At 53.9% G+C, this 922,746-nt stretch carries 791 protein-coding genes, 20 tRNA genes, 12 rRNA genes, 3 other RNA genes, 2 pseudogenes and 4 riboswitches (1 of these 832 cut by a window edge); of the genes and pseudogenes, 363 read left to right on the forward strand and 465 right to left on the reverse strand.

Going from position 1 to position 922,746, the window contains the following annotated elements:
- Positions 1-24 precede the first annotated feature (24 nt).
- The 7 genes from NXS97_RS10690 to NXS97_RS10720 all read left to right on the forward strand — a co-directional run bounded on the left by NXS97_RS10690 (position 25) and on the right by NXS97_RS10720 (position 6,684).
- Entirely contained in the window at positions 25-1,047 is a 1,023-nt protein-coding gene (locus NXS97_RS10690) for a LacI family DNA-binding transcriptional regulator (RefSeq protein ID WP_019106724.1), read from the forward strand.
- A 376-nt stretch (positions 1,048-1,423) separates the two neighbouring features.
- Positions 1,424-2,170 carry an ATP-binding cassette domain-containing protein gene (locus NXS97_RS10695; RefSeq protein WP_020693768.1) on the forward strand — a complete coding sequence of 249 codons (747 nt, stop codon included), beginning with the start codon at positions 1,424-1,426 and terminating at the stop codon, positions 2,168-2,170.
- 22 nt (positions 2,171-2,192) lie between these two features.
- Positions 2,193-3,194, forward strand: coding sequence for an ABC transporter permease (locus NXS97_RS10700; RefSeq protein WP_026021094.1), 1,002 nt, complete (start codon positions 2,193-2,195; stop codon positions 3,192-3,194).
- A 3-nt stretch (positions 3,195-3,197) separates the two neighbouring features.
- Positions 3,198-4,277, forward strand: a complete 1,080-nt coding sequence (locus NXS97_RS10705; protein ID WP_013024400.1) for a phosphotriesterase — start codon at positions 3,198-3,200, stop codon at positions 4,275-4,277.
- A gap of 12 nt (positions 4,278-4,289) precedes the next feature.
- Entirely contained in the window at positions 4,290-5,045 is a 756-nt protein-coding gene (locus tag NXS97_RS10710; protein ID WP_014595188.1) for a glutamine amidotransferase, read from the forward strand.
- Positions 5,045-6,160, forward strand: a complete 1,116-nt coding sequence (locus tag NXS97_RS10715) for a M20 family metallopeptidase (protein ID WP_116219998.1) — start codon at positions 5,045-5,047, stop codon at positions 6,158-6,160. The genes NXS97_RS10710 and NXS97_RS10715 overlap by 1 nt, the downstream gene beginning before the upstream one ends.
- Positions 6,161-6,333: 173 nt before the next feature.
- Entirely contained in the window at positions 6,334-6,684 is a 351-nt protein-coding gene (locus NXS97_RS10720; protein WP_022622343.1) for an SH3 domain-containing protein, read from the forward strand.
- 153 nt (positions 6,685-6,837) lie between these two features.
- On the opposite strand, the gene lptG is transcribed toward NXS97_RS10720, so the two are convergent.
- Both lptG and lptF read right to left on the reverse strand, forming a co-directional pair.
- Positions 6,838-7,914, reverse strand: a complete 1,077-nt coding sequence (gene lptG, locus NXS97_RS10725) for an LPS export ABC transporter permease LptG (protein WP_014595186.1) — start codon at positions 7,912-7,914, stop codon at positions 6,838-6,840.
- Complete coding sequence (gene lptF / locus NXS97_RS10730; protein ID WP_013024393.1) at positions 7,914-9,014, reverse strand: LPS export ABC transporter permease LptF; 1,101 nt, start codon at positions 9,012-9,014, stop codon at positions 7,914-7,916. The genes lptG and lptF overlap by 1 nt, the downstream gene beginning before the upstream one ends.
- Positions 9,015-9,281: 267 nt before the next feature.
- Here lptF and pepA point away from each other — a divergent pair, with 267 nt between their 5' ends.
- From pepA to NXS97_RS10750, 4 genes are all read left to right on the forward strand, one after another.
- Positions 9,282-10,793: a leucyl aminopeptidase gene (gene pepA / locus NXS97_RS10735; protein ID WP_013024392.1), complete on the forward strand. Its 1,512-nt coding sequence runs from the start codon at positions 9,282-9,284 to the stop codon at positions 10,791-10,793.
- Positions 10,794-10,862: 69 nt separating this feature from the next.
- A complete protein-coding gene (locus NXS97_RS10740) occupies positions 10,863-11,321 on the forward strand; it encodes a DNA polymerase III subunit chi (protein ID WP_013024391.1) in 459 nt (152 codons plus the stop codon).
- A gap of 5 nt (positions 11,322-11,326) precedes the next feature.
- Positions 11,327-14,182 (forward strand): valine--tRNA ligase, encoded by a 2,856-nt coding sequence (locus NXS97_RS10745; RefSeq protein ID WP_089517655.1) that lies wholly within the window; start codon positions 11,327-11,329, stop codon positions 14,180-14,182.
- A gap of 80 nt (positions 14,183-14,262) precedes the next feature.
- Positions 14,263-14,760 (forward strand): GNAT family N-acetyltransferase, encoded by a 498-nt coding sequence (locus NXS97_RS10750; protein ID WP_072136356.1) that lies wholly within the window; start codon positions 14,263-14,265, stop codon positions 14,758-14,760.
- A 5-nt stretch (positions 14,761-14,765) separates the two neighbouring features.
- Here the strand turns inward: NXS97_RS10750 and NXS97_RS10755 are convergent, their stop codons facing one another.
- Together NXS97_RS10755 and rraB are read right to left on the reverse strand one after the other, a co-directional pair.
- Complete coding sequence (locus NXS97_RS10755; protein ID WP_104933109.1) at positions 14,766-15,527, reverse strand: tRNA isopentenyl-2-thiomethyl-A-37 hydroxylase MiaE; 762 nt, start codon at positions 15,525-15,527, stop codon at positions 14,766-14,768.
- A gap of 56 nt (positions 15,528-15,583) precedes the next feature.
- The gene (gene rraB / locus NXS97_RS10760) at positions 15,584-16,006 is read right to left on the reverse strand and encodes a ribonuclease E inhibitor RraB (RefSeq protein WP_013024385.1); all 423 of its coding nucleotides are present in this window, start codon (positions 16,004-16,006) and stop codon (positions 15,584-15,586) included.
- A 163-nt stretch (positions 16,007-16,169) separates the two neighbouring features.
- Between rraB and argF the strand changes: the two genes are divergently transcribed.
- The 4 genes from argF (at position 16,170) to ridA (ending at position 19,303) form a co-directional block, all read left to right on the forward strand.
- On the forward strand, positions 16,170-17,177 hold the full coding sequence (gene argF / locus NXS97_RS10765; protein WP_013024384.1) for an ornithine carbamoyltransferase: 1,008 nt from the start codon (positions 16,170-16,172) through the stop codon (positions 17,175-17,177).
- A 245-nt stretch (positions 17,178-17,422) separates the two neighbouring features.
- Positions 17,423-18,358, forward strand: a complete 936-nt coding sequence (pyrB, locus tag NXS97_RS10770) for an aspartate carbamoyltransferase (protein ID WP_013024383.1) — start codon at positions 17,423-17,425, stop codon at positions 18,356-18,358.
- 11 nt (positions 18,359-18,369) lie between these two features.
- A complete protein-coding gene (gene pyrI, locus NXS97_RS10775) occupies positions 18,370-18,834 on the forward strand; it encodes an aspartate carbamoyltransferase regulatory subunit (RefSeq protein ID WP_013024382.1) in 465 nt (154 codons plus the stop codon).
- A gap of 82 nt (positions 18,835-18,916) precedes the next feature.
- Positions 18,917-19,303, forward strand: a complete 387-nt coding sequence (gene ridA / locus NXS97_RS10780) for a 2-iminobutanoate/2-iminopropanoate deaminase (protein WP_014606727.1) — start codon at positions 18,917-18,919, stop codon at positions 19,301-19,303.
- 47 nt (positions 19,304-19,350) lie between these two features.
- On the opposite strand, the gene NXS97_RS10785 is transcribed toward ridA, so the two are convergent.
- Positions 19,351-19,995: a cysteine hydrolase family protein gene (locus NXS97_RS10785; protein ID WP_116219997.1), complete on the reverse strand. Its 645-nt coding sequence runs from the start codon at positions 19,993-19,995 to the stop codon at positions 19,351-19,353.
- Between the two features lie 133 nt (positions 19,996-20,128).
- Between NXS97_RS10785 and NXS97_RS10790 the strand changes: the two genes are divergently transcribed.
- Positions 20,129-21,097 (forward strand): GlxA family transcriptional regulator, encoded by a 969-nt coding sequence (locus NXS97_RS10790; protein WP_088900618.1) that lies wholly within the window; start codon positions 20,129-20,131, stop codon positions 21,095-21,097.
- Positions 21,098-21,108: 11 nt separating this feature from the next.
- Here the strand turns inward: NXS97_RS10790 and lplT are convergent, their stop codons facing one another.
- The 8 genes from lplT to NXS97_RS10830 all read right to left on the reverse strand — a co-directional run bounded on the left by lplT (position 21,109) and on the right by NXS97_RS10830 (position 38,145).
- Entirely contained in the window at positions 21,109-22,296 is a 1,188-nt protein-coding gene (lplT, locus tag NXS97_RS10795) for a lysophospholipid transporter LplT (RefSeq protein ID WP_064353060.1), read from the reverse strand.
- Positions 22,293-24,443 (reverse strand): bifunctional acyl-ACP--phospholipid O-acyltransferase/long-chain-fatty-acid--ACP ligase, encoded by a 2,151-nt coding sequence (aas, locus tag NXS97_RS10800; RefSeq protein ID WP_064353059.1) that lies wholly within the window; start codon positions 24,441-24,443, stop codon positions 22,293-22,295. The genes lplT and aas overlap by 4 nt, the downstream gene beginning before the upstream one ends.
- A gap of 96 nt (positions 24,444-24,539) precedes the next feature.
- Positions 24,540-25,925 (reverse strand): efflux transporter outer membrane subunit, encoded by a 1,386-nt coding sequence (locus NXS97_RS10805; RefSeq protein WP_116219996.1) that lies wholly within the window; start codon positions 25,923-25,925, stop codon positions 24,540-24,542.
- A 3-nt stretch (positions 25,926-25,928) separates the two neighbouring features.
- A complete protein-coding gene (locus NXS97_RS10810) occupies positions 25,929-29,030 on the reverse strand; it encodes an efflux RND transporter permease subunit (protein WP_116219995.1) in 3,102 nt (1,033 codons plus the stop codon).
- Positions 29,027-32,230, reverse strand: coding sequence for an efflux RND transporter permease subunit (locus tag NXS97_RS10815; protein WP_116219994.1), 3,204 nt, complete (start codon positions 32,228-32,230; stop codon positions 29,027-29,029). Before NXS97_RS10815 ends, NXS97_RS10810 begins: the two co-directional genes overlap by 4 nt.
- On the reverse strand, positions 32,227-33,450 hold the full coding sequence (locus NXS97_RS10820) for an MdtA/MuxA family multidrug efflux RND transporter periplasmic adaptor subunit (protein ID WP_014606735.1): 1,224 nt from the start codon (positions 33,448-33,450) through the stop codon (positions 32,227-32,229). The genes NXS97_RS10815 and NXS97_RS10820 overlap by 4 nt, the downstream gene beginning before the upstream one ends.
- A 405-nt stretch (positions 33,451-33,855) precedes the next feature.
- On the reverse strand, positions 33,856-35,595 hold the full coding sequence (locus NXS97_RS10825) for a penicillin-binding transpeptidase domain-containing protein (protein WP_014595174.1): 1,740 nt from the start codon (positions 35,593-35,595) through the stop codon (positions 33,856-33,858).
- Positions 35,596-35,871: 276 nt separating this feature from the next.
- Complete coding sequence (locus NXS97_RS10830; protein WP_024472194.1) at positions 35,872-38,145, reverse strand: molybdopterin guanine dinucleotide-containing S/N-oxide reductase; 2,274 nt, start codon at positions 38,143-38,145, stop codon at positions 35,872-35,874.
- Between the two features lie 187 nt (positions 38,146-38,332).
- Between NXS97_RS10830 and galR the strand changes: the two genes are divergently transcribed.
- Positions 38,333-39,343 carry an HTH-type transcriptional regulator GalR gene (gene galR / locus NXS97_RS10835; RefSeq protein ID WP_013024371.1) on the forward strand — a complete coding sequence of 337 codons (1,011 nt, stop codon included), beginning with the start codon at positions 38,333-38,335 and terminating at the stop codon, positions 39,341-39,343.
- Positions 39,344-40,127: 784 nt separating this feature from the next.
- Here galR and NXS97_RS10840 read toward each other — a convergent pair.
- Positions 40,128-42,503 (reverse strand): beta-N-acetylhexosaminidase, encoded by a 2,376-nt coding sequence (locus NXS97_RS10840; protein WP_015701088.1) that lies wholly within the window; start codon positions 42,501-42,503, stop codon positions 40,128-40,130.
- Between the two features lie 247 nt (positions 42,504-42,750).
- On the opposite strand from NXS97_RS10840, the gene nrdD reads away from it, so the two are divergent.
- Both nrdD and nrdG read left to right on the forward strand, forming a co-directional pair.
- On the forward strand, positions 42,751-44,889 hold the full coding sequence (gene nrdD, locus NXS97_RS10845; RefSeq protein ID WP_014606738.1) for an anaerobic ribonucleoside-triphosphate reductase: 2,139 nt from the start codon (positions 42,751-42,753) through the stop codon (positions 44,887-44,889).
- Positions 44,886-45,353, forward strand: a complete 468-nt coding sequence (gene nrdG / locus NXS97_RS10850) for an anaerobic ribonucleoside-triphosphate reductase-activating protein (protein WP_014606739.1) — start codon at positions 44,886-44,888, stop codon at positions 45,351-45,353. The genes nrdD and nrdG overlap by 4 nt, the downstream gene beginning before the upstream one ends.
- Here the strand turns inward: nrdG and NXS97_RS10855 are convergent.
- A complete protein-coding gene (locus NXS97_RS10855; protein ID WP_015701089.1) occupies positions 45,345-45,980 on the reverse strand; it encodes an NAD(P)H-binding protein in 636 nt (211 codons plus the stop codon). The two genes, nrdG and NXS97_RS10855, sit on opposite strands and share 9 nt — an antisense overlap.
- A 146-nt stretch (positions 45,981-46,126) precedes the next feature.
- Between NXS97_RS10855 and NXS97_RS10860 the strand changes: the two genes are divergently transcribed.
- Entirely contained in the window at positions 46,127-46,648 is a 522-nt protein-coding gene (locus NXS97_RS10860; protein ID WP_013024366.1) for a type 1 glutamine amidotransferase domain-containing protein, read from the forward strand.
- A gap of 39 nt (positions 46,649-46,687) precedes the next feature.
- On the opposite strand, the gene NXS97_RS10865 is transcribed toward NXS97_RS10860, so the two are convergent.
- Entirely contained in the window at positions 46,688-47,116 is a 429-nt protein-coding gene (locus NXS97_RS10865; RefSeq protein WP_014606741.1) for a YhbP family protein, read from the reverse strand.
- Between the two features lie 82 nt (positions 47,117-47,198).
- Between NXS97_RS10865 and NXS97_RS10870 the strand changes: the two genes are divergently transcribed.
- A complete protein-coding gene (locus NXS97_RS10870; RefSeq protein ID WP_064373039.1) occupies positions 47,199-47,486 on the forward strand; it encodes a GIY-YIG nuclease family protein in 288 nt (95 codons plus the stop codon).
- On the opposite strand, the gene NXS97_RS10875 is transcribed toward NXS97_RS10870, so the two are convergent.
- Together NXS97_RS10875 and NXS97_RS10880 are read right to left on the reverse strand one after the other, a co-directional pair.
- A complete protein-coding gene (locus tag NXS97_RS10875) occupies positions 47,470-47,976 on the reverse strand; it encodes a GNAT family N-acetyltransferase (RefSeq protein ID WP_105079038.1) in 507 nt (168 codons plus the stop codon). The two genes, NXS97_RS10870 and NXS97_RS10875, sit on opposite strands and share 17 nt — an antisense overlap.
- The gene (locus NXS97_RS10880; protein WP_033770460.1) at positions 47,970-48,494 is read right to left on the reverse strand and encodes an SCP2 domain-containing protein; all 525 of its coding nucleotides are present in this window, start codon (positions 48,492-48,494) and stop codon (positions 47,970-47,972) included. Before NXS97_RS10880 ends, NXS97_RS10875 begins: the two co-directional genes overlap by 7 nt.
- A 206-nt stretch (positions 48,495-48,700) precedes the next feature.
- On the opposite strand from NXS97_RS10880, the gene NXS97_RS10885 reads away from it, so the two are divergent.
- From NXS97_RS10885 to NXS97_RS10895, 3 genes are all read left to right on the forward strand, one after another.
- Positions 48,701-49,696: a peptidase U32 family protein gene (locus NXS97_RS10885; protein WP_072138512.1), complete on the forward strand. Its 996-nt coding sequence runs from the start codon at positions 48,701-48,703 to the stop codon at positions 49,694-49,696.
- Between the two features lie 9 nt (positions 49,697-49,705).
- A complete protein-coding gene (locus tag NXS97_RS10890) occupies positions 49,706-50,590 on the forward strand; it encodes a U32 family peptidase (RefSeq protein WP_116219993.1) in 885 nt (294 codons plus the stop codon).
- A 112-nt stretch (positions 50,591-50,702) separates the two neighbouring features.
- Positions 50,703-51,713, forward strand: coding sequence for a luciferase-like monooxygenase (locus NXS97_RS10895; protein ID WP_116219992.1), 1,011 nt, complete (start codon positions 50,703-50,705; stop codon positions 51,711-51,713).
- Between the two features lie 91 nt (positions 51,714-51,804).
- Here the strand turns inward: NXS97_RS10895 and NXS97_RS10900 are convergent, their stop codons facing one another.
- From NXS97_RS10900 to rlmE, 17 genes are all read right to left on the reverse strand, one after another.
- A complete protein-coding gene (locus NXS97_RS10900) occupies positions 51,805-53,697 on the reverse strand; it encodes a DEAD/DEAH family ATP-dependent RNA helicase (protein ID WP_014595165.1) in 1,893 nt (630 codons plus the stop codon).
- Positions 53,690-53,770 (reverse strand): protein YrbN, encoded by an 81-nt coding sequence (gene yrbN / locus NXS97_RS23315; protein ID WP_100208641.1) that lies wholly within the window; start codon positions 53,768-53,770, stop codon positions 53,690-53,692. Before yrbN ends, NXS97_RS10900 begins: the two co-directional genes overlap by 8 nt.
- Before the next feature lie 104 nt (positions 53,771-53,874).
- A complete protein-coding gene (gene nlpI / locus NXS97_RS10905) occupies positions 53,875-54,759 on the reverse strand; it encodes a lipoprotein NlpI (protein WP_013024357.1) in 885 nt (294 codons plus the stop codon).
- A 129-nt stretch (positions 54,760-54,888) separates the two neighbouring features.
- Positions 54,889-57,018, reverse strand: coding sequence for a polyribonucleotide nucleotidyltransferase (gene pnp / locus NXS97_RS10910; RefSeq protein ID WP_014606747.1), 2,130 nt, complete (start codon positions 57,016-57,018; stop codon positions 54,889-54,891).
- Positions 57,019-57,324: 306 nt separating this feature from the next.
- Positions 57,325-57,594, reverse strand: coding sequence for a 30S ribosomal protein S15 (gene rpsO, locus NXS97_RS10915; RefSeq protein WP_006121766.1), 270 nt, complete (start codon positions 57,592-57,594; stop codon positions 57,325-57,327).
- Positions 57,595-57,717: 123 nt separating this feature from the next.
- Positions 57,718-58,662, reverse strand: coding sequence for a tRNA pseudouridine(55) synthase TruB (gene truB / locus NXS97_RS10920; protein ID WP_013024355.1), 945 nt, complete (start codon positions 58,660-58,662; stop codon positions 57,718-57,720).
- Positions 58,662-59,069: a 30S ribosome-binding factor RbfA gene (gene rbfA / locus NXS97_RS10925; protein ID WP_014606748.1), complete on the reverse strand. Its 408-nt coding sequence runs from the start codon at positions 59,067-59,069 to the stop codon at positions 58,662-58,664. The genes truB and rbfA overlap by 1 nt, the downstream gene beginning before the upstream one ends.
- 65 nt (positions 59,070-59,134) lie before the next feature.
- Positions 59,135-61,819 carry a translation initiation factor IF-2 gene (gene infB / locus NXS97_RS10930; RefSeq protein WP_013024353.1) on the reverse strand — a complete coding sequence of 895 codons (2,685 nt, stop codon included), beginning with the start codon at positions 61,817-61,819 and terminating at the stop codon, positions 59,135-59,137.
- Between the two features lie 17 nt (positions 61,820-61,836).
- The gene (gene nusA / locus NXS97_RS10935; RefSeq protein WP_014595162.1) at positions 61,837-63,324 is read right to left on the reverse strand and encodes a transcription termination factor NusA; all 1,488 of its coding nucleotides are present in this window, start codon (positions 63,322-63,324) and stop codon (positions 61,837-61,839) included.
- 24 nt (positions 63,325-63,348) lie between these two features.
- Positions 63,349-63,801: a ribosome maturation factor RimP gene (gene rimP, locus NXS97_RS10940; RefSeq protein ID WP_006121761.1), complete on the reverse strand. Its 453-nt coding sequence runs from the start codon at positions 63,799-63,801 to the stop codon at positions 63,349-63,351.
- Between the two features lie 211 nt (positions 63,802-64,012).
- Positions 64,013-64,089, reverse strand: a tRNA-Met gene (locus NXS97_RS10945).
- A gap of 59 nt (positions 64,090-64,148) precedes the next feature.
- Positions 64,149-64,235, reverse strand: a tRNA-Leu gene (locus NXS97_RS10950).
- A 56-nt stretch (positions 64,236-64,291) separates the two neighbouring features.
- Complete coding sequence (gene secG, locus NXS97_RS10955) at positions 64,292-64,627, reverse strand: preprotein translocase subunit SecG (RefSeq protein WP_014606749.1); 336 nt, start codon at positions 64,625-64,627, stop codon at positions 64,292-64,294.
- A 218-nt stretch (positions 64,628-64,845) separates the two neighbouring features.
- Entirely contained in the window at positions 64,846-66,180 is a 1,335-nt protein-coding gene (gene glmM, locus NXS97_RS10960) for a phosphoglucosamine mutase (RefSeq protein WP_013024349.1), read from the reverse strand.
- Between the two features lie 6 nt (positions 66,181-66,186).
- Positions 66,187-67,020 carry a dihydropteroate synthase gene (gene folP, locus NXS97_RS10965; RefSeq protein ID WP_014595161.1) on the reverse strand — a complete coding sequence of 278 codons (834 nt, stop codon included), beginning with the start codon at positions 67,018-67,020 and terminating at the stop codon, positions 66,187-66,189.
- Between the two features lie 80 nt (positions 67,021-67,100).
- The gene (gene ftsH, locus NXS97_RS10970) at positions 67,101-69,032 is read right to left on the reverse strand and encodes an ATP-dependent zinc metalloprotease FtsH (protein WP_015701098.1); all 1,932 of its coding nucleotides are present in this window, start codon (positions 69,030-69,032) and stop codon (positions 67,101-67,103) included.
- Between the two features lie 113 nt (positions 69,033-69,145).
- Entirely contained in the window at positions 69,146-69,775 is a 630-nt protein-coding gene (gene rlmE, locus NXS97_RS10975) for a 23S rRNA (uridine(2552)-2'-O)-methyltransferase RlmE (RefSeq protein ID WP_014595159.1), read from the reverse strand.
- 126 nt (positions 69,776-69,901) lie between these two features.
- Between rlmE and yhbY the strand changes: the two genes are divergently transcribed.
- The gene (yhbY, locus tag NXS97_RS10980) at positions 69,902-70,195 is read left to right on the forward strand and encodes a ribosome assembly RNA-binding protein YhbY (RefSeq protein ID WP_013024345.1); all 294 of its coding nucleotides are present in this window, start codon (positions 69,902-69,904) and stop codon (positions 70,193-70,195) included.
- Between the two features lie 106 nt (positions 70,196-70,301).
- On the opposite strand, the gene greA is transcribed toward yhbY, so the two are convergent.
- A complete protein-coding gene (gene greA / locus NXS97_RS10985) occupies positions 70,302-70,778 on the reverse strand; it encodes a transcription elongation factor GreA (protein ID WP_116219991.1) in 477 nt (158 codons plus the stop codon).
- A 246-nt stretch (positions 70,779-71,024) separates the two neighbouring features.
- Between greA and dacB the strand changes: the two genes are divergently transcribed.
- Together dacB and NXS97_RS10995 are read left to right on the forward strand one after the other, a co-directional pair.
- Complete coding sequence (gene dacB / locus NXS97_RS10990) at positions 71,025-72,458, forward strand: serine-type D-Ala-D-Ala carboxypeptidase (protein ID WP_014595158.1); 1,434 nt, start codon at positions 71,025-71,027, stop codon at positions 72,456-72,458.
- Positions 72,459-72,934: 476 nt separating this feature from the next.
- Positions 72,935-73,360 carry a hotdog fold thioesterase gene (locus NXS97_RS10995; protein WP_015701100.1) on the forward strand — a complete coding sequence of 142 codons (426 nt, stop codon included), beginning with the start codon at positions 72,935-72,937 and terminating at the stop codon, positions 73,358-73,360.
- Positions 73,361-73,407: 47 nt separating this feature from the next.
- On the opposite strand, the gene cgtA is transcribed toward NXS97_RS10995, so the two are convergent.
- From cgtA to rplU, 3 genes are all read right to left on the reverse strand, one after another.
- Positions 73,408-74,580 (reverse strand): Obg family GTPase CgtA, encoded by a 1,173-nt coding sequence (cgtA, locus tag NXS97_RS11000; RefSeq protein WP_013024341.1) that lies wholly within the window; start codon positions 74,578-74,580, stop codon positions 73,408-73,410.
- Positions 74,581-74,821: 241 nt separating this feature from the next.
- Positions 74,822-75,079, reverse strand: a complete 258-nt coding sequence (gene rpmA, locus NXS97_RS11005; protein ID WP_009092448.1) for a 50S ribosomal protein L27 — start codon at positions 75,077-75,079, stop codon at positions 74,822-74,824.
- A gap of 15 nt (positions 75,080-75,094) precedes the next feature.
- Positions 75,095-75,406, reverse strand: a complete 312-nt coding sequence (rplU, locus tag NXS97_RS11010) for a 50S ribosomal protein L21 (RefSeq protein ID WP_013024339.1) — start codon at positions 75,404-75,406, stop codon at positions 75,095-75,097.
- Between the two features lie 255 nt (positions 75,407-75,661).
- Here rplU and ispB point away from each other — a divergent pair, with 255 nt between their 5' ends.
- Together ispB and NXS97_RS11020 are read left to right on the forward strand one after the other, a co-directional pair.
- A complete protein-coding gene (gene ispB, locus NXS97_RS11015; protein ID WP_013024338.1) occupies positions 75,662-76,633 on the forward strand; it encodes an octaprenyl diphosphate synthase in 972 nt (323 codons plus the stop codon).
- A gap of 233 nt (positions 76,634-76,866) precedes the next feature.
- Complete coding sequence (locus NXS97_RS11020; RefSeq protein WP_013024337.1) at positions 76,867-77,148, forward strand: helix-turn-helix transcriptional regulator; 282 nt, start codon at positions 76,867-76,869, stop codon at positions 77,146-77,148.
- Positions 77,149-77,221: 73 nt separating this feature from the next.
- Here NXS97_RS11020 and murA read toward each other — a convergent pair whose 3' ends face one another.
- From murA to mlaF, 7 genes are all read right to left on the reverse strand, one after another.
- A complete protein-coding gene (murA, locus tag NXS97_RS11025; RefSeq protein WP_014595155.1) occupies positions 77,222-78,481 on the reverse strand; it encodes a UDP-N-acetylglucosamine 1-carboxyvinyltransferase in 1,260 nt (419 codons plus the stop codon).
- Between the two features lie 64 nt (positions 78,482-78,545).
- Positions 78,546-78,803: a BolA family iron metabolism protein IbaG gene (ibaG, locus tag NXS97_RS11030; protein WP_010251880.1), complete on the reverse strand. Its 258-nt coding sequence runs from the start codon at positions 78,801-78,803 to the stop codon at positions 78,546-78,548.
- A gap of 122 nt (positions 78,804-78,925) precedes the next feature.
- Positions 78,926-79,222 (reverse strand): lipid asymmetry maintenance protein MlaB, encoded by a 297-nt coding sequence (gene mlaB / locus NXS97_RS11035; protein WP_013024334.1) that lies wholly within the window; start codon positions 79,220-79,222, stop codon positions 78,926-78,928.
- Complete coding sequence (gene mlaC / locus NXS97_RS11040; protein ID WP_024472197.1) at positions 79,222-79,854, reverse strand: phospholipid-binding protein MlaC; 633 nt, start codon at positions 79,852-79,854, stop codon at positions 79,222-79,224. Before mlaC ends, mlaB begins: the two co-directional genes overlap by 1 nt.
- 16 nt (positions 79,855-79,870) lie before the next feature.
- Entirely contained in the window at positions 79,871-80,425 is a 555-nt protein-coding gene (gene mlaD, locus NXS97_RS11045) for an outer membrane lipid asymmetry maintenance protein MlaD (RefSeq protein WP_014595154.1), read from the reverse strand.
- A gap of 4 nt (positions 80,426-80,429) precedes the next feature.
- A complete protein-coding gene (gene mlaE / locus NXS97_RS11050; protein ID WP_013024331.1) occupies positions 80,430-81,212 on the reverse strand; it encodes a lipid asymmetry maintenance ABC transporter permease subunit MlaE in 783 nt (260 codons plus the stop codon).
- 4 nt (positions 81,213-81,216) lie between these two features.
- Entirely contained in the window at positions 81,217-82,032 is an 816-nt protein-coding gene (gene mlaF / locus NXS97_RS11055) for a phospholipid ABC transporter ATP-binding protein MlaF (RefSeq protein WP_014595153.1), read from the reverse strand.
- A gap of 212 nt (positions 82,033-82,244) precedes the next feature.
- Here mlaF and NXS97_RS11060 point away from each other — a divergent pair, with 212 nt between their 5' ends.
- From NXS97_RS11060 to npr, 11 genes are all read left to right on the forward strand, one after another.
- A complete protein-coding gene (locus NXS97_RS11060) occupies positions 82,245-83,225 on the forward strand; it encodes a calcium/sodium antiporter (RefSeq protein WP_013024329.1) in 981 nt (326 codons plus the stop codon).
- Between the two features lie 16 nt (positions 83,226-83,241).
- The gene (gene kdsD, locus NXS97_RS11065) at positions 83,242-84,228 is read left to right on the forward strand and encodes an arabinose-5-phosphate isomerase KdsD (protein ID WP_116219990.1); all 987 of its coding nucleotides are present in this window, start codon (positions 83,242-83,244) and stop codon (positions 84,226-84,228) included.
- Between the two features lie 13 nt (positions 84,229-84,241).
- Complete coding sequence (kdsC, locus tag NXS97_RS11070) at positions 84,242-84,808, forward strand: 3-deoxy-manno-octulosonate-8-phosphatase KdsC (RefSeq protein ID WP_013024327.1); 567 nt, start codon at positions 84,242-84,244, stop codon at positions 84,806-84,808.
- Positions 84,805-85,386, forward strand: coding sequence for an LPS export ABC transporter periplasmic protein LptC (gene lptC, locus NXS97_RS11075; protein ID WP_013024326.1), 582 nt, complete (start codon positions 84,805-84,807; stop codon positions 85,384-85,386). The genes kdsC and lptC overlap by 4 nt, the downstream gene beginning before the upstream one ends.
- On the forward strand, positions 85,355-85,909 hold the full coding sequence (gene lptA / locus NXS97_RS11080; RefSeq protein WP_013024325.1) for a lipopolysaccharide ABC transporter substrate-binding protein LptA: 555 nt from the start codon (positions 85,355-85,357) through the stop codon (positions 85,907-85,909). The genes lptC and lptA overlap by 32 nt, the downstream gene beginning before the upstream one ends.
- A gap of 5 nt (positions 85,910-85,914) precedes the next feature.
- Positions 85,915-86,640 (forward strand): LPS export ABC transporter ATP-binding protein, encoded by a 726-nt coding sequence (gene lptB, locus NXS97_RS11085; protein ID WP_013024324.1) that lies wholly within the window; start codon positions 85,915-85,917, stop codon positions 86,638-86,640.
- Between the two features lie 48 nt (positions 86,641-86,688).
- A complete protein-coding gene (rpoN, locus tag NXS97_RS11090; protein ID WP_013024323.1) occupies positions 86,689-88,125 on the forward strand; it encodes an RNA polymerase factor sigma-54 in 1,437 nt (478 codons plus the stop codon).
- Between the two features lie 21 nt (positions 88,126-88,146).
- On the forward strand, positions 88,147-88,434 hold the full coding sequence (gene hpf / locus NXS97_RS11095; RefSeq protein ID WP_013024322.1) for a ribosome hibernation promoting factor: 288 nt from the start codon (positions 88,147-88,149) through the stop codon (positions 88,432-88,434).
- Positions 88,435-88,586: 152 nt separating this feature from the next.
- Positions 88,587-89,066, forward strand: coding sequence for a PTS IIA-like nitrogen regulatory protein PtsN (gene ptsN / locus NXS97_RS11100; protein ID WP_013024321.1), 480 nt, complete (start codon positions 88,587-88,589; stop codon positions 89,064-89,066).
- A gap of 49 nt (positions 89,067-89,115) precedes the next feature.
- Entirely contained in the window at positions 89,116-89,970 is an 855-nt protein-coding gene (gene rapZ / locus NXS97_RS11105; protein WP_013024320.1) for an RNase adapter RapZ, read from the forward strand.
- On the forward strand, positions 89,967-90,239 hold the full coding sequence (npr, locus tag NXS97_RS11110) for a PTS phosphocarrier protein NPr (protein WP_013024319.1): 273 nt from the start codon (positions 89,967-89,969) through the stop codon (positions 90,237-90,239). Before rapZ ends, npr begins: the two co-directional genes overlap by 4 nt.
- A 2-nt stretch (positions 90,240-90,241) precedes the next feature.
- Here the strand turns inward: npr and mtgA are convergent, their stop codons facing one another.
- Positions 90,242-90,961 (reverse strand): monofunctional biosynthetic peptidoglycan transglycosylase, encoded by a 720-nt coding sequence (gene mtgA, locus NXS97_RS11115; RefSeq protein WP_013024318.1) that lies wholly within the window; start codon positions 90,959-90,961, stop codon positions 90,242-90,244.
- Between the two features lie 796 nt (positions 90,962-91,757).
- Positions 91,758-94,177 (reverse strand): annotated as a pseudogene (arcB, locus tag NXS97_RS11120) (aerobic respiration two-component sensor histidine kinase ArcB).
- Between the two features lie 890 nt (positions 94,178-95,067).
- Here arcB and NXS97_RS11125 point away from each other — a divergent pair.
- Positions 95,068-100,599, forward strand: coding sequence for a glutamate synthase-related protein (locus NXS97_RS11125; RefSeq protein WP_259232109.1), 5,532 nt, complete (start codon positions 95,068-95,070; stop codon positions 100,597-100,599).
- Between the two features lie 177 nt (positions 100,600-100,776).
- Positions 100,777-102,534: a sulfite reductase subunit alpha gene (locus NXS97_RS11130; protein ID WP_013024315.1), complete on the forward strand. Its 1,758-nt coding sequence runs from the start codon at positions 100,777-100,779 to the stop codon at positions 102,532-102,534.
- A gap of 113 nt (positions 102,535-102,647) precedes the next feature.
- Here NXS97_RS11130 and sspB read toward each other — a convergent pair whose 3' ends face one another.
- The 5 genes from sspB to zapE all read right to left on the reverse strand — a co-directional run bounded on the left by sspB (position 102,648) and on the right by zapE (position 106,284).
- Positions 102,648-103,133, reverse strand: a complete 486-nt coding sequence (gene sspB, locus NXS97_RS11135; protein ID WP_013024314.1) for a ClpXP protease specificity-enhancing factor — start codon at positions 103,131-103,133, stop codon at positions 102,648-102,650.
- Positions 103,134-103,136: 3 nt separating this feature from the next.
- Positions 103,137-103,778 carry a stringent starvation protein SspA gene (gene sspA / locus NXS97_RS11140; protein WP_013024313.1) on the reverse strand — a complete coding sequence of 214 codons (642 nt, stop codon included), beginning with the start codon at positions 103,776-103,778 and terminating at the stop codon, positions 103,137-103,139.
- Between the two features lie 316 nt (positions 103,779-104,094).
- Positions 104,095-104,487 (reverse strand): 30S ribosomal protein S9, encoded by a 393-nt coding sequence (rpsI, locus tag NXS97_RS11145; protein WP_006121723.1) that lies wholly within the window; start codon positions 104,485-104,487, stop codon positions 104,095-104,097.
- Positions 104,488-104,502: 15 nt separating this feature from the next.
- Positions 104,503-104,931 carry a 50S ribosomal protein L13 gene (gene rplM, locus NXS97_RS11150; RefSeq protein ID WP_006121722.1) on the reverse strand — a complete coding sequence of 143 codons (429 nt, stop codon included), beginning with the start codon at positions 104,929-104,931 and terminating at the stop codon, positions 104,503-104,505.
- Positions 104,932-105,156: 225 nt separating this feature from the next.
- Positions 105,157-106,284: a cell division protein ZapE gene (gene zapE / locus NXS97_RS11155; RefSeq protein ID WP_014595150.1), complete on the reverse strand. Its 1,128-nt coding sequence runs from the start codon at positions 106,282-106,284 to the stop codon at positions 105,157-105,159.
- 177 nt (positions 106,285-106,461) lie between these two features.
- Here zapE and zapG point away from each other — a divergent pair, with 177 nt between their 5' ends.
- The 3 genes from zapG to degS all read left to right on the forward strand — a co-directional run bounded on the left by zapG (position 106,462) and on the right by degS (position 109,506).
- Positions 106,462-106,863, forward strand: coding sequence for a Z-ring associated protein ZapG (gene zapG, locus NXS97_RS11160; RefSeq protein ID WP_006121720.1), 402 nt, complete (start codon positions 106,462-106,464; stop codon positions 106,861-106,863).
- Positions 106,864-106,972: 109 nt separating this feature from the next.
- Positions 106,973-108,355, forward strand: coding sequence for a serine endoprotease DegQ (gene degQ / locus NXS97_RS11165; RefSeq protein WP_105080433.1), 1,383 nt, complete (start codon positions 106,973-106,975; stop codon positions 108,353-108,355).
- A gap of 89 nt (positions 108,356-108,444) precedes the next feature.
- Entirely contained in the window at positions 108,445-109,506 is a 1,062-nt protein-coding gene (gene degS, locus NXS97_RS11170; RefSeq protein WP_013024309.1) for an outer membrane-stress sensor serine endopeptidase DegS, read from the forward strand.
- An 84-nt stretch (positions 109,507-109,590) separates the two neighbouring features.
- On the opposite strand, the gene epmA is transcribed toward degS, so the two are convergent.
- Entirely contained in the window at positions 109,591-110,568 is a 978-nt protein-coding gene (epmA, locus tag NXS97_RS11175) for an elongation factor P--(R)-beta-lysine ligase (protein ID WP_014595148.1), read from the reverse strand.
- A gap of 134 nt (positions 110,569-110,702) precedes the next feature.
- On the opposite strand from epmA, the gene NXS97_RS11180 reads away from it, so the two are divergent.
- Positions 110,703-111,227, forward strand: a complete 525-nt coding sequence (locus tag NXS97_RS11180) for a lipocalin family protein (RefSeq protein WP_014595147.1) — start codon at positions 110,703-110,705, stop codon at positions 111,225-111,227.
- Between the two features lie 40 nt (positions 111,228-111,267).
- Here the strand turns inward: NXS97_RS11180 and NXS97_RS11185 are convergent, their stop codons facing one another.
- The 3 genes from NXS97_RS11185 to efp all read right to left on the reverse strand — a co-directional run bounded on the left by NXS97_RS11185 (position 111,268) and on the right by efp (position 112,253).
- Complete coding sequence (locus tag NXS97_RS11185) at positions 111,268-111,402, reverse strand: entericidin A/B family lipoprotein (protein WP_014606758.1); 135 nt, start codon at positions 111,400-111,402, stop codon at positions 111,268-111,270.
- A 104-nt stretch (positions 111,403-111,506) separates the two neighbouring features.
- Complete coding sequence (locus NXS97_RS11190) at positions 111,507-111,638, reverse strand: entericidin A/B family lipoprotein (protein WP_024472200.1); 132 nt, start codon at positions 111,636-111,638, stop codon at positions 111,507-111,509.
- A gap of 48 nt (positions 111,639-111,686) precedes the next feature.
- Complete coding sequence (gene efp, locus NXS97_RS11195; RefSeq protein ID WP_013024304.1) at positions 111,687-112,253, reverse strand: elongation factor P; 567 nt, start codon at positions 112,251-112,253, stop codon at positions 111,687-111,689.
- Between the two features lie 40 nt (positions 112,254-112,293).
- Between efp and epmB the strand changes: the two genes are divergently transcribed.
- The gene (epmB, locus tag NXS97_RS11200; protein WP_013024303.1) at positions 112,294-113,322 is read left to right on the forward strand and encodes an EF-P beta-lysylation protein EpmB; all 1,029 of its coding nucleotides are present in this window, start codon (positions 112,294-112,296) and stop codon (positions 113,320-113,322) included.
- Positions 113,323-113,483: 161 nt separating this feature from the next.
- On the opposite strand, the gene NXS97_RS11205 is transcribed toward epmB, so the two are convergent.
- From NXS97_RS11205 to NXS97_RS11220, 4 genes are all read right to left on the reverse strand, one after another.
- On the reverse strand, positions 113,484-113,834 hold the full coding sequence (locus NXS97_RS11205; protein ID WP_014606760.1) for a DUF4156 domain-containing protein: 351 nt from the start codon (positions 113,832-113,834) through the stop codon (positions 113,484-113,486).
- A gap of 192 nt (positions 113,835-114,026) precedes the next feature.
- Positions 114,027-115,676 (reverse strand): chaperonin GroEL, encoded by a 1,650-nt coding sequence (gene groL, locus NXS97_RS11210; protein ID WP_013024301.1) that lies wholly within the window; start codon positions 115,674-115,676, stop codon positions 114,027-114,029.
- Positions 115,677-115,724: 48 nt separating this feature from the next.
- Entirely contained in the window at positions 115,725-116,018 is a 294-nt protein-coding gene (locus NXS97_RS11215) for a co-chaperone GroES (protein WP_014606761.1), read from the reverse strand.
- Between the two features lie 232 nt (positions 116,019-116,250).
- On the reverse strand, positions 116,251-116,712 hold the full coding sequence (locus NXS97_RS11220) for an FxsA family protein (RefSeq protein WP_181901433.1): 462 nt from the start codon (positions 116,710-116,712) through the stop codon (positions 116,251-116,253).
- 321 nt (positions 116,713-117,033) lie between these two features.
- Here NXS97_RS11220 and aspA point away from each other — a divergent pair, with 321 nt between their 5' ends.
- From aspA to NXS97_RS11250, 6 genes are all read left to right on the forward strand, one after another.
- Entirely contained in the window at positions 117,034-118,470 is a 1,437-nt protein-coding gene (gene aspA, locus NXS97_RS11225; RefSeq protein WP_015701111.1) for an aspartate ammonia-lyase, read from the forward strand.
- Positions 118,471-118,584: 114 nt separating this feature from the next.
- Positions 118,585-119,886, forward strand: a complete 1,302-nt coding sequence (locus NXS97_RS11230) for an anaerobic C4-dicarboxylate transporter (protein ID WP_105079042.1) — start codon at positions 118,585-118,587, stop codon at positions 119,884-119,886.
- A gap of 48 nt (positions 119,887-119,934) precedes the next feature.
- Positions 119,935-120,258 (forward strand): divalent cation tolerance protein CutA, encoded by a 324-nt coding sequence (cutA, locus tag NXS97_RS11235; protein ID WP_029570902.1) that lies wholly within the window; start codon positions 119,935-119,937, stop codon positions 120,256-120,258.
- Complete coding sequence (locus tag NXS97_RS11240) at positions 120,234-121,928, forward strand: protein-disulfide reductase DsbD (RefSeq protein ID WP_072136325.1); 1,695 nt, start codon at positions 120,234-120,236, stop codon at positions 121,926-121,928. Before cutA ends, NXS97_RS11240 begins: the two co-directional genes overlap by 25 nt.
- 64 nt (positions 121,929-121,992) lie before the next feature.
- Complete coding sequence (locus NXS97_RS11245; RefSeq protein ID WP_015701114.1) at positions 121,993-122,571, forward strand: transcriptional regulator; 579 nt, start codon at positions 121,993-121,995, stop codon at positions 122,569-122,571.
- Positions 122,572-122,677: 106 nt separating this feature from the next.
- A tRNA-Phe gene (locus NXS97_RS11250) sits at positions 122,678-122,753 on the forward strand.
- Positions 122,754-123,680: 927 nt separating this feature from the next.
- Here the strand turns inward: NXS97_RS11250 and NXS97_RS11255 are convergent.
- From NXS97_RS11255 to feoA, 8 genes and pseudogenes are all read right to left on the reverse strand, one after another.
- Positions 123,681-124,100, reverse strand: coding sequence for a hypothetical protein (locus tag NXS97_RS11255; protein WP_116219988.1), 420 nt, complete (start codon positions 124,098-124,100; stop codon positions 123,681-123,683).
- Between the two features lie 59 nt (positions 124,101-124,159).
- Complete coding sequence (locus NXS97_RS11260) at positions 124,160-125,014, reverse strand: hypothetical protein (protein ID WP_259232115.1); 855 nt, start codon at positions 125,012-125,014, stop codon at positions 124,160-124,162.
- Positions 125,015-125,781: 767 nt separating this feature from the next.
- Positions 125,782-125,993, reverse strand: a pseudogene (locus tag NXS97_RS11265) (transposase); the annotation flags it as partial.
- Positions 125,994-126,582: 589 nt separating this feature from the next.
- Positions 126,583-127,578 (reverse strand): glycosyltransferase family A protein, encoded by a 996-nt coding sequence (locus tag NXS97_RS11270; RefSeq protein ID WP_014595139.1) that lies wholly within the window; start codon positions 127,576-127,578, stop codon positions 126,583-126,585.
- Between the two features lie 402 nt (positions 127,579-127,980).
- Entirely contained in the window at positions 127,981-129,285 is a 1,305-nt protein-coding gene (locus tag NXS97_RS11275) for an oligosaccharide flippase family protein (RefSeq protein ID WP_028715961.1), read from the reverse strand.
- Complete coding sequence (locus NXS97_RS11280; protein ID WP_015701205.1) at positions 129,282-130,280, reverse strand: glycosyltransferase; 999 nt, start codon at positions 130,278-130,280, stop codon at positions 129,282-129,284. Before NXS97_RS11280 ends, NXS97_RS11275 begins: the two co-directional genes overlap by 4 nt.
- Positions 130,281-131,142: 862 nt before the next feature.
- Positions 131,143-133,464, reverse strand: coding sequence for a Fe(2+) transporter permease subunit FeoB (feoB, locus tag NXS97_RS11285; protein ID WP_116219987.1), 2,322 nt, complete (start codon positions 133,462-133,464; stop codon positions 131,143-131,145).
- On the reverse strand, positions 133,464-133,688 hold the full coding sequence (gene feoA, locus NXS97_RS11290; protein ID WP_013024283.1) for a ferrous iron transporter A: 225 nt from the start codon (positions 133,686-133,688) through the stop codon (positions 133,464-133,466). The genes feoB and feoA overlap by 1 nt, the downstream gene beginning before the upstream one ends.
- Before the next feature lie 433 nt (positions 133,689-134,121).
- Here feoA and cspA point away from each other — a divergent pair, with 433 nt between their 5' ends.
- Both cspA and NXS97_RS11300 read left to right on the forward strand, forming a co-directional pair.
- Positions 134,122-134,334, forward strand: coding sequence for an RNA chaperone/antiterminator CspA (gene cspA, locus NXS97_RS11295; protein ID WP_014606872.1), 213 nt, complete (start codon positions 134,122-134,124; stop codon positions 134,332-134,334).
- A 562-nt stretch (positions 134,335-134,896) separates the two neighbouring features.
- Complete coding sequence (locus NXS97_RS11300; RefSeq protein ID WP_013024281.1) at positions 134,897-136,558, forward strand: methyl-accepting chemotaxis protein; 1,662 nt, start codon at positions 134,897-134,899, stop codon at positions 136,556-136,558.
- Positions 136,559-136,601: 43 nt separating this feature from the next.
- On the opposite strand, the gene NXS97_RS11305 is transcribed toward NXS97_RS11300, so the two are convergent.
- The 3 genes from NXS97_RS11305 to NXS97_RS11315 are packed head-to-tail and all read right to left on the reverse strand — an operon-like array spanning position 136,602 to position 138,374.
- A complete protein-coding gene (locus NXS97_RS11305) occupies positions 136,602-136,925 on the reverse strand; it encodes a YciI family protein (RefSeq protein WP_013024280.1) in 324 nt (107 codons plus the stop codon).
- Between the two features lie 18 nt (positions 136,926-136,943).
- Positions 136,944-137,570, reverse strand: coding sequence for an FMN-dependent NADH-azoreductase (locus NXS97_RS11310; RefSeq protein WP_013024279.1), 627 nt, complete (start codon positions 137,568-137,570; stop codon positions 136,944-136,946).
- A 24-nt stretch (positions 137,571-137,594) separates the two neighbouring features.
- Positions 137,595-138,374, reverse strand: a complete 780-nt coding sequence (locus tag NXS97_RS11315; RefSeq protein ID WP_014595134.1) for an alpha/beta fold hydrolase — start codon at positions 138,372-138,374, stop codon at positions 137,595-137,597.
- A gap of 119 nt (positions 138,375-138,493) precedes the next feature.
- Between NXS97_RS11315 and NXS97_RS11320 the strand changes: the two genes are divergently transcribed.
- Complete coding sequence (locus NXS97_RS11320; protein ID WP_013024277.1) at positions 138,494-139,498, forward strand: GlxA family transcriptional regulator; 1,005 nt, start codon at positions 138,494-138,496, stop codon at positions 139,496-139,498.
- On the opposite strand, the gene NXS97_RS11325 is transcribed toward NXS97_RS11320, so the two are convergent.
- Complete coding sequence (locus NXS97_RS11325) at positions 139,481-140,614, reverse strand: endo-1,4-beta-xylanase (protein ID WP_228225441.1); 1,134 nt, start codon at positions 140,612-140,614, stop codon at positions 139,481-139,483. The genes NXS97_RS11320 and NXS97_RS11325 overlap by 18 nt on opposite strands.
- A gap of 388 nt (positions 140,615-141,002) precedes the next feature.
- On the opposite strand from NXS97_RS11325, the gene NXS97_RS11330 reads away from it, so the two are divergent.
- The 5 genes from NXS97_RS11330 (at position 141,003) to NXS97_RS11350 (ending at position 145,353) form a co-directional block, all read left to right on the forward strand.
- Positions 141,003-141,965, forward strand: coding sequence for an aldo/keto reductase (locus NXS97_RS11330; protein WP_013024275.1), 963 nt, complete (start codon positions 141,003-141,005; stop codon positions 141,963-141,965).
- Positions 141,966-142,172: 207 nt separating this feature from the next.
- Entirely contained in the window at positions 142,173-143,513 is a 1,341-nt protein-coding gene (locus NXS97_RS11335) for a carbohydrate porin (protein WP_013024274.1), read from the forward strand.
- Positions 143,514-143,725: 212 nt separating this feature from the next.
- Positions 143,726-144,037 (forward strand): cupin, encoded by a 312-nt coding sequence (locus tag NXS97_RS11340; protein ID WP_014606875.1) that lies wholly within the window; start codon positions 143,726-143,728, stop codon positions 144,035-144,037.
- A gap of 77 nt (positions 144,038-144,114) precedes the next feature.
- On the forward strand, positions 144,115-144,654 hold the full coding sequence (locus tag NXS97_RS11345) for an ATPase AAA (RefSeq protein WP_013024272.1): 540 nt from the start codon (positions 144,115-144,117) through the stop codon (positions 144,652-144,654).
- A 177-nt stretch (positions 144,655-144,831) separates the two neighbouring features.
- Positions 144,832-145,353: a GNAT family N-acetyltransferase gene (locus NXS97_RS11350; protein ID WP_024471391.1), complete on the forward strand. Its 522-nt coding sequence runs from the start codon at positions 144,832-144,834 to the stop codon at positions 145,351-145,353.
- A gap of 39 nt (positions 145,354-145,392) precedes the next feature.
- On the opposite strand, the gene NXS97_RS11355 is transcribed toward NXS97_RS11350, so the two are convergent.
- Positions 145,393-146,205 carry an IclR family transcriptional regulator gene (locus tag NXS97_RS11355; protein WP_014595130.1) on the reverse strand — a complete coding sequence of 271 codons (813 nt, stop codon included), beginning with the start codon at positions 146,203-146,205 and terminating at the stop codon, positions 145,393-145,395.
- Positions 146,206-146,523: 318 nt separating this feature from the next.
- On the opposite strand from NXS97_RS11355, the gene NXS97_RS11360 reads away from it, so the two are divergent.
- From NXS97_RS11360 to NXS97_RS11420, 13 genes are all read left to right on the forward strand, one after another.
- Positions 146,524-148,050, forward strand: a complete 1,527-nt coding sequence (locus NXS97_RS11360; RefSeq protein ID WP_029569395.1) for a sugar ABC transporter ATP-binding protein — start codon at positions 146,524-146,526, stop codon at positions 148,048-148,050.
- A gap of 22 nt (positions 148,051-148,072) precedes the next feature.
- Positions 148,073-149,173, forward strand: a complete 1,101-nt coding sequence (locus NXS97_RS11365; RefSeq protein WP_116219986.1) for an ABC transporter permease — start codon at positions 148,073-148,075, stop codon at positions 149,171-149,173.
- A complete protein-coding gene (locus NXS97_RS11370; protein WP_013024267.1) occupies positions 149,170-150,270 on the forward strand; it encodes a substrate-binding domain-containing protein in 1,101 nt (366 codons plus the stop codon). The genes NXS97_RS11365 and NXS97_RS11370 overlap by 4 nt, the downstream gene beginning before the upstream one ends.
- 14 nt (positions 150,271-150,284) lie before the next feature.
- Entirely contained in the window at positions 150,285-151,115 is an 831-nt protein-coding gene (locus NXS97_RS11375; RefSeq protein ID WP_014595129.1) for an SMP-30/gluconolactonase/LRE family protein, read from the forward strand.
- A 252-nt stretch (positions 151,116-151,367) separates the two neighbouring features.
- On the forward strand, positions 151,368-152,366 hold the full coding sequence (yiaK, locus tag NXS97_RS11380) for a 3-dehydro-L-gulonate 2-dehydrogenase (protein WP_014595128.1): 999 nt from the start codon (positions 151,368-151,370) through the stop codon (positions 152,364-152,366).
- 10 nt (positions 152,367-152,376) lie between these two features.
- The gene (locus NXS97_RS11385; RefSeq protein ID WP_019105625.1) at positions 152,377-152,844 is read left to right on the forward strand and encodes a YhcH/YjgK/YiaL family protein; all 468 of its coding nucleotides are present in this window, start codon (positions 152,377-152,379) and stop codon (positions 152,842-152,844) included.
- 15 nt (positions 152,845-152,859) lie between these two features.
- Positions 152,860-154,155: an MFS transporter gene (locus tag NXS97_RS11390; protein WP_029569394.1), complete on the forward strand. Its 1,296-nt coding sequence runs from the start codon at positions 152,860-152,862 to the stop codon at positions 154,153-154,155.
- The gene (locus NXS97_RS11395) at positions 154,152-155,633 is read left to right on the forward strand and encodes an FGGY-family carbohydrate kinase (protein WP_013024261.1); all 1,482 of its coding nucleotides are present in this window, start codon (positions 154,152-154,154) and stop codon (positions 155,631-155,633) included. The genes NXS97_RS11390 and NXS97_RS11395 overlap by 4 nt, the downstream gene beginning before the upstream one ends.
- Positions 155,630-156,286: a 3-keto-L-gulonate-6-phosphate decarboxylase UlaD gene (ulaD, locus tag NXS97_RS11400; RefSeq protein ID WP_116219985.1), complete on the forward strand. Its 657-nt coding sequence runs from the start codon at positions 155,630-155,632 to the stop codon at positions 156,284-156,286. Before NXS97_RS11395 ends, ulaD begins: the two co-directional genes overlap by 4 nt.
- The gene (locus NXS97_RS11405; RefSeq protein WP_014595123.1) at positions 156,283-157,143 is read left to right on the forward strand and encodes an L-ribulose-5-phosphate 3-epimerase; all 861 of its coding nucleotides are present in this window, start codon (positions 156,283-156,285) and stop codon (positions 157,141-157,143) included. The genes ulaD and NXS97_RS11405 overlap by 4 nt, the downstream gene beginning before the upstream one ends.
- Complete coding sequence (araD, locus tag NXS97_RS11410) at positions 157,140-157,838, forward strand: L-ribulose-5-phosphate 4-epimerase (protein WP_072136317.1); 699 nt, start codon at positions 157,140-157,142, stop codon at positions 157,836-157,838. The genes NXS97_RS11405 and araD overlap by 4 nt, the downstream gene beginning before the upstream one ends.
- A 38-nt stretch (positions 157,839-157,876) precedes the next feature.
- Positions 157,877-158,395, forward strand: coding sequence for a DUF1440 domain-containing protein (locus NXS97_RS11415; RefSeq protein ID WP_013024257.1), 519 nt, complete (start codon positions 157,877-157,879; stop codon positions 158,393-158,395).
- Positions 158,396-158,658: 263 nt separating this feature from the next.
- A complete protein-coding gene (locus tag NXS97_RS11420; RefSeq protein WP_014606882.1) occupies positions 158,659-159,732 on the forward strand; it encodes an acyltransferase in 1,074 nt (357 codons plus the stop codon).
- Between the two features lie 43 nt (positions 159,733-159,775).
- Here the strand turns inward: NXS97_RS11420 and NXS97_RS11425 are convergent, their stop codons facing one another.
- From NXS97_RS11425 to iucA, 6 genes are all read right to left on the reverse strand, one after another.
- Positions 159,776-161,437, reverse strand: coding sequence for a methyl-accepting chemotaxis protein (locus NXS97_RS11425; protein WP_013024255.1), 1,662 nt, complete (start codon positions 161,435-161,437; stop codon positions 159,776-159,778).
- A gap of 209 nt (positions 161,438-161,646) precedes the next feature.
- Positions 161,647-163,842, reverse strand: coding sequence for a TonB-dependent siderophore receptor (locus tag NXS97_RS11430; RefSeq protein ID WP_014595119.1), 2,196 nt, complete (start codon positions 163,840-163,842; stop codon positions 161,647-161,649).
- Between the two features lie 27 nt (positions 163,843-163,869).
- A complete protein-coding gene (gene iucD / locus NXS97_RS11435) occupies positions 163,870-165,204 on the reverse strand; it encodes an NADPH-dependent L-lysine N(6)-monooxygenase (protein WP_013024253.1) in 1,335 nt (444 codons plus the stop codon).
- Between the two features lie 3 nt (positions 165,205-165,207).
- Positions 165,208-166,941 carry an aerobactin synthase IucC gene (gene iucC, locus NXS97_RS11440; RefSeq protein WP_116219983.1) on the reverse strand — a complete coding sequence of 578 codons (1,734 nt, stop codon included), beginning with the start codon at positions 166,939-166,941 and terminating at the stop codon, positions 165,208-165,210.
- Positions 166,941-167,888, reverse strand: a complete 948-nt coding sequence (gene iucB, locus NXS97_RS11445) for a GNAT family N-acetyltransferase (protein ID WP_116219982.1) — start codon at positions 167,886-167,888, stop codon at positions 166,941-166,943. The genes iucC and iucB overlap by 1 nt, the downstream gene beginning before the upstream one ends.
- Positions 167,889-169,613, reverse strand: coding sequence for an aerobactin synthase IucA (iucA, locus tag NXS97_RS11450; RefSeq protein ID WP_019105633.1), 1,725 nt, complete (start codon positions 169,611-169,613; stop codon positions 167,889-167,891).
- Between the two features lie 132 nt (positions 169,614-169,745).
- Here iucA and NXS97_RS11455 point away from each other — a divergent pair, with 132 nt between their 5' ends.
- The 3 genes from NXS97_RS11455 to NXS97_RS11465 are packed head-to-tail and all read left to right on the forward strand — an operon-like array spanning position 169,746 to position 172,332.
- Positions 169,746-170,957, forward strand: coding sequence for an MFS transporter (locus NXS97_RS11455; RefSeq protein WP_041930955.1), 1,212 nt, complete (start codon positions 169,746-169,748; stop codon positions 170,955-170,957).
- 15 nt (positions 170,958-170,972) lie between these two features.
- Complete coding sequence (locus NXS97_RS11460) at positions 170,973-171,863, forward strand: siderophore-interacting protein (RefSeq protein ID WP_014595113.1); 891 nt, start codon at positions 170,973-170,975, stop codon at positions 171,861-171,863.
- A 37-nt stretch (positions 171,864-171,900) separates the two neighbouring features.
- Positions 171,901-172,332 carry a GFA family protein gene (locus NXS97_RS11465; protein WP_116219981.1) on the forward strand — a complete coding sequence of 144 codons (432 nt, stop codon included), beginning with the start codon at positions 171,901-171,903 and terminating at the stop codon, positions 172,330-172,332.
- A 35-nt stretch (positions 172,333-172,367) separates the two neighbouring features.
- Here the strand turns inward: NXS97_RS11465 and NXS97_RS11470 are convergent, their stop codons facing one another.
- Positions 172,368-173,237, reverse strand: a complete 870-nt coding sequence (locus NXS97_RS11470; RefSeq protein WP_013024245.1) for a LysR family transcriptional regulator — start codon at positions 173,235-173,237, stop codon at positions 172,368-172,370.
- A gap of 98 nt (positions 173,238-173,335) precedes the next feature.
- Here NXS97_RS11470 and NXS97_RS11475 point away from each other — a divergent pair, with 98 nt between their 5' ends.
- The gene (locus tag NXS97_RS11475) at positions 173,336-173,845 is read left to right on the forward strand and encodes a phenolic acid decarboxylase (RefSeq protein ID WP_015701223.1); all 510 of its coding nucleotides are present in this window, start codon (positions 173,336-173,338) and stop codon (positions 173,843-173,845) included.
- Between the two features lie 206 nt (positions 173,846-174,051).
- Positions 174,052-174,372, forward strand: coding sequence for a hypothetical protein (locus tag NXS97_RS11480; protein ID WP_042676986.1), 321 nt, complete (start codon positions 174,052-174,054; stop codon positions 174,370-174,372).
- 10 nt (positions 174,373-174,382) lie between these two features.
- On the opposite strand, the gene NXS97_RS11485 is transcribed toward NXS97_RS11480, so the two are convergent.
- Positions 174,383-175,618: an FAD/NAD(P)-binding oxidoreductase gene (locus tag NXS97_RS11485; RefSeq protein WP_116219980.1), complete on the reverse strand. Its 1,236-nt coding sequence runs from the start codon at positions 175,616-175,618 to the stop codon at positions 174,383-174,385.
- A gap of 185 nt (positions 175,619-175,803) precedes the next feature.
- Between NXS97_RS11485 and NXS97_RS11490 the strand changes: the two genes are divergently transcribed.
- The 5 genes from NXS97_RS11490 to dsbG are packed head-to-tail and all read left to right on the forward strand — an operon-like array spanning position 175,804 to position 179,574.
- Positions 175,804-176,595, forward strand: a complete 792-nt coding sequence (locus tag NXS97_RS11490) for a sulfite exporter TauE/SafE family protein (RefSeq protein WP_105079047.1) — start codon at positions 175,804-175,806, stop codon at positions 176,593-176,595.
- 17 nt (positions 176,596-176,612) lie between these two features.
- Positions 176,613-177,908: a bifunctional sulfur transferase/dioxygenase Blh gene (gene blh / locus NXS97_RS11495; protein WP_116219979.1), complete on the forward strand. Its 1,296-nt coding sequence runs from the start codon at positions 176,613-176,615 to the stop codon at positions 177,906-177,908.
- A gap of 24 nt (positions 177,909-177,932) precedes the next feature.
- Positions 177,933-178,358 carry a YeeE/YedE family protein gene (locus NXS97_RS11500; RefSeq protein ID WP_029569386.1) on the forward strand — a complete coding sequence of 142 codons (426 nt, stop codon included), beginning with the start codon at positions 177,933-177,935 and terminating at the stop codon, positions 178,356-178,358.
- 15 nt (positions 178,359-178,373) lie between these two features.
- The gene (locus NXS97_RS11505; RefSeq protein WP_013024238.1) at positions 178,374-178,808 is read left to right on the forward strand and encodes a DUF6691 family protein; all 435 of its coding nucleotides are present in this window, start codon (positions 178,374-178,376) and stop codon (positions 178,806-178,808) included.
- Positions 178,809-178,821: 13 nt separating this feature from the next.
- Positions 178,822-179,574, forward strand: coding sequence for a thiol:disulfide interchange protein DsbG (gene dsbG, locus NXS97_RS11510; protein WP_116219978.1), 753 nt, complete (start codon positions 178,822-178,824; stop codon positions 179,572-179,574).
- A 6-nt stretch (positions 179,575-179,580) separates the two neighbouring features.
- Here dsbG and NXS97_RS11515 read toward each other — a convergent pair whose 3' ends face one another.
- From NXS97_RS11515 to NXS97_RS11545, 7 genes are all read right to left on the reverse strand, one after another.
- Complete coding sequence (locus NXS97_RS11515) at positions 179,581-180,597, reverse strand: substrate-binding domain-containing protein (protein WP_013024236.1); 1,017 nt, start codon at positions 180,595-180,597, stop codon at positions 179,581-179,583.
- Positions 180,598-180,626: 29 nt separating this feature from the next.
- Positions 180,627-182,036, reverse strand: coding sequence for a sucrose-6-phosphate hydrolase (locus NXS97_RS11520; RefSeq protein ID WP_014595106.1), 1,410 nt, complete (start codon positions 182,034-182,036; stop codon positions 180,627-180,629).
- A complete protein-coding gene (locus NXS97_RS11525; RefSeq protein WP_259232129.1) occupies positions 182,036-183,406 on the reverse strand; it encodes a sucrose-specific PTS transporter subunit IIBC in 1,371 nt (456 codons plus the stop codon). The genes NXS97_RS11520 and NXS97_RS11525 overlap by 1 nt, the downstream gene beginning before the upstream one ends.
- Before the next feature lie 66 nt (positions 183,407-183,472).
- Entirely contained in the window at positions 183,473-184,990 is a 1,518-nt protein-coding gene (locus NXS97_RS11530; protein ID WP_014606901.1) for a carbohydrate porin, read from the reverse strand.
- A gap of 250 nt (positions 184,991-185,240) precedes the next feature.
- On the reverse strand, positions 185,241-186,485 hold the full coding sequence (locus NXS97_RS11535; protein WP_014606902.1) for an MFS transporter: 1,245 nt from the start codon (positions 186,483-186,485) through the stop codon (positions 185,241-185,243).
- A 49-nt stretch (positions 186,486-186,534) separates the two neighbouring features.
- The gene (locus NXS97_RS11540) at positions 186,535-189,621 is read right to left on the reverse strand and encodes a beta-galactosidase (protein WP_259232130.1); all 3,087 of its coding nucleotides are present in this window, start codon (positions 189,619-189,621) and stop codon (positions 186,535-186,537) included.
- A gap of 504 nt (positions 189,622-190,125) precedes the next feature.
- A complete protein-coding gene (locus tag NXS97_RS11545; protein ID WP_116219975.1) occupies positions 190,126-191,043 on the reverse strand; it encodes an aminoimidazole riboside kinase in 918 nt (305 codons plus the stop codon).
- 228 nt (positions 191,044-191,271) lie between these two features.
- Between NXS97_RS11545 and yghU the strand changes: the two genes are divergently transcribed.
- On the forward strand, positions 191,272-192,135 hold the full coding sequence (yghU, locus tag NXS97_RS11550) for a glutathione-dependent disulfide-bond oxidoreductase (protein ID WP_042676616.1): 864 nt from the start codon (positions 191,272-191,274) through the stop codon (positions 192,133-192,135).
- An 11-nt stretch (positions 192,136-192,146) separates the two neighbouring features.
- Positions 192,147-192,437, forward strand: coding sequence for a DUF1330 domain-containing protein (locus NXS97_RS11555; RefSeq protein ID WP_013024228.1), 291 nt, complete (start codon positions 192,147-192,149; stop codon positions 192,435-192,437).
- 158 nt (positions 192,438-192,595) lie between these two features.
- Here the strand turns inward: NXS97_RS11555 and NXS97_RS11560 are convergent, their stop codons facing one another.
- Positions 192,596-194,032 carry a methyl-accepting chemotaxis protein gene (locus NXS97_RS11560; RefSeq protein ID WP_013024227.1) on the reverse strand — a complete coding sequence of 479 codons (1,437 nt, stop codon included), beginning with the start codon at positions 194,030-194,032 and terminating at the stop codon, positions 192,596-192,598.
- A gap of 154 nt (positions 194,033-194,186) precedes the next feature.
- Positions 194,187-195,119 (reverse strand): LysR family transcriptional regulator, encoded by a 933-nt coding sequence (locus tag NXS97_RS11565; protein ID WP_019105641.1) that lies wholly within the window; start codon positions 195,117-195,119, stop codon positions 194,187-194,189.
- 135 nt (positions 195,120-195,254) lie between these two features.
- On the opposite strand from NXS97_RS11565, the gene NXS97_RS11570 reads away from it, so the two are divergent.
- On the forward strand, positions 195,255-196,325 hold the full coding sequence (locus NXS97_RS11570) for a tartrate dehydrogenase (protein WP_014606905.1): 1,071 nt from the start codon (positions 195,255-195,257) through the stop codon (positions 196,323-196,325).
- Between the two features lies 1 nt (position 196,326).
- Here the strand turns inward: NXS97_RS11570 and NXS97_RS11575 are convergent, their stop codons facing one another.
- The 4 genes from NXS97_RS11575 to NXS97_RS11590 form a co-directional block, all read right to left on the reverse strand.
- Positions 196,327-197,658: a glycoside hydrolase family 28 protein gene (locus NXS97_RS11575; RefSeq protein ID WP_013024224.1), complete on the reverse strand. Its 1,332-nt coding sequence runs from the start codon at positions 197,656-197,658 to the stop codon at positions 196,327-196,329.
- Between the two features lie 37 nt (positions 197,659-197,695).
- The gene (locus NXS97_RS11580; protein ID WP_014595099.1) at positions 197,696-198,511 is read right to left on the reverse strand and encodes a carbohydrate ABC transporter permease; all 816 of its coding nucleotides are present in this window, start codon (positions 198,509-198,511) and stop codon (positions 197,696-197,698) included.
- Complete coding sequence (locus NXS97_RS11585) at positions 198,511-199,383, reverse strand: carbohydrate ABC transporter permease (protein WP_013024220.1); 873 nt, start codon at positions 199,381-199,383, stop codon at positions 198,511-198,513. Before NXS97_RS11585 ends, NXS97_RS11580 begins: the two co-directional genes overlap by 1 nt.
- A 63-nt stretch (positions 199,384-199,446) precedes the next feature.
- Positions 199,447-200,778, reverse strand: coding sequence for an extracellular solute-binding protein (locus NXS97_RS11590; RefSeq protein WP_033770543.1), 1,332 nt, complete (start codon positions 200,776-200,778; stop codon positions 199,447-199,449).
- A 526-nt stretch (positions 200,779-201,304) separates the two neighbouring features.
- Between NXS97_RS11590 and NXS97_RS11595 the strand changes: the two genes are divergently transcribed.
- On the forward strand, positions 201,305-201,904 hold the full coding sequence (locus NXS97_RS11595; protein WP_041930951.1) for a GNAT family N-acetyltransferase: 600 nt from the start codon (positions 201,305-201,307) through the stop codon (positions 201,902-201,904).
- A 12-nt stretch (positions 201,905-201,916) separates the two neighbouring features.
- The gene (locus tag NXS97_RS11600; protein ID WP_014606908.1) at positions 201,917-203,008 is read left to right on the forward strand and encodes an ABC transporter ATP-binding protein; all 1,092 of its coding nucleotides are present in this window, start codon (positions 201,917-201,919) and stop codon (positions 203,006-203,008) included.
- A gap of 22 nt (positions 203,009-203,030) precedes the next feature.
- Here the strand turns inward: NXS97_RS11600 and NXS97_RS11605 are convergent, their stop codons facing one another.
- Positions 203,031-204,149 (reverse strand): ROK family transcriptional regulator, encoded by a 1,119-nt coding sequence (locus NXS97_RS11605; RefSeq protein ID WP_015701237.1) that lies wholly within the window; start codon positions 204,147-204,149, stop codon positions 203,031-203,033.
- Positions 204,146-205,021, reverse strand: a complete 876-nt coding sequence (locus NXS97_RS11610; protein ID WP_014606910.1) for a BadF/BadG/BcrA/BcrD ATPase family protein — start codon at positions 205,019-205,021, stop codon at positions 204,146-204,148. The genes NXS97_RS11605 and NXS97_RS11610 overlap by 4 nt, the downstream gene beginning before the upstream one ends.
- Before the next feature lie 274 nt (positions 205,022-205,295).
- On the opposite strand from NXS97_RS11610, the gene NXS97_RS11615 reads away from it, so the two are divergent.
- The 3 genes from NXS97_RS11615 (at position 205,296) to NXS97_RS11625 (ending at position 210,278) form a co-directional block, all read left to right on the forward strand.
- On the forward strand, positions 205,296-206,456 hold the full coding sequence (locus tag NXS97_RS11615; RefSeq protein ID WP_014595093.1) for a Gfo/Idh/MocA family protein: 1,161 nt from the start codon (positions 205,296-205,298) through the stop codon (positions 206,454-206,456).
- A gap of 559 nt (positions 206,457-207,015) precedes the next feature.
- Positions 207,016-207,621 carry a hypothetical protein gene (locus NXS97_RS11620; RefSeq protein WP_013024213.1) on the forward strand — a complete coding sequence of 202 codons (606 nt, stop codon included), beginning with the start codon at positions 207,016-207,018 and terminating at the stop codon, positions 207,619-207,621.
- A 266-nt stretch (positions 207,622-207,887) separates the two neighbouring features.
- Positions 207,888-210,278: a glucose/quinate/shikimate family membrane-bound PQQ-dependent dehydrogenase gene (locus tag NXS97_RS11625; protein WP_014606912.1), complete on the forward strand. Its 2,391-nt coding sequence runs from the start codon at positions 207,888-207,890 to the stop codon at positions 210,276-210,278.
- A 48-nt stretch (positions 210,279-210,326) separates the two neighbouring features.
- Here NXS97_RS11625 and NXS97_RS11630 read toward each other — a convergent pair whose 3' ends face one another.
- The 3 genes from NXS97_RS11630 to NXS97_RS11640 all read right to left on the reverse strand — a co-directional run bounded on the left by NXS97_RS11630 (position 210,327) and on the right by NXS97_RS11640 (position 213,110).
- On the reverse strand, positions 210,327-211,550 hold the full coding sequence (locus NXS97_RS11630; RefSeq protein ID WP_105077045.1) for an MFS transporter: 1,224 nt from the start codon (positions 211,548-211,550) through the stop codon (positions 210,327-210,329).
- A 109-nt stretch (positions 211,551-211,659) separates the two neighbouring features.
- Complete coding sequence (locus tag NXS97_RS11635) at positions 211,660-212,556, reverse strand: LysR family transcriptional regulator (RefSeq protein ID WP_014595089.1); 897 nt, start codon at positions 212,554-212,556, stop codon at positions 211,660-211,662.
- Between the two features lie 185 nt (positions 212,557-212,741).
- The gene (locus NXS97_RS11640) at positions 212,742-213,110 is read right to left on the reverse strand and encodes a helix-turn-helix domain-containing protein (RefSeq protein WP_014606915.1); all 369 of its coding nucleotides are present in this window, start codon (positions 213,108-213,110) and stop codon (positions 212,742-212,744) included.
- A gap of 224 nt (positions 213,111-213,334) precedes the next feature.
- Here NXS97_RS11640 and NXS97_RS11645 point away from each other — a divergent pair, with 224 nt between their 5' ends.
- The 3 genes from NXS97_RS11645 to NXS97_RS11655 all read left to right on the forward strand — a co-directional run bounded on the left by NXS97_RS11645 (position 213,335) and on the right by NXS97_RS11655 (position 216,481).
- Positions 213,335-213,994 carry a response regulator gene (locus NXS97_RS11645; protein WP_014595088.1) on the forward strand — a complete coding sequence of 220 codons (660 nt, stop codon included), beginning with the start codon at positions 213,335-213,337 and terminating at the stop codon, positions 213,992-213,994.
- Positions 213,991-215,340, forward strand: a complete 1,350-nt coding sequence (locus NXS97_RS11650) for a HAMP domain-containing sensor histidine kinase (RefSeq protein WP_026020989.1) — start codon at positions 213,991-213,993, stop codon at positions 215,338-215,340. The genes NXS97_RS11645 and NXS97_RS11650 overlap by 4 nt, the downstream gene beginning before the upstream one ends.
- Before the next feature lie 274 nt (positions 215,341-215,614).
- The gene (locus tag NXS97_RS11655) at positions 215,615-216,481 is read left to right on the forward strand and encodes a nucleoside-specific channel-forming protein Tsx (protein WP_014595086.1); all 867 of its coding nucleotides are present in this window, start codon (positions 215,615-215,617) and stop codon (positions 216,479-216,481) included.
- An 86-nt stretch (positions 216,482-216,567) separates the two neighbouring features.
- Here the strand turns inward: NXS97_RS11655 and yjdN are convergent, their stop codons facing one another.
- Positions 216,568-217,005, reverse strand: coding sequence for a VOC family metalloprotein YjdN (gene yjdN / locus NXS97_RS11660; RefSeq protein WP_022622130.1), 438 nt, complete (start codon positions 217,003-217,005; stop codon positions 216,568-216,570).
- Between the two features lie 571 nt (positions 217,006-217,576).
- On the opposite strand from yjdN, the gene NXS97_RS11665 reads away from it, so the two are divergent.
- Complete coding sequence (locus tag NXS97_RS11665; protein ID WP_014595085.1) at positions 217,577-219,121, forward strand: methyl-accepting chemotaxis protein; 1,545 nt, start codon at positions 217,577-217,579, stop codon at positions 219,119-219,121.
- A gap of 355 nt (positions 219,122-219,476) precedes the next feature.
- The gene (locus NXS97_RS11670) at positions 219,477-220,886 is read left to right on the forward strand and encodes an MFS transporter (RefSeq protein ID WP_013024203.1); all 1,410 of its coding nucleotides are present in this window, start codon (positions 219,477-219,479) and stop codon (positions 220,884-220,886) included.
- 43 nt (positions 220,887-220,929) lie between these two features.
- Here the strand turns inward: NXS97_RS11670 and NXS97_RS11675 are convergent, their stop codons facing one another.
- The 3 genes from NXS97_RS11675 to NXS97_RS11685 are packed head-to-tail and all read right to left on the reverse strand — an operon-like array spanning position 220,930 to position 224,764.
- Positions 220,930-222,240 carry a cytochrome c gene (locus NXS97_RS11675; RefSeq protein ID WP_105077042.1) on the reverse strand — a complete coding sequence of 437 codons (1,311 nt, stop codon included), beginning with the start codon at positions 222,238-222,240 and terminating at the stop codon, positions 220,930-220,932.
- Between the two features lie 11 nt (positions 222,241-222,251).
- Positions 222,252-224,036: a GMC family oxidoreductase gene (locus NXS97_RS11680; protein ID WP_013024201.1), complete on the reverse strand. Its 1,785-nt coding sequence runs from the start codon at positions 224,034-224,036 to the stop codon at positions 222,252-222,254.
- A gap of 2 nt (positions 224,037-224,038) precedes the next feature.
- A complete protein-coding gene (locus NXS97_RS11685) occupies positions 224,039-224,764 on the reverse strand; it encodes a gluconate 2-dehydrogenase subunit 3 family protein (RefSeq protein WP_019105649.1) in 726 nt (241 codons plus the stop codon).
- Between the two features lie 273 nt (positions 224,765-225,037).
- On the opposite strand from NXS97_RS11685, the gene sbmA reads away from it, so the two are divergent.
- The gene (gene sbmA / locus NXS97_RS11690) at positions 225,038-226,285 is read left to right on the forward strand and encodes a peptide antibiotic transporter SbmA (protein ID WP_014595081.1); all 1,248 of its coding nucleotides are present in this window, start codon (positions 225,038-225,040) and stop codon (positions 226,283-226,285) included.
- 541 nt (positions 226,286-226,826) lie between these two features.
- Here the strand turns inward: sbmA and NXS97_RS11695 are convergent.
- The gene (locus NXS97_RS11695; RefSeq protein ID WP_014606922.1) at positions 226,827-227,036 is read right to left on the reverse strand and encodes a DUF1471 domain-containing protein; all 210 of its coding nucleotides are present in this window, start codon (positions 227,034-227,036) and stop codon (positions 226,827-226,829) included.
- A gap of 214 nt (positions 227,037-227,250) precedes the next feature.
- The gene (locus tag NXS97_RS11700; protein ID WP_013024197.1) at positions 227,251-228,438 is read right to left on the reverse strand and encodes an MFS transporter; all 1,188 of its coding nucleotides are present in this window, start codon (positions 228,436-228,438) and stop codon (positions 227,251-227,253) included.
- 104 nt (positions 228,439-228,542) lie between these two features.
- Between NXS97_RS11700 and NXS97_RS11705 the strand changes: the two genes are divergently transcribed.
- Positions 228,543-229,508 carry an AraC family transcriptional regulator gene (locus NXS97_RS11705; protein ID WP_014595080.1) on the forward strand — a complete coding sequence of 322 codons (966 nt, stop codon included), beginning with the start codon at positions 228,543-228,545 and terminating at the stop codon, positions 229,506-229,508.
- Here NXS97_RS11705 and NXS97_RS11710 read toward each other — a convergent pair.
- The 4 genes from NXS97_RS11710 to gltP form a co-directional block, all read right to left on the reverse strand.
- On the reverse strand, positions 229,505-231,049 hold the full coding sequence (locus tag NXS97_RS11710; RefSeq protein WP_013024196.1) for a PAS domain-containing methyl-accepting chemotaxis protein: 1,545 nt from the start codon (positions 231,047-231,049) through the stop codon (positions 229,505-229,507). The genes NXS97_RS11705 and NXS97_RS11710 overlap by 4 nt on opposite strands.
- A gap of 322 nt (positions 231,050-231,371) precedes the next feature.
- Positions 231,372-232,805 (reverse strand): PTS N-acetylmuramic acid transporter subunit IIBC, encoded by a 1,434-nt coding sequence (murP, locus tag NXS97_RS11715; RefSeq protein WP_089517694.1) that lies wholly within the window; start codon positions 232,803-232,805, stop codon positions 231,372-231,374.
- Positions 232,805-233,716 (reverse strand): N-acetylmuramic acid 6-phosphate etherase, encoded by a 912-nt coding sequence (gene murQ, locus NXS97_RS11720; RefSeq protein WP_041457929.1) that lies wholly within the window; start codon positions 233,714-233,716, stop codon positions 232,805-232,807. The genes murP and murQ overlap by 1 nt, the downstream gene beginning before the upstream one ends.
- Positions 233,717-233,866: 150 nt before the next feature.
- The gene (gene gltP, locus NXS97_RS11725; protein ID WP_014595076.1) at positions 233,867-235,168 is read right to left on the reverse strand and encodes a glutamate/aspartate:proton symporter GltP; all 1,302 of its coding nucleotides are present in this window, start codon (positions 235,166-235,168) and stop codon (positions 233,867-233,869) included.
- A 585-nt stretch (positions 235,169-235,753) separates the two neighbouring features.
- Between gltP and acs the strand changes: the two genes are divergently transcribed.
- The 3 genes from acs (at position 235,754) to actP (ending at position 239,820) form a co-directional block, all read left to right on the forward strand.
- The gene (gene acs / locus NXS97_RS11730) at positions 235,754-237,709 is read left to right on the forward strand and encodes an acetate--CoA ligase (RefSeq protein ID WP_014606927.1); all 1,956 of its coding nucleotides are present in this window, start codon (positions 235,754-235,756) and stop codon (positions 237,707-237,709) included.
- 129 nt (positions 237,710-237,838) lie between these two features.
- Positions 237,839-238,168 (forward strand): DUF485 domain-containing protein, encoded by a 330-nt coding sequence (locus tag NXS97_RS11735; RefSeq protein WP_014606928.1) that lies wholly within the window; start codon positions 237,839-237,841, stop codon positions 238,166-238,168.
- Positions 238,165-239,820 (forward strand): cation/acetate symporter ActP, encoded by a 1,656-nt coding sequence (gene actP, locus NXS97_RS11740; RefSeq protein WP_013024190.1) that lies wholly within the window; start codon positions 238,165-238,167, stop codon positions 239,818-239,820. The genes NXS97_RS11735 and actP overlap by 4 nt, the downstream gene beginning before the upstream one ends.
- Before the next feature lie 67 nt (positions 239,821-239,887).
- Here actP and NXS97_RS11745 read toward each other — a convergent pair whose 3' ends face one another.
- The 3 genes from NXS97_RS11745 to NXS97_RS11755 all read right to left on the reverse strand — a co-directional run bounded on the left by NXS97_RS11745 (position 239,888) and on the right by NXS97_RS11755 (position 241,736).
- Positions 239,888-240,433, reverse strand: a complete 546-nt coding sequence (locus NXS97_RS11745; protein ID WP_014606929.1) for a YfaZ family outer membrane protein — start codon at positions 240,431-240,433, stop codon at positions 239,888-239,890.
- A 183-nt stretch (positions 240,434-240,616) separates the two neighbouring features.
- On the reverse strand, positions 240,617-241,312 hold the full coding sequence (locus tag NXS97_RS11750; protein WP_105077040.1) for an LrgB family protein: 696 nt from the start codon (positions 241,310-241,312) through the stop codon (positions 240,617-240,619).
- Complete coding sequence (locus NXS97_RS11755) at positions 241,305-241,736, reverse strand: CidA/LrgA family protein (protein WP_116219973.1); 432 nt, start codon at positions 241,734-241,736, stop codon at positions 241,305-241,307. Before NXS97_RS11755 ends, NXS97_RS11750 begins: the two co-directional genes overlap by 8 nt.
- 97 nt (positions 241,737-241,833) lie before the next feature.
- Here NXS97_RS11755 and NXS97_RS11760 point away from each other — a divergent pair, with 97 nt between their 5' ends.
- The gene (locus NXS97_RS11760) at positions 241,834-242,736 is read left to right on the forward strand and encodes a LysR family transcriptional regulator (protein WP_013024186.1); all 903 of its coding nucleotides are present in this window, start codon (positions 241,834-241,836) and stop codon (positions 242,734-242,736) included.
- 64 nt (positions 242,737-242,800) lie between these two features.
- Here the strand turns inward: NXS97_RS11760 and NXS97_RS11765 are convergent, their stop codons facing one another.
- From NXS97_RS11765 to soxR, 4 genes are all read right to left on the reverse strand, one after another.
- Positions 242,801-244,453 (reverse strand): Na+/H+ antiporter, encoded by a 1,653-nt coding sequence (locus NXS97_RS11765; RefSeq protein ID WP_013024185.1) that lies wholly within the window; start codon positions 244,451-244,453, stop codon positions 242,801-242,803.
- Between the two features lie 144 nt (positions 244,454-244,597).
- On the reverse strand, positions 244,598-245,947 hold the full coding sequence (locus tag NXS97_RS11770) for an NCS2 family permease (RefSeq protein WP_013024184.1): 1,350 nt from the start codon (positions 245,945-245,947) through the stop codon (positions 244,598-244,600).
- A gap of 337 nt (positions 245,948-246,284) precedes the next feature.
- A complete protein-coding gene (locus tag NXS97_RS11775; protein ID WP_026020990.1) occupies positions 246,285-246,950 on the reverse strand; it encodes a glutathione S-transferase family protein in 666 nt (221 codons plus the stop codon).
- Positions 246,951-246,989: 39 nt separating this feature from the next.
- Positions 246,990-247,475, reverse strand: a complete 486-nt coding sequence (gene soxR, locus NXS97_RS11780) for a redox-sensitive transcriptional activator SoxR (protein ID WP_013024182.1) — start codon at positions 247,473-247,475, stop codon at positions 246,990-246,992.
- A gap of 164 nt (positions 247,476-247,639) precedes the next feature.
- On the opposite strand from soxR, the gene soxS reads away from it, so the two are divergent.
- Both soxS and NXS97_RS11790 read left to right on the forward strand, forming a co-directional pair.
- Positions 247,640-248,065: a superoxide response transcriptional regulator SoxS gene (gene soxS, locus NXS97_RS11785; protein WP_013024181.1), complete on the forward strand. Its 426-nt coding sequence runs from the start codon at positions 247,640-247,642 to the stop codon at positions 248,063-248,065.
- Positions 248,066-248,310: 245 nt separating this feature from the next.
- A complete protein-coding gene (locus NXS97_RS11790) occupies positions 248,311-248,592 on the forward strand; it encodes a YjcB family protein (RefSeq protein WP_014606931.1) in 282 nt (93 codons plus the stop codon).
- A 52-nt stretch (positions 248,593-248,644) separates the two neighbouring features.
- On the opposite strand, the gene NXS97_RS11795 is transcribed toward NXS97_RS11790, so the two are convergent.
- Together NXS97_RS11795 and NXS97_RS11800 are read right to left on the reverse strand one after the other, a co-directional pair.
- Positions 248,645-249,595: an ATP-grasp fold amidoligase family protein gene (locus tag NXS97_RS11795; protein ID WP_022622123.1), complete on the reverse strand. Its 951-nt coding sequence runs from the start codon at positions 249,593-249,595 to the stop codon at positions 248,645-248,647.
- A gap of 8 nt (positions 249,596-249,603) precedes the next feature.
- Complete coding sequence (locus NXS97_RS11800; RefSeq protein ID WP_013024178.1) at positions 249,604-250,860, reverse strand: polysaccharide biosynthesis C-terminal domain-containing protein; 1,257 nt, start codon at positions 250,858-250,860, stop codon at positions 249,604-249,606.
- A 521-nt stretch (positions 250,861-251,381) separates the two neighbouring features.
- On the opposite strand from NXS97_RS11800, the gene NXS97_RS11805 reads away from it, so the two are divergent.
- Positions 251,382-251,777 (forward strand): transposase, encoded by a 396-nt coding sequence (locus NXS97_RS11805; RefSeq protein WP_014606933.1) that lies wholly within the window; start codon positions 251,382-251,384, stop codon positions 251,775-251,777.
- 1,238 nt (positions 251,778-253,015) lie between these two features.
- Here the strand turns inward: NXS97_RS11805 and NXS97_RS11810 are convergent.
- Positions 253,016-253,840, reverse strand: coding sequence for an AraC family transcriptional regulator (locus NXS97_RS11810; RefSeq protein ID WP_116219972.1), 825 nt, complete (start codon positions 253,838-253,840; stop codon positions 253,016-253,018).
- Positions 253,841-253,954: 114 nt separating this feature from the next.
- Between NXS97_RS11810 and NXS97_RS11815 the strand changes: the two genes are divergently transcribed.
- Together NXS97_RS11815 and NXS97_RS11820 are read left to right on the forward strand one after the other, a co-directional pair.
- Complete coding sequence (locus NXS97_RS11815; protein WP_015701260.1) at positions 253,955-254,473, forward strand: isochorismatase family protein; 519 nt, start codon at positions 253,955-253,957, stop codon at positions 254,471-254,473.
- Between the two features lie 96 nt (positions 254,474-254,569).
- Positions 254,570-255,142 carry a DUF1349 domain-containing protein gene (locus tag NXS97_RS11820; protein ID WP_015701261.1) on the forward strand — a complete coding sequence of 191 codons (573 nt, stop codon included), beginning with the start codon at positions 254,570-254,572 and terminating at the stop codon, positions 255,140-255,142.
- Between the two features lie 94 nt (positions 255,143-255,236).
- Here the strand turns inward: NXS97_RS11820 and ssb1 are convergent, their stop codons facing one another.
- On the reverse strand, positions 255,237-255,782 hold the full coding sequence (ssb1, locus tag NXS97_RS11825; RefSeq protein WP_013024173.1) for a single-stranded DNA-binding protein SSB1: 546 nt from the start codon (positions 255,780-255,782) through the stop codon (positions 255,237-255,239).
- Positions 255,783-256,004: 222 nt separating this feature from the next.
- Here ssb1 and uvrA point away from each other — a divergent pair, with 222 nt between their 5' ends.
- A complete protein-coding gene (uvrA, locus tag NXS97_RS11830; protein WP_116219971.1) occupies positions 256,005-258,833 on the forward strand; it encodes an excinuclease ABC subunit UvrA in 2,829 nt (942 codons plus the stop codon).
- A 222-nt stretch (positions 258,834-259,055) separates the two neighbouring features.
- Here uvrA and NXS97_RS11835 read toward each other — a convergent pair whose 3' ends face one another.
- Positions 259,056-259,376: a TIGR04076 family protein gene (locus NXS97_RS11835; RefSeq protein ID WP_042676480.1), complete on the reverse strand. Its 321-nt coding sequence runs from the start codon at positions 259,374-259,376 to the stop codon at positions 259,056-259,058.
- Between the two features lie 738 nt (positions 259,377-260,114).
- On the opposite strand from NXS97_RS11835, the gene NXS97_RS11840 reads away from it, so the two are divergent.
- Positions 260,115-261,179, forward strand: a complete 1,065-nt coding sequence (locus NXS97_RS11840) for an NAD(P)-dependent alcohol dehydrogenase (protein WP_014595065.1) — start codon at positions 260,115-260,117, stop codon at positions 261,177-261,179.
- A gap of 38 nt (positions 261,180-261,217) precedes the next feature.
- Here NXS97_RS11840 and NXS97_RS11845 read toward each other — a convergent pair whose 3' ends face one another.
- The 6 genes from NXS97_RS11845 to dnaB form a co-directional block, all read right to left on the reverse strand.
- Positions 261,218-261,541: an MmcQ/YjbR family DNA-binding protein gene (locus NXS97_RS11845; RefSeq protein WP_014606938.1), complete on the reverse strand. Its 324-nt coding sequence runs from the start codon at positions 261,539-261,541 to the stop codon at positions 261,218-261,220.
- Positions 261,542-261,543: 2 nt separating this feature from the next.
- Positions 261,544-261,960: a secondary thiamine-phosphate synthase enzyme YjbQ gene (locus NXS97_RS11850; RefSeq protein ID WP_014606939.1), complete on the reverse strand. Its 417-nt coding sequence runs from the start codon at positions 261,958-261,960 to the stop codon at positions 261,544-261,546.
- A 125-nt stretch (positions 261,961-262,085) separates the two neighbouring features.
- A complete protein-coding gene (locus NXS97_RS11855) occupies positions 262,086-263,279 on the reverse strand; it encodes an amino acid aminotransferase (RefSeq protein ID WP_116220030.1) in 1,194 nt (397 codons plus the stop codon).
- Between the two features lie 41 nt (positions 263,280-263,320).
- Positions 263,321-263,935 (reverse strand): YitT family protein, encoded by a 615-nt coding sequence (locus NXS97_RS11860; protein WP_013024166.1) that lies wholly within the window; start codon positions 263,933-263,935, stop codon positions 263,321-263,323.
- Between the two features lie 195 nt (positions 263,936-264,130).
- Positions 264,131-264,622 carry an Lrp/AsnC family transcriptional regulator gene (locus tag NXS97_RS11865; protein ID WP_013024165.1) on the reverse strand — a complete coding sequence of 164 codons (492 nt, stop codon included), beginning with the start codon at positions 264,620-264,622 and terminating at the stop codon, positions 264,131-264,133.
- Positions 264,623-264,747: 125 nt separating this feature from the next.
- Positions 264,748-266,154, reverse strand: a complete 1,407-nt coding sequence (gene dnaB, locus NXS97_RS11870; RefSeq protein WP_013024164.1) for a replicative DNA helicase — start codon at positions 266,152-266,154, stop codon at positions 264,748-264,750.
- Between the two features lie 96 nt (positions 266,155-266,250).
- On the opposite strand from dnaB, the gene NXS97_RS11875 reads away from it, so the two are divergent.
- Entirely contained in the window at positions 266,251-267,234 is a 984-nt protein-coding gene (locus tag NXS97_RS11875; protein ID WP_015701265.1) for a quinone oxidoreductase, read from the forward strand.
- Between the two features lie 181 nt (positions 267,235-267,415).
- Here the strand turns inward: NXS97_RS11875 and pspG are convergent, their stop codons facing one another.
- The 3 genes from pspG to NXS97_RS11890 form a co-directional block, all read right to left on the reverse strand.
- The gene (gene pspG / locus NXS97_RS11880) at positions 267,416-267,682 is read right to left on the reverse strand and encodes an envelope stress response protein PspG (RefSeq protein ID WP_014606942.1); all 267 of its coding nucleotides are present in this window, start codon (positions 267,680-267,682) and stop codon (positions 267,416-267,418) included.
- A 162-nt stretch (positions 267,683-267,844) separates the two neighbouring features.
- A complete protein-coding gene (gene dusA, locus NXS97_RS11885) occupies positions 267,845-268,840 on the reverse strand; it encodes a tRNA dihydrouridine(20/20a) synthase DusA (RefSeq protein ID WP_042676481.1) in 996 nt (331 codons plus the stop codon).
- Between the two features lie 98 nt (positions 268,841-268,938).
- Entirely contained in the window at positions 268,939-270,210 is a 1,272-nt protein-coding gene (locus tag NXS97_RS11890; RefSeq protein ID WP_013024160.1) for a conjugal transfer protein TraF, read from the reverse strand.
- Between the two features lie 428 nt (positions 270,211-270,638).
- Between NXS97_RS11890 and zur the strand changes: the two genes are divergently transcribed.
- On the forward strand, positions 270,639-271,160 hold the full coding sequence (zur, locus tag NXS97_RS11895) for a zinc uptake transcriptional repressor Zur (protein WP_013024159.1): 522 nt from the start codon (positions 270,639-270,641) through the stop codon (positions 271,158-271,160).
- A 70-nt stretch (positions 271,161-271,230) separates the two neighbouring features.
- Here the strand turns inward: zur and NXS97_RS11900 are convergent, their stop codons facing one another.
- From NXS97_RS11900 to NXS97_RS11915, 4 genes are all read right to left on the reverse strand, one after another.
- Positions 271,231-271,443 carry a CsbD family protein gene (locus NXS97_RS11900; RefSeq protein ID WP_014606944.1) on the reverse strand — a complete coding sequence of 71 codons (213 nt, stop codon included), beginning with the start codon at positions 271,441-271,443 and terminating at the stop codon, positions 271,231-271,233.
- Positions 271,444-271,614: 171 nt separating this feature from the next.
- Positions 271,615-272,937, reverse strand: a complete 1,323-nt coding sequence (gene dinF, locus NXS97_RS11905) for an MATE family efflux transporter DinF (protein ID WP_013024157.1) — start codon at positions 272,935-272,937, stop codon at positions 271,615-271,617.
- Between the two features lie 110 nt (positions 272,938-273,047).
- Positions 273,048-273,662, reverse strand: a complete 615-nt coding sequence (gene lexA, locus NXS97_RS11910) for a transcriptional repressor LexA (protein ID WP_014595061.1) — start codon at positions 273,660-273,662, stop codon at positions 273,048-273,050.
- A gap of 106 nt (positions 273,663-273,768) precedes the next feature.
- Complete coding sequence (locus NXS97_RS11915) at positions 273,769-274,137, reverse strand: diacylglycerol kinase (protein WP_013024155.1); 369 nt, start codon at positions 274,135-274,137, stop codon at positions 273,769-273,771.
- 128 nt (positions 274,138-274,265) lie between these two features.
- Between NXS97_RS11915 and plsB the strand changes: the two genes are divergently transcribed.
- Complete coding sequence (plsB, locus tag NXS97_RS11920; protein WP_014595060.1) at positions 274,266-276,692, forward strand: glycerol-3-phosphate 1-O-acyltransferase PlsB; 2,427 nt, start codon at positions 274,266-274,268, stop codon at positions 276,690-276,692.
- A 129-nt stretch (positions 276,693-276,821) separates the two neighbouring features.
- Here plsB and ubiA read toward each other — a convergent pair whose 3' ends face one another.
- The 3 genes from ubiA to psiE form a co-directional block, all read right to left on the reverse strand.
- On the reverse strand, positions 276,822-277,706 hold the full coding sequence (gene ubiA / locus NXS97_RS11925) for a 4-hydroxybenzoate octaprenyltransferase (RefSeq protein ID WP_029569358.1): 885 nt from the start codon (positions 277,704-277,706) through the stop codon (positions 276,822-276,824).
- A gap of 11 nt (positions 277,707-277,717) precedes the next feature.
- Complete coding sequence (ubiC, locus tag NXS97_RS11930) at positions 277,718-278,230, reverse strand: chorismate lyase (RefSeq protein ID WP_013024152.1); 513 nt, start codon at positions 278,228-278,230, stop codon at positions 277,718-277,720.
- Positions 278,231-278,314: 84 nt separating this feature from the next.
- On the reverse strand, positions 278,315-278,725 hold the full coding sequence (gene psiE / locus NXS97_RS11935; RefSeq protein ID WP_013024151.1) for a phosphate-starvation-inducible protein PsiE: 411 nt from the start codon (positions 278,723-278,725) through the stop codon (positions 278,315-278,317).
- Positions 278,726-279,352: 627 nt separating this feature from the next.
- Between psiE and NXS97_RS11940 the strand changes: the two genes are divergently transcribed.
- Both NXS97_RS11940 and NXS97_RS11945 read left to right on the forward strand, forming a co-directional pair.
- The gene (locus NXS97_RS11940; protein ID WP_014595057.1) at positions 279,353-280,165 is read left to right on the forward strand and encodes an alkaline phosphatase family protein; all 813 of its coding nucleotides are present in this window, start codon (positions 279,353-279,355) and stop codon (positions 280,163-280,165) included.
- Between the two features lie 397 nt (positions 280,166-280,562).
- The gene (locus tag NXS97_RS11945; protein WP_014606950.1) at positions 280,563-282,188 is read left to right on the forward strand and encodes a Na/Pi cotransporter family protein; all 1,626 of its coding nucleotides are present in this window, start codon (positions 280,563-280,565) and stop codon (positions 282,186-282,188) included.
- Positions 282,189-282,237: 49 nt separating this feature from the next.
- Here NXS97_RS11945 and panS read toward each other — a convergent pair whose 3' ends face one another.
- Both panS and lysC read right to left on the reverse strand, forming a co-directional pair.
- Complete coding sequence (gene panS / locus NXS97_RS11950; protein WP_013024148.1) at positions 282,238-283,158, reverse strand: ketopantoate/pantoate/pantothenate transporter PanS; 921 nt, start codon at positions 283,156-283,158, stop codon at positions 282,238-282,240.
- Between the two features lie 117 nt (positions 283,159-283,275).
- On the reverse strand, positions 283,276-284,628 hold the full coding sequence (lysC, locus tag NXS97_RS11955) for a lysine-sensitive aspartokinase 3 (protein ID WP_116219970.1): 1,353 nt from the start codon (positions 284,626-284,628) through the stop codon (positions 283,276-283,278).
- Between the two features lie 110 nt (positions 284,629-284,738).
- Positions 284,739-284,931: riboswitch (Lysine riboswitch) on the reverse strand.
- Positions 284,932-285,330: 399 nt separating this feature from the next.
- Here lysC and pgi point away from each other — a divergent pair.
- From pgi to NXS97_RS11980, 5 genes are all read left to right on the forward strand, one after another.
- A complete protein-coding gene (gene pgi / locus NXS97_RS11960; RefSeq protein WP_014606951.1) occupies positions 285,331-286,977 on the forward strand; it encodes a glucose-6-phosphate isomerase in 1,647 nt (548 codons plus the stop codon).
- Between the two features lie 564 nt (positions 286,978-287,541).
- Positions 287,542-287,790: an exopolysaccharide production protein YjbE gene (gene yjbE, locus NXS97_RS11965; protein WP_026020991.1), complete on the forward strand. Its 249-nt coding sequence runs from the start codon at positions 287,542-287,544 to the stop codon at positions 287,788-287,790.
- 193 nt (positions 287,791-287,983) lie between these two features.
- The gene (locus NXS97_RS11970) at positions 287,984-288,631 is read left to right on the forward strand and encodes a YjbF family lipoprotein (RefSeq protein ID WP_033766286.1); all 648 of its coding nucleotides are present in this window, start codon (positions 287,984-287,986) and stop codon (positions 288,629-288,631) included.
- Positions 288,628-289,371 (forward strand): capsule biosynthesis GfcC family protein, encoded by a 744-nt coding sequence (locus NXS97_RS11975; RefSeq protein ID WP_116219969.1) that lies wholly within the window; start codon positions 288,628-288,630, stop codon positions 289,369-289,371. Before NXS97_RS11970 ends, NXS97_RS11975 begins: the two co-directional genes overlap by 4 nt.
- On the forward strand, positions 289,371-291,461 hold the full coding sequence (locus NXS97_RS11980; RefSeq protein ID WP_013024142.1) for a YjbH domain-containing protein: 2,091 nt from the start codon (positions 289,371-289,373) through the stop codon (positions 291,459-291,461). Before NXS97_RS11975 ends, NXS97_RS11980 begins: the two co-directional genes overlap by 1 nt.
- A 32-nt stretch (positions 291,462-291,493) precedes the next feature.
- Here NXS97_RS11980 and metH read toward each other — a convergent pair whose 3' ends face one another.
- Positions 291,494-295,177, reverse strand: coding sequence for a methionine synthase (gene metH / locus NXS97_RS11985; protein ID WP_116220029.1), 3,684 nt, complete (start codon positions 295,175-295,177; stop codon positions 291,494-291,496).
- Positions 295,178-295,368: 191 nt separating this feature from the next.
- Here metH and iclR point away from each other — a divergent pair, with 191 nt between their 5' ends.
- Entirely contained in the window at positions 295,369-296,199 is an 831-nt protein-coding gene (iclR, locus tag NXS97_RS11990; RefSeq protein WP_014595049.1) for a glyoxylate bypass operon transcriptional repressor IclR, read from the forward strand.
- 136 nt (positions 296,200-296,335) lie between these two features.
- On the opposite strand, the gene NXS97_RS11995 is transcribed toward iclR, so the two are convergent.
- On the reverse strand, positions 296,336-297,508 hold the full coding sequence (locus NXS97_RS11995) for a serine hydrolase (protein ID WP_105077037.1): 1,173 nt from the start codon (positions 297,506-297,508) through the stop codon (positions 296,336-296,338).
- A gap of 598 nt (positions 297,509-298,106) precedes the next feature.
- Here NXS97_RS11995 and NXS97_RS12000 point away from each other — a divergent pair.
- The 3 genes from NXS97_RS12000 to uxuR all read left to right on the forward strand — a co-directional run bounded on the left by NXS97_RS12000 (position 298,107) and on the right by uxuR (position 301,996).
- Complete coding sequence (locus tag NXS97_RS12000) at positions 298,107-299,636, forward strand: MFS transporter (protein ID WP_014595047.1); 1,530 nt, start codon at positions 298,107-298,109, stop codon at positions 299,634-299,636.
- Positions 299,637-299,756: 120 nt separating this feature from the next.
- On the forward strand, positions 299,757-301,019 hold the full coding sequence (gene uidC / locus NXS97_RS12005; protein ID WP_022622115.1) for a glucuronide uptake porin UidC: 1,263 nt from the start codon (positions 299,757-299,759) through the stop codon (positions 301,017-301,019).
- Positions 301,020-301,225: 206 nt separating this feature from the next.
- Positions 301,226-301,996, forward strand: coding sequence for a Uxu operon transcriptional regulator (gene uxuR, locus NXS97_RS12010; RefSeq protein WP_019105665.1), 771 nt, complete (start codon positions 301,226-301,228; stop codon positions 301,994-301,996).
- On the opposite strand, the gene aceK is transcribed toward uxuR, so the two are convergent.
- The 6 genes from aceK to NXS97_RS12040 form a co-directional block, all read right to left on the reverse strand.
- A complete protein-coding gene (aceK, locus tag NXS97_RS12015) occupies positions 301,954-303,759 on the reverse strand; it encodes a bifunctional isocitrate dehydrogenase kinase/phosphatase (RefSeq protein ID WP_022622114.1) in 1,806 nt (601 codons plus the stop codon). The genes uxuR and aceK overlap by 43 nt on opposite strands.
- A gap of 58 nt (positions 303,760-303,817) precedes the next feature.
- Positions 303,818-305,119 carry an isocitrate lyase gene (gene aceA, locus NXS97_RS12020; protein ID WP_014595044.1) on the reverse strand — a complete coding sequence of 434 codons (1,302 nt, stop codon included), beginning with the start codon at positions 305,117-305,119 and terminating at the stop codon, positions 303,818-303,820.
- Positions 305,120-305,136: 17 nt separating this feature from the next.
- Positions 305,137-306,735: a malate synthase A gene (gene aceB, locus NXS97_RS12025; protein WP_014595043.1), complete on the reverse strand. Its 1,599-nt coding sequence runs from the start codon at positions 306,733-306,735 to the stop codon at positions 305,137-305,139.
- Between the two features lie 262 nt (positions 306,736-306,997).
- The gene (gene metA, locus NXS97_RS12030) at positions 306,998-307,927 is read right to left on the reverse strand and encodes a homoserine O-succinyltransferase (RefSeq protein WP_013024132.1); all 930 of its coding nucleotides are present in this window, start codon (positions 307,925-307,927) and stop codon (positions 306,998-307,000) included.
- A 180-nt stretch (positions 307,928-308,107) separates the two neighbouring features.
- Positions 308,108-308,833: a substrate-binding domain-containing protein gene (locus tag NXS97_RS12035; protein WP_105082572.1), complete on the reverse strand. Its 726-nt coding sequence runs from the start codon at positions 308,831-308,833 to the stop codon at positions 308,108-308,110.
- Complete coding sequence (locus NXS97_RS12040; protein WP_015701279.1) at positions 308,802-309,848, reverse strand: ABC transporter substrate-binding protein; 1,047 nt, start codon at positions 309,846-309,848, stop codon at positions 308,802-308,804. Before NXS97_RS12040 ends, NXS97_RS12035 begins: the two co-directional genes overlap by 32 nt.
- A 622-nt stretch (positions 309,849-310,470) precedes the next feature.
- Here NXS97_RS12040 and NXS97_RS12045 point away from each other — a divergent pair.
- A complete protein-coding gene (locus tag NXS97_RS12045) occupies positions 310,471-310,686 on the forward strand; it encodes a DUF1471 domain-containing protein (RefSeq protein WP_014606960.1) in 216 nt (71 codons plus the stop codon).
- A gap of 373 nt (positions 310,687-311,059) precedes the next feature.
- Here the strand turns inward: NXS97_RS12045 and rrf (NXS97_RS12050) are convergent.
- The 5 genes from rrf (NXS97_RS12050) to NXS97_RS12070 form a co-directional block, all read right to left on the reverse strand.
- Positions 311,060-311,175: ribosomal RNA gene (gene rrf / locus NXS97_RS12050) — 5S ribosomal RNA — on the reverse strand.
- 229 nt (positions 311,176-311,404) lie between these two features.
- Positions 311,405-314,310: ribosomal RNA gene (locus NXS97_RS12055) — 23S ribosomal RNA — on the reverse strand.
- Between the two features lie 207 nt (positions 314,311-314,517).
- Positions 314,518-314,593 (reverse strand) — tRNA-Ala (locus NXS97_RS12060).
- 142 nt (positions 314,594-314,735) lie between these two features.
- A tRNA-Ile gene (locus NXS97_RS12065) sits at positions 314,736-314,812 on the reverse strand.
- 73 nt (positions 314,813-314,885) lie between these two features.
- Positions 314,886-316,427: ribosomal RNA gene (locus NXS97_RS12070) — 16S ribosomal RNA — on the reverse strand.
- 635 nt (positions 316,428-317,062) lie between these two features.
- On the opposite strand from NXS97_RS12070, the gene purH reads away from it, so the two are divergent.
- Together purH and purD are read left to right on the forward strand one after the other, a co-directional pair.
- Entirely contained in the window at positions 317,063-318,652 is a 1,590-nt protein-coding gene (purH, locus tag NXS97_RS12075) for a bifunctional phosphoribosylaminoimidazolecarboxamide formyltransferase/IMP cyclohydrolase (RefSeq protein WP_116198044.1), read from the forward strand.
- A 16-nt stretch (positions 318,653-318,668) separates the two neighbouring features.
- Positions 318,669-319,949: a phosphoribosylamine--glycine ligase gene (purD, locus tag NXS97_RS12080; RefSeq protein ID WP_015701282.1), complete on the forward strand. Its 1,281-nt coding sequence runs from the start codon at positions 318,669-318,671 to the stop codon at positions 319,947-319,949.
- 36 nt (positions 319,950-319,985) lie between these two features.
- On the opposite strand, the gene NXS97_RS12085 is transcribed toward purD, so the two are convergent.
- The 6 genes from NXS97_RS12085 to nudC form a co-directional block, all read right to left on the reverse strand.
- Positions 319,986-320,648: a DUF1481 domain-containing protein gene (locus NXS97_RS12085; RefSeq protein WP_014595039.1), complete on the reverse strand. Its 663-nt coding sequence runs from the start codon at positions 320,646-320,648 to the stop codon at positions 319,986-319,988.
- A 68-nt stretch (positions 320,649-320,716) separates the two neighbouring features.
- Complete coding sequence (gene hupA / locus NXS97_RS12090) at positions 320,717-320,989, reverse strand: nucleoid-associated protein HU-alpha (RefSeq protein WP_006121511.1); 273 nt, start codon at positions 320,987-320,989, stop codon at positions 320,717-320,719.
- A 188-nt stretch (positions 320,990-321,177) separates the two neighbouring features.
- The gene (locus NXS97_RS12095; RefSeq protein WP_013024125.1) at positions 321,178-321,768 is read right to left on the reverse strand and encodes a YjaG family protein; all 591 of its coding nucleotides are present in this window, start codon (positions 321,766-321,768) and stop codon (positions 321,178-321,180) included.
- A 62-nt stretch (positions 321,769-321,830) separates the two neighbouring features.
- The gene (gene nfi / locus NXS97_RS12100; protein WP_014595037.1) at positions 321,831-322,499 is read right to left on the reverse strand and encodes a deoxyribonuclease V; all 669 of its coding nucleotides are present in this window, start codon (positions 322,497-322,499) and stop codon (positions 321,831-321,833) included.
- Positions 322,499-323,569 (reverse strand): uroporphyrinogen decarboxylase, encoded by a 1,071-nt coding sequence (gene hemE, locus NXS97_RS12105; protein ID WP_013024123.1) that lies wholly within the window; start codon positions 323,567-323,569, stop codon positions 322,499-322,501. Before hemE ends, nfi begins: the two co-directional genes overlap by 1 nt.
- Positions 323,570-323,609: 40 nt before the next feature.
- Entirely contained in the window at positions 323,610-324,380 is a 771-nt protein-coding gene (gene nudC / locus NXS97_RS12110) for an NAD(+) diphosphatase (protein ID WP_022622900.1), read from the reverse strand.
- A 197-nt stretch (positions 324,381-324,577) separates the two neighbouring features.
- Here nudC and NXS97_RS12115 point away from each other — a divergent pair, with 197 nt between their 5' ends.
- From NXS97_RS12115 to thiE, 3 genes are all read left to right on the forward strand, one after another.
- Positions 324,578-325,081, forward strand: coding sequence for an Rsd/AlgQ family anti-sigma factor (locus NXS97_RS12115; protein WP_013024121.1), 504 nt, complete (start codon positions 324,578-324,580; stop codon positions 325,079-325,081).
- 180 nt (positions 325,082-325,261) lie between these two features.
- Positions 325,262-325,360, forward strand: a riboswitch (TPP riboswitch).
- 85 nt (positions 325,361-325,445) lie between these two features.
- Complete coding sequence (gene thiC / locus NXS97_RS12120) at positions 325,446-327,368, forward strand: phosphomethylpyrimidine synthase ThiC (protein ID WP_013024120.1); 1,923 nt, start codon at positions 325,446-325,448, stop codon at positions 327,366-327,368.
- Positions 327,369-328,001: a thiamine phosphate synthase gene (gene thiE / locus NXS97_RS12125; RefSeq protein WP_013024119.1), complete on the forward strand. Its 633-nt coding sequence runs from the start codon at positions 327,369-327,371 to the stop codon at positions 327,999-328,001.
- A 114-nt stretch (positions 328,002-328,115) separates the two neighbouring features.
- On the opposite strand, the gene NXS97_RS12130 is transcribed toward thiE, so the two are convergent.
- Positions 328,116-329,639 carry a PLP-dependent aminotransferase family protein gene (locus tag NXS97_RS12130; protein ID WP_014595034.1) on the reverse strand — a complete coding sequence of 508 codons (1,524 nt, stop codon included), beginning with the start codon at positions 329,637-329,639 and terminating at the stop codon, positions 328,116-328,118.
- Positions 329,640-329,813: 174 nt separating this feature from the next.
- On the opposite strand from NXS97_RS12130, the gene NXS97_RS12135 reads away from it, so the two are divergent.
- A complete protein-coding gene (locus NXS97_RS12135) occupies positions 329,814-329,993 on the forward strand; it encodes a DUF1127 domain-containing protein (protein ID WP_071822338.1) in 180 nt (59 codons plus the stop codon).
- 60 nt (positions 329,994-330,053) lie between these two features.
- On the opposite strand, the gene rpoC is transcribed toward NXS97_RS12135, so the two are convergent.
- The 13 genes from rpoC to NXS97_RS12200 all read right to left on the reverse strand — a co-directional run bounded on the left by rpoC (position 330,054) and on the right by NXS97_RS12200 (position 344,355).
- Complete coding sequence (gene rpoC, locus NXS97_RS12140) at positions 330,054-334,277, reverse strand: DNA-directed RNA polymerase subunit beta' (protein WP_014606966.1); 4,224 nt, start codon at positions 334,275-334,277, stop codon at positions 330,054-330,056.
- Positions 334,278-334,395: 118 nt separating this feature from the next.
- Complete coding sequence (rpoB, locus tag NXS97_RS12145) at positions 334,396-338,424, reverse strand: DNA-directed RNA polymerase subunit beta (RefSeq protein ID WP_013024116.1); 4,029 nt, start codon at positions 338,422-338,424, stop codon at positions 334,396-334,398.
- A 330-nt stretch (positions 338,425-338,754) separates the two neighbouring features.
- A complete protein-coding gene (rplL, locus tag NXS97_RS12150) occupies positions 338,755-339,117 on the reverse strand; it encodes a 50S ribosomal protein L7/L12 (protein WP_009092660.1) in 363 nt (120 codons plus the stop codon).
- Between the two features lie 63 nt (positions 339,118-339,180).
- A complete protein-coding gene (gene rplJ, locus NXS97_RS12155) occupies positions 339,181-339,678 on the reverse strand; it encodes a 50S ribosomal protein L10 (protein WP_003848098.1) in 498 nt (165 codons plus the stop codon).
- Positions 339,679-340,101: 423 nt separating this feature from the next.
- Positions 340,102-340,806: a 50S ribosomal protein L1 gene (gene rplA / locus NXS97_RS12160; protein WP_013024115.1), complete on the reverse strand. Its 705-nt coding sequence runs from the start codon at positions 340,804-340,806 to the stop codon at positions 340,102-340,104.
- Between the two features lie 3 nt (positions 340,807-340,809).
- A complete protein-coding gene (gene rplK, locus NXS97_RS12165) occupies positions 340,810-341,238 on the reverse strand; it encodes a 50S ribosomal protein L11 (RefSeq protein ID WP_006121495.1) in 429 nt (142 codons plus the stop codon).
- 148 nt (positions 341,239-341,386) lie between these two features.
- The gene (gene nusG / locus NXS97_RS12170; protein ID WP_003848088.1) at positions 341,387-341,932 is read right to left on the reverse strand and encodes a transcription termination/antitermination protein NusG; all 546 of its coding nucleotides are present in this window, start codon (positions 341,930-341,932) and stop codon (positions 341,387-341,389) included.
- Position 341,933: 1 nt separating this feature from the next.
- The gene (secE, locus tag NXS97_RS12175; RefSeq protein WP_014606967.1) at positions 341,934-342,317 is read right to left on the reverse strand and encodes a preprotein translocase subunit SecE; all 384 of its coding nucleotides are present in this window, start codon (positions 342,315-342,317) and stop codon (positions 341,934-341,936) included.
- A 229-nt stretch (positions 342,318-342,546) separates the two neighbouring features.
- Complete coding sequence (tuf, locus tag NXS97_RS12180; RefSeq protein ID WP_013027471.1) at positions 342,547-343,731, reverse strand: elongation factor Tu; 1,185 nt, start codon at positions 343,729-343,731, stop codon at positions 342,547-342,549.
- A gap of 107 nt (positions 343,732-343,838) precedes the next feature.
- Positions 343,839-343,914 (reverse strand) — tRNA-Thr (locus NXS97_RS12185).
- Positions 343,915-343,919: 5 nt separating this feature from the next.
- Positions 343,920-343,994: transfer RNA gene (locus tag NXS97_RS12190), tRNA-Gly, on the reverse strand.
- Positions 343,995-344,187: 193 nt separating this feature from the next.
- Positions 344,188-344,272, reverse strand: a tRNA-Tyr gene (locus NXS97_RS12195).
- 7 nt (positions 344,273-344,279) lie between these two features.
- Positions 344,280-344,355, reverse strand: a tRNA-Thr gene (locus NXS97_RS12200).
- 1,155 nt (positions 344,356-345,510) lie between these two features.
- On the opposite strand from NXS97_RS12200, the gene coaA reads away from it, so the two are divergent.
- Positions 345,511-346,458, forward strand: coding sequence for a type I pantothenate kinase (gene coaA, locus NXS97_RS12205; RefSeq protein ID WP_013024113.1), 948 nt, complete (start codon positions 345,511-345,513; stop codon positions 346,456-346,458).
- Positions 346,459-346,503: 45 nt separating this feature from the next.
- Here coaA and birA read toward each other — a convergent pair whose 3' ends face one another.
- The 10 genes from birA to pepQ form a co-directional block, all read right to left on the reverse strand.
- Positions 346,504-347,463, reverse strand: coding sequence for a bifunctional biotin--[acetyl-CoA-carboxylase] ligase/biotin operon repressor BirA (gene birA / locus NXS97_RS12210; RefSeq protein WP_029570852.1), 960 nt, complete (start codon positions 347,461-347,463; stop codon positions 346,504-346,506).
- Positions 347,460-348,497: a UDP-N-acetylmuramate dehydrogenase gene (gene murB / locus NXS97_RS12215; protein ID WP_116220176.1), complete on the reverse strand. Its 1,038-nt coding sequence runs from the start codon at positions 348,495-348,497 to the stop codon at positions 347,460-347,462. Before murB ends, birA begins: the two co-directional genes overlap by 4 nt.
- A gap of 360 nt (positions 348,498-348,857) precedes the next feature.
- Positions 348,858-348,973 (reverse strand): 5S ribosomal RNA (gene rrf / locus NXS97_RS12220).
- Between the two features lie 229 nt (positions 348,974-349,202).
- Positions 349,203-352,108 (reverse strand): 23S ribosomal RNA (locus tag NXS97_RS12225).
- Positions 352,109-352,349: 241 nt separating this feature from the next.
- Positions 352,350-352,424 (reverse strand) — tRNA-Glu (locus tag NXS97_RS12230).
- Positions 352,425-352,514: 90 nt separating this feature from the next.
- Positions 352,515-354,056: ribosomal RNA gene (locus tag NXS97_RS12235) — 16S ribosomal RNA — on the reverse strand.
- Positions 354,057-354,465: 409 nt separating this feature from the next.
- Entirely contained in the window at positions 354,466-355,002 is a 537-nt protein-coding gene (gene hemG / locus NXS97_RS12240) for a menaquinone-dependent protoporphyrinogen IX dehydrogenase (protein ID WP_014606970.1), read from the reverse strand.
- 18 nt (positions 355,003-355,020) lie between these two features.
- Complete coding sequence (gene trkH, locus NXS97_RS12245) at positions 355,021-356,472, reverse strand: Trk system potassium transporter TrkH (RefSeq protein WP_013024109.1); 1,452 nt, start codon at positions 356,470-356,472, stop codon at positions 355,021-355,023.
- A 31-nt stretch (positions 356,473-356,503) separates the two neighbouring features.
- The gene (locus NXS97_RS12250; protein WP_013024108.1) at positions 356,504-357,121 is read right to left on the reverse strand and encodes an IMPACT family protein; all 618 of its coding nucleotides are present in this window, start codon (positions 357,119-357,121) and stop codon (positions 356,504-356,506) included.
- Complete coding sequence (gene pepQ, locus NXS97_RS12255) at positions 357,121-358,452, reverse strand: Xaa-Pro dipeptidase (protein WP_013024107.1); 1,332 nt, start codon at positions 358,450-358,452, stop codon at positions 357,121-357,123. Before pepQ ends, NXS97_RS12250 begins: the two co-directional genes overlap by 1 nt.
- A gap of 185 nt (positions 358,453-358,637) precedes the next feature.
- Between pepQ and fadB the strand changes: the two genes are divergently transcribed.
- Together fadB and fadA are read left to right on the forward strand one after the other, a co-directional pair.
- Positions 358,638-360,821 (forward strand): fatty acid oxidation complex subunit alpha FadB, encoded by a 2,184-nt coding sequence (fadB, locus tag NXS97_RS12260; RefSeq protein ID WP_072137740.1) that lies wholly within the window; start codon positions 358,638-358,640, stop codon positions 360,819-360,821.
- Positions 360,822-360,832: 11 nt separating this feature from the next.
- A complete protein-coding gene (fadA, locus tag NXS97_RS12265; protein WP_105077688.1) occupies positions 360,833-361,996 on the forward strand; it encodes an acetyl-CoA C-acyltransferase FadA in 1,164 nt (387 codons plus the stop codon).
- A 66-nt stretch (positions 361,997-362,062) separates the two neighbouring features.
- Here fadA and fre read toward each other — a convergent pair whose 3' ends face one another.
- Both fre and ubiD read right to left on the reverse strand, forming a co-directional pair.
- Complete coding sequence (fre, locus tag NXS97_RS12270) at positions 362,063-362,764, reverse strand: NAD(P)H-flavin reductase (protein WP_014595029.1); 702 nt, start codon at positions 362,762-362,764, stop codon at positions 362,063-362,065.
- 42 nt (positions 362,765-362,806) lie between these two features.
- The gene (gene ubiD, locus NXS97_RS12275) at positions 362,807-364,291 is read right to left on the reverse strand and encodes a 4-hydroxy-3-polyprenylbenzoate decarboxylase (protein ID WP_013024103.1); all 1,485 of its coding nucleotides are present in this window, start codon (positions 364,289-364,291) and stop codon (positions 362,807-362,809) included.
- A gap of 301 nt (positions 364,292-364,592) precedes the next feature.
- Here ubiD and rfaH point away from each other — a divergent pair, with 301 nt between their 5' ends.
- On the forward strand, positions 364,593-365,081 hold the full coding sequence (rfaH, locus tag NXS97_RS12280) for a transcription/translation regulatory transformer protein RfaH (protein ID WP_014606974.1): 489 nt from the start codon (positions 364,593-364,595) through the stop codon (positions 365,079-365,081).
- Here rfaH and tatD read toward each other — a convergent pair.
- The 9 genes from tatD to udp all read right to left on the reverse strand — a co-directional run bounded on the left by tatD (position 365,078) and on the right by udp (position 373,220).
- Positions 365,078-365,860, reverse strand: coding sequence for a 3'-5' ssDNA/RNA exonuclease TatD (gene tatD / locus NXS97_RS12285; protein ID WP_014606975.1), 783 nt, complete (start codon positions 365,858-365,860; stop codon positions 365,078-365,080). The genes rfaH and tatD overlap by 4 nt on opposite strands.
- 99 nt (positions 365,861-365,959) lie before the next feature.
- Positions 365,960-366,718, reverse strand: coding sequence for a Sec-independent protein translocase subunit TatC (gene tatC / locus NXS97_RS12290; RefSeq protein WP_013024100.1), 759 nt, complete (start codon positions 366,716-366,718; stop codon positions 365,960-365,962).
- Positions 366,718-367,350, reverse strand: a complete 633-nt coding sequence (gene tatB, locus NXS97_RS12295) for a Sec-independent protein translocase protein TatB (RefSeq protein ID WP_029569343.1) — start codon at positions 367,348-367,350, stop codon at positions 366,718-366,720. Before tatB ends, tatC begins: the two co-directional genes overlap by 1 nt.
- A 3-nt stretch (positions 367,351-367,353) precedes the next feature.
- On the reverse strand, positions 367,354-367,608 hold the full coding sequence (tatA, locus tag NXS97_RS12300; protein WP_013024098.1) for a Sec-independent protein translocase subunit TatA: 255 nt from the start codon (positions 367,606-367,608) through the stop codon (positions 367,354-367,356).
- A gap of 109 nt (positions 367,609-367,717) precedes the next feature.
- A complete protein-coding gene (gene ubiB / locus NXS97_RS12305) occupies positions 367,718-369,355 on the reverse strand; it encodes a ubiquinone biosynthesis regulatory protein kinase UbiB (RefSeq protein ID WP_014606977.1) in 1,638 nt (545 codons plus the stop codon).
- Positions 369,352-369,957 carry an SCP2 domain-containing protein gene (locus NXS97_RS12310; protein ID WP_026021046.1) on the reverse strand — a complete coding sequence of 202 codons (606 nt, stop codon included), beginning with the start codon at positions 369,955-369,957 and terminating at the stop codon, positions 369,352-369,354. The genes ubiB and NXS97_RS12310 overlap by 4 nt, the downstream gene beginning before the upstream one ends.
- 11 nt (positions 369,958-369,968) lie before the next feature.
- Complete coding sequence (ubiE, locus tag NXS97_RS12315; RefSeq protein WP_014595026.1) at positions 369,969-370,727, reverse strand: bifunctional demethylmenaquinone methyltransferase/2-methoxy-6-polyprenyl-1,4-benzoquinol methylase UbiE; 759 nt, start codon at positions 370,725-370,727, stop codon at positions 369,969-369,971.
- A 76-nt stretch (positions 370,728-370,803) separates the two neighbouring features.
- Positions 370,804-372,303 (reverse strand): DNA recombination protein RmuC, encoded by a 1,500-nt coding sequence (gene rmuC, locus NXS97_RS12320; RefSeq protein ID WP_116220142.1) that lies wholly within the window; start codon positions 372,301-372,303, stop codon positions 370,804-370,806.
- A gap of 155 nt (positions 372,304-372,458) precedes the next feature.
- Entirely contained in the window at positions 372,459-373,220 is a 762-nt protein-coding gene (gene udp / locus NXS97_RS12325; protein WP_014606979.1) for a uridine phosphorylase, read from the reverse strand.
- Between the two features lie 303 nt (positions 373,221-373,523).
- On the opposite strand from udp, the gene NXS97_RS12330 reads away from it, so the two are divergent.
- Positions 373,524-374,360: a dienelactone hydrolase family protein gene (locus NXS97_RS12330; RefSeq protein WP_013024092.1), complete on the forward strand. Its 837-nt coding sequence runs from the start codon at positions 373,524-373,526 to the stop codon at positions 374,358-374,360.
- A 63-nt stretch (positions 374,361-374,423) separates the two neighbouring features.
- On the opposite strand, the gene metE is transcribed toward NXS97_RS12330, so the two are convergent.
- Positions 374,424-376,694: a 5-methyltetrahydropteroyltriglutamate--homocysteine S-methyltransferase gene (gene metE, locus NXS97_RS12335; RefSeq protein WP_116220143.1), complete on the reverse strand. Its 2,271-nt coding sequence runs from the start codon at positions 376,692-376,694 to the stop codon at positions 374,424-374,426.
- 138 nt (positions 376,695-376,832) lie between these two features.
- On the opposite strand from metE, the gene metR reads away from it, so the two are divergent.
- The gene (gene metR / locus NXS97_RS12340) at positions 376,833-377,762 is read left to right on the forward strand and encodes an HTH-type transcriptional regulator MetR (RefSeq protein WP_022623771.1); all 930 of its coding nucleotides are present in this window, start codon (positions 376,833-376,835) and stop codon (positions 377,760-377,762) included.
- Between the two features lie 72 nt (positions 377,763-377,834).
- Positions 377,835-378,314: a DUF1456 family protein gene (locus NXS97_RS12345; RefSeq protein WP_013024089.1), complete on the forward strand. Its 480-nt coding sequence runs from the start codon at positions 377,835-377,837 to the stop codon at positions 378,312-378,314.
- 145 nt (positions 378,315-378,459) lie between these two features.
- Here the strand turns inward: NXS97_RS12345 and NXS97_RS12350 are convergent, their stop codons facing one another.
- A complete protein-coding gene (locus NXS97_RS12350; protein WP_013024088.1) occupies positions 378,460-379,320 on the reverse strand; it encodes a carboxylate/amino acid/amine transporter in 861 nt (286 codons plus the stop codon).
- A 351-nt stretch (positions 379,321-379,671) separates the two neighbouring features.
- Here NXS97_RS12350 and glpT point away from each other — a divergent pair, with 351 nt between their 5' ends.
- Positions 379,672-381,012 carry a glycerol-3-phosphate transporter gene (gene glpT / locus NXS97_RS12355; protein WP_013024087.1) on the forward strand — a complete coding sequence of 447 codons (1,341 nt, stop codon included), beginning with the start codon at positions 379,672-379,674 and terminating at the stop codon, positions 381,010-381,012.
- Positions 381,013-381,052: 40 nt separating this feature from the next.
- On the opposite strand, the gene yigL is transcribed toward glpT, so the two are convergent.
- Complete coding sequence (yigL, locus tag NXS97_RS12360) at positions 381,053-381,853, reverse strand: sugar/pyridoxal phosphate phosphatase YigL (protein WP_013024086.1); 801 nt, start codon at positions 381,851-381,853, stop codon at positions 381,053-381,055.
- A 54-nt stretch (positions 381,854-381,907) separates the two neighbouring features.
- Positions 381,908-382,900, reverse strand: a complete 993-nt coding sequence (gene pldB, locus NXS97_RS12365) for a lysophospholipase L2 (protein ID WP_014595021.1) — start codon at positions 382,898-382,900, stop codon at positions 381,908-381,910.
- 114 nt (positions 382,901-383,014) lie between these two features.
- Between pldB and rhtB the strand changes: the two genes are divergently transcribed.
- Positions 383,015-383,638 (forward strand): homoserine/homoserine lactone efflux protein, encoded by a 624-nt coding sequence (rhtB, locus tag NXS97_RS12370; protein ID WP_013024084.1) that lies wholly within the window; start codon positions 383,015-383,017, stop codon positions 383,636-383,638.
- Between the two features lie 76 nt (positions 383,639-383,714).
- Here the strand turns inward: rhtB and rhtC are convergent, their stop codons facing one another.
- The 3 genes from rhtC to pldA are packed head-to-tail and all read right to left on the reverse strand — an operon-like array spanning position 383,715 to position 387,076.
- A complete protein-coding gene (rhtC, locus tag NXS97_RS12375; RefSeq protein ID WP_013024083.1) occupies positions 383,715-384,338 on the reverse strand; it encodes a threonine export protein RhtC in 624 nt (207 codons plus the stop codon).
- A 12-nt stretch (positions 384,339-384,350) separates the two neighbouring features.
- Positions 384,351-386,177 carry an ATP-dependent DNA helicase RecQ gene (gene recQ, locus NXS97_RS12380; RefSeq protein WP_013024082.1) on the reverse strand — a complete coding sequence of 609 codons (1,827 nt, stop codon included), beginning with the start codon at positions 386,175-386,177 and terminating at the stop codon, positions 384,351-384,353.
- A 23-nt stretch (positions 386,178-386,200) separates the two neighbouring features.
- Positions 386,201-387,076 carry a phospholipase A gene (pldA, locus tag NXS97_RS12385; RefSeq protein ID WP_014606982.1) on the reverse strand — a complete coding sequence of 292 codons (876 nt, stop codon included), beginning with the start codon at positions 387,074-387,076 and terminating at the stop codon, positions 386,201-386,203.
- Positions 387,077-387,266: 190 nt separating this feature from the next.
- Between pldA and NXS97_RS12390 the strand changes: the two genes are divergently transcribed.
- Positions 387,267-387,737 (forward strand): thioesterase family protein, encoded by a 471-nt coding sequence (locus NXS97_RS12390; protein ID WP_014595018.1) that lies wholly within the window; start codon positions 387,267-387,269, stop codon positions 387,735-387,737.
- A gap of 57 nt (positions 387,738-387,794) precedes the next feature.
- On the opposite strand, the gene NXS97_RS12395 is transcribed toward NXS97_RS12390, so the two are convergent.
- Positions 387,795-388,268, reverse strand: a complete 474-nt coding sequence (locus tag NXS97_RS12395) for an ester cyclase (protein WP_116220144.1) — start codon at positions 388,266-388,268, stop codon at positions 387,795-387,797.
- A gap of 234 nt (positions 388,269-388,502) precedes the next feature.
- Here NXS97_RS12395 and NXS97_RS12400 point away from each other — a divergent pair, with 234 nt between their 5' ends.
- Together NXS97_RS12400 and rarD are read left to right on the forward strand one after the other, a co-directional pair.
- On the forward strand, positions 388,503-388,880 hold the full coding sequence (locus tag NXS97_RS12400) for a helix-turn-helix domain-containing protein (protein ID WP_013024078.1): 378 nt from the start codon (positions 388,503-388,505) through the stop codon (positions 388,878-388,880).
- Positions 388,881-389,000: 120 nt separating this feature from the next.
- Positions 389,001-389,900: an EamA family transporter RarD gene (rarD, locus tag NXS97_RS12405; RefSeq protein WP_014595016.1), complete on the forward strand. Its 900-nt coding sequence runs from the start codon at positions 389,001-389,003 to the stop codon at positions 389,898-389,900.
- On the opposite strand, the gene NXS97_RS12410 is transcribed toward rarD, so the two are convergent.
- From NXS97_RS12410 to NXS97_RS12450, 10 genes are all read right to left on the reverse strand, one after another.
- A complete protein-coding gene (locus tag NXS97_RS12410) occupies positions 389,871-390,923 on the reverse strand; it encodes an AbrB family transcriptional regulator (protein ID WP_014595015.1) in 1,053 nt (350 codons plus the stop codon). The genes rarD and NXS97_RS12410 overlap by 30 nt on opposite strands.
- A 97-nt stretch (positions 390,924-391,020) precedes the next feature.
- Entirely contained in the window at positions 391,021-391,974 is a 954-nt protein-coding gene (gene corA, locus NXS97_RS12415; protein ID WP_014606985.1) for a magnesium/cobalt transporter CorA, read from the reverse strand.
- Positions 391,975-392,141: 167 nt separating this feature from the next.
- Positions 392,142-392,198 carry a YsgD/CorL family protein gene (ysgD, locus tag NXS97_RS23320; protein ID WP_349887138.1) on the reverse strand — a complete coding sequence of 19 codons (57 nt, stop codon included), beginning with the start codon at positions 392,196-392,198 and terminating at the stop codon, positions 392,142-392,144.
- Between the two features lie 67 nt (positions 392,199-392,265).
- Complete coding sequence (gene uvrD, locus NXS97_RS12420) at positions 392,266-394,428, reverse strand: DNA helicase II (protein ID WP_019106246.1); 2,163 nt, start codon at positions 394,426-394,428, stop codon at positions 392,266-392,268.
- Positions 394,429-394,482: 54 nt separating this feature from the next.
- Complete coding sequence (gene yigB, locus NXS97_RS12425; RefSeq protein ID WP_014595013.1) at positions 394,483-395,199, reverse strand: 5-amino-6-(5-phospho-D-ribitylamino)uracil phosphatase YigB; 717 nt, start codon at positions 395,197-395,199, stop codon at positions 394,483-394,485.
- Positions 395,196-396,101 (reverse strand): tyrosine recombinase XerC, encoded by a 906-nt coding sequence (gene xerC, locus NXS97_RS12430; RefSeq protein WP_014595012.1) that lies wholly within the window; start codon positions 396,099-396,101, stop codon positions 395,196-395,198. Before xerC ends, yigB begins: the two co-directional genes overlap by 4 nt.
- Positions 396,098-396,802: a DUF484 domain-containing protein gene (locus NXS97_RS12435; RefSeq protein WP_013024071.1), complete on the reverse strand. Its 705-nt coding sequence runs from the start codon at positions 396,800-396,802 to the stop codon at positions 396,098-396,100. Before NXS97_RS12435 ends, xerC begins: the two co-directional genes overlap by 4 nt.
- The gene (dapF, locus tag NXS97_RS12440) at positions 396,799-397,623 is read right to left on the reverse strand and encodes a diaminopimelate epimerase (RefSeq protein ID WP_015701292.1); all 825 of its coding nucleotides are present in this window, start codon (positions 397,621-397,623) and stop codon (positions 396,799-396,801) included. Before dapF ends, NXS97_RS12435 begins: the two co-directional genes overlap by 4 nt.
- Before the next feature lie 29 nt (positions 397,624-397,652).
- The gene (locus NXS97_RS12445; protein WP_013024069.1) at positions 397,653-397,868 is read right to left on the reverse strand and encodes an LPS translocon maturation chaperone LptM; all 216 of its coding nucleotides are present in this window, start codon (positions 397,866-397,868) and stop codon (positions 397,653-397,655) included.
- Positions 397,869-398,004: 136 nt separating this feature from the next.
- Positions 398,005-400,563, reverse strand: coding sequence for a class I adenylate cyclase (locus NXS97_RS12450; RefSeq protein WP_019106245.1), 2,559 nt, complete (start codon positions 400,561-400,563; stop codon positions 398,005-398,007).
- Between the two features lie 313 nt (positions 400,564-400,876).
- On the opposite strand from NXS97_RS12450, the gene hemC reads away from it, so the two are divergent.
- The 4 genes from hemC to hemY are packed head-to-tail and all read left to right on the forward strand — an operon-like array spanning position 400,877 to position 404,900.
- Positions 400,877-401,818 (forward strand): hydroxymethylbilane synthase, encoded by a 942-nt coding sequence (hemC, locus tag NXS97_RS12455; RefSeq protein ID WP_024471032.1) that lies wholly within the window; start codon positions 400,877-400,879, stop codon positions 401,816-401,818.
- Positions 401,815-402,543, forward strand: coding sequence for a uroporphyrinogen-III synthase (hemD, locus tag NXS97_RS12460; protein ID WP_014595009.1), 729 nt, complete (start codon positions 401,815-401,817; stop codon positions 402,541-402,543). Before hemC ends, hemD begins: the two co-directional genes overlap by 4 nt.
- Before the next feature lie 24 nt (positions 402,544-402,567).
- The gene (gene hemX, locus NXS97_RS12465; RefSeq protein ID WP_014595008.1) at positions 402,568-403,701 is read left to right on the forward strand and encodes a uroporphyrinogen-III C-methyltransferase; all 1,134 of its coding nucleotides are present in this window, start codon (positions 402,568-402,570) and stop codon (positions 403,699-403,701) included.
- Positions 403,702-403,703: 2 nt separating this feature from the next.
- Positions 403,704-404,900 carry a protoheme IX biogenesis protein HemY gene (gene hemY, locus NXS97_RS12470; RefSeq protein ID WP_014606992.1) on the forward strand — a complete coding sequence of 399 codons (1,197 nt, stop codon included), beginning with the start codon at positions 403,704-403,706 and terminating at the stop codon, positions 404,898-404,900.
- Between the two features lie 685 nt (positions 404,901-405,585).
- Here the strand turns inward: hemY and NXS97_RS12475 are convergent.
- The 20 genes from NXS97_RS12475 to trxA form a co-directional block, all read right to left on the reverse strand.
- A non-coding RNA gene (locus tag NXS97_RS12475) (RtT sRNA) lies at positions 405,586-405,715 on the reverse strand.
- A gap of 30 nt (positions 405,716-405,745) precedes the next feature.
- A non-coding RNA gene (locus NXS97_RS12480) (RtT sRNA) lies at positions 405,746-405,875 on the reverse strand.
- A 32-nt stretch (positions 405,876-405,907) separates the two neighbouring features.
- A tRNA-Pro gene (locus NXS97_RS12485) sits at positions 405,908-405,984 on the reverse strand.
- Between the two features lie 21 nt (positions 405,985-406,005).
- Positions 406,006-406,092 (reverse strand) — tRNA-Leu (locus NXS97_RS12490).
- 16 nt (positions 406,093-406,108) lie between these two features.
- Positions 406,109-406,184, reverse strand: a tRNA-His gene (locus NXS97_RS12495).
- A gap of 95 nt (positions 406,185-406,279) precedes the next feature.
- A tRNA-Arg gene (locus tag NXS97_RS12500) sits at positions 406,280-406,356 on the reverse strand.
- Between the two features lie 158 nt (positions 406,357-406,514).
- Entirely contained in the window at positions 406,515-407,255 is a 741-nt protein-coding gene (gene wecG / locus NXS97_RS12505; RefSeq protein ID WP_013024063.1) for a lipopolysaccharide N-acetylmannosaminouronosyltransferase, read from the reverse strand.
- Positions 407,256-407,291: 36 nt separating this feature from the next.
- On the reverse strand, positions 407,292-408,635 hold the full coding sequence (gene wzyE / locus NXS97_RS12510; RefSeq protein ID WP_014595006.1) for an ECA oligosaccharide polymerase: 1,344 nt from the start codon (positions 408,633-408,635) through the stop codon (positions 407,292-407,294).
- Positions 408,632-409,699 carry a TDP-N-acetylfucosamine:lipid II N-acetylfucosaminyltransferase gene (locus NXS97_RS12515; protein WP_105092025.1) on the reverse strand — a complete coding sequence of 356 codons (1,068 nt, stop codon included), beginning with the start codon at positions 409,697-409,699 and terminating at the stop codon, positions 408,632-408,634. Before NXS97_RS12515 ends, wzyE begins: the two co-directional genes overlap by 4 nt.
- Positions 409,696-410,946, reverse strand: coding sequence for a lipid III flippase WzxE (wzxE, locus tag NXS97_RS12520; protein ID WP_013024060.1), 1,251 nt, complete (start codon positions 410,944-410,946; stop codon positions 409,696-409,698). Before wzxE ends, NXS97_RS12515 begins: the two co-directional genes overlap by 4 nt.
- A complete protein-coding gene (rffA, locus tag NXS97_RS12525) occupies positions 410,946-412,076 on the reverse strand; it encodes a dTDP-4-amino-4,6-dideoxygalactose transaminase (RefSeq protein ID WP_116197980.1) in 1,131 nt (376 codons plus the stop codon). The genes wzxE and rffA overlap by 1 nt, the downstream gene beginning before the upstream one ends.
- The gene (gene rffC, locus NXS97_RS12530) at positions 412,063-412,770 is read right to left on the reverse strand and encodes a dTDP-4-amino-4,6-dideoxy-D-galactose acyltransferase (RefSeq protein WP_116220145.1); all 708 of its coding nucleotides are present in this window, start codon (positions 412,768-412,770) and stop codon (positions 412,063-412,065) included. The genes rffA and rffC overlap by 14 nt, the downstream gene beginning before the upstream one ends.
- The gene (rfbA, locus tag NXS97_RS12535; RefSeq protein WP_013024057.1) at positions 412,748-413,629 is read right to left on the reverse strand and encodes a glucose-1-phosphate thymidylyltransferase RfbA; all 882 of its coding nucleotides are present in this window, start codon (positions 413,627-413,629) and stop codon (positions 412,748-412,750) included. Before rfbA ends, rffC begins: the two co-directional genes overlap by 23 nt.
- A gap of 18 nt (positions 413,630-413,647) precedes the next feature.
- Complete coding sequence (gene rfbB, locus NXS97_RS12540) at positions 413,648-414,718, reverse strand: dTDP-glucose 4,6-dehydratase (RefSeq protein WP_116220146.1); 1,071 nt, start codon at positions 414,716-414,718, stop codon at positions 413,648-413,650.
- Positions 414,715-415,974 (reverse strand): UDP-N-acetyl-D-mannosamine dehydrogenase, encoded by a 1,260-nt coding sequence (gene wecC / locus NXS97_RS12545; protein WP_013024055.1) that lies wholly within the window; start codon positions 415,972-415,974, stop codon positions 414,715-414,717. The genes rfbB and wecC overlap by 4 nt, the downstream gene beginning before the upstream one ends.
- Positions 415,971-417,101 carry a non-hydrolyzing UDP-N-acetylglucosamine 2-epimerase gene (wecB, locus tag NXS97_RS12550; protein ID WP_013024054.1) on the reverse strand — a complete coding sequence of 377 codons (1,131 nt, stop codon included), beginning with the start codon at positions 417,099-417,101 and terminating at the stop codon, positions 415,971-415,973. The genes wecC and wecB overlap by 4 nt, the downstream gene beginning before the upstream one ends.
- A 10-nt stretch (positions 417,102-417,111) precedes the next feature.
- On the reverse strand, positions 417,112-418,161 hold the full coding sequence (gene wzzE / locus NXS97_RS12555; protein WP_013024053.1) for an ECA polysaccharide chain length modulation protein: 1,050 nt from the start codon (positions 418,159-418,161) through the stop codon (positions 417,112-417,114).
- A gap of 23 nt (positions 418,162-418,184) precedes the next feature.
- A complete protein-coding gene (gene wecA / locus NXS97_RS12560) occupies positions 418,185-419,273 on the reverse strand; it encodes a UDP-N-acetylglucosamine--undecaprenyl-phosphate N-acetylglucosaminephosphotransferase (protein ID WP_014595000.1) in 1,089 nt (362 codons plus the stop codon).
- 278 nt (positions 419,274-419,551) lie between these two features.
- Positions 419,552-420,811, reverse strand: coding sequence for a transcription termination factor Rho (gene rho / locus NXS97_RS12565; RefSeq protein WP_006121431.1), 1,260 nt, complete (start codon positions 420,809-420,811; stop codon positions 419,552-419,554).
- A gap of 341 nt (positions 420,812-421,152) precedes the next feature.
- Complete coding sequence (trxA, locus tag NXS97_RS12570) at positions 421,153-421,485, reverse strand: thioredoxin TrxA (protein WP_006121430.1); 333 nt, start codon at positions 421,483-421,485, stop codon at positions 421,153-421,155.
- 117 nt (positions 421,486-421,602) lie between these two features.
- On the opposite strand from trxA, the gene rhlB reads away from it, so the two are divergent.
- Together rhlB and gppA are read left to right on the forward strand one after the other, a co-directional pair.
- Positions 421,603-422,895 carry an ATP-dependent RNA helicase RhlB gene (gene rhlB / locus NXS97_RS12575; RefSeq protein WP_013024051.1) on the forward strand — a complete coding sequence of 431 codons (1,293 nt, stop codon included), beginning with the start codon at positions 421,603-421,605 and terminating at the stop codon, positions 422,893-422,895.
- Between the two features lie 7 nt (positions 422,896-422,902).
- The gene (gene gppA, locus NXS97_RS12580) at positions 422,903-424,387 is read left to right on the forward strand and encodes a guanosine-5'-triphosphate,3'-diphosphate diphosphatase (protein WP_014594999.1); all 1,485 of its coding nucleotides are present in this window, start codon (positions 422,903-422,905) and stop codon (positions 424,385-424,387) included.
- Positions 424,388-424,403: 16 nt separating this feature from the next.
- On the opposite strand, the gene rep is transcribed toward gppA, so the two are convergent.
- Complete coding sequence (rep, locus tag NXS97_RS12585) at positions 424,404-426,425, reverse strand: DNA helicase Rep (RefSeq protein ID WP_029569329.1); 2,022 nt, start codon at positions 426,423-426,425, stop codon at positions 424,404-424,406.
- A gap of 141 nt (positions 426,426-426,566) precedes the next feature.
- Here rep and ppiC point away from each other — a divergent pair, with 141 nt between their 5' ends.
- The gene (gene ppiC, locus NXS97_RS12590) at positions 426,567-426,848 is read left to right on the forward strand and encodes a peptidylprolyl isomerase PpiC (RefSeq protein WP_013024048.1); all 282 of its coding nucleotides are present in this window, start codon (positions 426,567-426,569) and stop codon (positions 426,846-426,848) included.
- On the opposite strand, the gene NXS97_RS12595 is transcribed toward ppiC, so the two are convergent.
- The gene (locus tag NXS97_RS12595) at positions 426,849-428,906 is read right to left on the reverse strand and encodes an AsmA family protein (RefSeq protein WP_014594998.1); all 2,058 of its coding nucleotides are present in this window, start codon (positions 428,904-428,906) and stop codon (positions 426,849-426,851) included.
- A gap of 63 nt (positions 428,907-428,969) precedes the next feature.
- Entirely contained in the window at positions 428,970-429,743 is a 774-nt protein-coding gene (pdeH, locus tag NXS97_RS12600) for a cyclic-guanylate-specific phosphodiesterase (RefSeq protein ID WP_024472018.1), read from the reverse strand.
- Positions 429,744-430,011: 268 nt separating this feature from the next.
- Here pdeH and NXS97_RS12605 point away from each other — a divergent pair, with 268 nt between their 5' ends.
- The 3 genes from NXS97_RS12605 to NXS97_RS12615 all read left to right on the forward strand — a co-directional run bounded on the left by NXS97_RS12605 (position 430,012) and on the right by NXS97_RS12615 (position 432,740).
- Positions 430,012-430,944 carry a sugar kinase gene (locus NXS97_RS12605; RefSeq protein WP_014594997.1) on the forward strand — a complete coding sequence of 311 codons (933 nt, stop codon included), beginning with the start codon at positions 430,012-430,014 and terminating at the stop codon, positions 430,942-430,944.
- Positions 430,945-431,120: 176 nt separating this feature from the next.
- Positions 431,121-431,432 carry a hypothetical protein gene (locus NXS97_RS12610; protein WP_234033823.1) on the forward strand — a complete coding sequence of 104 codons (312 nt, stop codon included), beginning with the start codon at positions 431,121-431,123 and terminating at the stop codon, positions 431,430-431,432.
- A 435-nt stretch (positions 431,433-431,867) separates the two neighbouring features.
- On the forward strand, positions 431,868-432,740 hold the full coding sequence (locus NXS97_RS12615) for an alpha/beta hydrolase (RefSeq protein ID WP_014607005.1): 873 nt from the start codon (positions 431,868-431,870) through the stop codon (positions 432,738-432,740).
- Positions 432,741-432,744: 4 nt separating this feature from the next.
- Here the strand turns inward: NXS97_RS12615 and NXS97_RS12620 are convergent, their stop codons facing one another.
- The 20 genes from NXS97_RS12620 to NXS97_RS12715 form a co-directional block, all read right to left on the reverse strand.
- A complete protein-coding gene (locus NXS97_RS12620) occupies positions 432,745-434,253 on the reverse strand; it encodes a pitrilysin family protein (protein WP_013024042.1) in 1,509 nt (502 codons plus the stop codon).
- A gap of 245 nt (positions 434,254-434,498) precedes the next feature.
- Positions 434,499-435,788, reverse strand: a complete 1,290-nt coding sequence (locus NXS97_RS12625; RefSeq protein ID WP_170934936.1) for a dicarboxylate/amino acid:cation symporter — start codon at positions 435,786-435,788, stop codon at positions 434,499-434,501.
- 218 nt (positions 435,789-436,006) lie between these two features.
- Entirely contained in the window at positions 436,007-438,016 is a 2,010-nt protein-coding gene (hmsP, locus tag NXS97_RS12630; RefSeq protein WP_072138485.1) for a biofilm formation regulator HmsP, read from the reverse strand.
- Between the two features lie 205 nt (positions 438,017-438,221).
- The gene (locus NXS97_RS12635) at positions 438,222-439,226 is read right to left on the reverse strand and encodes a glycosyl hydrolase family 8 (protein ID WP_014607007.1); all 1,005 of its coding nucleotides are present in this window, start codon (positions 439,224-439,226) and stop codon (positions 438,222-438,224) included.
- Between the two features lie 9 nt (positions 439,227-439,235).
- Positions 439,236-439,682, reverse strand: a complete 447-nt coding sequence (gene bcsD / locus NXS97_RS12640; protein ID WP_013024038.1) for a cellulose biosynthesis protein BcsD — start codon at positions 439,680-439,682, stop codon at positions 439,236-439,238.
- Positions 439,682-443,488 (reverse strand): cellulose biosynthesis protein BcsC, encoded by a 3,807-nt coding sequence (locus NXS97_RS12645; RefSeq protein ID WP_112900563.1) that lies wholly within the window; start codon positions 443,486-443,488, stop codon positions 439,682-439,684. Before NXS97_RS12645 ends, bcsD begins: the two co-directional genes overlap by 1 nt.
- Positions 443,489-443,499: 11 nt before the next feature.
- Positions 443,500-446,307, reverse strand: a complete 2,808-nt coding sequence (gene bcsB / locus NXS97_RS12650; protein ID WP_112900564.1) for a cellulose biosynthesis cyclic di-GMP-binding regulatory protein BcsB — start codon at positions 446,305-446,307, stop codon at positions 443,500-443,502.
- Positions 446,304-448,409 (reverse strand): UDP-forming cellulose synthase catalytic subunit, encoded by a 2,106-nt coding sequence (bcsA, locus tag NXS97_RS12655; RefSeq protein ID WP_116220147.1) that lies wholly within the window; start codon positions 448,407-448,409, stop codon positions 446,304-446,306. Before bcsA ends, bcsB begins: the two co-directional genes overlap by 4 nt.
- Before the next feature lie 54 nt (positions 448,410-448,463).
- Positions 448,464-449,267, reverse strand: coding sequence for a cellulose biosynthesis protein BcsQ (bcsQ, locus tag NXS97_RS12660; protein WP_013024034.1), 804 nt, complete (start codon positions 449,265-449,267; stop codon positions 448,464-448,466).
- Positions 449,258-449,845, reverse strand: coding sequence for a cellulose biosynthesis protein BcsO (gene bcsO, locus NXS97_RS12665; protein ID WP_014594989.1), 588 nt, complete (start codon positions 449,843-449,845; stop codon positions 449,258-449,260). The genes bcsQ and bcsO overlap by 10 nt, the downstream gene beginning before the upstream one ends.
- 838 nt (positions 449,846-450,683) lie before the next feature.
- Positions 450,684-451,712: a dipeptide ABC transporter ATP-binding subunit DppF gene (gene dppF, locus NXS97_RS12670; RefSeq protein ID WP_028716126.1), complete on the reverse strand. Its 1,029-nt coding sequence runs from the start codon at positions 451,710-451,712 to the stop codon at positions 450,684-450,686.
- Positions 451,702-452,688, reverse strand: a complete 987-nt coding sequence (gene dppD, locus NXS97_RS12675) for a dipeptide ABC transporter ATP-binding protein (RefSeq protein WP_013024031.1) — start codon at positions 452,686-452,688, stop codon at positions 451,702-451,704. The genes dppF and dppD overlap by 11 nt, the downstream gene beginning before the upstream one ends.
- Positions 452,689-452,700: 12 nt before the next feature.
- A complete protein-coding gene (gene dppC / locus NXS97_RS12680; protein ID WP_013024030.1) occupies positions 452,701-453,603 on the reverse strand; it encodes a dipeptide ABC transporter permease DppC in 903 nt (300 codons plus the stop codon).
- A 9-nt stretch (positions 453,604-453,612) separates the two neighbouring features.
- Entirely contained in the window at positions 453,613-454,632 is a 1,020-nt protein-coding gene (gene dppB / locus NXS97_RS12685; RefSeq protein ID WP_014607013.1) for a dipeptide ABC transporter permease DppB, read from the reverse strand.
- A gap of 203 nt (positions 454,633-454,835) precedes the next feature.
- The gene (dppA, locus tag NXS97_RS12690) at positions 454,836-456,446 is read right to left on the reverse strand and encodes a dipeptide ABC transporter periplasmic-binding protein DppA (protein WP_014594987.1); all 1,611 of its coding nucleotides are present in this window, start codon (positions 456,444-456,446) and stop codon (positions 454,836-454,838) included.
- Positions 456,447-457,327: 881 nt separating this feature from the next.
- Positions 457,328-457,455: non-coding RNA, RtT sRNA (locus NXS97_RS12695), on the reverse strand.
- Positions 457,456-457,488: 33 nt separating this feature from the next.
- A tRNA-Pro gene (locus NXS97_RS12700) sits at positions 457,489-457,565 on the reverse strand.
- Between the two features lie 124 nt (positions 457,566-457,689).
- Entirely contained in the window at positions 457,690-459,381 is a 1,692-nt protein-coding gene (gene eptB, locus NXS97_RS12705; RefSeq protein ID WP_014594986.1) for a kdo(2)-lipid A phosphoethanolamine 7''-transferase, read from the reverse strand.
- Positions 459,382-459,641: 260 nt separating this feature from the next.
- Positions 459,642-460,070, reverse strand: coding sequence for an organic hydroperoxide resistance protein (locus NXS97_RS12710; protein ID WP_013024026.1), 429 nt, complete (start codon positions 460,068-460,070; stop codon positions 459,642-459,644).
- A gap of 93 nt (positions 460,071-460,163) precedes the next feature.
- A complete protein-coding gene (locus tag NXS97_RS12715; protein WP_013024025.1) occupies positions 460,164-460,628 on the reverse strand; it encodes a MarR family winged helix-turn-helix transcriptional regulator in 465 nt (154 codons plus the stop codon).
- A gap of 59 nt (positions 460,629-460,687) precedes the next feature.
- On the opposite strand from NXS97_RS12715, the gene NXS97_RS12720 reads away from it, so the two are divergent.
- From NXS97_RS12720 to tnaB, 4 genes are all read left to right on the forward strand, one after another.
- On the forward strand, positions 460,688-461,281 hold the full coding sequence (locus NXS97_RS12720) for an HD domain-containing protein (protein WP_013024024.1): 594 nt from the start codon (positions 460,688-460,690) through the stop codon (positions 461,279-461,281).
- Positions 461,282-461,708: 427 nt separating this feature from the next.
- Complete coding sequence (gene tnaC, locus NXS97_RS23325; RefSeq protein WP_104933743.1) at positions 461,709-461,786, forward strand: tryptophanase leader peptide; 78 nt, start codon at positions 461,709-461,711, stop codon at positions 461,784-461,786.
- A gap of 267 nt (positions 461,787-462,053) precedes the next feature.
- The gene (tnaA, locus tag NXS97_RS12725) at positions 462,054-463,472 is read left to right on the forward strand and encodes a tryptophanase (protein WP_014607015.1); all 1,419 of its coding nucleotides are present in this window, start codon (positions 462,054-462,056) and stop codon (positions 463,470-463,472) included.
- Positions 463,473-463,584: 112 nt separating this feature from the next.
- Positions 463,585-464,832, forward strand: coding sequence for a low affinity tryptophan permease TnaB (gene tnaB, locus NXS97_RS12730; protein ID WP_116220148.1), 1,248 nt, complete (start codon positions 463,585-463,587; stop codon positions 464,830-464,832).
- A 114-nt stretch (positions 464,833-464,946) separates the two neighbouring features.
- On the opposite strand, the gene NXS97_RS12735 is transcribed toward tnaB, so the two are convergent.
- The gene (locus NXS97_RS12735) at positions 464,947-465,240 is read right to left on the reverse strand and encodes an HTH-type transcriptional regulator (RefSeq protein ID WP_014607017.1); all 294 of its coding nucleotides are present in this window, start codon (positions 465,238-465,240) and stop codon (positions 464,947-464,949) included.
- Between the two features lie 1,017 nt (positions 465,241-466,257).
- Between NXS97_RS12735 and NXS97_RS12740 the strand changes: the two genes are divergently transcribed.
- From NXS97_RS12740 to NXS97_RS12760, 5 genes are all read left to right on the forward strand, one after another.
- Entirely contained in the window at positions 466,258-466,974 is a 717-nt protein-coding gene (locus NXS97_RS12740) for a DUF3053 domain-containing protein (RefSeq protein WP_019106243.1), read from the forward strand.
- Between the two features lie 436 nt (positions 466,975-467,410).
- On the forward strand, positions 467,411-469,345 hold the full coding sequence (locus tag NXS97_RS12745) for a PTS mannitol transporter subunit IICBA (protein WP_014607019.1): 1,935 nt from the start codon (positions 467,411-467,413) through the stop codon (positions 469,343-469,345).
- A gap of 93 nt (positions 469,346-469,438) precedes the next feature.
- Positions 469,439-470,587 (forward strand): mannitol-1-phosphate 5-dehydrogenase, encoded by a 1,149-nt coding sequence (mtlD, locus tag NXS97_RS12750; RefSeq protein ID WP_014594982.1) that lies wholly within the window; start codon positions 469,439-469,441, stop codon positions 470,585-470,587.
- A 7-nt stretch (positions 470,588-470,594) separates the two neighbouring features.
- Positions 470,595-471,197 carry a mannitol operon repressor MtlR gene (gene mtlR / locus NXS97_RS12755; protein ID WP_014594981.1) on the forward strand — a complete coding sequence of 201 codons (603 nt, stop codon included), beginning with the start codon at positions 470,595-470,597 and terminating at the stop codon, positions 471,195-471,197.
- Between the two features lie 102 nt (positions 471,198-471,299).
- Complete coding sequence (locus tag NXS97_RS12760; RefSeq protein WP_013024016.1) at positions 471,300-471,662, forward strand: YibL family ribosome-associated protein; 363 nt, start codon at positions 471,300-471,302, stop codon at positions 471,660-471,662.
- A 7-nt stretch (positions 471,663-471,669) separates the two neighbouring features.
- On the opposite strand, the gene NXS97_RS12765 is transcribed toward NXS97_RS12760, so the two are convergent.
- The 3 genes from NXS97_RS12765 to fdhD form a co-directional block, all read right to left on the reverse strand.
- Complete coding sequence (locus tag NXS97_RS12765; protein WP_014594979.1) at positions 471,670-472,632, reverse strand: VirK/YbjX family protein; 963 nt, start codon at positions 472,630-472,632, stop codon at positions 471,670-471,672.
- Positions 472,633-472,958: 326 nt separating this feature from the next.
- Positions 472,959-473,576 (reverse strand): superoxide dismutase [Mn], encoded by a 618-nt coding sequence (gene sodA / locus NXS97_RS12770; RefSeq protein WP_019104682.1) that lies wholly within the window; start codon positions 473,574-473,576, stop codon positions 472,959-472,961.
- 262 nt (positions 473,577-473,838) lie between these two features.
- On the reverse strand, positions 473,839-474,663 hold the full coding sequence (fdhD, locus tag NXS97_RS12775) for a formate dehydrogenase accessory sulfurtransferase FdhD (protein ID WP_031284268.1): 825 nt from the start codon (positions 474,661-474,663) through the stop codon (positions 473,839-473,841).
- 445 nt (positions 474,664-475,108) lie between these two features.
- Here fdhD and fdhE point away from each other — a divergent pair, with 445 nt between their 5' ends.
- Together fdhE and NXS97_RS12785 are read left to right on the forward strand one after the other, a co-directional pair.
- Positions 475,109-476,032 (forward strand): formate dehydrogenase accessory protein FdhE, encoded by a 924-nt coding sequence (fdhE, locus tag NXS97_RS12780; protein WP_014607025.1) that lies wholly within the window; start codon positions 475,109-475,111, stop codon positions 476,030-476,032.
- Positions 476,033-476,068: 36 nt separating this feature from the next.
- Positions 476,069-476,680 (forward strand): glutathione S-transferase, encoded by a 612-nt coding sequence (locus NXS97_RS12785; protein ID WP_014594975.1) that lies wholly within the window; start codon positions 476,069-476,071, stop codon positions 476,678-476,680.
- Between the two features lie 121 nt (positions 476,681-476,801).
- Here NXS97_RS12785 and NXS97_RS12790 read toward each other — a convergent pair whose 3' ends face one another.
- Positions 476,802-477,362 carry an Ail/Lom family outer membrane beta-barrel protein gene (locus tag NXS97_RS12790; RefSeq protein ID WP_014594974.1) on the reverse strand — a complete coding sequence of 187 codons (561 nt, stop codon included), beginning with the start codon at positions 477,360-477,362 and terminating at the stop codon, positions 476,802-476,804.
- 592 nt (positions 477,363-477,954) lie between these two features.
- Here NXS97_RS12790 and NXS97_RS12795 point away from each other — a divergent pair.
- Positions 477,955-478,695, forward strand: coding sequence for a MipA/OmpV family protein (locus NXS97_RS12795; RefSeq protein WP_014594973.1), 741 nt, complete (start codon positions 477,955-477,957; stop codon positions 478,693-478,695).
- Positions 478,696-478,924: 229 nt separating this feature from the next.
- Here NXS97_RS12795 and glyS read toward each other — a convergent pair whose 3' ends face one another.
- A complete protein-coding gene (gene glyS, locus NXS97_RS12800; protein WP_014594972.1) occupies positions 478,925-480,994 on the reverse strand; it encodes a glycine--tRNA ligase subunit beta in 2,070 nt (689 codons plus the stop codon).
- 9 nt (positions 480,995-481,003) lie between these two features.
- Complete coding sequence (gene glyQ, locus NXS97_RS12805; RefSeq protein ID WP_013024007.1) at positions 481,004-481,915, reverse strand: glycine--tRNA ligase subunit alpha; 912 nt, start codon at positions 481,913-481,915, stop codon at positions 481,004-481,006.
- A 281-nt stretch (positions 481,916-482,196) separates the two neighbouring features.
- Between glyQ and NXS97_RS12810 the strand changes: the two genes are divergently transcribed.
- Complete coding sequence (locus NXS97_RS12810; protein ID WP_014594971.1) at positions 482,197-483,192, forward strand: acyltransferase; 996 nt, start codon at positions 482,197-482,199, stop codon at positions 483,190-483,192.
- 2 nt (positions 483,193-483,194) lie between these two features.
- Here NXS97_RS12810 and yieH read toward each other — a convergent pair whose 3' ends face one another.
- A complete protein-coding gene (yieH, locus tag NXS97_RS12815) occupies positions 483,195-483,857 on the reverse strand; it encodes a 6-phosphogluconate phosphatase (protein ID WP_014607031.1) in 663 nt (220 codons plus the stop codon).
- A gap of 149 nt (positions 483,858-484,006) precedes the next feature.
- Here yieH and NXS97_RS12820 point away from each other — a divergent pair, with 149 nt between their 5' ends.
- On the forward strand, positions 484,007-485,320 hold the full coding sequence (locus NXS97_RS12820; protein WP_014607032.1) for an NCS2 family permease: 1,314 nt from the start codon (positions 484,007-484,009) through the stop codon (positions 485,318-485,320).
- Positions 485,321-485,359: 39 nt separating this feature from the next.
- Here the strand turns inward: NXS97_RS12820 and NXS97_RS12825 are convergent, their stop codons facing one another.
- The 7 genes from NXS97_RS12825 to rpmH all read right to left on the reverse strand — a co-directional run bounded on the left by NXS97_RS12825 (position 485,360) and on the right by rpmH (position 490,945).
- Positions 485,360-486,103 carry a 4'-phosphopantetheinyl transferase superfamily protein gene (locus tag NXS97_RS12825; protein ID WP_015701322.1) on the reverse strand — a complete coding sequence of 248 codons (744 nt, stop codon included), beginning with the start codon at positions 486,101-486,103 and terminating at the stop codon, positions 485,360-485,362.
- Positions 486,104-486,276: 173 nt separating this feature from the next.
- Positions 486,277-486,867, reverse strand: a complete 591-nt coding sequence (locus tag NXS97_RS12830; RefSeq protein WP_022623752.1) for a malonic semialdehyde reductase — start codon at positions 486,865-486,867, stop codon at positions 486,277-486,279.
- A 239-nt stretch (positions 486,868-487,106) separates the two neighbouring features.
- On the reverse strand, positions 487,107-488,471 hold the full coding sequence (gene mnmE, locus NXS97_RS12835; RefSeq protein WP_116220149.1) for a tRNA uridine-5-carboxymethylaminomethyl(34) synthesis GTPase MnmE: 1,365 nt from the start codon (positions 488,469-488,471) through the stop codon (positions 487,107-487,109).
- 89 nt (positions 488,472-488,560) lie between these two features.
- Positions 488,561-490,207 (reverse strand): membrane protein insertase YidC, encoded by a 1,647-nt coding sequence (gene yidC, locus NXS97_RS12840; protein WP_013024000.1) that lies wholly within the window; start codon positions 490,205-490,207, stop codon positions 488,561-488,563.
- A gap of 2 nt (positions 490,208-490,209) precedes the next feature.
- Positions 490,210-490,467: a membrane protein insertion efficiency factor YidD gene (yidD, locus tag NXS97_RS12845; RefSeq protein WP_014607035.1), complete on the reverse strand. Its 258-nt coding sequence runs from the start codon at positions 490,465-490,467 to the stop codon at positions 490,210-490,212.
- Positions 490,431-490,790, reverse strand: a complete 360-nt coding sequence (rnpA, locus tag NXS97_RS12850; RefSeq protein WP_013023999.1) for a ribonuclease P protein component — start codon at positions 490,788-490,790, stop codon at positions 490,431-490,433. Before rnpA ends, yidD begins: the two co-directional genes overlap by 37 nt.
- A gap of 14 nt (positions 490,791-490,804) precedes the next feature.
- The gene (gene rpmH, locus NXS97_RS12855) at positions 490,805-490,945 is read right to left on the reverse strand and encodes a 50S ribosomal protein L34 (protein ID WP_000831330.1); all 141 of its coding nucleotides are present in this window, start codon (positions 490,943-490,945) and stop codon (positions 490,805-490,807) included.
- 596 nt (positions 490,946-491,541) lie between these two features.
- Between rpmH and dnaA the strand changes: the two genes are divergently transcribed.
- The 6 genes from dnaA to NXS97_RS12885 all read left to right on the forward strand — a co-directional run bounded on the left by dnaA (position 491,542) and on the right by NXS97_RS12885 (position 500,075).
- Positions 491,542-492,948 carry a chromosomal replication initiator protein DnaA gene (dnaA, locus tag NXS97_RS12860; protein ID WP_014332919.1) on the forward strand — a complete coding sequence of 469 codons (1,407 nt, stop codon included), beginning with the start codon at positions 491,542-491,544 and terminating at the stop codon, positions 492,946-492,948.
- Between the two features lie 4 nt (positions 492,949-492,952).
- Positions 492,953-494,053 carry a DNA polymerase III subunit beta gene (gene dnaN, locus NXS97_RS12865; RefSeq protein WP_014332920.1) on the forward strand — a complete coding sequence of 367 codons (1,101 nt, stop codon included), beginning with the start codon at positions 492,953-492,955 and terminating at the stop codon, positions 494,051-494,053.
- A gap of 145 nt (positions 494,054-494,198) precedes the next feature.
- The gene (gene recF, locus NXS97_RS12870; protein ID WP_013023996.1) at positions 494,199-495,284 is read left to right on the forward strand and encodes a DNA replication/repair protein RecF; all 1,086 of its coding nucleotides are present in this window, start codon (positions 494,199-494,201) and stop codon (positions 495,282-495,284) included.
- A 17-nt stretch (positions 495,285-495,301) separates the two neighbouring features.
- On the forward strand, positions 495,302-497,710 hold the full coding sequence (gyrB, locus tag NXS97_RS12875; RefSeq protein ID WP_014332922.1) for a DNA topoisomerase (ATP-hydrolyzing) subunit B: 2,409 nt from the start codon (positions 495,302-495,304) through the stop codon (positions 497,708-497,710).
- A 190-nt stretch (positions 497,711-497,900) separates the two neighbouring features.
- A complete protein-coding gene (yidA, locus tag NXS97_RS12880; RefSeq protein WP_013023994.1) occupies positions 497,901-498,710 on the forward strand; it encodes a sugar-phosphatase in 810 nt (269 codons plus the stop codon).
- A gap of 111 nt (positions 498,711-498,821) precedes the next feature.
- Positions 498,822-500,075: a DUF3748 domain-containing protein gene (locus NXS97_RS12885; RefSeq protein WP_116220150.1), complete on the forward strand. Its 1,254-nt coding sequence runs from the start codon at positions 498,822-498,824 to the stop codon at positions 500,073-500,075.
- On the opposite strand, the gene NXS97_RS12890 is transcribed toward NXS97_RS12885, so the two are convergent.
- Positions 500,056-500,418 carry a YceK/YidQ family lipoprotein gene (locus NXS97_RS12890; protein ID WP_013023991.1) on the reverse strand — a complete coding sequence of 121 codons (363 nt, stop codon included), beginning with the start codon at positions 500,416-500,418 and terminating at the stop codon, positions 500,056-500,058. The two genes, NXS97_RS12885 and NXS97_RS12890, sit on opposite strands and share 20 nt — an antisense overlap.
- A 282-nt stretch (positions 500,419-500,700) precedes the next feature.
- On the opposite strand from NXS97_RS12890, the gene ibpA reads away from it, so the two are divergent.
- Positions 500,701-501,117, forward strand: a complete 417-nt coding sequence (ibpA, locus tag NXS97_RS12895) for a small heat shock chaperone IbpA (RefSeq protein WP_014332924.1) — start codon at positions 500,701-500,703, stop codon at positions 501,115-501,117.
- 186 nt (positions 501,118-501,303) lie between these two features.
- Here ibpA and NXS97_RS12900 read toward each other — a convergent pair whose 3' ends face one another.
- Entirely contained in the window at positions 501,304-502,218 is a 915-nt protein-coding gene (locus tag NXS97_RS12900) for an Rpn family recombination-promoting nuclease/putative transposase (protein WP_014604702.1), read from the reverse strand.
- Between the two features lie 531 nt (positions 502,219-502,749).
- Here NXS97_RS12900 and NXS97_RS12905 point away from each other — a divergent pair.
- Positions 502,750-503,688 carry an amidohydrolase gene (locus tag NXS97_RS12905; RefSeq protein ID WP_116220151.1) on the forward strand — a complete coding sequence of 313 codons (939 nt, stop codon included), beginning with the start codon at positions 502,750-502,752 and terminating at the stop codon, positions 503,686-503,688.
- 57 nt (positions 503,689-503,745) lie between these two features.
- On the opposite strand, the gene NXS97_RS12910 is transcribed toward NXS97_RS12905, so the two are convergent.
- From NXS97_RS12910 to NXS97_RS12955, 10 genes are all read right to left on the reverse strand, one after another.
- Positions 503,746-504,657 (reverse strand): O-acetylserine/cysteine exporter, encoded by a 912-nt coding sequence (locus NXS97_RS12910; protein ID WP_013023987.1) that lies wholly within the window; start codon positions 504,655-504,657, stop codon positions 503,746-503,748.
- A 167-nt stretch (positions 504,658-504,824) separates the two neighbouring features.
- The gene (locus NXS97_RS12915; protein ID WP_105083353.1) at positions 504,825-506,075 is read right to left on the reverse strand and encodes a valine--pyruvate transaminase; all 1,251 of its coding nucleotides are present in this window, start codon (positions 506,073-506,075) and stop codon (positions 504,825-504,827) included.
- A gap of 81 nt (positions 506,076-506,156) precedes the next feature.
- Positions 506,157-507,131, reverse strand: a complete 975-nt coding sequence (gene ghrB / locus NXS97_RS12920) for a glyoxylate/hydroxypyruvate reductase GhrB (protein ID WP_014594957.1) — start codon at positions 507,129-507,131, stop codon at positions 506,157-506,159.
- 71 nt (positions 507,132-507,202) lie between these two features.
- Positions 507,203-508,483, reverse strand: coding sequence for an MFS transporter (locus NXS97_RS12925; protein ID WP_013023984.1), 1,281 nt, complete (start codon positions 508,481-508,483; stop codon positions 507,203-507,205).
- A gap of 33 nt (positions 508,484-508,516) precedes the next feature.
- Positions 508,517-509,470 carry a sugar kinase gene (locus NXS97_RS12930; RefSeq protein ID WP_013023983.1) on the reverse strand — a complete coding sequence of 318 codons (954 nt, stop codon included), beginning with the start codon at positions 509,468-509,470 and terminating at the stop codon, positions 508,517-508,519.
- Positions 509,471-509,479: 9 nt separating this feature from the next.
- The gene (locus NXS97_RS12935) at positions 509,480-510,229 is read right to left on the reverse strand and encodes a sugar phosphate isomerase/epimerase (RefSeq protein ID WP_014332930.1); all 750 of its coding nucleotides are present in this window, start codon (positions 510,227-510,229) and stop codon (positions 509,480-509,482) included.
- A gap of 137 nt (positions 510,230-510,366) precedes the next feature.
- Positions 510,367-511,392 carry a LacI family DNA-binding transcriptional regulator gene (locus tag NXS97_RS12940; RefSeq protein WP_013023981.1) on the reverse strand — a complete coding sequence of 342 codons (1,026 nt, stop codon included), beginning with the start codon at positions 511,390-511,392 and terminating at the stop codon, positions 510,367-510,369.
- 68 nt (positions 511,393-511,460) lie between these two features.
- Entirely contained in the window at positions 511,461-512,444 is a 984-nt protein-coding gene (locus NXS97_RS12945) for a LacI family DNA-binding transcriptional regulator (RefSeq protein ID WP_014594955.1), read from the reverse strand.
- Between the two features lie 160 nt (positions 512,445-512,604).
- A complete protein-coding gene (locus NXS97_RS12950; protein ID WP_041930942.1) occupies positions 512,605-513,267 on the reverse strand; it encodes an OmpA family lipoprotein in 663 nt (220 codons plus the stop codon).
- 115 nt (positions 513,268-513,382) lie between these two features.
- Positions 513,383-513,943 (reverse strand): DNA-3-methyladenine glycosylase I, encoded by a 561-nt coding sequence (locus NXS97_RS12955; RefSeq protein WP_024472034.1) that lies wholly within the window; start codon positions 513,941-513,943, stop codon positions 513,383-513,385.
- 210 nt (positions 513,944-514,153) lie between these two features.
- Here NXS97_RS12955 and NXS97_RS12960 point away from each other — a divergent pair, with 210 nt between their 5' ends.
- The 4 genes from NXS97_RS12960 (at position 514,154) to NXS97_RS12975 (ending at position 517,557) form a co-directional block, all read left to right on the forward strand.
- The gene (locus NXS97_RS12960) at positions 514,154-514,759 is read left to right on the forward strand and encodes a hypothetical protein (protein ID WP_014594952.1); all 606 of its coding nucleotides are present in this window, start codon (positions 514,154-514,156) and stop codon (positions 514,757-514,759) included.
- A 172-nt stretch (positions 514,760-514,931) separates the two neighbouring features.
- Positions 514,932-515,468 carry a primosomal protein DnaT gene (gene dnaT, locus NXS97_RS12965; RefSeq protein WP_019104663.1) on the forward strand — a complete coding sequence of 179 codons (537 nt, stop codon included), beginning with the start codon at positions 514,932-514,934 and terminating at the stop codon, positions 515,466-515,468.
- Complete coding sequence (dnaC, locus tag NXS97_RS12970; RefSeq protein WP_013023975.1) at positions 515,468-516,208, forward strand: DNA replication protein DnaC; 741 nt, start codon at positions 515,468-515,470, stop codon at positions 516,206-516,208. The genes dnaT and dnaC overlap by 1 nt, the downstream gene beginning before the upstream one ends.
- Before the next feature lie 215 nt (positions 516,209-516,423).
- Positions 516,424-517,557, forward strand: a complete 1,134-nt coding sequence (locus NXS97_RS12975) for an ROK family transcriptional regulator (protein WP_013023974.1) — start codon at positions 516,424-516,426, stop codon at positions 517,555-517,557.
- Positions 517,558-517,563: 6 nt separating this feature from the next.
- Here the strand turns inward: NXS97_RS12975 and NXS97_RS12980 are convergent, their stop codons facing one another.
- Complete coding sequence (locus NXS97_RS12980) at positions 517,564-518,520, reverse strand: LacI family DNA-binding transcriptional regulator (RefSeq protein WP_014594951.1); 957 nt, start codon at positions 518,518-518,520, stop codon at positions 517,564-517,566.
- Between the two features lie 290 nt (positions 518,521-518,810).
- Here NXS97_RS12980 and NXS97_RS12985 point away from each other — a divergent pair, with 290 nt between their 5' ends.
- The 7 genes from NXS97_RS12985 to NXS97_RS13015 all read left to right on the forward strand — a co-directional run bounded on the left by NXS97_RS12985 (position 518,811) and on the right by NXS97_RS13015 (position 526,379).
- Entirely contained in the window at positions 518,811-519,125 is a 315-nt protein-coding gene (locus NXS97_RS12985) for a PTS sugar transporter subunit IIB (RefSeq protein ID WP_013023972.1), read from the forward strand.
- Positions 519,126-519,137: 12 nt separating this feature from the next.
- Complete coding sequence (locus tag NXS97_RS12990) at positions 519,138-520,475, forward strand: PTS cellobiose transporter subunit IIC (protein WP_013023971.1); 1,338 nt, start codon at positions 519,138-519,140, stop codon at positions 520,473-520,475.
- A gap of 12 nt (positions 520,476-520,487) precedes the next feature.
- Entirely contained in the window at positions 520,488-521,870 is a 1,383-nt protein-coding gene (locus NXS97_RS12995) for a glycoside hydrolase family 1 protein (protein WP_116220152.1), read from the forward strand.
- A 10-nt stretch (positions 521,871-521,880) separates the two neighbouring features.
- Positions 521,881-522,183, forward strand: a complete 303-nt coding sequence (locus NXS97_RS13000; protein WP_014332939.1) for a PTS lactose/cellobiose transporter subunit IIA — start codon at positions 521,881-521,883, stop codon at positions 522,181-522,183.
- A gap of 184 nt (positions 522,184-522,367) precedes the next feature.
- Positions 522,368-523,747, forward strand: a complete 1,380-nt coding sequence (locus NXS97_RS13005; protein WP_089517719.1) for a carbohydrate porin — start codon at positions 522,368-522,370, stop codon at positions 523,745-523,747.
- Between the two features lie 508 nt (positions 523,748-524,255).
- Positions 524,256-525,557 carry an MFS transporter gene (locus NXS97_RS13010; RefSeq protein WP_014594947.1) on the forward strand — a complete coding sequence of 434 codons (1,302 nt, stop codon included), beginning with the start codon at positions 524,256-524,258 and terminating at the stop codon, positions 525,555-525,557.
- A gap of 15 nt (positions 525,558-525,572) precedes the next feature.
- On the forward strand, positions 525,573-526,379 hold the full coding sequence (locus tag NXS97_RS13015; protein ID WP_116220153.1) for a substrate-binding domain-containing protein: 807 nt from the start codon (positions 525,573-525,575) through the stop codon (positions 526,377-526,379).
- On the opposite strand, the gene NXS97_RS13020 is transcribed toward NXS97_RS13015, so the two are convergent.
- The 4 genes from NXS97_RS13020 to NXS97_RS13035 form a co-directional block, all read right to left on the reverse strand.
- Positions 526,354-527,253 (reverse strand): LysR family transcriptional regulator, encoded by a 900-nt coding sequence (locus NXS97_RS13020; protein ID WP_014332944.1) that lies wholly within the window; start codon positions 527,251-527,253, stop codon positions 526,354-526,356. The two genes, NXS97_RS13015 and NXS97_RS13020, sit on opposite strands and share 26 nt — an antisense overlap.
- A gap of 166 nt (positions 527,254-527,419) precedes the next feature.
- Positions 527,420-528,742 (reverse strand): PAS domain-containing methyl-accepting chemotaxis protein, encoded by a 1,323-nt coding sequence (locus NXS97_RS13025; RefSeq protein WP_014332945.1) that lies wholly within the window; start codon positions 528,740-528,742, stop codon positions 527,420-527,422.
- A gap of 307 nt (positions 528,743-529,049) precedes the next feature.
- Positions 529,050-529,265: a YdgH/BhsA/McbA-like domain containing protein gene (locus tag NXS97_RS13030; protein WP_013023962.1), complete on the reverse strand. Its 216-nt coding sequence runs from the start codon at positions 529,263-529,265 to the stop codon at positions 529,050-529,052.
- 333 nt (positions 529,266-529,598) lie between these two features.
- Positions 529,599-529,787, reverse strand: coding sequence for a YjfB family protein (locus NXS97_RS13035; RefSeq protein WP_014332946.1), 189 nt, complete (start codon positions 529,785-529,787; stop codon positions 529,599-529,601).
- Between the two features lie 642 nt (positions 529,788-530,429).
- On the opposite strand from NXS97_RS13035, the gene NXS97_RS13040 reads away from it, so the two are divergent.
- On the forward strand, positions 530,430-531,416 hold the full coding sequence (locus NXS97_RS13040) for an iron-containing redox enzyme family protein (RefSeq protein ID WP_014594945.1): 987 nt from the start codon (positions 530,430-530,432) through the stop codon (positions 531,414-531,416).
- A gap of 44 nt (positions 531,417-531,460) precedes the next feature.
- Complete coding sequence (locus NXS97_RS13045; RefSeq protein WP_019104657.1) at positions 531,461-532,630, forward strand: hypothetical protein; 1,170 nt, start codon at positions 531,461-531,463, stop codon at positions 532,628-532,630.
- 139 nt (positions 532,631-532,769) lie between these two features.
- On the opposite strand, the gene NXS97_RS13050 is transcribed toward NXS97_RS13045, so the two are convergent.
- The 12 genes from NXS97_RS13050 to xylF form a co-directional block, all read right to left on the reverse strand.
- The gene (locus tag NXS97_RS13050; protein WP_014332948.1) at positions 532,770-533,231 is read right to left on the reverse strand and encodes an OsmC family protein; all 462 of its coding nucleotides are present in this window, start codon (positions 533,229-533,231) and stop codon (positions 532,770-532,772) included.
- Between the two features lie 28 nt (positions 533,232-533,259).
- Positions 533,260-534,159, reverse strand: a complete 900-nt coding sequence (locus NXS97_RS13055; protein WP_014594942.1) for a MurR/RpiR family transcriptional regulator — start codon at positions 534,157-534,159, stop codon at positions 533,260-533,262.
- A gap of 68 nt (positions 534,160-534,227) precedes the next feature.
- Positions 534,228-535,271, reverse strand: a complete 1,044-nt coding sequence (locus NXS97_RS13060; protein WP_014594941.1) for an ABC transporter permease — start codon at positions 535,269-535,271, stop codon at positions 534,228-534,230.
- On the reverse strand, positions 535,268-536,269 hold the full coding sequence (locus tag NXS97_RS13065) for an ABC transporter permease (protein WP_014332951.1): 1,002 nt from the start codon (positions 536,267-536,269) through the stop codon (positions 535,268-535,270). The genes NXS97_RS13060 and NXS97_RS13065 overlap by 4 nt, the downstream gene beginning before the upstream one ends.
- A complete protein-coding gene (locus NXS97_RS13070) occupies positions 536,262-537,746 on the reverse strand; it encodes a sugar ABC transporter ATP-binding protein (RefSeq protein ID WP_105083420.1) in 1,485 nt (494 codons plus the stop codon). Before NXS97_RS13070 ends, NXS97_RS13065 begins: the two co-directional genes overlap by 8 nt.
- 83 nt (positions 537,747-537,829) lie before the next feature.
- Positions 537,830-538,840, reverse strand: a complete 1,011-nt coding sequence (locus NXS97_RS13075) for a substrate-binding domain-containing protein (protein ID WP_105083421.1) — start codon at positions 538,838-538,840, stop codon at positions 537,830-537,832.
- 313 nt (positions 538,841-539,153) lie between these two features.
- Entirely contained in the window at positions 539,154-540,251 is a 1,098-nt protein-coding gene (locus tag NXS97_RS13080; protein ID WP_105083422.1) for an aldose 1-epimerase family protein, read from the reverse strand.
- Positions 540,252-540,572: 321 nt separating this feature from the next.
- A complete protein-coding gene (locus tag NXS97_RS13085; protein WP_072137714.1) occupies positions 540,573-541,010 on the reverse strand; it encodes a GNAT family N-acetyltransferase in 438 nt (145 codons plus the stop codon).
- A 385-nt stretch (positions 541,011-541,395) separates the two neighbouring features.
- Positions 541,396-542,571 (reverse strand): D-xylose utilization transcriptional activator XylR, encoded by a 1,176-nt coding sequence (gene xylR, locus NXS97_RS13090; RefSeq protein ID WP_014332956.1) that lies wholly within the window; start codon positions 542,569-542,571, stop codon positions 541,396-541,398.
- A gap of 92 nt (positions 542,572-542,663) precedes the next feature.
- Positions 542,664-543,845, reverse strand: coding sequence for a xylose ABC transporter permease XylH (gene xylH / locus NXS97_RS13095; protein ID WP_014332957.1), 1,182 nt, complete (start codon positions 543,843-543,845; stop codon positions 542,664-542,666).
- Entirely contained in the window at positions 543,838-545,358 is a 1,521-nt protein-coding gene (locus NXS97_RS13100) for a xylose ABC transporter ATP-binding protein (RefSeq protein ID WP_019104654.1), read from the reverse strand. Before NXS97_RS13100 ends, xylH begins: the two co-directional genes overlap by 8 nt.
- A 26-nt stretch (positions 545,359-545,384) precedes the next feature.
- Positions 545,385-546,377: a D-xylose ABC transporter substrate-binding protein gene (gene xylF / locus NXS97_RS13105; RefSeq protein WP_019104653.1), complete on the reverse strand. Its 993-nt coding sequence runs from the start codon at positions 546,375-546,377 to the stop codon at positions 545,385-545,387.
- A 354-nt stretch (positions 546,378-546,731) separates the two neighbouring features.
- On the opposite strand from xylF, the gene xylA reads away from it, so the two are divergent.
- A complete protein-coding gene (gene xylA / locus NXS97_RS13110; RefSeq protein ID WP_014332960.1) occupies positions 546,732-548,054 on the forward strand; it encodes a xylose isomerase in 1,323 nt (440 codons plus the stop codon).
- Positions 548,055-548,071: 17 nt separating this feature from the next.
- Positions 548,072-549,517: a xylulokinase gene (gene xylB, locus NXS97_RS13115; protein WP_116220154.1), complete on the forward strand. Its 1,446-nt coding sequence runs from the start codon at positions 548,072-548,074 to the stop codon at positions 549,515-549,517.
- A gap of 37 nt (positions 549,518-549,554) precedes the next feature.
- On the opposite strand, the gene NXS97_RS13120 is transcribed toward xylB, so the two are convergent.
- The 6 genes from NXS97_RS13120 to pstS all read right to left on the reverse strand — a co-directional run bounded on the left by NXS97_RS13120 (position 549,555) and on the right by pstS (position 555,454).
- On the reverse strand, positions 549,555-550,793 hold the full coding sequence (locus NXS97_RS13120; protein ID WP_013023945.1) for an MFS transporter: 1,239 nt from the start codon (positions 550,791-550,793) through the stop codon (positions 549,555-549,557).
- 111 nt (positions 550,794-550,904) lie between these two features.
- On the reverse strand, positions 550,905-551,639 hold the full coding sequence (gene phoU / locus NXS97_RS13125) for a phosphate signaling complex protein PhoU (RefSeq protein ID WP_013023944.1): 735 nt from the start codon (positions 551,637-551,639) through the stop codon (positions 550,905-550,907).
- Positions 551,640-551,656: 17 nt separating this feature from the next.
- Entirely contained in the window at positions 551,657-552,430 is a 774-nt protein-coding gene (pstB, locus tag NXS97_RS13130) for a phosphate ABC transporter ATP-binding protein PstB (protein WP_013023943.1), read from the reverse strand.
- A 44-nt stretch (positions 552,431-552,474) separates the two neighbouring features.
- Positions 552,475-553,365, reverse strand: coding sequence for a phosphate ABC transporter permease PstA (gene pstA / locus NXS97_RS13135; protein ID WP_013023942.1), 891 nt, complete (start codon positions 553,363-553,365; stop codon positions 552,475-552,477).
- Positions 553,362-554,324, reverse strand: a complete 963-nt coding sequence (gene pstC, locus NXS97_RS13140) for a phosphate ABC transporter permease PstC (RefSeq protein WP_013023941.1) — start codon at positions 554,322-554,324, stop codon at positions 553,362-553,364. The genes pstA and pstC overlap by 4 nt, the downstream gene beginning before the upstream one ends.
- Before the next feature lie 86 nt (positions 554,325-554,410).
- Positions 554,411-555,454 carry a phosphate ABC transporter substrate-binding protein PstS gene (gene pstS / locus NXS97_RS13145; RefSeq protein WP_014332963.1) on the reverse strand — a complete coding sequence of 348 codons (1,044 nt, stop codon included), beginning with the start codon at positions 555,452-555,454 and terminating at the stop codon, positions 554,411-554,413.
- 176 nt (positions 555,455-555,630) lie between these two features.
- Between pstS and NXS97_RS13150 the strand changes: the two genes are divergently transcribed.
- Positions 555,631-556,014 carry a hypothetical protein gene (locus tag NXS97_RS13150; RefSeq protein ID WP_014332964.1) on the forward strand — a complete coding sequence of 128 codons (384 nt, stop codon included), beginning with the start codon at positions 555,631-555,633 and terminating at the stop codon, positions 556,012-556,014.
- Positions 556,015-556,057: 43 nt separating this feature from the next.
- Here the strand turns inward: NXS97_RS13150 and glmS are convergent, their stop codons facing one another.
- From glmS to mnmG, 13 genes are all read right to left on the reverse strand, one after another.
- Positions 556,058-557,887, reverse strand: coding sequence for a glutamine--fructose-6-phosphate transaminase (isomerizing) (gene glmS / locus NXS97_RS13155; protein ID WP_013023938.1), 1,830 nt, complete (start codon positions 557,885-557,887; stop codon positions 556,058-556,060).
- 143 nt (positions 557,888-558,030) lie between these two features.
- On the reverse strand, positions 558,031-559,401 hold the full coding sequence (gene glmU / locus NXS97_RS13160) for a bifunctional UDP-N-acetylglucosamine diphosphorylase/glucosamine-1-phosphate N-acetyltransferase GlmU (protein WP_013023937.1): 1,371 nt from the start codon (positions 559,399-559,401) through the stop codon (positions 558,031-558,033).
- 161 nt (positions 559,402-559,562) lie between these two features.
- Positions 559,563-559,982, reverse strand: a complete 420-nt coding sequence (locus NXS97_RS13165) for a F0F1 ATP synthase subunit epsilon (protein WP_013023936.1) — start codon at positions 559,980-559,982, stop codon at positions 559,563-559,565.
- Positions 559,983-560,006: 24 nt separating this feature from the next.
- Complete coding sequence (gene atpD / locus NXS97_RS13170; RefSeq protein WP_014332967.1) at positions 560,007-561,404, reverse strand: F0F1 ATP synthase subunit beta; 1,398 nt, start codon at positions 561,402-561,404, stop codon at positions 560,007-560,009.
- Between the two features lie 30 nt (positions 561,405-561,434).
- Positions 561,435-562,301, reverse strand: a complete 867-nt coding sequence (gene atpG, locus NXS97_RS13175; RefSeq protein ID WP_006121201.1) for a F0F1 ATP synthase subunit gamma — start codon at positions 562,299-562,301, stop codon at positions 561,435-561,437.
- 52 nt (positions 562,302-562,353) lie between these two features.
- Positions 562,354-563,895, reverse strand: a complete 1,542-nt coding sequence (gene atpA, locus NXS97_RS13180; protein WP_013023934.1) for a F0F1 ATP synthase subunit alpha — start codon at positions 563,893-563,895, stop codon at positions 562,354-562,356.
- Positions 563,896-563,909: 14 nt separating this feature from the next.
- Positions 563,910-564,443, reverse strand: a complete 534-nt coding sequence (gene atpH / locus NXS97_RS13185; RefSeq protein ID WP_006121199.1) for a F0F1 ATP synthase subunit delta — start codon at positions 564,441-564,443, stop codon at positions 563,910-563,912.
- A gap of 14 nt (positions 564,444-564,457) precedes the next feature.
- A complete protein-coding gene (gene atpF, locus NXS97_RS13190) occupies positions 564,458-564,928 on the reverse strand; it encodes a F0F1 ATP synthase subunit B (protein WP_013023933.1) in 471 nt (156 codons plus the stop codon).
- A 103-nt stretch (positions 564,929-565,031) separates the two neighbouring features.
- Positions 565,032-565,271 carry a F0F1 ATP synthase subunit C gene (gene atpE / locus NXS97_RS13195; RefSeq protein ID WP_003849523.1) on the reverse strand — a complete coding sequence of 80 codons (240 nt, stop codon included), beginning with the start codon at positions 565,269-565,271 and terminating at the stop codon, positions 565,032-565,034.
- 48 nt (positions 565,272-565,319) lie between these two features.
- Complete coding sequence (gene atpB, locus NXS97_RS13200) at positions 565,320-566,138, reverse strand: F0F1 ATP synthase subunit A (protein ID WP_013023932.1); 819 nt, start codon at positions 566,136-566,138, stop codon at positions 565,320-565,322.
- A gap of 8 nt (positions 566,139-566,146) precedes the next feature.
- Positions 566,147-566,527, reverse strand: coding sequence for a F0F1 ATP synthase subunit I (gene atpI, locus NXS97_RS13205; RefSeq protein ID WP_014332968.1), 381 nt, complete (start codon positions 566,525-566,527; stop codon positions 566,147-566,149).
- Positions 566,528-567,215: 688 nt separating this feature from the next.
- A complete protein-coding gene (rsmG, locus tag NXS97_RS13210; protein ID WP_014604724.1) occupies positions 567,216-567,842 on the reverse strand; it encodes a 16S rRNA (guanine(527)-N(7))-methyltransferase RsmG in 627 nt (208 codons plus the stop codon).
- Between the two features lie 47 nt (positions 567,843-567,889).
- Entirely contained in the window at positions 567,890-569,779 is a 1,890-nt protein-coding gene (gene mnmG, locus NXS97_RS13215; protein WP_014332971.1) for a tRNA uridine-5-carboxymethylaminomethyl(34) synthesis enzyme MnmG, read from the reverse strand.
- 66 nt (positions 569,780-569,845) lie between these two features.
- Between mnmG and NXS97_RS13220 the strand changes: the two genes are divergently transcribed.
- Positions 569,846-570,070 (forward strand): hypothetical protein, encoded by a 225-nt coding sequence (locus tag NXS97_RS13220; protein WP_133242604.1) that lies wholly within the window; start codon positions 569,846-569,848, stop codon positions 570,068-570,070.
- A gap of 141 nt (positions 570,071-570,211) precedes the next feature.
- On the opposite strand, the gene mioC is transcribed toward NXS97_RS13220, so the two are convergent.
- The 5 genes from mioC to ravA all read right to left on the reverse strand — a co-directional run bounded on the left by mioC (position 570,212) and on the right by ravA (position 576,540).
- On the reverse strand, positions 570,212-570,652 hold the full coding sequence (mioC, locus tag NXS97_RS13225) for an FMN-binding protein MioC (RefSeq protein WP_014594931.1): 441 nt from the start codon (positions 570,650-570,652) through the stop codon (positions 570,212-570,214).
- A 155-nt stretch (positions 570,653-570,807) separates the two neighbouring features.
- Positions 570,808-571,269: a transcriptional regulator AsnC gene (asnC, locus tag NXS97_RS13230; RefSeq protein WP_013023927.1), complete on the reverse strand. Its 462-nt coding sequence runs from the start codon at positions 571,267-571,269 to the stop codon at positions 570,808-570,810.
- Positions 571,270-571,373: 104 nt separating this feature from the next.
- Positions 571,374-573,512, reverse strand: a complete 2,139-nt coding sequence (gene ovoA, locus NXS97_RS13235; protein WP_181901441.1) for a 5-histidylcysteine sulfoxide synthase — start codon at positions 573,510-573,512, stop codon at positions 571,374-571,376.
- A 74-nt stretch (positions 573,513-573,586) separates the two neighbouring features.
- On the reverse strand, positions 573,587-575,047 hold the full coding sequence (viaA, locus tag NXS97_RS13240) for an ATPase RavA stimulator ViaA (protein ID WP_042678285.1): 1,461 nt from the start codon (positions 575,045-575,047) through the stop codon (positions 573,587-573,589).
- Positions 575,044-576,540 (reverse strand): ATPase RavA, encoded by a 1,497-nt coding sequence (ravA, locus tag NXS97_RS13245; RefSeq protein WP_042678286.1) that lies wholly within the window; start codon positions 576,538-576,540, stop codon positions 575,044-575,046. The genes viaA and ravA overlap by 4 nt, the downstream gene beginning before the upstream one ends.
- Before the next feature lie 270 nt (positions 576,541-576,810).
- Between ravA and kup the strand changes: the two genes are divergently transcribed.
- Complete coding sequence (kup, locus tag NXS97_RS13250) at positions 576,811-578,679, forward strand: low affinity potassium transporter Kup (RefSeq protein WP_014332974.1); 1,869 nt, start codon at positions 576,811-576,813, stop codon at positions 578,677-578,679.
- Between the two features lie 30 nt (positions 578,680-578,709).
- Here kup and qseC read toward each other — a convergent pair whose 3' ends face one another.
- Positions 578,710-580,050 (reverse strand): quorum sensing histidine kinase QseC, encoded by a 1,341-nt coding sequence (gene qseC / locus NXS97_RS13255; RefSeq protein WP_024472043.1) that lies wholly within the window; start codon positions 580,048-580,050, stop codon positions 578,710-578,712.
- Complete coding sequence (gene qseB, locus NXS97_RS13260; protein WP_013023921.1) at positions 580,038-580,709, reverse strand: quorum sensing response regulator transcription factor QseB; 672 nt, start codon at positions 580,707-580,709, stop codon at positions 580,038-580,040. Before qseB ends, qseC begins: the two co-directional genes overlap by 13 nt.
- A 160-nt stretch (positions 580,710-580,869) precedes the next feature.
- Here qseB and NXS97_RS13265 point away from each other — a divergent pair, with 160 nt between their 5' ends.
- The 7 genes from NXS97_RS13265 to rbsR all read left to right on the forward strand — a co-directional run bounded on the left by NXS97_RS13265 (position 580,870) and on the right by rbsR (position 587,247).
- On the forward strand, positions 580,870-581,271 hold the full coding sequence (locus tag NXS97_RS13265; protein ID WP_019104646.1) for a YgiW/YdeI family stress tolerance OB fold protein: 402 nt from the start codon (positions 580,870-580,872) through the stop codon (positions 581,269-581,271).
- Between the two features lie 182 nt (positions 581,272-581,453).
- Positions 581,454-581,873 (forward strand): D-ribose pyranase, encoded by a 420-nt coding sequence (gene rbsD / locus NXS97_RS13270; protein ID WP_013023919.1) that lies wholly within the window; start codon positions 581,454-581,456, stop codon positions 581,871-581,873.
- Positions 581,874-581,880: 7 nt separating this feature from the next.
- Positions 581,881-583,389: a ribose ABC transporter ATP-binding protein RbsA gene (gene rbsA, locus NXS97_RS13275; RefSeq protein WP_013023917.1), complete on the forward strand. Its 1,509-nt coding sequence runs from the start codon at positions 581,881-581,883 to the stop codon at positions 583,387-583,389.
- Positions 583,386-584,357 carry a ribose ABC transporter permease gene (rbsC, locus tag NXS97_RS13280; RefSeq protein ID WP_013023916.1) on the forward strand — a complete coding sequence of 324 codons (972 nt, stop codon included), beginning with the start codon at positions 583,386-583,388 and terminating at the stop codon, positions 584,355-584,357. The genes rbsA and rbsC overlap by 4 nt, the downstream gene beginning before the upstream one ends.
- A 26-nt stretch (positions 584,358-584,383) precedes the next feature.
- On the forward strand, positions 584,384-585,259 hold the full coding sequence (gene rbsB / locus NXS97_RS13285) for a ribose ABC transporter substrate-binding protein RbsB (RefSeq protein WP_026020887.1): 876 nt from the start codon (positions 584,384-584,386) through the stop codon (positions 585,257-585,259).
- A 61-nt stretch (positions 585,260-585,320) separates the two neighbouring features.
- Positions 585,321-586,250 (forward strand): ribokinase, encoded by a 930-nt coding sequence (gene rbsK / locus NXS97_RS13290; RefSeq protein WP_014594922.1) that lies wholly within the window; start codon positions 585,321-585,323, stop codon positions 586,248-586,250.
- A gap of 13 nt (positions 586,251-586,263) precedes the next feature.
- Positions 586,264-587,247 carry a ribose operon transcriptional repressor RbsR gene (gene rbsR / locus NXS97_RS13295; RefSeq protein ID WP_014604728.1) on the forward strand — a complete coding sequence of 328 codons (984 nt, stop codon included), beginning with the start codon at positions 586,264-586,266 and terminating at the stop codon, positions 587,245-587,247.
- On the opposite strand, the gene mdtD is transcribed toward rbsR, so the two are convergent.
- Positions 587,244-588,644, reverse strand: a complete 1,401-nt coding sequence (gene mdtD / locus NXS97_RS13300; RefSeq protein WP_013023912.1) for a multidrug transporter subunit MdtD — start codon at positions 588,642-588,644, stop codon at positions 587,244-587,246. The two genes, rbsR and mdtD, sit on opposite strands and share 4 nt — an antisense overlap.
- 539 nt (positions 588,645-589,183) lie before the next feature.
- Here mdtD and NXS97_RS13305 point away from each other — a divergent pair.
- The 4 genes from NXS97_RS13305 (at position 589,184) to rrf (NXS97_RS13320) (ending at position 594,228) form a co-directional block, all read left to right on the forward strand.
- Positions 589,184-590,725, forward strand: a 16S ribosomal RNA gene (locus NXS97_RS13305).
- 90 nt (positions 590,726-590,815) lie between these two features.
- A tRNA-Glu gene (locus NXS97_RS13310) sits at positions 590,816-590,890 on the forward strand.
- Positions 590,891-591,103: 213 nt separating this feature from the next.
- A 23S ribosomal RNA gene (locus NXS97_RS13315) occupies positions 591,104-594,009 on the forward strand.
- Between the two features lie 103 nt (positions 594,010-594,112).
- Positions 594,113-594,228, forward strand: a 5S ribosomal RNA gene (rrf, locus tag NXS97_RS13320).
- A 312-nt stretch (positions 594,229-594,540) separates the two neighbouring features.
- Here rrf (NXS97_RS13320) and mobB read toward each other — a convergent pair.
- Together mobB and mobA are read right to left on the reverse strand one after the other, a co-directional pair.
- Entirely contained in the window at positions 594,541-595,056 is a 516-nt protein-coding gene (mobB, locus tag NXS97_RS13325; protein WP_013027793.1) for a molybdopterin-guanine dinucleotide biosynthesis protein MobB, read from the reverse strand.
- The gene (gene mobA, locus NXS97_RS13330; RefSeq protein WP_014604729.1) at positions 595,056-595,628 is read right to left on the reverse strand and encodes a molybdenum cofactor guanylyltransferase MobA; all 573 of its coding nucleotides are present in this window, start codon (positions 595,626-595,628) and stop codon (positions 595,056-595,058) included. The genes mobB and mobA overlap by 1 nt, the downstream gene beginning before the upstream one ends.
- A 52-nt stretch (positions 595,629-595,680) precedes the next feature.
- On the opposite strand from mobA, the gene NXS97_RS13335 reads away from it, so the two are divergent.
- From NXS97_RS13335 to polA, 4 genes are all read left to right on the forward strand, one after another.
- Entirely contained in the window at positions 595,681-595,956 is a 276-nt protein-coding gene (locus tag NXS97_RS13335; protein WP_013027791.1) for a YihD family protein, read from the forward strand.
- A gap of 45 nt (positions 595,957-596,001) precedes the next feature.
- Positions 596,002-596,988 carry a serine/threonine protein kinase gene (locus tag NXS97_RS13340; protein ID WP_013027790.1) on the forward strand — a complete coding sequence of 329 codons (987 nt, stop codon included), beginning with the start codon at positions 596,002-596,004 and terminating at the stop codon, positions 596,986-596,988.
- A 25-nt stretch (positions 596,989-597,013) separates the two neighbouring features.
- Positions 597,014-597,643 carry a thiol:disulfide interchange protein DsbA gene (gene dsbA, locus NXS97_RS13345; RefSeq protein ID WP_013027789.1) on the forward strand — a complete coding sequence of 210 codons (630 nt, stop codon included), beginning with the start codon at positions 597,014-597,016 and terminating at the stop codon, positions 597,641-597,643.
- Positions 597,644-598,023: 380 nt separating this feature from the next.
- Positions 598,024-600,810 (forward strand): DNA polymerase I, encoded by a 2,787-nt coding sequence (gene polA / locus NXS97_RS13350; RefSeq protein ID WP_014332985.1) that lies wholly within the window; start codon positions 598,024-598,026, stop codon positions 600,808-600,810.
- 395 nt (positions 600,811-601,205) lie between these two features.
- On the opposite strand, the gene yihA is transcribed toward polA, so the two are convergent.
- The gene (yihA, locus tag NXS97_RS13355) at positions 601,206-601,841 is read right to left on the reverse strand and encodes a ribosome biogenesis GTP-binding protein YihA/YsxC (RefSeq protein WP_033766259.1); all 636 of its coding nucleotides are present in this window, start codon (positions 601,839-601,841) and stop codon (positions 601,206-601,208) included.
- Between the two features lie 549 nt (positions 601,842-602,390).
- On the opposite strand from yihA, the gene yihI reads away from it, so the two are divergent.
- Together yihI and hemN are read left to right on the forward strand one after the other, a co-directional pair.
- A complete protein-coding gene (gene yihI / locus NXS97_RS13360; protein WP_014332987.1) occupies positions 602,391-602,912 on the forward strand; it encodes a Der GTPase-activating protein YihI in 522 nt (173 codons plus the stop codon).
- A 234-nt stretch (positions 602,913-603,146) separates the two neighbouring features.
- Complete coding sequence (gene hemN, locus NXS97_RS13365) at positions 603,147-604,520, forward strand: oxygen-independent coproporphyrinogen III oxidase (RefSeq protein WP_014594918.1); 1,374 nt, start codon at positions 603,147-603,149, stop codon at positions 604,518-604,520.
- Between the two features lie 40 nt (positions 604,521-604,560).
- On the opposite strand, the gene glnG is transcribed toward hemN, so the two are convergent.
- The 3 genes from glnG to glnA form a co-directional block, all read right to left on the reverse strand.
- The gene (gene glnG, locus NXS97_RS13370) at positions 604,561-605,970 is read right to left on the reverse strand and encodes a nitrogen regulation protein NR(I) (protein WP_014332989.1); all 1,410 of its coding nucleotides are present in this window, start codon (positions 605,968-605,970) and stop codon (positions 604,561-604,563) included.
- 7 nt (positions 605,971-605,977) lie between these two features.
- The gene (gene glnL, locus NXS97_RS13375; protein WP_014332990.1) at positions 605,978-607,027 is read right to left on the reverse strand and encodes a nitrogen regulation protein NR(II); all 1,050 of its coding nucleotides are present in this window, start codon (positions 607,025-607,027) and stop codon (positions 605,978-605,980) included.
- Between the two features lie 193 nt (positions 607,028-607,220).
- Positions 607,221-608,630, reverse strand: coding sequence for a glutamate--ammonia ligase (gene glnA, locus NXS97_RS13380; protein ID WP_014332991.1), 1,410 nt, complete (start codon positions 608,628-608,630; stop codon positions 607,221-607,223).
- 432 nt (positions 608,631-609,062) lie between these two features.
- On the opposite strand from glnA, the gene typA reads away from it, so the two are divergent.
- From typA to fabY, 5 genes are all read left to right on the forward strand, one after another.
- A complete protein-coding gene (gene typA / locus NXS97_RS13385; RefSeq protein ID WP_014332992.1) occupies positions 609,063-610,886 on the forward strand; it encodes a ribosome-dependent GTPase TypA in 1,824 nt (607 codons plus the stop codon).
- A gap of 224 nt (positions 610,887-611,110) precedes the next feature.
- Complete coding sequence (yihX, locus tag NXS97_RS13390) at positions 611,111-611,707, forward strand: glucose-1-phosphatase (protein ID WP_014332993.1); 597 nt, start codon at positions 611,111-611,113, stop codon at positions 611,705-611,707.
- 3 nt (positions 611,708-611,710) lie between these two features.
- Positions 611,711-612,580: a virulence factor BrkB family protein gene (locus NXS97_RS13395; RefSeq protein ID WP_013027778.1), complete on the forward strand. Its 870-nt coding sequence runs from the start codon at positions 611,711-611,713 to the stop codon at positions 612,578-612,580.
- Positions 612,577-613,014, forward strand: a complete 438-nt coding sequence (gene dtd / locus NXS97_RS13400; RefSeq protein ID WP_013027777.1) for a D-aminoacyl-tRNA deacylase — start codon at positions 612,577-612,579, stop codon at positions 613,012-613,014. Before NXS97_RS13395 ends, dtd begins: the two co-directional genes overlap by 4 nt.
- A 59-nt stretch (positions 613,015-613,073) precedes the next feature.
- Complete coding sequence (gene fabY / locus NXS97_RS13405) at positions 613,074-614,021, forward strand: fatty acid biosynthesis protein FabY (protein ID WP_026020958.1); 948 nt, start codon at positions 613,074-613,076, stop codon at positions 614,019-614,021.
- Positions 614,022-614,053: 32 nt separating this feature from the next.
- Here fabY and NXS97_RS13410 read toward each other — a convergent pair whose 3' ends face one another.
- From NXS97_RS13410 to gmk, 7 genes are all read right to left on the reverse strand, one after another.
- Positions 614,054-615,733, reverse strand: a complete 1,680-nt coding sequence (locus NXS97_RS13410) for an AsmA family protein (protein WP_041457872.1) — start codon at positions 615,731-615,733, stop codon at positions 614,054-614,056.
- A 111-nt stretch (positions 615,734-615,844) separates the two neighbouring features.
- On the reverse strand, positions 615,845-617,224 hold the full coding sequence (locus tag NXS97_RS13415; protein ID WP_072404746.1) for an NCS2 family protein: 1,380 nt from the start codon (positions 617,222-617,224) through the stop codon (positions 615,845-615,847).
- Positions 617,225-617,308: 84 nt separating this feature from the next.
- Entirely contained in the window at positions 617,309-619,387 is a 2,079-nt protein-coding gene (recG, locus tag NXS97_RS13420; protein ID WP_116220167.1) for an ATP-dependent DNA helicase RecG, read from the reverse strand.
- Positions 619,384-620,085 carry a tRNA (guanosine(18)-2'-O)-methyltransferase TrmH gene (gene trmH / locus NXS97_RS13425; RefSeq protein ID WP_013027772.1) on the reverse strand — a complete coding sequence of 234 codons (702 nt, stop codon included), beginning with the start codon at positions 620,083-620,085 and terminating at the stop codon, positions 619,384-619,386. The genes recG and trmH overlap by 4 nt, the downstream gene beginning before the upstream one ends.
- A gap of 3 nt (positions 620,086-620,088) precedes the next feature.
- Positions 620,089-622,197, reverse strand: a complete 2,109-nt coding sequence (gene spoT / locus NXS97_RS13430) for a bifunctional GTP diphosphokinase/guanosine-3',5'-bis pyrophosphate 3'-pyrophosphohydrolase (RefSeq protein WP_013027771.1) — start codon at positions 622,195-622,197, stop codon at positions 620,089-620,091.
- A gap of 20 nt (positions 622,198-622,217) precedes the next feature.
- Positions 622,218-622,493, reverse strand: a complete 276-nt coding sequence (rpoZ, locus tag NXS97_RS13435) for a DNA-directed RNA polymerase subunit omega (protein ID WP_003851346.1) — start codon at positions 622,491-622,493, stop codon at positions 622,218-622,220.
- Positions 622,494-622,547: 54 nt separating this feature from the next.
- On the reverse strand, positions 622,548-623,171 hold the full coding sequence (gene gmk / locus NXS97_RS13440; protein WP_014332998.1) for a guanylate kinase: 624 nt from the start codon (positions 623,169-623,171) through the stop codon (positions 622,548-622,550).
- A 240-nt stretch (positions 623,172-623,411) separates the two neighbouring features.
- Here gmk and ligB point away from each other — a divergent pair, with 240 nt between their 5' ends.
- A complete protein-coding gene (ligB, locus tag NXS97_RS13445; protein WP_072139134.1) occupies positions 623,412-625,181 on the forward strand; it encodes an NAD-dependent DNA ligase LigB in 1,770 nt (589 codons plus the stop codon).
- Here the strand turns inward: ligB and NXS97_RS13450 are convergent.
- The 7 genes from NXS97_RS13450 to NXS97_RS13480 all read right to left on the reverse strand — a co-directional run bounded on the left by NXS97_RS13450 (position 625,095) and on the right by NXS97_RS13480 (position 632,714).
- The gene (locus NXS97_RS13450) at positions 625,095-625,712 is read right to left on the reverse strand and encodes a trimeric intracellular cation channel family protein (RefSeq protein WP_013027768.1); all 618 of its coding nucleotides are present in this window, start codon (positions 625,710-625,712) and stop codon (positions 625,095-625,097) included. The two genes, ligB and NXS97_RS13450, sit on opposite strands and share 87 nt — an antisense overlap.
- A gap of 456 nt (positions 625,713-626,168) precedes the next feature.
- Positions 626,169-626,831, reverse strand: a complete 663-nt coding sequence (locus NXS97_RS13455; protein ID WP_116220168.1) for an oligosaccharide flippase family protein — start codon at positions 626,829-626,831, stop codon at positions 626,169-626,171.
- A gap of 736 nt (positions 626,832-627,567) precedes the next feature.
- Positions 627,568-628,491: a kdo(2)-lipid IV(A) palmitoleoyltransferase gene (gene lpxP, locus NXS97_RS13460; RefSeq protein ID WP_014333004.1), complete on the reverse strand. Its 924-nt coding sequence runs from the start codon at positions 628,489-628,491 to the stop codon at positions 627,568-627,570.
- A gap of 517 nt (positions 628,492-629,008) precedes the next feature.
- Positions 629,009-629,284 carry a hypothetical protein gene (locus NXS97_RS13465; RefSeq protein WP_019105388.1) on the reverse strand — a complete coding sequence of 92 codons (276 nt, stop codon included), beginning with the start codon at positions 629,282-629,284 and terminating at the stop codon, positions 629,009-629,011.
- 922 nt (positions 629,285-630,206) lie between these two features.
- Positions 630,207-630,686: a DUF943 family protein gene (locus NXS97_RS13470; RefSeq protein ID WP_013027764.1), complete on the reverse strand. Its 480-nt coding sequence runs from the start codon at positions 630,684-630,686 to the stop codon at positions 630,207-630,209.
- Positions 630,683-631,498 (reverse strand): DUF3289 family protein, encoded by an 816-nt coding sequence (locus tag NXS97_RS13475; protein ID WP_013027763.1) that lies wholly within the window; start codon positions 631,496-631,498, stop codon positions 630,683-630,685. The genes NXS97_RS13470 and NXS97_RS13475 overlap by 4 nt, the downstream gene beginning before the upstream one ends.
- A gap of 352 nt (positions 631,499-631,850) precedes the next feature.
- The gene (locus NXS97_RS13480) at positions 631,851-632,714 is read right to left on the reverse strand and encodes a YicC/YloC family endoribonuclease (protein ID WP_013027746.1); all 864 of its coding nucleotides are present in this window, start codon (positions 632,712-632,714) and stop codon (positions 631,851-631,853) included.
- A gap of 157 nt (positions 632,715-632,871) precedes the next feature.
- On the opposite strand from NXS97_RS13480, the gene NXS97_RS13485 reads away from it, so the two are divergent.
- Complete coding sequence (locus tag NXS97_RS13485) at positions 632,872-633,306, forward strand: DUF3574 domain-containing protein (RefSeq protein WP_014333006.1); 435 nt, start codon at positions 632,872-632,874, stop codon at positions 633,304-633,306.
- Between the two features lie 35 nt (positions 633,307-633,341).
- On the opposite strand, the gene NXS97_RS13490 is transcribed toward NXS97_RS13485, so the two are convergent.
- Positions 633,342-634,526 (reverse strand): NupC/NupG family nucleoside CNT transporter, encoded by a 1,185-nt coding sequence (locus NXS97_RS13490; RefSeq protein ID WP_014333007.1) that lies wholly within the window; start codon positions 634,524-634,526, stop codon positions 633,342-633,344.
- 153 nt (positions 634,527-634,679) lie between these two features.
- On the opposite strand from NXS97_RS13490, the gene rph reads away from it, so the two are divergent.
- A complete protein-coding gene (rph, locus tag NXS97_RS13495; RefSeq protein ID WP_116220169.1) occupies positions 634,680-635,396 on the forward strand; it encodes a ribonuclease PH in 717 nt (238 codons plus the stop codon).
- A gap of 48 nt (positions 635,397-635,444) precedes the next feature.
- Entirely contained in the window at positions 635,445-636,086 is a 642-nt protein-coding gene (pyrE, locus tag NXS97_RS13500) for an orotate phosphoribosyltransferase (protein ID WP_116220170.1), read from the forward strand.
- Positions 636,087-636,114: 28 nt separating this feature from the next.
- On the opposite strand, the gene slmA is transcribed toward pyrE, so the two are convergent.
- The 3 genes from slmA to coaBC form a co-directional block, all read right to left on the reverse strand.
- Positions 636,115-636,711 carry a nucleoid occlusion factor SlmA gene (slmA, locus tag NXS97_RS13505; protein ID WP_013027741.1) on the reverse strand — a complete coding sequence of 199 codons (597 nt, stop codon included), beginning with the start codon at positions 636,709-636,711 and terminating at the stop codon, positions 636,115-636,117.
- A 120-nt stretch (positions 636,712-636,831) separates the two neighbouring features.
- A complete protein-coding gene (gene dut, locus NXS97_RS13510; protein WP_014333008.1) occupies positions 636,832-637,290 on the reverse strand; it encodes a dUTP diphosphatase in 459 nt (152 codons plus the stop codon).
- Complete coding sequence (gene coaBC, locus NXS97_RS13515; RefSeq protein ID WP_014604740.1) at positions 637,268-638,488, reverse strand: bifunctional phosphopantothenoylcysteine decarboxylase/phosphopantothenate--cysteine ligase CoaBC; 1,221 nt, start codon at positions 638,486-638,488, stop codon at positions 637,268-637,270. Before coaBC ends, dut begins: the two co-directional genes overlap by 23 nt.
- Positions 638,489-638,638: 150 nt before the next feature.
- On the opposite strand from coaBC, the gene radC reads away from it, so the two are divergent.
- The 4 genes from radC (at position 638,639) to mutM (ending at position 640,867) form a co-directional block, all read left to right on the forward strand.
- Positions 638,639-639,325 carry a DNA repair protein RadC gene (gene radC, locus NXS97_RS13520; RefSeq protein ID WP_013027738.1) on the forward strand — a complete coding sequence of 229 codons (687 nt, stop codon included), beginning with the start codon at positions 638,639-638,641 and terminating at the stop codon, positions 639,323-639,325.
- A gap of 238 nt (positions 639,326-639,563) precedes the next feature.
- The gene (rpmB, locus tag NXS97_RS13525; RefSeq protein ID WP_006121249.1) at positions 639,564-639,800 is read left to right on the forward strand and encodes a 50S ribosomal protein L28; all 237 of its coding nucleotides are present in this window, start codon (positions 639,564-639,566) and stop codon (positions 639,798-639,800) included.
- Between the two features lie 20 nt (positions 639,801-639,820).
- The gene (gene rpmG, locus NXS97_RS13530) at positions 639,821-639,988 is read left to right on the forward strand and encodes a 50S ribosomal protein L33 (RefSeq protein WP_001051798.1); all 168 of its coding nucleotides are present in this window, start codon (positions 639,821-639,823) and stop codon (positions 639,986-639,988) included.
- Positions 639,989-640,057: 69 nt separating this feature from the next.
- The gene (mutM, locus tag NXS97_RS13535) at positions 640,058-640,867 is read left to right on the forward strand and encodes a bifunctional DNA-formamidopyrimidine glycosylase/DNA-(apurinic or apyrimidinic site) lyase (RefSeq protein ID WP_019105393.1); all 810 of its coding nucleotides are present in this window, start codon (positions 640,058-640,060) and stop codon (positions 640,865-640,867) included.
- On the opposite strand, the gene coaD is transcribed toward mutM, so the two are convergent.
- The 6 genes from coaD to NXS97_RS13565 all read right to left on the reverse strand — a co-directional run bounded on the left by coaD (position 640,864) and on the right by NXS97_RS13565 (position 646,752).
- A complete protein-coding gene (gene coaD / locus NXS97_RS13540; RefSeq protein ID WP_014604743.1) occupies positions 640,864-641,343 on the reverse strand; it encodes a pantetheine-phosphate adenylyltransferase in 480 nt (159 codons plus the stop codon). The two genes, mutM and coaD, sit on opposite strands and share 4 nt — an antisense overlap.
- Positions 641,340-642,119, reverse strand: a complete 780-nt coding sequence (locus tag NXS97_RS13545; protein WP_015699302.1) for a glycosyltransferase family 2 protein — start codon at positions 642,117-642,119, stop codon at positions 641,340-641,342. Before NXS97_RS13545 ends, coaD begins: the two co-directional genes overlap by 4 nt.
- Positions 642,119-643,393: a lipid IV(A) 3-deoxy-D-manno-octulosonic acid transferase gene (gene waaA / locus NXS97_RS13550; RefSeq protein ID WP_013027734.1), complete on the reverse strand. Its 1,275-nt coding sequence runs from the start codon at positions 643,391-643,393 to the stop codon at positions 642,119-642,121. The genes NXS97_RS13545 and waaA overlap by 1 nt, the downstream gene beginning before the upstream one ends.
- A gap of 90 nt (positions 643,394-643,483) precedes the next feature.
- A complete protein-coding gene (locus NXS97_RS13555; RefSeq protein ID WP_013027733.1) occupies positions 643,484-644,620 on the reverse strand; it encodes a glycosyltransferase family 4 protein in 1,137 nt (378 codons plus the stop codon).
- Positions 644,613-645,689: a putative lipopolysaccharide heptosyltransferase III gene (gene rfaQ / locus NXS97_RS13560; protein ID WP_019105394.1), complete on the reverse strand. Its 1,077-nt coding sequence runs from the start codon at positions 645,687-645,689 to the stop codon at positions 644,613-644,615. The genes NXS97_RS13555 and rfaQ overlap by 8 nt, the downstream gene beginning before the upstream one ends.
- A gap of 73 nt (positions 645,690-645,762) precedes the next feature.
- Positions 645,763-646,752, reverse strand: a complete 990-nt coding sequence (locus NXS97_RS13565) for a glycosyltransferase (protein WP_013027731.1) — start codon at positions 646,750-646,752, stop codon at positions 645,763-645,765.
- A 175-nt stretch (positions 646,753-646,927) separates the two neighbouring features.
- Between NXS97_RS13565 and NXS97_RS13570 the strand changes: the two genes are divergently transcribed.
- On the forward strand, positions 646,928-647,950 hold the full coding sequence (locus NXS97_RS13570; RefSeq protein WP_041457864.1) for a glycosyltransferase family 9 protein: 1,023 nt from the start codon (positions 646,928-646,930) through the stop codon (positions 647,948-647,950).
- A gap of 155 nt (positions 647,951-648,105) precedes the next feature.
- Here the strand turns inward: NXS97_RS13570 and NXS97_RS13575 are convergent, their stop codons facing one another.
- A complete protein-coding gene (locus tag NXS97_RS13575) occupies positions 648,106-649,203 on the reverse strand; it encodes a glycosyltransferase (RefSeq protein WP_014594900.1) in 1,098 nt (365 codons plus the stop codon).
- Positions 649,204-649,529: 326 nt separating this feature from the next.
- Between NXS97_RS13575 and NXS97_RS13580 the strand changes: the two genes are divergently transcribed.
- Positions 649,530-650,537, forward strand: coding sequence for a deacetylase (locus tag NXS97_RS13580; protein WP_013027728.1), 1,008 nt, complete (start codon positions 649,530-649,532; stop codon positions 650,535-650,537).
- Here NXS97_RS13580 and NXS97_RS13585 read toward each other — a convergent pair.
- Genes NXS97_RS13585 through rfaD form a run of 6 tightly spaced genes read right to left on the reverse strand, consistent with a single transcriptional unit; the run spans position 650,500 to position 656,872 of the window.
- Positions 650,500-651,489 carry a glycosyltransferase gene (locus tag NXS97_RS13585; RefSeq protein WP_013027727.1) on the reverse strand — a complete coding sequence of 330 codons (990 nt, stop codon included), beginning with the start codon at positions 651,487-651,489 and terminating at the stop codon, positions 650,500-650,502. The genes NXS97_RS13580 and NXS97_RS13585 overlap by 38 nt on opposite strands.
- Complete coding sequence (locus NXS97_RS13590) at positions 651,489-652,745, reverse strand: O-antigen ligase (protein WP_022622380.1); 1,257 nt, start codon at positions 652,743-652,745, stop codon at positions 651,489-651,491. The genes NXS97_RS13585 and NXS97_RS13590 overlap by 1 nt, the downstream gene beginning before the upstream one ends.
- On the reverse strand, positions 652,742-653,911 hold the full coding sequence (locus NXS97_RS13595) for a glycosyltransferase family 4 protein (RefSeq protein WP_105079238.1): 1,170 nt from the start codon (positions 653,909-653,911) through the stop codon (positions 652,742-652,744). The genes NXS97_RS13590 and NXS97_RS13595 overlap by 4 nt, the downstream gene beginning before the upstream one ends.
- Positions 653,908-654,876 carry a lipopolysaccharide heptosyltransferase RfaC gene (rfaC, locus tag NXS97_RS13600; protein WP_116220171.1) on the reverse strand — a complete coding sequence of 323 codons (969 nt, stop codon included), beginning with the start codon at positions 654,874-654,876 and terminating at the stop codon, positions 653,908-653,910. Before rfaC ends, NXS97_RS13595 begins: the two co-directional genes overlap by 4 nt.
- Positions 654,864-655,922 (reverse strand): ADP-heptose--LPS heptosyltransferase RfaF, encoded by a 1,059-nt coding sequence (gene rfaF / locus NXS97_RS13605; protein WP_014604755.1) that lies wholly within the window; start codon positions 655,920-655,922, stop codon positions 654,864-654,866. The genes rfaC and rfaF overlap by 13 nt, the downstream gene beginning before the upstream one ends.
- A gap of 17 nt (positions 655,923-655,939) precedes the next feature.
- Complete coding sequence (gene rfaD, locus NXS97_RS13610; RefSeq protein WP_014604756.1) at positions 655,940-656,872, reverse strand: ADP-glyceromanno-heptose 6-epimerase; 933 nt, start codon at positions 656,870-656,872, stop codon at positions 655,940-655,942.
- A gap of 228 nt (positions 656,873-657,100) precedes the next feature.
- On the opposite strand from rfaD, the gene kbl reads away from it, so the two are divergent.
- Together kbl and tdh are read left to right on the forward strand one after the other, a co-directional pair.
- Positions 657,101-658,297, forward strand: coding sequence for a glycine C-acetyltransferase (gene kbl / locus NXS97_RS13615; protein ID WP_105077796.1), 1,197 nt, complete (start codon positions 657,101-657,103; stop codon positions 658,295-658,297).
- A 9-nt stretch (positions 658,298-658,306) separates the two neighbouring features.
- Positions 658,307-659,341, forward strand: a complete 1,035-nt coding sequence (gene tdh, locus NXS97_RS13620; RefSeq protein WP_013027720.1) for an L-threonine 3-dehydrogenase — start codon at positions 658,307-658,309, stop codon at positions 659,339-659,341.
- An 86-nt stretch (positions 659,342-659,427) separates the two neighbouring features.
- Here tdh and NXS97_RS13625 read toward each other — a convergent pair whose 3' ends face one another.
- A complete protein-coding gene (locus tag NXS97_RS13625; RefSeq protein ID WP_116220172.1) occupies positions 659,428-660,339 on the reverse strand; it encodes a divergent polysaccharide deacetylase family protein in 912 nt (303 codons plus the stop codon).
- Positions 660,340-661,641 carry a murein hydrolase activator EnvC gene (gene envC / locus NXS97_RS13630; protein ID WP_019105399.1) on the reverse strand — a complete coding sequence of 434 codons (1,302 nt, stop codon included), beginning with the start codon at positions 661,639-661,641 and terminating at the stop codon, positions 660,340-660,342.
- A 252-nt stretch (positions 661,642-661,893) separates the two neighbouring features.
- Here envC and NXS97_RS13635 point away from each other — a divergent pair, with 252 nt between their 5' ends.
- The 5 genes from NXS97_RS13635 to cysE all read left to right on the forward strand — a co-directional run bounded on the left by NXS97_RS13635 (position 661,894) and on the right by cysE (position 665,007).
- Positions 661,894-662,325, forward strand: coding sequence for a rhodanese-like domain-containing protein (locus tag NXS97_RS13635; RefSeq protein WP_013027717.1), 432 nt, complete (start codon positions 661,894-661,896; stop codon positions 662,323-662,325).
- A 16-nt stretch (positions 662,326-662,341) separates the two neighbouring features.
- The gene (gene grxC / locus NXS97_RS13640; RefSeq protein ID WP_013027716.1) at positions 662,342-662,596 is read left to right on the forward strand and encodes a glutaredoxin 3; all 255 of its coding nucleotides are present in this window, start codon (positions 662,342-662,344) and stop codon (positions 662,594-662,596) included.
- A 36-nt stretch (positions 662,597-662,632) separates the two neighbouring features.
- On the forward strand, positions 662,633-663,103 hold the full coding sequence (secB, locus tag NXS97_RS13645; protein WP_013027715.1) for a protein-export chaperone SecB: 471 nt from the start codon (positions 662,633-662,635) through the stop codon (positions 663,101-663,103).
- On the forward strand, positions 663,103-664,119 hold the full coding sequence (gene gpsA / locus NXS97_RS13650; RefSeq protein WP_013027714.1) for an NAD(P)H-dependent glycerol-3-phosphate dehydrogenase: 1,017 nt from the start codon (positions 663,103-663,105) through the stop codon (positions 664,117-664,119). Before secB ends, gpsA begins: the two co-directional genes overlap by 1 nt.
- Positions 664,120-664,185: 66 nt before the next feature.
- On the forward strand, positions 664,186-665,007 hold the full coding sequence (gene cysE / locus NXS97_RS13655; RefSeq protein WP_013027713.1) for a serine O-acetyltransferase: 822 nt from the start codon (positions 664,186-664,188) through the stop codon (positions 665,005-665,007).
- On the opposite strand, the gene trmL is transcribed toward cysE, so the two are convergent.
- From trmL to cpxR, 3 genes are read right to left on the reverse strand one after another with little or no spacing between them, the layout of a single operon-like run.
- Complete coding sequence (gene trmL, locus NXS97_RS13660) at positions 665,004-665,477, reverse strand: tRNA (uridine(34)/cytosine(34)/5-carboxymethylaminomethyluridine(34)-2'-O)-methyltransferase TrmL (RefSeq protein ID WP_013027712.1); 474 nt, start codon at positions 665,475-665,477, stop codon at positions 665,004-665,006. The genes cysE and trmL overlap by 4 nt on opposite strands.
- 35 nt (positions 665,478-665,512) lie before the next feature.
- Positions 665,513-666,892 carry an envelope stress sensor histidine kinase CpxA gene (cpxA, locus tag NXS97_RS13665; protein WP_013027711.1) on the reverse strand — a complete coding sequence of 460 codons (1,380 nt, stop codon included), beginning with the start codon at positions 666,890-666,892 and terminating at the stop codon, positions 665,513-665,515.
- Positions 666,889-667,587, reverse strand: coding sequence for an envelope stress response regulator transcription factor CpxR (gene cpxR / locus NXS97_RS13670; RefSeq protein WP_014604760.1), 699 nt, complete (start codon positions 667,585-667,587; stop codon positions 666,889-666,891). The genes cpxA and cpxR overlap by 4 nt, the downstream gene beginning before the upstream one ends.
- Positions 667,588-667,735: 148 nt before the next feature.
- Between cpxR and cpxP the strand changes: the two genes are divergently transcribed.
- The 6 genes from cpxP (at position 667,736) to NXS97_RS13700 (ending at position 673,560) form a co-directional block, all read left to right on the forward strand.
- Complete coding sequence (gene cpxP, locus NXS97_RS13675; RefSeq protein ID WP_013027709.1) at positions 667,736-668,245, forward strand: cell-envelope stress modulator CpxP; 510 nt, start codon at positions 667,736-667,738, stop codon at positions 668,243-668,245.
- A gap of 826 nt (positions 668,246-669,071) precedes the next feature.
- Positions 669,072-669,236, forward strand: a complete 165-nt coding sequence (locus NXS97_RS13680) for a KGG domain-containing protein (RefSeq protein WP_013027707.1) — start codon at positions 669,072-669,074, stop codon at positions 669,234-669,236.
- A gap of 234 nt (positions 669,237-669,470) precedes the next feature.
- On the forward strand, positions 669,471-670,373 hold the full coding sequence (gene fieF / locus NXS97_RS13685; RefSeq protein WP_014604761.1) for a CDF family cation-efflux transporter FieF: 903 nt from the start codon (positions 669,471-669,473) through the stop codon (positions 670,371-670,373).
- 206 nt (positions 670,374-670,579) lie between these two features.
- Positions 670,580-671,542 (forward strand): 6-phosphofructokinase, encoded by a 963-nt coding sequence (gene pfkA / locus NXS97_RS13690; protein WP_006121288.1) that lies wholly within the window; start codon positions 670,580-670,582, stop codon positions 671,540-671,542.
- Between the two features lie 146 nt (positions 671,543-671,688).
- Positions 671,689-672,678 carry a sulfate ABC transporter substrate-binding protein gene (locus NXS97_RS13695; RefSeq protein WP_015699313.1) on the forward strand — a complete coding sequence of 330 codons (990 nt, stop codon included), beginning with the start codon at positions 671,689-671,691 and terminating at the stop codon, positions 672,676-672,678.
- 108 nt (positions 672,679-672,786) lie between these two features.
- Complete coding sequence (locus NXS97_RS13700; protein WP_028715914.1) at positions 672,787-673,560, forward strand: CDP-diacylglycerol diphosphatase; 774 nt, start codon at positions 672,787-672,789, stop codon at positions 673,558-673,560.
- 31 nt (positions 673,561-673,591) lie between these two features.
- Here NXS97_RS13700 and tpiA read toward each other — a convergent pair whose 3' ends face one another.
- Complete coding sequence (tpiA, locus tag NXS97_RS13705; protein WP_014594889.1) at positions 673,592-674,359, reverse strand: triose-phosphate isomerase; 768 nt, start codon at positions 674,357-674,359, stop codon at positions 673,592-673,594.
- Between the two features lie 120 nt (positions 674,360-674,479).
- The gene (locus NXS97_RS13710; protein ID WP_014604764.1) at positions 674,480-675,070 is read right to left on the reverse strand and encodes a DUF1454 family protein; all 591 of its coding nucleotides are present in this window, start codon (positions 675,068-675,070) and stop codon (positions 674,480-674,482) included.
- A 97-nt stretch (positions 675,071-675,167) separates the two neighbouring features.
- Between NXS97_RS13710 and NXS97_RS13715 the strand changes: the two genes are divergently transcribed.
- Complete coding sequence (locus NXS97_RS13715) at positions 675,168-675,602, forward strand: DUF805 domain-containing protein (protein WP_013027700.1); 435 nt, start codon at positions 675,168-675,170, stop codon at positions 675,600-675,602.
- Here the strand turns inward: NXS97_RS13715 and fpr are convergent.
- Positions 675,593-676,339 (reverse strand): ferredoxin--NADP(+) reductase, encoded by a 747-nt coding sequence (gene fpr / locus NXS97_RS13720; protein WP_013027699.1) that lies wholly within the window; start codon positions 676,337-676,339, stop codon positions 675,593-675,595. The genes NXS97_RS13715 and fpr overlap by 10 nt on opposite strands.
- 271 nt (positions 676,340-676,610) lie before the next feature.
- Between fpr and emrD the strand changes: the two genes are divergently transcribed.
- Positions 676,611-677,804: a multidrug efflux MFS transporter EmrD gene (gene emrD / locus NXS97_RS13725; protein ID WP_019105403.1), complete on the forward strand. Its 1,194-nt coding sequence runs from the start codon at positions 676,611-676,613 to the stop codon at positions 677,802-677,804.
- On the opposite strand, the gene glpX is transcribed toward emrD, so the two are convergent.
- The 3 genes from glpX to NXS97_RS13740 form a co-directional block, all read right to left on the reverse strand.
- Positions 677,794-678,804 (reverse strand): class II fructose-bisphosphatase, encoded by a 1,011-nt coding sequence (glpX, locus tag NXS97_RS13730; RefSeq protein ID WP_014604766.1) that lies wholly within the window; start codon positions 678,802-678,804, stop codon positions 677,794-677,796. The genes emrD and glpX overlap by 11 nt on opposite strands.
- Positions 678,805-678,898: 94 nt before the next feature.
- Positions 678,899-680,410, reverse strand: a complete 1,512-nt coding sequence (glpK, locus tag NXS97_RS13735; RefSeq protein WP_014594886.1) for a glycerol kinase GlpK — start codon at positions 680,408-680,410, stop codon at positions 678,899-678,901.
- Positions 680,411-680,440: 30 nt separating this feature from the next.
- Entirely contained in the window at positions 680,441-681,289 is an 849-nt protein-coding gene (locus tag NXS97_RS13740) for an MIP/aquaporin family protein (protein WP_013027695.1), read from the reverse strand.
- A 417-nt stretch (positions 681,290-681,706) separates the two neighbouring features.
- Here NXS97_RS13740 and zapB point away from each other — a divergent pair, with 417 nt between their 5' ends.
- Positions 681,707-681,946 (forward strand): cell division protein ZapB, encoded by a 240-nt coding sequence (gene zapB / locus NXS97_RS13745; RefSeq protein ID WP_014594885.1) that lies wholly within the window; start codon positions 681,707-681,709, stop codon positions 681,944-681,946.
- Between the two features lie 53 nt (positions 681,947-681,999).
- On the opposite strand, the gene rraA is transcribed toward zapB, so the two are convergent.
- From rraA to priA, 6 genes are all read right to left on the reverse strand, one after another.
- Positions 682,000-682,485 carry a ribonuclease E activity regulator RraA gene (gene rraA, locus NXS97_RS13750; RefSeq protein ID WP_013027693.1) on the reverse strand — a complete coding sequence of 162 codons (486 nt, stop codon included), beginning with the start codon at positions 682,483-682,485 and terminating at the stop codon, positions 682,000-682,002.
- 161 nt (positions 682,486-682,646) lie between these two features.
- Positions 682,647-683,984 (reverse strand): HslU--HslV peptidase ATPase subunit, encoded by a 1,338-nt coding sequence (gene hslU / locus NXS97_RS13755; RefSeq protein ID WP_013027692.1) that lies wholly within the window; start codon positions 683,982-683,984, stop codon positions 682,647-682,649.
- 10 nt (positions 683,985-683,994) lie between these two features.
- Complete coding sequence (gene hslV, locus NXS97_RS13760) at positions 683,995-684,525, reverse strand: ATP-dependent protease subunit HslV (RefSeq protein ID WP_024471414.1); 531 nt, start codon at positions 684,523-684,525, stop codon at positions 683,995-683,997.
- 88 nt (positions 684,526-684,613) lie between these two features.
- The gene (gene ftsN, locus NXS97_RS13765; RefSeq protein WP_116220173.1) at positions 684,614-685,576 is read right to left on the reverse strand and encodes a cell division protein FtsN; all 963 of its coding nucleotides are present in this window, start codon (positions 685,574-685,576) and stop codon (positions 684,614-684,616) included.
- A gap of 153 nt (positions 685,577-685,729) precedes the next feature.
- Positions 685,730-686,767, reverse strand: a complete 1,038-nt coding sequence (gene cytR / locus NXS97_RS13770; protein WP_014604768.1) for a DNA-binding transcriptional regulator CytR — start codon at positions 686,765-686,767, stop codon at positions 685,730-685,732.
- Between the two features lie 164 nt (positions 686,768-686,931).
- The gene (priA, locus tag NXS97_RS13775; RefSeq protein WP_019105407.1) at positions 686,932-689,127 is read right to left on the reverse strand and encodes a primosomal protein N'; all 2,196 of its coding nucleotides are present in this window, start codon (positions 689,125-689,127) and stop codon (positions 686,932-686,934) included.
- A 225-nt stretch (positions 689,128-689,352) separates the two neighbouring features.
- On the opposite strand from priA, the gene rpmE reads away from it, so the two are divergent.
- Complete coding sequence (gene rpmE, locus NXS97_RS13780) at positions 689,353-689,568, forward strand: 50S ribosomal protein L31 (protein WP_006121308.1); 216 nt, start codon at positions 689,353-689,355, stop codon at positions 689,566-689,568.
- 72 nt (positions 689,569-689,640) lie between these two features.
- On the opposite strand, the gene metJ is transcribed toward rpmE, so the two are convergent.
- The gene (gene metJ / locus NXS97_RS13785; RefSeq protein WP_013027687.1) at positions 689,641-689,958 is read right to left on the reverse strand and encodes a met regulon transcriptional regulator MetJ; all 318 of its coding nucleotides are present in this window, start codon (positions 689,956-689,958) and stop codon (positions 689,641-689,643) included.
- A gap of 271 nt (positions 689,959-690,229) precedes the next feature.
- Here metJ and metB point away from each other — a divergent pair, with 271 nt between their 5' ends.
- The 3 genes from metB (at position 690,230) to metF (ending at position 694,933) form a co-directional block, all read left to right on the forward strand.
- Positions 690,230-691,390 carry a cystathionine gamma-synthase gene (metB, locus tag NXS97_RS13790; protein WP_014594879.1) on the forward strand — a complete coding sequence of 387 codons (1,161 nt, stop codon included), beginning with the start codon at positions 690,230-690,232 and terminating at the stop codon, positions 691,388-691,390.
- A gap of 2 nt (positions 691,391-691,392) precedes the next feature.
- Positions 691,393-693,828, forward strand: coding sequence for a bifunctional aspartate kinase/homoserine dehydrogenase II (locus NXS97_RS13795; RefSeq protein WP_041930935.1), 2,436 nt, complete (start codon positions 691,393-691,395; stop codon positions 693,826-693,828).
- Between the two features lie 208 nt (positions 693,829-694,036).
- Positions 694,037-694,933 (forward strand): methylenetetrahydrofolate reductase, encoded by an 897-nt coding sequence (gene metF / locus NXS97_RS13800; RefSeq protein ID WP_014604771.1) that lies wholly within the window; start codon positions 694,037-694,039, stop codon positions 694,931-694,933.
- Positions 694,934-695,026: 93 nt separating this feature from the next.
- On the opposite strand, the gene NXS97_RS13805 is transcribed toward metF, so the two are convergent.
- The 3 genes from NXS97_RS13805 to argE all read right to left on the reverse strand — a co-directional run bounded on the left by NXS97_RS13805 (position 695,027) and on the right by argE (position 701,171).
- Positions 695,027-696,661, reverse strand: a complete 1,635-nt coding sequence (locus NXS97_RS13805; protein ID WP_014594876.1) for a methyl-accepting chemotaxis protein — start codon at positions 696,659-696,661, stop codon at positions 695,027-695,029.
- Between the two features lie 362 nt (positions 696,662-697,023).
- Positions 697,024-699,672, reverse strand: a complete 2,649-nt coding sequence (ppc, locus tag NXS97_RS13810; RefSeq protein ID WP_013027682.1) for a phosphoenolpyruvate carboxylase — start codon at positions 699,670-699,672, stop codon at positions 697,024-697,026.
- Positions 699,673-700,022: 350 nt separating this feature from the next.
- Positions 700,023-701,171 (reverse strand): acetylornithine deacetylase, encoded by a 1,149-nt coding sequence (gene argE / locus NXS97_RS13815; protein WP_013027681.1) that lies wholly within the window; start codon positions 701,169-701,171, stop codon positions 700,023-700,025.
- A 168-nt stretch (positions 701,172-701,339) separates the two neighbouring features.
- On the opposite strand from argE, the gene argC reads away from it, so the two are divergent.
- The 5 genes from argC to oxyR all read left to right on the forward strand — a co-directional run bounded on the left by argC (position 701,340) and on the right by oxyR (position 707,114).
- A complete protein-coding gene (argC, locus tag NXS97_RS13820; protein ID WP_014594874.1) occupies positions 701,340-702,344 on the forward strand; it encodes an N-acetyl-gamma-glutamyl-phosphate reductase in 1,005 nt (334 codons plus the stop codon).
- A 14-nt stretch (positions 702,345-702,358) separates the two neighbouring features.
- Positions 702,359-703,135 carry an acetylglutamate kinase gene (gene argB, locus NXS97_RS13825; protein WP_013027679.1) on the forward strand — a complete coding sequence of 259 codons (777 nt, stop codon included), beginning with the start codon at positions 702,359-702,361 and terminating at the stop codon, positions 703,133-703,135.
- A gap of 24 nt (positions 703,136-703,159) precedes the next feature.
- Positions 703,160-704,377, forward strand: a complete 1,218-nt coding sequence (locus NXS97_RS13830) for an argininosuccinate synthase (protein ID WP_013027678.1) — start codon at positions 703,160-703,162, stop codon at positions 704,375-704,377.
- Between the two features lie 88 nt (positions 704,378-704,465).
- A complete protein-coding gene (gene argH / locus NXS97_RS13835; RefSeq protein WP_116220174.1) occupies positions 704,466-705,839 on the forward strand; it encodes an argininosuccinate lyase in 1,374 nt (457 codons plus the stop codon).
- Positions 705,840-706,196: 357 nt separating this feature from the next.
- Positions 706,197-707,114 (forward strand): DNA-binding transcriptional regulator OxyR, encoded by a 918-nt coding sequence (gene oxyR, locus NXS97_RS13840; RefSeq protein ID WP_064352934.1) that lies wholly within the window; start codon positions 706,197-706,199, stop codon positions 707,112-707,114.
- Here the strand turns inward: oxyR and sthA are convergent.
- Complete coding sequence (gene sthA, locus NXS97_RS13845; RefSeq protein WP_013027675.1) at positions 707,097-708,497, reverse strand: Si-specific NAD(P)(+) transhydrogenase; 1,401 nt, start codon at positions 708,495-708,497, stop codon at positions 707,097-707,099. The two genes, oxyR and sthA, sit on opposite strands and share 18 nt — an antisense overlap.
- 193 nt (positions 708,498-708,690) lie before the next feature.
- Between sthA and fabR the strand changes: the two genes are divergently transcribed.
- Positions 708,691-709,338 (forward strand): HTH-type transcriptional repressor FabR, encoded by a 648-nt coding sequence (gene fabR, locus NXS97_RS13850; protein WP_013027674.1) that lies wholly within the window; start codon positions 708,691-708,693, stop codon positions 709,336-709,338.
- A 14-nt stretch (positions 709,339-709,352) separates the two neighbouring features.
- Positions 709,353-709,706 (forward strand): YijD family membrane protein, encoded by a 354-nt coding sequence (locus tag NXS97_RS13855; RefSeq protein WP_014604773.1) that lies wholly within the window; start codon positions 709,353-709,355, stop codon positions 709,704-709,706.
- A gap of 32 nt (positions 709,707-709,738) precedes the next feature.
- Here the strand turns inward: NXS97_RS13855 and trmA are convergent, their stop codons facing one another.
- Complete coding sequence (gene trmA, locus NXS97_RS13860; protein WP_064352932.1) at positions 709,739-710,842, reverse strand: tRNA (uridine(54)-C5)-methyltransferase TrmA; 1,104 nt, start codon at positions 710,840-710,842, stop codon at positions 709,739-709,741.
- 121 nt (positions 710,843-710,963) lie between these two features.
- A riboswitch (cobalamin riboswitch) is annotated at positions 710,964-711,147 on the forward strand.
- Between the two features lie 66 nt (positions 711,148-711,213).
- On the opposite strand from trmA, the gene btuB reads away from it, so the two are divergent.
- The 9 genes from btuB (at position 711,214) to NXS97_RS13905 (ending at position 720,056) form a co-directional block, all read left to right on the forward strand.
- Positions 711,214-713,070, forward strand: coding sequence for a TonB-dependent vitamin B12 receptor BtuB (btuB, locus tag NXS97_RS13865; RefSeq protein WP_116220175.1), 1,857 nt, complete (start codon positions 711,214-711,216; stop codon positions 713,068-713,070).
- Positions 713,015-713,866, forward strand: coding sequence for a glutamate racemase (gene murI / locus NXS97_RS13870; RefSeq protein WP_028715911.1), 852 nt, complete (start codon positions 713,015-713,017; stop codon positions 713,864-713,866). Before btuB ends, murI begins: the two co-directional genes overlap by 56 nt.
- 398 nt (positions 713,867-714,264) lie before the next feature.
- Positions 714,265-715,806 (forward strand): 16S ribosomal RNA (locus NXS97_RS13875).
- Between the two features lie 73 nt (positions 715,807-715,879).
- Positions 715,880-715,956, forward strand: a tRNA-Ile gene (locus NXS97_RS13880).
- Between the two features lie 142 nt (positions 715,957-716,098).
- Positions 716,099-716,174: transfer RNA gene (locus NXS97_RS13885), tRNA-Ala, on the forward strand.
- Positions 716,175-716,409: 235 nt separating this feature from the next.
- A 23S ribosomal RNA gene (locus NXS97_RS13890) occupies positions 716,410-719,315 on the forward strand.
- Between the two features lie 229 nt (positions 719,316-719,544).
- Positions 719,545-719,660: ribosomal RNA gene (gene rrf / locus NXS97_RS13895) — 5S ribosomal RNA — on the forward strand.
- 235 nt (positions 719,661-719,895) lie between these two features.
- Positions 719,896-719,972: transfer RNA gene (locus tag NXS97_RS13900), tRNA-Asp, on the forward strand.
- An 8-nt stretch (positions 719,973-719,980) separates the two neighbouring features.
- Positions 719,981-720,056 (forward strand) — tRNA-Trp (locus NXS97_RS13905).
- A gap of 112 nt (positions 720,057-720,168) precedes the next feature.
- Here the strand turns inward: NXS97_RS13905 and hdfR are convergent.
- Positions 720,169-720,993 carry an HTH-type transcriptional regulator HdfR gene (hdfR, locus tag NXS97_RS13910; RefSeq protein ID WP_013027669.1) on the reverse strand — a complete coding sequence of 275 codons (825 nt, stop codon included), beginning with the start codon at positions 720,991-720,993 and terminating at the stop codon, positions 720,169-720,171.
- Positions 720,994-721,114: 121 nt separating this feature from the next.
- Here hdfR and NXS97_RS13915 point away from each other — a divergent pair, with 121 nt between their 5' ends.
- Entirely contained in the window at positions 721,115-721,453 is a 339-nt protein-coding gene (locus NXS97_RS13915) for a DUF413 domain-containing protein (RefSeq protein ID WP_006121163.1), read from the forward strand.
- A gap of 23 nt (positions 721,454-721,476) precedes the next feature.
- Here the strand turns inward: NXS97_RS13915 and NXS97_RS13920 are convergent, their stop codons facing one another.
- Complete coding sequence (locus NXS97_RS13920; RefSeq protein ID WP_116220166.1) at positions 721,477-722,997, reverse strand: YifB family Mg chelatase-like AAA ATPase; 1,521 nt, start codon at positions 722,995-722,997, stop codon at positions 721,477-721,479.
- A 330-nt stretch (positions 722,998-723,327) separates the two neighbouring features.
- On the opposite strand from NXS97_RS13920, the gene ilvL reads away from it, so the two are divergent.
- The 6 genes from ilvL (at position 723,328) to ilvA (ending at position 729,884) form a co-directional block, all read left to right on the forward strand.
- Complete coding sequence (gene ilvL, locus NXS97_RS13925; RefSeq protein ID WP_071785161.1) at positions 723,328-723,426, forward strand: ilv operon leader peptide; 99 nt, start codon at positions 723,328-723,330, stop codon at positions 723,424-723,426.
- Positions 723,427-723,576: 150 nt separating this feature from the next.
- A complete protein-coding gene (gene ilvG / locus NXS97_RS13930) occupies positions 723,577-725,223 on the forward strand; it encodes an acetolactate synthase 2 catalytic subunit (RefSeq protein WP_014594867.1) in 1,647 nt (548 codons plus the stop codon).
- Positions 725,220-725,477: an acetolactate synthase 2 small subunit gene (gene ilvM / locus NXS97_RS13935; RefSeq protein ID WP_013027665.1), complete on the forward strand. Its 258-nt coding sequence runs from the start codon at positions 725,220-725,222 to the stop codon at positions 725,475-725,477. The genes ilvG and ilvM overlap by 4 nt, the downstream gene beginning before the upstream one ends.
- A gap of 18 nt (positions 725,478-725,495) precedes the next feature.
- Positions 725,496-726,425, forward strand: coding sequence for a branched-chain amino acid transaminase (locus NXS97_RS13940; protein WP_014604777.1), 930 nt, complete (start codon positions 725,496-725,498; stop codon positions 726,423-726,425).
- 59 nt (positions 726,426-726,484) lie between these two features.
- Positions 726,485-728,335 (forward strand): dihydroxy-acid dehydratase, encoded by a 1,851-nt coding sequence (gene ilvD, locus NXS97_RS13945; protein WP_116220165.1) that lies wholly within the window; start codon positions 726,485-726,487, stop codon positions 728,333-728,335.
- 1 nt (position 728,336) lies between these two features.
- Positions 728,337-729,884 (forward strand): threonine ammonia-lyase, biosynthetic, encoded by a 1,548-nt coding sequence (ilvA, locus tag NXS97_RS13950; protein WP_014604779.1) that lies wholly within the window; start codon positions 728,337-728,339, stop codon positions 729,882-729,884.
- Here ilvA and ilvY read toward each other — a convergent pair whose 3' ends face one another.
- On the reverse strand, positions 729,885-730,766 hold the full coding sequence (gene ilvY / locus NXS97_RS13955) for an HTH-type transcriptional activator IlvY (RefSeq protein WP_013027661.1): 882 nt from the start codon (positions 730,764-730,766) through the stop codon (positions 729,885-729,887).
- A gap of 161 nt (positions 730,767-730,927) precedes the next feature.
- Here ilvY and ilvC point away from each other — a divergent pair, with 161 nt between their 5' ends.
- Positions 730,928-732,403, forward strand: coding sequence for a ketol-acid reductoisomerase (gene ilvC, locus NXS97_RS13960; RefSeq protein WP_013027660.1), 1,476 nt, complete (start codon positions 730,928-730,930; stop codon positions 732,401-732,403).
- 118 nt (positions 732,404-732,521) lie between these two features.
- On the opposite strand, the gene NXS97_RS13965 is transcribed toward ilvC, so the two are convergent.
- Genes NXS97_RS13965 through NXS97_RS13990 form a run of 6 tightly spaced genes read right to left on the reverse strand, consistent with a single transcriptional unit; the run spans position 732,522 to position 738,520 of the window.
- Positions 732,522-733,763 carry an MFS transporter gene (locus tag NXS97_RS13965; RefSeq protein WP_013027659.1) on the reverse strand — a complete coding sequence of 414 codons (1,242 nt, stop codon included), beginning with the start codon at positions 733,761-733,763 and terminating at the stop codon, positions 732,522-732,524.
- Positions 733,764-733,809: 46 nt separating this feature from the next.
- On the reverse strand, positions 733,810-735,066 hold the full coding sequence (locus tag NXS97_RS13970; RefSeq protein WP_013027658.1) for an acetyl-CoA carboxylase biotin carboxylase subunit family protein: 1,257 nt from the start codon (positions 735,064-735,066) through the stop codon (positions 733,810-733,812).
- A 48-nt stretch (positions 735,067-735,114) separates the two neighbouring features.
- Complete coding sequence (locus NXS97_RS13975; protein WP_013027657.1) at positions 735,115-735,849, reverse strand: SDR family NAD(P)-dependent oxidoreductase; 735 nt, start codon at positions 735,847-735,849, stop codon at positions 735,115-735,117.
- Positions 735,837-736,580 carry a 3(1)-hydroxy-L-isoleucine 4-dioxygenase HilB gene (gene hilB / locus NXS97_RS13980; protein WP_029569259.1) on the reverse strand — a complete coding sequence of 248 codons (744 nt, stop codon included), beginning with the start codon at positions 736,578-736,580 and terminating at the stop codon, positions 735,837-735,839. Before hilB ends, NXS97_RS13975 begins: the two co-directional genes overlap by 13 nt.
- 47 nt (positions 736,581-736,627) lie before the next feature.
- Entirely contained in the window at positions 736,628-737,518 is an 891-nt protein-coding gene (gene hilA / locus NXS97_RS13985) for an L-isoleucine 3(1)-dioxygenase (RefSeq protein WP_014594863.1), read from the reverse strand.
- 30 nt (positions 737,519-737,548) lie between these two features.
- Complete coding sequence (locus tag NXS97_RS13990; protein ID WP_072138377.1) at positions 737,549-738,520, reverse strand: amino acid ABC transporter substrate-binding protein; 972 nt, start codon at positions 738,518-738,520, stop codon at positions 737,549-737,551.
- A 118-nt stretch (positions 738,521-738,638) separates the two neighbouring features.
- Between NXS97_RS13990 and NXS97_RS13995 the strand changes: the two genes are divergently transcribed.
- On the forward strand, positions 738,639-739,550 hold the full coding sequence (locus NXS97_RS13995) for a LysR family transcriptional regulator (protein ID WP_013027653.1): 912 nt from the start codon (positions 738,639-738,641) through the stop codon (positions 739,548-739,550).
- A gap of 64 nt (positions 739,551-739,614) precedes the next feature.
- Here the strand turns inward: NXS97_RS13995 and NXS97_RS14000 are convergent, their stop codons facing one another.
- The 3 genes from NXS97_RS14000 to NXS97_RS14010 form a co-directional block, all read right to left on the reverse strand.
- Positions 739,615-740,946: an MFS transporter gene (locus NXS97_RS14000; RefSeq protein ID WP_013027652.1), complete on the reverse strand. Its 1,332-nt coding sequence runs from the start codon at positions 740,944-740,946 to the stop codon at positions 739,615-739,617.
- Positions 740,947-741,223: 277 nt separating this feature from the next.
- Entirely contained in the window at positions 741,224-742,243 is a 1,020-nt protein-coding gene (yhjD, locus tag NXS97_RS14005; RefSeq protein ID WP_014594860.1) for an inner membrane protein YhjD, read from the reverse strand.
- 38 nt (positions 742,244-742,281) lie between these two features.
- Positions 742,282-743,181, reverse strand: a complete 900-nt coding sequence (locus tag NXS97_RS14010; protein WP_013027650.1) for a LysR family transcriptional regulator — start codon at positions 743,179-743,181, stop codon at positions 742,282-742,284.
- A gap of 115 nt (positions 743,182-743,296) precedes the next feature.
- Between NXS97_RS14010 and NXS97_RS14015 the strand changes: the two genes are divergently transcribed.
- A complete protein-coding gene (locus NXS97_RS14015; RefSeq protein ID WP_019106339.1) occupies positions 743,297-744,055 on the forward strand; it encodes an SDR family NAD(P)-dependent oxidoreductase in 759 nt (252 codons plus the stop codon).
- A 39-nt stretch (positions 744,056-744,094) separates the two neighbouring features.
- Here the strand turns inward: NXS97_RS14015 and NXS97_RS14020 are convergent, their stop codons facing one another.
- Entirely contained in the window at positions 744,095-744,943 is an 849-nt protein-coding gene (locus tag NXS97_RS14020; protein ID WP_014594858.1) for a PhzF family phenazine biosynthesis protein, read from the reverse strand.
- A gap of 105 nt (positions 744,944-745,048) precedes the next feature.
- On the opposite strand from NXS97_RS14020, the gene NXS97_RS14025 reads away from it, so the two are divergent.
- Positions 745,049-745,672, forward strand: coding sequence for a glutathione S-transferase family protein (locus NXS97_RS14025; RefSeq protein ID WP_014604785.1), 624 nt, complete (start codon positions 745,049-745,051; stop codon positions 745,670-745,672).
- Here NXS97_RS14025 and NXS97_RS14030 read toward each other — a convergent pair.
- Positions 745,639-747,129 carry a PLP-dependent aminotransferase family protein gene (locus tag NXS97_RS14030; RefSeq protein ID WP_019106340.1) on the reverse strand — a complete coding sequence of 497 codons (1,491 nt, stop codon included), beginning with the start codon at positions 747,127-747,129 and terminating at the stop codon, positions 745,639-745,641. The two genes, NXS97_RS14025 and NXS97_RS14030, sit on opposite strands and share 34 nt — an antisense overlap.
- Positions 747,130-747,263: 134 nt before the next feature.
- On the opposite strand from NXS97_RS14030, the gene NXS97_RS14035 reads away from it, so the two are divergent.
- On the forward strand, positions 747,264-747,851 hold the full coding sequence (locus tag NXS97_RS14035; protein WP_019106341.1) for a LysE family translocator: 588 nt from the start codon (positions 747,264-747,266) through the stop codon (positions 747,849-747,851).
- 108 nt (positions 747,852-747,959) lie between these two features.
- Here NXS97_RS14035 and mqo read toward each other — a convergent pair whose 3' ends face one another.
- Both mqo and NXS97_RS14045 read right to left on the reverse strand, forming a co-directional pair.
- The gene (gene mqo / locus NXS97_RS14040) at positions 747,960-749,573 is read right to left on the reverse strand and encodes a malate dehydrogenase (quinone) (protein ID WP_014594855.1); all 1,614 of its coding nucleotides are present in this window, start codon (positions 749,571-749,573) and stop codon (positions 747,960-747,962) included.
- A 622-nt stretch (positions 749,574-750,195) separates the two neighbouring features.
- On the reverse strand, positions 750,196-750,438 hold the full coding sequence (locus NXS97_RS14045) for a DUF1158 family protein (RefSeq protein ID WP_013027643.1): 243 nt from the start codon (positions 750,436-750,438) through the stop codon (positions 750,196-750,198).
- A gap of 305 nt (positions 750,439-750,743) precedes the next feature.
- On the opposite strand from NXS97_RS14045, the gene mntP reads away from it, so the two are divergent.
- From mntP to NXS97_RS14065, 5 genes are all read left to right on the forward strand, one after another.
- Complete coding sequence (mntP, locus tag NXS97_RS14050; protein ID WP_024472222.1) at positions 750,744-751,316, forward strand: manganese efflux pump MntP; 573 nt, start codon at positions 750,744-750,746, stop codon at positions 751,314-751,316.
- 109 nt (positions 751,317-751,425) lie between these two features.
- Positions 751,426-751,503 carry a stress response protein AzuC gene (gene azuC / locus NXS97_RS23330; RefSeq protein WP_112900613.1) on the forward strand — a complete coding sequence of 26 codons (78 nt, stop codon included), beginning with the start codon at positions 751,426-751,428 and terminating at the stop codon, positions 751,501-751,503.
- Positions 751,504-751,769: 266 nt separating this feature from the next.
- Positions 751,770-752,606 (forward strand): fumarylacetoacetate hydrolase family protein, encoded by an 837-nt coding sequence (locus tag NXS97_RS14055; protein WP_014604789.1) that lies wholly within the window; start codon positions 751,770-751,772, stop codon positions 752,604-752,606.
- 73 nt (positions 752,607-752,679) lie between these two features.
- A complete protein-coding gene (locus NXS97_RS14060; RefSeq protein WP_234033827.1) occupies positions 752,680-753,600 on the forward strand; it encodes an alpha/beta fold hydrolase in 921 nt (306 codons plus the stop codon).
- The gene (locus NXS97_RS14065; protein ID WP_015699335.1) at positions 753,593-754,984 is read left to right on the forward strand and encodes a hypothetical protein; all 1,392 of its coding nucleotides are present in this window, start codon (positions 753,593-753,595) and stop codon (positions 754,982-754,984) included. The genes NXS97_RS14060 and NXS97_RS14065 overlap by 8 nt, the downstream gene beginning before the upstream one ends.
- 10 nt (positions 754,985-754,994) lie before the next feature.
- Here the strand turns inward: NXS97_RS14065 and NXS97_RS14070 are convergent, their stop codons facing one another.
- Complete coding sequence (locus NXS97_RS14070; protein WP_015699336.1) at positions 754,995-756,344, reverse strand: MFS transporter; 1,350 nt, start codon at positions 756,342-756,344, stop codon at positions 754,995-754,997.
- Positions 756,345-756,512: 168 nt separating this feature from the next.
- Positions 756,513-757,415: a GntR family transcriptional regulator gene (locus tag NXS97_RS14075; RefSeq protein WP_015699337.1), complete on the reverse strand. Its 903-nt coding sequence runs from the start codon at positions 757,413-757,415 to the stop codon at positions 756,513-756,515.
- Between the two features lie 137 nt (positions 757,416-757,552).
- On the opposite strand from NXS97_RS14075, the gene NXS97_RS14080 reads away from it, so the two are divergent.
- Complete coding sequence (locus NXS97_RS14080; RefSeq protein ID WP_019106345.1) at positions 757,553-758,581, forward strand: zinc-binding alcohol dehydrogenase family protein; 1,029 nt, start codon at positions 757,553-757,555, stop codon at positions 758,579-758,581.
- Positions 758,582-758,614: 33 nt separating this feature from the next.
- Here NXS97_RS14080 and NXS97_RS14085 read toward each other — a convergent pair whose 3' ends face one another.
- Positions 758,615-759,532, reverse strand: a complete 918-nt coding sequence (locus NXS97_RS14085; protein ID WP_019106346.1) for a nucleoside hydrolase — start codon at positions 759,530-759,532, stop codon at positions 758,615-758,617.
- A 244-nt stretch (positions 759,533-759,776) separates the two neighbouring features.
- Positions 759,777-759,853, forward strand: a riboswitch (Fluoride riboswitch).
- Between the two features lie 93 nt (positions 759,854-759,946).
- Between NXS97_RS14085 and crcB the strand changes: the two genes are divergently transcribed.
- Positions 759,947-760,324, forward strand: coding sequence for a fluoride efflux transporter CrcB (crcB, locus tag NXS97_RS14090; protein WP_015699341.1), 378 nt, complete (start codon positions 759,947-759,949; stop codon positions 760,322-760,324).
- Positions 760,325-760,353: 29 nt separating this feature from the next.
- On the opposite strand, the gene NXS97_RS14095 is transcribed toward crcB, so the two are convergent.
- Complete coding sequence (locus NXS97_RS14095; protein ID WP_014604794.1) at positions 760,354-760,959, reverse strand: alpha/beta hydrolase; 606 nt, start codon at positions 760,957-760,959, stop codon at positions 760,354-760,356.
- A gap of 181 nt (positions 760,960-761,140) precedes the next feature.
- Here NXS97_RS14095 and NXS97_RS14100 point away from each other — a divergent pair, with 181 nt between their 5' ends.
- Entirely contained in the window at positions 761,141-762,265 is a 1,125-nt protein-coding gene (locus tag NXS97_RS14100) for a GNAT family N-acetyltransferase (RefSeq protein WP_028715903.1), read from the forward strand.
- Here NXS97_RS14100 and NXS97_RS14105 read toward each other — a convergent pair.
- The gene (locus NXS97_RS14105; RefSeq protein ID WP_013027631.1) at positions 762,262-764,094 is read right to left on the reverse strand and encodes an ABC transporter ATP-binding protein; all 1,833 of its coding nucleotides are present in this window, start codon (positions 764,092-764,094) and stop codon (positions 762,262-762,264) included. The genes NXS97_RS14100 and NXS97_RS14105 overlap by 4 nt on opposite strands.
- A 71-nt stretch (positions 764,095-764,165) precedes the next feature.
- Here NXS97_RS14105 and NXS97_RS14110 point away from each other — a divergent pair, with 71 nt between their 5' ends.
- The 8 genes from NXS97_RS14110 (at position 764,166) to NXS97_RS14145 (ending at position 773,740) form a co-directional block, all read left to right on the forward strand.
- Positions 764,166-764,669 (forward strand): GNAT family N-acetyltransferase, encoded by a 504-nt coding sequence (locus tag NXS97_RS14110; protein ID WP_024472226.1) that lies wholly within the window; start codon positions 764,166-764,168, stop codon positions 764,667-764,669.
- 147 nt (positions 764,670-764,816) lie between these two features.
- The gene (locus tag NXS97_RS14115) at positions 764,817-765,983 is read left to right on the forward strand and encodes an HD-GYP domain-containing protein (RefSeq protein ID WP_024472227.1); all 1,167 of its coding nucleotides are present in this window, start codon (positions 764,817-764,819) and stop codon (positions 765,981-765,983) included.
- Between the two features lie 110 nt (positions 765,984-766,093).
- On the forward strand, positions 766,094-766,183 hold the full coding sequence (gene kdpF / locus NXS97_RS14120) for a K(+)-transporting ATPase subunit F (RefSeq protein ID WP_015699348.1): 90 nt from the start codon (positions 766,094-766,096) through the stop codon (positions 766,181-766,183).
- Positions 766,183-767,865 (forward strand): potassium-transporting ATPase subunit KdpA, encoded by a 1,683-nt coding sequence (kdpA, locus tag NXS97_RS14125; RefSeq protein ID WP_013027627.1) that lies wholly within the window; start codon positions 766,183-766,185, stop codon positions 767,863-767,865. The genes kdpF and kdpA overlap by 1 nt, the downstream gene beginning before the upstream one ends.
- A 2-nt stretch (positions 767,866-767,867) precedes the next feature.
- Positions 767,868-769,913 carry a potassium-transporting ATPase subunit KdpB gene (kdpB, locus tag NXS97_RS14130; protein WP_013027626.1) on the forward strand — a complete coding sequence of 682 codons (2,046 nt, stop codon included), beginning with the start codon at positions 767,868-767,870 and terminating at the stop codon, positions 769,911-769,913.
- Between the two features lie 10 nt (positions 769,914-769,923).
- Positions 769,924-770,493 carry a potassium-transporting ATPase subunit KdpC gene (gene kdpC / locus NXS97_RS14135; protein WP_014594840.1) on the forward strand — a complete coding sequence of 190 codons (570 nt, stop codon included), beginning with the start codon at positions 769,924-769,926 and terminating at the stop codon, positions 770,491-770,493.
- 13 nt (positions 770,494-770,506) lie between these two features.
- The gene (gene kdpD, locus NXS97_RS14140) at positions 770,507-773,182 is read left to right on the forward strand and encodes a two-component system sensor histidine kinase KdpD (RefSeq protein ID WP_013027624.1); all 2,676 of its coding nucleotides are present in this window, start codon (positions 770,507-770,509) and stop codon (positions 773,180-773,182) included.
- A 54-nt stretch (positions 773,183-773,236) separates the two neighbouring features.
- On the forward strand, positions 773,237-773,740 hold the full coding sequence (locus NXS97_RS14145) for a TIGR00645 family protein (protein ID WP_014604798.1): 504 nt from the start codon (positions 773,237-773,239) through the stop codon (positions 773,738-773,740).
- A 61-nt stretch (positions 773,741-773,801) separates the two neighbouring features.
- Here the strand turns inward: NXS97_RS14145 and NXS97_RS14150 are convergent, their stop codons facing one another.
- Complete coding sequence (locus NXS97_RS14150; RefSeq protein WP_014594838.1) at positions 773,802-774,734, reverse strand: LysR family transcriptional regulator; 933 nt, start codon at positions 774,732-774,734, stop codon at positions 773,802-773,804.
- 93 nt (positions 774,735-774,827) lie between these two features.
- Here NXS97_RS14150 and NXS97_RS14155 point away from each other — a divergent pair, with 93 nt between their 5' ends.
- From NXS97_RS14155 to NXS97_RS14170, 4 genes are all read left to right on the forward strand, one after another.
- A complete protein-coding gene (locus NXS97_RS14155) occupies positions 774,828-776,036 on the forward strand; it encodes an MFS transporter (RefSeq protein ID WP_014594837.1) in 1,209 nt (402 codons plus the stop codon).
- Between the two features lie 61 nt (positions 776,037-776,097).
- Complete coding sequence (locus NXS97_RS14160) at positions 776,098-777,441, forward strand: sodium:proton antiporter (protein WP_116220164.1); 1,344 nt, start codon at positions 776,098-776,100, stop codon at positions 777,439-777,441.
- Between the two features lie 30 nt (positions 777,442-777,471).
- Complete coding sequence (locus NXS97_RS14165) at positions 777,472-777,810, forward strand: hypothetical protein (RefSeq protein ID WP_015699351.1); 339 nt, start codon at positions 777,472-777,474, stop codon at positions 777,808-777,810.
- 170 nt (positions 777,811-777,980) lie between these two features.
- Positions 777,981-778,916: an alpha/beta hydrolase gene (locus tag NXS97_RS14170; protein WP_013027618.1), complete on the forward strand. Its 936-nt coding sequence runs from the start codon at positions 777,981-777,983 to the stop codon at positions 778,914-778,916.
- A gap of 106 nt (positions 778,917-779,022) precedes the next feature.
- On the opposite strand, the gene NXS97_RS14175 is transcribed toward NXS97_RS14170, so the two are convergent.
- The 7 genes from NXS97_RS14175 to NXS97_RS14205 all read right to left on the reverse strand — a co-directional run bounded on the left by NXS97_RS14175 (position 779,023) and on the right by NXS97_RS14205 (position 786,086).
- Complete coding sequence (locus NXS97_RS14175; protein WP_013027617.1) at positions 779,023-780,102, reverse strand: porin; 1,080 nt, start codon at positions 780,100-780,102, stop codon at positions 779,023-779,025.
- Positions 780,103-780,301: 199 nt separating this feature from the next.
- The gene (locus NXS97_RS14180) at positions 780,302-781,048 is read right to left on the reverse strand and encodes a glycerophosphodiester phosphodiesterase family protein (RefSeq protein WP_013027616.1); all 747 of its coding nucleotides are present in this window, start codon (positions 781,046-781,048) and stop codon (positions 780,302-780,304) included.
- Between the two features lie 37 nt (positions 781,049-781,085).
- Entirely contained in the window at positions 781,086-782,189 is a 1,104-nt protein-coding gene (locus NXS97_RS14185) for an extracellular solute-binding protein (protein WP_259232279.1), read from the reverse strand.
- A 31-nt stretch (positions 782,190-782,220) separates the two neighbouring features.
- Positions 782,221-783,057, reverse strand: a complete 837-nt coding sequence (locus NXS97_RS14190; protein WP_014594835.1) for an ABC transporter permease — start codon at positions 783,055-783,057, stop codon at positions 782,221-782,223.
- Entirely contained in the window at positions 783,057-783,923 is an 867-nt protein-coding gene (locus NXS97_RS14195; RefSeq protein WP_014594834.1) for an ABC transporter permease, read from the reverse strand. Before NXS97_RS14195 ends, NXS97_RS14190 begins: the two co-directional genes overlap by 1 nt.
- Entirely contained in the window at positions 783,920-785,020 is a 1,101-nt protein-coding gene (locus NXS97_RS14200; RefSeq protein WP_014604801.1) for an ABC transporter ATP-binding protein, read from the reverse strand. The genes NXS97_RS14195 and NXS97_RS14200 overlap by 4 nt, the downstream gene beginning before the upstream one ends.
- A gap of 292 nt (positions 785,021-785,312) precedes the next feature.
- Positions 785,313-786,086, reverse strand: coding sequence for an inositol monophosphatase family protein (locus NXS97_RS14205; protein WP_116220163.1), 774 nt, complete (start codon positions 786,084-786,086; stop codon positions 785,313-785,315).
- Positions 786,087-786,385: 299 nt separating this feature from the next.
- On the opposite strand from NXS97_RS14205, the gene NXS97_RS14210 reads away from it, so the two are divergent.
- A complete protein-coding gene (locus NXS97_RS14210; protein WP_014604803.1) occupies positions 786,386-787,516 on the forward strand; it encodes an ROK family transcriptional regulator in 1,131 nt (376 codons plus the stop codon).
- A 59-nt stretch (positions 787,517-787,575) separates the two neighbouring features.
- Here NXS97_RS14210 and gorA read toward each other — a convergent pair whose 3' ends face one another.
- Positions 787,576-788,928 carry a glutathione-disulfide reductase gene (gorA, locus tag NXS97_RS14215; protein ID WP_116220162.1) on the reverse strand — a complete coding sequence of 451 codons (1,353 nt, stop codon included), beginning with the start codon at positions 788,926-788,928 and terminating at the stop codon, positions 787,576-787,578.
- Positions 788,929-789,052: 124 nt separating this feature from the next.
- Between gorA and rnz the strand changes: the two genes are divergently transcribed.
- Positions 789,053-789,964 carry a ribonuclease Z gene (rnz, locus tag NXS97_RS14220; RefSeq protein ID WP_116220161.1) on the forward strand — a complete coding sequence of 304 codons (912 nt, stop codon included), beginning with the start codon at positions 789,053-789,055 and terminating at the stop codon, positions 789,962-789,964.
- Positions 789,965-789,967: 3 nt separating this feature from the next.
- On the opposite strand, the gene NXS97_RS14225 is transcribed toward rnz, so the two are convergent.
- Complete coding sequence (locus NXS97_RS14225; RefSeq protein WP_019106357.1) at positions 789,968-790,783, reverse strand: CPBP family intramembrane glutamic endopeptidase; 816 nt, start codon at positions 790,781-790,783, stop codon at positions 789,968-789,970.
- 61 nt (positions 790,784-790,844) lie between these two features.
- On the reverse strand, positions 790,845-791,687 hold the full coding sequence (locus tag NXS97_RS14230) for a 23S rRNA (adenine(2030)-N(6))-methyltransferase RlmJ (protein WP_013027606.1): 843 nt from the start codon (positions 791,685-791,687) through the stop codon (positions 790,845-790,847).
- A 371-nt stretch (positions 791,688-792,058) separates the two neighbouring features.
- On the opposite strand from NXS97_RS14230, the gene prlC reads away from it, so the two are divergent.
- Both prlC and rsmJ read left to right on the forward strand, forming a co-directional pair.
- Positions 792,059-794,101: an oligopeptidase A gene (gene prlC, locus NXS97_RS14235; protein WP_029569250.1), complete on the forward strand. Its 2,043-nt coding sequence runs from the start codon at positions 792,059-792,061 to the stop codon at positions 794,099-794,101.
- A gap of 7 nt (positions 794,102-794,108) precedes the next feature.
- On the forward strand, positions 794,109-794,858 hold the full coding sequence (rsmJ, locus tag NXS97_RS14240) for a 16S rRNA (guanine(1516)-N(2))-methyltransferase RsmJ (protein WP_014604807.1): 750 nt from the start codon (positions 794,109-794,111) through the stop codon (positions 794,856-794,858).
- Between the two features lie 53 nt (positions 794,859-794,911).
- On the opposite strand, the gene uspA is transcribed toward rsmJ, so the two are convergent.
- On the reverse strand, positions 794,912-795,349 hold the full coding sequence (gene uspA / locus NXS97_RS14245; RefSeq protein WP_014604808.1) for a universal stress protein UspA: 438 nt from the start codon (positions 795,347-795,349) through the stop codon (positions 794,912-794,914).
- 423 nt (positions 795,350-795,772) lie between these two features.
- Between uspA and uspB the strand changes: the two genes are divergently transcribed.
- The gene (gene uspB / locus NXS97_RS14250; protein WP_014604809.1) at positions 795,773-796,108 is read left to right on the forward strand and encodes a universal stress protein UspB; all 336 of its coding nucleotides are present in this window, start codon (positions 795,773-795,775) and stop codon (positions 796,106-796,108) included.
- A 36-nt stretch (positions 796,109-796,144) separates the two neighbouring features.
- Here the strand turns inward: uspB and pitA are convergent, their stop codons facing one another.
- Positions 796,145-797,647, reverse strand: a complete 1,503-nt coding sequence (pitA, locus tag NXS97_RS14255) for an inorganic phosphate transporter PitA (protein WP_128574381.1) — start codon at positions 797,645-797,647, stop codon at positions 796,145-796,147.
- Between the two features lie 242 nt (positions 797,648-797,889).
- Between pitA and NXS97_RS14260 the strand changes: the two genes are divergently transcribed.
- Positions 797,890-799,074 carry an NAD(P)/FAD-dependent oxidoreductase gene (locus NXS97_RS14260; protein WP_112900600.1) on the forward strand — a complete coding sequence of 395 codons (1,185 nt, stop codon included), beginning with the start codon at positions 797,890-797,892 and terminating at the stop codon, positions 799,072-799,074.
- Between the two features lie 21 nt (positions 799,075-799,095).
- Here the strand turns inward: NXS97_RS14260 and NXS97_RS14265 are convergent, their stop codons facing one another.
- From NXS97_RS14265 to NXS97_RS14300, 8 genes are all read right to left on the reverse strand, one after another.
- Complete coding sequence (locus tag NXS97_RS14265; RefSeq protein ID WP_022622536.1) at positions 799,096-800,346, reverse strand: D-amino acid dehydrogenase; 1,251 nt, start codon at positions 800,344-800,346, stop codon at positions 799,096-799,098.
- A gap of 73 nt (positions 800,347-800,419) precedes the next feature.
- Positions 800,420-801,370: an ABC transporter ATP-binding protein gene (locus NXS97_RS14270; protein ID WP_042678017.1), complete on the reverse strand. Its 951-nt coding sequence runs from the start codon at positions 801,368-801,370 to the stop codon at positions 800,420-800,422.
- Positions 801,363-802,349, reverse strand: a complete 987-nt coding sequence (locus tag NXS97_RS14275) for an ABC transporter ATP-binding protein (RefSeq protein WP_013027597.1) — start codon at positions 802,347-802,349, stop codon at positions 801,363-801,365. Before NXS97_RS14275 ends, NXS97_RS14270 begins: the two co-directional genes overlap by 8 nt.
- A complete protein-coding gene (ddpC, locus tag NXS97_RS14280) occupies positions 802,349-803,242 on the reverse strand; it encodes a D,D-dipeptide ABC transporter permease (RefSeq protein ID WP_015699362.1) in 894 nt (297 codons plus the stop codon). Before ddpC ends, NXS97_RS14275 begins: the two co-directional genes overlap by 1 nt.
- A gap of 3 nt (positions 803,243-803,245) precedes the next feature.
- Entirely contained in the window at positions 803,246-804,262 is a 1,017-nt protein-coding gene (locus NXS97_RS14285; protein ID WP_041457851.1) for an ABC transporter permease, read from the reverse strand.
- Between the two features lie 54 nt (positions 804,263-804,316).
- Complete coding sequence (locus NXS97_RS14290) at positions 804,317-805,882, reverse strand: ABC transporter substrate-binding protein (protein ID WP_112900599.1); 1,566 nt, start codon at positions 805,880-805,882, stop codon at positions 804,317-804,319.
- Positions 805,879-806,463 carry a D-alanyl-D-alanine dipeptidase gene (gene ddpX, locus NXS97_RS14295; protein ID WP_019106364.1) on the reverse strand — a complete coding sequence of 195 codons (585 nt, stop codon included), beginning with the start codon at positions 806,461-806,463 and terminating at the stop codon, positions 805,879-805,881. The genes NXS97_RS14290 and ddpX overlap by 4 nt, the downstream gene beginning before the upstream one ends.
- A gap of 18 nt (positions 806,464-806,481) precedes the next feature.
- Positions 806,482-807,348 (reverse strand): MurR/RpiR family transcriptional regulator, encoded by an 867-nt coding sequence (locus NXS97_RS14300; protein WP_014594820.1) that lies wholly within the window; start codon positions 807,346-807,348, stop codon positions 806,482-806,484.
- Between the two features lie 632 nt (positions 807,349-807,980).
- On the opposite strand from NXS97_RS14300, the gene NXS97_RS14305 reads away from it, so the two are divergent.
- From NXS97_RS14305 to NXS97_RS14320, 4 genes are all read left to right on the forward strand, one after another.
- Positions 807,981-808,178: a hypothetical protein gene (locus tag NXS97_RS14305; protein WP_013027591.1), complete on the forward strand. Its 198-nt coding sequence runs from the start codon at positions 807,981-807,983 to the stop codon at positions 808,176-808,178.
- A 1-nt stretch (position 808,179) separates the two neighbouring features.
- Positions 808,180-809,001, forward strand: coding sequence for a hypothetical protein (locus NXS97_RS14310; protein WP_013027590.1), 822 nt, complete (start codon positions 808,180-808,182; stop codon positions 808,999-809,001).
- A 133-nt stretch (positions 809,002-809,134) separates the two neighbouring features.
- Positions 809,135-809,815 (forward strand): SDR family oxidoreductase, encoded by a 681-nt coding sequence (locus NXS97_RS14315; protein ID WP_015699365.1) that lies wholly within the window; start codon positions 809,135-809,137, stop codon positions 809,813-809,815.
- 123 nt (positions 809,816-809,938) lie between these two features.
- Positions 809,939-810,598: an epoxyqueuosine reductase QueH gene (locus tag NXS97_RS14320; RefSeq protein ID WP_116220159.1), complete on the forward strand. Its 660-nt coding sequence runs from the start codon at positions 809,939-809,941 to the stop codon at positions 810,596-810,598.
- A gap of 16 nt (positions 810,599-810,614) precedes the next feature.
- On the opposite strand, the gene NXS97_RS14325 is transcribed toward NXS97_RS14320, so the two are convergent.
- The 3 genes from NXS97_RS14325 to proP all read right to left on the reverse strand — a co-directional run bounded on the left by NXS97_RS14325 (position 810,615) and on the right by proP (position 813,979).
- Complete coding sequence (locus NXS97_RS14325) at positions 810,615-811,079, reverse strand: helix-turn-helix domain-containing protein (protein ID WP_013027587.1); 465 nt, start codon at positions 811,077-811,079, stop codon at positions 810,615-810,617.
- Positions 811,080-811,366: 287 nt separating this feature from the next.
- The gene (hemB, locus tag NXS97_RS14330; protein ID WP_014594817.1) at positions 811,367-812,344 is read right to left on the reverse strand and encodes a porphobilinogen synthase; all 978 of its coding nucleotides are present in this window, start codon (positions 812,342-812,344) and stop codon (positions 811,367-811,369) included.
- Between the two features lie 129 nt (positions 812,345-812,473).
- Entirely contained in the window at positions 812,474-813,979 is a 1,506-nt protein-coding gene (proP, locus tag NXS97_RS14335; protein ID WP_013027585.1) for a glycine betaine/L-proline transporter ProP, read from the reverse strand.
- A gap of 492 nt (positions 813,980-814,471) precedes the next feature.
- Here proP and NXS97_RS14340 point away from each other — a divergent pair, with 492 nt between their 5' ends.
- Entirely contained in the window at positions 814,472-814,792 is a 321-nt protein-coding gene (locus NXS97_RS14340; protein ID WP_013027584.1) for a hypothetical protein, read from the forward strand.
- Positions 814,793-814,842: 50 nt separating this feature from the next.
- On the opposite strand, the gene NXS97_RS14345 is transcribed toward NXS97_RS14340, so the two are convergent.
- Both NXS97_RS14345 and uxuA read right to left on the reverse strand, forming a co-directional pair.
- Positions 814,843-816,423, reverse strand: a complete 1,581-nt coding sequence (locus NXS97_RS14345; RefSeq protein WP_072139111.1) for an EAL domain-containing protein — start codon at positions 816,421-816,423, stop codon at positions 814,843-814,845.
- A gap of 428 nt (positions 816,424-816,851) precedes the next feature.
- Positions 816,852-818,036 carry a mannonate dehydratase gene (gene uxuA, locus NXS97_RS14350; protein WP_014604819.1) on the reverse strand — a complete coding sequence of 395 codons (1,185 nt, stop codon included), beginning with the start codon at positions 818,034-818,036 and terminating at the stop codon, positions 816,852-816,854.
- A gap of 148 nt (positions 818,037-818,184) precedes the next feature.
- On the opposite strand from uxuA, the gene NXS97_RS14355 reads away from it, so the two are divergent.
- Positions 818,185-818,868 carry a FadR/GntR family transcriptional regulator gene (locus NXS97_RS14355; RefSeq protein WP_013027581.1) on the forward strand — a complete coding sequence of 228 codons (684 nt, stop codon included), beginning with the start codon at positions 818,185-818,187 and terminating at the stop codon, positions 818,866-818,868.
- On the opposite strand, the gene NXS97_RS14360 is transcribed toward NXS97_RS14355, so the two are convergent.
- Entirely contained in the window at positions 818,857-819,912 is a 1,056-nt protein-coding gene (locus NXS97_RS14360) for an AI-2E family transporter (RefSeq protein WP_013027580.1), read from the reverse strand. The genes NXS97_RS14355 and NXS97_RS14360 overlap by 12 nt on opposite strands.
- Positions 819,913-820,177: 265 nt before the next feature.
- A complete protein-coding gene (locus tag NXS97_RS14365) occupies positions 820,178-821,557 on the reverse strand; it encodes a nucleobase:cation symporter-2 family protein (RefSeq protein WP_026021056.1) in 1,380 nt (459 codons plus the stop codon).
- A 685-nt stretch (positions 821,558-822,242) separates the two neighbouring features.
- Between NXS97_RS14365 and NXS97_RS14370 the strand changes: the two genes are divergently transcribed.
- Positions 822,243-823,748: a CoA-acylating methylmalonate-semialdehyde dehydrogenase gene (locus NXS97_RS14370; RefSeq protein WP_014604821.1), complete on the forward strand. Its 1,506-nt coding sequence runs from the start codon at positions 822,243-822,245 to the stop codon at positions 823,746-823,748.
- A 57-nt stretch (positions 823,749-823,805) separates the two neighbouring features.
- Complete coding sequence (gene iolB / locus NXS97_RS14375) at positions 823,806-824,624, forward strand: 5-deoxy-glucuronate isomerase (RefSeq protein ID WP_014594813.1); 819 nt, start codon at positions 823,806-823,808, stop codon at positions 824,622-824,624.
- A gap of 547 nt (positions 824,625-825,171) precedes the next feature.
- Here iolB and NXS97_RS14380 read toward each other — a convergent pair.
- The 4 genes from NXS97_RS14380 to iolD all read right to left on the reverse strand — a co-directional run bounded on the left by NXS97_RS14380 (position 825,172) and on the right by iolD (position 830,196).
- A complete protein-coding gene (locus NXS97_RS14380) occupies positions 825,172-826,023 on the reverse strand; it encodes a MurR/RpiR family transcriptional regulator (RefSeq protein ID WP_013027575.1) in 852 nt (283 codons plus the stop codon).
- A 239-nt stretch (positions 826,024-826,262) separates the two neighbouring features.
- Positions 826,263-827,159, reverse strand: a complete 897-nt coding sequence (gene iolE, locus NXS97_RS14385) for a myo-inosose-2 dehydratase (protein WP_013027574.1) — start codon at positions 827,157-827,159, stop codon at positions 826,263-826,265.
- A 25-nt stretch (positions 827,160-827,184) separates the two neighbouring features.
- Positions 827,185-828,195 carry a Gfo/Idh/MocA family protein gene (locus NXS97_RS14390; RefSeq protein WP_013027573.1) on the reverse strand — a complete coding sequence of 337 codons (1,011 nt, stop codon included), beginning with the start codon at positions 828,193-828,195 and terminating at the stop codon, positions 827,185-827,187.
- Positions 828,196-828,255: 60 nt separating this feature from the next.
- Positions 828,256-830,196: a 3D-(3,5/4)-trihydroxycyclohexane-1,2-dione acylhydrolase (decyclizing) gene (gene iolD, locus NXS97_RS14395; protein WP_019106369.1), complete on the reverse strand. Its 1,941-nt coding sequence runs from the start codon at positions 830,194-830,196 to the stop codon at positions 828,256-828,258.
- A gap of 513 nt (positions 830,197-830,709) precedes the next feature.
- On the opposite strand from iolD, the gene iolC reads away from it, so the two are divergent.
- Positions 830,710-832,629 (forward strand): 5-dehydro-2-deoxygluconokinase, encoded by a 1,920-nt coding sequence (gene iolC / locus NXS97_RS14400; protein ID WP_019106370.1) that lies wholly within the window; start codon positions 830,710-830,712, stop codon positions 832,627-832,629.
- A gap of 106 nt (positions 832,630-832,735) precedes the next feature.
- Here the strand turns inward: iolC and NXS97_RS14405 are convergent, their stop codons facing one another.
- Together NXS97_RS14405 and NXS97_RS14410 are read right to left on the reverse strand one after the other, a co-directional pair.
- A complete protein-coding gene (locus NXS97_RS14405) occupies positions 832,736-833,290 on the reverse strand; it encodes a DcrB family lipoprotein (protein WP_013027570.1) in 555 nt (184 codons plus the stop codon).
- Between the two features lie 117 nt (positions 833,291-833,407).
- Positions 833,408-834,073, reverse strand: coding sequence for a 7-cyano-7-deazaguanine/7-aminomethyl-7-deazaguanine transporter (locus NXS97_RS14410; RefSeq protein WP_019106371.1), 666 nt, complete (start codon positions 834,071-834,073; stop codon positions 833,408-833,410).
- Positions 834,074-834,278: 205 nt separating this feature from the next.
- Here NXS97_RS14410 and tusA point away from each other — a divergent pair, with 205 nt between their 5' ends.
- A complete protein-coding gene (tusA, locus tag NXS97_RS14415; protein ID WP_014604827.1) occupies positions 834,279-834,530 on the forward strand; it encodes a sulfurtransferase TusA in 252 nt (83 codons plus the stop codon).
- 26 nt (positions 834,531-834,556) lie between these two features.
- Here the strand turns inward: tusA and NXS97_RS14420 are convergent, their stop codons facing one another.
- Entirely contained in the window at positions 834,557-836,842 is a 2,286-nt protein-coding gene (locus NXS97_RS14420) for a zinc/cadmium/mercury/lead-transporting ATPase (protein ID WP_019106372.1), read from the reverse strand.
- A gap of 88 nt (positions 836,843-836,930) precedes the next feature.
- On the reverse strand, positions 836,931-837,560 hold the full coding sequence (locus NXS97_RS14425) for a lysoplasmalogenase (protein WP_013027566.1): 630 nt from the start codon (positions 837,558-837,560) through the stop codon (positions 836,931-836,933).
- Positions 837,561-837,712: 152 nt separating this feature from the next.
- Here NXS97_RS14425 and NXS97_RS14430 point away from each other — a divergent pair, with 152 nt between their 5' ends.
- Positions 837,713-838,069 carry a DUF2500 domain-containing protein gene (locus NXS97_RS14430; RefSeq protein WP_019106373.1) on the forward strand — a complete coding sequence of 119 codons (357 nt, stop codon included), beginning with the start codon at positions 837,713-837,715 and terminating at the stop codon, positions 838,067-838,069.
- A 28-nt stretch (positions 838,070-838,097) separates the two neighbouring features.
- Here NXS97_RS14430 and NXS97_RS14435 read toward each other — a convergent pair whose 3' ends face one another.
- On the reverse strand, positions 838,098-838,367 hold the full coding sequence (locus tag NXS97_RS14435) for a DUF1145 family protein (RefSeq protein ID WP_013027564.1): 270 nt from the start codon (positions 838,365-838,367) through the stop codon (positions 838,098-838,100).
- A complete protein-coding gene (rsmD, locus tag NXS97_RS14440) occupies positions 838,357-838,956 on the reverse strand; it encodes a 16S rRNA (guanine(966)-N(2))-methyltransferase (protein ID WP_014594808.1) in 600 nt (199 codons plus the stop codon). Before rsmD ends, NXS97_RS14435 begins: the two co-directional genes overlap by 11 nt.
- A gap of 233 nt (positions 838,957-839,189) precedes the next feature.
- Between rsmD and ftsY the strand changes: the two genes are divergently transcribed.
- The 4 genes from ftsY to rpoH all read left to right on the forward strand — a co-directional run bounded on the left by ftsY (position 839,190) and on the right by rpoH (position 843,688).
- Positions 839,190-840,953 carry a signal recognition particle-docking protein FtsY gene (ftsY, locus tag NXS97_RS14445; protein ID WP_019106873.1) on the forward strand — a complete coding sequence of 588 codons (1,764 nt, stop codon included), beginning with the start codon at positions 839,190-839,192 and terminating at the stop codon, positions 840,951-840,953.
- Positions 840,954-840,958: 5 nt separating this feature from the next.
- On the forward strand, positions 840,959-841,627 hold the full coding sequence (ftsE, locus tag NXS97_RS14450; protein WP_013027561.1) for a cell division ATP-binding protein FtsE: 669 nt from the start codon (positions 840,959-840,961) through the stop codon (positions 841,625-841,627).
- The gene (gene ftsX, locus NXS97_RS14455) at positions 841,617-842,600 is read left to right on the forward strand and encodes a permease-like cell division protein FtsX (protein WP_014594806.1); all 984 of its coding nucleotides are present in this window, start codon (positions 841,617-841,619) and stop codon (positions 842,598-842,600) included. The genes ftsE and ftsX overlap by 11 nt, the downstream gene beginning before the upstream one ends.
- A gap of 230 nt (positions 842,601-842,830) precedes the next feature.
- Positions 842,831-843,688, forward strand: a complete 858-nt coding sequence (gene rpoH, locus NXS97_RS14460; protein WP_013027559.1) for an RNA polymerase sigma factor RpoH — start codon at positions 842,831-842,833, stop codon at positions 843,686-843,688.
- Between the two features lie 45 nt (positions 843,689-843,733).
- On the opposite strand, the gene panM is transcribed toward rpoH, so the two are convergent.
- Positions 843,734-844,120, reverse strand: coding sequence for an aspartate 1-decarboxylase autocleavage activator PanM (gene panM, locus NXS97_RS14465; protein WP_014604831.1), 387 nt, complete (start codon positions 844,118-844,120; stop codon positions 843,734-843,736).
- A 403-nt stretch (positions 844,121-844,523) separates the two neighbouring features.
- On the opposite strand from panM, the gene NXS97_RS14470 reads away from it, so the two are divergent.
- The 10 genes from NXS97_RS14470 to ugpQ all read left to right on the forward strand — a co-directional run bounded on the left by NXS97_RS14470 (position 844,524) and on the right by ugpQ (position 854,644).
- Complete coding sequence (locus NXS97_RS14470; RefSeq protein WP_013027557.1) at positions 844,524-845,648, forward strand: branched-chain amino acid ABC transporter substrate-binding protein; 1,125 nt, start codon at positions 844,524-844,526, stop codon at positions 845,646-845,648.
- Between the two features lie 137 nt (positions 845,649-845,785).
- Positions 845,786-846,712, forward strand: coding sequence for a high-affinity branched-chain amino acid ABC transporter permease LivH (livH, locus tag NXS97_RS14475; RefSeq protein ID WP_014594805.1), 927 nt, complete (start codon positions 845,786-845,788; stop codon positions 846,710-846,712).
- A complete protein-coding gene (locus NXS97_RS14480; RefSeq protein WP_013027555.1) occupies positions 846,709-847,980 on the forward strand; it encodes a high-affinity branched-chain amino acid ABC transporter permease LivM in 1,272 nt (423 codons plus the stop codon). The genes livH and NXS97_RS14480 overlap by 4 nt, the downstream gene beginning before the upstream one ends.
- Positions 847,977-848,744, forward strand: a complete 768-nt coding sequence (livG, locus tag NXS97_RS14485; protein WP_116220157.1) for a high-affinity branched-chain amino acid ABC transporter ATP-binding protein LivG — start codon at positions 847,977-847,979, stop codon at positions 848,742-848,744. The genes NXS97_RS14480 and livG overlap by 4 nt, the downstream gene beginning before the upstream one ends.
- A 1-nt stretch (position 848,745) precedes the next feature.
- The gene (gene livF / locus NXS97_RS14490; RefSeq protein ID WP_013027553.1) at positions 848,746-849,453 is read left to right on the forward strand and encodes a high-affinity branched-chain amino acid ABC transporter ATP-binding protein LivF; all 708 of its coding nucleotides are present in this window, start codon (positions 848,746-848,748) and stop codon (positions 849,451-849,453) included.
- 273 nt (positions 849,454-849,726) lie between these two features.
- Positions 849,727-851,043, forward strand: a complete 1,317-nt coding sequence (ugpB, locus tag NXS97_RS14495; protein WP_013027552.1) for a sn-glycerol-3-phosphate ABC transporter substrate-binding protein UgpB — start codon at positions 849,727-849,729, stop codon at positions 851,041-851,043.
- 55 nt (positions 851,044-851,098) lie between these two features.
- On the forward strand, positions 851,099-851,986 hold the full coding sequence (gene ugpA, locus NXS97_RS14500) for a sn-glycerol-3-phosphate ABC transporter permease UgpA (RefSeq protein WP_014594803.1): 888 nt from the start codon (positions 851,099-851,101) through the stop codon (positions 851,984-851,986).
- Positions 851,983-852,828, forward strand: a complete 846-nt coding sequence (ugpE, locus tag NXS97_RS14505) for a sn-glycerol-3-phosphate ABC transporter permease UgpE (RefSeq protein ID WP_013027550.1) — start codon at positions 851,983-851,985, stop codon at positions 852,826-852,828. Before ugpA ends, ugpE begins: the two co-directional genes overlap by 4 nt.
- Before the next feature lie 2 nt (positions 852,829-852,830).
- The gene (locus tag NXS97_RS14510; protein ID WP_105087918.1) at positions 852,831-853,904 is read left to right on the forward strand and encodes a sn-glycerol-3-phosphate import ATP-binding protein UgpC; all 1,074 of its coding nucleotides are present in this window, start codon (positions 852,831-852,833) and stop codon (positions 853,902-853,904) included.
- The gene (gene ugpQ / locus NXS97_RS14515) at positions 853,901-854,644 is read left to right on the forward strand and encodes a glycerophosphodiester phosphodiesterase (RefSeq protein WP_022622524.1); all 744 of its coding nucleotides are present in this window, start codon (positions 853,901-853,903) and stop codon (positions 854,642-854,644) included. The genes NXS97_RS14510 and ugpQ overlap by 4 nt, the downstream gene beginning before the upstream one ends.
- Here the strand turns inward: ugpQ and NXS97_RS14520 are convergent.
- Positions 854,641-854,928: a DUF2756 domain-containing protein gene (locus tag NXS97_RS14520; RefSeq protein WP_014604833.1), complete on the reverse strand. Its 288-nt coding sequence runs from the start codon at positions 854,926-854,928 to the stop codon at positions 854,641-854,643. The two genes, ugpQ and NXS97_RS14520, sit on opposite strands and share 4 nt — an antisense overlap.
- A 203-nt stretch (positions 854,929-855,131) precedes the next feature.
- On the opposite strand from NXS97_RS14520, the gene ggt reads away from it, so the two are divergent.
- On the forward strand, positions 855,132-856,883 hold the full coding sequence (gene ggt / locus NXS97_RS14525) for a gamma-glutamyltransferase (RefSeq protein ID WP_028715887.1): 1,752 nt from the start codon (positions 855,132-855,134) through the stop codon (positions 856,881-856,883).
- 33 nt (positions 856,884-856,916) lie between these two features.
- Here the strand turns inward: ggt and NXS97_RS14530 are convergent, their stop codons facing one another.
- Positions 856,917-857,411: a GNAT family N-acetyltransferase gene (locus NXS97_RS14530; protein WP_014604835.1), complete on the reverse strand. Its 495-nt coding sequence runs from the start codon at positions 857,409-857,411 to the stop codon at positions 856,917-856,919.
- A 362-nt stretch (positions 857,412-857,773) separates the two neighbouring features.
- Here NXS97_RS14530 and NXS97_RS14535 point away from each other — a divergent pair, with 362 nt between their 5' ends.
- The 4 genes from NXS97_RS14535 to gntU all read left to right on the forward strand — a co-directional run bounded on the left by NXS97_RS14535 (position 857,774) and on the right by gntU (position 861,586).
- The gene (locus tag NXS97_RS14535; protein ID WP_014594800.1) at positions 857,774-858,469 is read left to right on the forward strand and encodes a pirin family protein; all 696 of its coding nucleotides are present in this window, start codon (positions 857,774-857,776) and stop codon (positions 858,467-858,469) included.
- A 99-nt stretch (positions 858,470-858,568) separates the two neighbouring features.
- Positions 858,569-859,564: a gluconate operon transcriptional repressor GntR gene (gene gntR, locus NXS97_RS14540; RefSeq protein WP_013027543.1), complete on the forward strand. Its 996-nt coding sequence runs from the start codon at positions 858,569-858,571 to the stop codon at positions 859,562-859,564.
- Between the two features lie 141 nt (positions 859,565-859,705).
- Positions 859,706-860,242 (forward strand): gluconokinase, encoded by a 537-nt coding sequence (gene gntK / locus NXS97_RS14545; protein WP_014604836.1) that lies wholly within the window; start codon positions 859,706-859,708, stop codon positions 860,240-860,242.
- Between the two features lie 3 nt (positions 860,243-860,245).
- On the forward strand, positions 860,246-861,586 hold the full coding sequence (gntU, locus tag NXS97_RS14550; protein WP_028715885.1) for a gluconate transporter: 1,341 nt from the start codon (positions 860,246-860,248) through the stop codon (positions 861,584-861,586).
- A 44-nt stretch (positions 861,587-861,630) separates the two neighbouring features.
- Here gntU and NXS97_RS14555 read toward each other — a convergent pair whose 3' ends face one another.
- Positions 861,631-862,224, reverse strand: a complete 594-nt coding sequence (locus tag NXS97_RS14555; RefSeq protein WP_006121032.1) for a YhgN family NAAT transporter — start codon at positions 862,222-862,224, stop codon at positions 861,631-861,633.
- A 219-nt stretch (positions 862,225-862,443) separates the two neighbouring features.
- Between NXS97_RS14555 and asd the strand changes: the two genes are divergently transcribed.
- From asd to glgP, 6 genes are all read left to right on the forward strand, one after another.
- Positions 862,444-863,553 (forward strand): aspartate-semialdehyde dehydrogenase, encoded by a 1,110-nt coding sequence (asd, locus tag NXS97_RS14560; protein WP_013027540.1) that lies wholly within the window; start codon positions 862,444-862,446, stop codon positions 863,551-863,553.
- A gap of 890 nt (positions 863,554-864,443) precedes the next feature.
- Positions 864,444-866,627 carry a 1,4-alpha-glucan branching enzyme gene (gene glgB, locus NXS97_RS14565; protein WP_105083355.1) on the forward strand — a complete coding sequence of 728 codons (2,184 nt, stop codon included), beginning with the start codon at positions 864,444-864,446 and terminating at the stop codon, positions 866,625-866,627.
- A complete protein-coding gene (gene glgX, locus NXS97_RS14570; protein ID WP_235193337.1) occupies positions 866,624-868,603 on the forward strand; it encodes a glycogen debranching protein GlgX in 1,980 nt (659 codons plus the stop codon). The genes glgB and glgX overlap by 4 nt, the downstream gene beginning before the upstream one ends.
- 13 nt (positions 868,604-868,616) lie before the next feature.
- Positions 868,617-869,909 carry a glucose-1-phosphate adenylyltransferase gene (gene glgC, locus NXS97_RS14575; RefSeq protein ID WP_014604839.1) on the forward strand — a complete coding sequence of 431 codons (1,293 nt, stop codon included), beginning with the start codon at positions 868,617-868,619 and terminating at the stop codon, positions 869,907-869,909.
- A 63-nt stretch (positions 869,910-869,972) separates the two neighbouring features.
- Complete coding sequence (glgA, locus tag NXS97_RS14580) at positions 869,973-871,406, forward strand: glycogen synthase GlgA (protein ID WP_014604840.1); 1,434 nt, start codon at positions 869,973-869,975, stop codon at positions 871,404-871,406.
- An 18-nt stretch (positions 871,407-871,424) separates the two neighbouring features.
- On the forward strand, positions 871,425-873,872 hold the full coding sequence (gene glgP, locus NXS97_RS14585; protein WP_013027535.1) for a glycogen phosphorylase: 2,448 nt from the start codon (positions 871,425-871,427) through the stop codon (positions 873,870-873,872).
- 1,550 nt (positions 873,873-875,422) lie between these two features.
- Here the strand turns inward: glgP and glpD are convergent.
- Positions 875,423-876,928: a glycerol-3-phosphate dehydrogenase gene (glpD, locus tag NXS97_RS14590; RefSeq protein WP_015699383.1), complete on the reverse strand. Its 1,506-nt coding sequence runs from the start codon at positions 876,926-876,928 to the stop codon at positions 875,423-875,425.
- A gap of 226 nt (positions 876,929-877,154) precedes the next feature.
- On the opposite strand from glpD, the gene glpE reads away from it, so the two are divergent.
- The 5 genes from glpE to malQ all read left to right on the forward strand — a co-directional run bounded on the left by glpE (position 877,155) and on the right by malQ (position 883,768).
- Positions 877,155-877,481, forward strand: coding sequence for a thiosulfate sulfurtransferase GlpE (glpE, locus tag NXS97_RS14595; RefSeq protein ID WP_014604842.1), 327 nt, complete (start codon positions 877,155-877,157; stop codon positions 877,479-877,481).
- Positions 877,482-877,510: 29 nt separating this feature from the next.
- Positions 877,511-878,329, forward strand: a complete 819-nt coding sequence (gene glpG / locus NXS97_RS14600; protein WP_013027532.1) for a rhomboid family intramembrane serine protease GlpG — start codon at positions 877,511-877,513, stop codon at positions 878,327-878,329.
- A 39-nt stretch (positions 878,330-878,368) separates the two neighbouring features.
- The gene (locus tag NXS97_RS14605; protein WP_013027531.1) at positions 878,369-879,127 is read left to right on the forward strand and encodes a DeoR/GlpR family transcriptional regulator; all 759 of its coding nucleotides are present in this window, start codon (positions 878,369-878,371) and stop codon (positions 879,125-879,127) included.
- A gap of 153 nt (positions 879,128-879,280) precedes the next feature.
- Positions 879,281-881,686 carry a maltodextrin phosphorylase gene (gene malP, locus NXS97_RS14610; protein ID WP_105083419.1) on the forward strand — a complete coding sequence of 802 codons (2,406 nt, stop codon included), beginning with the start codon at positions 879,281-879,283 and terminating at the stop codon, positions 881,684-881,686.
- Positions 881,687-881,695: 9 nt separating this feature from the next.
- Complete coding sequence (gene malQ, locus NXS97_RS14615) at positions 881,696-883,768, forward strand: 4-alpha-glucanotransferase (RefSeq protein WP_112900588.1); 2,073 nt, start codon at positions 881,696-881,698, stop codon at positions 883,766-883,768.
- A gap of 37 nt (positions 883,769-883,805) precedes the next feature.
- On the opposite strand, the gene nfuA is transcribed toward malQ, so the two are convergent.
- Positions 883,806-884,381, reverse strand: a complete 576-nt coding sequence (gene nfuA / locus NXS97_RS14620; protein ID WP_013027528.1) for a Fe-S biogenesis protein NfuA — start codon at positions 884,379-884,381, stop codon at positions 883,806-883,808.
- Positions 884,382-884,439: 58 nt separating this feature from the next.
- Positions 884,440-885,120 carry a DNA utilization protein GntX gene (gene gntX / locus NXS97_RS14625; protein WP_105080837.1) on the reverse strand — a complete coding sequence of 227 codons (681 nt, stop codon included), beginning with the start codon at positions 885,118-885,120 and terminating at the stop codon, positions 884,440-884,442.
- A gap of 34 nt (positions 885,121-885,154) precedes the next feature.
- Between gntX and bioH the strand changes: the two genes are divergently transcribed.
- Both bioH and NXS97_RS14635 read left to right on the forward strand, forming a co-directional pair.
- Positions 885,155-885,931 (forward strand): pimeloyl-ACP methyl ester esterase BioH, encoded by a 777-nt coding sequence (gene bioH, locus NXS97_RS14630; protein WP_013027526.1) that lies wholly within the window; start codon positions 885,155-885,157, stop codon positions 885,929-885,931.
- Between the two features lie 169 nt (positions 885,932-886,100).
- On the forward strand, positions 886,101-886,370 hold the full coding sequence (locus NXS97_RS14635; protein WP_026021071.1) for a YdgH/BhsA/McbA-like domain containing protein: 270 nt from the start codon (positions 886,101-886,103) through the stop codon (positions 886,368-886,370).
- On the opposite strand, the gene NXS97_RS14640 is transcribed toward NXS97_RS14635, so the two are convergent.
- The 4 genes from NXS97_RS14640 to yjbE (NXS97_RS14655) form a co-directional block, all read right to left on the reverse strand.
- Complete coding sequence (locus tag NXS97_RS14640) at positions 886,371-888,056, reverse strand: alpha-amylase family glycosyl hydrolase (protein WP_259232295.1); 1,686 nt, start codon at positions 888,054-888,056, stop codon at positions 886,371-886,373.
- 282 nt (positions 888,057-888,338) lie between these two features.
- Positions 888,339-890,663, reverse strand: a complete 2,325-nt coding sequence (locus tag NXS97_RS14645; protein ID WP_014604848.1) for a Tex family protein — start codon at positions 890,661-890,663, stop codon at positions 888,339-888,341.
- Positions 890,664-890,762: 99 nt separating this feature from the next.
- Entirely contained in the window at positions 890,763-891,239 is a 477-nt protein-coding gene (gene greB, locus NXS97_RS14650) for a transcription elongation factor GreB (protein WP_112900585.1), read from the reverse strand.
- A gap of 163 nt (positions 891,240-891,402) precedes the next feature.
- Entirely contained in the window at positions 891,403-891,651 is a 249-nt protein-coding gene (gene yjbE / locus NXS97_RS14655) for an exopolysaccharide production protein YjbE (protein WP_014604850.1), read from the reverse strand.
- A 535-nt stretch (positions 891,652-892,186) separates the two neighbouring features.
- On the opposite strand from yjbE (NXS97_RS14655), the gene ompR reads away from it, so the two are divergent.
- A complete protein-coding gene (ompR, locus tag NXS97_RS14660; RefSeq protein WP_001157751.1) occupies positions 892,187-892,906 on the forward strand; it encodes a two-component system response regulator OmpR in 720 nt (239 codons plus the stop codon).
- The gene (envZ, locus tag NXS97_RS14665; RefSeq protein WP_013027520.1) at positions 892,903-894,267 is read left to right on the forward strand and encodes a two-component system sensor histidine kinase EnvZ; all 1,365 of its coding nucleotides are present in this window, start codon (positions 892,903-892,905) and stop codon (positions 894,265-894,267) included. Before ompR ends, envZ begins: the two co-directional genes overlap by 4 nt.
- A 38-nt stretch (positions 894,268-894,305) precedes the next feature.
- Here the strand turns inward: envZ and pckA are convergent, their stop codons facing one another.
- The 5 genes from pckA to NXS97_RS14690 form a co-directional block, all read right to left on the reverse strand.
- Positions 894,306-895,925 carry a phosphoenolpyruvate carboxykinase (ATP) gene (gene pckA / locus NXS97_RS14670; protein ID WP_019106462.1) on the reverse strand — a complete coding sequence of 540 codons (1,620 nt, stop codon included), beginning with the start codon at positions 895,923-895,925 and terminating at the stop codon, positions 894,306-894,308.
- 280 nt (positions 895,926-896,205) lie between these two features.
- Positions 896,206-897,072 carry an Hsp33 family molecular chaperone HslO gene (hslO, locus tag NXS97_RS14675; RefSeq protein ID WP_112900584.1) on the reverse strand — a complete coding sequence of 289 codons (867 nt, stop codon included), beginning with the start codon at positions 897,070-897,072 and terminating at the stop codon, positions 896,206-896,208.
- A 45-nt stretch (positions 897,073-897,117) separates the two neighbouring features.
- Positions 897,118-897,519, reverse strand: a complete 402-nt coding sequence (gene hslR, locus NXS97_RS14680; protein WP_013027517.1) for a ribosome-associated heat shock protein Hsp15 — start codon at positions 897,517-897,519, stop codon at positions 897,118-897,120.
- Positions 897,516-898,181, reverse strand: a complete 666-nt coding sequence (gene yrfG / locus NXS97_RS14685) for a GMP/IMP nucleotidase (RefSeq protein ID WP_370620537.1) — start codon at positions 898,179-898,181, stop codon at positions 897,516-897,518. The genes hslR and yrfG overlap by 4 nt, the downstream gene beginning before the upstream one ends.
- Positions 898,182-898,237: 56 nt before the next feature.
- Positions 898,238-900,373, reverse strand: coding sequence for an intracellular growth attenuator family protein (locus NXS97_RS14690; RefSeq protein ID WP_013027515.1), 2,136 nt, complete (start codon positions 900,371-900,373; stop codon positions 898,238-898,240).
- Positions 900,374-900,755: 382 nt separating this feature from the next.
- Here NXS97_RS14690 and nudE point away from each other — a divergent pair, with 382 nt between their 5' ends.
- On the forward strand, positions 900,756-901,322 hold the full coding sequence (gene nudE / locus NXS97_RS14695) for an ADP compounds hydrolase NudE (RefSeq protein WP_013027514.1): 567 nt from the start codon (positions 900,756-900,758) through the stop codon (positions 901,320-901,322).
- 55 nt (positions 901,323-901,377) lie between these two features.
- Here the strand turns inward: nudE and mrcA are convergent, their stop codons facing one another.
- Positions 901,378-903,930, reverse strand: coding sequence for a peptidoglycan glycosyltransferase/peptidoglycan DD-transpeptidase MrcA (gene mrcA, locus NXS97_RS14700; RefSeq protein WP_014604852.1), 2,553 nt, complete (start codon positions 903,928-903,930; stop codon positions 901,378-901,380).
- A 116-nt stretch (positions 903,931-904,046) separates the two neighbouring features.
- On the opposite strand from mrcA, the gene pilM reads away from it, so the two are divergent.
- The 13 genes from pilM to NXS97_RS14765 all read left to right on the forward strand — a co-directional run bounded on the left by pilM (position 904,047) and on the right by NXS97_RS14765 (position 915,493).
- Positions 904,047-904,850 carry a type IV pilus biogenesis protein PilM gene (gene pilM / locus NXS97_RS14705; protein ID WP_026021070.1) on the forward strand — a complete coding sequence of 268 codons (804 nt, stop codon included), beginning with the start codon at positions 904,047-904,049 and terminating at the stop codon, positions 904,848-904,850.
- Complete coding sequence (locus NXS97_RS14710) at positions 904,850-905,392, forward strand: PilN domain-containing protein (RefSeq protein WP_110286922.1); 543 nt, start codon at positions 904,850-904,852, stop codon at positions 905,390-905,392. Before pilM ends, NXS97_RS14710 begins: the two co-directional genes overlap by 1 nt.
- On the forward strand, positions 905,385-905,873 hold the full coding sequence (locus NXS97_RS14715) for a hypothetical protein (RefSeq protein ID WP_029569224.1): 489 nt from the start codon (positions 905,385-905,387) through the stop codon (positions 905,871-905,873). Before NXS97_RS14710 ends, NXS97_RS14715 begins: the two co-directional genes overlap by 8 nt.
- The gene (locus tag NXS97_RS14720; RefSeq protein ID WP_028715874.1) at positions 905,860-906,252 is read left to right on the forward strand and encodes a HofP DNA utilization family protein; all 393 of its coding nucleotides are present in this window, start codon (positions 905,860-905,862) and stop codon (positions 906,250-906,252) included. The genes NXS97_RS14715 and NXS97_RS14720 overlap by 14 nt, the downstream gene beginning before the upstream one ends.
- Positions 906,185-907,456 (forward strand): DNA uptake porin HofQ, encoded by a 1,272-nt coding sequence (gene hofQ / locus NXS97_RS14725; RefSeq protein WP_110286921.1) that lies wholly within the window; start codon positions 906,185-906,187, stop codon positions 907,454-907,456. The genes NXS97_RS14720 and hofQ overlap by 68 nt, the downstream gene beginning before the upstream one ends.
- A 363-nt stretch (positions 907,457-907,819) precedes the next feature.
- Complete coding sequence (gene aroK / locus NXS97_RS14730) at positions 907,820-908,341, forward strand: shikimate kinase AroK (RefSeq protein WP_013027507.1); 522 nt, start codon at positions 907,820-907,822, stop codon at positions 908,339-908,341.
- A gap of 38 nt (positions 908,342-908,379) precedes the next feature.
- Positions 908,380-909,468, forward strand: coding sequence for a 3-dehydroquinate synthase (gene aroB / locus NXS97_RS14735; protein WP_014594780.1), 1,089 nt, complete (start codon positions 908,380-908,382; stop codon positions 909,466-909,468).
- Between the two features lie 71 nt (positions 909,469-909,539).
- Positions 909,540-910,592 carry an SPOR domain-containing protein gene (locus NXS97_RS14740; RefSeq protein ID WP_112900582.1) on the forward strand — a complete coding sequence of 351 codons (1,053 nt, stop codon included), beginning with the start codon at positions 909,540-909,542 and terminating at the stop codon, positions 910,590-910,592.
- A gap of 96 nt (positions 910,593-910,688) precedes the next feature.
- Complete coding sequence (gene dam, locus NXS97_RS14745; protein ID WP_013027504.1) at positions 910,689-911,501, forward strand: adenine-specific DNA-methyltransferase; 813 nt, start codon at positions 910,689-910,691, stop codon at positions 911,499-911,501.
- Between the two features lie 66 nt (positions 911,502-911,567).
- Complete coding sequence (gene rpe / locus NXS97_RS14750; RefSeq protein WP_014594778.1) at positions 911,568-912,251, forward strand: ribulose-phosphate 3-epimerase; 684 nt, start codon at positions 911,568-911,570, stop codon at positions 912,249-912,251.
- Positions 912,235-912,912, forward strand: coding sequence for a phosphoglycolate phosphatase (locus NXS97_RS14755; protein WP_019106456.1), 678 nt, complete (start codon positions 912,235-912,237; stop codon positions 912,910-912,912). The genes rpe and NXS97_RS14755 overlap by 17 nt, the downstream gene beginning before the upstream one ends.
- Positions 912,913-912,929: 17 nt before the next feature.
- Positions 912,930-913,934 (forward strand): tryptophan--tRNA ligase, encoded by a 1,005-nt coding sequence (gene trpS, locus NXS97_RS14760; RefSeq protein WP_013027501.1) that lies wholly within the window; start codon positions 912,930-912,932, stop codon positions 913,932-913,934.
- Between the two features lie 275 nt (positions 913,935-914,209).
- Positions 914,210-915,493 (forward strand): cytosine deaminase, encoded by a 1,284-nt coding sequence (locus NXS97_RS14765; protein ID WP_014594776.1) that lies wholly within the window; start codon positions 914,210-914,212, stop codon positions 915,491-915,493.
- A gap of 36 nt (positions 915,494-915,529) precedes the next feature.
- Here the strand turns inward: NXS97_RS14765 and tsgA are convergent, their stop codons facing one another.
- Complete coding sequence (tsgA, locus tag NXS97_RS14770; RefSeq protein WP_013027499.1) at positions 915,530-916,708, reverse strand: MFS transporter TsgA; 1,179 nt, start codon at positions 916,706-916,708, stop codon at positions 915,530-915,532.
- Between the two features lie 260 nt (positions 916,709-916,968).
- Here tsgA and ppiA point away from each other — a divergent pair, with 260 nt between their 5' ends.
- From ppiA to NXS97_RS14795, 5 genes are all read left to right on the forward strand, one after another.
- On the forward strand, positions 916,969-917,541 hold the full coding sequence (gene ppiA, locus NXS97_RS14775) for a peptidylprolyl isomerase A (RefSeq protein WP_014604860.1): 573 nt from the start codon (positions 916,969-916,971) through the stop codon (positions 917,539-917,541).
- Between the two features lie 78 nt (positions 917,542-917,619).
- Complete coding sequence (locus tag NXS97_RS14780; protein WP_013027497.1) at positions 917,620-917,790, forward strand: YhfG family protein; 171 nt, start codon at positions 917,620-917,622, stop codon at positions 917,788-917,790.
- Positions 917,780-918,379 (forward strand): putative adenosine monophosphate-protein transferase Fic, encoded by a 600-nt coding sequence (locus tag NXS97_RS14785; protein WP_029570738.1) that lies wholly within the window; start codon positions 917,780-917,782, stop codon positions 918,377-918,379. Before NXS97_RS14780 ends, NXS97_RS14785 begins: the two co-directional genes overlap by 11 nt.
- A gap of 170 nt (positions 918,380-918,549) precedes the next feature.
- Positions 918,550-919,125, forward strand: a complete 576-nt coding sequence (locus NXS97_RS14790) for an aminodeoxychorismate synthase component II (RefSeq protein ID WP_014594773.1) — start codon at positions 918,550-918,552, stop codon at positions 919,123-919,125.
- An 88-nt stretch (positions 919,126-919,213) separates the two neighbouring features.
- Complete coding sequence (locus NXS97_RS14795; protein ID WP_013027494.1) at positions 919,214-920,434, forward strand: aspartate aminotransferase family protein; 1,221 nt, start codon at positions 919,214-919,216, stop codon at positions 920,432-920,434.
- Between the two features lies 1 nt (position 920,435).
- On the opposite strand, the gene NXS97_RS14800 is transcribed toward NXS97_RS14795, so the two are convergent.
- Entirely contained in the window at positions 920,436-922,511 is a 2,076-nt protein-coding gene (locus NXS97_RS14800; RefSeq protein WP_014604862.1) for a YccS/YhfK family putative transporter, read from the reverse strand.
- 58 nt (positions 922,512-922,569) lie between these two features.
- Positions 922,570-922,746 carry the 3' end of a cAMP-activated global transcriptional regulator CRP gene (gene crp / locus NXS97_RS14805; protein ID WP_000242758.1) on the reverse strand. It continues 456 nt past the right edge of the window, so 177 of the gene's 633 nt are visible here — the last part of the coding sequence; its start codon lies off the right edge, out of view; the stop codon is at positions 922,570-922,572.

The raw sequence follows: 922,746 nt of genomic DNA on the forward strand, positions 1-922,746 counted from the left end.
TACAGATAGCCGATTCTGGGCAAGATGGCTGTGGATATGATTAAAAAACGGGTGCTGTTATCCGACGTAGCGACGCTGGCCGGGCTGTCAAAAGCGACCGTATCCCGCTATATGAATCAAAGCATTATGCTGCCGCAGGACACCATCGATCGCATTGAAGCCGCCATTCGCCAGCTGGATTATCGCGGCAACAGCCTGGCGCGCCGCCTGAGCAAAGGCGGCAGTGAAACCTTAGGGCTGGTCCTGCCCGATATTACTAACCCTTTCTTCGCCGAACTGGCGGACGCGGCGGAAGAAGCCGCTTCGGCCTGTGGCTACAGCCTTGTGCTCTGCATCACCCGCAACCATCCCGGCAAAGAAAGCCAGTTTATCCGCTGGCTGGATACCTGCCAGGTGGATGGCCTGCTGTTTACCACCAACCACCCAGATAACGGGCTGCTGCGTAAGGAAATTAACCGTCACCAGCGTATTGTGCTGCTGGATGAAGATATTCCCGGCAGCAGAGTGCCAAAGGTGTTCGCCGATAATGTGCAGGGCGGCCGCATTGCTACCGAAAAGCTGATCGCCGCCGGTCATCGTCATATCGCGTTTGTTGGCGGGCCGGATGAGCTGATGAGCGTGCGCGAACGCTATCAGGGCTTCTGCACCGCCATGGCGCAGGCGGGCCTGACCGTGCCGCCTGAATGGGTGATGTACGGCGAATACCAGCGTGAGTTTGGCGAACAGGCGCTTCAACACCTGTTCAGCCGGCCGCACCGCCCAACCGCCGTGTTTGCCGCCAGTGACTATCTGGTGCTGGGCTTGCTGGATGGCCTGCGCGCACGCGGGTTACAGGCTCCCGAGGCGCTGTCGCTGGTGGGATTTGACGACGCCACCTATGCCGATTTTACCCAACCCCGCATTTCCACCATCCGCCAGCCCGCCCGGGAACTGGGCCGCACGGCGGTTCACATTATGCTGCGCATCCTGAATGACGAGCCCGATATTCCCCCTGAAACCCGCCTTGCGGTGGAATGGGTGGCGCGCGATTCGATACGAATGTGTTAACAGCGTCCCAAAATGGCGCAAAAGTGCACAACTTTAGCGCAAATAACGCGCTTTTTAATTTCTTCGCGTTATAGTTAGTAAACCGGTTTACCAAAAACTAACATTTAAACGTGTTTAAAAACAACGTGTTAAACCGGATGTGTACTGCCTGTGTTGCAGGCTGGCACGGATGCTGCAATGACGTATCTGGCAAGCAAATATCGTTACAGCGGTTGTTCAGAGATTATGTATGAAGGCTTTATCTAGCAGGTAAACCGGTTTACAAGGGCGTAAACCGTGCACGATAAAGTTTTTTCATCTCTGTTCAGCTTTTCCCGTTAGTGGTGATGGGAGTTATCGAATGCAGCAATCACAAACTGCCCCGGCACGGGTAGAGATGGTGAATATAACCAAAACCTATGGCGCGATACGTTCCCTGCGCGGCGTGAACTTACAGCTGGCGCCCGGCGAAGTGCTGGGCCTGGTGGGCGATAACGGCGCGGGCAAGTCCACGCTGACCAAAGTGCTGTCTGGCGCGGTGGTGCCCACCAGCGGCACGATCCGCATTGACGGTGAAGAGCAGCAGTTCAGCAATCCGGCGGATTCTCGCCGCTGCCATATCGAAATGGTTTATCAGGACCTGTCGCTGTGCGACACCGTGGATGTGGCGGGCAACCTGTTTATGGGACGCGAGCCGATGAAATCGATCCTCGGCATTCCGTTTCTTGATGAAGAGAAAATGCACGCTGATGCGCGCGAGATGCTGAAAGGCCTGGGCATTTCCATTCCTGATACGCGTTTGCTGGTGCGCAATCTGTCCGGCGGACAGCGTCAGGCGATTGCCATTGCGCGCGCGGCCGCCTTCGATCCCAAAGTGCTGATCATGGATGAGCCCACCGCCGCGCTGGCCGTGGCTGAGGTGGAAGCGGTGCTGGAGCTGATTCGTCGGGTATCAGCGCGCGGCGTCAGCGTGATCCTGATTACCCATCGCCTGCAGGATCTGTTCCTGGTCTGCGATCGCATCATGGTGATGTACGAAGGCACCAACGTGGCAGACCGCCGGGTGGCGGACACCGATCTGGGCGAAATTGTGAATTTGATCGTGGGCGAAAAATTTGTCGCCCGCTCTGCGGCGACGCACTGAGCGAGGTAACAGGATGACTATTATGAATCTGAGCGGTTCCCGTATGGCCCAACACTCGTTGCCGCGTCGCCTGCTGCACAATCACTCTGGCGTGGTCAGCATCGCGCTGTTCTTTGTGTTCTGTTGCGTGGTGTTTTCGTTGATCACCGGCAACTTTCTCAGCAGTGCTAACTGGCTCAATATCATTCGCCAGAGCGCGCCTCTGCTGATCGTCGCCACGGCGATGACCCTGGTGATCACCACGGGCGGGATCGATCTTTCGGTGGGATCGACGCTGGCGCTGGTCGGTGCGCTGTCGGCTATTGCGCTGAACAACTGGGGGCTGCCCTGGCCGGTGGTGTTGCTGGGCGGCCTGCTGCTGGGCGCGCTGGTGGGCGCTATCAACGGCTTCTTTATCGCCTATGAGGGCATTCCGGCCTTTATCGTCACGCTTGCCACCTTAGCCGTGGTGCGCGGGGTCGCGCTGCTGATTACCCAGGGCTATTCCATTCCCATTCCTGCCGACAGCCTGTTTGCCTTTATGGGGCGCGCGAAAGTGCTGGGCGTGCCGATGCCGGCGCTGATCGGCATTGTGGTGCTGATTGTCGGCCATATCGTGCTTAATCATATGCGTTTTGGTCGCTATGTCACCGCGATTGGCGCGAATGCCGAAGGCGCGCGCCGCAGCGGGATTAACACCAAAGCCGTGACCATGAAGGTCTATATCATCAGCGGCATGGCTGCCGCGCTGGCGGGCATGATTATCACCGCCCGTCTGGGCAGCGGCTCCTCTAACCAGGGCGAAGGCTTTGAGTTACAGGTGATTGCGGCGGTGGTGCTGGGCAGTACCAGCCTGTTTGGCGGCTTCGGCACCATCATCGGTACATTGCTGGGCGCGCTGTCGATTGCCATTATTCAGAACGGCCTGATTTTGTCGCACATCTCTCCTTTTTACACGCAGATCGCGACCGGTACGATCATTTTGCTGGCGATCTGGCTGAATACCCGCATTCTCAACCCGACCCGCGCGGCGGCAAAAGGATAGCCAATGAAACACTCTATTTTTCGGCATCCGGATCCCCTACCGCTCGGCATCAACAGCGGCTATGTCATGACGGTGCTGGGGCCGCTGCCGGTCAGTGAGATGGGCGTGACGCTGATGCATGAACACATTCTGCTGGATGCGTCCGGCAAGTGGGTGCCGCCCTGCTGCTGTGGCGATCGCCATTTAGCGGAAATGCCGGTGAGTATGGAAAACCTGGGCGAACTGTCGCTTAACCCGTTAATCAGCCGCGATAATTGTCAGCTGTTCGATGTGGATCTGGCGATTGAGGAGCTGATGAAGTTCCGTGCTCTCGGCGGTGACACGGTTGTCGATCCTACCAATATCGGCATCGGTCGGGATCCCAAGGCATTGCAGCGCATCGCCCGCCTGACCGGGCTGAACATCATCATGAGCACCGGCCTGTACCTGGAGCCTTCGCATCCGGAATGGGTGAAAACGATTAGCGTCGAGGCGTTAGCTGACAAGCTGATTTACGACCTTGGCGGCCGGGAAGAAAAACCCGAAGTACTCGCCGGGTTGATCGGTGAGATCGGCGTGTCCAGCCGCTTTACCGCCAGCGAGGAGAAATCCCTGCGGGCGGCAGGCCGGGCCAGTGCTGCAACCCGGGTGCCGATTGAGGTGCATCTGCCCGGCTGGGAGCGGCTGGGGCACAAGGTGCTGGATATTCTTGAACACGAAGGGGCCGATCTGCGCCACGTGGTGCTGTGCCACATGAATCCCAGCTTTGCCGACAAGCGCTATCAGCGTGAGCTGGCCCAGCGCGGTGCGTTTCTGGAATACGACATGATCGGCATGAGCTATTACTACGCCGACGAGTCCGCGCAGTCACCGTCCGACGAAGAGAACGCCCGCGCCATCCGCGAACTGATCGATGACGGCTTTATTGAGCAGATTTTGCTGTCCCAGGACGTGTTCCTGAAAACCATGCTGACCCGCTACGGCGGCCACGGCTATGGCTACATCCTTAAACATTTTGTTCCGCGCCTGAAACGCCACGGCGTCAGCGGCGAACAACTTGAAACCTTACTGATTGCTAACCCACAGCGCGTTTTTGGTGGGTAAGGGAGAACCGTAATGCAGAAGAAAATTTTACTGGTCGGGGAATCCTGGACCAGCACGTCCGTTCACGTTAAAGGCTTCGATCAGTTTGCCACCGCCACCTGGCATAATGGCGCGACCGACTTTATGGCGGCGCTGGCCGACAGCGACTATGCCATCACCTATATGCCCGCGCACGCGGCGGCGACCGAATTTCCGCTGACGCTGGCCGGGCTGCAAGCGTGGGACGCGATCATTCTGTCGGATATCGGCGCCAATACCTTGCTGCTGCATCCGGATACCTGGCTGAAGAGCCAGCGCACAGCGAACCGTCTGACGCTGATCCACGACTATGTGGCGGCGGGCGGTGCCTTAATGATGATCGGCGGCTACTTCAGTTTTCAGGGCATCAACGGCGGCGCGCGCTATCGCAACACGGCGGTCGAGAAAGTGCTGCCGGTACGCTGCCTGGCCTGGGACGACCGCATCGAAACGCCCGAAGGCTCTTATCCGAGCGTCACCGAATCCCACGCGCTGTTTACCGACATGCCCGACGAATGGCCGTGGTTACTGGGCTATAACGAAGTGGAAATGCACCCTGAAGGCAAACTGCTGGCAACCATTGCCGGCACCGCGCATCCGTTGCTGGCGGTGCGCGAATATCAGCAGGGCCGCTCGCTGGTGTGGACCAGCGATATGTCTGCCCACTGGCTGCCGCAGGAATTTGCCCAGTGGCAGGGTTATCGCCAGCTGTGGATCAACTGTCTTGACTGGTTAACGGTTCGTCACTGATGGCCCTTACCCGCACGGCGGATCTGGCGTTACAGCTGATCCGCTTTGATACCCTCAATCCACCGGGTAACGAAGCCGCCTGCATGATGTTTTTTGCCGGCTGGCTGGAGGAAAACGGCTTCGAGGTCACGCTGTCATCCTTCGGAGAAGGACGCCATAACCTGATAGCCCGCCTGCGCGGCGAGCAGGCCGGACCTGCGCTGGCCTTTACCGGCCATCTGGATACGGTGCCGCTCGGTAACGCCGACTGGCAACACGATCCCTTTGGCGAGATCGTGGACGATCGGCTCTATGGCCGGGGATCGAGCGATATGAAAGCGGCCGTTGCCGCCTTTGCCGTGGCCTGCGTTACGCACCAGCAGGCCATTCGCCAGGGGTCGGGCGTGGTGCTGCTGATTACCGGCGGTGAGGAAACCGGCTGCGACGGCGCGCGGGCGCTGATCGATACCGCTGACATGCCCGAGGTGGGCGCGCTGATCGTTGGCGAACCCACCGCGAACTATCCGGTTATCGGCCACAAAGGCGCACTGTGGCTGCGCTGTGAAACACGTGGTAAAACCGCGCACGGCGCGATGCCGGAGCTGGGCATCAATGCGATCTACCTGGCCGCCGATGCGCTGGGTAAAATTCAGCATTTCTCCCCCGGCGCGCCGCATCCGCTGATGAAACAGCCCACGATCAACGTCGGGCGCATCACAGGCGGCCTGAACATTAACTCCGTGCCTGACCGCACGCAGTTTGACGTGGATATTCGTAGCGCGCCCAATCTTCAGCACGCCACCATCCGTCAGCAGCTCAGCACCTTACTGGGCGAAAGTGTGACGATATCTACGCTGGTGGACCTGCCCGCGGTGCTCAGTGAAGGCGATCACGCATGGATTCAGACGGTTTATCAACGATGCCAGCCATTGCATGATGCGCCGCTGGTGCCGCGCATTGTGCCCTACTTCACCGATGCGTCGCTGCTGTTGCCTGCGCTGGGCAATCCGCCCTGCATTATTCTGGGCCCCGGCGAGCCATCAATGGCGCACCAGACCGACGAATATTGCCTGCTGAGCAGGTTAGCCGAGGCGGAGACGCTTTATGGTGCGTTGATTTGTGACGGAGTGCGATGACCTGTGAAGCGGTATTCTCCTGAAGCACGGCCGGGTGAAGGCGATCTGCCCTACAAGGTCGGCAACAATGCGGGGATGGTGTCGGTGATGTAGACGCGCTGCTGGCACGCCGCCCGGTAAACCCGATTTAGCTGTCTGTTAAAGCTGTTCGTAAGATGGCAGGAGAAAAAATCATGAGAGCACAGGCCGTGGTCACCGATGAATACAGGTCGGCATTCCCCGATCCGATTACGATTAAGGCCGACGAGATAGCCGTGGTGAGCCACTGCGATCTTGAATGGCGAGGATGGATATGGATTACGCTGCCCGATGGCAAAGCGGGCTGGGCGCCAGAGCAATACTTTTTGCCACTGAGCCCAAATGAGGTTGTCTGTCTGGAAGACTATAGGGCACAGGAGTTAACCGTCCATCCCGGTGAGGCCCTGATAGTGACGCAGGCGCTTAACGGCTGGTACTGGGCTGAGAAGCCTTCTGGGGAAAATGGATGGGTTCCTCAGGAATGCCTTACCTTACTAGATCGATAATCCAGTCTGTAAAACATCAGGGCAACCGGATGCACCTTTACTGGCACGTGACGATCGCCACCGCATCAGGCGGTGAAATTCAGGCGTTCGATTCGTCACCGACACCAGCCATAAAAAAAGGCCGCATCGCGCGGCCTTTCTGACTGTCAGCGTTTATCGCCGTTTTATCAGCATAAACAGACTGATGGCAAAGAAGGCAAAGCTGGGCAGTATCGCGCCGAAAATCGGCGGCAGACCATAAACCAGGCTGAGCGGGCCAAAAATCTGATCCAGTACGTAGAACAGGAAGCCGAAGCTGATCCCGGTGACCACGCGCACGCCCATGGATACGCTACGCAGCGGACCAAAGATAAACGACAGCGCCATCAGCATCATGACCGCTACGGACAGCGGCTGGAAGATTTTGCTCCACATGTTCAGCCGGTAACGGCCAGACTCCTGACCACTCTGCTTCAGGTATTTGCTGTAATCGTAGAGGCCGGTAATCGACAACGCATCCGGATCCAGCGCCACCACGCCCAGTTTGTCTGGGGTCAGGCTGGTTTTCCACTCGCCAGTCAGGCTTTGTGAGCCGGTGATTTGTTTCGGATCGGTCAGATTCGATTCGTCCACCTGAGACAGCACCCACAACTTCTTGTCTTTATTCCATTTCGCCGTTGCAGCATAGCGGACGCTCTGTAAACGGCGATCGTCAGTGAAGTTGTAAATGCTGACGCCGTCAATTTCATCGTCGCCTTTAACACGTTCAATGTAGATGAAATTGTTGCCGTCTTTGGCCCACAAACCGCTCTGCGTCGACACCAGCGCGCCACCATAAAGCTGCTGCGCACGGAAGTTACGCGCCATCTGCTCGCCCTGAGGGGCGACAAACTCGCCGATAGCCATGGTCAGCAGCACCAGCGGAATCGCCGTTTTCATCACCGACAGGGCCACCTGCATGCGGGTAAAGCCCGCCGCCTGCATGACCACCAGTTCACTACGCTGCGCCAGCGTTCCCAGCCCCAGCAATGCACCTAACAGGGCCGCCATTGGGAAGAAGATTTCGATGTCTTTTGGCACACTCAGCAAGGTGTAATAACCTGCATCCAGCGCGCTGTAGGCACCCTGTCCGGTTTTACGCAGCTGATCGACGAACTTGATAATGCCGGACAGCGAGACCAGCATAAACAGCGTCATCAGGATGGTATTAAATATCGTTTTACCGATATAACGATCGAGAACGCGAAACATCAGACCGATCCTCCGCGTGTAAAGCGCGCACGAATTCGACGCATCGGCACGGTATCCCACAGGTTAAGCACGATCGCTAACGCCAGATAACTGATATTCACCACCCACATCCAGATAGCCGGATCGAGGCGGCCTTTCGCCCCGCTTGAGCGCAGCGAACTCTGCAGCAGGAAGAAAATCAGGTACAGCAGCATCGCGGGCAGCATCGAGAGCACGCGTCCCTGACGCGGGTTGACCACGCTGAGGGGCACCACCATCAAGGCCATGACCAGCACGGCAAAGACCAGCGTAATACGCCAGTGAAGCTCAGCCCTGAATTCAGGCGTTTTGTTCGATAACAGCGTAGCAAACGTGGCCTGGTCTACATCGTTAGGATCCAGCGTAGCCTGCTTATAACCTACGTAAGCCTGGTAGTTAGTGAAGTCGGTGATGCGGAAATCACGCAGCAACGCCGTTCCCTCAAATCGGGTCCCTTTATCCAGGGTCACAATCTGTGAGCCGTCTTTCTTCTGTTCCATGTGCCCGCTGTCGGCCAGCACCACGGAAGGCCTCGCATTCCCTTTTGGCCGCAGTTGGGCCAGGAAGACGTGACCAAACTGATTGCCTTTGACGTTCTCAAGGAACAGCACGGCGCTACCGTCGCTGGAGGTCTGGAACTGTCCCGCAGCCAGAGCAGCCGCACCAGGGTTCGCTTTAGCGTTTTGAGTGACCTGTTCCTGATAGCGCGACGACCAGGGGCCAAGCCAGATGACGTTAACCGCAGCCACCACCGAGGTGAACAGCATCAGCACCATCGCCGCTTTGACCAGCACCGCCTTACTCAGGCCGCAGGCATGCATAACGGTAATTTCACTTTCCGTATACAGCCGCCCGAGCGTCATTAAAATCGCCAGAAACAGGCTTAGGGGCAAAATAAGTTGTGCCATTTCAGGCACGCCGAGTCCTAACAGCGTCAGAACAAGGTTTGTCGGCACTTCGCCATCCACCGCAGCCCCTAAAATCCTCACCAACTTCTGACAGAAGAAGATCAACAGCAGGATAAACAGGATAGCCAGCTGGCTTTTGAGCGTTTCCCGAACCAGATATCTAATAATGATCACGCTTAATACGCCTGTGAAAACTTGTCTTTTTGCAGGAAAATCGCTAATTTCAACGCTTATTAGCCATTTTTCTTCATAAATGGCCGTCGTCGACGCTAGAAATGTATGGTAATCGCGTTTGGGTGATGAAAAAACAACATCTTGTCACCCTGATCCATTATGACCTCCAGCAGCATGTGTCTTAATGCTTCGCTTAATAAATGGGTCACGAATGCGCTACATTCTAGCGGCAGCAGCGGCCGTTGTCTTTAAGATTCAGGAGAGTGCATGGAGTTCAGTGTAAAAAGCGGTAGTCCGGAAAAACAGCGCAGTGCATGCATTGTAGTTGGTGTTTTCGAACCGCGTCGTCTGTCACCGATTGCCGAGCAACTGGATAAGATCAGCGACGGCTATATCAGCGCCCTGCTGCGCCGCGGTGAACTGGAAGGCAAAGTGGGCCAGACGCTGCTGCTGCATCATGTGCCGAATATCCTGTCAGAGCGAATTCTGCTGATTGGCTGCGGTAAAGAGCGTGAGCTGGACGAGCGCCAGTACAAGCAGGTGATCCAAAAAACCATCAACACGCTGAATGACACCGGCTCGATGGAGGCCGTGTGCTTCCTGACCGAGCTGCACGTCAAAGGGCGTAATACCTACTGGAAAGTGCGTCAGGCCGTCGAAACCTCGAAAGAGGCGCTGTATAACTTCGACCAGTTGAAGAGCAACAAAGCGGAGCCACGTCGTCCCCTGCGTAAGCTGGTGTTTAACGTGCCGACGCGCCGTGAGCTTACCAGCGGTGAGCGCGCCATTCAGCACGGGCTGGCGGTGGCCGCCGGTGTGAAAGCGGCAAAAGATCTGGGCAACATGCCGCCTAACATTTGTAATCCTGCGTACCTGGCATCTCAGGCGCGCCAGCTGGCGGATGCCTACAGCAAAAACATCACGACCCGCGTGATTGGCGAGCAGCAGATGAAAGAGCTGGGCATGAACGCCTACCTCGCGGTGGGCGCGGGATCGCATAATGAATCCCTGATGTCGGTCATTGAGTACAAAGGCAACCCGGATACCGACGCGCGCCCGATTGTGCTGGTTGGCAAAGGGCTGACGTTTGACTCCGGCGGTATCTCCATCAAGCCTGCGGACAGCATGGATGAGATGAAGTACGACATGTGCGGCGCGGCCTCGGTTTATGGCGTGATGCGCATGGTCGCCGAACTGAATCTGCCGCTGAACGTGGTGGGCGTGCTGGTCGGCTGCGAGAACATGCCGGACGGCAAATCCATGCGTCCGGGCGACGTGCTGACCACCATGTCCGGTCAGACGGTTGAAGTGTTAAATACCGATGCTGAAGGCCGCCTGGTGCTGTGTGATGCGCTGACCTACGTGGAGCGGTTCGATCCGGAAGTGGTGATTGACGTTGCCACACTGACCGGCGCCTGCGTCATTGCCCTGGGTCATCACGTCAGCGGACTCTTGTCGAACCACAATCCGCTGGCGCATGAACTGATTGGTGCCTCGGAGCAGTCTGGCGACCGCGCCTGGCGTTTACCGATGGCCGATGAGTATCAGGAACAGCTGGAATCCAATTTTGCCGATATGGCGAACATTGGCGGCCGTCCGGGTGGGGCGATTACCGCCGCTTGCTTCCTGGCCCGTTTTGCGCGCAAATATAACTGGGCGCATCTGGACATCGCCGGTACAGCCTGGCGTTCAGGCAAGGCCAAAGGCGCCACCGGTCGTCCGGTGCCGATGCTGTCGCAGTTCCTGTTGAATCGTGCTGGCCTGAACGGCGACGATTGATCGTACGGACCACCGAACCCATCGGGGCGGAGCTTACTCCGCCCTTCTTTTCTTTAAACAGGCAATTCGATGAAAAACGCAACCTTCTACGTGTTGGAAACCGATGCATCCAGCGATGGCTTAAGCGCCGTTGAAGCGCTGGTGTGCGATCTGGCGGAAACACGCTGGCGGGCCGGTAAGCGGGTGCTCATCGCCTGTGAAGATGAGCAGCAAGCCATTCGGCTTGATGAGGCGCTGTGGCAGCGCCCCGCCAACGCCTTTGTGCCGCACAATCTCGCCGGGGAAGGTCCGCGCTACGGCGCACCGGTTGAGCTGGCATGGCCGCAGCGTCGGGGCAATTCGCCACGCGACCTGCTGATCAGCCTGCTGCCGCAGTTCGCAGATTTTGCTACTGCTTTCCATGAAGTGATAGACTTCGTTCCTTACGAAGACGCTCTCAAACAGCTGGCGCGCGATCGCTACAAAGCGTATCGCAGCGTTGGCTTCCAATTGAATACGGCAACGCCGCCACAGCCGCAAACGACATAGCAGAAATGGATAAGACATATAACCCGCAAGATATCGAGCAGCCGCTTTACGAGCATTGGGAAAAGCAGGGCTACTTCAAACCGAATGGCGACACCAGCCAGGAAAGCTTTTGCATCATGATCCCGCCGCCGAACGTCACCGGTAGCTTGCACATGGGTCACGCCTTCCAGCAAACCATCATGGACACCATGATCCGCTACCAGCGCATGCAGGGCAAAAATACCCTGTGGCAGGCCGGTACCGATCACGCAGGCATCGCCACCCAGATGGTGGTTGAGCGCAAGATCGCCGCAGAAGAAGGCAAAACCCGTCAGGATTACGGTCGCGATGCGTTCATCGACAAAATCTGGCAGTGGAAAGCTGAATCGGGCGGCACCATTACCCGCCAGATGCGCCGCCTGGGCAACTCGGTTGACTGGGAGCGCGAGCGTTTCACCATGGACGATGGCCTGTCTAATGCGGTGAAAGAAGTGTTTGTGCGCCTGTACAAAGAAAACCTGATTTACCGTGGCAAGCGCCTGGTAAACTGGGATCCGAAGCTGCGTACGGCAATCTCTGACCTGGAAGTGGAAAACCGCGAGAGCAAAGGCTCGATGTGGCACATCCGGTATCCGCTGGCCGATGGCGCGAAAACCGCCGACGGTAAAGATTATCTGGTCGTCGCGACCACCCGTCCGGAAACCCTGTTGGGTGATACCGGCGTGGCGGTAAACCCGGAAGATCCGCGTTACAAAGATCTGATCGGTAAATTTATCATGCTGCCGCTGGTTAACCGCCTGATTCCTGTGGTGGGCGATGAGCACGCCGACATGGAAAAAGGCACCGGCTGCGTGAAAATCACCCCGGCGCATGACTTTAACGACTACGAAGTGGGCCGTCGTCATAAGCTGCCGATGATCAACATCCTGACCTTCGACGGCGATATCCGTGAAAGCGCGCAGGTTTATGACACCAACGGCGAAGCCAGCACCGCTTACAGCGACGCGATTCCTGCTGCTTTCCAGAAGATGGAGCGTTTTGCCGCCCGTAAGGCCATCGTGGCTGCGGTAGACGAGCTGGGCCTGCTGGAAGAGATCAAACCGCATGATCTCACCGTGCCTTACGGCGACCGTGGCGGCGTGGTCATCGAGCCGATGCTGACCGATCAGTGGTACGTGCGTACGGCACCGCTGGCAAAAGTCGCGGTTGAAGCGGTTGAGAATGGCGATATTCAGTTTGTACCGAAGCAGTATGAGAACATGTACTTCTCCTGGATGCGTGATATTCAGGACTGGTGTATTTCCCGTCAGCTGTGGTGGGGCCACCGTATTCCGGCCTGGTATGACAACGACGGCAACGTTTATGTGGGTCGTACCGAAGACGAGGTTCGCGCCGAGAACAACCTGGCCGCCGATGTGGCGCTGCGCCAGGACGATGACGTGCTGGACACCTGGTTCTCATCAGGCCTGTGGACCTTCTCGACGCTGGGCTGGCCGGAGAATACCGAAGCCCTGCGCACCTTCCACCCCACCAGCGTGCTGGTGAGTGGCTTCGACATCATCTTCTTCTGGATTGCCCGCATGATCATGCTGACCATGCACTTCATCAAAGATGAAAACGGCAAGCCGCAGGTGCCGTTTAAAACCGTCTACATGACCGGTTTGATCCGCGACGAAGAAGGCCAGAAGATGTCGAAATCCAAGGGTAACGTGATTGACCCACTGGATATGGTTGACGGCATTTCGCTGGAAGATCTGCTGGAAAAACGCACCGGCAACATGATGCAGCCGCAGCTGGCGGAAAAAATCCGCAAGCGTACCGAGAAGCAGTTCCCGAACGGCATTGAGCCATCAGGTACCGATGCCCTGCGCTTTACGCTGGCGGCGCTGGCCTCAACCGGCCGTGATATCAACTGGGACATGAAGCGCCTGGAAGGTTATCGCAACTTCTGTAACAAGCTGTGGAACGCCAGCCGCTTTGTGCTGATGAACACCGAAGACCAGGACTGCGGTCAGAACGGCGGCGAGATGACGCTGTCGCTGGCGGATCGCTGGATTCTGACCGAGTTCAACCACACGGTAAAAGCCTACCGTGAGGCGCTGGACAGCTATCGTTTCGATATCGCTGCCAACATCCTGTATGACTTCACCTGGAACCAGTTCTGCGACTGGTACCTGGAGCTGACTAAGCCGGTGATGAACAGCGGCAGTGAATCCGAGCTGCGCGGCACGCGCCATACGCTGGTTCACGTACTGGAAGCGCTGCTGCGCCTGGCGCACCCTATCATTCCGTTTATCACGGAAACCATCTGGCAGCGCGTGAAGGGCCTGAAAAACATAAGCGACGACACCATCATGCTGCAGCCGTTCCCGCAGTTTGATGCGGCGAAAGAAGATGCCGAAGCCAAAGCCGACATCGAGTGGATGAAGCAGGCGATCATCGCGGTCCGTAATATCCGTGCGGAGATGAACATCGCACCCAGCAAGCTGCTGGATGTGCTGCTGCGCGACTGCTCTCCGGCGGCCCAGCGCCGCGTTGAGGCGAACCGTAACTTCCTGTCACGCCTGGCGCGACTGGAAAGCCTGACCATTCTGCCTGCGGGCGAGAAAGGCCCGGTGTCGGTGACCAAAATCGTGGAAGGCGCTGAGCTGCTGATCCCGATGGCGGATCTGGTGGATAAAACCGCCGAGCTGGAGCGCCTGGCCAAAGAGCTGCTGAAGCTGGATGTGGAAATCGAGAAGATCCAGACCAAGCTGGCTAACGAAGGCTTTGTGTCCCGTGCCCCGGAAGCGGTCGTCGCCAAAGAGCGCGAGCGCGTCGCCGAGATGGAACAGTCAAAAGCAAAACTGATTGAACAGCAGGCGGTGATTGCGGCATTGTAATGCGTCGTAGTCCGCTAGCTTGAACATGAAGCCGGGCTTGCCCGGCTTTTTTATTGCGCTCACTTTGTACCGGAATTTTGATGAAAACCATTGCCGATATTCAGTTGCGGCCCATTACTGCCGACGACAATCCTCATATCGCCCGGGTGATCCGTGACGTTTCTGCGGAATTTGGCCTGACGGCGGATAAAGGCTATACCGTGGCCGATCCCAACCTGGACCAGCTTTATGAACTTTACAGCGCCGGGCACAGCGCCTACTGGATTGTGGAACATCAGGGAAAAGTGATGGGCGGCGGCGGCATTGCCCCCCTCGCCTGCAGCGCGCCGGATATCTGTGAGCTGCAAAAGATGTATTTCCTGCCGGGCATCCGTGGCCTCGGCGTGGCGCGTGAACTGGCGCTTTTAGCCATGGCGCACGCGCGTCAGCGGGGCTTTCGCCGCTGCTATCTGGAAACCACCGGCAGCTTAACCCGCGCCATTAAGCTCTATGAATCGCTGGGTTTTGCCCGCATCGACCATGCGCTGGGCTGTACCGGACATGGTGACTGCGAGTTCAGGATGCTGAAAACGCTGTAATGCGCTTAAAACGCCGGAACACCGCTGTGAAAGCGCAGCTCCGTGTCCGGTTCACTGATTAGCCTGGCCTCCGCTTCCCCAATCGCCCGCACGCGCGCCGAAATGTCTTTCGGTGAAATCTGCGCGGCCAGCGCCAGGTAATCCTGGTAATGCCGGGCTTCTGAACGCAGCAGCGAGATATAAAACTTCTCTAATTCGCTATCCAGATAAGGCGCCAGGCTGGCAAAGCGTTCGCAGGAACGCGCCTCAATATAGGCACCGCAAATCAGCTTATCCACCAGCGTATCGGGTTCGTGGGTGGTCACTTCACGCAGCAGGCCTTTGGCGTAACGGCTTGAGGTGATTTTCTGATAGAACAGCCCGCGCGCCTGCATAATTTCCCACACCTGATAAAAGTGATGCAGCTCTTCTTTGATCAGCAGCACCATTTTCTCAACCAGATCGTCCGCCCAGGGAAGCTCGTTACGCACAATAATGGCTTTGGTCAGATTTTTATGGGCGTTGATAAAATCGCTGTCGCCGTCCTCGCGGAAGATAAAATTCTCGTAAGGCTTCAGCCACGCCAGAATCCGGTCACCGCTGGGTTTGTCGGCAACGTATTTGCGGATCAGCCACACGGCGGTCTGGGCCGCTTTCAGTTCGCATACCAGATGGTCGGTGAGCAGCAGGGTCAGGTTTTCTGGTTTACGCGCCTCAAGGATCCAGTCCTGAGGCGTGCGGCAGAGCAAAAACTGATGTATCGGTTCAAGTAAAGGTGCGTAATTCATGGATGTCAGACAGGGCCGGAGAACAGGAAAGGCGGAGCAGGCTCCGCCGGTGTTGATTAGTGGCGAATGCCGTTGTCGTCTTCGTCGATAGCCTCGCCGTCGTCTTCGTCGTCATCCTGGGCGTTCGGGTCTTCGAAGTAGGTGCCCCAGCCGTCATAGTCGACGTTGTATTTGGCTACCAGGTTCACCAACTGCTCCACCTGGGCATCAATCAGCTCCGCTTTCAGCGCGCCTTCGCTGAGGATGTCCACACACATCACGGTAGTGCCGTCTTCCAGCTCCAGCTCTTCTGGCTCGGTGACTTCATAGCCCAGTTTAAAGGCGTCCACCGCCGCTTTTTCCAGCGAGTCGAAGTTGTTACAGGAGAGATGGTGCTCAATGGTATAGAGCGCATCGGGATCGCTGCCATCCTCTAACAGTTCTTCGATGATCAGCCGCGTCTCTTCACGCTGCTCTTCCAACAATGCTTCAAATGCCATGGCGATATCCTCTCTGAGTTCGGCAATAAGTGATTATTTTCCCATACTGCCTGTCGCGCCACTACACAAAACAGAAAAGATTATTCTCGTCAGGGTTGAAAATGCATATTCATACGGTTAAATTGAATTTTAATTCATTATAAACCCCATACCGGAGTGCTGTATGAGTCAGTTGTATCAACGTCATTTCCTCAGGCTGCTGGATTTTACCCCGGCTGAGATTGACTACTTGCTTACCCTGTCCGCCGAATTAAAACGCGCAAAAAAAACCGCCAGTGAAACCCAGTACCTGAAAGGCAAAAACATCGCGCTCATCTTCGAAAAAGACTCGACCCGTACCCGATGCTCTTTCGAAGTTGCCGCTTACGATCAGGGGGCAAACGTCACTTACCTCGGCCCAAGCGGCAGCCAGATCGGCCATAAAGAGTCGATGAAAGACACCGCGCGCGTGTTAGGCCGCATGTATGACGGTATTCAGTATCGGGGTTACGGTCAGGCACTGGTCGAAACCCTGGCGGAACATGCTGGCGTGCCGGTGTGGAACGGCCTGACCACCGAATTCCACCCAACGCAGCTGCTGGCAGATCTGCTGACCATGCAGGAGCATCTGCCAGGCAAGCCGCTCAGTGAGATGACCCTGGTGTACGTGGGCGATGCTCGCAACAATATGGGTAACAGCATGCTGGAAGCGGCGGCACAGGTTGGCTTAGATCTGCGTATGGTCGCGCCGCAAAGCTGCTGGCCGGAAGCCGACCTGGTGGCCCAGTGCCGTCAGGTTGCCGAACAGACCGGCGGCAAAATCACCCTGACGGCAGATATTGCCGAGGGTGTGAAAGGCGCCGATTTCATCTATACCGACGTCTGGGTTTCCATGGGTGAAGCCAAAGCAGTGTGGGAAGAACGTATTGCCCTGCTGCGCGACTATCAGGTCAATCACGCGATGCTCGCGCTGACCGGCAATCCGCAGGTGAAATTCCTGCACTGCTTACCGGCCTTCCATGACGATCAGACCACGCTGGGCCGTCAGATGGCGGAACAGTACGGCCTGCAGGATGGCATGGAGGTCAGCAATGACGTCTTTGAGTCGGCGCACAGCATCGTATTCGATCAGGCTGAAAACCGGATGCACACCATTAAAGCGGTGATGGTGGCCACGCTGGGACAGCGCTAATCGGGCTGCCGCAAACGTTTACCTGTGGCGCGATTTTTCCTTGATGCGCATGCCTGATGGCGTATAATGCGCCACAATTTGCCGGAGGAAACATGCAACAGCATCGTGCACAATGTGACGCGCTACCTCGCCTCAACGCAGGCGGCACCGCTGTTTCTTTCCGTCATCGAACCGATCTTAAAAAAGCCCCTTTCTAAGGGGCTTTTTTTTGTCCGCAATCCGGCCGCGCCGCAGAGGAGAGAGCTATGGCTAACCCGCTATATCGCAAGCATATCATTTCAATTAACGATCTCAGCCGCGACGAGCTGGAGCTGGTCCTGCACACCGCTGCGCAGCTTAAAGCACATCCCCAGCCGGAACTGCTGAAACATAATGTGATCGCCAGCTGCTTCTTTGAGGCCTCGACCCGCACCCGGCTGTCGTTTGAAACCGCCATCCATCGCCTGGGCGCCTCTGCGGTGGGCTTCGCCGATGGCAGCAATACGTCACTGGGTAAAAAAGGGGAAACCCTGGCCGATACCATTTCGGTTATCAGCACCTATGTGGATGCCATCGTGATGCGTCATCCGCAGGAGGGCGCCGCGCGGCTGGCCACCGAGTTTTCAAACGGCATCCCGATTCTGAATGCCGGAGACGGCGCAAATCAGCACCCAACGCAAACGCTGCTGGACCTGTTCACAATTCGTGAAACCCAGGGGCGCCTCAGCAACCTGAACGTGGCGATGGTGGGTGACCTGAAATATGGGCGCACCGTGCACTCTCTGACCCAGGCGCTGGCGAAGTTTGACGGCAACCGCTTCTTCTTTATCGCCCCGGATGCGCTGGCGATGCCGGCATATATTACCGATATGCTGGACGAGCAGAATATCACCTGGTCACGTCACGACAGCTTTGAAGAGGTGATGCCGGATCTGGATATTCTCTACATGACCCGGGTGCAAAAAGAGCGACTTGACCCTTCAGAATATGCCAACGTCAAAGCGCAGTTTATTTTACGCGCCGCAGACCTGAACGGTGCGCGCGACAACATGAAGGTGCTGCACCCGCTGCCGCGCATCGATGAAATCACCACCGACGTGGACAGCACGCCGTACGCCTGGTACTTCCAGCAGGCCGGTAACGGCATCTACGCACGCCAGGCTTTACTGGCACTGGTTTTAAACAGCGACACCGCCCTGTAAGGAGTGACAGTATGAGCCAGGATAACAAACTGCAGGTCGAAGCCATCAAAAACGGCACGGTTATCGATCACATCCCTGCGCAGGTAGGCTTTAAGCTCCTGTCGCTGTTTCGCCTGACCGAAACCGACCAGCGCATCACCATCGGCCTGAATCTGCCGTCGGGGGAGATGGGCCGCAAAGATTTGATTAAGATCGAGAACACCTATCTCACGGAAGATCAGATCAATCAGCTGGCGTTTTATGCGCCGCACGCCACCGTCAACCGCATTGATGACTATGAAGTGGTGGCCAAGATCGCCCCTGCGCTACCGGATCGCATCGATCGGGTGCTGACCTGTCCGAACAGCAACTGCATCAGCCGCAGCGAACCGGTGTTCTCCAGCTTCGCCGTGAAGCATCGCGCCGATGAGGTACACCTCAAGTGTAAATACTGTGAGAAAGAGTTCGCCCGTCATGTGGTATTGGGTCACTTTTAATCGGCCCTGCCGCGCTTATAATGAACCGCGTTTTATAGCGGGCAGCGCCTTTGCTGCCCCGGCCTTACTCTAAGGAGAAATGATGTCTCGTGAAATCAGTACGGAAAAAGCCCCAGCGGCTATCGGCCCCTACGTGCAGGGCGTTGATCTCGGCAGCATGATCATCACCTCGGGTCAGATTCCGGTGAACCCGGCCACGGGCGACGTTGCTGAAGACGTATCGGCACAGGCGCGCCAGTCGCTGGAAAACGTGAAGGCGATCGTCGAAGCGGCGGGCCTGAAGGTTGCCGATATCGTGAAAACCACGGTATTCGTGAAAGATTTGAATGACTTTGCGACCGTAAACGCCACCTACGAAGCCTTCTTTACCGAGCACAATGCGCCCTTCCCGGCGCGCTCCTGCGTGGAAGTGGCCCGTCTGCCCAAAGATGTGAAGATTGAGATTGAAGCGATCGCGCTGCGTCGCTAAATCTGACCGCGCACGGCACTGACCGTGCGCGTTTTTGCACACTGTCCTTACCTTTCCTGGTACAGCACTCCCCTCGCCCGTTGATTTGAGCGGTAAAGCGTATCACGCACCGGCAACATACCACTGTCCACGCACGTCAGCCACTGCTGGGTTGAAAGCACCGCCGCAAAATTTGACTGCATTACCACACAAAATACCCGATGGATCTCTTCTGCGCTCGCCTGTCCTGCCTGATTCATATACGGCAGCGATCCGCTGGCATCATGAAGGTATTCTACGGCGGTTCCCCTGTGCCAGGCGTGGTTAATGGTTGAGGCATTACAGTTGTGGGTCATGTAACCCGTAACGGTAAGCGTATTAATATCGCGCTCTGCCAGCCACTCCGCCAGTTGCGTGCCGGCGTAGGCGCTGGCACGGGATTTTTTTAGCAGAAGATCGTGCGGACGTGAAGCCACGGTGGGATGCAGTTGCCAGCCGTCGCTGTCTACCGCAAACAAGGGGGCATCAGCAGGCGAGGTCTGCTGCACCACAATCACCGGGATCCCCGCCTCACGCGCCTTATCCATAACAAGACCAATATTGGTCAGCGTTTCATCAGGGCTGGGATATTCCAGTGGAAGATTGCCGCTAAAATACTCATTCTGAACATCAATTACGATCAAGGCGCGCTTTGCGGTAAAGGTTGTGACCATTAGCAGAACTCCTCCGAAAATGCCGGGCTGACAGTGCGCCAGTCCTCTCACCCCATCTTCCCCTGTAGCCGGAATGCGGTATAGTGGCCCGAAAGACAATAAACGAAATAATCGGGCCAATATGGAAACCAGGATGCCACCCAGCACTATCGCCGTTTTGGCGTTTAACGGTATAAGTCCTTTTCACCTTTCAGTGCCTTGCCTGGTGTTTGAAAACCGTGCCGGTGAAGGTTTACCTGCCTTCGACCTGCGCGTCTGTGCCGTGGATGCTGACGAAAATGCTAAGCTGCGCACCGTCGCGGGTTTTACGTTACATAGCGATCTGACGCTTGAGGATGCCATGCAGGCCGAGGTGTTAATCGTCCCTTCCTGGCGCAGCGCAACGGAACGTCCACCCGAGTCCATGCTGAATGCGGTGCGAACGGCCTGGCAGCGCGGGGCAACGGTAGTCGGCCTGTGCCTGGGCGCCTATGTGCTGGCGGAAGCCGGGCTGCTTGATGGACAGCAAGCCACCACGCACTGGAGCGCAGTGGCAGATTTTTCGCAGCGCTATCCGCAGATCACATTACTGCCTGACGTGTTGTATCTGGATGCGCATGACGGGCGACTGGTGACGTCGGCCGGCACCGCAGCAGGGCTCGATTGCTGTCTGCATTTAGTACGCCGCTGGTATGGCGCAGAGGTGGCGAACCAGATTGCACGGCGGCTGGTCGTTGCGCCCCACCGTCAGGGCGGCCAGGGGCAGTATATTGAACAGCCCCTGCACCATCAGCCGGGCGGAGACCGTTTATCGGATTTATTGAACTGGATGGTGGCGAACCTCGCTGAGCAGCATACGCTTGATGCACTGGCGCAGCGAGTGTCCATGAGCCGGCGAAACTTCACCCGACGCTTTCGTGAACTGACGGGAATGACGGTCAACCAGTGGCTGCTGGGCCAGCGTCTTGCGTATGCTCAACGTTTGCTGGAAAGCACGCGCCAGCCGATCGAAAACGTGGCGCAACAGTCAGGCTTTGGCAGTGCGGTATCCTTGCGCCAGCACTTTAACAGGACTTTCAAGACCTCGCCGGGAGCCTGGCGTAACTTGTTTAGCCGCGACTGACTGCGAGAATGTTACATTTTAGGACGCCACAGCCACAGCACGGCAATCGCCAGTGCAAACAGTGCGCCGAAGCCCATGCCGGTCGCCACCGCGGGCGCGCCAGCCCGAATGGCTAAGGTATACAGCCCAAGCATCACCAGCATGGCGGTGTTTTCAACGAGGTTCTGTACCGCGATGGCATTACCGGATCCCACGCTCTGTTTGCCCCGCTCCTGCAGCAGCGCGTTAAGCGGAACCACGAAGAAACCGCCGAGTACGCCAATCACTAACAGCAGCAGGTAAGCATTCAGCAGCGTATGTTGCAGCGAGAAAATCACTACCACGATCCCAATCAGCACACCGGCAGGCATACAGCGGCGCACGGTCTCCAGCGTAACCAGCCTTGCCGCCAGCGCCGCGCCCACGACGATACCGACCGCCACCATGGCATTCAGCGTGGTCGGGGTTTTGTTATCCTGGATCCCCAACGCCACCGGCACCCATAACACCAGCAGAAAACGCAGCGTGACGCCTGCGCCCCAGAACATGCTGGTCCCGAGCAGGGAGAAACGCGTTTCAGCGTTGTTCCACAGTACGCGCGTTGCGGCAATAAAGCTGCGCAGCATGGCCGCGAAGTTCCAGCTCTGGCCGGGACGCGCGGCGTGCAGTTTAGGGATAAACAGGTTCGCCGTTACCGCCACGGCATAGGTCAAGGCACAGACCGCCAGCGCGGCAATCAGGTTCCAGTCCGCCAGGATGCCGCCCGCCACCGAGCCCAGTAAGATCGCCGCAATGGTGGAAGCTTCCATCAGCCCGTTGGCTTTGACCAGCTTCTCGTCATGGGCGATTTCCACAAGAATGCCGTATTTGGCGGGCGAATACGCCGCCGCGCCGATCCCCACCAGGGTGTAACCCAGAAAGGGATTAAAGCCAAAGCAGATGATCATCGCACCCAGTAGCTTCAGGCTGTTGGCAAACATCATGACCCGCCCTTTGGCAAAGCTGTCCGCCATCTGCCCCACAAACGGGGCCAGCAGGATATAGGTTGCCACGAACAGCATCTGCAGGATCGGCTGGCTCCAGTCGGGATAGAACTGGTTTTTTAATAATGCCAGTGTGGCAAACAGCAGGGCATTATCGCCGAACGCGGAGAAAAACTGCGCCACCATTACCGCTATCATGCCGCGCGACAATAACGGCGCATCACGTTCTACGATCATGCCTGTTCCTCTTCCGCCATGTTTTTCAGCGTGACATAGTCAGGTTTACCACTGCCCAGGAGAGGCAACGTTTTTACCACGCGAATGTCGCGAGGTACGGCCAGCTCGGCAGCCCCCAGCTCACGCGCGGCTTTTTGCAGGCTCTCGCGTGCCAGTTCGCTGTCGGTAGTAAACAGCACTAATGCTTCACCCCGATTACCGTCAGGCCGCAGCGAGGCCGCATGCTGTTTATCCGAAGAGGCCTTCAGGGCAATCTGCTCGACCACCTCCAGTGACACCATCTCACCGGCTATTTTGGCAAAGCGTTTGGCGCGCCCCTGAATCTGGCAGAAGCCGCCCTCATCAAAGCTGACGATATCGCCGGTATCGTACCAGCCCGCTTCACTCTGGCCTTCGCCGTTATCAGCGGCCGGGGTTTCCAGCACGCCGGGGTTCTCGACCCGCAGATAGCCCTTCATGATGTTGGGGCCACGCAGTTGCAGCTGCCCGCCGTTTTCGATGCCCGGCACCGACATCAGGCGAGAATCCATTCCCGGCAGGATACGGCCCACGGTATGCGCTTTCGCGGCCATCGGCACGTTGATCGCCACCACCGGCGCGCATTCGGTAACGCCATAGCCTTCCAGAATACGAATGCCGTACTTGTCCATATACAGCTGGCGCGTGGTTTCCTGCAACTTCTCTGCCCCGGCCACCACGTAGCGCAGTCGCGCAAAGTCATAGGGCTGGGCAAAGCGGGCATAGTTACCCAGGAAGGTGGAGGTCCCAAACAGAACGGTGCAGTTACGGTCGTAAACCAGCTCCGGCACGATTCGATAGTGCAGCGGGCTGGGATAGAGAAAGACCTGCGCCCCGGTCATCAGCGGTGTAAACAGCCCCACGGTCAGGCCAAAAGCATGAAACAGCGGCAGGGCCGACATAAAACGGTCGCGCGGCGTAAAGTCTGCCACGGTACGGATCTGTTCAACGTTGGCCAGCAGGCTTTTGTGCGAGTGCACCACGCCTTTGGGATGGCCTTCCGATCCCGACGTAAACAGCACCATCGCCGCCTCTTCAGGCTGTTGCGCCACCTGGGCCTGGCGCGGCGCGATCAGATGCGCCAGTATCCAGAGCTTGTCTTTGAGCGTGACGGTATCCTTCAGATCTTCCAGGTAGATCCACTGTACCTCTGTCAGGCCCTGCGGCAGGTGCCACAGGTTGCCCTTGTCCAGAAACTGGCGGGACGTAAACACGGTTTTCACTTTTGATGCGGTCAGCGCCGCGCGCATGCCGCTTACGCCAGCGGTATAGTTCAGCATCGCAGGCACGCGCCCACGCAGGGAAGCGCCCAGGATAGCCGCCGCGGTGACCGTGGCGTTAGGCAGCAGCAGCCCTACGTACTCTTTGGGTTGGCTGTAACGCTCCAGAATCCGTCCGACGCCCAACGCTTTTTTCAGTAAACCGGTATAGCTGTCCGGTTTGAAATTCACATCTTCAATGCAGCGTTTAAACGCGCCGTAGCGCTGGCGGGCATTGAGAAATGCCTCAAACAGGGTTTCCCGTGGGCGCACGGCCATGCGTGCTTCCATCATAATGTGATGCAGGTGTTCACCGGCCAGCACGCGACGATCACGGGCGCGTTTCGCTTCAGGCATTGGAATATAGGTGCCGGGTAAAATGCTGAGTGTGATGCGCGGAAACAAACGACGCTTAAAGACGCCCGCCAGGCGACCAAACGGCGTAAACTCCGCGCCTTCAATGCGCATCGGCACCACGGTGGCACCAGATTTTGCCGCGACAAATCCGGCCCCGCTGTAAATTTTCATCAGCGATCCGGTGACGGTAATCCGGCCTTCCGGGAAAATGACCACCGGACGCCCGCTGTCGATCAGCCGCACCAGCTGCTTCAGCCCCAAAGGTTTAGTGGGATCGAGCGGAACAAAATCCACGTACGGCTTGATGAGACGTAAAAACCAGTGCTCGCTGATCGACGAGTAAATCGCAAAAACCGGTTTGATGGGCAGAAACAGCGCCAGCAGCGCCCCATCCAGAAACGAGGTGTGATTCGGGGTAATCAGCACCTTCTGCTTATGCAGTTCAGCGAGATCGCCCCGGAGTTCAACCCGCCACAGCAGGCGGAATACCAGGCGGAAAAAGGTGAATAACATGCCGGCTCCTTAGCATCTTAAAAATAGCCACTCACGATGCAGGATTTAGCCGTAATCGACAACTGATTATTGGCAGATTTCAGCGCTATGCCGCCTTCATGGTGCGGTATGCCAGCCGCCGCCCAGCGCCGCGATCAGCGCCACGCTACTGACCCACTGGGTGCTTTTCAGCGTCAGTAAACTTTGTTGCGCGCTCAGGCTGCTGTTTTCGGTTGTCGCCACATCCAGATAGTCAATCATCCCGGCCTCATACTGATTGCGTGTGACCTGGGCCGAAGTCTGCGCGGCGGCGGTGGCGCGCTGCTGTGCGGCGATTTCGCCCTGCAGCGTGTTCAGTTCCACCAGGCGGTCTTCGACATCCTGCATCGCCGTCAGCACCGTCTGTCGATAGTTCGCCACGCTGGCATCGTAGGCAGCGCGGGCCTGATCCACACTGGCCGAGGTGGCGCCAAAGTCCAGCAGCGAGCCGCTCAGCTCGGGTCCCATCGACCAGACGCGGTTAGGTAACGCGAACAGGTTATGCAGCGCAGAGGCGCTCACGCCGCCGCTGGCGCTGAGGGTGAGATCGGGATAGTACCCGGCGGTGGCAACCCCGATCGCCGCGTTGGCTGCCGCCATTTTACGCTCGGCCATGGCGATATCGGGACGGCGCTGCAGCAGTTCGGCCGGTAAGCCGCCGGGGATCGCCGGTAAGGTTGCCGTCAGGGTTGCGGCAGGCAGGCTGAAATCCGCGGGCGCTTTGCCCACCAGCAGGGCGATCGCATGTTCCATCTGGGCGCGCTGCCACTGATAATCCTGGGCCGAGGCGCTGGCGCTCTCCAGCTGTTGCTGCGCCTGAGCCACCGTGGCGCGGGATTCCGTTCCCGCCTGATACTGGTTCTGTATCACGCTCAGATAACGCTGATAGGCGGCGATGCTCTGCTGATACAAACCAATTTTTTCGTCCATGATGCGCAACTGGAAGTAGTCTTCCGCCAGCTCGGTCTGGGCGCTCAGGGTGATATTGGCGAGTTCCGCTGCGCTGGCCTGCGCGCTGGCCTGATCCTCTTCCCGTGTCCGACGCAGTTTGCCCCATAAATCCAGCTCCCAACTGGCATTCAGCGCCGCCTGATGGCTGCTGCTGGTGGTGCGCGAGCTGTCAGTGTGGCTGCCGCTCCGCGTCGTACTGGCGTCATAATCCAGGGTGGGAAACAGCGCCGCCCGGGACTGCGCCACCAGCGCCTGCGCCTGGCGATACTGCGCCGCGTATTCAGCCACATTCTGGTTAGAGAGGCTGACCTGACTGAGCAGGCTGTTTAGCGTGGCATCCTGGTACACCGACCACCATTCGCCCTTGTGCCGATCGTCCTGGGGCGTCGCCTGCTGCCAGCCTCTGGCCTCTTTGTAGTGAACCGGCATCGCCATCAAAGGGCGTTGGTAATCGGGGCCAACAGTACAGCCGCTCAACAGCAGCACCAGCACGGCCGGAAGACGTGATTTCATGATTCAGGTTCCCGCATGGCGCAGACGACGCCATTGACGTTGGGTGGCACGGCTCAGGCGATCGAGCCACAGATAAATAACCGGTGTGGTAAACAGCGTCAGCAGCTGGCTCAGCGCTAACCCTCCGGCGATGGCAATGCCCAGCGGGCTGCGTAAGTCGGCATCACCGCCGCTGCCCAACGCCAGCGGCAGCGCCCCGAAGAACGCGGCCAGCGTGGTCATCATAATGGGGCGAAAACGCATCAGGCAGGCCTGGGTAATCGCCTGCTGGGGTGACAGGCCAAGCCGCCGCTCGGCATCGATGGCAAAGTCGATCATCATAATCGCGTTCTTTTTTACGATACCGATCAAAAGGATAATGCCGATCAGCGCGATCACCGTGAGTTGCGTATTAGTCAGTAACAGCAGCAGCAGCGCGCCCACGCCCGCCGAGGGCAATGTCGACAGAATCGTCAGCGGATGAATATAGCTCTCATACAGCACGCCAAGAACGATATAGACCGCCACCAGCGCCGCTACAATCAGCCACGGCATCGTGGCGGTCAGTTGATTAAATTCGGCCGCTGTGCCGGCATAGCCCGCCTGAATGGTTGAGGGCAAGCCAATCTGGGCCATCGCCTGTTTGATCAGCGCCTCCGCCTGCTCCAGCGAGACGCCGTCATTCAGGTTAAAGGCCACGGTGCTGGTAGCTGACTGCCCCTGATGCGTCACCGTCAGCGGAGCATTGCCGCCCGTGAAGCTGACAAAGGCCGACAGCGGAATGCGGTCGCCGCTGTCGTTAATGACGTACAGCTGCTGCAATATCGCCGGATCGCGGGTATCGCTGTCCTGCAGCGACATCACCACGTGATACTGATTGAGTGTATGGTACAGCGTGGCAATCTGGCGCTGGCTGAACGCGTTATTCAGCATCGTGTCCAGCATCTTCACATTCACCCCCAGCCGGGTGGCCTGGTCGCGGTCGATCGTCAGCATCACTTCCTGACCGCCGGTTTGCGCATCGGAATCAACGCTGTTGAGCTGCGGAATCGCCGCCAGTGCCGCCTGGACTTTAGGCGTCCACTCGCGCAGCAGGGCCAGATCGTCCGCCTGCAGGCTGTACTGATAGGTGGCATTGGCACTGCGCCCGCCGATGTGCAGATCCTGCGCCGCCATCAGAAACAGCTGCGCGCCGGGGATCTTACTGGTTTTCTGGCTTAAGCGGTTAGCCACCTGGCTGGCCGTGGCATCACGCTTGTCAAAAGCTTTAAGCCGGACAAAAAAGTCGGCGTTATTGCGCGAGCCAAACATCCCGCTGCCCATGGATGACATCACGCTTTCAACGGCAGGATCGGACCGAATGATGTTGGTGAACTGCAGCATCTTCGGCTTCATCGCCTGAAACGAAATATTCTGATCCGCCCGTAAGGCACCCATCAGCAGGCCCGTATCCTGTTCGGGGAAAAAGCCTTTCTGCACCACCGTATAGAGAAACAGGTTAAGCAGCACGGTGAGCAACAGGCTGAACAGGGTCAGTTTCTGATGGCGCATGACCCAGTTGAGACCGCGCGAGTAGGCCGCAAGCGCGTGGTTTAACTGATTTTCAATCCACTGATAAAGCGGATGCGGGCGCTTGCTCACGTTGGGTTTCGGTTTCAGCAGCCGCGCGCAGAGCATCGGCGTCAGGCTCAGCGAGACAAACATCGAAATCACCAGGGAAACGGTTAGCGTGATCGCAAACTCGCGAAACAGCCGCCCCAGCAGGCTGCCCATCAGCAGGATGGGAATAAACACGGCAATCAGCGAGACCGTCATCGACAGCACGGTAAAGCTGACCTCCCGCGCACCGCGGATGGCCGCACGCAGCGGGCGCTGGCCGGCTTCAATATGGCGGGTGATATTTTCCAGCACCACGATGGCGTCATCAACCACGAATCCCGTGGCGATGATCAGCGCCATCAGCGACAGGTTATCCAGGCTGTAACCCAGCAGGTACATCACCGCACAGGTTCCGATCAGCGAGACCGGTAGCGCCAGGGCCGGAATGATCACCGCCTGCAGGTTGCGTAAAAAGACAAACACCACCGCAATCACCAGCAGCACCGCAATCAGCAGCGTTTCTTCGGTATCGTATAGCGAGGCGCGCACGCCGGGCGAACGGTCCACCACCACCTTAAGCTGAGTATCGGCAGGCAGATCTTTTTCCAGGGCAGGCAGGCGGGCTTTGATGGCATCGATGGTGTCCAGCATGTTGGCGCCCGCCTGGCGCTTGATGCCCACCATGACCGCCGGTTGGGCATTGAGGAAGCCGGCCTGATAGCGATCCTCCACTGAATCGTACACGCTGGCGACGTCGCTCAGCCGCACGACATTGCCGTCTTTGTTGCTGATAATCAGGTTGCGATAGCTGGCGGCTTTGTCCAGTTGGCCATTGCCGTCCACCATCCACGACTGGCTGCTGCCCTGCAGCGAGCCTTTAGGCAGCGTGGTGGTGCTGTTGGCCACCGCGCTGCGCACCGTATCCAGCGAAATGCCTGCGTGGATGAGTTTAAGCGGCTGCAGATCGATGCGGACCGCAGGCAGCGCGCTTCCCATTAATGACACGTCGCCCACGCCCTTGATCTGCCCCATCGCCTGTTCGATTTTACTTTCGGCCAGATCGTAGAGCTCACCCGGCGAGCGGGTGGCGGAGGTCAGCGCCAGCATGACAATCGGCGCATCCGAGGGGTTGGCTTTGTGGTAGGTCGGCAGCGATGCCATCGCGCTTGGCAGCAGGCTGCGTGCCGCGTTGATCGCCGCCTGCACGTCGCGTGCCGCGCCGTTGATATCCCGGTTAAGTTCGAATTGTAAAATGATGGTGCTGGAGCCCTGCGAGCTGTTTGAGGTCATCTCGGTGATACCGGCAATCTGCCCCAGCGAGCGTTCCAGCGGCGTGGCAACCGTTGCCGCCATGGTTTCCGGGCTGGCACCGGCCAGGCTGGCGTTAACCATAATAGTCGGGAAATCCACCTGCGGCAGCGGGGCCACCGGCAACAGGCGGTAGCCCAGCACGCCAAGCAGCAGAATCGCCAACGTCAGCAGCAGCGTGGCGACCGGGCGGAAGATAAACAGCCGGGTCAGGTTCATTGCCCGCTCCGCGCCTGTTGCTGACGGCGTTTCACCCAGGCATTGCCGCGCTGGGCAATCCAATCAAACCACAGATAGATCACCGGCGTTGAGAACAGCGTCAGTACCTGGCTGACGATCAATCCGCCGACAATCACCAGCCCCAGCGGCTGCCGCAACTCGGCGCCCGATCCGGACGCGAGCATCAGCGGCAGTGCGCCCAGCAGCGCCGCCATGGTGGTCATCAGTATCGGGCGGAAACGCAGCAGACAGGCCTGATGAATGGCTTCCCGGGGGGAGAGATGCTGCTTGTTTTCGGCCTCCAGCGCAAAATCGATCATCATGATGGCGTTCTTCTTCACGATGCCGATGAGCAGAATCACCCCGATCAGCGCAATCAGGCTGAACGCCGTATTCGCCAGCAACAGGGTTAACAGCGCCCCGACCGCCGCAGAGGGCAGCGTCGAGAGGATCGTCACCGGATGGATAAAGCTTTCATACAGAATGCCCAATACCACATACATCGTCAGCAGGGCCGCCAGTATCAGCCACAGCGTGTTACTTGTAGCGCTTTGAAACGCCGAGGTTTCTCCCTGATAGCGCAGCGTAATCGCCGAGGGCAGCTGCAGCTGTGCAGTCACTTTGGTAATGGCGTTCTGCGCATCTTCCAGCGAATAGCCGTCGTTGAGATTGAAGGAGATCATCACCGCCGGAAACTGATTCAGCCGCATGTGCATCAGCGACCCGGTCCGCTGGTGGATCGTGGCGATGGCGGTCAGCCTGACCATGCCGCTGCTGGTGGTTGTGGCCGTGCTGGTGGCGGTTGAGGCTGATGAGGTATCCGGGCTGCTGCTGGCAGACGTGCTGTCTGATGCGGTGCTGGACGTGCTGGCAGAGGGTTTCAGATACACATCGTCGAAAGCGGCCGGGCTTTGCTGGTATTGCGGAGCGACTTCCAGCACCACGCGATACTGATTCGACTGGGTAAAGATCGTCGAGACCAGCCGCTGTCCAAACGCGCTGTAGAGCGCGGTATCAACGTCCGCTGCGGTCACGCCCAACCGCGCGGCTTTGTCCCGGTTCAGCTCGACATAAGCCACCTGGCCCTGATCCTGTAGGTTACTTACCACGCCGTTGAACTCTGGCCGTTTCTGCAAGGCCGCCACCAGTTTCGGCGACCAGGTCACCAGGTCTTCGCTGTTGGCATCGTCAAGGGTGAACTGATACTGGCTCGGCGTGACCTGATCGTTAACCGTCAGATCCTGTGCTGGTTGCAGATAAAGCTGAATGCCTACCACGCGCGTTGCCGCCTGCTGCAGCTGTTTGATGATTGCACCGGCTTTGTCGTCGCGTTGACCAAAGGGCTTCAGGTTGATCTGCAACCGACCGCTGTTCAGGCTGGTGTTGTTGCCGTCAATACCGATGGTCGAAGAGACGCTCTCAACCGCCGGATTTTGCATGATCACCGCAGACAGCGCCTGCTGGCGCTTCGCCATCTCGGTAAAAGAGACGTCCTGCGTGGCCACGGTCACGCCCTGAATCAACCCGGTATCCTGAGTTGGGAAGAAGCCTTTGGGGACAAGGATATACAGCAGCGCGGTGAGAGCAAAGGTTGCCAGCGCCGCCAGCAGCGTCAGTTTCTGATGATCCAGCACCCGGGTCAGCAGGCGGTCGTACCCGCGAATCAGCCAATCAAAAACCTCGCCGCCTTTGCGCGCGAAACGGGACTGCTTCTCGGGCGGAACAAAGTGCAGCAGGTAAGCACACAGCATCGGTGTTAAGGTCAGCGAGACCAGCATTGAAACCAGAATGGATACCGCCAGCGTGATGGCAAACTCGCGAAACAGGCGCCCCACCACATCGCCCATAAACAACAGCGGAATCAGCACCGCAATCAGGGAAAAGGTCAGAGAGATGATGGTAAAGCCAATCTGCTGCGATCCCTTTAACGCCGCCTCCAGCGGTGGCTCCCCTGCTTCCAGCCGCCGGGAAATATTCTCGACCACCACGATCGCGTCGTCGATCACAAAACCGGTGGCAATCGTCAGCGCCATCAGCGACAGGTTATTGAGGCTGAAGCCAGCGAGATACATCACGCCAAAGGTTCCCACCAGCGAAAGCGGTACCGCCACGCTGGGGATCAGCGTGGCCGCCACGTTACGCAGGAACAGAAAGGTCACCATCACCACCAGCGCAATGGAAAGCATCAGCTCAAACTGGACATCGCGGATGGAGGCGCGAATGGTTTGGGTACGATCGGACAGGATGGTCATTTTCACGCCGTCGGGCAGCGCGGCCTGCAGCGTGGGCAACTGCGCCTTGATGCTGTCCACCACCTGGATGACATTCGCCCCCGGCTGGCGCTGCACGCCGATCACGATGGCCGGGTGGTTGTTGGCCCAGGCAGACTGGAAGCTGTTCTCCGGTCCCTGCTCAATATGGGCGATGTCCTTCAGCCTCAGGGCGGCGCCGTTCTGGTAGGTCAGAATCAGGTTGCCGTATTCGGCGGCGGTGCGCAGCTGGTCGTTGGCGTCGATGGTGACGGAGTGATAGCGGCCGTCAAATCCGCCCTTGGAGCCTTTGACGTTGCTGTTGCCGATAAGCGTATTCACGTCCTCCAGCGTCAGGCCATGAGCCGCCAGCGCCTGAGGGTTCATCTGCACGCGAATTGCCGGTTGGTAACCGCCCGCGAGCGTTACCATGCCCACGCCGGAAATTTGCGAGAGCTTGAGCGCAACGCGGGTATTCACCAGGTCCTGAACCTGCGTCAGCGGCAGAGTATCCGAGCTGGCAGCTAAGGTGATGACCGCACTGTCGGCCGGATTGACCTTTTTATAGGTGGGCGGCGTGGGCAGATCGGTCGGCAGCAAATTATTGGCGGCGTTGATGGCGGCCTGCACCTCCTGCTCGGCCACATCCAGCGACAGATCCAGGCTGAACGTCAGGGTGATGATCGACGATCCGCCTGAGCTGGTCGAGCTCATCTGGCTCAGGCCTGACATCTGCCCCAGCTGGCGCTCCAGCGGTGAAGTGATCGTCGATGCCATTACGTCCGGGCTGGCACCGGGATAGAGCGTTGTCACCTGAATGGTTGGGTAATCGACCTGCGGCAGCGCCGACGTTGAGAGAAACCGGTAAGCAAACAGGCCAGCGATCAGCACGCCCGCCATCAGCAGGATGGTGGCGACCGGACGCAGAATAAAGAGGCGTGACGGGTTCATTGTGCCTCAGCCGGTGGAGTCGGTTGGGTGCTGTCCGCGACCGAAACTTTACTGCCGTTGGTCAGGCGATCGATCCCTTCCGTGACCAGACGGTCGCCAGGCTTCACGCCCTGCAGAATAGCCTGCCACGTCTCACCGTAAGCCGGACCTGCCGTAACCGGCTGGCGCGTCACGGTGTTGTCTTTATTGATGATAAAAACAAAGCTGCCGTCGCTGCTCAACTGTAACGCCTGCGCCGGAATAATGGTGGCGCCTTTCAGCACGCTGGTTTGCAGGCGTAGGTTCACAAACTGGTTGGCGTACAGCGCCTCGTCGTCGTTAGCGAACATGGCTTTCAGCGTAATGGTGCCGGTCGCCGTGTCGATCTCGTTGCTGATAAATTTCACCTGCCCCTGACTCAGGGCATGCTGGTTATCCTGATCGAAGGCGGTGGCGGGCAATGTCCGATCGTGATGAAGAGCTTTTACCAGCGTCGGGATATGACTTTGGGGCACGCTAAAGGTAACGGCGGCAGGCTGCATCTGGGTAATGGTCACCAGCCCGGTCGTGGAGGCACTCTGAATCATATTGCCCGGATCGACCTGACGCAGCCCTACCCGACCACTGACGGGTGCGGTGATGCGCGCATAGCCAATATTCAGCCTGGCGCTGGCAATCTGGGCCTGATCGGCAGCCACTGCGCCGCGATACTGTCCCACGGTCGCGATTTGCGTATCTAAATCCTGGCGGGACAGCGAGTCCTGGGCCGCCAGTTTACGGTAGCGTGCCAGCGTCAGTTCGGCACTTTTCAGCAACGCCATATTTTCGCTGAGCTCCCCCTGATACTGATTCAGCGTGGCCTCGTAGCTGCGGGGATCGATCTGCGCCAGCAGCTGGCCCGCTTCAACCTTCTGCCCTTCGGTGAAGTAAACCTTCTCCAGTTGACCGTCTACCCGGCTGGTGACCGTTACGCTGGCATTGGGGATCACCGTACCCAGCGCGTAGAGATAGACCGGCACATCGGCGGTGCTGGCGGTGCCGCTGTGAACCAGCGTCGTGCCGCCTTTCAGCATACCAGGGCCGCCATGGCGTCCGGCATGACCGCGCGCGGGCAGGGTGCCGCCTGCGCCTTTATGGCCCATCAGTCGCCATGCCACGGCGGCAACGATTAACAGCGCAATGAGCAGAAGCAGCCATTTCAGCCAGCGGGAACCACGGGTACGGGGAGCGTGAGTAGTCATCGAACTCTTCAGGTAAACAGGGATAAAAGAAATCCTCCGGATGGGAGGCATCGTCGAAACGGCATCTGCAAAGATTATCGGCTACTTGTGTTACGACTTTCCATCGCCAAACCGTAAGGGTTGCGTTAAGAAACCTTACCAGTCCCCTGCCCACGGGGTGGACCCGCACGAATAACAGGGGCTGGCGGCCGGAATAGTGGGCAAAAAAAACCCACGCATCTGCGTGGGTTGGTGTAATAACGATTGGCCTTGCCGGAGCAGTGCCCGTTTTCACACCCATCAATACCTCTGGGATGTCCATACTCTCACCCTGCAGGAGTCAGTGACAGGTGAAAAAGGAAAATGAATTCGGCGAAATGAAACGAGGTGTAAAAACATCCACACCTCACTTACAGTTTGATTTGGTTAGGATTTATCTGAACCGCTATCCACAGGCTTGCTGTAGATGGCATCCGGGGCAATATTCATGTGCTTGAGCACCGGCCCCATGATGTTACCGAACACCGGCGCGGCTACGGAGCCACCGAAGTGATCGCCCGCGGTAGGATGGTTAATCATTACAACCAGCGCCACCTCAGGATGGCTGGCCGGGGCAATACCTGCGGTGTAGTTCACATAACCGCCATCATACTTCCCGCTGCTGCCCATCTTTTCAGCCGTACCGGTTTTGGTGGCCAGTCGATAGCCCGGTACCGCCGCTTTCAGTCCGGTACCGCCCGGCAGGACGTCACTTTCCAGCATGTGCACCACTTCCTTGACCGTTTCCGGATTAGCGACCTGCTTGCCCAGCACCGGCGGCGTCACTTTGGTGATCGACAGCGGACGATAAACGCCATAGGAACCCAGCGTGGCGTATTCACGGGCAATTTGCAGCGGCGTGACGCGCAAACCGTAGCCGAAGGAAAAGGTCGCGCGTTCGATATCGGCCCAGCGCGTGCGGTGCAGCGGGAAATACCCTACGCTTTCGCCGGTCAGCCCCAGCCCGGTGGGTTTACCCAGGCCAAATGCATAGTAGGTGTTCACCAGGGCTTCCGCCGGCATCGCCAGGGCGATATGAGAAACGCCGATGTCGCTCGATTTTTGCAAAATGCCGGTCATGGTCAGGCGCGGCCAGTGACCGACGTCGCGGATCAGGTGGCCGTTAACCCGGTAAGGCGTGGTATCCAGCACGGAATCCGGCCGGACGAGGTGACGTTCCAGCCCTTCCATCACCACAAGGGGTTTTACCGTTGAACCCGGCTCGTAGCTGTCATTAATGGCGGTATTGCGCATCTGCGCTGGGGTTGCCCCCTGATAGTTGTTGGGGTTGAACGAGGGATAAGAGGCCATCGCCAGAATCTCGCCCGTATCAATTTTAACCAGCACCGCCGCGCCCGAATCCGCCTTGTTTAGCAGCACGCCATCGCGCAGCTTACTGTAGAGCGTGTACTGGCTGAATTTATCAATGCTGAGCTGCACCGTCGGCGGCTGAGTGGGCGGCTGGTAGCTAATCATCGCGATAATATTCCCCGCCGCATCCTGCCGGTAGACTTCTTTACCCGGCTGGCCCTGCAGGACTTTATCAAAGCCCTTTTCCAGTCCGTTGAGGCCGGTGTTATCGGCCCCCACAATACCAATCAGCGGCGCGGAGGCTTCGCTCATCGGATAAAAGCGACTGTCGTCGTAGACTTCACTGATGCCTTTAAGCTTCAGATCTTTAATATCTTTGGCGATCCCCAGTTCGACTTTGCGCCCGAGATAGAGAAAACGACGTTTGGGGTTAGCGGTGATCTGCGCCGCGACCTCTTCTGGTCGCATACTTAATGCCGCCGCCAGATAGGCCCACTTGGCGCTGGTAAAATCAGGGTTGCTCTCCAGCACGCGCTGCGGATCGGCGATGACATCCCGCGACGGTACGCTGAGCGCCAGAGCTTCGCCGTTGCGATCCAGTAAGGTGCCACGGCTGGTCGGAAGCGTAACGGTACGCAGCGAGCGCTGATCGGCCTCGTGTTCCAGCATGGGCTGATTAAGAAACTGCAAATCGGCGACGCGCACCAGCAGAACAGCCATGCAGGTAAATACGCCCAGGCAGATCAGGCGAAAACGGAAAGGGTTAAACGGGGCTTTTATCTGGTCTTTACCCAGTAATTTTTTAATCCGGGGCATGGCAATCCGCTGCGCTTAAAAAAAAGAGGTCAATCCCGCAGTTATAATCAAAGCACGGGTAAAAACACAGGAAAACTGTGTATCAGTTCGTTATCGTTCAGTTTATTTCGGGCAAAAAAAACCTGCGTATCTACGCAGGTCGGTGTAATCAAGAAAAAATCAGTTGATGTTCACCCATCAATACCTCTGGGATCCTGAATGTAGCAAGCGAAACGGCTTTTTCGCCACGACTGAAACGCAACAGATGCCTGCAAAATGTAACCAGCCGTGTGAACCTTAGGCTTTTGTGCAAACGGCATGTTTTTTAATGTCAACCAGGCAACTCATGGCGTTGGGTCCCTGCGTCAGGGATGACGTGCCGATATCCAGGGTTAACACATTGGGGTTGCCCGCCCGGTCAAACGGCTGCCACGCTTTGCCAAAACCGGGATCAAACCAGGCGCCGGTGGAAATGATCACCACGCCCTGCTTCAGCCCCTCAGTCAGACGCACGCCGGCCAGTATTCTGCCGCGCGCATTGCTGACCTCTATTTCGTCACCGTCTCCGATATCCCGCACCGCCGCATCCTGCGGATGCATATACAGGGTTTCATGCCCGGCGGTTTTGTTACTCTGAACGGTAGCCGTCGCATCTAACTGGCTGTGTAACCGGTCCGATGGCTGAATGGAGATCATGTGTAGCGGATAATCACGGCTGGCTGCCGCGCCCAGCCATTCCTGAGGCTCACGCCATTCCGGATGCCCGGCCATATCCTCCAGGTGGTAGTCAGCGATGGTCTGGCAGAACAGCTCAATCTTACCGCTGGCAGTCTGTATCGGGTTGGCCTCGGGATCGGCGCGGAAGTCTTCCATAAAGATATAAGGCTTACCGCCTTCGGGGATCTCCACAAAGCCACGCTGCCAGAACTCACCGAACTCAGGGAAAGGAATGCCACGACGGCCGTGCGCCACCGCACATTGCTGGTAGAGATGTTCTATCCACTGCATCTCGTTGCGCCCTTCGGTGAAGGTATCGCGATAGCCTAAGCGCTCGGCGAGATCGGCAAAAATATCAAAATCGTTCCGTGCCTGATGTTGCGGCTTAATCGCCTGGTGCATTGCCAGTACAAACCGGTCACGTGATGAACCGCCGATGTCATTACGCTCCAGCGTGGTGGTGGCGGGCAGCACGATATCGGCCATCTGCGCCGCAGGTGTCCAGACGATATCCTGGACCACTACGGTATCCGGCTTCTGCCAGCCTTCCACCAGCCGGTTAAGCTGCTGATGATGGTGAAACGGATTGCCGCCCGCCCAGTGCACCATATGAATGTCCGGATAGTGCAGAGTTTCGCCCTGGAAACCATAAGGCTGGCCGGGATTGAGCAGCATGTCACTGATGCGGGCAACCGGAATGGACAGGCCTGAAGGGTTCGGTCCGGTGCTCATCATCGGCGCGGGGCCTTCCTGACGCGGATTGCCCACGCTGTTCATCGAGCCGTGTCCAAACGAGAAGCCCGCGCCCGGCAAGCCCGGCTGCCCGAGCATGGAAGAGAGCGCGATCATCATCCAGTAAGGCTGTTCGCCACGGTGGGCGCGCTGAACCGAATAGGAGCAGGTGATAAAACTGCGTTTGCCGATCAGCTGTCGGGCCAGATGTACAATGCGATCCGCCGGGATATCGGTGATCTTGCTGGCCCAGCCGGGCGTTTTGGCGATGCCGTCGCTTTCACCCAGCAGATAGGCACGTAGCTGTGGCCAACCGGTGCAGTGACGGGCCAGAAACGCCTCGTCTGTCGCACCACGCTGACAAATTTCGTAACCGAGTGCCAGCATCAGCGCCACGTCGGTATTCGGCCGGATCGGGATCCACTCCGCGTTAACAAACTCTGGGCAGTCATCGCGCATCGGGCTGATGTTAATCACCGGCGTGCCTTTTGCCGCCAGCTGCTCCAGCGCCGGTTTCAGGCTGTGCTGGCCTGCGCCGCCGGATGCCACCTGGGCATTTTTTAACGCCAGCCCACCGAAGGCGACAAACACCTCCGCATGTTCCACCACCTGCGGCCAGTCGGTGACGCGCCCGGTCAGCGGCATGTAGGTGCCCATCACGTAAGGCAGGAAAAACTGCGCGGCGCCCCAGCTGTAGTTGCCTTGCTGATCGACGCCACCGCCGCCCTGGAAATAGAAGCGGCGCACCAGGGTACGCGCATGATTGACGCGCCCTGCCGATGACCAGCCGTAAGAGCCATTAAAAATGCCGGATGCACCGTAGCGTTCGCGAATACGGCGATTTTCCTCTGCCACCAGATCCAGCGCCGTCTCCCAGTCAACGGCAACAAAATCTTCGCGTCCGCGCAGCGTGCGGTCACTGTTTTCGCGCGATTTCAGCCATGAGCGGCGCACCATGGGCTGGCGAATACGTTTGTCTGAGTAAACCAGTTCCGGGATGGTGTTGAGCATCGGCGAGGGATCGGCGTCGGCAAAAAAAGGTTCGCAGCCGATAAGACGATCGTTTTCGCTTACCGCGGTAAAGGCGCCCCAGTGCGCCAGATGTGGCACTTTAGTTTTCATGGTCATCGCTATGGCAGGTGTTGGGATCAGCAGCATAGCATGGGCCGCAACCTGAACAGAAGGCATCACCAACCGTCTGATTTTACCCTGTTTGCGACAGCGCTGGCATTCTGTTGTCTTGATGTGCGCCCGCTTTTCCGTAACACTGGTGCGATGTGTAAACGTTTCCCCAAAATCAGGTAATCGCATGGCCACCATTAAGGATGTTGCCCGGTTGGCGGGAGTTTCCGTCGCCACGGTTTCCCGCGTCATCAACAATTCGCCTAAAGCCAGTGACAGTTCACGTCAGGCGGTCAGCCAGGCGATGGAGTCGCTGCAGTATCATCCAAACGCCAATGCACGGGCGCTGGCGCAGCAGTCCACTGAAACGCTGGGGCTGGTGGTCGGGGATGTTTCCGACCCGTTTTTTGGCGCGATGGTGAAAGCCGTTGATGAAGTAGCGGGCCAGACAGGCAACTTTCTGCTGATTGGTAACGGTTACCATAATGAGCAAAAAGAGCGGCAGGCTATTGAGCAGCTGATGCGCCATCGCTGCGCGGCGCTGGTGGTGCACGCCAAGAAAATCCCCGACAGCGAGCTGGAAGTGTTGATGAAGCAGATGCCGGGCATGGTCTTACTGAACCGTCTGCTGAAGGGTTTTGAAAAGCGCTGCATCGCGCTGGACGACCGCTACGGCGCCTGGCTGGCGACGCGCCATCTGATTCAACTGGGCCATCAGAATATTGCGTTTATCTGCTCCACTCACACGATTTCCGATGCGGAGGATCGCCTGCAGGGTTATTACGACGCGCTGCAGGAGCACGGCCTGCCCTGCAACGATCGGCTGGTCGCCTGGGGCGAGCCGGACGAAGTCGGCGGCGAGCAGGCGATGACGGAGTTGCTGGGGCGCGGTAAAAACTTCAGCGCCGTGGCCTGCTACAACGACTCCATGGCCGCCGGTGCCCTGGCGGTGCTGAGCGACAACGGCGTGCAGGTGCCGGAAGAGATGTCACTCATCGGCTTCGATGACGTGCTGGTTTCCCGCTACGTTCGCCCTCGCTTAACCACGGTGCGTTACCCGATTGTCACCATGGCGCAGCAGGCCGCTGAACTGGCTCTGGCGCTGGCACATCAACAGCCGCTGCCGGAAGTGACCAATATGTTCAGTCCCACGCTGGTCCGCCGTCATTCTGTCGGCGGCCCGGCGACCTCATCCTGAGTTGATCCTTGCCTTGCCGCGACGCTCAGCGCGGCATAATCTCCCCTGGAAACCCATCCGCCGAATCAGCTTCAGGCCATTGTTCCGTATATCTTCTCCATCCCTCATCTTCTGCGGAATAAGCCGGTGGCATTCGTGTTGCAGGAAGGCGGCAAGGTGAGTCATCCCCGGGAGCTTACTGCAGTAAGTGACCAATATGTTCAGTCCCAAGCTGGTCCGCCGTCATTCAGTCGGCGGCCAGGCGATCTCATCCTGAGTTGATCGTTGCCTTACCGCGACGCTCAGCGCGGCATAACCTCCCCCTGGAAACCCATCCGCCAAATCAGCTTCAGGCCATTGTTCCGTATGTGTTTTCCATCCCTCATCTTCTGCGGAATAAGCCGGTGGCATTCGTGTTGCAGGAAGGCGGCAAGGTGAGTCATCCTCGGGAGCTTACGGCAGTAGGTGACCAATATGTTCAGTCCCACGCTGGAAACCCATCCGCCAAATCATCCCCAAACCATTGTTCAAAATGTCTTTTCCATCCCTCATCTTCTGCGGAATAAGCCGGTGGCATTCGTGTTGCAGGAAGGCGGCAAGGTGAGTCATCCCCGGGAGCTTACTGCAGTAAGTGACCGGGGTGATGAGCCGCGGCCAACGCACCTGCGGCGCGAAGGACACCCGCTTATTGGCTGGGGTGATGAGCTGCGGCCAAGGACACCTGCGGCGCGAAGGACGCCAGCTTATTGGCTGGGGTGATGAGCCGCGGCCAAGGACACCTGCGGCGCGAAGGACACCCGCTTATTCATTTGAAGGCGCGGAGGAGGGCCTCAAGAGGCCTGACAAGGGCGATGACGGTTTCGTCCTGCACCTGCGCCGCCGCATCCAGCTTCGCATGCATCTGCGCCATTTCGCTGGCCCCAAACGCCTGGTTACGGACATAGGCATTCACCATGTTGATGCCCATGACGCTCAGCTCATCCACCTGTTTCGCGCTGCTTTCCAGCGCCTTAAGTGGCGCGCTGCCGTTGAGTAATGGCGCAACCTGAGCAGCGTTATCGTGCCAGCGTTGGAGTTGAGAGCGAATAGCTGCGGCAGCCGCCACGTTGCTTCTGTCTTCAACCAGCGCGACCACCTGCTTATCCAGTGTTCTGACGGCGTCGCTTTCTGCCGGTAAAACATCGGCCAGCCGGTTCAGCGGCTCAAAGTAGTTGTAATGCCCGGCCTGAAACTTGAGATGCTGTCGAGTGTAATACTGGGCCGGTTCCAGCGCCTGAGCCAGCACGCGCAGCGGCTGAATATCCGTGCTGTTTGCAAGCCGCGTCATCTGTCGGTCTGCCTGATAATGCTGCTGCAGCCCCACCGATACGGTCGTCCAGCGGTCCATTGCCGCCAGCCGCTGGTACATGCTGTCGGGATCGGTGACATCCTGGGCTGACCATAACCGCTCCGCAACCACAAACGCACGCGGCCAGAGTTTGGTATCAATAATCGCGCTGTTGACGTTTTCGGCCCACAGCGCGGCCTCACCGCCCAGCAGGTTTTGCTGCATCTGGCGCGCATCCGGCAGCACAGGCTGAATCCCCCTAGGCACCGCGTCGAGCCGCTGCCCTTCGGCCGCGTAACGGACGTTACCCACCAGCATGTATCCGCTCAGTTGATTGTTCGCCAGGGTGACGACCGGTTTGAACGGTCCCATCCAGGTATCCACCGTGAACGTCAGCCGGTTCGCCGAAAGCCAGTCGATGGCGTTCACCAGACGACGCGATTTTCCGGCAAAGTCGATAAAACCGCGCCAGCCGTCGCGGCCTTTAATCAGGGTGAAACTCCCCGTTACCGGGCTGCCTTTTAACCGTGGCATGGTAAAGGACCAGCTCTGAGCCTGTTCGCCCGACTGCACCACATCCTGGCCGTTAAGGCCCTGAGGATAGATTTCGTTGCGATAGTGATAGCTGGCCGGCTGAGGCTGATCGAGATAAAAACCCGTGGACAGAATGCCGCGATAGCCGTTTTTCGCTACCGTGCCCAGTGCATCCTGTCCCTGCCAGGACTGAATCAGAATGCTGTGCGGCAGATCGGGATGGGCAATTTCATCCCAGCCCACCATGCGCCGCTGGTGTTTTTCGAGGATTTTCTCAACGCGCTGATTGAACCAGGCCTGCAGCGCATGGGGATCGGCTAATCCACGATCGCGCATAAACTGCTGAACAGCGGCGGATGCCTGCCACTGGCTGGGATCCACCTCATCGCCACCGATATGCAGGTAGGGATCGGGGAAGATCGCTGCCATCTCCCCCACCAGCGCGTCAATAACCTGATAAACCTGTTCGTTGCTGGGATCCAGCAAGGGTTTGAAAACGCCCCACCCGCGCTCCATCTGATACGGCCCCGGCGCGCTGATCAGTTCCGGCATCGCCACCGCCAGCGCGGAGGCATGGCCGGGTATATCCAGCTCCGGCACCACGCGCACGCCACGCTCAGCCGCATACTGCACCACCTCACGCATCTCCGCCTGAGTATAGAAAAGCCCGTCGCTGGCTTTCTGCTGCAGTTGCGGATAGCGGAGGGAGGCAAAGCGCCAGCCCTGATCGTCGGTGAGATGCCAGTGCAGCACGTTCATTCGCGCCGCCGCGATCCCATCGATCTGGCGTTTCAGCGTTCTGACCGGCATAAAATGGCGGGCGCTGTCGATAAGGATGCCGCGCCAGGCAAAGCGCGGTTTATCGTGAATCGTTATCCAGGGAATACGGGTGCCTTCGGCACTGTTTTCTATCAGCTGCAGTAACGTTTCCATGCCGCGCATCGCGCCAAAGCGGCTGTTGGCTTTCAGCAGCACGCCGTCGCGGTTGACGTCCAGTTGGTAACTTTCATCGCTGTCAGGCTGAGGGACAGGGTTGACCGCCTGCGCGATGGCAATACGAATTGTGGGATGCTCAACCGGCTGATCGGCGGGTAACAGCGGCCAGCCGGTTTGGCGAGCGATGCGCGACAGCCAGCGTGTTTCGGCGCCGGGCAGCGTGTCCCCGACAATCTGTAGCGTCAGCTGTGGGGTGAGCGTCAGCCAGCCTGCGTGGGCAGGTTGCTCAACCTGCTGTGGCCACGGCATGAGCGGCAGCGTATCGGCGGCGGCGGAAAAGGTCAGCGCACAACAACAGATCAGCACATTTCGACGTAACGGCATTGGCACGGCTCCCTGCGGGTCAATGGCTAAAAAGAACGATAAACAGAGTTAAGTCATTTTGCTCCGCTAAGCAAATTCGCCCGCCGGAAAAGGCGATCTCGGGTCTGTTTTTTTTCAGTGTCGATTTTATCTTCTTGTTCAAGGCTTCTTTGCTTCAGGTCAAAAACAAGCCGATTAATTCACTGCAATTACTACATGTTGAGTCTAAAATCCAAAAACACACCCATATGTAGTTAACGGAGAAAAAATGGCAACGGTGGTGGTGAAGCGCGACGGATGCCGCGTAGGCTTTGATTCACAGCGTATCGCCGCAGCAGTGAAGGCTGCGGCACGGGCGGCAAACGTGGAAGATGCACGGTGGTGCGACACGGTGGCCGATCGGGTCAGCACTCAACTGGCCCATCGTCAGGAAGTGGATATCGGTGACATCCAGTATGCGGTGGAAGAAACGCTCATGGCCGGGCCTTACCCGCAGCTGGCACGCACCTATATTGAGTATCGTCACGATCGCGACGTGGAGCGCGAGCGCCGCAGCCATCTGCATCACGCCATTCGTGGTCTGGTGGATCAGACCAACGCCGCCCTGCTGCATGAAAATGCCAATAAAGACAGCAAAGTGATCCCCACCCAGCGCGATCTGCTGGCCGGGATCGTCGCGAAGCACTATGCGCAGCAGCAGATCCTCCCCCGGGACGTCGTTCAGGCGCATGAACGCGGCGAGATCCACTATCACGATCTCGATTATTCCCCCTTCTTCCCCATGTTCAACTGCATGCTGATCGACCTGAAAGGGATGCTGACCAACGGCTTCAAGATGGGTAATGCCGAGATCGAGCCGCCAAAATCCATCGCCACCGCAACGGCCGTCACGGCGCAGATCATTGCGCAGGTCGCCAGCCATATTTACGGTGGAACCACGCTGAACCGCATTGATGAAGTGCTGGCACCCTATGTGGAAAAGAGCTTCGCAAAACACCTTGCCGTGGCGCAGGACTGGCACATTCCTCAGGCGGACGCCTATGCTCGCGAACGTACCGAAAAAGAGTGCTATGACGCCTTCCAGTCGCTGGAATACGAGGTAAATACGTTACACACGGCAAACGGGCAAACCCCGTTCGTGACCTTTGGTTTTGGCCTGGGCACGAGTTGGGCGGCACGGCTGGTTCAGACCTCCATTTTGCGTAACCGCCTGGCGGGGCTGGGTAAAAATCACAAAACCGCCGTGTTCCCAAAGCTGGTCTTTACGATTCGGGAAGGCGTGAACCGCCGTGCGGGAGAGGTTAACTACGACATTAAGCAACTGGCGCTGACCTGTGCCAGTAAGCGGATGTATCCCGACATTCTGAATTATGATCAGGTGGTCCAGGTCACTGGCTCCTTTAAAACTCCCATGGGCTGCCGCAGTTTTCTGGGCGTTTACGAGGAAAACGGTGAGCAGATTCATGAAGGCCGGAATAATATCGGCGTCATCAGCCTTAATTTACCGCGCATTGCGCTGGAAGCAGACGGAGACGAAACCCGTTTCTGGACCTTGCTGGATGCGCGGCTGGCGCTGGCGAAGCGGGCGCTCATGACGCGCGTTGCCCGACTCGAAAAAACCAAAGCCCGCGTTGCGCCTATCCTGTACATGGAAGGCGCCTGCGGCGTGCGGCTTAATGCCGATGATGAGATTGGCCCCATTTTCCGCAATGGCCGCGCCTCGCTGTCACTGGGCTATATCGGTCTGCATGAAACCCTGAATGCCCTGAGTGGCGCGCAACACCATCCTTTCGATGATGCGGCGCTGCGCGCTAAAGGCGTTGCCATCGTGGCCCATATGCGTGCGGCTACCGATGCCTGGAAAGACGAAACCGGCTACGGCTTTAGTCTCTACAGCACGCCCAGTGAGAACCTGTGCGACCGCTTCTGTCGTCTGGATGCCGCGCAGTTTGGCGTGGTAAAGGGGGTAACCGATAAAGGCTACTACACCAACAGCTTCCATCTGGACGTTGAGAAGAAGGTGAATCCCTACGATAAGATCGATTTTGAAGCGCCCTATCCGTCGTTGGCTAACGGCGGGTTTATCTGTTACGGCGAATATCCCAACGTGCAGCACAACCTCAAGGCGCTGGAAGACGTGTGGGATTACAGCTATGACCGCGTGCCCTACTACGGCACCAACACGCCGATTGACGAGTGCTACGAATGCGGGTTCAACGGGGAATTCACCTGCACCAGTCGCGGCTTTACCTGCCCCAACTGCGGCAATCACGATCCTGCCCGGGTTTCGGTTACGCGCCGCGTATGTGGCTATCTCGGCAGCCCGGATGCGCGTCCGTTTAACGCCGGTAAACAGCAGGAAGTGCAGCGTCGGGTGAAGCACCTGGATAGCGGACAGCTGGGATGATGCGCATCCATCGTTACTACGATGTGGATATCGTGAACGGGCCCGGCACGCGCTGTACGCTGTTTGTCTCAGGCTGCGAGCACCAGTGTCGCGGCTGTTACAACCAGAGCACCTGGAGGCTGGACTCGGGCGTGCCGTTTACGCTGGAAATGGAGGAGCAGCTGTTAGCGGATTTACAGGATACGCGTATCCCGCGTCAGGGTTTATCGCTGAGCGGCGGCGATCCGCTGCATCCTCATAACGTGCCGCATGTTCGTCGGTTAGTGAAACGGGTAAAACAGACGTGCGCAGGCAAAGATATCTGGTTGTGGACCGGCTATGACATGCAGGCACTCAGCCCGGCACAGCGCGCGATCCTGCCCTGGATAGACGTGGTGATTGACGGGCGGTTTGAAGAGGCAGAACGCGATGCCACGCTCCTGTGGCGCGGCAGCCGAAATCAGAAAATCTGGTATCTACGCTGAAACACGGGGGATCGCGCCGGACTCGATCAGCGTGAACCCCGTATTTTCTTCGGCAAACGCCTGGTGATGCAGGCAGCGAGCCACGTCCTGAGCCGACACGGCACGCCAGTTGCCTGGCAACCAGGCGAACAGCGGAGCCATCAGGCTTTCTCCCCGACGTTTATCTTTTCGTTCACCCAGCAACAGCGAAGGCCGGACCACCGTCAGGCTCGGCCACGCCTGATGGCGCAGCGCATTTTCCATCTCACCTTTCACGCGATTGTATAAAAAGGGGGAGTGACGGTTAGCACCGTGCGCACTGACCACCAGCATCTTTCTGGCCCCCAGACGTAACGCGTTCAGGGCGGTGTCCACCACCAGCGTGTAATCCACGTGAATAAAGGCCTCTTTACTGCCCGCCTGCTTACGCGTGGTGCCAAGACAGCAAAATACCGTCGTCAGCGGTGCCTCCAGCGGGCGCAGGACATCCGTGAGATCGGCTTCAACAGGGTTGACGACCTTGTTCATTGCGGGAAGCGCACGACGGCTGGGCGCAATAATTTCATCCACGCGCGGATCGTCGATCAGTAAACGCAGCAGACAGGATCCCACTAAGCCGGTTGCGCCCGTCAGTAATACACGATTCATCTCAGAATATTCCCTGTTTCGCTGCCAGCCGTGCAAAATCTGGCCAATGTGAGCCGCCTGGCTTGCGTTCTCAGAATCGACAACCAAGCTTAACAGGTCATCAGGATAGCGCAGTATGCGCCTGACATGCCTAAAGGAGAGTATAGATGAGCACCAGAATTGCGGTTCTGATCACCGATGAATTTGAAGACTCTGAGTTTACCTCGCCAGCCGAAGTCTACAAACGTGCAGGCTATGAGGTGGTTACCATTGAGGAACAGGCGGGTAAAACCGTGAAGGGCAAACAGGGCGATGCTGAAGTCACCATCGATCGCAGCATCGACGACGTTAGCCCGGCGGAATTCGACGCACTGCTGCTACCGGGTGGACACTCGCCGGATGCGCTGCGCGGTGACGACCGCTTTGTTGCCTTTACCAAAGACTTTGTGGCCAGCGGCAAACCCATCTTTGCTATCTGCCACGGGCCACAACTGCTGATCAGCGCCAACGGCGTTCGCGGTCGTAAAATGACCAGCGTGAAGGCCATTGCGATCGACCTGATCAATGCGGGTGCCGACTTCCGTGATGAGGAAGTGGTGGTTGACGGTGACAAGCTGGTCACCAGCCGTACGCCGGCGGATCTGCCTGCCTTTAACCGTGAGTCCCTGCGTATTCTGCAGGCACTGTAACGGCCCACGCCCTTTTCCGCCAGGAAGGGGGCGCTTTATTTACGCCTCGCGTTGCCAGACAATTTTTTTGCCGAAACCCAGCGCATTGTCGGTCATTTTCAGCTCATCAAGCGTAATTTCCCACAGGGGCGCAGAAACCTTGCGCGAAACCGGGAAGCGACGTTGGTATGCGGTGCGCGCCTCAGACGCGTCTTCTTCGCTGAGCGGCCGGATATGACCCCGATACTGCACGCCTTTTATCAGCAGTACCGTCTTCGGCTGTCCATTGATTGTCCCCGCCACGCGGTTATTTTTCATTGCTAACAGGCCATGGCGCGTATCCGACTCCGTCATGAGCCAGAAAGCCATGCGTAATTCATCAAACACGTAGTAGCAGTTTGCACACCACAGATCATCGTCAGCACAGCAGCACAGGGACAGCACATGCTGCTTTTTCAGGTAGCGAACAAGATGGGCAAGGTCAGACACAATCAACTCCGGGTAAGGGCGACGGATAGCACGGCGCAAAGAAGCGCGCTACACTGCCGGGCGGGCATTTCTGGAACACATTATGAGTCAGCACTGGCAACTTTACCTGATACAAACGGCCGCAGGCATGCTGTATACCGGCATCACAACCGACGTTGCGCGCCGCCTTGGACAACATGCCTGTGGGCGCGGGGCGCGGGCCCTGCGCGGTAAGGGCCCGTTGGCGCTGGTCTATGCCTGCGCGGCGGGCGACCGGTCGCAGGCTTCCGCGCTGGAGTACCAGGTTAAGCAACTGACCCGCCAACGAAAACTACAGTTGGTTGCCGAGCAACCCGTAAGCCTTGCCGCCTGGCTCAGCGCAGTGGATTAAAAGGCACGGAATACTCAATGCGCCCTTCGGCCCCGTCAAACGCGTTGTCTGCCAGAGGGTACACCAGGAAAGAGGCTTCGCTATCCGGCCAGCGGCAGTGCAACCCATGCCGTGCTGCGGGCTCGAAACCCAGGTGGCTATACAATGCGGGATCGCCCCTTACCACAACGGCGCTGTAGCCAAACTCATTCAGCGTATCCAGACCTTCGTAGACCAACTGTTTCGCCATGCCCTGACCACGCAGGCTTTCATCCACGGCCAGCGGAGCCAGTCCGACCCAGTTGCGATCTTCCCCCTGCAGGGTAACCGGGCTGAAGGCGGCATAGCCCAGCACCTGCCCTTCATCGTCTGTGGCGACGACGCCCAGCGTTAGCAGCCCGTCTTCACGCAGGGCCTGAGTCAGCTCGGCTTCGGCTGAGGTGGGAAAACAGCGTCGCAGTAATGCATCGATACCGGCGGCATCCACGCCAATTTCTGTGCGTATTAACATGAGACACCCGCGCGTGCCTGTGCGGCTTTCGCGTCCTGTTGCATTGTTGTCTCCACGATTGCGGCCATCTGTTGAATGGCGGTACGTAACCCCTTGGGCATGGTGTTGAGTTCAATTGCATCCATTACGTTCTTAACCTCCAGTCCCAGTTCCGTATCCCCTTCGATCAGCAGTCGGCGCTGAAAGAAAAGCATATCAGGATCCGCTTTGCGTGCTGCTACCAGCAACAAATCATTGGCGTTGCCCCGGAACCAGACATCTGCTTCGGCATGCTGCAACACCCTCAGTTGGCCGCCTTCCAGCGTGGTGATCCACGTGAGATTAATATCGCTAATCTCAATCCCCAAAAAGCGTCCCTGAAGAAAGTCTAACTCACCTTCGGCTAAAACATGACGAAATTGCCAGTTTAAGAGTTGTTGCAAGAGCTGCTTCTTCAATATGAAGGGAGCAAGTGTTGCAGGTAAGCTAAGGATTTTAGGGCCGTTTTTGACTAAACTGGCAGATAACCGCTGGAACACGTTTTGCACTCCTGTCACAAAAAATTTTAGCTATATTGCCATAGAGTGCCATTCCCGCCTCCTTTGAGATCAATAAAACCTATCGTAAGCGGGTTAAAAAAAAGCCAGGCTATCTCATCAATGACCGTTTCACTGCCCTAAATCAACATTTGCCCAAAGCGCCATGACTAGACTCGTGCTCCATCTGCATCACGAGAGGATTGAGTATGGAGCTGCTGTGTCCGGCCGGAAACCTGCCTGCGATACGAAGTGCGGTCGAAAATGGCGCCGATGCGGTTTATGTCGGACTGAAAGATGACACCAACGCGCGTCACTTTGCAGGATTGAATTTTACAGATAAGAAACTGCACGAAGCGGCGTACTACCTTCATCAGCATCGCCGTAAGCTGCACGTGGCGATCAATACCTTTGCACATCCTGACGGCATGCAGCGCTGGCAGCGGGCTATCGATGTGGCGGCAGACAGCGGTGCTGATGCGCTGATCCTGGCGGATATTGCAACGCTGGAATATGCCACCGCGCGCTATCCTCACATCGAACGTCATCTGTCAGTGCAGGCTTCCGCCACCAACCTTGAGGCCATTCGTTTTTATCATCGCCATTTCAATTTGCACCGAGTGGTACTGCCGCGCGTACTGTCGATTCATCAGGTAAAACAGCTGGCGCGCAGTACACCTGTTCCGCTGGAGGTCTTTGCCTTTGGCAGCCTGTGCATCATGGCCGAGGGCCGCTGCTACCTCTCTTCCTGGCTAACCGGTGAATCGCCAAACAGTAAAGGCGCCTGCTCCCCCGCGAAGTTTGTTCGCTGGCAACAAACGCCGGCCGGCATGGAGGTGCGCCTTAATGACGTGCTGATCGATCGCTATCGCGCAGAGGAAAGCGCCGGCTATCCCACGCTGTGCAAAGGCCGTTATCAGGTTGACGACCAGCGCTATCACGTGCTGGAAGAGCCCACCAGCCTGAATACGCTTGAACTGTTGCCAGAGCTGATGCGGGCAGGCATTGCCTCCGTAAAAATCGAAGGCCGTCAGCGCAGCCCTGCCTACGTATCCGATGTCGCCCGCGTCTGGCGTCAGGCTATCGATCGCTGTCAAGCTCAGCCGGATAACTTTGAAGTGGCACAGCAGTGGATGAAAACGCTGGGGGCCCTGTCAGAAGGCACGCAGACCACCTTAGGCGCCTATCATCGTGACTGGCAGTGAGGAAAAACCATGAAATACTCTCTCGGCCCCGTGCTCTGGTACTGGCCCACCGCCACGCTGGAACATTTTTATCACCTCACTGCTGACAGCAGCGCTGACATTGTTTGTCTTGGGGAAGCCGTCTGCAGCAAGCGACGCGCCACGCTTTTTGCCGCCTGGATGGATTTAGCACGAATGCTGTCAGCCCGTGGGAAGCAGGTGGTCATTAGCACGCTGGCTTTGCTGCAATCCCCTTCTGAGCTCAAAGAGCTAAAGCGCTATGTAGAGAACGGCGAGTTTATTATTGAAGCCAACGACCTGGGCACCGTGAATATGGCGGCAGAGCGCAAGCTGCCCTTCGTTGCGGGGCCCACGCTCAATGTTTATAACGCCGATACGCTGCAGCTTTTAGTCAAAGAGGGCATGACGCGCTGGTGCTTGCCCGTTGAAATGCCGCGCGACTGGCTAGTGGAGCTGCTTCAGCAGTGTGAGACAAGGGGCATCCGCCAGCAGTTCGAGGTGGAGGTGCTGGGTTATGGTCATTTGCCGCTGGCCCTGTCAGCCCGCTGCTTTACAGCACGTTCGGAGAATCGCGCCAAAGATGCCTGCGAAACCTGCTGTATTCATTATCCCCATGGACGCCGGGTCCTCTCACAGGAATCGCAACAGGTTTTCGTCCTGAACGGTATCCAGACCCTGAGCGGTTACTGCTATAACCTGGGGAACGATCTGGTTGGTATGCACAACTATGTAGATATCGTGCGGTTGTCACCTCAGGATGAGGAAACCTTAAGCCTTATTGACCGTTTCCGCGCAAATGAAGAGGGGCAGGCCCCCCTGGATCTGGCGAAAAATCGGGACTGTAATGGCTACTGGCGCAAGCTGCCGGGCATGGTTTTGCAGGCTGGCGACTGAAAGGCACATACAGGCAACATACGGCGAGTGTAAAAAGTTTTAATATGGCGGATGTTACGCAATACTTGATGGCGCAGGGTATGACACCTGCGCTATACACTCTGGAGTACTCATGTCTGAGAAAAAAAGCGTTCGCCTCTCCGTACTCGATCTTGCCCCTGTTCCTCAGGGTGCCACGCCTCGTGATGCGTTTCACCATTCACTCGCGCTGGCGCGTCAGGCTGAAGCCCTGGGATTCGAACGTTACTGGCTGGCTGAACACCATAATATGACCGGCATTGCCAGTGCCGCCACGTCTGTGCTGATTGGCTATCTGGCCGCGAACACCACAAAGCTGCGTCTGGGTTCGGGCGGCATTATGTTGCCGAATCACGCGCCGCTGGTGATTGCAGAACAGTTCGGCACTCTGGCCTCGCTTTATCCCGACCGTATCGATCTGGGATTAGGCCGCGCCCCCGGCTCGGATCAGCGCACCATGCTGGCCCTGCGCCGCAACCTGTCGGGCATTCAGGCCGATACCTTCCCGGACGATGTCGCTGAGTTGATCGACTGGTTTGATGCGGAAGCCGGCGCGCAGCCACCTGTTCAGCCGGTGCCCGGTTTAGGCCTGAAAATTCCGGTGTGGTTGCTGGGTTCCAGCCTTTACAGCGCACAGCTGTCGGCCAAAATGGGACTGCCGTTTGCCTTCGCCTCGCACTTTGCGCCGGACCAGCTGTTCCAGGCTCTGCATGTCTATCGCGAGAACTTTACGCCTTCAGCCCGTCTCGCCGAGCCGTACGCTACGGTGTGCATTAACGTGGTTGCCGCTGACAGCGAAAGCGACGCGCGTTTCCTGTTCACTTCAATGCAGCAGCAGTTTATTAATCTGCGCCGTGGCAAGCCGGGCCCGCTGCCTGCCCCGGTCGAGAACATGGACAGCCTGTGGTCGCCGTCAGAACAGTATGGCGTTCAGCAGGCGCTGAGCATGTCGCTGGTAGGGGATGTCGAGAAAGTGCGTCACGGACTGGCTTCACTGCTGCGTGAAACCCAGGCGGATGAGATTATGGTTAACGGTCAGATTTACGATACGCAAGCCCGTCTGCACTCGTTTAAGCTGGCGATGGACGCTGCACGCAGCCTGTAAAGCAGCAGCCGCCCTTCTGGGATAAGCCAGAAGCAGGACAAAAAAAGGGAAGCCCGCAGGCTTCCCTTTTTATTACGACGATTTAGCTCGCTTACGCGTCACGACGACGTGGTGCAGCCGCACCGTCTTCACGACGTGGACCACGACCGCCTTCGCGGTTGAAGCTGCGTCCGCCTTCACGACCACCTTCACGGCGCTCAGAAGAGAAACGACGCGGGCCCTGACCTTCAGGACGTGCACCGCCGCCACGACGTTCGCCAGCACCGGCGCCAGGACGACGCTCGCCACGGCCACCTTCATGCGGCTGAGCATCACCCAGCAGCTGCATATTCATTGGCTTGTTCAGAATACGCGTACGGGTAAAGTGCTGCAGCACATCACCTGGCATGCCTTTCGGCAGCTCGATGGTGGAGTGCGTACCAAACAGTTTGATGTTACCGATGTAACGGCTGCTGATATCGCCTTCGTTGGCAATTGCGCCCACGATGTGACGCACTTCAACACCGTCGTCACGGCCCACTTCAATGCGGTACAGTTGCATATCGCCAACGTCACGACGTTCGCGACGTGGGCGGTCGCCATCACGGCTTTCGCGTGGACCACGTGCATCACGGCTCTCACGACGATCGTCACGCTCACGGAATTCACGACGCGCTGGACGTGGTGCATCAGCAGGAACGATCAGCGGACGCTCACCCTGTGCCATTTTCAGCAGCGCAGCAGCCAGCGTTTCGATATCCAGCTCTTCTTCAGGCTGCATCTTCGCCAGCAGCGCACGGTACTGTTCCAGATCGCTGCTTTCCAGCTGCTGCTGAACTTTTGCCGCGAACTTAGCCAGACGACGCTGACCCAGCAGTTCTGCATTTGGCAGCTCAACTTCTGGAATGGTCAGCTTCATGGTGCGTTCGATGTTACGCAGCAGACGACGCTCGCGGTTCTCTACGAACAGCAGTGCGCGACCCGCACGACCAGCACGACCGGTACGGCCGATACGGTGAACGTAAGATTCTGCGTCCATCGGAATATCGTAGTTAACAACCAGGCTGATACGCTCAACGTCCAGGCCACGGGCCGCAACGTCGGTAGCAATCAGGATATCCAGACGACCATCTTTCAGGCGCTCCAGCGTCTGCTCACGCAGTGCCTGGTTCATATCGCCGTTCAGTGCCGCACTGTTGTAACCGCTGCGCTCCAGCGCTTCAGCCACTTCCAGCGTTGCGTTTTTAGTCCGCACGAAAATGATCGCAGCATCGAAGTCTTCTGCTTCAAGGAAGCGAACCAGCGCGTCAGTTTTACGGCCGTAAGCCGTCCAGTAACTCTGGCTGATGTCTGGGCGCGTAGTCATGCTTGACTGAATGCGCACTTCCTGCGGATCTTTCATAAAACGCTTGGTAATACGACGAATCGCTTCTGGCATGGTGGCAGAGAACAGTGCGGTCTGATGACCTTCTGGGATCTGCGCCATGATGGTTTCAACGTCTTCGATGAAGCCCATGCGTAACATTTCATCGGCTTCGTCCAGCACCAGACCACGCAGGTTAGACAGATCTAACGTGCCACGTTTCAGGTGATCCAGCAGACGGCCTGGAGTACCTACGACAACCTGTGGTCCCTGGCGCAGGGCGCGCAGCTGCACGTCATAACGCTGGCCGCCGTAAAGGGCAACCACGTTCAGACCGCGCATATGTTTAGAGAATTCGGTAACAGCTTCAGCTACCTGCACCGCCAGTTCGCGGGTCGGTGCCAGCACCAAAATTTGCGGTGCTTTAACAGTTGGATCGATGTTGTGTAACAGCGGCAGCGAGAACGCTGCAGTTTTACCACTCCCGGTCTGCGCCATACCTAATACGTCACGGCCCGCCAGCAGGTGAGGAATACACTCAGCCTGGATTGGGGATGGCTTGACATAGCCCATGCCGTTCAGTGATTCAAGGAGTTCGGCGTTCAGGCCAAGTTCTGCAAAAGTGGTTTGAATATCAGTCATGTAGTACACGTGCCTCGTTGATTGCGGCGGCCAGTCTACATAACTCGTCGTGAAAACTTTCAGTCATTTTCATCAAAAAGTGTGAACCGGCTCAAATTAGAAGTTTTGACGAACAGAAAAGCCCTCATCCCTGAAGATGATGACTTGACAGGTTTTACAGGCAAAAAAGTTCGTCAGCTATTGCTGGTCAGATTCTGATAAATCGTCTTGTGCCTGGCCGAGTTGCGCCAGTTCCAACAATGCGTATCGGTGTTCAACAAAGTTATTCACGTTGTTGGCAACCGCCAGTTTGAACAACGCTTCTGCGTTGTCCTTCTCCCCCAGACTTAGGTAATACTTACCTAAATAGAAGTTGGTTTCACTGAGATGTTCAGCGAGCGAGGTGTTATCCGTTGCGTCCGCCTTGAGACGTTCCATCAGTGTTGCTTCGCTGATGTCGCCCAGGTAGAACTCGACAATATTCCATCCCCATTGGTCCTTGACCGCTTTGTCGTAACGCTGCTTAAGCGCCACTTTTGCTTTGTCGGCATCCATCCTGCTTTCAACCAGGTAGAGCCACAAGCTGCGGAAAGGATCGTTAGGATCGTCTTGATAAAACGCCAGCAGATCATCTTGCGCTAACTTGTATCGACCGCCGTAATAGAGGGCGATACCACGATTTAAATGCGCATAGTTGTAAGTTGGATCAAGCTCAAGTACAGAATCAAACGCTTCATAGGCGGCATCAAAGTTGCCCGCCTGCGTTAAGTATATACCAAGATAGTTAAACACTTCTGGCATATCTGGTCTTATAGACAGCGCTTGCGAAAAATCGTTCCGCGCTAATGCCCTCAGACCCAAACTATCATACAACACTCCGCGCTCATATAACAGCTGTGCGCGTTCATCATCGGTAAGGGCTCGACTGGCAAGAATTTGTTCCATGCGAGCCAGAATCACTTCCTGTTGCAGTGTGGGCTGTAAAGGTACTGCAAGAACTTCGTTCTTACGCCAATTGGAGTTGCTGCATCCTGCCAGCGTCAAAGCTGTCGCAACAAAACACCAGCGCAAAAAAGGCTTCATTTCCCACTCCCGAATACAAACATTGGGACAACCATCCTGTTATCCGCCTGCTGTGCACAAGGATTCCCGCCCTCGCGATGACACAAAAGCCTCTCCCTGCCAGGCAAGGAGAGGCAAATCAGGAAAGACTTATTCAGCGTCAGGTGCGCTCTCAGCTGCAACAGCTTCAGGCTTGGTTTCTGTCGCTTCTTTGATGCTCAGACGTACGCGGCCCTGGCGATCGACTTCCATCACCTTCACCGGGACTTCCTGACCCATCTGCAGATAGTCAGTCACTTTCTCAACGCGCTTATCGGCGATTTGAGAAATATGCACCAGACCTTCTTTACCACCGCCGATAGCGACGAAGGCACCAAAGTCTACGATACGTGTGACTTTACCGCTGTAGATACGGCCCACTTCGATTTCTGCGGTGATCTCTTCGATACGACGAATCGCTTCTTTCGCTTTCAGACCATCGGTTGCTGCGATTTTCACGGTACCGTCATCTTCGATTTCAATGGTTGTACCGGTTTCTTCGGTCAGCGCACGGATCACAGAACCGCCTTTACCAATCACATCTTTGATCTTGTCTGAATTGATCTTGATGGTGTAAATGCGCGGTGCGAACTCAGAGATTTCCTGACGCGGCGTGCTGATAGCCTGTTCCATTACGCCCAGAATGTGCAGACGCGCACCTTTGGCCTGGTTCAGCGCAACCTGCATGATCTCGCGGGTGATGCCTTCGATTTTAATGTCCATCTGCAGCGCAGTGATACCTTCACGGCTACCGGCGACTTTAAAGTCCATATCGCCCAGATGATCTTCATCACCCAGGATGTCGGACAGGACAACAAACTTGTCGTCTTCTTTCACCAGGCCCATTGCGATACCCGCAACAGAGGCCTTGATTGGCACACCGGCATCCATCAGTGCCAGAGAGGCACCACAGACCGAGGCCATAGAAGAGGAACCATTAGATTCGGTGATTTCAGAAACCACACGCACGGTATACGGGAAATCTTCAGCTTTAGGCATCACGGCCAGCACGCCGCGCTTCGCCAGACGACCGTGACCGATTTCACGACGCTTAGGCGAGCCCACCATACCGGTCTCACCAACGGAGTACGGAGGGAAGTTATAGTGGAACAGGAAGCTGTCGGTGCGTTCGCCCATCAGCTCATCCAGGTTCTGCGCATCGCGGGTGGTGCCCAGCGTCGCGGTCACCAGCGCCTGTGTTTCACCACGGGTGAACAGTGCGGAACCGTGTGTACGTGGCAGAACGCCCGTGCGCACGTCCAGACCACGGATCATGTCTTTTTCACGGCCATCAATACGTGGCTCGCCGTTCAGGATGCGGGTACGAACCACATTCTTTTCCAGGCTGTGAACGATATCGCCGATTTCGGCCGCATCGAGTGATTCATCTTCTGCCAGAAGCGCAGCAATGGTTTCGTCTTTAATGACGCCAACCTGGGTGTAACGCTCTTGCTTATCAGTAATGCGGTATGCATCGCTGATACGGGTTTCGGCCAGCGCCGCAACGCGTGAAATCAGTGCAGTATTTGCCTGCTCTGGCTGCCAGTCCCAACGCGGTTTGCCCGCTTCGGCAACCAGGGAGTTGATGTTTTCAATCACGATCTGCTGCTGATCGTGGCCAAACACCACCGCACCCAGCATCTGCTCTTCAGACAGGATTTCCGCTTCAGATTCCACCATCAGAACGGCGTTCTGTGTACCGGCAACAACCAGGTCCAGACGGGATGTTTTCAGCTCATCAGCCGTTGGGTTCAGTACATACTGGTCATTGATATAACCTACGCGTGCCGCACCGATAGGGCCGTTGAAAGGCAGACCTGACAGCGCCAGGGCTGCAGAAGCACCGATCATGGCAACGATGTCCGGGTGAACCTGTGGGTTAACTGAAACAACGGTCGCAATAACCTGCACTTCGTTGACGAAACCTTCCGGGAACAGCGGACGCACCGGACGGTCAATCAGACGTGAAATCAGGGTTTCGCCTTCGCTTGGGCGACCTTCACGACGGAAGAAGCTACCTGGGATACGACCAGCAGCGTAAGTACGCTCCTGATAGTTAACGGTCAGTGGGAAAAAGTCCTGACCTGGCTTGGTTTTTTTCTGACCAACAACGGTGACAAATACTGCGGTATCGTCCATGCTCACCATCACGGCGGCAGTCGCCTGGCGAGCCATCATGCCGGTTTCCAGCGTGACGGTATGTTGACCATATTGGAATTTGCGTACGATCGGATTAAGCAAAATCAAAGTCCTTAACATCGGGGCAGTGCTATATTGAGCCTGCCATTGATTACCGATCCTCGTTGCATCCTCGCGACTAATGACAACCCTTAACCGCCCCTGCGGTAAAAGCCTCTCATTAGCCGCGCGAACCTCTGCAAACAAAGATCACACCCAACAACAATACATGAGTTTGCTCAGGATTGCTGCGCATTGCTCGAAAAAAGGGGCCATAAAGGCCCCCTTTTCATGAAACTCGCACAAATCAGATCGCCAGTCGGGTTTTAGCGCACTTAAGTGGCATCCCTGACGACCCGATTTTAAGACTTAGCGACGCAGACCGAGACTTTCGATCAGGCTGCTGTAGCGTGCAACGTCTTTACGCTTCAGGTAGTCCAGCAGCTTACGACGCTGAGATACCATGCGCAGCAGACCGCGGCGGCTGTGGTGGTCTTTCTTGTGCTCAGAGAAGTGGCCCTGCAGATGGCTGATCTGCGCGGTCAACAGTGCAACCTGAACTTCGGTTGAACCGCTGTCGTTAGCACCACGACCATATTTAGCAACGATCTCTGCTTTAGCTTCTACGCTTAGAGACATAATAAACTCCAGTTAAATGAATGTATGGGCGCCGATCTCTAATTCAGCATCCCGCTTTAAAGCCGCGCCATTCTACTCTTCGCCAGAGGGCAACGCAAATGCCCAACGCGGAAAGCGCACAACTTAATTCTGATACTCCACCACTAAACGGCGGGGAGCAATTCGGCCATCCTCGGCAATTTCAGCCATGCCGATAAATTTGCCCTCTTCACCTTCGGTGACGCGTACTAAGCCCTGGGCTGGCGCCTGACTGGCGTGAACCGGTTGGCCCTGCTTAAAGTAGGCGGCGACATCGGATGAAACGTTAACCGCCGGATAATCGGACGCCGGGCTGTCCATTGGCAGAAGCAGCGGATCAAGGTGCTGCGCCAGATCTTCACCTGCCTCACTGGCGCGATGCTGCAGTGCCTGGAGCTGCTCCAGTGTGACCATCTTCTCAAACGGATAACGGGCAACCTGTACCCGGCGCAGCATGATGACGTGCGCACCGCAGCCAAGCTTCTCGCCCAGATCGTCAATAATGGTGCGAATGTAGGTGCCTTTGGAACAGTGGACGTCCAGCTCCAGCTCATTGCCCTGCCAGCGAATAAACTGCAGCGCATAAACGGTAATCGGGCGGGGTTCACGTTCGATGGTGATGCCTTCACGTGCGTACTCATACAGTTTTCTGCCCTGATGTTTCAATGCAGAAAACATGGAAGGCACCTGCATGATATCGCCACGAAAACTGTCCAGCGCCGTGTCGAGTTCTGACTGAGTGAAGGTCACAGGACGGGTCTGCACCAGATTGCCGTCCGCATCGGAGGTATCGGTGCGTTCACCCAGGCGGGCAATCACACGATAGCGCTTATCGGAGTCCAGCAGATACTGAGAAAACTTGGTGGCTTCACCCAGGCAAATCGGCAACATGCCGGTGGCCAGAGGATCGAGCGCGCCGGTATGTCCTGCACGGTTAGCGTTGAAAATACGCTTGACCTTTTGCAGGACATCGTTGGATGACATCCCTTGTGGTTTATCCAGCAATAAGACGCCATGGACGTCGCGACCGCGACGACGAGGACGACTCATTACGCCTCCTCGTCATCGTCCGTGGCTTCAGGACCACGACGCTCAACGTCTTTTTTCACCACGTTGGTGACGAGGTTAGACATGCGCATCCCTTCGATCAACGAGTTGTCGTAGAAGAAGGTCAGTTCCGGCACGATACGCAGGCGCATGGCTTTACCCAGCAGCGTGCGGATATAACCCGAGGCTTCTTTTAACGCTTTCAGGCCATTTTGTACGGCTTCTTCATCTTTATCATTGAGGAAGGTAACAAACACTTTGGCGTAAGCGAGGTCACGGGATACCTCAACGCCAGAAACGGTCACCATCATGCCCAGGCGTGGATCTTTAATTTCACGCTGCAGGATCATGGCTATCTCTTTTTGCAGCTCCTGCGAAACACGCTGCGGACGGCCAAATTCTTTCGCCATTTTTATTTCTCCCAAATAATTCGGGAGGCCAGCGGCCTCCCAAATTGCATCATTAACGCTAAGACTTAAGCGATAGTGCGTTTAACTTCAATCACTTCGAAGACTTCGATCATATCGCCGACACGAACGTCATTATAGTTCTTCACGCCGATACCGCACTCCATGCCGTTACGCACTTCGTTCACGTCATCTTTAAAGCGACGCAGTGATTCCAGTTCGCCTTCGTAGATCACCACGTTATCGCGCAGTACGCGGATTGGGTTGTGACGTTTGATATTGCCTTCCGTCACCATACAACCTGCCACTGCACCAAATTTCGGTGATTTGAACACGTCACGCACTTCAGCCAGACCGATAATCTGCTGTTTGTACTCTGGAGCCAGCATACCGCTCATCGCGGCTTTCACTTCGTCAATCAGGTTATAGATGACGGAGTAGTAACGCAGATCCAGGCTTTCAGCATCGATCACGCGGCGCGCGGACGCGTCAGCACGAACGTTGAAGCCCAGCAGGATAGCGTTGGATGCCGCTGCCAGCGTGGCGTCGGTTTCGGTGATCCCACCTACGCCTGAACCGACAATCTTCACCTTCACTTCGTCGGTGGAGAGTTTCAGCAAGGAGTCGGAGATCGCTTCCACAGAACCCTGTACGTCGGCTTTGAGCACGATGTTCAGTTCGGACACTTCGCCTTCGGTCATGTTCGCAAACATGTTTTCCAGCTTAGATTTCTGCTGACGCGCCAGTTTCACTTCGCGGAATTTGCCCTGACGATACAGTGCCACTTCACGCGCTTTCTTCTCGTCACGTACCACGGTCGCTTCATCACCCGCTGCCGGTACACCGGACAGGCCGAGGATCTCAACCGGGATTGAAGGACCCGCTTCCATCACTTCGCGGCCCAGTTCGTCACGCATCGCACGGACACGGCCGTATTCGAAGCCGCACAGAACGATGTCGCCCTTGTTCAGCGTACCTTCGCGTACCAGCACGGTGGCAACCGGACCACGACCTTTGTCGAGGAACGATTCAATCACCACGCCGCTCGCCATACCTTCACGGATAGCGGTCAGCTCAAGGACTTCAGCCTGCAGCAGGATAGCATTTAACAGGTCATCAATACCGGTACCCGCTTTCGCAGAGACGTTAACGAACATGTTTTCGCCGCCCCACTCTTCCGGGATGATCCCGTACTGCGTCAGCTCGTTTTTAACACGATCCGGATCGGCTTCTGGCTTATCGCACTTGTTCACCGCAACCACTACCGGCACTTTCGCCGCTTTGGCGTGCTGGATAGCTTCAACGGTCTGTGGCATCACGCCATCATCCGCCGCGACGACCAGGATAACGATATCCGTTGCCTGCGCACCACGTGCACGCATCGCGGTAAACGCGGCGTGGCCCGGGGTATCCAGGAAGGTTACCATGCCGTTTTCAGTTTCGACGTGATACGCACCGATGTGCTGCGTAATACCGCCCGCTTCGCCAGAGGCGATTTTGGTCGAGCGGATATAGTCCAGCAGGGAGGTTTTACCGTGGTCAACGTGGCCCATGATGGTCACGACCGGCGCACGGGATTCCTGTGCGGCATCGGTATCACGATCGTCCATTACCGCTTCTTCCAGCTCGTTCTCACGACGAAGGGTCACTTTGTGGCCCATTTCTTCGGCAACCAGCTGTGCAGTTTCCTGGTCGATGACCTGATTGATGGTCGCCATGGCGCCCATTTTCATCATCGCTTTAATGACCAGTGAACCTTTGACGGCCATTTTGTTAGCCAGTTCGGCAACGGTAATGGTTTCGCCAATGATGACATCACGGTTAACCGCCTGCGCTGGCTTGTTAAAGCCCTGCTGCAGTGCGCTTGGTTTGCGATGCTTACCGCCTTTACCGCCACGAACCTGCGCACGCGCTTCTTCGCGGTCAGTTTTGGCTTCTGAATGCTTGTTGCCTTTTTTCACCGGACGGGCAGCTTTCGCACTGCGGGTACGGGCACGGCCTGCTTCAACCTGACGATCGTTCTCGTCTTCGGCCTGGCGGGCATGCGTAGAGGTGGTGACGTGATAGTCGCCCTTATCCTCTTCTTCAGGCTTTTCCCATTCAGCCGCTTTTTCTACGGCTAAACGGCGGGCTTCTTCCGCAGCGAGGCGGGCAGCCTCTTCCAGCTTACGGCGCGCTTCTTCTTCCGCTTTACGCTTCAGTTCGGCGGCTTCCGCTTCACGACGTGCTTTATCGGACTGCGCGGCCTTGGTCACTTCGTCGGTAGGTTGATTAGTCACTTTCTCATTTTCCGCTGCTGCACGCTTGGCCTTTTCAGCGGCTTCGCGCCTGGCTTTCTCTTCGGCTTCACGTTGCGCTTTCTGTTCCGCTTCACGACGCGCTTGTTCAGCGGCCTCGCGTTGCGCCTGCTCTTCCGCTTCACGCTGTGCCTCAGCTTCCGCTTCTGCCTGAGCTTGCTCAGACTCTGCATCACCTTTCACGTACGTACGCTTTTTGCGGACTTCGATTTGCACCGACTTACTTTTACCCCCGGTGCCAGGAATATTCAAGGTGCTACGCGTTTTGCGCTGCAATGTCAGTTTGCCTGAACCGGCCTGACCATGCTTCAGGTGAGACAGTAAGGTTTCTTTCTCGTGCTGGGTCACCGCATCATTTTCAGACTTTGGGATCCCCGCATCAGCAAACTGCTGTACCAGGCGATCGACCGAAGTCTGAATTTCTGCTGCCAGCGATTTTACGGTTACATCTGTCATGCTGTTCCTTCCTGTTATTACGCGTCATCGCCGAACCAGCAGATATTGCGTGCGGCCATAATTAGCGCGCCAGCTTGCTCATCAGTCAGCCCTTCAATATCCGTCAGGTCGTCAACACCTTGCTCGGCGAGATCTTCCAGCGTGCAAACGCCTTTCGATGCCAGACGGAAAGCCAGTGCACGATCCAGACCTTCGAGATTCAGGAGGTCTTCTGCAGGTTCCTGATTACCCAGGCTCTCTTCTTTTGCCAGTGCCAGGGTGGTTAACGCATTTTTTGCTCGTTCACGCAGGGCTTCAATGGTCTCTTCGTCGAGGCCGTCAATTTCCAACAGCTCGTTGATTGGCACATAGGCCATTTCTTCCAACGTTGAGAAGCCCTCTTCCACCAGAATGGTGGCGAACTCTTCGTCGATGTCGAGATGTTTAGTGAACATATCGATCGCCGCATGTGCTTCAGCCTGATGCTTGGCCTGCAGATCATCGACGGTCATCACGTTCAGCTCCCAGCCACTCAGCTGTGAAGCCAGACGCACGTTTTGGCCATTACGGCCGATCGCCTGGGCCAGATTGCCAGCCTCAACAGCGATATCCATCGTGTGGTTATCTTCATCAACCACGATTGACGCCACATCGGCCGGAGCCATGGCGTTAATCACAAACTGTGCCGGGTTGTCGTCCCACAGCACGATATCGATTCGCTCGCCGCCCAGCTCACTAGACACTGCCTGAACACGCGCACCGCGCATACCCACACAGGCACCAACGGGATCGATACGTTTGTCATTGGTTTTTACTGCAATTTTGGCACGCGAACCCGGATCGCGGGCAGCGGCTTTAATTTCAAGGACTTCTTCGCCAATTTCTGGCACCTCAATGCGGAACAGTTCGATCAGCATTTCAGGTTTAGAACGCGTCACAAACAGCTGCGCGCCGCGTGCTTCAGGACGCACGGCATACAAAACGCCGCGGATACGGTCGCCCGGGCGGAAGTTTTCACGTGGCAGCATGTCTTCACGCAGGATCACGGCTTCAGCATTGTTGCCCAAGTCCAGCGAGATGTTGTCGCGGTTAACTTTTTTCACCACACCGGTGATGATTTCGCCTTCCTGCTCGCGGAACTGATCCACCACCATCGCACGTTCGGCTTCGCGCACTTTTTGTACGATAACCTGCTTTGCCGTCTGCGTCGTGATACGGTCAAACGTAACAGATTCAATCTGGTCTTCTACGTATTCGCCCAGATTGAGAGACTCGTCTTCGTAGCGCGCCGCATCCAGCGTAATTTCGCGCGTAGGCTGCGTAACCTGCTCTACGATTTCCCAACGACGGAACGTGTCGAAATCGCCGCTCTTACGGTCGATGCTGACGCGTACGTCAATTTCCTGCTCGTACTTTTTCTTGGTCGCAGTCGCCAGCGCGCTCTCCAGCGCTTCGAAGATTTTCTCACGCGGCAGGGCTTTTTCGTTAGAAACGGCTTCTACAACAGCTAAGATCTCTTTGTTCATCCTGGTTAGCCTCAATCCGGACTTTTAAAAGTGGGGGACCAGGTTCGCTTTCTGAATATTACTCAGCGCGAACACCTCGTCGTTACCCTCAACGTTTACCGTTATCATCTCGCCCTCAACAGACTTGATGATTCCCTGCCATTTACGGCGGTTTTGAACGGCCATACGCAGCACCAGGCTCACCTCATCGCCGGTAAAGCGTGCATAATGTTCTGCAGTGAACAGAGGACGATCGAGCCCCGGTGAGGACACTTCAAGGTGGTAAGGCACCGTGATGGGATCTTCCACATCCATCACCGCACTCACCTGGTGGCTGACGTCCGCGCAATCGTCAACATTGATGCCATCTTCACTATCAATATAGATGCGCAGGGTTGATGTGCGACCACGAACGAATTCAATTCCGACCAGTTCGTAGCCGAGCGCTTCTACCGGAGCAGATACCAACTCTGTCAATTTTTGCTCTAATGTGGACAAGCCCACCCCCAAGACATAAAAAAAGGGCCTATAGCCCAGTATTACGATTCGCTAATAACAAAAAACCCCGAATATTCGGGGCTTTTTATCACTGGACCCTGTATGCCGCACTGCGGCCCGGACGCCCATCCAAAAGAATTTTTTTCAAAATTCGCTGCTTATGCGCCCGTCGATGCACACAGTATATTTGAAAAAGAACTCTAAGGGAAAGTGGTTGCGGGGGCCGGATTTGAACCGACGACCTTCGGGTTATGAGCCCGACGAGCTACCAGGCTGCTCCACCCCGCGTCCGAAAACGTGGCGAATATTACGCCGAACATGCATAAAATGCAAGTAATACTAAGATTTGGTACCGAGGACGGGACTTGAACCCGTAAGCCCTTTCGAGCACTACCACCTCAAGGTAGCGTGTCTACCAATTTCACCACCTCGGTACTGCACTGACTGCGACGCTGCTCTGCCGCTTTTTCCTGACGCTATATTGCTGCTATTAGTGCGGGATATCATTGCCCGGCGTAGCCGGTTTAGCTGGCTGAGTCTGCTGTTGAGACTGAGCTGGCGCAGTGAGGTTTTCCCACTCGCTTCCTTTGGACGTCTTGTTACTGTTCAGGTTACCCAGAATAAGGCTGATCACGAAAAACAGCGTAGCCAATACCGCGGTCATGCGAGTCATAAAGTTACCCGACCCGTTAGAACCAAACAGCGTGCCAGACGCGCCTGCACCAAATGATGCTCCCATATCAGCGCCTTTGCCTTGCTGCAGCATAATAAGACCCACGAGGCCAATCGCTACAATAAGGAAAACAACTAACAGAGCTTCGTACATAATCAACCTGTTTCCTTGCGCGTAATCCGCACAGTTAAAGCTTCAACCAATATGACGGGGAGTATGTTCATCACCCATCAGAAGCGGGTGTGAATACTAACCAATGGCGCATACCTCTGCAAGTGCAATTTAGCTGTCGCAGGCTGATTGCAGAAAAAAGCGCCAGTGCGATGATTTTACAGGCAGGAACAGCACGCTGTCCCGGCCTGTCACCTGCGTCAGACCGCTTTCACCGCATCCGCAATCTGGTTAGCCAGCGCCGTCACCTGGGCTGCATCCTCGCCTTCTACCATCACGCGGATTAACGGCTCCGTACCGGATTTACGCAGCAACACGCGCCCACGGCCGGCCAGGGTTTTCTCCACGTCCTGCGCCACGGTTTTCACCGTTTCGCTTTCCAGAGGATCGTGTTCACCCGTAAAGCGCACGTTGACCAGCACCTGAGGCAGCATCTTCATCCCAGTGCACAGGTCATGCAGGCTCATGTGATTGCGCACCATCGCAGTAAGCACTTGCAAACTTGCTACGATCCCATCACCGGTAGCGATTTTATCCAGCAGAATCACGTGGCCTGAGTTTTCAGCGCCGAGCCGCCAGCCTTTTTCCTGTAATTTTTCGAGCACATAGCGGTCACCCACTTTGGCCCGCACAAAAGGAATGCCTAACTGCTTCAGCGCCAGCTCCAGCCCCATATTACTCATCAGCGTGCCGACAACGCCGCCGCGCAGTTGCCCCTGGCGCAGGCCTTCACGGGCGATGATATACAGAATCTGATCGCCATCGACCTTCTCACCCAAGTGGTCCACCATCATGATGCGATCGCCATCGCCATCATAGGCCAGGCCGATGTCCGCCTTCTCGGCCAGAACGCGCTGCTGCAGCATTTTCAGATCGGTCGCACCGCACTCTTTGTTGATGTTCATGCCATCAGGCTGTACACCAACGGCAATCACCGTTGCGCCCAACTCACGCAGGACATTCGGCGCGATGTGGTAGGTGGCACCGTTAGCACAGTCCACCACAATTTTCAGGCCACTCAGGCTCAGCTCACTGGGGAAGGTGCCCTTACAGAACTCAATGTAACGTCCGGCGGCATCCACAATTCGGCTGGCGCGACCCAACAGGGATGATTCCACACAGGTCAGCGGCTTTTCCATTTCCAGTTCAATCGCTTCTTCTACTTCGTCAGGTAGCTTGGTGCCTTCGGCTGAGAAGAACTTAATGCCGTTGTCGTCAAACGGGTTATGGGAGGCGGAGATAACAATACCGGCCTCAGCGCGAAACGTGCGGGTCAGATAGGCAATAGCAGGCGTCGGCATTGGGCCGGTAAATGCCGCTGACAGCCCTGCGGCGGCCAGTCCTGCCTCCAGTGCAGATTCCAGCATATAGCCCGAAATGCGAGTGTCTTTGCCGATAATGATTTTTTTTGAACCGTGGCGCGCCAGCACTTTGCCCGCAGCCCAGCCGAGTTTTAAAACAAAATCCGGGGTAATCGGAGACTCTCCCACTTTGCCGCGAATGCCATCTGTACCAAAATATTTACGATTACTCATGCTCTGTCATCCTTTAGCTCTTTGTGTCGCCTCGACCACCCGCATCGCCTCGACCGTTTCTTTTACATCATGAACGCGAATAATGTGTGCTCCCTGCATGGCGGCGATCACCGCGCAGGCCAGGCTGCCGGTCAGACGCTGGCCAGGCCCGACATTCAGCAGCTGACCAATCATTGATTTTCGTGACATGCCAACCAGCAGGGGCAGACCAAAATGGTGAAATTCGCCGAGTCGAGCCAACAGTTCATAATTGTGGCTGAGATTCTTACCGAAACCGAAGCCCGGGTCGAGCAGCAGATTCTCTTTTTTTATTCCGGCCGCCTCGCAGCGGGCCAGTTGCTCAACGAAGTAAGCATCCACTTCGCTGAAGATATCTTGATAGGCCGGTGCCTGCTGCATGGTGCGCGGCTCGCCCTTCATATGCATCAGGCATACCGGCAGGCCAGTCGCGGCGGCGGCGGCCAGCGCTCCTGGTTCAGACAGAGAGCGCACGTCATTGATGATGTGCGCCCCCACGCTCGCCGCTTCCCTGATGACCTCAGCCTTAGAGGTATCCACGGAGATCCAGACTTCAAAGCGCTGAGCGATTGCTGCCACCACGGGGATGACCCGCTCAAGTTCTTCCTCAACGCTGACCTCATCCGCGCCGGGACGCGTAGACTCGCCGCCCACGTCGATGATGGTTGCGCCGGCATTCACCATTTCATTGGTATGCGTGAGTGCATCCACCAACGCATTGTGTTTACCACCATCCGAAAAAGAGTCCGGCGTGACGTTAAGAATGCCCATCACATGTGGAAACGACAAATCAAGATGGGAATCACGGGCGAACAATTTCATGGTGATGTACTCCTTGTAGCGCAATGTATAGATGTAAAAAACCCCGGACCAGCCGGGGTTTTATTAAAAGACGTGAAGTCTTATTTGTCGAACTGTTCTGACATGGTGTTGCCTGGATTTGGCGTACGCGGCTCATCGACCGGACGCGGTGCCTTTGGCGTGCCATTATTATCAGAATTGCTGCTGGTGCCGGGATCTTCCCAGCCCGCAGGCGGACGCACTTCACGGCGGGCCATCAGGTCGTCAATCTGCGGTGCATCAATGGTTTCATACTTCATCAGCGCATCTTTCATCGCATGAAGGATGTCCATGTTTTCACCCAGAATCTGACGCGCACGCTGGTAGTTCGTATCAATCAGGTGTTTAACTTCCTGATCGATAATACGCGCGGTTTCATCTGACATATGCTTGGCTTTCGCCACAGAACGGCCGAGGAACACTTCACCGTCTTCTTCTGCATACAGTAACGGACCGAGTTTTTCAGAGAAGCCCCACTGGGTCACCATGTTACGTGCCAGGTTGGTCGCCACTTTGATGTCGTTTGATGCGCCGGTTGAGACATGCTCAACACCGTAGATGATTTCTTCTGCCAGACGACCACCGTACAGGGTCGAAATCTGGCTTTCCAGTTTCTGACGGCTGGCGCTAATCGCATCGCCTTCAGGCAGGAAGAAGGTCACACCTAATGCACGACCACGCGGGATAATGGTGACTTTATGCACCGGATCGTGTTCCGGCACCAGGCGACCAATAATGGCGTGACCGGCTTCGTGATAAGCCGTGGACTCTTTCTGCGCCTCCGTCATCACCATGGAGCGGCGCTCTGCACCCATCATGATCTTGTCTTTGGCTTTTTCGAATTCCACCATCGATACAACACGCTTGTTGCTGCGGGCAGCAAACAGCGCGGCTTCGTTTACCAGGTTAGCCAGATCGGCACCAGAGAAGCCCGGCGTACCGCGCGCGATGATCGCCGCGTCAATATCCGTTGCTAATGGCACGCGGCGCATGTGCACTTTCAGGATCTGCTCACGGCCACGCACGTCTGGCAAGCCAACAACAACCTGACGGTCAAAGCGGCCCGGACGCAGCAACGCGGGGTCAAGCACGTCTGGACGGTTGGTTGCGGCAATCACGATGATGCCTTCGTTGCCTTCAAAACCGTCCATCTCAACCAGCATCTGGTTCAGGGTTTGTTCACGTTCATCGTGACCGCCACCTAAACCGGCACCACGCTGACGACCGACCGCATCGATTTCATCGATAAAGATAATGCACGGTGCCGCCTTCTTGGCCTGTTCAAACATATCGCGCACACGAGATGCACCGACACCGACGAACATTTCAACAAAGTCAGAGCCCGAAATGGTAAAGAAAGGCACTTTCGCTTCGCCGGCAATCGCTTTTGCCAGCAAGGTTTTACCGGTACCCGGCGGGCCAACCATCAGCACGCCTTTCGGAATTTTACCTCCGAGTTTCTGGAAGCGGCTCGGTTCACGCAGGTATTCAACCAGCTCACCGACTTCCTCTTTCGCTTCGTCGCAGCCTGCGACGTCAGCAAAAGTGGTTTTAATCTGATCTTCCGTCAACATACGGGCTTTGCTTTTACCAAAGGACATCGCGCCTTTGCCACCGCCGCCCTGCATTTGACGCATGAAGAAAATCCACACACCAATCAGCAGTAACATTGGGAACCATGAAATGAAGATAGATGCCAGCAGGCTCGGCTCTTCAGGTGGTTCACCAACCACTTTGACGTTCTTGGTCAACAGGTTATCGAGTAACTTGGGGTCATTGACAGGAATGTAAGTGGTGTATTTATTGCTGTCTTTTTTGATAACGTTAATTTCACGCCCGTTAATACGTGCCTCGCGGACCTGATCCTGGTTCACTTCCGACAGGAAGGTTGAATAATCAACCCTACGGCCATTCGACTCGCTGGGCCCAAAGCTCTGGAAGACCGACATCAGCACGACCGCGATGACTAGCCAGAGAATCAGGTTTTTCGCCATGTCACTCAAGGGATTAACCTCATATTACAACGGTGTTAACAGATAGCGTAGGGTACTATAGATCCTTCGTACATGGAATCGCAGCAGGAATGCCGGGTTATCCATCACGTCGGTTACAGTTTGCGCCCAGTCGCCACAATATAAACTTCACGTGAACGTGAACGTGAAGCGTCAGGCTTACGTATTTTCACTTTCGTAAACAGGGAGCGAATTTCCCGCAGGTATTCATCAAAGCCATCTCCCTGGAACACTTTCACAACAAAACTGCCGCCGGGAGCCAAAATATCACGGCACATATCCAACGCCAGCTCAACCAAATACATCGACCGGGGAATATCTACGGCAGGTGTACCACTCATATTCGGTGCCATATCCGACATGACGACCTGGACCTTCTGCTCGCCCACACGTTCAAGTAACGCTTTGATCACCGATTCTTCACGAAAATCACCTTGAAGGAAATCGACACCAACAATAGGATCCATCGGCAGAATATCACAAGCGATAACGCGACCTTTGGACCCAATTTGCTGTACCACATATTGCGACCAGCCACCGGGTGCAGCACCCAGATCTACCACGGTCATCCCGGGTTTGAAAAGCTTGTCACCCTGTTGGATTTCATCAAGTTTAAACCAGGCGCGCGAACGCAACCCTTTTTTCTGTGCCTGGAGCACGTATTTATCGCTAAAGTGTTCCTGTAGCCAGCGGCTGGAGCTGGCTGAACGCTTTTTACCGGTCATAAAATTTCCAACTAAATCGTCATCGTAGCGATAAATCTGCACGCGATAGGCTGCGTCGATTTGGCGATATACCCGAGATGGCGGTAGAATGAACCGTTTTCAATCCCCGAGTAAGTAAATAATACGATGAATCTAAGTACCAAACAAAAACAGCACCTCAAAGGCCTCGCCCATCCGCTCAAGCCAGTCGTCATGCTCGGAGGCAATGGCCTGACCGAAGGTGTACTGGCTGAGATTGAACACGCGCTGGAACATCACGAATTGATCAAGGTGAAAATTGCCTCTGAAGAACGTGAAACCAGGCAGCTGATCGTTGAAGCTATCGTACGTGAAACCCGTGCCAGCAACGTTCAGGTCATTGGCAAAACGCTGGTGCTGTATCGCCCCGCTAAAGAGAGCAAAATTTCTCTGCCACGCTAGGTGGGCAAAGAAAGTGCCATGCTCTTACATGGGATAAAAGGCCGCAGCGCGGCCTTTTTCCTTTCTTTACACTGTACGGCAATGCTTTTCAGACAATTGCACCCTGTCAGATGTACTCCACCTTCAGGATTTCGTACTCGACATCGCCGCCTGGCGTTTTGATAATCGCCACGTCATCGGCTTCTTTCCCTACCAGGCCACGGGCCATCGGCGAGTTAACAGAAATCAAATTCTGCTTAAAGTCTGCCTCATCATCACCCACGATGCGATAGGTAAACTCTTCATCCGTGTCCACGTTCAACACGGTTACCGTTGCGCCAAAAATCACGCGGCCGGTTTTCGGAATCTGTGTGACGTCAATGACCTGCGCATTAGAGAGTTTGGCTTCAATCTCCTGAATGCGTCCCTCACAGAACCCCTGTTCTTCACGCGCGGCGTGGTATTCGGCGTTCTCTTTCAAATCGCCGTGCTCGCGGGCCTCCGCGATGGAGGCAATAATGCGCGGGCGCTTCACCGTTTTCAGCTCATGCAGCTCTTCGCGCAGCCTTTCAGCGCCTCTTAACGTCATCGGAATCTGGTTCATTTTAGCTCCTCGTCATCATTCCTGTTTCACGGTGCATCCTGACCGGTGACTGCAGAAAAAAGCGTTCTGCGGCGCAAGACCTCGTTTTGCAAATAAAAGAAGACTGACCCGGAAAGTGTTCCAGGCCAGAAAAGGTTTTGCAATTTGATACGTATTTTAACCCAGAGTTCCCTGCGGGTCATCGTTTACTTTCCACCGTCCAGGGACGTAGTATTGTCGCCTTCACCTGTCAGTTGCCGCGAGATTATGCGATTTTCACGACTTGTTACCGGATTAACCTGTGCTTTTATGCTGCAGGCACAAGCAGCGCCAGTTGATGAATACATGCAATATCTGCCAGATGGTGCCAATCTGGCTTTGCTGGTGCAAAAAGTGGGCGCATCCACGCCAATTATCGATTACCACGGGAAACAGATGGCACTTCCCGCCAGTACCATGAAAGTGATCACCGCCCTGGCGGCATTGCTGGAACTGGGCGGTGATTACCGTTTTCAAACCACCTTTGAAACCAAAGGCGCGCTGGTCGATGGCACGCTTAATGGTGATTTAGTAGCCCGGTTTGCTGGCGATCCTACCTTGGGTCGTCAGGATCTGCGGAATATGGTCGCGGCGTTAAAAAAACAAGGCATCACACACATCAAAGGTAATCTGGTCATCGATACCTCGGTGTTTGCCAGCCATGATGCGGCGCCTGGCTGGCCGTGGAATGACATGACCCAGTGCTTTAGCGCACCGCCGGCGGCGGCTATTGTGGATAAAAACTGCTTCTCGGTTTCACTCTACAGTGCCGACAAACCGGGCGAAAATGCCTTTATCCGCATTGCGTCCTACTACCCGGCTCACATGTTAAGCCAGGTGCGGACGATTGGGCGCAACAGCGGTGACGGACAATACTGCGAGCTGGACGTGGTGCCAGGCGAGCTGAACCGCTACACCTTAACCGGCTGTATGCGTCAGCGTAGCGATCCGCTTCCTTTAGCCTTTGCGGTTCAGGATGGCGCGGCCTGGGCAGGCGAAATCCTGAAAGCAGAACTGCGTTCCGCCGGTATTGATTACAGCGGCCATCTGCTCCGTCAGACGCAGGTGACCGAGCCGGGCACTGTGCTGGCATCAACGCAGTCAGCGCCGCTGCATACGCTGCTGCATATGATGCTGAAGAAGTCCGACAATATGATTGCCGACACGGTGTTCCGCACCATTGGTCATCATTACTTCAACGTACCGGGCACCTTCCGCGCAGGGTCAGATGCGGTTCGTCGCATCCTGCGCGAAAAAGCCAATATTGATTTGGGTAACAGCATCCAGGTGGATGGTTCGGGCCTGTCACGTCACGATCTGATCTCCCCCGCCACCATGATGCAGGTGCTGCAATATATTGCGCAGAACGACAGCAAACTGGATTATATTTCGATGCTACCGCTGGCCGGACACGATGGCACGCTGCAGTACCGTGGCGGCCTGCACGAAGCCGGTCTGGATGGCAAAGTCTCGGCTAAAACCGGCTCACTGCAAGGCGTATATAACCTTGCAGGCTTTATCACCACCTCTAGCGGGGCACGCGTGGCGTTTGTGCAGTTCCTTTCTGGCTATGCGGTTCCGCCGCAGGATCAGCGCACACGCCGTATTCCGCTGGTGCGCTTTGAAAGCCGGCTCTATCGCGATATCAATAAGAATTACTGATTTATGTTAGGAAACGCAGCGGGCGACCACCTGCTGCGTTTTTTTTATCATCGCCAAAAAGTCAGGGATAACGCCTCGGCTTCAGGCGCGCAACAACCTGTTCAGGATACCTTCGCCTGCGCGCCAGGCCGCATCACTCCCAGCCGCATGGCTTTTCTTATGCCCGGGTCTTACAGAATCGGTACCTGTTTAGCGGGTTATCTGCGCCCCGCCTCACGCTGGCACCCTGGGTAATCGCATAAATTTTCTTAACCGAATCCACCCGGGTTCAGGGACGATAACGGGGATCGCAGGCAGAGGCTGCAACGCCCTGTCGCCCGGCCCAGTAAACGCCCTTCTTTTACCCTTGAGATGCAATGCTGATGTAAAACTGGACAGCCGCAGGCGGTTATCACTACGCTAATTCTTTCGCCTCTGCGTTACGTCATGTGACATCGCAGCGTGGAAGACGATGGCGCAACCCTGGGAGCCTGACAATGGCAACGATCTGGAAACGCGTAGTTTGTCTGGATGCGCTCAATGCGCAGAGCACTCATACGCTGGTGGCGCATGTGGGCATCATTTTCACCGCAGTGGGTGATGACTATCTTGAAGCCACCATGCCAGTAGACAGCCGCACGCAGCAGCCCTTTGGCCTGCTGCACGGCGGCGCCTCAGTGGTGTTAGCCGAAACGCTGGGTTCTGTGGCGGGCTATCTGGCATCAGAGGATGGCAGCCGCGTGGTCGGCATCGAAGTGAATGCCAGCCATCATCGGGCCGTTTCAGGTGGTCTGGTGCGCGGTATCTGTCGTCCGCTGCATGTGGGGAAGCGGAATCAGACGTGGCAGATTGAGATTCGTCACGAGCAGGATAAATTATGCTGTAGCGCACGGCTTACCGTTGCGGTGCTGGCGCAGCCCTGAAAGAAATCTGCCCCCGTTCCGGTGGAAAGGGGGCAGTCGTAAGCGGTCTAGCGCTGGTAGATGATTTCGACGCCTTCGTCGTCATCCTCATCCCAGTCATCATCCCACTCTTCATCTTCTTCAACCGCCGCGGTTTCAATGGCTTCTTTGTGGTAATCGTCCCACATGAACTCCACTTTCTCCGGCTGTTTTTCTTCAACGTCAGCTTCTTTCGGATTGGCGTTGATAAAGCTCATCACGTCCCAGCACAGGTCCGTAACGCCCTGACGGCTGGCGGCAGAGATAAGATAGTATTTATCTTCCCAACCCAGCGCCTCGGCAATGGCTTTTGCACGCGCCTGAGCTTCTTCTTCATCAATCAGATCGACTTTGTTGAATACCAGCCAGCGCGGCTTGTTAAACAGCTTATCGCTGTATTTCTCCAGCTCGCCCAAAATAATACGGGCGTTCTCAACCGGATCGCTCTCGTCAATGGGCGCAATGTCGATCAGGTGCAGCAGCACGCGGCAGCGTTCCAGGTGCTTCAGGAAGCGAATACCTAAACCTGCGCCCTCGGCTGCGCCTTCAATCAGGCCGGGGATATCGGCCACCACAAAGCTCTGCTCGCTATCCATACGCACCACGCCCAGGCTTGGCACCAGCGTAGTAAAGGGATAGTCCGCCACTTTTGGTTTAGCAGCAGAAACCGCACGGATAAAGGTCGATTTCCCGGCGTTAGGTAAACCCAGCATGCCTACGTCAGCCAACAGCATCAGCTCCAGCTGCAGGTCGCGTTTCTCGCCGGGCGTACCCATGGTTTTTTGACGCGGACTGCGGTTTACCGATGATTTAAAGCGGGTATTTCCCAGACCGTGCCAGCCGCCTTTTGCCACCATCAGGGTCTGCTGGTGACGCGTCATATCGCCCAGCGTTTCGCCCGTTCCCTGGTCGATAACACGGGTTCCTACCGGCACTTTAACGGTGATATCTTTACCACGCTTACCGGTACAGTCGCGACTCTGACCATTCTGTCCCCGCTCGGCGCGGAACGACTTTTCGAAACGATAATCGATCAGGGTGTTAAGGTTTTCGTCAGCCACTAAGAATACGTCGCCGCCGTCACCGCCATCACCGCCGTCCGGGCCGCCTTTCGGGATATATTTTTCACGGCGGAAACTGACACAACCATTACCGCCATCACCTGCGACGACCAAAATTGTCGCTTCATCTACAAACTTCATTTTCTTTCTCCGTCACACAATCGTCTGCAATACGCTGCAGACGGGTCCGCCAGGGTCTTCTGCGCGACCAGCGGCGGATAAATCAAAACTGGCTGACGCCAGCGTGTACATAAAGTGTACAGCAAACATTCAGGCGATGTCGCCTGTCGGGCAAGGGGTCGCAGAATGTAAAAAGCCCCGCAACAGTTGCGGGGCCTTCAATTCGTGCGTTCAGACGTTAACCGTCTGCGTCACGACAACCTTACTCAGCAACGATGCTGATGTATTTACGGTTGTTCGGACCTTTAACTTCGAATTTTACTTTGCCGTCTGCAGTAGCAAACAGGGTGTGGTCACGACCACAACCAACGTTGCTACCTGCGTGGAATTTGGTGCCACGCTGACGAACGATGATGCTACCTGCCAGAACAGATTCGCCACCGAAACGTTTTACGCCCAGACGTTTTGCATTGGAGTCACGACCATTTCGAGTCGAACCACCAGCCTTTTTATGTGCCATTTGTCAGATCTCCTCTTACGCCGTGATACCAGTGATTTTCACATCAGTGAACCACTGGCGATGGCCAGCTTGCTTACGGTAGTGCTTACGACGACGAAACTTAACGATCTTAATTTTCTCGCCACGACCATGAGCAACAACTTCTGCCTTGATCACACCGCCTGAAACCAGTGGCGCGCCGATTTTCACGTCTTCGCCATTTGCAATCATCAGAACCTGGTCAAACTCAATGGTTTCACCGGTTGCGATGTCCAGCTTTTCCAGGCGAACGGTCTGACCTTCGCTTACTCGGTGTTGTTTACCACCACTTTGGAAAACCGCGTACATATAAAACTCCGCTTCTGCGCTTGCCTTTCAGTTCATCAGGCGGCGCGCTAAATATTCACAATAGGGCGCGAATTCTACGCAAAACTCAAACAGAAGACAAGAGCACTTTGCACACTCTTGCAGAAAAAAAACACAGGCTCAATGCAAACGTTTCTCAACCTGAAAATTCAAGTACAATCAGTAACAGATTACTGAACGCTGGCTGGGTAAAACCGCTTACCATGGCAAAGAAACGAGTCATAGCTGAAAAGACGAATGAACTTAGAACAGATTAACGAATTAACCGCACAGGACATGGCTGCCGTTAACCAGACCATACTCGACCAGCTGAATTCAGATGTCTCGCTCATCAACCAGCTGGGTTATTACATCATCAGTGGCGGCGGTAAACGCATTCGCCCCATGATTGCCGTGCTGTCGGCGCGCGCCATGGGTTATCAGGGCGATCTCCACGTCACCAACGCGGCGCTGATCGAATTTATCCACACCGCCACGCTATTGCATGACGATGTCGTGGATGAATCCGATATGCGCCGTGGCAAGGCCACCGCGAACGCTGCATTTGGTAATGCAGCCAGCGTGCTGGTCGGTGATTTTATTTATACTCGCGCCTTCCAGATGATGACCAGCATGGGATCGCTACGTATCCTGGCGCTGATGTCTGAAGCGGTGAACGTTATCGCGGAAGGGGAAGTGCTTCAGCTGATGAACGTCAACGATCCTGACATCACAGAAGAGAGCTATATGCGGGTGATCTACAGCAAAACAGCTCGCTTATTCGAAGCCGCCTCTCAGGCCTCGGCGATTTTAGCGGAGGCAACGCCAGCGCAGGAAAAAGCCCTACAGGATTATGGGCGCTATCTGGGAACTGCCTTCCAGTTAATTGACGATTTACTTGACTACAGTGCCGATGGGGAAACCCTGGGTAAAAATACCGGTGACGACCTCAGCGAAGGTAAACCCACCCTGCCACTGCTTCACGCCATGAACCATGGTTCGCCTGAGCAGGCGAAAATGATCCGCGATGCTATCGAACAGGGCAACGGTCGCCATTTACTGGCGCCCGTTCTGGAAGCGATGAACCAGTGTGGCTCACTGGAATGGACGCGTCAGCGTGCGGAGCAAGAGGCCGATAAAGCCATTGCAGCCTTGCAGATTCTGCCAGAAACCCCGTGGCGCTCCGCCCTGGAAGCGCTGGCGCACATGTCAGTCCAACGCGATTTCTGATTTCTGTTCCTGACGGAGCCACCACGGCTCCGTGACCTTATCCCACTCCTCCTTCTTCTTTCACACGTTACACTCCTTTTGAGTCAGGCCGCTCAGTTCTGTCTGCTTGCCTAAATATTACTGGAATCTTATGGAAATTTTCTGATATAAAATTCAGCAACTTTCCAGATAGGATGTAGACAAGTCAGCATCACTCGCGCGTTACGCACTGACAAGGACAAGGAGAAAAGGTTATGCAGAGCAGGACAGAGGACTGGCATCCCGCCGATATCATTGCCGCACTACGTAAACGTGGCACCACGCTGGCGGCGCTTTCACGTCAGTCGGGATTAAGTTCATCAACCCTGGCCAACGCGCTCTCGCGCCCCTGGCCCAAAGGCGAATGGCTGATTGCCGATGCGATCAATGTTCATCCGTCAGAGATATGGCCAAGTCGTTATTACGATCCCGAAACCCATTGTCTCCTGGATCGCAAAAAGCGTGTGCGACCGACTCACAACGAGACCAAAAGCTAGCGTAACGCGATCGGTAGCCGAAAAAAAACCAGCCTTGTGATAAGGCTGGTTTCATTAGCATGACGCCGCGAGATTATTCGCCGCTGATGCGCTCAATATTCGCCCCCATCGCTTTGAGCTTATCTTCGATATGCTCGTAGCCACGGTCAATATGGTAAATACGATCGACCAGCGTTGTTCCTTCCGCAATACAGCCTGCCAAGACCAGACTGGCCGAGGCACGAAGATCCGTTGCCATCACCTGCGCACCTGACAAGGTTTCTACACCGTGACAGATTGCAGTATTGCTCTCAATTTCTGCATGCGCGCCCATACGAATCAGCTCAGGGATATGCATAAAGCGGTTTTCGAAGATGGTTTCGGTAATCAAACCCGTTCCTTCTGCCACCAGATTCAGCAAGGTAAACTGTGCCTGCATATCGGTCGGGAATCCCGGATGCGGAGCCGTACGCACGTTAACCGCTTTAGGTCGCTTGCCGTGCATATCCAGGCTGATCCAGTCTTCACCGGTTTCGATGTCTGCCCCAGCATCGCGCAGCTTCGCCAGCACCGCATCCAGCGTATCGGGCTGTGCATTGCGGCAGATGACTTTACCGCCGGAGATGGCTGCCGCAACCAGGAAGGTGCCGGTTTCAATGCGATCGGGCAGTACACGGTAAACGCCGCCGCCCAGACGCTCGACACCTTCGATAGTAATTTTATCGGTACCGGCACCGCTGATTTTGGCGCCCAGCGTGTTCAGGAAGTTGGCGGTATCAACGATTTCAGGTTCACGCGCCGCATTCTCAATCACGGTAGTGCCGGTTGCCAGCGTCGCTGCGCTCATGATGGTGACGGTCGCGCCCACGCTGACTTTGTCCATCACGATCAGCGCGCCCTTCAGGCGTCCGTTAACGGATGCTTTGACATAACCTTCTTCCAGCTTGATCTCTGCACCTAACTGCTCAAGGCCCGTAATATGCAGGTCAACCGGACGCGCACCGATGGCGCAGCCGCCCGGCAGTGACACTTCGCCCTGGCCAAAACGCGCCACCAGCGGACCCAGCGCCCAAATTGAGGCACGCATGGTTTTCACCAGTTCGTAAGGCGCACAAAAAACGTCTACACCGCTGGCATCAACGTGTACAGAACCGTTGCGCTCAACCTTTGCACCCAGTTGCGTCAACAGCTTCATGGTGGTGTCGATGTCACGCAGCTTTGGCACATTCGTGATCTCTACCGGCTCTTCAGCCAGCAAAGCAGCAAACAGAATGGGTAGCGCGGCGTTTTTCGCGCCGGAAATGGTGACTTCACCACTTAAGCGGGTGGGGCCTTGCACACGAAATTTATCCATTAACACGGTTCTCAATTAACTGGCTATAAAACGGTCACGCTCAGGCGAGCAGCCCCGGAGGGAATCAAAAACCGTTGAGTTTACGGTCACGCGCCCACTCTGCAGGCGTGTAAGTTTTGATGGAGACGGCATGAATACGGTTGTCCGCAATAAATTCCATCAGCGGCGCATAGACAGCCTGCTGCTTCTTCACGCGGCTTAACTCACCAAACAGCTCACCCACGGCGATAACCTGGAAATGGCTGCCATCATTGCTCATGACATGAACTTCATCTAAGGGCAGCGCTGCCATCAGCACGGCCTGAATCTCACTGTTTTCCATTGCTCTTAACTTCACTTAATAATAATAAGGCTGACATAGTAGAGGAAAGTGCCTGATTCTTAAATACGCAAAAGCCCCTGTACGGGACCGGGGCTTTGACGAGAAAGGCCAGTTCAGGCGCTTTAATCCGCAGAAACAATAATTTGTTGCAGGTTGTAAAGGGTGATCAACGACTGCAATTTGTCGCCGATTCCCACAAAGCGCAGCGAGCCTCCCTGCTGCGAGGTAATCTCCCGCAGGTGAACCAGCAGCGCAAGTCCCGATGAATCCACCCTTTGCAGGGCGGAAACATCGATCAGTTCGACCGCGTTAACCAGCGCTTCACGCTGCTCCCACAGACTCAGCAGCGTGTCACGATCCAGCTCGCCTTCCAGCCGCAGCGTGTTTGCCTCGCGTGACCAGTGCAGTGATGCCTGCATTATTTGTTTTGATCCAGGGTGATAGGCTGTTTCGCTGAGGCTTCCAGCTGAGCGGTCAGCGCATCGATCCCCTTGGTACGCAGCAGATCGCCCCACTCATTCTGTTTGGTGGTGATCATGCTCACGCCTTCCGCGATCATATCGAAAGCCTGCCAGTTGCCGGTCTGGCTGTTCTTACGCCACTGGAAGTCGAGGCGTACAGGCGGACGGCCCTGAGGATCGATAATGGTCACGCGGATAGCCACAATATTGGTGTTGCCAATCGGCTTCTCAGGTTCAATCTGATAAGTCTGACCGTGATACAGGGCCAGCGCCTGGCCATAAGCCTGAGCCAGATAGTCGCCAAACGCTTTGAAATAAGCTTCACGCTGTGCCGGTGTGGCATCGCGGTAGAAACGGCCCAGCACTAATGCACCGGCATATTTGATTTGCACGTAAGGCAGGAGCTCCTGACGAACGATCTCACGCAGATAGTTTGGATCCTGCTTAATTTTCGGCTGTTCGTTCTTGAGACGGGTGAACGTTTTGTTAGCCGCTTCGTTCATCAGTTTATAAGGATTGCTTTGATCGGCCGCGGTGGCTGCCAGTGGCGTGACCACCAGCATGGCGATCATCAGAAAACGTTTAAACATCATGTTATCCCTCTATTTAAGGTTGAGCCGCTGCTGCCGGTGCGGCCATCTCGCCGCCCTGCGCGTCCTTACTGTCACTGGTTTGCTTGTTGCCTTTATTGTCGCCGCTTTTATACAGGAACTGGCCAATCAAATCTTCCAGCACCATCGCCGACTTGGTATCGCGAATCGTCCCGCCGTCATTCAGCATTGACGATCCTAGCTCAGGATCGTCAAAGCCGATATTTAACGACAGAAACTGCTCGCCCAGTAACCCCTGAGTGCGGATCGCCAGCGAACTGGTATCCGGAATCTGGTTGGCATATTTATCACTGATATCCATTGTGACGCGCGGCAGTAACGTTTTAGGTTCAAGAGAAATGTCCGTTACGCGACCAATCACCACGCCGCCAATTTTCACTGGCGAACTGGCTTTCAGGCCGCCGATGTTATCGAAGGTGGCATACAGTTTCCAGGTGGGCTCCGTACCTAAAGATTTGAGATCTGCCACGCGCAGGCAGAGAAACAACACGGCAATCATTGCCATGATCATAAACACGCCAACCCAAATTTCGCTTTTTTTGCTTTGCATCGCATCAATTCCCAAACATCAGTGCTGTCAGCACAAAATCTAAACCGAGCACCGCCAGTGATGCATGCACCACGGTGCGCGTCGTGGCGCGGCTAATCCCTTCAGAGGTCGGGATGGCATCGTAACCGTTGAACAATGCAATCCAGGTGACAGTGACGGCAAACACAGCGCTTTTAATAATGCAGTTGACCACATCGCTACGAAAATCGACGGCGTTTTGCATCGCCGACCAGAAGAAGCCAGGGTCAATCCCTTTCCAGCTCACGCCTACCAGCGCTCCGCCCGTAATCCCTACAGCAGTAAAGATTAACGCCAGCAGCGGCATGCTGATAAAACCCGCCCAAAAGCGCGGCGAAACGACACGGCGCAGGGGATCGACCGCCATCATCTCCATACTGGAGAGTTGCTCCGTGGCTTTCATCAGCCCGATTTCTGCCGTTAAGGCCGATCCTGCGCGCCCTGCAAACAGCAGCGCCGTCACAACCGGACCCAGTTCACGCAGCAGCGACAGCGCCACCAGCATGCCCAGACTGGTTTCAGCGCCATAGGTGGTTAACACCAGATAGCCCTGGAGGCCCAGCACCATGCCAATAAACAGACCGGAGACGACAATGATGACCAGAGACAGTACGCCGATGCTGTAAAGCTGTTTGATCAGCAGCGGAAAGTGTTTACGGAACGCGGGCTTACCGACCAGCGCATGAAAAAGCATTAAACCGGCACGCCCAAAGCTGGCGCAGGTTCCTATTCCCCGGCGTCCTAACGACGCCAGTGCTTTCAACAACATCAGCTTAGATTCTCCCTGAGCCGGTTAAGTCGGCCAAATAGTCGCCCGCCGGAAAACGAAACGGCACTGGCCCATCCGCAATGCCGTCAATAAACTGGCGCACACGGGGATCGTTGTTAGCACGCAGGTCTGGCGTCGTGCCGTGCGCAATAATTTTTTGTCCTGCCACAATGTAGGCGTAATCAGCAATACTCAACACTTCGGGCACGTCGTGGGAAACCACGATGCAGGTCAGGCCCAGCGCATGATTCAGTTCATCAATAAGCTTAACCAGCACGCCCATGGTAATGGGATCCTGCCCTACAAAGGGTTCATCGAACATAATGAGTTCAGGCTCAAGCGCAATCGCGCGCGCCAGCGCAACCCTGCGGGCCATCCCACCTGACAGCTCCGCAGGCTTCAGCTGCGCAGCACCGCGTAAACCCACGGCTTCCAGCTTCATCAATACGGTACTGTGTAAAATCGGCGCGGGCAGCCGGGTATGTTCACGCAGCGGCCAGGCCACATTTTCGTATACCGTTAAGTCGGTAAACAGCGCGCCTGACTGAAACAACATGCTCATCTTTTTACGCGCTTCATACAACTTTGTGCGCGACAATGTCGGAATGTTCTCATCCCGAAACCAGATCTCACCGCTGTCAGGTTGCAGTTGCCCGCCAATTAAGCGTAGCAGCGTTGTTTTCCCGATCCCCGACGGCCCCATAATCGCCGTCACTTTACCTTTTGGCACCGTCAGCGAAATATCGTCGAAAATTTTGCGATCGCCACGTGAAAAACTCACGCCACGAACCTCAACCAGGTTCGTTTTTTGTTGGATCATTATCACCTCTATTACGGATCGGGCGTCAACATAGGGTACGATGGTAGCCTGTTAAGGCTAAACGCACGATAGCTTTACAGAAACTTAATACAAAGATTTGGCGAAAACGGTCATAAAATTTACTTTTGCCGCTCAGAAGGTCAAAATCAGCGCCTGTTTTGTCACAAAGAACCTGAAGGCGAGCCGACAGGGGTTTTAAGCAAGGATTTTCCATGTTCGTCGCTACCGCACTGCTGATTATCGGACTGCTTTTACTGGCTTATGGTGCCGATCGTCTGGTGTTTAGTGCTGCAATACTTTGTCGATCCTTTGGCATCCCGCCCCTGATAATCGGCATGACCGTCGTCAGTATCGGCACCTCGCTCCCGGAGATCATTCTCTCTTTCTCGGCAGCGCAGTACGGACAGATGGATCTGGCGGTGGGCACCGCGCTTGGCTCAAACATCACCAACATTCTTTTGATTCTCGGTGGCGCGGCCTTGCTGCATCCCCTGAGCATCCATTCCAATTTAATACGCCGTGAACTGCCGCTGATGGTGCTGGTCTCACTTCTTAGCGGCATCATGTTATTTGATAACTATCTTAGTCGCCTGGATGGCCTTGCACTGATTGCTATCGCCGCGATTTATCTGATAGTGACCATCCGCATCGCGCGCAAAGCAGAGAAGGACAATAACGATACGTTAACGCGCGAACAATTAGCCGAACTGCCGCGTGAAGAGAGCGGAAATACCGTCGCCTTTCTCTGGCTGGCCGTCGCACTGATTATCCTGCCCATGTCGACGCACATGGTGATCGATAACGCGACCGTATTTGCGGATTACTTTGGCGTCAGCGAGTTGGTCATGGGGCTGACGCTCATCGCGGTCGGCACCAGTCTGCCAGAGCTGGCAACGGTCATCGCGGGCGCGCTGAAAGGTGAAGATGATATCGCTATCGGCAATCTGATTGGTGCCAATATTTATAATCTGGCTATCGTTCTGGGTCTGCCGGCCCTGATTCATCCCGGCAGCGTAGACTATCACGCATTTGCGCGCGATTACTGGATAATGCTGGGTGTCAGCGTGCTGTTCGCCATGCTTTGTCTGCTGCGTCGCCGCCGGGTTGGCCGTACGGCGGGCTCGCTTTTACTCTGTGGTTTCTTCGTCTGGGTAACGCTGCTGTGGCTACAGCCGGCGTTTATGGACGGCTAAAAAGGACAGATTCGCCATGTCATATCAGCAACCAACGGTAAATTTTGATTTTCAGAAAGCCGGTAAAACGGTATTACGCATCGAGCGCGAAGGCCTGGAGCAGCTTGATCAATATATTAATGAGGCTTTCGCCGACGCCTGCGAACTGATTTATGCCTGTCAGGGAAAAGTTGTGGTCATGGGGATGGGCAAGTCGGGCCATATCGGGAAAAAAATGGCGGCCACCTTTGCCAGCACCGGCACGCCGGCGTTCTTTGTGCATCCCGCTGAAGCCAGCCATGGCGATCTTGGCATGGTAGGTAAAGACGATGTCGTCATCGCGATATCTAACAGTGGCGAATCCAGTGAGATTTTGGCGCTGATACCGGTAATGAAACGCCAAAAGATTCCGTTGATCTGCATGACAAGCCGTCCTGAAAGCGCCATGGCCCGCGCCGCAGATATCCACCTGTGCGTGAAAGTCCCACAGGAGGCCTGTCCGCTCGGCCTGGCCCCCACCACCAGCACAACCGCAACGCTGGTCATGGGCGATGCGCTGGCCGTTTCCCTGCTGGAAGCCCGCGGCTTTACGCCAGAAGACTTTGCATTGTCCCATCCGGGCGGTGCGCTGGGCCGGAAGCTGCTGCTACACGTCAGCGACATTATGCACAGCGGGGATGAACTCCCGCACGTCACTCGCGATGCTTCCCTGCGTGATGCCCTGCTGGAAATCACCCGTAAAAATCTCGGCCTGACGGTTATCGTGGACGATCTGATGAAGATCGAGGGCATCTTTACCGATGGTGACCTGCGCCGCATCTTTGATATGGGCATTGATTTTCAACACGCCACTATCGCTGAAGTCATGACCCGGGGTGGCATTCGCGTGCGGCCTAACGTGCTGGCGGTGGATGCGCTGAATTTGATGCAAACCAAAAACATTACTTCCCTGCTGGTGGCCGATGACGACCGTCTGTTGGGTGTGGTACATATGCATGACATGCTGCGCGCTGGCGTAGTGTAAACAGGAAGACATAATGCAGTCGGAAAATGCCACTTTAGAAACGTGCTACGGCCCGGTCAGTTCAGATGTCATGACGCGCGCCAGTAAAATTCGCCTGCTGATCTGCGACGTTGACGGTGTGATGTCGGATGGTCTGATTTATATGGGGAACAGCGGCGAAGAGCTGAAAACCTTTAACGTGCGCGATGGCTATGGCGTTCGCTGCCTGCTGACCTCTGACGTCGAAGTGGCTATTATTACCGGCCGCACGGCCAAATTACTGGAAGACCGCTGTAAAACGCTCGGGATTCGCCACCTTTATCAGGGGCAATCAGATAAGCTTTTGGCCTATGGTGAACTTCTGGATACACTGTCGCTCTCTGACGATCAGGTCGCCTATATTGGCGACGACCTGATTGACTGGCCAGTGATGGCGAAAGTCGGGCTAAGCGTGGCTGTCGCCGATGCCCATCCATTGCTATTGACGCGCGCGAACTACGTTACCCGTATTGCCGGTGGGCGCGGTGCGGTGCGGGAGCTGTGCGATCTCATCTTAATGGCGCAAAATAAATTCGAGGATGCCAAAGGGCAATCAGTATGAGTAAAAGCAGGCGTTGGATAACGTTGGGTCTGGCCTTGATTGCGCTGGTGCTTATTGGCTGGAATTTCACTAACCGGGATGGCGACAACAGCGCGCCGGTAGCGAATAATAATCAAACGCCAACCTACACCAGTGCTAACTCCCATACCGTAGTCTACAACCCGCAAGGTGGACTGGCTTACAAGCTGGTATCGGATAAAGTCACCTATTTCGAAGACAGCGGAATAAGCTGGTTTGATAATCCGGTGATGACCACCTATGACGAAAATAAAATGCCGACCTGGACGATACGCGCAGATAAAGCAAAGCTTACCAAAGACAGGATGCTGTATCTTTATGGCCATGTTGAGCTGAATGCTCTGGCTCAGGACTCCCAGCTTGAGCGTATTAAAACGGATAACGCTCAGGTCAATCTTGTCACTCAGGACGTCGCCTCTGACGACCAGGTGACGTTATATGGCCGCAGTTTTAACTCCACCGGTATGAAAATGCGCGGTAATTTACGGACAAAGAACGCCGAGTTAATCGAAAAGGTCAAAACTTCTTATGAAATTCAAAATGAACAAAAACCGCATTAAGTTTTTACTGGCCAGTATGCTGCTTGCAGCCAGCCTGCCTGCTCTGGCGCTGACCGGTGACTCGGACAAACCCGTCAATATCGACTCTGAGAATCAGTCTCTGGATCTGCAAGGCAATGTCGCGACCTTCACCGGTAACGTTATTGTCACCCAGGGATCGATCAAAATTACTGCGGATAAAGTGGTGGTCACGCGTCCGGGCGGCGACAGCAAAAAGACCATCGTTGATGCTTACGGTAACCCTGCCACCTTTTACCAGATGCAGGACAACGGCAAACCGGTTCAGGGTCATGCGTCCAAACTGCATTATGAGCTTGCCAATGACTTTGTTGAGCTGACCGGCAACGCCTACATTGAGCAACTGGACAGCAACATCAAAGGCGACCGCATCACCTATCTGGTAAAAGAGCAAAAAATGCAGGCTTACAGCCAGGGCCAGAGCAAGCGCGTAACGACCGTGCTGGTGCCGTCGCAGTTGCAGGATAAGCCCGCGTCAACCAACAGCGAAAAAAAGAGTAACTGATCACTATGGCCACATTAATCGCAGAAAACCTGGCAAAGGCTTATAAAGGCCGCCGCGTGGTTGAAGACGTCAGCCTGCAGGTAAAGTCCGGTGAAATTGTTGGGCTGCTGGGTCCAAACGGTGCGGGTAAAACGACCACCTTTTACATGGTGGTGGGCATTGTTCCGCGCGATGCGGGACGCATCATTATTGATGACGAAGATATCAGCATCCTGCCGCTTCATGCGCGTGCGCGCCGCGGCATTGGCTATCTGCCGCAGGAAGCCTCAATCTTTCGTCGCCTGAGCGTTTACGACAACCTGATGGCGGTCCTGCAAATTCGTGATGACTTAACCGAAGAGCAGCGACAGGATCGGGCTAACGAACTGATGGAAGAGTTTCATATTGCTCATCTGCGCGACAATATGGGGCAATCGCTGTCGGGCGGTGAGCGCCGTCGCGTAGAAATTGCGCGTGCGCTGGCAGCGAATCCGAAATTTATCCTGCTGGATGAACCCTTTGCCGGGGTCGACCCGATTTCCGTTATCGACATCAAAAAAATCATTGAACACCTGCGTGACAGTGGCCTTGGTGTTCTCATCACCGACCACAACGTGCGTGAAACGCTGGCAGTCTGTGAACGCGCCTATATCGTCAGTCAGGGAAACCTGATTGCGCACGGTACGCCGAATGAAGTCCTTGCAGATGAGCAAGTTAAACGGGTTTATTTGGGTGAAGAGTTCAGACTCTGATAAGGTGTCGTTAATACTGATGTTTACCCGGGAATATCCATCCTGTCTATGAAGCAAGGTTTGCAACTCAGGCTCAGCCAACAACTGGCGATGACCCCACAACTGCAGCAGGCGATACGTCTGCTGCAGCTCTCTACGCTCGAACTCCAGCAAGAGTTACAGCTGGCGCTGGAAAGCAATCCCCTGCTTGAGCAAACCGATCTGCACGATGAAATAGACGCGAAAGAGTATCAGGAAGGCGAAGCGGGACTGGATACCCGAGAAGCGCTGGAACAAAAGGACATGCCTGAAGAGCTGCCGCTTGACGCCACGTGGGACGAGATTTACACCGCAGGCACGCCTTCAGGAACCGGTACCGATTATCAGGATGACGAGCTGCCGATTTATCAGGGCGAAACCACACAGTCACTGCAGGACTATCTTATGTGGCAGGTCGAGTTAACGCCCTTCAGCGATAACGACCGTGCCATTGCGACCTCTATCGTCGATGCCATTGATGACACCGGTTATCTTACCGTTTCACTTGAAGAGATTCTCGACAGTATCGGTAACGACGAGCTGGAAATCGACGAAGTCGAAGCCGTGTTAAAGCGCGTTCAGCGTTTCGATCCTGTCGGCGTCGGCGCGCGTGATTTGCGCGACTGCCTGCTGGTGCAGCTGTCGCAGTATGCACCTGAAACGCCGATGCTGGCGGAAGCAAAATTGATCGTCAGCAGCCATCTCGATTTGCTGGCGAACCACGATTTCCGCAGCCTGATGCGCGTAACGCGTCTGAAAGAAGACGTACTGAAAGAGGCGATGCTGCTGATTCAGTCGCTCGATCCGCGCCCGGGTCAGTCGATTAACACCGGTGAACCCGAATACGTGATTCCCGATGTGCTGGTACGTAAAGTGACGACGCGCTGGACGGTCGAGCTGAATACCGACAGCCTGCCCAGGTTGAAGATCAACCAGCAATATGCCGCCATGGGCGGAGCCGGACGCAACGACAGCGACAGTCAGTTTATCCGCAGTAATTTGCAGGAAGCCCGCTGGCTGATTAAAAGTCTTGAAAGCCGTAACGAGACATTGTTAAAAGTCTCCCGCTGTATTGTGGAACAGCAGCAGGCCTTTTTTGACCAGGGTGAAGAGTTTATGCGTCCTATGGTGCTGGCCGATATTGCCCAGGCGGTGGACATGCATGAATCGACGATTTCCCGCGTGACCACGCAAAAATACCTTCACAGCCCACGAGGCATTTTTGAACTGAAGTATTTTTTCTCCAGTCATGTTAATACTGAAGGTGGCGGAGAAGCGTCATCTACCGCTATTCGTGCGCTGGTGAAAAAATTAATCTCGGCGGAAAACCCCGCCAAGCCCTTGAGTGACAGTAAACTGACCTCCATGTTATCTGATCAAGGGATAATAGTGGCACGTCGAACCGTCGCTAAGTACCGCGAGTCTTTGTCCATACCGCCTTCAAATCAGCGTAAACAGCTGGTTTGACAGAAATGAGAAGGAAGACCTATGCAGCTGAACCTTACCGGGCAAAATGTTGAAATCACCGAACCCCTGCGTGAGTTCGTGACAACGAAATTTGCCAAACTGGAACATTACTTTGATCATATCAATCAGGTGTATGTTGTCCTGAAAGTTGAGAAGGTGACGCAGATTGCTGATGCAACCCTGCACGTCAACGGTGGCGAGCTGCACGCCACATCTGAAGCGGAAGATATGTATGCGGCAATTGACGGATTGATTGACAAGTTGACCCGTCAACTGACCAAATATAAAGACAAGCTAAAAAAACACTAACCTTCACGCTGGCAGGCGCGCCCGGCGCGCAAAGCTGAAAGGATGGGGCGGATTAACCGCCCCGTTTTGTCATCTGTGCCAGCGCCATTATTCCGCGACGTGATGTTTACGTACCGGGTTGATGGCTATGTGAACTCGCAAGTGAAACGACAATGAACAATGATTTAACACTGGAACTGAGCACGGTGCTTTCGCCAGACTGCACCCGCAGTAGCGTACACTGCCAAAGCAAAAAACGGGCGCTGGAGATTATCAGCGAACTGGCCGCTAAGCAGCTCAACCTGCCGCATCAAACGCTGTTTGAGGCGATCCTAACCCGTGAGCGCATGGGGAGCACCGGTATCGGTAACGGTATCGCGATCCCTCACGGCAAGCTGGAGGAAGATACTTTACGGGCCGTGGGCGTCTTTATCAGCCTTGAGCAACCCATCGCTTTTGATGCCGTGGATAACCAGCCTGTCGATCTGCTTTTTGCGCTACTGGTGCCGGCTGACCAGTGTAAAACCCATTTACATACGCTGTCGTTAGTGGCAAAACGACTGGCGGATAAAACGGTTTGCCGCCGCCTGCGTGCCGCGCAGAGCGATGAAGAGCTGTATGCGATTATTACCGAAGCACAAACAGAGCAATAAAGCGCGTGATTTACCGGCGTAAGCCGGCTTTAAAACGGGAGAGAAGGTCATGGTGCTGATGATCGTCAGCGGTCGGTCAGGCTCGGGAAAGTCAGTGGCGCTTCGCGCGCTGGAAGACATGGGTTTTTACTGCGTTGATAACCTGCCAGTGGTGCTGTTGCCTCAACTGGCTGAATCACTGGTCGAGCGCAATATCTCTGCGGCCGTGAGTATTGACGTACGCAATATGCCCGAATCTCCTGAGATTTTTGAGACGGCGCTCAGCAGTTTGCCTTCAGCATTCTCACCGCAGTTGCTGTTTCTTGATGCCGATCGCAACACGTTGATCCGCCGTTACAGTGATACGCGCCGTCTGCATCCGTTATCCAGCAAGAATCTGTCGCTGGAAAGCGCGATTGACGAAGAGAGCGACCTGCTTGAGCCGCTGCGTTCCCGTGCCGATCTGATTATTGATACTTCAGAGATGTCGGTACACGAACTGGCGGAGATGTTGCGTACCCGCTTGCTGGGTAAACGTGAGCGTGAGCTGACAATGGTGTTCGAATCGTTTGGCTTCAAGCACGGCATTCCCATTGATGCAGATTACGTTTTCGACGTGCGCTTTTTGCCTAACCCGCACTGGGATCCCAAATTACGTCCCATGACCGGTCTGGACAGGCCCGTGGCCGCGTTCCTCGATCGCCATACTGAAGTCCATAACTTCATATATCAGACGCGTAGCTATCTGGAACTCTGGTTGCCGATGCTGGAAACCAACAACCGTAGCTATCTTACCGTGGCGATTGGCTGTACTGGCGGCAAACATCGCTCCGTGTATATTGCCGAACAGCTGGCTGACTATTTCCGCTCGCGGGGTAAAAATGTACAGTCTCGTCATCGCACGCTGGAAAAACGTAAATCATGACCGTTAAGCAAACCGTGGAAATCAGAAATAAGCTCGGCATGCATGCACGTCCTGCTATGAAGCTGTTTGAACTGGTGCAGAGTTTCGATGCCGAAGTGCTGTTGCGTAACGAGAGCGGAACAGAGGCCGAAGCCAGCAGCGTTATCGCGTTGCTGATGCTGGATTCGGCCAAAGGCGGTCATATTGAGATCGAAGCCAGCGGTCCACAGGAAACGGAAGCCCTGGCTGCCGTCATTGAACTGTTTGAAGCCGGATTCGACGAAGACTAACGTCAGTTCAGGTGATTGCGCTGCAGGAAGCCTTCGCCACCCAGCTGACGCATCTGGCGCAGGATCCACTGCTGGCGTTGACGGACATAGCCTGAAGGTGCATCTGCGCGGAAGCGCAGCGGATTAGGCAAGACAGCAGCCAGCAGCGCCGCTTCGGACAGGGTTAATCGGCTGGCAGGTTTATGAAAGAAGCGGCGTGAAGCCGCCTCTACCCCGAACGTGCCTTTGCCAAACTCCGCGATATTCAGATAAACCGTCAGGATCCTCCGTTTGGTCCATACGGTTTCCAGCCCGACGGTTAATCCCGCCTCCAGTCCTTTACGCACCCAACTCCGGCCATCCCATAAAAACAGATTTTTTGCCGTTTGCTGTGACAGCGTGGATGCTCCGCGCATCCGGCTGTCACTGTCGTCCAGTACGGACCGGATTGCTGCCACGTCAAACCCCCAATGGTCGGGGAAGTGTTGATCTTCAGAAGCGATGACGGCCAGTTTCATCCAGGGTGAAATTTCATCTGCTCCTACCCAGTCCGAATGAGAGACGTAGCCAAAATCGCCCCTGAACCAGGCACCTACCTGACGTTCTGCCATCACGGCTGAAAAGGGGACAGGAATGAACGAAAAGAGCAGAATGCCCGCCAGCCACAGCCCCAGCCAAATAAACACAATGCGCATCACTACAGGCTTCACGCGCCGCCACAGGTTCCCTTTATGCTTACTCATGCGCTCGTCTCAAGATTTTTATGCGTTAATTAATTTCAGGCGTGACCACTGCCCGGCGTACACTTTTTTACTGACAAATGCGCTGCTACGTTGTGCAACGTTTATAACAAAACAATGAAAATGCATTCTGAATGCAACAATAGTTTGAATGAGTTCAATTACTTCCACGCGTAAGGAATCGGTTCCATCTTTTTTGTAATGCGCTCACCTTTCTAAAAAGATGATACCATTTTGTGACAATCCCATACCTCAATGTTTCACAAAACTTATATATAATTCTGCGGACTGTAAAAAGCCCTCACGGCACCTGCTGATAAAATGTTCACTCAGTGACCTTGCTAAGGGATTTATTTGTCACACAGCGTTATTTTAACTCTATGTTTTTGCCGAATTATAAAAGGCTTTCTATCGGCAAAACCTTTTGATGATGAGATAAGATCCGGTGACCCGAAACGTTTTGGGTCCGATCGACCTGTTTTCTTCATTATTCTTTATTATCATAAGTTTATATCTATTTTACTCGCAAGCTACGGCAAAAAATTTTGGTTACCGCGCGCAACACAGGTTTTGTTAACAAATTTGGCTTAAGCCCGTACAAAAAACAGTAGGTTTGATTAAAAAACAACCAACACGACGGTAAAATTGATTCATTGCTTGACTATGTTGTCGAATTAATGTTTCCTGTATTTAAACGCGGTTCAACATCACAAATTTTAATGAATCTTGTCACAAAGTAATTTGAATTTGCTAAGGTGTTGCAAGTGTTAACCAATACCCCGCTGTTGCATGAATAACATTAAGCATAGCAGCAGCGTCTTTTTCCCTGGTGTTGGCGCAGTATTAGCGCACCCCGGCTTCGGCTGGGGTCATTTTTTTGTATCAACGCTGTTTTTCAGCAACCCACTCGCGCAGTACCTGCACATCGTGTTGCCATTCACGCTTCAGTTCTTCGACCCATTCGCCCACGTTGTCCCACCATGCCGGTAGTTCAGGGCTTTGAATCTGCTTTGCCACCTGCTGAAGATGCTGTAACCCAACCGAGCCTGCTGCACCCTTGATTTTATGCCCTTCCTCAGCAATGCCTTTTTGGTCACGCGCCATCATGTTGGAATCCAGCACCTCAAGATAACCCGGCATCATCTGTTCAAACATAGTCAGGCTTTGCGTAATCAGCTTCGGCCCCACCAGATCCAGATATTGTTCGAGCATAGGAACATCCAGTATTGCATCGGTTTTACTGTTATTCACGAACCTGGCCGGCTGCGCATCGCTCTCAGACTGATAGTCCCAAAACTTTTTAATGATGGCCGTTAACGCGGGCACGGCAAGGGGCTTACTGAGCACGTCGTCCATGCCAGCGTCGAAGTACTCTTTTTTGTCTTTCAGCACGTTGGCCGTTAACGCCACCAACGGCGGCAGGTTTGCGTCTGGATGTTGCTGACGGATGGCGCGTGACACATCCATCCCGGTCATGTCCGGCAGCTGGATATCTAACAGCACCAGATCAAACTCAAGCGGATCAAACATCTCCAGTGCCGCCTTGCCAGTCATCGCCACTTCTACGCTGCATCCGAGTTTTTCCAGTACCGAGCGTGCAACAACGACATTCAGCTCAATATCTTCCACCAGCAGGACGTGCAAAGCCGGGAGCGGAAGCGGGTCGTCCACGCCTTCATCTTCCACTTCTTCTGCAATGCGTGGCGCTTTTATCACAACGGTAAAGCAGGAGCCCTGCCCCGGTGCGCTGTTTACGCTGATATCCCCGCCCATGGCCTGTGCCAGGCGGCGTGACACTGCCAGACCAATACCGGTTCCGGTCGCCGGCTTCCCACCGTGTTGATCGGTAACCTGATAATACATCGCAAAAATTTTATCCTGCTCTTCCTGCCGAATCCCCTGCCCTGAGTCCTGAACCTCAAAGCGCAGCGTTTCATCCTGCTCGTACGCGACGCGTACGACGATCTCTCCCTGCTGGGTGAATTTCACCGCGTTACCAATCAGATTCCACAGAATCTGCCGCAGGCGCGTGCCATCAGTCGAGATCTTATGCGGCAGCGGGAGTTGTGGCGCCATGACAAACTTCAACCCTTTAGGCTGTGCCAGCAGGCCTGAGAGGTTTTCCAGATCGGCCAGGAAACTGGTGAAGTCGACCGGCTGGTTATCCAGCTGAACCTTGCGGCGTTCGATCTTATCGACTTCAATGACGTCATTGAAAATGTTGCCCAACGTAATCGCGGAAACGTGGATCGTTTTCAGGTACTTAAGCTGCTCCTGGTTCAGATCGGTATCCAGCAAGATGCGACTGAGCCCGACAATGCCGTTAAGCGGCGTACGAAGCTCGTGGCTGATCGTTGAGATAAAGGTGGTCTTCTCGCGGCTGGCACTCTCCAGCGCGTCCTGATAGCGTTTACGCTCGGTAATATCGCGTCCGAAGCCCATCAGCCCACTGCGCTTACCCACGCGGTCATAATAGGGCACTTTGCGGATCTCAAAACAGGCTTTACGGCCATCGGGATACTGCAGCCACTGCTCATAGGTCAGCGAGACGTTATGCCGGAAGACTTTTTCGTCGGTCTCCAGCACCTTGGTGGCCGTATCGTTGTCATAGATGTCGCGAGGCGTCAGACCAATAAGCTGTTTTTCGCTTTTGCCGGTTAACAGCTCCATGGCCCGGTTACAGCCCGAAAACTGTTTATCGATATTGCGGTAAAAGACCAGATCCGGTGAGGCATCCAGGAACGAACGCAGAAAGGAAGACTGTTGCTCCAGCTCAATTTGCGCCTGCTCGCGGCGCGCCACCTCTTCACGCAGCTTCGCCATCACCTGCTCACGTGCTTCCTCAGCTTTTTTACGATCGGCGATTTCATTATTAAGCTGTGAGATGGTCTCTTTCATCTGTTGATTTAGTTCGAGATCGCGCGTGCGCATCTCTTCCAGCTTATCCACCAGCCTTGCCAGACGCTGACGAGACTCTTCCAGTTGGTCAACCACCACAGAAAGGAAGTAGACCGCCCAGGGCGTGATTAAGAGGCCAAAAAAGACCGAACGCACCATATCGATACTTTCGACGTGGCCACGCAGTACCATGGTGACCGCCATCTGCACAATCATCGCCAGCACGACCAGCGCGGAGGCCAGCAGCAGCGAGAAACGTACCAGGCCAAGCTTGACCATTAAATCAACATAATATTGCGCCAGCAGGCGAATCTGTTTCATAAACACTCCCTGGATGAGAACAGCCACATGATAGCGTATTTATTTCGCTGTCGTCGCAGTGCATAAGGTAAGATCGCCGCGCGGATGCACTTATATGGTGCAAAACACGGTCTCTTCGCCGACGTTCAGCTCCTTAATGCTAAAACCCTTGACTAATTGTGCTAACTCAATGAATCTGTAAGGCCGCCTTTTTGCAAGGCGGGCTATTACTGCCTCTGCTTTTTCGCCAAATAACCTCCTGTTATCGCGACGCCATGCTTTTCATGCATACTCATTCATATAAATTGCAGTTTTAAGCAACCTGACGTGATTAATTTTGCTAATCATGATGCCCTTATTCATTCAAATTTGGTGCTATAAGAAAAACAGATACATCCTGTGCTTACACTGCCTGCAGCAGCATTTGATGCTGTTTAGTCCCTTATCGCCAGCATACTTCAGTGATTTCACGCCTTCTGCACAGTGATACAGTTCACATTTCATACCCTATACCTGAATGGCAAACTGACACATTTTAGACATAAAAAAATAATAAATTCATTCAGTTAAGGATACAAAGACGGGATTAAACTGTGTCAGTATCACTATTTGACCTCGATTCGCTTTCCCGATAAGTTGGAATTCCGCTGAAAGCTTTCATGATGGATACGTGTCACGGCATATCTATGCAACATGACGCCCACATGGTTTGAGTCATCTCCTTTCGAGAACGGAAAAATCAAGCGCAACGCCTCAAGGGACCTTTCTCCTGGCGATGAAAAGTGCGTAAAACCCAATCGCGCAGGCTGTCAGGCGCGGAAATGAAAGAATTTGCGCTGGGAAGTGTGCAGTTGAACTCAGTGCCTGAAACAATGCAGGTAATGTCTAAAGCAGTTTTAAGGAGACCCTCAATGTCCAGTAAAAAACCTGATTCCTATGGCTTATATGACCCAGCAGCAGGAAGTGACAGCTGTGGTGTAGGTTTCATTACCCGTAAGGACGGCGAGCAGACTCATGAAATTCTGCGCATGGCGCACAGCGCACTCTGTACGGTTCCGCACCGTGGAGGTATGTCCGCCGAAGGCGTGGGCGATGGCGCCGGGGTTAACGTCGATCTTTCCCTGCATTTTTTCCGTAAAATTACCGGTCAGGCGCTTGAGGCCGGACGCTTTGGTGTAGGTAACTTCTTCGTGCCGAAAGACACGGAACTGCGCGCCAATGCCGAACGTTTAGTCGAAGAGACGCTAAATCGCTTTAATCTGCCGGTTATCCTGAAGCGTGAAATGCCGCTGGATAACAGCGTCACGCGCCCGGCTGCCATGCAGTTTCAGCTTCCCATTGTGCAGTGGATTTTTGCCGCACCTCAGGACATCAGCAATCAGATCGATTTCGAAAAACTGATTTATCGCGCCCTGCTGACGATCGAGGCACAAGCCTTTACCCAAACCGAATTTGGCGGGTTATATCCACTGTCATTGTCGTCGCGCACCCAGGTCTTTAAAGCGCGCCTGAATTCGAATGAAGTGATCCCTTACTTCAAAGATCTGACCGATCCCGATCATCACGTACGCGGACTGTTTTTCCATACTCGCTTCTCAACGAATACCGATCCGCACACCACCATGGCACAGCCTTTCCGGTTGATGGCCCACAACGGTGAGCTGAATACCGATCGTAAAAACCGCATCGCCGAATCTGCGTTGGCTTCCGCCCGTGGCAAAACTATTGTGCGTCCGAAAGGCCAGTCAGACAGTTCGCGACTGGATCAGAGCATTCACAGCCGCCTGATGGAAGACGATCTGGACCTGATCACCGCGGTGGTGTCGATGATGCCGCCTGCCTGGGAAAACGATACCGCGCTCTCCCCTGCCGTGCGTGACATGCTGGAATACTTTTCGCTTTATGAAGAGAAAAACGATGGCCCGGCCGCCTTAATTTTTGGTAACGGCGAGGTAATCGGTGCGCGTCTTGATCGCCTGGGGCTGCGCCCGCTGCGTTCAATCGAAACGGCGGAATACATCGGTGCCATGTCCGAAGCGGGACAAATTGCCTTTCCCCCTGAAAGCGTGCTGCGCCGTGGCCGTATTGAAGCCGGCGGCATGCTGTATTTTGACCATCGCGAAAAGCGCAGTTACACCACGCACCAGGCGCTGGAGAAGCTGGCTGCTGAAAAAGACTATGCGGCATTGCTCGGCAAGTCGCGTGTCGATTTACGAGAGCTGCCGGTTATTCCTGCTGAACAACAGGGTTCTCCCCTGCGCTATCGCGGCGATCTGAAAACCTATCAGCGCTTCGTGGCGTACTACTACAACCAGGAAAGCTTTAAGTTCATGATGGATCCGATGCTGAACACCGGCGCCGAGAAAATCTCTGCGATGGGTTACGGCAATGCGATTAACGGCCTCTCCGATCATGAAGGCGGCATGGCGCACTACTTCTCGCAGCGCTTTGCCCAGGTGACCAATCCACCACTGGACTCCATTCGCGAAGCGGATGGCATGACGCTGCGCGTGGCGCTGGGCGCTAAACCGCATCTGGGCCGCAGTAAAGGTCGGCAGATCATTGTGCCAACCCCGATTCTGACCCATCTGGACATGCTGCAGCTGCGCGAGCAGAACGTGGCCCCTTACGCTCGCTTCGAAATGCTTTACGAGCCGGTCACCGGCAAAGATCTGCTGAGCCGCACAGCGAACGCCAGCGCGCTGGAAAAAGCGATTGACGATCTGGCACAGCAGGTGGTGGATTTTGCCCGCTCAGAGGGCGGCATTGCCGTACTGACCGATCGCCATATCTCTTCTACCCAGGCCGCATTGCCCATGCTGCTGGTCATTTCTGCCGTTAACCAGCGTCTGGTACAGGAAGGTTTACGCCTGGATGTGTCGCTGGTGGTGGAGAGCGGACAGATCATCTCTTCTCACCATATTGCGGCTACGCTGGGCTTTGGCGCGTCAGCCGTTTATCCGCTCGGCGTGCAAATGCGTGCTGAGGAAAAATTTGGTGAAGGCGAAGAAGGCGACAAAGCCTTTAAACGCTACGCTAAAGCGGCCGAAAAAGCCCTGATGAAAACCATGGGTAAAGTGGGGCTGTGTACCGTTGAGAGCTACAGCAGCGGCGAGTTCTTCGAGCCTAACTTCCTGAATACCGATGACCCGGTACTGAGAAAGTATTTTCCAAACATCAAAACGCCAGTGGGCGGCGCGGGCTTCGCAACCATCGCTCAGATGGCGGTGGACTGGCATCAGAGCGCACTTAAAATTCAGGGCGAGTCCGAAGTGCCGCTGTTAGGCCTGTTTAAAGAACGTGCAGAGGGCGCAGGCCACTCTTACGGCACCATTGCCGTACGCACCTTTATTGATATGACGGAAGAGCCGATTCGCTTCGCGGACAAAGCGCGTGAAGAGGATAACTTTATTCGTCTGATGACGCTGGCCCGTCTGGACAATGCCTTTGGCATCAAGCCGGAGACGTTTAAAGACAGCAGCTTTGAGCGCATCCCGGATGAGGTGATGAATGATTTTGCCATTACGGCCGATTATCGTCAGTTCTCCAGCCTGATGTACGAAGAGCGCAAACGCCGCCCAGCCGCGCTGCGCGATATTCTGGCCTTCCCGGCAGATCTTACCCACATCGACAGTGAGGCCGAATTCCGGCGTAAGCTGGGTCGCTACTCGCTGACTAACAATGGTTTTGCCACCCGCGGCCTGGTCTGTGACGCCATTGAGGGCAGCCAGAATGCCTTTATGCTGCGTCTGACCGATGCCATTGCCGGACTGAAACCAGAAAGTGAACGCCTGCTCAACCTGTCACGTGCGCTGAAAGCCCGTTTTAACGACGAGATTGAAACCGCAGAAGTGGTTGCTGGCGGCCTGAAAGTCACCGCCAGCGGCAAAGCGGCGGACTACCTGTCACGCATTTTCACGGCGCTGCCGTCGCTGCCGTTGAGCGATATTCAGCCCGCGAGCGAAATTACCCGCACTTTCGCGTCTGGCGCGATGAGTCACGGTGCGCTGGTCGCACCGGCGCATGAAGCCGTTGCGCATGGCACCAACATGGTCGGAGGCATGAGTAACTGTGGAGAAGGCGGTGAGCACTACTCCCGTCACGGCACCATTCGCGCTTCACGTATCAAACAGCTGGCGTCAGGCCGCTTTGGCGTCTGGGCGGCCTACCTGGCCGATCCGATGCTGGAAGAGCTTGAGATCAAAATCGGCCAGGGCGCCAAGCCCGGTGAAGGCGGTCAGCTTCCGGCGGCAAAAGTTACCGTAGAGATCGCCGCCGCACGCGGCGGCACGCCAGGCGTTGAGCTGGTTTCTCCGCCGCCGCACCACGATACCTACTCTATCGAAGATCTGGCGCAGCTGATTCACGACTGTAAAGCGGCCCGCGTGCGCGTCATTGTGAAGCTGGTGTCATCTGAAGGTATTGGCACCATCGCCGTGGGCGTGGCGAAAGCCGGTGCTGACGTGATTAACGTTGCCGGTAACACGGGTGGTACGGGCGCCGCCTCGGTGACCAGCCTGAAATATACCGGTCGCGTTGCCGAAATCGGTATCGCCGAAGTTCACCAGGCCCTGTGTGCAAACGGCCTGCGCGACAAAGTTCTGCTGCGTTGCTCAGGCGCACAGCAAACCGGCAGCGACGTGGTGAAATCCGCTCTGCTGGGCGGCGACAGCTTTGAGTTTGGTACCACCGCGCTGATGATGCTGAAGTGCGTGATGGCGAAGAACTGTAACGTTAAATGCCCGGCGGGATTAACCACTAACGCCGAAGCCTTTGATGGCGACCCACGCCAGCTGGCACAGTACTTCCTGAACGTGGCGCATGAAGTGCGTGAGATTCTGGCGCGTATGGGCCTGCGCTCCCTGCGTGAAGCCCGTGGCCGCGCCGATCTGCTCCATCTGATGGATCACCCGTTGGAAGTCGGTAAGCTGGACCTGCGTGCCATGCTGACCGTGGTGCCCGAGCTGAAGATTGCTAAGCCAGTTTATCTGGAGAAAGATTTTGAACTGGATGACCGCTGGGTTGAAGAACTGAGCCAGCAACTGGTCGATCAGGGTAAAACCTCTCTGCAACTGGGTAAGGATGTTGTACTCAACAACCGCAATAAAAGCGTGGGCGGCCAGTTAGCTATCGATATTGAGCGCATGCTGAATCACACCCTGACGGCTGCACAGATTCAGGCAATGCCGGCCGTGCTTCGTGACGATCGCGGTCGTCGCTATCTGGCACCTGCCAGCGTAGAAATCACCACGACCGGCTCTGCCGGTCAGTCCTTCGGGGCCTTCTGCAATGACGGCATGCTGATGAAACATCGTGGAACCTGTAACGATGGCGTCGGCAAAGGTCAGTGCGGCGGCGAACTGGTCGTGCTCTCACCGGGCGGCGGCGCGCAGGACAGCGATGGCAACGTTCTGATCGGTAACTTCGCTCTGTTTGGCGCCACCGGCGGCCGTCTGTTCGTTCAGGGCCAGGCCGGCGATCGCTTCGCGGTGCGTAACTCCGGTGCCACTGCGGTGGTGGAAGGCGTCGGTGACTTTTGCTGCGAATACATGACCAACGGCGCAGTGTTAAACCTGGGCACCTTTGGTAAAGGCTTCGGTAACGGCATGAGCGGCGGCTTTGCTTATCAGTACGATCCCTATGGTTCACTGGCGAGCCATGCGGCGGGCGACTCCGTTCTGTTTGGCTCAATCGCTGACCCGGATGAGCTGGCACAGATTCATAAGCAGGCGGTTCTCACCATGCTGAACTGGCACCTGGAGGCCACGCAGTCTCCGCGTGCCGCCTGGCTGCTGGAGCACTGGGAAACCGAATGTCAGCACTTTGTCTACGTTATGCCGCGTTCCCTGCTGCTTTACCAGGATGGCGGTGAAATTCTGAAGGCCAAGTCCCGCAAGGATCTGCTGGAAGAGCTGTCAACGGCGCTGGCAGGCCATCAGGTTGCCAAGTTTAAAGCCGCCTGGCGCGAAGGCAAGACCATTGCCGACGGCGCGGTTCCGGCTTATGGCGCGACAGATACGCAGGAAATGTTTGTTTTACTGAATAACTACACCGTACTGAGCTTTGCCCAGCAGTTGGCACTCAGCAAGCTGCCGAAAGGCACGCCGGTTGAAGACGCCGCCGTGGAGAAAGCTGTGCGGAATCTGCTGATGACCGAAGACTTTTCACTGGTGAGTAAGCTGCAACGCCATGCGCGAGCAGCGATTGAAAGCTATAGCGACAGCGAGTTGGCCAGCCTGATCGGTTCAAAACGCATGTCCGATTACAAAGCGGCACTGACGCAACGTAATATCCGCTCAATGGACAGCCTGGCCACTTACGGCTGGATCATGTATCAGGATGCCTGCAACCGTGACATTCTCGGTCGCCTGCCTGATTTTGAAGAGTTGTTTGCGCGTGCGGCGTTACCTGAAATTGCAGCGGCCGTGGGTAAACTGGCCTGACAGCAGGCTCAGTGAACAGAACTGTGTTTAATGATGATGACCCTGATTTGTTCGACGTGCCGGGCGCAGCGGCATCCTTATCCTCTCAGCAGCAGGCTGTTGCTGAGAGCACAGGAACCGCCCGCCTTCGGCACAGCGAAGCATGACGGTTAAGAGCGGGATTGAGTAAAGGTATCCATGAAAATTCCATATATTCCTGAAGATGCACCTTTCAATGGTGATCAGAAATACTGGCTGGCGGGCTTCCTGGCCGGCCTGCACTCCCGTTTGTTGGTGCTGGAAGACAAACAGCAGCCGGCTGCGGGCAGCAGCGCTGCCGCGACCACCCAACTGCACATCCTTTATGGTTCTCAGACCGGTAATGCTGAGGCGCTGGCCCAGTCAGCGGCGAAGTCAGCCCGTGCCAAAGGTCTGGTGCCGGTCGTTCAGGCATTAGGCGATGTGGATCTCGACGTGTTCGCCACCATGCGACACGTGCTGATTGTCACTTCGACCTATGGTGAAGGTGAAATGCCCGACAACGCCCAGCTGTTTTGGGACGCGATTTCCGCCAGCACCGCGCCACGTCTGGAGCAGATGCACTTCGCCGTGCTGGCCATTGGCGATACCGGCTATGACGGATTCTGTCAGGCAGGTAAGTTCCTGGATATGCGCCTGGAACAGCTTGGGGCAAAGCGCGTTGTTGACCGCATTGACTGCGATATCGATTACGAAGAGCCGTCAAATGAGTGGATTAACAGCACGATGCCCCAGTTTGCCAGCAGCGCAGGCAGCAGCGGCACGGTGCTGGAGAGCGCCCCGGAAGCGCCGGTTATTCCTGGCAGCAACAAATCGAATCCGTATGCGGCAGCCCTGATCACCAATAAACGCCTGTCGAGTGAGCAATCGGCAAAAGATATTCGCCACGTCGAGTTTGATCTCACCGACAGCGGCCTGAAGTATGAAGCCGGTGACGCACTTGGCGTGATTCCGGTCAACGAGCCGTCGCTGGTCAGCCTGCTGCTTACCCAGTTGAACGCCGATTACCAGACGCCGGTGCCGGGATTCGACAGGAGCCTGGGCGACCTGCTGACCTACCAGTTTGAAATTTCAGAGCCTTCACGCAAGCTGATCGAGTGGGTGGGCCAAAACACCACCAACCAGGAGCTGCGTCACGTGCTTCAGCACGACGACAAAGACGCGCTCGGTGTCTGGCTATGGGGCAAAGATACGCTGGATCTGCTCCAGCTCGAACTGACGCGTAGCCTGAGCGTACCCGAGTTCGTCGCCCTGCTGCGCCCGTTGCAGCATCGCGCCTACTCCATCTCGTCCAGCTCAAAAGCGCATCCGAATCAGGTTCACCTGACCATCGCCTCAGTGCGCTATCACAGCGGTGGCCGCAACCGCAGCGGCGTGTGCTCTACCTATCTGGCTGAGCGTGTACGCCGTGGTGAAAAGCCCGCGATCTTCATCTCACCCAACAAAGCCTTTCGCGTTCCGGCTAACGGCAACGCCCCGCTGATTATGGTCGGCCCCGGCACCGGTATCGCCCCGTTCCGCGCCTTTTTGCAGGAGCGTCAGGTAACAGGTGCTCAGGGTAAAAACTGGTTGTTCTTTGGCGATCAGCATCAGGAACACGACTTCATTTATCGCGAAGAACTGACGGCCTGGCAGGAAAGCGGGCTGCTCACGCGTCTCGATCTGGCGTTCTCACGCGATCAGGACAAGAAAATCTACGTGCAAAACCGGATGCTGGAACAGGGTGCAGAGCTCTATGCCTGGCTGCAGGAAGGCGGTCACTTTTACGTGTGTGGCGATGCATCACGCATGGCGAAAGACGTGGATAGCGCGCTGTATGAAATCGTACGTCAGTTTGGCGGGCTCTCCAGTGAACGGGCCGCTGACTACATCGATCAGCTGAAGAAAGAGAAACGCTACCTGCGCGACGTTTACTGATCGCTGCGGCAGAAAGCAAAAATCCGGGCAACCTGTGTTCCCGGATTTTTTTATGCCTGTTACCGGCTGGCAGACAGGCAAAAAAATACCCGTCAGGTGACGGGTATTCTGTGTTATTTCACCACGCGCAGTGCGGGACGGCCACCACGTGGCGGGGGATCGTCATCCGGTGAATTATCGTCATCGCTGGCATCATCAGGGCGGTCGCCGTCAATCACTGACATGACCGTCTCTTCCTGATTCTCAGCAAATTCCTGTGTGCCGCCTTCATAGGCCGGTTCAGGTTCAAACATCGTGCCTGCGCCGTTTTCACGCGCATAGATGGCGAGTATGGCCGCCATTGGGACATTCACCTGACGTGGAACGCCACCAAAACGTGCGTTAAACGAGACTTCGTCATTGCCCAGATCAAGGTTACCCACGGCACGCGGCGCAATGTTCAGTACGATCTGACCATCGCGGGCATATTCGAGTGGAACCTGAACGCCAGGCAGGTTGATGTCGACGACCAGATGCGGTGTGAGCTGGTTATCCAGTAACCAGTCATAAAAAGCACGCAGCAAATAAGGTCGGCGGGCTGTGAGTTGTGACATTTCCATACGTTAGCCCCGGGCTTGCAGGCGCATTTCACGTTCAGCTTCAGTCAGTGAAGCAAGGAAGGAGTCACGCTCAAATACGCGGTTCATGTAGCCTTTCAGCTCTTTAGAGCCCGACCCGAGCAGATCGATACCCATTGACGGTAAACGCCACAACAGCGGAGCCAGATAGCAGTCTACCAGGCTGAACTCGTCGCTCATAAAGAATGGCGTACGCCCAAACAGAGGAGCAATAGCCAGCAGCTCTTCACGCAGCTGCTTACGCGCCGCTTCAGCTTCCTGACCGCTACTGTTCTCAACCTTTCTCATCAGGCTGTACCAGTCTTGCTCAATACGGTGCATCATTAAACGGCTTTCGCCACGTGCAACCGGATAGACAGGCATCAATGGTGGGTGGGGAAAACGCTCATCCAGATATTCCATGATGATGCGTGATTCGTACAGCGTCAGTTCGCGATCTACCAGCGTCGGCACAGTGCGGTACGGATTGAGGTCAATCAGATCCTGCGGCAGGTTATCCATTTCGACCTGCTCGATCTCTACGCTGACACCTTTCTCGGCAAGCACGATACGTACCTGATGGCTAAAAATGTCAGTAGGACCAGAAAACAGCGTCATTACCGAACGTTTGTTGGCAGCGACAGCCATGAAAACCTCCCAGTTTGTTCACAAAAAGTTACTGCGAATGGCCAACCACACGGCGACTCACCTGCTCATAGAACTCGCTCGCAATCCGCGCTAACCACCCCCGACTAATGCGAGGCGCATAACGCGCCAGCTTGCGGGCGCAAAGTGACACAGAGTTTACCAGATTTTAGGCAGCTTGTGGGTGGGGGAATGCATTTTTGCGGGTAAAATGCGAACAGTATTGTGGTTTTATACGACAGGATGACCTGAGAATAAAAATAAAAAACCCGCCGGAGCGGGTTTTTTGTGCCAACTGTGTCTGCCGAAGCAGCAACAATTAACGCTTGGAGAACTGAGGACGACGACGTGCTTTACGCAGGCCGACTTTCTTACGTTCAACCTGACGAGCATCACGGGTAACGAAGCCTGCTTTACGCAGTTCGCCACGCAGTGACTCATCATACTCCATCAGAGCGCGGGTGATACCATGACGGATCGCGCCTGCCTGACCAGAGATACCACCACCTTTAACGGTGATGTACAGGTCCAGTTTACCAACCATATCAACCAGTTCCAGAGGCTGACGCACGACCATGCGTGCAGTCTCGCGACCGAAATACTGCTCCAGAGAGCGTTGGTTGATTACGATGTTACCGCTACCCGGCTTGATGAAGACGCGTGCGGATGAGCTTTTGCGGCGACCAGTGCCGTAGTTTTGAGTTTCAGCCATTGCCTTTAATCCCGATTAAATGTCAAGAACTTGCGGTTGCTGTGCCGCATGGTTGTGCTCGTTACCTGCGTAAACTTTCAGTTTACGGTACATAGCACGACCCAGCGGGCCCTTCGGCAGCATGCCTTTAACCGCGATCTCAATCACGCGCTCAGGACGGCGAGCAATCATCTCTTCAAAGGTCGCCTGTTTGATACCACCGATGTGACCAGTGTGGTGATAGTAAATCTTGTCAGAACGCTTGTTGCCGGTTACAGCAACTTTCTCAGCGTTCAGAACGATGATGTAATCACCAGTATCAACGTGCGGAGTGTATTCCGCTTTATGCTTACCACGCAGACGGCGCGCCAGTTCAGTCGCCAGGCGACCCAAGGTTTTGCCAGTTGCGTCAACAACATACCAGTCACGTTGGACGGTTTCTGGTTTAGCTGTAAAAGTTTTCATCGAAAAGCTTACCCAAATTAAGTTACACGTTGGTGAAATCCCAAACGCTTAAGTAAACGAATGAGGCTCACACGACCATTTTGACCAGCAAGCCACCCCTTCGGATAGCGTTACCGGAACGCAGAGGATTTGGGAAAAAAATCCTGTGCTGTAACGTGGGGTCGCAAGATTATAGAGAAGTCGATTACAAAAATCGAACCCTATTTTCATTTATTACCTGGAATCTCAGGGTAAATGCGCCAGCCGCAGGTACTCTTCGCTCTGCATTTCCTGCAAACGGGACAGACAGCGCTGATATTCAAATTTCAGGCGCGTGCCCTGATAAATTTCGAACAAGGAGGTTTCTGCAGCGACAACCAGTTTGACATGGCGCTCGTAAAACTCATCCACCAACGCCAGAAAACGCCGCGCCTGATCTTCCGTCTTGTAGATCATGACCGGTACATCAAACAGCAGGACGCTGTGAAAGCGGCGTGACAGCTCAATATAATCATGCTGGCTGCGCCCTTCTCCACACAGGGTTTTAAAATCAATCGCAATCACCCCTTCTGCCACGCCCAGGGTCGGCATTTTACGGTGATTGATCTCCAGCACCGGTGCGCTGTCGCGTTTTTCGCCTGACAATGCCTGGAACATGCGGTCCATCTCGGCGTAGGTTTCCGGCCCCAGAGGAAACGTCCACAAATGCGCGGACGTCAGCGTACGCAGACGGTAATCAATGCCCGCATCGACATTCATTACCTCACAATGCTGCTTAATCTGCTCGATGGCGGGCAGAAAACGGGCACGCTGCAGGCCGTTTTTGTACAAGTTATCAGGCGGAATATTCGAGGTCGCAACCAGGCTGATGCCGCGCGCAAACAGGGCTTCCATCAGCGTTCCCAGCAGCATGGCATCCGTGATGTCAGACACAAAAAACTCATCAAAACAGAGAATATCGGTTTCTGCTTTAAAGCGGTCGGCGATGATCAGTAACGGATCGCTGTGCCCCTGCAGTTCGGTCAGCTCTTCATGCACGCGCAGCATGAAACGGTGAAAGTGTAAGCGCAGTTTGCGGTCGCCAGGAATAGACTGAAAAAACAGATCCATTACCCAGGTTTTCCCCCGGCCAACACCGCCCCACATATACAAGCCACGGACGGGCGCTTTGGGCTGCGACTTTTCTTTTCCCATCAGCTTCGACAGACGACCTAACAGCCCCTGCGAGGGAAGTTCGGTGGTGTGCTGACGCGCGATCAGCCCTTGCTGGATAGCATCTAAGCGGGTAATCGCTTCACGCTGTACGTCGTCGGGCTTGAAATCGCCCTGTGATAGCGCTTGCTCATAGCGGGCAAGCGGAGATGAGGTTTGCATGGTTCGCTCAGTGTCCCTGAATTTTGTCTTATTCAAACGTCGTTTGTCGAAAAAAAGGCCGCTCTACACTAAGGCATGGCGCTCCAGAGTTCCACATCCATAAGATTAACGGGTATAGTGACTATTATTAAGTGGTGCAACGCCCTACGGAACAACGGAAATAACACGGGAGTCATTATGACCTGGGAATACGGGCTAATTGGTTTAGTGGTAGGTATTATTGTCGGCGCAGTCGCAATGCGTTTTGGCAACCGGAAGCTGCGTGAGCAGCGCAGCATGCAGTACGAACTGGATAAGACGAAAGCCGAGCTGGCAGATTATCGCGAAGAGCTGACCAACCACTTTGCGCAGAGCGCAGAGCTGCTGGATAACATGGCGCGTGATTACCGTCAGCTCTATCAGCACATGGCGAAAGGGTCCAACGACCTACTGCCGAACATGCCCGGGGACAAAAACCCCTTTGCATGGCAACTGACCGAAGCCGAAGCGGATAACGATCAGGCACCGGTGCAAATGCCGCGTGACTACTCTGAAGGCGCCTCTGGCTTACTGCGTGGTGAACGCGCCGTCCGCGACTAAGCATGATCGGGCACAGTGACGCTGTGCCCGCTGTTTTTGCGAACCCCGGCCGCAAACGGCTGTCTCATTGATTTACTCCCCCCATTTTTGCAGCGAGAGCGTTGTAGCAATGAAAAAACAAGCACGACTGTTAAGCGCATTAGCCTTGAGTATTGGAATGAGTCTTGCCGCTTCGCCCGGCGCGATGGCGACGCTACCTGCACAGATTCAGAGCCAGCCGCTTCCCAGCCTGGCACCGATGCTGGAAAAAGTGTTACCTGCTGTGGTCAGCGTGCACGTTGAAGGCACCCAGTCTGATGCCCAGGCCCAGACACAGGATATTCCCGAGCCGCTTAAGCGTTTCTTTGGCCAGTTGCCCGGTGGCGCCCCAAGCCAGCCTCAACCCTTTGAGGGGCTGGGGTCCGGTGTCATCATTGATGCCGCCAAAGGCTATGTTCTGACCAATAACCACGTGGTCAACGGCGCGGATAAGATCAACGTCCAGCTCGGCGATGGCAGCGAATATGATGCCAAACTGATTGGTCACGATGAGCAGACCGACATCGCCCTGATCCAGATTCAGGGCGCGAAAAACCTGACGCAGATAAAAGTCGCCGATTCGGATCAGCTGAAAGTCGGTGATTTTGCCGTGGCCATCGGCAATCCTTTTGGCCTTGGTCAGACAGCGACCTCTGGAATTATTTCGGCACTGGGCCGCAGCGGCCTGAATCTCGAAGGGCTGGAAAACTTTATCCAGACCGATGCCGCCATTAACCGCGGTAACTCGGGCGGCGCGCTGGTTAATCTGAACGGCGAGCTGATCGGCATTAATACCGCCATTCTGGCCTCCAGTGGCGGCAATATCGGCATTGGCTTTGCGATTCCGAGCGATATGGCCATGAACCTGGCCGAGCAGTTAATTAAGTACGGCGAAGTCAAACGGGGTCAGTTGGGTATCAAAGGTACCGAGATGACCGCGGACATCGCAAAAGCGTTTAACGTTGACGCACAGCGCGGTGCGTTCGTTTCTGAAGTGCTGCCGCAGTCTGCGGCGCAAAAAGCCGGTATCAAGTCAGGCGATATCATTGTTTCGGTCAACGATAAACCGATTACCAGCTTCGCAGAACTGCGGGTGAAGATCGGCACGACGGCGCCGGGTGAGAAAGTGAAGCTTGGCCTGCTACGTGAAGGTAAACCGGTGAGTGTTGATGTCACCCTTGAGCAAAGCGCCCAGACGACGGCCAGCGCACAGCTGCTTTCTCCAGCCCTGCAGGGCGCGACTCTGAGCGATGGTCAGACCAAAACCGGTGATAAAGGCGTGAAGATTGATGCCATCGAAAAAGGCACTCCGGCTGAACAGGTCGGCCTGCAAAAAGATGACGTGATCATTGGCGTCAACCGCACGCGAATTCAGAATATTGCCGAAATGCGCAAGGTGCTGGAAGCCAAACCGCCGGTGATGGCGCTGAATGTGGTTCGTGGTGAGGAAAGTATCTATCTGTTATTGAGATAAACCCCGCACGATGGCGGACACAAGCACGTGTGTGTCCGCCGCTCTCATGTTATTCTCCCCAACGTTCTCCCCTGACGTGATTTAACACCATGTTTCTTAAACTCTTGCGTTCAGTGGTGTTGGGACTGATTGTTGCGGGCATCTTGCTCGCAGCGCTGCCCGCACTGCGTTTGGGCGGTGCTGCCCTGTATAGTCAAAATGACAGTAACGATGAAACGCCCTTTGGCTTTAATCAAGGGGTGAGGCGTGCCGTGCCTGCCGTTGTGAATGTTTACAACCGCAGCGCGCATGGGAACAACAACCGCGGTATTACCACGCTGGGCTCTGGCGTGATTATGAATAACCGGGGTTATATCCTGACCAACAAGCACGTTATCAATAATGCCGATCAGATCATCGTCGCTCTACAGGATGGCCGTTTTTTTGAAGCCACGCTGGTGGGTTCAGATGCCATGACCGATTTGGCCGTGCTAAAAATTACCGCGTCAAACCTGCCGGTTATCCCGATTAATCCCAAACGCGTCGCACACATTGGCGATGTGGTGATGGCCATCGGCAACCCCTATAACCTGGGACAAACGGTCACACAGGGCATTATCAGCGCCACGGGCCGCGTCGGACTCAGCTCGTCAGGCCGCCAGAACTTCCTGCAAACGGATGCATCAATCAATCAGGGGAACTCCGGTGGCGCACTGATTAACTCGCTGGGCGAACTCATGGGCATCAATACCCTGACGTTCGATAAGAGCAGCGATGGCGAAACGCCCGAAGGCATTGGTTTTGCTATCCCCACCGCGCTGGCAACCAAAATTATGGATAAGCTCATCCGTGATGGTCGGGTCATTCGCGGCTATATCGGCATTACCGCCCGCGAAGTGCCGCCGCTTCACGGCCAGGGCAACAGTCTCGATCGGGTTCAGGGCATTATCGTCAGCGTGGTGACGCCGGGCGGCCCGGCTGAGAAAGCCGGTATCCAGGCCAATGATGTGCTGCTGAGCGTAGACGGTAAACCGGCGCTCTCCGCACAGGAAACCATGGACCAGGTTGCGGAAATTCGGCCCGGCTCGGTGGTGAATGTGCAGGTGCTGCGTAATGACAAGAAGCTGACCTTCCCGGTGACGATTCAGGAGTTTCCGGACAGCAGTCAGTAGCGGTGAACGCAAACAAGGCCCACTTGAGGCCTTGTTTATCAGCTTAAATGGCGCTGCGCCATTCTGTCAGCACGGCGTCAAGGGTCAGCAGCGGTCTACCGGAAACGCAATAACCTCCGACAGCGACTCTGCCTTCAGCGCCAGCATAATCAACCTGTCCACGCCCAGTGCAACGCCCGAACAGGCTGGCATGCCGTGCTCCAGCGCGGCCAGCAGGTAGTGATCAATCGGATGTTGCGGCAACCCTCGCGCCGCACGCCGACGATTATCCTGCTCAAAGCGTTGGCGCTGTTCACGGCTGTCGGTGAGTTCGCGGAAGCCATTCGCCAGCTCAATGCCCTTGTAATACACCTCAAACCGCTCTGCCACCCGATGATCTTCCGTGCTGATCTCCGCTAATGCCGCCTGGCTGGCCGGAAAGTGGTAGATAAAACACGGCTTGTCCTGACCAATCTTCGGTTCCACGCCCAGCATAAACAGCAGCATCAGCAAGGTATCGCGATCCTCTTCCCGACTGGCCAGCTCGCCCTCACCCAGCTTTTCCGCCGCCTCACGCAGCTGCGCTTTGTCGGCAGAAAGCGGGTCCAGCTCAAGGTGACGAATAAAGGCCTGCTGATAAGAGAGAGACTCCGCGCTGTCGCACTCCAGCACCTGCTGCAGCAGATCGTCGACCTCATTCATCAGGCGGTACATATCGTAATGGGGGCGATACCATTCCAGCATGGTGAATTCAGGGTTGTGGTAGCGCCCGGCCTCTTCGTTGCGAAAGCTGCGGCCCATTTGATAGATAGGGCCACTTCCGGCCGCCAGCAGGCGTTTCATGTGGTATTCCGGGCTGGTCATCAGCCAGAGATCGCGGCCTTCAGACAGGCCAGGGCCGACAAAGCGCGTCTGGAATGGCACCAGATGAATGTCGGTAATCGTGGCCTGACTCATCGCGGGCGTGTCGACTTCCAGTACGCCACGATCGGCGAAGAAACGACGCACTTCAGCAATAATGGCTGCGCGTTTAATTAAACTGGCAATCGAAGCGCCAGGTTGCCAGCTTGTCGTTTCACTCATGGTGACGGCTCCTGATACAAATAAGGGAGGGAAGTCTACTCGTAATGTCAGTGGCAAACAATCGTGGCGCAAGCCTGTCCAATAAACTGACCGGCTTCTATAATTAACAGGTTAAATAACAAAGGAATCTTTTTATGTCTCCATGGAAAACATTGGTCGCCAGCCTGAGTGCCTTCCTGTCCGTCGCCTGCACGACCACACCGCCAAAAAACGTTACCGTCGTTGAAAACTTCGACAGTCAGCGTTACCTCGGTCAGTGGTACGAGATAGCCCGGCTGGATCATGGCTTTGAACGCGGCCTCGAACAGGTTACGGCAAATTACAGCCCACGTGAGGATGGCGGCCTGAAAGTCGTTAATCGCGGCTATAACGTTAAAAAGCAGCGCTGGCAGGAGAGCGTGGGTAAAGCCTACTTCACCGGCGATAAACAGCGTGCGGCACTCAAGGTCTCGTTCTTTGGGCCCTTCTACGGTGGCTATAACGTGATAGCGCTGGATCCTGACTACCGTTACGCACTGGTATGCGGGCCTAACCGCCACTATCTGTGGATACTGTCACGGACGCCGCAGTTGGATGAAGGTGTGAAACAAAAGCTGGTGCAGCAGGCACGCCAGGCCGGTTTCCCGGTAGATGAGCTGATTTGGGTGAAACAGGGCTAGAGAAAGGCCGGTACGAAAAACGTTCGTACCGGTTTTACCGTTACTGCGCGCTACGCTGGATTGCATGGCCGCCCGCTTCAACGTCTTCGCCGACGCCGCGCGTGGTGTTGCAGCCAGAAAGCAGTGCAGAGAACATCATCACAGAGAAAATCGCAACAATACTTTTCTTCAACATATCCATATCCTTTTTGGTTGCATTATAGGTACAGCTTTTAAAGCATAGACTGATTATGCAACGTCGCGAGCCTGAGCCGCCGAAAAAAGGAAGGCAGGAATAACTTATTTAGCCGCGCGCGAGATTGCGCCGCCCAGGTGAGATACGTCTTCGCCAAAACCGTGGAAGGTGTTACAGCCGCTTAGTCCAGAAGCCACCAGCAACGCCAAGGCGATAAGTTTTGCTCGTTTTTTCATGGTGAACTCACTCAAAAAAAGGCGCATCACAGGATGCGCCTTTCAAGGTTATTTTACGCGTGACACGTATTCGCCAGAGCGGGTATCAACCTTCACCACCTCGCCAATCTGCACGAACAATGGCACTTTAATGACTGCACCCGTAGACAGCGTTGCTGGCTTACCGCCCGTACCGGCAGTATCACCTTTCAGGCCTGGGTCAGTTTCAATGACTTCCGCTTCAACAAAGTTTGGTGGCTGAACCGCAATCGGTTTATCGTTCCACAAGGTTACGATACACTCCGCGTTGTCCTGCAACCACTTCTGCACTTCATCCAGCACTTTTGCTTCAACCTGGTATTGCTCAAAAGATTCCGGGTGCATGAAGTAGTAGAAATCGCCGTCGTTGTAAGAGTACTGCAGCGTCATATCCTTCACGTCTGCGCCTTCGGCAGAATCAGTTGATTTGAAGGTTTTCTCAACGCGTGAACCGGTCAGCAGACGACGCATTTTTACACGTGCAAACGCCTGACCTTTACCCGGCTTAACGAACTCGCTTGATTCGATGGCATAAGGTTCGCCTTCGAACATGATTTTAAGACCGGGACGGAAATCGTTGCTAAGATAAGTCGCCATAAAGGCCCTCTGTAGATATTAACTGGTAATAGCCAAAAAAATGGCACACATTGTAACCCTAAATTCCCCTTCCAGAGAAGATTGGTTGCAGCAACTTGCTGATGTTGTCACTGATCCTCATGAATTACTGCAACTTTTAGCGCTCGACCATCATCCGGATCTGGCTGCTGGCGGCGACGCACGCCGACTTTTTGCCCTGCGCGTGCCGCGCGCCTTTATCCGGCGAATGAAAAAAGGCGATGCGCAGGATCCCCTTCTACTCCAGGTCCTGACCAGCCGTCAGGAGTTTGTCGACGCGCCAGGTTATAGCACCGATCCGCTGGACGAACAAAATAGCGTCGTGCCGGGATTACTGCATAAATATAAAAACCGTGCATTGCTGCTGGTCAAAGGCGGCTGCGCGGTGAACTGCCGCTACTGCTTCCGCCGTCATTTTCCCTATCAGGATAATCAGGGCAACAAGCGTAACTGGCAGGCCGCGCTGGATTATATTACCGCCCATCCTGAACTGGATGAGATCATCTTTTCGGGTGGCGATCCGTTAATGGCAAAAGATCATGAGCTGGCCTGGCTCATTGACGCGCTGGGCGCTATCCCGCATCTGAAACGGCTACGTATTCACAGTCGACTGCCGGTCGTGATTCCGGATCGCATTACCGAGGCGCTGTGTCAGACGCTGGCGGAAACGCGGCTTCAGGTCTTGATGGTCACCCACATCAACCACGCCCGTGAGATTGATGAGGCGCTTTGTGATGCCATGCTGCGCCTGAAACGTGCTGACGTGACGCTGCTTAATCAGAGCGTACTGCTGCGCGGCGTGAATGATGATGCACAAACCCTGGCGGCGCTGAGCAATGCGCTGTTTGATGCCGGCATTCTGCCCTACTACCTGCATGTGCTGGACAAAGTGCAGGGCGCAGCGCATTTCTTCGTTTCTGATGAAGAAGCCCGGGCGTTGATGCGTAGCCTGCTGCCGCGGGTGTCCGGTTATCTGGTGCCGAAGCTGGCACGTGAGATCGGCGGGGAACCCAGTAAAACCCCGCTGGATCTGCAACTTCGGCAGGAATAAATCACGGGCGGCACACAGCCCGGTAGCCGCAAGCCTCATTTCCGCCGAGCAGCGGGCTGCCAACCCGTTGCACTGGCGGCTAAAAGCCATTGATAAACGCTAAAAAAACGACCGGCACATTGGCCGGTCGTCTCAAAAAATGTTGCCTGTTCAGCGCAGGATCAGTTAGGGCATTTATAGACCTGGCCGGTCATCTTGCTGTCGAGTGGTGCAAAGGCTGAAAGCAGGTTTTGTGTAGGACTGGTTGCGCCATAAATGACGTTTCCGCCCATTTCGGCAGCACGGTTCCGCAGGTCGTTAGCTGCACCGCGCAGCGCGCTGGTTTCGCCACCGGCTCCGCTTAACCAGTTACTTTGCGAGCCGGTCAGGCTGCCCAGAAGCTGACATTGTTTGCCAGGCTGCTGATCGGTAAAGGTGACGCGCTGTCCAGCAGAAGTCAGGTCGGTTGAGCTGCTGCAGCCTGCAAGCAATAACGCACCAGCCGTAAGACCGAGCAAGAGGTTAATACGCATTATAATCCCCATTTATTATCATCAGTGTCGGATGGCAGCGTAGCAGAAAAACACGCATTTTTTCTGAACATTCATTGCCCTAATCCGTGCCAACGTAACCGTTGCGCCCCTACTTATACCCTTTCCTCTGCAAAAGAAAAACCCCCGACCGTTTCCGATCGGGGGTTCTTATGACGCAAGCGTCAGGGGCGATTACATCATGCCGCCCATACCGCCCATGCCACCCATACCGCCAGCGCCTGCACCTAAGTCTGGCGCATCGCCTTTCGGCAGGTCAGTGACCATACATTCGGTGGTGATCATCAGGCCAGCAACCGATGCCGCGTACTGCAGAGCAGAACGGGTCACTTTGGTTGGGTCCAGAATACCGAAGTCGATCATGTTGCCGTATTCTTCAGTCTGCGCGTTGTAACCGTAGTTACCGTCGCCTGCTTTCACGTTGTTCGCCACAACAGAAGGCTCTTCGCCGGCGTTAGAAACGATCTGACGCAGTGGAGATTCCATTGCGCGCAGCGCAACTTTGATACCCACGTTCTGGTCTTCGTTCTGACCACGCAGTTCGGTCAGCTGTGCTGCAACGCGAACCAGCGCCACACCACCACCTGCAACCACGCCTTCTTCAACCGCAGCACGGGTTGCGTGCAGGGCATCTTCAACGCGTGCTTTTTTCTCTTTCATTTCAACTTCAGTTGCTGCGCCCACTTTCAGAACGGCAACGCCGCCTGCCAGTTTCGCTACGCGCTCCTGCAGTTTTTCTTTGTCGTAGTCAGAGGTGGCTTCTTCAATCTGCTGACGAATCTGAGTGACACGACCCTGAATAGTGGTTTCTTCACCCACGCCATCGATGATGGTGGTGGTGTCTTTGTTGATCACGACACGCTTCGCCTGGCCCAGATCTTCCAGTGCTGCTTTTTCCAGCTCCATACCGATCTCTTCAGAGATCACGGTACCGCCGGTCAGGATAGCGATATCCTGCAGCATGGCTTTACGGCGGTCGCCGAAGCCCGGTGCTTTAACCGCAGCCACTTTCACGATGCCGCGCATGGTGTTCACCACCAGCGTCGCCAGCGCTTCGCCTTCTACGTCTTCCGCGATGATCAGCAGTGGTTTGCCTGCTTTCGCAACGGCTTCCAGCACTGGCAGCATTTCACGGATGTTAGAAATCTTCTTGTCAGCCAGCAGGATGAACGGGGTTTCCAGCTCAACGGCACCTGTTTCTGGCTTGTTGATGAAGTACGGAGACAGGTAGCCACGGTCGAACTGCATACCTTCAACCACGTCCAGCTCGTCCTGCAGGCCGGTGCCTTCTTCAACGGTGATGACGCCTTCTTTGCCCACTTTTTCCATCGCCTGAGCGATCAGGGTACCGACGGTTTCATCAGAGTTAGCAGAGATAGTCCCTACCTGAGCGATAGCTTTAGAATCTGAGCAAGGAACAGACAGTTTTTTCAGCTCTTCAACCGCAGCGATGACCGCCTGGTCGATACCGCGCTTCAGATCCATCGGGTTCATGCCCGCTGCAACGGCTTTCAGGCCTTCGGTGATGATGGACTGCGCCAGCACGGTTGCCGTGGTGGTACCGTCGCCTGCCGCGTCGTTCGCTTTAGAGGCAACTTCTTTCACCATCTGTGCGCCCATGTTTTCGAACTTGTCTTCCAGCTCGATTTCACGCGCAACAGAAACACCATCTTTAGTGATGGTCGGTGCACCAAAAGATTTATCCAGAACCACGTTACGGCCTTTCGGGCCCAGGGTAACTTTTACTGCATCTGCCAGTACGTTCACGCCACGCAACATTTTTACGCGTGCGTCATTACCGAATTTTACGTCTTTAGCTGCCATTTCAAATTTCCCTTAAATTCGTTTCGTTCAGTGAATTACGCGTAAAACTTACGCTTCAACAATCGCCAGAATGTCGCTTTCAGAGATGATCAGGACTTCTTCGTTGTCGATTTTTTCAGTTTTGGCACCGTAGCCTTCGCTGAAGATCACGACGTCACCAACTTGTACGTCCAGCGGCTTCACTTCGCCACTCTCAAGGATACGGCCTTTGCCCACAGCCAGGACTTCACCACGCGTGGATTTGCCTGCTGCAGAACCGGTCAGCACAATGCCACCCGCTGACTTAGCTTCAACTTCTTTACGCTTCACGATGACACGATCGTGTAATGGACGAATTTTCATTTGATAGCTCTCCTTTGAGAAGTCCAATCATTCATTTTTGGGTTGAATACCGGGCTGTGTGGCTTCCGGCCTCGTGACCAGAGAGATAGGGCCGCGACCTGACACTTTCAAGGGGGCAACCCACAAATTTTTTTAGTCTGATGATGCAACTGATGACTTTTTAGACAAACCGCGCGGACGGGTCAGAAGACAAACAAAAAGCGCGACCTGATGTCGCGCTAAGAGGATGAGATTAACGATCTTTTGGATCGTCATGATGTTCAAGGCGTTCGCTGTCTTTGCGTTCGAACTCGCCATCCATTGTATAACCGCTGTCCGGGCCTGCACCCGGCCCCCGCCAGACGCGCAGATGCGGCATCAGTTTTAAGGTCAGGTGTTTTTGCACCGGCGGCAGTAAGAGCAGCAGGCCCAGCATGTCGGTAAAGAAACCCGGCAGCAGCAGCAGGAAACCGGCAATGATCAGCGAAACGCTTTTCACCATTTCCTGCGCCGGACTTTCGTTACGAGCCAGCTTCTCCTGCATCAGCATAAAGTTTTTCATGCCCTGATTTTTTACCAAAGACACGCCGATGCAGGAGGTGAAAACCACCAGCAGCATGGTGAGCAGCACGCCAAGGACGTGTGCAACCTGAATGAAAAGCGAGATCTCAATCCAGGCCAGTACGAAAAAGATCACTAACGGTAACCAGCGCACCGGATTCTCCTGTGAGTCAGGCTGCCCGGCTGATGACCCGGCAGCGTAAAAATGATGATAACAAGATACAGAGATGGTCATTCAGGCCGCCCATTTCAACCGTGCCAGGCAAATTTTTGCTGCAGGGTTAAATTTGTGAGCAATTTCACATATTGTTAACGTCATAAGGCCAGTAAGGTGATCTCTGTTCGCGCTTTAGGGCTGGGTCAGAATAGGATCGTGCTCACCCGCCTGAATACGGATAAAATAGCGGTTCTGGCGCTTCCCCACAAAACAAACACATCATCTGCGATGGTTAGCAGTGACAACAAGAAGGTTATCATGGCGAACAACATTCGTATCGAAGAAGACCTGTTAGGCATGCGCGAAGTTCCGGCGGATGCTTATTATGGCGTTCATACTTTGCGTGCGATTGAAAACTTTTACATCAGCAACAGCAAAATCAGTGATATTCCTGAGTTTGTGCGCGGCATGGTGATGGTAAAAAAAGCGGCGGCGATGGCCAATAAAGAGCTGCAGACGTTGCCGCGTGACATCGCCAATACCATTATTCAGGCCTGCGATGAAGTGCTGAACAAAGGTCGCTGCATGGATCAGTTCCCGGTCGATGTGTATCAAGGCGGCGCGGGCACCTCGGTCAACATGAATACCAATGAAGTGCTGGCCAATATTGGTCTGGAGCTGATGGGGCATCAGAAAGGCGAATACCAGTATCTGAATCCCAACGACCACGTGAATAAATGCCAGTCCACCAATGATGCTTACCCGACCGGCTTTCGCATCGCCGTTTACAGCTCGCTGTTGAAACTGCTCGACGGCATCAGCCAGTTAGCCGAAGGTTTCCAGCGTAAAGCTGACGAATTCCAGACGATTTTAAAAATGGGCCGTACTCAGCTACAGGATGCGGTGCCGATGACGCTGGGTCAGGAATTCCATGCGTTTAGCGTGCTGCTCAATGAAGAGACGAAAAGCATTTTGCGCACTGGCGAACTGCTGCTGGAGGTTAACCTGGGCGCGACCGCTATTGGTACTCGCCTGAATACGCCGGATGGCTACCAACACTTAGCCGTTCAGAAACTGGCAGAAGTCAGTAACCTGGCGGTGGTGCCAGCCGAAGATCTGATCGAGGCCACCTCCGACTGCGGCGCCTACGTTATGGTGCACTCTTCGCTGAAGCGTCTGGCCGTGAAGCTTTCTAAAATTTGTAACGACCTTCGCCTGCTCTCGTCGGGTCCGCGTGCCGGCCTGAACGAAATTAACCTGCCAGAATTGCAGGCCGGCTCCTCAATCATGCCTGCCAAAGTGAATCCGGTGGTGCCTGAGGTGGTAAACCAGGTGTGCTTCAAAGTGATTGGCAACGATACCACGGTCACCATGGCGTCCGAGGCCGGGCAGCTGCAGCTTAACGTTATGGAACCGGTGATTGGCCAGGCGCTGTTTGAGTCGGTCAGCATCCTGACTAACGCTTGCTACAACCTGCTGGAAAAATGCGTTAACGGCATCACAGCCAACAAAGCGGTCTGTGAAGCTTATGTGTTTAACTCCATTGGCATCGTCACTTACCTGAACCCCTACATTGGGCACCATAATGGCGATATCGTCGGTAAAATTTGTGCCGAAACCGGTAAAAGCGTTCGCGAAGTGGTGCTTGAGCGCGGCCTGCTCACCGAAAGCGAGCTGGACGATATTTTCTCTGTGCAAAACCTGATGTATCCGGTTTATAAAGCCAAACGTTACACCGACGAAAACGAACAGTAAGGCTTAATTGTACTTACTGATGTAAAAGGCACATCGTAATCAAAACGATGTGCCTTTTTGTTTGTTAAAAGGATGAGTTTGCTTACCGGCTAATCCTGTTTGAGGAAGTGACAGATGTTCCTGATTGAGCTGTTTATCGTGTTGATGGCGATCTGGCTGGGCGCACGCCTGGGCGGCATCGGCATAGGTTTCGCAGGCGGCATGGGCGTCCTGATCCTGACGCTGGGCTTTGGCATGAAGCCCGGTGCGATCCCTTTTGATGTGATCGAAATCATCATGGCCGTGATCGCCGCGATTGCCGCCATGCAGGTGGCGGGCGGCATGGATTATCTGGTCAGCCTTGCCGAACGTTTGCTGCGTCGCCATCCACGTTATGTCACTTTCCTTGCGCCGCTGGTGACCTACATGATGACCCTGCTGGCGGGTACCGGCCACACCGCCTTCTCCACCTTGCCGGTCATTGCTGAAGTGGCGAAAGAGCAAGGCGTCCGGCCTTCCCGCCCGTTATCGGTTGCGGTTGTCGCCTCTCAGGTCGCCATTACCGCCTCTCCCATTTCGGCAGCGGTGGTGTTCTTTGCCACGCTGCTGGAACCGCGCGGGGTGAGCTATATCATGCTGCTGGCGATTGCCATTCCGGCCACCATGGTGGGGCTGTTTCTTGCCGCCCTGGTGACTAATTTTCTGGGTAAAGAGCTAAAAGATGATGAGGTTTATCAGGCAAGGCTGGCGAAAGGTGAAGTGACGCTACGCGGCGAGACGGTTTATCAGACTCAACCCGGCGCTAAAAAATCGGTACTGCTGTTCCTGGCCGGTATTGCCGCCGTGGTGATTTACGCCACCGCCACCAGCGAAAGCGTCAACCTGATCGCTAACCCACCGCTGCCGCGCAATGAGGCGATCGTCGTGTTTATGCTCACTATTGCCACGCTGATCAGTCTGACCTGCAAAATTGATACCGGTGCTATCCTCAGCGCCAGCACATTCAAGTCTGGCATGAGCGCCTGCATCTGTGTGATAGGCGTGGCCTGGCTGGGCGACACCTTTGTAAAAGCCCATCTGGCTGATATCCAGATGCTGGCGGGCGATACCTTAAAAACCTATCCGTGGATGCTGGCGCTGGTGCTGTTCTTCTCTTCCATGCTGCTTTATTCCCAGGCCGCCACCGCCAAAGCCCTGCTGCCTGCCGCGTTAGCGCTTGGCGTAACGCCACTGACAGCCATCGCTTCATTTGCCGCCGTGTCTGCGCTGTTTGTTTTACCGACCTATCCCACTCTGTTAGCCGCCGTGGAGATGGACGATACGGGTTCGACCCGAATCGGTAAGTTTGTCTTCAACCATGCCTTTATTATTCCTGGCGTCCTTGCTATCACCTTGTCTGTCATGTTCGGCTTTATTTTTGGTGGGCTGCTACTGTAACTCCAGCCGGGCAGGGAACGTGCTACTATCGGCGTTATTTTCAACAGGATCGTTACGATGAACGCCGTTATCATCCTCTGTACTGCGCCAGACCAGGCCTGTGCGCAACAGCTTGCCGCACAGGCGCTGCAGGCCAGGCTGGCTGCCTGTGTCACCCTCTTGCCGGGTGCAACGTCATATTATGTCTGGCAAGGCCAACTGGCGCAGTCCAGCGAAGTTCAGATGTTACTCAAATGCGACACAGCCCATCAGCAGGCCTTGATCGAACTGCTTAAGCTCGCGCATCCTTACGATGTACCAGAACTGCTGGTACTTCCGGTTCAACATGGAGACAGTGAATACTTGTCATGGCTGCACGCATCTCTCGCTTAATCACACTGGTACTGGCGCTGTTTATCTGCCTGCAGGCGCAGGCTGCCTTATTTTCCCCCAAAACCACCAGCCGCTTTTTGCCCGTTGATCAGGCTTTTGCCTTTGATTTCGATCAGCAAGGCTCGCAGCTTAACCTGCACTGGAAAGTCAAAGAGGGCTATTACCTTTACCGCCAACAGATTAAGGTCGTGCCCCATGATGCACGTATTGCGCCGTTAGCCCTGCCTGCGGGCCAGCCGCATGAAGATGAATTTTTTGGTAAAAGCGAGATTTACCCGCAGGATCTCAGCGTGCCCATCATACTGCAGCAGGCCGCGAAAGGAGCGACCCTTAGCGTAAGTTATCAAGGCTGTGCCGCCGCCGGCTTCTGTTATCCACCGGAAACCCGCAGCATCCCCCTTTCCCCGGTAGCCGCCATAATGTCCCCGCCAGCCGTTGCGCCTGCCAGCGCCAACCCTTTGCCCTTTTCGCCGTTGTGGGCGCTGCTGATTGGTATCGGCGTGGCCTTCACGCCATGTGTATTGCCGATGTATCCGCTGATCTCTGGCATTATCCTTGGCGGTAAGCGTAACTATTCACTGGGCAGGCTGTTTGCGCTGGCCATGGTCTATGTACAGGGAATGGCGCTCACTTATACCTTACTGGGCGTGATTGTGGCGGCGGCGGGCCTGCGCTTTCAGGCGGCGTTGCAGCATCCTTATGTGCTTATTGGCTTATCGGTGCTGTTTATCCTGTTAGCCCTGTCGATGTTTGGCCTGTTTTCGCTACAGCTTCCCGCCAGCGTGCAAACGCGTCTGGCACTGTGGAGCAATCGTCAGCAAGGCGGCTCACTGCCGGGCGTTTTCCTGATGGGCGCGCTGGCAGGCCTAATCTGCTCGCCCTGCACCACTGCGCCACTCAGCGCAATTCTGCTTTATATCGCGCAGAGCGGAAACCTGCTGGCCGGTGCCGGTACGCTGTGGCTCTATGCCGTCGGGATGGGATTGCCACTGATTGCCGTTACCCTGTTTGGCAACCGCTTTCTCCCTAAAAGCGGTCCCTGGATGCAGACCGTCAAAGAAGGGTTTGGTTTTGTTATTCTCGCGCTGCCGGTCTTCCTGCTGGAGCGGATACTGGGCGATCTGTGGGGCATGCGTTTGTGGAGCCTTTTGGCCGTGGCATTCTTTGCCTGGGCATTCAGCGCGAGCTTACGCGCCAGCGGCGGCAAATGGCGCGTGATGCAAATTATGATGCTGGTCGCCGCCCTGATCAGCGCCCGCCCGTTGCAGGACTGGGCCTTTGGCAGCGGCGCGCCGCAGCAAAACATCGCGCACCTTCCCTTTCAGCCTGTTCAAACCCTTGAACAGGTAGACCAGGCCCTGCAGCAGGCTCAGGGCCGTATCACCATGGTGGATCTCTATGCGGACTGGTGCGTGGCCTGTAAAGAGTTTGAAAAATATACTTTTAGCGACAGCGCGGTACGTGACAGCCTGAACAATGTGCAGCTGTTGCAGGCTAACGTCACGGCGAACACGGCCACCGATAATGCGCTGTTGCAGCATTTGCACGTGCTCGGGTTACCCACGATTTTGTTCTTTGATGCGACAGGAAAAGAGATCCCGGAATCGCGTATTACCGGCTTCCTGAAGGCGAATGATTTTCGCGCGCATTTGCAGAAATTGCATGAGTAAACAACACTGGAACCAGGACACAGTCTGCTGAACAAAACAGGCTTGCACACCAGAGGAGAACGATTTGCAACGTGAACAGATACTTGACCATGCGTTAAACGTACTGGAACAAAACGGTCTGGCGGCGACCTCATCGCTGGCAATCCTGGCCGATGATATGCAGCTCAGCCTGACACAGCTTGAACAGTTTTGGCCCGATCGTGACGCGCTGCTCTACGATGCGCTGCAATTTCACGCACAGCAGATTGAACAATGGCGCCATGACATTCTGCAGAACGACGCTCTGCGTCCTGATCAGAAGCTGATGGCACGCTATGAAGGATTAAACGAACAGGTCAATAAGGGCCGCTTTCCCGGTTGCCTGTTTATCGCCGCCTGCAGTTTTTATCCCCAGCCCGATCATCCCATCCATCAGTTGGCAGAAAAGCAGAAGCGCGCCTCATGGCAATTTACGCATACCATCTTAACCTCGCTTGGTCTGGATAACCCCAGTATGGTTGCCGATCAAATGGAACTGATACTGGAAGGCTGCCTGAGCAAACTGCTGGTTAAACGCAACGTGCAGGACGTTGATGTGGCGAAACGCCTGGCGGAAGACGTATTGAGTATCGCCCTCTGCCGTAAAAACGGCGCACTGGCCTGAGTTTCATCGTCTTTGACTGAAATTCAGGCAATCAGTCACGTTTTGCGTGGTTTTTTTATCAAAGCCGTTGACGGCCTGCGGCCTTTACGGTTTAATGCGCCCCGTTGCCCGAATAGCTCAGTCGGTAGAGCAGGGGATTGAAAATCCCCGTGTCCCTGGTTCGATTCCGGGTTCGGGCACCATATTATTGTCTTGGGATAGCTTAGTCAGTCCGGAGACATAAAAATCAGTACGTTAAATAAACCCGATGATATCACTGAATATCAACGGGTTTTTTTATATCTGGATTTTGGGGCATAACTGCAAGCTCGTGGGTTCGATAAACGCTGGAACCCCCATCAATACGCCATCCGCACTGCCACGCTGCACAATGAACCTGACAAGCTGCAGCAACATCATTCAACGAACAGCGCCATGCTCTGGCAACCCATGCAAGCACGACACGCGTCGCCAGTAGGATTATATTTCGGCGTGACAATCCCGGCAGCTGATTTTGCAGATGTGGGGGCAAAATGGCGATCGGTAAAGGCCCGCAAACAGTTTTATGCGGTTTAGCGAGGCGCGACGCTGATATCGGATCCGCCCTGCAAAACCCCATGAGGGAATAATGTGATCGCGGCCTGTCCGTTGATTAGCAGACAGGAATCCGTCACGGCGTGCAGCGAGTCGCTGATTTCAGGCTCTGATTTTTTCTGGCTGAAAAGGAATTCATCGCTGTTTAGATAAATTTGTGCACAACCGACACGTCTTAAAGCGTAGTGTCAATCACCTGAGAACAGAGCCTGATATTTCTTTCAATGTGTGCCCGACGCATTACTGAAGATGGACGGGCGTACAGGGTATTTAATTCCCTGCCGGATACATTTAATACAGCCTGACCGAAACTGGCTAGCCCTGATTATAACTGGATTAAACTCGGGGTCAGGATTAGACGTTAGGATATAATGATAAGGTTAAATCTGATTGAGGCGGCGCGGTGCCAGAGCGCTAACGGCGAAATCCGTTCTACATCAATTATTCATAAAAAACGAAAGTCAGTCATAAAGCATTGGCAATAAAAATTTAAAAAAGAGGGTGACATATAATCTCACCCTCTTTAACTTCCAGTTTTACATAAACCAATTACTTACAACGTTGTTTTTATCAAACCATACGGATAAATAATCACTATGTTGCTCAGTATTGCCAGTCAGTTTGCCGGATGCTTTTGTCATTGAATCAGAGGCATTTTGCGCACCCGAAGCCATGCCAACGGCGCTGGAGAGAGCACTGGCACCCGGAATATATCCCAGAACACTTGATGCAGTGCTTAAGTTTCCACCCTTGTAGTAACGCCAGGTGACCGAACCATCTGAGGATGAACTCTGATCGTCAGGCACGCCATAAAGCGCTTTGACTTCAGCCTGTGTGGTTTTGTTGGCTATGATATGGGATGAAACATAAGTGCGGCTAAATTTATCCTCCCCACCCGATGTGCTACATCCTGTTAATACGAACATTATTGTGAAAAGAACCATGATGCTTTTCATTTTTTTCTCCATGAGTTGTGAACGACTGACCGCTTTATGGAATCGATAAAAAAGGTGAGTTAGCTTTTATTAATATTGAATGTCTTGAGTTCGAATAAACACCCGCTTGCCCCTTTTAAAGGCTTCGCGTCAACAGGTATAGACGTGAGAAAATCACCGGCAGTACTTACAGAACATCCCGCGGTATCCATTGCTGAATCATCAAAACCCCATTTTAATCCACCTGACCACATACAGACCTCTTGTTTACCATTACTCCAGGCAGTACAGGAAATACCTTTATATTGCTTTTCTCCCGTTATTTTCCAACCGACAGACTGGGCATTCTGATGATTTTGAATGCGACTGTCGCTGTCGATAGCCTGATACATTCCTTCCTCTGCAGCATCTTTAACTTCGTTTTGGTCTGTGTGTTCTTCGAGTGTAATCATACAGGCATGTTGAGCATCCTCACCCTCAGCGCTCATCGTCCAGCTGACTTCCTTAGCAACCTGATGATGTCCATCAATAGATATCTCTACCTCTCCCTTACCCAGCCTGGCCTCATCTTGTGCTGAAAGCGCTTTGAAAGGCATACCGGAACCCTTGCAGGCATCAAGTTTCACTTGATAATTCTTGCGCGCAAGGTTTTCACCATTTGGCAACCACTCCCATTCAAGTACCACATACATTGTCGGGAGCGCCAGGGCACTACCCTCTGAATGAGAGGCTTTGTCACTGTTTTCTTTATAGTCGTCTTGATTATCTGTGGCAGATAATATTCCAGCAGACTGGGCATAAGCACCACCGCCAGAAAAAAAACAAAAAATAAAAGCGATAAGCGCTGAAAAGAGCGCCGCTATGCTTCTGTTAAAAACAGCGTTGCGTGTCTTTTTTACGAAGCATAATGGAATGTTTTTTTTGTTTTTTTTCATTTTTACCTTCAAGTAATTTTTACTATAAAGCTTCAATGAAAGTTAATATCAAGTAAATCTGGCATGACAGATTTATTTGATATCAATATTATGACCAGGTAGCTTTAACGCGTTGATTTTGATACCGGTGTGTTGGCAATCAACTTCGCACCTTCAGGTCTTTTCGGACAAACGCCAGAAGAATACCCTCTGGTTATTAGGCCATTTTCAACACGAAAACGCTGAAAGCAGGTGGCATATTGAGGAATAGAGTGCCATGTGGTTGAGTCGCTGCCATTTATTTGCCACCTGTACTGGTAAGCCAGTATGGTGCAACCCTTACTCAGGATTCCGCTTTTTTTTGGCGGCCTCCATGACATAACAAGGTCATCTGCCGATTCCCCAACCTGTGATGCAGCGATATTCGAACTTGTCTGGTATCGTTGATTCATCATTAAATTACTCAGGGGCAATCCTGCACATCTATTTAGAGATTTTAGGGTTAACAACGCAGAAAGTCTTTTCATTTCCCTCTCCAGACAGAAGTGAAAGCTATCAGGTGTGTCAGTGTAAAACTTTATTAAATGTTGCTAAATTGTAACCTTTCTATGCTTTTTTTACGGTTAATGCAAGCGCAAAACTTACAAAAAATTACATAGGCTGCTATTAATTCAAATCGGAATGATTGCCGATATCGTTACCCATTGTTTTTTTATATTTTATATTTCGTAATATTTTAATGAATCGTTTGATACTTTTGCATCTCTTTCCAATTCGGCAAAATGCGTTTCATGCATTCGATTCAGAATTATTAATTTATATTCTGACTGTTCATTATTACAGAAAGAATCCGGACCTGACGTCTTTATCCCTGCGTGAAGCGGTGGGTGGGGATATCGAGGCGTAGTGCGAGACTGGAAACAGAATGGCCGCGATCAACGACCTGTTTCACTGTTTCGATTTTAAACGCTTCGGGATAACGCTTACCGCTCATGGACACCTCTCATTAAGTCATTTCTACTGACGCTGAGAGGGCGGTTAAACCCGTGGCGATTGACTGAAAATGGGTGTCGATCCTTTAAAAGACATCAGGCCACACACTATCGCGGCTATTTTGGAATTCGTCTACAGTTCAGCTTACGACATCTGGAAAGAACGCGAGTCTGAAGCCACTTATTATGATGTTCTTGATGACGTTTTTTCTCTTATTGAAGAGGGGATAAATCACTCTTGTGTATCATAATCCATCAATCTCATGGGGTCGTTGCCCGATGCTGGCATTGATCAAAGCGATAAAACCCACCCAGCGTGCTCTTATTCCGCGTTTCAACTGGACGTGACGACCTGCCAGACGGGTTGTTATATCGCTCAAGGACACTGACTGAATTTGGGAAAATCACAGAGCGTTGGCTGACGGCATTCAACAGCCCGCGCTCTTATGCATGCCTCAACAAACTGACGCTTGAAAAACAGCGCCTGATGCTGGCGATCCGGAAATCGCAAAACCAGGTAAAGTTAAAACAACAACATGCCCCGCCCTGCACCAGAAGGCTAGTAGTGAATAATGAAAACAGGCGACAGTTTGAATCTTAAAAAAAACGCAATCTGTAGAGCATATACAGCACCAGATAGGCCGCTCTGGCATTGACGTTCATGACATGATACTTCACTTTCTCGCTTCTGTTTAACAGCCCCAGGACATTCTCAGGATAACGCTTCTCTTTAATACGCTTGATGCTGTTACGCACCTCATTAATATTCAGCGTGGTGTAGTACATCGCGGTCACGATCTGCATATCCAGCGTCAGCTTACGTTTGGTTATTCCAGTAGAAAAGCGGGCCATATCGCCGTTTTTATACTTAACCAGCAGCCTTTGATATAAGTCGTTGAGGTAATGTTTACGATCCAGCAGCTCTTCATACAGTACGCGTTTCTTTGAAAGCGAGTTCTCTACATCATCATAGTGATAGGAGGCACTGTCGAAAACAAACAGGTTATCGATGTAGTAGAAATAGTTAAGATTAAACAGGAGATCTTCACTCATCGAAATGCCTTTAGTGAAGCGAATACTAAAATCATCGATAATTTTTTTTCTGTAACACTTGTTATGAAGATAACCAATATTATCGCTGAGCTCTATCTCGCCCAGGACGGCCGGAATCTCGGGTTGCGTAAAATAACCGTAAGTCGAAAGGTCGCCTACGCGATCACACTTGAGGTTCCCTACCATCAGATCAACAGGTTGTGGAATGCCTGAGTAAAGGTGCTGATGAAATACAGCAAGAAAATCACTGTCAACCCAGTCGTCGGAATCGATAAAGATAACATAGTCACCCGATGCCGCTTCCAGTCCAGTATTGCGGGCGACGCTAACCCCGGCATTATCCTGAGTAATGACTTTAAAATTATTGTACTGTTTGAACTCCTCAAGGATCGCAGCGCAGTTATCTTTACTGCCATCATTGACCAGAATGATTTCATAATTTTTAAATGTCTGGAGAAGAAGGCTTTGCAGCGTACGCATCACCGTTTTCTCGGCATTATAAACCGGTATTATTATACTGAATAAATATTTATCATTCATTTTAAAACCTCGTAACCAGCATACGTCATGGCACTATCGGGCAGAGGAAAACTGGCGCTGTTTAGCCGCCTTCATTCCTTATCTCCCTGGAGAAAATGAGCTTTTTAATTATTTATAAATCCACGATCACAGTATAAAAGCGCTAAATTAAACTGACTGTAAACAGGTATAATTCCGGCATCGAAGATCAGTAATTAACCTTAATCAAATACTGTAGATAAAATAATGAATGAAATAATAAAGGCATACGTACGCCTCCCGCAGGTTTGCAGGATTATAAAAATAATATTTATCTGAAGCCTACAGATAATCGACGAGGAAATTAAATCTCAAAGAATGTATTTCAATATGATGAAAGGTATTATTTCTCAAAAATAATAATACCTTTCATAAAAGCTTAACTTACCGGCCAGAAAACAGGGTACGGTTAATCAGGAACCATAATTTACCCGGCTGGATGAATATTTTATGAATATTCATCATCGGCTGACCACGGAAAAAATAATTAAGAACGGTGAAAGCCATAAACTCGGTAATGACAACGCTTATCGCCGCTCCGGTGATGCCAAACAGCGGCACCAACGTTACCGTCGTTGCCAGACACACGGCCAACACACAAAACGTTTTTTTGATCAGATAACGATAACCGTTGTACTTGATGATGAATCTGTCCATTACGCTGCTCAGCACACCGAACATGGCACCAACGCTTAACAGCACCATGGGCGCAATTGCTTCGGTGTAGGCCGCGCCATAGAAATGCGCAATAAACCACGGGCCGACAAGGATGATGCCAAGGATCACACCAAGTGAAACGGCAATGACCAGCAACTGCAGTTTTTGGGCCCGCACCACGGCCACGTCAGGATCGCGTTCGGCAAACAGAGCCGGATAGAAAGAAGCCAGCAGCGCATTAGGCAAAAACACCCACGCCACTGACAACGTCATCGCGACCGAAAAAATACCCGCCTCTTTCAGGCCTAAAAACCAAGAGACGCTGAGCTGATTCAGTCGGGTGTAAATGGTAATCGCGATAACCGACATCACCAGCGAACGCCCGGCCTGAAGGATATAGCGGCTGTAACGGCGAATATGGCTCAGCCTGGGAAGCGGCGCTCGTACCTGAGAATGCCTGTGGTACCAGCCAAACACGCAAATTTTAATGACGAAAGGAATAAAAGTCGCCAGTACAATCGGAATCGCCAGCAACTCAGGTTCGAGCTGGTAGTACGAAATTCCATAGCGAATGCCCAGACTGATGAGCAGACCGGTCAGATTCGCCATGACATTCAGCCTGGCATTCAACACCGCTTCGTTATAGATGTTAATCAGGTCGATAGCAGAAAACAGGCAGGCCAGCGCGGCGGCGCAGATAAAGACAAAAGCCTGAGCACTCATCTCCTCACGCATCACGATGATGCCAATCACAGACAACACGCAGTAGATGGCAAAGACCAGCATGACGGCGGGCACCATAAGCCGGATGCCAGAGCGGTGGTTCTGCGCAATGCGTTTGAGCAGAATGACGTCGCAGCCCATCATGGCAACCGACTGGATAAACTGGAATATCAGCATCGAAATCGCGATGACGCCGAACGTCACAGGCCCCACGTATTTCGCCACAAAAGAGGTGACGAACATCAGCCCAAAGACGGCAACCAGCTTCTCAATAATCATCCACAGGGAGTTTTGTAGCTTCTGTTTCACGACCGTGCCCTCAGCACATTCTGTGCGAAGTGACGCAGCCCCGATACCAGCCGCGGAGACAGAAAGAAAAAGGTGAAGTACAGGCTCCATGCATCCGGAATGACACCGGCGGCGCAATAAGCACGGTAATTTTGACGGTAGAGATCGATATATTGCTTAACAAACGCAGCGTTGAACTCCCTACTGTGCAGTGCTTTGTAAATGTGCGAAGCGGTCACCTTCAGGAACAAAAAGTAGTAAAAGCGTTCATGGGGGCGCAGCAGCAGCATTTTAATTCCTGCAAACGCCCGGACATAGGTGAAGTGTTTTTCTTTAAGATCCGAACGCGTGGCAGAGTTTCTTGATTCGACATAGTGATAAACCACACGACGGCTAAACACGACCTGCCCGTGGCGCGCAGCAGACAAATAACTGATGACAAACAACAGATCTTCAAAGTTAAAGATATCTTCACGGAAGCGCAACTGCTGCTGCTGCACGATGTCTCGGCGGAAAAACTTATCGCAAAGACCGTGCCTGGGCGTGTGATACAGCAGTTCACTTATCGCCTTATCCGCACTCATACAGCGCTGTGTGTCGTTTTCTGTTACCTCTGACAGAGGTTCCCCATCATGAGAAAACGTACGCGATTCGCCTACGGCTAAAATTGCATCGTCCTTCATGAGCATCAGCCAGGTATCAAGTACACGTGGGGGCAGGAAATCGTCAACATCAACGAAAGAAATAAAGGTACCCTTTGCGGCGTCCAGCCCACAGTTACGCGCTGAAGAAACCCCGCCATTAGGCTTATCGATGATCAATACACCAGGATAATTCTGGTATTCATTCAACAGTTCAAGTGAATTATCGCTGGATCCATCATTCACCAGAATCAGTTCACAGCGCTCAGCCTGTGGCTGCTTAAGAATACTCTTAACGCAGCGCGCAATAAATTCGGCGCCATTGTAAACGGGCACAATAAATGACACTAAAGGGCCCTGCTGATTATTAATCATATAACCTCTGGTGTGACAAATTTATTAAAATGAAATGCAGAGAGATGGCCAGTTAGTCCCAACTATTTTTTATTTGAACAATTTTTGGCTACTCTAAATCAGTCGTATGTAGGCACATCGTCAATTTTTGTATCAAAATGTTTTAAAGAACTCCAGTGATAAAAAAAACCAAAAAAAACAAAACAATAACAGATAAATTAGGAGTATTCTGTAATTTATAAAGGACCTGGAATACCGTCTGAAATGCACAAAGGATGGTATATTCCACTTTACACAAATGCGGATCGTTTTCGCAATAAGCCGGCTCTACAAACCGCCCCACAATGCGAAATCAGGACTCTCTTAATCGTAGTCTTACGGGGAGGAAGTGAGGATTCTGTCTCAGGAATAAGAATATCCTTATAATAGCCATCAAAATGCTAAAGGCGGCATAACTAAAAAAACAGCAAAGTCCACAACTAAATAAATATATAAAGCAGAAGACGCCATCGTGTTTAATTAACGTTTAACTTCATGCATCGGTGTATTGAAGATATATCGCCACGCTAAATATTCACGCGGCTGATATATCGAATACTCTTTTTTGCTTAAACGGCCTGTTTTTTTAAACATCACATTTTGGCCGGTAGCCGTCATGCTCACACGGGCCTATGAGCACGCACTATGTATTGTACCTAAATCGAAACAGGCTGAGGGCCAATCAACTGCCGCGTGATTAAGGCTGTTGTCAGCGGGCACAGTGGTTTTCAGGATCGGGGCAACTGACAACGCCCTGGCGTCGGACCATCAGTACCATTGCGCCCATCACGCCAACAGCAACAGAGGCGAGTTCCGGGCGCTGATTCGTCGCACGGCAAACGCCCTAACCTGTATGCTGATGTTTGGCGCATCCCTGGCAGCCCCCACAACCCACTGAGGTTGCCACGCTGGAAAAAGGCGTCACCTTCACGCGCGTGCTGAATCGCCGCAGCAGAACAAACACCACAGCGTTGACCATTACGACACCGATCAGGCAAAGCGCACTCACGCCAGGGTGGCTGCGGAAGCTGACGCTCTGATAAAACAGCGTGGCGACGGAATAGGCGACGTTTAAACCCCAAAAGAATGAAAACAGCATCCAGTTTCTTCCAGCCTCGCGGGCAATCGCCCCCATAACCGAGACGCAGGGCACGTAAAGCAGCACAAAAATTAAGTAGCTGTAAGCGGCAAAGCCGTTGCCAAACTTCGCACTCATCACGCCCATCTGCCTGGCATTTATTTCACTGTCTCCTTTGCTGGCCTCGATAGGATTTGCCAGCGCGCTCAGGCGAAACGCCGCTTGCAGACTGTTGCCGGTTTCTGTGAGTGCGTCGCCCAGCTCACCTAACAGATCAAAGTGCTGCGGATCAAAGGCACCGCTTTGCACATCTTCTCCGACATAGAGGCTGTTCAGCGTTCCAACCACCACTTCCTTTGCCATAATGCCGGTGACCAGGCCCACAGTGGCCTGCCAGTTATCCGGAGTGATCCCGATTGGCCGCAGTGCTGGCGTGACGACTTTGCTGGCTGAGGCCAGGGCGGACTGGTTGATATTGTCCACCGTCGATCCGTTAAACGAAAAGCTGCTGAGCAGACCGATAACCATGCTCACTAAAATGATGACCCGTCCGGCACGGATGATAAACATTTTCAGGCGCTGCCAGGTCTGGATCAGCAGGCTCTTGAGATGGGGACGATGATAGACGGGCAGCTCCATCACAAACGGAGACGCTTCTCCACGCAGCAGCGTATGTTTCAGGATCAACCCGGTGATAATCGCCACAGCAATGCCCAGCACGTAAAGGGAAAAGACCAGGCTGGCGCTGTAAGCCCCAAAAAACGTGGCGGCAAATACAGCAAAAATGGCCAGACGAGCGCCGCAGGACATGAAGGGCGCAATCAGCACCGTAAGTAAGCGCTCACGGGGTGAGTCGAGCGTGCGGGCGCCCATAACGGATGGCACATTGCAGCCAAAGCCGACGATTAAGGGAACAAAGGATTTACCGGGCAGGCCCAGCGACTGCATCAGGCGATCGATAACAAATGCTGCACGCGCCATGTAACCGGAATCTTCCAGAAAAGAGAGAAACAGATACATTAGGCCAATCTGCGGCAGAATCGGTAGCACGGTATTGATTCCGGCACCGATTCCCTGTGCCAGAAACACCGTCACCCAGTCGGGAAAGTCAAAGTGAAAACCCAGCCATTGCGTGCCATGAATAAACAGCGCCACCGAACCGCTATCGAATAGTGGCTGGAGGGCGGCACCAATATTGATCGACAGAACAAACATCAGGTACATCACACCCAGAAAAACTGGAATACCTGCCCACCGGTTGAGCACGATGCTGTCCAGTCCTTCAGTCAGCGTGCCCGGCGCCGACTGCTGAATATTACTGACGGCGGCACAGAGCGTCGCAATGGCCTGATAACGGCTGTCGGCGATCACCATCGCTGGATCGCCGCCAGCCGCCTCAACAATCTCGGGCAAATGCGCTACGGCCGCAGGACAAACCTCACGGCTGTGAACATCGCCTTCCAGTAGCTGTAACGCCAGCCAGCGCTGTTTTTGCGTGCTGATCTCGCCGGGCATCATAGCGCGGAGCCGGGAAATCGCTGCTTCGATCCCGGACGGGTACACCACCGGCGGCGGCGCGATCTCTTTTTGCCAGCTATCAATGGCGTCTTTCAGCTTAGCGATGCCGTCAGCACGGGTAGAAGTCAGGGTGACAACCGGACAGCCCAGACGGGCTGAGAGTGCAGCGATATCAATGCGAATGTTATGGCTGGCCGCAATGTCCTGCATAGTCAGCGCCACAATGCAGGGAACCCCCAGTTCCAGTAACTGAAACGTCAGGAAAAGATGGCTCTCCAGGTTTGAACTGTCAATCACGTTCACAATCAGGTCGGCGTGATCGTCAAACAGGTATCGGCAGGCGATGCTTTCATCAACAGAGCCGTCCGCCGAACAGGTGGTGAGCGAGCGGGTGCCTGGCAAATCCACCAGTCGCACATCCGTTGTGGCGGTAAAAAACTGCCCTTCTTTACGTTCGACAGTGACGCCGGCCCAGTTGCCGACGCGCTGACGTGCGCCAGTAAGCTGGTTAAACAGCGTGGTTTTGCCGGTATTTGGGTTGCCAATCAGGCCTAGAGTCAATGTTTTCATCAGCGTATTTCTTCCAGCATGACGGACGCCAGGTCCTGCTGCCTGACCGCAAGGCTCACGCGACGCGTGCGGACCTGAACGGGATCGCCCAGCGGTGCGATCCGAACGACCTCAATCAGCGTGCCGGGTAACATGCCCATAGTTAATAATTTTTGCCGCCAGGCGGGATGAATAGAATGTTGGTATCCCCTGATGCGATAGGTTGTACCTGGTGTAATTTGCATGGCCTTATCCGTTCCGGTAACAGCAGAAAGGGATTATACAAATGATAACTATTCTTGTTTATTGATCTGGATGGGCAGAACCCCAGGAAAGCAGAAATGAATGGGGTGGTGGCGATCGGGATAAGCGGGCCTGTTCAACAACGGGCCGTGGCCAGCGCAAGGCCGTGCGCTGGCCGGGTTTGTTACATGGCCGCCTGCCTGTCTGACTTAAATAAAATTAAACCTTGCTTAATACGTTCAACCTCTATAGTGTAGCGACATCGGTTTGGAACACAGACCTTATGAAAGCAGTTTTAGTAAAGCAGTCCTCAGTTCAAGCGTCATTCCCAGATGCCCTTCTTCATGAGCCTCCTCCTAAGTGCCCAATAAGTAAAATCTGCAAAACAGGCCATCTTCGTCACCTTGCGTGGCTCAAAATGAAAAGGACACATCTATGTCAACTAAAATGACTGGTTTAGTAAAATGGTTTAACGCTGATAAAGGCTTCGGCTTTATTTCTCCTCAGGACGGCAGCAAAGATGTATTCGTACATTTCTCTGCTATTCAGAGCAGCGATTTCAAAACATTAGATGAAGGCCAGAAAGTGGAGTTCTCAATCGAGAACGGCCCTAAAGGTCCTTCAGCTGGCAATGTTGTTGCTCTGTAACAGCTGATGCCCTCACGACCGCTTACGATAGCGATGATGGCAACAGCCTGAGCAGTTAAGTCGTTGTGAAAAGAACCCGCCTTGTGCGGGTTTTTTTATGCCTGTCATAAACTGCATTCGCCCTTGCTGCAGCCTTCCAGAATATTGTTCGCCCTCCATTGCGCCAGCACGCCTGACATCCGCTAACCTCTGCATCGCTTGCACGAATAACGCCAGTGGGAGAAAAGCGCCGGGCATCAGGTTTTCATTATTATTTCAAAGCGTTATTATATTCACGTGAAAATACAGGCATCGGGTGTGCAAAATAACGACGCATGGGCGCAAACCGTGGACCTTTTTATTATTCTCAGATCACAATAATGTATCTGATGGTACATTTTAGCCGCGCTGCCTTTTATCATTGAGACGATGTTCCCCAAGGGCTCGCTAACATTTTCTCTCTTCAGAAAAGCCGCTTTTATTTCTTAGTTATTGTCATAGATCACATTATTTATCGCGTCACTATTAAGCTAATCATTTTAATACCGATAAACCTGTATCACCTTTTACCGGGATTACTGCAATGCTTAAAAACCTTAAAATCACGACGGGTATTGTTGCCGTGTTATTTCTTTTTAGTGCGCTATTGACCATTACGGGCTTTCTTTTTTATTCCTCTGTCAGTCAGGCCGGGCGCAATTTCTCGCATACTGAACAACTTACGCTGCAGCAACAACAGTTGAGCGACAGTGTACAAACGCTGATTAAAACCCGCGTGACGATCAGCCGCGTGGCGATTCGCTTCCTTAAAAACCAGAAAGATCCGGCGTCACTGGCGTCTATTGCCAAACTGCTGGAGGTGGCAAAACAATCCGCCGATAAAGCTGATGAGTATTTCCAGGCTTATAAGACCGCACCCGCATTACCGGGTCAGCATGCTGAGGTGACAAAAAATGTCGAGGCGGCTTACAACAAGATGCACGAAACAATGCTCGCCTCAGTAGACTTCCTGAAAAATAATAACTATCAGGGTTACGGGAATCTTGATGCGCAGGAAGCTCAGGATAATCTGGATAAGGCTTATCAGACATGGCGCAGTGCGAACTACCAGTTAATGAAGCAGATAGCCGCTGAAAACGATAGCAACTACAGTAATATGCTGTGGACGTTGCTGATTATCGCGATCATTGCCCTTGTCACCGTTGCCACTGTTTGGGCCGGTCTGAGAACCCTGCTGCTGAAACCGCTGAGCATGGCGACGGATTACATGCGTGCTATCTCTGCCGGTGATCTGACTCAGGAGATCGCCAGTGAGAGTCAAAATGAAACCGGCAGACTGCTTCGCCAGCTCGAAGAGATGCGCAGTGCGCTGGTTGTCACCATCCGCTCTGTGGATGATGCCACGCAGTCAATTTTTACCGGCGCGGCAGAAGTTTCTGCCGGCAGTACCGATCTCTCCTCGCGCACCGAACAACAGGCCGCAGCCCTTGAGGAAACCGCAGCCAGCATGGAGCAGCTCACCTCAACGGTAAAACTGAACGCGGAAAATGCTCAGCAGGCAACCACCATGGCGAAAGATGCCTCCGTGATGGCCTCGCAGGGTGGGCAAATCGTCGCGAAGGTGATCGCCAACATTGAACAGATAAGTGAAAGCTCAAAACAGATCGCCAGCATTATTGGCATTATTGACAGCATCGCCTTCCAGACCAATATCCTGGCGCTTAACGCCGCAGTGGAAGCCGCGCGTGCGGGCGAGCAGGGACGTGGTTTTGCTGTGGTGGCCGGTGAAGTGCGGTCTCTGGCCGGTCGCAGCGCCAGCGCGGCCCAGGAAATACGCACGCTGATTGACCAGTCCACCCAACGCGTAAACAGTGGTTCGACGCACGCCTCAGAAGCAGGCGATGTGATGGGCAGCATTGTGAATTCCGTTAACAGCGTGACGCAGTTGATGGCAGAGATTGCCTCCGCCTCGGCCGAGCAGACGCGCGGCATTGAGCAGGTGAGTAAAGCGGTATCTGAAATGGATGGCGTCACGCAGCAAAACGCCGCGCTGGTTGAAGAGTCGGCCAGTGCCGCTGCCTCGCTGGAGGATCAGGCAACGCAGTTACGCCAGTCGGTAGCGGTGTTTAACACAGGCAGAACCCCGGCCGCAGGTCAGAATGTGCTGCGTAAACCATCGCTGAAGAAGCCTTTAGCGGAGAGCACTAGCGCTGGCCTGTCAGCGGAAAACTGGCAGTCCTTCTGATTGCATTGCTGCGGGGCAAGTGCCTGCCCCGCAGCATCGCGTTTTAGTGACCAGAAACGTCAATGACCTTCGTATCCTTGCCCCAACCAGATAAAAATGCTGACGAGACCAGCGCCGGATGCACGCCTGTCACCACCACATCGACTAACGCTGATGCAACAAAAGGATCGTCATCCAGCATAGTCCTGACGGCATGCTCATCGGGTGCCGCCGCTAATACCAGTCCGCCGCGCTGATGCTCCAGGGGGCCGGCAAATATCACCTTGCCTGCTTTGATATTGTCAGCCAGCCATGCTTTATGACCTGGATTGTATTTTTCTCGTTCCGCTTCAGAACGACGATAAATGAGCGTGATAACGTAAAGCATGAGCTATCCTCCGATTTATTACAGATTTAGGGACTGAATAAGCGTCGCGGCAGCATGGCGAGCGTTATCCATTTCGCGCAGCAGAATTGCTTCGCCTTTTGACGCCCCTTCTGCACGAACAAAATGAATGTTCTTGATGCCTAGAAATCCAAAAAAGGCAGAGAGATAGCGCTCCTGAAAATCCATATCTTCAAACTGACCACCGTGGTAAAAGCCGCCTCGTGCTGAAGCAATAATCACGGTTCGCCCACCGGATAATCCTACCGGACCGTTCTCGGTGTATTTGAAGGTCTTGCCTGCCTGAGCGAGCCGATCCAGCCAGGCTTTAAGCTGAGTTGGCACCGAGAAGTTATACATAGGTGCACCTACCAGGATGACGTCACTGGCAAGGAATTCCGCCACCAGGCTTTCAGATAATCGATGCTGCTGGATAACGCGCTCATCGAACACGTCTCCGTCCAGCGATCTGAATCCTGCTGCAATGGGTCCTGTAAGGTGGCTGATCTCATCCGCTACCACGTCGCGGTAAACCACGTGAGTATCCGGGTATTTTTCAGTCAGTCTGCTAGCGATATCTGCCGTCAATTGACGAGTAACGGATTGCGCTTGAAGAATACTGGCGTCGATATGAAGTAATCGGATCATGTCATTCCCCTGGTAAAGTTAACGCTACGGAGTGGTAAGGGTCCTGGCGGCGCGATCTATCAAAGCCGCAACCTGTTCAGGATGTGAAACAAGAGACATATGACTGGAGGCGATGCGCTCAATGCTGGCTCCGATGGAGGCAGCAATGCGCGTCTGGACGGCAGGCGGTAGCGCCTTGTCATCTGTGGTCAGCAAATACCATGAGGGTTTGCTTTTCCATGCGGCCCGTTTCACCTTGTCATCAAACGCCCGCGCCGCTATGGGCTGCTGGACCGCAGTCAGTTCACGCACCAGTGCTTCAGGCACGTCACCGGCCATGATCTCAGCGAAATGGTCTGCACTATCGAGCCAGATCAGTCCATGACTGTCAGCCAACATCCCTGTCATCGGGGCATGAAGTCGCTGCAACAGATCGGCGGCAGATTCACCGCTGTCAGGCACCAGCGCAGAGAGAAACACCATCCCTTTGACCTTTGGATCATTTGCCGCGTCGGCAACCACCACCCCGCCCCAGGAATGCCCCACCAGCAGCACCGGCCCCTGTTGACGCGCAATGACATGCTCAGTGGCATTGACATCATCCTGCAGCGAGGTCAGCGGATTCTGTACGGCAGTAACGTGATAGCCTTTATGCTGAAGCTGGGTAATCACGGCTTTCCAGCTTGAGCCATCGGTAAAAGCGCCGTGAACTAACACAATGTTTTTGATGGCTGCTGCCTCCGCCATGATTTGCGTGCTGAGTAACGTCAGGCCCAGCAGAACGGCGAGTTTTAAACGTATCGCTTTTCCTGTTTTTCCCCACATCCGTCTTTCCACCCATTAGCCGTTATCATGCAGACCATCGTAACCCTGTAAAAAACACCTTGTAAGATGGCGAACTGGACAATTAACATGCAAAACTCGCCATTAAGAGGAAAACGCATATGCGCATTGCGATTGTGGCGCTGGAAGGCAGCCTGTCTTCAGCGATTAACGGGTTTTGTGACACCTTATGGATTGCTCGCCAGGTTATCGCTTCCCGCCCCGACTATGCTGAACGCGTTGCCAGCACGCTGTTAGAAACGCAAATTGTCAGCGCAGATGGTCAACCGGTTCGGGATGCGCAAGGCCGATGGCTTCATGTCGATGGGGATTTTGCCCAGGCCGCTCAGGCCGACATCGTACTGGTAGGTGGAATGGCGCTCGGCAGCGACAGGTTTCCGCTTCATGCCGGTGCGGTCACGCATGCGGCGCAGTGGATAAAAAAAATGCATCAGCAGGGCGCAACGGTAGGTGCCGCCTGCGCTGGGGGTTTAGTGCTGGGCGAGGCGGGATTGCTCGATCGCCGACGTTGTACCACCACCTGGTGGCTTTTTCCTACACTGCGGGAGCGTTACCCTCACGCCCGTCCTGTCTGGGGAAAAACGCTGGAACAGCAGGACAACATTATTACCACAGGCGGCCCGCTTTCCTGGACCGCCCTCACGTTGCACCTGCTCCAGACGATGCTGGGGGCTGACATTACCAGACAGATTGCCGATATGACGGTGGCTGATGCCCAACCCTTGTCGCAACGTCTCTACGCACCGCCCGGCTTTATCAATACCCAGCACCCCTTGCTCATGCGGGCTGAAGAGATTATTCGTTATCAAAACCCCGGCATTACGGCAGAACAGTTGGCATCCGCCCTGCATACCAGCGAACGCACGCTTCACCGCAAAATGAAATCGCTGACCGGGGAAAGCCCCAAGACCTTCATCACCCGGGTAAGAATTGAAGGTGCCTGTATTCAGTTGGAAAACCCCGCCGTGAGCATTCGCAAAGTAGCGGCCGACTGCGGTTATTCGGATGAGACGAGTTTTCGTAAAGCATTTAGCCAGATGATGGAGATGACGCCGCTGCGTTATCGCCAGTGGATAGCTGCACGCGCGTCATCTGAGATCCGGTGATGAGCGGAGCGCGTGCAGCGCCGCCCAACTGGCCTCTTTAATGCTGCCGTCTTTACCAAACAGCAGCGGCCCGGTCGCCAGCGCGTCCCCCGCCTTCGGTGTCGCAGCCGTGCGGTGCGGCGTATCCCAAACGCCCCACGTTAAAATGGCGGCAACGCCCGCCTCCAGAACCAGTGAAAGATAGCGTTTATACAGCGCGGCAACCGCCATCGGCCGGCTCTCCATCGGCACGCTGCTGTCATCCACGTCCAGTTCGGTGATGTACACCTTCAGGCCAAGCGATTTCACGTCGTGAATAAATGCCGCCAGCCCCGGCCCAAAAGCGGGATGGGGACCGGCTTTGAGATGAGACTGGATGCCGAGCGCGCCAATCGGAATATGTCTGGACTGCAAGTCGCGCAGCATAGCCAGTACCGCCGCCCGTTTCCTTTGCCCACTCACATCGTCACTTTCCAGCCCGTAATCGTTGTAACAGATGACCGCATGGGGATCGGCCTGGTGCAGCGCCTCGCAGGCAATATCCATATAACGCGTACCAAGCCGCTGATACCAGAAACTGTTGCGCCATCCACCAGGTTGTCCGTCGGCGAGATTGATGATTTCGTTAGCCACGTCCCAACTGTGAATCTGCCCGCGGTAGCGGCCCGCAACGGTCGCTATATGCTGCCTCAAAACCTTCTCCAGCTCAGCCTCATCAGCAATAGCCTGTACCCAGTCCGGCAGGGCGCGGTGCCAGCAAAACGTATGCCCGCGAAGCCTTATCCCCTGCTCGCGGGCAAAGGCGGCGATCGCATCGGGCCCGGCGAAATCGTAGCGATCGCGCGCGGGATGGACGGCCATCCATTTCAGCGCATTTTCCGGCACGATAATGCTCGCCTGACTCGCCACAAACTGCCGATAGTGCGCATCGGATTGCAGACTGTCGGGCCTGACGGCAAAGCCAAACAGCCGATGACTTTGCGCCGCAACAGTTTTAAGGGCGGGAAAAGGTGGGATGGATGCCAGAACTGGCAACGGCAGCGCGCCCGCCAGCATCAGCGCCGCGCTGCTTTTCAGAAACCGGCGTCGGCATGGCGAGGTTGAGGTAAAGACGGTATCGGTAAGACGTAGCGCCACGATGCCTCCGGATTCCAGTGGGCAATATTCCGGCCACGTTGGCCCGGCCCCTGCTTTTTTATAGCGCCAAACGACCTCGCCGTCTGCCGCGATTCTTTGCATTCTGGTTAAGATGGGTTTCAGACTGTAAAAAATGCAAGGTCAGGTTCCGTGCCGGGAAAAGATGGCCTTATCAGCTGGCATCGCCGGCGCCTGATGGCGGGCAAAACAGATGAAAATACGTTCCCTTTCATCTGCCCTATACGGGCTAAATTCATCTCACCCTTCTCATCCGTCTCGGCACATTGCATTCGCCTGGCGCACGGGTTGATAAGCCGAATTAAATAACGAGGATTTTCCTTTGCTAAGCTGAAAGATATACCTTATTCGTTTAACCAAGGAGAATGCTATGACGCAGCTTAAAACCCGCCAGCTCGGCAACAGTGGTATCAACGTGCCGCTTCTGACTTTTGGCGGCAATGTGTTTGGCTGGACGGTAGACGAGAAAACCTCGTTTTCCCTACTTGATGCGCTGGTTGAAAAAGGTCTGTTCTTTATTGATACCGCAGACGTCTATTCCCGCTGGGCACCAGGCAATCAGGGTGGCGAGTCAGAAACCATCATCGGCAAATGGCTGAAGAAAAGCGGCAAACGCGACAAGATCGTGCTGGCGACAAAAGTCGGTATAGAGATGTCGCCAGAGAAAAAAGGGCTGAAACCCGCCTATATTCGCCAGGCCGTGGAGGATTCCCTGCGCCGCCTGCAAACGGATGTTATCGACCTCTATCAGGCACATCGTGACGACGAATCCACGCCGCTGGCCGATACGCTGGGCACTTTCGACGCACTGGTGAAAGAAGGAAAAGTGCGGGCGCTGGGTGCATCCAATTACAGCGCGCAGCGGTTGCAGGCGGCGCTGGATATCAGCAAGCAGCAGGGGCTGGCGCGCTATGAAACCCTGCAGCCGGAATACAACCTTTACGACCGTGAAGGTTATGAAAGTGAACTGGAGCAGGTCGCACGCGACAACCACCTTGGCGTGATCAATTACTATGCGCTGGCCAGCGGCTTTCTGAGCGGTAAATACAAGAAACCTCAGGATGCCGCGAAAAGTCAGCGCGGCCAGGGCATTGTGGATAAATACCTGAACGAACGCGGCTTGCGGATTGTTGAGGCGCTCGAAGATGTCGCCGCCTCGCATGATGCTTCGGCTACTCAGGTTGCACTGGCCTGGCTGATTGCCCGTCCGGGTATTACGGCACCGATCGTCAGCGCCACCTCCCTGCAACAGCTTGATGAACTGGTAAAGGCAACGGAACTGGCCTTAAGTAAGCAGGAGATTGAAGAACTCTCCCGCGCCAGCAAAGCCTGAGGCGAAAGGGATGCTCCGGCATCCCTTTTTTTACGCTGCCTCGCAATAAATGCCTTTTCTGTTAAAAACATATTCGTTCAGAGAGAGCTGTCACACTTGCGTTAATTACTTATTATCTTGACGTTATATACGCACGGATTTGCAAAAATTGACATTTAGTCAGCATTATTCTCTGCCCTGTCAATTACTGTCATTCACACAAGAATAATGATTATGAATATGCAAAAAGCAGTGCAGTTTATGCCTCGCCTGGCCGCGGGCACCCTGATGTTTACGATGCTAAGCGCCTCCGCGCTGGCCGCCGATGCCTTCAGCTACGATTCACCTTATCTGTTTGGTGACTGGAACGGTTCGCGAACACAGCTGGAACAAGACGGCATTAAATTAGACGTTAATTACACCATGGAAAGCGCCGCTAATCTGGGCGGCGGCGCCGATACCCATACCTCAATGCGTTACAGCGATCAGTGGGCTTTCGGGGCCAATTTTGACCTGCAAAAACTCCTCGACTGGCAGGATACTCAGTTCCAGGTGACCATCACCGATCGTAATGGTCGCAACATCTCCGATCAGGTTGCCGACCGTCGCACCGGGATGCTCTCTTCGACACAGGAAGTCTACGGCCGCGGCCAGACCTGGCGACTGACGCAGTTCTGGTTAAGCAAAGGCCTTTTCGATAACACAGTGAATGTTAAAGCCGGCCGCGTTACCGTCGGAGAAGACTTCGATAATTTCGACAGCAAGTTTCAGAACCTGGCATTCGGCAGCGGTCAGGCCGGTAACTGGCGCGGCGATCGCTGGTTTAACTGGCCGGTATCCCAGTGGGGCGGACGGGTGAAGGTTAACTTTACCCCTGAGGTCTTTTTCCAGGTTGGTTTCTATAATCAGAACCGCGCGAACTACGACCGGGGCGACGGCTTCCGTCTTGATACCAGCAATTCTGAAGGCAATCTGGTGCCGGTCGAACTGGGCTGGAAACCGACTTTCGGACCGGAGAAGCTGCCGGGTAATTATCGCATCGGCTACTACTACTCGTCGGCAAATGGCGATAACTACGGCAGCTGGCGTGATGGCGCCTATCAGAGCAAAGACCATGCCTACGGCGGCTATGTGCTGTTACAGCAGCAGCTTACGGCACAAGGCGGTGATGCCAGCCGTGGCCTGGGCGTCAGCCTTCAGGCGGTCATGAACGATCATAAAACCTCTAAAACAGATAACTACCAGTCCATCAGCTTCACCTGGAAAGGGCCGTTTGATGCCCGTCCGCAGGATGAGATTGGTGTGGGGGCCGCGCGTATTCACGTTAACAGCGCCTATACCCGCTCGCTGCGTGCGCAGAACGATGCCAGCGGCCAGACTGACTTTACGAGTCCAACCTACCTGCCCATCCAGGAGGGGTCGGAATACAATTATGAGATTTACTACAACGCCCAGTTGACCAGGTGGCTGCAGTTGCGTCCTAACCTGCAATACGTTGTTGCGCCGGGCGCCGTCAGTGAGGTGAAAGATGCCTTTGTGGGTGGAATCAGCGCTAACGTGAACTTCTGATTCCGCCTTCATGCCAGCCGGGCAGGTGACCGCATCCGGCTGGCTGGTTTTATCGTGCACGTGGCAGCGCCCCGGCGTGCCGCGCTGGCTCACCTGGCCCCGTGCGAGTGACCTCCCCTTCCTCTGCCAGCAATATGCGCAATATTTTGCAAATCATGCCTCATGTGATGCGATATAACCGTATCACACGCGTTCAGACTGTCAGGAAAAAAATGAAAACCTACGTCAGCAAAGCTTTCTCAGCCGAAAAGGCCTGGGGCGCCCTCGACATTGCTAATTTTGAAGGCACAACCGTGCGCCTTCACTGGACAGACAGGCCTTACAAATGGCATATCAATGATGGCCAGGAAGTGTTTGCCGTTATGGATGGTTGCGTTGACATGCATTACAAGGAAGCGGGAGAAACGAAGACAATTCGTCTCGAAACGGGCGATATTTTCTATGCCAGTATCGGTACCGAGCATGTCGCCCATCCCCAGGGTGAAGCGCGAGTGCTGGTGATCGAAAAAGAAGGTTCAGTCTAATTCTGCTGGATTGCCCTTCTGCCCTTCTGCCCGTCGGGCTGAGGGCAATCCACCACACCGTCTACAGGACCGTCGCCATGAATGCGTTAATCAGTCTTGAGGATCTGGGGCCACGCATCTGCATTATGGGGCCGTCTAACAGCGGAAAATCAACGCTTGCGACCGCGATCTCACATCACACCGCCCTGCCTGCCATTCATCTTGACCAACTTTATCACCTGCCCAATACCCACTGGCAGCCAAGAGAGAAGGCTGAGTTTTTGCATTTACATCATCAGGCTATTCACCGGGATTGTTGGGTAATGGACGGCAACTACACAGCCTGTCTTAACGAACGACTGGCGCGAGCAACCGGCTATATTCTGCTTGATGTCCCAATGCCCGCCAGCTTGCTGCGTTACGTCAGACGCTGTTACGCCAGTGCCAACCGGCCGGGCGCACTTGAGGGCAGTGTGGATAAGGTGAACTGGGCGATGATAAAGCACATCGCGTTGATAACGCCGGGAAACCGCAGGCGCTATAAAACGCGCTACCCGCACATCGATCTGCCCAAATGCTTTTTGCAGGGCACAAAGGCGATTGATGAGGCTTACAGGCGCTGGAATTTGGCTGTGTAATCCGCGTATTCTTGTCCGGGATCGGTCGTGTCTGGCCCGGTTGTATGGTGGGAGGCGTTGCGCCTTACCGCGTCCGGTGCAGCCAACCTGGCCTCTGCCGGTGAAGCGCGATGTCCGGTCGTTTTTATTCTGATGACAATGCCCTTTCGCGACGCTAACAGGCAGGGAGACAGTGAAATGGAAATAATACTGGCAGAAGACAGCCACGTTCCGGCAATACAACAGATTTACGCCCATCACGTATTACAGGGCACGGGCAGTTTTGAAATCGTCCCGCCCGACGAGGCAGAGATAGCCAGCCGGCTGGAAAAACTTCGCGCCGCCGGGCTGCCCTGGTTCGTCGCCCTCAGTGAAGGACAGGTTTGTGGCTACTGTTATCTGAGCTTTTACCGGCCCCGTTATGCCTATCGTTTCACCCTGGAGGATTCCCTGTATATTGCGCCCGCGTTCCAGGGAAAAGGCATTGGCAAACGCCTGCTGGCCCATGCTATTCACTGGGCTGAGTCCCGCGGCTTTCGCCAGATGGTGGGAAACGTAGGTGACAGTGCCAATGTGGCCTCTATCGCCCTGCACCGTGCCGCCGGTTTTACCGTGACCGGCACATTAACGTCGGTGGGGTTCAAGCATGGCCGCTGGCTGGATACGGTGCTGATGCAGCGCACGCTCGGTGACGGAGACAGCACGCTACCTGAAAACTAAGCCTGGCTCGGCAGGCCTGCTGTACCGAAAAGGGCGTTTTCAGGCGGTGAAGCCCAGCTCTTCTGAAATGGCCTGCGCCGTGGCAACCACCTTCGCCATCAGATGCTTCGCGCCAATCTGCTGCAGCTTGGCCGTCGGCAGGGATACCGAAACCGCATAAGGGACACGCTGCTGAATATCGAACACCGGTGCCGCAATGCAGGTGACGCCCAGTTCATTTTCTTCGCGATCCATCGCGGTGCGCTGCTGAAGAATATCGTTGAGTTCCTGCTGCATCTCGGGCAGCGTGGTAATGGTATTTTTCGTCAGTTGCTCAATGCTGTCCTGATGGTTTTGCCAGTATTGCAGCAGGTACTCTTCGCTGCCCCAGGCCAGAAAAATTTTGCCCATGGCTGAACAGTAGAGCGGCATATGCTGACCGATGTAGGCGCGGGTGCGCATCATGCCCGTAGTAGGTTCTAACTTGTTGATCAAGACAACGTGATCGTCTTCGCGGCTGGAGAAGTTCACGGTTTCACCCACGTCCAGGTTGAGTTTTTCCAGATGTGGCCCTGCAACGTGAATAATATTGAGCGACGACAGCGCCTTCTGACCGACTGAAATAAACTTGGTGGTTAAGCGGTAACTCCCGGGCGAAGGTGCCTGGGTCACGTAACCGCTGCTGTGCAGCCCCTGCAACAGGCGATGTACGGTGCTTTTGTTCATTCCAGACAGTTCAGCAAGATGGGCTAGCGGGCAACCGTTAGGATAATTACTTAACAATTCTATTAACTGCAGGCCACGAAACAGGCTTTGTGTCCCTAAGGGTTTATCGCTCTTCGTTTCCTTTGCTTTATCCACTTTCACCGCCATCCACCGACCCTCTCCATTTCTCACTTCCTGAACGCGCTAACGCATGATGTTAACTCAAGGCTTACCGACAGGGAATCTTTAGCTTTTTAGTGTGGTCGGGCGCACGCTTCTCGTCGTGACAGAAGTGCGCTGTTCATCACAAATTCAAAACAATATTTTAACTTACTGTTTCTTATAGATAAATATCCACCCTCCTTCTTTGCTTTTCCCCGGCGTCAGGAATACTATTTTTTGGAATAGTATTTCACATATTGAAATTAGCAACGAGCGGTCGCCGCTCTTGCTGCCGATACTCACCAGGCGTCACGGGAGGCAGAAATGCAACCTCATCCGGATAAACCGGTTCTTACACTCAGCCATATCACCAAACGCTTTGGCGGCAACCCCGCGGTTAATGATGTGAGTCTGGACGTCTTCCCCGGCGAGGTGGTGGCGCTACTGGGGGAAAACGGCGCAGGTAAATCCACCCTGATCAAAGTGCTGGCTGGCGTGTATACCAGCGATGAGGGCCAGATTACCTTTCAGGGAAACGTCACGGCATCCGCCGCCGCGTTGAAAACGGCAACCAGCCAGCCCATCGCGTTTATTCACCAGGACCTGGGGCTGATTGAGTGGATGACCGTGGCGGAAAATATGGCACTGGTGATGGGATTCAACCGCCGCTTTGGCCTGGTCAACTGGCGGGCGGTGCGTGAGCGGGCGCGTTCGGCGCTGGAGGAAGTCGGTATTCAGCTGGACCCCGATGCCCGCGTGTTTGAACTGTCGCGGACAGAGAAATCGCTGCTGGCCATCGCCCGTGCCGTCGCGGTCAACGCCGAAGTGCTGGTGCTGGATGAGCCCACCGCCTCGCTGCCCGCCAACGACGTGCGCCACCTGTTTGGCGTGATTGAACGCCTGAAAAGCCGCAACGTCGGCATGATTTACGTGACACATCGCCTGGATGAGGTGATCGAAATTGCCGACCGTATTTGCGTGATGCGAGACGGTAAACGCGTTGCGGAAGGCGTCACGGCAGATTACAAGCTTCACGATCTGGTGGAAATGATTGTGGGCGAGGCGCTGGAGAGTAACCAGCGCCTCGCGCTGCCCGAGGCGCGGCCGCCGGTGCTGTCGCTGAATCAGCTGTGCATTGACGAAGTCGGGCCGGTTTCTTTTAGCCTGCAGCCAGGCGAGATGCTGGCGCTGGCAGGACTGCGCGGCGCCGGTCAGGAAGAAATAGGCCGAATGCTGTTTGGCCTGAAGCAGGCCACCAGCGGACAGGTTATTTTTCGCGACAACCCCTGCCACCCACGCTCTCCCCTTGAGGCGATGGCAGCGGGCATCTCACTGGTGGCAGGCGACCGCACGGGCGAAAGTCTGGTGATGTCGATGAGCGTGCGTGAAAACCTGTTTATTAATCCCTGCGCCAGCGGTCATCGGCTGATATCGCACTATGGTCGCCGCGCCGAGGTAGGCGCCAGCTGGTGGAAAGTCCAGCTGTTCGACGTGCGTCCCAAAGACGTCAACCTGGATATCAGCGCCCTGTCCGGCGGCAACCAGCAGAAAGTGGTCATGGCCCGCTGGATGCACCTCAACGCGCCGCTACTGATTCTTGAAGATCCTACCGCTGGCGTGGATGTCGGCGCACGCGAAGAGATTTATCACCTGCTCAATAAAGCCCTCGCCGAAGGCGTGGCGGTGCTGGTGATTTCCAATGACCTTGAAGAAATTGCTCATATCTGCAACCGCGCGCTGGTGTTTAACCGGGGCCAGGTGGTGGGTGAGCTGAGAAATGAACAGGTTACGTTTGCAGGTTTACTGGAGCTGGCCTCGGCCAGTTCTGCTGCTCCATTAGCTACCGTCTGAACAGGCAGTCAGGAGAAACGAAATGTCTAAAACCTCGGTGAAGTCCACCGCGCTCGAACAACGGGTCAGCCTTGCTCAGCATGGCTTTGCGCCGTGGTCGATGCAGATCCTCACCCGCTACGGGCTACTGCTGTTATGTGTGCTGTTAGCGTTACTGTTTTCAGTTCTGTCCCCCACCTTCGCTTCGATGTTGACCGTACAGGCGATTCTGTCCAGTAAGGCAAAAATTGCGCTGCTGGCGCTGGCGGCCACCTTGCCAATGATCGTTGGCAAAATCGACCTCAACGTCGGTTTTGGCATCGTGCTGTGGCACATCCTGGCCATTACGCTGCAGGTGGAATATGGCTTTTCCTGGCAGATGGCGGTGCTGACGGTGCTGGTGTTGTCGGCCCTGTATGGCCTGCTTAACGGCATCCTGGTCGCGCTGGCAGACATTGACAGCTTCGTCGCCACGCTGGGCTCCGGGACGGTGCTGTATGCGATTGCGCTGTGGCACTCCGGCGGCCGACAAATTGTGGGTGATTTACCGGATGCGTTCAGCGCGCTGCACAGCACGGAAATCCTGGGCATTCCGATTGGCGCATTCTATGTGCTGGGCCTGGCGCTTGCGTTATGGCTGGTCACCGAGCATACGCCGCTGGGAAGATGCATGTATGCCGTGGGCGGTAATCCCGTCGCGGCACGCCTCAACGGCATCGCCGTTAATAAGTACGTCATTGGATCCTTTATCGCCTCCAGCGTCATTACCGGCTTCAGCGGCGTGCTGATTGCCGCAGAACAGGGCGTCGGCCAGGCCAGCGTCGGGATGGATTACCTGCTGCCTGCCTTAGTGGGCGCCTTTCTGGGCAGCACCACCATTCGTCCGGGACGGGTTAACGTTTGGGGCACCGTAGTGGGCATCGCCATTCTGGCTATTGGTATCGCCGGTATTCAGCAGTTTGGCGGCGCCTTCTGGGTTGAACCCTTATTTAACGGTGGCACGCTGTTGCTGTCGATTACGCTTGCCGGCTACGCCCAGCGTCGCCGTATGTTGAACCAAAAAGCTGTCGTGCGCAGTCAGAGCACGCCAGCAACAACACCTGACCCACAGCAAAAAACCATCACACCAGGGAACTCATTATGAAAAATCCGGTATTTGGTCTTTCTCTCGTTGCCATGCTGGTCGCCTCACTGCCCGCTCATGCAGACAGCTACCTGGAACAGGCCACCGCGGCCGTCGCCAAAGCCACGTCCAGCGCCACCACCTGGGACGGCCCTACCACGGGGCCGAAACTCCAGGCGAACAAGAAACTGATTTTTATCGCCTCAGATATGAAAAATGGCGGTGTACAGGGGGTTCAGCAGGGGCTGAGCGAGGCGGCGAAAGTGGCGGGCTGGAAGCTGGATACGCTGGACGGTGCGGGATCGGTGAAAGATCAGCTTGCCGCGCTGAATCAGGCTATTGCCCAGCGCCCTGACGGCATCATTATTGGCGGCTGGAACCCCAACGTCGCCAAAATGCCGCTCAAAAAAGCGGTCCAGCAAAAGATAGTGCTGATGGCCTGGCATGCGGAGCCACAGCCAGGCCCGATTAAGCAGTACGGCATTACGGATAACATTACTTCTGACTCAAATGAGGTTGCCCGCCTGGCGGCACAGTACGCGGTGGTGAAATCAGGCGGTAAAGCTCAGGTCATCATCTTTACCGACTCGCTGTACAAAATCGCGCTGGATAAAGCCAATGCGATGAAGCAGGAAATTGAAAAGTGCAGCGAGTGTAAGGTCATCGACTTTATTGACACGCCGCTGGCCGATACCTCTAACCGTATGCCGTCGCTCACCTTCAGCTTGTTACAGAAGTACGGCGACCGCTGGCAGTACTCGCTGGCGATTAACGATCTCTATTTTGACTTCATGGCACCGGCGCTGAAAACCGCAGGCAAGGGGGGCAAAAACGCGCCATACAATATCTCTGCGGGCGACGGGTCTGTCTCGGCCTTCCAGCGTATTCGCAATGGTGAAAGCCAGTCGGCAACCGTGGCAGAACCGTTAAAACTGCACGGCTGGCAGTTGCTGGATGAGTTCAACCGCGCCTTCGCTGGCCAGCCGCCTTCCGGCTATGTCACGCCTGCGCACTTAATTACTCAGGAAAATATTAGCCGGGATGGCGGACCGCAAAATAACTACGACCCCGAAAACGGTTATCAGCAGCACTATAAAACCATTTGGGGCGTGAAGTAACGGAGGCCAGCAGCATGCAGGTAGAAAAACTGTGTTCCCCTGCCATCTGGGCCGAAGGCCCGGTATGGCTGCCGCAGCACGATGCGGTGGTATTCAGCGATGTCAAAGGCAACCGCATGTACTGCTGGCAGCGCAACGGTGAGCTCAGCATCTGGCGTCATCACGCTAACTATGCCAACGGCAATGCCCGGGATGGGCAGGGACGCGTAGTCAGCTGCGAACACGGCCGCCGGGCTATCAGCCGGACCGAACTGGATGGCACGGTCAACGTGTTGATCGACAAAGTAGAGGGCAAGCGCTTTAACTCGCCCAACGATCTGGCGATCCGCGCCGATGGCACCATCTGGTTTACCGATCCGCCTTACGGGATCGTTAACGATCACGAAGGCTATCTGGCCCCGAGTCAGGTGATTGGCTGCTATCTCTACTGCTTCGATCCCGCCTCCGGGCAGCTCAGTATTGCGGCCAGCGATCTGCAACGGCCTAACGGGCTGGCGTTTTCGCCCGACGAGAGCCTGCTGTATGTTGCCGATATGTCGGTGGTGGACTTTCCAACTCTGGGGCGCCACCAGCTCCGGGTCTATCAGGTTAAAGGACGCGAGCTGTCGCCCGGCCAGTTTTTTGCCGATGTCACGCCGGGCTTCCCGGACGGATTCTGTGTCGATTCTCACGGCGACATTTACTGTAGCTGCGCAGACGGCGTGATTATTTTTAACCCTGACGGAGAGCGCAAAGGCAAAATTCCGATCCCTGAAACGGTATCCAACTGCACATTGGGTGGGCCGGATAATAATGAACTCTATATCACCGCAAACACGTCGCTCTACCGGGTAAGGCTGCCCTAAGCCGTCTGCTCAGGCAGGGATGCCGCACGCGTCAATCAGGTCAGCCTCTCTTGGGCTGACCGGCCCGCCTGTGGGCAAAATCTGGCGAATAAGCCAGAGATCACAAAAGCCGACAATAAATATAAGATACTGATTTTTATTGATTAATTTTTCAGTCATTTCTTTGACTGGCCCGGCTTTTCCCCATAGCATTTAGTTGAAATGACATTCCACATTATGAAATAAAGCGGTAACGCTGGGAGTATCAGTCGTATGAGAATCAGCTATCAGCAGTTGTATGAGGAGTTTCTCCGCGTACTTACAGGTCGTAACGTGCCTCAGGATAAAGCCGAAGCCTGCGCGCGCATGTTTACCGAAACCAGTCTCAACGGCGTGTATTCCCACGGCGTAAACCGCTTCCCGCGGTTTATTCAGCAGCTGGATGCTGGCCATATCGTGCCCGAGGCGGAACCACAAAAAGTCCTGTCGCTGGGCGCGATCGAGCAGTGGGATGCGCAGCGCGCCATCGGCAACATCACCGCGCACGGGATGATGGATCGTGCTATGGCCCTGGCATCGGATCACGGTATTGGGCTGGTGGCACTGCGTAATGCCAATCACTGGATGCGTGGCGGCAGTTATGGCTGGCAGGCAGCCGAAAAGGGCTTTGTGGGCATTTGCTGGACGAACTCCATTGCCGTGATGCCGCCCTGGGGCGCGAAAAGCGGCGCTATCGGCACCAACCCGCTGATCATCGCCGTGCCAGGCGAGCCAATCACCATGGTGGATATGTCGATGTCGATGTTCTCCTACGGCATGCTGGAAGTGAACCGTCTGGCCGGTAAGAGCCTGCCGGTCGATGGCGGATTTGATGATGAAGGCAATTACACGCGCGATCCGGCCACTCTTGAGCAGAACCGTCGCATCTTACCCATGGGTTACTGGAAAGGCTCCGCGCTGTCGGTGGTGCTGGACATGCTGGCCACCCTGCTCTCCAACGGTGCCTCCGTCACCGAAGTGACACACGACAACGGCGATGAATTCGGCATCTCGCAGGTCTTTATCGCGATTGATGTTGACCGCCTTATCGACGGTGAAACCCGCCAGCACAAGCTCGACCGCATCCGGGCATCGATTATCAACGCTGAACGGGCCGACAGCGCGCAGGCCATTCGCCTGCCCGGCGATAAGTTTCCGCCGCTGCGGGCTGAAAATCAGCGACTTGGCATTCCGGTAGATGAGCGCGTCTGGGCGCGTATCCAGGCGCTGTAAGGAGGGAATCATGATCACCGGACACATCGCGAATACCGACCCGCGTCACTATCCTCCGGCGATCGCCAAAGCGATCGCCTGCCTGACCCGCTACGACCTGCTCACCCTGGCGGCGGGACGTTATCAGGACAGTGAAACCGGCTGGGTTATGCAGGTACTGGATCTGCACACCGTTCCGGCCGAGGAGAACTACCCGGAAGCACACCGCCTGCACATTGATGTGCAGTACCTGGTTACGGGCGAAGAAGTCATCGGCGTCGCAACGCAGCCTGTGGATTTCGCGGTGCATCAGCCTTACGACCCGGAGCGCGACATTATTTTTTACCAGCACGTGCCGCATGAGACCCAGGTGCGCATGCTGCCGGGCACCTTTGCCGTGTTTTTTCCGCAGGATATCCACCGCCCAAATTGCGCGGTGGGCACGCCAGGACCGATTCGCAAAGTGGTGGTCAAGATCCCCACCTGCGATCTGGCGTAAGCAAGGAGAAAGGCCATGAGTCTGACATCAACTGCCGTTAACCGTGAAAAGATCCCTGCCCTGCGCTGGTTACGGATCATTCCGCCTGTCCTGATCACCTGCATCATTTCCTATATGGATCGGGTTAATATTGCCTTTGCCATGCCGGGCGGAATGGACGCCGAACTGGGCATCAGCGCCTCAATGGCCGGTCTGGCGGGCGGTATTTTCTTCATTGGTTACCTGTTTTTGCAGGTGCCGGGCGGCAAGCTGGCCGTCTACGGTAACGGCAAACGCTTTATTGGCTGGTCGCTGCTGGCCTGGGCAGTCATTTCGATACTGACCGGCATGGCAACCAGTCAGTACCAGCTGCTGGCACTGCGCTTTGCGTTAGGGATCGCCGAAGGCGGCATGCTGCCGGTGGTGCTGACGATGATCGGCAACTGGTTCCCGGATGCCGAGCGCGGCCGCGCCAATGCCATTGTGATCATGTTTGTCCCGATCGCCGGGATCATTACCGCGCCGCTCTCCGGCTGGATCATTACCGGCTGGGACTGGCGCATGCTGTTTTATGTGGAAGGCGTGTTATCGCTGGTCGTCATGGCCCTGTGGCATTTCACCATCAGCAACCGGCCGCAGGAGGCGAAGTGGATTTCTCCGGCTGAAAAGCAGTATCTGATTACGACCCTGCACAACGAGCAACTGATGATCAAAGGGCAGAATGTGCGCAACGCTTCTCTGCTTAAGGTCATGCACGAGCCCGTGATGTGGCGGCTGATTCTGGTCAATTTCTTTTATCAGACCGGCATTTACGGCTACACCCTGTGGTTGCCCACCATTCTTAAAGAGCTGACCCACGGCAATGTCGAGCAGGTTGGTATGCTGGCCATACTTCCCTACGTCGGGGCGATCTTCGGCATGTTTCTGTTTTCTGTTCTTTCGGATGCAACCGGGCGGCGCAAGCTGTTTGTGGCGCTGCCACTGGCAGGTTTTGCGCTATGCATGGCGCTGTCGGTGTTGCTAAAAGCGCATATCTGGTGGTCCTACGCGGCGCTGGTGGGCTGTGGCGTGTTTATTCAGTCTGCAGCGGGCGTGTTCTGGAGTATTCCGCCGCGCCTGTTCAATGCCGAGGTCGCGGGCGGGGCACGCGGCCTGATCAACGCACTGGGCAACCTTGGCGGCTTCTGTGGGCCTTACATGGTCGGCGTGCTGATTGCGTTCTACAGCAAAGATGCCGGGGTTTACAGCCTTGCCATTTCGCTGGCGCTGGCTGCGCTGCTGGCAATGACCCTGCCTGCCCGCTGTGATTCTGCGAAACGGGAGGCGTTATGAAACGCTGGCTGGGACTGGACTGCGGCGGCACCTTTATTAAAGCCGGACTCTACGACAGGCAGGGCCGCGAGCTGGCCGTTGCGCGGCAAAACCTGCCGGTACAGGTACCAGAGCCGGGTTATGCCGAACGCGATATGACGCTGCTCTGGCAGCAGGCGGCAGCGGTCATTCGCGAAGTACTGACCCGCAGCGGTCAGGATGCCGCCGACGTCGCTGGATTAGGCATCTCTGCTCAGGGTAAAGGGCTGTTTCTGCTGGATAAAGATCGCAATCCTCTGGGAAATGGCATCTTATCCTCCGATCGTCGCGCCCTGAGCCTGGTGCAACAGTGGCAGCGGGAAGGCATGCCGCAAAAACTCTATCCTCTCACCCGACAGACGCTCTGGACCGGTCATCCGGTGTCGCTCCTGCGCTGGCTAAAGCAGCATCAGCCGCAGCGCTACGCCGCAATCGGCAGCGTACTGATGGCCCACGACTACCTGCGTTTCTGTCTGACCGGCGAGCTGGCCTGTGAAGAAACTAACATCTCTGAATCCAATCTGTACGACATGCAGGCGGCAGACTGGTCGCCCGCGCTGGCTGAGATGCTGGATATCAGCGAGATCGTGCCGGCGTTGCCCCCGATTGTGGCATCAACGCAGATTGCCGGCTATGTGACCGCGCAGGCTGCCGCCGCATGCGGTTTGCTGCCCGGCACGCCTGTGGTCGGGGGCCTGTTTGACGTGATGTCCACCGCGCTGTGTGCGGGACTGAATGACGCAACGCGCCTGAACGCGGTGATGGGCACCTGGTCGGTGACCAGCGGCATTACCGACTGCATTAGCGATGAAGCAGACTATCCCTACGTTTACGGTCGCTATGCCATTGAAGGCCAGTATCTTATCCACGAAGCCAGCCCGACATCGGCGGCAAACCTGGAGTGGTTCTGTGAGCAGTGGGGCATCCGCGACTACCAACAATTAAATCAGTGGGTCGAGGAGCTGGAGCCTGCCAGCAGCGCGCTGCTGTTTCTGCCTTTTCTGTACGGCACCAACGCCGGGGCCGACCTGCACGGCAGTTTCTTTGGTCTGCAGGCGGGCCATACGCGTGCCCACCTGGTGCAGGCCATCTACGAAGGCGTGGTGTTCTCCCACCTGACGCATCTCAACCGCATTCTGCAACGCTTTCCTCAGGTCACTGCCCTGCGTCTGAGCGGCGGCCCTACGCGCTCCGCGCCCTGGATGCAGATGTTTGCCGATGCCAGCGGCCTGCGCGTTGAAGTGCCGCAGATCAGCGAAAGCGGCTGTCTGGGCGCGGCGCTGGTGGCGTTGACCGGCACCGGTGCTTACACCTCGCTGCAGCAGGCCCAGCAGGCCCTGGCGCCGGATATCGTCACCTGGCTACCGGACAGCACACGGCATGCCCGTTATCAGCAGAAGTATCAGCGTTATCAGCATCTGATCCGCGTCCTGAGTGACGCACAAGGAGCCCCCTTATGAGCCTGCCTTTACTCCAGCTGGCGCTGGATCATACCGCGCTGGATGCGGCGCTGGAGACCGCACAGCAGCTGCATCAGCATGTCGATATCATCGAAGCCGGTACGTTGCTGTGCCTGAGCTGCGGAGTCGAAGCCGTGCGCCGTCTGCGCCAGCAGCATCCGCAAGAGACCCTGGTGGCCGACTATAAAGTGGCGGATGCCGGCGGCACGCTGGCAGACATGGCCTTCACGGCGGGCGCAAGCTGGATGACGGTCATCTGTGCCGCACCCTTGGCGACGTTTGCCAGCGCGCTGGACGTGGCACAGCAGCACCAGGGCGATATTCAAATCGAACTGTTTGGTCACTGGACGCTGGACGATGCCCGCCGCTGGCGGCAACTGGGGCTGAAACAGGCCATTTACCATCGGGGGCGGGATGCCCAGGCCAGCGGGCAGCAATGGAATCAGCATGACCTGGATACCATGAAAGCCCTGTCGGATTTGGGTTTTGCGCTCTCCATCACGGGCGGCATTACGCCTCAGGATCTTGCGCAATTTAAAGACGTTGACGTGAAAGCGTTTATCGCCGGGCGCGCCCTCAGCGATCCCGCCAGCGGCATTCAACGCGCAGCGGAATTCCATCAGGCCATTGCCAGCATTTGGGGAACAGTATGAAACGCCAGCATCCGTTAGGTATTTACGAGAAAGCCCTGCCCGCTAACCTCACCTGGCCTGAACGACTGGCGCTGGCAAAAGCCTGTGGCTTTGATTTTGTGGAAATGTCGGTAGACGAAACCGACGTGCGGCTGGAGCGCCTGACCTGGAGCAAAGAGCAGCGCCTGTCGCTGGTCAACGCCATGATTGAAACCGGCGTGACCATTCCCTCCATGTGCCTGTCGGCGCATCGCCGCTTTCCGTTTGGCAGTCACGATCCGGCGATCCGCCAGCGGGCAGACGATCTGATCGATCGCGCCATCCAACTGGCAAAGGACGTGGGGATCCGCACGATTCAGCTTGCCGGTTACGACGTCTATTACGAACCTCACGATGATGGCACCGTAGCGCGCTTTGCCGAAGGCTTGTCACGTGCGGTGCAACGCGCCGCCGCGGCGCAGGTGATGCTGGCGGTTGAGATCATGGATACCGAGTTTATGAACGCTATCAGCAAGTGGAAAGTCTGGGAGCAGCAGCAGGCTTCTCCATGGTTTTCCGTTTATCCGGACGTGGGCAATCTCAGCGCCTGGGGCAATGATGTCACCGCCGAACTGACCCTGGGTATTGATCGCATCGCCGCGATTCATTTAAAGGATACCCAACCCGTGACCGCAAGCTCGCCGGGCCAGTTTCGGGACGTCCCCTTTGGTCAGGGCTGCGTGGACTTTGTCGGCGTATTCCGCACGCTTAAGGCGCTGAACTATCGCGGATCGTTCCTGATTGAAATGTGGACGGAAAAAGCCGAGGAGCCGGTTGCCGAGATCGTGCAGGCCCGGCGCTGGATTGAACAGAAAATGCAGGAAGGAGGTTTAGTATGAGCATAGCCGCCATGAAAGAGCAGGTGCTGGCCGCCAACCTGGCGCTGCCGCGCCATCAGCTGGTGACCTTTACCTGGGGCAACGTCAGCGCTGTCGATCGCGCGCAGGGGCTGATGGCCATCAAACCCTCCGGCGTGGCGTACGACGGCATGACGGTGGACGACATCGTGGTCGTGGAACTGGAAAGCGGACGGGTGGTGGAAGGCAGTAAAAAACCCTCGTCGGATACCGCGACGCACCTGGCGCTCTACCGCGCCTTTGCGAATATTGGCGGCATTGTGCATACCCATTCGCGCCACGCCACCATCTGGGCGCAGGCCGGTCAGGATCTGCCCGCCTGGGGCACAACCCATGCCGACTACTTTTACGGGGCCATACCCTGCACCCGGCTGATGACGGAGGCCGAAATAGCCCACGACTATGAACACAATACCGGCGAAGTGATTATTGAAACCTTCCGCACGCGCGGCATCAGCCCGACCGCTATTCCTGCCGTGCTGGTTAACGCGCACGGGCCCTTTGCCTGGGGAAAAGACGCCGATAATGCGGTCCACAATGCGGTGGTGCTGGAAGAGATCGCCTATATGGGCATTTTCTCCCGCCAGCTGACGCCCGGTATTACCCACATGCAACAGCCCTTACTGGACAAGCACTTTCTCAGAAAGCATGGAGCAAATGCCTATTACGGGCAGTAATCCACAGTGGTTATCTTACTCAGCAGGAGCGGTTAACTATGAACAGGTCGTTTCGTCTGACGTCCCCTGCCGACCGGCATTATGGTCCGGCGCTTTGGGCGGGGTTTTGGGGCGGCAACGTTGCCAGCTTCGTAAAATGGGGAACGGAGAATCCGTTTCCGCCCAGAACGCCTGACAGGGCGATTCCCCCTGCGGAGATGCTGCAGGATATGGGGATCAACGTCAGCAACCTGGTCTATCATTATTCCGGTCACGTGGTGAACTGGGGCATTGCCGGGGTTCACCACCTGTTCTCAATCGTCTTCGCCCTGCTCTACTGCGCCATGGCCGAGATCCTCCCGGTCGTTACGCTGGGCCAGGGCGTAGCGTTTGCCCTGCTCATTACCCTGGGCTTTCACGGCGTGATCTTGCCGATGAACGGCTGGGCACCGCCCTTGTGGCACCTGCCGTTAGCGGAAATCGCCTCGGAGACGTTGGGGCATATTCTGTGGATGTGGACGATTGAGATCTTCCGGCGCGCCATGGGCGGGAGCGTCTTTCCGCGCGCGTCCGCGTAGTGCCTGTATCCCCTCAAGTCATCATATTTGTTTAAGAACCCTCTGAAATCCCAACGGCGCACTTCTGATCCTGTGCGCCTAACTCCGTCGATCGTCGCCATTTTTCGGCAAAATTAGGCTATCAGGCAAAACCCTTTTTTCCTGGCTGCTAAATGGCGGTTGATAATCGTTAAGGCATTTTTACAATACGGCCTACGCTTAACCCTAACCGGTTCGTTCAGGCGAACGCCGTGATTGAGTAAACTGACAGGCCTGTAACGCTCATGAAAATCGTCTCAATCCAGTATCTGCGCGGCCTGGCTGCGCTACTTGTGGTGCTGGCGCACAACTCATCGCTGTTAGAAAGTCACTGGACCCGGCACATCCCCGGCGCGCTGGGCGTGGACGTATTCTTTATTATCAGCGGCTTCATCATGACTTTTATTACGCATCAGTTTAACGAAGCGCCGACGTCGTTCATGGTGAAACGCTTTTTCCGCATCTGGCCGGTCTTCTTTGTGGTTTGGCTGCTCTCGTTCGTGGTGGTTTATCACGACCGTTCGCTTCAGGATATGTCCTGTGCGCTCTACTTCTGCCTGCAGGATTACAGCAGCCCCGGGCCGACCTTTGGATTCAGCGCATTAGGTCCGCCGTGGACGCTTTCCTATGAGATCCTGTTCTACGCCGTGTTCACCGTGGCGATGTGCATAAACTATCGCTACCGTAGCTTCCTGTGTGCACTGATTTTCCTCGCCTCCAGCGTGGGCTTTCAGCTGTATTACAACGGCAGTTTTACCTTTTCCTCTCAGGTTTCGCCTGATATGGCGGTGACGCACTGGTGGCAGGCGTGGATCAAACTTATCAGCAATACCATCTGCATGGAGTTTATCTTAGGGATGATGCTGGCTGAATTAATCGTCAGACAAAAGCTCCCTGAGCTGAATCCTCAGATGCGCAGAATACTGCAGGTGGGGCTGGTACTGGCGTTTGCGACAGCGCTGATGATTGGGCCGCAGCCGTTTGGCCTGCATGGCGGTTTCTGGCTGGCGGCGGCCATTATGAGCATCACGGTGATGCTGGGTTACCGCACGGAAAGTGGTCATAACCGCACGCTGATCTTCTTTGGCGATATCTCGTATTCGCTCTATCTCATCCACTATCCGATGATGATATTGCTGATGAACAGCCTGGCGGATAAAGCCTGGACGGACAATCTGATGATTTTCATCCTCTCCATTAGCATCAGTGTGGCGCTGGCCTCCGTGATGTTTTTCTGGATTGAAAAACCCGCCATTAAGGCAGGCAAACGCGTTGCCCGCTGGTTATCAACGCCGTTGACGCTGCACAGAAGTTCGTAACCCTTTAAAAGCAGCGGCCGCCCGGGCCACTGCTTCGCCACGATCAGAAACTCTGCCAGTTATCTTCCTGCGCACCTGCACCTGCCGCCGCAAGCTGTGGACGCTTCAGCACGGGCGCGGCCGTCACGGCGGCTAAAGGCGGCTTAGCGGCGACAACCTGAGCTGAACGGATGGTAAAGGCGGCCACCAGCTGTTGCAGCGTGGTGGACTGCTCCGTTAACGAACGCGCAGCGGCAGAAGCCTGCTCCACCAGTGCGGCGTTTTGTTGGGTTACGCTGTCCATCTGATTAACCGCTTCATGTACCTGACCAATGCCCTGCGACTGTTCGCTTGCCGCCACCGCAATCTCATCGACCAGATCGTTTACCTGACGCACGGCATCGTTCATCCGGCCCATATTTTGTCCGACTTCTTCAGCCTGAGCGGCACCGGTTTCAACGTAGCGCATGGAGGACTCGATCAGTGCTTTGATCTCACGGGCAGAAGAAGAAGAGCGCTGTGCCAGATTACGCACCTCTCCGGCGACCACGGCAAAACCGCGTCCCTGCTCACCGGCACGGGCGGCTTCAACGGCCGCATTCAGCGCCAGGATGTTGGTCTGGAAGGCAACGCCTTCAATCAATGCAATAATGTCGTTGATTTTCGCTGAACTGCTTTTGATATCGGACATGGTGCTCAGCATGGTTTTGACTTTGCCCGAGCTGTCTTCCGAGATTTCACGCGCATTTTTGGACAGCTGGCTGGCAAGGCGGGTATTTTCAGCCGTCTGACGCACGGTTTCGCTCAGTTCAGACATACTGGCCGCCGTTTCCTCCAGCGACGCTGCCTGCTCTTCGGTACGCGCCGAGAGATCGTCGTTGCCGGCTGAAATCTGGGATGAGGCAGAGCCGACAGAGTGGGATGCCTGTTCAACGGACGACAACGACTGCGCCACATTGCTGACCAGATGATTATAAGCGCTGGCCGTTAAGCCAATTTCGTCGCGACGCGACTCATCTGCGCGCAGCGTCAGATCAAGACGTTCGCTGGCGCTTTCCATGGTGGCACGAATCGCGTTGAGCTGACGACGGATGCTGAAGATGGTTTTCACCGAAAACGCGCCAAGCAGCAGGATAATCAGCAGCGAACCGCCGGACATGCCCCACAAGGTTTGTTGATAAACCTGATTGTTTTGCTGGCTGTAGGTTTTGCCAATGTCCACATTCAGTTGCAGCTGTCGCTTTAACCCCGCTATCAGATCGCGAACAGACTGACCCACACCACTGTCTCCCTGGATCGCGCCCAACGCGATAGCATCATTTTGTGCCCGTGACCCGGCAAAAAAGGTCGGCAGCCTGGCTTCCGCTTCTTTTATCTCCGCAAAGGCTTTTTCGCTCAGGGCCTTGTCTTCAGCACTGGAAAGGTCGTGATCAAAGTAATACTGGTTTTGCTTTTTCAGATCCGCAATCACGCCAGCGATATCTTTCTCAAACTGGGCCTGCTTGCGTTGATCGGTCGCACTTTGATGGCGATAAAGCAGCAGTGTCAGGGCATTGCTGCTATCGACAAGCTTATTAAGATCGGTAATAGAAGGAATTGTATTTCTCTGCACGTAATCGAAGCGTGATTGAAATCCTGTTACCACCGTGATCGCCACCATAGCCAGAACAGCCAGTGAGGCGGCAAGGAGGGAGAAGGTCAGGAAAAGTCGCTGTGTAATGGTCATTTTTTGTTCCGCCTGGTCGTTAAAACGAAAATGCTTTGTGCATTAAATGTACGCACATAAAGACTATCGGCATGTACCTGACAAAACTGAGCGTATTCGTTTAGGTATTGTTTACATTGTGTAACGGCACAGCGTGTTTAGCGGCGACAGGAGGAAAAAGTGAGATTGAGTGAGGCTTGCCCGGCGTCACACCGGGCAAGAATGAAGACTTAAAACAGTACCGAATAGTTCAGCCCAAAGGTGCGACCCCGGCCTTTGTACTGATACAGCGACGGCGAGCCATAGGTCGGGCTGTAGAACAGCGGCGCACGCTGTCCCCACACCGTGGTGTAGTCGCGATCCAGCAGGTTCTCGACGCTAAAGCTCAGCTTGCCCACCGGCAACTGGTAGCTGCCGATAAAATCAACGGTGGTATAACCGTCAATTTTGTTGCCGCCGTTATCGGTCAGGTCAAACGACTGCGTGCTTTGCAGGCGCAGGCTCCAGGGATCCGGCGACCAGCCAACATAGGCGGTGGCTTTCGATGGACTGGCATAAATGACATCCCACTTCTTCCAGCCGCCATCTTTTTTGGTTTCAGACTTGACCAGGTTGAAGTTGACGCCGGTGCTCCAGTTGGTATCGGGGATAAAGTAATCCACCGCACCTTCCACGCCATAAATACGGCGCTTGTCATCGTCCACGTTAATGGTCATATCGCTGCGGTTGACCGAAATCGATTTGTCTGACAGCGAATAGTAGGCTGCTAACTGCGTGCGCAGGTCATTACCGGTGTAACGCCAGCCCAGCTCGTAAGAATCGACTTTGATGCCCTGAAGCTTCGACTGATCGACATTAACGCTGTTCAACAACTGGTAGTTGCCGTTTTGCAGACGATAGGTGCCGTTGCCGTAATACTTGCCCGGATCCGGCAGTTCAACGCCTTGCGAGAAGTTGAACCATGCCTGCTGCCGCTCGGTGATATGCATCAGGATACCGGCGTTGTACAGGACGTTGTCATAATCCGTTGAGCCGCCTGGAATCGCATCGGCCGAACGCGCCGTGCCATTAGCAATCGCCTGCTGCTGGGCATAGCCGACAAAGTCGTCCACCTTGTTTTCGGTGTACTGATAACGAACGCCGCCACTCAAGGTGAAGGTATCGTTGATGTCGTAGCTGGACTGCAGGAAAGCCGCCAGGTTAGTAATGTCATAACCCGGATAGCGTCCGGTGGTGTAAATGCTCTGGTTGTTCAGGCCACCCGAGGCGGCCGACTGTGCCAGATCAAAGAACATCTGATTGGAACTAAAACGTTCATGATCGGCATCAACACCGTAGGTCAGCTGCAGGTTGTCGAGCGGTTTACTGGTGATTGCCAGCTTGCCGCCGTACTGATCAGTATCCTGTTTAGAGGAAGAGAGGCTGGTCACCCGCCCGCCGGACACCGTTGGGAAGGGATAAAACGCCAGAGATTCATCACGGTAGTAGACCTGACCCACCAGCTCCTGACCCAGGAAATCGGTATTAGAGTACTGCAGACTGACCAGGTGGCGCTCGGTGCCGGGAATACGGTCTGAGTTCAGTCCTTTACTGGTGTAGGCGTTACCGTTACCGGTTACCGCCGAAAAGTTTCGGCCAAGATAGAGGCCATAATCGTCATCGCCCTGGCTCTTGTAGTATTGCGTCACCAGCTGCAACTGCTGGTGATCGTCAATCTCAAGCGTGCCGGTGCCCATCACATCCAGACGATCGGAGTATTGCAGGCCCGTCTGGGTGTTATCGAGCAAAACAGAATCGCCGTTGCCGTCATACCAGCCGCCAAACTTCTGGTAGGCCACCGACAACCGTCCCGAGGCGCGGTCATTGCCGCCCGAGATTGCGCCCGCCACGCGCTCATCGTGATCTTTACTGTTGTTAAACCCGGTTTTGGTGCCGGTTTCAAACTCAAACTGGGTGCCCGGCTGGCCTTTTTTGGTGACGATATTGATCAGACCACCGGTGCTGCCCCCGCCGTACAGCGAGGTTGAACCGGAGATCACCTCGATGTGATCGATGTTAAAGGGATCGATCGAATCCAGCTGGCGGCTGTCTGTGCGCGAAGAATTCAGGCGAACGCCGTCCACCAGCACCACAATCGCGCGGCCGCGCATATTCATGCCGTAGTTGGTTCGGCCCTGGCTACTGACGTCCAGGCCCGGCACCAGCTGCGCCAGCGCATCTTTAAACTCTTTGCCGCCCTGGACTTGTTGCTCCAGTTCGGCCCCCTCAATCACCCAGGTGGTTTGAGCCATTTCTGCCACCGTACGGTGCGTACGGCTGGCCGAAACCACCATGTCATTTTCACTGGTTTGCTGTGCGACCGCGGGCGCCATCATGGCTAACAGCAGCGGATTAAGCAGCCAGATATTCTTGTTTTTAGTCTTCATTATCGTTCCTGCGTGCGAGGTTAAGGCTTACCCCAAGGACTCGGTATAGTTTTTAGTGGACGCAGCGCCATGCTGCGGTTTTTCCCGGCTGACGCTGCGCCACTGGATCAGGGCGGGCGGCGTGCTGAGATCGAACAAATCGCGCCCCAGTGCGCGATTCAGAATACGGGCGGATCGCCATGCCATCAGGCTGAGCTGAGGCTCCGCGATACCGTGGGTTTGCATACTGGCGTTCACCGCAAAGATGTTATTTTCTTTTGGCCCGTTCCACTCAAGCGTGAAGTCCTCACGCACGCTGAACGTGCACTCATCTTTCATGGTCAGGCGGCTCATCAGGGGGGAGAGCAGTTCTGGCAGCGCAGGCCGGTAGCCGGTGGCGAAAATCACCACATCGCATTCGATAAGGTCGTAGCCCTGGTCAAGCTGATGCTGCAACTGAAGCTGCCAGCCCTGGTGATGACTGTTGAGTTCAATGACCGAGCGGCTCGGCAGCAGGTGCGCATTGCGCGGCTGACGCTGCACTTCAAAGCGATGATACAGCTCGCGATAAATCGTCAGCAGGGAATCTGCCGTGATGCCGTCCGAGGTCATCTTCTGTTCAGCCAGCATTTTCTGTCGGGCAGCCTCGTTCAGACCGACAAAGCTGGAAACGTATTCTGGCGTGAAGTACTCGTTGGCAAAAGCGGCCTCATCCAGGGCGTTAAAATTGTTGCGGCGCGACACCCAACTGACCTCAGCCGGTTCGCCCCATTCACCCCGGAAGGCGTTGAGGAACAGATCGGCACCACTCTGACCGCCGCCAATCACCGCCACACGCTTGCCGCGCAGGTCGGGTTTACGCAGGCTCATTTCGCTGGCGTGGAAACAGGTGGCGCTGATGCGGTTTACGCAGGGCGGCAGGTAGGGCTGCTTGCCAATACCCAGACAGATGTTGCGGGCATAGCTTTCCCCGCCGTTACTGTGAATCACAAAGCGTTTATTGGCCTCATCAAAATCGATGCGTTCCACCGTGTGATTAAAGCGCAGGTTGTTCATGCCCTCGGCAGCCCAGCGCAGATAGTCGGAAAACTCATCCCTTGAAACGGTGCGCAATTCGGTGGTCATAAAGCGGTAAAACTTTTTACGCTTCACCAGATAGTTCACAAAGCTGAACGGGCTGGTAGGCGCGACCGCGGAGACCAGATCTTTTAAAAACGAGGTCTGCATATGGCAGTCAGGCACCAGCATACCGGGATGCCAGGCAAAATCTGGGCGACTGTCTAAAAACTGGCTGGTAAAGCCTTCAGCTTCGTGTGCCAGCGCCGCGATACTCAGGTTAAACGGGCCAATGCCAACGCCAATAAAATCAACAGTGTTTGTCATGATTCAGTCCTTGGTAACCAGCCACAGCGGGTTTTGCAGATTTTCCAGGTAATTGGGCAACATACGGCTTCCGCCGTCCTGATCGGGCCAGGTGAGTTTTACCGGGTTCAGCACGACACGAATGATTTGTGGCTTGAAGAGTGAGAAAAGCGCAAAACGCGCCGACAGTTGCGGATGGTCCTGCATATAGTCGCTCAACACTGCGGCAAGCAGTTGGTAAAAACGTCGTTCCGGAACGCCAAGGCGCGCCATTAACGGCGAAATAAAACGCAGGACCGTGACAAAATGGCCAGTCTGCAAATCATGAATCAAATAGTCAGCACTCAGGCGTGCCGTCACATCGCGGACGTCCTGAGGCAGAGAGTCCATCTCCGGAAAATCGTCCTTTACCAGACGCATATCGCCCTGAAAATCTTTCAGCAATACGCGCTGGGGTACGCCGTCTTTCATCGCCAGCGTAATATTTTGCCCGTGTGCGATCAGCGCCACGCCATAACGGCACAGCAGGTGATACAGCGGCACCACGGCCACGCGGAACATCTGACTTAACCAGGCCTCGGCGCTCAGGCCCGAGCGGGCAATGTAGGCGCCGATAAGCGGCTGGTTGTTTTCATCGCACTCCATCAGCGTGGCCATCAGAATTGGCGTTTCGTCCGCGTGCAGCCAGCGCGACGGATTTTCACGCCAGATCACGCCCAGCATTTCCTGGTAGCGATAGGGGGCTTCGGGCAACGCGCCGTAGCCGCGATGGGAAACATAACCGGCGGCCGGCTCGCCCAGGATCACCGCCCCGCTCTGCTGCAGCGTCGTGTCGGTGGCAAAGACGTTTTGTAACCAGCGGGAGGCCAGCGGGCCCGCCGCGATATATTTGCCCGGAATACCGCGATAGCAGGAGGTGTTGTAAATGGTAAGCGGCAGTTTGATATCCAGCCCGCCCTGACGGCTGGCGTTGGTCAAGGTGCGCAGTGACTGTTGCGCCAGCCAGCGATCGCCGAATTCACCCAGCGACAGCATATTGCCCGTGGCCAGATCCGCGACAAAATCGAGCGCGATTTTTTGCTGCCACTGCCAGGGATGCACCGGCAAAGGCAGCCAGCTGTCGTCCAGCCCCTGCGCCTGCCAGGCCTCGGTGAAACGCGTATATTCGGCGCTGTCCATCGCGGCCTGCAACAACTGCTGGATGTCCAGCTCGCTGTCGCAGCGCCAGACCATATGATCACGCTTTACCGCCAGCCAGTGCAGGCGGAAGGTATTCATATATTCGGGTGCGTAGCGCGCCAGCGCCTCTTGTCCCCATCCGCGACGGCCTTTATTAAAGGCAAACTTAGGGTGCCCGCTGAGCAGGCACTGCAGGCGGTCGGCATCCATATCAATCAGCGCATCGGCACTCATGCCCTGACGTGCCTGCATAAGCTGAAGATCGCCGCGCAGCGTGGCATAGAGATCCTGCATATGTTCCGCCACCGTGGCATCACTCATCGACAGCACCGGCTGTAGCTGGCACAGCAGCGTCTGGGCCAGTATCGGCTCATCCGCACAGCGCAGGCTTTGTGCATCTATCCATAACCAGCCCCAGATGCCCCGCTCGGCGGTGAACTGCCATTCGGCACCCGGCAGACTGATGCAGTAACGGTTGTCGCCCTGCGGCTGAGCCTGAAAGACCTGCTCGTACTCCAGCTCGGCCAGCATTTTTGCCACCAGCTGACGGTTAACGGTTTCCCATGCGTGCGAATTCATCACAGGCCCACCTCGCTGAAGAAACGGGCGCGCTGGGTCATCACCAGGCGAGAGCGCTTGTGCGGAAAGTCGAACTCTTTCATGGTGGTATAGCCCGCGGGTTCAAGGTGACGAAACAGGCGCTGATTATCCGCCCGTGGTTCCAGCACCAGGCGCTGAGTTTGCGGATTATCCAGCAGCAGATAGTGGCTGATGCCGCGCAGCCAGCTCTGCACAAAGTGCGGCCCGCGCCACTGCGGCTCCCCCACCAGCAGATGCAAACCGCGATCGTACGGCTGCCAGCTGTAGTGCCGCCCGATACGATCTTCCGCCGCCCAGTAAATTTCAAAGTAGCTGAAGGGCTCGTCATCAAAACAGCCAATCAGCGGAAAGGCATAGCTGCTGCCGAGCTGGCGTTCAAGATAGGCGGTCTGAGTGGCCAGCGATCCGCTCTGCTCCCAGAAGTAATCCACGCGCGGATCGTTCATCCAGCGGGTAAACGCTTCGGCATCCCGGGCAGGATCGGCCACGCGGAAGCTCAGCGTGCGCCGTACGCGCGGATCGTAACGGCGATACACTTCGCCATCAGGTCGCGCTGGGCGCTGGGGAAAATAGATCTCACGTTCGGCATCAAATACCATCTCGCCGGAGGCCTGCTGACGAGGCGCAGACAACCACAGCGGCAGTTGCCAGAACGTCTCGCGGTGGACGATATCGCTTTTCAGGGCCGCAAACAGCGCCAGCGCCTGAGGCTCTTCACGCCACTCTGCGAAGGGCAGCACCACGGCAGAAAGCTGCGGGGCAGCGATAAACATCTGATCCAGCGCGTCACGCAGCCAGCCTTCGGGCAGTGGACCGGCAAAATGCAGCACCGCACTGTTGTCCTGTCCCCAACCCAGATTCAGGGTTTTTCCTGACTTTTCGCAACGCAGGCCGTGGCCGCTTTGAACAATCGTTGCCTGAGACATTTAGCGCTCCTGAGACAGCAGTGGGTTGATGAAGTCGAAGTAGATCACCGACGGATCGACGATGGTGTTTTCATTGTGATCGTGCAGGTAACAGAAGAAGTTGCCCTTGACGTTCCAGTGCGGGCTTTCCAGCACGTAATCCAGGCAGCCCTTGTGCGTGACCTCGTTACGTAGCGCACTTAACGCATCGCGTACCCGCGCCATCAAATGGGTTTCACTGTCCATGCCCGCCGCGCCCAGTGCCGCCGTGACGGCAAAGGTAGAATTCACTAACAGGTAATAGGGGAAGTAGCGCAGCAGCTGCTCGCGACTAAAGACGTTTTCCGCCTGCGCTTCGCCAATCATGTCCAGCCAGCCTGCGGCGTGAGGCATAAAGGCGCTGCCCTGGCAGTCGCGATAAATCAGGCCAACCGGCAGGTCCTGCTCCATTTCCACCAGGATATTTTGCTGATGGGCTAACAGCACCAGGCCGTAATCGGCTTCGGCGGTGAACAGGGGCTTCAGCACCTGCTGACAGTAAGCGTCGACCCAGGCATGCGCAGCCTGTTTTTCGCTGATGTGCAGGCGCTGGCTCAGGCGCTTTACTGCGGCAGACAGCAGTGAGTCGCCGCCGTCCGGCGCGGACTGCGTCAGGGAAACCAGCACGTTGGTCTGGCTCTGCGGCCTGTCGACAATCAGGTTTTCACGCAGTGCGAACAGGCTCTCTTCCATAATCGTGCCCTGCGCATCGCGCAGTCCGGCCCAGCCATCTTCCTGCATCACGCGAAACGCCGGGAAGCGTGCCTGCATGTCCTGCCAGCGGTCGGTCTGCGCCAGACGCGCCAACCGCATGCCGCGTTTGACCTCTTTGACCGACAGGGTGCGGACGGAGTTTGTCAGCCGCACGCTCAGGGAAAACTTGATCATGTCGCGGCTGGTCGCGCAGTACAGCGAACGCGATGAGGTGGTGGGCAGCCAGGGCGCACCGGCTTCACCCAGGTCAGTAACCAGGCCTTTTTCCACCAGTTGCTGACACCAGGTCTGCTGGAGCAGATAGTCCGCCTGCCAGGGATGGAGCGGGAACAGCCATTGCCGATCGGTTAGCGCATGCAGTAACTGCGGCGCGTTTTCTGCCGCAAAGCGCGTCAGGCGCTGCTGCAACGTCAGCTGCAGGCTGTCACCCGCCAGATGGTCTTTATCCACCGCAAACCAGCGTAACGGAAAATGTGGCGCAAAATCAGGCAGGTAACGTTCGGCCTGCTGCTGCGTAAAAGGTTCATGTGATTTGGGTGCCGGATGGAAGGCGTGCCCGACCAGCAGGGCCTGCTCTGCTTCGGCAAAGTTCAGGGCTTTCTCACGCAGGCTTCGCCAGTCGTGGCGGGCAGCCGTTGCCTCAGCGGTATGCGCATGGCTTTCCATCACGCGCTGGTAAAACGCCTCACAGCCGGGAGCGGGCAGCTGTTGCTGATGTTGCAGTTTATCGACAATCAGTCTGGCAACGGTGGCGAACGTCACCGTCTCGCTGCCACGGTGAGTGACCAGCCGGGCCGGGAAGGCAAAACGGTGATGCTGGGTAGGAGAAAAGTAAGCCACCTTAAAGTGTAGGGCCTTTTCTTCCGCCAACGGAATCACTAACTCGGCGGGTTCACCCTGGCTGAGTCGCCAGTCCTTGGTTTCACGGATCAGGGAATTCAGGAAGCACTGTGCGGCCACATCCCAGGATCCATTGTGCGTCGATTGAATCATTATCAAACAATTTCCAGGCGTTATGATAATGCGAATTCTGCCGATAACAGTTCTCATTATCAACGACAATTGTTAGAATTGGCGGAATAAATTTTACAAATACATACAACAAAGATACGGGTTAGCAACATTGTGACATCTCTTGAACTGACCGCTACGCCACAAAAAGCCTTACCTAACTGGCCTTTAGCATTAAGCGCCGGACTGCTGGGCGTCGGACAGAATGGTTTGCTGGTGGCTATCCCGATGCTGGTTGCGCAGACCAGTTTAAGTCTTTCGGTCTGGGCGGGATTGTTAACGCTCGGCTCTATGCTGTTTTTGCCCTCATCGCCGTGGTGGGGAAAACAGATTGCGCGTCTCGGCAGCAAACCGGTCGTGCTGTGGTCACTGGCCGGTTATGGCGCAAGTTTTTTGCTACTCGCTATGGGCTGCGCACTTCTTTCCACGCGGGCGGTCAGTGCTCCGATTGGATTAGGTATATTAATTATTGCCCGGGTGATTTATGGCCTGATGGTATCGGCGATGGTTCCGGCGTGCCAGGTCTGGGCGCTAAACCGTGCCGGTGAAGGCAAGCGCATGACGGCGCTGGCGACCATCAGCTCCGGTCTGAGCTGCGGCAGGCTGTTTGGCCCGCTGTGCGCTGCCGGAATGTTAGTTATTCATCCGATGGCACCGCTGGTGTTACTGGTCGTTGCGCCGTTGCTGGCGCTGGCTATGTTGTTGCCGTTGCGCGGTACCGAGCCACAGCCTGCGGTGGCGCGCAGGAATGCCCGCCTGCGCATCGATTGTCTGCCCTATCTGCTGTGCGCTCTGCTGCTGGCGGCCACGGTGAGCCTGATGCAGTTGGGCTTATCCCCGGCACTGGCCAGACAGTTTAGCGGTGATACCGCCGCAATCAGCCATCAGGTTGCCTGGCTGCTGAGCGTGGCGGCCATCGCCTCACTGGGCGCCCAGTTTATGGTACTGCGACCACAGTTACTGACGCCGCTTGCGCTGTTGCTGAGCGCAGGGCTGTTGATGTCTCTGGGTCTGGCGATGATGCTGAGCACACCGCTCTGGCTGTTTTACACCGGCTGTGCCCTGCTTTCGTTTGGTGCTGCACTGGGTACGCCGGCTTATCAGCTGCTGCTAAATGACAGGCTGGCAGACGGTGCCGGTGCCGGGTGGATAGCCACCAGCCATACCTTAGGCTACGGATTGTGCGCGCTGCTGGTTCCCCTGGTGTCGCAATCACAGGGCGAAACGGCGCTGATCGCTGCCGCATTCAGCGCTGCCCTGCTGTTCGTGGCGATGTCAGGTGTGATCTGGCGTGCACGTCGCCGCTCAACCTTATCGGCTCATTAACCAAAAGGAACGACGATGGCTGAAGCCCATAGCTACCGCCTGTTTGACGTAAAACTGGCACGCAAGCGTCATCTTTCTCCCTCAATGCTGAGCCTGGTGTTCAACGGGCCTGACGTGGCGCAGATGAAGTCTGACGCGCCCGATCAGCGGATCAAAATTTTGCTGCCGGCGGAAGATGGCAGCATGCCTGCGCTTCCCGATGATGGCGAGTGGTACCAGACCATTCTGTCGCTGCCAAAAGAGAAGCGTCCGCTGTTGCGCACCTATACGCTGCGTCATCTCGATCCTGAGCGCCAGGAGTTGACGATTGAGTTTGTCAGCCACGGTACGGAAGGCCCGGCATCGGCCTGGGCGATCAATGCTGAACCGGGTGACAGCCTGGTGATCGTTGCGCCCAATGCGGCCTGTGAATCTGACAGCGGCGGATATGAATGGACGCCGCCGGATGCGCTGCGTAATGCGTTACTGATTGCCGATGAAACCGCATTACCCGCGGCGAAAGGCATTCTGGAAAGACTGTCCCGACAGGAAAACCCGCCTCGGGTTCAGGCCTTTTTTGAAGTCCCGGATGCGGAAGATTGCGTCGATCTGCACGCCTATACCTTTGCCGACATCGTCTGGTTGCCGCGAAAACCTGCATTTGCTTCACACGGGGAATGCCTGGTTGAGGCAATAAAATCCCGGGTTAACGTTCCCGATGGCGGCCGCCAGCAGGACGTGCAGGAAGAGGCAGAAGGCGAATTGCTGTGGGACCGTGCTCAGGGCCGCAACACGGAATTTTACGGTTGGGTAGCGGCCGAATCGACCGTGGTGAAGCTATTACGCCGCCACCTGATAGGGGAGCGCGGCGTCGATCGCGACGCGATTAACTTTATGGCTTACTGGGCCAAAAAGCGGGCACACTAAACACCGCCTTTGGGTTGGCGCATTCAGGGAAACAAGGATGATTTCTGGACGTTGTTTATGCGGAACGGTCGTTTTTAAGCTGGCTCAACAACCCAGCCATTTTTACCGCTGTCACTGTTCGCTGTGCCGCCGTCAGACCGGTACCGGCCATAACCTGGCCACGCTGGTTCATGCCGATCAGTTTAGCTGGCTGGCCGGTGAAGCCGATATTAGCAGTTGGCGTCGCCCGCAGGGATACCGTAATGACTTCTGCAGGCACTGTGGCTCGACGGTGCCGAACCTGTTGCGCGGCCGCCCCCTGATCTGGCTACCGATTGGGCTGTTAGATGAAGACCTCGCGTTGCAGTGTGCAGGCGATTTCTGCCTTGAGGGTGCAATGTCCTGGGACGTTCACGAGGTAAAAAACGGATATCCGCACGCGCCAGATTCGCTGGATGCCCTGCGCCTTGCGTTGAACGGTGACAAATAGCCCCTGAAGACGCGTTCCTCATCGCGATCCCTCTGTCACGAACGGGTGGCGTTTTTCAGCAGATCGAGCAGGGTAACAATTTGTGGATCCAGCGTCAGGATGTCTTTCTTAATCAGTAAGTGCAGCGGGGTGGCACGACGAACGCCGTGCTGTAAGGGCAATATTTTTAGTGTTCCCTGCGCCAGTTCATGTTCGATGCGCTCGAAGGGGATCCAGCCATAACCCACCTGGTGCACCACCGCCTCTACCGCCGCCTCAATAGTCGAAAACGACCAGTAATCGCCATTGCTGCTCTCATCCTGCACGGTAAAATGTTCCCGGTCGGCAATGCGAATCAGCGGATACTGTGCCAACCGTTCTTCATCCAGGATGCCGCCATGCTGATGCAAGGGATGGTCGCAGTGCGCCACGGCGACGAAATCCACATTCATCAACCACTCTCCCCGCCCGGCCATATCCTGGCGCTGGGTCACCACCATCACGTCGGCCTCGGCGTAATCGGTGTTGGTTTCCAGCACCTCGGTCAGGTTGATCTGAGTATGAGGATGGCATTGCTGAAACGCCTTAAGGACGGAAAACAGTTGTCGACGCGGAAAGATGCTGTCAACCACCAGATCCAGCTTTGTTCTGACGCCGCTGCGTATTGATCCCGCAAACGCCTCCAGTGAATGAAAAGCTTTCAGTAGCGGGCGCACCTGCGCCAGCAGCAACTCGCCTGCGGGCGTCAGCACCGCCTTGCGCCCCTCTGCATGTAACAGCGTAATCCCTATGCGCTGCTGCAACATAGCAAGGTTATAGCTGACGGATGACTGACTGCGGTTGGTCAGACTCGCCGCTCTGGCAAAACTGCCCTCTCGCACCACCTTGTCCAACAGGCTCCACTGCTCCAGTGTGGTTTTATGCATAACCAATCCAATTTTTGAATCAATTTCATCATAAATTAGCGTTTTTAATTCACAAAGTGAATGGGTAAGCTGGTTTCAACCACAGAGGAGAACAAATAATGAGCAAATTCGACAAACACAATCTTGACGGTTTCATCGGTAAACATCTGGTTTATACCTATGACAATGGCTGGAATTACGAGCTGTATATTAAAAACGAAGACACCGTCGATTACCGTATTCATAGCGGCATGGTGGGCAACCGCTGGGTGAAAGACCAGCATGTCTATATTGTCTGCGTCGGTGAAGACATCTATAAAGTGTCCTGGACTGAACCGACCGGCACCAGTGTCAGCCTGATTGCCAACCTGGGCGACAAGCTGTTTCATGGCACCATCTTCTTCCCGCGCTGGGTCATGAATAATCCTGAACGCACCGTCTGCTTCCAGAACGATCATCTGGACGAAATGGCGCAGTACCGCGATGCCGGCCCGACTTATCCAATAGAAGTCATTGATGAGTTCGCGACTATCACCTTTGTCCACGATGCGGGAAAAAATAACGATGACGTGATAGCCTGCGCGGCGAGTGAATTACCTGCCAATTTCCCTGAAAATTTGAAAAAATAATTAGCTATTAAAAGGGGAATCCCCCTTTTTTTTAAAAAAAGACGCACACAGCAATTTCGAATTTATCAGAGCCGCTATTTTTCTTTTTTTAGAAACCATCGTCGACGACATATTTTCTTTCACTCATCACATTTATCCGATCCTCACGCTGTTTTATTCTGAGCCATTCGTTTTTCGCCCGTCGCGATAACAACCTGAGGCCCAGAATGAAAATCATTTTGCATGTACCTGATAAAAATCGCATTGCTCACGCCCTGGCTAATGCTGGCAATCTGCTTAAAGAAGAGGATTTTGACGGGGATATCGCCATCGTTTTTAATGGCGACGCGGCAGGTGATGTGACTGGCAGGACGATTTCAGATGCCCTTAAGAATGCGCCGAGCGTGACGCTGTTACTCTGCAATAACGCCCTCCGGGCACAAAATATTGACGTCAGCATGCTGCCATCCCACTTTTGCGTCGTGCCCGCCGCCATAACCTACATTATTGAACAGCAGTCGCGGGGCGCTTTATACGTTCGCCCCTGAACGGCCTTCTCTACAGGGGTTTACTTTTGGCCAACCACTCAATACCGCGCAGCATACCAGCCCAATAAAAGCGCGGTAAAAACCAGGCCTTTAGCCACCATCCTGCGCGGCTGGGACGGGCTGAATGGAGCGGAAAGGTCGGCAGCAGGCGGTTGCCATAACCAAACTCGGCCAGCACGACTTTGCCTTTCTCCACGGTGAGCGGACACGAACCGTAGCCATCGTAACGCGTTTGCGGGATCGCCCCGTTAACGACCTGCCTCAGGTTTTCGGCCACGACCACGATCTGTTTACGCGCCGCTGCGGCCGTCTTGGCGTTCGGCGTTGAGCAGCAATCGCCCAAAGCAAAAATATCGGGCCAGCGGCTGTGCTGCAGCGTTTCTTTATCGACATCACACCAGCCAGCAGCATCCGCCAGACCGCTTTCGGCAATAAAGTCTGGCGCAGCCTGAGGCGGGACAACATGGAGCATATCGAACGGCAGGGTGACGTCACGCGTGCTGCCGTCGGGATCGGTGAGAGTAAACGTCGCCTGCTTATTGATTCCATCAACGGCAGTAAGCGTATGTCCAAAATTGACCTGCGCCTGATATTTCTCCAGATAGGCCTTCAGCGGCGGAACAAATTCGGGCACGCCAAAAACGACCTGACCTGCCAGGCAGAACTGAATGTTGATCTGTGCCAGACGGTCCCGTCGCAGCCAGTAATCGGCGGAGAGATAGAGCGCCTTCTGCGGCGCACCCGCGCACTTTATCGGCATCCCTGGCTGGGTAAAAATGGCTTTTCCCTGCTTCAGGTTTTGCACCAGTTCCCATGTATAGCGCGCCAAATCGTATCGGTAGTTTGACGTTACGCCGTTGCGGCCCAGGGTTTCACTCAGGCCCTTGATTTTATCCCAACGCAGCATCAGACCGCTGGCGATAATAAGATAGTCGTAACCTATTTTTTGGGCTGTCGCTGTTTCAATATATTTCAGATCAGGTGAAACATGCGTCACGGCATCTTGAATCCAGTTCACGCCCGACGGAATAACGTCACTCATGCGTTTTCGGGTTTTTTCAGCGGAAAATAATCCGGCACCCACCAGTGTCCAGGCAGGTTGATAATCATGTTCTTCCTTTGGCTCAATTAGCGTTATTTTGATGTTTTTAATGCGTTTCTTAATACTTGCGATGACGCCAATTCCAGCTGAGCCACCACCAATAACAACAAGATGCGGGTGATGGGGATTATTTTTATCATTCATGCAGGCCTCCCTTTCATTTAACCGTAGTGGATAGCAGCACAGATATAAAGCAAATCAATAGACTTTAAAGTTATAAAAAAAACCTCTTATAACATTTAGCTATATGATATAGCAAAAAGAAATAATGAGTTGACAGTCATTTTTACGACCTCTTTAATAGCGTAAAAATAACGCCAGGAATGAAAATGATCATTCAGGAATTCACCCATTTTTCAGCCCTCACGGTGAGCCTGTTAGTTGTAACAGGCATCGCCGTAGGCTTTTTTCTGGCGCTGACCGGCGGCGGCGGATCGGTCATGTGCGTGCCGCTGCTGCTGTATCTGGTGAAGGTACCCGACACGCATCGGGTCATCGGCACCAGCGCCATTGCGGTGGCGGTCAGCGCCCTGATCAATCTGTTTGCCCATAGTCATAAAGGCAATGTCAGATGGGCAACGGGTGCGAGGATTTCTCTTGTGGCGGTCTGCGGCGCACTGCTCGGAGCCGAACTGGGAAAAATCGTCAGTGGACAATACCTGCTACTGCCGTTTTCCCTTTTGATGTTCACCGTGGCGCTGATGATGCTGAGAAAACAGTCTCCTTTGCCCGGAGCCTCCGCGCCAGACAGGCACTTTGCCCCCGCTATCGTCTGGGGAAGCGTACTGCTGCTGGGCATACTGGCCGGATTTATGGGCATCGGAGGGGGATTTTTAGTGGTGCCCGCGCTTGTCTGGTTGTTCCGCTTTCCCATGGTGGAGGCGATAGCAACCTCGCTGATGGTGGTGTTCGCCATGGGGATCTCGACCAGCGCAAGCTATGCCCTGGCGGGCAAAGTCTCTGTAGTGATGACAATCTACCTCATTGCTGGCGGCCTGCTGGGCGGCTTAGTCGGTGTCGCGGTGGCCAGCCGGCTGAAACACAATGCGCGCGCGATCAATGCCGTCTTTTCAGCCATGTTGATCGTGATGGCCAGCTACATGTTGCTTAAAAATCTCTGAATAAACGGGAACAGGTTATGAATATCCGCCATTTTAATGCGCAAGTCGCGTTTTCCGATGCACCACTTGCAGAGGATTTCAGCCAGTTGCACCAGTTGGGCTTTGAGGTTGTGGTTAATAATCGGCCTGATGAGGAAGAAGGCCCCTTTCTGCCTCATCAGCAGGAAAAGGCGCTGGCTGAGCAACTGGGCATGGACTACGTCTATATGCCCTTCACCTTTGACACACTGAGCTGGGAAGACGTTGAGGCTTTTCATCGTCGGGTTAAACGCGGTGCAAAAATCTTTGCACACTGTCGGAGTGGTGCGCGATCGCTTAGCCTGTTTTTACTGCATGAGTTACGCGAAGGCCGGATAGACGAGGCCGAATTTCGGGCTACCTGCCAACAGTTTGGTGCCGATGCCGATAAGCCCCTGGCCTGGTATGCAAACAGGCTGCGCCATCCGCCTCAGGCAGAGGTGTACCATTTCTATGAACCGGAGAGCGGAAGCCTGCAATATGTGATTGCTGACGGACAAACCCGGCGCTGCGCCATCATCGATCCGGTGCTGGACTTTGATCGCCGCTCGGGAGCGGTATTCTGTCAGCAGGCCCAACGCATACTGGATTTTATTCAGCAAAAAAACTGGCAGGTTGCGTGGGTTCTGGATACCCATCCTCATGCCGACCACTTCTCTGCCGCCGCCTGGCTGGCCGGGAAAACCGGTGCGCCTACCGGCATCGGTGAAAAGGTCACTGAGGTACAAAGGCTGTGGCAAACTCTCTATAACCTGCCCGGCCTGACGCCAGCTGAGAAAATCTGGGACACCTTATTCAGGGACGGCGAGGTGTTTTACATCGGCAATCTGCGGGGTGAAGTCATTTTATCTCCCGGCCACACGCTGGCGTCGGTGACCTATCACATCGCCGACTGTGCTTTTATCCACGACACGTTTTTTATGCCCGACAGCGGCACAGCGCGGGCTGATTTCCCCGGCGGCAGCGCTGCCGTATTATGGGACAGCCTGCAACGCATTCTGCAGTTACCTGACGACACACGTTTATTTACCGGTCATGATTATCGCCCTGACGGGCGCGACGTGCAGTTTGAAAGCACGGTACGTGAGCAGCGGGAAAACAATCCGTGGGTGGTTGATCAACATCAACAGGATTTTATTGCCCGGCGGCAGCAGCGTGATGCCACGCTCCCGCTTCCTGAACTGATGCTGATGGCACTGCAGGTCAATATCAACGGCGGACGGTTACCTGAACCCGAGAGCGATGGCGAGCGCTATCTGAAAATCCCGCTAAACCGCTTTTCACTTAAGACGTAAGCAGGGCATAAGGAGTCGAGCGTCATGCATATTGACCTGATCCATTTTACTCCGTGGCAAAGCCTGGCGGGCGGGCTGCTGATTGGCGCGGCGGCGGGCATGCTGGTGCTGTTTTGTGGCCGCATAGCCGGTATCAGCGGCATTCTGGGCGGTCTGCTTAAACGCCGCTCATCAGACAAGCCCTGGCGGCTGGCCTTTATTGCGGGCCTGGTCCTGTCGCCGCTGGTGTTCCAGCTGTTCAGCGCCCTGCCCGCCATTGAAACTGAAGCTTCATGGGGACGTCTGGTACTCGCCGGCGTGCTGGTGGGATTGGGTGTTCGCCTGGGCTCGGGCTGCACCAGCGGTCACGGCGTATGTGGATTATCGCGGCTGTCACTGCGCTCACTGGTGGCGACGCTGGTCTTTATGTTAACCGCCATGCTGACCGTTGGCGTGATGGGCCACGGGTGAATATCAGGAGGAACAATGGCCGTTTTATTTTCTCTGCTTAGTGGGCTGTTATTTGGCACGGGCTTAATCGTCAGCGGCATGGCGAACCCGGCCAAGGTTCTGGGTTTTCTGAACATTACCCGCGCCTGGGATCCCTCTCTGGCGCTGGTGATGGGCGGCGCGATTACCGTCGGGCTGGTGGCCTTCTGGCTGGCCTCCCGACGTGAGCGTCCGGTCTTTGGCGAAACCTTTCATCTGCCCGGCCAGCGCGCGCTGGATAAAAAACTGATCGCAGGGGCTATGCTGTTCGGGATTGGCTGGGGGCTGGCAGGCATCTGCCCCGGTCCGGCGCTGGTGCTGCTCGGCGGCGGAGTGCTTAAGGGCGCAGTGTTCCTGATCGCCATGCTGGCAGGCATGCTGCTCTTTGAGTGGCTCGACAGCCGCACCGCCTCACTTTCATCACGACGTTAAGAGACAGGGATTAATGAAAACGTTCAGGATACTGGTTTCCGCACTGCTGTTGAGCAGCACGACCCAGGCGGCTACGCTGCCCGCCCCCGTCCAGCAAATTGAAAAGCAGGGCGTGGAAATCATCAAATCTTTTAAGGCACCCGGCGGGGTTCAGGGCTGGCTGGGTCAATATCAGGGAACCGGCGTTACCATTTACCTGACGCCGGATGGTCAGCATGCGATTTCGGGCTATATGTATGACGCGCAGGGCAATAACCTCAGCGAAAAAATCATCAATGATGAAATTTATTTGCCCGCCGGACGTGCCATGTGGAAGCAACTGCAGGCCATGCCGGGCATCAAGGAGGGAAGCGCTGAAGCCGGCTGTCAGGTCGTGGTCTTTGCCGATCCGTTCTGCCCCTACTGCCGGACCTTCTGGCAGCAGGTGCAGCCGCTGGTACAAAATAACTCGCTCAGCATCAAAACCCAGCTTGTCGGCATTCTTAAGCCCGAGAGCGGACGCTACGCGTCTGCCATTCTCGCGGCGGCCGATCCTGCTAAAGCCTGGCAGGATTTCGAACGCTCGCAGGGTAAAAATAAGCCGGCCTTCCCGGACAGCACGCCGCGCGCGCTGTTTGATCAGATTCAGCATAACCAGGCGCAGATGCAGGCGTTAGGGGCCAACGGCACGCCCGCTATCTACTACCTGAATCATGAACAAAAGCTGCAACAGATTGTTGGCCTGCCTGATAAACAGCAGATGGCCGATCTGGCCGCCTGTCGGTAAGCGGCGTTAACGCGCCAGAGATGAACGGTAGCGCAGCCTGGCGGGCAAGATAATCTGTCTGTCCGCCGGTTCATGCCCCTGGATCATTTGGCTAATCACGGAAAAGCACTCCTGCGCCAGGCGCGGTACGTTCTGTTCTACGGTATCGATATGCAGTGACAGCGAATCATACAGGTAGTGATCGTCGAAACTGGCTATGTGAATATCACTCTCCAGCAGATGGTGCTGGCTCATATAGCGCAGCACCCCTTCCAGCAAACCGCAGGCGGCGGTAAACAGCGCCTTAGGTGGCCTGCCAAGACGGGCACACAGGGCCGCAAACATTTCATAGCCGCTGCTGGGATGGTAGTTGCCCTGAATAATCCATTCCGGCCGGGGACTTACTCCCGCCCGCTCCAGCCCCTGCATAAAGCCGGCCAGACGATCTTTGGTCGGCGACAGTCGTGGCTGCCCGCCCAGGAAATAGACCTCATCGGGATGAGCACGCGCCAGGCGCTCTACCAGCTCGGCGGTCGGCGTAATCGAATCGGTGATCACCAGCGGCAAACTGCTGTTATTCACGTGGCGGTCAAACAGCACGACCGGCAGCTGTTCACTCAGCTTGAGATAGTCGCTGTCGCTCTGCTGACTTGAGGCGACGATCAGGCCATCAACCTGACGCGAGACCAGGTTGTTAACCACCAGCGTTTCCTGGCTGGCATTTTCATCGGTACAGGAGATCAGCAGCTGTAGCCCGGCTTCACGGCAAAGGTTCTCTAGCGCGTGAGAGAAAACGGCGAAACCGTAGTTGGTGATCTCCGGCACCACCAGCCCTAACGTATGGCTGCGGTTTTCGCGCAGCAGACGGGCATGGATACTGGGTAGATAATGGTGCTGTTGCGCAAGAGACATCACGCGTTCGCGCGTCTCTTCTGCCACGCGCAGCTCTTTACCGCGCCCGTTGAGCACCAGGCTGGCCGTGGCTTTTGACACCCCGGCCAGCGCAGCGATATCACTGATGGTCACGCGCTTTGTTTTTTTCACGTCGGTGCTTCGTTCAAGGAAACAAGGGCTTATTCTACCATGCAGGATCGTAACGACCAGTAGCAGGCAGTGACTTCTGCGCTGCCGCTCAGGCGTAAACGGGCAGGATGCTGCGGGAAGTAGCGGCTACTCATCACGCCTTCGCCGTCATTGATAAAAATCTCGACGCTGGAGTGATCGCACAGAATATGCAGTTTGCGCGCGCTGCCGCACCAGTGACGATAAAGCCATTCGCCGTTTTCCAGACTGCGGCGTGCCAGACAAAGCGTCTCCTGATGCCAGCTCAGCCGGAGCGTATCGGCAAAGTCCAGCGTGATATCGCCGCCGGACGTCAGCACCAGCTCAAGACGTCGGGCCGCCATCTCCGGTGCGCCATCCGCAGGCCCGCGATAGCGTTGCTCGTCCAGCCGCAGCGCCTGCAGCTCGGCCACCGGCTGCTGATAAAGCCGCCCGTTCCGCTCGGTCAGCTCACGTATACAGGTCATCTGATGAATCCAGCCAAACGCCACGGTGGGCTGGCGCATTTCTTCGCCGTCCGGCACGCCCATCCAGCCCACCAGCAGCCTGCGCCCGTCCTGGGTTAACGTGGTTTGCGGGGCATAAAACTCAAAGCCGGCATCCAGTTCATTAAAGGCACCGTGCGAGTAATGCGCGTTCTCATAGTCGAGCGTACCGCTGAGCCATGCGCAGGGATGGGTATTCAGATAGCGCTTCTCTTCCCGGGGAATGCCCTGCGGGCAGCAGATCAGAAACGTCGAGGCTCCCAGGGTGAACATGTCAGGGCATTCCCACATATAGCCCGCCGCGCCTAATCCGCCCAGGCCACTTCCCGCTATTTCGCCCAGGTTCTCCCAGTGGCGCAGATCGCTGGCGCGCAGTAACAGGACTTTGCCCTGTAACTGCGCGTCCTGCGCGCCCAGCACCATGTACCAGTACCCGCCATGCCGCCAGACTTTGGGGTCACGGACATGACCGGTGTAGCCTTCAGGCAGCGGGATAACCGGCCCCAGCTTGTCGAATCCGCCCTCACCGTTCTGCACGGCCAGGCACTGCCAGGCGGTACGTGAGCCGTCCTCAAATTTAACATTCCCCGTGTAACACAGGGTTAGCTCGCCATTGTTGTCCACCGCACTGCCGGAATAGCATCCGCTGCGGTCATACTCTTCATCGGGCAACAGCGCGACCGGTTCGTGTTCCCAGTGCAGTAAATCCGCTGAACGCCAGTGGCCCCAGCATTTGTGCTTGTGCTCGCAGGCCAGGGCATTCCACTGATAGAACAGGTGGTACTGTCCGTTGAAGTGGATAAAGCCATTGGGATCGTTAAGCAGCCCGGTAACCGGCGCCAGGTGCCAGCCCGGATAGTGGCTGTCCTCCCGCGCCCTGGGCTGGCCTTTCATTACCGCCTTAAGCATGGCGGGCAGCAGGTTTTTCAGGGCCATTATTCAGAATCCGTTTTGTACTTGAGCAGGAAAGCGATGACAAAGGCGACACTAAAGGCGATCACCATACCAATAATATAATTCAGCAGCGAACTGGCCTGAACAATGGCCATGCCGGGTAAGCCAGTCAGCCCCACTGCGGTCATATAGACCTTAACGGAAATTACCCAGGCACCGCCGATGGCACCACCGATCAGTCCGGCAATAAACGGCTTCATAAAGCGCAGGTTGATACCAAAGATGGCGGCTTCGGTAATGCCCAGCAGGGCCGAAAAGGCTGAAGGTAAGGTAATGGCTTTGATTTTAGGATCCTTGGTTTTAAACCACACCGCCAGACAGGCACCGCCCTGCGCCACGTTGGCCATCGCCCAAATCGGCAACAGGAAATTGACGCCGATTGAAGGATTACCCAGCAAGCCCGCTTCAATGGCGTGGAAACTGTGATGCACGCCAGTAATCACGATAACGGAGTACAACCCGCCAAACAGTAATCCGGCCAGCCAGCCTGCATGAGCAATCAACGTGCTGAGCACGAAGGAGATGCCGTCCCCCAAGGCACGCCCCGCCGGACCAATAATCAGCAGCGCCACAAAGCCAGAAATAATCACGGTCAGGAACGGCGTCAGAATCAGGTCGAGCGCGTCAGGGATGATGCGCCGTAACTGTTTTTCCAGCAGGCTCATAAACCACACGGCCAGCAACACCGGAAACACCGTGCCCTGGTAGCCGATCATCGCGACTTCTATCCCAAAGAAGTTCATGGTGTGGAACCCGGACGCCACGCCCCAGGCATTGGTCAGCGCCGGATGGGTCAGGATGCCGCCCAGCGTCGCCCCCAAAAACGGGTTACCGCCAAACTCACGTGCTGCCGTAAAGCCGATCAGGATCGGCAGAATAATAAACGCCGCCGAACTGCACATATCCAGCATGATATACAGGGCATATTCCGGGTTCACCCAGCCATAGGTTTTGACCATGCCCAGCAGGCCCATGAGCAGGCCGGACGCGACAATGGCCGGAATAATCGGCACGAAAATATTCGAGAGCAAACGGGCGATGCGCTGGAAAGGATTGAGCTTGCGGGCCGCGATATCGGCGGCTTCAGATTTACTCGATTCACTGATCCCGGCTTCGGCGACAAAGGCGGCGTAGACTTTGTTGACCACCCCGGTGCCAAAAATCACCTGCAGCTGTCCGGCATTACGGAAACAGCCTTTTACCCCGTCGATTTTACCGATCGCGCTGCTATCCGCTTTGGCGTCATCGACCAGCACCAGCCTGAGCCGGGTCGCGCAGTGCGCCGCGCTGGCAATATTCTCTTTGCCCCCCAGCAACGGCAGTAATGCACGGGAGATTTGTACGAAATCCATAAAAAACCTCTGTTTTATCATGTAATAGTGTCGGCCCGGCTGAAACGGCCCCGCAGGGCCGACTGATCAGAACCAGGTTTCCATTTGTACGCCGAAGTTCCACTCACCGCCCGCTTCAAAGCCGCTGCTGCCAAAGGCATCGCCGCGCGCGTAGTTATCCAGTCGGTGGTCCCAGTCCATCCAGGTGGCAAAAAGGCGAATTTCCGGACGTTTGAGGAATTCACCCACGTTGCTGGCCTTCAGCGTAGGCGCAACGGTCAGTTTGTAGAAATTACCGTTGACCGCACTGCGCTGATTAAAGCCCTCTGGCCGCAGATCCATATACTGATAGGTAGCTTCGTACTGCATTTCAAAGTTCTCGGTCAGCCCCTGAATCAGGCGCATGTTGGCGGTGGCCCACTGATAGCTGTCGCCCTTGACGTAACGATCCTTACTGCTTTGCGCCAGCACCGCCGGGGCGATATGCCAGCCGCCGCCCAGCGGGGTAATCCCGTAGCTGGCCAGCCGCCAGGTATCGGCATCCGGTAACAGTGCCCCGTCTGAACCGATAGCTTTTACCTCTGCACCTAAGCCGTGACCGTACAGCACGGCCGTTTTCGCTGAACCTTCGCGCAGGCCATAGAAGCTGTCGTTATGCAGCCCCACCAGCGCATGTAACCCGGTGTTCGCGGCATCGCCCTTCACCTTCAGGCCGTTCACATCCAGCCGGTCGTCGTTATCTTTCGCCCGCATGCCGCTCAGCATCAGCTGGAATGGGCCGTAAAAGTTGTTAGCCGTCAGAATATAGTTCTGTGCGGTGTTGTCGTTGTTCTCGATATCGCCAAAGGTTCGTCCGTAAAGCGACAGGTTGCTGTGGGCCTGATCGCTCCACTTCATGTCGTAAATACCTGCTCCGGTACCGGCGAGAAACACCACATCGGAGTCGATCCAGTGGATATCGAAATTATCCCGGTCAAAGCGTTTACCCGCCCAGACGGTCGTGTCTTTGAACGCGCCGGTAAAGGTTGGGAGCTGGCCCAGCTCGACAAAAGCCTGACGCAGATTGAGGTCGCTGCTGGATGCCGTCCAGTCGTTATAGGTGCGCTGACCGTCGGCCAGCATCGCCTTGAAGCGGGTCGTTGCACCGTTTTCTAGCGTTTGTTTATGTTCCAGATTCAGCTCTACATAGGTATCAGGTTCGTTACCTAAGCGGCCGACGTGCCCGCCGGTTTCCCCGGCAGGCGTCACGGTCGGGCCGCCCTGAGTTTTGGTCGCCGAGCTGTTCATCAGTAGCCCGGAACGGGCATATCCGTGAAATTCGAAGCCGTCTTCACTGCTCGCTTTCTGCTCCAGCTTCGCCGTGCGCTGTTCAACCTGCGTCGCGGTGGCCTGGCTTTTCTGCTGTGCGCGGGCAAGCTGCTGCGCCTGTTTTTCTGCGGCTTCTGCGCGATTCTCTGCCGCATTCGCCCGCTGCTCCGCGGCCTGTAACCGCTGCTCCAGTGCCGCCAGCCGTGCTTCAATACTGCTCATGCTTGGTTCTGCTGCCAGAACCGGCCCCGCGCTCAGTAGCAGCCCAACGGTTACGGCAAGTGCCTTTTTATTCATCGTTTTACATCCCAGAAAAGGTAAGGGTAGTGATGCTGTCTTTTGCTAAACCGTTTTAGTTTTCGGATGATATTCATCGATGTATTTTCAGGCAAAGTAATTTGCTAAACCGATTTTATGAATGTGAGACAGTTCGCAAAACGAAGCGGCGACGAGGCGAAAAGGGGGAATGACGTGATGAAAAAAACGCGGTCGGCAAGCAGACAACCGGATGCGTCATGACGCCTGTCCGGTTGTCTTGAGGAAGGGATCAGGCAGCCTGACGACGTAACAGCGTCAGCGGTCCCGGCCCGCTCAGAGTGAAAACGGAGATCAACGTAAAGGCCATCGCAATAGAGCCTAGCACCAGATAGGCGCCATGGAAGCCAATACTTTCATACATGTTACCCGCCAGAACCGACATGAATATCATCGCTAACTGTTTGAAGAAGCAGAAGCACACCAGATAAATGGTGGCGGAGAAGCGCACTTCAAACTGGCTGGTGATGTATTTAAAGCAGCCGACAATCAGGAAAGGGATTTCAAACATGTGCAGCGTTTTAAGAATCACCACTTCCACTGCCGTGGTGGCAAAGGAGGAACCGATAATACGCACGGACATGATCATGCCTGCCAGCAGCAGGGCGTTCTTGCCGCCAATGCGGTTAACGATCAGCGGAGCAAAAAACATGATGGACGCGTTCAGTAATTCACCCAGGGTGGTTACATAGCCAAATACCCGCGTACCCTGTTCGCCTGTAGCAAAGAATGAGGTAAAGAAGTTAGCGAACTGCTGGTCGAACACGTCATAGGTACAGGACACGCCGACGACATACAGGGATAAAAACCACAGTTTTGGCTGCCTGAACAACTCCAGCGCCAGCTTCAGGCTGAACGCCGAGTGATTCGCTCCCACCGCCTGCGCAACCGTCGCGGATGACGATGTGCTGGTACGGGAGAAGAACAGCAGCAGCGCCAGAATCACGGCACAGCCCGACCCCAGCCAGAACACAAACTGGTTATTGATGGTGAACATGATCCCGACGATGGAGGCGCACAAGGCCCATCCTACACAGCCAAACATGCGCGCCCGGCCAAATTCAAAATTGCTGCGGCGGCTGACTTTCTCAATGTACGCTTCAATCGCGGGTGCCCCGGCGTTGTAGATAAAACCCAGGTAAATACCGCCAACAATCGAGCCCGCCAGAATATTCACCTGTAATAGCGGCCCAAAAACGTAAATAAAGAAAGGTGCGAACATCACCAGCATACCGGTGATAACCCACAGCAGGTGTTTTCGCAGGCCGAGCTTATCGGACAACAGGCCAAACAGCGGCTGAAACAGCAGAGAAAACAACGAAATACTGGCAAAAATAATGCCGGTATCCCCTTTGCTGATATGGTTAATATCATGCAACCAGATGGGGAAGAACGGGAAATAGGCACCCATGATGAAAAAGTAAAAGAAGAAGAAAAAACCAAACAGCCAAAAATTCGTGTTTTTTAAATAGTACATATTGGACGTCCTTACGCGAGAGTCAGGCAGGCGCGAGCCTGCCCGCTCATTATTTTTGTTGCCCCCAGATAAACTGGTAGCTGTAACGTCCTGCACTGAGCAGGAATTCCGGTGATACCGACGGGCTCCAGGAATCGTCTCCGCCGACGCCCATGTGGAAGCCATCAATATTGAGCCACGTGCCCGCCTCAGGCCGTAACAGGTGGCGATGGCAGGTTTCCATCAGCTGTGTCTGGCTGTAGCGACTGATGTTGAACTGGAAATCGCCACGCCACTGGTGCGCACCATAGTTGAGTTCACGCGTGCCGCAGCGCAGGCCGTTTTCAGTGGGGAAAACATACGGAGTGTACATTTCACTCAGCGGTAAATCCCAGCGGTCGAAGCAGGCAGAGGTCAGGCGATCCGGGTAATTTTCATGCGGCCCCAGGCCTAACCAGTTCACTCGCTCGACGATCTGGGTGAGCTGACAGCTCATACCGATGCGTGCCGGATAAGGCGTGCCGCTCGCGATCTCCACGTTGACCGTCACCGCCATCTCGCCAAATCCATCAATACGGTACGCTTTACGGCTGATAAACAGCGTTTTGCCCTGGAACTGCCAGGCATGGACGGTGTTGATCACGACGGCGTCGGAGAGCGCTTCGGCGGTGCACTGCAGGGTGGTGACCTCAGACTGATAGTGCCCCGCCGCTTTCCAGCGCTCTACCCAGGCATTAGGGTCGATGCGCGTGACTTCGCTGACGCCGATATCGTTATCCAGCGGCGCACGGGTAAACTGATCGCGCAGCGGCGACAGGAGCTGCGGCTGATCGTCGATCCAGTACTGGGTGAGCACGCCCTGCTGACGGCTGAATGCCCAGCGCTGGTTGTTCACCGCCACGCTGAAGGTGTCTTCGCCGCGGCTGAGCTGTGGCGCACTCGCCGCCTGAGGCGGCAGGACCACATTCAGGATCGCCTCCAGTGGCCACTGCTGCCAGGCGCTGATATGACCGGCTTCTGACCAGGCCGTCGGCTGAGGCTGTTCCACCCGCACCGTCAGCCAGAGCTGGCCTGCAGATTGAGGCAGCGGCACCTCCGGGAGTGCGATCTGTTGGCGGCTCTGTGGCGCGATATCCAGCGTGACTTCACCGGCGGCCAGCAGGTTGCCATCCTGAGCCACCGACCAGTGCAGGATTTCATTATCACTGTGGCGGAACAGGTATTCGCTGGTCACTTCCAGCGTGCGCTCGCTGCCCTGTAGCAGCCTGAACTGGAAGAACTGCTGCGCATGGCGGGCTTCGTAGAGCGAGGGATGGGGCGTCCGGTCGGCAAAGACCAGCCCGTTCATGCAGAACTGGCGATCATTAGGCGTATCACCAAAGTCGCCACCGTAGGCAGCCCAGGGTTCGCCGTTATCGTCATATTTTATGAGCGACTGATCGACCCAGTCCCAGACAAAACCGCCCTGCAGGCGAGGATACTGACGAAATGCCTGCCAGTATTTTGCGTAGCCACCAAGGCTGTTTCCCATGGCATGAGCATATTCACAGAGAATAAGCGGACGCTGCTCGCCTGGCATAGACAGCCATTTTTTAATGGACCATTTCGGCACGGCCGGGAAAGGTTGATCCTCATCGACCCGCGCATACATCGGACAGATAATATCGGTCGCTGCGGTATTGGCCCCGCCACCTTCGTACTGGACCGGGCGGGAAGGATCTTCACTTTTCAGCCAGCGGTAGAGCGCATCATGGTTAGCACCGTGGCCCGATTCGTTACCCAGTGACCAGATAATAATGCAGGGGTGATTACGATCGCGCTGCACCATGCGCGTGACGCGCTGGCTCATGGCGGGAAGCCAGACGGGATCGTCGCTCAGGCGATTCATCGGCACCATGCCATGCGTTTCGATGTTGGCTTCATCGACGACGTACAAGCCGTAGTGGTCACACAGGCTATACCACAGGGGATCGTTAGGGTAATGGGAGCAGCGCACCGCGTTGAAGTTATTCTGCTTCATCAGCAAAATATCCTGCACCATAGTGTCACGATCCATCACCTGACCGCGTTCAGGATGATGCTCGTGGCGGTTGGTGCCGCGGATGAGCAGTGGCTGACCGTTGAGCAGCAGCAGGCCATTTTCGATGCTGACGTGACGGAATCCCACGTCGCAGGCCTCCGCCTCAATCAGCGTACCGTCCGTCCGGTGTAACTGCACAACCGCCCGGTAGAGATGCGGCGTTTCCGCACTCCACAGCGCAGGGTTAGCAACGTTGATGCACAGCGTTGTCCGATCGCTCCACGCGCCGCGCTCGTCAATAATCGCGCTGCCCAAGGGCGACGTCGCTTCTCCGGTTAGCGTGTCACCCGCGAAGAGCTGCACGCTGACCCGTAAATCGTCATCCAGTGCTCCGGCGACCCGCACCTCAGCTTCCAGCCGCGCACGACTGAAATCGTCATTGAAATGCGTACGAATGCGCAGATCGCGAAGATGGCTGGCAGGCTTATGCAGCAGGGAAACATCGCGGAAAATACCACTCATGCGCCACATATCCTGATCTTCCAGATAGCTGCCATCGCTCCAGCGCAACACCATCACCGCCAGGCGATTTTCACCTTCGCGCAGAAATTCGCTCAGATCAAATTCAGACGGCAAGCGGCTGTCCTGCCCGTAGCCCACCCAGCGTCCGTTGCACCAGAGATAGAAGGCTGAATTCACGCCGTCAAAAATAATTCGGGTTTCTCCATGTTGCAGCCAGTCTGCATCCACATTAAATGTGAGCGAATAACATCCCGTAGGATTTTCAGCCGGAACGCGCGGGGGATCAACCGGAATGGGATAGGTAACATTGGTGTAAATCGGAACATCATAGCCCTGCATTTGCCAGACTGACGGCACGGTAATCGTCGCTGCCGCCTGCAAATCCTGGGTGCGCCAGCTATCCGGCACCGCCTCGGGCGCAGGGAAAAAGGCAAACGTCCATTCGCCGCTCAGGCTTTTTCGCTGCGCCGATGGCGCGTTGTTATGGGCCGCCTCAGCGCTGCGCCAGCTGTAAAACGGCGGATGGGCTTCTAGCCGGTTATGTTCGCTGACGCCGGGGTTTTCCCAGTCGCGCCGGGCGAGTACGGCCGCTAATGAATCTCTGTCCAGGGTCATGGCAGTCTCCTGCATAAAATTGTTATCCGCTCACATTGAGATGACATTACGAGGCCTGAATGGGGATGTAAAGCAACGAAGGGCGAATGAGTGAACTGCCTCACAGCAAAGCGGGATCGGCAGTGAGATTTATGAGCGGGGTCGCTGTCTTGCCGGCCCCGGTCAGGATGCGCGAACGGGGAGCGCTGACAACGGGCGGATGGCCGCGGGAACAGATCAATGCGCGAAAAGGCTCGGCATGATGGGGCAACAGTAAAGCCTGCGTTGCGGTGACAGACAAAGCCCGACCACGCTTTATGCCGGCAGGCGGTTCACCCTGAGCGGCCGGGTCATCAGCGTGGACAGGGGCTGATCGCTCTGCCCGACCTGAGGTAACGGGCGCTGTCCCCTTTAGTGATGACAGGCCCGCTGGATGAGCGGCCGACCCCGTTTGGCGCTGCACCCGCTGACTGACCGGACACAGGCGAGGGTTGCCGGTCAGTGCATCGTGGCGTTATCGGGATATCATCCTTCAATTTGGTCACGATAAGGCAACGCGGTCATCGCCCCTTTTGCCGTCGTCGCCAGCGCCCCACACTGCTGTGCGCTGCTGAGTCGTGCCGCCAGCTCGGCCTCATTAGCGGGCATCCCCTTTTCCGCCAGCCCCCATAGCAGCCCGGCGACAAACGCATCCCCTGCGCCGGTGGTGTCCACGCTCACCACAGGCAGCGTGGGATAGTGATAATGTTTACCCTGATGCCAGACTTTTACTCCGGCCTTGCCCTGGGTGACCATCAGCAGGCTAATCGCAAAGCGTTCCGCCAGCGCCTGCATGCTGTCAGCGTGTTGCGCCCCCGGAGTCAGAAAAGCCAGCTCTTCCTCAGACAGCTTGACCACATCGGCCAGCTGTAACGCTCGGTTCACACAGTCCCGCAGTTGGGCATCGTCGTGCCACAGATCGTGACGAATATTGGGATCAAAGCTCACAAAGCCACCGGCATCGCTGATCTGCTGCATGGCAGAAAAGGTGGTGGAGCGCGAAGGTTCTGCCGCCAGGGCAATTGAGCAGCAGTGAAGCCATTCACCTTGCTCAAACCTGGGGAGATCGCCTTGTTCCAGAAACAGATCTGCGCTGGGGCGCACCATAAAGGTAAAAGTCCGCTCACCTTCCTGATCCAGCGCCACCACCACCGTTGAGGTGCGCTGGGCGCTGTCCAGCGTCATATAGCGGGTATCAACCTGTTCAGTCGCCAGCGTGTGCTGCATAAAGTGACCAAAAGGATCGTCCCCAACCCGGCCAATAAACCCGCTGCGGCCCTGTAAGCGGGCAATGCCCACCGCCACATTGGCGGGCGCCCCGCCTGCACACTGTATTAAATGCCCCGGCCCGTCCGGAAGCAGGTCCACCACGGCATCACCCAGACACCAGACTCGTGCTGACATACCTCTCTCCTACGCAGATAAAGCTAAATTTTACTAAACCGTTTTAGCTTAGCATTGCTCAGGCGTCATAAATGTGATTTGTGTGGGGAAAATCTCTTCGCACTGGCGGTAAAGCTGTCTTGAGCGCTGTAGTAAAGCGATACAAAGTCACCGCCACCAGGGTTAAACCAGCGCGCTGGCAACTGCTACACTCGTGAAAACTCCAAACACAAAAAGGCGAACCTCATCATGTCTGAACAACACTATCAGCCCGCTAAAGTCTGGAAGTGGGACCCGGAAGCGAAAGGTAATGGTGCCAAAACTAACCGCCCTACCGCTGGCCCAACCCATGAAAAAGCCCTGCCGGTTGGTAAGCATCCGCTGCAGCTCTACTCTCTGGGCACGCCTAACGGCCAGAAAGTCACTATTCTGCTGGAAGAGCTGCTGGCGCTGAACGTGAACGATGCAGAGTACGATGCCTGGTTAATCAATATTGGTGAAGGCGACCAGTTCACCAGCGGTTTTGTTGAGATCAACCCCAACTCCAAAATCCCGGCACTGTGCGATCATTCAGCCACACCACCGATTCGCGTATTTGAATCCGGTAACATCCTGCTCTATCTGGCGGAAAAATACGGTTATTTCCTGCCGAAAGATCCGGCCAAACGCACCGAAACGCTGAACTGGCTGTTCTGGCTGCAAGGCTCAGCCCCTTACCTTGGCGGCGGCTTTGGTCACTTCTATCATTACGCGCCAGAAAAGATTGAATACGCCATCAACCGCTTCTCACTGGAAGCCAAACGTCAGTTTGACGTGCTGGACCGTCAGCTTGCCGATAACCGTTATCTGGCGGGTGACGATTACACCATCGCCGATATCGCCACCTGGCCGTGGTACGGCAGCATGGTGCTGTATAACCAGTACAATGCGGCAGAATTCCTCGACCTTCAGTCCTACAAAAATGTGGTGCGCTGGGCCGAAGAGATCGCCCTGCGTCCGGCCGTTATGCGCGGCCGCAAGGTGAACCGTGTGATGGGCGAACCCGCCGATCAGCTGCGCGAGCGCCATGACGCATCGGACTTTGATACGCAAACCCAAGACAAGCAAGCCTGAGGAGAAAAACGTTGAGCGCTTACGTCGTATTTATTCGTGACAACACCCTGGATCAGGATGAAATGGTGACTTACGCCGATAAAGCCGGCAAAGCCCATGGCAACCATCCCATCAAGCCTTTAGCCTTTTACGGCGATCTGGAAACCCTGGAAGGCCCCGAGGCGGAAGGTGTGGTGATTATTGAATTTCCGAGCACCGACGCCGCCCATGCCTGGTATGACAGCCCGGAATATCAGGAGGCGAAACAGCACCGCCTGAAGGGCGCGACTTATCGTGTACTGTTGGTAAAAGGCGTCGATTAATCGCTTTGCGGGCATGCCCGCCATTGCCCCGCAGTCCATCTGGCCTGCGGGGCACTCGCGCCCATCGACGCGGCTGATACGGCATGCTCGCGACCCGGGCAATAACGCCCGTGTTTTCTCCGCCAGAACCGCCTCATAACGGATTCTGCCTGCTTCGCCTAGCTAAAACGAAACAGTGAGATGGCCTGTTGTAACGTGCTGGCCTGCTGACGCTGGTGCTGCGCCACCTGTAGCGTTTCGGTCACGTGTTTGACGTTATGATTCACGCTGTCATCAATACTGTTAATGCTGTGCTGAATCTGTTCGATGCTCTGATTTTGCTGCACGCTCATCTCCGACAGCTCGTTCACCAGCTGTGAAAGGCTGTCGATACTGACGTGAATCGCCTGCATGGTCTGGGCGGCCTGATCAACCTGCGCGGTGCCCTGCTCGGCGCTGGAACTGGACACATCCATGAGCTGGCGAATCTCACGGGCGGCATTTTCACACCGCAATGCCAGGCTGCGCACTTCATTGGCCACCACGGCAAAACCCCGGCCTTCCTGACCCGCGCGGGCGGCTTCTACTGAGGCATTCAGGGACAAAATCGTCGTCTGGAAAGCAATGCCGTCAATCAGTTCAAGAATGGTTTTAACCCGGCCAGACTCCACGTTAATCTGCGCCATGGAGGCCATCGCCCGCTGAATATTCTGTTGACCTTTATTCGCTACCTGGCGGGTTTCATGAGCCAGATCGCAGGCCGTTTGCGCCTTATCCTTCGCCTGACTGGCGGCAACGCTGATTTGTGACATCGCGGTGGTCGCCACCTCCAGCGCCTGAGCCTGTTCATCGGTGCGCTGCGACAGGGCGGCGTTACGCGACAGCATGCTGTCGGCCTCCTGCAGCAGTTCAGCGACGCCGTGGCTGACCTGGTTCAACGTACCGCGCATCGTGCTCAGCGTCTGGCTAAAGGTTTTGGCGAATGGCGTTTCACTCTGTTGATTTTCCACCGACAGCGTCAGGCAACCCGGTTCACGGTTGATGCGGGCAGCCAGTTGCGCGACCTCACTTGAAGCGCGGAGATCGGCGGCCATCTGCCGGGCGATAAGCACCAGCATCGCGGTCTGTACCACCACAAACAGCGCGTGGAAAAGCACCATATCCAGACCGGGATGGTGAAAGACCACGATGCCAAACAGATCGTGTTCCTGCAGATAGTTAAACAGGAGATGATGAACGGCGCCTGTCGCGGCGGCCACCAGCAAGGGTCGGCTGTCGCGATAGACCAGCAATACCGACAGCAAGACAAACACCGAAAAGTGGAACTCGGTTTCGCCCTGGCCCAGTTGAATCAGCAAACCCGCGAAGCCGATGAGCGTGAAGGCCAACCATAAGCGCGAAAATAGCGTGCCGTTTGCCAGCCATCCCACCAGCGTGGCGACCAGTGCCAGCCCGGTGCCGACCGTTATCGCCAGCCAGGTTGACTGGTACAGGCTTCCGACGATGGCTGAAATCACCACCATGATCCAACACAGCATGACAATCAGCCTGTCTGCCTGTTTTGCAATACGTTGAGGGGAAACGCCATCCCCGGAGCGGGTTAAATCTGTATTCATCGCCAGGCATCCACCAGAGGTTAAACCGCGCCTCAGACCAGAGGCGTGCTCACAGTCGATCTACGCAACGGGCGCAGACACATAAGATCGGTATCGACGCTGCCGGAAAATACTTTAATAGTGATAATGATTTACAGAAAAGTTGCGTGGGACATTACAGATGAGTTAGCGCGCTATCGCTTTGAAGCCTTTCCTGTAGAAAGGTCACAAACGCCATGAGCCGCGAGGGCTGCTGTCGCTGCGCCTGCCAGACTGCGAAGATATCGCCGTCCGGTGACCGCCATTCGGGCAACACATGCCGCAGCTCCCCGGCTGCAATGCTGTGTTTTGCATCCCACCAGGAGCGCAGCAGGATGCCATGACCATCCAGCGCCATGCGCATCGCCACCTCGCCATCGTTCGTGACCAGGTTTCCGCGGACTTTCTGACTCAGGCTCTCCGCATCGCTGACAAACCGCCACAGGGCGAAATCGCTGTCATGCTGCCTCAGTAAAATGCAGTTATGCTGCGCCAGCGCCCGGATGCTGTCCGGCAACCCGTGTTTGGCGGCGTAGGCGGGCGAGCAGCAAAGTACACGCGGGTTGTGCACCAGTTTCCGGGCGACCAGCCGTGAGTCTGGCGGTTCGCCGACGCGAATGTCGATGTCCACATGGGCATCAAGAAAATTCAGCGACTGACTGCTGAGCTGCAGGGAAAGCGCCAGATGAGGATGCAGGGCAGCAAAGGCAGACACGCAGGGCGCGATATGGCGGCGGCCAAAACCAAACGAGGCATTAATATTCAGCGTGCCGCGCAGCTCGGCCGTTTCGCCGCTCACCGCGTCTTCCAGCGCCACCAACTGCTCCAGCAACGGACGAGCCCCTTCCAGGTATCGACGGCCTTCGGGCGTCAGTTCCAGCCTGCGCGTGGTGCGGCGCAGTAACTGAACCCCCAGCCGCTGCTCCAGCAGGCTCAGGCGTTTGCTGACGGCCGCCAGAGAAAGCCCCAGCGCCCGCGCGGCCGCCGTCAGGCTGCCCAATGACGCCACGCGCAGGAAAAACGCCAGATCGTCACTTGACGTCCGAGATTCTCTACTTTGATTCAACATGGGATTAACTTTAAGGCCAATTGTTTACCTCAGGTGGAGAGTTATACTGCGCTAACGCCCGGTGATAAATCAAGCTGCACCAAGACAGCATACGGAAACCTGACCGACTCACCCTACCAACCTCAGAGGTGCCCAGTGACAGAGAAGATCCATCGTATTGCCGTGATTCCCGGCGACGGCATTGGCAAAGAAGTGATGCCAGAAGGCGTGCGCGTGATGAACGTGGCGGCAGAGAAGTTCAACATTCCACTGCGCTGGGAGTGGTTCGATTATGCCAGCGCAGAATACTGGCAACAGCATGGCAAAATGCTGCCGGACGACTGGTTTGCTGAGCTGAAAACGTTCGATGCGATTTATTTTGGCGCGGTTGGCTGGCCTGATGTGGTGCCGGATCATGTTTCGCTTTGGGGATCGCTGTTGCAGTTTCGCCGTGAGTTTGATCAGTACGTGAACCTGCGTCCGGTACGCCTGATGCCCGGCGTGAAAGCACCGTTAGCCAACCGTAAGCCGGGCGATATCGATTTCTACGTGGTGCGGGAAAACACCGAAGGCGAGTATTCCAGCGTGGGCGGCACCATGTTCCCCGGCACCGAGCGGGAAGTGGTCATTCAGGAAACGGTCATGACCCGCGTGGGCGTCGATCGCATTCTGAAGTTTGCCTTCGAACTGGCCCAGCGTCGGCCCAAAAAACACCTGACCTCTGCCACTAAATCGAACGGTATCGCGATTACCATGCCCTACTGGGATAACCGCGTTCAGGCGATGGGTGAGCACTATCCCGAGATCAAGGTGGATAAATATCATATTGATATTCTTACCGCCAATTTTGTGTTGCATCCCGACTGGTTTGATGTGGTGGTTGCCAGCAATTTGTTTGGCGATATCCTGTCGGATCTCGGCCCTGCCTGCACCGGTACCATTGGCATCGCGCCGTCTGCCAATATCAATCCGGAAGGCAAATTCCCCAGCTTGTTTGAACCGGTGCACGGCTCGGCGCCCGATATCGCCGGTAAAAATATCGCCAACCCGATCGGCCAGATTTGGTGTGGTGCCATGATGCTGGAGCATCTCGGCTACAAGGAAGCCGGTGATGCCGTGCTGAACGCCATTGAGCGTACCCTGGCCGCCGGTGAACATTTAACCCGCGACCTGGGCGGCAGCGCGGATACGCAGCAGTTGGGTGCCGCTATCGCGGCGGCGCTGTAACTTAGTCTGCCAGCAGCACAACGCTGTCCGGATGCCAGCCTGACGGCAGCGGCTCAGGCCGCTGAATCGTCAGGTTGTTCAATTGCAGGTTCTCAACGCCGCGCGCAAACAGTCCCGGCAGCCCACCGGGATAGCGCTCAACGCCGTAAGCCTCGCCCGTGGTTTTATCCAGCCGGTAAGCATTATCCAGCCCCATCCCGGTGGGGGAATCGGGATTACAGGGCGGCCGCACATCGTACTGTCCCTGCACGCCCTGCGCGACAGTTTGCCGCAGATGGAGTTGATTGAGTGAAATATCACGGATCCAGCCTGGCTGGGCAGCATGCAGGTTGATCGCGCCCTCTGCCACACCGCTGAGCTGACTGAACTGGACTTGCTCCACGATCCCCGGCAGCACCGCCGGATCACGGGTCCGTACGGAGATAAAAATGGGATCGGCTTTGCCCCAGTGGCAGGCGGCAACATGATGGCAGCTAAAGGCGATTGTGCTGAAGAGGACGCGCCGTATCGCCCCACCATCCCGTGACACAATGCCGATGCCACGGTTGGAATCGAACAGGGTGCAGCCTGAAACGGTAATATCTTCAATATCGTCCCAGGTTTCAGTGCCGATCTTCAAGGCGCAGCTGTCGCTGCGCAGCAGGCAGTTGCTCACCGCGATTCGTCGCGCCGGACGACGCAGGCCAGCGGGCTTGAAGGTGGTTTTGATGCAAATCGCATCATCTGCCGCGCTGAAATAGCTGTTGCTGATAAAAACCGCCTCGCAGCTGTCAATGTCCAGTGCGTCGGTGTTGGGCAGCGTCATGGCGTTATCAATGGTCAGACGTTCGATATGCACATGGCGGCAGCTGACAAGGTGCACCGTCCACATCGGTGCGCGGATCAGGCTGATGTCCTGCAACCTGACCTGCTCGCAATCCTCAAACACGATCATGCGTGGCCTGTCTGCTTTTGGGACCCGGTAGCCCTGTTCGTCAGGCTCCGCCGCAAACCACGCTTCGGCGTCTCCCTCAATATGGCCCTGACCAGTAATTGTCAGGTTACGCTGCCCCAGCGCATACAGCAGGACGTTATGCGATTTCTCGGCACAGCTCAGCGCTTTCCACTGTTGGTAGTCCGCCAGATGTCGGCTGGCAACCAGCACTGCGCCGGCTTCAAGGTGCAGCTCAAAATCGGAAGGAAGGTTCAGGCAGCCGCTGCGATAACGCCCCGGCGGCAGCGTAAGTCGCCCACCGCCCGCCGCCGCAATCTGGTCAATCGCCTGTTGCAGGATGCGTGTATCAGGGGTTTCGCCGTCTGCGACGGGATGAAAATCGCCAAGGGAAAGATGCATCGTCCGGCCTTAGTGAATGAGAGATGAACCGGTGCGCTTACTTCACCGCACCTTCCGTTACGCCGCTGATAAACTTGCGCTGGAAAAACAGGAAAACCACGATAAGCGGCATGATAACGATCATCGCGCCAGCCATCAGCACCGGGATATCAATGGTGTTCTTATTCTGGAAAAACATCATGCCAATGGGCAAGGTTCGCAGCTCATCTTTGTTGACCAAAATCAACGGAATAAGGAATTCGTTCCACGTCCAGATAAACAACAGCAGGGCCAGCGTGGAGATCGTGGGCCAGATGGCCGGAACTAAAATCCCCCACAGGATTTTAATGCGAGGCGCGCCATCCATCACCGCCGCCTCGACTAACTCTTTAGGCACCTGCTGGAAAGCGCTGGCAATCATCAGGGTAGTAAACGGCAGCGACAGCGCAACCTGCGGCAGAATCAGGGCCAGATAGGTGTTGGTCAGCCCCATCCAGTGCAGTTCATGATAGAGCGGAATAATAAAGGCTTCACTCGGCAGCACCATGCCCAGCGCCAGCATGGCCGCCACCACTTTCTTGCCCGGAATTTTCAGTAAGGCAAAGCCAAATCCGGCCAGAATACCCAGTAAAATACTGCTCAGCACCACCGGAAACACCACCAGCACCGAGTTCATAAAGTAAACGTTAAAGTGTCCCTGCTGCCAGGCGGTGATGTAGTTTTTGACATTCAGTGAGGCGGGTAAATGAAACACGCCCTGAAACAGCTCCATCTGCGTTTTAAACGAGGTCATCAACGCCATTAAAAACGGCATGATGGTCATCAGCGCCACAATCCAGATCAGCGCACGAGAAATGATCGGTGTGCTTTTCATCAGTAACGTTCCTTCAATGCCAGATGGATCAGATAGTTAAGTCCTAACACAATGACCATACTGAATACGGCAACCGATGAGGCATAGCCGAAGTAATGCAGATCAAAGCCCTGCTTGTACATAAAGATATTGGTCACCATGGTGGAGGTGCCAGGGCCGCCCTGCGTCATTACGTACACCAGATCGAACGCCTTCAGACTGGCGATGACCGTCAGCAACAGCGCGATGCGCAGCTCCGGACGCAGTCCCGGCAGCGTAATGCGCATAAACTTCTGGCGGCGCGAGGAGCCATCCAGGTCCGCCGCTTCAAGCAGGGACGGATCCATTCGCTGCAGTCCCGCCATAAACAGCACCAGACAGAAACCAAAAAAGTACCAGGTGGCGACCATGCCGACGGCCGGCAGTGCCCAGGTAAAATCCCCGAGCCAGGACATCGCCAACTGCGGCAATCCGATGGCACGCAGGACCTGATCGATGGGGCCAAAGGCCGGGTTGTACAGCCAGCGCCACACTACGCCGAGAACCGCCATCGGCATGATATAAGGTAGAAAGAACAGGATGCGCAGTACGCTGCGCTCGGTGTTGTTTCGGGTTTCATACAGAAAGCTGCACAGCAGCAGCCCCACGCCAATCGGCAGGAGAGTATAAAACAGCATCAGAATGGCGTTATTGCCAAGGGCAATCCAGAAGACCGGATCGCTGAACATACGCAGGTAGTTACTGATGCCCGCGAAAACTGGCCGCGAGGTGCCATCCCACTCGGTAAAGCTGATTCCCAACGACGCGAGCAGCGGTAACAGCAGAAACAGGCCATAAACCAGGACTGCGGGAAGAAGATAGAGAAAATTACGCCAACTGCTTTGATTCAACATAACCGTACTCGTCGTAGTCAGAGCGACATTCAGGCCCGGCAGGTTCGCTGCCGGGCAACCGGCTTAGTGTTTCAGGGTTTTCATGTAACGCTGATAGTTGTTATCGAAGTTAATCACCATCTGCTCAGCCGTCTGTCGGCCCGCCAGCAGCAGCTGAACGTTTTGATTCAGTTCGGCGTTCATGGTCGGGGTTGCCCAGTCGACATAATGGCCCAGACCGTCGTAGGCATTCAGGTTCAGCCACACCTGCCAGGCTTCGCCTAACAGCGGATTATCCGCCGGGATTTTTGCGTCTTTATTGGTACTGGCCGGCAGGAAGCCAACGTTCAGCCAGCGGTTTGCCATGCTGTCCGACACCATATAGTTAATAAATTTGGCGGCGGCATCCTGCTGGGCTTTGGTTTTCGCCATGCTGGTCATCGAGAAGGCCAGATCGGTTCCGCCGACCATCAACGGCTGCTTAACGCCGTCACCGGCTGGCATCCCGGTGAAGTGAATATCTTTGTTGTCTTTAAACTGGCCCAGATACCAGGTTCCGCTCACCAGGAACGCAGACTGACCGTTCTGGAATAACGTGGCGGCATCATCATGACCAATGCCCTGATAGCCCGGGAACAGATAACCTTTGTCCGCCCAGCCTTTCATCATGGTGGCCGCTTTTTTCAGCTTGTCATCTTTGAACGTGCCGCCCACGTCGTAAATCAAATCATCCAGTTTTTTGCGGTCGCTGCTTTCAATTTGCGCTTCCCACAGCGTACTGAGTAACTGCTGCCCCATGTTGCCGTCTAATAAACCCAGCATCATTGGCGGCGTGCCCTGCTGCTTGAGTTTTGCCATTGCGGCGTCAAGCTCGCTCAGGGTTTTCGGTACCGCAATACCGGCCTTATCCAGCAGCGCCTTGTTATAATAGAGGCCAACCATTTCACCGAGGCTGGCCACGCCGTACAGCTTGCCGCTGCCAAACTGGCCGCTGTCAGACCAGCGGTTACGCTTGAGAATGGAGTCCGGGAATTTTTGGGTCCAGCCGTATTCGGCCGCATAGCTATCCAGCGGCAGCAGCAGTTTGTCTTTGACCAGCGATCCCATATCGCCGCCGCCCTGATTCACCTGGGCAATCTGCGGACCTTCACCTGCGGTCAGGGCCAACTTAAGAGGAATGCGCGTGTCTTCAAAGGAGTGCACGGACCGGTTGATAACGATACCGGGGTTTTGCTGGGAAAAGTCTTTAATACCTTCATCGACGGCCGCCGTTTGCTGAGGATAACTGTAGATATCCCATTCATTCAGGGTAACGGTGCTGTCGGCATGCGCAACGCTGCCCATCAGCAAGCCCGCCGCCAACAGGCTACGAACCGAAGTGCGAAAACGGAACGAACGAACTGAGGAATCAGACATCATGCTCACTTTCTCCAATACAGGATGGGCATCCTTTCTTCACAGGGTCTGCAATCCCGCAGACTGTCGCCGCATAAATCACCTTCTCACTCATAGTTACTTTAATAAAAAAATAAAGTCAAACATCCCACCTTGGGAATTGCCAGGTTGTGAGCCTGCGCAAAAAAACACGCTGACAGGGCAACGCTCAGCATAAGTGGAGAGAAATCCGCACAAATCTGGCGCGTTATCGGTGTCCGTTCGCCGCGGGCCAGCACGATAAACCAGCCTAAAAATGGCGTAATAACTTGCTGATAAAAAATATGAAAATCATATGACGCTCACATTTTTAACTTTTTATTTTCTCTGACGATTGCCGCCAGCCGGTTCACCGCCTGCGACAGAAGCCCACAGGGACTGGCCTGGTCAGCTAATAAGATCCGAGCGGAGGCGACTTCAGGATAGCGGGGCAATTATTCCATCTTGAAAACTAAGTCAGCTTTCATTACCGTGAGGTTGTTCAACTACTGACCTGTGAGAGATGACGATGGCGAATCAAGGTGTCATTCGTCCGGCCACCGAGTCGGACTATTCAGCGCTTTACCGCATCTGTCTGGAAACCGCCAATGCCGGTAAGGATGCCCGTAACCACTATTCCGATCCCGAGTATCCTGGACAGCGCTTTGCGGTGCCCTACGCCCGCTTTGCACCGGATTTTGCCTTTGTGCTGGACGTGGAAGGCGAAGTGATGGGCTATGTTGTCGCTACGCCCGATACCCGCGCCTTTGAAGCGCAGCTTGAGCAGCACTGGTGGCCTCAGCTTCAGGAAAAATACCGTGACCGCACGCCCAGCGCCCCCTATGACAGCAAAATTCTCGACAGCATCCGTCAGCCTGAACGTGCCGATGCGCAGCTGGTGACACAGTGGCCCGCGCATTTACATATCAATCTGCTGCCGCCGGTGCAGCAAGGCGGCTGGGGCCGCAGGATGATTGCACAGGAACTGGCTGCGCTACGCCAGGCCGGCGTGAAAGGCGTTCACCTTGGCGTCAGCCTGCAAAATGAACAGGTGTGCGCGTTCTATCAACGCATGGGATTCAGCCACATCCTGCGCAGCAACGCCATATATATGGGCCAGTTACTTTAAGTGAGAGAGTTTATGACCAGCCTGCGCTTACAGAACGTTAAGAAGTCCTATGACCATATCGATGTGATTCACGGCGTCGATCTCAGGGTAAACAGCGGCGAATTTGTGGTGTTCGTTGGGCCATCCGGCTGCGGTAAATCTACCCTGCTACGGATGATCGCCGGGCTGGAAGAAATTACTGACGGCACATTGCTGATTGACGATAAAGACATGACCCGTCAGCCCGCAACCGAACGCGGCATCGCCATGGTGTTTCAGTCTTATGCGCTTTATCCCAACATGACGGTGCGCGGTAATCTGGCCTATCCGCTTGAGGTGATGAAAAAGCCGAAAGCCGAGATAGCCCAGGCAATTGAACAAACCGCCGCGCGCTTGCACCTGACCGAACTGCTGGATCGCCTGCCACGGGCGCTTTCCGGGGGCCAGCGTCAGCGCGTGGCCATTGGCCGCGCCATTATTCGCCATCCGCGCATCTTCCTGTTTGATGAGCCGCTCTCCAACCTGGATGCCGAGCTGCGTCTGCAAATGCGCATCGAGATTGCCCGCCTGCACGCCTCGCTGGGCAACACCATGATTTATGTGACCCACGATCAGTCGGAGGCGATGACGCTTGCCGATCGTATCGTGGTGCTGCGCAAAGGACGGATTGAACAGGTTGGCGCGCCGTTAGCGTTGTACAGCGACCCAGACAACCTGTTTGTGGCCGGTTTTATCGGCTCGCCGAAGATGAATTTCCTCCAAGCCGAAGTCACCGCCACGGGTCAGGGTGAGGTGCAGTTACGCGTGCCGGATTTGAAGATAACGCAGCTGGTGCTAAAGATTGCGGCGCCCTGCCGCGAGGGCCAGCGCGTCACCCTGGGCATTCGTCCCGAGCACATGCAGCCCGCCGCGGAAACGCCAGCCGAACGTCAGTTCAGCGGCACGCTCTCCTTTGCCGAAATGCTCGGCCACACCAATTATCTTTACCTTGATTTAGGCATTGAACAGATGCTGGTTGTTGAGGCGCGCGAGGCGCAACGGCGTGATTTAGGCGTGGAGGTCAGGCTGGGTTTATCGGCAGACCACTGCCTGCTGTTTGATGAGCAGGGGCAGCGTCTGCGTTAAACAGGATGGCGCTGCGGCGCCGTCAGGTCACGGGTTCTTCATCCGCCTGGGCAGCCAGCAGATCGAGCAGCATATTCACGGCAAAGCCTGCCGCGCCCAGCGCCCACATGCGGTTTGATTCTGTCAGAAACTGCAGCGGTGTCGTCTGTGGCGTCAGCTTCAGACGATAGGCCTGAAAGCTCTGGGTAATGTGGTCCAGCAGAATACGTGAAGCCATGTGCGGTTCCATCGCCAGGAACACGACGTCAGGATCGTACGCCACCGACAGATTGGCCAGGGAAATTCCCAGTTCACGTCCCGCCTCTTCCAGTGCGCTCAGCACCTCGGCCGTGGGCCGCTGATCGAGCGCCTGCAACGTTAGCGGACCGCCCGCTTCATCCTGCTGGACACGTTGCAGGATTGCCCGGGACGAGGCCACATCCTCGAGCAGACGCAGCGAGCCATCGCCGACCAGGCCGTTACCGATCTCGCCCGCTTTGCCATGTCGCCCGCGATACAGTCGGCGGTTAAGAATAATGCCTGCGCCAATGCCTTTACCGTAAGTCGCAATAACCGCTGACTGCGCGTTGCCCAGTTGGCCAAACACCAGGGTGGCCATCGCCATCGCATTGGCATCGTTTTCGATAAATACCGGCAGGGAAAAGCGTGTTTCCAGCATCTGCGCGATAGGGACATTCTCCCAGTCGAGCACTTTCGAACGAATACAGTAGCCGTTTTCGGCATCGACTAAACCGGATAAGGCCAGGCCAATCGCGCCAACCTGTTTTTCTTCCACGCCGCGTAGAAATTTAGCCAGCGCATCGCCCAGCTGTCGTGGCGTGATGGCGCCGGAAGGCATCTGCTGTTCTCCCAGCAGATTGCCGCTGAGGTCGGTCATTACGATCAGGTTACGTTCGGCGTTAAGCTGAATGCCAATGACGCTGGCGCGATCGGGATTCAGCCCCAGCAAGGTTTTAGGCCGCCCCATTGATACGCGGCGCAGCCCCAGTTCCTGCACGATGCCCTGCGCCAGCAGTCGGTTGGTCGCCTGGGAGACGGTAGACATGCTGAGTCCGCTTCGGACCTTGAGGTCAGACTGGCTGACAGGCGCATGTTCCACGATCAGTCTCAGAATGCGCGCGGTAACGTTTGGAGCAATCATAGCGTCCTCAGATTTGCCCGGGCCATCATTAATGCCCCGTCCAGAGCATCGTGTTGCGCAGCGACCAGCCGGGCCTGACTCTCCGCGCTCAGCCAGGGCTGAATCGGTGTGGCCAGCCCGCCCATGAGGGCGACGCATCCCTGACTGATGGTAGAGAGACGGCTGACCATTAAGCCAATATCGCTTGCAGTCTGCTGCAGGAGATCCACGGCATGACGATCGTCCGCGTGCGCGGCGGCGAATACATCAGGCACCACGCGCGCCCAGTCGGCGGGCATCGCTTCTCGCGTCCACATCAACATGGTTTCCGGGCTGTGGTTAAACTGTGCCATCAGGCCGTGGGTAAAGTCTGTGCTGTCAACAATGGCTTCATGGGCCAGTAATGCCAGCCGCAGCGCGCGTCGCCCCAGCTCAGCGCCGGAGCCGTGATCGGACAGCGCGAATCCCCAGCCGCCCAGCAGCGTAAACCGCTCGCCATCCCAGGCTGCGCCCTGGCTACCGGTGCCAATAATAAAAACCGCACCGGGTGCCGCCGCATGGGCGCCGGCGCAGGCAATCTCAACATCGCTGACCACCTGCACGCTCGCGCAGGCAGGCTGCCATTGCGTCAGGCGCGCCTTAACCGAGGCCACATTCGCACCGGCTAATCCTGCCACCAGCGAGGTCTGCGCCAGCGCCTGTGGCGTCAGCCCTGCCTGAGACAGCACGGCTGCCATGAGCTGCTCAACGCAGTTCAGAGCCGCATCAAACTGTGACCAGACGTTGGCAGGGCCGCCCACCGCCTGAGCCAGCACGTTGCCATTCGCGTCGGTCAACCGCGCACGACACTGCGTACCGCCGCCATCAATACCAAGGAGATAGTGTGATTGCACGCGCTTCCTCCCGCCGTAAACGCATCTCGATTCTGTAATCTGCGAACGATAGGTGAAAAAAACTTAAATCGCAATAACAAATAAATATAGGCAAAAAACAATAACTATTTATTATTTAAAATCAATAAAATACCTAAAAATACGTATGCAAATCACACAACGCGTTATTGACATTAGTTTTTCTGTCGTAATAAGTTGGTAGCCAGTCTTTCCATCATTGCGTCCCGTCAGCGGCGTACTCACCGTTGTCAGAATTCAGGATCAGGGGTTTACCATGAAAGTAGGCATTATTGGTCTCGGCTTTCGTCTTTCTCATGTCGTTAAAGAGTTTCACAAGGCTGATACCGAATTTTCGCTGGTAGGTTATTACGATCCAGCACCGGCCGGTTTGCCGAATCTGCACAGTTTCGGCATCGATCCCGGCAAGGCGTTCGATTCCGTTGAGGCGCTGCTGCAACAGGGTGGTTTTGATTTGCTGCTGGTGGGCTCGCCTAACTTTATGCATCTTGAGCATGTCACACAGGCGCTGGCAGCAGGCTATACTGTGTTTACTGAAAAGCCTGTCGTGATTAACGAAGAACAAACGATGGCGATGGCAAAACTGGTTCAGCAGTATGGCGAAGACCGTATTCTGGTAGGGCTGGTGCTGCGTTACTCGCCGCTCTATCACGATCTGCTGGCAGCACGTGACGATCGTCGCCTGGGTGAAATCACCTCTATTGAAGCGACAGAACATATCAAGCCTTATCATGGCGCGTTCTTCCAGCGCGACTGGCGCAGGCTCGAAAAGTATGCCGGTCCTTATATTCTGGAAAAATGCTGTCACGACATCGATCTCTACCAGGGATTAATGCAGGAGCGCCCCCTTCGGGTAGCCAGCTTTGGCGGACGCAAGTCGTTCACGCCTCAGCATGCACCACAAGGTGCGATCACCGAGCAGTCTGAGATTTATCACACTAAGCCCAGCGGCTGGTCGAGTACCGACGCGGTGTTTAGCAGCGATGCCGATATTGTCGATTACCAGACCGCCCTGATTGAGTACGCCAGCGGCGCAACGCTGTCTTTTCACGCTAACCTCAACGTCCCGGACGAATTCCGCCGGTTCTGCGTGATAGGCACTGACGGCATGGCTGAAGGCGATTTTGTCCGTAACTATTTTCGCGTGCACAACGCACGCACCGGCGAAAAAGAAGTGGAAACCGCCTACAGCGGCAACGCCTATGACGGTCATTACGGTGCCGATGCCTTAATGGCGGAAGAGATCGTTAAGCACGTCAAGCAGGGAACGCCGCTAAAAGTTTCTGTTGTTGACGCACTGGAAGCCGGCCTGACGGCCATTAAGATTGATGAAGCGCGCAAAACCCGCAGCGTCATCGATCTGACCGAAAGCTGGACACGTTTTGACGCCAACCTGGGAAAAACGGGAACGCACTAGTTCCCTCCTGATAGCTCACTCCCCCGAGCCCATCAGGTTAAACATAGCTCGACGACTGGTACCCTACTTAAACCGGCCTCAGGCCGGTTTTTTTATTCCTCCACACCTGTACTTCTCCTGCCCTGCGGGCAAGCGTCGCGCGGCATAAGGCGTTTCCGCCTGCGTTTTCCATGAGGATTGACCTGTGCGGATGATTATTAAAAAAAACCGCCTGCTCTGCTGATAACTTAACTCAGGATAAGATAAAGCAGTAAACGAAGCGGCCGTTGTGACATCAGAACGACACTTTCTGCTGATAATCAGATGACGTTTATTACGCGTTTTACAAAACAACGTGCAGGGTGAATTAACGCTTTCGACGAGTAGTCACGCCAGAAAAGACCATTTAACGTTATCATTAGAGTGCATATAAATTTAAATAACGGATAACAAAAAAGTGCTGATTAATATATAAAAAACGTGTGTTGCCAGGAGAATCGCGTATATTAATCGCCGTACTTCCCTCTCGTTATGCAAAAAATAAAATTCACAGCAAACGTTAAATAGTTTCGATGAGATAATGAAAAATAGCGGATATAACCCTTATATTACTGAGCCTATTCATCACGTCACGAGTCAGGTGGCCGGTATTTGTTACCACCTCCCGAATTCGGACTGCACACAACCGACGAAAAGGATACTTAACGATGACAACATTATTTCATTGCACAACCATCTTGCAACTGAAGAAGCATTAATCATTATCCCCCTGTGTGATGCACAGTTAAAAGAATGGATTCAGCATCCCGAACGTTATTTACACCTACAGGATGCGCGGGTGCGTATTGGTATTAATTATCGCAACCTCAGGGCCCATCAGGAAAAATTACTGGAATTAATTAACGCTTATCGTTTCTGGCTTTTTGATTTTGCACCGCCTGGCGCAGACTGGCATTTAGTCGAATCCTTTCCTTTTTCCGCCATTGTCTTAAGTTATTCATTCTTTAATGACAACTATCGGAAATTTACATTTCCTTTTTTTCTTGAGTCATTAAAAGGGAAAGGCGCCGAGATTATCGTGCGCGGTTACGAACCAACGTTATCAGCAGAACAACTCGCGGCACTTAACATTAGCGGCTGGCAATTACAACGCGCGTCTGGCGATCTCATTCCCTTTACGCTTTAACCTTTCTTATCTCCTGGCACTATTGAATCATATCGGCAAGCCCCATTAACACCGTCTAAAGTATTGCCTTAGATGCGTTGTTAAGAGCTTTAAGCCAAAAAAATCAAAACTCATACCAATTTTGCTATAACATTTAACAGATATGGATCATCACGCTTCAGGGAAGAGCGAAATAAGAATGCCTTTCATCTTTTGTACTTTATGACTGACAACAATCTATCTGATTGTTTTCCTGAGTTTTCTGGCAACGAAATGAGGTCAACATTATGGGGAAAAACTCCTCATCCTTTAGCGTGGTCCGTTTTTTAACGGTGCTGTTCGCCGTGCTAACGGGTGCGTTCATGTTAATTGGTGGTATCTGGCTGGCCACGATCGGTGGTTCCTGGTACTACATCATCGGCGGTGCAGCCATGCTGCTTACCGCTTTCCTGCTGTGGCGACGTAACAGCGCTGCCCTGGTTGTCTATGCGCTCTTACTGCTGGCTACGCTGGCCTGGGGCGTTTGGGAAGTCGGCACCGACTTCTGGGCACTGGCACCGCGTACCGACGTACTGGTGATCTTTGGCGTCTGGCTGGTGTTGCCCTTTGTCTATCGCGGCTTATACCAGCCGGGTAAAGGCGCACTGGGTGCCATGGGCGTAGCGCTGGTTGCCAGTGCAGCGGTGTTAACCTATTCCGTCTTTAATGATCCGCAAGTGGTTAACGGTGCATTACCGGCAACAGCGGATAATGCGCCTCAGGCACAGCCGTTGAGCAATATTGCTGATGGCGACTGGCCGGCCTATGCGCGCGATCAGCAAGGGACGCGCTTCTCGCCGCTCAAGCAGATCAACCACGACAATGTGAAAGAACTGCAGGTTGCCTGGCAATTCCAGACCGGTGATATGAAACGCCCAAGCGATCCGGGCGAAATTACCGATGAAGTGACGCCAATCAAGATTCGCGACACGCTGTATCTTTGCACGCCACATCAGATTTTATTTGCTCTGGATGCGGCCACCGGCAAGCAAAAGTGGAAGTTTGATCCCGGCCTGAAAACCAATCCAACCTTCCAGCACGTGACCTGTCGTGGTGTGTCATACCACGAATTCCCTGCAGCGAAGGATGCGTCCAATACCCAGCCTGCGCTGTGCTCGCGTCGTATCTACCTGCCAGTCAATGACGGGCGTTTGTTCGCGCTGGATGCGGAAACCGGTGAACGCTGCCCGGCCTTTGGTAACAACGGTGAGCTGGATCTGCAGCACAAGCAGCCGGTCACAACGCCAGGCATGTATGAGCCAACCTCGCCACCAGTGATTACTGACACCACCATTGTGATGGCTGGCGCGGTAACCGATAACTTTTCAACCCGTGAACCTTCAGGCGCCATCCGTGGCTTTGATGTGAACACCGGTAAGCTGTTGTGGGTGTTCGATCCGGGCGCGAAAGATCCTAACGCGATTCCGGCGGATGAACACACGTTCACCATGAACTCCCCTAACTCGTGGGCACCTGCGGTTTACGATCCGAAGCTGGATATCGTTTACCTGCCAATGGGGGTGACCACGCCGGATATCTGGGGCGGCAACCGCACACCTGAGCAGGAACGTTATGCCAGCAGCGTGCTGGCGCTGAACGCGACGACCGGTAAGCTGGTGTGGTCATATCAGACTGTGCATCACGATCTGTGGGATATGGACCTGCCTTCGCAGCCGACGCTGGCGGATATTACCGATAAAGACGGTAACACCGTGCCGGTTATCTATGCCCCTGCCAAAACCGGGAACATCTTTGTTCTGGATCGCCGCACAGGTAAAACTGTGGTTCCGGCCCCGGAAACCCCTGTTCCGCAGGGCGCGGCTAAGGGCGACCATGTCTCAGCTACACAGCCTTACTCTGAACTGACCTTCCGTCCGAAACAGAACCTGACGGATAAGGACATGTGGGGCGCGACGATGTATGACCAACTGGTGTGCCGCGTGATTTTCAAACGTCTGCGCTACGAAGGTCCGTTCACGCCACCTTCTGAGCAGGGCACCCTGGTCTTCCCGGGTAACCTGGGCATGTTTGAATGGGGCGGCATTTCCGTTGATCCGCATCGTCAGATTGCGATTGCTAACCCAATGGCGCTGCCGTTCGTGTCTAAGCTGATCCCACGCGGTCCGGGTAATCCGGAAGAGCCACCAAAAGGCGCAACGGGCGGTTCAGGTACTGAAACCGGTATTCAGCCGCAGTACGGCGTGCCGTATGGCGTTGAACTGAATCCGTTCCTGTCACCTTTTGGTCTGCCGTGTAAACAACCTGCATGGGGTTATGTTTCTGCTGTTGACCTGAAAACCAACGAAGTGGTGTGGAAACAACGTATTGGTACCGTTCGTGACAGCTCACCTGTACCGCTGCCCTTTAAAATGGGTATGCCAATGCTGGGCGGACCGGTTGCCACCGCAGGCAAAGTGTTCTTTATTGGCGCAACGGCTGATAACTACCTGCGTGCTTACAGCACCGACACCGGTGAACTCTTGTGGCAGGCGCGCCTGCCAGCCGGTGGTCAGGCAACGCCAATGACCTATGAAGTTAACGGCAAGCAATACGTTGTGATTGCTGCCGGTGGCCATGGTTCATTCGGCACCAAGCTGGGCGATTACGTGATTGCCTATGCGCTGCCCGACCAGAAGTAATTAACACCTGAACAGAGGCGGACTCCGGTCCGCCTTTTTTTATGCCTGCTATCTGCCCTGTGCTTTTGCGCGTGGGGAGCGCCAGCTTAACCAGGCGCACAGCCCCATGACCATGCAGGTGGCCAGAAATACTGGCCGCATTCCCCACGCGCCACCAATCACCCCACCAAAAAGGGGACCACTGACCTGGCCGATATACTGCGCCGACGTCGAATAGCCGAGCATGCGCCCCACCTGCACGGCGGGAACGTGGTGACGGATAATGGCGGTAATGCAGGGCATCAGACCGCCCAGCGACATGCCCATCAGGAAACGTAACGGCAGCAGCTGCCAGGCATCGGTAATAAAAGCCTGAGGGATCAGTAACAGCGCGCAGCCAAACAGGCCAGCGCTCAGGACCCGCCAGTGCCCCACGCGGTCGGCCAGCTTGCCGACAAAGGGTGCTGAAAGAATACTGCCCAGCGCGGCCGCGGCCATCACCAGGCCGGACATCAGGGTGATGGCATGCTCCTGATGTAAAAACTGGCCGATATACAGCGTGATGACAGGCTCTATCGACATATTGGCAAACACCAGCAGCATGGCCGTTAACCACATCAGCCTGACTATCGCCCGGTCAAAGGGAGCAGCAGCCTCGCCCGGCTGAGGACAAACGCTCTGCACCTTCTTACGCGCCACGGCTGGCTCCTTCAGCAAAAAGGTGGTCGCCAGGAATGCCACAAAAATGACCGCCCCCGTCAGCCAGAACGTAGCCCGAATGCCGATCAGCGGCGGGAGTACACCGCCCAGTAAGGGGCCTATAACATTACCGGCCATCATGCCGGATGCCAGCACGCCTAACGCCCATCCGGTATGCGCTTTAGGGGTTTGCGCAGCAATCAGAATGGTGGAGCCGGAAGAATAGCCCCCGAGTAATCCCGCCAGTAAACGTAGCGCCACCAGCTGCCACACAGCGGTTGCCATGCCGATCAGTGCCATGGCGAGGGCCATTCCCAGGCTCGCCCGGATCAGCATCAGCTTACGGCCGTAGCGATCGCCCAGCCTGCCCCACAGCGGCGCGGTTAACGCGGCGCTGAGAAAGGTTGCGCCATAGGCCACGCCGGACCAGCGCGCAATGGCCGCCGGGTGCTGTACGCCCAGCTGTTGAACATACAAGGGTAAAAAAGGCAGCAGCAAGGTCATGGCGACCAGGGTCGTAAACGAGCCAAAGACGCAAACCCATAAGTTACGTTTCCAGTGGTGGAATACAGGTGCCTCAGACGTGATTTCCATGCGATATCCCCATCGTGTTTAGGGACTCAGGCTAACAATGGTGACGAGACAACAACAGTCGGCGCGCGATATTTGCTGACTGGCCTGTTTTGTTGCTGTACTGCAACAATCAGCGCGCACCCAGTTGGTCGATCAGCGTATCGCACAGCAGGTTGATGGGAGAGGCCGATGCGATGTCCTGATGCCTCAGCAGGTAGCTCTGTAAGCGATCCATCTGCCACTCCGGCAGCACCTGGACAATTTGCCCCTGCGTCAGCGCCTCCTGCACCATATAGGAAGGCAGATAGGCGATGCCGTTGCCCGCCAGTGCAGCGTTCAGCAGCGCCATACTGTTATTGGCCCGAAAGCGGCTACGCACGTCTACCGCCAGACGCAGCTTATCGCGACGAAAAGGCAGTGCCGCCGTGTGCGCCGGGCCGTGAAACATCAAGAGATCATGGCGGGGTAACAGGCGCGGATGCGAAATGGCAGGATGCTGCGCCAGGTAGTCAGGGGCGGCGTACAGGCCCCAGTGGATGTCGCTCAAAACACGAAAGTTGCCCTGGCGGGGCGCATGAGCACGGATAACTATCGCGATGTCTACCCCGTCGCCAAGGGTCTCATCGTTGTTATCCGTAAGGCTGAGATCGACATTGATGTGCAGATGACCGCGCAGAAACCGATTCAGCAGCGGCACGATGCACTGGCAGCCATAGGTGACGGGCGCCTGTAAGCGGACATTACCGGCAGGATTTTGGTGAGCCTGCTGCACAAAATCTTCGGCCCGGTGCATTTCGTCCAGCATACGCACGCAAAATGGATAGTAAGCCTGGCCGAGTTCCGTCAGCGTCATCCGGCGAGTCGTACGCTGGAGCAGCCGAATGCCCAGCCGCTGTTCCAGCCCGGCAATTTCCCGGCTGATGTGGGACTTTGACACGCCGAGTACGCGTGCGGCTTCCGTAAAGCTTTTGAGTTCCACCACGCGCGCAAACAACATCATGGCGATCAGGTTATCGCTGTTAGTCATCGGGTTCCTGGGACAAATCGGCCTGCTGAAGGTTATTGCACAGCCACGACGCCGTGCCTCAGGCAGTCAGAATAAAGCAACGGAAGGAAAGCGGACAGCGTGGGAGCAGGAAAAAGGACGCGAGGCAGCCCTGACGATGCATGGACATTCCCACAAGTTCGCGGATGGGAATGTCCATACAGAGACTAACTTGCCATGGCATAAGGGAATAATAAACGATCTGGCTCTACCCGGCGCTGACGGCGCAGTTGACCCGGCGTCACCATAAAATAGTTTTTAAACGTTCGTGTGTAGGCCTGTTGGGTATCAAACCCATAGCTCATCGCCACCTGTAAAATCGCTTCGTTGCTGTTAAGCAGCGTCAGGGCCGACTCGGTCAGACGGCGCTGACGGATATACTCGGCCAGTGAGAAGCCGGTATGCTGGCGAAATAACCGTTGCAGGTGCCAACGGGAATAGCCCGCGCGGCGAGCAACTTCGTCCAGATGCAGATCGTGTCCTAAATTGCTTTCTATCCATTCCAGCAAACTACGAATAAACTCGCGCTGATTCATGGTGTTCTCCTGGTTAAAGCAGATGTGCAGGGAACACACTGTAGCGCGTTAAATTTATCCCTTAATTAGCGAAAAATTAGCGCAGAATTAGCAAAGCGGTAAAATCGCCTCTTTAGGTACAGGCATCCGGCGCGCCCCGGCCTTTTAGCAGGCTGAGCGCCCCAATAATTCTGCGCTAATAATCCAGCGCTACACTGTTGCCATTTTTCGGGAGGGCATCATCCATGCGCGTTTTGTTGGTCGAAGATGATGAAATGATCGGCGCGAATTTGCAGCAGGCGCTGGAAGCGGCAGGCTGGTCAGTTGACTGGGTACGCGATGGCGTGTATGCGCAAAACGCCTGGAGCGAAGGCGGCTACAGCTGCGTCCTGCTTGATCTTGGCTTACCCCGGGACGATGGATTGCAGGTGCTGAGACGGGCACGCGGGCGCGGGGATGCCACACCGGTCTTGATCCTTACCGCCCGCGATACGGTCGCTCAGCGCGTACAGGGCCTGGATTATGGTGCGGATGACTACCTGCTTAAGCCTTTTGATCTTCAGGAGGTCATGGCCCGCATGCGTGCGATTACCCGGCGCCATCACGGTTCCGCCGATTCGGTGCTGGGCAGCGGGGATGTTCAACTGGATATGCTGACGCGCGAAGTCCTGTACAAAGGGCAACGTGAGCAGTTAACCGCCCGGGAATATGCCCTGCTCTATGCGCTGCTGGAGCGGCCCGGTGCCATCCTGTCACGCGAGCAGTTAGAGAACCGCATCTATGGCTGGGGCGAAGAAGTCAGCAGCAATGCGGTAGACGTATTAATCCACGGCATGCGGCGCAAGCTGGATAATGATGTGATCCGCAACGTGCGCGGACTGGGTTGGCGAGTACCGGCAATATGAAAATCTTTATGCGATCGTTACGTAATAAATTACTCAGTACGTTACTGGTCATTCATTTGCTGATGATTGGCGGCGTGGCCTGGTATTTCTTTAGCTGCTACGGTGAAATGGTGGGCGTCATCAAGGATGAGCAGCTCGCCAAGCTGGCCGATGCCTGGTCAGTGAATCGCGAAATCCCTCCACTGATGCCGCTTATTGCGCCAGCGCACAAGATCAAAAGCGCCTTCGTCATTCAGCTATGGGATGCCAAAGGTCAGCTACGCTCCAGCTCCTGGCCTGAGTTGCACGCGCCGTTACAGGCCGAAAACGGCTACAAAGATGTGCAGATCGGCGGCTGCCACGACTGCGAATGGCGAATTTATACCCGCTCCGGCCAGCCCGGCAGCGAGATAAAGACCATTCAGGTGATGCTCAATCTCAGCTACATGAAAGAAATGATGGTGAGGCGGGCGCTGTCGGCGATTATTCCGCTGATTTTAATGATGCCGCTGTCATTACTGGTTATCTGGCTGGTCGTGCGCAAAATCACCCGGGATTTGCGCGTTGCCTCCCGGGAGATTGCCGCGCAGGATGCCCATCACCCACACAGCGTTTCACCGGGAAGCCTGCCTGATGAAATTCAGCCGCTGGTCGCCGCCTATAATTCGCTGCTGGATAAACTTCGTGCGGCCTGGTCTTCACAGCGCCAGTTTATGGAAGATGCCGCTCACGAATTGCGGACGCCGGTCACGGCGGTTACGTTGCAGTTGGAGAACCTGCGGCAGCATATTCAGCCTGGCGAGGCCAGCCGTCAGTTTGCACAACTGGAATCGGGCGTGACCCGCACCCGCCATCTGGTGACCCAATTGCTGAATATGTCACGCTGGGAAGATCAGTCGGTTGTCGCCAGCCTCGAAACTATCGCGCTGGAAGATGTGCTGAAAGAGAGCATTGAGCAGCTCATGGTGGTGGCAGATAAACGCGGTATCGACATTGGCTTTAGCGGCACCACGCACTACCAGTTGCAGGCCGGACGATCGGAGCTGCGAAGCCTGTTTGATAACCTGATTGGCAATGCCATGCTTCATACGCCTGAAGGCAGCCTGGTGGATGTCCTGCTGCACCGTGTTGACGGGCAAACCGTGGTAGATATCGTCGATAACGGCCCTGGCATGCCGGAGTCGTTTATTGAACGCGCGTTTGATCGCTTTGCCCGCGCCCCGGATGTTAAAGCCCAGGGGAGCGGGTTAGGCTTGTCTATTGTACGAAGCGTGGCGCACAAACATCATATCCGCGTTGCCCTGTCCAATTGCCTGAATCCGCACGGTGTGCGTTGCGGTTTTCAGGTCCGCGTCACTTTTCCCTGATCCTCGCTGTTTGATTCGGAACCAGACAACGTAAACGGTTGCCTGGTTCCGTTCGCCTGAGACAATATTGTGACAAGCATCACAATATTGATGAATTGTTATGCAACACATTTTGACAAATGTGACCAAAAGCTATTTTCTATCTCTCTGTTACAGGCACGCTACGCTAACTAAAACAGGCGGCCTGAGTACATTACTGCCCAACCTTTGGGATTGATTTCCAAACAGCGCGCAAACGATTGTCTTGCGCATAAAAACCAGTGGTCAAAATATAATGAAATTTAAAACGTTAATGGCAGGCGCCCTGCTGGCAGGTTCCTTAAACGGTGCAGTGCAGGCTGCTGACAATGCTCCTCAGTACGTTTCCGACTGGTGGCATCAGAGCGTAAACGTGGTGGGCAGTTACCACACTCGCTTCGGACCGCAGTTCAATAATGACGTCTATCTGGAATATGAAGCGTTTGCGAAAAAAGACTGGTTTGATTTTTACGGCTACGTTGATCTGCCGAACTTCTTTGGCGTGGGCAACAGCAATGCTAACGGCATTTTCGACCACGGTTCGCCGCTGTTCATGGAAATTGAACCGCGTTTCTCCATTGATAAACTGACCGGTACCAGCCTGGCCTTTGGTCCGTTTAAAGAGTGGTATTTCGCGAACAACTATATCTACGATATGGGCCGCAACAGCGCCAACCGTCAGAATACCTGGTATATGGGCTTGGGCACCGACATTGATACGCACAGCGATATCGGTCTGTCGCTTAACGTCTATGCCAAATACCAGTGGGAAAACTACGGTGCAGCGAATGAAAACAGCTGGGATGGCTATCGCTTCAAAGTGAAATATTTTGTGCCAATCACCACCCTGTGGGGCGGTAACCTTGGCTACGTAGGCTTTACCAACTTCGACTGGGGTTCAGACTTACGCGAAAAGAGTGGCCCGATTCGCACCAGCAATTCAATCGCCTCCAGCCATATCCTGTCGCTGGGTTACGATCACTGGCACTTCTCGGCCGTCGCCCGTTATTTTCATAACGGCGGTCAGTGGGGAGCGGGTCAGGAGTTAGGATTTGGTGAAAGCGCGTCTGAAATCAAGTCCACAGGCTGGGGTTACTACCTGGTCGCTGGCTATAACTTCTGATTGCTGTTGCACCGCGAAAAGAGGTGGCGGCAAACGTTGAGGCCTTCCCATGAGGAAGGCCTCGCGTCTTTACAGACTGCAGCGTATTACGCGTCGGGTTTTACCACGTTGATGCGCCATGGAATATTGAATTTATCGATAAACATGGCGAAGCCGTTAGACCAGAACGTCTCCTGCCATTGCGTAGTGACTTTCCCGCCTGCAGACAGCTTTTCAAACCATGCCTTACCCTGCTCTGCATCATTGGTTGCCAGACTCACGGCATAGCCCGCGTGTTCTGAGGCCGGAGGCTGATGGGGATTGCCATCACTCATCATCAGCTCACCCTGACCAATGCGGAGGTGCGCATGCATAATTTTCTCAGGGGGCAACGGCGGAGCGGACCGATCGCCCACCTGTTCACCCTGCTCCGGCATATCGCCAAACGTCATTTTTTGCAGCAGTTTTCCACCCGTTGCCTGCAAATAGAATTCTATCGCTTCTTCACAGCGACCATAGAGAAACAAATAGGGACATACTTGCATTATTACCTCGATACCGGTGAGTAGAGACTTCCTTATAACGATGTAATAAGTGTAGACGACAGGTCAGGGTTGACGACGATAACCGGATAAAGATTCATCATTCGGATTATTTACCTGACGTAGGTCAGCCTTTTCTCTGTTGATTTTACAAATAAAACAGGACCAGACCTGACAACAATAAAAGCGTGATTTCCTGTCAGATATTATTGTCATGGCAATAATAACAAAGCATGACCGTCGAATGATGAAATAAAAGGCCAGTTTATAACGCGTTACGATACATCACCTCTTGCGCCGTGCTGTTTATCGCCAGCAGTCATCCTGTGCACGCGCCGATCGTTCGGGCTTTGTTAAATCTGTCTGGCCCTAAAACTCAGGTTATCTAACGTAAAGGGCGAAATAACCGAACCGGCAGAAAAGATCATCAGGTAATAATATTGAATCATCTGGTTCATTATTTCGCTCATCTTTTACCCACCTTATTGTTTATTAATTTCAGCACGTTCCCACTAAATATTTACCCTCCTGATGCCGATATATCAGTCCATAATCCCCTATTCAGGACTGCGTAATGTCGTTAAAAAAATCTTCACTACTGGTTTTGTCGTTCCTGTTAATTCTTTTTCTTATCAGCATATCGGTCAGCATCTGGTTACTGGCCCGGAGCAACGCGTCGTTAAATGCGGTTAATAAAGAAATCCGCGTAGTGTTATCAGTTATCGATCCTATCAACCACAGCCGAACGTTACGCGTCCGGCTGATGGAATACATGAAAGAAATTGAGAACGACGGCCCGCAGGGCGGCTATTCTCTGGACAGCGTGAAAAGCGTCGCGGCTAAAGCCGATGCTGCCTTTCAGGCTTATCTGAGTGCGCCACGCATTCCGGGTGAAGAGGCCGATGCAGACCGCTATCGTCAGGCCTATCTGGCTTATCGCGATCAGGGAATTCAACCCTTGATTGAAGCGGCCGAAGCCCGCGATCAGCAGCGCTTTAAAAATCAAATTGCCAACGTAGTCCGCCTCGACCGGCAGTATGAAATCGTCCTGGATCAGGTGCTGGCCCAACACGAGGCTTATGCGAAGAAACTGAATACTGACGCCCAGGGCAACTTTTCATCCGGGATCACGCTGCTCATCGTGTTTGGCTTGTTATTCCTGGCCATCATCATTGCGATACTGATCTTTGTCAGACGCTATATCTTATCGCCGCTCAATAACGCAAAAGCGCACTGCAGCGAGATTGCGGCAGGCGTGCTCGATCACCCGGTGCCGGTCAAAATCGGCTCGAAGAGCGAAATTCAGCAACTGATGAGCTCGATGGAGCAAATGCGGACGTCTCTGACGGACATTATTATCCGGGTGCGCCACTCAACCCACGCGGTGTCCTGTGCTTCACAGGAAATTGCCAGCGGTAATATCGATCTGGCGTCCCGTACCGAGCAGCAAGCTGCGGCGCTAACGGAAACGGCGGCCAGCATGGAGCAGTTAGGGGCAACCGTTAAACAGAACACGGACAACGTGTTTGAAGCCTGCCGTCTGGCTAACGAAGCGGTACAGAACGCAGAAACCGGCGAGAAGGTTTCTCAGCAGGTTATCGTTTCAATGGCCAAAATTAATGAAAGTTCGAAGAAGATCGAGGATATTACCAGCGTTATTAACAGCATTGCTTTTCAAACCAATATTCTGGCGCTGAACGCCGCCGTCGAAGCGGCGCGCGCCGGTGAGCAAGGCCGGGGTTTTGCCGTTGTCGCCGGTGAAGTGCGTAATCTCGCGCAACGCAGCGCCGTGGCGGCGAAAGAAATTGAAGGGCTGATTGCCGAATCGGTCGCGACGATTCGCGTGGGTTCTGATCAGGTCAGCCGCACGGGCGAGGCGATGAATGCGATTATTTCCTCGGTGAGCCGGGTGAACGAGCTGATGGACCACATTTCAACCGCGTCCGATGAGCAGCATCACGGTATCAGCCAGATTGAAAAGGCGGTCACTGAGATGGATGGTGTGACGCAGCAAAACGCCGCGCTGGTCCAGGAGTCGGCCGCCGCGGCTGCTTCGCTGGAAGAGCAGGCTCAGCACCTGACCCACTCCGTTTCTGCTTTCCGCCTGTCTGGCGTCTAAAACGGATTCCCGCTCGGGTGATCAGGCCTGAGCGGGAAACAGACTCTGTGCGGCGCGGCGTCAGCCTGTGAGTGCCTGGCCTTTACCGGCCCGCCAATCGTGGTGACGGCTGACCGCGCCTTTGTGCCCTGACCGGCTCTTGTGCCTTTACCTCGGCCGCCTGCCGTTCTGCCCTAAAAACCGTCCCAGTCAATACTGCAATATGCGTTGCTAAAAATTCATCACTATTCCTGTCGGCAAGAATCAGGTAATTGATTATTCTGCTGCTTCACGGCTCGCGAATGGGCAACGCTTTCAAAACACATCACGGCCTGTAGCGGGAATGGCAATCATCCTGACATGAGGTTCACCTTACATGACACCAGCCTTCATCACAGGGATAGCACCGACGGCGGCATCGTCGGCCAACACCAGCTTAGCTGAGCGCATTGATGCGCTACCTTCTTCTGTCGGTTTATGGCGCTTTATCTCGCTGCTGGCGCTGGGCGGGTTCTTTGAGCTTTACGATCTGTTTGAAACCGGGTATATCAGCACTGGCTTGCTGGCGGCCGGTATCTTTCACGCGGGCAGTGCCGGGATACTGGGCATTACCGATCAGGCTGCGTTTGCTTCCGCTACCTTCCTGGGGCTGTTTGTTGGCGCCAGCCTGCTCACGCCCCTTGCCGACCGCTTTGGTCGTCGACTGACCTTTATCTGTGCCCTGGCCTGGTACGGCGTATTTTCACTGCTCATGGCTTTTCAGCACAGCGCGGAGATGGTGATCCTGTGCCGCTTTCTGGTGGGGATTGGGCTGGGCGTAGAATTGGTCACCATTGATACTTATTTGAGTGAATGGGTGCCCACTCACCTGCGTAACCGGGCTTTTGCCTTTTCATTTTTTATCCAGTTCCTGTCGGTGCCTGCCGTCGCGCTCATGTCGTGGTGGCTGATGCCGCAAAATATCCTTGGGCTGGAAGGCTGGCGCTGGGTGGTGATTGCCGGTGCGGTCTGTTCACTGGTGATCTGGTTTGTGCGCAAAAACCTGCCAGAGTCCGCTCGCTGGCTGGTGCAGCAGGGGCGCGTCGATGAGGCCCATCAGGTGATGGCGAAAATGGAAAAACGGTGCGGCATCGCCCCGGGCCTGCCGTTGACGAAGCCGTCCGTCTCAGACAAGAAACCGGAGAAGAGCCGCTTTCGGGAGATCTGGTCAGCCCGCTATCGCAAGCGCACGCTTATGTTGGTGGTCATGAACTTCTTTCAGGCGATTGGTTTTTATGGTTTTGGTAACTGGCTGCCGGCATTGCTGTCCGGTCAGGGAACGTCGATCACCCACAGCCTGCTGTATGCGTTTTTTATCACGCTTGCCTACCCGATTGGATCGCTGATTTGTGGCAGTTTTACCAGCCAGCTCGAAAACAAATGGCAAATCGTTCTCTCTTCGCTCATGACGGTGGTATTCGGTACGCTGTTTGCCCTGCAAACCAACCCGGTACTGCTGATTATTTGCGGTTTCCTGATCACCTTCTCGAATGCCTGGCTGACCTGCAGCTATCATGCCTATCAGACCGAGATTTTCCCCACGCACATCCGCGCACGGGCGGTGGGTTTCTGCTACTCGTTCAGCCGGTTATCAACCGCATTCAGCAGTCTTTTGATCGGTGTGATTTTGCAGTACGCCGGCACGCATGGCGTTATCGCGTTTATCGTGCTGAGTATGCTGATGGTGATGCTGTCGGTGGGCGTTTTCGGGCCTAAGACGCGCGGTATCAGGCTGGAACATATCTGAACATTCAGCCTTCCCCCTGCGGGGAAGGCTGAAACACTGAGGTCTACTTCCCTTCTAACACCTTGATATCTGCATTGCCCTGACGATCTTTGACCTCTTCACGCAGCGCAGCCACCTGCTTCGCCGTCACGTTATCCGCCGCCTTGTTGCCCCAGCTGCGACGAATAAAGTTCACCACGTCCGCGACCTGCTGATCGTTCAGACGCCAGCCAAATGCCGGCATAGTGATGGTTGAAGGCGCGCCTTTTACTCCACGCAGTTCGCCACCAACCAGCACGATGTGAATCAGCGAGGTCGGATCGTCTGCCATCACCACAGGATTGCCCCGCAGCGCAGGATAGAAGCGTTTATAGCCTCTGCCATCGGTTTTATGGCAGGCTGCGCAGCTGTCCACATAGGTCGCGGCGCCCGTCTGACTGTCGTCGCCCTTCCATAAGGCTTTGGCCGTCGCGTCATCCACGCTAAACGCCACCTGATGCGGATCTTTGGCACCCAGCGACTTCAGATAGCGGGCGATGGCCGTGATGTCTTCATCCGTCAGGTGCTGCAGGCTGTGGTCGACAACGTCCACCATGCCGCCAAATGCCGCCGTGTGGTCGTTACGCCCATAGCGCAGGAACTGGCGCAGGTCATCTTCACTCCAGCGGCCCAGGCCATCGCGGTTATCTCCGCGCAGATTGCTTGCGGTCCAGCCGTCAACCGGCGCACTGCTGCCCGCCAGATAATCCGTTCCCCCGGCATTGGTTAACGCCTTTTCCTGCAGGGTAAAACTACGCGGCGTATGGCAGGCACCGCAGTGGCCCAGACCTTCTACCAGGTAACGGCCGCGCGCCAGCGTCGCATCCTCCTGCTCTGCAGGCTGGAACGCCTTTACATCCGGTGCAAACAGGTTGCGCCAGATCGCCAGCGGCCAGCGCATTGACAGGGGCCAGGGAATATCACTCTCTTTGTTGGCCTGACTGACCGGGGCAACTCCGTGCATGAAGTAGGCATACAGCGCCTGCATGTCTTCATCGCTGACCACGGCATAAGACGGATAAGGCATAGCGGGATAGAGCGTATCGCCGTTTTTCGCGATACCGTGCCGCACGGCTTTCTGAAAGTCGTCGTAGCTGTAGTCACCAATACCGGTCGATTTATCCGGCGTGATATTGGTGGAGTAGATCGTGCCAATCGGCGTGGTCATCGGCAATCCCCCTGCAAAGGGCTTGCCGCCTTCACTGCTGTGGCAGGCTACACAGTCGCCCGCGCGCGCCAGATATTCACCGCGTTTAACCAGATCCGCCGTGCTGTCATCCGCCAGGGCGGCGAAGGCGAGGCTGCCCAACACCAGGGCTAAAATACCGTTTTTCATCACCATCTTCCTTATGCCTGCACCAGGGGACCCGGATTCTTCAGATACTGTTCCCGAATCGCTTTCGCCGACCAGTAGGTCAGTGCGGCGACCATGCCGGTGGGGTTATATCCCAGCCCCTGCGGAAACGCTGAAGCGCCGGGAACGAAGACATTCGGCACATCCCAGCTTTGCAGATAACGGTTCACCGCACTGGTATTGGGATCTTCACCCATAATCGCGCCGCCGCTGATGTGGGTTGTCTGATACACGGTCGTGTCAAAATGCGTACCAGGCTTCTTCGCCCCGCCAATGATCATTTTAGGATTCATGGCTTCGGCGATTTTATGCATTTTCCCCACCATGAACTGCGCCATTTTGATGTCGTTGTCCTGCCAGTCGAACGTCATGCGCAGCAACGGCTGGCCGTAGGCATCTTTGTAGTTCGGGTCCAGGTCCAGATAGTTAGCGCGGTAAGACTGGTGCGCACCGTGAGCATCCATGGAAAGGTGGTGCGTGTAGGTGTCCGCCACGGCGGCTTTCCACTGACTGCCCCAGTTTGGCGTGCCGGTCGGCGTGGGGAGCCCCGAGATCGGTTTGGTGCCCGCCTGGTTCACCCAGAACGGCGACCCGCCAACAAAGCCGTGCGGACCATGATCGAAATTGTCGGCATTGAAATCATCCACGGCGACGCCTGCACCGCCAGCACCGATGAAGGGATTGGTGGTGGTGTTTTTATCGAACAGCGCTTTCAACGTCGACAGGTTTTGATAGGCGAAGTTGCGCCCTACCGTACCTTCGTTGGTGATCGGGTTGTAAGGTTTACCAATGCCGGACAACAGCATCAAATGGACGTTATGGAACTGAAAGGCAGACAGAATGACCAGATCCGCCGGTTGCACCTGCTCACGGCCCTGCGCATCGACATAGGTGACACCGGTCGCACGCTGCTTATCACCCGTGAGGTTGACGCGCAGCACGTAAGAATTGTTACGCAGCTCAAACTTTGGCTCCTGACGCAGCGCAGGCAAAATATTCACATTCGGCGATGCCTTGGAATACATATAACAGGCGTAGCCGCTGCAGTAGCCGCAGAAGTTGCACGGCCCCATCTGGGCGCCGTAAGTATTGGTATAGGGACCAGAGGTGTTCGCCGACGGCAGATCGTAAGGGTGATAACCTACGGACTCGGCGGCCTGGGCAAACAGCTGAGCCGACCAGGTACGCTTTTGCGCGGGCAGTGGAAAGTTGTCAGAGCGATCGGGCGCAAAGGGGTTACCGCCTTTGTCTTTGCCGACGACCTTGCCCTGAATACTCCAGGCACTACCGGAGGTGCCAAACACCTTTTCAGCTTTATCAAAAAAAGGCTCCAGCTCCTGGTAGTCCACGCCAAAGTCCTGAATGGTCATGCCTTCAGGAATAAAGTTTTTGCCGTAGCGCGCCTCATAGTGGCTACGCAGCTTCAGCTCTACGGGATCAACCCGGAAATGGACACCCGACCAGTGCAGCCCGGCGCCGCCGGTACCGGTACCGGGCAGGAAGGCCGCCAGTTGGCGGTAAGGCACGGCCGTTTGTGAGGCGTCGTGCCGAATGGTGACGGTGCTCTTAGACAGGTCCTGAAACAGCTTTTTGCGAACGTTGTAGGTCAGCTCATCAATCGACTGCGGGTAAGAACCATCCGGATAGGTATCACGATGTGGACCGCGCTCCAGCGCCAGCACGTTCAGACCTGCTTCGGTCAGCTCTTTGGCCATAATGGCGCCCGCCCAGCCAAAGCCGACAATCACGGCATCCACTTTCTTTAATTCATTTGCCATGCTCAGCTTCTCTCTCCACGAATCGACACTGACGGGAACGGATAGCGTTCACCGCGCTCTACCCAGTCCATAAAGTCGGCGCGTGCGCCAGGGAAGTTAATGAGCTTCCAGCCCACCATGCCCTGATTGCCGCCGTGGATGGGATCGCTAAAGAAGCCTTCGCGGGTGTTCTGCAGTAAGTATGAGAAAAACACGTTGGCGGGCAGCTGACGGAAACCGGCCTTGCCGCTCTCCATGGCCTGTAATAATGCGTCCTGCTGCCCGGCGTCGAGTTGGGCAAACACCTTACCGTGCTGCTGCTGACTGTAATGATCGGCATCAGCCAGACCGAGACGGTAGATCTGTTGCGGCACCAGCGGCAGCTGATAGCCCATTTCTTTAGGGACGTCGGGATTGAAAGGCCCCTGCATATACCAGTTCGCTCCGGTGGCGTAAGGCGTATTCATCTGACGATCGATAAACTCAGGCACGCCTGCTTCCAGCGCGCCGGGGCCGCGTTCATCAGCAGGAATCAGACGCGCAACGGCCGCCTTGATAAAGGCAAATTCCTCGGCGGTAAACCAGGTGGGCTGATAATCTCGGGCAGACTGGGGTGCGGCGGGCGCTGCCGCCTGAGCGGGCGCAGAAAATGCACCAAGTGCGCTGCTGCCTACCGCCACTGCGGGCGCCAGGGTGATGGTCTTCAGCAAAAAATCCCTGCGTGAATGACCCTTTTTCTGGTCTGACATGACATTGCCTCATCACCGCATCAACTGCGGTACGAAAAAGAGAAGTGAGTACGTTGTAGTGGTTTTTATCTGCGGATTTCGGGTACAACGAACTGTTACCGGTAACAGTGAATATAAGTGTAACACCATTGCCAATAAACATTTAGTTTAAGGAAACAAAAAAGCACAATTTCATTAACATATATTTTGTCGATGTCATGTTCAGAAACAACAGGCTACAGACAGATAGCCGTTTAAACGTTATAAAAGCGATTACACAACAGCGGAGTACCTATGTTTAAGTCTTTCTTCCCGCGACCGGGACTGTTTTTCAGCTCGGCCGCCCTTTGGAGTTTACTGGCGATTTTTGGCTGGTTTGGCTTTGCCAGCGATTTACCGGCCCATTTTTGGCCTGCTTTTCAGGCCGCCATCAAGCAGCCCTTGCCCACGACGGTAATGCGGTTTATTGCGCCGGGTGAGTTGTGGTTTTATGCCTATTACTGGCTGATGGTGGCAATTTTCGCGATAGCCTGGCGACTAACTGACAACCATCCGTGGCAACGCTGGTCGGTATGGGGTTCGGCACTGATTATTTTTGTCACCTGGTTTGGTGTGCAGGTTGGCGTTGCCGTAAACGCCTGGTATGGCCCTTTTTATGATTTGATCCAAAAAGCGCTGACGAAAGCCGGCTCGGTTCAAATCAACGAATTTTATGCTCAGGTGATGGCCTTTTTGGGCATTGCCTTAATTGCGGTCGTTATTGGCGTGATGAATGCTTTTTTCATCAGCCATTGGGTATTCCGCTGGCGTACCGCAATGAACAATTATTATATGCACCACTGGCAGCGCTTACGCCACGTTGAAGGCGCGGCTCAGCGTGTGCAGGAAGATACCATGCGTTTTGCCACAACGCTGGAAAGCTGGGGCGTGAACTTTATCCAGGCCATTATGACCCTGGTGGCCTTTCTGCCGGTGTTGATCGCCCTGTCACATCATGTCGAAAACATTCCGATTCTGGGGAATCTTCCTTACGCGCTGGTGATTGCTGCGGTTCTCTGGTCGCTGTTCGGTACCGGTCTGCTGGCGCTGGTCGGGATTAAGCTCCCCGGTCTCGAATTTCGTAATCAGCGAGTTGAAGCTGCTTATCGTAAAGAGCTGGTTTACGGCGAAGACAACGCCGATCGTGCCACACCACCCACGGTAAAAGTGCTGTTCAACAACGTGCGGGTTAACTATTTCCGTCTGTATTTTCACTATCTCTACTTCAACATCAGCCGCATTCTTTATCTTCAGGTCGATAACGTCTTTGGACTGTTTCTGTTGTTCCCGTCCATTGTCGCCGGAACGATAACGCTGGGTTTGCTTAACCAGATAACCAACGTTTTCGATCAGGTCCGCAGCTCGTTCCAGTACCTGATCACCTCGTGGTCGACGCTGGTTGAGCTGATGTCTATCTATAAACGTCTGCGCAGCTTTGAGCAGATTCTGGATGACGTGCCGCACGGTGAGATGATGCGTGACGCCTCTGAAGACGTGTCATAACCAGGCTCTTCGCCTGCGGCAGCCTCATGCCGCAGGCAAATTATCGCGAATCCAGAGTCATGAGTCGGTGCCTGCCAGGATTGTTGGCCGCGCTTCGCGCAATCCAGACTGACAAGCAGAACCTGGCGACTTGCTGAGCGCAGCAGACCGGTAAACCGGTTACTGATGCGTTTTACGTCTTCCTCTTCTGCCCAGGCTCTGCTTCCCTTAGCCCGTGATGGACTTTGCCATCGGCTGTCGTCCGACCAGGCTTACGTGGTCTTACCGTCTTGCTGCATCAGGGATCGTCCGAGGCCAGCCTGTCTTGCACCTGGCTATTAATGGCAGCAAATCGTCTTTCGCGTGAAATCGCGGCCGCAGCGGAGAAGCCTGCACGTTATCGCGCCCAAAAATCAGGCAAGCGTCTGCACAGCTGACAGGCTTAGTGGCGAATAACAAAGGAGTCTGATGGGGAACCAGGAAGGGAAAAGATGAAACGGCGGGCATCCACAAACGCCGCCAGGACGCCCATAGGCGTCCTGTCAGCACACAACTTCAAGCATTATTTCAGCAGTTCAGCGGTCATGTGCACGCCGTTATTGGTGTTAGCTTCGGTGATTTTATAGGAAGCACCAGCTTCTTGCGCCTGCGCAGCAATTTTCGCTTCGGTGCTGTCCAGAGTAGAACCGGTCGCTGTCACAGTTTGCGCGAAGCCTGCAACAGGAAGAACGGCAAGGGCGATAACAGCAGCAAAAGTTTTGATAGTTTTCATGATAAATTCCTCGGTCATTTTCAGTTTATTTAAGGCGTTTTGCCTTGTGTGAAAACATAATAGGCCGAATATTGATCAGAAAAAAGCAGAGGGTTTTGCTTAAGTTGTTCAATAAAACTGAAATTGAAAAGCACGTTTAGCCCTGTTAAAACACAAAAGGTTAAAAAACCAGACCGCAATAAAAAGGCAGCATATATCGCTGCCATGAGTCACATTAACCGTGATGCCTGACGCGGGAAAAGATCGTTACTGCCGCCACCAGCATCAGCGCGCTACTGGCAAGGAAAACGCCGCCTGCGCCGCGTAAGTCAAACATCCAGCCTCCCGCCGCCGCGCCCACCGTAATCGCCAACTGAATGGTTGCCACCAGTAACCCACCGCCCGATTCAGCATCGTCTGGCACCGCACGTGAAATCCACGTAGACCAGCCCGTCGGCATCGAACCAAACGCCAGGCCCCAGATCGCGACACCGCCTGCAACCAGCCAGCCAGTATGGCCAAAACTCACCAGCATCAGGGCCGTCGCGCCCATCAGCAGGGCCATTCCGCTCAGCGTCAGTGATACGCTACGTGTCACCAGATAACCGGCCAGATACGTACCCACAAAGTTAGCGATGCCAAATGCCAGCAGCACCAGAGACAGCTGGCTGAGGTCAAGCCGCGCCACGCTTTCCAGAAACGGTCGCAGATAGGTGAAAAAAGCAAAGTGGGCAGTAAACATCATGATCACCGCCAGCATTCCCCAGCGCATGACATTTATCCGTAACAACGCCAGCACACCGCCGCTGCGCGCGTTGCCTTCGGCAGGCATGGCGGGAAGGGTGAAAAACTGCCAGAGCAGGGAAGTCGCGCCCAGGCCCGCCGTAAACAGGAAGATCGCTCGCCAGCCTACCAGCCCGCCCAGATAACTGCCCAGCGGGGTCGCAATAATGGTCGCCAGTGAGATACCACTAAACACGATGGAGAGTGCGCGAGGGACCTGATCGGCGGGCACCAGCCGCATGGTAATGGCGGTAGACAACGTCCAGAAGCCACCAATGGCCACCCCCAGCAGGACGCGCGCCAGCAAAATGACGGTCAGATTGGCGGCCAGTGCCACCATCAATGCGGAAACGATGAGCAGTAATGAGAAGGCCAGCATCACCACCCGGCGATCGATGCGTCGGACCAGGCTGCCTACCGTCAGACTGGTGAGAAGCGCAATCAGGGCCGTGACGGTCACTGTCTGTCCCGCCAGACCTTCCGAAACGTTCAGGCTGCGCGCTATCGGCGTCAGCAAACTAATAGGTAAAAACTCGGCGGTAATCAGGCTAAATACGCCAAACGACATCGCAAAGACGGCGCCCCACGCTGGCTGAGTGGGTATGGAAACCTCATCAGCCACTTCAGTGTTGAGACTCATGTTGCTTCTCCGGAAAAAAAAGTAGTGCTGAGCATAGAGGGGATGAGCAAGACGATCTATGATGGTTACACCGTCATTTTTGATAATTCGTCTGGATTTCTGTGATGAGCCGTTACGATGAGTTGACCAGTGAGTTGCTAATGGGCATGCGCCTGTATGGCGTTAACTACCAGCGCATTGCCGTCAGCGCCCCTTTTGGCCTGCGCTTTAATGATTCTCCGGGACGGGCCCAGTTTCATTTTGTCGGGCGCGGTACGCTGCTGGTGCGTGGCGCATCCGGCGCGCTTTTCACGCTGAACAGTGGCGATGCCCTGCTGATCCCTCACGGTAAGCCGCACAGCCTGCTCTCCAGTGAGGATGCCGACTGTCAGTGCATTGACGCGATGGCGAGCAAACCGATCTGTGACAGTATCTGTGCCATTACGGCACCGGCTGATGCCTGTGAAGATGACCACAGCGTCCTGTTATTCAGCGCCAGCATGGCATTTGAACTGGGCGGCATGCAGCCGCTGATCAACACGATGCCGGACGTCATGCTGGTCAGTACGCTGCTGTCACACTACCCGGAGATTCGCCCAATGCTGGAGGCGATGGAGCGTGAATCACGTACCCGACACGCGGGTCACGCCGGGATTCTTTCGCGTCTGGCGGATGTGGTTGCGGCCCTGGTGGTGCGTGGCTGGGTAGAAAATGGCTGTGGGCAAAGTAGCGGGCTGGTGCAAGCGATGCGCGATCCGCGCCTGAGTGAGGCCATTGCCGCCATGCACCGTTCTCCGGGCGAGAACTGGACGGTAGAACGTTTAGCGCGCGAAGCCGGTAGCTCACGCTCGGTATTTGCCGAACGCTTTCTTCATGCCACCGGTATGACGCCGCTGCGCTACCTGACCGAATTGCGCATGCGACTGGCGGTTAAACGCATCGCCGACCATGGTGAGGCGCTGGAAACGGTCGCTTTCGATTTGGGCTATGGTTCACTGGCCGCTTTTAGCCGGGCCTTTAAACGAATAATCGGCCAGTCACCCGGTGCACTGCGTGCCGGCTATACAGGCACGCAGGCGGTCGCGTCTTAGCGAAACACGCTGATCGCTTCAACCAGCCGGTTAGCCTGATGCGTCATGCGCCCTGAGGCTTCTGCGCTTTCCTGAACGCGGGCGGCGTTTTGATGGGTAATATCGTCCAGATCTTCCACCGCCGTGCTCACTTCACTCAACGCGGTGGACTGTTCTGCTGTCGCGGCGCTGATTTGGCCGATCAGTGACGTCACGTTCTGGACCTGCTGCACAATGTCCTGCATGGTGTGGCCTGCGGCACCCGCATGCTCGTTACCTGAATTGACCCGGCTGGCGCTGGTTTCAACCAGCGCTTTAATCTCGCTGGCGGCTTTTGCGCTGCGCTGTGCCAGGCTCCGCACCTCACCGGCCACCACGGCGAACCCTTTCCCCTGTTCACCCGCTCTGGCCGCCTCTACCGCCGCGTTCAGCGCCAGGATGTTGGTCTGGAAAGCAATGCTGTCGATAACGCTGGTGATACTGGCAATGCGCTGTGAGCTGTCAGCGATTTCTGCCATCATTCCCATCATCTCCTTCATGACCTCGCCGCCCTTGCTTGCCGCTTCACTGGTGTTAACAGAGAGCGAACTCACTTCCTGTGCGGTCTGCGTATTACTTTTTACCGTTGCAGTCATTTCGTTCATGGTCGCGGCCGTTTGCTGTACGTTGGCCGCCGCCTGCTCGGTGCGACGACTCAGTTCATTATTGCTACGGGCAATCGCATCACTGGCACTCAGCACATTAATGGCCTGGCCACTGACATCATCGACTAACCAGCGGAACATCAGCCCCAGCTGTCCAATGGCGCGTAGCGTCAGTCCTACCTCGTCGATGCGATCCATCTGCTCAACCTGATGGCTGGCACCGGTTGCCACACGCAGCGCCTGCCTGCACATGCGCTCGATGGGACGCGAGATCTGCTGTTCGAGCCACAGGCTGGCCAGCAACAGCAGGCAGGCCATACCGCCCGTAAAGCCCGCCAGCGCCAGTGGCGCAACGCCCAATGCCCAGACGCCCGCAACCGACAGCGGCAAGACAGCCAGTAACGCAGTGCGAATGCGCCAGCGGAGCGGCAACGTTTTTAATATCGATCCAAGACGACGCCAGCCGCTGCGTATAATCAGCCCTTTGTGAAACTGGCGGCCCCTTGCGCGTCCTTCGCGGAAATCGCGATACAGCGCTTCACACTGTTTAACCTCCTGCGCTGAGGGCTTGGTGCGAACGGACATATAGCCCTGGACCTTGCCGTCACGCACCACCGGAATGGCATTCGCCCGCACCCAGTAATGGTCTCCGTTTTTACGCCGGTTTTTAACCAGCGCGGTCCAGGGTTCACCCTGTTTTAAGGTGGCCCACATATCTGCAAAGGCTTCTGGTGGCATATCCGGATGGCGCACCATATTGTGCGGCTGCCCTTTTACCTCATCAGAGGTAAAACCACTGGCCTCAATAAAGGCGTCGTTGGCATAGGTGATATAGCTATTCAGGTCGGTCGTTGACATCAGTGTGGCATGATCGTCATAGACATATTCACGCTGGGAAACAGGTTGGTTATTGCGCATAGGAGTCCTTGCTCGTACCAGTCAGACTTACACCAGAAGTGTTAATGAGTGAGTGTTAAAAGGTAAAGATTACCTTTTTTTATGTTTTCGGCACTTGCGTAATGACTCTTTAGTGCTACGCGCAAATTTGTTGCATTTAAAAAGCCGCTTTAGGGCGGCTTTTGGTATTTATACCGCGATCATGCATTGCGAACGTAGCGGGTTGAGTACGCAGACTGGTAAGCCCGAGACAGTGTTAGGGACGTTTTGATGCAACAGACTCCCCATCCTTAATTTTTTACAGACCTGCTTAACAGGCTTTCTTCGTGTTTTATTTATCAATTCAGCGCAGGTCGACATTGCGGGTGCCGAACCACCACGTCAGTAAAAAGCCGCTAACCCAGGCGACGATCAATCCCCCCAGATAGACAGCCATGCCGGCAAAAATCCCCTGATGCGACGTCATCAGCGGCAGCGTGACCAGCCCAGACGGGCCAAATACGGTATTCATGCCCACCGGCAGCCCCAGCCATGCCACTAAGCCAATAAAGAACCCGCCGACCGCACCGCCACAGCAGGCGGTAATAAAAGGTTTGAGGCGCGGCAGCGTTACTCCGTAGATAAGCGGTTCCCCCACGCCCAGTAAGCCTGGCACGATAGCGCCTTTTATCTGGGCACGCAGCAGCGCGCCCTTTTCCGCTTTGCACCAGAGCGCCAGCGAGGCACCGACCTGACCGGCACCCGCCATGGCGAGAATCGGAAACAGTGAGTTAAATCCCTGGGTTTCCATCAGGGCAAAATAGACCGGGATAAATCCCTGATGAATGCCAAACATGACGGCGATCAGGAACAGTCCGGCCAGTAGCGCACAGCCAAACGGGTTGTTATTGAGGTGGATAAAGAGCCATGACATGCCCTTAAACAGCTCGCCGCCGACCGGCATAATCAGCAGGTATGTCAGCGCGCCCGTGATCAATAAGGTCAGCAGCGAGGTGAGAATCATATCCAGATTGTCTGGAATGATCGTGCGCAGCCGCCTTTCCAGCCAGCCACCAAACATGGCCGCCAGCAGCACCCCGATGATATTACCGCGCGGATCGATAGCCAGACCAAAAAAGCTGTCCATACCGCTGTAATAGCCGACTTTGGCATCCGGCACGTAGCCCAGAATAAACAGCGAGGCGATGATGGCCCCGTTTACGCCCGTGCCGCCGAAGGCTTTTTGCGCGTTGTAGCCAATCAGAATGCTGAGGAAGGTAAACAGCCCTTTGCCGAACACTTTCATATAGGCCACGCCCTGAATCAGCCAGCCAGGATGATCGCCAGGCGTGCTCAGGTGCAGGCTTTGCTCAATCAGGGTGGCAAACCCCAGCAGTAAACCTGCGGCAATAAAACCCGGAATGAGCGGCGTAAAAATGGTGGCGAAGCGTGCCAGGAACTGCTGCAGCGCGCCGGTCTGCCTGGCTTTTATCTGCTGTTTCTGTTCTGCCGCTACCTGGTGCAATACCGCGGCATCGCCCTGCGCCTGCGCCAGGATGGCCTGCATCCGTTCTGCCGCCGTCTGTGCCTTACCAGGACCGAGCACTATCTGCAACTGATCATCGCTGTCGATGACGCCCAGCACGCCAGGCAGGCGTTTCAGCCGGGCAATATCGGCCTGATTGTGTCTCAGCATCAGTCGTAAACGCGTCATACAGTTGCCGCATACGACGATGTTCGCCGCGCCGCCCACTGCCTGCACGATATCGTGCAGAAGTGCATCGGTCATTTTTGCCATTAGCGCGCTCCCGAATCCTGTAATGCTTTGCGGATAAAGCCCTGGTGCTTAGCGAGCAGCGCGATTGCCTCATCGGCATTTAATCCTGCTAACACCATGAGGATGGCGGTTTTACAGTGTCCGCCACAGGCCGACAGCGCCGAGCGGGCGCTGGCTTCATCACAGTCAGTGGCCTGAATAACAATGTTAACCTGCCGCTGCACCAGCTTTTGGTTAGTGGCTTCAACATCCACCATCAGGTTGCCGTAAACCTTACCGCTACGAATCATCGCTCCGGTGGTGAGCATATTCAGCACCAGCTTCTGTGCGGTTCCGGCTTTCATGCGTGATGATCCCGTCACCACTTCAGGCCCCACTACTGGCGTCAGGGCGATATCGGCGACCTGAGCCATTTTGCTGTGTGGATTACAGGTCAGCGCTATCGTGGAGGCACCGCACTGCCGGGCATAATCCAGCGCGCCCAATACATAGGGCGTCCGTCCACTGGCAGCGATGCCGACCAGCACGTCGTGGCGGCTAAAGTGAATAGCCTTCAGATCCTGAGCACCCTGTTCCACATTGTCTTCTGCGTTCTCTACCGCCTGCAAGATGGCCTGATGGCCCCCGGCAATCAGGCCAATAACCTGGTCGCGTGGTGTTCCGAAAGTTGGTGGGCATTCACTTGCATCAAGAATACCTAAACGGCCGGATGTCCCGGCACCGCAGTAAACCAGACGTCCCCCTGCGCTGAACGCCGCGCAGATTGCCTCCACCGCGCGCGCAATCTCCGGCACGATCGCCTCCACGGCCAGAGCGACTTTTTTGTCTTCCTCGTTGATGACCCGCAGCATCGCCTCTGTGCTCATTTCATCAATATGCTGGCTGGCCGGATTGCGCCCTTCCGTGATCATCTGACTGAGATCGATTTTCACACTCGTCCTCCACAGGAATAATTTATTCTGAATATTTTTAACACAACGAATGAATAATTCATCCTCTGCCCACGTTTTTTTCTGCGGTGATAAAAACGGGGTAAAAAAAAGGCCCAACCACCGTTGAGCCTTTGTCTTGCTAACCCGCTGTTAACTGGCGGTTTGCGTCCGTAACTGTAATTCGTACGCTTTAGCCTGTTCTGTATCGAACTGGTTTTCCCAGCGCGCAATGACCAGCACTGCCAGAGCATTACCCACCACGTTGAGCGCGGTGCGGGCCATATCCATAATGCGGTCCACGCCCGCAATAAACGCCAGCCCTTCCAGCGGAATACCCACGCTGCCGAGCGTTGCCAACAGCACAACAAAGGATACGCCGGGCACGCCCGCAATGCCTTTGGAGGTGACCATCAGCGTCAGCACCAGAATAATTTCGTCCGTCAGCGACAGATCAATGCCATACAGCTGAGCAATAAAGATGGCGGCGATGCTCTGATACAGCGTTGATCCATCCAGGTTAAACGAATAGCCGGTCGGAACGACAAAGCTGGTAATCGCTTTGGGCGCGCCATAGGCTTCCATTTTCTCCATGATGCGCGGCAGCACGGTTTCTGAACTGGACGTTGAGTAAGACAGGATCAGCTCATCTTTTAAAATGCGCATCAGCGTCGTAATGCGTAGCTTGCAGAAACGCGCGACCGCCCCCAGCACCACAAAGGCAAAGAAGAGGATCGCCACATACACCAGCAGCACTAACTTCGCGAGCGGCCACAGCGACGCGAAGCCAAAGTTAGCAATCGTCACGGCGATCAACGCAAACACGCCCACTGGCGCGTAACGCATGATCATATGCGTCACTTTAAACATGGTTTCTGATACGCCACGGAACAGATTGACCAGCGGATCGCGCTGTTCTGACGGCAGAGCGGACAGTCCCAGCCCAAAAAGTACCGAGAAAAAGATAATCGGCAGCATTTCACCCTTTGCCATGGAGGCAAAGATGTTCTGCGGGATCAGCGACAGGATGGTCGCCACCAGACTGTGGGTGCCTTCCTGCACCTGAGCGGTTGTGGCTTCATATTTAGAGATGTCCACCGTTGCCAGCGTAGACATATCAATGCCGGTGCCGGGCTTAAACACGTTGGCCAGGGTAATACCAACAACAATGGCAACGGTGGTAATCACTTCAAAGTACAAAATGGTTTTGAGACCAATGCGTCCCAGCTTTTTCGCATCCCCGACACCCGCAATGCCGACAATCAAGGATGAAATCACGATGGGTACGACGATCATCTTAATCAGATGAATAAAGATATCGCCCGCCGGGCTGAGAATATTATTGACTAACCATTCACGATCCTCTGGCTGATTATGCAACACGGCACCCACGATGATGCCAAGCACAAGTGCGATCAGAATCTGCCAGGCAAGGCTGATTTTAAAACCTTTCATAACGCGTAATTTCCTCAGTCAAAACCCGTTTCTCTCTACTGCGAAGGTGCAGAAGACAATACACACAGGGAAGTGAGCAAAAAGCCCGGTAAATTAGAGGGTGTTTATAGACGGCGTCCCGCATTGAAATGCGATGATTTCCATACCCATTTTCAGACGCGGTCTGAGCTGATACCTGATGATCAGGGGCGAGATAAGTACCATTTTCACTGTGGTAAATGCAACCCTTGGAGGCTTCGATTAAAACTTCACCATCTCTTAAGCATAAAATGCTGGCACAGGCGCAAATCCCTAACCTGCTGTTATGAAAAGTAAACCTTCGATAAGTTTTCGCATAGCTATTCAGGCAATGCTCAATGTCTGCGCGGTTCGTTCGCTGTTTTTTTAACCAGCGCCCTTCACAAAATGTTGCAACTTAAATCCCCATTTTTTGCAGGGAGTTAGGGTGATTTTATCCAATTCACGACGTTTTTATGTCAGCAAGGTTAACGCGTGATCTATGGCGCAAAAAAGAAACAAAACCGGTTGTCGGGCTTCACTTAACCATTGATTGACATATGATTAACATCTTCAAGGAGATTCGCCATGAGCCAACATCATATCTATCCTGTTCCAGAAAATATTGCAGCAAACGCGCTGATTACTGCCGAACAGTATCAGGCGATGTACCAGCAATCGGTTACCGATCCAGAAACATTCTGGGGGGAGCAAGGTAAAATCCTTGACTGGATAAAGCCTTACAGCAAAGTCAAAAACACGTCTTTTGCGCCTGGCAATATTTCCATTCGTTGGTATGAGGACGGTACGCTCAATCTGGCGGCGAACTGCCTGGATCGTCACCTGGCAACCCGGGGCGATCATCCTGCCATCATCTGGGAAGGTGATGATGCCAACGAAAGCAAAACAATAACCTTTCGTCAGCTTCACGCCGATGTCTGTCGCTTTGCCAACGTGCTGGAGCTGCTCGGGGTTAAAAAAGGCGATGTCGTCGCGATTTATATGCCAATGGTGCCGGAAGCCGCGGTCGCCATGCTGGCCTGCGCGCGCATTGGCGCCGTGCATTCGGTTATTTTTGGCGGCTTTTCACCGGAAGCGGTGGCAGGTCGCGTGATCGACTCCAGTGCAGCCTTAATTGTGACAGCCGATGAAGGCGTGCGCGCGGGGCGTACGATCCCACTGAAAAAAAATGTGGATGATGCGTTAAAAAATCCCAACGTAAACAGCGTGAAAAACGTCGTGGTCTTTCAACGTACCGGCAAAGACGTCGGTTGGGTTGAAGGACGTGACAGGCACTGGCACGAGCTGATGCAGAACGCCAGTACCAACCACTCTGCGGCAGAAATGCAGGCAGAAGATCCGCTGTTTATCCTGTATACCTCAGGTTCAACCGGCAAGCCGAAAGGCGTGCTGCATACGACCGGCGGCTATCTGGTTTACGCTGCGACCACCTTTAAGTTTGTTTTTGACTACCATCAGGACGATATCTACTGGTGTACGGCTGACGTAGGCTGGGTTACCGGCCACAGCTATCTGCTGTATGGCCCGCTGGCCTGCGGTGCCACGACGCTGATGTTTGAAGGCGTGCCCAACTGGCCGACGTCCGCCCGCATGGCGCAGGTGGTGGATAAGCATAAAGTCACCCTGCTCTATACCGCGCCCACGGCTATCCGCGCGCTGATGGCCGAAGGGGACAAGGCGATTGAAGGCACCGACCGTAGCAGTCTGCGTATTATGGGTTCGGTCGGTGAGCCGATTAATCCGGAAGCCTGGGAGTGGTATCACAAAAAAATCGGCAACAGCCAGTGTCCAATAGTGGATACCTGGTGGCAGACCGAAACCGGGGGGTTTATGATCACCCCGCTACCCGGCGCAACGCGGCTTAAGGCCGGTTCTGCGACCACGCCTTTCTTTGGCGTACAGCCCGCGCTGGTCGATAATGAGGGGCATCCTCAGGAAGGAGCCTGCGAAGGTAACCTGGTTATCACTGATTCCTGGCCAGGCCAGGCCCGAACGCTGTTCGGCGATCACGACCGTTTCGAACAAACCTATTTCTCTACCTTCAAAAATGCCTACTTTAGCGGTGACGGCGCGCGACGGGATGAGGACGGTTATTACTGGATCACCGGCCGCGTGGATGATGTGCTGAATGTGTCAGGGCATCGTCTGGGCACGGCAGAAATCGAATCGGCCCTGGTTTCCCACCCTAAAATTGCCGAAGCCGCTGTGGTGGGGATCCCGCACAGCATTAAGGGCCAGGCGATTTACGCCTATATCACCCTGAATCACGGCGAGGAGCCCTCACCAGAGCTTTACACCGAAGTGCGTAACTGGGTACGCAAAGAAATTGGCCCGATCGCCACGCCCGATGTGCTGCACTGGACCGACTCTCTGCCAAAAACCCGCTCCGGTAAAATCATGCGCCGTATCCTGCGGAAAATCGCCGCGGGTGATACCAGTAATTTAGGCGATACGTCAACGCTGGCCGATCCTGGCGTCGTTGAGAAACTGCTTGAAGAGAAACAGTCCATCACCATGCCGTAACAACCCGGCGGAAAGCATCAGGCTTTCCGCCACCACTTCCCTACGTAGTGTGTTTCTGTAGTCACAAAAATATAACTCATTCACGCTTTTGCGTGAGGTCCACGCCTGCATGCTTCTGGAGATAATGTGATGAATGATGCCCTGCCCGAACAGGAAAGGATCTACCAACAAATTGAACGTAATCCTCGCTTTCAGGAATTGGTACACAAGCGCCAGTCTTTTGCCCTGCTGCTGTCGTTAATTATGCTGGTGCTGTATGTCGGCTTTATTCTGCTTATTGCTTTTGCCCCTGGCTGGCTGGGCACGCCTCTTCATGCCGGCACCAATGTGACACGCGGCATTCCGCTCGGCGTAGGGCTGATCGTCATCTCCTTTGTCCTGACCGGCGTGTACGTCTGGCGCGCAAACGGCGAGTTTGATCGTCTGACGAAGGCTATCCTCAGCGAGGTAAAACCATGATCCGTCTTATGCTGTGGATGCTGGCAGCGCTGCTGCCGTTTTCTGCTCTGGCCGCCGATGCCATTACGGGCGCGGTACAGAAACAGGCTGTTAACTATCAGGCGATCGTCATGTTTGTGATTTTCGTCGGCGCCACGTTGAGTATCACTTACTGGGCGTCGAAGCGAACGCGTTCGCGTAGCGATTACTACACCGCAGGCGGAAATATCACCGGCTTTCAGAATGGGCTGGCCATGGCAGGCGACTTTATGTCCGCCGCCTCTTTTCTGGGTATTTCGGCGCTGGTGTATACCTCGGGCTATGACGGCTTAATCTATTCGCTGGGCTTTCTGGTCGGCTGGCCGATGATTCTGTTTCTGATTGCAGAACGGCTGCGTAATCTGGGACGCTATACCTTTGCCGATGTTGCCTCGTATCGCCTGAAGCAAAAACCCATACGCACCCTGTCAGCCTGCGGTTCACTGGTGGTGGTTGCGCTCTATCTGATTGCTCAGATGGTTGGGGCAGGTAAACTGATCCAGCTTCTGTTCGGCCTCAATTATCACATCGCCGTCATCCTGGTTGGGATCCTGATGGTGATGTACGTGCTGTTCGGCGGCATGCTGGCGACGACCTGGGTTCAGATCATCAAAGCCGTTCTGTTGCTGTTTGGTGCCTCATTCATGGCCATTATGGTAATGAAAAGCACCGGTTTTAGCTTTAATACGCTGTTCACCGAAGCGATGGCTGTCCACCCGAAAGGCGCGGCCATTATGCAGCCTGGCGGGCTGGTTAAAGATCCCATTTCTGCCCTGTCGCTGGGGCTGGGGCTGATGTTTGGTACGGCGGGATTGCCGCATATTCTGATGCGCTTCTTTACCGTTGCCGACGCCAAAGAGGCACGTAAAAGCGTATTTTGGGCCACCGGTTTTATGGGGTACTTCTACTTTCTGACCTTTATTATCGGTTTCGGCGCCATACTGCTGGTCGGAGCCAACCCGGCCTTTAAAGATGCCTCCGGCGCGTTAATCGGCGGCACCAATATGGCGGCGGTACACCTGGCGAATGCGGTTGGCGGCAGCACCTTCCTGGGCTTTATTTCAGCCGTGGCATTCGCCACGATTCTGGCCGTGGTGGCTGGCTTGACGCTGGCGGGCGCTTCGGCGGTCTCTCACGATTTGTATGCCAGCGTTTACCGTAAGGGCCAGGCCAGCGAGCGCGACGAGCTGCGGGTGTCGAAAATTACGGTGCTGGTGCTCGGTGTTGTGGCGATCGCCTTGGGTATTCTGTTTGAAAAACAGAACATCGCGTTTATGGTCGGCCTGGCGTTCTCTATTGCGGCCAGCTGTAACTTTCCGATTATCCTGCTTTCCATGTACTGGTCTAAACTCACCACCCGCGGCGCGATGGTCGGCGGCTGGTTAGGGCTGATCACCGCCGTGGTGCTGATGATTCTTGGCCCTACCGTCTGGGTTCAGGTGTTGGGCCATGCTTCGCCAATCTATCCGTATGAATATCCGGCCCTGTTCTCTATTACTATCGCCTTTGTGGGCACCTGGCTGTTTTCGGTTACCGATCATTCGCAACAGGGCGCAGAAGAGCGCTCACGTTTCCGGGCACAGTTTATTCGCTCCCAGACCGGTGCCGGTATTGAGCAAGGCAAAGCGCACTAATCCCTTTTCCCGGGCATAAAAAAAGGGCAGGGTCCGCGAGGTCCCTGCCCTTTTTCTCAGGCCACTATCAGAAGCGCAGTGATGCACCCACGTATGGACCATCGACCAGGACGTTGTCTTTACGACCGCCTTTATTATTCAGCTCGATATACTGATAACCCACGCGCAGGTTAAGCAGAGAGACTGGCGTAAAGCTCACACCGCCGCTCGCTTCCTGGTAGCTGTCAAGATGATCGGTAAGGCCTTCCGGCGCATAATAATACTGGCCGTACAGGCCCCACATGCTGTTGAAGTTGTACTGCGCGCTGCCGCCCAGCGCCACCGCAAATCCGTCTTTCCCGTCTTCAGGATGGGTAAAAATCGCCTTTGCGGTTGGCGCCAGTCGCAGATCGCCGAAATCGACGTTGTAGCCCAGGCCAGCGCCGTAAGTGCTGCCGTCATGATCGCTACGCAACCAGTTGCCGTTCAGGAACAGGCCTGGTGAGGTCGTGCCCAAACCGACATTCAGGTTGGTGCTGTGCTCGCCAACATCGACGCTGCCCTCGATGGCCTGCGCGGCGCCGCTCAGCATAATGAAGCTCAGAGCGCTTCCGGTAACAAGTTGCTTAAACATGATTCTCTCCATGATGGGTCAAATAATTCCGCATCAAGGGTAGCAGTCTGAAACGAGGTGACAACTAAATTTGGAAAGCTTTACGTAAAAAGAGATGTCATTTTGTGCCAAAACGGACAACGCGCTGTAAGTTAAGCGGAAAAGAGCGGATGACAGGCGCATTCAGGCCTGTCATCACCCGGCTCAGTGTGCCCACATCAGGTGCCCGATGAACGGCGCCAGTATGACGGTTACTACACCAGACAGCATCATCACCAGGCTAGATACCACGCCTTCCTGCTGCCCCAGTTGATAAGCGCGTGCCGTACCGGCACCGTGCGAAGCGGCACCGAATCCGGCCCCTTTCGCCACGCCCTGTTTGATGGCGATGCGCAGGAACAGCACATCCCCTACCGCCATGCCAAATACGCCTGTCACAACCACAAACAGTGCCACCAGATCGGGCTGCGCACCCATGGGTTTGGCCGCCGCCAGCGCAAAGGGCGTAGTAATGGAGCGCACGGCCAGACTTCGCTGAATAGTTTCCGGTAAATTCAGTAAGCGCGCCAGCCAGACGGAACTGCATACCGAGACTGTTGTGGCGGTTAACACACCGGCACTCAGCGATAACCAGTGGCGTTTAATCACCGCCAGATTTTCATAGACCGGCACCGCAAAGGCCAACGTCGCGGGGCCCAACAGCCACAGTAGCCAGTGGCTTTCCGCAATATAGTTTTGCCAGCTGATATGGGTCAGCAGCAGCAGCGCCACCAGAATGAGCGGGGTCATGATCAGCGGCATCAGTAACAGTGTTGGCCAGCGGCGATACAGCCGTTTATTCAGGTAATAAATCATTAGCGTGACGGCCGCACACAGCAGGCTGATAAACAGATTACGCATCGTCGCCGCCCTGCTTACGCGCGGCCCGCGCGACCTCGAAGCGGTACAGGCGATCCACCACCAGGGCGGTCGTTGCCAGCACCAGTAGCGTACTGACCGCAATCACCACAAAAATCCGCCAGCCATCAATCTGTAACAGATCAGCGTAATTCACCACCGCCACCACTGCCGGGGTAAAAAACAGCAGCATCTCTGCCAGCAGCCAGCTGGCACCGACTTTCACCCAGCGCAGCGGTAAAACGCGTAGCGCAATCAGCATTAACATCAGCAGCATGCCGACAATGTTGGCCGGCAGCGCCAGGTGCAGCCAGTTCACCAGCTGCTCGCTGGCGACGAATACCGAGATAAACAGCGCCAGCTGTAGCGGTAAGCTGAGCCGTTGCAGCCTGTCGAGGTTAAGGTGCCGCAATGCCAGTGCCATCATTTTTCTCCCATGTCGTTAATGCGCTCAGTATAGAATCACGAGGTACTGTGAAAAAAATGAATTAAAATTATTAAAATCATGCCAGAAAGGAATAGTTATGGACGTGCGTGCGTTGCGTTACTTTACCGAAGTGGTACGTCAGCAGAGTTTTACCCGGGCCGCGCAAAAGCTGTTTGTGACGCAGCCGACGATCAGCAAAATGGTGCGTCAGCTGGAAGAGGAGCTGGACTGCGCGCTACTGCTTCGCGATGGACGTCGCCTACATCTCACGGACAGCGGACAAGCCGTTTATCAACGCGGACTGGCTATTTTGCAGGAGTTCCATCAGCTTGAGGCAGAGATAGGCGATATCAATCAGTTGAAAACCGGCAAGCTGCGGCTCGGTATTCCCCCAATGGTCGGCATGCAGATCGCCGGATCGGTTTCGGCGTTTCGTCGCCGGTATCCGGGCGTGGAACTCAGCATTGCTGAGTTTGGCGGCTTAACGGTTCAGGAGGCGGTGCTGGCAGGCACGCTGGATATTGCCCTGACGGCGCTCCCGGTCGATGCCGAATTACCCCTGGAAACGTTATCGCTGATGCAGCATCCGTTATGTGTCTTACTGCCCCGTCAGGAACCCTGGCTGCAACGCACCCAGCTCAGCCTGCGCGATTTGGCTCCGCATCCTTTGCTGATCTTTAATGAAGAGTTTTCGCTGAACCGCCAGTTGATGAAAGCTTTTCAGCGTCAGGAGATAACCCCTACCATTGCCGTGCGTAGCGGGCAGTGGGATTTTCTGGCCGCCATGGTGCAGGCCGGGATGGGGCTGGCAATTTTGCCGGAGCCGATATGCCAGCGGTTAGATAAACAGTCGTTACTGTGGCTGCCGCTGGAATCCGAGCTTCAGTGGCATCTGGGGCTGATCTGGCGGGAAGGCAGCTATCTGTCACGCAGCGCGCAGGCGTGGATTGCGTGTTGCCGCGAACACTGGCCCGATCAGGCACCGCGCCTCTCCGTCTAGTGCGGCAGCCCGCCCGGCCGTCGCAGAACGCAGGTGACCGGGCGGGCGCGGCGCAACAGGGAGTTTACTCTTCTTTCTCGATCAGAAGCGCTTCCAGCAGGTCCAGATCGTGCAACAATTTTTGCATCGTTTCGTTGGATATCTGCTGGGTGGCACGCAGGTGATACACTTCAGCACGTTCGGCACGCAGTGCGTTCAAACGGAAGCGACGTTCCAGGTTCTCGGCAAACAGCGCGTGCTCGAGGTCGTTTTTCCCCTCCGCACGGCGACGCAGGTTGCCGATGACACGCAGGCTGACCTCTTTCAGCAGCTCAGGATCGATATTTTCGTCGGTTTCCTTTTCGAGCCGTGCCTCCATCTTTTGCAGACTCTCGATAGCCACACCGGCCATCACCGCTCTTGCATGCTGAAGTTCGTGCCGATGGGCACTCTTATCCATCGTCTCGACGCCGCGCAGCAGCACCGGCAGAACAATGACGCCAACCAGTAACGAGAACAGAATCACGCCGGTTGCGATAAACACCAGCTCATAGCGCGCCGGGAAAGGATTGCCGTTGCTCAGGAACAGGGGAATCGACAGGACACCCGCCAGGGTGATGGCCCCGCGCACGCCCGCAAAAGAGGCAATTAGCAGTTCGCGCAAAGAATAGCTAGAGAAAACTAACGGCTTGTTTTTTAACAGGCGCTTGCTGAAACGCTGCATGATCCACAGCCAGCCGAAACGCACCACCATTAACGCCGCATAGACCAATGCGATATCTGCAAAGATCATCCAGATATCCACGTTGGGATCCGCGTTCGCCTGTTGAATGGAATTTTCCAGGATAGAGGGCAATTGCAGGCCCAGCATCAGGAACACCATGCCGTTAAACACAAACTCCAGCATGTGCCAGACGCTATTGGCGCGCAGTCGCATGGTCAGCGGGGCCTGACGGATAATACCGGAGCGCGTGATGGTCATCCCGGCCGCGACGGCGGCTAAAATGCCGGAAACGCCCAGGTGTTCTGCAATCAGATAAGAGGCAAACGGCAGCAGCAGCAGCAGGACGATCTGTGTGGCAGCATCGTCCCCACCGCTCCAGCGGTTCAGGACACGCAGTGACTTACCGTAGAGCCAGCAGACCGCAACACCGGCAATTAAGCCGCCGACCGCCACTTTCAGGAATTCGACGCTGGCACCGCCCCAACTAAACACCATGGTGCCCATCGCCACCGCGACGGCAAATTTCAGTGAAACCAGGCCAGAGGCATCGTTCATCAAGGCTTCGCCCTGAAGTATTCCCATAATTTTCTTAGGAATGCGGCCTTCGCCGACAATGCCTGAAAGCGCCACGGCATCGGTAGGTGATAACACTGCCGCCAGGGCGAAAGCAGGGATAAGAGGAATACCGGGAACCGTCCAGTAAATCAGATAGCCAATTCCGACGACGGTAATCAGCACCAGCACCAGCGCCAGGCCAAGAATTTCCCGCCCGTAATGCAGAAACTCGCTAACCGGCGTTTTCCAGCCGTCAGCAAATAACAGCGGCGGAATAAATAAGACGAGGAACAGTTCCGGATCAAAATCCACATGCAGGCCGAAGTTAGGCCAGGCCAGTAGAGCACCGACGGCGATCTGCACCAGCGGTAGCGGGATTTGAAAAGGCAAGATACGTGCGGCGACCCCGGAGAGCGACACCACTAGTGTCATAATTAAAATAGTAAAAAAGATTTCCATGCTTTCCTTAGGCGGTTGTTATCTTCGAATCAACTATAAGTTAAAAGTGTAAAACAAACTGGCCAGGGCAGGAAAAGCAAGCCGTGCTTAAAAGACCAAAAAGCGGATAATTCCGGACGCTCCGCTGAACGTCCGGTTTGACAGTCAGATCGCCCAGCCTCCGGCATAAAAGGCGACTAACGCGGCGGCAATCACGACAGTGCCCACGTTGAGCTTACGCCACTCGCCCGCAAACAGACGGCCAACCACCAGAGTGGCGAACCCCATCATAATGCCGGTAACGATGTTACAGGTCAGAACGATAATCACCGCCGTGAGCAGGCCGGACATGGCATCAACGAAGTCACCGAAATCGATCTTGGCCACGTTGCTCAGCATCAACAGGCCGACATACATCAACGCTGGCGCGGTGGCGTAAGCCGGCACCAGGTATGCGATCGGCGACATGAACAGAATGACCAGGAACAGGAGACCCACCACGATCGCCGTCAGGCCGGTTTTACCGCCCGCCGCCGTACCGGCGGCAGACTCAATGTAGACTGCCGCTGGCGAAGCACCGACAAGGCCAGCAAACAGGCTACTGACGGAATCCGTGGTCAGCGCCCGACCACCGTTGATGATCTGCCCGTCTTTATCCAGCAGATTGGCCTGGCCCGCAACCGCGCGGATCGTGCCGGTGGCATCAAAGACCGCCGTCATCACTAGCGCCAGCACGCTGGGCAGCACCGCAGGCTGCAAGGCGCCCATGATGTCCAGGCTAAAGAGCTGTGACTCACCCTGCGCATCACGCAGGCTGGGCAGGGCAAACAGTCCCTGCCAGCGCACGGCCGGGTCGAACACCAGCCCCAGAGCAGAAATCGCGATAACGGTCAGTAAAATACCGCCAGGCACGCGGCGTTTTTCCAGGCCAAAAATGGCGGCCAGCCCCAGCAATGACATCATGACGGGGAACGACGTAAACTGGCCCAAGGCAACGGGTAACCCTGAGGCCGGATTTCTGACGACCAGTCCCACGTTGTCTGCCGCAATCAGCAGCAAAAACAGACCAATGCCGACGCCCGTTCCGTGCGCAACCCCCATTGGCAGATTGCGTAAGATCCAGGCACGAATCCCGGTGGTGGAAATCAGGGTAAAGAGCAGGCCCATCAGGAACACGGCACCCAGCGCCACGGGTACGCTAATGTGCTGACCCAGCACAAGGCTGAAAGCGGTAAACGCCGTCAGTGAGATAGCACAGCCAATTGCCATGGGTAAATTCGCCCACAGCCCCATGATGATCGATCCCACGCTCGCCACCAGACAGGTCGCAACGAACACCGCCGTGGGTGAAAATCCCGCCTTACTGAGCATGCCGGGCACCACGATCACTGAATAAACCATGGCGAGGAACGTAGTCAGCCCGGCGACAATTTCCTGTCGCACGCTGCTGCCACGGGCCGAGATGGCGAACCAGGCATCCAGCTTTCCACCGGACGGGCGTGATTCAATTGACATAGTTGAGCCTCAAAAATTGTTGTAGTGGGATCGTGCGGTAACGGCCCTGACGTCCCTGGAAACCTGTCATCGCCAGCGGGCAGCCGGCAAAAGGCAAACGTTTACTTCGCCGCACAGAACGGGACGTCACGCTGCCCCGTTTAAAGGGGGCAGATTATCCGGCGTTTAACCGCCGTTTTTCAACCGCTGAGTGAGGATTGGTAACTATAAAGATCAGGTTGATAACATCAGGAATGCTCTTGATACCATCATTTAACATTCTGTCCGTCAGGATAAGGCGTCAATCACGAGAAGGCAGGCAAGAATGACGCCGGGCGGCGTCATCGGGCAACGTGCATCAGCCAGAAAGGTTAATCTCACCGCCTTGTTGAATAGCGCGCTGCCAGGCCGCACGCTGTTGCACGGTCGTTAACCATTTTTGCGTAGCGGGGGCATCTTTCAGTCCGGCGCGCTGGCTCAGCGCCAGAATAGGGAAACTCATCTGCACATCCGCAATGCTGAAGCGCTGACCCGCGAACCACGGCTGTGTTGAAAGGTGAGCTTCAATGACCTGCTTGTGCAATTTGAGTTGTTTATCCAGCCAGGCTTTCTGAACGCCTTTGCCCAGCGCCGCGCCCACGGGGCGAAGCAACCACGGCACCGGCGCGCTGCCAAGGCGGCCAAAAACCAGCTTCATCACCAGCAGCGGCATCAGTGAACCTTCTGCGTAGTGCAGCCAGTAACGCGCCTGTAGCTGCGCCTCTTCATCGGTGAGCTGCAGCCGCTTTTCGCTGTCGTATCTTTCTTCCAGATACTCAAGGATGGCCCCGGACTCGGCCACCACGCGATTGCCATCGGTGATCACGGGCGACTTCCCTAACGGATGCACTTTTTTTAGTGCGTCCGGCGCCAGCATCGTGGGTTCGCGCTGGTAGCGCTTGACCTGGTAAGGCACTTCCAGCTCTTCCAGCATCCACAGCACCCGGTGAGAGCGCGATTGTTCAAGATGGTGAACGGTGATCATCATGGTTCCCTGTGAGTGAATATGCTGCAAGTATAGACGTCACCTTGTCTTATGCAGGGAACCATCCTGCTCAGGATCGAGCAGTACCGCGCCAGAGCCCTGCTGGCCCAGCAGGTCGCCAGGGTTGCGCAGTGGGCAGTCACGCATTGATAAACACCCACAGCCAATGCAGCCATCCAGATCGTTACGCAGGCGCGTCAGCGTTTCGATGCGCTTATCCAGTTCGTCGCGCCAGTGCTGCGTCAGATTGCCCCATTCCTGAGCAGACATCCGCTTATCTGCCGGCATGTTCTCAAGGCTGTCACTGACGCTGGCGAGCGGAATACCAATGCGCTGTGCAATTTTAATAATGGCCACCCGTCGCAGCACATCACGGCTGTAACGCCGCTGGTTTCCGCTATTGCGGGTGCTGAAAATCAGCCCTTTGCTTTCATAAAAGTGCAGTGCAGAAACGGCGACGCCGCTTCGGCGCGCCACTTCGCCCGGTGTCAGCACGGGTTTTGGGTAATTGCGATCTTTTTTCATTTGGCACTTTACCTCAAGTTAACTTGAGGAATTATACTCTTTTCCCATCAGAACGACACCTTCCCTTATGATGTCATGCGCCAGCGAGCGGACCCGGTTTTATCGCCGAAAGCCTGTCAATTCCGCATGAACGCTAAGGGGAAATTCACCAGAAGGATGAGGCCATGATACAAGAAGAGATCATTCATTCACTGACGCACTGGATTGACCAAAACCTGGATAAGAGCCTGTCAATTGACGAAGTCGCCGCCAAATCAGGCTATTCGAAATGGCATCTGCAACGTATGTTCCGTAGCGTGACGAAACAGACGTTGGGTGGCTATATTCGCGAACGCCGCCTGACGCTGGCCGCTGAAGCGCTGCGACAAACGCAGCGGCCAGTGTTTGATATTGCGATGCAATATGGCTATGACTCGCAACAGACATTCTCACGCGTTTTTCGTCGCCAGTTTTCACAAACGCCCACGGCTTATCGCCACGCGATGCGCCGCCAGGCCATCCAGCGTCCGCGTTTGATGCGCTTTGACTGCAGCGACACGATGACCAGCTTTACCCAGCGGACAACGGGAGAATGCTGTCCGGTTAGCTGACGCGCTCCGTGCGCCTGCCCAGGCGCACGCCGCATTTAGTGCCCCAACCTTGTCGTAAGCGCCCTCTTTTTCTGCTGCCAGATCAGACAAATTTTGTACAAAAATCAGAAATCGGATGATATAGTGTGACCCACATCACATTATGACACTTGTTGCCGACGAAAGAGCCCGACCTGACAGACTTTTCCGCCGACGTGATGTTCGCAGACAGTCAGGCGTAATCTCCGATTTTGAGGTCAAAATTGATGGCGACTTTAACCACCAGTTTTCTTGTTATGCGCTGGGAATTGCTTAGCGCGATAATGATGTTTTTTGCCAGCACGCTAAAAACCCGTCTCCGTCAGGACAGTCATCACGTCATGGCGTTTCTCTGTGGCAGCGTAGGCGTTGGGATGTCGTGCTGGTTCGTGACCGGCTTGATGGGCATCACGTTGAGTATGGAAAACGTGCACCATTTCTTTAGCGTCTCTAAAGATGTCTTTATCGACGTGATGAGTCGAGCGCCCGCTAACTGGCAAATGCCCTGATAAACCCATAAAAAACCCCGCAAAGCGGGGTTTTTTATATTGCTGTGTAGCGTCAAATTTTCTTCAACATAACAGGAATGGCAACGTCCTGTATTTCTACGTCCGGCCTCTGCGTTCCGCGACGATCCTGAATCCACATTTCACCCATCATCTTATCCAGCCCGCGATCCAGACCCGTCACCATGCCTGCGCCTGGCGTGAACGTCAGCTCGCCAAAATAAATGTGTTCATCATGGATGTACCAGTCAACACGGACATAGTCGAAGTCGCTGGCCAGCGTTTTGCTTAACGCCAGGGCCTGTTGTAACGATGGCATCACCGTCGAAACGTCCAGCCCGGTATCGCGAATTTTATGGAACGCCTCACTCAGGTTGTTCACATAAAAATTCATTGAGAGCTGAGGCTGACAGCGGTTGTAAATGACCTGAAGCACATACTCAAAGTTGCCATCGCGCTTATTAAACATGTGGAACTTGTAGTCAACCGGGGCACTTTTGCCATCACCGATGTATTGCTCAACCAGAATACGTGGCTTGATGTAGCGATAGTGAATCTCACGCGCTTCGTTGGCGAAGTCAGTCTTTAACCACGTGTAGCAGTTATGAATGATTTGCTGCTTCCGGAGTGCGTTAGGTTCCTCCAGCACGATCTCGACCATGTTTGACGCATGATTCGGTTTGATCACCGTTCCCTTCCAACGCGTCAGATTGTTCAACGTGGTGGGATCGGTCGTGTCATGAAGCAGCGGTATCAGATATTCATTGCCGATCTTCTCAGCAATAAACTCACGCACCGAAAACTTGTCAGACAGGCGGGCATAGAGCTGATAGTCACCATGAATGAACTTGCGATACAGCACTTTTTCATTGAACACCTTGGGCTCACGCAGGTTGGGGAGCCTTCTGAACTTACGGAAATAATAAATCCGGTCCTGATAAGTCCAGGGCATCTTCTTGATGAAGTATTGCAAACTTCTTCTGAGCTCGTGTTTTAACTTGAGCATATTTGACCTCATTTGTAGGTTTTGTAGTTGAGTGAGGAAACCTGGATTTTTTGAATCACGCCGTGTTTAAAGAAATAATTCATGACGGTCAGGGACAGGAGCTCTGATAGAAAAACGCTCCATGCGGCTCCTGTAATGCCATAGCCCTGAATCAGCCACCAGGAAAGCGGCATACTGATGATCACCAGACAAATGATTTTCTTCAGTAAATAATCAAAGCCCCCTTCCTTTACCATGTAGCGATACGCGACGGTGCCCAGCGCCGAAAAGCTGGTCGCTATCGACAGCAGGGTGATGAGATTGCCTGACTGGGTAAACGCTGGGCCATACAGCGCGATGATTATCTGTTCACCGAACAGTGCGACGATCAGCAACATCAGCAAAGACACGGCCATCACGTAGCCATTGAGCCGCGCCGTCAGCCTGATCGCTTCCTCACCGCGCGCGCGAAAAATTTCGCTAAAGCACGAGGTGATGAGTGCGACGGGAATAAAAATCCACGAGGCGGCGATGGTATTGGCTGCGGCAAACAAGCCAAGCTCCTGGGCCGATGCGATGCCAGCCAAAAACATCTGCGCGGCTTTTACCTGGACAGAGATAAAAATGCTGGAAATCGCCAGAGGCAATCCGGCATACATCAGGTAACGCAAATACAGCGTTCGCGTCTCGCGCGGCGGAAGCTGGTCCTGATGTGCCTGATAAAAGGTGTAACGTTTGATGGCGTAAGGCACCAGCGTGACCGTGATAACCGAAAGCGTTAGCCACAATGGATTGAGACGCAGCCAGGCAATGATAAAGCTCAGGGCAAAACTCATCAGCATGCCAATCGCATTGGCCACGGTATTCAGCTTTGAAGCCAATCGTGCATTGTTGTAAACGCTAAAGGTGTCCTGTGTGACAAAAACAGACGCAACAAAAGAGGCCAGTGCAAATGCCAGGAAGTTCTCCTGCATGTTGTACCAAACCCAAATTAATACTGGCCCTGAGGTGAGAAGTAATAAACCCATGCGCAACGTGCGTGCGATGCGCATTAAACGTAAACCTTTGGCCGCATTTTTGCTGACACGTTTAAACAAAATTGTTTCAGTGCCAAAGAGGGCTATGGTTTGCACCATAGCAAATAATGACGTTGAAAATGCCATCTGACCAAATAGGGTCGGACCGAAGGATTTTGCCACATATGACGTCACGAAAATGACGCCAAAGACGGAGATAATCTTTTCAGACATCATCCAGGCGGCATTAGACATTACGCTCAATTTCATCGACTGTTCCTTAGTATTACTCTACATCTACCACTTCGGTGCCCATCCCTGGGACGAATTAATAAGCGCTTAAATTTCATAGCGAAATTATAAACATCGCGCCAGTCCGGCGCAAAAATGAGAATCCAGTCTTATTTTATCGGGAGAATTCAGGAGAATTCTGATTATATCTGGACCGAATACCCTCTACTGGAAACGATTTCAAATTGAAACCAATAATGTTTCCAAAAACCATCCTCCCTGAATAAAACAGGTCAGGCGGCTTTGAATATCAAATTTACAGTCATTTTTATCTTTGGGATGCGATGAATTTATATCAAAAACCCCATACCAGGAAGGCGCGACATCCCGATAAGAATAAAATAAGATTTATCCCATGATGATATTTATTCTAAATATCTTAATTTAACCCTCGCAATTTAACGTCCGTATTTAAATACGGCACTCAATGAAATCATACAGTACCAAAGGTTAATAAAGTAATTCTCATCCATTAATTGATAAGAAAGGTAAGAGCATTTATGAGAAAGTCACGATATAGCGAAGATCAAATCACAAATGCCATTAAAGCTTCTGAATCGGGCGTTAAGGTTAAAGAGATTTGTGAAGAGCTGGGCATCTCTGAGGCAACCTTCTACAGCTGGAAGAAGAAGTTCTCTGGGCTATCCTCGGAAGAAGGCAGAAAAATCAAAGAACTGGAAGAAAAAGTACAGTTTCTGACACGCGAACTGCAAGCGCTGAACGCGGATAAGGAAATGCTACAGAGCGTATTGAAGAATTTCTTCACCACCAACGAAAAACGTCAGGCGGTCAACTTCTTACAGAGCACTTTTGATGTAGGAACCCGGCGCAGCTGCCGTTTACTGGATATTAGCCGTAGCGTTTATCATTACCCTGCCGGTTCAGATAACCGCTAATAGTGAGACAACGGCTTTATAATGGCGACATCGCTGAGATTTGTTCTTACCAGAAGAGATGAAGAGCATTTAACAGGACATTTATGGTGGTGCGCTTCGCCCAGTCCGTAATTAATGAATGGATTTGCGGTTACGCTTCCTTTTTTGCGGTAAAATTGATTCACAACAGCAAAAGTCTCTCTATCTACGCCACTTTTATACGCCAAATCTCATTTCGGTGAGATTGGCGCCCCTCTTTTTTTCATTAGCCTCCCTAAAAGAATCGAATATCCACTGGCCTCTTTGTTCAGCAAGGGTAATGTTAAGTCGGTTTATAAAGTGCTTTTTTTAGCCACCTCTGGCCCTGGGAATTTTTTCCAATCTCGCCGCGATCGTTGTCAGCATAAAAAGATAAAAACAGGCCAGAATAATCTCAGATAAACAGTTTATTGATACTTATCACTTTCAGCAGCCAATAGCACATATCCTGTACTATTGATGCCCATCGTTAAACATTAAATAAAAGCGAAGCGGGATGAACGAGCGATTTAATTAGACACTGCTGAAGTAAAGGGTGGTTTTTTATAGGGATTTATCTTAACCAAACGGCAACGCTGCGTGCTGGTTACACATAAAATTTGGCGGCCAGCCTAAACATCAGGCTCACATTCTCCTCTTTTTAGGGCGAATGACTGTCGTGCCCCGGACAAAACTGTCTGTTTTTTGTTCAAAATGCACCCTGCAGCACGTGGTAACGCCCTACAGGGATCACATTTTTTTGCAGAGCGCGCGGCGCATATAACAGATAAAGGCCAGTTACAGGGTGAGAAAAGCGCGATTACCGCGTTATTTTGCCGTGCCTGAGTCAGGCATAATCCGAAAAAGCGTGAATATCACACTGGGTAATTATCAATTATCAGGGGCAAGGCTTATCGAATGTTGATGGCAGTACCGCGTGGCTGAGGTTTAAATCGCATCGTCCAGAACAGGCCAGAAGACAGGCAAAAAAACAGCGACAAATGTGAATACAGGTTGCCCGTATTGAGTCCAGACCAATGTCCACAACGGCCCGGCGAGGATGGCAAAAACGTAGGGAGGCCTCATCAACAACAGCGATAAGCGCTGGCTGTGTTCCCTCACAGGAAACGCGGCATGATTCACATCAGCGGAGCGAAGTGAGGCCCCAGTAGCAGGCCAGCTGACCACTGTTCAGCACACTCAAATCAGCGCCAGCAGTCGCCTCATAAACGCCTGCGTGGTTATGAGTTTATCTGTTTTTGATAGCGGCCCGGCGTGATGCCATAACGACGGGCAAACGCACGCGTCAGATGAGCCTGATCCGTTAAGCCCACGGCGGCAGCCACGCTGGCAATGGCCTCACCCTGAGCCAGCTTCTGTTTGGCCTCATACAGTCGGTAAGCCATTAACATTTGCTGAGGCGTAACGTGAAAACGATCGCGGAAGGCCCGTAAAAAGTGCCAGGGCGACAACGAGGCTAACGCGGCCAGCGTCTCCAGTCTGAGCGGTTCAGCCAGATTGGCGCGCAGGTAGTCGCGCACGTCATCGAAACGGTGTCGGGCTTCAGCTTTACGCGGTGAGGACATTCGCGCCAGCGGGCGCATATACAGCAGCAGTTCATATAATAAACTGTCGCGTGCCAGTGCCGTATCGGCCTGCCACAGCGCCGAGAGGAGTTGCGATAAAGGTTGTGCCAGACGCACATCCGTTCTGAGCGCCTCATCAAACCACCAGCCGCGATCGCCACTGAGTTCGTCCATCAACTGCGGCTGAATATAAATCATCTGATAGCGCCAGCCGTCTTCGCAGGCCGATTCACCGGTATGCAGCTCATCGGGATTCATCATCACCAGCGAATGCGCGGGCGCGATGTACTGCGTACCGCGATAGCGAAAACGTTGTGCTCCCGCCTCAATGGTGCCTATACCAAACGCTTCGTGCGTATGCGGCTCAAAGGCGTAATGAGAGATGTGCGCCTGATAAAGCTCCACACCTGGCAGGTCTGGCGATTGCTTAAACTGCGCGCGATCTTTTTCACCGGGAAATACGGCTGGAATGCCCTCCACCTCACCTCTCCTTATTCCTGCAACAAGGTCTTCTGCACCGCACCCAAACTGCAGATTGTTATCCTCTGTCGATTAGGTAACACTGCTTCACAGGCACACTCACCGGGAGCAATTATGCAGCGCGTAGTCATGGTCGTTGATATGCAAAATGGCGTGTTTGAATCGCCGCGTTTCGATCGCGCCGGGCGAGTGGCGCAGATCAACCGACTGATCAGACAGGCTGACATTACACTGTTTATTCAGCATCGCGAAGGGAACATGATTGAGGGCAGCCATGCTTTTGCACTGCTACCCGAAATTGAACAGCCCCAGAATGCGTATTACGTTACCAAAACCGCCTGCGACAGTTTCTGGCAGACAACCCTGGCTTCGCTGCTGAGCACCTTAGCTATCACTGACTTCGTAATTTGTGGCTGTGCCACCGACTACTGTGTTGATACCACGCTCAAAGTCGGAGCAGGCTTAGGGTATCGCATCACCGTGGCCGCCGACGCGCACACCACTGCCGACAGGACTTATGCCAACGCTGAGCAGTTAATTGGTCAGCATAATGAAGTCTGGGCAGCCCTTAGCATGCCCGGTAACGTGCCGCGCGTTGTCGATACCGCCACCCTGCTGGCCGAATGGCGCTGAGGCCTGTCCGCTCAACGTCGTTTGATCGGCACACGTCTTCTTAGCCGACTATCCTCAACGCTAAGGCTGTGATTAATGGTTTATTCTGGAGGCACCGTGCTCGACTCTTTTTCCTGGATCAATGAACCCACAAGGTGGCAGCATCAGAACGGTATCCTGCACGTGGTTACCGACGAAAAAACGGATTTCTGGCACCAAACCTGGTATGGATTTGAACGCTTTTCCGGGCATATCTTCGCCAGGGCGGTGCAGGAGGATTTTACTTTCCAGGTCAAGATTCGTGCCGACTTTACGACGCTGTACGATCAGGCCGGACTGATGCTGATGCGCGATGCGCAGCACTGGTTGAAAGCGGGCATTGAATATAATGATGGTGCGCCCGCTATCGGCAGCGTCCTGACGCTTGGTCAGTCTGACTGGGCCACGGGCATCTTTCCCGGCGATGCGCGCGCATTCTGGTTGAGGCTGACGCGCAAAGGCGACAGCCTGAGACTGCAGTATTCAACCGACGGGCAATGCTGGCCGCTGCTGCGTTTGTGCCCCTTCCCGCCGGGCCGCGTTAACGTTGGCGTCATGTGCTGCACGCCAGAACGCGCTGGCCTGGCCGTTGCGTTTGAGGACATCTCACTGAGCCCGCCGCTGGATAAGGCACTGCACGACCTGAGCTAAAAGCCAGGCTGTCACCGCGGCAAAATCAAGGCAGAAAAACAAAAAGCCCCGGTAAGGGGCTTTTATATAGTAGAGAAGCGACGCAACGTTGCAATCAGAACGGAATGTCGTCGTCGAAATCCATCGGTGGTTCATTGTTGTTGCTGGCAGGTGCGCTTGGCTGCTGCTGCGGGCGAGACTGCGCGCCACCGCTAAACTGGTTGTTGTTCGCCTGCTGCGGTTGCTGAGGCTGGCCCCAACCGTTGTTGTTGCCCTGGCCGCCGCCTGCTGCTGGCGCGTTACCGCCCTGCTGACGTCCACCCAGCATTTGCATGGTGCCGCCGACGTTAACCACGACTTCGGTGGTGTAACGTTCCTGGCCGCCCTGATCCTGCCATTTACGGGTACGCAGCTGGCCTTCAATATAGACCTGAGAGCCTTTACGCAGGTATTCACCCGCCACTTCCGCCAGCTTGCCAAACAGCACAACACGGTGCCATTCGGTGATTTCTTTGTTTTCACCGGTCTGCTTATCGCGCCAGCTTTCCGAGGTAGCCAGCGTAATGTTGGCGACAGCGCCACCATTTGGCATGTAACGTACTTCCGGATCCTGACCCAGATTCCCGACAAGAATCACTTTGTTAACGCCACGACTGGCCATGTTGCTGTCTCCCGATGAATTTTTACGTAAGTCTACGCGATCAATTCTAACACGTCCCGCGCCTGGTTTCCCACTTTAGAGCGGTGTTCCATTTTTATCATCCGTCTTAAAAAGGCAAAAAACTACTGGATATTTGTTCAGTCTATTTTTTGTGCCATAATGATGCGTTTCTTCTGGCCGTGTCGTAGGGCGCGGTGAGTGCTGCTAATCCGGGAAAGGTGAATGGATAAGATCGAAGTTCGTGGTGCCCGCACCCATAATTTGAAAAACATCAACCTGACGATTCCTCGCGACAAACTCATTGTGGTGACGGGCCTGTCAGGTTCCGGTAAGTCCTCTCTGGCGTTTGATACGCTGTATGCGGAAGGTCAGCGCCGCTATGTGGAGTCGCTCTCTGCCTATGCGCGCCAGTTTCTTTCTTTAATGGAGAAACCGGACGTCGATCATATCGAGGGGCTGTCACCGGCGATCTCCATTGAGCAAAAGTCCACCTCGCACAACCCGCGATCCACGGTGGGGACGATCACGGAGATTCACGACTATTTGCGTCTGCTGTTTGCCCGCGTGGGTGAACCGCGCTGTCCGGACCACGACGTGCCGCTGGCGGCACAGACGGTCAGCCAGATGGTCGATCAGGTGCTCGAGCAGCCTGAGGGCCGCCGCCTGATGCTGCTGGCGCCGGTCGTGAAAGATCGTAAAGGCGAACACACCAAAACGCTGGAGAATCTGGCGACGCAGGGCTATATCCGCGCCAGGATTGACGGCGAGGTGTGCGATCTTTCCGATCCGCCCAAGCTGGAACTGCAGAAAAAACACACCATCGAAGTCGTTATCGATCGCTTCAAAGTGCGTGAAGATCTGGCGACGCGCCTTGCCGAGTCGTTTGAAACCGCGCTTGAACTGTCTGGCGGTACGGCAATTGTTGCTGATATGGACGATGCTGATGCGGAAGAACTGCTGTTTTCGGCTAACTTTGCCTGTCCGATTTGTGGATACAGCATGAGTGAGCTGGAACCGCGCCTGTTCTCGTTCAACAACCCCGCCGGGGCCTGCCCAACCTGTGACGGTCTGGGCGTGCAGCAATATTTCGATCCCGATCGCGTGGTGCAAAATGCTGAGCTGTCGCTGGCCGGTGGCGCTATTCGCGGCTGGGATCGTCGTAATTTTTACTATTTTCAGATGCTGCGCTCGCTGTCTGAACACCTTAAGTTTGATATTGAAGCGCCATTCAGCAGCCTGCCAGATAACGTTCGCAACGTGATCCTGTATGGATCCGGCAAAGAGAACATTGAGTTTAAATATATTAACGATCGGGGTGATACCTCGATTCGCCGCCATCCGTTCGAAGGCGTGCTGAACAATATGGAGCGCCGTTATAAAGAGACGGAATCCTCCGCAGTACGCGAAGAGCTGGCGAAGTTTATTAGCAACCGGGCCTGCGCCAGCTGCGAAGGCACACGTCTGCGCCGCGAAGCGCGCCACGTGTATGTTGAAAACACGACGTTGCCCACTATTTCAGAGATGAGTATTGGGCACGCCATGTCATTTTTTGAAAACCTGAAACTGAGTGGCCAGCGGGCTAAAATCGCCGAGAAAGTGCTGAAAGAGATTGGCGATCGCCTGAGTTTTCTGGTCAACGTCGGCCTGAATTATCTGTCGATGTCGCGCTCTGCTGAAACGCTCTCCGGCGGTGAAGCTCAGCGTATTCGCCTGGCCAGTCAGATCGGTGCCGGCCTGGTCGGCGTTATGTACGTGCTGGATGAACCCTCCATTGGTCTGCATCAGCGTGATAACGAGCGCCTGCTTGGTACGCTGATTCACCTGCGCGATTTGGGTAACACCGTCATTGTGGTCGAGCATGACGAGGATGCGATTCGTGCCGCCGACCACGTTATTGATATCGGCCCTGGCGCCGGAGTGCACGGTGGTACGATTGTCGCGGAAGGAACCGTCGATCAGATTATGGCTGAAGAGGCCTCCCTGACCGGTCAGTTCCTCAGTGGGAAACGCGAAATCGCCGTGCCCGCCGAGCGGGTGAAAGGCGATCCGTCTAAGGTGTTGAAAATTACCGGCGCGCGGGGTAATAACCTTAAGGATGTCACCTTAACCCTGCCTGTCGGCCTGTTTACCTGTATTACCGGCGTATCCGGTTCAGGTAAATCGACGCTCATCAATGATACGCTGTTCCCGATTGCGCAGCGCGCCCTAAACGGCGCAACGACTGCCGAACCGGCACCGTACCGCGACGTAGCTGGACTGGAGCACTTCGATAAAGTTATCGATATCGACCAAAGCCCTATCGGCCGTACGCCGCGCTCCAACCCGGCCACTTATACCGGTATTTTCACGCCGGTACGTGAGCTGTTTGCCGGTGTCCCTGAGTCCCGCTCTCGCGGTTACAATCCCGGCCGCTTCAGCTTTAACGTCCGTGGCGGACGCTGTGAAGCCTGCCAGGGTGACGGCGTCATTAAAGTTGAGATGCACTTTCTGCCGGATATCTATGTGCCGTGCGATCAGTGCAAAGGCAAACGCTATAACCGTGAAACGCTGGAGATTAAATACAAAGGCAAAAGCATTCACGAAGTGCTGGAAATGACCATTGAAGAAGCCCGCGAGTTCTTTGATGCCGTTCCGGCGCTGGCGCGTAAGCTACAAACGCTGATGGATGTAGGTTTATCCTATATCCGTCTGGGCCAGTCGGCGACGACACTCTCCGGTGGTGAAGCCCAGCGTGTGAAGCTGGCGCGTGAATTGTCGAAACGCGGTACCGGCCAGACGCTGTATATCCTGGATGAACCGACCACCGGGTTACACTTTGCCGATATTCAGCAGTTGCTGGAAGTTCTGCACCAGCTGCGCGATCAGGGCAACACGATTGTGGTGATTGAACACAATCTTGACGTGATTAAAACGGCGGACTGGATTGTCGATCTGGGCCCAGAGGGCGGCAGCGGCGGCGGCGAAATTCTGGTATCAGGTACGCCAGAAACCGTGGCGAACTGCGAGAAATCGCATACCGCGCGCTTCCTGAAGCCCTTGCTGGAAAAATAACAGAACGCCGCAACGGATAACGTTGCGGCGTTCTTTAAATGCACTCATACCTTCATTACGTCAGGCAAGCAAAGCGCGTTGGCGGGCGTTTCTGCCAGGCTCTGGCAAGCACATCAGGCAAAGCGTAAGAAGCAGCACCCATCTGGCGAGCCCTGACACAAGACGAGACGCTGTATGACCATGCCCCTGATATCACAGGGATATGACAGTGACTTTTAATTGCTAAAACGGCCTGGCCTCTTCATCCAGCGTTTCGAGCAAAAATGTCACTGGCCGGTACCCGTCATTGCAACACACCACCGCTTTGCCCTGTCTGGACCAGTCGTTCCAAAATAATGGCTCGCTGGTATGAGCCAGAGTAAACACGAACTTTTCCATACAACCCCAGGCGTCTTCACAGAGGGCATTGGGTTTGCGAAAGTCAGTAATAAATGTCTCGCCCTCTTGATGCTTAGGACATTTCTCCATTTTCGGATAGCCATACCGCTCAATTAGCGTTGGCTTCAACTCTACCGATAAAACCGTTATTTTTACTTTATACATGCCCGCACCTTTAGCTCGTTCAGGTTCTCTGACGCGCCGGAAACCGCAACTGATTCCGCTGACTATCTACATGTCTGTCCGGCGCCACCATAAAACCATACTTTACGTAATGTTTTTTGACGCGATTTGACCTGCCGGCTCTTCTTCAATCGCCTGTCCGACAACATTCCAGCTTACGGCAACAGAACCTTTCCGGGGATGATAAGCAGCCTTAGTCGTCCAGATGAACGAACGCAATAACAGACACCAGTGAAACTATCCTGCTCGTGTGCCCGGCCGTTGAGAACGCCGGGGATGACCAGGGATGACCTCATCCTCTGTTTCCGACACGACCTTACTGAACGCCCCGGCAGCGACGTTCACATCGTTGGCCATTTTTCACGGACTGATGTTGTGATCTTCCGGCCAGGCAGGCGTAAACCAGGAGAAGGCCAATGGCGCATCGCCATCGGCGGTAGCGCTGAGTAATGGTACAGCCGTTTTTCAGGCCACCTTTGAGCGGAGGCGTGACTGACAAGCAGCACGCCTCTGGCAGGCTTTTTTTGATCGCTGTTCTGTTTACCCTGAGAAATGCAGGATCAGGCAAGATTCAGACACGTATAGGCATATACGCTTTTCAATCCCCTGACTATCCTTAATCCGTTCCTCTTTGGTACGCCTCTGGCGTCACCTTCTTGCTGCGCGCTTTACGCTGCGGCGTTGATCAAAAAATCACGACACACCTTAACTGGAGACACCATGAACATTACCCATGCGTATGCTGCTCAGGATGCAAAATCCAAACTGGCACCGTTTGATTTCAAACCGCGTGAGCTTCGTGCTCATGACGTACAGCTTGAAGTGCTGTTCTGTGGCGTTTGTCACTCTGACTTGCATCAGGCACGCAATGAGTGGAAAAACACAATTTTCCCAGTGGTACCGGGACACGAGATTGTCGGTCGCGTTACCGCTGTTGGCCCTGAGACCCAAAAATACAAAGTGGGCGATTTGGTCGGCGTCGGCTGTCTGGTGGATTCCTGCCGTAGCTGTCCGAGCTGTCAGGAAGGGCTGGAGCAGTATTGTGAAAATGGCTTTGTCGGCACCTACAACGGTGAAGATCGCTTAACAGGGGCCATTACCTATGGCGGCTACTCCACCTCAATGGTGGTAGATGAAGACTTTGTACTGCGTATTCCTGCAAATCTTGAACTGGCAGGCGTGGCACCGCTGCTGTGTGCCGGCATTACGACCTATTCGCCGCTGCGCCACTGGAACGTAGGCCCCGGTAAAAAAGTTGGCATCGTCGGTCTGGGCGGCCTGGGTCATATGGGCGTGAAAATTGCGCATGCTATGGGCGCGCATGTTGTGCTGTTCACCACCTCTCCGTCTAAAATCGAAGACGGTAAACGCCTGGGCGCGGACGAAGTGGTGATCTCAAAAGATGCCGACCAGATGGCTCAGCATGCTAATAGCTTTGATTTTATCCTGAATACCGTCGCCGCCCAGCACGACCTCAACCCGTTTATCACCCTGCTGAAGCGCGACGGGAATATGACCCTGGTTGGCGCACCTGAGCACGACCACCCGGCACCACAGGTTTTCAATCTGATCTTTAAACGCCGCAGTATTGCCGGTTCACTGATTGGCGGCATTGCAGAAACCCAGGAAATGCTGGATTTCTGTGGCGAGCATGGCATTACCTCAGATATCGAGCTGATTGCGATGAATCAGATTAACGACGCCTACGAACGTATGCTGAAAAGCGACGTAAAATACCGCTTTGTTATTGATATCAATACGCTGCGTGATGAATCAGCGGCATAACCCTGCCGTTTGCCCTTTCCCACCTCGGGAAAGGGCCGTTATCGTCCGGCATCAGCCTGCTGAAAAGAGGCGTCCACCAGATAATAGATTTGCGAATCTTTTAACGTGCCATCCAGAAACAGCGTATTCCAGTGGGATTTATTCAGATGTTCACTGGGGAACACATCGCTGTGCTCTTCCCGCATCAACTCGGCAAGCGCAGGCGTCGACTTTAACGATACCGCTGGACGCCCTTTTACCTCGTGAACCATGGCAAACAGTACGCCGTTGCTTTTGATCTGCGTGGCCTTCCAGTCGCTGTGTACGCTCTGTTCGGCGCCAGGTTTGTTCATGCAATAGGTCAGTAACTCCGAATTATTCATTATCATTCCCCTTGTAAGGTGGCAACGATACGCCGGGCACCGCCGTGAATGCGATGCTCACCCAACCAAATCCCCTGCCAGGTGCCTAATACCAGCTGACCGCGCTGCACGGGCAATGTCAGCGATACGCCGAGACTGGACGATTTAATGTGCGCGGGCATATCGTCACGACCTTCATAGTCATGCTGATAAGGTGCGTCTTCCGGGACGTGGCGCATGAAATGCTGCTCCATATCACGTCGAACCGTAGGATCGCAGTTTTCATTCAACGTCAGTGAGGCTGAAGTATGTTGCAACAGCAAATGCACCAGTCCCGTTCTGATATCACGTAATCCCGTCAACTGCTGCACGATTTCGTCCGTGATCAGATGAAAACCACGAGATTTCGCGCTTAAGACCAACGTTTGTTGATGCCACATAATTTTTTCCCTGAATCTGTCAGACCATTTAAGTGTGCAGAATGTGGCGCAAAGGTAAACCCGAAGCCTGAAAATAAAAAAGCCGCCAGACAATGCTGGCGGCCAGAACCTGTGACGGCCGTAAATTACATGACCGCGGCGAACGCTTCTGCAACCTGGTGAACGTTTTTACTGTTGAGGCCAGCCACGCACATACGACCGCTGCCGACCAGATACACACCAAACTCTTCGCGCAGACGATCCACCTGCTGCGCGCTCAGGCCGGTGTAGCTGAACATGCCGCGTTGCTTTAACAGGTAGTCGAAGCGCTTGCCCGGTAATGCCGTGCTCAGCACCTGTACCAGCGCCTGACGCATGTCGATAATACGCAGACGCATCGCTTCCACTTCTGCCAGCCAGTTTGCCTTTAAAGCCGCGTCGTTCAGGACACGTGCCACAACCTGCGCACCAAAATTTGGCGGGCTGGAGTAGTTGCGACGCACGGTCGCTTTTAACTGACCCAGAACACGGCTGGACTCTTCAGCGCTGTCGCACACGATGGACAACCCACCGACGCGTTCGCCGTAGAGCGAGAAAATTTTCGAGAAGGAGTTGCTGACCAGCGCAGGCAGGCCCGCGGCGGCAACCGCACGCATCGCGTAAGCATCCTCTTCCATTCCGGCACCGAAGCCCTGATAGGCGATATCGAGAAACGGGATCAGTTCCTGCGCTTTCAACACCGCGACGGTTTCGTCCCACTGAGCATTGGTCAGGTCGGCGCCGGTTGGGTTGTGGCAGCACGGATGCAACAGCACGATGCTCTGCTTTGGTAAGGTTTTCAGCGTGTTGAGGAAGGCATCGAAACGGACACCGTTAGTATCAGGATCGTACCAGGGATAGGTCTTCACCTCAAAACCGGCACCGCTAAAAATGGCAACATGGTTCTCCCAGGTCGGATCGCTAACCCAGACGTTTGACTGCGGAAAATAGCGCTTGAGGAAATCCGCGCCCACTTTCAGCGCGCCCGAACCGCCTAATGTTTGGATGGATGCTACATGGCCCGCTTTTAGCACTGGATGATCGGCACCAAATAACAACGGGGCAATCGCGTTGCGGTAGGTACTCAATCCTTCCATTGGCAGATAAAGCGAAGCCTGCTGCGGCTCGGCACGCAACTGTTCCTCAGCATCGGCCACGGCCTGTAGCTGAGGAATGATGCCTTGCTCGTTGTAATAAAGCCCAATACTCAGGTTCACTTTATGCTCGCGCGGGTCCTGTTTAAAGGCTTCCATCAGCGACAAAATAGGGTCGCCAGCATAGGCATCAACGTTTTGGAACACGGTGCAGATCTCCATGGTTGGTCTAGAAATAAAAGGGGCCACTAAACCCTGTACCGCCCGGGGCGATGGTTCATTGCGATAATCACATTAAGCACCACCGCGCCTGCCACAGACGCGAGCAACATTGGCAGGCTGACGACAAAAAGTGACGCCAGCACGACGCAGGTATCTACCGCCATTTGCAGTTTACCTGCGCGGATATCGAAACGATCCTGTAACCACAGCGCCAGAATATTGATTCCACCCAGGCTGGCTTTGTGACGAAACAACACTATAAACCCAATCCCCATGATGACGTTACCGAACAATGCCGCATAAAAAGGATTCAGCGCGGAAAAATGCATAAACAGCGGGTGCAGGTGGGTAAAAAGCGACACCAGTCCGACGGCACTGAACGTTTTCAGGGTAAATTCCCAGCCCATCCGTTTTACGGCCAGCCAGTAAAACGGGATGTTAATGAGAAAAAAGGCGCTGCCAAAAGACATGGGCGACAGGTAGCTGATTAAAAACGCGAGGCCTGCCGTGCTGCCGGTCAGCGCGCCCGCCTGCTTCAGCATAATCACGCCGAACGACACCATTAACGTGCCGAGCAGAATCGCAAGCGCATCTTCAAGACGAGAGTGGGGAATATGAGCGGGTTGTACAATGTTATCCATGATGCTGTCTCAGTACGGGTAATGACGCACTGATGCAATAACTGCGCCAGCCGGGCTGCGCTGGCAACAGGTTGACAGAAGATCACCGTTCTCGCCCGTCCGGGCGGGGACTTTCGTGCAACACCGACTTATTTTATGCACAGATAGCGCAAAATCAGGCGGTTTACCGCGTTTAATCTGCACCAAAATGGCACATCATGCGCTTTTTTGGCGCGCAGCCGGTTCCGCACTCATCATCAGGCCATTCTCTTTCAGTCTGCCTAGCACGACCGACGTTTTGACATGGGAAACGCTCTGGTGCCCGGCTAAAAGCTGACTGATTAACGCACTGAGAGAGGCTAAGTCAGCTACCGCGACTTTAAGCAGATAGTCGGCATCGCCGGTGGTTTTATAAGCATCAACAATGGCCTCTTCCCGTTCCACCATTTGATGAAAGCTCTCAACATAGTCTGCAGTATGGTTGATCAGGCGCACTTCGATTAGCCCAACCATGCCAAGACCGACGGCGTCGGGCGACAAACGCGCATGATAGCCAAGAATAAGGTTTGCCTGTTCAAGGTTGATACGGCGGCGTGAGCATTGCGATGCAGAAAGACCCACTAAATCACTGAGTTCCTGATTAGTAAGGCGGCCATTGGATTGTAACAGAGTGAGGATTTTAAGATCGTAATCGTCTACATGAGTCATGCTGTTTCCATCGCGTAAAGTGTTGCTTTACTACAGATAACCCGATTATCTGCAGGCTTGTCCAACACTATTTCGCACGGCGGGGGCCGACATGCACAGATCGTGCATGTCGGCACACAGCAGCATTACTCGTCGTCGTATTGCGGCCCAGCGTAGTTATCGAAACGCGACCACTGACCGTTAAAAGTGAGGCGAACGGTACCAATGGGGCCGTTACGCTGCTTACCCAGGATGATCTCGGCAATCCCTTTAAGATCGCTGTTTTCGTGGTAGACTTCATCGCGATAGATAAACATGATCAAGTCGGCATCCTGCTCGATCGATCCGGATTCACGCAGATCGGAGTTCACCGGGCGTTTATCTGCGCGCTGCTCCAGAGAGCGGTTTAACTGGGATAAGGCCACCACCGGCACATTCAGCTCTTTTGCCAGCGCTTTGAGTGAACGCGAAATCTCCGCGATTTCCAGCGTACGGTTATCTGACAGTGCCGGGACGCGCATCAGCTGCAGGTAGTCGATCATAATCAGGCTCAGTCCACCGTTCTCACGGTAGATACGACGCGCGCGCGAACGCACTTCGGTTGGCGTCAGGCCTGAAGAATCATCGATATACATATTCTTCTTTTCCAGCAGGATGCCCATGGTGCCTGAAATCCGCGCCCAGTCTTCATCGTCGAGCTGGCCGGTACGGATGCGCGTTTGATCCACGCGCGACAAGGAAGCCAGCATACGCATCATGATCTGCTCACTGGGCATTTCCAGACTGAAGATCAGAACCGGCTTGTCCTGCAGCATCGCGGCATTTTCGCACAGGTTCATGGCAAAGGTGGTTTTACCCATAGACGGACGGGCAGCCACAATAATCAGGTCTGACCGTTGAAGCCCGGCGGTTTTCTTATTCAGGTCCTGGTAGCCGGTATCCACTCCGGTGACACCATCATGCGGCGTCTGATACAGCGACTCAATGCGAGAAACGGTCGCTTCAAGAATCTGCTCGATGTTCTTTGGGCCGTCATCTTTATTGGCCCGCGCCTCTGCAATCTTAAATACGTTCGACTCAGCAAAATCCAGCAAATCTTCACTGCTGCGCCCTTGTGGATCGTAACCGGCATCGGCGATCTGGTTTGCCACGGCGATCATTTCGCGCACCACGGCGCGTTCGCGCACGATATCGGCATAAGCGCCGATGTTCGCAGCACTGGGCGTATTTTTGGCCAGCTCAGCCAGATAGGCGAAACCGCCTGCCATTTCCAGTTCACCCCGCGTTTCGAGCGATTCTGACAGGGTGATCAGATCGATTGGCTTACTGTTTTCCAGCAGGCGCTGCATCTCGGAAAAAATCAGACGGTGCGAGCGATTAAAGAAATCATTAGCTACGACGCGTTCGGACACATTGTCCCAGCGCTCGTTATCCAGCATTAACCCACCCAGTACCGACTGTTCCGCTTCCAGCGAATGCGGGGGCATTTTCACGCCTTCCAACTGGCGATCCTGCGTTTCGTTCGATTTGTTGGTGGGTTTATTTCCTGCCATAGTGAATGCATTACCGATCTTCTGTGGGGACGCGCAAGTATACCTCAGTTAAGGGGCGCGCCTCACCCTCATGATGAAACAATCACAGGAGTAAGAATGGCAAAGCGTATTCAGTTCAACGCACACGGCGGTCCCGAGGTCTTAAACTGGGTCGATTTTGAGCTTGCCGATCCCACCGAGCATGAAATCCAGGTAGAGAATCGCGCGATTGGCATTAACTATATTGATACCTACGTGCGCAGCGGCCTGTATCCAACGGGCCATTTTCCCTCGGGGCTGGGCACCGAGGCGGCCGGTGTCGTCACCCGCGTCGGTTCGGCCGTTACGCGCTTTACGCCCGGCGATCGCGTCGTATATTGCCAGGCGGCGCTGGGCGCTTACAGTGAACGCCACAATGTAGCTGAAGAGCGTCTGATGCTGTTACCAGACGCAATTAGCTTTGAGCAGGCAGCCGCCAGTTTCCTCAAAGGCCTGACCACACAGTATCTGCTTCGTCAGACCTACAAGGTAAAACCGGATGAAACGTTCCTGTTTCATGCGGCGGCCGGTGGGGTTGGGCTGATTGCCTGCCAATGGGCGAAAGCGCTTGGCGCACACCTGATTGGCACCGTCGGCTCTTCAGAAAAAGCGGCGCGGGCAAAAAACGCCGGCGCCTGGGCCACCATTAACTACCAGCAAGAAGATATTGCCCAGCGCGTCATGGAACTGACCGCAGGCGAAAAGGTTGGCGTGGTATATGACTCCGTGGGTAAAGCGACCTGGGAGGCCTCGCTCGACTGTCTGCGCCGTCAGGGGCTGATGGTGAGCTTTGGTAATGCTTCGGGTCCGGTGACCAATATCGATCTCAGTATCCTGAACAAAAAGGGATCGTTGTTCGTTACCCGGCCCTCCCTGTTTGGTTACATCACCAATCGCCAGGAACTGGAGACAGCCAGCGCTGAGCTGTTTTCTTTGCTGGCCAGCGGTGCGATTAAGGTCGATGTGCCAGAACAGCAACAATTTGCCCTTAAAGACGCCAGTAAGGCACATCAGGTGCTGGAAAGCCGGGCCACGCACGGATCGAGCCTGTTAATTCCGTGAAATAAAAAGGGCTTCCCGCAGGAAGCCCTTCTTTTATTTTTCATTCGCACTGATGTAGGGGCAGAAGCGATGAACAGATTATGAAATCACGCGAGCCATCCTGACAGAAAACATAAGTAAAAAGTATGATCCGCAGCCATTATCTTACCGGCAATCTCTTAACCTGTGATCTCGCCCACATTTAGTACCGGCCATCTCTTTCCAGTCGGCTGAAGCGGCGTTTGAGCCTGTTGCGTCGACGTGTGTCTTCATCAGTAAAAAAGCGGCGATAAAGCCACACCGCTGCCACCGCCAGTATGAGCCAGGGCAGAACGTGTACGATAAGCGCAAACACGCCACCGATAAACATCACCACCGTCGCGACGATCAGGGCAGCAATGACGCCTAACAGGGACACGCCGGTGAATAACAGCATCAGGAAAAAACCCAATACAAAAAGTATGTCCATTTTGGTGCTCCTCGTTATCAATAGATTATTTATTACAAGAAACGTGCCAAAGGTTAACTTTTTGATTTTAAATAAGATAACAGAATAGCCCCAGCCCAAAGATGATGAAATTCACCAAATTATGGTGTTAAAAAAACCAGCCTGATGGCTGGTTTGGCAGAACTAGGCTTCCTGAGGAATTTTGTCGGCGACCAACGCCAGCGCCGCCTCTAGCACGCGGACGTCAGCGCCAGGTTTGTGCGCATTTTCACTAAGATGACGACGCCACTGACGTGCACCAGGAATGCCCTGGAACAGGCCCAACATATGGCGCGTGACATGGCCGAGATAGGTGCCTTTCGACAGTTCTGCCTCGATATAAGGATACATCGCGCGCACCACCGCAACCGGATCGACAGCAGGACGGTCGCGGCCAAATAATTCACGATCCACCTGTGCGAGGATACCGGGGTTTTGATAGGCTTCGCGGCCCATCATGACGCCATCCAGGTGCTGAAGATGCGTTTTCGCTTCTTCAAGCGTTTTAACGCCGCCGTTAATCGCAATCGTTAACTGAGGGAAATCGCGTTTTAACTGGTAAACACGTGGGTAATCCAGCGGTGGGATCTCACGGTTCTCTTTCGGGCTGAGTCCGGAAAGCCAGGCTTTGCGGGCATGGATAATAAAGGTGTCACAGCCACCGCGTTCGGCAACCGTGCCGATAAAGTCGGTAAGGAAAGCATAGCTGTCCTGATCGTCAATGCCGATGCGCGTTTTAACCGTTACCGGGATATCCACCACATCGCGCATCGCTTTGATGCCGTCAGCCACTAAGCCAGCTTCCGCCATCAGGCAGGCGCCAAAACGACCATTCTGTACCCGGTCTGACGGGCAACCGACATTGAGGTTCACCTCATCGTAACCGCGCTGCTCTGCCAGCGCCGCACACTGCGCCAGGGCTACGGGATCGCTGCCGCCCAGTTGCAAGGCCACGGGATGCTCCTGCTCGCTGTATGCCAGATAATCGCCTTTGCCGTGAATAATCGCGCCCGTTGTTACCATCTCGGTATACAGCAGCGTGTCAGCCGTAAGCTGGCGATGGAAATAGCGACAGTGACGGTCAGTCCAGTCGAGCATGGGGGCAATGGAGAAGCGTTGGGATGAAAAAGTATCGGTCATGAAGCGCAGTCGGTCCGGTGGTTAACAGTGATGATATTCTGCGCAAGGATAGCATAAGGGCGGGCGACAAGGTATCGCCCGCCCGTGAATGGCGGAGATTAGAAATTAAATCCGAGCTGAGCCATCGCGCCCCAGGTATTGTTTTGGCCTACCGAACCCGCCAGATCCAGGTGCACAGAATTATTGAATGGTGACAGGCCGAAACCGGCTGTGGCTACGTTTTCATCAGTCGAACGCATGTCCGCGCGGTAACCAGCACGTAACTGCAGCCAGTCCAGTACACGATATTCCGCACCGACGCCAGCGTACTGGCTGTTTTCCTGCGATTTAAAACGGTGGGTTTCAGTGAGGTCAACATCGCCTGTCAGGGTAACGGGACCTTTATCCCAGGCTAAACCCGCGGTCACTAATGGGCGGATTTCGTAAGTATCGCGGTAGCCGTTGACTTCTTTCGTTTCCAGATCGCGGGAAACCAGGTTTTGTCCGGTCACGCCCAGCGTCCAGTTTTCAGCAAACACCGTTGCCATGCCGGCATCAATGTTGAAGCCACTTTCCGTGCTGCGGTAGCGGCCATCGCGTAAATCGTTTTTGTCGTAGTTATAGACGCTGGCGGAATAGTTATACAGCCAGGTTTTTTGCAGCTTGGGTGTAATGCCAATTGAAACCGGCTGACCGGCGATGGTGAATTCATGCGCAACGGCAATACCATAATCCGTATTCAGTGCAGCCAGCCCATTGGCACTGGAACCCAGCAAGTTTTGGATATTAGCCAGCCCAAAGGGACCGCCAGGAATACCTGCAAAGCTGCCATCAGCAACGCCCTGCAGTATGACAATGTCACCCTCTTTCACGTTTGCGCGTACATGTGCTGTACCGTAAGCCTTAGTCACAAAAGCAAAAGGCAGGGTTTCGTTAGGGATGGTTACGGCGATCGCCACGCCCGCTGTGGCATTAGCTTTGTTACCGCGTAAGTCCCGGAGCGTATTCGCTAAGTCGCCTGACGCGGCCTGTATCTCAGGAATGCGCCGCAACAGTTCAAACCCCGATGCATTTTCGAACAGATCCTGATAGCGATTCACTGTGTCAGTGATGTTATCGATCTTATCGACCATCTTGTCTTTATCGGTGATTTGCGCACCGGCACTGGGAATAATGATGCTGACATCGTCATCAGGTTTCGCTTTGGTCATCAAGGCCGGGTTGGCCAGAACGGCTGATCCGTAGGTCGACGACGCCACGCCTGTTCCACCCATGGCATCGTTACGGGCATCATACCAGGTTCCTGCGGCCAGCGCGGAAGATGAAAAAACCAGGGCATTGAACACTGCAGGAAAAACCAGAACGGAACGTGGTACGGTTAATTTTGCCATTTGCTTATCATCACCTGAAATATTGCCGTCAAAACATTAACGACTGAATAGTTTGTTAGCTCCATTGTGGAGGATTGCTAACGCTTTATTGCTGTGAATTCAGAGTAAATAGTGGCGCAATTCCGTGGATTGATTATTTTTCGATCCGATATGTGCAGTTACCGCCAGAAAAGCTTCAGGCAAATCCGGTCTGAGCCAGCACTTTATTAAGAACATTTAAACATTAGTGCTTAACTCAGTGAGATGTAAAGTAAAAGTAAAAAATATCTATAAACATTCTGAAATACACTGGTCTCAGGCGGGTTGTTGCCGGGGGAAAACAGGGGGTAAAAGCGGCCAAAAAGGCAGGCTTAGGGACTCCTGGCGAGGTTCAGCGTCAACATAATTATTGTGATAAGATAACATCACCTGTCCAGCGGAGAACTTTCATGTCAACCATGACGCCAGAGCAAATTATGACCCAGGCTGAGAAGCTGTGTTTACAGCGCGGTGTCCGCCTGACAACACAGCGAGCAGAAGTGCTGAGGTTGATGGCCGGACAGCCTGGCTCAATCAGTGCCTATGATCTGCTTGATCAGCTGCGGGTTAGCGAGCCACAGGCAAAACCGCCCACCGTTTATCGCGCGCTGGATTTCCTGCTAGAGCAGGGATTTATTCATCGGGTGGAATCAAATAACAGCTACGTAATGTGCCATCACTTCGAAGCGCCTGCACACACGTCGGTTATGCTGGTGTGCGATCGCTGTGCTGGCGTGACCGAAAAGCAGGCTCAGGGCGCGGAGCAGATCATCGCCTCTTTGGCTGAGGAAGCCCATTTTATCCTCAGAAATAGCGTGATCGAAGCGCATGGCTTATGTGAGAACTGTGCTGAAGTTGAGGCGTGTGAACAGCATGAACATTGTGATCACGACCATCACACTGAAGGGAAAAAGCGCGGTAAGCGGAGCTAGTTTGCACATCCTTGTGCGGTGGCCGGCATGAGCGTACCGACCCGGGTAGGAGCGTCCCTGAAAAGCGTGATTACCAGCGGTAATCTTTGTTAGAACCTTCCCAGGCCGTTACTTCCTTCTCCGCTTCTTCTTTTGCGTAGCCGTAACGTTCCTGGATTTTACCGACCAGCTGATCGCGTTTACCTTCAATGACTTGCATGTCATCATCGGTCAGCTTGCCCCATTTCTCTTTCATTTTTCCTTTGAACTGTTTCCAGTTACCACTCGCTTCGTCTTTATTCATTGCAGACCTCCACGTTATCCTTCGGTTTCGCATTATCTTGCAGTTAAGCAAAATCACGATATAAAGCGCTGGTCATCAGCGCCATTCAAAGTTAATTGTAGTAGGTAATTTCAGGATTGCCGGAAAAAATGAAAATATTATGTATCCTGCGTCATAATTCCGGCTGAGCGGTCAGGCATTGAACCAGGTGCCATTACGCCAGTGCTTCCGCCAGACCAGCCACAAGGATAAGCCACGCAGGGCCAGGAAAACGGCGATAGCCAGCCACAAACCATGGTTGCCCAGCCAAGGCAGTGTCGTGAGCGTCAGGAAATAACCCAGCGCAGCCACTGCCATGCTGTTACGCATTTCTCTACCCCGCGTTGCGCCAATAAACATGCCATCCAGCAGATAGCACCAGACGCCGATCAGCGGTAACACCATCTGCCAAATCAGAAAACTATCGGCCGCCTCTTGCAGTGCACGAATAGAAGTCAGCAAAGTCACGATCTGATAGCCAAAAAAAGCATAGGCCAGCGAGAAAAACAGCGCCACTAACAGGGCCTGGCGACAGGCAGACAACCATACCTGCTGCAGTCGGCTACCGTCTTTTGCCCCGTGTGCTTCGCCAGCAAAGGCCTCGACGGCATAGGCAAAGCCGTCCAGGGCATAAGCGGTAAAAGTGATAAACATCAGAAGGATAGCATTTACCGCTACCACATCCGGGCCAATACGGGCACCCAGTACGGTCAGCGAGGCAAAGCAGAGCTGCAAGAGCAATGAGCGCAGTAAGATATCGCGGTTAAGGCGAAGAAGGCGGTGAATATCGCCACGCCAGCTGCGGGCGAGCATATCAAACCTGATACCACGGAGCCTTAATACGCGCCACACCATTGCCATACCGACCAGCAACGTCGCGTATTCTGCCAGCGCGGTGGCGGTGGCAGCACCGGCCACGCCCCAGTGCAGGCCCAGAACCAACCAAAGATCTAACAGGATATTGATGACATTCCCCACCACCAGCAGGATGACGGGTGCCCGGGCATACTGAACGCCCAGCAGCCAGCCCAGGATTACCAGGTTAGCCAGCGTTGCGGGCGCGCTGAGCCAGCGAATATGAATAAACAGAGCAGCCTGTTCCAGCACCGACGGATCCCCACCGACAAAGCGGGTCGCCAATGCGGTGACGGGATAGCGGAGGAAGATAAACAGGATGCCGACCACCAGGGCGATGATCAGTGGCTGTGTCAGCGCACGCGCCAGCGCGGTCTTATCGCCCGCACCGAATGCCTGTGCCGTTAAGCCCGTAGTGCTCATGCGTAGAAAAAGCAGCAACATGAAGACAAAGCTGGTGACGGTCGTGCCGACGGCGACGCCGCCCAGATAGATCGGACTGTCGAGATGGCCAATAACGGCCGTATCGACCAGGCCGAGCAAAGGAACCGTAATATTTGACAGGATCATGGGCAGCGCTAACCGCCACAGTTTTTTATCGGTAGCCGTCAGAAAGCGCATTCGTGAATCCGTGCGATGAACCGCCGGGGTTTCAGGTCAACCCACAGCGGAAAAGTAAGGACAAGCAGGGGAATAGTAAGATTGACGAAAGCCGACAATCTTAACCGGTTTTACAGCCACTCACCGTTACGCACAATGCCCACGGCCAGACCTTCAACGGTCAGTGACTGGGCACGGGTGTCAACAACGATAGGCTCGAAATCATTGTTTTCAGGTAAGAGATGCACCACAGAACCCTGCTTTTTCCAGCGTTTTACCGTGACTTCGTCATCGATGCGCGCCACCACAACCTGACCATTGCGCACGTCCTGCGTTTTGTGTACGGCCAGCAGATCGCCATCCATGATGCCGATGTCTTTCATTGACATACCGCTTACGCGCAGCAGGAAATCCGCTGAAGGCTTGAACATGTCGGGATCCACTTTGTAATGCGTTTCAATGTGTTCCTGGGCCAGTAATGGCTCACCGGCGGCAACACGACCGATCAGCGGCAGGCCCTCTGATGGCTCTTCTTCCATTAACAAACGGATACCGCGGGACGCACCAGAGACAATTTCAATCACGCCTTTACGCGCCAGTGCTTTCAGGTGTTCTTCGGCCGCATTGGGCGAACGAAAACCGAGTTGTGCAGCAATTTCTGCACGCGTTGGCGGCATGCCTGTTTGATTAATGTGGTCGCGAATCAAGTCGTAGACCTGTTGCTGCCTGCTGGTTAATGCTTTCATCCCGCCCCCTGGTTGTTTATACAGTCGCTGTGAGTATATACAGGTATTGGTGAAATGGAAACCAAAACTCAGGTCAAAATCAGTTATTTGAGCCGAGATGGAACGCTTATCGCAAATGCGACCAAAGCAGCGTTCCCCAGACAAAAAGGGCCAGTAATATTGCGATAAAAACGGCAGCGGATCCCATGTCTTTTGCCCGCCCGGCAAGCGGATGACGCTCCTGGCCTGTGCGGTCTACCACGGCTTCTATCGCGCTGTTCAGGACTTCGACAATAATCACCAGCACGACAGAACCAATCATCAGGATGCGCGAAACAGTATCGACATCCAGCCAGCAGGCCAGGATAATCGCCACCACTGCGGCAACCGCTTCCTGACGAAAAGCGGCTTCGTGCTGCCAGGCAGCACGCAGACCTTGCCATGAATAGCCGGCCGCTTTCACAATACGGTTAAGGCCGGTGGCATTATTTGTCATAATAAAGGAACTCTTTTCAAAGGATTGACGTCAATATTGGGCAGCGCACAATTGTCGCTGTCACAGATTTTTGCTGCGCTTTCTGATAAGCTTGCGCCGCTTTGCTAACAAGAGGCTTCATATTGTCTATGTCAGGTTGGCGTATACTTTTTTATAAATTACTGAATTTACCCCTTTCGTTTCTGGTAAAGAGTAAGGCCATTCCGGCCGATCCCGTATCCGAACATGGGCTGGATCCTACCCGGCCTATTATGTATGTCCTGCCTTATGATTCAAAGGCCGATCTCCTCACTTTGCGTGCGCAGTGCATCCGGCACGATCTGCCCGATCCGCTCTCACCACTGGAGATTGACGGGGCCCTGTTGCCGCGCCATGTCTTTATTCACGACGGTCCGCGCGTGTTCCCCTATTTCGTGCCCAGCGTCGAGTCGGTAAAAATCTTCCACGAATATCTTGATCTGCACCGCAGTAATCCTGAGCTTGATATTCAGATGTTACCGGTTTCAGTTATGTTTGGTCGTGCACCTGGCCGGGAAGTGCAGGGTGAAGACAATCCACCGCATTTGCGCTTGCTTAACGGCGTACAAAAATTCTTTGCCGTGCTCTGGCATGGACGTGACAGTTTTGTGCGCTTCTCACCGACCGTCTCTCTGCGTCGTATGGCGACTGAGCACGGCACGGATAAATCCATCGCCCAGAAACTGGCCCGGGTTGCCCGTATCCACTTTGCCCGTCAGCGTCTGGCGGCTGTTGGCCCGCGCCTTCCCGCGCGCCAGGATTTGTTCAACCGCCTGCTGCAATCGAAGGCGATTGAAAAAGCGGTAGAAGACGAAGCACGCAGTAAAAAGATTTCCCATGAGAAAGCGCAGCAGAACGCCATCGAGATGATGGAAGAGATTGCCGCCAACTTCTCCTATGAAGCCATTCGCGTGACGGACCGGGTAATGGGCTGGCTCTGGAGCCGCCTCTATCAGGGTATCAATGTGAACGGCGGTGAGCGCGTGCGTCAGTTGGCGCAGGACGGACACGAGATCGTTTATGTGCCCTGCCACCGCAGCCACATGGATTACCTGCTGCTGTCTTACGTGCTGTATCACCAGGGGCTGGTACCGCCGCACATCGCCGCCGGTATTAACCTGAATTTCTGGCCTGCCGGGCCGATTTTCCGCCGTCTGGGTGCCTTCTTTATTCGCCGTACCTTTAAGGGCAACAAGCTCTACTCCACCGTTTTCCGCGAATATCTGGGCGAGCTTTTTACCCGCGGCTATTCCGTCGAGTACTTCGTTGAAGGCGGCCGTTCACGTACTGGCCGACTGCTGGATCCTAAAACCGGGACGTTATCCATGACGCTGCAGGCCATGTTGCGCGGCGGTACGCGCCCTATCACGTTAGTGCCTATTTACATCGGCTATGAACACGTCATGGAAGTGGGAACCTACGCGAAAGAACTGCGCGGTGCCGTTAAAGAGAAAGAAGGCTTTATGCAGATGGTGCGCGGCTTGCGCAAGCTGCGTAACCTCGGCCAGGGATACGTGAATTTTGGTGAGCCGCTGCCGCTGATAAATTATCTGAACAAGCGCGTTCCTGAATGGCGGGATTCTATCGATCCCATTGAAGCCCAACGCCCGGGTTGGTTAACCCCAACGGCGAATGATATCGCGGCCACCATCATGGTGCGAATCAATGAAGCCGGCGCGGCGAATGCCATGAACCTGTGCGTGACCGCCCTGCTTGCTTCACGTCAGCGCTCACTAACTCGCGAGCAGCTGATTGAGCAACTGGAGTGCTACACCCAGTTGCTGCGCAATGTGCCCTACTCACCGGATGCAACATTGCCAGACATGTCCGCCGAAGCCTTGCTGGACCATGCCCTTAGCATGAACAAGTTCGAGAGTGAGAAAGACAGTATTGGTGACATCATTATTCTGCCGCGCGAGCAGGCCGTGCTGATGACCTACTACCGTAATAACATTCATCATATGCTCGTGATGCCAGCGCTGATTGCGGCGATTGTGCAGCAGCACCGTAATCTGAGCGAAGCCGAACTGCTGCGTCAGGTCAGTCTGATTTACCCCATGCTGAAGAGCGAACTGTTCCTGCGCTGGAGCAATGACCAACTGCCGCAGTTGCTCACTGATTTGTGCCAGGAACTGACGCGTCAGGGGCTGATTACCATTGAAGCGGGCCTGCTGTCGTTCAATACCGCGCGTTACCGTACGCTTCAGCTGCTGGCCGCAGGTGTACGTGAGACGCTGCAGCGCTACGCCATTACTTTCTCCATCCTGAGTGCCAAGCCCACCATCAACCGTGGCACGCTGGAAAAAGAGAGCCGTACCCTGGCGCAGCGTCTGAGCGTGTTGCACGGCATTAACGCGCCGGAGTTCTTTGATAAAGCGGTGTTTTCCTCACTGGTGCTCACACTGCGTGATGAAGGCTATATCAGCGACAGTGGCGATGCAGACGTGGCGCAGACGCTGGCGACCTGGCATATCCTGGCTGAGCTGGTTACCAGCGATGTACGCATGACCATTGAGAGCGCTGTCGCGCACGATTAACGAGTCAGCGACAACGAAAAAGGCGACCATTGAGGTCGCCTTTTTTATCCGCGTGCTGGCATGGCGCAACTACCCGCTTTGACCCACTTTCCAATCCACAAGCTGGCTGTGATGTCCTGTCAATGGCGTTTAAAGAAGCTGTGAAAACGGCGGCGTATTCATCAGCACGCCCAGAAACAGAACCAGTCCTACGTAGTTGTTGTTCAGAAAAGCGCGGAAACAGGCCTGGCGATCGCGCTCTGCGATCAGCTTTTGCTGATAAACAAACAGCCCGCCAGCCAGCAATAGTGTCCAGTAAAACGCCCCGTTCAGATCCAGAATCATCCCTACCCACGCCATGAGTACCAGCGTCGCCAACTGCAGCAAACCAATAATGAATTTGTCGTAGCGGCCAAACAGTATCGCCGTTGATTTAACGCCAATCTTCAGGTCATCATCGCGATCGACCATGGCATATTGCGTGTCATAGGCCACCGTCCAGCAAATGTTAGCCAGAAATACCAGCCAGCAGACAAGAGGTAAGGACTCACTAACTGCTGACCATGCCATGGGAATCGCCCAGCCAAATGCCGCGCCCAGCACCACCTGCGGCAAATGCGTATAGCGCTTCATAAACGGATAGACCCAGGCCAGTGCCAGGCCCACGACCGAGAGCATGATGGTCATCAGGTTCATGCTCAGCACCAGGGCAAAGGCAATCAGTCCTAACACCACAAATAAGTATTTGGCCTCTTTCGCAGTGACGGCACCGCTTGCCAGCGGCCGGTGCTTCGTGCGCTCGACATGACCATCGACCTTGCGATCGGCATAATCATTGATGACACAGCCTGCGGCGCGCATAACAAATACCCCGGCGACAAACACCGCCAGTATGTGTAGGGGCGGAACAGCCATCTTTGCCAACCACAGCGCCCACAATGTTGGCCAAAGCAGCAGCAGAGCGCCAATCGGCTTATCAATGCGCATCAGGCGGCTATAAGCCTGCCATTTCGTCATGTTTTGTGTGTTCTGCACAGGTCAAACCCTTAACCTTGATCACGATAGAGCGGCGAAGCCGGTAAAAACAGTTCCGTTAACAGCAGCGGTTTCCCTGACAGTCGCAGGCGCGAGCGGCGTCCCCAGAGCGCATCAACGCGGCCAGGCTCAATGAAATCGCGGGTCAGCGTTGATGACGAGAACAGATAACGCCCCAGCGGGCGCGTACCGAGTTGCTGTAACATCGCTTCCGGGCCGTTGAGGGTACTTTCTGGCACCAGCGTGCGCCCTGCCAGCCAAGGTTCCTCATCCCCGTAGAGAATGACTTCTCGCAGCCAGAAACGCTGATCGGCAGGGAGTAATGCCCCTTCATCGCCGAGTTCATCGGCGGAGATAAAGTCCTCACGTACAGGTTCCACCCTGACCTTCTGGCAATGCTGTTCAAAGCGTCGCGTCATGGAATCCTCTTCCATTAGCCAGTCACGAAGCGGTTGCGTCAATGCGGCATCGTCCAGCGCCAGCCAGTTAAGTGAACGTAACGAACGGAGCGGGTCTTGCGTCATGGCACTTTCCCCTAAAAATTTTCAGAGCGGTAGTTTAGCGCAGAGCGATACGAGGAACACCCGTCCTGAATGCTGAGAACGTGATTACTCGCGTTTAAGCCGGTTACTGTTTGCCAGCCACAGCGTGATCACTAGCAGCAGGATGGCCGCAGAGTAGCACAGCGTATCAAAGGGATTTTTATGGTCGACGATGATCAGCCTGATGATGGCCGTAATCCCGATATAGACAAAATAGCGCAAGGGAAAATGGTAGCCCGACTGAAAGTACTTCACGATGAGTGCAATGAACTCAAAGTAGAGAAAATAAATCACAATGCCCTCAATTAGCAGGTAGGAGGACGCCTGCTCACCGGTGCTAAACAGCACATTGGCCAGATGTACCGTCTCCTTGCCCAAAAATACCATCAAAATGAAGGCCAGGATCAACAGCCCCGCGTTCAGCACCCACTGCATCAGGCGCGCAATCTTCTGTGCTGCAGGATTTTTATCACTCATGTCACGCCTCGAGAATCGAATGGAGTTCGGTTAGCGTTATCATGCTTTAGTGTGACCTAAATCACAATATAGCCGTCAGGCTTACCGCATCCGCTGCCCTCTCCGACACAACGTTGAGACGTGCCGTGTTCCCTGTCAGGCAGGGTGAATTCCGTCTCCCAAAGGCGGAATGACACAGCTGTACAGGCCGGTTTTTTATTGCTGTGTTGCTGCGGCTCACATCGGCCCGTTACGGCGGCTGATTTTCGCCGTGCCGCGGGTTGTTAAGCCTGTCATCCATTTTTCATATCCGCAGACTACATTGGCTCGGCTTTTGCGAACGACGGCGTCAGACAATGCTTTCACCCGCGCCTCTGGATGAAGGCGTTTACTGCCCTGAGCTGGCGCGTGGCTTCTGTCCTCTGGCAGTGAGCAGAGTCAGGTGGCCGCAAAAAACGCGATGCAGTACGCGAGACGTCACCAGAAAGCAGACGGCTCGCAATAAGTTAGTGTGCGCACACTATCAAAATAGATCCTGCGCAGGCGGTAATGAGACGTGAAATCAAAGCCTGTCACCGCGTCAGATAACCTCACAGTGATCCCTGAGGGCTCAGACGCGCAAATTCAGCGGCGCAGCAAGGAGAAAACATGAAAACGATTTTGGTGATTTTGGACGGCCTGAGTCACTACGTTGCTCAACATGCTATGGGTTACCTGCATGCGGAATGCGCCCAGGACAGAGGGCATTATTACAGCCTGACCTGCGAGCTACCCTCGCTGTCACGTCCGCTGTATGAATGTATTCTGACCGGCGTTGCGCCGGTGCAGAGTGGCATCATTCATAACGACGTTAACCGTATGAGCCGCGAACGCAGTGTGTTTCACTATGCGCGCGATGCCGGACTGACCACCGCCGCCGCCGCTTACCACTGGATAAGCGAGCTGTATAACCGCACCCCTTTCGTCCCGGCACGCGATCGCCACACTGAGGCCCCGACCCTGCCTGTTCAGTTTGGTCATTTTTACGTCGATGACAGCTATCCAGACTCGCACCTGTTTGAAGATGCCGAGAGTCTTCGGTTACGTTACAACCCGGATTTCCTGCTGATTCATCCGATGAATATCGATCATGCCGGACATCAGCATGGCCTGTCCTCTGCGCAGTACCGTAACCGCGCGCGCATGGCGGATGGCTATCTGTCGCAGTGGATGCCCGGCTGGCTGGCAGAAGGCTATCAGGTCGTCGTCACGGCCGACCACGGGATGAACGACGACCGGTCGCACGGTGGCATGCTGCCAGAAGAAACGACCGTTCCCCTGTTTGTGTTTGGCGAGGGATTCTCGCTAAGGCCCGGCCTGGCGCCTCAACAAACCGAGCTTTGTGGCACCCTGTGTTCACTGCTTGATGTGCCCCATGATAAGCCAGTCCATCATGCCCTGCTGGCGGGCTCAGCATACTGAAGCTGGCACCCTTCCCCGTGCGGCGGAAGGGTTAAGAACATGAACGTCTTAAACCCGCTCCTGTGCTGACCTGCCAGGGTCAGCAACCGGGTATCACCCGCGGCCCTCTCCGGCCTGCCCCGCGCCCACTGAACGTCTCTGCCTGTGCGATGCGCTACCGCTAACCGTCTAATCGGCCTGAAAAGGCTCGCCCGGTAAACGAAGCGGTGCGCGCAGGCCGGATTTGCCCATGCAGATCGCCAGAGTAGTCTACATTTAGAGATGTCGACGTTGCACAGGTTGTTTAAAACACTGAAAAAAATTGCACAGCGTCCGGCAATCACGTGATCAGATTGCGTTCTCCATCAGGCTGGCAATCTGAACCGCCTGAAGCCTGATGGTTAAGGAGCCACTATACGTGTTAACCCTGCTTAACTTACTCTCTGCCGTTGCGCTTCTGGTATGGGGCACGCACATTACCCGCTCCGGAATTATGCGCGTATACGGTGCCGATTTGCGCCGGGTGCTCAGCCGCAGTGTAGAAAAGAAACCCATGGCGTTCCTGGCCGGCATTGGCGTGACCATGCTGGTACAAAGCAGCAATGCCACCACGCTGCTGGTGACCTCATTTGTGGCCCAAAACCTGGTGAGCCTGACACCGGCATTGGTGGTGATATTGGGTGCTGACGTCGGGACAGCCATTATGGCGCGCGTCCTGACGTTTGATCTCTCCTGGCTTTCACCACTGTTTATCTTTTTTGGTGTAGTGTTTTTCATCAGCCGCAAACAAACCCGCGCAGGACAGCTTGGACGTACCAGCATTGGTCTGGGGCTTATCCTGCTGGCGCTGCAGTTGATTGTCGAAGCCGCCAGGCCAATAACCCAGGCCTCGGGCGTACAGGTGCTGTTTTCCAGCTTAACGGGTGATGTGATGCTGGATGCCTTGATCGGCGCGGTCTTTGCGATTATCAGCTACTCAAGCCTGGCAGCGGTGCTGATTACGGCCACCCTGACGGCAACGGGCGTGATCGCCTTTAAGGTGGCGTTGTGCCTGGTGATTGGCGCTAACCTCGGCAGTGGTTTACTGGCCGTCATCAACGGCAGTGGCTCCAACGCGGCGGGTAAACGCGTCGCGATGGGCAGCCTGCTGTTTAAGCTGATTGGCTGCGTATTGATTCTGCCCTTTGTCGATCCGGTTGCGGTATGGCTGGACAAGCTGCCGGTGAACGACGAAGAGCTGGTGATCTTCTTTCACGTTTTCTACAACCTGATTCGCTGCGTGGTGATGGTGCCGTTCGCCGATGCCATGGCGCGTCTGTGTTGCCGACTGATTGCTGACGATGCCGAAAGCGATACCACGCTGAAACCCAGGCACCTTGACAGCAGCGCGCTGGATACACCGGCACTGGCGTTGGTTAACGCGGCGCGCGAAGCGTTGCGCATGGGCGACGTGCTGGAGCAGATGCTGGACACGTTTCTGCAAGTGGTTCGTGGAGAAGCACGCGCGGAACGTCGCGTGCGGCGGCTGGATGATGACGTCGATGTGCTCTACACCGCCATCAAACTCTATCTGGCGCGCATGCCCAAAGAGGATTTATCAGAGCAGGATTCTCGCCGTTGGGGAGAAGTGATTGAAATGTCGCTAAATCTGGAAATGGCAGGCGATATCATTGAACGCATGAGCGGCGATGTCGCCGATAAGTCTCTTGCCGCGCGGCGGACCTTTTCGCCAGAAGGCATGAAAGAGCTTGAGTCACTCTACGAACAGCTGGTTGAAAACCTGCGGCTGAGCCTGTCGGTTTTCCTCTCGCACGACGTCACCAGCGCGAAGCGGTTGCGCCGAGCCAAACACCGTTTCCGCCTGAAAATACGCCGTTATTCCCATTCACACGTCAATCGCCTGCACCAGCAGAATGTGCAGAGCATTGAAACCAGCTCACTCCATCTGGGCCTGCTGGGTGATATGAAGCGGCTGAACTCCCTGTTCTGCGCAGTGGCCTACACGGTGCTGGAACAGCCGGATGACGAAAGGGACGGGGATTAATTTACAGGGGCCATACGGCCCCCGTGATGTCGGTTGTACAGGCAAAAAACTACTTCTTTTTCTCAACAGGTTTACCCGACCAGTAACCCGCCAGCAGTGAACCGGACAGGTTATGCCAGACAGAGAACAGGGCGCCCGGCAGCGCTGCCAGAGGAGAAAAGTAAAGTTTGCCCAGCGTGGCGGCCAGTCCTGAGTTTTGCATACCGACCTCAAGCGCCAGCGTGCGGCAGGTGGACTCATCAAAGCCAAACAGTTTACCGCCCCAGTAGCCTCCCAGCAGACCAATGGCATTGTGCAGGATGACCGCTGCAATCACCATGACACCGACTGAGGCAATAAAGCCCTGGCTACCTGCCACGACGGCGCTGATGATCAGCAGAATACAGAGCATGGAAAAGGCTGGTAGATAGGGCTCGATCCGGCGCACCACGCTGTTCATGGTGTGATGGATGATCAGGCCTAACCCGATAGGGATCACGACGATCTTCACGATGCTCAGTAGCATCCCAGCGACATCAACCTGAATGTGCGTATCCACGTAAAAGCGCGTCAGCAGCGGCGTGGCAAACACGCCCACCAATGCTGACACCGACGAGATCGTCACCGACAGGGCCACATCGCCTTTAGCCAGATAGATCATGACGTTAGAAGCGGTCCCACTGGCAACGCTGCCCACCAGAATCATCCCCGCAGCGAGATCCGGCGGCATATGAAACAGCTTAGCCAGCGCCCAGGCGGCCAGCGGCATGACCAGATAGTGTAAGAAGGTGCCGGCAATAACCGGCGCCGGGCGCGTCAGCACGCGTTTAAAATCATCAATGTTCAGCGTTACGCCCATGCCAAACATAATCAGCATCAGCAGATAAGCGACCCATGGACCGATGCCAAGAAAGGTTGTGGGTGAATAGTAGGCAGCAACAGACAACAGAATTGCCCACAAAGGAAACAGACGAGTTAAGGTGGCAAGCATAAACAGATATCCTTATGAGCGAGTGAGGGACTACTGTGAAAGCACGCTGTGCCGCCTGGCGGCCTGTCGTGAAAAAGCCGGACAGAGCCCGGCTTTAACCCAGTGGCGGCTGAGCGCTTATTCAAACAAATTGTGATGCAGTGTACGCACTACGCTTTCAGCATCATTGCCCGGCACAAGGAAACAGAGATTGTAGCTGCTGGCACCGTAGCAGATCATCCGCAGGTTAAAAGGTTCGAGCACGCCGAAGACCTCTTTCCCTACGCCGCAGGCTTTCGACAATTCGTTGCCGATAATGGCCACCAGCGCCAGGTTTTCTTCCACTTCCACCCGACAGAGTGACGACAGCTCCGTCAGCAGCGCCTGGCTCAGCAGATTGTCGCCCGTTGAGGTTGATCCCGTGGTATCCAGCGTTAACGCCACGCTGACTTCCGACGTGGTGATCAGATCCACTGACACGTTGTGACGCACCAGAATATTGAACACTTCAGACAGGAAGCCCGGCGTGTGTAGCATATTCAGGCTGTGCAGCGTGACCAGGGTTTGCTTGCGGCGCAGCGCCAGCGCACGGAACAGCGGTGGATTCGCCGTCTCATTGCACACGCGCGTACCGCCCGCGGCAGGATCTTTACTGGAACCAACAAACACCGGAATGTCGCTACGCACCGCAGGCAGCAGCGTTGCAGGGTGCAGCACTTTGGCCCCAAAGGTGGCCATTTCAGCCGCTTCTTCAAAGGTGATCTCATCAATACGTTTTGCCGCAGGCACCACGCGCGGATCGGTGGTGTAGATCCCCGGCACGTCCGTCCAGATATCCACGCGCGAGGCTTTTAACGCTTCACCCAGCAAGGCAGCCGTGTAGTCACTGCCGCCGCGACCTAACGTGGTCGTGCGCCCTTTTTCTTCGCTGCCGATAAAGCCCTGGGTCACCACCAGTGACGCAGCAATACGCGGTTGCAGTTGCGCGCTAACCTGTTCAGCCAGTACGGCCACATCGGGCTCAGCACGGCCAAAACGGTCATTGGTGCGCATGACTTTGCGTACATCGAACCATTCTGCATTAACCTTGCGTTCACGCAGGATCTCAACGAACAGCAAGGTCGACATCAGTTCGCCGTGGCTGACCAGTTCGTCGGTTAAGGCGTTAGACGTGGCCAGCGCGGCCGCATCGGACAGCATGCCGATGTTATCAATGATGCGGTTGATTTCGTCGCGAATGACGTCCGGATTTTGCAGACGATCGATGATGGCGTATTGAATGCGGCGGATGTCATCGAGTTGCGCTGCACGCTGCGATGTCTCCTGGCCTTCGGCAAGAGAGACCAGCAGGTTTGTGATGCCTGCAGAGGCAGAAAGCACCACCAGCCGGGTATTGCTGTCCTGCAATACCACATCGGCGCTACGGTTCATGGCATCGAAATCGGCAACGCTGGTACCGCCAAATTTCGCTACATTCAGATTCAGAGACATTGTATGACCTCGTGTCAGGGTACGTTGCCCTCATCCGTTAACGGGTGAGAAACAGTAATTCAGCCTAAGCACAAGGAAAGAGCAGAAACGGGTAAGATCGAATAGACGAGTCACCCAGAAGCGCTCCACCTTGCAAAACGTCCGACTGTGGACGTTTCTGGTGACAACCCAGAGGATTCAGCCCCTGTAGCCGACAGTCAACACACCGTGTGTTTACCACCTCGGCGTCGCTCCCCCTGATGTGTTATCGCCGGATACGGTTCCTCCAACACACTGCCTGGGCGACGCGCCTCTTCTGGCTTGCGCACGGGTGCGCAAGTAGCGCGCATAGATTTATCGATTTCTGGCCCTGCTGTCAATGACCGCTGTGGGACAATTTTTCATGCAGAGCGCACCGGATAACAAATTTTGCCCTAATGCAGCGACTACAGTGCTTAATGGCTTCAGCAACGCCACCACTTTCTGATGTGGCACAAGGTATGCGGTCTGCTAACAGGCCATACTTTTCAGCCTTTCCCCCATGGAATCAGGCTGAAATCTTGCCGCATTATTGACCGTAAAACAGCGTGTTTTCATCATGGTGCCTTTATGGCGCAGACAAAATTTTCCTTTCAGTTGCAACTGTGGTCATACTGAAATGCTAACCGGGTACGATGCGACCCCGATGGAATGACGGTTCTTAATATCAACAAGAGTGTTGCCATGAAAAATATCAATCCGACCCAAACCGCAGCCTGGAAAGCGCTGCAAGAGCACTATGAACAGATGAAAACGGCGAAAATTGCCGACCTGTTTGCCCAGGATGCCGATCGTTTTGCTAAATTCTCAGCCACCTTTGACGACCAGATGCTGGTGGATTTTTCGAAAAACCGCATTACTCAGGAAACCCTCGATAAGCTTCAGGCACTGGCAAAAGAGACCGATTTAAGCGGTGCGATTAAGTCTATGTTCTCGGGTGAGAAGATTAACCGCACTGAAGATCGCGCCGTGCTGCACGTCGCGCTGCGTAACCGCAGTAATACGCCGATTATCGTTGATGGCAAAGATGTCATGCCTGAAGTCAACGCCGTGCTGGAAAAAATGAAAGGCTTTTCCGAACGCATTATCGGCGGTGACTGGAAAGGCTATACCGGAAAACCCATTACGGACGTTGTTAACATCGGTATCGGTGGCTCTGACCTCGGTCCCTTCATGGTGACGGAAGCGCTGCGCCCGTATAAAAATCACCTGAACATGCATTTCGTGTCTAACGTCGATGGCACCCACATTGCCGAAACGCTAAAAGATCTGAGTCCTGAAACCACGCTGTTCCTGGTCGCCTCTAAAACCTTCACCACCCAGGAAACCATGACCAACGCCCACAGTGCGCGTGACTGGTTCCTGAAAACGGCCGGCGATCAACAGCACGTTGCGAAGCACTTTGCTGCGCTCTCCACCAATGCCAAAGCGGTAGGCGAATTTGGTATTGATACGGACAACATGTTCGAATTCTGGGACTGGGTAGGCGGTCGCTATTCACTCTGGTCAGCAATTGGTCTGTCAATTATCCTTTCTATTGGCTTCGATAATTTTGAGCAGCTGCTGAGCGGCGCGCACGCCATGGATAAGCACTTCTCAACCACGCCAGCGGAGCAGAATCTTCCGGTGCTGCTGGCGCTGATCGGGATCTGGTACAACAACTTCTTCGGTGCCGAAACAGAAGCCATCCTGCCTTACGACCAATATATGCATCGCTTTGCGGCCTATTTCCAACAGGGAAATATGGAATCGAACGGTAAATACGTTGACCGTGCAGGCCAGCCTGTTACCTATCAGACAGGCCCGATTATCTGGGGCGAACCGGGTACTAACGGCCAGCACGCGTTCTACCAGCTGATTCATCAGGGCACCAAACTGGTCCCGTGCGACTTTATCGCCCCTGCTGTGAGCCACAATGCGCTTGCCGATCACCATCCTAAACTGCTGTCTAACTTCTTTGCCCAGACCGAGGCCCTGGCCTTTGGTAAATCGCGTGATGTGGTTCAGAAAGAGTTCACCGACGCCGGAAAGTCTGCCGAGTCGGTCGCGCATATTGTGCCGTTTAAAGTGTTTGAAGGTAACCGGCCTACTAACTCTATTTTGCTACGCGAAATCACGCCGTTTAGCCTGGGTGCCCTGATTGCCCTGTATGAACATAAAATCTTCACCCAGGGTGCCATTCTGAACATCTTTACCTTCGATCAGTGGGGCGTTGAGCTGGGCAAACAACTGGCAAACCGTATTCTGCCAGAGCTCGAAAATGACAGTGATATTACCAGTCATGACAGCTCCACTAATGCCTTAATTAATCGCTACAAGCGTTGGCGTTAAATTTCCACAGGCACAAAAAGGCGGCTATTTAGTCGCCTTTTTTATTCTATGATGGAGAGTGCAACCCGCTTTTTATCTGAAAAGTCGATATACGGATTGGATAATTCTTAAAATAGGCTGAGGCAAATCCGAAGTTAGCCGGGGTTAAATCATGACAATCTTATTAAAAATGGCCCTAAAACGGCACGCAACTCATTCTTACCCGTTGTTTTATAATGTTATTTAATTTAACCACGCTTAAGGAAATTCCGATAATTCTTATTCCGTACCAAAGAATACTAAATAAGTAGAAACCGCTTTGCTTTCTCCGTCTTTGCAGACAAATATCCGGCCTTTCAACATAAACCCATGCCTTTAAAATAAGTTAACGCTGAATTTACTTAATTTAGCCCGTTTACGCCCTCACAGACTGACAGGTTTTTACATTACTGAACTCTGGTATTTTGTTGCCCTATACTGGACGCGCCCGTAATGGGTCTGTCCTTCGGCTTTGCGTCAACGGTTTATGCTGTTGTGCAAAAATGTCGGATAGCAATCCTTCATTCACTCAATGTAGGTGTTGTTATGAAAAAACGCATGATTGCCGGTCTGGCATTACTTTACGTAGCCGTCTCTTCCAGTGCGTTTGCCGCGCCGGAAGAAGCTGGTGCTGCAGCGGGCGCACAGGCGGGCACCATGTCCGCAGGTACGACGACCGCTGTAGGTATCGGCGTGCTCGGCGCGTTAGTAGGACTCGGTGTTGCCGCTTCTGGCGGTGGTGACGGGGCAAATACTGGTACAACAACCACAACCACAACGGGCACCACGCGTTGATGGGTACCCTGCTCATTCGGGCTGTAGCAAGGCTGCGAACGCGCATATCACGATTCGTTTGCGCAGATAAATGAGTCGCTATCAGGATGCCACAGCGTCGGCGGCCTGAACGAGTAAGGGTATGGGAGCTTTAAACATAACCACACTTTCGTGTGGTTATTTTTACTTTGGCATCATTTATCAGGGACACATTGTGCGCCAACTTCCGCTGCTGCTCGTTTGCCTGCTGCTGCAGGCCTGTACACAAACGCAAAAAGGACTCGAACAGACCGTGATGATGGCCATTGAAGGGCCAGAAGATGTCACCGTCACGCCTCAGCAGATTGATAATCTGCCCTATGCCAGCCTGTATGCCCGAATCAATGATGGCCAGCGCATTTTTGTCGTGCTGGGTTATAACGAAAATGGCCAGCAAAAGTGGGTCACTCGCGATCAATCGATGCTGGTCACCGCACATGGCAGGCTGATCAAAACGCTCGGCCTGCCTGACAATCTGACAGACGTCAGCAATTTACAGCAGGATCCGCTGGCTAAAGGCCTGCACCTCAGCAACGGAGACAGCTGGACGCGAATTGTTCAGTGGACCGTTCAGGGCAACGTCCATAGCGGAACCCTGAGCTCAACCTTCACGCGGGGCGATGACGAGGTGCTGGATATTGCGGGGAACCGCATTGCCTGCCGCGTCTGGCATGAGCAGCTTCATATCGACAGCCTAGATCGCGAGTGGCAAAACACGTTCTGGATCGACAACAGTAGTGGTCAGGTCGTGCAATCCCGACAAATGCTGGCTGCCGATGCATTCCCTGTTGATATCACCATTCTGAAGCCGGCAAAATCATGAAAAACATAACACGCTTGTTGGCAGGAATGAGCCTGCTCACCACCCTGGCCGCTCAGGCCGCAGGTCAGGTTACCGTGCATGCCCCCCACGATACCCAGAGCGTACAGGTTAACCGGGTGGAAAACCTGGCACAGCTGGTGACTCAGCCCGCGCTGATGACAAAGACTGACTGGCGACGCGCCGTTATTGCCGAGCGCGGGGCAACGGCAGTCGCGCAGCAGCAGTATCAGCAAACGCTGGCGCAGTTGCGCGCCTGGCGTGCCGACAGTAGCGGAGAGCAGGCTGCGGCCATTGATGCCGTTATTCGTCAGTTAAGCGGTATCCGGGTGACCGGGCGGCAGTTCACCTCCCTGGATCCCGACTGGATCCGCCTGCACACGATGGATAACCGCCGCCTGGAAGGCAGCTACGATCTCTACCTTACCCAGCCCAGCACCAGCGTCCTGTTGTTTGGCCCCATCGCGGGTGCCGGTGCCGTGAACTGGCAGCCAGGGAAATCCGTACGGGATTACCTGAGCGAGCACCCCCGCCTGGCTGGAGCAGAACGTAATATCGCGATTGTGATTGCGCCGGACGGCACGACGCGGGAAGCGCCTGTGGCCTACTGGAATCACCGCCACGTTGAACCCGAACCCGGCAGCATCATTATGACGGGCTTCTCGTCGTGGAGCCTGCCAGGCGCGTTTAAAGACCTGAATGATCGCCTTGTTTCTGTTCTGACTCACCGGATACCAGACTGATGAAAAAACGTTATCTTCTCAGCCTGTTGGCTGTTTCTGTGGCAAGCGCCTGTCAGGCCCATGCGGAAATGTATGCCGCGCCGGTAACGCCTTCGCAGTCTGATTTTGGCGGCGTGGGCCTGATGCAGGTGCCCACCGCGCGTATGGCGAAAGAGGGCGAATTTAGCCTGAACTTCCGCGATAATGATCAGTATCGCTACTATTCTGCTTCACTGCAGCTTTTTCCCTGGCTGGAAACAACCGTGCGTTATACCGATGTGCGCACCCGGCGTTACAGCGCGGTGGAAAGTTTCAGCGGCAACCAAAGCTATAAAGATAAAGCTTTCGACCTGAAGCTGCGCCTGTGGCAGGAAGGTTACTGGCTGCCGGAGGTCTCGTTTGGTACCCGCGATCTGGGCGGCACCGGCCTGTTCGACAGCGAGTACCTGGTCGCCACCAAAGCCTGGGGGCCGTTCGACTTTACGTTGGGTATGGGCTGGGGCTATCTGGGCAACAGCGGAACCGTGAAAAATCCCTTCTGTTCCTACAGCGACAGCTACTGTCAGCGTCCCGGGGTCGGTCAGGCGGGATCGATCAATGGCTCGCAGATGTTCCACGGCCCTTCGGCGGTATTTGGCGGGATAGAATACCAGACGCCCTGGCAGCCGCTGCGCCTGAAGGTGGAATACGAAGGTAACGATTACAAGGATGATTTCGCCGGACGCCTGCCGCAGCGCAGCAAGGTCAACGTCGGTGCAATCTACCGCGTCACTGACTGGGCCGATATCAATGCCAGCTATGAGCGCGGCAATACTTTTATGTTCGGCTTCACCATTCGCACCAACTTCAACGATATGCATCAGGATCATATCGACAGTCCGAAACCTGCGTACAACCCGAACCCGCAACCTAAGCTGCTGGAAACCACGGTGACAGGTAATCAGCTGTCTGAACTGAAGTACAACGCGGGCCTGGCTGGTCCAAAAATCCAGACCAAAGGCAGCACGCTGTACGTATCAGGCGAGCAAACCAAATACCGTGACACGCGTGAAGGTGTGGATCGCGCGAACCGCATCATCATGAATCATCTCCCAGACGGTATTGAGACCATAAACGTGACGGAGTCGCGTTACAACATGCCTCAGGTCACGACAGAAACCTCCGTTGCCAGCCTGCGCAACGAGCTGGGGGGTTATCCATTAGGGCATGAAAAGCCGTTACAACAGGTCCGCACAGATCCGGTTGATCCGGAGCCTACCGAGCAGGGCATGTTTATTCGCAAAGAGCGCCTGAGTTACAGCCTGTCGCCGGTACTTAACCAGTCTGTGGGCGGCCCGGAAAGTTTCTATCTGTACCAGGTTGGCGTGATGGGCAACGTCGATTACTGGCTCACCGATCACTTGCTGGTAGGCGGTAGCCTGTTTGCTAACGTTGCGAACAATTACGACAAATTTAACTACAACGGCGCACCTGCGGATTCCACGCTGCCACGCGTGCGTACGCACATTCGCGACTACGTTGAGAACAACGTTTACGTTAACGATCTGCAAGCCAACTACATGGATTATCTGGGTAACGGATTCTATGGCCAGGTCTACGGCGGCTATCTGGAAACCATGTATGGCGGCGTAGGCGGCGAAGTCCTCTATCGTCCGGTAGACAGCAACTGGGCCGTTGGCGTGGATGCTAACTATGTGCGCCAGCGTGACTGGGATGACATGATGAGATTCACCCGTTACGAAGCGCCTACCGGCAACCTTACCGGCTACTGGCGTCCCTGGTTTATGGAGAACGTCTTAGTGAAAGCCAGCGTCGGGCAGTATCTGGCGAAGGATAAAGGCGTCACGATTGATCTCTCTAAGCGCTTCGACAGTGGCGTGATGGTTGGCGTTTATGCGACAAAAACCAACGTATCATCGCAACAGTATGGCGAAGGTGACTTTACTAAAGGCTTCTATATCTCCATCCCCATGGATCTGTTTACCGTTACGCCAACCCGTGGCCGTGCGCAGATTAACTGGGTACCGCTCACCCGTGATGGTGGCCAGATGCTGGGAAGGAAGTACCAGCTGTATGACATGACCTCGGACCGTGACGCCCGGTTTAACTAAAAAAGAGGCAGCCATCAGGCTGCCTTGTTTTTTTAGTCGGCGTCGTAACCCAGATTGGGGGCCAGCCAGCGCTCCACTTCGCTTACCGACATGCGCTTACGCGCCGCATAGTCCTCAACCTGATCGCGCTGAATCTGCGCCACGGCGAAGTAGCGGCTGTCAGGGTGGCTGAAGTACCAGCCTGATACCGAGGCGCCCGGCCACATGGCAAAAGACTCCGTGAGTTTCATACCCGCGTGCGTTTCCACATCCAGCAGCGCCCAGATAGTGGCTTTCTCGGTGTGTTCCGGACAGGCCGGATAGCCCGGCGCCGGGCGAATGCCCTGATAATTTTCGCGGATGAGCGCCTCATTACTGAGGTGCTCATCGGGAGCAAAACCCCAAATCGTTTTGCGCACCTGTTCGTGCAGATATTCGGCGAAGGCTTCGGCTAAGCGGTCCGCAATAGCTTTGACCATAATCTTGTTGTAGTCGTCCTGCTGCTTATCGTAAGCCTCGGCCAGCGCATCTTCTTCCAGCCCGCCCGTAACGGCAAAAGCCCCGATATAATCAGCTTTACCGCTGCTTTTCGGCGCCACAAAATCGGCCAGACAGTAGTTGGCAAAGTCAGTTTTTTCCGTTTGCTGCCGCAGATGATGGCTGATGTTCAGCAGCGTATCGCGCTGCTCATCCGCAAAGATATGAATATCGTCGCCCACGCGATTAGCCGGGAACAGGCCGACCACGCCGCGTGGCGTCAGCGCTTTTTCGTCACTCAGCTTATCCAGCATCGCGTTAGCGTCGGCAAACAGTCGTTTCGCTTCATCGCCCACGACCTCATCCTCCAGGATGCGCGGGTATTTGCCAGCCAGCGACCAGGTCATAAAAAAGGGCGTCCAGTCGATGTAATTGCGCAGCACGTCAATGCCCGCGTCGACGCGCCTGACACCGACGTGCTTCGCTACGGGCGGGGTATAGCTGTCCCAGTCAATCTTCGTCGCGTTGTCGCGCGCAGCGCTGAGTGACACCGGCGGCGTGCGCGGTTTTTTACGCGCATGCTGAATACGCACGGTTTCATATTCTTTGCGGGTACGCGCAACAAAGTCATCCCTGAGCGTATCCGATAGCAGGGATGACACGACACCCACCGTGCGCGAGGCGTTTTGCACATAAACGGTGGGCCCGCTGTAGTGCTGTTCGATTTTCACGGCGGTATGGGCTTTAGACGTGGTGGCGCCACCAATCAACAGCGGCAGCGTAAATCCCTGACGCTCCATCTCTTTCGCCATGTTGACCATTTCATCCAGCGACGGCGTGATGAGCCCAGAAAGACCAATGATGTCAGCCTTCACTTCGCGCGCGGTCTTGAGGATTTTCTCGCCCGGCACCATCACGCCGAGGTCGATAATCTCATAGTTATTGCACTGCAGGACCACGCCAACAATGTTTTTGCCAATGTCGTGGACGTCGCCTTTTACCGTTGCCAGCACCACCTTGCCGTTACTGCGTCCGGCTTCTTTACTGGCCTGAATGTAGGGTTCAAGCCAGGCGACGGCCTGTTTCATCACGCGGGCCGATTTCACGACCTGCGGCAGGAACATTTTGCCTTCACCAAACAGATCCCCCACCACATTCATGCCGGACATCAGCGGCCCTTCAATCACGTCTATCGGGCGCGCGGCCTGCTGACGGGCTTCTTCCGTGTCCTGTTCAATAAACTCGGTGATGCCTTTTACCAGTGAGTATTCCAGCCGTTTCACCACGTCCCAGCCGCGCCATTCAGCCTGCTGCTTTTCATCCGCACTGTCGCTTTTATTACGGCGGTATTTTTCCGCCAGCACCAGTAATCGCTCAGTGCCGTCGGCGCGCCGGTTAAGGATCACGTCCTCAACGGACTCACGCAGTTCGTCAGACAGGTCGTCATAAATGGCCAACTGCCCGGCGTTCACGATTCCCATGTCCATACCGTTACGGATGGCGTAATAGAGAAACACCGCGTGAATCGCCTCACGAACCGGATCGTTGCCCCGGAACGAGAACGAGACGTTAGATACGCCACCCGAGATCATCGCATGGGGCAGTTCACGTTTAATGTCTTCGCAGGCCCCAATAAAATCCATCGCGTAGTTGTTGTGTTCGTCGATACCGGTCGCAACGGCAAAAATATTGGGATCGAAAATGATGTCCTCAGGCGGAAACCCCACCTGTTGCGTCAGGATCTGGTAGGCGCGGCGACAGATCTCAATCTTCCGCTCACGCGTATCGGCCTGCCCCACCTCATCGAAGGCCATCACCACCATGGCTGCCCCGTAGCGGCGGACAAGGCGGGCATGGTGGATAAATACGGCCTCACCTTCTTTCATTGAGACGGAGTTGACGATGCCTTTTCCCTGAATACACTGCAGCCCTTTCTCAATAACCTCCCATTTCGAGGAGTCGATCATAATGGGCACGCGGGCAATATCGGGCTCACCCGCAATCAGGTTGAGGAAACGCACCATCGCGGCTTCCGCGTCCAGCATTCCCTCATCCATATTGATATCAATAATCTGGGCACCGCTCTCAACCTGTTGTAACGCGACTTCCAGCGCCTCATGATATTTATCTTCTTTAATCAGGCGCTTAAATTTAGCAGAGCCGGTAACGTTGGTGCGTTCTCCCACGTTCACAAATAACGATTCTGCACTGATATTCAGCGGTTCAAGACCCGAAAGACGGCAGGCAACGGGCAGTTTGGGGCGCTGACGTGGCGCAACGCCTTCCACGGCCGCCGCCATGGCAGCGATGTGCTGTGGCGTGGTGCCGCAGCAACCGCCAACAATGTTCAGAAAGCCGGCGTTGGCCCATTCCCCAATCTGCTGCGCCATCACCTCTGCATCGAGATCGTATTCGCCGAAGGCGTTGGGCAAACCGGCATTGGGATGGGCAGTGACATAGCCTTCGGCGATGCGTGACAGTTCAGCGACATACTGGCGTAGTTCATCCGGCCCCAGTGCGCAGTTCAGACCAAAGGATAAGGGTTCTGCATGGCGCAACGAATTATAAAAGGCTTCGGTAGTTTGTCCGGAAAGCGTGCGGCCTGAAGCATCGGTGATGGTGCCGGAGATCATCAACGGCAGCGCCACGCCAAGGGCTTCCATCTCTGCTTTCACCGCAAAGACAGCCGCTTTGGCGTTGAGCGTATCGAATACCGTTTCAATCATGATGATGTGGCAACCGCCTTCCACCAGCGCCCGGGTGGACTCACGATAGGCGTCCACCAACTGATTGAAGGTGATATTACGGAACGCCGGATCGTTAACATCGGGTGAGATCGAGCAGGTGCGGTTGGTGGGGCCCAGTACGCCCGCGACATAGCGCGGTTTATTTGGCGTTTTTGCCGTCCACGCATCTGCGCAGGTACGCGCCAGCTTCGCGGCCGCGAAGTTAATCTCTGCCGACAGGGCTTCCATCTGGTAGTCCGCCATCGCAATGGAGGTGGCATTAAAGGTATTGGTTTCGAGAATATCCGCACCGGCGGCCAGATACGCATCATGGATCTCGCGGATCACCTCTGGTTTACTTAGCACCAGCAGATCGTTATTGCCTTTAAGATCGCAGGGCCAGTCAGCAAAACGGCTGCCACGAAAATCGTGTTCGTCCAGTTTATAGCTCTGGATCATGGTGCCCATTCCACCATCTAATACCATAATGCGGTGGGCAAGTTGCTGATGCAGCGCGTCGGTTAGATTGCTCACGGTTATCTCATCCACGTCAATGCGCTGGTGAAATACCAGCCAGTCATTCTTGCATAAGGTCATGATGCCTCAAAGTAACCTTAGCGGAGATTTTCAGGGAAGTGATTATCAGGTCTGACCAGCACGTCAGCGTTTGCATTCAGGCAGATTAAAACGAAAATGGTTTCCACTATGTGAAAAGGAGAAACAGAATGGCAACGCCCGTCGCCGCGAAACGCGGAAAAAAACCCCGTGGCACCCCTGCCCCCTCAGCGCCCGCAGGCGGTCAGGTTCAGTCACTGACCCGTGGGTTAACGCTGCTGGAGTTGATCGCTAATTCACATGGCAGCGTCGCGCTTACCGAACTCGCGCAGCAGGCCGGGTTGCCTAACTCCACAACACATCGCTTGCTGACCACTATGCAGCAGCAGGGGTTTGTGCGCCAGGAGGGCGATTTAGGCTACTGGACCATGGGGGCACATGCGTTTGTGGTTGGCAGCAGTTTTTTACAGAGCCGGAACCTGCTGGCGCTGGTCCACCCGGTGCTACGTACGCTGATGGAAAACTCGGGTGAAACGGTCAATTTGGCGGTGCTGGACCTCAGCGATTTTCAGGCGGTGATTATCGATCAGGTACAGTGTACGCAACTGATGCGCATGTCTGCACCGATCGGCGGCAAACTGCCAATGCATGCATCGGGCGCAGGTAAAGCTTTTCTGGCGCATCTCAGCGACGAGCAGGTCACCGCTCTGCTGCATCAGAAAGGCCTGCATTACTACACGCCCAATACGCTGATGTCACCTCAGAGTCTGAAAACCAATCTGGCACAGATCCGGACTCGGGGATTTTCTTTCGATGATGAAGAACATGCGCTCGGTTTGCGTTGTGTGGCGGCCCCCATTTACGATGAGCACGGCGAGCCATTTGCGGCGCTTTCCATCTCTGGGCCTATTGCCCGCATGACGGACGACCGCATCACCGAACTGGGCGCGCTGGTCATCCGCGAAGCCCGTCAGGTCACCCTGGCGTACAGTGGCCGTTAAAGAAATGCCGCCCGCCTCACCCGATAACGCCAGCGCGCTCTTCATGCTTTCTCAACCGCAGCCTTTATAAGAAACAGCCTGTGGACTGGCCAGCGCCGCCCTAAAAGGGGGCGCCCGCCGTCAGTCCAACAATCAATTACGCAAGACCGCTATATACGGCATCGCGCAGCATCACGGGGAACTGACCGTTTACCCCCTCCGGCGTCGTGTTTGTCATGGCTAGTACACAGAGTTCTTTTTGGCGATCAACAAACCAGGTATGGCCGTAAGCGCCGCTCCACGACAGCGTGCCCGCTGACTGAGGCGACCCGGCCGCATCGGGATCGGCAAGCAGTGCCCAGCCCACACCAAATCCCCATCCCGGTCCCTGCGTGGCATATTTCGCGGCAACGTGTTCCTGCGTCATATAGTCAAAGCTGTCGCGCGTAATCAGCGGCGCTCCCTGCCGGCGGATCGTTTCCAGCAATTGCATGAAATCGGGGGCCGTCCCTGCCATTCCCCCGCCGGCGCACGGCCAGGCATCGGGTTTGAGAATACGGTCAGGACAGAAAATGGCTGCGCCCTCACCAAAAGGTATTCGTTGATTCTCGCCTATCGCCGTGGGCACCGGGCTGTCATCGGTGTACACCGTGGTTAAACGCGCCTCATCCCTGACGGTAAACAGCGTATCTTTCATCCCGAGCGGTTCCGTGACCGCATGACTTACCAGATCCGGCAGACGCTTACCGGTTGCCCGCACCATGATTTCGCCCAAAACATCAATGCCCAGGGAATAACGCCAGCCGCTTCCCGGTTCAAACTGCAGCGGAGTGCCTGCCAGGCGTTGTAGATTCTCTTCGATGGATAATCCCGGTTGATAGTCGATCCCATCAGACACGTTCAGGGTGTGATAAAGGGAATCAGCCGGCGCGGAATAACGGTAACGTAAACCTGACATGTGACTCAGGAGATGTCGCACCCGGATGGTTGCAGGTTTCCCCTCTTCCAGGCAGGGACGGAAATTGGGAAGCCAGCGCGTAATGTCGTCATCCAGCGTCATGTACCCTTGTTCGATCAGGCGCATTGCCGTCAGGCTCACGATGGGTTTGGTCAGCGAGGCAAGGCGGAAAATCGCATCCAGCGCCATGCCTTTCTTCTGCTCTCTGTCAGCCAGACCCGCCGCTCGCTGATATATTAATTCGCCGGCTTGGGCTACCATCACCGTACAACCGACAATGCGCTGTGCATCAATCGCCTGATCGATAACCGCATCCATAGCGGCTTCAAGTTTTGCAGAGGATGGAACACGTCCTGATGTAAAATAAATCATTATCGATTCCTTGAATAATTTCAAAAAAAATAAAAAACGTTATTTTCATTACTTTTATACATTACAAGAAGAATAGATTTTATATATTACCCACCACCTTATTTAACAAAAACCCCAAACAAGACCCACATCAAATAACATCCTTCTCACATAATAAAACATCCCATTCATTTAACTGGTCAACCAAAAGTTGACTTTGAGTCTAACTTATGGACATCCAGGGGATTTGTGATCGACCTCTTTTTTTTAAAAGAGCAGACTGATTACCATGCATTCGCACTACAAGCAAAAAATACACTGACAGATAATCAACATAGCCTTCACTGTGTTGACTTAACCACCGTCAACACTGGTTAACCAAAATAAATTTCATTTGACATTAAACATCAGAACGGGAATCAACCCACTTATTTTAAACATTAAAACCAACCAACAATAAAAAACAAAAGGAGGAACATTATTTAAACAAAGCGCCGATTCAATTTAACCGTTTTCTCCTATTACAAATTAACTAAAAAAAATTCTCTTCATCTTCACGATCGCATAACAACCTGAAGATGTTTTCTGACCGTTACGCTGAATTAATCAAGGGAACATTATGATGACAACAACAATACCGCCACGCAGGAAGGTGGGCACGGGCACCGCAATAGGCTATGGCATTACCGATATTTTTGGCGGTGGCTCCATGGCGCTAATTGGGACTTGGTTGCTTTTTTTCTATACGACATTTTGTGGTCTTTCGATGCTCGAGGCGAGCTCCATTTTTGCTATCGCCCGCATCATTGACGCTATTCTCAGCCCGATAATGGGCTATATCACCGATAAGTTTGGCAGCACCCGCCTCGGTAAACGTTTTGGCCGACGCCGCTTCTTTCTGCTCATCAGCGCCCCGCTGATGTTTATCTATGCGCTGGTCTGGGTCAGCGACATGAGCTACTGGTACTATCTTGGAACCTATCTCGCGGTAGAGTTACTGGTGGCGATGGTGTTGGTGCCCTGGGAAACCCTGGCGGCAGAGATGACCAACGATTTTGGCGAGAGAACCCGTATGGCGGCAATCCGCCTGACGTTTTCTCAGGTGGGCACCTTCCTCACCGCCTCAGTACCGGGCGTTATGATCCAGTATTTTGGTCAGGACTCTGCCCTGACATTCACCTACACCGGTATCCTGTTTTCATGCCTGTTTTTTATTGTGGTGCTGATTACCTGGTCCTGTACCTGGGAATCGAAAGACATGAATCCCGAAGAGTTTGAGCGACTTAACGCCGGGCCAAGTATTGGACTGATATCCCACCTGAAAAATATGTTTATCGAGCTGGCCACCACCTTCAAAATAAAAATATTCAGACAGCACTTGATTATCTATATTTCATCATTTACGGCGCTGGATATTTTCATAGCGGTGTTTGTTTATTTCGTCGTATATGGCCTGAGCCTGGATGCGGCAAACGCGTCAGCCTATCTTTCGATTGCCACCTCCGTATCCATTCCCGCGACGCTGCTTTTCATGTTTATGCTGGACAAGCTGAATATCAGGCCCGCCCTGGCCATGCGTATTTCTTATCTGTGTATTTTTGCTGTACTCGGTTATCTCATTTTGATGTATATCGGCCATAGCGCTGTGTCTTCCTGGTGGCTCACCACGCTGATATTTGTTCTGTTAGGTTTTGGCCGCGCAGGGCTTTATTTTATTCCCTGGAATATTTACAGCTTTATTCCTGATGTGGATGAAATGGTCACATGTCAACGGCGTGAAGGCGTCTTTGCTGGCGTGATGACGCTGATGCGCAAAAGTACCGTGGCCGTCGCAATTATGATAGTCGGTGCCGTACTGGAGCACAGTCATTTCGTCAAAGGGCAGTTAATTCAGCCAGAAAGTGCGCTGAATGCAATTACTGGTCTGCTGGTCTTTGGCTCCGGTGGTTTATTACTCATCAGCTTATATATGACCTTCAAATTTAAACTGACCCGTGAAACGCATCGGGTTCTGGTGAAAGAAATTGATCGTCTTAAGGCCGGCGGGAATAAAGCCGACTGTACACCCGAAACCAAAGTCGTGGTGAAGGCCCTGACCGGCTACGACTATGAACAGGTGTGGCAGCAGGATAATAACGCACGCCCTTAATTCAACCAGGCCAGTTCTTGAGTGGGTTGCACGTTACGCATGGCTGATCCCATCGGATAGCAGCCCGTTCTGCCTGCGCCTGAACGTAATGAAAATACTTAATACGCCAGGGATTCCTTTATGAACACACGTTTTTTTCGCTGCATGGCCATCGCTTTGCTGCTGTGTCCCTCGCTGCTGTACGCCGCAGCCATTAATGATAATGAAGACAGTTTAAGAATTCGTTTAAAGAATGATTTTCGACGTGCAGACAAGCCGAGTGCAGGTACCGGGCGTGATATCTACGCCTGGGTACAAGGCGGGCTCATTGATGTGAACACCCGCTACTATTCTGACTTTATTGGTATCAGCGCGGGTGCCTATTACGTATACAAACTGGGGGCGAAAGACGGCTGGAGCACCCGCTACTATCTGGATGGGCACGATAGCTTTGGCGTGGCAGTCGGCGCGGTCAAGCTTAAACCCGCCGATAATCTCTACTTAACCATTGGGCGGTTTGGTACCGACTATGGTTACGGCAGTCTCCCCTACCGCATTCCACTGATCGCCGATAATTCGTCCCGCACGATACAGACGATTTCTGAAGGCGTCCTGGCCCGTTTTGAGGCAACAGAAAACCTGGAATTCTGGTCAATGTGGCGTAAACGCGCCTTCTACTATGTCGATTCGGCAACCGGCGTGCGTGATGAAGGGGTGATTGACAGCGCAACAGGTAAGTACCATCCCCGCCGGGGACGCGGCTATTTGGTGGGATCATGGCACGATGCGTCGTCACGCTATTCGTTGGGGGCGTCTTATCAGCAAGATGTCTCAACCCAGGTGCAGAGCATTTTTGAAAAAACGCATACCTTTTCCAACGACCATACACTGAAGTGGGAGCTTATGGGATTTTATGGTCAGGTAGAAGGGATGAGTAAGCCTCTTAGTTACCATCACGAGACCGCCTTAATTTCCGGACGCTTAACTTACTCTTTTGATAAGGCAAGATTGTTTGGCGCCGTGGGCAAACTGACCCATGATATCGATGGGCGCATTGTCTACACCGATATTGGCTATCCCGACTCTCTGAGCATCGACCGCAACAAGGAAAACATGTTATCCGCGCAGTTTGGCGGGCAGTATTTCTTTAATCAAAACGTCGGTGTCATGCTGGGGCCAATTATCACCAGAGGTTACGAAGACAAGCAGCGTAATACTAAAATTAACGGGCTCGGACTCATGGGAGCGGTGATGTATAACGTTACCGATGGGCCATTCAAAGGACTGAATATGTACGTGGCTGCTGACCGTGCCAGAGAGAAGCGGCCCGGCAGCGCGCTGGGCGATAAACTTTATTACTGGGATGTGAAAACCGGCGTGCAATACGATTTTATGTTGAAGTAACGACGCATCCATTACGTCGCACAGGTGTTTCAAAAGTGGCATCGTATGATGTCACTTTTAATAAAAACCGCAATTAATTGTTAAATAAGGGATAAATCCTCTTTTCATCTGGTCAACCAGTTTATCTTAACGTGCGCAAAACCCTGTTACCTTACCCGTTGGGTGATATAGTTTTCGCCGGAACGGTATCTGACGGGAGCATAATTATGAGGTCTGTCTCTCAGCAGCGGCCCTATCAGCAAGTGGGTATAAAAATCCGGCAACTGATTCTGGAGACGCCTTACCGCTCGGGTCAGCGTTTGCCGCCAGAACGTGAAATTGCTGACATGCTCGACGTCAGCCGCACCGTGGTTCGCGAGGCGTTGATTATGCTGGAAATTGAAGGGCTAATCGAAGTCAGACGCGGTGCTGGTATTTATGTGGTGGAGCACAAAAACCCATTACGTATTGAGGAAGTGAACAGGCATTTTTGCAACGATGCCGGCCCGTTTGAACAGCTTCAGGCACGACAGCTACTGGAAAGTAATATCGCCGAATTCGCCGCGCTTCAGGCCACGCGGGAAGATATCGTCAAAATGCGTCAGGCCCTGCTGTTAGAAGAGCGCGAACTGGCAAGCTGCTCGCTGGAAAACTCAGAGAGCGGTGACATGCATTTTCATCTTGCCATTGCCGAAGCAACGCATAACAGCATGCTGGTCGAACTGTTTCGCCAGTCATGGCAATGGCGTGAAAATAACCCTATGTGGATTCAGTTGCACAGTCACCTGGGCGATACGCTTTATCGTAAAGCATGGTTGATCGATCACCGACAGATTCTTGCTGCACTTATCAAGAAGGACGCACGCGCTGCAAAGCTGGCGATGTGGCAACATCTTGAAAACGTGAAACAGCGCCTGCTGGAGTTTTCCAATGTTGATGACCTTGATTTCGATGGTTATCTGTTTGATTCATGGCCGCTGGCAAAAACGGACGGCTGAATGCCTGCAGTAGCAGGCACACGTGACGACGTCGTCAACGTGCTGCCGTAACGGATGCAGAAACGCTGGGCATGCTGCCATGCGATCACGTCCTCAATATGCCCCTGAGCGATGCGCTGCTGTTGTGCACGCCACCAGCTAGCCTCAAAAATTTCCGGATGCCGCTGTTGCAGTAGCGCGCCTGTGGCAGGCTCGCTGCATAATGCATAGCGGAAGGTTTCAGGAAATACGTCATCCGGCCCCACGCTGTACCAGGGCTCCGCACTGAGCTCATCTTCTTCATATCGCGCCTGAGGAACCTCACGAAAATTGAGTTCCTGCATAGGGCGGATTTCATCGTAATCATAAAACACGACGCGCCCGTGTCGGGTGATGCCAAAGTTTTTAAACAGCATGTCGCCGGGAAAGATGTTGGCGGCAGCCAGCTGTTTGATCGCATTGCCATACTCTTCAATGGCGTGCTGGCGCTGGTTTTCACTGGCCTGCGCCAGGTAAAGATTCAGGGGCTGCATCCGACGTTCCAGCCAGAGGTGGCTGATGATCAGGCGATCGCCCTCAATACGTATCTTTCCGGCAATAGTGTGTTGAAATTCCTCCATTAGCGCGGGAGCGATACGCGCGAGCGGCAACGCAAACTGTTCAAAAGCCTGTGTATCGGCCATGCGCCCCACACGGTCGTGCTCTTTGACCTGCTGATAACAGGCCCTGACCTGCATTTCGGTGACCTCTTTTTGCGGTGCAAACCGATCTTTGATGACTTTAAATACCCGATCAAAGCCCGGTAATGTGAACACCAGCATCACCATGCCACGAATACCCGGTGCAATCTCAAACGCGGCGTCGGTTTGCGCCAGCGCCTGGAGATATTCCCGATAGCTTTCCGTTTTGCCATGTTTTTGACAGCCGATAGCCATATAGCGCTCTGCCAGGGTTTTACCCGGCAATACAGGCTTGAGCCAGGCCACCAGCGCCGCCGGCAGCGGCGCATAGACCATGAAATAAGCGCGGGCAAAGCCAAACACGATGCTCGCGTCATTGACGTCCGTGAGGCAGGTATCAATCCACAGTTCGCCCTTATCGCTGCGCTGAATCGGCAACAGACAGGGAAATATGCCGTCGGGCAGGTGCAGCCGGGCAACAATCCAGGCGGTTTTGTTGCGAAAAAACAGCTCACTGCACACGTCCAGCCAGCCCTGCTCCAACTGGGCGGCGGAAAACTGCTCGCGCAAATGGCGGTGAATCCACGCTTCATCGCGCGCCCGATCCTGCCATGGCAGCGTTAAAGGCAGGTCGCGCAGTACCTGATGGAACAGCGCTTGCCAGCCCTGATGTGGCAGATAGGTCCGCGCCAGAGGGCGCGCAGGGGAAGTTTGCGTTGAGGCTGGCTGAGAGCTGAAAATAAACAGGCGTTTCGGCTGCAGTGCATTATGGCCATGCAACCGGCAGTACACCGAATTAAAGAAGCTCTCGGCAATTTCGTAGCGCGGATAGCCGGGCAACAGGGTTTCGTAATGGCTTTTAATCGTCAGCCAAAAGTCATCGTCCCAGTGTGCCGCCCCGTTCAGCACGCGCAGTTGATCGGCGACTAATGCCACGTGATGATCGTAAAGATGAATACGCGCCTTCATCGCCTGCTGTACCGCCTGCCATTCGGCCTGTTCAAAACGCTGTTGTGCGCCTGCGGTAATGTCGAGAAAACGACCATACTGCGCGTCAAAACCCTGCAGAATGGTGTGAGCAATCAGTGATTCGCGTGGCGGCATGATTCACTCCTGAAAAAGCCCGCCCGCAGATGCCGGGCGGGAAAGACACAGACTCAACTCAAAACTGATGCTCCTCGGTGGACCCTGTCAGGGCCGTCACCGATGACTTGCCGCCCTGAATCGTGTTGGTCACCTGATCGAAATAGCCTGTTCCGACCTCCTGCTGATGCGATGAAAAGCTGTAACCCCGTTCGCGCGCAGCAAACTCCGGCTGCTGAACTTTTTCCACATAGTGGCGCATGCCTTCGCCCTGAGCGTAAGCGTGCGCAAGATCGAACATGTTGAACCACATGCTGTGGATGCCCGCCAGCGTAATGAACTGAAAGCGATAGCCCATGTCACTGAGCGCCTGCTGGAAGGCCGCAATGGTTTTGTCATCCAGATTCTTTTTCCAGTTAAACGAAGGCGAACAGTTGTAAGCCAGCAGCTTGCCTGGGTAGCGGGCGTGAATCGCATCGGCAAAACGCTGGGCCATGGCCAAATCCGGGGTGGAGGTTTCACACCAAAGGACATCGGCGTAAGGGGCGTAAGCCAGTCCACGGCTGATTGCCTGCTCAATGCCGGCGTTGGTGCGGAAAAAACCTTCCGCCGTGCGGTCGCCGCGTATAAATGGGCGGTCGTATTCGTCACAGTCAGACGTGATCAGGTCTGCGGCATCCGCATCGGTCCGCGCCAGCAGGATCGTGGGTACGCCCATGACATCGGCAGCCAGACGCGCCGCCACCAGCTTCTGTATCGCCTCCTGGGTTGGCACCAGCACCTTACCGCCCATATGACCGCATTTCTTCACCGCCGCCAGTTGATCTTCAAAGTGCACGGCCGCCGCACCTGCGCTGATCAATGACTTCATCAGTTCAAACGCATTCAGCACGCCACCAAAGCCCGCTTCTGCATCGGCGACTATAGGCAGAAAATAGTCGATATAGCGGCTGTCTCCCGGTTCTGTGCCGTTAGCCCACTGAATCTGATCGGCGCGCTGGAATGTCTGATTAATACGGGTGACCACCTCAGGCACGGAGTTGACCGGATAAAGCGACTGATCCGGATACATTTGTCCTGCTACGTTGGCATCGGCAGCGACCTGCCAGCCAGACAGGTAGATCGCTTCTATACCGGCCTTTGCCTGTTGCAGAGCCTGACCGCCCGTTAATGCTCCCAGACTGTTGATATAGCCTTTTTTGGCGTCGCCATTGAGCAGCGACCAGAGCTTCACCGCCCCCCGCTCTGCCAGAGTACAGGCCGGCACAACAGAGCCCCGCAGGTTAATCACTTCCTCTGCGCTGTACGGGCGGGTAATGCCCTGCCAGCGCGCGTCCTGCCACTGTTTTTCGAGTTGCTGAATATGTTGAGTACGTGTCATGGCAACGGCTCCTTAAGTCAGGGAAGCAGGCGGTAGCCTGGCAGAGTCAGAAAGGAAACCAGTTCGTCCTGGGTTGTGATCTGCGCCATCAGGCGCGCCGCTTCCTCATAACGACCTGAACTGAATGTCTTATCGCCCAGATGCATCTGTAGCGTTTGCAGCTCATCGTTCAGCAGCTGCTGGAAGAGCGCGGCCGTGACCGGCTGTCCATCGAGCAGAGATTTCTGATGGCGGATCCATTGCCAGATTGAAGTCCGGGCAATTTCTGCAGTTGCGGCATCTTCCATCAGGCCATCGATGGGGACACAGCCATTGCCGCTAATCCAGGCTTCCAGATACTGCAACGCCACCCGAATATTGGCGCGCATGCCCGCTTCGGTTCTGTCGCCTTCGCAGGGTGCCAGAAGCTGCTCTGCCGTTATCGGGCTGTCATCCTGCCGCAGAATGTTGAGCTGATTGGGGCGTTCACCCAGTACCTGGTTGAAGACTGACATCGCCGTGTCTGCCAGACCGGGATGCGCTATCCAGGTACCGTCATGTCCGTTGTTGGCTTCACGCTGTTTATCTTCAGTGACGCGCTGCAGCACCCATTCATTGCGCGCGCTATCTTTGCTGGGAATGAGCGCTGACATGCCGCCCATGGCAAAAGCACCACGGCGATGGCAGGTTTGGATCAGCAGTCGTGAGTAAGCATCCAGAAAAGGCTGAGCCATGGTTACAGACTGCCGGTCGGGCAGAATCCGATCGGCATGTTCGCGCAGCGTTTTGATATAGCTGAAAATATAATCCCAGCGGCCGCAGTTCAGCCCCACGATATGATCCCGCAGATTCCACAGGATCTCGTTCATCTGGAATACCGCCGGTAGCGTTTCGATCAATACGGTGGCTTTTATGGTGCCGCGAGCCAGATCAAAACGATCCTCGGCAAAGCTAAAGATATCCCGCCACCACGCAACTTCCTGCCAGCTCTCAGTTTTAGGCAGATAAAAATAGGGGCCACTGCCTTTTGCCAGTAAGGCTTCCGCGTTATGAAAAAAGTAGAGAGCAAAATCGAACAGACCACCGGGAATCGCATTCCCCTGCCAGCTAACATGTTTTTCAGACAGATGCAGTCCACGTACCCGGCACATCAATACCGCAGGATCGGCCCGTAGCTGATAGATTTTTCCGTTCTCGCTGGTATAGCGCAGCGTTCCCGCCACGGCTTCCCGTAAGGTTTGCTGTCCGTCAATGAGTTTTTCCCAGCAAGGTGCCAGCGAGTCCTCAAAGTCGGCCATAAACACCTTTACGTTAGCATTCAAGGCGTTAATCACCATTTTGCGATCGGGCGGACCGGTGATCTCAACGCGACGATCCTGTAAATCGGCCGGAATACCACGGATCGTCCACGCTCGCTCTCTTATGGAAACCGTTTCCATATCAAAGTCAGGTAACCCGCCGGAATCGTACTCTTTTTGCCGGACCTGACGTGCGGCTAACAATCTCTCACGCTGGGGTGCAAAACGCGTCACCAGTTCCTGCAGAAAAGCGATGGCGTCGGGAGTAAGCAACTGCTTTTCCGCATCGCTAAAGGGTTTACTGAAAAGTAATTCACTGTTGATAACCGAGTCTGTCATGTCTGCTCTCTCCTGTTTACAGGCGGATCAACATGGATGATCCACAGATAGGGTAATTATTGAGCTACAGGATCAGAGCATATTCATTTTAATTTTAAAATCAAAAACTATTTCCATTTTTAATAAAAAAACAACTTATCACCATGATTAATAAATGATTTATTTTATTGTTTAACAGGTAATACTTTTCACTCACGTTTTACAGACGAAAAAAAACCGTGCTGCCAGCGGCTAACACGGTTCAGTTGTCGCTAAAAAAGGATTATTCCAGCGTGGGATTCATATGGCGCAGATCAAACGGCGTAATCTGGTAGACGTAATAATTCAGCCAGTTTGAAAACAGCAGGTTTCCATGGCTACGCCAGGTGGCGCGCGGTGTAAGCTGCGGATTATCCTGTGGGAAATAGTTATAGGGTACTTCAGGATTCAGCCCGGCTTCATAGTCGCGTTGAAACTCTCCCGCCAGCGTCAGTGCATCGTACTCCGGATGCCCGGTCACAAACGCCAGCCTTTTGTCTTTGCTCGCCATCAGATACGCGCCGGTTTGTTCCGATTCAGCAAATAATTCCAGATCGGTATAATCCGTGATGAGCTGCGTCGGGAAATCAGCGTAACGTGAATGGGGAGCGAGGAAATTATCGTCGAATCCCCGCGTCAGTAAGGAATGGGGATGCAGTATCTGATGCTCAAAGACGCCCGCCAGTTTAGTCTGCCGGGTCTGTTTAGGAATGCCATATAAAATGTTTAATGCCGCCTGGACGGCCCAACAGACAAACAGCGTTGAGGTAACATGGTCTTTCGCCCACTCCAGCACCTGTTTTATCTGCGGCCAGTAAGCCACATCGTTAAATTCAACCAGGCCCAGCGGCGCACCTGTCACGATTAAGCCATCGTAGTTATCGTGCTGAATATCGTTAAAATTGCAGTAGAAGTTGTTGAGATGATCGCTGGGTGTATTCCGCGACTCCCGACTGTCGATGCGCAGTAGCTGGATATCGATCTGCAGCGGTGAGTTGGAGAGTAAGCGCAGAAACTGGTTTTCCGTCTCAATCTTCTTGGGCATGAGATTAAGAACCAGCACTTTAAGCGGACGGATCTCCTGAACACTGGCACGTGACGACGTCATCACAAAGACGTTTTCGTTACGTAAAAAATTCACTGCCGGTAATTCGTCGGGGACCCTGATTGGCATAGCTTAATCACCTCTAGTAACCATACATACGTTTAGACATCCAGACAGCCAAAGATAACCAGTTAAAGGCTAAATGTCGAGTCTGCATATCAACAGGTGAAAAAGTTTCAAGGCGCGGGGCAGAGATGTGACATCTCGCTAAGCGCGCCCCTGCGGAAAAGAAATTGAAAGCCTGTTCTGTCACTGGCTGAGGGACAGAAAACCGTACTGGCGTAAAATTTGTTGCGCGGTATCGGAACTCAGGAATGCCGCGAGCGGCCTGGCAGCGGCGGACAGCGTGGCCCAGCCATATCGTGCCTGGACATTGTAAGTGGAAGGAATGTTAAAAACCCGAAGCTGGGAAAAACGAGCCAGGCGAGGCGCATAGCTGGCGTAGCCGATAAACAGCTCAGCATGGCCTGCATTGATAATCCACTGCGCCGCCAGGTCACCCGCAGGCACAGGCAAGCTGTCTGGTCCGCCAACCATCGCGATCGCTCTTTGCCTGAGTGCATCGCCACAACCGGGATGGCGCTGTTCGATATGGTCAAACAACTGCAGGGTGTAATCACCTGAGGGATCGCAAAGCGGCGTTGAGGTTCCCAGCCGCAAATCCTCACGGAGTAATAGCGACAGCCAGTCATCCTGTTCAATGACGCAATCACGTTTAGCCGTCAGGCAAAGCCTGTTATTTGTAAAATGGCCGGTATGATCTGCCAGGCCTTGTTGGCGCAGCTTTTCTGGATGCTGTAGGTTAGCCGACACAAACAGGTCGCATATTTCACCCTGTTCAATGCGCTGACGCAGCAGACCGGCTGGCCCATACTGAGTATTTGCGGTTAAGCCGGATTCGGCATGGAAGGCGGTCATGAGCATCTTCCACACGTCATGCAGGCTACCTGCTGCCAGAACCTGTAGATTTCTCATGGTATGACGTCCGGTAGAACCGTTGATACCAGCGATTAGCCTGCTGCTGCATATCGATGTCGCGGAATTTATCTGGGTAGAGTTTTTTCGCCATCCACAGTTCGCCTAACCCTATGGCCTCCGGCATGGGATAGCCCCATGCCTTGGCATACTCAGGCATCAGCCATACCCGGTGATGTTTCACTGCATCAATGGTTCGCCAAAGGGGATTCTGTTGAATCTCCTTTACCACCTGTGGATAGCGGTCCTGAACGAAGATGACCTGTGGGTTCCATACGACAACCTGCTCCATGCTGACCTGCCTGAATCCCTGAATCGACGAGGCCGCCACGTTAAGGGCACCGGCATGCGCCATCATCAGGCCGGTATATTTACCCGCTCCGTAGGTGGTCAGATCGGGATTAGCCATATAGGCGCGAACACGCTGCTGCTCGGGGATATTTTTGAGACGGTCGGTGACGATCTGACGACCGGCGAATGCCGCTGAGATTAACGCTTTGGCCTGCTGCTGCCTGTTGACGACTTCCCCAATCAGCGTAATCCCCTCTTTTATACCCAGGTCGTACGCCTGATCTTCGTTTTGCATATTGGGGTTGATCTCACCCTGCTGTCCGGCGTCGTCATGGCGCAATGAAATTGCCAGGACCGGAATACCCAATGCAGAGATTTGGTCAATCATCTCTTTTGGCGCATAGTTAGTGACAAATACCACCTGTGGATGCAGCGCAACCAGCTTTTCCAAATCTACGTGGGTCAAATCACCCAGCAGCGCTTTATGCGTCAGTTCAGGTACCAGCGTCGCGTAATTGTCCCCTAGCTGCTGCTTCCAGTTAGCGAGAATCCCTACGATTTTATCTGTCGCGTTTAACTGCACCAGGAGATTCAGCGTTTGATGCTGAAGCACGACCACACGATCAACCCGATCTGGAATCGTAACGGTGCGGCCAATTTGATCGGTCACAACACGGCTGGCGTAACTGTTTAAGGCGGTAAGCGTCACTATGCCTGCAAGCATCAGGCGCTTTAATGTTGTATTCAATAAGGTTTCCCCGAAGCGTAATGCAAGAGATTATATAGCGCTTATCTGCCGCAAGGTAGCCTCTTGATGCGCATACCTGACCGCTGCTGTGCTCCTTTATCCTGTTTCCGAATCGGCGTCACCGAAACACCAGAAAGGTAAAAAGAGAACGGATGCGCTAAAACCATCAAGGCTGCGGAACTGGCCTTTAACGGAATCATGTTGACAGCTGACAGCGGGATACAGCTTCGCCCAGGTGGACAGGGCTTTGTGAACGTGTTCAGGCTGTACAGGCGAAGGTCAGATAAATCACTGTGCGGACGACTTGACGGTTTTTTAGATTACGAGCTGGTCAGCGGGCATAACTGGAAAGTGCATCTCACTATGCGCTGTAAACAATCAGGCTGAAAGATATTCCAGTGTATAGTTATATTATTCCAGTATTAAATCCCTACAGTTTTAACCTGCTGATATTCTCTTTTACATACTGAAAATAATGCTAGCAGGTTGATATTAATTAGAGCACAGGGCGTTAATTTTAAACTGCACATACTCTGCTAATTTAATTTTAACGGAGCCAGACAGACTCCTTCATCAACTGAAATAAAGGGGTAATATTATGAAAATCAATAAAGTAACGTCAGCTGCTGCTGCCGTGGCATTTTCATTGATGTCTTTCGGTTGTTTTGCACAAACCGTCTCTGCCACCTCATTAACACTGGATGGCGCGGTCTCTAAAATTGCCAGACAGGCGAAACAACAAGGCGATCATTTTAGAGTTATCAGTGCAGACACCAATAATTATGCCCACGTAACCGCTGAATTATATAAATAATATCGGCGCTAAAAAAGCACGTGACCGGCTGTTTTTAAACGCATTCCGCGTTTTTAAAATAGCTGGTCTTTTTTTGTCTTTAATTAATGCTGCCCATCTTATCCAACTCAACCAGGCGATCTTCAACGATTTTAAGGCGTTTTCAAAGATGCCTACTGATAACAGCCTGTCTGCCGTGTACCAGATGACGTGCCTGTGTTTTACGTCGCTCCGCCACTACACCAGTGCCTTGCTGCTGGTTCACCGTTGCCCGCTAAACGCCGGTAAAGGGATGCGTCCGGTCCGGAACGGCGCAGAGATGAGGGGTTATCTGCCAGATCGCAGACGTAAAAAAGCCCTGAACGTCAGTTCAGGGCTTCTTCACTTGTTTGATGCCTGGCAGTTCCCTACTCTCGCATGGGGAGACCCCACACTACCATCGGCGCTACGGCGTTTCACTTCTGAGTTCGGCATGGGGTCAGGTGGGACCACCGCGCTACAGCCGCCAGGCAAATTCTTTGTGCTCCGTCCTGCGTCTTTCACGCTGCTGCCGCGCTGGCTTCCCTCGCGCCGCTCAGTCACATACCTCAGTATGCTCCTTCACCCCGTCTCGGTTGCCGCCTTGCACTCAGCGCAAAATCCTTCGGACTCACGTCCGCAGAACAGAACTAAATTCTTTATCCGGTAAACAATGCTGAAAATTTAAATCGTCTCTCTACCAAAACGCCTCTGGCGTTGTAAGGTTAAGCCTCACGGGTCATTAGTACCGGTAAGCTCAACGCATCGCTGCGCTTACACACCCGGCCTATCAACGTCGTCGTCTTCAACGTCCCTTCAGGAGCCTTAAAGGCTCAGGGAGAACTCATCTCGGGGCAAGTTTCGTGCTTAGATGCTTTCAGCACTTATCTTTTCCGCACTTAGCTACCGGGCAGTGCCACTGGCGTGACAACCCGGACACCAGCGGTGCGTTCACTCCGGTCCTCTCGTACTAGGAGCAACCCCCCTCAATTCTCCAGCGCCCACGGCAGATAGGGACCGAACTGTCTCACGACGTTCTAAACCCAGCTCGCGTACCACTTTAAACGGCGAACAGCCGTACCCTTGGGACCTACTTCAGCCCCAGGATGTGATGAGCCGACATCGAGGTGCCAAACACCGCCGTCGATATGAACTCTTGGGCGGTATCAGCCTGTTATCCCCGGAGTACCTTTTATCCGTTGAGCGATGGCCCTTCCATTCAGAACCACCGGATCACTATGACCTGCTTTCGCACCTGCTCGAGCCGTCACTCTCGCAGTCAAGCTGGCTTATGCCATTGCACTAACCTCCTGATGTCCGACCAGGATTAGCCAACCTTCGTGCTCCTCCGTTACGCTTTGGGAGGAGACCGCCCCAGTCAAACTACCCACCAGACACTGTCCGCAGCCCGGATCACGGGCCTACGTTAGAACACCAAACATTAAAGGGTGGTATTTCAAGGCCGGCTCCACGCAGACTGGCGTCCACGCTTCAAAGCCTCCCACCTATCCTACACATCAAGGCTCAGTGTTCAGTGTCAAGCTGTAGTAAAGGTTCACGGGGTCTTTCCGTCTTGCCGCGGGTACACTGCATCTTCACAGCGATTTCAATTTCACTGAGTCTCGGGTGGAGACAGCCTGGCCATCATTACGCCATTCGTGCAGGTCGGAACTTACCCGACAAGGAATTTCGCTACCTTAGGACCGTTATAGTTACGGCCGCCGTTTACCGGGGCTTCGATCAAGAGCTTCTCCTTGCGGATAACCCCATCAATTAACCTTCCGGCACCGGGCAGGCGTCACACCGTATACGTCCACTTTCGTGTTTGCACAGTGCTGTGTTTTTAATAAACAGTTGCAGCCAGCTGGTATCTTCGACTGGCTTCAGCTCCGGGAGCAAGTCCCTTCACCTACGCGCCAGCGTGCCTTCTCCCGAAGTTACGGCACCATTTTGCCTAGTTCCTTCACCCGAGTTCTCTCAAGCGCCTTGGTATTCTCTACCTGACCACCTGTGTCGGTTTGGGGTACGATTTTGTGTTACCTGATGCTTAGAGGCTTTTCCTGGAAGCAGGGCATTTATCACTTCAGCACCGTAGTGCCTCGTCGTCACGCCTCAGTGTAAAGTGAACCGGATTTGCCTGGAACACACACCTACACGCTTAAACCGGGACAACCGTCGCCCGGCTGATATAGCCTTCTCCGTCCCCCCTTCGCAGTAACACCAAGTACAGGAATATTAACCTGTTTCCCATCGACTACGCCTTTCGGCCTCGCCTTAGGGGTCGACTCACCCTGCTCCGATTAACGTTGAACAGGAACCCTTGGTCTTCCGGCGACAAGGTTTTTCACCTTGTTTATCGTTACTTATGTCAGCATTCGCACTTCTGATACCTCCAGCAACCCTCACAGGCCACCTTCGACGGCTTACAGAACGCTCCCCTACCCAACAACGCATAAGCGTCGCTGCCGCAGCTTCGGTGCATGGTTTAGCCCCGTTACATCTTCCGCGCAGGCCGACTCGACCAGTGAGCTATTACGCTTTCTTTAAATGATGGCTGCTTCTAAGCCAACATCCTGGCTGTCTGGGCCTTCCCACATCGTTTCCCACTTAACCATGACTTTGGGACCTTAGCTGGCGGTCTGGGTTGTTTCCCTCTTCACGACGGACGTTAGCACCCGCCGTGTGTCTCCCGTGATAACATTCTCCGGTATTCGCAGTTTGCATCGGGTTGGTAAGCCGGGATGGCCCCCTAGCCGAAACAGTGCTCTACCCCCGGAGATGAGTTCACGAGGCGCTACCTAAATAGCTTTCGGGGAGAACCAGCTATCTCCCGGTTTGATTGGCCTTTCACCCCCAGCCACAGGTCATCCGCTAATTTTTCAACATTAGTCGGTTCGGTCCTCCAGTTAGTGTTACCCAACCTTCAACCTGCCCATGGCTAGATCACCGGGTTTCGGGTCTATACCCTGCAACTTAACGCCCAGTTAAGACTCGGTTTCCCTGCGGCTCCCCTATGCGGTTAACCTTGCTACAGAATATAAGTCGCTGACCCATTATACAAAAGGTACGCAGTCACCCCATAAAGAGGCTCCCACTGCTTGTACGTACACGGTTTCAGGTTCTGTTTCACTCCCCTCGCCGGGGTTCTTTTCGCCTTTCCCTCACGGTACTGGTTCACTATCGGTCAGTCAGGAGTATTTAGCCTTGGAGGATGGTCCCCCCATATTCAGACAGGATACCACGTGTCCCGCCTTACTCATCGAACTCACAGCCTGTGCACCTTTGTGTACGGGAGTATCACCCTGTACCCTGCGACTTTCCAGACGCTTCCACTGATGCACAAGCTGATGATGGTTCTGGGCTCCTCCCCGTTCGCTCGCCGCTACTGGGGGAATCTCGGTTGATTTCTTTTCCTCGGGGTACTTAGATGTTTCAGTTCCCCCGGTTCGCCTCATACAGCTATGTATTCACTGCATGATAGTGTGTCGGAACACACTGGGTTTCCCCATTCGGGTATCGCCGGTTGTTGCGGTTCATATCACCTTACCGGCGCTTATCGCAGATTAGCACGCCCTTCATCGCCTCTGACTGCCAGGGCATCCACCGTGTACGCTTAGTCGCTTAACCTCACAACCCACAGGCGTTTTACGCTGCGTGTCGTGAGCTTTTGAGAGACTCGAACGCGTTGTGCTGTGTTCCTTATTACGGAGGAACACGACAATGCGTCGTTTCAAATTTTCAGCTTGTTCCGGATTGTTAAAGAGCAGAATACTTCGCAGCACACCGTTGCCGGTACGCTCTGAAGTATTTTCAGAAAAAATACAGTAGTGAGTATGGTGGAGCTAAGCGGGATCGAACCGCTGACCTCCTGCGTGCAAGGCAGGCGCTCTCCCAGCTGAGCTATAGCCCCATACAGTTACTGCAGAGACCACTACTACCACTCAACCGAGTACACTTCGTGAGAAGTGCACTTCGTGCTCAGGCAAGGCGTGTGTCCGCGAAGCATAGTGAACTATGCGAGCCGGAGACATAACGCAGCATGAGTGCGAAGTTGGTAGGCCTGAGTGGACTTGAACCACCGACCTCACCCTTATCAGGGGTGCGCTCTAACCACCTGAGCTACAAGCCTGTAGAGGTTTTTTCTGCTCGTGACTTTCTATCAGACAATCTGTGTGAGCACTTCGCGGGAAGGTATCTTCAGGTAAGGAGGTGATCCAACCGCAGGTTCCCCTACGGTTACCTTGTTACGACTTCACCCCAGTCATGAATCACAAAGTGGTAAGCGCCCTCCCGAAGGTTAAGCTACCTACTTCTTTTGCAACCCACTCCCATGGTGTGACGGGCGGTGTGTACAAGGCCCGGGAACGTATTCACCGTGGCATTCTGATCCACGATTACTAGCGATTCCGACTTCACGGAGTCGAGTTGCAGACTCCGATCCGGACTACGACGCACTTTATGAGGTCCGCTTGCTCTCGCGAGGTCGCTTCTCTTTGTATGCGCCATTGTAGCACGTGTGTAGCCCTACTCGTAAGGGCCATGATGACTTGACGTCATCCCCACCTTCCTCCGGTTTATCACCGGCAGTCTCCTTTGAGTTCCCGACCGAATCGCTGGCAACAAAGGATAAGGGTTGCGCTCGTTGCGGGACTTAACCCAACATTTCACAACACGAGCTGACGACAGCCATGCAGCACCTGTCTCAGAGTTCCCGAAGGCACCAAAGCATCTCTGCTAAGTTCTCTGGATGTCAAGAGTAGGTAAGGTTCTTCGCGTTGCATCGAATTAAACCACATGCTCCACCGCTTGTGCGGGCCCCCGTCAATTCATTTGAGTTTTAACCTTGCGGCCGTACTCCCCAGGCGGTCGACTTAACGCGTTAGCTCCGGAAGCCACTCCTCAAGGGAACAACCTCCAAGTCGACATCGTTTACGGCGTGGACTACCAGGGTATCTAATCCTGTTTGCTCCCCACGCTTTCGCACCTGAGCGTCAGTCTTCGTCCAGGGGGCCGCCTTCGCCACCGGTATTCCTCCAGATCTCTACGCATTTCACCGCTACACCTGGAATTCTACCCCCCTCTACGAGACTCAAGCCTGCCAGTTTCAAATGCAGTTCCCAGGTTAAGCCCGGGGATTTCACATCTGACTTAACAGACCGCCTGCGTGCGCTTTACGCCCAGTAATTCCGATTAACGCTTGCACCCTCCGTATTACCGCGGCTGCTGGCACGGAGTTAGCCGGTGCTTCTTCTGCGGGTAACGTCAATCAATGCGGTTATTAACCACATCGCCTTCCTCCCCGCTGAAAGTACTTTACAACCCGAAGGCCTTCTTCATACACGCGGCATGGCTGCATCAGGCTTGCGCCCATTGTGCAATATTCCCCACTGCTGCCTCCCGTAGGAGTCTGGACCGTGTCTCAGTTCCAGTGTGGCTGGTCATCCTCTCAGACCAGCTAGGGATCGTCGCCTAGGTGGGCCGTTACCCCGCCTACTAGCTAATCCCATCTGGGTTCATCCGATAGTGAGAGGCCCGAAGGTCCCCCTCTTTGGTCTTGCGACGTTATGCGGTATTAGCCACCGTTTCCAGTGGTTATCCCCCTCTATCGGGCAGATCCCCAGACATTACTCACCCGTCCGCCACTCGTCACCCGAGGAGCAAGCTCCTCTGTGCTACCGTCCGACTTGCATGTGTTAGGCCTGCCGCCAGCGTTCAATCTGAGCCATGATCAAACTCTTCAATTTAAAGTTTGATTTGCTGAAACAAGTCCAGCGGTGCTCATCTGTAAAACGTCATAATGAATTTCATTATGTGTTCACTCGTGAGGCTTTGATATTTTTTACGTCCGGAGACGCTGATATCAATCCTGCGAGTGCCCACACAGATTGTCTGATAAATTGTTAAAGAGCAGTGCGAACAGCGGGTTAACCGTCTGTCGCGAGGTGGCGTATATTACGCTTTCCTCCTTCAGAGTCAACCTCTTTTTCAGAAGTTTTTCTCCGGCGGTTCAGTTGCCTGACCCTCTCAACACCGCATTCCGTAAGCCGTTGTGCCGTGTCGATGGAGGCGCATTATAGGGAGTTCTCTCTGGCTGACAAGGGCTAAATTCAATAAAAATGACTGTTCGCTGCATTCCACAGCAAAACCCCGCCTTATACGCAGTTACACACAAAGTTATCCACATTCCTGGCCGCATCAAATTTAGACGAGCATCACGCAAACGTTTTCGCTACAATGCCCCGCAACGCAATGGATGCCCCTTTTCGGGGCGTTACCTGAAGTTTTTACGCTTTTGCTGCTCTATATAGAGAAAAGTAAGCACGCAAGCTTGATGTAACGCTCTTATTTACGCGAATCAAAGCCAAGGGATAAAACCACCATGCAACAACCTCGTCCTTTACGCCGCGCCCTGCTCAGTGTTTCTGATAAAGCCGGCATCCTCGAATTTGCTCAGGCACTCTCTCAGCGCGGTGTTGAGCTGCTCTCCACAGGTGGTACCGCTCGCCTGCTCGCAGAGGCGGGACTTCCCGTCACAGAAGTGTCTGACTACACCGGCTTCCCGGAAATGATGGATGGACGCGTTAAAACACTGCACCCGAAAGTCCATGGCGGCATTTTAGGACGTCGTGGACAAGATGATGCGGTGATGGCGCAGCACGCTATCAGCCCGATTGATATGGTGGTCGTCAATCTTTATCCCTTTGCCCAAACCGTCGCAAAACCAGATTGCTCACTGGAAGACGCCGTTGAGAACATTGATATTGGCGGCCCGACAATGGTGCGCTCGGCGGCCAAGAATCACAAAGACGTGGCGATTGTCGTTAAGAGCAGCGATTATCCGGCCATTATCGCTGAGCTGGACGCCAATCAGAACTCACTGACGCTCGAAACCCGCTTCAACCTGGCAATCAAAGCGTTTGAACATACCGCCGCGTACGACAGCATGATCGCTAACTACTTCGGTACTCTGGTTCCTGCCTATCATGGTGAAACCAGCCAACCAGCCGGCCGCTTCCCGCGCACCCTCAATCTCAACTTCATTAAGAAGCAGGATATGCGCTATGGCGAGAACAGCCATCAGGACGCCGCCTTCTATATAGAAGAGAATGTGCAGGAAGCCTCGGTCGCTACCGCCAGCCAGGTGCAGGGCAAGGCACTCTCTTATAACAACATTGCGGATACCGATGCCGCGCTTGAGTGCGTGAAAGAGTTTATTGAGCCCGCCTGCGTCATTGTCAAACACGCCAATCCTTGCGGTGTTGCGGTGGGTGAGTCAATTCTGGCAGCTTATGAGCGTGCCTATCAGACTGACCCGACATCTGCCTTCGGCGGCATCATTGCCTTTAACCGCGAGCTGGATGAGGCGACAGCCCAGGCCATCATCAGCCGACAGTTTGTTGAAGTCATCATCGCTCCTGCTGCAACGGAAGCTGCGCTGAAAGTGACCGCGGCAAAACAAAACGTCCGCGTGCTGGTATGCGGTGGCTGGCAGGGTCGCGTGGCTGCCCTTGATTTCAAACGGGTGAATGGCGGTCTGCTGGTTCAGGATCGCGACCTCGGTATGGTCGATGCCAGCCAGTTGCGCGTCGTCAGCAAGCGCCAACCTTCTGAGCAGGAACTGCGTGATGCCCTGTTCTGCTGGAAAGTGGCGAAATTCGTTAAGTCCAACGCCATTGTCTATGCGCGCGACAATATGACCATCGGCATAGGTGCTGGCCAGATGAGCCGCGTCTACTCTGCCAAAATTGCAGGAATTAAAGCGGGTGATGAAGGCCTGGAAGTAAAAGGGTCCGCGATGGCTTCCGATGCGTTCTTCCCGTTCCGGGATGGCATTGATGCCGCTGCTGCCGTGGGCGTAAGCTGTGTGATTCAGCCTGGCGGTTCTATCCGCGACGATGAAGTGATTGCGGCAGCGGATGAGCATGGTATTGCCATGATCTTTACCGACATGCGTCACTTCCGCCATTAATTCTGTGGAGCCTTTTATGAAAATTTTAATCATCGGTAACGGCGGACGTGAACACGCATTGGCCTGGAAAGCGTCGCAGTCGCCGCTGGCAGAAACCATTTTTGTCGCACCTGGTAATGCGGGCACCGCGCTGGAACCCGCGTTGCAGAACGTCGATATTGCCCCCACCGATATTCCCGCTTTGCTGGCCTTCGCTCAACGTGAACAGATTGATCTCACCATTGTCGGCCCTGAAGCGCCGTTAGTGGCAGGCGTGGTTGATGCGTTCCGCGAGGCCGGATTGAAAATCTTTGGTCCAACTCAGGCCGCCGCGCAATTGGAAGGGTCTAAAGCATTCACCAAGGACTTTCTTGCACGTCACAACATCCCCAGTGCCGAGTACCAAAACTTCACCGACGTCGCCCCTGCGCTGGCTTACCTGCGTGAAAAAGGTGCGCCGATTGTCATCAAAGCTGACGGGCTGGCTGCCGGTAAAGGCGTGATTGTGGCCATGACGCTGCAGGAAGCGGAAGATGCCGTGCAGGATATGCTGGCGGGCAATGCGTTTGGTGACGCCGGGCACCGTATCGTGATTGAAGAGTTTCTGGACGGCGAAGAAGCCAGCTTTATCGTGATGGTTGATGGCGAGAATGTGTTGCCAATGGCCACCAGCCAGGACCATAAACGGGTGGGCGACGGCGATACCGGGCCGAACACGGGAGGAATGGGTGCTTATTCCCCTGCCCCGGTGGTGACCGATGAAATCCACCAGCGCGTTATGGATCAGGTTATCTGGCCAACCGTACGTGGCATGGCCGCCGAAGGCAATGTCTATACGGGCTTCTTATATGCCGGGCTGATGATCGATCAGACTGGTCAGCCTAAAGTGATCGAATTCAACTGTCGCTTCGGCGATCCCGAAACACAACCCATTATGCTGCGCCTGCAGTCGGATCTGGTGGATCTGTGTCTGGCCGCCTGTGAAGGCAAGCTTGATCAAAAAGACTCACAATGGGATCCCCGCCCTTCACTGGGCGTGGTGCTGGCAGCCGGGGGCTATCCCGGCTCTTACAATAACGGCGATCAGATTCACGGTCTGCCGCTGGAAGAGGTTGCCGACGGCAAAGTTTTCCACGCCGGGACGCGCCTTGAAGAGGATCGGGTTTTGACGAACGGTGGGCGGGTTCTTTGCGTCACCGCGCTAGGCGATGATGTTGCTGCCGCACAGAAACGGGCTTACGAACTGGCTAAGCCGATTTCCTGGCAAGGCAGTTTCTGCCGACGCGACATCGGCTATCGTGCCATTAACCGTAAATAATGATCAAAGGGGCACCCAGTGCCCCTTTTTATTCCCTCAGAAATTCGCCTCATCCGGCGCATCCGCGCATTCATCTTTTTGAGTCACACGCAGCAACTGCACGCCTTCAGGCGCTTCCAGCCATGAAATCATCAAGGGTTCCGCCTTATCACGGCGGTAGTGCGTAAGCGTCTGCAGTGCATAACTGTCGAAAGCCGGCGTCACCTGCTGGCCCTCACAGGTTGTCACAACGCTTCCACCTGACCAGTGTCCTTGTTTCAGAAACACCCGCCCACTTAACAGCGCATCGCTGACTTCACGCATACGTTGTGCATCAAACTTGTAAAGCTCAACCGCATCCGGACTGACTGCCTCACGGCGCGTCGCGAGCTGGCGCTGCATAAAATTGAGATTGCCGCCTTGATCAAAGCGTAGCGTAACGTCGTCTGGCTTTTCGCCTTTCACCTGGCGTTCCACGCTGATCAGATCATCGCCGAGCCAGCGATAGTCCGTAATTTCACTTTTTTCGCTGTTGAACGGATTATAGAGCGTACGAATATGTACCGAGTGATGATCGGTATTCTTGCGCCAGATACGAACACTGCCGCGATCGGCGAGATAACCGCTGGCCGAGAAAGCCGGAATGTCGGGCGTTGAACTACACCCAATGAGAAAAGAGGAGAGAAGCAGGGCTGATAATCGCTGAAACAGCGTAGTCATGGTGGCTGGCCCCTAAACAAAAGGGGCGAAATCGCCCCTGTTTTAAAACGTTACCGCAGTGCGACGTCTTACTTAACGGCGTCTTTCAGAGCTTTACCAGACACGAATGCAGGTACGTTTGCCGCAGCGATTTTGATTTCTTTGCCAGTCTGTGGGTTACGACCGGTACGCTCAGCGCGGTGGTTCACTTTAAAAGTACCAAAACCAACCAGTTGTACAGCATCACCCTCTTTCAGAGACTCAGTGATTGCAGCCAGAGTAGATTCCAGCGCTGCCTTGGCCTGGGTTTTAGACAGGTCAGCTTTTTCTGCGATCACATCAATCAGTTGAGTCTTGTTCATAAGTTATCCTTAAAGTGTATTTATCGCTTGCTAAGCAACGAGTGCGAGGGAAAAGCCAGCTTCGGGCACTCTTCAGCCTGCACGCACCGATAGCCACAATTTTCAGCCCCCCAAATGTAGACCAGACTGGGGGCTGATGTGAAGCCTCCAGGCGCGCTAATTAAGGCCTGAAGTCACGTTTTCTCGCCTTATTGCTGAATTTTTATACCGATGTTACTAATTCCCGCCTCACGCAGGTCAGATCGCAGACCTTTTATCAATTCGAGGTCTCGCTCTTCACAATCCGCGAGCAGGCGAAAAATCTCCCATTGCAGGTCCCATTCATCGATGACAGCCTGATTTTCTCGTAGCTCTTCATCGGTCATTTCGCGACCTTCGTGAGTCATTTCCAGGATGGCAACGGTGGTGATCGAGGTCTTGCTGACTTCAATCGCATGTTCAAGCGTTTCACCGCTTAACTGCGAATGCAGCACTTCACTCAATGCCACGCAGGCATCAATGGCCGGATAGACACCGTAAACCTCAAACGCATCGCCATCGGGAATCGCCGCTTCAAGCTTTTCCAGTTGGCTGTCAAAATTGATCTTCGCATCTTTAACCGTCAGCGTTTCCCAAATCAGATCCAGAATACGGCGGTAAAGTGCAGGATCGGCAAACTCGGTTTGCTGGCAAAAAGCCACGTAGTTGGGATACATGCGCTCGCACAGGCAAGCCATAAACGTCAGGTGTTGCCAGCTTTCCAGCTTTGCCAGACGCAGATGTACAGGGTTTTGTAACATACACAGAGCTCTTATTCGTTTCGCTGGCGGCAGTGTAACCCAAAAGCGCCATACAAACAGTGTTAAAGCGCGCTTTGCCAGCGCAGAAATGCGGGTCGGCGAGATGCCACAGCATCCGCCCAGCGCGTGGGCTCCGGTAAACGGTAGCCCTGTGTGCACTTTTCTACCCATTCCAGAGCGCTGTCCAGACTGACGCGGTGTCCGGTGGCAACAAACAGCGGGTTACAGCGTGCCTTGCTGCGCCATACCCAGCCAATTTGTTCTCCTTTATCCATCAACGGCTGCCGACTGCCGGGCGTTTCATCCAGCGCCTCAACGTGCCCGCACAGACGCTTTTTCGCAACACCGATAGTGGGAACATCCACCATCAACCCAAAATGCGACGCGACACCAAGCCGGCGCGGATGTGAGATACCATGACCATCGACAAATAGCAGATCGGGCTTCTGCTCCAGCATGTCCCAGGCCGCCAGCAGGGCCGGATACTCACGGAAAGAGAGAAAGCCCGGAATGTAAGGCATGGTGGTATCAATGCGCGCGATGCGATATTCCACCAGCTTCATGGACGGATATTCAAGAATAACCAGTGCCGCACGCGTCACTGCGCCTTCCTGCTCAAAACCGACGTCTGCGCCACCAATAAAGCGTGGCGGCAGCACGTCAAAATCATCCTGCCGTACGACTTCTGCGGCCCGTTGGCGTTGCTCCGCGCGAAGAGCGGCGATATCCATTATGACGCCGAATGATACTGGCGTGACAGACGGTGCACCGCCTCAACAAATACGCCGGCATGCTCGGGTGGAACATCCTGATGGATGCCGTGTCCCAGATTGAAAACGTGGCCTTCACCCTGGCCGAATCCTTCCAGAATCGTTGCCACTTCCTGCTCAATTCGCGCCGGGGGTGCATAGAGCATGGAAGGATCCATATTGCCCTGCAAAGCAACTTTGTGGCCGACACGGCGGCGGGCTTCACTGATATCGATAGTCCAGTCCAGACCTAGTGCATCACAGCCCGTTTCAGCAATGGCTTCCAGCCACTGGCCACCATTCTTGGTAAACAAGGTGATGGGCACACGACGTCCTTCGTTCTCATGAAGCACGCTGTCGACAATTTTATGCATGTAGTAAAGCGAGAACTCACGATAGTCGTTCCCGGTTAACACGCCGCCCCAGGTGTCAAAGACCATCACCGACTGCGCACCGGCGCGGATCTGGGCATTAAGATAGAGGATGACACTGTCGGCCAGCTTATCCAGCATGGCGTGCAGCGTGGCAGGCTCGGCATACATCATTTTTTTGATCTTGGTGAAGGCTTTGCTGCTTCCCCCTTCAACCATATAGGTCGCCAGCGTCCAGGGGCTGCCTGAGAAGCCTATCAATGGTACTTCGCCGTTGAGGTTTTTACGGATGGTGCGTACCGCATTCATCACGTAACCCAGCTCCTGTTCAGGATCGGGCACCGGCAGGCGATCGACATCAGCACGGCAGGTAATCGGGTTGGAGAAGCACGGGCCTTCGCCTGTTTCGAAGTATAAACCCAGCCCCATCGCATCAGGGATGGTGAGAATATCACTGAAGAGGATCGCCGCATCCAGCTTAAAGCGACGCAGGGGTTGCAGGGTGACTTCGCAGGCCAGTTCGGCATTTTTGCACAGCGACATAAAATCGCCTGCCTGGGCGCGCGTCGCTTTATATTCCGGCAAATAACGCCCGGCTTGCCGCATCATCCATACGGGGGTGACATCTACAGGCTGGCGTAACAGGGCGCGCAAATAACGGTCGTTCTTCAGTTCACTCATCTCAGGACTCTCTCGGTATCAAGCGAGTAGTGTAGCACTCTCACGCCTCAGCGCGGCAGAGGGCCACCGTATCTTCAATTAATCGACGGGCGACGGTACCGGGCGGCGGCAGTAAAGGCAGCGCATCAAAGCGGAACCATCCGGCGTCCAGCAGCTCTTTGCCGTCATGTTGTAACTCGCCGCCATCATATTCCGCCATAAACGCCATCATCAGAGACTGCGGGAAAGGCCAGGGCTGCGAGGTGACATAGCGGACATTCCTGACACGCACGTTGCTCTCTTCCATTACCTCGCGCGCGACGGCCTGTTCAATGGTTTCGCCGACTTCGACGAAACCGGCCAGTACAGTGTAAATGTTATTACGCTGGCGCGCATGGTTAGCCAGCAGGATCTCGTCCCCCCGGCGAATGGCGACGATAATACAGGGCGCAATCTGTGGATAGTAGCGTTCACGGCAGTGGCTGCACAGGCAGGCAAATTCATGCTTGCTGGCGTGCATCTCATGGCCGCAGTAGCCACACCAGCGGTGAGAGCGATAAAATTCGGCAAGCTGTACACCGCGCCCTGCCAACTGAAACAGTCCCGGATCTTCGTTAAGTAACTGCCGCAAAGACAGCATATCCTCCGAACGTGTTTCGCAAATCAGCCAGACATTCTCCCCCTGCCATTCGCCAATTACGCGCCCCTGATGACCCGTCAGGCCAAAATGCTGCGCATTACCGTGAGGCAGGTCTCCTTGCGGTAACCAAATTTTTTGTTCACTGCTGACAATCCACCATCCAGCGTCTACGCTTGAAATTTCGCATTGCATTTATTTCGTCATCCTTAGCGTCAACCCGCACGCTGAAGTCCCGATGTTAAGTGTGTAGATGAACAACTATACCCAAATAATTCTGGTTGCAAGACGGCAACACGCTTATTTCTCCCCGGCAGGCTCGTGGAAAACAAGCGCACTTGACGCATCGCTAATCTGAAATATGAAGGTGCATAACTCATACGGAGTTAACTATGCTCAACCAGTTAGACGTTCTGACCAAACGCGTAGGTGGCAGTAATGAACTGGTCGATTCATGGCTGGCCGCTCGCCGCCAGTTACTGGTTTCTTATTACCATTTGGTCGGTATCAAGCCAAAGAAAGAGGCACTGACGCGTCTGGATGAACAGGCACTTGATAACTTTTGCCATAATCTGGTCGATTACCTTTCATCCGGCCACTTCAGCCTCTATCAACGCCTGATCGGAGAAATGGACGGTACCAGTCCGCTGTTGGCAGCAACGCAGATTTATCCCTCGCTGGAAGCCAACACCGAACAACTGATGAAGCTGTATGACGGACACCTGCAGCAGGCGATTGATGACGATAACTACGTCACCTTTCAGAATGCGCTATCGGAGGTCGGAGAAGCCCTGGAAGGACGCTTTACGCTTGAGGACAAACTCATCCAGATGGCATGGGATAATCACCTGACCCCGCCCGTGGCTAACGACAGCGAAATTGCCCGCCCCGCCTAAAACCTAATCGATTGTAAAAGACTTGTGATTAGCCAAAAGCCCCCTTATGCTGAGTGGGCTTTACGTTTAACGCCGAACGTAGTCGGTGTTTACGGTTGATACGTCATCTACGGGCGCTGTTCATGCTATCCCTTTTTCCGGGGTGAAGCCGAGCGGGCGCCGTAGCGAAATCGTTGAAACCTCATCTTGTCGGAGTGCCTAAGGGCTGAGACCGTTAATTCGGGATCCGCGGAACCTGATCAGGTTAGAACCTGCGAAGGGAACAAGAGTAAATTTATACGGTACGCCACCGAATGGTGTCAGCAGTGCCGTTACTCCTTCCGAACTCCGGACAAGCAACCTTCCCTCTTACTGGAATATTGCTATGTCTACTGCTAAAACGACCCGTCGCGAACAACGTGCTCAGGCACAGGAATTCATTGACTCTCTTCAGGGCGGCAGCGCCTTCCCTAATTCAAAACGTATCTGGCTTACCGGCAGCCGCGATGATATCCGTGTCCCAATGCGGGAAATTCAACTCAGCCCTACCCTGACCAGCGGCAGTAAAGAAGCGCCGGTTTATGAGGAGAATGAGCCCGTTCCGGTTTACGATACGGCCGGTGCCTATGGCGATCCCGCCGCACAAATCGACGTGCATCGGGGGCTGGATAAACTGCGGGCGCGCTGGATTGAAGAGCGGAATGACAGCGAAAATCTGGTGCAAATCAGCTCTGCCTACACGCAACAGCGGCTGGCCGATGACGGCCTGGATCACTTACGTTTTGAACACCTGCCCACACCACGCCGTGCGAAGGCAGGCCACTGCGTTACCCAGCTCCATTATGCTCGTCGGGGCATAATTACGCCGGAGATGGAGTTTATCGCGCTGCGGGAAAATATGGGCCGGGAACGCATCCGCGGCGAGGTGCTGCTGCAGCAGCATCCGGGGCACAGCTTTGGCGCCCATCTGCCAGAAAATATTACCCCTGAGTTTGTGCGTCAGGAAGTGGCTGCCGGGCGCGCTATTATTCCGGCAAATATTAACCATCCCGAATCCGAACCCATGATCATCGGGCGTAACTTTCTGGTGAAAGTGAATGCCAATATCGGCAACTCAGCCGTGACCTCCTCGATTGAAGAAGAGGTTGAAAAGCTGGTGTGGTCAACGCGTTGGGGCGCCGATACCGTCATGGATCTTTCCACCGGCCGCTATATCCACGAAACCCGTGAATGGATTTTGCGTAACAGCCCGGTGCCTATCGGTACGGTACCGATCTATCAGGCGCTTGAGAAAGTTAACGGTGTGGCAGAAGATCTGAACTGGGAAATTTTCCGCGACACATTGCTGGAACAGGCCGAGCAGGGTGTGGATTATTTTACGATTCATGCAGGCGTGCTGCTGCGCTACGTGCCCATGACCGCGAAGCGCCTGACTGGGATTGTCTCGCGTGGTGGTTCCATTATGGCGAAGTGGTGCCTGTCGCATCACAGAGAGAGCTTCCTGTATGAGCACTTCCGCGACATCTGTGAAATTTGTGCGGCCTACGACATCTCATTATCACTGGGTGACGGCCTGCGTCCGGGATCGATTCAGGATGCCAATGACGAAGCGCAGTTTGCGGAACTGCACACCTTAGGTGAGCTGACGAAAATTGCCTGGGAATACGACGTGCAGGTGATGATTGAGGGCCCCGGCCATATTCCCATGCAAATGATCCGTCGCAACATGACCGAACAACTGGAACATTGCCATGAAGCGCCGTTTTACACTCTGGGCCCCCTCACCACTGATATTGCTCCGGGTTACGATCACTTTACCTCCGGCATTGGTGCCGCGATGATTGGCTGGTTCGGCTGCGCCATGCTGTGCTACGTCACGCCCAAAGAGCATTTAGGTCTGCCAAACAAGGAAGATGTTAAACAGGGCTTAATCACGTACAAGATCGCCGCGCACGCAGCCGATCTGGCCAAGGGTCATCCGGGCGCGCAAATCCGCGACAATGCGATGTCCAAAGCACGTTTTGAGTTTCGCTGGGAAGACCAGTTTAATCTTGCACTGGATCCGCATACGGCCCGGGCTTACCACGATGAAACCCTGCCGCAGGAGTCCGGTAAGGTGGCCCACTTCTGCTCTATGTGCGGCCCCAAATTTTGCTCAATGAAAATTACCCAGGAAGTGCGTGACTACGCCGCAAGGCAGGAAGCCGAAGCCCAGGCGATTGAGGTGGGGATGGCGAAAATGTCTGATCATTTTCGTGAGCGCGGCGGTGAGCTGTATCACCCTGCGACCGCAATAAAGGAGGAATAAATGGACGCCTTTCCCGCAACCGCATCACGTCTGGGGCTCTATCCGGTCGTTGACAGCGTGGAATGGATAGAGCGCCTGCTGGAAGCCGGTGTGCGAACCCTTCAGCTTCGGATCAAGGATCAGCCGGACGAGGTGGTTGAACCCATGATTATTCGGGCTATCGCCGCAGGTAAGCGCTATCAGGCACGTCTGTTTATCAATGATTACTGGCAACTGGCGATTAAACATCAGGCCTATGGCGTCCATCTGGGTCAGGAAGATTTAGAGGTCGCTAACCTGCAGCAGATCCTGCACGCAGGCTTGCGGCTGGGACTTTCAACTCATGATGATGCAGAGCTGGATCGGGCGCTGGCACTGCGCCCTTCCTATGTGGCGCTGGGGCACATCTTCCCCACCCAGACGAAGGCCATGCCCTCTTCCCCTCAGGGCGTAGCTGAACTTAAGCGCCATTTGGCCCGGCTGCACGGCATCTCAACAGTCGCGATCGGAGGCATCAGTATTGATCGTGCGCCAGAGGTCCTGGCCACCGGGGTGGGCAGTATTGCGGTGGTGAGCGCGATTACTCAGGCAGAAGACTGGCAGGAGGCCACGCGTGTTCTGCTGCGGCTTGCCGAACCCGAAACGGCGTACTAACGCGCGTCAGCGCCCAGAAATACCTGCAGCCTGTGCAAAAGGCTGTTAAAGAGTGGAAAGCCGCGCACGGCAATGAGTATTACGGCTGGCGCGGTTTTTTTATGCTCAGTAAAGTCACAGGTGTCCGGCCGGAATGGCCGGACCAGGGCCAGTTCCCTCCTCTTTCTGGCCCTGCTCCTCAACCACAGGTAAAGAGGTATGTGCCCTTGGCCGATCGTGGACACATGCCGCTATCGCCTGCTCAACGGCGCTGCCCGTTATCGCCAGTGCCCGTTCAACTTTATCGCTGGCAGGCAAGGCATAGTTCAGGCGCAGGCAGTTGCGATATTTGCCCGAGGCGGAAAACAGCGAACCCACAGCAATCTGTATCCCGGACTCCCGCAGCGTATTGTTAAGTTGCACGGCGTCAAAGGCTTCTGGCAGTTCAATCCACATCAGAAATCCCCCCTGAGGCCGCGTGACGCAGATTCCACAGGGGAAATAGTGCCGAACCCAGCAAATAAAGGTTTCGTAGTTGTGTTGGTAAACCTGACGCATCCGCCGCAGATGGGTCTGGTAATGCCCCTGATGAATAAACTCTGCAACTGCGTGCTGAGGCTGAGTCGCAGTAGACCCGGTCCCGATGTATTTCATATGCAGAACCCGATCGCGGTAGCGCCCCGGCGCCACCCAGCCTACGCGCAGACCCGGCGCCAGCGTTTTTGAAAATGAACTGCATAACAATACGCGCCCGTCTTCATCCATCGATTTAATGGATGAAGGCCGTGGATACTCCCAGGCCAACTCGCCATAGACATCGTCTTCAATAATCGCGGCGTCAAAACGTTGCGCCAAGGCCAGCAGGGCGCGCTTGCGCTTCTCTGGCATGATGAAACCAAGTGGGTTATTACAGTTGGGCACCACCACGACGGCCTTAATCGGCCACTGATCAAAGGCCAGCTCCAGCGCCTCAAGACTGATGCCCGTTACCGCATCAGTGGGGATCTCAATGGCGCGAATGCCAAAACCGCGCAGCGTTTGCATGATGCCGTGAAACGATGGTGATTCTACGGCGATGATATCGCCCGGCTGGCAGACAGCGCGAACGGAAACAGACAGGGCTTCATGGCAACCCGTCGTAATGACAATATCTTCATGGCTGAGCTGACAGCCACTGTCAATCATCAGCCGGGCGATCTGCTCTCGCAGGCAGGTCACCCCATACAGATTATCGTAATTCAGCAGAGTGCTTTCCTGCTTCTGTGCCTGCCGACTAAACGCTTTCCAGAGCGGCTTCAGGGTAGACTGTGTGAGGTCCGGCATGCCGCTGCCCAACTGCAATATGTCATCTTCCAGCCGGCTGTTAAGCAGATCAAAGACCGCATCCCACTGCGTGATTTCCACCGGGCGCTGTACCGGTCGGGTCAGTGCCGGAATGGGCGGCATCGCTTTATGCGGCGCAACATAATAGCCCGAACGGGACTGCGGGATGATCAACTGTTTCTGCTCCAGCAAATAATAGGCCTGTTGCACGGTGCTAATACTGACACCGTGTTCAGCACTCAGGCTGCGCACCGAGGGCAACCGTTCGCCGTTCCGATACAAACCCTGCGCAATGCGCTTTTCCAGCAGCATGGCTAAATGTTGATAACGCGTCATTGTATGCCTTATGAAGTTTGATTGCCCCGCAAAGCGGTACAGATTAACGCTATTTCTACCATTCAGATGCGTCAACGCGCAATCTGTATGTTAAATATTTGTTCATGGTGAGTCTGTATTGAACAGACGGTCTACGTGAAAATGTTTCTCAGATAAACAACGAGGGGCAGGATCATGGGATATGAAGAAAACCGCGCGGCTAAGCCATTTGTCATAAGACCGTTTCGGTTCTTGCGCATTGTCTGGGGGAGCATCCGACGCTGGCAATGCCAGCGGGAAACCCGCGCTATTTTGTCCAGGCTTAGCGATTGTCAGTTAAAAGACATTGGGTTAAATCGACGCGATATTCACTGATAGCTTAAAGATAAAAAAAAAACCCTGCCAGAGCAGGGTTTTTTATCAGGCGTTTGACGATTACTCGTCGTTGTTACCGCCCAGACCAGCGTTCAGCAATTCAGCCAGGCTTGCAGAGGCTTCATCCGCAGTCACCTGCGGTGCAACCGGCACTTCGCCTGCCGCTTTGCGGCGCATACGATCCTGATGGTATGCATAACCGGTACCGGCAGGGATCAGACGTCCCACAATAACGTTCTCTTTCAGACCGCGCAGTTCGTCGCGCTTGCCTGCAACTGCCGCTTCGGTCAGGACACGCGTGGTTTCCTGGAACGATGCAGCAGAGATGAACGATTCGGTTGCCAGTGACGCTTTGGTAATACCCAGCAGGTCACGCATGAAGGTAGCGCCCACTTTTCCGTTCGCTTCAAGTTCACGGTTAGAGATCTTGATGCGAGAGAATTCAGCCTGCTCACCTTCCAGGAACTCGGTGCTTCCCGCGCTCATGATGGTTGCTTTACGCAGCATCTGACGAACGATGACTTCGATGTGCTTATCGTTAATCTTAACGCCTTGCAGACGGTAAACTTCCTGCACTTCGTTAGTGATGTAACGGGTAACCGCATGCACGCCACGCAAGCGCAGGATGTCATGTGGTGACTCTGGGCCATCGGAAACCACGTCACCGCGCTCAACACGTTCACCTTCGAACACGTTCAGCTGACGCCATTTCGGAATCATCTCTTCATACGGATCGCTACCATCCAGCGGAGTAATAACCAGACGACGTTTACCTTTGGTCTCTTTACCGAAGGAGATGATGCCGCTGATCTCCGCCAGGATTGCTGGCTCTTTCGGACGACGTGCTTCGAACAGGTCAGCAACGCGTGGCAGACCACCGGTAATATCCTTGGTACCGCCCGATTCCTGCGGAACACGCGCCAGGGTATCACCCGAGCTGATCTTCACGCCATCTTCAAGCTGTACAATCGCTTTACCTGGCAGGAAGTACTGAGCTGGCATATCGGTACCAGGGATCAGGACATCATTGCCGCTAGCATCAACGATTTTCAGGGCTGGACGCAGGTCTTTACCACCCGCAGTACGCTCAGCAGAATCCAGGACCACCAGCGATGACAGACCGGTCAGGTCGTCAGTCTGACGAGTAATGGTCTGACCATCGATCATATCCGTGAAGCGAATGAAACCGCCCACTTCAGTGATAACCGGCATGGTATGCGGATCCCAGTTTGCAACGGTTTCGCCCGCAGCAACCTGCTCACCATCACCTTTCGCCATGGTCGCACCGTAAGGAACTTTATAGCTCTCTTTAGTACGGCCAAATTCGTCGATCATTTTCAGTTCAACGTTACGCGAGGTGATCACCAGCTTGCCTGCCGAGTTAGTTACCGACTTGGCATTGGTCAGCTTGATGGTACCTTTGTTCTTCACCTGAATGCTGGATTCAGCAGCCGCACGTGATGCCGCACCACCGATGTGGAACGTACGCATCGTCAGCTGTGTACCCGGCTCACCGATGGACTGTGCCGCGATAACACCGATCGCTTCACCTTTGTTGATGATGTGACCACGTGCCAGGTCGCGACCATAGCAATGCGCACACACACCAAAGTCGGTTTCACAACCAACAACAGAACGCACTTTCACGCTGTCTACTGAGTTCAGTTCCAGCACGTCACACCAGTGCTCATCGAGCAGAGTGTTACGTGGAACCAGAATGTCAGCCGTACCAGGCTTCAGCACGTCTTCCGCAGTCACACGACCCAGAACACGCTCACGCAGCGGTTCTTTCACGTCGCCACCTTCGATGACCGGCGTCATCATGATGCCTTCGTGCGTGCCGCAGTCGTCTTCAGTCACAACCAGATCCTGTGCAACGTCAACCAGACGACGCGTCAGATAACCGGAGTTTGCTGTTTTCAGTGCGGTATCCGCCAGACCTTTACGTGCACCGTGCGTCGAGATGAAGTACTGGAGTACGTTCAGACCTTCACGGAAGTTTGCCGTAATCGGCGTCTCAATGATTGAGCCATCTGGCTTAGCCATCAGACCACGCATACCGGCCAGCTGACGAATCTGTGCAGCAGAACCACGCGCACCGGAGTCGGCCATCATAAAGATGCTGTTGAAGGAAACCTGGCGCTCTTCTTCACCATCGCGGTTAATCACGACTTCAGTAGAGAGGTTTTCCATCATCGCTTTAGCAACGCGTTCGTTGGCCGCAGCCCAGATATCGATCACTTTGTTATAGCGTTCGCCTGCCGTCACCAGACCAGACTGGAACTGCTCCTGGATTTCAGCCACTTCCGCTTCCGCTTCGGTGATGATTTCCACTTTCTTCTCTGGGATAACCATGTCGTCGATACCAACAGACGCACCTGAACGTGCCGCATAGGCGAAGCCGGTGTACATGGTCTGGTCAGCAAAGATAACCGTTGGTTTCAGGCCCAGGATGCGGTAACAGGTGTTCAGCATCTTGGAGATCGCTTTCTTGCCCAGCGCCTGGTTGACGATGGAGAAAGGCAGACCTTTAGGCACGATCATCCACAGGATGGCGCGACCAATCGTCGTGTCGATGATGCTGGTTTTAGAAACCCACTCATCCTGCTCGTTTTTCTCGTGCTCAGTGATACGCACTTTAACGCGAGCGTGCAGCGAAGCGAGGCCGGCGCGGTAAACGCGTTCAGCTTCTTTCGGACCGGTCAGTACCATGCCTTCGCCTTTGGCGTTAACACAGTCGCGGGTCATGTAATACAGACCCAGTACAACGTCCTGTGAAGGAACGATGATTGGCTCGCCGTTCGCAGGTGACAGGATGTTGTTGGTAGACATCATCAGCGCACGCGCTTCCAGCTGGGCTTCCAGCGTCAGCGGTACGTGAACAGCCATCTGGTCACCATCGAAGTCGGCGTTATAAGCCGCACAAACCAGCGGGTGCAGCTGGATAGCTTTACCTTCGATCAGGACGGGCTCAAATGCCTGGATACCCAAACGGTGCAGGGTTGGTGCACGGTTCAGCAGTACCGGGTGTTCGCGGATCACTTCGTCCAGGATATCCCACACGACAGCTTCTTCACGCTCAACCATTTTCTTAGCGGCTTTGATGGTGGTGGCCAGGCCACGCAGTTCCAGCTTGCCGTAGATGAACGGTTTGAACAGCTCCAGTGCCATTTTCTTCGGCAGACCGCACTGATGCAGACGCAGGTATGGACCTACGGTGATAACAGAACGACCAGAGTAGTCAACACGCTTACCGAGCAGGTTCTGACGGAAACGACCCTGCTTACCTTTGATCATATCGGCCAAAGATTTCAGAGGACGCTTGTTAGAACCGGTGATCGCACGACCGCGACGACCGTTATCCAGCAGGGCATCAACCGCTTCCTGCAGCATACGTTTTTCGTTACGCACGATGATATCTGGCGCAGCCAGATCCAGCAGGCGTTTCAGACGGTTGTTACGGTTGATCACGCGGCGATACAGATCGTTCAGATCCGACGTAGCGAAACGACCACCATCCAGCGGTACCAGCGGACGCAGATCTGGCGGCAGAACCGGCAGAACGGTCAGGATCATCCACTCTGGCTTGTTACCAGACTGAACGAACGCTTCCAGCAGCTTAATACGCTTGGTCAGCTTTTTACGTTTGGTCTCGGAGTTAGTTTCGTTCAGCTCTTCGCGCAGCTGTTCGCACTCTTGCTCCAGATCCATGTTTTTCAGCAGTGCCTGAATCGCTTCTGCACCCATTTTCGCGTCGAATTCGTCACCGAATTCTTCCAGCGCATCCAGGTACTGCTCTTCAGTCAGAATCTGACGTTTCTCGAGGTTGGTCATGCCACCTTCGATAACGACATAAGATTCAAAATACAGCACGCGTTCGATGTCACGCAGCGGCATATCCAGCAGCAGGCCGATACGCGAAGGCAGTGACTTCAGGAACCAGATGTGTGCGGTTGGCGAAGCCAGCTCGATGTGGCCCATGCGCTCACGACGCACTTTAGTCTGGGTCACTTCAACGCCGCACTTCTCGCAGATCACACCACGGTGTTTCAGACGCTTGTACTTACCACACAGGCATTCGTAATCTTTTACCGGCCCAAAAATACGGGCACAGAACAGACCATCGCGCTCTGGCTTGAAGGTACGATAGTTAATGGTTTCCGGCTTTTTCACTTCACCGAAAGACCAGGAACGGATCATGTCTGGCGACGCCAGCGCAATTTTGATCGCATCAAACTCTTCGGTTTTAGTTTGCGCTTTCAGAAACTTAAGTAAGTCTTTCACGGATTTGCTCCCGTCGGAGTGAGACTCAGGGGCGTCCAACCGAAATTGAACGCCCCATAACCAGTACAAATGCGAGCGCGTTAACCCTGCGCTTCCAGGCCAGGCCTGTTACTGAGGGTTACTCGTCTTCCAGCTCGATGTTGATACCCAGCGAGCGAATCTCTTTCAACAGTACGTTGAACGATTCTGGCATGCCAGGTTCCATCTGATGGTTGCCATCCACGATGTTCTTATACATCTTGGTACGGCCGTTGACGTCATCAGACTTAACGGTAAGCATTTCCTGAAGGGTATACGCAGCACCGTAAGCTTCCAGCGCCCATACTTCCATCTCACCGAAGCGCTGACCACCGAACTGTGCCTTACCACCCAGCGGCTGCTGAGTAACGAGGCTATAGGAACCGGTAGAACGTGCGTGCATCTTGTCATCAACCAGGTGGTTGAGTTTCAGCATGTACATATAGCCTACGGTTACCTGACGTTCGAACTGCTCACCAGTACGGCCATCAAACAGGGTAATCTGACCGGAAGAAGGCAGACCGCCGAGCTCTAACAGCTCTTTGATTTCGCTCTCTTTCGCACCATCAAACACCGGCGTGGCAATTGGCATACCTTTTTTCAGGTTCTCAGCCAGGCGCAGAACTTCGTCATCAGTAAAGGTGTTCAGGTCAACTTTCTGACGCACATCGGTGCCCAGATCGTAAGCACGCTGGATGAATTCGCGCAGCTTGGCGACTTCTTCCTGCTTTTTCAGCATCGCGTTGATCTTCTCGCCGATACCTTTCGCTGCCATCCCCAGGTGAGTCTCAAGGATCTGACCGATGTTCATACGCGAAGGTACGCCCAGCGGGTTCAGTACGATATCGACCGGCGTACCGTTCTCATCGTAAGGCATGTCTTCGATTGGGTTGATCTTAGAGATAACACCTTTGTTACCGTGACGACCCGCCATTTTATCACCAGGCTGAATCTGACGTTTAACAGCCAGATAAACCTTAACGATTTTCAGCACGCCAGGTGCCAGATCATCGCCTTGGGTGATTTTACGACGCTTACCTTCGAGTTTTTTCTCAAACTCGTGCTTCAGTTCGTCGTACTGCTCTGCCAGCTGCTCCAGCTGGTTTTGCTTGGCTTCGTCAGTCAGACCCAGCTCCAGCCAACGCTCACGCGGCAGCTTGTCCAGTTTGTCTGCTTCAACGCCACCGGAAATCAGGACAGACTGGATACGGCTAAACAGGCCCGCTTCCAGGATCTGCAGCTCTTCAGACAGGTCTTTCTTGGCCTGCTTCAGCTGCATTTCTTCGATTTCCAGCGCACGTTTGTCTTTTTCCACGCCATCGCGGGTGAAGACCTGAACGTCGATAACGGTACCGGAAACACCGTTCGGTACACGCAGAGAAGAGTCTTTAACGTCAGACGCTTTCTCACCGAAGATCGCACGCAGCAGCTTCTCTTCTGGCGTCAGCTGGGTTTCGCCTTTTGGCGTCACCTTACCAACCAGAATGTCACCGCCGGTCACTTCAGCACCGATATAAACGATACCGGACTCATCCAGTTTAGAGAGTGCAGCTTCGCCCACGTTCGGGATGTCAGCCGTGATCTCTTCTGGCCCCAGCTTGGTGTCACGAGACACACAGGCCAGTTCCTGAATGTGGATGGTGGTGAAGCGATCTTCCTGCACTACGCGCTCGGAGACTAAAATGGAGTCTTCGAAGTTGTAACCGTTCCACGGCATGAACGCGACGCGCATGTTCTGACCCAGCGCCAGCTCACCGAGATCGGTAGACGGGCCGTCAGCCAGCACATCACCACGTTCAACGGGCTCACCCAGAGAGACACACGGCATCTGATTGATACAGGTGTTCTGGTTAGAACGGGTGTATTTGGTCAGGTTGTAGATGTCGATACCCGCTTCGCCCGGGTACATCTCGTCTTCGTTAACTTTAATAACGATACGTGATGCATCAACGTACTGAACGGTACCGCCACGTTTCGCAACAGCGGTAACACCGGAGTCAACGGCTACAGCGCGCTCCATACCGGTACCTACCAGCGGCTTATCAGCACGCAGAGTAGGAACGGCCTGACGTTGCATGTTCGCACCCATCAGGGCGCGGTTAGCATCATCGTGTTCCAGGAACGGAATCAGTGACGCACCGACAGAAACCACCTGCTGGGTGGAAACGTCCATGTAGTCAACCTGATCGCGGCTGAACAGACTTGATTCGCCTTTGCTACGGCAGGTGACCAGGTCATCAACGAACGCACCTTCTTCTGACAGATTGGTGTTCGCCTGCGCGATAACGTAGTTACCTTCTTCGATTGCAGAAAGGTAATGAATTTCATCGGAAACCACACCGTCAATAACGCGACGATAAGGGGTTTCCAGGAAACCGTACTCGTTCGTCTGCGCGTACACAGACAAGGAGTTGATCAGACCGATGTTCGGACCTTCAGGGGTTTCGATTGGGCAGACACGACCGTAGTGCGTTGGGTGTACATCACGCACTTCGAAGCCGGCACGCTCACGGGTTAAACCGCCCGGGCCGAGAGCAGAGATACGACGCTTGTGCGTAATCTCTGACAAGGGGTTGTTCTGATCCATAAACTGAGACAGCTGGCTGGAACCAAAGAACTCTTTCACCGCCGCCGAAATTGGCTTGGCGTTGATCATGTCCTGTGGCATCAGCGTATCGAGATCGCCCAGAGAAAGACGCTCTTTCACTGCACGCTCAACACGGACCAGACCGACGCGGAACTGGTTTTCAGCCATTTCACCGACTGAACGAATACGACGGTTACCGAGGTGGTCGATATCGTCCACTTCGCCTTTACCGTTACGGATGTCGATCAGTTTTTTCATCACTTCGATGATGTCTTCTTTGCTCAGGATACCTGAACCTTCGATCTCATCACGCAGCAATGAACGGTTGAACTTCATGCGGCCGACTGCAGAAAGATCGTAACGATCTTCAGAGAAGAACAGGTTCTCAAACAGGTTCTCTGCAGCTTCACGCGTTGGCGGCTCACCAGGACGCATCATGCGGTAGATCTCAACCAGCGCGCTCAGGCGATCGTTGGTTGGGTCAACGCGCAGCGTCTCGGAGATGTATGGGCCGTGATCCAAATCGTTGGTGAACAGCGTTTCAATGCGCTTGTGACCCGACTGGCTCAGCTTCGCCAGCAGATCCAGCGACAGTTCCATGTTGGCCGCAACGATCAGCTCACCGGTATTCTCATCGATGTAGTCTTTAGAGACCACTTTGCCCGCGATGTATTCCACAGGGACTTCGATGTGTTGGATACCGTCTTTTTCCAGCTGACGAATATGACGCGCAGTGATGCGACGCCCTTTCTCAACGTAGACCGTGCCATTCGATTCGATATCGAAGGTCGCGGTTTCACCGCGCAGGCGCTCTGGCACCAGTTCCATCTGCAGCTTGTTGTCACGAATTTCGTACACCACTTTCTCGAAGAACACGTCGAGAATTTGAGCAGTGGTGTAATGCAGTGCGCGCAGAATGATACTGGCCGGCAGCTTACGACGACGGTCAATACGGACGAAAAGGTTGTCTTTCGGGTCAAACTCGAAGTCGAGCCATGAACCACGGTAAGGGATGATACGTGCGTTATACAGCACTTTACCCGAGGAGTGGGTTTTACCCTTATCGCTGTCAAAGAACACGCCAGGACTACGATGCAGCTGAGAAACGATAACACGTTCAGTACCGTTGATAACAAAGGTACCGTTGTCAGTCATGAGTGGAATTTCACCCATGTAGACTTCTTGTTCTTTAATGTCTTTTACTGTGCCTTCTGGCGCTTCGCGCTCATAGATCACCAGACGCAGTTTCACGCGCAGCGGTGCCGAGTAGGTCACGCCACGGATCTGACACTCTTTCACGTCAAAGACAGGTTCACCTAAGCGATAGCTGACATACTGCAACTCAGAGTTGCCGCTGTAGCTCGCAATAGGGAATACAGAGCGGAATGCAGCTTCCAGTCCGTACTGACCTTCTGGATCTTGCTCGATAAACTTCTGAAACGAATCAAGCTGGATGGAAAGGAGATAAGGTATGTCCAAAACTTGCGGACGTTTACCAAAATCCTTACGAATACGTTTTTTCTCGGTATAGGAGTAAACCATAGGGTTCCTCAGCTAGCTGACAAGTCGACCCACGCTGTCCGTCCTGACAGGACAGTTCATGCAACACGATTTTGTTTGATTCACCTACTGCTCTGCAGTACGTGCAATACCTCTTTCTATCACGCTTAAATCATTTCATTGCTTCAGCGTGGGCAGGGAACCCGCACGGGAAAGCAGTATATTAAGTCGTCGATAGAGAAAGATATTGATGAGCAACAATGGACAAACAGTGCGAAACCCCATTGAGGCCCTGGAGCGCAAAAAGGCTGGTGACCAAAAAGTCACCAGCCATCAGTCTGAAACTACTCAGACTGCAACCCGAGGGTTGTCTTACTTAACTTCAACTTCAGCGCCAGCTTCTTTCAGAGCAGCTTCAAGTGCAGCTGCGTCATCTTTGCTGATGCCTTCTTTGATCACGCCAGTTGCTTCAACCAGATCTTTGGCTTCTTTCAGGCCCAGACCAGTTGCGGTACGTACGGCTTTGATTACTGCAACTTTGTTCGCGCCAACAGCTTTCAGAACGACGTCGAATTCAGTTTTCTCTTCAACAGCTTCAGCTGGGCCAGCAGCAACAGCTACAGCAGCAGCAGCAGAAACGCCGAATTTTTCTTCCATAGCAGAAACCAGCTCAACTACTTCCATTACGGACATAGCGGCAACGGCTTCCAGAATTTGGTCTTTAGTAATAGACATAACAATTGTTCCTAAGAATCAGAAAAAGTTTATACGTTAGCAAGAGCGAAGAAAAGAGAGGCCTTAAGCCGCTTCTTTTGCATCGCGAACAGCAGCCAGAGTGCGAACCAGTTTGCCGGCAGCGGCTTCTTTCATGGTCGACATCAGACGTGCCAGTGCTTCTTCGTAGGTCGGCAGAGTTGCCAGACGGTCAATATTGGCCGCCGTGATCAGCTCACCTTCAAAGGCTGCAGCTTTGACCTCGAATTTTGCATTCGCTTTCGCGAAATCTTTGAACAGACGAGCAGCAGCGCCCGGGTGTTCCATAGAATATGCAATCAGGGTCGGACCAACAAACGTGTCTTTCAGGCACTCGAACTGAGTACCTTCAACGACGCGGCGCAGCAGGGTGTTACGAACAACACGCATGTAAACGCCAGCTTCACGACCTGCTTTACGCAGTTCGGTCATTTTATCAACGGTAACGCCACGAGAATCCGCAACAACCGCTGAAAGCGCACCTTTGGCTACTTCGCTGACTTCAGCAACAATCGCTTGTTTGTCTTGAAGATTTAATGCCATTAGCTTTAGCTCCTGGATTTGACCGGGGAAGGATTTCCCCGGAACTCACTTCACTTACTCGCCCGAAGGAAAATAAGCGCTAATACACGGTGAGCAGAATCCAGTTAAGAAAAAATCTTTTGGTTCTGTCACCGTCTACGCAGGGGATTAAGCATTACATCCGAGGATGTTCCGCTCCTGCGGTCTTGGACGGAGGCCAGGATAAGGCCTGGCTCCAACCTAAAATTTGGGTCGTGTGTTGCCACTCAAACCGCATTGCGCTGGCTGTCTTTGCCCTCACCCGCCGCACAGTTCACTGTGCTTCAGGTCGCTGACTCGGCCACCGTCTTACCACGTTCTGAATAACCCACATCGACGTCTGCATTAATGCAGAACAACGGGCGTAAGATTCTAGGTGAATTTTTCGCCCGTTTCAAGTAGCAATTAGTTTGCTACGGCAGTCAGACCCGCCTGGTCAACGGCAACGCCGGCGCCCATGGTGGTAGAGATGCTAACTTTCTTGATGTACACGCCTTTCGCCTGTGCAGGTTTTGCTTTTTTCAGCGCAACCAGCAGAGATTCCAGGTTTTCTTTCAGTTTGTCAGCATCGAAGTCCACTTTACCGATGGTAGTGTGGATGATGCCGTTTTTGTCGTTACGATAACGAACCTGACCTGCTTTAGCGTTCTTAACCGCTTCAGCAACGTTAGGCGTTACAGTACCGACTTTCGGGTTTGGCATCAGGCCACGTGGACCCAGAACCTGGCCTAACTGGCCAACAACGCGCATTGCATCCGGAGAAGCAATAACAACGTCAAAGTTCATTTCGCCTTTCTTGATCTGATCGGCCAGGTCTTCCATACCTACCAGCTCAGCGCCAGCTGCTTTAGCAGCTTCAGCGTTTGCGCCCTGGGTGAAGACAGCTACACGTACTGAACGACCAGTACCGTGTGGCAGAACGGTCGCGCCGCGGACGTTCTGATCAGATTTACGTGCATCGATGCCGAGGTTAACAGCAACGTCAACGCTTTCGACGAACTTGGCAGTAGCCAGTTCTTTCAGTAAAGCGATTGCTTCAGCAATATCGTACTGCTTGGTCGCGTCAACTTTGTCGCGAATTACGCTCATGCGCTTGGTCAGCTTAGCCATTTCTTAGTCCTCTACAACCAGGCCCATGGAACGAGCAGTACCTTCGATTGAGCGAGTCATCGCTTCAACGTCAGAACCAGTCATGTCCGCAGCTTTAGTTTCTGCGATTTCACGTACCTGAGCACGAGTCACTTTACCGACTTTATCTTTGTTCGGCTTACCAGAACCAGACTTGATGCCTGCTGCTTTTTTCAGCAGAACGGCAGCCGGAGGCGTTTTGGTAATAAAGGTAAAAGAACGGTCGCTGTATACGGTGATAACAACTGGAGTCGGCAGACCTTTTTCCAGTGATTCTGTTTTGGCGTTAAACGCTTTACAGAATTCCATGATGTTAACACCCTGCTGACCCAGAGCTGGACCAACCGGTGGACTTGGGTTCGCCATACCAGCTGCAACCTGCAGCTTGACGTAGGCTTGTACTTTCTTAGCCATGATAATTCCTCAATTGGGTTATAGCGCCTGTAAAAGGCTCCCCGTGGTAACGATTTACACGCTGTTGCCAGCGCATAAAAACAAAAGGCGCGAAATTATAGTTAAATTTCGCGCCTGCTGCAACAGCCAAATTGTATGTCGGAAAAGGTTAGCCCTTCTCAACCTGACCGAAGTCGAGTTCTACTGGCGTTGCGCGTCCAAAGATGGAAACAGAAACCGTCAGGCGGCTCTTTTCGTAGTCCACATCTTCAACCACACCGTTAAAGTCGGCAAATGGACCATCGTTGACACGTACCATTTCGCCCGGTTCGAACAGCGTTTTCGGACGCGGCTTGTCGCCCACCTGCTGCAGGCGATTCATAATCGCATCGACTTCTTTGTCGCTAATCGGCGCAGGACGGTCAGAGGTACCGCCAATGAAGCCCATAACGCGCGGAACGCTGCGCACCAGGTGCCAGCTGGCGTCATTCATTACCATCTGTACCAGAACGTAGCCGGGGAAGAATTTGCGCTCGCTCTTGCGGCGTTGACCACCACGGATCTCAACAACTTCTTCTGTAGGAACCATGACGTCGCCAAACAGCTCTTCCATGTTGTGCAGTTTGATGTGCTCACGCAGCGACTGTGCTACGCGGCCTTCAAAACCGGAAAACGCCTGCACGACGTACCAGCGTTTCTTTGGAGCTTCAGACATCTCAGAACCTCAGGCCAGTGATAAACGATACCAGACGGACCAGAATACCATCCAGCCCCCACAAAATCAGTGACATCACGGCAGTAACCGCGGCAACGATTAACGTGGTATGCAGTGTTTCCTGGCGGGTTGGCCAGATAACTTTACGCATTTCGGTTCTTGCTTCACGTGCAAAGGCCACGGTTGCTTTGCCTTTTGTCGTCAAAAGCGCAATGCCGCCTGCTGCCGCAATCAGTACAACCACAGCTAACGCGCGCAAAGGCAGCGTCACATCGCGATAGAGGTAGTTACCTACGATCGCCGCAAGCAGTAATAAGACTACCACTACCCACTTCAGCGCTTCGAGGCCGCGCCCGCTCCCTTGAGCTTCGGTATTCGCACTCATAAACCAACCTGCCACAATAATTCAGAAACTATTCTGCCCCGCATTGCGAGGCATCCAAACCGAATGAGCTTTTGGGGCGTAACTCGGTATCCAGCGCCGCATAACAGAGCCTGTCTCAGCAATGATTATGGTTCAAAATCACTGATGAGTCAGGTTCTATGAAACAGCGTACAAAAAGGGCATCAAATGATGCCCTTTCCACGTGCATTGCGTCAAATATTATCGGTAATTAAGCGATAACTTTGGCAACAACACCCGCGCCAACGGTACGGCCACCTTCGCGGATTGCGAAGCGCAGACCTTCGTCCATTGCGATTGGGTGAATCAGGGTAACAACCATTTTGATGTTGTCGCCTGGCATAACCATTTCAACGCCTTCTGGCAGCTCTACTGAACCGGTCACGTCTGTGGTACGGAAGTAGAACTGTGGACGGTAGCCCTTGAAGAACGGAGTATGGCGGCCACCTTCGTCTTTAGACAGAACGTAAACTTCTGACTCGAACTTGGTGTGTGGCTTGATTGAGCCTGGCTTCGCCAGAACCTGACCACGCTGGATGTCTTCACGCTTGATACCGCGCAGCAGAACACCACAGTTTTCGCCTGCCTGACCCTGGTCCAGCAGTTTGCGGAACATTTCAACACCGGTACAGGTTGATTTCGCGGTATCTTTGATACCAACGATTTCAACTTCGTCGCCGACTTTAACGATACCGCGCTCTACACGACCGGTTACAACAGTACCACGGCCAGAGATTGAGAATACGTCTTCGATTGGCAGCAGGAATGGCATATCGATTGCACGTACTGGATCCGGGATGTAGTTATCCAGGTGACCAGCCAGCTCAACGATCTTCTCTTCCCACTCTGGGTTGCCTTCCAGCGCTTTCAGGGCTGAACCGCGAACGATTGGTGTATCGTCGCCCGGGAAGTCGTACTGTGACAGCAGGTCACGAACTTCCATCTCAACCAGTTCCAGCAGCTCTTCGTCATCAACCATGTCACACTTGTTCAGGAACACGATGATGTAAGGAACGCCTACCTGACGACCCAGCAGGATGTGCTCACGGGTCTGCGGCATTGGGCCGTCAGTCGCAGCAACAACCAGGATCGCGCCGTCCATCTGCGCAGCACCGGTGATCATGTTTTTCACATAGTCGGCGTGGCCTGGGCAGTCAACGTGCGCATAGTGGCGAGACGGGGTTTCATACTCAACGTGTGCCGTGTTGATGGTGATACCACGTGCTTTTTCTTCCGGGGTGCTGTCGATCTGATCGAACGCACGTGCCTGGCCGCCGTTGGTTTTAGCCAGAACGGTGGTGATCGCTGCAGTCAGGGTGGTTTTACCGTGGTCAACGTGACCGATGGTTCCCACGTTTACGTGCAGTTTGTTACGTTGAAATTGCTCTTTAGCCATCGCTTGTCCCTCTAAGACACGGATATATCAAAGATATCGTCACATTAACCAGGCATTGCCTGACTGCAAGGAGTTACAGAGAAAAATCAGGAGGGAGATAAAGGAAGTGGTGCTGATACCCAGAGTCGAACTGGGGACCTCACCCTTACCAAGGGTGCGCTCTACCAACTGAGCCATATCAGCACATCTGGAGCGGGCAGCGGGAATCGAACCCGCATCATCAGCTTGGAAGGCTGAGGTAATAGCCATTATACGATGCCCGCATCCTGGAACTCGGCTACCTGTTCTTTCTGTAGCTTGTGAATAACAGAAGATGTCCTCTGTTATCCTTCGCCCGTCAGCGAAGCTGACTGACTTTGACTGAGCTTACACCCAATCTGAATTCAGGGTGAGAAGAAGCGACTCACCTGCCAGATAAACAGGTTGTTTATCTGTTTCTCAACCCGGGGGTTGAAATGGTGGTGGGAGAAGGATTCGAACCTTCGAAGTCTGTGACGGCAGATTTACAGTCTGCTCCCTTTGGCCGCTCGGGAATCCCACCTACTTGATGGTGCCGGCTACCGGAATCGAACTGGTGACCTACTGATTACAAGTCAGTTGCTCTACCAACTGAGCTAAGCCGGCATCAAGTGACGCGCATTCTAGGAAGGTCGGCAGAAGGATGCAACAAAAAAATCACTGTTTTTGTTCTATCGCTTACTATTTGTGCAAAGCATCGCAATTTACCCCTGATATGCAGAAATAACATCCAATTATTGGTTAAAATTTCTCTTCGCTCTCTTTCGGATAATGTTGCCCCCTCCCCCTGTCTCGCCCGCTTTGTTGTCTTCATCCCTCAGGTTTTCTTAGGCCTCTGCCTGAAAAATGCATTAACTGCTCAGTTTTCAATCACCTCATGCGTACTTTTATCGCGACAGGACCCTACCTAAGGCCGCAGCCTTGGGTGTTATCTCCTAAAAGTTTTCAGGCGACACTGCCCGGCATGAAGATAAGTATCAGTATCAGGCGAAAGGCAGATAAAAACGTCACGGCTGACAGACCACCTGTGGGGCGGTTCGGTGCCTGAGGAGAATAAGGGCTGATAATCTGCATAAGCGTTCGTAGAGCAGCTGTGTGACTCACAGACAGCCTGTCATGCTGTCCACCGCATAGCAGGTCGGGTGAGCATGAAACTCAGATGCGATAAAGAACGTCGCTGAGAGCCTCTATAAGAATGTCTGATGCACCAGCGTCGCTGACAGATAAGCTATGGCTGTCCTTAATACAGCAGCATGAGACCGAAGACGCCAGGGCAGACAGGGTTCACGCAATAAAGAGCAAGCGCTGACAATCTGCATGTGCCTGTACGACACAGCGCGGCTGTCTTTCGAACAGCAGGCACGGACGTCGTGCTATAGCGCCAGCTGTGCAGCATCAAAAGGGTATATCCGGGCATATCTGATGCCATGCACCCGGCCTGAACCATGCGTCACGATGACAGCGGTGCGAAAGCCACAAACGCCTTTGCACAAAATTGCCTGATGTCTGAATGGCAATAAAAAGCATAACGATTAAAGATTTCAAGTCTCTGTACCGACGATTTATCAAATCTGCGGAGAGGCTTGCGAAAGCATACCGCCGTTTATTTTTTACTTCTTTTAAAAGCTATACTGGTGATACCCTCCAGCCCATTGTTCTCGTTAATAGCCCTGTGACCGGCAATTCATTTCTCTACACGGCCCGACTCGTCATCGGCGAAAATGTACAGATCGGTTTGAATCTGCAGTCAAATGTATACTTATGGATAAAACGACATCACTTACGACGCCTTATTTACAGTTCACTCGTGAACAGTGGGCGGCATTACGCGACTCGGTTCCAATGACGCTGTCAGAGGATGAGATCGCGCAATTGAAAGGGATCAATGAAGATCTTTCAATTGAGGAAGTGGCAGAAATCTACCTGCCTCTATCACGTCTGCTTAATTTCTATATAAGTTCAAATGTCCGCCGTCAGGCCGTGCTGGAGCAGTTTCTGGGAACGAACGGGCAAAAAATTCCTTATATCATCAGCATTGCGGGCAGCGTTGCGGTGGGCAAAAGCACCACTGCTCGTGTTTTGCAGGCGCTTCTGAGCCGCTGGCCCGGACACCGTAAGGTTGAGTTAATTACGACAGATGGTTTTCTTCATCCCAACGCCGTGCTGAAAGAGCGCGGCTTAATGAAGAAAAAAGGCTTTCCTCAGTCCTATGATATGCATCGGCTGGTGAAATTTGTTTCCGACCTTAAGTCGGGCGCCAGCCAGGTTACCGCTCCCGTCTACTCCCATTTAATTTATGATGTTATTCCGGATGGCGATAAGGTTGTCCAGCAACCTGATATTCTGATTCTGGAAGGCTTAAATGTGCTGCAGAGCGGCATGGATTATCCTCACGATCCACACCATGTTTTTGTTTCCGACTTTGTGGATTTTTCAATCTATGTGGATGCTGAAGAAGATCTTTTGCAGCGCTGGTATGTGAATCGTTTCCTTAAATTTCGCCAAGGCGCTTTTACCGATCCCAATTCTTATTTTCATCACTATGCTCAGCTACCTGAAGACGAAGCCGTTAATATTGCTGGCTCGTTGTGGCGGGAGATTAACTGGTTGAATCTTAAAGAAAATATTCTTCCTACACGTGAAAGAGCCAGCTTAATTATGACGAAAAGCGGTAACCACGCGGTGGAAAAACTGCGTCTCAGAAAATAACAGGTGGCGATAAAGCCTGCCAAAAAGCAGGCTTTATTTTATTTTTCAAACCGGTCGAAGAGATATTTCTCCCCCTACCCACGATTGAATTTTTCCGTCTTGTTCCAGCTGCAAACCACCCTGATTATCAATGCCACGAGCAATACCGTGCACTTCACGTTCACCAATCAGTAATTTAACCGGGCGATTGATGAAGTTGTCCAGTTCGGCCCAGCGCGTCACAAAGGGCGTTAATCCCTCCTGCTCAAATACGGGTAGTGCTTCACGCAGGCGATTAATCAGTGTTGCTGCCAGTTCATTGCGATTAATCGTCACGCCGGCTTCCTGTAAGTTAATCCAGCCCTGATTAATCTGCGCCGCTTCGGCAGTTCTCATCGCCAGATTAATTCCGGCGCCTATCACGATTTGTGCTGCATCACCGGTTTTACCGGTTAATTCAACCAGGATCCCCGCTAACTTCCGGTCATGAAGATAAATGTCGTTAGGCCATTTTACCCGTACGTCCTGCGCACCCAACGACCGCAGCGTTTCCGCCATAATGATACCAATCACCAGGCTCAGCCCCATTGCCGCTGCCGGGCCCTGTTCCAGGCGCCAGTACATAGACATGTAGAGGTTGGCACCAAAGGGTGAAAACCAGTGGCGTCCGCGTCGACCACGTCCTGCCTGCTGATATTCAGCGAGGCAGACGGATCCTGAAGGCAGAGAATGCATACGTTCGAGTAAATACTGATTAGTTGAATCAATAACCGGTATTACGGCTATATCAGCCTGAGACAGTTGCCCCAAAATCTCTTGTTCATTCAGTAACTGAAGTGGGGCTGGAAAACTGTAGCCTTTACCTGTGACGGTATATACCTCAAGGCCCCAGCTTTTTAGCGTTTGAATATGTTTATTAATCGCCGCACGGCTCATACCAAGCGTTTCACCGAGTTGCTCACCCGAGTGAAATTCACCATCGGCCAGGATATCGATTAATTTAAGCGGTACGCTATGATCCTTCATGAGATGACCTCTACAGCGTTACATTCACCCTGAGCCTGAATGAAACGAACTTCTGGCTCCAGCCAGACATTAAATTTTTCACCTACCCGGGTACGTACCTTTTTTGCCAGCGCGACAATGTCGTCGGGTGTGGCATTTTCAGCATTGATTAACACTAATGCCTGCTGCTGATGCACTGCCGCACCGCCAATTCGGCTGCCTTTAAGCTGGCATTGATCGATGAGCCAGCCTGCAGCCAGTTTACTATCACCTGTAGGCTGAGGATAATGTGGCATCGCTGGGTACTCACTCAACAGCGCAGCCGCCTGCTGGCCAGTTATCACGGGATTTTTAAAAAAACTGCCCACGTTACCGGTTATTTTCGGATCCGGTAATTTACTCTGTCGCATATGACAGACCGCATGAAAAACATCCCAGGCATTTGCCGTGGCATGGTTTAGCGTTTTTAAATCACCGTAGGTCAGGACGGGCTGCCAGTGTTTTTTCAATGAAAATCCGACAGCGATAATCGTGTAGCCTGACTGGTACTGATGTTTGAAAATACTGTCGCGATAACCAAACTGGCAATCGTCACGGCTCAAACGCTGTGTGAGACCGGTATGCAGATTTAGTACATCGACGTATTCACATACATCTTTTAACTCAACGCCATAGGCACCGATATTCTGTATCGGTGCTGATCCTACCATTCCAGGAATGAGTGCCAGATTTTCCAGACCCGAAATCCCTTTTTCCAGGGTAGTTTTTACCAGTTGGTGCCAGTTCTCGCCCGCGCCAACGTGCAGTTTCCAGCGCTCAGTCTCATCAAGGATTTCAACCCCTGCAATGCGGTTGATCACCACCACGCCTGCAAAGTCCTCAAGGAAGAGCACGTTGCTGCCCTCCCCAAGGATCAGAAAAGGTTGCTGGCTACGCTGGCTCATTTGCCAGGCTGAAAGTATGGCTTCCGGCGATTCGGCGACAATACGTGTTTTTGCGCTGACATCAAGCCCCAGCGTGTTGTCGGCTTTTAATGAGATGTACGAACTGGACATGATACGGCCTTAACGGGTTAATCTGCCGGTAGTTTACCGCATCACAACGGTAATGCGGGGGAATTTGCATGCGATGAAAGGCTTTCAACGATTTTGCGGCTCCTGAAAATCCTGATAGCGACAGAAATAAAGTGGATGGGTGGATACCGGGAGGCTGGCAGGTAACGATTTTCACAGTTTTTTTCAGATGATGCACAGAATGACGCAGTGCGGGAGAGGATTAAAGCAGCAAGAGCGGCGTTGCAGACCCGCGGTTGTATCGGGGTCATGATGAGACGGAATATGATGAGAGGTTATCTGGCAGATCGCAGACGTAAAAAAGCCCTAAACGTCAGTTCAGGGCTTCTTTACTTGTTTGATGCCTGGCAGTTCCCTACTCTCGCATGGGGAGACCCCACACTACCATCGGCGCTACGGCGTTTCACTTCTGAGTTCGGCATGGGGTCAGGTGGGACCACCGCGCTACAGCCGCCAGGCAAATTCTTTGTGCTCCGTCCTGCGTCTTTCACGCTGCTGCCGCGCTGGCTTCCCTCGCGCCGCTCAGTCACATACCTCAGTATGCTCCTTCACCCCGTCTCGGTTGCCGCCTTGCACTCAGCGCAAAATCCTTCGGACTCACGTCCGCAGAACAGAACTAAATTCTTTATCCGGTAAACAATGCTGAAAATTTAAATCGTCTCTCTACCAAAACGCCTCTGGCGTTGTAAGGTTAAGCCTCACGGGTCATTAGTACCGGTAAGCTCAACGCATCGCTGCGCTTACACACCCGGCCTATCAACGTCGTCGTCTTCAACGTCCCTTCAGGAGCCTTAAAGGCTCAGGGAGAACTCATCTCGGGGCAAGTTTCGTGCTTAGATGCTTTCAGCACTTATCTTTTCCGCACTTAGCTACCGGGCAGTGCCACTGGCGTGACAACCCGGACACCAGCGGTGCGTTCACTCCGGTCCTCTCGTACTAGGAGCAACCCCCCTCAATTCTCCAGCGCCCACGGCAGATAGGGACCGAACTGTCTCACGACGTTCTAAACCCAGCTCGCGTACCACTTTAAACGGCGAACAGCCGTACCCTTGGGACCTACTTCAGCCCCAGGATGTGATGAGCCGACATCGAGGTGCCAAACACCGCCGTCGATATGAACTCTTGGGCGGTATCAGCCTGTTATCCCCGGAGTACCTTTTATCCGTTGAGCGATGGCCCTTCCATTCAGAACCACCGGATCACTATGACCTGCTTTCGCACCTGCTCGAGCCGTCACTCTCGCAGTCAAGCTGGCTTATGCCATTGCACTAACCTCCTGATGTCCGACCAGGATTAGCCAACCTTCGTGCTCCTCCGTTACGCTTTGGGAGGAGACCGCCCCAGTCAAACTACCCACCAGACACTGTCCGCAGCCCGGATCACGGGCCTACGTTAGAACACCAAACATTAAAGGGTGGTATTTCAAGGCCGGCTCCACGCAGACTGGCGTCCACGCTTCAAAGCCTCCCACCTATCCTACACATCAAGGCTCAGTGTTCAGTGTCAAGCTGTAGTAAAGGTTCACGGGGTCTTTCCGTCTTGCCGCGGGTACACTGCATCTTCACAGCGATTTCAATTTCACTGAGTCTCGGGTGGAGACAGCCTGGCCATCATTACGCCATTCGTGCAGGTCGGAACTTACCCGACAAGGAATTTCGCTACCTTAGGACCGTTATAGTTACGGCCGCCGTTTACCGGGGCTTCGATCAAGAGCTTCTCCTTGCGGATAACCCCATCAATTAACCTTCCGGCACCGGGCAGGCGTCACACCGTATACGTCCACTTTCGTGTTTGCACAGTGCTGTGTTTTTAATAAACAGTTGCAGCCAGCTGGTATCTTCGACTGGCTTCAGCTCCGGGAGCAAGTCCCTTCACCTACGCGCCAGCGTGCCTTCTCCCGAAGTTACGGCACCATTTTGCCTAGTTCCTTCACCCGAGTTCTCTCAAGCGCCTTGGTATTCTCTACCTGACCACCTGTGTCGGTTTGGGGTACGATTTTGTGTTACCTGATGCTTAGAGGCTTTTCCTGGAAGCAGGGCATTTATCACTTCAGCACCGTAGTGCCTCGTCGTCACGCCTCAGTGTAAAGTGAACCGGATTTGCCTGGAACACACACCTACACGCTTAAACCGGGACAACCGTCGCCCGGCTGATATAGCCTTCTCCGTCCCCCCTTCGCAGTAACACCAAGTACAGGAATATTAACCTGTTTCCCATCGACTACGCCTTTCGGCCTCGCCTTAGGGGTCGACTCACCCTGCTCCGATTAACGTTGAACAGGAACCCTTGGTCTTCCGGCGACAAGGTTTTTCACCTTGTTTATCGTTACTTATGTCAGCATTCGCACTTCTGATACCTCCAGCAACCCTCACAGGCCACCTTCGACGGCTTACAGAACGCTCCCCTACCCAACAACGCATAAGCGTCGCTGCCGCAGCTTCGGTGCATGGTTTAGCCCCGTTACATCTTCCGCGCAGGCCGACTCGACCAGTGAGCTATTACGCTTTCTTTAAATGATGGCTGCTTCTAAGCCAACATCCTGGCTGTCTGGGCCTTCCCACATCGTTTCCCACTTAACCATGACTTTGGGACCTTAGCTGGCGGTCTGGGTTGTTTCCCTCTTCACGACGGACGTTAGCACCCGCCGTGTGTCTCCCGTGATAACATTCTCCGGTATTCGCAGTTTGCATCGGGTTGGTAAGCCGGGATGGCCCCCTAGCCGAAACAGTGCTCTACCCCCGGAGATGAGTTCACGAGGCGCTACCTAAATAGCTTTCGGGGAGAACCAGCTATCTCCCGGTTTGATTGGCCTTTCACCCCCAGCCACAGGTCATCCGCTAATTTTTCAACATTAGTCGGTTCGGTCCTCCAGTTAGTGTTACCCAACCTTCAACCTGCCCATGGCTAGATCACCGGGTTTCGGGTCTATACCCTGCAACTTAACGCCCAGTTAAGACTCGGTTTCCCTGCGGCTCCCCTATGCGGTTAACCTTGCTACAGAATATAAGTCGCTGACCCATTATACAAAAGGTACGCAGTCACCCCATAAAGAGGCTCCCACTGCTTGTACGTACACGGTTTCAGGTTCTGTTTCACTCCCCTCGCCGGGGTTCTTTTCGCCTTTCCCTCACGGTACTGGTTCACTATCGGTCAGTCAGGAGTATTTAGCCTTGGAGGATGGTCCCCCCATATTCAGACAGGATACCACGTGTCCCGCCTTACTCATCGAACTCACAGCCTGTGCACCTTTGTGTACGGGAGTATCACCCTGTACCCTGCGACTTTCCAGACGCTTCCACTGATGCACAAGCTGATGATGGTTCTGGGCTCCTCCCCGTTCGCTCGCCGCTACTGGGGGAATCTCGGTTGATTTCTTTTCCTCGGGGTACTTAGATGTTTCAGTTCCCCCGGTTCGCCTCATACAGCTATGTATTCACTGCATGATAGTGTGTCGGAACACACTGGGTTTCCCCATTCGGGTATCGCCGGTTATTGCGGTTCATATCACCTTACCGGCGCTTATCGCAGATTAGCACGCCCTTCATCGCCTCTGACTGCCAGGGCATCCACCGTGTACGCTTAGTCGCTTAACCTCACAACCCACAGGCGTTTATCTGTTTTACCGTAACGGCTTCACAGTTAGCTTGTAAGCTGTAAGCTTTTGAGAGACTCGAACGCGTTGTGCTGTGTTCCTTATTACGGAGGAACACGACAATGCGTCGTTTCAAATTTTCAGCTTGTTCCGGATTGTTAAAGAGCAAATATCTCAAACGTGACCCTGAGGCCAGTTTTGAGATACTTCGTGGAGACACCTTTCACCTGTCACCAAGCAAGTGGCGTCCCCTAGGGGATTCGAACCCCTGTTGCCGCCGTGAAAGGGCGGAGTCCTAACCGCTAGACGAAGGGGACACTGACGTGTCTCGACTTCGCAGCCGTCTTGCTTCTTTATCTTTCTATCAGACAATCTGTGTGAGCACTTCGCGGGAAGGTATCTTCAGGTAAGGAGGTGATCCAACCGCAGGTTCCCCTACGGTTACCTTGTTACGACTTCACCCCAGTCATGAATCACAAAGTGGTAAGCGCCCTCCCGAAGGTTAAGCTACCTACTTCTTTTGCAACCCACTCCCATGGTGTGACGGGCGGTGTGTACAAGGCCCGGGAACGTATTCACCGTGGCATTCTGATCCACGATTACTAGCGATTCCGACTTCACGGAGTCGAGTTGCAGACTCCGATCCGGACTACGACGCACTTTATGAGGTCCGCTTGCTCTCGCGAGGTCGCTTCTCTTTGTATGCGCCATTGTAGCACGTGTGTAGCCCTACTCGTAAGGGCCATGATGACTTGACGTCATCCCCACCTTCCTCCGGTTTATCACCGGCAGTCTCCTTTGAGTTCCCGACCGAATCGCTGGCAACAAAGGATAAGGGTTGCGCTCGTTGCGGGACTTAACCCAACATTTCACAACACGAGCTGACGACAGCCATGCAGCACCTGTCTCAGAGTTCCCGAAGGCACCAAAGCATCTCTGCTAAGTTCTCTGGATGTCAAGAGTAGGTAAGGTTCTTCGCGTTGCATCGAATTAAACCACATGCTCCACCGCTTGTGCGGGCCCCCGTCAATTCATTTGAGTTTTAACCTTGCGGCCGTACTCCCCAGGCGGTCGACTTAACGCGTTAGCTCCGGAAGCCACTCCTCAAGGGAACAACCTCCAAGTCGACATCGTTTACGGCGTGGACTACCAGGGTATCTAATCCTGTTTGCTCCCCACGCTTTCGCACCTGAGCGTCAGTCTTCGTCCAGGGGGCCGCCTTCGCCACCGGTATTCCTCCAGATCTCTACGCATTTCACCGCTACACCTGGAATTCTACCCCCCTCTACGAGACTCAAGCCTGCCAGTTTCAAATGCAGTTCCCAGGTTAAGCCCGGGGATTTCACATCTGACTTAACAGACCGCCTGCGTGCGCTTTACGCCCAGTAATTCCGATTAACGCTTGCACCCTCCGTATTACCGCGGCTGCTGGCACGGAGTTAGCCGGTGCTTCTTCTGCGGGTAACGTCAATCAATGCGGTTATTAACCACATCGCCTTCCTCCCCGCTGAAAGTACTTTACAACCCGAAGGCCTTCTTCATACACGCGGCATGGCTGCATCAGGCTTGCGCCCATTGTGCAATATTCCCCACTGCTGCCTCCCGTAGGAGTCTGGACCGTGTCTCAGTTCCAGTGTGGCTGGTCATCCTCTCAGACCAGCTAGGGATCGTCGCCTAGGTGGGCCGTTACCCCGCCTACTAGCTAATCCCATCTGGGTTCATCCGATAGTGAGAGGCCCGAAGGTCCCCCTCTTTGGTCTTGCGACGTTATGCGGTATTAGCCACCGTTTCCAGTGGTTATCCCCCTCTATCGGGCAGATCCCCAGACATTACTCACCCGTCCGCCACTCGTCACCCGAGGAGCAAGCTCCTCTGTGCTACCGTCCGACTTGCATGTGTTAGGCCTGCCGCCAGCGTTCAATCTGAGCCATGATCAAACTCTTCAATTTAAAGTTTGATTTGCTGAAACAAGTCCAGCGGTGCTCATCTGTAAAACGTCATAATGAATTTCATTATGTGTTCACTCGTGAGGCTTTGATATTTTTTACGTCCGGAGACGCTGATATCAATCCTGCGAGTGCCCACACAGATTGTCTGATAAATTGTTAAAGAGCAGTGCGAACAGCGGGTTAACCGTCTGTCGCGAGGTGGCGTATATTACGCTTTCCTCCTTCAGAGTCAACCTCTTTTTCAGAAGTTTTTCTCCGGCGGTTCAGTTGCCTGACCCTCTCAACACCGCATTCCGTAAGCCGTTGTGCCGTGTCGATGGAGGCGCATTATAGGGAGTTCGCGCGGCCTGACAAGGGTTAATTGCAAAAAGATTACTGTTCGTCTCAAATTTCGCCAAATCGCGTTATTTCAGTACGATTTGCCTGGTAACTGTGCAAAATCCCTGGCAAAACGCTGCACCTGTTGCCAGTCCGTGTATTCCACTTCTTTAGATGCATCCGTTTCACCGCCAGTCATCCGCATAATGAATTGAATCATGACCCGGTCAAACCAACGATAGCGCGGATAATAGAGTGCGCCAGCAAAGACGGCGCAGCAATCAGGCTGCCAGGGCGACTGTGCTAAAAACTTGACGGTATAAGCATTCGTTTCCGGCGAGCGCTTCTCAGGCTTGCGCGCCGTCAGGTTAACGGAGAAAAAGCCGCTTACGCGCTGCTGCAGTGCAAGCAGGTTGTGCTTAACAAATTCGTTTACGACAGGCTGGAAATGACCATAGCGGATTGAAGCACCAATCAACACCCGATCGTACTGCTGCCAGTCGAGTGTCTTTGCATCCTGGATATTGATGACATCGCAAGATTGCTGGCCCTTAATCTCATCAGCAATAGCCGAGGCTATTTTTTGCGTCTGACCATCGCGGGTGGAAAAGAGAATTAACGCTTTCATTATGTTCATCCTTATTCGTTATTCCCGCCAGAAGGTCGGCGTGAACAACACCAGCAACGTGAAAACCTCAAGGCGACCAAACAGCATAGTAGAAATCAAAATCCACTTAGCTACATCGTTCATTGAGGTGAAGTTATCGGCAACTACGCCCAGGCCCGGGCCAAGATTGTTTAACGTTGCCGCAACCGCAGCAAACGCTGAGAAATCATCAACGCCGGTGGCAATAATGGCCAGCATGCTGATCAGGAACACCAACGCGTATGCCGAAAAGAATCCCCATACGGCTTCGAGGATACGTTCCGGCAGCGCACGATTGCCCAGTTTGATGGTGTAAACCGCATTGGGATGGACAAGCCGCTTAAGCTCACGGTTACCCTGTTTGCACAGCAGCAGAATACGAATCACTTTTAAACCGCCGCCGGTAGAACCCGCACAGCCGCCAATAAATGCAGAACACAACAGCAACACCGGTAGAAACAGCGGCCAGCGCGCAATACTGTCCGTGGTGAATCCCGCAGTGGTTGCCATGGATACCACCTGGAAAAAGGCCTGGTTCAGCGTTTGCCAGCCACTGTCATACACATTGTGGAGCCACAAGACGATGGTGCAAATCAGCACCAGCGTCAGCTGCACCCCGATAAACATCCGGAACTCGGGATCGCGCCAGTAGGCTCGCAGATTGCGGTTGCTGAGTAATGAGAAGTGTAGGCCGTAGTTACAACCGGAGATCAGCAGGAACACCGCCACGATGGTGTTGATCGTTCCACTCTGGAAATAGCCGATACTGGCATCATGCGTTGAAAAACCGCCAATGGCGATAGTGGAAAAACTGTGGCCGATTGCATCAAAGGCAGGCATCCCGGCAAACCACAGGGCCAGCGCGCAGGCAATCGTCAGCAACACATAGATGAGCCAGAGCGTCTTGGCCGTTTCCGCAATGCGCGGGCGCATTTTGTTGTCTTTCAATGGGCCAGGCATTTCAGCACGATACAACTGCATGCCACCGACGCCCAGAATCGGCAGGATAGCCACGGCCAGCACAATGATCCCCATGCCGCCAAGCCACTGCAGCATCTGACGATAGAACAAAATGGCTTTAGGCAAGGAGTCCAGCCCCACCAGCGTGGTCGCGCCCGTGGTAGTTAATCCGGAAAAGGATTCAAAAAACGCGTCCGTAACGGACAGGTGCGGCTGTTCAGCAAAGATAAAGGGCATGGCACCGACGCTGCCCAGCACGGTCCAGAACAATACGACTATCAGAAACCCTTCGCGCGGCTTGAGTTCCGTTTTCTTCTTGCGGTTTGGCCACCACAATAACGAACCAATCACCAAGGCCATCATAAACGTCTGGCTGAAGGCGCGGCCCGCGCCATCCCGATAAATCAGCGCAACGAGGCCGGGTAAAATCATCGTTACCGAGAAGAGGATCACCAGCAGACCGACAATGCGGGTAATGGCGCGAAAGTGCATTAAGCCGTTCCTTTAATTAAAGAGAAGAACATCATGGTGTAAGCGGAAGAAGCGTTAACGCACCCCGGCTGAAGTCTGACAGGTTTTGCTTAAATCCATCAATATGTCCATAAGGCAATGCCAGCGTCATAGTGATACGGTCAAGATACTGACTTTCAGAAATGCTCCCTTCAAAGCGCTGCACCAGGCGCTCAATATCGCTCAACTGGGCGTAATCGCACTGTAACGTGAACAGTTTTACCGGAACTTTTCGCTGGCGCTCAAGCTGTTTCAACCCTTGTTGGACACCGCCGCCATAAGCCTTAACCAGGCCCCCCGTCCCCAACATAATGCCGCCGTAGTAGCGCACGACCACTGCCGTAATTTCTCCGATATCGGCACCCATTAACTGCGCGAGCATGGGTTTACCTGCCGTCCCGGAAGGCTCACCGTCATCGGAAAAGCCCAACTGCTGTGAGTCGTTGGGCGCACCCGCTACCCAGGCCCAGCAATGATGCCGGGCAGTGGGATGATCCTGCTTTACCTGCTGGACAAAAGCCCGCGCCGCGTCCACGCCACAGGTGTGAGCCAGCAGCGTAATAAACCGGCTTTTTTTGATCGTCTCCTCGCTGACGCTGAGCGCCTGCGCAGGAATATCAAACGCCTCCATCAGGCAAGATGCAGGTCGCGCGTCATGTTTTCGACGCGGTTCGCATGGATAATCACGTTGTCCTCAATGCGGATACCGCCATAAGGCTTAAGCGCATCCAGTGCCTGCCAGTTAAAATGCGCGCTGAATTTGCCTTCTCGCAGCGGGGCCAGCAGTGAATCAATAATATAGAAGCCTGGCTCAATGGTTAACACCATCCCAGGCTGGATAACCCGGGTGCAGCGCAGATAAGGATATTGCTCTGGCGCGGCCAGGTGCGTACCGGTTTCATCCTGCATAAAGCCCGCGACATCGTGGACCTGCAAGCCCAGCGGGTGGCCTAAACCGTGTGGCATAAAGGGGCCGGTCAAATCCTCGGCTACCAGCGCCTCTTCGCTTATCCCGTGGACCAAATCAAACTTCGTCAGCAATTTCGCAATACGTTGATGCATTTGCAGATGATAATCGGTGTAGCGCACGCCCGCTTTCAGCGTAGCAATCAACGCCAGCTCTTCCGTATTCATCGCTTCAACCATTTTGGCATACAGCGTGCCGCTTTGTGCGGCATAACTGCGCGTCAGATCGGCGGCATAGCCTTGATATTCCGCTCCGGCATCAATCAAAAAACTGTAACGCTTAGCCGGTGGCTGATGGTCCAGTTTGGTGTAGTGCAACACGGCGGCATGCTCATTCAGGGCGATAATATTGCCATAGGGCACATCGGTATCGCGATGTCCGGTTGCCGTCAGGTAAGCCTGATTGATATCAAATTCACTCAGGCCGGCAGAAAAGGCCTCTTTCGCCGCACGATGCCCGGCCACGGCAATTTTTTGCGCCTGACGCATACAGCTGAGCTCGTAATCGGTTTTTATGCTGCGATGGTAATGCAGGAAATCGATCACGCCTTTTGGATTAATATTTCCCGCCTTAATCCCTAATTGCGCCGCACGTTCGATCACCGGGCCAATGTAGGCGACGTTTTCACGTTGGGCTGGCAGAAGATCGCCGATGGCATTCGCGTTTGCCAGGCCGATAATCTCAACGTCATCGGTCCAGAAACTGTGCGGAAGTGGTTCAACGTTATGCCAGTAGTCCACCGGAGAGTAAAACCACAACTTCGGTTTGTTCACACCGTCAATCCACAACCAACAGTTTGGCACCTGGGTTACGGGCACCCATGCCTTAAATTGCGGGTTAACCTTAAACGGATAAGTATGATCGTCCAGAAACACGGTGAGCAACTCGCCGGAATGGATCAGCATGGCATCCAGTTTATGACGTGCCAATACCTGCTGAGCACGTTGTTGCAAGGTCGTAATATGCGCGTGATACAAGCTTTTTAATGAATCCATTGCCGCCTCTCCAGTGTCCGGAAAAGCCGCAGTTTATCACAGCCGAAATACGGATGCCGGGTTCAGGGCGGCTGTGATCTTGTTAGCAAATAAACAAAGAGCTGTTTGCAAAAAATTAACATCGCTCCCAAACTCACGATCATCTGGTATGACCAGATCACCTTTCGCGGTTTCAGGAGACGTACATGCTCTACCAAGGCGCTAACCTCACTCTTAATCAGTTGGACGACGGCATTGTCGAGCTGGTGTTTGATGCCCCCGGCTCCGTTAATAAGCTGGATACACAAACCGTTGCCAGCCTCGGCGAAGCGATTGCTGTGCTGGAGCAACACGCCGATCTGCGCGGCGTGCTTCTGAGCTCAGCTAAACCCGCCTTTATCGTTGGGGCTGACATCACCGAATTCCTTGCGCTTTTTGACGCGCCAACGGAAAAGCTGAGCCAGTGGCTGACCTTCGCAAACAGTATTTTTAATCGTCTGGAAGATTTACCCGTTCCCACCATCGCCGCGATCGATGGCTACGCGCTGGGGGGTGGCTGTGAATGTGTTCTGGCGACGGACTTACGGGTTGCCACGCCGACCGCCCGCCTGGGCTTACCTGAAACCAAGCTGGGCATCATGCCGGGTTTTGGCGGCAGCGTTCGCCTGCCTCGCCTGTTGGGTGCTGACAGCGCGCTGGAAATCATTGCGGCAGGTAAAGATATTGATGGTATGGCTGCGCTCAGGCTGGGTCTGGTCGATGCAGTTGTCAGCCCTGATAAACTGCGCGATGCAGCGCTGACGATGCTTAAAGCGGCAGCCAGTGATGGCAGTTGGCGGGCACGTCGCGCCCCTAAATTAGCCCCGTTAAAGCTGAGCCCTGTCGAGGCCGCAATGAGCTTTACAATCGCTAAAGGCATGGTCATGCAAACGGCCGGAAAACATTATCCTGCGCCGCTCACCGCCGTGAAGACGATCGAGGCCGCAGCCGCATTAGGACGTGACGATGCGTTAAAACTGGAAACGGCGGCGTTTGTTCCGTTGGCGCAATCGGATGTGGCTCGCGCGCTCGTCGGAATTTTCCTCAACGATCAGTACATTAAAGGGCTGGCAAAAAAACGCAGCAGCGAAAATGGTGCGCCGAAGCAGGCTGCCGTGCTGGGCGCCGGGATTATGGGTGGCGGCATCAGCTATCAGTCGGCGTGGAAAGGTGTGCCGGTCAAGATGAAGGATATTCATCCGCAGGCGCTGACCCTGGGCATGAACGAAGCCAGTAAGCTTCTGAACAAGCAGCTGGAGCGAGGTAAAATAGACGGGAATAAGCTGGCTGCCGTCATTGCCACCATTCAACCCACGCTGGATTATGCCGGATTTGATCAGGCCGATGTCGTGGTCGAAGCCGTGGTCGAAAATCCACAGATCAAAGCCAGTGTGCTGGCTGAAACAGAAAAGCATATGCGCAGTGATGCCATCCTGGCCTCGAATACCTCTACGATCCCCATCAGCCAGCTGGCGCAGGCACTGCAGCGTCCCGAAAACTTTTGCGGTATGCACTTCTTTAATCCGGTTCCCCGTATGCCGCTGGTAGAAGTGGTTCGCGGAGAGAAAACCAGTGAAGCGACGTTGGGTAAAGTCGTGGCATGGGCCAGCAAGATGGGCAAAACCCCTGTCGTGGTGAATGACTGTCCTGGCTTCTTCGTAAACCGTGTTCTGTTCCCTTACTTTGCCGCGTTCGGCATGTTGTTGCGTGATGGTGCGGATTTCCGCCAAATCGATAAAGTGATGGAAAAACAGTTTGGCTGGCCGATGGGCCCTTCCTGGCTGCTGGATGTCGTGGGGATTGATACCGCACATCATGCGCAAAGCGTGATGGCGGATGGTTTCCCACAGCGTATGAAAAAAGACTATCGCGATGCTATCGATATTCTGTTTGAAGCAAAACGCTTTGGTCAGAAAAACGGTAAAGGCTTCTGGCGTTGGGAAGAAGACAAAAAAGGGAAACCTAAAAAAGTCTCTGATCCCGAGGTCGATGCGCTGCTTGAACCTGCCTGCCAGCCTAAGCGGATCTTCAGTGATGAAGAAATCCTGAACCGCATGATGTTGCCAATGCTGAATGAAGTTGTCCGCTGTCTGGAAGAGAAGATTATTGCTTCACCTGCCGAGGCAGACATGGCGCTGGTGTACGGCCTGGGATTCCCGCCATTCCGTGGCGGGGCTTTCCGTTATCTCGACACGCTGGGGAACAGTAATGTCGTGGATCAGGCGAAACGCTATACGGCACTGGGCGGCCTGTATGAGCTGCCTGTCCTGCTGTCAGAAAAAGCGCGCCAACATGAAAGCTGGTACCCCGCCGTCAAACCGATTGATGAAGCCGCGTTCAGAAGCGCCTGAGGTGATAAAAAATGGAAAATGTAGTCATTATTGACGCAGTGCGCACGCCAATGGGCCGCTCGAAAGGCGGTGCCTTTCGTCACGTTCGTGCTGAAGACCTGTCAGCGCACCTTATGCGTGAACTGTTAAGTCGGCATCCGGCAGTCAATGCTGCCACCCTGGATGACATCGTCTGGGGCTGCGTACAGCAAACGCTGGAGCAAGGCTTTAATATTGCCCGCAACGCCGCGCTGCTGGCCGAAATCCCGCATGTCGTACCCGCCACAACGGTCAACCGTCTGTGTGGATCCTCAATGCAGGCCCTACACGATGCCGCACGCGCCATTATGGTGGGAGATGCACATGCCTGTTTGATCGGTGGTGTGGAGCACATGGGACATGTCCCCATGAACCATGGCGTTGATTTTCATCCCGGCTTAGGGCGTACCGTTGCGAAAGCGGCAGGAATGATGGGATTAACCGCAGAGATGCTGGCGCGCATGCACCACATTAGCCGCGAGCAGCAGGATGCATTCGCTTTGCGCTCCCATCAACGTGCCTGGCAGGCGACACAGCGCGGCGATTTCGCAAATGAAATTGTTGCGATACACGGCCACGACGCCGACGGCGTGCTGAAACGCTATGACTTTGATGAAGTGATCCGTGAAGATACCAGCCTGGAAGGCCTTGCGGCACTGCGACCTGCATTTGATCCCGTGACCGGGACGGTGACCGCAGGCACATCCTCAGCCCTGTCAGATGGGGCAGCCGCCATGCTGATTATGAGTGAAAGCCGCGCACGGGAGCTGGGGCTAAAACCACGCGCCCGTATTAAAAGTATGGCGGTGGTGGGCTGCGATCCCTCAATCATGGGCTACGGTCCGGTGCCCGCCAGCAAGCTGGCGCTGAAGCGCGCTGGGCTGCGCGTTGACGACATTGACATCTTCGAGCTTAACGAAGCCTTTGCAGCGCAGGTTCTGCCCTGCATTAAGGATTTGGGCCTGTCAGACAAACTGGATGAGAAGGTGAACTTAAATGGCGGCGCCATCGCATTGGGTCATCCACTGGGATGTTCAGGCGCACGCATCAGTACGACGTTGCTGAATATTATGGAACGCCGCGATGCGCAGTTTGGTCTGGCGTCAATGTGTATTGGCCTGGGTCAGGGCATCGCCACCGTTATCGAACGCGTTTGATACGTTGGGACGTTATTGTGGGATTTACCCGCCTGTCAGGGGCGGGTTTTTTCTTGCTAAATGAAATCAGATAAAGGCAAAGGCATCGCCATACATCTGTGATTCCACTGCGCCACGCTCAGAACAGAAGCGATCGCGCGCAATTTTTGCCATTTCAAAGCGCCCGGCGATATAAATCTCATGCTCACTCAGCGTAGTAAAGTCCTGCATGACGGCCGTTAATACGGTGCCAGAACGACCCTGCCAGCCTGCTTCAGGCTGTTCTACTACCGGAATCACTTTGAGATTAGGATGCTTAATGGCCAGCGCGTCCAGTTCATCCATATCGTACAGGTGTTTCAGCTCACGGCCGCCCCAGTAAATCGCAATGTCGCGATCAGGCTGTTGAGCAAGCGCAGTCAGTAAGATGGAGCGCGCATAGGAAAAGCCCGTGCCGCCCGCAATCAGGATTAACGGTTTATCACTCTCTTCGCGCAACCATGCGTCGCCGTGGGGAATATCAACAACGATTTGCCCGTCTTGCTGGATGCGATCCATCACGGCCATCGCATACAGGTTAAGCTCCGACGCGCCGATATGCAGCTCAATGATTTCGGTTTCCATTGGCGTAGAGGCTACAGAAAACGGACGCTTATCGCGCTCATCCATCACTACCATAAGATACTGTCCTGCACGAAAGCTAAATTCCGCTTCCGGAATCAGGCGAACGCGATACACCGTGTCGGTAATCGCTTCAACTGAAGTTACTTTACAGCTTAACGTTGTCATGCGTTCCCTCTGTCGGGTCGTCTTTATGGTTATTGCGCGCCATCAACGCTGTGATGGCTGTTTAAAAATACCGAGGTCATCCCAGATAGCGTCGATACGCGCAGTGACTGCCGGATCTTTAACAATCGGCGTGCCCCACTCTCGTTGTGTCTCGCCCGGCCATTTATTCGTCGCATCCAGGCCCATTTTAGAACCCAGTCCTGACACCGGTGACGCAAAATCAAGATAATCGATTGGCGTGTTTTCTACCAATACGGTATCGCGCGCCGGGTCCATACGCGTAGTAATTGCCCAGATGACGTCGTTCCAGTCACGGGCATTAACATCGTCGTCACACACAATAACAAATTTGGTGTACATGAACTGTCTAAGAAACGACCAAACGCCAAACATTACGCGCTTGGCATGACCGGCATACTGTTTTTTAATCGTGACGACCGCCAGCCGGTAGGAGCATCCTTCGGGTGGTAAATAAAAGTCGACGATTTCCGGGAACTGCTTAATCAGAATCGGCACCAGCACTTCATTTAACGCCACGCCAAGGACAGCTGGCTCATCTGGCGGACGTCCGGTGTAGGTCGAGTGATAAATAGGCTGATGCCGCTGAGTAATATGCGTTACGGTAAAAACCGGGAAGCTATCGACTTCATTATAGTAGCCCGTATGGTCGCCATAGGGGCCTTCCGGGGCCATATCGCCGGGTTCAATGTAGCCTTCCAGCACGATTTCCGCGCTGGCAGGCACTTCCAGATCGTTGGAAATACATTTGACCACTTCGGTTTTATTCCCCCGCAGCAGGCCCGCAAAGGCATATTCTGACAGCGTGTCCGGTACCGGGGTCACCGCGCCAAGAATTGTCGCCGGATCGGCACCCAGCGCAACAGATACCGGGAAACGCTCGCCAGGATGGGCTTTCGTCCACTCCAGATAATCAAGTGCCCCGCCGCGATGAGAAAGCCAGCGCATGATAAGACGGTTTTTACCAATCACCTGCTGGCGATAAATGCCCAGGTTTTGTCGCTCTTTATGCGGACCGCGGGTTACCGTGAGCCCCCAGGTAATTAAGGGTGCTGCATCGCCTGGCCAGCATTTCATGACCGGAATCCGCGTTAGATCGACCTCGTCGCCGCTGAAGACCTCTTCCTGACAGGGTGCATTGCGCAACCTTTTGGTGGGCATATTCAGCACCTGCTTAAACTGCGGCATTTTGCTGAACAGGTCACGGAAGCCTTTTGGCGGCTCGGGTTCTTTGAGAAAGGCCAGCAGTTCGCCCACTTCTCGCAGTGCGCTGACCTCTTCCTGCCCCATACCCATCGCCACGCGCTTTGGCGTGCCAAACAGGTTGCACAGAACGGGCATGTCGTAACCCTTAGGGTTCTCAAACAATAATGCCGGGCCGCCTGCACGTAAGGTGCGGTCAGCAATTTCCGTCATTTCCAGTTCGGGGTCGATCTCGTGCGATATACGCTTAAGTTCACCACGCTGTTCAAGCAGCGCAATAAAGTCTCTTAAATCCTGATATTTCATGCGGCTTCAACTTTCCGGCCAGAGTGAATGGGCCATTATAGGGCTGATTGTGGGGATGTGTTGAGCTTTATGCGCCCCATCTTTTACCTGGCCTGTAACTTACAACGGTCAGGCTGGGTACGGCGATCGTTATTGCCCCGTGGGTTGCGAATGACTCACGTTTACTCACTTTATGCGGTGGCACTGATCATTCAGAACAATCTTAGTTTATTTTCCAGGCAACGCCGCGTTACAGGCCCCAATGCGCTATAACTCTGGCTGGAGGTTTGCTATTCTTAGCGTCCATTCATTGGGAGCAGTTATGGAATCCTGGTATTTACTCTATTGCAAACGTGGGCAGCTATTGCGTGCGAAAGAGCATCTTGAGCGGCAAGAGGTAAAATGCCTGAGTCCAATGATCGCGATGGAGAAGATCGTGCGCGGTAAGCGGACGACCGTGAGTGAGCCGCTGTTTCCAAACTATCTATTTATCGAATTTGATCCGGAAGCCATTCATACCACGACCATAAGCAGTACGCGTGGCGTCAGCCATTTTGTGCGCTTTGGTACAACACCGGCAACCGTGCCCGCCCTGGTGATTGATGCCTTGCAAACCGACGTCCCCCAGACGTTGCTCGATCCCGAAACGCCGCAAAACGGTGATGAAGTGATCATCACCGAAGGCACGTTCGAGGGCTTGCGTGCGATATTCTCTGAACCGGATGGCGAAGCACGCTCAATTCTGTTGCTGAATCTGCTCAACAAGCAGGTCGTACGCAGCGTGGATAACCGGCAGTTCCGTAAAGCCTAAATCAGCCCGAACAGCTTACGCGCATTGTGATCCACCTGACGTGTTAGCATCTCGACATTCTCCCCGCGCCAGTTTGCGACCTGCTGCAGGATATGCGGCAAGAAGCAGGGTTCATTTCGTCTCGACGTGGGACGGGGACGCATATCACGCGGCAGAAGGTAAGGTGCATCCGTTTCCAGTAATAACCGCTCTGCCGGAATCAGTGGCAGCATCTCACGCAACGCGATACCTCGACGCTCATCGCATACCCAGCCCGTAATACCTACCGACAGCCCCATGTCCAGGCAAGCGGTCAGCTCCTCGCGCGTGCCGGTAAAGCAGTGAATCACTGCAGCAGGCAATTTGGGCAGCCAGGGTTCAAGAACTGCCGCAAAGCGCTCGTGGGCTTCCCGGCAGTGAAGAAACACCGGCATATTAAGCTCTGCCGCCAGTGCCAACTGAGCGTCAAACGCATACTCCTGCTGCTGGTGAGCGGACAGGTTACGATTAAAATCCAGACCGCATTCACCTATTGCCACTACGTCTTTTTTCTCTGCCAGGCGGCGCAGCGTGTTAGCAACGTCCGCTGACCATTCGCTGGCATGATGGGGATGCACGCCAGCGGTTGACCAACAATAATCCTGATGGGCCTCAGCCAGTTTCTGCGCCTGCTGACTTTCAAGTGCGTTGGTGCCGGTAATCAACATGCCGGTGACGCCCGCTTCGCGCGCGCGTGAGATCACCTTTTCCCGATCGGAGGCGAACTGCGTGCTGGTCAGGTTTACACCGATATCAAACATATTTTTTCCACTCTTTATCAATAACACCCTAAACAAAAACCGCCTGGCGGCGGTTTTTGACTTTCCTCTCCCGCCTTGCGGGTTGTGCCCAATCAGACATCAGGAATCGGCGTTATGTTCCTCATCCTCTGCCTGGCGGCCTTTTCCCACATAGTAACGTGAGAAGAATACGCCGACTTCAAACAGGCAGTACATCGGAATAGCGAGCAAAGTTTGGGAAAAAACGTCTGGTGGTGTGAGCAGCATCCCAACAACGAACGCGCCAACCAGAATATAGGGGCGTTTCTTTTTCAAATCATCGGGGTTGGTAATGCCCGTCCAGCAGAGCAGCACAATCGCGACCGGCACTTCAAATGCCACGCCAAAGGCCATGAACAGCGTCATCACGAAATCAAGATAGTTGGTAATGTCCGTTGCAATAGTGACGCCCTGGGGCGCGGTTTTGGCGAAAAAACCAAAGGCCAGCGGAAAGACGATGAAGTAAGCAAAAGCGACGCCCACGTAAAACAGCAACGTACTGGAGAACAGCAACGGCATGACCAACTTGCGTTCGTGGCGATAGAGGGCTGGCGCGACAAAGGCCCAGACCTGGTAGAGGATAACCGGAACGGCAAGGAATACCGATACGATCATGGTCAGCTTGATCGGGGTAAAAAACGGTGACGCGACATCCGTGGCGATCATGCTGGCGCCCGCGGGCATCTGATTAATGAGCGGCGACGCCACCGCATGGTAGATATCATTGGCAAAGTAAATCAGCGCCAGAAAGATGACTAACACGGCAACAATACAGTTCAGCAGACGCTTACGCAGCTCAATCAAATGGCTGATCAGGGGTTGGGTATCTTCAACGGCCATTATCGCTCATCACTTGCAGAAGGAGTAGAAACTGAACCTGCCGACGGCACAGCGCTAACGGGCTTAGCCGCGGTTTGCGCATCGGCATGAGCGGGCGACTGTGCCGGTGCACTGGCATGCCCTGAGGCAGGTCGCGGCTGAACCGGGGAGGGCTCAACGCGGCTGTCGGCCGGTTGAGAAGCCGCAGGTTCAGACGTCGCCAGCGGAGCCTGCACAGGTGCCTGCGCCTGATGTTCGCTGGCGGCAGGGGTAACGGGGTGCAGTGTTTCGGTGGTCGATGCAGGATGAGGAGAATGGATGGTATTGGCTTCGTCTTCGTCTCTTTCAATATCAATGCTCTGCTTGACCGAGCGTTTCATTGAATCAGCCGTTTTCCGCAGCTCTTCCATGGATTCCTTAAGCTCGGGGGACAGCGTGCCCCGGCCGGCTTCTTCCACCTTTTTCAGGCTGTCTTGCAGCTCCTGAAGCTTGAGTTCTTGCGCCAGCTCACTCTGGACATTGGCGGCCAGCGAGCGGATCGCTCTGATCCAGCCCATGACCGTTTTTACCGCAAGGGGCAGACGTTGCGGGCCAAGAACGATCAGCCCGATCACGAACACCAATACCAATTCACCAAAACCAATATCGAACACGGCTTACACCTGCTTGTCGTTCTTGACGTCATCTTTCTGAGCCGACGTTGGCTGTTTATCCGCCAGCGTTTTGGCATGGAAATCAGCATCCTGCTCTTTCGGTTGATCCTTTTTATCGTCTTCGTCGCTCATGGCTTTCTTAAACCCACGGATAGAAGAACCCAAATCCGAACCCAGATTACGTAATTTGTTGGTACCGAACAGAAGAACCACAATCACGGCAATAATTAACAACTGCCAAATACTAATACCGCCCATGAGATAGCCTCGATTTTATTGTTAAAAACTGCGGGGTCATGCACCACGAAACCCGTGTTTATTCGGGTCCGAATCAGCGACATTACCGCGTTTCTGGCGCAGGTGACAATCAGTTTGTCTTACGCCAGCCGATTAACCAACTGACAAAGCCCGCCGCCATTAATGCCGCTGGAAACAGGTCCCACTCAGGCCTGCTGAGGAGCACCGCCGTTCCGCTAATCAACAGCGTCGCGCCTACGCCAAACAGGTAACGCGCCTGCTGCTGACGTGAACGTTGGACACTTAAATCGTTCGCGAGTTTATCCACGCTGAGGCGTAATTGCTTATGCTGCCGCATACTGTCGTAAAACAATTCTGGCAGTTCTGGCAGTTTTTCTGCCCAGTAAGGGGCTTTTTCCTTTACCGCACGGATAATCGCCGGAATCCCAATTTGATCCTTAATCCAGTCCTCAAGGAAGGGTTTTGCCGTTTTCCAAAGGTCCAGTTGTGGATAGAGCTGGCGACCGATGCCTTCAACGTAAAGCAAGGTTTTTTGCAACAGCACCAGCTGCGGCTGGACTTCCATATTGAAGCGACGCGCCGTGTTAAACAGGTTCAGCAGCACATGCCCAAACGAAATTTCTGCCAGCGGTTTCTCAAAAATGGGCTCGCATACGGTACGGATAGCGAACTCAAAGTCTTCAACGTTGGTATCGGCAGGCACCCAGCCCGAATCGACATGCAGTTCCGCCACTTTGCGGTAATCGCGATTGAAGAAGGCAATAAAGTTCTCGGCCAGATAGCGCTTATCTTCTTTATTCAGCGAACCGACGATACCGCAGTCAATGCCGATATACTGAGGATCTTCAGGATGATCGTAACTGACAAAGATATTGCCCGGATGCATGTCGGCATGAAAGAAGCTGTCGCGGAAAACCTGGGTAAAGAATACCTGCACACCGCGTTCTGCTAACAGCTTCATGTTGACGCCGTGCTGCTCCAGCGTCGCCACATCAGAAATGGGAATGCCGTAAATGCGCTCCATTACCATCATGGATTCACTGCAATAGTCCGAATAGACCTCTGGCACATACAGCATGCGGCTGTTTTCAAAGTTGCGGCGAAGCTGAATGGCATTGGCGGCTTCACGCAACAGGTTTAATTCATCAAGCAGGGTCTTCTCATAATCCCGTACCACTTCAACCGGGCGCAGACGGCGGCCATCCGGCAGCAATCGTGGCACCCAGCGGGCAATGCGGTAGATGAGTTTCATGTCCGCTTTGATGACCGGCAGGATATCCGGGCGGATTACCTTGATAACGACGTTCTTGCCATTGGATTTCAGGGTTGCGGTATGTACCTGAGCGATAGAGGCTGAGGCCAGTGGAATGATATTGAAGTCATCAAACCAGGATTCAATCGGTGCGCCCATTGAGGCTTCGATCTGCGCTTTCGCTTTAACGCCATCGAAGGGGGCAACGCGGTCCTGCAGGACAGCCAGCTCATCGGCAATCACCGGGGGAAACAGGTCACGGCGCGTCGACAGCATCTGACCAAACTTGATCCAGACCGGGCCTAACTGCTCCATCGCCATACGCAAACGCACGCCAAGGAGTTCTTGCTTGTGCTGGTTGGGGATCCAGAAAATGCAGCGTCGCCATAGCCTGAGCGGAAGAGTCAGGCGCATCTGCGGAATCAGTTCATCAAGGCCGTAAGTCAAAAACACCTTAATAATAAAATATAACCGGCGGATCTCTCCAAAACTCATTTCGCCTCCAGCTGTGCCAGACGCGCATCAAGCGCCTCAAGCGAACGTTCCATCGCGCTAACCTCCTCAGAGAACCAGGCAAATTCCAGGGCGCCCGGCGCAACCCGCCACTCTTCGGTTAATGCCTGACCAAGATAGTCCTGACGCCGTTGCGTTTCTGCTTTGAAAAAACGCCATGCACGCTGCGCGCCCTGGCTCATCCCCTGAGCGGCGATATCACCGATCCAGGGAGCAAGGTATTCAGCGGGATCCAGCTCGGCCAAATCCATCAGCGCAGAAAACTGCTGAACCACCTGCAAGTCACCTTCAACCTGCAGCTCACCGCTACGAATCAAGGTCGTCAGCTGCTGGCGATCGCGTAACTTTGGCAGGGACTTAAGCTGGGTAATGACCGTGCAGTCACTGCTGTCCTGCCAGTCACTGAGCACGTCAAGCTGCTGTTCACTGAACACCAGCACCAGCGGCCAGGATAGCTCACTTAAACGCAGCATCAGCACCTTGCCGACCAGGCGCTGACGCGCGCTTTTCAGGCTACGATCGCGATACAGTATGCGGTTTAACGCCGTTTCAATACCGGCGGTCATTACAGGTGTTAAGGTCATCGCCATAATGGTTAAAATTTAAACCCACGATGCAGCGCCACAATCCCACCCGTCATGTTGGAATAGGTCGTGTTTTCGAATCCCACGTCATTCATCATCGCTTTCAGGGTTTCCTGATCGGGATGCATGCGAATTGACTCAGCAAGGTAGCGATAGCTTTCTGCGTCCTGGGCGACCAGTTGCCCAATACGGGGCAAAATATGGAACGAGTAAGCATCGTAAGCTTTGCTAAGGGGCTCGATAACAGGTTTAGAAAACTCCAGCACCAGTAAACGTCCACCTGGCTTCAGCACGCGAAACATCGAGGCCAGTGCCTTCTCTTTTTCAGTCACGTTACGCAAACCGAACGAAATAGTGATGCAGTCAAAATAGTTATCAGGAAACGGCAATGCTTCGGCGTTGGCCTGCACATAGCTGACGTTGCCTACCACGCCCAGATTACGCAGTTTTTCCCGGCCCATTTTCAGCATTGAGCTGTTAATGTCAGCCAGCACAACCTGACCGGTTTCACCCACCAGACGCGAAAATTTCGCGGTAAGATCGCCGGTTCCACCCGCCAGATCCAGCACGCGCTGACCACGGCGCACGCCGCTGCTGTCAATGGTAAAACGCTTCCAGACTCGATGAACGCCAAACGACATTAAATCGTTCATCAGGTCATATTTTGCCGCTACGGAGTGAAACACGTCCGCGACTTTATCGGCTTTCTCGCTTTTGGCGACCGTCTGAAAGCCAAAATGGGTAGTTTCCTGCTGTGATTCATCTGCCATCGGTTTTACCTGCTCCACAAACAATACTCACTGAAGTGTATCAGAGTCATAGAGGTCAGGCACGCTGGTGACCTTCTTATTCGCGGAGGTGCCGAACCCGCTCATGACTTTCGTCTGCGTTGTCCTTGTCATTTTGCTCACTGTCGTGCTCATTCTCAGGCATAGCTTGTTCAACCAGGTGCGGGTTAATGGCGCGTTTGACTTCTACACCCAGATCGCGAAAACCTTCAGCCTGGGCGATAAGGTTGCCGCGCCCCTCTGCCAGTTTCTTCATCGCCTCGCGATAGCTGTTCTGCGCCTTATCAAGGCTGTGACCAATCCCGCTCATATCGTCTACAAACAGCCGCATTTTGTCATACAGTCTGGAGGCCCGCTCTGCAATGCGCTGTGCATTACGACTCTGGTGCTCATAGCGCCAGAGATTATTAATCGTCCGCAGCGCCACCAGCAGCGTAGTCGGGCTGACCAGCATGATGTTCTGCTGCAGAGCTTCACTGATGAGTTCGGGCTGACGATCGATAGCCAACAGGAAGGCCGGCTCAACAGGAATAAACATCAACACATAATCCAGCGAGCGTAAACCGGGCAATTGTTGATAATCTTTGCGGCCCAGCAGGCGAATGTGCCCGCGCATGGCGCTGACATGTTCCTGAATAGCCTGCTCGCGTTCCACATCGTCATCGGCATTAAAATAACGCTCGTAGGCCACCAGCGTCATTTTAGCGTCGATAACCACATCTTTTCCCTGTGGCAGGCGAACAATCACATCCGGCTGCATCCGGCTTTGCTGTTCATTCTGCATGCTGACCTGAATGTCGTACTCATAGCCTTCACGCAGCCCAGAAGCTTCCAGCACCCGGCTCAGTACCACTTCGCCCCAGTTGCCCTGAATTTTATTGTCGCCTTTGAGCGCCTTCGTGAGGTTAAGCGCCTCCTGAGCCATCTGGGCATTTAACTGCTGCAGCTGACGAATCTCGTGAGTGAGCGTGTGGCGCTCACGGGCTTCGGCACCGAAGCTTTCATTCACCTGGCGGCGAAACCCGTCAAGCTGCTCCCGGAGCGGCCCTATCAGGCTGTTAAGACTTTGACGATTCTGCTCATCAACCCGACGTCCACTGTTTTCAAAAATACGGTTGGCCAGATTTTCAAACTGCGCGCTGAGTCGCTGCTCGCTGTTTGTCAGCAGTCGCTGTTTTTCTTCTGCTGCAAAGCGGGTTTCTTCCAGACGAATCGTGACCTCGCGCAGCTCTGCTTCCTGCGCGCTGTTCACTTCGAGCTGATTACGAAATTCACGGGTGAGTTGTTCGCTCTCGTTGCGCCAGTAGTCGAGCTGTTGCAGGCGCTCATTAGCCCCGCTTAACGCGCCATGAAGCTGTCTCAGCTCCTGTTCACGCTGCTGCACCTGTTGCTGGAGCTGGTCGATATGCAGCTGCTGACGCTGTTGTCCCTCTTTTAGCAGGCGACGTTCTGTAGAAAAGCTGGCCAGCTGATGGCCGACCCGCATTTGCGCCAGTATCCAGCCCACACCAAGGCCGGCAAGCGCCAGGCAGATGTAGATAATGATGTGCTGATCCATATTTTCCCCGCTGGTCAGGCTAATGAAGGAAAAGGTAAATTCGCACTGTATGAATGTCCAGATATATTTGCTGGCGTTGGAAGAGGCGACGCAAAGGCTTGTGAGTGGCAGGACAGACAGGCCCGATCACGGGCCTGTCTGTTAAAACAGGGGAATTACAGTAAACGGCGCGCGGCTTCCACCACGATTTTCACCGCGTCGCTTTCCGTCTGCTTCATCGTGACGGCATCCGGAATCTCTTTTTGGGTGCGGTTGACGATAACGCCCGCTACCATCCCGGCTCTCAGCCCCTGGCTGGCACACATGGTTAACAGGGTCGCCGACTCCATCTCGTAGTTCAACACGCCCATCTGCTGCCACTCCTGCATAGAGCCCTGGAAGCTTTTTACGACACGGCCTGAAAAGGTATCGTATCGTTCCTGACCCGGGTAAAAGGTGTCAGAAGAGGCCGTAATACCGATATGGGTTTTAGCACCACAGGCTTCCGCCGCCGCGACTAATGCCGTCGTACAGGTAAAGTCCGCCACTGCCGGAAACGCCATGGGAGCGAAATGCAGGCTGGCACCGTCCAGGCGCACTGATGCTGTGGTGACCAAAACATCGCCGACGTTGATATGGGGCTGAATCGCCCCAGTGGTTCCCACGCGCAGGAACGTACGCACGCCAAGCTGTGCCAGTTCCTCAACGGCAATCGATGTAGAAGGTCCGCCAATACCTGTCGAACACACAACAACCGGTTTGCCATCCAGCTTCGCCAGCCAGGTGGTGAACTCGCGATGGGAAGCAAGATGCTGTGCATCTTCCATCAGTCCGGCAATCTTTTTCACGCGCTCTGGATCGCCAGGAACAATGGCCAGCGTTGCCCCCTGCAGGTCAGCTTTAGTCAGGCCAAGATGGAATACGTCAGACTGTGTCATATCAGACTCCGGGTTAAGGAAAATTTTTACGCCACTTTACGTCACCGGGCGAGGTAAATATGTGACTAAATTCACTTAAGAAAATGAAAGTTACATTCTCAAAGAAAAATAAGGTGATTTAGATCACACATCCATCTCTCGCCTTGCGTATTGCTACATATGGTGATGTGGGAGCTATCGCGGGAATGTTAAAGAGAAGTGTAATTTTATTGGTTAACAGCTCTGTTACTCAATGCCCGGTACCTGTCATGGGTGGCCAGGCTATAGTTACGTGATTGCGCCTATGCTTGCACGGAGAGAACGATGAAAACCGAAGATAATATGACACAAAAATCAGCTGCAGGCGCGTTTGCTCCGGCAGTTCAGCCCACAGCAGCGACCACCATTATTACCGACAGCGCCAACATCCATGCGGGGGAAACCTCCATTCCGAGCCAGGGTGAAAACCTGCCGGCGTTTTATGCGAAGCCGCAGTCAGCAGAAGGTCCGTTGCCGGTCGTGCTGGTGGTACAGGAAATTTTTGGCGTTCACGAACATATTCGCGACATTTGCCGTCGGCTGGCGCTGGAGGGCTATCTGGCCGTCGCGCCAGAACTGTACTTCCGTGAAGGCGATCCCAACGATTACAACGACATCCCTACCCTGTTCAAAGAGCTGGTCAGTAAAGTGCCCGACAGCCAGGTGCTGGCAGATCTCGATCACGCGGCGAACTGGGCTGCCCGTAACGGGGGAGATATTCGCCGCATGGGGATTACCGGTTTCTGCTGGGGCGGACGCATCAGCTGGCTTTATGCCGCGCACAACCCGCAACTGCGCGCCGCCGTAGCCTGGTATGGTCGCCTGGTGGGTGAAAAAACCATGAAGCAGCAAAAACATCCTATCGATATCGCCGTTGATCTAAACGCGCCCGTGCTGGGGTTGTATGGAGGTCAGGATGACGGCATTCCGCTGGAGAGCGTCGAGCAGATGCGCCAGGCACTGCACGCGGCCAATGCCAAAGCTGAGATCATTGTTTATCCCGAGGCCGGACATGCTTTTAACGCCGACTATCGTCCAAGCTATCACGCCGAATCGGCCACCGATGGCTGGGCGCGCATGTTAGCCTGGTTTGCGCAATACGGCGTTGCCCCCGCGAAGTGACTGAAAAAAGGGGCGCTCAGGCGCCCCAACATACTGACAACGTATTGACACAACACCAGGAAATCAGGCGGTTTCGCCCCGCAGGTTTCTTGCCGCTTTGACCATGTTAGCCAGCGCCTGTCGGGTTTCGCGCCAGCCGCGGGTTTTCAGGCCGCAGTCCGGATTCACCCACAGACGTTCCTCAGGGATACGCTGTGCGGCCTTGCGTAACAGATTTTCTATCCACTCGACGTCGGGTACATTGGGGGAGTGAATATCGTACACGCCGGGCCCGATTTCATTCGGATACTCAAATGCGTTGAATGCATCCAGCAAATCCATATCGGAACGTGAGGTTTCGATGGTAATCACATCCGCATCCAGTGCCGCAATGGATGCCATAATGTCGTTAAACTCGCAGTAACACATATGCGTGTGAATCTGCGTCTCGTCTTTCGCGACAGCGGCGGTTAACCGAAACGCCCCCACGGCCCAGCGCAGATAATCTGCCCAGTCGGATTGATGCAGCGGCAATCCTTCACGCAGTGCGGGCTCATCAATCTGAATAATGCCAATGCCGGCGTGTTCCAGATCCGCAACTTCATCCCGCAGCGCCAGTGCAATCTGTTTGGCGATTGTTTCACGTGATACATCCTCCCGCGGGAATGACCAACAGAGAATGGTCACCGGGCCGGTCAACATACCTTTTACCGGCTTGTCAGTCAGGGACTGCGCATAGGTTGCCCACGCCACGGTAATGGCTTCAGGACGGCTGACATCACCAATAATGACCGGCGGTTTAACACAACGTGAACCGTAGCTTTGTACCCAACCATTTTGTGTAAAGACGAAGCCGTCCAGGTTCTCGCCAAAGTATTCCACCATATCGTTGCGTTCCGCCTCGCCGTGAACCAGCACGTCCAGTCCCAAACGCTCCTGCTCAGCTATCGCCTGCTTAATGTGTTCCGCGATACCGGTACGGTAATGCGCGCGATCAATCGCGCCTTTTTTGAAGTCGAGTCGTAATCCACGAATTTCAGTGGTCTGCGGGAAGGAACCGATGGTGGTGGTTGGCCAGGCGGGCAGGTTGAAACGCTGACGTTGTGTGCTGGCACGCCCGGCGTAAGGGCTGGCACGTTCGGTGTCTTTGGCCTGAACATTTGTCAGACGCAGTGCGACAGCCGCGTTGTGGACGCGGCGGGAATGCGCACGTGCCTGAACCGGTGCGCTCCATTCCTTCAGCGATGCGGGATCGTTGCGGCGAAGCGCCGTACTCAGTAGCGACAGCTCATCACATTTTTGCAAGGCAAAGGCAAACCAGCTTTTCACCTCCTCGTCCAGACGGGTTTCCACACTCAGATCAATGGGGCTGTGCAGCAACGAGCATGACGTGCCAATCCACAGGTGTTCACGTGAGGCGATCAGCGGCTGCAGGCGCTCAAACCAACGGCTGAGATCGGCACGCCAGACGTTGCGGCCATTGATCACGCCGACAGATAACACCCAGTCTGCGGGCAGTTGTTGGTTCACCTGCCGGATATCATCTTGCCCCTGCACCAGATCCACATGCAGGCCCTGCACTGGCAACGTGCGGATAATATCCAGATTCTGGCCGATACTGTCGAAGTAGGTGGTCAGCAGCAGGTTGACCTGCCCGTTTAACGCAGCGTAAGCCACTTTGAAGGCCTCGCGCCATTCCTGTGGCAGTTCCAGCGCCAGGACGGGTTCATCAATCTGTACCCACTCAACGCCGCGCGCGTTCAGTTCGGTCAGGACCCGCTGGTAAACGGGCAGAATATCGTTCAGTAGTGACAGACGATTAAAGGGTTCTCCTTTTACCTTACCCAGCCAGAGGTAGGTTAACGGTCCTGACAACACAGGCTTAACGTTATGACCCAGCGCCAGCGCCTCGTCCACTTCATCCAGCAGTTGGGTCCAGGTTAAAGAAAACGACTGACCTTGCGTGAATTCTGGCACGATGTAGTGATAGTTCGTGTTGAACCATTTTGTCATTTCTGCCGCCGCGGCTGGCTCACCCGTCGGTGCACGCCCCCGGCCCAGGCGGAACAGCGTATCCAGATCAATCGATCCGTCCTGATTTCGATGGCGAGCAGGCACGTTGCCCAGCATCAGGCTGGTCGTCAGAATATGATCGTACCAGGCAAAATCGCCCACCGGCACTTTATCGACGCCAGCCGCTTTTTGTTGTTGCCAGTGGCGCGCACGCAGTTCGCGACCCACCGCCTGTAATTCTTCCTGCGTGCTGTTGCCAGCCCAGTAGCTTTCAAGTGCTTTTTTCAGCTCGCGACGCAGACCAATACGTGGAAAACCGAGAGTATGATTTAAGATAGTCATTCACTATTCTCCAGAAAGTCTTCGGCTTTGGCGGGTCGCCAAAGATGTTTAGCCGTCCAGATGTTTACACCGCTATATTCTGCGGGTACTGTATGTCGCTCAAGCGCAAATTATTCAGCTTCGATGTGAAGGACTCTCATGATCGAATTCAAACACCTCCGGACGCTTCAGGCTCTGCAGAATACGGGCTCGCTGGCTGCTGCTGCGGCTCAGCTTCATCAGACACAGTCGGCGTTATCACATCAGTTCAGCGATCTGGAACAGCGGCTGGGATTTCGTTTGTTTGTTCGTAAAAGTCAGCCACTGCGTTTTACCCCGCAGGGCGAAATTTTATTGCAGCTGGCAGAGCAGATACTGCCGCAAATTCAGCAGGCGCTTCAGGCCTGCCACGAACCGCATCAGACCACGCTGCGCGTCGCGATCGAATGCCACAGTTGCATTCAGTGGCTGACACCGGCTTTAGATAAGTTTCGTCAGAGCTGGCCCCAGGTGATGATGGATTTTAAATCGGGCGTAACCTTTGATCCGCAGCCCGCGCTGCAGCAGGGCGAACTGGATATTGTATTGACGTCGGATATCCTGCCGCGCTCAGGCTTGTTCTATTCACCTATGTTTGATTTCGAAGTCCGCCTGGTGCTGGCGCCAGATCACCCTCTGGCGCAGGTTGAACACATTTCACCTGAAGACCTGGCGGATGAAGTGCTAATGATTTATCCGGTACAGCGCCAGCGCCTGGATATCTGGCGCCACTTTCTGCAACCTGCGGGGATCAGTCCGGCGCTCAAGAATGTCGATAACACGCTGCTGATGATTCAAATGGTCTCGGCGCGCATGGGGATTGCTGCGCTGCCGCACTGGGTCGTCGAAAGTTTTGAAAAACAGGGCCTGGTGATCACCAAAACGCTGGGCGAAGGGTTATGGAGTCGTCTTTACGCCGCTGTACGCGACGGTGAACAGCGCCAGCCGGTACTGGAAGCGTTTATGCGTTTTGCCCGTCAGCATGCCTGCGAGCATCTGCCCTTTGTCAGGGACGCCGCGCATCCTGCGAAGGTTTTATCGCGTGAGTGACAAAGCTGCGCGATAGCAGGCAAAATCCCCTATAATGCGCAGCCTGTCGATTTACCATGAGAAGATCTCACCATGACTAACAACGATATTCTGCGCAGCGTGCGCTATATGCTCGATCTGAACGATGCCAAAATGGTGGCGATTTTTGCGCTGGCTGAATGTGAAGTGGCTCAGGCGGACATCACCAGTTGGCTGAAGAAAGATGAGGATGCGGCGTTTCGACCCTGCCCCGATGTGGTGATGGGATATTTTCTTAACGGTTTAATTTTTCATCGCCGCGGAAAAAGTGAAGACGCGCCTGCGCCCTCCATCGAGCGCAAGATGAACAACAATATCTTTATGAAAAAGCTGCGCATCGCGTTTGATTTGAAAACTACCGACATTCCTGACGTGCTGAAAAAAGCCAACTTTACGGTCTCTCAGGCTGAGATTGGCGCAATCTTCCGCAAACCGGATCATAAAAACTACCGCGAGTGCGGTGACCAGATTCTGCGTAATTTTCTTAAAGGGCTGACGATGATTCATCGCCCCGCCACAGGTAAACCCGCTTAATCAGAAACGCCCTGACCGGAAGCAGCTCGCCTGTCATGCGGTCTGCTTCCGGTCAGGCTCAGGGGCGTTCACAGCCTGTTTCCAGCCCAGATGCACTGCATTCCTCTCCCGCTACGGTTTACTCGCTGGCAAGGCCCGCCCCGGACTATCTTGCGCTGTTGCCTACCACCCAGCGCTTATGGACCCACAGCGACGCCATAATCACGATGGCTCCTGCGATAAAGCTTGGCCAGTGCGGTTTTTGCTGCCATATCGCCAGGTTCACCAATAAGCCGGCCGGAACGTGCATGTTATTCATAATGCCCAACGTGCCGGCATCGACCTGCGTCGCGCCGTAGTTCCACATAAAGTAGCCCAGCCCCGAAGCCGCGACGCCCAGCCAGACCAGAATGCCCCATTGCAGCGTCGTGGTAGGCAATTTATGGGGATTGCCCCAGGCTGCCCAGGCAACGATCGCAATCAGAACCGCGCCCAGATAAAACCATGAAAACGCCGTATGTTGCGGCATTGGACGGGTTTCCTGCAAACGTTTGTAGCCCACCATCCCCGCCGCGAAGCAGATATTCGCCAACTGGACCAGCAGCAGACCAAACCAGAAGTTATCGCTGACTTTGTCATAACGAATGATTGCCGCGCCAGCAACGGCCAGCAGCGCACTGAAAATGTAGCCCACGCGCAGGGGCCTTCGGCTTATCAGGTCGTAGATTAAGGTGACATACAGCGGCGTCATCACGGTGAACAGCAGGAATTCTGACACGCTCAGATACAGATAGGCTTCAAAACTCAGCAAATACATAATGCCCAGCTGCAACATCCCTACCAGCATATAGAGCAAGAGCGTCGAAGGCCGATAGCCGCGCCAGCGCAGGAACGGCAGAAACACAATGGCGGCCAGCGCCAGGCGCATCAGCACTGAAAACCAGCTGTCCACTTGCCCGGCAAGGTATTCACCGATCAGGCTAAAGGAGAATGCCCACAGAATGGTAGTAACAATCAATAAAAGCACGGTAACAACCCCGAAATAAACAGAGCGTCAGTGTAAACAATGTCCTGAATCAGAGCTGCATTATCTGGTTGACATCTGGTTATTTACCAGGCGATCAGGCAACAATCCCTCACCCCGACTTTTATCCGCTCAGGAGAGCATGCCTGAGGTTAAAAATGGGCGAAAAAGCGCATCTGCCTGGCATTTTCGCGCCTTACTGTAATAAAACTGTAACAAATTTGTCATTCATCACAGTAACCCAGTCCGCCTCTGTCTATTCTCTGCGCGAAATGGTGCATTGCGAGCACCCTTTTTTCTTTCGACCCAACCTGCTGGGAATCAAAACCATAATGCGCCCGGAGGGCCACCCTAATGTTAAGTATTTTTAAACCTGCACCACACCAGCCTCAGGTGGCAGAGGATCGTATCGATCCACTCTACCGCCGCCTGCGTTGGCAAATCTTTATCGGTATTTTCTTTGGCTATGCGGCTTACTACCTCGTCAGAAAGAATTTTGCCCTGGCCATGCCTTATCTGGTTGAACAGGGTTTCTCACGAGGCGATCTGGGGTTTGCGCTTTCCGGTATCTCCATCGCTTACGGCTTTTCCAAGTTTATTATGGGCTCGGTGTCCGACCGCTCTAATCCACGGGTCTTTTTACCCGCAGGATTGATCCTGGCCGCTTTCGTGATGCTGTTCATGGGGTTTGTTCCCTGGGCAACCTCCAGCATCATGGTGATGTTTGTGCTGTTGTTTATTTGTGGCTGGTTTCAGGGAATGGGCTGGCCACCCTGCGGACGCACTATGGTGCACTGGTGGTCGCAAAAGGAACGCGGCGGCATTGTCTCGGTGTGGAACTGTGCCCATAACGTCGGCGGCGGCATTCCTCCCCTGCTGTTTCTGCTGGGAATGGCCTGGTTTAACGACTGGAAGGCGGCCCTTTATATGCCGGCCTTTGGCGCCATTGTCATTGCCATCCTGGCCTTTGCCCTGATGCGGGATACGCCGCAGTCCTGCGGTCTGCCGCCCATCGAGGCCTACAAAAACGATTATCCGGCTGACTACAACGAAAGCCATGAAGAAGAGTTCACGGCGAAACAAATCTTCATGAAGTATGTTCTGCCGAATAAATTACTTTGGTATATCGCCCTGGCAAACGTGTTTGTTTATCTGCTGCGTTACGGCATTCTGGACTGGTCACCGACTTACCTCAAAGAGGTGAAACACTTCACGCTGGATAAGTCGTCCTGGGCTTACTTCTTCTATGAGTATGCGGGGATCCCTGGCACGCTACTGTGCGGCTGGATGTCCGATAAGGTGTTTCGCGGAAACCGTGGCGCGACGGGCGTGTTCTTTATGACGCTGGTGACCATCGCAACGGTGGTTTACTGGTTAAATCCGCCGGGTCATCCCGGTGTGGACATGGCCTGTATGATTATTATTGGCTTCCTGATCTACGGGCCGGTGATGCTGATAGGACTCCACGCGCTGGAGCTGGCGCCGAAAAAAGCCGCCGGGACGGCCGCGGGCTTTACCGGGCTGTTCGGTTATCTGGGAGGATCGGTTGCAGCCAGCGCCATTGTGGGTTACACGGTGGACTATTTTGGCTGGGATGGCGGATTTTTAGTCATGATTGTGGGCTGTGTGCTGGCAGTGATTTTGTTGCTGCTCACTATGGTCAGCGAGCATAAACACAAGCAAAAACTGGCCTAGCCGTCAGAAGGCCGGTTAACCGGCCTTCTGCTCAGGCGCACTACGATAAATACAACTTTCTGAGCGTCGCCGGCACGGCATCCTCAACATTGCTGCCAATCACTTCCAGCTCTGGCAGGGTATCTTTCAGGCGCTGGTGCGCATTAGCCATAATGCAGCCCTTGCCCGCCATACTCAGCATTTCGACGTCGTTCATACCATCACCAAAGGCAATACAGTCTTTCAGCGTAAAGCCTAACTGTTTTGCCACAGATTCGAGCGCGTGGCCTTTTGAGACGCCGCCCGCCATCACTTCCAGACAGGTGGGCAGTGAAAAACTGACGTTGACCCTGTCTCCCCAACGCGCTTCAATCGCCAGCTCCATTGGAATAAGGTGTTCAGGCTCTTCGCAGGTGAAAAAGACTTTGCTGATGCCGTCAGTGGGCAATATGCCCGGTTCATAAACCTGATAATGAAAATCAGATTCGCGAAAATAATCTTTCTCTGCCGGACTGCAGCGGCTGACAAACCACTCATCGTCACGATAAACATGGGTCAGCACTTCCGGATGATGGTACTGCAGGCCGAACAGGTCCTGGGCGATATCCCAATCCAGGTTATGGCTAAAAATCAGTTCGCCGGCTGGATTATGCACGCGGGCACCGTTTGACGTAATCATATACGCCGGAATCCCCAGCTTGTCGCGCATTTGTCCAACATCAATGTGATGGCGGCCCGTGGCGAAAATAAAGTGAATGCCTTTTGCCACCAGCTGCTGCAACGTTTCTCGGGCATCAGGCGTGAGGCGGTGTTCGGGAGAGAGCAGTGTGCCGTCCAGGTCGGACACAACAATGTGGTACATGAAAACCTCGGGTATCTGTGTCGGTTGGCCGTAGCCGGTAATGTAAACGGATAACTAGTGATGCGATAAAAAGAAATCGACGATCCCATTCAATGCTTCGGCACGCATGCTGTCTTTTTCAAACAGAATCTCGTGGCGTGCACCTTTAATAACCTGGGGCTTATCGCCCTCACAGGGATGACCGGCTGCCGCCATGGCGGCGCAAAACAGATCTTGTGAGCGGTTATCCACCACGCTGTCTTCGCTTGCCTGAAGCAGCAATAGCGGCGTCGTTATCTTATCAACCTGACTGAATATGTTGCGTCCGGCATGAATGCCTTCCCGTACCCAGTGATAGGTGGGACCGCCAACACGAATCGCCGGGTCGTCCGCATAAAAACGCAGGCTGCGACGATAACGTTCATGACTGTGCGTCAGACGGTTAATGCCAAAGGGATGAGCCCGCCAGCGCCCCGTGCCTAATGCATAGCCATCGCGAACGGCAGGTCGTTTCTCTGCCCAATCGAGGATCTTATGCGCCAGAAAAGAGGGTAACGGCAGCGCGATGCCAAACATCGGCGCAACCAGAGCCGCAGCGTGAAACGCGCCAGGCTGACGCGCCAGGAACAGGGCCAGAATTGCGCCCCCCATTGAATGCGCCAACGCATAACGTTGTTGATAATGACGGCTCACAATCTCTTTCAGATAGAGCGTTTCAAGGTCATCGACATAGTGGGAAAACTCCACCACATGTCCAAGATGCGAATCATCCAGCAGCCGATCGGATCGCCCCTGACCACGGTGATCGAGCACGATCACATCGAACCCACAGTGAAACAGATCGTAGGCCAGCTCGGGATATTTAACATAGCTCTCAATGCGCCCGGGAACGATTACAATCACGCGCTTGTGTTGCGGTGAAATGAACCGAACGTAACGTAAGGTCAGATTCTCAACACCGGTAAATTCACACTCTTCACGGCTGTGCCAGAAATCAAGCAGTGGGCCGGTCGCGAAGGCAGCGAAGGCCTTTTCGCGTTGCAGCCAGCTTGCTCTGTGTTGCTTCATCCGCCCTCCTGATTGCCGGAAAAAAAGAGTCTGAACGGCCGCATGATGTCCATAGCCCTGCGCAGCATTCTGGCGTATTGTGTCACACTTCAGACGTGACAGGGAGTACAACCCATGACCATCGAATGGTGGCTGACTTATCTTCTTACCACCACAATTCTTAGCCTTTCACCCGGCTCTGGTGCCATTAACACCATGAGCACGGGCATCAGCCACGGTTATCGTGGTGCGGTCGCGTCTATTTCAGGCCTGCAGGTTGGTCTTGCCCTGCATATCGCCCTGGTGGGGATCGGTCTTGGGGCGCTTTTTTCCCAGTCGCTGCTGGCGTTTGAGATTTTAAAGTGGGCCGGTGCAGGCTATCTGGTCTGGTTGGGCATCCAACAGTGGCGCACTGCGGGCGCGATTGACCTCAACGCTATGTCGAAAGCCATGCCGCGTCGTCGCCTGTTCAAGCGGGCAGTAATGGTGAACCTGACGAATCCCAAAAGCATTGTGTTTCTGGCGGCGCTGTTTCCCCAGTTTATCCTGCCTCACCAGCCGCTGATGCTGCAGTATCTGGTGCTGGGCGTCACAACCGTTCTGGTGGATATCATCGTCATGATTGGCTATGCCACATTAGCCACGCGCATTGCAGGATGGATCAAAGGGCCCAGGCAGATGAAGCTAATGAACCGCATTTTCGGCGGCTTATTCATCGCGATTGGGGGACTGCTGGCCAGCGCCAGACGTATCGCCTGAACCGGCGGAGGCTGCCGCACGACAGTGACGCTGTCGGCAGCTTGCCGTAACGACTGACGTGTCCGGTAACCGGCTATCAGCGCGACAGGATCAGATGAATGCCAAAACCGGCAAACAGCACGCCCGCAACACCGTCTACCCACTTCGCAGCACGTTGATACTTATCCCGCATCCACGGCAGGGCAAAAACAGCCGCGACCAGAGAAAACCAGGCGAAGGTTTCAACGCTTATCAGGACGAACAGCCCCCAGCGTTCCAGCCCCCCCACATCGTTACCGATAAACAAGGAAAAGACGCTACCAAAGTAGATAACCGCTTTGGGATTCGACAGGTTGGTCAGCAGGCCTTTAATAAAGCTCATGCCTTTCCTGGGCAGTTCGACGACAGGTTCCTGCTGTACGGGCTGTTTGTGGCGCTGACGGGCTGAGCCAATTAACTGCCAACCCATCCATAGTAGATAGAGTCCGCCACCGACCATGATGATTTGGTGTAGCCAGGCCATCTTTTGCAAAATCAGATGCAGGCCCATCAACGCTACCGCGGCCCAGATCATGACCGCCAGGGTAATGCCCAGAACGCCCAACATCGCTTCTTTGCGCGAACGGCTGGCGGCGGTTTGCGAGACAAAAAAGAAATCCGGGCCGGGACTCATCAGGGCAACAAGATGGACCAGGGCAATCGTGCCGAACAAAATCAACATGGTAACTCCTCTTTACTCTTCATCGAGATGTTCTTTAATCATCAGCAAAAACGGCTTACCGAAACGTTCCAGTTTGCGGTGCCCCACGCCGTTCACGCTGAGCATTTCTGAGGCGCTCACCGGCATCTGCTCTGCCATCTCCAGCAAGGTTGCATCGTTAAACACAACGTAGGGCGGAATATTCTCTTCGTCGGCTATCGCTTTACGCAGTTTACGCAGCTTGGCAAACAGCTTGCGGTCGTAGTTGCCGCCATACACTTTGGCCGACCCGCTGCTTTTCGGTCTGGCGGTAATCAGTCTTGGCACCGCCAGCATCAGCGGAACTTCACCACGCAATACCGGTCGGGCCGCTTCAGTTAGCTGCAGCGCAGAATGCATGGCGATGTTTTGCGTCACCAGCCCCAGATGAATCAGCTGACGCAGGACGCTGACCCAATGCTCGTGGCTGTTTTCTTTACCCAGCCCATAAACGGGCAGCTTGTCGTGTCCCTGTTCGCGGATGCGATGATTATTGGCACCGCGCAATACTTCGACAATGTAGCCCATACCAAAGCGCTGGCCGACGCGATAAATACTGGAGAGTGCCTTTTGGGCCTCCACCAGGCCGTCATAACGCTTTGGCGGATCGAGGCAAATATCGCAGTTCCCGCAGGGCTGCTGACGTCCTTCACCAAAGTAGTTCAGCAGCACCAAACGACGGCAGGTCTGCGCTTCGGCAAAAGCATTCATCGCATTCAGCTTGTGACGTTCAATATCCTGTAACGGGCCAGGCTGCTTCTCTTCCAGGCATTTGCGCAGCCAGGCCATATCAGCAGGATCGTAGAGCATCATGGCTTCTGCCGGCAGGCCGTCACGTCCGGCACGTCCTGTTTCCTGATAATAGGATTCAATGTTGCGTGGAATATCAAAGTGCACCACAAAACGCACGTTAGGCTTGTTGATGCCCATCCCAAATGCCACGGTCGCCACCACGATTTGCAAATCGTCGCGCTGAAACGCTTCCTGTACGCGGGCGCGCTGGGCGCTGTCAATTCCGGCATGATATGCCCCAACGCTTAACCCCCGGCTTTGCAGACGTGCGGCGGTATCCTCAACTTTTGCCCGGCTGTTACAGTAAATAATGCCGCATTTACCGCGCTGATCCTGTACGTAACGCAGCAACTGCTCAGTGGGTTTAAATTTTTCCACCAGCGTGTAACGAATATTGGGGCGGTCAAAACTGCTGATTTGAATCAGCGGATCCTGCATATGCAGCAGGTTAATGATATCAAGACGGGTCGTTTCGTCAGCGGTCGCTGTCAGCGCCATGACGGGCAGATCGGGAAAGCGCTGGCGCATCTGTCCCAGCGCGCCATATTCCGGTCGGAAATCATGTCCCCATTGGGAAATACAGTGCGCCTCATCAACGGCCAGCATACAGGGCTGCCAGTGCGCCAGACTGTCAAGAAAGTTGTCCATCATCAGACGTTCTGGCGCGATATAGAGCAGCTTCACGCGCCCGTTGCGGCAATCGGCCATGACAACCTGCTGCTGCTCGCGCGTCATGGTCGAGTTCAGGCAGGCCGCGGCCACGCCGTTTGCCAGGAGCTGATCCACCTGATCTTTCATCAGAGAGATGAGTGGCGACACCACCAGTGTCAGCCCCTCGCGCACCAGCGCCGGAATCTGATAGCAGAGTGATTTACCGCCGCCGGTCGGCATCACCACCAGGCAATCCCGCCCGCTCAGCGCTTCATTTATGATTGTCTGCTGACCGGGACGAAACTGCTGGTAGCCGAAGGTATCCTGCAATACCTGCTGCGCCAACGCTTCCTGATTAAGAACTGCCGAGGTTGCCACTGTATTCCTGACTTAATGGTTGGTTAGAACAAATCGTTAAGGGTCACACCTACGCCTAAACGAGTCTGACGGTGGTTATAGTCAATGAGAGATTCACCATAGCCGCTAAAAAGCTGGGTGTAAAAACGCACGTGCTGGGTGATGGGATAACTCCAGCCCAGCGTAGCGCCGCCGTAACCGCTATTCCAGTTATAGTTGCCTTCCACGCTGAAAATGCTGTCACCCATCGCATAGCCCACTTTCGCCCGGTAGTAGCCCATGTATTTTGTAATATCCGGGTTATCGTCCGTGCTGGCGCTCTCAGAAATACGGAACCAGGGTTTGATCTCTGCGAGGAAATTACCGTTTTGCGCCATCAGGCGGGTATACACACGGTTCCAGCTTCGTGACGTGGGATCGCTACGGCCATTGGACTGATGATTCACGCCCACTTCAACATCACGTAGCGTCCAGCCGGCAAACGAATAATCGGTCGCCCAGCCCAGGAAAATCTGCGGCTCATAGTTTGTCTCGCGGAAGGGCGACGACTCTTTTTTATTGGATAGCTGCCACCATGAGCGCTGAGTATAGGACGCGGCTAACACGGAGTTGTCACCCAGGATGCCGCGCCACAGTGGAAATGCCAGACTAAGCTGGAATTTCACTTCGTCCTTACGGGCATTCTGCGCCCAGTTATAAGAGGAAATCGCCTCTTTATTAATGTCGCTAGTGTACGTGTAAAGCAGATAGTTATTTTCGTAAGGATAAAGCACAAACGGGTTGTCATGCTGCTCCAGCAGGTTGGCAATAATGCTGCCACGAACCTGGGGTGCATCGTGAACGTGTTTGATCGTGGCTTCGTCCGCCTGCGCCAAAGCAGGAAGTAACATTGCCGCCAGCAAGGCGCGATGCTTACGCATAGGATTCTCCAATGGAAACTGCGTATTCATAAAAGCGAATGGGTGTTGTAAAAAGCAGGACATTCTACACACAAATGTGAGCGAACATCAGCGCTGATTTCCTAAACTGGAAACCCTGTCGAGCGAAGCATAGAATAAACAACTCATTAACATCTACAGTTCATTTGTCAGCTGTTCAGGACTAAACACAATGTCATCCGTGCTATTGACTCAGCAGGACGCTCGCCGCCTGGTCGGTGAAATTTTTATTTATCATATGCCGTTTAACCAGGCACTTGGTCTGGAACTGGATCACCTTGACGCCGACTACGCTGAAATCAGTTTTGTGAACAAAACCATGCTGGTCGGCAATGCCGCTCAACAGATTCTCCACGGTGGGGTCACCGCCGCCGTACTGGACGTGGCGGCAGGCATGGTGTGCGTCAGTCATGCCTTGACGCGTGAGGAAACAATCAGTGAGGAAATGCTCCGCCAGCGACTGTCTCGCATGGGAACGATTGATATGCGGGTAGACTATCTGCGTCCCGGTCGCGGCGAGCGTTTTATCGCCACCAGTCGTTTACTGCGTGCCGGCAATAAAGTCTCTGTGGCGCGGGTGGAGTTACACAATGATCAGGGCGTTTACATCGCGACCGCCACAGCCACCTATCTGACAGGTTGATCACAGAACTGAACGCGTGGCAGCGTTTGAGTACTGCCACGCGTTATCCTGCCTGAATCAAAACATAGTATTGGTGTTCGCCGACGTCGCCGGTACAGCCTGAATCACATCCCAGTGCTCGACAATTTTGCCGTTTTTCACGCGAAAAATATCCGTAACGGCCTGGCCACGATCGTGTTCACCGTTGGTGGAGTGAACATGCAGCCAGACCAAATCGCCATCGGTCGCACTTCGGACGATGCGTGCTTTTGACTGCGGGTTTTTCCTGAAATAGTCGGTAAAAAAGTTAACAAGCGGTGCCTTGCCGTTTGGCACGCCGGGATTGTGCTGACGGTAATTATCCGCGATAACCCGGGCCGCTTCAGCGACCTTGTGGTGATTAAAAAATTGATCATAGAAATGGATCACCAGTGCACGATTGGCCTCTTCCACCTTGATATCCCGGCCTTCGCCAGGTTGTGCCGCGTAAACTGCACCCGCGGTCAGGATACCTGCCGCCAGCAACAGGGCTTTCAGAAAAGCTACCATCATTATTCTCCTTGATCGTTCGTCATAGCGCTGGTCGCGAGGCACCAGATTTTGAGTACACAGGGATTGCCTGACGTCTGTCGAATGCGATACAGGGTTTCGCTCAGACACCTGGTCACAAAAATAGACTGACGTCGTGACGGATGTTACATTCGCGCAAAATGGATAACAAGAAGTCACACCAGAGTGACTTAATCACCTGAAAGTGACGCTTAGCGATGCACAGGAACCGACCCGATGCCCAAATCTTCACCCGCAACCTTTACGTATCAACAACCTTGCCCCATCCGGGATGTGCTTGACCGGATAGGCGACAAATGGAGTTTATTGATTCTCGAAGCGCTGGCCGAACAGACCTTACGTTTCAATGAACTTCACCGTCATATTGGCGATGTTGCCCGTCAGGTGCTGTCACGCAGTCTGAAACGGCTGGAAATGGATGGCTATATCCTGCGCACACTTTATCCGGAAGTGCCGCCGCGCGTTGAGTACAGCCTGACGGATTTAGGCCGTTCATTTCTCGAACCCATGCAGCAATTAATTGCATGGGCAGATAACAATCATCAGGCCATCTGCCTTTCTCGCCAGCGCGCGCTGGAGCAGGAGAAAGACTGACCCAGCATTATCGCCAGATCGGGCTACAGAGATAACGAGGACTGCGTTACCATTGCGGCCCTCTGTCACGCCGCTGTATTTCAGTGACCTCCGGTACAGTACAAATTTTCAGGATGAATTATGGATACCCAGCAAACCCGTCAGGGCATCGGCTTTGCGCTTGGCGCTTACTTTATTTGGGGCATTGCGCCCGCCTACTTCAAATTAGTGAAGGCCGTACCGGCGACTGAAATCATGACCCACAGGGTGATCTGGTCAGCACTGTTCATGTTGTTACTGATTACCCTGAGTCGCAGTTGGGGACAGGTCAGAAGCGTGCTGCGCCAGCCAAAAAAAGTGCTGCTACTGGCCCTTACGGCGGTAACGGTAGGGGGAAACTGGTTGCTGTTTATCTGGGCGGTGAACAATCAGCATATGCTTGAAGCCAGCCTGGGCTATTTTATCAACCCGTTGATTAACGTTGTGTTTGGCATGATTTTCCTGCGTGAACGTTTCCGTCGCCTGCAGTGGCTGGCGGTCGCCCTGGCGGCTGGCGGCGTGCTTCTGCAACTGTGGAAATTTGGCTCAGTGCCGGTGATTGCCTTAGGGCTGGCGTTCAGCTTCGCGTTTTATGGCCTGATGAGGAAGAAAATTCAGGTCGATGCCCAGAGCGGCATGCTGATAGAGACGCTGTGGCTGTTTCCGCTGGCCGCGCTCTATCTGTTTGGCTTTGCTGACAGCAGCACCAGCCACCTTAGCGCGAACCCCATGAGCCTGAACCTGTTACTGATCGCCGCAGGCATTGTTACCACGATTCCGCTGATGTTCTTCGCCGCGGCTTGTACCCGACTGCGCCTGTCAACGGTGGGCTTCTTTCAGTATCTGGGCCCTACGCTGATGTTCTTGCTGGCGGTGCTGTTTTATGGTGAAACCGTTACGCCAGATAAAATGGTAACCTTTGGTTTTATCTGGCTGGCTCTGCTGGTCTTTATTCTGGATGCCGTGGCGTTTTCAGCGCGGAGCCGAATGCGCAAAGCGTGAAAGAAAGCGCGCCATTGCCGGCCCGGTCAGTAAGATGGTGAATAATCGCAGGGTCTGCATCGCCATCACAAAAGCCATATCTACCCGGCTTCCGGCAGCGATAATCGCCACCGTGTCCAGCCCGCCTGGGCTGGTGGCGAGATACGCCGTCATCAGGTCAATATGCAACACGCGGGTTAACATCCATGCCAGCCCACCGCACAGCAGCATCAGGCCAAAAATGGACAGCAGCATCTGCGGCAGCGTGCTTAACGCCAGTCTGAAGATCGGCCGGGTGAAACGTAACCCCACGCTCCAGCCAATCATGGCGTACGCCAGGGCAAGCAGCCATTCTGGCATCTGAAGCACCGCCGTACCGGTTGAATGCAGGGTTGCACCGATCAGCGCAGGTATCAGTAACGCGCCAGATGGGATACGCAGCCATGGGCCAAGCCATGCGCTGCAAACCACCAGGCACATTGTCACCAGGAAACCGCTGTTAAGCGTCGGAAACCACACCAGCGAGCCGGCATGACCGCCGTCGCCCAGCCCGATCCGCGCCACCATGGCCGCCGCGCCCGCCACAAACAGCACCCGCAGATACTGCATGAACGCAACCAGCCGGACGTCCGCGCCAAATTCGCCCGCCATCGCGACCATCGCAGAGGCACCACCAGGGGAAGATCCCCATGCGCCCGTCGGGCCCGGAAGCTGGCTGAAACGCACCAGCAGAAAACCCGACAGCCCGCTGGCGGCCAGCGTCAGCAGCAGGACCGCTAACACGACTGGCCAGTCCTGCAGCAGCGGCGTCAGGATAGAAGGTGACAGGCTTTGCGCAATCATGCAGCCCAGCACCGCCTGCGACAGCAGAAATAACCGCTTGTTAATACGCAGTGTGGCACCGGACAGGCCCATGACCACGCCAACGATCATGGGTCCCAGCAACAGGGCGGCCGGCACGTGAAAATACTGGAAGATTGCGCCAAGTAATACAGATGACACTAACAGCAGCAGCCATTGCCAGCGCAACGAAAGAGCGTCCATAGAATGATTAATCAATTATGAAAATTGAGCGGCTAGAGTAGCAGAATTAAGGCGGCAGGCCAGCAAAATGGGCCGTATTAACAGCCCGTGCTGATGATTAAAGCCAGTTTTTACGCTTGAAATAGAGATAAGGTGCCAGGCCTGCAAGCATCATCAGGCAAATGGCGCCAGGATAGCCAAAGCTCCACTTCAGTTCAGGCATAAACTCAAAGTTCATGCCGTAGCTGGATGCCACCAGCGTCGGTGGCAGGAAAACCACGGATACCACCGAGAAGATCTTGATGATGCGGTTCTGCTCTATGTTGATAAAGCCCATCGCCGCCTGCATCAGGAAGTTGACCTTTTGAAACAGCGACTCATTGTGGGGCAGCAGGGATTCGATATCGCGCAGGATCTCGCGCGCCTGCTCCAGCTGATTACCCGGCAAACGGGCTTTTCGGACCAGAAAATTAAGCGCACGCTGCGTATCCATCAGACACAAGCGCACCTTCCAGCCGATATCTTCCAGCTCGGCTAAACGCGAGAGTGCCTGGTCGTATTCCTCACCCTGCTGGCCTTCCATGATGACGCGGCTGAGCTTTTCCAGTGCGCTGTAAATGTTCTCAATTTCATCTGCCAGTTGTTCGATTTTCGTCTCGAACAGATCAAGCAGCAGCTCATAGGCATTGCCATCGATCAATGTCTGGTTACGGGCACGCATTCGATAAAGACGAAAAGCGGGAAGCTCGCGCTCGCGCAGCGTATATAAACGCCCTTCGCGGATGGTAAACGCAACGGTGGAGTTACCGGCGTGATCTTCGGCATCTTCAAAAAAGAAGAAGGAGTGAATGTGCAGGCCGTCTTCATCTTCGAAGAAACGCGCCGAGGCTTCGATATCTTCCAGTTCAGGGCGCGTTGCCAGGCTCTGGCCCAGTTCAGATTGCACGCGGTCGCGCTCGCCTTCTTCAGGCTCGACCAGGTCAACCCACACTGACGTGGTCAGTTTATCGCTTTCATCTTCCAGTTCCAGACGCGTCAGGCGACTGTTATCAAGTTTAAATGCGCTCAGCATAGCAAGACTCCCCATTGCAGACTTTATGGGACAACGCTGTCGGCCGGTCTGAATGCAGACCCGCGAACCTGAACACGGATAAAGGATAAATCAGTGCTGACTCGTGCGACGGATTAAAAAGGGAGGTCGCTGATAACCGCTAAGGCTACCAGCGTAATGAGATAGCCTTAGATGTTATTCCTGAAAACCAGGTTAATGAGCCAGCATCGACTGGGCGTGTCCAAGGCATTGTCCTCTCATGATAATAGTGCGCGCATGTTACGCTGAGACGAAAAAGTCGTCAACCAGCGCCTAGACGGTTTCCAGTTTAGCGTAGGCGGCCACCAGCCACTTGATCCCCTGGCCCTGAAACGCCACCTGCAAGCGGCTGTGTTCTCCGCTGCCTTCGAGATTCACAATAGTGCCTTCACCAAATTTGGCGTGGCGAACGCGTTGCCCCAGGGCGAATCCCGTGTCGTTTTTGCTGATCGGCGTGCCCATGCGCTGATGACTGACCGGTCGCGTCACACTGGCGCGTAAACGGACTTCTTCAATACAGGCTTCAGGCAGTTCGCCAATAAAACGTGAAGGTCGATGGTAGACTTCTTTACCGTAAAGACGGCGGGTTTCCGCATAGGTCAGGGTCAGCTTCATCATGGCACGCGTGACGCCGACGTAAGCAAGGCGACGCTCTTCTTCCAGTCGCCCGCCTTCATCCAGCGCCATCTGGCTCGGGAACATGCCCTCTTCCATCCCGACAATAAACACCTGGCTAAACTCCAGGCCTTTCGCGGAGTGCAACGTCATCAGCTGCACCGCATCCTGCCATTTGTCCGCCTGGCCTTCCCCGGCTTCGAGAGCCGCATGAGAAAGGAATGCCTGCAGCGGCATCAAATCTTCGTCTTCATCCTGGTAGCTGAACTGGCGCGTTGCCGTCACCAGTTCTTCCAGGTTTTCGATACGGGCCTGGCCCTTTTCACCCTTTTCCTGCTCGTACATGATCCACAGGCCAGAATCCTTGATGACTCTGTCGGTCTGCACGTGCAGCGGCATATCCACGGTTTCGCTTGCCAGCGAATCCACTAACTCACAGAAGCGTTGCAGCGCAGAGGCCGCACGACCGGCCAGGGCGCGCGACTGAAGCAGCTCGCGCGTTGCCTGCCATAAGGTTATCTGCTTTTCCCGAGCCGTCTGACGCACCACATCCAGCGTACGGTCGCCCACACCGCGCGTTGGCGTATTCACCACGCGCTCAAAGGCGGCGTCATCGTTGCGGTTGGCCATCAGTCGCAGATAAGCCAGCGCGTCCTTGATTTCCTGACGTTCGAAAAAGCGCATACCGCCATAGATACGGTACGGCATGCTGGCCTGTAGCAGGGCTTCTTCCAGCACACGCGATTGGGCATTGCTGCGATACAGGATGGCGCAATCCGCCAGCGCATTGCCGTTTTCCATCCAGGCCTTGATACGGTTGACCACAAAGCGGGATTCATCCAGCTCGTTAAAGGCGCAGTAAACCGAAATGGGCTCACCATCGCTGCCGTCAGTCCACAGTTCTTTCCCCAGTCGGCCGTTGTTATTGGCGATCAGGGCATTCGCTGACTTCAAAATGTTGTTGGTCGAGCGGTAGTTTTGCTCCAGGCGAATGGTATCCGCGCCGGGAAAATCCTTTAAAAAGCGCTGAATGTTTTCGACCTGCGCACCGCGCCAGCCGTAAATTGACTGATCGTCGTCACCCACGATAATCACTTTGCCGCTGTCGCCCGCCAGCATGCGAATCCAGGCGTACTGAATATTGTTGGTATCCTGAAACTCATCCACCAGAATGTTACTGAAGCGCTCACGGTAATGATTCAGGATATGGGGTTTGTTTAACCACAGCTCGTGAGCACGCAGCAACAGTTCAGCAAAGTCGACCAGCCCGGCGCGATCGCAGGCTTCCTGGTAGGCCTGGTATATCCGCAGCCAGGTTTGTTCGACCGGATTGCCGTAGCTTTCAATATGCTTGGGCCGCAAACCTTCATCTTTCTTGCCGTTGATGTACCACATGCCCTGGCGCGCTGGCCACTGCTTCTCATCCAGGTTCATCGCCTTAATCAGGCGCTTGAGCAGGCGCAGCTGGTCTTCACTGTCGAGGATCTGGAAATCCTGCGGCAGGCCTGCGTCGAGATGATGCGCGCGCAGCAGGCGGTGTGCCAGACCGTGGAACGTGCCTATCCACATTCCCCCCTGGCTGGTACCAATGAGCTGCTCAATACGGTGGCGCATCTCTGCGGCTGCCTTGTTGGTAAAGGTCACGGCCATAATGGAGTACGGCGAGCAGTTTTCTACCGACAGCAGCCAGGCGATGCGGTGCACCAGAACGCGTGTTTTTCCGCTGCCCGCGCCCGCCAGCACCAGCAGGTTACTGCGCGGCGCCGCAACGGCCTCGCGCTGTTTGTCATTCAAACCGTCGAGCAGTTCAGAAACGTCCATAAGCACCAATGAGTCAGAAAATGCGAAGCATAAGACTGGATAAATTTACAGCCATTATAACAGCGAGGTGAGTGATGCCAACTGGGAAATTTCAACGTGTGGCAGCAGACGGGCATCCTCGATCTGCATGAGATTACCCTCACGAAGGTTAATCCAGCAGGCCTGCATGCCAAAACGAATCGCGCCTGCCACATCGGTGGTGAGATCGTCGCCAACGTGCAGAATGTGTTCCGGGGCGATATTAAGACGTTGCGCGGCCAGCTGGTACATATCCAGCCACGGCTTAGCGCGCCCGTCTGGCCCCGCCCGGAGTGAAAACTGGAAGTAGTGTGCCAGCCCGAGTTTTTCAGGCTGCGCGTTGCCATTGGTGATCGCTACCAGCGGCACTTTTTTCGCCAGGGCGTTCAGCGTGTCATGGGTTTCAGCAGGCATATCGACCTGGCTGCGCCACTGATGGAACACATCCATAACCTGCGTCGCGCCCGCCGCGGCTTCGGATGGCGTTAACCCGGCCTGGCACATGACATGTTCAACTGAACGCCGACGCCACTCAGAGACATCATGGTAGATCTCAGGTTCGCTTGCACGTAACTGACTGCGCGAGGCGGCTACGTCTTCCGGCGTTATGGCTCGCAGCGCCGGGTGGAAAGCCTGCAGCGCAGCATGAGAGGCTTCCGTGGTTTTACGGATCACCGGATAGTTGTCGTAGAGCGTGTCGTCTAGATCGAAAGTGATCGCTTTGATGTCACGCAGAGGGCGATAAAACTTCATTCACTCTTTCCTCGTTTGGCGCGGGGATGCGCAGCATCGTACACCGATGCCAGATGCTGGAAATCAAGATGGGTGTAAATTTGGGTGGTCGACAGATTCGCATGGCCCAGTAATTCCTGCACCGCGCGCAGATCGCCACTCGACTCCAACAAATGGGTGGCAAAAGAGTGGCGCAGCTTATGGGGATGTATATGACTGGAAATACCCTGCTTAATTCCCCACTCGGCAAAGCGTTTCTGGACGTTGCGCGCAGAGATACGAGAGCCACGGCTGGAGAGAAACAGCGCATCATCCCCAGGGTTAAACGCGGTGCGTAGCGGCAACCACTGCTGGATCCAGCTGACGGCGGTGCGACCGATCGGCACGCGCCGCTCCTTGCTGCCTTTACCTAAAACCCAAACCTCTCCCGCCTCAAGATCGACATGGCGGCAGTCCATATTGACCAGCTCGGAAAGACGTAACCCTCCGCCGTACATCACTTCCAGCATCGTACGATCGCGGATCGCCAGCGGATCGGTGAGATCAATCTCCAGCAACTGGTTAACGTCATCAACATCGATATTTTTCGGTAGATGACGACCGTTGCGCGGCGTGGCGATCCCTTTCGCCGGATTAGCCGCCAGCATGTCGCGGCTCACCTGCCAGTCAAGGAAACTGCGTAATGCGGAAAGACGTAATGCCAGACTACTTGCAGCCAGACCTGCACGACGGCTGCGGGCCGCCATGCTCCGCACCATGGCGGGATCGAGCTGTGACCACGCGCTGATTTTCATCTCATCGGCAATTGTCACCAGTGCGGCAAGCTGACGCGCGTAGCTGCTCAGGGTAAGCGGGCTGAGCTGGCGTTCAACCTTCAGGTGGCGCAGAAAGCCGTCAACGGTCTCCTGCAACACGCTGCTCATGCGCGCTCCACCCAGCGTTCCAGCAGCGCAGGTATCATCTGCGAAAGGTGCTGAAGCAGTAAGGTGCCCATGCCCGACTGATAGTGCAGGCTGTCACGGCTACTGAAGATAATGATGCCAAGCTCGCCCTCATCACCCATCAGGGACATGGCGACTGAACCAATGGCCTTTGCCTGAGGCAGCAGCAGCAGCAGCTCCGGGCCATTGATATTCCCCAGATAGTGCTGCTCATTACCGAAGCGCTGAATGCGTAACGGTTCGAAAGCCTGACGGGCCAGGCCAAGCTGCACAAAGTCAGACGGCGCACCCAGTCGCCACTTGTCGTTAAACAAGCGGATATTGGCTCCCGCCAGTCCGAGATCGCGCGCCCAGCGATGCAGGCGATTAAGCATATCCTGGAGTGAGCTGGCGGCGGCCAGGTGACTTTGCAGTGAAAGCAGACGTGAGAATAACTGTTGATTTGCGGTCGCCTGCTCCATCAGCAGCGTAATTTCTTCTTCCAGACGCTGGATGTGATTGCGCTGGCGCGCCATGTGCCATTCCACCAGCGATACGCTGCCGCGAACCGGGTGCGGTACCGCCATCTGTTCCACCTGACGGGCGTTGCGCATAAAGAAATCAGGATTCTGACGCAGATAATCACTGACGGCCTGATCGTCCAGCAGGACAGTATTTTCCACCTGCTCTTCGATATTTTTCATAAGTGAATAAACCCATCGTAGACATGTGTGGCCGGACCGGTCATGTAGAGCGGCTGTCCGACGCCTTTCCAGGCGATATGTAACGTGCCGCCTGGTAAATCAACGCGTACTTTCTGACTTAAAATACCCTGCTGGATACCGCAGGCAACCGCCGCACAGGCACCGCTACCGCACGCCTGGGTTTCCCCTGCACCGCGTTCATAAACACGCAGCCGGATGTGTTCAGGGCTGATAATTTCCATAAAGCCCACATTGACGCGCTCCGGAAAACGCTCATGGCTTTCCAGGACCGGTCCCAGAAGCTCAACCTGGGCCGTTTTCGTGCTTTCCACCTGGATTACGCAGTGAGGGTTGCCCATGGAGACGGCACCAAACATCACCGTTTGTTCCGCCACGCGTAACAGGTAAAGGTTTTCGGCTTTATTGGCGCGGAAAGGCACCTGCTGGGGTTCGAAATTTGGCTCGCCCATATTCACACGTACCAGATCGTCTGGTGTCACGCTCAGAACCATGCGACCAGCCTGGGTGCTCACGCGAATATCGCTTTTATTCGTCAGCCCTTTTAACTGAACAAAACGGGCGAAGCAGCGGGCGCCATTCCCACACTGCGCGACTTCACTCCCGTCTGCATTAAAAATGCGGTAGTGAAAGTCGAGATCGGGATCGTAAGGCGGCTCAACGACCAGCAGCTGATCGAAGCCAATCCCGAGATGGCGATCGGACAGCCGGCGGATCAATTCCGGCGAAAAAAAGACATTTTGCGTTACGGCATCCACAACCATGAAATCATTGCCGAGACCGTGCATTTTGGAGAACTGCATTTTTTGCTCCGCCGGATGCGCCATAAGTGTTATTTCATTTGTGAGCTTGAGCTTGAACCACCCGTCACCAGACCACCTACATCCGCTTTAGACGCGTCGGCTTTCTGTTTTTGCGTGGGTGCTGACGTTGGCGCAGCTTGTTTTGGCGTGTCCTGCGGCGGGAAGTAGAGCGGTCCTTTTAATCCACAGCCTGCAAGGCTTGTTAATGCCATTGTCATTGCTAACAGGCTTATCGCTTTCTTCATTCTTTATGCTCTTCATGTCCTGTGACCTGGATGCTTATCATCGCAGTTGAAGTTGGAAAAGCAACAGGAAATGCCAGCTAATCACGTGAGCGCTGTGGCAAGCCCTGAAGATAGCATCATTGCGGGCTTACCGAACTCAATGTACCTGATAGCGTGGCTGATAATCGTTATTGTCGTTATCAGGCTGCGAGGCACAGAGATCGGTGAGGACCTGATTTCTGAATGGAATGACCTGATAACGTTCACCTGTGTTCACGATTTGATAGAACTGCGGCAGGTTAAAATTGATAAAACTTGAGCCATAGGTAAAACGGTCGTGCGACGAGGAGTAAAAACGGCTGACGTCCCGCACCAGCTCTTCCTTGCTGCCTTCACAATGGTGATAGACCTCGACGCGGTTACTTTCATCCAGAATATAAATGTTGAAACCGCGATCGTCGGTAGTATCTTCAAAAAAGAACTGAATGATCCCTTCGCTGGCATAGCCGTTAACCACAGGCGGCAGTGGCGTCTGATTAGACTCGACTTTAATCGACAGGCCGTGAAGCTTGTTGTTGGAAATGGCGCCATAAAACTCAACGGCGTTTTCCAGCTTCTGAACCGATACGCCCATGCGTTCAAAGAACAACCCCCAGGTCTGGCCCGCCATACGCAGTGCTTTGAACCGCCCTGGCTCCTGACGCGTACTGGAAAGGCGCAGTTCGATGCACTCTGACACCAGCTGCTGTACGCGGGTACGAATCAATCCACGTAAATGCTGGCTGTAGCAGAACACCTCAACGGTATCAGGCGGGGAAGCGTCCTGATGCATTTTACCCAGGATGGTTTTCAGGCCTTCGATCATCGCCTGTTCGCCACTGAAGTGCAGCGTACGCACCTCATTCCACGAGTTACGGTACAGCAGGTCGATACTGCCGATTAAACACTGCTGCTGCTGACCAAAGCTGAACACATCGAGTTTGCGGAAATCGAAATGCACCACCTGGTTACGAAACGCCGAGGTGGGATCGTGCTCAAGGTTAACAATGATGGCCAGATGGCGGATTTCACACGGGCTGTAGAGCGCCTTGGGCGTGGGCGCAGGCAGACGCAGCGGGAAATGGCTGGAGACATCGTCGACCAGTTCCTGCAGGCGCGCCAGATCGCATAGCTCATTGCCCTTAATGTGCAGCCGCGTTTTGCTGGTCAGCAGTCCGTTGAACCAGGCCCAGGCGACCAGCTTGTTAAGATAGCGGTTATATTCCAGCGGCTGATGGCTGATGATTGAGCTCATGTCCGGCGACTGGTTATACAGATACCAGCCTGGCCGGTTGGCACGGCCCGGCGGCACGTGAATGAAGGTCAGATTGGATTCGGACAGATCGGGAGAAATCTGCGGATTAACCAGCGTCACCTTGCCCGGCAAGGCCTCAAAGGCGGCGTACAATTTACGGGTCAGCACGCCGATATCCTGCGGGCTGGCGCTGACGCTTAAATTGTTGCGACGAGCAAAGCGGATAAGGTTGCGATAGCTTTGCATCATCGCATCCAGCAACTCATTGTGCGCTTCGCGCACGCGCTCGATTTTCCATTCGGCACGGTTGTCCAGAATAGCAATCTTTTCGTCGTCCCAGCCCCAGGCTTTAACCAGCTGCGACAGGATCTCACGGCGCCAGCCGCTACGCTGCGGGTGATCGTCACTGCTGAGTTTTTCGCAAACTTTTAAATAGAAGCAGCGGCGAACCAAATCAAGGCGGGGCTGATCGTCAATACTGGTGAGATAGCGTGTAACGCGTTCCAGCATCATACAGTAAGGATCAAGGCCAAAGCAGACGATTTCTCCGTCGTGCAGACGCTGCTTGATATCCATCGCGAGCAGTTTGGTATCCGGGTATTCCCAGCTATAAGCTTCCAGCAGCAGCGTTTTCAACACCGCTTTATAGGGCGAATCGATACTTTTATACAGCTGCCACAGGCTGGCACCGAAATACTCTTCTGCTGATAACGTGCTGAGGCCGCCCAAATCCAGCCACTCGTTTGGCGTGAGCACGCCTTTCGCATACAGCGACATCACGTAGTCATCATAGTGATGCTCTTCTTCGCCTGGCACCATATTCCACAGAATACGTTTACCGGCCATTCTTACCGCCGTGCGGTAGAACTCATCCAGCAGCAAAATATGTTGGGTAGAACCGCAGTCTTCACCACCAAGATTGCCGCTTTCGTTGTGGCGGAAGCGGTTTTCATCAATGAGGAAAAAGCTGACTTCGATGGCCTGCGAGGCACACCATTTTTGCAGCAGCGCACATTTACGCTGCAGATTCAGGCGCTCTTCATTATCCAGCCAGGATTGATGGCAAACCCAGATATCCAAATCGGACACGCTGTTTTGCCCAACGGAAGAGGTGCTGCCCATTGAGTAGATGCCAGTGATAGGCAGTTCACCTTTAGGGGCTTCGACCAGGGAGAGTTCCTGTTTGCCCGTTAACTCTGCAAGCAGCTGCAGTTGGTTTTCATCAGGCGTGAAGACGTTGATGCCGTGGGGAACGCTACCTTCGAGGTAACCCGGCATCAGCGGATGTTGATAATGTAGTAAGATCGGAAGCAGACTGTAGACTCGCTGAAAAGCGGGCCCCATGGCAGCGAGTGCGCGATCAACGCGCAGCTGGTTAATTGCATCCAGTCTCTGTTTTAGTGTCTCAATATAGAGGTACAAGACGTTTCGCCTGGTTGTCCTGGAGTTTAAGCACCCTGTTTCCAGTCTCTGCCGCTTAATAAGAGAGATGTCGTGCAGATAATTGCTGGAAACGTGATCAATCTATCACTCGCTGGATTGACCGTAAAGAAAGTTACGCTACCTGCATTTTAGCACGGTTTCGTCTACTTTTCGCTCACTCTGCGCCTGGCCTGAGATTACTGTCTGATATATCAGGTTTAATCCGCAGGCGGTTCTTTTCAATCCGTTGAAACTGACAGCATTCCCTCAACGATGATAGGATATTCGATGAACGATCTAAATGGTTAACGGCATGTTAAACAAAATTTTCAGAATTGCTACACGACAAAGCCCACTTGCCCTGTGGCAAGCACAATATGTACAGCAACGATTGATCAGTGCCCATCCTGGCCTGCGCGTGGAGCTGGTACCTATGGTGACAAAGGGCGATATCATTCTTGATACACCGCTCGCGAAAGTGGGGGGGAAAGGGCTGTTCGTTAAAGAGCTCGAGCAGGCAATGTTAGAAAACCGTGCCGATCTGGCCGTACATTCGATGAAAGATGTGCCCGTGGCATTTCCGGAAGGCCTGGGCCTGGTCACCATTTGCCAGCGGGACGATCCGCGCGATGCGTTTGTCTCCAATCACTACGCGTCAATTGATGAACTTCCACAGGGCGCTGTCATTGGAACGTCAAGCCTGCGGCGTCAGTGCCAGATTAGCGCGCGACGTCCCGATCTGGTGATTCGCTCGCTGCGCGGGAACGTGGGCACACGATTAAGTAAGCTTGATGCTGGCGAATATGACGCCATTATTCTTGCCGCCGCCGGGTTGAATCGACTTGGCCTGGCCGATCGTATTCGCCAACCGCTACCTGCGGATATTTCCTTACCCGCCGTGGGTCAGGGCGCAGTTGGCATCGAATGTCGGTTAGACGACAGCACGTTAATTGCGCTGTTACAGGCATTGAATCACGATGATACGGCGGTCTGTGTGAGAGCGGAACGCGCCATGAATACCCGACTTGAAGGCGGCTGCCAGGTTCCGATTGGTAGCTTTGCCGTACTTGAAGGCGACGAACTCTGGCTTCGCGGTCTGGTGGGTGCACCCGATGGGAGCGTCATGGTGAGCGGTGAACGCCGTGGGCCTCGCGATCAGGCAGAGCAAATGGGCATTTCGCTGGCAGACGAGTTGCTCAACGGTGGCGCACGTGAAATTCTGCGCGACGTTTATCAGGGGCAACCTCCCGTATGACGATTCTGGTGACGCGCCCGGAACCCGCAGCGGCGGAGCTGGTCTCGCGCCTGCACGCCCAGGGTAAACAGGCGTGGAGCCTGCCGCTGATAGAATTCGCGCCGGGTAACGATCTCCTGCAGTTACCGGCCACCCTTGCCACGTTGAAACGCGGCGATCTCGTTTTCCTCCTTTCGCAGCAGGTTATTCACTTTGCACAGCACGCCATCAAAGCATGGCCCGCTGACGTAGACTATTATGCAATTGGTCGCAGCACCGCTTTGGCTTTTCATACGATCAGCGGCCTGCAGGTGACCTACCCTCACGCGCATGAAACCAGCGAAGAGTTGATAAAACTGGCGACATTGCAGCAAATAGCGGGTAAGCATGCGCTTATCCTTCGAGGGAATCAGGGCCGCGAGCTGCTGTCAGAAACGCTGGTGGCACGTGGCGCGCAGGTCACCTATGCAGAGTGCTATCAACGTTGCCAAAAACACTATGACGGCGCCATCGAAGGCCGTCGCTGGCGCGATCGTAATATTCACACGCTGGTCGTGACCAGCGGTGAGATGCTGCATCAGCTGTATTCGCTGTTCCCCGAGGTCGATCGTGAGGAATGGCTGCTCCGCTGTCGACTAGTCGTCGTCAGCGAACGTTTGGCTTCCCTGGCCGCCGATCTTGGTTGGCAGACTATTCAGGTAGCCGATGGTGCCGATAACGATGCGCTGTTGCGCGCGTTATGTTGAACTTAACAATGGGATGTGCCAGATATGACGGAACAAAAAGACACCTCCGCCGTGGTTGACGAAACCACACCAGCGGTTGATCGCCCCTCTTCTACCCAGGAAAAATCACCGCGCAATCGCAATAATGGTGGCATGGTGCTGGGAGCAGTCGCGATTGTCATCGCACTGGCGATTGGCGCAGGGTTATACCTGAACGATAAACACCAGGCCGAACTGCAGGCACAAACCAACCAGGAACTGAGTGATCAGCTGTCCACGCTGCAGAAACAGGCAAACAGCGACAAACAGCAGCTGGCCCAACAGTTGAGCGCGACAGAAAAAGCATTAGAGACCGCTCAGTCACAGCAGGCGGCATCGGCCAAAGAGCTGGAAACGCTGCGTGAAAAAATGGCTTCAATTTCAGGTAATGACGTGCGCAGTTGGTTAGTGGCCCAGGCTGACTACCTGGTGAAGCTGGCCGGACGTAAATTGTGGAGCGATCAGGACGTGACCACCGCTGCAGCGCTGCTGAAAAGTGCAGATGCCAGCCTGGCAGACATGAACGATCCCAGCGTCATGAACGTGCGTCGTGCGTTAACTCAGGATATCAGTACGCTCTCCGCCATCTCCCAGGTGGATTATGACGGCATCATTTTGAAACTTAATCAGTTATCAAACGGTGTGGATAATCTGCGGCTGGCAGATAACGACAGCGATGATGCGCCTATGGACAGCGACAGCGGTGAACTTTCCAGTTCCATTCGTGAATGGCGTCAGAATCTGGTGAAGAGCTGGCATAACTTTATGGATGACTTTATTACCATCCGCCGTCGCGATAATACCGCACAGCCGCTGCTGGCACCGAATCAGGATGTTTATCTGCGTGAGAACATCCGCTCGCGCCTGCTCATCGCTGCTCAGGCCGTACCACGTCACCAGGAAGAGATTTACAAGCAGTCGCTTGAAACCGTCTCAACATGGGTACGCGCGTGGTATGACACCAATGATGCCTCAACCAAAGCGTTTCTGGCCCAGTTGGATGAATTAAGCCAGCAGAACATCAATATGGATCTGCCCGACAGCCTGGAGAGCCAGCCGCTGCTTGAAAAGCTGATGCAAACCCGCGTTCGTAATCTGATGGCACAGCCTTCTGCCGCCGCTAATCAGCAGGGAGGCTAATCATGCTTAAGGTATTTATCCTCTTTGTTCTGCTGATTGCCGGCATTGTACTGGGGCCGATGATTGCGGGTCATCAGGGCTACGTGCTGATTCAGACCGACAACTGGAACGTTGAAACCAGCGTGACGGGCCTGTCCATCATCCTGATTATTAGCCTGCTTGTGATCCTGGCTGTGGAATGGATACTGCGCCGTTTATTTCGCACCGGCGCGCGCACCCGCGGCTGGTTCACTGGCCGTAAGCGTCGTCGTGCCCAGCGCCATACGCAAAATGCCCTGATGAAACTGGCGGAAGGGGATTTCAGACAGGTAGAAAAACTGCTGTCTAAAGACGCAGAGCATGCTGATGTGCCTGTCGCTAACTACCTGCTAGCTGCAGAAGCCGCACAACAGCGTGGAGATGAAATGCGGGCCAACCAGCACCTAGAACGGGCGGCTGAGCTGGCTGGCAATGATGTGATTCCGGTCGAAATTACCCGTACCCGCATTCAATTGGCGCGTCATGAAGATCATGCAGCGCGCCACAGCATCGATCGCCTGCTCGAAGTCGCGCCTCGTCATCCGGAAGTACTTCGTCTGGCTGAGCAGGCATATGTCCGCACCAGCGCCTGGAGCGCACTGCTGGATATTCTTCCCGCCATGGAAAAATCCGAGGTCGGGACAGAAGAGCAACGCACCCTGCTGCAGCAACAGGCCTGGCTGGGCCTGATGAACCAGGCGATGGCCGATCAGGGCAGCGAGGGACTGAAGCGCTGGTGGGGCAATCTGAGCCGTAAAACTCGCCATGAGACATCATTGCAGGTAGCGATGATTGACCATTTGATTGAGTGTGACGACCACGATACCGCGCAGGACATCTTGCTGGATGGGCTTAAACGTCATTACGATGATCGTCTGGTGCTGCTGATGCCACGTATTAAGAGCGGCAACCCAGAGGCACTGGAAAAAGCCTTACGTCAGCAAATCAAACAGCATGGCGCGACGCCCCTGTTGCACAGTACCCTGGGGCAGTTGTTAATGCGCCACGGTGAATGGCAGCAGGCAGCGGAAGCACTTCAGCAGGCACTGGCTCAGCGCCCTGACGCCTTTGACTACGCGTGGCTGGCGGACGTTTACGATCGCCTTCGCCGTCCGGAAGAGGCGGCAAAAATGCGTCGTGAAGGCCTGTTGCTGACGCTGAAAAATAACCCTGATGCCTGATAGCACAGCATCGCGTTAAGTAAAAAACCGGGCTCGCCCGGTTTTTTTGTGTCTGCGCTTTCAGGCAAAAAAAAACACCTGCTAAAAGCAGGTGTAAGATCAGGTCGGTTAGACAACCGAGAGGTACCCGACTCAACGTGGTGTCTGATAACCCTGTAAGACTTTCGCGATACAGGCAGGCAGACAACAGGTACCCAAAATTGGCTCTGCGTCATTCCCAGGTTTATGTAGCCGAAGCAAACATAAGAGGTGGAATGAGCATCTACGCGTTAATTATTGCATAATCCATGCCAGTTGTTATTATTATTTTAATTATTTTTATAAATCAGTCACTTATATCTTAATGCTTTTTTTGGGGTTCTTTCTCTTTGCGATGAGCGTCGTGTTATTACGACAAACCAGACAATGGATGTCGCATACAGGCGACAAACAAGGTAAAGACTTGTCAATCCGTGTTAAAACAGTAATTTAAGCGTCTCATTTTTGCGACAGCCATTACTATGACTCCGCTCTGACTCACTTCCGGGAGAAATGACGTGCCCGTCTGAGCGGATTTTCGCCCCTGAAAGACGACACTGCCTGCGCAACGTTGTCTCACTGACGCTCGGCGCAAACCGCCTTCGGCGGTGCTCATCCTCTTTTATTCAGGCGAAAAAAAACTGTCTTCGCAGACAGGTTTCTAAAATGGTCGGCGAGAGAGGATTACGCGCCCCTGCGGGACGCGCCCTTCGGGCCGTTGCGTTCGCAACGTTGTCTCGCTGCGCTCGGCGCAACCCTCCTTCGGAGGTTCTCATCCACTTTTATTCAGGCGAAAAAAAACTGTCTTCGCAGACAGGTTTCTAAAATGGTCGGCGAGAGAGGATTACGCGCCCCTGCGGGACGCGCCCTTCGGGCCGTTGCGTTCGCAACGTTGTCTCGCTGCGCTCGGCGCAACCCTCCTTCGGAGGTTCTCATCCACTTTTATTCAGGCGAAAAAAAACCTGTCTTTGCAGACAGGTTTCTAAAAATGGTCGGCGAGAGAGGATTCGAACCTCCGACCCACTGGTCCCAAACCAGTTGCGCTACCAAGCTGCGCTACTCGCCGATTTTTTTATTTTGTTTTGCCTGGTGCGAAGAGAGGGACTTGAACCCTCACGTCCGTTAAGACACTAACACCTGAAGCTAGCGCGTCTACCAATTCCGCCACCTTCGCGTATCCCAGCAAAATCTGGGGTGGCTAATGGGACTCGAACCCACGACAACTGGAATCACAATCCAGGGCTCTACCAACTGAGCTATAGCCACCACTGTACTGAATGTTGCAAGTCAAACCCACAGCATTTAAATCTTTGTTACTAACGCGGTACTCAAACCACCGAAGCTCTTACGCACAAACTAAATGGCGCGCCCGACAGGATTCGAACCTGAGACCTCTGCCTCCGGAGGGCAGCGCTCTATCCAGCTGAGCTACGGGCGCGTAGCGCCGTTGCGGATGTGCATACTAGAGATAAGCGCCCACGCTGTCTAGTGCTTTTTAAAGAAAATAGCGCGTTTGATTACGCTTTGTGCATTTCGTCGACAATTAACGCATTTATGCCGTTACTCGTGCGAAAAACCTGGCGTTAATCAGCGATCTTACAGATCGCCACGCCAGTGATAACGCAAATATTTCACCAGCTTCAACTGCCTGCGTAGGCGACTGGGCTGTTTGATTAAGCGATAAAACCATTCCAGTCCAAGCTTCTGCCAGATTACAGGCGCGCGCTTTACATGACCGGTAAACACGTCATAGGTACCGCCTACGCCCATATACAACGCCTCAGGCCAGTGCTTCTGACACTCGGCCATTAAAAGTTCCTGACGCGGAGAGCCCATCGCTACCGTTACCAGCCTGGCTCCGCTGGCCGCAACCCTGGCAAACAGTGCATCGCGTTCCGCCGGGACAAAATAGCCATCCTGTGCACCCACAATATTCACGTTCCACTGACGACGCAGTTTATCGCAGGTTTCGTCCAACACTGCCTGCCGACCGCCGATCAAAAACACCGGCGTTCCGTTGCGTCCGGCACGTTCCATTAAGGCTTCCCAGAGATCGGCCCCTGCAATCCGCTGTACTGAGGCCTGCGGATATTTCTTGCGAACAGAGCGTACAATGCTGATGCCATCCGGATATTTGAATTCAGCCTGCTGAATTTGAGCACGCAGCGCTGCATCCTGCTCGGCATTCAGCACTTTTTCCGCATTGATGGCCACCAGCGTGCCGCTCCGGACAGCGGAATGCGGCATCAGGAAATCCACAAATGAAGCCATGCTGTCAAAGCCGTACAGCGTGATGCCGCGAATCACATAGCGTGGCGTTTCGGAAACTGTACTCATCTCTTTTTAATTCTTCCCTTAGATCCCAGAGGTTAATCAGGATGGGCTATGAAGCGCCCGCTCACGTCGACTGCGAATCAGGCCGACATGATCCAGTAACCAGAAAAGCAATTTCGCCATCCCCAGACAGGCGGCAAAAATAATACAGAAAAACACAACACGTGAGCCAAACGCATCCAGCCCCTCGCGCGCCAGCACAATCATGTTGAATACGGCACCGAAACAAAAGCTTTGCAGAATCGCCCCGGTATAACGATTCGATTCATTGCGTCCGCGCTTATAGAGCGTGTCGAAAGATTTGATGATCAGCCCAACGGCCACAGCGCCTGGCGGAATGGCCCAGACGCCGCCCATCACCAGTAGCGAACCGATTAAGGTAGGCGAAATCGCCAGTCCGGAATGGTTGTTCAGTACATCCCAGGTAAAGTAATTAGCGCTGTTCAGTACTGACAGAGGACGATCGGGCCACAGCCAGGTTGGGATAAACACATAGAAATCGCGCCACATGGGCGCTAAGCCCTGAAAGTCTATCTTATGGTAATTCTCCAGCAGCAAAGCCAGGTTTTCCCATGGCGAAAACGTATCGCGCGTCAGGTACAGAAAGGTGTAAAAAGCCTCGTCGCCCATGACAGCCAGATTGTAGCGACGCAGCGCCAGCCAGAACATTCCCCCAATCGCCATCACGCCCGCAGCGGCCAGCATCCACAATGTGATCCAGCCACGTGTAATACCGATAAACAGAAATAACGCAAAAGCGATAATGATATTGGCACGCGTGCCACCCACCAGCGCGTAGGTCAGTAAGCCAAAGCTGACCGTGATGATGAGAAACAGCAGCCAGTTACGGCGCGTGGGATGCAAGAAATAGGGAATCAGCATCGCCGGGATGAAGAAATAAAAGAACCGCTTCAGTGCAACGCCAGACACTTCACTGGAAAAGATCTGGTTATAGGCCGTCAGTCGGAATAACAAAAATCCGTTATGGATAAAGAACACCGTTACGGTTGCAACCGCCACCAGCGCCAGTAGCCCACCGGTCAGATGCGTTTCGACCCGGTTCATTTGTAGCCAGGGCCGGGCAGGCGCTGCGGATGCCGGCCTGAGGCGCACCTTGTAACTGACAAAGTAAATAGCATAAAACGCCGTGGCCGACAGCATCGCCTGCAGCAGAAAATCCGCCGAAACCACCTGCGTATCAAACCGAAAGACCAGAATACTGGTTAGCGGAAAACCGAAGTAGAAGGTCAGTAAAAACAATAAGGTAAAAAAAAGGTGGAAGTTAAATCGTTCCTGTTTAAGTTCGCGCATGTTTAGGGTCACAATGGTCACCAGTGACAGCACATACACGATCAGCAGACCACTAAATGCCATAAGACTCATGAGGGCTCTCCTTCGCAAAGGCGCAACGCTGTTCGCCAGCCTTCCAGATAGCCAGGGGCCAGGAAAGCAATGCGCTGTTTATCGCATCCCACAAGTTGCCGACGCGCCTCTGCGACGATATCAGGCGTCAGCGCATCGTCGTTGAACAAGACAGGGAGCTGCTGCGCGGTAACATCCCGCCAGAACGGATTTTTACGCGTCAGGACGAAAGGCACATTAGCCTGAATCAGCAAACATAGCGTTCCCACGCCCTGCTGCCGTTCGAACATAAAATAGCCCAAATGGCAGCGTGCCAACAGCGCCAGATAGTCGTCAAAAGCAAGATTATCCCGCAGTAACCTTACCTGCCCCTGCGGAAAGAGTCTGTCGGCGGCGTTCTGAATCTGTCCGATATACTCATCATTGTCAGGCGGATAACCCAGCGGCACGTCAATGCGCACATCTTCACCAAACTGAGCCTTGATCGCTGCAAGCCCCTCAATATGGCGGTTACTGGCGTCACCAGAATTACCCAGCAGCACGGTAAACGTCTTGTCTGGATGAGGCGTAATGGCGACTGCAGGTAACTTTGTGGGGAAATACAGTAAAGACTGCGGTACAGACTTGTGGCGTTGCTGGTAGTGATACAGATCGCCCTGGGTGGCGAACAGGTGTGCAACGCGCCCCTGCGCAGCACGGCGCAGGAAATAAAACAGCCGAAACTTCAGGCTGCGTGAATCTTCATACAAATCCGCTCCCCAGACGTGCCAGAACAGTTGAGAACGGCGTAACCTGCCGCTCAGCAACGCCAACCAAAGCCAGGGGTTAAACTGCCCGTGGCAAAAGAAGCGTTGGTCGCGATTTTTCGCCCGCTGCAACAGCGCCTCAGCCAGCGCTTTCTTACTGCTAAAGGTTTCAATGTGCAAAGCGCCAAAACCGGTGAGGTTTTCAGGCTGCGATGTCACCACCATAAAGTGACGCGGTGCAGTAACAGGCTGCTCGATGCTCATCACGTCGTTAAAAAAACGCAACACCGTCAGATTGTGATGGGGAATATTGGATCCCAAAACGTGAATTAAAGTCATTTTTTTCGGCAGTAAAGAATAAATGCGCCACAGCAGAGCGCGAAATAGGTAACGTAGGTGAACATATAGGCTTGCGCTGCCCCACTGGCCCCCTGTAACGGGATAAGCCAGCGCGAGAACAGCGTCAGCAAAATAAACTGACTGATTTCGGTCAGCACATAAAAGCGTAATGAGGCTTTCGCGATGACCAGATAGCCGAAAACGTAGGCACCGACTTTGAAAACATCGCCACAGAGTTGCCAGACAAACAAATCCCGCATGTCGTGAAATGCCGCGGAGAACAACAGGCTGATGGCGATATCACGCATCATCCACACGCTCAGGCTGGCCGCCGCGACCGCCGGTAACACAAAGCGTAACGCCCGGCCGATCTCACGCGCAATATCCTTTTTGTTATCTAACCGGGCCAGTGTCGGCAGTAGCCAGACGCTAAAGGTCGCGGTGATAAACTGCAGATAAGCATCAGATATACTGGTTACGCCCTGCCATAATCCTACCTGCGCCCAGCCGTTACTGGCCGCCAGTTGATTTCGCATCATCACCCAGGCAACCGGCAGGGTGACGGCGGTGATCAGCGCCATAATCGTGTATTTTGCCAGATGACGCGCCATTTCCGGCTGCCAGGTGGGCCGCAGCCAGCTCAAGGGGAGCGGGACACGACGTTTCAGTATCACCAGCGCTGGAAAAACGAGTAACGCGGGTACCAAAGCCAGCCCGGTCAATGCGCCCGCATAGCCCCCCAGCCACCAACACAGCACGTAACCGAGCACGCCCGTTATGCTACCGCAAATCAGGGCCAGCGCATTACCGCGCGCATCACGGTAGCCTTTTATGAACGCCAGAAGCAGGTTTGCCCACGCGATACCAAACTGAAGAAAGGCAACGATACGTATCACGTTTTGATAGCGATCGTGACCAAACAGCGCAGTGCTGATGGGAGCCGCAGCCAATAAAAAGACCAGCGCCAGTAGCGCTGAGAAGCCCGTCACCATTGCCGAGGCGGTGCCGATTAGCGCGCGGAGTTGCCGGGGCTGCTGTTGATATTGTGCAACATACGTGGTGACGCCGTTAAAGATACCCGCTCCGGCCAGCACGCCCAGCACGGTGATGAGCTGGCGAAAGTTACCGGCCTGGCCCACGCCTTCCGGACCAAAGCTGATGGCCAGTAACTTGACGACCAGCAGCCCAACCGCAATTTTTACTATCGTCGATGAGGCGGTCCATAACGATGCTTTGGCTAATGACATCAGGAAAAAAAGCTCAGTAGCGAGCCGATCACGGTGCTCTGATTGTTATCCGACAGATTATAAAACAGCGGTAAACGTAATAAGCGCTCACTCTCTGCTGTAGTAAAACGATCCTCACCGGCAAAACGTGAAAAACGCTGGCCCGCAGGCGAACTGTGCAAAGGGATATAATGGAAAACGGCCAGGATTTCGGCCTCTTTAAGCCAGTTGATCAGGGCCTGACGATGCTTCTCATCACGCAGCTTTATATAAAACATATGGGCGTTGTGCTGACAATCAGCCGGGATGGAAGGCAATGTAATCTTGCCGTTTTCCGACAGCGGCTTCAGGGCATCGTAGTAACGTTGCCACAAGCGCAAGCGCTGTTGATTAATTCGAACAGAGGACTCCAGCTGCGCCCAGAGATAAGCCGCCTGCAGGTCAGCCATCAGATAGCTGGACCCCATATCGCGCCAGGTATATTTATCTACCTGTCCCCGGAAAAACTGACTGCGATTGGTGCCCTTTTCACGAATAATTTCTGCACGCTCCACAAGGCTGGCATCGTTAATTAACGTCGCGCCGCCTTCTCCACCTGCGGTGTAATTCTTGGTTTCGTGAAAGCTGAAACAGCCGATATGACCAATGGTGCCTAATGCCCGGCCTTTGTACGCTGACATCACGCCCTGCGCAGCATCCTCAATAACAAACAGCTTATACTGTGCCGCCAGCGCCATAATCGTATCCATTTCACAGGCAACGCCCGCATAGTGGACCGGCACGATAGCGCGGGTTTTATCGGTTATCGCCGCTTCAATCAGCGTTTCATCCATGTTCATGGTGTCGGGGCGCACATCCACGAACACAATTTTCGCGCCACGTAATACAAAGGCGTTGGCGGTTGAAACAAAGGTGTAGCTCGGCATGATCACTTCATCACCTGGCTGGATATCGATCAGCAGCGCGGCCATCTCCAGCGAGGCGGTACAGGAAGGCGTCAGTAACACTTTCGCACTACCGAAGCGCTGCTCCATCCACTGCTGACAGCGGCGAGTATAACCGCCGTCGCCACACAGCTTGCCGCTGCTCATGGCAGACTGCATATACTCGATTTCGCTTCCCACAACCGGGGGCGCATTAAAGGGAATCATGACCTCTCCTGTAAAACCAGTACGCCGTGCTTTCAAGACGCGCGCCACTGCGTAGATAAAGACGCATCGCCGTAAGATTACTGATTTGCGTGGCAACCCGCAGACGTTCGAGCTGACGCGCACGGCCCCAGTCCGCTGCAGCCAGCATCAGGCGCTGACCGATACTTTGTCCCTGCGCCTCAGGCACCACCGCCAGCAGGCCAATACGCGCATCGCCTTCGACCTCACGTAAAGAGACAAAGCCCTGAAGCGTGCCGCGTTCATCACTGGCGACAAGGCACTGATGATCGAAGGTGCCGCGGACCGCATTTTCGATCCACTGCGCATAGAAGCGGGCACTGTCATCAGGCGCAAACCACGGCGTGCGAAAACGACTTTGACGGAAGGCCAGAGATGCGGCTTCGCGTAATGCTGGGATTTGTGTTTCCCGCGCAATACGAATGCCAGTCTGGCGTTCGGTGCGTTTGATCGTCAACGACAAATCCACTTCACCTTCCACCAGGTGAAACTGATGCTGATTTAACGCATCGATGATGTCGGTTTGTTCCGCTGACACTTTGATTTGAAACAGCGCGCAGGCGTGCCGAAGCGCGTTTTCGAGCGACAGATCCCCCCCGGTTTCCAGCCTCACGGCGTCAAAGCCGAAGAACTGGCTCTCCCAGGTGAGTGGATTAATACTGACGAGGACGGACATGCAGAAGATCCAACAAATATTGACCGTAACCTGTCTTAACTAACGCTTCGCCCGCAACACGTAATTGCTCATCACTTAACCAGCCATTTCGCCAGGCGATCTCTTCAAGGCATGCAATTTTAAACCCTTGTCTTTTCTCGACCGTTTGCACAAACATACTGGCCTCAACCAAACTGTCATGTGTTCCCGTATCTAGCCATGCAAATCCCCTACCGAGAAGTTCGACGGCTAGCGCTCCCCGTTCCAGATACATCTGGTTGATGGCGGTGATTTCGAGTTCACCCCGTGAGGAAGGTTTAACCTGTTTGGCAAACTCCACCACCTGACTGTCATAAAAATACAGGCCAGTTACCGCCCATCGTGACTTAGGCTGCGAGGGTTTTTCTTCGATCGAAATCGCATTGAAGTTTTCATCAAACTCCACTACGCCAAAACGCTCAGGATCCATGACCTGGTAACCGAATACAGTGGCACCTTTATTATGCATAACCACTTTTTTCAATTTAGGACTAAAACCCTGACCGAAATAAAGATTATCGCCCAGCACCAGGCAACAGGACTCTCCGGCAATAAACGATTCGGCAATGATAAAGGCCTGAGCAAGTCCATCAGGACTGGGCTGCACGGCATAATTCAGGCGCAAGCCAAATTCGCTGCCATCTCCTAGCAGACGTTCAAAATGAGGCTTGTCTTCAGGTGTCGTGATCAACAAAATGTCGCGGATACCCGCCAGCATCAGTACCGACAAGGGATAATAAATCATCGGTTTATCGTAGACGGGTAAGAGTTGCTTCGATACGGCACGTGTTATCGGGTGTAATCGTGTCCCTGAGCCGCCAGCGAGAATGATGCCTTTCATCTCTGCTCCTTTTGTTGACTATTTTTTCAGACCAAGACGTTCACCGTCATAGCGATCATTGAGGATAGCTTGCCACCACGTGGCGTTATCCAGAAACCAACTGACGGTTTTACGCATCCCGCTTTCAAACGTTTCCAGCGGCGTCCAGCCTAGTTCGCGTTCAATTTTACGGGCATCAATCGCGTAGCGCTGATCGTGGCCGGGACGATCGGTGACATAGCTAATCAAATCTTTGTAGTTATGCAGACCTGTTAGTTTACGTTCTGGTGCAAGTTCTTCTAACAGACAACAAATGGTTTCAACCACTTCAATATTTTGACGCTCATTGTGACCGCCAATATTATAGGTTTCCCCAGTTTTACCACGCGTGACCACCGTATAAAGCGCGCGAGCATGATCCTCAACGTATAACCAGTCGCGCACCTGTTGCCCATTTCCATAAACAGGTAAGGATTTTCCTGCAAGCGCATTGATAATTGTCAGCGGGATCAGCTTTTCTGGAAAATGATAAGGACCATAATTATTTGAACAGTTGGTCACAATGACGGGCAATCCATAAGTGCGTAACCAGGCTCGTACCAAATGATCGCTGCTTGCCTTCGTTGCTGAGTAAGGACTGCTGGGGGCGTAGGGCGTATCCTCAGTAAAAAATGCCGAAGTATCATCTAGATCGCCAAAAACCTCATCCGTTGAGATATGGTGGAACAGGAAGTTTTTTTTCCTGTCACCCGTCAAGGCATTCCAGTAATGACGGGCCGCTTCCAGTAACTGATACGTTCCAACTATATTTGTTTCTATGAACGCTATTGGCCCATCAATTGAGCGATCAACATGGGTTTCTGCCGCCAGATGCATAACGCAGTCCGGTTGATGCTGACTAAAAACGCTGTCGAGCGCCGCGCGATCGCATATATCGACCCGTTCAAATTTAAAACGAGGATTATCTGTAACGCAGGCGAGCGATGAGAGATTACCCGCATAGCTCAACTTATCAACAACAACCACGTTATGTTCTGTTTCGTTTATCAGGAATCGCACGAGCGCCGAGCCGATAAACCCGGCACCACCCGTAATCAAAAAATTTTTCATCGCCAGACACCTTTCGTATCAACAACCCATTGCTGAGTAATGTGCGCAGCATCAACACGGCGGAATGCATGGTGATCGACCAGCATCACCAAAATATCCGCCTCCTGCAGCGCCTGCTCGGTTGAAACCAGGGTGGCCTGTGTCGCCAGGATGTCGGGAATCTGCTGAATATGCGGTTCGGTTACCCACGTGCGGCCCTGATGCCAGTCGGCAATCAGGTGCGCCACTTCCATGGCTGGGCTTTCACGCAGGTCATCAATGTTCGGTTTAAACGCCAGGCCAAAGCAGGCAATGGTCAGATCGCTGGCACGTTTTCCGGTCTGCATCAGGCAGTCTGCCAGCGCTTTTTTTACCTGGTCCAGCACCCAGTGCGGCTTGGCATCATTCACTTCGCGAGCGGTACGAATCAGGCGTGCTAAGTCCGGATTCTGCGCCACGATAAACCAGGGATCGACCGCAATGCAGTGCCCGCCGACGCCTGGCCCAGGCTGCAGGATATTGACGCGCGGATGACGATTCGCCAGTGCAATAAGCTCCCAGACATTAATCTGCTGCGCAGCACAAATTAGTGACAGCTCATTGGCAAAGGCGATGTTTACGTCGCGGAAGCTGTTTTCTGTCAGCTTGCACATTTCAGCGGTGCGTGCATTTGTCTCGACGCACTCGCCCTGTAAAAAAATACGATACAAATCACTCGCACGGGCAGAACAGGCTGGCGTCATGCCACCAATCACGCGATCGTTGCTGATCAGCTCAGTCATGATCTGACCGGGTAAAACGCGTTCGGGACAGTAGGCGACAAAGACGTCAGGATCCCCGTCGTGCTGTGGGAAACGCAAATCAGGTCGCGCCGCGGCCAGCCAGTCGGCCATCTGCTCTGTACTGCCAACCGGAGAAGTCGATTCCAGAATCACCAGATCGCCTTTTTTCAGTACCGGCGCAATCGACAGCGCAGCCGCACGCACAAAGCGTAAGTCCGGTTGGCGCTCCGCCATAAAGGGCGTGGGCACGGCGATCAAAAAAGCATCAGCGGCTTCGGGTTGCGTCGTAGCACGTAAATCTCCACGCTCGACCGCAGCCTGAACCACCCGATCCAAATCGGGTTCGACAATATGAATGGCACCACGATTGATGGTGTCAACTGCGTGGGCATTGATATCGACGCCCACCACTTTCTTTCCCTTTGAGGCAAAAACGGCTGCGGTTGGCAGCCCAATGTAACCCAGTCCAATAACGGAAATGGTTTCAAAACTCATAAGTTGGCTCTGTTATCTTTTAAGGCTTGCAATATTCGCCCGCAGGCTTCGCCATCCCCATAAGGGTTATGGGCACGGCTCATGGTCTGCCAGGCCTCATCATCGTTAAGTAATGTACTGACCTCATTAACAATTCTTGCCGTGTCCGTACCAACCAGCTTCACCGTTCCGGCTTCGACGGCCTCTGGACGCTCGGTGGTTTCACGCATCACCAAAACCGGTTTACCCAGTGAAGGCGCTTCTTCCTGAATACCGCCAGAATCGGTGAGAATCAGCCACGCCCGGTTCATCAACCAGACAAACGGCAGATACTCCTGAGGATCAATCAACACAATGTTATCAATGCCGCGCAGAATGCGGTTAACGGGTTCATGTACGTTAGGATTGAGATGGACCGGATAAACGATTTGCGCATGAGGATGCTGGCGCGCAATCTGGGCCAGAGCGCTACAGATGCGCTCAAAACCTTCGCCGAAGCTTTCACGACGATGACCCGTCACCAGTACCAGCTTTTTACTGTCATCAAGAAAGGGATAGCGTGAAGCCAGCTGCGCGTTTATCTCATTATCGTCCAGCACCCGATCTCGCACCCATAGCAAGGCATCAATTACCGTATTACCGGTGACAACAATACTGTCGTCGGCGAGGTTTTCATCCAGCAGGTTCTGTCGGGAACGCAGTGTGGGCGTAAAGTGTAAACGGGCAAGATGTCCCGTCAGCTTACGATTCCCCTCTTCAGGCCACGGCGAAGCCAGATCGCCCGTGCGTAAACCTGCTTCAACATGCCCGACGGGGATTTGCTGATAGAAAGCCGCCAGGCTGGCCGCCAGCGTGGTCGTCGTATCCCCGTGGACCAGCACAATATCGGGTTTGAAATCGAGCAGTACGGTATGCATGCCTTGTAAAATACGGCAGGTTATCTCCGTTAATCCCTGTTCGGGTCGCATAACGTTGAGGTCGTAGTCAGGTTGCAGCTGAAACAAGCTCAGCACCTGATCAAGCATTTCACGGTGTTGCGCAGTGACGCACAGCCGTGATTCAAAAGCAGGGTCCTGTGCCAGTGCCTGCACGAGTGGTGCCATCTTAATGGCTTCAGGTCGGGTGCCAAAAACTGTCAGAACTTTCACACTGTTTCTCTCAATCTTGTGTATCTGACATCGGACGCTGACGACGCGCTAGCGCCACGCCCGCACCAACCAGCGCACCTACCGCGCCCCACATCACCATCATAAATGCCCGGCGGGGACTGTCGCGTGAAACCGGCTCTTCCGGCGTACGCAAATAACGGTAGGTCTGGAATTTGCTGTTAAGCGTCGGGCCTGCATCCAGTGTGGTCAGCATCGCTTTATTTTGGTCGTAGCTGATATCAAAGCTCGGCCCGGTTGCTCTCAGGGTTTCTAACTGCCCCTGCAATAAAGGCTGGCCCATTAGAAACAGATCGCTGTCAGCCAGGTTTTCGCTCACCTCACGCGTCTGCTTCTCATTAATGCCCTGCTGGCTGGCAATTTTCAGCGCCTGTTCCAGCCGATGTTGCCGTCGCAGGAATACCGCATTCGCTACGTCTTCCTGACGTTTGACCTGCGCCTTAAGCTGGCTGGTCCGTGCCTGCCACGCCCCCGTTAACTCTGCATTGAGATGGCGTGCAGCGCGTTCACTGGCATAGGCAATATACTGGCGCAGCAAATTGTTCGCATCCGCAGCAGTTTCTGCCTTGAGTTTGACGCTGTCGAAAATATTTCGTGCGCTATCCGCTGGCGTAAACTGAATGTTATCAATCATATCGTCCAACAAGGCAGCATCATTGTGGGCATTGCCGCTTTTTCGCGTTTTATAATAATCGGTTTGCTGCCAAAACTCCCGGCGGGTATCCCAGGATGAGAGCTGCATCAGGAACTCCTGATACACCTCGTCCATCACGGTAGGTGACGCCGTATTTAACGTTAAAGCGTTATTGCGCATATCCAGATTGTTCAGGAACTGTTGCTGGGAATAGTAGGATCCCAGCATATTCACCGTAGGCCGCCCTGTTATCGCGGTCGTGCTCCACACCTGTTTCATCAGCAGCGTTGCTATCCAGGCTACCAATGCAAACACGATTGCACAGCCGACTATCCAGCGCTTTCCACGCCATAGGCTGCAGCCCAGGCCGCGAATATCCAGTTCGTTCTCCACAACGTTAGCGCGCATCAGAGCGTTATCCTTTGTTAAGTCTAATCAAACTTTTCTTTATCAATATCACCAGGAGTATTCATCCGACGCTTAAAGCGCCGTATGCGTCTCGCTATACGCCAGGAGTGTTTCAGGCAATAGCCGTAGGCCATAAACGCTAGCAGAAAAAGGACTAGCATGACCCACTCAGGAACAAACGCGAGGTACTCACCCAACACACCCACGCCTGCAAGTAAGGCAGCAGCGACAGTTATCAGTACGAAAGCCTGACGCGAGCTAAACCCGGCACGCATTAATAAATGATGAATATGCTGGCGATCGGCAGAAAAGGGACTCATCCCCTTGCGCAGACGGCGGTACATAATGGCGACCATATCCATCAACGGGATGGCTATCAGCCATAATGCGGTCACTGGCGAAATGGGATGACTCAGCCCCTGGGTCGTTTCCAGCAAAATCCAGATAATGGTGAAGCCAATCATCGTGCTGCCTGCATCGCCCATAAAAACTTTATAGCGGCGACCCAGTAAACCCAGATTGAGAATGATATAGGGGAGGATGGCGGCAATCATTGCAAAGCACCACATCGCCAGGCTGTATTGACCATCCAGTGAGAGAATAAGGCCCATTGCGCCAAAGGTCACTGAAGAGAGCCCTCCCAGTAACCCATCAATACCATCAACCATATTGAAAGCATTGATTGCCGCCCAGACGGCAAAGAGCGTTAACACATAACCAAAGGGCCCCACAATTAACTCAACCGGACCAATAATGAATCCCAGGCTCAACAGATAGAGTTTCGCGCCAGCCATCATCACTATAGCCACCGCAGCCTGTATCACGGCACGGATTTTGACGCTGATATCGAACCGATCATCCAACGCCCCGACGATGACTAAAATTGCTGAGCAGGCCAGGTACAACGTGGCATGGGGCAAATAATAGTTAGTGATGGCAAAGGTGAAAGCAATGCCAGCAAAAACAGAAATACCGCCAACCAGTGGGATATCGCCATGATGGCGTTTACGCGAGTTAGGTGAGTCTACCAGACCAACCTTTTTAGCTGCTTTACGAGCAAGGAAAAGAAACACAAGGGAAAAGATAAAAACTAAACCAAGCTCAGTACTCATAGTGAGTAAATTCACGTTAAACGCTCTCAGCTATCATCCTGGAACTCACCATACGCTAAAAATCACGCCTGTTACCGTTCCAGATTCCGAATTCGGCATGAAGAGGTGCACGAACGGTTAATCGTCCACCACTGCCACCGTCATTATTATTACGTCTGCCAGCACTCAATCCTATAGCCCGAAAATAAAAAACGCCACGTCAGAACGTGGCGTCGGGGCTATTTTATGATCTTTTAAAGTAAAAAAACGCCATCTTGCTCAGATGACGCTCTACAGGATCAAGAACGCTTCATCATATCGAAGAATTCGTCGTTGGTTTTGGTCATGGCCAACTTGTTAATCAGGAATTCCATCGCGTCGATTTCACCCATTGGATGGATAATCTTACGCAGGATCCACATTTTCTGCAGCTCTTCCTGAGAGGTTAACAGCTCTTCTTTACGGGTACCTGAACGGTTGTAGTCAATCGCCGGGAAGACACGTTTTTCGGCGATCTTACGTGAGAGATGCAGCTCCATGTTACCGGTGCCTTTAAACTCTTCGTAAATCACTTCATCCATCTTCGAACCGGTATCCACCAGTGCCGTCGCAATGATGGTCAGGCTCCCGCCCTCTTCCACATTACGTGCCGCACCGAAGAAACGCTTAGGACGATGCAGGGCGTTGGCGTCCACACCACCGGTCAGTACTTTACCGGAGGCCGGAACGACGGTGTTGTAGGCACGGGCCAGACGCGTGATGGAGTCGAGTAAAATGATGACGTCTTTTTTGTGCTCGACCAGGCGCTTGGCCTTTTCGATCACCATCTCGGCCACCTGAACGTGACGCGAAGCCGGTTCATCGAAGGTAGACGCGATCACTTCACCTTTCACCAGGCGTTGCATCTCTGTCACTTCTTCCGGACGCTCATCGATTAGCAGCACCATCAGCACACAGTCTGGATGGTTGTAAGCAATGCTCTGCGCGATATTCTGCAGCAGCATCGTTTTACCGGCTTTCGGCGGTGCCACAATCAGACCACGCTGACCACGACCAATCGGTGACGCCAGGTCCAGTACGCGAGCGGTTAAGTCTTCAGTTGAGCCATTACCCCGCTCCATACGCAGACGGCTGTTAGCGTGCAGCGGCGTGAGGTTTTCGAACAGAATCTTGTTACGCGAGTTTTCTGGTTTGTCGTAGTTAACTTCGTTAACTTTCAGCAGGGCAAAGTAGCGCTCACCTTCTTTTGGTGGACGGATTTTGCCGGCGATGGTGTCACCAGTGCGGAGGTTAAAGCGGCGAATTTGGCTGGGAGAAACGTAGATGTCATCAGGACCGGCGAGGTAGGAGCTGTCTCCAGAGCGGAGGAATCCAAATCCATCCTGCAATATCTCCAGCACACCATCACCGAAGATGTCCTCGCCGCTTTTCGCGTGCTGCTTCAGGATTGAGAAAATAATGTCCTGCTTGCGCATACGAGCCTGATTTTCCAGCCCCATATTCTCGCCGAGGGTAATCAGCTCAGAAACCGGCGTATTCTTTAATTCGGTAAGATTCATATTGATGGGTTCTTAAACTCGGGGTAATACTCGAAATGTTTGTCGTGAATGGTATGGCAGTTAGTCCATGCCTGTTCTGTTAATGACTTTTTCAACTCTTCTCAACGATCATCGTCTTGAATAATGACTGGGAGCGAGGAGACGGTCGACTTAGTCAGAGTAGAGCTAGTCGTTAGATTGCTAAACCGCTGGTAGGTACAGTATGACAGGGTCTAACAAGAGAAAACTTTGAATGCTAACTACAAGGTATGTTCATAGTGCAGTGAAAATAAGTTAGCACGCTTAAAAGCGAACGTCCAGCAGCAGGCAAAAATTTAACCACTGCCGGACGCCCGGCCCGATTACGCCAGGTTGGCGTTCAGGAACTCTTTTAACTGACCTTTGGACAATGCGCCCACTTTTGTCGCAGCGACTTCACCGTTTTTGAACAGCAGCAGCGTCGGGATGCCGCGAATGCCGTATTTAGGCGCAGTGCCTGGGTTATCGTCAATATTCAGCTTAGCGATGGTCAGTTTGCCATCATACTCTTCTGCAACTTCATCAAGGATTGGCGCGATCATTTTACAAGGACCACACCATTCAGCCCAGAAATCTACCAGTATAACGCCGTCGGCTTTTAGCACGTCGGTGTCGAAACTGTCATCGGTCAGATGAACGATTTTATCGCTGCTCATGTTTTACTCCACAAGATTGTGCCTGGCGAATTGGCGTAATATAAACCAATGTTGGTTGACTTTATTTCATCGGATACGCTTTCGTAAAGCGATAGTAAGCTGATATTCTACCACACTATGAGCAAAACACACTTAACTGAACAGAAGTTTTCCGACTTCGCCCTGCACCCTCTGGTGGTGGAAGCCCTTGATAAAAAAGGGTTTCATAACTGCACGCCTATCCAGGCGTTAGCACTGCCGTTTACGCTTTCAGGGCGTGATGTCGCAGGTCAGGCGCAAACCGGTACCGGCAAAACGATGGCGTTTTTAACGTCAACGTTTCATCATCTTCTCTCTCACCCTGCTCCAGAGGGCCGCCAGGTTAACCAACCTCGCGCTTTAATTCTGGCCCCAACCCGTGAACTTGCGGTGCAAATTCACGCCGATGCTGAACCACTGGCGGCATCAACCGGCCTTAAATTAGGTCTGGCTTACGGTGGCGATGGCTACGACAAACAGTTAAAAGTACTGGAAAACGGTGTCGACATTCTGGTGGGTACCACCGGCCGTTTAATCGATTACGCCAAGCAGAATCACGTCAATCTCGGTGCCATTCAGGTCATGGTACTGGACGAAGCCGATCGCATGTTCGATCTCGGCTTTATAAAAGATATCCGCTGGTTGTTCCGTCGCATGCCTGCGGCCACGCAACGCCTGAGCATGCTGTTCTCCGCCACGCTCTCTTACCGCGTGCGTGAGCTGGCATTCGAGCACATGAACAGCGCCGAATACGTTGAAGTTGAACCTGAGCAAAAAACCGGTCATCGCATTAAAGAAGAGCTTTTCTACCCTTCGAATGAAGAGAAAATGCGCCTGTTACAGACGCTGGTAGAAGAAGAGTGGCCTGACCGAGCAATCATTTTTGCGAATACCAAGCATCGCTGTGAAGACATTTGGGGCCATCTGGCTGCAGACGGTCACCGGGTCGGCCTGCTGACGGGTGACGTGGCACAGAAGAAGCGTTTACGTATCCTGGATGACTTTACCAAAGGCGATATTGATATTCTGGTCGCGACCGACGTTGCGGCTCGTGGCCTGCATATTCCTGCGGTGACGCACGTATTTAACTATGACCTGCCGGACGATCGCGAAGACTATGTTCACCGCATTGGCCGTACGGGACGTGCAGGCGCAAGCGGTCACTCCATCAGCCTGGCCTGTGAAGAGTACGCATTAAACCTGCCCGGTATTGAAGAGTACATTGGTCACAGCATTCCGGTGAGTAAATACAACAGCGACGCGCTGTTAACTGAATTACCGCCACCGAAACGTCTGACGCGCAATCGCTCAGGCAACGGTCAGCGTCGCGGAGGCAACAATACCGGCCGTCGCGGTGCACCCCGTCATAGCAACCGTAAACGTTCGGGTTAAGTTGACCATGCTAAGCGCATCGACTCTCTATGCTGCAATTGATTTAGGCTCTAACAGCTTTCATATGCTGGTCGTCAGCGAAGTGTCAGGAAGTATCCAGACCATCGCCAAAATCAAGCGCAAGGTGCGCCTGGCAGCAGGCCTGGATAAATCCAATTGCCTGTCCGCCGAAGCCATGGCCCGGGGCTGGCAATGTCTGCGGCTTTTCTCTGAACAGCTTCAGGATATTCCTCCCGATCAAATTCGGGTAGTGGCAACCGCCACGTTACGCATTGCTGCTAATGCGCAGGCGTTTCTTGATAAGGCGCAACAGATTCTGGGTTGCACCATCAATGTGATTAGCGGCGAAGAAGAAGCGCGTCTGATTTATCAAGGCGTAGCACATACTACCGGGGGTTCCGATCAACGCCTGGTCGTGGATATCGGCGGTGGCAGCACAGAGTTAGCCACCGGCGATGGCTCCCATGCCAACGTGTTGTTTAGCCTGCAGATGGGCTGTGTCACCTGGCTGGAGCGATTCTTTGGCGATCGCCACCTGGCTAAAGAGAATTTTGACCAGGCTGAAGAGGCTGCCAAAGCGATGCTGAAACCTGTTGCCGGAGAACTTCGCAAACAGAGCTGGCAGGTGTGCGTTGGTGCGTCCGGAACCGTTCAGGCCCTGCAGGAAATCATGGTCGCTCAAGGCATGGATGAGCGCATCACCCTGAGTAAGCTACAGCAGTTAAAACAGCGGGCCATTCAGTGCGGCAAACTTGAAGAGCTTGAAATCGAAGGCCTGACGCTGGAGCGGGCGTTAGTGTTTCCAAGCGGTTTGTCCATTCTTATTGCCATCTTTCAGGAACTCAATATTGACAGCATGACGCTGGCCGGCGGCGCGCTGCGCGAAGGGCTGGTGTACGGAATGCTGCACCTGCCAGTCGATCGCGATATTCGCAGCCGCACGCTGCAAAATGTGCAGCGCCGGTTCAATATTGATGTCTGCCAGGCAGACAGGGTCCGGCAGCTAGCGGAAAGTTTTTTTCGCCAGGTCAGTGTTCACTGGAAACTGGATCAGCGCTGTCGGGAGCTTCTGCTAAGCGCCTGTGCGATTCATGAAATCGGGCTGAGCGTCGATTTCCGTCAGGCACCGCAGCACGCGGCCTATCTGGTCCGCCACCTTGATCTTCCGGGTTTCACCCCAGCGCAGAAAAAATTGCTGGCCTGTTTACTGCAAAATCAAAGTGGCAGCATCGACCTTGCGCTACTCACGCAACAAAACGCCCTGCCGCCGAGGCTGGCCGAGCGTTTGTGCCGTCTGCTACGGCTGTCCATTATCTTCTCGACTCGGCGTCGTGATGACACGTTACCCGCCGTTCGTATGCAGGCGGATGATGAAGCACTGCACGTTACGTTACCGGCGGGCTGGCTGGAAGCACATCCTCTGCGGGCCGAGCTGCTCGAACAGGAAAGCCACTATCAGTCATATGTTCACTGGTCGTTAACGCTTTCCTGATCCCGTCTGCGACGGATTAGCTCTTTTTCGCCTTTTCCAGCATTGCACGTAATCCGGCCACCCGACTCTGGCCGGTTTTCATGCGCTCTTCTGCACTGACCACTTTGCGCTCGGTTTCCCACACTACGTCGTCCTGCGGCAGCTCCAGCAGAAAGCGGCTGGGTTCAGGGCGGATGAGCTCACCATACTGACGGCGCTCCCGACACAAGGTAAACGTCAGCTCTTTCTGCGCGCGGGTAATGCCAACGTAGGCCAGACGGCGCTCTTCCTCAATGTTGTTCTCATCGATACTGCTCTGATGCGGCAACAGCCCTTCTTCCATGCCGACCAGAAACACGTAGGGGAACTCCAGCCCTTTTGAGGCATGAAGCGTCATCAGCTGTACCTGATCAAGCTCTTCGTCGCTCTCACCGCGCTCCATCATGTCGCGCAGCGTAAAGCGGGTGACAACCTGCGCCAGCGTCATCGGCTCATCCAGATCGCTGCCCTCCAGCATTTCCGTCATCCACTGAAACAGCGTATTGACGTTTTTCATCCGCATTTCAGCGGCTTTGGGGCTGCCCGATGTCTCAAACAGCCAGCTTTCGTAATCGATGCCGCGAATCAGATCGCGCACGGCATTAACCGGTTCACGCTCACTGAGCTGGATAATGTCGTTGAGCCAGTGGGTGAAGCGCTGCAGATGTTCAAGGCCGCGCCCCGTCAGCGTTTGCCCAAGGCCCACATCAAAGCTGGCGTTAAACAGGCTTTTATTGCGGATATTGGCCCACTCACCGAGTTTTTGCAGCGTTGCCGGACCAATCTCGCGCCGTGGCGTATTCACAATACGCAAGAAAGCGCTGTCATCATCGGGATTGGTCAGCACCCGCAGATAAGCCAGCAGGTCTTTGATCTCAGGACGAGAGAAAAACGAGGTCCCGCCTGAAATGCGATAGGGAATGCGGTTCTGCATCAAGAATTTTTCGAACACGCGGGACTGATGATTACCGCGGTACAGGATCGCGTAATCTTTATACTGCGTTTTATTAATAAAGTGATGGGCAATGAGTTCGCCCGTTACCCGTTCAGCCTCATGTTCTTCGCTATTGGCACTCAGCACCTTGAGTTCACTGCCCAGACCCAGTTCAGAAAAAAGACGCTTCTCAAACACATGGGGATTATTGGCGATCAAAATATTCGCGGCTTTGAGAATACGCTGTGAAGAGCGGTAGTTTTGCTCAAGCTTGACCACCTCCAGCGCCGGAAAATCCTCATTAAGCAGGACCAGATTTTGTGGCCGGGCACCGCGCCAGGAGTAAATCGACTGATCGTCATCTCCTACCACGGTAAAACGCGCACGGGTGCCGACCAACAGCTTCACCAGTTCGTACTGACTGGTGTTTGTGTCCTGATATTCATCCACCAGCAGGTAGCGAATACGTTGTTGCCAGCGCTCGCGGACGTCCTGATTACGCTGTAGCAGAAGCGTAGGCAACAGAATGAGGTCGTCAAAATCCAGCACGTTACAGGATTTGAGATGCCGGTCATACAGGGCATAGCAATGGGCAAACACGTTATCCCGCTCCGAGCGGGCCAGCGCGGCCGCCTGCGGCGGATCGACCAGATCGTTTTTCCAGTTCGAAATGGTAGAAATGAGCTGCTGCAGTAACGTCTTGTCCTCTTCCAGCCACTCGCTGGTGAGGTCTTTGAGTAACGCCAACTGATCCTGATCGTCGAACAGGGAAAAGTTGGACTTCATGCCCAGCGCCACATATTCGCGCTTGATGATTTCCAGACCCAGCGTGTGAAACGTGGAGATCATCAGGCCGCGCGCCTCTTTGCGCCCCAGCGTTTGCGCCACGCGCTCTTTCATTTCGCGTGAGGCTTTATTGGTGAAGGTCACGGCGGCGATATGGCGGGCCTGATAGCCACACTCACGAATCAGATGCGCGATTTTGTTGGTGATTACGCGGGTTTTTCCCGAGCCAGCGCCTGCCAGCACCAGACAGGGACCGGTAACAAATTCGACGGCTCGTTGTTGGCTGGAGTTTAAACGCATCGGGACATCGCTCTGTTGAAATAAGATACCGATTTCAAACCGCAAGCCGGCATGTACAGGCAACAGGTGCGGTAAACGCATCTGCGATTTGAAAAGACAGGTTTATAATGGGGGACGATTATACACAACAGAGACATTATCATGGCGAAAACTGCCGCAGCTTTACATATTCTGGTGAAACACGAGGCGCAGGCAATCGCCCTGCTGGAAAAACTGCAAAAAGGCGAAAACTTCCAGCAGCTTGCCCGCAAGCATTCTGTGTGTCCTTCTGGTCGGAACGGGGGAGATTTAGGCGAGTTTCGTCGGGGAAAAATGGTCGCGGCTTTTGATAAAGCGGTATTCACCTGCCCGTTGCTACAACCTTTCGGGCCGGTGAAAACCGCTTTTGGTTATCACATTATCAAAGTGCTCTATCGCAACTGATCACTTCTTCTTCATTTGCTGCAGGACCCGGCTGCACTGATTCTCGTCAGTATCACTGGGTGAAATCAGCGCCAACAGCGCTGCCGCAGGCCCGACCACAGCACCTAATGCCACCGCCGCCGCCCCGCGTGCCAGTAAGGGACCGGTTTTCACGCCAGCGTCCGGATGCTTGAAGGTGCCCCGAACATACAAGGGCGAGCGCAGGGTCACGATTCGGATGCCTTTACTTTCTGGATTGACTGAAAGATCCAGCCGCTCGTTGGCAAAGTTCGCGTTGCCTGACACGTTAATGACGGCATTTTCCGTATCGAACACGAACAGGTTTGGCGTGGCCAGACCGTTTTGCAGTTTAAGATCGGTGGCCGCACAGTTAATACGAACTTCATCATCACCAAACAGCTTACCGACCAGATAGTTGCCGACGTTGAGTCCGGCAATTTCCATCAGGTTGCGGCTGATCAGTCCGTCGTTCATCAGCAGTTTCAACTGACCGTTGCTGGTTGCCAGCAGGTCAGCAACGGAGTTGCCGGTGCCGGTCAGGCTGGCATCGCCGTTCAGCTGCCCAAGGCTGTTTTGCATTGCCTGTACGTCGGGGAACAGCTGGCGCAGGCGAAGTTTACGGGCATGAATATCGGCCCGGCCCCGCATCGGTGAGCGATTCCCTTCCAGGCGGATGGTGCTGTTCAGATTACCGCCCGCCATACCGAAACGGAGTGGATCAAGCAGCAGGTTTCCGTTATCGAGCTGCAAATGGGTATAAAGATCGCTCAACGGTAGTGAACTGCTGTGTTCGATGCGCTTGCCGCTAAACTTCACATCCGCATCCATAACGTCCCAGCTTTTGGTGTCGAACCTGTCGTGAGGCAGAACGCGATCCGCAGGCTGTACGGTTTTTTCACCGCGTTTTGCCTTGGCCTGTTCGGTTTTCTCGCTGCCCTTGCCCGAGTTAACGCCGATCAACGGGCCCAGATCCGCCATACGTAACTGATCCGATCTGAGTTCACCGACCAGTTTTGGCCGTGGCTTGCCCTGGCTGTAGGTCAGAGAGCCATGAATATCGCTGTCGCCAATATGACCATTAAATCCCTGGTAACGAAAAACGGCGCCGTCTTTGCCGGTAAATTTGGCAATCAGGCGGCCATCGGTTTCATAAGGCGGCGTATCCGGTAACAGAACGCCGGTCAGACCATAGAGGTTTGCCAACGTATCGCCAGAAAAACGTAGACGCACGTCCAGCCCGCCCAGATTCAGGGGATCCTGAACGCCGCCGGTCAGCTGTACGCGCGTGCTACCGTTCCGGACGTCTGCCTGAATCGGGAACGCTGTGGTCTGACTACGCAGGGATAACATGCCGCCAATCTTGCCCTGACCCGTGAGTTTTTCATTGTGGTAGCTGCCGCTTGCCTGCCAGCCAAAGACAAAATCACCCGCGCCTTGTTGTTTATCGTCTCCGCCCGCGATTTGTGAATAGGGCACAGGCTTGCCGAGCGGGTTAACCTTCAGCGTGACATCGGCCTGGTTAACGGCATCGCGGTAGAGAATGGTGCCCTGATCGAACAGAATATTATCGAGACGAAATGACCAGGCTGAAGGTGGCGCATTATCATCTTTGCTGTCGCTGTCAGCGAGGGTAAAGGTCCAGTTGTTTTTCTTATCGGCGGTCTGAATCAGGCGGGCATCAGGCTGCTGCAGTTTTATCCACGGGATAAAGACTTCTTTGTGCAGTAGGGCCAGAGGGGCAAGTGTGGCGTCCACGCGTTGCAGGTGGATCATGGTCACGTCAGGAATATCAGGGGGATTGCCCAACATAATGTCTTCGGCGTGCAGATGAGGCCAGGGTAACCAGCCGCGCCATCCGGGTTCTTCAGGGTTACGCTGCCATGCGACGCCCAAATCCCCCCGAATGGCAAAGGGACGGTTAAGTTCCGCAGACACTTTCTGATTAATAGTGGGTTTCAGGCGATTCCAGTCGAATGTTGCAATGACTATCACTACAACGACGATCAGCAATACAACAATCCCGCCAATCCAGCTTACAATTTTTCCGGCGCGTGACATTAGGCTTCCTCCCTGCTCTTTCACGGTCTCCGTTAAAGATAGTCGAGAGCGCGCGGGAAGGGATCAATCAAGCTGGACAGGAAGGCTTTCCAGTTCGGAAAAGGGAGCAGGACGAGAAAAAAAATACCCTTGAGCCGCCATCGCCGGGGACGATTTAACCTGATCCCACTCCTGTTGCGTCTCAACGCCTTCAACAATCACGCCGTTGCAGTAACGATTTATCAGCGACAACAGCATGGGAAAAAGTATCCGGCCTTCATCTGACGCACGTAAGAGAATAAAAAGTTCACGTGACAGCTTAATGTAGTCGTATTTAAGCTCGGTCAGTGCAGAGAAGTTCGCCATGCCCGAACCGAAATCATCCAGCCACAACGGCCCCAGTTCAGGCATTTGCGCGACCATCTCCTCCTGAGGCAGGACGTGGTGCTCGGTCAGCTCAAAGCGAACCCAGGGTAAACGGGTAATCAGACTGCGAATCGGTACATGGTTTTGTATCAACGACAACGAAGGGCCGTCAATATTCACTGATGCCATGACGTTATTGCGACCAAAGAACGATTCCCACTGGGTGAGTAATTCTAACTGCTCCTGAACAATATCAAGGCGTTGTGCTATTTCCAGCTCAGAAAAATAGGCTTCAGGAGACAGTTTCTTCTCTGGTTCAGACGGATGTGTGATGGCCGTCAGCAGTTCAATCGCCAGCAGTTGCCCCGAAACCTTATAGATGGGCTGAAAGGTATAGCTGCGTTGACACTGTTGCCAGATGAGACGTTTTTTTTGCTGCGGATTGATGTCAATTGAAGAAGGTAGCCATTGACTAAAATTCTCCATAACCATGGTCTTTTCCTGGTTGATAGTAAGCGCCTTCATCTGGCGGCCTGGCAGCGTTTATCGTTTAACATTCGACAACTTAGTGAAAACCCGGCCACGTTGAAGCAACGAGTCTACGCCTCTTTTAGTGCGACAATCGCCGAAACAAGCCGCTTTATCGGGTTAATTATCGCTTTACCTCACCCTAAATTAAATTAAAACGCTGTTTTAAAAAGTTGACGATGACGCTAACAAACGCGAGACTGAAGCAAATGTAAACTACAGGCCTTAAACCATGACGCATAAAAAAATCGCCGTTATCGGTGAATGCATGATTGAACTGTCCGAAAAAGGCGACAACATTAAACGCGGCTTTGGCGGTGATACGCTCAATACGGCCGTTTACCTTGCCCGACAGGTCGATCAACACAAAATCCGGGTGGATTACGTGACGGCGCTGGGAAACGATCCCTTTAGCGCACAGATGATCGCCCGCTGGCAGCAGGAAAACGTGCATACCGACCTTATCCAACGCCTTGAGGATAAAATGCCCGGTCTGTACATGATCCAGACAGACGACCAGGGCGAGCGCACATTCTGGTACTGGCGCAATGACGCGGCGGCACGCTACTGGCTTAATGGCCCTCTGGCAGAAGACATTTGCCAGCAGCTGGAACATTACGACTACCTTTATCTCAGCGGTATCAGTCTTGCTATCCTGACTGACGCCAGCCGTGCAAAGCTCATGCAGCTGCTGGCAAACTGCCGCAAAAACGGGGGCAAGGTGATTTTCGATAATAATTACCGGCCTCGCCTGTGGAAAGACAATGCCAGTACTCGCCAGGCCTATCAAAAGATGCTCGATAACACGGATATTGCCTTCCTGACGCTGGATGACGAGCATCTGTTATGGGGCGTGCAGCCTGTCGAAGACGTCATTGCCCGGGCACGTCAGGCAGGCGTTAGCGAGATCGTCATCAAGCGCGGTGCGGAATCCTGCCTGATTGCCGCGGAAGACCAGCCTGTTAGAGAGGTTCCGTCAATCATGCTGGCTAAAGAAAAGATTATTGACACCACGGCGGCGGGCGATTCGTTCAGTGCGGGCTATCTGGCTAAGCGTCTGGTTGGCGCCTCGGTCGAGGAGGCCGCCCAGCGTGGTCATCTCACTGCCAGCACGGTTATTCAGTTTCGTGGGGCGATTATTCCGCAGGAAGATATGCCTGCATAATTGCTCTGTCGCGTGGCCAGGGTGAGACGAGTATCCTGGCCGTGCCTGACTGTAAACAGAGTCAGTATGAATCGCATCAATCTGGTCTGCCTGGGCGGGCGTTATAGGGAAAATCCCTGGCCTTTTATAAAGGCATCGGTTTTAAAACGCAGGTGACTGAGCAGAATCCGCCCATTGTGTTTTTCAATCATGCCGGCACCAGGCTTGAGCCTTATCCGCTGCAAAATCTGGCAAAAGATATCAATGAAAGCCATCCGCCTGCGCTGGCTTACGGCGGGTTCAACGGGATTACTTTTGCCATAAATGTTAAGTCAGAGCAGGAGGTCGATGATCTCATGGCTTTGGTACAACATCACGGCGGAACCAGACCAAGCCGCCACAAAAAGTCCACTGGGGCGGCTACAGCGTTTATTTTCGCGATCCCGATGGCGATTACTGGGAGATTGCCTGGGCATCCTTCTGGAAGTTTGACGCTCGAAACAGGCTAATTATTGATGAAAGCGCGTAGCGCTCGCGTTCTGGCGCGGCGCAACCCGTGCCAGACTTCCCGCATGCACAACAGTTAACCGCGCAGCAACACATCACTTTCTTTAAATAAAAACACGATAAATATGTCCTCCGTTTCCGTCAGGGCAAAAGGAAAATCCATTCATTTTACTTAAGTCAGCCAACCCGTTTCCTTCCTGCTTTATCCTGCCCTCGTCCGTTAATGCTGGCTAATCTTAATTCATTTTTATTCCTTTAAAATTATCGGCTTAGCACCATACCCAGCATGCCAGGCATAGTCTGAATCTCGGCATTTTAGCGGTTTTGAGTTGGACGATTAGGCCAAAAGAGGCCATCTTTTAAACAGCGACAGCAGGATGCTGTTTTCACGGCCGCGAACAAAACAACGACAACATCTCTCGCATCAGGACACAGCTATGAATACTGAAATCATTAATATCTGGCCTAATGGTGATGCGCCCGGTGCCAGCGATTCTCGCGCTCAGCCACAAATCGTCGATACGGCAAAAGAGTACGAACCCTACGATCGCGTGGCAACCGGCGTTCGCTGCCCGGAAATGGCTATCTGGCATCCTGTGGAATCCAACGGGATTACGCTCCTGGTCGCGCCCGGCGGAGGCTACCATCGCATCATGATTGACCGTGAAGGCAGCGCGCTGGCAACCTTTTTCACCTCTATGGGTTACACCCTGGCCGTCATGACCTATCGCCTGCCCTATGACGGACATCATGAAGGACCAGATGCTCCACTCGCCGATGCGCAGCGAGCCGTGCGCGTCCTGCGTGAGCGGGCGCAGCGTGGGCTGAACGGCAAATACATTGTTATGATGGGTTTTTCGGCTGGCGGCCACGTTGCCGCAAGTCTCGGCACGCGGTTTGCGGAGAAGATTTATCCCGTTCAGGACAACGCAGAGAATTTTTCGCCTCGTCCGGACGCTATGGTGCTGGTTTATCCTGTGATCAGTATGCGTGATGGCCTGGCCCATGAAGGCTCGCGCACCCGTTTATTAGGCGCATGGCCTGACCAGAAAGCGATTGATGCCTATTCACTCGAAACCCGGGTGCACAACCAGGTGCCGCCGACCTTGCTGATTCATGCCGCCGATGATGATGCCGTCCCGGTGAATAACAGCATGGTGTTTTTCAGCGCATTACGGGAACACAATGTTCCCGTCGAAGTGCATTTTTACCAGAAAGGCGGGCACGGTTTTGGCATCCGTGGCGTCGCGGATTTGCCCCTCGCCAGTTGGCCAATGTTAGTGACCGAATGGCTCAGGGCAAAAACCTGATGGATCAGGAGGTCGGTGGCGCTGCATCACCGGCAGCGTTACTGTCCGGCTGGCTGACGTCCCCGCCTGCCGCTGGTGCAGATGCTGTCGCAGGCAACGTCATCAGCTTATCCCAGCCCGTTTTAAGGCTCTTAACGTTGGTTTCTGATTCACCTTCCGGTTGAATCAGTACCATCATTAACTCCTGACTAAGTTGCTGCCGCAACTCTTGATTGAGCTGATCGCGCGTCAGGCCGGAGAGAAAATCCTGCCGCAGCTTTTGATACTGCTCCGGGGCAATATCTACCACTGAATTGCGCTGCGATCGTAAACGCTGGCTAATCAGCACGTCAGTATCTGTGCGCGCGTAGGTTGTGAACAGCTTATTCAGCTCCAGAAGTTTTTGGGCCATCAGGGCATCAAACTCTTCCTGTGGCAAACCGTTATCGCGCACGGCAGCCAGCTCGCGGGCAACCAGGTTCATATTCTGTTCCAGGCTGTCATTGCGCGTATCCATATTAATGGAACACTGCGCACGCTGGTAAAGCACCCGACAGTCAAATCCCACCTGCACACCCTGAACTTTTTTATTGCTCATCGCGCGCTGCACGTGCCAGAACAGCGCTTCGCGCGCCAGATCGCTACGCCAGTAACGCTGCAAGTTCTGTGAGTCCCGGATGGGCTGCCACGGCGTATCCCAGACAAGGGACAGGCGATCCTGCGCTAACGTGCCGCTGACCAGATTAACCGGATCATGCGGTAAAGGAGACAAGGTGGGCATGGATGCAGGGGCGCTGCGCTTGCCTTCCAGCGGTGAAAACGCTTTGTTGATTTGTTCGGAAAGGTTACGGCTGTCGACATTGCCGACGACATAAAGTGTCATGGCATCTGGTGTATACCACTGCTGGTAGAAACTTTTCAGCTGCGCGACGTCAACGGGGGCACGCGGCTTCTCAGCCGGATCGTGCGCTAGCAACGCCGATCCTTTCAGCCGATAGCGCCACCAGACATCCTGAGTATCCGCAGGCCAGGTTCTTACCGGATCGGAAGCGGACAGGGCTGTATCGACAACCTGATTGGTAATCGCCATATCACCCGCCGTGGCCGCCAGCCAGTTCAGGGCTTCTTTCAGTAACTCAGGGCGGTTATTGGGCAGGCTTAAATTGTATTGCGTGTAATCATACGATGAAATAACCGGCGGCAGAGGCCGCTGTGGATCGATACTCTGCTGCCATAATGCGCGCTGCTGATTCGTATCCAGGGCGGTATTGTGTACCAGCGCCAGGCGTGACAAAAGGTGGCTAAAACCGGTTTGCTGGGCGCTTTCCACCAGTGAACCGGTATTAACCACCATGCGTAACTCAATGCGATCGCTTGGCCGTTGCGGTGTTGCCAACAGTTGCCAGTTAAATCCGTTGTCCAGTCTTCCCTGTTGCCAGGCTGGATCAGGTTGCAGCGTTTCTGCCGGCGCACCGTAACTGGTCGCTGCCAGTACTAATCCACCAACCAAAAGCCGAATTCTGGTGCCCTGCATGTGAACCCCTACTCAAACAATTCAAAAATCGTTATCACTGGCGCGTTTAGCCGCGTTTATAAGCAAACCGGACATGGCCGATTCGCGCTGCCGATCATTAACAACAGGTTTGACCACAGGAAGACCGGGATGTCACGCAACGAAGTGAAAAACGTTGAAAAAAACAAGTGGGGTTTATTATCCAAATGCCCGCTGTCAGGGCAAGTGACAGCGGGCATTTGAGAGGATTAAATCACATTCAAAGGTTAAATCGCAGATTCTGAGGGATTTTCTGCCTTATTTTTGCCCGCCAGCGTGTCACCCAGCTGTTTTTTATCCAGCTGATCAACCCATTTTGCCACCACCACCGTGGCGACGCCGTTACCGACCAGATTGGTCAGCGCACGCGCTTCGGACATAAAGCGGTCAATACCTAAAATCAGCGCCAGGCCAGCAACCGGTAAATGTCCTACTGCTGAAAGCGTTGCCGCCAGCACAATAAACCCACTGCCCGTTACCCCGGCTGCGCCCTTGGAAGACAGCAGTAGCACGACCAGCAGCGTAATTTGATGGAAGATATCCATGTGGGCATTGGTGGCCTGGGCGATAAAGACAGCCGCCATCGTCAGGTAGATTGAGGTTCCGTCCAGGTTAAAGGAATATCCTGTTGGAATCACCAACCCCACCACGGACTTCTTACAACCCAGCCGTTCCATCTTATCCAGCATACGTGGCAGTGCAGATTCCGATGAAGAGGTGCCCAGTACAATCAGCAGCTCTTCTTTGATATAGGCAATGAATTTAAAGATGCTGAAGCCACCGAAGACGCGAGCGATGAGTCCCAGCACCACCACCACAAACAGAATACAGGTGATATAGAAGCAGATAATCAGCTGTCCAAGCTGGACCAGTGAACCTACGCCATATTTACCGATGGTAAAGGCCATGGCACCAAATGCCCCGATAGGCGCAAGGCGCATGATCATATTGATGATGCCAAAAATCACTTTGGAGAAGCTTTCGATCACGTTGAAAATTAACGTGCCCGTGTTGCCCAGACGATGCAGCGCAAAACCGAACAGGACGGCAAATAACAGGACCTGCAAAATGTTACCGCTGGCAAAAGCACCAATCACGCTGCCCGGAATCACATCCAGTAGGAAGGCAACGATGCCTTGCTGCTCGGCCTGCTGGGCATAAATAGCCACGGCTTTCGCATCCAGCGTCGCGGGATCAACGTTCATGCCCACACCAGGCTGTACAACGTTAACCACGATCAGACCGATAATCAGCGCAATAGTACTGACGATTTCAAAATAGAGCAGCGCAACCGCACCCGTGCGGCCGACGGCTTTCATGCTTTCCATCCCGGCGATACCGGTCACCACCGTACAGAAAATCACAGGCGCGATGATCATTTTGATCAATTTAACGAAGCCATCCCCTAACGGCTTCATTTGGGTACCTAAATCTGGATAGAAATGGCCCATAAGTACGCCGATAGCAATGGCGACCAGAACCTGGAAATAAAGGCTTTTAAATAGTTTCATAAACAGGTATCCACTAACGAATAGGGTAATGTTGTCGGATTTTTTATTGTGACTGGCTGGCGAGGCAGGCCGGGCCAGACAGTGGACAGAAAATAACACTCTGTTTACGTGATTAATACAGGGCTGCAAAGTCAGGGGAAATGATACAAGCGTAATTCTGAACTGAAACGCTTCAGCAAGGGGTTTTGTAACTAAAATTCTTGCAAAATCAAGGAATCAGAGGGTTAATCCTCCGGTTGAGGTGAGGGAACCCATTGCGCATTGAACTGCGCCAGCGGCAGGGCTTCAGAGTAAAGATAACCCTGACCAATCGTGATGCCACGCGCAAGCAGCCAGTCACGCTGCTCACAGGTTTCCACTCCTTCAGCAATCACATCCAGATCGATAATATCCGCAATGGCCGCAACGATGCGCACCATGGTGTCATCTTCAGGTAAGGCGGCCACGAAGCTGCGGTCCATTTTAAGCTTATTGACTGGCAATGACTTAAACTGGTGCAGATAGTTCAGGTTGGAATAGCCCATCCCAAAGTCATCAAGCGCGACGGCAACACCGGTTTTTTGCAACATTCTCAGCAGAGAAATAGCCTGCTCGGCATCGCCAATCTGCGCGGTTTCGGTAATCTCCAGCACCAGAGAACCGGGCGCAATGCGATGCCGCTCAAGCAGAGCGTGCAAATGGCTGACGATGCTGGCATCGCGTAACTGTACGGCAGAAATATTGATACTCAGCGGCACCGTTACGCCGTGACGCTGCCAGCCCGCCAGAATGCGACAGGCTTCCTCAACGACCCAACGGCCAATGGCGGAAATCACCCCGATCTCTTCAGCACTGGCAATGAATTCTTCGGGTAAGCCATAGCTGCCGTCGGCCTGACGCATGCGTAACAGCGCTTCCGCACCGGCTAACCTGCCGGTCTGCATATCGATTTGAGGCTGCAGATAAAGGGCAAACTGTTCGTCGTGCAGGCCTTGTAAAATATCATGTTCCTGGGTCAAGCGTTTTTGCGCACGCTCGGTTAACGCGGCATCAAAAAACAGGATCTGATTTTTGCCCTGACGGCGTGCTGACATCATGGCCGAGGTCGCTCTGTCCAGCATCTCACCGGCGCCCATCGACTCGCCCTCTTCACCTAATGCCAGGCCGATGCTGGCGTTAGGCCGTAGCTGCAATTGATGCAGATTGACGGGCTGGTTTAGGCGAATCATCAGATTACGGGCCAGACGCAGGGCGCGAAACGGGTTATTGGCCGACTTCATCAACAGAACGAAATCGCTGGTTGTGGTCTGCGCTAAGACAGTGTGGTCATCAATGGTGCTGCGAATTTTCTCGACCAGCGTCAACATCAGCGTATCGCGCTGATCGTCGCTTAATACGCCATTGGCTTCCTGCAGCGTTTCAATGCGAATGACCATCAAACTAAAAGGCTGTCTCCGGGAAGAGATAAACTGGTCCAACAGTGCTAAAAACAATGCCCGGTTAGGCAGATCGGTAACGGCAAAGTGCGTCGTTAACCGGCTCATCTCATCGTGGATGGACTCCAGCACGTGTTGATTGCGGTTATAACTGCGAATCAACATACCAATTTCATCGTCGCGATGATCGGCAGGCAGGGTGAGTTTGTGCGTCAGGATTGACTGGGGCGGCAACTCCTGGATCTCACGCGAAATTCGCCGCAGTGGATGCACCACTAACCGGTTGATGCACCAGCTGATCGAGACCGACAGTATCAGCGCCAGCAGTAGGTAGGTGATGATCATCGTCGAGAGCGTGCTCAGGATAAACTGATAAACACGCGTTGAATTGGCCTGTAACACCAGATAGGCCAGCGGCTTAGGTAAGCCAGTATGTTCCACCGAATAGAGCGGTAGCGTGATTTGCACCGGCAGCTCAAACAGACGGGCCACCAGCCTGGGAATCGGCTTTTCGTTTTCAAAATTCGCGTGGAGCGCCTGAAAAGCATTGGGCAACACCACATCCGCGCGCGATAAGATGCCTGCCGGCTTAAGAGAGTGAAGAATGCGTTCGGCCTGGGGAATATCGGCTTTCAGGACGGCTTCAGACAGCGGCTGACGCACGGTATGCGCGATATTCTCCATTTGCTGGGCGTAGTCGATCCTGCGCTGCTGCACAAAATGGAACAGTTGAATAACGATAAAAATGCTGATGGTGACCGTCGCAATCAGAGAAACGGTTGCCATCTGTTTTATCGTCAGTGATCGGCTTACGCGCAAAAATTTTACTCCCGGCTCGCTAAGAGCGTAGATATCCGTCTGGAAAAGCGCGTCAAGTATATCCTATTGCAGCGTTATTTTGTGGCTTAAGGGGGCGGAAGCAGACGATTCAGAAAGGAGGAAGTAACAAAAAGAGAGTTGCCTCAGCAGCATCCCCTCAATGTGGAACCGTGAAGGAATGCTGCCGTCTGTGTTCAGGCCACGATCAACGCTTTTCCTGATAAGCCATCCAGGTCAGTAACTGCAGGCTGGCAGAAAAGTAGTTCTGCTCAGGAGACAGTTTGTCACTCAGGTAGCCTGTTTCGTTGAGCACCAAATCACGTACCGCCAGCAAGCCGCCTTCCAGATGGTAAGGCGCCGCCGTATTGGCCAGCACATCAAACCAGGCCGGCGTATTCATACGACCATAGCCCTGCCAGAGTCGCTGGAAAGGCCCCAGCGCCAGGCTTTGCGGATCGTACCACCAGATATTCAGCGGCACGCGGATGGCATCGTAACTAAAGCGATTTGAATAACCCACCGCGGGCGCGACGGAGCCGTCGGCGTTCAGCGCGACCCAGTCAAGCGGCAGATCGCTGTTGCCAAAATGCATCTTACCCAGCAGCGCCATCCCGCCGTCAATCAGCTTGTTCCAGACCTGCAAATGGCTGCGCTGGCCGAACTCCTGCCAGGCGACAAACAGGAAATAAGAGGGATTCAAAACCACATAGCTGTTCTTATTGAATCCCTGCGCGCCCGGCATCATTACGGTGTAGCCACCGAAGTTCGTCACATCGAGTTTGACTATCGCACGCTGAATGCGGTCCGATTCCTGCTGATAATCGCTTGCATTCCATTTTTGCGCTGCCCGTTGCAACGCCCATGCAATCAGCACATCGCCATCGGACGCGTTATTTTTATCCGCGACAGGATCCTGTGCATCAGGAATGTAGCGCCAGTAGAACAGATCGTTTTGCGGATTGCGCAGGTTCGTGCGCGTCCACTTCCAGAGTTTATCGAAGGTCGCGCGATCGTTATAAGCAACCGCCAGCAACATGCCGTAACCCTGGCCTTCCGTGTGACTGACATTATTATTTGCCGTATCAATAATGCGTCCGTCTGACTGAAGAAAGCGGCTTTTATAGGTATCCCAACCACTTGCCATCGCCTGGGTGCTAAAAAACATCATAAACAAGACCAGAATACCGGACCACACTGGCTTAACTCTCATCAGAGCACCTTATTGATATCGAAAATGCATGGTATGACCATCGTTCAGCTCCAGCACAACCGGTACGGTTTTACTGCCGCCCTGGCCCTGAAGCCAGCCGGAAAACATCCCCGCCAGGATGGCGCTCAATGCCGCCTGCCAGTGAGCGACCGACTGTGTGCTGTCGCCGACAGGCAGAGCATGATGCTTAATCAACAGGGCGTTTTCCTGCGGCTGTAACTGCACAAATCCCCAACTGAACCGGGCCAGCTGCAGGTTCACTTCTCGTTCGAAATCCTGCACCGTACGCGATTCAGGTAAAGGATAGCGTGTCGCCAGCGATTCGCCCATGCTGTGTAGAAACGCCTCCGCCTGCTCCTGGCCTGCGTTGGCGATCATTCCTTCGACCATAACGCTGACCAGATCAAACCAGCCAGGCTGATACGGGTGGGTCATCCCGCTAAATGCTTCACTCATTACTTCTCTCCGAATAAATAACGGAAATAGAGCTGCGCCGTGCTCTCGTTATAGTCACCAAAGGTGTCATAACCCAGCTGTCCGCCAATCGTGACATCTTTATCAATTTTGTAATCCGCGCCCGCATGCAGGTTATAACCTACACCGTTTTTACTGTTGCCGTCATAGAAGGCGCTTTTCACATTGCCATTGGCAGCCAGCTGCTCCAGCTGCGCCTGACGGCCCGCATCGCCCGGGAAATAAGCACTTTTATCCTGACTGTAGCTCTGGTAACCCACTGCGCCGCCAATGTTAACTTTAAGATCGTCAAACGTGCGTGAGAAGTCGACTGGGAAAGAAATCGACGCATAGTCCTGAGGGCTGAAATAACCGCCCTGACCATAGCTAAAGTAGCTGAGGTTTTTCGAGAAATTCATCCAGGACAGGCTCATGCCGACCTTTAGTTCACGATCGTCAGCATAGAAAGGACGGACATAAACACCCGCATTGGCTTGCAGGTTATTGTTACTGGCCACGTTATTCCCCACGTAGCTGTAAGCGCCTGCCCCGACAAATAATCCGGCATCGCCGTTGTCATAACTCAGAAGCGCATTGCCGCCGTTTTTGGTGACATTACCCCAACGTTTGCCGCTGGATTTGTCTTCCGCGCCAACGTAAGACAGCAGGCTGTCGGTAATAGCCCGGCGCTCACCGGTCAGAATCAGCGTCAGGAAATCCGTGAGTTTCGGCGACCATTGCACCCCTCCCACCAGCGTATTGAGATCCTGGCCCAGTGGCGTGCTGCCCAGATCGACTTTATAGCTGTCGCCCTGAAGGGCAAGATTCAGCTCCACACCGGATGCGCTTTGCGAATCAGTTGTGGCAGTCGGGACATCGTCAACTTTGGCAAGACCGGCCGCGACCACTTTGCCCTGCTCCAGCGCATTCGTGCCAAAGCGACGCCAGGCATCGCCTGCACCGCTACCCGCCGTGAGTGAAACGGGTGTCATGGTAAAGTTGAAACGCGCATCGCCAAACGGCACGGTAGAGAAGGTCAGCGGTGCTTTGGCTTCCGTTAACTGACTCAACCCTGACTCACCGTCACGCCCGCGCACCTGCACGGTGCCCTGCGCCCAGGTGCCGGTCTTTTCCTGCAACCTCTCCATCATGGCGTCAACATCGTGCAGCGTCTGAGCCTGCTGAGAGGAAACCGTGTTGGCACTGGCCAGGGTGCCCTCCTGCGCGCCCTCTGCGGATACCGGCGCAACCTGCCACGGCAGCACGGTGCCATAGCTGGACGGCGTGCGCCCCACGGGCGAGGTACTGCGATTGATAAAGGGATTGTCGGCCAGGGCCAGTCCGCCAATGGTCGGCGTGGCACCCGGCTGTGCGCCTTGCAAACCAATAATCTGACCGCGCGCCGAGCGTAGATAGCGCATGGCCTGCATGTGATCGCCATTGGCCTCGGCGACCTGCGCCAGGAGCAACTGACGCTGTGGCGTCTGGCTCGACGTCAGTCCTTTTGCCAGTTCATTGGCACGCTGCACGTTATTTTGTGCCAGCGCGGCATTGATTGCGCCAACGCGCGCATCCTGGGATGGCGTATCCTGGGTCATCAAATAGTCGTAGACGACGCCCGCGTCTTTATTCATTTTGCCGTCCTGATACAGACGGGCCATGGCGAACATCAAATCACGGTTCTGCGGATCGCGCTGCAGTGCACCAATCAGCTTATCGTAGGCAGCTGCATACTGCTTCTGCTGTCGCAGCCGATCAACGTCGTTAATCAGGTAACCTTCACGTATCTCTGCCAGCTGCTTTGGTGTACTGCGTGTCTGCAGTTCGGGCAGGCTAAGAAAACGTTGTGCCTCATTGTCCAGCCCGGCCTGATTCAGTACGGCTATCTGAGCGGCATAATCTCCGGCATTCCCCTGAACACCGCGCTGCATATTTCCGCGAACCACCGCCACCGCACTGTTGATATCGCCGGCCTTGGCCAGCTTTTGTGCCAGGTTCCCGGCATCAACAGGATTATCAGGCGGATTCACCGCCAGCGCTTTCAGCGTGTTTGCCGCTGCGGCATTCGATCCTTGCGCCAGATACTGATCGGCCGTGGCCATTTGCAAATTGAAATTCACACGCTGCGCCAGTTCCCGCATATCACGGTTTTGCTCGCGGGCAGGGATACCCGCCAACAGCGAACTTGCCTGCTGCCAGGCTCCACTTTCACTGGCGTTGATAGCGCCCGCATAGCGTTCCGTGGTGCTGGCACCACTCCGCATCACCGGCTGCATGACGCCTGCCGCCAGCATGGTATTCCCTTGCTGGCGATAAAGGCGGGCGAGGTCGAGGCGTAACCAGCCATCCTGCGGATAACGCTGGATACCTTGCTGCAGGGTGGCAATCGCGGCATTGATATTGCCTGCCGCGACCTGACGTTTCGCCTGCTGGCGAATCGGATCAACGCTGCTGCCTCGCGGCGCCACACTTTGCCTGACGCTTTCCGGCAATGAGGCCAGTAACGTATTGGCTTCAGCGCTGCGGTTCTGCTGACGCAGCACGTAGAACAATCCTTCGCGTGCGCTCCGGTTATCGGGATCGGTTTTCAGAATCGCGCGGTAAGCCTGCTCTGCCTGATCGGGCTGATTACTGCGGCGCAAAATATCGGCACGGAATAAGCCGGCCGCAACGCCCTTCTCACCTTCTGCATGCGTCAGCGGTTCGCTCAGCGCCAGTGCCTGCGCGCTGTCGCCATTTTTAAAGGCCTGCTGGGCGCTGGCTAACTGCGCATAAAAACGCGCATCAGCAGCCTGCTTCTGGCGATCGGCGCTTTGATCGCCACCCAGTTGCGCCGCGCGCTGCAGATAATCCGCGGCGTCCTGATAACGGCCTTCTCGCTGCGCGACGTATCCCATCCCGGCCAGTGCATCCGCATCCTGCGGGTTAGCCTGTAACACTTTGCCGAAATTGCTTTCTGCCGTGTTCACGTCGCCGCTGTTAAGCGCGCTAAATCCCGCGCCTTTTTCGGCTCCGCCCACGTTCTTGCGGTAATAGTCCATTACCGCATTATCCTGGGGATGTCGCTGCTGCCAGGTCTGGTAAAGCGAGGCATCCGATGCCTGTGGACCCAGCCACAACAGCGCCTGACGAAGAGAACGATCGGCATCCTGATTGCCACTTGCCAGCGTACTCAGCAAGTCAATGCCTTCACGTCGGGTCGAGTCCTGATAAGTCAGCGCCTTGCCCAACGCCAGTTTGGCCCCCGTATCCTGAGGATGCTGGGCTGAAAACTCGCGCAACGCTTCAATCGCCTGTGGCAGCAGCGTGCGATCGCCGGCCATGGTCAGATAATATTCGGCAGCCACGCTGGCGGGCGGTTCGTTGCCGCTAAAGGTATTGCGCCAGGTCTGCAAGGCCGCCGCAATATTTCCGCTTCTGGCCTGCTGACGGGCCAGCGAGAGTTGCGCCTGGGGAATCGTCTGCAACTGACGGGCATTATCCAGTTCAGCAAGGTGCGGATCGTCAGGTGAAACCTGACTGAGACGCGTGCGATACTGCATCGCTCCTGCGTTGTCACCGCTTTGTTGCGAATAGAGCGCCAGCAGATAAAGCGCCTGAGTATTGTTCGGCTCAACCATGAGCACTTTTTGCAGTGACGCTTTCGCCAGGTCGTCATGAGCCTTTTGATGCCAGTAGGCCGCCTGATCAAAGAGCGCCTGCAAGGCCGGGTTGCTGCTCTCCGCCGCCTGCAATGGCAAAGACAGCGAGAGCGCCCCGCCCAGTAACAACGCACGACAGATACCGGCACTGATTTGGTTTTTATTCATTATGATGACCCTTACTTCTTACCGGCATCGCGATTGTGTTTTGACTGTAGACGCCGCGACGCATGTCGTTTCAGCATCACCCACGCGGCACTCCCCACGATGGCGGAGAACAGCAGTGCAGCCAGCGCCATTAATACCGAATGCTGATTCGCGTACCACACCACCATCATGTACCACGGCATCTCGCCGCTGGGGAACTGTGGCCCCACCCGGAAACTCCGGATACCGTTCTCATCGGTGATAATCGCCGTATCACCGCGTACCGCCGCGTTGATGCGGGCCGAGCCTAAATCACCGTGCAGGCGCAGCAGTTGATCGTCGCTGGTCGCCACTGCCATGACCACCAGACGATCCGGATTCCACATTGAGCGGTAGCTCAGAAACCCACGCCAGGACTCATTTGAAGAGAAGTAGCGATCGGCATCCAGCGGCTGGCGATACCAGTCGCCCACCAGCCAGCTACGTAATTTTTCGAGCGCAGACGGCTCTTTAACCCCTAACGCACTGCCGTTGGCCTCGTACGGGGAGTTCGCCAGCATCGCCTGGTTAAACGCACTGTTGCCCGTCGTGCTCACTGCCAGTATGTCACTTTGCTGAACGCGAGCCAGGTTATTGCCGCCGACTGGCAGACCAAACAGAACCTGATTTTGTGCCAGCGCCACGCCGGTGGCATTTCCTGCCCTGGCGGACAGGTTTAACAGTGTTGAGATCTCCGCATCGCTTGGATTTTCAGGCAACAGCAGCGTAGTCTGCGAAAAGTCAGCCAGCCGGGAAAACGGGAAAGAGGCACCCACAAAATAGGAGAGATTGGGCAGCATACTGAAATGCCGCGTGTGGCTGAGATCAATCCAGGAATCGTCTTCGATTCGACTTTTGATATTGTTGTTCAGCAAAACGCCGCAGGGCGCATCGGCTTTAGGCTTGATGTTAAAATAAAGCGCCAACTGGTTGTCGCCATAAATCAAATAGGGATCAAGGTTAATCTGGTAATGTTCCTGACGCGCATCTCCCCCTAAGCGATGCCAGGCGCTTTCAAGTAAGCCCACTTTATTCACCGTCAGATTGCGCAAAAACGTGCCGTTCAACGTGACGTTAAGTAGCGAGTTTTTTTCGTCAATCCAGTTTTCAGACGGGAAACGGTAGTGCAAATAGAGTGGGACCGTATCGCCATCCCAGAGGAACAGGTCGGGTGCAGCGCGGAAATTCACCCGCATCGCATCGTGCCAGATGCCGGTCGCCGTCAGGCTTTGATCTTTGCGCAGCAGTTCACTCAGTCGCACGGGATGCGTCGTATTGATCCAGTGCGGCGCATCGTAAGGACTGCGCAGGACTATGGACTGCGGTTTGACCTGCATGCTGTTGCTATCGGTCGCCAGTGGCTGGGTGGTCAGACGATAAGCGGCCTGACGCAGCTGACTTTCATCTTCGCCACTGACCAGCAGGAGTTTATAAACCGGATTACCCGGATTATCGACCATCTGCAGGGATGGACCACGACTGGCTGGGAAGGTTAGCGTACCGATCCTGTCACCAGGATGACCAAACAGGATGCCGTTTTTTTCCGGCAGATTACCGCGCACGACAGGAAAATGGATGCCACGATAATCACTCTGAATACCCAACCAGGAGGCCACCAGCACCGCCGCGGTCACCGTATCCGGCGTGACATTGTCGGCAAAGCTAAACGTCACGTCAGCCGCAGTCATACGCTGAGGATCGATAAATGGACGCGGGAAATTACGCAGGCTGGTGCCAATATTTAACTGCTGGCCTTCAAGGCTCAGCATCGTTTTAGGCAGAATAGTGACCTGGTACTGCTCTGCGCTGTCTTTTTCACACAGCAGCTTGTCCGCGTCGTTAATTTTGAAACTCAAATTGTTACTGGACACAATCATCGCTGCCGGAATATCCAGCTGATAATCGCTTTCATCGCTGTCACCCGACCCCAGCGGCAGCGTGCCAAGCGGCTGTCCGTTTAACATCAGCTGCAATGAGGTATTGCGCGCGGCGAGCGCCTGGGAAACGCGCAGGGACAGGTTGAGACGCGCGTTGGTGACCACCTCGTCGCCCGGTAGGGTAAAAATGATGCCTGACTGCAGTTGTCCGCCGGTCAGCGTAATGCCCTGACGCTGTCCCATCTGTGCCACATTTAGCGTGCTGCTCACCGGCTGGTTAAGCATGCTGCTTACCATTGAGGTTGTGTCGACGGAGGAAGCGGCCTGGCCTGGTCTGTAGGGCGTTTCTCCTGCGGCGGCCTCCAGGCCCGTTTCCGCATTACCGAGGCCGGCTGGCGGTGGCACGCTGGATAACGCGCTGCTGTCCTGAGTGACGGGCGAAGCGCTGCCGGCAGGCTGTGCATCCGCCGTTGCGGGAACCTTTTCTCCGATCTGTGTGGCCGAATCGGCAACGGCGTCACCCTTAACGGGCGTCGTCGGGCTGGCAGATACCGTACTGTTATCAGGCGCGCCAGTCGCAACACTCGATGTCGAGCGGTTATCCGCCGCACTGCTGTCCGCAGGCGTGATCTGGCTGCTAAGCGCGGGGGCGCTGCCCGGGGCCGCGCTGTTATTCGGTGCCGCATTGTTAACCGACGCAGCGCTGTTATTCGGTGCTGCATTGTTAACCGACGCAGCACTGTTATTTGGTACCGCACTGTCGCTCGGAGCCGCACTGTTATTCGGTACCGTACTGCTGTTTGGAGCCGCGCTGCTGTTTGGCACCATACTGTTATCTGCGAGGGGCGTTTCAGCCGAGGCCGGAATGACCCACAGCACCGCCGAGAGAGAACCGGCCAGCATCGACTGTATCAAGATCCTCATACTGCGCTGTCCTCTTTCGTCGCAACGTCTGGGCCGCTCTTACGCTTCTCACGACGATCTCGCCAGGTCAGCCAGAACAGTTCAAAAACCGTTCGAATGATGGTGCCCAGAGAGGTTAACGGATTGTCCTGCTTATATTCAGGCTGGATCCACGCATCGGCACGCGCCAGTACCACGCGCACCAGTTCGCGGCGACGTGCCAACGGCATGGCACCAAAGCTCAGACGAATGCTTTCTTCATCGCCCGATATTTTGGTCGCCGGGATAGTAATGGTGCCTGATTTCAGTATCAGATCGATCTCTTCAATCGTATCGTGCTCATAACGATTATCTGGCGCATCCAGATTCGCGCCGCCCATCGACAGATCGCTGGTCATCGTGCGGGATGAGATGCCGCTGGCATAGTGGATAATGGCCGGAATCTGTACCTCGATACGAATCGTTTTTCGTACCTGCTTGGTTTCGCGTGCCACGGCAATGGCTGCCATCAAAATGATTAAGCTAAAGACTGCCCACCCGACGTTGAGCGCAATCACGTAGGGATCCACGCCAAAATAGTCATGCATGGTGGCGCGCACGATGCCCGCCACAATGCCGATGCTGAGCAGAAAGGCAACGATGACGTGAGGACGAACGATATGGAAATCAAAGAATCCCTGGTCCAGTACGCCGCCCTTATCCGTCACGTTAAATTTTCCGTGTTTGGGTGAAAGCAACGTGAGGATAGTCGGGATGACCAGATGAAAGCACATGACCGTTTCATAGATTTCACCCCAGAAGGTGTAGCGGAAACGGCCATTCATGCGTGAGTTAACATACAAGGAGAGGACAAGATGCGGCAAAACGTAGGCGAAAATCAGCGACGCCGACGAATGGATGATATTCAGATTAAACAGCAGATAGGCAAGCGGCGCGGTCAGGAAGACCACTCGCGGCAGACCAAACTGGAAATGCAACATGGCATTCAGGTAGCACAACCGCTGTTGCCATTTCAAGCCACGGCCGAACAGCGGGTTATCCACGCGAAAAATCTGCGTCATACCACGGGCCCAGCGCGTACGTTGAATAACGTGCAGCCCGAGGCGCTCTGTCGCCAGGCCAGCAGCCAGCGGAATCGCCAGAAACGCGGATCCCCAACCCAGACGCTGCATTTTCAGCGCGGTGTGCGCATCTTCGGTAACCGTTTCTACTGCGAAGCCGCCGATCTCTTCCAGGGCTGAACGACGAATTACGGCACAGGAACCACAGAAGAAGGTCGCGTTCCAGTTATCGTTACCCTGCTGAACCGGGCCATAGAACAGCGATCCCTCATTAGGAATACTGCGAGCGGCACTCAGGTTACGCTCAAACGGATCCGGCGAGTAAAAGTAGTGTGGCGTCTGCAACAGTGCTAGCTTAGGATCTTTCAAAAACGGCCCCACCGTTGCCTGCAGGAAAGTCCGGGTGGCGACGTGGTCACAGTCAAAGACGCAAATCAGCTCCCCTTTGGTAATCTTCATCGCGTGATTAAGATTACCCGCTTTAGCATGGCTGTTATCATCACGAGTGATATAGCCCACTCCCACATCGGCAGCGAAAACGGCAAATTCTCTGCGTTTACCATCATCAAGCAGGTAAACCTTAATTTTATCGCGTGGATAGTCGATGCACTGGGCAGCCAAAACCGTGTCGCGCACCACGTCGAGGCTTTCATTATATGTCGGGATATAGACATCGACCGTTGGCCATAAGTGGGTGTCTTCTGGCAAGGGTTCAATAGTACGTTTTAATGGCCATGTGGTCTGCAGGAAACCCAGGATTAAAATCAGCCAGACGTACAGCTCAGCAATATATAAGCCGATGCCAAGTATCGCTTCGATTTCAGAATTAAAATACAGGGTTTCCGTTGTTCGCCACCATATATATCGGGACGACATCAGGGCGGAAAGAATAACCATTACGACCGTTATTTTACGGCTTTTACTGACCCCCAATAAAAACACCATACCGATGCTTATCAAGCCAAAAATATACTGCTTTTGGCTATCCATTGGCGTGATAATGATCACCGCAGCAACAGGTGCAAGCACCAGCAGCAGCAGGTAAAACCCGATTTTACCCATGTTCCACCCTGAAAGAGCTGTTTTTTTAAACCTGGCCTGGCCAGGTCATTACATTTAATAGTTGCTGGTGTGAATCTGTGCCTGAACTTCGCCATTCCCTACATTGACATTCAGAATACTGGCGACGCGTTTAGCGATCAGTTCAATATCAAAGGCAGCGGCGGATGACGGGCTGAAATCATAAACAGATTGCTGTGAGGCATTCGCTTCACCCACACTTTCATCGCGATGAATCTGGCCCAAAAGATTATCGCCAAGACGTTGCTGAATAAAAGCCGTCACGTCACGATTAATATTCCGGCGATTGTCGCACTGATTCAGAACAAAATAATGTCCGTGTTTACTGTTCAGCGGCTGACCAATCAGGCGATTTTCTTCAATATGCGGTAATAACGATACTGAGGCGGTATCGGCCAACATCACGACCAGATGCATATCGGCTAAGGTCTTTATCGCTTTAAGCGCAGGGCCGGGGCCCGGCGGAAAATCCGCGACCATGACCAGACCGGGATAGTTCAGTAACGTGTCGAGGCCGCGCTTAATGAAGTGAGGATCTTTGGTCAGGTTTTCTTCAAACCGTTCGCGCTGGGATTCGGTCACGTTGCCGTAGGGCAGGACAAAAATATTTCCGCCGGTAGTCAGAATAGACTGGCTCCAGTCCGCCTGTTCCTCCGAGCGCGCAACAAAGCCGCGTCCATCGTGCAGCGGCACGCCAAAATGAAGGCGAAGGGCGTTCTGAACATCAAAATCGATTGCTAACACTTTGCTACCTGAACGGGCCAGACTCCAGGCCAGATTCGCTGCCAACGTCGTTTTCCCCACCCCACCTTTGGGCGAGCACACACAAACTAACGGCATAAGGCAATCTTCTCCAGTAGCGGTTTTAATAACGTTTCTTTTGGTAAATTTTCTGACCCACTGCTGCGCGCGCGGAAGAGCCCGCTAAAACGGCTATGAACTGTGGCAGGAACGTCAGTATTCGGCTGCGCCGTTACCTGTGGTATCCGCGTTTCTTTCTCAGTTACGGGCGAAACCCTCACCGCATCCTGTGCAACAGACTGCGCGGAGGGAGCCGGGAAGAGAGGTGAGGCAGAAGAAGGGGCAACGGGCGCCACAACGTCAACATCGGGTTCGCTATTGGTCAGGCTATCCATAATAGAATGCGAAGACACAGCAGCAGGCGGCGTGACAGGCTGAGAACGCTCCGTCACCTCAGGCATGCTGAATTCGTCACCCTGAATCGGCTGGGGCTGAGGCAGATCAATACGTTGTCCCCCACTAAAAGGCATGTGCTGGTCTTCGCTCGCCAGTTGACGAATGAGAGACCATTTGCTTTTATCCGCCGCTTCCTGCGATTGGCCTGACATATCCTGAAAGGCGATGTCGAGCGTTTTTGTCTTTTCCTTAAAACGCTGCAAGTCGTCGTAATTTTTCATAGACCCTGGCCTACAACTAAGGGGGGATTTTTCCAGGAATATATCATAATAATTTAAACACAGTGAGATAATTCTGATTACAAAACCGACGAATTCAATAAGAAAGCTTAATACTAATCACTACTCTTTAGCAAAAAATGAGTACTATTTCACATATATCCGTAAAAATTGTTGAGACCATCTTAAGTTAAATATTTTCACAGGTGATTAACATCTTAGCGATCGCTTACATCAGGATAGCCGCTGTTCCAACCCTTTGTATTTTTAGGCAAAAAAAATTTCGTTCGGTTCGGCATTTTACCGGCTGGTGTGCCTTTTCCCTGGACAGATTCCGTGTTTTCAAATTACGGCTGGTAAAGTATTACCCTGCTAATTATCGCTAATTAAAAACCGATCGCTGTTGAAATCATTATCTTTTAGGACATTTATCTCAGGGGTCGGTTTGTTTAATCCATCCACGGGGTAAAAAAATAAAGCGACTTCATCCTGCTACAGTAGAACGCTGGCACTGAAAACGCCCCTGTTCATGTCGCTAATGTATCAATTAGGGTGAAGACCTCTCGTTTTCCCTCATGACCACCCGCTAATGATTGTGCCGGTGCGAAAAGGTTACGCTGATGAACAGGCTTCGGACGCGCAGCAGCAGCGCCCAGGCAGCACGTTTCGCCGGCAGGATGTGGCACGGAATCTGGAACGCACATCGCACGTTGCTGGACTTTCACAGGCGAAGGCGAATGAAAACGTTGTGTCGTTAAACAGACAGAATAACGAAATGAACGTACGGCGGTGATGGCGGAATCCCTGTGGTTAACCCCACGAGGATTCCGCCTGTCACTGATTAAGGCTGGCTGGCAGACTCGACTGATGCCGTTAGCTGGCTTTCATCCTGGTCAACCGCGAAGCAGGCTATCTGTTGGTCGCCATACTGCTTGAGTTGGGGCTGCAGCTGGACACAGGTGCCAAAACGACGCCGGCAGCGGGCATTGAATGCGCAGCCGGGCGGTGGATTCAGCGGGCTGGGGAGTTCCCCGGTCAGCTTAATACGTTCACGACGCTCATCAGGATTGAGCCGCGGCGTGGCAGAAAGTAGGGCCTGGGTGTAAGGATGACGTGGATTGGCAAAAATCGCCTCTTTGCTGCCCTTTTCCACGCAGCGCCCCAGGTACATCACCATCACGTCATCTGCGATATGCTCGACCACGGATAAATCGTGAGAAATGAACACATAGGACAGCCCCATCTCTTGCTGCAGATCCATCATCAGATTAAGCACCTGTGCCCGTACGGACACGTCCAGTGCTGAAACCGGCTCGTCAGCAATCAGCACGTCTGGCTCAAGCATCAGGCCACGGGCAATGGCAATACGCTGACGTTGGCCACCCGAAAACATATGGGGATAACGATCGTAATGCTCGGTTTTCAATCCTACCTTGGCCATCATCTCCAGCGTTTTCTCGCGACGTTCCGCTTTACTGAGTGAAGTATTGATAACCAGCGGCTCTTCCAGGATCTGGCTGACTTTTTTGCGTGGATTCAGAGAACCATACGGATTCTGAAAGACGATCTGAATCTTCTGCCGACGCAGCTTCTGGGCGTGGGGATCGTGTTTTAACAAATCCTGACCGTGCCAGTAAAGCTGACCTTCTGTTGGCGTTTCAATCATGGTGAGTAAACGGCCCAGTGTGGATTTACCGCAGCCAGACTCTCCGACAACCGCCAGCGTTTTACCGCGCTCCAGATTAAAAGAGACGCCATCCAGCGCTTTAACCAGGCGTTCCTGACCAAACAATCCTTTCTTCACCGGATAGTGTTTTTTCAGGTCGATAGCCTGCAGCAGATACTCGTGCTTTGTATTATCAGGACTCATAAGTTGGTCTCCCGGCATCGTCCAGCGGATAGTGACATTTGGACTGACGTCCCGGAATCGTCCGCAGTTCAGGTTCTTCTTTACGGCAGCGGTCATTGGCATAAGGGCAGCGCGGATTAAGCAGGCAGCCTGACGGACGATCGTATTTTCCAGGCACGACACCGGGTAATGAGGCCAGCCGTGCTTTGTCCGCCGCGAATTCCGGTAACGCCCTGAGCAGTGCCTGGGTGTAAGGATGACGCGGCGCTTTAAAGATATCCGTCGCTTTGCCACTTTCCACAACCTGCCCGGCGTACATCACAATAATGTGGTGTGCGGCTTCCGCTACCAGCGCCAGATCGTGAGTAATCAGGATCAGCGCCATGTTTTCCTGCCTTTGCAGATCCAGCAACAACTCAATGATCTGTGCCTGAATTGTGACGTCCAGCGCGGTTGTGGGTTCGTCAGCAATCAGCAGCTTTGGACGACAGGCGATAGCCATGGCGATCATCACGCGCTGGCTCATCCCGCCCGAAAGCTGATGAGGATAAACATCCAGACGCGAAGCGGGGTCGGGAATCCCCACCTGATTCAGGAGGTCAATTGCCCGCTGGCGGCGGGTGCTTTTATTACCGCCCTGATGCACCTTGATGGCTTCCATGATCTGGTAGCCCACGGTATAGCAGGGATTCAGGCTGGTCATCGGGTCCTGAAAAATCATTGCAACTTCGGCGCCCACTAACTGACGACGTTCTTTTTCAGAAATCCGCTTCAGATCGCGTTGATTGAACTCAAGTTTTTCCGCCATGACTTTTCCGGGAAAATCGATCAATCCCATGATGGCCAGAGAACTCACGGATTTACCCGAGCCGGATTCGCCAACAATGCCCACCACCTGGCCTTGCTCAACCTGGTAGCTAATGCGATCAACTGCGCGGAACGGTGCCTTATCGTCGCCGAAATGCACCGATAATTTATCTACATTTAATAATGCCATCTCGGTGCCTCTTTACTGCTTGAGTTTCGGGTCGAGGGCATCACGCAAACCATCGCCCATCAGGTTAAATGCCAGCACGGTAAGCAGAATGACTAATCCAGGGAACGTCACCACCCACCAGGCACTTTGCGCATACTGTAAGACGTCGGAGAGCATGGTGCCCCACTCCGGCGTTGGCGGCTGCGCACCCATTCCGAGAAAGCCCAACGCCGCCATATCGAGAATGGCGTTGGAAAAGCCTAATGAAGCCTGAACGATCAACGGTGCCAGACAGTTAGGTAAAATGTTGACGAACATCTGACGCAACATGCCTGCCCCCGCTACACCGGAAGCCGTCACATAGTCCCGGTTCACTTCAACCAGCACCGCTGCGCGCGTCAGACGGATATAGTGGGGAAGCGCGACAAACGTTAGCGCAATGGACGCATTAACAATCGACGGGCCAAAAATGGCGACCAGCACCAGCGCCAACAGCAGGCTGGGCAACGCCAGCATAATATCAACCAGGCGCATAATGGTGGCATCGACCGCCCCGCCGATATACCCGGCCAGCAAACCAAAAATGACACCAAAAATCAGCGACAGTACGACCACCATACAGCCAACCAGCAATGACAGGCGGGCGCCATACATCAGACGCGACAAAATATCGCGACCCACGTCGTCAGTGCCAAGGATATAGCTCCAGCTTCCGCCTTCCTGCCAGACAGGCGGATGCAGCAGAGCGTCACGGAACTGCTCCGCCGGCCCGTGCGGCGCCAGGACGTCAGCAAAGATGGCGATCAATAGCATTAACACGATATAAACCAGGCCCGTTACTGCGCCTTTATTACGTTTAAAATAGTGCCAGAATTCCTGAATCGGGGTCATCGGCTTGGGTGCAACATTTACGCTTGCGGGATCAACAACAGACATGATGCCCCCTTATTTCTTGTGGCGTATGCGCGGATTCACCACGCCATACAGCAGATCAACCAGCAGGTTGACCAGGATGATCAGAATAGCCGTCAGTAACACACCGCCCTGCACAACGGGATAGTCACGGCGTTGCAGCGCTTCGATTAACCAACGGCCAAGGCCCGGCCAGGAAAAAATGGTTTCAGTCAGGATTGCGCCTGCCAGCAGCGTACCGACCTGCAGGCCGATAACGGTGACAACCGGCAACATCGCATTACGCAGCGCGTGAATGACAATGACGCGCATACGCGTCAGGCCTTTCGCACGCGCCGTACGGATATAGTCTTCCCCCAGCACTTCCAGCATGGAAGAACGCGTCATACGTACGATGACCGCCAGCGGAATCGTACCCAGCACGATAGCGGGCAGAATCATGTGCATGACCGCATCTTTGAAGTCGCCAGGCTCACCCCAGATTAACGTATCGATCAGCATGAAACCGGTGAGCGGATGGCTGTCATCCAGGAACACGGTATCTGCAACACGTCCGGAAACGGGCGTGAGATTAAGCTGAACAGATACCAGCATAATCAGCATGATGCCCCACCAGAAAATCGGCATTGAGTATCCGGTCAGTGAAATGCCCACCGCGGTATGATCAAACACCGAGCCACGTTTCACCGCAGCCATGACGCCGACCGGGATCCCTACGCATACGGCAAACATCATGGCGCAGATGCCCAGCTCAAGTGTGGCTTTAAAGCGCGGAACGAATTCGGTCCACACAGGAATGCGGCTTTTCAGTGAAATGCCTAAATCCCCATGCAGAACGCCATAGATATAGTGCAGATACTGCTTCCACAGGGGTTGATCGAGCCCCATCATCGCCATCAATTCAGCATGGCGCTCAGGGGAAATACCGCGCTCGCCTGCCATGATAAGCACCGGATCGCCCGGAATCATGTGCACAAACGCGAAGGTCAATAATGTAATACCGATGAACGTTGGGATGACAAGCCCCAGACGCCGGAGTATGAACTGCAGCATAGGCGTAATTCTCAGTCGTTTTCCCCTGGCCCTGGCCAGAGATAACATTGCTCATTAACCGCACCCGGCGACAGCCGGACGCGACGCAAGAAGCGCTTCTTTAATAAAAGTAATTAGCCGGAAAAAAAGAGCAGGCAACAGGCGATCGGTGGCGATCGCCTGAGGGCCGGAAAAACCGGCCCTTACTGCAATAATCCGAAAGGTTATTCCTGAATATCGACGGTTTCGAAGTGATGTTTACCTAATGGATCAACCACATAGCCGGTGACTTTCTTACTCACAGGCTCATAAACGGTTGAGTGCGCAATGATCAGTGCAGGCGCCTGATCGTGCATCACTACCTGAGCTTGCTTGTAATATTCAATACGCTTGTTGTGATCGGATTCTGCACGGGCTGGCTGGATCAGATCTTCAAACGGCTTGTAACACCAGCGGGAGTAGTTAGAACCGTCTTTGGCCGCCGCACAGCTGAACAACGTCGCGAAGAAGTTATCTGGATCCCCATTATCACCGGTCCAGCCCATCATCACAGTTTGGTGTTCGCCCGCTTTGGCGCGTTTCAGGTACTCGCCCCACTCATAGGTCACGATTTTGGCTTTAACGCCGATTTTGGCCCAGTCAGACTGAATCATCTCAGCCATGCGGCGTGCGTTCGGGTTATATGGACGCTGAACCGGCATCGCCCACAGGTCGATTGAGAAACCGTCAGCCATACCAGCTTCTTTCAGCAGGGCTTTAGCTTTCTCCGGATCGTAGGCGTAATCTTTAACGTCGTTGTTGTAGCCCCACATTGTCGGTGGGATCAGGTTTTTCGCTGGCTGGCCCGCGCCCTGATATACCGCATCAATGATGGCTTGTTTGTTAACCGCCATGGTCAGTGCCTGACGCACTTTCACGTTATCCAGCGGCTTCTTCTCAGTATTAAACGACAGATAACCGACGTTCAGACCAGGCTGTTCCATCAGATTAATTTTGCTGTCTTTTTTCATGCTGGCGATATCAGCCGGGTTCGGATAAGGCATGATCTGACATTCGCCTTTCTGCAACTTGGCGTAGCGCACTGAGGCATCTGGAGTGATTGAGAAAACCAGCCGATCGATTTTTGGCTTGGTTCCCCAGTAATCCGGGTTAGCTTTATACAGAATACGCGAGTCTTTCTGGTACTGCTGGAGCACAAATGGGCCCGTGCCAACCGGGTTCAGGTCAACTTTCTCTGGCGTACCGGCTTTCAGCATGTTGTCGGCATATTCTTTAGACATGATGGAAGCAAAATCCATCCCCAGGTCAGCCAGGAAAGGCGCTTCAGGACGCGTCAGCACGAAGCGTACGGTATGATCGTCCACTTTTTCGATTTTGCTGATCAGCTTTGGCATATCCATACCTTCAAAGTACTCATAGCTGCCGCCAGAGACGTTGTGGTACTTGTTGTTTTTATCTAACTGCCGCTCAAAAGAGAACACCACGTCATCAGCGTTTAACTCACGCGTAGGTTTGAAATCTTTCGTCGTCTGCCATTTCACGCCGTTGCGTAAATGGAAGGTATAGGTTTTACCATCAGCGCTGACGTCCCACTTTTCGGCCAGGCCCGGCACCAGTTCGGTCGTACCGGTTTTGAACTCAACCAGGCGATTATAGATAGGTACAGAACTGGCATCATAGGTTGTACCCGAGGTAAAGAGCTGCGGGTTAAACCCTTCCGGAGAACCTTCCGAACAATAAACCAGGGTTTTTGCCTGAACACCTGCGGCTACGGTCATGGCGACGAGGCTCAGACCGACCTTCAGCATCCTGGATTTGGCCAGGGAGTTGATCATGCTTTTGCTCCATTGTGATGTGTTGTTGTGTGCATTGCCCGACCTCTGGTTTTTTTATGCGGTTCAGGCGGTCCACCCTGCGGGTGTGATAAGAGTGAGATAGTTTGTTTGGATAATCCTGATTGATAAGCACCCATCAGAAAAATCTGTATCTGCACTGTTATTGACGCATCAATTTGTCAACAGTTGCAAAGAACGTCAATACAACGGTTACTTATTTACACAGAGTGTGAGGAATAGCAAGCAACGATAAAAAAAACCCATACAGACGCAATGCCATATAATGCACAGCGGCATGGGTTTATATGCCATGTATTCTGCTACACAGGTCATAAATGAGCAGTGATTTGCGCTAAAAAAAAACAGACATCATTTAGCGCCAAATGTTGGATATCTGAACGATTTACTGTGCGTTATGACGTTCACACAGCGAAAAATGCTGTTAACTTTGGGTTGAAAATGACCAATTTGCCATTTTGTGGCATAACCAAAACTTATCTTTTATCCCTCTGTAACCCTCTGATGAGAAGGCCTGCATAGCGATGAGACAATAAAACAGGCTGTCTGGAGCAGAAATTGATTTCAAGGAGGAATTATGGCGGTCCCGAAAAAAGTGTGACATGAGATATTCTAATAACCGAGGCGGGGCAATAGCGTCTGGAAGAGGTGTTATTTATGCCTGTGAGAAACGGCCTCCTTTTATACGAATTGCGCCGGTCAAATTGTCTGCCTGAATCGATTGCGACAGGCCCGGCTCTCCTTGGACCGTTGCGTTCGCAACGTTGTCTCGCTGACGCCCGGCGCGAACCGCCTTCGGCGGTGCTCATCCTCTTTTATTCAGGCGAAAAAAAACCTGTCTTTGCAGACAGGTTTCTTAAATATGGTCGGCGAGAGAGGATTAGGCTTACTGCGTAAGCCCCCTTCGGGCCGTTGCATTCGCAACGTTGTCTCGCTGCGCTCGGCGCAACCCTCCTTCGGAGGTTCTCATCCTCTTTTATTCAGGCGAAAAAAAACCTGTCTTTGCAGACAGGTTTCTTAAATATGGTCGGCGAGAGAGGATTCGAACCTCCGACCCACTGGTCCCAAACCAGTTGCGCTACCAAGCTGCGCTACTCGCCGATGGGGGCGCATGTTACTGCTCCCCCCAGGAAGCGTCAACCGCTTTTTGCGCTTTCCCGCCCAATCGCCTGGAAAGCAGGCGGCCAGCGAGTTTTATGCCTTGCCGCGAAAAATTGCCTTACCGCTATAGCGCTTTTAACGCTGTCCCGGCAGGTGCCTGACACCAGTTATTAGCCTGCTTAATCCCGCCATTTGGCGAGGTGTAACCCAGGCAGCCCATAATGGTATCAAACAGCTCGACATGACGATGGGTTTTGCCGACGCGCTGTTGCGCCTGCAGGCGTTCGAAGTTTTCACGGTTTGTCGGGTCAGCCAGATATTTATCTGACGCCCAGACCATCATAGGAACACGGAACTGCTCCGGCGGTGCCATTTCACGCGGCGTACCATGCAGATGCATATTGTCGCTGATCGATTCGCCATGGTCCGATGCATAAAACACGATCGCTTTTTTATCACGCAGCTGATCCAGAACGCTGTCCAGCATGCTGTCCACATAAAGGACGGAATTATCGTAAGCGTTGATCAGTTGCGCTTTGCTACAGGTTTCATCCACGCCCATGCATTCTGGCTGATAGCGTGCAAAACTGCGCGGATAGCGCTGTGAGTAGAGATAATGTGAGCCCTTCGTGTGCAGGACAACCAGATGCTTACCCTTCGGGTAGCGCTGCAGTGAGGCCTGTAACTCAGGCACCAGCAGCATATCATCTACTGATTTACCCTGGTTACGTGGCTCAGAACCAATCTGCTCGCGGAAAGAGAAATTATTGGCGTTGATGTTATCGTAGAACCAAACCTCACTTTGCATCGCAAACAGCTCAGAAGTGAAGCCCAGTTCTTTCATCACTGCGAACACATTTTGCTCTTTCAGTGTTCGCCCGGGATTGTCCATAGTGCCGCCTTCGCGCACAAACATACAACGCAAAGACAACTTGGTCGCGGTATCACAAGATTCGCCACGAAATGCGACCAGATTTTTCTCTTTAGAGAGTTTAGGGGTGGTGTTTCGCTCATAGCCCAGCAAGCCCATATGATCCCAGCGAGTGGTTTCGCCAATAACAAACACCACATAGGTATCATCTAACCCCGGAGGAGCAACATAAGTATATTTCTGGGCAGGATCCAGGAGTTCCTGATTTTCCAGCGTCTCGTCAATCTTGGTCCAGGTAAACAAACCCAGCGCGGCCAGCCAGTTAGAGGGGAGATATGAGTGCGCGACAATTCCGCCATAGCTTGGCAGATCGACGTTGGTCACTTCCTCATTCGCCTTTTGCAACTTGTCGAAGTAACGGATGGGTAACCACACGAGCGCAACGCAGGCCAGCATAATCAAAGTGGGTTTCAGGCGCTGTCCTGGCGTACGTAACTGCTCATTGAGCGTCATACTAAGGTTGTTGCGCCAAATCATGAACAGTGGCAGCGCGCTGACCAGCACCATCCACAGGATAAAGTGATAACCCACCACCTCTTTTGACAAATCGGTATCTGTCGTCATGACTGAGGCGACGATTCCGTAGCCAATGACCACATTGAAAAAGGCCATATAATAGCCAGCAGCAACAGAGATCAGGACAATCAGGGTGGCCAGAATCCGGTAGAACCATTTTCCGCCTAGCGATAACAACCGCATCAGGAAAAACGTCAGCAGCACGATAGCGACGACCTCGGTAAACGCGGTCAGCCAGTTTGTCACGGTTGATCGGGTCAGAAAGCCATCAAATCGGCGATAAAAGATTGGTAAATTCAAAAAGATACCGAGATACAGAGCCAGCAAGAGCGACAGCTTTTGCTGTGTTAATGATTTTATGTAATTCATGAAAAATGGTGTTTCCCCGGAGCGAAGCGCTTAACTAAACGTTAATCTGACTGCCATATTTCGGCAGAGTTCGCGAATTAAGCGGGCCGGATAAATAAGAAGAGTATTCTGAACGTTTTTAGACGTCATAATGCGAAGTGGCACAGTTAACCATGCGGCAACAAATTAGACCAGAAAATATTCCCGGACAGGACGTTTCAAAAACGTCACTCAGAAAGGCGCAGAGAGAAAAAAGGGCCTGTATTCAGGCCCTTAAGCGTTTAGCGAATGATATTCAGCGTGACATCAATGTTGTTGCGTGTGGCATTTGAATAGGGACAAACGATATGAGCCGCATCAACCAGTTTCTGCGCTTCGGCTTCGTCCATTTCAGGCAGGTGAATATTCAGCGTTGCTTCAATACCGAAACCATTGGGGATAGGGCCAATACCCACTTCACCTTCAATCCATGCATCTTTTGGCATCGCAATTTTGTCACGGCCAGCAACGAACTTCATTGCCCCCAGGAAGCAAGCTGAGTATCCCGCGGCAAAAAGCTGCTCCGGGTTAGTGACTTCGCCACCTGCACCGCCCATCTCTTTCGGTACACCCAGTTTCACATCCAGAACGCCGTCAGATGAGGTTGCACGACCATCACGACCACCGGTAGCCTTAGCTTTTGCACGATAAACCACTTGTTCTAAAGACATATCTGCTCTCCATTACACTATTTAATCGCTCGCGACTTATCAATAAGCACCGAGCTGCGAAGTTTGACTCGTTTCTACATCCAGATTAAAAATTTAGCGCGGCACCATGAGTTTGTCACGTAACTGGTTCAACTGCAGTTTGAGCGAATTCATTTCATCTTCGCTGCAGTCAGATGCACACTGAATCTCATCAGGAATGCTTTCAGCCTGCTGGCGCAGCGAACGCCCTGCATCCGTTAAACTCACGACGACCTGACGTTCATCCTGACGGGAACGCTGGCGATTAAGTAAGCCCGCATTTTCCAGCCGTTTCAGCAGCGGCGTCAGCGTTGCAGAATCCAGAAAGAGGCGTTCACCAATTTCTGATACGGTCAGTGAATCCTGTTGCCACAGTACCAGCATCACCAGATATTGCGGATAGGTAATATCCATCTGCGTGAGCAACTTACGGTATACTTTATGCATCGCCAGGTTGGCGGAATAAAGTGCAAAACAAAGTTGCTGATCGAGCAACAGTGGCGCAGCTTTCACTTTTTTGTCATTTTGATTACTGTTCATAGACGCAATATAAATAGCGCGCTAGTTAATTGCAAGCAATTTATGAAATGAGGTAGTGCATGCAGGATTCTCTGGAAGAACGGGCGCGTCGCTATGCCACACAAGCCCATGCCGAAACGGGTCAACGACGCAAATATACCGATGAGCCCTACATCGTGCATCCCGCTGCCGTTGTGGAACTGGTCAGAAGCATTACCGATAATCCTGTGATGCTGGCCGCCGCCTGGCTGCATGATACCGTGGAAGATACGGCGACCACCCTCAATGATATCCAGACGCATTTTGGTGACGAGGTCGCGAAGCTGGTTGAGATGCTGACCAACACGGCACCACAGAGTGCAAAGAACCGTGCGGCACGTAAAGTGGCCGATTTTCGCCATACGGCTCAGGCCAGCCCAGAGGCACAAACGATAAAGCTGGCTGACATTATTGACAATACACGTTCAATTGTTCGTTTCGATCCCCATTTCGCCCGTGTTTATCTGATTGAAAAAAGGGTGCAAATTCAATTACTCAGACAGGGCAACACAGAACTCTGGCGTCAGGCTTCTGCCAATATTGAAAATGGCATTGCGCAACTGGCTGAGGCTCCCTATAACGTGCCCGAAAAGTGGTTTGTGAAGCAAGCCGCGAAATACGGTGGGTTGAGCTAAAACCCGCCGCTGCATGTGGTCGCCTTTGAAGTAAACTGCACAGGGTAAGCCAGTCATCAGGAACCGATTATATGGTTTACAGGTTTACAGGTTTATAGGCTTACAGGCTTACAGGCTTACAGGCTTACAGGCTTACAGGAAACGATAAGCCCGACCTGGGGATCCCCAATCGATTACGATCAGCACGGCTTTCTCTTTTACAGCGATCAGAGAGGGCATATGAATGTGTAGAAAAAATCGGGTTTTTAAAAAGTAATTAGCAAGCAGGGAAACTGTCAAAAAAATGTATTTTTAAAATAAAAAATAAATAACTATTAAGACAGAAAGAAGGTTTCATGTGATATCAGTCACGATAACTAAACGTAATGCTAGACATAAATAATTAATATAATAGGGTGGCACTATGTTTAATGAGAGTTGAAATATTATGATCATCTTAAACAGCAGCAGTGTAATATCCAAATGGTTTAATATTGATAATGTTATTGTCAATCACCTGCCTTAACGTCTTCTTTTTACAATCGCCCATCTCTTTCGACTGACAGGGTCGTAATTTATCGGGCGCATTTTCACTCATTCAGACTTTAAAAACCCTGCATTATGGGTGCGATCCGTTTACTTGCCCAAAACTGGCTATTGAAAACGCGATGCAACATACAATGCAGTCACGTTTCTTATCGGCTGAAACAGGATAAAAACATTTGCCCGGGTTTTTAATTCATTCATTAAAAAAACCTACGGCATCGGCACGTCTGAATAAAAGGACATGATGATGAATAACTTTAGACACTTACCTGAGCCATTCCGTATTCGTGTTATTGAACCCGTCAAACGCACTACACGAGAGCATCGTAATGCAGCGATGATAAAAGCCGGAATGAATCCATTCTTGCTGGATAGCGAAGACGTTTTTATTGATCTTCTCACCGATAGCGGAACCGGCGCCGTTACGCAAAATATGCAGGCTGCTATGATGCGAGGCGATGAATCTTACAGTGGCAGCCGCAGTTATTACACGTTAGCGGAAGCGGTAAAAGCTATTTTTGGTTATGCCTATACTATTCCAACACATCAGGGCCGTGGCGCAGAACAAATTTATATTCCGGTATTAATAAAAAAACGGGAGCAAGAAAAAGGTCTGGACAGAACAAAAATGGTGGCCTTCTCGAACTACTTTTTTGATACTACACAGGGCCACAGCCAGATAAATGGCTGTACCGTGCGAAATGTTTATATCAAAGAGGCTTTCGATACGGCGGTTCGCCACGACTTCAAGGGCGACTTTGATCTTGAGCGCCTGGAGAAAGGCATCCAGGATGTGGGCGCGGAGAATGTGCCCTATATTGTTGCCACTATTACCTGCAATTCCGCCGGCGGGCAGCCCGTGTCGCTGGCAAACTTAAAAGCCATGTACCAGATTGCAAAAAAATATGACATTCCGGTGGTCATGGATTCAGCCCGCTTTGCTGAAAACGCGTACTTTATTCAGCAGCGGGAAAAAGCGTACAAAAACTGGACAATCGAAGCGATTACCCGGGAAAGCTATAAATATGCTGACATGCTGGCCATGTCGGCAAAAAAAGATGCGATGGTCCCCATGGGTGGCTTGTTGTCTTTCAAAGATGACAGCTTCTTTGATGTGTACACCGACTGCAGAACACTTTGCGTTGTTCAGGAAGGATTCCCCACCTATGGTGGGTTAGAAGGCGGCGCAATGGAACGCCTGGCGGTAGGCCTTTATGACGGCATGAATCAAGACTGGCTGGCTTATCGTATCAGTCAAATTCAATACCTGGTTGATGGCCTTGAATCGATTGGTGTGACCTGCCAGCAAGCCGGTGGCCATGCTGCCTTTGTCGATGCCGGAAAATTATTGCCGCACATTCCGGCGCATCAGTTCCCGGCTCAGGCACTCGCCTGCGAGTTATATAAAGTGGCCGGTATCCGGGCAGTCGAGATCGGCTCGTTTTTGCTGGGCCGCGATCCTAAATCAGGAGAACAACTGCCCTGTCCGGCCGAACTGTTGCGGTTAACCGTTCCCAGAGCCACCTACACACAAACGCATATGGACTTCATTATCGAAGCTTTTGAGCATGTGAAAGAGAATGCGAGCAACATAAAAGGATTAGCCTTTACCTATGAGCCTAAGGTTTTGCGCCATTTCACCGCAAAACTTAAAGAGATTTCATAGTCATACCTGTACAGTGAGCAGCTGTTTTGGCCACGGCTGCTCCATTACCCTGCCTGTCAGGCATAAAAATTATAACAACGATAAAAGCGAAGAATATTGTTGAGAGGACACCATGGAAGAAAATACAGATCAGAAACACTCCGCCTTTTGGGGCGTGATGGTTATCGCTGGAACCGTAATCGGTGGTGGGATGTTTGCACTCCCTGTCGATCTTGCGGGCGCGTGGTTCTTCTGGGGCGCTTTCATCTTGATCATCGCCTGGTTTTCCATGCTTCATTCCGGTCTGCTGTTACTGGAAGCTAACCTGAACTATCCAACAGGCTCAAGCTTCAATACATTGACCAAAGATCTGCTGGGTAAAAGATGGAATGTAATAAGCGGTATTACCGTTGCTTTTGTGTTGTATATACTGACTTACGCTTATATCTCCGCTAACGGCGCGATTATTAGCGAAACCCTGTCCATGCATTCCAGCATGACGATACCTTCACGTGTTATCGGCATCGGTACAGCGGTTTTCGTTGCCAGCGTGTTATGGATTAGCTCTCTGGCAGCCAGCAGAATCACCTCGCTCTTTTTGGGTATTAAAATCTTAGCCTTCGTCATTGTTTTTGGCTCTTTATTTTTCAAAGTTGATTTTTCAATCCTTAGCGATGTTAGCGGTATCAGTGAAAGCAATCGTTATTTTCCCTATATATTTATGGCCGTTCCGGTTTGCCTTGCCTCTTTTGGCTTTCACGGTAATATCCCCAACCTGATCATTTGTTATGGAAAACGAAAAGATAAGCTGGTTAAAAGCATTGTTCTTGGTTCACTGCTGGCGCTGTTTATCTATCTTTTTTGGCTGTATTGCACCATGGGGAATATCCCGCGTGAAAAATTCAAAGAAATCATTTCTTCGGGCGGAAATGTTGACGCGCTGGTGAAGTCTTTTATGGGAACGCATCCTGGCGGCGTCATTGAATTTTTCTTACTGGTTTTTTCTAATCTCGCCGTGGCCAGCTCTTTCTTTGGGGTCACGTTGGGGTTGTTCGACTATCTGGCGGATCTGTTTAAAATCGATAATTCCCACTTTGGACGATTTAAAACGGTGCTGTTAACCTTTCTACCTCCCGGCATCTTATATTTGCTCTTCCCGAATGGTTTTATTTACGGTATCGGTGGCGCAGGATTGTGCGCAACAATCTGGGCAGTTATCGTCCCTGCCCTGCTGGCATTAAAATCGAGAAAACGCTTTCCCGATAAAACATTCACTGTCTGGGGCGGAAAGGTTATTCCGGCTGTGGTCATTTTATTTGGTGTTATCGTCATCATCTGCTGGTTTGGCAATGTGCTTAACATCTTGCCAAAGTTTAGCTGACCGACAGGACGGACTGGAAACGGGTTTAACGAAGCCTGTCAACAGGGAGAGGTATTGAACGGCCGGTCACTCACGTGACCGGCGCCAACAAAAGCCGGGATACGACTTAGTGACTTAATCGAGTAACTGACGCCCAAGGTAAGGATTGGCGTGAAGTAATTTCATCAATTTTTGTGCAGTTGCGGAAGGACGCGTACGCTGGGCTTCCCAGCTTTTAACCGAAGAAACGCTAACGCCCATAATCCTGGCAAACTCATCTACCTGCATTCCTGCCATTTCGCGTAAACGCTGTGGCTCTGGCACGGCTGGCTGACGCTGAGTTTGCAGCGCTACAGGGCTGTTATCACGTGTCAAAACAATCTGCTCAAGGCTGCTGAGCAATTCAAACATTGGGTCTTTTAACTCCATAGAGAACTCCTTAAAACTCACTATGAATCACGTGAAAGAAGGTACAAGAACCTGAAATCAGGCTCAGAAACCGGATTAAGCAAGCTGCATCCCTTAAGAGTTTGTTTTTATTGTAAGAAAACCCTTATGGGACACAGCCTGACCTGCATTGCTGTTAAACATGTCAACACAATGCCACAAATGCCGGGAGACTAAGTATGGATAGATACCTGACAATTTGCAGCGCAAATTAGACATTTTTTTTAACTTTACAATTCTGAAAAATGGTTAAGCAACTTAACCTTTTGAAGCGATTGGTTTTGTTACCACAGCGTCTGTCAACAGCGCTGGTCGCGTTTTCTTTATGGCCGGCAATCAGGTGATGAACTGGCCAGGATAACCGCACCGGCTCTGTGAGTTGGTTGCAAAATATGCGCCAGACTTTCATTTTTTGAACACATACTGGCTGGAGAGTGCTGTCAGCCATCACGCCTTTCTTGCTTCCAAAATAAAAAAACACTTGCCAGCCCTGACGTAGGTGGCGCCGGAAGCGCTGAAAAGGGAGTCAGCTTTATCATCGAAGGACAACATGACGTTTTAATTATAGTGAACACGATAATTTGTGCGATTCGTGCCAGTGATTGCGTTCATGGAGGCGTTTGCACCACTTTAATGCAGACGAACAATTTTAGGGCAACTCGTTAATGGACGTTTAACGTTAACGATTCAGATGGAACATCTGTGTCGGTCGAAACATAAGATGGAATTAATTATTTATGACCTATACTTACGGATCCGTTAGCTTCCCTTCTCGCGGGCTCGTTATCGGTGCAAAAAAGCCTGAGTCGCGGATACGCTGGCCTTCTTTTCTGACACCATAAGCCTGTAACATCATCTTAAACACGCTTAAGGCAAACTTTCTTACAGGTTATGGCCTTACATCGCGCTTTCGCATTGTGTGGCCGTTATCCTTTGTTCTATTCTTTAGGCCACTGCTTATCCGGACATCAGCCAGTTTTACCGACAGGAGTTGAACCCATGGCTTCAGGCATTTCCCGTATCCTGGCACGCAGCGGCATTTTGCTGACTGGCGTGCTTCTTGTGCTGCAACTTACCGCATGTGGTGATAAAGAGGGCGAACAGCGCAAAGCGTTTATCGATTTTCTGCAAAATACCGTTATGCGTAGCGGTGAACATCTACCCAGCCTGAGTGAAAATCAGAAACAAAGTTTTGGTCCTTTCACCGGTGATTACGCCATTCTTTATGGCTTCTCGCAGCAGGCGAACAAAGCTGTGGATCAGGGGATGCGTCCGGTGGTGGATGAACTTTCTGCTATTCATGTGCCGCAGGACTATCTGAGCCGCCACGACTCACTGGCCCAGGCCAACAGCGCGTTGACGGTGGCTACCCAGCAACTGGAAACCGCAAAAATGCAGGCAGATAAAAGTAAAAGCGCGCTTAAGCAAAACGACGACCTGAAAAAAGTCTTCGATACCGCGTATGACAAAGTGGTGACGCAGCCTGCTGGCCAGTTGATCCCATTGCTACCCAAACTGCAGGCACTTAGTCAGGATGCTGTAAAGACAGGTGAGTTTTTGCAGGCTCAGGGAACGCGCGTCAGTTTCAATAACGGTGGCGTTCAGTTCCCAACTCAGGAACAGGCGACGCAATATAATGACTTAATGACGAGCTTATCAGCTAATGTGCAAGCGCTGAGCCAAGCTAAAAATGCAGTACAGGGTAATTTGCAATAATCGGCGTGCAGGGGACGGATCATTCACCGCCTAACCTGAGCCACGTGAAATCATGATTCCGCATTCAAACGGGCCTGATCAAAATGTGATCCGGCCCGTTTTTCATTAAATTAAATTGTGATCTTAGTCTCATTTATCAAACAAAGCTCAACGCCATAAATGTGATCGCAATCACTATAAATCGATTTCGATGGCTAAAAATCCGTCGTCTTCTCGCCGTAATGGCTCATTTCTGTGATAAAAGTCACTTAATACCCCCCCATCCCCCCGACATAAATGTGACCTAAATCACACTAAGCCTCGTGCACTACGCAGTCCACTATTCGCGTGATAAAGTCCGCCTGCATACAGTAATACTGACGGCTCATCGCCGTAGTGGCTAAACAAAAACAAACGCGCGCTCCTGTTGCAGCGCGTCTCAACAAGGGGTGGGCTTATGTCCTCATCAGTAAAGGTCAAAGTACAAAGCTTTGGTCGCTTTTTGAGTAATATGGTGATGCCTAACATTGGCGCATTTATCGCCTGGGGTATTATCACCGCGCTGTTTATTCCAACAGGATGGATCCCTAACGAAACGCTGGCGAAACTGGTCGCCCCAATGATCACTTACCTGCTGCCACTCCTGATCGGTTATACCGGTGGACGCCTGGTCGGTGGCGATCGCGGTGGGGTGGTTGGCGCAATCACTACGATGGGGGTAATTGTCGGTGCTGATATGCCGATGTTCCTCGGCTCAATGATTGCGGGCCCACTTGGCGGCTGGGCGATCAAATCCTTTGACCGTATGGTTGACGGTAAAATCAAAAGCGGCTTTGAGATGCTGGTGAACAACTTCTCTGCCGGTATTATCGGTATGCTGTTGGCCATGCTGGCTTTTATGGCGATTGGTCCGCTGGTTGAAGGTCTTTCACACATTCTTGCCACGGGCGTTAACCTGATGGTGCAGAACAACCTGCTGCCATTGACGTCAATCTTCGTTGAACCTGCAAAAATCCTGTTCCTGAACAACGCGATTAACCATGGGATTTTCTCACCTCTGGGTATTCAGCAGGCAAGTGAAGCAGGGAAATCAATTTTCTTCCTGATCGAAGCCAACCCGGGTCCGGGGATGGGCGTGCTGATGGCCTATATGTTTTTTGGTCGCGGCAGTGCTAAACAGTCTGCTGGGGGCGCGGCGATCATCCACTTCCTGGGCGGCATTCACGAGATCTACTTCCCTTACGTGCTGATGGCACCACGCCTGCTGCTGGCCGTCATCCTTGGCGGAATGACCGGTGTCTTTACGCTGACCGTACTGCACGGTGGTCTGGTATCGCCTGCTTCACCAGGTTCTATCCTGGCCGTATTGGCCATGACCCCAAAAGGGGCTTACTTTGCCAATATCGCCGCCATCTTTGCTGCATTTGCGGTGTCGTTTGTGATTTCTGCCATTTTGTTGAAGACCAGCAAAGTGAAAGAAGATGACGATATTGAAGCGGCTACGCAGCGTATGCGTGATATGAAAGCGCAGTCAAAAGGTCAGAGTCTGACAGGTGCGCCGGTTGCGAGCGACGCGATGAGCGTAGATCTGGACCATGTGCGTAAAATCATTGTGGCCTGCGATGCAGGTATGGGCTCAAGCGCCATGGGCGCTGGTGTCCTGCGTAAGAAGGTCCATGATGCAGGTCTGAGTAACGTGTCGGTCACCAACAGCGCGATTAATGCCTTACCGGGTGACGTTGATCTGGTGATTACCCATCGCGATCTTACTGAACGAGCCATCCGTCAGGCGCCTCATGCCCAGCACATTTCCTTAAATAACTTCCTGGACAGTGCACTTTATAGCACGCTGACCGAGCGCCTGGTGGCGGCTAATCGCAGTGAAGCTAACCGCGAAGCCGTACAGAAGACGCTGGGTGACAGCTACGATGACAGCCATGCCAACCTGTTTAAACTCGGCCAGAGCAACGTTTTCCTGGGGCTGAGTGCCAGCAATAAAGAGCAGGCGATTCGCTTTGCCGGTGAGCAGTTAGTCAAAGGCGGCTACGTAGAACCCGAATACATTGATGCCATGCTGGCGCGCGAAAAGCTGACGCCAACCTATCTTGGCGAGTCGATTGCTGTGCCGCACGGTACCGTTGAAGCGAAAGACCGTGTACTGAAAACGGGTGTGGTTTTCTGCCAGTACCCTGCCGGCGTTCAGTTTGGCGAGGAACCTGATGAAGTGGCACGTTTGGTGATTGGTATAGCTGCCCGCAATAACGAGCACATTCAGGTGATTACCAGCCTGACGAACGCGCTCGATGATGAGCAGGTCATTGAACAACTGGCACGTACAGAAAGCGTACAGGATGTTCTGGATCTGTTATCAGGCAAACCCGCTGTAGCATAATCGGGTCCGACATTTCCCTGGGGCGGTTGTGCCCGTCCCATTTTTTGGGGGCGGACATGCCCGCCCCATCGTTATTTGATATGGGTCAATTTTATGAAAGCGTTACATTTTGGAGCAGGCAACATCGGTCGTGGCTTTATCGGCAAACTGCTGGCAGATGCCGGTATTGAGCTGATTTTTGCAGATGTGAATCAGGCAGTGCTGGATGCCCTTAATGCACGTCATGAATATCCCGTGCATGTGGTAGGTGAACAGGCCAAAGTTGAAGTGGTTAAGGGCGTCAGCGCCGTGAACAGCACCAGCGACGACATTACTGGACTGATCGCGGATGTCGATCTCGTTACCACTGCCGTTGGTCCGCAAATCCTTGAGCGCATCGCTGCCAGCGTGGCAAAAGGTCTGGCCAAACGCAGTGATAACGGCAATGTTCGGCCGTTAAATATTATCGCCTGTGAAAATATGGTGCGTGGAACCAGCCAGCTTAAGCAGCACGTGCTACAGGCGCTGCCTTCTGAATATCATGTCTGGCTCGAACAACACGTTGGCTTTGTGGATTCAGCGGTAGACCGTATTGTTCCCCCTTCTGAAGCAGGCAGTCAGGATCCGCTGGAAGTCACGGTGGAAACCTTCAGCGAATGGATTGTGGACAAAACCCAGTTTAAAGGCGAATTACCCACCATTCCGGGCATGGAACTGACCGATAACCTGATGGCCTTTGTGGAACGTAAACTTTTCACCCTGAATACCGGCCACGCAATTACAGCCTATCTGGGGCAACAGGCGGGGCACCAGACTATTCGCGATGCCATTCTCGATGAGAATATTCGCGCGGTCGTCCAGGGTGCGATGGAAGAAAGTGGCGCGGTACTAATTAGACGCTACGGCTTCGAAGCAGACAAGCATGCTGCTTATATTCAAAAAATTCTTAGCCGCTTTGAAAATCCCTATCTGAAAGATGACGTTGAACGCGTAGGTCGTCAGCCAATCCGCAAGCTGAGCGCAGGCGACCGCCTGATTAAACCGACACTCGGCACGCTGGAATATGGCCTGCCGCATGCCAACCTGGTTCAGGGCATTGCTGCTGCAATGCATTATCATAGCGATCAGGATCCCCAGGCGCAGGAGTTAGCCGCGCTGCTGGCGGAAAAAGGTCCGCAGGCAACCTTAGCGCAGGTTTCAGGACTGGATGCTGAGAGTGAAATAATAAAAGAGGCCGTGAGTGCCTGGCACGCCATGGCATAATAGCCCCATGTTAGCGACCCAGATCGGGGGCAATAAACGGGCCCCCGACAGCAGCACTACACTGATGCAGGCAAGAATGGAAGAAAAGCAGGCTTTTGAAAACCGGGTGCTTGAACGCCTGAACGCTGGACGCTCGGTGAGAAGCTTTTTGTTCGCCGCTGTCGAGTTGTTAGCTGAAGCCGTCAATGTGCTGGTGCTGCAGGTATTCCGTAAAGATGACTACGCGGTGAAATACGCCGTAGAGCCCTTGCTGCTGGGCGACGGTCCGTTAGGTGAGCTCTCCGTCAGGCTCAAGCTGATCTATGGCCTTGGCGTGATTAGTCGGCATGAATATGAAGACTGTGAGTTACTGCTGGCGCTGCGTGAAGAACTCAATCATGACGCGGGCGATTACCGTTTTACTGATGATGAAATTCTGGGACCCTTTGGTGAATTGCACTGCGTGGCGGCCTGGCCCCCCGTTCCCACATTTCATGCTGAAGATGCAGCACTACAGGCGATGCAGCAGCAACGTTATCTGCAGATGGTACGCTCCACTATGGTCCTGTCACTCACCGAACTGATTTCCCGCATTAGTATGAAACAGGCGTTTAAAAAGTCAGTCAGCTAAATCCCGCCGGGAGCCTCAAGGCTCCCCTTTTCACGCTAACCACCGAGAATCTACGTTAAATTTGGTGTATCCTTAGCCTGTTTTCCTCAACGAGTTGTTGTCATGAAAGAGCAAGAAAAAAACGAAATTAAACGTCTCAGCGATCAACTTGACGCGCTGAATCGTAAAGAGCCTCAGTTACTCGAATCCGGTGATGCTGAAAAGCTGGGCGCGTTGCTGAAAGAGAAAGAAACGCTGGTAACGGAAATTGAGCGTCTTCGCAGTCAGCGTGACGTTAAGCTGAGCCTGGAAGCGCAAAAACTGCAAAAATTGCCGTTCAGCCGCGAAATTACGAAAAAAGAGCAGGCAAATTTAGGCGCATTGAAGAAAAGCGTGCGCGGCCTGGTGGTGGTGCATCCAATGACCGCGCTGGGACGAGAAATGGGGCTTAGCGTTATGACCGGATTTGCTAAAAACGCCTTTTGATCATGTTTCAGGCGGCGGCCCGATCGCTGTTTTGCTGGCCAGTAGCAGTCCCAACCTGCTCTGCCAGCGTATCCAGCAGCGTATAACGACGGCGGTATTCCGCACGCTTCTTACTGGCAATCTCTTCCAGCGTTTTACGCGGCAGCGCCAGCGGCAGCATAAAGACGCCGTCAGCACGCTCCTTTCCGTTGATCGTCAGCCAGAAATCGCTGTAGCTGGCATGGAATTTATCCTCTTTACTCTGGCGATAACGCAGGCTGCGAAAAACATGCGTTTCATCCCCTACCGCCGCTATTTTCCTGACACCACATTGCTGAGATAAAATAAAGACGACTTCCATCAATAAGCGTTTAGGAAATAAACCATGTGCCGCTTTGGTTGCATCACGAATAACATCATTGCTGATACTTTTACGCGGTCCCTGTAAGCCACCGATTAAGAGTGTGCGCGCGTTTTCCTCGTTCAAGATCGTGAATGAAAGTGAGGCTAAGCCTTCTCCCTGATAACGCAAGACTAAGGTTATTTCACCTTCACGATCGTAATAACCTGAGCTACAGGCAATGACAAAATCTTCATCATTTTTACCCTTCAGCCTGGCCAGCACGCTCTCTTCGCCACTTTGTAAAACCTGGCGAAGTTGAAGATTATCCAGGCTGTTCATTAAATGATAATGGTCGAGAATAGCCTGGGCGCGTGCAGCTACACCCATTCCGGCACGCAGATAAGGGCGATGTAACTTCGCGGGTAAGACTCCCTGCACACGCATTAATTGCGAAAACCGGGGTAACTCTGAGAGCTGCTGTAAATAGCGCAATGTGGTCACGGGCGCAATCAGCGTCCTTAAGGCAAATTTAAAACGGAATTGACGGCTTAGCCAACGTTTATTTGGCACGTACTTTCCGCTGACCAATTGAAAAAAAAGAGAGGCATACGAATCAGCAACCGGCTCGTGTGTAGTATAAATAGACATGGCATAAGTTCTTATTAATTTGATAGTGGCGCTGATGATAAAACGAGCCACATCAACGACAGGTTAATGACTCAAATTGTTAAAAACTTACCGGGATAAACTGACGCTTCGTTTAATTCTGGTTTAACTGACTTCGAACGTTGGGCTTTAAAGGTGGGAAGCGGTGCGGGCAGCGCAGCATCAGCTATCGCAATGGCAATGGCAATGGCAATGGCAATGGCAATGGCAATGGCAACATTCAGACCGGAAAAGGACGAAAACCAGATATTCAGGCGAAAAAAAACCGGCAGAACAGGTTCTGCCGGTCAGGTCTCTTGGGTTATCGCTTACTTAGCCGATGCAAAGCGGGCTGCCGCTTCGTCCCAGTTAACCACGTTCCAGAACGCTTTGATGTAGTCCGGACGCTTGTTCTGATACTTCAGGTAGTAGGCGTGTTCCCACACATCCAAACCAATGATCGGATAGCCAGAAACGCCAGCGACGGCCTCGCCCATCAGTGGATTATCCTGGTTAGCAGTGGAAACCACGGCCAGTTTGTCGCCTTTTTTAACCAGCCAGGCCCAACCTGAACCGAAACGGGTGGTCGCCGCTTTCTCAAACTCTTCCTGGAATTTCTCAACGCTACCAAAATCTTTCTCAATAGCCGCCTTCAGTTCGCCCTGAAGGGCCGTGCCGGTTTTCAGGCCTTTCCAGAACAGACTGTGGTTAGCATGACCACCTGCGTTGTTGCGCAGCGGGCCTTTTTTGTCTGCTGGCAGCTGATCCAGCTTAGTGATCAGTTCATCAACGGGCAGATCAGCAAATTCAGTGCCTTCCAGCGCCGCATTGGCGTTGTTGACATAGGTCTGATGATGTTTGGTGTGATGGATTTCCATCGTCTGCTTGTCAAAGTGCGGTTCCAGTGCGTCGTAGGCGTAAGGCAGGGATGGCAGTGAATAACTCATGTTCTTCCTCTCCATTTAGTGTTTGAGCAGCACGACAATGTCGGCACGTGCCGCGTAAGCAGTCTTATCATTATAGTTAAATTCATGATCGGTAAAAGCGTAATCAATGCCCTATTAAACATAAGGTTTTGAAAAAACATGCAAAGACTGCGCATTTTTCGTTTGATGCTGACCGCAAAACGGGCTTCGCGCAGGCGCAGTCAGCGAGCCCGTGACGGCCTGATAACCGCTTCTGCAGGCACTCATTCGCGCTGCTCAGCATTTACATCAGCCGCTGTGGATGAGTGTAAATGGTCGCCCGGCCCGGCTTACTGAAACCGACAAGGGTAAGGTTGCAGCGTTCTGCAACCTCAACAGCCAGTCGGGTCGCAGCGGAGACGGCAAACAGAATCTCCACGCCGCACATTGCAGATTTCTGCACCATCTCATAGCTGGCGCGACTGGAAACTAACAGGGCGCCCTCGCCCCAGGCGGCCTGACTGCGATAGCCCAACAGCTTATCCAGCGCCACATGACGACCGACGTCCTCGCAGCCGTGAATCAGCACACCATCAGGCTGTATCCAGGCCGCTGCATGGGTACAGCCCGTTTTTTGCCCCACTGGCTGAAACTGGTTAAGTTGCCCCAGTGCGCGATCCAGATGCGCTAACGTAAACCGCTGGGTGAACGGCAACGGCGTAAGCGGCTTACCAATCTGGTCCAGTTGCTCAACCCCGCAAACGCCACAGCCGGTCCGCCCCGCCAGGGCCCGTCGCTGCGCTTTCAGCGCCATAAAACGACGGCTGGATAGCTCAATCTGTACCTCAATGCCATTGCAACCCGCGACCACATCCATACCGAAGATATCTGCCGGCGCATCGATAATGCCTTCAGAGAGAGAAAAACCGATGGCAAAAGCCTCCAGGTCTTTGGGCGTTGTCATCATCACGACGTGGGAAATGCCGTTATAAACCAGCGCCACGGGAACCTCTTCCGCTAGCCAGTCAGCCCGGGAGTGATGTAAATCGTCACGTTGCCACACCAGAGTTTCACGCAGACCGGCATTCCCGATTACATCAGCATCACTTCTCGCCTCGTTTTTATTCACTTTTTTCTGATCCTGGCTGATTCCGCAATGATTGAAAGGTAATAGTATTCCGTTATGCTGAATAGTGCCTATTCTGAACCTGCTGACAGAGAGCAACAAGCGCATGGCACCCTGATAGCATAAAGCGTGAAATGGCGCGCGGCTGGCCCGGCATGCTCGATGTCTATCTGTATGAAATCATCCAGCCTCGGGAAAAATACATTTCATCCACAAGGGCGGGATTTGGACTGCTATGATCAGCCTGTCGGGAACATTGATGAGATCCTGAAATGCTGCAATCTTCTGACTGACGACGAGTCCTGTCATGATGGAGATAACCGCAACAGAAAAAACGTAAAACCGGCGACAAAGCCACCGTCCGAATGGCCTGAGCCACGACTGAAAACCTATTCTTGCTGGTGTCGTGAATCGCGTAATCAGCCAACAAAACAGGAAAATGCCCTCTATGAGCATCCGCATTATCCCGCAAGATCAGTTGGAGAAGAGCGAAAAAAATCCAGCGGAGACAATCCCGCCGTTACTTTTCCCCCAGTTGAAGCGTTTATACAGCCGCCGCGCCGCGCGACTGCGTGATCTGGCCGCTAAAAATCCACTGGGCGATTATTTACGCTTTGCCGCCGTCATAGCCCAGGCGCAGGAAATTGTGCTGTATGACCATCCGCTGCAGATGAATCTTCATGCCCGCCTGGTACAGAGTGCTCAGGAAGGCAAACCGCCGCTGGATATTCATACTTTACCGCGGGATACGCACTGGCACCGCCTGTTGCATTCGCTGATTGCGGAACTTAAACCCGAGATGAGCGGCCAGGCGCTGGCAGTGCTGGAGAACCTGGAAAAAGCATCTGCCAGCGAGCTGGAAACGATGGCCAGCGCACTCTTTGCGGGCGAGTATGCTCAGGTCAGTAGCGACAAAGCGCCTTTTATCTGGGCGTCACTGTCGATTTACTGGGCGCAAATGGCGGCGTTGATACCGGGTAAAGCACAGGCAGAGATGGGCAATCAACGCCAGTACTGCCCGGTGTGCAACAGTATGCCCGTTGCAAGCATGGTTCATATGGGCACCGACGAAGGCGCACGTTACCTGCATTGCAATCTGTGCGAAAGTGAGTGGTACGTGGTGCGTAGCAAGTGCACAAACTGCGAACAATCCCGCGATCTTCACTACTGGTCGCTGGACAGTGAACATGCAGCAGTAAAAGCTGAAAGCTGTGGTGACTGTGGTAGCTATCTGAAAATCTTGTACCAGCAAAAGAATCCGGCAATTGAACCCGTCGCGGACGATCTCGCTTCTTTGGTGCTGGATGCCCGTATGGAGCAGGAAGGCTTTACACGAAGCAGTCTGAATCCCTTTATGTTCCCTGGTGAATAGCTATTGCTAAAAAACCTCGCTAAAAGGAGCTACGCAATGAAACTGATTGGCAGCTATACCAGCCCTTTTGTACGCAAGATATCTATCATCATGCTGGAAAAAGGTATGATGTTTGAATTCGTTAATGCTTCGCCTTATAGCGATGACAGCCACGTTCCGCAATATAATCCGTTGGGAAAAGTGCCTGCACTGGTCGCGGAGGACGATCAGATCTGGTTCGATTCCAGCATCATCGCTGAGTACCTGGAACAGCGCAGCCCGACGCCTGCTTTATTGCCTGACACTTCCCTCGCATCGTTAAACGTTCGTCAGCTCGAGAAGTTAGCTGACGGTATCAGTGACGCGGCGCTGGTGATTGTGCGTGAGCAGTTACGTCCGGGCGATATGCAGTCAGAAGAGGTTTTACTGCGTAATCGTGAAAAGATTCAGCGTGGCCTGGACAGCCTGGAAGCCTCCGTGAACGAAGGAAAATGGATCAACACTGGCGCACTTAATCTGGCGGATATTGCGACGGGCTGCATGCTCGGTTATCTGAATTTCCGTCGCGTCGTGCCGAACTGGTGCGTTGGCCGCCCGGCGTTAGTCAAGCTGGCAGAAAACCTGTTTCAGCGCGAAAGCTTTGCCCGAACCACGCCGCCCGCATCCTGATCACTCGGCGCAGCAAGTTGCCAGTAGCCGGGTTTCTGAAGGGCCAGCGGCGTTATGCGTATTCTGAAGCGGTGAGAGGCACGCCGCGAAGGATGCAGAGCAAATCTGCATAAACGTGCAATCAGAAACGGTAACCCACCCCCAGATTAACGCCGTTAACAGCGCGTTGCTCTCCTTCAACCCGGGTGCGGGAACCTTCGTAACCCAGGGTTACAGACAGATAATCAACCGGGTTAATGATAATACCGGCCCCGTAAGCCAACGCATTGGTCGTCTCCGAAAACTGGATGTCCTGAGGCATTCCCTGAGAATCATAGCCGTGATACTGGCGGCTCATCGCGGCATGGGAAAAGCCGGCCAGCGCATAAACACTGACCCGTTGATTCAGACGATATGCCGGCCCCGCCAGTAAAGAATAATATTTTGCGCTTACGTGATCGGACGTATGGCGCTGAAAAAAAGAACTGTTGCTGTCCTCACTGTTCTCCAGAGTGGTGAAAGAGGCCACTACGCTAACCGGTGAGTCCCACTCATAACGATATTGCAGATTCACACCGGGCATATTTTTAAAATCTTCAACTTTACTCTGCGCATAGCCTACAGACAGCGTTTGACTTGCCACTGCGGGCACCGCACCACTCAGCAGCGCACAGAAAATAGCGGAAATAATCACCTTGTTCATACAACAGTCCTGATAATAAAAAACAGGTGGCGCATCGCACCCTGTTAATTCTCTGATACAGACAGCCTTATCCTTTCAAGACAGGGCTGTGAGTTCAGTATTATTCAGCCCTGTCTCATCCGAAATGAAACAGCCTGTTTGCGCCAGATATTTTCTTTTTAAGCCTTGCCACTCACGGGAAAAACATCATTAGATCGCGGTAAACCTGCGAAATTAACGGTTATCTGGCGGAACGGGACCTTAACAAAAACACCTTATTCCCACAATAAATAAAGGGATAACATTGACGGAATTCAGGACCGATTGACGATTGATTGATGTTACGTCCCAGTAGTCAGAGAAGGTAGCGGTAATCAGGGGATGAACCCGGTAAGAATAAGCATCGCCGCGCCTTGCATTGCTGCAGCGAGTCCGCTATATCTTTCGCTCAGGCCCTGTCCTGAAGCGGCCCGGCGCGCGCGGGCCGTAAGCCAGGGTAAAAGGCAGTTCATTACCACGCTCAGTTTTTTTATTTACGCTCCGGCCTCGTCATGGGCTGTGAGACCTGGCAGCCCACTGCCTCAGACAGACGAAAACCGGACAAATCACTATCATGCGATCACACTTCAGAATGGCCTTGTGCTGCCTCCTGGTCGGTAATATCACACAGGCCTGGGCTGAGGGGCTGACGCTGGGCGCCCAGGGCGAGGCGAACTTTACGCCTTATCGCCAGTACAAAACGCAGTTTTCAGGTCTGCCTTATGTAGGATATGACAACAACCATGTCTATATTGACGGCACCGAAGTCGGCGCCTATTTGATCAAAGATGACACCACACAGCTAAAGGCGCGCTGGTGGTATCTGGATAACGAATTCGATCCCGGCCAGTCATCTGACCCGGCGCTTCGACAGCTAGACATCCGCCACAGCACCATGATGGGCGGCATCAGCTATCAAAAGATAACCCCCGTCGGTGCTTTCAGAACGGAACTCTCTGCGGATACGCTGAATGAAAGCCGGGGATTACTGGGAACGGTCGCATGGGCGGGCCAGGTGTCGTTCATGCAGTTGGACGTTTATCCGCAGGTTGGGGTGGACTGGATGAATAAGCAGCAGGCAAGCTATTACTACGGCGTGAACGCTCAGGAATCCGAGCGCAGCGGTTTACCTTCCTGGCGTCATCAGGGCATTACGCCGTGGCTTGCTTTGGCGTTTGACTGGCACCCGGTTACGCCGTTGCATATTTATCTTCAGCCCAAAGTCACCTTCCTGACTGGCGCACTTCGCGACAGTCCGATGACGGATCAACAGTATTACTGGACGCTTTCTTCAGGCGTTACCTGGACATTTTAAAGCGGGCATTCGGGCTGTGCCGCCACAATGCCTGGCGGCTTGAGATAGACTCGCGGATAGCGCCGCCTGTGCCGGTAACCGGCTGCAGCGCCTGAATATAAACATGCTCTACAGATGAGGTTTCACATATCGCCCTGTCGATGGGCAACGTACCTCGATTATTCAGGACGGGACACACAGAATAAAAAAGGGACGATTTCTCGTCCCTTTTCAACATCGTCAAGGCCGGTTACTGTAGTAGCGAAATATCAGCGACCTGCAGGAACAGTCCGCGCAGTTTCGACAGCAGCGTCAGACGGTTAATCCGCACCGCCTCGTCTTCCGCATTAACCATCACTTTATCGAAGAAGTTGTCTACGGCTTCGCGCAGCTGCGCCAGCTCAATTAACGCATCCTGATAGCGACCTTCTGCAAAGTAAGGCTGCAGTTTACTGCTCAGAGCGGTCACGAAGGTGGCCAGCTGAATCTCTTCATTCTCTTTTAACAACGACGCCTGCACGCTGTCATTCAGCGGTTCGGTCGATTTAGCCAGAATGTTAGAGACGCGCTTATTGGCAGCGGCCAGCGCGGCAGCCTCATCCAGCGTGCGGAAATGTGAGACCGCCTTCATGCGGGCATCAAAGTCGGCCGGACGGGTTGGACGACGTGCCAGTACCGCCTGCAGCGTATCAATGCTGTGGCCTTCTTCCTGATACCAGCTGCGGAAGCGACCCAACATAAAGTCGATGACGTCATTAACCGCATTGGCATTGCTCAGCTTGCTGCCATACAGGCGCACGGCTTCTTCGGTCAGCGTTTGCAGATCGAGTGGCAGATTTTTTTCTACGATAATGCGCAGCACGCCCAGCGCGGCACGACGCAGTGCAAAGGGATCTTTATCGCCCTTTGGATGCTGACCAATACCAAAAATCCCGGCCAGCGTGTCCATTTTATCGGCAATCGCCAGCGCACAGGCAACCGGGCTGGACGGCAAATCGTCCCCTGCGAAACGCGGCTGGTACTGCTCGTTCAGCGCCACCGCAACATCTTCGGCTTCGCCGTCATGACGCGCATAGTGCATGCCCATCACGCCTTGCGTGTCGGTGAACTCAAACACCATATTGGTCATCAGGTCGCATTTGGACAGCAGGCCCGCGCGCGTGGCGTGATTCACATCAGCACCAATCTGCGCTGCGACCCAACCGGCAAGGGCCTGAATACGATCGGTTTTGTCACGCAGCGAACCCAGCTCTTTCTGGAACAGCACGGTTTCGAGGCGCGGCAGGTGATCTTCAAGGCGCTTTTTGCGGTCGGTATCAAAAAAGAATTCGGCATCCGCCAGACGCGGGCGTACAACCTTCTCATTACCGGAAATGATCTGCTGCGGATCGCTGGACTCAATGTTGGTCACAAAAATGAAGTTTGGTAGCAGGTTGCCTTCCGCATCATAAACCGGGAAGTACTTCTGATCGCCTTTCATGGTGTAAACCAGCGCTTCAGACGGCACCTTAAGGAATTTTTCCTCAAAGGTGGCGGTCAATACGACCGGCCATTCCACCAGCGACGTCACCTCTTCCAGCAGGCTGTCGCTGAGGTCAGCGACCCCACCTAAACGACGCGCCGCGGCTTCTGCATCGGCTTTAATCATGGCCTTGCGAACCTGATAGTCAGCAATGACCTGACCGCGCTTTTCAAGCACATCCGGATACTGATCGGCGTTCTCCAGCGTGATCTCACTTTCGCCCATGAAGCGGTGACCACGAATAACGCGATCTGACTTAATGCCAAGGATCGTGGCGGGAATCAGTTCATCGCCCAGCAGCAGGGTGACGGTATGCACCGGACGCACAAACTGTACGTCGCTGTCGCCCCAGCGCATCAGTTTAGGTACTGGCAGTTTACTCAGAGCAGTGGCAACCATTCCTGGCAGCAATGCCTGAGCAGCCTCACCTTTAACCTGGGCACGATAAACCAGCCATTCGCCTTTGTCGGTGCTCAGGCGTTCAGCCTGCTCAACCGTAATACCGTTACCGCGTGCCCAGCCTTCCGCTGCTTTAGTGGCATTGCCTTCTGCATCGAAGGCCGCCGCGACCGCAGGCCCACGCTTTTCTACTTCACGATCGGGCTGGGAGGCACTCAGGCTGGCGATTTTCAACGCCAGACGGCGCGGGGCAGCAAACCAGCTTACCTCGCCATGGTTCAGATTAGCCGCATCCAGCTCGGCAGTCACCTGAGCAGCAAAGGCTTCCGCCAGGCTGCGTAATGCTTTCGGTGGCAGCTCTTCGGTGCCGATTTCCACCAGGAACGTTTTGTCAGTCATGGCTGCCTCTTACTTTTTGTTATTGCACATCGGGAAGCCCAGCGCTTCGCGAGAAGCGTAATAGGCTTCAGCCACGGCTTTAGTCAGGGTGCGGATACGCAGAATGTAGCGCTGACGCTCCGTCACCGAGATCGCTTTACGCGCGTCCAGCAGGTTAAAGCTGTGTGCGGCTTTCAGAATGCGCTCGTAAGCAGGCAGCGGAAGAGGTTTTTCCAACGCCAGCAGCTGCTGCGCTTCTTTCTCATACTGCTCAAAACAGGTGAAGAGAAAATCCACGTCGGCGTATTCAAAGTTGTAGGTAGACTGCTCGACTTCGTTCTGGTGGAACACGTCGCCGTAGGTTGTTTTACCTAACGGACCGTCGCTCCAGACCAGATCGTAAACGCTGTCAACGCCCTGGATGTACATCGCGAGGCGCTCAAGACCGTAGGTGATCTCACCGGTAACCGGTTTGCACTCCAGGCCACCTACCTGCTGAAAATAGGTAAACTGCGTCACTTCCATGCCGTTAAGCCACACTTCCCAGCCGAGTCCCCAGGCACCCAGCGTAGGGTTTTCCCAGTTATCTTCGACAAAGCGAATATCGTGCACCGTGGGATCCATACCCAGCTCTTTCAGCGACCCAAGGTACAGCTCCTGAATGTTGTCCGGCGATGGCTTGATGATCACCTGAAACTGGTAATAGTGCTGTAAGCGGTTCGGGTTTTCGCCGTAGCGGCCGTCGGTAGGACGGCGGGACGGCTGCACATAGGCGGCGGCAATCGGCTCCGGGCCAAGTGCGCGCAGGCAGGTCATTGGGTGTGAAGTACCAGCGCCCACTTCCATGTCCAGTGGTTGAACAATGGTGCAGCCCTGGCGCGCCCAGTAATCCTGCAATGTCAGGATCAGGCCCTGAAAGGTCTTGGTATCAAACTTTTGCATGATGAGTTCGCACGCGGTTCGGCTAGATAAAAAAAGAGTGCGACAGTATACCCTTTGACCGCGCGATGTGCAGCCGGAAATCCTGCCGCGCAGCCTGGAGAGTGGATTTTAGGATGACGTTCAGCGCCACAGCGATGCTGAACGGCAAAATTAACCTGTGCCGTTTGGCTTTTTTCATGCGATCTTGCGCACAGAGGGTTCTGAATCCCTGTCGGCGCGCTTGTTGACTGCAACGCGACTGGCTACGCTTTGCACCGGGACGCACTGCGCCAGAGGAAACCATGTCGCAAAAGATTTACTGGATAGATAATTTGCGGGCAGTTGCCTGCCTGATGGTCATCGTCATCCATACCACCACCTGGTATCTGGCCGGGCCGATGGCGATAAAAGGTCACTGGTGGGACATCGCCAACCTGCTCAACTCAACGTCACGCATCTGTGTGCCGCTGTTTTTTATGATTTCCGGCTACCTGTTCTTTGGCGAACGCAGCGCACAACCCCGTCATCTATGGCGACTCGTCGGATGCCTGCTGTTTTACAGCGCCGTCGCGCTGGTCTATATCAGCCTGCTAACGCCCATCGGTGAAGGCCGTTCAATATTGAAAATGCTACAGAAACCGGTGTTTTATCATCTGTGGTTTTTCTTCGCGCTGATCGGCATTTACCTGCTATCGCCCTTAATTCAGGTCAAAAGCGTGCGCCCCCGCTATGTGGCGGTGCTGGTGCTGGTTGTGGCGGTGCTGGCTAATCCCAATACCATGGATCAGTCATGGGGGCGGTTTCACTGGTTACCGATCAACCTCTATCTGAGCGGAGACAGTATTTATTACCTGCTCTACGCGCTGTTGGGGCGTGCTATCGGCACCATGGAAACAGACAGGCGCGGCGTAACTGCGCTGGCGGTCTTGGCCTTCCTGGCCTGCGTGACCGGTATTATGTTGGGCACTAAACGGGCATTAATCGTCAACGGCGCATTTAACGATACCTGGTATCTCTATTGTGGACCGCTGGTGTTTATTGCGGCCATCAGCGCCCTGCTGGTGTTCAAAAATGCCTTTAATCAACGCACCCTGCCTGGCCTGGCGACGATTTCGCGCTACTCGCTGCCCATCTACGGTTTTCACGCGCTGTTTATCCATTTCATCCGTACAAATCACTATGACGATATGACGCGTCCCTGGTTGGATCTGCCCGCCGTCTTTATGGTCACCCTGGCAGGCAGCCTGCTTCTGGCGATGCTGCTCAGTCGGCTGGACAGGCGCCACTGGGTAACCTGAGGCTAGGTTGTCAGGTTCCAGCCCCGCGCACGCCACAGTTCAGGCAGCGCCGCCATATCCGTAAACACCGTGACCAGCGGGTGATCCAGTTCCGGGTTGTGCGCGTCGGCACAGTAGTAGAACACTGGCATGCCAGCGGCGATTCCGGCCCGCGCGCCCGCTTCAGAATCATCCACTAAAATACAACGCTCAACAGGCACTCGCATTTGCTCTGCGGCGTGAAACATCAGCTCAGGCTCGGGTTTCCAGTGACCAATGTCGTAACCGCTGTAAAGGCGCTCGGCAAAGTAGTCCAGCATGCCGGTTAATCCCAGCGAGTGCTGCATCTTCTTGACCGTACCGTTGGATACCACGCACACCGGGACGTTCATCTGCGCCACCAACGCCTTCGCCCCGGCTATCGGCTTCAACTCCAGATCGAAAAGTCGGGCAACTTCACTCCGGTAGGCGGGTTCAAGTTCGTCCAGCGGTAATCTGACCCCATGCGACTCGCTAACGTCACGGATGATGTCATACAGTTTCACCCCTTTGTACTTTTCGAACATCTCCTGTAAGGAGAGCGTAATACCGTAACGGGCAAAGGTGGTGACGTAAGCGCGTGTACAAAGCACTTCGCTGTCTACCAGGGTACCATCACAATCGAAAAAGACGCATTCTGCTGACATCTGACTCCATCCTTTTAGTTGGGTGCCCCTACACTCTACCCTAAGCCTGACGCGTTGTGATAATGGCAATCGGTTGCGAAAAATCATTGTATTGCCCGGGCAAAATCGCCAGGATACGCGCCGGTGAAATTTTCTTCCGGATAAACGGCATGAACAAACAAAGCCTTTTTCAGCGCGTATTTAAATTGCAGGAACACGGTACAACGGTTCGTACCGAGGTCATTGCTGGCGTTACCACGTTTTTGACCATGGTATACATCGTTTTTGTAAACCCACAAATTTTGGGTGTGGCAGGGATGAACGCCCAGGCGGTGTTCGTAACGACCTGTCTTATTGCCGCATTCGGCAGCATCCTGATGGGCCTGTTCGCCAATCTTCCGGTCGCACTGGCACCGGCAATGGGCCTCAATGCCTTTTTTGCCTTCGTCGTCGTGGGTGCTATGGGTTACTCGTGGCAGGTCGGTATGGGCGCCATCTTTTGGGGCGCGCTGGGGTTGCTTATCCTGACGCTGCTGCGTATTCGCTACTGGATGATCGCCAATATTCCACTTAGCCTGCGCGTGGGCATTACCGCCGGCATTGGCCTGTTTATTGCCATGATGGGCCTGAAAAACGCCGGCATCATTGTGGCCAACCCGGATACGCTGGTCACTGTGGGCAACCTCAGCTCGCATAACGTGCTGCTGGGTGCTCTGGGTTTCTTTATTATCGCCATTCTGGCGTCACGCAATATTCACGCCGCCGTGCTGATTTCGATGATCGTCACCACGGCGATTGGCTGGATGCTGGGCGACGTGAAGTTTGTGGGTCTGTTCTCTGCGCCTCCGTCCATCACCTCTGTGGTCGGTCAGGTCGATATCAAGGGCGCGTTCAATATTGGCATGGCCGGCATCATCTTCTCTTTTATGCTGGTCAATCTGTTTGACTCATCAGGTACGCTGATTGGCGTCACCGATAAAGCCGGCCTGGTCGATGAAAAAGGGACTTTCCCACGGATGAAACAGGCGCTCTATGTCGACAGCATCAGTTCCGTTACTGGCGCGCTGGCAGGGACCTCTTCCGTTACGGCCTATATTGAAAGTACGTCTGGCGTCGCCGTTGGTGGTCGTACCGGACTGATGGCGGTCGTCACCGGCCTTCTGTTCCTGCTGGTCACATTTTTATCACCGCTGGCAGCCATGGTTCCGGCCTATGCCGCAGCGGGCGCGCTGATCTACGTTGGCGTGCTGATGACCGCCAGCCTGTCGCGGGTTAAATGGGACGATCTGACGGAGGCCGTTCCCGCTTTTGTTACGGCCGCGATGATGCCGTTTAGCTTCTCCATTACGGAAGGCATCGCGCTGGGCTTTATTGCTTACTGTGTCATGAAACTTGGCACCGGGCGCTGGCGTGAAATCAGCCCCTGCGTGGTGATTGTCGCGTTACTGTTTGTGCTTAAAATCGCGTTTATCGACGCACACTGAGCGCCCTGGGAAGTCGTGCGCTGGCGGCCTGTTACTGGGTCAGTATGAGGCCAGCGCGCGTCCATGCAGCGTCGTCAGACGCATCATTTTTGTCCCGTCATCCGGCTTATCTAACGCGATATCACGCAGTGCAGACCACTGGCCGCCGCCGGTGATTTCCCATAAGTACAGGCGCCGCACATGGGGTGATAAAGCACAGGACCACACCAGCGTGGGCTCCGCATCGCACAGAATCTGCAGGTCGGTGGGCAGCGTTGTACGCAGGCGCCCGGCGCCGGGCAATAGCTGTAGCGAACGCAGCCCTTCTTCACCTGCGCCCTGCAGTTTCATTACGCTGTGGCGCAGCGTCCAGATCTGCGTCACGGCCTCAGGCACATCTTGTTGAGCATTGATCCAGGCGATTTCTCCTGAACTTAACCCCTGTACCATCAGCGCCTGCGTCTGACGACTGTGTGCCCGCACGATATCCATATCCAGGCCGACCTGACTGCGCTCTTCAGCCAGCAGGACGCCCACGGTATTCCCCGCGTAGGCAATATTGAAATCAGGAAGATCGCGATCCGCAAAGGCCGGGCGGCCGTTATGACGCTTAACGATAGGCGGAAGACGATGAAGGCCGTAAATACGCTGCATGAGCTGTGCCAGCAGGATACGGGCCGCCAGAAATCGCCCTCGACGTTTATCCGCAAGATGCTGCGCGCTGTCGATGATGTCCTGCGGGATTGCGCTATCAGCCACCAACTGCCCGGGATTGCCTGTCCAACGAACAAAATGACCCGCCATCTGTCTCTCCATGAAAATGGTCAAATAATCATCAATCCCATTATAAGCGCTTTCCCAGGCTACCGCATACAGCTTGCCCTTTTTTCAGAAAAGCAGCAGGCTGGAGCCCTCACTACAGGCAGAAGTCACCAGCAGAAACGGGCGTTACGAAAAAGTCGTAACGCGCTGGGATATCAGACGAACTGGCAGGCTTGCTCAAGACTCAAGCGGGGCAGACGGGGAGGAAGTTTATCCGGGATGCCATAGCCCAGATTAATTAACAGATTCGCCTGCCAGGTGGTATCGGCAAAAAAGGCATCGTTAACTTTTAGCGGATCGAAGCCCGACATGGGTCCCGCATCCAGCCCCAGCGCTCGGGCTGCAAGAATTAGATAGCCTGCCTGTAAGCTACTGTTGCGAAACGCCGTCTCTTTGACTAAATCTGGCGTGTTAGTAAACCAGTTACGCGCATCGGCATGTTGAAACAGCATCGTCAGATGCTGATAGAACTCGCTGTCCCAGGCAATAATAACGGTGACCGGTGCGCTCAGGGTTTTCTCAAGATTGCCGGACGCCAGCGCCGGTTTCAGCTTTTCTTTCCCCTCGGCTGAGGTGACAAAAACGAAGCGTCCCGGGGAGCAATTTGCTGAAGTTGGGGCCAGGGCAACGAGCTGGTAGAGCTGTTCCAGCAGGGCCTGTTCGACCGGTTTTTGCTGCCAGTGATTATGGGTGCGGGCGTGGTAAAAAAGGGTGTCTAGCGCGGCATTATCAAGCGATGTAGTCATATAACTCTCCAGGGAAAACATCCAGTATTCGACCTATACGGTGAGTTCACGTTTTTGGATGCGTTTCAGCCCGTCTCATTGCGTGATGTGCTTGTCGACGTCCAGCTGAAAACACGGCGTCATAACATCCAACTCTACAATAATCTACGCCACAACAACCAATAAGCAACACATGACGCGTTGGCCCGTAAACGGCGACGGCTTCGTTTTACCGGGCCGCTTACGGGCCATGTGCAGTGTTATTTGCCGATACAGAAACTGGAGAAAATTCGCCCCAGCAAATCGTCTGACGTAAATTCACCAGTGATTTCGCTAAGCGCCTGCTGCGCAAGACGCAGTTCTTCTGCCAGCAACTCGCCAGCCCAGGCACCCAACAGTTGGGATTTGCCCTGTTCAAGATGCGTAGCGGCAAGCTCCAGTGCCTGCAAATGGCGGCGACGAGCCAGGAAACCGCCTTCCATATTATCGGCAAAGCCCATGGTCTGTTTCAGATGGTCACGCAGTGTATCCAGGCCTTCGCTGGTTCGGGCTGACAGCCTGATGAGCGCGTGGCCATTCGCGTTGGTCAGTCCCCGTGCTTCACCGGTGATGTCCGCCTTATTGCGTACGACGGTAATCGGCAACTGAGGCGGGAGACGCGCGACAAAATCCGGCCAAATCTCCACGGGCTCGGTTGCGTCCGTCGTTGTGCCGTCCACCATAAAAAGCACCCTGTCGGCCTGTTCGATTTCATGCCAGGCGCGTTCAATACCAATACGTTCCACTTCATCGCTGGCCTCACGCAACCCTGCGGTATCAATGATATGCAACGGCATACCGTCAATATGAATATGCTCACGCAGCACATCGCGCGTTGTGCCGGCAATATCCGTCACGATGGCCGCCTCACGACCGGCAAGCGCATTCAGCAGGCTGGATTTTCCTGCGTTGGGGCGGCCGGCAATCACCACCTTCATGCCTTCGCGCAACAGGCTGCCCTGTTTGGCTTCGGCACGCACGGCATCAAGATCGCTGATGACCGTATTCAACTGCCCTTCGATTTTGCCGTCAGACAGAAAATCGATCTCCTCATCGGGGAAATCAATGGCCGCCTCAACATAGATACGCAGGTGCGTCAGGGCTTCTACAAGATGATTAATGCGAACAGAGAAGGCTCCCTGCAGCGAGTTGACCGCCGAGCGTGCCGCCTGTTCTGAGCTGGCATCAATCAGGTCGGCAATGGCTTCTGCCTGGGCTAAATCGAGTTTATCGTTAAGGAAAGCACGCTCAGAGAATTCGCCCGGTTGGGCAATGCGCAGGCCAGGCAGCGCCACAATACGTTTCAGCAGCAGATCCAGAATCACCGGGCCGCCGTGGCCCTGTAACTCCAGCACGTCTTCGCCGGTAAAAGAGTGAGGGCCGGGAAACCATAGCGCGATTCCCTGATCCAGCACGCTACCGTCACTATCGTTAAACGATAAATAGTCGGCATAACGCGGTTTGGGCAGTTTACCCAGTATCTGCTGGGCAACCTCTGCGGCTCGCGGACCGGAAATGCGCAAAATGCCAACGCCGCCCCGTCCGGGCGGGGTTGCCTGCGCAACAATGGTATCGCTATGGCTCATAAATTCTCTCTCACTACAAAAAACAAAGGCGGTCGCTTTGACCGCCTGAGCATAACCGTATTTATCGCGGGAAACCTCCCGCGACGGTCTTACGCTTTCTTCTTGTCGCGACTGTGTAAGCCACGTTTTTCCAGGCCGCGATAAATCAGCTGCTGCTGGAGAATGGTTACCAGGTTACTGACGATGTAGTACAGCACCAGACCTGACGGGAACCACAGGAAGAACACGGTGAAAATCACAGGCATATACGTCATGATCTTCTGCTGCATCGGATCGGTCACGGTGGTCGGTGACATCTTCTGAATGAAGAACATGGTGATACCCATCAGAATCGGCAGGATATAGTACGGATCCTGTGCTGACAGATCGTGGATCCACAATATAAACGGCGCATGACGCAGTTCTACCGAGCCAGACAGCATGTAGTACAGGGCAAGGAAGATAGGCATCTGAATGACCAGCGGCAAGCAGCCACCCAGCGGATTCACTTTTTCTGCCTTATACAGCGCCATCATCTCCTGGCTCTGCTTCTGCTTATCGTCACCTAAACGCTCACGCATCGCCTGAATCTTCGGCTGCAGCATGCGCATTTTCGCCATCGAGGTGTACTGCGCTTTTGTCAGCGGGTACATGATGCCACGCACGATGAACGTGATAATGATGATGGAGAAGCCCCAGTTACCGATAAAGCTGTGAATGAACTTCAACAGTTTAAACAGTGGCTGAGAGATGAACCATAACCAACCGTAGTCAACCGTCAGGTCAAGGTGAGGCGCAATCGCGGCCATCTTGTCCTGGATTTCCGGCCCTACCCACAGCGTGGCATCCAGCGTCTGTTGCGCACCTGGTGCGACGGTTACCGGCGCAGATTTATAGCCGATTGCAGCAACGCCATTACCCAGATTGCTGGTATAAAGCGTGTTTGTCCCCTGTGTGCGCGGTACCCATGCGGTCGCGAAATACTGCTGCAACATTGCCACCCAGCCATTGCTGGTGGTGGTATTGAGGTTTTCGTTATCGGCGATGGTATCGAACTTAATCTTTTCGTATTTCGATTCGCTGGTGGAGTAAGCCGTTCCGCGGAAGGTGTGCAACGCAAAGTTGTTGCTGCCGGTATCACGGTGCTTAGGCAAATCGATCGTCTGTTTTAACTGACCAAACATCGACAATTCCAGCGGCTGCTGGCTGGTATTGTTAATGTTGTAGTCAACGTTAACCGCATAGTCGCCACGCTTGAACACGAACGTCTTGGTGTAAACAACGCCGTTTTCAGCGGTGAACGTCATCGGAACACGCAGTTCGCTCTGACCCTCAGCCAGTTCGAAGTGATCCTGAGCCGTGTTATACAGCGGACGCGCACCATTATTCGGGTTGTCCGGACCATTACGGCCGGTTAAACCACTTTGCGCCTGGTAAACAAACGACGGTGTGGTTTCCAGCAGCTCAAACGGCTTGTCAGAACCCAACTTATCCGGGTAAGTCAGCAGTTGAGCCTGGTCAACATCGCCACCGCGGGTGTTGATCGTTAATGACAGGACATCAGTCTTAACGGTGATCGTTTTACCCTGGCCGCTGGCCGGTACACCCTGGCCTGCAGCATCACCGGCTGCACTGTTTGTGTTCTGCGTGGTCTGGGTCTGCAAAGGCTTCGGAGCATGGTCCGTCTGCCAGGCTTGCCAGATCATGAAAGACACGAACAGAAAAGCGATGAGAAAGAGATTGCGTTGCGAATCCATCGTTAATGTTCTCTGGTATCAAAGGTTTTTGGCGGCACAGGATCGTCACCACCCGGGTTCAAAGGGTGGCATTTTAATACGCGTTTTAAAGTCAACCAACTGCCTTTTATCAACCCAAACCTGCGCAAGGCCTCAATTCCGTATTGAGAGCAGGTCGGATGAAACCGACAGTGTGGCCCCAGTAATGGACTGATGCCGCGTTGATAGACGCGTATCAGGACGATCAGGAACCGCGCGCCAGGCGACAGTGACGACGCCATAATTTCTCCAACGCTTCCGCCAACATACGGTTATCGAGATCGGCAACACCCTTCTTCGCAACCACCACAAAGTCCATCGACGGCAATTCATGTTGACGCAGGCGAAAGCTTTCGCGGGTCAATCGCTTGATCCGGTTGCGTTCGTGAGCGCGTTTCACATGTTTTTTCGCGACGGTCAGACCGATGCGGGGATACCCCAGCGCGTTAAGGCGGCCGAGAATAGTAATTTGCGGCGTGCCAGCCCGTTGTGGCTGCTGAAAGACGAAAGTGAAATGAGTGGGAGTTAACAAACGTAACTCCCTGGGAAATGCGAGCTTACCCATCAGGGTTAGCTTTATTACTTAGAAACGGTCAGACGAGCGCGGCCTTTAGCACGACGACGTGCCAGAACCTGACGACCATTTTTAGTAGCCATACGAGCACGGAAGCCGTGTGAACGGTTGCGCTTCAGTACGGACGGTTGAAAAGTGCGTTTCATGGCGATTTCTACCTAAACTTGAAAATTTTCACTGGGTGACGCGTTTCCGGACCAAAAAACAGACCGACGCCTCAATGTGTCTTTAATAAAGAGGCGGGATTGTAATAATTGTACAGTCCCGAGTCAATTTACTTCGCTTGTCGCGGTACCAGATAACCCGGATACAGTCCGCTGAGTCCGGGCATTGAGCTTTACGCGACAACGCCGGGGGGAGAATTATACGGGGTCTGCGTTAAAGCGCAAGGATCGCGCAGGATCTTATTGCGATCGACCTGCCGCAGGCGCAGACAAAAACGAGAGATCGTCCGAAAAATTGAATCATTCAGCGCGATCCCAGGTGGTTTTTTCTGCCACAGGCGTAGACTTTCCTTCGCGTTCATGTCCTGTGGATAAAAAGGATAAAAACTGTGTAGAAAGGGAAGATCTCTGTCGCGCTTTGCGCTATGATCCGCCCTTCCTCTGACGATCCTCTAATGATTGCAGGATGGAAAACCGCTGATAGCGGTCGCAGGCGCTTTCTTTCGTCTGTGTCAAAATGAACGTTTCTTAGATTAGCACCTACTTTTCTTATCGAATTTGTACGAGTGGAGTCCGCCGTGTCACTTACGCTTTGGCAACAGTGTCTTGCCCGTTTGCAGGATGAGCTTCCTGCCACCGAATTCAGCATGTGGATCCGTCCACTTCAGGCTGAATTAAACGACAATACGCTTGCCTTATATGCTCCTAACCGCTTCGTACTCGACTGGGTTCGGGATAAATACCTCAACAGCATCAATGCACTACTGAATGAGTTCTGCGGTGCGAATGTACCTCTGTTGCGTTTTGAGGTGGGCACGCGCCCGGTTCAACAAGCCGCAGCGGTCAGTCAGCCAGCGATGGCCAGCGTCAGCGCGCCGGCTGCACCGGTTCAAAACCGTCCGGCACCGGCACAAATTGTCCGCCCAAGCTGGGACAACGTCCCTGCGCCTGCGGATGTCACTTATCGCTCTAACGTTAATAATCGTCATAACTTCGATAACTTTGTTGAAGGTAAATCGAACCAGCTGGCACGCGCGGCGGCACGTCAGGTGGCTGATAACCCTGGCGGCGCCTACAACCCACTGTTTCTTTATGGCGGTACGGGCCTGGGGAAAACTCACCTGTTGCATGCAGTCGGCAACGGCATTATTGCGCGTAAACCCAATGCCAAAGTGGTTTATATGCACTCTGAGCGCTTTGTGCAGGACATGGTTAAAGCGCTGCAAAATAATGCTATCGAAGAGTTTAAGCGCTATTACCGGTCGGTTGACGCCCTGCTGATCGATGACATTCAGTTCTTTGCCAACAAAGAGCGTTCTCAGGAAGAGTTTTTCCACACCTTTAATGCGCTGTTAGAAGGCAATCAGCAGATCATCCTGACCTCGGATCGTTATCCAAAAGAGATCAACGGTGTTGAAGATCGTCTGAAGTCGCGATTTGGCTGGGGCTTAACGGTGGCGATCGAGCCGCCGGAACTGGAAACACGCGTTGCGATCCTGATGAAAAAGGCGGATGAAAACGATATCCGCCTGCCGGGCGAAGTGGCTTTCTTTATTGCCAAGCGTTTACGCTCTAACGTCCGTGAGCTGGAAGGGGCACTGAACAGGGTTATCGCCAACGCCAACTTTACCGGCCGGGCGATTACCATCGACTTCGTTCGTGAAGCACTGCGGGATCTGCTTGCCCTGCAGGAGAAGCTGGTCACTATTGATAATATTCAGAAGACCGTTGCTGAGTACTACAAAATTAAAGTCGCTGACCTGCTTTCTAAGCGCCGCTCGCGCTCGGTAGCGCGTCCGCGTCAAATGGCGATGGCGATGGCTAAAGAGCTGACTAACCACAGTTTGCCGGAGATCGGCGACGCTTTTGGTGGTCGCGACCATACCACGGTACTTCACGCTTGCCGTAAGATTGAGCAACTGCGTGAAGAAAGCCACGACATCAAAGAAGATTTCTCAAATCTCATCAGAACATTATCTTCGTGACGCTATGAAATTTATTGTTGAACGTGAACAGTTGCTAAAGCCGCTGCAGCAAGTCAGCGGTCCGCTAGGCGGTCGCCCGACGTTGCCTATCCTCGGCAATCTGCTGATGCAGGTTAATGAAGGATCGTTGTTACTGACCGGCACCGATTTGGAAATGGAAATGGTTGCACGGGTTGCCTTAACCCAGCCGCACGAGACGGGTGCGACGACCGTTCCGGCACGCAAATTCCTGGATATTTGCCGTGGCCTGCCGGAAGGGGCGGAGATAAACGTGACGCTGGAAGGCGAGCGCATGTTAGTGCGTTCCGGCCGTAGCCGTTTTTCGCTCTCTACCCTGCCCGCCAGCGACTTCCCAAATCTGGATGACTGGCAGAACGAGGTGGAATTCACCCTGCCTCAGGCCACGCTAAAACGCCTGATCGAAGCCACGCAGTTCTCTATGGCCCATCAGGACGTACGCTACTACCTGAACGGCATGATGTTTGAGACGGAAGGCGAAGAGCTGCGTACGGTCGCCACCGACGGTCACCGTCTGGCGGTCTGCTCCATGCCCATTGGCCAGGCGCTTCCCAGCCATTCAGTCATTGTACCGCGTAAAGGGGTTATCGAGCTGTTACGCCTGCTGGACGGCGGTGATACACCGCTTCAGGTGCAGATTGGCAGCAGCAACATCCGCGCGCACGTTGGCGACTATATTTTTACCTCTAAGCTGGTGGATGGTCGCTTCCCGGATTATCGTCGGGTGCTGCCAAAAAATCCGGATAAAGCGCTGGAGGCAGGCTGCGATCTGCTCAAGCAGGCTTTTGCCCGTGCGGCGATCCTCTCTAATGAGAAATTCCGCGGCGTTCGTCTCCATATCACCGAAAATCAGCTAAAAATTACCGCTAATAATCCTGAGCAGGAAGAAGCGGAAGAGATGCTGGATGTCAGCTATACCGGCAGCGAGCTGGAAATTGGCTTCAACGTCAGTTACGTACTGGATGTACTGAATGCACTTAAGTGCGAGAATGTCCGCCTGCTGCTGACGGATTCCGTTTCGAGCGTGCAGATTGAAGATGTGGTGAGTCCGGCAGCGGCCTATGTCGTCATGCCGATGCGTCTGTAGCACACGGGCTTTATTCGGGCAGTGCACCTGTCACGTACGCTGTATGCGTCAGGCGCACTGCCCGTGCGAAAAGGTGCGGTGCCGTTGACGTCCTTACTCACTGAGATTCGATAAACCTCATTTGCCCTTCACGCTGGATTGATTCATGGCTTTAACCCGCCTGCTGATAAAAGATTTTCGTAATATTGAACAGGCCGACTTAGCGTTAGCGCCAGGATTTAACTTTCTGGTAGGGGCGAATGGTAGCGGTAAAACCAGCGTGCTGGAGGCGATTTACACACTGGGTCACGGCCGTGCTTTCCGCAGTTTGCAGGCCGGCCGGGTAATTCGTCACGATCAGGCAGCATTTGTGCTGCACGGCAGGCTGGAAGGCCAGGAACGTGAGTTTTCGGTCGGGCTCAGTAAAAATCGCGCTGGCGAAAGCAAAGTGCGTATTGATGGCAGCGATGGCCACAAAGTCGCTGAGCTGGCACAGTTGCTGCCAATGCAGTTGATCACGCCGGAAGGTTTTACCTTACTCAACGGCGGTCCCAAATATCGTAGAGCCTATGTCGACTGGGGCTGCTTTCATAACACACCCGGTTTTTTTAATGCCTGGAGCAATCTGCGACGCCTGCTTAAGCAACGCAATGCGGCGTTGCGCCAGGTAACGCGCTACAGCCAGATTCGTCCCTGGGATCAGGAGCTGGTGCCGCTGGCGGAGCAAATCAGCCAGTGGCGCGCCGACTACAGCGCAGCCATCTCGGCCGAAATTGTCACCACCTGTGCACAGTTCCTGCCCGAATTTGATCTGCGTTTTTCGTTCCAGCGCGGCTGGGACAAAGAAAGCGATTATGCCGAGTTGCTTGAGCGCAACTTCGAACGCGATCGCGCCCTGACTTATACCGCCAGCGGCCCGCACAAAGCGGATTTTCGTATTCGTGCCGAGGGCACGCCGGTGGAAGATTTACTCTCACGCGGTCAGCTTAAACTGCTGATGTGCGCATTGCGTCTGGCACAGGGCGAGTTCCTGACCCGCCAGAGCGGACGCCGCTGTGTTTACCTCATTGATGACTTTGCTTCTGAACTGGATGACAGCCGTCGCCGCCTGCTGGCGGAACGACTTAAAGCAACCCAGGCACAGGTTTTTGTCAGCGCCATCTCTTCGGAGCATGTAATCGACATGACTGACGAAAAGGGCAAGATGTTCCGCGTGGAACAGGGTAAAATAGCGGTTCAACCTAAAGATTAAATGAGCGAGAAACGTTGATGTCGAATTCTTATGACTCTTCAAGTATCAAAGTCCTGAAAGGGCTTGATGCGGTACGCAAACGCCCGGGCATGTACATCGGCGATACCGATGACGGAACCGGTCTGCATCACATGGTATTCGAGGTCGTGGATAACGCAATCGACGAAGCGCTCGCCGGTCACTGTAAAGATATTGTCGTGACAATCCATGCCGATAATTCGGTTTCCGTTCAGGATGACGGACGCGGAATTCCAACCGGTATCCACGAAGAAGAAGGTGTGTCGGCGGCTGAAGTTATCATGACCGTGCTGCACGCTGGCGGTAAGTTTGACGACAACTCCTACAAAGTGTCTGGCGGCCTGCACGGCGTAGGTGTTTCCGTTGTGAACGCCCTGTCCCAGAAACTGGAACTGACCATTCGTCGTGAAGGCAAAGTGCATCAGCAGATTTATCTGCACGGCGTACCTGAAGCGCCGCTGGCGGTTACGGGAGATACCGATGCAACCGGTACCCGCATTCGTTTCTGGCCAAGCCATGACACCTTCACCAACGTTACCGATTTCGAATACGACATTCTGGCGAAACGCCTGCGCGAACTGTCCTTCCTGAACTCTGGCGTATCGATTCGTCTGGAAGACAAGCGTGATGCAAGAAACGACCACTTTCACTACGAAGGTGGTATCCGCGCCTTTGTTGAGTACCTGAATAAAAACAAAACGCCTATTCACCCAACCGTATTCTATTTCTCAACCGAGAAAGACGGCATTGGCGTGGAAGTCGCACTGCAGTGGAATGACGGCTTCCAGGAGAACATCTACTGCTTCACGAACAATATTCCACAGCGCGACGGCGGTACACACCTTGCGGGTTTCCGCGCCGCGATGACGCGTACGCTGAATGCCTACATGGATAAAGAAGGCTACAGCAAAAAAGCCAAAGTCAGCGCGACCGGTGACGATGCCCGTGAAGGTCTGATTGCGGTCGTGTCGGTCAAAGTGCCGGACCCGAAATTCTCTTCACAGACCAAAGACAAACTGGTTTCTTCAGAAGTGAAATCGGCCGTTGAGCAGCAAATGAATGAACTGCTGGCTGAATATCTGCTGGAAAATCCGGGCGATGCAAAAATCGTTGTGGGCAAAATTATTGACGCCGCACGCGCTCGTGAAGCCGCACGCCGTGCCCGTGAGATGACCCGCCGTAAAGGCGCGCTGGATCTTGCTGGCCTGCCAGGCAAACTGGCGGACTGCCAGGAGCGCGACCCGGCGCTGTCAGAAATTTACCTGGTGGAGGGTGACTCTGCGGGCGGTTCTGCCAAGCAAGGCCGCAACCGTAAGAATCAGGCCATTCTGCCGCTGAAAGGTAAGATCCTGAACGTTGAGAAGGCGCGTTTCGATAAGATGCTGGCTTCTCAGGAAGTCGCCACGTTGATTACCGCGCTGGGCTGTGGCATCGGCCGCGATGAATACAATCCGGATAAACTGCGTTACCACAGCATCATCATCATGACCGATGCGGACGTCGACGGCTCCCACATTCGTACACTGCTGTTGACCTTCTTCTATCGTCAGATGCCAGAAATTATCGAGCGTGGTCACGTGTATATCGCGCAGCCGCCGCTGTATAAGGTGAAAAAAGGTAAGCAGGAGCAATACATCAAGGATGACGAGGCCATGCTGCAGTACCAGATTGCTATCGCCCTTGACGGTACCTCGCTGCATACCACCGCCAGCGCACCGGCGCTAGGCGGCGAACCGCTGGAAACACTGGTCGCTGAATTCAACAGCACTCAGAAGATGATCAAACGCATGGAGCGTCGTTATCCGATGGCCATGCTGCGTGCGCTGATTTATCACGACACACTGAGCGATATCAGCAACGAAGCGCAGGTGACCAGTTGGATCAACGGTCTGGTTAGCTACCTGACAGCACGCGAGGCGCACGGCAGTACCTATCTGGCCCAGGTGCGTGAGAACCGTGAGCAGAATGTCTTTGAGCCGGTTTTACGCGTTCGTACACATGGAGTGGACACGGATTATCCTCTGGATGCCGAGTTCCTGCAGGGTGGCGAATACCGCAAGATCTGTGCACTGGGCGGCAAGCTTCGCGGTCTGCTTGAAGAAGATGCCTATATCGAACGTGGCGAACGCCGTCAGCCTGTCAGCAGTTTTGAACAGGCGATTGACTGGCTGGAGAAAGAGTCGCGTCGCGGCCTGTCAGTGCAGCGATATAAAGGTCTGGGCGAAATGAACCCAGAGCAGCTGTGGGAAACCACCATGGATCCGGACAGCCGCCGTATGTTACGCGTGACCATCAAAGATGCAATTGCCGCCGATCAGCTGTTCACCACGTTGATGGGTGACGCGGTTGAACCGCGCCGCGCCTTCATTGAAGAGAATGCGCTGAAAGCCGCAAATATTGATATCTAATCGCCCTGCGACAGACAAAACCCTTCCCACCGGAAGGGTTTTTTTTGCCCGATACGTCTGCCTGCCCTGCGCGGGGCAGAACCCGCTGCAACAAGATAATGGTTTACGCGTGCTGTAAAGCGTCGACAAACTGGTCAATGTGAGCTGAATCGCGCTAGCATTGCAGTAAACCCGACACAACGAGGATGCTATGGCTATAAAACTGATCGCAATTGATATGGACGGCACGCTGCTTAATCCGCAGCATGAGATCACACCTGCGGTAAAAACCGCCCTGAACCGCGCCCGGGAAAAAGGGGTGTCCATTGTGTTAGCGACCGGCAGGCCTTTCGTTGGCATTGAGCGTTATCTGAAGGAGCTTGATCTGCAGGCTCACGGACAGTACTGCATCAGCAATAATGGCGCACTGGTTCATCAGGCCGAAGATGGCGAGGTCGTGGCGGATGTGACGCTGGGCTTTGACGATTATTTGTATGTCGAGAAGCTGGCGCGAGAACTGGGCGTACATTTTCAGGCCTTTGATAAATCCCACCTCTATACGCCAAACAAAGACATCAGCGAATTCACTATTCACGAAGCCAGCCTGACCGGTATTCCGGTACGTTATCGCGCAGTAGAAGAGATGGATCCCGCCACGCGTTTCCCGAAACTGATGATGATTGATAAACCCGGCCTGCTTGATGCGGCGATTGCAAAACTGCCTGAGCAGGCGCATCAGACTTACACCATCCTGAAAAGTGCGCCTTATTACCTGGAGATTCTCGATCGCCGGGTGAACAAAGGCTATGGCGTAAAAATGCTGGCAGAAAAACTGGGCCTGAAAGCGGAAGACGTCATGGCGATAGGCGATCAGGAAAACGATCTGGCCATGATTGACTACGCGGGCACTGGCGTGGCGATGGGCAATGCGATTGAGTCGGTGAAGAAAATTGCCCAGTTTATTACCAAAACCAATAGGGAAGATGGCGTCGCGCACGCGATTGAAAAATGGGTACTTTAATTCTTTCCTGACGCAGGATGAAACGGCGAGTGAAAGCACCTGACGCGGCCGTTTCATCAGTAAATACGCGCGCGTAACTTGTCTGAATATTACCGCTCACTGGATTTTGTCATGTCTGAAAAACAGATCACATTTGCATCACGCCATCATCAGTTGACTAACATCAACGTCTGGACAGCCGACAGCCAGTGGCTGGCATTTGATGTGCGGCCCTCCGGTGCCTCTTTTACCAGCCAGACCATTGAGCGGGTCAATGTGAACACCGGCGACGTGGAGGTGTTATATCAGGCAAGGGATGGCGCGCACGTCGGGGTTGTCACCGTGAGTCCGACATTGCCCCCACGTTACGTTTGTATTCATGGGCCTGAACATCCCGATGACAACTGGCAGTACGATTTTCATCATCGCCGTGGCGTGATCGTTGAAAAGGGTCAGGCAGAAAATCTGGATGCATGTGACATTACGCCGCCCTTTACTGCCGGAGCCTTGCGGGGCGGCTCCCACGTACATGTTTTTAGCCCGGATGGGACACGTCTCAGTTTCACCTATAACGATCATGTGATGCACGAACGGGATCGGCGCCTCGACCTGCGTAACGTTGGCGTCGCCGTTCCCCTGTGGGCGGTTACGCCAGAAAAGCAGCACCCACGAGAATATGACGGTAGCCATTTTTGTGTGTTGGTCAGTGAAACCCACGTCAATCCGCAGCCGGGCAGCGATCAGATCAGTCGGGCATATGAAGAGGGATGGATTGGTAACCAAGGCTATCAAAAACCTGACGGTAGCTGGCAGCGCTGGGCCATCGCCTTTACAGGCGATACCCTTTCCGCTTCAGGCGAAAAGTGTCCTGAGGTGTTCGTGGTCGATCTGCCAGAGAAGCTGGAAGACTTCGCAAAACCCGGCTTTTTCCCGCTGGAAGGTAGCAGCGATCGTTTACCGGCTCCACCCGCTGGCGTCCGGCAACGTCGAATAACGACTACCCGGGGCCTGGCATCACAGCCTCGTCACTGGTTGCGCAGCTCGCCAGACGGCAGCAAAATTGCGTTTTTGATGGCGGATAACCAACAGGTCATCCAGCTCTGGGTCGTGTCGCCCAATGGCGGCGAACCACATCAGGTGACCCGGCTTACCCACAGTATTCAGTCGGCGTTTAGCTGGCAGCCTCGCGGCGAAGCCATTGCCTTTATCAGCGACAACAGCGTTATGCGCTGCCATGTGGTAACGGGCGAGTGTGAGCGTTTAACGGTGCGAAGCAGTGAAGCACCGTCTGGTGATGCGGTCGTCTGGTCACCAGACGGGAAGCAGATTGCCTTCATGCGTGAGATTGAGGGCTGGCGACAGTTGTTTACCGTTGCGGTTGCATAGTGGGCATGGGCTGGGCATGCGCCAGATTTTCTTCAGTGTGCGCCAGCTTTTCGCTCTGCAGCACCCGAGCGCGCGGAGAATCCAGGCTTTGGTCGCTGTCACTGCGATAGTAGTCCCATGGCAATAACAGCGTATCCATGACCGCAGAAAACGGCAGGTCAACCAGGGCCAGCGGCTTAAGCGCCCAACTGGTGTTACTGTCGGTCAGAATATCCGCGCTGGCGCGCGTGCCCGGATAATAGCCCTGGCTTGCTCCGGTATGCGACATCACGCTCGAACAGCCGCTTGAAACGACTGCGCAGCACATAACGCCAGCCAGCGGTAACCTTTTCATCATTTTCATATCGTCATCCCTTCAGTCCTGGTCACACCTGGCTGAGTTTGCTCGCCAGCGTACCTTCCCACCTGATAGTGAAGTCCGTTCTGGTCCGGCAATCTACCCCTGAGTGTATGTCATTTCACCGATTTGGCGAAAAAATTACGCACAGGCCCTTGAAAGGATGTTGTCCGCACCCATTTTTATAGCAGGCCGTTAAGGTTGCCGCCGTAAGGGGCAATGCGGTACGACACAACCTGTCCAATGGTGGAAGGTTGCCAAAACTTGCTGACATTCAGGAGTATTTTTATGCGTAACTTTGATCTGTCTCCACTTTATCGCTCTGCTATCGGTTTTGATCGCCTGTTCAACCTGCTTGAGTCCAATCAAAATCAGAGCAATGGCGGTTATCCTCCTTATAATGTCGAACTGGTTGATGAAAACCATTATCGCATTACCATTGCGGTGGCCGGCTTTGCCCAGAGTGAACTTGATATTACTGCCCACGACAACGTGCTGATCGTGCGCGGTGCCCACCCAGAAGAGCAGACTGAACGTAAGTATCTCTACCAGGGCATCGCCGAGCGTAATTTCGAGCGCAAGTTCCAGCTGGCTGACCATATCGTCGTACGCGATGCGCGTCTGGAAAATGGTCTGTTAAGCATCGATCTCGAGCGCCTGGTGCCTGAAGAAGCGAAACCTCGCCGGATTGAAATTCTGAAATAAAGCGGCCGTAATGGCTACGTCATTTTGAAAACGGCCACAGCCTACGTGCTGTGGCCGTTTTTTATGGATACGATGGCGATAACGCGTCACTGAGAAGCGCCGCGGTCAGGGAAACTGACTGAAAAAAGGAGAACGCGCTAAATAAGGCAGGAATACAACCGCCCTGAACGACCAACTGCACAGAAATCAGTGTTGAATCTGCGCCAGTTCTTCCTCGCTCAGGCCTGTCATTTTCATTATGGTGTAAAGATCGAGACCATTCTGTAGCATGGTTCGCGCGACTTCACGTTTCCCCTCATCGCGGCCTCTCTGAATACCTTGCTCAAGGCCTTTCTGAATACCTTTTTGTTCAAGCTGCTGTGCAATGGTCATGAGCGCGTCTCCATGTTGCGGCACCCGCAGGGCGAGTTCCTGAATGAAAGCCTCGACGGCCGGGGTTTCCCCCGCCTGCATGATATAATGTACCAATGATACGACCTGTGATGATGAAAGATAACCTGACAGCAGCACAGGAACAAGCCTGTCCATCAGATCGGCGAGATCGCGCTGATGGATATGCTTTTGTAACAGCGTCAGCGCAGCCATACTGCGATGGCCCGCTATTTCGTCATCCGATATTACCGTGACATCAACCAGCGGAAAGCGGGTGCTGTACAATTTACCGGCCAGCGCGGGATGGGTAAATTCATCCAGCCAACAGGTGGAATAAGGATATGGCCTGCGTCTCCCCATATAAAACAGTACGGGTATCACCAGCGGCAAGGCTTTATGGCCAGCTTCGAGATGGCGCTGCATTGCCGCTACCGCGTAGCGCAGGAGCCTGAACGCCATATGTTTATCGGGTGAAGACTGATGCTCGATCAACACATGAACATAACCCTCACCGCCTGCGGTTTTCAGGCTGTAAAGCACATCGCTAAAATATTGACGAAGATCCGCTTCGACAAAAGAACCTGACTCCAGCTTTAACGTATTGAGATCACAAACAGCGCGCAGCTCTTCAGGGAGATGAATATCCATAAAATCGCGGGCAATTTCGGGCTGGGTTAAAAATTGCCGGAAAGTCGCATCGTGCGGTGTTGGCGTAGTGTTTTTTTTCATCACATCCGGCCTGTGAATGATAATAAGCACAGCTCCCCGGCCCGGAAGTAACGTTTGAGGCTGAGGAAATCGTGCAATTTTTTTGGTCTTTCATTGCCTTGGTGGATTGATACTTTCATCTCCCCGGAGGGCTGTCCAGGCTAATTATTTTTTCTGAGGAGTGCGTTCCATATTAATGCCTGCTGACCCGTCATTAATAAATATAATGCCGCGCCGACTTCTATATTTAAACGCCCTACCAATGAAAATAATGACCACTCATGTGTGATAACCAATCGTTTTATATGCATCACGTAAAAACATGCATGCAATAACATCCCCTTCAACCCTGGCCATTCTCATCACTTATTTTCCTTAAAAATTTTTCTATAACATTTCATCACCTATACACTCACACAGGATTAAATTTATTTTTATAAATCATGCTGACCAAAAACGCTTAGCGATAAACTTAACCGTAACGACAGATTAGAATATAACGTTACACGACGATACATTAAATACTCTTTCCAACATGTAAGGAGTCTCTTAATGGCTATAACCCGACGCTTTATATTACAGGCCGGCGGTGCGCTGAGTGCGCTAACGGTTTTTAACGCCCTCAGCAGCACACCTTTTAGCTCAGGAGAAAAACAACCTGTATTGGACGTTCCCGAAGGCAGCGTGGACTGCCATATGCACCTTTATAACGATAAATACCCTGCTGCGCCCGGTGCCAGCTTACGGCCCGCCAATGCCTCTCTTGCCGACTACCACCAGTTACAAACCCGGCTGGGACTTCGCCGCATGGTCATTGTCACACCTTCGACCTACGGCACAGATAACCGGCTTTTAATTGACGGTCTCAGGCAGAGTGGTGGACAGGCAAGGGGCGTGGCCGTTGTCGACGATTCGGTGAGTGATGCAGAGCTACAAGAAATGGACCGGCAGGGCGTGCGTGGTATCCGTTTTAATTTGAGCAGAGGGGGAACCTCTCTGGACAGTCTGGAGCCTCTTGCTTCTCGAATCGCACCACTGGGATGGCATATTCAGGTTGTTGCGCCCGGTGAAAAACTGGCTGAGCTGGCATCGCGCCTGAGAGCATTGCCGACAAAGCTGGTTATCGATCACATGGGACATGTTCCGCAACCCGAGGGAACAAAAGCGCCGTGTTTCCAGACATTAACCCGTCTTCTTGACGCGGGTAATACCTGGATAAAACTGTCTGGACCCTATATCAAGTCGCGCATCGGACCACCGGGTTATGAGGATGTCGGCCAGGTCGCTGCGGAACTGGTAAGGCGCCGGCCAGACCGCCTGTTATGGGGAAGTGACTGGCCCCATCCGACAAAAGCAGAAAATGATAAGCCCGATGATGCCGCTATGCTCGATTTACTGGCGCACTGGGCACCTTCGTCTGCGGACAGGTTGTTGATTTTGCTCGATAATCCATCAGAGCTCTATGGCTTTGATCATCACGCCCACGGATAAACAATCAGAAAATGAGGTTGTATGCTCGTCAGAGGCCTGCAACCTCAGCCTGATACTTTAGATCTGCGGGCGCATAAACCACCGCTGCCTGATCATGCCACCAAACATATTCACCAGCAGGCCGACAATAATGACCGCAGCGCCGACAACCTGCTGGAGTGACAGCGTTTCGTTCAACAACAAGGCTGCACTGACGATTCCAACAACCGGAACCAGCAGAGAAAGCGGTGCCACGCGCCAGGTTTCATAACGGCTAAGCAGCGTACTCCAGATGCCATAGCCCAAAATAGTCGCGATAAAGGCCAGATAAACGAGCGCCAGTACCGTCTGCAGGTTAATCTGCGCCAGGCTACTGACTATCGCGGCTTTACCGTCGAACAGCAGCGAACAGCCAATAAAGGGGATAACCGGGACCAGTGCGCTCCAGACCACCAGCGACATCACCGGCACCGGATAGTGACGCGTAATGATCTTATTCGTGATGTTCCCCAGCCCCCAGGAGAATGCCGCTGCCAGCATAAGCATCATCGTGGTGAGCGTAATACCAGCCGCACTCTGGCCCACCATTCCTGAGGTCGCCAACAAAAAAATGCCCAGCGTGGCGATAATAATGCCCGCGATATGGTTCCAGCGGAGTTTCTCTGCCAGGAACAGCGCGCCGAGTAGCAACGTAAAGAACGCCTGGGCCTGTAGCACCAGCGAGGCCAGACCTGCGGGCATGCCCAGCTTGATCGCCAAAAACAGAAACGCAAACTGTCCAAAGCTGATGGTCATCCCGTAGAGTAAAATCCAGCGCAGTGGCACGGCAGGACGACGCACCAGCAAAATGGCAGGAAAGGCGACCAGGGCGAAACGCAGCCCGGCCAGCAGGAAGGGCGGCATATTCTGCAGGCCCAGTTTGATCACCACAAAGTTCACGCCCCAGGCAACCACCACGCACAGGGCCAACAGCATATCTTTTCCCGACACAGCACACTCCTTTTGCCCGTCTCAGGCCACAATAGCGCTGAGCTCAATCGCATCTATCGATAATGCAAAAACAGGTCTCGGCAGCCCCTCAATATCAGGTTGAGGCAGCGTGGCGTATAACCAGGTAACCTCACATAGGGCTGTCCGTGTTCAGACCGGGAGCAGCTCTAACTGTCCCGCCAGGCGTGCTCCACTTCCTCTGCAAGAATCTGTACGGCTCGTTCAATATTTTCCGCATCCGGCACGTAGTTCATACGCATGCACTGATGCGTGTGCGGCCAGTCATGTTCCAGCCCCGGGAAGAAAAAGTGCCCGGGCACCATCAGTACGCCTCGCGCCTTAAGCCGTTGATACAGCAGCTCCGTGCTGATCGGCAAATCGCGGAACCATAACCACAGGAAAATCGCCCCTTCGGGTTTATGTATCAGACAACGTTCTGCGGGCAAATAACGACGAATAATGTTAATCGTCTCCATGACCTTGCGCTGGTAGAAGGGTTTGATCACCCCTTCAGACAGCCGCAACAGATCGCCACGCTGGATCATTTCACAGGCGATAGCGGGCCCAATACTGCCCGGTGCCAGGCTGATAATGCCGTTCATGTTACTAATCGCCGTGATGGTACTTTCATCAGCGATGATAATTCCGCAGCGCGCGCCAGGCAGGCCGAGTTTGGACAGGCTCATGCAGAGAATGATATTGGGGTTCCACAAAGGCCGGACATCGCTGAAAATAATGCCCGGAAAGGGGACGCCATAGGCATTGTCGATCAGCAGCGGAACCTCATGCTGCTGCGCCAGCACATCCAGCTTCAGCAGTTCGTCATCGGTAATCACGTTACCGGTTGGATTCGTCGGGCGTGATACACAAATCAGGCCGACGTCATCATTCATGGGCAAATGTTCAAAATCGACGTGGTACTTAAACTGCCCTTCCGGCAGTAACTCAATATTCGGCTTGGCCGAAATAAACAGAGCGTCATCCAGACCCGCATCGGCATAGCCCAGATATTCGGGCGCCAGAGGGAACAGCACGCGTTTTTTGCTGCCGTCACTGCGGCGCCCTGCAAACAGGTTAAACAGATAGAAAAACGCGCTCTGGCTGCCGTTGGTCAGGGCAATATTCTGTGCAGTGATAGACCAGCCCAGTTGCTCTCGCAACATCGTCGCCAGCGCATCCAACAGCACCGCCTTGCCGCGAGGGCCATCGTAATTACACAAGGCCTCACTCAGTTTGCCTTCATCGTGCATATGCTGCAGCAACTGCTGAAAATAGTCGTTCATCTCCGGAATCTGCGCGGGATTGCCACCGCCAAGCATGATAGTGCCTGGCGTGCGTAAGCCTGCACCCATGTCTTCCATCAGACGTGAGATGCCGGAATGCTGAGTAAATTTGTCGCCGAACTGAGAAAAGGCCATAGCGGTTAAAAATTTGTAATGAATAATGGGAGAACCACCATAACGCCCGCTCCCGGCGGGCGCAATGGAAAGCCGTGGGGATTACGTCAGGACATGCGGATTAACGCAGTTTTTCTCTACATTGCCGTTAAGGGCTGCAATCAGGTTTTCAACCGCATCCTGCATCATTCCGTATCGGGTTTCGTGGGTCGCTGAACCAATGTGCGGCAGCGTCACGACATTCGGTAACGACAGCAGCGGCGAGTCAGTGGGTAAAGGCTCTTTTTCGAAGACATCCAGCCCGGCGGCGTGAATAGTGCCCTCCTGCAGGGCGGCAATCAGGGCGTTTTCATCCACCACTGGCCCACGGCCGGCATTGATCAGTACCGCACTGGATTTCATCAGTTTCAGCTGTTCCGCGCCGATCAAATGGTAAGTCTCTTCAGTCAGCGGCAGGCTGATGCATACAAAGTCGCTCTGTTTCAATAGCGTTTCCAGTTCACACCGTTCTGCGGCGAACTGTGACTCGGCCTGCGCGTGCTGGCGGCGAGCCTGATAAATAATTTTCATGCCAAAACCGAAATGCGCCCGCTGGGCCAGCGCCATGCCTATGCGGCCCATCCCCAGAATGCCCAACGTTTTGTGGTGTACATCAATACCAAAATGCGCCGGTCCGATGCTTTTTTGCCAGTTGCCAGCCTTGACCCAGGCATCCAGCTCCGGAATGCGGCGCGCGCTGCTGAGCACCAGCGCCATGATGGTGTCGGCGACCGTTTCAGTCAGCACCGTCGGCGTGTGCATCAGCACCACGCCTCGTTGATTTAACGCATCCACATCAAAGTTGTCATAGCCCACAGACACGCTTGAGCAGGCCCGCAGTATGGGCATTTTTGCCAACAGATCGCGATTAACTTTGCCGCCCGAGCCCAGTAATCCTTCTGCCTCCTGCAGCGCTTTTTCATGCTGCTGCTGGCTTTCTGGCGACAGATCCTTCATTTCAGTCACCGTGGCATGTTCAGCAAGACGCGCACGCAGATCGTCAGGCAATTTTTTGTATAGAATGACGGCGGGTTTCATCAGATAGCTTCCTGTAAATAGATGACGGGCAACGCTAAGGTCGCCCGGAGAAGAGGCTAACGCTTACGCTTTCAGGCCGGTTTCGCCCCATGAAGCGACGGCGCCTTATTTTGTGCAGGTTTGACGATAAGCGTCAGTACCACTGACAGCAGTAACGCCCCTCCCATAAAGATATAGGAGGCAGAAGGACTCCCGGTCGCGCCATTCAGATAACCCACAATCCATGAGCCGATAAAGGAACCCAGCGCACCCATACTGTTAATCAGGGCCATTGCGCCACCTGAAACATTACGTGGCAACATTTCCGGGATAATGGCAAAGAAGGGGCCATATGGCGCGTACATCGCAGCCCCGGCGATCACTAACAACGTATAGGATAGCCAGAAATTGCCCGATCCTACCAGGTAGGAGCCGAGGAAGGCCAGCGCCCCAATCAGCAATAAAGGCCAGACGAATAACTTACGGTTTTGGGTTTTGTCTGACGCCCAGGACACCAGCACCATTGCAATGGTCGCCGCCAGATAAGGCACTGCCGATAACCAGCCCGCCTCCACCATGCCCATTTGCGTACCGTTACGCAAAATTGAAGGTAGCCACAGCACGAAACCGTAAACGCCAATGCTCCAGGCAAAATATTGCATACAAAGAATGATCACATTGCGGTTACGGAAGGCTTCCCCATAGTTACGCACGGCCTTGATACTTTCCTGCTCTTTTTGCAACTCGGCCTGCAGCGCGGCTTTTTCGACCTCACTCATCCAGCGTGCCTGTGAGGGTTTGTCCTGCACCATAAACCACCAGGCTACGGCCCAGATAACCGCAGGAATGCCTTCAAAAATAAACATTTCCCGCCAGCCAAAGGCCTCAATCAGATAACCGGAGACCACTGACATCCACAATACCGTGACCGGATTGCCCAGGATCAGAAAGGTATTAGCCCGCGAGCGTTCAGATTTAGTAAACCAGTTACTGATATAAATCAGCATCGCAGGCATTACGGCCGCTTCAACCACGCCGAGGATAAAGCGAATGGCCGCCAGCATGGGAATATTACTGACTACGCCGGTCAGTGAGGCGCAGCCGCCCCACAGAATCAGGCACCAGAAGATCAGTTTTTTTACGCTGCGGCGTTCGGCATAAATCGCGCCGGGTATCTGAAAAAAGAAATATCCCAGAAAGAACAAGGCGCCCAGTAATGACGACATGCCTTTCGTGATGCCCAAATCGTCGTTAATGCCCGCTGCTGAGGCAAAACTAAAATTGGCACGGTCAAGGTAGGCAAGGCTGTATGTAATAAACACGATGGGCATGATGAACCACCAGCGTTTTGGCGCGATCGTCTGCGTTTTCATCGGGAACTCCTCTGTCTGTGTTTGAGGGCTGGGCTATGCATCGCCTAACTGCTGACGCGTCGGCAACCCTTCGCTGTCGCCAATAACCTGAATCGCCAGTGAACCTATTTTGTTACCCCGGCGGATCGCCTGCACCAGTGGCTTCCCTTCCAGCAACGCACTAATCACACCCACGGCAAAGCCATCCCCTGCCCCTACAGTATCGACGACGTTATCCACTCTCATCGCCTCCACCTGGCCCTGTTCACCGCTGGCCGTCTTGTACCAGGCACCCTCACAGCCGGTTTTAATGATCACCGCTTTTACGCCCTTATCAAGATAAAAGTCAGCGATATCCTGCGGCTGGCGATAGCCAGTTAAGATATAGCCCTCTTTTTCGCCAGGCAGTACCCAGTCTGCGTATTCTGCTAACAGATTGAGCTGCTTGCGCATTTCGCCTTCGCTGCGCCACAGTACCGGGCGCAGATTGGGGTCAAACGAAAGCGTTTTGCCTCGCGCCCGCATCTCTTTAGCAGCATGCTTTGTCAGCTCAAGTGAGCTGTCTGAAATCGCTGCTGCAACCCCGCTGAGGTGCAGATGACGTGCAGCGCCAAAATAGTCGTGATCAAAATCTGTTGGCGACAGATGACTGGCGGCGGAGCCCTTACGAAAGTACTCCACCAGCGGATCTGAACCGTCGTCGACTTTGGATTTCAGCTGGAAGCCGGTTGGATAGCGCGGGTCAACGGTCACCTGACGATGATCGATATTTTCCTTATCCAGCACCTGACAGATGAAGCGACCAAAGGCGTCCTGCCCCACGCGGCTCACCCAGCCCACTTTCAGCCCCAGTCGCGCCAGACCAATAGCGACGTTCAGCTCTGCGCCAGCGGCGCGCTTCACAAAGGTGTCTACTGCGGCCAAATCGCCCGTTTCACGGGCGACAAACATGGCCATGGCCTCACCGATGGTGATTACATCAAGCGTGCCGTTTGGATGGGTAGTCATATGTACTCCTCAGACGTTACGCAGCAGCGTCACATAATGGCGCGTCACCGCAATCAAATCGTCGCCTTCCAGCGGAAACTCAATGCCGCGAGGCACTGCTGCTGGCAACCGGTGTAACAGGCTTTGCCAGCCAGGGCCGGCATCATCCAGCGCGATGGCGCGGTAGCTTGTCCCCTGCGGCACCGCCGCTTTGACATGCACGTAACCCACATGCTCAGCCAGCAGACCAGCCGCCTGGATCGGGTCTTCACCTGTCCAGCACCAGTTACCCATGTCAAATGTCATGGTAATCGGCAGCGCCGCCTCACCGGCGGCCTTAAAGAACCCTACCATCGGTTGCTGTTTGCCGAAGCGGGTTTGATCGTTTTCCACAGTCAGGGGCACGCCATATTCTGTCATCAAGCCACGTAGCTTTTCGCTGTACAGCGCGCCCGTAAAGTTACCCAGCGCCACTTTCAGCCGCTGTGCATTCAACTGACGTGCTTCGGAAAAGTAACCGTCCAGTAAGGGGTTAAGTTTGCCGTCCTCACAGAACAAGGTGTCGGGTACCGAATAACTGATGCGCAGCTGGTGCACCTGCGCTGCCTGCGCCAGCGCGGGTAAATGGGCTAACGTGGTCTCATCAAACAGTTCACGGCGGATTTCCACACCGTCGGCGCCCGCCTGCTGGATAAGGGGCAATAGCGCGGCCTGCCCGCCCAGCTCAGCAATCTGTTGATGACCATACGCGGCGGCCACGACGATGATTTCGGGCTTCATTACGACTCCTGATGTGAAAATCTGCATTAACGTTATAAAAACGTTAAATGGAACCGGTTCCAAAGCAAAGTAGCAAAATGCGGAAGTATGATCGTGCTCACGAAGCGAGCACGTAATCGAAGGGAAGAGTCTGAAAATCAGCCGAGGCGTTGGCTGGAACCGCGCACGATGAGTTCGCCTGAAAAAACCTGTTCACAAGGTGGATGGTCGTGCCCCTCAATACGGGATATAAGACGTTCGAGCGCGCGATAACCGATTTGCCAGGTGGGCTGCTTTAAGGTGGTAATACCGACGCCAGCCAACGCAGCCCATTCGAGCTCGTCAAACCCTAACAGGCCAATATCTCTACCCCAGCGTAGGGCAAGACGCTGCAGAGAATGAGCCACCTGCAAGGTCAGCGCGCCATTGGCTACCATTACCGCACAGCGTTTTCCCGCGTGCCGCTGATGAAAGTCGCGCAGAATCTTATCCATTATCCCGGGCTGGTGCAGCGCGACTTCCGCATTCTCATGGGCGATTGCGGGATGTGCAGCAAGACGTTGCCGAAACGCCTGCAGTCGCTCCCGGCGCGTATTCACGCTGCCTAAGGGTTCGCTGAGAAACAGCAGCGACTCATAACCGTTGTCAATAAGATGGGCGGTGGCCGTTTCTGCCGCTTCGGCATTATTCAACCCGACCACATCACAGGGGAAATCAGGGATTTTTCGGTCGATCAGCACCATGGGCAGTAAAGACTGTTGTAGTCGGCTCAGTACCGCTTCATGCATGCCAACGGCGTTAACGACAATGCCCTCAACCTGATAGCTGCTCAGCAATTGCAGGTAATGTTGCTCCAGATCGACTTCGTTATTGGTATTACACATCAGTAACGTAAAGCCACATTCACGGCAGGCCGCTTCAATGCCACACATGACGTCTACAGAATAGGGATTGGTGATATCGGCGATGATCAGGCCAATGAGTCGGGTACGCCCCCGTTTCAGGCCACGTGCCATCTGGCTTGGCCGATAGTTAAGATCGCTAATCGCCTGCTCGATGCGCATTTTTAAATCGGCAGAAAGCAGATGTTGCTCGCCGTTTAAATAGCGCGAGACGCTGGTTTTACCGGTTTTTGCCGCATGAGCAACATCGCTGATAGTGGCGCGAGGCGGCCTGATTTTCATAAAGTATTCCGCAAATTAAGCATCCCGCGAGACTACCACAGCCATACAACATGGCAAAAACGTTCGCGTTACTGGGGAAATTGCAGCCAGGGTTGCCACAGTACTTGTAACTCCGCCAGCGGTGCTCCTTCCAGCAGCCGCATCACCATCATCGCAACCTGCTCGCCTCTCTGCTGCTCGCTGGCCTGCCGAATGGCGATAACCGGATGTTCGATAATGGCGTCGACCGGTAGCCCATCCCATGCCACTAAGGCAACAGCAGTATCACCCTCCAGGCGGCCCGCCTGCTGTAAGGCCACGAGCGCGCCTTCCGCCAGGGCGCTGCAATCGGTGATAATGGCCTGAGGTTGCAGCCCCTGTGCCAGCCAGTCTGTGGTTTGTTGATAGCCCGCCCGGCGCGACGGCGCAACCACCGCCGTGGCATAGGGCGGCACGGAATCCATTGCGTTGAGGTAGCCCTGGCGACGATCGCGCACAAAGGTGCAGGTTGTATTGCCTCCGAGCCAGGCGATGCGTTGCATACCCAGCGCCAGGCAGTGTTTTACCGCCAGTGCCGAACCTGCGGCGTTATCAACGTCGAACCAGGCATGATTCTGCTCTGAATCACTGCGTCCCAGCGTAAGAAAACTCACGCCTTTCTGCTGCAGGCTGAGCAGGCGCGCGTCATGAGGTGACGTGTGCGTAACAACAATGGCATCCACTGCCCGGCTGCGCAGCATGCGAATCAGTGAACGCTGCCCGTCATGCGGTTTATCTGTTAACAACACGAGATCGATATCGTGTTTGGAAAGACGCTGATCGAGCGCCAGTAATATCTTGTTAAAGTGCGTATCGTTGAAAGCGGGTGTGGTCATTGGATAAACCAGGCCAACCGCATTGGCACGGCCGGTTTTCAACCGTCGCGCTGCAACGTTGGGACGGTAGCCGCGCCGCTGCGCTTCTTCTTCCACGCGCTGCCGCGTTTGCTTTGCCACATCATCATAGCCGTTGAGTGCCCGGCTCACTGTGGTAACGGAGAGACCCAGTACTGACGCAATGGCTTTGAGTGACATGATGCGTTATCCATTGTTCAATTTGAACCATTCTGGCATAAAGCGTTGACAGGCACCGTGCGCAGGTTCCCAACTGGAAACCTTACCCATTTTATTACCAAAAGCCGTCGAAAAAAGGACAGCGAGTCTGACTTTGCCCCCGACAACGGGGGCGAGATGATCAATTTAACGGACTGAGCGTGATTTCAACGCGGCGGTTCTGCGCCTTACCGGCTTCAGTGCTGTTGGTTGCAACTGGACTGTCTGGACCTGCCCCCCGGGTATGCAAGCGGTCGCTGGCTACACCCTGAACGATCAGCGCACTGGCCACACTCTCTGCACGCTGCTGCGACAGACGCATATTTAAAGCACGCGAGCCGGTGCTGTCCGTGTGTCCCACGACATTCACGGCGGTTTTAGGATACTCTTTTAGCACCATAGCGACGCCGGTCAGCGTATTAGCGCCCGCCGGTTTCAGGCTGCTGCTACTGGAATCAAAGGTCACATTGTTCGGCATATTCAGCACGATGTTATCGCCCTGACGCGTAACGCTAACGCCGGTTCCCTTCATTTTGTCACGCAGCTTCGCTTCCTGAACATCCATGTAATAGCCCACGCCGCCGCCTAACGCCGCGCCGCTTGCTGCACCGATTAACGCACCTTTGCCCCGATCTTTCTTCGAAGAGGAAAGCACGCCAACGCCAGCACCCACTAATGCGCCCAAACCTGCGCCTACACCGGATTTTCCCGCCTGAGACTCACCGGTATAAGGATTAGTTGTACAACCTGATACCACCAAACTACCGCTCAACAGCAGGGTGAGAGCAATTAACTTTTTCTGCATTATTTGTCCCTTAGATTCATCACAACGAGGCACCTTGTCCCCGGTTGGCATTGATTATGCCGCGCAAAAGTGAGGAAAATCCTGAGACAATGTCTTATTTTGTAAAGGATCGACGTTAAATGTTGTCAGGATGACAAAAGCAGTTGGTTTGATGATCGTTTATCAGGCCGCAGGCCTGCATAAATGAATAACAAATTGTCGGGCCGATGAATTTAAAACCACGGGTCTTTAGCGCTTTTGAAAGCGCGATAGCCTGCGCAGAGGTGGTGGGGCTTTGTTTGTAATCGGCAACATGATTGACGACAGGCTGATTATCAACGAACTGCCATACAAAGTGGGCAAAATCCTCCCCTTTTGCTTCCATTGCCAGCATCGCCCGGGCATTAGCAATAATGGCCGCAATTTTTCCGGGATGACGAATAATGCCGCTGTTTTGCATCAGTTGGGCGATATCCTGTTCGTCCATCTGCGCAATGGTTTGCGGTTCAAACTGGTGAAACGCGGCGCGGTAATTTTGGCGTTTTTTCAGTACGGTAATCCAGGATAACCCAGCCTGCTGGCCTTCCAGACAGAGCATTTCAAACAGCGCCTGCTTATCCCTCTGTGGTCTGCCCCACTCGTCGTCGTGATACGCCAGATAGACAGGATCTTGCGTTACCCAGCCACATCGTTGCATCGTGTTTTTCCTTTTATGCCAGGCCATGTTTATTGCCTCGATAGTAGAGGGAATCCTCCAACATTTGAACCCGAGTCACAGTAAATTGCGAGGCCGCTTCGGTTATCCGCTGCAGTCATGCATTTAGCTGAACCGATCACGCATAAAAAGCGAAGGCAGCGATAACGAATGTAAATACAATGATAACGATAGTCATTTTCAGGTAACTCCATGCGTAACAATGTCATCCTTATTGGGCGTGAGCTCACCGTATTTCTTTTTGCTTCTCTGTTTATCACCTTCATGATCGGCCCCATCTATATCGATGTGGTCTGGATGAATAATGCGCTGCACGAAGCGTCTTTTACTGAAACCGCGCAGGAACTGTTGTTATTCAGTCTTGCCGCACTGTTTTTTATTGCCGCCCGTCATCGGCCTGCACAACGCGGTGGATTAACCCTAATTGCCGGTTTTTACAGTTGCATGCTTATTCGTGAACTGGATTTTTTCTTCGATCTCATCCGTCATGGTAGCTGGGTGTGGTTTGCGCTGGCGATCGCGCTGGGCAGTTTAGCGGTGGCCATGCGTACCCCAAAGCAGACCCTGAGCGCGCTGGCCGATCTCCTCAGGCACAACCGCTGGCCCGTTATGGCTGCCGGATTGATGATCGTGCTGGTTTTTTCCCGACTGTTTGGGATGAACACGCTGTGGGCTCACCTGATGCCCGATCACTACAATCGTGGCGTAAAAAACATGGCCGAAGAAGGCGTGGAATTACTGGGCTACAGCCTGTGCTGGCTGGCCGGGCTCCGCTATCTGTGGCAAACCCGTCGCTAAAAGCGTAAGACAGCTTACGCCACGTCCGCCCAGCCATTGTGTAAACGCATCCGGTTGGGTGGAAAACCTCAACGCTTTTTCAGCGATCCCGCGCGTTAAAAAAGGTACAATATCCGCTTCTGCACTGGAAATTTTATCCGGTGTTCGGTGTAAGTTAACCGCAGGTCTTTTCATGTCAGTCAAAATCTTAACGTCAACGCTTATTGGTCTTGAGGCTTTCCGTCAGGATCCGCTCAGCGCCTTGCAGCAGGCTGAAGACGGCACGCTGGCGGTGCTGGAAAATTATACGCCCGTACTGTATGCCATTACGCCAGCGCGCCTCGCGCGGCTACTGGCACTTGAGGCCGCCGCCCAGCAACCCAGTGATGTGGCGCTGGACGACAGCCTGTATGACGATGTTTCTGCTACGCTGCATACGCCGGTGGGTAAATTCGCCATGTATGATGGCTGGCAGCCGGACGCTGACTTTACGCGACAGGCGGCCATCTGGGGCGTTGCGCTAAGCGAACCGGTGACGCCAGCTGAACTGGCTGCCTTTGTGGCCTACTGGCAGGCGGAAGGGCGTTTGTTTCATCACGTGCAGTGGCAGCAGAAGCTGGCACGCAGCCTGCAAATGAATCGGGCGGCCAATGGCGGACAACCCAGACGTGACATTACACAGTTGCCAAATCCTGACAGCACAATTCCTGATGGTTTCCGGGGTGAATAATGAAAACGCCGAACGATCTGTTTAACCGTCTGAAACGAATGATGCCCGCGGGTACCCGACCCAAGTTCACAAACGGTGAAGAATTACTGGCCTGGAATCAGGAACAGGGCCGTCTGCGATCAGAATCTATCGTGCGCGAAAATCGTGCGATGAAAATGCAGCGCATCATGGGCCGTTCCGGCATTCGCGAGCTACACATCAACTGCTCGTTCGATAACTATCGGGTTGAAAACGAAGGCCAACGCAAAGCGCTGGAACTGGCTCGCCAGTATGCGGCCGAATTTGATGGCAGTATTGCCAGCTTTGTTTTTTCTGGCCGTCCAGGCACTGGCAAAAACCACCTGGCAGCCGCCATTGGTAACGATCTGATTTTACGTGGCAAGAGCGTGCTAATCGTTACGGTGGCAGATCTGATGTCGAGCATGAAGGGCACCTTCAGCGGCAGCAGCAATATTACGGAAGAACGGCTGATTCAGGATCTCAGCAGCGTTGATTTGCTGGTGATCGATGAGATCGGTATGCAGAGTGAATCGCGCTACGAGAAAGTGATTATTAACCAGATTGTGGACCGCCGTTCCTCCTCGAAACGCCCGACGGGCATGCTGTCTAACCTCGATCACGCCGGGATGAATGCGCTGCTGGGTGAACGCGTTATGGATCGCATGCGGCTGGGCAATAGCCTGTGGGTTCGCTTTGACTGGGAAAGCTACCGTAGCCGCGTTCGCGGTGATGAATACTGATTTGGCTGCCCGCGAACGCGGGCCAGCTCTTTACCTTACCGTTATACAATCCTGTGGCCTGGCACCCATTTCTGACTTAATTCTCTCGCCCTGAGGCCGTCGCCGTTTGGCAGGCTTATCTGCACGATGCTAAGTTTTGATTAGACATCAAACTAATAAGACTTCATCGTTGGTGGCAAATCTGCTGCCGATTTCCACACCTGGGGTAATCCGCCATGAAAGTGACTGGCAAAGGGCCTGCATTAATGCGGCTGAATAATCAAAAGCGGGTCATGGCGCAACTGCGCCAGCGCCGTATCACGTCGCGGCAGGACCTCGCGCACATCCTGGCAATCAGTAAAAATACCGTGTCGCAGATTATTGATGATCTGCTGGAACAGGATCTCGTGCAGGAGCTGGGAAAAGCCAGTGTCTCTGCGGCAGGTCGCCCTAAAATCCAGATTACCCTGCGTCCGGAAAAGCTGGTCAGCGCCGGCATAATGGTGGAAAAGAACCTGATCCACTGGCAGGTTTGCGATTATTTCTCTCAACCCCTGGCGGAACAAACCCTGCGGACAGATACCAGCCGACCGGGGCCACTGTTAGCGGAGGTGACCGCCTTATGTGAAAAACTCACCGAATCCTGGCCGGGCCTGCTGGGCATCGGGCTGGGCTTTCCTGGCGTCGTCGATCCCAGACGGGGCTGGATGCATTTATCTACCCATCTGGGCTGGCAGGACGTTGATCTGGCGAGCAACCTGCGTAAACAGATCAGATTACCGATTCGCATTATGAATAACGTTAAAGCCGCTGCGCTGCTGTCTGTGCAACAACTCAACTTGCCCGCCGAAAGCGGGCATTTTTATTTACGAATTGCCGAAGGAATTGGCGGCGCACTGGTACAGCACGGTGTCGTTTTTACCGGCAACAGCTGGACGGCGGGCGAAGCCGGCCACCTCACTGTCCAGCCGAACGGGCCTCGCTGTAGCTGCAACCGTCAGGGTTGTCTGGAAGCCATGATCAGTAAACCTGCCATTAATCAACAGCTGGCCCAGCGTCAGCCGGGGCTGACCTGGCACAACCGCGACAGCGCGCCTAACGTGGTAAACGAAGTGATGCAACTGGCGGGAAACTATCTGGGTATCGCGCTCAGCCAGATCATGCTGTTGCTCAATCCGGCCAACATCATCATTGATTGCCCCTGGAGCGTCAGCCCAACATTTTGTCAGGCCGTACTTAATCAAACCCAGGCCAACAAGCTGGCATTCATTGCCGCTCACACTCAGGTACATTTTCTGACGTCGCACCTTGCACCGGCAACGGGACTGGCGCTGGCGATTATTGAACAACAAGAGCAGCGAACGGACTAAGGGCGCTCAGCGCTGGCGAAAGTCAGGGATAATCAGGTCACCCCGCATGACATAGGAGTCCAGTACGCTACGCGTCTGTTCAGTCAGTGCCTTAACGATGCGCGCTGCCATCGCGTCCATCGAGTACTCAATCGCCGGAATAGTCGGAATGCCGGGCAAGTTCAACGAGCCCGCCAGACTGAAGACCATAATGTCGTCGGGAACCTTTTTGTTGAACGCCTGCAACTGGGGAATGACTTTCTGCGCCTGTTGTTCATCCGCCACCAGCAATGCGCTGAAATTCAGCGTGGACGCGTTATTCAGCAACTCCTGGAGTGCTACCGAGGAGGATGTGGCGTCCATAAACACAAGGTTGCGGTTAAACGGCAGAAAGTTTTTTTCCAGCGCGTGTTTATAACCCAACAGAACCCGATCGGAAAATCCCATTCTGTCAGGATGAATCAGAGCAATCTGTCGGCGATTTTGGCTTATCAGGTAGTTGCAGGCGGTTTCGGCGGCAAAGGCGTGATCGAACTGAATGCTGTTAACGTCGTCCCCGGCTTCCAGACAATCCACCAGGATAACGTTTTTTTGATTCAGGTTCAGCGGGAAGCGCGCGCCGATAATCAATACATCGTCACACAACCCACAGGTCAGCTCATCAAGACAGGTCATCACTTCCATCCTGCTGTTCGCGAAACGGAGCAAGAGGTGTTTTTGGTGCTGGCTGAGGTGTTTTTCCAGCGCATAGAGGTAACCGGTGGTCTGGTTAATGTTGTCCTGTGCGCAAATTACGCCAATACAGCCGGTGGTTTGACTGAGTAATGACTGAGCGATCACGTTTGGACGATAACTGAGTTCATCCACCGCTTTTAATACCGCAACGCGGCTGGCTTCTTTTACACCGCGTGACCCACTCAACACGCGCGACACCGTGGCTTTTGACACACCCGCGAGACGCGATACATCGTTGATAGTAGACATTCTTTTCCCCTGAAAACCCCGCTGAATCCCTGAAAAACGCCCTAATCCTGCGGCTCAAATAATCATCACCGGCAGTATAGCTTTTTCGTTTTTTCATGGAAACCGATTTTCCATTTCTTCTCAATTATCGACAATAACTTGAAATTACGTGATCTGAATCGTAAGAAAAATGTTTATTTAACGGGGATCATGATGCCTGTCACACTTCCGTTTGCATCAAATGGAAACCGGTTTCCGTATCATATCAAATCACGTCTGTAACACGTTTTATACGCAAAGGAGGGTTACTCATGATCAGGATTATGTTGTGTTGTTCAGCAGGAATGTCCACGAGTCTTTTAGTCCGCAAGATGGTCGACGTTGCGAACCAGCGCGGGCTGAGTGTGCAGATCGATGCCTGGGGCGTTTCCGAATTTGATGCGCAGTTTCCAAACTATCAGGTCGTTCTGCTCGGTCCGCAAGTGAAGTACATGTTAACCACGCTCTCAGAAAAAGCTGCCACCCACGGCATTCCTGTCCAGGCCATCAATATGACGGACTACGGCATGCAACGCGGTGACAAGGTGCTGGATTACGCTCTGTCGCTTATTGAAGCGGCACACTAGAAAGGTGTCATTATGAGTTCGTTATATCAGTCGATGGTGACGGTAATTGAACAGTCCATTACGCCACTCGCCGGAAAGTTAGGTCAGCAAAAGTATGTGATAGCGATTCGTGACGGCTTTACGGCGGCGCTACCGTTTATGATTATTGGATCGTTTATGTTGGTATTTATCTTCCCGCCGTTTTCAGCGGACACCACCAACAGCGTTGCCCGTGCCTGGCTGGACTTTTCCATCACTTATCGCCAACAGCTGATGCTGCCGTTTAATCTCAGCATGGGCGTTATGACCTTTTTTATCTCGGTCGGGATTGGTGCCAGCCTGGGCCGCCAGTTTAATCTGGACCCCATCATGTCGGGTTTGCTGGCATTTATGGCGTTTTTACTGGTGGCCGCGCCTTATGCGGATGAAAAGATCTCTACCCAGTATCTTTCCGGTCAGGGAATTTTTACTGCCTTGATTACCGCCATTTACGCCACCCGGGTTTATGCCTGGCTAAAACAAAATAATGTCACGATCCGCCTGCCGAAAGAAGTGCCTACCGGCGTGGCACGCTCCTTCGAGATTCTGATCCCGGTACTGGTGATTATCGCAACGTTACATCCGCTCAACCTGTTTATCGAAGCGCAAACCGGCATGATTATGCCACAGGCGATCATGCATTTGCTGGAGCCGCTGGTTTCGGCTTCGGACTCTTTGCCCGCCATTTTGCTTTCCGTCCTGCTGTGTCAGATTTTCTGGTTTGCCGGTATTCATGGTGCACTGATCGTCACCGGCATTATGAATCCCTTCTGGATGGCTAACCTCTCTGCTAACCAGGCCGCCCTGGCGGCGGGAGCCGCGCTGCCGCATGTCTATCTACAGGGGTTCTGGGATCACTACCTGCTGATTGGCGGAGTGGGCTCCACCTTACCGCTGGCCTTCTTACTGCTGCGTAGCCGAGTGCTACATTTACGCACCATTGGCAAAATGGGCGTGGTGCCCAGCTTTTTTAATATCAATGAGCCCATCCTGTTTGGTGCGCCGGTCATCATGAACCCGCTGCTGTTTATCCCCTTCGTCTGCGTTCCAATGATTAATGCCGTGCTGGCTTATACCGCCACGAAACTCGGCTGGATCGCCCAGGTGGTTTCGCTTACGCCATGGACCACGCCCGCCCCGATCGGTGCCTCCTGGGCCGCTAACTGGGCGCTAAGCCCGCTGGTGATGTGCCTGATTTGTATGCTGATGTCGGCGCTGATGTACTTACCCTTCCTGCGTGCCTATGAACGCAGCCTGATTAAAGCAGAAGAGAAAAAAATCAAGGATGCGCCCCCTGCAGGCCAACCCGTGCCCGGTCATCCACAGGCTTAAGGAGCCCATAAAATGAACTACCGTTTTCCTGAAAATTTCTGGTGGGGCAGCGCCAGCTCGGCGTTACAAGCCGAAGGGGACAGCCTGAATGGCGGTAAAAGCCCTACCACCTGGGATCGCTGGTTTGCACAACAGCCTCACCGTTTCCATCAAGGCATTGGCCCACAAGACACCTCGGGCTTTTATCAGCACTGGCAGCACGATATCGCATTACTAAAGCAGTTAGGGCACAACAGCTTTCGCACGTCGCTGAGCTGGGCGCGCCTGATGCCAGACGGCACTGACGCCGTGAATCCTGACGCCGTGACTTTTTATAACAAGGTCATCGATGCATTACTGGCGCAGGGCATTACACCGTTTATCACCCTGTTTCATTTTGATATGCCTCTGGCTATGCAGGACAAAGGCGGCTGGGAGAACCGTGAGGTTGTGGAGGCGTTTGGCCGCTATGCCCAGCGCTGTTTCGCGCTGTTCGGCCATAAGGTGAAACACTGGTTTACCTTCAATGAACCGATTGTGCCGGTTGAAGGTGGCTATCTGTACGATTTTCATTATCCCAACGTTGTGGACTTCAGACGAGCGGCTAACGTGGCCTTGCACACAGTCCTGGCACACGCGCTGGCAGTACGCGCCTGGCGTAACGGCGGCTACGACGGTGACATTGGTGTGGTGCTGAACCTCACGCCGTCCTATTCACGATCGGCGAATCCGGCCGATGTGCAAGCCGCACATCATGCTGACCTGTTGTTTAACCGCAGCTTTCTGGATCCGGTTCTGAAGGGAGAATATCCCGTGGATCTGCTGAGCTTACTGAGTCAGTACCACCAGCTTCCGCGCTGCCAGCCTGGCGACGCTGCGTTGATTACCGACGGCATTATCGACCTTCTGGGCGTGAACTATTATCAGCCGCGCCGGGTGAAGTGTCGGGACAGCGCCGTCAATGCTGAAGCGCCCTTTATGCCGGAGTGGTTATTCGACCACTATGAAATGCCAGGCCGTCAGATGAATCCGTATCGTGGATGGGAAATTTACGCGCCCGGTATTTACGATATTCTGACTAACCTGCGGGTTAATTATGGAAACCCGCGCTGTTTTATTTCTGAAAATGGTATGGGCGTTGAGAATGAACAGCGATTTATTCAGAACGGTGAAATTCTGGATGATTATCGTATCGAATTTGTTTCCGAACATCTTAAATGGCTGCATAAAGGGATTCGCGAAGGCTGTCATTGCCTGGGTTATCATATGTGGACATTTATTGATAACTGGTCATGGCTAAACGGTTATAAAAATCGTTACGGTTTTGTGCAGTTAGATTTAGCCACGCAAAAACGTACGATTAAAAAGAGTGGCAAATGGTTTGCTGAGGTTGCCGAAAACAACGGTTTTAATTGAGAGCACGATCATGATTGAACTTGAAGACGCGGTAATGACGATTATTGTCAATGCCGGGCATGCCCGCAGCCTGTGCTTTGAAGCCCTTCAGGCAGCACGAAAGGGTGACGTTGATGAGGCAAAAGCCCGGCTAAAGGAGGCCGACGACTATTCCCGCACCGCGCATCAAATGCAAACCCGATTAATAGAGCAGGACGCAGGTGAAGCCCGCCAGCCAATGACCTTAATTATGGTCCATGCTCAGGATCATTTAATGACCTCAATGCTGGCACGTGAACTGGCAGAAGAAATTGTTTATCTCTACCAGCGTTAATAAAAAAACATGACAGGAGATCGGCTGAAAAACAAAAAACCTCTGGAAATAACATAATATAAAAATCAACTTGCCCTGGTCATCAATAAACCCGCGCAGGATGGTTATTGTCTGATCATTAACACACGTCGTTATTCGGGTTGAACATCATCAACCCGAAGGACGCTGTGCAAACGAGATAGCCATGAATATTATTCGAAAACTTCCATTACCTCTGGCGGTGATAGCCGCGCTGTGCCCTGCCGTCGCCGTTGCACAGGAGTTTACGCAGGAACAGATCGACGCCATCGTCGCCAAAGCCGTTGATAAAGCCCTGGCCGAACGTCAGGCGAAAATGGATGCGGCCGTAGCGAAAAAAACGGACGTGGTGACCGACCCGCAAAGCCCGGCCCAGTCACCGGATATGGCAATCCCCTTTGGCGTCACGTTCAGCGGCTATGCGCGCTACGGTGCGCACTATCAAAGCGGCGATCAGAAATATGTAGCCGTGGACGGTTCTTATAACGGTGCCTCCGGCATTGGCCGTCTGGGCAACGAAGGCAACGGTGGCGAATTCCAGCTCTCAAAGGCGTTTAAAAGCCAAAGTGGGGCTATCTGGGATGTCAATGTGATGATCGATCACTGGGGCGACGAGGTGAATCTGAAAAAGGCCTATGCCGGCGTGACGAATGTGCTTGCATCAAATCCTGATGCTTATCTCTGGGCCGGACGGGACTTTCATCAGCGCCCGCAGCAGAACATCAATGATTATTTCTGGATGAACCATGATGGCCAGGGCGCGGGCGTGAAGAACTTCGATGTGGGCGGGATAAAATTTGACGTGGCCGCCGTCGCTGCCGTGGAATCCTGTAGCCCTGAAGTGCTCAGCGATGAGTCTAATCCCTCGCGCATCACCTGTACGGGAGGTTCAGGTACCGGGGATAAAGGCAACTACGCTGCCACCTCTAAAATTCACGGCATCAAGCTGGGCGCACTCGATCTGGAGCTGTACGCTAATTACGGTTTCGACTCTAAAGCCGTAGACAGTGAGGACCGCCTGAAAGCCTGGCAGGGTGCGTTTGTACTGAGCCACACTAACGACCATGGCGTGAATAAAGTGATTGCCCGCTATTCTGACAATTCGGATAACAGCGTTTACAGCAAAACCGAGGGCCTCAGCACTGTGTATACCAGCTTTGAGGGTAAGCATCTGTTTAGCCCGCAGGCACAGGTCGAGTATTTGTTGGGTTATCACGACTACGATAACAGTCGGCTGAAAAGCGATAACCGGAAGAACTACGCCGCAATTGTCCGCCCAATGTATTTCTGGAATGACGTCCATTCCACCTGGCTGGAAGCCGGTTATCAGCGCGTTAACTACGATGAAGGCGGCAGTAACCATGGCTGGAAGCTGACTCTGTCGCAAAATATCGCCATTGCCATGGGGCCGGAGTTTCGTCCTATGCTGCGCTTCTATGTCACCGGGGGCAAAGTGGACAATGCGCGCACCGCTCGCGTGAACGGCAGGGAGAACGAAATACTGGACGACTTTAATCTGGGCGCGATGTGGGAAGCCTGGTTTTAGGCACAACCCGAACAGTGATCTCATCCTGCGGATGACAGACGCGCATTCTGTCTCCAACAACGATAACCCATTGCCGATCGGAGGTTCCCGTATAGGGCCGATCGGCATTGGCGCGTTGCAAACGGCATGTTGTCATCCCCTGTGGTCTGGCGGTCTCAGGTAAGGGCGGGAGATCAGGTCCACGGGCTGCGAGTTTAACCCCTGCCAGGCCAGCGCCCGGCACGCCCGATAAAACCTGACAATCGCGTTACGCTGCACGCTCGCCTTCAAAAACCCGTATGAACCTTGTCACAAAACACGCATTCCGTTTTTCCGTGTTTACCGAGGACCGTTTATCCCGCCATGTTGTTAAAGGCTTGTTACACATAGCCTCAGGTAATGGCTTGGGGTTATTGATGCACAGTACGCATTAGTCGATGAGTTTATTGCGCTTATTTACTTTATTTTCCTGATCCAGTCTTCAGCAACAGACGCGGCAAAAAGCGTCAATGATAAACTGGAGATACCGATGCATTCCTCGACTTCACCTATGACCACCCGCGCCCGAACCGGCGCCATATTACGTGTTACCTCAGGCAACTTTCTGGAGCAGTTCGACTTTTTCCTGTTCGGCTTTTATGCCACCTATATTGCTCACACCTTCTTTCCTGCGAGCAGTGAATTTGCCTCACTGATGATGACCTTTGCCGTGTTCGGCGCAGGCTTCCTGATGCGCCCCATTGGTGCTGTGGTGCTGGGCGCATACATTGATAAGGTCGGCCGACGTAAAGGTCTGATTGTTACCCTGTCAATTATGGCGGCGGGCACCTTCCTGATCGTCCTGATTCCGTCTTACCAAAGCATTGGGCTTTGGGCACCGATGCTGGTGTTAACCGGCCGCCTGTTACAGGGTTTCTCTGCCGGAGCCGAACTGGGCGGCGTTTCCGTTTATCTGGCTGAGATCGCCACGCCGGGCCGTAAAGGCTTTTATACCAGCTGGCAGTCCGGTAGCCAGCAGGTTGCCATTATGGTTGCCGCCGCGATGGGCTTTGCCCTGAATGCCGTGCTGGAAGAGAGCGCGATTCGTGAGTGGGGCTGGCGCATTCCGTTCCTGTTTGGCTGCATGATTGTGCCTTTCATTTTCTTTCTGCGCCGCAAGCTCGAAGAAACCCAGGAATTTAACGCCCGTCGTCATCACCTGGCGATGCGCGACGTGTTTAAAACCCTTCTGGCCAACTGGCAGGTTGTGATTGCCGGCATGCTGATGGTGGCGATGACCACCACCGCGTTCTATCTGATCACCGTTTATGCGCCTACTTTCGGCAAGAAAGTGCTGATGCTCAGCGCCTCGGACAGCCTGCTGGTTACGCTGCTGGTCGCCATTTCTAACTTTTTGTGGCTGCCGGTTGGCGGAGCGCTGTCTGACCGTTTTGGACGTAAACCCGTCCTGGTCAGCATGACGCTGATCGCGCTGGCGACCGCGTATCCTGCCCTGACGATGCTGGCTGCTGCCCCCAGCTTCTCCATGATGCTCACTGTCCTGCTGTGGCTGTCATTTATTTATGGCCTGTACAACGGCGCGATGATTCCGGCACTTACCGAGATCATGCCAGCTGAGGTGCGAGTAGCAGGCTTTTCACTGGCTTACAGCCTCGCGACCGCCATCTTTGGCGGATTCACGCCGGTGATTTCAACAGCGTTAATTGAGTACACCGGCGATAAAGCCTCTCCGGGTTACTGGATGAGCTTCGCTGCCGTCTGCGCCTTACTGGCAACGCTGTACCTGTACCGTCGCAGCACGGTCAATCTGCAAACCGCCGTTAAACATTAAGTCAGGGCTTACATAATGAAAATAATTTACCGTTCACTCCTTGCCACGTTGGTTCTTTCGTCGGTCAGCACCGCGGTGCTGGCAAAAGATGTGACCGTGATGATTTCTGGCGGCTTCAAAGCCGCGCTGGAAAAACTGACGCCTCAGTTTGAAGCGAAAAGTGGCGATAAAATTATTCTGGTGTCCGGGCCTTCCATGGGCAAAACCCCGCAGGCGATCCCCAACCGACTGGCGCGCGGGGAAAAAGCCGACGTGGTGATTATGGTGGGCGATGCGCTCAGTCAGCTGGAAAAAGACCGGTGGATCAAACCAGGTTCACGCGTTGAGCTGGCCGATTCGCCGATCGGCATTGTGGTGAAGAAGGGAGATGCCAAACCCGATATCAAAACGGATGACACACTGCGTAAAACCCTGCTGAATGCTAAATCCATTGCCTATTCCGACAGCGCCAGCGGTCAATACGTTAGCAATCAGTTGTTTAAAAAGTTAGGCATTGAAGACAAGGTCAAAGGCAAAGCCCACGAGGTGGAGCGCATTCCGGTGGCGTCTGAAGTGGCAAAAGGCCACTATGCGCTGGGCTTCCAGCAGGTGAGTGAGCTCCTGCCGGTGCCGGGCGTGACCTTTGTAGGCGAACTGCCTGACGACGTGCAGTACATCACCCGATTTGCCGGCGCCGTGCCAGCCAAAGCTGAGCATCCAGATGAAGGCAAAGCGCTACTTGATTTCCTGGCGTCAGCTCCGGCTCAGGAAGTGGTCCATGCCACGGGCCTGCACTCGGTCAAAGCGCAGCAGCCTGCTAAGCAGAGTGATACCGTTCAGTAATTAGCTTTTCCAGTTCAGCGGCAATGTAGGACTGAATGCGTCCGCTGCGCCGGATCAGGCCAACGGTGCGTTTCACTACCGGATCGGTAAGCGGCAGATGAACCAGCACCGAATGGCCTGATGACGGCATCGACATCGCGGGAACGGCAGCAATGCCGATTCCCGCTTCAACCATCCCTAACATGGTTGTGACATGCCGGGTTTCGCAGATACTTGGACGCGCGGGAACGACATGGCCCAGCGCGGAATCAAGTAGGTTACGATTGCCTGAAGTTTTATCCAGCCCCACGTAATCCTGCTGATAAAACTCTTGCCACGTCAGACTTTTACGGCTGGCAAGAGGATGATCGTGCCGACAGGCAACCACGTAAACATCCTCAACCAGCGGTAAAAATTCGGTGTCAGGCGGCGGATTACCGGAGAAGCAAATGCCAAAATCTGCCTGACCGCTGGTGACGGCCTCTATGACGTTGCCTGCGCTACTGTCAATAATTTTGACACGCACTCTGGGATAGCGGGCCTGAAAGCGGCGGATCACATCCGGCATAAAGTAATAGGCAGCAGACGGCACTGTGGCCACCGTCACCAGGCCTGTTCTGTCCTGACTGACTTTACTGATATCCGCCATAACTTCTTCAAAGTTGATCAGAAGCTGCTCTGAACGTGCGGCAAACGTCTGACCATAAAGCGTCAGCGTGACCCGGCGAGTGGTTCTGTCAAACAGCCTGATTCCCAGTGCCGTTTCCAGCTTCTCGATCCTGCGGCTCAGCGCCGACTGAGACAGGCAGATGGATTCCGCTGCAATACGGAAATTGCCATATTCGACCAATGCGCGAAACGCATAGAGATCGTTAAGATCGAAATTAACGGGCATAGCGGCTGACGTTCCTTTCAACGATGGAGAAGCAAAGACAGAGGGAACTCATAGTGCCTTATCGAATGGCGGCAAACAAAGTGAAATGTTGACGGGACGGGTAACAGAAAACGGCAGGTCAAAAGGGGGATCGCCTGTGCAAACAGGCGATCCGGCATAACAAAAACTACGCGACACGCGGTGACGCTGAACGAGACACGTTTCTGACCGCTTCCTCGGCTCGCGCTGAATTACTCTGAATGCTGGCTATCACCTCTCCGGCCTGACGCATCAAATTAACGCCGCGAGCCGTGTTTTTCAGGTTATTTTCGATATCTTCCAGCACCTTTTTGGCCAGCTGATTATTGCTGGACACCACGCGCCCTATCTCTTCGGTCGCTTCATTAATTCGGGCCGCCAGGGTCCGGACTTCAGCTGCCACAATGGCGAAACTGCGTCCGGACGTGCCGGCCCTGGCCGCCTCAATTGCCGCATTCAGGGCGATGAAACGCGTCTGCTCGGCGATGTTTCGAATGGTATGTACCATATCAGCAATACGATCCGACTGTCCGTTTAAGCCAAAGACATCTGCGGATACGCTGTTCATCTCTTTCGCAATTTCGGCCATCGTTCTGACGCTGTCTTCAATCACATCCGCGCCCGTTACCGAGCTTTCGCGGGTTTGCTGCGCCATCTTCCACGCGTGTTGAGCCGCCTCATTTTCCTGCTGGTTCTGCAATACCTGCTCGGTGACGTCACTGGCGAATTTGACAATCTTGTACATCCGCCCCTCTGCATCAAAAACCGGATTATAGGTTGCGCGCAGCCAGATAGTTTCGCCATTACGATTGAGCCGCGGATACTGCCCAGAGAAAAATTCTCCCTGATTCAGACGCTGCCAAAACTGCTGATATTCCTGGCTGTTACGCAGCTCCTCAGAGCAGAACATCCGGTGATGCCTGCCCAGTACCTCGTCTGCCTTGTAGCCCGTTGCTTTGAGGAAGTTTTCATTTACCTCCAGCACTTCACCGGCTTTATTAAACGCGATGACCGCCATTGAACGGCTGATGGCCTGCACCAGCGCATCCTGCTGCTGTGCCTCACTGATACGCTCGGAGATATCTGCTGCCAGCTTAATCACCTTGATGACGCGGCCATGTTTGTCTTTTACTGACACATAGCTGGCTTCCAGCCAGACCGGATGGCTGTCTTTGCCCAGGCGCAGGTATTTACCACTAAAGCTCTTGCCGCTGGCAAGGCGCAGCCAGAACTGGCGGTACTCGGCTGAGTTCACCATTGATGGCGGGCAAAACATACTGTGGTGACGACCCACAATCTCTTTCGCGTCGTAACCCATCTTGCTCAGAAACAGGGCATTTGCGCGAAGAATGATGCCATCTGGGGTAAATTCGATGATCGGAACCGCATCGTCCAGTGCTCTGAGCGAATCGGCGGCGTGTTTATGCTGGTGTTTAGGAAAAACAGAAAATAGTTTTTTTAATATTGTCATTTTTATACTGCCATATTGAGTGGTCTGGATGAGTTATCGGCAGGATAAAGAACGGGCTTGAGACAATGGCGAATAAACAAGCAACAGATTGTGACAAGGTTAATAACTTCGATACAGGGCTGAATACCGGACGCAGCGCTGCCTGATGACCGCGTTAAAAGGGGAAAACTGTCATTGTGCTGAGAAACATGTGCACTTCAGGTCAATCGCGCTATCGGCGAAAGAAGACGTTCTCATCGTCCGCGATAAAAGCCCAAAAAAAAAGCTGCCATCAGGCAGCTCTTTCGCTTTGCTCAACATAACGCTGTTATTTATACAGCTCAGCAGTCATGTGAACACGATCGTTGGTATTGGCTTCGATGATTTTATACTGTGCGCCCTGCTGCTCAGCCTGGGCAGCAATTTTCGCTTCTGTGCCATCGAGCGTTGAACCGGTGGCGGTAACGGTTTGTGCAAAAGCGGAAGCTGACATCAGTGAGAGCGCAGCAACGGCGGCAAGTGAAAGTGTTTTCATGGTTTTCATAATCCTGTTCCTTATCTTGTAAGCGGGAAAGCGGTTCGCTTTCGATGGGGATAATGATAACCACTGTTATTAATACATAGTTAACAATAAGTGCCGTTATTGTGATCATGCTATCTATTGCACTGATAGCGCTTTGCTGCTTTTAGTTCTGCCGGATTGACTGAAGAACATGGGTAATGATTGCCATAGCAGGTTTTAGAAAGCGGATGAGGGATGAGTTGCTTGTCATGGAGGCGTTGAGAAGGCGGTTAGCCGGGCACACTCAACGCAAAACAATTGATTGCGTGGTGCATTTAAAACGGGCGACACAACAAAAGCCGCCCGGGGGATCCGTCAGGCGGTGGTGTTGATATTGCGCCCTACCGCCGGGTTAGCAGGAAGCGCGGTGACGCCTTCAACCAGTGTCGTGATGGTATCTGCCTGTTGGTTCAGGGTTTTCTTTAACAGCGTCGCATTGGCTTCACCACGTGCCTGCCATTGCTCCAACCCTGCAGACAGCGTTGTGAGTTGCTGAATATCCATGCAGTTGCTCCTTATGTTGACTGAGCCCCGAATGGGGGTCACATAATACCGGCGACGGATTTCGCCAGTTGCGCATAAAGTATCGGCAATGATGAGATAAACTTGAGGATGGTCGGTGTTTTTTTAAGCACGACCTCTGGATGCCGACAGAACAATGATTCGCGCTAACCCTCAGACGAAAATGATACATGTCGTCAACTCTCGTCTCGTTTCATCCCACGCCCATGCCTTCCTGACCGCGCCCCGCGTCGAGTTAAGAACCCCTGTCGACCTTGCCTGTCTTCAACCCCGTCCCGGCAGCATCACCTCCACCAAAAGTCATCCTTATCCCAACGCGACCTGATGCGCAGAATTACTGCGATTCAACCAGTCAGAACCCTGCATAAATGAGAAGTATGTCTAATATTTCCAACAAAAAAACGTACAGTAACTTTACCAAAACATCAGTTTATGTAAACAATCTGAACGCCTGTTATCAGGCTTACCGATCCTAAACAGAGGAACTAACCATGAAACTGAAAAAAGTTAGCAAGAAATCCACGAAAAAACTGGGCGGCGCAACCTGCGGCTAACCCATGCATATAAAAATCGGGGCCGGTCGTTTGCACCGGCCCTGCTGTCCGCGCTGAAGGAAAAAATGCCATGCAAAAAAATTATCAAACCTCACCCAAATTTGTTCATAACCTCTGGACCACTAACGAAGATGGTGAGCACTACCTTCGCTTCACGGGTGGGCTATACGAAGTAGAACAAGGGGATGCGCAAGATTTTTATAAAATACGTGGTTACTGCACCGGCCATAATACCATCGCTGACATTGCTAAAAAAACCAACGTTCCCGTTCAGCGCATTGAGGAGATGGTGACTTCTCTTAGCGATATTGGGATGCTCAGAAACGAAAAAAAACCGCACAATGAAGACATCCTTGAAAAAACAATTCAGGCGTGTGAAATGTGGGCCGAGCAGGTTGAAGAAACGCATCTGTTCAATAAATTTCTTTATGGCGATACGCACCGTAACGTTCTGACAGGCTTCTTCATAGAAACCTGGCATTACATTAAGGCCTTTCCGGACATCATTAACGTCGCCATTAAGAGTACAGACAACCCTGAACTTCAGTCTGTACTGATGACTTATAAGCTACAGGAAACTGGCCACGAATCATTCATATTAGAAACTCTAATTAAATTAGGTATGAAGCAGGAAGAAGTTGAAAATGCCATTCCGCTCGTTTCAACACTGAATTTGATTAATATGATGAAGGCGCTGTTCATAACACATCCCTCGACGGTCTTTCTGATTGCAAAAGTGATCGAGTCTCACGATTTTGACGAGGCTGAGGTGAAAAATGCCATTCAGGACATTAATAGCCATTACGATCTTCAGCCTGGAACTCTTGAACCTTTCTTCAAACACTCTCAAATTGATTATGAATTAGGCCATTCACGTCTTCTGGACGATCATCTGCATCTTGTTACCCTTGCTAACATGGAAGAAACGTCCTTCATACTGAATGCCCTACACGATATCAAGCATGCCATCGATCTTCAGTGCCTTGAAATTGAAGAGTATTATTCGAAAGAAGGTAACTATATTCCTCGGCAGCGGGTCGACTACTTCGGGATTTGACTATGTTTCCTGTCCTGCTCTCGGCGCTTACGTCAGGTGTTTCAATGGCAGTGTTTTTTACTGCCATTGCCTGGTTTATTGAGAGTACATTCGGGTCGAGTTTGCTGGTTTCAACGGTCTTGTCATCGGGCTACATCATCACGTTCTTTGCACTGCCCTTCATTGGACATATAACGGATAAAACGACATGTAAGCGGATGCTGACGATTATGTATGTCCTGGGCGCCATCAACGCTCTGGCCTTTTTTTTAATCAATCCAGGCGAGCTCAGTGCCCTCCTTTCGTTTACGGTCATTTTGTTATCTACATCCGTATTTACGTTGATTCGCGCCTCTGATCAGGTCATTCGCGCCACCTATATGAAAAAGGTGTTGCCTGAGCAAAAGCTTTACCACGCGAACCGATTGTTGGAAATGGTCAGGCAGGGAATAACGTTTCTTTCAGGGGGCGTGGCGTTTTTTATCCTTCAGGACAAATCTATTCACAACGTGTGCTTGGTTATGCTTCTCTGCTTCACGCTGTCATTACTGATTAACGTTTTTATTCCGGTGGATAATGTCAGCGGCGCTGAACCTGAAAGCCATAAAACGTTAAAAGGTGGCATGTATGTTAAAGGTTATGATTTCTTTCTGGGGGAACAAAAACGCGTTGTAGAACTGCTTTCTTTGTTTCCATATATCTGTGTGGTGTTTCTAAATGCCTTATATCCTGCGCTGTTTACACAGATCGGTGCCCCAGTGAGCGCATACGCGATTCTGGTGGTTCCTTACGGGCTGGGCGCAATTGCGGGTAGCATGTTAAATTCTCAGCGCTATCTGCCGACCCTGAAATCTGTATATCTGCTTTTTGGCACGGTGTTTACCCTGGGTTTACTGCTTCCTTTACTCTTTAAAACCCTCAGCGCCGTATATGCGTGCCTTTTCCTTATCGCCTTCTGCCATTGCCACATCAGGGTAAGACGAAACACACTGATCATGACCCAGTCAGACAGCCAGGCGCTGGCTCGTATCCTCTCCTTTAACGAGATTGTATTTATCTGTCTCTCAACGGTATTAGGCCTGGGATTAAGCGTTATGGCCGATCGACTGGGATTCTGGCTGGCCTGGGAAAGTGTCATTGGTCTTAATATCGTGGTTCTGATGCTGATTACAGCGGTACGACGGGTTCCGACATCAACGATCGCCGTGAGTAATGCAACAGAAAATGGGCGCTAAAGGAAAACGGAGATCGGTGCCGAAGCCTGATCACATCAAGGCGTTAAGCGCCAATCGACTGCTCTGGCATGGCGCGCAACCATGGCTGACAAAAGCGTTGAATCAGTATCTGTTTTAACTGAGACGTTGCCCTGTATTCTTAAACAAACATCGGTTCAAAACTCACCGGAAAATTCAGTGAATTTGCGATAAAACAGGCTTCGTGGGCGTGATGATGCAGTGCTTCGGCTCGGGCTACATCATCTTTATTACGCAGCGCCACTCTGGGTTTTAGCGTAATGCGGGTAAAATGGCCACGATCCCCTTCGACCATGGTGCCTTCAGCTGAATCCTCATAAGCGTCAATAATAATGCCGGCATCGGCGCAAAGATGCAGATACCACAGCTTATGGCAGGCCGATACTGACGCCAGCAAGAGCTCCTCTGGATTCCAGCGCGCGGCATCACCACGAAATGCCGGATCGGCACTAAGTGCGACCGTGGCTTTACCTTCACCGGACAGTTCGCCGTTTCGGTCATAGGCCGTGTAAGACTGCGTCCCGGCGCCGCGATTACCCGTCCAGCGCACGTTGACCTGATAATGATGCTCCCGTGTTGCCATTCGAGGCTCCTGTGAAAAGTGGTTATCGCTATTTGCGTTTATGGGCAACGGCCAGCATCGTGCGGCCCAGTTGGCGTTCGGCCTGGGCATAGTCACGCTGCGCGACGACAACGAACAGCGCGTCCAGGATATTTAACTGCGCGATGCGCGCAGCCGCGTTTTCACCGGTCAGCGGCGAGCCCTGGGCGGTCGAGCAGATAACGGTATCGGCAAGGTTAGCCAGTGGTGAACCAATGGAATTAGTAATGGCAATGACCGGGACGCCTTGCAGCTGCGCGGCCTTCACCGCTTCGATAATGTCTTTAGTGCGGCCGGAATGTGAAATGGCGACAACCACATCCTGTTCGTTCAGTAACGCAGCCGACATCAACATCATATGCGGATCGTCGTAGGCGGCCGACCGCGTGCCGATGCGCAAAAACTTATGCACCGCATCCCGCGCGATTTGCGCCGAGCCGCCGAAGCCGTAGAAGTCTCGCTGGCGGGCGTTTGCCAGCAGATCTGCGGCTTTTTCAAAGGCCGCCATATCCAGGATAGCCAGTGTTTCTTCAATAGCCTGAACAGAGGTGCGAAAGACCTTACTGACGATCTCACGCGTGGTATCGCTGGGAGAAAGCTCCTGATGCATTTCGGTGATGGGCAGGCGGTTATACAGGGCTGCTTTTATGCGTAACTCTTTGAAACCCTTGAAACCCAGCTTCTTTGCTGTCTTCACCACCATCGCCTCTGACATTTCGCAACGGCTGGCAATGGCTTTGATAGAGACATTCTCATCAAAATCGCTTGATAACACGGCGTGAACCAACCGGGCTTCAAGAGAAGTTAATGAGGCGATCATTAGTCGTAACCGGGGACCTATAGCACTGACATCATCAGCTCGATTACTCATGACATACCTTGTTGGATGATTATTTTTTAAATCTATCATGTCATGAGGTCCGATCGCCACGCCGCCCCATGGTCGGCATGGCGATGCATCAACAGGGTTTACAAAACTTACGCCTTTCGTGTGACAGCAGGCGCTTTATTGCGGAGCTTCCGCCGCTCAGAGAGCCACTCTTTAAGCACAACACCGCCCGATGCCACTATCAAAATCGCGCCCCACAACGCGAGCGTGATGAACTGGCTAAGATCGAGCAGAATCGAGGCGGTAGACACCAACTGCAGAATCAGCAGCGACAGAATCACGCCGCTGACCCGGCCAAATCCACCCAGCGGATCGACCCCGCCCAGCACCGCAGCCAGAATAGCGACCAGCAGGTAGCTTTCACCGTAGGCCGCATTCGCCGAATCGAAACGCGCCATCATGATAATGCCCGCGATACCGGCAAATAAACCCGAGATCAGATAAACCCATACCAGGCTTTTGCGCGTGTTAATGCCGGAATAATGGGCCGCTCTTTCATTGGAGCCGATCATGGCAATCGATTTGCCCAGTGGGGTTTTATTGACGAAAATGCTTAACGGAATAATCGCCAGTGCAAAAATGATGAGTGCAAAAGGGATGCCAAACACCGTACCGTTCCCGATAAACACAATCGGCGCCGGAAAGCCGGAAATCACATCGCCATGGCTGAATCCGATGGCAATGCCCTTCACCGCCGTCATCGTGCCCAGCGTCGCCAGCATCGGCGGCACGCGCAGGTAGGCCACCAGCACGCCATTCAGCAAACCCACCAGCGCTGACAACACCAGGCCCAGCAGCAGTGCGCCAATTTGTAGCAGATCCCCTGATGCTCCCTGCATTTCAGGCATGAAGGTGGTCAAGGTGTAGGCGACCGTTAACGCGCACAAGTTGGCGGTGGCGATGATCGAAAGATCGATACCGCCGGAAAGCATAGGAATCATCATGGCGAGTGCAAGAAATCCCAGTTCCGGCAGCTGGAAGCCCATCGATCGCAAACCTGCCGCCGCAAACAGTTTGTCGCCTTCAAGCAGCCCAAGACCGATCACCATAACTATCAGAATAAACAGCAGCCGGACGTTGGTGGTACCCAGCCGTTTTTCCACCTGCTCCAACACGTTGCCAGTCTGCTTCATGATATTGCTCCTTCATCGACGAGCTTGTTCTGTTTGCGGGTTTCTCTGGCCATCATGATCATAGCGGCGATGATCACCAGGCCGGTGCTGAACAACGACCAGTAAGATGAAACACCCAGCAGGATCAGGCCATTCTGCATCACTGCAATCAGCACCACGCCCAGGACGGTGCCCAGAACGGTTCCCTTACCGCCGGTCAGGCTGGCACCGCCGATGACCACCGCCGCCACCACGTCCAGTTCCCTGCCAACCAGTGCCGTCGGGGAAACCGACTGGGCAAGTTGTGCCTGAACCAGCGACGCCAGACCAGCCAGCGCCCCCATGTAGCCATAAACCAGCATATTCAGTTTGAACACGTTGAAGCCTACGCGTTGCGCGGCATCCGGGTTGCCACCGGTGGCATAGATTTGTCGGCCGGTGTTACTTCGGTTGAGCAGCAGCCACGTCAACACAAACGCCAGAACCAGAGCGATAATCTGGAAGTTCAGCGCATAGGTAGCCCCTTGCGCATCGGTATAGAACACCAGTTCAAACCCGGCGTTAAACCAGTCCGGCAGCATGAAAATGTCCTGGCCGCTGGTCACCGTCAGCAGAATGCCGAAGAAAACGTTTAGCGTTGCAATGGTGATAATCAGCGCGGAGGTCCGCAGCACGTTAACCAGCACGCCATTGATAAAACCCAGTACGATGCCCAGGCCGATAGCAACGGCAAAAATGCCCACCCAGCCCAGCCCCATATTGTTCGCTAAGGTCAGGGCGACATACTGGGTAATGGAGGCGGTGGCCGCAAAAGAGAGATCGATGCCGCCGGTAATAATCACCACCAGCAGGCCCGCAGCCATGATGCCAATGAAGGCTGTTGCGCCTGAAACGTCCAGGAGGTTTTGTAAGGTTGCGAACTCCGTGGTGAATACGGTCAGGAACACAATCATCAGGGTCATTACCGCCAGCAGGCGACATTCGTGGGTGTGAATAAAACGCGGGAGGAAATCACGCATTTACTGCCTCCTTTAATTCTTCTTCGCTGCAGCGGCCAGGGAAGTATTCCCCATTAAGCCTGCCGCCGCGCATCACTAACACCCGATCGCTGTGATAATAAATCTCGGGAATCTCATCGGAAATCATGATGATGGCAATACCGCTGGCGGCGAGTTTCCGCACGATGGCGTAAATACCGTCTTTGGCATGAATATCGACGCCCACGGTGGGGCTGTCCAGGATCAGCAGTTTGGGTTGCGTCGCCAGCCATTTTGCCAGTACCACCCGCTGCTGATTGCCGCCTGACAGGGTTTTGACTTTGTTATCGGGATTACCGGCTTTGATAGACAGGGAGGCAATCGCGTCGTTGACCGTTTGCTCATACAGGTCGTCACGAATGAGTCCGGCTTTGTTCACCAGCTTCTCCACTACAGAAAGCGTAATGTTAGCGCTAATGGACTGCTCCAGTACCAGGCCCAGTCCCAGACGATCTTCTGACAGATAGGCAATGCCGTGTTCAATAGCATCGCGGTTAGATCGCATTTGTACGGCATGACCGTGGAGTTTTATTTCGCCCTGATGTGGGCGCGTCAGACCAAACAGGCTCAGCGCTAATTCGGTGCGTCCCGACCCCAACAGGCCGGTGAGACCGAGAATTTCGCCACGCCGGATATCAAACGAAATATCCCGATACTCACCTTTACGGGACAAGTTGCTGACTTCGAGCACCGTTTCGGTTTGCGGTCTGTCTTTGGCAACGGATTCATAATGGAACTCTTTACCCGTCATCAGCGTGGCCAGTTTACGGTCTGACATTTCACGGGCATCAAAGGTGCTCAGCTTCACGCCATCGCGCATCACGGTCACGCGATCGGCAATTTCCAGCACTTCATCCAGACGATGGCTGACAAAAACAATCGTGATGCCGCGCTGTTTAAGCTGCAGGGTGAGCTTCAGTAAGGCGTCCACTTCATGGCGCGTCAGGGAGGATGTGGGTTCATCCATAATCACCAGCCGGGCATTCGCCGCCATCGCCCGGCAAATTGCCACCAGCTGACGCTGAGCAATAGAGATATCAGCCACTTTGTCATTCAGGTCGAGCGAAACGCCAATGCGCGCAACCGCTTCGGCCGCTATCTCATAAATCTTTTTCCAGTTAACCCGTTTAAAGCGGCCGGTATGCTGACCGATGGCAATGTTCTCCGCCACGGTTAAATTAGGGAACAGAGACAGGTCCTGATAGATCACCTGCACGCCCAGACGGGTGCTTTCTACTGGCGTTAGCGGCGAAACCTCATTTCCGCTAATCGTAATACGGCCACCCGGCTCGGGCTGATGTACGCCAGACATCACTTTGATCAACGTCGACTTACCGCAGCCATTCTGTCCGCACAGACAATGTACCTCGCCCTCTTCAAGCGTGAGGCTGACATCTGAAAGTGCATGCACGCCGCCGAATATTTTCGATATGCCATCGAGTTGTAAAAATGCAGGCATAGCACTATCCCTTACCTAATCAGAATACGGGGAACTGGCCGGGTTCTGTTGAACCTGGCCAGCATCAGCATTGATGGTGAGAATTACAGACCGAGTTTGACGAGATCGTTAACGTTGGCTTTGGTGATCTGAAGGATGCGGTCCACCATGATCACCTTGTTTTCGTTATCCACAATGGCTTCCCCCAAACCCGGAATGGTCATGCCGGTTTTGAATTCCGCATTATCCAGCGCGAGGCGGGCCACATCCGTCATGGCCAGTCCGGCTTCTTTCGGACTCCACAGGAAACCTTCACGAATCACACCAGACATAATGTATGCCCGCGCCTGGGAGGGAATAGTGGTCCCCACCAGGGCGATTTTTTTCTCCAGATGACGTTTTTTCAGCACATTACCTGCACCGATCGGACCGTTCGAGCCCATCGACATAATGCCCGTCACGTTCGGATGTGCTTTCAGAATATCCTGCGTAACCCGTTCGGATTCATCGATAAAGTCCGCGCCAGGAAAGCGGTCGGCGGCCAGTTTCATATTCGGGTAGTGCTCTTTTTGGTAGGCGATAGCGGCATCGGCCCACTGATTGTGACCCGTGGTCGTCAATGTGCCGACCAGCACGACGTATTCCCCTTTTTCACCCATCTCGCGCGCCAGGGCTTTCATCTGTGCTTCGCCGTAAGCTTTCGCGCTCATGAGCTCCACATCCCAGGTTTTGCCTTCCTGGTTTGGACCTTCCTGGGTGATCACCATGATGCCCGCATCACGCGCACGCTTCACGACCTGCGCTGTGACTTTGGTATCCAGCGGAACCAAACCAATCACATCAACTTTTTTGGCAATCAAATCTTCAATCAGCTTCACCTGCTGCGCAGGATCGGCTCGCGTGGGTCCCACCATTGAGGTTTTAAGATTGTTTTTTTCGCCGCCCTCTTTTAATCCCTGATTAAGGATATTGAACCAGGGCACACCGGCTTCTTTCACCACGGTCACCATGGTTTTGGTTTCGGAGGCCAGTGCGCACATGGGAAAGGCTAAACTTACTGAGACGGATAACAGCGTAGAGATGCTTAACAGTTTAATTATATTGCGGCGATTCATTTTGCTACCCCTGGTTATCATTAACATGATGAAATCTTCTCTTGTCAGAAATTGATATAAAGCGTCAGCTGCCAGCAATGACGACAGCAAATAAATAATCAACCCTGAAAAGTGGGTATTCGTAGTAATAAAAAGAGAAAATAAACCGTTCTACAGGTTAAGGGTTTTTCCCATTTTCCAAAACAAACCGCATAATTGTCCTGGCACACTCAAGAATTTACTTAAATGAAAAATAAAGTAAATTACCTACCACCAATAAAGATTCCTTCTTTGATAAAGCTCACACATTTCATTAACAAAATCGCGGCAGCGATCAAACTGAATCGTGGATCAGGGCTTCTTCATGCTGGCTTTCCTGCGCGTTAAGGTAACCGAGCGTGATGCTGAAGCAGGCCCGTTCCCCTCCGGCCAGTGACCGCACATTCCCGGCACGCTTTTCTGCCAGATAACCTTCAACGCCGCAGGTCGCCGGCATCGCGAAGGCGCACACCTTCTGCATGTTATTCGCCAGAATCCAGCGCGTCAGAAACGGAAAGTGTTCCGGGTTATAGTTCACCGTAAAGGCATCACCTTCCGGCCGCCTGAGCATGACATGGACCTGACCATCCTCGGCTTTACGCAGATTTTTGATGTAGAAAACCAGTTCAGGATCGGGCTGCAACTCAGCGTTAAGCACTTCTGTGCTGGCGGGATCGTGCCTGAGCTGCTCAAGCCTTGCCAGATAGGCATCATTCGCTTTCACGATGGCCGGTACTGACGAACGGATCACCGTGTCGGCCGCCGTAAAGGCCGCAGGCTGAATGATGCGAGCGCCTTCGACATAGGCAAAGTTAGCATGGCACATGTACATCAGATCCATGGGATTGCGCGACAGGTTCTCTACCTCCATGCACACTTCAAAGGTCGCGCTGTCCGGACGGATAACCACCCGCGGCTGGGCCAGATAATGGTCACCAAATCCCATCAGGTATTCACGCTCACTCACCAGTGCCAGCCACGGCCCCTGCGCATCCTCGCCCGTTTCAATACGTGCCCGCTGCATAGGTGCAACAGGCATTTCACCGTGCAGAGCGTGCGTGTCTTCCGCTGTGGGGTTACCGTTGCGCAGCAGCCCTGAGTGATACATAAAGCAGCCGTAGGTGCCGACAATATCGCTGGCAGGACGTGGCTCGGTAAAACGGCTTTGCATTGTCAGGTCAACGCCATCAAACATGGCCTGCCAGATCATCTGACCAAAATAAGGAAGCACCACCAGATGACCTCGGGCGTTTTTCAGCCGCACGGCTTCGATTCCTGATTCATAGGTAAATAATGTCGCGCTGCACCCCGCGGCCTTGACGACCTCTACGGGTTGGGTACGGAAAAATGCCTTCTGGAGCAGGAAGGTGGTCGGTAACAGTGTATGTTGCATAACTGGCCTCAAAATTTACTGATTATCGTTTTTTAGTAAACAAATCCATCTTGTGATCGCGCACAGTTTATTTCAATGGGGGATCTTCTATTTTAGGAATGTCAGCCGTTGGAGAAGCCTTCCTGCGCCGTTGAAAACAGAGGGAAAATGAATAAGGGTCGCAATGAATCTTAATACTATAATATTGGGATATTTATCACAGATTATTTTTATTATTGGCAGATGCCAATAATAAGGGGAGAGGGGTTATTAATCTCTGCCCTTATTATTTTAATAAGGGCAGTCTCCTGTGCGATTGGGAAGGTGCTGAGAGGTCGGTTTTCAGAACCTGACGTTGTAGCGAACAACATCATCAACCTGGGCTAGCTTGTCGTAGAGTTTACGCGCGGGGTTATTTTCATTTGTCACCCAGTACACCTTTGCCCAGCCCGCCTCACGGGCTTCATCGCAGACCCGCGTGATGAGCGCTTTTCCCGCTCCCACGCCACGCGCATTTTCTTCAACGAAGAGATCTTCCAGATAGCATACGGGCTGTGTAAACCATGTGCCTTCATGTATCACGCAGACCACGAAGCCCGTCACCTTGCCATCAAATTCGGCCAGCCAACACATTAACGCTGATTCGGGCGACTGTATTCTCTGCCAGGTAGATAACGTGACGGCATCGTCCAGGTTCTGTCCGTAAAAATGCAGATAACCTTTCCAGAGGGTTAGCCAGGCAGAGTAATCCTCTGGTATGGCTTTGCGGACCTTGAGCATTGGAAATTCCTTTTGGTTAAAACAACAACTAAGCGATGACAATGCGGGTGAGCTTTACCCGACTCTTGCAGGCACATTGGTGCACTATCAGTAATGATAACGACAGGTGCTATCAGCAGGGCATCTTCACTAAGAGCATCGTCAAGCCGATGCGCAGAAGTGAGACGGTGTGACCAAAAAACTAAGACGATATTTTCGCGCTGGCGGTTTTCCTGTCCTTTTGAAAGGGAGTCAGCTGGCACCCTTGGTGAGCGTTTTTTGCTGTGCCTTTGTCCGTTTCTTGCCATCCAGCTTCAGCAGAATACGCGAGTGTTGCTCGTGAAAAGATCGAATGATGCGGTTAACCTTATTGCCTCATGCAGCGATCCAGGCAAGCGTTAAGCATCTACATCACCTCACCATTCTCCTGCCGGTACTCCTTCGGCGTGGTGGCATAGCTTTTTTTAAACACGGAGTAGAAATACTGGAGCGACGGGTAGCCGCACATCTGGGAGATCTCATTGATGCTCAGCGACGAGCCCGCCAGCAGCTCCCTAGCCTTCTCCAGCTTCTCACGGTGGATCATGGCATGAATCGTGTCGCCGGTTTCATCCCGGAAACGCTTCTCCAGGTTTGAGCGCGACATGCCAATCGCATCCAGCACCTGCTCTACCTTAATGCCCTTGCAGGCGTTGAAGCGGATAAAGTGCATCGCCTGGATCACGGCGGGATCGTGCAGTGAGCGAAAGTCCGTAGAGCGGCGGGCAATGACTTTTACCGGCGGTACTAAGATACGCTGCAGAGGCAGGGTTTGCTTATCCAGCAGGCGATGCAGCAGTTTGGCGGCCTGGTAACCCATCTGGCGCGAGCCCTGAACCACGGAGGACAGCGCTACCCGCGACAGGTAACGCGTCAGCTCTTCGTTATCAATACCAATCACGCACAGCTTCTCCGGCACCGGAATCTTCAGGTATTCGCAGGCCTGCAGCAGATGACGCGCGCGGGCGTCGGTGACGGCAATAATGCCGGTATGGGGAGGAAGCGTTTGCAGCCAGTCGGCCAGGCGGTTTTGTGCATGCTGCCAGTTCTCAGAGGCAGTCTCCATGCCCTGATAGACGACGCCCATGTAACGTTCGCGCATCACCATTTTACGAAACGCCAGTTCGCGCTCCTGCGCCCAGCGTTTGCCGCTGGAAGCCGGTAAACCGTAAAAGGCGAAACGGTTGATGCCGCGCGCTTTCAGGTGCAGAAAGGCACTTTCCACCAGCGCACTGTTGTCGGTGGCGATGTAGTGTACTGGCGGATAATCCTCTTCACGGTGATAGGAGCCGCCTACGCCGACAATCGGCACTGCCACGTCCGCCAGCGAACGCTCAATGGCACTGTCGTCATAATCTGCGATGACGCCGTCGCCCAGCCATTCATGGATATTCTCAATGCGGCAGCGGAAGTCCTCCTCAATGAAAATATCCCAGTTGGTCTGCGAAGCCTGTAAATACTCGCCAACGCCTTCTACCACCTGACGATCGTAAACCTTGTTGGCGTTAAACAGCAGGGTAATGCGGTATCGTTTTTCATGCATAGTGGCACATCCCTTTAACTCCCAGCGCATTGCATAGCACAGCCGGATGCGCCACAGAAATGGTTTGCGCCACAGTGTGATCGTTCACACGATTACAGGCGGCGGCGCGTTGCAGTGTCCATCCACACGGCCAGCAGCAAAATCGCACCTTTAACGATGTACTGCCAGAAAGTCGGCACATCCATCATACTCATGCCGTTATCCAGCGAGGCCATAATAAACGCGCCCATCACCGCGCCCGCGACGGAACCGACACCGCCGGCCAGGCTGGTACCACCAATAACGCAGGCCGCGATCGCATCCAGCTCGGCGATATTCCCGGCGGAAGGCGAACCGGCCCCCAGGCGCGAACTGAGGATTAGCCCGGCAATCGCCACCATCAGGCCGTTGATGGCAAATACCGCCAGCTTGGTGCGCGCCACGTTGATGCCGGAGAGCCGCGCGGCATCAATGTTGCCGCCAATAGCATAGATACGCCGCCCGAAGGCGGTGCGGGTGGCCATAAACATCCCCACCAGCATGAGCAATGCCAGCAGCAGGACCGGTGTCGGTACGCCGCGATAATCATTCAGCAGCCAGATCGCGCCCAGAACCAGAACGGCGGTAATGGCCTGCCGTGCTACGGTGCCGGTGGCGGCTGGCTGAGCCAGACCCAGTTGCTGACGGCGCAGCCGCAGGCGCCACTGCCACAGAATAAACAGCGCCAGGCCCGCAAAGCCAAAGCCAAAACCGATACCGCCGGGCAGATAGCTTTGACCGATCTGCGACATCGCCGGGCTTGTCGGTGCCACGGTAGTGCCATCGGTGATGCCCACCAGAATGCCGCGAAACGCCAGCATACCGGCCAGGGTAACGATAAATGAAGGGACCTTGCGATAAGCTATCCACCAACCGTTCCAGGTGCCGAGCAACAGCCCCAGCACCAGCGTGACCACGATAGTCAGCGGCAGCGGCCAGCCCAGCCAGACATCGAAGATTGCCGCCGCGCCGCCCAGCAGGCCCATCATGGATCCAACAGACAGATCGATCTCGGCGGAAATAATCACAAACACCATGCCAACGGCCAAAATGCCGGTGATCGCCGTCTGGCGCAGCAGGTTAGAGACGTTGCGCGGACTGAGCCAGGCGCCGTCGGTGGTCCAGGTAAAGAACAGGGCAATCAAGACAATCGCCCCCAGCATCACCAGCACCTGCAGGTTACGCAGGCCGAGCTTGCTGGATACGTGCTTGTTAGCCGGTGCCGCTACGGCAGGTTTACTCTCGCTGTTAAGCATAATGTTCACTCCGCAGGGCGGCTTCCATCACCTGCTCCTGAGTCAGATTGTCGTTAATCAGATCGGCTTTGATTTGCCCTTCATGCATAACCAGAATGCGATCGCTCAGGCCCAGCACTTCAGGCAGCTCAGACGAAATCACAATCACCGAGATGCCCTGCTTTACCAGGGCGTTGATCAGCACATAGATCTCCTGGCGCGCCCCAACATCAATGCCGCGCGTCGGCTCGTCCAGAATCAGGATTTTCGGGTTGAGCAGCAGGCACTTCGCCAGAATCGCTTTTTGCTGATTACCGCCGCTGAGGCGACCAATCGGCAGCTCAGGCGAAGAGGTTTTCACCCGCAGTCGTGCAATGGCGGCGTTGATGGCGCGCAGCTCTTCGGCCTCATCAAGGGTGGAAAGCCGATGACTGAACTGGTCCAGCGCGGCCAGCGTGATGTTTTTGCCTACGCCCATCAGCGGCACGATGCCGTCTTTTTTACGATCTTCCGGCACCATGGCAATGCCGTGTGCGATAGCGTGCTGACAGTCGCGAATCGTGACTTTTTGGCCATTGATCGCGATGTCGCCCTGCCAGCGTCCCGGCCAGACGCCAAACAGGCACTGCACGGTTTCGGTTCTGCCTGCACCGACTAATCCGGCGATGCCGAGAATTTCGCCCTTTCGCAGGGTGAAGGAGACGTTATTCACCCGCTTCACGTGACGGTTAACCGGATGCCAGGCTGTCAGGTTATCGACCTGCAATACCGTGTCGCCAATGTCGTGAGGCGAATGAGGATAAAGCGCCGTGAGTTCGCGTCCGACCATCATGGTGATGATGTCATCTTCGCTCAGGCCTGCCGCTGGCCGGGTGGCGATGTGCTGACCATCGCGGATGACACAGATCGTGTCCGAGATAGCCTTCACTTCATTGAGCTTGTGCGAGATGTACACGCAGGCAATGCCGTGTCCGCGCAGGTTCTGGATGATGCTGAGCAGCACTGTCGTCTCCTGCTCGGTCAGCGATGAGGTGGGTTCATCCAGGATCAGTAAGCGCACCTGTTTGTTAAGGGCACGGGCAATCTCCACCAGCTGTTGTTGCCCCAGGCCAAGCTCACCCACGCGCGTATCCGGCGAGACGTTGAGTTTGACGCGCTCCAGCAGCTGCTGGCAGCGCAGCGTCATGGTTTCATCATCTACCATGCCGAAGCGCCCCAGCTCTGCGCCGAGAAAGATGTTCTCCATCACCGTGAGCTGCCGCACCAGCGCCAGCTCCTGATGGATGATGACAATGCCTTTGCGTTCGGTATCGCGGATGGTTTGCGCCTGAATATCCTCCCCGGCAAAGCGAATCTGCCCGTCGAAATCCCCGTGCGGATAGAGCCCGCACAGGATTTTCATCAGCGTCGATTTGCCAGAGCCGTTTTCACCGCACAGCGACAGCACTTCACCGGCATCCAGCTGCAGGCTGACGTTATCCAGCGCCTTCACCGCGCCAAAGCGCTTAGTGATGTTCTTCATTTCCAGCAACATCGTTTACTCTCCTTCGCGTAGCGCGATTAGAGTTCGCTTTTCTTGTGGAAACCGTCTTTCACCACGGTGCTGTCGATGTTGTCTTTGTTGACCTCAATCGGTGTCAACAGGCGCGCTGGCACGTCTTTCAGGCCGTTATTGAGCGTGGCGTTGCTGGCTGGCGTCTGACCGTTGCCCAGCTCGATGGCAATCTTCGCGGCTTCGGTAGCCAGCTCTTTGATGGGTTTGTACACGGTCATGGTCTGGGTGCCGTTCATAATGCGTTTGATGGCAGCCAAATCCGCATCCTGCCCGGAAATGGCCACTTTACCGGCCAGCCCCTGAGCGCTTAGCGCCTGAATGGCACCGCCCGCAGTGGCATCGTTCGAGGCGACAACTGCGTCAATATTGTTTTTATTGGCGGTCAGGGCATTTTCCATAATTTTCAGCGCGTTTTCCGGCAGCCAGGCATCCACCCACTGGTCGCCAACAATTTTAATACTGCCGTTATCGATGTAAGGTTTTAACACCTTCATTTGTCCTGCGCGGAACAGGCGGGCGTTATTATCTACAGGTGAGCCGCCCATCAGGAAGTAATTTCCTTTTGGTACCTTTTTCACCAGGCTTTCCGCCTGCATTTCACCCACTTTTTCATTATCAAAGGAAATATAAAAATCGATGTCGGCGTTATTTATCATGCGGTCATAGGCAAGCACTTTAATCCCTTCACGTTTGGCTTCTGCCACTACGTTACTCAATACCTGACCGTTGTAGGGAATGATAACCAGCACATCAACGCCACGGTTGATCATATTTTCAATTTGCGACATCTGAGTTTCTTCGTTGCCATTGGCTGACTGCACGAAGACTTTTGCGCCCTGCGCCTCAGCCTGTTTGACAAAGATGTCACGGTCTTTTTGCCAGCGCTCCAGGCGCAAATCGTCGATTGCCATGCCAATTTTGACTTCTTTTGCCAGACTGGCCTGGCTGAACAGGGCCAGCGCTGCAAGGGCAGCGAGTAATGCAGGTTTCATTTTCATCATGGTCATCCTGTAGGGTACGGTTATTGTCGTTGTAAGGCTATGAACCAGGCGGATGAATTGTTCACCTTATTTTCTGCTGCCAGCAATTACTGATTTTTATCCCGCTATTACGTTTTTTGGTTTATTTCTGTATTTATGAGCGCGATCGAAAATTTTACATTTTCAGACTCACCGATTGCGAGATAGGACCTGTCGGGCGTCATAAAGCCTTCATATTTTTTTGCGAGCAAGTGCACAATAAATAATTATCTTACCGGCTGTGTGAAATATCGTAATTGAGCGCGCTGAGAGCGGGTACGCACAATAACGCTTCTGGGTAACCCATTCGGGGCCGATGCTAAGGAGCAAACCATGCACGCTTATTTTGACCAGCTTGATCGCGTTCGCTACGAAGGAACAAAAACCACCAATCCTCTGGCGTTCCGTCACTACAATCCGGATGAAGTGATCATGGGTAAAACCATGGCCGAGCATCTGCGCTTCGCCGCCTGTTACTGGCATACGTTCTGCTGGAACGGTGCCGATATGTTTGGCGCGGGTGCGTTTGATCGTCCGTGGCAGAAAGCGGGCGAGGCGCTGGATCTGGCCAAACTCAAAGCGGACGTGGCGTTTGAGTTTTTTCACAAGCTGAACGTGCCCTATTACTGCTTCCACGATGTGGACGTGTCACCGGAAGGGGATTCGCTGAAAAGCTATCGCGAAAACCTGGCCGTCATGACCGATAAACTGCTGGAAAAGCAGCAGGAAACCGGGCTTAAGCTGCTGTGGGGCACAGCGAACTGTTTCACCCATCCGCGTTATGGTGCAGGCGCTGCAACCAGTCCCGATCCGGAGGTGTTTTCCTGGGCAGCCAGCCAGGTATGCAGTGCCATGAAAGCCACCCAGACGCTGGGCGGCGAAAACTATGTGCTGTGGGGCGGTCGCGAAGGATACGAAACCCTGTTAAATACCGACCTGCGCCAGGAGCGCGAGCAGATCGGCCGCTTTATGCAAATGGTGGTGGAGCACAAGCACAAAATCGGCTTCCAGGGCACGCTGCTGATCGAACCTAAGCCGCAGGAACCCACCAAGCATCAGTATGATTATGATGTCGCCACGGTTTATGGCTTCCTGAAGCAGTTTGGTCTGGAAAAAGAGATTAAGGTGAACGTCGAAGCGAACCATGCGACGCTGGCCGGCCACGCTTTCCATCATGAAATTGCAACGGCCATTGCCCTTGGCGTGTTTGGTTCGGTGGATGCTAACCGTGGTGATCCGCAGTGCGGCTGGGATACGGACCAGTTCCCGGTCAGCGTGGAAGAAAACGCGCTGGTGATGTACGAAATCATCAAAGCAGGCGGTTTCACGACCGGCGGCCTAAACTTTGATGCCAAAGTGCGCCGTCAGAGCACCGATAAGTATGACCTGTTCTATGGTCATATTGGCGCGATGGACACCATGGCACTGGCGTTGAAAGTCGCGGCGCGCATGCTGTCTGACGGTGAGCTGGATAAACGCGTTGCGCAGCGCTACAGCGGCTGGAACGGTGAGTTCGGCCAGCAGATTTTGAAAGGCGAGTTCTCTCTGGACGCGCTGGCGGCCCATGCGCATCAGCAGCAGTTTAACCCGCAGCACAACAGTGGACGTCAGGAGCAGCTGGAAAACCTGGTGAATCACTATCTCTATGATTTTTAATCCGTAAGGAGCGCGACATGGTAATCGGGATCGATATCGGCACATCCGGCGTTAAGGCTGTGCTGCTGGATGAGCAAGGCGTGGTTGTTGCGGTGGAAACCTCACCCTTGACGGTTTCCCGCCCGCAGCCGTTGTGGAGCGAACAAGATCCCGAAAGCTGGTGGCTGGCGACAGACCGCGCGATACAGGCACTGGCCCAGCAGCACGATCTGAGTGGGGTAAAAGCGATTGGCCTGACCGGGCAGATGCACGGCGCTACGCTGCTTGACGTACAGCATCAGGTGCTGCGCCCGGCCATTCTCTGGAATGACGGACGCAGCGGCGATCAGTGCCGTGAGCTGGAACAGCGGGTGCCTGAATCGCGTCAGATCACCGGAAACCTGATGATGCCGGGCTTCACCGCGCCAAAGCTGCTGTGGCTGAAAGAGCATGAGCCTGACGTTTTTGCTCAGGTCGCAAAAGTGCTGTTGCCCAAAGATTACCTGCGCTGGCGACTGAGCGGCGAATTTGCCAGCGATATGTCAGATGCGGCGGGCACAATGTGGCTGGATGTGGAAAAGCGTGACTGGAGTGATGTGATGCTGGCGGCCTGCGGGCTGGCGCGTCACCACATGCCTGCGCTGTTTGAAGGTAATCAGATTACCAGTGCGCTGTCAGCGGATATCGCACAGCGCTGGAAACTGCCTCAGGTGCCGCTGGTGGCAGGAGGGGGCGATAACGCTGCCGGCGCAGTGGGTGTCGGTATGACAGCGCCGGGGCAAGGCATGTTGTCGCTGGGAACGTCCGGCGTCTATTTTGTGGTTAGCGACGGCTATCTCAGTAATCCGCAACGTGCCGTTCATAGCTTTTGTCATGCCCTGCCACAGCGCTGGCATCTGATGTCAGTGATGCTCAGTGCTGCGTCCTGCCTTGACTGGGCGGCTGCGCTGACCGGCTGCGACGATGTTCCTCATTTATTGTCAGAGGCGGAGCGGGCAAAACAGGATGCGCCGCCGCTGTGGTTTTTGCCTTATCTGTCGGGGGAACGCACGCCGCATAATAATCCGCACGCCTGTGGCAGCTTCTTTGGCTTTACCCACCAGCACGGACGACCAGAGCTGGCGCAAGCCGTGCTGGAAGGCGTTGGTTTTGCACTGGCCGAAGGCATGGATGTGGTACACGAATGTGGTGTGACGCCCAGTAGTATCATGCTGATTGGCGGCGGCGCCCGTAGCGGTTACTGGCGCCAGATGCTGGCGGATATCAGCGGACAGACGCTGGATTACTGCGAAGGTGGCGATGTCGGACCCGCGCTGGGCGCAGCCCGTCTGGCGCAAATGGCGCTGGATGAGAATCTGACCGTGCCTGCCTTGAAGCAGGTGCAGCGCCACCAGCCGGACCCGGCGCGTCATGCGCACTATCAGCCGAGACGTGAGACGTTCAGCCGGCTGTATCAGCAGCTGCTGCCGTTGATGCAGCAGTAATCCAGAAAGGGGGCAAACTGTGTTGCCCCCTTTTCACTTAACCAATTGCCCCCAGCGCATCGTCCTGACTCTGCTTCTTCGGCAGCAGGAACAGCGTTGCCACAATATCCAGCAGGTAGATGAGCGCCAGTAAGGTAATGGCCGCCACGAAAGAAAACTTGCCTGCCAGCAGGCCGATCACCAGCGGGCCGAATCCACCGACGCCACGTCCCAGGTTAAACAACACATTTTGCGCGGTCGCGCGCACCTGCGGTGGGAAGGTATCCGAGATTAGTGCACCGTATCCGCCGATCATGCCATTAACAAACAGCCCCATCAGGGCGCCCGTAAACAGCATAACGGTGGGATCGCGCAGTTGCGCATAAACCACAACCATCACGACTGCGCCGAACTGATAAAGCAGGAAAATTTTCCAACGTGCAAAGCGGTCCGCCAGCACGCCAAACAACCAGATGCCAAAAGTCATGCCGACCACGGTTACTGCCGTCCAGAGGCCGGATTTTGTCAGGCTGAAACCGAAGTTTGATGAGAGGTAGCTCGGCATCCAGATCATCAGGCCGTAATAACCAAAGTTCTGGACGGAGCAGAGAATAAAGATCCCCAGACTGGCCTTGCTGGTGGCGCGGTCTTTAACCAGCAATTTCAGTCGGGCGGGAAAAGACAGCGAGGGAACATGTTTGATCTGACGGGTAAAGCTCTCAGGTTCGCCCATGCTGCGGCGAATGATAAACGACACCAGCGCGGGCAGCAGCCCCACAAGGAACATCCCGCGCCAGCCAATAACACTCAGCAACGGCGGCGTGATAAACGCCGCCAGCAGAACCCCCAGTTGCCAGCCGATCCCGACCCACGCCGATGCGCGGTTGCGCTTCTCTGCCGGCCAGGCTTCCGCAATCAGCGCCATGCCGATACCAAACTCGCCGCCGAGCCCCATTCCAGCCAGCGTGCGGTACGCCAGCAGATCCCAGTAACCCTGAGCCACCGCGCACAGGCCGGTAAAAACGGAGAACATCAGTATCGTAATGGTTAAGACACGAATACGCCCGTAACGATCGCTGAGATGGCCAAACACGATGCCGCCAATCACGGCACCAATCAGCGTCCAGGTCACCAGCGAGCCCGCCTGTGAGGGATCAAGCGCCAGCGACAGGCTAATGGCAGGCAGCATAAATCCCAGAATCAGCAGGTCGAATCCATCCATGGCATAACCGCTGACGGCAGCCAGCATCGCTTTGGCAGGCGTAACGCTCTGCTTAGAAGAGGAAGAAGAGGACATGAGTCAGCACCCGTTGGTTAAAAAACTGGCGCAAGTATAAAGAGCGATGCTGATGAGGTCTATGCAGAATAGCCGCAACCGTGCGCCTGAATAGCACACGGTTGTGCAGAATCAAGAAGGTTTATTACTGCCGTCGTCGCCGGATAAGAGCTCATCAAGCTTGTCTCCGCCGACGTGACGGAAATCCTGACCTTTGACGAAGTAGAAAATAATTTCGCAGATGTTCTGGCAGCGGTCACCAATACGCTCGATGGCGCGGGCGCAGAACAGTGCAGTTAACACGCTGGGAATCGTACGGGGATCTTCCATCATGTAAGTCATCAGCTGACGCACAATCCCCTCGTACTCTTTATCCACTTTTTTATCTTCGCGGTAGATCTGAACGGCTTCGTTAAGATCCATACGTGCAAACGCGTCCAGTACGTCATGCAGCATCTGTACGGTGTGGCGGCCCAGGGATTCCAGGCTGACCAGCAGAGGCAGATGTTGCTGACCAAACTTCTCCAGTGCGGTACGGCTGATTTTCTCGGCCACGTCGCCGATACGTTCCAGCTCGGAAATGGTCTTAATAATTGCCATAACCAGACGCAGGTCAATCGCAGTAGGCTGGCGTTTGGCAATGATGCGCACGCAAGCCTCATCAATCTCCACTTCCATCATGTTGACCTTCTGGTCGCCATCGATGACGCGCTGGGCCAGCTCACCGTCCAGGTTATGCATGGCGGTAATCGCATCGGTCAGCTGTTGCTCGACCAGCCCGCCCATAATCATCACCTGAGTGCGGATGTGCTCCAGTTCAGCGTTGAACTGACCGGAGATGTGTTTATTCAGATTTAAACTGTCCATGGCGATCTCCTGTCAAATCAGCCGTAGCGACCTGTGATGTAGTCTTCTGTTTGTTTCTGTGCCGGCTTGGTGAACAGCGTGTCGGTGTCGCTGAACTCAATCAGTTCGCCCAGATACATAAATGCCGTGTGGTCGGAACACCGTGCAGCCTGCTGCATGTTATGGGTCACGATCACAACCGTATAATCCTGCTTCAGTTCGGTAATTAATTCTTCGATACGGCCGGTGGAAATCGGATCCAGGGCTGAGCATGGCTCATCCAGCAGCAGCACTTCCGGACGGATAGCGATGCCGCGGGCAATGCATAAACGCTGCTGCTGTCCACCCGACAGGCTGTAGCCACTCTGGTGCAGCTTGTCTTTGGTTTCGTTCCACAGGGCCGCTTTGGTCAGGGCCCACTGCACGCGCTCATCCATGTCGGCACGAGACAGCTTCTCGAACAGGCGCACGCCGAAAGCGATGTTGTCATAAATTGACATTGGGAAAGGCGTTGGCTTCTGAAACACCATGCCAACGCGCGCCCGCAACAGCGCGATATCCTGATGCGACGCCAGAATATTGTCACCATCCAGCAGAATATCACCTTCGGCACGCTGATCCGGATAGAGCGAATACATTTTGTTGAAAGTGCGCAGCAGGGTGGACTTACCACAGCCTGATGGCCCAATAAACGCCGTAACCTGGTTTTTAGCAATATCCAGATTAATGTTTTTCAGAGCGTGAAACTTGCCGTAATAGAAATTCAGGTTACGAACCTCGATTTTTCCGGCTGACGCAGTCGCAGTACTCATTGTTTTTCTCTCTTAATCGACACCGCACAGGGCAGTGTCGGTAGTTAACCGTGTTTACCCTTGGCGAAAACCACTCTTGCTACGATATTCAGCAGCAGCACGCACAGGGTAATAATCAATACGCCAGCCCAGGCCAGGCTCTGCCACTCGGCAAACGGGCTCATGGCGAATTTAAATATGGTGACCGGAAGGTTAGCCACGGGCTGCATCATGTCGGTGCTCCAGAACTGATTCGACAGCGCAGTAAACAGCAGCGGCGCGGTTTCACCGGCGATACGGGCAATCGCTAACAGCACACCGGTGATGATGCCGGAAACCGACGCCTTGAGCGTAATCGCCGAGATCATCTTCCATTTCGGCGTACCCAACGCATAGGCGGCTTCGCGCATGCTGTCTGGTACCAGTCGCAACATGTTTTCCGTGGTTCGAATCACTATCGGAACCTGCAGCAGCGCCAGCGCAATCACGCCGGCCCAGCCGGAGAAGTGGTGCATCTGCGCCACGACGATGGTGTAGACAAACAGGCCAACCACAATCGATGGCGCTGACAGCAGAATGTCATTAATAAAACGAATCACTTCTGCCAGTGCTGATTTGCGTCCGTACTCTGCCAGATAAACGCCGGCCATGATGCCCAACGGCGTACCGAAGAAGGTAGACCAGAAAATCAGTAAACCGCTTCCCGCCAGGGCATTGGCTAAGCCACCACCCGCGGTGTTTGGCGGCGGAGTGGACTCCGTAAACAGCGACCATGACAAACCATCAATGCCACGGCTTACCGTAGTAAACAGAATCCACACTAACCAGAACAGGCCAAAAGCCATGGTCAGTAACGACATTGTCAGCGCAATTTTGTTTTTGGTACTGCGCCACGACTGCATCTTACGACGTGACGCTTCCAGCTCAGCGCGAGCCTGTACTTCCATTGTTGTCATGATCGCGCTCCTTCACTTTTGGCCAGCCGCATAATCATTAACTTTGAAATCGCCAGCACGATAAAGGTAATCACAAACAGAATCAGGCCCAGCTCCATCAGGGCCGCAACGTGTACGCCTGATTCTGCTTCAGCGAATTCGTTCGCCAGCGCGGAGGTGATACTGTTGCCGGGCATAAACAGCGAGGCGCTGTCTAACTGGTAGGTATTACCGATAATAAAGGTCACGGCCATGGTTTCACCCAGTGCACGTCCCAGACCGAGCATGACACCGCCGATCACCCCATTTTTGGTGAAGGGCAGAACAATACGCCAAATCACTTCCCAGGTCGTACAGCCAATGCCGTAAGCCGACTCTTTCATCATCACCGGCGTCTGTTCGAACACGTCGCGCATTACCGAGGCAATGTAGGGGATGATCATGATGGCCAGGATAACGCCTGCGGCCAGGATACCGATACCAAATGCGGGGCCAGAAAACAGCTCGCCAATGATAGGAATGCCCGACATCACATCGCCAACCGGCGTCTGGAAGTACTGTGCGAACAGTGGCGCAAAAACAAATAAGCCCCACATGCCGTAAACAATGCTGGGGATCGCCGCTAACAGCTCAATGGCGGTCCCCAGTGGACGACGTAACCAGCCTGGTGCGAGTTCAGTAAGGAAAAGCGCAATACCGAAACTGACCGGTACCGCAATAATCAGGGCAATGATTGAGGTGACGAGCGTACCGTAAATCGGTACCAGCGCACCAAATTGTTCGTTAGGGGCGTCCCAGGTTTTGGTCCACAAAAACGCGAAACCAAATTTCTGTATGCTCGGCCAGGAAGAGAAGATCAGGGAGACAATGATGCCGCCCATCAGTAACAAGACGATCAGCGCAGAGAGTTTTACCAGTGCACCGAAAACTCTGTCACCTTGCTTGCCTGGGGCTTTGAATGCCGACTTCGTTGCAGCCATAGAAGTCTCAGTCCTCAGAAGTTATCAGGGCGGCAGACGCCGCCCCTGAAGGCTGACCAGACTGATGTCCGGCCAGGGTCATTCACTTACTTGTAAAGCGCTTTACCTGAACTGTCTTTGATATTGGCTTTCCATGCGGCACGGATCTGCTGAACTACGCTCTCAGGCAGGGTGGCATAATCCAGGGCGTTAGCCGTTTTGCCGCCGTCTTTATAAGCCCAGTCGAAGAATTTCAGTACTTCTGCACCTTTCGCCGCATTAGCCTGGTCTTTGTAAATCAGGATAAAGGTGGTTGAGGTGATCGGCCATGCATCATTGCCTTTCTGGAAGGTCAGATCCTGGGCAAACGATTTGCTCCAGTCTGCGCCTTTTGCGGCATTAGAGAAGCTGATTTCGCTTGGCGCAACGGCCTTACCGTCTGCATCCATCAGCTTGGTGTAGGTCAGGTTATTCTGTTTGGCATACGCGTACTCAACGTAACCAATGGAGCCTGGCAGACGCTGAACGAACGCCGCAACGCCGTCGTTACCTTTACCGCCCAGACCGGTTGGCCAGTTAACGGTGTTTCCTTTACCAATTTTGCTGTTCCACTCTTCATTGACTTTCGCCAGGTAGCTGGTGAAAACGAAAGAGGTACCTGAACCATCCGCGCGGCGCACCACGTTGATGTTGGTGTCTGGCAGTTTCACGCCCGGGTTCAGTTTAACGATCGCTGGATCGTTCCACTTCTTGATATTGCCGAGATAGATATCACCTACGGTTTTTCCGTCCAGCGTCAGTTGGCCAGATTTTACGCCTGGCAGGTTAACCGCCAGCACCACACCACCGATCACGGTAGGGAACTGGAACAGCCCATTCTTCTGCAGATCTTCGTCTTTCATAGGCGCATCGGACGCACCGAAATCAACGGTTTTGGCGATAATTTGTTTTACACCGCCAGATGAACCAATGCCCTGATAGTTAATTTTGCTACCGGTGGCTTGCTGATACTCTGCTGCCCACTTGGCATAAACCGGCGCCGGGAATGTACCGCCAGCACCAGTCAGATCGGTGGCTGCAAAGGCAGAAACCGCACTAACGGCAAGAGAGGCGGCGAGGATTCGGGCTACGGTGCTACGCATCAGTGTCATGTTCCCTCCAGGGGAGAAAAGTCAGGCTAAGTGCCTTTTTAGTAAGAGTCAGTGATTGCTGCAGGAGGGAAAATAGGACAGTTTAGTGACAGAAAAATGTAGTTAATATTACAGTTATATGACAGACACAATTATTGCTAATTTTTACAAGCCCACTATTGAAAAGGACATGTTCGATGAAATTTATGAAGAAGCTTCTGGTAGGCAATATCGTCGTCCTCTGTACGCTGGCCAGCGCCCAGGCGTACGACGTACCGCAGATTCATTCGGATGAATCTTTTGCAATGACAGATAACAGAGGCACTCTGGCTACAATTGATAGTGGTGGCGCGGTCAGACAAGCTTCTGTCAATGCTGAGGATGTGAGTAAAACGAAGGAGAATGTAGAGAAATTATTAAAAACGCAAGAAAACCAGACTGATACCCTCAACCAGCTCACACAAAAGCTCAGTAAAAATGAAGATACGATCAATAACCTGCAACGCTCACTCGATGAGGCTAACCGTAAAATCAGCGATCAGCAGCGCGTAATTGAGCAAGTCAGCAGCAAAATCAAATAAATGGAACGCGTGAATCCCTGGTGGGATTCACGCGTGAGAGGCTTTACTCGACCGTAACCGATTTCGCCAGATTACGCGGCTGATCCACATCGGTGCCTTTAATCAGGGCGACATGATAGGAGAGTAGCTGGAGCGGCACGGTATAGAAGATAGGCGCAATGGCCTCTTCAACGTGCGGCAAGGGAATGATCTTCATTCCCTCGCTGTCACTGAAACCGGCATCCTGATCGGCAAACACGTACAGCAGACCGCCGCGCGCGCGCACCTCTTCGATATTCGATTTCAGCTTCTCTAACAGCTCGTTGTTCGGTGCCACCACGATGACCGGCATGTCAGCATCGATTAGCGCCAGCGGACCGTGCTTGAGTTCACCCGCAGCATAGGCTTCCGCATGAATATACGAAATTTCCTTCAGCTTCAGCGCCCCTTCCATGGCGATCGGATATTGATCGCCACGACCCAGGAACAGCGCATGGTGCTTATCAGAGAAATCTTCAGCCAGGTTTTCAATCAGCTTATCCTGCGCCAGCATTTGCTCAATGCGGCTTGGCAACGCCTGCAGACCATGAACAATCTCATGCTCTTTTTCTGCGGACATGCCGTTGAGGCGGCCGAGTTTTGCCACCAGCATCAGCAGCACGGTGAGTTGGGTGGTAAAGGCCTTTGTGGAGGCCACACCAATCTCAGTGCCCGCTTTGGTCATCAGCGCCAGATCGGATTCGCGCACCAGCGACGAACCCGCGACGTTACAGATAGCCAGCGAACCCAGATAACCCAGCTCTTTGGACAGGCGCAGCGCAGCCAGCGTATCAGCGGTTTCACCCGACTGAGAGAGGGTAATCAGCAGGCTGTTTTTACGCACAGCAGATTTGCGATAGCGGAATTCAGACGCGATTTCGACGTCGCAAGGGACGTTTGCCAGCGCCTCGAACCAGTAACGCGAAACCATACCGGAGTTATATGAGGTGCCGCAGGCAATGATCTGAACATGCTCAACCTTGCTGAGCAGGGCTTCTGCATTTGGCCCCAGTTCACTGAGATCCACTTCACCGTGGTTAAAACGCCCTGTTAAGGTGTTTTTAATCGCATTCGGTTGCTCATAGATCTCTTTCTGCATGTAGTGACGATATTGGCCTTTGTCGCCCGCATCATACTGCACGCTGGACTCGATCTCTTCACGACGGACGTTATTGCCGTTGCCATCAATGATGGTGACATCACGACGGCTAATTTCAGCGATATCGCCCTCTTCCAGATAAATGAAGCGGCGAGTGACCGGTAGCAGCGCCAGTTGGTCAGAAGCGATAAAGTTTTCACCCACACCACGGCCAATGACCAGCGGACTTCCGGAACGAGCCGCCACCAGCAGCGACGGATCGCGGCTGTCCATAATCACCATGCCATAGGCGCCGCGCAGCTGAGGGATCACGCGCTGTACAACTTCACGCAGCGAGCCGCCCTGTTTCTGTTCCAGATGGACCAGATGCGCCACCACTTCGGTATCGGTTTCTGAGGCGAAGTGATAACCCTTCGCCATCAGCGCTTCACGCAGGGGCTCATGGTTTTCAATAATGCCGTTATGGACGATAACGATGTGCTCAGAAACGTGCGGATGCGCGTTGGCTTCTGAGGGCTCGCCATGAGTTGCCCAGCGGGTGTGAGCAATACCTGTTCCGCCGACTAGGGGCTGTTCTTCTGCGGCGGCAGCCAGCATCTGAACCTTTCCCAGACGACGCAGGCGCGTTACGTGCCCCTGCTGATCGACGACGGCAAGACCGGCTGAGTCATAACCGCGGTACTCCAGGCGGCGTAACCCTTCTAACAAAATTTCAGCGATATCACGTTGTGCTACTGCGCCAACAATTCCACACATAGTTATTTCCTGACTTCATGGCTGTTCGCCATTGCGTTGTCATATGACCTGATAGTCCGGCTTTGCCGGTTCCCCGAGCCTTGTAGAGAGTGGGGATTATAGTTTTGGCACTGCAAGCGGCCCGTGTACCACGGGCCGTAAAATTATTTTTTCTTCTGCGGACGTTGCCAACCGGCTTTATGGTTCTGTTCTTTACGGTTATAGACCAGATCGGCTGCAGAGACATCTTTCATTACCGTGGTGCCCGCTGCGATAGTCGCGCCTGCCGCCACATTGACCGGCGCGACCAGCTGCGTGTCCGATCCTACAAAGACGTTATCGCCAATGATCGTTTTGAATTTATTCGCGCCATCGTAATTACAGGTGATCGTTCCCGCCCCAATATTCACATTGGCACCAATCTCGGCATCGCCCAGGTAAGAGAGGTGACCCGCTTTGGACCCTTTACCCAGTCGGGCTTTCTTCATCTCGACAAAATTACCTACGTGCGCGGCCTGAGCCAGCTCACTTCCCGGGCGCAGACGCGCAAATGGCCCTACGGTACAGTCTGCAGCCAGATTTGCATCCTCGATCACCGAATAGGGGCTGATATCACAGTCATCCCCGATAACGCTGTTTTTGATGACGCAGCCAGCACCAATTTTGACCCGGTTGCCCAGCGTCACCTGGCCTTCAATGATAACGTTGGTGTCAATTTCAACATCACGGCCATGCTGCAGGGTGCCACGCAGATCGAAACGCGCAGGATCGCGGAGCATGACGCCTGCCAACAGCAGTTTTTCAGCCTGCTCGCTTTGGTAAGTCCGCTCAAGCGTGGCCAGTTGCAGGCGATTATTGACACCGTCAGTTTCGCTATTGCGGGCCGGATGCACTGCATTAATCACCCGACCTTCTTCATGCGCCAGGGCAATAATATCGGTAATGTAGAATTCGCCCTGAGCATTATTGTTATTCAACTGGGACAGCCAGCGCTTAAGATCGCCGCCATTGGCGATCAGGATACCGGTATTGATTTCGTTAATGGTCAGTTGAGAAGGCGTGGCATCTTTTTGTTCAACAATGCCTACGATGGTGTCATTGTCGCGTACGATGCGACCGTAACCGGTGGGATTATCCAGGACGACCGTTAATAAACCGATACCGCCCGCGGGTTTTGCTTCGCGCAGACGCTGTAAGGTAGCTTCAGAAATCAGCGGGACATCACCATAGAGCATCATGATGTCTTCGTCATCGGAGAAGTGAGGGGCCGCCTGCTGCATAGCGTGGCCCGTACCCAGCTGCTCTGCCTGTAGCACCCAGTTTACTGTGCTGTCGTTTAACGTTGCTTTGAGTTGGTCACCACCGTGCCCGTATACCAAATGCACATGCTTTGCGCCAAGGCCCTTTGCGGCATCAATGACGTGCTGAACCATCGGTTTTCCTGCCAGCGTATGCAACACTTTCGGCAGATCGGAATACATACGGGTGCCCTTGCCAGCCGCAAGAATCACCACACTCATCGCACTGTTAGACATATCTATCCTGACTGATTGTAGACTGAAGAAAGTTAAACGATTTAGCGCTGAGATTACTACATTTTTCTCGGCCCGAAATTAGCCAGCATCCTTTTGCTTTACCGCCACGCAAAAAAAATGCCAACCCAATGGGCTGGCATTTCGTGACGCACAAAGCCGGATTACATCGCTTTTTTGGTCAGCTCGATCACGCGCAGTTTCGCAATGGCTTTTGCCAGTTCCGCAGAGGCCTGAGCGTAGTCCACGTCGCCGTGGCTGCTGTTCATATGCTCTTCTGCTTTACGTTTTGCTTCCAGCGCACGCGCTTCGTCCAGATCGGTACCGCGAATCGCGGTATCGGCCAGAACGGTGGTGCTGCCAGGCTGCACTTCCAGCACGCCGCCAGAGAGGTAAATAAACTCCTCTTCGCCGTGCTGTTTCACGATACGGATCATTCCAGGCTTAATGGCAGTCAGCAACGGGGCATGGCCAGGGAAAATCCCCAGTTCACCTTCGCTACCTGACACCTGAATTTTCTGTACCAGACCAGAGAACAGTTGGCTCTCTGCGCTGACAACATCCAGGTGATAAGTCATAGCCATAATTTTCCTCCTGGGAAACCGTTATTACAGTTTCTTCGCTTTTTCGACCGCTTCTTCGATGGCGCCAACCATGTAGAAGGCCTGCTCTGGCAGGTGGTCAAATTCACCTTCCATGATGCCTTTAAAGCCACGGATGGTGTCTTTCAGCGTTACGTATTTACCTGGAGAACCGGTGAACACTTCTGCTACGAAGAACGGCTGAGACAGGAAGCGCTGAATCTTACGCGCACGTGCCACCAGCAGTTTGTCTTCTTCAGACAGCTCGTCCATACCCAGGATGGCGATGATGTCTTTCAGTTCCTGATAACGCTGCAGCAGTGACTGTACGCCACGTGCAACGTCGTAGTGCTCCTGACCCACAACCAGTGGATCCAGCTGACGGCTGGTGGAGTCCAGCGGGTCAACGGCCGGGTAGATACCCAGCGAGGCGATCTGACGGCTCAGGGTAACTGTTGAGTCTAAGTGAGCAAAGGTGGTTGCTGGTGACGGGTCAGTCAAGTCATCCGCTGGCACGTATACGGCCTGTACGGAGGTGATTGAACCTGTCTTGGTGGAGGTAATACGCTCCTGCAACACACCCATCTCTTCTGCCAGCGTTGGCTGATAACCTACCGCAGATGGCATACGACCCAGCAGCGCGGATACTTCCGTACCGGCCAGGGTATAACGGTAGATGTTGTCGATGAACAGCAGAACGTCGCGGCCTTCATCACGGAATTTCTCCGCCATGGTCAGACCGGTCAGTGCCACGCGCAGACGGTTACCCGGCGGCTCGTTCATCTGGCCATACACCAGCGCAACTTTATCGATAACGTTGGAGTCAGTCATTTCGTGGTAGAAGTCGTTACCCTCACGAGTACGCTCACCCACGCCGGCAAATACCGAGTAACCTGAGTGCTCAGCCGCAATGTTACGGATCAGCTCCATCATGTTTACGGTTTTACCTACACCCGCACCACCGAACAGACCGACTTTACCGCCCTTAGCGAACGGACACATCAGGTCGATAACCTTGATGCCGGTTTCCAGCAGTTCCTGCGAGTTAGACTGATCTTCATAAGAAGGCGCAGGGCGGTGAATAGAGGAAACCTCTACTGCGCTGCCGTCTTCTTCTGTCAGGTCGCCTTTCATGTCGATAGGCTCGCCCAGCACGTTCATGATACGGCCGAGGGTTGCTTTACCAACCGGTACCTGGATCGGTTTTTTCAGGTCGGTGACTTCCAGACCGCGCTTCAGGCCGTCAGAAGTACCCATGGCGATAGTACGAACCACGCCACCACCCAGCTGCTGCTGAACTTCCAGCACCAGACGAGCATCACCATTCTTAACCTCAAGAGCGCTGTACACTTGCGGTACTGCATCCTGAGGGAATTCGACGTCAACTACGGCGCCGATAATCTGGACAATCTTTCCAGCTGCCATCTTGAATCCTCTACCTAATTCCAAACCTGGTTAAACCGCGGAGGCTCCCGAGACGATCTCGGTAAGTTCCTGGGTGATGCTGGCCTGACGAGCTTTGTTGTAAACCAACTGCAGCTCTTTGATCAGATTTCCGCCGTTATCGGTTGCAGCTTTCATTGCTACCATACGTGCGGCCTGCTCACTGGCCAGGTTTTCCACCACACCCTGATAAACCTGCGATTCGACATAGCGACGCAGCAGCGTATCCAGCAGCGCTTTCGGATCGGGCTCGTACAGGTAATCCCAGGTCTTCGCCTTCATCTCTTCTTCACCTTCCGCTGGCGGTAACGGCAGCAGTTGGGTAATGGTCGGAGTCTGAGACATGGTGTTGTTGAACTTGTTGTTAACAATGTACAGCTTGTCGATGCGGCCTTCATCGTAGGCCTGCAACATCACTTTTACCGGGCCGATAAGATCAGACAGCGCAGGCTTATCGCCCATGCCAGTGACCTGTGCCACAACATTGCCACCAACAGCGCCGAAGAATGACACGCCTTTCGATCCCACAATGGCCAGATCGCTCTGTACGCCTTTGTCGGACCAGGCCTTCATCTCTGCCAGCAATTTTTTGAACAGGTTAACGTTCAAACCACCACAAAGCCCGCGGTCAGTCGAAACGACCAGGTAGCCGACGCGCTTAACGTCGCGCTCATCCAGGTAAGGGTGCTTGTATTCCAGATTCCCCAGTGCAAGGTGACCAATCACTTTGCGCATGGTATCTGCATACGGACGGCTGGCCGCCATGCGTTCCTGCGTTTTACGCATTTTGGAGGCGGCGACCATTTCCATCGCTTTGGTGATCTTCTGCGTATTTTTTACGCTTCCGATCTTGGTACGTATTTCTTTTGCGCCGGCCATTAGCTTCTCCTCAAAGCCTTGCGGCTTGCCCTTTCAGACAAGCCGCCAGACATTACCAGGACTGGGTTGCTTTAAACGTTTCGAGGAGGCCTTTCAGCTTCTCTTCGATATCGTTATTGAAGTTACCAGACTGGTTGATTTCAGCCATCAGCTCGGCGTGATCGCGATCTGCGAACGCCAGCAGAGCAGCTTCAAAGCTACCAATTTTTGCCAGCTCAACGTCGTTCAGATAGCCGCGTTCCGCTGCGAAAAGCACCAGACCCTGCTGCGCAACCGACATCGGCGCATACTGTTTCTGCTTCAGCAGCTCGGTCACTTTCTGACCGTGGCTCAGCTGTTTACGGGTTGCATCGTCCAGATCAGATGCAAACTGGGAGAAGGCCGCCAGTTCACGATACTGCGCCAGCGCGGTACGAATACCACCGGACAGTTTCTTGATGATCTTAGTCTGAGCAGCACCACCCACACGGGATACAGAGATACCCGGGTTAACAGCAGGACGGATACCGGAGTTGAACAGGTTAGATTCCAGGAAGATCTGACCATCAGTAATCGAGATTACGTTGGTCGGAACGAACGCAGAAACGTCACCCGCCTGAGTTTCGATGATTGGCAGCGCGGTCAAAGAACCGGTCTGGCCTTTCACTTCACCATTGGTGAAGCGCTCAACGTAGTCAGCGCTCACGCGTGATGCACGCTCCAGCAGACGAGAGTGGAGATAGAACACGTCGCCTGGGAATGCTTCACGGCCTGGTGGACGGCGCAGCAGCAGAGAAATCTGACGGTAAGCAACAGCCTGCTTAGACAGGTCATCGTAAACGATCAGCGCATCTTCACCGCGGTCACGGAAGTATTCGCCCATGGCGCAACCTGCATACGGAGCCAGATACTGCAGTGCAGCAGACTCAGACGCAGAGGCAACAACAACGATGGTGTTAGCCAGCGCGCCGTGCTCTTCCAGTTTACGTACCACGTTAGAAATGGTTGACGCTTTCTGACCAATCGCAACGTAGACACACTTGATGCCTGAATCGCGCTGGTTGATGATGGCGTCGATAGCCATTGCGGTTTTACCGGTCTGACGGTCACCGATGATCAGCTCACGCTGGCCACGGCCGATTGGAATCATCGCATCGACAGATTTGTAACCGGTCTGAACAGGCTGGTCTACGGACTGACGGTCGATAACACCTGGTGCAATCACTTCGACTGGCGAGAAGCCGTCGTTGTCGATCGCGCCTTTACCGTCGATAGGTGCACCCAGGGTGTTCACCACACGGCCCAGCAGGCCACGGCCAACCGGTACTTCAAGAATACGGCCAGTACACTTGACCTTCATGCCTTCGGCCAGGTCAGCATACGGACCCATCACCACCGCACCTACAGAGTCACGCTCGAGGTTCAGGGCGATAGCGTAACGGTTTCCCGGCAGGGAAATCATCTCACCCTGCATAACATCGGCCAGGCCGTGTACGCGGATGATACCGTCACTTACAGAAACAATAGTACCTTCGTTGTGAGCTTCACTCACGACATTGAACTGAGCAATGCGCTGCTTGATCAGTTCGCTGATTTCGGTGGAATTCAGTTGCATATGCTCCAGTCCCCTTAAGACTGCAAGACGTCAGCCAGACGGTCAAGACGGCCGCGTACGCTGCCATCAATAACCAGATCACCCGAACGGATGATCACGCCTGCCATCACAGACTTATCAATTTTGCAATTCAGCTTAACTTTGCGTGACAGACGTTTTTCCATCGCGGCGCTGATTTTAGTCAGCTGGTCGTCACTCAGCGTGCTGGCAGAAATAACATCCACTTCGGCAGTCGCTTCATAAGCGTCTCGCAGTTGAATGAATTGCGCCAGTACAGCCGGAAGCGCTGTCAAACGTCCGTTTTCCGCCATCACCTTAATCAGGTTCTGTGCGGGTTCATCCAGTTGATCACCACAGACTGCATTAAACGAGGCAGCCAGCGCTTCGGGTGCTAATGCACCTGAAAGCAGGTCGGCCATCTGTTCATTGGCAGCCACTTCTGCGGCAAACGCCAGCATCTTTTGCCAGCGTTCAATACTTTGATGCTCAACAGCAAAGTCAAAAGCTGCTTTGGCGTAGGGGCGAGCTACAGTAATCAGATCAGACATCAGCCCCTCCCTCCTTACAGTTCAGCGACCAGTTTATCAACGATGTCGCTGTTAGCAGCTTCATCCACGGAACGTTCGATGATCTTCTCGGCGCCAGCCATTGCCAGCAACGCGACTTGCTTACGCAGTTCTTCACGTGCACGCTTGCGTTCGGCGTCAATTTCAGCCTGCGCTTGTGCAACAATGCGAGTACGTTCGTTATCAGCTTCAGTCTTGGCTTCGTCCAGAATCTGCGTGCGACGCTTGTTCGCCTGCTCGATAATGACCTGAGCTTCCTCTTTCGCTTTTTTCAGCTGGTCGGTCGCATTAGCCTGCGCGAGATCCAAATCTTTCTTCGCGCGTTCAGCAGAAGCAAGGCCTTCAGCAATTTCTTTCTGGCGCTTTTCGATGGCAGCCATAATCGGTGGCCATACGTACTTCATGCAGAACGCGACAAACAGGATGAACGCGATGGCCTGGCCGAGGATTGTTGCATTAATGTTCACAGCACAATGCCTCTAATTAAGTATTTAACTTTTCTGCCGCTATCAACGATAAACGGCAGAATCCGTTCACTCTCGCACCAGGTACGGAGTGAACACAGGGGCTTTAGGCGACAGCAAACATCACGTAGAGGCCCAGACCAACAGCGATCATTGGGATTGCATCCACCAGACCCATTACAACAAAGAACTGCGTACGCAGCAGAGGAATCAGGTCAGGCTGACGAGCAGCGCCTTCCAGGAATTTTCCTCCGAGGATGCCGATACCGATCGCAGCACCGATTGCCGCCAGGCCCATCATCACAGCGGCAGCCATGTACAGCAGATCCATATTCAGGTTTTCCATGACAGTCTCCAGTTTGTTTCAGTTAAACGCGTATTGTTGAGAAAAAAATCAATGTTCTTCAGATGCCATCGACAGATAGACAATCGTGAGGACCATGAAGATGAAAGCCTGTAGCGAAATGATCAGGATGTGGAAAATGGCCCAAGGCACATTCAGAATCCACTGTGACCACCACGGCAACAGACCGGCAATAAGGATAAAGATCAGTTCACCCGCATACATGTTACCGAACAGTCGCAGACCGAGTGAAACCGGTTTGGACAGCAGGCTAACACCTTCCAGAATAAGGTTGATGGGGATAAAGATCGGGTGATTAAAAGGCTGCAGCGTCAGCTCTTTCGTGAAGCCGCCAATGCCTTTCATTTTGATGCTGTAGAACAGAATCAAAATAAATACGCCCAACGCCATGGATAGCGTGATGTTCACGTCTGCAGAAGGTACCACGCGCAGCGCCGGTAACCCCAACCAGTGCTCACCAATATAGGGCAGCAAATCGATTGGCAGCAGATCCATGAAGTTCATCAAGAAGACCCAGACAAAAATCGTCAGAGCCAGCGGGGCGATAAGTTTGCTCTTACCGTGATACATGTCGCGCACGTTGCTATCAACGAAACCGACAACCAGTTCGATAGCCGCCTGCATTTTCCCTGGCACACCGCTGGTGACGCTTTTCGCCACGCTACGGAACAACACCAGGAAGATAACTCCCAGCACCAGAGAGAAAAACATGGAATCGATATTTAATACCCAGAACGTCGCGGGAGCGTCGTGAGCATTCACTAACTCGAAGGTACGCAGGTCCAACTGAAGATGAGTCAGGTGGTGACCAATGTACTCTTGCGGAGTAGAGATTTCTCCTGCAGCCATGATGCCTCTTACCCTTTGTTGTTAATTACCGCCGGTGCCAACATCTGAACGACCAGCACCGATAACCAGGTGATCCCGACCGGCCAGAAGACCGCATCGAATACACCCAACGCCACAATGAGCAAAATAATGGTCGCGAACACTTTGGCTATTTCCCCCAAAGCGAAGCTCCACGCGACGCGCCCCGAAGCCGGAGTTTGCCCTTGCAGGCGCCAGGCTATAAACAAGAACAACACGTTTGGCAGCCAGGCTGCCATTCCGCCAGCAAGAGCAGAGCCGCCCCATGTGACATCTTTCAGGGCAAAGAGTGCACCGACGATGACGATGGTCACTAGCTGAATCACCAGCACCGTTCGGGCGTATTTCACACTGTAAAGAGACACTGACATGACGCTGATACTCTCCTGCCCCTTTAGGGGTATGTCGCGTGTCGTATAAGACTGCCTTTGTGCATTTGAGTCAAGTAGCAAAAGCCGTGCAAATTATACGGGCCGTACCTGTGATTTCAATCGTTAAGTAACGAAAAGGTGAACAATTATCTAAATTTCTTTCCGAATGACTATTTTTCAAAAGATACTGAGCAGCCCGTTTCGGATAAAGCCGTAAAAAGTTCCGCAGCAACTCAGTTTTAAAGCGTGCTTTAGATCACATAATAAGCATTCGCACCGCGTTATGTTTTATTAAGACCCAATTATCCGAACGCAAAATAAGGGATAAAAAACCTTATTATCAATCAGTTAAAAAGCAATATACCGTAACGTTTTTTTGTTCCCGATGAAAATAGTCTATTGACATCGAAGTCTCCTTCAGAATCGTAAAAAGCCTATTACTCTTGCCGAAAGGCGGGTGGCCTTAAATATGATTAATCGCGGTGCGCACCGATAAAACGCCAAAAACTCGTGATTATTTTGATAAAACTTTGTGAAATAAAAGTTAAATGTGAAAAAGTTTTTCAGATAATTTCCGCGTCAGGATTTAACAACGTGAGCCGGAAAAGCAGAGTAGATGACCCAAAGACCATCGCATCTTTGGTTACATGGCACCGCGCGTTGATACGCTTTACGGTGCCTGAATGCGCTATGGCGTACTGTTCCTGGCAACGATAACCAGATGACGTTCGCCTTCCAGTTGGGGAACATGAAGTGAAATCACCTTGTCCAGCGCATAGCCCGCAGGCAGGCTGGCGATTTCCTCATCCGGCCGCACGCCTTTAAGCGCATAAAAACGGCCATTTTCCGCGGGTAAGTGATGACACCAGCTCACCATATCCTCCAGCGACGCAAAGGCGCGGCTGATCACCCCATCAAATGGCGGTTCGGAAGGAAAGGCTTCGACTCTGCTCTGGACCGGCTCGATATTTGTAAGTCTCAGCTCATGCTGCACCTGCCGTAAAAAACGTACGCGTTTACCCAAGCTGTCCAGCAAAGTGAAATGTGCCTCCGGCATCACAATGGCCAGCGGAATGCCAGGTAAACCGGGCCCGGTGCCGACATCAATAAAACGTGAACCCTGAAGATGTGGCGCCACCACGATGCTGTCGAGGATATGGCGAACCAGCATCTGCTGAGGATCGCGCACCGAAGTCAGGTTATAAGCTTTATTCCATTTATCCAGTAGCCCTACATAGGCCACCAGTTGCTGTTTTTGTTGATCGGAAAGGGAAATTTTGGCCGCTTGCAGCAGCGAAGTGAGTTTGTTGATCACAGCATCAGTCCAGTCAGCGGGGGCGGAAAATCCCGCCCCGGTTCAGATCAGGCGCTTTTGCGCAGCAGACCTTGTTTTTTCAGGTAAATCAGTAAAATTGAGATGGCCGCAGGCGTGACGCCTGAGATGCGTGATGCCTGGCCGATTGAAACCGGTTTATGATCGTTAAGCTTGGCGATAACTTCATTAGAAAGGCCACTGACCTGACGATAATCAAGCGTGGCTGGCAGCAGCGTATTCTCATTACGCAACTGACGATCGATCTCTTCCTGCTGACGCGCAATATAGCCTTCGTATTTTACCTGGATCTCAACCTGTTCAGCAGCCTGTTCATCCGCCAAAGCCGGGCCAAAAGCATCAAGTGCCATCAGCTTCAGATAGGTCATTTCAGGGCGGCGTAACAGATCTTCAGCACTGGCTTCCTTCGTCAATGGAGAGCTGGTGATGGTATTCACCGCCTCAACATGTTCGGACTTAGGGTGCACCCAGATATCGCGCAGTCGCTGGCGTTCCTGCTCGATCGCTTCAAGCTTCTGGTTGAAGCGCGCCCAGCGCGCATCATCCACCAGGCCGAGTTCACGCCCGGTTTCCGTTAAACGTAAATCTGCATTGTCTTCACGCAGCATCAGGCGATATTCGGCACGTGAGGTAAACATGCGGTAAGGTTCTTTAGTGCCGAGAGTGCAAAGATCGTCGACCAGTACCCCGAGGTAAGCCTGATCGCGACGCGGTGCCCAGCCCTCTTTGTCAGCAGACTGACGCGCGGCGTTAAGCCCCGCCAGCAATCCCTGTGCTGCCGCTTCTTCGTAGCCTGTGGTGCCGTTAATCTGACCGGCAAAAAACAGGCCGTCGATAAATTTGCTTTCCAGCGTGAGTTTTAAATCACGTGGATCAAAGAAGTCATACTCAATGGCATAACCCGGGCGCACGATCTTCGCATTTTCCATGCCCTGCATTGAACGAACGATCTGCATCTGTACGTCGAATGGCAGGCTGGTTGAGATACCGTTGGGGTAGATCTCATTGCTGGTCAGTCCTTCAGGCTCAAGGAAGATCTGATGCGAGTTGCGATCGGCGAAGCGCATGACTTTGTCTTCGATCGACGGACAATAACGTGGCCCGATCCCTTCGATGATCCCGGCATACATGGGGCTACGATCGAGGTTATTACGGATCACATCATGTGTTTTTTCATTGGTATAGGTCATCCAGCACGGCACCTGCTGTGGGTGCTGTCCGGCATTGCCCATGAAAGAGAACACCGGCATCGGGTTATCGCCATGCTGCGGGGCAAGTACGCTAAAATCGATGCTGCGTGCATCAATGCGTGGCGGTGTACCGGTTTTCAGGCGGTCAACGCGCAGTGGCAAAGCACGCAGGCGTTTTGCCAGAGGGATCGACGGCGGATCGCCTGCACGACCTCCGCTGTAGTTATCCAGCCCGATATGAATTTTTCCGTCGAGGAAGGTACCCACGGTAAGCACGACCGTTTTGGCACGGAATTTCAGGCCCATTTGGGTTACCGCACCGACAACGCGATCGTTCTCGACGATAAGATCGTCAACGGCCTGCTGGAAGATCATCAGGTTTGGCTGGTTCTCCAGCGCAGTACGTACCGCCTGACGATAGAGTACGCGGTCCGCCTGAGCACGGGTCGCCCTTACGGCAGGGCCTTTACTTGCGTTTAGTATCCTAAACTGAATACCCGCCCGATCGATTGCACCGGCCATCAAACCGCCTAAGGCATCCACTTCCTTTACCAAATGTCCCTTACCGATGCCACCGATGGCCGGGTTGCAGGACATTTGTCCCAGCGTATCGATGTTATGGGTCAGTAACAGGGTTTGCTGACCCATTCGGGCTGCTGCCATGGCAGCTTCCGTGCCCGCATGACCACCACCAATAACGATGACGTCAAAAGGATCTTGATAAAACATGAAGTGGTACCTCGTTGATGAATAGTCAGAGATCGTTCTCTCTGGGCCGTGGATTCTACTGAAATTATGGCTGAGGTGAAAGCAGCGGGATCGACAGGTATTAAAAGAAAAGATCTTAATTCTTTGTATGATCTTTCTGTTAGATCTCTTATTAGGATCGCCATCTCTTGTGGATATCTGCGAAAAGCACAGGATAAACAAGTGCGTAGCGAGGATCGTTACCTGTTAATGATCGGTGATCCTGATCCGTATAAGCTGGGATCAAAAGAGGACTTTATCCACAGCTCATAAAGTAAACTCCAGTTGTTCTTTGGATAACTACCGGTTATACGCAACTAAACAGGGTAGTTATCCACAAAATAAAAGACCAGATCCGGGGAAAAACAGTATCTTCTGCTGGGGATCGTCGTGATTTCCCGATCCCTGACCGGCTCAGATCGCGTCTTTCCAGGTCATCACCCACTCTTCAGCCGGATCTTCGGGGATCTCATGTTGCAGAATATCAATTTCCAGCCTTTCGCCGATGCGCTGTGCGCCACAGGTAATTAACAGAGCGTCAAGATTGCGTATCGCACCACAAAACAGATCGTATTCATGGTTGCCGATGCCGACTGCGCCAAAACGCACGGCTGACAGATCGGGACGGCTTTCATCAATGGCGTCATAAAAAGGTTGCAGATTATCAGGCAACTCTCCGGCTCCGTGGGTAGAACTCACGACCAGCCAGATCCCCTGCAGGGGCACATCATGAAGCTCAGGACCATGTAGCATCTGCGTTGAGAAGCCCGCTTCCTGCAGTTTTTCTTCGAGATGTTCAGCAACATATTCGGCGCTGCCTAAGGTGCTGCCACTGATTAACGTAATGTCGGCCATCGTGCTCTCCTGAGATCAAGGTGAGCATTGTACGCTGTGATCAAGCGGTGATCCACCTGTGGAAAACAAGGTTATTAGTTTTGACAAGGGCGATACAGCCGTTGTCAGGCGGCCGATCGTTAAAGGATAAAATTGTGCACAAGCGGGTGGAAAGATCAGGGCTTGATGGTTCGCATGATGGGGTTCTGCAGGGAGATCAGGGTTTCTGTTGACTGGATTTCATCAATTGTCTGGATCTTGTTAATTAATACCTGCTGGAGAGCATCGATAGATCGACACATGACTTTAATAAAAATACTGTAATGCCCGGTGGTATACCAGGCTTCAACGACTTCATCCAGCGCGTCCAGTTTACTCAGCGCCGCCGGGTAATCACGGGCGCTTTTGAGAATAATGCCGATAAAACAACAGACATCAAAGCCCAGCTGGCGGGGATCGATCTCAACCCGCGTTCCCAGAATAATGCCTGCCTGCTTCATTTTTTCGACACGGACATGAATGGTACCCGGGCTGACGTTGAACTGTTTTGCCAGTTCGGCATACGCGGTGCGTGCATTTTCCAGTAGTGCATTCAGGATCCCCCGGTCAAGGTTATCCAGTTGCAGATGTTCGGGCATGATCGTCCTCGTTATCGTTTTTCTTCAATGAACTGAGGAGAATGTGCAGCAAAATAACGTAACTGGCAACACACCGGCAGCGGCATAAGCCGCTGCCGGTTGCCTTAACGTTTACGCCACAGAGTGACCTGCGCGAGCGTATGCTGGAATTTACGCGCCGTTTCACGGATGACGAATGGCATATCCTGTGGTGAACCTATCTGCTCAAAGTCGGCGGCCAGCAACCGTTGCAGTGCCTGCAGGGTGGTCAGGGCTTCTCCATTTTCACGTACGCCGCCCAGCCAGTTTTCCTTCGGGGTAAAGGCTTCAAGCCACGTGTAAGGTGACGACAGCACTAAGATCCCACCAGAACGCAACATGGGCGTGACGTCCTGAAGAAAACGTGCCGGCTGACGCAGGCGATCGATCAGGTTCGAGGCCAGGACCAGATCGTAACGTGCTGGCTGAGGTTTCATGTTACAGGCATCGCCCTGAACAAACTGAATGCGCTTCGCCTGCTCATTGGTGATAGCAAAGTCCTTAAGTCGTACCTGACGGTATTCCACCAGATCGCCTTCTTCAGGCACCACGTAGCGGAAATCTTCGCCAGTGGTGAGCTGGAGCGCCACATCAATAAAACGGGCCGAATAATCCATGCCGGTGACATGCTCAAAGTGGCGGGCCAGTTCGAAGCTTGCCCGGCCCGTGGCGCAACCAATATCCAGCGCCTCTCCCCGATTCTGGCTGTGCGACAGCGCCAGTTTGACCAAGGCTTCTGCATAGTTATCGACGCCGAAATAGCGAGGCCCATACTGGAAATCGAGGTACTGAGAAACCATGCTGTCGGTTTCATAGGGGTTTAAGGCCATGGTTTCCTGGTGGGAAGAAATCACATAGCGAAAACCCGCATGCTGAAAAAAGTGACGGCGGAAGGCATAACGCGATGATTTGATCGCCTCATTGCCGGTGGAAATCCAGCTTCCACCTTTTATAAGTGAGTGCTTACCGTCAAAAGTGGGCGTTGAGAAATCGTCATAGAGCGGATGGACTTTAAAGCCTTCAAAGCCATTGGTTGGGGTGGTTGTCCATTGCCAGACGTTGCCCACGATGTCGTAGAACTCCCCCTGCGGGAACCGATCGACCGGGCAGGAAGAGGCCCAGTAAGCCAGATTAATATTGCCTGGCGCCTGCTGCCAGTCTGGCTGATCGCCTTCGACCTGTTCGCGCAGTTGATACCATTCCGCCTCACAGGGTAGCTGGACTGACTTACCGGTTTCTTCCGCTTTCCAGCGACAGAAGGCCGCGGCCTCCAACTGATTGACCTCAGCTGGCCAGTCCCACGGCATGGGTACCTCTTCACACATCAGTCGGAGTTTCAGCTGATCGGGCATCGCAGCGTTACCCACCCAGAAGGTGGGCATTTCTGCCTGAGCAAACTGGCGCCAGCCCAGGCCTTCTTCATCCCACCAGCGGGATTCCTGATAGCCACCAGCCTGCACAAATTCATAAAACTCTGCGTTACTGACCAGCATTTTGCTGGCCTTGAAAGGCTTTAGCTCAACCTGCTGAGTACCGTACTCGTTGTCCCAGCCATAGGTATCATCGGTTTTACCAAGCGTGATGTGGCCACCGGGCAGGGAGACCAGTGCGTTGGTGGGCACCAACTGACGATCGCGGCGCGCTTCCGCGCAGGCTGGCCACTGCGGTTGAGGTTTCACCCATTCGACCGGCAGCTGACGGATCAGCACGCTGGAGGTTTCCAGGTGAATTCGTTCATGCTCAATCCCCATCAGGATCACCCAAGCCGGGCTGTCCCATGTGATGGGCAGTTCAAGCGGCATCTCCTGAATAAATTGTGTCACTAAGGCTTTTACGCTACCGCGATAGTCGCGAACGGCTTCTACAGAAGGCCAGTCGTAGTGGTTGTCGTTGAGATCATCCCAGCTCATTTCGTCCACGCCAATAGCCAGCATGGCTTCGATGCGATCGTCAATGCGGTCATCGATGTAACGTCCAGCCATTAACTTGTTAATGTAGAACGTGGCGGTGTGGCCAAAGTAGAAGATCAGCGGATGGCGCAGGGGAATCGCTTTCGTAAACCATGCGCGCTGATCGTTGAGGCAGGTAAAGAGATCTTCGTACAGCGCCCATGTCTGAATAAAGTAAGCCAGCAGCTCGGCACGTTTTTGTTCGACATTTTGGCCAGAGAGCATCAGCGTCCGGGTTGGCGCAGGTAAATCGCGATGGGGTTGAACGGTGTTCACAGGACACTCCTGATTGCTGAATAAGTAATTGCAGATATTTACTATAAAGCAAAATGGAATTTCTGCTGTCTCGCTTAGCGCCGCCAGTGACGTAAAATGCGGCTTTTTAAGCCGGTATCGAAACGCCAGATATGATCGAAGATGCGCATTATGCCGGGTTTACCGTGCGTGGACATGGCGACGGCGTGGAAGCGCTGCTGCTGTTGCTGCTGGCGATGTTTAACGCTACGTACCACCTCTTCCGGCAGGCGCTGCGCAATAAAGTCTGACACGATGACGGCATCGGCATCCTGCCACAACGGGCCTTCCATCCGTTTGACCACCGCGGAAAGACAGGCTGCGAGGTCGGTTCCGCCACGAAAACGTTGGCTGAGAAAACGGATGGCCTGCTCCAGCCCGTCATCGCCCGTTAATTCGTAACCAATTACGTCATGAGCGAATAACATGATGTAACAGCGACGGCGATCGGCCAGTGCCACTTTGAGAAGGGCCAGACAAAAGGCTTTTGCACAACGTTCATTGAACCCTCCCATTGACCCTGAGGTATCGACACAAACGATAAACGGGCCACGAGGCTGTTCTTCATGCTGCTGGTGGCTGACGGGACGTTGAGTGATTTTTTCATGCCAGGTATCGCCCTGAAGTTTGTAAGTAAGCAGTCGCTTCTCTACCAGCCTGCGGTAAAACTCAAGTTCAAGCTCGCTGACGCTCAATGCTGCCAGTTCAGGTGGCAGCAAGCGTAATACGTCATCACTTTGATGAATACCGCTGACTTCTTCCGGTACGGCATCCGGTTCGCGCACCAGATGATGAAAGGCTTCCATCGGCGCATCCTGGGAGGGAACCGATTTTGCCTCACGACTCCGCCCCAGTTGCTGGGCCAGCTTCATTAATTCGGGCTGCTGTGCAAGGAACTCGCCGTATTGCAGCATCAACTGGTAATCGCCATGCTGAAGCGGCGTTTTGCCCATATCCCATAACCGTCCGGCTGCCGCTTCGTCATCGTCTGCCAGCACAGGTGCCAGTTGCCCGCTCAGGGCCATACGTTGCTGTAACTCCGCCATCAGACGTTCGCGCTGCTGCTCAAGAAGTTGCTCATTAAGCGTTAACGTTTGCAGCGTAAGGCTGAGCCGCCAGCGTTGCAGGAACAGCGTATGCTGGGCAGTGCTGAGATGGCCGGGATCGTTATGAAGAAGCAGTCGTTTTGCTTCTTCCTGGAAGGGGGATGCCAGGCGTTCAAGGTGAGAAAGGGTTTCATCAAGCTGCTGGCTGAATTCACGATCGCTGAGTAACTGAATACGCTGGAATAACTGAAACTCTTCCGCCAGTGCTTCCGGGACCGGCGTGGCTTTGAGTTCGGCATCAATTTCTGCCTTCCAGCGAGGAACATCCCGTAACAGCGCCTTTTTCATGCCGGGAAATTTTTCAAAGAACAGGGCCAGTTGTGGAGACGCGAGGAGTGCCAGAATTAACTCTTCAATCAGCTCGGTCTCGCCGATTGACAGCAGGGTACTCAGCGTCTCCAGTGAGATCATTTACGCGCCTGTTTAAGTTGTTCCGCAACGTCCTGCAGGCTGGTTTCGACGCGAGCCAGCCAGTCATCACTGATAAACAGGCAACGCTGTTGCTGACTGAACAGGTGGCGTTGTTGACGCAGCTGGTTGTCGAGTTCATCCAGCGCTTCACTGATTTCTTCCGGCAACGCCTCACTGCTGCTGCTGCCGGGCAGTGTCAGTCTTGCCGTTTGTAAGCTGACATCGCGAACCGCCAGGCAATGCTGCGCATCCACCAGCATATACACCGTTTGAGCAAATCCAATACCGTTTAATTTGCCGCGAATATCGCCGCCTTTCTGTAACCAGTGGTTCAGTGCTTCACGCTCAATAACCAGATGCGTGACCTGCATATCATGCAGCGTGAGCGGCTTTTGCAGCATCAGCGTTAACTGCGCGTCGGTAAGGCTTTCGGGCATGTCGTAATGCGGTTTACGACTGAACATGCCGCTGTGCTTCTCAAGCGTAATGGCGGCAGCCACGCTTTGCTGCTGTTGCAGGGCCAGACGTCGGGCTTTCAGTTGCTGCAACCTGAGCAACATCGCCTGCTGTTGCCAGGCATGTTGAGTCATGAGCTGATCGATTTCACGATCCAGAAGCTGCATGGATGCAACGTCATGCCACAAACAGTCTTTTAATAAGATCAGATCCAGTGGCGCAATGGTGTTTCGCCCACTGTAAAAGGCGCTGGCTTGCAACAGATGTATGGCCTTTTTCCAGCGGCGATCGGAGATGTAAGGCGCCTCGGGTAGCTTTTCCAGCTGCTGGCGTAACTGATAGATCAGTTCAAACACGTTATCGGGCAGGGTGACCTGGCTGATGCCTTGCTGCCATCGCACATACTCTTCGTCGCTGATGCGCAGCGATTCGGCGACCGGGTTGTCATTTTCATCCTGATGATGGGTCAGCATGCTGCGGAAGTTCTGCTTTTCATGCACGTTATCCAGCCACAGGCGAATTAACATGCGGTCATACAGGGCTTCGAGCCCGCTATCGGCTTCCGGCAACTCATTGGAGGCCGTGACCAGCAGGCGCATCGGAATTTTTTCTTCGCTATCGCCATTACGGAAACGGCGTTCGTTGATGGCGGTAAGCAGCGTGTTAAGGATTGCCGGGCCGGCTTTCCAGATCTCATCCAGAAAAACGATTTCGGCATCGGGGAGATAGCCTTTGGTCAGCCGCTGATAGCGTCCTTCATCTTTTAAAGCCTGAATAGACAGCGGACCAAAGACTTCTTCCGGGGTAGAAAAGCGGGTCATCAGATATTCGAAAGCGCGGGCATGCTGGAAGGCGCATTTCAGGCGACGGGCAATCAGGCTTTTTGCTATGCCTGGCGGACCCAGCAAAAATACGCTTTCGCCGCTGAGTGCGGCGAGCAGGCAAAGGCGAATGGCATGATGTCGCTCATACAAACCTTTTTCTAACGCATTGCTGAGACGAGAAATTCTTTCTGCCAAAAGATGGGGTTGAGCCATAATCACATCAATGTCCTTACGATCGTCGAGCCGCCGCGTTTTAGCGAACGCAATACTCTATAGGGTATGATGCGCGAAAGCGTTAATCGATGTCAGCTTTTTTGTTTCAGAAGGTTCGACAGCGCGACTTTAAATGTTAATGCAGCACCAAAAAACAGTGAATGACCATCGGTTACCCGGACGGCGATGTAGGAATTTTTGTGAATACGTGCATACTGTGCGCTTTTTGATGGCTTGTGCGCCTCTCAGACTCCAACAAAAGATAATTTTATGAGCTCGGATAATAAGCACTCACTAGGCGGATTAACGCTGGCTGCCATTGGTGTCGTCTACGGGGATATCGGCACCAGCCCGCTTTATACCTTACGCGAATGTCTTTCGGGGCAGTTTGGCTTTGGCGTGGAGCGGGATGCGGTCTTTGGCTTTCTTTCGCTGATTTTCTGGCTGCTGGTGCTGGTGGTATCGCTGAAATATATCAGCTACGTCATGCGCGCAGACAATGCCGGAGAAGGCGGCATCTTGACGCTGATGTCCCTGGCGGGGCGACATACGGGCGGGCGAGCCACCGCAATTCTGGTGATTATGGGGCTGATTGGCGGCAGTTTTTTCTACGGCGAGGTGGTGATCACCCCGGCGGTTTCTGTCCTGTCGGCGATTGAAGGTCTGGAAATTGCGGCGCCAAGTCTCGATAGCTACATCGTGCCCATGGCCATCGCCGTCCTGACACTGTTGTTTGTCATTCAAAAACACGGGACCGGCATCGTGGGTAAACTCTTCGCGCCCGTCATGCTGTTGTGGTTTATTGTCCTGGCCGTGTTGGGTGCGCGCAGCATTCTCAATAATCCCGAAGTATTGCAGGCGCTCAATCCTTACTGGGCGCTGCACTTTTTTGTCGAATACAAGTCTGTCTCCTTCTTTGCGCTCGGCGCGGTGGTGCTCGCAATTACAGGCGTCGAAGCGCTGTATGCGGACATGGGGCACTTTGGTAAATTCCCTATCCGGCTGGCATGGTTTGTGGTGGTGCTGCCTTCGCTGGTGCTCAACTACTTTGGACAGGGCGCGCTGTTACTGAAGCAGCCGGAAGCGATTAAAAACCCGTTCTTCCTGTTGGCCCCCGACTGGGCGCTGATCCCCATGCTGATTCTGGCGACCTTAGCCACCGTTATTGCTTCACAGGCGGTGATTTCCGGGGTCTTCTCATTAACCCGACAGGCGGTACGTCTGGGTTATTTGCCGCCAATGCGCATCGTCCATACATCGGAAAAAGAGTCGGGGCAGATCTACATCCCCGTGATTAACTGGCTGCTTTATTTCTCTGTCGTGATTGTCATCATCGGCTTTGAGCATTCGAGTAACCTGGCTGCGGCTTACGGGATTGCGGTCACGGGCACCATGGTGCTGACATCCATTCTGTGTGCGACCGTGGCGATACTGAACTGGCACTGGAATCGTTATCTGGTGGGGCTGATTTTAGTGGCGATGCTGTGCATTGATGTGTCGCTGTTCTCGGCCAACCTGATTAAAATTTTCTCCGGCGGCTGGCTGCCCCTGACGCTGGCGCTGATGATGTTTATTGTGATGACAACCTGGAAGAGTGAACGCTTTCGGTTGCTGCGCCGCATGCATGAGCACGGCAATTCCCTGGAAGCAATGATTGCTTCTCTGGAAAAGTCACCGCCTGTTCGCGTACCCGGCACTGCGGTTTACATGTCTCGCGCGCTGAACGTGATTCCTTTTGCCATGTTGCATAATCTTAAGCACAACAAGGTGCTGCATGAGCGCGTCGTGCTGTTAACGCTGCGTACCGAAGATGCGCCATACGTACACAACGTCAGGCGCGTCACCATTGAGCAGTTGTCGCCCACCTTCTGGCGCGTGGTAGCCAGTTACGGCTGGCGTGAAACGCCGAACGTTGAAGAGATTTTCCACCGCTGTGGCCTGGAAGGACTTAACTGCCGCATGATGGAGACCTCTTTCTTTATGTCCCATGAGTCGCTGATCATTGGAAAACGCCCCTGGTATTTGCGTCTGCGCGGCAAGCTGTTTATGACGTTACAACGCAATGCGCTGCGTGCGCCCGATCAGTTTGAGATCCCGCCGAATCGGGTTATCGAGCTGGGAACGCAGGTCGAGATTTAAACGCTGTGCCTGCCTGTCAGGCACAGCGTTTCACCAGTGCAGCGTGACGCACAATCCGCCGCCGGGATGTTGACTGAAGTGCAGCGACATACCGTGCAACTGGGCAATATTGCGTACGATCGATAAACCCAGCCCACTGCCGCTTTTCTCCTGCCCCGGCGGACGCCAGAAACGTTCGCCTAAACGCTGCAACTCGGCTGCCGATAGACTGTTTCCGTTATCCTCCACCCGCAACGTATTCGGGCTGAGCACGATGTCAACGCGGCTGCCCGGCGGTGTATAGCGGATAGCGTTATCCAACAGGTTTCTGATCAGCAGCGACAGCAGCAACGCGTGTCCCGAAATAACCGGATCGGCTTCAGCGTTAAGGCGCAACGTAATGTCAGCCTTATCTGCCAGTGGCAGCTGTGAAGCCAGCGTGTCCTGTGCCACCTTTTTTAACATGACGGGCTGGAACGTATTGCGAACATCCTCGGCTTCAATGCGGGAAAGGGTAAGCAGCTGATCAACCAGACGAGTGGCGCGGGTAATACCCGCATCCAGCTGTTGCAGCGCGTGAGTGCGCATCGCCTCGTCATCGGCGGCCAGTTGAATGACCTCGCTTTGCACCCGCAGTGCGGCGAGCGGGCTGCGTAATTCGTGTGCGGCATCCGACGTAAAACGGCGTTCCCGCTGCATCATGGTATGAATGCGGCTGAACAGGCCGTTCAGGGCGTCAATTAACGGTCGTACCTCTTTGGGAACGCGATCGGCCTGCAAGGGCGCATCATCGTCAGGTGCCCGCCCGGCAAGCTGGTGGCTGAGTTTCTTCAGCGGACGAAGTTCATACCACACCAGGCCCGTTAACATCAGCAGCATAAAAGGTAATGAGATCAGCCAGGGCAACATGCTGGCATCGACCAGATCTTTTGCCATATCGTCACGGTATTCCCATTCCTGACCTACCACGACGCGGTAACGTTGATCGGGCGTAGTCAGCCAGACAAAACGCCAGAGATCGTCATCCCCGTTAAGCTGGCCATCCTGGAAACCTTGATGATCCGCATTAAAGGGCAGATCTTTGCCATTATCACCGTCGTTGAGGACCTGTTTTCCCTCCCGGTCAAATACCGCGAAAGCCAGCGCGTCATCGTCCTGTTCGCCACGATTGTGATCCAGCAACTTTTTCGTTTTTGGCAGCGACGTGCCGTTCAGCGTCGTGAAGTCCAGGGTCAGCAGGCGCTTAGCAAGCAGCATCTGTTGCGTATCAAACAGCTCGTTAACGGTGTCACGTGTTTTATACCAGGCGCTGAGCGTGGCCGCTCCCCAACAAATGCCCAGTATCAGCACCAGGCCAATGCCAAGGCGTAAAAACAAACTCATCGATCGCATTCGCTTTCCCCCAGCGTATAGCCCACGCCGTGGATGGTGCGGATAAAGCGGTTACCGAGTTTTTTACGCAGATGATGGATATGCACTTCTACCGCATTGCTCGACACTTCGGTATCCCAGGTATAGAGCTTTTCTTCAAGCTGGCTTCGCGTCAGTACCCGATCCGGATTTCGCATAAACAGCTCAAGCAGGGCCAGCTCACGGCTTTTTAACGCGATATTTTCGCCGTTTCTTTCCACGCAGAGATTACCGGGAATCAACACTACATCGCCATGACGCAGTTCGGGCTGGAGTTGCCCGTGGCGGCGGCGAATCAGTGCCTGTAAGCGTGCGGCAACTTCTGTAAGGGCAAAGGGTTTGCACAGGTAATCGTCAGCCCCCATCTGTAATCCTTCAACGCGTTGATCAAGCGCATCGCGGGCGGTAAGGATAAGAACCGGGACATCGTGCCCCTGCTGACGCCATTGACGCAATATGTCCAGCCCGTCACGCTCAGGCAGTGATAAATCGAGTACGACCGCATCCCACGGCGCCGCCGTTAATGCCTGAAAACCGGCCTCGCCAGAGACAAACCAGTCAACGCTGAATCCCAGCTTACTGAGTCCCGCTTTAATGCCGTCTCCAATCAGGCGGTCGTCTTCAATCAGTAAAATTCGCATCGCTTCTCCCTTTTAGTAAGCGATTTATACGAAGGCGAATGGGGGTTGTACAGTGAGTTTGGCTAAAAACTGCGTTTATTTTTGCCTTAAGATCCTGTTAAGAACTCTATGTTTTACTACAGTCACTACCCTAACTGCTTCATGGACAAGAGGTGACAAAATGAAAAAGTATGCTGCACTATTAGCCGTAACCATGCTGGCTTCCGCGCCGGTCTTTGCTGCACAACAAGGCGGATTTGTTGATCCAAATGCGCCAGCGCCGGCCGCACATCAGCAGCAGGGCGGTTTCAAAACCGATCAAAGCAGTGTTGTAACGGTGAAACAGGCTGAAGAGATGAAAGATGACAGCTGGATTACCGTTCGTGGCCAGCTTGAAAAGCAGATTGGTGACGAAGACTACGTGTTCCGTGATCAGACCGGCACGATGAAAGTAGAAATCGATCATAAGCGCTGGAATGGGCTGACCGTTTCACCCAAAGACCGTGTTGAACTGACCGGGGAACTGGACAAAGATTTCAACAGCATTGAGCTGGACGTCAAACAGGTCAAAAAGTTGCCCTGATTCTGCCCCAATGGACCGCCCAGGCGGTCCATTTTTCCCTTCTGATTGCCCCCTAACTCAAATTCTGGTCTGCAACAGCGAAACGTTTCGATAGCGATCACAAATTTCTTATTCAGTGGTTGAATTGTAACCTTCATTTAATACACTCCTGAAAGCGAAACGTTTCGCTCTGGAGTGGAAAAATGAAAAAAGGTCGCCTGTTAAACGCTGAACTCTCTTACGTCATCGCCCGCCTGGGCCATACGGATACATTGACGATCGCCGATGCGGGGTTGCCGATTCCGGCAGAAACGCAGCGTATCGATCTGGCACTGATACCGGGTACGCCAGGATTTATGCAGGTGGTTGAAGCGGTAACGCATGAGATGCAGGTGGAAAGCGCCTTTATCGCGGAAGAAATTAAGCAGCATAATCCGCAGCTCCACAGCGAACTGATCGCCGTGCTCGACGCATTGCAACAGCACCAGGGAAATACCATTAGTATCCACTACATCAGTCACGAACAGTTCAAACAACAAACACAGCGTAGTCAGGCGGTCGTTCGCAGCGGAGAGTGTTCTCCGTTTGCGAATGTCATCCTGAGTGCAGGTGTGACCTTCTGAGGCCATTATGCAACCGTTACTGCAGCTTAAAGGCATCGAAAAATCATTTCCGGGCGTCAAAGCACTGAATGGCGCATCGTTGTCAGTCTGGCCGGGACGCGTTATGGCGCTGGTGGGGGAAAACGGCGCGGGCAAATCGACCATGATGAAAGTGCTTACCGGCATTTACAGTCGTGATGCCGGTTCACTGTTGTGGCTGGGTGAAGAAACGACGTTTAGCGGCCCCAAGGCTTCTCAGGAAGCGGGCATTGGTATTATCCATCAGGAACTTAACCTGATCCCCCAGTTAACCGTCGCGGAAAACATTTTTCTTGGCCGCGAATTCGTTAATGGCCTGGGCTGCATCAACTGGAAACGGATGTATGCCGAAGCTGACGCGCTGCTAAAGCGCCTGAATTTACGTTTTAACAGCCACAAACTGGTGGGCGATTTATCCATCGGCGATCAGCAAATGGTCGAGATCGCTAAAGTGCTGAGCTTTGAGTCGAAAGTCATCATTATGGATGAGCCGACCGACGCGCTGACCGATACCGAAACCCTGTCGTTATTCCGCGTTATCAACGAGCTGAAAGCACAGGGATGCGGCATCGTCTATATCTCCCATCGCATGAAAGAGATTTTTGAGATTTGCGATGATGTCACGGTGTTCCGTGATGGTCAGTTTATTGCTGAGCGTGCCGTCAGCGATCTGAGCGAAGAAAGCCTCATTGAGATGATGGTGGGCCGTAAGCTGGAAGATCAATATCCCCATCTGGACGAGGCGCCTGGCGACGTGCGCCTTAAAGTCGAAAACCTCAGCGGGCCTGGCGTCGATAACGTCTCGTTTACCCTGCGCAAAGGTGAAATTCTTGGCGTGTCTGGCCTGATGGGCGCTGGGCGCACCGAACTGATGAAAATCCTCTACGGTGCTGCGCCCCGCAGCGCCGGGCAGATCTGGCTGAGTGGACGTGAAGTGGTGACCCGCTCACCGCAGGATGGCCTTGCCAATGGCATCGTGTATATCTCGGAAGACCGTAAGCGCGATGGCCTGGTGCTGGGCATGTCAGTCAAAGAGAACATGTCTTTGACCGCACTGCGCTACTTCAGTCACCTGGGCGGCAGGCTCAGGCACGCTGAAGAGCAGCTCGCCGTCAGCGATTTTATCCGTCTGTTTAACGTTAAAACCCCGTCAATGGAGCAGCCGATTGGCCTGCTATCCGGCGGTAATCAACAGAAAGTCGCGATTGCCCGCGGATTAATGACGCGCCCCAACGTGTTGATTCTCGATGAACCGACGCGCGGTGTTGACGTGGGGGCAAAAAAAGAGATCTATCAGCTCATTAACCAGTTTAAGGCAGAAGGGCTGAGCATTATTTTGGTGTCGTCGGAAATGCCAGAAGTTCTGGGCATGAGTGACCGTATTGTCGTGATGCATGAAGGCCGTTTAAGCGGCGAATTTACCCGTGAAGACGCTACCCAGGAAAGCCTGATGGCCGCAGCCGTTGGTAAGCAACACAGTGAGGATTTAGTTGTATGACCACCCAAACCGTTCCGTCTAACCGTCGCTGGTTCAGCAAAGCCTGGCTGCTTGAGCAAAAGTCGCTGATTGCGCTGATTGTGTTGATTGCCGTGGTCGCCAGCCAGAGCCCTAATTTCTTTACCGTGGCAAACCTGTTCAACATTTTGCAGCAGACATCGGTCAACGCCATTATGGCGGTGGGCATGACGCTGGTTATTCTGACGTCAGGTATCGATCTCTCTGTGGGATCGCTACTGGCGCTCACAGGTGCGGTGGCGGCATCGCTGGTGGGAATGGAGGTGAATGCCTTTGTTGCGGTTGCGGCCTCGCTGGCGCTGGGCGCAGCCATTGGCGCGGTGACCGGTACCATTGTCGCGCGCGGTAAGGTGCAGGCTTTTATCGCCACGCTGGTGATGATGCTGTTACTGCGCGGTGTCACCATGGTTTATACCAACGGCAGCCCTGTGAATACCGGCTTTAATGACAATGCCGATCTGTTCGGCTGGTTTGGTATTGGTCGTCCGTTGGGGATTCCTACACCCGTATGGCTGATGGTGCTGGTGTTCGTGGCGGCCTGGTACATGCTGCACCACACGCGGTTGGGCCGCTACATCTATGCACTGGGGGGGAATGAAGCCGCAACACGTCTCTCCGGTATCAACGTCAATCGGGTCAAAGTCATTGTTTATTCGCTGTCTGGCATGCTGGCGGCGCTGGCGGGTTCTATCGAAGTCGCCCGTCTTTCGTCCGCGCAGCCGACAGCCGGAACAGGCTATGAACTGGATGCGATTGCCGCCGTTGTATTAGGCGGTACCAGCCTGGCCGGAGGTAAGGGCCGGATTGTTGGCACCTTAATTGGCGCATTAATCCTTGGCTTTTTGAACAATGGTTTAAATCTGATGGGTGTATCGTCGTATTACCAGATGATCGTAAAAGCGGTAGTCATTCTGCTGGCGGTGCTGGTGGACAATAAAAGCAGCAAATAACTCAGACCTTAATACAGGATAAAATGATGAAAAAGTTAACTGCATTAGCTGTGATCCTTGGTGCAACGCTCAGCGCCAGCGCAATGGCTAAAGATACCATTGCCTTAGTTATCTCTACGCTGAACAACCCGTTCTTCGTTTCACTGAAAGACGGCGCACAGAAAGAAGCCGATAAACTGGGCTACAACCTGGTCGTGCTGGATTCACAGAACAACCCGGCAAAAGAACTGGCTAACGTTCAGGACTTAACCGTGCGCGGGACGAAAGTGCTGTTGATTAACCCGACCGATTCTGACGCTGTCGGCAACGCCATCAAAATGGCTAACCAGGCGAAGATCCCGGTGATCACCCTGGACCGCGTAGCTGCACAGGGTACGGTAGTCAGTCACGTTGCATCTGATAACCGCTTTGGCGGCAAGATGGCGGGTGACTACATCGCACGTAAACTGGGTGATAACGCGAAAGTGATCGAGTTAGAAGGCATCGCAGGGACCTCTGCTGCGCGTGAACGTGGCGAAGGTTTTAAACAGGCTGCTGACGCACATAAATTCCAGATCCTGGCCAGCCAGCCGGCAGACTTTGATCGTACCAAGGGGTTGAACGTTATGCAGAACCTGCTGCAGGCGCACCCGGATGTTCAGGCGGTGTTTGCACAGAATGACGAAATGGCACTGGGCGCGCTGCGTGCACTGCAAACTGCAGGTAAAACCGATGTGATGGTCGTCGGTTTCGATGGCACACCTGATGGCGTGAAAGCCGTTGAAGGTGGCAAGCTGGCCGCAACCGTGGCTCAGATGCCAGAGAAAATTGGCATGATCGGCGTTCAGACTGCTGATAAAGTGCTGAAAGGTGAAAAAGTGCAGGCGGTCAATCCGGTCGATCTGAAACTGGTTACCAAATAAATCAAAGAAAAGCAGGGCATTGCGCCACCCGTCGGTGGCGCACTTATTTTGGACTCCTCCAATGAGCAAAAACGCAAAACTGGCCGTTCTTGGTAGCATTAATGCTGACCACATTCTTAATCTGGCTCATTTTCCCCGCCCTGGCGAAACGGTGATCGGGCAGAAATACCAGATTGCGTTTGGCGGTAAAGGCGCGAATCAGGCGGTTGCCGCGGGTCGTGCGGGTGCGAATATCGCTTTTATAGCCTGTGTTGGCGCTGATGACATTGGCGAACGTATTTGCCAGCAGCTCGCGCAGGACAATATTGATACGCATCCAGTAGAAGCCGTCGAGGGTGAATCTACGGGTGTGGCGATGATTTTCGTGAATGGCGAAGGCGAAAATAACATTGGCATCTATTCCGGCGCCAACGCGGCATTGACGCCGCAGTATGTTGAACGTCACCAGCAGGTCATTGCCCAGGCGGATGCCTTACTGATGCAATTGGAATCGCCCCTGGACAGCGTTTTGGCTGCGGCGACGTTGGCCAGACAGCATCAGACCCGCGTGATTTTAAATCCTGCTCCGGCAACGAAACTGTCTGATGATTTGTTAGCGCTTATCGACATCATTACGCCGAATGAAACTGAAGCTGAAATTCTGACCGGTATTGCGGTAAATAATGATGATGATGCAGCACGTGCCGCCGCCGCATTGCATGAAAAAGGTATTGCTACCGTTTTGATCACCCTGGGACGCCGTGGCGTCTGGCTCAGTGAAAATGGGAAGGGACAACGTATTGCCGGCTTTGAGGTCAACGCGGTCGACACCATTGCTGCTGGCGATACCTTTAACGGTGCGTTTATCACTGCGCGCCTTGAAGGTAAGGCCATGCATGATGCCGTTCGTTTTGCCCATGCCGCCGCGGCAATTGCGGTAACCCGTTCAGGTGCGCAGCCTTCTGTACCGTGGCGTGCGGAAATCGACGACTTTTTACAGCAGCAGGGTTAAGCGCTTGGCTACGATGAAAGATGTCGCCCGACTGGCGGGTGTCTCAACTTCAACGGTTTCACACGTCATCAACAAGAACCGTTTTGTCAGTGACGGCGTGCGTGAAAAAATTGAACAGGCGATCCGCGAACTCAACTACGCGCCGTCGGCATTAGCGCGTAGCCTCAAGCTTAACCAAACCAATACCATCGGCATGCTGCTGACTGCCAGTAGCAACCCTTTTTATGCAGAAGTCGTGCGTGGGGTGGAAGACAGTTGCTATGAGCGGGGATACAGTCTGATTCTTTGTAATACCGCTGGCGACGAAGCGCGCATGAATCGTAGCCTGGAAACGCTGCTGCAAAAGCGCGTTGATGGCTTGCTTATCATGTGTACCGAGAGTCATCTGCCTTCGGCCGAAATCCTTAATCGTTATCCTTCTATCCCAACGGTGATGATGGACTGGGCACCTTTTGAAGGCCATGGCGATATTATTCAGGATAACGCGTTGTTAGGGGGAGAGCTGGCCACGCAGCACCTAATTGACAGTGGCTACTCGCGTATTGCCTGTATTTCTGGGCCGCTTGATAAAACACCTGCACGCATGCGACTGGAAGGTTATTACCAGGCGATGCAGAAAAGCGGTCTGCATGTTCCGCCAGAATATGTTGTCAGTGGCGACTTTGAGTTTTCAGGCGGCTACAACGCAATGTTTGAATTGCTGGCGCTGGAAACGCCGCCGCATGCTGTTTTTACCAGCAACGACGCGATGGCGGTTGGCGTTTATCACGCATTGCATCAGGCCGGACTGCAGATTCCACAGGATATGGCGGTGATGGGATATGACGATATTGAACTGGCTCGCTATATGTCACCGCCGCTGAGTACTATTCATCAACCTAAAGACGAACTGGGCGAACTGGCGATAGATACGCTGATTCACCGCCTGAGCAATCCCGACGTCAGCCAGCAAACGCTGGTACTGACGCCGGAGCTGGTACCGCGAGGCTCGGTTTAAGCCTTTTTCTTTTTATCGCGATTGCTGATCAGGTTACGTCCATCACCATTGCGCAACATCATAAATGTTAGCGCCGACAGCACGGTTACGATGCCCATCGTCAGGAAGGTGGAATGGAACTGTTCTACCGTCGTGCTATCAAACTCCTGATAAAAACGCAGTACAGCAGCGCTGACCGCTACACCGAAACTGATCGCCAGTTGTTGTGTCACGGCTAGCACGCTATTGCCGCCACTGGCGTTGTCGTCATCTAAATCAGCCAGCGTAATGGTATTCATCGCCGTAAACTGGGTGGACATCGCCATACCCAGCAGAAAGAGCGGTATCAATAACAATGCGATGCTTTCAGAAGGTGACTGCAGTGAAAAGCTGGCAATCATGAACCCGATAATCACCGTAATGCTGACCAGCAAGCGGCGATAACCAAACCAGCGCAGCAGCTGCGTCACGCTTTGTTTTGCCAGAATAGATCCTACGGCCGTGGGCGCCATCATGCATCCCGCCAGAATAGCCGAGTAACCGAAACCCACCTGAAGCATCAGCGGCATCAAAAACGGCACACAGCCTGTACCAAGCCGCGAGGCGATGTTGCCAATGATACCTACCGAGAAGGTGCGGGTCTTAAACATCGGCAGATTAATAAGGGGAGAGGGGTGACGTCGGGCGTGCGCAATATAAAGAAGCAATAACACAACACCGCCACACAATACCCCGGCCGCAATCCAGGGCGAGACGATACGCTCACCAAACAGCTCTATCCCGGTGGAGATCATCACCAACCCGATGCCGAAGAGTAAAAAGCCCAGAAAGTCGAAGCGGCGTTTAGGGGTAGTAAAGTCAGGCATATATTTACGCGCATAGAATATGCCCAGTATGCCAATAGGGATGTTAATCAGGAATATCCAGTGCCAGGTGGCATACGTCACCATTACACCGCCCAACAGCGGCCCCAGGATCGGCCCCACTAACCCCGGCATCGTCACAAAGTTAAGGATGGGTAAGAGTTCACTGCGCGGATAGGCGCGCAAGAGTGCCAGGCGCGCTACCGGCATCATCATGGCACCACCAACGCCCTGAATGACACGGGAGGTAACCAGAACAGATAAAGAAGGCGACAAGGCGCAGGCTAACGAGCCAAGGGTAAAGAGCGAAACGGCAATCATGAAGATTTTGCGTGTGCCGTAACGATCTGCAAGCCAGCCGCTGACGGGGATAAGCATGGCAACGGTTAAGGTGTAGCTGATGACGGCGGACTGCATGGCAAGCGGGGAACGGTCAAGACTGGTGGCGATCGCGGGCAGGGCTGTGTTCAATATCGTGGCATCCAGTGACTGCATAAAGAATGCCATAGCGGCAATCCATGGCAGACCGGCCATACTGCGCGCGGATTTAATCATTGAGCGTCCTTCGTAATGTTTTCAGCAAAGATAATGAAGAAGAATAGCATTGGCAGAAATGCACAATACGCCTCTTTCAGAGACTACGTGGTGATTTCCGTGCGTTGTTTAGGCAGGAAGTGGTGCTTTTTACCTCGTTCGTTTAAAAATAAACCGCTCAGACATTTTTTTATAATTAATGCTTGTCACTCAGAAAGAACTCCCTATAATGCGCCTCCACTGACACGGCACAACGGCTTACGTAACGCGGTGTTCAGCAGGAGGCTCCCAGGAGTTTCCGCCGGAGAAAAACTTCTGAAAAAGAGGTTGACTCTGAAGGAGGAAAGCGTAATATACGCCACCTCGCGACAGACGGTTAACCCGCTGTTCGCACTGCTCTTTAACAATTTATCAGACAATCTGTGTGGGCACTCGCAGGATTGATATCAGCGTCTCCGGACGTAAAAAATATCAAAGCCTCACGAGTGAACACATAATGAAATTCATTATGACGTTTTACAGATGAGCACCGCTGGACTTGTTTCAGCAAATCAAACTTTAAATTGAAGAGTTTGATCATGGCTCAGATTGAACGCTGGCGGCAGGCCTAACACATGCAAGTCGGACGGTAGCACAGAGGAGCTTGCTCCTCGGGTGACGAGTGGCGGACGGGTGAGTAATGTCTGGGGATCTGCCCGATAGAGGGGGATAACCACTGGAAACGGTGGCTAATACCGCATAACGTCGCAAGACCAAAGAGGGGGACCTTCGGGCCTCTCACTATCGGATGAACCCAGATGGGATTAGCTAGTAGGCGGGGTAACGGCCCACCTAGGCGACGATCCCTAGCTGGTCTGAGAGGATGACCAGCCACACTGGAACTGAGACACGGTCCAGACTCCTACGGGAGGCAGCAGTGGGGAATATTGCACAATGGGCGCAAGCCTGATGCAGCCATGCCGCGTGTATGAAGAAGGCCTTCGGGTTGTAAAGTACTTTCAGCGGGGAGGAAGGCGATGTGGTTAATAACCGCATTGATTGACGTTACCCGCAGAAGAAGCACCGGCTAACTCCGTGCCAGCAGCCGCGGTAATACGGAGGGTGCAAGCGTTAATCGGAATTACTGGGCGTAAAGCGCACGCAGGCGGTCTGTTAAGTCAGATGTGAAATCCCCGGGCTTAACCTGGGAACTGCATTTGAAACTGGCAGGCTTGAGTCTCGTAGAGGGGGGTAGAATTCCAGGTGTAGCGGTGAAATGCGTAGAGATCTGGAGGAATACCGGTGGCGAAGGCGGCCCCCTGGACGAAGACTGACGCTCAGGTGCGAAAGCGTGGGGAGCAAACAGGATTAGATACCCTGGTAGTCCACGCCGTAAACGATGTCGACTTGGAGGTTGTTCCCTTGAGGAGTGGCTTCCGGAGCTAACGCGTTAAGTCGACCGCCTGGGGAGTACGGCCGCAAGGTTAAAACTCAAATGAATTGACGGGGGCCCGCACAAGCGGTGGAGCATGTGGTTTAATTCGATGCAACGCGAAGAACCTTACCTACTCTTGACATCCAGAGAACTTAGCAGAGATGCTTTGGTGCCTTCGGGAACTCTGAGACAGGTGCTGCATGGCTGTCGTCAGCTCGTGTTGTGAAATGTTGGGTTAAGTCCCGCAACGAGCGCAACCCTTATCCTTTGTTGCCAGCGATTCGGTCGGGAACTCAAAGGAGACTGCCGGTGATAAACCGGAGGAAGGTGGGGATGACGTCAAGTCATCATGGCCCTTACGAGTAGGGCTACACACGTGCTACAATGGCGCATACAAAGAGAAGCGACCTCGCGAGAGCAAGCGGACCTCATAAAGTGCGTCGTAGTCCGGATCGGAGTCTGCAACTCGACTCCGTGAAGTCGGAATCGCTAGTAATCGTGGATCAGAATGCCACGGTGAATACGTTCCCGGGCCTTGTACACACCGCCCGTCACACCATGGGAGTGGGTTGCAAAAGAAGTAGGTAGCTTAACCTTCGGGAGGGCGCTTACCACTTTGTGATTCATGACTGGGGTGAAGTCGTAACAAGGTAACCGTAGGGGAACCTGCGGTTGGATCACCTCCTTACCTGAAGATACCTTCCCGCGAAGTGCTCACACAGATTGTCTGATAGAAAGATAAAGAAGCAAGACGGCTGCGAAGTCGAGACACGTCAGTGTCCCCTTCGTCTAGCGGTTAGGACTCCGCCCTTTCACGGCGGCAACAGGGGTTCGAATCCCCTAGGGGACGCCACTTGCTTGGTGACAGGTGAAAGGTGTCTCCACGAAGTATCTCAAAACTGGCCTCAGGGTCACGTTTGAGATATTTGCTCTTTAACAATCCGGAACAAGCTGAAAATTTGAAACGACGCATTGTCGTGTTCCTCCGTAATAAGGAACACAGCACAACGCGTTCGAGTCTCTCAAAAGCTCACGACACGCAGCGTAAAACGCCTGTGGGTTGTGAGGTTAAGCGACTAAGCGTACACGGTGGATGCCCTGGCAGTCAGAGGCGATGAAGGGCGTGCTAATCTGCGATAAGCGCCGGTAAGGTGATATGAACCGCAATAACCGGCGATACCCGAATGGGGAAACCCAGTGTGTTCCGACACACTATCATGCAGTGAATACATAGCTGTATGAGGCGAACCGGGGGAACTGAAACATCTAAGTACCCCGAGGAAAAGAAATCAACCGAGATTCCCCCAGTAGCGGCGAGCGAACGGGGAGGAGCCCAGAACCATCATCAGCTTGTGCATCAGTGGAAGCGTCTGGAAAGTCGCAGGGTACAGGGTGATACTCCCGTACACAAAGGTGCACAGGCTGTGAGTTCGATGAGTAAGGCGGGACACGTGGTATCCTGTCTGAATATGGGGGGACCATCCTCCAAGGCTAAATACTCCTGACTGACCGATAGTGAACCAGTACCGTGAGGGAAAGGCGAAAAGAACCCCGGCGAGGGGAGTGAAACAGAACCTGAAACCGTGTACGTACAAGCAGTGGGAGCCTCTTTATGGGGTGACTGCGTACCTTTTGTATAATGGGTCAGCGACTTATATTCTGTAGCAAGGTTAACCGCATAGGGGAGCCGCAGGGAAACCGAGTCTTAACTGGGCGTTAAGTTGCAGGGTATAGACCCGAAACCCGGTGATCTAGCCATGGGCAGGTTGAAGGTTGGGTAACACTAACTGGAGGACCGAACCGACTAATGTTGAAAAATTAGCGGATGACCTGTGGCTGGGGGTGAAAGGCCAATCAAACCGGGAGATAGCTGGTTCTCCCCGAAAGCTATTTAGGTAGCGCCTCGTGAACTCATCTCCGGGGGTAGAGCACTGTTTCGGCTAGGGGGCCATCCCGGCTTACCAACCCGATGCAAACTGCGAATACCGGAGAATGTTATCACGGGAGACACACGGCGGGTGCTAACGTCCGTCGTGAAGAGGGAAACAACCCAGACCGCCAGCTAAGGTCCCAAAGTCATGGTTAAGTGGGAAACGATGTGGGAAGGCCCAGACAGCCAGGATGTTGGCTTAGAAGCAGCCATCATTTAAAGAAAGCGTAATAGCTCACTGGTCGAGTCGGCCTGCGCGGAAGATGTAACGGGGCTAAACCATGCACCGAAGCTGCGGCAGCGACGCTTATGCGTTGTTGGGTAGGGGAGCGTTCTGTAAGCCGTCGAAGGTGGCCTGTGAGGGTTGCTGGAGGTATCAGAAGTGCGAATGCTGACATAAGTAACGATAAACAAGGTGAAAAACCTTGTCGCCGGAAGACCAAGGGTTCCTGTTCAACGTTAATCGGAGCAGGGTGAGTCGACCCCTAAGGCGAGGCCGAAAGGCGTAGTCGATGGGAAACAGGTTAATATTCCTGTACTTGGTGTTACTGCGAAGGGGGGACGGAGAAGGCTATATCAGCCGGGCGACGGTTGTCCCGGTTTAAGCGTGTAGGTGTGTGTTCCAGGCAAATCCGGTTCACTTTACACTGAGGCGTGACGACGAGGCACTACGGTGCTGAAGTGATAAATGCCCTGCTTCCAGGAAAAGCCTCTAAGCATCAGGTAACACAAAATCGTACCCCAAACCGACACAGGTGGTCAGGTAGAGAATACCAAGGCGCTTGAGAGAACTCGGGTGAAGGAACTAGGCAAAATGGTGCCGTAACTTCGGGAGAAGGCACGCTGGCGCGTAGGTGAAGGGACTTGCTCCCGGAGCTGAAGCCAGTCGAAGATACCAGCTGGCTGCAACTGTTTATTAAAAACACAGCACTGTGCAAACACGAAAGTGGACGTATACGGTGTGACGCCTGCCCGGTGCCGGAAGGTTAATTGATGGGGTTATCCGCAAGGAGAAGCTCTTGATCGAAGCCCCGGTAAACGGCGGCCGTAACTATAACGGTCCTAAGGTAGCGAAATTCCTTGTCGGGTAAGTTCCGACCTGCACGAATGGCGTAATGATGGCCAGGCTGTCTCCACCCGAGACTCAGTGAAATTGAAATCGCTGTGAAGATGCAGTGTACCCGCGGCAAGACGGAAAGACCCCGTGAACCTTTACTACAGCTTGACACTGAACACTGAGCCTTGATGTGTAGGATAGGTGGGAGGCTTTGAAGCGTGGACGCCAGTCTGCGTGGAGCCGGCCTTGAAATACCACCCTTTAATGTTTGGTGTTCTAACGTAGGCCCGTGATCCGGGCTGCGGACAGTGTCTGGTGGGTAGTTTGACTGGGGCGGTCTCCTCCCAAAGCGTAACGGAGGAGCACGAAGGTTGGCTAATCCTGGTCGGACATCAGGAGGTTAGTGCAATGGCATAAGCCAGCTTGACTGCGAGAGTGACGGCTCGAGCAGGTGCGAAAGCAGGTCATAGTGATCCGGTGGTTCTGAATGGAAGGGCCATCGCTCAACGGATAAAAGGTACTCCGGGGATAACAGGCTGATACCGCCCAAGAGTTCATATCGACGGCGGTGTTTGGCACCTCGATGTCGGCTCATCACATCCTGGGGCTGAAGTAGGTCCCAAGGGTACGGCTGTTCGCCGTTTAAAGTGGTACGCGAGCTGGGTTTAGAACGTCGTGAGACAGTTCGGTCCCTATCTGCCGTGGGCGCTGGAGAATTGAGGGGGGTTGCTCCTAGTACGAGAGGACCGGAGTGAACGCACCGCTGGTGTCCGGGTTGTCACGCCAGTGGCACTGCCCGGTAGCTAAGTGCGGAAAAGATAAGTGCTGAAAGCATCTAAGCACGAAACTTGCCCCGAGATGAGTTCTCCCTGAGCCTTTAAGGCTCCTGAAGGGACGTTGAAGACGACGACGTTGATAGGCCGGGTGTGTAAGCGCAGCGATGCGTTGAGCTTACCGGTACTAATGACCCGTGAGGCTTAACCTTACAACGCCAGAGGCGTTTTGGTAGAGAGACGATTTAAATTTTCAGCATTGTTTACCGGATAAAACCGTGCGGCCTGCGAGGGCGGTGCGGGAAACAGAATTTGCCTGGCGGCTGTAGCGCGGTGGTCCCACCTGACCCCATGCCGAACTCAGAAGTGAAACGCCGTAGCGCCGATGGTAGTGTGGGGTCTCCCCATGCGAGAGTAGGGAACTGCCAGGCATCAAACAAGTGAAGAAGCCCTGAACTGACGTTCAGGGCTTTTTTACGTCTGCGATCTGGCAGATAACCCCTCATCTCTGCGCCGTTCCGGACCGGACGCATCCCTTTACCGGCGTTTAGCGGGCAAGGGTGAACCTGCAGCAAGGCACGGGTGCAGTGGCGGAGCGACGTAAAACACAGGCACGTCATCTGGTACGCGGCAGACAGGCTCTAACGATGATGGTAATTACACCTTCTTTGCCGTTCGAAGACGGGAAAACCCTCTACTGAACGCTGCTGATCTGCATCATCCACTCGCTACCCATTGTGTTGTCAGCTATGCGCCTTTTTACCCAGCCATGTCAGGATAAATGCGGCCACTTCTTGTGGCTGGTTGATGTTCAAAACGGGCACATTCAGGTTTAAAGTCGTGTCGTCACAGGCGACAGCCACCACCTTCTCATCCAGCAGTGCTGCTAGCTCACCTTTAATACCCGAGCGCCAAAGCACAATTTTGGCGACTGGCTCATCTTTAAATCCTTCGACTAACACTACATCCAGCTGTTCGCTGTCCATTCGTCCCACTAACGCCATTAAGCTGACAGGCTGCTCAGGCGTTTCACACATGAGTGCCCAACGCCTGTCGCTGGCGACAATAACCTGATCGGCTCCGGCCTGGCGCAGTCGATAACTGTCCTTGCCTGGCGTATCTACGTCCATGTCATGGTGGGTATGCTTAATTAATCCTGCACGTATCTCCTGCGCCCTTAACAAGGGTATAACTTGCTCGAGTAGTGTGGTTTTACCGGTCCCACTCCAGGCGACAATGGCCAACAACGGAACACACATTATGATTTCTCCTGCTCCACAAGGTCGTCAGGCGTATTGATGTTGCTGAACGCTGACTCTGGATCGCTAAATAAAACCGGGTGCCCACCATGCTCACGCATAAACTGCATAAGCCTGCGCTCCCCCCGTAACAACCATGTCTCCAGATCGTCGGCAATCGCCTTATTCATCAAGGCCAGGGTTGGATGATCCCGCTGGGAGGATTTCACCCATACAGCAGGTGCGTTGTTACGCTGCTGCCAGAGGCGCGCAACAAAATCACCGGGGATCTGAGGTGTATCACAGGCACAAAATGCCACCCAATCAGTGGGGCTGTGCCGTAAACCGCTCAACATACCTGCAAGCGGTCCTGGGTAGTCCTTGATTGAATCGGTTACGACCTGATAACCACTTAGCTGATAACGATCAATGTTGCGGTTAGCGCTTATTAACACAATGTCTACCTGCGGCCTCAACCGCTGTAGAACGTGTTGGTATAGGGGTTTACTCTGCATCATGAGTAATCCTTTATCCTGCCCGCCCATACGGCTACCTTGTCCACCAGCAAGGATTACACCGGTAAATGCTGCCATCTTGTCTCCTTGTGTCATTCTGGACGTGAATCACCTGCATTGAGGAATCATTATGAAAACCCATCGGCTGACTGAACTGCTTGAACTCCTGCAACCGGCATGGGAGAAAGAGCCCGATCTTAACCTGTTGGCATTTTTACAAAAACTGGCCCACGAGTCTGGTTTCATTGGCCCATTAAGTGAATTAAGCGATGACGTATTGATTTATCATCTAAAAATGCGTGATTCAGCCAGCGACGATCAGATTCCAGGCTTGAAAAAAGATTATGAAGTCGATTTTAAAACCGCCCTGCTACGTGCACGTGGTGTCATCAAAAATGACGAGTAGTGTTATCCTTGGCCATTAACCGTAAAGATAAGCACAGGGATAACCATGAGTGATGCCGCCTTTAACTTCCAGACACTCAATCCTGATGTCCTGTTGGATGCGCTTTGGGAAACGGGCATACGGGTAGATTCCGGTTTAACCGCCCTGAACAGCTATGAAAATCGGGTTTATCAGTTTAGCGACGATGAAAAACGTCGCTATGTGGCCAAGTTTTATCGCCCTCAGCGCTGGAGTGCAGAACAGATCACCGAAGAGCATCGGTTTTCCCAGGATTTACTGGATGATGAGGTGCCGATTGCCGCGCCGTTAGTTTTGCAGGGCGATACGCTGCAACGTCATGCTGGCTTTTACTATGCGGTCTTTCCCAGCCTGGGTGGACGGCAGTATGAAACCGACAACGAAGATCAGATGGAATGGGTAGGCCGTTTCCTGGGACGTATTCATCAAACTGGCCGCAAAAGCCTGTTTCAGCAACGCCCATCCATAGGGCTGGAAGAATATCTGGAGCAGCCGCGAGAAGTCCTGGCAAAGGCTGAGCTCGTGCCTGCGTCACTCCGCCCAGCATTGCTGGAAGCTGTCGATAAACTTGGCATCACGCTGCGGCAGTGCTGGCATAGCGACTGGCAGCCGCTACGCTTACATGGTGATTGCCACCCGGGCAATATTCTGTGGCGCGATGGCCCGCTGTTTGTCGATCTTGATGATGCCCGCAATGGTCCCGCTATTCAGGATCTGTGGATGTTAATAAGTGGCGATAGGCAGGAACAGCGTATTCAGTGGGATATTCTGTTGGACGCATACAGCGAATTCAGCGACTTCGATATTAACGAATTGTCACTGATTGAGCCTTTACGTGCTATGCGCATGATTTATTATCTGGCCTGGGTCGTGCGCCGCTGGCAGGATCCCGCTTTTCCGCGCGCTTTCCCCTGGATGACGGATGAGGATTTCTGGCGCCGGCAAATTTTGCAGTTTATCGAGCAGGAAAAGGTGTTACGGGAACCTCCGTTGCAGCTGGCCCCGCAATTTTAATGAAAAGTCAGGAGAGTTTTCCCCAATGAAGAAAATATTTTTTGCACTGATGGGTTTGGTGCTGGCGTTCAGCGCATCTGCTGCACAATTCACTGAAGGTAAACAATACGTTAGCCTGCCTAAACCTGTTGCAGGTGAACCCCAGGTCATGGAGTTTTTCTCTTTTTTCTGCCCTCACTGCTACCAGTTTGAGCAAATTTACCATGTCGGTGATGCAGTTAAAAAGAATCTGCCAGCCGATACGAAGATGGTGAAGTACCACGTTGACTTCCTTGGCGGCGACTTAGGTCCCGTTGTCACCCATGCGTGGGCCGTCGCGATGGCGCTGGGCGTAGAAGATAAAGTGACTTCACCTATTTTTGATGGCATTCAGAAAAGCCAGACGATTACGGATGCAGCCAGCCTGAAAGACGTATTCATCAAAGCAGCGGGCATTTCTTCTGAGCAGTACGATGCGGCCTGGAACAGCTTTGCAGTAAAAGCCCTTGTTGCCCAGCAGCAAAAAGCGGCGTCTGACGTTGATCTGCGCGGCGTGCCAGCGATGTTTATTAACGGCAAATATATGGTTAATAACGGCGGTCTGGATACCAGCTCAATGGCGAACTTCGTGGCGGATTATGCCAACGTAGTGAAGTTCCTGGTTGAGAAAAAATAAGCGTTTTACGCTGAGTTTTTTGCAAAACGCCAGCATACGCTGGCGTTTTCATTTGTAATTTGTGCGCCCATCGCTGACCTGTTGAAGAAGCACAGTTTTTCTATCCACACAAGCAAACATGCCATTAAAAATCACGATCGCATCACGGATTTATATTAACTATATGATTTTATTATTTTTAATTTTGGCTGAATCTTTTTTATGACATAAATAAACTATTGATATAATTTTTACGCACAAAGTTATCCACAGAAAGATCGTTGCGATCCTCATTACAGAAGCACGAAAAACGTCACTCCCTGTTTGTCTTGATTAACCCTTTTCGCCAAGGTGTGGCATCCTTATAGGCCAATCCATGGCAACGAAGAATACACAGACATATGGCGCAAATAGCAGAAAACCCCCTGATTTTGGTTGATGGCTCATCCTATCTTTATCGCGCGTACCACGCTTTCCCGCCGCTAACCAACAGCGCAGGAGAGCCTACTGGTGCTATGTATGGCGTGCTCAACATGCTGAAAAGCCTGTTGGTACAGTACAGCCCTACACATGTTGCTGTGGTGTTTGATGCTAAAGGCAAAACCTTCAGGGATGAACTGTTTGAACATTACAAATCCCACCGCCCACCGATGCCTGATGATTTGCGGTCACAAATAGAGCCGCTGCACGAAATGGTGCGTGCGATGGGCTTGCCGCTGTTGGCTGTCAGCGGCGTTGAAGCGGACGATGTGATTGGTACGCTGGCGTTAGAGGCAGAGAAAAAAGGCCACGCTGTTCTGATCAGCACCGGCGATAAAGATATGGCGCAGCTTGTCACACCGGGCATTACGCTAATCAATACCATGACGAATACCATTCTTGGCCCAGAAGAGGTTGAGCAGAAGTATGGTGTGCCACCGTCGTTGATCATCGATTTTCTGGCGATGATGGGGGACAGCTCAGATAATATTCCCGGCGTACCCGGCGTGGGTGAAAAAACAGCCCAGGCGCTGCTGCAGGGGCTGGGCGGGATGCAGTCCATTTACGACAATCTTGATAAAGTCGCCGATCTCTCTTTTCGCGGTGCAAAAACCATGGCCGCGAAACTGGAGCAGAATCGCGATGTTGCTTTTCTTTCTTATCAGCTTGCCACCATTAAAACAGACGTCGAGCTCGATCAACCCTGTGAAGCGCTTACGGTCAGCGAACCTGATGTTAACGCGCTGCAAGCGCTATTTAGCCGTTTCGAATTCAAGCGCTGGTTGACCGACCTGCAAGAGGGAAAATGGCTGCAGGGTACTAAAAGCAACCGGCAAGCCCAGCAGGTTCTTACCGATGAGCCGGTGGCGAGCGTTGAGGCCACCAGCCTGTTATCGGCTGACGGCTATATCACCATTCTGGATCAGCAAACCTTAGATGCCTGGGTGGAGAAGCTGAAAAACAGCGAGGTCTTTGCGTTCGATCTCGAAACCGATGGGCTGGATACGTTAACGGCTAATATCGTCGGCCTCAGTTTTGCGGTAGCGCCAGGTGAGGCGGCTTACCTGCCCGTGGCACATGATTACCTTGATGCGCCGGAGCAGCTCGACCGCGATGCCGTTCTTGCCCAACTCAAGCCGCTGCTCGAAGATCCTGACGCCAGTAAAGTGGGGCAAAATCTCAAATACGATCGTGGCGTGCTGAAAAACTACGATATTGAACTCGCCGGTATCAAATATGACACCATGCTGGAGTCATATATTCTGAACAGCGTAGTAGGCAAGCATGATATGGACAGCCTGTCTGCGCGGTGGCTGAATCATAAAACCATTACCTTTGAAGAGATCGCCGGTAAAGGGAAAAATCAGCTCACATTTAATCAAATCGCTTTAGAGCAGGCTGCACATTACGCAGCAGAAGATGCCGATGTCACTCTGCAACTGCATTTGAAAATGTGGCCTGAGCTTGAAAAAGAAGCCGGCCCTAAAAAGGTTTTTGAACAAATTGAAATGCCCCTGCTTAAGGTGATTTCACGTGTTGAGCGTAACGGCGTATTGATCGATCAAGCCATTCTGGCGCAGCACTCTAAAGAGCTGACATCGCGCCTGGCTGAGCTTGAGCTTAAAGCGCATGAGCTGGCGGGCGAGCCCTTTAATCTCTCATCGACCAAGCAGCTGCAGGTCATCCTGTTTGAAAAGCAGGGCATTAAGCCGACGAAGAAAACACCCGGAGGCGCGCCTTCTACCAGTGAAGAAGTCCTGGCTGAGCTGGCACTGGACTATCCGCTGCCAAAGGTCATTCTGGAGCACCGTGGGTTGTCGAAACTGAAGTCAACTTACACTGATAAACTGCCGCTGATGATCAATCCTGTCAGCGGTCGCGTGCACACGTCCTATCATCAGGCGGTAACGGCTACCGGTCGCCTGTCTTCAACCGATCCTAACCTGCAAAACATCCCGGTCCGTAACGATGAAGGACGCCGCATTCGTCAGGCCTTTGTTGCGGGCAAGGGGAACCGTATCGTGGCGGCGGACTATTCACAGATTGAACTGCGTATCATGGCGCATCTGTCACAGGATAAAGGGCTGCTTGATGCCTTTTCTCAGGGAGAAGATATTCACCGTGCCACTGCGTCAGAGGTCTTTGGCGTGCCGCTGTCTAAGGTCACGGGCGAACAACGTCGTAGCGCCAAGGCCATCAACTTTGGTCTTATCTACGGCATGAGCGCGTTTGGATTATCTCGCCAGCTGAACATTGGCGCAGGCGAAGCGAAAAAGTATATGGATTTGTACTTCGAGCGCTATCCTGGCGTGCTGCGCTATATGGAAAACACGCGGCAGCTTGCAGCCAGTAACGGGTATGTTGAAACGCTGGATGGACGCCGTTTGTGGTTGCCCGACATCAAGTCCAGTAATGCCATTCGTCGTAAAGCTGCTGAACGTGCGGCGATTAATGCCCCCATGCAGGGAACGGCCGCGGATATCATCAAACGCGCTATGATTGCGGTCGATGACTGGTTACAAAAGCAAACCGATGATGCGGTCAGGATGATCATGCAAGTGCACGATGAACTGGTGTTTGAAATCAAAGCTGAAGCCGTCGATGAAGCCAGCAAGCAGATTCGCGCGCTGATGGAGGGCAGTATGGCGCTGGATGTCCCCTTACTGGTCGAAGTCGGCGTAGGCGACAACTGGGATCAGGCGCATTAAGACTCTGGCTGGTGGCGTTTATGCGCCACCGCTGGCGCATTATCACGTGATCAGGCATGAAGCCGGCACACCGTGGTACCGGCGCTGCAAAACGATGCAGTAACTTATTATGGCCTAAGCACTTTTTTTGTAATTTAACTACATGCCATCCTCATTTTTGTGACGAGCATGGTAAAAAAAGTGACTAAAAATGAAAGAGAGCAACAAAAAAACCTTTGTTGCTCACAAAAAATCAGGTAAAGTTCGAGGCGTAGGGTACAGAGGTAAGATGTTCTATCTTTCAGACCTTTTACTTCACGTAATCGGATTTGGCTGAATTTAGCCGCCCCAGTCATTCTGTGACTGGGGCGTTTTTTATTGGGCTGACGCTAAAAAACGGCAGCCTGTGAGGTTTGTCAGGCTTCAGTGCCCTGATCTTCAACAGCAGGTTCGAGTTCACTAAACCAGCTATTCAGCTTATGGCGCACTTTGTCGACGCCGATTTTTTTCAGCGATGAGAAAACCTCAACCTGCACATCACCCATAAACGCCATTGAGGCTTCTTTCACCATATTGAGCTGGGCTTTACGTGCGCCGGAAGCGAGCTTATCAGCTTTAGTCAGCAGCAGGAGTACAGGGATCTCGCTCTCAACCGCCCACTGAATCATTTGCTGATCCAGATCTTTAAGCGGGTGGCGGATATCCATCAGTATCACCAGGCCTTTAAGCGCCTGCCTTTTTTGCAGATATTCGCCCAATGCCCGTTGCCATTTGAGTTTCATCTCTTCTGGCACTTCAGCATAGCCGTAACCCGGTAAGTCTACGAGGCGCTTGCCTTCTGCAACTTCAAACAGGTTAATCAGCTGCGTACGACCGGGTGTTTTACTGGTTCGCGCCAGGCCTTTTTGATTGGTGAGCGTATTTAAGGCGCTGGATTTACCCGCGTTTGAACGACCAGCAAACGCAACTTCAATGCCGGTATCAGAGGGCAAATGGCGGATGTCCGGTGCGCTAAGAATGAAGCGGGTGACATGGTAATTCAGTTCAGACAAGGGAATACTCCAGAAACGCATTAGGGCAATGGCGCTGATTATACGCGTTATGGCGCGAAAGTGCTCAATACCATTGGTGAGGCGCCTTTGTAAGATATTTGCCATAAATTTTGCCCGTTATGTCTCTTTTTAGTTAAATAATTAAAAAAATAAACCATTAAAATTCAGTGAATTATACTTAAGTACAGGTTTTTTCGCCTAAAGACTGACATGTGTTACTTGAGCCTTTTACCATATGGTCTACATTATTCAGCAGTGCAGGACGCACTCATCAGGATGATGCGCTCAGGAATGTTGGGATAACGAAGAGCGGCTGGAATGGAAATGGCTATGGACGGGAGCCGGAAAAGGAAAGGGATACGCTCAGGAGTTGAGCAGGCGCAGGATTAACCGGGACGTTGTGAGCCGAAACGGATTTGAAACATGATTCCTTCTGCTGAAGGTATGAAATAAGGCGACAGCTTGAGCTGTCGCCTTTTTTCTTTGTCTGGTTTCTGCTAGATTTCGCCGCAATTCTATACTGAATAAAAAACACCGGGACCGAACATCATGAAGCAACCTGCAAGCGCTGCGAAAGGTAAGCCTGTCGCCAAGGCTAAACGTAAATCGCGTGAAGATATCAATAATGAAGCGCGCGATCGTAAACGCGATAAAAAGCATCGTGGCCATGCGTCAGGCAGCCGTGCTAATCCGCAAACGCAGAGCAACAACGGCAAGCAAAGCGCCGCTGCGAAAGACCCGCGTATTGGCAGCAAGAAGCCAGTGGCATTGATCGCTGACGAAAAGGCCGCACCGGCAAAAGCGAAAAACGTCGCGACCAAACCGGCGAGGGAGAAAAAAGTGTCTCTCACGCCTGAAGAGGAGCTGGCGCAGCTGGAGAACAGTGAGCGCCTGGATGCGCTGCTCGATCGTCTTGAAAAGGGTGAAACGTTGTCATCAGAAGATCAGGGCTGGCTTGACGTGACGCTGGATCGCATTGATGAACTGATGGAACAGCTTGGTATTGAAATGGACGAAGAGGAAGACCAGGAGGCGGAAGAGGATATGTATCGCCTGCTAAAAGGTAACTAAGCTGTATTGATCGGCATGCGCGCATGCGCATGCCATGCTTAACAGGTAAACGACAATGTTTTGGCCTGGATCAATTTTCGTGTTGTTGATGACATGTTATCTGCTGTGGTTATTGTTTAAACTACGGCGACTGTCGCGTCTGAAGCAGCGTTTACGTCGGGTTTCCGCCCGCTCACCTCTCTTTCCTTCTGGATCGCGACCTTTACGACGGCAACGTAAGCGGAAGGAGTGAGCATGTCAGCAATGCAGATCAAGTGGGACCAGGCGTTAATTGAAAAATATAACTCTGCCGGTCCGCGTTACACGTCTTATCCCACCGCCTTAGCGTTCAACGATAAGTTTACCGATAACGACTTCAGACACGCCATTGAACGTTATCCGCAACGTGCCTTATCGCTGTATATCCACATCCCGTTCTGTCATCGCCTGTGCTACTTCTGTGGCTGCAATAAGATTGTCACGCGTCAGCTGCATAAAGCCGACCGTTATCTGAATGCGCTTGAGCAGGAGATCACTGCCCGCGCACCGCTGTTTAAGGGTCGTCAGGTTAGCCAGCTGCACTGGGGCGGCGGAACGCCTACGTTCCTTAATAAACAGCAAATCAGCCGGCTGGTGGCGCTGTTGAAGCAGCACTTTACCTTTATCGACGACGCAGAGATGTCGATCGAGGTCGATCCACGTGAAATTGAACTGGATATGATCGATCACCTGCGCGCGTGTGGTTTCAATCGCCTGAGCATGGGCGTGCAGGATTTCAATAAAGCCGTGCAGGAGCGGGTGAATCGGGTACAGGATGAAGCGGTCATTTTTGCCTTGATGGCGCGGGCGCGCGAGCAGGGATTTCGTTCAACCAGCATCGATTTGATTTACGGGTTGCCGCTGCAAACGCCTGAAAGCTTCGCTTATACCTTGCAGCGCGTTATCGCATTGGATCCTGATCGCCTCAGCGTCTTTAACTATGCCCATCTCCCCGCGCTGTTCTCCGCACAGCGTAAAATTAAAGAAGATGAGCTGCCCTCAGCACAGCAGAAGCTGGATATCCTCCAGCAGACCATTACCACGCTGACCCAACAGGGCTATCAGTTTATTGGTATGGATCACTTTGCTAAACCGCAGGACGAGCTGGCAGTCGCGCAACGTGAAGGAAAACTGCACCGCAACTTTCAGGGTTATACGACACAGGGCGACAGTGACTTGCTGGGGCTTGGCGTATCTGCGATTAGCATGATCGGCGACAGCTATGCGCAAAACCAGAAAGGGCTTAACGACTGGTACAGTCAGGTTGAAAAACAGGGCCATGGCCTGTGGCGCGGATTACTGCTGAGTGAAGACGACTGCTTACGTCGCGACGTGATTAAAAGGCTGATCTGCAATTTCTCACTTGATTTCAGCACGGTCGAAGCGCAGTGGAATATTCAGTTTGAACGCTATTTTGCGGAAGACATGGCGCTGTTAGAACCGCTGATTAGTGATGGGCTGGTGGAGCAGCATGCAACGGACCTGAGAGTGACGGGAGCCGGACGCTTGCTGATTCGAAATATCTGTATGTGCTTTGATGCGTATCTACGTCACAAGGCGCGGCAGCAGCAGTTTTCACGCGTCATATAAAAAAGCCGGAGCAGCCTGCGCTGTTCCGGCAGTGGATTTCTTATTCCATCCCCAGTTCTTTGAGCTTACGCGTCAGGGTATTTCTCCCCCAACCCAGCAAACGTGCCGCTTCCTGTTTGTGGCCCTGAGTATGACGGAGCGCCGTGGTCAGCAACGTACGCTCCATCTCCGGCTGGGCTTCAGACAGTAGATTTTGATGACCGGAACGCAAGGCGCGGTCAGCCCACTGCGCCAGCAGGGTTGCCCAGTTATCCGGCAACGACTGAGTAGGGCTTTCCGGGGTACTGGATTCAAACAGCTCTGGCGGAAGATCCTGGATCAGCACTTCCTGTCCCGCAGCCATAACGGTTAACCACCGACAGGTATTCTCCAACTGGCGCACGTTACCCGACCAGTGCAGACGTGTCAGCGCGGTTTCGGTTTCCGCGTGCAGAATCTTGGCCTCAACCCCCAGTTCCCGTGCCGCAACCTGGAGGAAATAACGGGCCAGACGCGGGATATCCTCACGGCGCTCACGCAACGGCGGCAGATGCACGCGGATGACGTTCAGACGATGGAATAAATCCTCACGGAACTTGCCTTCCTGCACCCGCAGTTCAAGGTTCTGATGCGTTGCGGCAATAATACGGACGTCAACTTTTACCGGCGCATAGCCGCCGACGCGGTAAAATTGCCCGTCAGCCAGAACGCGCAGCAGTCGTGTCTGAACATCCAGCGGCATATCGCCGATTTCGTCTAAAAACAGCGTGCCGCCATCAGCCTGTTCAAAACGGCCCTGACGGATCTGATTGGCACCGGTAAACGCCCCTTTTTCATGACCAAACAGTTCTGACTCGATCAAATCCTTGGGAATCGCGGCCATATTCAGGGCAATAAACGGCGCTTTGCTGCGAGGGCTGTGGCGATGCAGCGCATGCGCAACCAGTTCTTTACCCGTACCGGATTCCCCGTTGATCAGGACGCTGATCGACGAGCGAGAGAGACGGCCAATAATACGAAACACATCCTGCATGGCGGGCGCTTCGCCGATAATATCGGTGGTCGGGCCGCTGACAGGCTGATTACGTGGCTGCTGCTGTTCCTGATAGTGGCTGATGGCGCGCTCGACCAGCGCAACAGCCTCATCAATATCAAACGGCTTGGGCAGATAATCAAAGGCCCCTTGCTGATAGGCACTGACCGCGGCATCCAGATCGGAGTGCGCCGTCATGATGATGACCGGGAGCATGGGATGGCGCTGTTTAATCTGTTTTAGCAGCGTCAGCCCGTCCATTCCGGGCATACGAATGTCTGACAATAAAACGTCCGGCGTTTTTGTCGCTAATGCGTTCAGCACGTCGTTCGCACTGTCAAAGGTCGCACAGCTCAAACCGGCTCCAGTGAGCGCGCGTTCAAGCACCCAGCGGATGGAGCTATCGTCATCGACGATCCAGACTATCCCTCGTTGCATAGAAACCTCACTGGCGAATAGGCAGGTAAACCGAAAATTCGGTATGACCTGGCCAACTGTTAAACTCAATTTTTCCTGAATGCTGATCAATCAGGCTACGGGCAATAGAAAGACCTAAACCGGTTCCGCCTTCACGTCCGCTTACCATCGGATAAAACAGCGTATCCTGAAGCTGAGCCGGAATGCCGGGACCGTCATCTTCGATATCAATACGGGCGACCAGGCGATACCGCGTACCGTGCAGCGTCAGCTGAAAGGCGGTACGGGTGCGAATGACTATCGTGCCACCGTCCTCGCCCAGCGCCTGCAGCGCATTACGCACCACATTCAGCAGTACCTGTTCGATCTGGTCGGGATCGTGGGGCAACTCCGGCAGGCTGGGATCGTAATCGCGGACCAGAGACACATTTTCTGGCAGCTCCATCGAGACCAGGTTGACCACCCGTTCGGCGACCTGATGAATACTCTGGGTGATGTGCATCCCGGGCTGTTGCGGCCCTAATAAGCGATCCACCAGATTCCGCAGGCGATCGGCCTGTTCAATAATGACTTTGGTATATTCATTCAGCGCGGGATCGGGCAGGGCGCGAGACAGCAGCTGGGCCGCACCGCGCAGTCCGCCTAACGGATTTTTAATCTCATGAGCCAGCCCACGCACCAGATCGCGTGCCGCAACCTGCTGAGCATGCTGGAGTTGTTCCTGGCTCAGGCGACGTTGATTATCCATGGGCGCCATTTCCAGCAAAATCAGGCCATCAGGCAAGCGCTGCGCTGTCAGCGACATAATATGTGCCCGACCATCGACCACCAGGGTAACTTCACTGTCCGTAAAGCCCTGGCCCGCCTCAAGACTCTCGCGCATTACCTCGACATTCAGCGAAAAGTAGCCGGTCAGTTCAGGTAACGGCGTGCCGAATAATTTACGCGAGCTTTGCGCCAGTAATTGCTGTGCCGCGGGGTTGGCGTAGTGAATAACCAAATCGTTATCCACCAACAAAATACTGTTGATTAAGGTATTGAGAATCTGCCCGGCATCGGGCAGTGAGGCAGTTGCCATACAGCGTTCCTCTGCACTGATTTAGTGCATTGTAATCTTTAAGCCGGAATTAAAGCGAATGAACGATGAATTCGCGGAGAAAAAAGCCCATCCGAAGATGGGCTAAAGTTTCCACGGCAACAAAAAAACGTTTCAGACTATCGGTGCCGCCTTTGCAAGATCTGTCTGCGGCACCCATTTGCTTATTCTGAAATTAAACGCTGTAGTACAGTTCGAACTCAACCGGGTGCGGCGTCATGCGCACACGATCGTTTTCGGATTTACGCAGTTCGATATAGGCATCGATCGCGTCATCAGTGAACACGCCGCCACGGGTCAGGAACTCGCGGTCTTCGTTCAGGGCAATCAGCGCTTCTTCCAGTGAACCTGCAACTTTTGGAATTTCAGCTTCTTCTTCCGGTGGCAGGTCATACAGGTTTTTGTCCATCGCATCGCCAGGATGGATCTTGTTGATGATGCCATCAAGACCCGCCATCAGCAGTGCGGTAAACGCCAGGTATGGGTTAGCCGCTGGATCCGGGAAGCGCGCTTCAATACGACGTGCTTTCGGGCTGGCAACAACCGGGATACGGATTGAGGCTGAACGGTTACGCGCTGAATAGGCCAGCATCACCGGCGCTTCATAACCCGGCACCAGACGCTTGTAGGAGTTGGTGGTTGGGTTCGCCAGGGCGTTAATAGCTTTAGCATGCTTGATGATGCCGCCAATGTAGAACAGCGCCATTTCAGACAGGCCGCCGTACTTATCGCCAGAGAACAGGTTCTGACCGCCTTTAGACAGCGACATATGGCAGTGCATACCGGAACCATTATCACCAAACATCGGTTTTGGCATAAAGGTCGCCGTTTTGCCGTAGGCATGAGCCACGTTGTGAACGACATATTTGTAGATCTGAATTTCGTCAGCTTTTTTGGTCATGGTATTGAAGCGTGTAGCCACTTCGTTCTGACCTGCTGTTGCAACTTCATGGTGATGGGCTTCAACAACCAGACCCATTTGCTCCATGGTCAGACACATGGCAGAACGGATGTCCTGTGATGAGTCAACCGGTGGAACCGGGAAGTAACCACCTTTCAGGCCTGGACGGTGGCCTTTGTTGCCGCCTTCGTATTCTTTGCCGGTGTTCCAGGCTGCTTCGATATCGTCGATAGCAACATGAGAACCCGAAGTTGAAGAACCAAAACGAATATCGTCAAACAGGAAGAACTCTGGCTCTGGGCCAAACAGAACGGTATCCGCAATGCCTGAAGAACGCAGGTAATCTTCCGCGCGCTTAGCGATAGAACGTGGATCGCGGTCATAGCCCTGCATGGTGCCTGGCTCAAGAATGTCGCAACGAATGATCAGGGTAGAATCTTCAAAGAAAGGATCCATTACCGCCGTGGTTGCATCCGGCATCAGCACCATGTCTGATTCGTTAATGCCTTTCCAGCCGCCGATGGAAGAGCCATCGAACATCTTGCCTTCTTCGAAGAAGTCAGCGTTAACCTGGTGAGCCGGAATAGTAACGTGCTGTTCTTTACCTTTGGTATCGGTAAAACGCAGGTCAACAAACTTAACTTCATGCTCGTTCATCATCGAGAGAACGTGTTCAGCGGACATACTCAACTCTCCTGGAAATGGTCATTGTCTACATGGCGAGAACCGGGTTACGGAATAGACGACTGTTAACTGTCTTTCCTGAATCTGATCCTGACCAGCTCTGTAACCGTTGTCTTACATCGTTTTCATCTGGATAATACAAAGCGAATTCTGTGCCAACTTTATTTCTTTACACAAAATCGCGCTGTCATGCACCTTTTTGTCATAAAGGTCATGCACCATGATAGTTGCATTGCACTGTTTGTGTGCGGTTGGGTTGAAAGTGAGCACTTTTTTGGTGCAAAACATCGACACAGTGCAAATTTTGCACGCCTATTAGTGCGATTTTGCGACAATGCAATAAACTTTCAGTGAAAAGTGTGATCGTGTTCAGTCTCCCGCTTAATCCGTGTACAATACCGCGTTATTTCTAATGCCTGAGGCAAAAAAGCTGTGATCGAAAATTTGCGTAACATCGCCATCATCGCGCACGTTGACCATGGAAAGACCACCCTGGTTGATAAACTGCTGCAACAGTCCGGTACTTTCGATGCCCGTACTGAAGCCACCGAGCGCGTGATGGACTCCAATGATTTGGAGAAAGAGCGTGGGATTACCATCCTCGCAAAAAATACCGCCATTAAATGGAACGACTACCGTATCAACATCGTTGATACCCCAGGACACGCCGACTTCGGTGGTGAAGTTGAACGCGTAATGTCTATGGTGGATTCGGTACTGTTGGTTGTAGATGCGATGGATGGCCCTATGCCGCAAACCCGCTTCGTAACCAAAAAAGCGTTCGCGCATGGTTTGAAGCCGATTGTGGTTATCAACAAAGTTGACCGTCCTGGCGCGCGTCCTGATTGGGTTGTTGATCAGGTATTTGACCTGTTCGTTAACCTGGATGCGACTGACGAGCAGCTCGACTTCCCTATCATTTTCGCCTCGGCGCTGAATGGTATTGCCGGTCTTGAGCACACAGACATGGCTGACGATATGACCCCGCTGTATCAGGCTATTGTCGACCATGTATCGCCTCCACAGGTTGAAGCGGATGCCCCGCTGCAGATGCAAATCTCTCAGCTGGACTACAACAACTACCTGGGCGTTATCGGTATCGGCCGCATCAAGCGCGGTAAAGTGAAGCCTAACCAGCAAGTCACTATCATTGATAGCGAAGGTAAAACCCGTAACGGTAAAGTCGGTAAAGTGCTGACTCACCTGGGCCTGGAGCGTATTGACAGCGACCTGGCAGAAGCAGGCGATATCATTGCGATTACCGGTCTGGGCGAGCTGAACATTTCTGACACCATTTGTGATCCGCAGAACGTGCAGGCGCTGCCAGCACTGAGCGTGGATGAGCCAACGGTTACCATGTTCTTTAACGTCAACACCTCTCCGTTCTGCGGTAAAGAAGGTAAGTACGTGACGTCTCGTCAGATCCTTGAGCGTCTGAACAAAGAACTGGTTCACAACGTAGCACTGCGTGTTGAAGAAACCGAAGATGCTGACGCGTTCCGCGTATCGGGCCGTGGTGAGCTGCACCTGTCTGTTCTGATCGAGAACATGCGTCGTGAAGGTTTCGAACTGGCGGTATCCCGTCCGAAAGTTATCTTCCGCGAATTCGAAGGCCGTAAGCAAGAGCCTTTCGAGAACGTGACGCTGGATATCGAAGAAACGCATCAGGGTTCAGTCATGCAAGCCATGGGCGAGCGTAAAGGCGACCTGAAAAACATGGATCCAGATGGCAAGGGCCGCGTACGTCTTGACTACGTGATCCCAAGCCGTGGCCTGATCGGTTTCCGTAACGAATTTATGACCATGACCTCAGGTACCGGTCTGCTGTACTCCACCTTCAGTCACTACGATGATATTCGTGCGGGCGAAGTGGGCCAGCGTCAGAACGGCGTGCTGATCTCTAACGGTCAGGGTAAAGCGGTTGCGTTCGCCCTGTTCGGTCTGCAGGATCGCGGCAAGCTGTTCCTGGGTCACGGTGCAGAAGTTTATGAAGGCCAGATCATCGGTATTCACAGTCGTTCTAACGACCTGACTGTAAACTGCCTGACCGGTAAGAAGCTGACTAACATGCGTGCTTCCGGTACTGACGAAGCGACGACGCTGGTTCCACCTATCAAAATGACACTTGAGCAGGCTATCGAGTTCATTGATGATGACGAACTGGTCGAAGTGACCCCTCAGTCAGTGCGTATCCGTAAACGTCACCTGACTGAAAACGACCGTAAGCGTGCTTCACGCGGCGGTAAAGACGCATAACTGCGCTGTAGGAAGCCCCGTTTAAACGGGGCTTTTTTTTTCCTGCGCGATTGCTACCCAGAGTTAAATCTACCCTAAACCAGCCCGTAACTTCTTCTCTCCGCCCTTTCAACGTTGTGTCGTCGTGCCTTAATTTACTGTTTCTGTTTTTCTCGTCCAGGCTGCCTGTTCAGGCTGCGCTTTTACCGCTAGAGTGAATGATCCAGGGAACCCGAGGAGGCACCATGCTGTATATCTTTGATTTGGGCAATGTGATTATCGATATCGACTTTAACCGCGTACTGGGCGTCTGGAGTGACCTCAGCCGCGTGCCGCTGGCTTCGCTTCAAAGCCACTTCCATATGGATGACGCATTTGAACAGCATGAGCGCGGCGAAATCAGTGATGAGGCCTTTGCAGAAGCCCTGTGTGAGAAGCTGGATATCGCGCTGAGCTATGAACAGTTCGCGGCAGGCTGGCAGGCGGTTTTTGTGGGTGTCCGGCCGGAGACGCTGGCCGTAATGCACCAGCTAAGACAGGCGGGACATCGGGTGGTGATTCTCTCCAACACCAACGCCCTGCACTGTACCTTCTGGCCAACGCAATATCCTGACGTACAGCAGGCGGCTGACAAGATCTACCTGTCACAGGAGCTGGGCATGCGTAAACCTGAAGCGAGAATCTATCAGCATGTGTTAGATGCTGAAGGGGTGAGCGCCGATCAGGCTGTGTTCTTCGATGACAATGCCGCGAATATTGAGGGCGCGCGGGCGCTGGGAATTAACAGCGTGCTGGTAACCGACAGCACAACCGTGCCGGACTGGTTTGCAGGTCAGCATTAAGCCATGAAGTTACGTCATTTTCGCCCCGGGCTTCATGCGTTCTGGTTGTGGCTTAAGCTGCTGTGGAAGCGCATTGATAATGATGCCATGACGACGCAGGCAGGCAACCTGGCCTTTGTCTCGTTACTGGCGCTGGTGCCGTTGATTGCCGTGGTCTTTGCGCTGTTTGCTGCGTTTCCTGTGTTCTCTGATATTAGCGTACAGCTTAAGAATTTCATTTTTACCAACTTCATGCCCGCTGCGGGTAACACGCTGCAACGTTACCTTGAGCAGTTTGTGGCAAACGTGCACCGGATGACGGCCGTGGGCGCGGTGGGGTTGATCGTAACGGCGCTGTTGCTCATGCATTCCGTGGATTCGGCGCTGAATGCGATCTGGCGCAGCGACAAAAAGCGGCCGCTGGTCTATTCCTTTGCGGTTTACTGGATGATATTAACGCTCGGGCCCTTGCTGGCGGGTGCCAGTTTAGCCATCAGCTCTTATCTGCTGTCGCTGAAATGGATCAACGTGACGGGCGTAACCAGCCTGGTCGATCAGATGCTGCGTTTCTTTCCGCTGCTCTTATCGTGGCTGTCGTTTTGGCTGTTATACAGTATTGTCCCGACACAGCGGGTTCCTTCGCGCGATGCGTTGACGGGGGCGCTGGTCGCCGGACTGTTGTTTGAGCTGGGGAAAAAGGGCTTTGCGCTCTATGTTACGATGTTCCCGTCTTACCAGCTGATTTATGGTGTGCTGGCGGTGATCCCCATTTTATTCCTGTGGGTTTACTGGACCTGGTGTATCGTACTTCTCGGTGCGGAAATTACCGTGACCTTAGATGACTACCGCCAGTTCAAACGGCAGGAAAGAGAAAAAGAACGAGAGGACGGATGATTGCTTTAATTCAACGCGTTCAGCGTGCCAGCGTCAGTATTGATAACGCTGTTGTGGGTGAAATCGGACAGGGATTGTTAATACTGTTGGGCGTTGAAAAAGGTGATGATGACAAGCGCGCCGAGCGGCTGGCGGAGCGCGTGCTGGGCTATCGTATTTTTAGTGACGACCAGGGCAAGATGAACCTGAACGTCAAACAGGCGGGCGGCAGTGTGCTGGTGGTGTCTCAGTTTACGCTGGCTGCCGATACGCAAAAGGGCATGCGCCCCTCATTTTCCGGCGGGGCTGAGCCACAAGAAGCAGAACGGCTGTATGACTATTTCAGCGCGTGTTGCCGTCGCCATGACGTGATGACCGCGAATGGCCGTTTCGCCGCGGATATGCAGGTCGCGCTGGTCAACGACGGGCCAGTGACATTCTGGTTACAGGTATGACGCCGCATACCGCGCGGCTAAACCTCCGCCATCCCGCATCAGACCGAGAGAAACATTTTATGTATCATCTTCGTGTGCCACAAACGGCGGAAGAGCTGGATGTCTATTATCAGTTCCGCTGGGAAATGTTACGAAAGCCGCTGCATCAACCCCAGGGTTCTGAACGTGATGCCTGGGATGCGTTAGCGCATCATCAAATGGTAGTGGATGAGCAGGGTAAACCCGTTGCGGTGGGGCGACTTTACATCAATGCGGATAATGAGGCGGCGATCCGTTTTTTAGCCGTACACCCAACCGTTCAGGGGAAAGGCCTGGGCACGCTGGTGGCGATGACGCTGGAGTCGGTTGCGCGTCAGGAAGGCGTCAAACGTGTGACGTGCAGTGCGCGTGAGGATGCGGTGGCGTTCTTTGCCAAGCTCGGATATGTCAATCAGGGCGAAATTACTGCTCCACAGACCACGCCGGTGCGCCACTTTCTCATGATTAAGCCGGTTGTTACGCTGGATGATATCTTACACCGCGCGGACTGGTGCGGGCAGCTACAGCAGGCCTGGTACGAGCACATCCCCCTGAGTGAAAAAATGGGCGTGCGGATTCTGCAATATACCGGGCAAAAATTTATTACCACCATGCCGGAAACAGGTAATCAAAACCCGCATCATACCTTGTTTGCCGGAAGCCTGTTTTCGCTGGCCACGCTTACCGGCTGGGGGCTGATCTGGCTGCTACTGCGTGAGCGCCATCTCGGTGGCACCATTATTCTGGCCGATGCGCATATTCGCTATAGCCGTCCGATCACCGGCAGGCCGGGTGCTATTGCCGACCTTGGCTCACTGAGTGGCGATCTCGATCGCCTGGCACGGGGTCGCAAAGCCCGTGTTCAGCTGGACGTGCAGCTATTCGGTGATGATGAGTGTGGTGCGGTATTTGAAGCGGTGTACATCGTGTTGCCTGTGGATCCGGACGGGCCGCTCGAAGAGGGCGGCTCAGGGGCGCGCATCAATTAAACGACAGGGCCGCGATTGCGGCCCTGTGTGTTTTACTTCACCTGACCTGCCTGCATGGTCTGCTGCAGTTGCTGGCTGTCTGTATTCACCGACAGCGTGGCGTTAACCGACGGTGCCAGCGGCTGATCGGCCTTCAGGGAGGCATTCAGGCGCAGCTGGAAATTGCTGTCGCCTTCCAGAGGAAGGGCGGGCCAGCCCCAGTTTTGCAAGACATTGACGGGTACGCCGCGACCAGTCAGGTTAAGGCTAACTGGGCGGTCGGTTTGCTGACCTACGGTTGCCGTGCCTTCCAGTAAACCCTTAGCGCTAAACGCGCTGAGTTCCGTCACCCTGATCTGCCGATCGTCAGCCTCCAGCGCAATGGACGGATGGCGTAAATCCGTGCGGTTAAAAGTCGACTCCGCTGCATTCAGGCTCAGTTTCCCTGACCAGATCCCCCATTGATGCTGACGGGCCAACTGCAGATTCTCACCATTGCCATCCAGTGAGGTAAGCTGGAAAGGAAACGCAGGATTGATGTCGATAATCAAATTGCGGTTTGAGGTGAAACGGGTCACGGTAATCCCATCCAGCCAGTCTGGAAGGGGATCCTGCCATAACGCCCGCCAGTTCTGTGGCAGCGTATATTCCAGGCCCGCGACGGCCAGGTTATTCAGTGTTAAGCGTTTGTCGTTACGTGACCAGTTACCGTCAGCCCGGATCACGCCGTTGGCCCAGCGTGAGCTGAACTGGGTCAGGGCAATCCCCTGTCGCGAGAAGTCCATATTGATAATGGGATCGTTGAGCTCGAATTTGCCATTGATAAAGTTGCCTGCGTTCATCGCCAGTGAGCCATCCTGACTCTGCCAGTCCCGGCCTTTCCAACTGATATTTTTCAATGTCAGATCGAGATCGGTTACCGCCCAGTCAGGGCCCTGCAGCCGGGCATCGGTAATATCGACGCGGTTCAGCGTAACCGAGGGCACCTCTTCAAACGGCTTCAGGAAATCGACAAGCGAGCTGGCGGTTTGCAAACGGATATCGTTCAGGCGGAGCTGATTGATCTTCCAGTTTCCCTGCGCATCGCGCTCTCCGTTACCGGTCATCGAGCCCCGGGCTAAATCCGCGCCGATGTTGCTAAACGTCATGCGGCCCTGGGACACGTTGCCCTGAATCAGCACGTTTTCACCTGCCACGCTGTTGAGCGTCATCTTGCCTGCACTCATCTGGAACTGTGCATCTTTACCCAGCACATCGTCGGGCAAGGGCTTCCACGGCAGAATGCCGCCATTCACCTGCAGTGCGGAAAGCGGTAAAACGGAAGCGGGACTGTCGATGCGCATGTTGTTCAGTTGCAGGCGATCGGCCTGCACGGGTAAGGCGCTATTCCTGGCCAGATTGGTCAGGTTAACCTCACCGTCACGGAGCTCTATGCTGGCAAAATGGAAGGGATCGCTGAACTGCATCAGGGCGATGCCAAGATCGACGCGTTTGGCGACCAGCACGGCCGGTTGTCCGTCATGGCCAAAACTGAAGTCATCCAGAATAATGTGTGTAGGTGATGAAAAGTTATGTTCGATTTTGCTCAGCGACAGATGCCATTCCGTTTTGTCGCTCACCCAACGGCTAAACCAGCCCGCGCCCCACTGTGTTTGCAGCAGTACATACAGCACCACTAACGCAAACAGTAGTAGTAACAATAAGGTAAGGAAAAACTTTCCTATAAATTTCATCGTATCCTTCCCGGGTTCAGTCCGCTGAAAGGTTGTTATGCCTGAATTATCGTTATAGCTCAACCGCCTGGATGTAAATCAGCATAAATAGCAGGCAGGCCGCAGCCTGCCTTAAAACGACTTTTCCGGTGGAAAGACGAGATTAAGCACAATCGCTGTGATGCCCCCTGCGGCAATGCCGGAAGACAGTAAGGTTTTCAACCAGTCCGGTGCAAACTGCAAAATCAGCGGTTGCTGTGACACGCCAAGTCCTGCGGCCAGTGAGAGGGCGATAATCATGATTGCACGCCGGTTGAGCGGCTCTCTGGAGACAATACGTACGCCGGATGCGGCGATGGTACCAAACATCACGATAGTTGCGCCGCCCAGAACCGGCTCAGGAATATGCTGCACCAGTCCACTCACCGCCGGAAACATACCCAGCAGGATAAGCATCAGCGCCACAACAAAACCAACATAGCGGCTGGCAACGCCGGTCAGCTGGATAACGCCGTTATTCTGCCCAAAACAGGAGTTAGGAAAGGTATTAAACAGGGCAGAGACAAAGGAGTTCAGGCCGTTAGCGAGCACGCCGCCTTTCAGGCGCTTCATATAGATGGGGCCGCTCACCGGTTGTTCCGATACATCTGAGGTTGCGGTGATATCACCAATCGTTTCCAGCGAGGTCACCATAAACACCAGCATGAGCGGGATGAGCAGATTCCAGTCAAAACCCAGACCGTAATAAAGCGGAGTCGGCAACGCCACGATCGGCTGATCGGCCGGTGTGCTGATGGATGGCAGCATATTCATCGCCCAGGCCAGCAGGTAGCCCACCGCCATTGCAATCACCAGGGAGGCAACGCGGAGATAAGGATTTTTTTGACGGTTCAGAAGGATAATCACGACCAGAACGACGCCGGCCAGCAGCAGGTTTTTCGGTGCGCCGAAACTGTGATCGTTCATGGCGGCAAAGCCGCCGCCGACGGAGGTGAGGCCAACCTGAATAAGCGATAACCCAATGATCATTACGACAATACCGGACACCAGGGGCGTGATGATACGGCGAGCCAGGTGCAGCACCCGTGACAGTACCATTTCCGTGCAGGATGCGACCATCAGCGTTCCAAACAGCGCCGCCATCATCGTGGGCACATCTGCGCCGCCGTTCTTCAGCGCCATCCCACCCATAATCAGCGGTGTGACAAAGTTAAAGCTGGTGCCCTGAATAGACAGCAAACCTGAGCCAACCGGCCCCCACGTTTTAATTTGCAGCACTGAGGCTACGCCAGAGGCAAACAGAGACATGCTGATGATGTGCTGTGTGTCCTGCGCCGGTAAACCCAATGCCTGGCAGATGAGCAGCGCGGGCGTAATCACCGCGACGAACATGGCCAGCAAATGCTGACCGGCTGCAAACAGGGTTTGCGCAAGCGGCGGGCGATCTTCCAGGCGGTAGATCAGTTCACTTTTACTGACGGATGAGGAGGCTGGCTGCTGATTGGTCGACATTGTAACGGTTCCCAAAAAAAGTGAGGCGATTGTAATCTGCAACGGCTCAAAAGCAAACGTTTGCTAACGGTGGCAAAAAAAGTGTCAGGCGTTGCTGTAGCGGCCGGTTTCCGGCAGCCAGCGCTCGATTAGGGCGTGTGCCTGTTCAGGATAGTGCTGGTGGATATGCCGTGCGACGCGTTGAACTTCAGGAATCATGGCCTGATCGCGCAGGAGATCGGCAACCTTAAACTCAGCATTACCGGTCTGGCGCGTTCCCAACAGTTCACCCGGCCCCCGAATCTCCAGATCGTGTTGGGCAATCACAAAGCCGTCGTTGCTGTCGCGTAGCACCTGCAAACGCTTCTGCGCCGTTTTGCTCAGCGGCGCTTTGTACAGCAGCACACAGTGAGAGGCAACCGCACCCCGTCCCACGCGTCCGCGTAGCTGGTGCAGCTGAGCCAGCCCAAGCCGTTCCGGGTTTTCAATAATCATCAGGCTGGCGTTTGGCACGTCCACGCCGACTTCAATTACGGTAGTAGCGATTAACAGCTGGATCTCGTTCGCTTTGAAAGCCTGCATGACTGCCAGCTTTTCCGCCGGTTTCATACGACCATGCACCAGTCCTACCCGCAAATCAGGCAGCGCCACGTTGAGTTCTTCCCATGTGGCTTCTGCCGCCTGGGCTTCCAGCAGGTCCGATTCTTCAATCAACGTACAGACCCAGTAAGCCTGACGGCCCTCGTGACAGGCCTTTTGTACGCGCTCAATAATCTCACTGCGACGGCTGTCCGGAATGGCAACGGTCGTGACCGGCGTCCTGCCTGGCGGCAATTCGTCAATGGTTGATGTATCCAGATCGGCATAGGCGGTCATGGCCAGCGTGCGCGGAATGGGAGTGGCGGTCATGATCAGCTGATGGGGATGAAAACCCTGCTCCTCCCCCTTTTCCCATAGCGCGAGCCGTTGATGAACACCAAACCGGTGTTGCTCATCAATAATCACCAGCGCCAGCCCGTTGAACTTCACCTGCTCCTGAAACAGTGCATGTGTGCCAACGACCATGGCGACACTACCGCTCGCGATGGCATCCTGCTGCGCCTGACGCGCTTTGCCTTTTTGTTTACCTGCCAGCCAGCCGACTTCCAGACCCAGTGGCGCGAGCCATTGACGAAAATTGATTGCATGCTGTTCGGCCAGCAACTCTGTCGGTGCCATCATCGCCACCTGTTTGCCGTGAGCAATAACGTTCAGGGCGGCGAGGGCGGCAACTAACGTTTTTCCTGAGCCGACGTCTCCCTGGACCAATCGCAACATGGGGAAGTCATTGGCCAGGTCTTTCTCAATCTCGGCGACCACGCGTTTTTGGGCAGAAGTGGGTGAAAAAGGCAGAGCGGCCAGTAACTGGTCACTCAATGTATGCCGGGCAGGCATGGGCAGAGCATAATGGCGCTGTGCGCCAGCCCGAACCGCCAACATACTCAGGTTATGCGCCAGCAGTTCTTCCAGAATCAGCCTGCGCTGCGCAGGATGGTGCCCGCTTTCAAGTTCGCTGAGTTTCACATCTGGCGGTGGCCGATGCAGCGTATGTAAGGCCTCGGGCAGGCTGATCAGTCCGCCGCTTAACGCCTGCGGCAACAGCTCCGTAATCGGGCAGTTTTCCAGCAAAGTTAACGCCTGGTCGGTAAGGTTGCGCAGCGTCGCCTGACGAATGCCATCAGTTGTGGGATAAACGGGCGTCAGGGTTTCTTCCAGCGTCACGGTGCTGTGCTCGCCCTGTACACGGTATTCCGGATGAATGATTTCTGCACCGCGCTGGCCACGTTTTATTTCACCATAGGCGGTGACACGTCTGCCCGGCGCGAGGCTGTTTTTCATCCCGGCATTAAAGTTGAAGAAGCGCATGCTCAGCACGCCGCTGCCGTCACTGATTTGGCACACCATCATGCGCCGGCGGCCAAAAGTAATCTCGGTATGCAGGATATCGCCTTCAACAGTTGCCCAAATGCCCGGTAACAGGTCATTAATGGCATAAAGTTGGGTACGATCTTCATAACGCAGGGGAAGGTGAAGCAGTAAATCCTGAATGGTATGCAGGCCAATTTTAGCCAGCTTTGCCGCCTGACTGGCGCCGACGCCGGTCAGGGTACTGAGCGGGATGGCATCCAGCAGACGGCCTTTCATTTCTTACTTCTGCCTGTAGATTGCATCGTTGCCCACCAGGTTTCATCGGCTTCTATCTCGCCCTGAGCATTGATATAAGGATACGGCATGCGCTTGTGCTTTGCCACGCGGGCCAGAACGGGATAGCCGCCCTCAAACAGCAGGCGCTGTTGCTCTTCCGGGGCTAAAAGGCTGGTCTGACGTTGATACATACCGGCATTTTGACGCTGGCGCTGCGCTTCATAAAGAATCAGGGCAGATGCAACGGAAACGTTGAGTGACTGAACCATACCGACCATCGGAATAATGATATGACGATCGGCCAACGCCAGAGCTTCATCAGTAATACCGGTTTTTTCCTGCCCCATCAAAATGCAGGTGGGTTTGGTGTAATCAATCTCACGAAAATCCACGGCGTCAGCAGAGAGGTTGGTCGCCAGTATCTGCATGTTTTGCGTTTTAAGATGGCTAATGGCGTCGTTGATTGAGCGGTGCGTTACCACGTTCACCCAGCTGTTACTGCCGGCCGATGCCGACGCCTGGGTGCGCATGCGCTGGCTGGGCCATACGGCATGGACCTCATGAATCCCTACCGCGTCGGCGGTACGAATGACAGCGGAAACGTTATGAGGCTTATGCACCTGCTCCATGCAGACGGTAAGGTCGTGCTGGCGCAGGGCCAGCATTTCCTGGATACGAGCAAAGCGTTGAGGATTCATGCACTAGTTACGGTTGCGGTGAACTTTGATCACATCCGGCATCACACGAATCTTACGCATGATATTCGCCAGGTGGACGCGATCGCGTGCGGTCAGACGGATAAAGGCACTGTAAACGCGGCCATCGCGCTCTTCAGTATTCAGGCTCTGGATATTGGATCCGGCAGTATTAATGGCTGCCGTGAGATTAGCCAGTGCACCCTGGTGGTTAAACATATCCACCTTGATCTCAGCCACAAACTCCTGTTCGGTGACTTTATCCCACTCTACCGGCATGAATTTTTCTGGCTCTTTTTGGTAGCCGCGAATATTTCGACAGGATTCATGGTGAACAACCAGGCCTTTACCGGGGCTGACGTGAGCGACAATGGGATCGCCAGGAATAGGGCGACAACATTTCGCAAAGGTAATCAGCACGCCGTCTGCACCTTTGATGGGCAGCTTGCCTTGTTTTTTGTTATTGCTGAGCGTGCTGGTGTCGGTCTGGAGCAGGTTCTTGGCCACGACCACGCTCATTGCATTACCCAGACCGATTTCCGCTAACAGATCGTCCAGTGACGTCAGTTTCATGCGATCAAGCTCATGCTTGATGTTTTCAGCCGGTACTTCCGCCAGTTTACGACTGCCGCCCATTGCATGGCTGAGCAGGCGACGTCCCAGGTTTACCGAGTCTTCGCGCTTGAGGTTTTTCAGTAGCTGACGGATCTTAGCGCGAGCTTTGGAGCTGACCACGAAGTTGAGCCAGGCAGCGTTAGGACGCGCGCCGGGCGCGGTGATGATCTCGATAGTTTGGCCGCTGGTGAGCGTCTGAGACAGCGGATAAGGCTGACGATCAACGCGCGCGCCTACACAAGCATGACCAATATCGGTATGTACCGCGTAGGCGAAATCGACCGGCGTGGAGCCTGTCGGCAGTTCGACGATACGGCCTTCTGGCGTAAAGACGTAGATCTCATCCGGGAAGAGATCGGATTTCACGCTTTCGATGAATTCAAATGAACTGCCGGCGCTCTGTTGCAGTTCAAGCAGGCTTTGCAGCCAACGCTGAGCGCGGATTTGCGCCGTGGTACCGCTTTCGCCTGCCTGCTTATAGGCCCAGTGCGCGGCAACCCCCATTTCAGCCATCTGATCCATATCTTCGGTACGGATTTGCACCTCAACCGGTACGCCATGTGGCCCGATCATTGAGGTATGCAAAGATTGATAGCCGTTAGCTTTGGGGATTGCAATATAGTCTTTTACCCGGCCCGGACGCGGCTTGTACAAGCTGTGCATCTGACCCAGCACGCGATAACAGGTATCTAAATCTTTGACGATAACGCGAAAGGCATAGATATCCATGATCGAGTGAAAACGCTGCTCTTTGAGCGTCATTTTGCGGTAGATAGAGTAAAGGTGCTTTTCGCGCCCACTTACCCGGCAGGGGATACCGGCTTCCTGCAGGCGGCCATCGATTTCAGAGAGGATTTTTTGAATCATCTCTTTACGGTTGCCGCGGGCCGCTTTCACGACCTCTTTAATCACCCGAAAACGATTGGGATAGAGCGCTTCAAAACCGAGCTCTTCCAGTTCTGTTTTTAGGTGATGAATACCCAGGCGGTGCGCCAGTGGACTGTATATTTCCAGCGTTTCGAGCGCGATGCGACGACGTTTATCGGGACGTAACGACCCGAGCGTTCGCATGTTGTGGGTACGGTCAGCCAGCTTGATGAGAATGACACGGATATCCTGCACCATTGCCATAATCATCTTGCGGAAGTTCTCTGCCTGCGCCTCTTTCTTGTCTCGGAATTTCAGCTTATCCAGCTTTGAAACGCCTTCAACCAGTTCGGCAACGCTCTTGCCAAACAGCTGTTCCATATCCTGATAGGTAGCTGGCGTGTCTTCAATAACATCGTGCAAAAGCGCGGCCATGAGCGTTTCATGGTCGAGCTTCATTTCTGCCAGAATACAGGCTACTGCAACAGGATGGGTGATGTAAGGCTCGCCGCTGGAGCGTGTCTGTCCCTCGTGGGCATCACGTGACACAAGATAAGCTTGCTTGAGGCGCTTAATCTGGTCCTCAGGCAAGTATTGTTCAATCAGTTGATTGAGACTTTCAAACAGATACAAGGTTGACCTGCAGCTAGCTGTTAACGACGACCTTCAGCGATAGCGGTAACGGCCTGTAACTCAGCGGCTTCCTGCTCTTGCTGCTCCTGACGATCACGCACATCTAAAATCTGATTGGTGACCAAACCTTCTTCGATTTCGCGCAGTGCGATAACGGTAGGTTTATCGTTCTCTTCCGGAACCAGCGGATCTTTTCCGCCTACCTGCATCTGACGTGCACGACGTGCAGCGACCAACACCAGGTCAAAACGATTACCAACTTTTTCTACTGCGTCCTGAACGGTTACGCGTGCCATAGGTGTGCTACTCCACAGATGAAGAAATGACTCGGCATCATACTGAAACTGGGTTCAGACTGCCAACAGTTTGCTGATTAAAGCATCATGGCGCGCTTTCTGACGGGCCATGCGCAGACGTTCTGCGCGAATAATGGTTTTCAGATCCGATAACGCCAGATCAAAATCATCATTCACAATTAAATAGTCGTATTCGGCGTAGTGGCTCATTTCTGCCACGGCCTGTGCCATCCGACGCGCAATGACCTCTTCGCTGTCCTGACCGCGACCACGCAGGCGACGATCCAGTTCTTCTTTCGAAGGCGGCAAGACAAATATGCTGCGCGCTTCTGGCATCTTAGCGCGAATTTGCTGCGCGCCCTGCCAGTCAATATCAAGAAAAACGTCCACGCCGGTCGCCAGGACCTGTTCAATTGCCTTACGCGAGGTGCCGTAATAGTTGTCGAAAACTTTCGCGTGCTCCAGAAAAGCATCTTCCGCGATCATTTTTTCGAACTCATGCTGTTGAACAAAGAAGTAATGTTCACCATGCGCTTCGCCCGGACGCATACCACGGGTGGTATGGGAAACAGACACTTGCGTATCATACAGCGGCTGCGTTTTTAACAGTGCCTGAATCAGACTGGATTTTCCTGCACCACTGGGCGCAGAAACAATATAGAGCGTACCTTGGGCCATGATTTTCTTGAATTGATTAAGTGCGGAGTCGGTTTCCTGCACAGTATACACAGCTTCCCCGCCCCACGCAGCGTTTGCGCCATCCTCAAAGCGAAAAGTTTATGCGACATGCTACGCAGCCCAGCCTGCAGCAGCTGAAAACACAACTCTTTGTTCGCCTAACCCGTTCCAGAACACCGGAACAGGGCTGGCTCAGCCTGATGTTCAGAGATTGAATGGTTCAAAATCAGGAGGTGACGAATGAGAGGGATGTTTATTGTTGGGCTGCTACTGATATTCAGCACGTTTTCTTCCCTTGCGGCTTTGTGCCCCGCCTGGACGTCAGCGCGTGCCGTCAATGAGATCGCGCATTTGCAACAGCAACTTCGGCAGTGGGATAAGGCGTATTTCCAGCAAGGGCGCTCGCTGGTTAGTGACGCAGACTACGATAGCTTGCAGCAGCGGCTTAACCACTGGCAGCGCTGTTTTACTCAGGCTGCGGATGAATATGTGCCTGCCTTGCCTGAGGACGGTACGCAGTGGCATCCCGTTGCGCACACCGGCGTTAAAAAAGTACGGGATAAACGTGCGCTGGGTTACTGGATGCAGGCACGAAACGATCTTTGGGTACAACCAAAAATCGATGGCGTTGCCGTCTCCCTGATCTATCGACAGGGAAAACTGGTCTCGCTAATCAGCCGCGGCGATGGGTTACACGGCGAGCAGTGGCTGGCGAAAGCCCATCATATTCCTGCCATTCCATCGGTTATCGACAGTCAGCAAGGCAGCATCGTCCTGCAGGGCGAGCTTTTTTTGAAGATGACCGGTCATCAGCAGGCTGTGGACGGCGGCAGGAATGCCAGAGCCCGTGTGGCAGGGGCAATGATGAGCCAGGCTGACTCGCCGCTACTGGCACAACTGGGTATTTTTATCTGGAGTTGGCCTGACGGGCCGGCGAGTATGCCTGAACGTCTGGCCCGGTTGAGCTCATGGGGCTTTGACCTCGCCAGCCACTGGACTCAACCCGTTCAGGATGAAGAGGATGCGGCAAGCTGGCGCGAGCGCTGGTTTCACGCGCCCTTGCCTTTTGTTACCGACGGTATTGTTGTGCACCAGGCTGCCCGCCCGGCAGGAAAGTACTGGCAGCCCGGTGAGGGTGAGTGGGCCATCGCCTGGAAATACCAGCCACCGGAGGTGAGCAGTGAGGTACGATCCGTAGATTTCTCAATAGGACGAACGGGAAAGGTGGCGGTCGTACTGAATCTTCAGCCCGTTCAGCTTGATGACAAAACCGTCAGGCGTGTCAACATAGGGTCGTTAAAACGCTGGCGAGAGCAGGATGTCATCGCGGGAGATCAGGTGACGGTTAGCCTGGCAGGACAGGGAATTCCCCGGCTGGAGCGCGTTATCTGGCGCGTGGCGCAGCGTGATTACCCTGAGCCACCGGGTTCTGAGCACTTCACTCATCTGAGTTGTTATACGTTAACGCCGGATTGCCATCGCCAGTTACTGGCTCGCCTGAGCTGGCTGAGTCAAAAGTTCGTGCTGAATATTCCCGGCGTTCAGCGCAGCACCTGGCAGCGACTACTGGATACCGGTTGTATTACGCACCTGTTTTCCTGGCTGACGATTACGCCAGAACAGATTGCCGCTGCAGCAGGCATCTCCTCTGAAAGAGCACAGCAAATCTGGCATAGGTTCGAATTGACCCGCCAGCAACCTTTGCGTCGCTGGGTTAACGCATTGGGCATCGCGTTGCCCCAAAAGGCACTTCGCGCCCTGGCCGATAAAGAGTGGGAACCCTTGCTGGCTCGTGATGTGCAAACCTGGCAAGCGCTGCCCGGCGTGGGCGCAAGGCGTGCTGAACGCATTGCCGCACAATTTCAGGATGCCGGGCTGCGGAAGTTGATTACCTTTTTGCAGCAGCAGGGCATCCCGGCATCATCAGTGTTCAGGGTGGGGATAATTGAAGATGGGCAAGCCGAGTCGAAACCGCAGTGCCAGCAGGCGGGCAAAGAAACCGAAAAGTAAGGTGATGATGATCACCAGCTCATGTGCCAGAGGCGTTTTCAGTAGCAGGATGTACATCCAGCCAGAAGCGAAAGCGATACCGGCGTAAAGCTCTTTTTGAAAAACCAGCGGGATACGATTACAAAACATATCACGCAAAACCCCACCAAATACGCCGGTGATGACGGCACTTATCGCGGCAATGATCATGGCATGACCTGAATCCAGCGCAACCTGAGCGCCAATGATGGAGAACACCACCAGACCCAGCGCATCCAGAACCAGAAATACCTTGCGCAGATGTGTCATCAACGGCGCGGCAAAGGTGGTCACCACGGCAGCCGCGGCGACGATCATGATGTACTCAGGATGCTTTACCCAACCCAGTGGATAATGGCCAAGCAGAATATCGCGTACTGAACCCCCGCCTATCGCGGTCACAGAAGCAATAATGATCACGCCAAACAGGTCCATTTTACGACGGCCGGCGGCAAGTGCACCCGTCATCGCTTCAGCGGTGATACCAATGATATAGAGAACAGTAAGTAACATAGCAGACTCCAGGAAGACGGCGGCAAGGCTACGCCACTGAAGAGCACGGCGCGACTGAGATTTTCTGTTAGTGACGTTAAAAGTATTAGTAAAAATTATCCCGTTCTGGATAAGACATTAATAATCAATAAGGTGCATGGGGGAAGACACCAGTAGAGATGAAATTTTTTATTGGTTTTAATCCAGACACGCCAGGGGGCGCTGACGCATTGCCCTGATCTTGCTCTCTGCCATGACATTATGTTGGTCTAAACAGGGAAAGGAAACAACGCAAGAAAGCCATGCAGGGTGAAACCCTGTTGGGTGAATGGCAGCCCGCATGCAGAAGCCGGTGAAAAGCAGGACAGAATCCGCAGGAATAACCAATAACGGAAAGGGCTGTGTGTTCTCAAAAAAACGTGCTGACTGGCAGCACGTGAAGCCCTTTTTTCAGATGCCTGAAGTCCAAATACCTTCTTATCGCGGTACGTTCCTGATACAAACCTGGAAAAAGGTTTTCAGATTAAATTGATACTCGGGTTGAAACCAGACCCGGCCATAACAGCAGTAAGCCAGCATCCTTACTGAAATCATTGCCAGATAGCCCCATAACGCGCATAACACTGAAGGCGTGCTCCACACAGTCAGCAGCGTAATGATCAGTCCAACGAATACGGATGATATTTCACAAAAAGCGATATCGGAATACTGCTTTTCGCGCTGCAAGATCGCGCGGTAATGTTGACCCTGAGGGATGATAATAAAGATGACCGCTGCCATCTCCAGCATCATGGTAATCTCTGGCTGGTTAAAAAGATGATCGGCAACAATGCCGGAAATAAAAAGCGCAGAAAAAATGAGGAGGCCCATTAACACATTCCCCCAATATATGACAGACAACGTATTGTCGGAGAGGGGAGAATAGCGAATCACTTTGTTTGAAAAACCGCGATCCGCCAGTGTATCTATGACCAAAAGGCCGGCAATCACGACAGCCAGAAAATTGAATGCTTCTGCCTGCAGGAATTTACCCAGCAGGGAAAGTTGCAACACGCCAATGCTTAAGATTTTTATTGATGAAAGAAAGGGCCATTTAGCGTCAATAATATTTATTTTACGTATAGCCATGTTTTTTTCCATCGTGTAAATAATTATAGTGGTAAGCGGAGGTGAAATCCTGGCTTAGCGTTTGGTCTGTTTATACAGGTTATATTAACGGTCAAGCTGATGCTGTCGCGAACGGATCTATAGCGCGCATATTTCCCCTGGTGATGCTGAATCCCTGTTGTTGTTTTAATTATCCAGACGTCATTCATAATTATAACATTCATGATGCCATAATGAACATTACTGAACGCCTTTGTTATTTCGTTATATAAGTATTGCTGTGTGTAGGTGATTTATAGCGCTTTTTATTAGAAATAACATCATAAGGAAAATCTGATATGCGATTTGAGATAGGCGTTAATATTGAGTAACTGCATGATGTTTTTTGACTGACAGATAAAATCTACATATTTATTTGTGCCAGAATTCGGTGTGACTATCCAGCATAAAAGAGTCTGGAATAAAAAAGGCTTTTAAACACTGTACATAGGCACGCTGTGAAAGCGTGAGCCAGGATTTTTCCGCTTTAAAATGCTTAAGCAGCAGCAAAGCATAAACACGTTTGTTACGCGCGTGAGGGGTAAATACTTAAACATTCTGAACATAAAAAACCGGAGCGTAAGAATGACTCAACCGCTGTACTGGCAAATTCGCCTTAGGCAGTGATTAAAGAACGCAGGGAAAGGCGAGGCTGAACCTGCCTTGTTTGCCGTAACGGTAAAACAAATCTCGCCTGAAAAAGTAAAGCAGGCCAGAGCCTGCTTTGTCTTTATACGTAAAGAGACGCTTCACCCGGTGGGCGCGTTTTAAACCGGCGATGTAGCCAGAGGTACTGCTCCGGCGCGCGCATAATCTGGCTTTCGATCACCTTATTCATGTAAGCAGCAGCGGCTGATTCATCTTTGTGAGGATAGTTTTCCAGAATCGGTTCAATAATCAGTTTATAGCCATCGTTGCCGGGATTACGAATCAGCATGATTGGCACCATAGCTGGCTTGGCCAGGCGAGATAAAACATAGGTACCGTTCGTTGTCGCTGCTTTCTCAACGGCAAACAGTGGCGCAAATGTACTGCCTTTAGGGCCGTAATCCTGGTCCGGTGCAAACCAGACGGATTCGCCCTGCTTAAGTGCCTGCACCATGCCGCGCAGATCGCGACGGTCAATCATCGCCTTGTTGGAACGCATCCGGCCTTTGGTTTGTACGTATTCCATCGCGCGGTTGTTATGCGGACGGTACATAGCCATCATCGGCTGACACAACCCGCTGATGCGGCCACCCAGCTCTAAGGACATAAAATGGATGCCGATTAACATCACGCCACGGCCTTCATTTTGAGCTGAATAGAGGTTTGCAAGGCCAGAGACGTTGAATAAACGTTTAACCGCATGATCAGGCCAGAACCAGGCAATACCCGTTTCAACCAGTGCCATACCGAGAGAGGCAAAATTACCCGCGATCATGCTTTCTTTTTCTTCGTCGCTGATAAAAGGAAAGCAGAGTTCAATATTACGACGGGTTATGCGCTCTCGACGCTGAAGGAAATGACGGGAAAGTTTACCGGCACCTGCACCCAATCTCATCAGAACAGGATAAGGGAGTTGAACCAGAAGCCAGAGAATGCCTAGACCGAACCATGTAAACCAATAACGCGGGTGTAAAAGTGTGCTGCTGAACTGCCTGGTGTTTTTCATCATTGACCTTAAAGGATTGATGGATGTAACGCAAAAAGACCCATTCCTTAAGTTCCCAAGCGGTACGGCTGTACTAACTACGACCAGCACTTTATCAAAAAGTGCCCTCTGTCACAGTGAGCTTTCGTCACCCTGTGGAGTAAGACGATCGATGTAATGGCTTACTGAACGAACAAAACAGGGTGGTGTTTTATTTTTTAATGATTTAAAAACAACGTCTTAAGTATACTCTTGTAAAGCCAGAACGTTAAGGGAAGCGTAGGGAAATTAAGACAGTTCTGTACTCACAAGCTAAAATCTTTTCGAAAAACTTACATTCAGAGTGGCAAAATTCTAAAAATTGGCTAAGGACGAGTATGCGCCGGGATGTGATGAAAAGCGACATGATCCGTGCGATAAGTGATTTCGGCAGATCATAAGAGGAGAGAGTAAGGACATGCGTCTTCACAGGCTATACACGTCTGTCCCTGTACGTCACATCATAGCCTGAAAGAACATGCTGTACAAAAAAGGAGCGCTAGTAGTAATTCACAGTCATCATGCGGTAATTACCGACTTTTTTTAACTGCATCGTGCCCAGCTTGAATGGCAAAGATTGCTGGCTGTCATTCAACCCTAGGGTGGCAGCTTCGGTTTTACCTCCTCTTGTGCAGCTTTGCTTAATCTGAGAATGAACAATCAGGGTATCACATCCGGTCTCCACAATAGCACCACGAAAAGTGATTTGGCCGCCAGTTGCAAATGACGAGGATGATAGTGCCATTAAGACAAATACATAAGTTAGTTTTTTCATGGCTTCACACTCTGTGTTGATTTTCATAAACAAAGAACGGCACCAAATAATAAAACTTTAGTCGATCGTGCTTTTTTATTTTTTAAAAATTATTTTATACGATAGTGTGAGTGATTTAGCACTTACAGACTCTTATTAATGCCGATTTCTGGAAGAAGCTTAGTGGATTATAGTTCACCACCTTATGGGCATTTGTTTTCTTAGTAAGATTTTCTCTTTTTTAACAAATTCGCCTGAATACTGGGCGGTAAATCACAAAATAACCGTTTCAATAAGGCGTATGAAAATTGGGGTGCAGGTAGGCTGAAATGCGGCATCCAGGTCATGTATCACCCAGATGAAACATGTTCATTATCCGTACTGGAATTGTTGTGCGTCTGGGCTTCTTCGCGTTTTAGTTTCCGTCCTGCTTATCACATCTCACTATCCGGTTAGCGAAGGTTCTTCGGTGAGAACGGTTTACTTAAGAAATAAGGGGGCCTTGCCGAGAGGGCTGCATAATACTGACGATAAAAATCAATTCCATGTTCCGTTAAAAAAGGGAGCACCGAAAATGATAAGTTAACACTAAAGGGTTACAGATTTAATCTGTCTGCTCAGAAAGCATGAGTAAAACGGGCGTCCAGTGCGCTTACAGCAGGTTGTTAAGCCTTTTTACGCGCCTAAATTTGCTGAGCAGCAATGTGAAAAGTCCGCTATTACAAGGACTTGATAATGATGAAGTGACGTAGTAAACGCTATAAAGCGAAATTATCTATTACTCGATATTTTGGATTTGAATGTTGATTAAAATAAAATAAATGCTATTTATCATCATCTTAATGAGTTGATCTGTGACGGGGTTACCATTTTACTCCCCAATCAACTCCCCATTTATAACAGTGGCAAGCTGTTCAGCTCGCCAGGTTACAGATTGCATCTGTCATTGAATGGTTGTCTTTGATCTTTCACCTTTCATGAGTTCACCAGAAGGTTTCCGATAGTAAGATTCGGTTCCTATCCGGTAATAGGTATAGCCATCCTTTGTCTTAGTTATGTCCATGATCCAATTAGACTTATCAATACAATTTTCTTCTGTATTCATGTCATCGAAGCATAGTAAATAATCTGTATCATGATCTGGAAAAATACCTGAATTTTTAGGGGCAAGCTTTTGATATCTTCCGTCAAACTTCCAGATTGAAACAAAGTAAGTTTCAGCGGATGAGAGGGTTTTAGCTCCATTATTATCCCACCACTCAATTTTACTACTATCACTGAAAGGCATGTTTTTAACTAAAAATTCTTTATTAGAGCCAGTGCCGTGAACGGCAAGGACCTTAGTGGAATTAAAAAAATTCAAATAGAAGAATACAAGAATAATAGCTGCTAATATAAATATTATAATTTTTCTGGCTTTCATCCATTCCTCCGGCTACTAATTTCAAACTCGGCTTTCATATTTGTAAAAAAAGGTTTAAATGCAAATTTTTCCCATCGTTGGAGCACAAACCAGATGCGGAATGCCCTAATATAGTGAAACTTCATATTCATAATGTCAGTTTTGTCGAGACCAAAATGATCTTGTCCCGTAAAAGTTACTTTCGCTACATAACCACTCTCAGTGATATCAATTTTAGTGAGTTGTATCTTTGTGGCATATATGTCATGTATAGACATTCCTAATCCATTAAAGCTATCTGCCCATCTGTTAAACTTAGGAAGTATTGAATTTCCTATTGCTTTAGTTATTGAATCTTTGTCGGCATCAGATAAGCCATTTTTTACATCAATGGCAACCTTATCGAGCATAGACTGGATTATTTTTAGCGAAGATAACGGAGAGGATTGTTCGTTTAATATCAAACTTTTATATGCACTATCAAGAAAAGGGCTGGAATAGCTTTTTCCATTGCCATGATAAAAATGCTTTACAAGATTATTAAATAAATTATGTTGCCCTAAGTAATATGTAGGCAATGACACTCGAAGAAACTCATCGAAAAGGATTTGAGCAATTACCGTTTTTGATTTTGGTTGGGATTTACGGAAGGAACTAAATATTGAGACTTCCTCTCCAGTCCACGGATCAACGACATCAGAAACATCATCAAGACCTAAGTCGCTTCTAAGCTGTTTTTCAGTAAGATCGCCACATTGCATATCATCAGAGCTGTGGTCATTGAACTGATGCTTAGTCTGATAAAGTGTGACTGGGAACACCATAGCTGACATAATAACTTCCTTATGATATTAATTTTCAGACCAAACTCTTACTTGTGAAGGTAGATCCAAATCTTTAAATATCGTCATGTCTGTAAACTCAGTTCCTTGTCATTACAAGATATTCATTTCTGACTCTTAACCTATAGCTGATTAGTGTAATAATAAACTTCATATACGGGAAAGGGAAGTGCTGAGAATCTCATCTTTTTCTCAAATTACTGTCATAGCCTGGTCTCAATACTTTGACGTGCTCACCGCTTGGATGAAACAAATTGAAACGTACAAAACAGGTTGGAAATAAAAAGCCCTGATAAATCAGGGCGTTGATAAATATTGAAAAGCTTTGGAAAACAAGAGAAAATTATTCAATATTCTGGATCTGCTCGCGCATCTGTTCAATCAGCACTTTCAGCTCAATGGCTGAATTGGTGATCTCTGCATTAATCGATTTCGAGGCCAGAGTGTTCGACTCGCGGTTGAACTCCTGCATCATGAAGTCGAGCCGACGTCCGACGGCTTCTTTTTTCTTCAAAATGTTGTACGTCTCTTTAACGTGCGCATCCAGGCGATCCAGCTCTTCTGCTACATCCACACGTTGCGCCATCATCACCAGTTCCTGCTCCAGGCGGTTGTTTTCCAACTGCACTTCGGCGTCCTCCAGTTTGGCGATCAGCCTTTCACGCTGCCACTTAATGACATCAGGCAGTTGAGCTCGCACTTTACTGACTTCATGCGTTACCGCTTCCAGACGCTGCTCGATCAGGGATTTCAATGCGCTACCTTCGCTCTCACGTGCAGCAATGAAATCATCCAGTGCGCCATCTAGTGCCTGAATCAGCTGTGTATTAATCGCGTCCAGATCCTGTTCTGGCGCAGACATCACGCCAGGCCAGCGCAAAATATCCAGTGGATTGATCTGGCCTTCGTCGCTCTGCATCTTCACCCAGTTAGCGGCCTGAACCAGCTGTTTAGCCAGCGACTCGTTCAGCATCAGCTCGCCTTGTGCGCCGGGATCGGCATCAAAGCGCAGATTACATTCGATTTTACCGCGCGTCAGACGCTGGCGAATGCGTTCCCGAATCATCGGCTCCAGTCCGCGGAACTGCTCTGGCAGACGAATATAGGTTTCAAGATAACGTTGGTTAACGGAACGCAGCTCCCAGGCGGCGCTGCCCCATTCGCCTTTAACTTCACGGCGGGCGTAGGCGGTCATACTGCGGATCATAAGCGTTACTCATTTTCAGAAAGATTAAAGTCAGTATAACGAGGCAAAGCTAACCATAACAGGTGTAAGCAGCAGCAGGATGAGAGAACAAATTATTTCCGCTTTCAGCAACAGGCACTTATGCTGTTTACTGGCTTACTCGTTGAGGACCCCGTTTATGTCTCACGTATTACGCTTTCCTGTAATGCTGACCTTACTGCTGGCTGGCTGTCATTCGCCATCACCGCCACCTGTGCCATCAACCCGACCTGTTCCCATATGTGCTGGCGGTGAGGTGATGATGCAAACCACATTGTGGTTTGGTCTCAGTAAGCCACAAGGCGGTAGCGTGAGTTCGCTGGACTGGATGAATTTTATCGATAAACAAGTGACGCCTCGCTTTAAAGCCGGGCTCTCGGTTTATGATGCGCAAGGGCAGTGGTTGGGTGAAAACGGTCAGCTGGCGCGTGAGAAAAGCAAAGCGCTGGTGCTCATCTATAACTTTGACAGCGATAACAACAGCCGTGTCGAAGCACTACGCGAGCAGTATAAAAAACAGTTTGGTCAGGAATCGGTCATGCGTGTCGATTCGCCTTCCTGCGTGAGTTTCTGATGCCATTAACGGCGGCCCAGGCCGCCGTAAGATGATCAGATAAACAGTCCGGCGAACGCAGCCGAAAGCAGGCTTACCAGGGTCGAACCATATACCAGTTTCCAGCCAAATCGGGAGACGACGTTCCCCTGTTGTTCGTTCAGCCCCTTAATCGCGCCTGCCACAATACCAATCGACGCAAAGTTAGCAAACGAGACCAGGAATACCGACAGGATGCCTAATCCACGCGGCGTCATGCCTGCCGCCACTTTCTTCAGTTCGATCATGGCGACGAATTCATTGGCCACCAGTTTAGTGGCCATAATGCTCCCAGCCTGAAGGGCGTCGACGGCGGGGATGCCGATTAACCAGGCAAAAGGGTAAAAAACATAGCCCAGGAGCTGCTGGAAACTGTAGCCAAATAGCGCTGCGAACAGCGCATTGACGGCCGCGATCAGCGCAATAAAACCGATCAGCATTGCCAGAATGATCATCGCCACTTTAAAGCCCGCCAGGATGTACTCTCCCAGCATTTCGAAGAAACTCTGCTCCTCATGCAACTTATCCAGGGCTACAGGCTGTTCCTCGCTTTCCTTACCGGGATTAATAATCGACAGAATGATAAAGGTGCTGAACATATTGAGCAGTAGCGCCGCCACGACATAGCGAGCCTCAATCATCGACATGTATGCACCGACAATGGAAAGCGAGACGGTAGACATAGCGGTTGCCGCCATGGTGTAAAGGCGCTTCGGCGGGATATCCGCCAGAATACCTTTATATGCGATGAAGTTTTCAGACTGACCCAGTACCAGCGTACTGACCGCATTAAAAGATTCCAGCTTTCCCATGCCGTTGATTTTAGACAGGACAGTTCCCACCAGGCGGATTAGCAACGGCAGAATGCGCCAGTGCTGCAAAATACCAATCAGAGCGGAAATAAAAACAATCGGGCAAAGTACGCCAAGAAAGATAAAGGCCAGGCCCTGCTGACTCATGCCGCCAAAAACAAACTCTGTGCCTTGTGCAGCAAAACCCAGTAATGTTTCAAAGAAGCTGCCCACCGCTCCCACGAGCGCCAGTCCACTGGCAGAATGAAGGAAAAACCAGCCCAGCGCGGCTTCAACGATAATGAGCTGAATGATATAGCGCGGACGAATGTGTTTACGGTCATGACTGACCAACAGCGCAAGGGCGAAAATCACCACCAGCGCCAGCAGGAAATGTAAAATAGCGGCCATAGTTTAATCTGTTCGTAAAATGCGGCAAAAGGTAGGGCATTTAGCCATACTCCCACATGAATTTCATCCTGAGCCTTACAGCCCACTGCAAGAGACAGCGGGCCAGGAAGTCCGTATAATACGCAGCCAATCATTTGCAAGCCGGAGATAACCATGCGTCCAGCAGGCCGTAGCGCACATCAGGTGCGTCCAGTCACATTGACCCGCAATTACACTAAACACGCAGAAGGTTCCGTTCTGGTGGAATTCGGTGAAACCAAAGTGCTCTGCACTGCCACGGTGGATGAAGGTGTTCCGCGCTTCCTCAAAGGACAGGGACAGGGCTGGGTCACTGCCGAATATGGCATGTTGCCGCGTTCAACGCATAGCCGCATGGCACGTGAAGCCGCGAAAGGCAAACAGGGCGGCCGCACGCTGGAAATTCAGCGTCTGATCGCCCGTTCACTCCGCGCAGCCGTCGATCTTAAAGTGCTGGGTGAATATACCATTACGCTTGATTGCGACGTCATCCAGGCTGATGGTGGCACCCGTACCGCATCTATCACCGGCGCCTGCGTGGCACTGGCGGATGCACTAAACAAACTGGTTGGCAGCGGTAAGCTCAAAGCGAACCCGATGAAAGGGATGGTCGCGGCGGTATCTGTGGGCATCGTTAACGGTGAAGCCCTGTGTGACCTTGAATATGTTGAAGACTCCGCTGCTGAAACCGATATGAACGTCGTGATGATGGAAGACGGCCGTATGATCGAGGTGCAGGGCACGGCGGAAGGCGAACCTTTCAGCCATGAAGAGTTGCTGGCACTGCTGGCGCTGGCCCGCGGCGGCATCGAAGAGTTAATTCAGGCGCAAAAAGCGGCGTTGGAAAAATAAAGTAACAGGCGACCGCAGAGTCGCCTTTTTTTATCTGAGGAGTAAGACATGAAAGCCTGGCAGCGGCAGTTTATTGAATTCGCACTGAATAAGCAGGTGCTTAAATTTGGTGAGTTTACGTTAAAATCTGGTCGTAAAAGTCCCTATTTCTTTAATGCCGGTCTGTTTAACAGCGGGCAAGACTTAGCGCTGCTGGGGCGTTTCTATGCGCAGGCGTTAGTGGACAGCGGCGTGGATTTCGATTTGCTGTTCGGGCCCGCTTATAAAGGGATTCCTATTGCGACCACGACAGCGGTTGCCTTAGCCGATCATCATGACCGGGATGTGCCTTACTGCTTTAACCGTAAAGAGGCGAAAGATCACGGTGAGGGCGGTCTGCTGGTGGGAAGCCCGCTACAGGGTAAAGTTATGTTGGTCGATGACGTTATCACGGCAGGCACGGCAATCCGCGAGTCGATGGATATCATTAATGCCCATGATGCGAGTCTGGCTGGCGTCATGATTTCACTGGATCGTCAGGAGCGTGGCCGGGGAGAGCTTTCCGCTATTCAGGAAGTGGAACGTGACTATTCCTGCAAGGTTACCGCCATTATCACGCTCAACGACCTGATCGACTATCTGGCTGAAAAAACGCATATGGCCGATCATTTAGCGCAGGTGCGTGCGTATCAAAAAGCGTACGGCGTCTGATTACAGGCGGGCGCTGCCCGCCTGCCTGTTACACCAGCTGTGCCGCAATCAGCGGCCAGCGGGTGTCAAAGTCAGCGGTGGGACTAAAGCGGAACTCCGAGCGAACGTAACGCGACAGTAATCCTTCACACAGAGCCAGTAGCTGACTGGCTAATAATGCTTCATCGGTTTGAAAGCCTTCACCCTCTCGCATTTTCCGCTCACGCATCACCTGACGTAGCTGGACTTCAATGCGCTCAAACAGCTGGTTAATGCGCCCTTGTAAACGATCCTGTTCAAACATCAGCGCGTGACCCGTTAAAATACGTGTCAACCCCGGATTACGCTCACCAAACCCCAGAATCAGCTGCACAATAAGACGCAGGCGCGCCATTGTTTCTTTTTCATCTTTAAGAATGAGATTGATGCGGGTAATCAGACTGTCTTCAATAAATTCGATCAGGCTGTCAAACATCCGTGTTTTGCTGGGAAAATGACGATACAGCGCCGCTTCCGAAACACCGACGTTGGCCGCGAGCTTCGCGGTAGTGATTCGTTGGCTGCCATCGCTGGACTCAAGCATCTGCGCCAGCGCCTGCAAAATCTCTTCGCGACGATTCCGCTTTACGACTTTTTTTTCTGCCATGCCCTTAAAAACCCCTGAATTTCACCATAAACAGGCAACACCTACGCATCAGCCACAAGATAAACACCTATGGCGATGAGAAATAAAATGATGAGCGTAAGTGAAAATAGGTAGTGCTGGTTACTGACGACCTGAGTGACCGAAGCCGCCTTCACCGCGCAAGCTGGCATCAAACTCTTCTACCAGATTGAATTCGGCCTGAACGACAGGAACAAAAACCAGCTGGGCCATGCGGTCGCCCGGCTGTAGCGTAAAGCTTTCCTGACCCCGATTCCATACCGATACCATCAGTTGACCCTGATAATCGGCATCAATAAGCCCCACCAGGTTACCCAGTACGATGCCATGTTTATGGCCCAGTCCTGAGCGTGGGAGGATGACAGCAGCAAGGCTCGGATCGGCAATATGGATAGCCAGGCCAGTAGGGATTAATGTTGTAGTCCCGGGGGCGATTTCCATCACGTCATCAATACAGGCACGAAGATCTAACCCAGCGGAACCCGGTGTCGCATAGGTCGGCAATGGAAAATCTTTGCCGACGCGCGCATCCAGAATTTTAACGTCTATTTTTTTCATCATAACGGCTGACAATCTCGTCTATTAAAAGTTGACCAAGGAGTGACTTATCGCTGAGCGGTAAGGTCTTTTCTCCTTCCTGCCAAAAAAGGTGAAGAGCATTGGTGTCGCTATTGAACCCTTGTCCAGCTTTCGACACGTCGTTAGCACAGATCAGGTCCAGCTTTTTACGCGCGCGTTTTTTTCGGGCGTATTCTTCCACATTCTGGGTTTCAGCCGCAAATCCAACCACAAAAGGCCGGCCCTGCGTTAATGCGGCAACGCCCGCGACGATATCGGGATTTTTAATGAGCTGCAGGGTGACATTATCATCGTCATCCTGTTTCTTGATTTTCTCATCCGCAATGTCGGCTGCCCGGTAGTCTGCCACGGCTGCGCTTGCAATGAAAATATGTTGTTTATTTATCTCATCCATCACCGCAGACTGCATCTCCCGTGCCGACGTTACATCCACCCGCTTAACGCCCACGGGCGTTGCTAAGCTAACCGGGCCACTAATCAGTGTGACGCTGGCACCGCGTCTGGCGGCCGCGGCCGCAATGGCAAAACCCATTTTTCCTGAGCTGTGGTTGCTGATATAGCGCACGGGATCGAGGGCTTCACGAGTCGGGCCGGCGGTAATCATAATGTTGAGATGTTGCAGATCGTTGACGGGGCTGGCCCACTGAACCGCATGGTCAACGATAGCCAGTGGGTCGAGCATGCGGCCCGGCCCGACATCGCCGCATGCCTGGCTGCCGCTGTCAGGCCCCCAGATGAATACGCCGCGCGCCTGGAGCGTCGTCAGGTTCGTTTGCGTGATGGCGGCGCGGTACATCTGTTGATTCATCGCCGGCACAATCGCGACAGGCGACGCGGTAGCCAACACGGCGGTTGTCACTAAATCGTTCGCCATACCGGCTGTGACGCGCGCGATTAAATCCGCGGATGCGGGTGCCAGCAGAATCAGATCGGCCCATTTGGCCAGCTCAATATGGCCCATGGCGGCCTCTGCTGCCGGGTCGAGCAGATCGTCCATTACCGGGTAGCCCGATACGGCCTGGAGGCTGAGGGGCGTAATAAACGCTTTTGCTGCATGGGTCATCATCACGCGCACATCGGCACCGCGATCGCGCAGACGGCGCACCAGCTCGGGGGTTTTATAGGCTGCGATGCCACCGCTTACGCCTAAAAGCACTTTTTTACCGGCTAATCCCATCATGCAGTTGACCTCGTTTTCAGTTGCCGTACAGCCACGGCGGAATGGGCGAATTTTATCACAAAACCTTGCCGTCACCTGTTCAAAGGCTGCGTTTGCGAGAAGTGCCGAAGAATCACATTTGCTCACTGGTCGCGTGTTAACTGCCAGAGGATGATACAGGGGGCGACAGGGAGAGCAGCAATGAATCATTTTCTACCACGGGAAAAACTCAAGCGACTGGGCGCAGATGCATTAAGCGATGCAGAACTGCTGGCCATCTTTTTACGTACGGGTTCAAGAGGCGTACCGGTGATGAAGCTGGCGCAGCAGATGTTGCAAGAGCTGGGGTCGCTTTACAACATCGTGAACGCCAGTGCGGAGGATTTCAAAGGAATCAAAGGGGCGGGGGAAATTAAGCTAATTCAGCTACGTGCCGTTGCTGAGCTGGCTAAACGGTTTTTCGCCAGCCAGTTGGCCCGTGAAAATACCCTCGACAGCCCGCTTGCGACACGCCAGTATCTGCAAACGCTGTTAGCAGAGCAGGAACGTGAGATTTTCATCGTGATGTTTCTGGATAATCAACACAGGGTGATAACCGCCCGGCAAATGTTCTCAGGCTCGATTAACAGTGTGGAAGTGCATCCGCGCGAAATTGTGCGCGAGGCGCTTAAAATTAATGCCGCAGCGTTAATCATCGCACACAATCATCCGTCAGGAAGAGCCGAACCGAGTCAGGCTGACCGCGACATTACCGTTAAAATCTGCGAAGCTTGTCGGCTGGTCAATATTCGCGTGCTCGATCATTTAGTGATTGGACGGGGTGAATCGGTCTCATTTACCGAGCGGGGATGGCTCTGAGCCTGAAAATCTGGTCCAGGTGGCGGATTTTTACACGATCATTCGGGATCTTTATCTGTTCGGGACTTGAGCACTTGGGCCGAGCGGCGTATACTACGCCACCTTTGAGAATCTCGGGTTTGGCGGTTAGGCCAGCTTAGCGGGTTCCATGGAACTCGCCTGGCGGGCTGTAAGCCTGACGAGGCGGCCAAAACCTAATTTTTAAAGCTCGAGCTGATTTGATTTTTGGAGAATAGACATGTCACGAGTCTGCCAGGTAACTGGAAAGCGTCCGGTGACCGGTAACAACCGTTCCCACGCAATGAACGCGACGAAACGCCGTTTCCTTCCGAACCTGCACTCACACCGTTTTTGGGTTGAGAGCGAGAAGCGCTTCGTTACTCTGCGTGTATCTGTAAAAGGTATGCGTATTATTGATAAAAAGGGCATTGATACGGTGTTAGCCGACATGCGTGCCCGTGGTGAGAAGTACTAAGAGTACTAAGGAACTGAATCATGGCTAAAGGTATTCGTGAGAAGATCAAGCTGGTTTCCTCTGCTGGTACAGGTCACTTCTATACCACCACGAAGAACAAACGTACTAAACCAGAGAAACTTGAACTGAAAAAGTTCGATCCGGTTGTACGTCAGCATGTGATCTACAAAGAAGCCAAAATTAAGTAATTTTGGTTTTCTGCAAAAAACCCGGCTCAGGCCGGGTTTTTTGTTTGTGTAATGCGCAGGGGAGAGGTTATGCCTGAGTTGCCAGAGGTAGAAACCAGCCGACGCGGCATTGAGCCACATCTGGTTGGTCAGACAATTCTTCACGCAGTCGTGCGCAATGCGCGTTTGCGTTGGCCAGTGTCACAAGAAATCCTGGCGTTAAGCGATCAGCCTGTGCTGAGCGTTCAACGTCGTGCCAAATACCTTTTACTCGAATTGCCGCACGGCTGGATTATTATCCACCTGGGTATGTCAGGCAGTTTACGTGTCCTTTCAGAAGAGTTGCCCGCAGCCAAACACGATCATGTCGACCTGGTCATGAGCAACGGTAAAGTCCTGCGCTATACCGATCCCCGGCGTTTTGGCGCCTGGCTGTGGAGCAGCGACCTGGCCGGCAGTAGCGTACTGGCACACCTCGGCCCAGAGCCGCTGAGTGAAGCGTTCAGTGGTGACTATCTGTTTGAAAAATCCCGCGGAAAGCGAACGGTGATTAAGCAGTGGCTAATGGACAATAAAATTGTCGTTGGCGTGGGTAACATCTATGCGAGTGAGTCACTGTTTACGGCAGGGATCATTCCTGATCGACCCGCAATGAGCCTTTCCCATGAAGATGCGGCGATATTAGCGAATACCATCAAAGCGGTACTGCTGCGCTCAATCGAGCAGGGCGGAACAACATTACGCGACTTTTTACAAAGTGATGGCAAACCGGGCTATTTTGCACAAGAGCTACAGGTTTATGGTCGCGCGGGAGAGCCCTGCAGAGCATGTGGCACACCGATTGTCAGTGGCAAGCATGGGCAACGCAGTACTTACTGGTGCCCCAACTGTCAACACTAAGGCAGTTTTGCCAGCAGAGCCTGGTGGACAGGCGCGGGCAGGAAGGCCGAGACGTCGCCGCCGTGCCGCGCCACTTCTTTTACCAGGGTAGAAGAGATAAAAGAAAAGTTTTCCGATGGCATCAAAAACACACTTTCCAGCGTCGGCAGCAAATGCCGGTTCATACGCGCCAGCTGTGTCTCATATTCAAAATCCGACACGGCACGCAATCCGCGCACCAGAATGTTTGCCTGCTGAGTGCGGGCAAAGTTCGCCATCAGATCGCTGAAACCTGTCACCTCAACGTTCGCCAGATGCGCGGTCGCCTGACGCGCCAGCGCAACTCTTTCATCAAGCGTGAATAAGGGCTTTTTGCTCGGGCTGGCGGCAATGGCTACGACCAGTCGGTCAAACATCTGCGCAGCACGCGTCACAATATCGATGTGGCCTAATGTGATGGGATCGAAGGTGCCTGGATAAATAGCTTTCGTGGTCATGTGCGCCCTTTCGCCGAAGCATGTGTCAGCGCCCATAGCGCTGCATATTTGTTGAAGGTGTACTGGGCATTGACGACCGCCAGCAGCCAACCCTGTTTACCATCAAGAAAGCCGGCACGCAGCAGCAGCGTTTTCGCGAAGGCGCCGAGCGCATGACTGAAGACCGAAAACAGGCTGCAGGTTTTTCCGCGCTGAAATCGTTCCTGTGCCCAGGCCTCCGCATAGGCCAGCTGCTTACGCTGGAAAGCCATCAGGTTACGACAGGTCAGGTGTTGTAAATCGCCTTTGAGGGCCTGCACGGAGGCGCCTTCGGTGTTGAGTGACTCATGCACGCTGTTATCGTTATAGCTTAACGTACGTGGGTAAAGACGCATCACTCGATCAGGGTACCAGCCGCTGTGGCGCATGAATCGCCCCAAAAAAAGATTACTGCGGCTGAAGCTGTAAACGGTGTCGCCTGGCGGGGCCTCGAGCACCCGTTCAATGGCCTGACGTAACTCTGGCGTGACTCGCTCATCGGCGTCGATCATTAAAATCATGTCGCAACTGGCAAAACTCTGCGCCCGCTGGCGCTGTTTGCCGTAGCCCTGCCATTCCGTCGCCTGAAAAACCTGCGCGCCTGCTGCCCGGGCCAGCGCCATCGTGTCGTCTGTGCTGCCAGAATCCAGCACGATAATCTCATCGGCCCAGCTCACTGATGCAAGACAGTCGGGCAGCAGCTCTGCTTCATTTTTGGCAATCATAACGACTGAAAGGCGTTGGCGAGTGGATGTCATTAATGGGCTCGTGGCGGCAGGTGTGGTTCAAGTAACTGCAGCAAACGCTGAAGGGCGCCCTGGTTTTGATGCAGCACTTCTACGGCATGGCGTCCGTAGTAGCGACGATAATCATCGTCCTGCAGCAGGTTCGTCACCTCTTTTACCAGCGATGCGACATCAGTAACGGTAATCAGCCCCTGTGCCTGTTGCAGCTTGCTACAAATATCTTTGAAGTTCCAGGTATGGGGGCCCATAAGCACAGGAATAGCATGAGCGGCGGGTTCGAGCGGGTTATGACCACCGCGCTCAACCAGGCTGCCGCCAACAAAGGCCAGATCGGCAATGCCATACAGCAACATCAGTTCACCCATCGAGTCGCCAATCACAACCTGCGTTGAGCCGGATGGGATTTCACCGCTGCTGCGCAGGGTAAAACTGAAGTTGCGCTTCTGCGTCAGCTCTCGGGCATCGTTAAAACGCTCCGGGTGACGCGGCACCAGAATCAGCAGCAAATCCGGAAAGGTTTGTAATAAGCGACGGTGCGTATCCAACAGGATAGCTTCCTCACCCTCATGAGTGCTGGTGGCAATCCAGACAGGGCGACGGGGTGCCCATTGCCGGCGTAGCGTTACTGCTCTTGCGGCCAGCTCGGGCGTAACAGAAATATCAAACTTCAGGCTGCCGGTAACCGACAGATGCGAGCGCTTCAGGCCGAGTTGCACAAACCGCTCACCGTCCTCGGCGTTTTGTGCGGCGATCAGCGTGATACTTTGTAAGAGATTACGCATGAACTTGCCAAGCTTGCGATAGCCTTTAGCCGATCGTTCGGAAAGTCGGGCATTAGCAATCACCAGGGGAATATGGCGCTGGTGCAGGATACGAATGATGTTAGGCCACAGCTCGGTTTCCATAATGATCACCAGGCGTGGATTGACCGTATCAAGAAAGCGATTGATGGCGTTGGGGAGATCGTAAGGCAAATAAACATGATGCACATCTTTGCCAAAAGCAGAGAGCGCACGTTCAGAACCGGTTGGCGTCATGGTTGTGACGGTGATAGGTAGCGTTGGATAGCGATGACGTAGCGCGCGCACCAACGGCACTGCCGCCAGGGTTTCGCCCACGGAAACCGAGTGTAAAACGATGCCTTCAGGCTTCACTTTTCCGGCGCAATAGCCATAACGCTCTGCCCAACGTTTACGGTAGGCAGGAGCTTTACGACCGCGCAGCCACAGGCGCAGCCAAATAAGTGGCTGAATGAGATAAAGCAATGCGGTGTAAATGGTCGTCATAGTTACCGTTATGACACGTTGGCGTCAAAAAAGCAGATTAAAGTCAGAATACAGCATCTTATCAGAAACAGCATAATCACTCATCCCACATCATGCGTGGCGACTCAGGACCTGCTGATAGAGCCTGTTCAGTGAATGTGCCAGGTTTTGCGGCGTGTAAGGTTCAATCCTGCGTCTTGCTGCTTCGCCCATTCTGCCGTCAACGGTTAAAGCAGAAAGGGCATTAATGGCCTGATTGAGTCCTTTTACATCCAGCGCATCACGAACAAACCCTTCCTGACCTTCGCGAATAAATTCAGCGCCGCCACACCCGGTGCTGGTGATCACCGGCAACCCGCAGGCCATGGCTTCCAGCACCACGTTGGGAAAAGGATCGTAAAGGGTGGGCAGAAGCAATCCATCAGCAGCATGGTAATAGGGCTGCACATCCTGCTGTACGCCGACAAAACGAAGCCGCTCACTGCAGTGAAGCTGACTGGCTAACTGCTGATAACGTTTTGCCTGTTTGTCCTGGCCGACCACGATCAGATAGCGGTTACTTTTGGCCAGCGCTTCAATGGCGGCTTTGAGGCCCTTACGTTCAAATCCCGAACCCACATAGATCAGAACAGTCGCGTTAGCGGGCAGGTTCAGCTGTGTCCGAACCGCATGGCGGGCGGCCTCTGTCGCAGGTTGAAAGCGCGTTGAATCAATGGCGTTGTGAATGACATGTATTTTGTCAGCCTGCAGTGCGAAGCAGCGCAGGATGTCTTTTTTTACCATCTCAGAATTACATATCACCGCTTTCAGTGCGGGGGAGTTAAACATATCGGCTTCTGCCTGCAGAACATAGCGATGATATGGGCTGAGGCTGGCGCTAAGACGCTGCAGGGGCGAAACAATACGTGCCCGTTGTTCAAGCCAGACACGATGAACGCCATCGCCTGCCCGAAAGATGTCACAACCAGCGATACGCTCATGGCTTTGAACAATATCGAACTTTTCACGTTCCCAGCAGGCCCGCGCCGCGTGGGCAAAACCGCGTTCACGTGAAACCCGTCCCAGTTTCCCTGGATTGCAGATATGCAGGTGCCAGTCCGGGTTGGGCTTTCCTTCCCAGCTTCGGGTGATGATATTGAGATCCAGTTTTTCGCTACCCAGGGCTTCCAGCGCGCGTGAAATAAAGCGTTCGGCCCCGCCATCAGGGCGGTATTTCTGCCGGACAATCGCCAGGCGTAACTTACTCATTTAGATAGCTCCTTGCTGCGGTAACGACATCCTCAACCGGGATAACGGACAAGTAACGTTGTTCGGTACGAGTATCAATGGAATCCGGAGAAGGAAGGGGGCCATAGTCACCAGCCCAGATGACCCGATTGTTGTCACCCCAGGGGCGCCAGTGCTGCAGTTTTGTCGGGCCGAAAAGCGCAATGCAGGGCGTGTCGAGCGCGGCGGCCATGTGCATCGGGGCTGAGTCAACGCCGATAAAGAGCTGAGCGCAAGCAATCAGTGCAGCCAGTTGTGGCAGAGAGAGTTTGCCTGCCAGCGAGATAACATGCGGAGACTGGCACTGCGCCAGAATCCGCTCAACCATCGCCAGCTCACTATCATCCGGTCCTGCTGTCAGGATGACTTTTCGGTCGGCTTGAGCCAGCTGGTCGATAGTGGCTGCAACCTTGTCTTCCTCCCAGCATTTGAACTGCCAGCGGGAGGTAGGCTGCAGCACGATATAAGGGGGCTTCACCTGCTGCTGAAGCAGCATATTCTGCACTTTTAACGCATCGTCCGGGCTGAAGTGCATCGAGGCTCTGGCACCGTCGGCTGAAATCTGCAGCGGTGACAGAGCGGAAAGATTCTGTTCAACCGTATGTAAGCGCTCATGATTTTCTGTGGTAACCAAATGATTGTGGCACCCGCGCCAGAAGGCGTTATCACGCTTTTTAAACGCGAATCCAATGCGTACCGGCGCACCAGATAGTCCGGTGAGAATGGCACTGCGCCACTGATCGGCAAGGTTAATCACCAAATCGTAATGACAGGCTCGCACCGCTGAGACCAGTGCGACTTCATGGCGAAACGTCTGCCAGCCACCTTCCTTTTTCCAGTTTCGATCGATGATGTGCAGATGACGGACAGAAGGATGTGCTTCCAGCATGGGCCGGGTTTCTTTGTAGAGCAGGACATCAATGCTGGCCTGCGGATAATGCTGATGCAAAGCATTGATGACAGGCGTAGTCAGCAGCATGTCGCCGTGATGACGTAGTTTGATTAACAGAATTTTTTTGGGTGCAAACTGGACTGGAATCGGGCTTGTCATACTCAAATGCTCTCAGAATTCAGTGAGCCGATTGTAGGGCAAACCCTTTTGAGGTTAAAGCAAGTGACGCCGCTTATTTCCTGCGCCAGTAATAAATTCGACCCAGCCATAGCAGCAGGTGATACCACTGTTTTACACCGCGCGCATTACGCAGCATACGCGTGTGTGTCTGGGTCGCGAAGATATCGGCAATCATCGCCTGTCGCGCTGATTCGTCCGGTTCGCGTCGGATACTGTGACAGACGCTCAGGGCTTCGTAAGTAATCTGATAGTGAAAGGCCGGATAAATTTTTACCTTATGGCGATAGCGGCTGTTAATTGACTCCAGCATTTGCGCAATTTTCAGATAGTGACGCTGATATTCAACGTTACGCAGGCCGGTCCGCTTGCGGTTGCTGATTGAAGCATCGTGCAGATAGTAGCGATACAGCTGTTTATCGGTATAGCGCGCGCGTTTTACATTCAGCATGAACTCTGTGGTCCACGGAATATCCTGATGGTGCAGGCCGGGTTCAAAATTTAGCTTCAGTTTTTCAATCAGTTCGCGTCGGTAAATACCGAGCCAGACAACATGTTTATAGCGATGAGTCTTCAGCGCCTTGTTAAGCCACTCAGGGCCGCTAAGGACGGATGTGCTTGAGAGTCGTTCAGGCGGTATCAACGGCTGGGTTTCATTGCTAGCCTGGAAAAACCATTCGGCATTGCATTGCGCCACATCGAGATCGTCTGCCTCTGCCATATCGACCAGTGTCTGATACATCTCTGGCTTCATGGTGTCATCAGCGTCTGGAAAGGTTACGTACTTACCGGATGCAACAGCCAGCCCGGCATTGCGTGCACGTGATACACCACCATTAGGTTGGTGAATGACCCGGATATGAGGATGACGTTGTGCGTAGTCATCCGCCCTCTCACCCGAGCCGTCAGTCGATCCATCATCGACAAGGATGATTTCCAGAGATGTCAGCGTCTGAGCCAGTAAAGACTGAATAAATGTCTCAAACATGGCACCAGCGTTAAACATTGGTGTGATTATCGATAGTAAAGGCGAATTTTGTGACACAGCAGCATAACTTCAAGTGAAAAGAGACGGATTTCCGCCGACATTATTACGAATGCCGATAGAACTTTTTGTGCATTTAGGGTCAAACCTTGATATGTAGCAGAAATTTATTTTTTCGCAACTTTATGGCGTGTGTACGCTCCAGTCCGGTCAGGTACGTATAACCAGGTACAATATGAAAAATATCCTCGTCATAAGGCGCGACAACATTGGTGATATGGTTTGTACCACACCGTTACTGGAAGGCATAAAGACAGCCTTTCCCGAAGCTAAACTGACGCTGTTGGTAAATAAAGTGGCGCAGGATGTGATACTGCATAACCCCCATGTCGATGCGCTTCATGTCTATAAGAAAGCCAAGCACCGTGGCAAGAACGAGACCGCAATTGGCGTTTACTGGCACCGTTTAAAGATCTTTTGGGCTTTACGTAAAACGAAGTTTGATGCGGCGTTACTGGCGAACCCGGTTCCCTGTAAATACAGCCTTCGCCTCGCGCGTATGGCGGGCGCAACCCACATCATTGGCGCTGGCGAAGCCGATAACGGGCTGACAAGAGTCTTTGGCAGAGACGATTTTTCTGGCAACCACCAAGTCGAACACACTTACTCGTATCTCTCAGCGCTCACTGCTCATTTGCCCGTCGTTCCCCCCGTCAGAGTCTATTTAACCCCACGAGAGCATGAACAGGCTAAAACGCATGTGCATTCACTGTTTACGGTATCGGGTCAGACATACGGTATACACATCAGTAGTCGCAGCCCAAAGCGCCGCTGGGATATAGAAAAGTATGCTGTTTTTATTCGTCATCTGTTAGAAGATGCGCAAGCCCGTGTGCTGATCTTTTGGTCGCCGCAGGGAGCGCTGGGGCCGGATGATCGGGGTGATGACGCCCGAGCCGAGCAACTCATGCAACTGGTCAATTCTTCACGAGTGGCGGCTTACACTACCACATCAGTGCGTGATCTAATGGCGGGTTTTAGTTGTTGTGACCAAATTCTGTGTAGCGATGGTGGCCAAATGCATATCGCGGCGGGTTTGCATAAAAAGCAGGTGGTGTTTTTTGGCGATACGGATGCGCCTGGGTGGCATCCATGGTCTGGTGAGTACAGGATTTTGCAGACACCTTCTGGTGAATGTAACGACGTTACTCCTCAAGAGGTGATGAGTGCGTGGCTGCAGCTTAAGGACATCTCTTGAGTGGCTACTACGTGACACGCTCAATTATTTTCCGAAAATTTCTGGCTAAACGATGTCAATTACCTGAAGAACAACGCTTAAAACGTGCCGTTCCCTTGATCTGCTTATCGGTTCATGGGAACGACTGATTGATGCTATGAGCGGTCAACATGCATTCATTTGGACGCTCGGAAATCTGCCAACTGCAAGTATCGCTGACAGATAACGGAGAGGCTGTAGATACTCAGGTCAAGTTGATGCAAATCAGGCGGGTTATCGTAAATCTCTCGCATCTTTTCCGCCAGTGAGGTTGCATTCATCTCAGACAGCCCGCGACTCAGGTCACCCGTCAAAATACTCGCGGGCCCGCCGGGGCAACGTGTACTCACTACAGGTGTTCCGCAGCTCATTGCTTCGATCAAAACATTGCCAAAGCCTTCACTGTCAGAACTCAAAATCAACATCCGTGCATGATGTATCCAGGGATAGGGATTACGCTGAAAGCCTTCAAAGCGCACGCGATCTGAAACGCCCAGCTGTTCCGATAAACGATACAGTTTTTCTTTCATAGCAGGACTGCCCTGTCCCAGTAAGATTAAAGGAGCCTGAATGCCACTTTGCGCATAAGCTTCCAACAGGCGGTCATGGCGTTTAGTTTCATGGAAACGGCCAACATGAACAAGGAAATCCTCACCTGCCAGTGGGCAGGGTTCCAGTGAGAGCCTTTTGATTTCATTGAAATCAAAAGGGTTAAAGATAACATCCGTTCGCGATGCTTTTACGCCAATATGGTTGATCAAGTCATCAAGAGCATATTGGGAAACCGCGATCACCTGGCGATGGCGATAGACATGACGTATTTTCTGTCGCTTGAGCCATAATGAAAAACCCGATTTGCGAGCGAGATAAGAGGCAGAAAAAATGCCATGAATGCAATACCAGGTCCTGAGCGGATCGAGAGCACGCGAAGAAGACACTATTCGGTCCGTTTTATGCAGATGAGACAGCACAAGATCAAATTTGCCTTGGCGGGTTTCACTGTAACGGACGGCTTTATCCAGGAGCGCGGCGCGACGAGATGTTTCGGTAAGCTTACGCCATGGACTGCGACAACGGTCTTCAATCACCTGGTAATCAAGCCCTGACGGAAGGGAATAATCACAGACGTTACGCAAAGAAAAAAGTGATACCTGATGTCCACTGTTAATCAGGCCCTGTGCCAGGGTCAGTACTACTTTTTCAGCGCCGCCACCAGGCAGCCCGTCTATTATCATCAAAATACGCTTGGACAAATTATCACCTCAAAGACGCCGCCAGCACTGTGAATGGCCTAAAGCATAAAGCGCACGGCAGTAAACTCGCCATAACAGAGCAAAATAGTGGGGATCTAACGCAGTTTTTCAATAGGGAAAACACCACAACGCTATTTTATTCAAGGCGTTACAAAATAAAGGCCCCGCTGACTACGGGAATTATCTTAGGTTATCAGGCCATTGATGACTACGAATAAAAACCAAACCAATTGCAATTATATTTTTGCGCGGAATGACTACCCTGCGTAACATAGTCAGGATAATCTCTACCGATTATTGGATAAGTCATGGATAAACCGGCATTTTTAATCACTCTCGATACGGAAGGTGACAACCTCTGGCGCAACCGCAGCGGCAATGTCACCACACATAATGTCCGCTTTCTACCGCGTTTTCAGTCGCTTTGCGAGAAATACGCGTTCAAACCGACGTGGCTTACTAATTATGAAATGGCTTGCGATCCGGCTTATGTCGAGTTCGGACGAGATCTTCTTGAGCGTAATCAGGGTGAAATAGGCATGCATTTACATGCCTGGTACAGCCCTCCTGACTATGCACTTACGGAGGATGACTGGCGTTACCAGCCTTATTTGATCGAATATCCAGAGTCGATACTGCACGATAAGGTCGCCTATATGACCGACCTGCTTGAAACGGCATTTGAAACTAAAATGCGTAGTCACCGTGCAGGCCGCTGGGCCTTCAATGAAGTTTATGCACGTGCATTGATCGATCATGGCTATCTGGTCGACTGCTCTGTGACGCCGCGCGTGGACTGGCGTAGTTCTCCCGGTGCTCCCCAGGGGAAAGGCGGTACAGATTACCGCCATTTTCCTGACCAGGCCTACTATGTCGACATCAACGATATTTCCAAGCCTGGCAGCTCAACCTTACTGGAATTGCCGATGAGCATTCAGTACCGGCATGGCATGTTGAAAAACCAGTTTAAAAAAGTCTGGGACAACGTCAGGGGTAAGTCGAGAGGACCTCGGGTAAACTGGCTGCGGCCTGTGGGCGGGAATCTGGCGCAAATGAAGCATGTCGTTGAGCAAACGCTGTCGCAGGGAAACGACTATGTTGAATTTATGCTGCATTCATCGGAGTTTATGCCTGACGGCAGCCCGACGTTTAAAAACGACGCAGACATTGACCGTCTTTACGATGATTTAGAGCAGCTGTTCAGCTGGCTTCAGGAACGTACCCAGGGTATGACCTTGACCGAATATGCCCTGAAGAAAAAAACGGCACTCGGTGCCGTCACTGATTCGCTTCAGGAACAGATTTGCGGGCCTTAAATCGCAACCACGAAAAAAGCGTGTCGACTTCGGGATAGCGCATTTGCCAAAACTTTTTTGTTTTGCAATGGCCCCTACAAAGGCGTGCGGCTGACTTAATGGCCAGCCTGGTTTGTTTATCGTAATGATAATAACCAAAAACCGCTTTCGACATGCTTTTCACTTCATTAAAGCAGTTCACTATCATCCCTGCAGCCAGTCGACGCAGCTCAGTGTCAGACTGTGCCATTGCACACATTTTATTCATGGCGAATAGCATGTCCTCAATGTCACTCATACGGACATTCCGTGTGATGCCCTGCTGATTATCGCGGTAGTAGTAGAGCGTATTTTCAAGATGAGCGATACGCTGTGTTTTGAGATATTGAAATGGCGTAAAGATAACGTCTTCGTAACGTCTGCCGACTTCAAAAGCCTCACCTTCCAGCAGACTGTTTCTGTATATGCGGTTCCATAAATGCCACATCGATCGGATAAAAAGCGGACGCAGACAATTCAGCCCCTGAACGGAAAAATCGTAAGCGACACGTTGAGGCAATTCGTTTTCTGATGCTTCAGGGGGCGTGTTTTCAAAGCGTGCGTAGTTAAAATCAATCAGATCGTCTTGATCGGAGAGTAATAACGGTCGGATAACTGATAGATAATTTTTACTGAGTAGATCATCAGCGTCCAAAAAGGTAATAAATTTTCCTTTAGCTTTTGACAGGCCAACATTGCGGGTTGCGGCAACCCCCTGGTTAGCCTGCTGAATGAATTCAACACAAGCTGAAGGATAAGTCTTGAGAAATTCTTTCACACGCTGGGCTGAAAGGTCTGTCGACCCATCATCGATAATGATGACCTGAATATCAGGGTCAATTTGGGTAAACAAGGATGTCAGACAGGGAACGATATAATCCTGACTATTGTATAAAGGAATAATGATGCTTAGCAGCCAGTCACGCGTTTGCATTACTTCGCTTCCTGTAATACAGACGGTGTTTTAACTAATAAGCCACTGATGATGACGGCCAGACAATAGATGAGGGTTCCCTCAGTGCTGAAAAATATCACGTCGCTCAGGCCATAGGTGATCAAAGATACTGTGACTGCGAAGAGTGCGGGATTGCGGTAAGGCGTGAATGCGCTGCGTAATAAGCAAAGATATAAACCTGCCAACGCTAACAGACCCACAATGCCCTTAATCGAGAACGTTTCCATCAGTTCATTGTGCATATGAACGGTAAGGTAGGTTAATGCCCCATAAAGCGAAGGTTCTTGTGCAACAATCACTTTTGCTTCTGCCGCTCGTTGCTCTGCAGACTCTCCCCACAGGGCTTCAGAGCCCGTGCGAAATGCAACGGTTTGCATGCTTAAGCGTGAGATGATTGAGTTTTCTCCCGTTTGCTCATGCATGTGCGCAATATCCTGATTGAACTGCTGTATACGCATAGTGATGACTTTATGAAAAAGTGCAGCGCTGAGCAGGAGCATGATGGGGACCAGGGTGAACAGAATAATTTTGTGACGACGATTAATCACATGTGTGCTCATGAGTACAATCATTAAAGCCAACACGGGATAAGCCAGCATAGCTGCACGGGTTCCAGTCAACAGAATGGAAGCATAGGTAAAGGCGAAAGCTGCCAAAAAAAGCAACACTCTGTGGCGGGTTCTTAAAAGTAATACGGCTTTAATGAATATCAGATTAACTGCGGTAATGATGTAGGCAGCAACCGTTGCTCGATCAAAATTCAGCTCTACACGCGCTATGTGTAAGAAAACCCCCTGATAAATGGCATAGCTATTTACCGCAAGCCCGCAAGCAAGGGCTGCCAGCACGGTATTTTTTTGTAGCGCTATCTTTGTATTAAGCATCGCCAGTAGAACAAACGCTGCGGCGATTTGTAATCGTCCGGTTGATTGGTACTGCCGGTACAGACTAATGAAATCGCCAGGTTGTTTATACATGGCTGTCCAGATAATGCTGATGATCCCGACAGCAAAAAACGCACAAGGGAGAATCAGGTTTTTTTTGTCAGCAATGTAAAATCTGAGATGAAAAACGATGACCAGAAAAGCCAGATAGCTGGAAAGATAAAAAACGTTCCTGCCAAAGGCCCATCCAAATGGCGAAGTAATAAAAGCGATAGCACATCCGATAAAAATAAGCTGGCTGAAAAAGTTGGCAGGCGCTTCTTTTTTAAAGATTAAATGATTTAGTTTCATTTTTTAATTATAACGTCCTTTAAAGCATCGTTGAATTCTGTCTTAAACAGCGCATAGTCGAAATGTTCTACTGTCCAGGCTTTGGCAGCTTCACTAAATCGCTGATACGTTTCAGGCACCGACAAGACTTCAACCGCGTTGGCGCAATCAATATGTGAAACCAGCCTGGCTTCTTCCATAACATCATGGACAGGTTCGTAGACCTGATAGGGGAAATCAACGCGTATACCAGTTAATTTCTCATGCTCATCAATTGTAACGGAGGGGGGTAATCCAATGCCACACTGCTGATGACCAACGACTTCAGGTTGGCCGTCAATCATGGGGAAAATAACCGGTACACCAAAATAAAGCGCTTCCATACAGGAAAGGCCAAATGGCTCAGTGACAGGTGTACTGAGATAGATATCTGTGCGATTAAAAAAGGCGCTCATATCATGCTGAAAACCGCTGAAGGTAACAAACTGACTAATATTCAAATGCTCAGCAAGCGCCACGAAGGCGTCATGATCGGGCCCTTTTCCCGCAATTTCCAACTCAACGTTGTGTCCACGTTGGCGTAATTCTTTAAGCGTTAAAAGTCCTACGCTAATGCCTTTCAGGCTAACCTGGCGAGATGCCGTTCCTAGCCTGAGCGGATTTTTTAGCGTTCTGATTGCGGAATTTATCCCCTGCGGCAACATGATTCGGTTTATCACGACGTGATGCGGGCAAGGTAGGTTGAAGCGGTGATGCATCACCCGGTTTGACGCGTATGAGGCTGAAATCACGCCGTCCAGCATTGCCATAAAGTTAAGCGTTTTTTTATTTTTTGGATAACGCCATGAGCAGCCATGATCGTAATAGACCAGAGCAGCCCGCCTGGGTTTTGCTGGCAGTCCTGGAATTAAATCCCAAACCACTATTACATCGGCATCACTTGCCTCAATGCGTTTTTTTAGCAAATATTTCCGAAGAAATTGCGGGACTTTATATTTCAGGCCATTTACCCAACGATTGGCAAAGGTGATTTTTTGTTGAGGAATGTGACGACGAATATCATCGTCTATCTCATTACTGATGCATATCACATCATCATTTCCGTCAGAAAAATCATTGATGTACTGCAGGAACAGGCGTTCAACACCACCCATTTTTTCAAGGTTAATGATGTGGAGTTTCTTCATACAAGAATCTCAAAGACCATATCTGCGACGTCCTTAGCGCTAATGTCTGCTAATTTGCTGCCCTCTGCAGGCCGCAAAACATACTGATTTTGCCCATAACCCCCAATCAAACCCGGATCGGTGGGGCCATATAACGTGATATTGGGCCTGTCTAGTGCGGCGGTCAGATGGCTCAGCCCTGTATCTACCGACACTACGGCATCTGCGCCTGCCAACTGCTGTGCTACGGCTTCAAGAGAAAGCTTAGGCAAGACTTCTACGTGCTCAAAACCTTCAGCCAGACGCAGCGCACGCTGATGTTCATGTTCAGCGCCCCACGGCAGCTTTACACGCAAGCCCGCTGGCCGGACACGTTCAATCAACTCTCGCCAGTGAGATTCTGGCCAGTGCTTGTTATCACGGGTAGTGGCATGAAGAAATACCAGATAAGGGCTCTCATGCTGTGATAAGGGCTTCAGAAAATGGCTGGCAATTGCATAATCCCCCTGAGACGGGGGTTTATCGTAACCCAGACTTTTAGCAAACAGCTCACGCGTCCTCTCGACTGCATGTTGTTGCTTGCTGATCTCGTGTTTTTTGTCGTACCACCAGCTGGCGAAAGGTTCTCTCGCACTACGATTGTCCAGGCCGTGCTTAACGCCTTTAGCCAGACGAGTCACAAGCGCGGCGCTCTTAATCAGCCCCTGAGCGTCGATCACGATGTCGTAGTCACGAGACTGAAGCTCACGCTTGAAACGCACGCGCTCTTCACGCTGCAGGCTGCCAAACCAGTGTTTACGCCAGCGTCGAATGGCGACAGGCAGAACCTTATCCACTGCCGGATGCCAGGTCGGGATTTGTGCAAAATTTTCTTCCACCACCCAGTCAAAGCGTATTCCGGGCAGGGCATTCATGGCATCGGTGAGTGCTGGCAGCGTATGCAGGACGTCTCCCATGGAGGAGGTTTTGACGATCAGGACGTGCATGTCCCCTCCTGGACTTCGCGCAACAACGTGCTCAATGTTTCATGAACCTGTGCGGGCTGAATATCGATAAGACTTTGGTGATAGCCCTGCCCGGCATCGCCTTTGCGTACACGATGATAGCCGCTAATTAAACGGAGAATACGTGCCCGGTCAGACAGAGGTGGCGTAAAGTCAGGGCTGCTGGGACCATATAAGGCGACAAGCGGTCGGTTTAACGCTGCGGCAATATGCATCAGGCCCGAATCATTACTGACCACTGCGTGGCACTGAGCCAGCAGAATAACAGCCTGTTCCAGCTGCGTTTCGCCAGCCAGATTGCGGCAATGTGCACGGCTCGCTTCCGGTAGCGAAGACAGGATTTCTTCACCGGTGGAATGATCTTTAGCCGAGCCAAACAGCAGAATCTGATAACCCTCACTGATTAACTGCTGGGCAAGCGTCGCATAGTGAAAATGCGGCCAGCGTTTTGCCGGCCCAAACTCTGCACCGGGACAAAAACCAATCGTCGGCCGCTCGGGAGTCAGCTGAAACTGCGCGGACGTCTCACTTTTTTCCTGTTCACTGACCTGTAGCTGAGGCGTTAGCAGGGGTTGCGGCAGTTCCCGCGCTGAGCGGACTGGTGAGTCATAAGCCAGAGCCACATAGCGCTCAACCATCAGCGGAAACGCGGCTTTATCCAGTACCCGACAATCGTTTAACAGGCCGTAACGCATTTCTCCGCGCCAGCCAATACGGCGCTTGATCCCGGCAAAAAAGGGAACCAGCGCTGATTTAAAAGAGTTGGGTAAAACATAAGCGCGGTCATAATGGCTGGCCTGGAGCGATTTGCCCAGCCGACGGCGCTCGCCAAGCGCTAACGCGCCATGACCCAGCGGCATCGCCAGCGCCTGATTCACTTCAGGCATCCGTGAAAGTAAAGGACGGCACCACGCAGGTGCCATCACATCAATCACTGCGTCAGGATGTTCGGCCTTGAGGGTACGATAGAGACTTTGCGACATCATCATATCGCCGACCCACGACGGGCCGATCACCAGAATTTTCATTACCGGTATCTATTCCTTTAGACGTTGCGATTTAACCAAACCATATATTCAGAAACGCCCTGTGCCACGGTCTTAAACGGTTTGTCGTAACCCGCTGCGCGTAAATTAGACAGGTCGGCCTGCGTGTAAGCCTGGTAGCGGCCTTTCAGCTTGTCAGGGAAAGGAATGTACTCAATCTGGCCTTTCTGGTGAAAATTAAGCACCGCATCTGCCACTTCCTGGAAGGATTCGGCGCGGCCTGTTCCGCAGTTATAGATGCCGGAAATCCCATTCTCCCAGCACCACAGATTCACCGACACCACATCATCGACATGAATAAAATCACGTTTAAAGCCGTCGCTGCCTTCAAACAGCTTTGGATTTTCATCATTGCTAATCTGCGTGTTTAAATGAAACGCCACGCTTGCCATGCTGCCTTTATGACTTTCACGCGGGCCGTAAACGTTAAAGTAGCGAAAGCCGCATACCGGCGAGGAGGCTTCAGGCAGGATCTGACGCACGTAGTGGTCGAACAGCATTTTTGAATAGCCGTAGACATTCAGTGGCTGTTCGTACTGGCGCTCTTCAATGAAATTCTCATTGCGTCCACCATAGGTGGCGGCAGAAGAAGCGTAAAGGAACGGAATTTCACGCTCAAGACAGAAGTGCAGCAGATCTTTAGAGTACTGATAGTTATTATCCATCATGTACTTACCGTCCCACTCGGTGGTGGCTGAGCAGGCACCTTCGTGAAAAACGGCTTCAATCGGACCAAGATCTTCGCCTGACATGATATAGGTCAGGAATTCTTCTTTATCCATGTAATCAGCGATATCCAGATCGGCCAGATTCACGAACTTGGTGCCATCTTTAAGGTTATCCACGACCAGAATGTCGTTGTGACCGCGATCGTTCAGCGTTTTGACAATATTGCTGCCGATCATTCCTGCGCCACCGGTTACGATAATCATACTGTTACCTTTAAAGTTTTGAGTTGAAACGGGACATTTCACACGTAATGCCTACATCATAACATTTCATCCCGCTCCAGACAGCCAGATGACTCTGTAAGGTCCTGCACATCCAACAGAATGGCGTGAACTATGCTGCAAAATTAACATTCTTTTGGTCGATTAAGCGTAGAAAGGCGATATGTTCAGTAATATTTGCCAGATTTCCACCTTATCAGGAGCAGGATAATGCCAGCGCATTTTTACCAACATATCCGGCAGCAACTCGACGCCGCCCAGCGTGAAGGTTTATTCAAAAAAGAACGTATTATTACCTCCGCACAGCAGGCAGAAATTGAGGTCGGGCCTGATCGTCCCGTAATTAACTTTTGCGCGAATAACTACCTGGGGTTGGCCAACCACCCAGCCTTAATTCAGGCAGCCAAAGAGGGCATGGATTCGCACGGTTTTGGCATGGCATCCGTGCGTTTTATCTGCGGTACCCAGGATATACACAAACAGCTGGAAAAAAAGCTCGCCGATTTTCTGGGAATGGAGGACGCCATTCTTTACTCCTCCTGTTTTGACGCCAACGGCGGGCTGTTTGAAACCTTACTGGGCGCGGAAGATGCCATCATCTCTGATGCACTCAATCATGCATCGATTATTGATGGTGTACGCCTGTGTAAAGCACAGCGCTATCGTTACGCTAACAATGATATGGCGCAACTGCGCGACCGCCTGAAGGAAGCCAGGGATAACGGGGCGAAGACCATTATGATTGCCACGGACGGCGTGTTCTCAATGGACGGCGTGATCGCCAATCTGAACGCCATTTGCGATCTTGCAGACGACTATTCCGCACTTGTCATGGTCGATGATTCCCATGCGGTTGGCTTTGTCGGAAGTACCGGTCGCGGAACGCATGAGTATTGCGACGTCATGGGCCGGGTCGACATTATCACCGGCACGCTGGGCAAGGCGCTGGGCGGCGCATCAGGCGGTTACACTGCTGCTAAAGCAGAGGTGGTGGAATGGCTGCGTCAGCGCTCACGGCCTTATCTGTTCTCTAACTCGCTGGCACCGGCAATTGTCGCGGCTTCTCTTCGCGTGCTGGATTTATTAAGCGAAGGCGACGGTTTGCGTCAGCGTTTGTGGGACAACGCACGTTTCTTCCGCGAAAAAATGACATCGGCAGGTTTTACGCTGGCCGGCGCCGATCATGCCATCATTCCGGTCATGCTGGGAGAAGCCAGCGTCGCGCAGGAATTTGCTCAGTTGTTACAACAGGAAGGCATCTATGTCACCGGGTTTTTCTATCCGGTTGTGCCAAAAGGTCAGGCACGCATCCGAACCCAAATTTCAGCAGCGCACAGCCAGCAGCAACTCGAAAAGGCGGTGGCAGCTTTCACGCGCATTGGTAAACAACTTGGCGTCATTGCCTGAGGATTAACCATGAAAGCACTGGCTAAGTTGAAAAAAGAGCAGGGCATCTGGATGGTGACTGATGCGCCAGTTCCCGAGCCGGGTCACAACGATCTGCTGATAAAAATTCGTAAAACCGCCATCTGTGGGACAGACGTACATATTTACAACTGGGACGACTGGTCGCGTAAAACCATCCCGGTCCCCATGATTGTCGGCCACGAATATGTCGGTGAAGTGGTGGCTATTGGTCAGGAGGTTAAAGGGTTTAACATAGGCGATCGGGTTTCGGGTGAGGGGCATATCACCTGTGGGCACTGCCGAAACTGCCGCGCAGGCCGTACCCATCTCTGTCGAAATACCCAAGGCGTTGGCGTTAACCGCCAGGGATGCTTTGCAGAGTATCTGGTTATTCCCGCCTTTAATGCATTCAAAATTCCCGACAATATTTCCGACGAGCTGGCAGCGATTTTTGATCCCTTCGGCAACGCGGTACATACCGCCTTATCCTTCGACCTGGTCGGTGAAGACGTACTCATTTCCGGTGCCGGCCCTATTGGTATTATGGCGGCTGCGGTGTGCCGCCATGTCGGTGCGCGGAATGTCGTGATCACGGACATTAATGACTACCGGCTTGAACTGGCCCGCAAGATGGGCGTGACCTGCGCGGTCAATGTCGCCAGGGAAGATCTGCGTGAAGTCATGCATGCGCTGGACATGAAAGAAGGCTTTGACGTGGGATTAGAAATGTCAGGTGCACCGCCCGCTTTCCGAACCTTGCTTGAGGTGATGAATCACGGTGGGCGGTTGGCCTTACTGGGCATTCCTCCGGGAGAAATGGCTATTGACTGGAATCTGGTGATCTTTAAAGGACTGTTTATTAAGGGCATATATGGGCGTGAGATGTTCGAAACCTGGTATAAGATGGCCGCGCTGATTCAGTCAGGTTTGGATCTCACCCCGATTATCACTCACCGTTACCCGATTGATGACTTCCAGCAGGGTTTTGATGAAATGCGCTCGGGGCAGTCTGGAAAGGTGATTCTGGACTGGACGTCGCCTTGATCGCCCGAGTAGCGAGTAAGAAAGATAACGTTTGTCTGCGTAATGTGATTGCTCAGCACCAGGTTTAATGCCTGGTGCTGAGTGTTTTAGAACAGTTCATCAATACGATGATAAAGCGGACTTTCTGTAATGCTTTCACCAATAACGCTCAGCGCACGGCTAGCCGGAACTGGTGCCAGCGGCTGCTTCACTTTACATTCACCAGGCGGCTGGAAGCCCTGAAGTGGCTTGCTGTGTGGTGTGATTTTGGCTGGCGATGCGTTGCCGTTGCGTAGCGGTTCATTCAACAACTGACCCGGCGTTACCAGGGTGATATCTGCGGGCAGCGAGGGCAACATTTGTTGCAGCACCCGCACGGTATTGGGATGCGGATGACCGATCGCAATCGCGTAGCCATCACGCTGGGCCAGAGTGACTGCCCGGCTGAACTGCTGTCGAATCGCATTGATATCCTGACTGTCATCTAAAAATACGCGACGCTTAAGCACCCTGACGTGCGTTCCCTGTGCGGCCTGCAGTGACTGGCTGTTACCAATCGTCATGCTGTCGAGAAAGTACAGATTGTACTGATTCAGCGCCTGCATGACTTTTTGCATACCCGGCAGGCTCGATGTCATTTTGCTGCCCATATGGTTATTCAGCCCCACTGCATAGGGGACATTGTTGACCGCACTACGGATGATGCGATCGATTTCCGTGCGGCTCATTTCAGGCGTTAAGGTGTTTTTCTCAAGCGGTTGCTTACTTAACGGCGCCATAGGCAGGTGAATCAGAACTTCACGGCCGCCCTGATGCGCTTTGATGGCCATCTGACGTGCATAGGGCGCATCAGGAAGCACCGCGACAGAGATCGCCTGCGGCATTTGCAGCACTTTATTTTCTTCCGTGGGTCGATAGCCGAAATCATCAATGACGATGGCGAGCTTAGCGGCCTGGGACGCGAAACTGAGCAACAGTCCGCACAGCAAGGCGGTAATCTGGTAACGATGAACTAACACTTATTTTCCCAACCACGGAACTGGATTGACCGCTTTACCCTGACGTCGGATTTCAAAATAGAGCGAAGGCGTGCCGCGACCACCGCTGGTGCCCACCAGCGCAATGGGCTGACCGGCCTTCACCTGGGCACCTACGCTGACGAGGGCGCTTTGGTTATAGCCATACAGACTCATATCTCCTTTACCATGCTCGATAACTACGACCAGACCATAGCCCTGCAACCAGTCGGCCATCAATACACGACCATCGGCAATGGCTTTGACCTCTGTGCCTTCCGGAGCCGCAATGACCAGGCCTTTCCAGCGTAATTCGCCTTGCAGTTCCTCACCGAACCGATGTTCGACGCGTCCGCGTACCGGCCAGATATCCTGACCGTTGGGCCGTCCCAGTCCGCCCGTTCGCGCCATCAGCTCGCGCTCGCTTTGTGTTGGCTGATAACTGGAGCCTTTCGCTTTCGCCTGCACCTGACGCTGACGCACTTTTTCTGCCTCACGTGCCTCACGGGCGGCGCGTTCACGGGCTTCTCGCTCGGCACGAGCGATTTTATCTTGCAGGCGGCTTTCGTTCTGGCGCATCTCAACCAGGTCAGCCTGATCCTTCTGCAGTGCGCTTTCCAGAGACGTGAGCGTTTTTTTACGCGCGGCGCTGGCTTGCTGGAGTTTGTCTTGTTGTTCTTGCTGCTGGGTTAACAGCGTTTTCTGCTGTTGTTGCTTTTGTTCCAGCGAGGCGCGCTGTTGGGCTAATTCCTGACGGGTGGTTTGCAGGGCGGTGATATTTTCCTGACGTGCGGTGTTCAGATAGCCAAAGTAAGCGAGGATACGTTCGCTACGCTGACTCTCTTCACCGCCTAACAGAAGTTGCAAACCTTTGTGCTGCCCCTGGCGAAAGGCGGCGTCCAGCTGTTCAGCAAGCAGCTTTTCCTGCTGGGCCTGCTGCTTTTCAAGACGGGAAACCGAGGCGGTGACCTGGGTAATCTCACCCTTCAGGGCCGACAGGCTGTTACGGGTTTCCCGTAGCTGTCGACTTGCCTGAGCAATGATCTTTTCCTGACTTTGTAGCTGATTAAGTAACTGGCTGCGCTGAACCTTTTGGGCTTTTACGCTTTTTTCTTTTTCGGCAATTTCTTGCTGGATAGATTTCAGCTGGGCTTTGTTGTCATCCGCCGATAAGCCGGGTAGAGGAAACAACAATATGCCCGCATAAAGCAGGCTAAAAGACAGGGCGGACAAGCGTGTAAACAACGGCAGGGGACGACCGTTGTAACGAGTCCATGTTGGTAGAACGGTTGTCTTTCCCTTCATAGGCCGATGATTATTCCACGATGAACAGTTGCTTACCAGCATTGCCGACCGGCTTTTGCTTTCTCAGTGCGATCCATTTTCATCAGGACAAGGGACAAGCGCCACGACATTTTTGCCATTCAGCCAATTTTTTTGGAAAATGACGCACAAATCGTCACTCTGTCCGCTTAGCGTCTGTACATGCGAAGTGGCGCAGGTATACTCAGAAGCCTTGTTTTAGCTTATTAGCCCGGTCTGGAGTCGTTACCCCTCATGCAAGAAATTATGCAGTTTGCAAGCAATCACCCCATCCTGAGTCTGGCATGGGTCGTCTTACTCGTACTGGTGATTGTGACTACCGTTAAAGGAATGTTCTCTAAAGTAAAAACTATCAGTCGAGGCGAAGCAACCCGACTCATTAACAAAGAGGACGCGGTAGTGGTAGACGTGCGTTCGCGTGATGATTACCGCAAGGGGCACATTTCGGGCGCGATAAATGTGGCTGCAGCAGATATCAAGAAAGGCAGTTTAGGCGAGTTGGAAAAGCATAAAGCACAGCCCATAATTGTTGTATGCGCAACCGGACAAAGCGCGGCAGATCCTGCTGCCCATCTGAGCGCGGCTGGATTTACCCAGGTTGCCGTTCTGAAAGACGGTATCAGTGGTTGGAGCGGCGAAAATCTGCCGTTGGTTCGCGGTAAATAATCATCCTGAGGTCCCTATGGCAAATGTTGAAATTTACATCAAAGCAACCTGTCCTTATTGCCACCGGGCAAAAGCGCTGCTGAGTCAAAAAGGCGTGGCGTTTCAGGAGATTCCCATTGATGGGGACATGGCAAAACGCGAAGAGATGATTAAGCGCAGTGGCCGGACTACCGTGCCGCAGATCTTTATCGACGGTCAGCATATTGGCGGCTGCGACGATCTGATGGCGCTCAACGATCGTGCAGGTTTAGATCCGTTACTTCAGGCGTAATTACGCCAGACATATTAACTTACAGGACTTAGTCACATGTCAGAACATAACACCAACGAAATGCAATTTCAGATTCAGCGCGTTTACACGAAAGACATTTCTTTTGAAGCGCCGAACGCGCCACAAGTGTTTCAGAAAGAGTGGGAACCAGACGTTAAGCTGGATCTGGACACGGCTTCTTCGCAGCTGGCTGATGAAGTGTATGAAGTGGTGCTGCGTGTGACTGTAACCGCGACCGTTGGCGAAGATACCGCTTTCCTGTGTGAAGTGCAGCAGGCGGGCATTTTCACCATCGGCGGTATCGACGGCACTCAGATGGCGCATTGCCTGGGCGCTTACTGCCCGAATATTCTGTTCCCTTATGCCCGTGAATGCATCACCAGTCTGGTTTCTCGTGGTACGTTCCCGCAGCTTAACCTCGCGCCGGTGAACTTTGATGCGCTGTTTATGAACTATCTGCAGCAGCAGCAAGGCGAAGAAGGTGCCGCGCAACATCAGGATGCCTGATGACTACTCACGCTTCGATTAGCGTCATCGGTGCCGGTTCGTACGGCACCGCTTTGGCGATTACGCTGGCCCGTAATGGCCATCCCGTGTTGTTGTGGGGCCATAATCCCGCCCACATGGCACAGCTGCAGTCAGACCGCTGCAATCTCGCTTTCCTGCCTGATGTTCCCTTTCCCGATAATCTGACGATTGAACCCGATCTCGCCAGGGCCATTGCGGCCAGCCGCGATCTACTGGTGGTCGTACCCAGCCACGTCTTTGGCGAAGTGCTGACGCAGATCAAACCTGGCTTACGTGAGGACTCGCGTATCGTCTGGGCGACGAAAGGGCTGGAAAAAGAAACCGGTCGTTTGCTGCAGGACGTCGCCCGGGAAATCCTGGGTGAGGCCATTCCGCTGGCGGTGATATCTGGCCCAACCTTCGCGAAAGAACTGGCCGCGGGTTTACCTACGGCGATTGCGCTGGCGGCAACCGATACGCAGTTTGCGGATGATTTGCAAACGCGGTTGCACTGCGGCAAAAGTTTCCGCGTGTATAACAATCCCGATTTTATCGGGGTTCAGCTGGGTGGCGCGGTTAAAAATGTGATCGCGATTGGTGCTGGGATATCGGACGGTATCGGATTTGGCGCGAATGCACGAACGGCATTAATCACCCGTGGACTGGCAGAGATGAGCCGTCTTGGCGCAGCGTTGGGTGCCGATCCCACGACGTTTATGGGGATGGCAGGCCTGGGCGATCTGGTGCTTACCTGTACCGATAATCAGTCGCGTAACCGCCGCTTTGGCATGATGTTGGGGCAGGGCGAAGAGGTCGATGGCGCACAACGCATTATCGGACAAGTTGTAGAAGGTTACAGAAATACGAAAGAAGTCAAAGCGCTGGCTGCACGTGTCGGGGTTGAAATGCCCATTACGGAGCAGATTTATCAGGTGCTCTATTGCGGAAAACCGGCACGAGATGCAGCATTAAGCCTGCTGGGGCGTTCGAGGAAGGACGAAAACAGTACAAACTAAAGCAGGAAGCCAGGCATCATAACCTGCAGCGCCGATCAAGGCGCTTTTTTATCGGGAGAAAACAGCATGTCGTCTGATGAGTTAGAACTGGTCTGGGACAATATCAAGGCGGAAGCACGCGCGCTGGCAGACTGCGAGCCGATGCTGGCCAGCTTTTACCATGCGACATTGCTTAAGCATGAGAATCTTGGCAGTGCTCTGAGCTATATGCTGGCCAATAAGCTGGCGAATCCGATCATGCCTGCTATCGCTATTCGTGAAGTGGTAGAAGAAGCATACCGTGAAGATCCCTCAATGATTGCGTCTGCTGCTTGTGATATTCAGGCGGTTCGCCTGCGCGATCCTGCGGTTGATAAATACTCCACGCCGCTGCTTTATCTGAAAGGCTTTCATGCGCTTCAGGCGCATCGTATCGGGCACTGGCTGTGGAATGAAGGCCGACGCGCTCTGGCCGTTTATCTGCAAAACGAAGTCTCAGTCTCCTTTGCGGTTGATATTCACCCGGCTGCCAAAATTGGTCATGGGATCATGCTGGATCATGCCACCGGGATTGTGATCGGTGAAACCGCCGTTGTGGAAAATGATGTATCAATCCTGCAGTCAGTAACGCTTGGCGGCACCGGAAAAACCAGCGGCGACCGCCATCCGAAAATTCGTGAAGGGGTGATGATTGGCGCGGGTGCGAAAATCCTCGGTAATATCGAGGTAGGCCGTGGTGCCAAGATTGGTGCCGGCTCCGTGGTGTTGCAATCTATCCCGCCACATACCACCGCCGCCGGGGTTCCTGCGCGCATCGTCGGCAAGCCCGGCAGTGAAAAGCCGTCAATGGATATGGATCAACACTTTAACGGTAACGGTGCAGGCTTCCAGTTTGGCGATGGTATTTAAGATTTAATCAGTGCGCCAGCATAGTCGAGTTGGCGCCACGCTTCGTAAACCACTACCGATACCGCGTTGGACAGGTTCATGCTACGGCTTTCCGCCATCATCGGAATGCGGATTTTTTGCGCTGCGGGCAGAGCCTGTAATATCTCTGCGGGTAACCCGCGGCTTTCCGGTCCAAACAGCAAATAATCCCCAGACTGATAGTTGACCGCACTGTGTGCGGGCGTGCCTTTGGTGGTCAGCGCAAACAGGCGCTCAGGCTGCTCGGTAGCGATGAAAGCCTGATAGTCAGCATGAAATTTGATCGCGGTAAATTCGTGATAGTCCAGCCCGGCGCGACGCAGGCGCTTATCGTCCCAGGCAAAGCCCAGTGGCTCAATCAGGTGGAGCTGAAAACCGGTATTGGCGCACAGGCGAATAATATTGCCGGTGTTAGGTGGGATTTCTGGTTCAAATAATACGATGTTAAGCATAAGGCCCCCGATAACGAGGGCCGAAGCATAGCAAATTATTGCCTTGCAGAGGAGTAAAGTGGTAGCCAGATAGTGAGGCGCAGTCCACCCAGCGGGCTGTCATCCGCTTTGACCCACCCGCGATGTTGCTGTATTGCCGTTTCCACAATCGCCAGCCCCAGGCCGGTACCGCCGGATTCCCTGTCCCGCGCTTCATCAGTGCGGTAGAAAGGACGAAATATCTGCTCGCGATCCTCCGGGCTGACGCCAGGACCGTCATCATCAACGTGCACGGTAATACCCGAGATATCCACGGAGAAACTGACGCTGATATGCGTGTGCGAGTAGCGCAACGCATTACGGACGATGTTCTCCAGCGCGCTTTCCAGCGCATGTGGATTGCCGTATAGCGGCCAGGGGCCTGGAGGATAAGGAATCTCCAGCGTCTTGCCCATTTGTTCCGCTTCAAACCTGGCGTCTTCCAGCACGTCATTCCAGAGCTGGTTTGCCTTCATGGCTTCGCTGACCAGCGCGTTCTTATGCTGGGTTCTCGACAGCACCAACAGGTCATTAATCATGCCGTCAAGCCGCTGAGCTTCCATCTCAATGCGCTCCAGCTCTTTGCCTTCACCCTGACGGCGACGCAGCAGGGCGGTAGCCAGCTGAAGTCTCGTCAGCGGCGTACGCAATTCGTGGCTGATATCGGAAAGCAGACGTTGCTGACCGTTCATCATGCGCTCCAGCGCACTCACCATTTGATTGAAGCTGGAACCGGCGGCCAGAAACTCCTGCGGGCCCGATTCCAGTTCAGGATGTTGACGCAGGTTGCCGCTGGCCACTTCATCCGCAGCGTATTTGAGTTTACGTGCAGGACGCGCCAGGCTCCACGCCAGCCAGAGCAGAAGCGGTGAGCTAATCAGCATGGTAACGATAAGCAGTAGCAAAGGCCGGTCAAACAGCAGGTTGATAAAGTCCAGTTGAGAACTGCTGGCAGGCCGAATCAGGTAAAGCTGATAGTTATCCTCCCCATCCCGAACGGCGAAAGGGCCCACCATTTCGACGCGACCATACTTTTTCTTCTGTGGATGATCGGCATTGTCTGACTGACCGATGAAGTTACGGATAACCTGCATTTCATTATGCTGCGCGCCAATAACCCGGCCTTCGCTGGTGACTAACAGCAAGCGCTGACCGGGCGGTGCCCATTTCTCAATCGCGCGAAATAAGCGCCGCCACCACATCAAATCGTTAGGGGGATCGCGCATTAACTCCGCTTCAACGTGCTGCTCTATCATCGTCCCCTGACGCTGCTCACTCTCCATCAGCGACGTCATCTGACGTGAATCAAGCTTGGGTACCATGAGCACCAGCATCAATACCAGTGCCAGCGTCAGCCAGAAAATAGCAAAGATGCGGGTAGTCAAACTTCCTATCATGATGCAGAAACCATCAGATAGCCGCGGCCACGTAATGTCTTAAACCACGGATGTCCGTCACGGCGGTCAGGGAGCTTACGGCGCAGGTTAGAGATGTGCATGTCAATGGCGCGGTCAAAAGGCGTAAGGCGTTTGCCCAGCACTTCCTGGCTAAGGTGCTCGCGAGAGACAACCTGCCCAAGATGCTGTGCCAGAAGATAAAGCAGGGTGAATTCCGTTCCGGTGAGATCCAGCGTCTCGCTGTCGAAACTGGCTTCCTGACGGCCCGGATTCAGGCGCAGGCAGTCAACTTCCAGCGTGGGTGAACTGTTATCGTGCTGTTGCTGCTGTTCACTCCAGTTTGAACGGCGCAGGATAGCGCGAATACGCGCGACCAGCTCACGATCGTTAAAGGGTTTAGGCAGATAGTCATCGGCACCCAGTTCAAGGCCCAGCACGCGATCCAGTTCGCTTCCGCGTGCGGTAAGCATAATGACGGGCGTCTGATATTGCTGGCGTAATTCTTTCAGGGTGTCGATACCGTTTTTCTTCGGCATCATGACATCCAGTAAAAGCAGATCAATTGAGTTATCAAGCAGGTTCAACGCTTGTTCACCATCGCTGGCGACCACGACTTCAAACCCTTCCATTTCCAACAGCTCTTTCAAAAGCGAAGTTAATTCGCGGTCATCATCTACCAACAGGATTTTATTCATTTTTGTAGCCCTCCGCAGGCAAAATAGCGTGTTCCCATGATACCAATCCATCGATTTACGTACTTTTACACCCCCTGACGGATGTTTGCAGCTATCGCCGTACACTGGCTATCGTTGAATCGCAAAACAGAACGAACTGGAGTAAACGATGCGCAAATTAACCGCCGTCGTTATTGCCTCAGCGATGGTTCTCTGTAACGCCAGCGCAAGAGCAGCAGAGCCGATGGCGCCTGATGATGTGCATCACGGCGAATTTACGACAGGCAGTATGACGCAAAATTCGCAAAGTCACATGTTCGACGGCATTGAGTTGACGGAACATCAACGGCAGCAGATGCGTGACCTTATGCAGCAAGCCCGACACGATCGTCCGGCAACGAATATTGATGATATCGCAGCCATGCATGATTTAGTGACTGCAGATAATTTTAACGAAGCGGCCATCCGCAGTAAGGCAGAAGCCATTGCCAGAGTTCAGGTAGAGCAGCAGGTTGAGATGGCGCGCGTTCGTAATCAGATGTACCACCTGTTAACGCCGGAGCAGCAGGCCGCGTTACAAAAGAATTATGAGCGGCGTATAAATTCATTACGCAAGCTTTCGAATCTGCAGCCAGCATCATCGCTGCAACCCGTGAGTCGTACCAGTAGTAACCAGTAGTAAATAGTATCCCTGTTTTCCTTGCCATAGACACATCCCTGTCTTCCCCCTCATGATGAGGGGGTTTTTTTTATCAGGTACTTATCCAAAAATCCTTTAAAATCAGTGCGTGACTAAAAACACGCTAAGCATTTGCAGACAGGTATAAGCGCCGCTGGTGTAGACAATATGTAGACAACGTTAGCTACACATTGAGGCCACCTTCAAGCGGATTACGCGTAATCGCATCCCTCAAATCGTTAGGTGCAAGATGGGCATAAGCTGCCGTTTGCTCAATCCTCGCATGGCCTAAAATCGCCTGTACCGATATGAGATTTCTGCCGTCTATCATGACCAACGACTGAACGTATGCCGCAAGATATGCATAGCTTGATGCCTGGGTATATCTGGCTTCGCCAGTTTCATTAATTTGCAGAATTGTTCCTGGCTCACTTTGAACCAAAGATCCCTTTTCATCTCATGATGTTTTTTATCTGCGATTTATCATTTACGATGAATTTACAATTTATCGGATAGTTAAAAAAATAGAAAACACCGTTGGTTTTATTCCTGTTTTTCAGGGTGCTGTTTTTCTTGCGCGTTTTACCATCGAAGATATTTCACTTTTCTTTCATCTTTTAAATACATGATAAGTAAAACTTATTTAACTTCCTGCTTTGTTTTTATTTATATTTCAATCAGCTGCAAATATCCCGCTCCGCTTGCACGCTAATTGCGCAGTTCTACACTTAAGTTGTCTCAGCATGGAAGCCGATGTACTTACGAAATTAACGGAGAGCAGCAACCACATCATGTAGTCCGAATTAACCTATTAACGGAGTAAATTATGGCAGAGCATCGTGGTGGTTCAGGTAATTTCGCAGACAACCCGCAAAAAGCGTCTGAAGCCGGTAAAAAAGGCGGTAAGAGCAGCGGCACTGGCGGCGGCGGTAATTTTAAAAATAACCCCGAAAAAGCCTCCGAAGCGGGCAAGAAAGGCGGCAAAAAGTAACGGCTGCTAAGCACTGAACCAAATCTGCACGTTGATTTGGCGCTTACCCAAGGTAGGCAATTCGCCCCGTCTCTCTATGAGGACGGGGCGAAGTACTTTTTTTCCCTTCAGAAATGCCATTTCATCCTGTTTCTTCGCCGTTCAGACAGTCAGGCGCGACGCCTTCTGTAGTGTTAAACTTAGCCTTTCTCTCATACTGCGTTACGTTTCAGTAATATGTCTATGGAGTTTGGCATGCAGGCTTCGTACGGAAAGTTAATCCAGTCTGCGGCAGTCGCGGCGACGCTGCTGGCTTCCGTCTTATTGGTTGTGAAGATTTTTGCCTGGTGGTACACCGGATCGGTTAGCCTGCTGGCCGCGCTGGTCGATTCCCTGGTGGATATTGCCGCCTCGCTGACCAACCTGCTGGTAGTGCGTTATTCCTTACAGCCCGCCGATGACGATCATACATTTGGGCATGGTAAAGCGGAGTCGCTGGCCGCGCTGGCCCAAAGCATGTTCATTTCGGGTTCAGCCCTTTTCCTCTTTCTTACGGGTATTCAACATCTCGCTTCCCCTAACGAACTGCGCTCGCCGGGCATCGGAATTGTTGTCACCGTCGTAGCGCTGGTTTCGACATTAGTACTGGTCACCTTCCAGCGCTGGGTCGTGCGTAAAACCCGGAGTCAGGCCATTCGTGCAGATATGCTGCACTATCAGTCAGATGTGTTTATGAACGGAGCTATCCTGGTGGCGCTGATATTAAGCAGCTACGGTTTCACGCGCGCTGATGCACTGTTTGCGTTAGGGATTGGCGTCTATATTCTTTTTAGTGCGCTGCGGATGGGCCATGAAGCCGTTCAGTCTTTACTGGACAGAGCATTACCCGATGAAGAGCGGCAACAAATTATTGCGATTTCCCTCAACTGGCCGGGTGTGCAGGGCGTACACGATGTGCGTACGCGTCAGTCCGGCCCGACAAAGTTTATCCAGCTTCACGTTGAGCTCGAAGATCAGTTACCACTCGTCCAGGCTCATCGTATTGCCGATCAGGTAGAGAAAGCGCTGCGAAAAGCGTTTCCCGGTTCTGACGTCATTATTCATCAGGATCCCTGTTCTGTGGTACCGTTTGAAAAGCAGGATTCTTTTAACTTTTAACTTACATGAATTAAGTTAATAAAATGGAAACGGCACGTTTTTAACATTGCTGCAAAAAATTAGTGAAAAGTTGTCTGACCTGAATCAATTCAGCCGCAGGCCTTTGATATACTATCTGCCATTATATGTTGCGCTCATCACAATCGTGTTTATCAGCGTTGAACAGGCCGGATTAACCCTTAGCTTCGAACAATCCAGAGGTTGTCATGATCAAAAAAATTGGTGTACTGACCAGCGGCGGTGACGCCCCAGGCATGAACGCAGCCATTCGCGGCGTGGTTCGCTCCGCGTTAAGTGAAGGGCTGGAAGTTTTTGGTATCTATGACGGCTATCAGGGTTTGTACGAAGACCGCATGATCAATCTCGATCGTTACAGCGTATCTGACATGATCAATCGCGGCGGCACTTTTTTGGGTTCAGCGCGTTTTCCTGAGTTTCGTAACGATGATGTCCGTCAGGTGGCCATTGAAAACCTGAAAAAGCGCGGTATTGATGCGTTAGTCGTGATCGGCGGGGACGGTTCCTATATGGGCGCCAAGCGACTGACCGAGATGGGGTTCCCCTGTATCGGCCTGCCAGGCACGATCGATAACGATGTTGCCGGCACCGATTACACCATTGGCTACTTTACCGCACTGGAGACGGTGGTGGAGGCGATTGACCGCCTGCGTGATACTTCTTCATCACACCAGCGCATCTCCATCGTTGAAGTGATGGGCCGTTACTGTGGCGATTTGACCCTGGCTGCCGCTATCGCTGGTGGATGCGAGTTTATCGTGTTGCCAGAAATTCCCTATACCCGTGAAGAGCTGGTGGCAGAAATTAAGGCCGGCATCGCGAAAGGTAAAAAGCATGCGATTGTTGCTATCACTGAACATATCTGTGATATCGACGATCTGGCGCGGTTTATCGAGACCGAAACGAAGCGCGAAACGCGCGCGACGGTACTTGGCCACATTCAGCGTGGCGGTGCGCCGTGCGCATATGATCGTATTCTTGCCTCCCGCATGGGCGCGTATTCCATTGAACTGCTCATGCAGGGCTACGGTGGCCGCTGTGTGGGTATTCAGAACGACAAAATGGTGCACCATGACATCATTGATGCGATCGAGAACATGAAGCGTCCATTCAAGCGTGATTGGATGGATACCGCGAAGCAGCTTTACTGATTTCACCGCATTAACGGGCATGCTCTTCAGGCATGCCCTTATACCTTCCGTATATTCCCCAAAGTTATAACCGCTTATTTTTAATTCTTTTAGCTCTGAAAAAGTTTATGTCACGCTTGTCCCATAATGAACTGGGAGAGTGCGCAATGAATAAATGGGCCATCGGTATTAGCTTGTTACTGGCATCAGGCAGTGTTCTGGCGAAGGATATTCAGCTGTTAAACGTTTCTTACGATCCCACCCGTGAGCTGTATGAGCAGTACAACAAGGCCTTCAGTGCGCACTATAAACAGGAAACGGGCGATAATGTGGTGATCCGTCAGTCGCATGGCGGCTCAGGCAAGCAGGCCACATCAGTGATAAACGGCATTCGTGCTGACGTCGTGACGCTGGCGCTGCAGTCTGATATTGATGCGATTGCTGAACGTGGCCGCATTGATAAGAACTGGATTAAGCGTCTGCCGGATAACTCGGCACCTTATACTTCCACGATTGTGTTCCTGGTCCGCAAGGGTAATCCAAAAGGGATCCATGACTGGAACGATCTGATCAAACCTGGCGTTTCCGTCATCACGCCTAATCCAAAAACCTCAGGTGGTGCACGCTGGAATTACCTGGCAGCCTGGGGCTGGGCGTTGGATCACAACAACGGCGATCAGGCAAAAGCGCTAAGCTATGTCAAAGCCCTGTTTAAAAATGTTGAAGTGCAGGATTCCGGTGCGCGCGGTGCGACCAACACCTTCGTTGAGCGCGGCATTGGTGATGTTCTGATCGCCTGGGAAAATGAGGCGTACCTGGCCGTGAATAAGCTGGGCAAAGACAAGTTTGAGATCGTTACCCCAAGCGAGTCTATTCTGGCAGAGCCGACGGTTTCCGTGGTGGATAAAGTGGTTGATGAGAAGGGAACGCGCCCAGTGGCTGAGGCCTATCTGAAGTATCTCTATTCGACCGAGGGACAGACGATTGCAGCCGAGAATTACTATCGTCCGCGCAATGCTGAGGTTGCGAAGAAGTTTGCCAGCACCTTTGCCCCTGTAAAATTGTTTACTGTGGACGAGAAATTCGGCGGTTGGGCTAAGGCACAAAAAACCCACTTCGCGGATGGCGGCACCTATGACCAGGTCATGAAGCCGTAACGATCGCCTGACACAATCTAAACCAGCGGAAACGCTGGTTTTTTTATGCGTGACATTCCGGCGCTGTCAGGCGAGGATGCTGATTGATTCAGTATGGAGAGGGTAACTATGCAGGCAAATCGTCGGGCCTTCATCATCATTGCGTTTCTGCTGGTGCTTGTCGTGGCAGGAATGGGGATAGCTTCCCTTCATGTTAAAGGCAATGCCGATGCGCTTTGGCAGATCGTCAGCGAAAAGTGCGTACCCAATCAGCAGAATAACGGGCAACCCGCGCCTTGCCTGCGAGTTGATCTGCAGCAGCGTTATACACTGCTCAAAGACCGTAACGGCCCCTTGCAATACCTGTTAATTCCCGTTGATAAGATAACCGGCATCGAAAGCCCGCGGTTGCTCAGCACAGCCACACCCAATTTTTTCAGCTTTGCCTGGCAGGACAGAGGCGTAGTGGCGCAGAAATTCGGCTCGCCCATTAAAGACACCGTGCTGTCGCTGGCGATCAACTCCGAGTACGGCCGAACTCAGAATCAGCTCCATATTCATATTTCCTGCTTACGGCCCGATGTCCGTCAGCAACTGGATGGACTGGCACCGACTCTCAATGCGCAGTGGAAGGATGTTACCTTTCTGAACCATCACTATATTGTGCGGGTGCTCAGTCAGGCGGAACTGGATCAACAGAGTGTCTTTATCCGGTTAGCGTCTGAAGTCCCGGATGCTAAGAATGCGATGGGGAAATACGGTATGGCACTGGCAAGCTTACCCGATGGTCGTCTGGTGCTGATGGCGGTAGCGCGCAACTGGCTTTTGCTGAATAAGGGATCGGCAGAGGAGGTGCAGGATCACGACTGCGCCCTGCTGCAACCCATAAAAAAAGCGGCCTGATGAGGCCGCTTATGCTGTGCTCAATCGCCGGTTAGCGTTGTTTAGCCGCCGCAGCAGCTTTAACGATCACGGCAAACGCATCGGCTTTCAGCGACGCGCCGCCAACCAGGGCACCGTCGATGTCCGGCTGAGTAAACAGCTCGGCAGCGTTTTTATCGTTAACTGAGCCGCCGTACTGAATAATCACTTGCTCAGCGATAGCCGCATCTTTTTTGGCAATGTGGTCACGAATAAATTTGTGAACGGCCTGCGCCTGAGCAGGTGTGGCTGACTTCCCGGTACCGATCGCCCATACCGGCTCGTAAGCGATGACCGCGTCTTTAAACGCTTCTGCACCCTGCGTGGTCAGCACCGCATCAAGCTGGCGTGCACAGACTTCTTCGGTTTTGCCCGCTTCGTTTTCCGCTTCGGTTTCACCGATGCACAGAACCGGCACCAGGCCAGCGGTTTTCAACACGGCATATTTTTTCGCAATGAATTCGTCACTCTCTTTGTGATAAGTGCGACGTTCTGAGTGACCAATGATGATGTATTTCGCGCCGATATCTTTCAGCATTTCAGCGGACACTTCGCCGGTAAATGCGCCAGAGAGGTTTACATCAACGTTTTGAGCACCCAGAGCGATGTGGCTACCGGAGATGGCGTGTTTAGCCTGATCAAGATAGAGCGCGGGCGGTGCAATAGCGACGCCACAACCCTCAACGCCCGACAGTTCTTTGCGCAGACCGTCGATCAGTTCGGCTGTCATATGCTTGCTGCCATTCAACTTCCAGTTACCCATAACCAGTGGATGTCGCATTCTATCCTCCGCATAACGCGATACATGAAATGGCGCTGCCCCGGGGCAACGTTGTCTGCCAGACAGTATAGAGATCAAATAACGTCGTGGCTTTGCTTTTCGTCATTTTTGCCCCGTCCATCAGGGCGCAGCCAGCGCAAGTTTTACCGGCTCAATGGCAAAGGTTAATCCTTTATCCCCGTTATCAGACACCACAAAACGCAGTGCGCCTTCAACGTGCTCGTAGTATCGTGAGCCTTTGCCCGCTTTAAGTAATGTTTCCAGCTTTTTACGCCCTTCTTCTGGCGTGAGTCCCGGCACAAAAAAACGTAATATTGCGGTCATATAATCCATGGCTCTGGCCTGGGACGCACTTTGATCCGGGCCCGGAACCGGAAGCCAGGTGACCTGCAGCGTTTTAATTTTACCTGTGCCAGGCTCAAGCGCGGTCGAGGAGTAAAGCGTTTCGTTGATCTTGGTGGCTGCCCGCGTCAGATCGGTTTTCTCATCGCGGGAGTCAATGGCGCGATACTCCAGTAGCGGCAGTTGAGGGTTCGCGAGATTATATTTTTCACGAAACTGGCCGATAGTCATATCCAGCGTGGGCGCGCCTGTTAACAGATAGGGCGCGGTAGGCATATGTTCGGCCTTGTCGAGTGGCGGCGGATCGGCAGCAAATACCGGAACCGTCAGCGCAAGACTCAGCAACAGTGCGCCTGGCAAATTCTTCATTTTGTCGGCCCTGACCAATAAACTCGGAATCAAATTAGAACGGTTTTTACCTCTAAGGTCAAAAGCGTGCAGGTAAAATTTTGTCTGGGGAGCATGCATGATATTACAGCAATGGTTTTTTTCGTTTCGTGGTCGCGTCGGGCGCCGTGATTTCTGGCTCTGGCAGGCAATCTGGTTGCTGTTAACCAGCGTCCTGTTCTTTTTAGCCGGTAACGATCTGGTGGATACGCAAATGGCTGCGTTTGGCATCGTGTGTTTATTGTGGCCGGCCAGCGCCATCGTGGTTAAGCGCCTGCACGATCGTGATCGCCGCGGTTACTGGGCGCTGTTACTCATCGCTGCCTGGTTGCTGATGGCAGGTAACTGGAGCATGACCGGCGCTGTCCTGCAGTGGGTTATTGGCCGCGCGCTGCCATTTATCATTCTGGCAGGACTGATCCTGGACTTAGGCCTGTTTCGTGGCACCGCTGGCGATAACCGCTTTGGTGCCGCACCGGTGCCTTTACGTCTGAAGCGGGCGACTTACCAGTAATTCTCGCTGGTGATATGACCGGGCTTGCGCTTCAGGTGCTTGCGCATGCCGCGTGTCTCTTTCAACAGCTGCTGCGTATCTCTTACCATCTGTGGATTGCCGCAGACCATCACATGGCTGGTTTCTGCATCAATAGTCAATCCGGCCGCCCGCTCCAGCTCGCCACTTTCGATTAATGCCGGAACACGTCCGGTTAATGAGCCCATACTTTCTTCACGACTGACGACCGTGATCACCTGCAGCTTGCCGTTATAGATCTGCTGGAGCTGCTGCATTAGCGGTAAAAAGCTGAGGTCGGCTGCGTAACGTGCGGCATGCACCAGTACGATATGTTTAAAGCGATCCAGGCCTTCACCCTGCTGCAAAATGGACAAATAAGGCCCCACTGCCGTACCGGTTGCCAGCATCCATAAGGTCTGACATTCCGGGACTTCATCCAGAATAAAAAAGCCTGCAGCATCTTTGGTAATCATGACCTGCTCACCGGGGCGCAGCGCCTGTAAGTGTGGACTCAATTTGCCGTCGGGTACGGTGACTAAGTAAAACTCAAGCAGGTCGTCATTGGGCGCATTGACGTAAGAGTAAGCACGTTGCACTCGTTCACCTTCGATCTCCAGTGCCAGCTTGGCGTACTGCCCGGCACTAAACGGGGCGATAGGGGCCTTAACCCGCAAGCTAAACAGCGCGTCAGTCCAGTTTTTTACTTCCTTTACTTGAGCATTGATCCACTCGGCCATGGTTACTCCTTCAGCGTTGAATCGTCTGGCGAATAAACATCTTCTCTACTGCACTGGCAGATTACCAGTCCGTCAGGCTGCAAAGGCTCTAATCGACAAACTGTAATATTTAGTTTACATCCTGGTTGCAATTATTGACGTGAATTGCCCCGCCACTTTTTATGAATCACTCGCTTTGTCATGAAATCCTGATATTTTCCTGCCACAACGGGTTTCAGCCGTTATTTGTGCTGTTTAATCGTCCCTGTTCATACAGACCTTTCGTTAAAAGATGATGAAGAAAATAGAAAATCGTCCGTTGCTGATCATGCTCATTGCACTGGTCGCAGTCGGCCAGATGGCTCAGACCATCTATGTGCCCGCCATGGCGGCAATGGCGGATGCACTTCAGGTGCGAAATGGCATGATGCAGCATGTCATGGCGGCCTATTTAATCACCTACGGCGGATCGCAGCTGATCTACGGTCCGCTCTCTGACAGCGTGGGGCGCCGTCCGGTGATCCTGGCGGGGATGGCGATCTTTATGATCGGCGCGATTGCCGCCATGATGGCCTCGTCGCTGGATATGCTGGTCACGGGCAGTGCGATTCAGGGCGCGGGCACCGGCGTGGCCGGTGTCATGGCGCGAACCATGCCGCGCGATCTTTATCACGGTCATGCCCTACGCCAGGCCAACAGCTGGCTTAATATGGGCGTGCTCGCCAGCCCTTTAGTGGCACCGGTGATTGGCGCACTGTTAACGCAGCTGTTTGGCTGGCATGCCTGCTTTGCTTTTCTGCTGTTGCTGTGTCTGATGGTGACGGTCGCCATGGCGCGCTGGCTACCGGAGACGCGCCCAAACGGTGCCGAAGTCACGCCCTTCTTAAAACGCTATATCCGGCTGTTACGTGATGCGAATTTCGTCCGTTATCTGGTGCTGCTGATTGGCGCACTGGCCGGCATTGCCGTCTTTGAGGCCAGCTGTGGCGTGCTGCTCGGTGGCGTTCTGGGCCTGAACAGTTTCACCGTCAGTATTTTGTTTATCTTACCTATTCCTGCGGCCTTCTTTGGTGCCTGGTTCGCCGGACGTGAACAGCGCTCCTGGCATAGCCTGATGTGGTTTGGCGTCAACAGTTGCCTGCTGGCGGCGGTGTTGATGTGGATACCTGCCTGGTTTGGCATCATGACAATCTGGACGTTATTGATACCGGCGTCGCTGTTTTTCTTTGGCGCGGGAATGCTGTTTCCCCTGGCCACATCCGGTGCGATGGAGCCCTATGCCTGGCTCGCAGGAAGTGCGGGCGCACTGATTGGGGGGTTACAGAATTTGGGTTCCGGGCTGGTGGCGTCCCTGTCGGCGTTAATGCCTCAGCGCGATCAGTTCAGCCTTGGCCTGCTGATGGTTATCACGGCTCTGGTGATGTTGCTGTGCTGGCTGCCGCTTTCGCGACAGCCAGCAGGCGAGAATCAGGCTGTTACAGGATAAAGGGATGCAAAACCGGATCTTTGCGGTCCAGGTAATGCACAGACTGGATGCGGCGAATCGTGCGTGATTTGCCGCGAATTAACAGGGTTTCACTGGTGGCCATATTGCCCTGACGGGTGATGCCTTTCAGCAGATCACCACTGGTGATACCGGTGGCGGCAAAGATCACGTTATCGTTTCGCGCCATCGCCTGCAGGGGCAGAACTTTTCCTGCCTCAATCCCCATGCCAGCGCAGCGTTTCAGCTCATATTCCCCAATCCGGCGGTTCTCTTCGCTGTCACCTTTTACGTGATGTCGTGCCAGTAATCTGCCCTGCATATCACCGTCCAACGCACGAATCACAGCGGCCGATACCACGCCTTCAGGCGCGCCGCCAATACCGTACATCACGTCAACTTCGCTGTCGGGCATACAGGTCAGAATGGAGGCCGCCACATCACCATCAGGGAACGCGAATAGTCTTACGCCCAGCTGTTTAAGCTGCTCGATAACGGCGTCATGGCGCGGCTTTGACAGAATGGACACGGTGAGTTGTGACAACGGCTTATTCATGGCGATGGCGATATTACGCAGGTTAATCTCAAGCGGGAGATCCAGATTGATATGGCCCCGCGCCGCCGGACCGACGATAAGCTTCTCCATATACATGTCAGGCGCATGAAGAAAACTGCCTTTGTCACCGACGGCCATCACGGCAAGCGCATTGGCCTGTCCCATTGCCGTCATGCGGGTACCTTCAATAGGATCGACGGCAATATCCACCGCGTCGCCCTGACCCGTGCCCACTTTTTCGCCGATGTAGAGCATAGGGGCTTCGTCAATTTCCCCTTCGCCGATCACTATCTGTCCATCGATCTGAATGGTATTTAAGACATGACGCATGGCATGAACGGCGGCACCGTCCGCCGCGTTTTTATCGCCGCGCCCTAACCACTTATAACCAGCCAGTGCGGCAGCCTCAGTTACGCGGGAAAATTCAATGGCAAGTTCTCGTTTCATTGCATGTACCTGACAAAAAACAGGCTGGCAGTGTAGCGGAGGGAGAAGGCGGGGAAAAGGCCCGTGACGGAGGACGTCACGGGCGCAGTGCGGATTACTCTTGTTCTTCCCACGCTTGTGCGCGCGCGACAGCTTTCTTCCAGCCGGCATAACGGACGTTACGCTCGGTGGTTTCAAGTGTTGGACGGAATTCGCGCTCAATCACGGCTTTGGCACGGACTTCTTCCAGATCCTGCCAGAAACCTACCGCCAGACCTGCCAGGTACGCGGCACCCAGCGCAGTGACTTCACGCACTTCAGGTCGCTCAACGCGTGTGCCAAGAATGTCTGACTGGAACTGCATCAGGAAGTTGTTAGCCACTGCTCCTCCGTCCACACGCAGAGCCTGCAGGCGCGTGTTGGCATCATTCTGCATGGCTTCCAGGACATCACGTGTTTGATAAGCGATGGACTCCAGCGTTGCACGGATGATGTGGTTCGCATTCGCACCACGTGTCAGGCCGAACAGCGCGCCACGTGCATAGGGATCCCAGTAAGGTGCACCCAGGCCAGTAAAGGCAGGAACCATATATACACCGTTTGAATCTTTCACTTTCATCGCGAAGTATTCTGAGTCAGCCGAATCGCTGATCAGCTTCATCTCATCGCGTAACCACTGAATGGCCGCGCCGCCGATAAAGACCGCCCCTTCCAGTGCATAGTTGACTTCACCACGTGGCCCGCAGGCGATAGTGGTCAGCAGGCCGTGCGTTGAGGTGACGGCTTCGGTACCGGTGTTCATCAGCATAAAGCAGCCGGTGCCGTAGGTGTTTTTCGCCATACCCGGCTGAACGCACAGTTGACCATAAAGCGCAGCCTGCTGGTCGCCTGCGATACCCGCGATAGGAATACGCGTACCGCCTTTACCACCAATGTTTGTCTGACCATACACTTCAGACGAAGATTTCACTTCTGGCAGCATCGCACGCGGGATATCCAGGATTTCCAGCATGCGCTCATCCCACTCAAGCTTGTGGATGTTGAACAGCATGGTACGTGAGGCGTTGGTGTAATCGGTGATGTGCACGCGCCCCTGGGTCATTTTCCACACCAGCCAGGTGTCGACTGTACCAAACAGCAGTTCGCCACGTTTTGCACGCTCGCGCGCGCCTTCTACGTTATCCAGGATCCACTTAACTTTGGTGCCAGAAAAGTAAGGGTTAATCACCAGACCGGTGGTGTGCTGGATATACTCTTCCAGTCCCTCTTTCTTCAGCTTATTACAGTAGTCAGCAGTACGGGGATCCTGCCAGACGATGGCATTATAGACTGGCTTACCGGTTTCTTTATCCCAGACGATCGCGGTTTCACGCTGGTTAGTAATCCCAATCGCCGCGATTTCATCTGAGCGAATATCAGCATGTGCCAGCACTTCAACCAGCGTAGAACTCTGTGATGCCCAGATATCCATTGGGTCATGCTCTACCCAGCCCGCTTTCGGATAGATTTGGGTAAATTCGCGTTGCGATACCGCCACAATGTTAGCGTCGTGATCCAGCACCACAGCACGTGAACTGGTTGTGCCCTGATCGAGAGCGACGATGTATTTTTTATCGGTGGTAGTCATAAATTCATTCCTGATGATAAAAAGTGGAACTTACGCTTTACGTTCATGCGCGGACGCAATCGGTTTGTCACTGGTCGGTGGGGAAATCACCGCACCGGGTAAATGGCGGCCAATCAGGGCGCGATAACCAAAGGCTCCCAGGCAAGCACCGACCAGTGGGCCAAAAATTGGCACAAGGAAATACGGAATCTGATGACCGCCAGTGAAGGCAACGGTGCCCCAGCCAGCCAGCCACTCGAAGACTTTCGGTCCGAAGTCACGTGCCGGGTTCAGGGCAAAGCCGGTCAATGGGCCCATAGAGCCACCAATAACGGCAACCAGCAGGCCAATCAGCAGCGGTGCCATCGGGCCACGCGGGACGCCATTGCCATCGTCGGTCAGTGCCATAATCACGGACATCAGGACTGCAGTGATCACCATTTCAACCAGGAAGGCCTGACCTACGCTAATTTGCGGATTCGGATAGGTAGAAAAAATGCCCGCCAGGCTCAGGCTTTCAACTGAACCCCGCACCATGTTATGACTTTGTTCGAAATTGATAAACAAGCTGTAGTAAAGTCCGTAGACCAGCGCCGCGCCACAGAAAGCACCGGCCACCTGAGACAGAATATAAGGAAGGACTTTACGGCCTTCGAAATTGGCGAACAGGCAGAGTGCGACAGTCACTGCCGGGTTGAGATGGGCACCTGACACACCTGCGCTGAGGTAGACCGCCATAGAAACGGCCAGCCCCCAGACGATACAGATTTCCCATTGGCCAAAAGTGGCACCAGCCAGCTTAAGCGCGGCAACGCAACCCGCGCCAAAAAACAGGATCAAACCGGTACCCAGAAATTCGGCAATACACTGACCTTTGAGTGTGGTTGTAGTCTGACTCATGATAGTTGTTCCTGAAGCGAGGTTAAATTTTATCAGTTTTTGTTCTCATTCCGTGAGTCACCCATCTTTGATGTAGGGCTGTTGTTAATTTATCGTTAACGAGCATAAACGAGAAATAGCGAAATCGATTTTTGTGTAGTGTGTCAAAAAAATGCGCGTTTTCGCGTGTTTTGATTTTCCTTAAGCGCCATTCGGGCCGTTTTCCTCCGCGTGATACCGGCTTCGCCAGGCAAACAGGTGGGAAAGGAACATTTTAGGGATAGGCTGAAAAATGTTACTGACGGCGGTCTGCAGGCCCGCGTTGCTGGACTTGCGTGATGAGGCTACATACAATCGGGACAACGTTGCTGGTAAACGCCTTGTGTGCGAAAGCTGGCATCATCAACGCCTTGCAAGATTTTAGGAGAGGTCAGAAAGATGTCATTTGAAGTGTTTGAGAAACTGGAAGCAAAAGTACAGCAGGCGATTGATACTATCACCCTGCTGCAAATGGAAATTGAAGAGCTGAAAGAGCAGAACAACAACCTGCGTCACGACGCGCAGAATGCTGCTGGCAACCATGAAGCACTGATGCGCGAAAATCAGCATCTGAAAGAGGAGCAGCATGTCTGGCAAGAACGCCTGCGTGCGCTGTTGGGAAAAATGGAAGAGGTATAAGCCTCAACTAATGCGAAAAACGGGTGCCTGGCACCCGTTTTCGTTCGCTGACATTATTCAATGTCGAGCGGATCTTCCGATAAAATCATCCCGGTGTTATCCGCATAGAGATGGTCGCCAGAGAAGAAGGTGACGCCGCCGAAATTCACGCGCACATCGCTTTCGCCAATGCCTTCACCGGCCGCGCCTGCCGGAATAGCGGCGATAGCCTGAATGCCGATTTCCAGTTCTTCCAGTTCGTCTACCTGACGTACCGAACCGTAAACCACGATGCCTTCCCACTCATTCTGCGCTGCCAGTCGGGCAAGCTGCGCATCAACTAAAGCGCGGCGTACTGAGCCACCGCCATCAATCAGCAACACGCGGCCACGACCGTTCTCTTCCAGCAGATCGTAAAGCAGCCCGTTGTCTTCAAAACATTTCACTGTGGTTATCTGACCGCCGAATGAGGTCCGCCCACCGAAATTTGAGAAAAGCGGTTCAACAACGTTCACTTCTTCGTGGTAGATGTCGCAGAGTTCAGAAGTATCGTATTTCATAAGGGTTTCGTCTGTTTGCCACAGGAGCGCTAAGTATATCGCTTTATGCCAATTGTTGGCAAAATCATCAGCGGTAAAAAACCGGTACCGCATCAAGCGCATGCAGAAAAAAGCCCAGCCAAACTGGCCGGGCTTTGATACAGCACATAGACAGGTGAACGTTACAGGATGAAGCGGCTCAGGTCTTCGTCTGCAACCAGCTCATCCAGATGTTTACCCACATATTCGGCATCAATGGTGACGGATTCACCGCTCCGATCGCTGGCATCATAGGAAATATCTTCCATCAGACGTTCCAGCACGGTATGCAAGCGACGCGCACCGATGTTTTCTGTGGTTTCGTTGACCTGCCATGCGGCTTCCGCGATGCGACGAATACCATCGTCGGTAAAGTGAATGTTCACGCCTTCGGTATTCATCAGCGCTTTGTACTGCACTGTGACTGAAGCATTAGGTTCGGTCAGGATGCGCTCGAAATCATTCACCGTCAGGGCCTGGAGTTCAACACGGATCGGTAAACGACCCTGTAGCTCAGGAATCAAATCGGACGGGCTGGCAACCTGGAACGCACCTGAGGCGATAAACAGAATATGGTCAGTCTTGACCATGCCGTGCTTGGTCGACACGGTGCAGCCTTCTACCAGTGGCAGCAGGTCGCGCTGAACGCCTTCGCGTGAGACGTCCGGGCCGCCCGCGTTTTGTCCGCCGCGCTTACAGATTTTGTCTATCTCATCGATGAACACGATGCCGTGCTGTTCTACCGCATCAATGGCATCCTGCTTCAGCTCTTCCGGATTCACCAGCTTAGCGGCTTCTTCTTCAATCAACAGCTTAAAGGCTTCTTTGATTTTCAGCTTGCGCGGTTTCTGTTTCTGCCCGCCCAGGTTCTGGAACATGGACTGCAGCTGGCTGGTCATCTCTTCCATGCCCGGCGGTGCCATGATTTCAACGCCAGGGCCTGTTGCGGCTAAATCGATCTCAATTTCTTTATCGTCGAGCTGGCCTTCACGCAGCTTCTTGCGGAAAGACTGACGTGCAGATGAAGGCTCGCTGGTTTGTTCAGCCTGTCCCCAGTTATTTTTCGCCGGTGGGATAAGCACATCAAGAATGCGCTCTTCCGCCATTTCTTCTGCGCGATATTTGTTCTTCTCAATGGCCTGGCTGCGCACCATTTTGATCGCGGAGTCCGTCAGGTCACGAATAATGGAGTCGACTTCTTTGCCGACATAGCCCACTTCGGTAAACTTGGTGGCTTCAACTTTGATGAACGGCGCGTTGGCCAGTTTTGCCAGACGGCGAGCAATTTCTGTTTTACCCACACCGGTTGGGCCGATCATGAGAATATTTTTAGGGGTCACTTCGTGACGCAGCTCTTCGTCAAGCTGCATACGGCGCCAGCGGTTACGCAGGGCAATAGCCACGGCGCGCTTAGCGCTGTCCTGGCCAATAATAAAGCGGTTCAGCTCGCTGACGATTTCGCGTGGAGTCATCTCAGACATGTTTAGATCCTTACGACTTGGACGTTAATTCTTCGAAATTAACGTTGTGGTTGGTGTAGATGCAAATATCGCCAGCGATATTCAGCGATTTCTCAACGATGTCGCGCGCACCCAATTCAGAATTTTCTAACAGGGCACGGGCAGCGGCCTGGGCATAGGGACCGCCAGAACCGATAGCAATAAGGTCGTTTTCAGGCTGGATGACGTCACCATTACCGCTAATGATCAGCGATGCCGATTCGTCCGCCACCGCCAGCAGCGCTTCCAGGCGGCGTAACATTCTGTCGGTGCGCCAGTCTTTCGCCAGCTCAACGGCCGCTTTCACCAAATGGCCCTGATGCATTTCAAGTTTGCGTTCGAAGAGTTCAAACAGGGTAAAGGCATCTGCAGTGCCGCCAGCAAAGCCAGCAATCACTTTATCGTTGTAAAGACGACGCACTTTTTTGACGTTGCCTTTCATTACGGTATTACCGAGCGTAGCCTGGCCATCGCCGCCAATCACTACCTGGCCGTTGCGTCGAACACTTACTATTGTTGTCACGGGCAGACCCCTTTTACTGTCGGAAAAAAGCTCCGCGCCCAGGGCGCGGAGGATCATGCAGACAGATATGGGGCAGATTTGACGGGTTTCAACCCCCAACGGCGAGCGGAATGCAGCCGGAATGTCCTGAAGCGCGCAGACGTTTCAGCGTGCTGTCTGCGCTGGCGCGGTCTTTGAAGGGCCCTACCACGACACGATTCCATCCGCCGCCGGAGGTCAGACGGCTTTCAAACCCTTCAAACGCCAGCGCGGCGCGCACCGATTCAGCCTGCTCTGTTCCCTTAAACGAGCCACACTGAACCATCCAGCGTTGCGAGGCTGCTTTTTCAGCCGGTTTCGCTTTGGCGGTGTCCTGTGTTTTAGGCTGAGCAGTAGGTTCACGCGTAACAGGCGCGGGTTGTGTCTGCTGCACACTCTGCTGTTGCTGAGTATGTTGCTCCTGACGCTGCTGCTGTATTTGTTGCTGACGTTGCTGCTGCTGTTGTGCCTGCTGCTGCTGTTGTGCCTGCTGCTGACGTTGCTGCGACTGCAATTGCTGTTGCTGGAGCTGTTGCTGTCGCTGAAGTTGCTGTACCTGCTGCTGATGCTGCAGCGTTTGCTGGCGTTGAGCTGGCGTCTGCTCGTTCCACGGCACTTCATTTAATTGGGTGGGTTGCTGACGCATATCCGCCTGCATTTGCTCAAGCAGCTGGCGTTGCTCATCGGTCAGTTGCGTATGTGACTGCACTTCGCCACCGGAGGTAGGCTCGCTTGGGGTCGGCACAGTGACCTGACGGTTTTCCAGCTCTTTGATGTATTTCCAGCGTTCTTCAGGCTTTGGCGGTAAGCCATTCCCGTTGGCTTTATGATCCGTAATAACCGGCACGTCTTCTTTCTTGTGGTGCGCCAGGAACCATAAACCACCGGCAAAGGTCACCAATACAGCAACCGCCAGTACAATCATTAATTTAGAGGTGCCTGAACCGCTTTTTGTTTTTTTGCCACGGCTTGGGCTTTTCTTGCGACGCGTCCCTGTTGAACGCCCGCGGCCTACATAATCTTTTTGTGCCACTCTCGTCCTGATACCCTTGAAAATATGATGCCACGTAGGCGAATCCGTTGTTACCACACGCCCGGCAAGGAGCCCGCCATGTTACTTAAGGGCCGGAACTTTGACCAGCAATGATAGCCCTAAGAATCCCCTGAAAATAGCGGAACTTTTCGCTTATCTCTCATCCTTTTTTGCCAAAGTTGTGCTACCACGCACCACCAGTTCGGCATCCAGCAGCGTTGAACCGTTATGAATGCTATTACCCTGTAATTCATTCAGTAACAGCCGCACGGCTTCGCAGCCTATTTCAAAACAGGGCTGTTTCACCGTGGTGAGCGGCGGCTCGCAGTAACGCGAGAGTTCAATATCGTCGAACCCCACAACCGACAGGTCTTCCGGTATGCGCAGGCCCAATCGTTTTGCCTGGCTAATAGCGCCGATGGCCATGATATCGCTATGACAAAACAGGGCTCGTGGCGGCTGTGGTAAAGCCAATAGCTGATTTATGGCATCAACGCCGGATTCAAAGGTGAAGTCACCCCGAACGATATAAGTGGGATCCACGCTGATGCCGCTGCGACGTAAGGCCTGCACATAACCCTGAAGGCGGTACTGGCAGAGCGCAACGTCTTCCGGTCCGGTCAGGCAGGCAATGCGTTTATGACCCAACTGCAGCAGGTGATTGACCGCGACAAACGAGGCCGTCAGGTTATCGATATTGACGGTGGGTAACGACATTTCTGGCGAGAACTCAATCGCCATCACCATCGGCGGAAGATTGCGCTGCTCTTCAGGACTCACATCAAAGGGTAACTGCGCGCCCAGCAGCACGATGCCATCGATCTGCCGGGTCAGCATCAGGTTTAAAAACGTCCACTCCTGCGGTTTTTGGTGTGCGCAGTCGCCGATAAGCACCAGATAACCAGCCTTTGAGGCGGCGACTTCAACGCCACGGATAATTTCACTGAAGAAGGGATCGCAGATATTGGGGACGATCAGCAGCAGCGTCTGCGTGTCATTGCGCCTGGCATGGCGGGACATGCTCTGGGCGGCATAGCCGACGTCAGCCACGGCCTGTTCGACTTTCTGACGCGTGGCCGAAGAGACTTTTTCCGGATTCATGAGTGCACGCGACACGGTAGCGGTCGAGACGCCGGCTTTTTCTGCGACGTCTTTCATCGTGGCGGCAGCCGACGGTTGATTCTGATCCAACACATGCTCCTGATGCGTAATCGCGCATTCAACGTTCGTATTGTCTGAGGTAAAAACAGGCCAGGCACCATTGTTATCGATTGCGATGCCGGGCCGTTACTTAATTTGCATAAAAATTGTGACTTATGCGACGTTTTTCGATCCCTCTCACAACCTGCCCGGGCCTAGCTTTCGGTAGGATCCACGTCCAGCGTCCACTTTACCTTGCGCGAGGCCGGTAAAGTGCCAGTCAGCGGTAACGAACTACTCAGCAGCTGTTGCAGACGTTTGCGTGACGGATGCTGCACCAGCAACTGCCAGCGCCAGCGACCGCTCCGCTTTGGCTGCAGAGCAGGCAGTGGCCCCATGAACCACATTGCCGTGTCGTTAAGCGGGCTGGCTTCCAGCATATTACGCAGCTGTTGCAGAAATTCTGCAGCCTGATGGTTGTCCATGTCCTCCGCACGAAACAGCGCATGATGTGTCCACGGAGGGAGAAAAACCGACTGGCGCTCCAACAGCGTTTGCTGGGCAAAAGCGAAGTAGCCCTGGTGGAGCAGCGTTTGCAGAAGCGGATGCTCAGGATGGTGTGTTTGCAGCAAGACTTCGCCTTGCTTACCGGCCCGACCGGCGCGCCCGGCAACCTGAGTATAAAGCTGAGCGAAGCGTTCTGCGGCACGGAAGTCAGCGGAAAATAAGGCACCGTCGACGTCCAGCAGTGACACCAGCGTCACATCAGGAAAATGATGCCCTTTTGCCAGCATCTGGGTTCCCACAAGAATACGCGCGCCGCCGCGATGGACATCCGCCAGATGCTGCTCCAGCGCGCCTTTGCGGCTGGTGGTATCCCGGTCGATGCGCGAGACCGGCACACCGGGAAATAACGTGCCTAGCTGCTGCTCAAGCTGTTCCGTCCCTACGCCCACCGGTAACAGGTGAGTTGAACCACATTGTGGACACTGGTTGGGCAGCGGCCGCTGGCTGTCACAATGGTGGCAGCGCAACTGACGATGATGTTGATGCAGAGTGTAATAGCGATCGCAGCGCTGGCATTCGGCAATCCAGCCGCAGTCGTGGCAGAGCAGCGCAGGTGAAAAACCACGGCGGTTCAGGAACAGCAACACCTGGTTATCTGCTTTCAGATGCTGGCGCATTTTGAAGATCAGGGCAGGCGCCAGGCCGCCTGTCAGCTGTACGCCTTTCAAATCGATTAGCTGCTGCAGAGCGGGTTTAGCGTTACCGGCGCGTTTCATCAGGTCGAGCTGACGGTATTTGCCGTTACGCACGTTGTGCAGGCTTTCCAGCGCCGGTGTCGCGGAACCCATGATGACAGGAATATTCTCTTCATGGGCGCGAAACACGGCCAGATCGCGAGCCTGATAGCGCCAGCCTTCCTGCTGCTTATAAGAACTGTCGTGCTCTTCGTCGATAATAATGACGCCCGGACGCGCCATAGGGGTAAACAGGGCCGAGCGAGTGCCGATGATGATGGCATTCTCTCCTCTGCGCGCCCGTAGCCAGACAGAAAGGCGTTCGCTGTCATTCAGCGCTGAGTGCAGCACATCAACCGGCGCATCAAAACGTTCGCGGAAACGGGCAATGGTTTGTGGCGTCAGGCCGATTTCCGGCACCAGCACCAGGGCCTGTTTTCCTCTGGCCAGGACGTTTTCCAGCACGCTGAGATAAACTTCAGTCTTGCCTGAGCCGGTAATTCCCGCCAGTAGCCAGGCCGCATAATGCTCATCTTCACTGCGCATCGCCCCGACTGCCGTCGCCTGATCGGTATTGAGGCGCAGGCGTTCACCTTTGACCGCGAAGCTGCTGCGCCAGTCATGCCTGTGTGGCTGATGCTCATGTAATTCGCATAACCCTTTGGCACGCAGCGCCTGCATGGCGGCATCGGTGAGATCGTGCTCAGTGACTTCATGACGATAAAGCGGCCGCTGTCGCAGCGTTGCAAGCCCTTGCTGCTGTTTGGGGGCCCGCTTCAGGCTCTCGGGGGCAGTAGCCCGGCCCTGCTCGGTAATTTCCCAACGCCATAAGGGATTATCCTGGGCAGGTTTACCTTGTCTGAGCAGCACCGGTAGCGCATGGCTCAGTACCTCGCCGAGAGGTGAATGATAGTAGTTCGCCGCCCAGTGGAGAATGCGCCACAGAGACGGGGGAAAGAGCGACTCGCTGTCCAGTACCGATATCACCTGTTTGAGCTGGGTCGCGGGCAGGTCGCTGGTGTCAGGTAATGCCACCACGATACCGGTCATTTTTCGGTTACCAAAAGGCACGATCACCCGACCGCCAATGACCGGCTGCACGCCGACAGGAGGCAGGTAGTCAAACAGGCGAGGAAGGGGAACGGGCAGGGCAACCTGAACAACGGGCATAACAGTCTCTTTCCGGTTCATCTAGCAGGGCGGTTAGTGTACACGCTGACGCACACGGCGTGTATCTCAGGCGACATTTGCAGCATTAAACATTAGCCTGTATAATATGCCGCCTTCGGTAAGAAAGACCTTGCCGGAGTTCACCATTAATGTTCAATCGCGTGTGGTGCTGCGCAGGTTCACGTCCTGGCGCGGAGAGCGACACGGCCTTATATGAGGTTTCCCATGAAACAAGGTATTCACCCAAAATACGAAGCAGTTACCATCAACTGTACTTGCGGTAACGTGATTCACACTCGCTCTACGCTGACTCACGAACTGAACCTGGACGTTTGTGGTAAGTGCCACCCGTTCTACACCGGTAAGCAGCGTGAAGTTGCAACTGGTGGCCGCGTTGACCGCTTCAACAAGCGTTTCAGCGTGCCAGGCACCAAAAAATAAGAAACGGCATTCGAACATCTGTTCGGCGGCAAGAAAAACCCAGCTCAGGCTGGGTTTTTTTATGTCTGAAAATCAGTATTCCCAGGTATCCGGGTCGATGCCCATGTCACGCATAATTTTTTTCGCGGCTTCCGGTATTTCGTCGTTACGTTCTTTACGCAGGTCGACATCATTAGGTAACGGTTGTCCGGTAAAAGCATGCAAGAAGGCTTCGCACAGGAGTTCACTGTTTGTCGCGTGGCGCAGGTTGTTAACCTGACGACGTGTCCGTTCGTCTGTCAGAATTTTCAGCACGCTTAACGGAATTGATACCGTGATTTTTTTAACCTGTTCGCTCTTTTTGCCGTGCTCAGCGTACGGGCTGATATATTCGCCGTTCCATTCAGCCATGGGATACCTTAATCAATAAAAGTTAAAAGTTACGAAATCAGCCGATTATGCCTGATTTTCTTCTACCTGACCCCTTCTCTGGCGGGTTTCTTCGTTCAACGCACAGTGCTAATGGAGTTGAACGCCAGGTATGGGCGCATAATTTTAGCGGTTATTGCGACGATGCTCAATCTATACGCAAAGACATTTGGATGTCCAGATGTATTGACGTCTAAAAGCAAGGTGATATCCTGTTGGCAAATTATTTCATACTTCAGGAACAGTTAGCCCTATGACGCGTAAACAGGCAACCATCGCAGTGCGCAGCGGTTTGAATGACGACGAGCAATACGGCTGCGTTGTCCCGCCCATCCACCTTTCCAGCACCTATAACTTCCATGATTTCAATGAGCCCCGTGCGCATGACTATTCCCGTCGTGGTAACCCCACGCGTGATGTGGTGCAGCGTGCCCTGGCAGAGCTGGAAGGCGGAGCGGGAGCGGTGCTGACCAATACCGGCATGTCCGCGATTCATCTGGTGACAACCGTGTTCCTGAAGCCTGGCGATCTGCTGGTTGCGCCGCACGACTGTTATGGCGGCAGCTATCGGCTGTTCGACAGTCTGAGTAAGCGGGGCGCTTACCGGGTGAAGTTTGTCGATCAGGGTGATAAAGCTGCGCTGCAGGCGGCAATGGATGAGAAGCCTAAACTGGTGCTGGTTGAAAGCCCCAGTAACCCGCTATTGCGCGTGGTGGATATCGCCGCCATTTGCGCAGCGGCGCGTGCGGCGGGCGCCGTGAGCGTCGTGGACAACACCTTTATGAGTCCGGCACTGCAAAATCCTCTGGCACTGGGTGCGGATCTGGTCATTCACTCCTGTACCAAATACCTGAATGGCCACTCTGACGTGGTAGCCGGTGCCGTGATTGCTAAAGATCCGCAGGCGGCGACCGATTTAGCCTGGTGGGCCAATAATATTGGGGTCACCGGCTCCGCTTTTGACAGCTATCTGCTGCTGCGCGGAATGCGCACGCTGGGCCCACGTATGGCCGCTGCGCAACGTAATGCGTTAGCCATTGTTGATTATCTCAAGCAACAGCCGCTGGTGAAAACGTTGTATCATCCTTCACTGCCGGAAAACGCGGGACATGAATTCGCTGCACGCCAGCAGCGTGGATTCGGTGCCATGCTCAGTTTTGAGCTGGACGGCGATGAAGCCCGGTTGCGCCGTTTCCTCAAAGCGCTTGAGTTGTTCACGTTGGCGGAATCGTTGGGCGGCGTTGAAAGCTTGATTTCACACACGGCGACCATGACCCATGCAGGTATGTCTGCAGAGGCCCGGGCCGCAGCAGGCATCTCTGAAACATTGCTACGTATTTCAGTAGGTATTGAAGACCACGAAGATTTAATTGCCGATTTGGATAATGCATTCCGGATCGCAGCCGAGGATTGATGATGACGAGTTCAGCTGGCGCAGGAACGCCAAACAACAGACAGCTCCACAAGTTTGGTGGCAGCAGCCTTGCAGATGCACGCTGCTACCAGCGTGTCGCCAGCATTATGGCGGATTACAGCCAGCCAGGTGACATGATGGTCGTATCGGCCGCGGGCTCGACGACCAATCAGCTGATTAGCTGGCTGAAGCTGAGCCAGAGCGACCGACTGTCCGCACATCAGGTGCAGCAGACATTACGTCGCTATCAGAGTGAGCTCATCAGTGCACTGTTACCTGCCGAAATAGCCGAACCCTTAATTACTGCCTTTATTCGCGACCTCGAAAAACTGGCGGCGTTACTGGATGGTGACGTCACAGAAGCGGTCTATGCGGAAGTGGTGGGCCATGGTGAGATCTGGTCTGCACGTTTAATGTCAGCGGTGCTGAACCAGCAGGATCTTCATGCCTGCTGGCTGGATGCACGCGATTTTCTGCGCGCGGAACGGGCCGCCCAGCCGCAGGTAGATGAAGGCAAATCCTGGCCGTTGTTACAAACGCTGCTGGCCCAGCATCCGCATAAACGCATCGTGGTAACTGGCTTTATCTGCGGCAATGACGCGGGCGAAACGGTACTGCTGGGGCGTAACGGTTCTGACTACTCTGCCACGCAGATTGGTGCGCTGGCAGGTGTGGGACGTGTGACGATCTGGAGCGATGTGGCGGGCGTTTACAGTGCCGATCCCCGCAAAGTCTCTGATGCCTGTCTGCTGCCCTTGCTGCGCCTGGATGAGGCCAGTGAGCTGGCGCGTCTGGCAGCCCCGGTACTGCATACCCGCACCTTACAGCCGGTCTCGGGCAGCGATATTGATTTGCAGTTACGCTGCAGCTATCAGCCGGAACAGGGATCTACCCGTATCGAGCGCGTCCTCGCGTCCGGTACGGGCGCCCGCATCGTCACCAGCCACGACGACGTGTGCCTGGTAGAGATCCAACTTCCTGAGCAGCACGATTTTGCGCTGTTTCAAAAAGAGATCGATCAGCTGCTGACGCGCGCGCAGATGCGTCCGCTGGCGATGGGCATTCATCCCGATCGTCAGCTGCTGCAACTGTGCTACACCTCTGAAGTGGTGAACAGTGCCTTTACTTTATTGCAGGACGCCGGCTTACCTGGACATTTGCAGTTACGTGAAGGTTTAGCGCTGGTTGCGCTGGTTGGCGCTGGCGTCACGCGCAACCCGTTGCACACGCACCGTTTCTGGCAGCAGCTAAAAGATCAGCCGGTCGAATTTATCAGCCAGTCGCCAGAGCACATTAGCGTGGTTGCGGTGCTGCGCGTTGGCCCTACTCAGCATCTCATTCAGGGGTTGCACAGTTCCCTGTTTCGGGCAGAAAAGCGCATTGGCCTGATGTTGTTTGGCAAGGGCAACATCGGTTCTCGCTGGCTGGAGTTGTTTGCCCGCGAGCAGGAAACGTTGTCGGCGCGCACCGGTTTCGAGTTTGTGCTAGCGGGCGTGGTGGACAGCCAACGCAGCCTGCTGAGCTATGAAGGTCTGGACGCCAGTCGCGCACTGGCATTCTTTGACGATGAAGCGGAAGCGCGCGATGAAGAGTCGCTGTTTCTGTGGATGCGCGCGCACCCTTACGATGATCTGGTTGTGCTGGATGTGACGGCCAGTAAGCCGCTGGCACAGCAATATCTTGATTTTGCCAGCCATGGGTTTCATGTCATCAGCGCCAATAAAGTGGCGGGAGCATCGGATACGCAAACCTGGCGCGAGATTCGGGATGCCTTTGAAAAAACCGGCCGCCACTGGTTGTATAACGCCACCGTGGGCGCAGGTCTGCCGATAAACCATACGGTGCGCGATTTACGGGAAAGCGGTGACACGATTTTGTCGATCAGCGGTATTTTCTCCGGAACGCTGTCCTGGCTGTTTCTGCAATTTGATGGCACGGTGCCCTTTACCGACCTGGTGGATCAGGCGTGGCAGCAGGGATTGACGGAACCGGATCCTCGCGTCGATCTGTCGGGTCAGGACGTGATGCGCAAACTGGTGATTCTGGCACGTGAAGCAGGCTATAACATCGAGCCGGATCAGGTGCGCGTCGAGTCGCTGGTGCCGCAGAGCTGCGAAGATGAATCAATAGATCACTTTTTCGAGAATGGCGACGAGCTTAATGAGCAGATGCTGCAACGGCTTGAAGCCGCGCAGGAGATGGGGCTGGTGCTGCGCTATGTTGCGCGCTTCGATGCTAACGGCAAAGCACGTGTTGGCGTCGAAGCGGTACGTCCGGAGCATCCTCTGGCCGCCTTACTGCCTTGTGACAACGTGTTTGCCATCGACAGCCGTTGGTATCGCGATAATCCGCTGGTGATCCGCGGACCTGGTGCAGGCCGGGACGTTACCGCCGGCGCTATCCAGTCTGATATTAATCGCCTTGCCCGACTCCTCTGACGTTGCTTTTCTCCAGGCGCTTCGGCGCCTGTCCTGCCCTAACATCCTCATATAAAAAGCCCTTTCACATCGACTGAATATTTGTCACTTCCTGGGATGATTTATCAGTTGACGCTTGCGGGAAAATGGTTCACTTTGAGTGTCTGGACGTCTAAACGTATAGATGTTTACAGGTTAACAGATAACCGATGTGGGCGGAGGTAGCAGGATGAGTTTCTTTCATGCCAATCAGCGCGAGGCGCTCAATCAGAGCCTGGCAGAGCTAAACGGGCGAATTAGTGTCTCTTTTGAGTTTTTCCCGCCGCGCACCAGTGAAATGGAAGAAACGCTGTGGAACTCCATCCATCGTCTGAGCAGCCTGAAGCCCAGTTTTGTCTCTGTAACCTACGGGGCGAACTCGGGTGAGCGTGACCGCACACACAGCATCATTAAAGGCATTAAAGAACGTACGGGGCTCGAAGCTGCGCCGCATCTGACCTGTATTGACGCTACCCGGGATGAGCTGCAAGCCATTGCACAGGATTACTGGAATAACGGTATTCGCCATATCGTGGCGCTGCGTGGCGATCTGCCACCCAATAGCGGTAAGCCGGAAATGTACGGCAGCGATCTCGTTTCGCTGCTTAAAGAGGTCGGTGACTTCGATATCTCCGTCGCGGCCTATCCGGAAGTCCACCCCGAAGCAAAAAGTGCCCAGGCTGACCTGATTAACCTGAAACGTAAAATTGATGCTGGCGCTAACCGTGCCATTACCCAGTTCTTCTTTGATGTTGAAAGCTATCTGCGTTTTCGTGATCGCTGCGTTTCCACCGGCATTGATGTTGAGATCGTGCCGGGCATTTTGCCGGTATCAAATTTCAAACAGCTGCAGCGTTTTGCCGCCCTGACCAATGTACGCGTTCCGGGCTGGATGAATGCCATGTTTGCAGGGCTGGATGAGGATCCTGAAACGCGCAAAATGGTGGGGGCGAACATCGCCATGGACATGGTGAAAATCCTGTCGCGTGAGGGCGTAAAAGATTTTCATTTCTATACTCTGAACCGGGCAGAAATGAGCTATGCCATTTGTCATACCTTAGGTGTGCGTCCGGGAATTGCCGCCTGAAGATGGCCATAAAAAAACCGACGTGTCCGCGTCGGTTCTGAATGTCTCATCCATTGCATATACAGGGCTGACAGCAGCCTGATGTGCCACGCATTAAAAATGTGTCCAGCCTTCATGGGTCAAGGGTTGAGCCGGTTTCACTCGCGAGGGGTTTTTGAGCGTCGGTACGCTATGCACCTGCTGTGTCGTGTTATTAAAGCGAAAGACTGAGACCGCCTGCAGCAGCTGTCGTGCCTGTTCCCGGAGGCTGTTCGCGGCCGAGGCGGATTCTTCCACTAATGCGGCGTTTTGCTGTGTGGCGCTGTCCATCTCGGTTACCGCGATGCCCACCTGTTCTACGCCTCTGGCCTGCTCGGCGCTGGCTGAGGTAATTTCCTCAACGGTATCACTCAGGTGACCTACAGCCGTGACGATGCTCTGCATCGTCGCGGTGGCATGTGCAACCAGTTCGTCACCTTGCCCCACGCTGCGGGCGTTGGCGTCAATTAACTGGCGAATTTCACCTGCGGCCGTGCTGCTACGTTGCGCCAGGGTTCTGACCTCGCTGGCAACCACCGCAAAACCTTTACCGTGTTCGCCCGCGCGCGCGGCTTCTACTGCTGCGTTCAGCGCGAGAATATTGGTCTGGAAGGCAATACTGTCAATAACGGCGGTGATGTCGGCGATTTTCCCTGAGCTGTCTTTAATGGTGCGCATCGTGCTGGTAATCGCTGCCGTGGCATCATTGCCTTCGTTGGCGACATTACGCACATTGACCGCAAGCTGACTGGCCTGCTGCGCATTGCTGGCGTTATTTTTCACCGTCATGCCAAGCTGCGTCATGGTGGCTGCCGTCTGCTCCAGCGCGCTGGCCTGCTCTTCGGTTCTCTGTGACAGGTCGGCATTTCCCTGCGCTATCTGACTACTGGCAGAGGCGACGCTTTCCGCATTGGATCTCACCAGGCTGACCGTTTGAACCAGTGCCTCCTGCATCTCCCGGATTGCCACCAGCAGTTTGCCGGTTTCATCGGTGTGAGTGACCTGCACAGGCTCGCTGAGGTCACCTTTTGCCACGCGCTGTGCGGCAATCAGGGCCTGATTAAGGGGCCGGGTGATGCTGCGCGTAATAAGCCAGGCAGACAATCCCGCCAGAAATAGCGCAACGGCACCGGCGCCCGCCAGTAAACGCAACGCATTGGTTCGATCGCTATGGGAAGTTTGCTCTGCAACCTGCATCCGCGCTTCCTGGTGATCTTTTAATGCCTGAAGGGAGGCTATATAGCCCGTTTGAATGTTGTCTCCCGAGGCCTGTAACAGCTGGTCGGCCTCCTCTTTTTTACCTTGCTGAGCAAGTGCAACGACCTTATCCATTAGCGGCAGAAAAAGCGCCGCGTGAGACTGGATGTTGGAAAAAAGTTGTCTGCCAGTGACGGAGGCAACCTCTTTATCCAGCACCTGCATCAGGCTGTCGGCCTGGCTTCTGACCTGCTGATAGCTGTTAAGCGCTTTTTCTGTTTTTGCCGGATCCGGCTGGAGTACGGCAATGCGCGCCAGACGACTCATATCTTGCGCATAAAATGACAGCATGGCCGATTCGGATGCCTTGGCGTAAAGGCCCCCGGCGATCTCACTGTTAGCGTCGGCCAGAGAACGTGTTTTGGTAATACCGATCAGGACCATGAAAATGACAAGCATACCCATGAAGCCAAAAGCCGCCACGAGCCGTATTCCTATTCTGATGTTATTCATACTGTTACCCTGATATTAATGATAAGCACGAAGGCCTCACTGCCTTCTGTCAGTGTGGTTTGTGAATCAGTGTGTGGCTTTTTAACGATCAATCCGGGTGATTTTTGACCCGTATAAAGAGTAACGACCACAAAGGCATAAGGTTTATAGGCTAACTGTAATCAAACTGTAATAATTTCTGAGGTAATGCACTTGACCAGATGAAATGGTCTCAAGGACGCTGTGGGTGAAGGGGTAAAACATTAGATAAAACAGCAGGCAATCATCAGAGGGTGCGTATTTGAGACGGGCAAACTCACCCGAGCGCGGGTGGGTTAAGGACGGCCGCACAGGCTGAGCGGACCGTCCTGACGAGAATGGACTTAACCCGTGTTACGCATGCCAGCAGCGACACCGGCAATCGTCACCATCAGCGCCTGTTCGACGCGCGCATCCGGTTCGTCACCGCGGGCTTCTTGAGCACGTGAACGGTGAAGCAGTTCAGCCTGCAGTACGTTCAGGGGATCGGTATACACGTTGCGCAGGGCAATGGATTCGGCAATCCACGGCTGATCCGCCATCAGGTGTGAATCGTTGGCGATGGTCAGCACGGCTTTGATATCGGCATCCAGCTGGTCACGCAGCTGTTGACCTAATGGCCACAAGGATTTATCCACTAGCCGTTGGTCGTAATATTCCGCCAGCCACAGGTCTGCTTTAGAGAACACCATCTCCAGCATACCGAGGCGGGTTGAGAAAAACGGCCAGTCGCGACACATCGCTTCGAGCTGATCCTGATGGCCTGCCAGCATCGCCTGCTGCAGCGCCGCACCTGCACCCAGCCATGCCGGGAGCATCAGACGGTTTTGGGTCCAGGCGAAGATCCAGGGAATGGCGCGCAGGGATTCCACACCGCCGGTAGGACGGCGTTTGGCCGGGCGTGAACCCAGTGGCAGCTTGCCCAGTTCCTGCTCTGGGGTGGCTGAACGGAAGTAGGGCACAAAGTCGGCGTTTTCGCGCACGTAGCCCCGGTACATGGCACAGGAATCCGCAGAAAGCTGATTCATAATACTGCGCCATTCCGGTTTAGGTTCCGGCGGTGGCATCAGGTTAGCTTCCAGTATCGCACCGGTATAGAGCGACAGGCTGGCGATAGTCACTTCCGGTAAACCGTATTTAAAGCGGATCATTTCGCCCTGCTCGGTAACGCGCAGGCCGCCCTTCAGGCTGCCTGGCGGCTGAGACAGCAGCGCAGCATGTGCCGGCGCGCCGCCGCGACCGATAGTACCGCCACGTCCGTGGAACAAGGTCAGTGACACTCCGGCTTTTTCGCAGGTTTTAATCAGCGCATCCTGCGCCTGATACTGCGCCCAACTGGCCGCCATGACGCCGGCATCTTTCGCCGAGTCGGAATAGCCAATCATGACCATCTGTTTGCCCTGAATAAAGCCGCGATACCAGTCAATGTTGAGCAGCTTGCTCATCACATCGTTGGCATTGTTGAGGTCATCAAGCGTTTCAAACAGCGGTGCAACCGGCATCGCAAAAGGTATACCGGCTTCTTTCAGTAACAGGTGGACGGCCAGCACATCCGACGGCGTTTTTGCCATCGAAATCACATAGGCGGCGATAGAGCCCTGAGGCGCTTCCGCTACCACTTTGCAGGTTTCCAGCACTTCGCGGGTTTCATCGCTCGGTTCCCAGCTGCGCGGCAGTAAAGGGCGCTTAGAGTTCAGCTCGCGGATGAGGAACGCTTGCTTGTCGGCTTCTGACCAGCTCTCATAATCGCCCAGCCCAAGGTAGCGGGTAATCTCTGCAATGGCTTCGGTGTGACGGGTGCTTTCCTGACGAACATCAATGCGGACCAGCGGCACGCCGAAGCATTTGACGCGGCGCAGCGTATCCAGCAGTTGGCCGTTGGCAATGATGCTCATGCCACACTGCTGCAGGGATTGATAGATCGCATACAGCGGGTCCCAAAGCTGAGCGTTAGAGACCAGTAGGTCAGCCGGACGTGGTAAACGTTCGCCTTTAAGGCGACGTTCCAGATAAGCCTGCGTGCTCATTAGCTGGCTGCGCAGACGCTTCAAAATCACGCGATAAGGTTCGAGCGCTTCAGGATCGCCACTGAGATCGGCCACTTCCTGGCTGCATTCAGACATCGACAGTTCTGAAATCAGTACGCCAATGTCACGCAGGAACAGGTCGGTGGCTTTCCAGCGGCTGAGCTGCATGACGTGGCGGGTGATGGAGGCCGTGACATTGGGGTTGCCGTCACGGTCACCGCCCATCCAGGAGGTAAACTGCACCGGAACGAAATCGACCGGCAGCTTAATGCCAAACGTCTCTTCTACCTGTTCATTCAGCTCACGCAGAAACGCAGGTACGCCTTCCCACAGGCTGTTTTCAACGACGGCAAAGCCCCATTTGGCTTCATCCACGGGCGTAGGACGGTATTTACGGATCTCATCCGTATGCCAGGCCTGAGCGACCAGTTGGCGCAGGCGGCGCATAATCTGGTTACGCTCGTAGTCAGAAATATCGCTGTGATCGAGCTGTTCAAGACAGCTGTTAACTTCGCCCAGTTTATGAATCAGCGTACGACGCGTAATTTCTGTGGGATGGGCGGTCAACACCAGTTCCAGCGACAGGGATTCAATCGCCGCGTGAATAGCACTTTCACTAAGATTGTTTTGTTTGAGCGTTTCGAAGGTCTTTTTTAACAACTCGGGATGATTCGCGCCATCGCCGCTGCGGGAAATGGTTTGATACTGTTCAGCCACGTTAGTGAGGTTCAGGAACTGACTGAAAGCACGTGCGACGGGCAACAACTCGTCATTTGACAGGTTCTGCAGCGTATTCAGCAACGCCTTACGATGCGTGTCATTGCCAGCACGGGATGATTTAGACAGCTTACGGATGGTTTCCACCTGGTCCAGGATGTTCTCTCCCAGCGCATCCTTAATCGTATCCCCGAGCAGTTTGCCGAGCATACTGACATTACTTCGCATTGCGGAATATTGTTCGTTCATGTGACCCTGACACCCTTATCGTCTTGATAAACCTCTATACCCGGTCTTTTCAGGCAGCACAAAAGCCAGCAACGTTGTCCTCTCGGTACTGCCCGAGGTTCTTCAGTTGCTGCCTGTCGCAAGCTGAATAAAGTGGGATGATTGCCCCGTAGGTATAACATCGTCTTTTATCTAGCCACGTAATCATCCGTTCGTCAATTGACTTAAAGTGAAGGAAACATGCAGCTAACTGCTGGAAATTCATGGAATTTGATAGGGGAGAAGCGGGATAAGTTATTCTTATTATCAAATCCCGCAGAATGGCGGGGCATTTTGCTGTTAATTCAGTGAAATGCCCCGATTAATGATAATTAGTGACAGAAATGCTGCACAACCTGGCTTATCAGCGCACGGGTAGGCTTAATAAATGCGGTATCGATAAACTCGTCTGGCTGGTGCGCCTGATTGATCGATCCTGGGCCCAGTACCAGGGTTGGGCAGAGTTGCTGAATAAAAGGCGCTTCAGTGCAGTAATTCACCACTTCCGTCTGAATCCCCAGCAGCGTTTCTACCACTTTAACCAGTTCATGATCAGCGGGGCACTCGTAGCCGGGAATCGGTGGATGCAGTTCTTCAATGGTGATCCGTCCCGGCCAGCGTTCGCTTACCGGTGCCAGTGCTTCATTTAGCAGCCCGTCGAGATCGCTCAGCGTAAGGCCCGGCAGGGGCCGGATATCCATATGCAATTCGCAGCAGGCACAGATACGGTTTGCCGCATCGCCGCCGTGAATATGACCAAAGTTCATGGTCGGATAGGGGATGGCAAAGCCATCGTGGTGGTAACGTGATTTGAGTGTGTTACGCAACTGCATGAGTTCGGTAATCGACTCATGCATTAGCTCAATGGCATTGACGCCGCGTCCGGGATCGCTGGAGTGGCCCGATTGTCCCTGAATGCGAATCGCATTAGATATATGGCCTTTGTGCGCCCGCACCGGCTTTAGCGAGGTCGGTTCGCCAATAATGGCGCAGTCGGGGCGAAGCTGGGTGGACTCTGCAAAATATTTCGCACCTGCCATCGTGGTTTCTTCATCGGCGGTCGCCAAAATGTACAGCGGCTTACTCAGGGTTGTCACATCCACATCACGTAGCGTGTCCAGAATAAACGCAAAGAAGCCTTTCATATCGGCGGTGCCCAGACCGTACAGCTTGTTGTCATGTTCGGTCAGGGTAAAGGGATCGCGAGTCCAGCGACCATCATCGAACGGAACGGTATCGGTATGCCCGGCAAGCAGCAGGCCGCCCGCGCCGTTTCCGGTGCGCGCCAGCATATTAAATTTATGACGTGTTCCGGGTACGGGCTGTACTTCCACAGCAAAACCCAGGTCGCGGAACCAGCCAGCCAGTAAATTGATTAAAGTTTCATTGCTCTGATCGAGTGCGGCATCGGTTGCGCTGATTGACGGCGTAGCGATCAACTGGCGGTATAGTTCGATAAAAGGCGGTAATTTTGTCTTCACTGTTGACGGTCCTTGAGTTAGGATGTATCAATATTCATGCATTAATAGTGAATAAAAATACATTAACGTCGTGTGCATGTGAACCTTAAATCGCTGCAAACGACATCGTGGGCAACGGGGCAAGGCCGCGACCCGGAACGTGTGACTGTAATAAAGGTATACAGCCTGATGTTGAATACGCTGATCGTTGGTGCCAGTGGTTACGCTGGCGTAGAGCTTGCCACCTTCCTTAATCGCCATCCACATATCAACATAACCGCTTTGGCGGTATCTGCGCAAAGTCCCGATGCGGGCAAGCGCCTGTCCGATCTTCATCCACAGCTTAAAGGCGTGGTGGATTTGCCGCTGCAGCCGTTGAGTGATGCCGCCGAATGGGCAGACAAAGTGGATGTGGTGTTTCTGGCGACCGCCCACGAAGTCAGCCATGACCTGGCCCCTGAATTTCTTAAAGCCGGTTGTGTGGTGTTCGATCTGTCAGGCGCGTTTCGCGTCAACGATGGCGATTTTTACACCCAGTTTTATGGCTTTACGCATCAGCACGGTGACTGGCTGGATAAAGCCGTTTACGGTCTTGCTGAGTTCCAGCAGGAAAAAATTAAAGAAGCACAGCTGGTGGCCGTACCGGGCTGCTATCCCACTGCCTCCCAGCTGGCGTTGAAGCCCGTGTTAGATGCGGGTTTGCTGAATGACGCGCAGTGGCCGGTAATTAACGCCACCAGCGGCGTGAGTGGGGCGGGGCGCAAAGCGAATGTCGGCACCAGCTTCTGCGAAGTCAGCCTGCAACCTTACGGTATTTTTAATCATCGTCATCATCCTGAGATTGTGGCGCACCTGGGAACGCCGGTGATTTTCACCCCGCACCTGGGCAGTTTTCCGCGTGGGATTCTGGCGACCGTTACCTGCCGCCTGAAGGCCGGCGTAAGCCGTGATGATGTTGCTGAAGCTTTTCATAACGCCTACCACGATAAGCCGCTGGTACGCGTGTACGAACAGGGCGTGCCGGCTCTGAAAGCGGTTGTCGGGCTACCCTACTGCGATATCGGGTTCGCCGTTCAGGGCGAACACCTGATTGTGGTGGCTGCAGAAGATAACCTGCTCAAAGGCGCGGCCTCCCAGGCGGTGCAGTGCCTTAATATTCGTTTCGGTTTCCCTGAAACGCAGTCACTGATTTAACGGACGAGTAAACCATGACCAATCCATTGATTATCAAGCTGGGCGGTGTGCTGTTAGACAGCGAAGAAGCGCTGGCCCGTTTATTTGACGCGCTGCTGGCCTATCGCTCCGCGCATCAGCGCCCGTTGATCGTCGTTCACGGCGGCGGCTGTCTGGTCGATGAACTGATGAAAAAACTGGCGCTGCCGGTGCAGAAAAAGAACGGCTTACGCGTTACGCCTGCCGACCAGATCGACATCATTACCGGCGCACTGGCGGGTACCGCGAACAAAACCCTGCTGGCCTGGGCGAAAAAATATGGCATTCACGCGGTAGGCCTTTGCCTGGGCGATGCAGGCCTGGTTAATGTCACGCAGCTGGATGAAGCACTCGGTCATGTGGGCCACGCCACGCCGGGTAATCCCGCGTTGGTCAATACATTGCTTGCGGCGGGTTATATGCCTGTTGTCAGCTCAATTGGCATTACCGATGACGGCCAGTTAATGAACGTCAATGCGGATCAGGCCGCCACGGCGCTGGCATCAACGCTGGGTGCTGATTTAGTCTTGTTGTCGGATGTCAGTGGCATTCTCGATGGCAAAGGCCAGCGCATTGCAGAGATGACGGCTGACAAAGCTGAACAGTTGATTGCGCAGGGCATCATCACCGATGGCATGATTGTGAAAGTGAACGCAGCGCTGGATGCTGCGCGCACGCTGGGCCGCCCGGTTGATATCGCCAGCTGGCGTCATGCCGAGCAACTGCCCGACCTTTTTAACGGTGTGTCCATTGGCACCCGGATTCTCGCTTAACGACTCAGATTCAAGGATTACGAAATGCAAACGCAAAACATCAAAAAAATCGTTCTGGCTTACTCTGGTGGTCTGGATACTTCCGCCATTATTCCCTGGCTGAAAGAAAACTATGGCGGCTGTGAAGTGGTCGCGTTTGTGGCTGATATCGGCCAGGAACGTAGCGATCTGGAAGGCGTTGAGAAGAAAGCGCTGCAGTCGGGTGCATCAGAATGCCACGTGGTTGATCTGCGTGAAGAGTTTATCAGCGACTACGTTTATCCGGTTCTGCAGACCGGTGCGCTGTATGAAGGAACTTACCTACTGGGCACCTCCATGGCGCGTCCTATCATCGCTAAAGCGCAGGTTGAGCTGGCGCTGAAAGTCGGTGCTGATGCCCTGTGCCACGGTGCGACCGGTAAAGGGAATGACCAGGTACGTTTTGAAACCACCTATACCGCGCTGGCACCCCAGCTGAAAGTGGTTGCGCCATGGCGCGAATGGAACCTGCGTTCACGTGAAGCGCTGCTGGATTATCTGAAAGAGCGCAATATCCCGACCACCGCTTCGCTGGAAAAAATCTACAGCCGTGATGAAAACGCCTGGCATATTTCTACCGAAGGCGGCGTGCTGGAAAGCCCGTCTAATGCGCCGAATAAAGATTGCTGGGTCTGGACCGTTGATCCGCTGGAAGCCCCGGATCAGCCTGAAGACGTGACGGTAACCGTTGAAAAAGGGCGCGTTGTCGCGGTGAACGGCGAGAAACTGAGCCCGTTCCAGTGTCTGGAAAAGTTGAACGTGCTGGGTGCTAAACACGGCGTAGGTCGTATCGATATCGTTGAAAACCGTCTGGTGGGCATTAAATCACGCGGCTGTTACGAAACTCCCGGCGGCACCATCATGGTTAACGCACTGCGTGCGGTTGAGCAACTGGTTCTGGATCGCGACAGCTTCAAATGGCGTGAGCAGCTGGGCCATGAAATGTCCTATGTGGTTTACGATGGTCGCTGGTTTGCACCGCTGCGTAAGTCTATCCAGGCGGCGGCAGAGTCGCTGGCAGAAGAAGTCAACGGTGAAGTGGTCCTGCAACTCTACAAAGGCCAGGCCACGGCGACGCAGAAGCGTTCAGCCAACAGCCTGTATTCCGAAGAGTTTGCAACCTTCGGCGAAGACGAAGTTTACGATCATCGTCATGCCGGCGGCTTTATCCGTCTGTTCTCACTCTCTTCACGTATTCGTGCATTGAACGAGCAGAAGAAGTAATCGCAGGCGAGGATCGCCTCGCCTCTCAGTATGACCTCAGGGGCGGCTTTCAGGCCGCCCCTGGTTTAACGACTTGAAGGAGATTCACATGGCACTTTGGGGTGGACGCTTTACCCAGGCAGCAGATCAACGTTTCAAACAGTTCAACGACTCGCTGCGTTTTGATTACCGCCTGGCTGAGCAGGACATCATTGGCTCAGTGGCCTGGTCCAAAGCGCTGGTGACGGTAAATGTTCTGACCGGTGATGAGCAGCAGCAGCTGGAAGCCGCATTGAATGCATTGCTGGAAGAGGTTCGTGCCAATCCTGAGCAAATTCTGCAAAGTGATGCCGAAGATATTCACAGCTGGGTTGAAGGCCAGTTGATCGAGAAAGTCGGCGCGCTGGGCAAAAAACTGCACACCGGCCGTAGCCGTAATGACCAGGTAGCCACCGACCTGAAGCTGTGGTGTAAGGAGCAGGTCGACGCACTGCTGGGGGCCACACGTGAGCTGCAGCAGGCGCTGGTCGCCACCGCCGAAGTGAACCAGGACGCGGTGATGCCGGGCTATACGCATTTGCAGCGGGCGCAGCCGGTGACCTTTGCGCATTGGTGCCTCGCCTATGTTGAAATGCTGGCGCGCGATGAAAGCCGTTTGCAGGATACGTTGAAGCGTCTTGATGTTAGCCCACTGGGTTGTGGCGCGCTGGCAGGAACGGCGTATGACATCGATCGTGAGCAGCTGGCTGGCTGGTTAGGTTTTGCTTCTGCCACACGTAACAGCCTGGACACCGTTTCCGATCGTGACCATGTTCTGGAACTGCTCTCGGATGCGTCAATCGGTATGGTACATCTGTCGCGCTTTGCTGAAGACATGATTTTCTTCAACACAGGCGAAGCCGGCTTTATCGAACTCTCAGATAAAGTCACCTCGGGTTCATCCCTGATGCCACAGAAGAAAAACCCGGATGCGCTAGAGCTGATTCGCGGCAAGTGTGGCCGTGTACAGGGCGCGTTAACCGGAATGATGATGACGCTGAAAGGCCTGCCGCTCGCCTACAACAAAGACATGCAGGAAGACAAAGAAGGGCTGTTCGACGCGCTGGATACCTGGCTGGACTGCCTGCATATGTCGGTTCTTGTCCTGGATGGCCTGCAGGTGAAACGTCCTCGCTGCCAGGAAGCGGCAGAGCAGGGCTACGCTAACTCAACCGAGCTGGCTGACTACCTCGTTGCCAAAGGCGTGCCGTTCCGTGAGGCGCACCACATTGTCGGTGAAACGGTCGTTGAAGCGATAAAACAGGGCGTGGCGCTGGAAGCACTGACGCTGGCGCAGTTAAAGCACTTCAGTAGCGTGATAGAGGACGATGTCTATCCTGTTCTGGCCCTAAAATCCTGTCTGGATAAGCGTAATGCGCAGGGTGGGGTTTCGCCCGGTCAGGTTGCCCGTGCTATCGCGGATGCCAAAACACGCTTAGCGTAAACGGCAGGCAAAAAAAAAAGCGGGCATCAGATGCCCGCCAACCTCTAGCTTCAGAAACTACTTTTATTTTAGGCACATCATCAGAGCCGCGGCGCTCCCGGCCGATGCTAAGATTCGTAGCGTTTACCCTCTACGCGTTTTAGGGAAGCCTGACAGCGCTTCTCGTCTTTTTTTTGGCGAAGGGCTCACGACTGTTGAAAACAGGGAGAACACCGTTTTCAACGTTCAGAAAACATTTCCCTGGGTGGCAATGAATCTGAATTGATGTGGGCATTATTCCCATCCGCTCTTGATAGGGCCAATCGTTGGTTGCTATTCTATCTATCGCCACGAGCTATCGTGGAATGGAGGGTAATAATGAATATCCGTGATCTTGAATATCTGGTTTCGCTTGCTGAACATCGTCATTTCCGACGTGCTGCGGATGCCTGCCATGTCAGTCAGCCCACGTTGAGCGGACAGATCCGTAAATTAGAAGACGAATTAGGTGTCATGCTGCTGGAGCGTACCAGCCGCAAAGTGCTGTTTACTCAGGCCGGCCTGTTGCTGGTCGACCAGGCGCGTACCGTTCTGCGTGAAGTCAAAGTGCTGAAAGAGATGGCCAGTCAGCAAGGCGAAGCGATGTCAGGGCCACTGCATATTGGGCTTATCCCCACGACCGGCCCTTATTTGCTGCCGCAGATCATTCCAATGCTGCATCAGACCTTTCCAAAGCTGGAAATGTATCTGCATGAAGCGCAGACGCAGCAACTGCTGGCGCAGCTCGACAGCGGCAAACTGGACTGTGCGATTCTGGCGTTGGTGAAAGAAAGCGAAGCCTTTATCGAGGTCCCGCTGTTTGATGAGCCGATGAAGCTGGCCGTCTATGAAGATCACCCATGGCGCGATCGTGACCGCGTGCCGATGTCCGATCTGGCGGGCGAAAAGCTGCTAATGCTGGAAGACGGTCATTGCCTGCGCGATCAGGCGATGGGCTTTTGCTTTGAAGCAGGTGCAGACGAAGATACGCATTTCCGCGCGACCAGCCTGGAAACCTTGCGCAATATGGTTGCGGCGGGAAGCGGGATCACGTTACTGCCTGCACTGGCCGTACCGGATCAGCGTATTCGTGACGGCGTTTGTTATCTCCCGTGCTACAAACCGGTCCCCCAACGCACTATCGCACTGGTATACCGTCCCGGTTCACCCCTGCGCAGTCGTTATGAACAACTGGCAGAGGCAATCCGAACGCACATGCAAGGCTATTTCGATACGGCGTTAAAACAGGCGGTTTAAGCCGTTTAACGCCGCAACACGATAGGCTTCGGCCATGGTGGGATAGTTAAAGGTGGTATTCACAAAGTACTCGATTGTGTTGCCACCATTTTTTTGCTCCATAATCGCCTGACCGATATGGATGATCTCCGCCGCGCGCTCGCCAAAACAATGAATGCCTAAAATTTCTTTGGTTTCGCGATGGAACAGGATCTTCAGGCTACCCACATTCATCCCAACGATTTGCGCACGCGCCAGATGTTTGAACTGAGCACGACCCACTTCGTATGGCACTTTCATTGCCGTCAGCTGCTGCTCGGTTTTCCCCACAGAACTGATTTCCGGAATGGTATAGATCCCGGTTGGGATGTCTTCTATCAGATGCGCTGAGGCTTCACCTTTCATAATGGCCTGCGCGGCAATACGGCCCTGATCGTAAGCAGCGGATGCCAGACTTGGATAACCAATCACGTCGCCTACCGCATAAATGTGCGGCTGAGCTGTCTGATACATGCTGTTCACTTTCAGCAGGCCACGTCCGTCTGCTTCCAGACCGACATTTTCCAGCGACAGCGAATCAGTGTTACCGGTACGACCATTCGCATACAGCAGGCAATCCGCTTTTACTTTCTTGCCGGATTTAAGGTGCATGATCACGCCGTCATCTACGCCTTCAATTTTCTCGAACTCTTCATTGTGACGAATCACAACGCCGCTGTTCCAGAAGTGATAGGACAGCGAGTCGGACATCTCCTGGTCAAGAAATGCCAGCAGCCGGTCACGGGTGTTAATCAAATCAACTTTGACGTTAAGTCCACGGAAAATAGAAGCATATTCACAGCCAATGACACCGGCGCCGTAAATGATCACGTGGCCAGGTTCATGGTGCAGGTTGAGAATAGAATCGGAGTCGTAAATGCGTGGATGGGTAAAGTCGACATCGTGGGGATGATAAGGGCGTGAACCGCAGGCGATGATAAACTTCTCGGCGGTCAGTTTTTCGCGCGTACCGTCATGATGTTCTACCTCGACCGTGTTGGCATCAACAAAATGGGCATCGCCCTGAAAGAGTTCGCAGCGGTTACGCTCGTAAAAACCCTGACGCATCGCCGTTTGCTGGTTGATCACGCTTTCCGTGTGATTAAGGATATCGGCAAAGGATGAACGAAGCAGTCGGGTGTGGTCGCTGTAAAGGGGATTTTGATTGAATTCGATGATGCGGCTAACAGCGTGACGGAGGGCTTTTGAAGGGATGGTTCCCCAGTGAGTACAGCCGCCGCCGATGTTGTGATAGCGTTCGATAACCGCGATGCGTGCGCCTTGCTTGACCAGTCCCATCGCCGCACCTTCGCCGCCGGGTCCTGAACCAATCACTATAACATCGTAATCGTAAGACTTTTGCATACCGATACGTCCTATTATTTATACATTTTTACAACGAGATTCTAACATCTCACCGCGCACTTCTGAATTCTAACAGCGATTTTCATCACGTTTTGCCTTTCAGTGGTGTTTAACAAGCCGTCACAAAGTTTGCCCGACTGTACGCTGAATATTTTGTTATAGTGCTGTTTCAGAACCTCACAAGGCAGAGAGAATGGGTGTCAGAGCGCAACAAAAAGAACGTACACGGCGTACACTCATCGAAGCTGCATTCAGTCAGCTCAGCGCCGAACGCAGTTTTGCCAGCCTGAGCCTACGTGAAGTTGCCAGGGAAGCCGGCATTGCGCCTACGTCTTTTTATCGGCATTTCAAAGATGTTGATGAGTTAGGTCTGACGATGGTTGACGAAAGTGGACTGATGTTGCGCCAGTTGATGCGCCAGGCACGCCAGCGTATCGCAAAAGGTGGCAGCATTATTAAAACCTCTATCGCCACATTCATGGAGTTCATCGAGAATAACCCCAATGCGTTTCGCTTGTTATTGCGCGAACGTTCAGGAACTTCTGCGGCCTTTCGCGCTGCTGTTGCACGTGAAATTCAACATTTTATTGCTGAACTGGCTGACTATCTTGAGGTCGAAAATCGCATGCCGCGCAGCTTCACCGAAGCGCAGGCTGAAGCGATGGTGACGATTGTTTTTAGCGCGGGTGCTGAAGCGCTGGACATTGATATCGAGCAGCGACGTAAGCTGGAAGATCGTCTGGTATTACAGTTACGCATGATCGCCAAAGGCGCTTATTACTGGTATCGCCGGGAACAAGAACGCCTGGCGGTAACCCTGGATAAACCTGAAGAGATATGAATAAGGACCCTGCCATGACCCACCCAAGCTCCCGTGATAAAGGCACGATGTTGCTGGCTTTTATTACCGGCCTTGCTATGAACGGCTCGTTCTCCGTGCTGTTTAGTGCTTTTGTTCCTTTTTCTATTTTTCCACTGATTGCGTTGGGGCTGTCGGCCTGGTGCCTGCATCAGCGTTATCTGAACAAAAACATGCCGGATGGCGTTCCCGGCCTTGCTGCCGCCTTTTTCCTGCTGGGCATTTTGGTTTACAGCGCGCTGGTCAGGGCAGAGTACCCGGATATTGGCTCTAATTTCATCCCGACCATTTTGATGGTTGGGCTGGTGTTCTGGATTGCCCTGCGTTACAAGCGCAACCGCAATCGGTAATTAAAAACGGGAACCTTCAGGTTCCCGTTTTTTTACGCTTTACGCGTCAGCAGCACGCCGCATTCCATATGGTGGGTGTACGGGAACTGGTCAAACAGCGCCAGCCGCGTGACGTCGTGCGTTTGCGCCAGTATCCGCAGATTGTCGCACAGGGTTTGCGGATTGCAGGAAATATAGAGAATGGCAGGATAAGCCTGCACCATCTTAACGGTTTCCTCATCCAGCCCGCTGCGCGGCGGATCGACAAAGATCGTCTCGCAGTCATAACTCTTCAGATCGATCCCTTCCAGCCGGTTAAAGCTGCGCACGCCATTCATCGCCTGCGTAAACTCTTCGGCCGCCATGCGAATAATCTGCACGTTATCAACCTGGTTGGCGGCAATATTGTACTGCGCTGACGCTACGGAAGGTTTGGCGATTTCTGTTGCCAGTACCCGGCGGAAATTTCGGGCCAGCGCCAGCGAGAAGTTGCCATTACCACAGTAGAGCTCCAGCAGATCGCCGCGAGAACCCGTGGTGACGTCCAGTGCCCATTCCAGCATTTGAATGTTCATGGCGGCGTTAGGCTGCGTAAAGCTGTTTTCTACCTGACGGTAAATCATCTCTTTTCCGGCCACTGGCAAACGCTCATCGACATAATCCCGATCAAGGCAGATTTTGGTCTTGGTCGCGCGGCCAATCAGCTGGACATCAATACCTTCGGCCCGCAATTGATCGCGTAACATGCTGGCGGCCTGCTGCCATTCCTCATCCAGTTTGCGGTGGTAGAGCAGCGAAATCACGATCTGATGACTCATCGTGGACAGGTAGTCGATCTGAAACAGCTTGTGGCGCAGCAGACGATTGTCCCGAATGGCCGCCATCATTTTTGGCATGACCTGATTGATTAACTCACTGGCCGCAGGAAACTGATCGACGCGTATGCGCTGTTTCGTCTCCTGATCGAAGATAATATGGTAGAGGTCATCACCCTCGTGCCAGATGCGGAATTCTGCTCGCATGCGGTAGTGACTGACGGGTGAACGAAACACCTCCACGGCGGGCGCAGCGAATGGCGTCATCATCGTTTCTAACCGACTGACTTTTTCCGCCAGCTGCGCGTCATACTGTTCAACAGGGAGATGTTCGGGTGTCATGTTTAATCCTGGTTAAGAGCTTACTTGCCGGGCGATTGTAGGCATTCACCTGCCGATGTCCAGTCTTGTACGCTGGCGCAGAAAGACGACGTGCGGAAGTCTGGACTTGCTCATGCGCTCTTCGTAGACTGCTGGCACCGGCCTCAGCCTTGAGTTAATAGGGAATCCAGTGTGAATCTGGAGCTGACGCGCAGCGGTAAGGAATGTCAGGGTGATTGCAATTGCAGACACTGTCCTGCGGGATGGGAAGTCATCACCTGCTATGATTCCCAGCCCGAAGACCTGCCGGTGTGACGTCGCCACTCTTACAGTCATCGCGTGCTATCGATTGTATGCCTGCGGCATCCTTTTTCTTTTGGATGCGATAAAAAATGAGTAAAACAAAAGCCTCGCTGTTTGCCTTCAGCGCAACGGCGATTTCCCTCTGGGCGCAAAATGGCTTTGCGCAGGGTAATGATGATACGCAAATCGTGACCGCCAATCGTTTTCAACAGCCAGTGTCGTCGGTGCTGGCCCCGACGACCGTGGTTACGCGTGAAGAGATTGATCGCTGGCAGTCCAAAAGCCTCATTGATGTCATGCGGCGTTTGCCGGGGGTGGATATTGCTCAAAACGGTGGACTGGGGCAGTTAAGCTCCATGTTTATTCGTGGAACCAATTCCAGCCATGTTCTTGTACTGATCGACGGTATTCGTCTTAACCAGGCTGGGATTTCGGGTTCTTCCGATCTCAGCCAGATCCCGCTGTCGCTGGTGCAACGAATCGAATACATCCGGGGTGCACGTTCGGCGGTTTATGGTTCAGATGCCATCGGCGGCGTCGTGAATATTATTACGGGCCGCGATAAGCCCGGTACCACGCTGACCGCAGGTGTGGGTTCTAACGGCTATCAGGCATACGATGGGTCCACCCAGCAGCGGCTGGGTGAGGCGACCACAGCCACTCTGGCGGGGAATTATACCTATACCAAAGGGTATGATGTGGTGGCTAACCTGCCTGATGCCTTTAGCGCGGCCCAGCCCGATCGTGATGGTTTTATGAGTAAAACCCTCTTTGGCACGGTGGAGCACCAATTTAACGATCAATTTAGTGGTTTTGTCCGTGGCTATGGTTTTGACAACCGCACTGCCTACGATGGACAGCAGGTATCTTTCGATCCCAATGCGTTTGTTGATACTCGCCAACTCTACAGTCAAAGCTGGGATAGCGGCTTGCGCTTCAATCAGGGCATCTATTCAACGCAGTTGGTGGCCAGTTACAGCCATACCAAAGACATTAACTACAGCCCTCAACTGGGGCGATATGACAGTACCGCGACCTTTGATGACATTGAGCAGTATAACGTGCAATGGGGCAACACATTGCAAGCAGAGCACGGCACCTTCAGCGGCGGCGTCGACTGGCAAAAAGAGGCGACTCAGCCTGGTACAAACTTCCTGAGTGAGGGCTACGAACAGCGCAACACCGGCCTTTACGCGACGACCCAACAAAAATTTGGCGATGTGACGCTGGAAGGCGCACTTCGTGGGGATGACAATAGCCAGTTTGGCTGGCATACCACATGGCAGACAGCCGCAGCCTGGGAATTTGTAGAAGGTTATCGTGTCTTTGCCAACTATGGCACGGCATTTAACGCCCCTGATTTTGGACAGTTATACAGTGGCTTTGGCGGTAACCCGGATCTCAACCCAGAGAAAAGCAAACAATGGGAAGGGGGTTTTGAAGGCCTGACAGGCCCGGTTAACTGGCGAGTGTCGGGATACCGCAATGATATTGATGATTTGATCTCCTATACCAATAATCGCTATTACAATGTCAACCAGGCCCGGATAAAAGGCGTTGAAACAACGGCATCTTTTGATACTGGCGTGCTCTCTCATTCATTATCTTTTGACTATCTTGATGCTCGCGATGCGACGACAAATCAATGGCTGGCTCGTCGGGCAAAAGAACAGTTTAAATATCAGCTGGATTTAACGCTGTATGATTTCGACTGGTCAGTGAGTTATCAGTATCTTGGCCAGCGTTACGACACCAATTTCAACACGCTTGAAACGGTAAAGCTGGGCGGTGTCAGCCTGTGGGATCTCGCCGTATCGTATCCGGTCACATCACATCTGACCGTTCGTGGTAGAATCGCCAACCTGTTCGATAAAGATTACGAGACAGCGTATGGCTATCAGACTCCAGGAAGAGAGTATTACCTCAGCGGAAGCTACAGCTTCTGACCTGCGCCCGACTGTGCTGGTGTTTGACTCCGGCGTCGGCGGGCTTTCAGTCTATGATGAGGTTCGGCAACTTCTGCCGGACCTGCACTATCTTTATGCGTTCGACAACGCGGGCTTTCCCTACGGAGAGAAAACCGAGACCTTTATTGTCGAGCGTGTGGTCGCGATTGTTGATGCCATTACCCGCCGTCATCCCATTTCCCTGGTCATCATCGCCTGCAATACCGCCAGCACCGTGACACTGCCCGCATTACGTGAGCGATTTGCCTTTCCTGTCGTCGGCGTAGTGCCTGCGATTAAACCTGCTGCGCGTCTAACGCGTAATGGTGTGGTGGGGCTGCTTGCAACGCGCGCGACGGTTCGTCGCTCGTATACGCATGAGCTGGTGTCGCAGTTTGCCAAAACCTGCAAGATTGAAATGTTGGGTTCAGCCGAACTGGTTGAGCTGGCTGAGGCCAAACTGCATGGCGAAGAGGTGGCGATAGATGAAATCAGGCGCATTGTGCAACCCTGGTTACGTATGGCAGAGCCGCCGGACACAGTGGTGTTAGGATGTACGCACTTTCCTTTGCTGCGCGATGAGCTGCAGCAGATCCTGCCGGAAGGGACGCGTTTAATTGATTCTGGGGCAGCTATAGCCAGACGAACGGCCTGGCTACTGGAAAATGAAGCCCCTGAAGTCCGATCGTCACTGCAAAACGTGGCGTTTTGTACCGAGCTGGATGGCGAAGCGGTGCAATTGTCACCGGTTTTGCAGCGTTATGGCTTCCCATTGCTTGAAAAACTGGCGCTTTAGAAGGTTTTCGTTGAAAAAAACAGCACTCGGAAAATTTATTGAAATTAGCCCTTGTCAGCCGAAAAGAACTCCCTATAATGCGCCTCCACTGACACGGCACAACGGAATACGAAGCGCCGGGTTAAGTAAGGTTCAGAACGATTCGAACCGGTCAGTTAAGCAAAAATAAGTGCTTGACTGATAAAGCGGAAAGCGTAATATATGCAGCCCGCGCCACAGAGAAGTGTGGCACTGCTCTTTAACAATTTATCAGACAATCTGTGTGGGCACTCGCAGGATTGATATCAGCGTCTCCGGACGTAAAAAATATCAAAGCCTCACGAGTGAACACATAATGAAATTCATTATGACGTTTTACAGATGAGCACCGCTGGACTTGTTTCAGCAAATCAAACTTTAAATTGAAGAGTTTGATCATGGCTCAGATTGAACGCTGGCGGCAGGCCTAACACATGCAAGTCGGACGGTAGCACAGAGGAGCTTGCTCCTCGGGTGACGAGTGGCGGACGGGTGAGTAATGTCTGGGGATCTGCCCGATAGAGGGGGATAACCACTGGAAACGGTGGCTAATACCGCATAACGTCGCAAGACCAAAGAGGGGGACCTTCGGGCCTCTCACTATCGGATGAACCCAGATGGGATTAGCTAGTAGGCGGGGTAACGGCCCACCTAGGCGACGATCCCTAGCTGGTCTGAGAGGATGACCAGCCACACTGGAACTGAGACACGGTCCAGACTCCTACGGGAGGCAGCAGTGGGGAATATTGCACAATGGGCGCAAGCCTGATGCAGCCATGCCGCGTGTATGAAGAAGGCCTTCGGGTTGTAAAGTACTTTCAGCGGGGAGGAAGGCGATGTGGTTAATAACCGCATTGATTGACGTTACCCGCAGAAGAAGCACCGGCTAACTCCGTGCCAGCAGCCGCGGTAATACGGAGGGTGCAAGCGTTAATCGGAATTACTGGGCGTAAAGCGCACGCAGGCGGTCTGTTAAGTCAGATGTGAAATCCCCGGGCTTAACCTGGGAACTGCATTTGAAACTGGCAGGCTTGAGTCTCGTAGAGGGGGGTAGAATTCCAGGTGTAGCGGTGAAATGCGTAGAGATCTGGAGGAATACCGGTGGCGAAGGCGGCCCCCTGGACGAAGACTGACGCTCAGGTGCGAAAGCGTGGGGAGCAAACAGGATTAGATACCCTGGTAGTCCACGCCGTAAACGATGTCGACTTGGAGGTTGTTCCCTTGAGGAGTGGCTTCCGGAGCTAACGCGTTAAGTCGACCGCCTGGGGAGTACGGCCGCAAGGTTAAAACTCAAATGAATTGACGGGGGCCCGCACAAGCGGTGGAGCATGTGGTTTAATTCGATGCAACGCGAAGAACCTTACCTACTCTTGACATCCAGAGAACTTAGCAGAGATGCTTTGGTGCCTTCGGGAACTCTGAGACAGGTGCTGCATGGCTGTCGTCAGCTCGTGTTGTGAAATGTTGGGTTAAGTCCCGCAACGAGCGCAACCCTTATCCTTTGTTGCCAGCGATTCGGTCGGGAACTCAAAGGAGACTGCCGGTGATAAACCGGAGGAAGGTGGGGATGACGTCAAGTCATCATGGCCCTTACGAGTAGGGCTACACACGTGCTACAATGGCGCATACAAAGAGAAGCGACCTCGCGAGAGCAAGCGGACCTCATAAAGTGCGTCGTAGTCCGGATCGGAGTCTGCAACTCGACTCCGTGAAGTCGGAATCGCTAGTAATCGTGGATCAGAATGCCACGGTGAATACGTTCCCGGGCCTTGTACACACCGCCCGTCACACCATGGGAGTGGGTTGCAAAAGAAGTAGGTAGCTTAACCTTCGGGAGGGCGCTTACCACTTTGTGATTCATGACTGGGGTGAAGTCGTAACAAGGTAACCGTAGGGGAACCTGCGGTTGGATCACCTCCTTACCTGAAGATACCTTCCCGCGAAGTGCTCACACAGATTGTCTGATAGAAAGTCACGAGCAGAAAAAACCTCTACAGGCTTGTAGCTCAGGTGGTTAGAGCGCACCCCTGATAAGGGTGAGGTCGGTGGTTCAAGTCCACTCAGGCCTACCAACTTCGCACTCATGCTGCGTTATGTCTCCGGCTCGCATAGTTCACTATGCTTCGCGGACACACGCCTTGCCTGAGCACGAAGTGCACTTCTCACGAAGTGTACTCGGTTGAGTGGTAGTAGTGGTCTCTGCAGTAACTGTATGGGGCTATAGCTCAGCTGGGAGAGCGCCTGCCTTGCACGCAGGAGGTCAGCGGTTCGATCCCGCTTAGCTCCACCATACTCACTACTGTATTTTTTCTGAAAATACTTCAGAGCGTACCGGCAACGGTGTGCTGCGAAGTATTCTGCTCTTTAACAATCCGGAACAAGCTGAAAATTTGAAACGACGCATTGTCGTGTTCCTCCGTAATAAGGAACACAGCACAACGCGTTCGAGTCTCTCAAAAGCTTACAGCTTACAAGCTAACTGTGAAGCCGTTACGGTAAAACAGATAAACGCCTGTGGGTTGTGAGGTTAAGCGACTAAGCGTACACGGTGGATGCCCTGGCAGTCAGAGGCGATGAAGGGCGTGCTAATCTGCGATAAGCGCCGGTAAGGTGATATGAACCGCAACAACCGGCGATACCCGAATGGGGAAACCCAGTGTGTTCCGACACACTATCATGCAGTGAATACATAGCTGTATGAGGCGAACCGGGGGAACTGAAACATCTAAGTACCCCGAGGAAAAGAAATCAACCGAGATTCCCCCAGTAGCGGCGAGCGAACGGGGAGGAGCCCAGAACCATCATCAGCTTGTGCATCAGTGGAAGCGTCTGGAAAGTCGCAGGGTACAGGGTGATACTCCCGTACACAAAGGTGCACAGGCTGTGAGTTCGATGAGTAAGGCGGGACACGTGGTATCCTGTCTGAATATGGGGGGACCATCCTCCAAGGCTAAATACTCCTGACTGACCGATAGTGAACCAGTACCGTGAGGGAAAGGCGAAAAGAACCCCGGCGAGGGGAGTGAAACAGAACCTGAAACCGTGTACGTACAAGCAGTGGGAGCCTCTTTATGGGGTGACTGCGTACCTTTTGTATAATGGGTCAGCGACTTATATTCTGTAGCAAGGTTAACCGCATAGGGGAGCCGCAGGGAAACCGAGTCTTAACTGGGCGTTAAGTTGCAGGGTATAGACCCGAAACCCGGTGATCTAGCCATGGGCAGGTTGAAGGTTGGGTAACACTAACTGGAGGACCGAACCGACTAATGTTGAAAAATTAGCGGATGACCTGTGGCTGGGGGTGAAAGGCCAATCAAACCGGGAGATAGCTGGTTCTCCCCGAAAGCTATTTAGGTAGCGCCTCGTGAACTCATCTCCGGGGGTAGAGCACTGTTTCGGCTAGGGGGCCATCCCGGCTTACCAACCCGATGCAAACTGCGAATACCGGAGAATGTTATCACGGGAGACACACGGCGGGTGCTAACGTCCGTCGTGAAGAGGGAAACAACCCAGACCGCCAGCTAAGGTCCCAAAGTCATGGTTAAGTGGGAAACGATGTGGGAAGGCCCAGACAGCCAGGATGTTGGCTTAGAAGCAGCCATCATTTAAAGAAAGCGTAATAGCTCACTGGTCGAGTCGGCCTGCGCGGAAGATGTAACGGGGCTAAACCATGCACCGAAGCTGCGGCAGCGACGCTTATGCGTTGTTGGGTAGGGGAGCGTTCTGTAAGCCGTCGAAGGTGGCCTGTGAGGGTTGCTGGAGGTATCAGAAGTGCGAATGCTGACATAAGTAACGATAAACAAGGTGAAAAACCTTGTCGCCGGAAGACCAAGGGTTCCTGTTCAACGTTAATCGGAGCAGGGTGAGTCGACCCCTAAGGCGAGGCCGAAAGGCGTAGTCGATGGGAAACAGGTTAATATTCCTGTACTTGGTGTTACTGCGAAGGGGGGACGGAGAAGGCTATATCAGCCGGGCGACGGTTGTCCCGGTTTAAGCGTGTAGGTGTGTGTTCCAGGCAAATCCGGTTCACTTTACACTGAGGCGTGACGACGAGGCACTACGGTGCTGAAGTGATAAATGCCCTGCTTCCAGGAAAAGCCTCTAAGCATCAGGTAACACAAAATCGTACCCCAAACCGACACAGGTGGTCAGGTAGAGAATACCAAGGCGCTTGAGAGAACTCGGGTGAAGGAACTAGGCAAAATGGTGCCGTAACTTCGGGAGAAGGCACGCTGGCGCGTAGGTGAAGGGACTTGCTCCCGGAGCTGAAGCCAGTCGAAGATACCAGCTGGCTGCAACTGTTTATTAAAAACACAGCACTGTGCAAACACGAAAGTGGACGTATACGGTGTGACGCCTGCCCGGTGCCGGAAGGTTAATTGATGGGGTTATCCGCAAGGAGAAGCTCTTGATCGAAGCCCCGGTAAACGGCGGCCGTAACTATAACGGTCCTAAGGTAGCGAAATTCCTTGTCGGGTAAGTTCCGACCTGCACGAATGGCGTAATGATGGCCAGGCTGTCTCCACCCGAGACTCAGTGAAATTGAAATCGCTGTGAAGATGCAGTGTACCCGCGGCAAGACGGAAAGACCCCGTGAACCTTTACTACAGCTTGACACTGAACACTGAGCCTTGATGTGTAGGATAGGTGGGAGGCTTTGAAGCGTGGACGCCAGTCTGCGTGGAGCCGGCCTTGAAATACCACCCTTTAATGTTTGGTGTTCTAACGTAGGCCCGTGATCCGGGCTGCGGACAGTGTCTGGTGGGTAGTTTGACTGGGGCGGTCTCCTCCCAAAGCGTAACGGAGGAGCACGAAGGTTGGCTAATCCTGGTCGGACATCAGGAGGTTAGTGCAATGGCATAAGCCAGCTTGACTGCGAGAGTGACGGCTCGAGCAGGTGCGAAAGCAGGTCATAGTGATCCGGTGGTTCTGAATGGAAGGGCCATCGCTCAACGGATAAAAGGTACTCCGGGGATAACAGGCTGATACCGCCCAAGAGTTCATATCGACGGCGGTGTTTGGCACCTCGATGTCGGCTCATCACATCCTGGGGCTGAAGTAGGTCCCAAGGGTACGGCTGTTCGCCGTTTAAAGTGGTACGCGAGCTGGGTTTAGAACGTCGTGAGACAGTTCGGTCCCTATCTGCCGTGGGCGCTGGAGAATTGAGGGGGGTTGCTCCTAGTACGAGAGGACCGGAGTGAACGCACCGCTGGTGTCCGGGTTGTCACGCCAGTGGCACTGCCCGGTAGCTAAGTGCGGAAAAGATAAGTGCTGAAAGCATCTAAGCACGAAACTTGCCCCGAGATGAGTTCTCCCTGAGCCTTTAAGGCTCCTGAAGGGACGTTGAAGACGACGACGTTGATAGGCCGGGTGTGTAAGCGCAGCGATGCGTTGAGCTTACCGGTACTAATGACCCGTGAGGCTTAACCTTACAACGCCAGAGGCGTTTTGGTAGAGAGACGATTTAAATTTTCAGCATTGTTTACCGGATAAAGAATTTAGTTCTGTTCTGCGGACGTGAGTCCGAAGGATTTTGCGCTGAGTGCAAGGCGGCAACCGAGACGGGGTGAAGGAGCATACTGAGGTATGTGACTGAGCGGCGCGAGGGAAGCCAGCGCGGCAGCAGCGTGAAAGACGCAGGACGGAGCACAAAGAATTTGCCTGGCGGCTGTAGCGCGGTGGTCCCACCTGACCCCATGCCGAACTCAGAAGTGAAACGCCGTAGCGCCGATGGTAGTGTGGGGTCTCCCCATGCGAGAGTAGGGAACTGCCAGGCATCAAATTGAAGGACCTGCACGTAACCTCGGGCAGTTCACTACTCAGTAGAGTAGGACAAAAGCGAACGCTTTTGAACGCTGCGAGGCAGCGGCCCGAAGGGTGAATCACAGCGTGATTCATAAACTGCCAGGCATCAAATTAAGACCAGTACGCTGGTCATGACCTTACCGGTGACGCGGAAGGGCGATATACCTGATATCAGAACGTTTTTCTGACGTCAGTACAGAATCGGTGGAGCGGTAGTTCAGTTGGTTAGAATACCTGCCTGTCACGCAGGGGGTCGCGGGTTCGAGCCCCGTCCGTTCCGCCACCCTTTTTAGGGGCGTAGTTCAATTGGTAGAGCACCGGTCTCCAAAACCGGGTGTTGGGGGTTCGAGTCCCTCCGCCCCTGCCAGAAAGAGAAAAATCCTTTGCTTCGGCGAAGGATTTTTTTTTGCCTGCAAAAAAGTGAAAAAGAAAACCAGCCAGCAGATACTGGCCCAATCCTCTTTGACTTCCTCCTGTTTTTAATTAGGTACCACAGGAAACTTTAACAGCTGACGGATGTACGTTTGCTGATCGCTGTTTTGTAACCACACCGCATAAAGAGGGCGAACGGCTACAGAAGTATCAGGCATTACCATCAGATCGCTGTAAAGGCTTTGCCAGAAATCAGGTAGAAACGCACATGCACCTGTCGTGTGAAGCAACTCACGCGTCACCTGGGCGGATGTGGTTGTTAACACGGGCACATCGTCACCGCCAGAGAGATAGCTTTGATGCTGATGAAAGTCGGCTCCCCATTCCAGTTTTATATAATCATATTTTTCACGCTTGTCTGTCTGTCGTGAGCGAAACAGCGCCAGTGAGATATGACCGATCTGCTGACTGGTTAACTCATCCATCTTCGGCGCTTCAGTGGTGATTAATAAATCCAGCTGACGTTCGTGAAGCTGCTTAACCAGTAAATGGCGTTGTGCCACGCGCGCTTCCAGATGGAGGCTTTCACGGTTCTCATAGAGCGTCTGAAGCCAGGGTGTTAAATACGCCTCCCATAACGAGGCACTGGCACCAATGGAGAGCTCATGGTGCTGCTGCGTATGCGACACTTCTTTCTTGGCCATCAGCCACGTATTCATCAGGCTTTCCGCATAGGGCAGCAGCCGCTCACCTGCGGAGGTCAGACGGATATTGTTACGATGTCGGGTAAAAAGATTAACACCAAGCTGATTTTCTAACTGGCGGATGCGAAAACTGACAGCAGACTGCGTTAAGTAAAGTGCTTCTGCAGCGCGCCCGAAATGGCGAGTTCTGCTCACTTCCAGGAAAGTTTTCAGTAATTCCGTATCCACAGCGTTCTCCCAAAATTTGTTTGTCGTATAGATTTAAATGTTTTGTTTTACACTCTGTCAAGCCTATCTAATACTCCGCGCCATAAATAGCACGGCCATAAGAGAAACAGGAGCGTGTAACATGGCGGAAAGCTTCTCAACGGAAAATCGTTTCTTTGACAACAAACATTACCCACGCGGTTTTTCGCGACATGGTGACTTTACGATTAAAGAAGCACAGCTACTTGAACGTCACGGCGTAGCGTTTAATGAGCTGGACCTCGCCAAGCGTGAGCCAGCGACAGAAGAAGAGCGTCTGTTCATTGAGGTTTGTCGTGGCGTGCGTGAGCCACAAACGGAAGCAGAACGTGTATGGTCCAAATACATGACACGTATTAAGCGTCCTAAGCGTTTTCACACGCTGTCAGGCGGTAAACCACAGATGGATACCGTTGAAGACTACACCGAAAGCGACGATTAACGAGAAGGGGTGAAAGCCCCTTTTTACTGCAAGCTTTTGTGCAAATAGATCATCAGTCGGTCAATGCTTCGATAGCTTACGGCCTCCTGAAGATGATGACGTCCAATCACCTCTTCCCCCGCTAAATCGGCCACCGTGCGCGCCACTTTCAGGATACGTTGCCACGCCCTCACCGATAAGCCCAGCTGATTTAAAACAGACTCAAGCCACCGTGCATCCGACGGCGAAATCTGACACCACTGTAGTACATCTGAATTAGCCAACTGCGCATTAATCTTCCCTGAGCGCGCCATCTGTATCTGACGCGCGGCAAAAACGCGCTCACGCACTTCTGCAGAGCTTTCCCCTGCCTGCCGTTGCTGACTCAGCATTCCCGCAGGAAGCAGCGGAACTTCCAGTGACAGATCAAAGCGATCCAGGAAAGGACCAGAAAGTTTACTGAGATAGCGTAAAACCTGCTGTGGCGACGTACGGTTATGTTGTCCCTGATAGTGTCCGGTTGGGCTGGGATTCATTGCTGCGATTAACTGAAAGCGTGCGGGATAAACGACGTTGGCCCTGGCCCGCGAAATGGCCACTTCGCCGGACTCAATGGGTTCACGTAACGCGTCCAGCACGCTGCGCTGAAACTCAGGCAGTTCGTCCAGAAACAGCACGCCGTTATGTGCCAGCGAGATTTCTCCGGGTCGTGGTAACGCACCGCCCCCGATAAGGGCATACAGCGAAGCGCTGTGATGAGGGGCTCTAAAAGGCCGCTTACGCCATCGCAGATGTAATGGAGATGTCTGGCTCAGGCTGGCGATGGCGGCGCACTCCAGGGCTTCCTGATCGCTTAACGGCGGCATGATACCGGGTAAGCGTGTGGCGAGCATGGTCTTACCGGTTCCCGGCGGACCGATCAGCAACAGATTATGTCCACCTGCAGCGGTAATCTCCAGGGCACGCCGTCCCTGCTCCTGACCCACAATATCGCGAAGATCTTCGGTAATGCCGTCATCATCTTTAACATGAGCGGTTGCGGTCACTAACTCACACTTACCGTGCAAAAAGGCACAAATCTCGATCAAATGTGCGGCGACTAAAGTCGCGCCCTGACGTATCAATCCCACATCAGGCTGGTTTTCAGCAGAGAGCACCAGCTGCCGGCCGGCTCCTGTCGCAGCCAGTGCCGCCGGAATGGCGCCTTTAACGCCACACAGGCCACCGTTAAGCGCCAGCTCACCCAGAAACTCGTAGTGGTTGAGCCTGTCCGCAGGAAGCTGCTCAGAGGCCACCAGAATGGCGATAGCCATAGGCAAATCATAGCGGCCGCCTTCTTTGGGTAAATCTGCCGGGCCTAAGTTGATGGTGATACGTCGGGCAGGGAAGTCAAAACCGCTGTTGATAATGGCACTGCGTACGCGTTCACGCGCCTCTTTCACGGTCGTTTCAGGCAACCCTACCAACGTGAGGGCGGGCAATCCGTTACTGATATGCACTTCAATCGTCACCAGCGGCGCTTCAACACCGATGGCTGCCCGTGTCAGCACCTTTGACAATGACATAGCGGCCCCCAAATGCGGCCATTCTGTACGCGGAATTCAGGTGTAGCGAAGCCCAGAACAAGGAAATGTATGTCGCCCCGCAAACTTTTTATCTGCCATACATCGGGTTTCACATTTTGCAGAAGCAGACTGTGAAATCGTCAAAATGCAATGAGCGGCCTTTTTTTGTCCGGAACCCCGGATGATAAAATAATCTTTTAATAACAATTCGATAATGAATACGGTAAACCTGCGTGATTAAAAAACCTGATAAAAAATATTGTAATTAGAGAGGTAACTATGATAACTCTGTAGGCATTACTTCGAACGAGTTAAAGAATCGAATACGTTATGAAAGCCCTTCTACTAGTGATTAGCCTTGTCGTGATTAGCGTGGTGGTGATTATTAACCCACTGTGCGGGGCAACGCTTGGAGCAAGAAAGGCTTAAAAATCAAGCCAGAACTCTAAAAAACCCCCCGCACCGAAAGGTCCGGGGGTTTTTTTTTGACCTGGCAAAAACTTAGTAAATCTGCAAGGAACAAACAATGAACAGTAGCATAAAATTCTGTTGTTCCCCTCGGAATACAGGAGAATAGCGATGACAGGTGCACAATGGGTAGTTCAGGCTTTACGCGCACAGGGCGTTGATATCGTATTTGGCTATCCTGGTGGCGCGATCATGCCAGTATACGATGCGCTATACGACGGCGGCGTAGAACACCTGTTGTGCCGTCATGAGCAGGGCGCGGTAATGGCCGCAATCGGCTATGCCCGTTCAACCGGCAAAACCGGCGTTTGCATCGCAACCTCTGGCCCCGGCGCGACGAATCTGATCACCGGTCTTGCCGACGCCATGATGGACTCTGTTCCGGTCGTCGCCTTAACCGGGCAGGTCGCCTCTGCGTTCATCGGCACGGATGCATTCCAGGAAATCGATGTTCTTGGCCTGTCATTAGCCTGCACGAAACACAGCTTTATGGTTGAGTCTCTGGACGAGTTGCCTTCCGTCATGGCCGAAGCCTTCGCTATTGCCCAGTCAGGCCGCCCCGGTCCTGTATTAGTGGATATCCCGAAAGATATCCAGATGGCAAAAGGCGAGCCTTCGCCGCAGTTGATGCCGGTCGAAGAAGTGATGTCGATGCCGCACCAGGCCATTGTTGAAGCGCGCGCCATGATGGCTCAGGCTAAAAAGCCGATATTCTATGTGGGCGGCGGTGTAGGGATGGCGCAGGCCGTGCCGGCGCTGCGCGCGCTGATGCAGGAGACCGGCATCCCTGCTGTCGCCACGCTGAAAGGCCTGGGAAGTGTTGACGCCCACAGCGAAGGCTATCTGGGCATGCTGGGCATGCACGGTACTAAGGCCGCAAACCTTGCCGTGCAGTCCTGTGACCTGTTGATTGCCGTTGGCGCGCGTTTTGACGACCGCGTCACCGGTAAACTGGATACGTTTGCCCCGCTGGCCAGCGTGATTCATCTGGATGTTGATCCCGCAGAACTGAACAAGTTGCGCCGTGCGCATGTTTCACTGCAGGGCGATCTTAACCATGTCCTGCCAGCCTTGAGCCAGCCTTTACAGATTCAGACATGGCGTGACGAAGTCGCCGCCCTGAAAGCCCAGCATGCATGGCGCTACGATCATCCCGGCGAAGCGATCTATGCGCCGTTATTATTGAAACAACTGTCCGACCGCAAGCCTGCTAACACCGTGATCACGACCGACGTCGGCCAGCACCAGATGTGGGCGGCCCAGCATATCTCCTGTGACGCGCCTGAAGATTTCATCACCTCCAGCGGATTAGGCACCATGGGCTTTGGGCTGCCCGCGGCGATCGGTGCGCAGGTTGCGCGTCCCAACGATACGGTTATCTGCGTCTCGGGCGATGGCTCGATCATGATGAACATTCAGGAGCTGGGCACCATCAAGCGTGGCAAGCTGCCTGTAAAAATTCTGCTGCTGGACAACCAGCGTTTAGGCATGGTGCGCCAGTGGCAGCAACTGTTTTTTGATGGTCGCTACAGTGAAACCATCCTGACTGATAATCCCGACTTCCTTACGCTGGCCAGCGCGTTTGATATCCCAGGCCAGCGAATCACCCGTAAAGATCAGGTCGACGCCGCACTCGATGCTCTGCTGAGCAGTGAAGGACCTTACTTCCTGCATGTTTCAATCGATGAGCATGAAAACGTCTGGCCATTGGTACCGCCTGGTGCCAGCAACGCCAACATGATGGAGAAAACCGTATGAACCAGCATCAATTGTCTATCGAAGCGCGCTTTCGACCTGAAATATTGGAACGTATTTTACGTGTGGTACGCCATCGTGGTTTTCAGGTGTGTTCCATGAACATGGCCACCGTGGCTAACACTGAAAACATTAATATCGAAATGACCGTTGCCAGCCAGCGCTCTGTCGATTTACTGTCTTCCCAGCTAAGAAAACTGATGGATGTCGCCTGCGTCCAGACTCAACAACAGACATCACAACAAATACGCGCGTAGTCGCTATAGGAAATAATAATGAGCACGAAGAAAGCAGACTTTATTTGGTTCAACGGCGAAATGGTTAAGTGGGAAGAGGCAAAAGTCAGCGTGATGTCTCACGCTTTGCACTACGGCACATCGGTATTTGAAGGCGTTCGCTGCTATGACTCCCATAAAGGGCCGGTTGTATTCCGTCACCGTGAGCACATGCAGCGCCTGCACGATTCCGCCAAAATCTACCGTTTCCCAATCAAACACAGCGTTGATGAACTGATGGAAGCCTGCCGTGAAGTCATTCGCGTCAACAACCTGAAAAGCGCCTATATCCGCCCGCTGGCTTTCGTCGGTGATGTGGGACTGGGCGTGAACCCGCCGGATGGCTTTACGACCGACGTGATCATTGCGGCCTTCCCGTGGGGCGCTTATCTGGGTGCTGAAGCGCTGGAAAACGGTATTGATGCGATGGTTTCTTCATGGAACCGTGTTGCGCCCAATACGCTGCCAACCGCGGCGAAAGCAGGCGGCAACTACCTTTCCTCACTGTTAGTGGGCAGCGAAGCGCGCCGCCATGGTTATCAGGAAGGCATTGCACTGGACACCAATGGCCTGATCTCAGAAGGCGCAGGCGAAAACCTGTTTGAAGTGAAAGACGGTGTGCTGTTTACCCCGCCGTTTACCTCATCTGCACTGCCGGGCATCACCCGCGATGCCATTATTACGCTGGCGCGTGATATGGGCATCGAAGTACGTGAACAGACGCTGTCCCGTGAGTCGCTCTATCTGGCTGATGAAGTCTTTATGTCTGGCACCGCAGCTGAAATTACCCCAGTGCGTAGCGTTGACCGCATTCAGGTTGGCGCAGGCAAATGCGGCCCCGTCACCAAACGCGTTCAGCAGGCCTTCTTCGGCCTGTTCACCGGCGAGACTGAAGACAAATGGGGCTGGCTGGACCCGGTTAACGCATAACCAGACCTGCGCGGATGTCGCTGGATGTCCGCGAACTTATTTTCACTGGAGTAAAGAGCATGCCTAAGTACCGTTCCGCTACCACCACCCACGGCCGCAACATGGCCGGTGCCCGTGCCCTCTGGCGCGCAACAGGAATGACCGACGATGATTTCGGCAAACCGATTATCGCCGTCGTGAACTCCTTCACCCAGTTTGTGCCGGGCCACGTTCACCTGCGTGATCTGGGTAAGCTGGTTGCCGAGCAAATCGAAGCGGCTGGTGGCGTGGCCAAAGAGTTCAACACGATAGCGGTGGATGACGGTATTGCCATGGGCCATGGCGGCATGCTGTATTCTCTGCCTTCCCGGGAACTGATTGCTGACTCCGTCGAGTACATGGTGAATGCGCACTGTGCCGATGCCATGGTCTGCATCTCTAACTGCGACAAAATCACCCCCGGCATGTTGATGGCGTCACTGCGCCTTAACATTCCGGTTATCTTTGTGTCCGGCGGCCCGATGGAAGCCGGTAAAACCAAGCTCTCCGATCAGATCATCAAGCTGGATCTGGTGGATGCCATGATCCAGGGCGCTAACCCGAACGTCAGCGATGCCGACAGCGAGCAGATTGAACGCTCCGCCTGTCCGACCTGCGGCTCCTGTTCAGGCATGTTCACTGCAAACTCCATGAACTGCCTGACCGAAGCGCTGGGCCTGTCGCAACCGGGTAACGGTTCCCTGCTGGCCACTCACGCCGACCGTAAAGAACTGTTTATCAACGCCGGTAAGCGCATCGTGAGCCTGACCAAACGCTATTACGAGCAGGACGATGCCAACATGCTGCCGCGTAACATTGCCACTAAGGCAGCGTTTGAAAATGCCATGACGCTGGATATCGCCATGGGCGGCTCCACCAACACCGTGCTGCACTTGCTGGCTGCCGCGCAGGAAGGCGAGATCGACTTCAATATCTCTGATATCGATCGCCTGTCGCGCAAAGTGCCTCAGCTGTGCAAAGTCGCACCCAGTACCCCGAAATATCACATGGAAGATGTGCACCGCGCCGGTGGCGTGATCGGTATTCTCGGCGAGTTGGATCGTGCCGGACTTATTGACACCAGCGCACGCAACATCCTGCAGCAAAGCATGCGTGAAACGATCGATCAGTACGACATCATGCTGACCCAGGACCAGGCCGTGAAGGACATGTTCCGCGCGGGCCCGGCCGGTATTCGCACCACACAGGCGTTCTCACAGAATTGCCGTTGGGACAAGCTGGATGATGACCGTACTGAAGGCTGTATCCGCACGCGCGAAAACGCCTATTCTCAGGATGGCGGTCTGGCCGTGCTGTACGGCAACATCGCCGAAGATGGCTGTATCGTGAAAACGGCGGGCGTCGATAAAGAGATTCTGACCTTCAGCGGCCCGGCCAAAGTGTATGAAAGCCAGGATGACGCAGTAGAAGCCATCCTCGGTGGCAAAGTGGTGGCAGGTGACGTGGTTGTGATTCGCTACGAAGGGCCAAAAGGCGGACCGGGCATGCAGGAAATGCTGTATCCCACCACCTACCTGAAATCGATGGGGCTGGGTAAGAGCTGTGCCCTGATCACCGACGGTCGCTTCTCTGGCGGTACCTCTGGCCTCTCCATTGGTCATGCCTCACCCGAGGCAGCCAATGGCGGCACCATCGCGCTGGTTAAAGATGGCGATACCATTGAAATTGATATTCCTAACCGCGGCATCAAGCTGGCCGTGCCGGATAATGAACTGCACGCGCGCCGTGAAGAGCAGGAAGCACGTGGCGATGCCGCTTACACGCCGATGAACCGTCAGCGCGAAGTGTCGTTTGCCCTGCGCGCCTATGCATCGCTTGCCACCAGTGCCGACAAAGGTGCTGTGCGCGATAAGAGTAAGCTGGGAGGCTAAAATGGCTGAGGCTCAACCGCTACCCGAGGCGCCCTGCGGCGCCGAGTATTTGCGCGCTGTATTGCGTTCACCGGTATACGAAGTGGCACAGGTTACCCCGCTGCAGAAGATGGAAAAAATCTCTGCGCGTCTGGGCAATACCATTCTGGTGAAGCGAGAAGATCGCCAGCCGGTGCACAGTTTTAAACTGCGCGGTGCTTACGCGATGATTGCCGGACTTAACGAAGAGCAGAAAGCACGCGGCGTCGTCACTGCGTCTGCGGGCAACCATGCTCAGGGCGTTGCCTTATCCGCCACGAAGCTGGGCATCAAGTCGCTGATCGTGATGCCGCTAGCCACTGCCGACATTAAGGTGGATGCCGTGCGTGCATTTGGCGGAGAAGCCTTCCTGTTTGGTGCCAACTTTGATGAGGCAAAAGCTAAAGCTATCGAGTTAGCGACGCAGCAGGGTTACACCTTTGTCCCACCGTTTGACCATCCGGCGGTTATTGCCGGACAGGGTACGCTGGCGATGGAACTGCTGCAGCAGGACGCCCATCTCGATCGGGTCTTTGTCCCGGTGGGCGGTGGTGGTCTGGCTGCCGGTGTGGCCGTCCTGATCAAACAGCTGATGCCGCAAATCAAAGTGATTGCCGTAGAGTCAGAGGATTCAGCCTGCCTGAAGGCAGCGCTGGACGCCGGTGAGCCGGTAGATTTACCGCGCGTGGGATTATTTGCCGAAGGTGTGGCGGTGAAACGCATCGGTAATGAAACCTTCCGCCTGTGTCAGGAATTTCTCGACGATATCGTCACCGTGGACAGCGATGCGATCTGCGCGGCCATGAAAGATCTGTTTGAAGATGTGCGCGCCGTGGCGGAGCCTTCAGGGGCGCTGGCGCTGGCAGGCATGAAAAAATATGTTCAGCAGCATGACATCAAAGGCGAGCGCCTGGCGCACGTGTTGTCGGGTGCTAACGTTAACTTCCATGGCTTGCGCTACGTTTCTGAACGCTGCGAGCTGGGTGAACAACGTGAAGCGCTTCTGGCCGTCACCATACCGGAACAGCAGGGCAGTTTCCTGAAGTTCTGCCAGACGCTGGGTGGTCGCTCGATTACCGAATTCAACTATCGCTATGCCGATACCGACAAAGCCTGCATCTTTGTGGGGGTGCGCCTGACGCGCGGGATGGAAGAGCGAGCAGAGATCATTAGTCAGTTAACGGAAAACGGCTATCAGGTGGTGGATCTGTCTGACGATGAGATGGCGAAGCTGCATGTGCGTTACATGGTGGGCGGACGGCCTTCCAAGCCGCTGCGTGAGCGTTTGTTTAGCTTTGAATTCCCGGAAGCGCCCGGTGCGTTGCTCAAGTTTCTGCAAACGCTGGGCACGCACTGGAATATCTCGTTGTTCCATTACCGCAGCCACGGCACGGATTATGGTCGGGTGCTCACGGCGTTTGAGCTCGGCAGCGATGAGCCACGTTTTGAAGAGCACCTTACCGACCTGGGCTATGATTTCCACGACGAAACCCATAACCCGGCGTTCCGCTTTTTTCTGGCCGGTCAGTAACTACAACTGATGCCAGAACGCACTGATAAGCGGCTCCCCGAGCCGCTTTTTTTGTACGCAAACCCCCAGCTCCAGCGGTGCAACGGACTCCACGTTCTCCAGCGGTAACACCCGGTTACGTACCGGCTCAGGGCTGTTTTCCAGCACCACATCCGGCAACAAGGCAATGCCACAGCCAAGCGCCACCATGGAAACGATCGCTTCATGGCCCGCAACCGTGGCGTAAATCAACGGGTTAACAATGCGGTGACGACGAAACCACAGCTCAATGGCCCGACGAACCGGCCCCTGCTCGGGCAAAATAAACGGAATCTGCGTCCAGTCAGGTGCCTCTTCCGTTGCCTGACTGCGTACCGGGCAGGGCAGCGCAGGCGCAATCAGCCCCAGCGGCAGCAGCCCCAGCGTGGTGAAGTCGATGCTGGCCGGTAGCGACTCAGGCCGGCCCGCGATAGCCAGGTCTGCATTGCCCGACTGCACCGTTTCAATCGCATCCGCCGCATCGCCGGTGGTGAGTTTGATTTCGACCTGAGGATGCTCGGCGCGAAAGCGATCCAGAATAGGGGGCAGATGGCTGTACGCGGCGGTCACCGAGCAAAACAGGCGCAGTTCACCACTAAGTGAAGGACCATTGAGATCCATAGCATGGCGCAATTGTTGATACTGCAGTAAGGTTTGTTGGGCAAACAGCTTAAGTCTTTCGCCCGCTTCGGTGAGCGCCACGGTGCGGTTATCGCGCAGAAATAAGGCGTGGCCCACATCCTCTTCCAGGCGTTGGATCTGGCGCGACAGCGTGGAAGGGCTGACGTGCATGGCGCGTGCGGTGCGGCCAAAATGGCAGCTTTCTGCCAGATGCAAAAACAATTTGAGATCGCGTAAATCCATAGGGGGTCCACCTCAGGACGGCATTGCAATTATTGCAATGTAACGTTGTTAATATATCAATTTAAGCAACAGAAATCCTGTCATATGATGGGGTCATTCGCGGCGCTGAACCTTATGCCGTCATCAGACAAAAGCAAACACAACATTTAACCGGAGTACCCATGGCTAATTACTTCAATACACTGAATCTGCGCAACCAGTTAGCGCAACTGGGCAAATGTCGTTTTATGGGGCGTGACGAATTCGCGGATGGCGCCAGCTTCCTGAAAGGCAAAAAGATTGTGATTGTGGGCTGTGGTGCTCAGGGTCTGAATCAGGGCCTGAACATGCGTGATTCGGGTCTGGATGTGTCCTATACGTTGCGTGCAGAAGCGATTGCTGAAAAACGTGCCTCATTCCGTAAAGCGACAGAAAATGGTTTTAAAGTTGGCACTTACGAAGAACTGATTCCACAGGCGGACCTGGTGGTCAACCTGACGCCGGACAAACAGCACTCCGCCGTTGTTCAGGCTGTACAGCCACTGATGAAAGACGGTGCCGCGCTGGGCTATTCACATGGTTTCAACATTGTTGAAGTGGGCGAAACCATTCGTAAAGACATCACCGTCGTGATGGTTGCGCCGAAGTGCCCCGGCACCGAAGTGCGTGAAGAATACAAGCGTGGTTTCGGTGTTCCGACGCTGATCGCGGTTCACCCGGAAAACGATCCAAAAGGTGAAGGCATGGCGATCGCCAAAGCCTGGGCTTCTGCCACCGGTGGCGACCGTGCTGGCGTGCTGGAATCCTCTTTCGTTGCGGAAGTGAAATCTGACCTGATGGGTGAGCAGACCATTCTATGCGGCATGCTGCAGGCCGGTTCTCTGCTGTGCTTCGACAAGCTGGTGGCAGAAGGTCACGATGCGGCATACACCGAAAAACTGATTCAGTTTGGCTGGGAAACCATCACCGAATCCCTGAAGTTTGGTGGCATTACGCTGATGATGGATCGCCTGTCGAATCCGGCCAAACTGCGTGCTTACGCGCTGTCTGAGCAGCTGAAAGGCATCATGGCCCCTCTGTTCCAGAAGCACATGGATGACATCATTTCCGGCGATTTCTCTGCGGGCATGATGGCCGACTGGGCTAACGACGATAAGAAACTGCTGACCTGGCGCGAAGAGACCGGTAAAACCGCGTTCGAAACCGCACCTCAGTTCGATGGCAAAATCGAAGAGCAGGAGTACTACGATAAAGGCGTTGTCATGGTTGCGATGGTCAAAGCGGGCGTTGAGCTGGCATTTGAAACAATGGTTGATGCAGGCATCATCGAAGAGTCGGCTTACTACGAATCGCTGCATGAGCTGCCGCTGATTGCCAACACCATTGCCCGTAAGCGCCTGTACGAAATGAACGTGGTGATTTCTGATACCGCTGAGTACGGTAACTATCTGTTCTCCTTCGCGGCCGTTCCACTGCTGAAAGAGTTCATGACCACGCTGCAGCCGGGCGATCTGGGCAAAGCCATTGAAGGCACTCAGGTGGATAACGCACAGCTGCGCGACGTTAACGAAGCCGTTCGTCAGCATCCTATCGAGCAGGTAGGTCGCAAACTGCGTGGCTACATGACGGATATGAAACGCATCGCGGTTGCGGGCTAAGCCGCACCGCCACTGTTTTCAGCAAAACAGCACATGCAAAAAGGGCGCAGCCATCTGGCTGCGCCCTTTTTATGTATTAAGCCTGCGGCTTGTTATGAAAATTCAGGTATGAAAAAAGTTAACAGGATGGCTCTGACACGATCACTGGGGGTAATAAACTTTTATAGCCAAAGACACGGCGCCCGAAGAAAATCAAAAGCAAGCCAAACACTAATGCGGCAACCAGAATAATGCTAATGATTTGCAGCGGCATAAAATGCCCGGACAGCAGCGATACCACAGCCCCACTCGCCGGTACTGAACACATGTTCATCAAGCCAATAATTCCCATGGTTTTCCCTAAATGTTCTTTAGGAATGACCTGGCTTCTCAACGTGCGCAAATAAACACTGAATGCACCGTCAAAAGCCATCAGCACAGCATAGCCTGCCAGATACATTGCGTAATCAACGGACAGCGACATTATGGCACCCGCAAGAATCATGGCGCAAAACGAAAATGTTCCCAACGTGGACAAACCAAAGCGGCTGGCAAACCTGGGAACAAAGAAGAATGCCACGATAGTGACGAGAGCTGCTGTTGTCTGCAAGGCGCCAAAGTAGCGATCGGACAGGTTGAACTCTTTTAAAATGACCGCTGCGCTCACGACCAGTGCCGCGCCGTAAACCAGATTCACGACCCAGGTCAGGGCGCAAAGATGCAGCAGTATTTTGTTTTTCTTGAGCACGTGCAATGCCGTTCGGTTAGATGCCAGTAAGGTATGAAACCCTAGCTTTTCCGTCACCTCTAGATCGTGTGTTTCCAAAAAAAGATAATTAATAGCCGAAATGGCAAACAGAACAGCTGCGACGATCAAAATGCTGTCGATGCCGCCCCACGAAGAAATCGCAACCGCGATAGCAGGCCCCAATACCATAGTGATTTGATCGACGCCCTGGAGCATGGAGTGGGCTTTCGGCAAGGCTTCACTGGACAAATGACGAGGCAAGAGGGCATCCGTGGCCACAAAGTTGAGTACATAGGCTACAGACAACAAAGCCATCATCGCGGCCAGGGCCGGAAAAGTTGACCCCGGATACCAGTAAAGAAGGGCGAAGACGGCCCCCATCAGTAAGGCACGAAGAGCATCGACATTGAAAAAGATGAAACGGGGCTTGATGCGGTCAGCCATAAATCCTGATAACGGGAAGAAAATAATGCGTGGCAGCCATTCAATGACAAAGGCCAGGGATGAAAGCGTAAGCGACCCTGTCGCCTTGAGAATAGCCAGAGGAACAGCAAACAGTAAGAACTGATCGCACAACGCGCCGACAAAACGGGAAAAAACGAAGCGCTTTAAACCGAAGTTTTCAGCAGACATAAGGGTACTCCTGCTTGAAAGCCGCTTTGCAGCGGCTCAAAAATAATTACGCCTGGCGTAAGGTAAAGAGCGTAGTCGCCAGGTCATCCGCTGTGCGTAGATGCTCATTAAAACCGGTTTCCGGTTTCCGGCTGGGCCAAAAAAACTCTACCGATCCCTCACGTGTTTTCCAGGACTCGAGCTTCTTCGATGTATCCAGCGGTTTTGCGGTGATCTGCATATTCACAATGTGATCAGGAAGGCTGGCAGGAAGTGTCACTTTCTCAATTGTACCGACAGGCGCTTTTATAAAGGCCACCGCACTCAGGCCTTTCGGCACTAAAGGTTCTGCAAGAGGTTTAAGGGCGTTTAAATGGCTTGCTACATGCAGCTCATAAGGATTAATGCCATAGCTCCGTTCAACCAGATCCATAATCGTGTCGCCGCCGGTGCGGGCACCCACTTCAATGATTTTGATCTCTCCGGCGGGGGTAATTCGCGCTTCAAAATGCGCCACGCCATAATGAATGCCCAGGGCATGACAGGCGCGCTCCGCGATATCCCGCAACTGTGGGTTACTGGCATGAACGGAAGGGACACTGTGCCCCACTTCAACAAAATGAGGTTCCTCGCCCAGGTATTTATCCGTTACCGCAATAGCTTTGTGGTAGTCACCTTGATTTATTACCTCGACGCTGACTTCCTGAAGGGAGGGAATGTACTCTTCCACCTGGAACAGGTCTTCGGGAGCATAGGATTCACCGTTAAGTGAGATGACGTCAGCCACACTTCTGGCAAAGCTCGGTTCAATCTCCTCTTCACGGGTAATCTTCAGAACACCAAGACTACCTGCCATTTCACGGGGCTTAATAACGACAGGCAGCCCAATATCACGAATATGGTGTCTGAGTTCTTCCAGCGTACTGAATGCGGCAAAACGTGGCACCGGTAATCCGGCCTTCTCCAGCAGTTGCTTCATGACAAACTTGTCACGGCAATTATGAATAGTCTGACGACTATTACCGTGAAGCTGATAATGTTCAGCCACCAGACTGGCGGCGCGGACAGTGAAATCATTCATGGGGATAGCCGCGGCGGGTTTGCATCCGGTTGAGGCCTCATGGGCTTTTACCGCATCCAATACGGCGTTTTCATCGGCGACATCACCTGACAAATAGCCGTCAAAAAATTTGATTGCGGCACTGGTACGATTTTTTGCCATGGTGAGCACCTGCATTCCGCCTGCTGCGCGCAGTGCACCGGCTAATACACGTTCACGAAGGGAAAACTCGCCGCCTAAGATTAATATATAACGCTTATCCATGTTGCTTCTCCTGCAAAGAGGTTGGGCCGTTTATCTGACCCAAGAAAGTTAAAGATCTTTTCCCAGCGTCCAGCCACCATCGATGACCAGTGTTGAACCTGTGACAAAACGATTCTCCGGGGCGGTCAGATAAAGTGCCGCTTCGGCAACGTCACCTGTCTCACCTAGTACCGGTAAAAACTGGCCACGCTTAATTTTTTCAAGCTGCGAGTCATCGTGGTAATAAGACTCCGTCAGTGGCGTACGAATAACGCCGGGCGCAATCGCATTGACACGAATACCGTGTTTGCCGTATTCGAGTGCCAGTTGTTTCGTCAGGCCGATGACGGCGTGTTTTGATGAGACATAAGCCGTTCGATCAGGCTCGCCCATTAATCCTGAAACGGAGGCCAAATTAACCATATTTCCGGGGCGGTTCTGGTTTACCAACTGTTGGCAAAAAGCACGACCTGCTATAAAACTGGCTGTCACGTTAAGGGCAAAAACGGATTCCCATTGCGCCAGCGTTAAATCCGCGATACTGCAAATTTCACGCGTACCGGCACAGTTAATCAGAACGTTATTAGCCTCGCCGTACTCCAGAGTTTCGAAAAGTGCAGCCAGGCTGACTGAGTCAGTCACGTCCAGCTGATGATGGCGATAGGCTGACGTATCGTTAAATTCCGATGATGAACGATCGATCCCCTCAACCTGATAACCTTTGTCCAGGAAAGCCTTGACCAGCGCGCGGCCAATTCCGCTGGATGCCCCCGTGATAATGGCTTTAAGCTTCAGACCGGACATGCTGTCTTCTCCTCGTTTTTCTGAAACGTGATCAGAATGATGTCGCGTTGAGCAGGGCCACTGTTTTCACGTGCGCCAACGGGAGTGACGGCATGAAGTTTGTCGTGATTAACCACTAAGGTGTCAAAAAGCTGTTCCAGACGCAGCACGCGATCAATGCTGCGAGGATGGCTGGCAATCAGACTGTCTCCGCCCAGCATATTCGGTGAGGCATTAATCATATGCACAAACACCACGTCTTCATCGTCTTTATGCAGCCAGACGGGCGAGCTATAAGCAGGCTCATTTTCCGTGGCCTGATAACGAAAAAAATGAATGCCAATGGTCAGGCTGTCGACAGGGCCAATGCTTTCATAAGCGTCTACTAACGATAAATCATCGTGCAACAGCGTTTGAAACAGACGATTGCGGGTGATCGCTTCAGGCAATAGCGGATAATCGCGAATAATATCACCAGTATCAGGATTAAAGGCTTTTGTTTGTTTATAAGGGTTGAATTTTCCAAAGGTTAATTCGCCCTTTTCATTTTTTTTGCATTGAGCATAACCGCGCCAGCGGTTTCCTGGCGAATAAGGATCAAGAAGTAAATTCTCATAGCCTTTTTTTAATTCTTCCAGCTCATCTAAGAAATCTTCTTTATTCGAAAACTGCATGGCTTCAATTGAACGATAATAATCACCGGGAATAAAGGCATAGCCTTGCCTGGAGAGATGCGTTGCATATTCCATCATTTATTTATCTCTGCATTAAAAGGATAGTTTTAAATACATTCCATAAGCTATGTCCAGTAAACCACCTTACGGTCATTCAGTTTTCCAATAAATCGTCCAGCAGTGAGTCGGCTTCCTTCACTTACACTGCTTACGCCATGTAAGTGACAAGCATTCATAAAGTAAAGATCGCCAGCATTGAGCTGAACAGAAAGGGATTCGGTTTCATTTAACAGATGGGGTGGATAAGGATAACCTGTTCGTGTTACGCCAAGTGTTTCACGGCACACCTGGTCGGGAATGAGATTCCAGATTTTAAGTTGGCCACCACCCTGCGCAGCTTCCAGACAAACATTATAGGCTGTTACAGTTTGAGTATTCGCAATCTCAAAGCCGTCTTCTTTTGCAAAGTCAACCTGTGCCATATCTTCATGTGGCATAAGTGACATCACACCGTTATCAAGCCAGCGACGAAAGGTTGCAAAACAGGCATAGCCGTTTTTGAATCGTGCTGGACCAAAATGAATACCTCGTTCTAAAAATTCTTTTTCCAGCGTCAGGTTGAGGAAAAGTGATTCACTATCTTCTGCGCTGGTTGCTTTCATCAGGTCGGCGACGCTTTGATTCACACGATTGACCTCATGAATATATTGTTCACCATTACGCGAAAACTGCGTTGCACCGATCTGATTGGTTAAAACAAAGCCATCGTCAGCGCGATTCCCTCCACTTTGGGTGACCCTGTAATCAAAGTTTTTTGCAAGTTTTTCGCACACGGCTTTTGATGCGTAATTACGAATAACATATAAAACATTGCCATGATGATGGCCGTTAAGAATAATGTTTTTAACAATGGAGAAGTTAATAACGCCATCTGTTGATTCCAGATAGCCAAAGTTTGTTTTTTTTGAACCCGTTAATATTGTTTGCGTAGGTTCTAAGGTCAGTAAATCAGTCATAATGTTTCCATGCCATTTGAATTTAAGAAATCAAATAAAAAGAGGTGACCAGAGCATTCCGCCTTCCGCCCAAGGTTTATTGTCGCGGCGCTGTTGTTTTAATTCTGAGTTTTTACCCAGATTACGCTCAAAAATCTCACCATAGTTGCCAATTTTACGTATTATCTCTCTAATAAAATCAGGTTGTAGACCGAGTTGCGAACACAAATTCACATCGGGATAGAGAAACGTTTTTAAATAACCCTCAGGATTATCACTTTTTTCTAAAATGTTTTTTTGGGTAATACCCAGATTCTCAGCTTCAATCAGTGCGCGCATAACCCATTTTGTCGCAATATACCACTGTGAATCACTGGCGCTAACGGCGGGTGCCATTGCCTCAAGTGAAATGCGATCGTCCAGGATAAGATGTTGGCTGCTGTCTGTTAACTGGTGATGTTCACCCGCTAGTAGATAACCATCCAGACAGTAGATGTCACATTCTCCTGATTCGTAGGCTTGCCTCGCTTGCTGCGGAGAGTCAAATAGCAGAATCTCACAGGGCAGGTTAAGTTCATCAAAATAGCGAGTGAGGTTCTCTTCAGTTGTTGAGCCACGCATCGCAGCAATACGACGCTGACGAGTGAACCTGGCTTGTGGCGTTTCTTCAGTGAGGTTACTGCGCGGAGTCATCAGCACTTCCCCATCAAACAACATCGGATGTAGGAAATTAATGCCGTACTCCGCTTCGCGCTGAAAGGTCACGCTAGCGTTAAAGGTGCCAAGATCGATGACGCCATCACGTAGGGCCTGGAAGCGATCAGCCGATTGCAAAGGTATAAAATGGATTTTGCCGCCGTCTCCCAGCACGCTGATAGCCACAGCGCGTGCCAAATCAATATCAAATCCATTCCAGCTGTTGTCGAGGGGATCGCGCTGCGAAAGGCCTTTAAAACCTAAACTCACACCAACATTTAATACGTCATGTTGTTCAATGCGTTTGATTACTGCATGTTCAAACATAGCTAGCCTGTAATTAAAGTATTAAGAATAATAAGGTTTCACGGATGTAAACCTCTGTTGAACATCATACTGTTCAGTGCTAGCTTGGCTAGATAGTTGAGATGCAAAAGAGCTGTGCGTGAAGAACATAAATGAATTAACGGAAGTCTTGCCTGGATTGGTTTTGTTTGTTCAGGTGGTTGAAAGTGGTAGCTTTTCCTCAGCTGCCAGAGCGCTATCCATGACGCCGTCTTCAGTGAGTCGTATGATAGACAGGTTGGAAAAAAGGCTAAATGTTTTACTCTTTACCCGCTCGACGCGCGCGCTCGCTGTGACCGAAGCCGGACAGGAAATATATCACCAGGCTTTATCAGTTATCGCCGCAACTAAATCCCTGTTTTCTCAGGCAGACAGTTACAGCGATGTCCCTAAGGGATTACTGCGTATTACTGCGCCGACAACGCTTGGGAAGATTTTACTGACGCCGTTCCTGCCTGGTTTTCTGCGACGCTATGCTGAAATCAATATTGAGCTCAATCTCACTGACCATCTGATTAACCTCACGCATGAGTCGTACGACCTGGCATTGCGCGTCACGGATACGCCACCCATCAATATGGTAGCGCGGGCATTAATGCCTGTTGACTATGTTTTAGTATGTGCAGAGCACTACGATCAAAGGCTGCCTGATATGCCGGGCGACCTCAAACAGCATAATATTTTCTTCCCTGACGACGCACAGTTTCGCGGTGAATGGCGTTTCTGGTTAAACGACACGATGGAGAGCGTTACACTTACGCCCCGGCTGATGATAAATAACAGTGATGCCATGATCGATGCGATATTGCAGGGTGTGGGTATTGCGTTAATCCCCACCTTTATTGCAAATGGTTATTTGCTCAACGGGCAGTTACGCCGCGTGTTACCAGACTGGCGGATTGAAAATACGCTCTCAATGACCACTTACGCCATTACCTTACCCAACCGTCTGTTACCACTAAAAACCCGTGTCTTTATCGACGATTTTATGGCCTGGCTTAAAGCGAAATAGCGTGATCGGAAACGATAAAAAACCCGGCCTGAGCCGGGTTGAGTGTCTTTAACGTTATCGGGTATCACACTTCATACAGCGTTTGATGCCGGGTTTCTTTGCAGGCAATCAGTGCAATCAGCGTCAGAAAAGCCATGGAAGCCAGGTACAATCCGACAGCATATAGGCCATAGTGCGCGTTCAGCCAGGTCGCAATATAGGGCGCAACCGACGCACCTAAAATCGACGACAGATTATAGGAGAAGGATGCGCCGGTATAACGCACTTCCGTCGGGAACAGCTCAGGCAGCAGCGCACCCATCGGGCCAAACGTCAGCCCCATAATGCTCAAGCCCAGCAGCAGGAACGCCATCACCAGCGCCTGAGAGCCGGATCCCAGCATGGCCGGAAACAGGAATGAAAAGCCAATAATCATCAGCGTAATGACGATCATGGTTTTACGGCGACCAAAGCGGTCAGCAAGCAGGCCCGCAATCGGCACCATCACGCCAAATCCAATCACCGCCATCATCAGCATCCACAGCATACTGTTACGGGATATCCCCAGTCCGGCTGGCGCGGCGGCGGTGCCGTAACTCATTGAGTAAACGGTCATGATGTAAAACAGCGTATAGGTGGCAAGCATGATAAAGGTGCCAAGTATCGTTGCCGTCAGATGTTTGCTCAGGAGCGAGGCAATCGGCACACGTACCTGTTTCTTCTCTTTCTGTACTTTGGCGAATACCGGGCTTTCATGCAGCGATACGCGTACGTACAGACCAATCAAGACCAGTACGGCAGACAGAACAAAAGGGACGCGCCAGCCCCATTGCATAAATTGCTCATCGGTCAGCAGCCAGGAGAGCAGTAGAAAGGTGCCGTTGGCAAAGAAAAAGCCAATCGGTGCGCCCAACTGCGGGAAGGAGCCGTACAGCGCCCGCTTTTTGGCAGGTGCATTTTCCGTCGCCAGCAGGGCTGCGCCGCCCCACTCACCGCCCAGGCCCAACCCCTGACCAAAACGCGCCAGCGCCAACAGCAGCGGAGCCAGAACGCCAATGCTCTGGTAGCTGGGTAATAAACCGATAACCACGGTCGAGATCCCCATCGTCAGCAGTGAGGCAACCAAGGTGGCTTTACGGCCTACGCGATCGCCAAAGTGACCAAACAGGGCAGAGCCGATGGGACGGGCGATGAACGCAATCGCAAAGGTGGCCAGCGACTGCAACGTCGCGACGGTCGCATCACCCTGAGGAAAGAAGATATGAGGGAAAACGATGACGGCTGCGGTGGCATAAATATAGAAATCGAAGAATTCGATAGCGGTGCCAACCAGCGAGGCGATAACCACTTTACTTCGTGAGTTTACTGGCGTGGGATCGTTTTGCTGATCGAGCGGTTCTGAGATGGAGGCTTGCATAAATGTTTCTTATTTTTAATGACAGATAGGGAATCTTACGCACCTGTATAACGGCATTCAATGGCGGAAAGCCGCGTGGTTAGCGACGTTGCGCCGGCAAAAGTGGAAAATTTTTGTGATGTGTTAAATGCCGGAGAATGGCAGCGTTAAGTGACGCAAATATGGCGAGATACTCTAAGAAAGCGCTGAAGAAAAGTGACCCCTCAGTTATTCATCCTGTAAGTTGATGAATAAATAACCGGAGGGGGATATTTTACGCTGGTTTAACGCAGTATTGTCATTTGTGAGTGGTTAGCGCGCCTTTTTCCGGCATACGCGGATCGTCTTTGTATTTCGCGGTGGCAATCCATGCGGCGCAAAACAGCGTCAGACGAGCAAAGAAATAAAAGAAGGCCATTAATCCCAATACCGACCCAAATGCGGCACCTGAGGGCGAGGTGGCCAGTTTTGGTAAGGTCAGCGTCATGACAAACTTGATGATTTCGAAACCCACTGCCGCCAGCAGCGTACCGCGCAGCAGCGCCTTCTTACGGGGCTTATGGCGAGGCAAAATCCAGAAAATCCACAGGAACAACAAATAGTTTGCCATTACGGAAATCGAGGTCGCGATAATTGTCAGCGCAGGACGTAACCATTCGATGCCATCCAGACCTAACGCGCTCACGATCATCGCCTGGGCAGAGCCTGCGACAGAGGTTAACGACAGGGTAATGACCAGAGCCAGCATCAATCCTGTCAGCGATAAGAAGTCGCGAATATAGCGTTTCCAGATTTTCTCTTTATCGTCGGGCTGGCGTTCCCAGACGTCACGCGACTGAGCGCGAATCGCTTCCCGCAGGTTGCCCATCCAGTTCAGGCCCGAATATAGCGCCAACAGCAGACCCGTAATCCCCACGGTCGCGCGCTGTTGAATGGCCGTGTTGACGGTATTTTTCAAGGTCGTTGCCAGTGAGGGATCGCTGATGCTGCTGACGATTTTGTTGATGATATCGGTCAGCAGATCCTGATTCGATGCCAGCACAAAACCCACGGCGGCAAAGGACACCATTAAAATCGGGATTAATGATAAAAATGAAAAATAGGTAATGGCTGCGCCAAACTGGCTACCGAGACGATCGTTAAACCGGTCAAGCGCACGAATAAAATGGGCAACGGCGGGTATGGCCTGAAACCAGGTGGCAAAACGTGAAACCCGCACGATCGAACGATCGACAGACTTGTTACCTGTTTTGATATCAATCAGTGGTTTGGGTGACTGTGCGTCTTTTGCGTTGTCCTGTTCGTCTGTCATAGACATTCACTTCCTGTTAAACGTAAAAAACACATTATAGCCTCTCAGGTGACATACTCCTGAAGCACCTGACTTAACCACTCCATAAATACCCGAACGCGACGGGCGACGTTACGGCGATGGGGATAAAGTAAATGAATCGGCATCGGTTTTGCCGGGAAGGCATGCAGCACCTCCACCAACTCACCGCTTTCCAGATATTTGTGAATCCCCACGGTCGGCACCTGTATAATGCCCAGCCCCGCGAGGCAGGCCGCGCGATAGGTTTCGGTGCTGTTGACGGTGACAACCCCGCCGGTGTGCACATAGTGGCACTGCTTGCCATCGAAAAACTCAAAGCCCTGGGCAGGCTGGCCGAGCTGCTGACTGTAATGCACCATGGCATGCTGCGACAGCTCTTCAAGCCGAATCGGCCGGCCAAAACGTGAAAGATAGCCAGGGCTGGCGCAGTTAATTAAGGTGTGGGTGCCGATACGGCGGGCGATGAGGCCCGAATCCTTCAGCTCGCCAACGCGGATCACGCAGTCAAACCCTTCGCGGATAACGTCAACCTGGCGATCGTTGCTGCTGAGCTCGATTTCAACGCCGGGATAATGCTGCAAAAATTCTGGCAGGCGGGGCAGGATCAGATCGGTCGCCATCGCGGCGGACATATCCACCCGTAGCTTACCGCTTAAAGTGGCGGGATCGTGCTGGAACAGGCTATCCATATCACTAATCATCGACAGCAAATCCAGACAGCGGTCGTAATAAACTAAGCCATCCTGGGTAAGTTGCACCCGACGAGTGGTGCGGTGCAAAAGACGCGTTCCCATCTGATTTTCCAGCGCCTGAATTTGTCGCGAGACGCTTCCTTTTGGCAGCCCAAGACTTTCTGCTGCTGCCGTAAAACTGCCCATCTCTGCAACTCTGACGAAAACCTGCATTGCATGAATTTTATCCATATGGCCTGCCGATTGTTGTTGTAAGTGGAACAGTGCTGCTCGTTCTTAAGCGTTTATAGAACAATTATTAAAGAATATCTTCAACCTGTGTTCAATTTTGCAACAGGAAATCAACATGAATAGTAAAATCGTCTTGATCACGGGCGCTAATCGCGGTTTAGGCCGGAATGCAGCGGTAAAACTGGCGGCTAAGGGCCGGGATATCATTCTGACCTACCGCAGTCATCAACATGAAGCGCAGGACGTGGTAAGGGAAATTGAAAGCGCAGGCGGCCGCGCAGTGGCGCTCCAGCTGGATGTCGGCGACCTGAGCCAGTTTGATCGTTTCATGTCTGAAGTGAAAAATGCACTGCAACAGCACTGGCAGCGTGAGACATTTGATTATTTAGTGAACAATGCCGGCCATGGGCACTATAAACCTTTTATTGAGACCACCGAGGCTGAATTTGATGCGCTGATGAATGTGCATTTCAAGGGGCCTTACTTCCTGACTCAGACGCTATTGCCTGCGATAGCAGACGGCGGGCGCATTCTGAATATCTCCAGCGGATTAACCCGCCTGACGTACCCCGGTTCCGGAACCTATGCCTCAATGAAGGGCGCGATGGAAGTGCTGACGCGCTATCAGGCTAAAGAACTGGGCGAGCGGCGCATTCGCGTTAACATCCTGGCGCCGGGTGCCATTGAGACCGACTTTGGCGGCGGGCGCGTGCGTGATGATAAAACGGTCAATGACACTATCGCCGCATTAACCGCCCTGGGCCGGGTGGGCCTGCCAGACGATATCGGCGATGCCGTTTGCGCCATCCTCAGTGAGGAAACCAGCTGGATCACTGCGCAGCGTATCGAAGCATCGGGTGGTCAGGCGCTGTAATTTTAGGGCGGCTTTGCCGCCCTTGTGCCAGCTTCCGGGTTAGCGCCTGATGGTGCCCTCTATCACCGTCACGGTTTTCCCCCCGATCCAGATCGTATCGCCCTGATATTCCACCGTCACGCGTCCCTGTCGGTTTACCTGAGTACCCTGACGGACGCGATAATCCTGCGTTTTGCCCTGAGCGGCGAAGTAACGTGCCAGACAGGCATTGGCGCTGCCGGTGATCGGATCTTCGGTCAGGCTTCCATGCTCAATTATCAGGCCGCGAACCTCGTACTGTTCCGCTTCTCCTGCGGGCAGTGGGCCGAATGGCATAATGCCAGTGACGTTGGCGTGATGGACAAGCCGCTGTAAATCCGCAATATCAGGCTTAATTGCCAGGACCGCATCGGCACTGATCATCGGGATCAGCAGCCAGCGGATGCCCATATCGACCACCACGGCATCCTGCGCGGTATCGAGCGCATGGCTGTTGAGCGCCGCGCTGATAAGCGCATCATGAAACGGTGTTAAGGTGGCTTTTGGCGCGGCAAAGGCCAGCGTGCTGTCGTCGGCAATTTTTATCTTCACGTTGCCCACGCCGCATTCCTGAATTATTACCCCCGGCGTTTTTGTCTGGAAGCCCGCTTCCAGTAAAGCATGAGCGGTACCGAGCGTCGGATGGCCGGCAAAGGGCAGTTCGCCCTCTACGGTGAAGATACGCACGCGGTAGTCGGCCTGATTATCCTGCGGCGGCAGGACAAAGGTCGTTTCAGATAAGTTAGTCCAGCGTGCGATGGCCGCCATCTGGCTGTCGTCCAGACCTTGTGCATCCATGATGACGGCCAGGGGATTGCCGTTAAACGCGGCCGAAGTAAATACATCTACTTGTTTAAACGCAACGTGCATTTTGACTCCTTGTGAATGAGGTAAAGATGTTTTTTCTTGCTCCGGCAATTGCTTATGTCAGTTAACAGGGCTATGAATAAGTTAAGCAACTGGATGGAGCCTGCTATGTTAAAAATTCTTGGACGCGCCTCCTCAATCAACGTGCGCAAAGTACTTTGGCTGTGTGACGAACTGGACCTGCTCTACGAACGTGAAGAGTGGGGAGAAGGGTACAAATCCACGCACTCTCCTGAATTTATCGCGCTTAATCCTAACGCCATGATCCCGGTGTTGATTGATGAAGACCTGACGATGTGGGAGTCCAACGCCATTCTACGCTATCTGGCCACCGCCTACGGTGGCGACTGGCTCTATCCCGACAATCCGCGTGCGCGTGCGCCGGTGGATCAGTGGATGGACTGGCAGTCGACGGAACTTAACACCTCATGGCGCTATGCGTTTATGTCACTGGTGCGTAATTCGCCCGCCCATCAGGACCCAAGACTGTTGGCCGCCGCCTGTAAAGGCTGGTCCCACACCATGGGCATCCTCAATCAGCAGCTGGAACATACCGGTCGCTACGTTGCCGGGCGTAACTTCAGTCTGGCGGACATCCCTATTGGGCTGGCCGTTAACCGCTGGTTTGAAACGCCGCTTGACCATCCTGATTTACCGGCCGTGCGGACCTACTACGAACGCCTCACTGAACGGCATGGCTATACCATTTGGGGACGTAATGGCACGCCCTGATCCTGGCCCGGCGGCAGGCCAGCGAGTTCGCAGGCAACCGCCCCCGCGCGGATGATGGCGCGAACGTAGCGCTGATCAAACGGATAGCAGCATGAGAGGCGCAATGCATGGTTATAGCGCTCGCTCAGCGAATACAGTGCACCTGGCGTGACACAAATCTGCTCTTTCAACAGACGGGTAAACATCTCTGTGGTATTCACATTGCCGGGCAGTTCGACCCAAAAAACGAAGCCGCCGCGCGGTAACGTAGCCCGGGTACCCTGAGGAAAATGCTGCGCAATCAAACCGCGCGCTTCATCCAGATTGCTGGCATAGCTACGGCGCAGGCTGCGCAGATGGTGGTCATAGCCTCCGTTGGCAAGAAATTCTGCCAGCGTTTCAGACAGCAGGGCCGATTCCGCCATGGATGACACGGCTTTAAGGCGTGCAATGGAATCATGAAAGCGGCCGGCTGCAATCCAGCCGATGCGAAAATCGGGTGCAACGGTTTTCGTGAAACTGGTGCAGTAGAGCACCCAGCCATGCTGATCGAATGACTTCACCGTAGGAGACAGCGGCCAGTCAAACTGCAACTCATCGTAAAGCCCGTCCTCAATCAAAGGAACGTTGTAAGTGTTCACTAACTTTGCGAGCCTTTTCTTGTCGGGCAACGACATTCCAAAGCCCAGCGGGTTCTGCGCAGAGGGCATGGCAACCAGCGCCTGAATACGCTTTTCCTGGAGCAGCATCTCAAGTGCATCCAGCGACAGGCCGCGCTGAGGATCGGTAGGAATCTCCAGTGCCTTTAGGCCCAGCGATGCCAGCAGGGGAAACAGGAAGAAATAGGTGGGGGATTCCAGACCGACACAATCACCCGGCCGGGTCACCGCCCTGAGTGCCAGCTGAAGTGCCTCCATGCAGCCATGGGTAAGGGTGATCTCATCGGCGGCGAGCGACTGGCCACTATGCAAGGCACGTCGCGCAATCTCCTCCCGTAAGCGCTCACTACCCGGCGGAAGCGCGTAGCGACCAATAAGTTGTGGATCGCGACGTAGCAGAGAGGCCGTAATGCGCGCCAGTCTGGCTGACGGAAACAGGTCACTGTCCTGCGGACAGGCCAGCGAAATATTGGTGTAATCCGGATGATTTTGTGCGGCGAAAACCTTATCAATCAAGTCCAGCTTCTCGTTGCCTGGATCGCGAACCACCCGGGCAGAGTGCTGGGCATCTCGCGTCACCACCGGCAGCACGCCGCGCACGTAGTAGCCCGATTGCGGGCGCGCCTCAATCAGACCGCGATTCTCCAGCAGCTGCCAGGCATTCAGCACGGTGTTCACGCTGACCTGATGTGACTGAGCAACGCGCCGGATGGCGGGTAAGCGCTTGCCCGGTTTTAGCGTGCCCTTGTGAATGGCCTCGGCAAAGCTGTCGGCCAGTTGCTGATAAAGCCTGTGCTCGGACTGAGTTTCAGGGGACACAATTGCCTCCGCAGGTAACAGGTACAGTTGGAATCAGTTCTGATTGTACCCATCAAAATAGCGATTTCTTGTCTCTGTTACCATAGCTTTTCTGATCGTAGCATGGTGTTCTCTCTTTCATCAGGAACGCCACTATGCTCGATCCTTCCTTCTTTAGTTATGTCACCGTGATGTCGATTACGCCGGGGCCAAATAATCTGTTGCTCGCCACTTCCGGTGTTAACTTTGGTATGCGCCGGACGTTACCGATGGTGTTTGGCATTTTGATTGGCTGTGCGCTACAAACCGTCATTGCGGGGCTGGCGCTGGAAGTCCTGCTGCACTGGATGGCATCTGTGCGTCTGCCGCTGACGCTGGTGGGATGTGGTTATTTGTTATGGCTGTCATGGAAAATATTTCGGGCGAATGCCCCCGAAGCGCGTGCAAAGCCGCAGCCCATGACCCTGGTGGGTGGGGCCTGTTTTCAGGCTATCAATCCAAAAGCCTGGTTAATGGCCAGCAACGTGGCACTGCTCTACAGCGCCAGCAGTGGCGTGCTGACCGTGATGGGGGCTTTTATGTTGCTCAATCTGCCATGCATTTTATTGTGGGCTGCACTGGGTGACCGCCTGCGCGGTCACCTGCAAATCAACTGGAAACGCCAGCTGTTTAACAGCCTTATGGCGCTGTCGTTAGTGGCGACCACGATCTGGATGCTGGTCGATGCCTTCAGGCTTCTCTAGTTCGGTGGGCCTGACGCGGTCGTCAAGGGCGACGTTTCGTTCTGGATTTCCGACATATCATCGCCACGAATGCGCCCGTAGCGATGATGTTTTGCGAGCTGCCGTGGGTTATTTGCCTATGACATAGGCGGTTTCACGGCCTTCATCGTTGGCAGCCACTGGCGTAACCGGCGTGTATTTGAGCTGCAGGATACGGCTGGTTTCTGCCAGTACTTTTTCAGTCAGCGCCACATCGCCATTCAACTTACGACCCCAGGACGGCACCACGGCACGGATTTTATTTTGCCACTCCGGCGACGCCATCTGCTCCGGATAGACCTTATGCAGCAGCTCCAGCATAATCGGCGCGGCGGTCGAGGCACCTGGCGAGGCACCCAGCAGCGCTGAGACAGAGCCGTCTTCGGACGACACCACTTCCGTGCCTAAACGCAGCACTGCGCCTTCTTTCTCATCTTTCTTGATGATTTGCACGCGCTGCCCGGCCGTCACCAGGCGCCAGTCTTCCTGTTTCGCCTGTGGCACATAAGCACGCAGTGCATCCATACGATCGCGGTCACTTTGCAGCACCTGATCCATCAGGTATTTCACCAGATCAAAGCTTTTCAGTCCGACCTTGATCATGGGCATTACGTTGGTGCTGTTGAGTGAGGCAAACATATCCAGCAGCGAGCCCTGCTTCAGGAATTTGGTCGAGAAGGTCGCAAAGGGACCAAACAGCAGCACCTGCTTGCCGTTCAGCACACGCGTATCGACATGGGGCACGGACATCGGTGGCGCGCCCACGCTGGCTTTGCCATAGACTTTCGCCATGTGCTGTTTCACGACGTCTGGATTCTCGGTGACCAGGAAGGAACCGCCAACCGGGAAGCCCGCATAGCCGTTGGCTTCCGGAATGCCGGCTTTCTGCAGCAGCGGCAGCGCCGCACCGCCCGCGCCAATAAAGATCTTTCCAGCCGTCAACGTGCGGCGCGTACCCTCTTTCATGCAGACGAGCGTCACCTGCCAGCGGCCATCATTAAGGCGGGTAATCTCGCGCACTTCCTGATGCATCCGTAAACGGAAGTTGGCTTTTTGCTCCAGTGAAGCAATCAGCTGGCGCGTCACTTCACCGAAATCGACGTCGGTGCCCATGTCTGTCCAGGTTGCTGCCACTTTCTGATTCGACGCACGGCCTTTCATGACCAGCGGAATCCACTGTGCGATTTGTTGCGGATCTTCAGAGTAAGCCATGCCGCGGAACAGCGTGCTTTTCTGTAAGGCAGTAAAGCGCTTGCGCAGGAACGCGACATTATCATCGCCCCAGACAAAGCTCATGTGCGGAGTACTGTGAATAAAGCTTTTCGGCGTATGCAGGTTGCCTTTCTGGACGTGATAAGCCCAGAACTGGCGAGAAATTTGGAATGACTCGTTAATCGCAACGGCTTTGGCGATATCGATACTGCCATCGGCTCGCTGAGGCGTATAGTTCAACTCAGCCAGCGCCGCATGGCCTGTACCCGCGTTGTTCCAGCCATTTGAAGACTCTTCCGCTACGTGCCCCAGCCGCTCCACCATTTCGATGGACCAGTCAGGTTCCAGATCCTGAAGCCAGGTTCCTAACGTAGCACTCATGACGCCTGCGCCAATAAGCAGTACATCAACGTCTTTACGCTCCTGCGCCCTGGTGGTGTCCTTTCCGCTAACACTCATCATGAGCGCAAGATTTACAGCTGATTTGCACATGAGGCGACATCTCCTCTTCTGTTGACCTGAAGCTCAACAGCGTTGCAGGCGAAATAGTCACGCTTCTGATGAGCGCGTTGCGCTATTTCCGGGTTAAGACTCAGGTATGGGTTAAAGCGACGATAACGAGTTAACTCAACGTTATGCTTTGTTGCCCAAATATAACATTCTCGTATCGGATTTAAACATTTGTTTATTTTTTAAATGCAGAAATGATTCAGCATAAGAAATAATCATAATGCCTGGCTGGGTATAAGGGGGATTTTTCTTTTAACTCAGTGAGTTAAGTTAAAATGGATGTTGCGAGATTGCCTCTTTATGGTGCAGGGTGAAAATGTCACCCAAGGGAAGGAATAATTTAAACTTATGAAAAATGGCGTTTATTTAATTTTATTCTTTGAGGTGAATTTTTAATCGTTGGTGTATCTGGCCCATTTGTGTAAAACAAATGTTACATTTTTGTGACCTCAGGAGTGGCCCCATGCAGGATGCCAGCACGGTTGCGACGCCTCAGGAAATACGCGTGACAGCGTAATTTTAAGATTTTCTTCAGAACAGAAAACCGGCCAGGGCCAACCGCCCGGCAGCCCTGTATCCAGGCCGTTTTTGCAGGACAGCGTTGTCACACCTTGAACCAGCGACGCCAGACAAAGCGGATAACAAAAAACTCCAGCGCGCCCAGCACCAGGAACCACAGGCAGAACACCAGGGTGTACAGCTGGCTCAGATCCTGTAAATGAAACAGCTGCTGCAAATGCTGCGCCACCGTCAGGCTAAAAGCCGGTGCGGGTAGCAGCAGGGCAGACAGAAAGCCCAGCAGTAAAATGCCACCGGGAAGGATTAAGGACTCGAAAGGGTTATTCATGAGCAGTGTTCTCTGTTTATCAGCCGGACATTTTCCGGTATTCCGTGCAGAGGTTCAATCATGCTCTGCCGCTACCTGTCATTCCCGGAGGAAAGCTGTCGAGAAAAGGCTTAAATGACATTAACTTAGCGGCATTCATAGCGACTGTTATGAGTTATAGCCTTTGCTATACTTAAATCCCTGATTTTATTGTCTTTTTATATCGATTATCGCGTGATAGACTGCGCGCACTTTTTAAATAACCGAGCAAATTGTGTGATGGATTTAGCATGAAGCCGTGCTTTTTCATCCCAAGTGAACGAATCATGACCTTTATTGCCACGCTTATTCTTGCTTTTGGAATGTCAATGGACGCGTTTGCCGCCGCACTGGGCAAAGGTGCAACCTTGCATCGTCCTGGCCTGAAGGAAGCCGTGCGGACCGGTCTGATTTTCGGTTGTATCGAAGCCCTGACGCCGCTTATCGGTTGGGCGCTGGGCCTGGCAGCCAGCCAGTACGTAGCGGCATGGGATCACTGGATTGCCTTTTTCCTGCTGGCCTTTCTTGGCGCGCGTATGATGATGGAAGGCTTCCGCAAAACAGCCACAGAGCCTTGTGAAGCACCGCAGAGTCACGGCTTCATGGTACTGGCCACCACGGCGGTCGCAACCAGTCTTGATGCCCTGGCCGTCGGGGTTGGACTGGCGTTCCTGCAGGTAAATATCGTGACCACGGCCCTGACTATCGGTGCTGCAACCACCGTAATGGCCACCACCGGCGTGCTGATTGGGCGTTTTATCGGACCGGTGTTGGGCAAATGGGCTGAAGTGCTGGGCGGCCTGGTCCTGATTGCTATTGGGTCAACCATTCTTGCAGAGCACCTGGCCCTGTTTCAGTAACGCAGTTAAAAGTGAATTTTGTGATCTGGTTCAAAATTTATTGATGCTTTAAACAGCAGGCGCTATACTTTTGCTGTAGATATTCAACAAATTTTTAACCGGATGATGTATGAAACGTTTTTTTAAGTACGTGTTCCACGCTTATGTCGAAACCTTTAAACACGTACCGCCAGGCGCGCTGAACTAAGCGCCCACCGAATACCCTCGATAGTCGCGGTCAGGGATTGACCGGTGATTATCACCTCGTTATCTCGCCCCCCTTTTGATTGTCCCCTGTCATAACGACAACCTTATCTGCGTGACCTTCCTGACATCCTCCTGTTGACACAACGTGATACATCTGGACATCCGATGTGCCAAACGAGGTACGATTTTCATCGCTATTTTTGCTACTCTGCGCGCCAATTTCTTGTAAAACATGCGGTTATAACCCGTAATCATCATGAGGCGGTCATGCAGCTATGCAGTTTTTACCTTCCTGAACAGGGGAAGAAAAGCTTTGGTATCGTTAAGGCTCAAGGCGTAGTGGATGTCGGTATGCGCCTGGGAAAAGCCTGCCCGGATTTAAAAACCTTCCTGACGCGCTCGTCACTGGCCGACCTGACTGCTTTTGAGGCGATGCCCGCCGATCATGTTTGGTCAACTGTACAGTTTCTGCCCGTCATCGAGCAGCCTGGTAAAGTGTTTTGCGTGGGCATGAACTATGCCGATAAACGCCAGGAATTCGCCGCCACGCTGGATGCCCCCACGTTATTTGTACGCTTTGCTGACTCCCTGGTCGGCCATGAGCAACCGTTGCAAAAACCCACCACCACCCAGGAGTTTGATTACGAGGGGGAACTGGCGGTGATCATCGGCCAGCCTGCGCATCAGGTTAAGGCGGAAGAGGCGCTGAGCGCGGTGGCAGGATACAGCTGCTTTATGGATGCGACGGTGCGCGACATGCAGTTTACCTGGTTTACCGCAGGGAAAAACTGGCCGCAAACCGGAGGCTTCGGGCCCTGGATGACTACCGCCGACGAGATCCCTGATCCGCAGCAGTTGACCATTAAAACGGTGCTGAACGGTCAGGAAGTACAAAACGATACCACCGGCAGCATGGTGCATCCGGTAGCCAACATTATTGAATACGTTTCCGCCTTTAGCCCGCTGTCGCCAGGCGATGTGATTATCACGGGTTCACCGGGCGGCGTGGGTAAAAAACGCACGCCGCCGCTGTTCATGTTCAGTGGCGATGTGGTTGAGGTTGAGATCGAAAAAATCGGCCGCCTGCGCCATACCATTGCCTGACCCAATGCATTAACCGCCTGCCTCTGCCATTCCCGTCCTACACTCAATGGATACCCAGGAACAGGAGCAGCTGATGAGGCGTACCATCCAGTGTAGAAAGCGGCAGGGCATGGCGCTTGCCGCCGGGATCGGCTTAGGTGTCGCGGCGGTCATGTGGGGCACGAAACGCTGGCAGCAAATGAAGCAAACGCCGCCGGTTTCACCACGCAGTCATCACGCGGGATTGGCGGGTTATTATCAACAGATCGGTGACTGGCGCATGTTTACCCGCGTCACGCCTGAGGAACCTCAGGGGTTGCCCGTGGTGCTGATTCACGGCCTGGTAATGTCGGGGCGGTCGATGGAATCACTGGCATTGGCGCTGGGACGGGATTATCACGTTCTGGTGCCCGACCTGCCAGGCTTTGGCGGTAGTGCGTTGCCCGCATCCCCACCGGTTCTTTCGGTGAAAGCGCTGGCCGATATCCTGTGGCAATGGTTACAGCATAACGGATTTCAGCGGGCGATCTGGGTTGGGAGCGCTTTTGGCTGCCAGGTGCTGGCGGCTCTGGCGGATAAATACCCCGAAGCGGTGGCAGGCCTGGTATTACAGGGGCCCACCGCCGATCGCCACGCGCGCAGCGTGGTTCGTCAGATATGGCGAGGCTGGCGTAACAGCCGAATGGAAGCGCATCGATCGCCCGACTCGCTGGCCCGAATTGACTGGGCGAAAGCCGGTTTGCCGCGAGCCTTTGGCACCCTGCGCGCCATGCTGAACGATCCTATCGAACACCACCTGACCTATCTCACCGCGCCAACCCTCTTGCTGAGAGGCTCGCGCGATCCGGTTTGCCCGGCGCGCTGGCTGGATGAGCTGGCGGGGCTGCTGCCGCACAGTGAAAAAATCACCCTGCGCGGCGGCACGCACCGGCTGCACTATGTCTATCCGTGGAGTTTCTGCCACGCCATCCGACCTTTTTTGGCGCGTATTCAGCAGGAGAGCCAGCATGAGTAAACCTCCCAAGGGCATTGCCCGGTTTGATTCAGCCGCCACGATGCTGCTGGCCTTAGCGAATGCGCTGCACGATCGGCCTTTTGCCAGTCCAGGCCAGTCGCCCATGTTAGACCGCTTACTGCCTTCACTTGATCGGTTACCGACCCGGCTGCGTGAGTGGGGCTATGCGGTCAGTGGCCTGGCCGAGGGCATCAGTCACAAACAGGCCAGTGAACTGGACGTCGAAGGCATCGCCGAATGGATGGTCAGTACCTATCCGCAGCGCGATTATCCGGCTGCGTTTGTCGGTGCCACTAACGGTGCCATGGTGCATCTGGCCGCGGCGATGGGAACGCCGTGGCTACCGCAAACGTTTTTGTGCCCGGTGCGGGTACAGCAGAGCGATCCGGATGACGCCCAGTCCGAATTTGAAAACGGCAAGGCCGTGGCAGCAGCGTTGCTGGCGACCTGGCCTAAGCTTGCCGTGCACCACATGCAGGATCCGAGTCAGGATCGCCTCCTGCTGGAAAAAATGCACTATTTCCGCCTGAAGCTGCGCGACATGCCGCTGGCCTTCAATGAGTTTCTGCTGGGAGGATTACCGGCGGGATCAACACTGTTCATTAATCACTGTACGCGACAGTGGCCGGTAACGCGCACCAGTGACCGCTCTTTCTTTCAGTTTGGCGCCCCCGGCGGCGCAACCGAAAAGGAGTATTTGCAGGGCGGGCCGAGAGTGGCGGAATATCTGGCGCGGGCAGGCGTGGATCGGGCGCGTTGGGAACCGCCTGCTATCACCGACCACGTCCCTGAAGCCGAATGGGGGCTGGATGGCTACCTGATTTCGCCACTGAAAAAGCTGGCAGAAGCCCAGCGCTGGCGGCTGATGGAGATTCGCTACGACCATCCCGAAGCGCTGAGTTTCGTGGTCGCTGAAATTTATCGCGACTGGTATCTGGCGGCGGGCATATTGCCTGCCCGGCTGACGGTAGACAGCTTTTTACTTATGGATCCCTGGTGCAGCATGCAGCAGCACGCAATTCCGTTCTGGCTGATGTTTCCATCCGTGCCGTCGGCTGATGCGCTACAGCGCTTTCTTGAAAAGCAGCCGCCTTTCAACCATATCGATATGATGCTGTATTCGCACGGCACCGACAGCATTGGCCTGGCGGACGTCGATCGCTGGAAACAGCTGTTGGCCTTCGCCAGGGAAGAGGGCGCATTAGTCGGGGTAGATGAAACGCGCTTCCCCCACGATTTTGCCACCTTTTCCCGGTTCGATTCGGCGCTCCGGGAGCGCGCCCCGCTACTGCCTGCGCCGCCGCCGCTCAGTATTGATAAAGCGATTGCGGGCATTCAGCGTTATGGTGCGCGCCATGGCGTGACCCTCCACCCGCTGACCTGAATCGGGGATATCAGGCGCCGTCCGTGATGGGTTTGCGCACCAGCAGCAGGTACGCCAGGGCGCCAACCAGGGTGACGCAGGCGCAAATCATCAGCGCCAGGCTGAATGATTTGGTGGTATCCAGCACCCATCCGGTCACGACCGGCGCAAACGAGGCAAAGATAAAGCTGGCGAAGTTTTGAATGCTGCCCACGGACGCCGTCATACGCGCGGTGACGTTGGCATGAATCAAACCCCAACAGGAAGTACCGGCAAAGTGGATGCAAAACAGCGCCATCCCAATCAGCGTCACGGCGCTGGTGGTGTCGGTCGCGCGCGTCACGATAGCGGTAAACCCGGCAGACAGAATCATACCGCTGACAATGCAGACTTTACGGGTTTTTACCGCATCCCAGCCGCGCCTGACCAGCGCATCAACCACATAGCCATTTAACAGCATGCCTGCGGCACCGAACAGGAAGGGAATGGCCGCCAGTAATCCCGTGCTTTTCAGGTCGAGATGATAGGTGGATTGCAGATAGCCCGGCAGCCAGGCGATATACAGCCAGGCGGTATAGTTGATGCCGCTGAAGCCAATCATCATGCCCCACATGGTGCGTTGTTTAAACAGCCCACGCCATTCTTGAAAGCTGATCGGCTCTTTACGCGATGCCACGCTGCCTGCCTGCAGGTAGTGGATCTCTTCAGCGCTTAGCTGTTTGTTATCGCGATCGCGGTAAACCAGGTACCAGCCGATGGCAAGAAACACACCCAGAATCCCGATGGTGACAAACATGCCGCGCCAGCCCAGAACCAGCATCATGGCCGCCAGGATCGGCGGCGCGATGGATAAGCCAATCATCGAGGCGGCGTTAAACATCCCCATCGGCATACCGCGATCTTTAATGTTAAACCAGTCGTTGATGACCTTGACCCCGCACGGATTCATGGGGGCTTCACCAATGCCGAGCCCAATACGCACCAGGACAAACTGCGTAAAGTTATGCACCAGTCCGGACGCGGCCTGGAACAGGGACCAGATAAACATTCCCAGGCCCAGCATAATGCGCGGTCCTTTACGGTCCAGCAGCGCACCGGCGGGCAACTGCGCCAGCCCATAGGCCAGCGAAAACGCAGACAACAGCACGCCGATCTCGGTGGCGCTCAGCCCCATTTCATCACGAATGGTCATGTTGGCCACAGACAGCGAACTGCGATCCAGGTAGTTAATGACGGCAGCAAACAGCAGCAGCAGCATGGCGGTAATCTGGACTTTACGAATGCGCGGCGAGCGCACGATATCACTGCGCCACGGCACAAACGCCTCATCGGGCGAAGTGTCGGACGGGTTCGCGTGATCAACAACCGATCTGTGTTCCATGGCAATCTCCCCGGGCAGGCGATTCATCATTATTGTGAGTATTACGGTCGCCCGGCGGTACAAGGCCGTCGGGGCGTTGCGCTGAGAGTAGGGGGAATGAACAGGATATGTTGTAAAGTTGTTTCAAAATCGTGCGGGAGCTAATGCTTTGTGGTTTTTAATCGGGTTTTAATTGTACTGATTAATGCTCCGTACCATAGAGCGCTTGGCGGTAGCCAGGTGGTTATGCAATGCGCACAGCGCATCCACATCCCGGCGGCCAATCAGGGCGGACAGAATCGCCATATGCTCTTCCAGCGCGACGATATTGCGCTGCTTAAGATCGCTTTCATCCCACTGATAATGCGAATGAAAAATCACTGAAATAATCTCCAGCGACTGATTAAAAAAGGGGTTGTTGGCGGCAGACAGGATCAGCCAGTGCAGCTCTTTATCGAGGGCAGCAAAATGGCGATAGTTGCTGGCGATCGTTTCGCGCATCGATCGGTGGCGATCCAGTAGATCTCTGGCCTGGATCCAGCGTTCATCCTCTCTGGGCAAATTTAGAAAGCGGGTAAGCGCATGAGTTTCCAGCATCTCGCGCAGCTCAAATAACTTTTCGGCGTACTCCTGTGAAAACTTTTTCATCTGCCAGTGGCCGCGTTTAACCGGTTCCAGCAGGTTATAACGCATAAAATGCAGCAGGAATTCCCGTACCGCTACCGGGCTGACGTTGGCCTGTTTTGCCAGTTGCAGTTCGCTGAACGTGTCACCGGGCTGCAGCAGTCGCTGATTAATCATATCAAAAAAGCGTTTTTCCACCTGGCTGGCCTGCAGCTCAATGGCTGGCGTGACGGCGCTGAGGCTGTCTTGCTCTTCAGGCTCGCGCACGATGACCCAGCTCTCTTTTACGTTCTCCAGCACGCCGCGTTGGTGCAGATAACGCAGAGCATGCCGCACCGTAGTGCGGCTGATATTAAACATTTCAGCCAGGGCGGCCTGTGGCGGCAGGGGCGACTGAATATGACCCTGGGCAATGCTTTCCAGCATATGGTTGATCACGTTATGACGTAAATTCTGACTACGGCTCATGAGCGGCTCCGGTTTTTTATGCATTAAAAACCATTGAAGGCCCAAAAAAACCGTCACGCTTCACAGAACGCGCAAAGGAAATGCCTTGTCACGGCAAGATTAGCCATAACTGCGCTAACGATAACGGGAGTCTTACCATGACAACAATGAAAGCATTAGTCATCGCCGAACCACGCAATATGGTCTGGACCACGCGCGCAACGCCTCAACCCGCGCCAGGGGAGGTGCTGATTAAAATTGTCAGCGCGGGCATCTGCGGCACGGATATCCATGCCTGGGCGGGAAACCAACCTTTTTTTAGCTATCCACGGGTACTCGGGCATGAACTCTGCGCAGACATTGTTGAAATAGGCAGCGCCGTGGAGGGGTTTGCCGTTGGCCAGCGCGTGGCGCTGATCCCCTATCTCTCCTGTTATCAGTGCGATGCCTGCCAAAGCGGTAAAACCAACTGTTGTGAACATATCTCAGTTATTGGCGTACATCAGGATGGCGGCTTTTGTGACTATCTGAGCGTGCCTGCGTCAAACCTGTTGGCCGTGGACGCGCTGGCACCTGAGGCGGCGGCGCTGATTGAACCCTTTGCGATTAGCGCCCATGCGGTAAGGCGTGCGGCAGTGGCACAGGGCGATGCCGTGCTGGTGGTGGGCGCTGGCCCTATTGGGCTGGGGGCGGCGGCCATCGCGGCGGCCAATGGCGCGCAGGTCATCGTGGCGGACACCAGTGAATACCGCCGCCAGCACGTCAGTCAACAGCTGGGTCTTCCCGCGCTTAACCCGGCTGACGCCGATTTCATCGCCAAGCTGCGCGCTGGATTTAACGGTCAGCTGGCGTTAACCCTGATCGATGCCACGGGCAACCCGGCGGCCATGAACGCGGCGGTTAACCTGATTCGGCATGGCGGTACGGTGGTTTATGTAGGCCTGCACAAAGGCGACCTGGTCATCCCCGACAGTGAATTCCACAAAAAAGAGAGTACGTTGATGGGCAGCCGGAACGCTACGCGCGAAGATTTTGACCGGGTGCGTGAACTCATGGCCGCCGGGAAACTGCGAGCAGAAATGATGCTGAACCGCCATTTCGCCTTCTCTACGCTGGCAGAGCACTTTGAGGAAGCGGTTATCAACAATCGTGAGTTGATTAAAGGCGTTATCGATTTTGATCGCTAACGGTGGATGACAGGAGCCGTCTCGCCGCCAGGCTTATCGGCTGAGCAACTGAAAAAAGTGTTTCCGCACGGCCTCCGCATCAACCCCCAGTGCGATGCGCTGTCGAGGCAGATTGCGGAAGGGATCATGCCGGGACGCCAGGGCACTCAACTGACGCACCGTCTGGCCGCAGGCAATGCCTTCCGTAATGACACGAAGCGGGCTTTCCACCAGCGTGAACGCGTCAGGCAAACACAGCCAGGATATCGTCAGCGTGTCATGCAGCGCCATACCAGAAAAGCCTTCCTTCTCAAGGCTGTATGCCAGATAGGGGCGGCAGATCGCATGCAGGACGGGTTGATGAAGTCGATCGACCTCATCGCTGTGGATCAAGACGTTATGCGTGACATCGAGCGGGATCACCACGATCGGCAAGGTGGAAGAGAGAACCTGATCGGCGGCGTGAGGATCTTTCCAGATATTAAATTCGCTGAAGGGCGTGACATTCCCGCTGTGCCCATCCGTGCCAAATGCGCCGCCCATTATGACCAGCTCTTTCACCAGCGGAATAATATCCGGCGCCTGATTGATTGCGCTGGCGATATTGGTCAGCGGACCTATCGCGACAAGCGTGATTTCACCCGGACGGGCCCGCACGCTGTCGATAATAAACTGAACGGCACCGGGTGCCTCATCGCTGAAGGGATTATCAAACGCGTCCCCTAAACCATCTTCGCCATGCAGTCGGGCAGGCGCGCTCGGCGCCTGGGCTAATGGACGTGAACAGCCCCGGTATACCGGCACCTCAATCGCCATTTTGTGGCAAAACAGCCGGGCGTTTTTCACGGCCTGTCCCACGGCAACGTTGCCAAACACCGTAGTAATGCCCAGCAAATGTTGGGTGCGGGCGGCATAAGCCAGAGCAAAGGCATCGTCTACGCCGATATCAGTATCTAAAATGACAGTTCGCACAGGCCGCTCCAGAACAGGCTCATCCCTTCGCTATGCGTGAAGGGCATTAAACGGCCCTTTAAGGCCGCTGGCAGGTCACCATTTAAGCGGAAAACGGCTCAAGAGGAAACCTGAATTGTGTGGCCCAAAACCGTCTGCTTTGCGGCAGCCTGAGCGGGGGCATCTGTCCAGACGGCGTCGGTTGGCATTGCTGATTTCCCCGCTCAACTGTGGTTGCCAGTCAGAAAAAGGCGTCGTATTATGGCGCGCATAAGGTGATGGCGTTCCACCTTTCCCAACCGCCTGCAGGCGTAACCTGCGGCTGATGACGCCTGACATTATCCTTAATCCTTTCGCGGGAGCTGGAGTGTCAGGTGCATGCATTTTTTCTGGCCCTCCACCCTCTTCTGCGCAAATCCTGAAATGGAGTCTGTGATGTTAAAACCGCTATTGGCTGTGATTTTGGGCGGCAGTGTGGGCTGTGTACTGCGTTGGTGGTTCGGTATGCGTTTTAATGCGTTTTTCCCCAATCTGCCACCGGGGACTTTGCTGGTGAATTTGATTGGCGGATTCGTGATTGGCGGTGCAATGGCCTGGTTTATCAAAAATCCCTCACTCGATCCCGCCTGGCGGTTACTCATCATTACGGGCTTATGCGGCGGGCTTACCACGTTTTCCACGTTTACAGCAGAGTTAATGACCTTATTGCAGACCGGCAAATACCTGTGGGCGATGAGCAGTGCGCTGGTGCATGTCATTGGCTCGTTACTGATGAGTTTTGCCGGTTTCGCGCTCATTAACCTGTTGGGCTAGCCTGAGGGCCAAACCGGCATGTCTGCGGTTTAGTCCTGCAAGCACTGAGCAATAAACCCGGCGGCGTGCATCGCGCCCTGACCCGAAATCGTGTGACCGGTCTGCGGCTCAAATACCGCTTCGACCAGGACGCCAGCCGCCTTCAGGCGAGTGGCCGCCGACTCGCTTTCACTGGCCGGTATGACCGTATCAGCACGACCATGAATTATCAGGGCTGGCGTGTGAGGTGCTGGCGTCAGCGGGCCGTCAAAGGCCAGGCGTCCGGAAAACGCCACCACGCCCGCGAGCGGATAACGCCCGGAAGCCAGCAGATCCAGCGCCATAATTGAGCCCTGCGAAAAGCCCACCAGAATGACGTTTTCCCAGCGATCTGCCATTCCGTGCTGCGCCATCAGATGACGAATAACGCGGTCAAAGGCCTCGCGGGCTTCACGCACCCGACCCGGGCGATTTTCCGGCGTAATCCCGGCCAGGCTAAACCACTGATAGCCCGCGCCATGCTCAAAGACGTAAGGCGCATCCGGTGAGGCAAAGGCCACATCCGGGAGCAGGGTTGCCCAGTCGTCGCCAATGGGGGCCAGATCGTCGCCGTTACTGCCCACGCCGTGTAGGAAGATCACCAATGCTTTTGCCATGTCCGTTCCTTCGCTGTTTTGTCAGATTCTGCAGGCATTTGAACAGCTGGCGGGATTAACGTCAAAACCTAACGACGCTTCAGGTCGCGCGTTGGCATGAGGCATTCCGTGCCGTTCTGCTTTCCCTGAACCCTAAAACCTGCTTGACTGACGTGTCATCGGTTGCTGTCTGGAGTTATGCATGTCGTTGTTCCACCTGAGTTCGCTTTCAGATATCTCTGCCGCTGAATGGGATGCGCTGTTACCCGATCAACAGCCTTTTTTACGCCACGCGTTTTTGCTGAGCCTGGAAGAAAGTGGCAGCGTCCGGCCGGAAAGGGGCTGGCAGCCCGATCACCTTCTCTGGCGTGAGGCCGGTGTGCTTCGCGCCGCGCTTCCCGGTTATCAAAAGTTTCATTCTCAGGGTGAATACGTTTTCGATCACGCCTGGGCAGATGCCTGTCAGCGCGCCGGGATTCCGTACTATCCGAAATGGCTGGGCGCGATTCCTTTCAGCCCGGTCACAGGGGCACGCGTACTCGGCGCAGCGGATGCCGCCGCCCGACTGCTTGCTGCTCTCCCGGACGCGCTGGCTGAACAGGGGCTGAGTGGTGCGCATATCAACTTCACCGACCCGCAAGCGAACGCCTTGCTGGCGGCGCAACCTGACTGGCTGTCACGCCTGGGCTGCCAGTATCACTGGCACAATCGAGGCTATCGCGACTTTCAGGATTTCCTGGATACGCTGATGTCGCGTAAACGTAAACAGCTGCGAAAAGAGCGCGAGCAGGTGGTGCAGAGCGGTTTTGAATTTGACTGGTATCGCGGCGATCAACTGCGCGAGGATCAGTGGGACTTTGTCTATACCTGCTACGCCAATACTTATGCAGTGCGCGGCCAGCGGCCCTATCTGACCCGCGCCTTCTTCAGCCTGCTGGCTGAGAGGCTGCCGGACAATATTCGCGTGGTCATTGCCCGTCTGCAGCAACAACCGGCGGCGATGGCCTTTTACCTCAAGGACGGCCAAAGCCTGTATGGCCGCTACTGGGGCTGCCTGGCGGAATTTGACCGGCTTCACTTCGAAACCTGTTTTTATCAGGGGATGGATTTCGCCATTGCGGAAAGGCTGCAACGCTTTGATGCGGGCGCGCAGGGCGAGCACAAACTGGTACGTGGTTTTGAACCCCAGATGACCCACTCCTGGCACTATTTGTGCCATCCCGGCCTGCGCGCGGCCGTGGATGACTTTCTGCAGCAGGAGCGGCAAGGCGTCCATCTCTGGGCCGAAGAAGCCCGTGACGCCCTGCCATATCGACGCGGCGATTAATCTGCGCCAACAAATCCTCCCGTCTGATGCTGCCACAGACGGGCATACAGGCCATTTTGAGCCAGTAGCTCAGAGTGACTACCGATTTCCACAATCTGGCCTTTTTCCAGCACCACCAGACGATCCATTTTGGCAATGGTGGACAGGCGGTGGGCGATGGCAATCACCGTTTTGCCCTGCATCAGGGATTCCAGGCTTTCCTGAATCGCGGCTTCCACTTCGGAATCGAGCGCGGACGTCGCTTCATCCATAATCAGGATCGGCGCATCTTTCAACAGGACACGGGCGATAGCTACGCGCTGGCGCTGCCCGCCTGACAGTTTCACGCCGCGTTCACCCACATGTGCATCCAGGCCAAACCGGCCCTGAGAATCCGACAGCAACGGGATAAACTCATCGGCGCGGGCGCGATGAATGGCTAACTGGAGTTCTTCTTCGCTGGCATCTGGCCGCCCGTACAACAGGTTTTCGCGAATAGAGCGATGCAGCAGCGAGGTATCCTGGGTGATCATCCCGATTTGGCTGCGCAGGCTCTCCTGCGTCACTTCAGCAATATTTTGACCGTCAATCAGGATACGACCGCCGTTGAGGTCGTACAGGCGCAGCAGCAGGTTCACCAGGGTGGATTTACCCGCACCGGAAGGCCCAATCAGGCCAATTTTTTCACCGGGTTTGATGGTCAGGTTCAGGCCATCAATGACCTGACGGCCGCCGCCATAGTCAAAACGGATAGCGTCGAAACGAATCTCGCCCTGCGTCACCTTTAGCTGTGTTGCCTTTGAGGAATCCTGCACGCTAAGCGGTTGTGAAATGGTATTCAGTCCGTCCTGCACCATACCGATGTTTTCAAAAATCCCGTTTACCACCCACATCACCCAGCCGGACATGTTGACCAGGCGGATCACCAGGCCGGTTGCCAGGGCAATGGCGCCAACGCTGATCAGCGACTCGCTCCACAGCCACAGCGCCAGTCCTGACGTTGAGACAATCAGGATTCCGTTCAGCGTTGATAAGGTGAGGTCCATGCTGGTCACCATCCGGTTAGCATGCTGCGTCTTATCCGTCTGCTCCTGAATCGCTTCGCGGGCATACTGACGTTCAAGATCGCTGTGCGCGAAAAGCTTGATGGTGGCGATGTTGGTATAGCCGTCAACAATGGTGCCCATCAGCTTCGAACGGGCCTCCGATGACACCACCGAACGGGCTTTTACCCGGGGGACGAAAAAGCGCAGCGCGGCAACGTAGGCCACAATCCAGATTATCAGCGGAATCATCAAACGCCAGTCGGCTTCTGCAAACAGGACCATCGCCGTTGCGGCATAGATCAGCACATGCCAGATCGCATCCACCAACTGTACTGCCGAGTCGCGCAGCGAATTACCGGTTTGCAAAATACGTTGCGCAATCCGCCCGGCGAAGTCGTTCTGAAAAAAGTTCATGCTCTGCCGCAGGACATAATTATGGTGCTGCCAGCGGATCATACTGGTCATGCCGGGGTTAATGCTCTGATGGACCAGCATATCGTGCAGTGCAATAAATACCGGGCGCAGTATTAGCGCAACACAGCCCATCCATAACAACGTTTGCCAGTTATCCCTGAACAACGTTGCTGGCGTAGCGTGATTCACCAAATCGATAATGCGGCTCAGATAACTGAACAGTGCAACCTCAATCAGTGCGCCAATTAATCCCACCACCAGTAGTGCGGCGAAGCTCGGCCACACCTGACGCAGATAGTAAAAGTAAAATGGCCAGACCCGTGAAGGCGGCATATCGGTTGGCGCATCCTGAAAAATATTGATAAAACGTTCGAAACGACGATACAACATAGAGTCACTCTTTCCGTTCGGGAAGAGTTACAGCTTAGTGCATGTGTACGCCCGATTAAAAAGGATTAAATATGGATATCACTCTGCGCGGCCGCGAGCCTGGCGATGCTGCGGCATACCAACGTCTTTACGGTCATCCGGCGGTTTATCCCTGGACGCTTCAGTTGCCTTTCCCCAGCGTCGCGACCTGGGAAAAGAAGTTTGCAAAGATGGATGCGGAAGGCTTTATCAATTTTATCGCCGAAGTTGAGGGGGAAATGGTGGGCGAACTCACGCTGTTTACCAATCATAATCCGCGTACCCGCCACTGCATCAGTTTCGGTATTGGCGTCGATCCCGCCTTCTCTGGTCGGGGAATCGGAGAGCATTTGATTCGTAACGCCATGGATTATGCGCGCAACTGGCTGGGCATCACCCGTATGGAACTGGAGGTGTTTCACGATAATCACCGGGCGCTGGCGCTGTATGAGCGACTGGGTTTTGAACGCGAAGGCATCCGCCGCCAGGCGTCACTGCGTGAAGGCAAATTTCACGATGTGGTGATGATGGCAAAATTGCTCACTGAGACAGCCTGACCACGCTCTTTTTTACCGGTTAACAGGAAAAATCTCCCTTCGACGGCTAAAATTTGTGCTGTGCCACAGTTCGCACAAAATGACCTGCACAAAACCGAGTGCCTGCCGATATCACGATATCACCCGCTGATACTCTGGAGGGAGATTGTGATTAAACTCATCACCATTGACGAACTAAAACCGGGTATGTTCGTCCACAAGCTTGAAGTCTGGTGGTTTAAAGACAAACGCATTCGTAATCAGATGTTGATCACCGATCAACGTCAGGTTTCGATGTTTCGTCATGAGGGCATACAGCGTTTATGGATCGATATGGAGAAATCGATTTCAGTGACGCCATCTGTGCCGAAAAAGGTCGATTCAGGCCTGCGTGCGCCTTTTTCTCAGGAAATGGAGCAGGCGCAGCATATCTTTGAACAGGGAAAGCCAAAAGTGCTGGCCATGTTCAGCGAGGCACGCCTGGGCCATGGTCTGAATCTCAATGATATGATTGCCATTGTCGATCAGATTGCGGGCTCTATTGAGCGTGAGCCCTCCGCGCTGTTACGCGTTGCGCAGCTAAAGGATCATGACAATTACACCTACCTGCACTCCATGGCGGTCTGTGGGCTCATGATCGCCTTTGGAAAAAAACTGGGGCTGGATGCTCAGCAGCTTCAGCGGGTGGGGATGGGCGGATTACTGCACGACCTGGGTAAGGCAGCCGTACCACTCGCTATCCTCAACAAACCGGACACGCTCAACGACGAAGAGTTTAAGATCATGTGTGAACATCCGATTGCAGGTGCGCAAATGCTGATGGATGCACAGGCAGGCGATGATCTTGTGGATATCGCGCTGCATCACCATGAAAAATATGACGGTAGCGGCTATCCCTATGGCCTGAAAGGCCATGAGATCAGCGTGTATTCCCGCATGGCGACGATTTGTGACGTTTACGATGCGCTGACCTCAACGCGGCCTTACCGTAAAGGCTGGACCCCAGCCAAAACCCTGCAAATGATGTTGAGCTGGCCGGGGCATTTCGACAGTACCTTACTGCACGCTTTCGTCAGTACGATAGGGATGTATCCCGTCGGTTCCCTGGTTCGCCTGGCGTCTGGACGCATTGCGCTGGTGGTGAAGGGCGGCGATAAGTCATTACAGCGACCTACGGTGCATGTCTTCTGGTCACTGCATGCGCAGCGGGAAATCAAACCTGAGGTGCTGGATCTGGGCGACAGTTTTTGTACTGACAGCATTGTGTGTGCCGAAGATAACGGCCGTTGGGACAACGTCGATCTGCGCCGAATCTGGTTGCTGGACGCCGCCTGATATTGCGGGTCGTTTTTATACATTTTTTACATCCCCGACCCGCATTTTAACCCTTTCTTTATGTGCGCCAGCGCAAGCTACTCAGCAAATCCAATCCTCTGGAGGTTGCTGTGAGTGCAGGCGTAATAACCGGCATTGTGCTGGTAGTGTTGTTGCTGGGCTATCTGATCTATGCCCTGTTAAATGCGGAGGCTTTCTGATGGCGGCCAATGCGTTTTTACTGATCGCGGTTTATCTGCTGTTGCTGATGGTGATGGCGCAACCGCTGGGGCGTGGGCTGGCCGCGCTGGTTGCCGATAAACCCCTCTTTGCACGTGCTGAAGCCCTGCTGTGGCGTTTTTCGGGTGTACAAGAAGGCGGTATGCGCTGGCAGCACTACCTGCTGGCAATTTTGGTGTTCAACCTGCTTGGCTTCGTGGTGCTGCTCGCCATCCTGATGTTTCAGGGAGCGTTGCCGCTCAATCCGCAACATCTTCCCGGACTGAGCTGGGATTTGGCGCTGAATACCGCTATCAGTTTTGTCACCAACACCAACTGGCAGTCTTATGCCGGTGAAAGCACCCTGAGTTACTTCAGCCAGATGGTCGGGCTGACGGTGCAGAACTTCGTTTCCGCCGCCACCGGCATCGCCGTGGCGTTTGCGCTGATTCGCGGTTTTGCTAATCGTTCGGTGGCAACCCTGGGGAACGCCTGGCGCGATTTAACGCGCATTACACTCTATGTCCTGTTGCCGATCAGCCTGCTGATGGCGCTGTTTTTTGTCAGCCAGGGCAGCATCCAGAACTTCCTGCCGTATCACAACGTCACCAGCCTCGAAGGTGCGCAGCAAACGCTGGCAATGGGGCCGGTTGCCTCTCAGGAAGCCATCAAAATGCTGGGCACCAACGGCGGCGGCTTTTTCAACGTCAACTCTGCGCATCCGTTTGAGAACCCTACCGCGCTGAGCAATTTCGTACAGATGCTTAGTATCTTCCTGATTCCGGCGGCTCTCTGCTTTGCCTTTGGCGAAAGCGTAAAAGATCGGCGCCAGGGCTCAATGTTGCTGTGGTCCATGACGCTGATGTTTGTCGTGGCTGCTGCGCTGGTGATGTGGGCTGAACTACGTGGCAACCCGCACTTTCTGACGCTAGGGGCTGACAGCGCCATCAATATGGAAGGCAAAGAAACGCGCTTCGGCATTCTCAACTCCAGCCTGTTTGCGGTGATTACGACGGCGGCGTCCTGCGGTGCGGTAAACGCGATGCATGACTCGTTTACGGCGCTGGGCGGTATGGTGCCGATGCTGCTGATGCAACTGGGCGAGGTGGTGTTTGGCGGCGTGGGTGCCGGTCTGTACGGGATGCTGCTGTTTGTCTTACTGGCGGTGTTTATTGCCGGGTTGATGATTGGCCGCACACCGGAATTCCTCGGCAAGAAAATCGACGTATGGGAAATGAAAATGACGGCCCTGGCGATTCTGGTCACGCCCGCGCTGGTGTTGATCGGTACGGCGATTGCGATGATGACCGACGCCGGACGCGCAGGTATGGCAAACCCCGGAACGCATGGCTTTAGTGAAGTCCTGTATGCCGTTTCGTCGGCCGCCAATAACAATGGCAGCGCCTTTGCGGGCCTGAGCGCCAATACGCCGTTCTGGAACCTGCTGCTGGCGGTGTGCATGTTCGTGGGTCGCTTCGGCATCATTATTCCGGTCATGGCGATCGCGGGGGCAATGGCGGTGAAAAAAGTGCAGCCGGTAGGTAACGGCACGCTCCCTACGCACGGTCCGCTGTTTATCGCACTGCTGGTCGGTACCGTCTTGTTGGTCGGCGCGCTGACCTTTATTCCTGCTCTGGCGCTGGGTCCGGTCGCCGAGCATCTGCAACTTATTCAGGGACAATAATCATGAGTCGTCAACAACAGGTGTTTGACGCAGCGCTGTTACGTACCTCAGCGATCGATGCGGTAAAAAAACTCGATCCTCGCGTGCAGTTTCGCAATCCGGTCATGTTTGTGGTTTACCTGGGCAGTATCCTGACCTCGATTCTGGCCATAATGATGTTTACCGGACACCAGAGCGGCAGCGCCAGCTTTACCGGCGCGATTGCCCTGTGGCTATGGTTCACCGTGCTGTTTGCCAACATGGCAGAAGCCCTGGCGGAAGGGCGCAGTAAAGCCCAGGCAAACAGCCTGAAAGGCGTTAAAAAGACCAGCTTCGCCAAAAAACTGTCGGCGGCGCACTACGGTGCAGCGTGGCAGCAGGTGGCGGCCGATGCGCTGCGTAAAGGGGATGCCGTGCTGGTAGAGGCCGGTGATGTGATCCCCTGCGACGGTGAAGTCGTGGAAGGGGGCGCATCGGTAGACGAGAGCGCGATCACCGGTGAATCGGCACCGGTGATCCGTGAATCGGGCGGGGATTTCGCCTCGGTGACCGGCGGGACACGCATTCTGTCTGACTGGCTGGTCATTACCTGCAGCGCCAACCCAGGCGAAACCTTCCTGGACCGGATGATCGCCATGGTCGAAGGCGCACAGCGTCGTAAAACCCCGAATGAGATTGCCCTGACCATTCTGCTGGTGTCGCTCACCATTGTGTTTCTGTTAGCCACCGTCACGCTGTGGCCTTTTTCAGCCTGGGGCGGCACGCCGGTCACCATCACCGTACTGGTGGCGCTGCTGGTATGCCTGATCCCGACCACCATTGGCGGTCTGCTGTCCGCTATCGGCGTGGCCGGGATGAGCCGGATGCTGGGCGCTAACGTCATTGCCACCAGTGGCCGCGCTGTTGAAGCCGCTGGCGACGTGGATGTGCTGATGCTGGATAAAACCGGCACCATCACGCTGGGTAACCGTCAGGCAACGCAGTTTTTACCGGCTCCCGGCGTCACGGAAGAACAGCTTGCCGATGCGGCGCAGCTGGCGTCCCTGGCGGATGAAACGCCGGAAGGGCGCAGCATCGTGGTGCTGGCGAAGCAAAAGTTTAACCTGCGTGAACGTGACCTGAGCAGCATGGGCGCCAGCTTTATTCCCTTCTCGGCTCAAACCCGTATGAGCGGCGTCAACGTACAGGACCGCCTGATCCGTAAAGGTGCGGTCGATGCGGTGCGCCGTCATATTGAAGCCAGCCACGGTGCCTTTCCGGCTGAGGTGAACGCCCGGGTTGAAGAGGTGGCGCGGGCCGGTGGCACACCGCTGGTGGTGGCGGAAGGCGCAAAGGTGCTGGGCGTGGTGGCGCTAAAAGATATCGTTAAAGGTGGCATCAAAGAACGTTTTGCGGAACTGCGCAAGATGGGCATTAAAACCGTGATGATCACCGGTGATAACCCGCTCACCGCCGCCGCCATCGCGGCAGAGGCGGGAGTGGATGACTTTCTGTCAGAAGCGACGCCGGAAGCCAAGCTGGCACTGATTCGTCAGTATCAGGCGGAGGGGCGCTTAGTCGCGATGACCGGTGACGGCACCAATGACGCGCCAGCGTTGGCCCAGGCGGACGTGGCGGTTGCCATGAACTCGGGTACTCAGGCGGCGAAAGAAGCGGGCAACATGGTCGATCTGGACTCGAACCCCACCAAACTGCTGGAAGTGGTGCACATTGGTAAGCAGATGCTGATGACGCGCGGTTCCTTGACCACCTTCAGTATCGCCAATGACGTTGCCAAGTATTTCGCCATCATCCCGGCCGCCTTTGCGGCAACCTATCCACAGTTAAATATGCTCAACGTGATGCAGCTGCACTCGCCCGCATCGGCCATCCTGTCGGCCGTGATTTTTAACGCCCTGGTGATTGTATTCCTGATCCCTCTGGCGCTTAAAGGTGTCAGCTATCGCCCCTTGAGTGCCGCATCGCTGTTGCGCCGTAATTTACTGATTTATGGGTTAGGTGGGCTGCTGGTGCCCTTTGTCGGCATCAAAGCGATTGATATGTTGCTCGTGCTGTCTGGTATGGCCTGAGGAGATTAAAATGAGTCAGTTACGTCCGGCGATTTTCCTGCTTTTGCTGCTAACGGTTGTGTGCGGCGTCGTTTATCCTTTGCTTACCACGGGACTGTCGCAACTGCTGTTTCCCTGGCAGGCTAACGGGTCAGTATTGAATGTCGATGGCGAAGAACGGGGATCAGCGCTGATTGGTCAGAATTTTAGCCAGCCCGGTTATTTCTGGGGGCGTCCTTCTGCAACCGGTGATAAGCCTTATAATCCTCTGGCCTCCAGCGGCAGCAACCTGGCGGCCAGCAACCCGGCGCTGGATAAGGCTGTAGCCGAGCGCGTGGCGGCTTTGCGCACGGCGAATCCGCAGGCTAACGGGGCGGTACCGGTCGAGCTGGTAACCACCTCGGCCAGTGGACTGGACCCGGAGATTTCGCCTGAGGCTGCGCTGTGGCAGGCACCGCGTATCGCGGCGGCACGTCAGCTGCCGCTGGCGAAAGTGGATGCCCTGGTAGACAGCATGACGCAGCGCCCGCTGCTGCCCTTTATCGGCGAACCGACTGTCAATGTGCTGCAGCTTAATCTGGCGCTGAACGACCTCAAATAACTGTAAGGACGCTATGAACCACGAACCGCTGCGCCCCGATCCGGATGCGCTGCTGCAGACCAGCAGCGACAGCCATCGCGGCAAACTGAAAATCTATTTTGGCGCCTGTGCGGGCGTAGGAAAAACCTATGCCATGTTGCAGGAGGCGCAGCGGCTGCGTGCCCAGGGGCTGGATGTGCTGGTGGGCGTAGTGGAAACGCACGAACGTCCGGAAACAGCGCAGCTTCTTAACGGACTGGTGCTGTTGCCGCGCCGGGCGACGGGCCGTTCGCGGCATGCGGAGTTCGACCTTGATGCCGCGCTGGCGCGCCATCCGGCAGTAATTTTGATGGATGAGCTGGCGCACACGAACGTGAAGGGCTCACGTCATCCCAAACGCTGGCAGGATATTGAGGAACTGCTGGAAGCGGGCATTGATGTCCTGACGACAGTGAATGTTCAGCATCTGGAAAGTCTGAATGATGTGGTCGGTGGCGTCACCGGCATTCAGGTGCGTGAAACCGTTCCCGATCCCTTTTTTGACGCTGCCGACGAAGTGGTACTGGTTGATCTCCCGCCTGACGATCTCCGCCAGCGCCTGAAAGAGGGCAAGGTCTACATTGGCGATCGTGCCGAACGCGCCATCGAAAATTTCTTTCGTAAGGGCAACCTGTATGCCCTGCGTGAGCTGGCGCTGCGCCGCACTGCCGACCGGGTCGATGACCAGATGCGCGCCTGGCGCGACAGTCAGGGCCGCGATCGGGTCTGGCACACGCGTGATGCCATTTTATTGTGTATTGGGGACGATACCGGCAGCGAAAAACTGGTGCGGACGGCGGCGCGGCTGGCCGCCAGGCTGGGCAGCGAATGGCATGCCGTTTACGTGGAAACGCCCCGGCTTAACCGGCTACCGGAAGCGCGGCGTCGGGCCATTTTACGCACGCTGAAGCTGGCGCAGGATATGGGGGCGGAGACGGCGACGCTGTCCGACCCTGATGAGGCGCAGGCGGTCCTGCGTTACGCGCGGGAACACAATCTGGGTAAGATTGTGACAGGCCGACGCCCGGCGCGCCGCTGGCGGCGTGACAGCTTTGCCGAGCGGCTGGGGCAGTTGGGTCCCGATCTGGATCTGTTGGTCGTGGCGCTCAATGAGCCTATCCAGGATGCGCCCCATCCGTTAGCCGAGGATCGGGTTAACAGCGACAAATGGCGGCTGCAGCTGCGCGGCGTACTGATGGCGCTGGTGCTGTGTATTGTGGTCACCGCCGCAGGGCAGTCGGTGCTGATCAGCTTCGATCCGGCCAACTGTGTGATGATCTATTTGCTGGCGGTGGTGATCGTCGCGTTGCGCTATGGACGATGGCCCTCCGTTATCGCCACCGTTATGAACATCATTGCCTTTGACCTGTTTTTCGTCGCACCTACCGGCACGGTCGCGGTCTCGGATTTGCAATACCTGGTGACCTTTGGGGTGATGCTGGCGGTCGGGGTTATTGTTGGCAACCTGACGGCCGGCGTCCGCTACCAGGCGCGGGTTGCCCGTTACCGGGAGCAGCGCACGCGGCAGCTTTACGAAATGGCCAAGTCGCTGGGAAGCGGCCTGACGCCTGAAGATATCGCCGCAACCAGCCAGCGGGTGCTGGAGGCGACCTTACAGGCGCGATGCCTGCTGCTGCTACCCGATGAGCAGGGCGAACTGCACACGCTGGGCAACGCGCTGCCGGGCAACGAACCGGATTGGGCTATCGCGAAATGGAGCTTCAGCAAGGGCCAGCCAGCAGGCGCAGGCACGGACACCTTACCGGCGGTGCCCTACCAGATTCTGCCGCTGAAAGTGGGCGATCTGTGTCGCGGATTGCTGGTGGTTGAACCGCAGAATGTGCGTCAGCTGATGGTGCCGGAACAGCAACGGCTGCTGGAAACCTTCACCGTGCTGATTGCCAATGCCCTGGAGCGGATGGCGCTGTCCCAGAGTGAGGCGGCTTCCCGGCTGTCAGCTGAACGTGAGCAGCTGCGTAATGCTTTGCTGTCGGCGCTCTCCCATGATTTACGTACCCCGCTGACGGTGCTGTTTGGTCAGGCAGAAATGCTGATGCTGGACCTGGCCAGCGATAACTCAAAGTATGTGCCCCAGGCCAGCCAGATTCGTGAACAAACCCTGAGTACCATTCGTCTGGTCAGCAACATGCTGGATATGGCGCGTATTCAGTCAGGCGGCCTGAATTTACGCGAAGAGTGGCTGGCGCTGGAAGAGGTGATTGGCGGTGCGCTCAGTAGCATGGCGCCGTCGCTCAAGGGAAGAGAGGTCGAACTCGACCTGCCTGAAGATATTGTCCTGATCAAAGGCGACAGTACGTTGCTGGAGCGGGTATTTACCAACCTGATTGAAAACAGCCTGAAGTACGCTGGCAACTGTGCGCCCCGCGGCATACGTGCCTGGTGTGAAAATACCCGGCTGGAAATCGCCATCTGGGATGGCGGGCCGGGCATCGCCCAAAACGACCTGACGCGGATTTTCGATAAATTTTCACGCGGTGATAAAGAATCGGCCGTACCGGGCGTTGGGCTGGGACTGGCGATTTGTAAAACGATTATCGAAAGCCACGGCGGTCAGATCTGGGCGGAAAATCGTGCTGAAGGCGGTGCCTGCTTTCGTCTCTCTTTACCACTTCCACCCGTTCCTGAAATTTCTCCTGAAGGCTTGAAATAACTTCACAGATGATCGGTTATAATGCGCGACCTTACTGATTATGATTGGGAAATTATGGAACGTTTTACCGAAAACCTGATGTATGCATCGCGCTGGTTGTTGGCTCCGGTTTACATTGGACTTTCGCTGGGACTGCTGGCGCTCACCGTCAAATTTTTCCAGGAAATTTTTCACCTGTTGCCCAACATTTTTAGCATTGCAGAAAACGATCTGATTTTGCTGCTGCTGTCGCTGGTGGATATGACGCTGGTGGGTGGGTTGCTGGTCATGGTTATGCTGTCAGGCTACGAAAACTTTGTGTCCAAACTCGACATTGACGAGGGCAAAGAGAAGCTGAGCTGGCTGGGCAAGATGGATTCCGGCTCGTTGAAAAATAAAGTCGCGGCCTCGATTGTGGCGATTTCCTCCATTCACCTGCTGCGGGTGTTTATGGATGCGCGCAATGTCGAAAACGACAAGCTGATGTGGTACGTCATCATCCACCTGACCTTTGTCCTGTCTGCCTTCGTGATGGGCTGGCTGGACAACATGTCGCGAGCGGAAAAGAAAAACGTCTGATCGACGGCAACCCCCTGGACGCCGTCCGGTGACACGGCTTCCCCGGTGGGGGAGGCCTTTTTCAGCCTGAAGCGGGCCGCGCGCCCGTCAGATGCGGAAATACCGCTTTGATCATGGCAAAGAAGGCGGTCAGCCTGGCGGGATAATAGCTCGCCCACGGATAGGTCAGCCAGACTGGCAACGGGGGAGCCTGCCATTCCGGCATAAGCTGAATCAGATTGCCCTGTGCCAGATCCTCCTGAATGACCCATGTCGACAGAATAGCGGTTCCCAGCCCCGCCAGCGCAGCTTTGCGCACGGCGAAGAGGCTGTCGCTGCTGAGCAGGGGAACGATAGGCAGATTCATCGGTTCCCCCTTGTCTTTATGTTGTAATGCGATCTCGTTACGGTAGAAACTCGTCAGCGCCAGCCACGGCAAATCGCCCAGTTGCGCCACCTGGTTAATCGGGGGATATTGCTGAAGCAGCGCGGGCGCAGCGACAACAATGCGCGGCACTTCGGCCAGCAGCACGGCTACAACAGAAGGGTCGGTCAGTGCCCCCACCTGAATCGCACAGTCCACGTTCTCGGCGACGAAGTCTGGCGTCCTGTCGTTCAGCATCCATTCAATGCGCAAACGCGGATAGCGGCGCATAAAGTTCACCAGCGGTGTGACCAGCTGATCCTGGCCAAAAGCGTGGGGCGCGCGCACCCGCAAAATGCCAACCGGATCGCTGCCGGCGCCGGTCAGTTCATCTTCCAGCGCGTGCCAGGTTGCCAGGAGCTGCCGGGCCTGTGCATAGCAACGCTCACCATCATCAGTCAGCTTTAGCGCATGGGTGGTGCGCAGAATCAGTTTCAGCCCCAGCCCCTGTTCAAGAGACTGCAACCGGCGACTGATTGTCGGTTGCGTAATACCCAGTTGCAACGCTGCGGCAGACAAACTGCCGCTTTCGACAATGCGAATAAAGGTGTGCATCAGTTCGATACGATCGCTGTTACTGAAATTGCTCATGCGTTCCACGTATAACCGTTTTGCTTTTTATTAGTCTACCGCGTATGTCAAAAACAGGCTTTACTTGCCACACTATTTTTTGAGGATGTAACCATGTCAGCGGTAAAAACTATGACTCCCCACTCAACTGAACGCCTGCCCGCCCCCCTGGTCTTTACGCTGGCTGCCGGCGCGGGCCTGAGCGTGGCCTCGATTTACTACAGTCAGCCGATGCTGGATATCATCGGTAAGCAGTTTCAGGTCAGTGTGAGCACCGTAGGCATGGTGCCGATGTTAACGCAGGCCGGGTATGCTTTAGGTATTCTGCTGCTGGCCCCGCTTGGCGATCGCCACGATCGCCGCACGATAATTTTGATCAAAGGGCTGCTGTTGGTGATGGCGCTGCTGCTGTGTGGGTTTTCCGGCGGCATCAGCGCGCTGCTCATCGCCAGCTTTGTCACCGGCCTGACGGCGACCGTGGCGCAGGATATTGTTCCGGCATCGGCGGCGCTGGCACCGGCGCACAGCCGGGGTAAAACCGTGGGTACGGTAATGACGGGATTACTGGTAGGCATTTTACTCTCCCGGGTCGTCAGCGGCGTGGTGGCAGAGTATTTTGGCTGGCGCACCATGTATATTATCGCGGCTCTGGCTGTGTTTCTGATTAGCCTGACGTTGTGGCGTGTGCTGCCGCGCTTTACGCCCGGCACGTCGGTAAGCTATCCCCGCCTGCTTTTATCGCTGGTTCACCTGTGGCGCGAACACCAGACCCTGCGGCGCGCGGCCCTGGCTCAGGGACTGCTTTCTGTCAGCTTCAGCGCCTTCTGGTCTACGCTGGCGATCATGCTCAGCGAACGTTTTCACTTTGACAGTGCCATCGCCGGTGCCTTTGGTCTGGCAGGGGCGGCGGGTGCACTGGCCGCGCCGCTGGCGGGTAACCTGGCCGATCGACTCGGCCCGGCACGCGTGACCCAGTTTGGTGCCGGCCTGGTCACGGCGGCCTTCGCCCTGATGTTTTTGCTGCCGCTGCTGTCGCTCCCCGGTCAGTTGGTCGTCATCGTTATCAGCACGCTTGGTTTCGACTTAGGCGTGCAGGCCACGCTGGTCGCCCATCAAACGCTGATTTATGGTCTGGTACCCGATGCACGTAGTCGTCTTAACGCCCTACTGTTTACCATCGTGTTTATCGGCATGGCCAGCGGTGCGGCGCTGGGCAGCCTGGCGCTTGCCCACTGGGGCTGGAATGGCGTTGTGGTGTTGTCCACGCTCGCCGCCGCTGCCAGCCTGATGGTGCGGCTCGCCAGTCGTCATCTCAAGGACTGATCCTTCCGCCCGTCAGCAAATGTGCCAGGCTTAGTCATAAACTCAATTAAAACGGTGCGTTATGAACTTTATTGCCTGGACAGCTGCGACGGGCTGTCTTCTGTTATTAATGTCACTGGCATCAGGGTGGATCCACCGTGGCCCAGTGACCTCTTTTGGTCTTTTCTTGTTAGCCGGGATCGCCTGTGGGCCGTGGATGTTTGATGTTATCGAGATTGATATCATTCGCCATACGGAACTGGTGACGCACATTACCGAAATCACGATGGCTGCGTCACTGTTTATTACGGGGCTCAAATTACGCTTGCCGCTTAAAGCGAAAAGCTGGCGAGCCGGAGGCTTACTGGCCTTTCCGGCGATGTTGATGACGGTGGCGGCCATGACGCTGCTGTCTCATTGGCTGGTCGGGTTGTCCTGGCCCGTTGCACTGGCGTTTGGCGCAATTGTTGCGCCCACCGACCCGGTACTGGCTAGCCTGATTTCGGTGAGCGACGCGCAGGACGATGACGCCTTGCGCGTCGCCATTTCTAGCGAGGCGGGCATGAATGATGGTTCAGCGCTGCCGTTGCTGGTGCTGGCTTTGCTGCTGTTCAACGGCGAAAACCTCAGTGCAGGCATGCTGGCGCACTGGGCTGCTGTCGACGTCGTGTGGGCCATCGGCGGCGGTATCCTGCTGGGATTTGGCCTGGGCCGACTCGTTGGCTTACTGGCCACCCGGCTTCGCAATGCGCATGGGGATTGCGCCCCCAACGACTTTCTGGCGCTGGCGTTGATCGCGCTCAGCTACGCCCTGGCGGAATGGCTGGGTGCTTCAGGCTTTCTGGCCACCTTTGCCGCCGGTCTTGGGCTGCGCCGTGCTGAGCTGGGCGTCTTTAAGCGTTACCAGCCAGACGATATGTCGGACGACGATCGGTTACTGCCTGCAGAGGCATTGGTCAATCCCAACAAGCGCCTGCAGCAACGCAGCAGTGGCATGGTGAAATCCGTTGGTTTAGTAGTAGGCGACGCGCTTTCTTTTGGCGATACTATTGAACGTTTGCTGGCTGCCATCATGATGGTGGTACTGGGCGTAACCATGGCATACCACTGGAACATTCAGGGCATCTTCCTTGGACTGCTGCTGTTTATCGTGGTGCGCCCCCTGGCGGTATGGTTGGTTACCCTCGGGACGGGCATGCCGCTTCCTCAGCGGTTGCTGATTGGCTGGCTGGGTATCCGCGGTATTGGGAGCCTTAACTATATTGCGTTCGCCTGGGTCCATGGCATGGGGGGCGCAGAAGCAACGATAATGGCTGATATGGCGCTGACGCTGGTGGTGTGCAGTATCGTGGTTCACGGTATTTCGGTGACGCCGCTGCTCAACTGGCGCCAGGCCCGACTGGAGGCGAAACAACGCCAGTCATGAGAGTGAATTAACTGATAACGGGAGTAGATGATGAAGATATCTCAGATACTGTTGCTGAGCATGCTGGCGTCGGGCAGCGCGCTGGCGGAAGACAATAGTGAAGAAAGCGTGTATGCAAGCCAGCTGTGTCACATTGTCAGCAGTGAAAAAAGCGTTTCGACAGCCGACCAGTATGTGGAAAAAATGAAGGCCAGCGTGGCAGGATCGCAGTCCTCCTCTGCCGTCAGCAAGCCTGAATTTGATGAAGAGCTGGCCAATGAAGTGGCCAGCGCCTGGCTGCAGCTGGGTGATGAAGAACGCGCCAAACTCCGCACCAATACTCAACAGTGTGAACAAACGGTGATGACGCAGTTTCAGCAGGAAGATTAACCGCAGTTAATTCGCCAATAAACGCGCTAAAATGGCGCGTTTTTTAATGGATTTTCCCTACCGATTGCGTACATAATCGCCAGCGTCTTAACCAAATGTGCGATACATAATAAAAACGCAGCGGGCCAAAAGGGTCGGCTGACCTTTATGGCATTGATTTAACAGGCATCATGATTACGCGTCGACGCTTTATTTTCGGCACAGGAGCGCTTGCGCTTTCACTGGCTACCAGCAAACTGTTTGCCCGCGATGATATTATTCCTCTCTGGCCGGACGAACCGCCCGGCGGCGGTGGGCCGTCTGGAACATTGCGCGTGGACGCCTGGGGTTCATGGTCGAATATTGTCAGCCCGGCGATTCAACGCTTCAGGCCAGAAAATCCCAATGGCGAAGCGGTGCTGATTGCGGCCGGGGGAGGCTATCGGTGGATTGGTATGGGACGCGAAGCCTGGCCCGTCGCGCACTGGTTAAATGCTAACGGTTATACCGCCTATGTGCTCAGCTACCGCTTACCGCGCGAGAAATGGCAGGCTGGCAACCTCGCGCCCTTACAGGATGCACAGCGCGCGCTGCGCCTGATACGTTCGTTTGAACGAAAAGTGCATGTCCTGGGGTTTTCGGCTGGGGGGCATTTACTGGGCATGGCGGCGGCGCGCCCGGAATTTCAGTCATATCCGCCGGTGGACAGGCTGGATCAGGAAGTCCCTAAAGCCGACAGTGTTGGGCTGATTTACCCGGTGATTACGCTTGAAGCGCCCTATCAGCATACCAACACGCACCTGATGATGGTGGGCAATGACGCCAGTCCGCAAGAAGAAGCCAGCTGGTCAGTACAAAACTATGTGACGAATCTCTATCCGCCCACGTTCCTGGCTCAGGCCGGAGACGATCACACCTCAAAACCCTTTAACACCCAGCTCATGCGTGACACCTGTCGCCGCAACCGCGTACCGGTGCAGCTGATTCAGCTGTCCAGCGGGGGGCATGGTTTTGGACTCGGCAAAGCGGGTACACCTGCCGCGCTGTGGGATCAGGCCTATGTTAAATGGCTGGAAAACCTCAGTCAGGGCGCATTGGCGGTCAGGCACGCCTCCGTTCTGTCCTGACTGACGCTTCCTGCGGCAGGCGTAAAAAAAGCCGGCATTTGCCGGCCTCGCTAAATGAGCGATGATCAGGATTGAAGCAACACAGGACGAAGCAGCAACAGGCGGATCAGAATTGATAGGTCAGGCCCATACCGATACTGTTTTTCGTCGTAATGCCGGTGGCGCGCGTAAAATCGTTTTCCTTCAGTAAGTTAATGCGGTAGTCCACGTAGGTCAGCATGTTCTTGTTGAAATAGTAATAGGTGCCCACCGCAATATATTTCTGCATCGTCTGGCTGCCCCCGGCAAAATTCCCAGCGCCCTGCAGGTTTTCGCCACGCTGCGTGACAAAACCGACAGAAGGGCGCAAACCGTTCAGGAACTGGTACTGTGCAATCGCCTCAAAGTTATGGGTTTTGTCGGCGACCTGTGCCAGCTGTCCATAAGGCGTAACGTCATTGGCTTCGCCATACATGGCGGCCAGATAGATCTGGTTGGCGTCATATTTTGCAGAGGTTACCCAGGCGGTGGCATCGTCTCCCTGACCGTCAGCTTGCTGAGTCAGTGTCCGTTTTGCTTTCATCCCTGCCGCCGCAATGCTCAGCCCATCGGTAATGCTGTAAGTCAGGCCAGCACCGTAACCATCTCCGTTAGCCAGTTTGGCGGTTGAGCGGTCATTTTTCCCTTGATACTGCAGGGTTAACTTTAACCCGCCCCAGTCCGGAGAGTGCCAGGTCGCGAGGCCGGTTGAGCGTTTTGACAGGAAGTTATCGTTGGTGGTCATGGTGCCGGAACCATAGATCGGTGCCATATCCGTATAGGCAGAGGCAACATACAGTACCCCAAAGCTACGGCCATAATCGAACGAGCCGAAGTCGGCGAGTTTCAGACCGGCAAACCCTAAGCGTGTGGCATTACCCGTTTGCGCATCGCTACCGCCTTCACTGTGATTCAGCTGGAAATTATATTCCCATTGACCATAACCGGTAAGCTTATCATTAATTTGCGTCTCACCTTTAAAACCCAGGCGTGCATAAGAGTTGTCGCCATCTTCTGCAATATTATCTGAGAAAACATGGCGCGCATCGACTTTACCGTACAGGTCGAGCTTATTTCCACTTTTATTATAAATCTCGGCGGAGCATGCAGAAAATGAGACCAGAAAACACATTGCATACGGCGCGACTGTTTTTATTTTATTGTGCATATCATCTACCCTTATCAGTTAACTGAAGCATGAGGATGTTACCGCTCAGGGCGGTATTTATTGCAATATCACTTTCGTCTTATTTAATGACTAAATAATAAAATGGGTATAGCGGCCATAAAATTTATGGCCATTTTTTATAATGGCTTTCCCTGGTGTTATTGCATTCAGGCAGAGAAGATCCTGATGGACTTTTTATTCAAAATGCCAAGTCGGGTATATCGCTTAATACCGTTTGTGCGCCCGCATCAATATATTTTCGGGCAAGCACCGGGTCATTGATTGTGGCAATCGCGAATTCAATACCTGAACGGGCCAGGCGCGTCAGGTCTTCGTCCGTTGCGAAGTCACCCAGGAAATGCAGGATCTGGCAACCTGTTCTGGCGAGGAGCGCCGCCGGGTCTTTTGGCGGGACGCAAACCGCCAGCCCACGCGGTACGTCAGGCATCAGCCTGGCGGCAACCTGCAGCGAAATCTCAGAGAAGCTGCTGATAAATAACTTCTTCTCGCTCGCTGGCCACAGCGACTTCAACTGAGCGATCGCAATCTCCGCCGTTTCCACTTCCTGCCCGGAGGTGGGTTTGATTTCCAGTTGCAGCCCGACGCCTTTATCCAGTACAAAGCCCACAGTTTCAGCCAGCGTAGGCACTTTCACGCCTTTAAAGAGGTGGCCGTAACACACGCCAGCCTCCAGCGACCGGATCTCATCCAGGGTTAAATTTGCCACATAGCCTTTGCCATTCGTTGTCCGGTCTACGGAATCGTCATGAATAATGACCGGGTGCATATCTTTGGTGAGTTTGACATCCACCTCTATCCACGTCGCTCCGCGTTCAACCGCCGCCTGAAACGAAGGCAGCGTGTTTTCCGGTGCCAGCAGCGGTGCTCCCCGATGGGCAATCAGGCGGGCGTTCACTACGCGTGCAGGGTGTTTTTTGGTCGACATTCTTGGCTTTACCTTCTGTTAGGGTTTTATCGCAGGTCTACTTAAGCAAAACCTGGTTAGAGAATTCGGTCCTGACTTCATCACCCAGCGGTTTAGGCATGAACTGAGTGCCATGAACGCGCTCTTTGCTATTGATCAGCCCGGCATCACGATTCACTTCTTTGTTTTGAGGCTTAATGCCATAAACCTGCTGGAACAGCCGTTGGGTGGTGGGCAGCGTCAACCAGTGGATAAACAGCAACGCTGCCGCTTTGTGGGGCGCGTTTTTAGGTATCGCCACCATATTTCCGCCGCCGGGCATGCCGAAATCGGGGATATACAGCCGGATAGTTTTCGGGACTTCACCGTGGTTTTCTAATCCCACCAGGTAATCTTCCCAGGCGGGGACCAGCAGGAACTCACCGCTGACCAGTCGGGTGACGCTGTCGGCGTTGGAGGCCGTAATGATGTAGTTGGGGCGCTGCTGTTTGAACCAGTTCCAGGCGGGCTGCAGAGCCGTCAGGCTTTTTACATCAGCGTCGCCTTTGGTGAAATCAAAACCCGGTACCAGCGTGCGCGTTACCGATTCAATAAAGGCCGGGCCGGAACCGCCGTTTTCAACGTTGAAGCCAAATTCCTGAGGATGACTTTGCAGGAAGGACGTAATCTGCGGCAGGGTTCGTGGCAACTCACTTTCTTTCAGGCGGCGCGAATCGTAGGCCAGACCGGTCTGGTTGCCCCAAAATGCCACGCCATAGCCTTTACTGTCCGTTCCCTCAATGGTGTAGTTCAGGGTTTTGCCTTCCGGCAGCAGTGTATTAAGCGGGCCAAAAAACGTTTGCTGAGGCGATACGGTACCGAATGCGCCCCCGCCAATCGAAAACACATCAATATCGCCCGTTTCCCGTCCCCGGTCAGCCATGAGTTTATTAATGTTGCCCTGCAATGTGCCTTCAGACAGGGTAACGTTAATACCGTACTGTTTTTCAAACAGGCTGACCTGCTCTTTTAAACGGTCCTGGTAATACCATTGATACCAGGTTAATTTCCCTTCTTTTTTCGCCTGTTCGACAATCTGTTCCCAGTTCATCGAGGTTAAATCCTGAGCCTGGCTACAGAAAGCCCCGGCCAGCAATAATATTGCAGCAACGAGTCTGAACATATTTTTCCCCAATAACGCGTGTTAAAGACTGTCAGCCTTTTCCTGCAAAGGAGGCGACAGGATTTTTTGTCAGTAATTTTTCTGCAATCAACATCAACATGACATTTGGCACAACCAGCATTAAAGAAATAACCGCCGCATTGGGTCGAATAAAGTTATAACCCAGATAAGAATACAGAATGGTAGGGACGGTAATAAAATCGGGTGAGCCAACAATGAAACTTATGGCGAACTCTTCTATTGATAACGTAAAGACAATAATTAATGCAGCAAATATTCCCGGTCTGATGGTGGGCAGGCAGGCCACTAAAAAACGGTTGATCACCGAAGCGCCCATATCTCGTGCTGCATCGAGCGTGTCCTGGCGTATCTGCGAAAATGACAGGGTCAGAATGCGCACGGCATAAGGCATCAAGATAATAATATGCCCCAGCAAAATGCCACCAAACCGGCTGTGAATGCCCGCCACGTTGAGCAACATGGAAAAAAACAGCGCGACGACAAAGCCCGGAACGATAAGCGGCAGTAAGATCGCATTCTGTAAAAGGTGTTTGCCCGTAAACGACATTCTGCCAAACGCCCACGCGGCAGGCAGAGCCAACATCAGCGTGCAGACGGAGACGGTTGCCGCCAGTAAATAGCTGTTCCTGAGCGCCTGGGGTAACGCGGTCGTGGTCCATACCTCCACCCAGCGTCCCAGTGAGAGAACCGGCGGCAGGGCATCTGGCCATGCCCACGGATGGGTTTTATCGACCAGTGACCACAGGACGGTCAACATAAAGGGAATAACCAGCCACAGCATAAACAGGGCGGTGATAAGGATCATCATGACGATTCGCAGCGGGGATAACGTCTCTCTGGCTTTCATTATCTCTGTTCTCCGGCTTGTTGTAGCCACTTCGCCAGGGTGGCAAGCACCACTGCACCGATAAAAGCCGCCAGCATCAAAATTACCGCGACAACGGCCGCAAGATTCCAGCCCTGCGCGCTGATTTCAGGGAAGCGCAGCATGTATTGCGAAAGAGAGAACACGCTGGTTGGCCCCGCAACGACCTGAAATGAAAAGTCACCCAAGGCGCCGATGAAGATCAGCACCAGCGATACCTGAACGGACTTGATAGATAAGGGCAGGATGATCTGTAACAACCGGGCAGTCTTGCCGGCGCCTAAATCCCGCGCGGCATTAAAAATTTCGTCACCAATCGCGCGCAGGCTGCCGGTAATGATAAGCAGCGCATAGGGAAGCTGTTTCCAGACCTGCAAAATAATCACGCCAATTCCCCAGCGGTCATTCTGCATTCTGATGGGGTGCGAGATGATCCCCAGCTTGAGCAAGCCCAGGTTAATAAAGCCCTGCCAGGAAATCAGGTTGATAAACAGCAGCGCAGCCACCAGTCCGTGTACCATCAGCGGGGCTTTGAGTAAGCCGCCCATCAGCATCGAGCCGGGAAACGGCTTTCTCAGCCACAGTGCCAGCGGAAGCGCCAGGGCAACGGACAGCACTGCACTGAGCACGCCGATTCTGAGCGAATAGCCTGTCGCGCGCCACAGCTGGCTGTCATTCAGAATGGTTTGCCAGTACTGAAGCGTGAAGTGCGCCGGTGCGCCAAAATTAAACAGGCCAACGGATTGCGCCAACGCCATGATCACAATCAGCACCAGAGTGATGATGACCGGCGCGACCGCAGGCAGGACCAGCAACCAACAGAGCCTGTTCCGGTTGCGCGTTTTCATGAATAGCTTTCCCGTAAAAAGCGGATCTTGTCTGGCGCAATAGAGAAATTAACGTTGTCACCTTCGCGAATGTGGTTTTTACCGACCAGCTGGATACACCACTGATATTCCGTTTCTTCATGGCCCAGCGGATGAACCTGGAGTTCAGAAAGGTTGCCCAGAAAACTCACCGCACCGATCTCGAAGGCCAGCGTGTTTTTCCCGGCACTGTGTTCGCTGAGTAAGGCATCCTCAGGGCGCCAGAAGGTATAGACCTTGTCCGAGACGGGCGGCACATGGCTATGGATCTCCATTTCGCCCAGTACGCACGCAATGCGATAAATACCGGTGCTGCTGTCGCTATCCACTACGCGGGCTTTCATGACGTTAGCCTGACCGACGAAACCGGCGACAAAGCGGTTTACCGGGGAATAATAGATCTCATCCGGCGTACCGGTTTGCTCAATTTTTCCGGCATTCATGACCACTACAATGTCAGACATCGACAAGGCTTCTGCACGGTCGTGGGTAACATAAATGGCGGTAAACCCATGGGAGCGCTGAAGCTGTCTGATCTCCAGTCGTACCTTGTCGCGTAATTTGGCATCCAGATTTGACAGCGGCTCATCGAACAACACGATTTCCGGACGCACGGCCAGCGCTCTGGCAAGCGCCACGCGCTGCTGCTGACCGCCGGATAACTGCGCGGGCAGTTTAGGCAAATGCGCATTCAGCGATACCTGAGCGGCGGTCTGCGCGACGCGATCGTGAATGTCCGTTTTCGCCATCTTCATTTGCTTGAGGCCAAACCCGATATTTTCAGCAACGGAAAGGTGAGGAAAAAGCGCATAGGACTGAAAGCACATCGCCGTGTCGCGATGTTCAGGTTTTACATGATGCATGTCCTGCTGGTGGATCAGTACTTCGCCACTATCAAGACTGTAAAAGCCGGCAATAACTTTAAGCAGCGTGGTTTTGCCACAGCCAGATGGGCCAAGCAGGGAAACAAATTGTCCTTTTTTGGCCTGCAGTGAAATGCCGTTCAGCGCGACAAAATCGTCGAACGTCAGCATGGCATTGTGTATTTCTAGCGTGTTCACGTTGGGCTGCTCCGTCATATAATGCCAGGGACTTCTTAATTAATGCGAGACGCATAATAATTTGCTGTAGTGAATTTAAGCAATTTCAGACAGGTTAAGAATTTATTAAGTTTTTAAAACCTATATATAACAGCTAAATGAAGGATCACTTTGAAATCGTACGTTTAACGTGCTAACCATTTTAATGCGTTGTGATTAATATTTGAGGCGAAGGACAAGGTTGTTGTATCAGCAAGCGCACAGAGGGCAGGACAGCGGGGGAACGCTGTCCTGAAATGCAGTGATGAGGTAAGCCGGGGGCAATGCGTGGTCAGGCGGGAGTAAAACGAGGGTGAGGGATAAACTGGGCGGAAAGGCGGTTCATTTCAGCCGTACCGACACTAACATGTGTACTGCTTTTTTCCTGTGTGCCGGCAAGATGCGCATCCAGTCCGGCCGCTTTACAGAGTGCATAACCCGCAGAAACGTCCCACATGCTGCTAAAACATTCCTGATAACCGTCAACGTAACCCAGCACGCTAAAGGTTAAACCTACGGTGGCACAGCGATAGCGCACCACATTCCAGCCGTCGTCCCGATAGACCTTTTCAATACAGAGCTGATGGGTGAAATCCCATGATGGACTGTCGCCAATCGCCACGGTTTTCAGCGCCTCGGCAACCACTGGCCGTTCAAAGGGTTCACCATTCAGATAAACCCCTGTCTCTTTGCCGCCGCTCACCATGAGGTTTAATACCGGATGGACGATCACGCCCATAACCGGCTCGCCATCGTGCACATAGCCAACAGAAATCCCCCACAATGACGAGCCGCGCAGGAAGTTACTCGTACCATCGATAGGATCAACAGACCAGTAGCTGGCGCTGAGCTCACCGCCATGCTCTTCCCCAACAACAGAATCCTGTGGGAAATGGTGTTCCAGGCGCTGCCGAATCAGATTTTCCACTTCCCGATCGGCTTCACTGAAGACATCCTGCGGCCTTTTTTCGCAGATCGCTAATTCACTCAGCTGTCTGAAATAGTCAAGAGCCAAAAGTGAAGCCTCTTGTGCGATGCGTTCAGCAACCTTTAAGCGCGTTTCCATTGTTTACCTGATGTATAAGAAGAAGCATGTGAATGAAGACAGAACCCTACGCACATGAAAGTGCCCATCCGGACATAAGGCTCGCTTTTAATATAATGCTCATTGCATGATATTAGAGTGTCTCTCCGTTATGTTTCACTATTATGATGCTTTTATGATCGGGAAAAACCGGGCCGGAGAAGCTGAAAATCAGCACATTTTATTAAAACGTAAAGGCAGGGGCCTTTACTATTCGTCCTGCATAAAAGCATGCTAGGGTATTAACAGAACCCATTATTTAATACGGTGAGGACAACGCTGTGGTTCATGGATATTCCGCTGGTCATGAAGTCGAACTTAATCGCAGTGAAAAACTCATTCTTGAGCTTGTCCGCCGCAACGATGGCATTTCCCGCTCCTCGCTGGTTTCGCAAACCATTCTGAATCAGTCATCTGTTCACCGCATTGTTGATACGCTGACCGAAAACGGCTTTCTCAGCCTGGGGGAATCACCGTCCCAGGGAAGAGGCAAGCCCAGCCCATCGTTATCACTGAATGCGAATGCGCGTTATGGTTACGGCATCTCTATTAACTCAGACAGCGTTGCCGCCAGCCTGATTAATTTCCGGGGCGGTATTACAGAATACTGCGTACTGGATACGCATCCGCGCGATCCTGCCCGTACCTTACTCAATATCAAACATCACTATCTGGATACCTTGAAACAATACGGTATTTCGCCAGACAAAGTCTGTGGTGTGGGATACAGCATGGCGGGCTTTCTTTATGAATCACGAAAGTATTTCAATCCGCCTGAACCTTTAAAAAACTGGATGGGCATCGATCTGCGCCGTGAAATTACTATGTTATTTGATCGACCAGTATGGATTGAAAATAACGCCACAACGGCGGCGCACGCTGAAGCCTTTTTAGGCGCCGGGCTGAAATACGATACCTTTGGCTATCTCTCTTTTAATTATGGTTTTGGCGGTGGCATCGTGATTAACGGTAAACCGTTCCAGGGTGCGTTTGGAAATGCGGGGGAGATCAGCCGTATTTTTACGCCGGAAGAGGGCAAGCTGCGCCCGGCCCTGGGGATCTTGATCGATCGGTTACGTAACGGCGGTATTGAAATTAAAGATATTCGCGATCTCAATCATAAATTCGATCCGGCCTGGCCGATTGCGCAACAGTGGGTAGAAGACGTCACGCCAAACCTGCATCGGGCAATGGATGCCATGAATGCGGTGATCGATCCCGGAGCCATCATATTAGGGGGCGAGATTCCCCGTAAGCTGGGCGAAATGTTTTTAGCCATGCCGCGCATCAGTTCGGGTAAACGCTGGAACATTTCTGCGGAATATCCGGATATTCTGCTGAGCGAGATCGAAGGGGACAGTTCGGCGCTGGGGGCGGCGTTGACGCCGCTGCGGGAGACCTATTTTAATTGAGGCTGCTGCCCGCAGACCACAGGGTCAGCGGGCAGCGCTACGTTATGCGCGTAAGCGGATTAACGCATCGTCACAAACTCTTCTGCCGCCGTCGGGTGAATCGCCACGGTGTTATCAAAGTCTTTCTTGGTCGCGCCCATTTTCAACGCCACCGCAAAGCCCTGCAGCATCTCGTCCATTCCGCCGCCGATGCCGTGAATACCCACAATCTTCTCCTCCGGGCCGACGCAGACTAACTTCATGCGGCACGGCTGGCGATGTTGGGTCACCGCGGTATACATTGCGGTAAAGGACGATTTGTAGACTTTTACCTGGTCATCACCGTACTGCTCGCGCGCCTGCGGCTCCGTCAGGCCCACGGTGCCGATCGGCGGATGGCTGAACACCACGGTAGGAATATTGCTGTAATCCAGGTGCTCATCGGGTTTGTTATTAAACAACCGCTCAGACAGGCGACGACCTGCCGCCACCGCTACCGGCGTCAGCTCAACGGCGCCGGTGTTATCACCAACGGCATAAACGCCTGGCACGTTGGTATTCTGGAATTTATCGACCTTGATATAGCCTTTTTCATCCAGCGAAACGCCCGCCGCCTCGATATTCAGGCTGTCGGTTTCCGGCACCCGGCCAATCGCCCAGACCAGGCAATCCACGGTGTATTCACTGCCATTTTCCAACTGCAGCGTCAGGCTACCATCGGCATTTTTCACGACGGCTTTTGGTGTCGCCTCGGTATGCAGCGTTGGGCCTTCCGCGTTCATGACCTCAACCAGCGTATCGGTAATCAGCGGATCAAAGCTGCGCAGCGGGGCATGTTTACGGACGAATAAATGGGTTTCCGAGCCCAGCGCATTGACCACGCCTGCCAGCTCAACCGCGATATAACCGGCACCGATCACCGCGGTCCGTTTTGGCAGCGCATCAAGTTCAAAGAAGCCATCTGAATCAATTCCGTATTCCGCTCCGGGGATAGAGGGATGGCTCGGACGTCCCCCGGTGGCGATCAAAATATGGTCGGCCGTAATGGTTTCGCCATTGACTTCAACGGTATGCGCATCAATAAAACGGGCAAAACCGGTGATGACATCGACCTTATTTTTCCCCAGAACATTGTCGTATGATTGGTGAATACGGTCGATGTAGGCGCTGCGGTTTTTGACCAGCGTGCCCCAGTCGAAGCGGTTTACCGTGGTATCAAAACCATAATCAGGCCCGTAAAGATGAATGGCCTCGGCGATTTGCGCGGCATGCCACATGACTTTTTTCGGCACACAGCCTACGTTGACGCAGGTTCCGCCCAGCGCTTTGGCTTCTATCAAGGCACACTTCTGGCCATAGCTTGCTGCACGGTTAATCGAAGCAATACCGCCGCTGCCGCCGCCGATGGCGAGATAGTCATAATGTCGGGTCATTGAAGTATCATCCGGTTACATGGAAATTGATATAGAGTGTAACGCCGCAGGGCACGGTGTCGCAAAAATTGCGCCTATGATTGTAACAGGCCATATTTTTCCACTACTTACAGAGAAGCATAGCATGCACCTGACTTTTCTTGGCACGGGCGGTGGCGCGCCCAGCTTGCAGCGTAACGTCACCGCCATTGCCTTCACCCGGGCAAGCAGTGGCGACACCTGGCTGTTTGACTGTGGTGAAGGCACTCAGCTTCAGTTTATGCGATCCGATCTTAAACCCGGCAAGCTCGATAAAATCTTTATTACCCATTTGCACGGTGACCATATTTTTGGCCTGCCGGGCCTGCTCACCAGCCGTTCAATGGCCGGGCTGACCACGCCGATGACGGTTTACGGCCCAAAAGGACTGAAAGCCTTTGTTGATAGCGCACTTTCCCTGTCCAGCTCGTACACCGACTATCCGCTTGAGGTGAGCGAGATTGCGGCGGGCGAGGTGCTGGATGATGGCGAGTTTCGTGTCACGGCCTGGCCGATGAATCACACTATTGACTGCTTTGGCTATCGTATTGAACAGCGAGACAAGCCCGGCTTTCTGGATGCCGCACGTCTCAAAGCGGAAGGTGTGCCCCGTGGCCCTTGGTATCAACAGCTGAAGCAGGGAGAAAGTATCACGCTGGAAGATGGACGCACCATTGATGGCGCGGCGTATTTGGGGCCGTCCACTAAAGGAAAAACCCTGGCGATTTTTGGCGATACGGCGCCCACCGAGGTGGCGTTACAGCTGGCGGCCAATGTGGATGTGATGGTGCACGAAACCACGCTGGAGGATGCGCTGGCGGAAAAAGCCAACGGGCGCGGTCACTCAACTACCGTGCAGGCCGCTACAGTAGCAAAGCAGGCCGGTGCAAAACGGATGATCGCCACGCATTTTAGCTCACGCTATCTCGCCAGAGACATGACGCGTTTGCTGGCAGAGTGCCAGGCCATTTTCCCCGAAACCGAGATGGCGTATGACCTGGCCGTCTTTACGCTGTAACGACTAATGCATCAGTGCCGGGTAGGTAAACAACAACAGATGAACCATGTTGAGTGCAAAATGGCAGGCTGTTGCCAGCCAAAGCCGGCCGCTCCAGTGCCAGACCAGGCCATAAATTAGCCCGGCCAGCCCGGCAAATATCATCAGCAGTACGCCGCCGGACGCATGCGCCAGGCCAAACAGCAAGGCGGTGGCCACCAGGGCGATTGTGCCGCCCCATTTCTGGCGCAGCCGCTGCTGTAGATAGCCACGAAAAAATGCTTCTTCTGCCAGCGAGACAAAAAACAGGTTGGCCAGTGCGAACGCGCCCAGCCAGTCAGGCAGGTGTGGCTCAAATGCCAGCCCACCCAGCCCTACCGCGCTGACTAACAGCAGCGGAATCGCCGCCACGGGTACCAGCCATAACAGAGGCGTGGGCGGTGGGTGCGCCTCAGCTTTGAACAGCGTCGGCATACAGGCCAGCAACAGGAAGGGGATCAGGGCTTTGTCAAAATTAAACGAAAAAGAGAAGGGCAGGCTGCGTGCGCCTACCTGAACGGCATCGATTTGACGCGGATTGTTAAAGCCGGGAATAACATGCAGCAGCAGCGCAGCGGCCATCACGACCAGGAGCACCTCGCTTATGCCCTGCCACACGCGACTGCGGCGATCGTAAATACGAAACGCGACCAGCGCTGCCACCGCAGCAAAAACGAGGGTAACGGGCCAGTCCAGCACGTTCTGGTACACACCCAGAGCCGTTGCCAGTGCCAGCAGTAACAGAGAGAGGCGTTTCGCCGGTTGCAGAGCCGCCAGGGCGCCTGCCAGAATAATCCACATAAAAATGACCTGCGATATCACGCCGCCGTAACTGAACCGGCGACGCTAAACGGGAAAGGCGTTATTCAGGAACGATCTGGTTTACGCTGAAATGACCTGTACCTGCCGGTACCAGTTTCTGGTGTAACCACGGCAGCAGCGTATTCATCTGATCGGCCAGCTTCCAGGGGGGATTGATCACAATCATGCCGGAGGCGGTCATCCCGCGCTGATCGCTGTCAGGACGCACAGCCAGTTCAATTTGCAGGATATTTCGAATGCCGGTCGCCTGCAGATCGCGCAGCATATGCTTGATTTGCTGACGCATGACAACCGGATACCACAGGGCATAAACGCCGGTGCCAAAGCGCTTGTGGCCTTCCTGAATGCCTTTGACGACCGCCTGGTAATCACTCTTCATTTCATAAGGTGGATCGATCAGCACCAGCCCACGGCGTGAAAGCGGGGGCAGCTTTGATTTTAACTGCTGATAGCCATCGGCCTTTTCAACGCGCGCGCGGCTGTCTTTACTGAACTCAGTGCGCAGCATGGGAAAATCGCTGGAATGCAGCTCGGTCAGTTGAATCTTATCTTCCGGGCGAAGCAAGTGGCGGGCGATCAGTGGGGAGCCTGGATAGTAACGCAGCGTTCCACTGCGGTTCAGGGCATGAATCGCATCAAAATAGGGTTGCAGCAGTGCGGGCGCATCCGGCTGCTGCCAGATGCGTCCAATGCCTTCCAGATATTCGCCGGTACGCTCTGCATGCTCGCCGCTCAGTTGATAACGTCCTGCGCCTGCATGTGTATCAAGATAGAAAAACGGTTTTTCTTTCTCTTTCAGGGCGGTGATGATGAGGCTTTGTACGGTGTGCTTAAGCACATCGGCATGGTTGCCGGCGTGAAAACTGTGGCGATAACTCAGCATAAAAAAGGGGATTTCCGCGGTTGAAGCTAAAAATAGTGATATTGGCCCGATTATACCGACAGACGGGAATAATTGCTGGCATTTCGCGCATCCGTCGCCCGTGAAGCCGGTTTTCCCTGTTCAGACCGCTTTACACTTTGCATAGCAATCTGCCACAGGCTGTTAACCTCCGTTACGTATTCAGCGACAGGAAAGTGATAGCCTGTTTTGTCCTCAGCTATGATTGATCTCATTGTCAGAAGGATCACTATTCGCACCATTGTTGAAATCACCGTCGGTCGCGCCATTGATTTTCGTGATATCCGACCGCATGTTAATTAAATTGCGTCGCGCGAGCCGTCGCGCCCCACACATTGTTAAAGGACTGCGCTATGACCAATCCGTTACTCACCTCGTTCACACTTCCCCCGTTTTCAGCGATTAAGCCTGAACATGTGGTGCCCGCCGTAACCGACGTTTTGAATGAATGCCGCGCAATGGTGGAAAAAGTGGTGGCGCAAGGCGCACCTTACACCTGGGATAACCTGGTTCAGCCGCTGGCAGAAACCGATGACCGCCTGAGCCGTATCTTTTCACCGGTCAGCCATCTGAACTCTGTTAAAAACAGTCCGGAACTGCGCGAAGCCTACGAACAAACGCTGCCGCTGCTGTCTGAATACAGTACTTGGGTGGGCCAACACGAAGGGCTTTATCAGGCCTACCGCGATCTGAAAGAAGGCAGTCATTATGCTTCGCTGGATCAGGCAAAGCAGAAAGCGGTCGATAACGCACTGCGTGATTTTGAGCTTTCCGGTATCGGTCTGGAAAAAGACAAGCAGCAGCGTTACGGCGAAATTGCCGCGCGTCTTTCCGAGCTGGGCTCGGCCTACAGTAACAACGTGCTTGATGCCACAATGGGCTGGAGCAAGCTGATTACGGACGAAAGCGAGCTGGCGGGCATGCCGGAAAGCGCGCTGGCCGCAGCGAAAGCCCAGGCGGAAGCCAAAGGGCAGGAAGGCTGGTTACTGACGCTGGATATCCCCAGCTATCTGCCGGTCATGACCTATTGCGATAATGCCGCGCTGCGCGAAGAGATGTACCGCGCCTATTCGACCCGCGCCTCCGATCAAGGCCCTAACGCGGGTAAATGGGATAACGGTCCGATTATGGCGGAAGAGCTGGCGCTGCGGCACGAGCTGGCGCAGCTGCTGGGCTTCGACTCCTTCGCGGATAAATCCCTGGCCACCAAGATGGCACAGAGCCCGGCACAGGTGATCGATTTCCTGAACGATCTGGCCGATCGCGCCCGTCCACAGGGTGAGAAAGAGCTGGCGCAGCTGCGCGCTTTTGCGCAGAAAGCGTTCGGCGTAGAAACCATGAACCCATGGGATCTCAGCTACTACGGCGAAAAGCAGAAGCAGCATCTTTATACCATCAGCGATGAACAGCTGCGCCCTTACTTCCCGGAGTCGCGTGCAGTGTCCGGCCTGTTTGAAGTGGTGAAGCGCATTTACGGTATTACCGCGAAAGAGCGCACTGACGTCGATGTTTACCATCCGGATGTCCGCTTCTTTGATCTGTTCGATGAAAGCGGCGAGCTGCGCGGCAGTTTCTATCTCGATCTCTATGCTCGCGAACACAAACGCGGCGGCGCATGGATGGACGACTGCGTGGGCCAAATGCGTAAAGCGGACGGGAGCCTGCAAAAACCGGTGGCTTACCTGACCTGTAACTTCAACCGTCCGGTAAGCGGCAAGCCTGCGCTGTTTACGCATGACGAAGTGATTACCCTGTTCCACGAGTTCGGTCACGGCCTGCACCATATGCTGACGCGCATCGAGGCGGCGGGCGTGTCCGGCATTAATGGCGTGCCATGGGACGCCGTGGAACTGCCTAGCCAGTTCATGGAGAACTGGTGCTGGGAGCCGGAAGCACTGGCGTTTATTTCGGGGCACTACGAAACCGGTGAGCCACTGCCTAAAGAACTGTTGGATAAAATGCTGGCGGCGAAAAACTACCAGGCGGCGCTGTTTATCCTGCGCCAGCTGGAGTTCGGCCTGTTCGACTTCCGCCTGCATACCGAATTCAATCCGGAAAAAGGTGCACAGATTCTCGAAACCCTGCGCGAAGTGAAAAGCAAAGTCGCCGTGGTCCCCAGCCCGGAGTGGGGACGTTTCCCTCATGCCTTCAGCCATATCTTTGCCGGTGGCTATGCAGCGGGCTATTACAGCTATCTGTGGGCTGATGTGCTGGCAGCCGATGCCTATTCGCGCTTTGAAGAAGAGGGGATTTTCAACCGGGAAACCGGGCAGTCCTTCCTCGACAATATTCTGACGCGCGGCGGGTCAGAAGAACCGATGGAGCTGTTTAAACGCTTCCGCGGCCGTGAACCACAGCTGGATGCCATGCTGGAACACTACGGTATTCAGGGATAAGCCGTACGTGAAAATCTGTTTGCTTGATGAGACAGGCGCCGGTGACGGCGCCTTACCTGTTTTAGCCGCACGCTGGCAACTGACGCACTGTGATGACGCCGCGCTGGCGCTGGTGAAGACCGCCACACATCTTGAACTGCGCAAACGGGATGAGCCCAAACTGGGGGGCATCTTTGTGGATTTCGCCTCCGGTGCCCTGGCACATCGACGTCGTTTTGGCGGTGGCCGCGGTGAAGCCGTCGCGAAAGCGGTGGGGATAAAAGGGACCTACCTGCCCGATGTGGTGGACGCCACCGCCGGATTAGGACGGGATGCTTTTGTGCTGGCCGCGCTGGGCTGTCGGGTTCGCATGCTGGAGCGCCATCCGGTGGTGGCCGCACTGCTGGAGGACGGGCTGACGCGTGGCTATGAAGATGCAGAAATTGGCGGCTGGCTGCGCGAACGCCTGACGCTGATTCATGCTTCCAGCATTCAGGCTCTGACCGATATTACCCCGCAGCCGGACGTGGTATATCTCGATCCTATGTATCCCCATCGGCAAAAAAGCGCCATGGTAAAAAAAGAGATGCGGGTCTTTCAGTCGCTGGTGGGGGCGGATGAAGATGCCGACGCACTGCTGGCACCGGCTCGCCGTCTGGCAAAGAAACGTATTGTGGTGAAGCGTCCCGACTACGCGCCACCGCTGGCCGGTGTTGCCACGCAGTCTGCGGTGGTCACCAAAAGCCACCGCTTCGATATCTATCCGCCTCTGTCTTAATCGTGGTTTTAAGCCGGTCGGCACCTCAGTCGCACCGGCTTAACGCTCGCGAATTATTCATCCTCTTCGTCACGCAGCGGCACAATCAGCATGTCGATGTGCACGGTATTGATCAACTGGCGGGCAGACGACATCAGCTTGCTCCAGAAGTCCTGATGATGACCGCACACCACCATGTCCACATCGTATTTCTTAATCGCATCCACCAGCACCTGCCCCAGGTCGCCACTGCCGCTCAGGGTTTCGGTGATAGGGTAGCCCGCGGCATCGGACAGGCTTTTTAGCGCCAGATGCGTTTCCTCAGAAATACGCTTTTGCATATCTCCGAGGTTGACATCAATCAGGCCGGTGTAGAGATCCGAGTAATTAACATCGACATGAATCAGCGAGATTTTTGCGTCGTAAGGGCGCGCGAGTGAGACAGCTTTATCCACTAACAACTGGCTTTCTGGCGAAAGATCGACTGCAATCAGGATATGTTTATAAGCCATGATATAACTCCTTCCACGAGATTCAGAATGGCAGCGGTTTCCAGACGCGTCACAGTTGCGAAATCCATTGCGCGAACGGGCGATGAGCGCCACCGAGATGATTAATGTACAGCACAGGCGATGATGTTGTTATACCTGAAAGTATAGCCCTGTGTGTTAACAAATGCTTCTGAAGCCGCCTGGGTTGTGAATAAGATCAATGATGAACGATTTTTACTCGTATAAAACGAAAATCCTCGCTGGTAAAAAATTGAACATTTCTCCTAAACTGGAAAAAGCAGCCTGCGTCACACGGTTGCTACTTTTCTGATGATTCAAAATAAAACTACAAATCGCTTTATGGGGTTGTTGGCTAATTCTGCAGGGACTGTTCAACAGGGTGCGCGCTCAGTACCCTGCTGCGGTGCCGGTAAGGAGGATGACATGATCAGCACTATCGCGCTTTTTTGGGCTCTTTGTGTGGTATGTATTGTGAATATGGCGCGCTATTTCTCATCGCTGCGTGCGCTGTTGGTGGTTCTGCGTGGCTGTGATCCGCTGCTTTATCAGTATGTTGATGGCGCGGGGTTTTTCACATCCCATGGTCAGCCCGGCAAGCAGGTGCGGCTGGTGCGTTACATTTGGGCTAGGCGCTATCTTGATCATCATGACGACGAATTCATTCGCCGGTGTGAGCGGGTGAGAGGTCTGTTTATCTTAACCAGTTCACTGTGTGGATTGGTGATTATTAGCCTGATTGCGCTGGCCATCTGGCATTAAAAAGGGCGACCGAAGTCGCCCTGGTATGCCGCCGAATCAGATGAGTTTCAGCGCTATCCAGTAGAGCGAACCCGATAACAAAATACAGACCGGCAGGGTAAATACCCACGCCATGGCGATGTTTTTGATGGTTTTGCTCTGCAAGCCGCCGCCGTCAACCAGCATGGTGCCGGCAACGGAAGAAGAGAGGATGTGCGTGGTGGAGACCGGCATGCCGGTGTAGCTGGCGATGCCTATCGACACGGCCGCCGTCACCTGCGCAGACATGCCCTGCGCATAGGTCATGCCCTTCTTACCAATTTTCTCACCGATGGTGGTGGCCACGCGACGCCAGCCGATCATGGTGCCGACGCCTAATGCCAGCGCAACCGCCATGATGATCCATACCGGCGCGTACTCAATGGTGTTCAACAGATCGCCTTTGAGCTTGCCCAGGAAACGTTTATCGTCTGGAGAGGTTTCCGGCAGCTTCGCCGCTTTATCGGCGGTGTCGGAAATACACAGCAGCAGGCGACGCATCTGACTACGCTGCTCGACGGACAGATCGCTGTAGCTTTGCAGGTTGTTCAGCAGCAACTGAGCACGTTGCACGGCCTGCAGCGCACGTGCACTGTCGCAATGAAACTCTGTCGATGATACCGGCGCCACTTCTTCCGGCGTAGGCAGCTTAGGCGGCGCCATCTCGATGATGTGGTTCAGTGAGGCCTGGTGCTGTTGATAATACTGCTCAAGATGATTGACCGCGTCCCGTGTACGCGTAATGTCATAACCCGATGCGTTCATATTCACCACGAAGCCGGCTGGCGCAACGCCTATCAGAACCAGCATGATCAGGCCAATGCCTTTCTGCCCGTCGTTCGCACCGTGTGAATAACTGACACCAATGGCGGAGATAATCAGTGCCGTGCGCGTCCAGAAAGGCGGTTTTTTCTTGCCATCAATCTTCTCGCGATCGGCGGGCGTCATATGAATACGCGCACGCTTTTTGGTGTTACTCCAGTAACGGCGGAGAAGAAAGATTAGGCTGCCCGCTATCACCAGTCCGACAATAGGGGAAAGAATCAGAGACAGGAAAATATTCAGCACTTTCGGGATGTTAAGCGCATCAACGACCGATGTGCCGCTCATCAACGCGTTCGTCAGGCCAATGCCGATAATCGCGCCGATTAAGGTATGGGAACTGGACGCGGGCAGGCCCAAATACCAGGTACCCAGGTTCCAGATAATCGCCGCCAGCAGCATGGAAAAGACCATGGCGAGACCGTGGGCCGATCCGACATTCAGCAGCAGATCGGTAGGCAGCATATGCACGATAGCGTAAGCCACGCTTAATCCGCCGAGCAATACACCAAAGAAGTTGAAGACGCCTGCCATTAAAACGGCAAGCTGCGCCCGCATGGCACGGGTATAGATGACCGTCGCAACCGCGTTGGCCGTATCATGAAAGCCGTTAATTGCTTCGTAAAACAATACAAACAGCAGAGCAAGTATCAGTAACAGGCCGGTGCTAAGATCTAGACCAGCAAACAGATGTAGCATAGACGTTACGCCATTTTTGGAGGACATGAACGCGGCGCATTATCCGCGACAACATGCTGTCTGGGAAAGGAAAATATAGTCATGATTTGGACTAAAAGTGTCAATTAACCCGGTGAACAGATACAAAAGCTATAAAAATTAGCTGGTTACATTGTGACATATTTACGGCAAAATTTTGACACTGGCATCCACAGGAGCAGATCACTACAATCTGCCCCTCTCTTACCAGGTGGGCAAAAGCAGTGGAACAGTTTGACGTTATCGTAATTGGGGCAGGCGCTGCAGGGCTTTTTTGTGCTGCGCAGGCCGGACAGCGTGGTCGCCGCGTATTACTGCTGGATAACGGCAAGAAGCCGGGACGCAAGATTTTGATGTCGGGCGGTGGGCGCTGCAATTTCACCAATCTCTACACTGAACCGGCCGCCTACCTGTCGAATAATCCCCACTTTTGTAAGTCGGCCCTCGCGCGCTATACCCAATGGGATTTTATCGATCTGGTGAATCGCCACGGTATCGCCTGGCATGAGAAAACCCTGGGGCAGCTGTTTTGCGATGATTCTGCCCAGCAGGTGGTCGATTTATTAATGGCCGAATGTGACAAAGGTGGTGTCACCGTTCGGCTGCGCAGCGAAATACTGAGCGTAACCCGGGATGATGCGGGCTACAGCCTGCAGCTCAACGGCAGCGCGGTTCAGGCTGAGAAGCTGGTCATTGCCAGTGGCGGCCTTTCCATGCCGGGCCTGGGTGCATCACCGTTTGGCTATAAAATTGCTGAGCAGTTTGGGCTGAAGGTGCTGCCCACGCGCGCGGCGCTGGTGCCCTTTACCTTACATAAACCACTCCTGGAACAGTTGCAGACGCTGTCAGGCGTTGCGCTGGATACGACCATTGCGGCAAAGGACGGCACCCTGTTCAAAGAGGCGATGTTGTTCACCCACCGCGGCCTGTCCGGCCCGGCAGTGTTGCAGATTTCCAGCTACTGGCAGCCGGGCGAATGCCTCACTGTGGACCTCTCTCCGGCCACCCGTCTTGAGGATTTCCTGACGATTCAACGTGAGGCGCATCCGAATCTGAGCCTGAAAAACAGCCTGGCGAAAATTCTGCCCAAGCGCCTGGTGGAGGTCCTACAGGATATGAACGTCGTGCCGGATGTGACGCTGAAGCAACTTAACCGCAAGCAGCAAACAGAGCTGGTGCAGACGCTGCATGGCTGGCAGGTTCAGCCTAACGGCACCGAAGGTTATCGCACCGCCGAAGTGACCCTCGGTGGCGTTGATACTACTCAACTGTCATCGAAGACGATGGAAGCGCGGGACGTACCGGGGCTGTATTTTATCGGTGAGGTGGTGGACGTGACCGGCTGGCTCGGCGGCTATAATTTCCAGTGGGCCTGGAGTTCGGCCTGGGCCTGCGCCCAGGCGCTGTAAGGTCGCCATCTCGCCCTGCACTCAGGCATAACGCGAAACCGCATAGTCCGCATGGGCAATCTCGGGCGGTTTGCCTGAAATCACATCACTCAACAGCTGGCCGGAGCCGCAGGCCATCGTCCAGCCCAGCGTACCGTGGCCGGTATTCAGCCACAGGTTGCTGAAATGTGTATGGCCGACGATGGGCGTGCCATCAGGCGTCATGGGACGTAACCCGGTCCAGAAGGTTGCCTGCTCAACGCGACCGCCACGGGGATAAAGGTCGTTCACTACCATCTCAAGTGTTTGCCGTCTGGCAGGCAGCAGGGTGTTGCTGTATCCCACAATTTCCGCCATACCGCCCACGCGAATGCGATCATCAAAGCGCGTAATGGCAATTTTGTAGGTTTCATCCAGCACCGTGGACACCGGCGCGGCGGACGCATCGGCAATGGGGATCGTCAGCGAGTAGCCTTTGAGTGGGTAAACCGGAACAGACATGAGTGGCCGGAGTAATGGCGTGGAGTATGAACCCAGCGCCATGACGTATCCGTCCGCCGTCAGCGTTTCGCTACCACAGGTCATACCGCTGATCCTGTCTCCCTGTGTCAGCAGCGCATCCACGGTGGTGTTAAAGCGAAAGTCGACGCCCGCCTCGCGCGCCATTGCCGCAAGCCGCTGGGTAAATAACTGGCAATCGCCGGTTTCGTCATTAGGCAGTCGCAGCCCGCCGGTCAGCTTATGCTTAACCGCCGCCAGCGCCGGTTCAACCTCGGCCAGTTGTGAGGCTTCCAGCAGTTGATAAGGAACGCCGGCGTCCTGCAACACGGCGATGTCGCGTGCCGCATTGTCAAACTGCTGAGCGGTGCGAAACAGCTGCAGCGTGCCGCCCTGACGCCCTTCATATTCAATGCCCGTGCTGGCCCGCAGTGCTCTGATGCAGTCCCGGCTGTACTCTGCCAGCCTGACCATTCTGGCCTTATTTTCGGCGTAACTCTGCGGATTGCAGTTTTTCAGCATTTGCATCATCCAGGCAAGCTGAAAACGTGAGCCATCCGGGCGCACGGAAAGGGGAGCATGACGCTGTACCATCCATTTCACCGCCTTTAAGGGAACGCCCGGCGCGGCCCAGGGCGCGGCATAGCCTGGGGAAATTTGCCCGGCATTGGCCGCGCTGGTGCCTAATGCCGGACCGGCTTCTTTATCAATCACGGTCACCTGATGTCCGGCCTGCTGCAGATACCAGGCGGTTGTTACGCCCACGACACCACTGCCGAGTACAATAATTTTCATGTTGATCGTTATCCTGCATGCGTTATCGATCAATGGCGCAGGCGTTGCCTGGGCCATCTGTTCTCGTTGTGGCTTATGCCTGAACCCGGTTTTGTGCCTGCCAGCATCGCACCGCGCTGCCCTTTTCCTGCGACAGGAGTAACTGAGGCGCCTCGCAGCCGCTGGTGGCTTGCGGACAGCGATCGCGGAAATAGCATCCCGTTGGCAGGTGGCGGTTACCCGGTAGCTCGGTGTTCACAGGCGCGCCATCCAGCACTGCGCCGATGCGCGGCACGGACGCCATCAGTAGCTGGGTATAAGGATGTTGCGGGGCGTCCAGGACGCGCTGTGTTTCACCCAGCTCCACAATTTGTCCCAGATACATGACTGCAACGCGATCGCTCATATGGCGCACGACCGACACGTTGTGCGATATCAGGATATAGGTCAGGTTTTGCTGTTTTTGCAGTTCTACCAGCAGATTCAGAATCTGCGCCTGAACAGAAATATCCAGTGCCGAGGTCGGTTCATCCAGCACGATAATATCGGGCTGCGATGACAGGGCCCGGGCAATCGCGATGCGCTGACGCTGGCCGCCGGAAAACGCATGCGGCGGACGGTCCAGATATTCGGGGCGAATACCGACCTGGTGAGCCAGTGATTCCGCCAACGCGCGCCGCGCTTTTTCTGAAGCACGCGACTGAATCCACACCGGCTCGGTGATAATGCGCCAGACGGGCAGGCGGGGGTCGAGTGAAGAGAGCGGATCCTGAAACACCATTTGCATGCGACGTCCCCGGTTATCGGCAGGCGCTGTTGCCAGTTCGAGCTGGCCTGAGGTTGGGCAGAGCATGCCCATCAACAGTTTCGCCAGGGTGCTTTTTCCACAGCCGGATTCGCCAACAATCCCCAGCGTTTCTCCCTGCCTGACCTCCATATCCAGGCCATTCAGCGCATGGACCTGTTCCGTGACTTTGCCGCGCCAGTTCTTTTTGGCCGGGAAGGTGACATGTACGTTTTGCAGCGTAAGCAGAGCGTCAGACATGCTGCGCCTCCTGTTGTGGATACCAGCAGGCAACCTGCTGCGCGGCGTTGTCGGTAGTATGCAAGCGCGGCGTGGTGGTGCAGCGTTCTCCTGCCGCAAAACAGCGATCGCGAAAGGCACAGCCTGCGGGTAAACAGGCCAGATTAGGCACGGTGCCGGAAATGGATGCCAGCGGAGCACGCGGTTCAATCGCGTCAGGCGAGCAGGCCAGCAGACCAATGGAATAGGGATGGCGTGGTGAACGCAGCACGGTTTCAGTGACGCCGCTTTCAATGACGGACCCGGCATACATAACGTAGATCCGATCGCACAGCTGTGAAACCACAGCCATATCGTGACTGATAAACAGCACGGCGGTGCCGGTCGCTTCGGCTTTTTGTTTCAACAGGCGCAGTACCTGCCGCTGAACGGTAACATCCAGTGCGGTCGTGGGTTCATCCGCAATCAGCAGGTCTGGCTCACAGGAAAAGGCCAGGGCAATCATGACGCGCTGACGCATTCCGCCTGACAGTTCAAAGGGATAGCGCTCCATAACGTTCTTCGCATCCGCAATTTGCATATCGCCCAGCAGCGTAAGCGCCCGGGCTTTTGCCTCACGGACAGACAGAGGACGATGCTGTCTGATCACATCGACCATCTGTTTGCCAATGCGGCGGGTCGGATTCAGCGCGGTCATGGGCTCCTGAAAAATCATGGCAACACGATTGCCGCGCATTTTGCGCATGTCCACTTCACTGGCGGCGAGGACATCCTGACCCGCCAGCTCCAGCCTGCCGCCTTTGATGTGATAGCTGTGTTCCGGAATGAGCCGCATCGCCAGCATGGCGGTGACGGATTTCCCCGAACCTGATTCGCCGACAACGCCCACAATCTCGCCGCGATTGATGTGCATTGATACGCTATTCAGCACGTTCACCTCTCCCTGATAAACCGGGAAGCTGAGACGTAAATCCTCGATCGTCAGAATTCTTTCTTGCATCAGTTACGTCCTCCCGCTTTGGGGTCCAGCAGGTCCTGGATGCCATCGCCAAACAGATTGAATCCCACCGCTGTGATCAAAATCGCGGCCCCGGGAAAGGTGCAGTACCACCACTGGTCAAGAACATAGTTACGTCCGTTAGCCACCATTGCCCCCCATTCCGCCGTCGGTTGCTGAGCGCCCAGCCCGATAAAACCCAACGTGGCCGCCATCAAAATGGCGCTGCCAATATCCAGGGAGGCCTGCACCACCAAGGGCGGCAGAGCATTGCGCAGGATATGCCAGCTAATCAGGTGCCAGCGCGAAGCACCGAACGTTTTTGCCGCTTCAACAAAGGTATGCTGTTTGACGATTAACGTCTGACCGCGCGCCAGCCGGACATAGAAAGGGATGCGCACAACGGCGATAGCCAGCATGGCGTTGAACAGGCTCGGCCCCAGCGCGGCAGCCAGCGCCATGGTCAGTACCAGAGAAGGAATAGACAGCATGATGTCCATCAGGCGCATAATTATCGCATCGCTGCGGCCACCTAATACGCCGGACAGACAGCCCAGTAACGAGCCGCTTATGCCAGCCAGCAGCACGACCGCCAGCCCTGCTGCGACCGACTGCTGGCTCCCCACCAGGACACGGCTGAACAGATCCCGGCCCACCTCATCAGTCCCGAACCAGTGCGCGGCACTGGGTGGCTGGAGGCGATCGGTCAGGCTAATGGCGTTGGGATCGTGCGGCACAATCCACGGTGAAAACACCATTAATCCCAGCATCAGCGTGATGATGGCGGCACCCAACAGGGTCAGAGGGCTTTTACTTAGCATCCACAGGCGGCGTTTCCAGGCGAACAGGCTGGGTTTTACCTGACGCACGGCGGGCTGCTCTTGCGTTATCATCATGTTCTACGCTCCCCGACCCATTCGCGGGTCAATCCACAGATAAAGAAGATCCACGAACAGGTTTACCAGCACGTAAGCAAAGGAAACCACGATGGCGAAGCCCATCACCGCCGGGAAATCAAGCGCCTGAATAGAAGACACCACATACGCGCCCATACCTGGCCAGGCAAACACGGTTTCGGTTAATACTGCACCATACAGCAGGTCGCCTAATGCCAGGCCCAGTACGGTTACGGAGGGAATCAGGGCATTGGGCAGGGCATAGCGCACGACGATAGTCCATTTCGGCAGCCCGCTGGCCAGCGCGGTACGAATATAGTCTTCGCTCAACTGCTCCAGCATGGCCGAGCGAATCTGGCGCGCCACAATGCCAAGGTGAACAAAGGCCAGGGTGGTGGCAGGCAGGATCAGATGCTGAAGCGCATTAAAGAAGACTTCGATGTTGCCTTCCAGCAGGGCATCGATCAGATAGAAGCCGGTAACGCGCGTAGGGGGATCGAGCCAGTCATCCAGCCGTCCGCCGCCGGGCAGCAGGTTTAACTTGCCATAGAACAGCACGATCGCCCCCAGGCCCAGCCAGAAGGCCGGTGTGGAAATCCCGGTCAGCGCCAGCAGACGAACCAGATGATCGAGCCAGCGGTTACGATACACCGCAGAGAGCACGCCCAGCGGCACGCCAACGAGCAGGGCGATGGTCAGGGCACAAAAGGCCAGTTCCAGAGTCGCGGGAAAAAACGCCCGCAGATCGTCCAGGACCGGGCGACCTGTCCGGATAGAGGTGCCCAGGTCGCCATGTAACAGCTGCTCCACATAACGGATAAATTGTCGCCATAACGGTAAATCCAGCCCCAACTGCTGACGGATGTGCTGGACGATTTCATCACTGGCGCGGTCGCCCGCCAGCAGCCTGGCAGGATCCCCGGGAATAAGATGCGAAATAATAAATGTAATGACGCAGACGCCGGCGACCACCAACAGCAGTCCCCAGCTACGCTGTCTTAATAAACTCCAGTAACTCATCATGTCTTCCTCAGCAGGGCCAGGCAGGCCCTGCATGAACGGGCGTGAGCGGTGTTATTCTTTATGCATGGTGGCGATGTTAAATATTTGCTCGAGCATCGGGTTAAACACGTAGCCTTTAACCGATTTGTTCATCGCAACCTGATAATTTTTCTGGAATAAGTAAACGTAAGCTGCATCGTTAATCACGATATTTTGCGCTTGCTGGTAATCGGCAGTCCGCTCAGCCTGATTCGTGGTCGATACCGCTTTTTTCAGCAGCGCATCGACTTCAGGGTTGGAATAAAAGGAGCGGTTACCCGGCAGGCCTTTTTTGTCTGACGCAAACCAGTAATTCATAAACATGTAGGGATCAGCGAAGTCCGGGCTCCAGTTACCAATCGCGATGTCATAGTCTGCTTTACCGATGCGCTCACGCATGGTGGCGTTGGCCAGTTTTTCCAGCTTCACATTGATGCCAATAGCCTGAAGGTTGGCCTGCATCGACAGGGCAATCGGCTCCCAGTTGGGATCGTTGTCAGAATAGAGGAACGACAGCGACTGTGGTTTAGTGGCCACTTTATCCATCTCCGCTTTGGCTTTCGCAAGATTAAAGCTGTACTGCATGGCCTTGGCATCGTAGCCCCACATGCCTTCCGGAATCGGTCCACGCATCTGTTTACCGTTGCCGCCCAGAATGCCCTGCACCATTCCCTGATAATCGGTGGCCCAGGAGATCGCTTTGCGCAAATCGGGCTGGTTCAGTGGCGGTTTACTGTTGTTGAGATAGAGATAGGTCACGCGCAGAGCGGGATAATCCCGCACTGCCACCTCATTTTGCTTTTTCAGGGCGGCAAACTGGTCCATCGGCAGGGCGTCCGCAATGTCCACATCACCTTTTGCCAGCTGCAGGCGTCGGGCCGAACTTTCACTGATAATCTTTACGGACACGCGCTTAAAGGCAGGCTTAGGTCCGGAGAAATGTGGATTCGGCACCAGCACAAGCTGCTGACCTTTCTGCCAGCGCTGCAGCATGTAGGCGCCAGAGCCCGCGGTATGGTCGGCCAGATAACTGCGCGCGTCGTCAGCGGCATTCGCTTTCAGCACGGCAGGGTTGATGATGGAAGCGCCGTCGTTAGCGAGAGTGTAAAGGAAAGGCGCAAACGGCGTCTTCAGTGTGAAGCGCACGGTAAGCGGGTCCACGACCTCAACGTTGAGATCGGACGGGAACGCTTCTGAAGGCCCCTGCTTAATGCGCAGCAGGCGCTCAAACGACAGCTTAACGGCCTCCGCGTTAACGGCTGACCCATCCGCAAACGCGGCGCCGGGACGTAATTTAAACGTCCACACCTTTCCGTCCTCGCTGCTCTGCCAGCTTTCTGCCAGATCGCCTTCAACGTCCGTCGAACCCTTCCCATCCTCGGTTTTGTATTTGATCAATCGTTGGTAGGCAGGATAGGTAACGGTCCAGTCGTTATTATCGATAGTCACGGCAGGATCAAGCGTCTGGGGATCGGCAGCTTTACCTATCACCAACATGTCTTTGGGAACCGCCGCCAGGACGGATGTCGTGGTGGCTGCAAGGGTCATGGCCAGTAACAAAGGGCGAAAATAGCCGGGTGCTGTGTGCGTCATTTTCATGGTAATACTCCGTCAGTCTGGGCTGGGGATATGCAGGTAAAAACATCATTGAGCAGCGGATAACGGGCCGCTTCCGGTAATTCGAAATGCCACCATTCCGTGGCAATGCCAGTGAAGCCGCCGCCAAACATCACGGCATTAAGCAGCAGCCTGTTACGTTGAGCCGTTAGCGGTACGTCGGGATGATAGGGATGGGACAACGCCTGCATTTCATCGAATCCGGTACCCATATCCAGGATCTGACCTTCGGCATCGACCAGCGTGACGTCAATGGCGGTACCACGACTATGGTTGGATCCTTGCGATAAAGGCACCACGTAATTCTGATCGGGGCAGGCGTGCCACAGCAGCTCCTGGGCTTTTTGCGGGCGATAGGCGTCCAGCACCAGCAGACTCAATCCGGCCACTTTTGCGATCGCGATGCTTTTCGCCAGCGCGCTGACCGCATCGGGGTGCAGCAGACAGCGGGCGACGCTGTAGATGGGCTTTCCTGTGATGTTATCGGCGGTGGCATATTTCAGGTCGATAGTGAGCGCGGGAAAGGCCGCTGCAATATCGACCAACTCTGTTTCCTGCATCATGCTGTAATCCCTGTTTTGTTAATGTTCAAACTGGCCAAATTCCTGCTGCAACAGTCGGTTCTGTGCCAGACGCTCAGAAAGCGCCGGGCCAAGTCGTTCCACGATGGCAGACAGCAGCAGGTTGAAAAGGCAACTGATGGGCGCAAGAGAGTCCCAGAAATTGGCGGTATCCGTTTTTACCTGAAGCAGATCAACCGGGTAATCACGCGCCCATGGGCACCAGATATCGGTGACGAGCGCCATCGCGACCTTGCGCTCGGTGGCAATCCGGCAAAACTGCCTTGCTACAGTGGAATAGGCCCGGGTATCGGTAAGAATGACGTAAGGCCTTGAAGACTCGGAATTCAGCGACTCCAGCCAGCTGCCTGAGCTGCCATCGGCGTAGGTAACGCGCGGGCGCAAATATTCCAGATGACTGAAAAAGGTGTTGGCAATGCCGCGTGTAGACTGAATACCCAGCACGATGACCGTGTCGGCATCCGCGATTTGCTGGCTGATATGGCGGAAAGTATCCGTTTGGGCCAGCTGATAGACATAGCGAATGGCATCCAGCTCCATCTGCAGGGACTGGCTGGACAGGTCGGGCAGGGTGCGTTGCTGCTCCCAGGAATCAAGACGGTCAATAACCCCCCATTGCTTGTAGGGCGTATTGGGGACGTCGCGCAGCAGGTTTTTCACATCATCAAGGTTTTTAAATCCCAGCTTACGCAGGTAACGTCCTACGGTTATACCGCTGGTACCGGTCGCCTGGGCGATGCTGTCAGCCGTTTCAAACGGAATTTGCTCGGGATGACTTAACAGCCACGAACTAATCCGCTTTTCGCTTGGCGTTTGCAGGCTAAAAGCGGCTTCGATTTTTTTGAACAGGGCTTCGTTCGCGCTCATGTTGTCCTCAATGTTACCTGGCTGTCATTGTCCGCTGCGTTGTTAGTCAGGTAACAAGCACAATGCATGCCATATTTCTGAGGTGTATGAAAATAAGCGGCACGTCAGAGGATTCAGTAAAGGGAGTGAGAGGAGTGAATAGCCCGTCCATCAATCTGGCGCAATTAGGGTGCAACATATTTGAAACCTGCATCACATTGGGGCAACAAAATCGGCGGGAAATGTGATGCAGGTGAAGAAAACGGTTCAGCACGGCGCGGACCCGGTCAGCGCGGTTAAGGCCGTTGCGCTACGAGGTCTGAGGACAAGGCCTGAGTGGCCTGAACGGTGCGGAGACATTACTCGTCATGCTGAGGGCCAGTCAAAGACGATCGGTTTTTCAGGGCGCGTTTTGAACCCCAGGGAGTGAGGTAAAGCAAAAATCAGCGGTGGCCGCGCAGGGGAAAATTCAGCGTTAAAATAACCTGTTTCTGGCGTGATTTTTTAAAAACGGCGGCCTTTTGCATGCAGAAAAAATTATGGCTGATTACCGCTTCGCTAAAGTGACTTTTAAGAATGTTTACCGGCAATAAAATGGCAGTAAACACGATTCAGTCACATACTTGCTTTTTTGACTCGTTAAGTGACACATCATGATTAGCTTCGTTCGTTCTTTGTTCGCCAGCCCGGATAAATTCCTGCAGATAATGAGCCGCCAGGACATAAACGACTCCATTGCGGATGGTGAGCGCATAATTATTGATGAAAATGGCAATGCTGCCGTCAATATTCTCAGTGATGAAGTAAAGGAAGATTTTAATCGGCACGTCAATACCTTAAAGGGAGTTTGAGGTGGGAACCGCAATTTTTATGGTACTGATGGTGAGTGGTTATTGGTACACCAGCCGGGATCTGTCCAGCCGTTTCAAAATGCGTCGTTCTTCAGGATGGGATGTCTATTTTCTTGTCGCACTTTACGGCTGTATTTTTGTACTGCAGGGCGTTTTCGTCACCGCCCTTATCTGGTTTATCTTGTTTATTATTTCAAGCGTTTCCAATTTCCTGTATGCGTTTCCTGGCGATCATTTGCAACTGCAAATGAAGTTCATGAACTGGAGTTTTCTCGGTATTCAGGCCCCAGTGGTAATCATGCTGGGCTTTGCCATCCTGTTCTGTCTCTACCGGTCAAACTGGGCAGGCAGCGCACAACTGAACGTGTCAGGTCGCAAAGATCTTTATCAGAAGCTTTCACGATCCAATGGTGTTGAACAGATGCTGTTCCAGTGCATGGAAGAAGGAGAGCTGGCGTGGATCACCTTAAAATCCCGTCGTATTTATATCGGCATGGTACACGCTGCCACCTTTGAATATGAGCGCACGGCCAATATCGTGCTCATCCCGATGCTGAGCGGCTACCGCGACAGCCATACGCTGAAACTGTCGGTCGAGCACAACTACAGCAGTTGGTATGCCGAGCACGACATCACACTGGATTCTGAGCCGAAAAACGCGATGGCATTTCGAAAAGTCATCATGGTGGATCAGATTGAAAGCTTCTCACTGTTTGATCCTGCCAGCGCAACTGCACTGTCAATGGGCGAAGACCATCCGCAGAGCGTTGAGAAAAGTCGTGAAGGTGACCATTCATCCCCGCCAGACCAGCAAATTGAATAATACAGCAACACCTCTGTCCGTACGTATTCACTGCCCCATCAATGCTGTCTGAATGCAAAATAGCATTGATGATGCAGTGTGTTTGCCAATACGTATCTACGCTGTTTACTGCGTTCATCAACGAGGAAACTCTATGGCTTATCAAGGCAAAGCGTTAGTGATTGGTGCATCACGTGGCATAGGACTGGCGGTCGTCAAGGCGTTTGCGGCCAACAACTGGCAGGTCACGGCAACCCATCGCAGTGAAGTCCCCCCGCAGGGGGAAATCCCGCAGGTTGACTGGCGTCGGCTCGATATGACGCAGACCGAGGCGGTCAAGCAATTTGCGGTTGGGCTGAGCGGGCAGCCTTTTGACGCGATTCTGATCAACGCCGGCATTTACGGGCCTGCGCATCAGAAGCTGTCAGAGAGCAACGATGCTGAGCTAATCCAGCTGTTTATGACCAATGCCGTTGCGCCGATACGAACCGCAGAAATTTTGCTGCCGTTACTGAACCAGCAACACGGCGTACTGGCGTTAACCTCATCTCAACTTGCCAGCCTGAATGAGAATCGACATGCAGAAGCGCCACTTTACTCAGCCAGCAAAGCGGCTCTTAATATGCTCACTCGCTCGCTGGCCAGACCGGTGGCGGCGCAAAACGGCACGCTACTAACCCTGCATCCCGGCTGGGTCAAAACGGATATGGGAGGCGATGCGGCACCGCTCACGCCTGAAGAAAGCGCCAATGGGATTGTCACGCAGTTAACCGCCAGTCGGGGACGTGGCGGCCACCACTATCTGGACTACGCGGGCAAAACGCTTCAGTGGTGAGGTAAAGGTTGCAGCAACGCTGACGGGCTGACAGGGATAATGGCAGCCCGTCAGCGTGAAATTTTGCAACATCCACGCCCCGGCATTACACTGCGCTTTTGATTACATTGATTGAAGGTGCTTATGTCTCAGCCCTACGAGCGACAACCGCTACCCTTACCGGGTGGCCATAAAAAAGTGCTGTTGCACTCCTGCTGCGCGCCCTGTTCGGGAGAAGTCATGGAGGCGATGCTGGCATCCGGCATTGAATACACCATCTATTTCTATAATCCGAACATCCATCCGCTTAAAGAGTATGAGCTGCGCAAAGACGAAAATATCCGCTTTGCCGAAAAGTTTGGCGTGCCGTTTGTCGATGCGGACTACGATCGTGACTACTGGTTTAAACGTGCCAAAGGGATGGAGTGGGAACCGGAGCGCGGTGAGCGCTGCACCATGTGCTTCGATATGCGTTTCGAGCGCACGGCGCTGTACGCCCATGAAAATGGTTTCCCGGTGATCACAAGTTCACTGGGGATTTCCCGCTGGAAGAACATGCAGCAAATTAACGACTGCGGCGTCCGTGCTGCCGCACATTATCCCGATCTGTCCTACTGGGAATTCAACTGGCGTAAAGGCGGCGGATCGGCACGCATGATTGAAATCAGTAAGCGTGAGAGTTTTTATCAGCAGGAATATTGCGGTTGTGTTTACTCCCTACGGGATACCAATCGTCATCGCGTTGCCAGTGGTCGCGAGCGGATCCAGATTGGCGTACAGTACTATAAGCCTGATGATAACTAGTTTTTTGCTGCCACGGTTAAAGCAAGCGGACTAAATGACCAACCCCGAAGGTTTCGTTTATTCCGCTAAATAACTTCTTTTTTGGGGGGTTTTCAGCCTTACTACATACGCTGCAAGGATGGGCGTTGCTGTCGGTAACGTTCAGTCGCTGGCTTTTACGGCATACGCTAGGCGTACAGCCCATCATCTGCTTGAAGGAGCGGGTAAAAGACTGCTGACTTTCAAAGTGGTATTTAACCGCCAGGCTGATAATGGGCGCATGGCTGTATTTTAAATCATTAATACAGGCAATTAATTTCTTTCTACGGATGTAATGGGCCAGCGTTTCATTATGATAACGGGAAAATAACTTTTGTAGATACCATTTTGAATAACCCGCCTTTTCAGCAATGTCGTCAATGCTTAAGCGCTGGTCCAGATTCTTATTAATCCAGTCAGTAACAGAAATAATCACGCTCTCATTGTATTTGTTCTCATTCATAACACCCCCTTAAATTTCGAAGGTGATTGTAAATTATCCTGTGTTTCTCAAAACATTACATGCGTAAAGATTCTTAAGGAAGTGAATGGTTATTTCCTGCGATGTGGAAGTAAAGGCTAAAAGATTATATTACGTTGCGATTTGTGTATTATTTGTTTACTGAATAGAGGGCATAATGAGTGATGTGATTAATTCACGCCAATAAGCATCGCGTTCATTTCCCCGTTTACCGGACAGGAATAACGCCTTCTGCGAGGGTGCAGGCACCGTCGCAGAAGGGCCATGGCTCAGAGCAGGTTGTTCTCGGCCAACTCAAGTGCAAAATAGCTGAAAATCAAATCTGCGCCAGCCCGCTTGATCGCGCCAAGGCTTTCGAGCACGACATTACGCTCATCGATGGCGCCCGCCTGGGCCGCGAATTTAATCATCGCGTACTCACCACTAACCTGATAGGCCGCCAGCGGAAGTTCGGTGCGCTCGCGGATATCGCGCAGAATGTCCAGATAGGCTCCGGCCGGTTTAACCATCAGTGCATCGGCACCTTCAGCCGCGTCAATTAGCGACTCGCGAATAGCCTCACGACGATTCATCGGGTTCATCTGATAGGTTTTACGATCGCCTTTCAGGGCCGTACCTGCCGCTTCCCGGAAGGGGCCATAGAAGGATGATGCAAACTTGGTGGAATAAGACATGATCGCTGTCTGGGTAAAGCCTGCGGCGTCCAGCGCCTGGCGTATCGCCTGAACCTGGCCATCCATTGCGGCAGAAGGCGCGATAAAGTCGGCCCCCGCCGCCGCCGCCACAACGGCCTGCTTGCCCAGATTGATCAGGGTGGCATCGTTATCGACGCCGTGGTCACACAGCACGCCACAGTGGCCGTGGCTGGTGTATTCGCAGAAGCAGGTATCCGACATCACGATCATTTCAGGCACGGTGTCTTTGCAGATTTTCGACATACGCGCCACCAGGCCGTTTTCATTCCACGCATCGCTGCCGGTCGCGTCGGTATGATGGGAAATCCCGAAGGTCATGACCGAGCGAATGCCCGCCTTAGCGATACGTTCAATTTCATAGGCAAGACGTTTTTCAGGAATACGTCTTACGCCAGGCATGGCCTGAATATCTTTATAGTCATCAACACCTTCCTCAACAAAAATGGGCAGGGCCAAATCGTTCAGGCTAAGGCTGGACTCCTGAAACATTGCACGCATTGACGCGCTGGCGCGCAATCTTCTGGGACGTTGGGTAAGGGAAAAATCAGACATAGACACTCACGTAGCCAGTTTAAATAAGACGCACAGTCTACTCCGATTAGGTGCAGGCGATGAAGGTTTGTGTGCGGTGTGCAGAGGCAGCAAAAGATTCTCCCGCCTCAGGGGCGGGAGAGAGGGGCGTTACTCGTTGATATTTGGGTGCTGTTCAACCAGATTTTTACGTTTGGCTTCCAGGCGGGCCATCTCGGCGTCGATATCTTCGATTTTCTGCTCGATGTTATCGTGATGCTCCTGCAGAATTTCGCGCGCTTCTTCCATGTCAGAGGCGGCGGGAGTTGCACCTTTCAGGGGCTTATTCGCCGTCTCTTTCATGTAGAGGCCGGTAATCAGGCCAATGACTGCAACCACCATCAGATAGTAAGCGGGCATATAAAGGTTATTGGTCGATTCTACCAGCCAGGCCGCTAACGTTGGCGTCAGGCCTGCAATCAGTACCGATATGTTGAAGGCGCTGGCTAATGCACTGTAGCGAATGTGCGTCGGAAACATAGCAGGCAGTGACGAAGCCATCACGCCGGTAAAGGCATTAAGGATAACGGCCAGCAGCAACAACCCAGCGAAAATCATTCCCAGCATGCCACTGTTGATCATCATGAAGGCCGGAATGGCGAAGATCATCAGGGCGATACTGCCGATAATCACAAACGGACGACGGCCAAAGCGGTCGCTCAGCAGCCCCATCACGGGCTGGACAAACAGCATGCCCATCATGATGGCGATGATAATCAGCACGCCATGATCTTCAGAGTAGTGCAGGTTGTGCGACAGGTAACTTGGCATGTAGGTCAGCAACATGTAATAGGTCACGTTGGTTGCAATAACCAGACCGATACAGGCTAGCAGGCTACGCCAGTGTTTCGTGGCGATTTCTTTGAAAGAGACTTTCGGACCGTCACGCAGGCCTTCGCGATCGCCTTGTTCCAGTTTGTCGACGTGCTGCTGGAACGCGGGGGTTTCTTCCAGGGCATGGCGTAAATACAGGCCAATAATACCCAGTGGCAGGGCCAGGAAGAACGGAAGACGCCATCCCCACGCAAGGAAGTTCTCTTCGCCGATGATGGTAGAGATTAAGACGACGACGCCCGCGCCCAGCACGAAGCCGGCGATAGAACCGAAGTCCAGCCAGCTTCCCATAAAGCCGCGCTTACGGTCAGGCGAATACTCGGCCACAAAGATAGAGGCACCGGTATATTCCCCACCGACTGAGAAGCCCTGGGCCATTTTGGCCAACAGCAGCAGAACCGGCGCCCAGATGCCAATGGAGGCATAGGAGGGAATCAGGCCGATACAGAAGGTACTGACCGACATAATGACGATGGTAATCGACAGGATTTTCTGACGACCATATTTATCCCCCAGCATGCCGAAAAACAGGCCGCCTAAAGGACGAATCAGGAAAGGAACGGAGAAGGTTGCCAGTGCGGCAATCATTTGAATCCCTGGAGAGGCATCCGGAAAAAACACCTTACCTAAGGCATAAGCCACAAAGCCATAAACACCAAAATCAAACCACTCCATGGCGTTACCCAAAGAGGCGGCGGTAATGGCTTTACGTAAACGGGAATCATCAATGATGGTGACATCATCTATCCCAATCGGTTTTACACGCTTCCTACGCAATTTCATAGAATTACCCTGTAATGGAACATGAAAGTCCTCAACGGCGCGAACCGAAAACAGCGTTCAGACCGCTGCGTTGAGGAAATTTAAGCATAGCCGTAAAACAGCATTATCTGTCGATCCATCAAAACAACAAATACTGTTGTTATCTGATTTATCGGCCGCAGAGTATAACGTTTTTGTGTGATATTTGTCATGTTTGACCTGAAAACGAACAATTTTACCGGTGGTTTATAGCAGCCCCTGAAGCGAAAAAAAGTCAGGTTCTGCGCGCGTTTGCGTGTTAAGTGAGCGCTGCGGTTTGAGCTCACTCAGCCGTCTGGCTTAAAGCTATTAATAAAGATTAAGGATTGGGCGGGTTAAGGTTTGAGGCTTGCCTATCAGAACGCCTTCGGCAATACTCTTTCACCTTGATTTGGAGGAAGAATGTCAAGGAAAACACCCCTTACTTGCCAGAGCCCTTGGGTGGCGCAGATAGATAGTGTAGAAAGAAAATTAATGAATTCTTCTGAGGTGCCCACGGCTTCCCGGTCTCCTGAGGCGCAGCTCAGTTCTGGATGGCTTAGCTGCCGCACGAAATACTGGATTGACCGCCTGGCTCAATTGAGCGAAGCACTACAAACATCGACCGTGACAGGTAAGCAACGCTCGGAATACGAGGAGTGCCAGCAACTGTTGCAGCAGTCGATGCCTACGCTGCAACGGCTGAATCAGCGCGCCAGTGCGCCTGTTGAGCACGTCATTCAACAGGAAGAGGCCATTGCGGTGGCAATGCGGGCGGCGAGTAAGCAGCGTGCAGCACAGCGAAAAGCGCGTTGATTTAGCGCTTCTTCGCCGTCATTGTGCCGCGTGCGTCAGTAAGTTGCGGCTCAGGTGTTTTCAACCTCAACCGGCAAATGACCATATTGTTTCATCCACGCCACGATCGTGGGGTTATCCATGGGCCTGGCGTAAAAATAGCCCTGGATAAAGGTGACACCATGCTGCTGTAAATAGCGGAACTGCATTGCCGTTTCGACGCCTTCTCCCAATACCTGCAGCTTCAGTTTATGGCTCAGACTGATAATGGCGTCCAGCACCGGCGTTTCCCCCTCCAGGGATTCGATGGCATTGATAAAACCCTGATCGATTTTTAGGTAGTCCAGCGTAAAGGTTTGCAGGTAACTCAGAGAGCAGTGCCCCGTACCAAAGTCATCAATAGCGACTTTCATGCCTGCCTGACGCAGTTGCGCCAGCTTAGCCGCGACAAGGCTCCCTTCTTTGATCAGGCTCCGCTCCGTCAGTTCCAGAGTAATGTTGAATTCGGTTCTCGCCATCCTGTCAGCAAAATTAAGCATGTCGTCAACAAAATCCGGGTGCTGAAGATGCTCGGCAGCCACGTTAATCGCCAGATGAAAGCCGGGGTTAGGCGCCCAGCTTTGCGTGTCTTCAACGATCAACTCCATCAAATGATGGGTAATCGGGATAATCATCCCTTCCGCTTCTGCGGCGGTAATAAAGGTGTCCGGGCGCACGCTGTTACCGTTGGGCAGGGTCCAGCGCAAAAGGGCTTCTGCGCCCGTGCAACGTTGCAGCGTGCAGCTGTAGGTAGGTTGATAATGCACGCTGAACTGACGGGACTGAATGGCGCGACGAATTTCATCTCCCCAGGAAAAACGTCTGCGAAGCCAGGAGGCGGTAAGAATCATAAACAGCACGGAAAAAATCGCCGCCATCGGCATAAACACGAAAAGAAGCTGCGTCCATGTTTTAACCAGCTCAGCACCGGGCGCTATCAGGGTGACCTTGATGCTATAGCGGGAAGAGGTGGCATGATAGACCTGAGGCTTAAGCCACCTGTCGTCGGCCATTTCACGATCGCCTGACACGATTGGCGCACCGTTACTAAAACGCATGGTTATCTGATAATGATGCGTACTGCCCAGCGCGCTCATAAAATCAATAAGATACTGCCCTTCAACCATCACCCAGAGGGCTCTGCCAGCTGCCAGCTGGCGCACAAATATCACGGCAGGTCGGTCTGGCACGATGTAAGAACCCGCGATGGACAGGCTCCACCAGTCTTTGCCGGTCACGGGCGGGGCGACGCCAATCATGGCTTTAAGCGTAGCGGGCTTGTTACCGTAGGCAGAAGAGCAGCTTACCGTGTTACTTTCCAGTTTGCCTATACCGCGAAAATAGGGATGGAGAGTGCTATTAACCCGTAGCGTATTTTCTATCTTTTCACAGGGTTGGTACTCATACTGGCGCAGCCAGGCGATCATGCTCCAGGCGTTATCGCTGATTTTTTCTGCCTGAGACAGTAAGGTCGCGGCCGTATCAATTTGCTGTTCTTTTACTGTTTTTCTGGCATCAATTATCGTGAACAACAACCCCAGGAGCAGTGGCAATAGTCCTGCGAGGACAATGAGCGATTTGGCATGCTCATGTTTTCTTTTTATTAGCGGCACCGTAAAAACCTCTGAATCGTGATCGTGTTTTGAGAGGTGCTAAGGGTTAATGCAGCATAGCACGCCAGTTCACGCCGCTGGTGAACGGTCGGAAATCCCTTATTCTCCGATATGGTCAATTATCGACCTGGCAGGCAATTAATTGACAAAAAATTCATGCTATTAGTGAATGCTCACACATTAGTTTGATGGCAGCTATAAACCGGTCGTGGAAAAGGTGAGCTTGGGGGTGTCCTGAAAAGGGTGCCGCAGCGAAGCCGTGGGAGGAGTAATCCAAAACACGGCAGCCAGAAGGGAGAGAAATGAGAACCCTCTTGTTACCTGGAAAGCGCGGCTGACCAACTGATGACGCGCCATAAATATGAGTACAGCAACCTGTCTAAATTACCCTGTGCCCCGACAGCATAACGACGTCGGGGCAACAACGTTTAGTCCTGGAAATAGATCTGCTTCAGGGCGACTTCGACGCCGCGCAGTTCTGCAAGTCCTTTAAGGCGGCCAATCGCGGAATAGCCTGGATTGGTGCGCTTACGCAAGTCATCCAGCATCTGGTGACCATGATCGGGGCGCATCGGGATGGCTCGCTGTTCGCCCGCCCTACGGCGACGCTGCTCCTCGGCCAGGATCACTTTGATGACGCCAACCATATCCACATCGCCTGTCAGATGGGCCGCCTCGTGGAAGCTGTTGGGGTTCGTTTCTCGCTTTGTTGCCCGCAGGTGCACAAAGTTAATGCGGTCGGCATAGGTTTCTGCCATCTCGATAAGGGCATTATCCTCACGTACGCCGTAGGAACCGGTACAGAAACAGAATCCGTTATGCAGGCTGTCTACCGTTTCTTTCAGCCACTGCATGTCCTCTTGCGTGGAGATAATGCGCGGCAAACCAAGAATTGGACGGGGAGGATCATCAGGATGGACGGCCAGCTTAATGCCGACTTCTTCCGCCACCGGCACGATGGCGCGCAGAAAGGTGGCCATATGCTCGCGCAGCCTGGCTTTATCAATACCGTCGTATTGCGCCAGCTGTGCCTGAAATTGTTCGAGCGTATAACCCTCTTCTGCGCCGGGTAAGCCTGCGATGATGTTGCGCACCAGCGTGGCTTTCTCTTCCTCGGTCATGGCGGCGAAACGCGTTGCGGCGGCCTGTTGTTCGGCGGCGCTGTAATCTTTTTCCGCGCCGGGGCGTTGTAACAGATGCAGTTCAAACGCGGCAAAGGCATCGGCATCAAAGCGCAGCGCCTTAGCGCCGTCCGGCAGTTCCCAGGCCAGATCGGTACGCGTCCAGTCAAGAACCGGCATAAAGTTATAGCATACGGTATCAATCCCGCAGGCTGCCAGGTTGCGAATTGACTGCTGATAATTGGCGATGTAGTGCTGATAATCGCCGCGTTGGGTCTTAATCGTTTCGTGCACAGGAATGCTTTCAACGACTGACCAGGTAAGACCTTTTTCCGCCAGCAGCGCCTGACGCGCTTTGATTTCGGCTACAGGCCACACTTCTCCGTTAGGGATGTGATGAAGTGCTGTGACAATTCCTGTTGCACCTGCCTGGCGGGCATCGTCAAGTGACACAGGATCGTTCGGGCCGTACCAGCGCCATGTATGTTCCATTATTGCTCCTTGGTGGACGTGTGGCCCAGTGGTCAGGCCGCTGGACCAAGAGTAAGATAGCGCGTAAATTAAGGCCGTGATCCGGATCGCAGCAATATAAATACGTATCATCTGATGCCCGAAAGGCGGCCTGCAACAGGAGAGAGTTATGGGGTTAGCGGTACTGAAAACTGAGCGGCTTTATCGGCAAATTGCTAATGCCATCATTGCGGGCATTCATGGCGGCGATTTCGTGCCGGGCGGGGCGCTGCCGCCCGAACGGGAACTGGCCCGACAACTGGGCGTCAGTCGTTCATCGGTGCGTGAAGCCCTGATAGCGCTGGAGATGACGGGTTACGTCAGCATCCACACCGGTACGGGGGTTTTTGTCGCTCAGACCTTACCGCAACCTTCAGCAGGCAAAGAAACCGAGAACTTCAGCCTGCAGGATCTGCTACAGGCGCGCGAAGCCTATGAGAGCATGCTGGCGGGCATGGCGGCGCGAAACGGCAGTGAGGCCCAGCGTCAGCAGCTGCTGTCCCTTAGCGCAGCGCTCCAGGCATTTAATGAAAACGACGCGGCTTTCATCGAGCAGGATAAAGGCTTTCATCTGCTGATTAGCGAGATGAGCGGCAATGATCTGTTGCGGGAAATGATGGAAAATCTGTGGAACAAACGCGACAGCGCCCATTTCCGCCGGCTGGAACGTCATTATGCCGACAATACCTTTGCAGATGAAATGAACGCGGACCATCAGCGCATCGCCGAGGCAATTGCGTCCGGTGATGAGCAGGCTGCACAGGCGGCGATGAGAGATCATCTGCAGCATGTGCAGCAGCGTTTACTTGGTTAACAGCCGCGAAGGCTTGGGGCGGCCGGTTCCCAGCATAATGGCCAGACGGCTCCCGCCCGGGGTAGTTTCCATTAAAATTTTAGTGATGCTGGTCAGAGGAACGGACAGCAGCATGCCGACCGGGCCCAGCAGCCAGCCCCAAAATATCAATGACAGAAACACCACCAATGTTGATAAGCCCAGACCGCGCCCCATGATGCGTGGCTCAAGCATATTGCCGAAAACCATGTGAATGGCAGTAAACAGCGCCGCCACCATTGCCGCGTCAAACACGCTGTTGAGCAGCAGCGCCTGCAGGAAAGGAGGAATACCGGCAATAATCGGCCCGATATTGGGAATAAAGTTAAGGATAAAGGCCACCACGCCCCACAGTAACGCAAATTTCACGTCCAGCAGGTAGAGCGTCAGCCAGACCGCGATGCCGGTGATCAGGCTGATTAGCGTCTTCAATGCCAGGTAATGCGTCACCCCTTTTAAGGCCTTGTGTAAACCGGCGATACGAATTTTGGGGTTCACAAACGAGTTACGCATTTTATAAGGCAGATGGTGCACCTCAAACAGCATAAAGACCACGGTGAGGATCAGTAACACGGTATTGGTCATCGCGCCTGAAAAGCCACTCAGCGCCACACTGGCCAGATTCATAACGGTATTTGGGTCGAAACGCTGAACCAGGGCATCGGTTGAGATATTGAGATGGATGCTGGCTGCCAGATGCTGAACCACCGCCATTTTCTTTTCCATAATGGTGCGCAGTTGAGGATAGAGGTCGGAAAACTCACTCATCGAGCTTGCCAGTATGGCTCCCAGCAGCAGAATCACGATAAAAATCACCGTAATCACCAGGGTAATCGCCAACCCCCGCCGCAGCCCGCGCCGCATCAGTATCGTGACTAACGGATTCAGTACGATGGCAAAAAAGGCCGCCAGAAGTAACGGGACCAGAATGTCGGAGGCCGCTCTTATCCCGGCAAGGATAATCACCAGCATCGCGAGTTTGATTAAGATATTTTGTCCAATTTTTTCCTGCTGTAACGCGTTCATTCTGTATCTCTACGCATAAATAACTGATGAAAGTGTAGTTGAAGGAAAAGTAACGGTCTGATTTGTTAAGGGAAACGGTAAATCAGGCGAGTTTTTTACCCGATAAATGGCGGAATAAGCCGGATTTCCTGCTGTGTTGCCGTCTGGGTGTTAAAGGATTCTGGGGCGGATCCAGTGAGAAAGCTGTCGGAGACATCAAGGGCAGGGGGCATGAGCGCACAGGCGGTCACCCGCAACGACTGCGTCGCGGGTGAATGTGGCAGGATTATAATGACTGTGCGGATTCGCCCTCTTCTACTTCTTCACGTGCCGGCTTGTCTGCGCCAGGAATGAGAAGATTCAGGACAATGGCGACCAGGCCGCCGGTGGTGGCCGCGGAGCCAAACAGATTCTCAAACATGGGCGGCAGATGGGAAAGCGAAGCGGGAACGGATTCGATTCCCAGCCCGAAACTAAACGCCAGACCGACAATCAGTATTTCCCTGCGCGTTAGCGGAGCCTGGCTTAGGATGCGAATCCCCGCCGTGACGACGCAGCCGAACATCACCATTGTGGCTCCCCCCAGCACCGGTGTGGGAATCTGACGCAGTGCTTCGCTGAAAGGCGGAAACAGCCCCAGCAGGATAAGAATGACGCCGACGTAACGACCGACAAAACGACTCGCCACGCCCGTCATCTGGATCACGCCGTTATTTTGCGCAAAGGTGGTGTTGGGAAAGGCGCTCAGCATCGCCGCAATCATGCAGCTCAGTCCGTCTGCCAGAATGCCGCCCTTGAGACGGGCGCTAAAGGTCTTGTCGGTAATAGATTTACCGGAAATCAGGCTGTTAGCAGTAAGATCGCCCACCGCCTCGATGATGCAGACCAGAGAGACCAGCACCACCGGAATGAAAAGCGTACTGTTGAAGTGAAAGCCAAACGGAAACAGAGAGGGTAAACGAAAGACGCTCTCGCCCAGATCGTGAACCTGAAATTTGCCACTCAGGGCAGCGGCAATACAGCCTGCTGCGATGCCGGCCACGACCGATGAAAGGCGTAGCCAGCGGTTACCGGAGCAGCTCAGCACAACGATGACGCCAAGCGTTAACGCACCCAGCGCCAGGTTACTGAGGCTGGCAAAATCCTGGGCTTTCTCACCGCCGCACCAGTTAATCACACTGACTTTTATCAGGCTGATACCAATCAGCGCAATCACGCTCCCCGTCACCACCGGCGTAAAAACCCGCTTTAAGGTATCGATGAAGCGGCTGACGATGACCGGCACCAGCGCCGCGACAAAGTTGACGCCAAACAGCATCGCCATGATGTCTTCTGGACTGCCGCCCTGTGCTTTGACCCACAGGCCGCCGGAGATGGCCACACCAAGAAAGGCAAAACTGGTGCCCTGCATGCATATCATGCCGGCACCTATGCCCCATACCCGGTTTGACTGCAGAAACGTCCCGATGCCGGAGGCAAGGAGCGACATGCTGATCAAATAAGGCAGCCACGCATCCAGACCCAGCGCCGTGCCGATCAGCAACGGGGGCGTAATAATGCCAACCAGGCCCGCCAGCACATGCTGTAAAGCGCTGAAGAAAGCCTGGAGTGGTGGGATTCGCTGGTCCAGTCCGTACAGTAAGCCGCTGTTTTTTGGGTCAGACATGATTATCTCTTTCGGGTGCAGGGAGGTCCGACGATATTGCATAAAGCAGGCCAGGTTTTGCGTTGTGTCGAGGGATCTCATAAATAATGCTAATAATCATACAGATAGACCGTTACTCTGCGATGCAGGAAAGGCGGTAAGCTGTGAAACACATGATTCCTGATTTGCAATCAGGAAATTATTGGTTCAGAAAATGGCCGTGGTTGAGGGATTTTGCACCACTGTCGTGCACCAGTTTGGCTTAAGGGCGTTGCGCCAGCAGAGTGAACCTTGTCAAAGGCAGGCTGAGGGCAAGAGGTGCGTAAAAAGAAATATTCATTTCACTATGCGATTTAATGAAACTTAAAAGGAAGGCGGTGTTTTGTCTCTCCCTGCTTATTTTGACGCCTGACCGGGAAGGGACGACCGCATCAGTGCAGGCTTCACGCTGGCGTTTGTCGTCACAGCATACAGGCACTAACTTCCCCCTAGACAAGTCATGTACAGCCATTGCTGGCGAGCCGTTCAGAGCGACATGCAAAAATGCGATCTGCCCCGCTAAAAAGTAATTTTTCAAAAATATTTATTTGAAAAATTTATTCCATTGTAATAGCTTCTCAGCATGCTTTTGGCTTTTCCTGCCCAGCCAGCATGCCACTTCTTGTGCTTTGCCTGCTGGAACCGTACATACCAAAGAGGCAACATCATGACTATCGTAGGAAATTTTATTGGCGGTAAAACCACGTTCAGTGCCAGCAACGAAACCATTCCTGTGTTCGATCCGGCAACCGGCAAGGTGATCCGTGAACTTACCCAATGCAGCGCAGACGAAGTGGCCCAGGCAATCGACGTGGCGCATGCAGCCTTTCCTGCCTGGTCCAAAACCGCCCCGCTGCGCCGCGCACGCGTGATGTTCAACTTTAAAGCCTTAATGGAACAGCATCGTGATGAGCTGGCGGCGCTGATCGTGTCCGAGCACGGCAAAGTCTGGTCTGATGCGTTGGGTGAACTGACGCGCGGGATTGAGGTGATTGAGTTCGCCTGCGGCATTCCTCACCTGCTTAAGGGGGAGAACTCGCCTAACGTGGGCGGCGGCGTAGACAGCTACTCGCTCATGCAGCCGGTCGGCGTGGTTGCAGGGATTACCCCCTTCAATTTCCCCGCCATGGTGCCACTGTGGATGTTCCCTATTGCCCTGGCCTGCGGCAACACCTTTGTACTTAAACCCCCTGCGCTGGATCCGTCTGCCGCCGTGCGCATGGCGGAGTTACTGAAAGAAGCGGGCCTGCCGGATGGCGTTTTCAACGTGGTACACAGTTCGAATGAGAATGCAGAACAGCTTTACAAAGATCCCCGTATCGCGGCCGTTAGCTTTGTGGGTTCGTCGGGTGTGGCTGAGCACATTTACAAAACGGCCAGCGCGCACGGCAAACGCGTGCAGGCATTTGGCGCGGCCAAAAACCACGCTATCGTCATGCCTGATGCTGACCTGGACGCCACGGTCAATGCCATCATGGGGGGCGCATTTGGCTCGGCGGGTGAACGCTGCATGGCGTTGCCTGTCGTGGTCGCAGTAGGCGATGACACCGCCGATAAACTGATTTCGCGCCTGACGCCGCTGATTAAAGCATTACGCGTCGGGCCGGGCATGAGTAAGGGCAGTGACGAGAATGAAATGGGGCCTGTCGTTTCGGCCGCCCATCAGAAGAAAGTGCTGGGTTATATCGACATCGGCGAGCAGGAAGGGGCAACGCTGGTTGTGGATGGTCGTCACCAGAAGGTTGCAGGTTATGAGGACGGCTACTATGTCGGTGGAACGTTATTCGATCACGTAACCCCAGAGATGGTGATCTGGCGTGAAGAAATCTTTGGCCCGGTGCTGAGCATCATGCGCGCGCCGGATTACGACAGTGCGCTGAAACTGGTTAACAGTCACGAATTCGGCAACGGCAGCGCCATTTTTACCAGTAATGGTCACACGGCGCGTGAATTTGTCCAAAACGTCGAAGCCGGAATGGTCGGCGTCAACGTGCCCGTGCCGGTGCCAATGGCATTCCACAGTTTTGGTGGCTGGAAGCGCTCGGTGTTTGGCGCACTGAATGTCCACGGTCCGGACGGCGTGCGTTTTTATACGCGCATGAAAACAGCGACCGTCCGTTGGCCGAGCGGCCAGCAAACGGTTTCTGAATTCAGTATGCCGACGTTGGGTTGAGTGGGCGCTGAGTGACAGCGTATTGACGATAAAGGGCGATGGATTAGGAGACGGCGGATGTCATTACTCTCAAAGGTAAAACAGCCCGATGAGCAGGGGCGCATACAGCAGGTAACGCCAGACAGTGCGGGCTGGCGCTATGTGGGTTTCGAGTCTTTCCTGTTAAAACAAGGACAGACGCTCGACATGACCAGCGGTGACAGCGAGCTTTGCCTGGTGCTGGTGGCAGGCCTGGCCTCGATTAGCACACGTCATGCAAACTTTCCGGGGTTAGGTAAGCGAATGTCGCCGTTTGAACGTACGCCGCCTTATTCCGTGTATGTCCCTCATGATGATGCAGTGACGGTAAGAGCGGACAGCGATCTTGAGCTGGCGGTCTGCAAGGCACCGGGGCAGGGCGACAATCTGCCCGCCCGACTGATTGCGCCAGAAGATGTCGGCGTTGAGCGGCGCGGCAAAGGCCACAACCAGCGACTTGTGCACAACATTCTGCCGGACAGTGAACCGGCAAATAGCTTGCTGGTGGTGGAAGTGTTTACCGATGAGGGCAATACCAGTTCGTATCCGAGTCACAAGCACGACCAGGAAAACAGCGAGAACGAAACCTATCTGGAAGAAACCTATTACCACCGTTTTGAACCCGAACAGGGCTTCGCGATGCAGCGCGTTTATACGGACGATCGTTCTCTGGATGAGTGCATGGCTGTTTATAACCGGGATGTCGTCACCGTACCGCGCGGTTACCATCCTGTAGCAACCCTGGCTGGCTATAACAATTACTACCTTAACGTTATGGCAGGGCCGGTTCGCCTGTGGAAATTCAGCTGGGAACAGGATCATGCCTGGATCAACAGCGATCGCTATCCGTCACGTTAATCACGGCTGAAAGCAAAACGGCAGCCTGAGGGCTAATGCGGGTCATTTAAGGCCCGGTTGACCGATCCAGTGGCAGGTATCAAAGGGGGTCATGTTCATCATGAACCCTTTTTTATGGAACTCTCACAGGCTCTGGGCATCATTCATTCCACTTCTCCCGAACGCGCCCGTTCGCTCTCTGATCTTATTCCCGCTGAGCTTCAGCAGAGCCATCAGTGAGATATCGCGGCTCCTGATGAGTTACCCCGGGCACGGTTCCGGGCGAACTGAGAACGCCGTATGAAAAGGCGAGATGGCTGATACTGCCGGGGCGAAGAGAACCAAGTTATCCGCGGGAGCGGCGAATAAGATCCCGGAAATATGCCGATAAAAAAAGGCTGGTCCCCCTAAGTGACCAGCATTAAGCCTGAGGGCTGCTTTTTTGTTGCTGCAGAGGGCGTTTCTCGCCGGGACGCGCGGCGGCGTCATGCTCCCGGCTTTATTGAGGGCGCGTGTATCATGTGTTCAGGTATGACCTGTAAGCAAAGCCGCCGCAGCTGGCGGCATGTCAGGAGAGCTGACCGGACTGCGCATTCGCCAGCGCCAGGGATACGGCCAGCGTTTGTGCCAGGCACAGCGAGGCAACCTGAGAGCGAAAACCGTCAACCTGGGCTTCGCGTACAACGAAACAGACGTCACTGAAGGCGGCAAGTGGGCTGACCTGGCTGTCAGTGATCGCGATTAAGCTGGCACCGCGTTTGGCCCCCAACTCGACCACTTCTACCGCCTCCCTTGCATAGGGTGAACAGCTGATGGCAATCACCACATCTTTGGGCGTGACCAGATTAAGCTGTTCTGTAAACATGCCGCCCAGCCCGTCAATCAGGAAGGCACGGCGTTCCAGATGGCGCAGGGCATACACTAGATAGGAGGCAACGCTAAACGACCGCCGCAGGCCGATTACGTAGACATTTTCGGCTTCGTTCAGAAGCTGCACGGTTTTGTCTAACTGGTCCGGGCTCACCTGCATGGCCAGCTGCTGCAGGGCCTGACTGTTGACCATGGTGAAAACATTGAGAATTTCAGCCGGACTTTCGGGCGAATTCGCAGCATCGTCCGCTGCTGTCTGACGAAACAGCCGCGCTCGTTCTGTATAGTTGACGGTCTCTTCCATCAGATGCTGACGAAAAACCTGTTTCATTTCGTTGAAACCGCTGAAGCCAAATGCATTAGCAAAGCGAATCAGCGTAGATGGCGGAACGTCGGCCTGCTGCGCAATAGAGGCCACGGTGTCAAAAGCAATACTGTTACTGTTATCAAGGATATAACGAGCCACCTGCTTCAGACGCTTGCTCAGCGTTTCGTAGCGACGGCGAATCTCGTCCTGCAGCAGTGAAAGTTGGGAGGGATTATTACTCATGACATCTGCTCATTTGCGGAAAACGTGGCTGGATAATGAACGCTATGATATCAGATGGTTGGAAAATTTCATTTTTTTGTTATGTATGCAGCTTTTATTTCATTGGTTTATGAAATGACTCACAGATTCACCGCGACAGGGGCGACGCGCGGGCGAGCTGGCCACTAAAACAGGCTGCATCCGATGAGGGCACAGCCTTACACAAGACCTGATCATTCTCTTCAGGGCGGATAACAGTCTTACAGTCCGGTATTCTCCCGAATATATTTTCTTGCCTTTACCGCGTACTCGAACGGATTGGCCAACGCAGGATCCTGTTCAGCCTCAACCACCATCCAGCCTTGATAGCCGTAGTCATCAAGAATTTTGAAAACCGGTTTAAAATCAATCACGCCGTCGCCTGGAACGGTGAATGTGCCCTTTTTCACACCGTCCAGAAACGACAGGTGCTGGTCACGCACTTCTGCGACAATCTCATCCCGCACGTCTTTCAGATGAACGTGGAAAATGCGCGGCAGATGGGTTTTCAGCACTGCCAGCATCACGTCCTGTGAGCCTTCAGAATAATAGATGTGGCCGGTATCATAGAGTAAACCGACATTGTCATGCGTGAGCGCCATGAAACGGTCGATTTCCGCGGGCGTCTGAATGCCGGTGCCCATATGGTGGTGCAGGCAAACGCGCATCCCTTTCGCGGCGGCAAGGTCGGCAAGCGTATTGTAGCCTTCCGCCGTTCTCTGCCACTCGTCATCGTTAAACACCGGTTTGTGATCGAACACTGCCCGTGCTGTGCCCTGAATACTTTTACTCTGCTCTGAACAGCCGATCACCCGGGCACCCATTTCATAGAGAAAATTCATGTGCGCCGTAAAACCCTCAAGGGTCTCATCTTTGTCACCCTGCGCAAAAAATGTGCTGAACCAGGCGTTGCAGATCTGAATGCCGCGAATATCGAGCATTGGCTTGAGAATGGCAGGATCGCGTGGGTATTTGCTACCCACTTCACTCCCTGAGAAGCCCGCCAGTGCCATCTCGCTGACGGTTTGCTGAAAGGTATTCTCGCTGCCCAGCTCGGGCATATCATCATTTGTCCAGCCAATGGGCGCTATCGCCAGCTTTACGTTATCGTTGTTCATTGTTTACCTTCCAAAGGCGAGAGATTTAGTTATAGAATGCCGGACGAGCGGGCATTTCAATCGGTTCAATGGCACCGCTTTTCTGCGCCTTGATACAGGCGTCAGCGGCGACGGAGGCGGCAAAACCATCCCAGGCAGACGGACCGGTTAACTGCCCGGCTTTCACGTCGTTGATAAACGCCTGCAGTTCGACGTCGTAAGCCTCGATAAAGCGGTCTTTCCAGTCGACTAAAATGGTGTTGGAAAGTTTGGCCTGTTTGCGCAGCTGCACTGACGAAGGCTCCGGCAGTCTGGCGATGCCTTCTTCACCCACTACCTCACACTGAATGTCGTAGCCGTAGGTACAGTTAACAAAAATTTCTACATCGATGCGCACCCCTTTTTGCGTTTCAAACAGGACGATTTGCGGATCTTTCAGATGCGGACGCGCTTTGGAACTGACGCGCGGGAAAACCACCTGCACGCTTTTGTAGTCGTCACTCGTCAGCCAGCGCAGTACGTCAAGTTCATGAATTAACGTATTGGTGATCGCCATTTCCGTATTGTAATTTTCGGGCACCGTCGGATTGCGATGCGCGCAATGCAGCATGAGCGGCTCGCCGATTTCACCGTCGGTAATCACTTTTTTCAGCGCCCGGTAGCCGGCATCGTAAGGCCGCATAAAACCCACCTGAACCAGCCGCTTACCGTGCTGAATTTCTGCTTCGACTACCCGACGGCAACCCTCTGCGCTCATGGCCAGCGGTTTTTCACAGAACACCGGCTTACCCGCCGCGATGGCCGCCAGGGTAAACTCTTCATGCGTCGGATCCCATGAGGTCACCAGCACCGCATCCACATCAGGTGACTGAATCACCTCATAGCCATCCTTGCAGACTTGCGCATCACTATTCAGCCGTTGCAGTGCAGCCTGCGCGCCTTCAACGTTGATATCGGATACCGCGACCACTCTTGCCCCTTGTAAGACATTGTTGCAGCGGCGAATGTGTTCCTGACCAATCGCGCCTGTTCCAATCACACCAAGTTTCAATGTCATAATTACACCTGTAGGGTTAAATCGAAGAGAAGAAACAAGGGCCGTCAGACGGCCCGGAAATCAGTATTTGCGGGCCTGTGCCAGATGCGCATTCAGTTTGTCCGCCACATCCTGCGTGCGCGCCGATTGGGCAGTTTGTGCAACGCCAACGTGCCACCAGCTGAAATATTTATGAATCATGGTCTTGGGCAGTACTTTAATATCTATCAGCGTAGAAACCTGCTGTGTTTTCGCATCGTCCAGCGCAGCCTTAAGCTGTTCCAGCGTGCTGACGCGATAGGTCTTGCACCCATAACCGGCAGCAATTGCGGCAAAGTCTACCGGCACCAGGCTGCCGTTTAGCTTACCGCTGTCCGTATTGCGGAAGCGAAACTCGGTAATGAAGCTGTCCATACCGTGCTCCATTTGCAGGTTGTTAATGCAGCCATTGCTCATGTTATCCAGCAGCACCACGTTGATTTTGGCACCCTCCTGAATGGAGGTCACCAGCTCGGAATGCAGCATCATAAAAGAGCCGTCGCCGACCAGGGCATAGACTTCCCGCTGGGGCTCCGCAAGCTTAACGCCTAACGCCGCATTCACTTCATATCCCATACAGGAATAGCCGTATTCGAGGTGATAGCCGTTATAGCCGCGCGTGCGCCAGACGCGTTGCAGGTCGCCGGGCAGGCTGCCTGCAGCACCGACGATGACGGCATCGGCAGGCAAATGTTGGTTGAGGGTACCCAAGACACTGCTTTGGGTCAGCAGAGACTGCGTCAAGCGATTGAATTCGGCGTAGACGGCGTCCCGATCCAGATGGTCGGCAATCTCGGGCACAAATTCAGCATCGTTATGTGTAACGTGATACACGCGCTGTCTTTCTTCTTCTAACTGGTGCCGCGCCTCGGCAACCTGCGTGCCCCAGTCGTTGCCGTAGTGCTGCGAAACCAGCCCATGACTGAGCGCCAGCAGGGCTTCACGCGCATCGGCAAGCAGCTGCACGCCGTCCAGTTTGTAGCTGTCAAAATTGCTGACGTTGATGTTAAGAAAGCTCACTTCCGGATGCCGGAAAATCCATTTCGATGAGGTGGTAAAATCGGTATAGCGTGTGCCAATCCCAATCACCAGATCGGCGTCTTTTGCCAGCAGGTTTGCCGCCAGACAGCCGGTTTCACCTACGCCGCCAACGTTGAGCGGATGATCGGACAGCAGCGTCCCTTTTCCGGCCTGCGTTTCAGCGAACGGAATCTGATACCGTTCAGCGAACGCCTGCAGCGCCTCGCCCGCCCCCGAATATTTGACGCCACCGCCGCAGATAATCAGCGGCTTACGTTTGCGGATAATAAGCTTCAGCGCATCTTCAAGTTGGGCCACGGTGGGCTGACGACGGTCCAGTCGGTGCACGCGTTTCTGGAAGAAATAGTCGGGGTAATCCCAGGCTTCGCCTTGCACATCTTGCGGTAAAGAGAGCGTGACGGCCCCGGTTTCAGCGGGGTCGGTGAGCACGCGCATCGCATTAATACAGGCGCTCATTAACTGTTCAGGGCGGCTGATGCGATCCCAGTATTTACTGACCGCTCTGAAGGCATCATTGGTGCTGATGCTCAGATCCCAGGATTGCTCAATCTGTTGCAACACCGGGTCAGGTTGTCGGGTGGCAAAAACGTCACCGGGCAGCAGCAGCAGGGGAATTCGGTTCGCCGTCGCCGTGGCCGCCGCCGTTAACATGTTGGCCGCACCCGGGCCAACAGAAGAGGTGCAGGCGATGATCTGACGCCGCAGGGATTGTTTGGCAAAGCCGGTTGCAGCGTGCGCCATTCCCTGCTCATTGCGTCCCTGGTATACCACCAGATCCCCACTGTCCTGTTCCAGTGCCTGGCCCAGACCCAGTACATTGCCATGGCCAAAAATGGCAAAAATGCCATGGACAAACTTCGTCTCATGCCCGTCTACGTCAATGTATTGATTATCAAGAAATTTAACTAATGCCTGTGCGGTAGTCAGTTTGATGGTGGCCATAAACTTTCCTCAACGTGCTGGCTGTAGCGGCGTCCGGCCCCGCGTATAAACGGCGTGACGTAACGGAGAGAGCTACCGGGATAACTGAAATGTCAGAGGATTATAAACAAATGCATTTTTCATAAAATACAATTACAGAAGAAATATTTCATTTTGCGAGGGGGATCAAATTTACATTCCTGCCGATCCCACGTAATACGCAGGAAAGGGGGGAACTGGAATGATTGGTGAGAGTTGCCGTTTTTTAAGATATTTCATTTCATTGTCAGGTCAGCCCTAAAAGACGGGCGGTGAGTCTGCCGCCTTGTGGTACGCGGTGCGCAGGGCATGGCGATAAAGTACCGGGGAGCGACAGATTTTTAACTGGTTCACATAATTGCATTGTAAGTTTCATTTTGAATTGAGTTTGGAATATTTGTTCCTCATACTGTGTTTATCGCTAATCAGACACCTTCAGACCCCGATATCCAACTTGTCCACAGTGTCTGCTCATCACAGAAGGAAACCAGAAGCATGAGTACACAACAGAAGCGTCTTGATGTGATTTGTATTGGACGCATCGCCGTAGACTTCTATGGTCAGCAAATTGGCGCGCGACTGGAGGACACCACGTCCTTTGCCAAATATCTTGGCGGTTCATCGGGTAACGTCGCTTATGGCACCGCTATTCAGGGGTTGCGTTCAGCCATGCTGGCGCGCGTGGGCGATGAGCATAACGGCCGTTTTTTACGTGAAAGCCTGCAAAGGGTTGGGTGTAATACCGATGCGCTGATAACGGATAAAAAACGCCTTACTGCCCTGGTGATTCTCGGCATCAAAGACGACGAAACGTTCCCACTCATTTTTTATCGTGATAACTGCGCCGATATGGGGCTGGTGCCAGAGGATATCGAGGAGTCCTTTATCGCCTCCTCCCGCTCGGTAGCGGTCACCGGCACGCACTTGTCACATCCCCAGACCCGGGCGGCTGTGCTAAAGGCGCTGGAGCTCGCCCGCAAAAACGGCCTGCGAACGGCGCTGGATATCGACTACCGGCCAGTATTGTGGGGATTAACCTCGCTGGGTGACGGTGAAACACGTTTCATTGCATCGTCAGAGGTAACGGCGCAACTGCAGCAGGTCGTCCACTATTTCGATCTTATCGTAGGCACCGAAGAAGAATTCCATATCGCGGGCGGCAGCACCGATACGCTGACGGCGCTGAGAAATGTCCGTGAGGTCAGTAAGGCTACGCTGGTCTGTAAGCGGGGTGCAATGGGATGCGTTGTCTTTGAACATGAGATTCCGGAAAGCTGGGAGCAGGTAACGCTGCACAGCGGCGTGCGCGTCGAGGTGTTAAACGTGCTGGGCGCAGGTGACGCGTTTATGTCGGGCCTGCTGCGTGGCTGGTTAAATGATGAAGGCTGGGAGCAGGCCTGCCGTTATGCCAATGCCTGCGGTGCGTTGGTGGTTTCACGCCATGGTTGCGCGCCGGCGATGCCGACCCGAGAAGAACTGGACGATTTTCTGAGCCGCGAAAACGCCGTCAAGCGTCCGGATCTGGACAGTCGATTAACGCACCTGCACCGCGTGACCACCCGGCAGCGTGCCTGGCCGGAACTCAATATCTTTGCCTTTGACCATCGTAAGCAACTGGTCGATATGGCCAAGGCAGCGGGGGCTGACGTCAGCCACATTCCTCAACTCAAGCTCCTGCTGCTCCAGGCCGCAGAGCAGGCGGTACAGCAGGCAGGCATTGAAAGCAAAAGCGGCATTCTGGCCGATACCACCTTCGGGCAACGGACGCTTAACGCCATTACCGGCAAGAACAGATGGATCGGGCGGCCGATAGAGTTACCGGGATCCCGACCGTTACGCCTTGAACACGGCGATATCGGCACACAGCTTGCCAACTGGCCAATGGAGCACGTGGTAAAATGTCTGGTGTTTTATCACCCGCATGACAGCGCCGAACTGCGTGAAGAGCAGGATGCCGTGTTGCTGGATGTCTGGAAAGGCTGTAACAAAAGCGGGCATGAACTGCTGTTGGAAGTGATTCTGCCAGAGGGGCAGCCAGACCGTAACGAAGCCTGTTATCTGGCGGTTCTGAGCCACTTTTATGCGTTGGGAATCAAGCCGGACTGGTGGAAATTACCGCCCCTGTCAACAGCGAGCTGGCAGGCCATTGGCACCCTGATTGAGGCGCAGGATCCTCACTGTCGCGGTATCCTGTTGCTCGGGCTGGATGCGCCAGAGGAGACGCTGAAACTCGGTTTCGCTGCGGCTGCGGCTGCGCCATGGGTGAAAGGCTTCGCGGTGGGACGGACGATTTTTGCCCAGCCTTCAAGTCAGTGGTTGCAGGGTGAAATTGACGACGCGGCGCTGGTAACGGCTGTAAAAGATAACTATCTGCGTTTGATTGATTACTGGCGCACGGCACGCGAGCAGGCGTGAAAAGAACCAGAATCGAGCCGTGTGGAGACGTGCTTTCCCACGCGGCTCGCTGTTTTCAGGGCGGGAACCTGAAATAACACCCATATCAGGCAAGGGCCTGTTGCGGTTATTTCAGTTTAATGCTCTTCACTACCGTTTCAGCATCGCTTTGCGCCTGCTGCTGGTTCTGGCCCGGCAGCGTGATCTGCATGGTCATCAGCTTACCATCCACCTTTGCCAACACGACGGAAGACCAGGAGGTCTGGTTATTGGCTGAGATCACGGTGTCCAGCTGCTGTGCAGGTTCGCCGCCCAGGGTGACCGCTTTGTTAGAGACAACCTGTAGCTGCGGATCGCGGTTACGCTGCTGTTGTTCCATGCGCTGTGATAAAACATCCAGCCCTTCGTTAGTGGGATCACCTGCAATGACGATAATCGCCCGCGCGCCGCTTTCATCAGCATACACGTGCATATTGGTGCTTTGTGAGCCCAGCTTGCCGCTCTTATCGGACATGCCCGGCGGTAAGGCGAAGCTTAACTTGCCATCCATCAGCGTCACGGTTTGTGCCGACTGACTGGCAGATGCGCCGTTGTCGTTTGCCGCGTCATCTTTCTTTTGGTCACAGGCGGCAAGGCCGAGGACCAGCAAACCAATTCCCGCATATTTCACTAAATTACGCATCAGAATCCCTTTTTAAATTTCCACTCAGGCGTTTATACAACAGGAATCAGGCTGCAAACGCAACCTGAGTATTGTCAGAAGATTTTAGCGGATTGTCAGGAAAGGCTGTATTGCCGGTTAGCTGAAATGTATCTGTGGTTGAGCCTGGCGTTCGGCCAGACGTTTCAACGCCGCATTGAGCAACACACCATAGGCAGGCAGGAAGAACACCATGCAGATCAGCACCTTGAAACTGTAATCGACCAGGGCGATTTCCACCCAGTGCTGCGCCATAAACGCATCGGAGCTTTTATAGAAGGCGATAAAAAAGAACGCCAGCGTGTCGCTGATATTACCTAAAAACATGGCACAGCCGGGCGCTATCCACCACTGCGGCAGGCGACGCAGGCGGTTAAAGACATGCACATCCAGAATCTGGCCCAGCGCGTAAGCCATAAAGCTGGCGCAGGCGATACGGGCGACAAACAGGTTCACCTGCTGCAATGCCTGCCAGCCTTGCCACTCGCCCTGATAAAACAGGCTGGAGATGGTATAGGAGATAAACAACGCCGGCACCATGACCGCCAGAATAATCCGCCGTGCAAGCGGCGCGCCAAAAATGCGGACGGTCAGATCGGTCGCCAGGAAGATAAACGGGAAACTAAAGGCGCCCCAGGTGGTATGGAAACCAAAAAGGGAGACGGGCAACTGCACCAGATAATTACTGGAGGTAATCACCAGCAGGTGAAACAGGGACAGCCAGAAAAGCGCATAAGTGCGCTGACGCGGGGTAAATGCGAGCATAGTTAGCCTTTTTAATCGTGGGGTGAGGGAACCCATTGCAGGGCGCAGATCGGTCCGCGCACTACGGTTTCATGAACAAAAAACGGCCGCATCTTACCCTGGTGTGCTATTAATGCAATGGCTAATTTTAACGCAATCGTTATCGCCTTGCGTCAAAGGGCTGACGCGCTAGAATAAGCGCCCGCCAACCTGAATTGAGATCGTGATGAGTGATGCATTTTCTTCCGCCGACCATCAACTGGATGCGTTAGGCCTGCGCTGTCCCGAACCGGTCATGATGGTTCGCAAAACCGTGCGCGGGATGCAGGATGGTGAAACGCTACTGATCGTGGCTGACGATCCGGCGACCACGCGGGATATTCCCGGTTTTTGCCGCTTTATGGAGCATCGCCTGTTGGTCGCGCAAACCGACACGCTGCCTTATCAGTTTTTGATCAGAAAAGGGATGGGCGAATAACGGCGGCACCTGCCGCCGTCAGGTTGTTAATCCCGCGTGCGCAGCAGCCGCAACGCGTTCGCCGTGACCAGCGCGGTCGCGCCAGAATCAGCCAGCACCGCCAGCCACAATCCGGTCAGTCCGAGAAGCGTGGTAACCAGAAACAGCGCCTTAAGCCCTAACGCAATGCCGATATTCTGACGAATAATTGCCCGGGTGCGACGCGCCAGACCGATCATTGGAGCCAGATGGCTAAGCTGATTGCGCGTCAGAGCCGCATCGGCTGCTTCCAGCGCGACATCGGTGCCGCTGCCCATGGCGATGCCCAGCGTGGCCGCCTTCATGGCTGGCGCATCATTGATGCCGTCGCCCACCATTGCCACAACCTGATGCTGACTGAGCTGGCGAACCCGCTCAACCTTGTCGGCGGGTAATAAGCCTGCGTGCCACGCGATATCCAGTTGTTGCGCCACCACAGCCGCCGCTCGCGGGTTATCCCCTGTGAGCATAATGCTGTTGATGCCGAGCGCCTTTAACGCCTGCAACGCGGCAGGCGTTTCACTGCGCAGCCGATCGCGCAACGCGAGCGCACCCAGCGCATCGCCATTACGCAGCACAATCACCAGGGTTTCGCCCTGGGCTTCCTGCTCGCTAATCATGTCCAGTTGCCGGGCGTTCAGCGCGTTGACGTAGGCCGGTGCCAGCAGTTCAATGCGCTGGCCTGCAACCTCGGCCCTGATGCCGCTGCCGGCGATGGCCTGTTGATGCGCGGCTGCCGGAATTGTCAGGGATTTCGCCTGGGCCGCAGCCACAATTGCCGTAGCCAGCGGATGCGTGGAGCCCCGTTCAACGGCGGCGCCCAGCAGCAGAATCTCGTCTTCACTGAGATCGCCGAATGACAAAATGCGGGTTAACTGCGGTTTGCCTTCCGTGAGCGTCCCGGTTTTATCGAACGCAATCGTCTGCACCGTACTCAGGCGTTCCAGGGCTGCACCGCCCTTGATTAAAGCGCCGCGCCGCGCCGCGGTCGCAAGGCCAGACGTAATGGCCGCTGGCGTCGAGATCACCAGTGCACAGGGGCAACCGATGAGAAGTAACGTCAGCCCTTTGTAGATCCACGGTAGCCATGGACCCGCGCCGAGCAGCGGCGGTATGACCATGACCAGCAGCGCCAGCAGCATGATTGCAGGCGTGTAAATGCGGCTGAAATTATCGATAAAGCGTTCCACCGGAGCACGATGGCTTTCGGCTTCCTCAATCAGCTGCAAAATGCGGTCAATCGCGCTCTCGCCGGGTTTTGACACCACGTCCAGCGTCACCAGCCTGTCCACGCTGGTGGCGCCAGCAAGCACCTTATCGCCCCGCATGCGAAGAACCGGCAAAGACTCGCCAGTTAAGGCGCTTTCATCGAAGCTGGCGCTTTCCGCGACCAGGCATCCGTCAACCGGCAGGCGACCACCGGCGGCAACCTCTATACGGTCGCCTGGCTGCAGCGCCGCCAGTGGAACCTCACTGCGAACGCCATTTTGCAGGCGCACGGCCGATTCGGGACGGATCGCCATCAGCTGACTCACGCCACTGCGCGCACGGGTTGCCGCATAGGCCTCCAGGCGTTCACCCAGTTGGAACAGCAGCAACACCATGGCTGCTTCCGCATGGGCGCCAATCAACAGCGCGCCCGCCGACGCCAGCGTCATCAGGGTTTCAATCGTAAAAGCGGAGCCGGTTCGTAGACGTTGCCAGGCTTTACGCGCGACCGGTGCCAGACCAACCAGCGTGGTGAGAATAAATAATCGATCGCCCCACACAGCATTGACCTGGCTGAGCGCAACGCTGGCCAGCATTAACCCGGCGAGCAGAAAAAGGGGGATATGTGTTTGCCAGGGGGCGGGTGAAGAAGCGGAAGCAGCGGCGGAGGAGAGTTGAAATCCGGCTTTTCTGACGGCGTCTTCTATCGCGCCTTGAACCGGTGCGCGGGCGTCAACAATCAGCTTCTCACTGGAGAATACGACGCGGGCCTGGGTGACGTCAGGAAGCTGACGAACGGCCGTTTCGATAGCGCGGGCACAGCTGGGGCAGTCCATGCCGCTGACCAGCCAGCTGAACTGAAAAGCATCTGAGGACCGTCGTCGGTCACCTTCGTCATTGGCTTCACTGCTGGATGAACTGCCGCACGCGCAGTCACCACCGCAGCCATTGCCGTCAGAAATTTCAGGCGTTGCCGCAGTAACAGACAGCGTACCGGAACGAACAGGGCGGATTGCACAAAGCGGTTTTGCGGCACGGTGCGTACCGCAGGGCTTACCGCAGCCACAAGCATGATGTTGATGCATATAACCTCCGGAAGACGTGGGCACCATGCCCACGCCTTATCTTACACCCGACGGTTTATTCCATCTTCAGATTTATTGTGACGCTTTCTTAGTAAATCCACAGGGAGCGGACAATCATAAAGTGGCCCGCAAAATAGCAGGCTGCGACAATGGCGCTGTCCGCGCTAAAGCGGCGACGGTAATGGCTGATAAACCACACAATATTGGCCAAAAGAAGCAGGGCCGAACCGACGAGAATCGAAAAGCTGTAATCGCTGGGACGGAAAAAATATTGCTCTGCCGCCATCCAGTTCATCACCAGCGTCATGCCAATAAGCGTACAGACCGGCCAGCGTAGCGTTTCCAGCTTGCTCCACAGAATGCCAATCACGACAACCCCGATGATCAAAAAGGTCAGCGGAATGGGCCAGTAGAAACTCATCGTCATGTTGGCGGCGAAGCACAGCGTATAGAGCAGATGCGACAGGAAAAACGCGCCCAGCGCGTAGAGCGTCTGCTGACGTGGAAGCAGCGTCAGCGTATCGCCGACAAGTGTGGCGACCAGCCCGGCCACAATCAGATAGTCTGACGTGTTGCGCGTGGGGGCTTGCCAGGCGAGGCCGACTAACAGCAGTAAGGTTACCGGCTTGAATAACCAGCGTTGCCATTGAGGTCCCCGGTAAGAGGCATCCACATACAGCCAGCCGGAGAAAAGTACCGCGAGAAAGGACCAGAGCATTGCTTCTCCCTATTGACCAAAAATGGTGACAGTTCCTGAAATACTCCTGTCAGTCTAGGTTACGCCAGCCTGATGTGACAATCGGTCAACTCTGGTTGTATGCTTTAGCGCGCCATGTACGCCATCTGTAACCTGAGAAACGTTGGGATATTATGAAACCACCGCTACTTTTTATCATTGTGCTGGCTGTTATCGCCGTTTTAGCGACTCGCCAGTTCATCAAACAGCGGCGTGAAGCCGCCGTCAACGATGCCTCGCCGGTTCGCACCCTGACAGTCGAAGTGAAAGCCAAACGTGAGTTTTCTGTTTCCAGTCGGCGCTCGCGTGAACGGGAAGTGATCGCCGGTGATGAAATGCGCTATGAGGCCTGGTTTCATCCGCTGAACGGCGAAAGCGATATTAAGATGCGGGTAAGTGAAAGCGACTACCATCTGATGGACAAGGGCACGCAAGGGGAACTGACTCTGCAGGGCTCGCGCTTTATTCAGTTTACGCCCGCCCGGCACTGACGGCGGGCCAGGTGCCCGCCGTGACGACTTACTTACGTGGGAAGTTTTTTTTCTGCCACGCGACCAGTTCGAATACGCCAAACAAAAAGACTTTTATCTGGGTGACACGATCGATCGGCGGCGCATCTTTACCTTGGGTGGTGCGCAGCAGGACCAACTGCAGACCATGCATCAGAATCATAAATATCAGAGCCACATTGATAAACCAGGTCAGTGGCTTAGGATAAGGATGAATCAGGTTAAACAGTAAAAAACCCCATACGCACAGCATCAGCAGGCGTCCTAAATTAAGTAACATCGTGTGTCTCCTGTTGGCGCTGATATAAGCGATAGGCCACCTGGCCGGCAATTTTTTCGCGGTATAGATCCCAGTGTGCTGGAACCGGGGGAGCACCGCGTTCAACTTCACTTTCAACGTAGATGAGTGCGTCAGCAGTCAGCCAGCCGTTATTCTCCAGCAGTTGCAGCGTTTGTTCCAGCAGGCCCTGACGAAACGGCGGGTCGATAAACACGATATTAAACGGCTTACCGCTCTGCGCCAGCCATGTCAGCGTATTGGTCTGCACAACCTGGCCGTTGGCGGCCTGAAGCGTCTGTAAATTTTTGGCCAACTGCTGCGCTACCGGGCGTTCCAGCTCCAGTAACGTTGCCGACGCGGCGAAACGCGACAAGGCTTCCAGCCCCAGCGCACCACTGCCGGCAAAGCAGTCCAGACAGTTGGCCGCCTGAATAGAGGGCGCCAGCCAGTTAAACAGCGTTTCACGCACTCTGTCGGTAGTCGGACGCAGTCCGGCGCTGTCCGGCACCGGCAATTTGCGGCCGCGCCACTGTCCGCCAATAATGCGGATTTGGCCTGCACCACCAGTCTTACGGGGAGGTTTTATCATCTTGCTCACAAATCTTCATAATTTGTTGCGTAGTTTAACGGGCGAAACGATGAGAAGAAACGTTAAAAAAGGGTGCTGTGGTGAGCTGGCTGGAAAGTGTTAGACTACAGCGTTGCTGCTGTTATGCATAATTCTGCGGTTTGACGCTCATCTGGCGTTTATCACCAATACTGTTTTTAACCCTGGGAACATTGTGCTACCGGGATGAAGCCATCGAGGAGTGTGGTTACACAATGGCAAAAGAGAAAAAACGAGGCTTTTTTTCCTGGCTGGGATTTGGCAAAGAAGAAGAGAAACAACCCTCAACGGAAGCGCAGGCATCACAAACTGCACAACCGGAAGTCCAGCAGCCAGAACAGGAAGCCCCGGCAATAAGTCAGGCGGAGATCCACGCGGAAGAGACCGTTGCAACGACTGAAAAAGTCGTTGAACAGCAACACGCAGCGGATCCCGATAGCGAAGTAAAGCTGACAGCAATTACCCCATCGGCTGAAAACGTGCCTGATCCGCATGATGGCGTTATCACGCCCGCAGAACCTGCGTCCGAGCCTGTGGACGATGAGGCGCCGCTCAGCGATGACGAACTCGCGGCACTGGCGCTGGCCGATGCGGAGATCGTGGAGGTTACGCCGCACGAGCCTGAAATCCTCCAGTCCAAATCTGTCCCGGTGGCTGACGAAGCACCGCTCAGCGATGACGAACTCGCCGCACTGGCGCTGGCCGATGCGGATATCGTGGAGGTTACGCCGCACGAGCCTGAAATCCTTCAGTCCGAATCTGTCCCGGTGGCTGACGAGGCACCGCTCAGCGATGACGAACTCGCCGCGCTGGCGCTGGCCGATGCGGATATCGTGGAGGTTACGCCGCACGAGCCTGAAATCCTTCAGTCCGAACCTGTCCCGGTGGCAGACGAGGCACCGCTCAGCGATGATGAACTCGCCGCACTGGCGCTGGCCGACGCGGATGCCGTTGAGGATGTTCCAGAAAACGCCGATCGGGTGGAGCCGACAGATACCGTCAGCGATCTTCCTTTAGCCGCCGCGCCACTGGTGACGCAGGAGCAGGATCGTCCGACAAAAGAGGGCTTCTTTGCCCGCCTGAAACGCAGCCTGGTGAAAACCCGTCAGAACCTGGGATCGGGTTTTATCGGCCTGTTCCGTGGCAAAAAGATTGATGATGAGCTTTTTGAAGAGCTCGAAGAGCAACTGCTGATTGCGGATGTGGGGGTCGAAACGACGCGCCGTATCATCACCAGCCTGACGCAGCATGCCGACCGTAAACAGCTTCGCGATGCAGAGGCGCTTTATGGCCTGCTGAAAACTGAAATGGCCGACATTCTGGCGAAAGTGGAAGAACCGCTTAATGTTGAAGGCAAAACGCCTTTTGTCATTTTGATGGTCGGTGTTAACGGCGTAGGTAAAACGACCACCATCGGCAAGCTGGCTCGTCAGTATCAGGCAGAAGGCAAGTCGGTCATGCTGGCGGCGGGCGACACCTTCCGTGCAGCGGCCGTTGAACAGCTTCAGGTATGGGGCCAGCGTAACAACATTTCTGTGGTGGCGCAGCATACCGGTGCCGATTCCGCTTCGGTGATTTTCGATGCGATTCAGGCCGCGAAATCCCGTGGCGTTGACGTGTTAATCGCCGACACCGCAGGCCGTTTGCAAAACAAATCGCACCTGATGGAAGAACTGAAGAAAATTACGCGCGTCATGAAAAAGCTGGATGAGCAGGCGCCGCATGAAGTCATGCTGACAATTGATGCCAGCACCGGGCAAAATGCCATCAGCCAGGCCAAACTGTTCCATGAAGCGGTTGGTCTGACCGGTATTACCCTGACAAAACTGGATGGCACGGCCAAAGGCGGTGTGATTTTCTCGGTGGCAGATCAGTTTGGCATCCCTATCCGGTACATCGGTGTCGGAGAAGGCATCGAAGATTTACGGCCGTTCAAGGCCGAGGATTTTATTGAGGCATTGTTTGCCCGAGAGGACTAATTAGGATGATTCGCTTTGAAGAGGTCAGTAAGGCATATCTCGGCGGACGTCAGGCGCTGCAGGGCGTAGATTTTCATCTACGTCCCGGTGAAATGGCGTTTCTGACCGGCCATTCTGGCGCAGGGAAAAGTACCTTGCTGAAGCTGATTTGTGGCATTGAGCGTCCCAGCGCCGGACAAATCTGGTTTAGCGGGCATGATATTTCACGCCTGCGTAACAGCGAGGTGCCGTTTCTGCGCCGTCAGATTGGTATGATCTTTCAGGATCACCACCTGCTGATGGATCGTTCTGTCTATGACAACGTGGCCATTCCGCTGATCATCTCCGGTGCCAGCGGGGAAGATATCCGGCGGCGTGTTTCAGCCGCGTTAGATAAAGTGGGCCTGCTCGACAAAGCGAAAAGTTATCCTATTCAACTTTCCGGTGGTGAACAGCAGCGCGTGGGTATTGCACGCGCCGTGGTGAATAAACCGGCGGTGCTGTTGGCTGATGAACCAACCGGTAACCTGGATGAGGCGCTGTCTGAAGACATCCTGCGCCTGTTTGAAGAGTTTAACCGCGTTGGGGTGACGGTCCTGATGGCGACACACGATGTGGGGCTAATCGGTCGCCGAAATTATCGGGTGATGACGCTAAATAAAGGACGCCTGCACGGAGGCCACGATGGTCAATAAACGCAACAAACGCGCGGCCGCGCCGAAGGCGAAGCAACCGTCGAAAAGCAAAGCGTTACGCGGCGGCTGGCAGGAGCAGTGGCGCTATGCGCTGCGCGGTACGTTGTCTGACATGTGGCGTCAGCCGTTAGCGACGTTGCTGACGGTGATGGTTATCGCGATCTCTTTGACGTTGCCCAGCGTGTGTTACATGGTGTGGAAAAACGTTAGCCAGGCCGCCACTCAGTGGTATCCCGCGCCGCAGCTGACGGTCTATCTCTCCAAAACGCTGGATGATGCCGCCGCCGAAAACGTGACGACTCAGCTGAAGCAGGTCGATGGCGTGGACCACGTTAACTACCTGACGCGTGAAGAAGCCCTGAACGAATTCCGTAACTGGTCAGGCTTTGGCGGCGCGATGGATATGCTGGAGCAGAATCCTCTCCCGGCCGTGGTCATCATTACGCCTAAACTGACCTTCCAGAATTCCGACACGCTACAAACTCTGCGCGACAGGGTGGCGAAAGTGCAGGGCGTTGACGAAGTGCGCATGGATGACAGTTGGTTTGCTCGTCTTGCGGCGCTGACCGGGCTGGTGGGGCAGATTGCCTCCATGATCGGTATCTTAATGATCGTGGCGGTGTTCCTGGTGATTGGTAACAGCGTCAGGCTGAGCATTTTTGCCCGGCGCGATACCATCAACGTGCAGAAGTTGATCGGGGCGACCGACGGGTTTATTCTGCGTCCGTTCCTGTATGGCGGTGCGTTGTTAGGTTTCTCTGGTGCCGTGTTATCGCTGCTTCTTTCCGAAGTGCTGGTCCTGCGTTTGCAGTCCGTGGTGGCCCATGTTGCCTCGGTGTTTGGCACGACCTTCTCGCTGGAAGGGTTCTCCTGGGATGAGGCACTGTTGCTGCTGCTGATCGCGGCGATTATTGGATGGGTTGCGGCCTGGCTGGCTACGGTACAACATTTACGCCGATTTACGCCGCAGTAAACCTCTGCAACATTTTTTTGTTATAATCATCCTCTGCTGCCGACAATGGGTGCAGAGGATATTGCCCCGCTGTCATCTGTGTGTAAAATATTCACTGCTAAAATTGAACTTGTGGATAACTTTGTTTTCCAAGTAGCACAGATTGCTTTTGGTTTTCCTGCGACGTTGACATAATGTGACGTGCGCTTAAGGAAAGATGCGGCAATTCCACTGATTTTGTGAGGGTTTGAATGACCAAAGAAATGCAAACTTTAGCTATTGCTCCTCTGGGCAACCTGGAATCTTACGTTCGGGCTGCCAACACCTGGCCGATGCTGTCGGCAGAAGAGGAAAAGGCGTTGGCTGAACGGCTGCATTACCAGGGCGATCTGGATGCGGCTAAGACGCTGATCCTGTCTCACCTACGCTTTGTTGTTCATATCGCTCGTAACTACTCAGGTTACGGCCTGCCTCAGGCTGACCTGATTCAGGAAGGTAACATCGGCTTGATGAAAGCCGTTCGTCGCTTTAATCCTGAAGTTGGCGTCCGTCTGGTATCCTTTGCCGTACACTGGATTAAAGCGGAAATTCACGAATATGTGCTGCGTAACTGGCGTATCGTGAAAGTGGCGACCACGAAGGCACAGCGCAAGCTGTTCTTTAACCTGCGTAAAACCAAGCAGCGCCTGGGCTGGTTTAATCAGGACGAAGTAGAAATGGTCGCGCGCGAGTTGGGCGTGAGCAGCAAAGATGTGCGGGAAATGGAATCGCGCATGGCCGCTCAGGATATGACCTTCGATATGTCCGCTGATGACGAAAGCGGTGAAGGTAAATCCATGGCGCCGGTGCTGTATCTCCAGGATAAAACCTCTGATTTTGCCGACGGTATCGAAGAGGATAACTGGGAGTCACATGCAGCCGACAAGCTGACGTACGCAATGGAAGGCCTGGACGAGCGCAGCCAGCATATCATTCGCGCCCGCTGGCTGGATGAGGACAACAAAACTACCCTGCAGGAACTGGCCGATCGTTATGGCGTTTCCGCAGAGCGCGTCCGACAGCTTGAAAAGAACGCGATGAAGAAACTCCGAATGGCTATCGAAGCCTGACGAGACAGGGCGACTTCAGGTCGCCCTTTTTTATTGTCTGTTTTTTTATTTTACCCAGCCGTCAACCTGGGCGCGAAAACCACAGGCCTGCATAAACGCCGCCCGAATACGTTGATCGTCACTGCCGTCATCGGCAATCCACCAGTCGTTTAACGATGGATTCTGCTTCATCGTCTCTTCCAGCAAATACTGTCCTACGCCACGTCGCCGGGTAACATCTCTTACAGCCAAATGATGCACTTTGCCGTGAATACCTGAAATTTCAAGTTGTAATGCAGCCAGTAGACGATCGTTGAAGCGCGCCGCATAAAGACGATGGCTTTCATTCAACGCTGTCTCCAGCTTTTCTATATCGATCTCAGGCCAGATTTTCCCCAGATCTATCCGGTCCTGTAGCGTCAACGAGGTGAGACGCAAAATGGTGAGCTTCATAATAAACACCTGTGCGTGTAAAAAGTCGTTAGTGTAGTCAATTCCCGTTACCGGAACCCTGGCACATTTTAGGCAATAAAACAGGTCAAAACAGCGACAGAGTGCCAGGATAATAGCTATAAACATGATATCCGCTTTTAAAGGCAGCATAACGCGCTGGCCTGGTGAGTAAAAGCCACGCATTGGCTCCAGAGGATTATGCTGCTTTTGGCTGCGAATCATGAATATGTCAGTTGCTTTACAGAATAAACTTCCTGTTTAATAGACTGAAATATAAAGCCTTATTATTAATAAAAGCCAGAAAAGCGTGCTAACTCATTATTGTTAAATCAGTTTTCCACTTTATCTGGCAGAAAATAAAACCACTCACAACAAACACGACACAACTGATGGGGTAGTTCGCATGAAAATGACAGGTCGCGCGTTACTGGCAGGATGCGTTGCATTGGCGATGAGCCATGCGGCAATGGCGAAAGAGATTAAAATAGCTATCGTAGGCGCCGCTACTGGTCCGGTCGCGCAATACGGTGATATGGAATTTACCGGCGCTGCGCAGGCGATTAAAGATATTAATGCCAAAGGCGGCGTGAACGGCGACAAACTGGTCGGTGTGGAATATGACGACGCCTGCGACCCAAAACAAGCGGTTGCGGTGGCGAACAAGGTGATCAACGACGGCATTAAGTATGTTATCGGCCACCTGTGCTCCTCCTCAACTCAGCCCGCTTCAGATATCTACAACGACGAAGGCGTGCTGATGATTACCCCCGCGGCCACGGCACCTGAACTCACGGCACGTGGCTATGCAGATGTGATGCGCACCACCGGTCTGGATTCTGACCAGGGCCCAACGGCGGCGAACTACATTCTGGATGTGATCAAACCTAAACGTATCGCTGTGGTGCATGACAAACAGCAGTATGGCCAGGGCCTCGCGGAATCCGTACAAAAAACCCTGAAGGCCAAAGGCGGCAACGTGGTGATGTTCGAAGGTATCACCGCGGGCGATAAAGATTTCTCTACGCTGGTTGCGCGTCTGAAGAAAGAGAACGTGGATTTCGTGTACTACGGTGGTTACTACCCGGAGCTGGGCCAGATTCTGCGCCAGGCGAAAGCGGCAGGCCTGAAAGCCGGCTTTATGGGACCAGAAGGTGTGGGTAACGCCTCGCTGTCTAACATCGCAGGCGACGCTTCTGAAGGGCTGTATGTAACCTTACCAAAACGTTACGACCAGCTGCCGCAGAACAAGGCGATTGTTGAAGCCATTAAAGCGAATACCGCGTCTAACCGCAAAGATCCAACCGGCCCCTTTGTCTGGACAACCTACGCGGCGATTCAGTCTCTGGTAACTGGTATTGAACGCAGTAAGAGCGATGAGCCAGATGCGATTGCGAAGAACCTGAAAACCGGCGCGCCTGTGCCGACAGTGATGGGTGACCTGAGCTGGGATCAGAAAGGCGATCTGAAAGGCTTCGAGTTTGGTGTCTTCAAATGGCACAAAGACGGTTCATCCACCGCGGTTAAATAAGGTCATGACGCTTCCCTGCAGCCTTTGCTCGGGGAAGCAGGCCAAAGCGATGCGCCCTGTGGGGCAATGCTTTCGCCTTGCTAACCCTCTCCTGCTGGCAGGAGAGGGGTTTTCTGGTTTCTGAGTAGGTCCTCATTATGTCCGAGCAGTTTCTCTATTTCATTCAGCAGATGTTCAACGGGGTCACCCTCGGGAGCACCTACGCGCTGATCGCCATTGGCTACACCATGGTTTACGGCATTATCGGCATGATCAACTTCGCCCACGGCGAGGTCTATATGATCGGCAGCTATGTCTCTTTTATGGTGATTGCTGCCCTGATGATGATGGGCATTGATACCTCATGGCTCATGATCGCCGCCGGCTTTGTGATGGCAGTGATTATTTCCAGCGCCTATGGCTGGAGCATTGAGCGCGTGGCTTACCGGCCGGTTCGCTCTTCCAAGCGCCTGATTGCGCTGATCTCCGCCATCGGAATGTCCATCTTCCTGCAAAACTACGTCAGCCTCACCCAGGGCTCGCGCGATCTTGCGTTGCCGAGCTTAATTACCGGCCAGTGGACGCTGGGAGAAAGCAATGGTTTCGCGGCCACGCTGTCGACGATGCAGCTGGTGATCTGGGTGGTGACGTTCCTGACCATGCTGGCGCTGACCCTGTTTATTCGCTATTCCCGCATGGGCCGCGCCTGCCGAGCCTGTGCTGAAGACCTGAAGATGGCCAGCCTGCTGGGCATTAATACGGATCGCGTCATTTCGCTGACCTTCGTGATTGGTGCCGCGATGGCGGCGGTGGCCGGCGTGCTGTTAGGCCAGTTTTATGGCTCCATCAACCCCTTTATCGGCTTCATGGCGGGCATGAAAGCCTTTACCGCAGCGGTGCTGGGCGGCATTGGCAGTATTCCCGGCGCGATGATTGGCGGTCTGGTGCTGGGCATTGCTGAAGCCCTGACCTCGGCTTATCTCTCCACGGAATATAAAGATGTGGTGTCGTTTGCCTTACTGATCGTGGTGCTGCTGGTGATGCCGACCGGCATTCTGGGCCGTCCGGAGGTAGAGAAAGTATGAAACGCCTTGGTCTGGTCAATGCGCTGATCTCTACGGTCATGTTGCTGGTTCTGGCTGCGTTCTTTATGGGAATGCGCCTCGATCTGAATGGTACGAAGCTACAGGTGGTCAATGCCGGTAGCGTGCGCTGGAACTGGATATTTATCGGTTGTGCGGTGGTGTTTCTGTTCCAGCTGCTGCGTCCGCTGCTTCAGGGCAAGCTGAAGCGCAGCAGTGGCGGTCTGGTGCTGCCTGGGTTTGATGGTTCCACGCCGAAGCAAAAACTTGTCATGGCGTTAATGATCGCTGCTGCCGTTATCTGGCCTTTTCTGGTCTCGCGCGGCAGCGTTGATATTGCGACGCTGACGCTCATCTACATCATGCTGGGCCTGGGGCTGAACGTGGTGGTTGGGCTATCGGGGCTGCTGGTTCTGGGCTATGGCGGCTTCTATGCCATCGGTGCCTATACCTTTGCTTTGCTCAATCATTACTATGGTTTCGGTTTCTGGCAGAGCCTGCCGCTGGCCGGATTAGTGGCCGCGGCCTTTGGCCTGCTGCTGGGGTTCCCGGTATTGCGGCTACGCGGCGATTATCTGGCTATCGTGACGCTGGGCTTCGGCGAAATCGTCCGTATTCTGCTGCTTAACAATACCGCGATTACAGGGGGACCGAACGGTATTGCCCAGATTCCCAAACCCACTTTCTTCGGCCTGGAGTTCGGCCGCCGCGTCAGTGAAGGGGGATGGGGCACGTTTCACGAGGTCTTTGGCATGAAGTACGATCCCAGCGACAGGGTGATTTTCCTGTATCTGGTGGCGTTACTGTTAGTGGTGTTGACGCTGTTTGTGATTAACCGTCTGCTGCGTATGCCGCTTGGACGGGCCTGGGAAGCACTGCGTGAAGATGAGATTGCCTGTCGCTCGCTGGGCTTAAGCCCGACCCGTATCAAGCTGACTGCCTTTACTATCAGTGCGGCTTTTGCGGGGTTTGCCGGTACGCTGTTTGCCGCGCGCCAGGGATTTGTCAGTCCCGAATCCTTTACCTTCGTTGAATCCGCGTTTGTGCTGGCCATCGTGGTTCTGGGCGGAATGGGATCGCAGTTTGCGGTGATTCTGGCCGCCATTCTGCTGGTGGTGTCGCGTGAACTGATGCGCGACCTCAATGAGTACAGCATGCTGGTCCTCGGTGGGTTGATGGTGCTGATGATGATCTGGCGGCCGCAGGGTTTATTGCCGATGAAGCGTCCACACCTGAAACTCAGGCAGGGTAAACAAGGAGAGCAGGCATGAGTCAGCCTTTATTAGCCGTTGAAGGCCTGATGATGCGCTTCGGCGGTCTGTTAGCCGTAAACAACGTCAAACTGGAACTGCGTCCACAGGAAATCGTGTCGCTTATCGGTCCGAACGGAGCAGGCAAAACCACCGTGTTCAACTGCCTGACAGGTTTCTACAAGCCAACAGGCGGCAGCATTACCTTGCGTGACAAGAATCTGGCTGGTTTATCCGGGCAGAAGATCGCGCGCATGGGGATTGTCCGTACCTTTCAGCATGTGCGCCTGTTCCGCGAAATGACGGTGATAGAAAACCTGCTGGTCGCGCAGCATCAACATCTGAAAAGCGGGGTCTTTTCCGGCCTGATTAAAACGCCCGCCTTTCGCCGCAGTGAAAGCGAGGCGCTGGATCGTGCCGCCACCTGGCTCGAACGCGTCGGGTTGCTGGACATGGCCAACCGCCAGGCCGGTAATCTGGCCTACGGTCAGCAGCGCCGCCTGGAGATCGCCCGCTGCATGGTGACGCGTCCGGAGATTTTAATGCTGGATGAACCGGCCGCCGGGCTTAACCCCAAAGAAACGCACGAGCTTGATGAATTGATTGCCGAGTTACGTGGCGAACATAAGGTTTCCGTTTTATTGATTGAGCACGACATGAAACTGGTCATGGGCATTTCCGATCGTATCTATGTGGTTAATCAGGGAACGCCGCTGGCTAACGGCACGCCGGAAGAGATTCGTAACAATCCGGACGTGATCCGTGCCTATTTAGGAGAGGCGTAATATGGCCATGTTAACCATTGATAACGTCAGTGCGCATTACGGCAAAATTCAGGCCCTGCATGGCGTAAGCCTGCATATCGATCAGGGTGAGATCGTCACGCTGATTGGTGCCAACGGTGCCGGTAAAACCACGCTGCTGGGTACGCTGTGCGGCGAACCGCGCGCCACCAGCGGCACCATTACTTTTGATGGCAAAGCTATTACCGACTGGCAAACGGCGCGCATTATGCGTGAAGCCATTGCCATCGTGCCTGAAGGCCGTCGCGTATTTTCACGTATGACCGTGGAAGAGAATCTGGCGATGGGCGGTTTTTTTGCCAGTCGTCAGCAGTATCTGCAGCGCATCGAACGTGTTTACCAGCTGTTCCCGCGTCTGGCTGAGCGTAAAATTCAGCGGGCAGGCACGATGTCCGGTGGCGAACAGCAGATGCTGGCTATCGGTCGGGCACTGATGAGCCAGCCGCGCCTGTTGTTACTCGATGAGCCTTCTCTGGGCCTGGCGCCGATTATTATTCAGCAAATATTCGATACGATTGAGCAGTTACGCAGCGAAGGCATGACGATTTTCCTGGTCGAGCAAAACGCGAACCAGGCACTGAAACTGGCCGACAGGGGCTACGTACTGGAAAACGGTCACGTGGTGCTGGAGGACAGCGGTGAGGCATTGCTTTCTAACGAGGCCGTGCGCAGCGCGTATCTGGGCGCCTAGCTTTCTGGCCTGACGTTCCTGCCAGGCCAGGATCCGGCAGCGCCCTCCTCGTAAAGGTGTGGGCGCTGTTTCTCAGCGCTGCCTTAGCTGCATTCTTCTGCACTCGCTTGTCGTCATCATGCATTAATCCCGCTTATCCCTGTCATCTTCTGACATTCTGCCGTCATTTTTCCGTCATCTGACTGTTATTTTTCCGTCATTTCCGCGTGTCATGTTACTTCGCGAGCAAAAAATGCGTGATAACGCGCGTACCTACCTGAACAGGAAAATTCTATGTCCGTTGTTACTTTTCGTCGTAGCCTGATGAGCGCACTGCTCGGTCTGGCGATCAGTGGTAATGCACTGGCCGTAACTGAGATCCCTTTCTGGCACTCAATGGAAGGCGAGTTAGGCAAAGAAGTTGACTCACTGGCACAACGTTTTAACCAGGAGCACCCCGACTACAAGATCGTCCCGGTGTATAAAGGGAACTACGAACAGAGTCTGGCGGCAGGTATCGCTGCGGTCCGCACAGGAAAAGCCCCTGCGCTGTTACAGGTTTATGAAGTGGGTACGGCAACCATGATGGCCTCCAAAGCCATCGTGCCGGTGTACCAGGTGTTTAAAGATGCTGGCATCCCAATGGATGAGAAGCAGTTTGTGCCTGCGGTCGCCGGTTACTACAGCAACGCACAAGGCCAACTGATCTCTCAACCCTTCAACAGCTCCACGCCCGTGCTGTACTACAACAAAGACGCGTTTAAAAAAGCGGGCCTGAATCCGGACCAGCCGCCAAAAACCTGGCAGGAACTGGCAAAGGATGCCGACGCGCTGCGTAAGTCAGGCATGAGCTGCGGCTATGCCAGCGGCTGGCAGGGATGGATCCAGATTGAAAACTTCAGTGCCTGGAACGGTCTGCCGGTGGCGACCAAGAACAATGGTTTCGACGGCACTGATGCCGTGCTGGAGTTCAACAAGCCAGCACAGGTTCGTCATATCCAGCTACTGGAAGATATGAACAAGAAAGGTGACTTCACCTATTTTGGTCGTAAAGATGAATCGACCGCCAAGTTCTACAACGGGGATTGTGGTATGACGACGGCCTCATCCGGCTCGCTGGCCGACATCCGTCATTATGCCAAATTCAACTACGGCGTAGGCATGATGCCTTACGATGCGGATATCCCGAATGCGCCACAGAACGCGATTATCGGCGGTGCCAGCCTGTGGGTGATGAAGGGCAAAGATGCTAACACCTACAAAGGTGCAGCGGAATTCATGAAATTCCTCACCGAGCCAAAAATTGCGGCGGAATGGCATCAGAAAACCGGCTACCTGCCGATTACCACTGCGGCATATGAGCTGACGAAGAAAGAAGGCTTCTACGATAAAAATCCAGGCGCGGATATCGCTATTCGCCAGATGATGAACAAGCCACCATTGCCTTACACCAAAGGCATGCGTCTGGGGAATATGCCTCAGATCCGTACCATTCTGGATGAAGAGCTGGAAGGCGTCTGGACCGGCAAGCAGTCACCGCAGGCGGCACTGGATAACGCAGTGAAACGCGGTAACGAACTGCTGCGTCGTTTCGAGCAACAGAACAAGTAATCCGGTGTGCAGGCCAGCTCCGGCTGGCCTTTTTTCCCCAAAGTCAGAGAACGTTATGTCTCCATCTCGCCCGGTGTTTCGCAATCGCCTGTTACCCTATTTGCTGGTGCTCCCGCAGCTCCTGATCACCGCTATTTTCTTTGTCTGGCCAGCGGGTGAAGCGCTGTGGTATTCCCTGCAAAACCTGGATCCCTTCGGTATCTCCAGCACCTTTGTCGGGCTGGATAACTTCAAACGGCTGTTTTCCGATAGCCTCTATCTGGATACCTTCTGGACCACGATCAAGTTCAGCGGGATGGTGGCGTTTTTTGGCATGGTATCGTCTTTGCTCCTGGCGGCACTGGTGGACTATGTCGTGCGGCTGCGCAAGCTGTATCAGATGCTGCTGCTGCTGCCCTACGCCGTGGCGCCGGTTATTGCCGCAGTATTATGGATGTTTCTGTTCAGCCCCGGCCTGGGTTTACTCAGCTATCTGCTTAACCACATGGGCTATAACTGGAACTTTGCCCAAAACAGCGGTCAGGCTATGTTTCTGGTGGTGCTGGCCTCGGTGTGGCAACAGATGAGCTACAACTTCCTGTTCTTTTTTGCTGCATTACAGTCAATACCGAAGTCGCTGGTTGAAGCCGCCGCCATTGATGGCGCGGGGCCGGTGCGCCGCTTCTTCTCGATTTCGCTCCCGTTGATCACGCCGGTAAGCTTCTTTCTGCTGGTGGTCAATCTGATCTATGCCTTCTTCGATACCTTCCCGGTGATTGATGCCGCGACAGGCGGTGGTCCGGTTCAGGCAACGACCACGCTTATCTATAAAATTTACCGGGAAGGCTTCACTGGCCTCGATCTCTCCTCTTCAGCCGCGCAGTCCGTGGTGTTAATGCTGCTGGTGATTGGCCTGACGGTCATTCAGTTCCGTTTTGTTGAGCGTAAGGTGCAATACCAATGATTGAAAACCGTCGCGGGCTGGACATATTCAGCCATGTGGTGCTGGTGTTGGGCATCCTGACCATTCTGTTTCCGCTCTATGTCGCCTTTGTGGCGGCTACGCTGGATAACGACGCCGTGTATAACGTCCCGATGACGCTGATTCCCGGCACGCACCTGTGGGAAAACATTTCGAACATCTGGACGCGCGGGGTTAACGGCAACGGTCCGGCCTTTAGCGTGATGCTGATGAACAGCGTCATCATGGCGCTGGGTATTACGATTGGCAAAATCCTGGTGTCGATTCTGTCGGCCTTTGCGCTGGTGTGGTTCCGCTTTCCACTGCGTTCGCTGTTCTTTTGGATGATCTTTATTACCCTGATGCTGCCGGTTGAGGTGCGCATTTTCCCGACGGTGCAGGTTATCGCCGATCTTAATCTGCTGGACAGCTACAGCGGGCTGACCCTGCCCCTGATGGCCTCAGCTACCGCCACTTTTCTGTTTCGGCAGTTCTTTATGTCGCTACCGGATGAGTTAATCGAAGCGGCGCGCATTGACGGGGCCAGCGCGATGCGTTTTTTCTGGGACATCGTGCTGCCGCTGTCGAAAACTAACCTGGCGGCGCTGTTCGTGATCACCTTTATCTATGGCTGGAACCAGTATCTCTGGCCGCTGTTAATCATTGATAACGCCAACCTGGGCACTGCCGTGGCCGGCATTAAAAGCATGATCTCCACCAGCGGTTCGCCAACCCAGTGGAACGAAGTGATGGCGGCAATGCTGTTAACCCTGATTCCACCGGTGGTGGTGGTATTTGTTATGCAGCGCGCCTTTGTGCGTGGTCTGGTTGAGAGCGAGAAATAAAGATGGCAGGCGTAACCCTTCAGGCGGTGACCAAGTCTTACGACGGTAAAAATCAGATCATCCAACCGCTCAACGTCACGATCAACGACGGTGAGTTTATGGTGATGGTGGGCCCTTCGGGCTGTGGCAAATCCACGCTGTTGCGTATGGTCGCCGGACTGGAGCGGGTGACCTCTGGCGATATCTATATTGCTGATAAACGTGTCACTCATGAAGAGCCAAAAGACCGCGGCATTGCCATGGTGTTCCAAAACTATGCGCTCTATCCTCATATGTCCGTCGAAGAGAACATGGCTTACGGCCTGAAAATCCGCGGCATGGGTAAAGAACATGTTCGTCAACGTGTGCTGGAAGCCGCACGGAGCCTGGAGCTGGATCACCTGCTGACGCGCCGTCCGCGTGAGTTATCGGGTGGGCAGCGCCAGCGCGTGGCCATGGGCCGCGCTATCGTGCGTGAGCCTGCCGTGTTTCTGTTTGATGAGCCCCTCTCTAATCTGGATGCCCGCCTGCGTGTCCAGATGCGCCTGGAGCTTCAGCAGCTGCACCGTCGTCTGCAAACCACCAGCCTGTACGTGACGCACGATCAGGTCGAGGCGATGACGCTGGCACAGCGCGTCATGGTCATGAACAAAGGCATACTGGAGCAGATCGGCACGCCGGTAGAGGTCTATGAACGGCCCGCCAGCCAGTTTGTCGCGTCTTTTATGGGCTCACCGGCCATGAATCTGATCCATGGCAATATCAGCCAGGAGGGGACGCGCTTTACGATTGATGCCTCCCACGGGATAGCCATTGGCGAGGGAAAAGCGAAGTGGGCCAACCGTCCCGTCGTCCTTGGCGTACGACCAGAACATATTCAGATCAGCAGCCAGGCGCAGGGCGGAATTCCGTTCCGGGTGGAAACCCTGGAAATGCTCGGGGCGGATAATCTGGCGCATGGCCGCATCGGCGAGGCACGTTTAGTGGTACGCTTGCCCCACAGCGAGCGCCCTGAAGCAGGCAGTACCTTGTGGCTGCATCTGCCCGTGGGGTCGCTACATTTCTTCGATTCAACGCACGGGAAACGTCTGGAATGAGCAAAAAACAGTGGCCTTATCCGCCCATCGTCGCCCATCGGGGCGGAGGAAAGCTGGCACCGGAAAATACACTTGCGGCAATTGATACGGGCGCCAGATATGGTCACCTGATGATTGAATTCGACGCCAAACTGTCGGCCGATGCGCATATTTTCCTGCTGCATGACGATACGTTAGATCGTACAAGCAACGGCTGGGGCGTAGCGGGTGAACTGCCTTGGGACAAGCTGTCGCAGCTGGATGCGGGCGGCTGGTTTAGCGATGTATTTCAGGGGGAAAAGCTGGCCCGGCTGGATGAGGTCGCCGAGCGCTGTCGCCAGCATGGCATGATGGCCAATATCGAAATTAAACCTACAACAGGAACGGATGCAGAAACCGGGCGCGCCATTGCTCAGGCAGCCGCCGCGCTGTGGCAGGGACAAACGCTGCCATTGCTGTCATCATTTTCCTTTGAGGCGCTGGAAGCCGCGATGCAGGCTGAACCTCAGCTACCGCGTGGGCTGTTATCCCATAGCTGGGACACCGCGTGGAAAGCGAAAACCCGCGCGCTCGACTGCACCTCCATTCATCTCAATCATAAGGTGTTAACCGAGGCGCGGGTGGCAGAACTGAAAGAGGCCGATCTGCATATTCTGGTTTATACCGTAAACAGCCCTGACCGGGCCAGAACGCTGTTGAAATGGGGCGTTGATGCCATCTGTACGGACAGCATCGACATCATCGGCCCCGATTTCCGCTAATACTGACTCTGTTGATTCTGCTGCTGGCCCGGCTGCGATTTAATCACTCGCTGCTGGGCACTGTCTCGTTGTTCCTGCAGTTTACGCTGTAAATCCTGATTCTGACGCTGCTGATCCTGTTGCAGTTTGTTCTGTTGTTGCTGCGACTGGTTGAGCATCTGCGTTTGCATGCGCTGCTGGCTGGGGTTATAGCCGGGTTGATTAGGATTGTTAGTGTTATTCAGCATGTTCGCCATGCCGCTTAACGGCAGCAGGGCGGCAAAAACCATAAGCCACTTTTTCATTTTTATCCTCCAGTAAACGACCGGATGCTGTGTGTGCGTGCCCAAATCGGGTCACGGGGTCGTTATCATAATTCTATGCACGGGTTCAGATTCCTGCTCCAGGAGTGCACTGAATTTGCGTTAATTCTTGATATTCGACTGTGTTTGTAGTCAGTTACATAAAGAATAAAGAAATGTAAATAAAAGTGGAGAGTGGAAACAACATGATGATGCAAGGCAAACTGCGCCAGCTGGGCTGGTCATTATTGATGAGTTTTACTGTTGTGACCGGGGCGGGTGCCGCGCCGGTTCAGGCACCGCCCGTCTCTTATGGTGTCGACAGTGATACCTTTCATCCGGTTAAGGCGCATAACGGTATGGTGGCCTCGGTTGATGCGCTGGCAACCCAGGTTGGGGTGGATATCCTGCGCCAGGGGGGGAACGCCGTGGATGCCGCCGTTGCGGTGGGCTTTGCGCTGGCGGTCACGCATCCGCAGGCGGGCAACCTGGGCGGTGGGGGCTTTATGCTGCTGCGCACGGCATCAGGACAGACCACGGCCATCGATTTCCGTGAAATGGCCCCGGCGGCGGCTTCACGCGATATGTTCCTGGATAAGCAGGGAAATGCCGATAGCAAGCTTTCCCTCACTTCGCACCTGGCCTCAGGTACGCCCGGCACCGTGGCGGGTTTTGCTTTAGCCGTCAATAAATATGGCACGCTGCCGCTCAGCAAGCTGCTGGCGCCTGCTATTAAACTGGCGCGTGACGGTTTTGTCGTCAACGATGCGCTGGCGGATGACCTGAAAACCTACGGTAAGGAAGTGCTGATTACGCATCCCAATAGCAAAGCCATTTTCTATAAGGCTGATGGTACGCCGTGGCAGAAGGGCGACCGTCTGGTGCAAAAAAATCTGGCCCACAGCTTACAACTGATTGCGCAGCAAGGCCCGGATGCCTTCTATAAAGGAAAAATTGCCGATCAAATCGCTGCCGAAATGGCCCAGCATGGCGGGTTAATTAATAAAGCCGATTTAGCAGCCTATCATGCGGTTGAACGTAAGCCCGTCAGCGGCACCTATCGTGGTTATGAGGTGTTTTCCATGCCACCGCCTTCATCGGGCGGCATTCATATCGTGCAGATCCTGAATATCCTGGAAAATTTTGATTTGGGCAAAATGGGCTTCGGCAGCGCGGACGCGATGCAGGTCATGGCGGAAGCGGAGAAGTATGCTTACGCGGACCGTTCCGAATATCTGGGCGATCCGGATTTCGTCAAGGTGCCCTGGCAGGCGCTGACCAGCAAAGCCTATGCGAAGTCACTGGCGCAGCAGATTGATATTGCCAAAGCCCGCCCGTCCAGCGAGATCAAGCCGGGTAAACTGGCCCCTTACGAAAGTAATCAAACTACTCACTTCTCCGTGGTGGACAAAAGTGGCAATGCGGTCGCTGTCACCTACACGCTTAACACCTACTTCGGCAGCGGTATCGTCGCCGGTAACAGCGGCATTCTGATGAATAACCAGATGGATGATTTCTCTGCCAAGCCGGGCACGCCGAATGTTTACGGGTTAGTCGGCGGCGAAGCCAATGCCGTGCAGGCCGGGAAGCGTCCGCTGTCTTCGATGTCACCGACTATCGTGGTGAAAGACGGGAAAACATGGCTGGTAACGGGTAGCCCGGGCGGCAGCCGCATTATCACCACGGTATTGCAGATGGTGGTGAACAGTATTGATTACGGGATGAACGTGGCAGAGGCGACCAACGCGCCGCGCTTCCATCATCAATGGCTGCCCGATCAGCTGCGTGTTGAAAAGGGATTCAGTCCGGATACCTTGCGGTTACTGGAGGCCAAAGGCCAGCATGTGAAAGTGTTGCCGTCGATGGGCAGTACCCAAAGTATTATGATTGGGCCTGACGGTACGCTGTATGGCGCGTCCGATCCGCGCACCGTAGATGACCTGAGCGCAGGTTACTGATGAAAACGGGCAGCCCTTTGGCTGCCCGTAATCTTATGTTTTCAGCCTCGCCATATAATGTGTATCGATCAAGGCACCCTCACGCATGGCGAAGCCTTGCGCGGTGCCTTCAATTCGGAAGCCGAACTTGTGATACAGCGCTATCGCGTTGTCATTGTCGGCAAACACCGTGAGTTCAATGCGCGTAACCTGTAGCCAGTTGTCGCAGAGATCGATCATCGCGGCCATCAGGGCGCTGCCAATCCCGCGACGATGAAACGCCGGATCGACGCCCATCCCCAGGCTGGCACAATGCCGTCGCCGTGCGGCCGTCATTCCCTCAAGCGTAAGTTGCCCAACGACCTGCTCACCGAGACAGGCAACGAGCATATAAACGCCCGCGCGCGGGTTGGCGAGTTTCTGCTCCCACAGCGAGGGGGAAGGATAAGGCAGGTGCAGGGTAGCCGCCTGCGTTTCGGGCTGGCTGTAAAGACGCGTTAATGCGGATGCGTCAGAAGGGATAGCATGACGAATGGTTACCGTGTTCATAGCGCTTATCCTTGTTGGCAGGGTGATAACCCTTTCAACTTCAAGGTATTTACGCATGACGTCAATAAAAGAATGTGCAAAAAGACTTTACAGATGCGAATGATAATGATTATTATTGTCATGCTTTCTCGCGTGTCATCGACACGGTAGAACGCACGACATTGCTCACATTGCTTCCAGTATTATTTAGCCAGCCGGGTGCTGGCTTTTTTTTGCTACCTCTTCCCGCCAGGCCTCCTTCAGCCCCTTTCAACAACCCGTGATTTAATGTTCATAATTTTTGAACAGAGAGGTGAAGTTTTTCAGCTATCAATCTTTTACGCCGGATACCACACTATAAAAAACAGTGAGGAGATTTGAACATGATCTATTTACGTAAAGCTGAAGAACGCGGTCACGCGAATCACGGTTGGCTGGACAGCTGGCATACCTTTTCCTTTGCCAACTATTACGATGCCAATTTTATGGGCTTTTCGGCGTTACGCGTCATTAACGAAGACGTGATCGATCCGGGTCAGGGCTTTGGTACGCATCCCCATAAAGACATGGAAATTCTGACCTATGTGCTGTCAGGTACCGTTGAACATCAGGACAGCATGGGGAATAAAGAACAGATACCGGCAGGCGAATTCCAGATTATGAGTGCCGGTACGGGCGTGCGTCATTCAGAATATAACGCCAGCCAAACCGAACCCCTGCACCTCTACCAAATCTGGATTATTCCAGAAAGCACAGGGATAGAGCCGCGCTACGCTCAGCGCCGTTTTCCCGACGTACAGGGACGCCAGTATATTCTGACGCCTGATGCCCGTGACGGATCGCTCAAAGTCTGGCAGGACATGACGTTGTCGCGCTGGGTATTTGCGGCGGGCGACAGCGACAGCGTGGTACCCGACGCGGGCCGCCGTATCTGGATCCAGGTGGTGAAGGGCCAGGTCAAGGTAAACGGTCAGCCAGCGACAAACAGCGATGCTTTTGCCATCTGGGACGAAAGCAGCCTGGTGCTCGAAGCAGACAGCGCCGCGGAAGTCCTGCTGTTTGATCTGCCGCCGGTATAAGCCTGTTGGGGCGGGCATATCTCGCCCCACTGGCAATCTGGCTGCAAAAAAGTGATAGACTCGTCGTAACTTGCTTTCAGGGCTATCCAGGCGCTTACGATGAAGAAGAAAAGACCGGTTTTACAGGACGTTGCCGATCGTATCGGTATCACCAAAATGACTGTCAGTCGTTATCTGCGTAATCCCGAGCAGGTGTCCGTTGCGCTGGGGAAAAAGATTGCCGTGGCGCTGGATGAACTGGGATACATACCGAATCGTGCCCCGGATATGCTGTCGAATGCGACCAGCCGCGCCATTGGCGTGTTGCTGCCTTCCCTGACCAATCAGGTTTTTGCCGACGTACTGCGTGGCATTGAAGCCGTCACCGATGAGGCCGGTTATCAGACGCTGGTGGCGCACTTTGGCTATAACCCGGAAAAAGAAGAGCGTCAGCTACGGTCGTTGCTGGGCTGGAACATCGACGGCGTTATCCTGACGGAGCGCACCCACACGCCCGGCACGTTGCGCATGCTGGAAGTGGCGGGGATTCCGGTCATTGAAATGATGGACAGCGTTACCCCTTGTCTTGATATGGCGGTCGGCTTTGACAATGTCGAGGCGGCCCGGCAGATGACGCTGGCAATCATCAATAAAGGTCATCGTCATACCGTTTATCTGGGCGCGCGTCTGGATGAGCGAACGCTGCAAAAACAGCGCGGTTATGAAGCCGCCATGCGCGAGGCCGGATTAACGCCGCGCAGCGTGATGATGGAAGAAGCCTCCTCGTTTAGCGCAGGCGGCGATCTGCTGCGTGAAGCGCAGCGCCGTTATCCTCAGACAGACAGCCTGTTCTGTACCAATGACGATCTGGCGGTCGGCGCGATGTTTGAGTGTCAGCGACAGGGACTCAAGGTGCCTTCCCAAATGGCGATTGCCGGTTTCCACGGCCATGATATTAGCCAGGTTGTCACGCCGCAGCTGGCAACGGTACTCACCCCGCGCGACCGAATGGGACGTGAGTCTGCTGCATTATTACTGGCGCGTATCGCCGGGGAACACAGCGTTACACCACCTCTGGATATCGGTTTTGAGATTCTGGAAGGTGGCAGTATCTGATTAACGCGATTTTATGAAGCAGCTCACACTTTAACGCTTTGGGATGTAAAAAGGTTGCCAGCATGTAATGCCACCAGGACAATGTGCTCCACCATTGTTATCGGTAACATGGCAGACTGACTGAACTTGCCGGAGTAAAAAATGACCACGCAATCTTCGCCACATCACGTTTTTATTCTGATGGGTGTTTCAGGCAGCGGTAAATCCGTTGTCGCTAACCAGGTTTCTCACCAGTTGAACACCGCGTTTCTCGACGGTGATTTTCTTCATCCGCGTGCCAATATCCTGAAAATGGCAGAAGGCCATCCACTGGATGATAACGATCGTCTGCCCTGGTTACAGGCTCTGAACGACGCGGCTTTCGCGATGCAACGCACCCAGGCCATTTCCATCATCGTCTGTTCAGCCCTGAAAAAGCATTACCGCGACATTCTTCGTCAGGGCAATGACAACCTGCGTTTTGTGTATCTGAAAGGGGATTTCGATACCATCGAAGCCCGTCTGAAGGCGCGTAAAGGCCACTTCTTCAAGCCGCAAATGCTGGTGACGCAGTTTGCCACCCTGGAAGAGCCGGGCAGTGATGAAAAAGATGTGCTGGTCGTGGATATCGCGAACCCGCTGGATGAGGTTGTGGCGGCGACGGTTGCGACCATCAAGGACGCCATTAATCAAGGCTAGGCCATGAATACCGCAACACTTATTTTAACCGCAGCAGGCTCTGTCCTGCTGCTGCTCTTTCTGGTGATGAAAGCCCGCATGCATGCCTTTCTTGCCTTGATGCTGGTTTCAGTCGGAGCCGGGCTGTTATCCGGTATGCCACTGGATAACATCGCCGAAACCATGCAGAAAGGCATGGGCGGCACGCTGGGCTTTCTGGCAATTGTGGTGGCGCTGGGCGCGATGTTCGGCAAGATCCTGCATGAAACCGGTGCCGTTGACCAAATTGCGGTTCGCATGCTCAAGACCTTTGGCGAAAACCGCGCCCACTTTGCCATGGGAATCGCCGGGCTAATCTGCGCCTTACCGCTCTTCTTTGAAGTTGCCGTGGTACTGCTTATCAGCATTGCTTTCGCCGTCGCCCGACGCACGGGGGATAATCTGGTGAAGCTGGTGATACCGCTGTTTGCCGGAGTGGCCGCCGCCGCGGCCTTTCTGCTGCCGGGGCCTGCGCCCATGTTGCTGGCGTCTCAGATGCACGCAGATTTTGGCTGGATGATTTTAATCGGCCTGTGCGCTGCGCTGCCGGGCATGCTGATTGCCGGGCCGCTGTTTGGTAATTATATCGCCAGACGCGTTTCGTTCAGCGCGCCTCCTGAAGATCATCAGCCGGATATTGATGAAAACAAGCTGCCCTCTTTTGGTTTTAGCCTGGCATTAATCCTGTTTCCTCTCGTGCTGGTCGGGTTAAAAACCATTGGCGCACGCTTCACCACGGAAGGCACCGCGCTTTATCAATGGCTGGAATTTATCGGCCATCCTTTTATCGCCATTCTGCTGGCCTGCCTGGTGGCTATTTACGGCCTGGCTTATCGTCAGGGCATGGAAAAAGAGAAAGTGATGCAGATTTGCGGCAGCGCACTGCAGCCAGCGGGCATTATTTTGCTGGTGATTGGTGCAGGCGGCGTCTTTAAACAGGTACTGGTCGATTCCGGCGTAGGGCCTGTGCTGGGAAATGCCCTGACCGGTGCCGGGCTGCCCGTTGCGCTGGCCTGTTTTATTCTGTCTGGGGCGGTCCGGGTGATTCAGGGATCGGCCACGGTCGCCTGTTTGACGACAGTGGGACTGATCATGCCTGTGATTGAGCCACTGCATTATAACGGCGCGCAGCTGGCGGCCTTGTCCATCTGTATCGGTGGCGGTTCCATTATTATCAGCCATGTTAACGATGCAGGTTTCTGGTTGTTTGGGCGATTTACCGGCGCCACGGAAGGGGAAACCTTAAAGACGTGGACATTGATGGAGACCATTTTGGGCACCGTCGGTGCCGTAGTCGGCATGATCGCCTTTACGCTGCTTTCCTGATGCGTTGTAACCGGGCAGGGCTGCCCGGTTACAATCGACCATGGTTACAACTTCAGATACACGCGAATCCCGTCTAAGAACATCTGCGTTGCCAGCATAATCAGTATCAATCCCATCAGACGTTCCAGCGCATTAACGCCCTTATCGCCCAGCAGCCGAAGAAACAGGCCTGACAACAGCAGAATCATGACCGTTACGCCCCAGGCAATGAGCAGGGCACCCACCAGATGCGACATTTGATTGGGATACTGATGCGACAGCAGCATCAGGGTCGCCAGCAATGACGGCCCTGCCACCAGGGGAATCGCCAGCGGCACCAGAAAAGGCTCTTCTCCCGCCGGTAAGCCCGTGCTACTGCTTTCAGGTGACGGGAAAATCATTTTGATGGCGATTAAAAACAGGATGACGCCACCAGATATGGACACGGTTTCAGTACGCAGGTTGAGAAAGGCCAGAATTCGCTCGCCGGTAAACAAAAACAGCAACATGATGATGAGCGCAATCAGCATTTCACGAATAAGCACGACTCGCCGACGTTTCGGTTCCAGATGCTTTAAAACCGACATAAAAATCGGCAAATTGCCTAAGGGATCCATTATTAACAACAATAATATTGTTGCCGAGATCATTTCAGTCATTCGTTTTACGTCTTCTCGTTATAGATAAAGTCAGGTTATTAGCGGTGTTGCTGAAAAAGTTGGCCTGATTACATTAATTCACTTGCCAGAAAAGCTGCATTTTGTAGAGTAAATCATCACAGGCAGATCTGATTATTACGCAGAGTGGCGTGAGAGTACCACGACACTTTTCCCTTCGATAAGAAAGTCAGGTGTTTATCATCCTGAAACGGACATGACATGAAGAATGTAGGTTTAGTTGGTTGGCGCGGTATGGTTGGCTCAGTGCTGATGTCCCGCATGAGCGAAGAACGGGATTTTGATGTGATCAATCCGGTCTTCTTCTCCACCTCGCAGCACGGTGAAGCGGCCCCGACGTTTGCAGGCAAGCAGCAGGGTACGTTGCAGGATGCCTTTGATATTGAGGCGTTGAACGCGCTGGATATCATTATCACCTGTCAGGGCGGTGACTACACCTCTGAGATCTATCCAAAACTGCGCGCCAGCGGCTGGAATGGCTACTGGATCGATGCGGCGTCAACGCTGCGTATGAAAGACGATGCCATCATTATTCTCGATCCGGTTAACCATCAGGTTATTCGTCAGGGCATCGACAGCGGCGTAAAAACCTTTGTTGGCGGTAACTGCACCGTCAGCCTGATGTTAATGTCGCTAGGCGGTCTGTTTGCACAGGATTTGGTGGAATGGGCCTCAGTGGCAACCTATCAGGCGGCATCCGGCGGCGGCGCGCGTCATATGCGCGAACTGCTGACGCAGATGGGCATGTTGCACGATCACGTGGCGACTTCTCTGCAAAACCCGGCTTCGGCGATTCTGGATATTGAGCGAAGCGTAACGGATTTCACCCGCTCTGGTACGCTGCCAACGGATAACTTTGGCGTGCCGTTGGCGGGCAGCCTGATTCCGTGGATCGACAAGCAACTCGAAAACGGTCAGAGCCGCGAAGAGTGGAAAGGTCAGGCCGAAACGAACAAAATTCTGGCGACCCCGCGCGTCATTCCGGTTGACGGGCTGTGCGTCCGCGTGGGCGCGCTGCGCTGCCACAGCCAGGCCTTTACGCTGAAGCTTAAAAAAGACCTGCCGCTGGCGGAAATTGAGCAACTGCTGGCTTCCCACAATGAATGGGTGAAAGTGGTGCCTAACGATCGTGAACTCACCCTGCGTGAACTCACCCCAGCCGCCGTGACCGGTACGCTGAATACACCGGTAGGACGTCTCCGCAAGTTGAATATGGGGCCAGAATATCTTTCTGCCTTTACTGTCGGCGATCAGCTTCTTTGGGGCGCTGCCGAGCCGCTGCGTCGCATGTTGCGTTTGCTCATCGACTAAATCTGAAAGCATCAAAAGACCGGACTTGTCCGGTCTTATTCCCATAAATCACTGCAAATTGTTCTACTGTTACGATCGCTAAGTGATCCGCTTCCCCTTTTTGCCTGTCCAGAAATAAATTTTTGCTTATCTGCTCTTATAACCGCTGTCATCAAGCTATGATTTAACAAGGGTGCGCCGCGAGTTAACTGTTTTACTTTATTAACTAAATGGTTGTTGTAGATGGGAAAGACATTTTTTCGAGGAACGTACTGGCACTGTTTTTCACCGATGTCCATCAAACCGATGAGGCGGATAAATCATATCTGACTGGCAGCGCTTAACCCGCGATGCTGGCGGCTTCGCTCTGCGCTAAAACCCGGCGGCGCCTGAGATACGCGGTGCAGCAGCTGGGCGGTAAAACGTCCTCCTCCCGGCCGGTCTTTCCGAAAAAAAGAACGGCTTAAGCGGAATGGCGGGCTCTTAGCGAAAAGTGGCCGGTTTTTATTAAATAAGATGAAACGCGAATCTGTTATACATTAATATAATTTAATTTTTTGCGGGGCGGTTCGCAAAAATAAAAGGCGGGTGTTCTCTCTTAAAAACGGTCTTACATCAGATGATGTAGGTGATGACTGCCTTTTTTAGCCAGGGCCGGCTTGCACGTGAAAGTAAAAGTTATTTAATGTCTGGAGGCTTGCCGGATGGGCATCTGGCGGTACTACGGGCTTTGCATTGAGCAGACAGGCTTGATGCTAACTGGTTGTGATTTAAGGAGGCGCGTGGTGAGGAGCGTTTCGTTTTGACACCCACGCCGCTGTACTCATGGCTCAATGAAGAGCAGCGCAACAGACCTGCGATAACACGACGTCGTGGTCTTTTCGCCTGCCAACTATCACAGGAAGAAAGTCATGTCAGAGCTACCCGATCGCCAGGCGATCAATGCCCTTTTTGCGGGTAATTATTCCGACCCCTTTTCACTGCTGGGGATGCATAAAACCGAAAATGGTCTTGAAGTGCGTGCGCTGCTTCCGGAAGCCCTGGAAGTCTGGGTCATTGAAACCTCAACAGGACGCAAACTGGTCCAACTGAAGTGTGATGATTCTCGTGGTTTTTTCAGTGGCGTCGTTCCTCGTCGTAAAAATCCGTTTCGCTATCAACTGGCGGTTAACTGGCACGGCCAGCAGAACCTCATTGATGATGCCTACCGCTTTGGCCCTTTGTTGCAAGAGATGGACTTGTGGCTGCTGGCAGAAGGCACGCACCTGCGGCCCTATGAAACGCTGGGCGCCCACGGCGACGTCATTGATGGTGTGATTGGTACGCGTTTTTGTGTCTGGGCACCTAACGCACGCCGCGTATCGGTTGTCGGTGATTTCAACTTTTGGGACGGCCGTCGTCATCCGATGCGTCTGCGTCAGGAAATGGGCGTCTGGGAGCTGTTTGTTCCCGGCGCCGTTAACGGGCAACTCTATAAATTTGAAATCATCGATGCCCATGGACAGCTCCGTATCAAGGCCGATCCTTTAGCATTTGAAGCACAAATGCGTCCGCAAACCGCATCAATGATTTGCGGCCTGCCCGAAAAAGTGGAGATGTCGGCCTCACGCAAAGCGGCAAATGAGTTTGATAAACCCATCTCTATCTACGAAGTGCATCTGGGATCGTGGCGTCGCCATACTGATGACAACTTCTGGCTCAGTTACAAAGAGCTGGCTGAACAGCTGGTGCCTTACGTTAAAGAGATGGGGTTTACCCATATCGAGCTGCTGCCCATTAACGAACATCCGTTTGACGGCAGTTGGGGTTATCAGCCGCTCGGTATGTACGCGCCCACCCGCCGTTTCGGTACCCGTGATGAATTCCGCTACTTTATCGACAGCGCCCATGCCGCAGGGCTGAATGTGTTACTGGACTGGGTGCCAGGCCATTTCCCGAGCGATGATTTTGGTCTGGCGAAGTTTGATGGCACCGAACTGTATGAGCACAGCGATCCGCGTGAAGGTTACCATCAGGACTGGAATACACTGATTTACAACTTTGGCCGTCGGGAAGTCAGTAACTTCCTGGCAGGCAATGCACTGTACTGGATGGAGCGCTTCGGTATTGATGGCCTGCGTGTCGATGCGGTGGCTTCAATGATCTATCGTGATTACAGCCGCGCCGAAGGCGAGTGGATCCCCAATCAATACGGTGGTCGCGAAAATCTCGAAGCCATCAATTTCCTGCGTTATACCAACCGTACTTTGGGACACGTCGCCCCAGGTTCAGTGACGATGGCTGAAGAGTCCACAGACTATCCTGGTGTTTCACGACCGCCTGAAGGTGGCGGCCTGGGGTTCTGGTACAAATGGAACTTGGGCTGGATGCATGACACGCTGGACTATATGAAACTCGACCCGGTACATCGCCGCTACCATCATAATCTGATGAGCTTTGGCATCATGTACAACTACAGCGAAAACTTCGTCCTGCCGCTGTCGCACGATGAAGTGGTGCACGGAAAACGCTCTATTCTTGATCGCATGCCGGGAGATGCCTGGCAAAAATTCGCTAACCTGCGTGCCTACTACGGCTGGATGTGGGCGTTTCCGGGTAAGAAGCTGTTATTCATGGGCAACGAATTTGCGCAGGGCAAAGAGTGGAATCACGATGTCAGCCTTGACTGGCACCTGCTCGAAGGTGAGGACAACTGGCATCACGGCGTTAAGCGTCTGGTGCGCGATCTGAACCATACCTATCAGCATTACACCTCCCTGCATCAGCTTGATTTCGATCCAGCGGGGTTTGAGTGGCTGGTTGTTGATGATGCAGAGCATTCCGTCTTTGCGTTTGTACGTCGCGACCGTGATGGCAATGAAGTGATTGTTGTCAGCAACTTTACCCCTGTCCCGCGTCCGGGCTATCGCTTCGGCGTGAACCAGGCGGGCAGCTGGCGCGAAGTGCTTAATACCGACCAGCATGAATACCACGGCAGCGACGTGCGCAATCATCTGGTGCACACCGATCAGCAGGAAAGTCATGGCCGCCCGCAATCGCTGAGCCTGAATTTACCGCCACTGGCGACGGTATGGTTCGTGCGGGAGGGGGAATGATATTACGTGCCGGACATCCCCAACCGCTGGGTGCCAGCTACGATGGGAAAGGGGTCAATTTTACGCTGTTTTCCCATCACGCTGAGCGTGTTGAACTGTGCCTGTTCGATGAGAACGGCCTTGAGCAGCGCGTTGAACTCACTGAGCGAAGCGGCGATATCTGGCACGGCTATCTGCCCGGACTCAAGCCCGGACAGCGTTATGGCTATCGGGTACACGGGCCGTGGGCGCCCCAGCAGGGGCACTTTTTTAATCCTGCCAAACTGTTAATCGATCCCTGCGCCAGAGCAGTGCAGGGCGATGTCCCCGACGATCCGCGCTTTCACTGCGGGTATGGCGAGCCTGATGGTCGTGATAACGCCGCCCTCGCTCCCAAGAGCATTGTCGTGACGGACGATTTCGACTGGCAAGGGGATGTGCCGCCGCGCACGTCGTGGGGCGATAGCGTCATTTACGAAGCGCATGTCCGCGGTCTGACGCAGCTGCATCCCGGCATTCCCGAACCCCTGCGCGGCACCTATGCTGCTCTGGGCCATCCGGTGATGGTGGATTACCTGCTGAAAATGGGCATCACCGCCATTGAGCTCCTGCCCATTGCGCAGTTCGCCAGCGAGCCTCGCCTGCTGCGCCTGGGACTGACTAACTACTGGGGTTATAACCCCTTTGCCCTCTGGGCTGTCGATCCCCGCTATGCATCGGGTCAGGATGGCCTGTCTCCTCTGCAAGAGTTTCAGCAGGCGGTAAAGCGTCTGCACGCTGCCGGGATTGAGGTGCTGCTGGATGTGGTGTTTAACCACACGGCGGAACTGGATGACACCGGACCGACGCTTTCCTTTCGCGGCATTGATAACGCCAGCTATTACTGGCTGGACGAACAGGGCGATTATCACAACTGGACCGGCTGCGGCAATACCCTGAACCTCAGCCATCCGCAGGTAATGAACTGGACGCTGGAGGCGCTGCGCTACTGGGTGCGCGTCTGTCACGTCGATGGTTTCCGCTTTGATCTTGCGCCGGTGCTGGGTCGCGAACCGGATTATCACCGCGATGCGGCTCTGTTTGAGGCCATTCGCGCCTGTCCGATACTGTCAAAAGTCAAACTGATCGCCGAGCCCTGGGATATCGGTCCAGGCGGTTATCAGGTAGGCAATTTTCCTGCGCCCTTTGCAGAATGGAACGATCAATTTCGCGATACGACCCGGCGCGCATGGCTGCATGGTGACGTCAGCCTGGGGGAATTTGCCTGCCGGTTTGCCGCGTCAAGCGACCTTTTTCAGCATGACGATCGCAGGCCACACGCGACCATCAATCTGATTACCGCTCACGATGGTTTTACCCTGCGCGACCTCGTGAGTTTCAACAATAAACATAACGAAGTTAACGGTGAAGAAAACCGTGACGGGCATGGTAACAACTATAGCCACAATCATGGTACAGAAGGTCTGGAGAGCAGTGCGGAGGTGGCGCAGCGTCGGCGCCGCAGCATGCAAGGGCTGCTGACCACGCTGCTGCTTTCTCAGGGAACGCCCATGCTGCTGGCGGGAGACGAACGGGGTCAAAGTCAGCAGGGCAATAACAATGCGTATTGCCAGGACAATCCTCTGAGCTGGCTCAACTGGCACGATGACGAAAAAGCGCTGGTCGATTTTACGGCGTCGCTGATTCAACTGCGCAAGCGAATTCCTGCACTCACAGCAGATCGCTGGTGGCAGAACGATGACGGCAATGTTCAGTGGCTGGACGCCCAGGGTAATCCCGTAGATGAAGCTGGCTGGAAGCAGGGCATGTGTAGCCTGCAGATTCTGCTTTCAGACCGCTGGTTAATAACAATAAATGCGACAGATTCGATATGTGATATCGCCTTACCAGACGGAGAATGGCACGTCCTTCCTCCTTTCACCGGGGAATGTCACCCCATCCGGTTAACTGTCTGGCATGGTCCCGCACACGCTGTGTGTGTGTTCCAAAAGCAATGATAAGGAGTCAGACATGGTCAAATTAGAAAGAGCAGAACATCTCATGCTGGCGCGCCAGCTCCCTACACAAACCGTTGCCCTTGTACTGGCTGGTGGACGCGGTACGCGTCTGGTCGATCTTACCGCTAAGCGTGCCAAGCCCGCCGTTCACTTTGGTGGCAAATTCCGCATTATCGACTTTGCACTTTCCAACTGTGTGAACTCAGGGATTCGCCGCATTGGGGTCATTACGCAATACCAGTCTCATACGTTAACTCAACATATTCAGCGTGGTTGGTCTATCTTCAACGAAGAGATGAATGAATTTGTTGACCTGCTACCTGCGCAGCAGCGCTTCTCGACGGAGCAATGGTATCGCGGAACAGCGGATGCAGTAACACAGAACCTTGACGTTATCCGACGCTATGGCGCGCAGTACGTCGTCATCCTGGCCGGTGATCATATCTATAAGATGGATTACTCAAGGATGTTGCTGGACCACGTGCTGAACGATGCGCGATGCACCATCGCCTGTCTGCCCGTGCCGGTGCATGAGGCGACCGCATTTGGTGTGATGGCCGTCGACGAAAACAATAAAGTAATCGATTTCGTAGAGAAGCCGCCGAAGCCACCGACAATGCCGGGCGATGACACCAAATCGCTGGCCAGTATGGGAATTTATGTCTTCGACGCCGAATACCTCTATGGCTTGCTGGAAGCCGACCTGCATGAAGCGGGTTCAAGCCACGATTTCGGCAAAGATATTCTGCCAAAAGTGGTCGCGAGTGGAGAGGGCTACGCCCATTCGTTTGCGATCTCTTGTGTGCAAAACGATCACGAGGCACCGCCCTACTGGCGGGATGTGGGTACGCTGGAAGCCTACTGGCGCGCCAACCTTGATTTAGCCTCTGTTACACCCGAGCTGGACATGTACGACAGCACCTGGCCGATTCGGACGCACATGGAACCTTTGCCACCGGCAAAGTTTGTTCAGGACCGTTCCGGCAGCCATGGTATGACGATGAACTCACTGGTCTCCGGTGGCTGCATTATCTCGGGATCGGTGGTGGTGAATTCGGTCATGTTTTCCCGCGTGCGGGTGAACTCATTTTGCAATATCGATTCAACGGTACTGCTACCTGATGTGGTAGTCGGCCGATCCTGTCGTCTGCGCCGCTGCGTCATTGACCGCGCCTGTGTGCTGCCAGAAGGGATGGTGATTGGTGAAAACCCTGATGAAGACAGCCGCCGGTTTTTCCGTTCAGAAGAAGGCATTGTACTGGTTACGCGCGCCATGCTGGCCAAACTAAATAGCGCGGGATCATAAACGACAAGCGGCACACAACCCATCGGCACGAGGATCGTGCCTGGTAACTTAATGAGGTCGAGGATGCAGGTTTTACATGTCTGTTCAGAACTTTTCCCGCTGCTGAAAACGGGCGGGCTGGCTGATGTAGTCGGAGCATTACCTCAGGCACAAATTGCGGGTGGAACAGATACGCGTGTGTTGTTACCCGCGTTTCCTGCATTACGTAAAGGAATACCCGATACGCAGGTGGTTGCGGAACTGCAAACCTTTGCCGGTCCGGTGCGCCTGCTTTTTGGGCGATTCGATGGGGTAGGTATCTATCTTATCGACGCTCCCGATCTCTACGATCGGCCGGGCAGTCCTTATCATGATGAATCGCAGTTTGCCTACGTCGACAACTATTTGCGCTTTGCTTTACTGGGATGGATGGGCTGTGAGTTAGGCTGCGGGCTGGATAGCTACTGGCGACCGGATATTGTTCATGCACACGACTGGCATGCGGGTCTGACGTGTGCTTATCTGGAGGCGCGTGGCCGTCCGGCTAAGTCTGTCTTCACCGTGCATAACCTGGCTTATCAGGGGCTTTTTTCGGCGCACCATTTGGATCAGATTCAGCTGCCACAATCGTTTTTTAACATGTTTGGTCTGGAGTTCTTTGGCCAGATCTCTTACCTGAAGGCCGGCTTGTTCTACGCCGACCACGTGACGGCAGTCAGCCCAACTTACGCGCGTGAAATTACGACGCCAGAGTACGGCTATGGCATGGAAACGTTGCTGGCACAGCGTATGCGTGAAGGTCGCCTGAGCGGCGTTCTGAACGGCGTGGACCCGGCTATTTGGGATCCTTCTCACGATCTGTTGCTGAGCTCCCGCTACAACCGGGATACGCTGGAAGCTAAAGCGGAAAACAAGCGCCAGCTGCAGGTTGCGATGGGACTGAAGGTTGACGATAAAGCACCGGTGTTTGCCGTGATCAGCCGCCTGACCCGGCAAAAAGGGCTGGATCTGGTGCTGGAAGCGCTGCCGGGTTTACTGGCGCAGGGCGGACAGCTGGTGCTGTTAGGACAGGGTGATGCTGAGCTGCAGCAGGGCTTTCTGGCCGCCGCCGCCGAACATCCCGGCAGCGTGGGCGTGCAGATTGGCTACCACGAGGCATTCTCGCATCGCATCGTTGGTGGGGCCGATGTCATTATGGTACCGAGCCGTTTTGAGCCTTGCGGCCTGACACAGCTCTATGGACTGAAATACGGCACGCTGCCACTGGTCCGCCGCACGGGCGGGCTGGCGGATACGGTCAACGACAGTTCGCTAGAAAATTTAGCGGATGGCATTGCCAGTGGGTTCAGTTTCGAAGACAGTAATGCCTGGTCCTTATTAAGGGCCATTCGTCGCGCTTTTGTGTTGTGGTCTCGTCCTTCACTGTGGCGTTATGTGCAGCGTCAGGCGATGGGAATGGACTTTAGCTGGCAGGTTGCCGCTCAAGCCTACCGCGATCTTTACCAACGTTTGTTGTAACGGATTGGGAAACAGAAAATGAATACACCATTCACTTACGCTTCACCTACGTTGACGGTTGATGCCTTAAAGCACTCAATCGCTTACAAACTGATGTTCACCATTGGTAAAGACCCTTCGATTGCGAACAAACATGAATGGCTCAACGCCGCGTTGCTGGCCGTGCGCGATCGCATGGTAGAGCGCTGGCTGCGTTCTAATCGTGCTCAACTTTCCCAGGATGTGCGTCAGGTTTATTACCTGTCGATGGAATTCCTGATGGGCCGCACGTTGGGCAATGCGCTACTGGCCATGGGGATCTACGACGATCTCAATCTGGCACTGGACGAAATGGGCCTCGATCTGGCCGAACTCATGGAAGAAGAGAACGATCCCGGCCTGGGCAACGGGGGTTTAGGCCGTCTTGCCGCCTGCTTCCTGGATTCTCTGGCTACGCTGGGCATGCCCGGACGCGGCTACGGCATCCGCTATGATTACGGCATGTTCAAACAAAATATTGTGGACGGCGAGCAGAAAGAGTCTCCGGATTACTGGCTGGAATACGGTAACCCGTGGGAGTTTCAGCGCTTCAACACCCGTTATAAAGTTCGCTTCGGTGGCCGCGTTCAGCACGAAGGTGCCAAAGTGCGTTGGCTGGAAACCGAAGAAATTCTCGCCATGGCCTACGATCAAATTATCCCTGGCTACGACACTGACTCGACCAATACGTTACGTTTGTGGGGCGCGCAGGCCAGTAACGAAATCAACCTGGGTAAATTCAACCAGGGTGACTATTTTGCGGCTGTGGAAGATAAAAACCACTCAGAAAACGTGTCGCGCGTGCTTTATCCCGATGACTCGACCTATTCCGGGCGTGAGCTTCGTTTGCGTCAGGAGTACTTCCTGGTGTCAGCTACCGTGCAGGATATCCTGAATCGCCACTGGATGATGCACCGCACCTGGAACAATCTGGCTGATAAAATCGCCATTCACCTTAATGACACACATCCGGTGTTAGCGATTCCTGAGCTGATGCGGTTGTTGATTGATGAGCATAAATTCACCTGGGATGATGCGTTTGATGTGTGCTGCCAGGTGTTCTCTTACACCAACCACACGTTAATGACTGAAGCCCTGGAAACCTGGCCGGTAGATATGATCGGTAAGATCCTGCCGCGTCATCTGAGCATCATCTTTGAAATCAACGACTTTTTCCTTAAAACGATTCAGGAATACTATCCAGACGACTGGGATCTGCTGTCGCGTATTTCGATCATCGACGAGAACGACGGGCGTCGGGTACGTATGGCCTGGCTGGCTGTTGTTGTCAGTCATAAGGTTAACGGCGTTTCTGAACTGCACTCGAACCTGATGGTTCAGTCCCTGTTTGCCGATTTCTCGCGGCTGTTCCCAGGCCGATTCTGTAACAAAACCAACGGTGTAACGCCACGTCGCTGGCTGGCGCTGGCTAATCCGCCACTGTCAGAATTGCTGGACGAACAAATTGGCCGTAACTGGCGCACCGATCTAAGCCAGCTCAGTGAACTCAAAAGCTGTGTTGATTATCCTGCATTTATTGAGAAAGTGGCTGAAGCCAAGCTGGAAAACAAAAAACGTCTGGCGATCTGGGTGGCGAAGAATCTGGATGTCGTTATCGATCCTAACGCGCTGTTTGACGTACAGATTAAGCGCATCCATGAGTACAAGCGCCAGTTGCTTAACGTTTTGCACGTGATTACGCGCTACAACCGCATCAAAGCCGATCCGGACGCCGAGTGGGTGCCGCGTGTTAACATCTTTGCAGGTAAAGCCGCGTCCGCTTACTACGTTGCCAAGCACATTATTCATCTGATTAACGATGTGGCTAAGGTCATCAACAACGATCCTCAGGTTAAAAACAAACTTAAGGTCGTATTTATTCCTAACTACAGCGTGAGTCTGGCGCAGATTATTATTCCTGCTGCCGATCTCTCTGAGCAGATTTCAACGGCAGGTACCGAAGCATCGGGTACCAGTAATATGAAATTTGCGCTCAACGGCGCGTTGACTATCGGCACGCTGGACGGGGCCAACGTTGAAATGCTGGAGCATGTGGGTAAAGAGAACATCTTCATTTTTGGTAACACAACGCCGCAGGTCGAAGCCTTGCGTAAAGCAGGTTATAACCCGCGTAAATACTATGAAGAAGATGCAGAGTTGCATCAGGTGCTGACTCAGTTGGCCTCAGGCGTCTTTAGTCCGCAGGATCCCGGCCGTTACCGTAATCTGTTCGATCTGCTGGTCAACTTCGGCGATCATTATCAGCTGTTGGCAGATTACCGCAGCTATGTGGATACGCAGGATAAGGTTGATGAACTGTATCGCCAGCCGGATGTCTGGCAGCACCGGGCGGCTATGAACATTGCTGGCATGGGCTATTTCTCGTCTGACCGTACGATTCAGGAATATGCGGATGAGATTTGGAATATTTCGCCGGTAAGGTTGTAGTTTGGCGGTAACGTTTCTGCTCTGAGCATGTTCCCCCCGCAACGGTTGTGCACCTGGCAGGTGTGGGGGCACGGTCTTGCATTGAGCAGGTTCCGCCCGCCAGGCGCCGGGGAGTTTCAGCCTGTCCGTGCAGGCGGTCGGGTTAAGGGGCTCGCGCCAGCCCCTTAACAATCCCGGCGTCCGGCAGCCGCCGCTGTACCTTCGTCACTCACTGCGGCCTGACGGACCGTCCGGATGCGCCATCCCTGGCGCAGCCGTCCTCGTCGCGGCTTCCGTGCCGCGCCGTCCTGGCCTCCGTTCTCTCCTCAGCGCGGCGGATGCCTCCGGAAAACCCCTGCCTGTGAGGGCTTATTCATCATTGGGTTTGGCTCTGCCTGTGAGGCGGTGAGCATACCGTTATGCTCTGAGCAGGTTCCGCCCGCCAGGCGCCGGGGAGTTTCAGCCTGTCCGTGCAGGCGGTCGGGTTAAGGGGCTCGCGCCAGCCCCTTAACAATCCCGGCGTCCGGCAGCCGCCGCTGTACCTTCGTCACTCACTGCGGCCTGACGGACCGTCCGGATGCGCCATCCCTGGCGCAGCCGTCCTCGTCGCGGCTTCCGTGCCGCGCCGTCCTGGCCTCCGTTCTCTCCTCAGCGCGGCGGATGCCTCCGGAAAACCCCTGCCTGTGAGGGCTTATTCATCATTGGGTTTGGCTCTGCCTGTGAGGCGGTGAGCATACCGTTATGCTCTGAGCAGGTTCCGCCCGCCAGGCGCCGGGGAGTTTCAGCCTGTCCGTGCAGGCGGTCGGGTTAAGGGGCTCGCGCCAGCCCCTTAACAATCCCGGCGTCCGGCAGCCGCCGCTGTACCTTCGTCACTTACTGCGGCCTGACGGACCGTCCGGATGCGCCATCCCAGGCGCAGCCGTCCTCGTCGCGGCTTCCGTGCCGCGCCGTCCTGGCCTCCGTTCTTTCCTCAGCGCGCCGGATGCCTCCTGAAAACCCCTCGCCTGTGAGATTTTCTGTTTTTCCAAAAGGCTGGTTTTGTCTGTTATTAACAGCATGCAATGGAATTCTGATGAAACAAAAAATGAACACTAATGGGGCGGATGCTTTTATGACACCTGAAGCGATACGGAAGTTGGTCTTAACCCAGAGACTGAAGCGGGGGAGTGGGCCGGCCTTCCCGTCCCGCTGAGCGGACGCAGGATTTCCGGATGAGCCGACAGGACGTCGGCGAAAGTCAGGCCGCGCCAGGGACGGCGCGTCCTGGCGGTCCGGCAGAAATCCTGAAGCAGCGAAGGCACCGCGCAGCGGCGGGTGGGCAGGACGGGAGCCGGGGGTCAAGGGGCCGCGGCGACTGGCGGCCCCTTGTCGGTCGCCCGCACGGGGCGGACTGAAACTGCCCGCCGCCTGGCGAGCGAAACCTTCTCAGAGTTACATAACTGGACGCCGCTCAGGCAACCAACCAAAAGCCACGTTCATGCAATGAACCTCAACACGTTGCCGCGCAGGCAAAAAAAAGCGGCACAACAGGCCGCAAACTGTTGCACCGCGCTTTCTGCGCTGACGCGCGACTACGATGCCAGCGACAGCGTAGGCTTCGCCTTAGCCGCCAGCCATTCGGCAATGCGTGCCTGCTGGGCTTCGTTCAGCCACATACCTTGCTTGGTACGGCGCCAGATAGCGTCATCCACTTCACGCACCCACTCATGCTGCACAAGGTAACGTAACTCCGCCTCATAAAACTCATGACCGAAGTTTTCACCCAGGTCTTCCAGCGATGTCGCATCTTTAAGCAGCACTTCGGTGCTGCTACCGTAAGTGCGGGCGTAGTGACGTGCCATGTTTTCAGTAATGAACGGGTAACGACGGCGCAGGCTGGCAGCGTAATCGTCGCTGCTGCCGGAAATATTACCGCCGGGCAGCACGCAGTTTTTAGTCCATGCTGCGCCCGCATCAGGATAATACTTCGACAGCTTCTCCAGCGCATGCTCGGCCAGTTTACGGTAAGTCGTTAATTTACCACCGAAAACGGACAGCAGCGGCGTCTGACCGTTGTCATCGCGGACATCCAGGGTGTAATCGCGAGTGATCGCCTGCGGCGAATCGGACTCGTCATCACAAAGCGGACGCACGCCGGAATAGGTCCACACAATGTCGTCAGGCGTCAGCTGCTTTTTGAAATGGCCGTTGTACACCTTCAGGATGTAGTCGATTTCATTATCATCAATAGCGACGTTTTTCGGATCGCCTTTATATTCCACGTCGGTGGTGCCGATGATAGAAAACTCATCCATCCACGGAATGACAAACACAATACGGTTATCTTCGTTTTGCAGGATATAAGCCTGCTTCTCATTGTGAACGCGCGGCACCACAATATGGCTGCCTTTGATCAGGCGAATACCGTAAGGCGATTTCAGCTCCAGGCCATCGTCGAAGAACTGCTTAACCCATGGACCGGCGGCGTTGACCAGGCCTTTGGCCTGCCAGGTGAAGGTTTTGCCGCTGTCGATATCCTCAGCTTCTACCATCCACAGGCCGTTCTCACGCCATGCGCGAGTCACGCGAGTGCGGGTACGCACCTCACCACCATGTTTAACCACTTCCTGCGCATTGAGTACCACCATTCGGGCATCGTCCACCCAGCAGTCGGAATACTCAAAACCGCGCTTAATTTCAGGCTTAAGTGCAGACTCTGCACCAAAGCTCAGGCTTTTACTGCCCGGCAGACTCGTGCGCTTGCCCAAGTGATCGTACATAAACAGACCGGTACGGATCATCCACGCCGGACGCAGATGCGGGCGGTGTGGTAAGCGAAAGCGCATTGGGAACGCGATATGGGGTGCCATCTTTAACAGCACTTCGCGCTCGGCCAGCGCTTCGCTCACCAGACGGAATTCATAATGTTCAAGGTAGCGCAGGCCACCGTGAATCAGCTTTGAGCTGGCGGAAGAGGTCGCGCAAGCCAGGTCCCGCGCCTCTAGCATTAACACCGACAGTCCGCGTCCTGCAGCGTCTGCTGCGATGCCAGCACCGTTGATGCCGCCGCCGATAACGATCAGGTCTTTGGTTTCCACGTTGTCTCCTCCGATGTTCGGAATAGTTCACTTATGTTCGTTTTCGAGCATAATCATAATCGCAAACCAACATTGATGCCAGTATTTAACCACCTAAAAACAATTTTGCGTGATATGGATAACATTATCTGGGCGCAAAGGTGAATAGCCGTAGTGATTGTCAGGTTATTGGTGAGGATTATCAGGTTACACTAGACGTCATTTTGATGATGTTATGAGAGACACCATGGAAACTTACCAATGTATTGATGTTCATCAGGCTCAACAGCGGCTGGCACAAGGCGCAGTAATGGTGGATATCCGCGATGCGCAAAGTTTTGCTCTTGGTCATGCCAACGGCGCCTTGCATTTATCGAATAACAACCTTAATGATTTTATCAGTTCAACCGATACAAGCCTGCCGGTGCTGGTAATGTGCTATCACGGCAACAGCAGTAAAAGTGCAGCGGATTATCTGCACGCCCAGGGATTTACCACTGCTTACAGTATTGATGGCGGGTTTGATGCCTGGCGCGCCGCCTTCCCTCAACAGGTGACCAGTGGCGCTGAGTGACTGGTCAGGCGTAACACGGAGAGTGAGTAATGCGCATTACCCAATTTAACCAGCCGCGCATGGCGCAGGCTTTTGTTGACTATATGGCAACGCGCGGCGTGAAATTGCGTATTGAACGTGAAAGTCATTACGTCATTATGCTGGATGATGAAAGCCAGCTTTCGATGGTCGAAAACGAACTTCAGCAGTTTGTGCGCGATCCCAACCATCCGCGCTACCAGGCGGCAAGCTGGCACAGTGGTAAAACCGACAGCGGGTTGCGCTATGAGCGAAGCAATATCTGGGCAAACATCCGTGAGCGTGCCGGGCCGTTGACCATGGTGGTTATGTTTGCCTGTATTGCGGTATTTGTGCTGATGCAGGTACTGGGCGATCGTACCGTAATGTACTGGCTGGCGTGGCCAGATGCCGATCAACATTTTGAGATCTGGCGCTGGTTCAGCCATGTGCTACTTCACTTTTCACTGTTGCACATCCTGTTTAATCTGATGTGGTGGTGGTATCTCGGTGGAGCCGTAGAAAAACGTCTGGGCAGCGGTAAGCTTTTTGTTATTTTTATCATTTCTGCACTGCTCAGCGGCTGGCTTCAGTCGAAATTTAGCGGTATCTGGTTTGGCGGCCTGTCCGGTGTGGTCTATGCGCTGATGGGATACTGCTGGCTGCGCGGTGAACGCGATCCCGACAGCGGTGTTTATCTGGAGCGTGGGTTAATCGGCTTTGCACTTGTCTGGCTGGTGGTGGGCTGGTTTGGTGCATTTGGTCTGGCTATCGCTAACGCAGCACACGTTGGTGGCCTGCTTGTCGGACTGGCAATGGCGTTTGTCGACACACGCAAGCGTAAACGGTAGTCACAACGAATAAGAATAAGCCCGAAACAGGAGAGGAATGTGAAGCAGACGCAACGTCATGACGCCATTATTGATCTGGTTCGGCGTCAGGGATATGTCAGTACTGAGGAGCTGGTCGATCATTTCGAGGTCAGCCCACAAACGATTCGTCGTGATTTAAACGACCTTGCCGATCAAAATAAAATTCAGCGCCACCACGGCGGCGCGGCCTTGCCTTCCAGTTCAGAGAATACCGCCTGGCAGGATCGTAAGATGATGTGGTCAGCAGAAAAAGCGCGTATCGCACAGCGAGTGGCCAGCCAGATACCGGACGGGGCGACGCTGTTTATCGATATCGGTACCACACCAGAAGCCGTGGCACATGCGTTGTTAAACCATAGCGATTTACGCGTGGTGACCAATAACCTGAACGTGGCAATGCTGTTGATGGGCAAGCCGGATTTCAGGGTTATTATCGCTGGTGGAGAAGTGCGTACCCGTGATGGCGCAGTCATGGGGGAAGCGACGCTGGACTTTATTTCACAGTTTCGTCTTGATTACGGCATCCTCGGGATCAGCGGCATCGATATGGACGGATCGCTGCTGGAGTTTGACTACCACGAAGTCCGTACCAAACGCGCCATCATCGAAAACTCCCGCTGTGTCATGTTGGTGGTAGACCACTCGAAATTTGGCCGTAACGCGATGGTCAATCTGGGGAATATGAGCCAGCTCGACTATCTCTACACCGATAAGATGCCGCCTAACAGCATCATGAAAGTTATTGAACAGCATGAGGTTCACCTCGAACTCTGCTGAGACCTGCACGCCAGTCAGATCACTGGCGTTTTTCAAACCTGCCTGTCGCTTTTTTCTCCACTCGCGTATTTAATTAACATGGCCGCCAGCAATATGGCTGGCCCATGCGCATTCCATTTTTGCTTTACCCATATGGATACAAAAGGGAGTGATATGCCACAGCAGAAATTCAACAAATCCCGTTTTCAGGCTGCGTTAACCCGCCACTGGCAGCATCTTGGTTTCTCGTCCGCAAAACAAATGACGCCGCGCCAGTGGTGGCAGGCACTGAGTGCCACGGTCAACGAATTGCTCAACGCCCAACCGGCGGTCCGGGGCGCGCAACCCCAGCGTCACGTTAACTATCTCTCAATGGAGTTTCTGCTGGGGCGCCTTACAGGAAATAACCTGATGAATCTGGGGTGGTACGACGAGGTCAAATCCCTGCTGGCGGAATACCAGGTTGAGTTAAGTGAATTACTGGAAGAAGAAGTCGATCCGGCATTGGGTAACGGTGGCCTGGGCAGGCTGGCTGCCTGTTACATGGACTCAATGGCAACGGTGGGCCAACCCGCTACCGGGCACGGGCTTAACTACCAGTACGGTTTGTTTCGCCAGCGTTTTGCAGAGGGAAAACAGGTCGAGGAACCCGATGACTGGGCGCGCGAGACGTACCCCTGGTTTCGGCATAATGCTGCGCTGGATGTCCGCGTCGCGATGGGCGGAAAAGTCATCAAGCAGGATGACGGGCGTAAAGTGTGGGAGCCCGCCATTTATCTTCGTGGAGAAGCCTGGGATTTACCGGTAACGGGTTATCGCAATGGCGTCACCCTGCCGTTGAGGCTGTGGAAAGCGACAAGTGAGCATCCCTTTGACCTGACCCTGTTCAACGACGGTCAGTTTTTACAGGCTGAGAAGCAGGGGATTGATGCCGCCAGCCTGACCAAAGTGCTCTATCCCAATGATAACCATCAACAGGGCAAACGCCTGCGTTTAATGCAGCAGTATTTTCAGTGTGCCTGTGCGGTGGCCGATATTCTGCGTCGCCATCATCAGGCGGGCAGAAGCATTCATGCGCTGCCTGATTTTGAGGTCATTCAGCTTAACGATACGCATCCCACTATCGCCATTCCGGAGATGCTGCGCCTGCTGCTGGATGAGCACCAGCTAAGTTGGGACGAGGCCTGGCATATCACGAGTCGTGTGTTTGCTTACACCAATCACACCTTAATGCCCGAAGCCCTGGAGCGCTGGGATGAGAAGCTGATGCGCAGCCTGCTGCCGCGCCACATGATGATCATCAAAGAGATCAACCGTCGTCTCAAACAGCAGGTTAAGCAGCGCTGGCCTGATGACAAAGCGCTTTGGAACAAGTTAGCTGTGGTCGCCGAGGGGCAGGTCAGAATGGCCAATCTTTGCGTTGTCAGTGGCTTTGCGGTGAATGGCGTGGCGGCCCTGCATTCCGGGCTGGTCGTGACGGATCTTTTCCCCGAGTACCATCAGCTCTGGCCGCAGAAGTTTCATAACGTCACCAACGGCATTACGCCGCGCCGCTGGATAAAGCAGTGCAATCCTGCGCTGGCTGGCCTGATTGATGACACCCTGAAGCGTGAATGGGTCAACAACCTGACCGCGCTGCAGGGCCTGGAGCCTTACGCCGACGATCCCGTTTTCCGTGAGCGTTTTCGCGCGGTTAAGCAACACAACAAAGCGCGGTTAGCCACCTATATTGCTCAGCACACCGGCATTGTGGTTAATCCAAACGCGATTTTTGACGTGCAGATTAAGCGGCTACATGAATATAAACGTCAGCATCTGGGTCTGCTCCATATTCTGCACTGCTATAAAAACGTCCGCGACAACCCCAATGACGCCAGTATCATCCCCAGAGTGTTTCTGTTTGGGGCAAAGGCGGCACCAGGCTACTACCTGGCAAAGAACATTATCTATGCCATTAACAAGGTGGCAGAGGTGGTGAACAACGATCCGCTTGTCGGCGACAAGCTGAAGGTGGTCTTTATTCCGGATTACCGCATCACGGCCGCCGAATACCTGATTCCCGCCGCCGATCTGTCAGAGCAGATTTCCACCGCAGGCTATGAAGCTTCCGGCACCGGCAACATGAAACTTGCACTGAATGGCGCGCTGACTATCGGCACGCTGGATGGCGCCAACGTGGAAATTGCGGAGCAGGTAGGGGCAGAAAATATCTTTATTTTTGGCAATACCGTGGATGACGTTAAAGCCCTCAAGGCCGGAGGCTACAAACCGCAAAAAGTCCGTAAGCACAACAAGGAACTGGATGAACTGTTGAGATCACTGAAAAAAGGAACGTTCAGTCATGGCGATAAGCATGCATTCAACCTAATGTTGGATAGCCTGACAAAAAATGGCGATCCCTGGCTGGTGCTGGCGGATTATCAGGCCTATATCGATGCGCAGAAACGGGTTGAGGCCTTGTGGCGCGATCGGGAAGCCTGGACGCGCGCCGCCATTCTCAACACGGCGCGAACCGGTATTTTTAGTTCGGATCGGTCGATTCGGGACTATCAACAGCGCATCTGGCAGGCGCAACGCTAAGGAATTGCGATGAAATCCACTTCACTTGATAAAGCCGCCCAGGCGGCGGGAATAGCGCTCACGTATTTCGATGCGAACGGTGAACCTGAAGCCATCAGCGATGATACCAAACGCGCCTTACTGGGCATAATGGAAAACCCACAGAAAGCCGGTAAATCTCCGCTGCCCCCCGTTGTGGTTTTTAGCGGTAACCGTAAACGCGAGCTGACGCCTCAGATGGACGGCAGCTTCCGCTGGCAGTTGCAGACAGAGAAAGGCAAAACCCTTAGCGGAACCCTCGAAGGCGGTGCGCCCTTTAAACTGCCTTCGCCTCTGGGGCAGGGTTATCACCAGCTGACCTTGAGCAAGGGCAAGCGTGAGTGGCAGACGCGTGTGATCGTGACACCGCGCCGTTGTTATCTGCCACCGGCCTTGCGCGCCGGAGAGAAACGCTGGGGGGCGCTGGTGCAGCTTTATACCGTGCGTTCAGAGAAAAACTGGGGCATCGGTGATTTTGGCGATCTGGAAATGTTGCTGGAGCAGCTTGTCGCACGCGGCGGCGACTTTGTTGGCCTGAACCCGTTGCATGCGCTCTATCCGTCCAGCCCCGCTTTTGCCAGCCCCTACAGCCCTTCATCGCGCCGCTGGCTGAATATTATTTACATCGATGTGGCACAGGTTGCCGATTTCCAACAAAGCAGCGCGGGTCAGAAGTGGTGGAAAAGTGCCAAAACCCAAAAGGCGTTAAAGCAAGCCCGTGAAAGCGAATGGGTGGATTATGACGCGGTTATGGCACTGAAAATTACGGCATTACGTCACGGCTGGGCCCGGTTCCAGTCGCGCGATGCGCAAGACGCACAGAAGCAGCAGTTTGCGGATTTCATCCAGCAGGGGGGCGACAGCCTGCGCTATCAGGCGGCCTATGAGGGTCTGCAGGCTGAAATGCAGGGGAAAGGTGCCACGCACGCGGGCTGGCCGGCCTGGCCTGAGCGCTGGCGTAACAGTCAGTCTTCTGACGTTCAGGATTGGTGCGCGCAGCACGCGGATGAGATTGCCTTCTGGCAGTGGTTACAGTGGCTGGCACAGCAGCAGTTCTCTCAGTGTTGGGCACGGAGCCAGGCGCTGGGCATGAGCGTGGGGCTGTATCGTGATTTAGCGGTCGGTGTGGCCGAAGGCAGTGCCGAAACCTGGCACGATCCGGAGCTGTACCGCCTTAAGGCATCAATTGGCGCGCCGCCTGACAGGCTGGGGCCGTTGGGGCAAAACTGGGGGCTGCCGCCAATGGATCCTCACGTATTGCAGGCCAGGGGCTATCAACCATTTATTGATATCCTGCGCGCCAATATGCGTGACTGCGGGGCGCTGCGTATTGACCACGTCATGGCTCTGCTGCGCCTCTGGTGGGTTCCGGCAGGTGAAACGGCGGATAAAGGCGCCTACGTCGCTTACCCTGTGCACGATCTGCTTGGCATTCTGGCGCTGGAAAGCCAGCGTTTGCGCTGTATGGTGATTGGTGAGGATCTCGGTACGGTACCTAAAGAGATCGTCAGCCTGCTGCGCGACAGCGGCGTGTTTTCCTGGAAAGTCTTGTGGTTTGAGCAGGAAAAACAGGGGACTTACCGTGCCCCCCAGGCCTATCCACGCCAGTCCATTGCCAGCGCCAGTACGCACGATCTTCCCACGTTGACCGGCTTCTGGAGTGCAGGTGATTTAGAGCTTGGCGAGAAAATCGGGCTTTATCCAGACGGGCAAACGGTACAGAACCTGCAGCAGCAGCGGATGAAGCAAAAACAGGCCTTACTGGATGCTCTGCATAAAGCGGGAGCCGTACCGTCGCGCAGCGCAAAGCGGGCGGATGCTCTGGCGATGACGGCCGAACTGAATCAGTCCGTTCACCGTTTTCTGGCGGACACGAACAGTGCGCTGCTGGGGCTACAGCCGGAAGACTGGCTGGGGATGACGACGCCGGTGAATGTGCCGGGTACGGTCGATCAATATCCCAACTGGCGGCGCAAGCTCGCGCAGCCGCTGGAACGCATTTTTGCCGACGATAACGTGAATAAACTGCTGGAAACCGTGACTAAACGACGCAAGGCAGGATAACGGATGCGCGCGACAGCCGGGCTGTCGCGCGTAAACATCAGTAGAAAGAGTGCTCGCCACGCTGATGTTCGGTGATATCGCGCACGCCTTTCAGCTGCGGGAACGCCGCCAGCAGTTCTTTCTCAATGCCGTCTTTAAGGGTGACGTCGATCATCGAACAGCCGTTACAGCCGCCGCCGAATTGCAGAATAGCAAAACCGTCGTCGGTGATTTCCATCAGCGAAACGCGACCGCCGTGGCCTGCCAGCTGCGGGTTAATCTGAGCCTGTAACAGGTACTCAACACGCTCAACCATCGGCGCATCATCGGAAACTTTACGCATTTTGGCATTAGGCGCCTTGAGCGTCAGCTGCGAACCCAGGTTATCCGTTACGAAGTCGATTTCAGCGTCTTCCAAATAGGGCGCGCTCAGCTCATCCACATAGGCTGACAGCTTTTCAAATTTCAGTTCAGTATCTGTCGCTTCTACCGCATCCGGTGGGCAGTAGGACACACCGCATTCGGCAGTTGGCGTACCCGGGTTAATCACGAATACGCGAATCTGGGTGCCATCTTCTTGTTTGGATAGCAGTTTTGAAAAATGCTCTTGGGCAGAATCAGTAATTCGGATCATGTCAGTTGCTCAATAGTTGACTAATTTAGTTGGTTATAATACGCCCATCATTCAGGCTCTACAAGGTACGGCACAGGCACCACACTTGCACGCTGGCTGCGCCTCGCCCCTGTAACAGGCGGCTGATTTCTCTGACCGTGCTGCCGGTCGTCACCACATCATCGATTAAGGCGATATGGCGTCCGTTAACATCCGTTTCAAGGCAAAACGCACCGCGTAGATTGCGGCGCCGCTGACGGGCACTCAACTGATGCTGAACGGCGCCGGCGCGCTGACGGGATAACGCCAGGCTGAATTCACACTCCAGCCAGCGTGCCAGCGGCGTTGCCAACAGGGCCGTCTGGTTGTAACCGCGCCGCCAGCAGCGTCGGGCATGCAGCGGAACACACATCAGTAAGTCGGGACGAACGGTCTGTCCTCTGCGATACGCATTGAGCCAGCTTAGCAAAAGCAGCCGGGCCAGCATCACCCTGAGTGCGGTAATACCCGAAAATTTTAATTGATTCACCCATGTGCTGAGCGGGGGCTGATAGTGGCTGACGCAGATTAGCGCCTGCCAGGGCGGCGGTCTAAGCAGGCAACGACCGCAGGGCAGAGCATCGGATACGGCAGGCAGGCCGCAGCACGGACACAGTGATGGCAGCCGTGGTAGCTGGCGCAGGCAAATGCTGCAGAGTCCATGCAGGGCAATCCGCAAGGGTAACTGACATAGCCAACACAGGGCGGGCATTGGTAGCATAGTGACCTCCTTATCAATCATGGAATAGTAACGGATGAGCTCACTTTACTGGCATACCTGTGGCGAAGGAGATGACGATCTTGTGCTGCTGCACGGCTGGGGACTGAATGCGGAAGTGTGGCAAAACATTGTGCCGCGACTCAGCGCACAGTTTCGCCTGCACCTGGTGGATCTGCCTGGCTATGGTCGCAGCCGCGGGTTTGCTGCCCTGTCGCTGGAACAGATGGCGCAGACACTGGTGCCCTTTCTGCCGCCTCGCGCTATTGTGCTGGGGTGGTCGCTTGGCGGGTTGGTCGCCACACAGCTGGCGTTGAGCGAGCCAGAGCGGTTACGCGCCCTGATTACGGTGGCTTCTTCGCCCTGTTTTACGGCCCGCGATGACTGGCCGGGTATTGCCCCCTTAACCCTGCATAACTTCCAGCAGCAGCTCAGTCACGATTTTCAGCGTACCGTCGAGCGTTTTCTGGCGCTGCAGACCATGGGAACGGAAACCGCTCGGACGGATGCACGTAAGCTCAAGGAGGTGGTATTGTCGCAGCCGATGCCAGACGTGGACGTGCTCAATGGCGGACTGACGATTCTGAGCGACGATGATTTGCGTGACAGGCTTACGGCCATTACGCTGCCCTTTTTGCGGATGTATGGCGCGCTGGATGGTCTGGTGCCGCGCCGGATTGTGCAGCAACTCGATCCGCTGCTGCCCACGTCGCCGTCTGTCGTAACGGACAAAGCGGCACATGCCCCCTTTATTTCGCACCCGGATGCGTTCTGCCAGCACATTGTTTCATTTATCAGCAAATTAGACAGATAACCCTGGCCCTCACTGGCAAATTTCTGCGCAGCGGCAATACTTCATGAGTGAGCAAGGCCGCTGCACTTCTATGCGATTAGTCAGGGAGATGACTATGCCGTTCGATATAGCCTTAAGCGATTTGCGGCTGCTTACATCTCAACAATGGATCATGAATGAGGGTAGACAAATGAAGGTTATGAAATGGGTTGTTGCATCAATGATGATGGGCGCAGTGTCATTCTCTGCTCTGGCGGCGAAAGAAGTCACCAAAGAAGAAGTGCAGAAGATGCATCTGACCAAAATCGGCACCGTAAATACCACGGCCGAAACCACGTCGCCGATGGATGCTAAGAAGAAGCTGTCAGAGGCCGCTGATGAGAAGGGTGGCAAATACTTCCTGGTGATCGCGGGTCGTGAGCACGGTAAGTTCAGTGCGACAGCGGAAGTGTACAAGTAATTATCGTAGCCACATGAATTGCCAGGCATCCAGCGTTACTGGCTGGGTGCCATCAATTTTCTCACCGCTTACCACATCCTGAAAAAGATGCGCCTCCGGTAACCGGGCTTCAATCTGCCTGCCACTGAGATTAAACACACACAGTAATTCATCACCGCCGTTATGCGAATAACGCTTCATGATGAGCAGGGCATTATCGCTCTGAAACAACGTCAACGGGTTGTCGGGATGAAAGGCCGTCTGGCGTCGACGCTGCTGAATCAGTTTGCTCAGCCGGGTATAAACCTGATGGCGTAAGCCTTCGCTGTTCACCAGTGCGTCTTCGATAGCGGAGAGCGAATATTTTTGCCGGTTAATGGCCCGGTTATGGCCTGCCTCACGTACGCCGTCATAGTCATTACGCGATCCCAGGATGCTTTGAATATAGACGGCTGGAACACCCGGAAAGGCCAGTAAAATAGCATGCGCCAGCATAAAGCGTTTGAGGCGCGTTTCGTCGTCATCGCCTTCACGGTTAAGCGCGTCGAAATAGGTCACGTTGATTTCGTATGGGCTGGTGCTGCCGTCAGGATTGTTTTTATAGGAGATCAGCGCCCCCTCCAGTGCCAGATCGCGCACCAGCGCCGTGATCTCCACCTCCGATAAAATCCCGCGTGCCGGATTAAGACCTATACCATCGTGCGAGGCCAGGAAGTTAAAAAAGGTTGTATTGCTATTGCCCACCTGCAGGGTGCTGGCCCATTGACGCAGAGCGCGAGCCGATCCGGTGTGGATGGCATGCAGCACCAGCGGCGGCAAGGAAAACTGATACACCATCTGGGCTTCGTCTTGCCCGTTCCCAAAGTAGCTGATGTTGTCTTTGTGCGGCACATTCGTTTCGGTGATGATGACGGTGCCGGGTGCGACCACGTCGGCAATGGCGCGAAACAGTTTGACCAGCAGATGCGTTTTTTCGAGGTGAATACAGTTCGTGCCCGGCGTTTTCCACATGTATCCCACCGCATCCAGTCGCACATAGTCCGCGCCACGTTTCAGATAGTCGAGTAGTACCTCTACCATGCGCATCAGCACCCTGGGACGGGCAAAGTTAAGGTCAATCTGATCGGCACTGAACGTGGTCCAGACAAAGCGGATTTCACCGTTTTCCAGCGTAAAGGGGGTGAGCAACGGTGACGTTCTTGGCCGCGTGACCGCGCTGAGGTCGGTGGTGGGCGGCAGGCTGATAAAAAAATCATCCCAGCCTTCATCCTGAGCAAGATAATGTTTAAACCACGCACTATGCGCTGACATATGGTTACAGACAAAGTCGAACATCAGGCGCGTTTCCTGATGCAGTAAGGCAATGTCCTGCCAGTCGCCACACAGCGGATCGACCTGATGGTAGTTAATGACCGAAAAGCCGTCGTCAGACGAATAGGGATAAAACGGCAGGAGGTGCACCAGCGGAAACGTGGCGTGCAAATGCTGCTGGTAGAAACGTGAAAAGGTGTTGAGTGTGGGTTTGCCCGGCTCGCGGAACTGATCGGCATACGTAATCAGCACCACGTCCTGCTCATCCCAGTGGGCCTTTCTCGGCAGCTTAGTGGTGTCACGGGCTTCAACGATCGTGGCGAGCAGGCGTTCGCGCATAGCCTGAGGAAAGGCATCGGCATAAATCTTATCGATTAAAGCAGTGATCTTTTCCATTATCAAAGGGTGCCACAGCAGGTGTCGTTATTATGACGGGCGTCTTTTTAGCGTAGCGTCAGGGCGGGGATTTTCAACTCAAACGTGCCAGGTCGGCCTGAAAAGCCAGTGCAAAGCAGCAGGCGTGAAGCCCCACGTCGGCAACCGCGCCCACGTCAGAAGGTAAACAGGGGCAGCCTGGAACGTTTTTTCTGTTCAGATAAAACGAGCGACCAGCGAGAGAAGGATGACAGTCACCTCCTTCTCCATGACGGGTATAAGAGGTGACTGCGTGGTGCGTAACTAGCGTTTTTTACCGAATGCCGCCGCTAGCGCGTCGCCCATGGCGCTGTTGCCTGCGGGCTGGCTGGCAGGACGTGCGCGGCCTTTGTTCGCGGCCGGACGTTTTTCTTCGCGTGGCGCACCGCTCTTCGCGCCACGCGCGTTGCCTTCTCCCGGCTGCTCGTCAAGGCGCATGGTTAAGGCAATGCGCTTACGTTGCAGATCCACTTCCATCACTTTAACTTTAACGATGTCGCCCGCTTTCACGACCTGATGAGGATCTTCCACAAACTTGTCCGACAGCGAAGAAATATGAACCAGGCCATCCTGATGCACGCCAATATCAACGAACGCACCAAAGTTGGTGACGTTGGTCACGGCGCCTTCAAGTACCATGCCTGGCATCAGGTCATTCAGGGTTTCCACGCCTTCGGCAAACTGTGCCGTTTTAAACTCAGGACGGGGATCGCGGCCTGGCTTTTCCAGCTCTTTCATGATGTCGGTCACAGTCGGTAAACCAAAGCGGTCGTCTGTGAAGTCCAACGCTTTCAGGTTACGCAGGCTGGTGGGATTGCCCATCAGCTCACTCAGCGCCTGCTCGGTCGCGGCCAGAATGCGTTCCACCACCGGATAAGCTTCCGGGTGCACCGTCGAGGCATCCAGTGGATTATCGCCGTGGTTGATGCGCAGGAAGCCAGCGCACTGCTCAAACGCTTTAGGCCCAAGACGGCTGACCTTGAGAAGCTGCTGACGGTTCTGGAAACGGCCGTTTTCATCGCGCCAGCCAACAATATTTTGTGCCATCATGCGGGTTAACCCGGCCACGCGCGTCAGCAGCGGTACCGAAGCCGTGTTGAGATCGACACCGACAGCGTTCACACAGTCTTCCACCACCGCATCCAGTTTTTTCGCGAGCTGGCTCTGGCTGACGTCATGCTGATACTGGCCGACACCGATCGATTTCGGATCGATTTTCACCAGTTCGGCCAGCGGATCCTGCAGGCGACGGGCGATCGACACTGCGCCACGCAGTGAGACATCCAGATCCGGAAATTCCAGCGCAGCTAATTCAGACGCGGAGTAGACTGAGGCGCCCGCTTCGCTGACGATCACTTTCTGGGCGGTGACCTGGGGAAACTGTTTTTGCAGATCCAGAAAGAAGCGCTCGGTTTCACGTGAGGCGGTGCCATTACCGATGGCGACCAGTTCCACCTGATGTTTCACGCACAGCGCCGCGACCGCTGCCGCCGCCTTGGCCGTTTGCCCGGTATGCGGATAAACTGTATCGGTGGCGACCAGCTTGCCGGTCGCGTCAACCACAGCAACTTTCACACCGGTACGCAGGCCGGGATCCAGGCCCATCGTGGCCCTCATGCCCGCAGGTGCCGCCATTAACAGGTCGTGCAGGTTACGGGCAAAGACGTTAATGGCCTCGTCTTCCGCACGCTCGCGAACGGTACCCATCAGCTCGGTTTCCAGATGCAGCATGACTTTGATGCGCCAGGTCCAACTGACCACGGCCTTGCGCCAGCTGTCAGCCGGTGCGTTATTCAGTCGCAAATTCAGGTGTTCCGCAATCAGGGTTTCACCGTGGCTTTCGCGCGGTGGCTCATCAAACTGCGGATCGGCATTCAGCGACAGCTGTAAAATACCTTCATTACGACCGCGCAGCATGGCCAGCGCGCGATGCGAAGGAACGCTGTGCAGCGGCTCATGGTGATCGAAGTAGTCGCGGAATTTCGCGCCTTCTTCCTCTTTGCCTTCCACCACGTTTGAGACCAGATGGGCATTTTTCCACAAATAGTGGCGGACTTTAGCCAGCAGGGCGGCATCTTCAGCAAAGCGCTCCATCAGGATATAACGCGCGCCATCCAGCGCCGCACGAACGTCAGCGACACCGTTATCCACATTCACATAGCCTGTTGCCAACTGCTCAGGGTCCTGTGAAGGATCCTGCCATAAGGTATCGGCCAGGGGTTCCAGCCCGGCTTCAATCGCGATTTGGCCACGCGTACGGCGCTTAGGCTTATAGGGCAGGTAGAGGTCTTCAAGTTCGGTTTTGCTGAGGGTGGTATTGATGGCATTCGCCAGGTCGTCGGTGAGTTTTCCCTGTTCCTCTATAGATTTCAGGATGGCCTGCCGACGCTCGGATAATTCACGCAGGTAGCTGAGGCGGGTTTCGAGCTGGCGGAGTTGTGTATCATCCAGGCCGCCCGTCACCTCTTTACGATAACGTGCGATAAACGGCACGGTATTCCCTTCATCCAACAGGCGGACGGCCGCATCAACTTGCTCAGGGCGCGCCTGTAGCTCACTTGCAATTAGCTGGCTAAGAACATTCATCATCGGACTATTATGCTTTCTGGGTTGAGAAATAGCCGATAGTTATACGGATTGATGGCTGAAATTGCCAGAGAAGCGGCCTGCTTTCAGCGATATTCTGAATCAGCCTTCAACATAGCTAATTTCATTGACATACCAGCATGCCGGGCCCGCTGGCGTTTCTACTACCGCCGCGTCGCCGACGGCCTTTTTTAACAGCGCCCGCGCCATGGGCGAGTCAATTGAGATGTAATCCTTGCGGCCAAAAATCTCATCGTAACCCACGATACGGAAGCGCTTCACATCGCCGTCATCGTTTTCGACTTCAACCCAGGCGCCAAAAAATACTTTGCCATACTGCTGGGGTGAATAATCCACAATGCGCAGTTGCTCAATGCTCTTGCTCAAATAGCGCACGCGGCGGTCAATTTCACGCAGGCGTTTCTTATTGTATTGATAATCCGCATTTTCGCTGCGGTCGCCGAGGCTGGCGGCCCAGGTCACTTTTTTGGTGACTTCAGGTCGCTCTTCACGCCACAGGTGATCGAGTTCAGCTTTTAAGGTGTTGAAACCTTCTCGGGTAATCAGTCGGGTTCTCATGGTACAAGCCGGTCAAATCGAAAGAGGATCAGTGTAAAGCAAATCGTGCGTGGCGAAAAAGAGGTGGGAAAAGGGTTTTTTACCTGTTAAAAAACCCTTATACGGCAATGACAGAGGAGGGGGCTGTCATATCCAGACCGGTGCGGTTCCGTGGCGGCAGGAATTACTTACCGGCTTTGGTCGAGGTGGTCGTCGAGGTGCTGCTGTTGGTGCCGTCACCGCCGCCGCCGCCAGCCGTTGCCAGTCCAACGCCCAGCAGAGCGGCGACTGCGCCAATACCAATCGCGTTGGAGTTACCCTGAGCGGTGGTCGTTGCCTGTGCGCCCGCGGCTTCACCGGTTGCGGTAGCGGCATAAGTCTGACCGACGCTGGCCAAAGCCAGTGCGCTCAGCAGTAAAATCGTTTTTTTCATTATGGTTTCCCCGTAAAGCGGCAAGTTGGTGTCGCTATAGTGTGGGTGAAATCCATTGGGCCGCAAAGCGGGCTTTACTGTTTGATTTATCTCTCTTTACCTGCAGATGGCCTTGTTCGGGAGGCTTATCAAACTAATCCGAGAGAGGTCGCGTATTAACCTGTTTTTTTTCCGAATATTATGCTGTTATCAGTCTAAAAAACCGGACTATCCGGGATTCGTCGTCAGATACGAACGTCATTTAAGTCAAATTTTCTGGCAAGCGCTTGAATTTGCAAGTGCTGTGCCACGGTGTGCCGCGTCTAAACCAGTGAATAGCGGAATTTTACCCAATATTTCAGATTTGCCGTATTCTGTTCAACGCCGTGGTCATTACGCAGCTTGCCCGGCCGTCAGACCAAAATTTAAATATAAGCTGCTGTTTAATATGCTTTGTAACAATTTTGACTAGAATATAAACCATTAAACACTGTCACTGTGCCGCATCTTTTTTTAACAATATCGGCTCAGGCAATAGCGCCTTTGGGAGTTAAAAATGCAAGAAAACTACAAGATTCTGGTCGTCGATGACGATATGCGTTTACGTGCACTATTAGAGCGCTATCTTACCGAGCAGGGCTTTCAGGTGCGCAGTGTCGCCAACGCCGAGCAGATGGACCGTCTGTTAACCCGCGAATCCTTCCATTTAATGGTGCTTGATCTGATGCTGCCTGGCGAAGATGGTCTTTCCATTTGCCGCCGCCTGCGCAGTCAGAGCAACCCGATGCCTATCATTATGGTGACCGCCAAGGGCGAAGAAGTGGATCGCATCGTTGGGCTGGAAATCGGTGCTGACGACTATATTCCAAAGCCGTTCAACCCACGTGAGCTGCTGGCGCGTATTCGTGCGGTATTGCGCCGTCAGGCCAATGAACTGCCCGGTGCGCCGTCTCAGGAAGAAGCGGTCATCGCTTTTGGCAAGTTCAAGCTTAACCTGGGCACGCGTGAGATGTTCCGTGAAGACGAACCTATGCCGTTGACCAGCGGTGAATTTGCCGTTCTCAAGGCGCTGGTAAGCCATCCACGTGAGCCGCTGTCGCGCGATAAGCTGATGAATCTGGCCCGTGGTCGTGAGTACAGCGCCATGGAACGTTCTATCGACGTGCAGATTTCCCGCCTGCGACGCATGGTGGAAGAAGATCCGGCCCATCCACGCTACATCCAGACCGTTTGGGGCCTGGGCTATGTATTTGTTCCGGACGGCAGTAAAGCATGAGGCGGCTGCGCTTCTCGCCACGAAGTTCATTTGCACGCACCCTGTTGTTGATCGTTACCTTGCTGTTCGTCAGCCTGGTAACGACCTACCTGGTGGTGCTGAACTTTGCCATTCTTCCCAGCCTGCAACAGTTTAATAAAGTCCTCGCCTACGAAGTGCGTATGCTGATGACCGACCGTTTACAACTGGAAGATGGTACGCAGCTGGAAGTGCCGCCCGCTTTTCGTCGCGAAATTTATCGTGAACTGGGTATTTCGCTTTATACCAATGCGGCGGCAGAGGAGAGCGGACTGCGCTGGGCGCAGCACTACAAATTCCTTAGCGATCAGATGGGCCAGCAGCTTGGCGGCCCGACAGACGTTCGCGTCGAGGTCAACAAAAACTCCCCTGTTGTCTGGCTCAAAACCTGGCTATCGCCCGACATTTGGGTACGGGTGCCGTTAACGGAAATTCATCAGGGTGATTTCTCGCCGCTGTTCCGCTATACCCTGGCGATAATGTTGCTGGCGATAGGCGGCGCATGGCTTTTTATCCGCATCCAGAACCGCCCGTTAGTCGATTTAGAACATGCCGCATTACAGGTGGGCAAGGGCATTATTCCTCCACCATTACGTGAATACGGTGCGTCAGAGGTGCGTTCGGTGACGCGCGCGTTTAACCAAATGGCGGCGGGCGTTAAGCAGCTTGCCGATGACCGCACTTTATTGATGGCGGGCGTCAGCCACGATTTACGCACCCCTTTGACGCGCATCCGGCTCGCGACGGAAATGATGAATGAGCAGGATGGCTACCTGGCAGAGTCGATTAACAAAGACATCGAAGAGTGCAATGCCATCATCGAGCAGTTCATCGATTACCTGCGCACCGGGCAGGAGATGCAGACTGAGCTGGCCGATCTCAACAGCGTGCTGGGCGAAGTAGTGGCCGCAGAAAGCGGTTATGAACGTGAAATTGAAAACGCCGTCATGGCAGAAGAGCTCATGCTGGAGATTAATCCCCTTTCGATTAAGCGCGCCCTGGCTAACCTGGTGGTGAACGCGGCGCGTTACGGCAACGGCTGGATCAAAGTCAGCAGCGGACGCGAGCTGCATAGGGCCTGGTTCCAGGTTGAAGATGACGGTCCCGGCATTAAGCCGGATCAGCTGGCGCATCTCTTTCAGCCATTTGTGCGCGGTGACAGCGCACGCAGCACCAGCGGCACGGGCCTTGGGCTGGCGATCGTCCAGCGCATTATTGATGCGCATCAGGGTTCGCTAGAGATCGGTGACAGTGAACGCGGCGGATTACGTATCCGTGCCTGGTTACCCTTAGCGGAAAGCCCGGAGTCGGGCGCCAACAACAGCAACCTTGCACTGAGTTAAACAGCAGCGGCGCGGCCTGTTAAGCCGCGCCGCTGTGATTAACGCTGAGGACCTGCTTTTACCAACGCGGCACCGGCCGCATTATCGGTATATTTTTCAAAGTTAGTGATAAAGCGCTGGGCTAAATCATCTGCCGCCGCGTGCCACTTCTCTTCGCTTTCCCAGGTACGACGTGGGTCGAGCGTTTCGGCATCCAGATCGCCCAACGTTTTTGGCACCTGCAGGTTAAATACCGGCAGCGTTTCCGTTGGCGCATCGTCCAGTTCACCGGCCAGAATGGCGTTGATGATGGCACGGGTATTTTTCAGTGAGATACGCTTGCCACTGCCGTTCCAGCCCGTATTAACCAGATAAGCCTGCGCGCCCGCCGCTTCCATGCGTTTCACCAACACTTCTGCATACTGTGTAGGATGCAGCGTCAGGAAGGCTGCGCCAAAACAGGCTGAGAAGGTTGGCGTTGGCGCCGTTACTCCGCGCTCCGTGCCTGCCAGCTTCGCTGTAAAGCCCGACAGGAAATGATACTGAGTCTGCTCTGGCGTCAGTCTGGAGACGGGCGGCAGCACGCCAAAGGCGTCGGCGGTCAGGAAAATGACTTTCTTCGCATGGCCTGCTTTGGAAACCGGCTGAACAATATTGTCGATATGGTTAATCGGATAGGACACACGGGTGTTTTCGGTTTTGCTGCCGTCAGCAAAATCGATGCTGCCGTCTTCACGTACCACGACGTTTTCCAGTAAGGCGTTACGACGAATGGCGCGATAGATTTCCGGCTCAGCCTGTTCAGAAAGGTTAATCGTTTTCGCGTAACAGCCGCCTTCAAAGTTGAACACGCCGTCATCGTCCCAGCCGTGTTCGTCGTCACCGATTAACTGGCGGTCCGGATCGGTAGAAAGCGTGGTTTTACCCGTGCCGGACAGTCCAAAGAATACCGCGACATCGCCTGCTTTACCCACGTTGGCGGAGCAGTGCATAGAGGCAATGCCCTTCAGCGGCAGCAGATAGTTCATCACCGCGAACAGCCCCTTCTTCATTTCTCCGCCGTACCATGTGCCGCCAATCAGCTGCATACGTTCGGTCAGGTTAAAGGCAACAAAGTTCTCGGAATGCAGCCCTTGTGCCTGCCAGTCAGGGTTGGTGCATTTAGCCCCATTCATCACTACAAAATCGGGCGTGAAGTTATCCAGCTCAGCCGCGCTCGGTTGAATGAACATGTTTTTGACGAAATGCGCCTGCCAGGCAACCTCGGTAACAAAACGCACGCTCAGGCGTGAATCCGGGTTAGCCCCGCAGAAGGCATCAATAACGAACAGACGCTTCCCTGAGAGCTGCCGGGTCACGCATTTTTTCAGCGCCTGCCAGGTTTCCTGGGACAGGGGCTGATTATCGTTCTTTCCGGTTCCTTGATCGTTCCACCACAGCGTATCGCGCGTGGTGTCATCACGCACAATGTACTTATCCTTGGGCGAGCGCCCGGTAAAAATCCCGGTATCAACGGCGATTGCGCCGCTCTGCGTCAGGGTGCCACGCTCAAAACCTTCGAGCTCCGGACGCATCTCTTCCTGAAATAGCGTAGCGTAATCAGGGTTATGAACCACCTCAGTGGTATCGGTGATGCCCAGATCGGCAAGGGCTTTCGAGGTCAGGCCGTTAACGCGCATTTTACTGCTCCTTAAATCGGTGTCTGTTCTGTAGGGCAAAGAGAGTTTGGGATCGCGTCCTTAAAATGCCACAGAGTGAGAGGCGGAGACGCGATCGCGCGCAGTTTACGCTACTGTGCCAGGCGAGAAAGGCTTGTTCGTTAAAAATGAGACTTAGGGCGCGTTAAGGATATGTTTCGAACGTTTTTAAGATGTTATGAAAGTAAAAAAAGATAATTTGCTAAGTAAATTAATGGCATAGCAGTGAGGCAGGCAGGGCGGCATAACCGCCCTGGTCCGATCAGTGAAGTCGATTGCTGTTCTCAACGGAGTTGCTGCGGATCCCGGCAATGTCTACCGCATCGAATACGTAATGCGAGCCACAATAGTCGCAGTTCATATCGATTTTGCCATCTTCTGCAATGATCTCGTCAACTTCTTCCTGCGGCAGGGTTTTCAGCACCTCGCCACAGCGTTCGCGTGAACATGTGCATTTATAAACAACCGGCTGCGGATCGTAAACGGTCACCTCTTCCTGGTGATAAAGCCGCCACAGGACATCGGTTGCAGGCAAATCAATCAGCTCTTCGGTTTTAATGGTTTCTGTCAGCGTCGCCAGATGCTCAAAGTCATCTTTACTCGTGTCCTGAGCCGGTAGGACCTGCAGCAGAATCCCGGCTGCGCCTGCGTCGCTGGTGCGGATAAACAGTCGGGTCGGCAATTGCTCGGAGCGCATAAAGTAGTCTTCCAGACAGTCGCTCAGCGTGTCACCTTCCAGTCCTACCACGCCTTGATAACGCTCGCCCTTTTCAGGCGTGATGGTGATAACCAGATAGCCGTTACCCACCATGCTTTTGAGCGTGCTGTCGTCAGGAATGTCACCTTTCATGCGGGCTATGCCACGTAACTCCTGCTGATTATTACCATTGATCACGGCTAAGGTCAGGGGGCCATCGCCTTGAAGCTGTACGGTAATTTCCCCGTCAAATTTAAGCGTGGCGGTCAGCAAGCTGGTTGCCACCAGTAACTCCCCCAGCAGCGTTTGTACGGCTGGCGGGTAGTCGTGATTTTTAAGGATAGCGTGCCAGGTGTTTGAAACATTAACCAGTTCGCCGCGGACGGCAGCATTTTCAAACAAATAGCGGCGCAGTTGATCTTGTACAGACATAGTTTTTCTCTCTTTTGGCGGACGATAACCGGCTCAGTAGCCGGTTTACTCATCGCCCGATAACTTAAACTTCATCAAATCGCGGCGTTCTTTCTTATCGGGCCGGCGATCGGGATGGGGCATGGTCAGCGCATTCATCTTGCGTGCCAGAGCCACTTTTTCACGTTTTTCAATACTGGCTTCGGTTTCGCGGTAAAGCAGCTGTGCTTCACTGGCGGGGCGCCGCTGCTCGCTGATTTCGGCAATGACGACTGTTCGCTCCTCATTGCCCTGACGCAGGGTTAACTCAGCATCCCGTTCGACCAGTTTACTGGGTTTACTCCGCTGACCATTGTAATGAACCTTGCCACCTTCAATCATTTCGCGCGCAATCGAGCGGGTTTTGTAGAACCGTGCCGCCCAAAGCCATTTATCAAGACGAACGCCTTCGTCGGGTTTCTCTTTCATTGCTGCTCCCAGAACGGAATCAGTGTGCGGTAGTCGCTGATCGCACAGTGACGCTGAAAGTGTTGTTCAGGACGGCCAGAGTCAGGATTACTGACGCCCAGGCACCAGCCGATTCCCCATGATTTGGCGGCATCGAGGATGATTTCGCTGTCATCGATGAACAATGTCCGCGATGCATCAAAGCCAGTGTGCTGCTCAACCGCCTGCCACAAACGCTGATCTTCTTTCGGATAGCCAAAGGTATGGGTGGAAAGCAATAAATCAAGGTGTGGTGCTAAAGCTGTCTGTTTGAGTTTCACATCCAGATTCCAGGGATGCGCATTGGTCAGCAGGATGGTGCGCTTACCCGCGCGACGCAGTGCCTGTAGAAAAGGCAGCGTATCCGCGCGGATACTGACCCGGTGACGTTGTTCCCAGGTCATGGCATGAATGTCCAACTGCAACGCCTGTGACCAGTAATCCAGACAATACCAGTTTAGCGTATGCGCTACGGCCTGATATTTTTCTTCAATAATCAGCCGGGCCTGAGCAGCAGGGATGCCGCGTTGGGTGCTCAGGATGTCGGGGACATGCTCCAGCCAGAAAAAGCGGTCAAACGCCAAATCAAGCAGCGTGCCGTCCATATCGAGCAGCACGGTGTCAATGTCGGACCCGTTGAACATCATGGCAATTCACCCGTTGCTTGTCAGCGCAACAGGGTAGCACAGTTGCAGGTGGCTCAGAATATGGAGCGCACGCCCTGTATAGTGTTAAGCGAGGGATTAAAGCACTTATCGTAATACTGCTGGATAGCAAGCATTCGCTGGCGGTTAAGATGGATGCGCCGCAGTGCCAGCAGACCGTTGGTAATGGCGCAGGTCAGCAACACGATAAGCAACAGTGCGGCGCCCAGATAGCGCCATTTTGCCATGGCGTCAGGCTCATTGTGCAGGGCGATATGACGCGTGCCGTTGGCATCGGTATAAATGCCGGTAATGATGCCTGTAGCGCTAAACGGTGTGTGCAGCAATAAGGAGGACAGACGCTGCAACTCTTGCCACTGCGAACCCGCATCCAGATCAAACAGAGGAACGGCAGGCTGAGGCTGATTGACGAGCTGATGCCCTTCATCACTGGCGATAACAAACCCGCCTGGCGGTGGGCTGTTCAGGTTTTCTGCGGCGCGGCGCGTTTCGCGGAAGAAGAAGGTAGAGGTTGCCGTGTGCACCAGGTTTTCCAGCGCCTCCGCACTGACCGGACGCAACAGGACATTCATCCCGTTTAGCTGGCCAGAATCGGCACGGCTGACTAAGGTGTCCCAGTCTTTGGCATTCCCCAGATTGACCAGCGCATTTTTGAGTCGCATACAGTCCTGTGCCTGATTGCAAAGCGCCTGCGTTTTTAACACGAGGTCCGAAAAGTCATCCAGCAGAATCATGCCTGATTTCTGAATCGCCGACGCTAACTGTGGGTTCAGTTTGGGATCGGTGTTCGTTTCAGGATGGAGCTGCCTGGTGGTGGTGTCCAGCAACGCCGAGGCTTTCTCAATAATATCTGAGTGGGGCAGCGGCAGCGGTGTGGCGTTATTCCAGTAAATTTGCGAGCAATCGAACGGCATATAAGTATAGGTGCGGTTGCTTTGGTAGTTGTCCGGTACCGCACACATACCGGTTCCGGTGACCTTAAGGCTGTCGCCTACTTTAAGATCTTCACGACTCAGCTGGTTTACGCTATTCACATCCAGGCTCTCCGTCCCTTTAGCCCATGCCAGACTGAGTTTAATGGGCATACTGAGGGGGATCCAGGTGATCAATAAGGCCAGAACAATCAGCGAGCCAACGGCAAGAACAACATTTTTCCGCCAGCGCTGTAGCGGAAAATTCCTTACCTCGTCCTGAAGGGAAAGGAAGCGCCCCTGGCGTACTACCTGACGATTCAGATAAATATCGACATCCGTTACCTGACCAAGATCGTGCGCGACGTAAGGCTGCCAGTGTGCAGGATAAGCCAGATCGATGATCCCCAGCGTAATGTTGCTCTGCTCCTGATTTGACTCCCCAAACAGGCCCCAGCGCTTAGGGGCCCCGCGCAGGCAGTGAATTTCGCGCAGGCCATTTTCACCCGGTACGCGATACATCAGCCACAGGCTGGCGACAATCATCATGCCAGCAAGGACGGACAGCCAGATCATCAGGCTCGCGGGCAGCAGCAAACCAATAAAAAACAGCAGCAGGGCAAATGAGATAATTACGGCTTCGCGCGTGCCATCGGGACGAGACAGTCGGTATTCTTCCAGCGTTTCTTTGCGTACTCGTACCAGCTCGACGTTTTCACTTTCGGCTTTACGGATCGAGGCGTTGGTGGAGGACGGACGTATCAGATTGGGTAGCGACTGCTGATCGATAGCGTAATCCACCAGAGAATGCCCGTTCAAAGAGATGATCAAGGGGATCGACTGGGTGCGGATTAACTCAACGTAGTTTTCGTCCGTAATATATTGTTCCCACAGCGGCGGCAAATGCACTTCGACTTCATCGAGGTAGTAGCGCCACTTATGCGGATCGTCCGTGGAAAGGCCATAACGGGTTATCGCCCGCGTAACAGGGTAAACGTTATTGCTTTGTGCCGTGAGCACCAGTTTTTCATGACGACGACGGGTTTCACCCGGGCTGAGGATACGGGGCTGTTTTTCCAGTGCGGCAAGGTATTGTTCAACCGCCTTGCGCTCCCGCTCAGAAAGTTTACGGCAGGGCGGACTAATGAATGGCAGCGGTTTCGCCAACGGCGGCCTGCGCCGCATAGCGTACCAAAATCCAATACCTGCCAGAATTGAACAGGTTAGCACTACGGCCAATATAATAATTATTGTGCTCATGCTTTGCTCAATTCAGCCAAAATACTGCCTTCACTTTAAACTTATTATCCCCAGATGCGCCGGATAGTTAAGACGACTTATGGGAGGTTAAACAACGCTGACAAGTTTAACAATAAACGAAATAGTAATGTAAATCATTTAATTAGGCGTTATTACATCACACATTGCCAGAATAGTAACCACAGTGCACAGGTTATTGTATCGGCATTGTCTGAATTTTGACGTGAGATATTGACTAACACAAATTTTTTGTACCTGAGAAACCAATGTTATCGTAGAAAAACAACATACGCTTCGCGTGCGCCTTGAGAGTCGCACAATGGCGGAGGGTTAGGTATGCTAATTCGTTCCTGAGTGCTGGCGCAGCAAGTTTGAGGCTGATATGAGAAAGTCGTTAAAAAAACCGGACATCCTCAATGTAGAAACCGTGGCGAAGTCACGATTGTTTACTGTTGAAGCGGTAGATCTGGCCTTTAGTAATGGCGCACGGCGTATCTACGAGCGCATGAAGCCCTCGGAACGTGAAGCGGTGATGATCGTGCCGATTATTGACGATCACCTGGTGCTGATTGAAGAGTACGCGGTGGGCCTGGAGAGCTACGAACTGGGCTTTCCAAAAGGCTTAATTGATCCGGGTGAAACCGTAAATCAGGCTGCCGATCGGGAACTTAAAGAAGAAGCGGGATTTGGTGCGGGTCAACTGACCACCCTGGGCAAACTGACCCTGGCGCCGTCCTACTTTTCCAGCAAGATGAATATTGTGGTGGCGGAAGGGCTTTATCAGGAGAAGCTGGAAGGCGATGAGCCTGAACCGCTGGTCGTCCATCACTGGCCGTTGAGCAATCTGCTGGCTTTGTTGCAGGAGCCTGATTTTCGCGAGGCACGCAACGTCAGCGCATTGTTTATGGTGCGTGAGTGGCTGGTGAAGCAGGGACGTATCAGTTATTGATGGGCCGTAAAAGCGGCTTTCGGTGAGCAGGGGCGACTTGCGCCGCCCCTGAAGATTAAAACAGTTCGTGGCTCTCGCCATTATCCATGATGGTTGTCCCTGCATCATGTACCGAATACTCGGTTGGCTGAGTACCATTGATAAAGTATTCCTGGCGCGTATTGCCCCCGCCGTTGGCCAGTTTGCCGGTGCTGCGATCGATAGTAACCGTCACAATCCCCTCTGGTGGCGTCAGCGGCTGCACAGGAACGCCCTCCAGGGCAACCTTCATGAAGTCATCCCAGGCAGGCTGTGCACTCTTCGCGCCGCCCTCGTAACCCGAAATTTGATCGGGAATGGCGCCGGAAAGCGTACTGCGACCCAGATCGCGGCGCGCATCGTCAAAACCAATCCACACCGAGGTCACCACGCCAGGCCCGTACCCTGAGAACCAGGCATCTTTGGAACTGTTGGTTGTCCCCGTTTTACCACCGATGTCATTACGTTTCAGGTCGCGGCCGGCACGCCAGCCTGTTCCCATCCAGCCCGGTTCGCCAAAAATGTTACTGTTCAGCGCGCTCTTAATCAGGAATGACAGCGGTGTATTAATCACATGTGGCGCATAAAGCTGTTCGCCACCTGACTGTGGCTGTGCAGGTACCTGCTCCAGCTCAGGCTGCGGCACCGTCTGGTTTTGCTGCTGAGCGGAAGGCGCAACGTTCTCAACGCTTTCGGCGTTCAGCGCCAACGCTTTTTTGGTTTCACCGTAAATCACGGGCAGGTTGCACTGTGGACAGGCAATTCTCGGTTTTTCTTCGAAAACGGTTTGTCCCTGCTCATTTTCAATCTTGCTGATGAAGTAAGGATCAATCAGGAAACCGCCATTCGCCATAACCGAGTAGCCGCGCACGACCTGCAGAGGCGTAAACGAGGCTGCGCCAAGGGCCAGCGATTCGGTATGCACAATATTCTGAGCCGGGAAGCCAAAGCGCTGTAGGTACTCTGCAGCATAGTCCACGCCCATTGCACGCATCGCACGCACCATCACCACGTTTTTCGACTGGCCAAGGCCCTGACGCAGTCGAATCGGACCATCGTAGGTCGGCGGAGAGTTCTTCGGACGCCAGTCAGCCCCGGCACCCGCATCCCAACGGGAAATAGGAACGTCATTAAGAATGGATGCCAGGGTTAATCCCCGATCCATCGCGGCCGTGTAGAGGAACGGTTTGATGTTCGAACCGACCTGGCGCAGGGCCTGGGTGGCGCGGTTAAACATGCTTTGGTTAAAGTCAAAACCGCCCACCAGTGCACGCACGGCACCGTTGGCAGGATCCAGCGAAACCAGTGCCGAGTTAACATCCGGCACCTGGCCCAGCCACCATGTCTCACCGACCTGGCGCACCCAAACCTGCTGGCCCGGCTGCAGAACCTGAGTAATGCTCTTAGGGGTTGGCCCCTGCGCCGTGTCCGACTTAAAGGCACGCGCCCAGCGCACGCCTGCCATGGTCAGCGAGACGTTGCTGCCATCTTTCATCATAACGGTGGCTTCATCGCTCTGGACATGTGTGACCACGGCCGGGTGAAGCGGGCCGTATAACGGCAGGTCTTTTAACGCCTTAACAATTTGCGCCTGTCCCCACGCGGGCTCGCCAACTTTCCACAGCACGCTGGTAGGGCCGCGGTAGCCGTGGCGCATATCGTAGGCCATCACGTTATTCCGAACGGCCTCCTGCGCGGACTGCTGCAGACGACGTGTGACGGTGGTATAAACCTTGTAGCCATCGGTATAGGCGTTGTTGCCATAACGTTTTACCATCTCCTGACGCACCATCTCACTCAGATAAGGCGCAGCGAAGACGATTTTAGGCCCATGATAAGTGGACACTAAAGGCGTATTACGTGCTTCATCGTACTGTTGCTGGGTGATGTAGTGCTGATCCAGCATGCGGGCAAGGACGACGTTGCGGCGTGCTACCGCACGGCTGTGCGAATAAAGCGGGTTAAACGTCGAAGGCGCTTTAGGCAGGCCTGCGATGGTCGCCATTTCACTTAATGACAGCTCATTGACAGGCTTACCAAAATAAACCTGTGAGGCTGCGCCCACGCCGTAAGCCCGATAGCCGAGATAGATTTTATTCAGATACAGCTCAAGAATTTCGTCTTTATTCAGCAACTGCTCGATGCGAATCGCCAGGAAGGCTTCCTTTATCTTACGCATCAGGGAGCGTTCCGGACTCAGGAAAAAGTTACGCGCCAGCTGCTGGGTAATCGTACTGGCACCCTGAGAGGCATGACCTGACACCAGCGCAACGCTGGCAGCACGAAAAATCCCGATGGGATCCACACCGTGATGCTCATAGAAGCGGCTGTCTTCCGTGGCAATGAACGCTTTCACCATTTCAGGCGGAACCTGCTGCAGGCTAAGCGGTATACGGCGCATTTCACCGTACTGAGCGATAAGATCGCCCTCAGCGCTGTAAACCTGCATAGGGGTTTGCAAACGCACATCTTTCAGCGTGTTAACGTCGGGCAGCTGTGGCTCAATGTATTTGTACAAACCATAAATCGAGCCAGCTCCCAGCAAGATGCAACACACTGCAAGGATCAATAAATACTTTACGAACTTCACCTGAGATTTCCCATCTGTTGTCGTTTGGGCAGTTTATAAGCAACCGCGCAGTAGTATAAAGGCAAGCCAGACGCTTTGATATGTCCATTTTTCTGGACGATAAGGAGATCGCGCGCATGACTTTGCACACCTGGCAAATTGGGCTGGATATCCAGAACAGGCAGTGCTGCGCCATTGCCATCCTGCGTCGCCGCCAGGGCTGGCAGTTATGCCACTGGTGGCAGCAGCGGCTGGCGCAAGATACGTTAAGAAACGGCGTGCTGCAATCTTCCCCTGAATTGCTGACCGTGTTAACCCGCTGGCGCAAGCGCTTGCCTCTACGCTACTCACTGCGTGTGGGCCTGCCTGCCCAGCTGGTATTGCAGCAGCCGCTTTCCCTTCCCGAACTGCCGTTAAAAGAACCCGCATTAAGCCGTTTCATCCAGGCGGCGGCCCAACGCCTTTTTCCCGTTGACGTGCGCGAACTGGCGCTGGATTACCGCCTCGATCCCACCCATAACCAGCTGTGTATTACGGCAGCCCGGCTTGATGTGGTGCAACAGTGGCTGGCCCCGCTGACGCAGGCAGGACTCAAGCCCCGCGTGTTTGAACTGGCTACGCATGCGCTAAAAATGGTGACTGAGCAGGCGCAATTAGCAGCGGGAAGTGTAGTGGTTTTACGACAGGATGCACGTTACCTGTGGAGTGACGGCATCAGTGCAGCATCTTTGGCTGAAGTGGACGGGTTATCGGCTCTGCGTGAGCAGGCCTTTCCGCAGGCAAGCCACCTGTTTTATTGCGATGCCGACAACCTCTCGTTTCCTGAGGGTACGCGTCCTTTTTCACCCTTCCAGCCACTTCGCTATCAGCCGCCTTTACCTGACAATCCCGGTGCGTTCGCGCTGGCAACCGGGCTGGCGCTGCGAAAGGAGGATCGCTGATGGTGGCGGTTAATCTTTTACCCTGGCGGGCGTGGCGCTGGCAGCGTCAACGGTGCCAGAGCATTATCGCGCTGGGCCTGACATTACTGCTCTTAGCGCTGGCGGTGCTCCTGTTGTACTGGCAGGAACATCAGGCTCTCATTCATGTCCGGCGGCAGCATGCTCAACTCAGTCCTGTTCTTGAGCGCCTTGTTGCGCGAGCAGAGCAGCAAAAACATCTGCTGCAACAGCTGGACGGGTTGCAGCAACAGCGCATCTGGCTTCGTCAGCAGTCCAGGCAATTCAGCGTCTGGCAGCAGCTTTGGCAGGACCTGCCGGTCATGCTGCCCGATGGGCTGTGGTTAACGCGGCTGGAAAAGCACGATGCGCAGTTGCTGCTGGAGGGCAGGGCACTGCAAATGCAGGCTATCCGCCATTTTCGTCAGCGCTTAACGGGCGTGGCTTTTTTTGCACAGATTCGGCAGGGCAATGTGCAGCGCCAGCCAGAAGGGGATTACCACTTCACGCTGCGCATTACACTCAAGGAGGAAGTCAGTGAGTAACGCTATGCAGCACTGGTTACAGTTAACCTGGCCGCTTCGCTATCTCAGCCTGCTGGCTGCAGCCTTTGGGCTGTTCTTTGTTGCCTGGTGGATGCTGTTGCAGCCGCAGCGGCGGGTAATGCACGAAGCCCGGCTTCAGTTGGCGCAGCAGCAGCAGCGGGTGCAACAGCGGCAGTTTCAGCTGGCTCAGCATCCTGACATTGCGACATTACAGGCTCAGTTGGTGCTGGAAACGGCAAGACAACCTGCAGCGCCACGCACGCTGGAGGCCATCATCGCGGAGCGGGGGACGCAGTTAATGCAGTGGCTTACTGATGAAGAGCCGCGGGTGCTGACGTTCCACCTGCAATGGGTGCAGTTTCAACCGCTGTTTTCAGCGTTGTCGCAATCAGCGACGGCATTTCCGGGGCGTTTTCAACTCACCGCACATCCGGCGCATCTGGTCGCGCAACTCTGGCTGCAATCCGATGAAGCCCGTTAGCGTCATCCTGGTATTGCTCTGCTGCGGCGCCGTTCATGCGCGCGATCCTTTTCGTCCTCTTCCCGGTACGGCTTGTCTGGCAGACGTTGAGCCGCTCAGCGAATGGCGCTTACAGGGCATTGTGGGTCGTGCGCCGAGGTTTCAGGGCTGGCTGGTGACGCCGCAGGGTCATGGCGTGAAAGTTCTCAGCGATCGCCCTTTCCCGATGGGGCCGTGGCAAACCGTGCAGTTCACGTCGCGTACCCTTGAGCTGTCAGTACCGGGCAGTTGTTCATCTCAACGTTTCACCTTTCGTCTCAAAGGAAGCCTGCATGATAAGGACAGCGATTCTGACGTGGCTGGTGCTCTGCCTGACGCCCGCTCACGCCAGCCACGATGACGGCTTAAGCCTGGCATTTGATGATGCACCTGTTGAACGCGTTTTGCAGGCGCTGGCTGATTATCAACACATTAACCTGATGATTTCGCCTGAGGTTGAGGGAAGACTGTCATTGCGGCTGGAGAATGTACCCTGGCAACAGGCGCTGTCGCTGGTCGGCCGTATGGCTCGCCTGACCTTACTGGAAGAGGAGAACGTTCTGCTGGTTTATCCTGAGAGCTGGCAGCAGCAACGGCATGAGGCCGAAAAGGCACAACAGGCCGAAGCGTTACAGCAACAGCCGCTGCAACAACGCAGGATCCCCCTGCACTATGCCAGTGCCAGCGACGTCCATCGCAGCCTGCAGAGTGAACGGCCATCGCTGATGACCGCGCGCGGCAGTGCAACGGTTGACAGCCGGACCAACAGCCTACTGCTGCGCGACAGCCCGTTGGCGCTTGAGGAGACTGCGCGCTGGATACGTGCGCTGGATGTCCCGCTGGAGCAGGTGGAACTGGCAGCGCATATCGTCACCATCAGCGAAGAGCACTTGCATGAACTGGGCGTCAACTGGCGGCTGTATAACGAAGGCGACGTCATAAATCGTGCATTACGTCATCCTTTACTTGATATTCCATTGGGGCTGAATTCCCACGACGTGTCTGTGGGCGTCACGCTGTCGCGGATTGGTGGCAAACTTCTGGATTTAGAACTCAGCGCTCTGGAGCAGGAAAATCAGGTGGAAATTATCGCCAGCCCGCGCTTGTTTACCTCCCACCAACAAACGGCATCCATTAAGCAAGGCACTGAAATCCCTTATGAAGTCTCTGCCGGCAACAGCGGAGCGACCAGCATTGAGTTCAAAGAGGCAGTGCTGGGCATGGAGGTCACGCCTGCCGTTTTAGGCAATGGCCGCATTCAGCTCAAAATACGCATCAGTCAGAACGTGCCGGGTCGGGCGGTTCAGACCGGCGATTCACAGGTTTTGTCCATTGATAAGCAGGAAATTGAAACTCAGGTCACGGTCAGTGACGGGCAAACGCTGGCGCTGGGGGGAATTTTTCATCAGCAGCGCACTCGCGGGCAGCGCCAGGTTCCGCTGCTCGGTAATCTTCCTGTTGTGGGCAGCCTGTTTCGGCAGCATGCAGAAGAGCAGAGAAAACGTGAGCTGGTCATTTTCATGACGCCGCGATTGGTCAGGGAAGCAGCGCTTTCGGCACGATAAAACGGAAAATGTGCCCATAAAGTCCAACTGCGTTGACGCAGGGCTGGAATTAGCTTACAAGGTTTAGCGATTTTTAACACGTTGTAAGCGTCTGTGTTGGAAAAACCAGGCAAGCAGATGAAAGAATTCCTCTGCTCGCCGTAATGTCACAACGCTGTACTGACGCATTACAGTTTCGCGAACGACGGGCCAATTCAGAAATGGATGTGCTGTAAGCAATATAATCGGTTGCCAAACAGCCTTGAGTGTTGAGATAATTTTTCGTCTGACTCTTGCTAACGCTCATGAGGTCTCAGTTCCTGTCCCGCCAGCAAAATGCTGAAAGCGGGGTATCATTAACGAATTCTTAGTAATACCGACAAAATGGCAGAGAAACGCAATATCTTTCTGGTTGGGCCGATGGGTGCCGGCAAAAGCACTATTGGCCGTCAGTTGGCTCAGCAACTCAATATGGAGTTCTTCGATTCCGATCAGGAAATTGAGCGACGCACCGGAGCGGATGTGGGCTGGGTTTTTGACGTTGAAGGCGAAGCTGGCTTCCGCGATCGTGAAGAAAAAATCATCAATGAACTGACCGAGAAGCAGGGCATCGTCCTGGCGACCGGCGGTGGCTCCGTAAAATCCCGGGAAACACGTAATCGTCTCTCCGCTCGCGGCGTCGTGGTGTATCTTGAAACCACTATTGAGAAACAACTGGCACGTACACAGCGTGATAAAAAACGCCCCTTACTGCAGGTAGAATCACCGCCGCGTGAAGTGCTTGAAGCGCTGGCAGGTGAACGTAACCCGCTTTATGAAGAGATCGCCGACGTCACTATCCGCACTGACGATCAAAGTGCAAAAGTGGTGGCGAATCAGATTATCCACATGTTGGAAAAAAGTTGATCCAACGTTTGAAGGCTCTTTGACAGGTATCGAGCATCATGGAGAAGATCACCGTTTCACTGGGGGAACGTAGTTACCCCATCACTATCGCCGCCGGACTGTTTAACGATCCGGCTTCTTTTTGGCCGTTAAAAGCGGGTGACAATGCCATGCTGGTGACCAACCAGACGCTGGCACCGCTCTACCTGGATAAGGTATCGGCTCTGCTGAAGGCGGCGGGGGTGAAAACGGATCAGGTGATTTTGCCCGACGGTGAGCAGTATAAAACGCTGACCGTGATGGATCAGGTCTTTACCGCACTACTGCAAAAACCCCACGGCCGTGATACTACGCTGGTGGCGCTTGGCGGTGGTGTCATTGGCGATCTTACGGGGTTTGCTGCGGCAAGCTATCAGCGCGGCGTGCGCTTTATTCAGGTACCGACAACGCTGCTGTCGCAGGTTGACTCATCGGTTGGCGGCAAAACGGCCGTTAACCATCCTCTTGGCAAAAACATGATCGGCGCGTTTTATCAGCCCGCCTCGGTGGTGATCGATACGGTGTGTCTTCGTTCACTGCCGCCACGTGAACTGGCTTCCGGTCTGGCTGAAGTCATCAAGTATGGCATTATCCTGGACGGTGAATTCTTTCAGTGGCTTGAGCAGAATCTTGATGGGCTTCTGGCACTGGATGAATCTGCACTGGCCTGGTGTATTCGCCGCTGCTGCGAGTTGAAGGCGGAGGTCGTTGCCGCAGATGAGCACGAGCACGGTCAGCGCGCATTACTGAATCTGGGTCATACTTTTGGTCATGCCATTGAGGCCCATATGGGCTACGGCAACTGGTTACATGGTGAGGCGATTGCTGCCGGGATGGTCATGGCGGCGCGCACGGCGCAACGTCTGGGCCAGTTCAGCGCACAGGACACCGATCGCATCATTGCTTTACTGCAGCGGGCCGGTTTACCGGTGAACGGGCCAGTAGAGATGCAGGCAGAGGACTATTTGCCGCATATGATGCGTGACAAAAAAGTGCTGGCCGGTGAATTGCGTCTGATACTGCCGCTGTCCATTGGTCGCGCTGAAGTGCGCGGTGGCGTGGCTCATGATATGGTGATGGCTGCAATTAATGATTGCCAGAAATCTTGATATTAAGCAGGTAAGTGGTGACGCGGCGCGCAGGTGCGCAGTGCGGGATGCCGCTTTACGGAGGAGGCAAAATGGATGAGTTCAAACCGGATGATGAGTTAAAACCTGACGCCAGCGACCGTCGTCCCTCGCGCCCACGTAAATCGTCTTCTGCGACGAAAGCACCGGTATCGCGCCAGCATGTCATGATGGGCGTCGGGATTCTGGTGTTACTGCTGTTAGTGCTGGGAATCGGTTCTGCGCTCAACGGTTCTGACGACAGTAAGTCCTCTTCGGCCAGCGATAATAAGAACGCGCCTGCCAGCGGAGCCGCGGGAACGGGCAGCGAAAAAAATATTGATCTGAGTGGATCTACCGCCATGAGCGGTGGACAAAATGCCGCAGGGACTCAGCCGTCCTCTTCGACAGCGCAGAATGCACCGGGTACGGATTCTTCTGCCGGAGCGACAAATGCGCCACGAGATATTTCTATGCCGCCGGTGGCTTCAACGCCGACGCAGGCAGCGCCCGTTGAAACCCCAGCAAATCAGCAGCGCGTAACGTTACCCGGCGATCTCAACAGCGCCCTGACCAATCAACAGCAGCAGGTTGATGGCGCGGTGCAGGGAGCAGAAAACAGCAGCTCACTGCCTACGGCGCCTGCCACGGTTAGCGGCAAAGCCGGTTCAGCGCCAGCAACAACAGGCCGGGCGCCTTCAGGTCAGATCGCGGTCGCCCCACGTCACATGCGTGAGCAACCGGTCAAAACCGCGACTAGGCCCGCAGCCAGCGAGCACAAAACCCACACCACGCCAGCGCACACTGCCGCGCATAATGCGCCAGCTAAAGCCACTGGCAGCGGCGCAGCGGCGAGTAAATCGCTGCCTGGCGGCAATTACACTCTGCAGCTGAGCGGTGCCTCCAAAGCAGAAAGCCTGAATGCATGGGCCAGGAAACAGAATCTGAGCGCGTACCATGTGTATAAGACGACGCGCAATGGCCAACCCTGGTACGTGCTGGTGAGTGGTGCGTATGCAACGCCCGCGGACGCAAAACGCGCTGTAGCAACCTTGCCTGCCGCCGTCCGCGCACAGAACCCATGGGTAAAACCGGTCAGTCAGGTCAGGAAAGAAGCCAGCCAATAAATGATGTGGGACCGGCCGTTGCCGGTCCCGTTTTAAGCGCAGATCTGCTGTCGGTTTAACCACAGCCTCACAATAAGATGTAATTACCACGACAGCATGAAAAAAAATCGCGCTTTTTTGAAATGGGCGGGGGGAAAGTTTCCCTTAGTCGAAGAGATCCACCGTTACCTGCCGCAAGGTGATTGCCTGATCGAACCCTTTGTTGGCGCTGGCTCAGTGTTTCTCAACACCGATTTTGATCGCTATCATCTGGCCGATATCAACAACGATCTCATCAATCTCTATAACATCGTGAAAACGCGTACGGCAGATTTTATCCGCGATGCGCGTTTACTCTTTACGCCTGAAGGGAATAACGAAGCCTGCTATTACCAGCTCCGCACTGAATTCAATCTCAGCCAGGATGCTTATCAGCGTGCGCTGCTATTTCTCTATCTTAATCGCCATTGTTACAACGGCCTGTGTCGCTACAATTTACGCGGCGAGTTCAACGTCCCTTTTGGTCGCTACCGCAAACCATACTTTCCGGAAGCAGAGTTACTGTGGTTTGCCGAACGTGCGCAGAAAGCGACGTTTGTCTGTGAATCATACGATGTTACCCTGAACAATGCCCGGAAAGGCTCTGTGGTATATTGTGACCCGCCGTACGCGCCACTGTCCGCGACGGCTAACTTTACGGCTTACCACACCAATAGTTTCAGTCTGCATGAACAGCAGCATCTGGCACAGCTGGCGGCTAAGCTGGCGTCTGAGAGCCAGATTCCGGTACTGATTTCTAATCATGATACTGAGCTGACACGTTGCTGGTATCAGGATGCCGTGTTACATGTGGTTAAAGTCCGGCGTTCTATTAGCCGAAGCATAACCGGCCGCACCAAGGTCGACGAACTGCTGGCACTCTATCGCTAGTCTGTTTCGTCCGCGGCCAGGGTATTTCGCCAGCAGCGATGCTGGCGCACAACAGTGGAGAATCGGATGAAACAATATTTGCTGGCCCCTTCCATCCTTTCGGCAGACTTTGCTCGCCTGGGTGAAGACACTGCGAAAGCACTGGCGGCCGGAGGCGACGTGGTTCACTTCGACGTTATGGACAACCACTATGTTCCCAATCTGACCATGGGACCGATGGTACTGAAAGCGTTGCGCGATTACGGTATTACGGCCCCAATCGATGTGCATTTAATGGTGAAGCCCGTGGATGCGTTAATTCCCGAGTTTGCCAAAGCTGGTGCCACCTACATTACTTTCCACCCGGAAGCCAGCGAGCATGTTGACCGTACGCTGCAGTTGATCAAAGAGCACGGTTGCAAAGCCGGCCTGGTCTTCAATCCCGCCACGCCGCTCAGCTACCTTGATTACGTGATGGATAAGCTGGATATCATTCTGCTGATGTCGGTGAACCCTGGCTTCGGCGGGCAGTCATTTATTCCCGGCACCCTGGATAAGCTACGTGAAGCGCGTAAGCGCATCGATCAGAGCGGCTACAGCATTCGTCTGGAAGTGGACGGCGGCGTGAAGATTGATAATATTGGCCAGATCGCCGCAGCAGGCGCGGATATGTTTGTGGCCGGTTCAGCCATCTTTGGCCATCCGGACTATAAAAAAGTAATCGATGACATGCGAAACGAGCTGGAGAAAGCCAATGGCTCATTTCACTGATATACGCGCACTGGCGTTCGATCTGGATGGTACGCTGGTCGACAGCGCGCCGGGCCTGGCTGACGCAATCGATCTGACGCTTGCGGATCTGCGTTTACCGGCTGCTGGCGTGGCGCGCGTGTCCACCTGGATTGGTAACGGTGCGGATATCATGATGGCCCGCGCGCTGACCTGGGCGCTGGGGCGTGAGCCACAGCAGGATGAGCAGCGTGATGCGCGAGTGCTCTTTGACAAGCACTATGCCAGTACCGTGGAAGCCGGCAGCACGCTGTTTCCTCAGGTTAAGGAAACGCTGGCAACCCTGCAGGCGCAGGGGATACCGATGGCGATTGTGACCAATAAGCCTACGCCGTTTGTCGCCCCGCTGCTGAAGTCTTTGGGGATTGATGACGCGTTTTCGCTGATTATTGGCGGTGATGACGTCGTAGCGAAAAAACCGCATCCTGCGGCCATTTTTTTGGTGCTGGGTAAATTTGGCCTGCTGCCCGCGCAGTTGCTGTTTGTCGGGGATTCGCGCAACGATATTTTGGCTGCGCAGTCGGCTGGTGTTCCCAATATTGGTATGACCTTTGGCTATAACTACGGCGAGCCTATTGCGACCAGCCAACCCGATCTCACCCTTGACTCTTTTGACGAACTTTTGCCCGCTATCGGGCGGTAATTTATCAGGACATAAGCATGAGCAAACCCATCGTTTTCAGCGGCGCACAGCCGTCCGGCGAACTGACCATTGGCAACTATATGGGTGCGCTGCGTCAGTGGGTGCAGATGCAGGATGATTTCCACTGCATTTACTGTATCGTCGACCTGCACGCGATCACCGTTCGCCAGGACCCGGCAGCACTGCGTAAAGCCACCTTAGATACGCTGGCGCTGTATCTGGCCTGTGGTATCGATCCCGAGAAAAGCACTATCTTCGTTCAGTCCCATGTGCCCGAGCACACGCAGCTCAGCTGGATCCTGAACTGCTACACCTATTTTGGTGAGCTGAACCGTATGACGCAGTTTAAAGACAAATCCTCGCGCTATGAAGAAAACATCAACGCAGGATTGTTCAGCTATCCGGTGCTGATGGCTGCAGACATTTTGCTTTATCAGACGACGCAGGTGCCAGTGGGTGAAGACCAGAAACAGCACCTTGAACTGAGTCGCGACATTGCGAGCCGGTTTAACGCGTTGTATGGCGATATCTTTAAAGTGCCCGAGCCGTTCATTCCTAAATCTGGCGCACGCGTGATGTCCCTGCTGGAACCGACGAAAAAGATGTCTAAGTCGGACGATAACCGCAATAACGTTATCGGCCTGCTGGAAGATCCAAAATCCGTGGTCAAAAAAATCAAGCGCGCGATGACCGACTCGGAAGAGCCGCCGGTCATTCGCTATGACATTAAAGAGAAGGCGGGCGTTTCAAACCTGCTGGACATTCTGTCAGGCGTGACCGGCAAGCCCGTAACGGCGCTGGAGCAGGAGTTTGAAGGCAAAATGTACGGGCATCTGAAAGGCGCAGTAGCTGATGCGGTGTCCGGTATGCTGACTGATCTGCAGGAACGCTATCATCGCTTCCGTAACGATGAAGCGCTGCTGGAGCAGGTGATGCGTGACGGTGCGCAGAAAGCCCGTGCTCAGGCGCAGGAAACCCTGAAAAAGGTTTATGACGCTGTAGGTTTTGTCGCTCAGCCCTAATCGGCGAGTCGGGCATGTAAACGGCGAGCAGAGGCTCGCCGTTTTGTTTTTACCACCAGCGTAATATTTCGTGCAGGACAATCCGACAGCGGCGAATCACCTGTCTGGTGCTTATTGATGTACATCAATCGCAGTACGCTATACCTCTTAAGGGAGTGCTGCACGATTCAGCCCATTACCTTAAGTGAGGTTACTGACTTACAAAGTCATCTGGAGCAGGGCAACGCTATCGTGTTAGCTTTAATCAGCAGCGCTTAACGTATCAGGAGCCCGCAATGACAACCGCACCACTTCGATGGATAAACAATCTGCGTCTGCCCACACGTGACGGACTGTGGCAGATAGAAATTGCTGAAGGGAAAATCGTCCGAATGACGGCACAGCCTCAGCAGATATCTGCGGACGGCGCCTCGCTGGATGCGGAAGGTGGCCTGGCCCTTGCGCCTTTTATTGAACCTCATATTCACCTGGATACCACGCAAACCGCGGGAGAGCCAGCCTGGAACCAGTCCGGGACCTTGTTTGAGGGCATTGAGCGCTGGGCAGAGCGCAAAGCGTTGCTGAGTCATGAGGACGTCAAACGGCGGGCAATGCAGACGCTGAAGTGGCAAATAGCGAACGGCATACAGTATGTCCGTACCCATGTGGACGTATCCGATCCCACCTTAACGGCTCTCAAAGCGATGCTGGAACTTAAAGCGGAGATGGCACCCTGGATTGATATTCAGATCGTGGCGTTTCCGCAGGAAGGCATCCTGTCTTATCCCAATGGTGAAGCGCTTCTTGAAGAGGCGCTGCGGCTCGGCGCAGATGTCGTCGGGGCGATTCCTCATTTTGAATTCACCCGGGAATACGGCGTCGAGTCGTTGCATAAAACGTTCGCGCTGGCTAACCGTTATGACCGGCTGGTGGATGTGCACTGCGACGAAATTGACGATGAGCAGTCGCGCTTTGTTGAAACCGTGGCCGCGTTGGCCCACCGCGATGGCATGGGGGCACGCGTGACCGCAAGCCACACTACGGCGATGCACTCCTATAACGGTGCCTACACATCGCGTCTGTTTCGACTCCTGAAGCTCTCCGGCATTAACTTTGTAGCAAATCCGCTGGTCAATATTCATCTTCAGGGTCGTTTTGACAGTTACCCTAAGCGGCGCGGCATTACCCGTGTTAAAGAGCTTCTGGAGGCGGAGATTAACGTCTGCTTTGGTCACGATGATGTGTTTGATCCCTGGTATCCGCTGGGCACGGCCAATATGCTCCAGGTGCTGCATATGGGGCTACACGTGTGTCAGCTAATGGGCTATGAACAAATTAATGCCGGGCTCGATCTCATCACCCATCACAGTGCCAAAACGATGAATCTTGCAGAATACGGCATTCAACGCGGGCATGACGCCAGCTTGATTATCCTGCCAGCGGAAAACGGCTTTGACGCGGTGAGAAGACAGGTACCGGTGCGCTATTCGCTGCGTCGCGGAAAGGTGATCGCCGAGACTCAGCCTGCGAAAAGCGCAATCTGTTTAGAACAGTGGGAAGACGTGACGTTTAAACGCTGAAAGGCGAGGGCGGCACGGTGGCGCCGCCCAGAGAGATTAATGGGTGTTATGACCGTGGGAGCGGTGTTTGGTCACCAGACCTAACAGCACACACATAATAAACACCACCGCGTACAGGCCGTTTGCGGTTAACAGCGCGCTGTGAACGCCGCTGTTTTTCACAATCGGTGACGTCACAACAAAGGTCAGCATGGTGCCGACCGTGCCGCAGGTCAGAATAAAGTTAACCAGCTTGGGTGAGGCCACTTTGGTTTGCAGCGAGCCCAGGGTGATAATGGTGGTATAAATCGCGCTTGAGCTAAAGCCCAGCGTTAAGATAATCCATCTCAGCATGCTGGCGTCATGACTGCTTACGAACCAGTACATCAACACCGTTGCCAGGCCTGCCAGCACCATCAAAATGCGTTGCAGATCAAAGAAGCGCAGCAGGAAGCTGAACACCCACATACCGACCATGTAGGCGGTCCAGAAACTGCCCACCAGCTGACCGGCGTCGTCAATATTCATGCCCATGACTTTGGTCGCGTACTCTGGCACCCAGGAAATAAAGCCTAACTGGCCCAGGATGTAGCATAGCGCCGCAATGGCCAGAAACAGGACGCCAGCCCCCCATTTCTCTTTCTCAACGGTCGGACTGTTCTCCGGCTTGCGCAGCACCGGGAATTCAACAAACAGCGTCATGATAAAAATGCCAACATAAATCACGCCAATACAGACGTAAACCCAGTACCACGGCAGATGACGCGCCAGCAGGATACCGGCAAGGATGGGGAAAATGGTGCCTGCCATGCTGAAGAACGAATCCGTAAACAGCAGACGTGAACCGCGCTGACGGCCTTCGTACATATGGGTTATCAGGAAGGTGCCAATCGACATGGTAATGCCGCTGACCACGCCAAGCACGAACATGCACAGTGAAAATACCGACAGATCGCGGCTGGTCATTAAGCCGATGACGGCTAACACCATCAGCACAAAGCCGAATATCAGCTGCCGTTTGAGCGGCACAATCACCATCAGCCAGGCATTAAGGAAAACCGCAGCCAGAATGCCACTGTTCAGGAAGGTGAAGGTGTTGCCCATACTGTCGATAGGAATCTGGAAATCTTTCGCGATATCGCCCATTACCATGCCGGTGACAATCACCAGTGCGCCGGTAAGCGCATACGAGAGAAAGCTAATCCAGGTAAGGCCGATACGATTACGATTTGTCATGTTCTGAACCTGTTAGGAAGCGGGAGAGCCTGAAGCGTCAGAAATTGTAAACGTAACCGTGATCTTAATAAACTAAGAGTGAAAACTGATGTCATTCATTTCATCAATACTGTGATTTTAGTCACGAAGCGGAAGCAACCTTATTCAGGCTCTGGTGGGTGCCTTTAGCGTAAATATAGGTAAAACGCTGGCTCTTGTATTACATGCTCTTTACAATCAATATCGTTTTTGAGCTGGCTCTCCAAAGTAAGGAATTACTCATGTTTAAACGTACTTTGACAGCGGCAGTTGCCCTGTTAGCGCTCTCTTCTGTTTCCGCCTCAGCTTTAGCGGCTAAAGGTGATACGCATGTTCTGCTTACCACCTCTGCTGGCAATATCGAACTCGAACTGAATAATCAAAAAGCACCGGTTTCAGTTAAAAACTTCGTGGATTACGTCAACAGCGGTTTCTATAACAACACGATTTTTCACCGCGTCATTCCTGGCTTTATGATCCAGGGCGGTGGCTTTACCAGTGAAATGCAGCAAAAACAGACCAACGCGCCGATTAAAAACGAAGCAGACAACGGCTTGCGCAACCTGCGTGGCACCATCTCAATGGCCCGTACCGCCGATAAAGACAGCGCCACCAGCCAGTTCTTCCTGAACGTTGCTGACAACGCTTTCCTGGATCACGGTCAACGTGATTTTGGTTACGCCGTATTTGGTAAGATTGTCAAAGGCCAGGACGTGGTGGATAAAATTTCTCAGGTGCCGACAAAAGACGTGGGCCCGTATCAGAATGTGCCAACCAAACCTGTGGTTATTTTGTCAGCGAAAGTCTTACCGTAATTTGATCCAATGCCATCTCGTCTCCGGCAAAGGGAAAATTTGCTCTTATACTTAGAGCAAACCTGAGCAGGAGGCGGTATGGCAAACAAACTCACAGATAAACAAAAAGCAGCGCTCTGGCAACAGCGGCGAAATGCCAGCTATCGGGCAAGCTGTCGGCTCGAAGGCTTTACCCTGACGGAACCGGAAATCAAGGGTGAAGATGCAGAAGCGCGTCTGGCCTCACTGAGGAGGCAATATGGCTGCTAACACTGCCGTCACTCAGGATCCCTACCTGTGGCAAAACGATACCGTACTGAAAAACCGTCTTGATATTCACGATGCCGCGCAGCTGCGTAAAGCCGAGTTAAGCTTTAGTGCCGCGCGCCTTGCCACGCTTGAACTGGGCCCGTGCAAGATCGGATTACCCTACCTCTGCCATATTCACCGTACCCTGTTTCAGGACGTCTATAGCTGGGCCGGCGAACTGCGTACGCTGGACATCTGGCGCGACGAAACCCCTTTTTGTCATTTCGAGTACATCGAAAAAGAGGGAAATGCACTGATGGCGGCGCTGGAAGAGGAGAAAGCCTTGGCCTGTCTGCCTCAGGCTGAGTTTGTGAAACGGATTGCCTGGTACTATTGCGAAGTCAATATGCTGCATCCCTTCCGCGAAGGTAACGGCAGGGCGCAACGTATTTTCTTTGAACAGCTGGCGCTGCATGCCGGCTACGTGCTGGAATGGGACAACCTGAGCACCGAAGACTGGGTTGCGGCAAATCAGGCCGGTGCCGCCGGCGCGTTGCAGCCGCTGGAAAAGCTCTTTGCCCGTATCGTCAGTGAAGCCAAAGCCCCCTGATCCGCTTACGCCACAGGGCGGCGCCCCAGGTGCGTCGCCCTGCACGAAACCGGTTATCCTGCATCCCCACATCACACTCATCCTGAACAGCATGATAGGATAGCGCTCTGGTCATCACTCTGGATGCTGAACGCTCCGCGCATCCCTCCGGTCTGCCTGAAATCACAATCATGTTGCTGCTTATTGATAACTACGACTCGTTTACCTGGAACCTCTACCAGTATTTTTGCCAACTGGGTGCTCAGGTTCGGGTAGTAAGAAATGATGCTATTACCCTTGATGAAATGCGCACGCTGCCGCTGACTCATTTGGTGATTTCCCCTGGCCCCTGCACGCCCGATCAGAGCGGTATTTCGTTGCAGGCCATCCGCCATTACGCTGGCCGTCTTCCTGTACTGGGCGTTTGCCTGGGCCATCAGGCGATAGCCCAGGTTTTTGGGGCGCAGATCGTTCGCGCTCGCGAAGTAATGCACGGTAAAACCTCGGCGGTGCAGCACAATGGTTGTGGCGTCTTCCGCGGTCTGAATCAGCCGTTGACCGTTACGCGCTACCATTCACTTATTGTCAAAACGGAAACCTTACCTGATGAGTTCGAGGTGACCGCATGGAGCCTGCGTAACGGCCAGCCGGATGAGATTATGGGGATTCGCCATAAAACGCTCGCACTGGAAGGCGTGCAGTTTCATCCAGAGAGCATCCTTAGTGAACAGGGACACCAGCTGTTGGCTAATTTCCTGCACCAGTGAAGTTGTGTTTGCCTTTAAGTGATTTTTTATGCATATTTCATGATTATTATTTCATCGTGACTCAACGAATCAGTTAATGAGGTTGTCAATGACAGCGGAAAATATGGCAGTAACGCGTGAGACGTTCGATCAGGTTATTTTGCCTGTTTATGCACCTGCTCAGTTTGTACCGGTAAAAGGCAAGGGAAGCCGCGTCTGGGATCAACAGGGTAAAGAATATATCGACTTCTCTGGCGGCATTGCCGTGACCGCTCTGGGCCATTGTCACCCGGCGCTGGTTGAGACCCTGAAGAAACAGGGCGAAACCTTATGGCATACCAGCAATGTGTTTACCAATGAACCTGCGCTGCGTCTGGCCAGTAAACTGATCAACGCCACGTTTGCGGAACGGGTCTTTTTTGCTAATTCGGGGGCAGAGGCCAATGAGGCCGCGTTTAAGTTGGCTCGCTACTATGCCTGTAAACGTCACAGCCCGTTCAAAAGCAAAATCATTGCCTTTCACAACGCCTTTCACGGCCGGACGCTGTTCACCGTAACGGTGGGCGGTCAGCCCAAGTACTCCGACGGTTTTGGCCCGAAACCCGCCGATATCGTTCATGTGCCGTTCAACGATCTGGACGCGGTTAAGGCGGTGATTGACGATCACACTTGCGCCATTGTGGTGGAGCCGATTCAGGGTGAAGGCGGTGTGATGCCTGCAACACCAGCGTTTATGCAGGGGTTACGTGAACTGTGCGACAAACACCAGGCGCTGCTGGTACTGGATGAGGTGCAAAGCGGCATGGGGCGCAGCGGTAAGTTGTTTGCCTATGAGCACTACGGCGTGACGCCCGATATTCTGACCTCGGCGAAGGCGCTGGGCGGCGGTTTTCCGGTAAGCGCCATGCTGACCACCAATGAGGTAGCCTCAACCATGGCGCCTGGCGTGCATGGCACGACTTATGGCGGCAATCCGCTGGCATGCGCGATCGCAGAAACCGCGTTAGATATTATCAATACGCCAGCTGTACTGAATGGGGTAGAAATCCGCCGCCAGCAGTTTGTTGAGGCGCTCAAGGCTATTGATGCGCGTCACGACCTGTTCAGTGATATCCGTGGTAAAGGCCTGCTGATTGGTGCAGCCCTGAAGCCGCAGCATGCGGGCAAGGCGCGCGATATTCTGAATGCGTCAGCTGCGGAAGGCGTCATGGTGCTGGTGGCCGGAACAGATGTGATGCGCTTCGCACCGTCGCTGATTATCGAGCCTGCCGATATCGAAGAGGGCATGGCTCGCTTTGCCCGTGCGGTAGAGAAAGTGCTGTCTGCCTGAGTTATTTGCGGCGCAGACTGCGCAACAGCCAGCGGCCATGATGAGGCCGCTGGTTCCAGGCCAGAGAAGAGATCGTGTGCATGACTTTCAGATGCTCCAGGATGCGCCTGACGTGCTGCTCCAGTACCGTGACCGGCCCCTCATTTATATCTTCCACGCCCTGTAGCAGATCCGTCTGCGAACTTTCCCCATCATATTCCAGCCTTTGCTGACACCGTTGCAGGGCGATCTCGCACCATTGCAGGTAGTGCTCAGCCAGCGTGGGCGGCAGCATGGTATGTTCACGTGCCAGAATGGTCATGGCGTTAATGTGCTCCACGATAAACTGGCAGTGCGTGACCCATAAGCGCATATCCTGCAGGTAGCGTGAATTAAATCCCGGCTCCTGCATGGCCTGATTCAGGGAGTTGAATACGGCGTTATGCGCCTGGTTGACCTTAACCCGCTGGTAAGCCAGCGCATCGGGTGACTGCTCTGGGCCCAGCAACATTCGCAGGGCATCCTGACAGGCCTCCAGCGCATCATGGGCATTCTGGCGCAGCAGGGCACTTTGCCACTGCGGCCACAGCCATAACATGCCCCCAAAGGCGATCAGGCAGCCCATCAGCGTATCCAGCAGGCGGGGCAGTAAAAACTGTGCCCCGTTGAGGGAGAGCAGTTGCAGCGTATAAACGGCCGTAACCGTAAATCCTACTATTGACCAGCCGTAAAACTGGCGGGTAAAACGGTAGCTGATAAAGGTAATCACCAGCATGATGCTCAGCACCAGCGGTTCAGGCACATCCAGGCGTAGCGACGCCGCCGCGATAGCCAGTCCGGCAAAGGTTCCCAGGGCCCGGTGCTGAATACGTACGCGGGTTGCGCTGTAGTTGCTCTGGCTGACAAACATGATGGTCATCAAAATCCAGTAGGGCTTAGGAATCGAAAAGAACACGGCCAGGGCGCTGCCCAGCATCAGCATGACGGAAAAACGCCCGGCCGTTCGCAGTGCGGAAGACCGCAGCGACAGATAGCTCCGTAACGCGGGCAGCAGCGGTAAACGACGCTGGCGATCGGCCATCAGGTCGCGTTGATAAAGCGGCTTTTGGGTTCGAAGCACCCGGGCGATACGGCTGAAATGATAGAGACAGAAGTTACCCACCGGATTGTCCGGATGCTGAAGGGCGATTTTCTCCAGCGCACCTAACTGCTTGTCCATATCGAAACGACCAGAGAGTTGGTGATACAGAATATCGTCGGCCAGCGCGCGCAGCCGGGCTGAAATCGTTCTGGCGTTCCAGCGGATGACGGCTTCAGCATGGCTTTGCTCAACCAGTTTCTGGACCTCTTCCGGCTGATGCAGGCTGACGGAGATATGCTCCTGCAGATCCAGTGCTACCTGAAACGCCCGGGTCAGGCGTTTGTGGCTGTGATCGCGACTCGCAGACAGCATATGCATTTGCTGATAGCAGGTGTTGATCAGATCGATCGCTTTTTGCTGACGCGCCAGCAGGGGCGGCAGGGCTTTTTCCGGATCGGTCAGCTGCGTCAATAAGCTGTACTTGGCGTCACAGTAATTTGCCAGCTCACGGTAGATCAGGCTCAGGCTTTCGCGCATCGGCTGCTCTTTCCACAGCCAGAACCAAAACCAGTTGAACAGGCCATACCAGAGCGTTCCACCGATATAGAGCAGGGGCGGAACGTAAATGGGCATACGGCCAATCAGGCTGAGGGTAAAAATTGCCGCGATTAACGTGCCGGGCAGCAGTCGGGCGTGCAGCGGACTGATCTCTCCGGTGACGCCAAGCAGCAAAGGCAGGGCAAACAGGATGAGCGGCAGCGGCACGTCTTTAAGCAGCAGCCACTGCATCAGTAAACTGCCAAGGGCAAACAGGCTGCCGCCGATGATCAGGCGTTTAAAGAAGCGTTTGTGGGGCGTGTCCAGACCGGCAATGTTGCAGCAGGCGGGAACCAATGAGAACAGCAATCCTTTTTGCAGATCGCCGAACAGCCAGCCGAGCGCTACGGGAAGGCACAACACCAGCGTCTGGCGCAGCGCATAGTTAACTTCGGGGTGATAGATTATTCTTCGCCACATCGGCTCAACACAAGACATTCACGGCATAATGTCGCCATCACGCCGTGAACAGTCAGGCTTAGCGTGTGCCGTAAACAACGATGGTTTTGCCGTGTGCGGAGATCAGGTTCTGATCTTCCAGCATCTTCAAAATACGGCCCACGGTTTCACGTGAACAACCAACGATTTGGCCAATTTCCTGACGAGTAATTTTAATTTGCATGCCGTCAGGATGCGTCATGGCATCTGGCTGTTT

Origin of the sequence: Pantoea sp. B623, from assembly GCF_024814475.1 — a bacterium.
In the GTDB taxonomy this organism is placed as follows: domain Bacteria; phylum Pseudomonadota; class Gammaproteobacteria; order Enterobacterales; family Enterobacteriaceae; genus Pantoea; species Pantoea ananatis.

Coding starts and splice junctions, on each gene's coding strand:
- ilvG (WP_014594867.1), top strand. CDS start 723,577: ATGACAGGTGCACAATGGGTAGTTCAGGCTTTACGCGCACAGGGCGTT.
- NXS97_RS11705 (WP_014595080.1), top strand. CDS start 228,543: ATGAGCCGTTACGATGAGTTGACCAGTGAGTTGCTAATGGGCATGCGC.
- waaA (WP_013027734.1), bottom strand. CDS start 643,393: ATGACGACCATTTACACCGCATTGCTTTATCTCATTCAGCCACTTATT.
- rfaC (WP_116220171.1), bottom strand. CDS start 654,876: ATGCACGTCCTGATCGTCAAAACCTCCTCCATGGGAGACGTCCTGCAT.
- NXS97_RS12645 (WP_112900563.1), bottom strand. CDS start 443,488: ATGAATAAAAACCAAATCAGTGCCGGTATCTGTCGTGCGTTGTTACTG.
- NXS97_RS14720 (WP_028715874.1), top strand. CDS start 905,860: ATGAAGCCCGTTAGCGTCATCCTGGTATTGCTCTGCTGCGGCGCCGTT.
- NXS97_RS13970 (WP_013027658.1), bottom strand. CDS start 735,066: ATGGATAAGCGTTATATATTAATCTTAGGCGGCGAGTTTTCCCTTCGT.
- argF (WP_013024384.1), top strand. CDS start 16,170: ATGAGTCAGTTGTATCAACGTCATTTCCTCAGGCTGCTGGATTTTACC.
- rpoB (WP_013024116.1), bottom strand. CDS start 338,424: ATGGTTTACTCCTATACCGAGAAAAAACGTATTCGTAAGGATTTTGGT.
- NXS97_RS11770 (WP_013024184.1), bottom strand. CDS start 245,947: ATGTCAATTGAATCACGCCCGTCCGGTGGAAAGCTGGATGCCTGGTTC.
- NXS97_RS12605 (WP_014594997.1), top strand. CDS start 430,012: ATGACGCATAAAAAAATCGCCGTTATCGGTGAATGCATGATTGAACTG.
- NXS97_RS13340 (WP_013027790.1), top strand. CDS start 596,002: ATGAGTGATGCCGCCTTTAACTTCCAGACACTCAATCCTGATGTCCTG.
- nrdD (WP_014606738.1), top strand. CDS start 42,751: ATGGCAACGGTGGTGGTGAAGCGCGACGGATGCCGCGTAGGCTTTGAT.
- NXS97_RS10745 (WP_089517655.1), top strand. CDS start 11,327: ATGGATAAGACATATAACCCGCAAGATATCGAGCAGCCGCTTTACGAG.
- NXS97_RS12980 (WP_014594951.1), bottom strand. CDS start 518,520: ATGTCTACTATCAACGATGTATCGCGTCTCGCGGGTGTGTCAAAAGCC.
- NXS97_RS14480 (WP_013027555.1), top strand. CDS start 846,709: ATGAAACGCCTTGGTCTGGTCAATGCGCTGATCTCTACGGTCATGTTG.
- NXS97_RS13710 (WP_014604764.1), bottom strand. CDS start 675,070: ATGAAGAATTTGCCAGGCGCACTGTTGCTGAGTCTTGCGCTGACGGTT.
- NXS97_RS13975 (WP_013027657.1), bottom strand. CDS start 735,849: ATGTCCGGTCTGAAGCTTAAAGCCATTATCACGGGGGCATCCAGCGGA.
- NXS97_RS14430 (WP_019106373.1), top strand. CDS start 837,713: ATGAAACCACCGCTACTTTTTATCATTGTGCTGGCTGTTATCGCCGTT.
- nlpI (WP_013024357.1), bottom strand. CDS start 54,759: ATGAAGCCTTTTTTGCGCTGGTGTTTTGTTGCGACAGCTTTGACGCTG.
- NXS97_RS11815 (WP_015701260.1), top strand. CDS start 253,955: ATGCAGCGCGTAGTCATGGTCGTTGATATGCAAAATGGCGTGTTTGAA.
- infB (WP_013024353.1), bottom strand. CDS start 61,819: ATGACAGATGTAACCGTAAAATCGCTGGCAGCAGAAATTCAGACTTCG.
- pspG (WP_014606942.1), bottom strand. CDS start 267,682: ATGGACATACTTTTTGTATTGGGTTTTTTCCTGATGCTGTTATTCACC.
- NXS97_RS14230 (WP_013027606.1), bottom strand. CDS start 791,687: ATGCTGAGTTATCGCCACAGTTTTCACGCCGGCAACCATGCCGATGTG.
- xerC (WP_014595012.1), bottom strand. CDS start 396,101: ATGAGCAGCGTGTTGCAGGAGACCGTTGACGGCTTTCTGCGCCACCTG.
- secE (WP_014606967.1), bottom strand. CDS start 342,317: ATGAGTGCGAATACCGAAGCTCAAGGGAGCGGGCGCGGCCTCGAAGCG.
- rhtB (WP_013024084.1), top strand. CDS start 383,015: ATGACCATCGAATGGTGGCTGACTTATCTTCTTACCACCACAATTCTT.
- envC (WP_019105399.1), bottom strand. CDS start 661,641: ATGAAGGGAAAGACAACCGTTCTACCAACATGGACTCGTTACAACGGT.
- tatA (WP_013024098.1), bottom strand. CDS start 367,608: ATGGGCGGTATTAGTATTTGGCAGTTGTTAATTATTGCCGTGATTGTG.
- atpE (WP_003849523.1), bottom strand. CDS start 565,271: ATGGAAAACCTGAATATGGATCTGCTGTACATGGCTGCCGCTGTGATG.
- pstA (WP_013023942.1), bottom strand. CDS start 553,365: ATGACAACAATGGAAGTACAGGCTCGCGCTGAGCTGGAAGCGTCACGT.
- cpxA (WP_013027711.1), bottom strand. CDS start 666,892: ATGATAGGAAGTTTGACTACCCGCATCTTTGCTATTTTCTGGCTGACG.
- NXS97_RS11700 (WP_013024197.1), bottom strand. CDS start 228,438: ATGAGTCTCAACACTGAAGTGGCTGATGAGGTTTCCATACCCACTCAG.
- rffC (WP_116220145.1), bottom strand. CDS start 412,770: ATGTCCGTCCTCGTCAGTATTAATCCACTCACCTGGGAGAGCCAGTTC.
- NXS97_RS10805 (WP_116219996.1), bottom strand. CDS start 25,925: ATGAAATCACGTCTTCCGGCCGTGCTGGTGCTGCTGTTGAGCGGCTGT.
- ilvA (WP_014604779.1), top strand. CDS start 728,337: ATGGCTGAGGCTCAACCGCTACCCGAGGCGCCCTGCGGCGCCGAGTAT.
- NXS97_RS14530 (WP_014604835.1), bottom strand. CDS start 857,411: ATGAACACGGTAACCATTCGTCATGCTATCCCTTCTGACGCATCCGCA.
- NXS97_RS11595 (WP_041930951.1), top strand. CDS start 201,305: ATGGCGAATCAAGGTGTCATTCGTCCGGCCACCGAGTCGGACTATTCA.
- qseB (WP_013023921.1), bottom strand. CDS start 580,709: ATGCGAATTTTACTGATTGAAGACGACCGCCTGATTGGAGACGGCATT.
- NXS97_RS12115 (WP_013024121.1), top strand. CDS start 324,578: ATGCTCAACCAGTTAGACGTTCTGACCAAACGCGTAGGTGGCAGTAAT.
- NXS97_RS13265 (WP_019104646.1), top strand. CDS start 580,870: ATGAAAAAGTATGCTGCACTATTAGCCGTAACCATGCTGGCTTCCGCG.
- rpmB (WP_006121249.1), top strand. CDS start 639,564: ATGTCACGAGTCTGCCAGGTAACTGGAAAGCGTCCGGTGACCGGTAAC.
- NXS97_RS11255 (WP_116219988.1), bottom strand. CDS start 124,100: ATGAAAAGCATCATGGTTCTTTTCACAATAATGTTCGTATTAACAGGA.
- NXS97_RS13555 (WP_013027733.1), bottom strand. CDS start 644,620: ATGAGTAAGTTACGCCTGGCGATTGTCCGGCAGAAATACCGCCCTGAT.
- NXS97_RS11260 (WP_259232115.1), bottom strand. CDS start 125,014: ATGAAAAAAAACAAAAAAAACATTCCATTATGCTTCGTAAAAAAGACA.
- mutM (WP_019105393.1), top strand. CDS start 640,058: ATGCCTGAGTTGCCAGAGGTAGAAACCAGCCGACGCGGCATTGAGCCA.
- NXS97_RS10690 (WP_019106724.1), top strand. CDS start 25: ATGGCTGTGGATATGATTAAAAAACGGGTGCTGTTATCCGACGTAGCG.
- tatD (WP_014606975.1), bottom strand. CDS start 365,860: ATGTTTGATATCGGTGTAAACCTGACCAGCACGCAGTTCGCCTCCGAT.
- tdh (WP_013027720.1), top strand. CDS start 658,307: ATGAAAGCACTGGCTAAGTTGAAAAAAGAGCAGGGCATCTGGATGGTG.
- NXS97_RS10895 (WP_116219992.1), top strand. CDS start 50,703: ATGTCTGAGAAAAAAAGCGTTCGCCTCTCCGTACTCGATCTTGCCCCT.
- thiE (WP_013024119.1), top strand. CDS start 327,369: ATGGACGCCTTTCCCGCAACCGCATCACGTCTGGGGCTCTATCCGGTC.
- NXS97_RS10720 (WP_022622343.1), top strand. CDS start 6,334: ATGAGAGCACAGGCCGTGGTCACCGATGAATACAGGTCGGCATTCCCC.
- NXS97_RS12330 (WP_013024092.1), top strand. CDS start 373,524: ATGAAAACCGAAGATAATATGACACAAAAATCAGCTGCAGGCGCGTTT.
- NXS97_RS11735 (WP_014606928.1), top strand. CDS start 237,839: ATGAATGATGCCCTGCCCGAACAGGAAAGGATCTACCAACAAATTGAA.
- gntU (WP_028715885.1), top strand. CDS start 860,246: ATGAATACCGCAACACTTATTTTAACCGCAGCAGGCTCTGTCCTGCTG.
- NXS97_RS14065 (WP_015699335.1), top strand. CDS start 753,593: ATGAGTAAACCTCCCAAGGGCATTGCCCGGTTTGATTCAGCCGCCACG.
- NXS97_RS11600 (WP_014606908.1), top strand. CDS start 201,917: ATGACCAGCCTGCGCTTACAGAACGTTAAGAAGTCCTATGACCATATC.
- NXS97_RS14645 (WP_014604848.1), bottom strand. CDS start 890,663: ATGATGAATGTTCTTAGCCAGCTAATTGCAAGTGAGCTACAGGCGCGC.
- nusG (WP_003848088.1), bottom strand. CDS start 341,932: ATGTCTGAAGCTCCAAAGAAACGCTGGTACGTCGTGCAGGCGTTTTCC.
- lysC (WP_116219970.1), bottom strand. CDS start 284,628: ATGTCTCTGAATCTGAATGTAGCGAAATTTGGCGGTACCAGCGTTGCC.
- NXS97_RS11395 (WP_013024261.1), top strand. CDS start 154,152: ATGAAACGCTGGCTGGGACTGGACTGCGGCGGCACCTTTATTAAAGCC.
- NXS97_RS12395 (WP_116220144.1), bottom strand. CDS start 388,268: ATGATGGTAGCTTTTCTGAAAGCCCTGTTGCTGGCGGCAGGTATCCTG.
- xylB (WP_116220154.1), top strand. CDS start 548,072: ATGGTAATCGGGATCGATATCGGCACATCCGGCGTTAAGGCTGTGCTG.
- NXS97_RS14780 (WP_013027497.1), top strand. CDS start 917,620: ATGGCAAACAAACTCACAGATAAACAAAAAGCAGCGCTCTGGCAACAG.
- pdeH (WP_024472018.1), bottom strand. CDS start 429,743: ATGGTTATGGAGAATTTTAGTCAATGGCTACCTTCTTCAATTGACATC.
- iucA (WP_019105633.1), bottom strand. CDS start 169,613: ATGATTCAATCGACGCACAATGGATCCTGGGATGTGGCCGCACAGTGC.
- NXS97_RS13590 (WP_022622380.1), bottom strand. CDS start 652,745: ATGAAACTAAATCATTTAATCTTTAAAAAAGAAGCGCCTGCCAACTTT.
- ugpE (WP_013027550.1), top strand. CDS start 851,983: ATGATTGAAAACCGTCGCGGGCTGGACATATTCAGCCATGTGGTGCTG.
- dtd (WP_013027777.1), top strand. CDS start 612,577: ATGATTGCTTTAATTCAACGCGTTCAGCGTGCCAGCGTCAGTATTGAT.
- bioH (WP_013027526.1), top strand. CDS start 885,155: ATGAGCTCACTTTACTGGCATACCTGTGGCGAAGGAGATGACGATCTT.
- livF (WP_013027553.1), top strand. CDS start 848,746: ATGGCCATGTTAACCATTGATAACGTCAGTGCGCATTACGGCAAAATT.
- rbsD (WP_013023919.1), top strand. CDS start 581,454: ATGAAAAAAGGTCGCCTGTTAAACGCTGAACTCTCTTACGTCATCGCC.
- NXS97_RS11915 (WP_013024155.1), bottom strand. CDS start 274,137: ATGACAAATAATGCCACCGGCCTTAACCGTATTGTGAAAGCGGCCGGC.
- ilvD (WP_116220165.1), top strand. CDS start 726,485: ATGCCTAAGTACCGTTCCGCTACCACCACCCACGGCCGCAACATGGCC.
- NXS97_RS13635 (WP_013027717.1), top strand. CDS start 661,894: ATGCAAGAAATTATGCAGTTTGCAAGCAATCACCCCATCCTGAGTCTG.
- NXS97_RS14150 (WP_014594838.1), bottom strand. CDS start 774,734: ATGAGCAATTTCAGTAACAGCGATCGTATCGAACTGATGCACACCTTT.
- dppB (WP_014607013.1), bottom strand. CDS start 454,632: ATGCTGCAGTTCATACTCCGGCGTCTGGGGCTTGTCATCCCAACGTTC.
- xylF (WP_019104653.1), bottom strand. CDS start 546,377: ATGAAAATGAAACCTGCATTACTCGCTGCCCTTGCAGCGCTGGCCCTG.
- rbsA (WP_013023917.1), top strand. CDS start 581,881: ATGCAACCGTTACTGCAGCTTAAAGGCATCGAAAAATCATTTCCGGGC.
- yiaK (WP_014595128.1), top strand. CDS start 151,368: ATGAGAATCAGCTATCAGCAGTTGTATGAGGAGTTTCTCCGCGTACTT.
- ravA (WP_042678286.1), bottom strand. CDS start 576,540: ATGGCTCAACCCCATCTTTTGGCAGAAAGAATTTCTCGTCTCAGCAAT.
- yigB (WP_014595013.1), bottom strand. CDS start 395,199: ATGAAGTTTTATCGCCCTCTGCGTGACATCAAAGCGATCACTTTCGAT.
- NXS97_RS12820 (WP_014607032.1), top strand. CDS start 484,007: ATGAACAAACAAAGCCTTTTTCAGCGCGTATTTAAATTGCAGGAACAC.
- NXS97_RS13415 (WP_072404746.1), bottom strand. CDS start 617,224: ATGTCGACCAATCAGCAGCCAGCCTCCTCATCCGTCAGTAAAAGTGAA.
- proP (WP_013027585.1), bottom strand. CDS start 813,979: ATGAAATTGCGTAGGAAGCGTGTAAAACCGATTGGGATAGATGATGTC.
- NXS97_RS13075 (WP_105083421.1), bottom strand. CDS start 538,840: ATGAATCGCCGCAATATAATTAAACTGTTAAGCATCTCTACGCTGTTA.
- NXS97_RS12745 (WP_014607019.1), top strand. CDS start 467,411: ATGTCCTCATCAGTAAAGGTCAAAGTACAAAGCTTTGGTCGCTTTTTG.
- bcsQ (WP_013024034.1), bottom strand. CDS start 449,267: ATGCCGTTAGTTTGTGTGTGCTCGCCCAAAGGTGGGGTGGGGAAAACG.
- hslU (WP_013027692.1), bottom strand. CDS start 683,984: ATGTCTGAGATGACTCCACGCGAAATCGTCAGCGAGCTGAACCGCTTT.
- acs (WP_014606927.1), top strand. CDS start 235,754: ATGAGCCAACATCATATCTATCCTGTTCCAGAAAATATTGCAGCAAAC.
- ibaG (WP_010251880.1), bottom strand. CDS start 78,803: ATGGAAAACAGTGAGATTCAGGCCGTGCTGATGGCAGCGCTGCCCTTA.
- greA (WP_116219991.1), bottom strand. CDS start 70,778: ATGAACCAGATTCCGATGACGTTAAGAGGCGCTGAAAGGCTGCGCGAA.
- tatC (WP_013024100.1), bottom strand. CDS start 366,718: ATGGCCGTTGAAGATACCCAACCCCTGATCAGCCATTTGATTGAGCTG.
- NXS97_RS14060 (WP_234033827.1), top strand. CDS start 752,680: ATGAGGCGTACCATCCAGTGTAGAAAGCGGCAGGGCATGGCGCTTGCC.
- lptG (WP_014595186.1), bottom strand. CDS start 7,914: ATGTTTCGCGTTCTCGATCGTTATATCGGTAAAACGATATTTAATACC.
- NXS97_RS12250 (WP_013024108.1), bottom strand. CDS start 357,121: ATGGAGGCGTTTGATATTCCTGCGCAGGCGCTCAGCGTCAGCGAGGAG.
- NXS97_RS11890 (WP_013024160.1), bottom strand. CDS start 270,210: ATGGCAAAATTAACCGTACCACGTTCCGTTCTGGTTTTTCCTGCAGTG.
- aas (WP_064353059.1), bottom strand. CDS start 24,443: ATGTTATTCACCTTTTTCCGCCTGGTATTCCGCCTGCTGTGGCGGGTT.
- NXS97_RS14225 (WP_019106357.1), bottom strand. CDS start 790,783: ATGTGGATTATTCTGGCAGGCGCCCTGGCGGCTCTGCAACCGGCGAAA.
- rbsR (WP_014604728.1), top strand. CDS start 586,264: ATGAAAGATGTCGCCCGACTGGCGGGTGTCTCAACTTCAACGGTTTCA.
- NXS97_RS13480 (WP_013027746.1), bottom strand. CDS start 632,714: ATGATCCGCAGTATGACCGCCTACGCCCGCCGTGAAGTTAAAGGCGAA.
- murP (WP_089517694.1), bottom strand. CDS start 232,805: ATGGCAAAAATGACCGATGCACTTCTGCACGATATCGTGCAGGCAGTG.
- NXS97_RS14365 (WP_026021056.1), bottom strand. CDS start 821,557: ATGTCTGACCCAAAAAACAGCGGCTTACTGTACGGACTGGACCAGCGA.
- NXS97_RS11300 (WP_013024281.1), top strand. CDS start 134,897: ATGCTTAAAAACCTTAAAATCACGACGGGTATTGTTGCCGTGTTATTT.
- kup (WP_014332974.1), top strand. CDS start 576,811: ATGAGCTCGGATAATAAGCACTCACTAGGCGGATTAACGCTGGCTGCC.
- rplA (WP_013024115.1), bottom strand. CDS start 340,806: ATGGCTAAGCTGACCAAGCGCATGAGCGTAATTCGCGACAAAGTTGAC.
- aroK (WP_013027507.1), top strand. CDS start 907,820: ATGGCAGAGAAACGCAATATCTTTCTGGTTGGGCCGATGGGTGCCGGC.
- plsB (WP_014595060.1), top strand. CDS start 274,266: ATGTCAGGTTGGCGTATACTTTTTTATAAATTACTGAATTTACCCCTT.
- NXS97_RS13455 (WP_116220168.1), bottom strand. CDS start 626,831: ATGGAAAAAAACATGGCTATACGTAAAATAAATATTATTGACGCTAAA.
- NXS97_RS14535 (WP_014594800.1), top strand. CDS start 857,774: ATGATCTATTTACGTAAAGCTGAAGAACGCGGTCACGCGAATCACGGT.
- NXS97_RS11775 (WP_026020990.1), bottom strand. CDS start 246,950: ATGATCACCGTTCACCATCTTGAACAATCGCGCTCTCACCGGGTGCTG.
- pilM (WP_026021070.1), top strand. CDS start 904,047: ATGACTTTGCACACCTGGCAAATTGGGCTGGATATCCAGAACAGGCAG.
- glnL (WP_014332990.1), bottom strand. CDS start 607,027: ATGGCAACTGCCTCACTGCCCGATGCCGGGCAGATTCTCAATACCTTA.
- NXS97_RS10790 (WP_088900618.1), top strand. CDS start 20,129: ATGCCACCCAGCACTATCGCCGTTTTGGCGTTTAACGGTATAAGTCCT.
- ssb1 (WP_013024173.1), bottom strand. CDS start 255,782: ATGGCCAGTCGTGGCGTTAACAAAGTGATTCTTGTCGGGAATCTGGGT.
- aspA (WP_015701111.1), top strand. CDS start 117,034: ATGGCGAACAACATTCGTATCGAAGAAGACCTGTTAGGCATGCGCGAA.
- iclR (WP_014595049.1), top strand. CDS start 295,369: ATGGCAACGCCCGTCGCCGCGAAACGCGGAAAAAAACCCCGTGGCACC.
- NXS97_RS14320 (WP_116220159.1), top strand. CDS start 809,939: ATGTCTCAGCCCTACGAGCGACAACCGCTACCCTTACCGGGTGGCCAT.
- NXS97_RS11465 (WP_116219981.1), top strand. CDS start 171,901: ATGATTTCTGGACGTTGTTTATGCGGAACGGTCGTTTTTAAGCTGGCT.
- zur (WP_013024159.1), top strand. CDS start 270,639: ATGTCAACCATGACGCCAGAGCAAATTATGACCCAGGCTGAGAAGCTG.
- qseC (WP_024472043.1), bottom strand. CDS start 580,050: ATGCGATCGATGAGTTTGTTTTTACGCCTTGGCATTGGCCTGGTGCTG.
- fdhE (WP_014607025.1), top strand. CDS start 475,109: ATGAGCATCCGCATTATCCCGCAAGATCAGTTGGAGAAGAGCGAAAAA.
- iucD (WP_013024253.1), bottom strand. CDS start 165,204: ATGACAAACACTGTTGATTTTATTGGCGTTGGCATTGGCCCGTTTAAC.
- pepA (WP_013024392.1), top strand. CDS start 9,282: ATGGAGTTCAGTGTAAAAAGCGGTAGTCCGGAAAAACAGCGCAGTGCA.
- NXS97_RS12095 (WP_013024125.1), bottom strand. CDS start 321,768: ATGTTACAAAACCCTGTACATCTGCGTCTGGCAAAGCTGGAAAGCTGG.
- NXS97_RS11860 (WP_013024166.1), bottom strand. CDS start 263,935: ATGGATAACATTGTACAACCCGCTCATATTCCCCACTCTCGTCTTGAA.
- pldA (WP_014606982.1), bottom strand. CDS start 387,076: ATGCGTAAGCATCGCGCCTTGCTGGCGGCAATGTTACTTCCTGCTTTG.
- NXS97_RS10695 (WP_020693768.1), top strand. CDS start 1,424: ATGGTGAATATAACCAAAACCTATGGCGCGATACGTTCCCTGCGCGGC.
- NXS97_RS13000 (WP_014332939.1), top strand. CDS start 521,881: ATGATTGAACTTGAAGACGCGGTAATGACGATTATTGTCAATGCCGGG.
- araD (WP_072136317.1), top strand. CDS start 157,140: ATGAGCATAGCCGCCATGAAAGAGCAGGTGCTGGCCGCCAACCTGGCG.
- hilA (WP_014594863.1), bottom strand. CDS start 737,518: ATGACTGATTTACTGACCTTAGAACCTACGCAAACAATATTAACGGGT.
- NXS97_RS12135 (WP_071822338.1), top strand. CDS start 329,814: ATGGGATATGAAGAAAACCGCGCGGCTAAGCCATTTGTCATAAGACCG.
- dut (WP_014333008.1), bottom strand. CDS start 637,290: ATGATGAAAAAAATAGACGTTAAAATTCTGGATGCGCGCGTCGGCAAA.
- NXS97_RS12785 (WP_014594975.1), top strand. CDS start 476,069: ATGAAACTGATTGGCAGCTATACCAGCCCTTTTGTACGCAAGATATCT.
- NXS97_RS12710 (WP_013024026.1), bottom strand. CDS start 460,070: ATGTCTTTAGAACAAGTGGTTTATCGTGCAAAAGCTAAGGCTACCGGT.
- atpI (WP_014332968.1), bottom strand. CDS start 566,527: ATGTCAGTGTCTCTTTACAGTGTGAAATACGCCCGAACGGTGCTGGTG.
- NXS97_RS13795 (WP_041930935.1), top strand. CDS start 691,393: ATGACGAGTTCAGCTGGCGCAGGAACGCCAAACAACAGACAGCTCCAC.
- ubiD (WP_013024103.1), bottom strand. CDS start 364,291: ATGAAATATCAGGATTTAAGAGACTTTATTGCGCTGCTTGAACAGCGT.
- pstC (WP_013023941.1), bottom strand. CDS start 554,324: ATGGCTGCAACGAAGTCGGCATTCAAAGCCCCAGGCAAGCAAGGTGAC.
- kdsD (WP_116219990.1), top strand. CDS start 83,242: ATGTCATATCAGCAACCAACGGTAAATTTTGATTTTCAGAAAGCCGGT.
- tusA (WP_014604827.1), top strand. CDS start 834,279: ATGAGTGATGCATTTTCTTCCGCCGACCATCAACTGGATGCGTTAGGC.
- rbfA (WP_014606748.1), bottom strand. CDS start 59,069: ATGGCGAAAGAATTTGGCCGTCCGCAGCGTGTTTCGCAGGAGCTGCAA.
- hemG (WP_014606970.1), bottom strand. CDS start 355,002: ATGAAAGCGTTAATTCTCTTTTCCACCCGCGATGGTCAGACGCAAAAA.
- dnaN (WP_014332920.1), top strand. CDS start 492,953: ATGAAATTTATTGTTGAACGTGAACAGTTGCTAAAGCCGCTGCAGCAA.
- NXS97_RS11840 (WP_014595065.1), top strand. CDS start 260,115: ATGAACATTACCCATGCGTATGCTGCTCAGGATGCAAAATCCAAACTG.
- fadB (WP_072137740.1), top strand. CDS start 358,638: ATGCTCTACCAAGGCGCTAACCTCACTCTTAATCAGTTGGACGACGGC.
- metR (WP_022623771.1), top strand. CDS start 376,833: ATGATCGAATTCAAACACCTCCGGACGCTTCAGGCTCTGCAGAATACG.
- NXS97_RS14510 (WP_105087918.1), top strand. CDS start 852,831: ATGGCAGGCGTAACCCTTCAGGCGGTGACCAAGTCTTACGACGGTAAA.
- NXS97_RS10750 (WP_072136356.1), top strand. CDS start 14,263: ATGAAAACCATTGCCGATATTCAGTTGCGGCCCATTACTGCCGACGAC.
- kdpA (WP_013027627.1), top strand. CDS start 766,183: ATGGCGGCCAATGCGTTTTTACTGATCGCGGTTTATCTGCTGTTGCTG.
- NXS97_RS14270 (WP_042678017.1), bottom strand. CDS start 801,370: ATGTCTGACGCTCTGCTTACGCTGCAAAACGTACATGTCACCTTCCCG.
- rapZ (WP_013024320.1), top strand. CDS start 89,116: ATGGTGCTGATGATCGTCAGCGGTCGGTCAGGCTCGGGAAAGTCAGTG.
- NXS97_RS11125 (WP_259232109.1), top strand. CDS start 95,068: ATGTCCAGTAAAAAACCTGATTCCTATGGCTTATATGACCCAGCAGCA.
- efp (WP_013024304.1), bottom strand. CDS start 112,253: ATGGCGACTTATCTTAGCAACGATTTCCGTCCCGGTCTTAAAATCATG.
- NXS97_RS13335 (WP_013027791.1), top strand. CDS start 595,681: ATGAAAACCCATCGGCTGACTGAACTGCTTGAACTCCTGCAACCGGCA.
- zapB (WP_014594885.1), top strand. CDS start 681,707: ATGTCATTTGAAGTGTTTGAGAAACTGGAAGCAAAAGTACAGCAGGCG.
- rpsI (WP_006121723.1), bottom strand. CDS start 104,487: ATGGCTGAAACTCAAAACTACGGCACTGGTCGCCGCAAAAGCTCATCC.
- NXS97_RS14025 (WP_014604785.1), top strand. CDS start 745,049: ATGTTAAAAATTCTTGGACGCGCCTCCTCAATCAACGTGCGCAAAGTA.
- nusA (WP_014595162.1), bottom strand. CDS start 63,324: ATGAACAAAGAGATCTTAGCTGTTGTAGAAGCCGTTTCTAACGAAAAA.
- zapG (WP_006121720.1), top strand. CDS start 106,462: ATGACCTGGGAATACGGGCTAATTGGTTTAGTGGTAGGTATTATTGTC.
- NXS97_RS14100 (WP_028715903.1), top strand. CDS start 761,141: ATGTCGTTGTTCCACCTGAGTTCGCTTTCAGATATCTCTGCCGCTGAA.
- truB (WP_013024355.1), bottom strand. CDS start 58,662: ATGAGTCGTCCTCGTCGTCGCGGTCGCGACGTCCATGGCGTCTTATTG.
- glgC (WP_014604839.1), top strand. CDS start 868,617: ATGGTCAAATTAGAAAGAGCAGAACATCTCATGCTGGCGCGCCAGCTC.
- NXS97_RS13740 (WP_013027695.1), bottom strand. CDS start 681,289: ATGAGTCAGACTACAACCACACTCAAAGGTCAGTGTATTGCCGAATTT.
- NXS97_RS13965 (WP_013027659.1), bottom strand. CDS start 733,763: ATGTCTGCTGAAAACTTCGGTTTAAAGCGCTTCGTTTTTTCCCGTTTT.
- pfkA (WP_006121288.1), top strand. CDS start 670,580: ATGATCAAAAAAATTGGTGTACTGACCAGCGGCGGTGACGCCCCAGGC.
- dam (WP_013027504.1), top strand. CDS start 910,689: ATGAAAAAAAATCGCGCTTTTTTGAAATGGGCGGGGGGAAAGTTTCCC.
- NXS97_RS11460 (WP_014595113.1), top strand. CDS start 170,973: ATGGCTGAAGCCCATAGCTACCGCCTGTTTGACGTAAAACTGGCACGC.
- hemB (WP_014594817.1), bottom strand. CDS start 812,344: ATGTCTGATTTTTCCCTTACCCAACGTCCCAGAAGATTGCGCGCCAGC.
- iolC (WP_019106370.1), top strand. CDS start 830,710: ATGAGTACACAACAGAAGCGTCTTGATGTGATTTGTATTGGACGCATC.
- iucC (WP_116219983.1), bottom strand. CDS start 166,941: ATGAATTCGCACGCATGGGAAACCGTTAACCGTCAGCTGGTGGCAAAA.
- NXS97_RS11540 (WP_259232130.1), bottom strand. CDS start 189,621: ATGACCCTGGACAGAGATTCATTAGCGGCCGTACTCGCCCGGCGCGAC.
- NXS97_RS11865 (WP_013024165.1), bottom strand. CDS start 264,622: ATGACTCATGTAGACGATTACGATCTTAAAATCCTCACTCTGTTACAA.
- NXS97_RS14200 (WP_014604801.1), bottom strand. CDS start 785,020: ATGACGGAGCAGCCCAACGTGAACACGCTAGAAATACACAATGCCATG.
- NXS97_RS14325 (WP_013027587.1), bottom strand. CDS start 811,079: ATGAATGAGAACAAATACAATGAGAGCGTGATTATTTCTGTTACTGAC.
- murB (WP_116220176.1), bottom strand. CDS start 348,497: ATGTCCAGTTCGTACATCTCATTAAAAGCCGACAACACGCTGGGGCTT.
- tnaB (WP_116220148.1), top strand. CDS start 463,585: ATGGAAGAAAATACAGATCAGAAACACTCCGCCTTTTGGGGCGTGATG.
- gyrB (WP_014332922.1), top strand. CDS start 495,302: ATGTCGAATTCTTATGACTCTTCAAGTATCAAAGTCCTGAAAGGGCTT.
- NXS97_RS11685 (WP_019105649.1), bottom strand. CDS start 224,764: ATGTCAGACCAGAAAAAGGGTCATTCACGCAGGGATTTTTTGCTGAAG.
- NXS97_RS11680 (WP_013024201.1), bottom strand. CDS start 224,036: ATGGCAAATGAATTAAAGAAAGTGGATGCCGTGATTGTCGGCTTTGGC.
- NXS97_RS13585 (WP_013027727.1), bottom strand. CDS start 651,489: ATGCAAACGCGTGACTGGCTGCTAAGCATCATTATTCCTTTATACAAT.
- zapE (WP_014595150.1), bottom strand. CDS start 106,284: ATGCAAACCTCATCTCCGCTTGCCCGCTATGAGCAAGCGCTATCACAG.
- NXS97_RS10700 (WP_026021094.1), top strand. CDS start 2,193: ATGAATCTGAGCGGTTCCCGTATGGCCCAACACTCGTTGCCGCGTCGC.
- aroB (WP_014594780.1), top strand. CDS start 908,380: ATGGAGAAGATCACCGTTTCACTGGGGGAACGTAGTTACCCCATCACT.
- tpiA (WP_014594889.1), bottom strand. CDS start 674,359: ATGCGACATCCACTGGTTATGGGTAACTGGAAGTTGAATGGCAGCAAG.
- rpoH (WP_013027559.1), top strand. CDS start 842,831: ATGACCAAAGAAATGCAAACTTTAGCTATTGCTCCTCTGGGCAACCTG.
- dppC (WP_013024030.1), bottom strand. CDS start 453,603: ATGTCTGTTGTTGATCCCGCAAGCGTAAATGTTGCACCCAAGCCGATG.
- gpsA (WP_013027714.1), top strand. CDS start 663,103: ATGACTACTCACGCTTCGATTAGCGTCATCGGTGCCGGTTCGTACGGC.
- NXS97_RS12620 (WP_013024042.1), bottom strand. CDS start 434,253: ATGCAGGGCACCAGAATTCGGCTTTTGGTTGGTGGATTAGTACTGGCA.
- dusA (WP_042676481.1), bottom strand. CDS start 268,840: ATGACCGATACTTTTTCATCCCAACGCTTCTCCATTGCCCCCATGCTC.
- ridA (WP_014606727.1), top strand. CDS start 18,917: ATGTCTCGTGAAATCAGTACGGAAAAAGCCCCAGCGGCTATCGGCCCC.
- NXS97_RS12445 (WP_013024069.1), bottom strand. CDS start 397,868: ATGAAGAAAGCGATAAGCCTGTTAGCAATGACAATGGCATTAACAAGC.
- argH (WP_116220174.1), top strand. CDS start 704,466: ATGGCACTTTGGGGTGGACGCTTTACCCAGGCAGCAGATCAACGTTTC.
- corA (WP_014606985.1), bottom strand. CDS start 391,974: ATGCTGAGCGCATTTAAACTTGATAACAGTCGCCTGACGCGTCTGGAA.
- kdpD (WP_013027624.1), top strand. CDS start 770,507: ATGAACCACGAACCGCTGCGCCCCGATCCGGATGCGCTGCTGCAGACC.
- metE (WP_116220143.1), bottom strand. CDS start 376,694: ATGACTATCTTAAATCATACTCTCGGTTTTCCACGTATTGGTCTGCGT.
- kbl (WP_105077796.1), top strand. CDS start 657,101: ATGCCAGCGCATTTTTACCAACATATCCGGCAGCAACTCGACGCCGCC.
- argB (WP_013027679.1), top strand. CDS start 702,359: ATGACCAATCCATTGATTATCAAGCTGGGCGGTGTGCTGTTAGACAGC.
- NXS97_RS14075 (WP_015699337.1), bottom strand. CDS start 757,415: ATGAGCCGTAGTCAGAATTTACGTCATAACGTGATCAACCATATGCTG.
- ugpQ (WP_022622524.1), top strand. CDS start 853,901: ATGAGCAAAAAACAGTGGCCTTATCCGCCCATCGTCGCCCATCGGGGC.
- panS (WP_013024148.1), bottom strand. CDS start 283,158: ATGCTTGCCACCTTAACTCGTCTGTTTCCTTTGTGGGCAATTCTGTTG.
- NXS97_RS14165 (WP_015699351.1), top strand. CDS start 777,472: ATGAAGATATCTCAGATACTGTTGCTGAGCATGCTGGCGTCGGGCAGC.
- epmB (WP_013024303.1), top strand. CDS start 112,294: ATGGCACACATTGTAACCCTAAATTCCCCTTCCAGAGAAGATTGGTTG.
- dppA (WP_014594987.1), bottom strand. CDS start 456,446: ATGATCAACTCCCTGGCCAAATCCAGGATGCTGAAGGTCGGTCTGAGC.
- NXS97_RS11330 (WP_013024275.1), top strand. CDS start 141,003: ATGACGCAGCTTAAAACCCGCCAGCTCGGCAACAGTGGTATCAACGTG.
- NXS97_RS12310 (WP_026021046.1), bottom strand. CDS start 369,957: ATGACCTTAACACCTGTAATGACCGCCGGTATTGAAACGGCGTTAAAC.
- mntP (WP_024472222.1), top strand. CDS start 750,744: ATGACCTTTATTGCCACGCTTATTCTTGCTTTTGGAATGTCAATGGAC.
- malQ (WP_112900588.1), top strand. CDS start 881,696: ATGAAATCCACTTCACTTGATAAAGCCGCCCAGGCGGCGGGAATAGCG.
- wecA (WP_014595000.1), bottom strand. CDS start 419,273: ATGAGTACTGAGCTTGGTTTAGTTTTTATCTTTTCCCTTGTGTTTCTT.
- NXS97_RS12975 (WP_013023974.1), top strand. CDS start 516,424: ATGAAAGTGACTGGCAAAGGGCCTGCATTAATGCGGCTGAATAATCAA.
- coaBC (WP_014604740.1), bottom strand. CDS start 638,488: ATGATGGGATTAGCCGGTAAAAAAGTGCTTTTAGGCGTAAGCGGTGGC.
- gmk (WP_014332998.1), bottom strand. CDS start 623,171: ATGGCCCAAGGTACGCTCTATATTGTTTCTGCGCCCAGTGGTGCAGGA.
- ubiC (WP_013024152.1), bottom strand. CDS start 278,230: ATGACGCAAGACCCGCTCCGTTCGTTACGTTCACTTAACTGGCTGGCG.
- NXS97_RS10710 (WP_014595188.1), top strand. CDS start 4,290: ATGCAGAAGAAAATTTTACTGGTCGGGGAATCCTGGACCAGCACGTCC.
- NXS97_RS14205 (WP_116220163.1), bottom strand. CDS start 786,086: ATGGAAACGCGCTTAAAGGTTGCTGAACGCATCGCACAAGAGGCTTCA.
- birA (WP_029570852.1), bottom strand. CDS start 347,463: ATGAAGGATCATAGCGTACCGCTTAAATTAATCGATATCCTGGCCGAT.
- hofQ (WP_110286921.1), top strand. CDS start 906,185: ATGATAAGGACAGCGATTCTGACGTGGCTGGTGCTCTGCCTGACGCCC.
- NXS97_RS11020 (WP_013024337.1), top strand. CDS start 76,867: ATGCAGAGCAGGACAGAGGACTGGCATCCCGCCGATATCATTGCCGCA.
- ilvL (WP_071785161.1), top strand. CDS start 723,328: ATGAAAGCCCTTCTACTAGTGATTAGCCTTGTCGTGATTAGCGTGGTG.
- wecC (WP_013024055.1), bottom strand. CDS start 415,974: ATGAGTTTTGAAACCATTTCCGTTATTGGACTGGGTTACATTGGGCTG.
- NXS97_RS12085 (WP_014595039.1), bottom strand. CDS start 320,648: ATGACTACGCTGTTTCAGCGATTATCAGCCCTGCTTCTCTCCTCTTTT.
- wzyE (WP_014595006.1), bottom strand. CDS start 408,635: ATGAGTCTTATGGCATTTAGTGGTCTGCTGATCGTGTATGTGCTGTCA.
- ubiE (WP_014595026.1), bottom strand. CDS start 370,727: ATGGCAGATGAATCACAGCAGGAAACTACCCATTTTGGCTTTCAGACG.
- NXS97_RS12515 (WP_105092025.1), bottom strand. CDS start 409,699: ATGACTTTAATTCACGTTTTGGGATCCAATATTCCCCATCACAATCTG.
- NXS97_RS11980 (WP_013024142.1), top strand. CDS start 289,371: ATGAAAAAACGTTATCTTCTCAGCCTGTTGGCTGTTTCTGTGGCAAGC.
- NXS97_RS11525 (WP_259232129.1), bottom strand. CDS start 183,406: ATGGATTTCGTACAAATCTCCCGTGCATTACTGCCGTTGCTGGGGGGC.
- NXS97_RS11695 (WP_014606922.1), bottom strand. CDS start 227,036: ATGAAAACTATCAAAACTTTTGCTGCTGTTATCGCCCTTGCCGTTCTT.
- ugpB (WP_013027552.1), top strand. CDS start 849,727: ATGTCCGTTGTTACTTTTCGTCGTAGCCTGATGAGCGCACTGCTCGGT.
- rbsC (WP_013023916.1), top strand. CDS start 583,386: ATGACCACCCAAACCGTTCCGTCTAACCGTCGCTGGTTCAGCAAAGCC.
- NXS97_RS11270 (WP_014595139.1), bottom strand. CDS start 127,578: ATGAATGATAAATATTTATTCAGTATAATAATACCGGTTTATAATGCC.
- rfaH (WP_014606974.1), top strand. CDS start 364,593: ATGGAATCCTGGTATTTACTCTATTGCAAACGTGGGCAGCTATTGCGT.
- NXS97_RS12400 (WP_013024078.1), top strand. CDS start 388,503: ATGCCCAAATCTTCACCCGCAACCTTTACGTATCAACAACCTTGCCCC.
- rraA (WP_013027693.1), bottom strand. CDS start 682,485: ATGAAATACGATACTTCTGAACTCTGCGACATCTACCACGAAGAAGTG.
- NXS97_RS11975 (WP_116219969.1), top strand. CDS start 288,628: ATGAAAAACATAACACGCTTGTTGGCAGGAATGAGCCTGCTCACCACC.
- gorA (WP_116220162.1), bottom strand. CDS start 788,928: ATGACCCGACATTATGACTATCTCGCCATCGGCGGCGGCAGCGGCGGT.
- rplJ (WP_003848098.1), bottom strand. CDS start 339,678: ATGGCATTAAATCTTCAAGACAAACAAGCGATTGTTGCTGAAGTCAGC.
- pyrE (WP_116220170.1), top strand. CDS start 635,445: ATGAAAGCCTGGCAGCGGCAGTTTATTGAATTCGCACTGAATAAGCAG.
- atpA (WP_013023934.1), bottom strand. CDS start 563,895: ATGCAACTGAATTCCACCGAAATCAGCGAACTGATCAAGCAGCGCATT.
- atpG (WP_006121201.1), bottom strand. CDS start 562,301: ATGGCCGGCGCAAAAGAAATACGTACCAAGATCGGAAGCGTAAAAAAT.
- NXS97_RS13070 (WP_105083420.1), bottom strand. CDS start 537,746: ATGCCTGCATTTTTACAACTCGATGGCATATCGAAAATATTCGGCGGC.
- fre (WP_014595029.1), bottom strand. CDS start 362,764: ATGACAACGTTAAGCTGTAAAGTAACTTCAGTTGAAGCGATTACCGAC.
- tsgA (WP_013027499.1), bottom strand. CDS start 916,708: ATGACAAATCGTAATCGTATCGGCCTTACCTGGATTAGCTTTCTCTCG.
- yghU (WP_042676616.1), top strand. CDS start 191,272: ATGTCTGAACAACACTATCAGCCCGCTAAAGTCTGGAAGTGGGACCCG.
- murA (WP_014595155.1), bottom strand. CDS start 78,481: ATGGATAAATTTCGTGTGCAAGGCCCCACCCGCTTAAGTGGTGAAGTC.
- galR (WP_013024371.1), top strand. CDS start 38,333: ATGGCCACCATTAAGGATGTTGCCCGGTTGGCGGGAGTTTCCGTCGCC.
- NXS97_RS11630 (WP_105077045.1), bottom strand. CDS start 211,550: ATGGAAATCACGTCTGAGGCACCTGTATTCCACCACTGGAAACGTAAC.
- pckA (WP_019106462.1), bottom strand. CDS start 895,925: ATGCGCGTTAACGGCCTGACCTCGAAAGCCCTTGCCGATCTGGGCATC.
- cspA (WP_014606872.1), top strand. CDS start 134,122: ATGTCAACTAAAATGACTGGTTTAGTAAAATGGTTTAACGCTGATAAA.
- rfbB (WP_116220146.1), bottom strand. CDS start 414,718: ATGAAAAATTTTTTGATTACGGGTGGTGCCGGGTTTATCGGCTCGGCG.
- bcsO (WP_014594989.1), bottom strand. CDS start 449,845: ATGAAAAATTACGACGACTTGCAGCGTTTTAAGGAAAAGACAAAAACG.
- NXS97_RS13220 (WP_133242604.1), top strand. CDS start 569,846: ATGGCTGAGGTGAAAGCAGCGGGATCGACAGGTATTAAAAGAAAAGAT.
- ibpA (WP_014332924.1), top strand. CDS start 500,701: ATGCGTAACTTTGATCTGTCTCCACTTTATCGCTCTGCTATCGGTTTT.
- NXS97_RS11590 (WP_033770543.1), bottom strand. CDS start 200,778: ATGTCTGATTCCTCAGTTCGTTCGTTCCGTTTTCGCACTTCGGTTCGT.
- mlaB (WP_013024334.1), bottom strand. CDS start 79,222: ATGCAGGCATCACTGCACTGGTCACGCGAGGCAAACACGCTGCGGCTG.
- purD (WP_015701282.1), top strand. CDS start 318,669: ATGAAAATTTTAATCATCGGTAACGGCGGACGTGAACACGCATTGGCC.
- NXS97_RS13015 (WP_116220153.1), top strand. CDS start 525,573: ATGAAAATAATTTACCGTTCACTCCTTGCCACGTTGGTTCTTTCGTCG.
- NXS97_RS14795 (WP_013027494.1), top strand. CDS start 919,214: ATGACAGCGGAAAATATGGCAGTAACGCGTGAGACGTTCGATCAGGTT.
- NXS97_RS14175 (WP_013027617.1), bottom strand. CDS start 780,102: ATGCACAATAAAATAAAAACAGTCGCGCCGTATGCAATGTGTTTTCTG.
- sbmA (WP_014595081.1), top strand. CDS start 225,038: ATGTTTAAGTCTTTCTTCCCGCGACCGGGACTGTTTTTCAGCTCGGCC.
- NXS97_RS12825 (WP_015701322.1), bottom strand. CDS start 486,103: ATGGCGGGTCATTTTGTTCGTTGGACAGGCAATCCCGGGCAGTTGGTG.
- mobA (WP_014604729.1), bottom strand. CDS start 595,628: ATGGCAGCATTTACCGGTGTAATCCTTGCTGGTGGACAAGGTAGCCGT.
- yrfG (WP_370620537.1), bottom strand. CDS start 898,181: ATGTTCAACGGGTCCGACATTGACACCGTGCTGCTCGATATGGACGGC.
- NXS97_RS14035 (WP_019106341.1), top strand. CDS start 747,264: ATGCTCGATCCTTCCTTCTTTAGTTATGTCACCGTGATGTCGATTACG.
- NXS97_RS11375 (WP_014595129.1), top strand. CDS start 150,285: ATGCAGGTAGAAAAACTGTGTTCCCCTGCCATCTGGGCCGAAGGCCCG.
- ubiB (WP_014606977.1), bottom strand. CDS start 369,355: ATGAGTTTTGGAGAGATCCGCCGGTTATATTTTATTATTAAGGTGTTT.
- NXS97_RS11850 (WP_014606939.1), bottom strand. CDS start 261,960: ATGTGGCATCAACAAACGTTGGTCTTAAGCGCGAAATCTCGTGGTTTT.
- NXS97_RS13045 (WP_019104657.1), top strand. CDS start 531,461: ATGGCAGTGTTTTTTACTGCCATTGCCTGGTTTATTGAGAGTACATTC.
- NXS97_RS10715 (WP_116219998.1), top strand. CDS start 5,045: ATGGCCCTTACCCGCACGGCGGATCTGGCGTTACAGCTGATCCGCTTT.
- mtlR (WP_014594981.1), top strand. CDS start 470,595: ATGTTAGCGACCCAGATCGGGGGCAATAAACGGGCCCCCGACAGCAGC.
- pgi (WP_014606951.1), top strand. CDS start 285,331: ATGAAAAATATCAATCCGACCCAAACCGCAGCCTGGAAAGCGCTGCAA.
- lpxP (WP_014333004.1), bottom strand. CDS start 628,491: ATGAAAAACACCAGGCAGTTCAGCAGCACACTTTTACACCCGCGTTAT.
- NXS97_RS14520 (WP_014604833.1), bottom strand. CDS start 854,928: ATGAAAAAGTGGCTTATGGTTTTTGCCGCCCTGCTGCCGTTAAGCGGC.
- tnaA (WP_014607015.1), top strand. CDS start 462,054: ATGAATAACTTTAGACACTTACCTGAGCCATTCCGTATTCGTGTTATT.
- NXS97_RS13680 (WP_013027707.1), top strand. CDS start 669,072: ATGGCAGAGCATCGTGGTGGTTCAGGTAATTTCGCAGACAACCCGCAA.
- NXS97_RS12435 (WP_013024071.1), bottom strand. CDS start 396,802: ATGAAAAATATCGAAGAGCAGGTGGAAAATACTGTCCTGCTGGACGAT.
- glgP (WP_013027535.1), top strand. CDS start 871,425: ATGAATACACCATTCACTTACGCTTCACCTACGTTGACGGTTGATGCC.
- mioC (WP_014594931.1), bottom strand. CDS start 570,652: ATGGCCGACATTACGTTAATCAGTGGCAGCACCTTAGGCAGCGCCGAA.
- NXS97_RS10840 (WP_015701088.1), bottom strand. CDS start 42,503: ATGCCGTTACGTCGAAATGTGCTGATCTGTTGTTGTGCGCTGACCTTT.
- ddpC (WP_015699362.1), bottom strand. CDS start 803,242: ATGATGATAACGCAAGAGCAGCCCGCCGTGCGTCAGGTAAAACCCAGC.
- NXS97_RS12000 (WP_014595047.1), top strand. CDS start 298,107: ATGATGACAACAACAATACCGCCACGCAGGAAGGTGGGCACGGGCACC.
- NXS97_RS13080 (WP_105083422.1), bottom strand. CDS start 540,251: ATGCAACATACACTGTTACCGACCACCTTCCTGCTCCAGAAGGCATTT.
- NXS97_RS13805 (WP_014594876.1), bottom strand. CDS start 696,661: ATGAATAACATCAGAATAGGAATACGGCTCGTGGCGGCTTTTGGCTTC.
- NXS97_RS12040 (WP_015701279.1), bottom strand. CDS start 309,848: ATGCTTGCAGGCATAGTGACGCTTACCGCCTTAAACAGTTACGCCAGC.
- NXS97_RS11755 (WP_116219973.1), bottom strand. CDS start 241,736: ATGATGGCACTGGCATTGCGGCACCTTAACCTCGACAGGCTGCAACGG.
- fabY (WP_026020958.1), top strand. CDS start 613,074: ATGTATCATCTTCGTGTGCCACAAACGGCGGAAGAGCTGGATGTCTAT.
- NXS97_RS13940 (WP_014604777.1), top strand. CDS start 725,496: ATGAGCACGAAGAAAGCAGACTTTATTTGGTTCAACGGCGAAATGGTT.
- NXS97_RS14635 (WP_026021071.1), top strand. CDS start 886,101: ATGAAGGTTATGAAATGGGTTGTTGCATCAATGATGATGGGCGCAGTG.
- mdtD (WP_013023912.1), bottom strand. CDS start 588,644: ATGATTAAATCCGCGCGCAGTATGGCCGGTCTGCCATGGATTGCCGCT.
- NXS97_RS14765 (WP_014594776.1), top strand. CDS start 914,210: ATGACAACCGCACCACTTCGATGGATAAACAATCTGCGTCTGCCCACA.
- NXS97_RS11240 (WP_072136325.1), top strand. CDS start 120,234: ATGGCTGCACGCATCTCTCGCTTAATCACACTGGTACTGGCGCTGTTT.
- tnaC (WP_104933743.1), top strand. CDS start 461,709: ATGATCATCTTAAACAGCAGCAGTGTAATATCCAAATGGTTTAATATT.
- livG (WP_116220157.1), top strand. CDS start 847,977: ATGAGTCAGCCTTTATTAGCCGTTGAAGGCCTGATGATGCGCTTCGGC.
- coaA (WP_013024113.1), top strand. CDS start 345,511: ATGGATAAAACGACATCACTTACGACGCCTTATTTACAGTTCACTCGT.
- NXS97_RS13085 (WP_072137714.1), bottom strand. CDS start 541,010: ATGCTCAAGGTCCGCAAAGCCATACCAGAGGATTACTCTGCCTGGCTA.
- eptB (WP_014594986.1), bottom strand. CDS start 459,381: ATGAATTACATAAAATCATTAACACAGCAAAAGCTGTCGCTCTTGCTG.
- sspA (WP_013024313.1), bottom strand. CDS start 103,778: ATGGCTGTCGCTGCCAACAAACGTTCGGTAATGACGCTGTTTTCTGGT.
- yjbE (WP_014604850.1), bottom strand. CDS start 891,651: ATGAAAAAAACGATTTTACTGCTGAGCGCACTGGCTTTGGCCAGCGTC.
- NXS97_RS11320 (WP_013024277.1), top strand. CDS start 138,494: ATGCGCATTGCGATTGTGGCGCTGGAAGGCAGCCTGTCTTCAGCGATT.
- argC (WP_014594874.1), top strand. CDS start 701,340: ATGTTGAATACGCTGATCGTTGGTGCCAGTGGTTACGCTGGCGTAGAG.
- degS (WP_013024309.1), top strand. CDS start 108,445: ATGTTTCTTAAACTCTTGCGTTCAGTGGTGTTGGGACTGATTGTTGCG.
- NXS97_RS13545 (WP_015699302.1), bottom strand. CDS start 642,119: ATGACATCCACTCGCCAACGCCTTTCAGTCGTTATGATTGCCAAAAAT.
- NXS97_RS12715 (WP_013024025.1), bottom strand. CDS start 460,628: ATGAACAGTAATCAAAATGACAAAAAAGTGAAAGCTGCGCCACTGTTG.
- NXS97_RS14300 (WP_014594820.1), bottom strand. CDS start 807,348: ATGAGCGCGAACGAAGCCCTGTTCAAAAAAATCGAAGCCGCTTTTAGC.
- NXS97_RS14015 (WP_019106339.1), top strand. CDS start 743,297: ATGAATAGTAAAATCGTCTTGATCACGGGCGCTAATCGCGGTTTAGGC.
- hemC (WP_024471032.1), top strand. CDS start 400,877: ATGTTAAACAAAATTTTCAGAATTGCTACACGACAAAGCCCACTTGCC.
- NXS97_RS13990 (WP_072138377.1), bottom strand. CDS start 738,520: ATGTTTGAACATGCAGTAATCAAACGCATTGAACAACATGACGTATTA.
- yihX (WP_014332993.1), top strand. CDS start 611,111: ATGCTGTATATCTTTGATTTGGGCAATGTGATTATCGATATCGACTTT.
- nrdG (WP_014606739.1), top strand. CDS start 44,886: ATGATGCGCATCCATCGTTACTACGATGTGGATATCGTGAACGGGCCC.
- NXS97_RS13920 (WP_116220166.1), bottom strand. CDS start 722,997: ATGTCATTGTCAAAGGTGCTGACACGGGCAGCCATCGGTGTTGAAGCG.
- glyQ (WP_013024007.1), bottom strand. CDS start 481,915: ATGCAAAAGTTTGATACCAAGACCTTTCAGGGCCTGATCCTGACATTG.
- rpmE (WP_006121308.1), top strand. CDS start 689,353: ATGAAACAAGGTATTCACCCAAAATACGAAGCAGTTACCATCAACTGT.
- NXS97_RS11575 (WP_013024224.1), bottom strand. CDS start 197,658: ATGCATCTTTCCCTTGGCGATTTTCATCCCGTCGCAGACGGCGAAACC.
- lptA (WP_013024325.1), top strand. CDS start 85,355: ATGAAATTCAAAATGAACAAAAACCGCATTAAGTTTTTACTGGCCAGT.
- NXS97_RS12345 (WP_013024089.1), top strand. CDS start 377,835: ATGACTAACAACGATATTCTGCGCAGCGTGCGCTATATGCTCGATCTG.
- NXS97_RS11485 (WP_116219980.1), bottom strand. CDS start 175,618: ATGAATGATAAAAATAATCCCCATCACCCGCATCTTGTTGTTATTGGT.
- NXS97_RS14290 (WP_112900599.1), bottom strand. CDS start 805,882: ATGAAAATGACGCACACAGCACCCGGCTATTTTCGCCCTTTGTTACTG.
- hilB (WP_029569259.1), bottom strand. CDS start 736,580: ATGATGGAATATGCAACGCATCTCTCCAGGCAAGGCTATGCCTTTATT.
- NXS97_RS10785 (WP_116219997.1), bottom strand. CDS start 19,995: ATGGTCACAACCTTTACCGCAAAGCGCGCCTTGATCGTAATTGATGTT.
- NXS97_RS13570 (WP_041457864.1), top strand. CDS start 646,928: ATGAAAAATATCCTCGTCATAAGGCGCGACAACATTGGTGATATGGTT.
- glgA (WP_014604840.1), top strand. CDS start 869,973: ATGCAGGTTTTACATGTCTGTTCAGAACTTTTCCCGCTGCTGAAAACG.
- mnmE (WP_116220149.1), bottom strand. CDS start 488,471: ATGAGCCATAGCGATACCATTGTTGCGCAGGCAACCCCGCCCGGACGG.
- livH (WP_014594805.1), top strand. CDS start 845,786: ATGTCCGAGCAGTTTCTCTATTTCATTCAGCAGATGTTCAACGGGGTC.
- NXS97_RS11385 (WP_019105625.1), top strand. CDS start 152,377: ATGATCACCGGACACATCGCGAATACCGACCCGCGTCACTATCCTCCG.
- NXS97_RS11835 (WP_042676480.1), bottom strand. CDS start 259,376: ATGTATAAAGTAAAAATAACGGTTTTATCGGTAGAGTTGAAGCCAACG.
- NXS97_RS14070 (WP_015699336.1), bottom strand. CDS start 756,344: ATGGAACACAGATCGGTTGTTGATCACGCGAACCCGTCCGACACTTCG.
- glpE (WP_014604842.1), top strand. CDS start 877,155: ATGGAAACTTACCAATGTATTGATGTTCATCAGGCTCAACAGCGGCTG.
- rplK (WP_006121495.1), bottom strand. CDS start 341,238: ATGGCTAAGAAAGTACAAGCCTACGTCAAGCTGCAGGTTGCAGCTGGT.
- mlaD (WP_014595154.1), bottom strand. CDS start 80,425: ATGCAAAGCAAAAAAAGCGAAATTTGGGTTGGCGTGTTTATGATCATG.
- radC (WP_013027738.1), top strand. CDS start 638,639: ATGATACAGGGGGCGACAGGGAGAGCAGCAATGAATCATTTTCTACCA.
- yidD (WP_014607035.1), bottom strand. CDS start 490,467: ATGGCGTCGTCACTGTCGCCTGGCGCGCGGTTCCTGATCGTCCTGATA.
- NXS97_RS14305 (WP_013027591.1), top strand. CDS start 807,981: ATGATTAGCTTCGTTCGTTCTTTGTTCGCCAGCCCGGATAAATTCCTG.
- tuf (WP_013027471.1), bottom strand. CDS start 343,731: ATGGCTAAAGAGCAATTTCAACGTAACAAACTGCACGTAAACGTGGGA.
- lptC (WP_013024326.1), top strand. CDS start 84,805: ATGAGTAAAAGCAGGCGTTGGATAACGTTGGGTCTGGCCTTGATTGCG.
- NXS97_RS12995 (WP_116220152.1), top strand. CDS start 520,488: ATGAACTACCGTTTTCCTGAAAATTTCTGGTGGGGCAGCGCCAGCTCG.
- rfaD (WP_014604756.1), bottom strand. CDS start 656,872: ATGATTATCGTAACCGGTGGCGCAGGAATGATCGGCAGCAATATTGTC.
- NXS97_RS10810 (WP_116219995.1), bottom strand. CDS start 29,030: ATGAACCTGACCCGGCTGTTTATCTTCCGCCCGGTCGCCACGCTGCTG.
- NXS97_RS14410 (WP_019106371.1), bottom strand. CDS start 834,073: ATGCTCGCATTTACCCCGCGTCAGCGCACTTATGCGCTTTTCTGGCTG.
- rfaF (WP_014604755.1), bottom strand. CDS start 655,922: ATGAAAATTCTGGTGATCGGCCCGTCGTGGGTCGGCGATATGATGATG.
- NXS97_RS11995 (WP_105077037.1), bottom strand. CDS start 297,508: ATGATTTATTTTACATCAGGACGTGTTCCATCCTCTGCAAAACTTGAA.
- NXS97_RS14170 (WP_013027618.1), top strand. CDS start 777,981: ATGATTACGCGTCGACGCTTTATTTTCGGCACAGGAGCGCTTGCGCTT.
- NXS97_RS12950 (WP_041930942.1), bottom strand. CDS start 513,267: ATGCAGAAAAAGTTAATTGCTCTCACCCTGCTGTTGAGCGGTAGTTTG.
- rbsK (WP_014594922.1), top strand. CDS start 585,321: ATGAGCAAAAACGCAAAACTGGCCGTTCTTGGTAGCATTAATGCTGAC.
- pstS (WP_014332963.1), bottom strand. CDS start 555,454: ATGACACTGATGCGTAGCACCGTAGCCCGAATCCTCGCCGCCTCTCTT.
- mtlD (WP_014594982.1), top strand. CDS start 469,439: ATGAAAGCGTTACATTTTGGAGCAGGCAACATCGGTCGTGGCTTTATC.
- NXS97_RS13120 (WP_013023945.1), bottom strand. CDS start 550,793: ATGTCCTCTTCTTCCTCTTCTAAGCAGAGCGTTACGCCTGCCAAAGCG.
- fabR (WP_013027674.1), top strand. CDS start 708,691: ATGGGTGTCAGAGCGCAACAAAAAGAACGTACACGGCGTACACTCATC.
- NXS97_RS13165 (WP_013023936.1), bottom strand. CDS start 559,982: ATGGCTATGACTTATCACCTGGATGTTGTCAGCGCAGAGAGCCAACTG.
- NXS97_RS14555 (WP_006121032.1), bottom strand. CDS start 862,224: ATGACTGAAATGATCTCGGCAACAATATTATTGTTGTTAATAATGGAT.
- trmH (WP_013027772.1), bottom strand. CDS start 620,085: ATGAATCCTCAACGCTTTGCTCGTATCCAGGAAATGCTGGCCCTGCGC.
- soxS (WP_013024181.1), top strand. CDS start 247,640: ATGATACAAGAAGAGATCATTCATTCACTGACGCACTGGATTGACCAA.
- NXS97_RS11280 (WP_015701205.1), bottom strand. CDS start 130,280: ATGATTAATAATCAGCAGGGCCCTTTAGTGTCATTTATTGTGCCCGTT.
- cpxP (WP_013027709.1), top strand. CDS start 667,736: ATGCGCAAATTAACCGCCGTCGTTATTGCCTCAGCGATGGTTCTCTGT.
- grxC (WP_013027716.1), top strand. CDS start 662,342: ATGGCAAATGTTGAAATTTACATCAAAGCAACCTGTCCTTATTGCCAC.
- rlmE (WP_014595159.1), bottom strand. CDS start 69,775: ATGACCGGTAAAAAGCGTTCAGCCAGCTCCAGCCGCTGGCTACAGGAA.
- NXS97_RS14020 (WP_014594858.1), bottom strand. CDS start 744,943: ATGCACGTTGCGTTTAAACAAGTAGATGTATTTACTTCGGCCGCGTTT.
- NXS97_RS12615 (WP_014607005.1), top strand. CDS start 431,868: ATGAATACTGAAATCATTAATATCTGGCCTAATGGTGATGCGCCCGGT.
- NXS97_RS11350 (WP_024471391.1), top strand. CDS start 144,832: ATGGAAATAATACTGGCAGAAGACAGCCACGTTCCGGCAATACAACAG.
- NXS97_RS11470 (WP_013024245.1), bottom strand. CDS start 173,237: ATGCATAAAACCACACTGGAGCAGTGGAGCCTGTTGGACAAGGTGGTG.
- crcB (WP_015699341.1), top strand. CDS start 759,947: ATGTTAAAACCGCTATTGGCTGTGATTTTGGGCGGCAGTGTGGGCTGT.
- NXS97_RS12390 (WP_014595018.1), top strand. CDS start 387,267: ATGTCATCCGTGCTATTGACTCAGCAGGACGCTCGCCGCCTGGTCGGT.
- NXS97_RS12635 (WP_014607007.1), bottom strand. CDS start 439,226: ATGAGAGTTAAGCCAGTGTGGTCCGGTATTCTGGTCTTGTTTATGATG.
- NXS97_RS11355 (WP_014595130.1), bottom strand. CDS start 146,205: ATGGCGGTGAAAGTGGATAAAGCAAAGGAAACGAAGAGCGATAAACCC.
- rplM (WP_006121722.1), bottom strand. CDS start 104,931: ATGAAAACTTTTACAGCTAAACCAGAAACCGTCCAACGTGACTGGTAT.
- NXS97_RS10820 (WP_014606735.1), bottom strand. CDS start 33,450: ATGACTACTCACGCTCCCCGTACCCGTGGTTCCCGCTGGCTGAAATGG.
- kdsC (WP_013024327.1), top strand. CDS start 84,242: ATGCAGTCGGAAAATGCCACTTTAGAAACGTGCTACGGCCCGGTCAGT.
- NXS97_RS14315 (WP_015699365.1), top strand. CDS start 809,135: ATGGCTTATCAAGGCAAAGCGTTAGTGATTGGTGCATCACGTGGCATA.
- NXS97_RS13595 (WP_105079238.1), bottom strand. CDS start 653,911: ATGAAGAAACTCCACATCATTAACCTTGAAAAAATGGGTGGTGTTGAA.
- folP (WP_014595161.1), bottom strand. CDS start 67,020: ATGAAATTGTTCGCCCGTGATTCCCATCTTGATTTGTCGTTTCCACAT.
- recG (WP_116220167.1), bottom strand. CDS start 619,387: ATGAAAGGCCGTCTGCTGGATGCCATCCCGCTCAGTACCCTGACCGGC.
- NXS97_RS11530 (WP_014606901.1), bottom strand. CDS start 184,990: ATGAATAAAAAGGCACTTGCCGTAACCGTTGGGCTGCTACTGAGCGCG.
- metF (WP_014604771.1), top strand. CDS start 694,037: ATGAGTTTCTTTCATGCCAATCAGCGCGAGGCGCTCAATCAGAGCCTG.
- NXS97_RS14340 (WP_013027584.1), top strand. CDS start 814,472: ATGAATTCTTCTGAGGTGCCCACGGCTTCCCGGTCTCCTGAGGCGCAG.
- NXS97_RS11565 (WP_019105641.1), bottom strand. CDS start 195,119: ATGTTGAATCAAAGTAGAGAATCTCGGACGTCAAGTGACGATCTGGCG.
- NXS97_RS14425 (WP_013027566.1), bottom strand. CDS start 837,560: ATGCTCTGGTCCTTTCTCGCGGTACTTTTCTCCGGCTGGCTGTATGTG.
- mnmG (WP_014332971.1), bottom strand. CDS start 569,779: ATGTTTTATCAAGATCCTTTTGACGTCATCGTTATTGGTGGTGGTCAT.
- NXS97_RS10855 (WP_015701089.1), bottom strand. CDS start 45,980: ATGAATCGTGTATTACTGACGGGCGCAACCGGCTTAGTGGGATCCTGT.
- NXS97_RS14370 (WP_014604821.1), top strand. CDS start 822,243: ATGACTATCGTAGGAAATTTTATTGGCGGTAAAACCACGTTCAGTGCC.
- mlaC (WP_024472197.1), bottom strand. CDS start 79,854: ATGTTTAAACGTTTTCTGATGATCGCCATGCTGGTGGTCACGCCACTG.
- NXS97_RS14195 (WP_014594834.1), bottom strand. CDS start 783,923: ATGAAAACGCGCAACCGGAACAGGCTCTGTTGGTTGCTGGTCCTGCCT.
- iolB (WP_014594813.1), top strand. CDS start 823,806: ATGTCATTACTCTCAAAGGTAAAACAGCCCGATGAGCAGGGGCGCATA.
- dapF (WP_015701292.1), bottom strand. CDS start 397,623: ATGCAGTTCTCCAAAATGCACGGTCTCGGCAATGATTTCATGGTTGTG.
- uvrD (WP_019106246.1), bottom strand. CDS start 394,428: ATGGACGTTTCTGAACTGCTCGACGGTTTGAATGACAAACAGCGCGAG.
- gltP (WP_014595076.1), bottom strand. CDS start 235,168: ATGAAAGGTTTTAAAATCAGCCTTGCCTGGCAGATTCTGATCGCACTT.
- NXS97_RS10825 (WP_014595174.1), bottom strand. CDS start 35,595: ATGCCCCGGATTAAAAAATTACTGGGTAAAGACCAGATAAAAGCCCCG.
- NXS97_RS11340 (WP_014606875.1), top strand. CDS start 143,726: ATGAAAACCTACGTCAGCAAAGCTTTCTCAGCCGAAAAGGCCTGGGGC.
- bcsD (WP_013024038.1), bottom strand. CDS start 439,682: ATGAGTGAAGCATTTAGCGGGATGACCCACCCGTATCAGCCTGGCTGG.
- pepQ (WP_013024107.1), bottom strand. CDS start 358,452: ATGGATTCATTAAAAAGCTTGTATCACGCGCATATTACGACCTTGCAA.
- NXS97_RS11765 (WP_013024185.1), bottom strand. CDS start 244,453: ATGGAAATCTTTTTTACTATTTTAATTATGACACTAGTGGTGTCGCTC.
- NXS97_RS13010 (WP_014594947.1), top strand. CDS start 524,256: ATGCATTCCTCGACTTCACCTATGACCACCCGCGCCCGAACCGGCGCC.
- NXS97_RS12955 (WP_024472034.1), bottom strand. CDS start 513,943: ATGCAACGATGTGGCTGGGTAACGCAAGATCCTGTCTATCTGGCGTAT.
- NXS97_RS13830 (WP_013027678.1), top strand. CDS start 703,160: ATGCAAACGCAAAACATCAAAAAAATCGTTCTGGCTTACTCTGGTGGT.
- NXS97_RS13060 (WP_014594941.1), bottom strand. CDS start 535,271: ATGAAGCAGACTGGCAACGTGTTGGAGCAGGTGGAAAAACGGCTGGGT.
- bcsB (WP_112900564.1), bottom strand. CDS start 446,307: ATGAGGATCTTGATACAGTCGATGCTGGCCGGTTCTCTCTCGGCGGTG.
- NXS97_RS11800 (WP_013024178.1), bottom strand. CDS start 250,860: ATGAAATTGAGCGTAATGTCTAATGCCGCCTGGATGATGTCTGAAAAG.
- NXS97_RS10705 (WP_013024400.1), top strand. CDS start 3,198: ATGAAACACTCTATTTTTCGGCATCCGGATCCCCTACCGCTCGGCATC.
- NXS97_RS12035 (WP_105082572.1), bottom strand. CDS start 308,833: ATGAGAAATCTACAGGTTCTGGCAGCAGGTAGCCTGCATGACGTGTGG.
- NXS97_RS10815 (WP_116219994.1), bottom strand. CDS start 32,230: ATGAACCCGTCACGCCTCTTTATTCTGCGTCCGGTCGCCACCATCCTG.
- greB (WP_112900585.1), bottom strand. CDS start 891,239: ATGAGAACCCGACTGATTACCCGAGAAGGTTTCAACACCTTAAAAGCT.
- rpsO (WP_006121766.1), bottom strand. CDS start 57,594: ATGTCTCTAAGCGTAGAAGCTAAAGCAGAGATCGTTGCTAAATATGGT.
- azuC (WP_112900613.1), top strand. CDS start 751,426: ATGAAACGTTTTTTTAAGTACGTGTTCCACGCTTATGTCGAAACCTTT.
- yhjD (WP_014594860.1), bottom strand. CDS start 742,243: ATGTCTATGACAGACGAACAGGACAACGCAAAAGACGCACAGTCACCC.
- NXS97_RS11585 (WP_013024220.1), bottom strand. CDS start 199,383: ATGTTGAATCAAAGCAGTTGGCGTAATTTTCTCTATCTTCTTCCCGCA.
- fadA (WP_105077688.1), top strand. CDS start 360,833: ATGGAAAATGTAGTCATTATTGACGCAGTGCGCACGCCAATGGGCCGC.
- NXS97_RS12790 (WP_014594974.1), bottom strand. CDS start 477,362: ATGAACAAGGTGATTATTTCCGCTATTTTCTGTGCGCTGCTGAGTGGT.
- NXS97_RS11420 (WP_014606882.1), top strand. CDS start 158,659: ATGAAAATCGTCTCAATCCAGTATCTGCGCGGCCTGGCTGCGCTACTT.
- NXS97_RS11655 (WP_014595086.1), top strand. CDS start 215,615: ATGAAATTTAAAACGTTAATGGCAGGCGCCCTGCTGGCAGGTTCCTTA.
- hpf (WP_013024322.1), top strand. CDS start 88,147: ATGCAGCTGAACCTTACCGGGCAAAATGTTGAAATCACCGAACCCCTG.
- NXS97_RS12905 (WP_116220151.1), top strand. CDS start 502,750: ATGGCTATAACCCGACGCTTTATATTACAGGCCGGCGGTGCGCTGAGT.
- ddpX (WP_019106364.1), bottom strand. CDS start 806,463: ATGATGCAGGAAACAGAGTTGGTCGATATTGCAGCGGCCTTTCCCGCG.
- NXS97_RS14045 (WP_013027643.1), bottom strand. CDS start 750,438: ATGAATAACCCTTTCGAGTCCTTAATCCTTCCCGGTGGCATTTTACTG.
- NXS97_RS11480 (WP_042676986.1), top strand. CDS start 174,052: ATGAAAATCATTTTGCATGTACCTGATAAAAATCGCATTGCTCACGCC.
- nudC (WP_022622900.1), bottom strand. CDS start 324,380: ATGCAATGCGAAATTTCAAGCGTAGACGCTGGATGGTGGATTGTCAGC.
- NXS97_RS11475 (WP_015701223.1), top strand. CDS start 173,336: ATGAGCAAATTCGACAAACACAATCTTGACGGTTTCATCGGTAAACAT.
- pyrB (WP_013024383.1), top strand. CDS start 17,423: ATGGCTAACCCGCTATATCGCAAGCATATCATTTCAATTAACGATCTC.
- NXS97_RS14155 (WP_014594837.1), top strand. CDS start 774,828: ATGTCAGCGGTAAAAACTATGACTCCCCACTCAACTGAACGCCTGCCC.
- NXS97_RS12720 (WP_013024024.1), top strand. CDS start 460,688: ATGCAGGATTCTCTGGAAGAACGGGCGCGTCGCTATGCCACACAAGCC.
- NXS97_RS13915 (WP_006121163.1), top strand. CDS start 721,115: ATGGCGGAAAGCTTCTCAACGGAAAATCGTTTCTTTGACAACAAACAT.
- NXS97_RS12810 (WP_014594971.1), top strand. CDS start 482,197: ATGTCGCAAAAGATTTACTGGATAGATAATTTGCGGGCAGTTGCCTGC.
- glpX (WP_014604766.1), bottom strand. CDS start 678,804: ATGAAACGAGAACTTGCCATTGAATTTTCCCGCGTAACTGAGGCTGCC.
- trpS (WP_013027501.1), top strand. CDS start 912,930: ATGAGCAAACCCATCGTTTTCAGCGGCGCACAGCCGTCCGGCGAACTG.
- iucB (WP_116219982.1), bottom strand. CDS start 167,888: ATGTCTCAGGCAACGATTGTTCAAAGCGGCCACGGCCTGCGTTGCGAA.
- ugpA (WP_014594803.1), top strand. CDS start 851,099: ATGTCTCCATCTCGCCCGGTGTTTCGCAATCGCCTGTTACCCTATTTG.
- NXS97_RS14355 (WP_013027581.1), top strand. CDS start 818,185: ATGGGGTTAGCGGTACTGAAAACTGAGCGGCTTTATCGGCAAATTGCT.
- NXS97_RS14360 (WP_013027580.1), bottom strand. CDS start 819,912: ATGAACGCGTTACAGCAGGAAAAAATTGGACAAAATATCTTAATCAAA.
- glnA (WP_014332991.1), bottom strand. CDS start 608,630: ATGTCCGCTGAACACGTTCTCTCGATGATGAACGAGCATGAAGTTAAG.
- npr (WP_013024319.1), top strand. CDS start 89,967: ATGACCGTTAAGCAAACCGTGGAAATCAGAAATAAGCTCGGCATGCAT.
- NXS97_RS13150 (WP_014332964.1), top strand. CDS start 555,631: ATGAAATTTATGAAGAAGCTTCTGGTAGGCAATATCGTCGTCCTCTGT.
- NXS97_RS14000 (WP_013027652.1), bottom strand. CDS start 740,946: ATGCAAGCCTCCATCTCAGAACCGCTCGATCAGCAAAACGATCCCACG.
- NXS97_RS13475 (WP_013027763.1), bottom strand. CDS start 631,498: ATGTCAGCTATGGTGTTCCCAGTCACACTTTATCAGACTAAGCATCAG.
- NXS97_RS12885 (WP_116220150.1), top strand. CDS start 498,822: ATGTCTGAAAAACAGATCACATTTGCATCACGCCATCATCAGTTGACT.
- NXS97_RS11675 (WP_105077042.1), bottom strand. CDS start 222,240: ATGAAAAACGGTATTTTAGCCCTGGTGTTGGGCAGCCTCGCCTTCGCC.
- rnpA (WP_013023999.1), bottom strand. CDS start 490,790: ATGGGTAAGCTCGCATTTCCCAGGGAGTTACGTTTGTTAACTCCCACT.
- viaA (WP_042678285.1), bottom strand. CDS start 575,047: ATGATCTCACTGGAGACGCTGAGTACCCTGCTGTCAATCGGCGAGACC.
- yjbE (WP_026020991.1), top strand. CDS start 287,542: ATGAAAAAACGCATGATTGCCGGTCTGGCATTACTTTACGTAGCCGTC.
- mtgA (WP_013024318.1), bottom strand. CDS start 90,961: ATGAGTAAGCATAAAGGGAACCTGTGGCGGCGCGTGAAGCCTGTAGTG.
- uxuA (WP_014604819.1), bottom strand. CDS start 818,036: ATGGAACATACATGGCGCTGGTACGGCCCGAACGATCCTGTGTCACTT.
- NXS97_RS11670 (WP_013024203.1), top strand. CDS start 219,477: ATGACACCAGCCTTCATCACAGGGATAGCACCGACGGCGGCATCGTCG.
- NXS97_RS14010 (WP_013027650.1), bottom strand. CDS start 743,181: ATGGATAAAATTCATGCAATGCAGGTTTTCGTCAGAGTTGCAGAGATG.
- dinF (WP_013024157.1), bottom strand. CDS start 272,937: ATGCGCTTTCTGACGGCTACCGATAAAAAACTGTGGCGGTTAGCGCTG.
- NXS97_RS11900 (WP_014606944.1), bottom strand. CDS start 271,443: ATGAATAAAGACGAAGCGAGTGGTAACTGGAAACAGTTCAAAGGAAAA.
- rplU (WP_013024339.1), bottom strand. CDS start 75,406: ATGTACGCGGTTTTCCAAAGTGGTGGTAAACAACACCGAGTAAGCGAA.
- atpB (WP_013023932.1), bottom strand. CDS start 566,138: ATGGCTGCAGGAGAAATCTCTACTCCGCAAGAGTACATTGGTCACCAC.
- metA (WP_013024132.1), bottom strand. CDS start 307,927: ATGCCAATCAGGGTCCCCGACGAATTACCGGCAGTGAATTTTTTACGT.
- cpxR (WP_014604760.1), bottom strand. CDS start 667,587: ATGAATAAAATCCTGTTGGTAGATGATGACCGCGAATTAACTTCGCTT.
- NXS97_RS14080 (WP_019106345.1), top strand. CDS start 757,553: ATGACAACAATGAAAGCATTAGTCATCGCCGAACCACGCAATATGGTC.
- wzzE (WP_013024053.1), bottom strand. CDS start 418,161: ATGCGCGCTAACGTTGTGGAGAACGAACTGGATATTCGCGGCCTGGGC.
- rarD (WP_014595016.1), top strand. CDS start 389,001: ATGGATACCCAGCAAACCCGTCAGGGCATCGGCTTTGCGCTTGGCGCT.
- yieH (WP_014607031.1), bottom strand. CDS start 483,857: ATGTCAGCAGAATGCGTCTTTTTCGATTGTGATGGTACCCTGGTAGAC.
- NXS97_RS11415 (WP_013024257.1), top strand. CDS start 157,877: ATGAACAGGTCGTTTCGTCTGACGTCCCCTGCCGACCGGCATTATGGT.
- rraB (WP_013024385.1), bottom strand. CDS start 16,006: ATGGCATTTGAAGCATTGTTGGAAGAGCAGCGTGAAGAGACGCGGCTG.
- ispB (WP_013024338.1), top strand. CDS start 75,662: ATGAACTTAGAACAGATTAACGAATTAACCGCACAGGACATGGCTGCC.
- NXS97_RS11535 (WP_014606902.1), bottom strand. CDS start 186,485: ATGTACTATTTAAAAAACACGAATTTTTGGCTGTTTGGTTTTTTCTTC.
- NXS97_RS13485 (WP_014333006.1), top strand. CDS start 632,872: ATGTCTCACGTATTACGCTTTCCTGTAATGCTGACCTTACTGCTGGCT.
- gntR (WP_013027543.1), top strand. CDS start 858,569: ATGAAGAAGAAAAGACCGGTTTTACAGGACGTTGCCGATCGTATCGGT.
- uspB (WP_014604809.1), top strand. CDS start 795,773: ATGATCAGCACTATCGCGCTTTTTTGGGCTCTTTGTGTGGTATGTATT.
- glgX (WP_235193337.1), top strand. CDS start 866,624: ATGATATTACGTGCCGGACATCCCCAACCGCTGGGTGCCAGCTACGAT.
- trmL (WP_013027712.1), bottom strand. CDS start 665,477: ATGCTTAACATCGTATTATTTGAACCAGAAATCCCACCTAACACCGGC.
- NXS97_RS14740 (WP_112900582.1), top strand. CDS start 909,540: ATGGATGAGTTCAAACCGGATGATGAGTTAAAACCTGACGCCAGCGAC.
- uidC (WP_022622115.1), top strand. CDS start 299,757: ATGAACACACGTTTTTTTCGCTGCATGGCCATCGCTTTGCTGCTGTGT.
- NXS97_RS11645 (WP_014595088.1), top strand. CDS start 213,335: ATGCGCGTTTTGTTGGTCGAAGATGATGAAATGATCGGCGCGAATTTG.
- NXS97_RS11505 (WP_013024238.1), top strand. CDS start 178,374: ATGGCCGTTTTATTTTCTCTGCTTAGTGGGCTGTTATTTGGCACGGGC.
- NXS97_RS14160 (WP_116220164.1), top strand. CDS start 776,098: ATGAACTTTATTGCCTGGACAGCTGCGACGGGCTGTCTTCTGTTATTA.
- NXS97_RS14185 (WP_259232279.1), bottom strand. CDS start 782,189: ATGTTCAGACTCGTTGCTGCAATATTATTGCTGGCCGGGGCTTTCTGT.
- ftsE (WP_013027561.1), top strand. CDS start 840,959: ATGATTCGCTTTGAAGAGGTCAGTAAGGCATATCTCGGCGGACGTCAG.
- NXS97_RS11750 (WP_105077040.1), bottom strand. CDS start 241,312: ATGCGTAATCTGTTTATCAGCCTGCTGTGTGCGGCCGTCACGCTAATG.
- xylA (WP_014332960.1), top strand. CDS start 546,732: ATGCACGCTTATTTTGACCAGCTTGATCGCGTTCGCTACGAAGGAACA.
- NXS97_RS11845 (WP_014606938.1), bottom strand. CDS start 261,541: ATGAATAATTCGGAGTTACTGACCTATTGCATGAACAAACCTGGCGCC.
- rho (WP_006121431.1), bottom strand. CDS start 420,811: ATGAATCTTACCGAATTAAAGAATACGCCGGTTTCTGAGCTGATTACC.
- trmA (WP_064352932.1), bottom strand. CDS start 710,842: ATGACACCCGAACATCTCCCTGTTGAACAGTATGACGCGCAGCTGGCG.
- glyS (WP_014594972.1), bottom strand. CDS start 480,994: ATGACTGACAAAACGTTCCTGGTGGAAATCGGCACCGAAGAGCTGCCA.
- NXS97_RS11615 (WP_014595093.1), top strand. CDS start 205,296: ATGAAAGTAGGCATTATTGGTCTCGGCTTTCGTCTTTCTCATGTCGTT.
- NXS97_RS14110 (WP_024472226.1), top strand. CDS start 764,166: ATGGATATCACTCTGCGCGGCCGCGAGCCTGGCGATGCTGCGGCATAC.
- gntX (WP_105080837.1), bottom strand. CDS start 885,120: ATGCTACCAATGCCCGCCCTGTGTTGGCTATGTCAGTTACCCTTGCGG.
- NXS97_RS11620 (WP_013024213.1), top strand. CDS start 207,016: ATGAAAAATAGCGGATATAACCCTTATATTACTGAGCCTATTCATCAC.
- glpT (WP_013024087.1), top strand. CDS start 379,672: ATGTTAAGTATTTTTAAACCTGCACCACACCAGCCTCAGGTGGCAGAG.
- NXS97_RS14710 (WP_110286922.1), top strand. CDS start 904,850: ATGGTGGCGGTTAATCTTTTACCCTGGCGGGCGTGGCGCTGGCAGCGT.
- xylR (WP_014332956.1), bottom strand. CDS start 542,571: ATGCATGAAAAACGATACCGCATTACCCTGCTGTTTAACGCCAACAAG.
- NXS97_RS12945 (WP_014594955.1), bottom strand. CDS start 512,444: ATGTCACTCAAAGCCATTGCGTCAGTACTGGGTCTCTCCGTTACCACA.
- NXS97_RS11665 (WP_014595085.1), top strand. CDS start 217,577: ATGTCGTTAAAAAAATCTTCACTACTGGTTTTGTCGTTCCTGTTAATT.
- rbsB (WP_026020887.1), top strand. CDS start 584,384: ATGAAAAAGTTAACTGCATTAGCTGTGATCCTTGGTGCAACGCTCAGC.
- NXS97_RS11205 (WP_014606760.1), bottom strand. CDS start 113,834: ATGCGTATTAACCTCTTGCTCGGTCTTACGGCTGGTGCGTTATTGCTT.
- sthA (WP_013027675.1), bottom strand. CDS start 708,497: ATGCAAAAGTCTTACGATTACGATGTTATAGTGATTGGTTCAGGACCC.
- yidA (WP_013023994.1), top strand. CDS start 497,901: ATGGCTATAAAACTGATCGCAATTGATATGGACGGCACGCTGCTTAAT.
- aceK (WP_022622114.1), bottom strand. CDS start 303,759: ATGCCGCCACGCGAATCACTGATTGCTCACACCATTCTGCAGGGTTTT.
- NXS97_RS13055 (WP_014594942.1), bottom strand. CDS start 534,159: ATGATAGATTTAAAAAATAATCATCCAACAAGGTATGTCATGAGTAAT.
- NXS97_RS11370 (WP_013024267.1), top strand. CDS start 149,170: ATGAAAAATCCGGTATTTGGTCTTTCTCTCGTTGCCATGCTGGTCGCC.
- dnaB (WP_013024164.1), bottom strand. CDS start 266,154: ATGGCAGGAAATAAACCCACCAACAAATCGAACGAAACGCAGGATCGC.
- hemX (WP_014595008.1), top strand. CDS start 402,568: ATGACGGAACAAAAAGACACCTCCGCCGTGGTTGACGAAACCACACCA.
- glmM (WP_013024349.1), bottom strand. CDS start 66,180: ATGAGTAATCGTAAATATTTTGGTACAGATGGCATTCGCGGCAAAGTG.
- asd (WP_013027540.1), top strand. CDS start 862,444: ATGAAGAATGTAGGTTTAGTTGGTTGGCGCGGTATGGTTGGCTCAGTG.
- aceB (WP_014595043.1), bottom strand. CDS start 306,735: ATGACAGACTCGGTTATCAACAGTGAATTACTTTTCAGTAAACCCTTT.
- mqo (WP_014594855.1), bottom strand. CDS start 749,573: ATGTGCAAATCAGCTGTAAATCTTGCGCTCATGATGAGTGTTAGCGGA.
- NXS97_RS11625 (WP_014606912.1), top strand. CDS start 207,888: ATGGGGAAAAACTCCTCATCCTTTAGCGTGGTCCGTTTTTTAACGGTG.
- btuB (WP_116220175.1), top strand. CDS start 711,214: ATGAGTAAAACAAAAGCCTCGCTGTTTGCCTTCAGCGCAACGGCGATT.
- polA (WP_014332985.1), top strand. CDS start 598,024: ATGGCGCAAATAGCAGAAAACCCCCTGATTTTGGTTGATGGCTCATCC.
- envZ (WP_013027520.1), top strand. CDS start 892,903: ATGAGGCGGCTGCGCTTCTCGCCACGAAGTTCATTTGCACGCACCCTG.
- oxyR (WP_064352934.1), top strand. CDS start 706,197: ATGAATATCCGTGATCTTGAATATCTGGTTTCGCTTGCTGAACATCGT.
- NXS97_RS14420 (WP_019106372.1), bottom strand. CDS start 836,842: ATGCATCAACATCATGCTTGTGGCTGCGGTAAGCCCTGCGGTACGCAC.
- glnG (WP_014332989.1), bottom strand. CDS start 605,970: ATGCAACGAGGGATAGTCTGGATCGTCGATGACGATAGCTCCATCCGC.
- mlaF (WP_014595153.1), bottom strand. CDS start 82,032: ATGATCCAACAAAAAACGAACCTGGTTGAGGTTCGTGGCGTGAGTTTT.
- NXS97_RS14095 (WP_014604794.1), bottom strand. CDS start 760,959: ATGGCAAAAGCATTGGTGATCTTCCTACACGGCGTGGGCAGTAACGGC.
- rnz (WP_116220161.1), top strand. CDS start 789,053: ATGCACCTGACTTTTCTTGGCACGGGCGGTGGCGCGCCCAGCTTGCAG.
- NXS97_RS11335 (WP_013024274.1), top strand. CDS start 142,173: ATGATTATGAATATGCAAAAAGCAGTGCAGTTTATGCCTCGCCTGGCC.
- hslR (WP_013027517.1), bottom strand. CDS start 897,519: ATGAAAGAGAAACCCGACGAAGGCGTTCGTCTTGATAAATGGCTTTGG.
- NXS97_RS12735 (WP_014607017.1), bottom strand. CDS start 465,240: ATGGAGTTAAAAGACCCAATGTTTGAATTGCTCAGCAGCCTTGAGCAG.
- mlaE (WP_013024331.1), bottom strand. CDS start 81,212: ATGTTGTTGAAAGCACTGGCGTCGTTAGGACGCCGGGGAATAGGAACC.
- NXS97_RS11405 (WP_014595123.1), top strand. CDS start 156,283: ATGAAACGCCAGCATCCGTTAGGTATTTACGAGAAAGCCCTGCCCGCT.
- glmS (WP_013023938.1), bottom strand. CDS start 557,887: ATGTGTGGAATTGTTGGCGCAGTAGCACAACGTGATATCGCTGAAATT.
- rffA (WP_116197980.1), bottom strand. CDS start 412,076: ATGATTCCCTTTAATGCGCCCCCGGTTGTGGGAAGCGAAATCGAGTAT.
- murI (WP_028715911.1), top strand. CDS start 713,015: ATGGCTATCAGACTCCAGGAAGAGAGTATTACCTCAGCGGAAGCTACA.
- udp (WP_014606979.1), bottom strand. CDS start 373,220: ATGACACAGTCTGACGTATTCCATCTTGGCCTGACTAAAGCTGACCTG.
- purH (WP_116198044.1), top strand. CDS start 317,063: ATGCAACAACCTCGTCCTTTACGCCGCGCCCTGCTCAGTGTTTCTGAT.
- blh (WP_116219979.1), top strand. CDS start 176,613: ATGAATATCCGCCATTTTAATGCGCAAGTCGCGTTTTCCGATGCACCA.
- yigL (WP_013024086.1), bottom strand. CDS start 381,853: ATGTACCACATTGTTGTGTCCGACCTGGACGGCACACTGCTCTCTCCC.
- metJ (WP_013027687.1), bottom strand. CDS start 689,958: ATGGCTGAATGGAACGGCGAATATATCAGCCCGTACGCTGAGCACGGC.
- ptsN (WP_013024321.1), top strand. CDS start 88,587: ATGAACAATGATTTAACACTGGAACTGAGCACGGTGCTTTCGCCAGAC.
- aceA (WP_014595044.1), bottom strand. CDS start 305,119: ATGACACGTACTCAACATATTCAGCAACTCGAAAAACAGTGGCAGGAC.
- rph (WP_116220169.1), top strand. CDS start 634,680: ATGCGTCCAGCAGGCCGTAGCGCACATCAGGTGCGTCCAGTCACATTG.
- priA (WP_019105407.1), bottom strand. CDS start 689,127: ATGCCCGTTGTTCAGGTTGCCCTGCCCGTTCCCCTTCCTCGCCTGTTT.
- NXS97_RS11760 (WP_013024186.1), top strand. CDS start 241,834: ATGGACGTGCGTGCGTTGCGTTACTTTACCGAAGTGGTACGTCAGCAG.
- NXS97_RS11940 (WP_014595057.1), top strand. CDS start 279,353: ATGAAAACGATTTTGGTGATTTTGGACGGCCTGAGTCACTACGTTGCT.
- NXS97_RS10830 (WP_024472194.1), bottom strand. CDS start 38,145: ATGAAAACTAAAGTGCCACATCTGGCGCACTGGGGCGCCTTTACCGCG.
- NXS97_RS12900 (WP_014604702.1), bottom strand. CDS start 502,218: ATGAAAAAAAACACTACGCCAACACCGCACGATGCGACTTTCCGGCAA.
- rfaQ (WP_019105394.1), bottom strand. CDS start 645,689: ATGACAAGCCCGATTCCAGTCCAGTTTGCACCCAAAAAAATTCTGTTA.
- hupA (WP_006121511.1), bottom strand. CDS start 320,989: ATGAACAAGACTCAACTGATTGATGTGATCGCAGAAAAAGCTGACCTG.
- NXS97_RS12935 (WP_014332930.1), bottom strand. CDS start 510,229: ATGAAGCCCGAAATCATCGTCGTGGCCGCCGCGTATGGTCATCAACAG.
- NXS97_RS12765 (WP_014594979.1), bottom strand. CDS start 472,632: ATGTCTATTTATACTACACACGAGCCGGTTGCTGATTCGTATGCCTCT.
- emrD (WP_019105403.1), top strand. CDS start 676,611: ATGATGAAGAAAATAGAAAATCGTCCGTTGCTGATCATGCTCATTGCA.
- NXS97_RS14790 (WP_014594773.1), top strand. CDS start 918,550: ATGTTGCTGCTTATTGATAACTACGACTCGTTTACCTGGAACCTCTAC.
- coaD (WP_014604743.1), bottom strand. CDS start 641,343: ATGACCACGAAAGCTATTTATCCAGGCACCTTCGATCCCATCACATTA.
- NXS97_RS13450 (WP_013027768.1), bottom strand. CDS start 625,712: ATGTTACTTACTGTTCTCTATATCATTGGTATCACCGCTGAAGCGATG.
- NXS97_RS11305 (WP_013024280.1), bottom strand. CDS start 136,925: ATGCTTTACGTTATCACGCTCATTTATCGTCGTTCTGAAGCGGAACGA.
- NXS97_RS10890 (WP_116219993.1), top strand. CDS start 49,706: ATGAAATACTCTCTCGGCCCCGTGCTCTGGTACTGGCCCACCGCCACG.
- NXS97_RS14145 (WP_014604798.1), top strand. CDS start 773,237: ATGGAACGTTTTACCGAAAACCTGATGTATGCATCGCGCTGGTTGTTG.
- NXS97_RS11130 (WP_013024315.1), top strand. CDS start 100,777: ATGAAAATTCCATATATTCCTGAAGATGCACCTTTCAATGGTGATCAG.
- rmuC (WP_116220142.1), bottom strand. CDS start 372,303: ATGGATCAGCACATCATTATCTACATCTGCCTGGCGCTTGCCGGCCTT.
- dsbG (WP_116219978.1), top strand. CDS start 178,822: ATGAAAACGTTCAGGATACTGGTTTCCGCACTGCTGTTGAGCAGCACG.
- NXS97_RS13020 (WP_014332944.1), bottom strand. CDS start 527,253: ATGCCCGTTAATTTCGATCTTAACGATCTCTATGCGTTTCGCGCATTG.
- NXS97_RS13050 (WP_014332948.1), bottom strand. CDS start 533,231: ATGGCAACACGGGAGCATCATTATCAGGTCAACGTGCGCTGGACGGGT.
- ftsX (WP_014594806.1), top strand. CDS start 841,617: ATGGTCAATAAACGCAACAAACGCGCGGCCGCGCCGAAGGCGAAGCAA.
- ftsY (WP_019106873.1), top strand. CDS start 839,190: ATGGCAAAAGAGAAAAAACGAGGCTTTTTTTCCTGGCTGGGATTTGGC.
- yihI (WP_014332987.1), top strand. CDS start 602,391: ATGAAGCAACCTGCAAGCGCTGCGAAAGGTAAGCCTGTCGCCAAGGCT.
- rep (WP_029569329.1), bottom strand. CDS start 426,425: ATGCGTTTAAACTCCAGCCAACAACGAGCCGTCGAATTTGTTACCGGT.
- kdpB (WP_013027626.1), top strand. CDS start 767,868: ATGAGTCGTCAACAACAGGTGTTTGACGCAGCGCTGTTACGTACCTCA.
- dsbA (WP_013027789.1), top strand. CDS start 597,014: ATGAAGAAAATATTTTTTGCACTGATGGGTTTGGTGCTGGCGTTCAGC.
- nfuA (WP_013027528.1), bottom strand. CDS start 884,381: ATGATCCGAATTACTGATTCTGCCCAAGAGCATTTTTCAAAACTGCTA.
- NXS97_RS14470 (WP_013027557.1), top strand. CDS start 844,524: ATGAAAATGACAGGTCGCGCGTTACTGGCAGGATGCGTTGCATTGGCG.
- NXS97_RS11360 (WP_029569395.1), top strand. CDS start 146,524: ATGCAACCTCATCCGGATAAACCGGTTCTTACACTCAGCCATATCACC.
- ilvC (WP_013027660.1), top strand. CDS start 730,928: ATGGCTAATTACTTCAATACACTGAATCTGCGCAACCAGTTAGCGCAA.
- NXS97_RS11795 (WP_022622123.1), bottom strand. CDS start 249,595: ATGCTCAAGTTAAAACACGAGCTCAGAAGAAGTTTGCAATACTTCATC.
- NXS97_RS13025 (WP_014332945.1), bottom strand. CDS start 528,742: ATGACAATATTAAAAAAACTATTTTCTGTTTTTCCTAAACACCAGCAT.
- dnaT (WP_019104663.1), top strand. CDS start 514,932: ATGTCAGTCAAAATCTTAACGTCAACGCTTATTGGTCTTGAGGCTTTC.
- dnaC (WP_013023975.1), top strand. CDS start 515,468: ATGAAAACGCCGAACGATCTGTTTAACCGTCTGAAACGAATGATGCCC.
- soxR (WP_013024182.1), bottom strand. CDS start 247,475: ATGAAAAAAGATCGCAATTACCCAAAACCCGTGCTGACACCGGGCGAA.
- actP (WP_013024190.1), top strand. CDS start 238,165: ATGATCCGTCTTATGCTGTGGATGCTGGCAGCGCTGCTGCCGTTTTCT.
- NXS97_RS12940 (WP_013023981.1), bottom strand. CDS start 511,392: ATGAAAATCAGGCCGCCTCGCGCCACTATCAGCGATGTTGCTCATGCG.
- hslO (WP_112900584.1), bottom strand. CDS start 897,072: ATGTCTGTACAAGATCAACTGCGCCGCTATTTGTTTGAAAATGCTGCC.
- uxuR (WP_019105665.1), top strand. CDS start 301,226: ATGAGGTCTGTCTCTCAGCAGCGGCCCTATCAGCAAGTGGGTATAAAA.
- NXS97_RS11190 (WP_024472200.1), bottom strand. CDS start 111,638: ATGAAAAAACGAGCAAAACTTATCGCCTTGGCGTTGCTGGTGGCTTCT.
- NXS97_RS11745 (WP_014606929.1), bottom strand. CDS start 240,433: ATGTTTAAGCAACTTGTTACCGGAAGCGCTCTGAGCTTCATTATGCTG.
- thiC (WP_013024120.1), top strand. CDS start 325,446: ATGTCTACTGCTAAAACGACCCGTCGCGAACAACGTGCTCAGGCACAG.
- ulaD (WP_116219985.1), top strand. CDS start 155,630: ATGAGCCTGCCTTTACTCCAGCTGGCGCTGGATCATACCGCGCTGGAT.
- NXS97_RS11315 (WP_014595134.1), bottom strand. CDS start 138,374: ATGTGGGGAAAAACAGGAAAAGCGATACGTTTAAAACTCGCCGTTCTG.
- secB (WP_013027715.1), top strand. CDS start 662,633: ATGTCAGAACATAACACCAACGAAATGCAATTTCAGATTCAGCGCGTT.
- NXS97_RS10885 (WP_072138512.1), top strand. CDS start 48,701: ATGGAGCTGCTGTGTCCGGCCGGAAACCTGCCTGCGATACGAAGTGCG.
- NXS97_RS13005 (WP_089517719.1), top strand. CDS start 522,368: ATGAATATTATTCGAAAACTTCCATTACCTCTGGCGGTGATAGCCGCG.
- NXS97_RS11710 (WP_013024196.1), bottom strand. CDS start 231,049: ATGCGCAATAACCAACCTGTTTCCCAGCGTGAATATGTCTATGACGAT.
- NXS97_RS10755 (WP_104933109.1), bottom strand. CDS start 15,527: ATGAATTACGCACCTTTACTTGAACCGATACATCAGTTTTTGCTCTGC.
- NXS97_RS13715 (WP_013027700.1), top strand. CDS start 675,168: ATGATATTACAGCAATGGTTTTTTTCGTTTCGTGGTCGCGTCGGGCGC.
- NXS97_RS10995 (WP_015701100.1), top strand. CDS start 72,935: ATGGCAACGATCTGGAAACGCGTAGTTTGTCTGGATGCGCTCAATGCG.
- NXS97_RS12760 (WP_013024016.1), top strand. CDS start 471,300: ATGAAAGAGCAAGAAAAAAACGAAATTAAACGTCTCAGCGATCAACTT.
- NXS97_RS11805 (WP_014606933.1), top strand. CDS start 251,382: ATGAGAAAGTCACGATATAGCGAAGATCAAATCACAAATGCCATTAAA.
- NXS97_RS11580 (WP_014595099.1), bottom strand. CDS start 198,511: ATGAAAAGCACACCGATCATTTCTCGTGCGCTGATCTGGATTGTGGCG.
- NXS97_RS14285 (WP_041457851.1), bottom strand. CDS start 804,262: ATGAGTTACTGGAGTTTATTAAGACAGCGTAGCTGGGGACTGCTGTTG.
- NXS97_RS12595 (WP_014594998.1), bottom strand. CDS start 428,906: ATGTCACGCGCCGGAAAAATTGTAAGCTGGATTGGCGGGATTGTTGTA.
- NXS97_RS12990 (WP_013023971.1), top strand. CDS start 519,138: ATGAGTTCGTTATATCAGTCGATGGTGACGGTAATTGAACAGTCCATT.
- ppc (WP_013027682.1), bottom strand. CDS start 699,672: ATGAACGAACAATATTCCGCAATGCGAAGTAATGTCAGTATGCTCGGC.
- trxA (WP_006121430.1), bottom strand. CDS start 421,485: ATGAGCAGCGATAAAATCGTTCATCTGACCGATGACAGTTTCGACACC.
- phoU (WP_013023944.1), bottom strand. CDS start 551,639: ATGGACAGTTTAAATCTGAATAAACACATCTCCGGTCAGTTCAACGCT.
- NXS97_RS12740 (WP_019106243.1), top strand. CDS start 466,258: ATGGCTTCAGGCATTTCCCGTATCCTGGCACGCAGCGGCATTTTGCTG.
- trkH (WP_013024109.1), bottom strand. CDS start 356,472: ATGCACTTTCGCGCCATTACCCGCATTGTCGGTCTGCTGGTGATCCTC.
- NXS97_RS13395 (WP_013027778.1), top strand. CDS start 611,711: ATGAAGTTACGTCATTTTCGCCCCGGGCTTCATGCGTTCTGGTTGTGG.
- NXS97_RS11230 (WP_105079042.1), top strand. CDS start 118,585: ATGTTCCTGATTGAGCTGTTTATCGTGTTGATGGCGATCTGGCTGGGC.
- pldB (WP_014595021.1), bottom strand. CDS start 382,900: ATGAAGCAACACAGAGCAAGCTGGCTGCAACGCGAAAAGGCCTTCGCT.
- gppA (WP_014594999.1), top strand. CDS start 422,903: ATGCTAAGCGCATCGACTCTCTATGCTGCAATTGATTTAGGCTCTAAC.
- NXS97_RS13040 (WP_014594945.1), top strand. CDS start 530,430: ATGCAAAAAAATTATCAAACCTCACCCAAATTTGTTCATAACCTCTGG.
- NXS97_RS14105 (WP_013027631.1), bottom strand. CDS start 764,094: ATGTTGTATCGTCGTTTCGAACGTTTTATCAATATTTTTCAGGATGCG.
- iolD (WP_019106369.1), bottom strand. CDS start 830,196: ATGGCCACCATCAAACTGACTACCGCACAGGCATTAGTTAAATTTCTT.
- ggt (WP_028715887.1), top strand. CDS start 855,132: ATGATGATGCAAGGCAAACTGCGCCAGCTGGGCTGGTCATTATTGATG.
- NXS97_RS14690 (WP_013027515.1), bottom strand. CDS start 900,373: ATGAGCACAATAATTATTATATTGGCCGTAGTGCTAACCTGTTCAATT.
- atpD (WP_014332967.1), bottom strand. CDS start 561,404: ATGGCAGCTGGAAAGATTGTCCAGATTATCGGCGCCGTAGTTGACGTC.
- NXS97_RS13700 (WP_028715914.1), top strand. CDS start 672,787: ATGCAGGCAAATCGTCGGGCCTTCATCATCATTGCGTTTCTGCTGGTG.
- NXS97_RS10875 (WP_105079038.1), bottom strand. CDS start 47,976: ATGTTAATACGCACAGAAATTGGCGTGGATGCCGCCGGTATCGATGCA.
- nfi (WP_014595037.1), bottom strand. CDS start 322,499: ATGGATATCGCCGCTCTTCGCGCGGAGCAACGCCAACGGGCCGCAGAA.
- NXS97_RS10740 (WP_013024391.1), top strand. CDS start 10,863: ATGAAAAACGCAACCTTCTACGTGTTGGAAACCGATGCATCCAGCGAT.
- NXS97_RS14190 (WP_014594835.1), bottom strand. CDS start 783,057: ATGAAAGCCAGAGAGACGTTATCCCCGCTGCGAATCGTCATGATGATC.
- yhbY (WP_013024345.1), top strand. CDS start 69,902: ATGAATCTAAGTACCAAACAAAAACAGCACCTCAAAGGCCTCGCCCAT.
- pitA (WP_128574381.1), bottom strand. CDS start 797,647: ATGCTACATCTGTTTGCTGGTCTAGATCTTAGCACCGGCCTGTTACTG.
- rpe (WP_014594778.1), top strand. CDS start 911,568: ATGAAACAATATTTGCTGGCCCCTTCCATCCTTTCGGCAGACTTTGCT.
- lplT (WP_064353060.1), bottom strand. CDS start 22,296: ATGATCGTAGAACGTGATGCGCCGTTATTGTCGCGCGGCATGATAGCG.
- yjdN (WP_022622130.1), bottom strand. CDS start 217,005: ATGCAAGTATGTCCCTATTTGTTTCTCTATGGTCGCTGTGAAGAAGCG.
- NXS97_RS12130 (WP_014595034.1), bottom strand. CDS start 329,639: ATGACGCGTTATCAACATTTAGCCATGCTGCTGGAAAAGCGCATTGCG.
- gntK (WP_014604836.1), top strand. CDS start 859,706: ATGACCACGCAATCTTCGCCACATCACGTTTTTATTCTGATGGGTGTT.
- NXS97_RS12045 (WP_014606960.1), top strand. CDS start 310,471: ATGAAAATCAATAAAGTAACGTCAGCTGCTGCTGCCGTGGCATTTTCA.
- hemD (WP_014595009.1), top strand. CDS start 401,815: ATGACGATTCTGGTGACGCGCCCGGAACCCGCAGCGGCGGAGCTGGTC.
- fpr (WP_013027699.1), bottom strand. CDS start 676,339: ATGGCCGAGTGGATCAATGCTCAAGTAAAGGAAGTAAAAAACTGGACT.
- NXS97_RS11650 (WP_026020989.1), top strand. CDS start 213,991: ATGAAAATCTTTATGCGATCGTTACGTAATAAATTACTCAGTACGTTA.
- NXS97_RS13100 (WP_019104654.1), bottom strand. CDS start 545,358: ATGTTGCTGGAAATGAAGAACATCACTAAGCGCTTTGGCGCGGTGAAG.
- NXS97_RS13030 (WP_013023962.1), bottom strand. CDS start 529,265: ATGAAAACCATGAAAACACTTTCACTTGCCGCCGTTGCTGCGCTCTCA.
- rpmH (WP_000831330.1), bottom strand. CDS start 490,945: ATGAAACGCACTTTTCAACCGTCCGTACTGAAGCGCAACCGTTCACAC.
- glgB (WP_105083355.1), top strand. CDS start 864,444: ATGTCAGAGCTACCCGATCGCCAGGCGATCAATGCCCTTTTTGCGGGT.
- NXS97_RS10870 (WP_064373039.1), top strand. CDS start 47,199: ATGAGTCAGCACTGGCAACTTTACCTGATACAAACGGCCGCAGGCATG.
- NXS97_RS11875 (WP_015701265.1), top strand. CDS start 266,251: ATGGCAAAGCGTATTCAGTTCAACGCACACGGCGGTCCCGAGGTCTTA.
- NXS97_RS11215 (WP_014606761.1), bottom strand. CDS start 116,018: ATGAAAATTCGTCCATTACACGATCGTGTCATCGTGAAGCGTAAAGAA.
- NXS97_RS14640 (WP_259232295.1), bottom strand. CDS start 888,056: ATGGAAAAGATCACTGCTTTAATCGATAAGATTTATGCCGATGCCTTT.
- malP (WP_105083419.1), top strand. CDS start 879,281: ATGCCACAGCAGAAATTCAACAAATCCCGTTTTCAGGCTGCGTTAACC.
- NXS97_RS11310 (WP_013024279.1), bottom strand. CDS start 137,570: ATGATCCGATTACTTCATATCGACGCCAGTATTCTTCAAGCGCAATCC.
- rplL (WP_009092660.1), bottom strand. CDS start 339,117: ATGTCTATTACTAAAGACCAAATTCTGGAAGCCGTTGCCGCTATGTCC.
- NXS97_RS14265 (WP_022622536.1), bottom strand. CDS start 800,346: ATGAAAATTATTGTACTCGGCAGTGGTGTCGTGGGCGTAACAACCGCC.
- feoB (WP_116219987.1), bottom strand. CDS start 133,464: ATGAAAACATTGACTCTAGGCCTGATTGGCAACCCAAATACCGGCAAA.
- rhlB (WP_013024051.1), top strand. CDS start 421,603: ATGAGCAAAACACACTTAACTGAACAGAAGTTTTCCGACTTCGCCCTG.
- NXS97_RS11500 (WP_029569386.1), top strand. CDS start 177,933: ATGCATATTGACCTGATCCATTTTACTCCGTGGCAAAGCCTGGCGGGC.
- glmU (WP_013023937.1), bottom strand. CDS start 559,401: ATGTCTAACAGTGCGATGAGTGTGGTGATTCTTGCGGCTGGCAAGGGC.
- NXS97_RS12915 (WP_105083353.1), bottom strand. CDS start 506,075: ATGGCCTTTTCTCAGTTCGGCGACAAATTTACTCAGCATTCCGGCATC.
- nudE (WP_013027514.1), top strand. CDS start 900,756: ATGAGAAAGTCGTTAAAAAAACCGGACATCCTCAATGTAGAAACCGTG.
- dppF (WP_028716126.1), bottom strand. CDS start 451,712: ATGAGTCCTGATAATACAAAGCACGAGTATCTGCTGCAGGCTATCGAC.
- ilvM (WP_013027665.1), top strand. CDS start 725,220: ATGAACCAGCATCAATTGTCTATCGAAGCGCGCTTTCGACCTGAAATA.
- lexA (WP_014595061.1), bottom strand. CDS start 273,662: ATGAAAGCATTAACCAGCAGGCAGCAACAGGTCTACGACTTGATTCGC.
- cgtA (WP_013024341.1), bottom strand. CDS start 74,580: ATGAAGTTTGTAGATGAAGCGACAATTTTGGTCGTCGCAGGTGATGGC.
- NXS97_RS14055 (WP_014604789.1), top strand. CDS start 751,770: ATGCAGCTATGCAGTTTTTACCTTCCTGAACAGGGGAAGAAAAGCTTT.
- NXS97_RS12985 (WP_013023972.1), top strand. CDS start 518,811: ATGATCAGGATTATGTTGTGTTGTTCAGCAGGAATGTCCACGAGTCTT.
- rpoZ (WP_003851346.1), bottom strand. CDS start 622,493: ATGGCACGCGTAACCGTTCAGGACGCAGTAGAAAAAGTTGGTAATCGT.
- iolE (WP_013027574.1), bottom strand. CDS start 827,159: ATGAACAACGATAACGTAAAGCTGGCGATAGCGCCCATTGGCTGGACA.
- rhtC (WP_013024083.1), bottom strand. CDS start 384,338: ATGTTGATTTTGTTCGGCACGATTGCCCTGGTCCATCTTGTTGCCCTG.
- NXS97_RS14180 (WP_013027616.1), bottom strand. CDS start 781,048: ATGTCGACCAAAAAACACCCTGCACGCGTAGTGAACGCCCGCCTGATT.
- panM (WP_014604831.1), bottom strand. CDS start 844,120: ATGAAGCTCACCATTTTGCGTCTCACCTCGTTGACGCTACAGGACCGG.
- wzxE (WP_013024060.1), bottom strand. CDS start 410,946: ATGTCATTAGCCAAAGCATCGTTATGGACCGCCTCATCGACGATAGTA.
- ftsH (WP_015701098.1), bottom strand. CDS start 69,032: ATGGCGAAAAACCTGATTCTCTGGCTAGTCATCGCGGTCGTGCTGATG.
- NXS97_RS11345 (WP_013024272.1), top strand. CDS start 144,115: ATGAATGCGTTAATCAGTCTTGAGGATCTGGGGCCACGCATCTGCATT.
- NXS97_RS12890 (WP_013023991.1), bottom strand. CDS start 500,418: ATGAAAATGATGAAAAGGTTACCGCTGGCTGGCGTTATGTGCTGCGCA.
- NXS97_RS11490 (WP_105079047.1), top strand. CDS start 175,804: ATGATCATTCAGGAATTCACCCATTTTTCAGCCCTCACGGTGAGCCTG.
- NXS97_RS14275 (WP_013027597.1), bottom strand. CDS start 802,349: ATGCAAGAAAGAATTCTGACGATCGAGGATTTACGTCTCAGCTTCCCG.
- uvrA (WP_116219971.1), top strand. CDS start 256,005: ATGGATAAGATCGAAGTTCGTGGTGCCCGCACCCATAATTTGAAAAAC.
- NXS97_RS10900 (WP_014595165.1), bottom strand. CDS start 53,697: ATGACTGATATTCAAACCACTTTTGCAGAACTTGGCCTGAACGCCGAA.
- NXS97_RS11545 (WP_116219975.1), bottom strand. CDS start 191,043: ATGTCAGCACGAGTCTGGTGTCTGGGTGATGCCGTGGTGGACCTGCTT.
- pyrI (WP_013024382.1), top strand. CDS start 18,370: ATGAGCCAGGATAACAAACTGCAGGTCGAAGCCATCAAAAACGGCACG.
- lptB (WP_013024324.1), top strand. CDS start 85,915: ATGGCCACATTAATCGCAGAAAACCTGGCAAAGGCTTATAAAGGCCGC.
- feoA (WP_013024283.1), bottom strand. CDS start 133,688: ATGCAAATTACACCAGGTACAACCTATCGCATCAGGGGATACCAACAT.
- kdpC (WP_014594840.1), top strand. CDS start 769,924: ATGAGTCAGTTACGTCCGGCGATTTTCCTGCTTTTGCTGCTAACGGTT.
- NXS97_RS14755 (WP_019106456.1), top strand. CDS start 912,235: ATGGCTCATTTCACTGATATACGCGCACTGGCGTTCGATCTGGATGGT.
- NXS97_RS12925 (WP_013023984.1), bottom strand. CDS start 508,483: ATGAAAACGCAGACGATCGCGCCAAAACGCTGGTGGTTCATCATGCCC.
- glpG (WP_013027532.1), top strand. CDS start 877,511: ATGCGCATTACCCAATTTAACCAGCCGCGCATGGCGCAGGCTTTTGTT.
- NXS97_RS11790 (WP_014606931.1), top strand. CDS start 248,311: ATGGCGACTTTAACCACCAGTTTTCTTGTTATGCGCTGGGAATTGCTT.
- psiE (WP_013024151.1), bottom strand. CDS start 278,725: ATGAGTGATAAAAATCCTGCAGCACAGAAGATTGCGCGCCTGATGCAG.
- NXS97_RS11185 (WP_014606758.1), bottom strand. CDS start 111,402: ATGTTGAAGAAAAGTATTGTTGCGATTTTCTCTGTGATGATGTTCTCT.
- degQ (WP_105080433.1), top strand. CDS start 106,973: ATGAAAAAACAAGCACGACTGTTAAGCGCATTAGCCTTGAGTATTGGA.
- atpH (WP_006121199.1), bottom strand. CDS start 564,443: ATGTCTGATCTGATTACTGTAGCTCGCCCCTACGCCAAAGCAGCTTTT.
- ilvY (WP_013027661.1), bottom strand. CDS start 730,766: ATGGATTTACGCGATCTCAAATTGTTTTTGCATCTGGCAGAAAGCTGC.
- mobB (WP_013027793.1), bottom strand. CDS start 595,056: ATGTGTGTTCCGTTGTTGGCCATTGTCGCCTGGAGTGGGACCGGTAAA.
- ompR (WP_001157751.1), top strand. CDS start 892,187: ATGCAAGAAAACTACAAGATTCTGGTCGTCGATGACGATATGCGTTTA.
- NXS97_RS14800 (WP_014604862.1), bottom strand. CDS start 922,511: ATGTGGCGAAGAATAATCTATCACCCCGAAGTTAACTATGCGCTGCGC.
- NXS97_RS11060 (WP_013024329.1), top strand. CDS start 82,245: ATGTTCGTCGCTACCGCACTGCTGATTATCGGACTGCTTTTACTGGCT.
- NXS97_RS14785 (WP_029570738.1), top strand. CDS start 917,780: ATGGCTGCTAACACTGCCGTCACTCAGGATCCCTACCTGTGGCAAAAC.
- NXS97_RS13465 (WP_019105388.1), bottom strand. CDS start 629,284: ATGAAAAAACTAACTTATGTATTTGTCTTAATGGCACTATCATCCTCG.
- fieF (WP_014604761.1), top strand. CDS start 669,471: ATGCAGGCTTCGTACGGAAAGTTAATCCAGTCTGCGGCAGTCGCGGCG.
- pstB (WP_013023943.1), bottom strand. CDS start 552,430: ATGAGTACTGCGACTGCGTCAGCCGGAAAAATCGAGGTTCGTAACCTG.
- NXS97_RS11180 (WP_014595147.1), top strand. CDS start 110,703: ATGTCTCCATGGAAAACATTGGTCGCCAGCCTGAGTGCCTTCCTGTCC.
- groL (WP_013024301.1), bottom strand. CDS start 115,676: ATGGCAGCTAAAGACGTAAAATTCGGTAATGACGCACGCGTAAAAATG.
- NXS97_RS13410 (WP_041457872.1), bottom strand. CDS start 615,733: ATGAAATTTATAGGAAAGTTTTTCCTTACCTTATTGTTACTACTACTG.
- NXS97_RS13575 (WP_014594900.1), bottom strand. CDS start 649,203: ATGATAATAGACGGGCTGCCTGGTGGCGGCGCTGAAAAAGTAGTACTG.
- yidC (WP_013024000.1), bottom strand. CDS start 490,207: ATGGATTCGCAACGCAATCTCTTTCTCATCGCTTTTCTGTTCGTGTCT.
- slmA (WP_013027741.1), bottom strand. CDS start 636,711: ATGGCAGAAAAAAAAGTCGTAAAGCGGAATCGTCGCGAAGAGATTTTG.
- NXS97_RS11635 (WP_014595089.1), bottom strand. CDS start 212,556: ATGACTAACAGCGATAACCTGATCGCCATGATGTTGTTTGCGCGCGTG.
- prlC (WP_029569250.1), top strand. CDS start 792,059: ATGACCAATCCGTTACTCACCTCGTTCACACTTCCCCCGTTTTCAGCG.
- metB (WP_014594879.1), top strand. CDS start 690,230: ATGACGCGTAAACAGGCAACCATCGCAGTGCGCAGCGGTTTGAATGAC.
- wecG (WP_013024063.1), bottom strand. CDS start 407,255: ATGAGTACAGTTTCCGAAACGCCACGCTATGTGATTCGCGGCATCACG.
- NXS97_RS12960 (WP_014594952.1), top strand. CDS start 514,154: ATGCGTAACAATGTCATCCTTATTGGGCGTGAGCTCACCGTATTTCTT.
- rpmG (WP_001051798.1), top strand. CDS start 639,821: ATGGCTAAAGGTATTCGTGAGAAGATCAAGCTGGTTTCCTCTGCTGGT.
- NXS97_RS11640 (WP_014606915.1), bottom strand. CDS start 213,110: ATGAATCAGCGCGAGTTTATTCGTAGTTTGCTGGAATGGATAGAAAGC.
- recF (WP_013023996.1), top strand. CDS start 494,199: ATGGCTTTAACCCGCCTGCTGATAAAAGATTTTCGTAATATTGAACAG.
- NXS97_RS12795 (WP_014594973.1), top strand. CDS start 477,955: ATGCGATCACACTTCAGAATGGCCTTGTGCTGCCTCCTGGTCGGTAAT.
- NXS97_RS11560 (WP_013024227.1), bottom strand. CDS start 194,032: ATGAATACAGATTTAACCCGCTCCGGGGATGGCGTTTCCCCTCAACGT.
- dacB (WP_014595158.1), top strand. CDS start 71,025: ATGCGATTTTCACGACTTGTTACCGGATTAACCTGTGCTTTTATGCTG.
- NXS97_RS13490 (WP_014333007.1), bottom strand. CDS start 634,526: ATGGCCGCTATTTTACATTTCCTGCTGGCGCTGGTGGTGATTTTCGCC.
- epmA (WP_014595148.1), bottom strand. CDS start 110,568: ATGAGTGAAACGACAAGCTGGCAACCTGGCGCTTCGATTGCCAGTTTA.
- bcsA (WP_116220147.1), bottom strand. CDS start 448,409: ATGGGTAAAATCGGGTTTTACCTGCTGCTGCTGGTGCTTGCACCTGTT.
- NXS97_RS13035 (WP_014332946.1), bottom strand. CDS start 529,787: ATGGATATTCAGCAACTCACAACGCTGTCTGCAGGGTTGGAGCAATGG.
- ppiA (WP_014604860.1), top strand. CDS start 916,969: ATGTTTAAACGTACTTTGACAGCGGCAGTTGCCCTGTTAGCGCTCTCT.
- NXS97_RS10860 (WP_013024366.1), top strand. CDS start 46,127: ATGAGCACCAGAATTGCGGTTCTGATCACCGATGAATTTGAAGACTCT.
- hemY (WP_014606992.1), top strand. CDS start 403,704: ATGCTTAAGGTATTTATCCTCTTTGTTCTGCTGATTGCCGGCATTGTA.
- ppiC (WP_013024048.1), top strand. CDS start 426,567: ATGGCGAAAACTGCCGCAGCTTTACATATTCTGGTGAAACACGAGGCG.
- ligB (WP_072139134.1), top strand. CDS start 623,412: ATGAGAGGGATGTTTATTGTTGGGCTGCTACTGATATTCAGCACGTTT.
- NXS97_RS12410 (WP_014595015.1), bottom strand. CDS start 390,923: ATGGACGCTCTTTCGTTGCGCTGGCAATGGCTGCTGCTGTTAGTGTCA.
- rfbA (WP_013024057.1), bottom strand. CDS start 413,629: ATGAAAGGCATCATTCTCGCTGGCGGCTCAGGGACACGATTACACCCG.
- rpoN (WP_013024323.1), top strand. CDS start 86,689: ATGAAGCAAGGTTTGCAACTCAGGCTCAGCCAACAACTGGCGATGACC.
- yrbN (WP_100208641.1), bottom strand. CDS start 53,770: ATGAAAATGACTGAAAGTTTTCACGACGAGTTATGTAGACTGGCCGCC.
- NXS97_RS11605 (WP_015701237.1), bottom strand. CDS start 204,149: ATGATTGCTCCAAACGTTACCGCGCGCATTCTGAGACTGATCGTGGAA.
- sodA (WP_019104682.1), bottom strand. CDS start 473,576: ATGAGTTATTCACTGCCATCCCTGCCTTACGCCTACGACGCACTGGAA.
- glpK (WP_014594886.1), bottom strand. CDS start 680,410: ATGACTACCACCGATAAAAAATACATCGTCGCTCTCGATCAGGGCACA.
- NXS97_RS11430 (WP_014595119.1), bottom strand. CDS start 163,842: ATGAAGACTAAAAACAAGAATATCTGGCTGCTTAATCCGCTGCTGTTA.
- NXS97_RS11520 (WP_014595106.1), bottom strand. CDS start 182,036: ATGGCCCTGAAAAACCTGCTGCCCGCCATGCTTAAGGCGGTAATGAAA.
- rsmD (WP_014594808.1), bottom strand. CDS start 838,956: ATGATAAAACCTCCCCGTAAGACTGGTGGTGCAGGCCAAATCCGCATT.
- asnC (WP_013023927.1), bottom strand. CDS start 571,269: ATGCCCGAACATCTGCAACTGGATAACCTTGACCGGGGGATCCTGAAT.
- NXS97_RS13065 (WP_014332951.1), bottom strand. CDS start 536,269: ATGCGTGATTTCCTCCCGCGTTTTATTCACACCCACGAATGTCGCCTG.
- NXS97_RS14380 (WP_013027575.1), bottom strand. CDS start 826,023: ATGAGTAATAATCCCTCCCAACTTTCACTGCTGCAGGACGAGATTCGC.
- hemE (WP_013024123.1), bottom strand. CDS start 323,569: ATGAGTGAACTGAAGAACGACCGTTATTTGCGCGCCCTGTTACGCCAG.
- NXS97_RS13695 (WP_015699313.1), top strand. CDS start 671,689: ATGAATAAATGGGCCATCGGTATTAGCTTGTTACTGGCATCAGGCAGT.
- xylH (WP_014332957.1), bottom strand. CDS start 543,845: ATGCTTAACAGCGAGAGTAAACCTGCCGTAGCGGCACCGGCTAACAAG.
- NXS97_RS12930 (WP_013023983.1), bottom strand. CDS start 509,470: ATGACTACCCATCCAAACGGCACGCTTGATGTAATCACCATCGGTGAG.
- NXS97_RS11390 (WP_029569394.1), top strand. CDS start 152,860: ATGAGTCTGACATCAACTGCCGTTAACCGTGAAAAGATCCCTGCCCTG.
- uspA (WP_014604808.1), bottom strand. CDS start 795,349: ATGGCTTATAAACATATCCTGATTGCAGTCGATCTTTCGCCAGAAAGC.
- secG (WP_014606749.1), bottom strand. CDS start 64,627: ATGTACGAAGCTCTGTTAGTTGTTTTCCTTATTGTAGCGATTGGCCTC.
- ghrB (WP_014594957.1), bottom strand. CDS start 507,131: ATGAAACCCGCCGTCATTCTATACAAAAAATTGCCTGACGATCTGCGT.
- NXS97_RS13580 (WP_013027728.1), top strand. CDS start 649,530: ATGGATAAACCGGCATTTTTAATCACTCTCGATACGGAAGGTGACAAC.
- cysE (WP_013027713.1), top strand. CDS start 664,186: ATGTCGTCTGATGAGTTAGAACTGGTCTGGGACAATATCAAGGCGGAA.
- NXS97_RS14405 (WP_013027570.1), bottom strand. CDS start 833,290: ATGCGTAATTTAGTGAAATATGCGGGAATTGGTTTGCTGGTCCTCGGC.
- hemN (WP_014594918.1), top strand. CDS start 603,147: ATGTCAGCAATGCAGATCAAGTGGGACCAGGCGTTAATTGAAAAATAT.
- NXS97_RS12830 (WP_022623752.1), bottom strand. CDS start 486,867: ATGACTACATCGCTTGATAATGCCGCGCTAGACACCCTTTTTTACCAC.
- NXS97_RS14390 (WP_013027573.1), bottom strand. CDS start 828,195: ATGACATTGAAACTTGGTGTGATTGGAACAGGCGCGATTGGTCAGGAA.
- NXS97_RS14435 (WP_013027564.1), bottom strand. CDS start 838,367: ATGTTACTTAATTTAGGACGCCTGCTGATGCTGTGCGTATGGGGTTTT.
- sspB (WP_013024314.1), bottom strand. CDS start 103,133: ATGGAAATGTCACAACTCACAGCCCGCCGACCTTATTTGCTGCGTGCT.
- rpmA (WP_009092448.1), bottom strand. CDS start 75,079: ATGGCACATAAAAAGGCTGGTGGTTCGACTCGAAATGGTCGTGACTCC.
- NXS97_RS13855 (WP_014604773.1), top strand. CDS start 709,353: ATGACCCACCCAAGCTCCCGTGATAAAGGCACGATGTTGCTGGCTTTT.
- dppD (WP_013024031.1), bottom strand. CDS start 452,688: ATGGCATTATTAAATGTAGATAAATTATCGGTGCATTTCGGCGACGAT.
- NXS97_RS11365 (WP_116219986.1), top strand. CDS start 148,073: ATGTCTAAAACCTCGGTGAAGTCCACCGCGCTCGAACAACGGGTCAGC.
- NXS97_RS11425 (WP_013024255.1), bottom strand. CDS start 161,437: ATGACCATTACACAGCGACTTTTCCTGACCTTCTCCCTCCTTGCCGCC.
- NXS97_RS13470 (WP_013027764.1), bottom strand. CDS start 630,686: ATGAAAGCCAGAAAAATTATAATATTTATATTAGCAGCTATTATTCTT.